General features: G+C 38.4%; 628 protein-coding genes, 1 tRNA gene, 1 rRNA gene, 1 other RNA gene, 8 pseudogenes, 11 riboswitches and 1 other annotated feature. Of the genes and pseudogenes, 462 read left to right on the top strand and 177 right to left on the bottom strand.

Features of this window, described 5'->3' with window-relative positions:
- Positions 1–152: 152 nt before the first annotated feature.
- From NC797_RS03175 to NC797_RS03145, 7 genes are all read left to right on the top strand, one after another.
- The gene (locus tag NC797_RS03175; protein WP_272435202.1) at positions 153–3,866 is read left to right on the top strand and encodes an alginate lyase family protein; all 3,714 of its coding nucleotides are present in this window, start codon (positions 153–155) and stop codon (positions 3,864–3,866) included.
- Between the two features lie 124 nt (positions 3,867–3,990).
- Positions 3,991–7,524: an N-acetylglucosaminidase gene (locus NC797_RS03170; RefSeq protein WP_272435201.1), complete on the top strand. Its 3,534-nt coding sequence runs from the start codon at positions 3,991–3,993 to the stop codon at positions 7,522–7,524.
- Positions 7,525–7,746: 222 nt separating this feature from the next.
- Positions 7,747–8,094, top strand: a complete 348-nt coding sequence (locus NC797_RS03165; RefSeq protein WP_272435200.1) for a hypothetical protein — start codon at positions 7,747–7,749, stop codon at positions 8,092–8,094.
- Between the two features lie 2 nt (positions 8,095–8,096).
- The gene (locus tag NC797_RS03160; RefSeq protein ID WP_272435199.1) at positions 8,097–9,134 is read left to right on the top strand and encodes a glycosyltransferase family 2 protein; all 1,038 of its coding nucleotides are present in this window, start codon (positions 8,097–8,099) and stop codon (positions 9,132–9,134) included.
- A 102-nt stretch (positions 9,135–9,236) separates the two neighbouring features.
- Positions 9,237–10,499: an O-antigen ligase family protein gene (locus NC797_RS03155; RefSeq protein WP_272435198.1), complete on the top strand. Its 1,263-nt coding sequence runs from the start codon at positions 9,237–9,239 to the stop codon at positions 10,497–10,499.
- A gap of 230 nt (positions 10,500–10,729) precedes the next feature.
- Positions 10,730–11,803, top strand: a complete 1,074-nt coding sequence (locus tag NC797_RS03150; protein ID WP_272435197.1) for a glycosyltransferase family 4 protein — start codon at positions 10,730–10,732, stop codon at positions 11,801–11,803.
- Positions 11,804–11,951: 148 nt separating this feature from the next.
- Positions 11,952–14,291 (top strand): M14 family metallocarboxypeptidase, encoded by a 2,340-nt coding sequence (locus NC797_RS03145; RefSeq protein ID WP_272435196.1) that lies wholly within the window; start codon positions 11,952–11,954, stop codon positions 14,289–14,291.
- Between the two features lie 167 nt (positions 14,292–14,458).
- Here the strand turns inward: NC797_RS03145 and NC797_RS03140 are convergent, their stop codons facing one another.
- Entirely contained in the window at positions 14,459–15,436 is a 978-nt protein-coding gene (locus NC797_RS03140; RefSeq protein WP_272435195.1) for an LCP family protein, read from the bottom strand.
- A gap of 519 nt (positions 15,437–15,955) precedes the next feature.
- Between NC797_RS03140 and NC797_RS03135 the strand changes: the two genes are divergently transcribed.
- The 32 genes from NC797_RS03135 to NC797_RS02980 all read left to right on the top strand — a co-directional run bounded on the left by NC797_RS03135 (position 15,956) and on the right by NC797_RS02980 (position 47,828).
- The gene (locus NC797_RS03135; RefSeq protein ID WP_272435194.1) at positions 15,956–16,459 is read left to right on the top strand and encodes a sigma-70 family RNA polymerase sigma factor; all 504 of its coding nucleotides are present in this window, start codon (positions 15,956–15,958) and stop codon (positions 16,457–16,459) included.
- Between the two features lie 148 nt (positions 16,460–16,607).
- On the top strand, positions 16,608–16,832 hold the full coding sequence (locus tag NC797_RS03130) for a DUF1659 domain-containing protein (RefSeq protein WP_272435193.1): 225 nt from the start codon (positions 16,608–16,610) through the stop codon (positions 16,830–16,832).
- Between the two features lie 41 nt (positions 16,833–16,873).
- The gene (locus tag NC797_RS03125) at positions 16,874–17,086 is read left to right on the top strand and encodes a DUF2922 domain-containing protein (protein WP_272435192.1); all 213 of its coding nucleotides are present in this window, start codon (positions 16,874–16,876) and stop codon (positions 17,084–17,086) included.
- A 97-nt stretch (positions 17,087–17,183) separates the two neighbouring features.
- A complete protein-coding gene (locus NC797_RS03120; protein WP_272435191.1) occupies positions 17,184–17,318 on the top strand; it encodes a YvrJ family protein in 135 nt (44 codons plus the stop codon).
- Between the two features lie 392 nt (positions 17,319–17,710).
- Positions 17,711–18,475 carry a YveK family protein gene (locus NC797_RS03115; RefSeq protein ID WP_272435190.1) on the top strand — a complete coding sequence of 255 codons (765 nt, stop codon included), beginning with the start codon at positions 17,711–17,713 and terminating at the stop codon, positions 18,473–18,475.
- Positions 18,450–19,142, top strand: coding sequence for a CpsD/CapB family tyrosine-protein kinase (locus NC797_RS03110; protein ID WP_272435189.1), 693 nt, complete (start codon positions 18,450–18,452; stop codon positions 19,140–19,142). Before NC797_RS03115 ends, NC797_RS03110 begins: the two co-directional genes overlap by 26 nt.
- Positions 19,143–19,354: 212 nt before the next feature.
- Positions 19,355–20,116, top strand: coding sequence for a tyrosine-protein phosphatase (locus NC797_RS03105; protein ID WP_272435188.1), 762 nt, complete (start codon positions 19,355–19,357; stop codon positions 20,114–20,116).
- 181 nt (positions 20,117–20,297) lie between these two features.
- The gene (locus tag NC797_RS03100) at positions 20,298–21,065 is read left to right on the top strand and encodes a tyrosine-protein phosphatase (RefSeq protein WP_272435187.1); all 768 of its coding nucleotides are present in this window, start codon (positions 20,298–20,300) and stop codon (positions 21,063–21,065) included.
- 556 nt (positions 21,066–21,621) lie between these two features.
- Positions 21,622–23,448 (top strand): polysaccharide biosynthesis protein, encoded by a 1,827-nt coding sequence (locus NC797_RS03095; RefSeq protein WP_272435186.1) that lies wholly within the window; start codon positions 21,622–21,624, stop codon positions 23,446–23,448.
- 59 nt (positions 23,449–23,507) lie between these two features.
- On the top strand, positions 23,508–24,386 hold the full coding sequence (gene galU, locus NC797_RS03090; RefSeq protein ID WP_272435185.1) for a UTP--glucose-1-phosphate uridylyltransferase GalU: 879 nt from the start codon (positions 23,508–23,510) through the stop codon (positions 24,384–24,386).
- A gap of 268 nt (positions 24,387–24,654) precedes the next feature.
- Positions 24,655–25,089, top strand: a complete 435-nt coding sequence (locus NC797_RS03085) for a type II secretion system protein (protein WP_272435184.1) — start codon at positions 24,655–24,657, stop codon at positions 25,087–25,089.
- Positions 25,090–25,640: 551 nt separating this feature from the next.
- Complete coding sequence (locus tag NC797_RS03080) at positions 25,641–26,753, top strand: DegT/DnrJ/EryC1/StrS family aminotransferase (RefSeq protein WP_272435228.1); 1,113 nt, start codon at positions 25,641–25,643, stop codon at positions 26,751–26,753.
- 3 nt (positions 26,754–26,756) lie between these two features.
- Positions 26,757–27,380, top strand: a complete 624-nt coding sequence (locus NC797_RS03075; protein ID WP_272435183.1) for a sugar transferase — start codon at positions 26,757–26,759, stop codon at positions 27,378–27,380.
- Positions 27,381–27,391: 11 nt separating this feature from the next.
- The gene (locus NC797_RS03070) at positions 27,392–28,144 is read left to right on the top strand and encodes a methionyl-tRNA formyltransferase (protein ID WP_272435182.1); all 753 of its coding nucleotides are present in this window, start codon (positions 27,392–27,394) and stop codon (positions 28,142–28,144) included.
- Between the two features lie 51 nt (positions 28,145–28,195).
- On the top strand, positions 28,196–29,143 hold the full coding sequence (locus tag NC797_RS03065) for a 1-aminocyclopropane-1-carboxylate deaminase/D-cysteine desulfhydrase (protein ID WP_272435181.1): 948 nt from the start codon (positions 28,196–28,198) through the stop codon (positions 29,141–29,143).
- The gene (locus NC797_RS03060) at positions 29,133–30,128 is read left to right on the top strand and encodes an ATP-grasp domain-containing protein (RefSeq protein WP_272435180.1); all 996 of its coding nucleotides are present in this window, start codon (positions 29,133–29,135) and stop codon (positions 30,126–30,128) included. The genes NC797_RS03065 and NC797_RS03060 overlap by 11 nt, the downstream gene beginning before the upstream one ends.
- Positions 30,129–30,149: 21 nt before the next feature.
- Positions 30,150–31,352, top strand: a complete 1,203-nt coding sequence (locus tag NC797_RS03055; RefSeq protein ID WP_272435179.1) for a glycosyltransferase family 4 protein — start codon at positions 30,150–30,152, stop codon at positions 31,350–31,352.
- Positions 31,353–31,371: 19 nt separating this feature from the next.
- Entirely contained in the window at positions 31,372–32,409 is a 1,038-nt protein-coding gene (locus tag NC797_RS03050) for a polysaccharide biosynthesis protein (RefSeq protein ID WP_272435178.1), read from the top strand.
- Between the two features lie 15 nt (positions 32,410–32,424).
- A complete protein-coding gene (locus NC797_RS03045; RefSeq protein WP_272435177.1) occupies positions 32,425–33,534 on the top strand; it encodes a capsular polysaccharide biosynthesis protein CapF in 1,110 nt (369 codons plus the stop codon).
- Between the two features lie 3 nt (positions 33,535–33,537).
- Positions 33,538–34,665, top strand: a complete 1,128-nt coding sequence (gene wecB / locus NC797_RS03040) for a non-hydrolyzing UDP-N-acetylglucosamine 2-epimerase (RefSeq protein WP_272435176.1) — start codon at positions 33,538–33,540, stop codon at positions 34,663–34,665.
- A 2-nt stretch (positions 34,666–34,667) separates the two neighbouring features.
- Positions 34,668–35,747: a glycosyltransferase gene (locus NC797_RS03035; RefSeq protein WP_272435175.1), complete on the top strand. Its 1,080-nt coding sequence runs from the start codon at positions 34,668–34,670 to the stop codon at positions 35,745–35,747.
- A 46-nt stretch (positions 35,748–35,793) separates the two neighbouring features.
- Positions 35,794–36,951, top strand: a complete 1,158-nt coding sequence (locus NC797_RS03030; RefSeq protein ID WP_272435174.1) for a glycosyltransferase family 4 protein — start codon at positions 35,794–35,796, stop codon at positions 36,949–36,951.
- Positions 36,952–37,070: 119 nt separating this feature from the next.
- Positions 37,071–38,273 (top strand): glycosyltransferase family 4 protein, encoded by a 1,203-nt coding sequence (locus NC797_RS03025; protein WP_272435173.1) that lies wholly within the window; start codon positions 37,071–37,073, stop codon positions 38,271–38,273.
- 108 nt (positions 38,274–38,381) lie between these two features.
- Positions 38,382–39,629 (top strand): hypothetical protein, encoded by a 1,248-nt coding sequence (locus NC797_RS03020; RefSeq protein ID WP_272435172.1) that lies wholly within the window; start codon positions 38,382–38,384, stop codon positions 39,627–39,629.
- A 62-nt stretch (positions 39,630–39,691) separates the two neighbouring features.
- On the top strand, positions 39,692–40,957 hold the full coding sequence (locus tag NC797_RS03015) for a glycosyltransferase (protein WP_272435171.1): 1,266 nt from the start codon (positions 39,692–39,694) through the stop codon (positions 40,955–40,957).
- 88 nt (positions 40,958–41,045) lie between these two features.
- Positions 41,046–42,311, top strand: coding sequence for a flippase (locus NC797_RS03010; RefSeq protein WP_272435226.1), 1,266 nt, complete (start codon positions 41,046–41,048; stop codon positions 42,309–42,311).
- A 22-nt stretch (positions 42,312–42,333) separates the two neighbouring features.
- Positions 42,334–43,245 carry a sugar transferase gene (locus tag NC797_RS03005; RefSeq protein ID WP_417168674.1) on the top strand — a complete coding sequence of 304 codons (912 nt, stop codon included), beginning with the start codon at positions 42,334–42,336 and terminating at the stop codon, positions 43,243–43,245.
- A gap of 41 nt (positions 43,246–43,286) precedes the next feature.
- Entirely contained in the window at positions 43,287–44,456 is a 1,170-nt protein-coding gene (locus NC797_RS03000; protein WP_272435169.1) for a nucleotide sugar dehydrogenase, read from the top strand.
- 404 nt (positions 44,457–44,860) lie between these two features.
- On the top strand, positions 44,861–45,298 hold the full coding sequence (locus NC797_RS02995; protein ID WP_272435168.1) for a hypothetical protein: 438 nt from the start codon (positions 44,861–44,863) through the stop codon (positions 45,296–45,298).
- A gap of 38 nt (positions 45,299–45,336) precedes the next feature.
- Positions 45,337–45,552, top strand: coding sequence for a hypothetical protein (locus NC797_RS02990; RefSeq protein WP_272435167.1), 216 nt, complete (start codon positions 45,337–45,339; stop codon positions 45,550–45,552).
- A gap of 544 nt (positions 45,553–46,096) precedes the next feature.
- Positions 46,097–46,783, top strand: a complete 687-nt coding sequence (locus NC797_RS02985) for an FRG domain-containing protein (protein WP_272435166.1) — start codon at positions 46,097–46,099, stop codon at positions 46,781–46,783.
- A gap of 4 nt (positions 46,784–46,787) precedes the next feature.
- Positions 46,788–47,828, top strand: coding sequence for a beta family protein (locus NC797_RS02980; RefSeq protein WP_272435165.1), 1,041 nt, complete (start codon positions 46,788–46,790; stop codon positions 47,826–47,828).
- Here NC797_RS02980 and NC797_RS02975 read toward each other — a convergent pair.
- Positions 47,789–48,673: a sce7726 family protein gene (locus NC797_RS02975; RefSeq protein ID WP_272435164.1), complete on the bottom strand. Its 885-nt coding sequence runs from the start codon at positions 48,671–48,673 to the stop codon at positions 47,789–47,791. The genes NC797_RS02980 and NC797_RS02975 overlap by 40 nt on opposite strands.
- A 634-nt stretch (positions 48,674–49,307) precedes the next feature.
- On the opposite strand from NC797_RS02975, the gene NC797_RS02970 reads away from it, so the two are divergent.
- Positions 49,308–50,045 carry a magnesium chelatase domain-containing protein gene (locus NC797_RS02970; RefSeq protein ID WP_272435163.1) on the top strand — a complete coding sequence of 246 codons (738 nt, stop codon included), beginning with the start codon at positions 49,308–49,310 and terminating at the stop codon, positions 50,043–50,045.
- A 222-nt stretch (positions 50,046–50,267) separates the two neighbouring features.
- On the opposite strand, the gene NC797_RS02965 is transcribed toward NC797_RS02970, so the two are convergent.
- Together NC797_RS02965 and NC797_RS02960 are read right to left on the bottom strand one after the other, a co-directional pair.
- Positions 50,268–50,573, bottom strand: a complete 306-nt coding sequence (locus NC797_RS02965) for a hypothetical protein (RefSeq protein WP_272435162.1) — start codon at positions 50,571–50,573, stop codon at positions 50,268–50,270.
- A 3-nt stretch (positions 50,574–50,576) separates the two neighbouring features.
- Positions 50,577–50,807 (bottom strand): hypothetical protein, encoded by a 231-nt coding sequence (locus tag NC797_RS02960; protein ID WP_272435161.1) that lies wholly within the window; start codon positions 50,805–50,807, stop codon positions 50,577–50,579.
- 406 nt (positions 50,808–51,213) lie between these two features.
- On the opposite strand from NC797_RS02960, the gene NC797_RS02955 reads away from it, so the two are divergent.
- Positions 51,214–52,749, top strand: a complete 1,536-nt coding sequence (locus tag NC797_RS02955; protein WP_272435160.1) for a YifB family Mg chelatase-like AAA ATPase — start codon at positions 51,214–51,216, stop codon at positions 52,747–52,749.
- A complete protein-coding gene (locus NC797_RS02950) occupies positions 52,746–53,321 on the top strand; it encodes an REP-associated tyrosine transposase (RefSeq protein ID WP_417168673.1) in 576 nt (191 codons plus the stop codon). Before NC797_RS02955 ends, NC797_RS02950 begins: the two co-directional genes overlap by 4 nt.
- Before the next feature lie 241 nt (positions 53,322–53,562).
- On the opposite strand, the gene NC797_RS02945 is transcribed toward NC797_RS02950, so the two are convergent.
- On the bottom strand, positions 53,563–53,769 hold the full coding sequence (locus NC797_RS02945) for a hypothetical protein (protein WP_272435158.1): 207 nt from the start codon (positions 53,767–53,769) through the stop codon (positions 53,563–53,565).
- Positions 53,770–53,931: 162 nt separating this feature from the next.
- Here NC797_RS02945 and NC797_RS02940 point away from each other — a divergent pair, with 162 nt between their 5' ends.
- The 3 genes from NC797_RS02940 to NC797_RS02930 all read left to right on the top strand — a co-directional run bounded on the left by NC797_RS02940 (position 53,932) and on the right by NC797_RS02930 (position 56,787).
- Positions 53,932–54,603, top strand: coding sequence for an Abi family protein (locus tag NC797_RS02940; protein ID WP_272435157.1), 672 nt, complete (start codon positions 53,932–53,934; stop codon positions 54,601–54,603).
- 541 nt (positions 54,604–55,144) lie between these two features.
- A complete protein-coding gene (locus NC797_RS02935) occupies positions 55,145–56,293 on the top strand; it encodes an ImmA/IrrE family metallo-endopeptidase (RefSeq protein WP_272435156.1) in 1,149 nt (382 codons plus the stop codon).
- The gene (locus NC797_RS02930) at positions 56,290–56,787 is read left to right on the top strand and encodes a DUF4411 family protein (RefSeq protein WP_272435155.1); all 498 of its coding nucleotides are present in this window, start codon (positions 56,290–56,292) and stop codon (positions 56,785–56,787) included. Before NC797_RS02935 ends, NC797_RS02930 begins: the two co-directional genes overlap by 4 nt.
- A gap of 272 nt (positions 56,788–57,059) precedes the next feature.
- Here the strand turns inward: NC797_RS02930 and NC797_RS18400 are convergent, their stop codons facing one another.
- Both NC797_RS18400 and NC797_RS02925 read right to left on the bottom strand, forming a co-directional pair.
- Positions 57,060–57,236 (bottom strand): IS3 family transposase, encoded by a 177-nt coding sequence (locus tag NC797_RS18400; RefSeq protein ID WP_417168677.1) that lies wholly within the window; start codon positions 57,234–57,236, stop codon positions 57,060–57,062.
- Between the two features lie 39 nt (positions 57,237–57,275).
- A complete protein-coding gene (locus tag NC797_RS02925) occupies positions 57,276–57,665 on the bottom strand; it encodes a competence protein ComK (RefSeq protein ID WP_272435225.1) in 390 nt (129 codons plus the stop codon).
- A 121-nt stretch (positions 57,666–57,786) separates the two neighbouring features.
- Here NC797_RS02925 and NC797_RS02920 point away from each other — a divergent pair, with 121 nt between their 5' ends.
- The 9 genes and pseudogenes from NC797_RS02920 (at position 57,787) to NC797_RS02880 (ending at position 64,695) form a co-directional block, all read left to right on the top strand.
- On the top strand, positions 57,787–57,930 hold the full coding sequence (locus NC797_RS02920) for a hypothetical protein (RefSeq protein WP_272435154.1): 144 nt from the start codon (positions 57,787–57,789) through the stop codon (positions 57,928–57,930).
- A gap of 418 nt (positions 57,931–58,348) precedes the next feature.
- On the top strand, positions 58,349–58,588 hold the full coding sequence (locus NC797_RS02915; protein WP_272435153.1) for a hypothetical protein: 240 nt from the start codon (positions 58,349–58,351) through the stop codon (positions 58,586–58,588).
- Between the two features lie 198 nt (positions 58,589–58,786).
- Positions 58,787–59,125, top strand: a pseudogene (locus tag NC797_RS02910) (DUF805 domain-containing protein); the annotation flags it as partial.
- 315 nt (positions 59,126–59,440) lie between these two features.
- Entirely contained in the window at positions 59,441–60,736 is a 1,296-nt protein-coding gene (locus tag NC797_RS02905) for an SPFH domain-containing protein (RefSeq protein ID WP_272435152.1), read from the top strand.
- A 16-nt stretch (positions 60,737–60,752) separates the two neighbouring features.
- Positions 60,753–61,430 (top strand): hypothetical protein, encoded by a 678-nt coding sequence (locus tag NC797_RS02900; protein WP_272435151.1) that lies wholly within the window; start codon positions 60,753–60,755, stop codon positions 61,428–61,430.
- A 496-nt stretch (positions 61,431–61,926) separates the two neighbouring features.
- Positions 61,927–62,070, top strand: coding sequence for a hypothetical protein (locus NC797_RS02895; protein ID WP_272435150.1), 144 nt, complete (start codon positions 61,927–61,929; stop codon positions 62,068–62,070).
- Between the two features lie 360 nt (positions 62,071–62,430).
- Positions 62,431–63,645 carry an AAA family ATPase gene (locus NC797_RS02890; RefSeq protein WP_272435149.1) on the top strand — a complete coding sequence of 405 codons (1,215 nt, stop codon included), beginning with the start codon at positions 62,431–62,433 and terminating at the stop codon, positions 63,643–63,645.
- Positions 63,642–64,313 carry a hypothetical protein gene (locus NC797_RS02885; protein WP_272435148.1) on the top strand — a complete coding sequence of 224 codons (672 nt, stop codon included), beginning with the start codon at positions 63,642–63,644 and terminating at the stop codon, positions 64,311–64,313. Before NC797_RS02890 ends, NC797_RS02885 begins: the two co-directional genes overlap by 4 nt.
- Before the next feature lie 274 nt (positions 64,314–64,587).
- Entirely contained in the window at positions 64,588–64,695 is a 108-nt protein-coding gene (locus NC797_RS02880; protein ID WP_272435147.1) for a putative holin-like toxin, read from the top strand.
- Positions 64,696–65,015: 320 nt separating this feature from the next.
- Here the strand turns inward: NC797_RS02880 and NC797_RS02875 are convergent, their stop codons facing one another.
- From NC797_RS02875 to NC797_RS02835, 9 genes are all read right to left on the bottom strand, one after another.
- On the bottom strand, positions 65,016–65,963 hold the full coding sequence (locus NC797_RS02875) for an MBL fold metallo-hydrolase (protein ID WP_272435146.1): 948 nt from the start codon (positions 65,961–65,963) through the stop codon (positions 65,016–65,018).
- Complete coding sequence (locus NC797_RS02870) at positions 65,963–67,552, bottom strand: long-chain-fatty-acid--CoA ligase (RefSeq protein ID WP_272435145.1); 1,590 nt, start codon at positions 67,550–67,552, stop codon at positions 65,963–65,965. The genes NC797_RS02875 and NC797_RS02870 overlap by 1 nt, the downstream gene beginning before the upstream one ends.
- A 171-nt stretch (positions 67,553–67,723) precedes the next feature.
- Entirely contained in the window at positions 67,724–69,340 is a 1,617-nt protein-coding gene (locus NC797_RS02865; protein ID WP_272435144.1) for a long-chain fatty acid--CoA ligase, read from the bottom strand.
- Between the two features lie 127 nt (positions 69,341–69,467).
- Positions 69,468–70,598, bottom strand: a complete 1,131-nt coding sequence (locus tag NC797_RS02860) for a CaiB/BaiF CoA transferase family protein (protein WP_272435143.1) — start codon at positions 70,596–70,598, stop codon at positions 69,468–69,470.
- A 32-nt stretch (positions 70,599–70,630) separates the two neighbouring features.
- Positions 70,631–71,782: a thiolase family protein gene (locus tag NC797_RS02855; protein ID WP_272435142.1), complete on the bottom strand. Its 1,152-nt coding sequence runs from the start codon at positions 71,780–71,782 to the stop codon at positions 70,631–70,633.
- A 53-nt stretch (positions 71,783–71,835) separates the two neighbouring features.
- A complete protein-coding gene (locus NC797_RS02850; protein WP_272435141.1) occupies positions 71,836–72,264 on the bottom strand; it encodes a MaoC/PaaZ C-terminal domain-containing protein in 429 nt (142 codons plus the stop codon).
- A 40-nt stretch (positions 72,265–72,304) separates the two neighbouring features.
- Positions 72,305–73,450, bottom strand: a complete 1,146-nt coding sequence (locus NC797_RS02845) for an acyl-CoA dehydrogenase family protein (protein ID WP_272435140.1) — start codon at positions 73,448–73,450, stop codon at positions 72,305–72,307.
- A 15-nt stretch (positions 73,451–73,465) separates the two neighbouring features.
- Positions 73,466–74,233 (bottom strand): 3-hydroxyacyl-CoA dehydrogenase, encoded by a 768-nt coding sequence (locus tag NC797_RS02840; RefSeq protein WP_272435139.1) that lies wholly within the window; start codon positions 74,231–74,233, stop codon positions 73,466–73,468.
- A gap of 47 nt (positions 74,234–74,280) precedes the next feature.
- Positions 74,281–74,871, bottom strand: a complete 591-nt coding sequence (locus tag NC797_RS02835) for a TetR/AcrR family transcriptional regulator (RefSeq protein ID WP_272435138.1) — start codon at positions 74,869–74,871, stop codon at positions 74,281–74,283.
- Between the two features lie 1,046 nt (positions 74,872–75,917).
- On the opposite strand from NC797_RS02835, the gene NC797_RS02830 reads away from it, so the two are divergent.
- The 8 genes and pseudogenes from NC797_RS02830 (at position 75,918) to NC797_RS02795 (ending at position 82,993) form a co-directional block, all read left to right on the top strand.
- The gene (locus NC797_RS02830; protein WP_272435137.1) at positions 75,918–77,063 is read left to right on the top strand and encodes an aminotransferase class V-fold PLP-dependent enzyme; all 1,146 of its coding nucleotides are present in this window, start codon (positions 75,918–75,920) and stop codon (positions 77,061–77,063) included.
- Between the two features lie 473 nt (positions 77,064–77,536).
- The gene (locus NC797_RS02825) at positions 77,537–78,082 is read left to right on the top strand and encodes a GbsR/MarR family transcriptional regulator (RefSeq protein WP_334313171.1); all 546 of its coding nucleotides are present in this window, start codon (positions 77,537–77,539) and stop codon (positions 78,080–78,082) included.
- An 11-nt stretch (positions 78,083–78,093) separates the two neighbouring features.
- Positions 78,094–78,747 carry a cysteine hydrolase family protein gene (locus NC797_RS02820; RefSeq protein WP_272435135.1) on the top strand — a complete coding sequence of 218 codons (654 nt, stop codon included), beginning with the start codon at positions 78,094–78,096 and terminating at the stop codon, positions 78,745–78,747.
- A gap of 16 nt (positions 78,748–78,763) precedes the next feature.
- Positions 78,764–79,651, top strand: a complete 888-nt coding sequence (locus tag NC797_RS02815) for a glycine betaine ABC transporter substrate-binding protein (protein ID WP_272435134.1) — start codon at positions 78,764–78,766, stop codon at positions 79,649–79,651.
- A 138-nt stretch (positions 79,652–79,789) separates the two neighbouring features.
- Complete coding sequence (locus tag NC797_RS02810; RefSeq protein ID WP_272435133.1) at positions 79,790–80,293, top strand: GNAT family N-acetyltransferase; 504 nt, start codon at positions 79,790–79,792, stop codon at positions 80,291–80,293.
- Positions 80,294–80,358: 65 nt separating this feature from the next.
- A pseudogene (locus NC797_RS02805) lies at positions 80,359–80,739 on the top strand (hypothetical protein); the annotation flags it as partial.
- A 58-nt stretch (positions 80,740–80,797) separates the two neighbouring features.
- Positions 80,798–82,399, top strand: a complete 1,602-nt coding sequence (locus tag NC797_RS02800) for an SIR2 family protein (protein ID WP_272435132.1) — start codon at positions 80,798–80,800, stop codon at positions 82,397–82,399.
- A 300-nt stretch (positions 82,400–82,699) separates the two neighbouring features.
- Entirely contained in the window at positions 82,700–82,993 is a 294-nt protein-coding gene (locus NC797_RS02795) for a glycosyl hydrolase-related protein (protein WP_272435131.1), read from the top strand.
- Between the two features lie 334 nt (positions 82,994–83,327).
- Here NC797_RS02795 and NC797_RS02790 read toward each other — a convergent pair whose 3' ends face one another.
- The 3 genes from NC797_RS02790 to NC797_RS02780 form a co-directional block, all read right to left on the bottom strand.
- Complete coding sequence (locus NC797_RS02790; RefSeq protein ID WP_272435130.1) at positions 83,328–83,906, bottom strand: Uma2 family endonuclease; 579 nt, start codon at positions 83,904–83,906, stop codon at positions 83,328–83,330.
- A gap of 187 nt (positions 83,907–84,093) precedes the next feature.
- Positions 84,094–84,630 (bottom strand): transcription repressor NadR, encoded by a 537-nt coding sequence (locus NC797_RS02785; RefSeq protein ID WP_272435129.1) that lies wholly within the window; start codon positions 84,628–84,630, stop codon positions 84,094–84,096.
- Between the two features lie 298 nt (positions 84,631–84,928).
- Positions 84,929–86,059: an IscS subfamily cysteine desulfurase gene (locus NC797_RS02780; RefSeq protein WP_272435128.1), complete on the bottom strand. Its 1,131-nt coding sequence runs from the start codon at positions 86,057–86,059 to the stop codon at positions 84,929–84,931.
- Between the two features lie 100 nt (positions 86,060–86,159).
- Between NC797_RS02780 and nadB the strand changes: the two genes are divergently transcribed.
- The 3 genes from nadB to nadA all read left to right on the top strand — a co-directional run bounded on the left by nadB (position 86,160) and on the right by nadA (position 89,820).
- Positions 86,160–87,752: an L-aspartate oxidase gene (gene nadB / locus NC797_RS02775; protein ID WP_272435127.1), complete on the top strand. Its 1,593-nt coding sequence runs from the start codon at positions 86,160–86,162 to the stop codon at positions 87,750–87,752.
- Positions 87,721–88,554 (top strand): carboxylating nicotinate-nucleotide diphosphorylase, encoded by an 834-nt coding sequence (gene nadC, locus NC797_RS02770; protein ID WP_272435126.1) that lies wholly within the window; start codon positions 87,721–87,723, stop codon positions 88,552–88,554. The genes nadB and nadC overlap by 32 nt, the downstream gene beginning before the upstream one ends.
- Before the next feature lie 159 nt (positions 88,555–88,713).
- Positions 88,714–89,820, top strand: coding sequence for a quinolinate synthase NadA (gene nadA, locus NC797_RS02765; RefSeq protein WP_272435125.1), 1,107 nt, complete (start codon positions 88,714–88,716; stop codon positions 89,818–89,820).
- A 224-nt stretch (positions 89,821–90,044) separates the two neighbouring features.
- Here nadA and NC797_RS02760 read toward each other — a convergent pair whose 3' ends face one another.
- The 3 genes from NC797_RS02760 to NC797_RS02750 are packed head-to-tail and all read right to left on the bottom strand — an operon-like array spanning position 90,045 to position 93,603.
- Positions 90,045–91,643: an acyl-CoA dehydrogenase family protein gene (locus NC797_RS02760; protein WP_417168676.1), complete on the bottom strand. Its 1,599-nt coding sequence runs from the start codon at positions 91,641–91,643 to the stop codon at positions 90,045–90,047.
- A gap of 47 nt (positions 91,644–91,690) precedes the next feature.
- Positions 91,691–93,208 carry a class I adenylate-forming enzyme family protein gene (locus tag NC797_RS02755; protein WP_272435122.1) on the bottom strand — a complete coding sequence of 506 codons (1,518 nt, stop codon included), beginning with the start codon at positions 93,206–93,208 and terminating at the stop codon, positions 91,691–91,693.
- Positions 93,205–93,603 (bottom strand): MerR family transcriptional regulator, encoded by a 399-nt coding sequence (locus NC797_RS02750; protein ID WP_272435121.1) that lies wholly within the window; start codon positions 93,601–93,603, stop codon positions 93,205–93,207. Before NC797_RS02750 ends, NC797_RS02755 begins: the two co-directional genes overlap by 4 nt.
- Before the next feature lie 439 nt (positions 93,604–94,042).
- On the opposite strand from NC797_RS02750, the gene NC797_RS02745 reads away from it, so the two are divergent.
- Positions 94,043–94,186 (top strand): hypothetical protein, encoded by a 144-nt coding sequence (locus NC797_RS02745; RefSeq protein WP_272435120.1) that lies wholly within the window; start codon positions 94,043–94,045, stop codon positions 94,184–94,186.
- A 1,246-nt stretch (positions 94,187–95,432) separates the two neighbouring features.
- Here NC797_RS02745 and NC797_RS02740 read toward each other — a convergent pair.
- Together NC797_RS02740 and NC797_RS02735 are read right to left on the bottom strand one after the other, a co-directional pair.
- A complete protein-coding gene (locus NC797_RS02740) occupies positions 95,433–95,897 on the bottom strand; it encodes an OsmC family protein (protein WP_272435118.1) in 465 nt (154 codons plus the stop codon).
- A gap of 15 nt (positions 95,898–95,912) precedes the next feature.
- The gene (locus tag NC797_RS02735) at positions 95,913–97,520 is read right to left on the bottom strand and encodes a sodium:solute symporter family protein (protein ID WP_272435116.1); all 1,608 of its coding nucleotides are present in this window, start codon (positions 97,518–97,520) and stop codon (positions 95,913–95,915) included.
- 97 nt (positions 97,521–97,617) lie between these two features.
- Positions 97,618–97,732: riboswitch (SAM riboswitch) on the bottom strand.
- Between the two features lie 286 nt (positions 97,733–98,018).
- Here NC797_RS02735 and tnpA point away from each other — a divergent pair.
- The 14 genes and pseudogenes from tnpA (at position 98,019) to NC797_RS02665 (ending at position 112,478) form a co-directional block, all read left to right on the top strand.
- Positions 98,019–98,309: pseudogene (tnpA, locus tag NC797_RS02730) on the top strand (IS200/IS605 family transposase).
- 662 nt (positions 98,310–98,971) lie between these two features.
- A complete protein-coding gene (locus tag NC797_RS02725; protein ID WP_272435115.1) occupies positions 98,972–99,727 on the top strand; it encodes an IclR family transcriptional regulator in 756 nt (251 codons plus the stop codon).
- 285 nt (positions 99,728–100,012) lie between these two features.
- Complete coding sequence (locus NC797_RS02720) at positions 100,013–101,053, top strand: C4-dicarboxylate TRAP transporter substrate-binding protein (RefSeq protein WP_272435114.1); 1,041 nt, start codon at positions 100,013–100,015, stop codon at positions 101,051–101,053.
- A gap of 122 nt (positions 101,054–101,175) precedes the next feature.
- Positions 101,176–101,658, top strand: a complete 483-nt coding sequence (locus NC797_RS02715; protein ID WP_272435112.1) for a TRAP transporter small permease — start codon at positions 101,176–101,178, stop codon at positions 101,656–101,658.
- A 1-nt stretch (position 101,659) separates the two neighbouring features.
- Positions 101,660–102,940, top strand: coding sequence for a TRAP transporter large permease (locus tag NC797_RS02710; protein ID WP_272435111.1), 1,281 nt, complete (start codon positions 101,660–101,662; stop codon positions 102,938–102,940).
- Between the two features lie 15 nt (positions 102,941–102,955).
- Entirely contained in the window at positions 102,956–103,720 is a 765-nt protein-coding gene (locus NC797_RS02705) for an SDR family NAD(P)-dependent oxidoreductase (protein ID WP_272435110.1), read from the top strand.
- A gap of 124 nt (positions 103,721–103,844) precedes the next feature.
- Positions 103,845–105,308 (top strand): alpha-ketoglutaric semialdehyde dehydrogenase GucD, encoded by a 1,464-nt coding sequence (gucD, locus tag NC797_RS02700; protein ID WP_272435109.1) that lies wholly within the window; start codon positions 103,845–103,847, stop codon positions 105,306–105,308.
- Between the two features lie 113 nt (positions 105,309–105,421).
- Positions 105,422–106,543: a UxaA family hydrolase gene (locus NC797_RS02695; RefSeq protein ID WP_272435107.1), complete on the top strand. Its 1,122-nt coding sequence runs from the start codon at positions 105,422–105,424 to the stop codon at positions 106,541–106,543.
- Positions 106,544–106,553: 10 nt separating this feature from the next.
- Complete coding sequence (locus NC797_RS02690; RefSeq protein ID WP_272435105.1) at positions 106,554–106,874, top strand: UxaA family hydrolase; 321 nt, start codon at positions 106,554–106,556, stop codon at positions 106,872–106,874.
- Positions 106,861–108,018, top strand: a complete 1,158-nt coding sequence (locus NC797_RS02685) for a UxaA family hydrolase (protein ID WP_272435104.1) — start codon at positions 106,861–106,863, stop codon at positions 108,016–108,018. The genes NC797_RS02690 and NC797_RS02685 overlap by 14 nt, the downstream gene beginning before the upstream one ends.
- 37 nt (positions 108,019–108,055) lie before the next feature.
- Positions 108,056–108,967 (top strand): fumarylacetoacetate hydrolase family protein, encoded by a 912-nt coding sequence (locus NC797_RS02680; protein ID WP_272435103.1) that lies wholly within the window; start codon positions 108,056–108,058, stop codon positions 108,965–108,967.
- Between the two features lie 40 nt (positions 108,968–109,007).
- Positions 109,008–109,901 carry a fumarylacetoacetate hydrolase family protein gene (locus NC797_RS02675; protein ID WP_272435101.1) on the top strand — a complete coding sequence of 298 codons (894 nt, stop codon included), beginning with the start codon at positions 109,008–109,010 and terminating at the stop codon, positions 109,899–109,901.
- Between the two features lie 85 nt (positions 109,902–109,986).
- On the top strand, positions 109,987–111,474 hold the full coding sequence (locus NC797_RS02670; protein ID WP_272435100.1) for a tagaturonate reductase: 1,488 nt from the start codon (positions 109,987–109,989) through the stop codon (positions 111,472–111,474).
- Entirely contained in the window at positions 111,471–112,478 is a 1,008-nt protein-coding gene (locus tag NC797_RS02665; protein WP_272435099.1) for a zinc-binding alcohol dehydrogenase family protein, read from the top strand. The genes NC797_RS02670 and NC797_RS02665 overlap by 4 nt, the downstream gene beginning before the upstream one ends.
- Before the next feature lie 99 nt (positions 112,479–112,577).
- On the opposite strand, the gene NC797_RS02660 is transcribed toward NC797_RS02665, so the two are convergent.
- Positions 112,578–112,871: a site-specific integrase gene (locus tag NC797_RS02660; protein WP_272435098.1), complete on the bottom strand. Its 294-nt coding sequence runs from the start codon at positions 112,869–112,871 to the stop codon at positions 112,578–112,580.
- 970 nt (positions 112,872–113,841) lie between these two features.
- On the opposite strand from NC797_RS02660, the gene NC797_RS02655 reads away from it, so the two are divergent.
- The 6 genes from NC797_RS02655 (at position 113,842) to NC797_RS02630 (ending at position 120,454) form a co-directional block, all read left to right on the top strand.
- Complete coding sequence (locus tag NC797_RS02655) at positions 113,842–115,446, top strand: helix-turn-helix domain-containing protein (protein ID WP_272435097.1); 1,605 nt, start codon at positions 113,842–113,844, stop codon at positions 115,444–115,446.
- 126 nt (positions 115,447–115,572) lie between these two features.
- Complete coding sequence (locus NC797_RS02650; RefSeq protein ID WP_272435096.1) at positions 115,573–116,766, top strand: M20 metallopeptidase family protein; 1,194 nt, start codon at positions 115,573–115,575, stop codon at positions 116,764–116,766.
- Between the two features lie 3 nt (positions 116,767–116,769).
- On the top strand, positions 116,770–118,221 hold the full coding sequence (locus tag NC797_RS02645) for an aldehyde dehydrogenase family protein (protein WP_272435095.1): 1,452 nt from the start codon (positions 116,770–116,772) through the stop codon (positions 118,219–118,221).
- Between the two features lie 36 nt (positions 118,222–118,257).
- Positions 118,258–119,157 carry an NAD(P)-dependent oxidoreductase gene (locus tag NC797_RS02640; protein ID WP_272435094.1) on the top strand — a complete coding sequence of 300 codons (900 nt, stop codon included), beginning with the start codon at positions 118,258–118,260 and terminating at the stop codon, positions 119,155–119,157.
- 18 nt (positions 119,158–119,175) lie between these two features.
- Positions 119,176–119,997, top strand: a complete 822-nt coding sequence (locus NC797_RS02635; protein WP_272435093.1) for a DUF3100 domain-containing protein — start codon at positions 119,176–119,178, stop codon at positions 119,995–119,997.
- A gap of 4 nt (positions 119,998–120,001) precedes the next feature.
- A complete protein-coding gene (locus NC797_RS02630; protein WP_272435092.1) occupies positions 120,002–120,454 on the top strand; it encodes a hypothetical protein in 453 nt (150 codons plus the stop codon).
- 310 nt (positions 120,455–120,764) lie between these two features.
- Here the strand turns inward: NC797_RS02630 and NC797_RS02625 are convergent, their stop codons facing one another.
- Complete coding sequence (locus NC797_RS02625) at positions 120,765–121,946, bottom strand: M20 metallopeptidase family protein (protein ID WP_272435090.1); 1,182 nt, start codon at positions 121,944–121,946, stop codon at positions 120,765–120,767.
- A gap of 144 nt (positions 121,947–122,090) precedes the next feature.
- On the opposite strand from NC797_RS02625, the gene NC797_RS02620 reads away from it, so the two are divergent.
- The 4 genes from NC797_RS02620 (at position 122,091) to NC797_RS02605 (ending at position 127,148) form a co-directional block, all read left to right on the top strand.
- Positions 122,091–123,443 (top strand): sensor histidine kinase, encoded by a 1,353-nt coding sequence (locus NC797_RS02620; protein ID WP_272435088.1) that lies wholly within the window; start codon positions 122,091–122,093, stop codon positions 123,441–123,443.
- Positions 123,415–124,041, top strand: coding sequence for a response regulator (locus tag NC797_RS02615; protein ID WP_272435087.1), 627 nt, complete (start codon positions 123,415–123,417; stop codon positions 124,039–124,041). The genes NC797_RS02620 and NC797_RS02615 overlap by 29 nt, the downstream gene beginning before the upstream one ends.
- 703 nt (positions 124,042–124,744) lie before the next feature.
- Positions 124,745–126,235 carry a Na+/H+ antiporter NhaC family protein gene (locus NC797_RS02610; protein WP_272435085.1) on the top strand — a complete coding sequence of 497 codons (1,491 nt, stop codon included), beginning with the start codon at positions 124,745–124,747 and terminating at the stop codon, positions 126,233–126,235.
- 274 nt (positions 126,236–126,509) lie between these two features.
- Positions 126,510–127,148: a hypothetical protein gene (locus NC797_RS02605; RefSeq protein WP_272435083.1), complete on the top strand. Its 639-nt coding sequence runs from the start codon at positions 126,510–126,512 to the stop codon at positions 127,146–127,148.
- 72 nt (positions 127,149–127,220) lie between these two features.
- Here NC797_RS02605 and NC797_RS02600 read toward each other — a convergent pair whose 3' ends face one another.
- Genes NC797_RS02600 through NC797_RS02585 form a run of 4 tightly spaced genes read right to left on the bottom strand, consistent with a single transcriptional unit; the run spans position 127,221 to position 131,158 of the window.
- Positions 127,221–128,039 (bottom strand): MetQ/NlpA family ABC transporter substrate-binding protein, encoded by an 819-nt coding sequence (locus tag NC797_RS02600; RefSeq protein ID WP_272435082.1) that lies wholly within the window; start codon positions 128,037–128,039, stop codon positions 127,221–127,223.
- Between the two features lie 26 nt (positions 128,040–128,065).
- On the bottom strand, positions 128,066–128,725 hold the full coding sequence (locus NC797_RS02595) for a methionine ABC transporter permease (RefSeq protein WP_272435081.1): 660 nt from the start codon (positions 128,723–128,725) through the stop codon (positions 128,066–128,068).
- Positions 128,718–129,728, bottom strand: coding sequence for a methionine ABC transporter ATP-binding protein (locus NC797_RS02590; protein WP_272435080.1), 1,011 nt, complete (start codon positions 129,726–129,728; stop codon positions 128,718–128,720). The genes NC797_RS02595 and NC797_RS02590 overlap by 8 nt, the downstream gene beginning before the upstream one ends.
- Positions 129,729–129,772: 44 nt before the next feature.
- Positions 129,773–131,158, bottom strand: a complete 1,386-nt coding sequence (locus NC797_RS02585; RefSeq protein WP_272435224.1) for an LLM class flavin-dependent oxidoreductase — start codon at positions 131,156–131,158, stop codon at positions 129,773–129,775.
- 94 nt (positions 131,159–131,252) lie between these two features.
- Positions 131,253–131,355, bottom strand: a riboswitch (SAM riboswitch).
- Positions 131,356–131,506: 151 nt separating this feature from the next.
- Positions 131,507–131,618: riboswitch (SAM riboswitch) on the top strand.
- 78 nt (positions 131,619–131,696) lie between these two features.
- Between NC797_RS02585 and NC797_RS02580 the strand changes: the two genes are divergently transcribed.
- From NC797_RS02580 to NC797_RS02535, 9 genes are all read left to right on the top strand, one after another.
- Positions 131,697–132,851 carry an acyl-CoA dehydrogenase family protein gene (locus NC797_RS02580; RefSeq protein WP_272435079.1) on the top strand — a complete coding sequence of 385 codons (1,155 nt, stop codon included), beginning with the start codon at positions 131,697–131,699 and terminating at the stop codon, positions 132,849–132,851.
- Positions 132,852–133,263: 412 nt separating this feature from the next.
- Positions 133,264–135,318: a BglG family transcription antiterminator gene (locus NC797_RS02575; RefSeq protein WP_272435078.1), complete on the top strand. Its 2,055-nt coding sequence runs from the start codon at positions 133,264–133,266 to the stop codon at positions 135,316–135,318.
- Positions 135,319–135,345: 27 nt separating this feature from the next.
- A complete protein-coding gene (locus NC797_RS02570) occupies positions 135,346–135,855 on the top strand; it encodes a PTS sugar transporter subunit IIA (RefSeq protein ID WP_272435077.1) in 510 nt (169 codons plus the stop codon).
- Positions 135,831–136,118, top strand: a complete 288-nt coding sequence (locus NC797_RS02565) for a PTS sugar transporter subunit IIB (RefSeq protein ID WP_272435076.1) — start codon at positions 135,831–135,833, stop codon at positions 136,116–136,118. The genes NC797_RS02570 and NC797_RS02565 overlap by 25 nt, the downstream gene beginning before the upstream one ends.
- Positions 136,119–136,179: 61 nt before the next feature.
- A complete protein-coding gene (locus tag NC797_RS02560; protein WP_272435074.1) occupies positions 136,180–137,439 on the top strand; it encodes a galactitol-specific PTS transporter subunit IIC in 1,260 nt (419 codons plus the stop codon).
- Between the two features lie 177 nt (positions 137,440–137,616).
- Positions 137,617–138,648 (top strand): zinc-binding dehydrogenase, encoded by a 1,032-nt coding sequence (locus NC797_RS02555; RefSeq protein WP_272435073.1) that lies wholly within the window; start codon positions 137,617–137,619, stop codon positions 138,646–138,648.
- A 499-nt stretch (positions 138,649–139,147) separates the two neighbouring features.
- Positions 139,148–140,200 (top strand): galactitol-1-phosphate 5-dehydrogenase, encoded by a 1,053-nt coding sequence (locus NC797_RS02545; protein ID WP_272435071.1) that lies wholly within the window; start codon positions 139,148–139,150, stop codon positions 140,198–140,200.
- Positions 140,201–140,627: 427 nt separating this feature from the next.
- A complete protein-coding gene (locus tag NC797_RS02540) occupies positions 140,628–140,918 on the top strand; it encodes a hypothetical protein (RefSeq protein WP_272435070.1) in 291 nt (96 codons plus the stop codon).
- 497 nt (positions 140,919–141,415) lie between these two features.
- Entirely contained in the window at positions 141,416–142,045 is a 630-nt protein-coding gene (locus tag NC797_RS02535) for an NUDIX hydrolase (RefSeq protein ID WP_272435069.1), read from the top strand.
- Positions 142,046–142,313: 268 nt separating this feature from the next.
- Here NC797_RS02535 and NC797_RS02530 read toward each other — a convergent pair whose 3' ends face one another.
- The 4 genes from NC797_RS02530 to NC797_RS02520 form a co-directional block, all read right to left on the bottom strand.
- Entirely contained in the window at positions 142,314–143,270 is a 957-nt protein-coding gene (locus tag NC797_RS02530; RefSeq protein WP_272435068.1) for a hypothetical protein, read from the bottom strand.
- The gene (locus NC797_RS02525; RefSeq protein ID WP_272435067.1) at positions 143,245–143,787 is read right to left on the bottom strand and encodes a DUF6932 family protein; all 543 of its coding nucleotides are present in this window, start codon (positions 143,785–143,787) and stop codon (positions 143,245–143,247) included. Before NC797_RS02525 ends, NC797_RS02530 begins: the two co-directional genes overlap by 26 nt.
- Before the next feature lie 109 nt (positions 143,788–143,896).
- Positions 143,897–144,100, bottom strand: coding sequence for a transposase family protein (locus NC797_RS18395; RefSeq protein WP_417168672.1), 204 nt, complete (start codon positions 144,098–144,100; stop codon positions 143,897–143,899).
- Complete coding sequence (locus tag NC797_RS02520) at positions 144,013–144,366, bottom strand: transposase family protein (RefSeq protein WP_272435066.1); 354 nt, start codon at positions 144,364–144,366, stop codon at positions 144,013–144,015. Before NC797_RS02520 ends, NC797_RS18395 begins: the two co-directional genes overlap by 88 nt.
- 266 nt (positions 144,367–144,632) lie before the next feature.
- On the opposite strand from NC797_RS02520, the gene NC797_RS02515 reads away from it, so the two are divergent.
- Positions 144,633–144,923 (top strand): hypothetical protein, encoded by a 291-nt coding sequence (locus tag NC797_RS02515; RefSeq protein WP_272435065.1) that lies wholly within the window; start codon positions 144,633–144,635, stop codon positions 144,921–144,923.
- A complete protein-coding gene (locus NC797_RS02510; RefSeq protein ID WP_272435064.1) occupies positions 144,907–145,404 on the top strand; it encodes a glycine/sarcosine/betaine reductase selenoprotein B family protein in 498 nt (165 codons plus the stop codon). The genes NC797_RS02515 and NC797_RS02510 overlap by 17 nt, the downstream gene beginning before the upstream one ends.
- Here NC797_RS02510 and NC797_RS02505 read toward each other — a convergent pair.
- On the bottom strand, positions 145,390–146,118 hold the full coding sequence (locus NC797_RS02505; RefSeq protein ID WP_272435063.1) for an MOSC domain-containing protein: 729 nt from the start codon (positions 146,116–146,118) through the stop codon (positions 145,390–145,392). The genes NC797_RS02510 and NC797_RS02505 overlap by 15 nt on opposite strands.
- A gap of 1,467 nt (positions 146,119–147,585) precedes the next feature.
- Between NC797_RS02505 and NC797_RS02500 the strand changes: the two genes are divergently transcribed.
- From NC797_RS02500 to NC797_RS02480, 5 genes and pseudogenes are all read left to right on the top strand, one after another.
- Complete coding sequence (locus NC797_RS02500; protein WP_334313178.1) at positions 147,586–147,960, top strand: GntR family transcriptional regulator; 375 nt, start codon at positions 147,586–147,588, stop codon at positions 147,958–147,960.
- A 2-nt stretch (positions 147,961–147,962) separates the two neighbouring features.
- Complete coding sequence (locus tag NC797_RS02495) at positions 147,963–149,075, top strand: DUF1648 domain-containing protein (protein ID WP_272435061.1); 1,113 nt, start codon at positions 147,963–147,965, stop codon at positions 149,073–149,075.
- Between the two features lie 304 nt (positions 149,076–149,379).
- The gene (locus tag NC797_RS02490) at positions 149,380–150,309 is read left to right on the top strand and encodes an ABC transporter ATP-binding protein (protein WP_272435060.1); all 930 of its coding nucleotides are present in this window, start codon (positions 149,380–149,382) and stop codon (positions 150,307–150,309) included.
- Positions 150,293–151,894, top strand: coding sequence for an ABC transporter permease (locus NC797_RS02485; RefSeq protein ID WP_272435059.1), 1,602 nt, complete (start codon positions 150,293–150,295; stop codon positions 151,892–151,894). The genes NC797_RS02490 and NC797_RS02485 overlap by 17 nt, the downstream gene beginning before the upstream one ends.
- 83 nt (positions 151,895–151,977) lie before the next feature.
- A pseudogene (locus tag NC797_RS02480) lies at positions 151,978–152,306 on the top strand (YnfA family protein).
- A gap of 421 nt (positions 152,307–152,727) precedes the next feature.
- Here the strand turns inward: NC797_RS02480 and NC797_RS02475 are convergent.
- The 3 genes from NC797_RS02475 to NC797_RS02465 all read right to left on the bottom strand — a co-directional run bounded on the left by NC797_RS02475 (position 152,728) and on the right by NC797_RS02465 (position 155,903).
- Positions 152,728–153,723, bottom strand: a complete 996-nt coding sequence (locus tag NC797_RS02475) for a FecCD family ABC transporter permease (protein ID WP_272435058.1) — start codon at positions 153,721–153,723, stop codon at positions 152,728–152,730.
- Positions 153,720–154,724, bottom strand: coding sequence for a FecCD family ABC transporter permease (locus tag NC797_RS02470; RefSeq protein WP_272435057.1), 1,005 nt, complete (start codon positions 154,722–154,724; stop codon positions 153,720–153,722). The genes NC797_RS02475 and NC797_RS02470 overlap by 4 nt, the downstream gene beginning before the upstream one ends.
- A gap of 222 nt (positions 154,725–154,946) precedes the next feature.
- Positions 154,947–155,903: an ABC transporter substrate-binding protein gene (locus tag NC797_RS02465; RefSeq protein ID WP_272435056.1), complete on the bottom strand. Its 957-nt coding sequence runs from the start codon at positions 155,901–155,903 to the stop codon at positions 154,947–154,949.
- Between the two features lie 293 nt (positions 155,904–156,196).
- Between NC797_RS02465 and NC797_RS02460 the strand changes: the two genes are divergently transcribed.
- The 5 genes from NC797_RS02460 to NC797_RS02440 all read left to right on the top strand — a co-directional run bounded on the left by NC797_RS02460 (position 156,197) and on the right by NC797_RS02440 (position 161,348).
- Entirely contained in the window at positions 156,197–157,051 is an 855-nt protein-coding gene (locus tag NC797_RS02460) for a discoidin domain-containing protein (protein ID WP_272435055.1), read from the top strand.
- 441 nt (positions 157,052–157,492) lie between these two features.
- Positions 157,493–158,212 carry a cytochrome c biogenesis CcdA family protein gene (locus NC797_RS02455; protein WP_272435053.1) on the top strand — a complete coding sequence of 240 codons (720 nt, stop codon included), beginning with the start codon at positions 157,493–157,495 and terminating at the stop codon, positions 158,210–158,212.
- A 163-nt stretch (positions 158,213–158,375) separates the two neighbouring features.
- The gene (locus tag NC797_RS02450; protein WP_272435052.1) at positions 158,376–159,650 is read left to right on the top strand and encodes an ammonium transporter; all 1,275 of its coding nucleotides are present in this window, start codon (positions 158,376–158,378) and stop codon (positions 159,648–159,650) included.
- Between the two features lie 37 nt (positions 159,651–159,687).
- On the top strand, positions 159,688–160,659 hold the full coding sequence (locus NC797_RS02445; RefSeq protein ID WP_272435051.1) for a DUF294 nucleotidyltransferase-like domain-containing protein: 972 nt from the start codon (positions 159,688–159,690) through the stop codon (positions 160,657–160,659).
- On the top strand, positions 160,650–161,348 hold the full coding sequence (locus tag NC797_RS02440) for an exonuclease domain-containing protein (RefSeq protein ID WP_272435050.1): 699 nt from the start codon (positions 160,650–160,652) through the stop codon (positions 161,346–161,348). Before NC797_RS02445 ends, NC797_RS02440 begins: the two co-directional genes overlap by 10 nt.
- Positions 161,349–161,441: 93 nt before the next feature.
- On the opposite strand, the gene NC797_RS02435 is transcribed toward NC797_RS02440, so the two are convergent.
- Positions 161,442–162,065, bottom strand: a complete 624-nt coding sequence (locus tag NC797_RS02435) for a TetR/AcrR family transcriptional regulator (protein ID WP_272435049.1) — start codon at positions 162,063–162,065, stop codon at positions 161,442–161,444.
- 147 nt (positions 162,066–162,212) lie between these two features.
- Here NC797_RS02435 and NC797_RS02430 point away from each other — a divergent pair, with 147 nt between their 5' ends.
- The 8 genes from NC797_RS02430 to queE all read left to right on the top strand — a co-directional run bounded on the left by NC797_RS02430 (position 162,213) and on the right by queE (position 171,261).
- Positions 162,213–164,417, top strand: a complete 2,205-nt coding sequence (locus NC797_RS02430; protein WP_272435047.1) for an MMPL family transporter — start codon at positions 162,213–162,215, stop codon at positions 164,415–164,417.
- 314 nt (positions 164,418–164,731) lie between these two features.
- Positions 164,732–164,849: riboswitch (SAM riboswitch) on the top strand.
- A gap of 109 nt (positions 164,850–164,958) precedes the next feature.
- Positions 164,959–165,987: a methionine ABC transporter ATP-binding protein gene (locus NC797_RS02425; protein ID WP_272435046.1), complete on the top strand. Its 1,029-nt coding sequence runs from the start codon at positions 164,959–164,961 to the stop codon at positions 165,985–165,987.
- Positions 165,977–166,639: a methionine ABC transporter permease gene (locus NC797_RS02420; protein WP_272435044.1), complete on the top strand. Its 663-nt coding sequence runs from the start codon at positions 165,977–165,979 to the stop codon at positions 166,637–166,639. The genes NC797_RS02425 and NC797_RS02420 overlap by 11 nt, the downstream gene beginning before the upstream one ends.
- A 10-nt stretch (positions 166,640–166,649) precedes the next feature.
- Positions 166,650–167,516 carry a MetQ/NlpA family ABC transporter substrate-binding protein gene (locus NC797_RS02415; protein WP_272435043.1) on the top strand — a complete coding sequence of 289 codons (867 nt, stop codon included), beginning with the start codon at positions 166,650–166,652 and terminating at the stop codon, positions 167,514–167,516.
- Between the two features lie 108 nt (positions 167,517–167,624).
- Positions 167,625–168,815 carry a M20 family metallopeptidase gene (locus NC797_RS02410; RefSeq protein WP_272435042.1) on the top strand — a complete coding sequence of 397 codons (1,191 nt, stop codon included), beginning with the start codon at positions 167,625–167,627 and terminating at the stop codon, positions 168,813–168,815.
- 578 nt (positions 168,816–169,393) lie between these two features.
- The gene (queC, locus tag NC797_RS02405; RefSeq protein WP_272435223.1) at positions 169,394–170,068 is read left to right on the top strand and encodes a 7-cyano-7-deazaguanine synthase QueC; all 675 of its coding nucleotides are present in this window, start codon (positions 169,394–169,396) and stop codon (positions 170,066–170,068) included.
- The gene (gene queD, locus NC797_RS02400; protein WP_272435041.1) at positions 170,058–170,546 is read left to right on the top strand and encodes a 6-carboxytetrahydropterin synthase QueD; all 489 of its coding nucleotides are present in this window, start codon (positions 170,058–170,060) and stop codon (positions 170,544–170,546) included. The genes queC and queD overlap by 11 nt, the downstream gene beginning before the upstream one ends.
- The gene (gene queE, locus NC797_RS02395) at positions 170,539–171,261 is read left to right on the top strand and encodes a 7-carboxy-7-deazaguanine synthase QueE (RefSeq protein ID WP_272435040.1); all 723 of its coding nucleotides are present in this window, start codon (positions 170,539–170,541) and stop codon (positions 171,259–171,261) included. The genes queD and queE overlap by 8 nt, the downstream gene beginning before the upstream one ends.
- A 47-nt stretch (positions 171,262–171,308) precedes the next feature.
- Here queE and NC797_RS02390 read toward each other — a convergent pair whose 3' ends face one another.
- Positions 171,309–171,842, bottom strand: a complete 534-nt coding sequence (locus NC797_RS02390; RefSeq protein WP_272435039.1) for a flavin reductase family protein — start codon at positions 171,840–171,842, stop codon at positions 171,309–171,311.
- 116 nt (positions 171,843–171,958) lie between these two features.
- Positions 171,959–172,693, bottom strand: a complete 735-nt coding sequence (locus NC797_RS02385; protein WP_272435038.1) for a hypothetical protein — start codon at positions 172,691–172,693, stop codon at positions 171,959–171,961.
- A gap of 321 nt (positions 172,694–173,014) precedes the next feature.
- Here NC797_RS02385 and NC797_RS02380 point away from each other — a divergent pair, with 321 nt between their 5' ends.
- The 4 genes from NC797_RS02380 to NC797_RS02365 all read left to right on the top strand — a co-directional run bounded on the left by NC797_RS02380 (position 173,015) and on the right by NC797_RS02365 (position 179,362).
- Positions 173,015–174,934: a BglG family transcription antiterminator gene (locus NC797_RS02380; RefSeq protein WP_272435037.1), complete on the top strand. Its 1,920-nt coding sequence runs from the start codon at positions 173,015–173,017 to the stop codon at positions 174,932–174,934.
- A gap of 153 nt (positions 174,935–175,087) precedes the next feature.
- Positions 175,088–177,034, top strand: coding sequence for a PTS fructose transporter subunit IIABC (locus tag NC797_RS02375; RefSeq protein WP_272435036.1), 1,947 nt, complete (start codon positions 175,088–175,090; stop codon positions 177,032–177,034).
- A gap of 38 nt (positions 177,035–177,072) precedes the next feature.
- Entirely contained in the window at positions 177,073–178,029 is a 957-nt protein-coding gene (gene manA / locus NC797_RS02370) for a mannose-6-phosphate isomerase, class I (protein ID WP_272435035.1), read from the top strand.
- Positions 178,030–178,171: 142 nt separating this feature from the next.
- Positions 178,172–179,362, top strand: coding sequence for a DUF4317 domain-containing protein (locus NC797_RS02365; protein ID WP_272435222.1), 1,191 nt, complete (start codon positions 178,172–178,174; stop codon positions 179,360–179,362).
- Positions 179,363–179,519: 157 nt separating this feature from the next.
- Here the strand turns inward: NC797_RS02365 and NC797_RS02360 are convergent, their stop codons facing one another.
- The 3 genes from NC797_RS02360 to NC797_RS02350 all read right to left on the bottom strand — a co-directional run bounded on the left by NC797_RS02360 (position 179,520) and on the right by NC797_RS02350 (position 180,898).
- The gene (locus NC797_RS02360) at positions 179,520–179,942 is read right to left on the bottom strand and encodes a type II toxin-antitoxin system VapC family toxin (RefSeq protein ID WP_272435033.1); all 423 of its coding nucleotides are present in this window, start codon (positions 179,940–179,942) and stop codon (positions 179,520–179,522) included.
- Positions 179,929–180,198, bottom strand: a complete 270-nt coding sequence (locus NC797_RS02355; protein ID WP_272435032.1) for a ribbon-helix-helix domain-containing protein — start codon at positions 180,196–180,198, stop codon at positions 179,929–179,931. Before NC797_RS02355 ends, NC797_RS02360 begins: the two co-directional genes overlap by 14 nt.
- 118 nt (positions 180,199–180,316) lie before the next feature.
- Entirely contained in the window at positions 180,317–180,898 is a 582-nt protein-coding gene (locus NC797_RS02350; RefSeq protein WP_272435031.1) for a nitroreductase family protein, read from the bottom strand.
- Positions 180,899–181,353: 455 nt separating this feature from the next.
- Between NC797_RS02350 and NC797_RS02345 the strand changes: the two genes are divergently transcribed.
- The 11 genes from NC797_RS02345 (at position 181,354) to betB (ending at position 193,889) form a co-directional block, all read left to right on the top strand.
- Positions 181,354–183,750, top strand: coding sequence for a S8 family peptidase (locus NC797_RS02345; protein ID WP_272435029.1), 2,397 nt, complete (start codon positions 181,354–181,356; stop codon positions 183,748–183,750).
- Positions 183,751–184,006: 256 nt separating this feature from the next.
- Positions 184,007–184,267, top strand: a complete 261-nt coding sequence (locus tag NC797_RS02340) for a metal-sensitive transcriptional regulator (protein ID WP_272435028.1) — start codon at positions 184,007–184,009, stop codon at positions 184,265–184,267.
- A gap of 379 nt (positions 184,268–184,646) precedes the next feature.
- A riboswitch (SAM riboswitch) is annotated at positions 184,647–184,755 on the top strand.
- A gap of 90 nt (positions 184,756–184,845) precedes the next feature.
- Positions 184,846–185,319, top strand: coding sequence for an OsmC family protein (locus NC797_RS02335; protein ID WP_272435027.1), 474 nt, complete (start codon positions 184,846–184,848; stop codon positions 185,317–185,319).
- 109 nt (positions 185,320–185,428) lie between these two features.
- Positions 185,429–186,022 carry a class I SAM-dependent methyltransferase gene (locus NC797_RS02330; protein WP_272435026.1) on the top strand — a complete coding sequence of 198 codons (594 nt, stop codon included), beginning with the start codon at positions 185,429–185,431 and terminating at the stop codon, positions 186,020–186,022.
- A 731-nt stretch (positions 186,023–186,753) separates the two neighbouring features.
- Positions 186,754–187,011, top strand: a complete 258-nt coding sequence (locus NC797_RS02325) for an SHOCT domain-containing protein (RefSeq protein ID WP_272435024.1) — start codon at positions 186,754–186,756, stop codon at positions 187,009–187,011.
- Between the two features lie 71 nt (positions 187,012–187,082).
- Positions 187,083–187,772, top strand: coding sequence for a response regulator transcription factor (locus tag NC797_RS02320; protein WP_272435023.1), 690 nt, complete (start codon positions 187,083–187,085; stop codon positions 187,770–187,772).
- Positions 187,769–189,124: a sensor histidine kinase gene (locus tag NC797_RS02315; protein WP_272435022.1), complete on the top strand. Its 1,356-nt coding sequence runs from the start codon at positions 187,769–187,771 to the stop codon at positions 189,122–189,124. Before NC797_RS02320 ends, NC797_RS02315 begins: the two co-directional genes overlap by 4 nt.
- Positions 189,125–189,737: 613 nt before the next feature.
- The gene (locus NC797_RS02310; RefSeq protein WP_272435021.1) at positions 189,738–190,847 is read left to right on the top strand and encodes an amidohydrolase family protein; all 1,110 of its coding nucleotides are present in this window, start codon (positions 189,738–189,740) and stop codon (positions 190,845–190,847) included.
- On the top strand, positions 190,847–191,203 hold the full coding sequence (locus tag NC797_RS02305) for a Rieske (2Fe-2S) protein (RefSeq protein WP_272435019.1): 357 nt from the start codon (positions 190,847–190,849) through the stop codon (positions 191,201–191,203). Before NC797_RS02310 ends, NC797_RS02305 begins: the two co-directional genes overlap by 1 nt.
- Positions 191,204–191,224: 21 nt before the next feature.
- Entirely contained in the window at positions 191,225–192,214 is a 990-nt protein-coding gene (locus NC797_RS02300) for an NAD(P)/FAD-dependent oxidoreductase (protein ID WP_272435018.1), read from the top strand.
- Positions 192,215–192,416: 202 nt separating this feature from the next.
- Positions 192,417–193,889 (top strand): betaine-aldehyde dehydrogenase, encoded by a 1,473-nt coding sequence (gene betB, locus NC797_RS02295; RefSeq protein ID WP_272435016.1) that lies wholly within the window; start codon positions 192,417–192,419, stop codon positions 193,887–193,889.
- 135 nt (positions 193,890–194,024) lie between these two features.
- Here the strand turns inward: betB and NC797_RS02290 are convergent, their stop codons facing one another.
- Positions 194,025–195,389: a helix-turn-helix domain-containing protein gene (locus NC797_RS02290; protein WP_272435015.1), complete on the bottom strand. Its 1,365-nt coding sequence runs from the start codon at positions 195,387–195,389 to the stop codon at positions 194,025–194,027.
- Positions 195,390–195,710: 321 nt separating this feature from the next.
- Between NC797_RS02290 and NC797_RS02285 the strand changes: the two genes are divergently transcribed.
- From NC797_RS02285 to NC797_RS02235, 12 genes and pseudogenes are all read left to right on the top strand, one after another.
- A complete protein-coding gene (locus NC797_RS02285) occupies positions 195,711–196,394 on the top strand; it encodes an ABC transporter ATP-binding protein (protein WP_272435014.1) in 684 nt (227 codons plus the stop codon).
- Entirely contained in the window at positions 196,391–198,799 is a 2,409-nt protein-coding gene (locus NC797_RS02280) for an FtsX-like permease family protein (RefSeq protein ID WP_272435012.1), read from the top strand. The genes NC797_RS02285 and NC797_RS02280 overlap by 4 nt, the downstream gene beginning before the upstream one ends.
- Before the next feature lie 334 nt (positions 198,800–199,133).
- Positions 199,134–199,700 carry a DUF7713 domain-containing protein gene (locus NC797_RS02275; protein ID WP_272435011.1) on the top strand — a complete coding sequence of 189 codons (567 nt, stop codon included), beginning with the start codon at positions 199,134–199,136 and terminating at the stop codon, positions 199,698–199,700.
- A gap of 402 nt (positions 199,701–200,102) precedes the next feature.
- Positions 200,103–200,216 carry a putative holin-like toxin gene (locus NC797_RS02270; protein ID WP_272435010.1) on the top strand — a complete coding sequence of 38 codons (114 nt, stop codon included), beginning with the start codon at positions 200,103–200,105 and terminating at the stop codon, positions 200,214–200,216.
- A gap of 243 nt (positions 200,217–200,459) precedes the next feature.
- Positions 200,460–200,678: pseudogene (locus NC797_RS18390) on the top strand (ABC transporter permease); the annotation flags it as partial.
- A 78-nt stretch (positions 200,679–200,756) separates the two neighbouring features.
- Entirely contained in the window at positions 200,757–201,500 is a 744-nt protein-coding gene (locus NC797_RS02265; protein ID WP_272435221.1) for an amino acid ABC transporter ATP-binding protein, read from the top strand.
- 618 nt (positions 201,501–202,118) lie between these two features.
- Entirely contained in the window at positions 202,119–202,307 is a 189-nt protein-coding gene (locus NC797_RS18385) for a DUF1659 domain-containing protein (RefSeq protein WP_272435009.1), read from the top strand.
- 103 nt (positions 202,308–202,410) lie between these two features.
- A complete protein-coding gene (locus NC797_RS18350; RefSeq protein ID WP_334313172.1) occupies positions 202,411–202,536 on the top strand; it encodes a hypothetical protein in 126 nt (41 codons plus the stop codon).
- Between the two features lie 320 nt (positions 202,537–202,856).
- Positions 202,857–203,639, top strand: coding sequence for a DeoR/GlpR family DNA-binding transcription regulator (locus tag NC797_RS02250; protein ID WP_272435007.1), 783 nt, complete (start codon positions 202,857–202,859; stop codon positions 203,637–203,639).
- Positions 203,640–204,581 carry a 1-phosphofructokinase gene (gene pfkB / locus NC797_RS02245; protein WP_272435006.1) on the top strand — a complete coding sequence of 314 codons (942 nt, stop codon included), beginning with the start codon at positions 203,640–203,642 and terminating at the stop codon, positions 204,579–204,581. It begins immediately after the preceding gene.
- Between the two features lie 27 nt (positions 204,582–204,608).
- The gene (locus tag NC797_RS02240) at positions 204,609–206,027 is read left to right on the top strand and encodes a PTS fructose transporter subunit IIC (protein WP_272435005.1); all 1,419 of its coding nucleotides are present in this window, start codon (positions 204,609–204,611) and stop codon (positions 206,025–206,027) included.
- A gap of 92 nt (positions 206,028–206,119) precedes the next feature.
- Positions 206,120–206,566, top strand: coding sequence for a PTS sugar transporter subunit IIA (locus tag NC797_RS02235; protein WP_272435004.1), 447 nt, complete (start codon positions 206,120–206,122; stop codon positions 206,564–206,566).
- Between the two features lie 150 nt (positions 206,567–206,716).
- On the opposite strand, the gene NC797_RS02230 is transcribed toward NC797_RS02235, so the two are convergent.
- The 4 genes from NC797_RS02230 to pxpB are packed head-to-tail and all read right to left on the bottom strand — an operon-like array spanning position 206,717 to position 209,372.
- Positions 206,717–206,848 carry a hypothetical protein gene (locus NC797_RS02230; RefSeq protein ID WP_272435229.1) on the bottom strand — a complete coding sequence of 44 codons (132 nt, stop codon included), beginning with the start codon at positions 206,846–206,848 and terminating at the stop codon, positions 206,717–206,719.
- Positions 206,849–206,875: 27 nt separating this feature from the next.
- On the bottom strand, positions 206,876–207,646 hold the full coding sequence (locus tag NC797_RS02225) for a LamB/YcsF family protein (protein ID WP_272435003.1): 771 nt from the start codon (positions 207,644–207,646) through the stop codon (positions 206,876–206,878).
- Between the two features lie 11 nt (positions 207,647–207,657).
- Positions 207,658–208,659, bottom strand: coding sequence for a 5-oxoprolinase subunit C family protein (locus NC797_RS02220; protein WP_272435001.1), 1,002 nt, complete (start codon positions 208,657–208,659; stop codon positions 207,658–207,660).
- Entirely contained in the window at positions 208,656–209,372 is a 717-nt protein-coding gene (pxpB, locus tag NC797_RS02215) for a 5-oxoprolinase subunit PxpB (protein ID WP_272435000.1), read from the bottom strand. The genes NC797_RS02220 and pxpB overlap by 4 nt, the downstream gene beginning before the upstream one ends.
- A gap of 186 nt (positions 209,373–209,558) precedes the next feature.
- Between pxpB and NC797_RS02210 the strand changes: the two genes are divergently transcribed.
- A complete protein-coding gene (locus NC797_RS02210; RefSeq protein ID WP_272434999.1) occupies positions 209,559–210,578 on the top strand; it encodes a hypothetical protein in 1,020 nt (339 codons plus the stop codon).
- 206 nt (positions 210,579–210,784) lie between these two features.
- On the opposite strand, the gene NC797_RS02205 is transcribed toward NC797_RS02210, so the two are convergent.
- The 3 genes from NC797_RS02205 to NC797_RS02195 form a co-directional block, all read right to left on the bottom strand.
- Positions 210,785–211,888 carry an AbrB family transcriptional regulator gene (locus tag NC797_RS02205; RefSeq protein ID WP_272434997.1) on the bottom strand — a complete coding sequence of 368 codons (1,104 nt, stop codon included), beginning with the start codon at positions 211,886–211,888 and terminating at the stop codon, positions 210,785–210,787.
- Positions 211,889–212,104: 216 nt separating this feature from the next.
- Positions 212,105–212,371 (bottom strand): spore coat protein, encoded by a 267-nt coding sequence (locus NC797_RS02200; RefSeq protein ID WP_272435220.1) that lies wholly within the window; start codon positions 212,369–212,371, stop codon positions 212,105–212,107.
- 85 nt (positions 212,372–212,456) lie between these two features.
- The gene (locus NC797_RS02195; RefSeq protein WP_272434996.1) at positions 212,457–212,720 is read right to left on the bottom strand and encodes a hypothetical protein; all 264 of its coding nucleotides are present in this window, start codon (positions 212,718–212,720) and stop codon (positions 212,457–212,459) included.
- A gap of 183 nt (positions 212,721–212,903) precedes the next feature.
- Between NC797_RS02195 and NC797_RS02190 the strand changes: the two genes are divergently transcribed.
- The 11 genes from NC797_RS02190 to NC797_RS02140 all read left to right on the top strand — a co-directional run bounded on the left by NC797_RS02190 (position 212,904) and on the right by NC797_RS02140 (position 226,909).
- Entirely contained in the window at positions 212,904–213,380 is a 477-nt protein-coding gene (locus NC797_RS02190; RefSeq protein WP_272434995.1) for a hypothetical protein, read from the top strand.
- A gap of 162 nt (positions 213,381–213,542) precedes the next feature.
- The gene (locus NC797_RS02185) at positions 213,543–213,830 is read left to right on the top strand and encodes a nucleotidyltransferase family protein (RefSeq protein WP_272434994.1); all 288 of its coding nucleotides are present in this window, start codon (positions 213,543–213,545) and stop codon (positions 213,828–213,830) included.
- Positions 213,831–213,859: 29 nt separating this feature from the next.
- Entirely contained in the window at positions 213,860–214,159 is a 300-nt protein-coding gene (locus tag NC797_RS02180; protein WP_272434992.1) for a HepT-like ribonuclease domain-containing protein, read from the top strand.
- 462 nt (positions 214,160–214,621) lie between these two features.
- Positions 214,622–215,953 carry an aminotransferase family protein gene (locus NC797_RS02175; RefSeq protein ID WP_272434991.1) on the top strand — a complete coding sequence of 444 codons (1,332 nt, stop codon included), beginning with the start codon at positions 214,622–214,624 and terminating at the stop codon, positions 215,951–215,953.
- 244 nt (positions 215,954–216,197) lie between these two features.
- The gene (locus tag NC797_RS02170; RefSeq protein ID WP_272434989.1) at positions 216,198–217,604 is read left to right on the top strand and encodes an APC family permease; all 1,407 of its coding nucleotides are present in this window, start codon (positions 216,198–216,200) and stop codon (positions 217,602–217,604) included.
- Positions 217,605–217,796: 192 nt separating this feature from the next.
- A riboswitch (SAM riboswitch) is annotated at positions 217,797–217,905 on the top strand.
- An 87-nt stretch (positions 217,906–217,992) separates the two neighbouring features.
- The gene (locus NC797_RS02165) at positions 217,993–219,375 is read left to right on the top strand and encodes an LLM class flavin-dependent oxidoreductase (RefSeq protein WP_272434988.1); all 1,383 of its coding nucleotides are present in this window, start codon (positions 217,993–217,995) and stop codon (positions 219,373–219,375) included.
- A gap of 251 nt (positions 219,376–219,626) precedes the next feature.
- Positions 219,627–221,126 carry a sodium:solute symporter family protein gene (locus tag NC797_RS02160; RefSeq protein ID WP_272434987.1) on the top strand — a complete coding sequence of 500 codons (1,500 nt, stop codon included), beginning with the start codon at positions 219,627–219,629 and terminating at the stop codon, positions 221,124–221,126.
- A gap of 314 nt (positions 221,127–221,440) precedes the next feature.
- Entirely contained in the window at positions 221,441–222,877 is a 1,437-nt protein-coding gene (locus tag NC797_RS02155; RefSeq protein WP_272434986.1) for a PTS mannitol transporter subunit IIBC, read from the top strand.
- 256 nt (positions 222,878–223,133) lie between these two features.
- Complete coding sequence (locus NC797_RS02150) at positions 223,134–225,248, top strand: BglG family transcription antiterminator (protein WP_272434985.1); 2,115 nt, start codon at positions 223,134–223,136, stop codon at positions 225,246–225,248.
- 76 nt (positions 225,249–225,324) lie between these two features.
- The gene (locus NC797_RS02145) at positions 225,325–225,762 is read left to right on the top strand and encodes a PTS mannitol transporter subunit IIA (RefSeq protein WP_272434984.1); all 438 of its coding nucleotides are present in this window, start codon (positions 225,325–225,327) and stop codon (positions 225,760–225,762) included.
- A gap of 1 nt (position 225,763) precedes the next feature.
- Positions 225,764–226,909, top strand: a complete 1,146-nt coding sequence (locus NC797_RS02140) for a mannitol-1-phosphate 5-dehydrogenase (protein ID WP_272434983.1) — start codon at positions 225,764–225,766, stop codon at positions 226,907–226,909.
- A gap of 119 nt (positions 226,910–227,028) precedes the next feature.
- On the opposite strand, the gene NC797_RS02135 is transcribed toward NC797_RS02140, so the two are convergent.
- The 3 genes from NC797_RS02135 to NC797_RS02125 form a co-directional block, all read right to left on the bottom strand.
- Positions 227,029–227,184, bottom strand: a complete 156-nt coding sequence (locus tag NC797_RS02135) for a DUF1540 domain-containing protein (protein ID WP_272434982.1) — start codon at positions 227,182–227,184, stop codon at positions 227,029–227,031.
- Between the two features lie 143 nt (positions 227,185–227,327).
- The gene (gene corA / locus NC797_RS02130; RefSeq protein ID WP_272434981.1) at positions 227,328–228,278 is read right to left on the bottom strand and encodes a magnesium/cobalt transporter CorA; all 951 of its coding nucleotides are present in this window, start codon (positions 228,276–228,278) and stop codon (positions 227,328–227,330) included.
- 99 nt (positions 228,279–228,377) lie between these two features.
- The gene (locus NC797_RS02125; protein WP_272434979.1) at positions 228,378–228,986 is read right to left on the bottom strand and encodes a restriction endonuclease; all 609 of its coding nucleotides are present in this window, start codon (positions 228,984–228,986) and stop codon (positions 228,378–228,380) included.
- Between the two features lie 188 nt (positions 228,987–229,174).
- Here NC797_RS02125 and NC797_RS02120 point away from each other — a divergent pair, with 188 nt between their 5' ends.
- The 11 genes from NC797_RS02120 (at position 229,175) to NC797_RS02070 (ending at position 243,890) form a co-directional block, all read left to right on the top strand.
- Positions 229,175–230,779, top strand: coding sequence for an ATP-binding protein (locus tag NC797_RS02120; protein ID WP_272434978.1), 1,605 nt, complete (start codon positions 229,175–229,177; stop codon positions 230,777–230,779).
- 24 nt (positions 230,780–230,803) lie between these two features.
- Entirely contained in the window at positions 230,804–231,493 is a 690-nt protein-coding gene (locus NC797_RS02115; RefSeq protein ID WP_272434977.1) for a response regulator, read from the top strand.
- Positions 231,494–231,689: 196 nt separating this feature from the next.
- Entirely contained in the window at positions 231,690–232,769 is a 1,080-nt protein-coding gene (locus NC797_RS02110) for a tripartite tricarboxylate transporter substrate binding protein (protein WP_272434976.1), read from the top strand.
- 178 nt (positions 232,770–232,947) lie between these two features.
- On the top strand, positions 232,948–233,406 hold the full coding sequence (locus NC797_RS02105; RefSeq protein WP_272434975.1) for a tripartite tricarboxylate transporter TctB family protein: 459 nt from the start codon (positions 232,948–232,950) through the stop codon (positions 233,404–233,406).
- Between the two features lie 12 nt (positions 233,407–233,418).
- Positions 233,419–234,915 (top strand): tripartite tricarboxylate transporter permease, encoded by a 1,497-nt coding sequence (locus NC797_RS02100; RefSeq protein WP_272434974.1) that lies wholly within the window; start codon positions 233,419–233,421, stop codon positions 234,913–234,915.
- The gene (locus tag NC797_RS02095; RefSeq protein WP_272434973.1) at positions 234,912–236,336 is read left to right on the top strand and encodes an SLC13 family permease; all 1,425 of its coding nucleotides are present in this window, start codon (positions 234,912–234,914) and stop codon (positions 236,334–236,336) included. Before NC797_RS02100 ends, NC797_RS02095 begins: the two co-directional genes overlap by 4 nt.
- Positions 236,337–236,351: 15 nt before the next feature.
- Positions 236,352–237,785 carry a bifunctional 2-methylcitrate dehydratase/aconitate hydratase gene (locus NC797_RS02090; protein WP_272434972.1) on the top strand — a complete coding sequence of 478 codons (1,434 nt, stop codon included), beginning with the start codon at positions 236,352–236,354 and terminating at the stop codon, positions 237,783–237,785.
- A gap of 17 nt (positions 237,786–237,802) precedes the next feature.
- Positions 237,803–238,699, top strand: a complete 897-nt coding sequence (prpB, locus tag NC797_RS02085) for a methylisocitrate lyase (protein ID WP_272434971.1) — start codon at positions 237,803–237,805, stop codon at positions 238,697–238,699.
- A gap of 275 nt (positions 238,700–238,974) precedes the next feature.
- Positions 238,975–239,874, top strand: a complete 900-nt coding sequence (locus NC797_RS02080) for a tropomyosin (protein ID WP_272434970.1) — start codon at positions 238,975–238,977, stop codon at positions 239,872–239,874.
- Between the two features lie 754 nt (positions 239,875–240,628).
- Positions 240,629–241,900: an MFS transporter gene (locus NC797_RS02075; protein ID WP_272434969.1), complete on the top strand. Its 1,272-nt coding sequence runs from the start codon at positions 240,629–240,631 to the stop codon at positions 241,898–241,900.
- Between the two features lie 499 nt (positions 241,901–242,399).
- Positions 242,400–243,890, top strand: coding sequence for a Na+/H+ antiporter NhaC family protein (locus NC797_RS02070; protein WP_272434968.1), 1,491 nt, complete (start codon positions 242,400–242,402; stop codon positions 243,888–243,890).
- Between the two features lie 166 nt (positions 243,891–244,056).
- Here the strand turns inward: NC797_RS02070 and NC797_RS02065 are convergent, their stop codons facing one another.
- Positions 244,057–244,209 carry a hypothetical protein gene (locus NC797_RS02065; protein WP_272434967.1) on the bottom strand — a complete coding sequence of 51 codons (153 nt, stop codon included), beginning with the start codon at positions 244,207–244,209 and terminating at the stop codon, positions 244,057–244,059.
- Between the two features lie 584 nt (positions 244,210–244,793).
- Between NC797_RS02065 and NC797_RS02060 the strand changes: the two genes are divergently transcribed.
- On the top strand, positions 244,794–246,008 hold the full coding sequence (locus NC797_RS02060; protein WP_417168671.1) for an NAD(P)/FAD-dependent oxidoreductase: 1,215 nt from the start codon (positions 244,794–244,796) through the stop codon (positions 246,006–246,008).
- A gap of 313 nt (positions 246,009–246,321) precedes the next feature.
- Here NC797_RS02060 and NC797_RS02055 read toward each other — a convergent pair whose 3' ends face one another.
- From NC797_RS02055 to NC797_RS02030, 6 genes are all read right to left on the bottom strand, one after another.
- Positions 246,322–247,536, bottom strand: coding sequence for an MFS transporter (locus tag NC797_RS02055; RefSeq protein ID WP_272434965.1), 1,215 nt, complete (start codon positions 247,534–247,536; stop codon positions 246,322–246,324).
- A gap of 236 nt (positions 247,537–247,772) precedes the next feature.
- Positions 247,773–249,197, bottom strand: a complete 1,425-nt coding sequence (locus NC797_RS02050) for a TRAP transporter large permease (RefSeq protein ID WP_272434964.1) — start codon at positions 249,195–249,197, stop codon at positions 247,773–247,775.
- Positions 249,197–249,712, bottom strand: coding sequence for a TRAP transporter small permease (locus NC797_RS02045; protein WP_272434963.1), 516 nt, complete (start codon positions 249,710–249,712; stop codon positions 249,197–249,199). The genes NC797_RS02050 and NC797_RS02045 overlap by 1 nt, the downstream gene beginning before the upstream one ends.
- A gap of 144 nt (positions 249,713–249,856) precedes the next feature.
- Positions 249,857–250,912 (bottom strand): TRAP transporter substrate-binding protein, encoded by a 1,056-nt coding sequence (locus tag NC797_RS02040; protein WP_272434962.1) that lies wholly within the window; start codon positions 250,910–250,912, stop codon positions 249,857–249,859.
- Between the two features lie 255 nt (positions 250,913–251,167).
- On the bottom strand, positions 251,168–251,869 hold the full coding sequence (locus NC797_RS02035) for a response regulator (protein WP_272434961.1): 702 nt from the start codon (positions 251,867–251,869) through the stop codon (positions 251,168–251,170).
- Between the two features lie 19 nt (positions 251,870–251,888).
- Positions 251,889–253,478 carry an ATP-binding protein gene (locus NC797_RS02030; protein WP_272434960.1) on the bottom strand — a complete coding sequence of 530 codons (1,590 nt, stop codon included), beginning with the start codon at positions 253,476–253,478 and terminating at the stop codon, positions 251,889–251,891.
- Between the two features lie 94 nt (positions 253,479–253,572).
- On the opposite strand from NC797_RS02030, the gene NC797_RS02025 reads away from it, so the two are divergent.
- Positions 253,573–254,643: a DctP family TRAP transporter solute-binding subunit gene (locus NC797_RS02025; protein WP_272434959.1), complete on the top strand. Its 1,071-nt coding sequence runs from the start codon at positions 253,573–253,575 to the stop codon at positions 254,641–254,643.
- 303 nt (positions 254,644–254,946) lie between these two features.
- On the opposite strand, the gene NC797_RS02020 is transcribed toward NC797_RS02025, so the two are convergent.
- Both NC797_RS02020 and NC797_RS02015 read right to left on the bottom strand, forming a co-directional pair.
- Positions 254,947–255,402, bottom strand: coding sequence for a YndM family protein (locus tag NC797_RS02020; RefSeq protein ID WP_272434957.1), 456 nt, complete (start codon positions 255,400–255,402; stop codon positions 254,947–254,949).
- Positions 255,403–255,705: 303 nt separating this feature from the next.
- Positions 255,706–256,281 carry a sugar O-acetyltransferase gene (locus NC797_RS02015; RefSeq protein ID WP_272434955.1) on the bottom strand — a complete coding sequence of 192 codons (576 nt, stop codon included), beginning with the start codon at positions 256,279–256,281 and terminating at the stop codon, positions 255,706–255,708.
- Between the two features lie 806 nt (positions 256,282–257,087).
- Here NC797_RS02015 and NC797_RS02010 point away from each other — a divergent pair.
- The 7 genes from NC797_RS02010 (at position 257,088) to NC797_RS01980 (ending at position 263,222) form a co-directional block, all read left to right on the top strand.
- The gene (locus NC797_RS02010; RefSeq protein ID WP_272434954.1) at positions 257,088–258,074 is read left to right on the top strand and encodes a LacI family DNA-binding transcriptional regulator; all 987 of its coding nucleotides are present in this window, start codon (positions 257,088–257,090) and stop codon (positions 258,072–258,074) included.
- Between the two features lie 4 nt (positions 258,075–258,078).
- Positions 258,079–258,975: a ribokinase gene (gene rbsK / locus NC797_RS02005; RefSeq protein WP_272434953.1), complete on the top strand. Its 897-nt coding sequence runs from the start codon at positions 258,079–258,081 to the stop codon at positions 258,973–258,975.
- Positions 258,972–259,367, top strand: coding sequence for a D-ribose pyranase (rbsD, locus tag NC797_RS02000; RefSeq protein ID WP_272434952.1), 396 nt, complete (start codon positions 258,972–258,974; stop codon positions 259,365–259,367). The genes rbsK and rbsD overlap by 4 nt, the downstream gene beginning before the upstream one ends.
- 18 nt (positions 259,368–259,385) lie before the next feature.
- On the top strand, positions 259,386–260,891 hold the full coding sequence (locus NC797_RS01995) for a sugar ABC transporter ATP-binding protein (RefSeq protein WP_272434951.1): 1,506 nt from the start codon (positions 259,386–259,388) through the stop codon (positions 260,889–260,891).
- On the top strand, positions 260,888–261,823 hold the full coding sequence (locus NC797_RS01990; RefSeq protein WP_272434950.1) for an ABC transporter permease subunit: 936 nt from the start codon (positions 260,888–260,890) through the stop codon (positions 261,821–261,823). The genes NC797_RS01995 and NC797_RS01990 overlap by 4 nt, the downstream gene beginning before the upstream one ends.
- A 75-nt stretch (positions 261,824–261,898) precedes the next feature.
- On the top strand, positions 261,899–262,843 hold the full coding sequence (gene rbsB / locus NC797_RS01985) for a ribose ABC transporter substrate-binding protein RbsB (RefSeq protein ID WP_272434949.1): 945 nt from the start codon (positions 261,899–261,901) through the stop codon (positions 262,841–262,843).
- Positions 262,844–263,060: 217 nt separating this feature from the next.
- Positions 263,061–263,222 carry a hypothetical protein gene (locus NC797_RS01980; protein WP_272434948.1) on the top strand — a complete coding sequence of 54 codons (162 nt, stop codon included), beginning with the start codon at positions 263,061–263,063 and terminating at the stop codon, positions 263,220–263,222.
- 147 nt (positions 263,223–263,369) lie between these two features.
- Here NC797_RS01980 and NC797_RS01975 read toward each other — a convergent pair whose 3' ends face one another.
- The gene (locus tag NC797_RS01975) at positions 263,370–264,749 is read right to left on the bottom strand and encodes a Glu/Leu/Phe/Val family dehydrogenase (protein WP_272434947.1); all 1,380 of its coding nucleotides are present in this window, start codon (positions 264,747–264,749) and stop codon (positions 263,370–263,372) included.
- Positions 264,750–265,001: 252 nt separating this feature from the next.
- Between NC797_RS01975 and NC797_RS01970 the strand changes: the two genes are divergently transcribed.
- The 4 genes from NC797_RS01970 to NC797_RS01960 all read left to right on the top strand — a co-directional run bounded on the left by NC797_RS01970 (position 265,002) and on the right by NC797_RS01960 (position 268,484).
- Positions 265,002–266,015, top strand: a complete 1,014-nt coding sequence (locus NC797_RS01970; protein WP_272434946.1) for a DNA cytosine methyltransferase — start codon at positions 265,002–265,004, stop codon at positions 266,013–266,015.
- The gene (locus NC797_RS01965) at positions 265,985–266,908 is read left to right on the top strand and encodes a BsaWI family type II restriction enzyme (RefSeq protein WP_272434945.1); all 924 of its coding nucleotides are present in this window, start codon (positions 265,985–265,987) and stop codon (positions 266,906–266,908) included. Before NC797_RS01970 ends, NC797_RS01965 begins: the two co-directional genes overlap by 31 nt.
- A 122-nt stretch (positions 266,909–267,030) precedes the next feature.
- Entirely contained in the window at positions 267,031–267,213 is a 183-nt protein-coding gene (locus NC797_RS18505) for a hypothetical protein (protein ID WP_465250245.1), read from the top strand.
- Positions 267,168–268,484, top strand: coding sequence for a YifB family Mg chelatase-like AAA ATPase (locus NC797_RS01960; RefSeq protein ID WP_465250244.1), 1,317 nt, complete (start codon positions 267,168–267,170; stop codon positions 268,482–268,484). The genes NC797_RS18505 and NC797_RS01960 overlap by 46 nt, the downstream gene beginning before the upstream one ends.
- Positions 268,485–268,889: 405 nt before the next feature.
- Here the strand turns inward: NC797_RS01960 and NC797_RS01955 are convergent, their stop codons facing one another.
- Entirely contained in the window at positions 268,890–269,645 is a 756-nt protein-coding gene (locus tag NC797_RS01955) for an SDR family oxidoreductase (protein WP_272434944.1), read from the bottom strand.
- Positions 269,646–269,803: 158 nt separating this feature from the next.
- Here NC797_RS01955 and NC797_RS01950 point away from each other — a divergent pair, with 158 nt between their 5' ends.
- From NC797_RS01950 to NC797_RS01910, 9 genes are all read left to right on the top strand, one after another.
- Positions 269,804–270,787 carry a LacI family DNA-binding transcriptional regulator gene (locus NC797_RS01950; protein ID WP_272434943.1) on the top strand — a complete coding sequence of 328 codons (984 nt, stop codon included), beginning with the start codon at positions 269,804–269,806 and terminating at the stop codon, positions 270,785–270,787.
- A 509-nt stretch (positions 270,788–271,296) separates the two neighbouring features.
- Positions 271,297–272,637 (top strand): ABC transporter substrate-binding protein, encoded by a 1,341-nt coding sequence (locus tag NC797_RS01945; protein ID WP_417168670.1) that lies wholly within the window; start codon positions 271,297–271,299, stop codon positions 272,635–272,637.
- Between the two features lie 129 nt (positions 272,638–272,766).
- A complete protein-coding gene (locus NC797_RS01940) occupies positions 272,767–274,119 on the top strand; it encodes a carbohydrate ABC transporter permease (RefSeq protein ID WP_272435218.1) in 1,353 nt (450 codons plus the stop codon).
- 10 nt (positions 274,120–274,129) lie between these two features.
- On the top strand, positions 274,130–274,951 hold the full coding sequence (locus tag NC797_RS01935) for a carbohydrate ABC transporter permease (protein WP_272434942.1): 822 nt from the start codon (positions 274,130–274,132) through the stop codon (positions 274,949–274,951).
- Between the two features lie 30 nt (positions 274,952–274,981).
- Complete coding sequence (locus NC797_RS01930) at positions 274,982–275,701, top strand: ThuA domain-containing protein (protein WP_272434941.1); 720 nt, start codon at positions 274,982–274,984, stop codon at positions 275,699–275,701.
- Between the two features lie 21 nt (positions 275,702–275,722).
- Positions 275,723–276,748 (top strand): Gfo/Idh/MocA family protein, encoded by a 1,026-nt coding sequence (locus tag NC797_RS01925; protein ID WP_272434940.1) that lies wholly within the window; start codon positions 275,723–275,725, stop codon positions 276,746–276,748.
- Positions 276,749–276,769: 21 nt separating this feature from the next.
- On the top strand, positions 276,770–277,738 hold the full coding sequence (locus tag NC797_RS01920; protein ID WP_272434939.1) for a sugar phosphate isomerase/epimerase family protein: 969 nt from the start codon (positions 276,770–276,772) through the stop codon (positions 277,736–277,738).
- Between the two features lie 260 nt (positions 277,739–277,998).
- On the top strand, positions 277,999–279,036 hold the full coding sequence (locus tag NC797_RS01915; RefSeq protein WP_272434937.1) for a Gfo/Idh/MocA family protein: 1,038 nt from the start codon (positions 277,999–278,001) through the stop codon (positions 279,034–279,036).
- 18 nt (positions 279,037–279,054) lie between these two features.
- Positions 279,055–279,816 carry a sugar phosphate isomerase/epimerase family protein gene (locus NC797_RS01910; RefSeq protein ID WP_272435217.1) on the top strand — a complete coding sequence of 254 codons (762 nt, stop codon included), beginning with the start codon at positions 279,055–279,057 and terminating at the stop codon, positions 279,814–279,816.
- Between the two features lie 28 nt (positions 279,817–279,844).
- Here NC797_RS01910 and NC797_RS01905 read toward each other — a convergent pair whose 3' ends face one another.
- Together NC797_RS01905 and NC797_RS01900 are read right to left on the bottom strand one after the other, a co-directional pair.
- A complete protein-coding gene (locus tag NC797_RS01905; RefSeq protein WP_272434936.1) occupies positions 279,845–280,000 on the bottom strand; it encodes a hypothetical protein in 156 nt (51 codons plus the stop codon).
- 3 nt (positions 280,001–280,003) lie between these two features.
- Positions 280,004–280,192, bottom strand: coding sequence for a hypothetical protein (locus NC797_RS01900; RefSeq protein ID WP_272434935.1), 189 nt, complete (start codon positions 280,190–280,192; stop codon positions 280,004–280,006).
- Between the two features lie 52 nt (positions 280,193–280,244).
- Here NC797_RS01900 and NC797_RS01895 point away from each other — a divergent pair, with 52 nt between their 5' ends.
- Entirely contained in the window at positions 280,245–280,406 is a 162-nt protein-coding gene (locus NC797_RS01895; RefSeq protein WP_272434933.1) for a hypothetical protein, read from the top strand.
- Positions 280,407–280,417: 11 nt separating this feature from the next.
- On the opposite strand, the gene NC797_RS01890 is transcribed toward NC797_RS01895, so the two are convergent.
- The 5 genes from NC797_RS01890 to NC797_RS01870 all read right to left on the bottom strand — a co-directional run bounded on the left by NC797_RS01890 (position 280,418) and on the right by NC797_RS01870 (position 285,453).
- On the bottom strand, positions 280,418–281,347 hold the full coding sequence (locus tag NC797_RS01890) for a selenium metabolism-associated LysR family transcriptional regulator (protein WP_272434932.1): 930 nt from the start codon (positions 281,345–281,347) through the stop codon (positions 280,418–280,420).
- Between the two features lie 20 nt (positions 281,348–281,367).
- A complete protein-coding gene (locus NC797_RS01885) occupies positions 281,368–282,429 on the bottom strand; it encodes a YeiH family protein (RefSeq protein WP_272434931.1) in 1,062 nt (353 codons plus the stop codon).
- Positions 282,430–282,825: 396 nt separating this feature from the next.
- Positions 282,826–283,674 carry an SDR family oxidoreductase gene (locus tag NC797_RS01880; RefSeq protein ID WP_272434929.1) on the bottom strand — a complete coding sequence of 283 codons (849 nt, stop codon included), beginning with the start codon at positions 283,672–283,674 and terminating at the stop codon, positions 282,826–282,828.
- A gap of 3 nt (positions 283,675–283,677) precedes the next feature.
- The gene (uxuA, locus tag NC797_RS01875; RefSeq protein ID WP_272434928.1) at positions 283,678–284,751 is read right to left on the bottom strand and encodes a mannonate dehydratase; all 1,074 of its coding nucleotides are present in this window, start codon (positions 284,749–284,751) and stop codon (positions 283,678–283,680) included.
- 21 nt (positions 284,752–284,772) lie between these two features.
- On the bottom strand, positions 284,773–285,453 hold the full coding sequence (locus NC797_RS01870; protein WP_272434926.1) for a GntR family transcriptional regulator: 681 nt from the start codon (positions 285,451–285,453) through the stop codon (positions 284,773–284,775).
- A 276-nt stretch (positions 285,454–285,729) separates the two neighbouring features.
- Between NC797_RS01870 and NC797_RS01865 the strand changes: the two genes are divergently transcribed.
- The 9 genes from NC797_RS01865 to NC797_RS01825 all read left to right on the top strand — a co-directional run bounded on the left by NC797_RS01865 (position 285,730) and on the right by NC797_RS01825 (position 293,891).
- Positions 285,730–286,761 carry a LacI family DNA-binding transcriptional regulator gene (locus NC797_RS01865; protein WP_272434925.1) on the top strand — a complete coding sequence of 344 codons (1,032 nt, stop codon included), beginning with the start codon at positions 285,730–285,732 and terminating at the stop codon, positions 286,759–286,761.
- Positions 286,754–287,704, top strand: a complete 951-nt coding sequence (locus NC797_RS01860; protein WP_272434924.1) for a sugar kinase — start codon at positions 286,754–286,756, stop codon at positions 287,702–287,704. Before NC797_RS01865 ends, NC797_RS01860 begins: the two co-directional genes overlap by 8 nt.
- Before the next feature lie 10 nt (positions 287,705–287,714).
- Positions 287,715–288,335, top strand: coding sequence for a 3-hexulose-6-phosphate synthase (hxlA, locus tag NC797_RS01855; protein ID WP_272434923.1), 621 nt, complete (start codon positions 287,715–287,717; stop codon positions 288,333–288,335).
- Positions 288,332–288,880 (top strand): 6-phospho-3-hexuloisomerase, encoded by a 549-nt coding sequence (gene hxlB / locus NC797_RS01850; RefSeq protein ID WP_272434920.1) that lies wholly within the window; start codon positions 288,332–288,334, stop codon positions 288,878–288,880. The genes hxlA and hxlB overlap by 4 nt, the downstream gene beginning before the upstream one ends.
- An 18-nt stretch (positions 288,881–288,898) precedes the next feature.
- Positions 288,899–289,912, top strand: a complete 1,014-nt coding sequence (allD, locus tag NC797_RS01845) for an ureidoglycolate dehydrogenase (RefSeq protein ID WP_272434919.1) — start codon at positions 288,899–288,901, stop codon at positions 289,910–289,912.
- 106 nt (positions 289,913–290,018) lie between these two features.
- Positions 290,019–291,038 (top strand): TRAP transporter substrate-binding protein, encoded by a 1,020-nt coding sequence (locus tag NC797_RS01840; protein ID WP_272434918.1) that lies wholly within the window; start codon positions 290,019–290,021, stop codon positions 291,036–291,038.
- 56 nt (positions 291,039–291,094) lie between these two features.
- The gene (locus tag NC797_RS01835; protein ID WP_272434917.1) at positions 291,095–291,583 is read left to right on the top strand and encodes a TRAP transporter small permease; all 489 of its coding nucleotides are present in this window, start codon (positions 291,095–291,097) and stop codon (positions 291,581–291,583) included.
- Positions 291,580–292,854, top strand: coding sequence for a TRAP transporter large permease (locus tag NC797_RS01830; RefSeq protein WP_272434916.1), 1,275 nt, complete (start codon positions 291,580–291,582; stop codon positions 292,852–292,854). The genes NC797_RS01835 and NC797_RS01830 overlap by 4 nt, the downstream gene beginning before the upstream one ends.
- 20 nt (positions 292,855–292,874) lie before the next feature.
- The gene (locus NC797_RS01825) at positions 292,875–293,891 is read left to right on the top strand and encodes a zinc-binding alcohol dehydrogenase family protein (protein ID WP_272434915.1); all 1,017 of its coding nucleotides are present in this window, start codon (positions 292,875–292,877) and stop codon (positions 293,889–293,891) included.
- Positions 293,892–294,108: 217 nt separating this feature from the next.
- Here the strand turns inward: NC797_RS01825 and NC797_RS01820 are convergent, their stop codons facing one another.
- The 4 genes and pseudogenes from NC797_RS01820 to NC797_RS01805 all read right to left on the bottom strand — a co-directional run bounded on the left by NC797_RS01820 (position 294,109) and on the right by NC797_RS01805 (position 297,776).
- Complete coding sequence (locus tag NC797_RS01820; RefSeq protein WP_272434914.1) at positions 294,109–295,569, bottom strand: sodium/proline symporter; 1,461 nt, start codon at positions 295,567–295,569, stop codon at positions 294,109–294,111.
- A 52-nt stretch (positions 295,570–295,621) separates the two neighbouring features.
- Positions 295,622–296,434, bottom strand: a pseudogene (locus tag NC797_RS01815) (ornithine cyclodeaminase family protein); the annotation flags it as partial.
- Positions 296,435–296,447: 13 nt separating this feature from the next.
- Positions 296,448–296,591: a hypothetical protein gene (locus tag NC797_RS01810; protein WP_272434913.1), complete on the bottom strand. Its 144-nt coding sequence runs from the start codon at positions 296,589–296,591 to the stop codon at positions 296,448–296,450.
- Between the two features lie 24 nt (positions 296,592–296,615).
- Positions 296,616–297,776 (bottom strand): NAD(P)/FAD-dependent oxidoreductase, encoded by a 1,161-nt coding sequence (locus NC797_RS01805; protein ID WP_272434912.1) that lies wholly within the window; start codon positions 297,774–297,776, stop codon positions 296,616–296,618.
- 191 nt (positions 297,777–297,967) lie between these two features.
- Between NC797_RS01805 and NC797_RS01800 the strand changes: the two genes are divergently transcribed.
- The 8 genes from NC797_RS01800 (at position 297,968) to NC797_RS01765 (ending at position 306,732) form a co-directional block, all read left to right on the top strand.
- Positions 297,968–299,179 carry a CdaR family transcriptional regulator gene (locus tag NC797_RS01800; protein WP_272434911.1) on the top strand — a complete coding sequence of 404 codons (1,212 nt, stop codon included), beginning with the start codon at positions 297,968–297,970 and terminating at the stop codon, positions 299,177–299,179.
- Positions 299,180–299,232: 53 nt separating this feature from the next.
- On the top strand, positions 299,233–301,179 hold the full coding sequence (locus NC797_RS01795) for a sigma-54-dependent Fis family transcriptional regulator (protein ID WP_334313173.1): 1,947 nt from the start codon (positions 299,233–299,235) through the stop codon (positions 301,177–301,179).
- A 195-nt stretch (positions 301,180–301,374) separates the two neighbouring features.
- Entirely contained in the window at positions 301,375–302,364 is a 990-nt protein-coding gene (locus NC797_RS01790; RefSeq protein ID WP_272434910.1) for a thiamine pyrophosphate-dependent dehydrogenase E1 component subunit alpha, read from the top strand.
- A gap of 20 nt (positions 302,365–302,384) precedes the next feature.
- Positions 302,385–303,404 carry an alpha-ketoacid dehydrogenase subunit beta gene (locus NC797_RS01785; protein ID WP_272434909.1) on the top strand — a complete coding sequence of 340 codons (1,020 nt, stop codon included), beginning with the start codon at positions 302,385–302,387 and terminating at the stop codon, positions 303,402–303,404.
- A 20-nt stretch (positions 303,405–303,424) separates the two neighbouring features.
- The gene (locus NC797_RS01780; RefSeq protein ID WP_272434908.1) at positions 303,425–304,804 is read left to right on the top strand and encodes a dihydrolipoamide acetyltransferase family protein; all 1,380 of its coding nucleotides are present in this window, start codon (positions 303,425–303,427) and stop codon (positions 304,802–304,804) included.
- A gap of 538 nt (positions 304,805–305,342) precedes the next feature.
- Positions 305,343–305,990, top strand: coding sequence for a DUF3889 domain-containing protein (locus NC797_RS01775; RefSeq protein ID WP_272434907.1), 648 nt, complete (start codon positions 305,343–305,345; stop codon positions 305,988–305,990).
- A 168-nt stretch (positions 305,991–306,158) separates the two neighbouring features.
- Positions 306,159–306,425, top strand: coding sequence for a type II toxin-antitoxin system Phd/YefM family antitoxin (locus NC797_RS01770; protein ID WP_272434906.1), 267 nt, complete (start codon positions 306,159–306,161; stop codon positions 306,423–306,425).
- Entirely contained in the window at positions 306,412–306,732 is a 321-nt protein-coding gene (locus NC797_RS01765) for a type II toxin-antitoxin system RelE/ParE family toxin (protein ID WP_272434905.1), read from the top strand. The genes NC797_RS01770 and NC797_RS01765 overlap by 14 nt, the downstream gene beginning before the upstream one ends.
- A 158-nt stretch (positions 306,733–306,890) precedes the next feature.
- On the opposite strand, the gene NC797_RS01760 is transcribed toward NC797_RS01765, so the two are convergent.
- The gene (locus tag NC797_RS01760; protein WP_272434904.1) at positions 306,891–307,049 is read right to left on the bottom strand and encodes a hypothetical protein; all 159 of its coding nucleotides are present in this window, start codon (positions 307,047–307,049) and stop codon (positions 306,891–306,893) included.
- A gap of 489 nt (positions 307,050–307,538) precedes the next feature.
- On the opposite strand from NC797_RS01760, the gene NC797_RS01755 reads away from it, so the two are divergent.
- Positions 307,539–308,288, top strand: a complete 750-nt coding sequence (locus NC797_RS01755; protein ID WP_272434903.1) for an RQC-minor-1 family DNA-binding protein — start codon at positions 307,539–307,541, stop codon at positions 308,286–308,288.
- 261 nt (positions 308,289–308,549) lie between these two features.
- Here the strand turns inward: NC797_RS01755 and NC797_RS01750 are convergent, their stop codons facing one another.
- Genes NC797_RS01750 through NC797_RS01740 form a run of 3 tightly spaced genes read right to left on the bottom strand, consistent with a single transcriptional unit; the run spans position 308,550 to position 311,529 of the window.
- On the bottom strand, positions 308,550–310,037 hold the full coding sequence (locus NC797_RS01750; protein WP_272434902.1) for a tripartite tricarboxylate transporter permease: 1,488 nt from the start codon (positions 310,035–310,037) through the stop codon (positions 308,550–308,552).
- Between the two features lie 16 nt (positions 310,038–310,053).
- Positions 310,054–310,533 carry a tripartite tricarboxylate transporter TctB family protein gene (locus tag NC797_RS01745; RefSeq protein WP_272434901.1) on the bottom strand — a complete coding sequence of 160 codons (480 nt, stop codon included), beginning with the start codon at positions 310,531–310,533 and terminating at the stop codon, positions 310,054–310,056.
- 15 nt (positions 310,534–310,548) lie between these two features.
- Positions 310,549–311,529, bottom strand: coding sequence for a tripartite tricarboxylate transporter substrate binding protein (locus tag NC797_RS01740; RefSeq protein WP_272434899.1), 981 nt, complete (start codon positions 311,527–311,529; stop codon positions 310,549–310,551).
- A gap of 592 nt (positions 311,530–312,121) precedes the next feature.
- Here NC797_RS01740 and NC797_RS01735 point away from each other — a divergent pair.
- From NC797_RS01735 to NC797_RS01725, 3 genes are all read left to right on the top strand, one after another.
- Positions 312,122–312,985: a transporter substrate-binding domain-containing protein gene (locus tag NC797_RS01735; protein WP_272434898.1), complete on the top strand. Its 864-nt coding sequence runs from the start codon at positions 312,122–312,124 to the stop codon at positions 312,983–312,985.
- A 93-nt stretch (positions 312,986–313,078) separates the two neighbouring features.
- Complete coding sequence (locus NC797_RS01730; protein WP_272434897.1) at positions 313,079–313,741, top strand: amino acid ABC transporter permease; 663 nt, start codon at positions 313,079–313,081, stop codon at positions 313,739–313,741.
- Between the two features lie 14 nt (positions 313,742–313,755).
- Complete coding sequence (locus NC797_RS01725) at positions 313,756–314,496, top strand: amino acid ABC transporter ATP-binding protein (RefSeq protein ID WP_272434896.1); 741 nt, start codon at positions 313,756–313,758, stop codon at positions 314,494–314,496.
- A gap of 716 nt (positions 314,497–315,212) precedes the next feature.
- On the opposite strand, the gene NC797_RS01720 is transcribed toward NC797_RS01725, so the two are convergent.
- Complete coding sequence (locus NC797_RS01720) at positions 315,213–316,001, bottom strand: sulfite exporter TauE/SafE family protein (protein ID WP_272434895.1); 789 nt, start codon at positions 315,999–316,001, stop codon at positions 315,213–315,215.
- 355 nt (positions 316,002–316,356) lie between these two features.
- Here NC797_RS01720 and NC797_RS01715 point away from each other — a divergent pair, with 355 nt between their 5' ends.
- From NC797_RS01715 to NC797_RS01640, 16 genes and pseudogenes are all read left to right on the top strand, one after another.
- A complete protein-coding gene (locus NC797_RS01715) occupies positions 316,357–317,361 on the top strand; it encodes a sugar-binding protein (protein ID WP_272434894.1) in 1,005 nt (334 codons plus the stop codon).
- Entirely contained in the window at positions 317,358–318,797 is a 1,440-nt protein-coding gene (locus NC797_RS01710) for a sensor histidine kinase (protein ID WP_272434893.1), read from the top strand. Before NC797_RS01715 ends, NC797_RS01710 begins: the two co-directional genes overlap by 4 nt.
- On the top strand, positions 318,798–319,565 hold the full coding sequence (locus tag NC797_RS01705; protein WP_272434892.1) for a response regulator transcription factor: 768 nt from the start codon (positions 318,798–318,800) through the stop codon (positions 319,563–319,565).
- Between the two features lie 95 nt (positions 319,566–319,660).
- Positions 319,661–320,101: a GNAT family N-acetyltransferase gene (locus tag NC797_RS01700; RefSeq protein ID WP_272434891.1), complete on the top strand. Its 441-nt coding sequence runs from the start codon at positions 319,661–319,663 to the stop codon at positions 320,099–320,101.
- A gap of 137 nt (positions 320,102–320,238) precedes the next feature.
- Positions 320,239–320,568: a UPF0175 family protein gene (locus NC797_RS01695; RefSeq protein WP_272434890.1), complete on the top strand. Its 330-nt coding sequence runs from the start codon at positions 320,239–320,241 to the stop codon at positions 320,566–320,568.
- A gap of 371 nt (positions 320,569–320,939) precedes the next feature.
- A complete protein-coding gene (locus NC797_RS01690) occupies positions 320,940–322,259 on the top strand; it encodes an ABC transporter substrate-binding protein (RefSeq protein ID WP_272434888.1) in 1,320 nt (439 codons plus the stop codon).
- Between the two features lie 548 nt (positions 322,260–322,807).
- On the top strand, positions 322,808–323,695 hold the full coding sequence (locus NC797_RS01685; protein ID WP_417168675.1) for a carbohydrate ABC transporter permease: 888 nt from the start codon (positions 322,808–322,810) through the stop codon (positions 323,693–323,695).
- Complete coding sequence (locus NC797_RS01680) at positions 323,696–324,514, top strand: carbohydrate ABC transporter permease (RefSeq protein WP_272434885.1); 819 nt, start codon at positions 323,696–323,698, stop codon at positions 324,512–324,514.
- A gap of 299 nt (positions 324,515–324,813) precedes the next feature.
- Entirely contained in the window at positions 324,814–325,572 is a 759-nt protein-coding gene (locus NC797_RS01675) for a SurA N-terminal domain-containing protein (RefSeq protein ID WP_272434884.1), read from the top strand.
- A 659-nt stretch (positions 325,573–326,231) separates the two neighbouring features.
- Positions 326,232–326,441, top strand: a complete 210-nt coding sequence (locus NC797_RS01670; RefSeq protein ID WP_272434883.1) for a CDGSH iron-sulfur domain-containing protein — start codon at positions 326,232–326,234, stop codon at positions 326,439–326,441.
- A 292-nt stretch (positions 326,442–326,733) separates the two neighbouring features.
- On the top strand, positions 326,734–327,474 hold the full coding sequence (locus tag NC797_RS01665; RefSeq protein ID WP_272435215.1) for a sensor histidine kinase: 741 nt from the start codon (positions 326,734–326,736) through the stop codon (positions 327,472–327,474).
- Positions 327,475–328,176, top strand: a complete 702-nt coding sequence (locus NC797_RS01660) for a response regulator transcription factor (RefSeq protein WP_272434882.1) — start codon at positions 327,475–327,477, stop codon at positions 328,174–328,176.
- The gene (locus NC797_RS01655; RefSeq protein ID WP_272434881.1) at positions 328,173–329,537 is read left to right on the top strand and encodes a hypothetical protein; all 1,365 of its coding nucleotides are present in this window, start codon (positions 328,173–328,175) and stop codon (positions 329,535–329,537) included. Before NC797_RS01660 ends, NC797_RS01655 begins: the two co-directional genes overlap by 4 nt.
- An 87-nt stretch (positions 329,538–329,624) precedes the next feature.
- Positions 329,625–330,540 (top strand): annotated as a pseudogene (locus tag NC797_RS01650) (acetamidase/formamidase family protein).
- 2 nt (positions 330,541–330,542) lie between these two features.
- On the top strand, positions 330,543–331,901 hold the full coding sequence (locus tag NC797_RS01645) for an APC family permease (RefSeq protein ID WP_272434880.1): 1,359 nt from the start codon (positions 330,543–330,545) through the stop codon (positions 331,899–331,901).
- A 356-nt stretch (positions 331,902–332,257) separates the two neighbouring features.
- Positions 332,258–334,009: a glycoside hydrolase gene (locus tag NC797_RS01640; RefSeq protein WP_272434879.1), complete on the top strand. Its 1,752-nt coding sequence runs from the start codon at positions 332,258–332,260 to the stop codon at positions 334,007–334,009.
- 172 nt (positions 334,010–334,181) lie between these two features.
- Here the strand turns inward: NC797_RS01640 and NC797_RS01635 are convergent, their stop codons facing one another.
- Positions 334,182–335,387 (bottom strand): ROK family transcriptional regulator, encoded by a 1,206-nt coding sequence (locus NC797_RS01635; protein WP_417168669.1) that lies wholly within the window; start codon positions 335,385–335,387, stop codon positions 334,182–334,184.
- A 287-nt stretch (positions 335,388–335,674) separates the two neighbouring features.
- Here NC797_RS01635 and NC797_RS01630 point away from each other — a divergent pair, with 287 nt between their 5' ends.
- From NC797_RS01630 to NC797_RS01615, 4 genes are all read left to right on the top strand, one after another.
- Complete coding sequence (locus tag NC797_RS01630; protein ID WP_272434877.1) at positions 335,675–337,000, top strand: extracellular solute-binding protein; 1,326 nt, start codon at positions 335,675–335,677, stop codon at positions 336,998–337,000.
- A 327-nt stretch (positions 337,001–337,327) separates the two neighbouring features.
- Positions 337,328–338,206: a carbohydrate ABC transporter permease gene (locus tag NC797_RS01625; RefSeq protein WP_272434876.1), complete on the top strand. Its 879-nt coding sequence runs from the start codon at positions 337,328–337,330 to the stop codon at positions 338,204–338,206.
- A gap of 14 nt (positions 338,207–338,220) precedes the next feature.
- Positions 338,221–339,042, top strand: a complete 822-nt coding sequence (locus tag NC797_RS01620) for a carbohydrate ABC transporter permease (protein WP_272434874.1) — start codon at positions 338,221–338,223, stop codon at positions 339,040–339,042.
- 99 nt (positions 339,043–339,141) lie between these two features.
- The gene (locus tag NC797_RS01615) at positions 339,142–340,755 is read left to right on the top strand and encodes a glycoside hydrolase family 43 protein (RefSeq protein WP_272435213.1); all 1,614 of its coding nucleotides are present in this window, start codon (positions 339,142–339,144) and stop codon (positions 340,753–340,755) included.
- A gap of 71 nt (positions 340,756–340,826) precedes the next feature.
- Here NC797_RS01615 and NC797_RS01610 read toward each other — a convergent pair whose 3' ends face one another.
- Positions 340,827–341,444 carry a YesL family protein gene (locus NC797_RS01610; RefSeq protein ID WP_272434873.1) on the bottom strand — a complete coding sequence of 206 codons (618 nt, stop codon included), beginning with the start codon at positions 341,442–341,444 and terminating at the stop codon, positions 340,827–340,829.
- 292 nt (positions 341,445–341,736) lie between these two features.
- Between NC797_RS01610 and xylA the strand changes: the two genes are divergently transcribed.
- The 3 genes from xylA (at position 341,737) to NC797_RS01595 (ending at position 345,610) form a co-directional block, all read left to right on the top strand.
- Positions 341,737–343,062 carry a xylose isomerase gene (xylA, locus tag NC797_RS01605; protein WP_272434872.1) on the top strand — a complete coding sequence of 442 codons (1,326 nt, stop codon included), beginning with the start codon at positions 341,737–341,739 and terminating at the stop codon, positions 343,060–343,062.
- Positions 343,063–343,093: 31 nt separating this feature from the next.
- Positions 343,094–344,593, top strand: a complete 1,500-nt coding sequence (gene xylB / locus NC797_RS01600) for a xylulokinase (RefSeq protein WP_272434870.1) — start codon at positions 343,094–343,096, stop codon at positions 344,591–344,593.
- Positions 344,594–344,956: 363 nt separating this feature from the next.
- A complete protein-coding gene (locus tag NC797_RS01595) occupies positions 344,957–345,610 on the top strand; it encodes a YczE/YyaS/YitT family protein (RefSeq protein ID WP_272434869.1) in 654 nt (217 codons plus the stop codon).
- 61 nt (positions 345,611–345,671) lie between these two features.
- Here the strand turns inward: NC797_RS01595 and NC797_RS01590 are convergent, their stop codons facing one another.
- The 4 genes from NC797_RS01590 to NC797_RS01575 all read right to left on the bottom strand — a co-directional run bounded on the left by NC797_RS01590 (position 345,672) and on the right by NC797_RS01575 (position 349,646).
- A complete protein-coding gene (locus tag NC797_RS01590; RefSeq protein ID WP_272434868.1) occupies positions 345,672–346,145 on the bottom strand; it encodes a hypothetical protein in 474 nt (157 codons plus the stop codon).
- A 97-nt stretch (positions 346,146–346,242) separates the two neighbouring features.
- Entirely contained in the window at positions 346,243–347,472 is a 1,230-nt protein-coding gene (locus tag NC797_RS01585) for a cation:proton antiporter (protein WP_272434867.1), read from the bottom strand.
- A gap of 495 nt (positions 347,473–347,967) precedes the next feature.
- Complete coding sequence (locus tag NC797_RS01580) at positions 347,968–348,327, bottom strand: Na-translocating system protein MpsC family protein (RefSeq protein WP_272434866.1); 360 nt, start codon at positions 348,325–348,327, stop codon at positions 347,968–347,970.
- Between the two features lie 41 nt (positions 348,328–348,368).
- A complete protein-coding gene (locus NC797_RS01575) occupies positions 348,369–349,646 on the bottom strand; it encodes an L-lactate MFS transporter (protein ID WP_272434865.1) in 1,278 nt (425 codons plus the stop codon).
- Between the two features lie 451 nt (positions 349,647–350,097).
- Between NC797_RS01575 and fdhA the strand changes: the two genes are divergently transcribed.
- Positions 350,098–351,315, top strand: coding sequence for a formaldehyde dehydrogenase, glutathione-independent (fdhA, locus tag NC797_RS01570; protein ID WP_272434864.1), 1,218 nt, complete (start codon positions 350,098–350,100; stop codon positions 351,313–351,315).
- 839 nt (positions 351,316–352,154) lie between these two features.
- Positions 352,155–353,069: a DMT family transporter gene (locus tag NC797_RS01565; protein ID WP_272434863.1), complete on the top strand. Its 915-nt coding sequence runs from the start codon at positions 352,155–352,157 to the stop codon at positions 353,067–353,069.
- Positions 353,070–353,134: 65 nt separating this feature from the next.
- Here NC797_RS01565 and NC797_RS01560 read toward each other — a convergent pair whose 3' ends face one another.
- Positions 353,135–354,478 carry a short-chain fatty acid transporter gene (locus NC797_RS01560; RefSeq protein WP_272434861.1) on the bottom strand — a complete coding sequence of 448 codons (1,344 nt, stop codon included), beginning with the start codon at positions 354,476–354,478 and terminating at the stop codon, positions 353,135–353,137.
- Between the two features lie 196 nt (positions 354,479–354,674).
- On the opposite strand from NC797_RS01560, the gene NC797_RS01555 reads away from it, so the two are divergent.
- Entirely contained in the window at positions 354,675–354,935 is a 261-nt protein-coding gene (locus NC797_RS01555; RefSeq protein ID WP_272434860.1) for a hypothetical protein, read from the top strand.
- A 132-nt stretch (positions 354,936–355,067) separates the two neighbouring features.
- Here the strand turns inward: NC797_RS01555 and NC797_RS01550 are convergent, their stop codons facing one another.
- The 4 genes from NC797_RS01550 to NC797_RS01535 all read right to left on the bottom strand — a co-directional run bounded on the left by NC797_RS01550 (position 355,068) and on the right by NC797_RS01535 (position 359,499).
- On the bottom strand, positions 355,068–355,940 hold the full coding sequence (locus tag NC797_RS01550; protein ID WP_272434858.1) for a CvfB family protein: 873 nt from the start codon (positions 355,938–355,940) through the stop codon (positions 355,068–355,070).
- A gap of 293 nt (positions 355,941–356,233) precedes the next feature.
- Positions 356,234–357,169 (bottom strand): NADP-dependent oxidoreductase, encoded by a 936-nt coding sequence (locus NC797_RS01545; RefSeq protein ID WP_272434856.1) that lies wholly within the window; start codon positions 357,167–357,169, stop codon positions 356,234–356,236.
- Positions 357,170–357,676: 507 nt separating this feature from the next.
- The gene (gene lipA / locus NC797_RS01540) at positions 357,677–358,621 is read right to left on the bottom strand and encodes a lipoyl synthase (RefSeq protein WP_272434855.1); all 945 of its coding nucleotides are present in this window, start codon (positions 358,619–358,621) and stop codon (positions 357,677–357,679) included.
- Positions 358,622–358,680: 59 nt separating this feature from the next.
- A complete protein-coding gene (locus tag NC797_RS01535; RefSeq protein ID WP_272434853.1) occupies positions 358,681–359,499 on the bottom strand; it encodes a lipoate--protein ligase family protein in 819 nt (272 codons plus the stop codon).
- Between the two features lie 241 nt (positions 359,500–359,740).
- Here NC797_RS01535 and NC797_RS01530 point away from each other — a divergent pair, with 241 nt between their 5' ends.
- From NC797_RS01530 to NC797_RS01495, 8 genes are all read left to right on the top strand, one after another.
- Entirely contained in the window at positions 359,741–361,096 is a 1,356-nt protein-coding gene (locus NC797_RS01530) for an amidase (protein WP_272434851.1), read from the top strand.
- Positions 361,097–361,375: 279 nt separating this feature from the next.
- Positions 361,376–362,956, top strand: a complete 1,581-nt coding sequence (locus tag NC797_RS01525) for a Na+/H+ antiporter NhaC family protein (protein ID WP_272434850.1) — start codon at positions 361,376–361,378, stop codon at positions 362,954–362,956.
- Positions 362,957–363,076: 120 nt separating this feature from the next.
- Positions 363,077–364,252 carry an LL-diaminopimelate aminotransferase gene (locus NC797_RS01520; RefSeq protein WP_272434849.1) on the top strand — a complete coding sequence of 392 codons (1,176 nt, stop codon included), beginning with the start codon at positions 363,077–363,079 and terminating at the stop codon, positions 364,250–364,252.
- Positions 364,252–365,919, top strand: coding sequence for a thiamine pyrophosphate-binding protein (locus NC797_RS01515; protein ID WP_272434848.1), 1,668 nt, complete (start codon positions 364,252–364,254; stop codon positions 365,917–365,919). Before NC797_RS01520 ends, NC797_RS01515 begins: the two co-directional genes overlap by 1 nt.
- A gap of 155 nt (positions 365,920–366,074) precedes the next feature.
- Entirely contained in the window at positions 366,075–367,577 is a 1,503-nt protein-coding gene (locus NC797_RS01510) for an aldehyde dehydrogenase family protein (protein WP_272434846.1), read from the top strand.
- Positions 367,578–367,662: 85 nt separating this feature from the next.
- Positions 367,663–368,835, top strand: coding sequence for a saccharopine dehydrogenase family protein (locus NC797_RS01505; RefSeq protein ID WP_272434844.1), 1,173 nt, complete (start codon positions 367,663–367,665; stop codon positions 368,833–368,835).
- Between the two features lie 177 nt (positions 368,836–369,012).
- Positions 369,013–369,774 (top strand): IclR family transcriptional regulator, encoded by a 762-nt coding sequence (locus tag NC797_RS01500; RefSeq protein WP_272434842.1) that lies wholly within the window; start codon positions 369,013–369,015, stop codon positions 369,772–369,774.
- An 86-nt stretch (positions 369,775–369,860) separates the two neighbouring features.
- The gene (locus tag NC797_RS01495) at positions 369,861–370,193 is read left to right on the top strand and encodes a DUF3870 domain-containing protein (RefSeq protein WP_272434841.1); all 333 of its coding nucleotides are present in this window, start codon (positions 369,861–369,863) and stop codon (positions 370,191–370,193) included.
- 220 nt (positions 370,194–370,413) lie between these two features.
- On the opposite strand, the gene NC797_RS01490 is transcribed toward NC797_RS01495, so the two are convergent.
- The 3 genes from NC797_RS01490 to NC797_RS01480 all read right to left on the bottom strand — a co-directional run bounded on the left by NC797_RS01490 (position 370,414) and on the right by NC797_RS01480 (position 374,398).
- Positions 370,414–371,847 (bottom strand): NAD-dependent succinate-semialdehyde dehydrogenase, encoded by a 1,434-nt coding sequence (locus tag NC797_RS01490; RefSeq protein WP_272434840.1) that lies wholly within the window; start codon positions 371,845–371,847, stop codon positions 370,414–370,416.
- Positions 371,848–371,995: 148 nt separating this feature from the next.
- On the bottom strand, positions 371,996–373,195 hold the full coding sequence (locus NC797_RS01485; protein ID WP_272434839.1) for an acyl-CoA dehydrogenase family protein: 1,200 nt from the start codon (positions 373,193–373,195) through the stop codon (positions 371,996–371,998).
- Between the two features lie 15 nt (positions 373,196–373,210).
- Positions 373,211–374,398 (bottom strand): CaiB/BaiF CoA transferase family protein, encoded by a 1,188-nt coding sequence (locus NC797_RS01480; protein WP_272435212.1) that lies wholly within the window; start codon positions 374,396–374,398, stop codon positions 373,211–373,213.
- A gap of 487 nt (positions 374,399–374,885) precedes the next feature.
- Here NC797_RS01480 and NC797_RS01475 point away from each other — a divergent pair, with 487 nt between their 5' ends.
- Positions 374,886–375,530, top strand: coding sequence for a M50 family metallopeptidase (locus NC797_RS01475; protein ID WP_272434838.1), 645 nt, complete (start codon positions 374,886–374,888; stop codon positions 375,528–375,530).
- Between the two features lie 148 nt (positions 375,531–375,678).
- Here NC797_RS01475 and NC797_RS01470 read toward each other — a convergent pair whose 3' ends face one another.
- Together NC797_RS01470 and sfnG are read right to left on the bottom strand one after the other, a co-directional pair.
- Positions 375,679–376,269, bottom strand: a complete 591-nt coding sequence (locus NC797_RS01470; protein ID WP_272434837.1) for an NADPH-dependent FMN reductase — start codon at positions 376,267–376,269, stop codon at positions 375,679–375,681.
- Positions 376,266–377,354 carry a dimethylsulfone monooxygenase SfnG gene (gene sfnG / locus NC797_RS01465; RefSeq protein ID WP_272434836.1) on the bottom strand — a complete coding sequence of 363 codons (1,089 nt, stop codon included), beginning with the start codon at positions 377,352–377,354 and terminating at the stop codon, positions 376,266–376,268. Before sfnG ends, NC797_RS01470 begins: the two co-directional genes overlap by 4 nt.
- 99 nt (positions 377,355–377,453) lie before the next feature.
- A riboswitch (SAM riboswitch) is annotated at positions 377,454–377,558 on the bottom strand.
- A 545-nt stretch (positions 377,559–378,103) separates the two neighbouring features.
- Here sfnG and NC797_RS01460 point away from each other — a divergent pair.
- From NC797_RS01460 to NC797_RS01445, 4 genes are all read left to right on the top strand, one after another.
- Positions 378,104–379,108: an STAS domain-containing protein gene (locus tag NC797_RS01460; protein WP_272434835.1), complete on the top strand. Its 1,005-nt coding sequence runs from the start codon at positions 378,104–378,106 to the stop codon at positions 379,106–379,108.
- Between the two features lie 217 nt (positions 379,109–379,325).
- A complete protein-coding gene (locus NC797_RS01455) occupies positions 379,326–380,288 on the top strand; it encodes an LCP family glycopolymer transferase (protein WP_272434834.1) in 963 nt (320 codons plus the stop codon).
- Between the two features lie 407 nt (positions 380,289–380,695).
- Positions 380,696–381,076 carry a thiolase family protein gene (locus NC797_RS01450; RefSeq protein WP_272434832.1) on the top strand — a complete coding sequence of 127 codons (381 nt, stop codon included), beginning with the start codon at positions 380,696–380,698 and terminating at the stop codon, positions 381,074–381,076.
- Complete coding sequence (locus NC797_RS01445) at positions 381,069–381,962, top strand: NAD(P)H-dependent flavin oxidoreductase (protein WP_272434831.1); 894 nt, start codon at positions 381,069–381,071, stop codon at positions 381,960–381,962. The genes NC797_RS01450 and NC797_RS01445 overlap by 8 nt, the downstream gene beginning before the upstream one ends.
- 44 nt (positions 381,963–382,006) lie before the next feature.
- Here NC797_RS01445 and NC797_RS18380 read toward each other — a convergent pair.
- From NC797_RS18380 to NC797_RS01420, 6 genes and pseudogenes are all read right to left on the bottom strand, one after another.
- Positions 382,007–382,051, bottom strand: a pseudogene (locus NC797_RS18380) (hypothetical protein); the annotation flags it as partial.
- Positions 382,052–382,097: 46 nt separating this feature from the next.
- On the bottom strand, positions 382,098–383,081 hold the full coding sequence (locus NC797_RS01440; RefSeq protein ID WP_272434830.1) for a nuclease-related domain-containing protein: 984 nt from the start codon (positions 383,079–383,081) through the stop codon (positions 382,098–382,100).
- Positions 383,082–383,390: 309 nt separating this feature from the next.
- Positions 383,391–384,353 (bottom strand): bile acid:sodium symporter family protein, encoded by a 963-nt coding sequence (locus NC797_RS01435; RefSeq protein ID WP_272434829.1) that lies wholly within the window; start codon positions 384,351–384,353, stop codon positions 383,391–383,393.
- Between the two features lie 247 nt (positions 384,354–384,600).
- The gene (locus NC797_RS01430; RefSeq protein WP_272434828.1) at positions 384,601–384,801 is read right to left on the bottom strand and encodes a methionine aminopeptidase; all 201 of its coding nucleotides are present in this window, start codon (positions 384,799–384,801) and stop codon (positions 384,601–384,603) included.
- A 363-nt stretch (positions 384,802–385,164) separates the two neighbouring features.
- A complete protein-coding gene (locus NC797_RS01425; protein WP_272434827.1) occupies positions 385,165–386,082 on the bottom strand; it encodes an aldo/keto reductase in 918 nt (305 codons plus the stop codon).
- A gap of 142 nt (positions 386,083–386,224) precedes the next feature.
- Complete coding sequence (locus NC797_RS01420; protein WP_272434826.1) at positions 386,225–386,809, bottom strand: hypothetical protein; 585 nt, start codon at positions 386,807–386,809, stop codon at positions 386,225–386,227.
- A 206-nt stretch (positions 386,810–387,015) separates the two neighbouring features.
- Between NC797_RS01420 and NC797_RS01415 the strand changes: the two genes are divergently transcribed.
- From NC797_RS01415 to NC797_RS01375, 9 genes are all read left to right on the top strand, one after another.
- Positions 387,016–387,555, top strand: coding sequence for a glycerol-3-phosphate responsive antiterminator (locus NC797_RS01415; protein ID WP_272434824.1), 540 nt, complete (start codon positions 387,016–387,018; stop codon positions 387,553–387,555).
- 225 nt (positions 387,556–387,780) lie between these two features.
- Complete coding sequence (locus NC797_RS01410; RefSeq protein WP_272434823.1) at positions 387,781–388,611, top strand: MIP/aquaporin family protein; 831 nt, start codon at positions 387,781–387,783, stop codon at positions 388,609–388,611.
- Positions 388,612–388,635: 24 nt separating this feature from the next.
- Positions 388,636–390,129 (top strand): glycerol kinase GlpK, encoded by a 1,494-nt coding sequence (glpK, locus tag NC797_RS01405; protein ID WP_272434822.1) that lies wholly within the window; start codon positions 388,636–388,638, stop codon positions 390,127–390,129.
- Between the two features lie 290 nt (positions 390,130–390,419).
- Positions 390,420–392,078 carry a glycerol-3-phosphate dehydrogenase/oxidase gene (locus NC797_RS01400; RefSeq protein ID WP_272434821.1) on the top strand — a complete coding sequence of 553 codons (1,659 nt, stop codon included), beginning with the start codon at positions 390,420–390,422 and terminating at the stop codon, positions 392,076–392,078.
- 139 nt (positions 392,079–392,217) lie between these two features.
- Entirely contained in the window at positions 392,218–393,210 is a 993-nt protein-coding gene (gene dhaK, locus NC797_RS01395) for a dihydroxyacetone kinase subunit DhaK (RefSeq protein WP_272434820.1), read from the top strand.
- Between the two features lie 15 nt (positions 393,211–393,225).
- Positions 393,226–393,846 carry a dihydroxyacetone kinase subunit DhaL gene (dhaL, locus tag NC797_RS01390; protein ID WP_272434818.1) on the top strand — a complete coding sequence of 207 codons (621 nt, stop codon included), beginning with the start codon at positions 393,226–393,228 and terminating at the stop codon, positions 393,844–393,846.
- 5 nt (positions 393,847–393,851) lie between these two features.
- Positions 393,852–394,229, top strand: coding sequence for a dihydroxyacetone kinase phosphoryl donor subunit DhaM (gene dhaM, locus NC797_RS01385; protein WP_272434817.1), 378 nt, complete (start codon positions 393,852–393,854; stop codon positions 394,227–394,229).
- A 634-nt stretch (positions 394,230–394,863) separates the two neighbouring features.
- Complete coding sequence (putP, locus tag NC797_RS01380) at positions 394,864–396,363, top strand: sodium/proline symporter PutP (protein ID WP_272434816.1); 1,500 nt, start codon at positions 394,864–394,866, stop codon at positions 396,361–396,363.
- Positions 396,364–396,596: 233 nt separating this feature from the next.
- Positions 396,597–397,547 (top strand): agmatinase family protein, encoded by a 951-nt coding sequence (locus NC797_RS01375; RefSeq protein ID WP_272434814.1) that lies wholly within the window; start codon positions 396,597–396,599, stop codon positions 397,545–397,547.
- Between the two features lie 64 nt (positions 397,548–397,611).
- Here NC797_RS01375 and NC797_RS01370 read toward each other — a convergent pair whose 3' ends face one another.
- Positions 397,612–398,301 carry an aspartate/glutamate racemase family protein gene (locus NC797_RS01370; protein ID WP_272434813.1) on the bottom strand — a complete coding sequence of 230 codons (690 nt, stop codon included), beginning with the start codon at positions 398,299–398,301 and terminating at the stop codon, positions 397,612–397,614.
- A gap of 253 nt (positions 398,302–398,554) precedes the next feature.
- On the opposite strand from NC797_RS01370, the gene NC797_RS01365 reads away from it, so the two are divergent.
- The 3 genes from NC797_RS01365 (at position 398,555) to NC797_RS01355 (ending at position 401,189) form a co-directional block, all read left to right on the top strand.
- The gene (locus NC797_RS01365; RefSeq protein ID WP_272434812.1) at positions 398,555–398,737 is read left to right on the top strand and encodes a cold-shock protein; all 183 of its coding nucleotides are present in this window, start codon (positions 398,555–398,557) and stop codon (positions 398,735–398,737) included.
- A gap of 390 nt (positions 398,738–399,127) precedes the next feature.
- Positions 399,128–400,648 (top strand): aldehyde dehydrogenase, encoded by a 1,521-nt coding sequence (gene adh / locus NC797_RS01360; RefSeq protein ID WP_272434811.1) that lies wholly within the window; start codon positions 399,128–399,130, stop codon positions 400,646–400,648.
- 169 nt (positions 400,649–400,817) lie between these two features.
- Entirely contained in the window at positions 400,818–401,189 is a 372-nt protein-coding gene (locus NC797_RS01355) for a DUF779 domain-containing protein (protein ID WP_272434810.1), read from the top strand.
- A 53-nt stretch (positions 401,190–401,242) separates the two neighbouring features.
- Here the strand turns inward: NC797_RS01355 and NC797_RS01350 are convergent, their stop codons facing one another.
- Positions 401,243–401,881 carry a hypothetical protein gene (locus NC797_RS01350; RefSeq protein ID WP_272434808.1) on the bottom strand — a complete coding sequence of 213 codons (639 nt, stop codon included), beginning with the start codon at positions 401,879–401,881 and terminating at the stop codon, positions 401,243–401,245.
- A gap of 175 nt (positions 401,882–402,056) precedes the next feature.
- Here NC797_RS01350 and NC797_RS01345 point away from each other — a divergent pair, with 175 nt between their 5' ends.
- A complete protein-coding gene (locus tag NC797_RS01345; protein ID WP_272435211.1) occupies positions 402,057–403,160 on the top strand; it encodes a PRK06851 family protein in 1,104 nt (367 codons plus the stop codon).
- A gap of 49 nt (positions 403,161–403,209) precedes the next feature.
- On the opposite strand, the gene NC797_RS01340 is transcribed toward NC797_RS01345, so the two are convergent.
- Genes NC797_RS01340 through NC797_RS01325 form a run of 4 tightly spaced genes read right to left on the bottom strand, consistent with a single transcriptional unit; the run spans position 403,210 to position 406,583 of the window.
- The gene (locus tag NC797_RS01340; protein WP_272434807.1) at positions 403,210–404,115 is read right to left on the bottom strand and encodes an ABC transporter substrate-binding protein; all 906 of its coding nucleotides are present in this window, start codon (positions 404,113–404,115) and stop codon (positions 403,210–403,212) included.
- 18 nt (positions 404,116–404,133) lie between these two features.
- A complete protein-coding gene (locus NC797_RS01335; protein ID WP_272434806.1) occupies positions 404,134–404,880 on the bottom strand; it encodes an ABC transporter permease in 747 nt (248 codons plus the stop codon).
- Positions 404,881–404,910: 30 nt separating this feature from the next.
- On the bottom strand, positions 404,911–405,888 hold the full coding sequence (locus NC797_RS01330) for an ABC transporter ATP-binding protein (protein WP_272434805.1): 978 nt from the start codon (positions 405,886–405,888) through the stop codon (positions 404,911–404,913).
- A gap of 32 nt (positions 405,889–405,920) precedes the next feature.
- The gene (locus NC797_RS01325) at positions 405,921–406,583 is read right to left on the bottom strand and encodes an ABC transporter permease (RefSeq protein ID WP_465250224.1); all 663 of its coding nucleotides are present in this window, start codon (positions 406,581–406,583) and stop codon (positions 405,921–405,923) included.
- Positions 406,584–407,145: 562 nt separating this feature from the next.
- Here NC797_RS01325 and NC797_RS01320 point away from each other — a divergent pair.
- The 3 genes from NC797_RS01320 (at position 407,146) to NC797_RS01310 (ending at position 411,255) form a co-directional block, all read left to right on the top strand.
- Positions 407,146–407,889 (top strand): endonuclease/exonuclease/phosphatase family protein, encoded by a 744-nt coding sequence (locus NC797_RS01320; protein ID WP_272434804.1) that lies wholly within the window; start codon positions 407,146–407,148, stop codon positions 407,887–407,889.
- Between the two features lie 134 nt (positions 407,890–408,023).
- On the top strand, positions 408,024–409,673 hold the full coding sequence (locus NC797_RS01315; RefSeq protein WP_272434802.1) for a hypothetical protein: 1,650 nt from the start codon (positions 408,024–408,026) through the stop codon (positions 409,671–409,673).
- Complete coding sequence (locus tag NC797_RS01310) at positions 409,654–411,255, top strand: FAD-dependent oxidoreductase (RefSeq protein ID WP_272434801.1); 1,602 nt, start codon at positions 409,654–409,656, stop codon at positions 411,253–411,255. The genes NC797_RS01315 and NC797_RS01310 overlap by 20 nt, the downstream gene beginning before the upstream one ends.
- A 31-nt stretch (positions 411,256–411,286) precedes the next feature.
- Here the strand turns inward: NC797_RS01310 and NC797_RS01305 are convergent, their stop codons facing one another.
- Positions 411,287–411,919 carry a YesL family protein gene (locus NC797_RS01305; RefSeq protein ID WP_272434800.1) on the bottom strand — a complete coding sequence of 211 codons (633 nt, stop codon included), beginning with the start codon at positions 411,917–411,919 and terminating at the stop codon, positions 411,287–411,289.
- 304 nt (positions 411,920–412,223) lie between these two features.
- Between NC797_RS01305 and NC797_RS01300 the strand changes: the two genes are divergently transcribed.
- From NC797_RS01300 to NC797_RS01285, 4 genes are all read left to right on the top strand, one after another.
- Positions 412,224–413,465, top strand: a complete 1,242-nt coding sequence (locus tag NC797_RS01300) for a sugar ABC transporter substrate-binding protein (RefSeq protein WP_272434799.1) — start codon at positions 412,224–412,226, stop codon at positions 413,463–413,465.
- A gap of 63 nt (positions 413,466–413,528) precedes the next feature.
- Complete coding sequence (locus NC797_RS01295; protein ID WP_272434798.1) at positions 413,529–414,461, top strand: carbohydrate ABC transporter permease; 933 nt, start codon at positions 413,529–413,531, stop codon at positions 414,459–414,461.
- Positions 414,462–414,492: 31 nt separating this feature from the next.
- Positions 414,493–415,296 carry a carbohydrate ABC transporter permease gene (locus tag NC797_RS01290; protein ID WP_272434797.1) on the top strand — a complete coding sequence of 268 codons (804 nt, stop codon included), beginning with the start codon at positions 414,493–414,495 and terminating at the stop codon, positions 415,294–415,296.
- A gap of 26 nt (positions 415,297–415,322) precedes the next feature.
- Positions 415,323–416,225: a Gfo/Idh/MocA family protein gene (locus NC797_RS01285; RefSeq protein ID WP_272434796.1), complete on the top strand. Its 903-nt coding sequence runs from the start codon at positions 415,323–415,325 to the stop codon at positions 416,223–416,225.
- Between the two features lie 31 nt (positions 416,226–416,256).
- Here the strand turns inward: NC797_RS01285 and NC797_RS01280 are convergent, their stop codons facing one another.
- Positions 416,257–417,618, bottom strand: coding sequence for a GTP cyclohydrolase IIa (locus NC797_RS01280; RefSeq protein WP_272434795.1), 1,362 nt, complete (start codon positions 417,616–417,618; stop codon positions 416,257–416,259).
- A gap of 197 nt (positions 417,619–417,815) precedes the next feature.
- Here NC797_RS01280 and NC797_RS01275 point away from each other — a divergent pair, with 197 nt between their 5' ends.
- The 14 genes from NC797_RS01275 (at position 417,816) to NC797_RS01210 (ending at position 434,435) form a co-directional block, all read left to right on the top strand.
- The gene (locus tag NC797_RS01275; protein WP_272434794.1) at positions 417,816–418,832 is read left to right on the top strand and encodes an NAD-dependent epimerase/dehydratase family protein; all 1,017 of its coding nucleotides are present in this window, start codon (positions 417,816–417,818) and stop codon (positions 418,830–418,832) included.
- Complete coding sequence (locus NC797_RS01270; protein WP_272434793.1) at positions 418,833–419,885, top strand: dihydrodipicolinate synthase family protein; 1,053 nt, start codon at positions 418,833–418,835, stop codon at positions 419,883–419,885. It abuts the gene before it with no gap.
- Between the two features lie 12 nt (positions 419,886–419,897).
- Positions 419,898–420,959 carry a zinc-dependent alcohol dehydrogenase gene (locus NC797_RS01265; protein ID WP_272434791.1) on the top strand — a complete coding sequence of 354 codons (1,062 nt, stop codon included), beginning with the start codon at positions 419,898–419,900 and terminating at the stop codon, positions 420,957–420,959.
- On the top strand, positions 420,913–421,731 hold the full coding sequence (locus NC797_RS01260; protein ID WP_272434790.1) for a Gfo/Idh/MocA family protein: 819 nt from the start codon (positions 420,913–420,915) through the stop codon (positions 421,729–421,731). The genes NC797_RS01265 and NC797_RS01260 overlap by 47 nt, the downstream gene beginning before the upstream one ends.
- 12 nt (positions 421,732–421,743) lie before the next feature.
- Complete coding sequence (locus tag NC797_RS01255) at positions 421,744–421,965, top strand: hypothetical protein (protein ID WP_272434789.1); 222 nt, start codon at positions 421,744–421,746, stop codon at positions 421,963–421,965.
- A 287-nt stretch (positions 421,966–422,252) separates the two neighbouring features.
- On the top strand, positions 422,253–423,305 hold the full coding sequence (locus NC797_RS01250) for a Gfo/Idh/MocA family protein (RefSeq protein ID WP_272434788.1): 1,053 nt from the start codon (positions 422,253–422,255) through the stop codon (positions 423,303–423,305).
- Positions 423,305–424,855, top strand: a complete 1,551-nt coding sequence (locus NC797_RS01245; protein WP_272434786.1) for an FAD-dependent oxidoreductase — start codon at positions 423,305–423,307, stop codon at positions 424,853–424,855. Before NC797_RS01250 ends, NC797_RS01245 begins: the two co-directional genes overlap by 1 nt.
- 14 nt (positions 424,856–424,869) lie before the next feature.
- Complete coding sequence (locus NC797_RS01240; protein ID WP_272434785.1) at positions 424,870–425,844, top strand: acetylxylan esterase; 975 nt, start codon at positions 424,870–424,872, stop codon at positions 425,842–425,844.
- A 13-nt stretch (positions 425,845–425,857) separates the two neighbouring features.
- Positions 425,858–426,691: a sugar phosphate isomerase/epimerase family protein gene (locus NC797_RS01235; RefSeq protein ID WP_272434784.1), complete on the top strand. Its 834-nt coding sequence runs from the start codon at positions 425,858–425,860 to the stop codon at positions 426,689–426,691.
- Positions 426,692–426,702: 11 nt separating this feature from the next.
- Positions 426,703–427,398, top strand: a complete 696-nt coding sequence (locus NC797_RS01230) for a hypothetical protein (protein WP_272434783.1) — start codon at positions 426,703–426,705, stop codon at positions 427,396–427,398.
- Entirely contained in the window at positions 427,395–428,369 is a 975-nt protein-coding gene (locus NC797_RS01225; protein WP_272434782.1) for a Gfo/Idh/MocA family protein, read from the top strand. Before NC797_RS01230 ends, NC797_RS01225 begins: the two co-directional genes overlap by 4 nt.
- Positions 428,370–428,426: 57 nt before the next feature.
- Entirely contained in the window at positions 428,427–429,287 is an 861-nt protein-coding gene (locus NC797_RS01220; RefSeq protein ID WP_272434780.1) for an ROK family protein, read from the top strand.
- Positions 429,288–429,295: 8 nt separating this feature from the next.
- Positions 429,296–430,465 (top strand): N-acetylglucosamine-6-phosphate deacetylase, encoded by a 1,170-nt coding sequence (gene nagA / locus NC797_RS01215; protein WP_272434779.1) that lies wholly within the window; start codon positions 429,296–429,298, stop codon positions 430,463–430,465.
- 436 nt (positions 430,466–430,901) lie between these two features.
- The gene (locus NC797_RS01210) at positions 430,902–434,435 is read left to right on the top strand and encodes an FIMAH domain-containing protein (RefSeq protein WP_272434778.1); all 3,534 of its coding nucleotides are present in this window, start codon (positions 430,902–430,904) and stop codon (positions 434,433–434,435) included.
- 331 nt (positions 434,436–434,766) lie between these two features.
- Here NC797_RS01210 and rpoN read toward each other — a convergent pair whose 3' ends face one another.
- Complete coding sequence (gene rpoN, locus NC797_RS01205) at positions 434,767–436,092, bottom strand: RNA polymerase factor sigma-54 (protein WP_272434777.1); 1,326 nt, start codon at positions 436,090–436,092, stop codon at positions 434,767–434,769.
- Between the two features lie 427 nt (positions 436,093–436,519).
- On the opposite strand from rpoN, the gene NC797_RS01200 reads away from it, so the two are divergent.
- From NC797_RS01200 to NC797_RS01135, 14 genes are all read left to right on the top strand, one after another.
- Positions 436,520–436,615, top strand: coding sequence for a putative holin-like toxin (locus NC797_RS01200; RefSeq protein WP_272434776.1), 96 nt, complete (start codon positions 436,520–436,522; stop codon positions 436,613–436,615).
- Positions 436,616–437,087: 472 nt separating this feature from the next.
- Positions 437,088–437,462 (top strand): Na-translocating system protein MpsC family protein, encoded by a 375-nt coding sequence (locus tag NC797_RS01195; protein ID WP_272434774.1) that lies wholly within the window; start codon positions 437,088–437,090, stop codon positions 437,460–437,462.
- A gap of 231 nt (positions 437,463–437,693) precedes the next feature.
- Positions 437,694–439,229 (top strand): NADH dehydrogenase subunit 5, encoded by a 1,536-nt coding sequence (locus NC797_RS01190; RefSeq protein WP_272434773.1) that lies wholly within the window; start codon positions 437,694–437,696, stop codon positions 439,227–439,229.
- Positions 439,226–441,886: a DUF2309 domain-containing protein gene (locus tag NC797_RS01185; protein ID WP_417168668.1), complete on the top strand. Its 2,661-nt coding sequence runs from the start codon at positions 439,226–439,228 to the stop codon at positions 441,884–441,886. Before NC797_RS01190 ends, NC797_RS01185 begins: the two co-directional genes overlap by 4 nt.
- A gap of 257 nt (positions 441,887–442,143) precedes the next feature.
- The gene (locus tag NC797_RS01180) at positions 442,144–442,578 is read left to right on the top strand and encodes an IDEAL domain-containing protein (protein ID WP_272434772.1); all 435 of its coding nucleotides are present in this window, start codon (positions 442,144–442,146) and stop codon (positions 442,576–442,578) included.
- Between the two features lie 613 nt (positions 442,579–443,191).
- On the top strand, positions 443,192–444,091 hold the full coding sequence (gene gnd / locus NC797_RS01175; RefSeq protein ID WP_272434771.1) for a phosphogluconate dehydrogenase (NAD(+)-dependent, decarboxylating): 900 nt from the start codon (positions 443,192–443,194) through the stop codon (positions 444,089–444,091).
- 19 nt (positions 444,092–444,110) lie between these two features.
- Positions 444,111–445,172, top strand: coding sequence for a TRAP transporter substrate-binding protein (locus NC797_RS01170; RefSeq protein WP_272434769.1), 1,062 nt, complete (start codon positions 444,111–444,113; stop codon positions 445,170–445,172).
- A gap of 114 nt (positions 445,173–445,286) precedes the next feature.
- On the top strand, positions 445,287–445,817 hold the full coding sequence (locus tag NC797_RS01165; RefSeq protein WP_272434768.1) for a TRAP transporter small permease: 531 nt from the start codon (positions 445,287–445,289) through the stop codon (positions 445,815–445,817).
- Between the two features lie 22 nt (positions 445,818–445,839).
- A complete protein-coding gene (locus tag NC797_RS01160; RefSeq protein ID WP_272434767.1) occupies positions 445,840–447,123 on the top strand; it encodes a TRAP transporter large permease in 1,284 nt (427 codons plus the stop codon).
- Positions 447,124–448,089 carry a sugar kinase gene (locus NC797_RS01155; RefSeq protein ID WP_272434766.1) on the top strand — a complete coding sequence of 322 codons (966 nt, stop codon included), beginning with the start codon at positions 447,124–447,126 and terminating at the stop codon, positions 448,087–448,089.
- A gap of 120 nt (positions 448,090–448,209) precedes the next feature.
- Positions 448,210–448,872, top strand: a complete 663-nt coding sequence (locus NC797_RS01150) for a bifunctional 4-hydroxy-2-oxoglutarate aldolase/2-dehydro-3-deoxy-phosphogluconate aldolase (RefSeq protein ID WP_272434765.1) — start codon at positions 448,210–448,212, stop codon at positions 448,870–448,872.
- Positions 448,869–450,017 carry a galactonate dehydratase gene (gene dgoD / locus NC797_RS01145; protein ID WP_272434764.1) on the top strand — a complete coding sequence of 383 codons (1,149 nt, stop codon included), beginning with the start codon at positions 448,869–448,871 and terminating at the stop codon, positions 450,015–450,017. Before NC797_RS01150 ends, dgoD begins: the two co-directional genes overlap by 4 nt.
- A 9-nt stretch (positions 450,018–450,026) precedes the next feature.
- Positions 450,027–450,914 carry an AEC family transporter gene (locus NC797_RS01140; RefSeq protein ID WP_272434762.1) on the top strand — a complete coding sequence of 296 codons (888 nt, stop codon included), beginning with the start codon at positions 450,027–450,029 and terminating at the stop codon, positions 450,912–450,914.
- A 23-nt stretch (positions 450,915–450,937) separates the two neighbouring features.
- On the top strand, positions 450,938–451,933 hold the full coding sequence (locus tag NC797_RS01135) for a C-terminal binding protein (RefSeq protein ID WP_272434761.1): 996 nt from the start codon (positions 450,938–450,940) through the stop codon (positions 451,931–451,933).
- A 56-nt stretch (positions 451,934–451,989) separates the two neighbouring features.
- On the opposite strand, the gene NC797_RS01130 is transcribed toward NC797_RS01135, so the two are convergent.
- Complete coding sequence (locus NC797_RS01130; protein ID WP_272434758.1) at positions 451,990–453,492, bottom strand: gluconokinase; 1,503 nt, start codon at positions 453,490–453,492, stop codon at positions 451,990–451,992.
- A gap of 23 nt (positions 453,493–453,515) precedes the next feature.
- Positions 453,516–454,373 carry a MurR/RpiR family transcriptional regulator gene (locus NC797_RS01125; RefSeq protein ID WP_272434757.1) on the bottom strand — a complete coding sequence of 286 codons (858 nt, stop codon included), beginning with the start codon at positions 454,371–454,373 and terminating at the stop codon, positions 453,516–453,518.
- Positions 454,374–454,648: 275 nt separating this feature from the next.
- Here NC797_RS01125 and NC797_RS01120 point away from each other — a divergent pair, with 275 nt between their 5' ends.
- Positions 454,649–455,440, top strand: a complete 792-nt coding sequence (locus tag NC797_RS01120; RefSeq protein ID WP_272434755.1) for an SDR family oxidoreductase — start codon at positions 454,649–454,651, stop codon at positions 455,438–455,440.
- A 52-nt stretch (positions 455,441–455,492) separates the two neighbouring features.
- On the opposite strand, the gene NC797_RS01115 is transcribed toward NC797_RS01120, so the two are convergent.
- The 4 genes from NC797_RS01115 to NC797_RS01100 all read right to left on the bottom strand — a co-directional run bounded on the left by NC797_RS01115 (position 455,493) and on the right by NC797_RS01100 (position 460,261).
- On the bottom strand, positions 455,493–456,860 hold the full coding sequence (locus NC797_RS01115) for a GntP family permease (RefSeq protein WP_272434754.1): 1,368 nt from the start codon (positions 456,858–456,860) through the stop codon (positions 455,493–455,495).
- A 237-nt stretch (positions 456,861–457,097) separates the two neighbouring features.
- The gene (gene pdxA, locus NC797_RS01110; RefSeq protein ID WP_272434752.1) at positions 457,098–458,111 is read right to left on the bottom strand and encodes a 4-hydroxythreonine-4-phosphate dehydrogenase PdxA; all 1,014 of its coding nucleotides are present in this window, start codon (positions 458,109–458,111) and stop codon (positions 457,098–457,100) included.
- A 60-nt stretch (positions 458,112–458,171) separates the two neighbouring features.
- A complete protein-coding gene (locus NC797_RS01105) occupies positions 458,172–459,467 on the bottom strand; it encodes a four-carbon acid sugar kinase family protein (protein ID WP_272434751.1) in 1,296 nt (431 codons plus the stop codon).
- Between the two features lie 38 nt (positions 459,468–459,505).
- On the bottom strand, positions 459,506–460,261 hold the full coding sequence (locus tag NC797_RS01100) for a DeoR/GlpR family DNA-binding transcription regulator (protein ID WP_272434750.1): 756 nt from the start codon (positions 460,259–460,261) through the stop codon (positions 459,506–459,508).
- Positions 460,262–460,648: 387 nt separating this feature from the next.
- On the opposite strand from NC797_RS01100, the gene NC797_RS01095 reads away from it, so the two are divergent.
- Together NC797_RS01095 and NC797_RS01090 are read left to right on the top strand one after the other, a co-directional pair.
- Positions 460,649–461,641, top strand: a complete 993-nt coding sequence (locus NC797_RS01095) for a Gfo/Idh/MocA family protein (protein WP_272434749.1) — start codon at positions 460,649–460,651, stop codon at positions 461,639–461,641.
- 998 nt (positions 461,642–462,639) lie between these two features.
- Positions 462,640–463,278 carry a bifunctional 4-hydroxy-2-oxoglutarate aldolase/2-dehydro-3-deoxy-phosphogluconate aldolase gene (locus NC797_RS01090; RefSeq protein ID WP_272434748.1) on the top strand — a complete coding sequence of 213 codons (639 nt, stop codon included), beginning with the start codon at positions 462,640–462,642 and terminating at the stop codon, positions 463,276–463,278.
- A 365-nt stretch (positions 463,279–463,643) separates the two neighbouring features.
- Here NC797_RS01090 and NC797_RS01085 read toward each other — a convergent pair whose 3' ends face one another.
- Positions 463,644–465,671, bottom strand: coding sequence for a penicillin-binding transpeptidase domain-containing protein (locus tag NC797_RS01085; protein WP_272435208.1), 2,028 nt, complete (start codon positions 465,669–465,671; stop codon positions 463,644–463,646).
- Between the two features lie 474 nt (positions 465,672–466,145).
- Between NC797_RS01085 and NC797_RS01080 the strand changes: the two genes are divergently transcribed.
- On the top strand, positions 466,146–466,319 hold the full coding sequence (locus NC797_RS01080; protein ID WP_272434747.1) for a hypothetical protein: 174 nt from the start codon (positions 466,146–466,148) through the stop codon (positions 466,317–466,319).
- Positions 466,320–466,482: 163 nt separating this feature from the next.
- On the opposite strand, the gene NC797_RS01075 is transcribed toward NC797_RS01080, so the two are convergent.
- A complete protein-coding gene (locus NC797_RS01075; protein WP_272434746.1) occupies positions 466,483–467,349 on the bottom strand; it encodes a TetR/AcrR family transcriptional regulator in 867 nt (288 codons plus the stop codon).
- Positions 467,350–467,510: 161 nt separating this feature from the next.
- Between NC797_RS01075 and NC797_RS01070 the strand changes: the two genes are divergently transcribed.
- Positions 467,511–469,049 carry a DHA2 family efflux MFS transporter permease subunit gene (locus NC797_RS01070; RefSeq protein WP_272434745.1) on the top strand — a complete coding sequence of 513 codons (1,539 nt, stop codon included), beginning with the start codon at positions 467,511–467,513 and terminating at the stop codon, positions 469,047–469,049.
- An 87-nt stretch (positions 469,050–469,136) separates the two neighbouring features.
- Here the strand turns inward: NC797_RS01070 and NC797_RS01065 are convergent, their stop codons facing one another.
- Entirely contained in the window at positions 469,137–469,568 is a 432-nt protein-coding gene (locus NC797_RS01065) for a MarR family winged helix-turn-helix transcriptional regulator (protein WP_272434744.1), read from the bottom strand.
- Positions 469,569–469,754: 186 nt separating this feature from the next.
- Here NC797_RS01065 and NC797_RS01060 point away from each other — a divergent pair, with 186 nt between their 5' ends.
- Together NC797_RS01060 and NC797_RS01055 are read left to right on the top strand one after the other, a co-directional pair.
- Positions 469,755–470,210 (top strand): CBS domain-containing protein, encoded by a 456-nt coding sequence (locus NC797_RS01060; protein ID WP_272434743.1) that lies wholly within the window; start codon positions 469,755–469,757, stop codon positions 470,208–470,210.
- A gap of 65 nt (positions 470,211–470,275) precedes the next feature.
- Positions 470,276–471,730: an MDR family MFS transporter gene (locus NC797_RS01055; protein WP_272434742.1), complete on the top strand. Its 1,455-nt coding sequence runs from the start codon at positions 470,276–470,278 to the stop codon at positions 471,728–471,730.
- A gap of 155 nt (positions 471,731–471,885) precedes the next feature.
- Here NC797_RS01055 and NC797_RS01050 read toward each other — a convergent pair whose 3' ends face one another.
- The gene (locus NC797_RS01050) at positions 471,886–472,614 is read right to left on the bottom strand and encodes a GntR family transcriptional regulator (protein WP_272434741.1); all 729 of its coding nucleotides are present in this window, start codon (positions 472,612–472,614) and stop codon (positions 471,886–471,888) included.
- Between the two features lie 207 nt (positions 472,615–472,821).
- Here NC797_RS01050 and nagA (NC797_RS01045) point away from each other — a divergent pair, with 207 nt between their 5' ends.
- On the top strand, positions 472,822–474,006 hold the full coding sequence (nagA, locus tag NC797_RS01045; protein WP_272434740.1) for an N-acetylglucosamine-6-phosphate deacetylase: 1,185 nt from the start codon (positions 472,822–472,824) through the stop codon (positions 474,004–474,006).
- A 3-nt stretch (positions 474,007–474,009) separates the two neighbouring features.
- The gene (gene nagB / locus NC797_RS01040; protein ID WP_272434739.1) at positions 474,010–474,741 is read left to right on the top strand and encodes a glucosamine-6-phosphate deaminase; all 732 of its coding nucleotides are present in this window, start codon (positions 474,010–474,012) and stop codon (positions 474,739–474,741) included.
- Between the two features lie 50 nt (positions 474,742–474,791).
- Here the strand turns inward: nagB and NC797_RS01035 are convergent, their stop codons facing one another.
- A complete protein-coding gene (locus tag NC797_RS01035; RefSeq protein ID WP_272434738.1) occupies positions 474,792–475,421 on the bottom strand; it encodes a YigZ family protein in 630 nt (209 codons plus the stop codon).
- 130 nt (positions 475,422–475,551) lie between these two features.
- Between NC797_RS01035 and NC797_RS01030 the strand changes: the two genes are divergently transcribed.
- The 18 genes from NC797_RS01030 to fliT all read left to right on the top strand — a co-directional run bounded on the left by NC797_RS01030 (position 475,552) and on the right by fliT (position 490,758).
- Complete coding sequence (locus tag NC797_RS01030; RefSeq protein WP_272434737.1) at positions 475,552–476,691, top strand: sensor histidine kinase; 1,140 nt, start codon at positions 475,552–475,554, stop codon at positions 476,689–476,691.
- A 135-nt stretch (positions 476,692–476,826) separates the two neighbouring features.
- On the top strand, positions 476,827–477,507 hold the full coding sequence (locus NC797_RS01025) for a response regulator (RefSeq protein ID WP_272434736.1): 681 nt from the start codon (positions 476,827–476,829) through the stop codon (positions 477,505–477,507).
- Between the two features lie 180 nt (positions 477,508–477,687).
- On the top strand, positions 477,688–479,166 hold the full coding sequence (locus NC797_RS01020) for an ATP-dependent helicase ComFA (RefSeq protein WP_334313175.1): 1,479 nt from the start codon (positions 477,688–477,690) through the stop codon (positions 479,164–479,166).
- A gap of 1 nt (position 479,167) precedes the next feature.
- Complete coding sequence (locus NC797_RS01015; protein ID WP_272434735.1) at positions 479,168–479,851, top strand: ComF family protein; 684 nt, start codon at positions 479,168–479,170, stop codon at positions 479,849–479,851.
- 81 nt (positions 479,852–479,932) lie between these two features.
- Positions 479,933–480,349, top strand: a complete 417-nt coding sequence (locus NC797_RS01010) for a TIGR03826 family flagellar region protein (protein ID WP_272434734.1) — start codon at positions 479,933–479,935, stop codon at positions 480,347–480,349.
- Positions 480,350–480,453: 104 nt separating this feature from the next.
- The gene (flgM, locus tag NC797_RS01005; RefSeq protein WP_272434732.1) at positions 480,454–480,720 is read left to right on the top strand and encodes a flagellar biosynthesis anti-sigma factor FlgM; all 267 of its coding nucleotides are present in this window, start codon (positions 480,454–480,456) and stop codon (positions 480,718–480,720) included.
- Positions 480,721–480,734: 14 nt separating this feature from the next.
- Positions 480,735–481,238 (top strand): flagellar protein FlgN, encoded by a 504-nt coding sequence (locus tag NC797_RS01000; protein WP_272434731.1) that lies wholly within the window; start codon positions 480,735–480,737, stop codon positions 481,236–481,238.
- Between the two features lie 15 nt (positions 481,239–481,253).
- Positions 481,254–482,780 (top strand): flagellar hook-associated protein FlgK, encoded by a 1,527-nt coding sequence (flgK, locus tag NC797_RS00995; RefSeq protein WP_272434730.1) that lies wholly within the window; start codon positions 481,254–481,256, stop codon positions 482,778–482,780.
- A gap of 8 nt (positions 482,781–482,788) precedes the next feature.
- Positions 482,789–483,676: a flagellar hook-associated protein FlgL gene (flgL, locus tag NC797_RS00990; RefSeq protein WP_272434729.1), complete on the top strand. Its 888-nt coding sequence runs from the start codon at positions 482,789–482,791 to the stop codon at positions 483,674–483,676.
- Positions 483,677–483,960: 284 nt separating this feature from the next.
- A complete protein-coding gene (locus NC797_RS00985; RefSeq protein WP_272434728.1) occupies positions 483,961–484,551 on the top strand; it encodes a DUF6470 family protein in 591 nt (196 codons plus the stop codon).
- Positions 484,552–484,722: 171 nt separating this feature from the next.
- Positions 484,723–485,175, top strand: a complete 453-nt coding sequence (gene fliW, locus NC797_RS00980) for a flagellar assembly protein FliW (RefSeq protein WP_272434727.1) — start codon at positions 484,723–484,725, stop codon at positions 485,173–485,175.
- A gap of 3 nt (positions 485,176–485,178) precedes the next feature.
- Positions 485,179–485,409: a carbon storage regulator CsrA gene (gene csrA, locus NC797_RS00975; protein ID WP_272434726.1), complete on the top strand. Its 231-nt coding sequence runs from the start codon at positions 485,179–485,181 to the stop codon at positions 485,407–485,409.
- Positions 485,410–485,535: 126 nt separating this feature from the next.
- Positions 485,536–487,041 (top strand): flagellin N-terminal helical domain-containing protein, encoded by a 1,506-nt coding sequence (locus NC797_RS00970; RefSeq protein WP_272434725.1) that lies wholly within the window; start codon positions 485,536–485,538, stop codon positions 487,039–487,041.
- Positions 487,042–487,171: 130 nt separating this feature from the next.
- Positions 487,172–487,759 carry a Uma2 family endonuclease gene (locus tag NC797_RS00965; RefSeq protein ID WP_272434724.1) on the top strand — a complete coding sequence of 196 codons (588 nt, stop codon included), beginning with the start codon at positions 487,172–487,174 and terminating at the stop codon, positions 487,757–487,759.
- 230 nt (positions 487,760–487,989) lie between these two features.
- A complete protein-coding gene (flaG, locus tag NC797_RS00960; RefSeq protein WP_272434723.1) occupies positions 487,990–488,376 on the top strand; it encodes a flagellar protein FlaG in 387 nt (128 codons plus the stop codon).
- A gap of 15 nt (positions 488,377–488,391) precedes the next feature.
- Positions 488,392–489,960: a flagellar hook-associated protein 2 gene (locus NC797_RS00955; RefSeq protein WP_272434722.1), complete on the top strand. Its 1,569-nt coding sequence runs from the start codon at positions 488,392–488,394 to the stop codon at positions 489,958–489,960.
- Between the two features lie 43 nt (positions 489,961–490,003).
- Positions 490,004–490,405 (top strand): flagellar export chaperone FliS, encoded by a 402-nt coding sequence (gene fliS / locus NC797_RS00950; protein WP_272434721.1) that lies wholly within the window; start codon positions 490,004–490,006, stop codon positions 490,403–490,405.
- Positions 490,405–490,758, top strand: a complete 354-nt coding sequence (gene fliT / locus NC797_RS00945; RefSeq protein WP_272434720.1) for a flagellar protein FliT — start codon at positions 490,405–490,407, stop codon at positions 490,756–490,758. Before fliS ends, fliT begins: the two co-directional genes overlap by 1 nt.
- A gap of 240 nt (positions 490,759–490,998) precedes the next feature.
- Here the strand turns inward: fliT and NC797_RS00940 are convergent, their stop codons facing one another.
- A complete protein-coding gene (locus NC797_RS00940; RefSeq protein ID WP_272434719.1) occupies positions 490,999–491,280 on the bottom strand; it encodes a DUF4190 domain-containing protein in 282 nt (93 codons plus the stop codon).
- Positions 491,281–491,523: 243 nt separating this feature from the next.
- Here NC797_RS00940 and hpf point away from each other — a divergent pair, with 243 nt between their 5' ends.
- Positions 491,524–492,090, top strand: a complete 567-nt coding sequence (hpf, locus tag NC797_RS00935) for a ribosome hibernation-promoting factor, HPF/YfiA family (protein ID WP_272434718.1) — start codon at positions 491,524–491,526, stop codon at positions 492,088–492,090.
- Positions 492,091–492,450: 360 nt separating this feature from the next.
- On the top strand, positions 492,451–492,666 hold the full coding sequence (locus NC797_RS00930) for a hypothetical protein (protein ID WP_272434717.1): 216 nt from the start codon (positions 492,451–492,453) through the stop codon (positions 492,664–492,666).
- A 47-nt stretch (positions 492,667–492,713) separates the two neighbouring features.
- Here NC797_RS00930 and NC797_RS00925 read toward each other — a convergent pair whose 3' ends face one another.
- Complete coding sequence (locus NC797_RS00925) at positions 492,714–492,881, bottom strand: hypothetical protein (protein WP_272434716.1); 168 nt, start codon at positions 492,879–492,881, stop codon at positions 492,714–492,716.
- A 524-nt stretch (positions 492,882–493,405) separates the two neighbouring features.
- On the opposite strand from NC797_RS00925, the gene secA reads away from it, so the two are divergent.
- The 8 genes from secA (at position 493,406) to NC797_RS00885 (ending at position 504,579) form a co-directional block, all read left to right on the top strand.
- A complete protein-coding gene (secA, locus tag NC797_RS00920; RefSeq protein WP_272434715.1) occupies positions 493,406–495,916 on the top strand; it encodes a preprotein translocase subunit SecA in 2,511 nt (836 codons plus the stop codon).
- A 71-nt stretch (positions 495,917–495,987) separates the two neighbouring features.
- Positions 495,988–497,089 (top strand): peptide chain release factor 2 gene (gene prfB, locus NC797_RS00915; protein WP_272434714.1). Its coding sequence is split into 2 segments (ribosomal slippage): positions 495,988–496,059 and positions 496,061–497,089, totalling 1,101 coding nucleotides; the frame shifts between segments, so codons are not numbered across the junction.
- A 112-nt stretch (positions 497,090–497,201) separates the two neighbouring features.
- The gene (locus NC797_RS00910; protein WP_272434713.1) at positions 497,202–498,071 is read left to right on the top strand and encodes a YitT family protein; all 870 of its coding nucleotides are present in this window, start codon (positions 497,202–497,204) and stop codon (positions 498,069–498,071) included.
- Positions 498,072–498,429: 358 nt separating this feature from the next.
- Positions 498,430–499,116, top strand: a complete 687-nt coding sequence (gene ftsE, locus NC797_RS00905) for a cell division ATP-binding protein FtsE (protein ID WP_272434712.1) — start codon at positions 498,430–498,432, stop codon at positions 499,114–499,116.
- Positions 499,106–499,999 (top strand): permease-like cell division protein FtsX, encoded by an 894-nt coding sequence (ftsX, locus tag NC797_RS00900; protein WP_272434711.1) that lies wholly within the window; start codon positions 499,106–499,108, stop codon positions 499,997–499,999. The genes ftsE and ftsX overlap by 11 nt, the downstream gene beginning before the upstream one ends.
- Positions 500,000–500,058: 59 nt before the next feature.
- Positions 500,059–501,372 carry a murein hydrolase activator EnvC family protein gene (locus NC797_RS00895; protein WP_272434709.1) on the top strand — a complete coding sequence of 438 codons (1,314 nt, stop codon included), beginning with the start codon at positions 500,059–500,061 and terminating at the stop codon, positions 501,370–501,372.
- Positions 501,373–501,503: 131 nt separating this feature from the next.
- Complete coding sequence (locus NC797_RS00890; RefSeq protein WP_272434708.1) at positions 501,504–503,009, top strand: S41 family peptidase; 1,506 nt, start codon at positions 501,504–501,506, stop codon at positions 503,007–503,009.
- Between the two features lie 352 nt (positions 503,010–503,361).
- The gene (locus NC797_RS00885) at positions 503,362–504,579 is read left to right on the top strand and encodes a PDZ domain-containing protein (protein WP_272434707.1); all 1,218 of its coding nucleotides are present in this window, start codon (positions 503,362–503,364) and stop codon (positions 504,577–504,579) included.
- A gap of 158 nt (positions 504,580–504,737) precedes the next feature.
- On the opposite strand, the gene NC797_RS00880 is transcribed toward NC797_RS00885, so the two are convergent.
- Entirely contained in the window at positions 504,738–505,709 is a 972-nt protein-coding gene (locus tag NC797_RS00880; protein WP_272434705.1) for a 2-keto-3-deoxygluconate permease, read from the bottom strand.
- Between the two features lie 377 nt (positions 505,710–506,086).
- Between NC797_RS00880 and NC797_RS00875 the strand changes: the two genes are divergently transcribed.
- Positions 506,087–506,302, top strand: a complete 216-nt coding sequence (locus NC797_RS00875; protein ID WP_272434704.1) for a hypothetical protein — start codon at positions 506,087–506,089, stop codon at positions 506,300–506,302.
- A gap of 448 nt (positions 506,303–506,750) precedes the next feature.
- Positions 506,751–507,176, top strand: coding sequence for a DUF2933 domain-containing protein (locus NC797_RS00870; RefSeq protein ID WP_272434703.1), 426 nt, complete (start codon positions 506,751–506,753; stop codon positions 507,174–507,176).
- Positions 507,177–507,554: 378 nt separating this feature from the next.
- Here the strand turns inward: NC797_RS00870 and NC797_RS00865 are convergent, their stop codons facing one another.
- Entirely contained in the window at positions 507,555–510,764 is a 3,210-nt protein-coding gene (locus tag NC797_RS00865) for a DEAD/DEAH box helicase (protein WP_272434702.1), read from the bottom strand.
- Positions 510,765–511,339: 575 nt separating this feature from the next.
- Between NC797_RS00865 and NC797_RS00860 the strand changes: the two genes are divergently transcribed.
- From NC797_RS00860 to NC797_RS00765, 20 genes are all read left to right on the top strand, one after another.
- Entirely contained in the window at positions 511,340–512,926 is a 1,587-nt protein-coding gene (locus NC797_RS00860) for a peptide chain release factor 3 (RefSeq protein ID WP_272434700.1), read from the top strand.
- Positions 512,927–513,161: 235 nt separating this feature from the next.
- Positions 513,162–515,144 carry an excinuclease ABC subunit UvrB gene (gene uvrB, locus NC797_RS00855; protein ID WP_272434699.1) on the top strand — a complete coding sequence of 661 codons (1,983 nt, stop codon included), beginning with the start codon at positions 513,162–513,164 and terminating at the stop codon, positions 515,142–515,144.
- A gap of 5 nt (positions 515,145–515,149) precedes the next feature.
- On the top strand, positions 515,150–518,026 hold the full coding sequence (gene uvrA / locus NC797_RS00850) for an excinuclease ABC subunit UvrA (protein WP_272434698.1): 2,877 nt from the start codon (positions 515,150–515,152) through the stop codon (positions 518,024–518,026).
- 209 nt (positions 518,027–518,235) lie between these two features.
- Complete coding sequence (locus tag NC797_RS00845; protein WP_272434697.1) at positions 518,236–518,589, top strand: YojF family protein; 354 nt, start codon at positions 518,236–518,238, stop codon at positions 518,587–518,589.
- Between the two features lie 42 nt (positions 518,590–518,631).
- On the top strand, positions 518,632–519,303 hold the full coding sequence (gene bshB2 / locus NC797_RS00840; protein WP_272434696.1) for a bacillithiol biosynthesis deacetylase BshB2: 672 nt from the start codon (positions 518,632–518,634) through the stop codon (positions 519,301–519,303).
- A gap of 30 nt (positions 519,304–519,333) precedes the next feature.
- Positions 519,334–520,422, top strand: a complete 1,089-nt coding sequence (locus NC797_RS00835; protein WP_272434695.1) for a DUF4097 family beta strand repeat-containing protein — start codon at positions 519,334–519,336, stop codon at positions 520,420–520,422.
- A gap of 4 nt (positions 520,423–520,426) precedes the next feature.
- Positions 520,427–520,624 carry a PspC domain-containing protein gene (locus NC797_RS00830; protein ID WP_272434694.1) on the top strand — a complete coding sequence of 66 codons (198 nt, stop codon included), beginning with the start codon at positions 520,427–520,429 and terminating at the stop codon, positions 520,622–520,624.
- The gene (locus NC797_RS00825; protein WP_272434693.1) at positions 520,624–520,971 is read left to right on the top strand and encodes a phage holin family protein; all 348 of its coding nucleotides are present in this window, start codon (positions 520,624–520,626) and stop codon (positions 520,969–520,971) included. Before NC797_RS00830 ends, NC797_RS00825 begins: the two co-directional genes overlap by 1 nt.
- A 147-nt stretch (positions 520,972–521,118) precedes the next feature.
- The gene (gene hprK, locus NC797_RS00820) at positions 521,119–522,057 is read left to right on the top strand and encodes an HPr(Ser) kinase/phosphatase (protein ID WP_272434692.1); all 939 of its coding nucleotides are present in this window, start codon (positions 521,119–521,121) and stop codon (positions 522,055–522,057) included.
- Between the two features lie 14 nt (positions 522,058–522,071).
- Positions 522,072–522,899: a prolipoprotein diacylglyceryl transferase gene (lgt, locus tag NC797_RS00815; RefSeq protein WP_272434691.1), complete on the top strand. Its 828-nt coding sequence runs from the start codon at positions 522,072–522,074 to the stop codon at positions 522,897–522,899.
- 93 nt (positions 522,900–522,992) lie between these two features.
- A complete protein-coding gene (locus NC797_RS00810; RefSeq protein WP_272434689.1) occupies positions 522,993–523,955 on the top strand; it encodes a nucleoside recognition domain-containing protein in 963 nt (320 codons plus the stop codon).
- Positions 523,930–524,580, top strand: coding sequence for a pyrophosphatase PpaX (gene ppaX / locus NC797_RS00805; RefSeq protein WP_272434687.1), 651 nt, complete (start codon positions 523,930–523,932; stop codon positions 524,578–524,580). The genes NC797_RS00810 and ppaX overlap by 26 nt, the downstream gene beginning before the upstream one ends.
- Positions 524,573–525,097 (top strand): acyltransferase, encoded by a 525-nt coding sequence (locus tag NC797_RS00800; protein WP_272434686.1) that lies wholly within the window; start codon positions 524,573–524,575, stop codon positions 525,095–525,097. Before ppaX ends, NC797_RS00800 begins: the two co-directional genes overlap by 8 nt.
- 184 nt (positions 525,098–525,281) lie before the next feature.
- The gene (locus NC797_RS00795; protein WP_272434685.1) at positions 525,282–526,286 is read left to right on the top strand and encodes a tetratricopeptide repeat protein; all 1,005 of its coding nucleotides are present in this window, start codon (positions 525,282–525,284) and stop codon (positions 526,284–526,286) included.
- Positions 526,287–526,443: 157 nt separating this feature from the next.
- The gene (gene trxB / locus NC797_RS00790) at positions 526,444–527,418 is read left to right on the top strand and encodes a thioredoxin-disulfide reductase (protein WP_272434683.1); all 975 of its coding nucleotides are present in this window, start codon (positions 526,444–526,446) and stop codon (positions 527,416–527,418) included.
- A gap of 401 nt (positions 527,419–527,819) precedes the next feature.
- Entirely contained in the window at positions 527,820–528,290 is a 471-nt protein-coding gene (locus NC797_RS00785; protein ID WP_272434682.1) for an 8-oxo-dGTP diphosphatase, read from the top strand.
- A gap of 13 nt (positions 528,291–528,303) precedes the next feature.
- Complete coding sequence (gene rapZ, locus NC797_RS00780; RefSeq protein ID WP_272434681.1) at positions 528,304–529,188, top strand: RNase adapter RapZ; 885 nt, start codon at positions 528,304–528,306, stop codon at positions 529,186–529,188.
- Between the two features lie 3 nt (positions 529,189–529,191).
- On the top strand, positions 529,192–530,154 hold the full coding sequence (locus NC797_RS00775) for a gluconeogenesis factor YvcK family protein (protein WP_272434680.1): 963 nt from the start codon (positions 529,192–529,194) through the stop codon (positions 530,152–530,154).
- Positions 530,155–530,178: 24 nt separating this feature from the next.
- Positions 530,179–531,129 carry a DNA-binding protein WhiA gene (gene whiA, locus NC797_RS00770; RefSeq protein WP_272434679.1) on the top strand — a complete coding sequence of 317 codons (951 nt, stop codon included), beginning with the start codon at positions 530,179–530,181 and terminating at the stop codon, positions 531,127–531,129.
- Between the two features lie 123 nt (positions 531,130–531,252).
- A complete protein-coding gene (locus NC797_RS00765) occupies positions 531,253–531,507 on the top strand; it encodes an HPr family phosphocarrier protein (protein ID WP_272434678.1) in 255 nt (84 codons plus the stop codon).
- 106 nt (positions 531,508–531,613) lie between these two features.
- Here NC797_RS00765 and clpP read toward each other — a convergent pair whose 3' ends face one another.
- The 10 genes from clpP to NC797_RS00715 all read right to left on the bottom strand — a co-directional run bounded on the left by clpP (position 531,614) and on the right by NC797_RS00715 (position 541,382).
- Positions 531,614–532,201 carry an ATP-dependent Clp endopeptidase proteolytic subunit ClpP gene (clpP, locus tag NC797_RS00760; protein ID WP_272434677.1) on the bottom strand — a complete coding sequence of 196 codons (588 nt, stop codon included), beginning with the start codon at positions 532,199–532,201 and terminating at the stop codon, positions 531,614–531,616.
- Between the two features lie 343 nt (positions 532,202–532,544).
- Positions 532,545–533,147, bottom strand: a complete 603-nt coding sequence (locus NC797_RS00755; protein WP_272434676.1) for a response regulator — start codon at positions 533,145–533,147, stop codon at positions 532,545–532,547.
- Positions 533,148–533,149: 2 nt separating this feature from the next.
- Positions 533,150–534,508, bottom strand: a complete 1,359-nt coding sequence (locus NC797_RS00750; RefSeq protein ID WP_272434675.1) for a sensor histidine kinase — start codon at positions 534,506–534,508, stop codon at positions 533,150–533,152.
- A gap of 39 nt (positions 534,509–534,547) precedes the next feature.
- The gene (locus tag NC797_RS00745) at positions 534,548–535,138 is read right to left on the bottom strand and encodes a DUF6305 family protein (RefSeq protein WP_272434674.1); all 591 of its coding nucleotides are present in this window, start codon (positions 535,136–535,138) and stop codon (positions 534,548–534,550) included.
- A gap of 132 nt (positions 535,139–535,270) precedes the next feature.
- Positions 535,271–536,179 (bottom strand): nickel transporter permease, encoded by a 909-nt coding sequence (gene nikC / locus NC797_RS00740; RefSeq protein WP_272434673.1) that lies wholly within the window; start codon positions 536,177–536,179, stop codon positions 535,271–535,273.
- A gap of 17 nt (positions 536,180–536,196) precedes the next feature.
- A complete protein-coding gene (locus tag NC797_RS00735) occupies positions 536,197–537,201 on the bottom strand; it encodes an ABC transporter permease (RefSeq protein WP_272434672.1) in 1,005 nt (334 codons plus the stop codon).
- 168 nt (positions 537,202–537,369) lie between these two features.
- Complete coding sequence (locus NC797_RS00730; protein WP_272434671.1) at positions 537,370–539,022, bottom strand: ABC transporter substrate-binding protein; 1,653 nt, start codon at positions 539,020–539,022, stop codon at positions 537,370–537,372.
- 55 nt (positions 539,023–539,077) lie between these two features.
- On the bottom strand, positions 539,078–540,064 hold the full coding sequence (locus NC797_RS00725; protein WP_272434670.1) for an ABC transporter ATP-binding protein: 987 nt from the start codon (positions 540,062–540,064) through the stop codon (positions 539,078–539,080).
- Positions 540,061–541,059 carry an ABC transporter ATP-binding protein gene (locus tag NC797_RS00720; RefSeq protein ID WP_272434669.1) on the bottom strand — a complete coding sequence of 333 codons (999 nt, stop codon included), beginning with the start codon at positions 541,057–541,059 and terminating at the stop codon, positions 540,061–540,063. The genes NC797_RS00725 and NC797_RS00720 overlap by 4 nt, the downstream gene beginning before the upstream one ends.
- 247 nt (positions 541,060–541,306) lie before the next feature.
- Positions 541,307–541,382 (bottom strand) — tRNA-Arg (locus tag NC797_RS00715).
- A 258-nt stretch (positions 541,383–541,640) separates the two neighbouring features.
- On the opposite strand from NC797_RS00715, the gene NC797_RS00710 reads away from it, so the two are divergent.
- From NC797_RS00710 to eno, 12 genes are all read left to right on the top strand, one after another.
- Complete coding sequence (locus NC797_RS00710) at positions 541,641–543,479, top strand: monovalent cation:proton antiporter family protein (RefSeq protein ID WP_272434668.1); 1,839 nt, start codon at positions 541,641–541,643, stop codon at positions 543,477–543,479.
- Between the two features lie 554 nt (positions 543,480–544,033).
- A riboswitch (SAM riboswitch) is annotated at positions 544,034–544,148 on the top strand.
- Positions 544,149–544,227: 79 nt separating this feature from the next.
- The gene (gene metX / locus NC797_RS00705; protein WP_417168667.1) at positions 544,228–545,319 is read left to right on the top strand and encodes a homoserine O-acetyltransferase MetX; all 1,092 of its coding nucleotides are present in this window, start codon (positions 544,228–544,230) and stop codon (positions 545,317–545,319) included.
- Positions 545,320–545,340: 21 nt separating this feature from the next.
- Positions 545,341–545,457, top strand: a riboswitch (SAM riboswitch).
- 80 nt (positions 545,458–545,537) lie between these two features.
- Positions 545,538–547,337 carry a PLP-dependent aspartate aminotransferase family protein gene (locus NC797_RS00700; protein WP_272434666.1) on the top strand — a complete coding sequence of 600 codons (1,800 nt, stop codon included), beginning with the start codon at positions 545,538–545,540 and terminating at the stop codon, positions 547,335–547,337.
- Between the two features lie 227 nt (positions 547,338–547,564).
- Complete coding sequence (acsA, locus tag NC797_RS00695) at positions 547,565–549,250, top strand: acetate--CoA ligase (protein WP_272434665.1); 1,686 nt, start codon at positions 547,565–547,567, stop codon at positions 549,248–549,250.
- Positions 549,251–549,263: 13 nt separating this feature from the next.
- A complete protein-coding gene (locus NC797_RS00690; RefSeq protein WP_272434663.1) occupies positions 549,264–550,493 on the top strand; it encodes a homoserine dehydrogenase in 1,230 nt (409 codons plus the stop codon).
- Between the two features lie 292 nt (positions 550,494–550,785).
- Positions 550,786–551,025 carry a glutaredoxin family protein gene (locus tag NC797_RS00685; protein WP_272435206.1) on the top strand — a complete coding sequence of 80 codons (240 nt, stop codon included), beginning with the start codon at positions 550,786–550,788 and terminating at the stop codon, positions 551,023–551,025.
- Between the two features lie 195 nt (positions 551,026–551,220).
- Positions 551,221–552,249 (top strand): sugar-binding transcriptional regulator, encoded by a 1,029-nt coding sequence (locus NC797_RS00680; protein ID WP_272434662.1) that lies wholly within the window; start codon positions 551,221–551,223, stop codon positions 552,247–552,249.
- Between the two features lie 46 nt (positions 552,250–552,295).
- Entirely contained in the window at positions 552,296–553,303 is a 1,008-nt protein-coding gene (gene gap, locus NC797_RS00675; protein WP_272434661.1) for a type I glyceraldehyde-3-phosphate dehydrogenase, read from the top strand.
- A 120-nt stretch (positions 553,304–553,423) separates the two neighbouring features.
- Positions 553,424–554,605, top strand: coding sequence for a phosphoglycerate kinase (locus NC797_RS00670; protein ID WP_272434660.1), 1,182 nt, complete (start codon positions 553,424–553,426; stop codon positions 554,603–554,605).
- Positions 554,606–554,623: 18 nt separating this feature from the next.
- Positions 554,624–555,385 carry a triose-phosphate isomerase gene (gene tpiA / locus NC797_RS00665; RefSeq protein ID WP_272434659.1) on the top strand — a complete coding sequence of 254 codons (762 nt, stop codon included), beginning with the start codon at positions 554,624–554,626 and terminating at the stop codon, positions 555,383–555,385.
- Positions 555,378–556,916, top strand: a complete 1,539-nt coding sequence (gene gpmI / locus NC797_RS00660; protein WP_272434658.1) for a 2,3-bisphosphoglycerate-independent phosphoglycerate mutase — start codon at positions 555,378–555,380, stop codon at positions 556,914–556,916. Before tpiA ends, gpmI begins: the two co-directional genes overlap by 8 nt.
- An 18-nt stretch (positions 556,917–556,934) precedes the next feature.
- Positions 556,935–558,221, top strand: coding sequence for a phosphopyruvate hydratase (gene eno / locus NC797_RS00655; RefSeq protein WP_272434657.1), 1,287 nt, complete (start codon positions 556,935–556,937; stop codon positions 558,219–558,221).
- A gap of 179 nt (positions 558,222–558,400) precedes the next feature.
- Here eno and ptsP read toward each other — a convergent pair whose 3' ends face one another.
- The 3 genes from ptsP to NC797_RS00640 all read right to left on the bottom strand — a co-directional run bounded on the left by ptsP (position 558,401) and on the right by NC797_RS00640 (position 561,508).
- Positions 558,401–560,116, bottom strand: a complete 1,716-nt coding sequence (ptsP, locus tag NC797_RS00650) for a phosphoenolpyruvate--protein phosphotransferase (RefSeq protein ID WP_272434656.1) — start codon at positions 560,114–560,116, stop codon at positions 558,401–558,403.
- A gap of 3 nt (positions 560,117–560,119) precedes the next feature.
- Entirely contained in the window at positions 560,120–560,386 is a 267-nt protein-coding gene (locus NC797_RS00645; protein WP_272434655.1) for a phosphocarrier protein HPr, read from the bottom strand.
- 192 nt (positions 560,387–560,578) lie between these two features.
- On the bottom strand, positions 560,579–561,508 hold the full coding sequence (locus NC797_RS00640) for an alpha/beta hydrolase (RefSeq protein WP_272434654.1): 930 nt from the start codon (positions 561,506–561,508) through the stop codon (positions 560,579–560,581).
- 146 nt (positions 561,509–561,654) lie between these two features.
- Here NC797_RS00640 and secG point away from each other — a divergent pair, with 146 nt between their 5' ends.
- From secG to rnr, 3 genes are all read left to right on the top strand, one after another.
- The gene (gene secG / locus NC797_RS00635; protein ID WP_272434653.1) at positions 561,655–561,885 is read left to right on the top strand and encodes a preprotein translocase subunit SecG; all 231 of its coding nucleotides are present in this window, start codon (positions 561,655–561,657) and stop codon (positions 561,883–561,885) included.
- A 385-nt stretch (positions 561,886–562,270) separates the two neighbouring features.
- The gene (locus tag NC797_RS00630; RefSeq protein WP_272434652.1) at positions 562,271–563,014 is read left to right on the top strand and encodes an alpha/beta hydrolase; all 744 of its coding nucleotides are present in this window, start codon (positions 562,271–562,273) and stop codon (positions 563,012–563,014) included.
- A gap of 45 nt (positions 563,015–563,059) precedes the next feature.
- Positions 563,060–565,339 (top strand): ribonuclease R, encoded by a 2,280-nt coding sequence (gene rnr / locus NC797_RS00625; protein ID WP_272434651.1) that lies wholly within the window; start codon positions 563,060–563,062, stop codon positions 565,337–565,339.
- Positions 565,340–565,539: 200 nt separating this feature from the next.
- Here the strand turns inward: rnr and NC797_RS00620 are convergent, their stop codons facing one another.
- Positions 565,540–566,403, bottom strand: coding sequence for a GNAT family N-acetyltransferase (locus NC797_RS00620; protein ID WP_272434650.1), 864 nt, complete (start codon positions 566,401–566,403; stop codon positions 565,540–565,542).
- Positions 566,404–566,605: 202 nt separating this feature from the next.
- Between NC797_RS00620 and smpB the strand changes: the two genes are divergently transcribed.
- The 3 genes from smpB to NC797_RS00605 all read left to right on the top strand — a co-directional run bounded on the left by smpB (position 566,606) and on the right by NC797_RS00605 (position 568,553).
- On the top strand, positions 566,606–567,070 hold the full coding sequence (smpB, locus tag NC797_RS00615) for an SsrA-binding protein SmpB (RefSeq protein ID WP_272434648.1): 465 nt from the start codon (positions 566,606–566,608) through the stop codon (positions 567,068–567,070).
- Between the two features lie 154 nt (positions 567,071–567,224).
- Positions 567,225–567,587, top strand: a transfer-messenger RNA (tmRNA) gene (ssrA, locus tag NC797_RS00610).
- A gap of 207 nt (positions 567,588–567,794) precedes the next feature.
- Positions 567,795–568,553, top strand: coding sequence for a GNAT family N-acetyltransferase (locus NC797_RS00605; RefSeq protein ID WP_272434647.1), 759 nt, complete (start codon positions 567,795–567,797; stop codon positions 568,551–568,553).
- Between the two features lie 276 nt (positions 568,554–568,829).
- Here the strand turns inward: NC797_RS00605 and NC797_RS00600 are convergent, their stop codons facing one another.
- A complete protein-coding gene (locus NC797_RS00600) occupies positions 568,830–569,177 on the bottom strand; it encodes a winged helix-turn-helix transcriptional regulator (RefSeq protein ID WP_272434646.1) in 348 nt (115 codons plus the stop codon).
- A 265-nt stretch (positions 569,178–569,442) separates the two neighbouring features.
- Here NC797_RS00600 and NC797_RS00595 point away from each other — a divergent pair, with 265 nt between their 5' ends.
- From NC797_RS00595 to NC797_RS00580, 4 genes are all read left to right on the top strand, one after another.
- Complete coding sequence (locus NC797_RS00595) at positions 569,443–570,501, top strand: LLM class flavin-dependent oxidoreductase (protein ID WP_272434645.1); 1,059 nt, start codon at positions 569,443–569,445, stop codon at positions 570,499–570,501.
- Positions 570,502–570,511: 10 nt separating this feature from the next.
- The gene (locus NC797_RS00590; protein ID WP_272434644.1) at positions 570,512–571,078 is read left to right on the top strand and encodes an NADPH-dependent FMN reductase; all 567 of its coding nucleotides are present in this window, start codon (positions 570,512–570,514) and stop codon (positions 571,076–571,078) included.
- Positions 571,079–571,311: 233 nt separating this feature from the next.
- Positions 571,312–571,635, top strand: a complete 324-nt coding sequence (locus NC797_RS00585; RefSeq protein ID WP_272434643.1) for a nucleotidyltransferase family protein — start codon at positions 571,312–571,314, stop codon at positions 571,633–571,635.
- On the top strand, positions 571,611–572,003 hold the full coding sequence (locus tag NC797_RS00580) for an HI0074 family nucleotidyltransferase substrate-binding subunit (protein WP_272434642.1): 393 nt from the start codon (positions 571,611–571,613) through the stop codon (positions 572,001–572,003). The genes NC797_RS00585 and NC797_RS00580 overlap by 25 nt, the downstream gene beginning before the upstream one ends.
- Before the next feature lie 155 nt (positions 572,004–572,158).
- On the opposite strand, the gene guaC is transcribed toward NC797_RS00580, so the two are convergent.
- On the bottom strand, positions 572,159–573,142 hold the full coding sequence (gene guaC / locus NC797_RS00575) for a GMP reductase (protein ID WP_272434641.1): 984 nt from the start codon (positions 573,140–573,142) through the stop codon (positions 572,159–572,161).
- A 379-nt stretch (positions 573,143–573,521) separates the two neighbouring features.
- Here guaC and NC797_RS00570 point away from each other — a divergent pair, with 379 nt between their 5' ends.
- Positions 573,522–574,769: a coiled-coil domain-containing protein gene (locus NC797_RS00570; RefSeq protein ID WP_272434640.1), complete on the top strand. Its 1,248-nt coding sequence runs from the start codon at positions 573,522–573,524 to the stop codon at positions 574,767–574,769.
- A 62-nt stretch (positions 574,770–574,831) separates the two neighbouring features.
- Here the strand turns inward: NC797_RS00570 and NC797_RS00565 are convergent, their stop codons facing one another.
- Both NC797_RS00565 and trhA read right to left on the bottom strand, forming a co-directional pair.
- On the bottom strand, positions 574,832–576,244 hold the full coding sequence (locus tag NC797_RS00565) for a glycoside hydrolase family 18 protein (protein ID WP_272434639.1): 1,413 nt from the start codon (positions 576,242–576,244) through the stop codon (positions 574,832–574,834).
- Positions 576,245–576,314: 70 nt separating this feature from the next.
- A complete protein-coding gene (gene trhA, locus NC797_RS00560; protein ID WP_272434638.1) occupies positions 576,315–576,962 on the bottom strand; it encodes a PAQR family membrane homeostasis protein TrhA in 648 nt (215 codons plus the stop codon).
- 135 nt (positions 576,963–577,097) lie between these two features.
- On the opposite strand from trhA, the gene NC797_RS00555 reads away from it, so the two are divergent.
- The 3 genes from NC797_RS00555 to hepT all read left to right on the top strand — a co-directional run bounded on the left by NC797_RS00555 (position 577,098) and on the right by hepT (position 578,578).
- On the top strand, positions 577,098–577,682 hold the full coding sequence (locus NC797_RS00555) for a DUF1836 domain-containing protein (protein ID WP_272434637.1): 585 nt from the start codon (positions 577,098–577,100) through the stop codon (positions 577,680–577,682).
- Positions 577,683–577,773: 91 nt separating this feature from the next.
- Entirely contained in the window at positions 577,774–578,178 is a 405-nt protein-coding gene (mntA, locus tag NC797_RS00550; RefSeq protein WP_272434636.1) for a type VII toxin-antitoxin system MntA family adenylyltransferase antitoxin, read from the top strand.
- Complete coding sequence (gene hepT, locus NC797_RS00545) at positions 578,171–578,578, top strand: type VII toxin-antitoxin system HepT family RNase toxin (protein WP_417168666.1); 408 nt, start codon at positions 578,171–578,173, stop codon at positions 578,576–578,578. The genes mntA and hepT overlap by 8 nt, the downstream gene beginning before the upstream one ends.
- 128 nt (positions 578,579–578,706) lie before the next feature.
- On the opposite strand, the gene NC797_RS00540 is transcribed toward hepT, so the two are convergent.
- Positions 578,707–579,135: a BrxA/BrxB family bacilliredoxin gene (locus NC797_RS00540; protein ID WP_272434635.1), complete on the bottom strand. Its 429-nt coding sequence runs from the start codon at positions 579,133–579,135 to the stop codon at positions 578,707–578,709.
- Position 579,136: 1 nt separating this feature from the next.
- On the bottom strand, positions 579,137–580,282 hold the full coding sequence (locus NC797_RS00535) for a conserved virulence factor C family protein (protein ID WP_272434634.1): 1,146 nt from the start codon (positions 580,280–580,282) through the stop codon (positions 579,137–579,139).
- 1,140 nt (positions 580,283–581,422) lie between these two features.
- On the opposite strand from NC797_RS00535, the gene NC797_RS00530 reads away from it, so the two are divergent.
- A complete protein-coding gene (locus NC797_RS00530) occupies positions 581,423–581,677 on the top strand; it encodes a small, acid-soluble spore protein, alpha/beta type (protein WP_272434633.1) in 255 nt (84 codons plus the stop codon).
- Positions 581,678–581,730: 53 nt separating this feature from the next.
- Here the strand turns inward: NC797_RS00530 and pabB are convergent, their stop codons facing one another.
- Entirely contained in the window at positions 581,731–583,473 is a 1,743-nt protein-coding gene (gene pabB, locus NC797_RS00525; protein WP_272434631.1) for an aminodeoxychorismate synthase component I, read from the bottom strand.
- A 154-nt stretch (positions 583,474–583,627) separates the two neighbouring features.
- Here pabB and NC797_RS00520 point away from each other — a divergent pair, with 154 nt between their 5' ends.
- Positions 583,628–584,596: a cytochrome c oxidase assembly protein gene (locus NC797_RS00520; protein WP_417168665.1), complete on the top strand. Its 969-nt coding sequence runs from the start codon at positions 583,628–583,630 to the stop codon at positions 584,594–584,596.
- 258 nt (positions 584,597–584,854) lie between these two features.
- Entirely contained in the window at positions 584,855–586,015 is a 1,161-nt protein-coding gene (locus tag NC797_RS00515; protein ID WP_272434628.1) for an acyl-CoA dehydrogenase family protein, read from the top strand.
- 78 nt (positions 586,016–586,093) lie between these two features.
- Here the strand turns inward: NC797_RS00515 and NC797_RS00510 are convergent, their stop codons facing one another.
- Positions 586,094–586,555, bottom strand: a complete 462-nt coding sequence (locus NC797_RS00510; RefSeq protein WP_272434627.1) for a YndM family protein — start codon at positions 586,553–586,555, stop codon at positions 586,094–586,096.
- Between the two features lie 339 nt (positions 586,556–586,894).
- Here NC797_RS00510 and NC797_RS00505 point away from each other — a divergent pair, with 339 nt between their 5' ends.
- Both NC797_RS00505 and NC797_RS00500 read left to right on the top strand, forming a co-directional pair.
- Positions 586,895–588,367, top strand: coding sequence for a SulP family inorganic anion transporter (locus NC797_RS00505; protein ID WP_272434626.1), 1,473 nt, complete (start codon positions 586,895–586,897; stop codon positions 588,365–588,367).
- A 227-nt stretch (positions 588,368–588,594) separates the two neighbouring features.
- Positions 588,595–589,014 carry a universal stress protein gene (locus tag NC797_RS00500; protein ID WP_272434625.1) on the top strand — a complete coding sequence of 140 codons (420 nt, stop codon included), beginning with the start codon at positions 588,595–588,597 and terminating at the stop codon, positions 589,012–589,014.
- Positions 589,015–589,048: 34 nt separating this feature from the next.
- On the opposite strand, the gene NC797_RS00495 is transcribed toward NC797_RS00500, so the two are convergent.
- Positions 589,049–589,255, bottom strand: a complete 207-nt coding sequence (locus NC797_RS00495) for a DUF1657 domain-containing protein (protein WP_334313176.1) — start codon at positions 589,253–589,255, stop codon at positions 589,049–589,051.
- Positions 589,256–589,373: 118 nt separating this feature from the next.
- Here NC797_RS00495 and NC797_RS00490 point away from each other — a divergent pair, with 118 nt between their 5' ends.
- The gene (locus NC797_RS00490; protein ID WP_272434623.1) at positions 589,374–589,730 is read left to right on the top strand and encodes a DMT family transporter; all 357 of its coding nucleotides are present in this window, start codon (positions 589,374–589,376) and stop codon (positions 589,728–589,730) included.
- A complete protein-coding gene (locus NC797_RS00485) occupies positions 589,731–590,045 on the top strand; it encodes a DMT family transporter (protein WP_272434622.1) in 315 nt (104 codons plus the stop codon).
- 17 nt (positions 590,046–590,062) lie between these two features.
- Here NC797_RS00485 and NC797_RS00480 read toward each other — a convergent pair whose 3' ends face one another.
- The 3 genes from NC797_RS00480 to NC797_RS00470 form a co-directional block, all read right to left on the bottom strand.
- Entirely contained in the window at positions 590,063–590,518 is a 456-nt protein-coding gene (locus tag NC797_RS00480; RefSeq protein ID WP_272434620.1) for a GtrA family protein, read from the bottom strand.
- A 126-nt stretch (positions 590,519–590,644) separates the two neighbouring features.
- On the bottom strand, positions 590,645–591,454 hold the full coding sequence (locus tag NC797_RS00475) for an HD-GYP domain-containing protein (RefSeq protein WP_272434619.1): 810 nt from the start codon (positions 591,452–591,454) through the stop codon (positions 590,645–590,647).
- A 43-nt stretch (positions 591,455–591,497) separates the two neighbouring features.
- On the bottom strand, positions 591,498–591,788 hold the full coding sequence (locus NC797_RS00470; protein ID WP_272434617.1) for a helix-turn-helix domain-containing protein: 291 nt from the start codon (positions 591,786–591,788) through the stop codon (positions 591,498–591,500).
- A 416-nt stretch (positions 591,789–592,204) separates the two neighbouring features.
- Positions 592,205–592,291, bottom strand: a riboswitch (cyclic di-GMP riboswitch).
- Positions 592,292–592,617: 326 nt separating this feature from the next.
- Between NC797_RS00470 and NC797_RS00465 the strand changes: the two genes are divergently transcribed.
- From NC797_RS00465 to NC797_RS00350, 24 genes are all read left to right on the top strand, one after another.
- Positions 592,618–593,535 carry a proline dehydrogenase gene (locus tag NC797_RS00465; RefSeq protein ID WP_272434616.1) on the top strand — a complete coding sequence of 306 codons (918 nt, stop codon included), beginning with the start codon at positions 592,618–592,620 and terminating at the stop codon, positions 593,533–593,535.
- A gap of 333 nt (positions 593,536–593,868) precedes the next feature.
- Positions 593,869–596,268, top strand: coding sequence for a 3-hydroxyacyl-CoA dehydrogenase/enoyl-CoA hydratase family protein (locus NC797_RS00460; RefSeq protein ID WP_272434615.1), 2,400 nt, complete (start codon positions 593,869–593,871; stop codon positions 596,266–596,268).
- 23 nt (positions 596,269–596,291) lie between these two features.
- On the top strand, positions 596,292–597,467 hold the full coding sequence (locus tag NC797_RS00455; RefSeq protein WP_272434614.1) for an acetyl-CoA C-acetyltransferase: 1,176 nt from the start codon (positions 596,292–596,294) through the stop codon (positions 597,465–597,467).
- 17 nt (positions 597,468–597,484) lie between these two features.
- Positions 597,485–599,269: an acyl-CoA dehydrogenase family protein gene (locus NC797_RS00450; RefSeq protein WP_272434613.1), complete on the top strand. Its 1,785-nt coding sequence runs from the start codon at positions 597,485–597,487 to the stop codon at positions 599,267–599,269.
- A gap of 220 nt (positions 599,270–599,489) precedes the next feature.
- Positions 599,490–599,846, top strand: a complete 357-nt coding sequence (locus tag NC797_RS00445) for an arsenate reductase family protein (protein WP_272434610.1) — start codon at positions 599,490–599,492, stop codon at positions 599,844–599,846.
- 134 nt (positions 599,847–599,980) lie between these two features.
- The gene (gcvH, locus tag NC797_RS00440; protein ID WP_272434609.1) at positions 599,981–600,367 is read left to right on the top strand and encodes a glycine cleavage system protein GcvH; all 387 of its coding nucleotides are present in this window, start codon (positions 599,981–599,983) and stop codon (positions 600,365–600,367) included.
- 163 nt (positions 600,368–600,530) lie between these two features.
- Positions 600,531–600,881 (top strand): toprim domain-containing protein, encoded by a 351-nt coding sequence (locus NC797_RS00435; RefSeq protein WP_272434608.1) that lies wholly within the window; start codon positions 600,531–600,533, stop codon positions 600,879–600,881.
- Between the two features lie 11 nt (positions 600,882–600,892).
- Positions 600,893–601,207 carry a thioredoxin family protein gene (locus NC797_RS00430; protein ID WP_272434607.1) on the top strand — a complete coding sequence of 105 codons (315 nt, stop codon included), beginning with the start codon at positions 600,893–600,895 and terminating at the stop codon, positions 601,205–601,207.
- A 163-nt stretch (positions 601,208–601,370) separates the two neighbouring features.
- Positions 601,371–601,479: riboswitch (SAM riboswitch) on the top strand.
- A gap of 75 nt (positions 601,480–601,554) precedes the next feature.
- The gene (locus NC797_RS00425) at positions 601,555–602,580 is read left to right on the top strand and encodes a methionine ABC transporter ATP-binding protein (RefSeq protein ID WP_272434606.1); all 1,026 of its coding nucleotides are present in this window, start codon (positions 601,555–601,557) and stop codon (positions 602,578–602,580) included.
- Positions 602,573–603,241 carry a methionine ABC transporter permease gene (locus NC797_RS00420; protein ID WP_272434605.1) on the top strand — a complete coding sequence of 223 codons (669 nt, stop codon included), beginning with the start codon at positions 602,573–602,575 and terminating at the stop codon, positions 603,239–603,241. The genes NC797_RS00425 and NC797_RS00420 overlap by 8 nt, the downstream gene beginning before the upstream one ends.
- A 123-nt stretch (positions 603,242–603,364) precedes the next feature.
- A complete protein-coding gene (locus tag NC797_RS00415) occupies positions 603,365–604,252 on the top strand; it encodes a MetQ/NlpA family ABC transporter substrate-binding protein (protein WP_272434604.1) in 888 nt (295 codons plus the stop codon).
- Positions 604,253–604,580: 328 nt separating this feature from the next.
- Positions 604,581–604,751: a hypothetical protein gene (locus NC797_RS00410; RefSeq protein ID WP_272434603.1), complete on the top strand. Its 171-nt coding sequence runs from the start codon at positions 604,581–604,583 to the stop codon at positions 604,749–604,751.
- A 332-nt stretch (positions 604,752–605,083) separates the two neighbouring features.
- Positions 605,084–605,869 (top strand): Fe-S cluster assembly ATPase SufC, encoded by a 786-nt coding sequence (sufC, locus tag NC797_RS00405; RefSeq protein ID WP_272434602.1) that lies wholly within the window; start codon positions 605,084–605,086, stop codon positions 605,867–605,869.
- 16 nt (positions 605,870–605,885) lie between these two features.
- A complete protein-coding gene (sufD, locus tag NC797_RS00400; RefSeq protein ID WP_272434601.1) occupies positions 605,886–607,193 on the top strand; it encodes a Fe-S cluster assembly protein SufD in 1,308 nt (435 codons plus the stop codon).
- On the top strand, positions 607,193–608,413 hold the full coding sequence (locus NC797_RS00395; RefSeq protein ID WP_272434600.1) for a cysteine desulfurase: 1,221 nt from the start codon (positions 607,193–607,195) through the stop codon (positions 608,411–608,413). Before sufD ends, NC797_RS00395 begins: the two co-directional genes overlap by 1 nt.
- Positions 608,403–608,849, top strand: coding sequence for a Fe-S cluster assembly sulfur transfer protein SufU (gene sufU / locus NC797_RS00390; protein ID WP_272434599.1), 447 nt, complete (start codon positions 608,403–608,405; stop codon positions 608,847–608,849). Before NC797_RS00395 ends, sufU begins: the two co-directional genes overlap by 11 nt.
- A 26-nt stretch (positions 608,850–608,875) precedes the next feature.
- On the top strand, positions 608,876–610,273 hold the full coding sequence (gene sufB / locus NC797_RS00385) for a Fe-S cluster assembly protein SufB (RefSeq protein ID WP_272434597.1): 1,398 nt from the start codon (positions 608,876–608,878) through the stop codon (positions 610,271–610,273).
- Between the two features lie 214 nt (positions 610,274–610,487).
- The gene (locus tag NC797_RS00380; protein ID WP_272434596.1) at positions 610,488–611,306 is read left to right on the top strand and encodes a sulfite exporter TauE/SafE family protein; all 819 of its coding nucleotides are present in this window, start codon (positions 610,488–610,490) and stop codon (positions 611,304–611,306) included.
- 11 nt (positions 611,307–611,317) lie between these two features.
- A complete protein-coding gene (locus tag NC797_RS00375; RefSeq protein WP_272434595.1) occupies positions 611,318–612,712 on the top strand; it encodes a bifunctional metallophosphatase/5'-nucleotidase in 1,395 nt (464 codons plus the stop codon).
- Between the two features lie 102 nt (positions 612,713–612,814).
- Entirely contained in the window at positions 612,815–613,120 is a 306-nt protein-coding gene (locus tag NC797_RS00370) for a YunC family protein (RefSeq protein WP_272434594.1), read from the top strand.
- A gap of 210 nt (positions 613,121–613,330) precedes the next feature.
- Positions 613,331–614,422, top strand: coding sequence for an HD-GYP domain-containing protein (locus NC797_RS00365; RefSeq protein WP_272434593.1), 1,092 nt, complete (start codon positions 613,331–613,333; stop codon positions 614,420–614,422).
- Positions 614,423–614,491: 69 nt separating this feature from the next.
- Positions 614,492–615,286, top strand: a complete 795-nt coding sequence (gene yunB, locus NC797_RS00360) for a sporulation protein YunB (protein WP_272434592.1) — start codon at positions 614,492–614,494, stop codon at positions 615,284–615,286.
- A 503-nt stretch (positions 615,287–615,789) separates the two neighbouring features.
- The gene (locus tag NC797_RS00355; RefSeq protein WP_272434591.1) at positions 615,790–617,304 is read left to right on the top strand and encodes a sodium-dependent transporter; all 1,515 of its coding nucleotides are present in this window, start codon (positions 615,790–615,792) and stop codon (positions 617,302–617,304) included.
- Positions 617,304–617,408 (top strand): methionine/alanine import family NSS transporter small subunit, encoded by a 105-nt coding sequence (locus NC797_RS00350; RefSeq protein ID WP_272434590.1) that lies wholly within the window; start codon positions 617,304–617,306, stop codon positions 617,406–617,408. The genes NC797_RS00355 and NC797_RS00350 overlap by 1 nt, the downstream gene beginning before the upstream one ends.
- A gap of 50 nt (positions 617,409–617,458) precedes the next feature.
- Here the strand turns inward: NC797_RS00350 and NC797_RS00345 are convergent, their stop codons facing one another.
- Both NC797_RS00345 and NC797_RS00340 read right to left on the bottom strand, forming a co-directional pair.
- The gene (locus tag NC797_RS00345; RefSeq protein WP_272434589.1) at positions 617,459–618,424 is read right to left on the bottom strand and encodes a M23 family metallopeptidase; all 966 of its coding nucleotides are present in this window, start codon (positions 618,422–618,424) and stop codon (positions 617,459–617,461) included.
- 190 nt (positions 618,425–618,614) lie between these two features.
- A complete protein-coding gene (locus tag NC797_RS00340) occupies positions 618,615–619,202 on the bottom strand; it encodes a YhcN/YlaJ family sporulation lipoprotein (RefSeq protein ID WP_272434587.1) in 588 nt (195 codons plus the stop codon).
- A gap of 175 nt (positions 619,203–619,377) precedes the next feature.
- On the opposite strand from NC797_RS00340, the gene NC797_RS00335 reads away from it, so the two are divergent.
- Entirely contained in the window at positions 619,378–619,656 is a 279-nt protein-coding gene (locus tag NC797_RS00335) for a YutD family protein (RefSeq protein WP_272434586.1), read from the top strand.
- Between the two features lie 165 nt (positions 619,657–619,821).
- Here the strand turns inward: NC797_RS00335 and NC797_RS00330 are convergent, their stop codons facing one another.
- Together NC797_RS00330 and NC797_RS00325 are read right to left on the bottom strand one after the other, a co-directional pair.
- A complete protein-coding gene (locus NC797_RS00330) occupies positions 619,822–620,106 on the bottom strand; it encodes a hypothetical protein (RefSeq protein ID WP_272434585.1) in 285 nt (94 codons plus the stop codon).
- A 68-nt stretch (positions 620,107–620,174) separates the two neighbouring features.
- Positions 620,175–620,450, bottom strand: coding sequence for an SAV0927 family protein (locus NC797_RS00325; RefSeq protein WP_272434584.1), 276 nt, complete (start codon positions 620,448–620,450; stop codon positions 620,175–620,177).
- A gap of 208 nt (positions 620,451–620,658) precedes the next feature.
- Between NC797_RS00325 and NC797_RS00320 the strand changes: the two genes are divergently transcribed.
- On the top strand, positions 620,659–621,102 hold the full coding sequence (locus NC797_RS00320; RefSeq protein WP_272434583.1) for a DUF86 domain-containing protein: 444 nt from the start codon (positions 620,659–620,661) through the stop codon (positions 621,100–621,102).
- 42 nt (positions 621,103–621,144) lie between these two features.
- Positions 621,145–621,915 (top strand): TIGR01457 family HAD-type hydrolase, encoded by a 771-nt coding sequence (locus NC797_RS00315; protein ID WP_272434582.1) that lies wholly within the window; start codon positions 621,145–621,147, stop codon positions 621,913–621,915.
- Between the two features lie 160 nt (positions 621,916–622,075).
- Here NC797_RS00315 and NC797_RS00310 read toward each other — a convergent pair whose 3' ends face one another.
- Positions 622,076–622,576 (bottom strand): phosphatidylglycerophosphatase A family protein, encoded by a 501-nt coding sequence (locus NC797_RS00310; RefSeq protein ID WP_272434581.1) that lies wholly within the window; start codon positions 622,574–622,576, stop codon positions 622,076–622,078.
- A gap of 130 nt (positions 622,577–622,706) precedes the next feature.
- Here NC797_RS00310 and yutH point away from each other — a divergent pair, with 130 nt between their 5' ends.
- From yutH to thrB, 5 genes are all read left to right on the top strand, one after another.
- The gene (gene yutH, locus NC797_RS00305) at positions 622,707–623,681 is read left to right on the top strand and encodes a spore coat putative kinase YutH (RefSeq protein WP_272434578.1); all 975 of its coding nucleotides are present in this window, start codon (positions 622,707–622,709) and stop codon (positions 623,679–623,681) included.
- A 20-nt stretch (positions 623,682–623,701) separates the two neighbouring features.
- Positions 623,702–624,670, top strand: a complete 969-nt coding sequence (locus NC797_RS00300) for a 2-hydroxyacid dehydrogenase (protein WP_272434577.1) — start codon at positions 623,702–623,704, stop codon at positions 624,668–624,670.
- A gap of 316 nt (positions 624,671–624,986) precedes the next feature.
- The gene (locus NC797_RS00295; protein WP_272434576.1) at positions 624,987–626,288 is read left to right on the top strand and encodes a homoserine dehydrogenase; all 1,302 of its coding nucleotides are present in this window, start codon (positions 624,987–624,989) and stop codon (positions 626,286–626,288) included.
- Positions 626,289–626,293: 5 nt separating this feature from the next.
- Complete coding sequence (gene thrC / locus NC797_RS00290; RefSeq protein ID WP_272434575.1) at positions 626,294–627,355, top strand: threonine synthase; 1,062 nt, start codon at positions 626,294–626,296, stop codon at positions 627,353–627,355.
- A complete protein-coding gene (gene thrB / locus NC797_RS00285; RefSeq protein ID WP_272434574.1) occupies positions 627,352–628,257 on the top strand; it encodes a homoserine kinase in 906 nt (301 codons plus the stop codon). Before thrC ends, thrB begins: the two co-directional genes overlap by 4 nt.
- Before the next feature lie 112 nt (positions 628,258–628,369).
- Here thrB and NC797_RS00280 read toward each other — a convergent pair whose 3' ends face one another.
- Entirely contained in the window at positions 628,370–628,591 is a 222-nt protein-coding gene (locus tag NC797_RS00280; protein ID WP_026569583.1) for a NifU family protein, read from the bottom strand.
- Positions 628,592–628,779: 188 nt separating this feature from the next.
- On the opposite strand from NC797_RS00280, the gene NC797_RS00275 reads away from it, so the two are divergent.
- The 5 genes from NC797_RS00275 to NC797_RS00255 all read left to right on the top strand — a co-directional run bounded on the left by NC797_RS00275 (position 628,780) and on the right by NC797_RS00255 (position 631,353).
- Positions 628,780–629,100, top strand: coding sequence for a YuzD family protein (locus NC797_RS00275; RefSeq protein WP_272434572.1), 321 nt, complete (start codon positions 628,780–628,782; stop codon positions 629,098–629,100).
- Positions 629,101–629,232: 132 nt separating this feature from the next.
- The gene (locus tag NC797_RS00270; protein WP_272434571.1) at positions 629,233–629,469 is read left to right on the top strand and encodes a YuzB family protein; all 237 of its coding nucleotides are present in this window, start codon (positions 629,233–629,235) and stop codon (positions 629,467–629,469) included.
- A gap of 96 nt (positions 629,470–629,565) precedes the next feature.
- Positions 629,566–630,423: a diaminopimelate epimerase gene (gene dapF / locus NC797_RS00265; RefSeq protein WP_272434570.1), complete on the top strand. Its 858-nt coding sequence runs from the start codon at positions 629,566–629,568 to the stop codon at positions 630,421–630,423.
- Positions 630,424–630,617: 194 nt separating this feature from the next.
- On the top strand, positions 630,618–630,977 hold the full coding sequence (locus NC797_RS00260; protein WP_272434568.1) for a HesB/IscA family protein: 360 nt from the start codon (positions 630,618–630,620) through the stop codon (positions 630,975–630,977).
- A 232-nt stretch (positions 630,978–631,209) separates the two neighbouring features.
- The gene (locus NC797_RS00255; protein WP_272434566.1) at positions 631,210–631,353 is read left to right on the top strand and encodes a hypothetical protein; all 144 of its coding nucleotides are present in this window, start codon (positions 631,210–631,212) and stop codon (positions 631,351–631,353) included.
- A 616-nt stretch (positions 631,354–631,969) separates the two neighbouring features.
- On the opposite strand, the gene NC797_RS00250 is transcribed toward NC797_RS00255, so the two are convergent.
- Together NC797_RS00250 and NC797_RS00245 are read right to left on the bottom strand one after the other, a co-directional pair.
- Positions 631,970–632,800 (bottom strand): MBL fold metallo-hydrolase, encoded by an 831-nt coding sequence (locus NC797_RS00250; RefSeq protein WP_272434565.1) that lies wholly within the window; start codon positions 632,798–632,800, stop codon positions 631,970–631,972.
- Between the two features lie 248 nt (positions 632,801–633,048).
- The gene (locus NC797_RS00245; protein WP_272434564.1) at positions 633,049–634,032 is read right to left on the bottom strand and encodes an NAD(P)/FAD-dependent oxidoreductase; all 984 of its coding nucleotides are present in this window, start codon (positions 634,030–634,032) and stop codon (positions 633,049–633,051) included.
- 288 nt (positions 634,033–634,320) lie between these two features.
- Here NC797_RS00245 and NC797_RS00240 point away from each other — a divergent pair, with 288 nt between their 5' ends.
- The 3 genes from NC797_RS00240 (at position 634,321) to NC797_RS00230 (ending at position 636,838) form a co-directional block, all read left to right on the top strand.
- On the top strand, positions 634,321–635,541 hold the full coding sequence (locus NC797_RS00240) for an NAD(P)/FAD-dependent oxidoreductase (protein WP_272434563.1): 1,221 nt from the start codon (positions 634,321–634,323) through the stop codon (positions 635,539–635,541).
- 220 nt (positions 635,542–635,761) lie between these two features.
- Positions 635,762–636,073, top strand: coding sequence for a YuiB family protein (locus NC797_RS00235; RefSeq protein WP_272434562.1), 312 nt, complete (start codon positions 635,762–635,764; stop codon positions 636,071–636,073).
- Between the two features lie 81 nt (positions 636,074–636,154).
- Complete coding sequence (locus NC797_RS00230; RefSeq protein WP_272434561.1) at positions 636,155–636,838, top strand: 3D domain-containing protein; 684 nt, start codon at positions 636,155–636,157, stop codon at positions 636,836–636,838.
- Positions 636,839–636,917: 79 nt separating this feature from the next.
- Here NC797_RS00230 and NC797_RS00225 read toward each other — a convergent pair whose 3' ends face one another.
- From NC797_RS00225 to deoD, 3 genes are all read right to left on the bottom strand, one after another.
- Positions 636,918–637,391: a divergent PAP2 family protein gene (locus NC797_RS00225; protein ID WP_272434559.1), complete on the bottom strand. Its 474-nt coding sequence runs from the start codon at positions 637,389–637,391 to the stop codon at positions 636,918–636,920.
- Between the two features lie 295 nt (positions 637,392–637,686).
- Entirely contained in the window at positions 637,687–638,091 is a 405-nt protein-coding gene (locus NC797_RS00220) for a YuzC family spore coat inner layer protein (RefSeq protein WP_272434558.1), read from the bottom strand.
- 65 nt (positions 638,092–638,156) lie between these two features.
- Entirely contained in the window at positions 638,157–638,867 is a 711-nt protein-coding gene (gene deoD / locus NC797_RS00215; RefSeq protein ID WP_272434557.1) for a purine-nucleoside phosphorylase, read from the bottom strand.
- 228 nt (positions 638,868–639,095) lie between these two features.
- Here deoD and NC797_RS00210 point away from each other — a divergent pair, with 228 nt between their 5' ends.
- The 3 genes from NC797_RS00210 to NC797_RS00200 all read left to right on the top strand — a co-directional run bounded on the left by NC797_RS00210 (position 639,096) and on the right by NC797_RS00200 (position 641,101).
- Entirely contained in the window at positions 639,096–639,359 is a 264-nt protein-coding gene (locus tag NC797_RS00210) for a phosphocarrier protein HPr (RefSeq protein WP_272434556.1), read from the top strand.
- Between the two features lie 68 nt (positions 639,360–639,427).
- On the top strand, positions 639,428–639,916 hold the full coding sequence (locus NC797_RS00205) for a cation:proton antiporter regulatory subunit (RefSeq protein ID WP_272434555.1): 489 nt from the start codon (positions 639,428–639,430) through the stop codon (positions 639,914–639,916).
- Between the two features lie 12 nt (positions 639,917–639,928).
- Positions 639,929–641,101: a cation:proton antiporter gene (locus NC797_RS00200; RefSeq protein ID WP_272435204.1), complete on the top strand. Its 1,173-nt coding sequence runs from the start codon at positions 639,929–639,931 to the stop codon at positions 641,099–641,101.
- 49 nt (positions 641,102–641,150) lie between these two features.
- Here the strand turns inward: NC797_RS00200 and kapB are convergent, their stop codons facing one another.
- Complete coding sequence (gene kapB, locus NC797_RS00195) at positions 641,151–641,531, bottom strand: kinase-associated lipoprotein KapB (RefSeq protein ID WP_272434554.1); 381 nt, start codon at positions 641,529–641,531, stop codon at positions 641,151–641,153.
- 522 nt (positions 641,532–642,053) lie between these two features.
- Here kapB and NC797_RS00190 point away from each other — a divergent pair.
- Both NC797_RS00190 and NC797_RS00185 read left to right on the top strand, forming a co-directional pair.
- Entirely contained in the window at positions 642,054–642,245 is a 192-nt protein-coding gene (locus NC797_RS00190; protein WP_272434553.1) for a hypothetical protein, read from the top strand.
- 82 nt (positions 642,246–642,327) lie between these two features.
- A complete protein-coding gene (locus tag NC797_RS00185) occupies positions 642,328–642,909 on the top strand; it encodes a superoxide dismutase family protein (protein ID WP_272434551.1) in 582 nt (193 codons plus the stop codon).
- 106 nt (positions 642,910–643,015) lie between these two features.
- Here NC797_RS00185 and NC797_RS00180 read toward each other — a convergent pair whose 3' ends face one another.
- Complete coding sequence (locus NC797_RS00180; RefSeq protein ID WP_272434550.1) at positions 643,016–644,176, bottom strand: MalY/PatB family protein; 1,161 nt, start codon at positions 644,174–644,176, stop codon at positions 643,016–643,018.
- A 50-nt stretch (positions 644,177–644,226) separates the two neighbouring features.
- Entirely contained in the window at positions 644,227–645,078 is an 852-nt protein-coding gene (locus NC797_RS00175; protein ID WP_272434549.1) for an alpha/beta fold hydrolase, read from the bottom strand.
- A gap of 290 nt (positions 645,079–645,368) precedes the next feature.
- On the opposite strand from NC797_RS00175, the gene yugI reads away from it, so the two are divergent.
- Positions 645,369–645,767 carry a S1 domain-containing post-transcriptional regulator GSP13 gene (yugI, locus tag NC797_RS00170; RefSeq protein WP_272434548.1) on the top strand — a complete coding sequence of 133 codons (399 nt, stop codon included), beginning with the start codon at positions 645,369–645,371 and terminating at the stop codon, positions 645,765–645,767.
- Between the two features lie 69 nt (positions 645,768–645,836).
- Here yugI and NC797_RS00165 read toward each other — a convergent pair whose 3' ends face one another.
- Complete coding sequence (locus NC797_RS00165) at positions 645,837–647,048, bottom strand: threonine synthase (RefSeq protein WP_272434546.1); 1,212 nt, start codon at positions 647,046–647,048, stop codon at positions 645,837–645,839.
- 394 nt (positions 647,049–647,442) lie between these two features.
- Between NC797_RS00165 and NC797_RS00160 the strand changes: the two genes are divergently transcribed.
- A complete protein-coding gene (locus NC797_RS00160; RefSeq protein WP_272434545.1) occupies positions 647,443–648,789 on the top strand; it encodes a glucose-6-phosphate isomerase in 1,347 nt (448 codons plus the stop codon).
- A 245-nt stretch (positions 648,790–649,034) separates the two neighbouring features.
- Positions 649,035–649,439 (top strand): YugN-like family protein, encoded by a 405-nt coding sequence (locus NC797_RS00155; RefSeq protein WP_272434544.1) that lies wholly within the window; start codon positions 649,035–649,037, stop codon positions 649,437–649,439.
- On the opposite strand, the gene NC797_RS00150 is transcribed toward NC797_RS00155, so the two are convergent.
- The gene (locus NC797_RS00150) at positions 649,428–650,429 is read right to left on the bottom strand and encodes a potassium channel family protein (RefSeq protein WP_272434543.1); all 1,002 of its coding nucleotides are present in this window, start codon (positions 650,427–650,429) and stop codon (positions 649,428–649,430) included. The genes NC797_RS00155 and NC797_RS00150 overlap by 12 nt on opposite strands.
- Before the next feature lie 116 nt (positions 650,430–650,545).
- On the opposite strand from NC797_RS00150, the gene NC797_RS00145 reads away from it, so the two are divergent.
- A complete protein-coding gene (locus NC797_RS00145; RefSeq protein ID WP_272434542.1) occupies positions 650,546–651,604 on the top strand; it encodes a M20/M25/M40 family metallo-hydrolase in 1,059 nt (352 codons plus the stop codon).
- A gap of 184 nt (positions 651,605–651,788) precedes the next feature.
- Here NC797_RS00145 and NC797_RS00140 read toward each other — a convergent pair whose 3' ends face one another.
- Positions 651,789–652,181, bottom strand: a complete 393-nt coding sequence (locus NC797_RS00140) for a hotdog fold thioesterase (RefSeq protein ID WP_272434541.1) — start codon at positions 652,179–652,181, stop codon at positions 651,789–651,791.
- 52 nt (positions 652,182–652,233) lie between these two features.
- Positions 652,234–653,181 carry a 1,4-dihydroxy-2-naphthoate polyprenyltransferase gene (locus tag NC797_RS00135; protein ID WP_272434540.1) on the bottom strand — a complete coding sequence of 316 codons (948 nt, stop codon included), beginning with the start codon at positions 653,179–653,181 and terminating at the stop codon, positions 652,234–652,236.
- A gap of 305 nt (positions 653,182–653,486) precedes the next feature.
- Between NC797_RS00135 and NC797_RS00130 the strand changes: the two genes are divergently transcribed.
- From NC797_RS00130 to NC797_RS00070, 13 genes are all read left to right on the top strand, one after another.
- Positions 653,487–654,872: an isochorismate synthase gene (locus NC797_RS00130; RefSeq protein WP_272434538.1), complete on the top strand. Its 1,386-nt coding sequence runs from the start codon at positions 653,487–653,489 to the stop codon at positions 654,870–654,872.
- 2 nt (positions 654,873–654,874) lie between these two features.
- Positions 654,875–656,617: a 2-succinyl-5-enolpyruvyl-6-hydroxy-3-cyclohexene-1-carboxylic-acid synthase gene (gene menD, locus NC797_RS00125; RefSeq protein ID WP_272434537.1), complete on the top strand. Its 1,743-nt coding sequence runs from the start codon at positions 654,875–654,877 to the stop codon at positions 656,615–656,617.
- A gap of 9 nt (positions 656,618–656,626) precedes the next feature.
- Positions 656,627–657,424 carry a 2-succinyl-6-hydroxy-2,4-cyclohexadiene-1-carboxylate synthase gene (gene menH, locus NC797_RS00120; protein WP_272434535.1) on the top strand — a complete coding sequence of 266 codons (798 nt, stop codon included), beginning with the start codon at positions 656,627–656,629 and terminating at the stop codon, positions 657,422–657,424.
- A gap of 31 nt (positions 657,425–657,455) precedes the next feature.
- On the top strand, positions 657,456–658,274 hold the full coding sequence (gene menB, locus NC797_RS00115; protein ID WP_272434534.1) for a 1,4-dihydroxy-2-naphthoyl-CoA synthase: 819 nt from the start codon (positions 657,456–657,458) through the stop codon (positions 658,272–658,274).
- Positions 658,275–658,452: 178 nt separating this feature from the next.
- Entirely contained in the window at positions 658,453–659,814 is a 1,362-nt protein-coding gene (locus NC797_RS00110; protein WP_272434532.1) for a spore germination protein, read from the top strand.
- A 12-nt stretch (positions 659,815–659,826) separates the two neighbouring features.
- Positions 659,827–660,909, top strand: coding sequence for a GerAB/ArcD/ProY family transporter (locus NC797_RS00105; protein WP_272434531.1), 1,083 nt, complete (start codon positions 659,827–659,829; stop codon positions 660,907–660,909).
- Positions 660,906–661,997: a Ger(x)C family spore germination protein gene (locus NC797_RS00100; RefSeq protein WP_272434530.1), complete on the top strand. Its 1,092-nt coding sequence runs from the start codon at positions 660,906–660,908 to the stop codon at positions 661,995–661,997. The genes NC797_RS00105 and NC797_RS00100 overlap by 4 nt, the downstream gene beginning before the upstream one ends.
- A 138-nt stretch (positions 661,998–662,135) precedes the next feature.
- Positions 662,136–663,632: an o-succinylbenzoate--CoA ligase gene (locus tag NC797_RS00095; protein WP_272434529.1), complete on the top strand. Its 1,497-nt coding sequence runs from the start codon at positions 662,136–662,138 to the stop codon at positions 663,630–663,632.
- Positions 663,622–664,716, top strand: a complete 1,095-nt coding sequence (menC, locus tag NC797_RS00090) for an o-succinylbenzoate synthase (RefSeq protein ID WP_272434527.1) — start codon at positions 663,622–663,624, stop codon at positions 664,714–664,716. The genes NC797_RS00095 and menC overlap by 11 nt, the downstream gene beginning before the upstream one ends.
- Before the next feature lie 239 nt (positions 664,717–664,955).
- Entirely contained in the window at positions 664,956–665,774 is an 819-nt protein-coding gene (locus tag NC797_RS00085; RefSeq protein ID WP_272434526.1) for an ABC transporter ATP-binding protein, read from the top strand.
- 256 nt (positions 665,775–666,030) lie between these two features.
- The gene (locus NC797_RS00080) at positions 666,031–666,213 is read left to right on the top strand and encodes a hypothetical protein (RefSeq protein WP_272434525.1); all 183 of its coding nucleotides are present in this window, start codon (positions 666,031–666,033) and stop codon (positions 666,211–666,213) included.
- Positions 666,201–666,326: a hypothetical protein gene (locus NC797_RS00075; RefSeq protein WP_272434524.1), complete on the top strand. Its 126-nt coding sequence runs from the start codon at positions 666,201–666,203 to the stop codon at positions 666,324–666,326. The genes NC797_RS00080 and NC797_RS00075 overlap by 13 nt, the downstream gene beginning before the upstream one ends.
- 246 nt (positions 666,327–666,572) lie before the next feature.
- Positions 666,573–666,845 carry a hypothetical protein gene (locus tag NC797_RS00070; protein WP_272434523.1) on the top strand — a complete coding sequence of 91 codons (273 nt, stop codon included), beginning with the start codon at positions 666,573–666,575 and terminating at the stop codon, positions 666,843–666,845.
- A 62-nt stretch (positions 666,846–666,907) separates the two neighbouring features.
- On the opposite strand, the gene NC797_RS00065 is transcribed toward NC797_RS00070, so the two are convergent.
- Both NC797_RS00065 and NC797_RS00060 read right to left on the bottom strand, forming a co-directional pair.
- Positions 666,908–667,312 (bottom strand): RDD family protein, encoded by a 405-nt coding sequence (locus NC797_RS00065; RefSeq protein WP_272434522.1) that lies wholly within the window; start codon positions 667,310–667,312, stop codon positions 666,908–666,910.
- Between the two features lie 200 nt (positions 667,313–667,512).
- A complete protein-coding gene (locus tag NC797_RS00060) occupies positions 667,513–667,764 on the bottom strand; it encodes a hypothetical protein (RefSeq protein WP_272434521.1) in 252 nt (83 codons plus the stop codon).
- Between the two features lie 126 nt (positions 667,765–667,890).
- On the opposite strand from NC797_RS00060, the gene NC797_RS00055 reads away from it, so the two are divergent.
- Positions 667,891–668,199 carry a hydrolase gene (locus NC797_RS00055; protein WP_272434520.1) on the top strand — a complete coding sequence of 103 codons (309 nt, stop codon included), beginning with the start codon at positions 667,891–667,893 and terminating at the stop codon, positions 668,197–668,199.
- Positions 668,200–668,609: 410 nt separating this feature from the next.
- Complete coding sequence (gene ytkD / locus NC797_RS00050; protein WP_272434519.1) at positions 668,610–669,083, top strand: RNA deprotection pyrophosphohydrolase; 474 nt, start codon at positions 668,610–668,612, stop codon at positions 669,081–669,083.
- A 55-nt stretch (positions 669,084–669,138) separates the two neighbouring features.
- Here ytkD and pckA read toward each other — a convergent pair whose 3' ends face one another.
- Complete coding sequence (gene pckA / locus NC797_RS00045; RefSeq protein WP_272434518.1) at positions 669,139–670,731, bottom strand: phosphoenolpyruvate carboxykinase (ATP); 1,593 nt, start codon at positions 670,729–670,731, stop codon at positions 669,139–669,141.
- 540 nt (positions 670,732–671,271) lie between these two features.
- On the opposite strand from pckA, the gene metK reads away from it, so the two are divergent.
- Positions 671,272–672,474 carry a methionine adenosyltransferase gene (gene metK, locus NC797_RS00040; protein ID WP_272434517.1) on the top strand — a complete coding sequence of 401 codons (1,203 nt, stop codon included), beginning with the start codon at positions 671,272–671,274 and terminating at the stop codon, positions 672,472–672,474.
- Positions 672,475–672,653: 179 nt separating this feature from the next.
- Positions 672,654–674,558 (top strand): asparagine synthase (glutamine-hydrolyzing), encoded by a 1,905-nt coding sequence (gene asnB / locus NC797_RS00035; RefSeq protein WP_272434515.1) that lies wholly within the window; start codon positions 672,654–672,656, stop codon positions 674,556–674,558.
- A gap of 212 nt (positions 674,559–674,770) precedes the next feature.
- Here asnB and NC797_RS00030 read toward each other — a convergent pair whose 3' ends face one another.
- Positions 674,771–675,283 (bottom strand): gamma carbonic anhydrase, encoded by a 513-nt coding sequence (locus NC797_RS00030; RefSeq protein ID WP_272434514.1) that lies wholly within the window; start codon positions 675,281–675,283, stop codon positions 674,771–674,773.
- A gap of 128 nt (positions 675,284–675,411) precedes the next feature.
- On the opposite strand from NC797_RS00030, the gene NC797_RS00025 reads away from it, so the two are divergent.
- Positions 675,412–676,476 (top strand): tetraprenyl-beta-curcumene synthase family protein, encoded by a 1,065-nt coding sequence (locus NC797_RS00025; protein ID WP_417168664.1) that lies wholly within the window; start codon positions 675,412–675,414, stop codon positions 676,474–676,476.
- Positions 676,477–676,540: 64 nt separating this feature from the next.
- Here NC797_RS00025 and mnmM read toward each other — a convergent pair whose 3' ends face one another.
- The gene (gene mnmM / locus NC797_RS00020; RefSeq protein WP_272434512.1) at positions 676,541–677,110 is read right to left on the bottom strand and encodes a tRNA 5-(aminomethyl)-2-thiouridylate-methyltransferase MnmM; all 570 of its coding nucleotides are present in this window, start codon (positions 677,108–677,110) and stop codon (positions 676,541–676,543) included.
- 124 nt (positions 677,111–677,234) lie between these two features.
- Here mnmM and NC797_RS00015 point away from each other — a divergent pair, with 124 nt between their 5' ends.
- The 3 genes from NC797_RS00015 to NC797_RS00005 form a co-directional block, all read left to right on the top strand.
- Complete coding sequence (locus tag NC797_RS00015; RefSeq protein ID WP_272434511.1) at positions 677,235–677,582, top strand: DUF2524 family protein; 348 nt, start codon at positions 677,235–677,237, stop codon at positions 677,580–677,582.
- Positions 677,583–677,721: 139 nt separating this feature from the next.
- Positions 677,722–677,947: a binding site (T-box leader), on the top strand.
- Between the two features lie 87 nt (positions 677,948–678,034).
- Entirely contained in the window at positions 678,035–680,449 is a 2,415-nt protein-coding gene (leuS, locus tag NC797_RS00010) for a leucine--tRNA ligase (RefSeq protein WP_272434509.1), read from the top strand.
- A 486-nt stretch (positions 680,450–680,935) separates the two neighbouring features.
- Positions 680,936–681,275 (top strand): 16S ribosomal RNA (locus NC797_RS00005); the annotation flags it as partial.

Raw genomic sequence — 681,275 nt, 5'->3', positions numbered from 1 at the left:
AAATAATAGAAATTCGGCACTTATACACAAAAATAAAAGAAAAACCTAATGGTAAAATTTAACATATGTGGATAAGTGGTTTTTCGATATTAAACAACTTTAAAGATAAATTTACTCTTCAGAGCTGCTTTCGTTTGTTCATGGTTGCATTGATGATTTTTTCCATTTTGCCAACCCCGACGTATGTAATGGCAGAAACTACAGATAATCAAGTAGATAGTAATCCTAATGATGCAAAAGAGGAAAAATCCTCCGTACCAACTGAGGAGGAGCAAATAAGCACACCTAAGAAAGAAGAAAACACAGCAGGAGTAAATGAAGAAGAGGCAATAGTTGAGACACAAGCAGTTTCAAATCCATGGAAAACTTCTACTTCCAAATATTTTCAGGTAAATGAGGAAAATCTAGCAGTCTATGATAATAGCACTGGTAGTCTTGTAGAGGTAGGCCAATTAACAAAAGGTCAAGTATATCCTAGAATTAGCTCTTATGGCTCGGGCTGGCATAAAATTCAATACGGAAATATAGAAGGCTTCGTGTATGCCCTAGGTACAATACCTGTAGATGGTAGCCAACTTGAAAATGAAAACACATCCTACAGTAATCAAACGAAAACATTTAAGACGTTAGAAGATGTAATCGTTTACGATAACACATCTGATCGTTTAGTACCCTTTGGTGTCATTAATAAAGGGAATAGCTATCCAATTGTCGGTGATTATGGGAATTGGTGGAGAGTGCTACTTTCTGATCGTGTAGGTTATGTCAATAAAAATTCGGTAAAACGAAACTTCTCAGCATCTAATGATTATTTTCGAGTTATTAAGAATGGTACAGCAGTCTACGATAATCGTACAGGTGAGTTAGTTAAAGTTGGTGAACTAACAAAGGGACAAGTTTACCCACGAATAAGTGCCTATGGCCCGAACTGGCACAAAATCCAATTCGGGAATATATATGGCTATGTTTATGCACCTGATACAGAAGTAGCATCTAGTAGAGATGTTAAAAATGAAAACAAAAGTTACAGTACTCAAAAACGTGTATTTTCAACCTCACAAGAAATACCAGTCTATGATAATAGTTCAGGTAAACTGGTTGAGTTTGGAAGAATTAAAAAGAATGTGTCATTCCCCATTGTGAGTGATTACGGGAACTGGTGGCGTGTTCTGTTTAGCAATAGGATAGGATACGTACATAAAGAAACGGTCAAAACTTCTTTTTTAAATTCGGACAAGTTTTTTAAGCCCAATAAAAACAACTTACCTGTGTACAAGAAAGTGAACGGATCCCTAGTAGAAGCTGGCTATTTAATTAAAAACCAAGAATATATTCGAGAAAGAGACTATGGTAATTGGCATGAAATCAACCTAGGAAATGAAAAAGGATATGTATGGAAAGACGGTACAATGCCATCTAATGGGGATAGTATAAACAACCAATATCAAGAGGATAGTAATGGGAACGTATTTGAGTTGGCTGTTGATGCTCCTGTATACGACTATTCAGGAAAGCAACGAAAAGAATTTGCAACGTTGAAGCAGAATACTCAAATTACCAGTATCCGTTCTTATGGTTCATGGTATGAAGTTGACGTATCTGGTAGAAAAGGATACGTGTATAAGGGAGCGCTTAAAATACCTTACGACCAATTTGGTAAATTTTTTAAAGTGACTGCAGACAATACACCAGTTTATTTCAAGGAAAATGACGAACTGAAAATGATCGGATATTTAGAAAAGGGTCAAATATATTCTCGTTCTAGGGATTATGGAAACTGGCAGGAAATAAATGTCGGTAACCAGACTGGTTATGTTTTAAAGGAAAACACCATGTTGGTTAATAAGCCTGATCAGGATTTACTAACCTCCTATCCAAATAGTGATATTTTGATAGAAGTCACAAGGGATGCCACAGTTTATATAAAACAAGGAAACGACAAAGTGAAATATGGAACAATCAAAAAAGGAACATATATCGATAGTGCTAGTGATTATGGAAATTGGTACGAATTAAATATGCTAAACACAAAGGCTTATATTTACAAAAACAATGTAAGAACTGGTGTTAGTATGGAAGATGTTAAAGAAGGATTAAATAAGGATCAAGTGAACTTGTTACTTGGGAAGAAATATCAAGACTATATGAAACCAACTAATCTAACAGGACAAAAAGCAATTGAAGTTGGCGACTTAATACTTGATAATAATATTTATGTTATGAGTTTGTGGGAACCAGTTAAATATGACACATTGGACTGGAAAATGGATCCTTATCAGGATGATTCATGGCAGTTATACTTTCATTCACTAAGGACCGTCAGCTATTTATTAAATGCATACGAGGAATCAGGTGAAAATAAGTATTTAAATAAAGCCAAAGAATTAACTAGAGATTGGATAATCAATAACCCAAATAATGACTCTTCAAGTAATTGGGCATGGGCGGATCATCCTGTAAGTAATCGGTTGCTTGTTATGACCTATATGATCGAACTATTAAAGGATAGTGAAAATCAGGATATTGAATTTATGAACCTATTATTAAAGTCAATAAAGGAACATGTTAATTTTCAATTATCTGATGAAACCTATCGTTTTCCGCATAACCATGGAGTCATGCAAGATAGATCAATCATTCAAACCGCTCTTACTTTATCCAATGTTAAAGAAAGTAATTATTGGTTGAATATTGCATTTAATCGTTTAGAGAAGCAAATTAATGCATTTGTCAGTGATAGTGGCGTTCATCTGGAACATTCACCTTTCTACCATAATTATGTTATACGATTATATGGTGGTATTCAGGATATGATAAGTTCAACTGACTACTCCCTAAGCAAAAATACTGTTCAAAAACTTGATGATATGAAGGATTATTTAGTTTATATAACAAAACCTAACTTGTTACTACCATATATAGGCGATACTACGCAAACTAGGATAAATGACTCTTATGGTAATGAAAATTTGCAGTATGTCGTTTCAAAAGGTGCAGCGGGAACGAAACCTACTGTAAAAGATAAAGTATACACAGACGCAGGAATCGCGATTTTTAGGGATGAATGGAAGAGTGGTAGTTCATATGAAGATATGACGCATTTCGTTTTTCAAGCAGGGTATCATTCATATGTGCATAAACATGCTGATGACCTCTCATTTGTTCTTAGTTCATTAGGAGAAGATATATTTGTCGATGCTGGTAAGTATATGTACACAGACAATATATGGAGAGATTACTTTGTATCTAGCAAAAGCCATAATACTATTACAGTAGATGATGTTAGTTACAAAATTGAGGACAAAGATTACGGGTCTTTCATAACCGATTACAGACTGAAAGATACTTATTCATGGATTAAAGGGGAGCATAACTTAATAGACGGTGTTCAATATTCTAGAGAAGTATTGTATATAAGACCTAATGCTCTAGTGATTTTTGACCAATTAAATTCGGATTCTACTCATTCTTATAAACAAAATTTCAATTTGGGTGCTTCGTTTAGCATAAATAAAGATAATTCAAATAAAAATATCCTTTATGCGAATAGTGATAATATAAATTTATCAATAGAGCAGCTAACTGAAATACAAAATTTTACTAATTATAAGGGATACTACAATCCGAGTGATAAAGTTAACCCAGTAAGAGGTTATGCATCAACGAAAACAAATGAGCTTTACGAAATAAATCAAGTCGAATTTGAAAAATTTGGTAAGGACGTAGAATTTGTTACATTAATTACTCTCGATAGTCCAAAGTATGCAAACAAGGTTCAAGATATTCAAATTGTTAACAATGGTAATACTAAAGAAATAAAATATGAAGTGAATGGAAAACAAAACTCTATTACACTACCAAATTAAATGAATTTCAGATGAAAAAAAGCTGCCTTTATGGTAGCTTTTTTTTACAAAAATCGGGATTGAATTTCAAAGTTAAACAATATATACTTAAATACGTAACATTACTACAAGAAAGGAGTTATTAATGACTAGAATTCGACAAAAAAGCTTTCGTTTATTCATGGTTGCATTGATGATTTTTTCCATTCTGCCAGCCCCAATGTATGTAATGGCAGAGACTGCAGATAATCAAGTAGATAGCAAACCAGTATTATATCAAACTAGTAAAGAGATAACGGTAGACGGTAATATAGTTATCCAACCAGATACTTACTTATATGGGGTGGAAAAGCAGGAAACGCCAGGAAAGGTTTATGTTCAATTTGGGAAAGAAAAGATTGAACTAAACAAAGAGAATCTAATAAATGTAGAAGTTACGGAAGAAACACCTCAATACCAAGAATATAACGATGGCGAGAATATGGATGTAACCGTCGATGTGAATCAAGGCCTGTACGCAAAACAGCCGGATGATGCAACTCGAATAACGTTTCAGCAAACTACTACTTATCCAGTAGTACAGGATGCACAAGGAAATAATGTTTTTAATATTGGTAATGTCGCGTTTTATTTGCAGGAAAATTCAGCTGAACTATCTGGTGATGATAATAATACATCTTCTGAAGATAGTCAAAAAACAGACATTCCTAATGATGCAAAAAAAGAGGAAGAATCCTCCGTACCAACTGAGGAGGAGCAAGTAAGCACACCTAAGAAAGAAGAAGACACAACAGAAGTAAATGAAAAAGAGGCTATAATTGAGACACAAGCTGTTTCAAATCCATGGAAAACTTCTACTTCCAAATATTTCCAGGTAAATGAAGAAAACCTAGCAGTCTATGATAATAGTACTGGAAGTAATGTAGAAGTAGGTCAACTTAAAAAGGGCCAAGTATATCCTAGAATTAGTTCCTATGGTCCGAACTGGCACAAAATCCAATATGGAAATATAGAAGGATTTGTGTATGCACCAGCTACTTCTCCTGTAAATGGTAGCCAACTTAAAAATGAAAATACAACTTACAGCAATCAATCGAAAACATTCAAAGCACTAGCGGATGCAGTCGTATACGATAACACATCAGGTGATTTAGTAGATTTTGGTGTGATTGAAAAGGGTGAGAACTACCCAATTGTAAGTGACTATGGTAACTGGTGGAGAGTCATTTTATCAGACCGTGTAGGTTATGTGAACAAAGATTCTGCTAAACTTAACTTTAGCCCTTCCGATGACTATTTTCAAGTTACGTCAGACTATGTAGCCGTTTATGACAATCGATCCGGTGATTTGGTTAAAGTCGGTGAATTAACAAAAGGTCAAGTTTATCCACGTATCAGTTCCTACGGCCCGAGCTGGCAAAAAATCCAATTTGGAAATATTTATGGGTATGTGAATGCAGATAACACAAAAATTGCATCGGGTAATAACTTGCGCAATGAAAATACAGGTTATTCCAACCAGGCTCGTACGTTTACTCCAAATTATAATGTACCTGTTTATGATAATAGTTCAGGAGAGTTAGTTCAGTTTGGACAATTAAAAGCAGGAAGAGCATATCCAATTGCAAGTGATTACGGCAATTGGTGGCGTGTTATTTTTAGCGATCGAGTGGGATATGTTAGTAAAGATACGGTTAGAAATAATTTTGTACCTGGAGATAAGTATTTCCGGGTATTAAGAGAAAATCTTCCAATCTATGATAATCGTAGTGGAAAACTTGTTGAAGTTGCTCAACTAACAAAAGGACAAGTTTACCCGCGAATTAGTAGTTACGGATCGAACTGGCAAAAAATCCAATATGGGAATATTTCAGGCTATGTCTATGCAAATGATACAGAAAGTGCAAATGGAAGTAGCTTAGAAAACGTTCGATCTAACTTCAATACACAAGAGCGTTCAATAATACCAATCAATGATGTTCCGGTTTATGACAATTCTTCTGGTAAACTAGTTCAATTTGCAACACTTAAGCAAGGGAAAGCTTATCCTAAAGTTGCGGACTATGGTAACTGGTGGCGAGTTGTGATTGCAGGAAGAGAAGGTTATGTACAAAAGGAAGATGTACGACAAAGTTTTCTCCCTGGAGATAAGTACTTTAGAGTTGTTAAAGACGGATTACCTGTATATGATAATCGTGGAGGAAGTTTAAATCAGGTTGGGGAATTACGTAAGGGACAAACATATCCAATTGTAAGCAACTATGGTAATTGGTGGAGAATACAATTTGGAGAATATTATGGATATGTGAATAAGTCAGATACAGAATATGGAGTTAAGTCAAGCATTCGAAATTTGAACGGTGCTTACGAAAATTCTGACAAAATTAAAGTTGTAGCAAATAAAAATGCAGAGATCTTTGACAATAGTTCAGGGAAACTTATTCCTTTTGGTGAATTAGAAGAGGGTACCATTTACCCTATTGCATTTGATTATGGTAACTGGTGGGGAGTAATTTACGGTGGCCGTATTGGATATATTAGTAAAAATAGTGCGGACAGATACGGTATTACCGAAACGGATTATGACCTAACTTTGGATGAAGCTATTAATATTCAAATGAAATCCACCCCACAAACGGATAAGTATAGAAATGAACCTGCTTATGTAAGTAGTTCAACAGTTGAGGTTTACGATGGTGGTTATATAAATACCAGTGATGTAAACCTTAGAACTTCTACAGATTTAAATAGTAAATCGAATATATATGCTACAGTGGGATACGGTAAACAAATTGTGATTCTGGATGATTCCGTTCAAGGAGATGAATTCTCTGGAAGCACAAATTGGTTCAAAATCGGTATCGAAAACGATTCAAAAGTATTATATGTTCATAGCTCTTTAGCAAAGAAAACAGGTAGTAGAGTTGCTAAAGCAGTTAAAACTACCAATGTGTTTTCAAAGATGAGCTTAAATAGCAATGTCTATGGTACAGAAAAAACAGGGGAATTTCTTACTGTTCTAGACGAAGGTTCAAACTGGCATCGTGTTGATTATGGTTCATGGAGAAATCCTACATCATCTGATGTTAGCTATTATATGAATCCAGCCAATTTTGTAAATGACGAAAAACAACGATTTCAATTTCTAGACTTATCTTACACCGATAATGTAACTCTAGAAGCCGCCCTTAGAACTTTATTATCTGGGCAGGGAGTTTTAGACGGAAAAGAAAAGGTGTTTATGGATGCGGGAATCGAATTTGGGGTCAATCCTATCTATTTAATTTCACATGCTCTTTTAGAAACTGCAAAAGGTACTTCTCAACTTGCAAAGGGTATAGAAAAGAATGGTACTAAGGTTTACAATATGTATGGTATTGGTGCAAATGATAATTGTGCTATTAAATGTGGTACGCAGAGAGCCTATGACGAAGAATGGTTTAGTGTAGACGCAGCAATTATAGGAGGAGCAGGATTTATTGGAAAGGGTTATATACAATCAGGTCAGAACACGTTATATAAAATGCGATGGGATCCTGAACAAATGGTGAAAGGAAGTCCTGATCACCAATATGCAACTGATATCGGTTGGGCATATAAACAAGTTAATAATATATATAATACCTATCAGAAAATTGAATGGATTACACCAGCCTTTAATATTCCGGTTTATAAGTAATAGTAAACACATTAATTGCTTTGAATGAAGCAATTAATGTGTTTTTTTGTTTTATATTTATGGTCGTTTAGGATAATGGTCTTATTGTCTGGTTAGAATGTATAAAAGGTAGTTAAATGATGAATTTTGACGATATTAAATGTCGCTTCGACTAGGAATATGGTATCATTTAATTAGTGAAATGTCTGGAAGTATTTTTTGAGAAGGAGAAGGTCAATAATAATGACGCATACAAAAAGTGAGGCTAAGCAAACGGAAGGTTCGTTACAATCCATTGAATCTATTCAATACAAAATTTTAGTAGAGTTATCATCTCAAGCTAAAAATGAAGAGAAACTCCTTGTTGAATTGAAATATTATCGTGAGCAGCTGTTAAGTAGTTTCGAAAATGAAAAAAAGTTGATTCAAACCCTTCATGATAAACAAAATAGGATCAAGGAATTAGAAAAAGAAAACAAAGTATATAAAGTATATAAAGAGAAATACGATAAATTAAAAAATTCCGCTATTGTAAGGTTAGCTTATACATATTGGAATCTACGAAAAAAACTAAGTTTTAAGAGGAAGTAAATATGAATAGTGAATATCAAGAAAGAATAAATGAAATAGAAAATTTAATAGAGAAAATTAATCATACACAGGTTCCTTCCACATCTTTATATACTCCATTCAAACCAGGTATTAGCGTTATTATTCCAACATATAAAGGTGAAGAGTATATTAGCAATTGCTTAGAGTCCATTGTAAATCAAACACTTTCAAGTATGTTTTATGAAGTGATCGTTGTGATAAATGGTGCTAAGGACGCTACTGAAACAATAATAGACAATCTCATTAAGGAGAATCATATAGATAATATCACTGTTCTGTACGAGCCTTTGGCAAGTGTAACGAATGCTCGAAACGTAGGGATAGAATTAGCTAACAGAGAATTTACTGTATTCGTTGATGATGATGACTTTATTTCTGAAAACTATTTAGAGAAAATGTATCAGTATTCTCGCCATAACTCGGTCGCAATCTCTCAAATTGTCGATATAGATCAGGATGGAAACTATTCATATGACAATACTGTAAACAACCAAATAATCAAGGCGGAGGAATTAAATTATAATAATTTAAACTCTCTTGGACACGTCATGTCGATGAATGCATGTAAGTGCCTGCCTACATATATCGTGAAGAACCACAAATTTGTAGATCTAAGAAGTGGAGAAGATGTTGTTTTTACTACTGCATTGTTTACAACTAACAAGTTAAACGTCAAGATTATACCTACACAAGAAAAGGCTATCTACTACCGTCTAGTTAAGGATGGTTCTATATCTAGACAACATCATACCTTTGACTTTTGTATTACACAACGTCTTGAGGTCATTTCCTATCTGGATGCTTTACTGTCAAAGTTAGAAGATGCACACCATGCAGAATTTGTTAGAAGAAAAATAAGAGGTCAACTATCGTTTGTGAGAAAATACTTATCTGACAATTCACAGGAGACATCCCGTGTAAAAAATGAAATAAGTAAACATAGCTTTTCCGATATTACGCATAAAGCAATGGATGAAGTCATGAAAGTAAATGCAAGAAAAGATGACAACATTATTTAAATGTATGTGTCATCTTTTTTGTGACAATAAAAATCCCATTAACTTATGCATTCTATTATATTATACTAATAGTACAACTTAGAATAAAAAAAGGGGAATATCATGGACGAGAAGATCATCAAGTTAAATCAAATTATGATATTAATGATTAGTCCAATATTGGTGCTAAATATTGCTAGTCTTGTAAATAACGTAGAATATAAAAACTTTGGTATGAAAAGTATCGACGCAGCATATCTTTTGTTTTCTTTGTTTTTTATCATTATGTATAATTGGAAGGCCTTAGACTTCACTAAATTTAAGGCAATCTATTCTTTGTTTGCGCTGTATACTTTTATTTATTTATATAGTTATATCCAATACCAGGATGACAGATCGTTGGAGACAATCCTCCATTTCACCCTCTATTTTGTCATCATCCTTTCACTCTTACGAATGAAATGGAACAAACAAGGACTTATTATACTTGCTTCTGGTTTAAGCATATTTATTTTAGTCGTATTCCGCCATTGGGTGTACCAAGATTTCAGAACAGGCGATTTTAGAAGTTATATTACAAATCCAAATGGTCTTGGCATCATCTTATATTGCTCTATCTTTTTTACTAGTTTAGCTGCTCTATATTCAAAAGGAATAGGAAAGGTTATATTTGCAGCCATATCAGCTATTGGATTTATTCTTATTATTGCTACATCATCTAGATCAGTTTATTTAACACTGCTTGCTTTTGTTATTTTCTACCTCATATTAAATTTCAGAATAGAGTGGTTTAAAAAACTGTTCTTACCAATACTTTTGGTCAACTTAACATTTCCTATTATCTATATCTTGATTTCAAAGGGGCCTGTTGCACAAATAGTATCAAACCTTTTTGTGAATATATTTACACAAACGATCTTCTCGGGAAGGCAAATCATTTGGGAACCAGTAATAGAAAAGGGAATCCTTAAATCTCCTTTTTTAGGAAATGGATATGGTACTATGCCTTGGGACATATCCGAAGTTAATTTAACCACTCATAATGTTTACCTTCAGGTTCTTTTAGAAGTAGGCATGTTTGGTCTATTTGTATTCTGCATGATCCTATTCTACATTTGGAGATTACTTAAAGATAACCTCCATACAATCGCTGGTCAATTTTCAGCTTGCTATCTTTTAGCTTTACTTTTGTATATTAATTTTGAGTTAACACTATTCCCTAATTCGCCAAGCTTTGCTACGATTGGAATCTTTCAGTGGTTAGGTGTGACAATTGGAATTAACTTTGTAGAGACTAGAGAAAGCATAAATACTCAAACCAATTCATCACAAAACAAAAACCAACGTAGAGTATTTAGGTCAACAAGAACAAGTAAGTCAAAATAATAAAGAGTGTACAACTTCTATGTTGTGCACTTTTTGTGCAACAGGCAGTCGCAACGTTTCACTTTTATGCTAAAATGATGTTTTAATGAAACTTTTCCTTTATAAGAATCGTCTATTTAGAAGATCATCGAATTAGAAAAAGATGGCTTATATAACTTTCTCCCTATTGTGGGATAATGAATAATAAAGTATTATTAAATTAATTTGAATGCAAGTAGGTGTAATACAATATGTATGATATTCCTCAATTAGTTACTGCCTTTTTAATATCAGCCATTGTTTCTATCTCCATTACACCATTCATTAGAAAAATGGCAATTAAATTTGGAGCTATGGATAAACCTGATCATAGAAAAGCGCATACGGTAAGCATGCCACGGTTAGGTGGGCTTTCGATCGTTATTGGAGCAATAAGCGGCTATTTGTTTCTGCAACCGGAAGCGGCCTATATGTCTGCAATTTTATTAGGTGCTTTCGTTATCGTTCTAACAGGTGTTTTAGATGACTTTTTTCAATTAAAACCGATCTACAAACTAACTGGACAACTAATTGCAGCTTCGATCGTCGTATCGTCTGGACTAATCATTGATAAGTTAACGATGCCTTTCTTAGGTACCGTTTACTTGGACAACTTTAGCTTTGTGATTACAATATTATGGATTGTAGGAGTCACAAATGCCATCAATTTAATTGATGGGTTAGATGGATTAGCAGCTGGAGTTTCTGCAATAGGTTTGACAAGCATATTAATAATGGCCATTATGGATTATCGAATGATTGTTGTGTATCTTGGGATTATTTTAGTCGGAAGCTGTTTAGGGTTTCTGTATCACAATTTTTATCCCGCCAAAATTTTTATGGGTGATACGGGCGCATTATTTCTGGGTTATTCTATTGCTATTATATCCATGCTTGGACTATTTAAAAATGTTGCCTTGTTCAGCTTTATTATCCCTATAGTGGTAATTGCTATACCTATTTTCGATACAATGTTCGCAATAACTCGGAGACTGATTAATAAGCAAAGTATTGGAACGCCAGATAAGAAACATATCCATTATCAATTAGTGAAAATGGGTTATAGTCATAGGGCAGCAGTATTAATTATTTATGCTTTTAGTACTTTCTTTGGCATAATGGCGATCATATTTAATAGCGCAACATTGCTCACTTCTTTAATAATTATTGTAGTGGTCGTTGTGGGAGTGCAAGTATTTGCTGAACTTTCAGGAGTGGTTATGAATGGTCAGAAACCTTTGATTAATAGTTTTAAAAGGCTAGTTAAAGTGAAAGACAAATTATAATTTACAGTGACTTGCCTTCGTTATGAGGGGAGTCCTTTTTTGTTTAATTCCTGTTTGATTCAAATGTTAAAAACTAGCTATTGTTCCTCCTATTATTATGAAATATACTAAACTTATATAAATTAAGTGCAAGAAAATGGGGGACAACATGAGAAGTTTTTTGACAAAGACGCGTACCACAACAATATTCATATTTTTTTTATTACTTTTAGAAACAGTAACCGTGTTTGCAGAAGGGAATAATGAAGCGGCAAATATATCTTCATTGGATAATCCATGGATCCAAGCATCATCGGATTACTTTAAAGTAATCGACAATAATGCGGATGTAGTGATTAACCAAAATGGCCAATTAGTGAAAGTAGCGGAACTTACTAGAGGAGAGGTATACCCGATAGCAAGAGATTACGGAAACTGGCATGAAATTAAATTTGGTAATGATAGTGGTTATGTATATAAAGCGAATACAGTCCCAGCTTCGGGGGATACGGTTAAAAATCAAAATCGAACCTATCTGAACACGAACCAATATTTTATTGCAGAAAGAAAAGCAATAGTTTACGACAATACTTCAGGGAAGCTAATACCCTTTGCCATGATCGAAGAAGGGAAACGGTATCCGATTGTAAGTGACTATGGGAATTGGTATCGTGTCATCATTGCTGGCCGAATAGGTTATATTAATAAGAATGATGTAAATGGCTACTTTAACAATGAATCACGCTATTTCGAAGTAACAGAAGAAAATCTAACTGTATTTGATAATAGAGGTGGAAGTTTAAAGGAGATTGGAACACTTAAAAAGGGACAAGTATACACGAGAATAAGTGACTATGGAAACTGGCACCGGATTCAATTCGGAAGCAATTATGGCTATGTGTATGAAGATGGAACGATTCCTTCGTTTCAGAATTCTATAAAAAGTGAGAATCAAACATACAAAAATAGCCTAAGCACCTTTATTACGAAAGAAGATACGATTGTCTATGATAATTCAACAAGCCAATTAACAGCGTTTTTTACCATTAAGAAAGGAACAACCTATCCGATCGTGAGTGATTACGGGAATTGGTATCGTATTATTGTAGGTGGCCGAATAGGGTATGTACAAAAAAATAATGTGATCGAGCAATTTACAAACGATACAAAATATTTTAAGGTAACGGAAGAGAACCTCGCCATATTCGATAACCGAGGAAAGGGCCTTGAACAGGTTGGTACTTTAAAAGCGGGGCAAGTGTATCCCCGGGTGAGTGATTATGGAAACTGGCATCGTATCCGATTTGGTGATCACTATGGGTACGTTTATAAAAAGGGCACGATTCCCGACGACGGAAATTCGATCAAAAATGTATCAATGAATCATTCCTCAATTGGTATTCTTAAAGCATTAAATAACATAACGATATATGATAACACAGGAAAAGATTTAATTCCTTTTGGTGTAATCGAACAAGGCCAGAATTATCCTGTTACAAGAGATTATGGAAATTGGTATGAAGTGAACATTTCTGGCCGCTATGGATACGTGCGAAAAAGCAATGTTGAGGCTAAAGTAGCTAAAAATATTGTGAACCCGAATCAGGTATATACGTATGAACAAATGGAAAAGGATATTTCAGAGTTAGAGGAGACTTACCCAGAGCTCATCACCACAAAGATTATTGGGCAATCTGTAGACGGTAGGAATCTTTATGCAATAAAAGTTGGGAAAGGAAACACAGAAATATTCTTTAATGGTGCACATCATGCAAGAGAATGGTTAACTACGAATCTATTAATGGAAATGATAGATAGCTATAGTCAGTCATATGTAATGGATGAAACGATCGAGGGATATGATCCGAGATACATCCTTAACAATGCGTCTATATGGTTCGTTCCAATGGTGAATCCCGATGGGGTGTCATTGGTGCAAAAGGGTGCTTACAGTGCTCAAAGCCCCCAACAGGTTATTAGTATGAACGGAGGAAGTACAGACTTCTCTGCCTGGAAAGCAAATATCCGAGGAGTAGATTTAAACAGGCAATATCCAGCAGGCTGGAGCACGATACAAAATAATACAGGTAGACCTTCTCCTCAAAATTTCAAGGGATTACTACCACTAAGTGAACCCGAATCAAAGGCGATGTACGACTTCACTTTAGCTCATGATTTTAAAACAGCCGTAGCCTATCATTCTTCTGGCGAAATTCTATATTGGGATTATAAAACAAGCGGAGCACTACAACAAACAAGTAAGAAAATAGCTGAAATGATCAATCAAAAAACAGGATACAGACTAATATTCCCGGGATCGAATCCTAGTGGAGGAGGATATACAGATTGGTTCTTGTACGGAATGCAAAAACCAGGGTTCACTCCTGAAATTTCACCAGCAGTAGGTCCAAGGCCAGTGCCATTAAGTAGTTTTGGTTCCATATGGGGGGAAAATAAGTCAGTTGGTTTAATGTTAGGTTTAGAAGCCTATCAAAATAGTAACAGATAAATAGAACAATCCAATGGCTCTTAGAGCTGTATCCCGAATGAGCGAGCGTTAAAAAAATTCGGCGCTCAAGGTGACACATGCTAGATTGTATGTGTCACCATTGATATGCATAACAAAAAAGCCTCCATGAAATGGGAGGCTCAAGTTTTCTATTAATATGTCATATATTAATGTGTATCAGTTGAATCAAGCTCTAAATGGTTTCTTAATGCATTTCTTACTTCTGCAACGGATGATTCATAGGGGATATAATAAGAAACTCCATCAATATATTGGCTTTCTCCTTCAAGTGTTAGCTGGTCAATATCAGCAACACTGAAATCGGAGTATTTTCTATAAAACCCTAAAGCTTCTGATAGTTTCATATTCGTTTCAATGTTTTCTCCTAATTCTTCAGCTATTTCATCCACTTTGGTAACCGTTTTAATTGAAGTTAATTCTTTTAGTATTTCCTTAACTACCTGTTTCTGACGTTCATTACGCCCAATATCTCCCCTTGGATCTTCAAGCCGCATTCTTGCATATGCCAAAGCATATCTACCATCTAGCTCCATTTCACCTTTATAGAATTGTAGTTTTTCAGCAACACGATCATCACTGTTTTGCTTAAAGTCAAATGGGACGTCTACAGTGATTCCGCCGACAATATCCACGATATTTTTAAATCCGTCAAAATTTACAGTAGCATAGTAGTCAATTGGTATATTTAGATAGTTTTCAACTGTTTCAATAGACATTTCTTTTCCGCCATACGCAAAGGCATGATTTATTTTGTCTTCTTTCCCTTTCCCTGCAATTTCTACTAACGTATCACGAGGAATACTTAACAATTTGACCTTCTTATCATCAGGATTAAAGGTAGCTACCATTAAGGTGTCTGATCGACCACCAGTTCCTCCTGAGGAATAGCTTTCTACTCCCATCAACAATACGGACACTGGATCATTACCGATAGAAACAGCCTGATCTCGCAGCTTTGATTTTTCCCTGTCAAGGTCATCATAAGATTGATTCGCAGCTTGAAGGGTCTGCACGAAAAGGTACCCCCCAAATCCTGTTAGTCCTAATGCCAATACAAATATAATAACAAGCAGTCTACGCCTACGTTTCTTCTTTTTTAATTGACGCAATTCCTTGCGATACATATAAATTCTCCTTTGAAATTAGTGAACACGCCTTATTATAAGGTTATGTTTTCAATTATGCAATATACTATAGCGGTTATGCATGAGATTGTGAGATTGTCACAGTGCCCCCCGAAATTTGTCGAATCCATTTTCAGAGAATCATAGAGAGCTGGCCTCATCTTTGCTTTCTAGTTCCTTTTGTATCTAGTAACAAGAAAATGAAAATCGCTGAAAACGCAGATACACCAAGGGTTCAGCGCGCTTCCTCTCTCACATAAAAAAATAATTTAAAAAAAATTAAAAAAATTTTTGCGAATTAGTAAAAAAGCGTTATTCAATAACCGTTGAAAAGAAGTGACGATTTTCGTGCAAATTCGACATGTTTTGACAACATTTTCCCCTAAAATTCTTACTTTCCCTAAAATTCGACAAATTAAAAGTCTTGGTTATTGAATAACACCTCACTTGACACCATATACGATAATAGAGGTATACCATGGAAAATATGTAAGCCGGCTTACTGAAAGAGGAAAACAAATGAATAAAGCAATCGACAAACCATTTTGTGAAGTAGCGAAGCAAAACGAAAGGAGAATTCACTATCATATTCATAAGCTAGGTATTTTTGATCCCCATCAGGAATACTACCAAGAAGGGCTTTATGCCTTATGGAATGCTTATTGCACGTACCAACCTGAGAAGGGGAGTTTCTCCACTTACCTCAACTATTCTATCCGAAATCGCTTAATTGACCTCTTACGAAAAAACATCCGGCAGATAGAAAAAGATACTCTCGTCATCGATTATCAGATTTCGAATTACGAAAGCTATGCAATCGATACGCTAGAAGATCCTTTGTTTTGGGAAGAAATTAAATCCCTTTTAACGATCAAACAATGGAAGTGGGTTTACTACCACATCATTTTAGACCTTCCAATTAAAGCTATTGCACAGAAAGAGAATACAACTGTAGATGCTGTGAAAAATTGGGGGAGAGAAGTGAGAAAGAAATTGGGTACTAATCTGATCATTGAGAAGTGATTAGGTGAGGCACAGTGACAGCTATCGGTATGTCACATGTGGTGGTACAACTTTCATGTCAATTTACACAGAAGGAAAATTAACTTCCCATTATACACACCACCTACCACCGTCCTTTCGATTATAAAAGTGAAAGGGGGTGAGACACATGGCAGTAGAAACAAAGGTAGATTCCAGGTTGCAGCTTGTGTTGCAGGATGGTGTGGATCCAGTGACTGGAAACACAATCCTCAAGACGAAAGCATTTAACAATGTCAAAACAGCAGCAACAGCAACCCAGCTTTTTGCAATTGCTACCGCATTGGTACCATTGCAGCAACGTCCACTTCAGTCTATTGAGCGTGGCGACGGCTCTGTAATCACAGAGGCGTAGGAAGTTAATCAAACGTTTGAACAAGAGGAGGTGTAACGTATATGAAAACCTTGGAGCTTAAATTCCTTAATCAGGACAACAAGACAGTAACCATTTCATTGGACAGTCCAGTAGAACCAGCAGATCCAGTGGCGGTTAACCAAGCAATGGATGCCATCATCACACAAAATGCATTTTTCTCAGCAGGTGGTGACCTTGTTTCCAAAAAACAAGCACGTATCGTAGAGCGGAACGTGTTCGACATCCAATTATAATCCAGCTAGGGAGCGGCGGTATACGCCCTCCCTTTCTTGTTAAATGGGATCGGAACTCAGCTGTTTTTTTGTACTCAATTGAAAGGGGGGAGGCGAGGTGGAACCTTGGATGTCTTTTTTGACGGATGTTGGATTTCCTGCAGCGGTAACGTTTTATTTACTGCACCGTATCGAAGGAAAGCTCAATATTCTTATTGATTCCATTCATGCGTTACCTGATAAACTGAATTGATTCATTAAAGAATTCCAGGCGGTGTTTTCGTCTGGATTTTCTTTACTTGTGTCAAGACCAGCAGTACTCTTCCATCTTTCAAGAAGAGGTGGCATAATGATTGGATAATCGAGGCCTTCTTCTTGACCATCGTCCGTAGTCTGCAACAACTGTTTATATATGTAGTCAAAAAATGGCTGAAATGCTCGAGTCCGCCAAAATATGCTCAACTAGCTGAGCATCAGCAACATGTACCCGCAAGGATAACAGCACCCCCAGAAATGCTCTCCCAAATATTCCTACAAAAGTCATCTGTCACTTGGTGTATTATTATGTTATAATTTCGGTTATGTACTAGAATTTGCTCAAAAATGCAATCAATTTCCCGGAAAAATTATACTAGGGGGACAATCATGGAAGAGACGATATCCTTAAAGGAAATAGTTGAAGTGCTGAAGAAGCGATTACTTCTCATTATCTCGCTCGTCATAGGGGCAGGTCTCATTAGTGCACTTATCACTTATTTTGTTTTAACACCTACCTATGAATCTAGCACACAGTTTATCGTAAACCAAAGCACAGAAATGAGATCAACAGAATTTAATGTGAATGACATCCGAACGAACGTGGAACTAATTAATACGTATAACGTCATTATAAAAAGTCCTCGTATCCTTTCAGAAGTAGCAGAGGAACTAGACTTACCATTAACTTCTGAACAATTGTCAGGGAAAATTCAAGTAGCTAGCGCACAAAATTCGCAGGTGGTAACCGTAACAGCTACGGACATAGACCCAGAAACTGCAACAGCTATTGCCAACACGACAGTGGAAACGTTCCAACGAGAAATTCCGCAGTTAATGAACGTCGATAACGTTAAAATACTATCGGAAGCAGACACACCAGCTGATCCGCAACCAGTTAATCCTAATCCAATGCTGAACATTGCGATTGCGATTGTTGTGGGCGGGATGGTCGGAGTAGGACTGGCCTTCTTATTCGAATACCTAGATAACACAATTAAGTCGGAAGCGGATGTGGAAAAAGAGCTTGAGTTACCTGTGCTTGGAGTCATTTCTCATATCACGGAGGATGACGTGATTACGAGCCAATTCAATCATGCTCAAAAACGTAGGGTAAGGAGTGAACCAAGTGGTCAAACGAAAAAATCCATCTAGAAATAATGTGCGACATTTAATCGCAAAACAAAATCCTAGGTCACCCATTTCCGAACAGTATCGAACAATACGAACAAATCTCCAGTTTTCGTCTGTTGATAATGAAATGAAATCGATACTTATTACTTCCTCGGGACCTGCAGAAGGAAAGTCCTCGACCGTTGGGAACTTAGCAATCGTATTTGCACAACAAGGAAAGAAAGTGCTTTTGATCGATGGTGACTTACGCAAACCTACGTTACATTACACGTTTCGAGTAGATAACAGAAAAGGGCTAAGCAGCGTGTTAATTGGAGAAAATGCACTTGAAGAATCGATCACAGCAAGCGATGTTCCAAACCTTGACCTGCTTAGCTGTGGCCCCATTCCGCCGAACCCGTCTGAACTCTTAGGCTCAAAAGCAATGGAAAAAATGTTGAGCCATGCTTCCGAGCTCTACGATGTCATTTTGATTGACACCCCACCTGTATTGGCTGTTACAGATGCACAAATTTTAGCCAATCTATGTGATGGAGCCCTGTTAGTAGTACGAAGCAAGAAAACGGAAAAGGAAGCGGCTCAAAAAGCTCGTGACCTTTTAATGCCGGCAAAAGCCAAGCTATTAGGAGCCATCCTGAACGACCGCGAACAAAAGCACTCGAGTTATTACTATTACGGAACAAATTAATCCAAAAAAGGATCTCTTTCGCGTCATGAAGGGGATCCTTTTTTTCTGCAAAAAAATAGCCGCCCTTGTCTAAAACTTTTTTCTCTATCCTTTGTTATTTTCCAGAAAACGACAAAACTTCCTATGTAATCTTGGGACTTGCCTTGTTATACTATAACTATCGTCAAAAAGGCCTAGCAAATAGGAAGAAAAAAGAAATGGAGTGGGGACGAATGATAGATATACATACGCATATTTTACCAGGTGTAGATAATGGGGCAAAACATATGGAGGAAAGTATAGCAATCGCCCGGGAATCGGTACGACAGGGGATTGATGTGATCATTGCAGCCCCCCACCATATGAACGGGAAATACCACAATTTTAAGGATCAGACATTAAAGCACGTAGCCCTATTAAATAAGCGAGTGGAAGAAGAGAATATCCCAGTTACGATTATTCCAGGACAATTGACTAAAGTGTATGGTGATATTGGCAAAAGCATTGAGCAGAACCATATATTAGAGCTTAATGAAACAACAGGTTACTTACTTCTTGAATTACCCTCGAGTCACCTCCCACAGTACACAACAAAATTACTGTTTGATCTGCAAATCCAAGGGTTTCGACCAATCATTGCCCATCCAGAGCGGAATCAGCTGTTAATGGAAAACGCCAATGAAGTATATGAACTCGTGAAAAATGGTTCCCTCATGCAACTATCTACAGCGAGTATACTTGGGAAATATGGAAAAAAGGTACGAAGATTTGCGCATCAGTTAATAGAGCATAATTTGGCCCATTTTATTGCGTCGGAGGCATACGATGCGCATGGCGTGGGACTGCAAAAGGCAAGACAGGAGATCAAGAAAGTACACGGAAATGGAAAAGCGAATCAGTTACTAGAAAACGCCCGATTTGCATTGGAAGGTCAACCTGTTATCAGTGAAGAACCAATTAGAATAAAAAAGAAAAAAGTATTAGGCTTATTTTAAATTTTCGAGAAAATAGGAGAATAGACACATATGCAAGCGTTTTTAGTCATATAGTCTATGTTTTTTACCTTAATATGACATGATTCGACATTTTTTACTGTTTTTTTTAGTTCCACCTACTGTTATAATAAGGTTACATTAATGTACTTAGTAGGATAACAGTTTAGTAGGATGTGAGCATGTGATCGATATTCATTGTCATATATTGCCGGCTTTAGACGATGGAGCCAAACATATGGAAGAGAGTATAGCGATGGCGAAAACAGCTGTCTCTCAGGGGATACATACAATTGTTGCAACTCCCCACCATCGAAATGGTAGATATACGAACGTAAAGCTAGACATTGTCGAAAATGTACACTATTTAAATGAAAGGTTACAAGAAGAAGACGTTCCACTTACGATCCTACCAGGACAAGAAACACGTATAAATGGCGACATGATTACCGATATACAACAGGGACATGTATTGCCTCTTAACGAAACAAGCGGCTACCTGTTCATCGAATTGCCTTCTGGACATGTCCCCCGTTATACACGACAATTACTCTTTGATTTACAAGTAGAAGGTTATAAACCTATTATCGTTCACCCTGAAAGAAACGCAGAACTGATAGAAAACCCAGATCAATTGTATGAGTTTGTGAAAAATGGTACGCTAACCCAGATTACAGCGGCTAGTGTCATCGGTAAATTCGGTAAAAAAATCCAGCGATTTAGCCAGCAATTAATCGAATCAAATCTAACACATTTTGTCGCGTCTGACGCACACAACACGACAACACGCGGATTTACAATGCAGGAAGCAAACCAATTTATTGGAGACACCTATGGGAATGAAATGGTGTACTTTTTTATGGAAAATGCTCAGTTTTTGTTGGATGGTGAAGCGGTCGTTGGCGATGTTCCCGAACGAGTGAAGCGGAGGAAGATTCTGGGGCTGTTTTAGGTGGATTTGTCTTGATTTCGTGATGTTTTGACCTCTAGTATGAATCTTATCAGTATTGCAGAATTAATTTGCTGTACCGCTTCCCGTTGTTGGATTTTGTCCGATACAACAGAATCCAGCAAGTGCTTAGCAGTGACAAACTATGCCTATTTCTGACTTCCTACCTCTGGCTTCAGTAAAAACGTATTTTTTCTTTAGGGTGATGCCTCCTAACCCTTACCAATGGAGACACTCGATCACGCTGTGGGTGGAGCAACTGTTCCGAACCTTAGACATTTATTGTCATTAGTGGGGTGTGAGGGTGGGTTAGATGCCCACAACTTTTAAATTAAGTTAATTTATTCTAGATAACTAGTGAAGCGGTATTAGCTGATGGTATCGTTTCACTAGTTATTTATTTGGTCGTTTTGCAGAAATTGTAGATATTTCGAGTAGACTGTAAGCAAAAAAGTTAGTAAATTAGACGATCTTAACGATACAATTTTTGTCAGAAATAAAACAAACCTTCATTTCGGAAAAAAGCTAGATCATATTTACAAGGAAAGGAGTGAAGCAATTGGCTTATCGAACAAGGTTAACTTTTTTAATCTTATTAGATTCCTTAATAGTTAGCACCGCCCTATTCATCGCAGCTTGGGTTGTCTATCCAACTCTTCCTGTTTTCCAGCTAGATGCAATCATTATTAGCGCTATTGCACTTTTAATTTTTCATCATTTATTTGCGGTGATGTATAAGCTTTACAACAAAGTTTGGGCTTATGCGAGTGTTGGGGAATTAACTGCCATTGTTAAAGCGGTCACCTTATCCATAGTCGCAGCAGGGGTGGTTCAATATCTCGTAAATGATTTTTCCATTTACCGCCGTGCACTTGTTGTAACATGGATGTTGCACATCATTTTAATTGGTGGATCGCGTTTTGTGTGGCGTATCTTTCGGGATCGTTACATAGCAAAGGATGTCACACAAAAACGTACCCTTATTGTTGGGGCTGGGGCTGCTGGAGCGATGATTGCACGTCAATTAAAAAATGAACAACAAGGTACAGAACTATATCCTGTTGCGTTTGTAGATGATGATGTTTCGAAACAAAAAATGCAAATCTATAATATTCCAGTTGTTGGTACTGTGGAAGGAATTCCAGATGTTGTGGAAAAGATGCATATCGAACATATTGTAATTGCTATTCCATCTTTACGTAATGGTGAATTAACGGACATTGTATCGATCTGTAATAAAACAAATACAAAAGTACAGATGATCCCCAAAATAGAAGATTTAATGACAGGTAAAGTATCGGTAAACCAGTTAAAAAGTGTGGAAGTGGAAGACTTATTAGGACGGGAACCAGTAGAACTTGATATTAACACGATATCGGAATATGTAACAGATCATACCGTGATGGTTACAGGTGCAGGCGGTTCGATTGGTTCGGAAATATGTCGTCAGCTTATGCGGTTCTCACCTAGGAAGATTGTGCTTGTAGGACATGGAGAATTTAGTATTTATACGATTGATATGGAGCTTCGTGAAAAAAGTGGTGATTCTAACATTGAAATTGTTCCGATCATTGGTGATGTGCAAGATCGAAAACGGATGTTTGATATTGTAGAAAAACATAAACCTACGATTATCTATCATGCTGCAGCACATAAACACGTACCACTAATGGAGTACAACCCACACGAAGCGGTTAAAAATAATGTAATTGGTACAAAAAATGTTGCTCAAGCTGCTGACACATTTGGTGTAAAGACGTTTGTCCTTGTTTCTACAGACAAGGCGGTAAACCCGACCAACGTAATGGGTGCAACAAAGCGCGTTGCGGAAATGGTTATTCAGGATTTATCTCAGCGTAGCAAGACAAAGTTTGTAGCAGTTCGATTTGGTAATGTACTAGGTAGTCGTGGTAGTGTTATTCCATTGTTCAAGAAACAAATTGAAAAAGGTGGACCAGTTACCGTAACCGATCCAGAAATGACACGTTATTTTATGACGATACCGGAAGCTTCTCGTTTAGTAATACAGGCAGGGACGCTTGCAAAAGGTGGAGAGATCTTTGTTCTTGATATGGGCGAGCCTGTCAAGATTGTTGATTTGGCGAAAAATCTTATTAAACTATCCGGTTACAAAGAGGATGAAATATCAATTGAGTTTTCTGGAATTCGACCTGGAGAGAAAATGTATGAAGAACTCTTAGGGGAAAGTGAAGTTCTTCCTGGTGAAGTTTATGAGAAAATTTACGTTGGTCGGACGATTGAGGTAGATCCAGAGGAATTAAATTCCTTGATTGACCAATTTAATAAATTCACACCTGAAGTTTTAAAGGATGAGTTAATGAAGCTTGTTTTTATGGAGCAACGTTTGCTAGCTAAGAAAGCGTAATTTAATTAGCATTTATAGAATACCGTTATTGTTTTGGTTACTATATGGGGGTTATTATTTTGAAATCTGTAAAAAAAGCAATTATCCCGGCTGCGGGTTTAGGTACTAGATTTTTGCCAGCTACAAAAGCAATGCCGAAAGAAATGCTGCCAATTGTAGATAAGCCGACAATTCAATATATCGTAGAAGAAGCAATAGCATCCGGTATTGAGGATATAATTATTGTGACTGGTAAAGGAAAGCGCGCGATTGAAGATCATTTTGACAACAACTTTGAGTTAGAAGATAACTTAATCAAAAAAGAAAAGTTCGAATTACTAGAAAAAGCGAAACAACCAGCTGCAGTGGACATCCACTATATTAGACAAAAAGAACCACTAGGGCTTGGGCATGCTGTTTGGTGTGCACGTAAATTTATTGGTGATGAGCCGTTTGCAGTTTTACTTGGTGATGATATCGTTCAAGCAGAAACACCTTGTTTAAAACAGTTAATCAATCAATATGAAGAAACTGGCGGGTCGGTTATTGGTGTGCAACAGGTACCCTATGAGGAAACACATCGATATGGGATTGTCGATCCAAGCATGCAAGAAGGTAGACGTTATCAGGTAAACGATTTTGTGGAAAAGCCTGAACGGGGTACCGCACCATCCAATTTGGCTATAATGGGTAGGTATTTGTTTACTCCAGCAATCTTCGATTTCTTGGACAGACAAGAAGTTGGAGCTGGGGGAGAGATACAGCTTACAGATGCGATTCAACGGTTGAATGAGGTGCAGAAGGTGTATGCTTATGATTTTGAAGGTAAGAGGTATGATGTCGGGGAGAAGTTAGGATTTATTCGAACTACTATTGAGTTTGCGCTGAAGGATGAAGAGTTAGGGGCACAGGTGGAGGAAATGCTTGTTGGTTTGTTGGGGGAGAAAGTGGAAAGGTGAAGTGGGGATTGAGGTTATGGGTTGGTGTTGGTGTGATGGGTAGGAAATAGTGTAGCTTGCGTGGGAAAGTTTGTTTGATAGTGGGGTTCTTGCGAACCTTTACTTGTAGGGATAGAAAGTGTAGAATTCTTTGTTGTTTTTATAAGTGCATGTGCTTTTAGGTTATCCCTATGGCTACGACTCTGATCACTAACAAGCTTGGCAATTACAGATTAGTTGGGGTAGAAAAACGTCTTAAAGACAAATTTAATTGAAGGCGGAAACTACTATGTGCAAGATTTCTTGTATAAAGAAGATATTGTTCATAACACATAGCATTAAAGATCGGATTAATCCCTTACGAATAAAAAACCTTAATTCGAAAGGCTTCACGTTACTCGAAATTATGGTGGTTCTTGCTATTTTAGGGATATTAGTTGTAATTGTTGTACCTTCGGTTATAGGTACTAAAGAAAAGGCTGAACAAGAAGTTTGCCGTGCAAATCGTGTGCAGTTAGAAAGATGGTATGAGTCATACTTAGTTTCAGAAGGTATCGAACATACAGATGAAATGTTTGTTCAATATTTGCAGGATTATGGTAAAAATATATGTCCTGCTAAAGGTGAGATTCGTTATGTGAATGGGAAGGTTGAGTGTAGTATCCATTCAAGCGACGGGGATGGTAGTAATGAGAATGAGGAAGAAGTTGTTCCGTTTCTTTAATTAGATTGATCGCCTTCACTTGTCAGATTATTAGTCATGTTATATGTGATTTGTAATTATTATACGGTACTGTCTCCTGTACCATTAACATTGGAGGCTCTCGGTTATTCTGTGGGTTGAGAGACCTTAGACACTTGTTGTCAGTAGTGTGGAGTGCGGTGGGGTTAGATGATTTGGAATGGTTTAAAATATTAGCTACTAGTCTGTTTGATAGTAGCTGATTGAATTATGGTGGGGGAGTGACTATCGTAATCAGATAAGGTGCTAGAAACCTTGCGGGATAAGGGTTTTAGGCGTTTTTAGTGAGATTTATAGATTGATTGAATGGTATATATAATAGGAAGAAACTCGGTTTTTAGTGATTATGGAGTGAATGTCTATTTCGTATTTGCTTGGTAGATTGAATAGATATTACGAGGTGGCTATCAGTAGTAGATAACAATTTTAGTGGGTTAGTAGTTGGTTAGAAGGAAGATCTTCTAAATAAGTCCTAATCTACTAAAATATTAACTTAACTAGGGAAGGAAGTCTAGAAAATGGAATCGACAAAAGTGAAAGAAAGAATATTCCTCTCTTCACCACATATGAGTGATGAAGGTTATGAAATGCAATATGTTAAGGAAGCTTTTGATACAAACTGGATTGCTCCCCTTGGTGAAAATGTAAATGGATTTGAAAGAGAGCTTGCTGAGAAGGTTGGTTCTAAAGCTGCTGCAGCACTGTCTTCAGGAACAGCTGCTATTCATCTAGCGCTTAAAGCGGCAGGAGTTGGAGAAGGGGATATTGTATTCTGTCCAACTCTTACTTTCTCTGCTACTACAAATCCAATCATCTACCAAAATGCTATTCCTGTATTTATCGATAGTGATTACGAAACTTGGAATATGAGCCCAAGAGCATTAGAAGAAGCTTTTGAAAAGTATCCAGAAGTAAAGGCAGTACTGGTCGTTCACCTATATGGTTTGTCTGCAGATATGGACAAAATTATGGAGATTTGTAAGAAACATAACGTAGCGGTTATAGAAGATGCTGCTGAGTCTCTAGGTACTTACTATAAAGGTAAGCATACTGGAACTTTCGGTGACTATGGCATCTTCTCTTTTAATGGAAACAAGATCATCACAACTTCCGGGGGTGGAATGCTTGTTTCTAATAATGAAGAAAGAATTGCTAAGGCAAGATTTTGGGCCACTCAATCCCGAGATCAAGCAAGACATTATCAACATAGTGAATTAGGATTTAATTATCGGATGAGTAATGTTGTAGCTGGGATTGGTAGAGGGCAGCTTAAAGTGTTAAATCAAAGAGTTGCCAAGAAGAATTACATTTTTGAGTTTTATAAAAGAGAGCTTGGTGGGCTTGAAGGCATTGAATTCATGCCTAGCAATGAATGGGATGAACCGAATTATTGGTTAAGCTCGATAACATTGTCTGGTAAAGTGAGACCTATTGATATATTTGATGCATTGGAAGCTGAGAATATCGAGTCAAGACCGGTTTGGAAACCGATGCATTTGCAGCCTTTCTTTGAGAAATATGATTTTGTTGGTGAAAGTGTATCGGAAAAATTGTTTGAGAATGGTGTATGTTTGCCGTCTGATACGAAGATGACGGATGAGGATTTGGAAAGAGTCGTTAAGATTATTAAGGAGTTGTGGAGATAAACAATGCGAGTATTAAATTTATTAATCAAACGGATGATTGATTTATTTGGAAGTTTAATAGGTGTAATAATTATTTCCCCAATTCTAGTCATTATAGCACTTTCTATTAAATTGACATCAAAGGGCCCTGTGTTTTTTAAACAAGAACGACTTGGAAAGAATGGTAGAGTCTTTAAAATATTAAAATTTAGAACAATGGTTGTTAATGCTGAAAAAATCGGCTCAGGTTTGTTTGTTAAAACTGAGAGTGATAACCGAATTACAAAAATCGGTAAAGTACTTCGTGCCACAAGCTTGGACGAACTACCCCAACTCTGGAATGTTGTTACTGGAGATATGAGTTTGGTTGGTCCGAGACCTCCTGTACCACATCATCCATATAAATATGAGGGTTATAGCGATTTTCAGCGAAAACGTTTCGTAATGAAACCAGGTATGACCGGATTAACACAGGTTACCGTTAGAAATTCTGTATCATGGGATGAAAGAATTCCGATTGATGTTGAGTATATTGAAAAGTTTAATATTTGGTTAGACATTAAGATTCTTTTTAAGACACTGCAGAAGCTATTTAAAAGTGAAAGTATTTATATACAAGCGGAGAACAAAAACAGTAGAAAGGTATAAGAGGTGAGCTTATGAAGAGGGTTGTATTCTTTGGTTCAATTGGCTTGGCAAGAAAATGCTTAGAGGAAATTGTGACTGGACAAGATATTGAGTTACTAGGCGTTTGTTGTAGTCCAATAATATCTGGTTGGAGAGAAGATGAATCAGTTTATTCCTATTGCGAGAGTAATAATATACCAATATTAACTTTCGATGAGGTTGAGGATCTTTCACCTGATATTGGTTTTTCTGTTAGGTATGACAAGATTATACCTGAAAAAGTAATCTATTCTTTTAAACAAGGGATTTTTAATACGCACGGTGGTATTCTACCTGAGTATAGAGGATCTTACTGCAACATAAATGCTCTTATTAATAATGAAGAGGAGTATGGAGTTACTTTACATTACATTTCAAAGGGTGTAGATGTTGGTGATGTAGTAGCTATTAAAAAAGTAAAGATAACCGAAGACGATACTGGGTTTACTCTTTACAAAAAAAGTGAGCAACTTTGTTATGATGTTTTAAGAGAGAATATACAAGATATAGTAAATGATACTAACAAGAGGATTCCACAGGAAGATTTAATCCAGTCTGGCCATAGTTTTGGTACTTATTATGCAAAGAGTACATTAGAGAAAAAATCAATTGGTTTAGAAAACCTTAAAAATAGTATGAATATAGTAAGAGCTTTCGATTCCCCATATCATGAACCTGCATACACAGAAGTGGAAGGAAAGAAGATCTATCTGCGTGTAAGTTATGGTTCATCAGAAAAGCAATAACTAATACAAAGATTGATAGGAAAAATCAATTGGAATTAAGGAAGATATAAAATGACTAATCATTTCGAAGCTTCACCAATTCATAAGATGACAGAAAGTCTAAATAATAACACATTTTATATAAAACGTGATGATCTTATTCCAATTTCTTTTGGAGGGAATAAAGCGAGAAAAGCAGTTCTTTTCTTTGAAGACCTGATAAAGGGAAAATTTGATTCCATTGTAACTTATGGGAGTAGTAGTTCAAATCATTGTAGGATTATAGCAAATATCGCAGCGGCAAAAGGTATCCCTTGTCATATAATTTCACCTAGTGGATCTAATCAATCAACAGCAAATAGTAAACTGGTTGAACTGTTCGGTTCTATCGTTACGCTATGTCCAGTTTCTGAAGTAGGTATTACTATAAAAAGAAAATTGGATGAACTAAAAATACAAGGATATAACCCCTATTTTATTCAAGGTGGGGGTCATGGTGATATAGGGACACATGCTTATGTTAATGCCTATCATGAGATATTGGGTTACGAAAACTCATTTGGCATTCATTTTGATTATATTTTTCATACGTCTGGTACTGGAACCACACAAGCTGGACTTGTATGTGGAAAATTATTAAACGCTGATGAAAGAGAAATTGTTGGAATAAGTAATGCGCGTAAAAATCCTTATGGTCGGCAAGTTATTTTAGATAGCGTAAATAGTTATTTAATGAATTTGCATAAAAAGAAGTCAATAGCTACTGAAGAAATAAAGTTTATAGATGATTATATACTTGAAGGTTACGGTTCTTATAATAATAAAGTACTACAGACAATTAATGAAGTTTTAATAAATGATGGTATCCCATTAGATACAACATACACTGGTAAGGCCTTTTGGGGTATGAAAGAGTATATTAAAAAGAATAATATTACGGATAAAAGGATTCTATTTATTCATACGGGTGGGACACCATTGTTTTTTGATAATTTGGAGGATCTTAAGAATGAGCGATGATTTAAACATACTAATATTAAGCTGTGGAACAAGAAATAAGATTGTGCAGTATTTTAAAAAAGAGTTGGATGGTAGAGGTCTTGTAATAGCAACAGACTGCAGTGATTTGGCCCCTGCTTTATATGAAGCCGATGATTATTATATTGTACCTAGAATGGAAGAAGAGGGATATTTAGATGCCATTCTTTCAATATGTAAACAAAATAATATAAAAGCAATTTTATCTTTGATAGATCCAGAACTTAGTTTTCTTGCAGAACACCAACAAGTATTTTTAGATATTGGTAGTGTACCCATTATCTCAGATTCAGATGTTGTTGAAATGTGTTTTGATAAATATAAGATGTTTGAATTTTTGACTCGTAATGACTTCAAAACTATTAATAGTTATATAGATAAAGAACAGTTTTATAGTGATGTGGAAGCTGGAGTCATTAAATACCCAGTGTTTGTGAAGCCCGTAAGAGGCAGTGCAAGTATCAATATAAGCAAAGTAACATCCAAAGAAGAGATTGAATTGTTATTTTCAAGGTTTGACAACCTTATGATTCAGGAATTCATGGATGGGACAGAGTATGGTGCTGATGTTTATACTGACATGATTTCTAAAGAACCGGTGGCGATATTTATAAAAGAAAAGATTAAGATGAGGGCTGGTGAAACTGACAAGTCTGTTTCAGTTAAGGATAACCAACTGTTTGAATTAATAAAGAATTTTGTGAAAAATTCAGGTTTTAAAGGAATAATAGATATTGATATATTTAAAGTTAATGGTGAATATTACATTTCTGAAGTGAATCCTCGATTTGGTGGTGGATATCCACATGCCTATGAGAGTGGAGTTAATGTTCCTGAGATGATTATTAATAATATAAATGGAAATCCAAATGATGACGCAATTGGTCATTATGAAGACGGGGTTTGTATGATGAAATTTAATGAAATAAAAATCCTAAAATCTGTAGAAAATGCTTTTTCAAAGTAATGGATTGGTAAGGGTGAGAGAATGAATATATTGTTTTTGTCAATTGGTCGGTTAAATAATATAGATGATAGAGGAATTTATACTGATCTGTTAAGACAGTTTAGAGATGAGGGGCATGATGTATATGCTGTTAGCCCAAGAGAAAAGAGACTAAATAGACCGACCGAATACATTTATGAAAATGGAGTACAGTTTCTTAGAGTAAGAATTGGGAATATAACCAAAACTAATGTTATTGAAAAGGGTATATCAACATTAAAGATAGAAAGCTTATTTTTGAAAGCCATCAAGAAATATTTGAAGGGCATAAAATTTGATTTAGTAATTTATTCAACTCCACCAATAACTTTCGAAAAAGTAATTAATTATGTTAAAAAAAAGGATAATGCAAAGTCTTATCTTTTGTTAAAGGACATTTTTCCTCAAAATGCTGTTGATTTAAATATGTTTAGTAAAAGTAGTCTAATATATAAATATTTTAGGTTTAAAGAAAAGCAGTTATATGCTCAATCAGACTTCATCGGATGTATGTCACAGGCGAATGTTGATTTTGTAATAAGAAATAATATGGAAGTTTCTCCCGATATAGTAGAGGTCTGTCCAAATAGCATTGATCCTCTAAAAGTAAAGAAGGATGAAAACAAAGTTAGGGAAATACGGGAAAAGTACAATATACCTCTTAACAAAACGGTATTTGTATATGGAGGTAATCTTGGAAAACCCCAAGGTATTGACTTTTTAATTGATTGTTTAAAGGCCAATACAGAAAATGAACAAATTTATTTTGTTATAGCTGGTTCAGGTACAGAGTTTAATAAACTGAAAGTATTTTTTGAAAGTGGAAAGGTGACCAATGCACAGTTATTTGCACAACTACCTAAAGAGGATTATGAAATTTTAGTGAATTCATGTGATGTAGGATTGATCTTCCTTGATAAACGCTTTACTATACCAAATTTCCCTTCCAGACTTCTTTCCTATATGCAGGCTTCAATGCCTGTTTTGGCAGCAACAGATCTTAACTCTGATATCGGAAAGGTAATAGAACAAGGACAATTTGGTTTTTGGTGCCAGAGTAGTGATGTTGAGCATTTTAATCAAAAATTACCAAAGCTGTGTGATAAAGAATTAATAAAAAAAATGGGTGAAAACGCAAGGGAATATTTAGAACAAAATTATACTGTGAAGCAATCATACGACATTATAATGAGTCATTTTAAATAATTTGAAAAGAGGTATTCATATGTTCAAAGATAAAACTTTATTGATAACAGGTGGTACAGGCTCTTTCGGTAATGCTGTGATGGAAAGATTCCTAGAGACCGATATAAAAGAAATTCGCATTTTTTCTAGAGATGAGAAAAAACAAGATGATATGAGAAAACATTACAAAAATGAAAAGTTAAAGTTTTATATTGGTGATGTTAGAGATATAGCCAGTGTAAAAAATGCAATGCATGGGGTAGATTATATCTTTCATGCAGCAGCATTAAAGCAAGTTCCATCTTGTGAGTTTTTCCCTCTTGAAGCTGTAAAAACTAATGTTAATGGTACAGACAACGTATTAACAGCAGCTATTGAGTATAGTGTGAAAAAAGTAATTTGCCTTTCCACAGATAAAGCGGCTTATCCAATTAATGCAATGGGGATATCAAAAGCTATGATGGAAAAAGTATTTGTTGCTAAATCAAAAACTGTTGACCCAGATAGAACTCTAATTTGTGGAACTAGATATGGGAATGTAATGGCCTCTCGTGGTTCGGTTATTCCTTTATTTATTGAACAAATTAAAAACGGTCAGCCAATAACTGTTACAGATCCAAATATGACAAGATTCCTTATGAGCTTAGAAGAAGCGGTGGAGTTAGTACTATTTGCATTTCAAAATGCTGAGGCAGGAGATATTATGGTTCAAAAATCCCCTGCTAGTACAATTGGGGACCTTGCTCAAGCTATTAAAGAATTATTTAGTGCGGATAATGAAATAAAAATTATTGGAACCCGTCATGGAGAAAAACGTTATGAAACACTCCTTACGAAAGAGGAATATGTAAAGGCAGAAGACTTGCCTGGTTTCTATAGAGTTCCTGCTGATCAAAGGGATCTCAACTATGACAAGTATTTTGCGGAAGGAGATCAACAGCTAACTACTATTGAAGAATATAATTCGGATAATACACAAATTCTTAGTGTTGAGCAAATTAAAGAAAAATTATTGGAATTAAACTATGTTCAAAATGAGCTTAAGGAATGGAATGAAAAGGTTCATGTAATAAATTAAAGGTGGTATTAACACATGAAAATTCTTGTAACAGGCGCAAAGGGTTTTGTAGGAAAAAATCTTATCGCTGAACTTAAAAACAAGGGATATAATGATATCTTTGAGTTTACAAGGGAAAGTGATCCTTCGCTACTTGAGAAATATACCAAAGAATGTAATTTTGTCTTCCATTTAGCTGGGATAAACAGACCCCAAAATGAAAATGAATTTATGGAAGGTAATTTTGGTTTTACTTCTCGATTGTTAGAACTATTGAAAAAATATAGAAATAATGCTCCCATTCTTATTACTTCTTCGATACAAGCAGAAAAAGATAACCCTTATGGAAGAAGTAAGAAGGCTGGTGAGGATTTATTATTCAATCACTATTTTGAAACTGATGCAAAAGTTTATGTATATCGACTTCCTAACTTATTTGGAAAGTGGAGTAAACCTAACTATAATACTGTGGTGGCTACATTTTGCCATAATATAGCTAGAGATTTAGATATTCAAATAAACAATCCAGATTTAGAACTTAAACTTTGTTATATAGATGATGTATTGGAAGAGTTTTTAAGTGCTTTAGAGGGAAAACCCACAGTGCATGAAGATTTCTGTATTGTGCCTATAACACATAATATTAAACTTGGGGATCTAGCTGAACTAATAAAGAGCTTTAAAGAAAGTAGAACAAATTTAAGTATTCTAAATATGGAAGATGAATTAACAAAGAAGCTTTATAGTACTTATTTAAGCTTTTTACCTGAAGATCAGTTTTCATATGACCTTAAAATGAATTGTGATCATAGAGGCTCTTTTACAGAATTTATGAGAACACCTGAAAGAGGACAAGTTTCTGTAAATGTATCAAAACCAGGAATAACAAAAGGAAACCATTGGCATCATACTAAAAATGAGAAATTTTTAGTAGTAAGCGGAGAAGGCTTAATTCGCTTTAGAAAGATAGATTCTGAAGAAATTATTGAATATAGAGTAAGTGGTGAAAAGTTGCAGGTTGTAGATATTCCTACCGGTTATACACATTCCATTGTAAACGTTGGCGAAAGTGATCTCGTAACCGTAATGTGGGCAAATGAATGTTTTGACCCGGAAAAGCCGGACACTTATTTTGTGGAGGTATAATTTATGAAGAGATTAAAAGTAATGACAGTTGTGGGTACAAGACCGGAGATTATTAGACTATCAGCTGTTATTAATAAGTTAGAAGAATCAAACGCAATTGAACATACACTTGTTCATACTGGGCAAAATTATGATTATGAATTAAACGAAGTGTTCTTTAAAGATTTTAATTTGAAAAAACCAGACTATTTTCTTAATGCCGCTACAGGGACTGCAGTGGAGACAATTGGAAATATACTAGTTAAGATAGATCCTATTATGGAAAAAGTAAAGCCAGATGCATTTTTAGTGCTAGGAGATACAAATAGTTGTTTATGTGCTATTGCTGCCAAAAGGCGTCATATTCCTATTTTCCATATGGAAGCAGGAAATAGATGTTTTGATCAAAGAGTGCCTGAAGAAACGAATAGAAAAATTGTCGATCACACAGCTGATATTAATTTAACATACAGTAACATTGCACGAGAGTATCTTCTTAGAGAAGGTGTTCCTTCAGATAGAATTATTAAAACTGGAAGCCCTATGTTTGAAGTTCTAAATTCAAGAAAAGCTGAAATAGAAAATTCAGATGTATTAGAAAGGTTCGAATTAGAAGAGGGAAACTACTTTGTGGTATCAGCCCATAGAGAAGAGAATATCAATTCAGAAGTTAATTTCTTAGATTTAGTAGATAGTTTAAATGCCGTTGCAGAGAAATATAATATGCCAGTGATTGTGAGTACTCACCCAAGAACAAGAAAAATGATTGAGGTTAAAGAGACAAAATTCAATCCTTTAGTGAAAACTATGAAACCATTAGGATTTAACGATTATGTGAAACTCCAAATAAAGGCTAAAGCAGTTCTAAGTGATAGTGGAACAATTAGTGAGGAGTCATCTATTCTTGGGTTTAGAGCTATAAATATCAGACAAGCACATGAAAGGCCAGAAGCGATGGAAGAAGCTTCAGTTATGTTGGTTGGGTTAAAGAGAGAAAGAGTATTACAAGGACTGGAGGTACTGGAGACACAAGAAAAAACTACCTTAAGGCGTGTTAGTGATTATAGTATGCCAAATGTGTCGGACAAGGTATTACGGATAATATTATCATATACAGATTATGTGAATAGGGTTGTTTGGGAGAGAATGTAATAATGAAAATAATGGTATTTGATGTTCCGGCTGAGAACGGAGGGGCCTTATCAATATTAGATGAGTTCTACAATGAAGTAAGAAATTATAAAGATAAGAACATTCAATGGATTTTTGTACTGAGTAAGCCTGAATTTCAAGAGACGGCGAACATCAAAGTTCTTAGGTTTCCTTGGTTAAAAAAAAGCTGGTTACATAGGCTTTTTTTTGATCATTTTTTTGCACAATACATTGTAAAAAAATATCAACCGGATAAAGTTTTTTCTCTTCAAAACTTAAAAATCCCAAGAATTAACATCGAACAAATTATATATGTTCATCAATCTCTACCATTTATAGATTATAAATTTAGCTTTAAAGAAAATAAACTTTTTTGGTTTTATCAAAATATATTAAGTAATGCAATATATAAATCTATAAAAAAATCTAAGAAGGTTATTGTACAGTCAGACTGGTTTAAGAAGGCTTGTATTGAGAAATGCAGTATAAGTAAAGAAAAAATAAAAGTAGTACCCCCTCGAATTAATGTGAATATACAGAAATACTTTAAACCTGATAATGAAACTTTATCTACATTTTTTTATCCTGCTGGTGCAAGTTATTATAAGAATCATCGGTTAATAGTTGAGGCGTGCGAAAAATTAAAGAATAAAAACATGCATGGCTATAAAGTAATTATCACAATAAAAGGAAATGAAAATGATCATATTTCGGATTTATATAAAAGAGTTCAAGAGAAGAATTTACCAATATATTTTATTGGAAGCATTGGTCGAGAAGATGTATTCAATTATTATTCTAAGTCCGTTCTCGTATTCCCTTCATATATCGAAACTTATGGTTTGCCCATACAAGAATGTAAAATACACAGAGGTATGATATTGGCATCCGATACTCCTTTTTCACATGAAATATTGGATGGTTATTCTAATGCATATTTTTTTAATAGCTTTGATAGTGAATCATTGGCAAAATTAATGGAGAATGTATATGGGGAGAGACTGGAATATTTAGAAGATATAAATTTAAAGAGTAATGACGTAATGGAAATAATGAGTTTAGCAGAAGAAATTGTTAGCTAAATTTAAGCTAGTGTTGGATTATTTTAATAACTAGGAAGTGTTTTTTATGAAGATTACTCATATCTGCTTATGTGGTCCTGTTACCGATGGATGGACATATCAAGATAATCTGTTACCAAAATACCATAAGAAACTAGGATACGAAACAAGTGTTATTACATCACAGTATATATGGAATCAAAATAACAGTTTGGAAATAAATTATCGTACCGATTATTATAATGATTATGGTGTTAAGATGATCAGAATTAAAAATAAATTTAGTACCAATATTAATTCTAAGTTTAAAGTATATAAAGATTTATATCAAACTTTAGAAAATGAAAATCCTGATATTTTATTTGTTCATGGTGTCCAGTTTTTAGATATTATTAATATTGTCAAATATCTAAAAAAGCATCCTAATGTCATTACTTATGTCGATAATCATGCTGATTTCTCAAATAGTGCTCAAAACTGGTTTTCAAAATACTTTTTGCATGGGTTTATTTGGAAAAAGTGCGCACAAATGATTGAACCTTACACCCAAAAAATTTATGGAGTTCTTCCGGCAAGAGTTTCTTTTCTAAAAGAAGTTTATAATTTGCCTAAACATAAAATTGAATTATTAGTGATGGGTGTTGATGATGAAAAAGTTCAAGCAATGAAGAACGAAGAAAATAAATCATTGATTCGCGAACAATATCAAATAAGTAACGATGATTTTTTGATTATTACAGGAGGAAAAATTGATAATGCCAAGAAGCAAACATTATTACTAATGGAAGCTGTGAAGAGTATAGCTCATCCAAATATTAAGCTTATTGTTTTTGGCTCAGTAGTAGAGGATTTAAAAAAAGAAGTAACAGCACTTAGTGATGGTGAAAAGATAAAATATATAGGATGGGTTCCTGGAGAAGAAAGCTACAAGTATTTTTCTTCGGCAGACTTAGTGATTTTTCCTGGGCGACATTCTGTTTTTTGGGAGCAGGTAGTTGGTCTAGGCATCCCAATGTTTGTAAAGTATTGGGATGGTACAACTCATGTAGATTTGGGTGGTAATTGCAAATTCTTGTATGAAGATTCAGTGGATGAAATTAAACGAAATATAATGGATGTAATAAATAATGAGAATACCTATAAACAAATGAAAAAGGTTTCAGAAACCGAGGGAATGAAGCATTATTCTTACTATGAAATCGCTAAGAAAAGTATAGGGATATGATAATAGAAGATGTGGTCTGATAAATAAAATGTTATTTTAAATGTACTAATGGCGGGATGAAATGCTTTGGTACCAGTATAATTATAATATAGCCGTTTGTAGTAATCAGGAGTGACAAAATGAAAATATTATATGTGTCAACATTATGTTCTGATGAAAAATTCAGTACTATTTTTGAAAAAAGCAACCGAAAACCGCAACAACAAGCTCAAAAATTCCACAAATTGCTTAGCAAGGGACTTTTGATGTTAGGAAATACTATACAAGTAATTTCTAGACCACCAACCAATGAAAAATTAGGTGAATTTAAAAAGACTGAGGATTATAAGAAGATAAAATTCTACTACGTGTCTGTTTTGAAGAATCCTCTATTAAGGAATATTTCAATATTTTTTGAAACTCTAATTAATGCATTTAAATGGAATTTACAAAACCGAAAAGAAGAAAAATTCATTATTTGTGATGTCTTAAATTTATCGATATCATCTGCTGCTCTTTTGTCATCTAAAATATTTGGGACTACAACAGTAGCAATTGTTACAGATGTACCAAACTATATGGACGATTACGCACAATTCAAAAAAAAATCTTTATTAAAGAGGGTCAAATTAAAAATAAATAAATCTATCGTTAATTTTTTTATGTATAGGTACGATCGATATGTGATCCTTACAGAACAAATGAATAAAATAGTTAATCCAAATTGCAGACCGTATGTAGTAGTAGAAGGTATGGTAGACTGTGACATGGAAGGTGTGCCAAATTCCTTTGATAATAAATATTCAGAAAAAGTAATAATTTATGCGGGTGCTCTTAAAAAGAAATACGGTTTAGATAAGTTAATTAAAGCATTTATGAAATTAAATGATAAAAATGCTAGATTGTGGTTATTTGGATATGGTGATATGGAAAGTGACATAAAACATTACGAATTAGAAGATAATAGGATTAAATTTCATGGGGTTGTCCCAAATAATAGAGTTGTAAATGAACAAATAAAAGCAACTTTATTAGTAAATCCACGGCCTTCGAGTGAAGAATTTACAAAATACTCTTTTCCATCTAAAAACATGGAGTATATGGTTTCAGGTACCCCTGTTATCACAACTCCACTTCAAGGGATGCCCAAAGTATATAATGAATATGTTTATTTATTTGAGGATGAAACAATTGACGGAATGGCAAATACTCTTAATAAGATTTTAAAGAAAAGTCGGAAAGATTTACATTGTGTAGGGCTAAATTCTAAAGAATTTGTTTCTAAGGAAAAAAATAACATCATGCAGGCGAGGAAAATAATGGAACTAGAAAGGGAGGATTAAGTAATAGTACCTAAGTAAAGTTAAAAACTTCTACTCTTATAAAATGGAATTTAAATAAATAGATGTTTATTAATATTATAGGCGTTTAAAACGAAGGTTGAGGTTAGAATGAAAAAAGGGAACTCTAAAAATAATACTCTTTTATCAATTAATGAAAGAAAAAACCTTGATTGGTTATGGCTGATTAGCGTGTTTTTGTTTTCTATTAATCTATTAGAGAAAGGTCAATATTGGTTAATAGGATTATTTATTACCGCACTGATTATTATTAATCATAAAGTATCGAAATTTAAAATAACAATTGATCTATTACTAATATTTCTTTTTACAGTTAGTTATTTTATCATCTTTTCTCTTTATCGATCAGCTGGAATGTTTACAATTCTCGTATTTCTAGTTGGACCAATAGCTTGCTTTGTTTTGGGATACTTTATAGTGAAAACTGATTATAACTTCATTGTGAAGTCAATGATAACAATTTCTATAGGGTTGTTTATTCATGGCTTTTTAAATATGTTGAAATATTTTCAAATATATGGATTTCGTCCTTCAATTAGTGAGAGGATAATACCAGATATATGGACGGGTGTAAATATAGCGGCAACTCTCCAAGGCACACATTATGCAATAATCTCAAGTCTATTATTTTATAGTATTATAGTATTAAAAGACCGAAAACACATTTTAGTTTCCAGTATTATAATATTAGCAACTGTACTTTCAGCTATCTTTTCATTTATATCAGGAACTAGGACTTTATTGGTAATTATAGTAATAAACTTCTGTTTTAGCTTTTTAATTTATGGCTTTCAAAGAAGAAAAAATTATAAAGAATTTTTAAAGTTATTATTTGCGATATTGTCTTCTTTTACTGTAGTTTATCTCATTTATATAAGTAATACATTTGGCATAAAAGATTTTGTATTAAATTCTACGTGGTATTTGAGATCGGAAACAAATACACTAGAAAGTGACCCAAGGATGTTATTCTGGAAAACTGCAATAAGTCAAATGTTCCAATTCCCATTTGGCGGATATAGAATGGGTTTCTCTTACGCACATAATTTATGGCTAGATGTCCTGAATGCCACAGGATTGATTCCTTTCTTTTTTCTATCTATATATACAATCAAATCTTTTATAAATTTATTTACTATTATTATTAATGAATTTGTAGAGATTGAATTTAAAATATTTATCTTTAGTACCTTTTTGGGCTTTGTATTACAATTTATGGTGGAACCGATACTAGAAGGTGTTCCATATATGTTTTTACTTTTTCTTTTATTTAATGGGATGACCAAGAAGTATTTAGATTTGTGTAAGTCCCAAAAAAATTCAAGAGCTCAAGAATAACTATTTAAACCTTAGTTGGAAATCAAAAAATTATTAACAGGAAATATGAGGAGTAATATAGCATGAAAGTATTGTGGCTTACAAATAACCCGCCTCCTGAAGCATGTCAATTAATGAACAAAAATGCATCCCCATTTGGAGGATGGTTAATTAACACTTCGAAAATTTTATCAAACAAAAAGGATTTTGAACTTTCAATTGTTTTCCCTAGTTTGAATGTAAAGAATGTAAGTAAGTTTGATGGAGAAAAAATTACTTACTTTGCTTTTCCTATTTTGAAGATGACCGATACAGTATTAATAAAAGATAACATTTATTTAAAAAGCATTTTAAAAAAGGTGAAACCAGATTTAGTCCACATTTTTGGGACAGAGTTTCCACATACGTTGGCAATGGTGAATGCATGTAAAGAGTGTGGTATTAAATCTGTAATTAACATTCAAGGTCTTGTATCAGTTATAGCAAAACATTATTTGGCTCATCTTCCAGCTAGTGTTCAGAAAAGGTTCACGTTTAGAGATTTTATAAGACAAAGCAACATCATTCAACAACAGAAGAAATTTGAAAAAAGAGGGATATTTGAGACTGAAGCAATTCAAAAAGCAGATCATATAATCGGACGAACTACTTGGGATAAGGTATGTACTACACAAATCAATCCGAAGGCAAGTTATCATTTTTGTAATGAGACTCTGAGAGAAGTGTTTTATAAAAATGAATGGTCATTAGATAATTGTGAGAAGCATTCAATATTTCTAAGTCAAGCAGCCTACCCAATTAAAGGGTTACACTTTATGCTTGAGGCACTACCATTAATTATTAAAGAATATCCAGATACAAAGTTGTACATTGCTGGACCTAATTTTATATCGGCTACTACTCTAAAAGGAAAACTGAAATATTCCTCATATGCCTTGTATATTAAAAAGTTAATAGAAAAATATCATTTGAGAAATCATGTCTTTTTCACTGGACTGCTTGATGAAAAAGACATGTGTAGTAGATTTTTGAAATCACATACATTTGTGTCTCCTTCAATAATTGAAAATGAATCAAATTCACTAAGTGAAGCTAAAATTTTAGGTGTTCCTAGTGTTGCTTCCTATGTTGGCGGGGTGACAGATAGAATCATGCATAATTTCGATGGATTCTTATACCAACACGATGCTCCGTATATGATGGCATTTTATATAAAGCAAATATTCGCTGACCAACAATTAACTAAAAGTATTTCATATAATGCAAGAAATAAAGCACTTGAAGTACATGATAAAGAAACTAATTTTAATACATTATTGAATATTTATAAAGAGATTTCAACTGAGTAAGTTTGTCATTATATATAAGTGAGGGCAATATGTATATGAAACAATTAATTGAGTTACTAAAAAAAAAAATAGTGCCGTCGGAAAAGGGATTGTAAGCAATGCAAGCTGGTTAATAAGTGAAAAGGTTTTCACTATGTTTATTGGCTTGTTTACAACTGCATTGATTGCAAGGTACTTTGGACCGGAACAATTTGGTTTATTTAATTATGCATTGGCATTCGTAACCTTGTTTACTGCTATCTCATCCTTAGGTTTAGAAACCTTTGTAGTTAAAGAACTTGTGGATAAAGAATATGAAGAAGGAACAATTGTTTTTTCAAGTTTTATTTTAAGGCTTATTAGTGGCTCAATTTTAACTGCGTTAACAGTAGGAGTTATTAACATAATAGAACCGAATGACAGAATCCTTCATTTAATTGTTCTGATTTTATCATTATCAATGGTGTTTAAAGCCTTTGAAGTAATAAAATTTTGGATGCATAGGTATCAATTGGGAAAAACTCTTACAATAGTTAGAATTATTGTATATGTATTCTTTTCACTACTAAAAGTTTTCGTTGTTCTTTTTGATGGAGATCTTTTTCATTATGCGTTGTTATTTCTTATTGACGCTGTCATTTTTGGTATAACTCTTGTAATAGTTTACTTTAATATTAGAAATAGTAAATCAAGGTTATCATTTAGCTTTTCGTTTGCTAGAAATATACTTTCAAAAAGTTGGTATATTATATTGTCAGGTTTGATGGCAACATTATATATGAGAGTTGACCAAGTTATGTTGGGTTCTATGATTGAAAATACAAGAGAGTTAGGAATTTATTCTGCTGCGGTAAGAGTTGCTGAAATGTGGTATTTTATTCCTATGGCAATAATAACTTCGTTTAAACCAGTTATAATGGAATATAAAAATTTAAATAATAATAAATACCATGAAACTTTAATAAAGCTATATTCAGTTATGTTGTGGGTGGGAATAGTTGTAGGGGTTGTAATTATATTATTTTCCAAAATTATTATTAACATATTATATGGTGCAGATTTTACCAAAGCCTCTAGTATTCTTACAATTAGTGTGTGGGCAGGAACTTTCGGAATGTTAGGTACAGCAAGATCAACTTGGTTAATTAGTGAAAATCTACAAAAATACAATTTGGCTTTTATGTCAGTAGGAATGATTATAAATATAATCTTAAATTTAATACTTATTCCTAAAATAGGGGGGTATGGAGCTGCGATTGCTACTTTGATAGCCCAAATTTATGTTGCACTAATTGGTGCTTTATTTTTTAAAACAACGAGGATTGCTACTAAAATGATGTTAAAAGCGATAAATCCTAAAAGAATGTTAAATTAGTGAAATAGAGGTTGTGATTTTATTGTTAGCTCCAATAGTACTATTTGTTTATGCTAGACCAGAACACACAATTAAAACAGTTGAAGCCTTGGCAAAGAATGAGTTATCTAAAGAATCAAAGTTATTCATTTTTTCTGATGCCCCCAAAGGAAAAAAAGACATTGAGAAAGTTGAAAAAGTAAGAAACTATATATTGAGTTTATCAGAAAAAAATTGGTTTGAATCGGTATCAGTTCATATGTCAACTGAAAATAAGGGATTAGCTAATTCAGTAATAGAAGGTGTTACTTCAAAGATTGAAGAGTTTGGAAAAGTAATAGTTCTTGAAGATGACTTAGTAACTTCTCCAGATTTTCTATCCTATATGAACCAAGCATTAAATTATTATGAGAAAAATGATGATATTTGGTCTATATGTGGCTATACATTTAATATAAATTTTCCAAATGGTTATAGTGATGATGTATATTTAGCATACAGAGGTGGAAGCTGGGGATGGGCAACTTGGATAGATCGTTGGATTCAAGTAGACTGGGAAGTGAAGGATTACCCCAAATTTAAAAAAGACAAAGTTGTTAGAAAAAAATTAAATTGTGGCGGACGAGATATGGCAGATATGCTTGATGCTCAAATGAATGGCAAAATAGATTCATGGGCTATTAGATGGTGTTATACTCAATCGAAATTAAATAAATTTACAATATATCCAATTAAATCCAGAGTTAAGAATATTGGACTAGATGGAACTGGTACACACAGCGGGAAAAATAATAAGTTTGATGTAACAATACCAAGTTCAGGTGAAAAAGTTAATTTAAGTAATCCAAAATTAAATAACGAAATTTTAAAAAAATTCAAGGATTACTTTGGTACAAAATGGGACTGGAGAATAATTCGGTTAAAAAGAACTATAAAAAAAATAATGAAAGTTTAAAAAGGAAGGTTAAGCATAAAGATGAAGAGAGGTTGTGAATTATGAAGAAAATTACAATCGCTGGTACAGGTTATGTGGGCTTATCAAATGCTGTATTACTGGCTCAAAATAACGAAGTAATTGCATTAGATATTATTCAAGAAAAAGTAGATATGCTTAATAATAAAAGGTCTCCAATTATAGATAATGAGATTGAAGAATTCCTTGCAACAAAAGAATTAAAATTATCTGCAACAACGGACAATTATAAAGCATTTAAGGATGCCGAATATGTAATTATATCTACACCTACCAATTATGATCCTGAAAAGAATTATTTTAATACTAGGACTGTTGAAGCTGTTATTGCTAACGTTTTATCTATTAATCCCGATGCAGTGATGGTTATTAAATCTACAGTTCCGGTAGGATATACCGAAGCAGTACGAGAGAAATTTGAGACAGAAAATATTATTTTTTCACCAGAGTTTTTAAGAGAAGGTAAGGCATTATATGATAACTTGTACCCTTCAAGAATTGTTGTTGGAGAACAGTCTGATAGAGCAAAAGTTTTTGCTGAATTGTTAGTAGAAGGTGCAGCTAAAGAAAATATTGATGTCTTATTTACAAATTCAACGGAAGCTGAAGCTATTAAACTATTTGCAAATACTTACCTAGCAATGAGAGTAGCTTTCTTTAATGAGTTAGACTCTTATGCGGAAGTAAGAGGATTAGATGCAAAACAAATTATCGATGGTGTTGGACTAGACCCTCGAATAGGTACACATTACAATAATCCTTCATTTGGATACGGTGGTTATTGCCTTCCTAAAGATACAAAGCAGCTACTGGCTAATTACGAAGATGTTCCGAATAATATTATGGCAGCAATAGTAGATGCCAACAGAACAAGAAAAGATCATGTTGCTGAAATGATTATTAAAAGAAAACCTAAAGTTGTAGGAATCTATCGTCTTACGATGAAAATGGATTCTGATAACTTTAGACAATCTGCTATTCAAGGGGTTATGAAACGAATAAAAGCCAAGGGAATTGAAGTTGTTGTGTATGAGCCAGCGCTTCAAGAGGATGCATTCTATAATTCTAGAGTAATTAATGAATTCGAAGAATTTAAGAAAGTATCAGATGTTATTGTTGCGAATCGATTATCTGATGATTTACGTGAAGTAGAGGATAAGGTATATACTCGGGATTTATTTAGTAGGGATTAGAAGAGTATTTTGCTTCTTGCTAAATTTGTACTTGGCGGTTATCAAGTGGACAAGAGGGAGTAGTGGTTTTTACACGCTCCCTTTAATGTTTAACCACAATATGAAAAAAACAGTCATTTCTTTAGGAAGGACTTCCCTCAATGTCCATTGGGTGAACGAATTAATCCAGCAAAGCAGATGAAGGAGGGATGCCTTATGTTTATTAAAGGTATTAAAGGTATGGTAAAGCACATTCATCTAACAGGATTGACGTTAAATTTTGGTTTTATTGGATTGAACTTTGCTGGAAGTTCATCCTAAGGAAATGACAATAGTCCTTAACAATTATGTTCTTTACGACAGTACATAAAATTATGTAGATGCTGAATGGTAAAAATAAAATAATAAATTTTAAGGAGATAGTCGTGAATATTACAGAAATTATTATGACTGTAATTGGATCTTTGATTGGTTCAAGCGTAATTGCCTCAATCATTTCATATTTATCAACTCAACACTCTAGTATTCGTAGTCACCAAGCAAAATACATAACTGAGGAGAGACAAAAATGGCGTAAGGATGTAAAAGAAAAAATCGCATTATTTTGCTCAAGTGATCAAATTAAAGAATTGAAGGAGATAAAAACCTTTATATCTTTATCGTTAAACCCGCGTGATGAAGAGGACAAAAAAATAATTGATTGTATGGAACGTTTTCTGATTGATAGAAAAGAAGAAGATATAAACGAACTTGAAAAAAGGGTAGCTTTTTTACTAAAACATGATTGGGAAAGAGCAAAAAAAGAGGTAGGTATTCCCCATAAAAATGTTGATAGAAGTAACTTTTCTTGCGATGAAGATTAACTTTAATATTCTTGGAATTTAGAAAGGAATTTAAAGCAATGATAAACAAGCGATTGATATCAGGTGTTTTTGAAGGTAAGGAGTATATTGGACACATAACTTTACAGGGAGAGAAATTTGTAGGATCTGTACACCAAGTTCCAGAAGCGGATGAAGCTGAAATCTTTTTTGATCATTCAACAGGAATTTTCGATACATTTGAAGAAGCGGAAGCCTATGTGATGAAGGAATGGAACAGGAGATTTGGTGATTAAGCTAAATGTAATGTCACAGTGACGCCCCGAAATATGTCGAATGTTGATAGATAGGATGAGTAGTAGAGTATGATAAACTTAAATAGCAACTGAATATTGTGAGGGTGGTTGGTTGTCGCTCTTCTTTTCTTTTTTTAGGGAAAGGGGGTGATGATCATGGAAACATTTCTTTGAATTTCTACGTGAAGTTCTGAATCTCAATGTAAGGTCAGTGATGCCTCGTATTTTGTCGAATGTTAAAGGGAAGGGAGTATGATCACCATGTCGATTTTGGTAGTACTCAGATTCACTTTCGATGGAGAAAAAATTTATTGTACAAATAGAGTGCTAAGTCACAGAGAGGTCACTATAAAATTTACTAAAAACTATAGTAAATGGAGTGGCATTTTTGTAAGCGTTTCCCTTAAGGGGGCTTGATTAAGTTTTGTAAAGAAAGCTTTGAGTAAATTATTAGTGCTGTACTTATACTCGGAAAAACAAAAAGGATTTTGACGTCCCTTGTCGAATTACAATATCATAAGGGAATATTAAAGGGGTTAGTAAAATGGATTACACAGTGTCAAGTTTTTTGGAGCTTCATGGCGCATTAGAACACTTTAAATCTGGGGATTATCTGTTTCGGGGTGTCTACAATACAGATTACAAACTAATACCTAAAATTGGCCGCCAAAGTGGATGTGACTTATTCGAGTATGAGTATTCAATAATGAAGCAGTTTAGAAGGTTGGCAGTACCGTTTTTAGATAAAACTCCACAAAATGAATGGGAAATCCTCGCAATTGCACAACACCATGGTTTACCTACACGACTTCTAGATTGGACAAAGAACCCCATAGTTGCTACATACTTTGCTGTAAATAAACAACACGATAGCGATAGTATTATATATGTTATTAATTCATCAAATTTGGATTCCAATATAGATTACAATTTTGAACCTTATGTATATGAAGAGGATGACAATGAGGTCAAATTATTTGAACCAGACCATGTCACACAAAGAATAGTAGCCCAGGATGGACTCTTTACCGTACATAATAATCCACTTTTACCTCTGGAGGAAAATGAGGATATTGAAATAGAAAAGATAAGGATTAACGGAAATTGCAGAAACACAATTAAACAGACGTTGGATTTTTATGGTATACATAAGGCTTCCTTGTTCCCTGGGTTAGATGGAATAACCGAGTACTTGGAAGGAACTATAAAAGCACCAAATTCGAAGGAGTGATATCATGTATATGCCGGTAATTAAAAACAGGACAGTGGAAATGAATGTTCTGAAAAAACTATATCAAATACCTATCTCACCGAACATTGTACCAATGATTGAGATGATCCAACTTAAAACGAAAAGTAATTCAAATAAAGATCTAACTGATGAACTGGAGGATATTTTTTGTTCAAATGATGAAAAAAGGCCATTTTTAATTGATATTGTTAAAAAGAATGTGCCGAACAATACAACAGCCGTCGTTAGGGATTTTTTAACTAGGGTAAATAGGAAGCCGGGATATTATGAAGAGATTGTTAATAAATTTGCAAAGCTTGAAAATGCTATTCCAGTAGTGTCTTATAATCCTAATAGCTATGATCCAGAGGACATAGAGAATGATGTGGAAACACTTAAAGACTTTAATAATTTAGCTTTTAGAGTTACTTCAAATACATTTAAGCAAGCTTTCTTAAAAGTAAAGGAGTTAATAAAAAATGGCGATTATTTAGTGTTAGACATTGGATTAGCTAGTCATTTAAATCCCGCTTTAAGAAGAATGTATATCGATATTCAAGAGCTTAAAAGCAAAGTGAATTTCACTTCTATTATCTTAAACTCTACCAAGTCCAGTGAAGTGACAAATGTGAGTTTGGAAGATGGAGAGCCAATTTTTACAATTGACAATAGTTTACGCGACACTTATTCTCGGCTGCATCAATTTGATGGATTTGGAGATTATGCGTGCATAGTTAATGACCTACCTTCAAAGGGCGGAGGGATTAGTCCTGCAGGAATTTACTATTCTTATCAGTACAATTATTTTATAGGATACAGAAGAAATAAGGATTTAGCTGAATTTGAGAATTATATTGCACCTAAAATTGTTTCCTCAGAATATTGGAGTGAATTCTCGGAAGATCACCATCAAAAGTGTCCTGGCTGTCAACTAATTTATTCAATAAGTAGGGGTGAGGAGCCTGGGAAAAGCCAGGCTAAGTGGAAAGGTATCACGATGTTCCATTATATATATACTTTGTCTGAAAAAGAAGGCTTACAGTAAGTAAGGTCAGGGTCAATGGGGTGGTGGAAAAAAGGTTGAATATCAATTGGATATATTTCCTGGAAATGGTTTTTAACAAAGTCCCATTGTTGAGCATACTTACTTTGCAATCTCCATTTAAACAAAGAATTGATTTTCTTACTTTGGTACAATTCTAACAGCAAATTTATCCTTTCATTTTTCTTTGAAGGGATTGCATTAATTTGCTGTTTTTTAAGTATTAATTCAATGTCTCTGGATGATAGATTCCGAATTTGAGCTTCTGGGCATATATCAGGACTTTTTAAAGCGGCTTTTTTATAACTGAAAATGCACTCCCCTTTTAAAAATCTGTATTTAATAACTCCGCAATGGAAGGGGACTATATCTAGCACCTTTTTGATATGCTTTTCATCAGTAATAACATAAATATACTCAAATAATTTAGAGTAGTCGTTGAGTTGTTTTGGCAATTTTGTTAGACCATCAATTTCTGTTTTAATTTCATAGGCAATGGATTTTCCGTTAACCCGGCATAAATCAACCCTACTTGAATCGGTGTACATCTCAAAAAAGGTGACTTCATCTTCTTTATCAACAAAATTTTTAATAAAGTTATACTTAATGGTTTTTTCGGCAGGAACATAGGTCATTATTAATTCGTTAGCAGCTTCATTTGCAACATACTTACGGGAATAGCAATCAAATATGTGGTTGAATTTCCCCTCAAATGAGGAGTAAATGAGATCCCATATTTGTTTATTAGTTAAGTTGAAGTTATATGAACGATATAAAAGCTTAGCATAATGACCCAATTGTTCATCATTCAGCTCTTGTTTAAGTTTATGCATCATTTCTTGGGACAATCTTTTCACCCTCATTCTAGATTGATATTAACTGTACAGGATAAAAAAATCAATACATAAAGAGTAGGTTTTCCAAAAAAGTCATATTCTTATTCTCTTCCTATTTCTACAAATATCAAAAAAAGTCCTTTTGGAAATCCACTATTGGAGTAAAGGGGTAAATGTATTGTCACAGTGACGCCCCGAAATATGTCGAATGTTGATAGATAGGATGAGTAGTAGAGTATGATAAACTTAAATAGCAACTGAATATTGTGAGGGTGGTTGGTTGTTGCTCTTCTTTCCGTTTAGGAAAGGACGTGATAATCATGGAAACATATCTTGAATTTCTACGTGAAGTTCTAATGTATGGTCACAGAGACGCCCCCAGAAATTTATCGAAGGTTGTTAGGAGAGAAGTGTAGCAGTGGTTGGGTTTGTTGCGCTTCTTTCTATTTACTTTTTTATTTTATATTTCAGCAGGATTTTGGGTTATTTTGTAGAATAGTTTGGATGTAGATAGAAAACGATCACTTTGATTTTAAACCTCAATTGTTACCCCATCCTATTTTTCTTTCCCATTTTACTTTGATTATCTGTTTCATTTGATTTAGTACGAATTGTATATTGAAAATTTTTAATTGGAGGCATATGTATGACTGTCAAGGTTTCAAGTATTGGCTTAAGAGGTTTGGAAGGCTACCGTGTGCAGGTTGAGGTGAGGATTTCCCAAGATACGGAGTCGATGGTGATTGTGGGGCTCCCTGATGCTTCGGTTAAGGAATCACGAGAGCGGGTGTTGGCTTCGATTGCTCATTTTGACCTGGATGTGACGGACAAGAAGGTGGTCGTGAATCTATCTCCGTCTGACCAAAAGAAAAATGGTTCTTTGTTTGATTTGGCCATCGCCATTGCTGCTTTGAAGGAGTTGGGTGAAGTGAAGCGTGAGATTCCATTAGAGACTGCCTTCATTGGTGCGTTATCGCTTGATGGTACGGTTATGAGTGGAGAAGGAATATTACCTGCTATTATTGCTGCCAAAGGCCTTGGGATAAAACGTGTGTATTTACCTTATGATTCGGTTCTTCCCCTCCATATGATACAAGGTATTGAATGTGTTGTTGTGAATCACATTGAGGAGGTAGTTCAGCATTTGGAAGGTCAAGAAAGCTTGTTGTCTCAACCTCATTTCTCGTCAAAGGAACATCTAACTCCAGATTCTGACACACGTCAAAAAAATTTTAGACATGTGATTGGCCATGAACAAGCGAAAAGAGCATTAGAAATCGCTGCAGCTGGCGAGCATAATTTGCTCATGAGTGGTCCACCAGGATGTGGGAAAAGCTTGTTGGCTGAAACATTCCCCTCTATCTTACCTAAATTAACGAATTAATGTATTGTCACAGTGACGCCCCGAAGTTTGTCGAATGTTAATAGATTGAAAAATATCTTGAAAAAACGAATGAATAGGCAAGCAAAAAAGAAGTAACCACATTCCTCTCCTCGTAGGCATTGGAAATGTTGGTTACTTCTTTTATAGGTGTTGCATTGCCTATTCAGTCAGGGTTTAGGTAGTTGAAAATAGCTGGTGTATAAAAATACAGGTTATTACTAGTTATGCTAGTAATCTTTGATGCGGGTGGCGAATTAAAAATATTTCAATTTGATTTGTTGTTATTCTATAAAAAACTTTATAAGGATCTGATTTTCCAATAGAAATTAGTACCATTCGTAGGTCTACAGGCATTTTTCGAATGAGAACGTGACGACCAGGAATATATATTGAAAAATCTTGTTTTGCAAAATAAAGTTGAATGGTATCTTTTAGATATGATGCTATCGGTGGGAGTTCAAAACTATTTCTCCACTGATCTAATTCCACTAAGGAAGTAATAGCTGATTTTCTCCAAACTGTTTTCATTGGTTAGCTCTCTAACATTTTCTTTATTTCTTCTTCCGTTAATATCGGATTATTTTCATGGATTGCTGCCATTAAATGCCTTTCTTCTTCAGGATCAGTAACTTCATAGCAATCATCGTTACCAACATCCTCTACTTCCATCAATAAAAACTTTCTTTTACCAACTTGGATGTATGAATGACCAGATTGAATTGCTTTTTTTATGTCATCATGTTCAATTCTTATAGGTTCCATTAACATCACCAACTTTAATTTATTTAGACTTATTATACATGATTGCTTGAAAAAATTAAACAGAACTCCGGATCACAAGGACGCCCCGGAATATATCGAATATTAAGTGAAGCATAAATGTAATGTCACAGAGACGCCCCCCGGAATATGTCGAAGGTTGTTAGGAGAGAAGTGTAGCAACGGTTGGGTTTGTTGCGCTTCTTTCTATTTACTTTTTTATTTTATATTAAAGCAGGATTTTGGATTATTTTGTAGAATAGTTGGATGTAGATAGAAAAGGATCACTTTGATTTTAAACCTCAATTGTTACCCCATCCTATTTTTCTTTCCCATTTTACTTTGATTATCTGTTTCATTTGTTTTAGTACGAATTATATATTGAAAATATTTAATTGGAGGCATATGTATGACTGTCAAGGTTTCAAGTATTGGCTTAAGAGGTTTGGAAGGCTACCGTGTGCAGGTTGAGGTGAGGATTTCGCAAGATACGGAGTCGATGGTGATTGTGGGGCTCCCTGATGCTTCGGTTAAGGAATCACGAGAGCGGGTGTTGGCTTCGATTGCTCATTTTGACCTGGATGTGACGGACAAGAAGGTGGTCGTGAATCTTTCGCCGTCTGATCAAAAGAAAAATGGTTCTTTGTTTGATTTGGCCATCGCCATTGCTGCTTTGAAGGAGTTGGGTGGAGTGAAGCGTGAGATTCCATTAGAGACTGCCTTCATTGGTGCGTTATCGCTTGATGGTACGGTTATGAGTGGAGAAGGAATATTACCTGCTATTATTGCTGCCAAAGGCCTTGGGATAAAACGTGTGTATTTACCTTATGATTCGGTTCTTCCCCTCCATATGATACAAGGTATTGAATGTGTTGTTGTGAATCACATTGAGGAGGTAGTTCAGCATTTGGAAGGTCAAGAAAGCTTGTTGTCTCAACCTCATTTCTCGTCAAAGGAACATCTAACTCCAGATTCTGACACACGTCAAAAAAATTTTAGACATGTGATTGGCCATGAGCAAGCGAAAAGAGCATTAGAAATCGCTGCAGCTGGCGAGCATAATTTGCTCATGAGTGGTCCACCAGGATGTGGGAAAAGCTTGTTGGCTGAAACATTCCCCTCTATCTTACCTAAATTAACGAATCAAGCTCAGCTAGAGGTGATTAGTCTTTATCAGCTAGCGGGTGAAAAGCGAAACCAATATCAAACAGTTCCCTTCAGGCACCCCCATCATTCTGCTTCAGCTGTCTCCATTATTGGTGGTGGGTCGAACCCGCGACCTGGTGAAATTTCAATGGCTCATCGCGGTGTACTTTTTCTCGATGAGATTGCAGAATTTTCTAAGAAGACACTTGATATGTTACGCCAACCACTAGAAACGGGTGAGGTGACGATTAGTAGAGTGCACTCTACCGTGACATATCCTTCTTCATTCATACTCGTGGGTGCGATGAATCCCTGTTCGTGCGGATACCTTGGTTCCAGGCACCATTACTGCACTTGTTCACACAAGCAAATTCAAGCATACCGAAATCGATTGTCAGGTCCTATTTATGACCGGATGGATATTCTCCTATCTTTAAAATCGGTCAATGTAAACCAGCCGCAGGAACAGCAAGAATCCTCTTTAGAAATTCGTAAACGAGTGGAATCAGCACGCCAGCGTCAGTTTGACCGTTATCAAGTAGAAGTGTCCAATGCAAAGGTTCCGTTTGAAACGATGATGGAAACGAGCCCATTGTCAATGGAACAGAAAAAGACACTCACAAATGTTTCCGCTAAGCAAAACTGGAGCAATCGCGTCCAAATTAAAATCATTAAACTGGCAAGGACCATTTCTGATTTAGCAGGGGAAGAAAGGATAGCCGATCATGCAATTTGGGAGGCGATGACGCTAAGAAGGTGGGGGCAGAATAAACAACAAGTGATTGCGAGGGAAACATGATGCCATATAAGAAAAGAATTTATATACCAGAGCGATTTTACCATATTGTTTGTCGGGGAAATCGCCGTGACCCCTTGTTTCGAAATGTCAGTGACTTTCAAGCTTTTCTTCATATCCTCCAGCAACTCTACGAAAAGTACCCCTTTGAACTAGCCTCCTATTGCCTCATGAATAATCATTACCATTTACAATTATGTTCAAAGGAAGTGGCGATCTCGAAGTTAATGGCACTAATCAATAAGCGGTATGCTAATTATTATAATACAAAATATCGCCTCACAGGTCATGTATATGAAAAACGTTTTTATGACAAAGTGATTGATGACAAAGAAGGAATGCTGGAAGTAAGCCGCTATATTCATCTCAATCCAGTCGAGGCGAAAATGGTTAAGTTGCCAGAATATTATCCCTGGAGTAGCTACATTTATTATAGGAATGGGAATTCATCAGCCCCTTGTTATATGAATATGAATAGTTTACTAGATTACTATGAAGGGACAACGACGCAGAAGCGGGAAAAGTACTGCAACACGGTATGGTTGAATACAGCCAATGAAATGTACCATCCTTGACATAGTTTTTACAGGGTTAAACGACCACCTACTAAAGCAGGTGGATTTTGACATAAATGTCTACGACTAAAGTCGTTCTCAAGGCTAAAGTCCTTCTCAAAGCCATTGTGTTATGTCTTCTTTCTATTTATTTTTTTATTTTATATTTTAGCAGGATTTTGAGTTATTTTGTAGAATAGTTGTTTGATAGAATAGTTGGATGTAGATAGAAAAGGATCACTTTGATTTTAAACCTCAATTGTTACCCCATCCTATTTTTCTTTCCCATTTTACTTTGATTATCTGTTTCATTTGTTTTAGTAATGGGGATAATATCACAGCCCCCTCGTGTGAAAATTGTCAGTTTGGATAAGGTTTTGTTTTTCTCCATCGAAAGTGAACTACTTATTATTAGAATTAGATCCCTGTATATTTGCATGATTAGCAATGTAATATCTGCTTCACCCATTGACACTTTTACTCCTTTTAAGCTATGTTATAAGTAACAGAATCCACCACGCCTCTCATCGAAGCGGACCACGGTGGATCTTTCTATTTCTAGGGGGATAATAGGGATGGACAAGGATATCCGTATCAAAAACCCACTACATTTTCAGAACAAGTCAAACTATTGAAACTAAGAAATTTAGAGGTTGATAATTCTAAATTTGCTGAAGAAACATTAAAGCGAATTAATTATTACAGGCTCTCTGCCTATATGTTAACACTTAAAGAGGACAATGAATTTATTGAAGGTACAACATTTAATCAGTTATTAGCTATATATGAAGTAGATCGCAAACTAAGGCACTTGTTAATGGAAGCCTTAGAGACTATTGAAATTGCGTTTAGAACACACATCACTTATCTAATCGCTCATAATGGTACTCTTGGTTACGAGAATAAAGGGAATTTTTTAGACGAAACTTGGCATGACGAATTCCTTAATGAACTTGAAAAATCGTTTGCTATTCGAAGAAAAGGTGGACTATTCATCGAGCATCACTATCGCAAATACGCAGGCAAGTTTCCGATTTGGGTAGCGATAGAAGTTACTTCTTTTGGGACGCTATCAAAGCTATACAAAAACTTAAGAGAGGAAGACAAAAAGGAAATCGCCAAAACGTATTATACCGTCCCATATACATATGTTGAAAGTTGGTTACGAACCTTATCAAATGTCAGGAATGTATGTGCACATTTTGGCAGGATTTATAATAAAAATCTCACCTTTAGACCAGCGCTATTTAAGAACGAAAAAATGTATGGTCACAGTGACGCCCTGGAATTTGCCGAATATTGACAGATAAGATGAATGGTAGAATATGATAAACTGAAATAGCAATTGAATATTGTGAGGGTGGTGGTTGGTTGTTGCTCTTTGAATATTGCCATCTAAAAGTGATATGTATGCCATATTTTAGGGACAACCGAGACAGATTTGAGGGACATGCGTGCCTTTGAAAATGATACTAGAAATTATTTCACTGAATGCTTGATGTCCCCCCTCCATAAAAGGTAGGGGGAATAAATAATAATCAATCGAATGGGCTAATTCCAAGCCGTATTTCAAGATTTACTATTTCTTCTTGTAACTTATGATTTTCCTCTTTTAAAGAACAAATTAATTCTTCTAACCGTTCTATTTTAGTTTGGTTATCAATACCTCTTTCGTTAGCTGAACCTTTCCATCTGTAGTCATAAAGGAAATCATATGCATCCTTGCATTTATGGCATATATGGGGGCTGACACAGTAGTTCCAGGTATAATATTGCATAATTTAAGCAATCCTATTGTCTAAAACCAAAAACTTTCATATGATAAAGAAAAGGAGGTGTAAGTGATGGCTAAAGTTGATGTGAATCCTAATATATTGAAATGGGCAGTTATCCGTTCCGGTAAAAGTCTAATAATAGAGCAAAGTTTTCCAAAGATAGTGGAGTGGATACATGGTGAAAGCAAACCGACATTTAAACAATTAGAAAAATTAGCAAAAGCAACATCTACCCCTTTTGGATATTTTTTCCTTGATGAACCACCAGAAGAACACCTGCTAATCCCACATTACAGAACTGTTTCTGATGAAAAAATCTCTCAACCTAGTCCAGAACTTATCGATACCCTCCATACGATGGAACAGCGTCAAGAATGGATGCGTGATTATTTATTAGATTTAGGACAACTAGAAAAAGATTTTGTTGGTTCCGTAAATGTAAGTGAGAACGCAATACAAGTTGCAAAAAAAATGAGAGAAAAACTAAGCTTAGATAAAGGTTGGGCTTCTGAGTGTAGTACTTGGGAAGAAGCACTAAGGCTATTGCGAAAAAAGATTGAGGATATCGGAATTCTTGTTATTGTTAATGGAATAGTCGGCAACAATACCCACCGAAAATTAGATGTCAATGAATTTAGGGGATTTGTTCTAGTCGATAAATATGCCCCACTTATTTTCATAAATGGTGCCGATGGAAAAGCTGCACAAATGTTTACTTTAGCTCATGAATTAGCTCACCTATGGTTCGGAGCTAGTGCAATATTTGACTTGGATAACTTGTTGCCTGCAGATGACGCAATAGAACAAGCGTGTAACAGAACTGCTGCAGAATTTCTTGTTCCAGAAAAAGATTTCATTGAGGCTTGGAATGACCTAGCTATTTATGATCATCCATTCCAAGAAGGTGCAAGGAAATTTAAAGTGAGTGAACTTGTTATAGCAAGAAGGGCTCTTGATACTCAATTAATTTCTACGAATACGTTTTTCGATTTTTTACAATCTCTCAGGGAACGTGAAAAAGATAAATCTAATAAAAGTAATGGGGGCAACTTTTACGCAAACCAAACGCTTAGAATAGGAAGACACTTTGCAGAAGCAGTCATTAGTGATGCAAAAGAAGGCAAATTACTTTATAGAGATGCGTATAGATTGACAGGGCTTAGCGGAAAAAATTTTAATGAATTTGCTAATCGACTTGAGCCATGGGATGGCCTATGAGTGAGAAGTATTTACTGGATGCGAACGTATTTATAGAAGCTCACCGTCGTTACTATGCCTTTGATATTGCCCCATCCTTCTGGACAACTTTACAAAAACTTGCAGAAGACGAGAAAATAATTAGTATAGACCGTGTAAAGGGGGAAATAATTGGTTCTGATCAAGAGGACCTACTTGGAAAATGGGCAAATGATTCATTTAGTAAATGGTTCATGTCCACTGATGATGAAAAAGTATTTGATGCATTTGGACAAGTTATAAACTGGGCACAAACCAATGAGCAATTTCATGAATCAGCAAAATCAGAGTTTGCTAGTGTAGCAGATAGTTGGTTAGTTGCTTATGCGAAAGCTTACAACCTCACAGTTGTGACTCACGAAGAATTTAAACGAGAAATTAAAAAACGTATACTTATTCCTAATGTGTGCCGTGCTTTTGAAATTCCCTATATAAACACATTTGAAATGCTTCGTAGACTTAATGCTAGAATTTAATTCTAGGTCACAGTGGTCAATACCCAATTTTTTGGACACGAAATATTTCGACAGGTTCTCTATAAACGGCAGCTAAAGAGATATTAGACTTTATGTCATTTCATTAGCTTTGAGCTTGACATCGAACCTCTGCGGGCATGATTTTCTTGCCAAGGCGCAAGGTTATTAGTGACTTGGCACACCGAATTATGTTATCACTGCCCGCATCTCCATGTAAAGCGGTGCGACGCTTGATATAAGCTGTTCACACGCTGCCTGTTCTTGCTGTTGTTCTATCCTATCATCACATTGAAATACTGTGCTGGAGTCATATTATTAAATCTCTTTTGATACCTTTGCGTATTATAATACTGAATATACTTAGCCACAGTTTGATAAGCTTCTTTTACTGTCTTACAAGGGAAAGGGTAAAAAGCCTCTTCCTTAAAGTGGGAGAAAAAACCTTCTATGCGTATTTGGCGGGAAAGAAGAACTGCCTCTAATTTTTTCTAGCTGCTTTGTTTGTTCTGTTGAGAGAATGAAAGCATGCAAACAGCAGTACGATACATTTGTTTTTCGATGGTATAATAGGATTCTTTTAGAGCAAGCTGTTCCTTATATTTAAATGTAATGATTGTTTGGGATAGTTTCTTTGTAGTAGGCTTGATGGCTTGGACATGGTTATAAAAGATCCAATTGCAATCGAATTGGCTAGGGGACATTGTCGGGAAAGCAAATATATGTAATTCTGGATTAATCGGAATCGGAACTTTTTTCCGGGAGGATGTTTTATACATCATTGCGATTCGCCTGCCATCATAGGTAGAGTATCCATCTAGACAGGCCAGCTTGATAAGTTGAAGGGCTGTCTTTTTTAAAAGATAAGAAAGTAAATGTATTGTAATGTATTGTCACAGTGACGCCCCGAAGTTTGTCGAATGTTGATAGATAAGATGAATGGTAGAATATGATAAACTGGTTGTTACGCTTCTTTCCGTGTTAGGAAAGGAGGTGACGATCATGGAAACATTTCTTGAATTTCTACGTGAAGTTCTGAAGGGGGTTGTGCGTGAAACTGGTGCCTATTTCTTTCGTAAGAGCATTCTACAAAGCAAGAAAACCACCCCTCGCCGTAGGAAGCAGGGTGGCTCTCGTAAAAGATAAAACATGACAACTACCACCTTTGCGGTATCAGTTGCATGGAGGAGTGTTTTAAACACTTCTCTTTTTTAATATAGTCTCATTATACATGAAATAAACCTTGAAATAAAGTGTAGAACCAGGAATGTATGATCACATAGACGCCCCCCGGAAATTTGTCGAAGATTGATAGGATAGAAGTGTACACGGTTAGGTTTATTGTGCTTCTTTCTATTTCTTTTTTTAATTTATATTTTAACAGGATTTTGGATTATTTTGTAGAATAGCGGTGTTTGTCAATATAGTTGGATGTAGATAGAAAAGGATCACTTTGATTTTAAACCTCAATTGTTACCCCATCCTATTTTTCTTACCCATTTTACTTTGATTATCTGTTTTAGGACGAATTGTATATTGAAAATATTTAATTGGAGGCATATGTATGACTGTCAAGGTTTCAAGTATTGGCTTAAAAGGTTTGGAAGGCTACCGTGTGCAGGTTGAGGTGAGGATTTCGCAAGATACGGAGTCGGCTTGCCTGATGCTTCTGTTAAGTCCAGAGAGCGGGTGTTGGCGTCGATTGCTCATTCTTGATATGAATGTTGATGACTCTTACCGATTAATACAATCAAAAAAATTATTTTCTCAGCGTTTTTTAGAAATGGACTACTATTTTAACTAGCACAAGTGGTCTGCTTTTTTTATTGACATTGCAATGCAATATCAATGTTGATACATGTTATATACTTCTAAAAAAAAGATGGATGTATAATAGTTTAAGTGATAAATATATTAATATAAGTTTAGTTTCCAATTTGTTTTTTTGTTTTAAGTATGGATCCAAAAACAAAAATGGAAATGAAGAGAGAGGAGAATTATTGTGAGTTGGTATCTGGGGGTTTTAAAAAAATACGCAGATTTTAGTGGGAGAGCACGACGTAAGGAATATTGGATGTTTTTTTTATTTAATATTATTTTTGCTATGGTTGCAGCTATCATAGAAACTGCTTTAGGCACTGATGGGGGAATTAATGGACTTTATTATTTAGCCATTTTATTACCATCCTTAGCGGTTACTGTCAGAAGACTTCATGACGTGGGTAAGAGCGGGTGGTTTATTCTAATAAGTGTTATACCTTTTATAGGAGCTATTTGGCTATTAATTCTTTTGTGTACAGAAGGAAAATCTGGAGATAACAAGTATGGTGTAAATCCTAAAGGAGATTACACGGAAGTAGAATCACAACATTTCCAACCTAAACCTAATTATATTGAAAACAATGAAGTCAATGCGGAAATGGAAAGTGTAAAATGCCCTGGATGTGGTGCAACTAATGTGAAACAAAAGGGGAAAGTTGGTAATTGTGAATATTGCGGGACCACAATTTAATTCAATTTGAAGCCAAGATGATGTTTACTACAGTGGGAATCAAATGTTTATATTTATGAGACTTTTTAATGTCTTTCAGATCATTTGGGGAATAAAATAGTAATATAATGGAACTAAAATTCTTTTAAAGGGTGACTTGGTTTTATGGCTATTGCTGAAGTAGTTAAGTATAACGGAAATCCAGCTGTGTTTGCATGGAAATATCCAAATGAAGAACTCGGGACATGGACACAATTAATCGTAAATGAATCTCAAGAAGCGATTCTTTATAAAGGTGGCCAGGCATTAGATTTATTTTTAGCGGGACGTCATACCCTAAATACTGCAAATATACCCATATTAAATAATATTATTAATCTACCATTTGGTGGACGTTCTCCGTTTACAGCTGAAGTATGGTATGTAAATAAGGTTCATTCTTTAGATGTAAAATGGGGAACCCCGTCTCCCATTCAAGTACAGGATCCGAAGTATAAAGTCTTTATTCCGGTTCGTTCTTTTGGCCAATTTGGAATTCAAATCAATGATTCTAGAAAATTTCTAATTAAGCTTGTCGGTAATCTTCCAATGATTGATAAAAAAAATATTATCACTTATTTTAGGGGATTATACCTTACCATGGTTAAAGATTCTATTTCTTCTTATTTAGTGAAAAGTGGAATAAGTGTTCTAGAAATCAATGCTTATTTAAGTGAACTGTCTGATCACTTAAAGAATAGAATGATAAAAGTTTTGGATGAATACGGAATCAAATTGGTTAACTTTTACATTAACGATATCAATACACCAGAAGACGACAGTTCTGTAATTAAGCTTAAAGAAGCCCTTGCTAAGAAGGCAGAAATGGAGATTGTTGGATATAACTATGTGCAAGCGAGATCCTTTGATACCCTTGAAGGAGCTGCAAAAAACACTGGTTCGTCTCAAGCGGGTATTATGGGGGCAGGAATTGGTCTTGGTATAGGAACTGGAATTGGTGGTGTAATGGGGAGTCAGGTTAGTGGTATATCCCAAACCTTAAACACGAAGGAAATGAAAAAATGTCCAAAGTGTCAGAGTGAAATGGAAGCGGATAAACGCTTCTGCTCGAATTGTGGGTATGATACGAATAAAAAAAATGAAGAGGAAATAACAAATAAAATAGTGTGTAGCAATTGCGGGAACGGTTTATCAAAAAAATCTAAGTTTTGCACTGAATGTGGGAAAGCATATGCACCATGTTCCTCTTGTGGGGCAGACTTAAAGGAAAATGCTACAAAGTGTGATATGTGCGGAAAGGCTGTACCCAAACCTTGTCCGAAATGTGGTTCTTTACTAGAAAATGAGCATGCGAATTTCTGTCCGGAATGTGGAGAGTCACTTGTTAAGAAATGTCATAGTTGTGGGGAAAACATAAATGGATCGCCTAAATTTTGCCCTGAATGTGGGGAGAAACTATAAAGGATAGTGATATAAAGTGAAAAATAGATTTAAGATTACATTAATAGGGATAATAGGTTTAATCGTAATAGTAACGACTTTAACGATTTTTTTCTTATTAGGTATTCAAAAAACTACGATCACCTGGTGGGCGTTAAGTTTTATTCTGATCTCAGAAATAGCCCTGTTTATTGGATTGGAAATAATTAATTCATTCAAAAAAAATATATTTATTAGTTCAGGGATATCCGTAACCTTGATTATTAATCTTCTTATTATCACTGCCATTTGTTTCTTTTCCAGTGCATTTAACCGTTTGAATTCCTTTATCATAACGGAAATAATTATATTGGCAATCTCTACAATAATAGTACTCTCCTTCTTGTTGTTTTCGGGACGTATTGATAGTAATGAACAGAAAACAGTTTACGATCAGAAGTTTATGTATCAATGTGAAAAGCGCATTTATAATATCTATAGAGAAACGAAGGGTAAGGAATATTCAGATGAGCTTTTTTCCTTATACGAAAGCTTTAAATATATGGATAAAGTCGGCAATAGCAATGTAGACCAAAAGATTGCAAAACTTATGGACCAACTTGAGGGATCAGTAATATCTTTTGACAGTGAAACCAAAGATATTCTTAATGAAATCGATGTCATATTGGCGAGAAGAAAGAATGAAATCGCTGTTTTAAAAAGAGGCGCGTATTAATAAATAGATCTATATAAGATGAAAGCTACAGTCCTCTTAAACTTTGCTGAGGGACTATAGTTTTTTGGTTTTGGGCCTGTCACTTCCCAAGTTCAGGCGTCTGTGACCGTACCCCTGTCAAGTAGATACAAAAGGTTTGGGGTTAATCGCCCATTTTTGGTATAATTTTGTAAGTGCTAAAGATCCTCCTACCCCTTTTTGTTTTCTTGTATGGTTATAGAAGTCCATATACCAGTCTATCAATTGATCGACTTCCTTTATGGTACGAGATTTATGAATTCATATGGATTCCTCTTTAAGCTTCCCGAAAAAGCTTTCCATTGGTGCATTATCCCAACAAGTTCCTTTCCTTTACATGCATTTTTTCATCTTGCATGACGCTAGATAGTTAGTATAATCATGAGAAGTGAATTGGTAGTTATGGTCACAGTACAGTGACGACCCGAAAATTGTCGAAGATTGATAGGATAGAAGTGTAGCAGCGGTTGGGTTTGTTGTGCTTCACACAAACGAAACTTTTAATGCTGTTGACGTGGATTTATGCAACGCACAATGGAATAACTTTGTTGAATTGCATCATCTTGAGATTGCACGACTAAAAGAATCACCAAGTAAAACATTGCGTTGGTTTGTCGCATAAAAACAAACCTGATTGGTCGTGACAGCGCCCAATAGAAGTCGGAACGAAAAGCATATCAAGAGTCTTTCTAAGCTTGTTGAGAGAAGTGCCTTGCTATACACGCAATACGTCCGTTAATGTTTTAGGAGAATACACGCCAGTGCTTTGGTGGAAACTCTTTCTGCAAGGAAAGATAAGGGCACCATTGAGAAGCTTGCAAGTACCCTAGAACCCCACTGCTTTAGCCGTGGGAGTTGACAGCTGTCCCTTTGTTGCCATTTTAATAACGACAATCAAAAATTAAGTTGAATGATTTAGTATTGTTTGGTAAATAATAATGGTAATATAGTGTTAATAGACTAATAGAGGGGAGGATTGAAATTGGGAATTAATCTGTCCATTAAACATTTTAAATCTATTTTTCAACAATCGATAGAACTGGGAAAAGTTAACGTTTTTATAGGTGCTAACGGTAGCGGTAAAAGTTCCTTACTCGAGGCAATGGGGGTTCTTAGTGGAGCTATATCTGGAAGGGTCGATAATGAGGTCTTAGCGCACCGTGGAGTAAGGCTTGGAACCCCGGCCTTATATAAATCCTCCTTTCAAAAAATGGATAGAATACCGAGAACGCTTGAGTTGGGTATAGAATCACGTCTGTCAACAGGTTTATGGAACTATAGTGTTAATTTAAGTAATCCAATTGAAAGACCAAAGCCTTCTTGGGACTACTTTACAGAAGGTTTATATTATAATGATAAAAAAATATTTGGCAGATCACAAGCTTCATCAGGAAAAGTAGTTGGTTATCCTAATTTTGAGGTAGATAGTAATAAGGGTTGGTTGTCTTTTTTACAGGGAATCCACTCCAGTAGTACTGAACCTATTAACTTGCAAGAGTTTTATGACTTTTTTAAGGATTATGCTATCTATACACCTAATACTGCTACATTAAGAGGAATTCAACCTGACACTTCTCAACGTGATCCACTAGGGTTATTTGGAGGGCGATTGGCTGAATCTGTTGAAGAGTTATTGGATATGAAGGAAGAACTTTTTGGCTCCTTAGATATTGATGACTTATATGAACTAATTGATTGGGTAGACGGTATTTCTGTAGGTAAACCAAATAAAGATATGGTAGCTCCTGGAGTTACCACAGGACAAAAGGCTGTTAAATTTACCGACCGTTACATGCGTGATGATAGAAATGAACTAACACCTTATGATTCTAGTGAGGGGTCCTTGTTTGTTCTCTTTGTTTTAATTTTAGCAATGCATGAAAGATCAACTAAAATTTTTGCCGTTGATAATTTTGATCAAGCAATGAACCCTAGGTTAGCAAGAAAAGTTACAGAGGTATTTACTCAAAAAGTTATTGAACATAATAAAATTGCATTGTTAACAACGCATAACCCTCTGGTACTTGACGGTTTGGATATAAGTAATACTGATATTAGACTGTTCGCGGTTGAACGAAATAGGAAAGGTCATACAGAGGTTAATAGAATCGTTGTAACAAAAGAACTTTTAGACGAGGGTTACAGTCTTTCTAAACTATGGCTAATGGGTAGATTAGGTGGTGTACCGAATCTATGAGAGACTATCAAATCGGAATAGTATCAGAAGGTCCAAGGGATTTTGATATGCTGAATGAAATCATTATCCATATGCTTGGGGAGAATGTCCGTTTCCTACCACTTCAACCAGACTTATCAGCAACCCCTGGTTTTGGCTCTTTTGGTGCTGGCTGGCATGGTGTAAGGGATTGGTGTCAATCTATAGCAGAACAAGGTGGTCTGGAATTATTAGTTAACGGCGTACAGGGTTTGGACCTACTAATCATACAGTTGGACGGTGACGTGGCTAGAGAGCCGGATGTAAATTGCTTTAAAGGCTGTCCCCCAGCAGAAGACACAGTTAAGGAGTTAGAAAATTGGTTGCTTTCGTATTTAAAACAACCTTTACCTAACAAGGTTATTTTTATAATCCCTATGGATAATCTTGAGGCATGGGTTCTTGCTGCTTATCATAAGCAACATCAATTAGCCCCATTGCATTTCGAATGTATGAATAAACCTGATGAATTATTAACACAGTCACCTTATAAACTGTTAAAAAGAAAGAACAATGGAAAACCAAATAAAACAGCAAAAAAATATAGGGACTCTTTAATTCCATTAGTTATAGAAATGTGGAGTGATGTAACAGCTACATGTTCCCAAGCAGATAAATTGGATAAAAATATAAAGGCGTTGATGGTATAAGTAACACGGGGCGGGTACCTCGTCCAAGAAATTATTTCCAGTGGATTCGGAGTTGATTGAAGCTGCTTTGTAGGCTATGGGGTCAGATCCCCCGCTATGGACAAACTGCAGGTTTTTCCGTGTAGGTAGACTATAATGGACTTCGAGGAATAATGAAAAAATGATTACCACCAATCGAATGTATGTTTGTTTATTCGAATTGTAGTATAATAGAATTGTAACTACATAGCAGGTGGGCGGTTGACCATCTTCCCTATAGAAGGGAGGTGGTAGAATGACAACATATGAAGCTTTAAGCCTAGTAGCTCAATTTTGTTTAACATTATTAGCTGCATTTACACTTATTGTAACTATTGTTGTCTTTCTAAACAAAAAGAAATAACCGTCCCCATTACCAGTGGAAAAAGACGGTTACTTCTTTGTAAAAACATAAAATACACGTTGGTTGGCCGCTCTTTGTGCGGTCTGTAGTTACGCTTACCGAGTGGTTGCAACCACTCGGTTATTTTATTTATATTATAAAAGTAATTATAGTATAAGTCAAAATTATATTATGGGGTCAGATTCCTGTCGTGGACAAAGGGATGGTACAGTGACGCCCCGAAATTTGTCGAAAACTGATAGATTATAAGAATTGAAGGATATGATGAAGTAGAAAAAAAGGCCACTCACCCTATTTGGTGGTGAATGACCCCTTTAGAATCAAGATGTAAAATACCAGTATTCCCCATCAAGGACCTCCCGTTTGCATGCTCCTTGATTTCTCAAGTATTCCAAATGAGAAATTGTTTCTCCGATTGCAAATCTCGATTCGTGTACGTTCAATTTTTGACGGAATAATTTTCGACAAATTCCATATATAGTGCCGCCATCTCGCAAAATCTCCAAAGTCATATCTAGCCTTTCCTCATGATGTGCACGAATCTCATCAATCCTATCATTTGCCCCATGGAATGGTCTTCCGTGGGATGGAACGACAAGGTCGACATTGAGCTTTCGAATTTTTTCTAATGACCGAAGATACGTTTTTAACGGATTCGGATCACCATGAAACCAGTAAGAGATATTTGGCGTAATCTTAGGGAGAATGTGGTCGGTTGAAAGCAGCATATTTTTCTTCCTATTGTAAAAGCTCACCAAACCGTCTGCATGTCCGGGTGTAAAGATGACTTCATACTCATACCGGCCAATCTGAACAAGATCGCCTTCCTCCAAAAAATGATCTACTTTTGGGTAAGGGGTCACCCGTGGGACAAACTCCTCCGTATTCCGAATCATCTGTTCAGCTTGATCAGTAGGAATGCCTGACAACTTATAATGGTCCTTAAGCTTACGCAAAAAATCCCCCTGCCATGCAGTTAACCCCATGTCATAGTCCGTTTTCGTCATCGACACCTTTGCGCTCGTTTTCCGTTGCATTTGGCCTGCATACCCAAAATGATCAGGATGGTAATGGGTGATCAATATTTCTGTTACATTTTTTCCTTCCAATTCCTTCTCCCATCGTTGGACCGTTTCGTGATTATGCAACCCTGCATCGATAACTGTCCAGCCATCTTCCCCTTCAGCAAGAAAGCAATTGACGTGATTAAGACGAAATGGAAGGTCAAGTTTAATAAGTTTTAGTCCATATTCCTCCAGTAAATCCATTAATTCACCCGCTTCGAGCCTTCCCAGTACATACGGCGCAGGCGATATTTCTGTAATTTACCTGTAGCTGTCTTTGGAAGGGATTCGACAAAGTCCACCTTTTTCGGTGCTTTGAAATGGGCCATGTTATCTCTGCAATAATGGATGATATCCTGTTCGGATACGGTTGCACCTGGTTGCAAGACGATAATAGCCAAAGGGACTTCTCCCCATTTTTCATCCGGGGTTGCAATTACAGCAGTTTCTAGGACATCAGGGTGTTTATAAAGGACCCCTTCTACTTCCGTGGAAGAAATGTTTTCCCCGCCGGAAATAATTAAATCTTTGGCACGATCACGTATTTCGATGTAGCCGTCGGGATAGGTAACAGCGAGGTCTCCGGTGTAGAACCAGCCGTCCTTAATTGCCGCGGCTGTCTTTTCTTCGTCCTTGTAGTAACCCTTCATCACGACATTACCACGGGTAATAATTTCTCCTAATTCTTCGCCATCCCATTTCACTTCTTCTCCATCAGGATGGACGACCTTTGTTTCTCCGTTAAAAGCGAGCTCGATTCCCTGTCTAGCCTTAATTGTCGCTTGTTCATCGGCTGATTTTGAATCAAATTCTTTTTTCCACTCTGTATACAGAATGAACGGGGAAGTTTCCGTTAATCCATACACATGAATCATATTTAACCCAAGAATGTCCTGTGCTTTTTGGATTAAAGCAGCAGCTGGTGGCGAGCCTGCTGTTGCCATTCTTGGCTTTGTAGTAATGTGTACCTCTTTTGCCTTAGGTTCATTCACGAGCATATTGATGACAGTAGGTGCACCGCACAATAGGGAGACCTTCTTATCTTCAAAAATATCAAGAATGAGCGGTGGATCGACCTTCCGTAAACAAATATGGGTTGCACCCGCTGCTGTGATTGCCCAAACACCACCCCAGCCATTTGCATGGAACATTGGTAGCGTGTGCAAGTAAATATCGTCGTGCTCTACTCCAAGGTGGTACATGAAGTTAGCCGCATTAATATAATTTGCACGGTGTGTCAACATAACGCCCTTTGGCTTCGATGTCGTTCCACTTGTATAGTTCAAGGTTAAAAGCTGATTTTCATCTATCTCAACCTGGGGCAGAACATTTGTGGAAGCATGCTCCAAAAATGCCTCGTAATCCTGTCCAATCAACGATGTGTTATAGCCTTCTACAGATACGATAACAATTCTTTCTAGCGCCAAGTTACCTTCAATCTCTTTGATCGTATCCGCAAATTCTTCATCGACAATTAACATCTTGGCATCACTATGGTTGATGATGTACTCCATATCAGAGGCAGATATTCGATAATTTAAAGGAACCATCACGGCACCTAGTTGGCAAATTCCATAAAAGCTCTCCAGCATATAATGTGTGTTTGGGAGCATGACAGCAACGTGATCACCTTCTTTTATGCCCGCTTCGTGAAGCGCAACAGAAAGACGATCGCTACGCTCGCCAAATTCTTGATACGTAAATTCCTTATCTCCATCTACCACTGCTGTTTTTGTTGGATAATATTTGACTGCCCTTCTTTTCCAGTCAATTGGGGTCAATGGTGCAAACATAATAGAAACAACTCCTTTTGAATAGTTTAATAGGATGTTCAAAAAGTCACCAAATGATAAGCGGTGCATCTCGGGCCCACACGATGTGGGTCATGCAGGCGTTGCCACAGGACGTGGCGACATTAGTCGACCTTCTAATTTGCCGACTTTTTGAACACGCACTTTAATAGATTATTGTGGCGTATACTGCTCGCGTACCTTTTCGCGTAACGCACTTTTTAAAAACTTACCAACCGATGTTTTTGGAATATCATCCATAAAAAGAACGTCATCTGGAAGCCACCATTTTGCAAACTGTGGCGCAAGAAAATCGAGTAGATCTTCTTTTGATACCGTATCTTTATAGGCATCCTTCATCACCACACACGCTACTGGACGCTCCTGCCATTTTGGATCTGGGACAGAAATGACGGCCGCTTCAAACACGGATTCATGGGCCATCAAGGCATTTTCTAAATCAACAGAAGAAATCCATTCTCCACCACTTTTAATTAAATCCTTCGTACGATCGACGATTTTCACGAAGCCTTCTTCATCGATCGTGACAACGTCTCCGGTATGGAGCCACCCATCATGGAAAGCTTCACTACTTCGATCATCGTTGTAGTAGCTGTCCGCAATCCAAGGTCCGCGCACGAGTAGCTCACCCATTTCCTTTCCATCTGGCTTCACTTCACCATTTTCGTTGATGACCTTAATGTCAATACCTTGAACAACTATACCTTGCTTCGAGCGGATTTCTAATTTGTCCTCATAAGGTAGCTCCATTTGATAGCTCTTTAATCTAGATATAATGACAAGTGGTGTCGTCTCTGTCATCCCATACGCATGGATAAACGGAATGCCATATTTTTCTTCAAAAGTACGAATCATTCCTTTAGGTGCAGCAGATCCACCGCAAAGAACAGCACGTAGGCTATCTAAATTATAGGAGTTCTGCTCTAGTTCTTTTAGAAGGCCTAGCCAAATGGTTGGCACTCCGGCAGTTGTTGTTACTTTTTCGGATTCGATTAGTTCAGCAAGGATCTTTGGTGTAGGCATTGGGCCAGGAAGGACTTGTGTTGCACCTGTCCATGTTGCGGCATATGGAACTCCCCATGCATTCGCATGAAACATCGGTACAACTGGCATGCAGACATCCGATTCGGAAACGGCTGCTGTATCAGCTAGACTGAGTGCCATACTGTGAAGTACGAGACCACGGTGTGAATAGACAACTCCTTTTGGTTTGCCTGTCGTTCCTGATGTGTAGCACATTCCAGCAGGATCATCTTCTTTAATATCATGAGAAAATTCATACGATTCATCGGCCTTTTCCAAAAGTTTTTCATAGGAATAAAGGGCTTCCAAGCTAGACTCTGGTAATGCTTCTTCATCGGTCATCACAATGAATGCTTCCACTGTCGAAAGCTGATCTTTAATTTTTTCGACTAGCGGTAGTAAATCCGAATCAATAAGTAACACCTTATCTTCCGCGTGGTTGATAATATAGCTAAGATGCTCAGCCGATAAACGAATATTTAACATGTGTAGGACTGCACCCATTGCAGGCACGGCAAAGTAAGCCTCTAAATGTCGGTGATGATTCCAGGCAAATGTCCCAACACGGTCTCCTTTCTTCACACCTAATGACTCAAGTGCACTCGAAAGGGACCGTGTTCTCTTACCTATCTCCTTATACGGAAATCGATGTACGCCTGAGGATGTTCGAGAAACGACCTCTTTCTTAGGAAAATATTTTTCAGCTCGTTCAATCAAAGAAACTAACGTTAAGGGTGTGTTCATCATAATTTTTTTTCCTCTCCATTTTTTATAAACACTTCTTTTCCGTTTCTCTTAGCTGATTCTCATCATGTATTTCCTCGGTTGATCAAATTGCCACTCCATTCCTTTTTCCTCAACAATCATCACTCTATTACTTTTTAATGCGGCCGAGTTCTCTTAGCACATTATCGGAATGTTCCCCTAATTTAGGGGCACAGGTACGGTGTTTACCCGGTGTACGTGATAGTTTAATAGGATTATCTATATGGTTAATGGAATCTAATGAAGCTTGTTGAACGATCTTCCGTGCCAGTACATGCGGGTCACGCACCACTTCCTCTAGTGTAAGAACAGGAGTCACACATGCTTCTGTATCGGCAAAAATGTCCTCCCATTCCATCATGTATTTGGTAGAGATTACCTTTTGTATTTCGTATTTAAGCATATGTTGTTCCCTTAATGGTGCGTGTAATAATGGGATAAATTCTTCTCTATCAATCTTTTCACAAAAGTTCTTCCAAAATTTTGGCTCCAATGCCCCAACGGCTAGCCAGCGCGCATCCTTTGTTTCGTATACCTCGTAACATGCAAGGCCACCATTTAGCATCTCTTCGCCCCGCTTCGGCAATACATTACTCGCTAAATACCCAGGTAATAGGGTTTGCAACCAGGAAATGACTCCATCTAGCATAGAGATATCTACGAATTGACCCTCACCTGTTTTTTCTCGTTCTAGCAAGGCGATTAATATACCAACTGCTGCGGGATAAGCTCCTCCACCAATGTCAGCAATTTGTGTGGCAGGAATGGTTGGTTTGCCATCCTTTTCACCCATTACATCTAGTAAACCGGAGCGACTGAGATAATTGATATCATGGCCAGGGTCACTAGCGTACGGACCGGTTTGTCCATAACCTGTAATGGCACAATAGACTAATCCGGGATTCACTTCCTTTAATGTTTCGTAATCAAGACCAAGCCTTTCCATGACACCAGGACGAAAGGATTCCACTACAACGTCTGATATTTCTACCAGTTTCAAAAAAGCTTCCTTACCTTCAGTAGATTTCAAATCGAGGCAGACGCTTTTTTTATTCCGGTTTAGCGAATGAAAAATGGCGCTATTTTCATCTAGCTTCGGCTCATATCTCCTCGCATAGTCGCCATGTTTCTCATCCTCCACCTTGATGACCTCTGAACCAAAGTCGGCGAGTAGCATCGTGCAGTACGGTCCGGGCAAAAGCCTCGTTAAGTCCAATACACGATATCCTTGGAGTGGCATTCCTTACCCTCCCTCTCTGTTACACAAAAAATTTAGTCGAGTCGTTCGATTATAGTCGCGTTTGCCATTCCGTGCCCTTCACACATCGTCTGTAAGCCATACCTACCACCTACTCGCTCAAGCTCATACATCATCGTTGTCATGAGCCTTCCACCACTAGCTCCAAGCGGGTGACCAAGTGCAATTGCCCCACCATTTGGGTTAAGCTTTTTCGGATCTGCACCAGTTTCCTTTAACCAAGCCATTGGAACAGAGGCAAATGCTTCATTCACTTCAAACACATCGATATCCCCAATAGAAAGCCCTGCTTTACGTAAGACTTTCTCTGTTGCTGGAATTGGCCCTGTCAGCATTAACGTTGGATCGGACCCAACAACAGAACGTGCCACGATCCTAAATCTAGGTTTCAAGCCTAGTTCCTCTGCGCGTTTGCGTGACATAAGTAACAACGCAACTGCTCCATCACTAATTTGACTCGCATTACCTGGTGTAATGCTACCATCCTCTTTAAAAGCAGGTTTTAGGGAACCCAATTTTTCCAGGCTCGTATCTTCCCTTGGTCCCTCGTCATCCTTTACCTTGATCGTAGAACCGTTCTCAAGCGTTACATCCAACGGCATGATTTCCCTATCAAACCGGCCTTCTTTCCTTGCTTGTAATGCTTTTTGGTGGCTTTTTAATGAAAATTCATCCATCTCCTCACGATCGATTCGCCATTTATCTGCAATCCGATCGGCAGATAATCCTTGATTGATGATTTCGTATTTGGACGTTAATGCCTCCGTTAATTGAACGCCTTGCATATTTGAAAACATCGGAACACGGGACATATTTTCTATCCCACCCGCAACAACGACATCCATGTCTCCACTTAATATTGCCTGTGCCGCAAAATGGATCGCCTGCTGACTTGAGCCACATTGCCTATCAATGGTAGTGCCAGGCACCTCAACTGGATAGCCTGCAATCAACGCTGCTTGCCTCGCAATGTCAAAGGCCTGCTCCCCGACCTGTGAGACACATCCCATAATGACATCTTCTATTAGTTCAGCAGAAATCCCAGCACGTTTGACTACCTCCGCTAATGGTTTAGCGGCTAGCTCTTCTGCACGAATACCGCTTAGCACCCCGTTGCGCCTTCCTACCGGTGTTCGTACCGCTTCTACGATAACAGCTTCCACCATACCTATCTTCCTCTCCTATATCTATCCATTGTTGGAAACCCTTACAAAGGTAACTATACGGAAATCAAAATATCCGTTTTTCCTGACAATACTTCCTTTTCTTCTTGGTTCCGGATCGAAATACCAAAAGTTACAATTCCACGCTTCCCGTCTGAGAGCTCCTGCTTATTTTCAATCGCATAAGTACCCGACAACTGATCACCCGGCTTAACAGGTGCTCGCCACTTTATCTCTTTTGCGCCAAGTCCGCCTAAACAATCCTTACCGAGTACATCCATTTTGATAAATTCCGCCCATACGACAGACAATGTCTGAAACCCAGAAGCAATCAAGGAACCAAAGGGACTGGCCGCGGCTGCTATTTCATCAACATGAAAGTATTGTGGGTCATATTTTTCTGCATACGATAAAATATCCTCTTTTGTTAAGGTCACCTTTTGTGTTGTAAAGGCATCGCCTATAGATAGTTTATGAAATTTCAAGTTTTTCGCCTCTTTCTAAAATCGTATTCAAGTGTTGTCCCTATAATCCCATTTTCTTCGCAATAATCCCTTTCATGATCTCATTAGAGCCTGCATAAATGGAGGAAACTGCAACATCTCGGTACCTTCTCGCAATCTCGTATTCTTCGATATAACCATAGCCACCATGTAGCTGCATGCACTCAATAGCTACCTTTTGCGCCAAATCGGTCGACCACCACTTTGCCATTGACACCTCTGACACTACCTCTTTATCGGCGATATGATCTTGAATCAATCGGTCGACAAACGTCCTACCGATTTCGATTTCCGTTTTCAATTCGGCAAGCTTGAACTGCGTGTTTTGAAACTTACTAATGCTTTGCCCAAATGCTTTTCGTTCCTTTACATAGTCAATCGTCAATTCTAGCATTTTTTCAGCTGAAGCTAGCGTTTGAATCGATACCATTAATCGTTCCTGCTGTAGCTTCTCCATAAGGTAATAAAAGCCTTTTCCTTCTTCCCCGAGCAGGTTCTTAGCAGGTACGCGAGCGTCTTCAAATATGAGTTCACTTGTATCACTTGCATGTTGACCGACTTTTTCTAGCTTTTTCCCTTTCGTAAAACCAGGTGTATCTGCTTCGGCTACTAAAAGACTGATCCCCTTGTGCGGAGGATTTGATTTTGGATCTGTTTTACAAACGACTACGGCAAGGTCTGCATAATAGCCATTCGTGATAAACGTTTTTTCCCCATTCACAATATAATAGTCCCCGTCTCTAACAGCTGTTGTTTGAATGCCTGCTAAGTCTGATCCAGCACCGGGCTCCGTCATACCGATTGCGGATATGTATTTCCCACTAATCGCATTCGGAAGCCATCTTTTCTTTTGTTCCTCCGTCCCATAGCTCTCCACATAAGGAATAACAATATCATTATGAAGACCGATTCCGACCATACTGCTTCCGACCTTTTCAAATTCCTCCGCGATGACAACCGCGTACCCAAAATCGGCTTCAAACCCTCCATATTTTTCTTCCACCTGCGGACAAAGAAATCCTTGCTCGCCTGCCTTTTTCCAAAACGAACGCGGAATACCCTTCTCCTTTTCCCACTGATCATAATAAGGGTAGGCCTCTTTTTCGAGAAACTTACGTAACGACCGTCTAAAAATATCGTGTTCCTCTCCCAAATAGGATTTAGTCAAATGAAATCGCCTCCTTTATTTTGGTTGCATACGAATGGCACCGTCGAGTCGGATTGTCTCACCATTTAGCATTGGATTTTCTACAATGCTTTGCACAAGCTTGGCATATTCACTTGGTTCACCAAGCCTTGATGGGAATGGCGTCATTTCCCCTAATGCCTTCCGCGCCTTTTCTGGAAGTGTTGCAAAAAGTGGCGTGTTGAAGAGGCCAGGTGCAATCGTCATGACCCTTATGCCATACCCGGAAAGATCCCTTGCAATCGGTAATGTCATGCCAACAATACCTCCCTTTGACGCACTGTATGCTGCCTGCCCCATTTGCCCATCAAATGCTGCAACTGACGCCGTGTTTACGATCACTCCTCTTTCCTCTTGGTCATTAGGTTCATTCGTGGACATTTTTTCTGCAGCAAGGCGAATCATGTTAAATGACCCGACAAGATTCACTTGAATCACTTGTGAAAAAGAACCAAGGTCATGTGCACCACTTTTCTTAATCGTCTTCTTAGCGATCGCAATTCCAGCGCAATTCACAAGAATACGAATTTCTCCAAAAGACCCCGCCGCTTTGTCTAAAGCTGCCTCTACACTTGCTTCATCCGTTACATCTGTTTTAACAAATAGCGCCTTTTCGCCAAGCTCCTTTGCTAGCTGGCTCCCCTTATCTTCATCTAAGTCTAAAAGAGCAACCTTTCCACCATGTTTCACTATGTTTCTAGCAGTAGCTTCCCCTAAACCAGAAGCACCACCGGTAATAACTGCCACACTATTCTCTACGATCATCTTTATCCCCTCCAATATTGCAATGCTTTTTTGTATCCGCTTACAATTCAGTTTTTTATAACAACCCTCATAAGGTGATCCGCTATCGTATCTGCAATTTCTGTCACATCTTTTTTTCCTTTAGGTGAATACCACTGTGTCACCCAATTCATCGCACCCAATATGATATTTCGAACGATTTTTGAATCTGTTACATGGAACACCTTTTCTTCTATGCCATCATTGATCATTTGGTCAAAGTAAGTACCATATTGCTCTCTTAGCGAAACTATTTCCTCTAGCTGTTGTTTAGAAAACAAATGATCCGGCTGAATCATCATTTCAAAACCAGAACGTTCCCGAAGTAAGTATGTAACATGAACCCTCATCGCCTTTCTTAGCTTTTCCGCTATCAGGATATCCTCTAGCTGCACAGCTATCATGTTGTCAATACTACGTAGTAACAGCATAATCTGGCTCTGAAAAACCAACTCCTGTTTATCTTTGAAGTAATAATAAAGAGATCCTTTTGTGATGAAGAGGTTCGAAGCGATGTCCTCCATCGTCGTCCCGTGATATCCCCTCTCTGCAATAATATTAATCGCAGAGTGTAAAATTTCTTCTTTTTTCTTCGCAAATTTTTTCTTTCTTAGCGTCACTTTACCCTCACTTCCCTTGCCATTTAACCAAAAGCCTATTTATAAATTATTCTAAGCGGTCAGTTTTTAAACGTCAAGTCAATTTTCTGAAAATTATATAATATTTATGGTATTGGGGTCAGATCCTTGCTGTGGACAAAGCATTATTTTTTCTTTTTTGAATGGACAGTGGAGCATATACTCAAGTTCGGTGAGGGAATGCGCAAGTGGAAATGATAATCGCTCAAGTTGCCGCGATTGTGTGCTCAAGTTCCAGTAGTAAACGAGCAACCAGGCAAATTAAATGCGCAACTGGTGATACACGGGGGTAGAGACAGTGTCCTAGTTTAGGAAGTAGAGATAACTAACCTATTCCCTTGTCCTTGCTTTAGCATGAGGTGTTATTAGTAATGGGCATTTTGTTAAATGAAGTATAGGATCATACGTTCTTTTTATGTTTGTGTTTGTTTTAAAAATAGTATACTAGAATAGTAACTACATAGCATGGTGAGCGGTTGGCCATCTCTCCTTTAGAAGGGAGGTGGTAGAATGACGACATATGAAGCATTGAGCTTGATAGCACAGTTTGGGTTTAACCATATTGGCTGCTCTTACGCTTGTTGTAACAATTGTCGCATTTCTAAACAGAAAAAAGTAACCGCCCCCGACCAAGGTAACGGTTACTTCTTCTGTTTATATTTACAACTTCGGTCACCGCTCTTTATGCGGCCTGTAGTTACAGTTGTCGAGTGGCTATTGAACCACTCGTAATTATAATTATAGTATAATTGTATTCATTAACTCAGTCAAACGGTTACTTCTTATAACTTTTGGTACGGGAAAGGTATTAAGTGCCAGTTTGAAAAAAGGGACATGTGTATTAAGGTCAGACCCTTGCTATAAGACAATTATCCCACTAGTTTCCCAGTCTTCCAAGCAAGCTACCGAGCAAGCTACCGAGCAAGCTGATGAAGAAATTAAAAAGCTAAATGATCAAGCCAAGGTGAAGTCGTCTCCGGTACTATATTCATCGTTTGATAGCCTCCAATAAAGAAAGGATGATCGATTTGATTAATGATGTAAGTCAAATTCTAGATGTAAGTAAGATTCGTGAGGGTTTTCCAATTTTACAGGAAAAGATCCAGCTTTCTAGTTGTTCACAAAGTGCCCTTCATGTAGATGTTAAAGCATCGATTAATCGTTATGTTCAGTCTTGGGAAGAACAGGGCATGAATTGGGAAGGGTGGATGAAAGCATGTGAAAATGCCCGCTTGGAATTTGCCAAAATGATTAATGCCGATGTAAGCGAAGTAGCTATTGTATCTAGTGTATCACATGCTGTATCAACTGTCGCAACAAGTTTTATTAATCAGAAAAAAAATAAAGTATTCGTTACCGATTTTGACTTTCCAACGGTAGGTCATATTTGGTTATCTCATCGTGATCATTACAATGTTCAATTTATTAACAAAAACGAAAGCAATTTCACCAATCTGGAAGATTATGAACAGGTGGTCGATGAGGAAACATTGCTTGTCAGCACTTCTCATGTTTCGTTTTATGACGGGTATAAGCAGGACTTAAAAAAGGTAGCCAATATTGTTCATGAAAGAGGCAGTTATTTATTTGTCGATGCTTATCAATCCTTAGGACAATGTGAAATTGATGTCAAAGCAACGGATATCGATATGCTTGCTGCTGGGTTACAGAAATATGCATTAGGAATTCCAGGGATTGCCTTTTTGTACGTAAAAAAAGAGATTGCTGAAACATTAACACCGAAAATTACGGGATGGTTTGGGCAAAGTAATCCGTTTGCCTTTGATATTAAAAATGTAGATTACGCTGAACATGCGAAGCGCTTTGACTCAGGAACTTTTCCAATGATTAATGGATTTGCTGCAGAAGCAGCATTAAAAATACTCAATCAATGGGATAGTAAAGGCATCGAGCAATATCTTCAAGAACTATCGCGACTGACAATTTCTGTGGCAGAAGAAAGGGGGCTAACGGTTAAAAGTCCAAAAGATGTTACGAAAAAGGGTTCAAACACAGCCATCTATGTGGTAAATGCACCGGAAGTGGAAGGGAAATTAAGGGGAGAAGGCATTATCGTATCTGCCCGAAATGATGTCATCCGAATTGCACCGCATTTTTATAACACAGAGGAAGACATTCGTAAGGCTATCGCTGCACTTGCCAAGTACATGTAGTGAGAAAGGCGTTCAAAAATATAATAGTATGTGTTCAAAAAGTCGGCAAATTAGAAGGTCGACTAATGTCGCCACGTCCTGTGGCAACGCCTGCATGACACACATCGTGTGGGCCAGAGATGCGCCGCTTATCATTTGGTAACTTTTTGAACAACCTCTAATAGATGGATTTCAGGTCCGCTATTGGATAGGTTTGATATCTTTTTACCATTAGTTCCAGTACCGCTTGATCACCGCAGTGAGGGACAGGTACGTCGTCCGAGCGACCGGAAAGAGATAGCAGATCACAAGGGGTCAGGCACCACAAATGGACATATGTCTTTTTGCGGTGCCTGACCCCTTTAGTTACGTATTTATAAATAAACGACACATTCTACAACTGATCCTTACATTTATGCCTTGTTTTTTTAGTTCAATTATTATAATATATTTAATGTGTTCAATTTAAATTATATAAAATGAACAAAAGGGTGATGCAGTTGATCAATGAACATGAATCCATTGAGCAGGCAAGAGACATAATGATTAGCGCGATTGCACAATCTATGGTGATTTATGGAGTGACTCCCTCTGTAGGTCGGATTTATGGAGTTCTTTATTTTTCCTCTGAACCATTGACACTTGATGAAATTAAAGAACAAGTAGCAATGAGTAAAGGGAGCGTAAGTAATGGAATACGCGAACTATTAGAAACAGAAATGATCACAAAGGTTTGGAAGAAAGGCGATAGAAAAGATCACTATATAGCAGAGAAGGATTATTTACGGAACTTTATTACGTTCTTTATAAAGAAAATACGCCAAGAACGCAGTTTGATCATGAAAGCTGCAGAACAGGTAGAGCCTACTTTGATAGATATTGCAAATCACACAACTGATCAACACGTAAAAGATGCGGCGAACAAAGATCTTGCTCTCATTAAAGATTCTCACAAGTATTTTGATTGGACGTTACAGCTTGCAAACGCAATGGAATCTGGAGAGATATTTAAGTATTTACCTAAAACAACTGAAGAATAAGGAGACATGACATGAACAAACAAAACACAGCTTTGGTCCTTATTGACCTTCAAAAGGAAAGTAATTTTGGACTCCAAATGGATCAAGTAATTTCAAACGCAAAAATACTAATTGACGGATTTAGGGAAAAAAACATTCCTATTATTTATACTCGTCAAATCAACCGTGCTGATGGTGTTGGTCTTTCTAAAGGGGAGCCTTTAAACGATGATGGAAAACCGTTTTTTTACAACGCAGCTACCGAAAGCATCGAAATTTTTGATGAGATAAAACCACAAGAGACTGACATCGTAATTGATAAATATCGTTGGAGTGCTTTTCATGAAACGAGTTTGGATCTTACACTTAGGAGCCTAAATGTAGAAAATGTGGTCATTGGTGGAGTCGTAACAGATGGTTGCCTACTAACCTCTGTATTTGATGCTTATTTCAGGGATTATAATGTCCATCTCGTTAAAGACATATGTGGAGCTTCCAACGAAGGATCCCATATGTCATCACTTATGATGATAGCAAACTGGGTGTACACCTTGAAAATGTATGATACAGCAAACATCCTCAAACGTATTAATGGAAAAGAATACCATGCATGGGAACCAGGTGAAGTGGATTCTCTAAATTATACTCCAGAAAATATGAGAGAGATATTTAATAAATTAAACTAAAAAGGAGACAGTCGTTATGAGAAAGTTTTTACTATTTTTTATTACAATTGCTTTAGTAACGCTAGCTGCTTGTGGCAATGGCGAAGAGGAAAACAATGAGTCAAATAAGGAAGGAAATGGGAAAGAAGAAAAAGGAACGATTGTATTTGGACAAACCCCTTGGACAAGTACTGCACCACCAACACAAATTGCAAAACAAATTTTAGAAGAACAAGGCTTCGAAGTTGAAGTACAACAGGTTTCCCAACCAATTATTTGGGATGGCATGAGAAATAAAGATATTGACTTCTTTATGGATGCTTGGTTACCATATACAGAAGCTCCTAGATGGGAAGAGTTTAAGAATGATTTAGTGAAGGTAGCAACCAGTTATGAAAATGCAAAGCTTGGTTGGGTAGTACCTTCTTATGTCGAAGAAAACTCTATTGAGGAATTAAAAGCAAATGCAGAGAAATATAATGAAGAAATTCTTACTATTGCTGAAGGTGCGGGGATTGTGGAAGTCTCAAAAGATTTAATAGAAGGTGAGAAGCTAGAGGACTTTGATTTAAAGCCTTCCAGTGAAGGTGCGATGATTTCCGTTGCACAAGCTAAAATCGCAGATCAAGAGCCTGTTGTATTCACAGCTTGGAGACCACACTCTATATTCGCACGTAACGATTTGAAATTTTTAGAGGGACAAGAAGAATACTTTAAACCAGATAACGTTTATGTATTGTCTTATAAAGGAATTGAAGAAGCACAACCAGAAGCATATGAGATTCTATCTAATTGGAGCATTTCCATCGATGATGTAGAAGCAATGATTTTGGCGAACGAAGAAAACGGCACATCATTTGAAGAGTTAGCAGCTGATTGGATTGAAAATAATCGCGAAAAAGTTGATCAGATGATTGGGAAATAATCATATTAGTAAAGGGGTCAGGCACCACAAATGGACATATGTCTTTTTGCGGTGCCTGACCCCTTTAGTTGTAGGTATAATTTTCCGGGAATTCAGGGTATAATCAAGGCAATATTACGGTGCTTAGGAGAGATAAAAATGGAAATACGACAATTAAATCCAACTGATGCTGAAGAGTATCTTTCTATAAGGCTTGAAGCACTCAAAGATAGCCCATATGCTTTTGCATCAAGCTATGAAGAAGAGAAAAATCAGACAGCAGAAAAGTATAAAAATAGGTTTAATGCACCAACAAACACATTTACTTTTGGTGCTTTTGAAGACTCACAACTTGTTGGTGTCGTTACTTTAGTAAAGGAACAACTTTATAAGTTGAGACATAGAGCAAATATTGTAGCGATGTATATTAAACCAGAAAAACGAGGCAATGGAATTGGAAAGGCTCTAGTTTCTAGTGTAATTGAAAAAGTAAAAAACATAGATGGTATTGAACAAATTTATTTAACTGTTGTAACAACTAATGTTCCTGCTAAGAAATTGTATTCTTCTTGTGGGTTTGAGGTATTTGGAAAAGAGAAAAGAGCATTGAAATTTGATAATACATATTATGATGAAGAACATATGGTTTTATTTCTATTTTGATTTATTTGTAAAGGGGTCCACAAATGGACATATGTCTTTTTGCGGTGCCTGACCCCTTTAGTTCAGAAGGTGCTCGGAGTTTAGGAGCGATGGAATCCAATCAACGGCATGTCTCTTTCCGTATGAAAAAAAGAGGGAAGCATAGGAGTCAGGCAGGCGGAGAAGGAATGGTGAAGGTTATCCAAGGCATTTTAAATGGAACGTTACGGAATGTGTATCTTAAGCATCAAAAGAGAAGTAAAAGGAAACAACGTAGCGTGGAACAGACAGTGCGAATGGCACAGATCCTACGTCAGCCAACACGTCCATCCATCGGGCGAAGCGCGGTAGGTTCGGAAAAGCGTACAAAAATAGAGTTCTGGAAATATTGGTATTGTACCTACAACGAGAAAAACTTGACACATACAATTTTCTTGTTGTATTGCAGATGGCTCCTTTTTTTGTAATAATTAAGAAAATCAAATATAAAATGAATAAATTATTAATGAAAAGGGGGTATTTACCGTGCCTAATACAACTGTCTTAAATAATCTAATTGATAAAAATGAATATCCAATGATATTTATTGGTTCAGGCATACCAAAGCGTTATTTAGAAGATTTCCCAAGTTGGGAAGGACTTTTAGAAATGTATTGGAAACAGGTCAATAATGATAGAAGTTTTTATTCCTTTTTAAATAGCATTAGGCAAGAACTTTTAAGAGAAAACCCATCGATGCTTGAAAGTGAAATAGATTATTTAACGAATATAAAGGCGGGTACACAAATTGCCAATATGTTTAATGAATTATTTTTCGCTGAGAAAATATCCATTGGAAATTTTTCGCAAAAAAATGCATTTAAAACCAAGATACCCCCATTTAAAAAAGCCATTTCGAATGTCTTTAATGAGTATAAAGTCAAAACTGAAATGCATGAGGAGTTTGATTTGTTTAAGAAGGTATTAAACAAATCCCAGATAATACTAACGACCAATTATGATACTCTAATCGAGGATGCCTTCAATGATGATAATCCTAATAAAATAAAAAAGTATATAGGACAAAGGGGATTTTTTGAACAAACATATGGTTGGGCTGAACTGTATAAAATACACGGGAGTATTGAATCTCCTTCATCAATTATTATTGATGAAGAGGATTATGATAAATTTAATAAAAACTCGGTTCTGATAAGCGCTAAGATTATTTCATTACTTATTAATTCACCAATAATTTTTATGGGTTACTCATTAACTGATATGAATGTTAGAAACATAATAAAGGACTTTTCATCTTCGCTAACCCCTAAAGATGTAAGTGATATGGGTTCTAGGATAATTATAGTGGAGTATGATGAAGGCAATGATGCGATTATTGAGCAAAACATTTATGATAGTGAACTAGAATGCGAATACACACTTATTAAGACTGGTAACTTCCCAAAAATATATCAAAAATTAATTAATATAAATCAAGGGGTTGCTCCCTCAGAAGTAAGGAGATATCAACACATCATAAAAAAGTTAGTTGTAGACAACGGTAAGAAAGGGAGCCTTAATACTTTACTTATTGCCCCTCAACAGCTAAATGAAATCGAAAGTAGGATAGGTGACGAAAGAATTGTCGTTGCTTTAGGGGACACAGCTAATATTTTCAGAATGCCTGATATTATGTCGTATGTATATGATTATATTTTAAATAAAAATGAAATCCACACTGACATTGCTCTTAGATTTGTTGCTTCACAAAACAGTAGATCAAGAATACCATTTTTTAAATATATTTCAGGTGTTAATTTGGATAATACCAATCTTAACCCATCTGAAAAGGAAAAAATTAAGCAGCGAATTGCATCGTGTACCGACTTAACAACCGTGGTAAATACAATAAATAAGTCTAATAAAATTGTTAAGAACTCTTTAGATGCCATTAAAGCGGAAAAGTGGAAAAAGGATAAAGAAAGAGATGTAATTTCATATAACATAACAAAGTTGGATGAAAATGAAGTAGCTCATTATATAGAAAAAGAGGTTGTAAATTTAAAAAAGGAAGGGAAATTAACGATTTCATCAGCAATGCGTAGACTACTTTTAATTTATGATTTATTGGTAAACAAAAAGGACTAACGCCTAACCGAACTTAATCGATTGCCATTAGCCCTTTTTATTATCTAACTGCAGTATAGATTATATTATATGCAATGTCAATAATTATATCCCCTCTAATTTTGCAGCACATTCGATTAATCATTAGCCCAGGGGAAACAAGGACTAGTTGGCTATATAAGAGGATTTACTGATACTCGTATAAGCTTATTTGTTTGTGAATTACTAATTGATAAAAATTATAGAGTATTAGGATTAGGAAAAGAATTACTTTATTATCTCACACCTGTTCAGATTTATAATAAAATTCCGCATGATGCGATGAAACTAAACAGAGCAGATGTTAAAACACCATTAGAATACAGCTTCTTAAAGGAAACAAATACTAATGTTGTTTTAAGTACCCTAAAAAAAGCTGAAGATGGAGATCAATTTCTACTTCGTTTCTATAATCCAACTGATACGGAAAAAACAGCTCAATATGAGTTTGGTCGTTCTATTAATCAAGCACAACTAGCAAACTTAAATGAAGAACCCAAAAGTTCTGTTCATGTTGACAACGATAAAGTAGAAGTTAATTTGAAAGTGAATCAAGTAAAGAATATCCTTTTTTAAAGGTAAACCCATGCTTTTATGAATTTTAATACGTGAGAAACGGAAAAAAGCCAACGAAGCCCAGCTAACGTCTGACACGTCCTGTGTCAAACGCCGGATTAGCCCGTTGTGGGCAAGCAGAAGCGGCGCTTATCATTTGGTGACTTTTTGAACATCCTCTTAAAAGGGCTTAGAGAAAAACATCTCTAAGCCCTATTATTCCATAATTGTTTTCTTTAGTGAATAAGAGAGGTGAAATCTCAATGACCATCGTAGGGTGCTTTTTCTTGATTAAATTGCAGAGTTCACGAAGAAGACATTTGATATGCGTTTGGATACAAGAAGCGTTATTTGATTAATAGTTAAATGTTAGCTTCAGATCTATGGCCAAATCATCAAAAATAGAGACGTGAACGATATCTTCTTCCGCATACATATCAGGACGACCATATTTATTGTTTTTCTGGAGTGTGAACACACTTACAATCTTTTCTTGTGGTTCCACGATCCAGTACTCTTTTACACCTGCTTGTTCGTATTTATTGAATTTCTCTATCTTATCTTTTCTAGCCGTAGAAGGTGAAATGATCTCGATTACCATATCAGGACTGCCCTTACAGCCATGGTCATCCAGTTTTGAGGTATCACAGACTATTGTTATATCTGGTTCAAAAACGTTCCTTCTTTCCTCTTCGGTATCGACATCATCCTCGATACTTAACAAAACATGAAAAGGTGCAGGGTAAACCTCACACTCCTTGTCTACCAAGTAGTTCGCAATCTGACGATGTAACTCGGACAAAGTTTTTTGATGGATTCTAGAGGGGGCTGATTGGAAGTACGGAACACCATCGATTATTTCTACCCTTTCTTCCTCTGGCCAAGACAAATAATCACCGTACGTATAAATTTGGTTTTCTTTCGGTAATGGCATGGCTATCACTTCCATTCCAAAGACTGATTTTCTTTATTATACCATCTTCAAACGAATCATGTTTCCATGGAAATTTTCCTCATCGCCTGTCTTGGACCTGTTAAAAGAATCCTATCAATACCCAGTACGTACTACGCTGTATGAAATGTACCAACGTATTTTTCGTAATTAGTCGATTTCCTTCTATCTATTCCAATGTTATCCCTGCTTCTCGCAACGCCTCGATTGCTTCATTTAGGGCAGCTTCATTTTCTGCAGAAATCGTGTGCAGATGTATGCCATCCGTCAACTCTGACAGCAAAGATGCGTTAGAAGCTTTTACTTTTTCTAGAAACTGTTTCACATCTCTTCGGTTCGATACCATAATCGAAGCTGTAAATTCTCCATATACAGGATGTTCAACCGTAACACTTTTTACAGTTGCACCTTGATCAACGATTAAAAGCAACTCTTGCTCCGTCTGTTCAGGCGTATGCTGGCATGCAATTGTTCGCTCTATCTGCTTTGATTCATTCGAAGATGCCATGTACATATAACCCTGGCTAGTTGCAAGAATCGGCTCATTTTTTGCTTTTAATAAGGAAATATCGCCGACGATCACTTGTCGACTCACATTTGCTTTTGTTGCAAGCTCGCCCCCTGTGATCGGATCCGTGCTATTCTTTAATAGGTTCAAAATAAAGGACCTTCTTTCCTTACCTAAAATTTTTGCTTCTTCACCCATCACATTCTCTCCATTCACCCAGCTTATTTACGATTTATTGTAGCATACGGTCCCGTTTTATTTAAAAGTGCGTGTTCAAAAAGTCGCCAAATTAGAAGCAAACAGGTCGAGGCGGCGAAGTTTTGAGTAACGGAGCGTATGCTTTTAATACGTGAGTAACGGAAGAACAAGCCATTTAAGGAATACAGGCTAAGACCGCCACGTCCTGTGGCAACGCCTGCATGACCCACATCGTGTGGGCCCGAGATGTGCCGCTTATCATTTGGCGACTTTTTGAACAACCTCTAAAACGAGCTTCTCAAAATCCACGAGCAATATCCATGATACAATCAGCTAAAGCATGAACATCTTCTGTCGTTGTATCCTTCCCAAATGAGACACGAGCAAACTCTGCACCAGCTCTGTCCGGAACACCTAGTGCTACCATTGATTTAGGCAGTTCTTTATTTCCGGACTGACAAGCACTACCTGTTGATATCGCAAATCCTAATCGATTACACTCGAGCATTAGCCATTGCCCTTCTACACCATCAATCGAAAAACCAATGGTAGATGGTAGTTGTGATATTGGACTACTTTCATACACGTGGATCCTTTTTTTGATCGGCTTTAACCGCTCGATAAAGATTTTCCTTAGTCCCCACATTTGCTCTTGTTCCTCGGAAATTTCCCGAACAGAAAGTTGTGCAGCAGTAACAAATCCTAGAATACCTGGAACATTCACTGTACCAGATCGCATCCCTTTTTCATGTGAAATGGAAGGGTGACTCGACTTCCAGTTAACGGTTTGTTTTACAACCAAGGCCCCTACCCCTTTTGGACCATATACTTTATGACTTGCAATTGAAAAACTATCTACTTCGGAAACAATCGGTTTTATATCTATTTTTCCAAAGCTTTGTACACAATCAGAGTGTAATAGAATACCATATTCACGACAGAGTCTCCCGATTTCTTTGAGTGGTTGAATGGTTCCGATTTCCCCATTTACATGTTGGATCACCATTAAAGCTGTATCATCACGGATCGCGTTTCTCACGTCATTTAAATCAACGATCCCATCTTGTTGAAAAGATAAATAAGTGATAGGATATCCCTCTTTTTCCATCTTCCCTAAAACTTGATGAATCGACGAATGTTCTGCGATTGTAGTGATGATGTGCTTTCTTTTCGGTAATGTTGCCGATAAAAGAGACAGTATACCTAAGTGATTACTCTCTGTTCCGCCACTCGTAAAATAAACTTCTTCCTTTTTTACGCTTGCTAATAAAGCTAATTCATTTCGGCACGCTTCTAACAAGCTGGATGCTTTTCCGCCAACATCGTGTAAACTGCTGGGATTGCCAAAATACTCTCTTGACGCCTTCACAAAAGCTTCTAGTGCTTCCTCTCTTATGGGACATGTAGCGGCATAATCAAAATAGTTCATGATCATCAACTTTCTATATTTTTTAAAAAAGTACTTGTTATTAGTTTAATTCTGTGTCAATATAAGTGTCAAGACACCTGTTAATATAGGAGGAGAAATAATGAAAAAAACAGATGTCATTATCATCGGAAGTGGGATAGCTGCTTTACAGCTTGCCACACAACTACGTTCAGATTTAAATGTGATTATATTCACAAAGTCTAGTTTTACTGATAGCAATTCCTATAAAGCACAAGGCGGGATTGCATGTGCGCTAGGGAAAACGGACAATGTTGAAAAGCATTTTACCGACACATTGGAGGCAGGTCGCTATCTTCAAGATCAAGAGGCGGTTCGTATACTAACAAAAGAAGCACCAAATATGCTACAAACATTCATTCAGAATCAGTGTCCATTTGATAAAGATCGGGAAGGAAATCTGTTGCTCGGTAAAGAAGGCGCCCACAGTGAAAATAGAATTATTCATGGTGGCGGTGACCAAACTGGAAGAGTTGTAACCGACTTTTTAAAAGATCAGTTAGGGCAAAATATTACGGTGATCGAGCACTTTCTTGTATATCAACTTTTAATTGACAAGACGACCAATACTTGCTTTGGGTTAAAAGGGAAAAATGCTGACAATGCAGTCGAGAGTTACTATGCAGAACACGTTGTTTTAGCAGCAGGCGGAGCAGGGCAAGTATATGCATGTACGTCAAATGCGAAAATAGCTACTGGTGATGGCATTGCACTTGCTTACCAGGTTGGCGCGGAGCTAGTTGACATGGAATTTGTTCAGTTTCACCCTACTCTTTTATATGTATGTGGAGAAGGAAAAGGCCTTATTTCAGAAGCTGTACGTGGTGAAGGGGCAGTCCTAAGTTTAGAGGAAGGAACACGCATTATGGATGGCGTCCACCCAATGGGTGACCTTGCACCAAGACATGTTGTTTCCCAAACGATCTATCGGTATATAACAAATGGGCAACCGGTCTATCTAGATATTTCTATGATTAAAAATTTTGAAGCTAAATTTCCTTCGATTACAAAGCTATGTCACCAGCATCAGGCCCCTATTAAGGATGGAAAAATTCCAGTTGCGCCTGGAAGTCATTTTTTAATGGGAGGGGTAAAGGTCAATTTGCATGGTCAAACCAACATCAATCGACTATATGCAATCGGAGAGGTAGCGGCTTCTGGAGTTCATGGAGCAAATCGTCTTGCCAGTAACTCCCTCTTGGAAGGCTTAGTTTTTGGCAATAAACTCGCTACATTTTTGAATGGTGATGACAGTAAAGCCCTCCATTTTAGAGAAAAGCCAAATGTATCAAGACTACATAGTGCCCAATCACCTATGTTACCAGATAGACGTGAAATCCAGGAATCCATGATGGAGTTAACTGGAATTGTCCGTTCAAAAGAAATGCTTGAGAAACAGTTAGCATGGTTAGAGAGCTTTCAAATAGAATCACTATTATCCTTCGATTTAAGCTCCTTAACCAAGGACACAATCACTACCATTTTTATGCTAACGACGGCGAAGCTTATCACAGCTTCTGCCCTTATAAGAAAGGAAAGCAGGGGAGCTCATTTCCGAACCGACTATCCAATAGAGATCGAATCATGGAAAAATAGGCGAATTGTACAGAGGCGGAAAGCGAAAGCGAGAAAGGAAGATCAGCATGAACAAATTAAAGCTTGCACAACTACTTGAGCATTTTTTTATAGAGGACATCGGTGAAAGGGATGTGACAAGTGACAGTCTATTTGGCAAAGGTACAAAGGGGGGGATCGTATTTTTAGCTAAGGATGATGGCGTTTTTTGCGGGACGGATATTATTGAGGTAGGGTTTTCCGTTATGGATCCAACAGCGTCGGTAGAAATGCTTGTCATAGATGGCGAAACCATTCAAAAGGGACAGCAGCTTGCGGTCGTTCATGGCAACACTGCTGATTTGCTAAAAGGAGAAAGGGTTGTTCTTAACCTCATTCAGCATATGAGTGGGATTGCAACGAAAACAAGAGAAGCTGTAACTCTTTTAAATAGTAACAAAACGAAAATATGTGATACGCGTAAAACAACTCCAGGATTAAGAATGCTAGAAAAATATGCGGTAACTGTTGGTGGTGGTTATAATCATCGCTTTGGCCTATACGATGCCGTTATGATCAAAGATAACCACATAGCTTTTGCCGGTTCGATTAAGAATGCAGTGGAAATCGTCCGCAACCAAGTCGGACACATGGTTAAAATTGAGGTTGAAACTGAGTCCAAGGAGCAAGTATTAGAGGCGGTTCAGGCAAACGCCGATGTCATTATGTTTGATAACCAAAGCCCTTCAAGCATCAAGGAACTCATCCAACACGTCCCTACCCATATTATTACGGAGACATCGGGAGGAATAAAAGTGCAGGACCTCCCCAACTTTTCTGAGACAGGGGTAGATTATATTTCACTTGGTTGTTTAACCCATTCCGTTGCTGCTTTAGATATAAGTGTAAAAGTAAAGCTATAATCCTTATTTTAAATAAAAGAGGATGTTCAAAAAGTTACCACATGATATGCGGCACATCTGCTTGCGACGCACAGGACGTGCTAGTGTCGACGTTGCTACAGGACGTGGCGACATTAGTCGACTTTTTGAACACGTAATAAAAAGGAGAGATCAATGATCGTGAGCCTCTTAAATTCAATAGAAAAGAAACACACAATGATTCCTGAACGTTTTCGCGATAGGTCAAACCATGAACTAGAGCAATTCGTTCAACATACGAAATATAAGTTAGGGGAGAAACTTTTTATTCCTGGACATCACTATCAAAAGGATGAAGTGATTCAATTTGCGGACGCTAGAGGTGATTCCTTACGACTGGCACAACTATGTGAGGAAAATCAGAATGCAGAATACATTGTGTTTTGCGGTGTTCATTTTATGGCGGAAACAGCCGATATTTTAACCAATGATGCACAAAAGGTATTCTTACCCGATATGCGTGCTGGTTGTTCTATGGCTGATATGGCCGACATCGGTCAAACCGAAATAGCGTGGAAAAAGCTATCGGATATTTTCGATGACACCATTTTACCGTTAACATATGTCAACTCTACTGCAGCCATTAAATCATTTGTAGGTCAACATAATGGTGCAACTGTCACATCTGGAAATGCAGAGAAAATGGTAACATGGGCCTTTGAGCAAAAAGAAAGAATTCTATTTTTACCTGATCAGCATTTAGGACGTAACACCGCATACAAATTAGGTATACCTTTAGACCAAATGGCTGTATGGGATCCGAACTTAGAACAGCTTATTTTCAATGGTCCCCTAGAAAAAGTGAAAGTTATCTTATGGAAAGGACATTGTTCCGTTCATGAAAATTTCACGGTCCAAAACGTGGAGCAGATACGAAAACAGCATCCTGATATGAAAATTATCGTTCACCCAGAATGTCGTCGGGAAGTTGTGGCTTTAGCGGATGATGCTGGTTCAACGAAGCATATTATTGATGTCATCACCAATGCTGAAAAAGGTTCAGCTTGGGCAATTGGAACGGAAATGAATCTCGTAAAACGTCTAATCAAGGAAAATACAGAAAAGCACATTATTTCATTAAATCCTAATATGTGCCCATGCTTAACGATGAATCGTATTGACCTCCCCCACCTTGCATGGTGTTTAGAAAGCATTATGGAGACAGGTACACACAATCAAATTACCGTTCCGGATACAGAAGCAACTTACGCAAAAAAAGCACTAGATAGAATGCTTGAATTAGTTTAAAAACCGGGTGGTGCCTGGCACCACCCGGTTTTTCTTTGTACCTGAGGGGGACAGGCACCCGCCCCCTCTATATTTTTACAGTGCAGAAGTAACGGGGTCAAGCACCACAAATGGACATATGTTTTTTTGCGGCACCTGACCCCTTTATGTACAAAAAAGACCCCTCGCAATAGCTAGGAACTTTCATTCATTCTTTAATTTTACCAACGCATCCACATTAGTAACTATCCCACAACCAATTCAAACTTCTCCAACATCACTGGCGAGAGCTCGAATTCATCCTTTTTCCAAACAGAATGCAAATAAACCTCACTAATAGCCTTTTTCCTCTTATCACCTTTAGTGCTTGATTCTATTGCTATAACACTTTCAAAAATGTCAGCCATTCTTTTTGCTAAATCTTTGCTATGGTATGTTTGTAGATCGTTAGGCAACTTCCTGATGTCTTTAACGCGTTCCTTCAGTTTGCTGATCTCTGATTCTACGAGTTGTACCCAGCCATTTTTATCTGATTGCACTGCAGATAACTTGGTTTTCATTTCCTTGAAAAACAACTCATCAGCACTGTACTTTCCGATCAATCGCAACACTTCTAACCCGAGTATATTCGCTGTTCCTTCCCAAACGGTTAATACCTGAGCATCCCTAAGTAATCGTGGAGTAACAAAGTCCTCGATATAGCCATTTCCACCATGCATTTCGATGGATTCATGAGCAAAGTGAATCGCCTGTTCAGCTGTTTCTTTTTTCATGATGGCAACATATAGTCGGAATAAAACTTGCTCTTGTTTTGAAGCTTTTTCCTCAAGTCCCATTACACTATCCATTATTCGAACGACTTCAAAAACTGTATTGGTTTCAATTTCTTGCTTGGCAACCATTTCGGCTAACGTCACTTGTACCATGGGGTAGTTTGTTAATTTGTTGCCAAAAGCATCGCGATTCTTTGCATACTTTTTTGCTTCCAAATAAGCACGACGCATGATGCCAAGGGATGCAATCGCATTCGCTACACGTGATAGATTTAGAGCTTCAATCATGTAGAAAAATCCTTTATTTTCTTCCCCAACCAAATACCCTTTTGCACACTCAAATTCTACTTCTGCTGATGGCACGGCTCTGACACCAAGTTTATCCTTCAACCTACGAATTCGGAGTGCGCCATTTTCCCTATTTTCTTCCCATGGAACAAGAAATAAACTAAGACCCTTTGTTCCTGCTGGTGCACCGTCGAGTCTTGCCAACACCATCGCCACGCCACAGGCACCCGAATTACTAGCAAAATATTTTTCACCAGTGATGCGATAATAATCGTTTTCTTTTACAGCTTTAACCTCATTCGCTCCAACATCTGATCCGCCTTGTCGTTCAGTTAAAAAGGTGGCACCTTCAAACAACTCGACATCGCCAGTTGATAACACATGTGGTAAAAATTTTTCCTTCAAGGTTTCGGATGCATAATGATCAATCAAATAGGCAGTTGCCATCGACAATGTCACTGGGCAATAAAAACCAGGCTCTGCATGGGAAAGCAGATACCCTTGGGCAAATGAATACACGTAATTCCCTTTATTTCCGAGCTTAGGAATATCTTTATGAACATAGCCAACAATTCCTGCATGATAGGTCTCTTCTACTGTTTTCTTATATCCTTCATTTAACCAAACTTTGGATACTTCGTTACCCATTTTGTCATAACGAATTAATTTAGGCTGGCCTTCTCGATCCGTGTGAACAGCCCGTTCATCAATCTCATTTGCACATTTTCTACCAAACTCATGTAGCTCCTCGTTTGCCCACTCGTAAAAATCTGCGGGCAACATTTCAGCAAGGAGTCCCTTAAGATTTGAATCGTCTTGATAAAAATTCCTCACAGTGTTCCCTCCTTTACGCGTAGCTGGTTTTTCAGTAACTTACCGGTTACATTACGGGGAAGCGCTTCCAATTCTTCGTATAATTTAGGAATCTTGTACTCTGCCAATTTGTCTTCTAAAAAGCTACGGCATTCTTTTTCCAAATCATCTATTTCTCCATTAACCTCAACAAAAGCCTTTACCGTCTCTCCCCAATCAGGATTTGGCACACCAACAACAGCAACATCCGCAATCCTAGGATGTGTGATTAATAGGTTCTCAATCTCTTTTGGAAAAATATTAACGCCACCAGATATGATCATGTCTTTTTTGCGGTCGACCATCCAGTAGAAACCTTCATCATCTTGTTTGGCCATGTCTCCGGTATACAACCAATCACCCTTCAGCGCTTGATTCGTTTTTTCGGGATCCTTATAATAACCCTTCATATTTCCCTCACCACGCAAGATAATTTCTCCGACTTCCCCTTGTTTTACATCAATACCATCTTCATTTACTAAACGGATTTCGCAGTTTAACGCAGCCCGTTTTCCAATACTACCTGCTTTTGTGTCATGGTCTTCAAACCTTAGCAATGTGCCACTTGGCCCCGCTTCTGTTAATCCATAAACGCACATAAGTCTATCTGTAGAAAATTTCTCTTTTATAAAATTAACATCCTGTTGTGCTAAAGGTGCTCCACCATAAACCCAATACTCCATTGATGATAAATCATACTCGCTTATATTTGGATGTTTTCCTGTAGCGAGATAAGCAACTGGCGCACCAAAAAAGTGTGTTGTTTTTTGATTTGAGACAGTTTCCAACAATAGGTCTGGTGTGAATGTTGGTACAAGAACATGCGTCGCACCGACATACGTACCTGCAATAAGAAATAAATGAAGTGGCGCTGAATGACTAAGCGGCATCATATGAAGAACCTTACTTTCGGGTTTCATCGTCATTTCTATGCAAATCATCGTGGCAACCGTTATGATATTTCGATACGTATAAATGACGCCTTTTGGATCCCCTGTCGTACCAGATGTATACAATATAGATGCCTCATCATCTTCTGTTAACTCACATGTAATTTCATCTGGAGAACCTTCAGCCACTAAGGCATCAAACGACAACCAGTGATCGACAGCCTCTCCTGTTTTGACGCATAATAGATTATCCGATTTCGGCAATCCTTTTACCTGACTAAACAAAAGATCATGGGTTATAAAAACCTTAGCCTCACTATGATCTAAAATATAAGTTATTTCCTGTTGGACAAGTTTCGCATTAATTGGAACAATAAGTGCTCCCAACCGTTGTACAGCAAAATACGCATACAAAAATTCTTTTGTGTTCGGCATATGCAGAACAACCTTATCGCCTTTCTCAACGCCTAGCTTACGAAAACTGTCAGCTAATTGGTTTACCGTGATGTGCCAATCCAAATACGAAATACTTTCATACTGTGTCGCAATTGCCTCATGGTTTGGAAATTTTCTTGATTGATGTGCAAGTAAATTAGGTATATTCATTCCACTTCACCCTCCAATTTCGTCAATTTAGTTTGAAAATCAACAATTAGACTTTCCATCTCCGTGCGAAGCATCATTAAATCATCAATCTTATCCGACACCTCCCCTACCTTTTTTTGGCCATATTCAATTGTCTTCTTCAGTTGTTTCTTCCCTGATGGATCACGGTCGAATAGCTGAATCATCTCGCGTATTTCATCAAGACTAAACCCATATTTTTTGCCACGAAATACTAACTGGAGACGGATACGTTCTTTTTTAGAGAAAATTCGCTGTCCCGTATCACTACGCATGGGTTTGAGTAATCCAATTTCTTCATAATAACGGATCGTTCTTGTGGTAATTCCAAAATGTGATGCTAGCTCTGAAATGGAATAGGTCTCATCATTCTTCAATTGTTATCACCTTTTTTCAACATTCTAACAACTACAGCTTACCATTAACGTTAGCGTAAAGGGCAAGAATAAAATTAGCAGGGACAGAAAGGACAAATGCTATTGGGTTCAGACCCCTGCCGTGGAAAGAAATTGATTTTACCCATTTATTTTTTTAGATAAAGAGTTGATCAATGACACAAGCACACGGGAAAAACGGTACGTGGATTTGGTGGTTGAGACGCGAGTAAGGAACGAGGAAAGCTTAATCATAATCCATATTGAACCGCAAGCATCTTATCAGCGCATTTCAATGATCGGATGTTTCGATACTTTAGCCGGTTGTATAAAAACACCAGAAACGAATTGTTCCGATCGCTCTGTTCAGTTATGACTGGGAAATAAGAAGGTAAAATTGAAGGGAAACAAGATTCGATTTGCACCTATTTAGAAGCAAGGTTTGGAACATCCATGGATTCACTTCAAAAAAAAGGTTCGTTCAATCACAAATCTACAATTGTTGGATGAAGCGTTAAAAAAGGTGTTTTCAGCAGAATCATTAGAAAATGCAAAAAATATTATTGAAGAGGTAACAAAAAAATAGCAACAGAGAATGCCCTTGCAACTTGCGATTGGCAATGCAGGGGTTTTATATGCCGAAAGATTTAAGCCTAAATGTTAAAATATTAAAATGCATTGGTGCATTCCATTAAAAGAAGAGATGCTCCGTATTCCTCATTCGATCATCGATGAAAAATGAGGAGTCAAGGGGAAAGGTGCCTTGTCCGAGCGATCGAGCAAGGTCACAATATATAGCGGGTGAAATTCCCGCCGAATAAGAACTAGCCATCGTAGCGAGTCTTGGAGAGTAGTAGGTAACTGCTACCTTTAAGCGTAGGCAGTTAGATAGTAAGCCGTAAGCTATACTAAAGGGATTGAGCTCCGAAAAATCCAGATGAGAGGGCTGATATTTTTGACGTTGCAGAAAGCAATATTTCTGTATCATTTTGGCGAGATACTAGAAACATCTCTGGAGTCGGTGACCATGGCACGTTAGACATTGATATATCGCAGCAACTCGGGAGATCCTACCAGTCTTTTCAAAGATGTGAAAAGTGAAGAAACGAGGACAGTTGTTAAGAAAAAACTGCAATCATATGGAATTAACTCTATGCCGCCGTTTGTAGATATTGGTCGTTGGCTTTCGGAAAAATCTGCTGAAGAAAGTGAGGTAAAAACGTGATAATTTTATACTACAGGTGACTTATTGAAATCGTCTGCAGAAGCCTTAATAAATACGGTTAATTGTGAAGGTTATATGGGGAAAGGAATAGCGTATCAGTTTTAACTGCAGTTCCCTAACAATAACAAAGATTACGTCAAGCATGTAAAACTGTGAAACTACAAATTGGGAAGTTACACTATTTTAGAGAAGGTGCTAAAATCATCATTAACATTCCAACGAAAAACAAATGGAGAACCAAGTCTAAGATTGAATATGTGGAAAAGGACTAGATGAGCTTGTTAAATTAATTGGGCAGTTGGATATTCAATCAGTAGCAGAAACTGAAGTGCAATTACGTTTGATGAAAAAATCCTCCTCTGCAATAACGACAAAGGTTTCGTAAGCTAATGTCAGGCTGAGGAGGACATCCCAATATGGATGAATCAATTTTATCACATACAAAGTGGAATTGCATGTATCATAAGCTCCCAACATAAGGTTGGGTAGACTGAATGTCCAGGGGCAAATCTTTGCGTCTGAACGTGCGAATACCATAACTACCAAAATATAAGTGGAACAGTGGAATGAACTGTAACCCAGTTTCCTTTTTCTTGTTAATTCAATATCAAAATTTACTTAACCTCCAATTTAAAACAATTTCAACGTTTGCATCTTTAATCAAGTTATACAAAGGACAGCGTTTTAGGACTAATTCTTTTAGTTGATTAAATCTGTCTTCTGATTCATCTGATAGGATCATAATTGTATTATCCACTCGCTGATAATACGGAGAAACTGGCTCTCCTTTTAGTCCTCGTTTATCGACCCACCCTTTGCTAGCAATATCAATATCTTGGAAATGGAAGCCAGTCTCTTCAGCCACTAATTTAATGACTACTAGTAGGCAACCATTCAATGAACCGAGAACATATTCTAATGGTGTTGGTGCAAGGTTATCACCACCAATTTTTTCAGGTTCATCTACTTTAAAGGAAAATTCACGAACCTTATGCTCTGTTTGGAAATTCCCTTTCCAAGAAGATGTAACATCTATTTTTCTTATATATGGATTTGTTGTGATATCGGACATATTTTCATAGCTCCTTTACATCGTTTTTTTAATTGCAGGGGGAATACTGTCTTTTTTTCGAACAAAACGAATAATCGAAATGAACAATGCTGATAAAGCAAAGAATACAACTAAGCCAACTAAACCTTTTTGATAAAGTGTTTCTAAATTAAGGACAAGTATAAAAGATAATAGAATAGAGACTATAAAACTAACAAAACCGAAGTCTTTCACCGAACCTGCCCACTTCCATTTTCCGTAAGAATCAATCAATGTAACTACGACAATCGTTGTAATGTTGACAATCATCCCTGTCCAAACGGGATGTGTATTTAGGAAAAATTGATTTACCTCCCATCCTCCTAAGTGATACCAAAGTAGTCCAGAAGCAGAACCGGTAAACAATGCAATAAGTGCTGCTCGTTTTGTTACAATTGGCCAAAATAGAGCGGCAATAACCGGTGCAAATGTTGCTGAGTTACGAGTGGTCCACGCTAAGATATTCCACCAAGCAGATTGTTCTGAGCGTAAAATAGCAAATCCAATCATTAATGCAGTTAATAATACTAAAGACCATTTTGTGTATTTGACGAGCTGTTTTTCTGTTGCTTTTGGATTGACAGCTTTACCAACATCTCGACCAAGACTAGTTGCTCCAGAAAATTGACAAGGGGCTCCCCAGCTTAGTGCTGCTGCCCAAAACCCTAAGAAAAATACAGCAACAAGCGGTGCGGGTAATGTTTCCATTAAATAAAGTGGAATGGCAGTTAATCCACGTTGATCGGGTACTACATAGGCTGCTGCAAGACCAAAAATAATCGCCCCGATAATTAATGGTACACCTAAAATTGCTGCGATTAGTAACCCTTGCCGACCTTCTTTTTCTGTTTTACATGACAATGCCATTTGAAAAGCTGCCTGTGCTAGGACAACATTTAAGATAAATGTCCCAAACCATGCAATAATTGTTTGTGATCCAACTGCTGTAAGGTCCGCATATTTTGGTTTTGTTGCAAAAAGTTCTTTTAAACCATCAATTCCCGGATTAATGAAAAAAGCATATGTACCAATTGCCAACATGATGAAAAAAACTATCACATTACTTAATTGAGTAAATCCAATGGACCACATTCCCCCAAATTGTAAATAAATCAATAGTAAGGTTGCTGTCAGGGTGACTGAACCTAGAAGAGGAATTCCTGTAAATACAGTTAATGCTGAAGCGAAGGCCAATGCTGTAGCTACCGACCACATTGGGAAGGTGAAAGCAGTGATGGCTCCCGCTAATCCACGAACCTTATCTCCAAAATGATCTCCAATTAATCCAGAGATGGTAACCAGCGCTTTTTTTCTGAAGGGGGCTATCATGATGAATGCGATGATTAGTACTTGAAGCGTTTCTGCAACGCCATACCACACTGCTGAAACACCACTAAGATAACTTAACTCAATAATGGAAATGTAGGAAGAACCAGAGAATAGTCCAGTAATACATACTGCTACAAACCATTTGTTAAAGTTTCTACCTCCTACAAAATAACCATTGCCATCAGAGGCCCGCTTCTTTGCCAAATGGCCAAAACCAATTAAGAATGCGGTATACAACAATGCAATTCCGATAAACCAGTAACCTACTGTTGTCATTCGACAATCTCCTTTGTTTTAGTTCTATTACACGTTAATCCTCATAAGACAAAATAAAAAAACCTCTTCACAAGGAAGAGGCTTAATTTCTGCTTCTTCCTTATCTTTCAGGCAACTTGCCTGTTGGAATGGGCACCTTGTTATTCCTTCATGGAATAGCAGGTTGCTGTAGGATCGTCGGACCAATTTCCTCCCCTAACTCTTGATAAGGACTAACGATATGTAATTAACTCACACTTTAAACAAAGATGAATCAGATGTCAATTTATATTTTTTTTTAAGATTACCGATTTTCTAGTAGTTTTAGGGTTTTTATTAATGATTTTTAAACCACAGGCTATGCCTGTGTGAAAATAAAACTTGTAGAGTTGTGACAGTGAAAATCTCCCATCGTTATAATAGAGAAGGCCGTCAAACCATCATCAAATAACGAGAGGAGATCTACTCATGTCGAGTGACAATAGTTTATCACACACCCGATGAAATGGTAAGTATTACATGGTCTTTATCCAAAGTATAGAAGGAAAGTAGTCTATGGCAAGTTAAGAAAAGACATCGGGGTGATCTTAAGGCAATTATGTGAGATGAAAGATGTAGAAATTGTGGAAGCACATGCTATGCCAAATCATATTCACATGCTAATAAAGATTCCACCCAAAATGTCAGTATCATACTGTTGGGCTAAACCAAAAAAACGTTGCAAAGTACATTCGTGAGCAAGAATCTGAGGGCAGACTACAGGATAATATGAGTAAGCGTGAATACGTAGATCCATTTAAAAATAAATAGGAAGATAAACGGTTGACGGAGCCCCTTTAGGGGCCTCGTTGGTAAAGTGCCCTTATAGGGCGAAACTAAAACCGCCCGTTCTACGGGCGGATAGTTATTTATTATCTATGTGGTTTAAGTAAATTTTTTTCATTTCGCTCAATTTGTCTGATTTTTCCCAGCCTGAAAAAAACATACCTCAGGCTATTCAATTTCTTCAATAAATGTGCAAATACAAGCTGTTGGGGATTTTTTGGTTTCTCTATGTATTTGAAATGTTGAATACCACAAGTATCTTTTCTGGTATGGCTTTCATTCACGTTGAAAAACGATATAGGAACATTTTGATCTGATCTTTCGCTTTAATTCCCTTTTCTCGTTCAATAACGACATGGAAAAATCCATTATGCATCTCAACTTTTAGGGTCATAAAGGTGATCATGATCGATAAGAGTAAAAACATTCTTTTCAGGTTCGTTAATGACCGAACACGAAAGTCTTCCAGTTGAAACTCAAGTTACCACCCGTCTACTGTATTTTTTTTTAAAAGTAGTTCTCTCCAAAGGTATATTAATTTATTTACTTTTCAAAAAACTATTGATTATTTCGAATATTCATGTTAAATTAATCCATGACAACGTTTTCAAAACTAGGTTTACTATATAAAACTAAAGAGGGATTGCATGGAAAAAAAATACTGGGTTCCTGCGATTGAAAAAGCAAACAATATCATGACAATAATTGCGAAAGAGCCAAGGAAGTTAAAATTAATGGAAATCTCAAAAAGGAGCAATATCAATAAAAGTTCACTCTTTACGATATTAAATACGCTTGAGGAATTAGGTTGGGTTTATAAAGAAGCCGATCAAACATACTCATTAGGACCTAAATTAGGATTTTTAAGTGCTCAATATATTCAACAGTTTGACTTAACAAGACTTTTTAATCGAGAAGCAGATAAGACAGTGAGAATAATTGAGGAAACGATTCAACTTTCCATTCTAGAAGGGAATGAAATTATATATATAGCAAAAAAAGAAGGTCAGTCGGTAGTAAGAATTGCATCAGGACCTGGAATGAGGTTTCCGGCACATGCCACTGCAATGGGAAAAACAATGCTGTCTTCTTTTTCAAAAAACAAGATATCCGAAATGTATAAAGAGAGTGGTTTCAAAAAATTAACGGATAAGACCGTCGATAACTTAGATGATTTAATGGATCAAATAAATGAATTTAAAAAAAAAGGATATATTATTGAAACTCAAGAGGCCGTTAAAGGGTTTACATGTATTTCGGCACCAGTGTGGAATGAAAGAAATGAAATTATCGCTGCGGTAAGTTTTACAATGACGATTGATAATTGGGAGAAGAAAAGTGAACTTTGTAAAGATGAAATAATTGCCTTAGCCAAAAGGCTTTCTATTATTGATCACGATTGATGGGGGATTTACTGGTCACAAAAATTGGAAATAACCATCTTGGACTCCTACATACATTTCATGTTTACTAGAACATTTAGGAGGTGATTTTATAAGACTATGAAGAATATTACACGTAGCCGTTTGCATCTTGAATTCATCACTTTAGTTTAAACACAATTTATCAGGGGTTTATTGGGAAGGTAATAATATTTGAAGCCTAAATATTATCTGGGTAGATAGCTATACAATAATAATTCAGAATCTACCAATTAGTAAAATTAATAAAATCAAGGGGAGATGAAAATGAGAAAATTTTTAAAGGTGAAACTTAGCTTTTTTGCAATTCTGTTACTAGTCATCACTGTTGCATGTTCTTCAGAAACAGGTACAAGCAATTCGGAATCAGGTGAGGAAGGTTCATCAGATAAAGACAAAACATATTCAATTAACATTGCATTTGGAAATCAACCTGACGAGCCAATTGGTAAACTAGCTTCAAAATGGAAAGAGCTTGCTGAAGAGAAGAGTGATGGTCGACTAGAATTAAAACTTTACCCAAGTTCACAATTGGGTGCGGAGAAAGATGTTGTTGAACAGGCGGTAATGGGTAACAACGTTATTGTTATGGCTGGATATGATTTCTTAATGGATTACGTTCCAGATGTAGGTATTTTAACTGCGCCTTATCTAGTTGACAACTTTGACGAATTGCTGTATTTAACAGAAACTGACTGGTTTGATGGAATTAGAGAAGATTTACGTAAAGAGAATATCGAAATCATTAATGCTACGACGGTTTACGGGGAACGTCAACTTTTGACAAATGAGAAGGTGACGTCACCAGAAGATCTAAAAGGAATGAAGATTCGCGTTCCAGACAATCAAATGTCAATCAAAACATTCGATGCTATGGGGGCGGCTGCGACTCCGTATCCATTAGGAGAGTTATATACTGCACTTCAACAAGGCCTTGTGAATGGAGCTGAAAACCCACTTCCAGTTCTGCAAGGGGTTAAAGCGTATGAGGTTTCTAAACACCTTTCTTTAACAGGTCACCAAAAGTTTATTACTTCTTGGATTACAGGGACTGATTTTATCAATACGATCCCCGAAGAATTAGTACAAATTTTAACAGAAACGGGTAATGAGGCTGCTGAATATGCACGTGGAGTATTAGAAGAAGAGACTGCAGGAGTATTAGAAGAGTTTAAAGCGGCAGGTGTGAAAGTACACGAAGTTGATACAGCACCATTTAAGGAAAATGTACAAAGTGTTTATGATGAATTTCCTGAATGGACACCAGGACTATATGATAAAATTCAAGAATTGTTGAAGGATCGTTAGTAATTAGTTGTTTAGTTGTTTGAAAGTTTTGGGGCATGTCGCTATATAGATATCATTATGCTGCATGCCCTATAAACTCTAATTAAACAAATAAGGTTTTACCGTGAAAGGAGAGGAACGTTGTGATCAAAAATGGACTTAACGCTATCGATGATGTATTATCGACAATCACTCTTGTTGGCGTAATTTTACTAACGGGCTTAAATGTTCTGTTACGGTATATATTTAATTCGCCGATTGCATGGACTATGGAAGTCGCACTTGGGTTATTCGTATGGTTTGTATTTATTGGAGTAAGTTCAACAATGAAACGTGATGGCCACATAGGGGTGGATTTTTTTGTAAAAAAACTGCCGAGACCGCTTCGGATTGTAGGAGAAATTATTCGGGCAGCCGCCATTTATTTTGTACTTGTTTACGTTTTTATTTATCTGGGTTCCAATTTAACCTTGTCGGCAACGGGTAAATTAACACCAATTATTGGTCTGAGTTATCAATTGATTGACATAGCCGTTCCAATCGGTGGCGCATTAACAGCTATTCATTTTACGAAGAAATTTATTTTGTCTTTACGAGCCGAATTAAATGAAGTGGGGGAAGCCTAGAATGGCTTTATCTGTCGCACTAGTTATCTTACTTGGATTATTCTTGCTAAATGTTCCAATTGCCTTCGCTTTAATCATAAGTTCAGTTGTTTACGTTTTATTTAATGATGGCTATTCATCTGAAATTTTGGTCCAACGAATGATTGGTGGCCTGGAGTCAGTTCCTCTTCTTGCGATAATCTTCTTTATTACAGCGGGTATTTTAATGAACTATACAGGAATAACTAGCAGAATGCTTCGATTTGCACAGATGATTACAAAACGTCTTCCAGGATCACTAGCCCAAGTTAACGTAGTTCTTAGTACACTGATGGGTGGACTTTCTGGTTCAAACATTGCAGATGCAGCGATGCAATCTAAAATTTTAGTTCCCGAAATGGAAAAAAGAGGTTATAGTCGTGCCTTTTCAACGGCCTTAACAGCTGGAACATCTTTAATTACACCAATTATACCACCAGGAATTGCGTTAATTTTATATGGGTTTATCGGAAATGTATCAATTGGAAGTATGTTCTTAGCGGGAATTGTTCCAGGGGCCATACTTTGTATAAGCTTTATGGTTTACGTTCATTTTTATGCGAAGAAACATAATATAGAAACGGAAAAACAAGAGAAAACAACACTGAAAGATTTTCTTTTAACTTCAAAAGATGCATTTCTAGCGTTATTATTGCCGATTATAATTATTGGAGGTATTCGCTTTGGGATTTTTAGTGCAACTGAAGCTGGTGTTATCGCGGTTTTTTATGCGTTGTTTTTAGGCTTAATTGTCTATCGGGAAATGAAATTATCACAGCTCATTAGTGCTCTTATTGAGACGGTGCATACCGCTGCTTCGATATTAGTCATTATTGCAGCAGGAACAGCCTTTGCTTGGGTATTGACGTTGGAACAGGTACCGCAGAGAATGACTATGCTTATGACAGAATATGTGTCTTCACCAATGACGTTTTTTCTTGTCGTTCTCGTTTTCCTACTGATTATTGGGATGTTTATTGAGGGAAATGTAACCATTATTATATTAACCCCTTTATTTATGCCAATGCTCCTTCAGTATGGAATAGATCCAGTGCATTTCGGGATTTTCTTTATTGTTTGTATAAGTATTGGTACATTAACGCCTCCACTTGGGACGGTTATGTATACAACATGCTCTATAACCAATACAAAAGTTGAGAAATTTGTAGTTGCTAGTCTACCATTTCTAATTTTGCTAGTTGTTGTTGCATTGTTGATAGCATTTATACCGAGCTTATCAATGTGGATGCCTAACACTTTTTAATAAAGGAGATAACGAATGAGATTAAAAGATAAAGTTATAATTATTACTGGTGCAGGATCTGGAATTGGAAAAGAAACAGCCATATTATTCGCAAAAGAAGGAGCCACTATTGTTGTCAATGATTTAAATGAAGAGTCTGGTCAACAAACAATAGACGAGATTCACTCCAACAATGGTAAAGCACTTTTTATCCAGGGTAATGTTACGAAAACGAAAGATGTTCAGTACTTAGTTGACGAAGTTATTAAAAAGTTTGGAAGAATTGATGTTCTTTTCAATAACGCTGGAATTAGTGGAGTTGGTCAGCTTCACGAAATAGAACCGGAGACATGGGAACAAGTATTTAAAGTAAATGTATATGGGGTATTCCTCGTTTCAAAATACGTGATCCCCCATATGATGGAACGACGATCGGGAGCAATTATTAATATGTCTTCTTGTATAGCTGAAATAGGATTAGCTAATCGTGCTTCATATGCAGCAACAAAAGGTGCAGTTTTGTCATTAACAAAATCTATGCAAGTTGATTATGCTAAATATAATTTACGCATAAATGCTTTAATGCCAGGTACGATTTACACTCCCTTCGTGGAAAATTATATATCAAAATCCCCGGACCCCGAAAAAACGATATCCACTATTAAAAAACGTCAGTTAGGCGAGGAACTTGGGAAACCAATCGACGTGGCTTATGCAGCGTTATATTTGGCGTCAGATGAATCAAAGTTCATGATGGGGGCACATATATATATTGATGGGGGTGTAGTAAATGGAAAATAAGGTGTTGATAAATATGTGACTTAAGATTCATAATGTATCGTATTTTGGTAGATATTTAATAGAAAATTTGGATGGTAGGTTATTAGATTCAACTTTTGAAAAACAAAACTAGGAGGAATATTAAATGACCACAACTGATGTGAAACTAAAAACATACTTAAACTATATTAACGGAGAATGGGTTGCTTCTGAAACTAGAAAAACGGGTACAAGTAATAATCCAGCAAATAAAGATGAAATTGTAGGGTTCTATCAACTTTCATCAAGCAACGACTTTCATCAAGCCGCAACTTCGGCGCGTGCTGCTCAAAAAGAATGGCAAAAACTTTCGGGAAATGTGAGAGGAGACTATTTACTTAAGGCTGCCTCTATACTAGAGGAACGGATTGATGAAGTAGCTACTATAATGACGAAAGAGATGGGAAAGACATTTCCTGAAGCAAAAGGAGAAACCGCAAGAGGTGTGGCTATTTTAAGGTACTATGCTGGTGAAGGAATGAGATCCAATGGTGACGTTATACCTTCTTCCGATTCTGGTGCACTTATGTTTACATCGAGGGTCCCGTTAGGTGTAGTTGGTATAGTTACTCCTTGGAACTTCCCAGTAGCAATTCCACTTTGGAAGATGGCACCTGCTCTTATTTATGGAAATACAGTTGTCATTAAACCTGCAAGTGAAACTGCTATTACGTGTGCGAAAGTGATTGAATGTTTACATGATGCAGGTATTCCATTGGGTGTGGTCAACATGGTTACAGGTAAAGGCTCGGTTATCGGACAAGATATTGTGGAGCATCGGGAAATCGATGGAATTTCCTTTACGGGATCAAATGCAGTTGGAAAACAATTAGCCTACACGGCAGTATCAAGAGGCATTAAGTATCAGCTCGAAATGGGTGGGAAAAACCCAGTAATCGTTGCCAATGATGCTGACCTTGATTTGGCAGTTGATGCGACAATTAGTGGAGGATTGAAATCATCAGGACAAAAATGTACAGCTACTAGTCGCGTGATTGTACAAAACGATGTTTACGACAAGTTTAAAGAGAAGCTATTGAGAAAAGTAGAAGAAATCACAGTTGGAGATGGTCTGGAAGAAGGAACTTGGATGGGTCCATTAGTAAGCGAAGAGCAGTTAAATACGGTTCTTGAATATATTGAAATTGGAAAAGATGAAGGTGCCAAATTATTGGTTGGTGGAAATAAGCCTTTGAACGCTGTAGACGGTCATTATGTAGAACCAACCGTATTTGAAGATGTATCCCCGAATATGCGTATTGCACGAGAGGAAATATTTGGCCCAGTTCTTGCTCTAATGAAGGTGGATACGTTGGAAGAGGCACTTACAATGGCAAATGATTCGGAGTATGGTTTAAGTGCATCCATTTTTACAACCAATATTAGTAATATGCTTTCATTTATGGAAGACATGGATGCGGGAATGGTTCGTGTAAACGCTGAAAGTGCTGGTGTGGAACTACAAGCACCGTTTGGTGGAATGAAACAATCTAGTTCACACTCCAGAGAGCAAGGAAGAGCATCGATGGAATTCTACACAAATGTAAAAACAGTTTTTGTAAAGGGATAAACACGTATCACCTAGCAAATTCGATTAAATAAGTAGGTGATATTAAGAAACGATCTACGAACAGTAATAGCCTTGATTTTATTAAGTTAATTAAAACTGGGGGCGTTTACAAAATGAATTATTCTTTTAAGGGATATAAAAGGGATGATGGAATGGCAGGAACAAGAAACTATGTTGGTATTGTTTCTTCCGTAATATGTTCTAGCGCTGTTGTACGTGAAATTTCCGATAAGGTAAGTGGGACTATTCCAATTGTGCATGCAAATGGTTGTGCCCAACTTGGTGATGATTTTAAATTAACAAGAGATATGCTTATTGGTATGTCTTCCAACCCAAATATTCACTCTGCATTACTTGTTGGATTAGGTTGTGAAACAAATCAAGTAAGTGGATTATTGAAGCGCATCCCTAAAACGAAGCCAATCAAAGGTATTGGTATTCAACAACTTTACGGGGGTACAAATACCATCCAAAAAGGGATTTCGATTGCCGAAACATGGACGAAAGAGGCAACTGAGCAAAAAAGAATACCTCTCCCCCTATCACGGTTAATGGTAGGGATTCTAAACGTTGATGCTGATCAGGATTCATTAATAAAAACTGGTCCTGTAATAGGGGAAGTTGTTGATCGATTAGTTGAAAACGATGCAAAGGTAGTTATGGGTCTTTCAAAAACACTAGAACCCGCTGGACATCTATTGTCGGAACGAATTGTTGATACGACTGAAAGGGAAAAGATAATAAATTCAAGCAAGGGTTTACAACGTTTACGTTGGAAAGATCCAGCTACAGTAGCCAAGGATACTGAATTTACGGAAGAGGAGTTGAAACTAGCGGCACTTGAATCGAAAATGACAGGATCAGTTCCGATAAAAGGTATTCTAGATTATGGTGAGATTCCAAAAGAGATTGGTTTCCATATGATGAACATTTCTAGCAATGTAGTGGAATCGTTATCAAAAATGGCCTCAAGTGGCTGTAATGTTGTGTTGATTGTAAGTAACAGGGGAGTGTTGACAGGATCGATTGCTTTGCCTTGTTTGACGGTTGCTCCTCAACGTGACGAAAACTCATTTGACGAACTTATTGATTATACCATTAAAGGAAGGAATGTAGACGAAGAGAGCGACAGAATGATAGAAGAACTGTTAGAGGTATGTTCAGGAAAACAAACACAGCTTGAGGTGTTGGAGTTAGGCGAGTTTTCTATACCACACTTGGGAACTACCTATTAGGGAGGATACCATGAGTAAAAAAATAAATGCCCTTAAGTTAGATGAAAAGGATAATGTTGTTGTAGCGCTTGAAATGTTAAAAGCTGGAGAACTCGTATCTGTCCGAAATGAGACAAAAAAAATAAACGTGACAAAAACGATACATTATGGACACAAGGTAGCAATTGCTCCAATTCCAATAGGCAAAAAAGTTATCAAGTATGGAGAGTGCATGGGAATCGCGACAAAGGATATAGCAACAGGTGATCATGTTCATGTATCCAATGTTCGCGGATTAACCGAAGAGGATAAAATTTTTCAAAAGGAGGTGATCAACGTTGAAAACATTTGAAGGTTATCGTAGAACAAATGGAACCATTGGAGTTAGAAATCACACGATTGTTATCAATACAGTTGGCGAATTAGCGGGACTAACCAAAAAGTTGGCTAATCTCGTTCCTGGTGTTATTCCAGTCGTTCACCAGGCAGGTCAATCCCAATATTACGAGGATAGTGACCAAACCATTAAAACGTTAGCAGGAACAGCTGGACATCCTAATGTTTGTGCCGCATTATTTTTAGGAATGGGAACAGAAGACCCTGCTGAAGGAATTGTGGAAACGTTAAAAAAGGATGGTCATCATGTCCACTCCATTATTTTTGATAAGGATAAGTCGATCAATGAATGCCTGAAAGAAGGGAAGGCCTGGCTTGAAAATGAACTGGAGAGAAGTAAGCAACAAAAAACAGAGAAAGCTGATGTATCCGAATTAATTATTGGACTCGAGTGTGGTGGTTCAGATGCATGGTCGGGGATAACCGCCAATCCTTCAATTGGGGTCTTTTCGGATTCCATCGTTGCGGACGGAGGAACTAGTATATTAGCCGAGACAACGGAAGCCGTTGGTGCAGAACATATTTTGGCAAATCGTGCAGTTAATCAAGAAGTATGTAACCGATTTTTGGAAATAGTGAAAAGGTATGAACAAAGAGCACGAGCTGTGGGAGAAGATATTAAAGCTGCAAATCCTTCGCCTGGTAACAAAACAGGTGGCTTAACGACACTAGAAGAAAAGTCTCTTGGTTGTATTAAAAAGGGAGGCAATTCGACGTTAATGGAAGTAATTGATTACGCTCATTCGCCAACAGTTAATGGATTTGTATTTATGGATACACCTGGCTATGATGTTGAATCTGTCGTAGGTCTAGTGGCTGGGGGAGCACAAATTGTTTTATTTTCTACTGGCAAAGGTTCTCCAACCGGTTCTCCAATTGCTCCAGTAATTAAAATTGGAACGAATCCTAAATTATATGAAAACATGCCCGAACATATCGATGTAAATGCGGGTAAGATAATTGATCAAAATTATACGATTGAACAAATTGGAGAAGAAATTTATTCGAAAGTTTTAGAAGTAGCTAATGGTGAAATTACGGCTTCCGAAAAATATAATAACCAAGAATTTAGTATCTGGCGGTTAGCGGAAACGCAGTAATTTTGGAATTCAAATGGAATAATAAGGAGGATTTTAATTGCGGATTATTCGTTTCCTAAATAATAATGATAAGCCAACCTTAGGTGTTTTAAATAGCCAACAGCAAGTTTTCCCTTTACCATATTCTGATTTTATGGAGTTAGTAAATGAAGCGGAAAACAAGAAATGTACACCTTTGCAGTTCGTTCAGCTAATAATCGACAAGATTGGAACCAATGAGGTATTTATATATGATCAATTGGAACTATTAACTCCTGTTGCAGCTCCTGAAGTATGGGCCTCAGGAGTAACCTATTATAAAAGTCGCCAAGCAAGAAATTATGAGGCGTCTAATTGGGATGAGGATAGTTCAAAAACATTTTATGACAAAGTTTATGATGCTGAACGTCCTGAACTATTCATGAAGTCAACCGAAGCAAGAACGATTGGACCAAACAAACATTTGAATATTAGAAGTGATTCCGAATGGCAAATTCCAGAACCAGAAGTTGGCGTTGTAATAAATAAAGAAGGTAAGATTTTAGGTTATACGATAGGCAATGATATGAGTTCTAGGGATATTGAAGGGGAGAATCCTTTATATTTGCCTCAAGCAAAGATTTGGAAAAACTCGTGCTCGTTTGGACCGACAATCGTATTGGCTGAATCGTTACCAGATCCTTATAACTTAGAAATTAAATTGTCTATCTATCGTGAAGGAATAAAAGTCGTTGATGAAAGTGCAAATACCAATCAATTGAAACGAAAGTATGAAGAACTTGTTTCCTTCTTAACAAGAGATAACCTCATTCTTGACGGCACGGTTTTATTAACGGGTACACCTATTGTGCCACCTAATGAATTCACACTTCAGGATGGAGATCGTATCGAAATTGAAATTCCTGAAGTCGGCGTGCTAACTAATCCTGTTAAAAAATTAATATCAAAGGAAAGTCATGTAATTAATTAATCATCGCAATATTTAATAGTAGTTTTTTTGGAGGTGAATTATGAAATTAGTTACATTTATGAAAGAAAGTCTTCCATCACTAGGTGTAAAAGTTGAAGAAGGAATAATAGATATTGCATCAGCATTATCTAGTCAACCTATGCAACACGTGCCTACAGAAGTAATGGATGTAATTTATGGGGGAGAAGAAACACTATCTGTTTTAACCGATTTTATTAGTACACTTGATATTAGTTCTGATTCTCCTTATATGCTAAATGAAAAAGATTTGGATTGGGGCCCTTGTGTCACAAATCCAAGTAAAATAATTTGTATCGGCTTAAATTACCGAAGGCATGCTGATGAAACGAATGCACCTTATCCTGAATCGCCAATTTTATTTAACAAATTCAATAATACATTGACAGGCAATTTATGCGATATTGCAGTTCCTAGAGAAACAAATCAGCTAGACTATGAAGTGGAATTAGGAATTGTTATTGGAAAGTCTGCAAAGTATATTTCAAAAGAAAGCGCTTTGGATCATGTTTTTGGATATTATACTGCAAACGATCTATCAGCGAGGGATTTGCAATTTAAAACAAATCAGTGGTTACTAGGTAAGACGTGTGATGGCTTTAGTCCCCTAGGCCCATACCTGGTATCAGCGGATGAGGTAGGTAATCCAAATAACTTATCATTAAAGACAATAGTTAATGGAGAAGTACGCCAGGATTCAAATACGTCAGATATGATATTCTATTGTGACGAAATTATTAGTTATATCTCACAATATATGACGCTTAGTCCAGGGGATGTGATCTTAACTGGTACACCAGAAGGAGTTGTTCTTGGGTTGCCAGAGGAAGAACGAGTATATTTGCAACCGGGTGATGAGGTTACCGTCGAGATTGAGAAGTTGGGTAAATTAACAAATGCATTTGTAGCAGAATGAATATAGTAAATAAGCGAAAGCAAGTAATGATATTACTTGCTTTCGCTTTCATTATAAAAAATATCCAAATATGGGGTTGTTACGAATGACGGAAAAATTACTATACTTAAATATAGAAACGTCTAAGCAGTTAGATCAGGCGAATGGTTTAAATGATTATCCAGAAAAAGTAATTCAAATTGGTGATGGGAATTTTATTCGTGGTTTTATAGACTGGATGATCTTTGAGATGAATCAAAAGAGTAACTTTGGCGGGAAGATTGCTTCCATTCAATCAACTCCAAGAGGAAAAAATGTTCCAAAGCTTAATCGTCAAGATAAACTTTTTACTTTAATCTTACGTGGTATAGAAAATGGGAAGACAGTTAACAGAAAACATATTATCGATTCGATCAATAAAACAATTAATCCTTATACTAATTGGGAAGATGTGTTGAAAATAGTAGAACAACTGGAAATTGAATTTCTTTTTTCAAATACTACGGAAGCTGGTATTCGCTATGAAAAAGAAGACTACTCGGAAGACGTATCGCCATTATCCTTTCCTGGAAAAGTCGTTGCGCTTCTCTACCATCGATATGTTCATTTTAATGGAGATAAAGATAAAGGATTGATTATTATTCCATGTGAACTTATTGAAAACAATGGAGAAGAACTAAAAAGGATTTGCTTGAAAATTATTGAAGATTGGGAGCTATCTAATTCCTTCATACATTGGATTGAAGAAGCATGTGTTTTCTGTAATACACTAGTTGACCGGATTGTACCTGGTTATCCGAAAGAGGAAGACCAGCAGTTGTTTAATTTGCTTGGTTATTACGATGAGTTGCTAACAGTTGCGGAGCCTTATCATTTATTCGTTATTGAAGGACCATCATCTATTGAAACAAAACTTCCTTTTAAGCAAGCAGGATTGAACGTCTATTTTGATAAAATTTCCTCCTATAGGGAATTGAAAATAAAGTTTCTTAATGGTCCTCACACAATGTTAGCAACGATTGGGTTATTAATTGGAATTAAAACTGTTCGGGAGGGGATGGAAGATTACTTACTTATATCATTTATTAATAAAACGTTAATGGAAGAAATTATGACAACGCTACCTTATAGTGAAAAAGAAAAAGCAAGAGCCTACATTAAACAAACATTCGATCGATTTGCTAATCCTTTTCTAAATCATAGATTGATTAATATAAGTTTAAATAGTTATTCCAAATTTAAAACAAGAGTGTGGCCGAGCATCTATGAATATTGGACCAAATTTGGAGAGAATCCCAAACGATTAACCTTTGCCTTCGCATCCTTACTTTACTTTTATAAAGACGAGCGAAAAAATTATGAGATAAAAGATGATATCCACGTTATTCATAAGTTTCACCAGTTTTATAGTGAATTTGACAATTCAAAAGAAACCCTTGTCGCATTCATTAGGAATTTGATTCATGAAGAGTTCTTGGAGAGGGTTGAAGACTTGGGTAATCTGTATGAAGCTATAGCTGATGACTTTATGCGTATTGACAGAGAGGGAATTAAATCAGCACTTTTAAAGCTAGAAGAGGAAGGTGACCTATGAAATCAATAATTTTACAAGAGCCAGGTGAGATAAGCTTAGCGAATAAACAGGATCCGATTAATCCTGAAAATGACGATGTTTTAATAGCGATAAAAAGAATAGGTATTTGTGGAACGGATATACATGCATTCAAAGGAAATCAACCATTTTTTACTTATCCGCGAATACTGGGTCATGAAATTTCGGGCGTCGTTGAAGTGGTAGGTGAAAGAGTTGGAGATATTACTATCGGTGATACAGTAGCTGTTATACCATACATGCACTGTGGTAATTGTGATGCATGTAGACGTGGTAAAACAAATTGTTGTACCGATATGCAAGTGTTAGGTGTACACAATGACGGTGGTATGGGAGATTATGTAACAATCCCTTCCAGTCATGTGATACCCGTAAATGAATTAACATTAGATGAAGCGGCAATTGTTGAACCACTTAGTATTGGCGCTCACGCTATACGCCGAGCGCAGATTCAAAAAGGTGAGACGGTTTTAGTTATAGGAGCGGGCCCTATCGGATTAGGAGTTGCACGCTTTACAAAGCTACAAGGTGCAAAAACCATCGTCATGGATTTAAATGAAGAACGTTTAAACTTTTGTCAGGAGTGGGCTCAGTGTGACGTTGCAATTAATGGCTCGGATAATGCCTTACAACAATTGTTGGATATTGGTAACGGCTCATTACCATCAGTCGTTTTTGATGCAACGGGTAATAAACATTCGATGGTGGAATCTTTTAATTATGTAGGTCATGGTGGAAAACTCGTTTTTGTAGGCTTGGTAAAAGATCCGATCAGTTTCTCTGACCCTGATTTTCATTCTAAAGAAATGACGCTCATTGGAAGTCGAAACGCAACAAAAGAGGACTTTTATTACGTCATTAATTGCCTGTCAAAAGGAATGATTAAACCATCTTATATTACAAATAAAATTCAGTTTGATGATACTGTTTCATACTTTAAGGAAGGTAACTTTCAAACAAATAAAGCTGTAATCATGCTAGATTAGGTGAAAGGGGGGAGAAATTGTATGTAGTCACCTTTGGAGAATCGGTGGTTTTATTTACACCGGAGTCGGCTGGATGTTGAGCTGTGCGGGCAAGTAAAATTAGACGATCGGCGGTGCGGAACCAAACGTTGTGATTGCCCTTTCCCGACCAGGTGTTACACGGATGGTTTCATTTTTCCAGTTTATATCCGATAACTTCACTTTTATCATGTCACCAGCACGGAAACCATACACCGCAATCAAGACGACAATGGCATAGTTGCGCCTTTTATTCGTACAAACACTGTTCCTTATGTACACCAGTAACTGGAAAATTTCTTCTGGAGTATAAACGGAGGGAATCTCCGTGTGGGATCTTAACTTATTGGATGGGAACAACAGGCTGCAGTCCAAGCCGATGAAGCCCCTCTTGTGACAGAAACAGAGAAAACGTTTCAATACTTTCAACTTGGATCTTACGGTCTTTTTCGAAAGATCGGAAAGCGACTTGAAATAATCCAACAGTTGACTGTCGCAAGTGTCAGCCAGTGGATAAGAAACTAAATAATTATGGATTGTGTTATAACAATATTTCAGTGAGTTTTGGCCGTAACCAAGGTCTTTCACGTAGTTAATGTAACTGTTTAAACACAGGTTGCCGAATTCGGACAATTTTATCCTGATAACTGCGGAAACCATCGATGTCCCTGGAATTGACTGGAAGTTATAGAAATAGACCAAGGATTGAAAAGCATGCCGGATCCGGTATTCCTTTAATGACAGTGCAAATGGCTCTTCAAGTAGTAAGTCTCTGCCGTATCTTCGGATTAGGTAGTCACTGACAACCGGGAAGCCGAATTCGGTATAAGCATCAGTGGATTTGAGCAAACCATTCCAATACCGCTGGTAATTCACGTAGATCGTTGAGTTGGTAAAAAATTGGTCTTACAGACATCGGTATGCGCTGTCTGTAAGTTCTGTGCTGTTCATAAACATCATCCTCCATAATGAATTTCAGTATCAGTACTGATGAATTCATTATAGAGGTAGATATGATTATCCCCAGTTGAGAATTGCAGAAATCTCAAACATTTAGGATTAACTCTAGTTATTTTCAAAGTTTATTACAGGTGACTCGTGATAATCATGAACTGGTGATAATTTTAATATCTACATCTACGATGTAATTAGCAAATCTTTTCTCTATATACACATTTAATCCTAGATTGTTCATAACTTAATAGTTCAACCCTCAGTTCCCTTGTTATACTAGTCTTTTTATGGTTATGGATCATCACCCAAAAAGTTGAAAGAAAAACACATGAAAAAGATCCAACTTTTGATAATATATAGCTAAGGAAAACATACGAGGGGGAGTGATTGGGTGAAAAATACGAATAAGGTGGACAAGTTGTTAGAGATTAATCATTTGCTGACTAAATCGCTCGATATTGAGGTGATATTACAGACGCTAGTGGAGGAAGCGAGGAATTTACTTGAGGTTTCGGATACCGTTATTCTCTATTTGTTCGATCCTGTGGACAAGGTTCTTCGTGTCGCTGAAGGTGTTGGAATTAACAAAGAGATTATGAAACATATCGCCTTTTTACCAGGAGAGTCTCTAACGGGAAAGACTTACAATTCACGAGAATCACAATTATATGCCCAGGAAGATATTCTTAAAGAGAATATGGCGAACATGTCTCGAGACAATTATCACTATTATTTTGAAGGTGTTTTCCAAAGGCATATCAAAAGTGCTTTTGCCGTACCGCTCTTGTATCAGGATGAATGTCTCGGTGTATTAATCGTCGATAATTTTGAAAATGACGGATATTTCACAGATGAAGACATTCGGGTTATCGAGGTTATTGCAGACCAAAGTGCAATCGCGATTGTCCATTCCAATCTATTTCGAGACTTAAAAGAAAGAAATGAACAGCTGCGAAATTCTGTTGATATTCATAAGAAATTTACTAAAGCGATTTTAGAGGGTGGTGGGGTTGATACGATTCTTTCCTTGCTAAGTCGAATACTCAATACATATGCTATTTTTCAGGATGAGGTAGAACAGGAATCGACGAGTGCCTTTCCGATTATTCGCGGCAGGGAAACAATGGGCTACATCAAGTTAGAAAAGAAGATGAGTGACTTATCTCCACTTGAAGTTGTAGCAGTGGAACACGCTGCAACAGCATTAGCGTTAGAACTAGTAAAAATAAATACGATCTATGAAAAGGAGCTCCATTTTCGTGAAGAAGTGTTTCAACAAATGATTGAAGGGATTCCTCGAGGTGACATACGACGAATAGAGCGTTATGTCGGTTGGAGTGTCAAATCTGATTTGGTTTGTATCGTTCTTGAAGGTAAGCAAAAGCAGCTATGGAGTGAAAAATCCCTCCTTGATAAGGAGCGCTTTATTCGTTCATTGGAAGGCATAAGTCAAATTGTTGCTGGTTCAAGTTTCGTGCTGACGAAAATGTTTCAAGCTATTCTGATTATCCCAGTTACAAAAGGTAACATTGTCGAGCTCATGGTAGAGCGGATAAAAAGACAGTGGCGTGACCAAAAAGATATCATTTTTGGTGTTGGCAGAAAAGGTGGGCTAAATCAGTTGGGAAACTCCTATCGAGAAGCGCTTGATGCAGTAAAGTATGGTAAGATAACAGGTGAATCGTTCGTCGACTATTCCAATTTGGGTGTGGAAAGGTTGTTGCAAAAAGTTGATTCAACGACATTAAGTTTTTTTGTTGATGACAAAATTGGTCCACTACTAACCATGGAATCACTTTATCTAGAAACCTTAGGTGCATTCATTCGGTTGAATAAAAATCATAAAGAAACCGCAAGCATGCTCCACATTCATCCCAATACCTTATATCAACGGATTAAAAAGATTGAAAAAGCTCTAGATGCCTCGATCGATATCGAAAGTGACTGGCTGAACATCGTTATTGCTTACAACCTTTATGTATCTGACAACATTTAAATAGTAAATTTAATGTGGCTAGACACCTTTATTCTCTTTTTTCGGAATTTTATAATTATTGATAAGATTAATACGAATCGATTCCTGAAAAGTTGTAGGAATGAAACTGAAATAGGAGTGAATAAAGTGCCATACACAAAGCAAATGATCGATGCAAATCTTGTGACAAGATTGACAAAGATTAGGCAAGAGCTTCACGAGAATCCGGAAGTAAGTTCCAAAGAATTCGATACGACGAAGCTGCTGAAGGAATTGCTTCTAGAAGCGGGCTGTGACATATTACCGCTAAATGTAGCGACAGGTCTTGTCGCGGAAGTGAAGGGGGAAAAACCAGGCCCAACCGTTGCTTATCGAGCGGATATTGATGCGCTTCCGATTCAAGAGGAAACAGGATTAGCATACAAGTCAAAGAACGATGGAGTATCCCATGCTTGTGGGCATGATTTTCATATGACACTCGGGCTAGGTGCAGCTTTTTTGCTAGCAGAACGAAAGATGGAATTAACAGGAAACGTCAGATTTATTTTTCAGCCTGCAGAAGAGACAACCCAAGGCGCAAGACAAATGATTGAAGCGGGTTTATTTGCTGATGACATGATCAAGGCTGTATTTGGTGTCCATAACCAGCCGAATATTCCAGCAGGTAAGGTTGGACTTACTGACGGAAACCTAATGGGTGCAGTTGATACAATAAAAATAAGGATAACTGGTAAAAGTGGACACGGTGCTATTCCCCAACATACCGTTGATGCTGTTGTTGCTGGATCTGCTGTGGTAATGGGGCTCCAGTCAGCAGTTAGTAGGAATATTGATCCGTTTGAACCAGTAGTAATTACGATTGGCTCGTTCCAATCAGGTACGACACATAATGTTATTGCTGGTTCTTGTGAATTAACTGGTACCGTTCGTAGTTTTAATCCGAAAGTTAGGGCGATGTTACCAGAAATGATTGAACGAATTTCCAGAGATATTGCTAAAGGGTATGGTGCACAAGCGAACCTTGATTTTATTCCTCAGGTACCTGCGATTGCTAACGATAAAACGATGACAGAACTAGCTCGTAAGTCCGTTGTCGAGGTGTTTGGAAGAGACGGAGTAGTTGCTCCCGAACCAACGCTTGGTGGGGAAGATTTTTCGCTGTACCAGCAGTATGTTCCTGGTTGTTATTTTTGGATAGGAACAGGTGACGAGGTACAAGGAATAAATAAGGGGTGGCATCATCCAGCTTTTTTAGTCAATGATGATGTCATACCTGATGCTGTTCGATCAATTATTTACGTGTTAGAAAATGCTCTCAATCACTTTTCGGGGGAGGAATAAGCAATGGCTAAAACGTATCAAAATTTTATCGGTGGACAGTGGGTTGATTCGGGTACACGGGAAACATATCCAAGCATTAATCCAGCAAATACAAAAGAAGTATTAGGTTATTTTCAAAGTTCGAGTGTAGATGATGTCAAAACGGCAATTGAAGCTGCTTCCATTGCTTTTCCTTCGTGGGCAAATACATCTGCACCAATTCGTGGAGATGTCCTCTTTCGTCTTATCCAAGCATTAGAAAATGAGCGCAACAACCTCGCAACAATTATTACAAAAGAAGTCGGTAAGTCCCTGCGTGAAGCAAGAGGAGAAGTGGAAAAGACGATTCAAGCAATGAAGCAATTTAGTGGGGAAGCGACACGCCTTACCGGTGAGACGATCCCATCGTATGATGCAGAAATTTTTGGTTACACGGTAAGAGAGCCACTCGGTGTAGTTGGTGTCATTGCACCATACAATTTTCCATTAGGCATCGGGATATGGAAAATCGCTCCAGCAATCGTTGCCGGCAATACGGTTGTCTTTAAACCTGCAAGCAATACCTCGCTCATTAGTATTAAAATTATCGAACTTTTTGAAAAATCAGGAGTACCAAAAGGTGTTATTAATATGGTAACAGGTTCTGGATCTGTAGTGGGGCGCGAGTTTGGTGAAAATCAAGCACTAAAAGCAGTCTCCTTTACTGGTTCTTCCGAAGTTGGAATTGCATTAGGTAAAGCGGTAACCGCCCGTGGAGGCAAAATGCAGGCAGAGATGGGCGGAAAGAATCCGTCAATTATATTAGAAGATGCTGATATCAATCAGGCGGTGGATAGTCTGATTGATAGTAGCTTTTTAGATAACGGCCAGCGTTGTACAGGGACAAGTCGCCTAATTATTCCAAAAACAATTAAGCGAGTGGTCATCGACAAACTGATTGAAAAAACAAAAAAGCTAGTAATCGGTAATGGGTTTGATGAAGGTGTGGATAACGGCCCGGTTATTGACGAATCACAGTTAAACGTCTATCTTCATTACGTGAAAAGTGCACTTGAAGAAGGGGCTACCCTTGAATATGGTGGAAAGCGGTTAACGGAAAACGGGTTGGATAAGGGCTATTTTGTTGCACCAACTATTTTTAGTGGAGTAACAGAAGAGATGACGATAGCAAAAGAAGAAATTTTCGGTCCTGTTGTTGCCGTAATGGAAGTGGATTCATATGAAGAAGCAATGCGAGTAGCAAATAATACAGAGTTTGGCTTGTCATCGACAATTTACACGAAAGATTTAAATAAGGCTTTTCATTTTGTTAGGAATATTCAGTCTGGTGTTACCCATGTCAATATTCCGTCTAATTATTTTGAAAATCAATACCCCTTTGGAGGAAAGAAAACATCGAGTATCGGACCGCGTGAACAAGGAAGCACGGCCCTCGACTTTTGGACAGATTACAAGACAGTCTATGTTAGACCTTAAGTCATCAACAAAAGTTGAAATAGAGGGGGAATACGTGTGAATAAAGAAACAGTTGGTGTAATTGGCTGCGGGGCAATGGGTAAAGGTATTATTAAAAATCTTGTTAAAAACGGATATCATGTCGTTGCTTTTGACGTGAATCAACAAGCATTAGCTGCAGTTGTTCCATTGGGGGCAAAGCCTGTAATAGATAAAGCAGAATTTTTTAAACAAGTAACCTATTGTGTTATATCATTACCTTCACCAAAGCTTGTTAGAGAAGCAATCAATGGTGAAGACGGTGCATTACGTTACATGGCAAGTGGCGGATATATCCTTGATGTAAGTACAACAGATGTAGAGACAACGAGACAGCTGTTTGACCTATCAGCACAAAAAGAAATTGCTTTCTTTGATTGCCCGTTAAGTGGTGGGCCAGATGGGGCTAATAAGGGTGAATTGACCATAGTGGTAGGTGGTGACAAGGAGCGCTTTGATGGGATCGATCCTGTCTTACGGGCTGTTGGGAAAGAAATTGAGTATATTGGTGATTCGGGATCTGGTCAAGTTGTTAAGCTATGTAATAATTTAGTTGTAGCAGGGATCGTCACTTTACTTAGTGAGGCATTACTTACTGGTGTCAAAGCAGGTGTGCCAGCTACACAAATTGTTGAAATGATGCAAAAAGGCTCTGCTCAGACAAAAGTGATGTCAGTATTTGGGCCAAATTTGTTGGATGGGAAGCATGAGAATGTAAAATTCATGTTACAGCACATGTCTAAGGACATTCATCTATATATGAAGCTAGCAAAACAAGAGAAAATCCCAACCTTTTTCAGTGCTATGATTGAACAATTTTTTTCAATTGCCGAAAATAATGGAAAGGGGGAGATGGACACTTCTGCCGTTAGCCAGATTTTGGAGGGGTTAGCAGGTTTTAAGATTATACCAAAATAATGTTGAGGAGGAATACGAATGTCAGAAGAACGTAAAAACCTTTGGAAAGATTGGCGCCTTCATGCGATTGTGCTTGTTATCGTAGTGATTACAGAATTGATTGGTACACACAAGTTTTCATTAGGACCAGGAGTTATCTTATTATTACCGATGCTTTATGCTATTATTATTGGCCTTGCTCTTTATTTCACGCCGATCGTCAAAGAAAAACAATCAAAAAACGCGGAACCACTAATTATTTTAGGGGTAACGATGTTAATTGCCAAAATTGGCGTTATTATTGGACCATCTTTACCACAAATCATTGAAGCGGGTCCAGCCTTGATTTTACAAGAATTCGGTAACCTCGGAACAATCTTCTTAGCTTTGCCAGTAGCTGTATTTTTAGGATTAAAGCGAGAAAGTATTGGGATGACTCACTCTGTTGCCCGTGAGCCTAACGTTGGACTAATCATGGACAAGTTTGGCTTTGATTCCCCTGAAGGCCGCGGTGTTATGTCTATCTATATCTTCGGTACCGTGTTTGGTGCAGTATTTATGGGACTTATTTCTGGGTTCTTAGCTACGTTGACTCCACTACATCCTTTATCCTTTGCGATGGCATCTGGTATTGGAAGTGGAAGTATGATGGCCGCAGCGAGTGGTTCATTAGTAGCGGCTTTCCCAGCGATGGAAACGGACATCCTTGCCTTTGCTGGAGCTAGTAATCTATTATCCCTTTCGACAGGGTTGTATATGAGTATCTTTATAGGTCTTCCTTTAACAGAAAAGCTGTATGAAGTATTGACAAAGAGAAGAGAAAAGAAAGTCGAGTCAAAAAATACAGGGATAGGAGCGTAGGACTATGCTGAAAAACATACAAGAATGGACGTTATTGCTACTCATTTTTGCAGTTGTGTCATTAATTGGGAATTGGGCAGGTTATGATGTTTTACCCGGAGCAGCTATTCCTGGAATGATCGTCCTTGTATTGATTTGTCTTGCTGGGTTAATTATTCAGAAACTAATCCCTGGGAATATCCCGAGTGTTGCGTATGTTGCGATTGTCGGTATTCTCGTTTCCATGCCATGGATGCCAGGTTCAGAGCAAATTGTCGAATGGACAAACAGTGTTAATCTATTAGCTTTAGCCACGCCAATATTGGCCTATGCGGGGATTGCTATTGGAAGATCGTGGACTGATTTCGTGAAATTAGGCTGGAGAAGTATCGTCGTAGCCATGTTAGTCATGATTGGGACATTCCTAGGCTCAGCAATCATCGCAGAAATTATCTTACGAGTGCAAGGGATAATTTAATCTAGAGTTCGGCTTCGGGTGGTGCCTGTCACCACCCGAATTTTATGTGACGGGCAGGCGCACCTAGCGTAAGAACTACGTCGAACTAACTGTTAAGGGATAGGAGTACGTTACCTCGTGTAAACACGGCTCTGTATAAACCCTGGAAGGTAAGTTTTCTTGGAGGTGAAAGTCCTCCCACCAGAGTGCTGATACAACTGGTGAATACTATTCTAGGGCATTATCGTGAGGTAGTGTCTGAAGGAGATGCGGAAAATCGAGAGACCCGTAGTCTATTGCACCTACAAAGTCCGCTACAGATTTTACTAGATTAAAGTGTACTGTCATTCAAATAGTTCAATGCATATTGTGCTAAGCATGATGCACCATAAGGCAAGGCGTCTTCATCTAAGTCAAATTTTGGGTGATGAAGTGGGTAGACAGCATTTTTGTCTTCATTTCTTACACCTAGGCGGAAGAACACCCCAGGGATTTTTTGTATGTAGAAGGAAAAGTCCTCCCCACCCATTGATGGTTTGGCAACGGAATATCCTTCCAGACCAAGTACATCCTCAACTGACTTTTTTAAAGTCGGAATTAAGGAGGCAGTATTGATTAATTGTGGATAGAAATAATGATAATCAAATTGATAGGTTGCTCCAAATCCCTCAGTGATTCCTTTAATGATCTTTTCCATTCGGTCTTTCATTGTTTTACGAATGTCTGGATCTAATGTTCTAACAGTTCCACCAATCTTCACACTAGAAGCGATCGCATTGTTAACCGTGCCACCATGTATTTGTCCAATCGTCAACACAGTAGATGTGATTGGATCAAGTTGTCTACTAACGATTTGCTGTAAGGATGAGATAACTTCCGTTGCAATGGTAATCGAATCAGTAGAAAGGTGTGGGTGTGCCGCATGACCACCTTGTCCTTTAATCTCTAAATCAAAAAAGTCAGCTGCAGCGCAAACTTCCTTTGGAGAGCAGGTTACATGACCTGTTGGTACCATCGGGTTAACGTGTAATCCAGCGATCGCATCGACCTTTGGATTTTCTAAAGCCCCGTTCTCGATCATCTTTTCTGCTCCAAAATAGCCTTCTTCACCTGGCTGGAATATAAATTTCACATTTCCTCTTTTAGGGGGGGTGGCCAATAGTATTTTCACAGCCCCAAGAAGCATCGTTGTATGTCCATCATGCCCACATAAATGGGCTTTCCCTTCTCTTTTAGAAGCGTATTCAACTGTCTTTTCATCCTGAATTGGAAGGGCATCCATGTCCGCTCTAAGTGCAACCGTTGGACCAGGCTCTTCACCTTTTAACAACCCAACTACTCCTGTCTTTGCGATCACTTGAACATCTTCTAAGCCGAGCCCCTTTAGCTGCTCTTGTACAAACTTACTCGTTTCGAACTCTTCTAATCCAATCTCTGGGTGTTGGTGTAATTTTCTACGCCAATTTATGAGTGTATCTTTATCTTTTTCTGCTTGTATACGTAAAGTATTCATTATTCATCCTCCAATTAACTTTTAAATCTATCCCATTTTATACTAAACTATAAGTACTTATCAGTTTTTCACATACTGAGGATGAAGTAAATTTATTTTCTTTTTTTTCTCCACGAACAGACGACAGAAATGTAGGTGACAGCAATGCTAAAAGGCTATATAACAAAAGGGATGCTTATCAAATTTGGTCTCATTCTCCTAGGGATATCGATGCCTTTATGGTTTGGTTTAGAAGAAATTGGTTTAGATGACAAACTACAAAAGCTTCGGGATGATCCAACAGGTAATTCCCTTATGAACGCTGCCTTTTATCTTGTATTACTCAATACAATAAGGGCATTGCCACACTACATTGGTGCCTTTTTACTAGGCGAAGAAATTGGGGAGCTTTTAGGAAAACGCTATTTAAAAATTGTTATTCCTTTCTGTCTCATCCCACTCGCTTATGTGTCGATCAATCTTTACTATCCACTAAATTACAACTTTGGTGGGCCAGCAATCCTACTGCTTGTATCAATTATCTTCCTGCATATATTAGCAAAAGATAGCATTAAACCATTCACCAAATCCTTTGTGTTGGCACAGCTTTTATTTGGGGTTCAGTGGCTTGATACCGTTGTCTTTCTCACTTCATACGGATTTGGCCTTGGTCCTGTTTCACAAGAGGTAAAATCTACAGCTGTACAAATTGAGTTTGATCAAACCCTTTCCTTATATAGCTTGCTTCTATGTATTGTTTTTGTGGTGAATTCAGTAATTTTAACGGTTTATTCTGCTGTTTCGGAACAGAAGAGGCGAATCACACAGGATTTGTTACGCGCGAACATGGAGGCTGCTGAGTCACGGTCTGGAAGGGAAGCTCTCCACCTTGTTCATGATTTAAAAACACCACTTTCTTCGATTGAAGGTTTGAATTCATTAATTAAAATGAAAACAAACGATACGCAAATTGCGGAATATACAGAACATACCTCCCAGTCTATTCAGGCAATAAGTGATATGGTATCTGAAATTTTATATGAAGATAGAAAAAAATGGTGGACGTTACATGAACTTATTTCCTATGTCCGTTCCAACAAAATTAGACCAACAACATCGGTCACTTTTGACTTTCACTTAGAGGCAGATGGCGATATTCAAATTTTTATTAATAAAATTCGACTTACACGTGCCATCGTTAACCTGATCGATAATGCATGTGATGCCATACAATCAAAGGAAGACGGTCAGGTCACGATACATACCATATACAAGAGTGGACAGGTATGGATTGGAGTAGCAGATAATGGGGTAGGTTTATTAAACAGAGAAAAAGAAAAAATATGGGAGGTAGGTTATACGACGAAATCACATCCCGGTATTGGAATGACCTTTGTCAAAAGTGTTGCAGATGTTCACGGAGCACGTTTAGTGATTGAAAGTAAAAAAGGAATTGGGTCTGTTTTTTGGATCGTTCTTCCAGAAAGGAGTGTTCAAATTGAAGGTACTAATTATTGATGACGATGCACGATTACGGTACACGTTAAGTGAAATATGTAAACACCCTGGATGGGTACCCTTCCAAGCGGAAAACGGATACCAAGGACTTCAATTGCTATTAGAAGAAAGGATGGATATGATCTTGGCTGATTACCACATGCCTGAAATGGATGGTATGCAGTTCGTAAAAGAAGCACGTAAACAAGATCCCCATATACCCATACTCGTTTTGACCGTAGATGAGCGTCAAGAAATAGCAGATCGTTTTCTTGAGGAAGGAGCTTCTGATTTTGCACTAAAACCAGTTAAAGCACCCGATATTATTGCTAGAATGAAGTTACATGCTCGGCTCGCAAACATCGCTACTACGCAAGAAGAACAAGAGGACATTTTTGTAACAAAAGGAATAAGCAAAACAACATTAAGTCATATTGTTCATTACTTAAAACAAAACAAGGAACCGATTTCAGTAGATGAAATTTCTGATGAAATTGGATTAGCTTACCCAACCGTTTACCGTTATATCATGTACTTACTAGAAATCGGCAAAGTAAAACAAAGCACGAGCTATCAAAAAATAGGTCGCCCTAAAAAGGTTTATCAATGGTTTTCGTGAAATATTGGCTGTTTTATTTGGATAGAAAGTAATAACCGCTGGACGCAGGAGCTGGGTGAGAGCGCATTCGACTGGTTTTTGACCCTGAATGCGTCTTCATCACCCAGATGAGAGCACGTTTGTCTGGTTTTTGACCCCGAATGCGTCTTCATCGCCCAGATGAGAGCACGTTTGTCTGGTTTTAAGCCCCGAATGCGTCCTCATCGCCTAGATGAGAGCGCGTTTGTCTGGTTTTTGACCCTGAATGCGTCTTCATCACCCAGATGAGAGCACGTTTGTCTGGTTTTTGACCCCGAATGCGTCCTCATCGCCCAGATGAGAGCGCATTCGACTGGTTTTTGGCCTCGAATGCGTCTTCATCGCCCAGATGAGAGCACATTCGTCTGGTTTTAAGCACCGAATGCGTCTTCATCGCCCAGATGAGAGCGCGTTTGTCTGGTTTTTGGCTCCGAATGTGTCTTCATCACCCAGATGAGAGCGTGTTCGTCTGGTTTTTGGCTCCGAATGTGTCCTCATCGCCCAGATACGCAGCTTATCATTTGGCACTTTTTAAACACGCCCTTAACGATCAACAACCAAGATCTTTTTTTCTTTTTTTTCTGTACAAATCCCCTTTTATCTTCTAGTACAATCTTATTATGAGTTTTTTGACTATTATTAAAACTCATAAGATTAAACTGCATTTTAAAAAGGAGGAAATGATATGGAACATTACGGATTATTATCCATATTGCCATCAATTTTAGCACTAGGATTTGCAATATGGTCCAAAAGGGTAATCCCATCCTTATTACTTGGCATCTTGACAGGCACGTTCATTATGGACACGAATGAAAATGGCCTATTCCATGCTATCATTTATTCAATTGTCAATTTATTCAAGGCCGTTGCAGGTCACCCAGGAACGGAAGAACTTCGTGGTGTGGGCATAGCATCAAGTCCTGGAAGAGCAGAAATTATTATTGTTATTCTCTTACTAGGTGCTTTTATCGGTATCTTAAATCGTTCTGGTGGAGCATATGCTTTTGGAACGTGGTTATCGTCAAAGGTTAAATCAAAAAATGGTGCACAAGTAGCAACTGCTGTAATGGGAAGCTCTCTATTCACAAGTGCTTACTTCAGTTCACTAGCAACTGGCACGGTATTTCGCCCAATCTTTGATCGTATGAAAATATCTCGTGAAAAATTAGCATTTTATCTTGACTCTACCTCCGCACCAATTAATGTATTAATCCCTATCTCTGGATGGGTTGCCTTCATGGGTGCGTTAATGGTAGACAATATCCCAGGTGTAGACGATCCGATCGCTGCACTAGCAAGCACTATTCCTTATAACTTCTATAATTTAGTTATGCTAGCAATGGTCTTTTTATTTGCAACGGGCAAAATCAAAGACTTTGGTCCAATGAAACAGGCAGAGCTTAAAGCGCAATCTGATGGTTACCAAGAAGGTTATAAAGTTGCAGATGAGGCATCCACTGCAAGTGAAGGAACGGTACGAAATGGTACAACGTCTGATATGGTGTTACCTTTATCCATATCCGTTGCAATTTTAGTTGTGTTAGGTTTATGGAACTATACTGTTGCCTTGATGTTTGACGTTTCTACTGTACCTCTTAATGGAAATCAGATGTTAATTGTCAGCTTCTCAGTTGGTATTTTGATAGCATTTATTAAATATATTTCAAGCAAATTAATGACTGCTAAGGAATTCTTGAACGAGTTGTTTGAAGGAAGTAAATCCGTCATTTTAGGAGCAATAATTATTATCCTTGCCGTAACACTAGGTGACCTTATGCGTGCAGCTGCACCTGAAGGACTCGGTGCTTCTGCATACCTTGAGCAGGTTGCAGGTGGAGTAATTCCAAGTGCCATCATTCCATTCTCCGTATTCATTATATCAGCGTTTGTATCCTTCTCTATGGGTACATCTTGGGGAACTTGGGCAATTATGATGCCAATCGGTGTATCGTTAACGCTGGCTACTGGAGGAGATCCGATTCTAGCTGCAGCAGCTGTTCTATCTGGTGGTACATTCGGAGATCACACTTCTCCAATATCAGATACAAGTGTTATGTCATCCGTTGGGGCTGACTGTGAACACATGAACCACATTAATACACAATTACCATATGCATTAGTAGCGGCTAGCATTGCTGCTGTGTTTTTCTTGGTTATCGGTTTTGTTATTTAATATTTGATATAATGTGTAGAAAAAAAGATAGGTGGATTGCCTATCTTTTTTCGTTGTAGTTACAAGGACGATGTTGCAGTATTTAAAATTCAAAAAATCTAATGCTACAATGGGCAGCTCGAGGACTGTCATTTCGTTATTGTATGTTTAACTGGTTATTTTGGCTAGTTTTTTGTAATAGGGAACCTTGAGTCCACTTATTTTATAAAATATGTTTTTTGCTCGATATAGCTACTTTTTGTGTCTGATTGGTTTTAAATGGGGAGGTTTGAACATGGAAAATAAAAATTATGTGTGGTATTCAAGTTTTGGATCAAACTTATGTGAGGATCGATTTCTTTGTTATATAAAAGGTGGTCAGCCAGCAGGTTCCACGAAATCAGAAAAAGGAGCGAGAGATAACACATCGCCTGTAGATGTGCAAGCTATCGAATTAGACTATCCACTCTATTTCGCATCGTATTCTAGTCGATGGGATGGTGGCGTAGCCTTTATTGGCACGTCAAGCAGTGAAACGAATAAATCGTTAGGTAGAATGTATTTAATAACAAAAGAGCAGTTTGTGGATGTTGTGCGACAAGAAAATGAAACGGATGATATAACTATTAACTTTGAAAGCATTCTAGAAAAGGGCTCCATAATGGTACGCGAATCGTTATACGGCAATGTACTTCATGTTGGAGACCAGGATGGTATTCCTATTTTTACATTCACGCACAAAGAGGATATGAATAAACGGGAATTCACCCAGCCGTCTGAACGCTATCTTCGTATGCTCATTAGTGGTTATAAAGAGGCCTATGATATGACGGACGAAGAGATTGCCCGTTACCTTGTTACAAAGCCTGGTGTTAAAGGGAATATCGTAGAGGAAGAATTACTTAGATTAACGAAACAGGTGCAAGTTAATTAAGATACAAGGGGTCAGGCTCCACAAATGACATATGTCTTTTTGCGGTACCTGCCCCCTTTAGTTGTAGATGATTTAATTCATCCAATCAGGTTTATGGAAACCCTGGAATTTTTCATCAATCACCTTCCTGAACTCATCTGATTGTACTGCTTCTTTTATGTCCTTCACATATTGCTTATCCATATTTTCTGTTTTTACAACGACACGGTTGATAATATTTTCAGGCAGTTTATCTCTTACAATGGCAGTGGTTAAATCCAACCCGGCTGATATAGCAAAATTACCATTTATTGCTGCAAGATCTACAGATTCTAATGTTCGTGGTAATTGCGCTGCTTCAACTGGCTTAAATTTTAATTCTTTTGGATTACTTGTAATGTTTTTCACAGTGGCTCGTAGGGGATCCACATTACTATCAAATTCTATTACTCCGTTTTCCTTTAAGACGGTAAGCCCTCTCGCTAGATTTGTAGGATCATTAGCTACTGCGACTGTACTGCCTTTTTCAATGTCATCCAATGTTTCATATTTATTCGAATAAATACCAATTGGAGCGGTTGGTACCGTTATCACACTAGATAGCTCCATGTCATTTTCTTCTGCAAAAGCATCCATATAAACTTTGTGTTGAAACAAGTTAGCATCCAATGACCCATTGTCTAGTGCCTTATTTGGTTGTACATAATCATTGAATTCTTTCACTGTAACGGTATACCCTTTTTCCTCCAAATAAGGTTTGACAGCCTCTTTAAGCATGTCACTATATGGAATCGTACCACCTAATACTAACTCTTTTTTTTCTCCGTTAGAAGCGGTGCTTTCATCAGATCCGCAAGCGGAAAGTGTACTAACTATAAAAATCAATAATAGCACCCAAAAACTTTTTTTCATTTTCCTTATCACTCCAAATGTAGTATTTATCGCTTATTAACGGCTTTCGCTATGAAGTCACCAGAATACTGCACAAATTGTACGAGCACAATTAGCAAAATGACTGTAGTGAACATAACGGTATTATCATAACGATAGTAACCATATCGAATTGCTAAATCTCCTATTCCCCCACCGCCGATTGTACCAGCCATAGCGGAATAACCAATTAGACTAATAGCTGTAATTGTTAACCCAGTGATTAAACCAGGCTTTGCTTCTGGTAGGATAATGTGTTTAATAATCATCCACGGGGATGCGCCTACAGCAACAGCTGCCTCAATGACGCCCTTATCAATTTCCCTTGCTGACGACTCTACTATTCTTGCATAAAAAGGAATTGCCGCCACAGATAAAGAGACAGAAGCTGCTAATGGTCCAATCGTAGTACCTAATAATAAGTTAGTAAAAGGCAATAGAAAAACAAGCAAAATAATAAACGGAATTGAACGTATTAGGTTAATGAGTATACCTACAACACTTTTAACCCATTTATTTTCTAAAAAAAGTCCTCTATCGGTAATAAACAGGATAATTCCCAAAGGCAAGCCCAACAAAACAGCTACTAATAAAGCAATTCCAACCATTAGTAAGGTTTGGAAAAATGCTATGTTTAACTCAGGCAAGATTTCAATAATATTACTCATTGTCCATCACCTCCACTTTGCTAACACGACCGCGAAGATAATCGAGTGCCTGATCCACTTCTAGTTCATCCCCATTTACTTCCATGATGAAAATACCTAAAGGAACGTCTTGGATATACTCCACCTTCCCGTGTAAAATATTTCCTTTTACTGAAAAAGACTGCAGCATATCAGATACAACGGCTTCCGCTGCCATATCTCCCCGAAATTGAAGTCTAACCAGTTTCCCTTGAATACTTTCTAACAGCTTAGCAGGTAGCTCGAAGCTTAGAACAGTTTCAATGAACCTTTTTGTTAAAGGATCACTCGGGCTTGAGAAAATGTCAAAGGTAGAGCCCTGTTCGACTACTCTTCCATCTTGCATGACCGCACATCGATGACAGATTTCCTTTACCACTTCCATTTCATGCGTGATAATAACAATCGTTAGACCAAGCTCCTTGTTTATTTTTTTTAATAAAGCAAGAATTGACTTTGTAGTGTTCGGATCTAATGCTGAAGTTGCTTCATCACATAAAAGAACCTTTGGATTATTCGCAAGGGCACGAGCAATACTAACACGTTGCTTTTGGCCGCCACTCAGTTGAGAAGGATACTGATTGATCCTGTCTCTAAGACCAACAAGGTTTAACAATTCCTCGACTCTTTCCCTTATAATGGAATTTTCCACACCAGCTGCTTTTAAGGCAAATGCAACGTTATCGTATACAGTTTTAGACGAAACCAAATAAAACCCTTGAAAAATCATACCGATTGATTGCCTTGTTTTGCGAAGTTCTTTGCTAGATAACTGCAATAAATCTACGCCATCGACTCTAACTACACCGGAAGTAGGCCTTTCCAAAATATTCATACAGCGAAGCAGAGTACTTTTGCCCGCACCGCTATATCCAACGATACCGAATATTTCACCCGTTTGAATTGTTAGTGAGACATTGTCAACACCTACAATCCGATCCTTTTTGCTTTTAAATTCCTTTGTTAAATTCCTCAATTCAATCATGACGGCTGTTTCCCCCACTTCCTATTTACCAGGCTTTTTTATTACTATTTAGCAGGTACACGTCTAAATTTACTTCCAGGATGGTCTTCAGGCAAAATACTTTTACCTTGAGGGAATAGCTTTTCCCGTAAAGTGCCTTTCCTGTATTCTGTTTTATATAATCCACGTTCCTGTAAAACAGGTATGACTAGTTCCACAAAAGATTCTAAATCGCCAGGAGTTACTAAGTGATTTAAATTAAATCCATCAACGCCTGATTCCTCAAACTGAAATTGAATAGCATCGGCAACCTCTGTTGGGTTTCCAACAATAATACTGTTGCGGTCCAACGATTCAAAACGGTTCAATACTTCACCTACCGTTAATTTTTTTGGTGCATCTTTGGTAAGTGTCGCGGCTTTATAATGTCCGCCTTCAGTAGACTTTTTATATTCAAACGGCAAATCGGGATCCGAATTTTCATACTCTGCTATGTCATAACCACTTGCCCCATACTGTGCTTTTGCAGCATCGGAGCTCCACATCTTGTTATACTCCTCAAATTTCTGTTCTGCTTCCTCTGTCGTTTCCGCAACAATCACACTAAGGAAAGAAATTATTTTAATATTTTCCGGGTTACGGCCATGGTTTTCCGCTCGATTTCTAATATCATCGGCATAATACCTAATTCTTTCTGGTGTCGGACCACCAACAAAAATACACTCGGCATGCTTTGCTGCAAATTCTCTACCTTTTTCAGATGTGCCTGCTTGATAAATAACGGGAGTTCTTTGTAAAGAGGGTTCACTTAAATGTGGACCTTCGACCTTAAAATAGTGACCTTCATGATTAATTTCATGTACTTTGGCTGGATCAACGAGTGTATTGTTTTCTATATCCTCAACAACTGCGTCATCTTCCCAACTTTGCTCCCACAACTTGTATGAAACATCAAGATATTCATCAGCTATGTCGTAACGTTCATCGTGTTTAATCATATCCTGTAGGCCAAAGTTTCTTGCAGCATTTGGCAGATAAGAAGTTACCACATTCCAAGCTATTCTTCCCTTAGTCAAATGATCCAAGGTAGAAAAACGTCGAGCATTCCCAAACGGCGCTTCATATGTAGTACTCACCGTAATCGCAAAGGATAAGTTCTCGGTTACATTGGCCATTGCAGAAATAAGTAAAGCAGGATCATTTATTGGCACCTGTAAACCGTCCCGGATAGATGGAGCTTTACTCTTCTGGTAAACATCATAAATTCCAAGAACATCGGCGAAAAACACCGCATCAAATTTTCCTTTTTCGAGAAGTTTCGCTAATTCAACCCAATAATCCAAGTCCTTGTATCTGCGATGCCTCTTATTTTCTGGATGTTTCCAAAAACCGTGAGAATTGTGCATCGAACTATTCATTTCAAATGCATTTAATATGATTTGTTTACTCAGTTTCTTCTCCTCCTATCATGAATATCTTTTTTAAAAAATAAAAAGCCTCTTCATAAGAAAAGAAGAGGCTTTTAGTTACATAAGCACAAATCCTTCCTTATCTTTCAAGCACATCGCTTGCTGGAATTGGCACAGTACTATTTAAGTCTGTTGCCGAGGCTTCAAAGGGCCAGTCCCTCCACCTCTCTAGATAAGAAAAACATTTAATTATTAATTTAACAAAAAATATACAGGAGATTAAAAAGGCTGTCAATACTATTTTTAAAATATTATTTTGATTTGCATAATTGAAATATTGACAATAATTAGAAGTTGATTTAAAGTGTAGCTAATTAAATATTTAATAGTAACTTATCAAGAGCAGGGGAGGAAACTGGTCCTTCGATCCTGCAGCAACCACTTATCCAACTAAGAAAGGTGCTAATTCCAGCAGGCATTTACCATGTCTGACAGATGAGATCGGATGTAATAATCAAAGTCCTCTTTCGTCGTCTTCGGAAGTGGACTTCTTTTCAATAAAATGAATGGAGGCGTTTTTATGATAACTTATGAACAAACCATGAATACGGAACGGCATAAATTATTACAGGAGGCTAAAGATTTAGCTGTCATTTTTAAAGAAAGATCCGCCAGAATTGATGCAGATGGAGAATTCCCCTATGAAAATTTCGAAGACTTAAAGCAAAAAGGATTCCTGGCTCTTACAGTACCAAAAGAATATGGCGGTAATGGCATTAACCTCTATGATTTTCTCAAGATTCAAGAACAGTTAGCCCAGGGAGATGGACCAACAGCCCTATCTCTCGGCTGGCAACTCGGCGTTATCCTTGAAGTTGCCGAAAGTAAAAACTGGAAGGAAGAGAAATTTGCCAACGTATGTGATTTAATTGTAAAAAATCAGGCACTTATTAACCTTGCTCAAACAGAACGGGCTACAGGGAGTCCTTCTAGGGGTGGAATCCCTACTACCACTGCAATCAAAAAAAATAACGGTTGGCTAATTAATGGAGCCAAAGCCTTCACATCCATGGCTGTAGCACTTGATTATTCTATTGTCTCGGTCGATGTGAATCAAACTGGTAAAAAAGGATTTGTCTTAGTTGACCATCAGCTGGACGGTGTCCGTATAGAGGAGACATGGGATAGTGTTTCGATGAGGGGGACAAAAAGTGATGACCTTATTTTAGACCAGGTTCTTGTCCATGAAGATGCATTATTGGTAGAAGAGGATATCAAGAAACCATCTCCAAAGGGGTGGTATCTACAAATCCCCGCCGTTTACATAGGGATAGCTGTTTCTGCTCGGGACTACGCAGTAAAATTTGCTTCTGAGTACAGCCCAAGCACCTTACCAGGTCCTATTAAAGATGTACCTGAAGTGAGAAGAAAAATTGGAGAGATGGAACTAGAATTATTTAACGCACGTGAAGTACTCTATTCTGTTGCTAGAAAATGGGTCGAGCAGCCTGAACAACGAGGTAATATGGGGTCCGAATTGGCAGCTGTAAAACATATAGCAACCAATAGTGCGAATAGAGTAGTAGATTTGGCAATGAGAATTGTTGGAGCTAGAAGCCTCTCAGCTCAAAACCCTTTACAACGGTATTTCCGTGATGTACGTGCAGGACTTCATAATCCTCCAACAGATGATGCAATCGTTTATAGCCTTGCTAAGGCAGTTTTGGATGAATAATAAAAGTCCTGTTGAAAAAGCGGTAACATTCCAAGAGGCTAAGAGGCTAAGGGGTCAGGCACCACAAATGGACATATGTCTTTTTGCGGTACCTGACCCCTTTTTTAAGACAATAGTTTTTTTAGTGTTGAAGTCTGGATGAGCGTAAAAAATCCGAACAAACCCCAATTACCCCCACGCTTCATGTCAACCTAACGAAACCCGAATTAACAGCACCTATCCGGAATCTAAATTCAAAAGCTGAAATTCACAACATATTCAAATATGAGCGCCACCTTCCTAATGTGCAACTCAACAGTACTCCCGAATGTAAATCACAGCGATGTACAACATAAACTCAAGCGATTGCGATGAAAACGCATCCACCATACTGATTTACGGTGATACAATGATTAGTGAAAGAGGGGTTATCATGAATCTTGATGATCGAAGCAATAAAATTTTAGAAGAATTGATAAGTAATCCAAGTATTACGAGCAAGGATATGGAAAAGAAATATGACTTGACTCGGAGACAGCTTGGCTACAGCTTCGACAAAATAAATGACTGGCTTATCAGCAAGAATCTGCCGGCAATCGAACGGACCAGACAGGGACATTTTATTATTGACCAGAGTCTTTTCACGAAATTGAATATGGATCATACTGTTGAATCGGCAGATATGGATATTCTTTCGGAAAAACAACGGGTTTATATGATTGTCATGATGCTTTTAAGTAATGATGAACTTTCTTTGAATCATTTTACTAGTGAATTGGATGTTAGTAAAAATACGGTGCTTAGCGATTTGAAACGGGCGCAGGATTATGTTGGCGAATATGATTTGACGATCCGTTATTCAAGAAAATTAGGGTATGTGATTGAAGGTAAGGAATTTTTGATTCGAAAATTACTGATTCATGTTACGTATAAATTTCTTGAAATGAATAACGGTGCAAGCAGGTTACGTAATTTAGCAGCTATTCATGAAAATGAAATTATTGAATTGAATAAGCGGATTGCCAAGGTCGAGAATAAATTGAATCTGAAGTTTACCGACGAAAAAATTGACACAATGCCATACACCTTAACATTGGTTTTGCGTCGTATCAAAAAGGGGCAAAAAGTTAGTTCCTTTTACATTAAATACGAGGAATTATCCGATACAAAGGAATACTTGGCAACAGAAGAAATTTTATACGACATTGAGGACATCCCGATGGAAGAACGACTGTTTATTACCTTGCATCTCCTTACAACAAATGTGCATTGGTCAGGGTATTTGACAGAACAAACGATTCCGAATTTAATGCAGGCGCTTGACGATATGCTGCGCTTATTTGAAAAAAGAGCATGTATTTTCCTGCAGGATAAGGAGCAATTGTTAAACAAACTGTTGCTCCATGTGAATCCAGCGTATTACCGAATTAAATATCAGCTTACAGAAATTAATCATGTTCAGGATTCTGTGAGTAAGGAGTTTATGGCATTACACCATTTAGTACAAAAATCAACAAAACCATTAGAAGAATTAATTGGTATGAAAATTCCTGAAAGCGAAACCACGTATTTGACAATGTTAATTGGTGGGTGGTTGACAAGACAGGGAGATAGTATCCAGGAAAAGGTCAAGGCGATTGTTGTTTGTCCTAAAGGTGTATCTGTATCACGGTTAATGTTCAGTGAATTACGGGAATTATTTCCTGAGTTCGTTTTTCTTGATTCGTTATCCGTTAGAGAATTTCAAGGGTACACACTTGATTATGACATCGTTTTTTCGCCGACATTCTTGGAAACAGATAAGAAGCTGTTTATGGCAAATTCATTTTTGGAGCGTGAAGAAAAGCATCGATTGCGTAAACAGGTGATGATGGAGCTTCACGGTTACATTCCATTTGATATAAATGTGGAAGATTTAATTTCGATTGTTAAAAATCATGCATCGGTCAACGACGAACAGGAGCTGTCGAAAGAGCTGTTGCGCTATATTAATCGAGATGATACAGCAGCCGTTAAAACGAAACAAGTGCGAAATCCGATAATTAATTTAAGTGACCTGATCACACCAGAAACAATTACGCTAAAACAGTCTGTGCCGTCCTGGGAAGCAGCCATTCAAACAGCTTCCAAACCATTAATTGAGAACGGGTACATTGAACAGGAATACGTAAACGCAATGGTTAATCATTATGACAAGGATCCGTACATTGTTATCGGGCCAAATATAGCGATACCACATGCGGCACCAGATGAAGGGGTCAATGAAGTTTCCATGAGCCTTCTCGTGTTAGCGGAAGGTGTTAATTATACTGAGGATTACTCAATCAATTTAGTCATTGTAATAGCAGCTGTTGATAAGAAACAACACCTGAAAGCTTTAATGCAATTAATGAAGCTGGCAGGGTCTGAAGAAGATCGTAACGCTGTGATTCAAGCAGGTTCTGTTGACGAAATTTGGAATATTATAAAAAGCTACTCAAAAGAATAAGAACAACTTAGACAGGGGTGAGGGTAAATGAGTGTGATTAATTTTGATGAATCTATTATTTTAATAGATTTAGAAAAAAAAACAAAAGAAGATGTTTTACGGGAAATGGGAGAGAACTTAGCGAAGAAGGGTCTTGTAAAAGAAAGCTTCATAGATGCGGTTATTGCTCGTGAAGTTGAATTCGCAACAGGGCTGCCAACAAAAGGTGTATCCGTAGCCATTCCGCATACGGATGTGGAGCATGTTAATACAAAAACGATTAGTGTAGCTACATTAAAAGATCCAGTAGATTTTGGGGTCATGGGTGATCCTGAAGACACAACACCAGTTGGAATTGTTTTTATGCTGGCGATGGATCAGGCACATGATCAGTTGTCGTTGCTTCAACGCTTAATGCAAATCTTCCAAAATGAAGAGATATTGGCGTATTTAGCAAACGAAAAAAGCAAAACAAATATTAAAAACTTACTAGCTGAAAAACTAGATTTTGCACTTGAAGGGGGTGAACAACAATGTCTAAAAAGAAACAGGTCTTAATAGCATGTGGTGCTGGTATTGCAACATCCACAGTTGTTAATGGTGCTATTGAAGAAATGGCAAAAGAAAACAACCTTAGCCTTGATTTAGTTCAAATCAAAATTGCTGAAGTTGGTAGTTATGTAGATACAGCTGATTTATTAATAACTACTGCAATGACGAAAAAAGAATATCCATTTCCAGTAATTAATGCACGCTCATTCTTGACTGGAATCGGTGTTGAAGATACTAAGAAACAAATCTTGGAAGAACTTAAAAAATAGAGAATGGGGGTCTTTCCCATGGTGAAAAGACCCCAACATAAACAGTAAGGAGGAATAGAGAATGCAAGGATTTGTGGATTTCATACAGGCCTTTTTAGATTTAGGTGCAACAGTAATCCTGCCTGTCGCAATCTTTTTATTAGGATTATTTTTTGGTCAAAAACCAGGTAAGGCATTTCGTTCGGGTTTAACAATTGGTGTTGCATTTGTCGGTATTTTCTTAGTAATCGATTTGCTTGTTAGTAATCTTGGTCCTGCAGCACAAGGCATGGTTGATCGATTGGGCGTTGAATTAACTGTTATTGATGTAGGGTGGCCAGCAACATCATCAATTGCCTGGGCATCTGTAGTAGCAGCTTTTATCATCCCACTTGGTCTCGTTGTAAACGTTGTTATGCTTTTAACAAAAACAACGAAAACAATGAACGTGGATATTTGGAACTTTTGGCATTATACGTTTATGGCTGCAATGGTATACGCGATTTCAGGAAGTATTGTTCAAGGTCTAATCGCAGCGGTATTGTTCCAGATTGTCTGTCTTAAAGTCGCTGACTGGACAGCACCGATGATGAGTGAATTTTATGAATTACCAGGTGTTTCAATTGCAACAGGTAGTACAATTTCTTACGCACCAGGTATCTTCCTTGTAAAAGGACTTCAAAAAATTCCTGGACTTAGAAACTGGAATGCGGACCCTGATACAATTCAAAAACGTTTCGGTATTTTTGGAGAATCCATATTCATCGGACTTTTCCTCGGTGCAGCAATTGGTGCATTAGCAGGATACAGTGTCGGTGACATTATTGAAATTGGAATGGCAATGGCCGCCGTTATGGTACTAATGCCACGTATGGTGAAGATACTGATGGAAGGACTAATGCCTGTATCAGAATCTGCTCGTGAGTGGTTAAACAAACGATTTGGTGACAAAGAGATTTATATCGGACTTGATGCAGCGGTTGCGTTGGGACATCCTGCTGTAATTTCAACAGCACTAATCCTTGTTCCAATTACAGTAGTAATGGCGGTAATTTTACCGGGTAATGCTGTGCTTCCATTTGGTGACTTGGCAACGATTCCGTTTATTGTCGCATTCATCGTTGGTGCTGCACGTGGTAACATTGTTCACTCCGTTATTGTTGGTACGATTATGATTGCAATTTCATTGTATATCGCAACAGATGTTGCACCATTGTTCACACAAATGGCTGAAGCAACGAACTTCGATATGCCTGAAGGATCTGCTCAAATCTCAAGTATTGACCAAGGTGGTAATATCGTTAACTGGGTGATTTATAAATTCTTTGATTTATTTAATTAATCATTAAATGGTTTAGGGTTTTAGACCCCCATCTCTAAGCGAAGCGTAGGTGGGGATTTCCAATCAGGTGGAGTTGAGACTCCATCTGATCCCCCGATATTTCAGCTTGCTGAAATGAGTTCGCTTGTATTTCCTCTATAACACAAAAATAGGAACTGTCATACAGGAGGAGTTCAAATGAAAGCATTAGTTAAAACTGCACATGGATTTGGGAATTTAGAAATTCAAGATAAAGAAGAACCACAGGTCGGGAAAGGCCAGGTTAAAATTGAAGTGAAATATGCAGGAATTTGCGGTTCTGATATTCATACGTATGAGGGGCATTACAAAGTAGGTGTACCAGTGACATTAGGTCATGAATTTTCTGGTGAAGTGGTTACGGTTGGTGAAGGTGTAACTGAATTTAAACCAGGTGACCGCGTTACATCCGAAACGACTTTCTATATTTGCGGTGAATGTGAGTACTGTCAATCAGGAGATTACAATCTTTGTAACCATCGTAAGGGTCTCGGAACACAGCAGGACGGTGGTTTTGCGAAATATTTAATTGCGCGTAAAGAAAGTGTTCATAAGCTTCCGGAAAATGTGGATTACCAATCTGCTGCAATGACAGAACCATTAGCGTGTACCCATCATGCTGTGGTCAAAACAGACATTAACGAAGGCGACGTTGTGGTTGTCATTGGTCCAGGGCCAATTGGTTTGTTTACGGCACAGGTTGCGAAAAGCCGCGGTGCAAAAGTTCTAATCACTGGTTTAACAAATGATAAAGTTCGTTTGGATAAAGCAAAAGAATTAGGTGTTGACTATGCAGTAAATACACAGGAAGAAGATATCAAGGAAATCGTAAACGGTTTGACAAATGGCTATGGAGCAGATGTTATATTTGAATGCTCAGGTGCGGTTCCAGCAGCCAAACAAGGACTTGATCTTTTGCGTAAAAAAGGACAATACTGTCAGGTTGGACTTTTCGCTGAGCCGCAAGTACAATTCGACCTCGAAAAAATTATTCAAAAAGAAATCCAGGTTGTCGGCACCAGAAGTCAAAAGCCTGCTGACTGGGAACCATCACTTGCACTTATGAACGATGGACGTGTAAATGCAAAAGCTATGGTAACACATGAATTTGATATAACCCAATGGGATAAAGCATACCAGGAAATTAAAAGTGGGGAAGCGATTAAAGTACTTTTAACGCCGGCTAAATAATAATGGGAATTTCTATTGGTATAGACTACAGATAAGTTGGTATTGGACACAGCTAGTCATGTTCTAAATTAATAGAATTTCCAGGCAATACAAAAACTTCATTGAAGCTGTGAAAATGCAAAAACAAGAATTTGACGTTGTAGAAAAATATTTGCGAAGTTGTAAAAGCATCGGGTGGTATTCGGATATTTGGGGATGCGGTGAATATCGTAGATACCGGAGACAACCGTAATCGGTACGAGTGGTTCATTGGCGAAAATTAGTTATTATTGAGGTCTGTCCCCTGAGGACAGCCCCCCAATAGAAATGAGGGATATAAAATGGTAGAAACGTTAATAGATTTTATGCTTGGCCCCTTCAGATCTATAAGTCAATTTTATTTTGAGTATCAATTAATTTTCAATTCTATCGTCATCGGGGTGGGTTTGGTGAAAATGTTTAGTAAGAAAAAAGAATCAACAAACTAACAAGATATTACGACACAGAAAGGGTGAAAGAGATGAAATCCCTTAAGTTTTATGGTAAACAGAATTTAAGCTTTGAGGAATCAAAAAAGCCATTTGTAAAGAAAAAAGATGATGTAATTATAAAGGTGAAAGCTGTAGGGATTTGCGGCTCGGATATTTCCAGATATGCAAAGCTTGGACCGTACGTTGAAGGAACTATTTTTGGGCATGAATTTTCGGGGGAAGTAGTCGATGTTGGGTCAGAAGTAACCAATGTTAAAGTTGGCGACCGTGTAGCCGGTTGTCCTACATTTTATTGTGGTACATGTGAAAGCTGTAGAAATGGCGATTTGGCACGTTGTGAAAAACTCCATGTCATGGGTGCCTATCACCCTGGAGCATATGCAGAATATGCAAAATTACCAGCAGAGAATGTCATTCCAATTCCAGATAGTGTTGATTTTGACACTGCAGCAATGGTTGAACCGTCATCAGTTGTTGTGCATGGATTTTACCGTACCAGAATGCAACCAGGCGCAGAAGTAGCTGTTATGGGGTGTGGTAACATTGGACTACTTGCTATTCAATGGGCAAAAATTTTTGGAGCAAAAAAAGTCTTTGCGATTGATATAGATGATGAAAAGCTAGCAATTGCTAAAGAAGTTGGTGCAGACGTATTAGTTAATTCGATAGAAAAACCTGCTCACGAACAGATTTTGGAGCATACAAACGGGTCTGGTGTTGATGTTGCGGTTGAATCTGCTGGATCACCAATTACATCTGCACAAGTTTTAGCATTGTCTAAAAAAGGTGGAGAAGTAGTCTTTATGGGGATACCGTATGCTGATATTAACATTCAACGGTTTTACTTTGAGAAGATAGTGCGTAATGAGTTGACCGTTTTAGGTTCGTGGAACGCCATCTCCGCATCATTCCCAGGTAAAGAATGGAGCACATCTGTTCATTACATGAGTACTGGACAAATTAATGTCAAACCAATTATTTCCCATCGTTTACAATTGCGTGAAGGCCCAGAAACGTTTGACAAAATCATTAATAAGGATGGCTTTTTTGGAAAGGTACTGTTTTATCCGGAGTTGGGGTGAGTGGAATAGAAATTGGTAGAGTTCTCATATTCTAATGTTGGCAACTAGAAGTTTGTTGTCAATATAATTTTGTAAAAATTTTCAAATAAACAATTTTTTCAAAAGTAGATAGGTAGAGTGTCATATTATAATGGGTCTACCTTTACTTTTTTTATGGTTCGTCTCAGTTTTGCGTGAGTACAATCGGTCAAAACCAGATATCATCAATCAAACAATGAGTTGCAGGTTTTCTAAAATATATCAGGATATACCTACCTATTTCGGTCTGTGAAAGTTGAGTAATCATAACAAATTTGTTGTGGTAATGAAAGACTTATTGTCTTCTTTATGTGTGCTAGTTATGAAAAAAGATTTTGACAGGTCTCTCTTTTTTCTTTCCAAAAACTATGAGAAAGTTTATAATATTACTGAAAGAGAGGTAATATTAATGGAACAATCGGGAATAAAGGAAATTTTAAATGCGTTACAACTTCATTCCGAACACATGGATAAAAAGTTAACAGACGCGCTACAACTTCATTCCGAACACATGGATAAAAAGTTAGACAAAGTAAAGGGGGAACTGGAGACCAAAATGGATGCTGGTTTTGATCGCCTTGGAAAAAAGGTTGACGGTTTGCGGATAGATTTGACTGAGACTCAAGAGACGGTTGATTTTTTATCCAGTAAAAGTGTTCAGCACGAACGAAAACTTCGAAAAGTATCCGAACAAATATAAAACTCCAAAGTAACCCACCAAAACAGAAAAATCTTTTCCCATTTTTAATTTTTTGCTAAAAGCATCCCTAACCCAACGCCACGTGGACATTATTAGATGTCGACACGAGTGAAAGCCTTCTCATGTATTTGTATTTCTATAATGGTAAATTACGACAACGTAAATAAAGAGGAACCAAACAGTATCTACATGAATTTTCCGTTTTTGGACGTACTAAGTTTTAACACAAGGGGTCAGTCATCACAAATGGACATATGTCTTTTTGCGGTACCTGACCCCTTTATAAGAAAGATGTACTTTTTGGTATACTTATGTTGGATTTTATTGGTTATCAACACTCAGAAGTAAATTAAATCAATAGCAAAGTACTTTCATAATGTAGTGATGTTCTTGCGGATAAATCGACCTTATTCCGTTGTGCGGAGGAAGTTTAACAGTCTAGTAATCCACAACTTTTCACTCTAGAAAAAAATAAAGCGAGAATGAGGTTATTAATCTTGGAACAAACAGAGATGATTAAAATATTTGATGACAATAAAAAAGAAATTGGCGTGGCAACAAGGGAAGAGGCACATAGTAAAGGGTTTTGGCATAAAACGTTTCACTGTTGGTTTTATAACAAAGACAATGGAAGAGTATCTATGTATCTACAAAAACGGAGTAATAAGAAACAGGATTATCCTGGTCTTCTTGATATTACAGCAGCCGGACATATTTTATCTAATGAAACAGTAAGCGATGGGGTTAGAGAGGTAACCGAAGAAACAGGGATTCGTGTTTCCTTTTCGGATCTAATACCATTGGGAGTTATTAACTATTGTGTCACTAATGAAGATATTGGATTTATTGATAAGGAAATCGCACATGTATTTCTTTATGAAGCTAATCATAGCTTTGATGATTTTAGACTTTCATTGGAAGAAGTATCAGGAATTGTAAAAGTGGACTTCAATGACTTTTCTAGCCTTTGGTTAGGAAAGACAAATGAAATTAAAATTGAGGGTTTTGATACAGATCAATCAGGGGAAAGATTATATGTCTGTAAAAATGTAGGGAAAGAAGCATTTGTCCCCCATGAACTTGAATATTACAAACGTGTTATTTATTTGATGGGAAAAGCAATTTAGGGGTCCGCTCCACCTAGTTTTTTCTAATCGTTCAGTCGCTTCTTTCAGTGCTTTTTTTCTATGTAACCGATAAACCCAACGTACATCATACCTCATCACGGCAGCTATTTCTTCCCATTTACTACCACTATATTAGCGAAGCTCCCATAAATGGTACTAGGTACCGAGAAAAACGCAAATAAAAAAGCCCAACACCTATTAAGTGATGAGCCAAGTAAGTCAGTTTTTATCTATAATATTTAACAAAGTACGATCAAAATTCTAAAAATTAGTCTTCTTCTTTAATTACAGATATAGATTTCAATGTCCAAGAAACCTTTTCTTTAGAACTACTCTTAGTTGTAACCTTCAACAATATAGCTTTACATTGTTTATCAAGTACAAATGAGGCAACCTTAGGAAGAGCATCTTTACTAATTCTTCCTGTAATCTTTTCACCATCATTTGTATTTATCTCGAATGTTTTTGTTCTAATATTCGCCCCCATTAGCTTTCCATTTAAGTTAACCTCTTCTTCTGAGGTCTCAGAAAATTCACTTAGTATTTTATAAATATTTTCTGCTTTTTCAGGGTTAATAGATACTTTTGAGTATCCTTTATAAGAGGATGCCCATTCAACTTCTACTGCAGTATCTAAATCTCTTAATGTCTTTGTCCATTCAGAATAATTTTTTAAAGCACGAGGTCCCAAGAATGAGATTGATTCACTTAGTGTTTCTTCTCCTTCAGAAGAAAACAGAAGTTCAAACAACTCCGATAATGTTTGAGACTGCACTGGTTCATCAAACAAATTTTTGGAAGAATGTTTTAATTCTAAAACAGCTTTAAATGACCCAGCTTTTGCTTCCTTAAATATCATTTCGTTAAAGTCTAAAATTTCTTGTGGTATTTTCCCTTTTTCACTTGGCTGATTATATAGTGTATTTGCAATACTATCTGAAAGATTTTGAAAACCACCTAAAATTGTTGTTAAAGATCGTACAGATATTTGGCCTGATGGTAAATCTCTAGGATGTAATGTTAAGATTAACTCTTCAGACTCGCTTGTACGTTCAATCTCTTCACACTCTTCTTTTAGATTATTCAACCTTCTGTTAAATGAATTTAATTGAATTTCTTTTGCGAAATCAGGTAATTCCAATTTATTAAGTATCTCATTGGTTTCCTTTATAATCGTTTCTGTTTCTTGGATTTTTTCATTAGCTCTTTCTTGAGGCGACATCATTTTTAACACCTCCTAACATCTTTTCAATTACTTCTTTTTTAAATTCAATGATACCTTTAGGCTTTCTACTGCGATCAAAACAAAACTGCCCCATCCAATATGTTTGCATTATTTTCTCTTGCCCTTTAAAATTTGCTGCTACCACCTCTTGTGATAAATGGTCTAACGTATAACAAAAATAGGCGTCACAGTTATAATTTATCGATAATTGATTTATAAGCATTCCCAATTGTTTTGTTTTATCTTGTCCCAGGGTCACAATGTCCTCAGGTCTATAAAAAACGACTAAATCAATATCGTTAGGATCCATCTTAGTTGTTAAATAACTTCCATCTAACCAAATGTACCTGGGCGGTAAGATATCCACTAACAATTTCAGCCATTCTTTGAGACTTTTATAAATTCTACTTCTTGTAGATGAAGTTGTAAACATAGTAACAAATTGTTCTTCAAACTCTTCACAAGAATAAGTATGTATTCCAGGAAAAAGGTTTCCATCTTCCATAAATTCTTGCATATGACCACATCCATCCGATCAAAATCTTAATTTAATTTTATACTAATGATGTTTAAAAAACAATTAAGAATATACTGCATATCAAGTATTTTTTCTGAGTTTGTCTTCTTTATCCTGAACACTCTCCTATCAAATCATAATCAACGTTGTGATGTAATATTCGCCATAGCCGTGTGTCATGTTCGCCCACTAAACGGCTAACAGCACTCATAGGCATGTCTTTCACTAGTAGCGTAATCCGTGCGTCAAACAGTTTGGTGAAGGTAGCGCGTGGTTTATTCGCCCAAGGGATATCGATACGGTTTTTCCACAATTCTTGCAATCTGTTCGGGGATGCTCCGCATGAATGTAGCATGGGTATTCTAATAAAATTAAATGGCGCCATTTCTGATCATAATCGCCAATATCAAAGAATGGCAATTGTTCAGTTCTACACTGTGAACTTGTGAATGTTGCCTGTCGATCAACTTTCAAATAAACATCAAGCTGTTCTTTGTTTTCATCAAAAATGCGCTTATTAATGTACCACGGTTCTGGGATATGAAACACATTATCTAGGTCTTTAATTTCTACTAACATTGAAAACCACCTATCATTTTTAATTGGTAGTTTCCAGTATGCCCAAGTTATTTCATTAATCAGCGAAGAAGCAATTATTTATTATGCTTTTACCAGTTAATTCTTCATAAAAAGAGAAAGAAATTGTTATTGATTATTACTAGGAGTTGATAATTTAGGAACAGCCAACATGTACTCGGTTTGTCAATATGATTAGAAAATTTTACCTCCTATTAGAAAAATGATAATATTAGTACTATCTTCGAGAAGGGGGCCAACAATTAAAAATGTCCTTACCATATTTAAAAGAGGCTATAAAGAATGGTGACAATGAAAAACTGATCCGGTATGTACGATTGCACTTTGGTGATGGAAATGAGGATGATGGTCGTAAAGAGATTGATAAATCCTGGATTGAAGCACTCAAGTTGCTATTAGATTCTCCTGATACGGACCGCGCGTTTATTTTTGATACACTTGAGAATAATGATGCAGAAACATTAGCACATTTATATTTTCATCTACACTTCTACTTTTTAAAAAGATCGGGGGAATGGATTCATGACGGAAACCTCTAAACACGAACAGCTACGTCCTGGTATTTGGCAAACAGTTAACGAACGATATCCTGGATCGATGATTATGAAAGATGAATATGTTCCATTAGCACAAGTGAAAAAACCTTTATCAGAGTTGAAACTAACCTTTGTTAGCTCTGCAGGTGTACAGCCTATTGGAACGATGCCTTTTGACACAGTGCACCCTGTTGGTGATTATACATATCGTACTGTACCATCTGATTCAAAGCCTGAAGATTTGGAAATCCATCAGTTGAAATACCTTACTGTTGGAGCAAATGAAGATTTAAATGTCATTTTTCCGATTGAGCGACTCCATGAGCTAGCAGAAGAGGGCATCATTGGCGGTTTAACGGATAACTTTTTCACGTTCATCGGGTACAATATGGATCCGGAACAATTGGAGCTAAAGCTAGCAGAAGATATTGCTGATGCAGTAGTAAAGGATCATGCTGATATTACCTTATTATGCCCTGCATGACACTTCATCACCCACATGAATGTCACCTTTTTTTATCACGGAAGCATAAACACCAAATATATTGTTATTTTCTTTAATAATCGTTTTATGTAGACCCGAATCTCGTTCGGCATTATCAGGATTAACAGTAATAATCATGCACCTTTTACAATGTCCTACGAACTCCATTTCTACTTCATTTCCTATTTTAATCCGTCGGCCAATCCATTCTTCTTCAATAAAAGGTTTCTTTTCTATTAATGAAAGAATTAAATTAGGACGAAAACGCCTCGAATCAACTTCATCTTCCCCCCATAGTTCATTCAACTTTTCTAATGAAGCATCTGTTGCAAGTAGAACGTGTTCTACTGCAATTGGCCCAATAGGTACATGTGAAGGGGTGTATTCTGTGGTAGAAATTTTTCGTTTCGATTTGTTTTTCAATTCTTTAATTAGTTCCTGATCTTTCCAATCAAAATCCTTACCCTCAGGCGTGGTTACTTCGACTTTAGGATATTTGTTCATTGATTCTTCCCCTGCAAATCTTGCTTTATAGCGAACCATTTCTTGAAATTGAGTAATCGTTAAGAAATCGCCTTTTTTTGTTTCATCTAAATACGCATGACTACGATCTCCATATAAGCCATAGTCCATTATTTTCGTTTGTTGTACACTTTCTCCACGGAAAGATTTTACTGGATGACGAACAATTTCTTTAATATGACCGATTAACATTTCATTCCCTCCAATACTAATTTTAAAATGGTTTAGAGCTTTAGAGCCCCTACCTCACTGCGAAGCGTAGATGGGAATTTCCAATCAGATGGAGTCGAGTTTCCATCTGATTCCCCGATGTTGAAGCTTGCTGACACGAGTTCGCTTCCTTTGGTGTTGGGGATAATTGTCTCTTAATGGTTGTCTTTTTATTGTATCGTAGAACTGTATTCTTATATATCAAACAGGCTTACGTTAGAAAAAGCAGTATTTTTGGATGAAAATTTCAGTTCAACTTATGATAATGAAAAATTTGTGAATATAGGTTTCTTCTATTAGACATGTTTAAAAAGTGCCAAATGATAAGCTGTGCATCAGGGCGATGAAGACGCATTCGGAGCCAAAAACCAGCCAAACGCGCTCTCATTAGGGCGATGAAGACGCATTCGGAGCCAAAAACCAGCCAAATGCGCTCTCATTAGGGCGATGAAGACGCATTCGGAGCCAAAAACCAGCCAAACGCGCACTCATCCAGGCGATGAAGACGCATACGGGGCTAAAAGCCAGCCAAACGCGCTCTCATTAGGGCGATGAAGACGCATACGGGGCTAAAAACCAGCCAAACGCGCTCTCATCAGGGCGATGAAGACGCATACGGGTCGAAAAACCAGCCAAACGCGCTCTCATCAGGGCGATGAAGACGCATACGGGGCGAAAAACCGGTCAAACGCGCTCTCATCAGGGCGATGAAGACGCATACGGGGCGAAAAACCGGTCAAACGCGCTCTCATCAAGGCGATGAAGACGCATTCGGACCCAAAAACCAGCCAAACGCGCTCTCATTAGGGCGATGAAGACGCATACGGGGCCAAAAACCAGCCAAACGCGCTCTCATCAGGGCGATGAAGACGCAAACGGGTCGAAAAACCGGTCAAACGCGCACTCATCAAGGCGATGAAGACGCATACGGGGCTAAAAACCAGCCAAACGCGCTCTCATTAGGGCGATGAAGACGCATACGGGGCTAAAAACCAGCCAAACGCGCTCTCATTAGGGCGATGAAGACGCATACGGGGCGAAAAACCGGTCAAACGCGCTCTCATCAAGGCGATGAAGACGCATTCGGACCCAAAAACCAGCCAAACGCGCTCTCATCAGGGCGATGAAGACGCATTCGGACCCAAAAACCAGCCAAACGCGCTCTCATCAAGGCGATGAAGACGCATTCGGACCCAAAAACCAGCCAAACGCGCTCTCATTAGGGCGATGAAGGCGGATACGGGGTCGAAAACCAGCCAAACGCGCTCTCGATCCACCATCTGGAAGCAGTGGTGCCTGTCCCTTTAGGTGCAAAAATCATTTTCTACATTAAATTGTTATAGACGATGTAGAACAGATTTGTTATATTGTATATAGAACAATTTTGTTATAGTCCGCGTATAACAACCTTGAAAATAAGATCGATTGGAGGAGATTTTGTTGATTATCGTGGATACTGAATCGGATATACCTTTATATAGACAGCTCAGCACCCAAATCATGGAGGCGATTGTCCGTGGACAGTTATCACCTGGTGATACTTTGCCTTCCGTTCGTGCATTTGCTGGAGATTTGGGAGTTAACATGCACACCGTAAACAAAAGCTATCACGAGCTTGAGGAAAAGGGGATCATTGAAATTGTTCCGAAAAAAGGAGCTGTTATTATTGCCGATATAAAGAGTCAAGTTTCCTCTGACCACATTGATAACATAGGGAAACAATTCAGACCACTGATCGTGGAAGCTCTAGTGAATGGTATGAATAAAGAAGAAATATATGATGTTATCACAAACGTTATATCGAAAATATACGAGGAGGACTAATGGTGGAACTTGCTATTTTTTTAAGTACAGTATTGTTTGTTAGTTTGATTCAGATTGCTATCCCTTTTTTGGTGAAGCGAACAGTAGCTTTTGGAGTTACCATTCCATATGAACAAACTCGGAACCCTAAGGTTTTGAAGTATAAAAAGTGGTATGCATTTGTGACCACCGTTGTTGCATTAGCTGTCATTATTGGATTAATTGTTTTAAGTACTATACTAGATGAAACAAAGCTTGTCCTAGTAGGTAGCCTATTTCCGTTTTTTGTCCTATTCAGCGGTCTATCACTCTATTTTTATTTTCATTATAAAATAACAAAGCTTAAAAAGGTACACGAGTGGTATAGTGGAATAAAACAGGTACATTATGCAGACTTGGATGCTCGGTCTAAGGATGAAATGCTCGCTTCATTTGTTCATTTTATTCCTATGATTATTACAGTCACTCTCATTATTTTGACAGTCAACTTATTCGAGCAATTACCAAACCAAATTCCTACCCATTGGGGACCTGATGGAAAGCCGGATGCTTTCACTGATAAAAGTTGGATGTCCGTGTTAAACTTACCAATTGTATTATTCGTATTACAGTTGATGTTTTTTGGTATTAATTTTTTTACGAAACACTCTGGAATTAAAATTAATGCAGGTAATGTGACGTCATCCAAGTTACGCCAATTACGTTTGCGAAAATATTCGAGCTGGTTCTTATTTGTGACAAACATTATCATGACATTATTGTTTGCTGGTTTACAATTAAACTTGCTTTACGAACAACTCTTTAGTGACTCATTTTTGCTTCTTCTTCCATTTGTTTTTTTACTCGTCGTATTAGTTGGAGCGCTTTGGTTGGCTGTGAAGGTTGGCAGGGTGGATTCAGACCTTGAAGGAAAGCTTGCAACTGGTGAGTCAAGCAAAATAGAAAGTGTTGATGAGGATAGCTATTGGAAAGGGGGGCTATTTTACTTTAACCCTAATGACCCTTCCATTTTTGTCGAAAAAAGGTTTGGTATTGGTTGGACACTGAACCTCGCAAATCCGATTGGCTATTTTGTAATCCTCTTCCCTATTGCGATAATCCTTATTTTGTCATTCTTAATCTTTAAATGGTTTTAGGGTTTTAGACCCCCACCTCTAAGCGAAGCGTAGGTGGGAATTTCCAATCAGGTGGAGTCGAGACTCCATCTGATTCACCGATGTTTCAGCTTGCTGAAACGAGTTCGCTTTAATGCAATTTGGGGCAGTTCCATTGTTGTCACAACATAAAAGGTAGGTGTGCAATAGAGGGTTTTTTTACAGGCAACAGGCGAAAATTGAAGGGCTTAGCACGGATCAAATCAATTTTGAGGAAACATTATTCGAGCTAGATGGTTATATCGAGATACTTAAAATATCTTTCTATGTGGAAGAAGGGGATTAGATGAGTGTATTACAAGTTAATAATTTAGCAAAAAGTTTTGGCAAGGTTACGGCGTTAAATGGGGTTAATATGGAAGTGAATGAAGGAGAAGTTTTTGGTTTTATTGGGCCTAACGGTGCTGGAAAGTCAACAACTATTCGTGTACTGCTTGGTATTTTGAAGGCAACGGAAGGCGAGGCGAAAATTTTCGGCAAGGATGCTTGGTCAGAAGCAGTTGAGATTCATAAGCGCATTGCCTATGTCCCAGGAGATGTTAATTTATGGCCTAATTTAACTGGGGGCGAAGTAATTGATTTATTTGTAAAGTTGCGTGGTGGAAATAAAAAAAGTAGACGTGAAGAATTGCTTAAGAAATTTGATTTAGATCCATCGAAAAAATGTGGTGCTTATTCAAAGGGAAATCGGCAAAAGGTTGCACTTGTTGCTGCTTTTTCATTAGATGCAGACCTTTATATACTCGATGAACCAACATCCGGTCTTGATCCGTTAATGGAACAGGTTTTCCAACAATGTGTGATGGAAGCAAAACGAGCTGGAAAAAGTGTGTTATTATCCAGTCATATTTTATCTGAGGTAGAGAAGTTATGTGACCGAGTTGGAATTATTCGTCAAGGAAAAATCATTGAAACGGGTACATTAGAAGAGCTGCGTCATTTGACACGCACGAATTTGCTAGTGGAAACAAAAGAGCCAATTACTCACTTGCATGAATTAAAAGGGATTCATGACATGGAAGAGAAGGGTAGGGCACTGTCTTTTCAAGTGGATATGGAAGAATTGGGTGCGGTAATGAAACGTGTAAGTCAATTTGGAATTGTAAAATTAGAGAGTACTCCACCAACATTGGAAGATTTATTCATGCGTCACTATGAGGGAAAAGGGCAAACGGGGACAGAAGCAGGGGGAGATCCTAATGGCTTTTACAATTAACAAAGGGACTGGACACCTTTCCAGATTAATTATTCGACGTGATCGAATTCGTATTCCTTTATGGGTAATTGGAATCTGTTCCTTTACATTTATGGTACCTATAGCATTTAAGGAATTATATGGTTCACAAGAGCAAAGAGACGTCATGGCACAAACAATGGAAAATCCTGCAATGATTGCTATGGTAGGGCCAGCTGATTTAAGTAACTATAACCTTGGTGTCATGACCGCGCACCAGATGTTACTTTTAACAGCTGTTGTCGTTGGATTAATGAGTGTTTTACTTGTAACACGCCATACGCGTGGGGATGAAGAAAATGGTCGCGTTGAAATGATTCGTTCCTTGCCAGTCAGACGAATATCCACTTTAAATGCAGTGTTACTTGTTAATGCCTCTACAAATATCCTTCTTGCATTCTTAGTTGGACTAGGATTATATACACTTAACATAGAAAGCATGAATATAGAAGGTTCCTTATTATATGGAGCATCTTTAGGGGCAACTGGTATTTTCTTTGTAGGTATAACAGCAGTTTTTGGCCAGCTTTTTGAAAGTTCTCGTGGGGTGACGGGCTTTTCTATTACAGTTCTTCTAATTGTCTACATTGTACGGGGGATTGGGGACATAAGCAATGAAGTACTAAGTTGGATTTCCCCACTAGGTTGGGTGACGAAAACCGGGGTCTACGATGAGAATAATTGGTGGCCAATTGTAGGATTGATCGGTGTCTCTATTATTCTGTTTATCATTGCCAACTATTTACATGCGATTAGAGATTTAGAGGCTGGTATATTACCTTCAAGACCTGGTAGAAAAAGTGCATCCGTTATTTTGCAAAACCCAATTGGTTTAGAATTTAGACTACAGCGAACGGGAATGATATCTTGGGCAATTGGAATGTTTGCAATAGGTGCATCATACGGATCTGTTTTAGGAGATTTGGATTCCTTTTTTGCAGGGAATGACATGATGAAGCAGTTGTTCACAGCTAAGGAAGGTTATTCAGTTACTATGCAATTTGTATCTATGATTATGATGGTTATGGCAATATTGGCGACGGTTCCAGCGGTGATGGCAATGAATAAATTGTATGGTGAAGAAAAAAAGGGACGTTCAGAACATTTGCTAGGGAGAGCTGTTTCTCGCACACGACTTATGGGAAGTTTCCTCATCATTTCTGTTATCAACGGATTTGTTATGCTCTCTCTTGCTGCTATTGGACTATGGACGGCGAGTGTATCCGTTATGGAAGAGCCTTATAGTCTTGGAACCGTTTATGGAATGGGGTTAATTTATTATCCAGCAATGCTTGTTATGATTGGCGTAGCCGTTCTGTTGATTGGATATAGACCAAGAATAACTAGTTTCATATGGTTATATGTAGTTTATTCCTTCATCGTACTATACATGGGTGGTTTATTTCAGTTCTCAGAGTGGATTGGTAAGCTTTCTCCATTTGGACATATTCCACAGATTCCATTAGAGGATATGACATGGATGCCGATTATTATGTTAATTAGTATTGCAGCCGCAGTAACAGTCGTTGGTTTTATTGGATATAACAGACGGGATATGGGAAGATAAAAGGAATTCCATTATAACAAGCGATGCAGGATAATAGAATAAGTAATCGGTAATAGGCTAGGAAGTTTAAGGATGTGGTTTCAATTATTTATGCAATCATTTTATTCATACTTGCTGGATTAGCTGAAATTGGTGGTGGATATTTAATATGGTTGTGGTTAAGAGAAGGTAAACCATACTATTGGGGGAATCGGTGGAGGACTTGCCTTAGTTCTTTATGGTGTAATTGCTACATTTCAAACCTTTCCTTCGTTCGGTAGAGTTTATGCAGCATACGGCGGTGTGTTTATTGTTCTATCTGTTCTATGGGGATGGGGCATTGATAAAAAAAACACCCGATTTATATGATTGGATAGGCGCAGGGATCTGTTTAATTGGTGTTTCAGTAATGCTATTTGCACCACGCCAATGAGGACTTCTTATGCAGTTAACAAGCTGGTTCGATTGTAACAGTTATAAGAGGTTGTTCAAAACCACCATGGCTTTATCAGCCGCCACAATGAATGAAAACAGGATTTAAAGTCATTAGTTTAGTATAAAAAGTAATTTTTTCAGCCACAAGAATCTTCACAAGCAAACAATATTGTGAGTGGTTTTGAAGTCGAAAAGAGTACATCGATCTATTCTAGTATTTTGCGGTTAAACGACTTGTCACTTTCGATTGGAGATGACGTGAATTTTTACTTAGTAGCACCAGAAAAAAAGAAAAAGAAATCAAAGCACAGCTGTTAAGACCATCTTTTAAAACATTGGATTCCTTATCTATTTGGATGCAGCAGAGTTAAGTTGGGACACGTGGACGGGACGGCACGGCACTGTGTCCCAGTTAATTATCATTTAGCTTTTAGCTTTTTCAATAGATATAAAAAATACGGTGCACCTAATACTGCGGTGAAAATCCCAGCAGGAATTTCAACAGGTGGGGCGACTCCTCGGCCTAGTGCGTCTGCTAGCAAAAGCAACAACATCCCCATCACAGCAGAGGTTGGCAATAACAATTGGTTCTTGTTGCCAACAAGCTGTCGTGCGATATGTGGTGCAATCAAACCAAGGAATCCGAGTGAACCAACAACTGCTACAGATGAACCGGCAAGTGCGACTGCCACTGCCAGTAAAATAACACGCGTACGTTCGGTTGGTTCGCCAAGTCCCTCGGCCACATCATCCCCCAAATTAAGAACGTCCAGTCTTTTGGCTAACAAGATACTAAATGGCACCAAGATAACAATCCATGGTAGTAAGAGCACGACATCATTCCAGCTTTTTCCCCAAACACTGCCGGTAAGCCAAACAAGGGCTGCGTTAATTTGTACAGGGAATTTAACCATTAAAAGCTGAATCCCTGCCTGACAAATAGCCCCTAATGCAATACCAACTAATGCTAATGTCGACGAGTTTACCCCCTTTTTATAAGCAAAAAGATATAAAATAATGGTGATTATTGCAGCGCCTGCTAGTGCAGCGATTGGCAGCATAATTATGGGAGCACTTGGGAACAGCAAGACAACAATGACAGCAGCAAGCCCAGCGCCCTTTGTAATGCCGATGACATCTGGAGATGCTAAGGGGTTGCGGATAATCCCTTGCAAAATTGCACCCGAAACACCTAATCCAGCTCCAACAAGTAGCGCCATGACAATTCTCGGAAGGCGATAATTCATGATAATAAATACGGATCCATCATCACCGTTTCCAACCAACGACTGGAAAAGCTCCACAGGACTAATAAATACTGCTCCAACACCAACTGCAATGATGGCAACGATGATGGTCAATAGGAAAAGTAGAACTAATTTAGCCTTCGGGGATGATCGTTTTTTATTACTCATGCTTCCCTACCCCCTTTTCGAGCTAAGTACAAGAAATAAGGCGCACCTAGCATTGCCGTAACAATGCCGACTGGTGATTCAGCTGGGAATGCAATAAAGCGTGACAACACATCGGCACTTACCAACAGCAATGCACCGAAAAGCCCAGAAAGTGGAATGATCACACGATAGTCAACACCAACCAATTTGCGAACGATGTGGGGGATGATTAAGCCGATAAATCCGATTGGTCCTGCTACGGCAACTGACGCCCCAGCAAGGATGACAACAAGAAGACTGAAGCATAAGCGGATCGCTGTTACATTTTGCCCAAGCCCCTGTGCAGTATCATCACCCATCCCGAGGATTGTGAGTTGTCGTGCCAATAGAATGGCAAGCAAAATTCCAACCGTTGCCCATGGCCAGATTGTTTTCACGTCAGCCCAACTTGTTGCATCGATTGCTCCAGCAAGCCAAAAGAGAACACTCTCCGTCGAGTCCTCATTGAATAGGACAATTCCCTCAATAATGGCTGATAAAAACAAATGAACGGTGATCCCCGCCAGTGCTAATTTAATCGGCGAGGTTCCACCGCCAGTGGACGCCATATAATATACAATGGAGCCTCCAAGGACGGAACCAATAAAAGCAAAATAGACGAGCGAGCTTGGCGAGATGCTTGGTAATAAAACGGTGCTGATAACGACTACTAATGACGCACCTGCATTAACCCCAAATATTTGCGGTGATGCAAGCGGATTTAAGGTAATCGCCTGCATAATTGCCCCGGCAATAGCTAGGCTTGCACCGATGATAACAGCGATTAAAGTACGGGGTACTCGCAGATTTTGAATGATCAACATATCCTTTGTTTCTTCACTCGAAAAAAACGATAGAAAGATAGTTTCAAAATCAATGGACGCCGTACCAATGCGAAGACTAGCCAATATGCTTAGAAGTAATAATAACAGTATTCCGATTGTAAAAAAGATTATTTTTGTTCTAGCATTTTTGGCTTCCATTATTGATTTTCCCCTTTTAATACGTTCTGAATATCCAAACAGTCATAACAGAGTTTTTACAATAGAAATGAAGAAAGAGTGAGAAAATGTCTCTCACTCAATAATAGCCCATAAAGTGAAACTTCAATAAGTGGGGGTTTTCGCTCTTCCCCCACTTATCTTACTTGTTAACTTCCTCGAAATCTTGAAGTTGGGTATTACTGCCCGTTAAGGCGGGATATATCAATCGCCATACAACTGACTAACAGCTTCCTCTAGAATTGCTTCTGAAGAGATTAACCCACGGAACCGTGACCACGTGTTCCTATCAACCGTATACAAGTTATCATTTTTTACGGCACTTACGTCTTTCCATAATGGACTTTTAGCCCACTCATCAATAATTGTTTTGTCGCCTGCTTGCATTAAGAATAAAACATCTGGGTTAAACTCGACGACTTGCTCTAAATTAATTTTATTATACCGGTCACTGCCATCCTGGATTGCATTTTTTAAACCAATGGATTCCAGTAATGAACCAGTGTAAGAATCCATGTTATGTGCAAAGAAACCATCTGGTGTTACAACACCTGGGAGCACAATCCGATCCTCATTCTCAGGAACCTGTGTTTTAATTTCCTCAATTCTCTGTTTATGCTGAGTCAATATTTCCTTGCCTTCTTCCTCTTTACCAACCGCAACAGAAATTTTTTCAAAGTCAGCAAGTATTTGGTCGTAGTCAGCAGCTAAGGAATTTAGGACAATGGTTGGTGCAATATCGGACAGCTGCTCATAAATGTCTTTGTGACGTTGTAAGTCCGCAATGATTAGATCAGGTTTTAGTGAACTAATAATCTCCAAGCTTGGCTGTTTTCTTGTCCCAACAGAAGTATAATCACCAATTTTTTCTTGGATCGGCTTAATGATTCGAGATGGATCATTATCATCAGCAATGCCTACTGGTGAAATGCCTAACGCTGCTAGCGCGTCAACATATGAAAATTCCAATGCAACAATTTTCTTTGGATTTTTAGGTACTTCTGTCTCGTCTAACTCGTGCTCTACTGTAATCGTCTCCGAGCTGGTTGACTCTTGTTCATCACCTGTTGCTTTTTCCTTCTCGTCACCAACAGTTCCACAGCCAGCCAATCCAATGATGGCAATCAGCAATATGAATAAAAATGTAATCTTTTTGTGCATGTGTTAGCCTCCTATACTTTTTGTATATGTATGATTGCATTTCTATCTAACAATGATAATCATTATCACTAAGAATGTCTACCCCTGTTCACAAAAAAGTATAAATTTTGATGCTTAAAAGATCAGGATGGTGTTTGTAAGAAGAACACCTTAAATGACAAGCAGCAACAAAGACTTTGTATCCGCTACGGATTTTAAAGTTATAGGAACTTTATTTTAAAAAGCCGAAGTACACAGTTTTTTCACATTTATGAGGTAGGATAAAAGAGGAAAATATAAGAGGAGTGATTCTGATGAAGAAATCGGCTATCTTTGCGTTACTAGGTATAGTAATACTTATTAGTGGCTATTACATTGGTTCTATAAAGGTTGAGTCACGTTCACCTTCTGAAATTCGTGTGTTAGATACAGAAGGAATAGAGTTTACGAATCAAGACAATAAGACGATAGTAAGCTTTACAACGGAACAACCAGAATTTTGCCAAGTGTTAATAGGGACTGAGGAAGGGCAGTTTGATCGAGTCGCCGTTGAAAGTATGCCAGAGGGGCCCCATAAAGAGCATTATAATGTAGTGGAGGGATTAGAACAAAACACGCAATATACGTACAAAATTAATTTTACAAACAGTAATGGTGAGCCATCACAAAGTAAGGTAGCAACCTTTAACACGGCTAAAAACGAAAATGTAGAAACTGACAATATGCAGGGCATGGAGCCAGATGGCCAAAATATTGCACTACTTGCTAACGGAGGACAAGTGTTAGGGGTTAGCTCTAATTTTGGTGGAGCTTCTAATGATCAAACGTGGGGAGCAGAAAAAGCGATAGACGGGGATCCATCCTCTGAATGGTCATCTGCTGGAGATGGAAATGAAGCGTGGATAGAGGTGGGCTTTAATCAATCGTATCGCATAAATACTATTGGATTTTGGACCCGAACAATGGAAAATAGTGCTGAGATCAAACAAATCAAGGTAGCAACACTAGACGGTAAAGAGGTTGGTACCTATACATTAAACGGGCCAGATCAGATCCAATATTTTGAATTTGATACGCCTGTAGAAGCAGATGGACTTCGTTTTGAAGTAGTGGACAGTAGTGGTGGAAATACTGGAGCAGTAGAAATTGAAATCTATAGCAACGAATAAAGTGACACTTTCATCAGAGGTGGGTATTACTTTTATATTATATTGGAGCCAATTCGAGTCATACAGGATGTTTTGATTATTTTTGATGGATTGAAGTGGGCCGGGTTAACGTTTGTTTTGAGTGTTTTTTGGATCATTTATTCACATCAACAAATTGATCAAGAGGTGGCTTCACTATAAGAGGTTGTTCAAAAAGTCACCAAATGTTAAGCGGCGCATCTCGGGCCCACACGATGTGGGTCATGCAGGCGTTGCCACAGGACGTGGCGGTCTTAGCCTGTATTCCTTAAATGGCTTGTTTTTCCGTTACTCACGTATTAAAAGCATACGTTCCGTTACTCAAAACTACGCCGCCTCGGCCTGCTTGCTTCTAATTTGCCGAGTTTTGAACACGCACTATAAGAGTATCTTTTTTTACAGAAAGAGAAAGGATGATGCACTTTGAATCCTGCAGATGTATCGATTTGGCTTGCTTTTTTCGCGGGGGTGTTATCATTTGTTTCACCTTGTATGCTACCGTTGTACCCCTCTTACTTATCCTATATAACAGGGGTATCTGTTCAGGATATAAAACAAAAGGGTGGAAAGCTTTGGTGGAAAAACAATGCAGTAGCACATACTCTGTTTTTTATAATTGGGTTTTCGATTATTTTTATTGCATTAGGTCTTTCTGCTAGCTTAGTCGGTCGCCTGTTCTATCAGTATAAAATGTTTATACAGGTTGTTGGTGGGACCGTTATTTTTATTATGGGACTTTTTATGATAGGTATCATAAAAAGTAAGTGGCTCATGATGGAAAAGCGATATCAATTTCGGAATCGACCTACTGGTTACTTGGGCTCGATATTGATTGGAATTGTGTTCGCAGCTGGATGGACACCATGTATCGGGCCAATACTGACAGGTATTCTGATGTTGAGTGCAACAAATCCAACTTCGGGCTTGTGGATGACTATTTTTTATATTTTAGGATTTTCTATTCCGTTCTTCCTCATGTCGTTTTTTATTGGAAGGTTGAAATGGGTTCAACGGCATTCTGTTTCTATCATGAAAGTAGGCGGAGTTATTATGCTGCTTGTAGGAATCCTATTAATGACCAATCAAATGACAAAAATAACGGTATGGTTGATTAATCTTTATGGAGGTTTTACTGGGTTTTAACTAGTAGATGGTATTCCCGCCTAAAGCGAATCCATCACCATCACCTACTCTAAATACTTTGTTAGATAGTCTTACAACATTGTTGTTTGATTATTTAGACACTGGTAAATTTGATATTAACGAATGATGTTAAATTATATTACATTTGATGGGAGATGGGAAGATGAAATTAGCATTAATGGATAACCTGTGGGTTGTTGTCAGTACAGTTTTAGTTTTCTTCATGCTTGGAGGATTTATCTTACTTGAGGCAGGTTCAACAAGAATGAAGAATGCAGGTCATATTGCTGGGAAAACGATTATTACAGCAGGTATTGGATCGTTAGTATTTTGGGCAGTCGGTTATGGATTTATTTACGGAGAGGGAAACGCTATTATTGGATTATCAAACTTCTTTTATGGTGACTTTTCGTTTAGTGGAGAAGGATTATCGCCTGCAACAGATTTTATGTTTCAAATGATGTTTGCTTTAGTTTCCTTAACAATTGCTTTTGGTGGGTTTGCTGAACGTGCTAAATTATCTGCATATGTTATTTTTGCAATTTTATTTTCGGCATTCATTTATCCTGTTATAGCGCATTGGATTTGGGGTGGAGGCTGGTTAGGTGAAGACGGTAGTCAAGATTTTGCTGGGTCAACTGTTGTTCACTTAACAGGCGCGATGGCTGCATTGGCAGCAACGATTGTCTTAAAGCCGCGTATTGGTAAATACAATAAAGACGGTTCTTCTAACGAAATTGCGGGTCACAACCAAGTTTTCACTGCATTAGGTGTACTTATTCTATGGGTAGGTTGGTTTGGATTTAACGCTGGTAGTACATTTGGAGTAGCGGATGCATTCTTAGGATTTGTAGCGCTTAACACTCAATTAGCTGCAGCAGCTGGTGCTATAGCGGCAATGTTTATTGCATGGGCAGTCACAGGAAAAGCAGATGTTCCAACAACATTAAATGGAGCGCTCGCTGGTTTAGTTGCAATCACTGCGTCTAGTGGATTTGTTGAACCTTGGGCTGCAGTTGTGATCGGTATTGTTGGTGGACTGATGGTATTCTATAGTATGAAGTTTTTTGACAAAGCTAGAATCGATGATCCGATTTTCGCATTATCTGTTCATGGTACAGTTGGGGTATGGGGTACCCTTTCAAACGGTTTGTTCGCAGTACCGGAATTATCTACTGACATTGGTTGGGGGCAAGCTGGTTTATTTTATGGTGGGGGATTTACTCAATTAGGGGTTCAAATCCTGAGTGTGGTTGCTAGTGGTATCTATGCATTCGTAGTATCATTTATTATCTTGAAGGTTATGGATAAGGTTATGGGAGGAATACGTGTTACGGAAGAAGAAGAAATTATTGGTCTTGACTTAAGTGAGCACGGTGGATATGGTTATCCAGAAAATATTCCGCATCCGACAGAAAAGAATAAAGCAGGTGCTTAAATCCTGTTGATACGATTATAAAGGGATTGGTTCTAATTTGAATAGTTATGCTGAAATAAGAAAATGGCGAGAACAAAAGATAACAAACGTATCAACAAATCATGAGGCATTAAATACTTTTCATGATGAACTAATTAAGCAATCGGTTAAATTGGCAATGAAGAATGTGCAAAGTGAGTGGGGGGATCCTCCTGCTCCCTTTGCGTTCTTTTTAATGGGTAGTGCAGGTAGGTTCGAGCAATCTGTATGGAGTGATCAGGACCACGGGATTGTTTTTGAGGGGGGAGATACTCTCAAACCCTACTTTTTAAAATTAGGAGAAGAAATAGTGGATGGTTTAGTTCGGGTTGGTTACGAGCTGTGTGATGGAAAAGTAATGTCCTCAAACCCACTTTGGTGTCAATCTGTAACAAAATGGAAAGAGCAAATTACTACTTGGTTACATCAAGATCGCTGGGATTCCCTTCGTCATTTTTCGACATTTTTTGATTCAAGAGTTTTAATTGGTGAATCATCTTTATTAAAAGAAATGAAGCAAGAATCTTTTTATGTGCTAGAAGAGAATCCGAGATTATTTACGAGATTGGCAGAGAATGTAGGATTTATTAAGAAAGGTATTGGCTTCTTCGGTCAATTGTTGCCAGAGCAGCATGGGGAATATTCGGGTGGTATTCATTTAAAACAGACGGTGTTTTTTCCGTATGTCAATTCATTAAGGTTGTTAGCATTACATGAAAGGATTTATGTGCCTTCAACGCTTTCTAGGTTTAAAGGACTTCCTGATAAATATCAAAACATAAAATCTTATGAAAAAAACTTTATCGAGCTACTAGACTTTCGCCTTCATTTAAAAAAGGATGCACATAACTATCAAGAAGTTCATCATATTGCGAAAAAAGCACTATCAAAAGAGGAAAGACAGGAATTAAAATGGATGATGAAAAAGGGCTATAAGCTTTTTTCAGAAACGAAAAAAATAATAGAAAATGAGTGTTCAACATGGTCATGAATCAAATGTTTCAATTGATGAAGCAACTAACAGCTATCTCAGACCCTCAAAAGATTGCTTATATGAGGCAATTACAACGGGAAATGAAAAAAAGGGATGTCCTTTCCGTTCCGTTTAATGATCTTCATGTAGTGGTAATGGATGTAGAAACAACAGGTTTTTTTCCATATAAAGGGGACAGATTATTATCGATTGGAGCAGTCAAGATGAAGGGAGATCAAGTACTACAGGGAGAAACCTTTTACTCTCTTATTTATTATGAGGAAGGTCCATCAGTGGCTATTGAAGAATTGACTGGTATCACTAAGGAAGCGTTATTGGAAGCCCCGCCACTTAACAAGGTTTTAAGAGACTTTTTCCGATTTGTAAAAAGTGATACACTTGTTGCGCACCATGCCAATCATGAAAAACAATTTATGCAGCATGCTGCTTGGTCTTCTCTGAAAACGAATTTTCAACATCGTATTATTGATACTTCTTTTTTAACTAAGATTGTAGAACCTGAAAGTATACTAGTTACCTTGGATGAATGTTGTGAGCACTACGGTATCACAATTGAGCAAAGGCACCACGCTTTCTACGATGCCCTTGCAACGGCTAAACTTTGGGCCGCTAGTGTACGTGCAATTCAAGATAAGGGGTTTTCTAATCTGCAAGAGGTGTATACACATATAGCTACTTCTTCATAAGTTTGGTTACACACCCCGATATTAGTAGTCGGGTTAAATGGTGGGAGAGGTCGACTAATCTATTAATGATTTGATTCGTCTCCTACTCGTTTGTTACGAACCAAACAATCCATTCCATAATAGTGTTACAATTTGTTCAGCTGTCTCGTCAACGGAGGGGAAGATACCTTCGTTTTTGGCATTTCGATAGTTCCCGACTTTTAATAAAGAAATGTAAGCATGAGCGGCAAATTTTGAATTGATTTGACTAATATCTCCGGATTTTATTGCTTCAGAGAATGCAGCTTCAATTGCGAAAAACATTTTTTCTTCAGCTTGTTGTATTTTGATCACTTGTTCTTCTGTTAAGCTACTTCTTGTTTCACGCATAAATCCTTCTAGATCAATATCAACCGTTGCCTGCAAATGTGCCTTTGCAATTTTCAACAAGCGCTCACGTAACGGTTTACTTTCCATCAACATTGCATTCATGTAATCACGAATTTGCCCCATCATTTGAATCATTGCTTCTGTAAATAATTCTGCTTTCGTCGGATAGTAGTAATAGACGGTAGCCTTCGTGACATCACATTGCTTAGCAACATCATCAACCGAAACCTGTTTATATCCATGATTTAGAAACAATTGTGTTGCAGCATTAATGATTATTTCGTTCGTTGGTTGTTTAAGTTCGCCCGAACGTGGTCGGCCGAGTGAACGGCTTTTTTTGTCTTTCAAACCAATTCTCTCCTTATCCATTCATTCAACCGTATTATATCACAGAAAAAAATTCAAATAGATTATTTAGTTATTGAAAATTAACTAACCAGTATATATAATTAATTAGAGATAATTGGCGTAATATATAATAATGGAGGGTTTCTAGTGCATAATTGGTTAAGTCAGTGGGGGAAAATTGTTGCGAGTTCTAAAAGTAGATGGATAACAGTGCTGGTTTGGGTAGCTGTAATTGCTGTCATATCCATTGTATGGCCTCAAGTTAACGATGAAGAAAGTGGCTCGAACAATTTATTACCAGAAGATGCGATGTCAGTCGAAGCATCAAAAATAATGGAAGAACAATTTCCAAATGATTCAGGTGTTCCGCTACTATTGGTTTGGTATCGAGATGGTGGATTAGTGGAAAGAGATTTTGAAATAGTTCAAGCTTTATACGAAGATTTGGCTAAGCAACCACTCGGTTACCAGTCGCTGATTCCTAGATTCGATCAAATGCCTATGCAAGCTCTTGCACAGGCAGCTTCTGGAGACAGTGAGGCATTAACTACACCTGTCTTTTTTAATGAAGCTGCTACAGCAGATGAGCTCCAACAATCATTAGAAACTTTGAAGGAAAAGGTTGTCACACTAACTAAGCCTGAAGTGTTAGAAAACGACCTCGAAGTAGAAGGATTACACGTTCGTTTCACTGGTCCGGTAGGGATACAAACCGACGCGACGGAATTATTCAGCCAAGCTGATTTGACTTTGCTATTTGCAACAGTGTTACTTGTATTGGTACTTCTTATTGTCTTGTATCGATCACCGATTTTAGCGATTGTGCCTTTAGTTGGTGTTGGGTTTGCTTATGGGTTAATTAGCCCGTTGCTTGGTTTTATGGCAGGAAACGGTTGGATTGTCGTGGATGCACAAGCGATTTCAATTATGACGGTACTATTATTCGGAGCAGGGACAGATTATTGTTTGTTTCTTGTCTCAAGATATCGAGACGAATTACAGTTAGAGGTCAATAAATATAAAGCCTTACAGTTAGCGATTGCTAATTCTGGCAGTGCGATTATGATGAGTGCTCTGACCACAGTATTAGGTCTTTTAACGTTATCCCTAGCGCAATATGCATCTTACGACCGGTTTGCAGTACCTTTTAGTCTCGCGATTTTCGTAATGGCCATAGCTGTGTTGACATTGTTACCAGCCATGCTTGCACTATTTGGTAGAGTAGCGTTTTTCCCTTTTATCCCAAGAACACCAGAAATGTTGGAGCAATTGCAAGATAAAAGGGGAAGACGAGTTCGTCAATTGAAACAACGTACCAGGTTTAGTAAGGCTGCCGGACGTTTGGTAACGGAAAGGCCTTGGCAGATAATCGTAATTAGTTTGATTTTTTTAGGTGGATTAGCATTCGTTGTACCAAGAATCGATTACACGTATGGAGTTTTACAATCATTCCCTGATGACATGCCATCCCGTGAAGGTTTTACCATTATATCCGAGCATTATCCACCAGGTGAGATTGCACCGGTTAACATTGTTGTAGATACTGATGGAAAAGAGCTTAATTTGCAGAAGGACCTTATTTCCTTGCCTATTGTGGAAAGTGTAAGTGATGCTAAACAAGGAGAAAGTAATCGATACTATCTGGAATATACGGTAACATTCGGTGTTGATCCATACTCTTCCGACGCAGTGGAACAAATTGAAAACTTAAAGATAGCAGCAATAAATGGATTAGAAAACGCAGGAATTTCTAATGCTAATGAACGTGTTTGGATTGGCGGTGAAACAGCAACCCTTTATGATACGGAAAACATAACAAGAAGTGATCAAAACATCATTATACCAGTAGTCTTGCTTATTATCGCTTTGCTGTTGTTGGTGTACTTGAAGTCCGTTGTAGCAATGGTTTATTTACTACTTACGGTAGTCATTTCATTTTTATCTGCCCTAGGCCTTGGATGGTTGATTATTCATTACGGAATGGGCGCCCCCGCGATGCAAGGCTTAATTCCGCTCTATGCTTTTGTATTCTTAGTTGCTCTTGGTGAGGATTATAATATATTTATGATCTCAAGTATATGGAACAAAAGGAAACGGATGTCGATGAAGCAAGCTATTGCGGAGGGGGTGGGGGAAACAAGCAGTGTTATTTCCTCTGCAGGTTTGATTTTAGCCGGAACATTTTCCGTCTTGGCTGTAATGCCGATGCAAGTGCTCGTCCAGTTTGGTATCGTAACTGCTATCGGTGTTATATTAGATACGTTTATTGTGAGACCATTACTTGTTCCAGCAATAACTACAGTCCTTGGTCGATTCGCTTTTTGGCCAGGAGCACTTTGGAAAAAGAAATAGGGAAAGCGAACTCGTTTCAGCAAGCTGAAACATCGGGGAATCAGATGGAGTCTCGACTCCACCTGATTGGAAATTCCCACCTACGCTTCGCTTAGAGGTGGGGGTCTAAAACCCTAAAACCATTTAAAGATTAAATTTGGGATCAGACCCTTCATATGGACAGTTGTCCTCGAACAGAGTCTGACCCCTAACTTCTTGAAATTGGAGTTAAGAAACGAGATTCCTAGAGCCTATTAAAAAGTCTTGACAGTTCTAACAGATTCCTATACTATTTTCTTATTGCTATGAAACAGGATATAGAACTTAATTTTTTCTTCTTATCGAGAGAGGTGGAGGGGAATGGCCCTAAGAAACCTCGGCAGCGGATTTCAATTAATTTGAAATACTGTGCTAATTCCATCAAGTGATGATTATTCACTTGAAAGATAAGAAGAGTAGGCATACATAGATCGTTTATTAATGCCCTCTCTTCTTATCACAGAAGAGAGGGCATTTTTATCGTTATTACTGTTAACATACAGCAAGAGAAAGGGAGGTTGCCATGATTCGATTTGAGGGTGTTAGCAAGCAATTCCAAATTAATGATCAGGTCATCCAGGCTATCGATAATGTGGATTTAACAGTAGAAAAGGGAGAAATTTATGGTGTTATTGGATTTAGTGGGGCGGGAAAAAGCACACTAATCCGATGTGTGAATCTACTAGAAACCCCATCATCTGGAAAGGTGTGGGTGAATGATCAAGATATTCAAAGTCTTTCTAAGGAGAACCTGAGGGAAATGAGACGAAAGATCGGAATGATTTTTCAACATTTTCATCTACTGGAATCTAAAACGGTTTTTGATAATATTGGGTTCCCGTTGTCACTCGCTGGTGAACCTAAATCAAAAATTAACAAGAAAGTGAAAGAGCTGTTAGATTTTGTTGGGTTATCTGATAAGGCAAACCATTATCCAGACCAGCTTTCTGGTGGTCAAAAACAGCGTGTAGGTATCGCAAGAGCATTGTCTACATCGCCTGAGATTCTATTATGCGACGAGGCAACGTCTGCCCTTGATCCACAAACTACTCAATCTATCTTGGATTTGTTGAAAAGAATTCAAAAAGAGTACAACATTACAATTCTAATGATTACCCATGAGATGCAAGTTATACGAGAAATCTGTGATCGCGTAGCAGTTATGGAACTTGGCAAAATTATTGAAGAAGGGACAATATTTGATGTCTTTTCAAATCCTCAACATGTAACAACAAGGAATTTTGTCAAAACAGTAATGAACGATGAGATACCAAGTTCGATAATACGAATGATAGAATCGAAGGAAGGTACCAAACATATCTACCGGTTACTATTTGAAGGCAACTTTGCTGGAGATCCAATTTTGTCTATGGCTTCTAAAAACCATGATGTTCATACAAATATTTTATTTGGTCAAATTACAGAGCTACAAGGAAAACCTTTTGGAAATCTGATTGTCGAATTTCGGGGGGAAGATTCAGACATTCATAAGGCTCTAGAATATATTCGGGAAACAGTTGGTGTAAAGGAGCTGAATATAGATGGATGTTAAATTAACGGAATTTTGGCCGCGAATTCTAGAAGCTACAATCGATACGTTAGCAATGGTTGGTTTCTCCCTATTATTCGCACTGATCTTAGGTCTACCACTTGGCATTATTTTAGTTGTAACACGACCAGGGAACTTGATGGAAAATAAATTACTTTTTCCGGTGTTAAATGCAATTATTAATTTCTTTAGGTCCATTCCTTTTATTATTTTACTAGTTGCAATCTTACCTTTTACACGGGTAATTGTTGGGACATCCATAGGAACAGCAGCTGCAACTGTACCACTTGTTGTTTTTGCAGCACCATACATTGCAAGATTAGTAGAAAGCAGTTTGCTAGAAGTTTCACCTGGAGTTGTAGAAGCAACAGAAGCAATGGGTGCAAGACCTTGGCAAATTGTCTTTCGTGTACTTGTACCAGAGGCACTTAGCTCGTTGATTTTAAATATTACGATTGCTGTTATAGGTTTAATTGGTGCCTCAGCAATGGCTGGATTTGTTGGTGGCGGTGGTCTAGGTGATCTAGCAATCGCATATGGTTACCAGCGCTTTGAAACAGACATTATGATTGTAACAGTCCTTTTACTCGTGCTTTTAGTTCAGTTGGTCCAAACGTTTGGAAATAAATTTTCAAAGATAATTAGAAGAAGATAGGAGAAAAAACATGAAGAAAAAATTACTCGTTTTATTAACCCTTATCATAAGTCTCGGAGCTATATTAGCTGGATGTGGAAGTAGTCAATCATCTGATAGTGGTGACGCAACAGAAGGAACAGACAAACAAGAAGAGGTTACGTTAAAAGTAGGTCTAAATGGATCAGGTGTTCCAATCTGGGAATTTGTTAAAGAAAAAGCTGCTAAAGAAGGTATTAACTTAGAGCTAGTGGAATTCTCTGATTATGTCCGTCCGAATGTTGCTTTAGCGGATGGTGACATTGATTTAAATGCTTTCCAAACTGTTTCTTACTTTGATTCGTTTATTAAAGAAAGAGATCTAGACCTTGCTCCGATCAGTACAACTCTAATTGCGCCAATGGGTATTTATTCAGAAAAGATTGAGGACATAAGTGATTTCCCTGAAAATGGATCAATTGCCCTTCCACAAGAAGCGACGAACATGGGAAGAGCCTTAGGTTTATTGGAACAAGCTGGATTGATCACATTAACGGATGAATTTAATGGTAATGGTGATTTATCGTTAATTGAAGAAAATCCAAAAAATATTAAGTTCACACCGATTGTTGCTGCTCAGACTCCACGGGTTTTACCAGATGTTACGGCATCTATCATTAATAATGGAGTAGCAGTTGAAGCTGGTTTTACACCTGTTGAAGATGCCATTTTTATTGAAGATAATACGGCGACACCTTACATCAATATTATTGCAGTACGTGCAGATGAAACGGATAAGGAAGTATTTAAGAGATTAGTTGAAATTTACCAAACAGATGAAGTTGCCCAACACATTAAAGACGTATTTGACAACTCCCTAATTCCAATATTCGTACCACTTGAAGATATTGGTTGGTAAACAGAATGTATAAACGCTAGATACAATGGGAGGAAAGTTAACTCTGGTCTAAGGACTGCTAACAGGTTAACTTGTCTTCCTTTATTTAATTTTTCGAGGGGGATACGAATGAACACTTTCCAAAACGTGCTTGAGGAAAAAGTATTAAAGAACATTAAAGATCAGGAAAAATTATATGTTCACACAAGTCATCAAATACATAGCCGGCCTGAAATTGGAAATCAAGAATATTTTGCTTCTGATTTATTGATTTCTTTATTAAAAGATGCTGGTTTCACTGTTCAAAAAGGGATCCCAGAACATGAGACAGCGTTTATTGCTAGATTAGAATCAGGAAAACCAGGTCCCAAAATTGGATTTCTCGCAGAATATGATGCACTTCCAGGTCTTGGGCATGCTTGTGGCCACAATATCATTGGAACATCAAGTGTTGCAGCAGCGATTGGACTCAGCCAAGTTTTAGATGAAACTGGCGGGGAAGTAGTGGTGCTTGGAACACCAGCGGAGGAGGGTGGTCCAAACGGCAGTGCAAAAGGGACATTTGTTCGCCATCAATTGGTGCAAGACCTAGATGTATGTATGATGGCACATCCATTTGGCAAGACTGCAGAAACGGCTCCAACACTAGCAGTTGATCCAATGGACTATGCGTTTTTTGGTAAACCCGCGCATGCAGCTGCTAACCCTGAAAACGGGATCAATGCATTAGACGCTGTGGTTCAATTGTATAATGGGGTTAATGCACTCCGTCAACATGTAACGGATGATGTACGTATACATGGAATTATTTTGGATGGAGGAGATGCACCGAATATTGTTCCTGAATATGCACGAGCTAGATTCTTTATTCGGGCTAAAAGCAGATCCGCGTGTGATGAGATTACCGCTAAAGTAAATGATATTGCAGAAGGCTCTGCTTTAATGACAGGTGCAACAGTAAAAATCACACGAATTCAAAACGGTGTAGATGACTTTAAAATAAATAGAAAGTTTGATCAAATTTTTAAGGAAAAAGTGACCAGTCTTGGTGAAACGTATTCCGACAGAGTTGGTGGCATAGGCTCGACAGATGCTGGTAACATCAGTAAGGTAGTTCCAACGATTCACCCTTTTATTAAAATAGGAGCAGAGGATCTTGTTCCACACACAGTAGCATTTCGCGAAGCCGCGATATCTAAAACAGGTGATCATGCATTGATAACAGGTGCCAAGGCACTTTCGCTAACAGGACTTGATTTATTGATTCATAATGAACACCTTCAAGCAGTAAAAGATGAGTTTCAGGTGCCTGTATTTTAGGGTGCTGTCACTGCCCGAAAAACCCTGTTACACAGACGGAGTGGCGGGTGTTAAACACTCACTTTAAGCTAAATGAATGAAAAAATCTATGAAATATATATCTTTTATGCTACGATTTATAGAGGATGTTCAAAAAGTCACCAAATGATAAGCGGCGCATCTCAGGCCCACACGATGTGGGTCATGCAGGTGTTGCCACAGGACGTGGCGGTCTTAGCCTGTATTCCTTAAATGGCTTGTTTCTCCGTTCCTTGGAAAAGAAACCCGCTTTTCCTGCGTGCGAAGTATATTCGGGGGAGCATTCCTTTTGCTCACGTATTAAAAGCATATCCTTAGAAAAAGAAGGACACTTTTTCTTCGTGCGAGGTAATGCTTTCGAAGCAACAAGCTTTCGCTGCGCTACTCAAAACTACGCCGCCTCGACCTGCTTGCTTCTAATTTGTTTACTTTTTGAACACGCACTAATAGTGAATATAAATAGTTGAGGTTCTAGCACCCCTCGTTAAAAAAACTAAGGAGAAGCAGTACTTCGTCTTGGGGTACGGCTTTTTTTAATGGAAAGGAAGTTTGATGAAGTGTTGAAAGATGAGAAAGCGGTTGTTGTGTTTAGTGGTGGACAAGATAGTACAACCTGCTTGTTTTGGGCTTTAAAAACCTTCAAAGAAGTAGAGGCTGTTACTTTTAATTATAATCAGCGACACAAGCAAGAAATCGATTGTGCCAAGGATATTGCATCAGAATTAGGCGTTAAACATCACATACTTGATATGCAGCTTTTAAATCAGTTAGCCCCAAATGCGCTAACTAGAAGTGATATAGATGTAGAAGAAGGTTCAGATGGGGATTTACCCACAACATTTGTGCCAGGACGCAATTTACTCTTTCTGTCTTTTGCTGGTGTTCTTGCAAGCCAAGTTGATGCGAAACATATTATTACCGGTGTCTGTGAGACAGACTTTAGCGGGTATCCTGATTGTAGAGATGCTTTCATAAAGTCGCTAAACGTCACGATCAATTTATCGATGGATACAAATTTTGTGATCCATACACCGCTGATGTGGTTGGATAAAGCAGAAACATGGAAACTTGCAGACGAGCTAAGTGTGTTAGATTTTGTTAATGAAAAGACGTTAACCTGTTATGAAGGAATAGTTGGAACGGGTTGTGGCACATGTCCAGCCTGCAAATTGAGAAATGCTGGACTCGAAAAGTATAAAAAAATGATGCAAAAGGTTGATTTTAATGGCGAATGATTTCTTTGGTTTTCGAATTGTTGAAGGTCTGCAAAAAATGGGTGAAGATATTAAAAAGAATGAGCTGAGATATCATCAGAAGCGTGTACTTGTCAGTAAAGAGTTTACCTTTGATGCTGCTCACCACCTCCATTGTTATGAAGGAAAGTGCACAAACCTTCACGGACATACTTATCGTGTCGTGTTTGGCATCAGTGGACCTCCCAATGATATTGGTATAGTGATCGATTTTAAAGATATGAAGGAAATATGGAAAGAGCATATTGAAATTCACCTTGATCATCGCTATCTAAACGAAACCCTACCGAAGATGAATACTTCAGCTGAAAATATGGTTGTTTGGCTGTATGAAAAAATGCAAGAAGCCCTAGAAAGTAAACCTGGTCATTATTCGGCTGCTAGAGTCGAATTTGTTCGCTTATTTGAGACACCGACAAGCTATGCTGAAGTCAGAAGGGAATGGATGGAAGTTGAGTAAAATACCCGTATTAGAGATATTTGGTCCAACCATTCAAGGTGAAGGCATGGTTGTAGGTAGAAAAACAATGTTTGTCCGGACTGCGGGTTGCGATTATCAATGCTCCTGGTGTGATTCGTCTTTTACCTGGGATGGATCAGCAAAGAACGAAATCAAACAGATGACTGCAGATGAAATATGGGAGCAGCTCTATTCCATCGGTGGAGACTATTTTGATCATGTGACGATTTCTGGAGGCAACCCTGCACTCCTTTCCTCTTTAGGATTACTAACGAGCTTGTTAAACAGGAAGAACATTGCAATTGCACTTGAGACGCAGGGAAGTAAGTGGCAACCTTGGTTTTATGAAATTGATGATTTGACCATTTCACCTAAACCGCCAAGTTCCAATATGGTGACGAATTTTGATACTTTAGATGAAATTGTTGATAACCTGATAAAAAGTAGAAGTAATTTTAGCTTAAAAGTTGTTGTTTTTGATGAGGAAGATTTTCATTATGCAAAAAAAGTTCATAATCGATATCGTGGCGTTCCGTTTTATTTGCAGGTAGGAAATGATGATATACATTCCGATGATCATGAACAATTAGCAAATAAACTATTAAAAAAATATGAATGGCTAGTTGATGAAACGATGCAATCATGTGAAATGAATAGCGTAAGGGTATTGCCGCAACTACATACGCTAGTCTGGGGAAATAAAAGAGGGGTTTAGTATGGATGCCTGTCACCGCCCGATGGGGTGGTCACAGGCACACCTGCCTATTTGTTATCAAATCCCTTTAATGGAACGATAGCGTCCTCTGGCACGCCTCCTTCACGCTCCATTAGATGATTAACAGTAAGACTTTGTTTCTCAGGATGAAGAATTTCAGCCGATAATACATTCCCTATCACAATCAGGAAATCCCTATTATCGATAATTTGGGCGACCTCACAATCAAAATAGGCTTGTGCATTTTTTAAAATGGGACATGCTGTTTCTTTATAAATAAACTCGTCCTCACCCATGGACTCAATACTCTGATCTCCTGCAAAAAAACGATCCATTAACTCTTCTTGATCTTCAGCAGTCATGCTAAGGGCAAAAACCCCTCCACGTTTAATAATCTCTGTGCTCTCCATCTCTTTCGGGAAACAAACGAGCATTTGTGGTGGCTCATGCGAACATTGTGTCACCCAACACCCGTTATGGAAATGAGTCCTTTTTCCATCGGTTGTAGAGATAAAGAACCCGCCTCGTAGTCGTTTATTATATACCTCTTCTACTGGATCAAGTTTTGATTTCGTATCCATCGATGAAGCACCTCGCTTTAATAGATTTCCTTTATCTTATCGCAAAAAAGGACGATCGTAATAACAAGTTGCTTATACAATGACCATGTTCGTTGTTATCTCACCGAAAACTGAAACTAATTTCTAGTCAAATCACCCGCCGTCACCTGTACAAGTTGACCAGGCTCATATGACAATTCTTCAGCAATATCTTTTGTTTGTAAAAATCCAACAGCGCCATTTGGTATTTGCGTTAGAATACCGTGAATTTCTTCACCGTTATTTCCTTCTGCACAAACAGTCGCGATTGTATAAGCCTGACCATTTGTATCGGAATCATAAACAGGAAGTTCATTTTCACTAATTCCTGAAAGCATGTAATTGCCCAATTCTCCATCACCTGCTGTTCCTTTTACGTCTTTTGCAATTGTGCCTTCAGTTACCGTTATGGAGTCACCTTGTTTAAAACTGTTTTCTTGTCCTTCATCAGCTACAGGAATATAGGCAATGGGACCATCTTTCATTTGCACCATAACCATGTGTGTGCCTTCAAGTGTACAAATACCATTTAACACAACCGCATCACCATTGACAGTTTCATCGGCTTCTGGAAATTTTTCGCTAGCACCAACCATCATAAAACCATACGGCATGATATTTTCTTCATCAGTCTTCATTTGTTCCTGATCTGTTGTTATCGATTTCTCCATAGCAGGTACTTCCTTAACTTCCTGTTTATTTACGACTAAGGTTTCATCTGTAGGCTGTTTTTCAGCACCTGTTTCTGAGTCATTTGCACATCCCGAAAGTAAAATCCCCCCTGCAACGATTCCTCCAACAATAAGTGCTAATTGTCTATTTTTCTGTACCATAACAACATCCCCTTTTTGTGATTTTTTTCACATAACCTTTACACATTGATCATACTATTTCATTCTTCACTGTGTATGTGATATAAGTCACATATCTTATTTAATTTTATAAATGGTAAGGTCACAGCGATGTCCCGAGTTTTGTGGAATATTACTAATTGGTCGTTTTAAAGTGCAGCAGTTGGGAATGACCCGGTGTTTCAGCTTACTGAAAAGAGTTCACTTTGTTTTTTGATCCATTAAACTTGAAAAGTGTAGGATCATTGATCTTATCCAAGCGATAGGCTACACTTTGGTTGAATAATTAAAGTAGGTGCAGCTATGAATGATAGACAGAAAGTACTACTAAGACTTCTGTTATTAAAAAATAAAAAAACTATAAACATTCAAGACCTTTCTAACCAATTAGGATGCTCGGAAAAAACGGTGCGAAATGATTTGAATCAGGTAGAAGGACTACTGGTCGATTATCCGAGTGCTCGTTTAAAGCGGAAACCTGGGGTAGGAATTTTATTTGATATTGATGAAATCGATCGCTCGGCACTCTCTGATTGGTTATATTCCAACGAACCAAAGACATCAGCGGATCGCTTTGTCGAAATTGCTTACCAATTGTTAGTTAGTGACAAGCCAATAACGCTTAAAATGTTGGCTGAACGATATTATGTCCCAAAAGGTGCAATCAAAAAAGACATGGAAACGATTGGGGAATGGTTGAAAGGATATTATCTTGATTTAGAGTCTAAGCCACGTCTTGGGAATGTAGTTATAGGGACAGAATTAAATAAACGTAGTGCATTGGCACATTTATCCGAACTGACCTCATCCATAACACAAGATAAAAACGATGTCTTGGACTTATTTTTACCATATGAGATAACTACTGTACAAAAGGTTTTAATAGAATTACAACATCGGTATTCTATTGCTTTTACAGATGGTGCGGTGGAAAGCCTACTTGTACATGCATTAATTATGATGAAACGAACAAGACAAAAGTCATCTATTCAAATTCCAGAAACTGAAAAGGAAACGATAAACCGTTACAAAGAGTATGAATATGCTTCCTATTTTTTTGAACAACTAGAATCTATTTTTCGGATTACTTTTCCAGAAGATGAACGTATTTATTTTACATGGCATTTAATCAGTAGCAAGAAGATGGAGGACTCCGACCAGGAAACGTTTTTAAAAGATGCATTTTTACAAGAGGTTGTTACAGAAATTATTGCAAGGTTGGAAAAATTGACGTTAGTAACTTTTGAAGAAGATACAGTACTCTTAAGAGGGCTTACTGTTCACGTCCATTCCGTTATCAATCGGATAAAATATGGATTTCCGATCACCAATCCACTTTTAACTGATATTAAAAAAATGTATCCTTATATGTTTAACATGGTCATGCTTGCTGTAAGTGAGATCAACGAGATGTATAAACTGGAGATTCCAGAGGATGAAGCAGCATATCTTGTTCTTCATTTTCAAGCATCTATCGAAAGGTTAGAGGACAATAGACGGAAACAAAAGAAAACACTGATTGTTTGTCATATGGGAGTTGGTACATCCCATCTCTTAGAAGCAAAAATAAAACAGCATTATCAAGATATACAGGTAGTAGCATGTATTGGGAAAGCGGAAGTGCATGACGTTTTGAAAAAGAATCCTGTTGATTTTATTATTACTACCGTTCCGCTTGAAAAGATCCAGATACCCCATGTTGTCATTTCGCCGCTTTTGGAGGTGAAGGATAAAGAAAAACTGCATTACTTTATGGAGGAACTAGAGTACAAAAATGAAGAAAATCAGAAAAAGAAAGATCTTGTTCCGCTGATTAGGGGTGACTTAGTAAATTTTGATGTAGCATTCGAACACCCTTTTGAAGTAGTTGAAATGCTTGGGAATATCCTTTTTAACAAAGGGTTTATTAATGAGACCTTCACATCAAATGCATTGGCTAGAGAAAGGGAATCCTCTACGTCTATTGGTGGAGGGATCGCTATACCTCATGGAAGTCCAACTATGGTTCACCAATCAGCTATTGCGGTTGCGGTATTAAAGGAACCAATGGAATGGGGAAGTGAGTTCGTCTCCATTGTTTTTATGTTAGCTATTTCGAATCAACAACAAGCACTAAATCGTGGAGCAGTGGCTCAAATTGCAACCATTAGTAGTGATCTGTCCCTTGTTCAAGCGTTAATCGATGCGGATAGTGTCGAAACATTTTTAAATAAGCTTCGGTAGTTAAAGAGTAGGAGACAGTTCTACTCTATTTATATGGATAAATTTATTTTTACCACAAGCTTAGGTAACAATTAGAATTATTTAAATGCAAATAAGAAGCTACAATAAATGTAAGCAATTATATTAAAACATTTATTGTAGGAGGGAAATATAATGAAAGTATTAGCGGTTACGGCATGTCCAGTTGGGATTGCCCATACGTATATGGCAGCTGAAAACTTACAACAAGCTGGTCAGGAGATGGGCATTGACATTAAAGTTGAAACACAAGGTTCCATTGGAGTTGAAAATGCTTTAACGGAACAGGAAATTGCAGAAGCTGACGGTATTATTATTGCCGCAGATAAAGAAATTTCTAAGGAACGATTTGCAGGAAAAAAATTAATTGTAACTGGTGTTCAGGAAGGAATTCGTAAACCAAAAGAGTTAATCCAAAAAATTCAAATTGGTGATGTTTCGGTTTATCAACCGGAATTAAAGTCTTCAGAAGAAATAAAGCAATCGCGCAAGAAAAAAGAAAACCCAATCTATAAGCACCTTATGAACGGTGTATCCTATATGGTTCCATTTATCGTTGTAGGTGGATTGTTAATTGCGCTTGCATTAACAATTGGTGGGGAACAAACACCAGGTGGAATCGTTATACCAGAAGATTCTATTTGGAAGAAGATTGAAAGTCTAGGCGGAACAGCATTTATGTTCATGGTTCCGATATTGGCAGGTTTTATTGCCGTAAGTATTGCAGATCGACCAGGTTTAGTACCAGGCATGATAGGTGGATATATTGCTGCAAATGGCAGTTTTTATGGAAGTGATGCTGGTGCAGGATTTATTGGTGGGATTATTGCTGGTTTCCTAGCGGGTTATGTTGCGTTGGCAATAAAAAAACTAAAAGTACCAAAAGCAATACAGCCAGTTATGCCAATTATCTTTATTCCAATTATATCATCTGTCATTACAGGTTTATTATTTATTTTTGTTATTGGTGCTCCTATTGCACAAGTGTTCGAAGGTTTAACGGCTATGCTTGCAGGAATGCAAGGGGCAAGTTCCATTCTTTTAGCGGTTATTTTAGGTGCAATGATCGCGTTTGACATGGGTGGACCATTCAACAAAGTTGCATTCTTATTCGGTTCAGCAATGATTGCAGAAGGTAACTATGAAATTATGGGGCCAATTGCGGTTGCCATCTGTATTCCACCAATCGGAATGGGGCTTGCAACCTTTATGAACAAGAAAAAGTACCTTCCAAATGAAAGAGAAGCTGGGAAGGCATCCTTTACAATGGGATTTTTTGGAATTACAGAAGGTGCGATTCCATTCGCTGCACAAGATCCTTTACGAGTTATTCCAAGTATTATGGTTGGATCAATGGTTGGATCTGTAATTGCTATGTTAGGTAATGTTGGGGATAAAGTAGCACATGGTGGCCCAATCGTTGCTGTACTCGGTGCAGTTGACAATGTCGTGTTCTTCTTTATTGCGGCCACTGCAGGTATTCTCGTTACAGCTTTTATGGTTAATATGTTGAAAAAAGATGTGTATCCGAATACTACAACAAATGGTAAGGAAATATCAAATGTTACTGTGAAATCAATTGAAGAAAGAGAAGAAGGGAAAGACGAAGCAGTTACAGATGAATTGAATAAGTTAACGGATATTACAAATAAAGATTTAATCAAAACGAATTTGACTGGATCTACACGTGATCAGGTTATCGATGAGTTAATTGAGAAGTTTGATACGGCAGGCATTTTGGAATCAAAGGAAACATATAAACAAGCGATACTGGATCGTGAAGCGCAAAGCTCTACAGGACTGGGGATGAATATTGCTATCCCGCATGGAAAATCGAACGCTGTTAAACGTCCTGCAGTAGCCTTTGGAATCAAGCGTGACGGGGTAGATTGGAATAGTCTAGATGGTACAGAAGCAAAGCTGATCTTTATGATTGCTGTACCAGAAAATGGGGCAGGAAATGAGCATCTAAAAATTTTACAAATGCTATCTCGTAAATTAATGGATGAAAGTTTTAGGGAGAAATTAATACAAGTAAGCTCTAAGCAAGAAGCATTGATGTTATTAGAAGAAATAAGGTAAGATGTAAGAGGAATTGTTAGCTATTGGAGGTAACCACATTGTACAAGGAACCAATTTTCTTGCAACCTGTTTTCCAAGATCGTATTTGGGGCGGGCAAAAGCTTTCGACAGAATTTGATTATGCTATTCCTTATAAAAGAACGGGTGAAGCGTGGGTGATTTCCGCACACCCAAACGGTCCAAGTGTTATAAAGAATGGACCACTTGAGGGTAAAACACTCGCAGATGCGTGGAAGGGACACGGTGGACTTTTTAATAAAAGTGCCAAACAAAATGAAGAATATCCTTTATTAGTAAAAATACTAGATGCAAATGATGATTTATCTGTACAAGTACATCCTGATGATGCATTTGCGCGGAAGGTTGAAGGCGTACCATATGGCAAAACGGAGTGCTGGTATGTGCTTAGTGCAGAAGAGGGTGCTGAACTTGTTTTAGGTCATCATGCACAAACACCTGAAGAATTGGAAGAAATGGTGGAAAACCAGGTGTGGGACTCGTTTTTACGAAGAGTTAAAGTCAAAGCAGGCGACTTTGTTTACGTTCCGAGTGGCACCATTCATGCGATTGGTAAGGGAATCGTCATCTTGGAAACGCAACAAAGCTCGGACATAACGTATCGTGTATACGACTACGATCGAACGGATTCTAATGGAAACAAGCGGGAATTACATCTGGACAGAGCAATTCAAGTAACGACAGTGCCACATCGAGATGTGGTAAGAGAGCAGGAAATTACTAAAGTCGATGATTTAACGGTCAAACAGTTGGTAGAAGCAGAGTATTTTTCCGTATATCATTGGGAGTTAAATGGAAACGCGACATTGCAGTTAGAACAGGATTTTTTACAAGTGAGTGTTATAGAAGGAAATGCGACAATTAGCGTAAAGGAGAACGACTTTCCTATTGCAAAAGGAAGTCAGTTCATTTTGCCGTATGGGATTACAGAGTACAAACTTTCGGGAGAGGCAGAGTTTATTGTTTCCCATGTGTAGGTGGTGCCGGGACGTCACGAATATTGTCAATGACAAATTCTTGGTTATAGTGACGGTCTGAATGAAATTGGTAATATTACTTATGGTTGGCAATGATGCCAATCTAAGACATGCAAAGTCTGCTCATGAAAAGGAAGATAGTATGAATAAAAAAGATATAGCAAATTTTAGAAAACAATTCAAAGTAGGTAATGATTTATTGAAAGTCTCCGAAATTTTTAATGTTTATATCATGAAAGAATCGAGTGACATTTATCATCATCAAAGTCAACCGTTTGAAATGTTAGACGAGGATCAACAAGAGTTATTTATAAATAACTTTAAAAAAGTACTGACGGGACAATTAGATGAAAAATTATTTGAATTAAAATTTCAGTCTGATGTTGAGAATACTAGTCAACTTATTCTTCACAAAGGGCTACTAGGAAATTCGGAAGACTGGAAAGAGCAAATGATTCGAATCGTAGAGAAAATGCTGAAAGACAAACAATATGAAATGGATATTGTTGTAACCTTCATTCGTGGAGAGTATTTAAAGCCAATGAAACGCCGCAAGGAAGAGGCAGAGGAAAGTGAACGTGATGCGGTTTATTCACATTCCTTCATTTTATGTAGTATAAACAAAACACAAGATCCGAAAAAAGAATTGCTTTTTGACTATGTTGAGAAGGAGTTTAGGTACAATGTTGTAGTAGATCCTATTATTAACCTCAACACTCCAATAGCAGGATTCTTATTTCCTTGTTTTACCGATAATGCTGCTGATGTCAACCACATTCTCTATTCGTCAGGCAAAGCACATGAGCCTGACTATCCATTCATAGAGGAAGTATTAAACGGTGAAGAAATGATGACCGCTAAAGAGGATAAAGCCGTTTTCGAGGAAATTGTAAAAAGTGTAGTAGGGGATCAATTGAATACATCAAAACTTGCCAATGTTTATGATGAAATCAACCGTGTAATGGAAGAAAATGAAGAGGAAGAGACACCGAAATTAGATTATAAAGACGTAGAAAAAGTGTTGAAAATGAGTGGACTAGAAGAAACAACGCCAGAAAAGGTAGAAATGGCTTTCAAAGATGTTATGGATGACGAAAAATATGAACTAAAAGCAAGTAGCATCTTACCAAAGTATCATTCAAAGTCTATCAAAATCAATACGAAAGTAGCCAATATTGCCATTAGCCCACAGGATTTAAGATATGTGAGACAAGTCCATTCCCAAGGGAAACGTTTTATCATGATTGAAGTGGAAGAAGATACCGTAATCGAGGGATTTACTATGCTGCCAGAAGCTTACATCAGTAAAGAAAGTAAGTTGAATGAAAAGTAAATGATCCTTTCTGAAGCGGGGGATATGGTCCTCTTCCTAGCTAGGGCTGGGATATGTCCCCTCGAATCAAAAAATGAGGAATGTTTACCTTTTCAAGTTATGTGAAGTGTTAGTAAACATGTTAAAACTATCTTCAGTATTTGCTTAGTACAGGCTTTTACATAGGAAGTAGTTCAAATTTCATTAGGTAAAAGTGGTGGTCAAATCCAAACACTTTTGTTATACCACTAAGATTCATCATTGACATACTTACTGCATCTACGTATGACAGCTTTTGATCATGAAAATCTAATAACAGTTGTTCCGCGTGTTCTAATAGAGCATCTTCATCTTTCATTAATGTAATCGTGTTCATTGAACATGCCTCACGTATGATGGATAGAAACTGAGAAGCATATGAGAATCCCAATTGGTAACGTAGCCAAGTATAGGTTTCTGAGATGACATAGGTAGAAGAAAACTTTTGAACAGATGAATTAAGGTGTTGGTAATACGAAACAGCATGATCATGATAATTGTCATTTTCATCAATTAATGCAATCCAAGCACCTGTATCTATAAATATTTTATCTTTCTTCATCGAAATTCTCTTTCTGTTCTAAGTATATATATTGGTCATGCTTAAGGGAACCATCTTTAACCTGAGATTTTGCCATGCCTAACAGCTTGTGAAGAGGGTCGCTTAGATCGCTTTTTCCACTTACTAAATAATGTTCAATCGCCTCTCTAATAATTTCAGCTTCCGTTTTCCCTTGTCCAGTAGCCAATTTTTTTATAAATTTATCCTGCTTGGGTTCTAGATATATCTGTTTTCTAACCATCTTTTCTTTATTCAAGAACCATCACCTCATATACATTATAACATGAATCGTGTAATGTATGTAATTCAAACCTAACTTTTTACTTTTAGAAAAAATTAGCGAACAGCTCATAGACTGTTCGCTAACGGTTTGGTTATATTCTGAAAGTACCTTCAAAAACAGTTTCTTCTATTGGTTTACGGTCAGATGGCTGTTCTCTTTCTTGTAAATCATTAGGCAATTCCTCTTTGTCTCCTTGATACCCAAGTGCCACAATCGCATGGATAGCATAGTCGTCGGGTATGTTCAATACTTCGCGCGCCTTTTCTTTATCAAATCCACCCATTGCATGTGCAGCTAATCCCTTTTGGGCTGCTTGTAAGGCCAAATAGCCCCATGCTGTACCAGTATCAAACGCGTGTGATCCAGTTGATTTTTCCGATAGAATGGCTATTAAGACAGGAGCCTTTTTGCACCATTTTAAGTTGCCTTCCATTATGAACGTGTAAAAAAGTTCTTGATCATTCTTAGTCCGAGCAAGAATAAAACGCCATGGTTGTTTGTTCATGGCAGATGGAGCCCAGCGTGCTGCTTCCAAAATGCTCTTTAGCGTGTCTTCAGGTACATCCTTTTCCTGGAAAGCGCGAGGAGACCATCGATTCACAAACATAGAGTCAATGGTGTAGGCAGGCTGGCGGAATTCCTTAATGTGTTCTTTCATATCTGTTGCCTGCATCTCTGTCGATCCCTCCTTTATCTTGATAGTTACCTTATCAGTATAATGAGCGAAAATGACCGATTTCAAACAACTTGCTTAGAGAGGTTGTTCAAAAAGTCACCAAATGATAAGCGGCGCATCTCTTCGTTGGCTTGTTTTTCCGTTACTCACGTATTAAAAGCATATCCTTAGAAAAAGAAGAACACTTTTTCTTCGTGCGAGGTAATGCTTTCGAAGCAACAAGCTTTCGCTCCGTTACTCAAAACAGCGCCGCCTCGACCTGCTTGCTTCTAATTTGTCGACTTTTTGATACGCACTTAGAGTGAAAAAAATTAAATACACCTCGATAGATACTTGCAAATTTTGTAGAATAATAGATAATGAAAGTGTGAGGTTTTTTCTAAAATCATTCCTATTTACATATCTAAAAAGGATTCATTTTTATCAATACATCAGTCTTGAGGAGAAGTCATTTGAAACATATCCTTTCTTTTTTGTTTTTTTTCTTGCTTGTATTTACTCAAAATCATTTAGTACAAGCCGAACAAATGGATTACACCCGTGTTGTTGTTACATTTAATAACGAAGTAAACGAGTCTGTAATTGAAAATCAAGGTGGGTACATAGAGGAACAATTCCGATTTTTGCCGGCAGTAATTGCGATGATTCCATCTATTAAAGTGACAGGTATTGAAAAAGCTCCTTCTGTATTGCAAGTGCAAAAAGACTCAACGGCGTCTGTCACCGGTCAGTTAACAGACTGGGGGATTAATAGCATTAATACACCGATTCTGTGGAATGAAGGTTACACGGGAAAGGGAGTGAAAGTAGCGATTATTGACACTGGAATTTCTAATGATCATCCTGACTTAAACATTTCAGGAGGGAAGTCATTTGTCAGTTACACATCCAGTTATGATGATGACAACGGCCATGGTACACACATAGCTGGAACCATTGCGGCATTGGATAACAATTATGGATATGTAGGAGTTGCCCCTGATGCACAGATCTACGCTTTAAAAGCAATGGATTCAAATGGAAAAGGTTCAACGATTGACCTTGCCCTTGCGATCGACTGGGCAATCCAAAATAATATGGACATCATCAATTTAAGCTTTGAATTCCGAGAATCCGTTGATTATATAGAAGAGCTTATCAATGAAGCATATGAAAAAGGAATATTAGTAGTTGCGGCCGCAGGTAATAATGGGCAACAAGACGGAACAATTGCATACCCTGCAAAATACCCTTCCGTTATTGCGGTGGGCGCTGTAAATTCAAACTATAAACTTCCTACCTTTTCAAAAACAGGAGCAACGTTAGAAATTGTCGCACCAGGTGTTAATATTAATAGTACTTACGTAAATAATGGGTTTGCAGAGATGAGTGGGACGTCCATGGCAACAGCTTATGGATCAGGATATTTAGCGTTATTAAAAGAAGCGTACCCAACATTACAAGCAACCAACATCCGAAACATTATGCAGGAAAAGGCCTTAGATTTAGGCGTTCCTGGAAAAGACCCTCTGTACGGGTACGGTTTCATTCAAAGTTTTTCTTTAGTTGATCGGCCATTTAACGTAGAAGATCGTTTCTTTAGGGTGGTTGAGCAAGCAGTTCCTGTTTACGATAATCGTACTGGTGAACTTGTCAAGGTGGGGACACTAAAGAAAGGACAAGTATACTCACGAGTGAGTGATTATGGGAATTGGCATCGAATTCAATTTGGAAAATACTACGGATATGTGTACAAAGGTTCCACTCAACCCGTTAACCAACATAATTTAAGTAACCTAAACAACAGTCAGTTCAAACAAAGTAATCAGCTCTTTACCCCTTTAAAAGATGTGGAAGTCTATGACAATACATCTGGTTCTCTAGTTCCATTTGCAACAATTGCAAAGGGCAAAACGTATCCGATTGTATCCGATTATGGGAACTGGTGGAGAGTGGATGCATCTGGCAGAATTGGCTATGTGCAAAAGAGCCAAGTACAACAACAATTTACGGAAAACACATCTTATTTTAAAGTGAACGTAAACCGCCTGCCAGTATACGACAATCGCTCTGGCAGTCTTGTGCAGGTTGGGTCATTAGAAAAAGGACAAGTCTATCCTCGGGTCAGTGACTATGGAAACTGGCATCGAATTCAATTTGGCAAGTATTACGGGTATGTATTGAAATCGTCAACTAGTCCCGTTTCAAAACCGAACTTGAAAAGTTTAAACACAGGCTATAAACAAACGAGTAAGCTTTTTACAACAGCACAGGATGTAACGGTTTATGACAATACATCTGGATCTCTAGTTCCATTTGCAACAATTTCAAAAGGCAAAACGTATCCGATTGTATCCGATTATGGCAACTGGTGGAGAGTGGATGCATCTGGCAGAATCGGCTATGTGCAAAAGAGCCAAGTCCGACAACAATTTACGGAAAACACATCTTATTTTAAAGTCAATGTAAACAACCTGCCAGTATACGACAATCGTTCTGGCAGTCTTGTGCAGGTTGGGTCATTAGAAAAAGGACAAATCTATCCTCGGGTCAGTGACTATGGAAACTGGCATCGAATTCAATTTGGCAAGTATTATGGGTATGTACTGAAATCGTCAACTAGTCCCGTTTCACAACCGAACTTGAAAAGTTTAAACACAGGCTATAAACAAACGAGTAAACTTTTTACAGCAGCACAGGATGTGGCGGTTTATGACAATACATCTGGATCTCTAGTTCCATTTGCAACAATTGCAAATGGCAAAACGTATCCGATTGTATCCGATTATGGCAACTGGTGGAGAGTGGATGCATCTGGCAGAATCGGCTATGTGCAAAAAGATAATGTTACGATTCATAAGTTAAATTAAAGCTCTAATCCCACTTGGGTTAGGGTTTTTTGTGGATTTTCGTTTTAAGTGATTTTATAGTGTCCAAACTAGTTGGCTATAGTATAAAAAGATTTCTTCTGCTATGAAAGTAATTGTTTTATGTGAATTTAAACTTTGGTTTTTGTATGAACACATGTTATAATACTAATAGGGGTATATATATTATGGTGTAAATAAAGAAATTATTTGGACATAAATGAATGGATAAAATAATCGATAAAATGGAGGTTTTAAAATGGAATACAATGACCAAATCAAAAACAGAATGAAACGAATTGAAGGACAAGTAAGAGGTGTTTTAAAAATGATGGAAGAGGGAAAAGAATGTAAAGATCTCGTTGGACAAATGTCAGCTGTCCGTTCTGCGTTAGATCGTGCAATAGGTGTGGTTGTAAGTTCAAACCTAGAGGAATGTGTTCGTCTCCAAATGGAACGAGGCGAAGATACAGAAGAACTTATTCAAGAAGCCGTTAATTTATTAGTAAAGAGTAGATAAGTAAAGATGGCTGTTTTGCTAAAGAGACAGCCTTCATCCTTTTTATTAAGGAAAACAGCGTAATGAAATTTATACGTCTTGACAGTTATTTTTTTGTTTGTTAACATACCTGTACGGGTATTTAGGGCGCATTTAAAATAAACTTCATAAAAACAGTTTATATTTTTTTAAATTTTAATATACATATAGGGGTAAACGTATAAAAATGAAAGATATTATGGAAGAACTGAAAGAAAAAACAACCATTGTCTTATTTAGTGGGGAGGCCCCCATCTGATTCCCCGATGTTTCAGCTTGCTGAAACGAGTTCGCTTAGAAAAAAATATTGACAATATAATTTATATTTGTTTTAATTATTTTAAAATTAAAATTAGTTAAATTCTTATCAAGAGAGGTTGAGGGACTGACCCTGTGACACCTCGGCAACCGCATGTTTAATGTATGGTGCCAATTTCAGTGCGAATGCTTGTGCATTCCAAAGATAAGAAGGGTATTCTCGTTCTGTTTTTGCAAAAATCCCTTCTTTTTAGAAGGGATTTTTTTGTTAGGTAACTTTAAAAAACAAGGAGGAAATTGTTATGAGTGAGGAACAGATAGTAAAAGTATCAACGAAAGGTAAATGGGAAGAGGGAGTTCGAACAAAAGTTTATGTTCGAGATTTTGATCCAATTGTTTTAGATGAGCCTGAAGAATTGGGAGGGTCAGATCAAGGTCCAAATCCAGTTGAATATGTGTTAGCCTCGTTGTCTGGGTGTACTTTAGTCTTGATTGAAATGATTGCCAAGGAACTTAACTTTAGCTATACAGGTATAGAATTTGAAAACGAAGGGTTGTTAGATTTAAGAGGTATGAATGGTGTAGAGGGAGTATCGCCACATTTTCAGAAAGTCACATTTAAAGTAATTATAGATACAGATGAAAGCGATAACCGTTTAAAGCAATTGAATGAAGAAGTAATTCGGAGATGCCCTGTATATAACTTGTTAAAAGATGCAGGTATTGAGCTAGAATCACCATGGATAAAAAAGGAAACTGTTGCTACAACAAAATAGTCCAATCATTAAAAGATAAACTTCAACACTTCAAACAGTTGAGTAAATGAATAACAAGACATTGGGCCTCACTTGTTAGGAGGTCTTTGTCTTGTAATGAGGTGATCATATGGGGAAATTGTTCCCAACATTTTATGACTTGGCAATGAAACCTCTCGAACAGGGCAAATTCAAAGCCATAAGAAAAGAGCTTCTTGAACAAGCTACTGGTAGGGTTCTGGAAATAGGTTCTGGAACTGGTGTAAATTTTCCTTATTATAAAAAGGCCAGTAAAGTAGATGCTATTGAACCAAATCAATTGATGCGGGATAGATCAAGATCAAGAGAGTTAAACGCGAATGTCCCAATTCAAATATATACAGCAGGTGCAGAGAAACTGCCCTTTGCAGATAATACATATGACTCTGTTGTCTCAACACTAGTCTTTTGTACAATACCTGATCCGGTAGAGGCGTTAAAGGAGATTGCAAGAGTTTGTAAACCTGGCGGGACAGTATTGTTCTTTGAACATGTAAAAATGGAAAACGCTATCCTAGCAAAGACCCAAGACATTCTAACACCTTTGTGGAAAAGGATTTGTGATGGTTGTCATCTTAATCGTGAGACAGTGAATGTAATAGAACAGTCAGAGCTTTCGATTAACGATTTAAAATATTATTATAAAGGTCTTTTTTTTGTTGTAAAAGCAAAAAACAATAAATGAGATGTTTTTTCTCACGTGTATAGAAACATTGTAGTTAGTCGATTATTCCCGGATAAAAATAAGAACAATTTCAGCCACACTTACCTTAAACAAAGGATGGATTAAGAATTTAATCATTTTAGTTTTATTCCATAATAGACTTATATAAGAAACTAAATGGAGGGGGTTTCTATGTCGCGAATAGGTTTAATCTCAATTCTTTTAGTCATGCTTTTGCTACTTAGCGGCTGTCATTAGAAAAAGATTTAGGCTAGCGCCACAATAGTAATGGTGCTAGCCATTTGTTTGTAAACTGACCTTTTGTCTATCCCGCCTCCTAATACCCTCGGTTTTTCCTGCAGTCGGACTCCATCTGATTCCCCGATGTTTCAGCTTGTTGAAACGAGTTCGTTTAATCTTAACAATTTCTTAACATTCTCCTGATAAGTTCTGAAAATTTGTCGGTTATATTGTTAATAAGAGGTTGTTCAAAAAGTCACCAAATGATAGGCTGCGCATCTCGGACCCACACGATGTGGGTCATGCAGGCATTGCCACAGGACGTGGCGGCCTTAGCCTGTATTCCTTAAATGGCTTGTTTTTCCGTGGCTCATCACAACAGAGCAACAAAACGAGATGTTGCTTTCCATGAGTGGACAACATTGAAATGATGGTGAATAATACGGGAATGTTTGCTTGTAACGGGGCTTTCGATTATTCTAAATGAATAGGATGATAAAGGAGCTGTTCGTATGATGTGGAACAATGGAACGGAATGTCTTGGAGGTGGTTTCCCAATGATGATGGTTGGTGGGATTTTTATGTTAGTTTTCTGGGGTCTTGTTATTTGGTTAATTGTATTAGCGATACAGAAATTGTCATCTGAAAATAAAGATAAATCAAATCAAACCGACAAAGCAGTTGAAATACTAAGACAGCGATATTCCCGAGGAGAAATCGATACTGAGGAGTACAGACAACGACTACATGAACTAGAGAATAAACCTTGATAAATTTTTATCAAGGTTTATGTCGTCTTTAACAACAAATAATACAAGTGGATATGAAAGGAACATTTTTGATGGAAAAAACTGTTATGGTCGTCGAAGATCAAGATGAATTAAGAGTATCCATTTCAACTTTTCTACAAAACGAAGGTTATCAAACATTGAGTGCTCGCAATGGTAATGAAGCGTTACGTCTCCTTGAGGAAAATCAAAAAGTAGACATCATTTTACTTGATGTTATGATGCCTGAAAAGGATGGATATGAAACATTGCACGAATTGCGAATGGCTAAAAACAGCATACCCATCATTATGCTAACAGCTAAAACAGATGAGGTCGATAAGCTACTTGGACTTGAAATGGGTGCAGATGACTATATTACAAAACCATTTAGTTTACGCGAAGTTGTCGCTAGAATGAAGGCAGTCCTAAGGAGAACGACTAATGAACAAGCAGAAGATGAGTGGATTCAGCAAGCAGATATTAAAATTAACCTCAATACATACGAGGTTTATGTCCATGGCACAAAGGCTAATTTAACCCCAACAGAATTCAAAATTTTAACTACACTGGCTGAAAAACCTGGGCGGGTTTACAGCAGATTACAATTGATGAACATTGCCATCGGTGAAGCGTTTGTTAATTATGAACGCTCTATCGATACCCATGTTAGCAATTTAAGAAGAAAACTATCAGAGCTCGGGTCTTCTGCATCCATTCAAACAGTTTACGGAATAGGTTACCGTTTTGGGGTGGAAGCATGAAACTGAGAGGTAAGATCCTCATCTCATTGACTACTGTCATTATATTTATGGGGCTATTTCAATCTCTATTTTTTCAAACCCGTGTTGAGAAGATATTTGAAAATTATCTATCGGAAAATGACGAAATGAAGATTGACATGATGAAGCAAACAGTCATCTCTTATTATAATTCCACGGGCTCCCTAAAAGGTGTGGATCAATTTCTGGAAAGTTCAAATCGAATAATGATGAATATGGGAAAAATGATGGGTAATCAGGATGAAACTATTGGAATCATCATAGCAGATACCGCTGGGGAAATAGTTGCAAATACAACACCGAAAAACATGGAGAACAATGCTTCTTCAGTAACGGAACCTATAGTCATCGAAGGAAAAACGATTGGGACTTTTAAAGCGTATCCAATTAAAAGTGCTTCTGTTTCTCGTATTGAACAGCAATTTGTCCAATCGGTTAATTTAACAATTCTACTCGGTTTTCTATTTGCAGGCATAATAACTTTAATCATTGGATTCTTTCTGTCTAAGAAAATAACTAGCCCTCTTTCACAGCTCGTATCAGGCATTGAACATGTTTCAAAAGGCAATACTAAATACCAGGTAAAGATTGATTCAAAAGATGAATTCAAACAGCTTGGTGATGCTTTTAATCAGATGACAGAGACATTAGAGAAAACAGAACATATACGCAAATCTCTTGTGGCGGATGTTGCCCATGAGCTAAGAACTCCTCTTGCTATTATTCGAGCAAAATTAGAGTCAATCCAAGCTGGTGCCCTTGAAGCAACAGAAGAAGTCATTTTAAACGTAAGTGATGAAGTATATCGTCTTTCAAGACTGGTCAATGACTTGCAGCAACTTAGTCTTGCAGAGTCTAAAACATTGTCACTTCACAAAAAACGAACAGAAATTAATGGTTTTATGGAATCTATTCTTTCCCAGTTTGAATGGTTTGCAGACGAAAAAGGTATTAAGCTTCAGTTAAATAAAAGTTCTAATGATCTATTTATCGAAATTGACCAAGACCGTATGACCCAAGTCGTTGTTAATCTTCTTGGCAACGCACTTCGTTATACTCCTGATAACGGAACAGTTACGGTTCATGTAAAAGTGGAAGGTGAATCAGTAGTTCTAAGTTTTAAAGATACAGGACCTGGTATTGATGAGCAAAAACTCCCCTTTATTTTTGAGCGTTTTTATCGTATAGATGATTCTCGTAAACGTGATGAGGGTGGTGCAGGACTTGGACTTTCTATTGCTAAAGGTTTTGTTGAAATACATGGTGGGAATATCAATGTGACAAGTACAAAAGGAGAAGGAACAGAGTTTAAAGTCTCATTGCCTATACAGTGAGTGGAAAAGTCTAATGAAGATGTTAGCGAGCTTATGCGTTTCTTCGAGAAATTTTGAAAGGGATTGTGCGTGAAACTGGTGCATATTTCTTTCGGAAAAGTATGTTAGAAAACAAGAAAACCACCCTAAGCCGTCGAAAGTTTAAGGGTGGTTTTCAGAACAAAAAGTAAATATTGACAACCCCTACCCTGACGGTGAGGTCGCTGGGAGAAGCATATTTAAAATGCCTCTCTCTTTTTATTATATGGTTAATTTGCGCTAGTTCCCACCTCAATCGCTCAATTATCCAAGATAATCGTTCAAGCTATAAGGGACTAATTGCTTAAGTGCCATTCGTAAAACCCTTTTCAAAAACGACCTTATCTTAATAGACAAAAGCCTATCACACGAACCACGCAGAAACAAAGTTTTAAAAAAGGCTCACTGAACGTCACTGATGATTACTGACGTTCACTGAAGGAGCTAAATGCTACTCAAGGCTACTCAGTGACTTTGAGGATTTTTTTGCCTCTATGCTATGATAATCAACATATTGCCCACGATAATCTAAAAAATATACCCTGTGAAACAAGAATATTCGGGTGGTGACAGGCACCCACAAGGAGGAATTTCAATGAGTACAACGCAAACTCAAACGGAAACAAAAAAGTCCAAACAAAAATTAGCCATCATTGATACAGACATCCACGAACGTGTTCTTTATAAGGACCTATTACCATACTTGGATAACCCGTGGAGACATTATATTGAAAATTGTGGGTGGATTCAGGAAAAGCACTTGCCATACGTACAGCCGACAGTAGCTGGTGTGGACCGTGCTGACGCCGTGCCACCAAATGGCGGACTCCCGGGAACTGATTTGAAATTTATGCAGGAACAGCTACTTGATGACATCGGTCATGAATTCGGCATCCTAACAGGTGCCCTCGATCCGTCACCATCTTCCATGCACGGGTGGCCAGAAATGGCAACGGCACTTGCTTCTGCCTATAATGATTGGCAAATCGAAAACTGGCTAGAAAAAGATGAACGCCTATATGGTTCTATACAAATTGCAGCTCAAGAAGTGGAGTCAGCGGTAAAAGAGATTGAGAGAGTTGGGAACCATCCGAAAATGGTGCAAGTCCTACTACCAATCGACGATATCATGTGGGGCGACCCGCAATATCACCCGATTTTTGAAGCGGCAGAACGTCATAACCTAATGATCGGAATGCACCACAACGAGCCGCCAAGCTATTACGGAAAATGGCCGCGTTACTTCATCGAATGGCACACGTTGATCCCGACGGCACACATTATGATGATTACGAATCTAGTATTCAACGGTGTTTTTGAAAAATACCCGAACCTTAAATGTATGATGATTGAAGGTGGATTCACACACGTACCACACATCATGAGAAAAATGGATCAGCAGTATAAAGACCTTCGTCACGAAGTACCATGGTTAAAGCGTAAGCCAAGCCAGGTAATTAAGGAAAACTTCTGCTTCACGACACAGCCAGTGGAAGAGTTAAGCAAAAAAGAATTTATGCAGTTACTTGATCAATTGGGATCTGAAGACATTATTTCGTTCTCAACTGACTACCCGCACTGGGACTATGATTCACCGTACCGTGCGCTGCCAAATTTGGATAAAGAATTAAGCAAGAAAATTTTCTCAGAAAACGCAAGGAACTTCTATCCGAAGCTTCCAAAGAAAGAAGGAGGCGAGCAATAATGAAACAAGTAGTTTGTAAAAAAGAAGACATTATGCCTGGGGAAATGATGCAGTCGAACCTTGGTCGAATCGAAATTGTCGTGTGCCGTACCCTTGACGGAGAGTTTTATGCCTACACAAATAAGTGTATCCACCAAGGTGCCTCCCTGTCGAAGGGGAAGCTTTGCGGTACGTCTACCCAAACGGACACTGTTGGGGAATACAATTACTGTCATGAAGGTGAAATTCTTCGCTGTCCATGGCACGGTCGTGAATTCGATATTAAAAATGACGGAAAAATGCTAGCAGACCCTAAAGTGAAGCTACCAAGCTTTCAAGTAGATATTGAGGGCGATGACGTCGTCGTCTCCAAATAGAATATAGAAGGGGATACCACAATGAACGAAGAAAACGTTGTTGATGTGATCATTTTAGGTGGCGGACCTACTGGATTGTTCACCGCCTTTTACGGTGGAATGAGGCAAATGAGCGTCAAAATCATCGACAGTATGCCCCAGCTTGGTGGGCAACTGTCAGCCTTATATCCAGAAAAATATATTTACGATGTCGCAGGTTGTCCAAAAATATTGGCACAGGACCTTGTTGACGACTTAACCGAACAAGCGAATCAATTTGACCCAGAAGTGGCCCTTGAGGAGTCCGTAAAAAACGTGGAAAAACTAGATGACCAGTTATTCTGCGTAACGACTGACAAGGATGTTCACTATTCCAAAACTGTGATTATTACAGCGGGTATTGGTGCGTTCCAACCACGCCGATTAAAAATGGATCAAGCAGCTCAGTACGAGGGCAAGAACCTACACTATTTTGTGCAAGACCTACGCCAATTTAAAGGACAACGTGTATTATTAGCTGGTGGCGGGGACTCTGCAGTTGACTGGGCATTAACACTTGAGGATATCGCAGAGGAGGTCACACTAGTACATCGCCGCGATAAATTCCGTGCCCACGAAACAAGTGTCGAGCAGTTAAATAATTCTAGTGTTAAGGTTAGAACACCTTACAACATTAAAGATTTCGTAGGTGACGAAGAGGCGATCCATCAGGTCATTCTCCAAGAAACAAAAGGTGACCTAGAGGAAGTTGTTGATGTCGATTCCGTTATCGTCAATTATGGCTTCATCTCTGCCTTAGGCCCAATTAAAGACTGGGGCTTAGAGATTGAGAAAAATTCGATCGTGGTCAACTCCAGAATGGAAACGAACATTGAAGGTATCTATGCAGCAGGTGACATTACGACCTATGACGGAAAAGTGAAGCTCATTGTTACTGGATTTGGGGAAGCACCTGTTGCGATCAGCCATGCGAAAGCACGAATCAATCCGAAGTCTAGAGTTCAACCCGCGCATAGTACGAGTTTGTTTTAAAAGAACGTTTAATCTTTAAATAGTTTAAGGGTTTTATACCCCCACCTCAAAGCAAAACGTAGGTGGGAGTTTCCAATCAGATGGAGTCAAGACTCCATCTGATTCCCCGATGTTTCAGCTTGCTGAAACGATTTCGCTTAAGAAAAAAGTAAGTTAGCTTAGGGCGGTTGACATCAGTAAGCCCTTAGGAAGGAGAGGTAAGATGAAGCACGGCATGTATATTGATGGCCAGTGGGTGTCGGCACAGACCGCCGAAACACGGGACATCATCAATCCCTATAATCAAGAAATAATTGCCACCGTCGCGGAGGGCAACGAAGAAGATGCAAAACTTGCAATTGCAGCTGCGAGAAGAGCGTTCGATCAAGGCGACTGGGCAACCACTCCCGCAACAGAACGAGGACGAATCGTCGGGGAGATTGCAAGACTAATAGAGCGTGACAAACAGGAACTAGCAGAACTAGAATCACTCGATACGGGTAAAACAGTCGAGGAAAGCGTAGTAGACATGGACGACATCGCTGGCGTATTTCGCTACTATGCGGAGCTAGCGGACAAGGACGGTGGAGAGATTATCGAGTCTCCAATTCCAAACACCGTAAGTAAAGTAGTCCATGAACCAGTTGGCGTCTGCGGGCAAATCACGCCCTGGAACTATCCATTACTACAAGCATCCTGGAAACTTGCGCCTGCATTAGTAGCAGGAAACACTTTGGTGATCAAGCCAAGTGAAATTACCCCATTAACGACAATGAAAGTAATGGAACTAATGGAAGAAGCGGGTGTGCCAGCTGGCGTGGCTAACCTAGTGCTTGGTGCAGGAGGCACAGTCGGAGCCGTATTATCCGAACATGATGACGTTGACCTAATATCCTTCACTGGTGGCATTCATACCGGGAAAAAGATTATGCAGGCAGCGAGCGGAAATGTGAAGAAACTCGCACTAGAGCTTGGTGGAAAAAATCCAAACGTCGTATTCGCTGACAGTGACTTCGAATTAGCTGTTGACCAAGCAATGAACGCCGTCTTTTTCCACGCTGGACAAATTTGTTCAGCAGGTACAAGGTTGATCATAGAAGAAAGTATTCACGATGATTTTGTGGAAGAGCTCGTAAAGCGGGTAGGCAAAATTAAACTCGGAAGCGGCTTTGCAGAAGACACACAAATGGGGCCACTCATTTCTGCGGAACATTTGGCTAAAGTTGAAGCCTATGTAGAAGCGGGCAAAAAGGAAGGCGCCTATGTAGCAGTAGGAGGACAACGCCCAGAAGGCCCAGAGCTACAAAAAGGATTCTTCTATCTACCAACTGTCTTAATTGGCTGCACAACGGACATGCAGGTCGTACAAGAGGAAGGATTTGGACCTGTCATCACCGTAGAAAAATTCAGTAGTGAAGCAGAGGCGGTGAAACTTGCCAACGACTCCATCTACGGATTAGCAGGTGGCGTGTTTACAACCGACATTTCTAAAGCAGAACGATGCGCTGCCAAGATGCGCATGGGCACCGTATGGATCAACGAATTCAACGTCTACTTCCCACACGCTCCATGGGGAGGATTCAAACAATCCGGAATTGGTCGCGAACTAGGCAAAACCGGACTAGAAGAATACACCGAACAAAAGCACATCTTGCGTAACGTCGACCCACAACCAATTCATTGGTTTGGGAAGTAGATTTATACAATAGCTTAACAAACAATACCCCCAGGTCATTCAGTAACAGATCTGGGGTATTGTGATGATTTGATAAGAGTTCAAACAATTGTTCCATCTTCCGTTAATGGACCTGGATAGTCTTCGTCTGCAGTACTATCTAGGTAATTTGTCGTGTTGAAGAATGGATTCAATATCCAAATTGTAAGGAAGATTGCTAAAATTACTTTTTTCATGATTTTCTCCACCTTTTCTAATAAATAGCTTAGTACTAGCTTCTAGGGCTAACTTATACATAGAATTAGCCTTTTTATAATGAGAATGCTCTTCATATAGATGAGCAAACACTTTTGTATATTCATAAACCAGTTTCCACATGTGATTATTAAGAAAGTACTGGATACTGTCTGTCTGTATTGTAGTAATATCCTGAAAATCAACTTCTTTTGATTGTAGTAAAAGTTTATATATTTGTAATTGATAGTGATATCTTAAGGGAGAGCTTTTATCAACAGTGTCTAATCCTAACCGAAGCCAATTTTCTGCAGCTTTCTTATCACCAAGGGCATTTGTAGAACGGATTAAGTTAATGAAAGTTCGCAGTTTATGGCTAGGGTTTTTCTTGAGTTCTAAGCTTTTCTTGTAATATACGATAGCATCATTATATTTTCCTTGATTTTCAAAACAATACCCTATATTATTATAGATCATCCCTTTGTAACGAAATTGATCTTGATTAGGGAGAAAGGAAATTAGTTTTTCCGTTAAATGATAAGAATGTATTGACTTCGTCCAAAAGCCTAACCTGTTATAGGATATGCCTAGTAGAAGATGACAATCAATAGCCCTATCAAAAAAATAATTGTTATTGAATATAGCTAAAGCTATATTACAATAATGTATACACCTTTCATTTTGATACACCTTACTATAATTTAATGCCAAATTATAATAAAGAATTCCTACTTCCAACTTACTTCCTAAATCATCGTAATTTTGGATTTTTGTTAGTATTAATCCTTTTTTTAATGCACTATCATAATCTTCTTTTAGATGGTAATATCCCATGATTATGCTCGTGTAGAGAAAGTAGTTTCTACTGTACTCTGGTTTAATGATATTCCCCACACTGTGAAGAATTTCACCAGCTTTGTTCAAGTCACCAATTTCGAGTAGATACCTGCTATATACGATGTTATATTTTATCATAGATTCATTGTTTGTTACTTCCGCTAACTGCATTAATTCATAGACGTTTTCTTGGTGATTCTTTCTTTCAATCATGCTTTTATACCATATTTCAATTCTTTTATTGATATCAGACTTTGTCCAATCCTTATTCGTTAATGAAATGGCTAATCGGCTGAATAAGAGATTAATGATTGATTTATCTGGGTGTACGTGATTATTTTCAATTCTGCTTAAATAGGAAGGGGTGCAAATTCCATAACATAATTCTTCTTGCGTCATTTCTTTTTGAATTCGCTTCAATTTTATAATACTCCCTAAGTCCTTCTCCATATAATTTATCCCCCCTTACTCTTTTAATTATAACAAACATTTTACTACATGAATCTGTGAAACTAGTATTACAAAATGTAACCTCACAGACAACTTCTAGGAAATATTTCATAAAAGTTGTTGGAAGGTTCTAGAGGTATATTAACTTGTGTAATATGCAGTTATCATAACCACTTCAAACTAGAGCTATGGATTCATCTTGTTCAGTGTAGGAATGATAGATTTCTGCTATTATTTAATTAAGTTTAGCGCTAAACGTTATATTTTACCCTAGTCCTCTTTGGGCTAGGGTACTACCAACTTTTTTTGGGGGGATGTAAGATGATCTCAGTAAAAAATGTAAGTAAATCATTTCAGCACCTATCGCTTTCGCAGAAGACAGTGATTCTTCAAAACGTTGATTTATCGATACCTAAAGGATCGTGGATTTCGATTGTAGGACCATCTGGTTCAGGGAAATCAACATTATTGAATATCATTTCTGGACTACTAAAGCCAGATACGGGGGAAATATACTACAATGACGTTGATTTATACCAATTACATAATAAAGCTAAGAGTGACTTTCGTCGCAAAACAATTGGATTTGTATTTCAGGATTTTAAACTTTTGCCATATTATTCGGTAGTAGACAACGTTATGCTGCCATTACTTTATGATCGTAAAAAGAAAGAATTATATGATAAGGCAGTCACACTGTTACAGTCGATAGGAATAAAAAAGGAGTTGTTTTCTCGTTTACCAGAGGGTTTGTCTGGAGGAGAGAAACAGCGAGTGGCGATCGCTCGTTCTCTTATTGCAGATCCAGACGTTATGGTATGTGACGAACCTACAGGAAACCTTGATCGAGAAAATCGTGATAGAATAATTGATTTGTTAGGCCAGTTAAGGGAGGATGGTAAAACGATTATTCTCGTTACCCATGACCTAGACGTTGCTGACCATGGCGATAAATTATATTTCTTAAAGGACGGATCCCTTACCCTCGGCGGGGTGAGTGTATGATTCGAATTGCTTGGAATCGCATCCTACACCGCAAAATTGCATCAATTACGATACTCATTGCTCTCATTTGTTTATATGTTTTCATTCCTTTTGGTTTGCAACAGTCAAAAGAAACGAAATCAACAGTAACAGAAACAATCGAAGAATTTGGAAGGGGAAGCTATGATATGCTAGTCCGTCCCCCTTCTTCGAGAACCGAGGTAGAACAAACTTTAGGGGTGGTAGAAGAAAATTATATTGGGGATAGTAAAGGTGGCATATCCATAGAGGAATGGAATGAAATAAAATCGAACCCAACGATAGAAGTGGCGGCTCCGGTTGCTTCCCTTGGTTATTTTAGGGGAAAGCAATTTTCTATCGAATTGCCTATATTAGATAATCCTACCCGATTTACCTATCAATTTTACACCTCAGATGGACAAAAAAAATATCCGATAAAAGAACAAAAGTCTATCATGTTTTTTGAACAGTCCAGACCTGGAATGGTTCAGTATTTAACAAGAGTAGAGAGTGAAGCACAATATTCAAGTCCAGCTATGTTGATTATAATCCCAGCTAGTTACTACCTTTTAGTGGCAATTGATCAAGAGAGTGAACAAAAGCTAACTGGGATTGATTTTTCAGATTTAAACAAAAAACAAGAATCGGCAATGCTTAAAACAATGTTAGATAATTACGGGGATCCCCCTGTTGTAAAAGTTCTTCAGCGAAGTGACTTAACGATCCCCTTGTCTATAAAATTAAGGACGGAAACTTTAGATGTAGAGTTAGAAGAATATTTGAATAAGCTAGATCTTAAACAAGATGATTGGATAATGCAGGGGAATTCTTCTGTGAATATTGAGTCTGTTTTAAAGGACTTGAGGAGCGAACCAATCGTCGAATCTAATACAACTCGGGTTGACTTGTCAAAATTCCAAAAACCCTTTAATGGAACTGCCCTGAAATTAACCAAAGATTTAAAACCTACAACAGCAAAAAGGTATTCAGCGGAGTTTAACACATCCGTCTATTATACTGCTTCAAGAATTGAATATAAAAACCTTGATACCATTCCACAGGTTAACCTAGTGGAAAATGGAGACCCCCCGTCTTATAAGAAAGTCGAAAAAAAGGGGGAATCTATGTTGGATTCCTTTGACATTCCTTTCTTTATAGAGCAAGTTGGAACCTTTTCACCGTTAACAGACCCACAAAACAAACTTGCTGGAAGTCCACTAGGGATTTATGGAGGAATGCAAGCAAAAACAGTAGACGGGGAGGTACTGACTCCAACTACGATTCCTGGTAGCTTTATTCCAGCTCCAGCTAGTGGTGTAACAACACTAGAAGCCGCAGAGTTGATAAAAGGAGACAAGCCGATTGATGCTATACGTGTAAAAGTAGCAGGTATTAAAAAGTATGATGAAGCTGCCCAACAAAAAATAAGTAAGGTAGCTACGAATCTATTAAAAAAGGGTTATGAGGTAGATGTTGTAGCAGGTTCTTCATTTAAAGAGTTGACATTAGATGTAGAGGGTATTGGCAAGGTGGTTGAGCCATGGACAACACTAGGAGTAGCACAAGAGCTAACAAGCACATGGAATTATGTCACACTTTTAACAACGGGTTTATTTATTTTGTTTAGTGTACTATGGCTAATTGTTCGATTCAATTATGAAAAAAACATTCTACATAATGAGAACACCTTACTATATACCATCGGTTGGAAAAAAAGCACCATCCATTTTCGTAATTGCGTGGAACAATATTTGCTTATAACTGTCTCTTTTCTCGTGTCATTATTCCTTTTATATGGGTTGGAAGCCACAAAACCTATGTATTGGATAACAGCCTGTCTCTGGGGATTATCTTTGCTAATCGTAACCTACTTGTTAACAAGAAAAGCAAAAGGAAAGAATAGATCAGAGGCATATAAACGCTTTGCTTCTATCCTTTATTATAAAAGGTTGATTTTTCCTGCTATGATGATTTTGCTACTATCAAGTTTATTAATCGGGATACAAGTCTCTACGCTTGGTCATTCTTTCCAAAAGGCATCTGTTACCTTTTTAGGAGAATTTACAAATAATCAAACATTATGGCTTCAACTATCTATTTTGGTAGTTACCTTTGTATTAGGAGTGATTAGTGTAACCGAAAGCTTAAATGCATTATTCTTGGAAAGAAAAAGTGAGTTTACTATGTATCGAACGATTGGGTGGACAAGGGGAGCAGTTATCAAGCATTTAATAAAAGAAGTATCTACCTGGACTCTATCAGCGATCATTGCAGGGGTTGTTTTAGGAGCAACCATTCTACATTTTTTAAATGTTTCTTTCGGATGGATAGGAATAGGAATGGGTACTACTTTCATTCTTCTAACGATTACGATATATATTATTGTGTTAACTCGAAAATTATGAGTTTTTTAGCATGAGAAAACATGCCGAACAGAGTTTACCCGAACTTGACATTTGGTAGGGGCGAATCGCTCAAGTTCGGTAAGGTAATGCTCGAGTGGAGATTGACTATTACACATTAGGATAGTGTTAGTGACTTTTCCGATTGATAATACTCATCATAAACCTTACCGCAAATAATGATTATTTCCGGGGAAATATATGAAGAATCGTGGGCATGTATCATTTTTCGATATATATTGGCAAAAGCCCTTTTTTACACTTTATGGACTGTTTTTTAGATTTATAGTCTTGATATTATTGTGAATTATAGTAATAATAAATAAGGGTGATGACAATGGACATGTGTGATGTGTGTAAGAAAAATGAGGCGAATATAACTTTAACCAACAATGATGATTCGCAGGAAATAATATGTAGAAATTGTTTTAATGATAGGATTTCCGAAGAGGTTGGTGTTGAGTTAGAGTCGCAACCACAGGAGATATCTGTATACGACGTTAATGGGATCAGGCGGGACTTCAAGGTAGAGCAGCGTATTTTTCCAAATGGTATCTTCATAGAAGCAACTGAAAATATACAGTATGGATACAGCTTTGCCGTACACGGCGATTTGGGCTGTAATCAAACGGAACTATTTCAACAATTAGTGGATAAAGTAAAACTAGGTATTTCTATACAGTATACAAAGGTTGGAACATTTGCGAATGGTCAGAAGTATCATTCGATCGTGAATGACCATGTTGTTGGTCTAATTGATTATGATGAAAGATCTGAGTCTTGTCCAATGGTTGTGATCGATGGAAAGCCATATACATGGGAACAGTTAGGTAAGATGGCAATGAGCTATGAAGGTTTTCAGTTCCAGTTGAAGTTCTTTGATAAGACAGAGGATGTAGAATGAAGGGAAGGGAGTAAGATTGATCCTCTCCCTCTGTGAGATACTCCCACTTTATCGAACCGCTTTTTGATGATCGTAACAATAAATCTTTCCATTAAACTTTTTATTTGATAAACAGTACGTCTTTACTTTGTCTAAGACTGGCTTCTTGCAGATTGTACAAATAGTGGGACTACCAGAGTTTTCCGTCGATTTACTTGTTTCTATAAATATGAAAAAACTATCACCATCCGAGAATGAAATATCGTAGTTTAAAAAGAAAAGGGAGAGCAGGTTATAAGAAAAAAACCTGCTCTCCTATGGTATTTTTATAGATTTATTTCTTTGGAATTGCTACAATCAACATAGCAACTACATAAAGCGGGTGGGCAGTTGGCACTCCCTGTTAGAAAGGGGGTGTTGCAGATGGTGACATACGAAGCAATGAACATGCTATTTCAATTTGGCATTTTCTTGGCTACACTTTTAACAGCTGTTGTAGCTATTATCGCACTTGTCACCAATAGAAAAAAGAAGTAACCTCTTCCACCGCTCTTGGCTAAAGAATGTGGAGTAGCTACTTCTTTTTTTGCAAAAAACTACCTACATTAAGGCTAGCCGCTCTTCATGCGGCATGTATGTTGCAACTCGACTGGGCGTTCGCAGCGTCCAGTCTTTTTATTATAGTTACATTATACACAAAATTATACCTGTTTAAAAGATATATGTGCCATTATACATTATAGGGAGTTAGACTTGCCCTCTCCCTCTGTGAGATACTCCACTTTATCGAACACCTATATCATTTTAATTAAGGATACTTCACTGATATCTGTTATTACAGTAACTGAATTGCTACAGATGTCTACGCTCATCATTACGAAAACGTTTGAGCCTTTAACGATTTATTTATTGGCAGCAGCTCTTTATTGGATAGTTATCACATTCTTTACAGTAGTTTTAGATAACCTTGAAAAAAGAACCTCCAAACACGTCGTATAGGATACCATTATTCGCAACTGCCGTTCGGATTCAATAACCGTATCCTAATAATGGGTACAAGGGGAGAAAAATGTGGAGATCATAAAGCTTGAAAATATAAGTAAACGTTTCGATGATAATCCTGTTCTAAAAGGGATTGATATGCGTGTAAATAAAAGCGAGGTAGTGGTCATCATGGGACCAAGCGGATCAGGAAAATCTACCCTTCTACGTTGTATCACTTTTTTGGAGGAACCAAATGCTGGTGTTGTATCACTTGGGGGAAATAAAGTGGAAGCCAGCCATGAAAAGAGAAAAACGGACATTAGGTTGCTCCGTCAAAATACAGGCTTTGTTTTTCAACAATTTAATTTATTCCCCCACAAAACGGCTCTTGAAAATGTTATGGAAGGGCCGATTGTCATCAAGAAAATGGATCGACATAAGGCGAAAGAATTAGCCGTGTCCTTACTAGATAAGGTCGGTTTAGCGAATCGTATGGACCATTACCCAGCCCAACTCTCGGGCGGTCAACAGCAACGAGTCGCCATTACGCGCGCTCTATCCATGGAACCTAAGGTGATGTTATACGACGAACCAACGTCTGCCTTAGACCCTGAGCTAGTCCGAGAAGTACTTCAAGTCATGAAGGATCTGGCAAAAGAGGGAATGACAATGGTAGTCGTAACGCATGAAGTAGCATTTGCACGCGATGTTGCGGATAGGGTGATCTTTATGGATGACGGTGTAATTGTTGAAGAAGGAAGTCCACAAGAAATATTTTTTAATCCTAAAGAGGAAAGAACAAAACATTTCTTACAAGATGTGAGTGAAGAGGTTTAAATTCTGTTAGGTGAAAAGGTGCTTGTTGTTATATACAAACAAGGCACCTTTTTTTGCAAGGGTTCGTCTCTCCTTCTCCTTCAAAGACCACCAATATAAGGGGTAAGGGAATAATATTTTCTATCTTGTAGAATTACCAATACACCAGTGACCACTGTCATAACCATTTCTTCTCGATTATTCTAGGGTGTCTGGACTAAAAAACGTGATGATTATGCCTTATTATTGAATCAATTTGGCATAAGGAGTTCTCATTATCTAGATCGTGTACTCCTTGGTATTTTTGATTCCAATTAATCTTTTACCGTTTCTTCTTGCCATATGTATCACATTCTTTATAATACGTATACGTCGGTGTACCCACGTATCAAAGGCAGATGGAGTCAGCTCGTATTCTTTGATAATTTTACTTCTGAGTTTACCTGAAAGGTGCAGCAAGACAATTTGTTCTTTAAACTATTTTGAGAATGTTCTTCTTTCCCTTTTGTATGACCACTAGTATCAGATAGATCTAGTATGAAATTTATATTGGAACTACCAAACATACACACCTCCCACCTTCTTCCTTTCGATTATAAAAGTGATAGGGGGTGAGAGATATGGCGGTAGAAACAAAGGTTGATTCCGGTTGCAGCTTGTATTGCAGGATGGTGTGGATTCAACACGATCCTCAAGACAAAGTCATTTAACAATGTCAAAACAGCTGCAACAGCAATCCAGCTTTTTGTAATTACTAACGCACTAGTTCCATTGCAGCAACGTCCGCTTCAGTCTATTGAGCGTGACAACGACTCTGTAATCACATAGGTGTAAGAAGTTTATCAAACGTTTGAACAAGAGGGGGTGTAAAGCAACTGAAAACCTTGGAGCTTAAATTCTTTAATCAGGACAACAAGCGGTAACCATTTCATTGGAAAGTTCAGTAGAACTAGCGGAACCAGTGGCAGTTAACCAAGCAATCGATGCCATCATCACACAAAATGCATCTTTCTCAGCAGGTGGTGACATCGTTGCAAAAAACAAGCACGCATCGTAGAGCGAAGCGTGTTCGACATTCAATTATAATCTAACTAAGGAGCGGCGGCATACGCCCTCCTTTTCTTGTTAAATGTGCTACCGTACTTTCATAAATGATCATAAATGAGCAAAAAAGGGGAAGGAGAGGTGGGATTTGGATGTCTTTTCTGACGGATGTTGGATTTCCTTCACTTGCTCATGATTTAGCATCCTTATTTTAAAAATCATAAACAGTCATTGACAATGCGCTTATAATCATATAAAATCATAATTAATCATAAACAATCACAAATAATCAATAGATCATCAAAGTAGAAAATCTAGCAGGGTGTGATCAACGTGTTATATGGAGAAGAGCGGCAGCAAAAAATAGTGAGTTATGTAGAAGAAAACGGGAGAGCATCCGTTCTAGAACTATGCCAGAAATTCGAAGTCTCAGAATCTACTATTCGCCGGGATCTGAAGGAATTAGAAGAAATGAAAATGCTGAGAAGACAGCATGGGGGCGCCATTGCAAAGGAAAGTGTTACCTTTGAACCGACTTTCTCAGAGAAATCCATTCGTTTTTTGAGCGAAAAGAAAGCGATTGCAAAGTATGCTGTTCAATTCATTCAAGAAGGGGATTCGATTCTGATCGATTCAGGAACGACGACAAAACCACTTGTTGATGAGATTAAAAAATTATCTCAATTAACAGTTGTTACGAATTCCGTTGTTTTTGCAAAAGAATTAGAAAATTACCCGAACTTAGAAGTCATTGTTCCTGGGGGAAAGCTTCGGACAGAAACGCTCGCACTTGTTGGGCCATTGACTGAGCTTTGTTTAAGTAACCTTCATTTTGATAAAGCATTTATCGCGACAAATGGTTTGGATCTTAACGAGGGGTTAACGACACCTAATTTAACGGAAGCTGCAACGAAACGGAAAATGATCGAACAATCAAAACAGGTAATTGTGATGACAGATCATAGCAAGTTTCAGCGTATTAGCTTTGCTAAGTTTGGTATGATCGATCAAATAGATCATTGCATTACAACGGAAGGAGCACCAACCGATATTTTAGTAGAATTACAAAAACGAGGGGTAGAAGTGCACACTGTAACCGCACAGGAGGACGATTAAATGCAACCAGTCATTACCATCACATTAAATCCTGCCATGGATAAAACGGTTATGTTACCCAATTTTCAATTAGGGGCGTTAAATAGAATTACAAATGCAGTTCAAGTAGATCCAGGTGGAAAAGGGATCAACGTAGCGAAAGTACTTCAACAATTCAATACGAAGGTCATTGCTTCAGGGTTGATTGGAGGGGATCTAGGGAAAAAATTACAGAAACAAGTCGAGAAACTTGGAATTGCTACCGACTTTGTAGAAGTGGATGGTGAAGTACGAACAAACCTGAAAATCGTTGATGAGCAAACGAAACAAACGACCGAAATTAATGAACCTGGATTTACCGTATCGATAGAAGATAAACAACAAATTAAAGAAAAAATATCCAACCTAATGGACAATGCATCTTTTCTTATTTTAAGTGGCAGTATTCCAAACGAGATGGAAGCGGAGGTCTATTCTAATTACATTCATTTGGCAAAAGAAAAAGGAGTTAAGACGATCTTAGATGCAGATGGTCTAGTTCTAAAACATGGCATAGATGCTAAGCCCTTTGCAATCAAACCCAACCTCTATGAATTAGAGAAATATATTGGCAAGAAGCTACCCAATGTAGAAGCTGTCGTGGAGGCTGGGAAAAGGTTGATCGGTCGCGGTATCGAACTCGTTATTGTCTCGATGGGTGAGGCAGGAGCAATCTTTTTAACGGAAAATGATGGCTGTCATGTGAAACCATTTTCGATCACACCTAAAAGTACAGTTGGTGCTGGAGATTCGATGGTAGCAGCCATTGCCTATGCGTATGGTAATCATTTTTCATTTTCAGAAATGGCGGCTTGGGCGACAACTGCGGGCACGATCACCGCGTCAAAATCAGGTACTAACGTCTGTTCTTTGAAAGAAGTAAGAGATGCTTTATCAAAAGTGCAGACGTCGCAATTATATTAATTTATCTCAATAAGGGAGGTTTTCAAGATGGAAAAAAAGATCTTGGCAGTAACAGCTTGTCCAACAGGAATTGCACATACGTATATGGCAGCGGAAGCGATCGAAAAAGCTGCGGGTGAAAAAGGTGTCGATATAAAAGTAGAAACGAGAGGCAGCGTAGGGGTAGAAAATGAATTAACGGAAACGGAAATCCGTGACGCTCATGCCATTATTCTAGCTGCAGACACCGATGCTGGTGAGAGTCGTTTTGCAGGAAAAGCTGTGGTGTATGCGTCGGTTGGAGAAGCGATCAAAGGTGCTGCTGATTTAATCGATCAAGCTTTGGCAAAAAAAGCTACTTCTGCTGAAGATTATGTGGAGCAAGTACAGCAAGCGAAAAAAGAGCGCAGTGCTCAGCGAAAAGGGCCATATAAACATTTGATGAATGGTGTTTCTGCGATGATCCCACTTGTTGTTGCTGGTGGAATTGCGATTGCATTATCATTTATGTTTGGTATTAATGCAGCCGAAGAAGAGGGAAGTTTAGCTGCAGCTCTCATGCAAATTGGTGGTAGCTCCGCATTTGCGTTAATGGTTCCAATTTTATCTGGTTTCATCGCCTATTCGATTGCAGATAAGCCTGGCTTAGCTCCTGGCTTAGTTGGTGGTATGCTTGCCTCAAGTGGTGGATCTGGATTTTTAGGCGGAATTGCTGCTGGTTTCTTAGCAGGTTATGTCGCGAAATTTTTCAAAGATAAAATTCAACTTCCGAAAAATTTAGAAGGCTTAAAGCCAATATTAATTATTCCGGTCTTGGCAACATTAGTTACTGGTCTATTAATGATTTACGTAATTGGAACACCAATTGAATCAATCATGACTGGACTAGAAAATTGGCTAAAAGGGTTAAACTCTGGAAATGCCATTTTCCTTGGGTTGATCCTGGGTGCAATGATGGCGTTTGATATGGGTGGTCCAGTAAACAAAGCAGCATATGCATTTGCAACAGGACTACTTGCAAGTGATTTGTATGCACCAATGGCAGCAGTTATGGCTGCTGGAATGACACCGCCACTCGGCTTGTGGTTGGCAACATTAATTCGTAAAAACAAATTTACGAAAGAAGAGCGAGATGCAGGGAAGGCAGCAGGTGTACTTGGAATTTCCTTTATCACAGAAGGAGCCATTCCATTTGCAGCAGCAGATCCATTTCGTGTGATCCCATCCTTAATGGTTGGTTCAGCCGTTACCGGAGCGCTTTCCATGTTATTTGGAGCTGGTTTAAAAGCTCCACATGGTGGTGTTTTCGTCCTTGCTATTCCGAATGCAGTAACCAATTTACTACCTTATGCTCTAGCCATCCTTGTCGGTACGATTGTGACAGCGATAATGGTTGTATCATTGAAGAAGACGGTAGAATCAAAAGTTAATACAAACTCCTCTAATTCAAATGACGTTGCAAGCTAACGGGTATGTGACAAAATGTTGCGGTGTTTTGAGGTAGCATCTTGTCCTTTATAGAACACAGAATGACCAAAACATCTAAGGGGTGATTTCTAATGGCACTAACAGATTTATTAAAAACAGAACACGTACTACTTGATATTGAAGCAGTATCAAAAGAAGCATGTATCGATCAGCTCACTTCTGCAATGGAGCAAACGGGCGTTGTCCATGATGCAGATGCATACAAGCGAGCAGTGTTAAAAAGGGAAGAGGAAGGAACGACTGGGATTGGATTTGGAGTAGCGATTCCACATGGTAAATCAAGCGGCGTATCTCAACCAGGCCTTGCATTTGCCCGTGTAACAAGCGATGTCGACTGGGAATCTCTTGACGGTACCCCAGTTAGACACGTTTTCCTTATTGCGGTACCTGAAGAACAGGCTGGGAACGAACACCTTCAAATTCTTTCTCAGCTATCGAGAAAATTAATGCATGAAGACTTTCGTGAAAAACTACAGTCAGCCACAACAATTGAAGAATTGATTGGTGCATTAGAATAAAGATCAAGTTTGCCCTCTGATTTCGATCAGAGGGCAATTTTGATTTGACGTCATTTTTAACACATATTTAAAATAACTTTGGAATACCAGTTATTAAAGCATAGATCCCCATATAAGTCATCATGATCACTATGATTATTCCAAATATTGTCATCCAAACCCGAAACTTGCTGCAAGTTGTTCGGTAAAAACCGTTGTCTGTGTTAAAAAGCCTGGACCAATAGCTGAAGTCGCCATTAAGAATGCAGCACCCATCAGTACCCTGGCATTATTCGTCTTCATTTGTTTGCCTCCTCGTAGATGTATGAATTAATTCAGGTAATCACTAATCTTTGCCACGTTTATATTTGCATTCCTCAATGCTTTAGATATGTATTTAGCAAAATCTAAAGCACTAGGTCCGTCTCCGTGTATGCATATGGTATTAGCTTTTATGGATACGTCACCTCCCTGAGTTGATTTAACTTTTCCTTCTTTAACCATGCGAATTACTTGATTAACTGCCATTTCATGATCCTTAATCAATGCATTCGGTTCGCGTCTTGATGTCAATGTGCCGTCCTCTTGATAAGTCCGATCCGAAAAAACTTCACTTGCAGAACGAAGACCGACTTTTTCTCCTGCTTTGAACAGCTCTCCTCCAGCCAGTCCGAAAAGAACTAACTCGGGATCAACTTTATATATTGCCTCTGCTATTGCTTCAGATAATCGTTCGTTTTTAGCGGCCATGTTATATAAAGCGCCATGTGGTTTAACATGTTGCAGTTTTCCGCCTTCCGATTTTACAAAAGCGTCTAATGCACCAATTTGATATACAACAAGGTCATAAGCTTCTTGAGGAGAAATATCCATGTTTCTTCTTCCGAATCCTGTTAAATCCTGGAATCCTGGGTGTGCGCCAATCCCTACGTTTTTTTCGAGTGCCAAACGTACTGTCTTACGCATTGTTGAAGGATCCCCTGCGTGAAACCCGCAAGCTATATTTGCAGAGGTAATATAATCCAGAATCTCTTCATCTCTCCCCATTTTGTATGCTCCAAAGCTTTCTCCCATATCACAATTTAAGTCTACCGTGTACATCTGAATTCCTCCTACCTTAATTTAAGTAATATGCCTTGCATTAACTGTTGGATTTTCATTTCTCTTTCCAAATAAAGATGTTGGGCTTCTTCATGGGAAACTTCAACAAAACGGACTAGGTCTCCAGGTTTTAGCTGTGCCATCAGTGGTAAATCGACAGTTGCGATTTGTCCAATCTTTGGATAGCCTCCTGTAGTTTGCCGGTCTGCTAAGAGAACGATGGGATTCCCGTCTGAGGGGACTTGGATGGTTCCGAAATTTACTGCTTCAGACAACATTTCTGATGCTTCTTCTAAAGACAGTGAGGGACCTTTCAAGCGATATCCCATACGGTCTGATTGGGGTGTAATTTCAAACGGTTGTGAAAAAAATGTATCCTGACTCTCTTTTGAAAATAAATGGTATTGTCTTCCCTTCATCACACGAATCGAGGGAATTTTTTCGTAACTAGGGAATAGGTCAGAAGCGACAGACCAATCTGCTTCTGCAAAATTTTCATCACCTGAACATTTAGACAGTTCGTCGATCATTCTAGCTGAAACATCATTTATAGGCTTGGTTTCCAATTTGTCACCCACATTAAGTGCGCGCCCTTTGAAACCGCCTAAACCCGCCCTAAGATAAGTAGATTTACTATCCATAACATTTGGAACGCCTATTCCTCCAGCTATTGCCAAATATGCTCGGCAACCACTTATACATTGACCAAAGCGTAATTGACTTCCTTCTTTTACAAGAATAGGGCGCCATAATCTTACAGGCTCTCCATTAATCGATGGAGATAAATTTCCGCCACAAATTGAGATGAGTTTGTCTTCTTCAAAATCAATGACAGGCCCAAGTAATGTTAGTTCTATGGTTGCTTCATTTTCTTCATTACCTACGAGTAGATTAGATGTGCGATGTGCAAGTTGGTCCATAACACCACTTGTGATTACTCCATATTTTTGAAAGCCATATCTTCCTAAATCTTGAACACTAGTCAGGAGGCCTGGCTTGGTTAGTGAAATCATCCTTCCTCCTCCAATTCCTTGTATCTCTCATTGGATATAGGTGTAAATTTTATCTTATCTCCTGCCTTCAATAGACTTGGAGTAGCCTCATTAGGGAGAAAGAGCTTTATTGGGGTTCTGCCGATAAGTTGCCAACCTCCTGGTGTTTCTATAGGATAGACACCAGTCTGCTTTCCAGCGATACCAACTGTTCCTGCAGGTATTTTTAATCGTGGAGACGTGCGTCTAGGTGTTGCAATCTTGTCTGACATACCACCAATGTATGGAAATCCAGGAGCAAAACCGATCATATGCACCAAATAATCCCCTTTTGAATGAATATCCATAACTTCTTTAGTAGTTATTCCGTTATAGGAAGCAACATGTTCTATATCTGGTCCTAGTTCGCCACCATAACAAACGGGTATTTCAACGATCCTAGGTTCTGTTGTTTCGTTCAGCTGCAATTCTACCAATATTTTGTTTAATGCATCACATGCATAGTCGTAGGGAAACTTTAAGAAGTCGCTCTTATGTTTCTTTTGAATTTTGACTGGATCGTAAAATACAGCTACTGTAGTAAACGCAGGTATATACTCAATTATCCAATCAAATGGTTGTGTATCAAAAAAGGAGCATAATATTTCGACGTTTTTTTGGGATTCTATATTCATCTCTTCGCCAACTTCAATAATGACCGCGTTATCACCTAATGGATGCAAACGAAACTCCATTACTACACCCCTTTTTTAAGTCTATCAAACTTCCCATTCGTTCAAATCAATAAGCTTATTCTTAAATAGGCAAGATAGATTTTCATAGCCTAAACATAGTTGTCTAAATTATAGTATACTATAAATGAAGGGACAACATGCTTACGAAAAAGTACTATCTTATTTAAATAGAAATGGGTGGTTTTTTTGAGAAAACATTCGATTAATAACGATGATCAAGCACAAGGACAGTTGTCGTTTGATAGTTTGTTGGACGACTATAGCCACAATGGCATTTCAAAAACAATAAAGAATAACTGGATCGTCAAACAAGACAGAAAAACGTTTCCTATCAATCTGGTAATAGATTTCAACAGATTTATAGATTACATAGCACATCATACAATTGAACTTACAAATTCAACAGGATCTATTCCTGAAGAACATCTATCCTTGATCAAAGAACAGATGACAATTGAAAAAAAGAATGTACCATTTCACACTCAGCAGGAGCACGATCATTACATGCACCTTTTTTACCATATTGCACTTGCTGGTCAATTAATTGAGAAGGTTTCAGTTGACTTGAATAACACTGAATTAAGAGTTGCGAATAGATGGAACTTGTACAGCAAATTGATGGACACAGAAAAATACCTTTTTTTGCTGGAAACGTTTTGGGTCGACGTAAATTGGGCGGAACTTCTAAATAAAAGTTTTAATTCCGTTCATTATATACTTCCTGATGTTTTCAAAAAGTTAATTAGTGAAAAGTCAGGACCGCGATTGGTAATGGATAAGGAACTTTTGCTAGCTAATCTTACTTTTGATTGGAATTACTTCTTTCTTTATCTGGAGTGGTTTGGCATATGGATTTGTGAAAATGATCAGGAGAAAGTGGATCAATACGCTAACGAAAGTCGTTTCGTCCCAACAACCATAACTGTTACTTCATTTGGTAAAAAGATGGTTCCTATTCTATTGGATGAAAGAAATCTCTTATCATGGAACATACCATTGCGACGCGAATACGGAGAGGCAAATCCGATTCCAGGATCAAGATTTTCTGAGGATGCTGGGAATTTGCCGAAAAAACGTAAAGCCCAAGCCCATAGAAAAGATAGTGTCCCAGAACCTTTTTATCAAGCTTTTGCACCTCTTTTTTACAAAAGAGACTTGGCAGGCACCTTACCCAGAGTTACTACTGCTTCTAATCAATACTCATGAAGATTTGGTGCTGATAAGTATGAAAAGCCTATGAAAATTATTGAGCTCGAGTTAGAACTAGAACAGGAAAACCACTGTAGGGAGCGTTTTAGTTGTAAGTACTTTAGTTTCCTTAATCAATCGAAAAGGAGCTTTGAAGTTTTCAATTCAAAGCTCCTACATCTTTTTTTCGGTGATTAAGGGGGAATTTCTGCTGCCATCTGTTTTCAAGCCGACTCTTTCACTCTCAGTTTTCTTGCTTCTCTTGCTTCAAGAATCCATTTCATCGTTGGGGTTACAATTAAGAGGATAAAGAGAACTCTAAATAACTGAAAGGTTACGACATAGGCAGTGTCTGCATGGATGGTAAGTGCTGTGACACTCATTTCTGCAATACCACCGGGTGCAACTGCTAAAAATAGGTCTTTAAAGGGTGTTGCCCAAAGAAGACTAAACAATTCACTAATACCGAAACTAAAAGCAAGCAGTATCACATTTGAGCCAAGGGCAACAGATACCATTCGTGCCGTAAAAAGGGTTCGATCTATTTTCATATTATAGCCAAGGTGTGCGCCTAAACTTAGCTGAGCACCATTTAATAGCCAAGTTGGTAGTCCAACAGTTGTGTCAGGGATGATGGTTGTCTGAGCAACTGCTACGATTAGTAAAGGGATTAGCATGAATGGAATGGGCATATTTATTTTCTTTCCAAGCCAAATTCCAATTGGGCACAACGCAAGCAATAAAAGGAACAATTCGGGTTCCATTGAAAAAACGTTGTTCGTTATTTGGGAAATTGAATTTGAACTACTACTATCCCCATAAAGAACGTTCGCAACGAGCGGAACCAGTATTAATACGAGAAGTATCCGTAACGTTTGCATGAACATAATAACCGACTCGTTCGCTCGCTCCATCTCTTCCCCGACAATCACCATCTGACTTAGACCACCCGGAAAACTTCCTAATAAAGCGGTAGTTGAAGAAATTCCAGTTAACTTCATTACAAAAAAAGCGAGAAGTAGTGTGAAACCTATTAACAAAACTGTGGTCAATGCCATATAGGGTAAATATGTTGCCATTTTATTCGCGGCTTCACTCGTAAACGATGCCCCTAGTTGAATTCCTAAAAGCAAAAGAGCGAGGCTGCGTAGCTGTATCGGCCAATAAAATAAAAAACGTTTTGGGAATGTAATTTTTAATACAATAACCGCTAAAAGTGGACCGAGTAGCCATGGGAGAACCATCCCTGTCACGTAGAGGAGTGCACCTGCTAAAATAGCGACAACAAGGGTAAATAGAAATGGAATCACTTTATCTTTTGGGTTCATGTAAATCCTTCTTTATCATAGAGATCCTTTTATTATAACACTTTTTATGAATTGCCCACTACATAAGGGATTTGTTAGAAGAACCGAAAAAGCCTAAACCGCTATGATTTAGGCCATTGATCGATATGTTATTGTAATGTTTCTATTTAATGCTTTTTCACAGCGTTGGTACTCCTTGCTACTTGGTCTTTTAATTTTACATTCCTTGATTCATCATTATTGCAATGGCAACTGATTCATATATCCAGAAAACTGTTGGTATGCTTGTTGGATTTTTTGTTGATCTGCAGCTTCCATACTGTACCATCCATTTTTAAACATTAAGTTGTATAAATTGCGTTGGCTATCTTGTGATTCCTGAAATATAGTCAGTATGTCTTGATAGATGGCCTGGTTACTTGCTTCGTTTAAAGCGGTGCTATAGGAATCGGTTATATATTTTTCTGTTGTTAGCATATCATTTACGAAATCCCTATCATTCATTTGTGGTGTTTTTGGGACTTGTGTTTCTGGGTTTTGTATTTTTTGATTTTGATTTTGTTGTTGACTCAATTTTAGCGCTCCTTTCCTACATCATGGTTTGAGGATTTTGATTTAAGTGTTGAAGTAATGTATTGTAATGGTTTTGATGCATTTGGCACACTTGTTCTAATGCTGTTTTTATCTCGGGTATGGTACATTGTTCCGCATAAAAATGTGCTTTTTTGATAGCATTTAGATTCCAAGACAACATATCTGTAAGGTATAGTAAATCCTTTGAACTTACCACATTAGGTGGTTGTGGCATGGGTTGTGCTTGGTTTTGCCCCATTGGTTGATTTTGTTGTTGCATAAGAATGCCCCCTACCTGAATTTTTTCTACTTTAATTTTCCCAAGTGATTCAAATATATGTGTGAAGTTTTCTAGATAATTTTATCGATGGGGTAGATGAAACCGTGGCTTTAAAATAAGCTATTAAAAGGTCGTGCTTATTTAACAAACATCTATTATAATAATCGTAGGGGTGATGATACTGTGGATAAGCAAATTATTGATCTGCTAACAGAAATGAATAAAGAAATGAAAGGTATTAAATCAGATATGCATTCTTTAAAAACAGATATGCATAATCGAATTGATACTATAAATACAGATATGCATTCTTTAAAAACAGATATGCATAATCGAATTGATACTATAAATACAGACATGCATTCTTTGAAATCAGATATGCATAATCGAATGGATACTATAAAAACAGATATGCACACTTTAAATTCAGACATGCAAAACCGATTTGATACTATGAAAACAGATATGCAAAATCGATTTGGTACTATACAAACAGACATGCATAATCGATTTGATACTATTGAAGCAAAACTTGATGGTGTTGGTGGGCAGTTTGAATTAACGAATGAGTCAAGAATTAATGAAATGGATTTTATTGTTGATAAGGTAATTAAAATGGAAAAAGAACTTTATATTTTAAAAAACCAAAATAGTAATTAAGAGTACTTAATAAATATAAGTAGTTCGATTCAGAGATAGAAAATTTTAAATAACAATTGTATTAACAAGCGAATTGACAGACAAATTCGCTTTTTTGATATAAACAAATTTCAGTAAATGATATAATGGATTTAAAGTATTTAAGAATGTGAGTGATGTGTTGTGATTAATGATGTTCTTCAAGAAAAACGTGACATAATATTAAAATCAGCAGGTCAACACGGTATTCATAATGTTCGTATTTTTGGCTCGGTTTCAAGATTAGAAGATGGACCTTCAAGTGATCTAGATTTACTAGTGGATTTCGAGGAAGGAAGAAGTTTATTTGATTTGATTCGCTTTAAACAAGAAGTTGAAGACATAATAAATACTAGAGTAGATGTCGTGACAGAAAACTCGATTCATTGGAGTATGAAGGAAGAAGTTTTAAGTGGAGCCATTCAACTATGAAAAGTGACAAGCTCTATTTGAGGCATATTATGGAGTGTATAACTAATATTGAATCGTATCTTCCAAATGGAGAAGATGACTTTTTCAGTTCAAAATTAATCCAGGATGCAGTCATTCGTAATCTTGAGATTATTGGAGAAGCTACAAAGCGAATATCAAAAGTATATAGAGAACAACACTTGCATGTACCTTGGCGAGAAATGGCTGGACTTAGGGACGTGTTAATTCACGATTACTTTGGTGTAGATAATGGGATCGTTTGGAACGTTGTAGAAAAAGAAATACCACCATTAAAAGAAAAAATTAATGATTTGTTAGAACAATCGTAGGAATTTAAAACGCTTGGGCGATAAAAGTAATCCAAGCGTTTTAATTTTGAGGAAAATAATACTACATTGAAAATGATACATTGTGAACTAATACACTTAAAGTAACAGATGGCTTTAGTTGAAGAACAAGTCATTAAATTATAAAAAAACGCAGAGGATGCTAACTCTGCGTTTTTCTGTGTGATTTTGTTGTCTAAAAGTATGCGATTTACCTTGATATTAACCTTGCGAATTCAGTTTTTCTACTTCACAACCAAACTACTTATAATAAATACGCACTCTTTTTTGTTAGTTTATTTTCTTGTGTTAGTTACCTGTAGATTCTTATTCTATGACAGGATAGTGGATCATATAATTTAGAAAGCGGTCAAGCTATATAAATAAGGGAAATGTAATTCATAGAAGTTTGCACTTTTTTGGATCTATTCATATTCTATTTTCTGCTATAGGAGGAGTGTCAACTTGAAAGATTTAAAGGAACTAGACAAAAAGCATTTCATTCACCCAACTTCTTCGATACAACAACAGCAAGACAAAGGAGCAAAACTAATTGTAGAAAAAGGGGAAGGCATATATTTAACAGACACGGATGGCAGAGTATTCATTGATGCGATGTCTTCTTTGTGGAATGTCAACATTGGACATGGTAGAAAGGAATTAGCAGAAGCAGCCGCACAACAAATGGCAAAACTTTCATTTAGTTCGACCTTTTCAACGTTTAGTCATGAGCCTGCCATTTTGTTGGCAGAAAAAATTGCTTCGATTGCGCCAAGCCATTTAAATGCAGTCTTTTTTACTTCAGGTGGTTCAGAGTCTAATGATTCTGCGATCAAGTTAGTTCGTCATTACTGGAAAATACAAGGTCAGCCGAATCGTCGTAAAATCATTACTCTGAAGCGTGGTTATCATGGGGTTGCAGCGGCTTCGACGAGTGCGACTGGAATTCCTGAGTTTTGGGATATGGCAGGTCATTTAATGAACGATTTTCTCCATGCTGAATCTCCATATGAAAAAACTACAGAGCAAGCAATCACGTCTTTGCGTCAGTTAATTGAGTTAGAAGGTCGAGAAACAGTAGCTGCCGTATTAGTCGAGCCAGTTCAAGGAGCTGGTGGTGTGTTAATTCCTCCTTCCGATTATTTACAAGAGGTTCGTGATCTTTGTAATGAAATAGGTGTTTTATTTGTTGCTGATGAGGTTATCACTGGGTTTGGGAGAACCGGAAAAATGTTTGGTACAGAAAATTGGGGAGTAGTTCCAGACATGATGACGTTTGCTAAGGGTGTTACGAGTGGCTATCTACCGCTTGGAGGTGTCCTTGTGTCAGACCAGGTGCACGATGTATTAAAAGGCAAATCAAAAGGCACGTTATTTCATGGGTTTACGTATAGTGGCCACCCGACAGCAGCTGCGGTAGCAATGAAAAATATTGAAATTATTGAACAAGAAGGATTGGTTGAGAATTCTCGTGAAATGGGAGAGGTAATGCTACAAGGATTCAAAAAGGTGAGAAAAAATGTAGATATTGTTGGAGACGTTCGTGCTGTTGGACTGCTTGGAGCAGTGGAGCTTGTTCAAGATCCTGACACAAATAAGCATTTTTCTCCAAATTTGCAGGTTGCGTCAAAAGTGATTGAGGCTTTACACCAAAGAGGAGTAATATGCCGTTCTGTAACATATGACAGTACAGACATTATCTGTTTTGCACCTCCATTAATTATAAGTCAGTCAGAAGTGCATACGATGGTCGAAAGACTGCATGATGCGATTTTGTCTGTCCAAAAAGAGCTCTAATTTCGAATGAATGCTATTTTACTTTAAGTGCGTGTTCAAAAATTCCTCGAATTTTATACAAGCCAACGAAAGCCGGCGGACGTTTGACACGTCCTGTGTCAAACGTCCGATCAGCCCGTCGTGGGCAAGCAGATGCGGACTTATCATGGGATGATTTTTTGAACAACTTCTTTAGGTATGTGTTCCATTGCGTCAATAATTTTCGGAAATATCTAATTTCTATTAATATAGAGGAGGTTATTGAATGAGCAATCAACAGTTAAAGAAAATATTAGGTAATCGGGACGTTCTAGCGCTTGCGTTTGGTGCAATGATTGGCTGGGGTTGGGTCGTAACAGCAGGAATATGGATTACAGAAGCGGGGTCAATGGGGGCAGTTCTTGCTTTTGCTATTGGTGGGTTGCTAGTAGTTTTAGTGGGTCTTACCTACGCTGAACTGGCTTCAGCACTTCCACTTGCAGGAGGGGAGCATGTATACAGTTATAAGGCAATAGGAAGGGTTGCCTCTTTTATTACAACCTGGGCAGTTATTTTAGGGTATGTGTCGGTTGTAGCGTTTGAAGCTGTAGCACTGCCAACTGTTTTTGAATATTTGGTTCCAAATTATAGTAAGGGATATTTGTACACGATAGCGAGCTGGGATGTGACGTTTACATGGGCTGCGGTTGGAATATTAGGTTCCATTTTTATTACGTGGATAAACTATCGTGGAATTAAGTTGTCTACTGCAATAACGTTTATTCTTACGATCGTAATTATTTTAGCGGGAGTATTATTGATCACTGGAAGTACAGTCTCAGGAAACACTCAAAATATGCAGCCCTTATTTGACAAAGGAATGACTGGTTTACTAACGGTTGTCATTATGACACCGTTCATGTTCGTTGGATTTGATGTTATTCCTCAAGCGGCTGAAGAGATTAACCTACCACAAAAAAAGATTGGTCAATTATTGATTGTTTCTGTAGTACTTGCCGTTGTTTGGTATATTGCTATTATTCTAGGGGTGTCACGCGTACTTTCACCATCCGAAATTAGTAATTCAAGCCTGGTGACAGCTGATGCAATGGCAAAAGCTTTTGGGAATAGTAATCTGATGGGGAACATACTTGTTCTCGGTGGCATTGGAGGAATATTGACAAGTTGGATCGGTTTCTACGTTGGCGGAAGTCGAGCAATATACGCACTTGCTAACGCGGGGATGTTGCCTAAATCATTAGGAGACCTACACCCTAAGCACAACACACCTTACAAAGCTATTTTATTAATCGGTTTCATTAGCTCCATTGCACCACTCTTAGGTCGACCTGCACTTGTTTGGTTAGTGGATGCGGGTGGACTTGGGTTAACGGTAGCATGGTTCATGGTAGGAATATCGTTTATTATTTTACGCAAAAAGGCACCACATATGAATCGACCTTTTAAGCTTAAAGGTGGTACTACTATCGGGTGGTTAGCTGCATGTATGTCAGGTGGCGTTGCATTACTTTATATGCCAGGGATGCCATCCGCATTAATTTGGCCGTATGAGTGGTTGATCGTCGGATTGTGGACTATTTTGGGTATAATCCTTTACAAAGTTTCAATGGCGAAGTATGGAAAGGAATCTGTAGATAAGCATATGAAGGATGAAATTAATAGAGTAGCATAAATGTAAAAAGTCCCACATTAATGGAACGAGTTTACTAGTTAGGTGCAAACAATAGAATAACAAAGCTATGTACCCAAACAGGATCGGAAAACAACCAAACTGGAGGAAAGTTTGATAAATTAACTTGTTGACAAAATATAAAAACGTGTTATGCTATCATTTATAAATTAAATATTTGTAACATTGTAATTCTTCTTATCAAGAGAGGTGGAGGGACTGACCCTACGAAACCTCGGCAACCAGCATATTGTTATGCCCCGGTGCCAAATTCAGAGGGATGAAATCATTCCGAAGATGAGAAGAGAAATTGGACCAATACATATTTAGTCCCTTCTCTCTTCTTAGAGTGAAGGGACTTTTTCATGGAAATTTTTAAGGAGGAATAAAGATGGGAAAAAAACGCATCTACTTGAACGCATTTGATATGAATTGTGTGGGACATCAGTCGCCAGGGGTTTGGAGCCATCCAGAAGATCAGTCATACCGCTATGATGATTTGGATTACTGGGTAAACTTAGCTAAGTTATTAGAAAAAGGTAAATTTGATGGCATTTTCTTAGCTGATGTACTTGGCGTTTATGATGTTTATAAAGGGAACAAAGATGCAGCGGTTGAACAGGCGGTGCAGGTTCCTGCAAATGATCCGCTTTTATTAATTTCGGCTATGGCACATGCAACCGAGCATTTAGGCTTTGGGCTCACCTACTCTCTAACATACGAACAGCCGTATATGCTGGCAAGAAGATTTTCTACGTTGGACCATTTGACTAAAGGCAGAATTGCATGGAATATCGTTTCTTCCTATCTAGAAAGTGCAGCTAAAAATTTCGGCTTGGAGGGCCAAATACCGCACGATGAGCGTTACGAGATTGCGGAAGAATTTTTGGAAGTCTCCTATAAACTATGGGAAGGCAGCTGGGAAGATGATGCTGTAATACGTGACAAAGAGAAAAAGGTATACACAGATCCTACCAAAGTTCATGATATTCATCATGATGGAAAATACTTTCAGGTTCCCGGAGCTCATTTGTGCGAACCTTCTCCACAACGTACGCCTGTACTATACCAAGCAGGTGCCTCTCCACGGGGGAGAGAGTTTGCCGCCAAGCACGCTGAATGTGTATTCACCGCAGGACCGACGGCTGAAGTCGTTAAAAAAGGCGTGAAAGACCTGCGAGAAAAAACAAGAAATTACGGGCGGAATCCGGAAGATGTTGTTGTTTATACTGTTTTCACGCCAATTGTCGGTAAAACGGAAGAAGAAGCAAGAAAAAAATATGAAGAACTGAAGAGTTATGTTAGCTATGAAGGCGCACTAGCGTTACTAGGAGGATGGACGGGAATAGATTTCTCCGAATATGACCCAGAACAAACGCTGGAATACATCGAAAGCAATGCGATTCAATCTGCTGTAGAAGTATTTACAAAAGCAGATCCCGATCACAAATGGACGATTCGTGAACTTGCCACATTTGTCGGAATCGGCGGAAGAGGGCCTGTTGCTGTTGGATCACCTGAACAAATTGCTGATGAATTAGAGTATTGGGTAAATGAGACAGGTGTAGATGGGTTTAATCTAGCATATACACTTGCTCCTGGTAGTTTTGAAGATTTTGTTGAGCTTGTGATCCCAATTTTACAGGAACGTGGACTCGTTCAGACAGATTATGAAGATGGAACGTACCGAGAGAAATTATTTGGTAAAGGACAAAATCGTTTGAAAGACAGCCATCCAGGCACATCATATCAAAATCTTTCTCTATCATATTAAAAAGGTTCGAAAAGTAGCTCGTTTCAGCAAGCTGAAACATCGGGGAATCAGATGGAGTTTCGACTCCACCTGATTGGAAATTCCCACCTACGCTTCGCTTAGAGGTGGGGATCTAAAACCCTAAAACCATTTTAAGATAAAGGATGGATGAAAATGTTCACTTTTTACTGGGTTAGTATTGCAGTGTTTTGGCTTGTAGGTTTATTTGTATGGAACAAACTCTATCCTAAACAGAAGGGGGGAGACTAACGATGGGCGAAGAAACGAACTCATTTGTATGGATCATCGGTATCGTATTGTTTGGATATTTTGTCCTAACCACCTGGCTAGGGAAAAAAGGTTCTGTGCATAGTCGGTCAATGAGGGGGTTTGCGATCGCGAAAGGAAAGGTAAAACCTTGGATTGTCGGGGTTAGTTTCGGAGCTTCTTTTGCAAGTGCAAACTTGTTTCTAGGTGTGCCAGGCTGGGCTTACACATACGGTGCCTCAACATTATGGTGGGCATTGGGATGTTTTGGCTTGACTTGGATTGGCTTACTTTTGTTTGCCAAAACTTTTTGGAAACAAGGTCAGAAAAACGGCGGTAGTTTAACATTGCCGCAGTGGCTTGGGGTTCGATATCAGAGTAAAGCGCTCCAGGTTATTGTTGCTTTGCTCGTTCTATTTAATATCTATTATATAGTTGGTCAAAATGTCGGACTAGCAACGATGTTTGAAACGATTATCGGAATCCCCTATATTTGGGGTATTATTATTGGTGTCGGCATTACGATCGTTTATGTAAGTTTAGGAGGAGCTTTTGCACAGCTCATTAGCGATGGTATTCAAGGAATAATCATGTCAGTTATCTCGGTTTTGCTGTTTATCTCGCTACTTTGGACGATAGGTGGTGGGTGGAACGTTTTAGGTAACTTACACACTCAGCTGAGTAACATCGATGAAAGCTTAGTTGCATCTACCTCAGAAGGTGGGCCATTTTATAGCGGCTTTGCTATTTTAAGCATTCAGTGGCTCTTGTTTACGTTTGCTCTACTTCCTCATTTGATGAACAAAGTGTTGACGATCGAAAAAGAAGAAGACTTGCGCACATTTACGCTATCTTCTGGGATCACCTTGTTTTTGCTATCTGCCTTTTCCGTTTTTGCTGGCATGGCTGCAAGACTTCTGGCACCAGGATTAGAGTCTGCTGATGGTGCGATACCAGCATATATCGTAGAAGCATTTCCACCGATTATTGTAGCTCTTATGGTTACAGGTATTATTTCGGCTATTTTGTCAACTACAGATAGCTTATATCTTGGTTTGACGACAAGCATCGGGAATGACTTGTATAAAATTTTAGTTGTTCCATTCCTTTATAAAAATAAAAATATCTCTGAAAAGAAACTCGATCAAAAGGTGGTCAGAGTATCAAAAATTTCGCTTATTGTTCTAGGGGTATTGTCGTTATATATGTCGATTGACCGCCCTGATTCCTTGGCCCTACTGACACAATTTGGTATATCGGCGATTATTAGTGGGATCATTGCACCTGTTAGCTTGGGCTATTTCTGGAAACGCGCGAATAGACCTGGAGCCATCAACTCAGTTATTTTTGGATCTGGTTGTTATATGATTTTAACTGGTACCGGAATTGTCGAAAACGTATTTCAAGCGTTATTTTTTAGTTCGATTGTAGGATTTGTAGTGATGATTTCGGTTAGTATCGTCGTAGAAAACGTTGTAAAGGAAAAGAAAGCAGTCAGTGCTTAACAGTTAGAAAAAATCAATTCATCAGTTTCAATCATTGCAAATAGTTAGCAGTTCTCCTGTCCACAGCAACAAACCATCAGGATGATTTATCAAGCCCGGTAGTAGCTCTCATTTGCCCTTCTAGCTGCTGCAGGGCGTTTTTTTATGCTACTAACTTTTATTACTGACCTCCACAGCAAATCCTTTTTAATAATGTCATCAATTCTTTTGACAAATCCCCCTTTAGAAACAGTTGAATAGGTTACTGAAACCGCTTTATGATGGAAGTAAGGAAATTATATTTTAGTTTTTACCTTACGAAAGGAGAAATTTATATGGCGGAAAAAGGTATTCGTGCAAAGATACAACGCTTTGGTAGTTATTTAAGTGGTATGATTATGCCAAATATTGGAGCATTTATCGCATGGGGTATTATAACTGCATTATTTATACCAACAGGTTATTGGCCAAATGAACAATTGGCTACATTAGTAGATCCCATGATTACGTATCTGCTGCCCTTACTGATTGGTTTTACAGGTGGTCGCTTAGTACATGACTTTCGGGGTGGAGTTGTTGGTGCTACTGCAACGATGGGTGTAATCGTTGGAGCGGAAATCCCGATGTTCCTTGGTGCAATGATCATGGGGCCATTGAGTGGTTATTGTATTAAGAAAGTCGACCAACTGTTTGAAGGCAAAGTTCGTTCTGGTTTTGAAATGCTTTACAACAACTTTTCTGCAGGTATTGTGGCGTCCATTCTAGCGGGTGTTGCAGTTAAAGCAATCGGACCAATTGTTGAAGGAGGAACAAATGTATTAGCAGCAGGGGTAGAAGCAATTATTAATGCTGGATTACTACCATTAGCAAATGTTCTGATTGAACCAGCAAAAGTATTGTTCTTGAACAATGCGATTAACCACGGTGTTTTAAGTCCAATCGCGGTTGAGCAAGCATCTGAAGCAGGAAAATCTATTCTATTCTTACTTGAGACAAACCCAGGACCAGGATTAGGGATATTACTTGCATTCATGTTCTTTGGAAAAGGTGCATCTAAAAGTTCTGCACCGGGTGCAGCGATTATCCAGTTCTTTGGTGGAATACATGAAATTTACTTCCCTTATATTTTAATGAAACCAACTTTAATTCTCGCTGCAATTGCAGGTGGAGTTAGTGGTGTATTCACTTTTTCAATCTTTAATGCGGGATTAGTTGCAACACCTTCTCCAGGAAGTATTGTTGCTTTAATGGCAATGACACCAAAAGGAGGCTATCTCGGCGTTATTCTAGGGGTGCTTGTAGCAACGGCAGTATCATTCTTAGTAGCTGCATTTATTTTAAAAACAAGTAAAGATAAAGATCGTGAAGAAGATATTTCAACTGCTACTAGCAAAATGGAAGCAATGAAAGGGAAGAAAAGCACTGTTTCAGATCAGTTGAAAGAACAGGCTAGTGGACAACCGTCAACAGTCGAGGAAAGCTTGGACTCCCTTCAAAGCGTAAACAAAGTCGTGTTTGCCTGCGATGCTGGAATGGGGTCAAGTGCAATGGGAGCATCATTGCTCAAAGACAAATTTAAAAAAGCGGACATTGATGTAGAAGTGACGAACACAGCCATCAATCAGCTTCCAAACGACGCAGACATTGTCATCACACACAAAGATTTAACCGATCGTGCAAAAGTAAAATTACCAAATGCGCGTCATATTTCGGTAGAAAATTTCTTGAACAGTCCAAAATATGCAGAGTTAATAGACCAGTTGAAAAAATAAGCAAAGCCCTTCTAATGGAAGCCATCCATCAGAAGGGTTTTGCATTGGGTATTCAATAATGTCAACAGCTATGCGCTTGATTTCTACATTACGAATGAAGTTGTTTTGCATTAGGTATTAAATAATGTCAACAACTACCTTGACGAAAATAAAAGAACTTCATGTTGTATAGTAGATAGCAAACAACTTAAACTAGATATAAGGAAGTTCAATCTAAATTTAATTTTGTCATGAATGTAAAAGGGGGTGAGAACGAGTGTATATTTCTGGAAGAGAAAGAAAGTTACTAGAACTCCTATTACTGGCACAAGATGAAGTTACAATGAAAGATTTGGCTGATACTTTGGAAGTTAGTACACGCACTGTCCATCGGGATCTTAAACATGTAGAGGAAATTTTAAATACGTACAATTTGACTCTACATAAAAAGTCAGGCGTTGGCATTCACATTTCTGGAACAGACCAGAATAAAGAAAATCTAGAGGTAGAGCTCTTTCATGTGACACATACGGATTATACCCAGGAAGAAAGACAAGCTATCATTTTAATGACGCTGTTAGAATCAAATGAACCGATTAAATTATTCAGCCTTGCAAGTGAACTGCAAGTAACAATTGCAACTATTAGCAATGATCTAGATAAGATGGAGGAACAGATAAAAGATGATCATCTGACCCTTATTCGAAAAAGGGGATATGGGGTAAAAATAGAGGGGAAAGAAGAAAATAAACGAGCAACACTTAGCAATTTAATCACCCAATATGTGGATGAATACGATTTTATCTCCATGGTTCGAGAAAACATACAAAAAAAATCAAAGCAACAGTTTGATACGATTTCGAATCGATTACTAGGCTTAGTTGATCCAGCGAAATTGCATGTGATCGAAAAAAGGGTTGAACATATTCGTAAACAACTTCCCTATGGACTAGCAGACAGCGCACATATTGGTCTAGTCGTCCATCTTGCGTTAGCGGTAGAACGCCTGCAACAAGGCGAACTTATTCATTTTGATCAGGAATATTTGGAGCAAATCAAAGAAACAAAAGAATATGAACTAGCAGAAAGGCTGGTTCACGACCTAGAAACAACATTAAAAATGAATATTCCAAGTGACGAAATTGGCTATATTACGATGCATTTAATGGGGGCAAAATTACGTTTTGATCGACATTATCATATTGAAGATTCAAGTCTGAACATTGCATATAAAGCAAAAGAACTGATTAGCTATATTGGTGAACATCTAGGTGAAGATTTGTCACATCAAGATCAGTTGTTAAACGATTTGGTTGGGCACTTGAAACCGACAATTTATCGATTAAAACAAAATATGAAAATAAAAAATCCGATGATTGATGACATCATAAAAGATTATCATGATCTTTTTTCGTTAATTGAGGATGGTGTTCATCGGTTATTTCCTGAAATTACATTCCCAAAAGAGGAGATCGGCTTTCTCGTACTCCATTTTGCTGCTGCATTAATGCAAGAGGAGGAGCAGTTAGAGCTAAAAGCACTCGTTGTTTGCTCAAGTGGCATTGGTACAGCTAAAATGCTGGCAACAAGACTAATGCAAAAGATCCCAGAAATAAAAGAAGTCGATAAACAATCATTGTTTGACCTGGAACAAACCGATGTATCAAATTACGATATCGTAGTTTCAACCATTCCACTAAAAGAAATAGAGAAGGAGTACATGTTGACTTCACCCGTTCTTACACCTTCTGAGATTAAAAATATTCAGCTGATGATCAAGCGGATAAAAGTGAATAAGAGAATGGGGAGGAAGCAACAAATACATGCTGAACAACCTAAAAAGACAGAGCAATCATCAGATACCATTGGACAACTTCAAACGATAAGAAATTATTCCAATGTCATTTGGGATTTAATTGATGGCTTTTGTGTTTTAGAGATTAAAGATAAAAAACCAATTGAGCATATTTTAAGTGTTGCTTGTGACCAGTTAGAGAAGGAAGAAGTTTTATCAGATAAAGCTGAAGTGTTCGAAAAATTGATCAAACGTGAGAAAATGGGTGGACTGGGTATACCTAATACGAAGCTGGCCCTGTATCATACACGAAGTAATTCCATCAGAAAGCCTACCTTTCAAATCTACCGACTCGCTCATCCTGTCCCCGTTCAAGGGATGGATAATCAACAAGTAAGCATTGACCATGTGTTGCTCATGCTTGCTGCAGAACAAACAGATCAAGAGGTACTGGAAGTGTTGAGCTTTTTGAGTGGTTTAATCATTCGCGAACAGGACGTATTTCAATCAGGCGATGAAAATGAAATAAGACAATTTTTATCTTATCATTTGCAACAATTTTTAAATGAAAAACTATCTTATTTGGAAAAAGGTTAAGTGTATCGTTAAAACCGTCATGTATGTAATAGCAATTTATTTAATAATCTTTAAAAGCTTGAAGGAGTGTTCAACTATGACAAAAGCAATATTGACAGAAGATAATATTATTTTAAATCAATCATTAGGTGGAAAAGAAGAAGCAATTCGTTTTACAGGTGATATCCTTGTGAAAAATGGATATGTGGAGAAGTTATACGTAGATAAAATGCTGGAGAGAGAAGAGGTTACATCCACTTATATCGGGAACCATGTGGCGATCCCTCATGGAACGGAGGATGCAAAAAGCAAAGTGAAAGAAACAGGACTTTCGATCGTTACTGTACCTGAGGGCATTGATTTTGGTAATGGAAATGTGGCGAAAATCCTTGTAGGAATTGCTGGAAAAGGGAATGAACATTTAGAGATTTTGTCTAAGATAGCACTTGTCGTTTCAGAAGAAGCAAACATTCAAAAAATATTGGAAGCAAAATCCAAAGATGAAATTCTAAATATGTTCAATGAGGTGAACTAGTATGTTAGCTGTACATTTTGGGGCTGGCAACATCGGTAGAGGTTTTATCGGATCCTTATTATACAAAGCGGGTTACCACACAACGTTTGTAGATGTGAACGATCAAGTGATTAAAGAATTAAATGAAAAACAACAGTATCGTGTCGTTTTAGCTGATGAAAACGAGGATGAATTAACTGTCTCCAACGTTTCTGGATTGAATAGTACGACGAGTCCAGAAGAGGTTATTCAAGCAATTGTCAAGGCAGATATCGTTACAACGGCTGTCGGTCCAACTATATTACCGATCATATCAGATCTTTTAACGAAAGGGTTACGTGAAAGACTGAAGAAGACAGGGCATCCTTTGAATATAATCGCTTGCGAAAATATGATTGGTGGCAGCTCTCTATTGAATGAAGAAGTTTTGAAGCAGGTTACAGAAGCAGAAAAGGAGCAATTTAACCGTGTTTATGGATTCCCAAACGCTGCTGTCGATCGAATTGTTCCGAATCAAACAAATGACGATCTTCTACAAGTTTCTGTGGAACCGTATTATGAGTGGGTTGTAGAGGAAACAGACGTTAAGGGAGAAAAGCCGGACATCCAAGGAATTACCTATGTCAGTGATTTAACACCTTATATCGAGCGAAAATTGTTCACGGTAAACACAGGTCATGCTGTAGCAGCGTACATTGGTCATTCGATGGGATACAAGACCATTGAGGAAGCGATGAGTCATGAGCCAATTCAGGAGATTACACTTGGAGCTCTTAGCGAATCTGGCGAAGTGCTAATCCGAAAATATGGTTTTGATCACAATGAACACCTCAATTATATAAACAAGATCATCCATCGGTTTCAAAACCCATACATTTCAGACGATGTAACACGAGTCGGACGTGGCCCGATTCGAAAACTTGGATCAAATGATAGGCTTATCCGTCCTGCGACTCTTTATTTAAAATTAACGGGAAAAGATCCAGTAAATCTGGCAAAGACGATCGCAGCAGCACTGACCTACCAAAACAAACAAGACCCTGAAGCTGTTGAATTACAGGAAATGATTGAACGAGAAGGTTATCAAACAGTATTAGAGAAGGTTTCTGGATTGGAGAAAAATCATCCGTTCATTGCAATTGTTCAGAATCAATTGGATATCAACTAGGTTAAAAATAAGATAAGTTAGGGATTGTCATGTCACAGAGTGGTATCTCTTTTGAGTGGTGCAAGAATTAGGACTGCCCCCACACGTCTTTGTGAGGACAGTCCCGTTAAAGAAGGGTACTAAATTTGCGGTTCAAAAGTCTGGCAATCGGTTTCTTCTTGATTTGCCGCCTTCTTACCGCGGTGGCTAACGACATAGATGGCATTGGCGGAACATTTGTTACCTTCCGCCCAATACTTACAGTTGTTTACTTCGCATAATACGTCTTGAGCCATTGTGGTACACCTCCTGTATGCATAGTTGTCCCGATTAAGCATAATATAATACTTACATTTCACAGCTAAGTTTTTCCAACACTTTTGTCAGGGATCTGTTCCAACAGAGTGAGCTAGTTACTATTTCCAGTCATGTTTGGATATCAAAACCAGCCTTTTCGTTTGAACCAGGTATACATTAAAACAGCAATGGTTCCCATGATGCCAAGGATAATAAAATAGCCATAGTCCCATGTCAGTTCTGGCATATAGCGAAAATTCATTCCATAAATTCCTGCGATAAATGTGATCGGAGCGAATATCGAAGTAATGATCGTTAAAATTTTCATCACCTGATTGGTTTGATGTGAGGTGAGCGACAAATAACTATCACGAATGTCGTTTGTGATCTCACGGTTTGACTCAACCATTTCCGACAGCTTTAACAGGTGGTCATAAATATCCGAAAAATACTCCCGTCGATCTCGTATTCCCTCTAAGTGATGTGAGTTTAACATACGGTACAGAAGATCACGTGCCGGATTGATGGTATGTCTCAACGTTAACAGCTTGTGACGAATATCAAACAAACGCTCCATCAGAATATTCATGGAACGTATATCTGAGTTATTTTCAATTGCATTCAACTCATCTTCAATTTCGTAAATAAGTGGAAAGTAATTGTCTACAATTTTATCCAATATTTGATAAAAAACGTGGTGTGGGTCCCATTGCTCTATTTTTCCTAGCGTGATCAATCGATTCCATACATGATTTAATTCTTTAGAGTCTTCCATATGAAAGCTAACAATATAATTTTCTCCAATGAAAAAATCAATTTCTTCTGTATGAAGTCCTTTTTGTTTGATTGCGTGTGTCGTATAGAATGTGTAATCATCATAATAATCTAACTTCGGGCGTTGAAGCCCATGAATGCAGTCCTCAATTGCAAGTGGGTGAAACTTTAGAGTCTGATCGAGTTCCTGTATTTCTTTTTCAGTTGGATGATTAAAATCAATCCAAAACCACAAATAGTTTTCATTGTTTATTACTTCTGGAAGCTGGATTTGATGATGTTTTTTATATTGTTGATCGATAGCAATGACTTGGATCATTTTCTTTCCCCTTTAACCCTCTTTAAAATTGATTTAACATAAACTACCATAAAATTGAAGGGGTAGCCAATATTTCAAGGTGTTCACAAGATCACTTTCTCACGTTTTTATTTCTTCAGGCTGCCCGACTAATTCCTTATCCTTGTCTTCTAATCCAATAAGCCAGTAGTTCACAAGCGTCTCTCCATCAATCAATTCAATATTTAAATCTTGCGCATATTGCCGCGCTTTATCTGTGAAATTCCCAGTAGTAACGACGAACCCACCTTTGGCATTCTCTTTTACCATATTGGAGTGGATCAATGCGATCGGTAAATAGTTCATATCTTCTTTAAATGCCTTTACTTGTCCAAGGTATAACCCATCATCACGGAAGTGTCGAATATCTACACCATGATCACCAGATCCTACCGTCACCTCTGCCTCACCACCATAATAGTCCTCGATCACATCTGAAACAAAGTCTTCAAACTCGTGTGCTGTTTGCTTGATAAATAAGTCTGACGTCTTTTCTAGAATTTTACCTGTCTCTGGATCTCGCTTAAAATTAAACCTGGTGTGCAGTCCCATTGCCATCGTCCGTTTCATGTCCCTGCTTTTGTTTAACTGGCGAATAATTTCACGCGCCGTATAGTCATTACGACGCTTTACGATCCATAGATGAACCAAACCAATAATGACCATTATTACAAGTGCTATTTGAATCATGTTGTAACACCCTCCTTTTTGCAACCATTTTTGCCTAAAGGAGAATGGTGTATACGAGGTTACGACAGATTTTAATGGAGTAACACCACCCAATTGCGCTTCCTATTTACAGAATATTGTGATAGGTTTAGAATATTGTGGTAGGTTTAATGTAGAGAAGTTACAAGTAGGAAGGACTGGCCAACACTATGAGAAGGATCTCGCTTCAAACGAAGATTTTGACATTGATTATTTCATTGGTTCTATTTGTAACCATCGTTTTGACAGGGATTATTGCATATATTCAATCACAGCAAACAGAAAGAAATATAGGCCAGCGGGCGCTTCAAGTTGCAACGACTGTCTCTTTTATGCCGACCATAAAAAATGCATTTGAGTTGGAGGATCCTGCAGTAGTGATCCAACCAATTGCTGAGAAGATTCGAGAAATGGTAGGAGCGGAATTTATCGTTGTCGGAAATGCCCAAAGTATTCGTTATTCCCATCCTGACTCATACAAGTTAGGGAAACGAATGGTTGGTGGAGACAATGGTAAAGCGCTAATTGATGGACAATACTATACTTCCAAAGCTGTAGGGAGTCTTGGTCCTTCGCTTCGAGGGAAGGCACCTATTTTTAATGACGAGGGGGAAATCATTGGCCTCGTTTCGGTAGGCTTTATGATAGAAGATATTAAGACGATTGTATTTGATAAACTATTAAAAATAAGCGGATTCTCTCTTCTTGTGATTCTATTAGGGGTGATAGGTGGGATTGCACTAACCCGCAATATAAGAAAAGATACATTAGGGTTAGAGCCACATCAAATTGCATCACTTTATCGGGACCGGAATGCAATCTTACTTTCTATTAAAGAAGGGATTACAGCGATTGATAAAAATGGGAACATTACGATGATGAATGATGCTGCTCAAGAAATTCTTGGTCTATCAGAGGACTGGACAGATAGAAAGATAGAAGACATTTTACCAAATACAAAAATGTATGATGTCTTGAAAACTGGTAAAAAGGAAAAAGATACGGAAATGATTTTGCGTGATCGAGTAGTCATCGTAAATCGGACACCGATCATTGAAAACGGTGAGGTGGTAGGTGTTGTAGCTAGTTTCAGAGATAAAACAGAAATCAAAGAAATGCTTGACACGTTGTCAGAGGTCCGAAGATATTCCGAGGACTTACGTGCCCAAACACATGAATATACGAATAAATTATACGTTTTATCTGGTTTACTTCAGCTTGGTCATTACAGCGAGGCAATCGCGCTAATCCAAACAGAATCCGAAATCAACCAGCATCAAAACAGAGTCCTAATTGGGCAGATCAAGGATCGAACGGTACAAGCTATTTTATTAGGTAAGATAGGCAAAGCTTCAGAAAAAAAGGTAAAATTTGAAATTGACCAAAACAGTTCGTTGAGTGCATTACCAAAGCGGATAGATATGTCCAGTCTCATTACGATACTTGGTAATTTACTAGATAATGCGATTGAAGCGGTGGAATACCAAGAAGAGAAGCGGGTTGTTTTTTTTGCAACCGATGTTGGTAAGGACATTGTTTTTGACATATCAGACAATGGCCCTGGAATAAAAGAAGAACACGCGAAGTTCATTTTTAACAAAGGATTTTCGACAAAAAAGAATAAAGAAGATAGGGGTTATGGGTTGTCGATCGTGCAAGAAGTTGTAGAGGAGCTTCAAGGAGAAATGGAAGTGCATAACCAAAAGGACGGTGGTGCAGTTTTCTCCATTTTTATACCTAAGGAACTAACAATAAAAGAAAGTCGATATGCGTGACGTGATAGGAGGTTTCTTTGATTTATGATACACATTTTGATTATTGAAGATTATTTTAGGGTGGCTGGAATACATGAAAAGTTTCTTGCGAAAATGTCTGGTGTAAAAGTGGTCGGGAAAGCACTTACAGGCAAAGAGGCTATTCAGTTCATGAAGGATCGGGAGGTAGATCTCGTACTCCTAGATATTTTCATGCCTGATATACTTGGTACTACACTGATTGAAGATATTAGGAAGATAAATCCAAATGTGGACATCATTATGATTTCTGCAGCAACGGAAAAGCATCTGGTTGAGGAAACGATTCGACATGGAGTGTTTGACTACATTATTAAGCCAGTTGAAATGAAGCGGTTCATCGCAACGATTGAAAAGTATAAACGAACAAAAAAAGTACTGGATGTTATGGAGGATGTCGATCAATCTTTTCTTGATGACTATTTTGGTCATACAGGGTCTAATGCCTCTAGTGTTGTTAAGCAAACTCCTAAAGGAATTGACCCGTTAACACTTAAAAAAGTAAAGGGGATTATGTATGAAGTCGATGCAGGTATTACAGCAGAAGAAATGGGAACTAAGATAGGTGCTTCAAGAACAACAGCAAGAAGATATTTGGAATATTTGATTTCGATAGGTGAGGGAACTGCAGAACTTGAATACGGAATTGTAGGTAGACCAGAACGAAAATATCGCATGACGAATAAAACATTTTGATAAATAAACGAAAATAACGTATCTTCCCCTTTGATGAACAACCTTTTCCCGTGAACAAAATGAACAAAATGCACACAAAAAATTTATCGATCATTATTTTGAAAACGGTTACTTTTTTGGGTGAGTCATTTATAGTTTTCTTCAGGGACGTAATTCCGTATCCTGTTTAAGTAAAATCAAAAGGGGGAGTCAAGTAATGAAGAAAGCGTTATCCATTTTAGTATTTGCCTTTTTACTATTGTTCCTTGCCGCATGTTCGAGTGGTTCATCTGGTGAAGATGAGAATGCAGGTGGATCTAACTCTGATTCGGGATCTGATGCAGAAGAAAAGGACAATTCATCAGAAGATAATCAAGCTGATTCCGGTGAGTGGTCACCTGAAAAACCGATCGAAATCGTAGCACCAGCGGGAGCAGGTGGTGGATGGGATACAACCGCACGAATGGCTGCAAAAGTATTCAATGAAGCGGGCATTATTGATCAGGACATTGGTGTTGTCAATAAGCCAGGTGGAGGTGGAGCAGTTGGCTGGTCTTACATTGCTGAGAAAGATGGAAGTCCATACAACTTATTCGTTTCTTCTTCTCCAATTTTGTTAGTGCCGCTTAATGGACAATCACAGTATGGTCACGAAGATTTCACACCAATTGCCAACGTCATTGCTGATTACGCTGCATTTGCAGTTAAAGCGGATTCGAAATGGGATAATTTGAACGATTTATTTGATGACATGAAAGAAGACCCATCTAGTGTTACCGTTGTTGGCGCATCTTCACCAGGGAGCATGGATCATATTCAATTTGTGAAAATAGCAAAAGCAGCTGGAGTAGACATTACAAAAATTAAATATGTATCTGATCAGGATGGGGGCGCACTAACTTCATTATTAAATGGTAGTGTCGACGTGTACTCTACAGGTATTGCAGAAACAGTGGAACAGGTGAAAGCAGGTAAAATTAAAGTTTTAGGTATCACAGCTGAAGAGAGGGTCGAAGGAGAAGTGCTATCTGATTTTCCAACAGCTAAAGAACAGGGAATTGATGCTACATTTGTGAACTGGCGTGGATTCTTTGGACCGCCAAACATGGATCAAGCAGCACTTGACTATTATGAGAAAAAGTTTAAAGAGTTAAGTGATTCACCTGAGTTTGCCGATGTCCGAGCAAAGTATGGATGGAATGAAATGTATATGAATAGCCAAGATTATACAGAGTTTCTTAACAACGAAAAGGAATCAATCAAAGGCCTTTTGGATGAATTAGGTCTCGGAAAATAAAAATTTGGTGTTCATAACCTCGAAAAGAAGTGGAGAAGTCAATGATTACGATCATTGGCTTCACTCCTTTTTAACCAGGACTACAGGAGAGCTGAACGGTAACTTTTTTGATGATGGTCTTCATTTGTGGATGCCAATATTGTGTCTTTTGAAACATACGAAACAGGGTGGTGATCGAGTGTTAAAAACAATTAACCAAAAAATTAGCATTGTTCTAATTCTACTAGCAATAGGGTATTTGATCATGAGCTATAGACTTCCATCCTATCCGTACACTCCTGTTGATGCGGATGTGGTACCGAAAGGGTTAGGTTGGTTGCTTATTATTCTATCAATCTTTTTATTTTTCTCAAAAAACACAGAAACAAAAGAGCAAAGAGCTCGTAGGAATATCCCTAAAAAAGAGTTTGCTGTGTTAGGTGCGGTATTTTTGTTTATTTTTCTATATATTTGGTTGCTCGAAATTGTAGGGTTTGTCATTATGACTGGTGTATTCATATTCTTTTGTTCCTGGTTCCTTGGATACAAAAAATATAAAACGAATATAATCGTTTCTGTTCTTTTCCCATTTTTTATGTATGTGACGTTTTCTTATTTTCTTAAGATTAGTTTGCCACAAGGTATATTACCGTTTTAAAGGAGGTAGCATATGGGTTCTATAGAAGGTATTTTGACTGGATTTGAAATTGCCCTCAGCGTAGAAGGCATCTTATTTGTATTAATTGGCGTTTTTGTTGGAACATTTATCGGTATGCTACCAGGTTTAGGTCCTATTAGTGCAATTGCCGTGATGATCCCGATCACATACGGAATGGATCCCGCTCCAGCTTTAGTGATGATGGCAGGGGTTTATTATGGTGCTGTCTTTGGAGGATCGACATCATCCATATTGCTAAACGCACCGGGAATATCGGGTACAGTAGCAACGGCCTTTGATGGATACCCAATGGCACAGCAAGGAAAAGCAGGTAAGGCATTGGCCATCGCAGCAATATCTTCTTTTACAGGGGGAACGGTAAGTGTCATTCTATTAATGTTACTTGCTCCTGCTCTTGCAAGTGTAGCGGTTGCTTTTGGCCCGCCAGCATATTTTGCGTTAATGTTAATGGGATTAACGGCAATTTCTAGTCTATCAGAAGGATCGACCATCAAAGCATTGCTTTCGGCAGTTGTTGGGTTCATGGTAGTGACAATCGGGATTGATGGTCAAACAGGGACACAGCGTTTTACTTTTGGTAATGTAAATCTTTTGGAAGGTCTTGATTTTCTAGTGATTGCACTAGGCCTATTTGCTTTAGCTGAGGTGTGCACTCTCATTCTTAACAGGAAGGATGATTCGGTTAGTAATAGTCACAAGCTCGGAAGTTTGCGGCTTGGAAAAAGTGACTTTAAGGAAATGAAAGGACCGATGGCAAGGCAATCTATTTTAGGATTCTTACTTGGCGTTTTACCGGGTGCAGGTGCAACGATCGCCTCATTTATAGGATATATTACGGAAAAACGTATCGCAAAGAAACCTGAAGAATTTGGTAAAGGCTCGATTAAAGGTCTTGCGGGCCCAGAAACAGCAAACAATGCTGCTACTGGTGGTGCTTTTGTTCCGTTATTAAGTCTTGGAATTCCTGGATCTGGAACGACAGCAGTTATGCTAGGAGCGTTTATGGTGCTGGGTATTCAGCCAGGCCCTTTATTGATGACCGACCGTCCAGAAGTATTTTGGGGAATTATTGCAAGTATGTATATTGGGAACGTGTTTCTATTAATTTTGAATTTGCCTTTAATTCCTTATATTGCACGAATATTACGTATTCCTCGACCATTGCTTATTTCGCTCGTCATTATGTTTAGTATCATTGGTGTGTATGCCATCAGTTTTAACACGTTTGATCTCTACATGCTATTACTATTCGGTGTTATTGGATTTTTAATGAGATTGTTCGCTTTTCCAGCACCCTCATTCATATTGGCGTTTATTCTAGGAGGGATGATGGAACAAGCATTTAGACAGTCTTTAACAATATCAAATGGGAGCCTCATGATATTTATTGAAAAACCAATTTCGCTTTCATTGCTTATTGTATCTGTACTCTCCTTCGTCATTCCGATTGTTCAACAATGGCGTAGACAAAAAAAGGTTAATGAATGAAAGGCATTCAAAAGGTTAATTGGATCAAAGGCAATCAAAAGTTCGTCCTACACGTTGGCTTTTGGTCCCTTTTCATCTTGCTTACTCTGTTCATCGAGACAACCTTTTTATCAGATTTTTCAACTGAACAACAGCTAACCCTGGGCTTACTAGCATTTGCTGTTTACCTATGGATCGCGGCTCCACTTCCATCAGGTGCAACGAGTATTTTACTGTTAGCCTGTATGCTGCTGTTTCAGCTGGTCGATAGAGTAGAAGATGCAGTAGTTGGCTTTTTGTCACCTGCACTTTACTTTATATTTATGCTTTCTATTATTAGTCACGCTCTTGTAAAAGTAAGGATTGATCGTGTTATTGCTCGACTTCTGATCAAAATTAGTAAGGGCGGCCCCCACATAATAGTGGTAGGACTACCTTTGTTCATCTTCATATTTCCGATCCTGCTACCGTCAGCAATTGCTCGTTATAAAATTCTTTTTCCATTGATCCAAAGGCTTAATCAATACTATGGGTATGGAGAAAAAAGTTTATTTAAAAAATATTGCTTGTACGTTATTGGGATGATGAATCAAAAGTCGACGATGATTATTTTCACAGGTGGAGGATTTCCAATTCTAGCTTCTCAGCTGTTCAGGGACTATGGTGTAGCTGATTTAGGATGGTTAGATTGGTTTGTTCGAATTGCGCCACCACTTTGGATTGGGATGCTTATCATCATTTTTTTCGTTTGGCAGTTTTTAAAATGGACCACTCCAAATGATGATTGGCATAACAAGAACCCGTCGATAAGCTTACCCGAACAAGAATCGACAAACCTGCCTCCTATGTTTTGGATAGTTACCGGTAGTTTTGGATTGATGATTTTGACTTGGATTGTGACAGACCAGCAGAGAGTACCGTTAGTTTTGCCACCAATGCTACTCGTTGTTTTTTTTGCTTTGCCAAAGATAGGTCTCATAAATAATGAAGTTATTCGAAACTACGATTGGGAAAATTTTTTGTTACTAGGGTCCTCTTTTTCGATCGGAATGTTAATGGAATCAAATGGAACGGCACAAGCACTAGCAGGAGAATTGATCGGGATTGTCCCGCAAGATGCGAATTTAATTTTTAACGTACTTGCTATCGCTTTATTCGTCTTTATATTAAGATTTTTGTTTGTCGTGCCATCTTCCGCTATGATCGTTATTTTTCCAATTGTTATTTCCTATGCAGAGCTGATCGGCATTCCGCCAGTAGGTTTGGCTTTTTTAGTTGTCATGGTGATCGGCGGGGTAATGATTTTGCCAATTCATTCGCCAACTACGTTTTATGCATTTGAAACAGGAATTTTCACAAAAAAAGAGCAGTATACAATCGGTATTTTTTCAAGTTGTACCGTGATCATTATGGCAATATTAGCTGCACTTTACTATTGGTAAATGGGAGGGAAATGAATGAGTCAAATAAACAAAACAGATGGATTACTTGAAGAAATTGCAGATTATGTATTACATACGGAAATTTCAAGTGATGAAGCAATCCAAACTGCTAACAACGTTTTACTAGATTCACTAGGCTGTGGCTTCTTAGCTCTTAGATATCCAGAGTGTACCAAGCATTTAGGGCCAATTGTACCAAACACTGTTGTCCCAAACGGAAGTAGGGTACCAGGTACGTCTTTTGAATTGGATCCAATTCAAGGAGCGTTTAATATTGGAACAATCATTCGTTGGCTTGATTATAATGACACATGGCTAGCAGCCGAATGGGGGCATCCTTCTGATAATTTAGGGGGAATATTGGCAGCAGCAGACTATATCAGCCGGAAAAATGTATCAGAAGGAAAGGCTCCTCTTATGATGGAGGCTGTATTAGTAGCGACGGTAAAGGCTCATGAAATTCAAGGTGTTTTGGCACTTGATAACAGCCTGAATCGACAAGGACTTGATCACGTATTATTTGTTAAAGTGGCGACGGCTGCTGTTGTAACGGCAATGTTTGGGGGGTCAAGAGAGGAAGTGATAAACGCAGTCTCAAATGCATGGATTGATAGTGCAAGTCTGCGGACATACCGTCATTTTCCGAACGCAGGCTCCCGTAAGTCATGGGCTGCAGGTGATGCAACTAGCCGTGGTGTACGCTTGGCAATGATGGCTGTGAACGGTGAAATGGGATATAGAACAGCGCTTTCTGCACCTAGGTGGGGTTTCCAAGAAGTACTGTTTGGTGGAATGGAACTTACTTTAGCGAGACCACTTGCATCGTATGTTATGGAGAATATCCTGTTTAAAATAGCATATCCCGCTGAATTCCATGCACAAACCGCAGCTGAATGTGCGGTAGAACTTCACCCATTTGTTGCCAATCGTTTGGATGAAATTCGTAACATTACCATTACGACACATGAATCGGCGATACGGATCATTGATAAGCAGGGTACACTCCACAATCCAGCAGATCGAGATCATTGTATACAGTATATTACTGCCATCGGTTTGTTGTTCGGCACAGTTACTGCTGACCATTATGAAGAGGAAGTAGCAAGAGACCCACGAATCGATGAGCTACGAAACAAAATGGATGTGGTGGAGGATAAACAGTACAGTCTCGATTACCTGGATCCTGACAAACGATCAATCGCAAATGCGGTGCAAGTTCATTTCCATGATGGAACATCTACTGATAAGATAGCTCAAGAGTACCCACTGGGACATCGATTCCGTCGAAAGGAAGGGATTCCAAAGCTAAGGGAAAAGTTTAAGTACAATCTAGAAACGCGCTTTCCAATGAAACAAGCAAAAGATATTTATAATTGTTTTGAAGACTTGGATCAATTAAAGAAAATGCCAGTACACAACTTCATGGCTAGGATAGTTATTTCGTTTTGAAAAAGGGGTGAGGAACATTGAGTTGGTTAATACAGGAACAATCGACACAGGAAGAGCTTGCTAGTACATTTCGCACTTTGATGCTAGACGAATCTATTTTAAAGCTACCAGGTGCACATGATGGAATGGCAGCATTGATTGCAAAAAAAGTTGGATTTAGCGCATTATACTTATCTGGTGCATCCTACACAGCAAGCAAGGGAATGCCAGACCTTGGGATGATAACAACAGAGGAAATATCAAGTCGAGCAAAAGACTTGATTAGGGCTACAAATCTGCCACTACTCGTTGACATCGATACTGGTTATGGTGGTGTTTTAAATACGGCAAGAACGGCTAGGGAAATGGTAGAAGCAAAGGTGGCTGCTGTTCAATTGGAAGATCAAGACCTTCCAAAAAAATGCGGTCATTTGAATGGTAAAAGGCTCGTCACCACAGATGAAATGGTTCAAAAAATACGGATTATAAAGGAAGTAGCGCCAAGCCTTGTTGTTGTTGCGCGCACAGATGCGAGTGCGGTGGAAGGCGTTGAGTCTGCAATTTCACGTGCGAATGATTACATTGCTGCGGGTGCCGATGCAATTTTTCCTGAAGCACTAACAGATAAAGCACAATTTGAGCAATTTAAGCAAAAAGTAGCAACACCACTGTTAGCCAACATGACGGAGTTCGGTAAAACGCCATATTACACTGCTCAAGAGTTTCAGGAATTTGGCTACAGCATGGTCATTTACCCAGTCACGTCACTACGTGTGGCAGCAAAGGCTTACGAGCGTGTATTTACAGAAATAGCTGAAAAAGGTACACAAAAAGATATGCTTGCTGACATGCAATCAAGGAAGGAACTCTATGACACAATTGACTATTACAATTACGAATCATTAGATAGTAAAATCGCGAAAACTGTTTTGTAGGTAGGCTTTTGAAAAAATTAGTGGATGCAGGATAAAGATAGAAAGATTTTAACCCCCATTTATACATGGGGGGTTCTGAGTTCTTAGATAATGGTGCGTGGCCATTCTGGAGCATTTCCTATATTTTGATCAATCCCCATTAATTATTGTTGCACATAAGTGCTATATACCAATGTGATTCATTGAGACAAACGCGCAACCTTTTATTTTAACGAACAGTAACTAGATTTAAGTGCAAATTATGCTATAATAAGACAAGATAGGAGGTGAGAATAATGGAAGAACTTCTCAAACAGTTCATGGAACAAATGCATCACCGCTTTGAAAAAGTAGACGCTCGCTTTGACAAGATGGATGAACGCTTTGATAATGTGGATCACCGCTTCGAAAAGGTAGACGAGCGTTTTGATAATGTGGATCAACGCTTCGAAAGGGTAGATGAACGCTTTGATAATGTGGATCACCGCTTCGAAAAGGTAGACGAGCGCTTTGATAATGTGGATCACCGTTTCGAAAAGGTAGACGAGCGTTTTGATAATGTGGATCACCGCTTCGAAAAGGTAGATGAACGCTTTGATAATGTGGATCACCGTTTCGGAATGGTAGATGAACGCTTTGACAATGTGGATCACCGCTTCGAAAAGGTAGACGAGCGCTTTGACAATGTGGATCACCGTTTCGGAATGGTAGACGAGCGCTTTGACAATGTGGATCACCGCTTCGAAAAGGTAGACGAGCGTTTTGATAATGTGGATCAACGCTTCGAAAAGGTAGATGAACGCTTTGACAATGTGGATCAACGCTTCGGAATGGTAGACGAGCGCTTTGACAATGTGGATCACCGTTTCGGAATGGTAGACGAGCGCTTTGACAATGTGGATCACCGCTTCGGAATGGTAGACGAGCGCTTTGACAATGTGGATCACCGCTTCGAAAAGGTAGATGAACGCTTTGATAAGGTGGATCACCGTTTCGGAATGGTAGACGAGCGCTTTGACACGTTAGAAAACGACACTAAGGATTTGAAGTCTGGACAACAAGAATTAAAAGACATACTCAAACATAACATGACATTGCATGCTGAAAGCTATACGAATCTTCATAAAGAAATCCGAGAGCATCGTACAGAAACAAATTCAAAGTTGAAAGAGCTCGAAAGCCTAAACAATCATTAAAAGATAACGCATTCTTCATTTGAACCTCCCTTTTAAATATCTCCAACGACAAAACCTCTATGCCTCAATTCATCTCAGGAGATCACGAACTTTGGAATAAAATTTTTTGTAAAGCCTGAGTGTTGACTCAGGCTTTTTAATGTTATGGTGGATTATAGTGCGGTAGAATGCGTCGTCATCGGTGTTATGAGAACGCATGCGAGTCGAAAAACCGAAAGAACGGGTCGTCATCGGTGTTATGAGGACGGATGCGGGTCGAAAAATCGAAAGAACGGGTCGTCATCGGTGTTATGAGAACGCATGCGAGTCGAAAAACCGAAAGAACGGGTCGTCATCGGTGTTATGAGGACGGATGCGGGTCGAAAAATCGAAAGAATGCGTCGTCATCGGTGATATGAGGACGGATGCGGGTCGAAAAATCGAAAGAATGCGTCGTCATCGGTGATATGAGGACGGATGCGGGTCGAAAAATCGAAAGAATGCGTCGTCATCGGTGTTATGAGGACGGATGAGAGTCAAAAAAACAAGAAAGAACATCCCAGGCATCCAGTTTTCTGAATTATATCAGGCTGACTTGCTTCTGCTTTATATTCTTCTTGATCAACCATTTTAATATGCTATAGTGATGAAGTGTAGTATATTAATAGATATCACTTATTTTAAAATGTGTAATCTCATCTGTTATTCTTCCACTTCTCCCTTTTCCCTTACCAATCAAATTCAATCGTTAGATAGACAACTAGGTGGTGTAAGTATGTTTAAAAATAACTTGTTTCAGAGGTTTTATTATGGATGGGTCATTGTTTTTATTGCAGCATTAGGGGCGTTTTTCTCTGGGCCAGGGCAAACGTATTCTAATTCTATATTTGTTGACGAATACATAAATGACTTTGGTTGGTCTCGTTCTGAAGTATCAGGATTATATTCAATTGCTACACTAATAGCAGGTTTCACCATGATTGTTGTGGGGCGATTTATTGACCGGTTTGGGCAACGGACCATGATGGTTGTCGTCGGTGTATCCTTAGCAGCAGCAACCTTTTTTAATAGTGTAGTATCATCAATGTGGATGTTTGTTGTGGGGATTTTTTTCATACGTTTATTGGGGCAAGGCAGTATGATGTTAATCCCAAATACGTTAGTTGCTCAATGGTTTATTAAGAAAAGGGGGCGTGCGGTCAGTTTTGTCTCGTTAGGAAGCTTTGCTAGTGCAGCGGCGTTTCCAGTTATTAATACTTGGTTAATTCAAACGTGGGATTGGCAGTTTGCTTGGAGATTCTGGGGGGTTATGCTACTTGTACTATTTGTTCCGATAGCATTGTTTGGTGTTCGAAATCGACCAGAAGATATCGGACTTGTTCCAGATGGGAAGGCTGATAAGAACACGAAAGTTTCTATGGGAAAAATGGGCAAATATATTCCGGAAACAGAAGAAAATTGGAGGTTAAATGAGGCCGCGAAAACGAGGGCATTTTGGATGATCTTAATTTGTGTGGGGATTCCATCTATGATTAATACGGGCATTACATTTCATATCATTTCCATTTTCGGTTCCAACCAGCTTCAGCCAGAAGTGGCTGCAATGGTGTTAAGCTTAATGGCAATTGTCGGAATCCCAATGTCATTTGTTTCTGGGTTTATTACAGAAAAAATAAAAACGAATTATCTACTGTTTCTGGTTTTTTTGATTGAAATTGTTTTACTTTTACTGCTGCTAATTATGAGCAATTACCTAATTGCTATTATAGTGGGAATATTGTGGGGAGTAGCGAATGGACTAGGGCGTATTGCTACCAATGTGATTTGGCCGAATTATTTTGGGCGTAGACATATAGGAAGTATCAATGGAGTTGGAGTAACGATGGGTGTTGCAGGTTCAGCATTCGGTCCACTTCCGTTTGGTATTGGATTTGATATTTTCCAAAGTTACACACCCGTTTTGCTATTATCACTCATTTTTCCGTTGATTGGCGTTACTTGCTCGCTCCTTGCAACAAAACCTGTCAAAGCACACGCAGATGGATAGTCTCGTTTGAATGTAAGGATACTGCTAAAATAATAGTTTTGTAAAATGGGGTAACTTTTTGTAATATTCTATTAGTGCGTGTTCAAAAAGTCGGCAAATTAGAAGCAAGCAGGTCGAGGCAGCGTAGTTTTGAGTAGCGCAGCGAAAGCTTGTTGCTTCGAAAGCATTACCTCGCACGAAGAAAAAGTGTTCTTCTTTTTCTGAGGATATGCTTTTAATACGTGAGCAAAAGGAATGCTTCCCTGAATATACTTCGCACGCAGGAAAAGCTGGTTTCTTTTCCAAGCAACGGAAAAACAAGCCATTTAAGGAATACAAGCTAAGACCGCCACGTCCTGTGGCAACGCCTGCATGACCCACATCGTGTGGCCCCGAGATGCGCCGCTTATCATTTGGTGACTTTTTGAACATCCTCTATTATAAAAATTTAAAGAAAGCGGTTGCAACATTGAATTTTATGATAGAATAATATCGTAACTAACATCTAGGAGGGGAAACTATGGGGGATAAGCGAAACGAAGAACTGAATGTTGATGAAGCTATTGGAGAAAAAACGGTAAAGAAACTAGAATTTCGGGGAGGAGTGTTTGTAGCCGCAGTACCACTCGTATTTTTTATTGTATGGGCAATCACATTAAGTGTTGCAGGTCTAGTAACGGAGGAAGCATTAGTACTAGGAATGGTTATGGGTGTTGCAATCGGTTTATTATTTTGTAAATCCAAATGGTCCGATTACGCTCAAAGTTTGTTTTCAGGAATGGCTCAGCCTATAGGCGTTATTGCTGTTATTGCTTGGTTTTGGGCAGGAATGTTTGCAAAACTTTTATCAGCAGGGGGGCTTGTTGACGGATTAATATGGTTTGGATTCCAAACAAACTTACAAGGTGGAACCTTTGTTGGACTGACATTTATACTATCTGCTTTATTTGCAACAGCGGTAGGAACAGGATATGGGACGGTTGCGACCTTTGGTATTTTAATGTATCCAGCTGGAGTTATTTTAGGTGCTGATCCAGTTATTCTGTTAGCTGCAATATTGAGTGGTGCCGTGTTTGGGGATAACCTTGCTCCAGTTTCTGATACAACAATTGTTTCAGCGACCACACAAGATGCGGATGTACCTGGTGTCGTTCGTTCACGATTTAAATATTCGATCACAGCAGCAATTCCAGCATTGATTTTATTTGTTATTGTTGGTGGTGGAGGAGATATTGGAAACACTCAGGTGATTAATGATTTACAGGGACAGGTTTCACCAAATGGCTTATTATTGCTCATTCCTTTTGTACTTGTACTATATCTAGCTTTGTCAGGACATCATTTATTAACTTCATTAACGTGGGGTATTGTTGCTTCAATCGTAATGATTTTCTTATCTGGAACACCGTTAACGGAAGTATTAGCTATTTACAAAGATGATGCAGGTAACGCAGTTGTAGAGGGTGCGTTAATGAGCGGAATTGGTGGCTACTTTAACATGGCAATCTTAATTTTATTTATATTAGCTGCTGCTCATTTAATGGAAGTAGCAGGCACAATGGAAGTAATAAAAAATTATTTCTTGAAAAAGATTAATAATGTCGTTCGACGCGCTGAACTCTCTATTTTTGGAATTGTAGCGTTCTTGAATGTATTTATTACAATTAACACTGCAGCAGAAATTGCAGCAGCACCGTTTGTCCGAAAAATAGGGGAAGAAATGAAACTTCATTCCTATCGAAGAGCAAACTTTTTGGATACGGTATCATCGTCCTTAGGCTATATTTTCCCTTGGAGTGGTGGAGTGTTGTTAGCTTGGGCAACGATTCAAGGTGCAGCAGAAGAATACAACTTCTTACCTGTTATCAATCCAACAGAGGTATTTCCTTTTGTGTTCCAAGGTTGGGGATTATTAATTGTAATGTTGATCGCTGCGATCACCGGCTGGGGACTGCGGTATGAAGGAAAAAATGGCGAAGAAGTAAAACCACAAGATTATACAGGCAAATAGATTATTGCCAATTGAGCCCAAAAGAGAGAAGTGTCTTAACACTTCTCTCTTTTGATTGTATAGAAGTAAAATTTAGAAAAATTAAAAACGCCTTTTGAGTTATACCCAAAAGGCGTAATGAAATCTGATTCCATCACGTGGAGTCAGGGGATAATTAACTTTATTTCTACCGTTTGCCAAACGCTAAAACAGTAGGCTGTTCTGGTTCAACGCTTAATTCTGCTTTTTTATTCTTTCGTGTAGCAAGACGTTCTACAGCAGACAAAATTAAAAAAGTTGCCAAAATAGCTAATGACAGAATGTAAAGAGAAGTTACCATACTCCACATCCCCTTTCCAAATACTTAAATTTCTTCATTTATTAATGAATCTTACTATATAGTATCAAATTTTCCGAATAAGTAAAGCATAAAATTAAAATTCTTTGAAATACCGTCAAATACTTTTCAATGTTGTCATTTTCTCCGAATTTGTTGTGTAGTTCATGTATCGTCGGTGGATCTGCATATCTGGAAGGAGCGGCATATTAGGTTAGGGAGTTCGCGTATCGTTAGTGGATCTGTATAATTGAAAGGAGGAACCGATATAGCCAGAAGGAACGCGCATATTAAGCAAGCTAGGGAATCTGCATATCGTAGATGGAACTGCATATTCGCAGGAGAAACCGCATAATGAACAACAGATGCCCATACCGAACGACAGCCATTTGGTATTTTTTGAACAATCCTTGCAATAATCAATCGAATTGTTAGACGTTTACAAAGCGATTTGTTAACATAAAATGGTCTTGATACAAAGGCTTTCAAAATTGTGAAATACTAAACATACTTACTTAGAAAATGGAAATTAATTATGAGGTTTAGCAATTCTTTAATGATAGCAATCAGAGGAAGGGTGGATGAATTTGAGCACGAACAAACCAAAAATTGTCGTTCTCGGTGCTGGATATGCAGGAATGATGACGACAAAAAGACTTACACAAAAGCTTGGTCCTGAGGAAGCAGAGATTGTATTAGTTAACAAACACAATTATCACTATCAAACAACCTGGCTTCATGAAGTTGCAGCTGGAACCATTAACCCTAATCGCTCAAGAATCATGATTAAAGATGTAATTGACACAAAAAGAGTGGCACTAATACAGGATTCAGTTGTTGAAGTCAAACAGGATGAGCAACGTGTTGTGTTAGAAAATGACGAAATAGGCTATGATTTTTTAGTGATTGGGCTCGGTTTTGAAAAAGCAACATTTGGCATACCAGGAATGGAAGAAAATGCATTTTCAATTGAAAGTGTTGATAAAAGTCGATTGATTCGGGATCATATTGAATATCAATTTTCCCGTTACAAGAATGAACCAGGTGAAAAGGATCATTTATTAACAATCGTTGTAGGTGGTGCAGGATTTACTGGTATCGAATTTGTTGGTGAGCTTGCAGAACGTGTTCCAGAACTTTGTAAAAAATATGATATAGATAAACGTAAGGTTCGCATTATTAACATTGAAGCTGCTCCCTCTATTTTGCCAGGTTTTGATGAAGAGCTCGCAGATTATGCGCGAAAATCGCTTGCATTTAGAGACATTGAATTTAAGTTAGGTGTAATGATAAAAGAGTGCAAACCAGACAGTGTTGTCATAGGCGAAGAGGAAGAAGAAATTAAGGCAGGGACGATTGTATGGACAGGTGGAGTTCAAGCAAATGGAGTGATTGGAAAATCAGGGTTTGAACTAACAAAGGGTAAAGTAACGGTTAACAGTGACTTACGTGCTCCAGGTTATGAAAATATCTTCATCCTTGGTGATTGTTCATGGGTGATGGATGAAGAAAAAGGTCGACCGTTCCCTCCGACAGCACAGCTTGCAATCCAAGAAGCCGATACTTGTGCAAATAATATTTACGCATTACTTTACGGTGGTGAACTGGAAAGCTTTATCTATGATAATAAAGGTACCGTTGCATCACTAGGAGGCCAACATGCAATGGGTACGGTATTCGATCAGAAGAAGTTGTATGGTGTCACTGCAAAGGCGATGAAAAATGTAATTGATGATCGTTACTTATTTTTACTTGGCGGACCGAAGCTCGTTCTAAAAAAAGGCAAGTTTCGTCCATTTTAGAAAAGTAAGGAAGAAGATGTTTCGATGAGGGAGGGAATAATCGTAATGAAAAACTCACTTATTTTCACATTGCTGACGATCATATCTACAGTCGCTTATGTAGTTTTTTCGCGTAGTTTAGAAAACACTAGGGACTTTCGTTAGAAGAATAATGAGTACCACCCTGAGAATGTGTCTTACTTATATGAAGACATTATCAGGGTGGTATTTTTTATTCGTATAGAACAACCGAATGAGCGCGCGAATACAAGCACGCTAGCGTTGCATGGGTGCTTATAGCTTGTTTTTAATCCCTAGGCAAGTGAACACGCACTTAAACACTTATGAATTTCTTCATATTCCTTATTTTTGCCGATTGCTCTAGTTTTTTCATACGGGACGCAAAATAGGTGGTAAGAAACAAGATAAAAATACAGCCAAGAACGACTCCCTGCCAGTTTAGCAGCTTCCAAAAAGGATCTAAATAAAATGGACCGAGACTCCCCCCAATATAATAAAAAATTAAATACAGTCCAGATGCACTTGCTTTGGCATATTGAGCATTTCCACTTACACTCGAACTCGCCACTGAATGTGAAAAAAAGAAGCCAAAACAATTCAATAGCAGCCCACCAATAATGGCAAAAATACTCGGGATAAGGGTAACTAAAAACCCGATCATCATGATAAATATCCCAATCTTAATACAAGAGGATTGTGAAAGGTGATTTGATAGATTACCTGCAACAGGGGAACTAATCGTACCCGCAATATACGTCAAAAATAAGATTCCGATAATACTAGTTGGCAATTCATAAGGAGGGCTGCTCAGCAAATAGGTAACATAATTAAACTGACCGACAAAAATCAAAAAGTGAAGCCCTCCGATGAGATAGGCGAGTCTTAATTTAGTGTTTTTGATATGACTTTTATAATGATTCAAGGCTTCTTTCCAATGAAACGATTTTGGAGTAAAATGCTGTGAGGGACGTAAAAGCAAAATAAAACCAATAAAGAGTATCAAGCTTATGAATCCCATGGTGATAAAGGCGATACGCCAGTTAAATAGATCGGTCATTATTCCGCTGAGGATCCGACCAAACATTCCACCAATTGTGTTCCCACTGATGTATACCCCAATCGCTAGTGCCAATGCATGAGGAGAATACTCTTCTCCGATATACGCAACCGCTAAAGAAGGAAGACCAGCCAATAAGATCCCTTGTATAATACGAATGATGATTAAGACCTCAAAGGTTGGGGCAAAAGCAGCAGAAAAAGTTGCAACCGTTGCAAGGGCCATTGTTATAATCATAATGCCGCGCCTTCCGATACTATCCGAAACAGGCCCATAGAAAAACAACGAAATTCCTAGAGACAGAATGACAAGCGATACAGACATACTCGACATCAGAGGGGATATGTTAAATTCTTTCGTAAGAACAGGTAAAATCGGCTGTGTAAAATATACATTAGCAAAAATGATAAGGGAACCAATGCTTAGACCTATCGTCGTTTTCCAAAACGTTTTTGTACGAGCTTCTATCATATAAACTACCCCTATTCTCTGAAACGTAATTTATCTTCAAATTAATGGGAAAAACCTCTGATTAAATCAGAGGTCTCTATTGTTCTATTATAGTTGCATTCCTATTTTCTGTCGCCCAAGCGAACTCGTTTCAGCGAGCTGAAGCATCGGGGAATCAGGTGGAGTCTCGACCCCACCTGATTGGAATTTCCCACCTACGCTTCGCTAAGAGGTGGGGGTCTAAAACCATTTAAAGATTAACGTAAGTTATAGATTAAGTCAGGTAGCCATAGGCTAATAGCTGGAACATAAGTGATTAGTATCAACCCTATCACTACAGCAATCAACCACGGAAACGCTGCTTTTGTTACATCAATTAACGGCATTTTCGTTATCCCACTAGCCACATATAGGTTCAAACCTACTGGTGGAGTAATCATTCCGATTTCCATATTAACAACCATGATAATTCCAAAATGAATAGGGTCGACACCAAGTGCAATAGCAACTGGGAACAAAATAGGAGCTAAAATGGTGATAATCGCTGTTGGTTCCATGAATTGTCCTGCTATAAACAACAAAATATTAACAATTAAAAGGAAAGTGATTACATCCACATTCCAACCAGTAATGATTCCTGCCAATGCTTGTGGAATCCGTTCTAATGTGAGAATAAACGCGAAAGTCTTAGCCATTGTAATAATAAAAAATAGCATAGCTGTTGTCTTTGCAGAGGCAACTAAAATCCTTGGAAAGTCTTTTAATTGCAAATCCTTATGAATGAATAAACCTACAACAACACCTAAAATAACTGCTATTGCTGCCGATTCCGTTGGCGTAAAGACTCCTGCATAGATTCCACCTATAACTACGATTGGTAAGGACAAACTCCAGATTGCTTTTCTAAATGCTGTCATCCGTTCACCAAATGTCGCTTTTTCGGACTTTGCATAGTTGTTCTTTTTAGCAATAAAAAAGCTAACTGCGGATAATAATAACACCAACAAAATTCCTGGGATAATCCCCGCTAGAAATAGTTTTCCTACTGATTGATCAACTGTAACTGCATATATGATCATCGGTATACTCGGTGGAATAAGAATGCCGAGAGAGCCTGCTGTTGAAATCGAGCCAACTGCATATTTTTTGTCGTAGCCGTGCTTCTCCATCGCGGGGATCATAATCCCGCCAATCGCTACAACTGTTGCAGGCGAAGATCCAGAAATTGCTGCAAAAAGCGCACATGAAATGACTCCAGCAATGGAAAGCCCCCCTGGAATGTGGCCAACCCACACATTCGTAAGGTTAATGAGCCGTTTCGCTACTCCCCCCGTTGTAAAGATATTTCCTGCTAAAACAAAAAACGGGATTGCCATAAGCGGAAATGAATTCAAGCCTGAAAATATTTTTCCTGCTAAGTCCGGCAATGGATCTGTTGTGAAATAAAAAATGGATAAAAACGACGCTAACCCTAAAGCGATGGCGATGGGAAGCCCCATTAACATTAAGAGGAATAGCAAAGAAAATAGAGCTAATCCCATATTGCCTGTTTGAATGGAATAAATAACACCAATGATTAAAGCACCAATTAATAGTATCGATGTGATTCTTTTCGAAATGGAAGGGGGCTTTTCCTGTGTTTGGTTCACTTCATAATTATTATTTCTCATTGAGAGATCCATTAATAAGCACCTTCTTCCTGCTGCAAAATTTCATTAGCTGGTGTTTTGAATACGTGTATGAGTTCTTGGATAAAGCGAATGGTCATTAGTCCAAACGCTAATGGGACAATTAACAGAGGGACATAGAGTGGGATTTCCATTTCAGGTGTAACCTGCCCAAATAATGCGATGTTAATGACTTGTTGAATCCCAAGGATGGTGATGATCGTCGTAAATAAAACACACAACATGGTCGTTATAATTACAAATCCCTTTTGCCATTTCACAGGAAATTGCTTTATCGCAAGATCTACTCCAAGGTGCACCTTTTCACGAACACCGATTGCTGCACCAATTAATCCTGTATAAATAAGAAGGTAAACAACCAATTCTTGTGTAAATCCAAGACTTGATCCAAAAAATTTTCTTAATACAACTTCTATAAACGTTAAAGTAACCGCAACAATTAAAGCAATTCCAACGGTGACTTCTTCAAAACGATTTAATAGCTTATTTAATGTTTTCAATTTACTCACTTCCTTCTCTAAGAAAGGCTATTTTCCTACATTAATTGTTTACCCTATCTTTGGCGGCTTCCCTTATTTTTATTGTCTTAACTTGCCCTATCTCTCAACGAGGATAAAAAGAGGGCCCTCGAGGAAACCCTCTTTTTACAAATCTTAATCCCGAAGTGCTTTTACTGCGTCGATTAAGTCTTTCCCAATTTCGTCTTCAAACTCTTTATAAACCGGATTCATTGCATCGATCCAAGCTTGTTTTTCTTCATCGGACAATTCATAAATCTCTTCAAGTGTGCCATCTTCTTTGATTTTTTCTAAGTTTTCTTCATTTAGGCGCTGACCGTTTTCGCGAACCCACTGTGTTGTTTCATCCAATGCTTTTTTAACGTTTTTACGAATATCATCTGGGAGTCCATTCCAAAATTCTTCGTTCGTGATGACTGCATATCCCAAGTAACCATGATTACTGATCGTCATATAGTTTTGTACTTCATGAAACTTTTTAGAGTAAATATTAGATAAAGTATTTTCTTGGCCATCGATTACGCCTTGTTCAAGCGCACTGTACACTTCACTAAATGGCATTGGTGTTGGGTTTGCGCCAACTGCTTCGAACTGTGATTCAAGAACTTTACTAGACATTACGCGAAATTTCTGTCCTTCAAAATCGGATGGTTTAATAAGTGGCTTTTCGTCTAGCGTCATTTGCTTAAATCCGTTATCCCACATTGAAAGACCTAATAGTTGTTCGCTTTTTAGCATAGAAAACAACTTCCCGCCGATTTCTTCGCTTTCCATTGCTTCCTGAACAGCCTCTGTATTTAGGAATGCAAATGGCAAATCAAATATTTGCCATTCTGGAAATAGCTTCGAAACCTTCGACGTTGCTGGAGCCGCCATTTGAACGTTATTTTGCTGAACAGCAGCTAGTACTTCGTCATCGTTATATAGTTGGGAGTTCGGGAATACTTGTACATCCACTTTATCATCGGTATATTTTTCTGCTAATTCTTCAAACATTGCTGCAGCTTTTCCTTTTGGCGTGTTTTCTGCCACAACGTGAGAAAACTTAATGACTATTTTATCTTCTGATTCCCCTTTTCCTTCTGAACCTGAACCATTGTCGCTTGTGCTCTCTTCAGAACGAGCACCGCAACCAGCTAATAATCCAACGATCACTGCAATCGCTGTAAACCATGTTAAAAATCGCTTCATAAATAGAACCTCCTGTTTTTTTAAAATAATTAAAATATTATGCATTGAACTCATGGTAGCGTTTTCAACAAACGAAGGGAACGTTATGATCATATTGAACATATAGGTCTTTTTGGTCTAAATGAAAAAGCACCCATTGTTTGGGTGCAAAAGTTGTGATTTAGCTATTTAATGTGGTTTGTTAAGTACATAAAAGAATTTCGCTGTCTAAATATAAATAGGCGTTTTCCCAGTATTAGAACAAAAAGAACAAAACTATTTTTTAGTCGTATACCTATTAACTGGTCTTCCAACACCGCCGTATTGAATCGATAAATCAATCTGTCCCGTTTCTTTTAGAAATTCTAGATATCGCCTCGCTGTAACACGGGCAATTCCAACTCCCTCAGCGACTTCCTCCGCTGACAAGGGATTTTTTTGTTGGTGTATGTAAGCATTAATTTGCTGGAGAGTAGTCTTGTTTAAGCCTTTTGGTAATTCCTGTTGGTTGTTATTGTGTGGAACTGCAACTGAATTACCTTTTAATATAAGGTGATCAAGCTCCTCTTGTGACACCGTGTTTTGATTCGTTAATTTGTTGCGATAGTCCTGGTATCTTTCAAGTGCTTGTTTGATACGGTCAAATTTAAATGGTTTGATAATGTAATCCGTTGCTCCATTTTGAAGGATGGTTCGAATGGTTTCATTATCAGACGCAGCTGTTACTGCGATGACATCCACTTTAAGCTGTTCCTTCCGAATTTGATAGAGCACTTCTACGCCGTCCTTACTGGGCATATAAACATCCAAAATGACAAGATCAGGATGCATTTCTCTCATTTTTTTTAATCCTTCTGCTCCATTTGATGCTTTTTCTACAACCTGAAAACCATTCACCTTATCGATAAATTGTTTGTTCACTTCTTGGACCATCGGATCATCTTCAATCAACAATACCTTTATTACCCCACTATCCATATCGATTGCCCCTTTTTTATTAAGATCTATGCATTGGAAAGGTAAGAATAAAGCTTGTCCCTTCGTTTGGATCAGAATCAACGACAACCTTTCCATGTCCTTTTTCAACAATATTTTTAACGAGATATAGTCCTAATCCGTGTCCAGTTTGGTTCTTTGTTGTAAAACCTTCGTTAAAAATACGATTTTTGTCACTTTCGGCTATTCCGTTACCGTTGTCTTCCACAATAACGGTACATTCGTTTTGATCCTGGTGAACACTCACAAAAATTCGTTTTTTCTCTTTTTTTGTTTCGCTAAGTGCAGTAAAAGCATTTTCGATCAAGTTTCCAAGTATAAGAACAAAGTTGTGTTGATCAATGTGGGGAGGGAGATCTTCAAGAATGCTTGTCTGGTCAATGCTCACTTTTATTCCTAGCTCTTTCCCACGACTCACTTTACTTAATAGTAGGCCAATGATACTGTCACTTTTTATATTTTTGCTTAAGGTGCGCATTAATTTTTCATTTTCTTCAGATATCTGGAAGACAAAGTTTAACGCATTCTCCAGATTCCCAAGTTGTATTAACCCTGCAATAGTGTGGAGTTTATTCATATGTTCATGATTTTGTACTCGTAAAGCTTCAACAAACGCTTTGACGCCCGTTAATTCTTCTGCTAGTTTGGTTACTTCAGTTCGATCCTGAAAGATGGCGAGTGCTCCAACTTTTTCATTATTAACAGTAATAGGCACCCTGTTGCTCATAATGTTTGTATTTTTCACCCGTATTTCTTGATTAAACACTGGTTTTTGTTGATGCAATACTTCAGGAAGCCTTGTGTCGTTAATGACTTCTCGAATGGGCTTACCAATAACCTTGCCGGTTACCCCTAGCATTTCTTTAGCCTTTTCGTTAAATACAGTAATGATTTCTTTTTTATCAATGGCAATTACCCCTTCACGCATTGCATTGAATGTTGCCGTTCTTTCCACCAATATACGAACAATTTCGTGAGGCTCCAGATTAAACATTTGATCTTTCATATGTCTGGCGAGAAGTGATGAGCTAATGATCCCAAAGGATAACGTTAGAAGCATAATGATCCCAATTTGTCCTTTCATCGACTCTAGCATTGCAAAAAAACCTGGTTTTAGGTTCCCTGCAATAACGACACCAACTTGTTCATAGTTTTCGTTCATTATCGGAACAAATGCTCGAATAGCCACACCTGCCTCGCCCTTTGCAAGTGAGGTATATGTGTGTTCTGCGAAGGCCGCACCTTCATCTTCTCCTTTTGATATTGTACCGAGCCTTGATTGAATCGGGTGAGAATATCGCCTGCGTTCCATATTTAAAACAACGATATAGTCTGTATTATTAATGATTCGCACTTCTTCCACAATCGGGTTAATGGTATCCCAGCCCGCTGGTTCAGTTATATAACGTTGTATTTCTGGTATTTGTGCCACTGTTCTTGCCGTAATCATGGTGCGTTTGCTAAGCTCTTCTTCTTGAATATTTTCAAGGTTTCCAATAATAATAAAGCCGCCTAACAATAAAGAAAACAGCACGATACCGAACGACAGGATTGTGATTTTCCATTGTATTGGCAATGGTCTAACTTTCATATCGATGCAATTCCTTTCCAATTGTATATCGATATTGTAGCACTATTAAGTATGATACAATAACCCCAAAATACTATTTTAAAGGTGTGCACATATGAAAAAAGTAATGTGGGTTCTTTTGGTCTCCATGTTTTTAGGTTTATTGCTATACACCACTTTTAACTTGCTATCAAATGATAAAGATATCGTGTACGATGATGAACAAGAGGGGCTTAATGATCAAATTATTATTAAATTTAGCTACGTCGTTGCAGAAAACACACCAAAAGCGTTAACCGCTCAAAAGTTTGCGGAGTTAGCTCAAGAAAAAACAAATGGGCGGGTAAAAGTCGAAGTTTTTCCAAACGGAATTCTTTATTCGGACGAAGAAGAGATAGAAGCAATAAAAAATGGAAACGTTCAAATGATCGCGCCTGCTTCTTCAAAAGTAACGAGCATATTTCCAGAGCTGAACCTTCTAGATTTGCCTTTTGCATTTCCTACGTATGAATCAATTGATGAAGCATTGACTGGAGAAATTGGGAAATCATTACTGAAGGCAACCAACACGGATCGTCTTATTGGCTTCTCCCTTTGGAACAATGGATTTAAACAGGTTACCAGTAACAGGGGATCATTGACCCAGCCAGAAGATTTTCAAGGACAGTATTTTCGTGTTATGCCAGGAGATGTGATTGAAAAGCAATTTGATTTACTAAATGTACAAACGAGCCAAATCCCATTTAATTTAACATACCTTAACCTGGAAAACGGTACAATCACAGGACAGGAAAATACCCTTTCCAACATATACTCTAAAAAGTTTTACGAGGTACAAGACCATATGACAATAAGCAACCACGGTTTGCTTAGCTATGTTGTGCTAATGAACAAAGACTTCTGGAATGGGCTTCCGCAAGATATCCAAAAGAGTTTGAACGAGGCAATGGAAGAAGCAACAGATTGGAATCTCCAAAACGCTTTAACGATGAATAAGAATGCTTTAGAAAAAATAAAAAAGAAATCCGATATACACATTCATGAGTTAACTCGTGAGGAAAAGGAAAGTTGGATGAAAGAACTGAACCCAGTGTATGAACAATTTGAACCGGTTATTGGAAAAGAATTATTATCTAAGCTTCAATCGTTAAGAAAAGCTAATGGAATGCGTGTTTCGGACGATTAATACGGCTAGACAAAATATGACCCTAACACATTAGTAAAAATGATTGATTGGAGTTATTTACAATTGATCATTTCCCGGGAAATATGTCGATAAAAATGGATTTTTACACGTATATGTATGGAGCTGTCATAGGGAATCCATAATTGACCCTGCTTATGAGAAAGTGCAATTAGGACACAAATCGGGAAATGAGATAAAGCTTAATGTGAATATTCAAGAATGCTTTGCTGTTCTAGATCCATTTTATACTTTCTTATCTTGTAAAAAAGGAGGGAAACTTTTCCCTCCTAAATCATCCGTTATTTATTCTTCCCTGTTATCATCTTTTCGAATATCATGTCCTTCATGTTCCTCAGCAAATTCCGTTGCTAAATTTTTATCCTGTACCAATCGACGATCTTTTTGACGTTTATCGTCTAACACATGATCTTTCATATAACGATGGAAGAACACTTCCCCAACTGCAATAGCAATTGCCGAAATGAACGAAGCGGAAATTAGAGGAATCCTAGCTTCTATAAATAAGGCTCCTAGTATCCAAGTACCAAAAAATGCAAGTCCAAAATCAGCAAGCGTAGCAGATACGTTCCCCAATGCGGGCAAGGTAAGTAAATCCCCAATAAGATAAGCTGCAATAGTTAAAATCAACCCAATTGCTACAATGTCTCCGAACCCAACTCCATAAAACAATCCCAATACAATAGCTAACATAGCAGTAATCATAACAAACTTAATCGTCAATGCTTTAACGTGCTCCATTTATTTTACCTCCTATTAAGTGCTTTACTTATTTTCGCCAGGATTTAAAATAATATGTGAACCTCGTTTTTGCAATCTTGTGTTTGTTCGCAATGGTGATAAATGTTTAGGTAGCTAGTGGAAGTATGGATTTGCGAAATGGAAATATAAAAGCATGATGGATTCATTTTAGAAAATTGCGGGCACCTTGATGAAAATATACGTAATCTATAATAGGACAGGAACTTCCTATCTGCCCTTAATGCCTCAGAAATAGAAAAGCTTAAGAAAGAACATGAAGCCAAAAAAGGAGGAGCTCATCAATCAAAATTTAATATATTTAATCACTTTTGTAGGTACACCAGCTACGACTGCATTATCTGGTATATCCTTGGTAACAACGGAACCAGAAGCTATCACAACATTATTTCCCACTGTTACACCAGGGTTGATTACGGAACGTCCGCCAATCCACACATTATCCCCGATGACAACAGGCTTTGTGTATTCTATTCCTGTAGATCTCTCTGTAGGATCCATTGGGTGCCCAGCGGTATAAATATGTACTCCCGGTGCTAGCATACAATTGTCCCCGATCGTAATCGTCCCCCCATCTAAAATAACGCAATCATAATTGGCATAAAAATTTTCACCAATATGGATGTTATAGCCATAATCACAATGAAAATTGGACTCCATGTAAAGATTGTTTCCTGTCGAGCCAAATAGAGACTTTATTATTTCCTCGCGCTTTTTTAATTTTGATTCCGGTGTTTCATTAAATGCACGTGTCAGTTTCCTTGCACGAGCCTTTTCCTCTACAAGTTGTGGGTCTGATGGATGATAGAGGTCACCATCTAACATTTTTTGTTTTTCTGATTTAGTAGATTCTGTGGTCATGATATTTCGTCCTTTCTTTTTCATTATTGTTATTGAGCAGATTTTTTAGTGAACATAGTTTCTAATTTCTATCCATTATTTTAAGTTAAATTAACTTCCTAAGGCAATTGCGGACATTCGGAGTTCTCATAGGCCGAATGAGAGCACGATATGAAGAATATTGCCCCTAAATGTGTTTTCATAACTCGAATGAGAGCGCGTTAAGCAGAATTTCGCCCCTGAATGTGTTCTCATAGCTCGAATGAGAGCGCGTTGAGAAGAAATACTCCCCTGAATGTGTTCTTATAGCTCGAATGAGAGCGCGTTAAGAAGAATATTGCCCCTAAATGTGTTCTCATAACTCGAATGAGAGCGCGTTAAGAAGAATATTGCCCCTGAATGTGTTCTCATAGCTCGAATGAGAGCGCGTTGAGAAGAAATACTTCCCTGAATGTGTTCTCATAGCTCGAATGAGAGCGCGTTGAGAAGAAATACTCCCCTCAATGTGTTCTCATAGCTCGAATGAGAACACGTTAAGAAGAAATACGCCCTTGAATGTGTTCTCATAACCCGAATGAGAGCGCGATAATCAGAAATTTGCCCCAGAATGTGTTCTCATAACAGCGCGTAATTTAGAATATTTTTTGAGTAGCGTAGCGAATGCTTTTTTAAAAACTATTGACACGTCATTGTAAACGTTTTATTATTCTATGTAACGGGTTACACACAATAGAGTTGCTTTTTTATTTTTATACATATGTAACGGGTTACATATGTAGTGATCATATATATATTTACAAGACAAAATAAACGATGGATGTGGAGAAATGGCAACGATTAAGGATGTTGCAAAGCTTGCTCAAGTGTCAGTTGCTACGGTTTCTCGTGTGTTGAACAGCAATGGTTATGTAAATCCGACAACGAAAGAACGAGTAAACAAAGCAATTAGTGATTTGAATTATCGTCCAAACGATGTGGCGCGAAGTCTTTTCAAAGGGCGTTCAAAAATGATCGCATTGTTTGTTCCAGATATTATGAACCCTTACTTTCCAGAGCTTGCACGTGCAGTTGAGGACGTTACGAATCAACATGATTATACATTTGTATTGTGTAATACAGATGATGATATTGAAAAAGAAATAACATATTTAAATGCACTTCAGCAGAAGTCTGTTGATGGAATTATTATTGTTTCAAGTACGATAAACAAAGAACATATCCAACATATAAATGTTCCTATTATTGCACTTGATCGAATTTTAAGTTCTGATTTATCGTCTGTAACGGTAACGAATCGTGAAGGTGCAAAAGAAGCTACCGAATATTTAAAGGAAATAGGATGTGAACGGATTGCTCATATTTGTGGTCCGGAAAACGCTAGTAATACTGTACAACGGTTGCGGGGTTACTTGGATGTTGTCAAGGATGAGGATTGGTTTTTGTCAAGCTATGTTGTGTCTGGAGGGTATAACTTTGACAAAGCGGTGGAGGTTACGATCAATCTACTAAAAGATCATCCAGAGGTAGATGGTATTTTTGCGGCGAACGATGTAATGGGTGTTGGTGTAATGAAAGCAGCACAATCACTGGGGTTACGTGTTCCAGAGGATTTATCGATTATTGGCTTTGATGGTATTGCCCTAGGTAAAACAACTAGTCCATCTCTAACAACGATGGCACAACCAATCTATGATATTGGAGCACGTGCTGCCGAAATACTTATCGAACACATTAACGATAAAGAACTTCTAAGAAAAAGAGAAGAGTTCACTGTAAAACTAATCGAACGTGAATCAACAAAAGTAAGGAGATAACGTTATGAGTAAGAAACCAATCGTTAGTATTGTAGGAAGTATCAACATGGATCTAACGATTACAACGAATAAGATGCCTATGCAAGGTGAAACGGTTCTTGGAAATGATTTCGCAACCTATCCAGGTGGAAAGGGCGCGAATCAGGCTGTTGCTGCGGCAAGACTTGGTGCGAATGTAAATATGATCGGTGCTGTTGGAAGTGATTCTTTCGGCAAGACACTCTTAAACTATCTAGAGACGGAAGGAATAAATATAGAAGGTGTCCATACAGCTACCAATAAGCCAACGGGTATAGCAAATATTATTCTATCAGAGGATGACAACCGTATCATTGTTGCATCTGGAGCAAATAAACTTGTGTTGCCGGAATTAGTAGAAAAGCATGTTGACCTTATTAAACACAGTGATGTTTTGTTACTTCAACTGGAAATACCGATAGAAACCGTGATGTATACATTAAAGGTCGCTAGTAAATATAATGTTCCAATTATTGTAAATCCTGCACCCTATCAACCATTACCAGATGCGTTATTTAAAGCAACAACTTATTTAACACCAAATGAAATAGAAGCCGAGTCGATCAAAAATGACCTACTTTTTGAATCTATCAAAGAGAAGCTTATTGTAACAACAGGTGATAAAGGAGTTCAGTATTTTGAGAATGGTACGAAGCAGTTTTTACCGAGTTATCAAGTGGAGGTGAAAGACACAACTGGAGCAGGAGATACTTTTAATGGTGCATTTGCCACAAAATTAGGCATTGGTGCTTCGATAACGGAAGCGGTTCAATTTGCGAATGCAGCTGCAGCCCTGTCCGTAACAAAGGTTGGTGCGCAAAGTGGTATGCCAAAAAAGCAAGAAGTGGAACAATTTTTGAAAGAAAGGTCTGGTACCAAGTGAAAAAGTCAGGAATGTTAAATCGAGACATTACAACAGTACTTGCAAAACTAGGCCATACAGATACGATAATCATCGCTGATTGTGGCCTGCCAATTCCAGAAGAGACGATGTGTATTGATGTGTCAATTGCACTTGGAACACCGAGTTTGACATCCGTTCTAAGAGCAATCGTCGATGACATGAAAATTGAAGAAATGACATTGGCAAATGAAATAAAAGAAAAGAATGGCATGTTACATGAAGAATTGATAGATACATATGCGGATATCCCAAAACAGTATATTTCCCATGATGCATTGAAGCAAAAAACAAAACAAGCAAAAGCAGTGATTCGGACGGGTGAGGCAACACCATATGCAAACGTGATTTTACAAGCAGGTGTCATTTTTTAACCGAAAGAAGTGAGGAACGTGAATAGAAGCCCTATTGTCGAGATGAAAAATATAAATAAAGCATTCTCTGGGAACCAAGTGTTACAAAATGTTCAGTTAGAAGTAAGACGTGGAGAGATTCATGCATTAATGGGTGAAAATGGCGCGGGTAAATCTACCTTAGTGAAAGTTTTGACTGGTATTCACCAGCGTGATAACGGTGTCATTAAAATAAATGGGCAAGAAGTTATTTTTTCCAACCCAAAACAAGCAGAAGAAAAAGGGATTATTGTCATACACCAAGAGCTAAACATTATTCCATATTTAACGGTTACACAAAATATGTTTCTCGGTAAAGATTTAACCTATGGCAAGACAGGAATCTTAAACAAGAAAGAAATGAGAAATAAAACCGAACAAAATTTGCGTCGTTTGGGAGTAAAAAATATTCATCCTGATGACATAGCTGGAGATTTGTCGGTTGGGAAACAGCAAATGATAGAGATTGCCCGTGCATTAGCAACAAATGCTGAATTGATTGTAATGGATGAGCCAACTGCTGCATTAACGGATCGAGAAATTAAAAGTCTTTTTGAAGTGGTAGACTCTCTCAAAGAGCAAGGAGTTAGCATTATTTACATCTCCCATCGAATGGAAGAAATTTTTGAAATTTGTGATCGTATAACAGTATTACGCGACGGACAATATATCGGAACGGAAAACATTGCGGATACGTCATTTCAGGCCATTGTGAAAATGATGGTTGGTAGAGAACTTGGTGAGCGTTTTCCAGAGAGAGATACAATGATAGGCGATATTGTTCTCGAAATAGAGAACCTTGAAAAAACGGGACTTTTCAAAAACATTGGTTTTCATGTGAAAGAAGGCGAAATTTTAGGTGTTGCAGGATTAATGGGTGCAGGTCGAACGGAAATCATGGAAACGATTTTTGGTTTTCGAAAAAAAGATAATGGAATGATCAAAATGCATGGAGAACCACTATCTATTAACCATCCAAGTGACGCCGTGAAAGCAGGAATTGGTTTTATTTCAGAAGATCGAAAAACGAAAGGTCTGGTAATTGATACATCTATTAGAAAAAACATAGCTTTGACAAATCTAAAAACGATTTCTAATAAAGGTATGATTACTCAATCAAAAGAAAAGAAGCTAGTGGATGAATTAATTCAGCGACTCCACATTCGAACAACTGGTGGAGAACAAGAAGTGAAATCGCTAAGTGGTGGGAATCAACAAAAAGTTGTCATAGCAAAATGGCTAGGCATTCAACCAAAAGTTCTTATTTTAGATGAGCCAACAAGAGGTGTTGATGTTGGTGCGAAAAAAGAAATCTATACGATTATGAATCAACTTACGAAAAGTGGAGTTGCCATTATCATGATTTCATCTGAACTTCCAGAGGTTCTTGGTGTAAGTGATCGGATCATGGTCATTCATGAAGGGAAAATCTCAGATGTTTTCAAACGAAGTGAGGCTGACCAAGAAAAAATTATGACAGCAGCGACGGGAGGAGTGAAATCATGAAGCAATTTGTGTTCCATAACTTAGCAAAAATTGGCCCACTTGTAGGTCTCATTTTCATCGCGATTATTTTAGGAATATTAAGTGAAAACTTTTTTACGTTAAGTAATATATTGAATTTATTTAGACAGGTCTCTGTCAATGCACTAATTGCATTTGGAATGACATTTGTAATATTAACGGCAGGGATTGATCTTTCCGTGGGTTCGATATTGGCGCTAGGTAGTGCTCTGACAGCGGGATTATTAACAAGTGGTATGGATCCTGTCTTAGCCGTAGTTGTAGGATTGCTGATCGGATTCGTATTGGGTGCAGTAAATGGCCTAATTATTACAAAAGGAAAAGTTGCCCCATTTATTGCAACACTAGCTACGATGACTGTGTACCGTGGTGCAACTTTAGTTTACACAGATGGAAGACCGATTACTGGGCTATCCGATAGCTTTACCTTTGAAATGATTGGTAAAGGATACGTATTTGGGGTTCCATTTCCAGCCGTATTAATGTTACTAATTTTTGTTCTATTGTTTTTCTTACTTCACAATACTGTGTTTGGCCGTCAAGTATACGCTGTAGGTGGGAATGAAGAAGCATCCACCTTATCAGGGATTAAAGCAGACCGTGTAAAAATCTGGGTGTATTCCCTTACCGGAATGCTATCCGTGTTAGCTGGCATTATTATCACCAGTCGTTTAAACTCTGCGCAGCCAACTGCAGGTAGTATGTATGAACTTGATGCAATTGCTGCAGTTGTGATTGGCGGAACGAGCTTAGCAGGTGGTCGCGGAAGAATTGTTGGAACATTGATTGGCGCATTAATTATTGGAGTTATTGATAATGGTCTTAACCTGTTAAATGTTTCATCATTCTATCAACAAATTGTAAAAGGCGGCGTTATTTTATTAGCTGTATTGCTTGATCGCAAGTCCAAATAGGGAGTTCTGGTGTTCCATATGTGCACCATTCCATAGAATTACAATTTTAAAACGCATTTTAAGGGGGAAATGAAAATGAAAAAATGGTTAACATCTTTTGGGTTACTAGCAGTACTGTTACTTGTAATGGCAGGGTGTTCTACCAATGCACCAGGGTCTGATGATGCAGACGGTGGCGACGATAACGCTTCAGACAACGATGGAGTGAAAATTGGTCTGTCTATTTCAACTTTGAACAATCCGTTTTTCGTTACATTACGTGATGGTGCTGAAAATTCTGCAGAAGAAAAAGGATATGAAATCGTTACTGCTGATGCACAAAACGATGCATCAACACAGCTAAGTGATATTGAAGATTTGTTGCAACAAGATATTGATGTACTTTTAGTTAACCCAGTAGATTCAGAAGCGGTTTCATCCGCAATTGAATTAGCTAATGATGCAGGCGTTCCAGTTATTACAGTAGACAGAAGTGCAGAAGGTGGCGAAGTTGTTACACATATCGCTTCTGACAACGTTGCCGGTGGTGAAATGGCTGGTAAGTTCATCGCAGAACAGCTAGGTGAAGAAGGAAATATTGTTGAATTGGAAGGGATCGCAGGTGCTTCTGCAACACGTGAGCGCGGTGAAGGATTCAACAATATCGTTAATGAAATCGATGGTATGGAAGTCGTTGCGAATCAATCCGCTGACTTTGATCGTACAAAAGGATTATCTGTAATGGAAAACATTATCCAAAGTGTAGATGGAATTGATGCAGTTTTCGCTCATAATGATGAAATGGCGCTTGGTGCACTTGAAGCACTAGAAGCACAAAATATGTTAAAAGATGTTATTGTAGTTGGATTTGACGCAACAGATGACGCAGTTACAGCTGTCAAAGAAGGCAGAATGAATGCAACCATCGCACAACAACCTGAAGTAATTGGTCAAAGTGCAGTGGAAGCAGCAGGAAAGATAGTAAATGGCGAATCGGTTGAAGAATTTATCCCTGTAGAATTACAGCTAGTAACAGAGTAAATGCATTTTTATTGAAGGATCAGGTCATCCCAGGGGTGGCCTGATTTTTGCGCTAGTCTATGTAATCGATGAAGTATTATGCTGTCGCCTTAAAAGAAAGCGCGGTAATCGCAGAGTTTCTTTAACATGTAAAAATGGCTCACCCATTTATATAAAAACATGTTCTCAGACAAGATACTACGGTAATATAGTACACTATAAAGGAAGGGGGATTGCTTTGAAGCATCTAGATTGGCAAATGATATTATTTGTAGGCACTTCCCTAGCTCACGACTACTGGGTATACTGGGGACTTCCAAAGGTGTATTTCTGGGATGCAAAACGAGACCATTTTAAAAAAATGAACACGGATCATGACGATGACAATAAGGCGGCATGAGTCGATGGGCTCGCTATAATCTGGATGAATATGAAAAAAGATTCTTGGGGTCAAGAATCTTTTTTCAAGATAAGAAAGACTATTCAAAACGTCACTGTCTCGGCTTGAATGTAGATACTTTGCTTATTTGTTGTGAACTTAATTAATTTAATACAACTTCCCTTGTCTGTATAAAATAGTAGATAATTTCATCACGGCATGGATGTAACAATTTTGGCGTAATGGGAATGGGTCGCCAAAAAACTGTGGTAGGATTGTATCCATTGTTGACTTCATTTTATCAAAGAGGAGTTTAAACACTTCTTCTTCGCTATAAAATTGGGTTTCACGTCCTTGTAGCCATTCGAAGTAAGAAACAATAACCCCACCTGCGTTTGCTAAAATATCTGGTACAATAATGACGCCTTTATCACTAAGAATTCTATCCGCATCACCAGTAACGGGAGCATTCGCACCTTCGACAATGATCTGGGCTTTCACTTTATCCACATTTTCCTTGTGTACCTGATCCTCTAATGCTGCTAAAATTAAAACATCTACATCAAGGTACAGAACTTCATCTCGGTTTAGAATCTTCGCTTTTAAATCAAATTCAGACAGCTGTTCCTCTGTCGTTGGGAGATCACCATCGTTCATTGAAGTGAAACCAATTAGTGAAGGTATATCTAAACCATCTGAGTTATAGAGGGTTACATTGCGGTCACTAACAGCAACGATTTTGTTCTGTAATTTGGTGCAGTTGTAGGATTCCAAAGCTGCAACTGATCCCACATTACCAAAACCTTGAACAGCGACTTTGAGTGAACGATCGGCAGAGGATAAAGCCGTTTTCGCGAATATATTTTCACTCTTGGACAGTAAATTTTTTTGTTCTTTTACGAAGTCATAGAGCATATAACGAAAGGTGAAATATACGCCTTTTCCTGTTGCTTCCCTTCTTCCTAATGACCCTCCGTTTACGACGCTTTTACCAGTGAAGCTTCCTCTATATGGTTGGCCTGGTCGAATACTTTTGTATTCAGCCATCATCCAGTCCATTTCGCGGTCGCCCGTTCCCATATCAGGTGCAGGTATATCTTTATCTGGGCCTAAAATATCGCTAAAATAGTGAACATACTTTTGCGATATTAAATGCAGTTCTTTTATCGTAAAATCTCTTGGGTTAATGCTGACCCCACCTTTTCCTCCGCCAAAAGGAACTTCGTGGAGAGCGTTCTTTAATGTCATTAAAGCTGCGAGGTTCATCACATCTTCTTCACCAACGGATTCATGAAAACGGATTCCGCCTTTGTACGGTCCGAGTGTGTTGTTGTGTTGTACCCGAAAGGCAGGGATGCGGACAACTTCTCCATTTTCTAAAGCTATTCGCAAAAAAGATTTAAGAATATGGTTCGGGGTAGAAAGAATAGAAGCTAGCGATGTAAATGCTTTTTCTCTCGTGCTGTCTTTTAGAGTGGGTAAAAAAGATGTGTCTTCCATTAATGCGTCCAATGAATGCTGGACGATGGATCCTGTTTGACTTGCCATAGCAATAAAACCTCCATTTTCAATATATGATTTTGTTACTTATTTCCTTTATACTAAAGTGTACCAACTTTTATTTGATGTGTCACATTATTAGGTGAGGGTGCTTTTTCAATTAAAATCGTAATAAACTTACCAGTTCAGCTGAATTTGGGGATGACAACCATATATTATTGGTAATACCGACGATAAATTGTATAGAATTTATGATAGAATAGGAAAAAATAGATGAATTGGCAAGGGGTGTTTGTTTCCATGAATATGTATAAAACAATTGATTTATTTGCGGGGATTGGTGGTATTCGATTAGGTTTTGAAATGACAAATAGAACTCAAAATATTTTCAGCGTTGAAATGGACAAGTATGCTTGTCAAACATATGAAGCGAATTTTGGTGATAACCCATTGGGAGATGTTACTAAAATCAAAGTAAATGATTTAGATAACTTTGACATATTGTTGGCTGGATTCCCGTGCCAAGCGTTTTCTATAGCTGGGAGAAGATTAGGCTTTGAAGACACTAGGGGCACATTATTCTTCGATGTAGCAAGGATCATTAAACATAAGAGACCTAAGGCATTCCTGTTGGAGAATGTAAAAGGATTAGTCAACCATAAAGGTGGAAAAACTTTAGAGACGATCTTGCGCGTGTTAGAAAATGATTTGAATTATAAAGTTTCAGTAAAAGTGTTAAACGCAAAAAATTATGGACTTCCTCAAAATAGAGAAAGAATTTATATTGTTGGTTTTGAGGATGAGAATGTTGATTTTAAATTTCCAGAATATGTAGGCGACCAACAAACGCTTAGACATATTATTGAAGAAAAAGAAGTTTCTAGTAAATATTACTTATCAGATACTTATTTGCAAACTCTAAAAGCACATAGAGAACGACATGAAACGAAAGGGAATGGATTTGGCTATCAAATATTAAGTTATGATGGAATCTCCAATGCTGTAGTAGTTGGTGGAATGGGAAGAGAGAGAAATTTAATCATAGATGACCGCCTATCCGACTTCACACCTAAAACAAGAATAAAAGGTGAAATAAATAAAGAAAGTGTCCGAAGTTTGACCCCAAGAGAATGGGCAAGATTGCAAGGTTTCCCAGATACATTTGAAATCCCTGTTTCAGATACACAAGCATATAAGCAGTTTGGAAATTCTGTTGCGGTTAATGTTATCCATCATATCGCCAAAGAGATGATTTCGGCTTTGGACAAAGCGGAGGGCAAACAATGTCGATTAAAGCCTGCATTAGTAATTTAATTGATTTTAAAAATGTTTTACTTGAGAATTATAGTATTTATAATCGGACTAATGGAAGTAGAACTCAATATTATTTGGATTTACTTACATCAAGTGAAATACTTCGCATAGCTCCCGACCTATCCAACTGTGAACAGAAAAATAAAAGTTATTTAAATAGTTATTTTCATGCTTGTCTGATCGCTGTTTTTTTGGAAAAAGAAGGTGATTCTTTGTGGAATTGGGAAAAGTACGCTAGAGAAATTGCGCCCGTATTAAAGATACATGGATTTTATGGACAATATCTCCCCAAGTTTACAGAAAGTGATATTTTGGAGTATTTTATCTTGCATACCGTGAATAATACATTTGGTTTGTACAATATAAAAGCTCTCACCACTAATAGTGATAGTAATCCAACAAAATTTTATGATGATTATTTGAACGAAATAGTACCTGAAATTACTACAAATAAAATATTAGAAAAAGTGCAAGTAACAATGAAAATTAGAGGACAAGCAGAAAAGAAAGTTTGGGGAGACAATGATATCTTGATTGTAGCTTATCCTGATTTTGTATTAGATGCGGAAGCTATATGCATTATTAGTTGTAAAACGAGCCTCCGTGAAAGGGTCTATCAATCTATCTTTTGGGCAACGCATTCAAGAGTTGAAGGAATTGCGAGACACACCTTTGCTACTTTAGATAAAGGAGATAGTGGTAGGAATTCTGAGATTGGATACCGTGGTACAGATAATGCGGCAAGAAAAACAAGAGATGTATTGGAGTCAACCATGGATAGAGTTTATGTCTTTAGAGGTGCTGAAGAAGTGAACAGGTCCTATGTTATAAAAGACTTCGAATATTTAAAAAAGGATTTAGAAAGATGGCGAGAAGACTATTTTGGTCTTTAGCGTAAAATACCGAACCATCCACCTTCGATTTGTCAAATTAACTGTTGACATTTTTCACGGGGTGGTATATTTTATAGATAGTTAGAACAAATGTTCTAGATCGTGTTGGGAGGGATATTCTATTGGCGACAGTTGTATCAAGTATAGGTTTAAAAGGGATGGAAGGATACAAAGTAAAAGTGGAAGTGCAATTACAATTACTTCATGGTGTAGAGGGTGTTCGTATTGTTGGATTAAAGGAAAGAAAGTCATCATCAACTTGTCACCATCAGAGCAGCGAAAGAACAGTCCGATTTTTGATTTAGCTATGGCAATTGGTGTCATGAAAGAGGTAGGTGTAATTCGCGATCCGATACCAGTTGATGCAGCTTTTCTTGGCGTTCTATCTCTTGATGGAACAATAAAACCTGTTAGTGGCATGCTTCCGGCGGTTTTTGGGGCAAAGAAAGAACAAACCAGAATTCTATACCTGCCTTGGATGGATGACTTTCCAATTGAACATATTGAGGGCATGGAACTCCGCTTTGTACGTTCGCTTCGTGAAGTGATCGATTCGTTTTCAGATCAACATATTTTTGTTTCTCCGCCTTTTTCAAAGCAATTCACCTCACCTAGCGCCACCTACGATAAAGATTTCAAACATATTATTGGACACAAACAAGCTAAAAGAGCCTTAGAAATTTCGGCTGCAGGAGGACATAATGTCTTTATGTCGGGGCCTCCAGGTTGTGGGGAAAGTCTACTTGCCGAATCATTTCCATCTATTTTACCCTTCTTAACCAATGAGGCGCAATTGGAAGTCATGAGCATTTACCAATTATCTGGAGTATTCTATGATACCTTTCATTTGCCACCTTTTCGTAATCCACATCATTCTTCATCAGCAGTATCACTAATTGGCGGGGGGTCTCATCCAAAGCCTGGAGAAATATCACTTGCTCATCATGGTGTGTTATTTTTGGATGAGATGGCGGAGTTGTTTCCAAAGCGAACTTTAGACATGTTGCGTCAACCTATTGAAACAGGAAAGGTAACAATTAGTCGTGCTGCTTCGACGGTCACTTATCCATCCCGATTTATTCTGATTAGTGCAATGAACCCTTGTCCGTGTGGTTATCTAGGGTCTAGACATTTCTATTGCACATGTACACCAAAACAAATAACATCTTATACGAACCGTGTTTCTGGTCCAATCCAAGACTGGATGGATCTGTCACTGTCTCTCCAAGCTGTTTCTTTAAACAAAGATTCACTTGGACAAAATGAATCATCGGCAACAATTCGATGTAGAGTGGTAGCTGCACGTCAAAGACAATATGACAGATATGGAAGTGCAAATTCAAATGCTGTTGTACCGTCAGAGGTTATTTTAGAAAGTTGTCAACTAGATTTTGACCAACAGAAGATGTTGCAACAATGGTCAAGTAATCAAAACTGGAGTACGAGGGTTCAAATGAAGGTCATTCGAATAGCCCGTACCATTTCCGACTTGAATGGAGAGGTGGATGTAACGAATGAAGCCTTGTGGGAAGCAATGGCGATGAGGCGCCACCATATAGGAAAAATAAAAAAGTAACGATTAGATGAAGAAGCGAGTACAGAAGGAGACTAACAGTTGATTGATGTGGATTTATGCAACGCACAATGGAATAACTTTGTTGAATTGCATCATCTTGAGATTGCACGACTAAAACAATCACCAAGTAAAACATTGCGTTGGTTTGTCGCATAAACACAAACCTGATTGGTCGTGACAACGCCCAATAGAAGTCGGAACGAAAAGCACATCAAGAGTCTTTCTAGGCTTGTTGAGAGAAGTGCCTTGCTACACGCAATACGTCCGTTAATGATTTAGGGGAACGCAAGTCAGTGCTTTGGTGGAAACTCTTTCTGCAGGAAAGATAAGGACACCATTGAGAAGCTTGCAAGTACCCTAGAACCCCACTGCTTTAGCCATGGGAGTTGTCAGGCCCCACCTTATCTAGCTTCTTAAAAATGCTCCTTCCGAGTCAATAACTTGCCCGGTCACCCATCCAGCATCCTCACTCGCTAAAAAAGAGACAAGTTTAGCAGCATCTTCTGGTACTCCAACTCGACCTGACAAAAACTTAGGCTTTAGTTCTTTTTTCACCTCTTCAGTCATCCACCCTGTATCCGTTGGACCAGGATTTACTGCGTTTACAGTTATACCAAGATGGGCAACCTCAGCAGACAACGACAAAGTAAATGCAGAAACAGCCCCTTTTGTTGCGCCATACGCAAGCTCTTCCAGCATTGGACCTTTTGCTTGCCCTGAAGTCAAGTTAATGATTCGACCAAATGAGAGAGGTGATTGTTCGAATCGTCTTGTGAATTCCACGCTTAGAAGCAATGTGGCTCTCATATTTACAGCATAATGGTCATCCAACAGTTGTGCATTTAATTGCTTGTAGCCGTCCCGAAGTGAGTGCGCAGCATTATTAACTAGAATAGTAGGTTTCCCGAGTTTTTCGTTAACCTGATCAAGTAATACAGTGGATGAATCTCGCATAGATAAATCAATTTCCATGTCATCAACACGTACACCGATTTCAATGAGCTCTTTCTTGAATGACAGAACCCAATCTGAATCCGCTTTCCAATGCGAAAAGAAAATATCAAGCCCATCAGCAGCAAACCTTCTACAAACGGCCGCACCAATCCCCTTGTCATGACTAACACCTGTAACAACGGCAAGTTTATCTTGTAACATTTTCATAAAACCTCTCCTGTGTAGTCAGTATCTTTGTTTATTATTCTACTTCTATGTAGTAATTCCCTTTAAAATAAGAAGATTCAATTGACATAATTTCAAATGAATACTATGATAAAATATGTAATCGTTTACAAAATATTAGCGGAGAGAAGGAAAATTCCGTGGCAAATATCCAAGATGTTGCAAAAAAAGCAGGTGTCTCAGTTGCGACTGTTTCGCGTGTCTTAAATAATCACAGCAGTGTTACTGAAAAAACAAGGATAAAGGTAGAAAAGGTAATAAGCGAGTTAAGCTATGAGCCAAGCATGCTCGGACGTAATTTGAGAACCTCTGAGAGTAAACTTTTGCTCGTTTTACTTCCTAGTGTCTCAAACCCTTATTATACGGAGATTATTAATGGGATTGAGGAGACCGCAATAAGGAACGGGTACAACATTTTACTATGCGAAACGGATTCTAATCCGGAAAGGGAGTCGAGATACTTTAGCCTCGTTAAGAATCGGATGGCAGATGGGATAATTTCAATGGATCCAGCCGTAAACAAAGAAAGGTTATTTGAGCTTGCTAAAACCTATCCAATCGTACAGTGTAGTGAATACGATAAAGGTGCTGACATTCCTTTTGTGACCATTAATAGTGAGCTGGCAGCTTATCACGCTGTCAAACATCTCATAAAACTCGGACACAAAAAAATTGCTTTACTAACATCAGACGAACAATTTTTGTATGCAAGAGAACGCAGGCTAGGGTATGAGCGAGCATTACGTGAATTTGATATTGAAGTGAACAAGCAACGGATTTATTATGCTGGTAATATTGGTTTTGAAAATGGACAACAAGGAATGAGAAGTCTGCTAGAATTAGACGATCGCCCGACAGCGGTATTTGCCGTGTCTGACATTCTTGCGATTGGAGCTCTCAAAGAAATTAATTCGAATGGACTTAGAGTGCCAAATGATATAGCTATTGTTGGCTTTGATAAAATAAGTTTCTCCAACATGACTTATCCCACACTGACGACGATAGCGCAGCCGATGTATCGGATGGGGAGTATGTCAGCAACCATGTTGATTAACAAAATCCAAGGGAAGCATGTAGAAAGTATCGTGATGGACCATGAGCTGGTAATTCGCGAGTCTACTTAATCTTTAAATGGTGTTAGGGTTTTAGACCCCCCTCTAAGCGAAGCGTAGGTGGGAATTTCCAATCAGGTGGAGTCTGGGACTCCACCTGATTCCCCGATGTTTCAACTTGCTGAAACGAGTTCACTTAAATAAGGTGGAAATGCACCGATAGAAAACTTTATCGGTTATTTTGTTAAGTAATGTTGAAATCGATTTCACATTTTTACTTGGATTTCAAACTATTTGTCTAAAAATTTATTTTTTTACTTCTGTAATGTGTGGAGAACACAAACATTAACAGGATAAGTTAGTTGAAAATAGCAGAATAACTATTGTTTTCAAGGGGTTAGTTGAGAAGGGATAGGGTGAGGGGAGATAATAGAAAACTAAAAAACAAAAAAATTCATTTCGTGTTGACAACGCTTTCACATATTGTATAATAGTTTACGAGATGTAATCGATTTCATGTAATCGCTTCATTCTAATGGTGAGGTAATCATGACATCAATAAAAACAAGGGGGTTTTATTGTTGAAGTTCTGGAAAAGTGCAATAGGAAGCTTATTGATTTTAATGTTCGTGTTTTTTCTTGTAGCATGTAGCAGTGGTGACTCTTCTTCAGAGGAAGGCGGAGGGTCTGAGGATGCAACAACGGAGGATACTGAAACATCAACGGAAACAGAAGAAGCAGGAGAAGAACCAGTTACGATTGTATATGCTAGAGGTGTTGACACAACTGGAGCTACCCAATTAGTTATTGATGCGTTTGAAGAACAAAATCCAAACATAAAAGTAGATTTTCGTGAAATGCCATCTGATACAGGACAATCACATGACCAATACGTAACGATGTTCAGCTCACAAAGTTCTGAAGTCGATGTGTTTGATGCGGATGTCATTTGGCCTGCAGAATTTGCTCAAGCAAACTATGCTTTAGAGTTAGATCGTTTTATCCAAAAAGATGGCGTAGATATGTCTAAGTATTTCCCAGGTACTGTTGCAGCAGCCAACTTTAATGGAAAGCAGTGGGCGATGCCTAAGTTTACAGATGCGGGAATCCTTTACTATCGTACAGATATCGTTGACACTCCTCCGAAAACTTGGGATGAATTAATTGAAATGGCAAGCTCGCTAAAAGGTGAAGCAGGAACAGAGTTTGGCTACTTAATGCAAGCAGCACAATACGAAGGTTTAATTACGAATGCGATTGAATTTATTGCTTCCTACGGTGGGCAAGTAATTGATGAAGAAAACAATGTAGTAGTAAATAGCCCTGAAACAATTAAAGCAATTGAAAAAATGAAAGAAATTGTAGGTTCTGATTTTGTACCAGAAAATATTTTAAACTTTAAAGAAACAGAAACAGAAAATGCTTGGATCCAAGGTAAATCGGTATTTGCAAGAAACTGGCCATATCTTCAGGCATCTTCTAACGATGAAGAAAGATCTAGTATAGTTGGAAATGTAGATATTACAACACTACCAACTGGTGATGCAGGAAGCGCAGCTGCTCTTGGCGGTTGGATGGCTATGATTAACCGTTATTCTGAGTACCCAGAAGAAGCATGGGAATTCGTGAAATTTATGACAGGAGAAGAGGGTCAGAAAATTATTGCTGTTGATGGTGGTCGTGCTCCTACTATTAAAGCCCTTTATGATGATCCAGAAGTACAGCAATCTGGTCCACTATTCTCTAACCCAGAATTCGTTAAAGTATTAGAATCTGCTGTTCCAAGACCGGTAACACCGATTTATCCAGTTATTTCAGACATTATGCAAATTGAGCTATCTAAGGCACTTACTGGTGATCAAACTCCGGAAGAAGCGGCAGCTAATATGCAAACAAAAATTGAAGAAGCGATCAGTGAGTAACGGTTCTTGAAATGAAACAATTAAAGCAAGGTGGGCATCAAATCTCATCTTGCTTTTTGTTTCAAGAGGCCTATATGACGAATGAGCGTTAGAAGAGAAAAGTGAGGGGGGGACATAATGAAAAATCAAATGGATTCCAAAGAAAAGTCAGTAAAGGCTAGCAAAAAATCTTTTTTTCAATTAAATGAAAAACAATTGGGTTATGCTTTTGTTTTACCTTCTTTATTATTAGTTTTTATTGTAACTTTGTGGCCAGTCGCACAATCTTTTTATAATAGTATGTTTGATTACCGGTTAAATGACCCAACGCGGTCGCAAAGAATGTTGGGGTCAAATATTGATTTAGAAAATTATGTTGATAACTATTTTTATTTGGAAGGTCAACTTGATAATTTGGAAAATACAGTTCAGAGTGAGGAAGCGACAAAGACTGTTACAGATATAGATGAGGGAGTAGAAAACTACCATAGTCAACTGTTAAGCAATGATACCATCAAACAAAAAGTTGCTAAAGTTGACGAGCTCCTAATGAATTATAAACCAGTTACGGATAATGAATTAAAGTACAATAAACTCGATAATGATTTTGCTGAGGACTATCGTGAAGCGCTGGGTACCTATCAGCAACAGCTGGCAGAGCTTTCACAAGCAACAGATGACGAAGTGCTTAGTAAAAGCTTAATCCAGACTTCGGAATTACTTGGTTCTATGCAAAAAAATATCCTTGAGTCTAATTTCGTTGGGTTTAAAAACTATGTTAAGTATTTTAAAGATCAACGTATGTGGAAATCGTTGTGGAACACAACCTTTTTTACAGCAATATCTATTGCATTTGAACTCGTTTTGGGTTTAGGTATTGCGTTATTAATTAATCGAGCATTTAAAGGAAGAGGGTTAGTCCGTGCATCTGTTTTAATCCCATGGGCAATTCCAACCGCTGTATCAGCGATGATGTGGGGATTCTTATATGACGGACAATCAGGAATCGTTGGTTACTACTTGGAAATGTTCAACTTAATCCCTGGTGCTTCCTGGTTACTATCAACTTCTAACGGTGCGATGTTTTCAGTAATATTAGCTGATATTTGGAAAACGACACCGTATATGGCCTTGCTGTTGCTTGCGGGATTACAAACGATTCCGAATTCACTTTATGAAGCATCAAATGTGGACGGCGCTAACAAATTTCAGCAGTTTTTAAACATTACTTTGCCGTTGTTAAAGTCCTCCATGCTAGTGGCGCTTTTATTTAGAACACTCGATGCATTCCGTGTATTTGACTTGATTTACGTATTAACAGGCGGGGGTCCAGCAAATGGTACAGAATCGATATCCATTTACGCTTATGAAACTTTATTTTCACAACAAAACTTCGGTGCAGGATCCGTGCTATCTGTAATCGTATTTTTGTGTGTTGCATTAATAAGTTTTATTTATGTCAAACTTATCGGTTCCGATTTATTTGCAGGACGGACGAAATAGGAGGTGCCAAATGAATAAGCGAGCAGGATTTGGATTTTATACGTTTTTAGCAGTTTTTGTTTTTCTAGTTATGTTTCCGTTTATATGGGTATTCTTAACATCAATAAAACCACCTGGGGAAATATTTTCATCATTCCGTTGGTTTACGGGGAACCCTACGCTTGATTCCTATGATGCAGCATTAACAAATCGCCCATTACTCCGATATATGTGGAATAGTTTCGTTGTTTCAACGTTGACGACTGCCTTGTCTTTAACATTTGCATCCTTTGCATCTTATGCTGTGACAAGATTACCGATTAAAGGTAAAGGGCTTATTTTAGGTATTGTATTAGCGGCATCCATGTTTCCGCAAATTGCAATCATTTCACCTATGTTTAACCTAATTACAGGTTTAGGCCTAAGAAATAGTTATATTGGATTAGTAATTCCGTACATTACGATTAGTTTACCGTTATCAATATGGATATTATCAACATTTTTTCAAAAAATACCATATGAATTGGAAGAGTCAGCAAAGCTAGATGGGGCAAGTCCATTTCAGACCTTTCGAAAGATTATATTTCCATTAGCCACGCCAGGAGTTTTTACAACAGGAATACTTGTCTTTATCGCGGCATGGAATGAGTATCTATTTTCTTTAACCATCAATAGTTCTGACAAGTGGAGAACCGTGCCAGTTGGTATTTCGATGTATCAAAGCGAATTCTCCATTCCTTGGGGAGATATATCAGCGGCAACGGTTCTTGTAACGATTCCGATTGTGATTATTGTTCTTTTATTCCAACGCCGAATTGTTTCTGGTTTAACCTCGGGATCGGTTAAAGAGTAGAAAATAACTTATTGTTAAGGAGGATTTTACATGAAAGTCACTGTATGGAATGAAAATCGACATGAACAAAAAAATCCAGTAGTTGCGGACATTTATCCGGAAGGTATTCATGGTGCAATTGCTAGCTTCTTACGCGCCGAGGGATTAGAGGTTGGTACAGCTACGTTAGATGAGGAAAACCATGGATTAACAGATGAAGTGCTTGATCAAACAGATGTCCTTGTTTGGTGGGGGCACTTAGCACACGACGAAGTAGCAGACGAGGTTGTAGAGAAAGTGCATAAACGTGTATTACAAGGAATGGGGCTCATTATTCTTCACTCAGGTCATTTCTCCAAAATTTTCAAGAAATTAATGGGAACATCTTGTGATTTGAAATGGCGTGAAGCAGATGACCGTGAACGCTTATGGGTAGTTGATCCATCCCATCCAATCGCAGAAGGAATTGGCCAATATATTGAACTTCAAAAAGAAGAGATGTATGGAGAGCATTTTGACATCCCTGCACCTGATGAGCTTGTATTTGTTAGTTGGTTTGAAGGTGGAGAAGTGTTCCGTTCCGGTTGTACGTATCGCCGAGGAAATGGAAGAATCTTTTATTTTAGACCTGGTCATGAAACATATCCAACGTACCATAATAAAGAGGTTCAACAAGTTATCAGCAACGCGGTGAACTACGTAAGTCCAGTTAATAGAGACTATCCAACCTATGGAAATCACAAGCCAATTGAGAAAATTTCAGAAAAGTAATGAGAGAGGAGCACAATAGAAATGACTAAGTTAAAAATCGGAGTAATTGGCTGTGGGAGCATTGCTACCCACCGCCATTTACCAGAATATGCCCAAAACAAGGAAGTAGAAATCGTTGCTGTCTGTGATGTTGTCGAAAAACGCGCACAAGCAGCAGCTACAACTTTTGGAGGAACTGCCTATACCGATTATAAACAGTTGTTGGCCGATAGTGATGCGGATGCGGTTAGTGTATGTTTACCGAATTATCTGCATGCACCAGTTTCCATTGCTGCACTAGAAGCTGGCAAGCATGTCCTTTGTGAAAAGCCAATGGCCACTTCAAGGGAAGAAGCTGACCAAATGATTCAAGCAGCAGAAAAAGCAGGTAAAAAATTAATGATTGGCCATAACCAACGCTTTGTTGCCTCGCATCAAAAGGCAAAAGAACTAATTGCAAACGGGGAACTTGGAAGAATATATAGCTTCCGAACGGCTTTCGGCCATGGCGGGCCAGAAGGGTGGAGTGTCGATGGGGCATCTAGCTGGTTCTTTAAGAAAGATGAAGCGTTCATCGGTGCACTAGGTGACTTGGGGGTTCATAAGGCTGACTTGATTCGCTATATTTTAGGAGAAGAAGTAAAAGAAGTATCCGCTTTTGTTGAATCAAATGCGAAACAAAATAGTAATGTTGATGATAACGCTGTTTGTTTGTTGCGAACAGAATCAGGAATCATTGGCACACTTGTGGCAAGCTGGGCTTATGTTAGTGCAGAAGATAATTCAACTGTTATATACGGGGAAAAAGGAGTACTCCGTCTGGTGGATGACCCGACATACTCTCTAATTGCCCAATACAAAGATGGTTCAACCGTAAATTACGAGTTAGGACAAATTCAATCGAATGACGAAGGTGGACAATCCAACACAGGAGTTATTGACCATTTTGTCGAAAGCATCCTAAATAACGAAGTACCCTTGATTGATGGAAAGCAAGGGAAACGCTCATTAGAGGTAATTCTAGCTGCATTAGAATCGCATCAAGAAAAGAAAAATATTCAATTATAGAAAGAGGAAAGGGGAGGTTGGATGAAGTTAGGCGTTTTTACCGTATTATTTGCAGACAAAAGTTTTGAAGAAATGCTTGATCACGTTAAAAATGCAGGACTGGATTCAGTGGAGATAGGAACGGGTGGTTATCCCGGAAATACCCATTGTGATCTTGAAAAATTGCTGGATAGTGAAGAAGCCCGTAAAAGCTACTTAGAGGCAGTTGAGTCTAGAGGCTTATCGATTAGCGCATTTAGTTGTCATGGAAATCCTCTTTCACCTGATAAGGAATTTGCAAAAGAAAGCCACGAAGTTTTATTGAAAACAATTGAACTAGCAAATCTGTTAAATGTGCCAGTCGTTAACTGCTTTTCAGGAACAGCTGGTGATCATGAAGGAGCAAAATATCCGAACTGGCCAGTTTCGCCATGGCCGAATGAGTATTCCGATGTTTTAAAGTGGCAATGGGAAGAAAAGCTCATTCCGTACTGGAAAGAGGTAGGTAAAGTTGCGGAGTCCAAACATGTGAAAATTGGGCTGGAGCTTCATGCAGGCTTTTTAGTGCATACACCTTATACGATGCTAAAGCTTCGTGAAGCAACGTGTGATGCAATTGGAGCAAACCTTGATCCGAGTCATCTTTGGTGGCAAGGGATTGACCCAGTAGCCGCAATCAAAATTTTAGGAAAGGCGAATGCGATTCATCACTTCCATGCAAAGGATACATTTATTGATCAAGATAATGTAAACATGTACGGATTAACGGACATGCAGCCATACGGGAATGTTCAAACACGGGCTTGGAGTTTCCGCTCCGTTGGTTGTGGGCATGGCTTGGAAGAGTGGTCTAACATGATGAGTGCCCTAAGAACGTTTGGCTATGATCATGTAGTAAGTATTGAGCATGAAGATCCGATTATGTCGATTGACGAAGGGTTTGATCGCGCTGTCCAAAATTTAAAAGCTGTACTAATTCGAGAACAACCTGCAGATATGTGGTGGGTATAATCTTTAAATGGTTTTAGGGTTTTAGACCCCCACCTCTAAGCGAAGCGTAGGTGGGAATCTCCAATCAGGTGGAGTCGAGACTCCACCTGATTCCCCCGATGTTTCAGCTTGCTGAAACGAGTTCGCTTAGATATGTCCCCTTTTGATTTTAATCAAGAGGGGTTTTCGGCTAGTCTCATGAATATCATATATGATACATGTTCAAAAAGGAAGATTTTTGAACACGCACTATTAACAAAGAATCAGAGAGGAATGATACCATGACAAAACTAAAAGTTGGTATTATCGGTGCAGGTGGAATTGCATCAGAAGTACATATTCCGAATTATTTAAAACAAGAGCAGGTAGAAATAGTAGCTATAGCTGATGTCAACGCAGAAAGAGCTCAAAAGGTTGCTGATCAATTTGAGATTGCAAATGCTTTTGGCTCCTATGAAGAAATGTTAGCTCAAACTACGTTGGATGCCGTAAGCATTTGTGTTCCAAATAAATTTCATAAGGAAGCAACCGTTGCTGCATTAAAAGCCGGATGTCACGTATTATGCGAAAAACCGCCAGCAATGAGTGAGGAAGAAGCGAATGAAATGCTTGCCACTGCTAAAGGCGCTGGAAAAATATTGACTTACGGTTTTCACTATCGCCATACACCAGATGTGCAAGCAGCCAAACGTTTCATTGACGCCGGGGAGCTAGGCGATATTTATTCTGCTAGGGTCCAAGCGATTCGCCGTCGCGGAATCCCAGGCTGGGGCGTTTTTACGAACAAAGAATTACAAGGTGGAGGTCCATTAATTGATATCGGTGTGCATATGCTTGATACCGCTTTATATTTAATGGGCTACCCAGAGCCAGATGTTGTACTTGGTAAAACGCACCAACAAATTGGTACAAAAAAAGGTATTGGACTATTAGGTGATTGGGACTGGGAAAACTATACAATAGAGGACATGGCTGTTGGCATGATTACATTCAAAAATGGTGCATCCTTAGTGTTAGAAACTGCGTTTGCCGCTAACGTGGAGGAGAGAGAAACCATGCAGGTATCATTAATGGGTAACAAAGGTGGGGCAGATATTTTTCCACTAAAAATCTTTCAGGAAAAGCACCAGTCTTTAATAGATATTACACCAGCATATTTGCCACAAGTGGGTGGTCATGAGCAGGAAATCAAGCATTTTGTCGAGAGCTGCCTAGCTGGTAAACAACCAATTAGTACACCAAAACAAGGAGCCGTTATTCAACGGATTGTCGATGCACTTTACCGTTCTGCAGAAACAGGGAAGGCAGTGCAATTTTAAAAAGGAGAGGGTGATTTGGTGAGTAAATTAGGGATTCAATTGTATTCTGTCCGTGATAAAACCAAAGACAACTTTCTAAACACAATACGTAGACTTGGTGACATGGGCTATGATGCTGTTCAATTTGCAGGTTTTTTTGATACATCCGCTCAAGATGTAAAGCGGGTGATGGATGAGTCAGGGATTGGAAGTGCAGGAAGTCATATGCCGTATGATCAATTGCTAGGCGGTAGGCTTGAAGAGACGTTAACGTATAATCATGCGATAGATAATGATTTAATTATTTGTCCTTCGCTTCCTAAAGAATTTCATGGCAGTGTGGACGGTTTTAAGGAAGCTGCCGAAAGTCTGAATGAGATTGGCAGAAAGTGTGTGGAACAAGGGTTTCAGTTTGGTTACCATAATCATAACTTTGAATTTCATGACCTTGAAGCAGGGGAATATGGTTTTAATATTTTGTGTAGCGAGACAGATTCGAATTACGTGAAGATAGAGCTTGACTGCTACTGGGCACTTCATGGAGGATATAATCCGGTAGACATCATGGAAAAGTACCAGGGCCGATGTGTTTCCTTACACTTAAAAGATATGTCACATGATGGGAACGGGAATAAAATTAGTACGGAAATTGGCCAAGGGAAGTTAGACCTCCAATCGATATTAACGAAGGCCAAGAAAATGAGCATTCCATGGTTAATAGTGGAACAAGAACACTTTGACAAAGATACACTAGAAAGCGCGCAAATAAATATTACAAACCTGAGAAAATTAGTAGGGTAGTGTAGTTAATGAGGCCAGAACCTTGCATTTATGCAGTATTATCCCTTCTAAACAACTGATTACCCAATAACGACGACTCAAATAAATCCTCTAGGTACTTGTATTTAGGGGATTTGCTAAAGGATTGGATATCAATGGTTCCAGATTCGGAAATGTCTGTAATAACAACGTCTACACATCCCACCGTTTATCTTCTCATCTTGAAGTACATGTCAATAAGGTATCCAATCAATATCAAAACGAGTAGAATCACCGTTGTTTTTAGCCCGATCATTGGTGTGACAAAGATGAGCCATATGACAAAGAGTATAAAACCAATAACAAAGGTGAAAAAGAAAAAAGCCATATTGGATAGTTTACGGATGAATCGTTGCATAATAACACACCCCTTTTAATAAGGATATGTTGATTTTGGGCGGGTGTGATTGGTGGCTATTTATCTAAGCGCGCTTGTTTCATCTGTTGGGATGTGGGTGTTAAAAAATGATTTGGATTTCCATTCATTATTTGGGCATACGACTTTTGCATCTAAAGAGGCAGTATACGATGTCGTTCCAGTGTGGCGTAAGGGTGGATTTATTCGAGGTTAGGTAGAATGAACTTAATTATCTAACCCCAGAATCCCTTGACCACTACTAAAATATTTTGTAATAAAAGAAATAAAAGATTCACTAGGAAGGGTGATGTTCATCTCATCATATACGAAGTAAAAATAGCGAGTTAGCTTTATACCTTCGATTGAAATAGCGCGTAACGTCTTTAGCTTTAGTTCCTTACGAATGGCGGACTTGGATATAATGGATACGCCCATCCCAGATTCAACTGCAGATTTTATGGACTCGGTATTTTCTAACTCTAGGATCACATTTAGTCTGTCAGGATCCATACCGTTTTTTCGCAAATGCTCTTCTACGACCTGACGTGTACCAGAGCCTTTCTCTCTCAGTATGATCGGAAGGGAGAAAACATCATTTGGTTCGATGACATCATTTTCTCCAATAAGAATATCTGCATAGGAGCTAGGGGCAATGATGACGAGTTCATCTTCTAGAAATGGTTTCTGCGTAAGGTCAGGGTAGGAAATCATCGATTCGATGAAACCTAGATTGATAATACCGTTTTTTAAATGTTCAATGATCTGCTCGGAGTTTAAGATTTTTAGTTTTATATCGACATTAGGGAATTCCTTAATATATTCACCTAACACATATGGCAATACATGCTCCCCAACCGTGAGACTGGCACCAACGTGCAGTTCTCCGTGGATGGATTCTGACAAAATTTCAATTTCCTTCTCCGTTTTATGGACAAGCCTGATTATTTTCTCCGCATATTGGTACAGCAATTCTCCTGCAGGGGTCAAAGCAATTTTTTTCGTCGTCCGTTCAAATAATTTGATATTGAGGTGTTCCTCTAGCTGTCGAATTTGTAAGCTGACGGATGGTTGCGATAGATGTAGTATTTTAGCTGTTTCTGAAAAATTTCTTTTCGTTGCAGCCGTGTAAAAAACTTTCAGATGCTCTAGGTTCACCTCGTAACCTCCTTAATAGTCTAAAGTAATAATAGCAACAACGGGCCAATTCCTGCAAGTGCAACAAACCCAATAACACCAACTAATATAGGTTTCATTCCTACTTGCTTAAAGTCGCTGAAATTAATACCTAGACCAAGTCCAGCCATTGCCATCGCTAATAGATACACACTTGTCTCAACAAGGAAATCGCTTAAGTCCGTTGGAAGTAACGCAAAGGTATTCACCATACTCATCCCTAAAAAACCTAAAATAAACCATGGAATTGGTAGGCCTTTTAATTTGTTTAGAAGAGAGTCACTTTTGTCACTATCTTTTTCCGAAAAAAGATAACCAAACACGAGTGCCACCGGGATCAGTAAGGCAACCCTGCCTAATTTCGTCATGATGGCAGCATCCATACCTTCCACACCTCCTGGTACAGCAGCAGCGATGACATGGGCAATTTCCTGTAAGGTTGCTCCAACTAAAACGCCATAAGTTTCGGGGTTTATATCTAGAAATGGAAAAATAAGTATATAGGCTAATGCTCCAACTGTACCCAATATGGCGATACATGCAACAGCGAGTGCAGTGTGTTGCTTTTTCCCTTTAATAACAGATGAAACAGCAACAATCGCAGCTGCTCCACAAACTGCTGTTCCAACAGCGATGAGAGTAGACATATGTCTATCCAGTTTTAAAACGCGTCCTAAATAGATCATGACAACTAATGTGAACACAATGACTATGGAGTCGATCAAAATAATAGATACGCCCGCATCTAGAATTTGTTGAAGGTTTAACCTAAGCCCCATGAGGATGATTCCAAGCCTTAATAAGTATTTACTACTTACTCCGATTCCGATATCTGCCCCTACTTGAACCCCCATTAAGCTTTTCCAACACATACCTAACAGGATAGATATAATCATGATCCCCATTATGGAAAAGAAAGGTAGTTTTATAATCTGGCTCGCAATAATTGTTAGAAGTAAAGTCAACACGAGTCCTCTTGCTAAGCCTTTCATATATTTCTTTGAAACGTTTGTAAATAAAGGTATCGGTTGATTTGTTCTAATTTCCCTTTTCGCTTCCTCCAACCTGTTTCCTCCTCTGTGGTCTGATATTTCCACCTTACCACAGAAAAAGGGGTTAAAATTATAAGCGTTTTTTATATGGTTTATTAGGAATGTTGATATGTGAGTTTAATTCCTATTTTTGATTTGGGGGAGTGATGATGTTTGGGTGAATACTGTAGTAATTATTAGCAATTATGCTAATAATGTGTGTGTATAAGTGATGTACTTATAAATAGGAGTATGAAAAAGAGATCTTACAGGGATCCTTGCAAACCTTATTATGCTTTAGAGTACGACAAAGAAAGTAATAAGTTATGATGTTGATGAAAATATTGAAAAGGTAATTCGCTGGAATAATATACGCAAAAAAGGAAGTAAGATTTAGCTCATTTGACAATCCTTACTTCCTTTTTTTGCTTATACGCCAGAATACGCCATAAATCCACCATCGATAGGTATGGTAATACCAGTTATAAACTCTGACATGTTATCGTCTACAAGCCATAATAGGGTTCCTAGCAAATCTTCTGGATTACCAAATCGTTTCATCGGTGTTTGAGAGATTATTTTATGGGAACGTTCAGTAAGAGAGCCATCCTCGTTAGTTAACAGGCCTCTGTTTTGTTCCGTTAGAAAGAATCCAGGAGCGATTGCATTCACTCTAATCCCGACTTCGGCCATGTGGACTGCTAGCCACTGGGTAAAGTTATTAATGCCTGATTTTGCTGCACTATATGCAGGAACTTTTGTCATCGGAGAGTAGGCGCTCATTGAAGAGATGTTAATCACAGTTGCTCCTTTTTTATTTACCATATGTTTTGAAAAAACTTGTGTCGGTATGATCGTACCAATTAAGTTTAAATTAAACACGTGCTGAAATCCTTCTTTCGTTAAATCAAAGAAAGTGTTTAGATCGCCGTTTTGTAGGTCTTCTTGCTGAAGTATCTCGTTAGTAGTAGAGCCATTCGGATGGTTTCCGCCAGCACCATTAATCAAAATGTCACAAGCGCCGAGCTTTACCATAATCTCTCTTTCAGCAGCTTCTACACTTTCTTTATCTAATACATCACATGAAATGGCTAATGCTTCTCCACCTGCCTCTATAATGTCCTGTTCAACTTTTTTACCCGATTTAATCGTTCTATTTAAGATGGCCACTTTCACCTTTTGTTTCCCAAGTTCTCTAGCCATTGCCCCACATAATACGCCACTACCACCTGTTATGATCGCTACTTTACCGGCTAAATTAGGATTTGTCGATAACATTTTTTATGCCTCCACTTTCTTTGATCTTTCTAATGAATCCCAGATTCCCCATAAGTACATAATTCCAAGCGCACGGTCATAGAGGCCGTATCCAGGACGGCATTTTTCATCCCATATATGACGTCCATGATCTGGTCGTGCATATCCGGTAAATCCGTTTTCATGATAAGCTTTTACTACATCGCATATATCAACAGAACCATCTGAGGCACGATGGGATGTTTCTATAAAACTTTTATTCCCTTTGTTTTTTACGTTGCGAATGTGTGCAAAATGAATTCTATCGATAAACTCATTAACCATGTCTGGCACATTATTTTTTGGATCTGCACCAAAGGCGCCACTACACATGGTAAGTCCGTTGTATGGGTTAGATACCAAATTTAATAATCGTTCAACGTCATCTCTATTTTTCATGATTCTGGGGAGCCCAAACACAGACCATGGTGGATCATCCGGATGAATCGCAAGTTTCACATCGTGCTGTTCTGCAACAGGTATAACTTTTTCTAAAAAGTACTGTAGATTACTCCATAAATTTTCTTCGGTTACATGTTCATATTGTTCAAACAGTTTCGCTAAAGATTTTAATCTTTCTGGTTCCCAACCAGGCATTGTAACAGAAGTATTGCTCGAAATTTTTTCTACTAATTCCATAGGATCAATGTCTTTTATTTTTTCGTTATCAAAAAATAGGGCTGTTGATCCGTCCCCAAGCTTTTCAAAAAGTTCTGTACGAGTCCAATCAAAAACGGGCATGAAATTATAGCAAACTACTTTTACACCTACTTCAGCCAATCTCTTAATAGTTGTTATGTAATGTTTAATATACTTGTCCCTGGTAGGTAAACCTAATTTTATATCCTCGTGGATGTTTACGCTTTCTACTACATCGATATGGAATCCAAATTGATCCGCTTGTTGCTTTACTTCTTTAATTCTATCTGTTGGCCACGGTTCACCCGCAGGTATGTCATGTAAAGCCCAAACAATCCCTTCAACACCTGGAATTTGTTTAATGTGCTGTAATGGTACTTGGTCATTTCCTTCACCAAACCATCTAAAAACCATTCTCATAAATTCGTTTCCTCCCTATGCTTATTTAAAATAAGTTGGATATTGCTTAATTAACACTTCTTTTTCAACAACTGCTAAATTTAAATGTTCTGCCACTACCTCATCAACACTCTGTTCATCTTTATTTTTTAACAATTGAAGTATCTTTCTGTGCTGGATTATCAGTACATCTAATGTTAAGTCTGAAGTAAGACGTAATAACCTAAGTCTATTAAAGTGTGTACTCATTTGCTGGAGCATATGCCATGTTCTTTTTTTATTCGTTCCTACAAACAGGATTTGATGAAAGGTATCATCTAATTTATAAAAATTTTCATAATCTTGCTTGTTTTCATAGAATTCTTGCATTGTGATATTGGTTTCTAATTGCATAGTGTACTCATCAGGAAAAACATGGCAGGCCAGTCTAACGATCCCTCTTTCAATATTTTCTCGAACAAATCTTGCTTCCTCGACATGTTCAAGGTCAATTTTTGAAACTTCTGATCTAACCTGCGGATACACCTCTATTAGTTCGTCACTGGCTAACTTTAAAAAAGCTTCTCTAACCGGTGTTCTACTTACATTCAGATTTTCCGCAATATTTTTTTCAGAAAGTTTTGTACCTGGAGGTAGTGTAAGGTCGAGTATTTGTTGTTTAAGTGTCTTGTATGTGGATTCTCCTACAGACCTTTTCCTATCAGAATGATCAAAAACGGTCATTCACTCACCACCTTCTAGTTACACAATACTAATCATACTAATATGGTAGTTAAATAATAATGGAAAATCTCAAATAGTTCAATCTATTTAACTAAACCTTTTAACTAAATTAAACTTAATCTTTAAAAGTAAATCATTACGGGAAGTAAGTATCCGCTTTCTTTCGGATAATAAAAAATCTAAATAATTTTAAAAAGGTGTTGTAAACCGCTTACACATGTACTATACTCTTACTAAATCGATTTACTAAACCGATTTAGTCATAAGGAGAAGGTCATGACACTGAGAATAACAATTGCAGATGTAGCAAAAAAAGCAGAAGTATCTAAAAGTACAGTATCGCAATTTTTAAATGGACGGTTTGAGTACATGGGGATAAAAACCCGAACCAGAATTGAAAAAGCGATAAAGGAATTAGATTATCAACCTAACGTAGTGGCCAGAAGCTTAAAGAAAAAGACCACTTCGACAATCGGGATTATTGTAGCGAACATTTTACATGAGTTCTCCACACAAGTAATCAGAGCGATCGAAAATGTTTGTCACAAAAATGGAATATCTACCATTATCTGCAATGCAGATGACAATCCTGAGAAAGAACGAATATATATTGAAACCTTACTAGCAAAACAAGTAGATGGTCTTATAGTCGTTCCAATAAGGAGGAACTCAGACATTTATGAAAAACTAGTTGATGAAAATTTTCCAATCGTTTTTTTGGATAGGTTGGTAGAAGGCTTACCAATTGATACCGTTTTACTAGATAATGAAACGGCTTCTAGAATTGCAGTTAATCACTTAATAGAAAATGGATATGAGCGAATATCCATTGTTACTACATCTATAATAGAAAATATTACTCCGAGAGTAGAACGTATAAATGGTTATAAAAAAGCGTTAGAATCAAATGGTTTACCTATTCATTTGGATTATATAAAAGCAATGGACATTACACAGCTTGGAGAAGGTATTAATGAAATTTTCTCATTAAGGGAACCTCCGGATGCCATTATTTCAGGGAATGACCTTACGTTAATGGAAATTTTGAAGTATACCTTTGAGAACAATATTGAGATTGGGAAGGATGTTGGGCTAATTACTATTGATGAGGTGTCTTTTAGTCAGATTCATAACCCTCCACTGACGACAGTAGCGCAGCCAACGTTTCAAATGGGAAAAGAAACAGCTACTATACTTTTAAACAAGATTAATAATAAAGTAGATAATCAACATTCATTTATACATCGTTATAAACCAACATTAATTGTCCGTAATTCAACACAGAAAGAAGGTGTTACAAATGAATGATGTCGTAACAATAGGCGATGCTATGATCACGTTTGATCCAAGTAGCACAGGGCCAATGCGCTTTGTAGACTCCTTTACAAGAAAGGTAGGAGGGGCCGAATTCAATGTAGCAATTGGTTGTGCCAGGCTAGGATTGAAAACAGGCTGGATAACTCGATTAGGACAAGACGAATTTGGAAGGTTCATTTACAACTTTGCCCGTGGTGAAGGGATAGATATAAGTGAAGTGGAGTTAATAGAAGACTTTCCAACTTCCATTAACTTTAAGGAAATACATGCTGATGGATCTTCGAAAACTTTTTATTATCGACAAAAGTCACCTACATTGAAACTAACTGCTGAATCACTAGAAGAAAACTTTTTTGAGCAGGCACGGTTACTTCATGTTACTGGAGTATTCCCCGCTGTTAATGATCAAAATATCGAAACAGTAGATAGAGCGATTCAATTAGCAAAGAAACATAACGTAAAGATTTCGCTGGATCCAAATATACGATTAAAGCTTTGGTCTGAGGAAAAGGCAAAAACAACCCTTTTAAGATGGATGAGACATGTAGATTATCTATTAACTGGGATGGAAGAAGCTGAGCTATTATTTGGCACAACGGATTTAAATGAAGTCATTGATCTCGCTAAGAAATATTCTATTTCTCACCTGTTTATAAAAAAGGGTGAGGAAGGTGCAACGTTATGGACGAATAGTCATCTGTATAATGAACCAGCAAGAGAGAACGTTAAAGCGGTTGATACAGTGGGTGCTGGTGATGGCTTTGATGTGGGTGCAATTTATGGTTTATTGCAAGACTGGAGTCCTGAAAAAATTCTTAAATTTGCAAATGTAATCGGTTCAATGGTTGTAGAAGTGGTTGGGGATAACGAAGGATTACCATATTTGAGTGAAGCATTAAACAAATTAGAAGATAAAAAGATAGTGGAAAGGTAGGGGATGTCAGGTGTTACAAGTGGCTCTTGACCGCATGAAAAATGATGATTGTGTTCAACTAGTATCCGATTGTCATCCCTATATTGACATTGTCGAAGTTGGGACGGGTGTAATTAAAGAATATGGAATGGAAATTGTTCGAGAAATGAAGAAGCGCTTCCCGGATAAGTGCATTTTAGCTGACATGAAAACATGCGATGCTGGTAAGCATGAAGCCCTTCAAGCATTTGAAGCAGGTGCAGACTATACAACCGTAATGGGATTCTCAGCAGATAAAACGATTTTGGACACATTACGTGTTTCAGAGGACTTTCAAAAAGAAGTTGTCATTGATTTACTTGGAATTACTTCCGCGGATCGAATTCACGAACTGAAGCATCTTGGGGTTACAGCTGTTTCTGTCCACATTGGAAAAGATATGCAAGCTGACGAAGGTTCCTTTGACGTTTTAACTACTTTTATTAACGCTTTAGAGGGATTGAAGATATCTGTAGCAGGGGGAATTAACCCAGACAATATTGCTTCCTTTTCAAAGATAAAGCCTGATATCTACATTGTTGGTAGTTTTATTACAGGCTCAAAAGTACCTAGCGAAGCGGCAAAAGAAATAAGGGGTCAAATGAAAAAATGAAACAAGTTTATTATGAAATATTAAATGAGTTAAAAGAAGTGGCAAAAAAAATTGATGATAAACAAATTGAAGCATTTGTTCAAGATATTCAGCCCGAGAAGAGAATCTTTGTTACTGGTGACGGACGCTCTGGTCTAATGGGCAAGGCGTTTGCAATGAGATTAATGCATGCTGGCTATCAGGTGTTTGTTGTTGGTGAAACGATTACTCCTAGTTTTAACAAAGACGATGTTCTTGTCGTTATCAGTGGTTCTGGGAATACAAAATCTTCGTTAGTTTCAGCAGAACAGGCACATAAACTTGGCACGAAACTATTATTGGTTACGGCAGCAAGTAAATCTCAATTAGGTGAACTAGCGGACTCAGTAGTACGTCTTCCTGCAGCAACAAAGCAAAGACTTCTTGAGGAACCAAATACGATTCAGCCTTTAGGAAATCAATTTGACCAAAGTGTTCATCTCTTTTTAGATTCCGTTGTTATTTTGCTAACAAAAGATAAAGCAAACATCAATGATTATATGAAAAACCAACACGCAAATTACTAACTGAAGGGAAGAAAAGAAATGGCAGAAGAAGTTATTTTACAAAAGGAAGAGTTAAAAAATCTTGTTGTGAAGAAACTTACGGAGGCTAATGTAAGTGAAAAGCATGCGGTAATTGTTGCAGATGTGTTAGTGCATGCTGATGCAAGAGGCGTAAGCTCCCACGGTGTACTTCGAACAGAGCATTATGTGAAGAGGATGAACGAAGGTGGTATGAACCGAAACCCACAGTTTAAGGTGGAAGATAAGGGTAAATCTGCAGTATTATTTGATGGTGATAACGGCATGGGCCATGTAATTACAAAACATGCAATGGAAAAAGCAATTGATTTAGCTAAGGAAAATGGAATTGGAATGGTTGGAATTATCAATAGTAGTCATTGTGGTGCACTATCTTACTTTGCAGAACAGGCTGCTGAACAAGATGTGGTTAGTATGGTGATGACTCAAACAGACAGTGCAGTTGTTCCATTCGGTGGGGCTGAGCCTTACTTTGGCACAAACCCTATCGCATATGGATTTCCAGCTAAGAAACACAAACCAATTATTGTAGATATGGCTACCAGTAATGTTGCACTAGGTAAGGTACTCCATGCTAGAGAAACGGGTAAATCTATTCCGAACAACTGGGGTGTTGATGCATTCGGAAACCCAGTAACTGATCCAAACTTAGTGAAGAACCTTTTACCAATTGGTGGACCAAAGGGATACGGATTAGCACTAACCGTTGATGTTCTTTCTGGGATCTTAACAGGCTCCGCATTTGGTACAAGTATAGCAACTATGTATGGGGATTACAAAAACTATCGACGTTTGGGACATATTATCCTAACAGTTGACCCAGGTCTTTTCATAACAAAAGAAGAGTTTTTAAGTAATATTGATCAAATTATTGAGGAGTTACATGGATTAAAACCCGCTGAAGGATTTAGTTCTGTCATGGTTCCAGGAGAACCAGAACAATTGAAAGAAGAAGAAAGATTGAAAAGCGGTATTCCTGTTCCACAAAGTATTTATGAATACTTAACTTCATAATAATTTTGATTATCTCAAGGGGGGTGGGAGTCTTTCGGCCAAATCTTAGAATACTAGCAAGGCAAATAGGATAAAAAAATTTAAAAACTAGGGAGGAAGAACGAAGATGAAAAAGATTTATGGTCTACTTATGGGGGTATTACTTATTTTTCTTTTAGCCGCTTGTGGAGGAAATGAAACTACAGGTGAAAATGCTGAAAGTGGAGAAGGTGACAATGGAGAGACAATTACATGGAAGTTGGGTAACTTAGCTAATGAAGATCACCCATGGAATAAAACCGCTGAAAAATTTGCTGAGCTTGTTAACGAGAAGACAGATGGAAAGTTACAAATTGAAATTTATCCGAATGAACAATTAGGTAGTGAGACAGAAGTATTGAATGGTATTAAAGCTGGAACAGTTGATATGACTATTTCAGGTGAAACCATGCAGAACTGGGCTCCAGAAGCAGCTCTTATGGCAGTTCCGTATTTATTTCAAAGTGAAGAGCAGGTAAAGAGTGTGGTAGAGGGCGAAATTGGTAAAGAGATTGAAAGCGCAATCAAAGAAAAGGTTGGTGTTACACCACTTTACTATCACTTGAGAGCTCCACGTAACCTAACATCTAAAGAGCCAATCAAGACTCCTGCTGATTTAGAAGGTTTCAAGATGCGTGTACCGAACGTACCATTGTTCATGGATGCTTGGGAATCTGCAGGTGCTAGCCCACAAGTAATGGATTTTAGTGAAGTATTTACTGCTATTCAACAAGGTGTTATTGATGGACAAGAAAACCCAGTTGACTTAATTAATAGTGCTAGCTTCTTTGAAGTACAAAATAATGTGAATTTAACTGAACACGTTCGTAGCTGGATCTATGTTGTAGTTGGTAACGAACAATTCAACTCTTTAAGCGGTGACATGCAAACTGCAGTAAAGGAATCTGCTAAAGAAGCACAAGAATTCGGCATGAAGTTATATGAAGAAGAAACAGAAAAATACGTTCAGCTGTTGAAAGATGAAGGTATGGAATTTGTTGAAGTAGATCAAGAAGCTTTTGCGGAAGCTATGCAACCTGCTGTTGAAAATAGTTTAAATGAAGAACAACTAGCTCTATATGAAAAAATTAAAAATTTGGCAAAATAATGGCTGTTGGGGGCATCTTTTGGGTGTTCCCCATTATCTTTAAAAGGGGTGTAATCATGCAGGTGGTTAATGGGTTGATAAGGATATTAAAGTTTTTAACAACTATTACCTTTTCAATGATGGCAATTGTTGTGCTAATTCAGATTTTAGGTAGATATTTACCATTTACTTTTGTATGGACAGAAGAATTAACAAGATACTTGTTTGTTTATGCGATCGCATTTGGTGCGCCAGTTGCAATGGAACGAAGAGGGTATATGAGAGTAGATATATTAGTTAATTTATTACCGCTAAAAATACAAAAATACTACGATGCTTTCATTTATTTAGTTCTAGGTGTTTTCTCAACAATGTTAGTATTATATTCTTATGATTTCGCAATGTTGGGTCAGGGACAGACCTCTGCCACCCTTAAAATAAATATGGTTTACATCTTTGCTAGTATGATTGTTGCTTTTACATTTACAGCTTTTTATAGTTTTATTAATATATACAACATTCTTACTGGTAAAGTAGCAGTGAAGGAAGAAGGTATTGAAATATGATGGCTCTCATTTTGTTTTTATCCTTTCTAGTAATGATCTTTATTGGAGTTCCAATTGCATTTAGTTTAGGGTTATCATCCTTTATCTATCTTTTGATTGCAGATATCCCAATGAATATCATTCCGCAAAAGATGTTTGGTGGTATTAACTCCTTTACACTACTAAGTATTCCTGGATTCATTTTAGCTGGTAATTTAATGAACGCTGGCGGAATAACAGAAAGAATAATTAAATTTACAAATAATATAGTTGGTCACATTCGTGGTGGGCTTGGTTTAGCGAACGTCGGTGCATCCATGGGATTTGCAGGAATTTCAGGTACGGCATTAGCTGATACTGCAAGTTTAGGTTCCGTATTAATACCTGCAATGAAAAAAGAAGGGTATGATGCTCCTTTCTCAGTTGCTGTAACATCATCATCTTCTACCATAGGTCCAATTATTCCACCATCCCTTCCGATGATTATTTTAGGAACGTTAGCAACAGTCTCTATCGGGGACCTATTTATCGCTGGGGTTATTCCAGGGGTATTACTTGGCGCTGGATTGATGATTGTAACGTATATTATTTCTGTTAAACGTAAGTATCCACGAGGGGAAAGACAAAGCTTTTCTGTCATTTTTAAATCATTTTGGGGTGCCTTTTGGGCCTTAATGATGACAATAGTTATACTATATGGAATTCTAGGTGGTATCTTTACACCAACGGAAGCTTCCATTATTGCAGTTGTATACGCATTAATTGTTGGCCTATTCATATATAGAGATTTGAAGATCGTACAATTACCAAATATCATTTTAAATTCGGTTGTGGATGCTGCAGCAATCATGATCCTCGTAGGATTTGCGAATCTGTTTGGGTGGATTCTCATTAGTGAGCAAATTCCTCAGCTAATTGCTGATGCGATTCTCTCTATATCTGAAAATCCAATTGTAATCATTCTATTAATTAACTTGTTACTCCTTTTTGTAGGCATGTTTATGGAAACTATAGCGGCGATCGTTATCTTATTCCCAGTACTTTTACCGATTGGGATTGAAATTGGAATGGATCCCATTCATTTTGGTGTCATGTTGGTATTGAATTTAATGATTGGGTTATCTACACCTCCACTTGGGGTATGTTTATTTGTTGCTTCGAGTATAGGAAAGGTATCAATCGGACGTTCTTCAGTAGCCTTGTTACCATTTTTAGGGGTAAGTATTCTAGTGCTTTTACTAGTTGCCTTTATCCCTGAACTTACCTTGTTTTTACCAAGTCTTTTTGATTAAATAGATTGGGGGAATTTTTTATGAAAGCAATACGCGTCATGGAACCTTATGACTTACAAGTTGTTGAGGTGGAGGAGCCAAGTATCACAGAATCAAATGAAGTGAAAATTCGTATGAAGGCTATGGGGATATGTGGTTCTGACATGCATATTCTCCATGGTCAAAACCCATTTGCTACTTACCCACGGATAATAGGGCATGAGGTTGCGGGAGAAGTAATAGAATTAGGAGACTCCGTTACAGGTTTAAATGTCGGAGATAAAGTAGTCATAGAGCCAATGACATCGTGTGGTGAATGTTACGCATGTAAACAAGGACGTAGGAATGTTTGTGAACATGTGGAGGTTTATGGCGTTCATCAGGACGGTGGTGGAAGAGAGGTTGCTGTGTTTCCAGAGGATTTGGTTCACCGTGTAAATTCAAACTTAAATTGGTCAGAGGTAGCTTTAATTGAACCTTTTTCAATTGGTGCACAGGCCATCTATCGTGGACAAGTGCAAAAGAATGACATGGTTTACATCATCGGTGCAGGACCGATTGGATTATGTTGCTTGAAAATGGTAAAACATGCTGGAGCTAAGGTTGCTATTTCTGACTTTAATCAGGAAAGACTTGATTTTGCTAAAAAATGGGGAGCAGATGTTACGATTAATCCGCAGCAACAACAAGTGGAAGATGAACTCTTAATCTGGACTAATGGAATGGGGGCAAACGTTGTTATTGATGCGGTTGGAACACCAAAAACTGTAGAACAAGCGGTTGAGGTTACATCGGTTGCCGCAAGAGTTGTATTACTAGGATTTAATGTCGAATCTTCACGCATTGCACAGGTGAACATCACGAAAAAGGAATTAACGATTTGTGGCTCTAGATTACAAACAGAGAGATTCCCTGTAGTTGTAGACCTATTTAATTCGGATGACTTTGATGTAGAAGATTTAATTAGCCATGAATTTCCCATAGATGATGCTAAGAAAGCATTCAAATTAATGGAGGCAATGCCTCCTGCACTGAGGAAGGTAATAATTAAGATGTAAGATGTTGAAAACGAAAAGGCGAAATCCAATAAAGATGCTTCTATTTATATGATAGAAGTATATGATAGAAGCATCTTTATTAATGTAAAAATTAGTACTGTATTTATCCTTAATTCTTTTTCTATCAGCATCCTGCAAAACCTTCCATGGAGCATATTCAAATCCTTATCTAATCTAGCTTAATTAATATATCCAGAAAAGTTTGTAAATACCCTTTTTAATTAATCTCTTCTGATAAACTGCTTGCCTCGTTTGCCTTGTCAGGAAATAGAAGACTAAATACTATTCCAAAGAACGCTGCAATGAAAAACGTTGTGAATCTAGAAGTAATAATGCTATCAAGTGGTGTACTAACCCAAATGATTGTAAACACAAACCCAGAGATGATGGTAGCTACTACGCCGATTCCTGAATATCGTTTCCAAAAGAATGCCAGTATGATTGCCGGAGATAACGTACTACCTACACCTGCCCATGCCCAACTAACAACTAGGTAAACTAACGAATCAGAAACCAAGGCAATTGTCATGCCGATGAGTCCAAAAATAACGACGGAGATTCTTGATACCCATACCAGTTGTTGATCTGTCATTTTTATCCCAAGTGCTTTGTGGATAATATCTTCGCTCACAGAACTAGTTATAACCATTAATTGAGAGTCTGCAGTGGTAATGATAGCGGCTATTATTCCTGCGAGTAAAACACCGGCAATCCACGGCGGCATTAGTTCAAGAATCATAGTTGGTAAAATGATTTCTACATCGGCAAAAGAGCCTTGGTTATACATCGTTATGGCGGCTATTCCGATTAAAAAGGCCCCCGAATATGCAAGAATCGTCCAAGCAATGGCGACAAAACTTCCTTGATTTGCCTCCTTTTCATTTTTAAGAGCCATGAACCTTGAACTTAATTGGGGTTGGCCACCTAAGAACCCAAAAAACCAGGAGAAGTTGTTAAAGAATAAAACGCCAATAGCAAACCCTGTCATTCCACCAAACCAAGAATTAAACGAGTCTCCAGCATCGGCTATTGATTGTGTCACAGACAGATCATTATTCCCGATGTAAACAAAAGCAACAATCGGCAGTACAACCAAGGTGATTAACATCATGACACTTTGGATCATGTCTGTCCATACAACGGAAACGAAACCTCCTGAAAAAGCAATGACGATGATGACAATCGTTGCTAAAACAATTCCGACTGTATGCCCCAATCCAAATGTGGTAAATAACATTTTACCGGCACCAGCCATCTGAGCACCTACATAGAACATGAGGAAACTTGCAATTAGAATACTTGCTAACCACCGAATAACATTTGCTTGTTTTGCGAAACGTGCAGCAAGGTAATCGGGTAGTGTTAATACACCGTATTTATTCGTTTCATGCATAAACTTTTTCGCCAAAAATACCCACGCAAAAATGATACCAACTGCTATTCCTACAGCTACCCACATACCTGAAAGTCCAGTTGCAAACACAAATCCAGTATAACCTAAGAGTAGCCATGCAGATTCACCGGTTGCTCGTTCCGAAAAGGCAAGTGCCCACCCGGGTAATTTTTTGCCGCCTAATAAAAAGACAGAATGATTCATTTTCTTTCGACTAAAGTAAAAACCAATCCCCAAAATAACTAGACAGTAAAGAAAAAATTCAACAATTATAATTGTATTCATAAATTCCCTCCATCCCCCTTATTGTGCAATCGCTTACAAAATATGGGGTGAATTAAATTTCAAGTTTTGTTCCGATTGCCTTTAACAAACTGTTTTCATAGATCTTTTGCGCTGCAACTGCATCAAATAAGGCCATTCCAGTAGACTTAAAAATAATCGTGTCACCTAAATTTATCTGAGACTTTCCTGTAACAATACTGGACATAGGGATAATGTTTTCTTTGATTATCCAATTTTGTTCAACAGGATCATTTACATCACCAGACTCACTGATTGCGTCAATGCCGTCTACTAAGATGTGGTTGGTAAGGGAGTAAAGGGCATCTGGAAATTCCCGCATAGTAGGCTGGAAGGATCCGATACCAATATAAAGTTTCCCTTCTAACAGCGTTTTGTTGTTAGGTAAGACAGGCTTTGATGAGGTCGTCGCTGTTATGACGATACTAGCATGTTCTATTGCTTGTTCTGCTGAATGCATGGAGTAGATGTTAACAGCGGGACTTAATCTTGCTTTTAATCTCTCAATAAATGATGGAAGTTTCTCAGGAGTTCGGTTATAAACGTATAGATTCTTAATGCTTCTTTATGTGCAAGCTGCTACCGCTTGATACAGCCCTTGTATGCCTGCCCCAATAATGGCAAGACTGTCTGCGTCTGTAGTGGATAAATGTCTAACGGCAGAGCCACCAATAGCTCCCGTCCTTATACCAGTTATGGTTGTACCATTTAATAGTGCAGCTGGTTCACCTGTATCGCGATCATTTACGACTACTAGGCCTTGGATAACAGTTTTATCCTTATTATTTGGATAAGAAGTTACGAGTTTGGTACCGATGTTTTTGTTTGTGATACAAGGCATTAAGAGAAGTGTGTTTTCTTCAAAATTGTATTTTTGTTCTTGTGGGCATTAGATAGGGCTGTTCTTCATATATTCTATAAGATTCATCAACGGTGTCAATCATGTCTTTCATAGATACAGTTTGAAGAATTTCCTGTTCATTTAAAAAAAGCAATCTTGTCAATCCCCTTTCCTCATAGCTATTAAACTAAACGACAGCACCTTCCAGAACAAAATTTTTCTCTGCAAATCGTTCAAATCTTAATGGAGATAAATCAATGGTTTCATACCTCCCTTTTTGAATTAATTCTGCTAAACCTCTTCCTACTGCAGGTGCCTGCTGCATTCCATGTCCGCTAAATCCACAAGCAAGGTAATAGCCTCTTAATTTAGGGTGCTCACCGATGACCGCATTTTGGTCAATGGTGTTATGGCTATACATACCAGCCCAGCCTGTTGCTATTTTTGCCAGCTCAAAGTTCTTGACACGGTGACCAAGTATCGGCCAGAGTTGTTCTAGGAAGAAGGAGCGCTTCCATGTAAAATCAATACCAGGTTTAACTTTTTCAGAAAATCCAGAAATAAGTGAATGACCTTCGTGTCGAAAATAAACCCCAGTAGGATCAACAGTTAAAGGTAAGTCGTAAGTCAAAGGCTTTGCGATATCAAACTGAATAATTTGCCTTTTCAACGGGACTATTGGTATGGGATTTCCTAACATCTCGCTCAATTCTGGTGCCCATGGTCCCGCACAATTAATGACAATTGGTGCTTCGCAGGTTAATCCGCTATCTAACTTAACACCTTTAATACCGCTTTCATTTTTAAGGATACTTTTGACTGGTTCATATATATAATTTGCTCCTAGCTGCTTTGCTTTTTTTGCATAACCTTGCATAACCGAATAGGGATCTAAATATCCATCTTCGGCACAATACAAGCCACCATCTAGGTCCTTTATGTTTAATTCAGGGATAACTTGTAATAATTCGTTGCTACCTAATAATTCAGAAGGCACGCCATGTTGTTGCTGTAATTTGTTTTGTTTCCGTAATTGATCGAGCATTCCTTGCTGTGCAAGAAAAAGATATCCACGTTGTTTAAAGTCTATTTCTGCCAGTTCTCCTTTGATAGCCATATCTTGTGGAAACGTTTTATAGACTTGAAGACTGAATCGGCTAATCTTAATATTAATGTCTGTCGTAAATAATTGTCTGATTCCACCAGCACTTCTAGGGGTAGAGGAGTATTCATAGATTCTGTCTTTCTCAAAAACAGTAATTTCCCCTTCATAACCATCAAGCAAAAGATTATAGGCAATACTAGATCCTATTACGCCGCCTCCTACTATAATAATATCTGTCTTCATCTTTCCTTTCACCACCCATGGAAGATTTTGTTACAAGTGTGATTACTGATAACGATAAATGAATGTGGCATGGGATTCTATGTGTATTTTCACTAAAAAAACCATACTATTTTAATTAATTTTTATAATTATCTGAAAATATGCTATAGTTATGTTACATAAAATTGAGTAAAGTGAAGGTGGGATGGCAATTGGAGGATTTAGTGCAAATTGCACAAAGGGTAGTGAAAAAAACTTCCGAAATCTTATCTTTTCCAATTAGTGTATCAGACGACAAAGGATATATCATTGGCTGTACGAATCGAAGTCGTATTGGAATGCATCATCAACCTTCCATTGAAGTAATTAAGAAAAACGCCGCAATCGTATTTGAGCCTGAAATGGTAAGACACATGGAAAATGTCCTTCCAGGAATTGCAGTTCCGTTGGTATTTGATGAGAAAACTATTGGTGTCCTTGGTATTATTGGTCAACCAAATGAGGTGAAGCCCTATGCAAAATTAGTGAAACGCTATGTAGAAATGACTTGGCAGGAGTCCTTTCGAAGTGAAATAGAAGATTTAAAGGCGAAAACGCATGAAAATTTCTTGCAGTTTCTACTATTTGAACAACACATTGACTGGAAAAGACTCCAGCACTATTGTAATATCCTTGGCATCGATTGTAACATAAACCGAATTTGTATCGTGATAGATCTTCAAGTCAATATGCTGTTCGGTAATAGACTTTTAACACGCGATATTAGGCAGAAGCTCCTTGACTGTGTTGGTGAAGTCTTTCTAATAGATGCCGTTCAAGACATTTGCTCCTATTTTAAAGCAGAACAAATAATTGTAGTAAAAGCGATTGATAATAATAACATGTATAGTGATTTTATTGATAAATATGAGTCGCGGGCAAAGGACTTATTACGTTTGTTTTCATCGTACCAAATAGAAGATGCTGCGATTGCAGTCGGCGACTTAAAACCAACTATTATGGATATAGGAGATTCCTATCGCCAAGCATTAAGATTATTTGAAGTTGGAGAAAAAGCTGCAATGTCCCCAAAGGTTTATAGCTATAGAAATTGGGAATTACTAACTAGTTTAGTGCCACATTGTATAGATAAAGAAATCCATGAGAAATTAATGGAGTGTTTAAAACCTTTATTCCTTCATGAGGATTTTGAAGTTTTAGTAAGGGACTTTATTCATTACTGCCAAAACAATTTGAATATAAGCAAGGCTGCTCGCGAACTGTTCATTCACCGAAATACGCTCATTTATCGTTTGAAAAAAATAGAATCCATTACGTCCTTAAATTTAGATACCTTTGAACATTGCATGGTGCTTTTTCTCACTTTGAGAAGTTTAACATGTAATATACCTAGTCAGTTAAATGAGAATCTGAATTATTCATAGAAACAAGCAAATAATGAGGGCAAAAACCTATATGCCAAAAGGAGGATTATAGTTTGAAAGATTTAACTGAGTTACAAGGAATGTGGGAGCGGTTCGTTCTTCAAGATTCCATGGATGTCCGAGTGGCTGAATTTATTCAACAATCATGGTTACGATCAAAGTCATATAAGGTCAACCCACATCAAAAAACTGGAAAAGTCTACCCTCATAAAAGAAATAAAAGTCTTCAGGTACATGCCAATCTTATTTATCATTCAGAGTCATTAATGAAGGATTTATATGAGTTAGTCAAAGGATCTGATTTTACTGTCATACTATGTGACCGTAATGGAATCATTCTAAAACAAATTGGAGATGAAACAACCTTGTCATATGCAAAAGAAATTCAATTTGTAGAAGGTGCTGATTGGAGTGAAGAGGCTGTAGGTACAAACGCAATTGGGACCTGCATTTTTGAAAAAAGGCCGTTACAAATTTTTGCGCATGAGCATTACAGCAAAATTTGTCAGCAATGGACTTGTTCGGCTTCACCTATTTTAAGCGAAGACGGAGAAGTGTTAGGTGTGTTAAACATGTCAGGACCTTCGGATAAGGTTCACCCCCATACACTTGGAATGGTGGTATCAGCAGTCAAAGCAATTGAAAATAAAATAAGATTACAAGAAAAAATGAATAACCTAGAGCTCATGAAAGGGTATCTTGAAGCTACTACCAACACGTTAAACTCTGGTATTATGATTTTGAACAATGAAGGCCGCATTATTAAAATCAATGACAAACTACAACACATCATTGGTCTAACCGAAAACGAATGGGTTGGAAAGAAAAGTGAGGAGCTTTTTACTAACAGATTGTTTGAAGATATTCATCTGTCTGACAAAAAAGTGGATGATGTAGAAATTCGTATTAAATTGAAAGCGTATTCAAAAGAGATTAATGTATTCCTAACTAAAAGACCTATTATTAAAAACGGAAAGCGGATAGGGTCTTTAATATTATTTGAAGAAGTAAATAAGGTTCACAAGTTTGTTAATAAAGTTACTGGTAATAGAGCTAAAGTAACCTTTAATGATATTATCGGCAATAATAAATTGTTAACAGCTAGAATTCAAGAGGCAAAGTTGGCTTCACAATCCGTTTCAAATGTATTGTTACTGGGTGAAAGTGGTACTGGCAAAGACTTGTTCGCCCAAGCCATACATAATCATAGTAATCGAAAAGATAAACCGTTTATTGCAATAAACTGTGGGGCGATTCCTAAGGATTTGTTAGGCAGTGAATTGTTCGGTTATGCCGATGGAGCTTTTACTGGCGCCAAAAGAGGTGGAAATTCGGGGAAATTTGAATTGGCTGACGGTGGTACCATATTTTTAGATGAAATTGGTGAAATGCCTCTTGATATGCAAGTGCTATTACTACGACTGTTGGAAAATAGAGAGCTAGTTAGGATAGGGGGAAGCAAGGCCATTCATGTTGATGTACGAATTATTTCAGCCACAAACAAAGATTTGTATGAAGAAGTGCAAAAAGGAAGCTTTCGAGAAGACTTATTTTTTCGCCTAAACGTTTTACCTATTAAAATACCACCACTAAGAGAACGCAAAGATGATATTGAGTTATTAACAAATCATTTCGTAAGTGAGATTAATCATAAACTATTTAAGAAAATAGAAACAATTTCACCAGATTTTATTAGAGCATTACGGGAGTATGAATGGCCTGGAAATGTTCGAGAACTCCATAATATTACCGAGAGAATGGTTAGTAAATCGCAAGGTAACAAGTTAGAACAGCTACCAACAGAACTAGTTGAACCATTAACAAAAAATCTAAGTTTTCCATCTAGTGAGATTTTACCGAAAAAAAACCATGTAAAAAAGTTAACGTTAATCAACACGATAAAGCAGTGTAATTACAACTACAGTAAAGCTGCCAAGAAATTAGGTATATCCAGAAGTACGTTGTACCGGCAGTTAGATCGGTTCGGTTTAAAATCATAGTGTTCCATATTGTATCAGTGTCCCAAACTGTCGCGGATTTGTGCTACAGTTTGGGACACTTTTTTGTGAGCGAGGATAAGCATAATAGTGGCCAAGTTCTATCGAGCCTTATTTGAAGAAATAATGGCTTAGTTGGAATGAAATTTGCAATAAGAAAGGTGAGGTTAACTATTTAAAAGAAAGGGATGACAAAAGATGACGATTTCAAAAGAAAAGCTACTTTGGATGTATGAGACCATGTACAAGATTCGTTACTATGAAGACAGTATGGTTGAAGCATACTCTGAGGGAAAAAAGCCTGTCTTTAATATTGGCGCTGGGACCGTTCCTGGCGAAATGCACTTGGCTACTGGACAAGAGCCAGCTGCCGTTGGGATATGTGCGCATTTAACGAAAGACGATACTGTTACAGCGCCACACCGTCCACACCACCATGCGATTGCTAAAGGGATAGATTTAGATAGAATGACCGCTGAAATTTTTGGTAAAGAGACAGGCCTTGGTAAGGGTAAAGGTGGGCACATGCATTTGTTTGATCCAAATGTGAAATTTTCTTGTGGTGGGATCGTGGCTGCAGGGATACCCCAAGCTGTTGGGGCAGCACTAGTCGCGAAGCAAAAGAAAAAGGATTGGGTAGCTGTAGCATTTATTGGGGAAGGTGCAGCAAATGCTGGTGCGTTTCACGAATCATTGAATCTAGCCTCTTTGTGGAAACTACCATTAATTATTGTTGTTGAAAATAATAGTTATGGTATTTCGGTTCCTAAAGAATCTTCCACATCTATTTCGTCTAATGATAAACGTGCAGCTGCTTATGAACATGCAGAAGGATATTACGTCAAGGATAACGATCCACTGGAAATGTATAAAACTTCTGAACAGGCGGTAGAAAGAGCTCGCCGAGGGGAAGGGCCATCAATCATTGAAATTGAAACATACCGTTATTTAGGGCATTTCCAAGGCGATCCAGAGTTATATCGTGATAAAGAGGAAGTGCCAAGTTTAAGAGAAAAGGATCCGATTGAACGATTAAAACAGCAGTTTGTTTCAGAAGGAATTGCCTCTGAAGAAGAGATCAGTGATCTAGAATCCAACGGCAAAAATGAGGTTGATAAAGCTTACCATTTTGCTAGGGAAAGTGCGTACCCTCGAACAGAAGCGGCATTAGAAGATTTGTATTGCTAAAAACGGAAGGAGTGTCTTAAATGAAAACGACTAATAAGCGAATATTAACAGGAAATAAGGCTATGGCAGAAGCAATTGCACAGGAAATGGAGAGAGATTCCGATGTATTTGTTCTAGGTGAGGATGTTGGTAAATATGGGGGTATATTTGGTTCTACACAAGGGTTAATAGACCAGTTTGGCTCAGATAGAATAATAGACACGCCTATTTCTGAAACAGCATTCATTGGGGCTGCTATTGGAGCGGCGGCTGATGGAATGCGCCCAATTGCAGAGTTAATGTTTGTTGATTTCTTTGGTGTTTGTATGGATCAGATCTATAACCATATGGCCAAAATTCCATACATGTCAGGTGGCAATGTAAAGCTACCAATGGTTTTGATGACAGCAGTTGGTGGTGGCTATAGTGATGCGGCTCAGCATTCCCAAACTCTATATGCGACGTTTGCACATATTCCAGGTATGAAAGTGGTTGCTCCGTCAACCCCTCATGACCTAAAAGGAATGATGACGTCTGCAATCCGAGACGACAATCCAGTCTTATTTATGTTTCATAAATCATTACAAGGACTTGGATGGATGGATCAATTGGACGTTTCCGTTGGGGACGTTCCAGAAGAGTCGTATACGGTATCTTTAGATAAAGCAAACGTTGTTCGAGAGGGTAAAGATGTTACGATTGTTGGCGTTCAAATGATGACGCATTATGCAGTCGAGGCAGCCGAGAAGCTAGCAGACGAGGGTATTGATGCAGAGGTTATTGACTTAAGATCTCTTGCACCAATTGATAAAGAAACAATTATTGAATCGGTACAAAAAACACATCGACTACTGGTTGTCGATGAAGACTATCTTTCCTATGGACTTACTGCTGAAATTAGTGCCATCGTCGCTGAAAGCGCCCTCTATGATTTAGAGGCCCCGGTTAGAAGGCTAGCTATTCCTGATGTGCCTATTCCCTATAGTCGTCCATTAGAAAAATATGTTATCCCAAGTACAGAATCTATCATAAAGGAAATACGTAGTTTAATGGAACAATAACCTCTAAGGAGTGTCATAACATGGTCGATACAAAGAGCACAGTTCAGGTTATACTTCCACGCTTATCAGACTCAGATGATGAAAGTGTTGTTGTCTTTTGGCACAAATCAGTAGGGGATACTGTAGCTACAGGGGAAACATTAGTGGAAGTACAAACAGAAAAAGCAGTTTCTGAAATTGAGGCGGAAAATTCTGGGACATTAGTAGAAATAAAAGTTGACCGTGGGGGTGTGGCAAGTGTTGGAGATGTCATTGCCTTGATTGATCCAGAAGGTAATAAGCAAAAAAAAGAAAGTTTGCATCAGCCAAATGGTCACTCATCAAAGCGAGGTCCAGGTGATCGTTCTTTCGTAAAGGTATCACCTAGGGTTAGAAAAATTGCTAAGGAAAAAGGAGTAGATTTATCCTCTATAGTTGGAACAGGTCCAAATGGGAGACCAACAGTAGAGGATATAGAGAAAGCAGCTTTCCTAGAGAAGGAGAAAGTTTCTGTACAAGAACTGAAAAAACAAACGGATGTACCTGAGGAAAAACAACAAGCTGGTAAACGTGTCATTGCAACACCTTCTGTTCGTAAATTTGCCCGAAAGCAGGGGGTTGACTTACAGCAGCTTCCAACTGAGGATGGTAGAATCACAAAAGATGATGTTGAAAGTTATTTAAATAATAAGGCAATACTTCCTTTACAAACAGATGCTGATCCCCAAGTTGTTCGTCAAAAATTGAAAGGGGTTAGAAAGGCGATTGCTAAAGCAATGAGTGAATCTAAATCAACGATTCCTCATGTTACCCATTTTGATGAAGTGGAGGTTACGAAATTAGTTTCCATCCGTGAAAGTGTAAAAGTAGTAGCTGCAGAAAAGGATATCAAGTTAACGTATTTACCTTATATTATCCAAGCCTTAGTAAAGACGTTGAAACAGTTTCCAGAACTTAATGCTTCCTTCGATGATTCCAACCAAGAAATTTTATTGAAAAATAATTACCATATTGGAATTGCCACTCAAACCGAAAACGGACTTATGGTACCAGTTATTAAACATGCCGACAATAAGAGTATTTTTGACTTGGCTCAAGAAATTTCAATCCTGTCTCAGAAAGCCGCCGAAAACAAATTAACCAACAACGAAATCCAAGGTGGGACATGTACCATTTCTAATCTCGGAACTGCGAATGGCCAATGGTTTACACCAATCATAAACGGACCAGAAACAGCTATCTTGGGAATCGGAAAAATAACAAAGAAGCCAATTATAAAAGACGATGCATTTGCTATTGGATCTATGATATCATTGTCCCTTAGCTATGATCATCGCGTCATTGATGGAATCCTTGCACAAAATGCGATTAATTATCTGAAAAAACTGCTTTTTGAAGCTAATGGTTTTCGAACTATTTAGCAAGATAGGTTAGGTTACTGAAAAGTTATTTGTAAGGAAAAAGTTGCTATTTCAAAGATAGCAACTTTTTATGTTTTCCAAAATTAAAAAGTGGAGAGGTATTTTTTAGAACAGATCATTAATACCATTGAAAATAATAAAGAAACCATACATTTCTGTTCCATGTTCGGTATTGGATGGGATATGGGAATATTTCGAATATCCAAGTCCGCAAGAGGAATTAGTTCTTAAGTTTCGCACCCCAAAATTCAGGGGATGTCAGCGATAAGATATGCAGACTTCCCTTGTCCCTATTGTATTGTTTCATAATTCCATTTTGTACAATTGAGCAGCATGATCCCTTCCAAACAACTGATTTCCTATCACCCTATTTTGGTTGTTTTATAGGACTCTTTTCCTATGCTAATATTTCTTTTCCAAGTTTGGGTAAGTGCACTTCTTTTTTAGGATAGATGCTTAATTTTGTTTCTTATCACGGGTAACCTCCAATAACATATTGTAATAATGAGGACTTTGACAATGAACAGGAGGAGGAAGTATGTATCATCATCAGCAAAACACACAATATCCTTTTGGGGGATACCCTTATCAGCCTCAAGCCTATTACCCACCTAATAGAGGGCATTTTCCACATTTATTCCATATGTGGCGTCAACAGCCTATTCGGGGACAAGCGACGTGGACAGAGGGAGGGCCTGTTACACAGTGTGGAATTCCGTGGTCAGAAAATTCCTATATGACGGTTGCTGTAGGAGGTAATGCACCCTATGAGTGCGGGGAAGCGATCAAAGTTAGATATCCTACTACAGGTAGGGAGCTTATCGTAACTGTAGTAGATCGTGTTCCGGGTTATCCAGCTAATCAAATTAACCTACATCGACAAGCCTTTGAAGCACTTGGAGCCAATTTAGATGCAGGTGTCATTAACGTAGAGATCATCCCATCCCCTAATCTTGAAGAAGAAAAGTGGGGAAAGTATTTATTAGAGGTTACAAAAATTGCCTATCCAGGTTATAACGTTGTCGATTATAGCTTTGTGAATAAGACCGAACTATCCCCTACAAAAGTAAGGGAAGTGTATGATTTCGTTTTGCAATCCCCGACAGAGAAGATAAAGATAAGAGGAAGAGTAACCTATAATCCGAATACAGATCGGGTTCTATCGTTTAATTTAGAGGAGGCATGACAGGTATTGGGCGCTATCATAAAGGGTGGCGTCTTTTTTTCGATGGTGCCTGTGGAGTAGTGTTTTTATGCATGAAATTATGCGAAACATATAACCTAACCCTAATTGTCTATAGTTTATAGCAATGCTATAATTAATGACAATAAATGAGATAGGAGGTGTTTTAAAATGACTAAAATTCGTCCAATAAAAGACTTAAGAAATACTACTGAGATCGCTGAACTATGCCATCAAATCAAAGAGCCACTCTTTATAACGAAGGATGGTTGCAGAGACTTAGTGGTCATGAGTATGGATACTTATGAAAAATCATTGGGCAAACTAGAGTTATATCAAAAATTAGAAGAAGTAGAAATACAAATTAAAGATAGGGAAAATCTCTTAGATGGGGAAGCAGTCTTTAAAGATATAAGGAAAAAGTATGAAGGAAAATAAATATACAGTTAAAGTAACACCAAAGGCTTATGAAGATATGGATAGGATATATGGTTATATTACAAATGAACTACACAATCAAAGTGCAGCTGATGACCTTTTGATGAAAATTGAAACAGGCATTTTGAGGCTAAGGATTTTTCCGTTTTCCTGTAGTTTTGTAAAGGATGAAATGTTAAAAGAAAAAGGGTACCGCAAGCTCACCGTTGAAAATTACATTGTTTTTCACTTAGTTAGAAAGGATGAAAAGGAAGTTATTGTCATGCGTGTTCTGTACGGCAAGCAAAAGTTCCAAGACCTAATATAAGGATGCCCTCATAAAATTATCTCAGATCCCCTAATGTTTTATTTTAGGACGGGTTACCACTCTTTATCCATAAAAATTGTAAAAAACCTCTTGTTGTAATTAACAGAAAGCCCCTAACCAATTACTTATTATAAAATTGATACACTTAAAGAGGATGTTCAAAAATCCCGGTGAAAATCGCTTTGAACCTTTTCGTTGGCTTGCTTTTCGGAGACCGGTGCACCTGTGTCTTCTAGTAATTCAAAGAAGCTAGATTCCACGGTGCAAGACTTCAAGGAAGCAATTTCATTGAAATTGCCTTCCTCATGTAAAAGCATACATTCCGCTCCTTGAAAAAGAAAACCACTTTTTCGGCGTGCGATGCTAATGCTTACGGAGCGAGCTTATACCCAAAGCTACGCCGCCCCCTTGAATTTCTTTGCGCTTTTCATCCTCCTTTTTGAACACGTGCTTAAAGAAAATATCTTTGTAAATTCTGAATAGCAGCTTAAAAGAGTTAGAAATAAGATCTGCCCCAATTCAATAGGAAACAAATGTTAAAAAGGTATATAGTATGCTGAACAAAAAATATTTACACTCGGATGGAATGAGGTTAGAAATGGTTGAAGGGTGAATTCCTGACCACCTTCATGCTAAAGTGGGAAATAGAAAATTAACAGAAATTATTGAAAAGAGCACGCCGAGTGCTCTTTTTTGGTATATCCCTAGCTTCGTCCTAACACGATCAACAGTCTAAAAGATCCTGTATAAATGGTGAAGCATCTAGATTATAATAGAATATATCTATTCAACGGGAAGGGATTCTTATGAAATCAAAGTTACCTGAATCAGAAATTCTGGCGATATTAAGAGCGGCTGATGAAATGATAGCAGAGGGTGGACGAACACTTCTTGCTAAAACTTTAAAGGGATCACGCGAGAAAAAGGTTTTGGAGTTAGGATTAGATGAATGCCCCACCTATGGAGATTTCAAATCAGAAAAATTAGAGACTGTGATGGAAAAGATTGATTGGATGATTGATAACGATTTCCTGGATATCCAATACAATGGGAAACTACCGATGATCGTTTATACAGAACGAGGGTGGGATATTGAAAAAAATCAGCGGGTGGATGAATTTTTGTGTGAATGGGATCAATGGATTGCGAAAGGTAGAATCGACCAAGACATGACCTATCTAAAGGACCGGAATCGTGGCATGATTCTGTTATTACTTGAAAGAATCAGAGAAACGGGGAATAAGAAATACATCCCTTTACTAGAGAGATGGGAAAGTGTGGATTACAAAAAGGTACGAGCTGCGATTCGAGAAACGATAAAGGCAATTGAAACAGGAGAAAGAGTAGATGAGCAACGGATCACAGAGAGAGAACAATTACTGCATGAGGCACTCGAGGGATCACCACCTGAGGATTTAGTATTAAAATGCTGGGATTGCGGTGATCGGTTTACTTTTTCAGTAGGAGAGCAGCGTTTTTTTAAACAAAAAGGATTTACCCTGCCTAAAAGATGCGAAGAGTGTCGGATGGAGAGAAAGTTTGGATGGGATTGCTAGAATAAGTTTTTGTCAGAACATATAAAGATGTTTTCTGCAGTGCCTGACACTTTTGGAGTAGTGTCGTTTACAAGATTCTTTTCAACGCGTTCTGTGGGCTATAGTGCAGGAAAGCCAGTACAAAGAGAGTCATGTCGTTTATGAGATAGCTAAGAGCCTCTGCCAAAATTGTAGTTTTGGTCAGGGCTCTTTAAAAATGGGGTTCACCTTTTTCATCAATGTTACCTGTATTAGCAAAGTTGTTTATTCTGGCATTGGCACCTAATTTTCTAGCTGTTTATTACTCTTCATATTGCTGTAAACGCCATATATCATGGATAGCGCTGCAAGAACTAGCAATACAGCTGAGATTGGTCTAGTGAAAAAGGTTGTTACAGGTTCTAATGAAATAGACTGACGTAAATTCGATTCGATCATTGGTCCTAAAATTATTCCCAATATAAAGGGGGGTAACGGAAACTGGTTCCTTTTCATCCAATATCCGATTAGACCAAATAATAGGAGAACCCAAACATCAAAAATTCGATTGTTGACGGCATAACTCCCAAGAACACACAATAGAAGTATAACGGGAACTAGGTAATGAAAAGGGATCTGATTAATTTTTAGAAAAAGTTTAATACCAAAGCTTTGGACAAGTAACATCAAAAATGCAGCAAGGAAAAAGGAAATGAACACACCATTCACTAATATAGGCTGACTTTCCATTAGCAATGGTCCAGGCTGGATGCCATGAATTAGCAAAGCGCCAAGCATCATAGCAGTTACTGCATCACCAGGAATTCCAAAGGCAAGCATCGGTACGAGTGCTCCTCCAACAGATGAATTGTTTGCTGATTCTGCTGCTATAATGCCTTCTTTTGTCCCTTTTCCAAATGTAAAGGGCTTTTTGGAAAACTTTTTTGCGACGTCATAACTCAAAATATTTGCTATGCTGCCACCTGCAGCAGGCAAAATCCCTACAAAAGTACCAATTAAACTGGACCTTATTACATTGCCGGTTGAATTCCACATATCCTTGATTGCTTTTTTAAATGGATAGGTTATGTTTGTGTGTTGATCAATGTTGAAGGATTGAGGCGGATTCTTAATGTCACCTAATAATTGGGAGAAAGCGAACAGTCCAATTAAAACAGGTAAGAAGTTAAATCCTGCCGACAGTTGACTAAATCCAAATGTAAATCTTGGGATAGCGGTTAATGGATCTGAACCAACAAGTGCAAATAGAATACCTAAACTACCAGACATTAATCCTTTTATTAAGGAGCCCTCACTTAAGCTTGCTATAGCACTTAGTCCAAACATCATTAATGCGAACATTTCCCACGGTCCAAATTCAAGTGCCCATTCAGCGAGTAACGGTGCCATGAAAATTAATATGACCCCCGAAATAATGGAACCAATAAAGGATGCCCACAAGCCGATCGCTAATGCTTTGCCAGGTTCACCATTTTTAGCCATAGGAAACCCATCAAACGTCGTCGCCATTGCCGATGGGGTTCCAGGGATACCAAGGAGACACGCCGTAATGAGTCCCCCAGAACTTCCGCCTACTTGAACACCCATCATGAGTGCAATCCCATTTACTGGATCCATACTAAAACTAAATGGTAACGTTAGTGCGACCCCCATAGTAATGGTGAACCCCGGAATACTACCTACAATAATACCCGCAACGACCCCAATTAATAGAATCGTCATCGTTTGAACGTTCAAAATCGTTTCAAAGCTTAATAGTACATTTTCCATAAGTAGTTACTCCCCTTTAAAAAAATACCCCTGTTGGAAGGAAAACAGATAGTGCATTTTGAAAAACGATATAAAGTACCAGTGTTAAAGCAATAAACCCTAGGCAAACAATCCACATTTTTTGCTTGTTCGTTGCGAGCACGAGGTATAGTGTTATTAAAAACAGAATAGATGATGGGAAATAACCAATATATCCGAGTAGAAGTACATACAGTCCAAACAAAATAAAGGTTAAAATCACTTTTTTATTTTCTTGGAGTAGCTTCCTGATGGAAATATTTAAGTGCGAATCTTTCTCTTTCTTCATTCTAACGATGCTATTTGCTAATAAACATAAGCTTAAAAAGGCTATTACCCCAATCATTATATTCGGGAAGAAGTCAGCCTCTGTCTTACCAAGATTGCGTTCTGAGATTAAGGAGGACCCATAATATGCAAAACCGCTAAAAGCTAGAATTACCACAGAATTTATTAGGTCTCGTTTTGCTTTCACCATATTAAAACTTCCTTTCTATTCTGCGAGCAAACCACTTTTCTTAAGGGACTTTTTCATATCCTTTTCATTTTTCTTTAAGAATTCGTTATACGCTTCTGTTGCTTTGAAATTAACGTCGGTACTGAGTTCTTCCATTTTAGATGTGAATGCTTCACTTGTAGCAACTTCTTCAAGTGCGTTGCTTAGTTTTTCTATGATCTCTTTTGGAGTACCTTTTGGTGCTACAAGTCCTCTGTTCGTTGCTGATACAACATCAATTCCTTGTTCTTTAAGTGTCGGCAGATCTGGAAGTACAGGACTTCTTTCTTCACCTGTATAACCAAGAAGCTTCATTCGGTTGTCATCCAAGTAATCCTTTCCTGCTACGACAGAAACACCACCTAAGTCGACGTCTTTACCCACAACTGCCTTCATTCTTTTAGCGGTTCCATCATAACCAACAATATTGAAGTCAATACCAGCGGCTGTTTCTATTAATGCTGGTTCTAGTTGTGAAGTGGAACCAATAGAAGCGGCATAGGATATTTCTCCAGGGTTTTCTTTTGCATATTCCACAACATCTTCCATGGAATCCCAGGGGCTATCTGGATTTGTGGCAACTGCATCGTAAGTGGAAGTCATTAATGCAATTGGTTCAAAATCAAAATAGCCAAAATCAGATTGCCCAGTAAGTTGGGACATTGCAACAGAGTCGTGGATGGAGAGGAGGGTGTACCCATCATTATCTGCGTTTAAAACCTGTTGTGCTCCAACTACACCACTTCCACCAGATACATTCTTTACAACAACGTCAGTGTCGAGAATATTTTCAAGTTCTTTCGCAACTAGACGATTAATCGCATCGGTATCTCCTCCAGCACCCCAAGGTACCACGATCTGAATAGCTTTATTTGGATAATCACTTGTTTTTGCTTCGTTACTAGCTTTAGATCCACAGGCAGATAAGGTTAAAATCACCATTAAGCCGATTAACGATATGAAAGTAAATTTTTTCAATTTTGTTCCCCCTAATTCTTAATTGGTTAAACTTGTCCTAGAAATCTACCCTCCTTTTCAAAGTATTTTTAAATCAAAATGATGTTAAAAGATTCTGAAGTATAAGTGAATGTTGCTTTAAAACAAAAGTAAACCCTTTTCATTGTTTTACTTTCATTTTTTTAATATTTTGATTAATTCTATTACACTTTGTATGAAAAAATGCAGAAAATTTAATATTTTGAATATACATGATTTGACAAAAGGATGATGGGATTGGATCATTCCAAATCTCTAAAGCAAAAGGCCATTGAATAATTTTTGATTGTCATTATAACTGTTAAAAATCGGAAATAGAGCCGTGGCGATTTTTAAGCTGATATGTGGAAGAGAGTGGGACTAGCACCTCCAGTTGTTGTACCATAATTATAATCTTCCTAATTTTTTCATTTTTAGTTTAAGTAAATGCTATTCTCGTTTATACTTTAAGATAGTACATTGAAAATCTAAGGGTCTAGCTAATGAAATGTGTCGACCAGTTAGATTTGTCCATAAGTGGTTGTTCAAAAAGTCATTGAACACGAACTATAAAAAATGAGAGGGGTAATTAATAATGAGAAAAAGGTGGTTCCTTATTTTGTCATTGATTCTTTCCGTTGTACTAGCTCTTTCTGCTTGTGGCAGTGGGAATGATGACGGCGAAAATGCTGGTTCAAATGGAGAAGATGAAACGAATGCAGGAGAAGATGAATCTTCCAGTGGAGAGGGAGAAAGCGAATCTGCTGGGGGGGAGTTTACTTTAGTTGAGGATGGAGCATTTACTTTTGCTGCATCGGGAGAGTTTAAGCCATTCAGTTATATGGAAGGCAGCGAGATGATTGGATACGATATTGCTGTCGCCGAAGCAATTGCTGAGAAACTTGGCTTAGAACCGAACCAGCAAAAGGCGAAGTTTTCTGGTATCGTAAGTGGAGTAAACAGTGGTCGCTACGATGCGGCAGTTGCTAGCCATACGATTACGGAAGAAAGGCTAAAAGAAGTGGATTTTTCGGAACCTTATTATTACTCTGGACCGGTTATCTTCACGAGAGCTGATAGCGATATTGAAACGGCTGAGGACTTGGAAGGTAAAGAGGTTTCTGTATCAAGGGGTTCAACCTATGTGAGTATTGCGGAAAAGTATACGGATAACATACCACAGGTGGATAGTGATGTTGTTGCTCTTCAGTCATTAGCACAAGGTCGCCATGATGCGGTAATTACGGATTCGATCACTGGAAAGACAGCGATTGAAAATGGGCTTGAAATAGAAGCAAAGGTACAATTGGATGTAAGTAAACAAGCGGTTGCAGTCAACAAGGAAAATAAGGCCCTGCTAGAAGCGATCAATAAAGCATTACAAGAATTAAAGTCAAGTGGCGAGTTGAAAAAGATTAGTATGGAGTGGGTTGGTGCGGATATCACTCAGGAACCTTAAAGTTACGTTAAATAAGCAAGAAAAGTAGGTAGTCTGTGGTAAATGTGCGCAAACATACTGCGCGCATTTACCTTTCATAAGGAGTTGAGTAGTTTGCTAGCAATTATTGATTTTTTTAAAACATTTTTTAGTAGTTCCGATTTATTTCTACAAGGCTTATGGCTGACAGTACAGTTGACCGCAGCCTCGTTAATAATAGCATTCTTTATAGGGTTACTATTTGCCCTTTTTAAAATATCTAATATTAAGATTCTTGATGGTATTGCAGATGTTTATATTTGGGTTGTTCGTGGCACACCCCTAATTGTACAGATTTTCGTACTTTTTTATGGTTTGTATGAAATTGTCGAGTTGAACGCTTTCTGGGCGGGTACTGCAGGACTTGCCTTCCACAACGGGGCATATATAGCTGAAATTATTCGGGGGTCTATTCAATCGATTGATAAAGGGCAGCATGAAGCGGGGCGGTCGCTTGGCATGAAACGTGGCCTCATGATGCGCCGCATTGTTTTACCCCAGGCATTTCGTCGTGCCATTCCATCGCTTGGAAACCAATTCATTATTGGCTTAAAAGACTCCTCACTTGTCTCATTTATTGGGATGCAAGAATTGTTTGGCGTCTCCAACACGCAGGGCTCCAACAACTATGATTTTTTGACTTATTATCTTATTGTAGCTATTTATTACTTAGTTATTGTGTTGATCCTTACATTGATTGTGCGAAAAGTGGAGCGAAAATTAGCTGAAAGTGATTAAGTGGGAGGACTAGTATGAGCGAAAAACAGGATATGATCAGGATTGAAAAATTGAATAAATTTTTCGGGGATCTACATGTATTGAAAGATATTGATATAACTGTAAAAGAGAGTGATGTTGTTGTTTTGGTTGGTGCGAGTGGATCAGGGAAAAGCACGTTGTTACGCTGCTTGAATTTTCTTGAATTGAAAAATAGTGGGACAATTACGATTGAAGGTGAGCAAATTGAGCCACAAACACACGATTTAAATAAAGTACGTGAGCGCGTAGGCATGGTGTTTCAGCATTTTAATTTGTTCCCCCACAAAAGTGTACTTGAGAATGTAATTGAAGCACCGATACATGTCAAAGGGATCAACAAAGCTCAAGCGGTAAAAGAAGGGAAAGAACTACTTGATAAAGTTGGGTTGGGTGATAAATATGACGTATACCCTTCCAAGCTGTCAGGTGGACAAAAACAACGAGTCGCAATCGCGCGTTCCTTGGCGATGAAACCGGACATAATGTTGTTTGATGAACCAACATCGGCACTTGATCCTGAGCTTGTTGGTGAGGTGCTTGCAACGATGAAACAGCTCGCTGAGGAAGGAATGACGATGGTTGTTGTTACACATGAAATGGGATTTGCAAGAGAAGTTGGTGATTGGCTTGTTTATATGCATGAAGGACGTATCGTTGAACGAGGCAATCCAGGCGAGGTTTTTGAAAATCCAAAGGAAAAACGCACACAAGAATTTTTGAAGTCAATTTTGTAATGTGCTTGGCACCTTTTTCCGAAAATAACGGCCTCTGAGTCCGCATCGAATTTTTCGCGGACTGAGAGGCTCTTATTTGGCAAAAAACTGTTGTTTTGGAGGGTTTAGCGGACAGAGAGGCCGTTAATTGCTAAAAAGCCAGCCAACAAAAGCCCTTTTAGAGCAAATAACGGTCTGTGAGTCCGCTTAACCAAGGAAACGAGGCCGTTTACTGAAAATAAGGGCCTCTGAGTCCGCATCTTTTTTTTCGCGGACTGAGAGGCTCTTATTTGGCAAAAAACTGTTGTTTTGGAGGGTTTAGCGGACTGAGGGGACGTTAATTGCCAAAAAGCCAGCCAACAAAAGCCCATTTAGAGCAAATAACGGTCTGTGAGTCCGCTTAACCATGAAAACAAGGCCTTTTACTGAAAATAACGGCCTCTGAGTCCGCATCGAATTTTTCGCGGACTGAGAGGCTCTTATTTGGCAAAAAACCGTTGTTTTGGAGGGTTTAGCGGACTGAGAGGCCGTTAATTGCCAAAAAGCCAGCCAACAAAAGCCCATTTAGAGCAAATAACGGTCTGTGAGTCCGCTTAACCATGAAAACAAGGCCTTTTACTGAAAATAAGGGCCTCTGAGTCCGCATCGAATTTTTCGCGGACTGAGAGGCTCTTATTTGGTAAAAAAACGGGGTTTTAGCGGACTGATTAATAACATAGGATTTAGAACTTTTAAAATTAAAAATACATTCGAATGCCAATAATAATCAATAATGCAGACAGCATTTGCATCACGATTTTTCCTGGTATTTTTTTGGACAAATAAACCCCGAGTTGTGCCCCAATGAAAACGCCAATTCCACCCCAAATAACTGCCGGCCAATCGATCGAGCCATATAACAATTGAGAGATAACCCCGACTGTTGTGTACAAGCTTAAGGTAAAAATGGATGTTGCTGTTGCCTGATGTGTAGGTAGATAGAATAAATAAATCAAAATAGGAACGAGTAACCAACCACCACCAATACCAAGATAACTAGACAGCACTCCCATTAGTAATCCAAGGGGGACAAACCATTTACTCTTTAAAATAGGAGGGATGTCTTTTTCGGGTGTCTCCGAGTCCGTTTTTAGGAAAATTTTCAACTGAATTGGGGAATTTTTGATGAGCAAGAATATCCCTAATGCTAGTAAGATCGTGGCAAAAATCCAATAAAATATTTTTGAATCAGAGGGTTGCAGCTGTAATAGCCAGACACCTAAAAGTGATCCTGGAACCGCTCCAATCACAATGTTCATCCCTATTCGATAATTAATTTTCTTTTGTTTCGCATATCCGTATACACCAGAAAGAGAATTAATGAGGACGATTACCAATCCAGAACCAGCAGCATATGCGGGCTCCATATCAAAAAAAAGTAGTAGTGCTGGAACAAAAATAAATCCACCGCCAGCCCCGACAATTGTTCCGTATCCACCAGCGATGAGACCGACTATAAGTAGAAGCAGTCCTGATGAAAGATCCATTACGTTTCCTCCCCAAATAGATTGACTATTTATAATAGTAGCAGTTAATGATTACAGCGTATACCCATATGTAAGCCTGCTTTGGAACAGGTGAATGTTTCTACACGCACTACTATAATTCGGAAATTAGTGTAATAACAAATCGTTGTTGTTATTATCTGCTAGGACCGATCACCCCTCATGGAAAACTGAACGGCCAAATCGAATGATCCATTTCAAGACAGAATATGATCTAAATGCTAGGTTTATTCTGAAACACTTTTTGAACACGCATTCTTATATATTTTCAGTTATGGATTGTCTGTTCAAGTTCCTATCGCTACAATGAAAGTAGTCGAACATGGAGGTGAAACACTTGTTCATTCGTAAATATATGACTGCCATTTTAGTTGCGCTGCTTTTGCTATCCTTATTTTTTTCTATTTACTATATTGTGAAAGCGATGCAAATTGATACAAAGCCTAAACAGCTAACCAGTTTTACCAAGCCGCAATACCATTTTGTTCTCATTCCAGAAGAAATGGACAACCCCTACTGGCAAATGATTGAACAAGGTGCAAAGGAGGCTGCAACGAAATATGATGCTGCTGTTGAATACACTGGCCCCGAGCAAACGGATATGGATCAGCATATTAAGGTGATGGAAATGGCTATTGCCTCAAAAGCAGACGGCATTTTAACGCAAGGCTTGACAGAAGAAATGATACCAGTAATTAATGAAGCCATTCAACAAGGTATTCCTGTTGTGACACTTGATACCGATGCAACGGACAGTCGTCGTTTAGCATATGTAGGCACGGATAATTATGCTGCCGGCTTTCTTGCAGGGCAAACGCTAGCTAAGGCGACAAATGGTAGTGCTAAAGTCGGCATTATTACGGGGAGCTTGCAGTCGACGAGTCAGCAGGAGCGGGTAAATGGCTTTCGTGATGCTGTGAAACAAAATACCGAAATAGAAATTGTTGCAGTAGAGCCGTCTAACATTTCCCGTGTACAGGCAGCAGATAAGACATATCAAATTTTTACAAAATACCCTGATGTGACCGCTTTTTTTGGGACAAGTGCGCTTGATGGCCCAGGGATTTCTGCAACTGTCCAAAGCCTCGGGCGAACAAAGGATGTATACATACTTGCGTTTGATACGCTCCCAGAAACTTTGAAGTTGATCAAACAAGGGACGATTGATGCAACCGTTGCACAACAGCCCTATGAAATGGGTTACAAAGGATTAGAGCTCATGGTTGACATTGCTAATGGAGAAAATGTGCAGGAGATAAATTACTTGGAAGCTCAAATAGTCCGTTCCTCCGATCTTCCACTTGAAAATTCTCTGAAAGGTGAGGAGCGTGTGAAGCGTTGATCCGTATTCGTACGAAGCTACTTGTCTTTTTAATGATACTTGTCGTCTTACTAAACGGTGTTGCTTATTTTTTGTATCAAAACAGTAAGCAATCTATTAACGAATATAACAGGATTTTGAACAGACTTTATTTGTTAAACGAAATTTCACAGAAGACAGATGATGTATATGATCGATTAAATGCCTATTTGGTGGAGCAAACACCTGAATATTATCAGCCCTATTTGGACGCTCGACTTGCTTTAAAAGAACAGCAATCCAGGTTGCGGATGATTGAAAACAAGGACAATTATTTGACGATCGAGAACTATGACAATATGATTACTAGTTTTCTGGAGAAAGGTGCCATTGTTTCTGGTGCGTTCCAAGAGGGAAAAATAAATCAGTATGCTACCCATTTATCGCAGGCGGAAAATATAGCTCAGTTTATTCGTGAAACAACACTTGAATTATTGAATGAGGAATTAACGCGGTACCAAGCATTTTATCGGGATGTGAATCAGAAAAGTGCCTATTTTCAATCGATGGGGATATTTGTTTTCATCACAACGTTCCTGCTGTGTGCCTTGTTTGTCATCTGGTTTTCGCGGGGAATTACAAGGCCAATTGGACGTTTGATAACAGTTGCTAAAGAAATTTCCAAGGGGAAGTTTGATGGTAAACCAGTGGAAATATCGACAAAGGATGAATTCCGTTTTTTAACCAATACATTCAACGATATGAGAGCTAATATTCATCGTCTCGTAGAAGAAGTGAAACAAAAATCGGAGCTTGATCGGTTGTTAAAGGAAATGGAATTGAAAAGTCTACAAAATCAAATCAATCCACACTTTTTGTTTAACATCTTAAATACAGTGTCACGAACAGCATATTTGGAAGGTGCAAATCGAACGAACGAATTGATCGAATCGACGGCATCCTTACTTCGACATAATTTAAGCAATTTGGATCGACCGACGACACTTGGCAAGGAAGTGGATATTGTTCGGGATTATTTTTTTCTGCAAAAAGCACGCTTTGGTGATCGAATCGAATTTGTAACGGAAATGGAAGAATCGTGTTTGTCCGTGTCGGTTCCTAATATGACACTCCAACCGATCGTGGAGAATGCGTTCATTCATGGAATTGAGTCGATTGAAGAGGGAGGTAAAATTAAACTTTCAATTAAATGGAAAAAGTCTGATGTGATTGTTGAGATAACAGATAATGGTGCTGGAATGGAGGATGAAATTAAAAACCGTTTATTACGTGATGAAGAAAAGGAAGAGGGGATTACAGAAGGACATGGGCACTCTACAGGGATCGGTGTAAGGAATGTAATAAAGAGACTGCAATTATTTTATCAACAGGATGGACTTTTTGATATTGAATCAGCAGTCGGACAAGGCACAACGGTTACGTTAAAATTGCCATCTAAAAGCAAAGGGGAGAAATAGATGTTTCGCATTTTAGTCGTTGATGATGAGGGTATTGAACGCCAGGCTATGCGACAAATCCTTACGCAAGGTCTTCAAAAGGTAGAAGTGATCGGGGAAGCGACTAATGGTCGTGAAGCAATTCGACTTGCATCGGAACAGAAACCTGACATTGTTTTAATGGATATAAAAATGCCAGGAATTGATGGTGTGCAAGCTGTCAAAATGATAAAAAAAGCACAACCCGACACGAAATTTATTATGGTTTCAGCTTACGATACGTTTGAGTACGCTCGAGAAGTCATGCGTGAGGGGGTCAAGGAATATTTGTTGAAACCAACCAAGAAAAAGGAAATTATGGATACGGTCGGTCGAGTAATAAGGGAAATTCGAAATGAAAGAATGGGACAACAGGACCTGTTTTACCTAAATGATGAAAAAAGTATTACTCAAAGCTTGTTGCAAGATGCTGTACAGTACATTCATGAGCATTATGGGAACGGTTTAACACTTGAAGCAACAGCAACTCATGTAGACCTAAGTCCATATTATTTTAGTAAATATTTTAAAGAACAAATGGGGAAAACGTTCATTGATTATGTAACAGATATCCGAATGGACAAGGCAAAAAAGCTATTAAGAAAAACACATTTATCTCAAAAGGAAATTTGCTTTGAAGTAGGGTATCATGATCCAAATTACTTTAGTAGGGCCTTTAAAAAGGTGGTAGGAAGCTCCCCTAGTAAGTATCGTGAAGATGTTCGACACGATAGAACATTAGAGGAATGATCGTTGTTAGGTAAAATGCATGTTTAAAAAGGCGCAGTTGTAGTACAAGAAGAAGTTATGTTAAAAATAGTCAAATTTTGAAAAGGGGAATAATTATGGGAGACACTTTAACAATTAAAGAACTGCATTCACAAAACGAGATTTTAGAAGCATTTCCAGTTATGAAACAACTACGTAAACATCTTGATAAAGAAGCATATCTGGATTTAGTTATAGAAGCAAAAGACAAAGATAGATATAAGATGTTGGCTTTAATTGATGGAGGAAAGATAGTTGCAGTTACTGGTTTTAAACCAATGATAACACTATACTACGGCAGATTCGTTTGGGTTTGTGATTTAGTGACTGATACAACTAAGCGTTCAAAAGGGTACGGTGAAAAGCTACTTTCATATGTCCATGAATGGGCAAAAGAAAACAATTATGAAAGTGTTGCATTGTCTTCAGGGTTACAGAGAACGGACGCACATCGTTTTTATGAAGATAGAATGGATTATGACAAAGTAAGTTATGTGTTCAAAACGTCTTTAAAATAAGAGGGATAGTTATTGCATTTACGGGTCCTTATGTTGAACAAGGTCAATTGTTTTTTATTTTACATTTTAATAGCTATTTGAAGGATAGATCTCTTCAGTTAGTAACCATTAATTGTTATAATGGAGGCAAGAATTTAATGAGGGGAATGATACCATTGGCTATGGGGGAATCAAAAGCAAAAGTTGGAATTAATCCTGAATTCTTGCCTTTTTTAAAAGGGGCACATGTAAATTCAGTTGATGAAGATGTTAATATATCACTAGCCATGTATTTGTTTACTGCAAGCAAAATAACACTTGCACGAGCAGCTGAGCTAGGTGGTAAAAGCATATCAGATTTTATTCAAATATTAATTGATCATAATATTCATTGGGCTGAGTATACAGAGGAACATAAAAAGCAAGATGATGAAACGATTGAGTTTATTCTAAAAGAAGATGGTAAACAAGATGAAAGCAATCTGTAATACTAGTCCTATTATTGAGCTATCTATCATTGGTAGACTTGATTTGCTGTGGGAACTGTTTGATACAATAGGGAAGCTAAAATCTTTACTGTATTTTCCATTGTTTTTAGCTTACCTTGTGAATTTTATCACTAAAGCAACGAGGACTTTAGTATATGAAGCCAATAAAAAAGAAACTCCCATAAAATTGGGGGTTTCTTTTTGCGTACCATAATCAACACTGAACTTCAACAAAGCCTTCACTTTAGGGGGAACACAAAAAATGAAAGATAATAACAAAAAAGTGCTGGATGTTATTCGTTCATAAGTTAATTTGATGGTTTATGATGTAAACGGTTCCAGTTGAAAATGTGAAGGGGGAAAATAAAATCATGAAAAAGGAACTTGGTATTTTTTTAGGATTATTACTTGCTTTAACTATGGTTTTGGCAGCTTGTAGCTCTGGCAATTCAGGAGAAAGTGAAAATGGATCTGGATCCTCAGATAATGCAGAGGGATCGGATAACGGTGACACGACACTTGAAATTTTCAGCTGGTGGACAGCTGGTGGGGAAGCAAATGCCCTTCAAGCTTTACTAGACGGTTTTGAAAGCGCTAATTCGGACATTAAAGTTGAGAATGCGGCGGTAGCTGGCGGTGGAGGTTCGAACGCAAAAGCAGTCCTGGCTACTCGTATGCAAGGGGAAGACCCACCTTCGACTTTCCAGGTTCACGGGGGCGCGGAATTATTCCAGTGGCTTGAAGCGGATAGCATGGAACCACTTGATGATTTATATGAGGAAAACGGTTGGACAGATATTTTTCCACAAAAAGTGATCGACATGAATACGACAGATGGCAGTGTTTACGGTGTGCCGATTGACATCCATCGTGGGAACGTTCTATTTTACAACAAGCAAATCTTTGATGAGTATGGCATAGAGCCACCAAAAACTTTTGAGGACTTCTTTGCAGCAGCTGATACATTGCAAGAAAATGGTGTGACACCATTAGCACTTGGTGATAAAGATCCATTCGGCTCATCCTCTTTATTCGAAACGGTTTTATTAGGAGTATTGGGACCAGAGGATTACAGTAAGTTGTGGACAGGTGAGCTTGCGTTTGATAGTGACGGTGTTCGTGAAGCGGCGGAGACATTTAAGAAGATGCTTGGCTACATTAATGACAACCATAGTTCACTTGCATGGCAAGATGCAGATCAGCTTCTTGTTGATGGTGAAGCTGCAATGAATGTGATGGGTGATTGGGCAGAAGCATATTTTGTAAGTAAAGGATGGGAGCCAAATAAAGAATTTGGTTGGACAGCAACACCAGGAAGCCAAGGTAGCTTTATGATTGTGAATGACTCATTTGGACTTCCAAAAGGCGTTGAAAATCCTGATGATGTAAAAACGTTTTTAACATACCTCGGCTCCAAAGAAGGGCAGAAAGCATTTAACAAGTTAAAAGGTGCTATTCCAGCGAGAACAGATGTGGATATGTCAGAGTTTAACGAGTATAGCCAATCTGCAATGGATGATTTCAAAGCATCAGACTCAGATGGCACTTTAACACTGAGCCTAGCAAACGGATCAGCTGCATCTCCAGGATTCTTAAATAAATTTAATGATGCGGTTAATATCTTTGTGACGCAACAAGACGTAGATCAATTTATTAATGCATTGACAAAAGCAAGCTCGCAGATAAAGTAATTTCTTGTGCAAAGGGGGGGCGTCTCCCCTTTTTGCTTTGTAAGATTAGAAGTACAAGTGAAACTACGGTGCTGTCGATACGAAAAGGTACGGCAATTGGCTTTTTTATGGGTTTACTTTTATCTATACACACGATTATAAGTGCGTGTTCAAAAAGTCGCAGAATTAGAAGCAAGCAGGTCGAGGCGGCGTAGTTTTGAGTAGCGCAGCGAAAGCTTGTTGCTTCGAAAGCATTACCTCGCACGAAGAAAAAGTGTTCTTCTTTTTCTAAGGATATGCTTTTAATACGTGAGCATAAGGAATGCTTCCCCGAATATACTTCGCACGCAGGAAAAGCGGGTTTCTTTTCCAAGGAACGGAAATACAAGCCAACGAAGAGATGCACCGCTTATCATTTGGTGACTTTTTGAACATCCTCTATAAATACTTCGCTTGCTCGTACGAAAAATCTACTGCGACTTAAAGGAGGGGTACTTGTGGAAGCGACAAATACACAGAAGAGAGACACATTAAGGCAAAAGAAGAAGCCGGTATCCAAGGACAAAGTTTTGGCATTCCTGTTCTTGCTTCCATCGCTCATTTTAATTGCTGTGTTTGTGTACGGCTTTATCGGTTGGACTGGGTACGTGTCTGTTAGCAATTGGAATCAGCTTATCCCTGATATGTCATTTGTTGGTCTTGATAATTTTTCTTCTATTTTTCAGACATTTCGATTCCAATCTGATTTAAGAAATATGTTGTTTTTTACTGTGTTTTTTATTGCGGGGGTTGTCATTTTAGGGCAATTTTTGGCTGTCCTAATTGACCAGAAGTTAAAAGGCGAATCTATTTTTAGAAACATCTTTTTATTTCCAATGGCGTTATCCTTCGTTGTAACAGGAGTTGTTTGGCGTTGGGTGTTGAATCCGGATACAGGAATGAATATTATTTTGGACGGATTATTTGGTTGGACGCCTGGATGGTATACAGATACAACGATTGTTCCGACTTTGCAAATTGGACAAATTGATTTTGGAATTCCGCTTGCGTTAATTGCCGTTATGATTGCAGCAATTTGGCAAATGACTGGATTCTCACTTGCGATGTATTTGGCTGGTTTACGAGGAATCCCAGAAGAATTGCGTGAAGCAGCTCGAATGGATGGTGCTACAGAGCGCCAAATTTATTTTAAGGTAATATTACCGCAGTTACAGCCGATTACATTTGGTGTAATCGTCATGATGCTTCATATTTCATTGAAGATATTTGATTTGATTTATACGATGACAGGACCTGGCGCAAACTTTGTTACCGATATGCCTGCTGTAAACATGTTCGAAACGACGTTTAGAGGGAACTATTACGCAGAAGGAGCGGCAATTGCAATCGTGTTACTTGTACTGGTCGCCATTTTCATCGTGCCATATTTGATCAAAAGTAGAAAGGGTGAGGCGTAAATGACAAAATCATTATCAAAAGGTATCTTTTACGCATTGCTGGTCTTGTTTAGTTTATTCTTCCTCATCCCATTTTACGTCATGGTCGTTACGAGCTTAAAACCGTTCGACGAGGTGTCGATTGCAACTATGTGGCAGTTGCCAAGTGCGATTAATTTGTCTAGCTATGCTCAGGCATTTGCTAAACTCGTACCCAATTTTTTAAACAGTTTATACATTGTTATTCCAGCAACACTAATATCTGCTCTGCTCGGATCATTAAATGGGTACGTACTGTCGAAGTGGAAATTTAAAGGGTCGGAATGGGTGTTCACTGCCCTGTTATTTGGAATGTTTATTCCATATCAAAGTGTTTTGATTCCTTTGATTAAAACGATACAGGTGTTAGGACTTTATAATACAATTCCTGGCTTGGTGTTAACGAATGTTGTTTACGGTATTCCATTAACAACGTTGATGTTCCGAAATTTTTATGCCAGCATTCCAGATTCCATGATCGAATCAGCGCAAATTGATGGAGCTGGATTCATTCGGATTTTTCGATTTATTATCATCCCGCTTTCGATCACGGGCTTTGTTGTAGTCTCCATCTGGCAATTCACCAATATATGGAATGAATTTTTGTTCGCAATTACGATCACAGGTAGTGAACAACAACCAATTATGGTGGCATTACAAAATTTGGCGGGTAGTCAGATCGTTGAGTGGAATGTTCAGATGGCTGGTGCTATTCTTGCAGCCCTACCGACCATGATCGTCTACATTTTTGCAGGTCGTTATTTTATCCAGGGGCTTTTAGCTGGATCGGTGAAGGGTTAGTACTCTTTTATGATAGTCTTAGTATAGAGTGTTTAATAGTTAGTATGAAAATCCATGTGTTACTTGCACATGGATTTTATTGCTTATCCAAAATAGACGAAATCGCTATAATTTCATTCGATATGAGAAGAAAAAAACATCCCTTTAAAATACCACACTTTTGTAAATAAAGTGTAAAAAACGTCCATGGAGCTTGTCATAGTGCTTTTTTGCTAAAAATGAATGAAATTGACTGGTTTGCAACCAATAAATATGTGTGGTTAAATAGGTGAAAGCCTAGAAGGAAATGAGGAAATCACATGAAAAAACTCACTATTTTATTATTTGCACTAGCAATTAGTGTTCTACTAGCAGCCTGCAGTAGTGGTGAAGACAACAGTTCAGACAGTGCTGGAAGTGAAGAGGAACAGGAAAGCCAAGGGGATCAAACAGAAGCAGCTGAAGGAACTCAAGCAGCCCAAGAGGACGTAGAAGTGTCGGATGAAGAAAAGGTTGACGAAGGTAAAGTGGTAGCAACAGTCAATGGAACAGAAATTGTAGGGGAAGAGTATAATAGCCTTTATGTTCAAACGAAGATCATGCTACAGCAATATCAACAAGACACTAGCGATACGGATTTAATAAAAACACAAACATTAGACACGTTAATTAGCCAAGAATTGATTAAACAGGAAGCAGAAGCTAAAGGGATTACAGTAGAGGATCAAGAAGTTGCTGACAATATTGAACAAATAAAATCACAGTATGAAGATGACCAACAGTTTAAAGATGAATTTTTAGATAAGCTTCAGTTGTCAGAGGACGGTTTAAAGGAGCAAGTGGCTTATGAACTTAGACTCCAAAAATACATGGACGAAGAATTGCCTGAAGTTGAAATTACCGACAAACAAGTAGAGGATTATTATGCACAACTAGAAAGCCAAAGTGAAAATGTCCCTAAACTGGAAGATATACAGAGTGATCTTAAGGACCAACTTGCACAACAAGAAAAGCAACAAAAGCTAAACGAGGTCATTCAGGAACTAAAAGATAATGGAGAAGTCGAAAAGCTAATTTAATAGTCCCCCAAGATATACCGAGTGGTTTCGCCATTCGGTATATTTGTTTTCGCGAGAAGAGAATTACCAAGATATAGGTACCAAATGGAGAATCGATCGAGATGATATGTATGCGGAAACGTTCACATAATGGTCTTGATTATATTAGAATGGTATTATGAGAAGTAGAAATTTAAAATAGTACAGTGTTAATGTTAAGTGTAGGTTTCAGCAGTGAAGATCATACGGAATGTTTCACTGAATACTTTTTTATCTAGAAGAGGATGTTCAAAAAGTCACCAAATGATAAGCGGTGCATCTCGGGCCCACACGATGTGGGTCATGCAGGCGTTGCCACAGGACGTGGCGGTCTTAGCCTGTATTCCTTAAATGGCTTGTTTCTCCGTTCCTTGGAAAAGAAACCCGCTTTTCCTGCGTGCGAAGTATATTCGGGGAAGCATTCCTTATGCTCACGTATTAAAAGCATATCCTTAGAAAAAGAAGAACACTTTTTCTTCGTGCGAGGTAATGCTTTCGAAGCAACAAGCTTTCGCTGCGCTACTCAAAACTACGCCGCCTCGACCTGCTTGCTTCTAATTTGTCAACTTTTTGAACACGCACTAGAAGAGAATAAAATAATTATTTTCAGTACTACATTCAATGTACGAGGAGTGATGGACATGAGTGAAAACAACAAGGCTAATTTGCAAATCAGGGACAATGGCCCGATACGTGTGACTGGAGATGTAGAACTAATGGACTCACAAGGTAATGTGTTTACAACAAAAAAGGCATTCTCATTGTGCAGATGTGGTGCTTCTAGCAACAAGCCATTTTGTGATGGAACGCATAAAAAGATTGAATTTGACAGTGAACCTAGGGCGGATTGATTACTGCTTAATCTTTCAAGATAAGAAAGTATAATATCCTTTCTTATTTTTATAAGTGCAACTAAGATTCTGCTGTCGCCTTAAAGGCTTTGCAATTGCCGATTTTTCTTTTCTTTAAATGTTTGTATGAGTTATTTCCCCAAATGATCGTTGAAAGGAAGCCCCGTACCTGTTAATTGTACGGGGCTTCACTTGTCTTCAGCATATTTCCACCAGGGCGTCACTGATTTCTTGCAATTTGCGACGGTCCCCCATAGGATAAGAGTATTAATAGAAAGGGAATGAAAGGTTGATGGATGGTTTCCTGTTTTTTTCTTTGCTTATGTTTCTAAGTTTATTTTTACCGTTAATCGCTTTTGTCCTATTAATTGCGCTCAACTTAATCGAAAAAGAATTTGATTATTTACAATTAGAAAACAAACGTGTTCATTTAGAAAAACAGCTTCATCAAATGGAATACATGCAGCTTAGTCAGCAAATTAAACCACATTTCTTATTTAATAGCTTAAATGCCATGACTTCTCTTGCAAGACTTGAAAGAAATGAAGATTTAATCCGAGCGATGGAACGATTTTCTTTATTCTTGAGGTATCAGAACAAAGGCAAAGAATCCCTTGTACTATTTGAAACGGAGTTGGAACATACAAGAAATTATTTATACATACAGAGTATGCGTTATGGTAAAAAACTTGAAATCCAGTACAATATTGATCCAAAAGCTGAGAATACACTACTCCCTCCATATACTCTTCAAACGTTCGTGGAAAATGCCTTTAAGCACGGTCTGGATCATAAGCGTGGTGAAAAACGGTTGGATATTCAACTTAGGCGCCATGGTGATTGGGTTATTTTAAAGGTATTAGATAACGGTGAACCGCGGCTTATCACTTCTAATAGTGGAACGGGGTTGGACAATATTCGAAAAAGGCTACAATTAGTATTTGAGATGTATACCGAGGTTACCATTACTAGGAAAGAACATGTCTCAGAAGTTAAAGCAATCTGGCCATACACACCAAAGGGGGTGGATTAGATGAATTTGTTAGTTGTTGACGATGAGCCGTTAGAGATAGAGCAGCTTACGTTTATAGTGAAAAAAGAATATCCCGAATGGAATATTTATGAAGCAGAGGATGTGGTAGAGGCAAAACGTTTGTTAACCCAACATTTTTTTCCTTTAGCCTTTATTGATATAAACTTGCCAGGTGACTCTGGGCTGGACTTATGCAAACATATTAGCGAAAGAGAGTATGCAACGGCGGTCGTTCTTATTACTGCGCATCAAGAATTTTCTTATGCACATCAGGCAATTCGTTTGGACGTGATGGATTACCTTGTTAAACCTGTAATTGAAAGGGAGTTATACCAGGTCATCCACCATTTCCTTGATAAACATTCCTACATAGATACAAAGTCAGATTTAGTAAACAGTGTACTGACGATAGTACGAAAAGAATATAGTCAAAAGCTTCAGTTGCCAGAAATAGCGAAGCAGGTGTATGTTACCCCTGTCTACTTGAGTAAAAAGTTTACAGAAGAAGTTGGGGTAAACTTTACCGAATACGTCATGAACTTTCGGATTCAAAAGGCCAAACAACTAATAAAGGAAAAACCATATAGTAGTATTGCACAGATTTCAGAAGAAGTTGGTTTTTCTAGTCAACACCATTTTAGTAATTCCTTTAAAAAAGTCGAGGGAATGACGCCAAGCAAATTTAAGGAGAACTGTCTATGATCGATTGGTATCTTGTAATGTTTGTTGCCGCTACGATCTTGCTTGTCTACATAGAGAAGTTAGGGGAACATAAAATCGTCTTTCAGTATATGGCACATAGTGGAGAAATAGGTCTAAGTGGTGGTACCTATGCCGTACTTATTCAGTTTATGTCTGGCGCCACACTCTTTTTACCTATTTATGTGACAGTTCAAATGAAACTTTATAGTGTTTTTATGTTTGTTCTAGGAGTGTTGGCAATTTATATTTTGTTAGCTAGAGTTATTTCAAACATAAAAGTAACGGAGGAAGGCCCATTTTCTGTTTTATTCAAAAAAAGGGCGAATGTGGGGGACAAACGGTATTTTTTTATCATTGCTGCTCTTTCTAGCTTTTTAAGCTTTTTATTACATACTTTTCTAGTGGCAACACTGTTTTTTAATATATACGAGCAGTCATTAACGATTGGGCTTTCTCTGTTTCTTTTCTTTTGCTTTACGTTTTTTGGCCTTGGGGGCTATTTTGGGGTGACTAAAATTGGATCAAAGCTCGTGTTTGGTATTTTTTTATCATCGGTGATCTTGTCGCTCTCATTGTTTTTAAAGGTAGGTATTAATTCTGTTTATAAGCAATTTACGGAAATCTTTCCATCCTTAATGGACGGAAGCATACTAGAGAATGGCTTGATAGTAGTAACATTTGTTTTTGTAATGTTTGGGCAAACATGTATGAATTATTATTTTTGGCAAAGCCTTCATCTGATCAAGGTTAATCACCGTTTGACCGTTTTAAGGGTTTCTTTGTTTTCTTGGGTGGCACTTTTATTGGCTTACTCTGCCTTATCCATTTATATTCTTGTTCAAGGGACCAGTAGTGCGAGTTTATCACGAGTGCTAAAGACAGTTGTCGAACTTGAAAGCCCGTTTTTTCCATTTGTCATTAGTTTGATTTGGTTTTCGAGTTTGTTAGTTGGGGCTGGGACATCACTTTATTCGCTTGTTAGCCTCTACTTATGGATGCAAAATAACAACAAAAAAGTATTGACTACCAAACAATTGTTGCGAAAAGGGTATCTAGTTGCCATGACAGTCTGTCTTGTTACAGGATTCCTTTCTGTTTATATACTTTCTTATACAAAAGAAGTGCTAATGGTATTAGCTGCTTTTTTTTCTTCTATTGGTTTTCCTTTTTGGTTCCAGTCAATTTTTAAAAAGTTTAACAGTAAACATTATTTTTTTGGGGTATCTCTGGTGTTCCCTATAAGTATTATTGGAGTTGTTCTGGGGTTCGAACTTTGGCTTATTACCGCAGTAGCGGTACTGTTTCCATGCATTATTTATCTTTTTTTACAAAACGTATGTAAATTATCTGAAAATGGCTAAAACTTTGCAAATACATATTAAATAATTGCAAACATTCCATACTTAAAAAGGCTAAAATGAAGGAAAATCATAAGGGAGGAATTTGTTATGGCAGAAACATTATCTGAGCAACATTACATCTATGCAATGGACAAAAACAATAAGCCTGCAAAGACCGTCAATTCTGGAGCTCAAGTGGAAATTGATACGTTTGATTGCTTTCAAAATCAGATCCAATCAGAGAAGACAACTTTTAATGCGATTGATTGGAATCAAATCAATCCTGCTACTGGTCCAATTTATGTGGAGGAGGCGCAACCTGGAGACATTTTACAGGTCAAAATTGATTCCATCGATTTAGGAAATCAAGGGGTAATGGTTGTTGGTCCTGATCTTGGTGTAATGGGGCATCGCATGAACGATTTCTTAGTGAAAATTGTTCCCATTAAAGATAATAAAGCTATTTTTAATGAAAAAATTGAATTGCCTTTAAATCCGATGATTGGAGTTATCGGAGTTGCACCAGAAGGGGAGGCAGTGAATAATGGGACTCCTGGAGCACACGGGGGAAACATGGACACCAAACTAATTACAACAGGTGCTACATTATATTTCCCAGTTTTCCAAAAGGGGGCACTATTCGCGTTGGGCGATTTGCATGCAGCAATGGGGGATGGCGAAATTGGCGTATCTGGGATCGAAATTCCCGCGCGTAAAGGTAACTCTTAATGTTATAAAAGGGAGCAGCTTGAATTACCCGCTCATTGAAAATGAAGAGGGAATTGCAGCTCTTGTATCCAAAGAATCTTTGGACGATGCAGCAAATCAAGCGGTCGAGGAAATGATCGATCTATTACAACCACATACAGATCTTTCTGTACCTGAATTTACAATGCTAATGAGTGCAGCAGGTCAATCACAAATTAGTCAAATAGTAGATCCGTTAAAAACAGCGCGATTTTTTGTGCCAAAATCGATTCTAGAAGCCTATGATATTCAATTGTTTAAAAAGGGAGCTGAATAGAGGTGGCAATACCAAATAAACAAGAAACAAATACGCCATTGTACAAACAAGAATTAAAACGTTCGCTAACCTTTTGGGACTTATTGATTTATGGACTTGTTTTTATGGTTCCTATTGCCCCTTTTGGAATTTATGGTGCTGTTGCACAAGGATCGAATGGAATGGTCGCGCTTGCTTACTTAATTGGTATGATCGGAATGATTTTTACTGCTTTAAGCTATGCAAGAATGTCAGAGGCATTTCCGATTGCTGGTTCTGTTTATTCCTATGCTCAGCGGGGGATTAATGAATCTGCTGGTTTTATCGCAGGCTGGTTGATTTTACTTGACTATATTTTCGTGCCTGCTTTGTTATATCTAGTTAGTGCTGCAGCATTAAATGATATCGTGCCTGAAATTCCGCTATTATTCTGGCTGGTCATTTTCATCGGTATAAACACAGTGATAAACGTTTTGGGGATCGAATTTACAGCGAAAGCGAACAAAATTATTGTCGTATTGGAACTTATTGTATTAGCTATTTTTGTTGCAGTAGGTGTTGCGGCGATTATTCAAGGCGTGAATGGAGCGGAATTTACATTTAAGCCAATCTATGATGCCGAAAATTTTAGTATGGGCATGGTAATGGGTGCTGTTTCGATAGCTGTATTGAGTTTTCTAGGCTTTGATGCCATTTCAACGCTTGCCGAAGAATCAAAAGGTGGAAGCAAGGCTGTTGGTAAAGCCATTATTTTCTCTTTAATAGTTGTTGGGATACTGTTCATTATCCAAACTTGGGTTGCTGCATTAATTTGGCCAGATTATACGACATTTGAAAATGCAGATGTGGCCTTTTATCAAATTGCTGAAATCGCAGGTGGTGCTTGGTTGAAGTGGTTGACTATTTTAGCTACAGCACTTGCTTGGGGTATAGCGGATGCACTTGTTGCTCAAGCAGCCATTTCTAGAATCTTGTACAGCATGGCTCGTGATCGAAAGCTACCTAAATATCTATCAAAAATCCATCCGAAATTCCAGACGCCATACACAAGTACGATTGTAGTAGCAATTATATCTTTAATCGTTACCGCATTTTTCGCATCTAGAATTGGTGCTTTGGCTTCCGTAGTAAACTTTGGTGCATTATCTGCATTTTTATTCTTGCACGTGTCGGTTGTCGTCTATTTCCTAAAAAAACAAAAAAGCAAACAGTATTTTAAACATTTAGTCCTTCCTGTTATCGGATTCCTTATTATTGGTTATGTTTGGATCAACCTAGATCCGCTTTCTAAACAATTAGGATTTATCTGGCTTGGGATCGGAATTATCTACCTCGTATTTTTAAAGGTATTTAAAAAAGATACTTCTTTGGATGTGGATTAAAGATTTAATGCTGAGAACATTCCTGCTAGGGATGTTCTCTTTTTTGATTTGTGCCTTTCCAACTGCTGTTTCCTCAAAACCTAATGCTTCTTTACTAGTTCAAATGAATCATTTTATATAAAACACCGAAAACTTTGTTTATTTGGTATACAAACAAAGTTGAAAGTAATAAAATGAAGATATTCACAGATTAGAATGTATTTGGCATGTCCAGAACAGCAAGAAGATTGGAAAGCAACTAGGTTGACATCACATAAAATGAAAACGGTTTCTAATTTTCTTACATATGTAGGCGATAACATATTCACTCTTTTTGGTGAATTGTTATAAATAGTATAGGAGAGGGAGTTGTTAAAATGGCCAATGCATCGGTCAGAAAGTTTTTAAGTACGATCTTAATCTTCGTTCTAGTAGTTAGTTCACTACCAACGGGGGAGGCAACTGCACAAGAAAATCCAATTAGCAGTACGATCTATTTGGATGATATTCGTCAGGAGATTGATGGATTTGGAGCATCTGGAGCATTTCAGCAGGCAAGAAATTTAATGAACTTTCCTGAGAAAGAAAGATCTGAGATTCTAGACTTATTGTTTTCAACTACAGATGGTGCAGGTTTTTCGATGGTTAGAAACATGGTTGGTGATGGCGGAACATGGGGGAATGAGATAGATGGCCCGACACCAACAATCTGGCCGGAAGAAGATGGTGGTTTTGTCTGGACTGGTGATGAAGACCAAATCTGGTTGATGAATCAGGCCAAAGAATATGGTGTGGATAAGTTTATGAGTACTGTTTGGAGCCCACCGGCATGGATGAAAACAAACAACAGTGTTACTAATGGAGGAGAGCTGAAAGAGGATATGTATCAAGAGTATGCCGATTATCTATCTGCATATATAAGGGGATACAAGGAACAGCACGGCATAGAGATTGATGCCATATCATTAGCTAATGAACCGAACTTAAGTGTAGGGTACTCATCTTCAAGGTGGACAGGTGACCAATTTAAAAGATTCATTGCCGATTATCTTACACCAACATTTGAAGAAGATGAGATTACAGCGCAGGTTATTCTAGGGGAAAACTCTAGTTTTATTGAAGAACCAGCAATTCCAGTTTTGAAAGATCCAGAAACTCGAGACGGAATAGATATCGTTGCAGCGCATGCTTATGGAGGCGATCGCGGTGCATACAATACATTTCCGCTTGCAAAAAAATATGATAAAAGAATATGGCAAACGGAGACATCTAATTTAGGTAAGAATGACCCTTCAATTGATGATGGTGTCTATTGGGCCAAGCTTATTCAAAATCAAATGACAAATGCGGAAGTCAATGCATGGTTTTACTGGTGGTTTGTTGCTTATAAACTAGATAAAGGTGAGCCATTAATCAACTTAGACACTCAAAACAATGAATACTTTGTAAATAAGAGATTGTATACAATTGGTAACTATAGCCGTTTTGTTAGACCAGGTTTTAATCGGGTCAGCACAAGTGAAGCAGGATCAGGTGTATATGTTTCCGCGTACAAAAATACAGATACTGGTGAATATGTCATCGTGACTGTTAATGATAATGACACCGCATCTAATTTGAATCTTGACTTTGCTGGATTTAATGCAAGCTATGTTACGGATTCCGTTACGCCATATCGAACATCTGAAACGGAGAATTTAGCTCAGCTGACTGATATCTCTGTTAAAAATGGTGAATTTAAGACGGAACTTCCAGCCAAGAGTGTTACCACTTTTGTTGGAAAAGCACAAGACGTTTCAAGTAACGTTTTAAAACCTGTTAACCAAGATGAAGTGACTAACGTTAAACTTGGAAGAACTCTCCCTGTCAAATTTGAGTTAACTACTGCAGGTGAACCTATTACAAATGCAAACGCAGAGCTTTATGTAGCAGAAGTAACTGATGGAGTAGTGGGACCAAAGGTTGAGGTAACATCCAAAGGAGAAGCAAACGAGGGGAATATTTTTCGCTATGCAGGAAATAAGTATAATTACAATTTCAATACTAAGTCATTGTCAGAAGGAACCTATCAACTGATAATCGATGTGAATGGCTATACAGTAGAAACAGTTGAAATTAATCTGGAATAGTTAAGAACCACGGTTAATAATTTGCGGACTTTTTATACGAAAACTAGAGACTTTAGTCCTGTTTTCATTCATTGTGGTGGCTGATAAGCAACGGGGGTTTTGAACACGCACTATAAGAGGTTATGCAAATAAAACAGAGGTTGACCAAAAGAGTAGGTCAACCTCTGTTTTATTATATTTCTAGTACTTTTTTTTCCAAATCAACATTAAGAAATTTTTCAACTGTAAGTGCAGAAACTCCTAAAGCAGAGGAATGAGTGGATAGTTCGGAAAAATTTATATTCATATCTTCGTGTTGATACCATAGTGTATGAGTAATCATTCTTTGTTCTAAGGTTTTTTTGAGCCACTTTCCAGAGGCGGCCATTCGATTGCCAATTATAATTTGTTCGGGATTGAAGATATTAATAATGTTATTAACACCAACACCCAAATAATCCCCAATTTTCTCAAATAGACGAATGATCTTGTTATCCCCGTTTTCTGCTAGTTTGATAAGGTCTTCGAGAGTAACTTCTTCATTTTGAGCAGTTTTAATCTTTAACTTTTCCGCCTCATTTAATAACGCCTGTTCAGAAGCGTATAGTTCCCAACAGCCTTCGTTTCCACAACGACATTTAATACCGTTTACCTGAATCGTCATGTGTCCCAATTCACCCGAAAATCCATTACTCCCTTTATATAGTTTTCCGTTTAAAATCAGTCCAACTCCGATACCAATTCCAGCACTAATGTAAATGATATTGTCAAATTCCTTTCCTACTCCAAACTTTTTTTCCCCATAAGCACCTGCATTCGCCTCATTTTCAATTGTTACGGGGATGTCGTATTTTTTTTCTATACTAGACTGTAACTGTACGTTTTTCCACTCCAAATTTGGTGCTAATAGAATCTCCCCACTGATGCTCACTGTCCCTGGTACACCAACACCAATTCCAACAATGCCATATGGACTTGGTGGCGCTGAAGAAATTAAAAAGTCGATAACCTGAAAAAGTTTTTTTTCGATTTCCTCATAGGATAATTTTTTGTAGCTCACCTTTTTCTCAAAGCAAATATTGCCCTCAAGATCGGTTAACACCCCAAGTAAATAATTAACACCAAGATCAATGCCAATTGAGTATCCAGCTACCTTGTTAAAATGCAACATCACTGGTCTCCTACCACCACTAGATTCCCCAGGGCCAGATTCACTAATTAACTGTTCTTGAAGCAATTCATTAACTAATGAAGACACTGTACCTTTGTTTAATCCTGTCTGCTGGGCTATATCTGCACGGGAAATTGGAAAACATTCTTTAATTGTTTCAAGTACCAGTGATTTGTTGCCTTTTTTTACGACGAATTGATTCCATGTTTGATTTATCCCTATATTCATTATGGTCTCCTTTATTTTCATTATATAATTTTATATTAAGTATAACTACAAAAAGCCTTTCATTGTACATACAAAAAATTTCTTTTGTAATGCATCATAAAGTTTAATCAGATAGTTTGTCATTTTGCCGTAATCATATCTACTGTAAGTTTCATTGTTTTTTTATTAGTATACCCTATTTCGTTGTCATTATAAACTTAGTTCGTCCAGTAGACAAACACAAAACAATCTGCTATTCTATTAATGTGAATTAAATAAAGCGTTTACAAAAATAAGGGGGTAGTAATATGTTAAGAAAGAAAGCATTTTCGATTTGGTTAGTTGTTCTAGCTTCTTTGTTGGTTGTTCTTGCTGGATGTTCTGGTGGTGAGGGTTCAGAAAATTCTAGTGGTGGCTCTGGTGAAGGAGAAACAGCACAGAAAACAATAAAATTCATGCATCTATGGCCAGAAGGTAGTTCAAATGCTCAATACACAATTGTAGAAAATATTATTGATCAATTTGAAAATGAAAATCCTAATGTAAAAGTAGAGGTAGAACCTTTAGGAAATGAGCAATACAAACAAAAAATGAAGGTGCTGTCATCTTCTGGTGAACTACCTGACGTTGGAATGACTTGGGCGGCAGGCTTCTTAACACCTTATGTCGAAGGTAATTTGTTTGCACCACTAAATGACGTATTAGAAGGCGGATTACAAGAAAAATTCGTTTCTGGAACAACAGAAGCATACGCAATTGATGGTAAAACATATGGACTTCCATTGGAATTGAATATCGCACCTATTTTCTACAACAAGGCTATTTTTGAGGAGAATGGTTTAGAAGTTCCTAAAACGTATGAAGAGTTCAAAAATGTAGTTAAAACATTAAAGGGAAATGGTGTGACGCCAATCGCTTTAGGAAATAAAGATCGATGGACAGGGTCTTTATGGTACATGTATCTTGCCGATAGAATTGGTGGAGCAGAAACTCTAACAAATGCTATAAACCGTTCTGGTTCTTTTGAAGACCCAGCACTAGTCAAAGCTGCAACTGAAATTCAAAACCTTGTAGATTTAGGTGCATTTTCTGAAGGTTACAATGCCCTTTCAGACCAGGAAGCTAAAGGCTTATTTATGAATGGCCAAGCAGCTATGTACTTAATTGGTTCTTGGGATTTACCTAACTATACAACAAGTAAAGATGTTCCACAAGAATTCAAGGATTCTATTGGTTTCTTTAATTTCCCAACTGTAAATGGGAAGGGTGATCTAAATAGTTGGGTTGGAGGACCGGGAGTCGGTTTATTTGTTGCTGAGAACTCAGATGTAAAAAAAGAAGCTAAAGATTTTGTTACTTTCTTTGCTGAACAATGGGGAGAACAAGCGGTCACAGATGCAGGTGTTATTCCTGCTACAAAAGTAGATACTGGGGCTGTAGAACTACCGGATATGTATATTGATGTGTTGGATGAACTGAACCAAGCAAGCAATATAACTTTATTTGCAGATGTTCAGATGAATCCAGATGTTGCTCAAGTGCATTTAGATGCGATTCAATCATTGTTCGGTGACGAAATCACACCTGAAGAGTTTACAAAAATGCAGGAAGATGCACTTGCTGAAACAGAATAAATAGATAACTTTTTCAGACTAGAGTAAAAAGGGACAATTCATTACATAGTGAATTGTTCCTTTTGCTTTTCTTTTAAATCGGTGCACATTTACTTTGTTTGTCCACTAGACAAACAAGGAGATGTTTGGTATTCTAAATATATAATTAGATGAAATAAAGGTAAACATGATAACTATTTTTTTAAGGGGGTTCATCGATAGAAAAAAGTAAACGGTTACAATGTCGTGGTAGTTATCATTATTCTTTTTATGTTAGTTGTTAGATTATGTTTAACGAAAGGTTAAATATTAGCTTTATATTTTATGAATCAGTTGGAGGTGGATGCTATGAACAAAGTTATGTCCAATAAGTGGTTCATTGCTTTGTATATTCTTCCCGCACTTTTATTGATTGCTGTACTAATCTATATACCACTAGTCCTTACTGGATATTATGGATTAATGGATTGGGATGGAATCGGTGCAATGAAATTTATTGGTTTAGAAAATTATATTAATGCATTGCAGGATGAAAAATTCTGGGTTAGTGCCAAGAATTCTTTTTTGCTAGCATTTTATTCAACACTTAGTCTAGCTATCTACTTGGCAATTTCTCTTATATTAGCATCAAAAATAAAGGGAGCGGATTTGCTTAGAAAAATCTATTTAATCCCGATGCTTCTATCTTCCGTAGCGATTGCTCAGCTTTGGATCAAAGTGTACAACCCTGCAAATGGTATACTGAATAGCTTGTTGAGAGGAATTGGGGTTGAAAATCCTCCTGTCTGGTTAGGAGATACGAATATTGTGTTGTATGCCATTTTTATTCCAATTTTATGGCAATATGCTGGTTTTTACATTTTGATCTACTATGCTGCTTTAAAAAATATTCCTGACTCATTAATAGAAGCTGCAAAAATTGATGGTGCATCTGCTCTACAAATAGCTTATAAAATAAAGCTTCCTCTCATTATAGGAGTTGTAAAAGTTACGATTGTATTGGCAATCGTTGGTTCATTGAAATACTTTGACTTGATTTATGTCATGACTGGTGGAGGGCCTAGTGGAGCTAGTGAGGTTATGGCCTCCTATATGTACAAAAAAGCCTTTACAAGCTATGACTTTGGTTATGGAAGTGCGATTGGCTTTTTGCTATTAATTATCACATTGATTGTCACCGTTTTCATTCGTAAGTTAACAGCTACTGATGATGAAGTGCAATATTAAAGGAGGCTACTATTATGAATCGAATTGGCTATGTCATTCTATATGTGTGTCTTTCGCTTGTTGCGGTTTTTCAAATTTTTCCGTTAGTTTGGCTCGTTATTTTTTCGCTGAAAGGCAGTAGAGAAATTTTTGCATCCCCGCCACTATCTTTGCCTGAAGAACTGAAATGGGAAAACTATGTAAAGGTGTGGGAAGGTGACATTGGCGTTTACTTTTTAAACAGTGTTTGGTATACACTTGCTGCAATTATTATAACTGTGTTGTTAGCAAGTATGGCCACATTTGCTATTACACGGATGCGGTGGAAGCTAAGTTCCCTTGTGTTAGGTTTGTTTATGGTTGGGTTAATGATTCCAATTCATTCGGCATTAATACCTCTCTTTAAAATGTACTTGAGTGTGAATTTAATTGATAATCCATTGTCGATTATTATTACTTATACTGCTTATAACCTGCCAATTACGATGATGATTTTACTTGGTTTTTATTACACGCTGCCAAGGGAAGTGGAAGAAGCAGCAATCATTGATGGATGTTCGATCAATCGTTTATTTTTCGGAATTATCATGCCAATGACTATCCCAGTGATGTCTACTACGGTCATTATTAACATGATTTATAACTGGAATGAATTTGTATTCGTCAATACATTCATTAGTTCTAATGAATACAAGACACTGACAGTGGGTATTCAAAATTTTATTGGTCAATATATGACTGACTGGGGAGCAATTGGAGCAACATTAGTAATTAGTATTTTGCCTATTTTAATTGCGTTTTTCTTCTTTAGTAATAAAATAGTCGAAGGGATTTCTGCAAGTGCAGTTAAAGGATGATAGAGCATGATTGCATAGTCGATGAGAAGTGAATTTGAATACAAGCACGATAAAAGATTAATAGATGAATTTATGTATAGAGATGAAGAGGTGAATGAAATGACAATGATTCAAAACCCGATATTAACAGGCTTCAATCCAGACCCAAGTATTTGTCGTGCAGGAGACGACTATTACATTGCAGTTTCAACGTTTGAATGGTTTCCAGGTGTTGGAATATATCACTCGAAGGATTTGAAAAACTGGCGTTTAGCTTCAAGACCCCTAAATCGGTTAAGTCAATTAAACATGATAGGTAATCCAGATTCAGGTGGGATATGGGCGCCTGCACTTTCCTTTAGTGATGGAAAGTTCTGGTTAATTTATACCGACGTAAAAGTTACAGATGGGCAATGGAAGGACAGTCACAATTATCTTGTTACGTGCGATACAATCGATGGCGAATGGTCTGATCCAATCCATTTAAATAGTTCAGGCTTTGACCCATCTTTATTCCATGATGATGATGGGAAAAAATATTTAGTTAATATGGTATGGGATCATCGTGTAAGTAATCATCATTTTTATGGTATTGTACTTCAAGAATATAGTGTTAAGGAGCAAAAGCTTGTTGGAAAAAAAGAAGTGATCTTTAAAGGAACGGATATTAAATTAACCGAAGCTCCTCATCTCTACAAGATAAATGGTTATTACTATTTACTCACAGCAGAAGGCGGTACGAAATACGATCATCAGGCAACTATTGCTCGCTCTAAAAAGCTTTGGGGATCATATGAAGTACATCCTGAGAATCCGTTAATTACATCTATGCCTTATCCAAGAAATCCATTGCAAAAGGCTGGGCATGCTTCTATTGTTAAGACACATACGAATGAGTGGTTTTTAGTCCATTTAACAGGACGCCCATTACCAAAGGGTGGGCATCCACTTTTGGATCCTCGTGGATACTGTCCTCTTGGGAGAGAAACGGCCATCCAAAGAATGGAATGGAAAAACGATTGGCCTTATATTGTCGGTGGAAATCAACCGTCTTTTGAAATAGAAGGGCCAGCGATTGAAGAAGTAACCTGGGAACAGGATTATGTAGAAAAAGATGATTTTGATGCTAATACCTTAAATCCTCATTTTCAAACATTACGTATCCCATTAGGTGAAGATATTGTTTCACTAAAAGACAATCCTGGACATTTGCGTTTGTATGGTAAGGAATCTTTAACATCGAGGTTTACCCAAGCACATGTAGCAAGACGTTGGCAACACTTTTCTTTCACTGCCGAAACTAGAGTTGCATTTGAACCAGAAACGTTCCAGCAATCTGCGGGCTTAGTGAATTACTATAACACACAAAACTGGACATCTCTTCAAATTTCCTGGAATGAACAAAAGGGTAAAATACTTGAACTGATGACCTGTGATAATTTTACATTTGATCAGCCTCTTAAGGGTGAAGAAATTGTTATCCCTGATCATGTGAAGTACGTCTATTTGCGTGTGGATGTAAAGACGACCATTTACGAGTTTTCTTATTCCTTTGATGGCACTATTTGGACAACTATTCCAGTGCAATTTGACTCTTATAAGCTGTCAGACGATTATATTCAAGGTGGCGGTTTCTTTACAGGTGCCTTTGTTGGTATGCAGTGTCAGGACACATCAGGGCAGAGAAAATTCGCTGACTTTGATTACTTTATGTATAAAGAAAACCAAGAATAACGTGTTATAGTTGTAGAAACTAATGGAAAAATCCACCCTACTCTTAGTAAAAGAGAAAGGTGGATTTACCCTTAGATGTTCATCTTTTTTTCCACTTTTCTAAAAGCGTTTAAACAGAGCCACATCGTGATGAAAGTGTAGACGCTGCCGCCGAATATAAAGGCTAGCGCAGGTATTGCATTCATTACAAAATAGGTTGAAATAAGGCATATGATTATGAATGCGCTTTGAATTGGGCTAACTAGCATGATTAGGAACGCGTTCTTCATTACCTGTGTTAACTTGACATCATAGTGGACAAAAGCAGGAAAAATGAAAAATAGAAACAAAGAATATAACACCATAAACACAAATAGAGGTATATAAGTGATCTTTAGAAGTTCGTTTAAATTTATTTGCATAAAATAAATATTAGTTGCCATAAGCGTACTAATCCCAACTATAAACAGCCCAAGCAAATTACCTTTGAGGAATTCTTTTTTAAAGAAGTACCAAAAAGAAGATAAAACAGAATGATCAACATCTCCATTCAACCATTTTCGAACGATTGCAAACATGGCTATTGTAGCAGGGAAAAAACCGAAAACAATGCCACCTATGAAAGTGAAGATGACCCATAGCACATTCACATAAGCAAACTTTGTTATCCATTCTAATATACGGTAAATGGGTCCACCATTTGGATTCATGAGGAACACTCCCTTGTATAAAAAAAGACTAAGAACGTACCAACTTGACGTTATTATACTAGATATTAAGATTAATGATATTAAAATAGGCCAAATGAGACTTAAAAAACAGGAAGAATTGACAGTATATATTTTAACATAAACTTAGTTTATTTAATAGACAAACTAATAGACTGTTGATATAATTGCTTTGAAAACCATTAAAATTACGATGAGCACACTAAAAATAGGTTACTACATTTAAGGTTATGATTTTACAAAAAGTTAAATTATAAAGTGGGAGGCTAAAACAATGACTTATTTCGAAAACATCAGCAAAATTAATTATGAAGGCCCTAAATCAACGAATCCGTATGCGTTTAAATTCTATAATCCAGAAGAAAAGATCGGTGATCAAACACTTGAAGAATACCTTCGTTTTGGTGTTGCATATTGGCATACCTTTACCCAAGATCTTTCTGATCCATTTGGTGCAGGTACTGCCGTACGTCCTTGGGATAAATTTAGCGGGCTTGATTTGGCAAAAGCACGTGTTGAAGCATCCTTTGATTTTTTTGAAAAACTAGGCGTTCCTTACTTCTGTTTCCACGATGTTGACATTGCTCCAGAAGGTAATAGCCTAAGAGAAACCTATCAAAACCTCGATATTATTGTTAGCATGTTGAAGGATTATATGAAGGATAGTAAAGTAAAGTTGCTTTGGAACACTGCAAATAACTTTACAAACCCAAGATTTCTTCATGGAGCAGCTTCTTCTAATAATGCAGACATTTTTGCTTATTCTGCCGCTAAAGTAAAAAAAGGATTGGAAATCGGTAAAGAATTAGGCGGTGAGAACTATGTGTTCTGGGGAGGCCGAGAAGGATACGAGACACTTCTTAATACAGATATGAAGCTCGAAATGGACAATTTGGGTCGCTTCTTTCATATGGCTGTTGATTATGCCAAAGAAATAGGGTTTGATGCTCAGTTCTTAATCGAACCAAAACCAAAAGAGCCTACTACTCACCAATATGATTTTGATGTAGCAACCGGTTACGCCTTTTTACAACATTATGGCTTACAAGATCATTTTAAGTTTAATATTGAAGCAAATCACGCAACACTTGCTGGGCATACATTCGAACACGAGCTTCGCTATGCAAGAGTAAATGGTATGCTTGGATCTGTTGATGCAAATCAGGGTGATCCATTGCTCGGTTGGGATACAGATGAATTTCCGACAGATTTATATTCAACAACACTTGCCATGTACGAGATTATCAAAAACGGTGGACTTGGTAAAGGTGGCTTGAATTTTGACGCGAAAGCGAGAAGAGGTTCATTCGAGCCAGAAGATTTGTTCCATGCACACATTGCTGGAATGGATAGCTTTGCAGTAGGTTACAAAGTTGCACAAAAATTAATTGACGACAATGTTCTTGATGGCATATTAGATGTTCGATACAAGAGCTACACAGAAGGAATTGGCTTAGATGTTGTACAAGGTAAGACAAACTTTCATAAGTTAGAAGAACATGCCTTAGGATTGACAGAAATCAAGCATCAGTCTGGTCGTCTTGAAAAAATAAAGGCAACACTTAATCAATACCTTCTACAAGCATATGCAGGAGAATAAATCTTTGATGTAAGGCAGAGGAGGGTAATGAATGAAATATGTCATTGGGATTGACTTAGGTACTAGTGCAGTTAAAATATTGCTCGTGAATCAACAGGGGAACGTAATGCATGTGATCTCAAAGCCTTACCCACTAATCCAAATAAAAGCAGGTTATAGTGAACAGGATCCGAAAGTATGGGTGAATCAGACGGTTGCAGGATTGTCAGACTTACTACAGGACTTCAGTGGGGACGTTAAGGATATTGAAGGCATTAGTTTTTCTGGGCAAATGCATGGGCTTGTCTTATTAGACGAAAATGACGAAGTATTACGTAATGCTATTCTTTGGAATGATACAAGGACAACAGAGCAATGCAAACAAATTTATGAAGCAGTCGGGGAAGATCGGTTATTAGAAATCACAAAGAATCCTGCATTAGAAGGGTTTACTTTACCAAAATTACTATGGGTGAAGCAGTATGAACCTGATCTGTATAGTAAAGCGAACAAGTTTGTATTACCAAAAGATTACCTTCGCCTTGCATTAACAGATATGCTGCAAATGGAGTATTCCGATGCTGCGGGAACCTTACTATTAGATGTTGGGCAACAGGAATGGAGCAAGGAAATATGTGACCTTTTGGATATTGACATAAATATTTGCCCGCCACTAGTGGCATCACATGACCAAGTAGGGACATTGACATCTGACATAGCTGAGAGAACTGGACTATCTAAAGAAACGCGTGTTTTTGCTGGTAGTGCAGATAATGCATGTGGAGCAATTGGTTCGGGCATTTTGGAAGAAGGAAAAACCCTTTGTAGTATCGGTACATCTGGTGTGGTTCTTTCCTATGAAGAAAATAATGATCAAAACTTTCAAGGGAAGGTTCATTATTTTAACCATGGTCTAGCAGATGCATACTATACAATGGGTGTGACCCTTTCGGCTGGATACAGTTTAAGTTGGTTTAAAGATGTTTTTGCTAAAGATGAGGATTTTGAGCAATTGTTAGGTGATGTGGGCACGGTTCCACCAGGAGCAAACGGTTTAATATTTACTCCTTACCTGGTAGGGGAACGGACACCTCATGCAAATGCTTCCATACGGGCAAGCTTTATCGGGATGGATAGCTCCCATGAACAAAAACACTTTGTACGAGCAGTGCTTGAGGGAATCACGTTTTCGTTATATGAATCCATTGAAATTTTCAGGAAAAATGGTAAAAAGATTGATTCAGTAGTTTCGATTGGTGGAGGAGCGAAAAATGAAGAGTGGCTCCAAATACAAGCAGACATTTTTAATGCTGAAGTAGTGAAACTAACGAGTGAACAAGGACCTGGAATGGGTGCGGCAATGTTAGCTGCCTATGGATGTGGCTGGTTTGATTCGTTACAAGAATGTGCCAATGCATTTTTGCAGGAGGAAAAAAAGTTTCAGCCAAAGTCGGAAAATGTAGAAATGTACCAGAAGCTATTTTCGGTTTATCAGCAAGTTTACCCACAAACAAAAGAATTGAACGAGCTGCTTGTTACTTATCGAAAATAACAGCTAATAGCACCTACGCAAGTTTGAAATGAAAAACATAATAGGGTTAAGGGAAGAGGAGAGCACTCGACAGGGTGTTCTTTTCTTTAGGAGTAGTGAACAAAATATTGACTGTTCTTGATTTTTGCTGCAAAATTAGGCTGTATCCTTACGTGAAAAAAAGCGTAAATGTAGATTGTCCAATCAAGTTGTTTGTACGAACTAAGTAATATGTATCCATTAATATACTAGCTCTAAAATGAAGAGCAAGATCAACTGTTTGCATAATTAACGGTTAACTTTAGTCGTCAAAAGAAAAGAAATTTTGACTAGTGGTGTACGGTGTGATCGTTAGGAGTTTGTTGATTTGAAAGAGGAGAGTACATGAAGATAACCAGTCAATTTCTTGTTTTTATGATCGGATTAACTGTATTTAGTTATGGGATTGCAGCAACGATTCAAGTGCAGTATTTAGGTATTCACCCCTGGGATGTGTTGAATGTAGCCTTATTTGATTTATTTGGATTAACCATTGGAACGTGGGCTGTCATTGTTGGATTCTTATTGGTGATCGTCTCTTTTTTCTTGGACCGGACATATTTAAGTGTGGGCACATTTTTAAATGCGCTACTCATTGGCCCGATGGTTGATTTGTTTATGTACCTTGATTATTTTCCTAAGTCATCTACCACCATAACGGATGTTTTCGTTTTGTTGTTCGGTATTTTATTGATGGGGATCGGCGGTGGTGTGTACTCGGCTGCTGGTCTTGGTGCTGGTCCTCGTGATGGTTTTATGCTATCCATTTCAGATAAACTAGGTTTTTCGATCAGTAGAGTAAGAATAATTACAGAAAGTGCGATACTTGTTATTGGATGGTTACTCGGTGGACCTGTTTTTGTGTTCACATTTATCTTTACGTTTCTCCAAAGTCCCGTCTATCAATTTTTCTTTTTGACAACTAGGAAACGTTTGGAAAAGCTATACAATCACTGGAATCCTAAGAAGGAAAAAAAGTATAAAAAAGCTACAGGTTGATCGTTTCCCCGTAGCTTCTTTTAGAGGAAAGTAAGAGTTATAGGTAAACCCTTTGTTCTAGTTATTTAGACACCTTTTCTTTAAATACAGTTAATTTGTCATATGTTGCCTTGATCAGCGGTTTTATTTTTTTTACATCAGGTGTGTCTTTTTTTGCATAGTTAATTAAAGGGTACAGACTTTCTTCAATGTTTTTATAGTCCTCAGGGTAACGCTCTCTTACCTGTTTCTCAATAATGTCCCAATTTTCTTGCAATGCATCTCCAAACTTGTTGATTTTTGCACCATCATTTGGCGATTTTTTCACTGTTTCCTTCAGCTTTTCAACGGTTGCGATGACTATTTCCGTTCCTTCTGCTATGCTGGTTTCTTTTTTCTCCCCATTCTCTTTATAGGGTGCGGATACTTCTTTTGATTCGGTTTCACCTGTTCCGTTAACGTCCTTGCTTTTGTCAGATTCATCTTGGGCTGAGCTGCAGCTTGCTAGGACGCTAAGGATGAGTATGCATCCTAAAGTAAAAATATTTTTTTTCATGAAACTACGCCTCCTTTTGAGCAGTAGCTTTCCCTAGAATGCATCAGTTATACACGAATTTCTTCCAGTTAATCATGAACATAAGTGAGATCTCTAGTTACTTTTCTGTTTCAGAAAGTCCTAATTTTTTTATAAGTGGTTTAATCGTTAATCCTTGAACTAATAGGGAAAATAAAACGACTGTAAATGTGAGTAGCAGTATCGTTTCTCTTCCTGCAAAGTCGATTGGCAAGCTTAGGGCAAGGGCGATCGATAAACTTCCCTTTAAGCCTCCCCAATTTAACAATGCTCGTTCTTTTCGATTTAAATCTTCTGTATGGAGGGTACTGACGTATAGTGCAATGATCCTTGCCAAAATGACGATAAATACTGCGGCAATCATAATCCCCCATTTATCTGAAAAATTGATTTGTTTAATTTCAAGGCCAATAAGTAAAAATATGATGGAGTTTGCGATCAGGCCAATCACATCCCAAAAGGTATTAATATTCACTTTTGTTGTTTTAGACATGCCAATTTTTGCACCGTAATCACCGAAAACGAAGCCACCTGAAACAACAGCAATTACCCCAGAGACTTCAATGTGTTCCGCAATAAAGTAGCTTCCAAAAAACAGTAAAGCTGAAACGGCAATTTCAAATGGGTAGTCATCATAAAATCGAATGATCTGTGAACTGATAAAGCCTAAAACAATACCTAAAATGGCACCGCCAATACTAAATTTTAAAAATAGGAGAATCCCATTGCCCAATCCTTCCCAGCCTAATTCGATATAAGATAGCAAATAAACGGAGGAGATCGTAAATAAGACAACGGCGATTCCGTCATTAAAAAGGGATTCACCTTCCATGATCGTCGAAACTTTTTGTGAAACACCAACCGACTTAAAGATGGATAAGACACTAATGGGATCCGTGGCGCTCATTAATGCTGCAAAGGTAAAGGCTGTAGCAAGAGGTAGACCAATGAAGTAGTACACAGAAAATCCAATGATGATAAAGGAAAGAAATGTGCCACCAAAAGCCATGCCTACAACCGCTCTTCTTTGTGCGAATAAATGATGGAATGGCAACTTTAGGGTAGCGTCGCCTAGTAAAATTGGGAGAAACAAGGAAATGATGATCGCTTGAAACACTTCCGATTGAGTCACAAACGCAGCTGCTTCATCAAGCATTGGGAACGGCAAGTCTACAGTTCCTAAAAAAAGTCCAACCAACACAAGAGCAATCGTATACGGTTGACCAAGTTTTTTGGCAACTCCTATGACGGTAATGGATATAGCGAGCAAGATTAAAATTTGAATAAAAATTTCATTAAAATCATACATGGAATCCCTCCAAGCATATGTATGCCCTAATTTAAAGTGAGTCATTCTATTAAATAGTTTACAGTGCGACTTCCACATATTACTACTAATTCGCATTTTCGATACATAAAGCCATACCGTCTCCCTGATCACGGGGAAACGGTATGGCTTTATACGATGTTTATTAGTCTAAAAAGCGAGCTCGTTTCAGCAAGCTGAAACATCAGGGGTCTCGACTCCACCTGATTGGAAACTCCCACCTACGCTTCGCTTAGAGGAGGGGGTCTAAAACCCTAAAACCATTTAAAAATTAATAATAAAAAGGGAGTTGGGTAGAAGCTGGTCTTTTCGTTCATATCCTAACTTCGTACATCAGTGTTGTAATTTTCAAAAGAACTTCAGGCAATTCTGAGGAGATCGATCCAACCTTTATGCGTTCACTTCCATTTCAAGATCTTCTATACCTTTTTCTGTGTTAGCAATGGATCGCTTTTAACATGTTTCTGGTAATAGACTCTACTGTTTGAATTTCTTTTCTAAATTATCATCAAATACAAAGATGGACATTCCAAAGTCTTTATCAATGTCGATATCTACATACAAATCTAAGTATTTTGCTCCGAGAAACTCTTCCATTTCAACAGGGTGATGTTTTTTGTAAATGTTCTTGGCCATTTTTGTTCTGGCCGAGCGCAACATTTCTTTTCCGTCATCATCTGTTGCTATAAACTGCTCAACAGGGGATAGATTACCTTCCATTTCACAGATCGCCCAGTTTTTACAAAAAGTAGTGCGAACCGAACTTGGGCCTTTTCCCATATGTTTTTTTCGAAATGCCCTTACTAGATTACTAAACTCCGCTTCGTAATTTGTCATCCGCAAGTCAGTCCTCTATTGTGATTTTTCGGTTAGTTTGATTACTTTAATTCGCTTGCCACTCCAGAAAGATTGGATGCACCTTGCTCGTTTCTTAATTTATTAATATCCGCCCGAATCCAGAGTGAGATAATGAACGCAACTATAAACAATACTCCAAAGATGATCATTGTCATATTGTAACTATTTGTAGAATCATAAATTAATGATAAAAGAATTGGTCCAACGACGCCTGCTGCCGCCCAAGCAGTTAAGATATAGCCGTGAATCGCACCGAGCTGTTTCGTACCAAAAATGTCCCCAATATAAGCGGGGACAGATGCAAATCCTCCGCCATAACAGGTTAAAATTGCAAAAACGAGCAGTTGGAATAAGAAGGCGCTTACCGCTATTGGAAGTGTAAAAAAAGCGATGATTTGAATAACAAAGAATGTCGTGTACACATTTGGTCTTCCGATGTAATCGGAGAAAGAGGCCCATCCAATTCTTCCCGCACCATTAAACAGACCCATGAGGCCAACCATTGTAGCTGCTGCAATTGGTGTCATGCTAGCTATTTCTTGTGCCATTGGCGATGCGACGGAAATAACTGCAATACCACATGTTACGTTAAGGAACAGCATTGTCCACAGCATCCAAAAGCGTCTCGTTTTAACTGCTTCGTTTGCCGTAAGTTGGGCAAGATCAGGTTTGATTTTCTTATTTCCAGATTGTGCGCTTGCGTCAAATCCCTTTGGCACCCATCCCTCTGGTGGTGGAGACAAATATTGAGAAGAAAGCGTCATTACAACAAAATAGGCAACCCCTAAAATATAAAAAGTAGCGGAAATACCAACGGATTCTATTAATGATGCTGCAGCTGGTCCGCTCAAAAGTGCGGCAAATCCAAACCCCATAATAGCTAAACCAGTCGCAAGTCCTCGTCTGTCCGGGAACCATTTAACGAGCGTTGACACAGGTGCGATGTACCCTATCCCTAAGCCAATCCCACCGATAATACCATAAAAAAGATACAATAAGTATAATGACTCTACAGCTGTTGCTAGTCCTGAGCCAGCGACACCAACACCGAAAAACGCTGCTGCCAACATCCCTGATTTTCTAGGACCGTGTTTTTCGACAAACCTTCCCATAAAAGCGGCTGACATTCCTAACATAAAAATAGCAATACTGAAGGCTAACGAAATTTGGGTTGTGTCCCAACCAAATGTATCAACCATAGGATTCGTAAAAACACTCCAAGCATAAGCAGAACCTATGGAAATGTGAATACCAACGGCAGATGCAGCAATTAACCAACGATTCTTTACATTGTCCATCCAATTCCTCCTTTTTTTAAGATATTTATAGAAAAACCGCCGTCATTTCAAAGAAGTACAACGATAATGCACAACAAAGAAATGCGGCGGTTAGTCTCTGACAGGAACGCTGTCATGCACGAACGGCACGCTTTTTTTCGGATCATAGAGCTTTAACTGGGGGCAGTTAGCACTACTCCATATCAAAAACGCTCTAGTTTCCAATTAAATTTGTTAAATTTAAAATATTATGAATTAAATATATAATATCATGTAGGCGCATTCAAATCAATAAATAACAGCCATTAACTTATGAGGCGATTTTATCTTTTTCGACATAGTGGTTGATGGAGGTTTTATGTTTTGAATTCAAAATATTTATTGACCTTTTTGGAATATCTATTATAATTAAACATAGAATGATAGCGCTTACATTTTTACACCAAATCTATTAAATGGGGAGTGGTTTTTGTTGGCGAATAATCGTGCGGTAGTCTATGTCAAACCAGGGGAAGTTGAAGTACGGGATATTAGTTATCCAGACTTGATTCTTCGAGATGGTCCAGGAGTCAATCCGCTTAATGTGGGAAGAAAGTGTAATCACGGTGTTATTGTAAAAGTAGTGACGACGAACATATGTGGTAGTGATCAGCACATGGTAAGGGGACGGACAACTGCTCCAAGTGGATTAGTGTTAGGTCACGAAATTACTGGAGAGGTTGTTGAGGTCGGAAGTGATGTAGAGTTTATTCAGAAGGGTGATTTAGTCTCTGTACCATTTAATATTGCTTGTGGACGTTGTCGAAGCTGTAAGGAACAGAAAACACACATTTGTGAAAATGTAAATCCAGATCGCCCGGGTTCGGCGTATGGATACGTGGACATGGGCGGCTGGGTTGGTGGTCAGTCTGAGTACGTAATGGTGCCTTATGCGGATTTCCAACTGCTAAAGTTCCCTGACAAAGACCAGGCGATGGAGAAGATTCTTGATTTAACGATGCTTTCTGATATTTTTCCAACAGGTTATCACGGTGCAGTAAGTGCTGGTGTTCGAACTGGAGCGACAGTTTACGTTGCTGGGGCTGGCCCTGTTGGACTAGCTGCTGCACATTCAGCACAACTATTAGGGGCATCGGTTGTGATCGTTGGTGACTTAAACGAAGAGCGTTTAGCCCAGGCGAGGAGCTTTGGATGTGAAACGGTTAATTTAAGAAAGCATGCTAATCTAGAGGAACAAATAGAGCAAATATTAGGAGTACCTGAAGTAGATTGTGCGATTGATGCGGTAGGCTTTGAGGCAAGTGGACACGGTGAAGGCGCAGGAGAAGCACCAGCTACAGTCTTGAATTCTATTATGGGGGTTACGAAAGCGGGAGGTAGACTCGGAATTCCTGGATTATATGTAACAGGAGATCCTGGTGCAAGTGACGATGATGCCAAAGAAGGTACTCTGAAAATCCGTCTCGGTTTAGGCTGGGCAAAAGCACATACATTTGTGACAGGACAAACTCCAGTAATGAAGTATCATCGTGATTTAATGATGTCCATACTAAGTGGTAAAGCTCAAATTGCGAAAGCAGTCAACGCGACACTAATTTCTCTTGATGAGGCACCAAGCGGTTATAAACAATTTGATGGCGGCGCATCGAAAAAATTTGTCATTGATCCACATGGGTTGGTTAGAAGCTAAAAGGCGTGCACCGCAAAAATGCAATTTAAAGATTATTCGTTACATAGACTTGATTGCTCGCTTTGTCTATACACGAACCAAGGATATGTAGCAAAAGCAAAAAGACCCCTCTACTATGTGAAAGGAAGGGGTCTCTTTGTTTTACTGATAGGACAAAAGCTATGGATTTGAGCGTAGAAAAGTGGTTCATAGAGGAGATGAAGGACAAAAGCTATGGATTTGAGCGTAGAAAAGAGGTTCATAAAGGAGATGAAGGACAAAAGCGATGGATTTGAGCGCAGAAAAGAGGTTCATAAGGGAGATGAAGGACAAAAACAGTGATTTTGAACGAAGAAAAGCCCTTCATAAAGGAAATGAAGGACTTTTTGTTCTTGACCTAGTTCTCTGGTACCGATGTCGCCTATAGTACCTTTCGTTCTTCAACCTGCTTTTTTCTAATTTGGTGATTTTTGTACACTTGCACTCTAATTAATTTCTTCCCCTTCGCCAGAAATTAATTTCTTCTGATCATTTTCATAACCAACTATACTATATAGGTTACTTTATATTTATTGTAGCTATTCTCCACAATGATGACAAAACATACATTTATCCTCCTAATCTAGCATACGATACATAGAAATACTTCAACCTAATCATACAATATTCTACAAAAAATTTGTTAAAATAACTGTATTTGAATTGAAATTTTTTTGGAAGCGTGAGGGTTAGTTAGATATGGACGAAAAAGTATGATAGGGGAGAAATAAGAATGATTATGAATAAAAAATCAGAACGTTTGGAATCGAGGGTAAACCATTATATAGTTGAATAATAACATCTGGGCGGGAGGATCCGTAATGTTTCGTAGCAATAAAAAAAGCAATGTATGGGTACTCATTGTACTGATTACCCTGATCTGGGGGTATGCTTGGGTATTGATGAAAGAATCCCTTCAGTTTATGGGTCCGTTTTCTTTTTCTTCCCTTCGATTTGGGACTGGATCTATCATGATGCTAATGCTCGTTTTTGTGATGCGGGTTGGGATCCCCCCAAAGACGCAGTGGCGGCATCTGATAATGGTCGGACTCTTACAAACAACGATTGTGTTTTCACTTGTCATGTATGGCTTGCGATTTGTTGATGCGGGAAAATCATCTGTTCTTTTATATTCTATGCCAATTTGGAGTAGTTTGCTCGCTGCAAAAGTGTTAAAAGAACCATTAACAAAGGTTAAGCTATTAGGACTTGGAATGGGAATGGTGGGGCTCTTAACAATTCTAGGCTGGGACATTTGGGTCGAGCAAAATTTAAAAGCTATCTTCGGGGAGTTATTGATCATATTGGCCGCTATCTCATGGGGAGTATCCAATGTGTATTATCGGTTGAAACTTCAGAACGTTCCTAGGCTTCAGGTTTCCGCATATCAGATGCTATTTGGGACATTGGGACTTATTATCGCGACCATTATGATGGAATGGGGAAAGCCAATCAGCATCACGTCAATGAGTATGTACTATATTTTGTTCACTGGTATACTCGCCTCCGCACTTTGTTTTACAGTTTGGTTTTACATTCTAAGCATAATCGACATGGTTACCGCTACATTGTCAACGCTACTCGTTCCAATATTCGCTATGCTTTTTGGATCGGTATTTTTGGATGAAAAATTGACGATTGGTATTATCATAGGAACGGTTCTTATACTTGGCGGAATCTTTGTAGCACAAATGTTTAAGGGGGATGTTGAGTATAAGGGGTTAGATGAAACGTAGATGAAACACTGTTTGAAAAAGGTTACTCGATCCAGATTAACGATACGAGTAACCTTTTTTCGAGTCTAAAGAAACAACAGCCCAATTGAAATTGGAATGAAGCTCCAGAATAGAATGACGACACAAAATCCCATGATGTCTCTTATCTTTAATCCTGCAATTGCCAGTAATGGAAGCGCCCAAAAAGGTTGGATCATGTTTGTCCATGCATCGCCCCATGCAACTGCCATGGCTGTTTTGGCGGTACCAATCCCAAGCTCCATAGCTGCTGGGATCATAATCGGTCCTTGAATGGCCCATTGACCACCACCAGAGGGAACAAAAAAATTAACAATTCCTGCACTGATAAAGGTGAATAATGGGAAGGTGAAGTCATTTGAAATGTTCACAAACCATAATGACATTTGCTCGGATAAACCTGAAGCCACCATCATCCCCATAATTCCTGCATAGAAAGGGAACTGTACAATAATTCCACTTATATTTTTGACTGCATCTGTTGCAGTGTCTAAGAAGCGACGTGGTGTTTTATGAAAAATAATACCGAGGAATAGGAAAATAAAATTGACAATATTGATATTTAAATCAAAGCCGTTTTGGTTAAAGTAATATAATATGAAAATGAAACCTAACAATCCGATTAAGAATGAAATCGTCTTACTATTTTCCATTCGAACAGCGGGCGTACTATTTTTCTCGTCTGTTGGTTTAGTTTCACGCCCCATAGTTGCTGTCGATTGAGCGTTCAATAATTCTGAATCAATGTTGTTATCCAAGCTGCCACTAGATTTTTGCAAAAGTCTGTTTAAGAGTGGGAGTGTTATCAGCAAAACGATCACGATAAATAGGTTGAAATTGCTAAACAATGTTTCGGTTATTGGGGTAATGCCCATTGTATCCTCTAAAAAGTGTCCTTTTGTGGCGATTGTTAATGGAATAGATCCTGACAGTCCTCCGTGCCAAAGTAAAAATCCACTATATGCACTTGCCATTAAAAGCCGATAATCCACTGTTGGCACTCGTTTGGCTACATGGATCGCAAGTAGTGCACCAACAACCAACCCGAAACCATAGTTAATCAAATTAGCGATACCAGCAACAAAGGTGACTAGTAAAATAGCTTGTTTAGGCGTGTTAGCAAATTGACTTATTTTTGTTAGTAGGTCCTTTATTACTGGTGTATTTGCTAGGATATACCCTGTTACAACAATAAGGGACATTTGCATAGCAAAGGCCAATAGATCCCAAAAACCGTCTCCCCAATACTGTACCATTTCTACTGGTGAACTTCCTGTAAAGGTAACTCCCAACACATAAACGATGAATGTTAAAATAACTGCAAACAAAAAAGCGTCTGGTAGAAAACGTTGTACCATTCGATCAAAAAACAATGTGACCGATTTCAGCATGCATAAACCTCCTTCTTTTTTTGATAACGCTTGCTAAATCGTTTGTCCTTGTACTTCATCATTATTTGTAAAAAAACAAAAATATTCATCGTTTTAATTATGAGTTATGAATGAATAGGGAAAAGGAAAGGATATGAATGTATACAATTACAGAGGTTGAAAAAACACGAAATAATTGGGATGGTGTTATAGTAGAATGAAAAAAATACAGGCATACTTTACGAATGAAAACGATGCAGAGTCTGTTAGGGCAAAGCTTCAAACACTGAATGTCGAAAATGTGACCGTGGAGGAAATACCTGAAAATAGCAACATTATAAGAGACTTAATACATCCTGAAGAGGGAGATCAACAATTGCCACAAGTACTGCAGTTGGAAGTCGTCGAGGAGGATTACCAGGAAGCAACAGCTATTCTAAAGGAGAGCAGCGGTCACATGATTGTTGAAAATAAATAAAAAGGAACCGTTTTAATAAACGGTTCCTTTTTGACGTGAAGTATTGTTTCTTTGTATAAAACTAGTAGCTTTAGCGACTGTTTCCATCTATTGTTCAACAGTCTATTTAGTAGAGTGTACGATACTGCACTATTATATGGTTTGGTTCTTTTCTTCTTTCAAAAATGTTTTGCCATCCTTTTGTATTACTTTTCCTTCTTTCATTAATTTACCTAAGGCACGCTTAAAGGAAGCTTTACTTATATGAAAGGTTTTGTCTATATCCTCAGGATCACTTTTGTCACTAAACGGTATTACGCCGCTATTTTTTTCAATATGCTTCAAGATCATGTCGGCATCCTTGACCATGCCTTCTCGTTTTAGTGGTCGCAATGACACATTAATTGTGCCATCCTCTTTCACTGCAATCACTCTACCTTCCACCCATTGACCGAGTCGTGGTTCTGCTTTGCGCTCGGTGTGATGAATGAATCCTCTATAACCTTCTTCCGTTAATATAACAGATCCCTCTTTATTTGTTCGATACACTCTTCCATTAATTGGAGTGTTATTAATGGAAGAGGGTGCCGTTTCCCACTCTCCTTCGAAAACACCTTCCGTTATCGGTATAGCGAGTAATCGTCCTTGTTTATCCGTACTTAATGTCACGTATAACATATCTCCAACTTGTGGCCAGACGCGTTCTATTAGTGGTAAATCATCTTTTGATACGAGGATCTCTTTTGCAATCCCTATAGATACAAACACACCTAGATCTTTAACAACCTCAACAACTTCAGCCCAATCATATGTATCGACCCGTATATTTGGTAGGGACATAGTGGCCACCACTTGTCCTTTTTTATCATGATAAAGAAAAACCTCGATTTCTTGATCAACCTCGAGTTCGCCTTTCGTTTCTTTTTTGTGCAATAGAACCTCATTTGTTCCGTTCTTTAATACGTATCCAGTGTCAATCTTTCTTAGAACAATGAGTTTATGTATTGCGCCAACTTCTAATGCCATTGTGTACCCCTTCTTTCTGTGTTCAATCCTAATTTTATCTTACCACTTGTCTGGTTGGAATACTCAACATGAACGCGTGTTTTTGAACAACCTCTATAAGTTTGTCGATATTCCCCAGGAAATATCAAACGCTTATAGTTGATGTCAAGATGCACTTGCAGTCGATAAAGGGGATATTAATGGATTATTATTCTTTGTGTATCATTCGGTTCAAATTGAATAAACGTCAAAATCCCCTGACAGAAAATAAAACATTACTCTGTCAGGGGATTTACCTTCTGATAGCCCTTATTTTATTTCACTTTAACTACAATTTTCCCTTTTGCATGATGGGTCTCGCTTAATTCATGTGCTTTCTGGAGCTGTTCTTCTGAGAAATCAAATACATGACCAACTTGTGGTTTGATGATTTCTTTGTTTAATAAATCAGCTAGTTTTTGTAGTTGAGTGCCATCTGGCTCTAACCAGTGAAACTTAGCAGTTATCCCATATTTCGCTGCGGCATCATCATTAGGCTGTCCAGCGATCGTAACTAACTTGCCTCCGCGTTTCAAAACAGTATAACTCTTTTCAAGGATGTCTCCGCCCATAGTATCCAGCACAATATCAAAATCGCTTAGTTCTTCTTCAAAATTTTGTGTTTTGTAGTTAATAAACTGATCAGCACCTAATTCTTTAACGTATGCCTCATTTTGTTCACTTGCTGTTGTCGCTACGAAGGCTCCGAAATGTTTCGCGAGTTGAATGGCAATACTGCCAACGCCACCTGAACCAGCATGTATTAAAACGGTATCGCCTTTTTTTATATTGGTAATGTCGACCAAGCATTGCCAAGCAGTTAAACCGACTAAAGGAATGGAGGCAGCCTCTTCAAAAGTTACGTTTTCTGGTTTTTTTGCCAACAGATTCTCGTCTACGGCTGTAAATTCAGCATATGTTCCATTAGGAGTGGTTGCTGGTCTGGCGAATACTTCATCACCAATTTGATAGTCAGTTACTTTGTCTCCAACTTCAACAATTGTTCCCGCAACGTCCCAACCTAAGATAATGGGAAAAGAAAAATCAAGCTTCTCTTGTAAATACCCTGCTCTTGTTTTCCAATCAATCGGATTTATAGAAGTTGCGTGAACCTCCACTAACACTTGATCGTCCGTAATGTCTGGCTTCGGAATCTCTGTTTCCTTTAAAACTTCTTTACTACCGTATTCATTAATGACGATTGCTTTCATGTTGTAATTGCTCCTTTTATATATATTTGATGGAATGTATGGACTAGATTAAATGCGTGTTCAAAAAGTCGGCAAATTAGAAGCAAGAAGGTCGAGACGGCGTAGTTTTGAGTAGCGCAGCGAAAGCTTGTTGCTTCGAAAGCATTACCTCGCACGAAGAAAAAGTGTTTTTCTTTTTTAAGGATATGCTTTTAATACGTGAGCAAAAGGAATGCTTCCCTGAATATACTTCGCACGCAGGAAAAGCGGGTTTCTTTTCCAAGGAACGGAAAAACAAGCCATTTAAGGAATACAGGCTAAGACCGCCACGTCCTGTGGCAACGCCTGCATGACCCACATCGTGTGAGCCTGAGATGCGCAGCTTATCATTTGGTGACTTTTTGAACAACCTCTTTAAGAAAATATTTTTGAAACGAGGGTTTCGAGCTAGAAAGAAAAAATGTGATTAGATTGGGTGTGGAAAGCCTCCAACGATTAGTGGGGACTTTCCATTTTAAAATCATGGTTCTAGAAATTAAAGTTTTCCAATTTTTTACCTTGGGATTCGTACCCTTTCATGTAATGAATCCGGCGTTGTGCTGATGTTGCATTTACCTGCTCATCTGCATGGTAGGATGAGCGGACAAGTGGTCCTGCTTCGCAATGTTTGAAACCTTTTTCAAGGGCAATTTGTTTCAGCTCTTCAAACTCATCCGGATGGTAGTATCGTTCCACTTTTAAGTGTTTTTTGGTTGGTTGTAAATATTGCCCAATCGCCATGATGTCCACTTTATGTGCTAGCAAATCGTCCATGGCTTGAATAATTTCTTCCTTCGTTTCGCCAAGACCTACCATAATACTTGACTTAGTAGGTGTGTTCGGAGCAATTTCTTTCACTCGCTCTAACAGTTGTAAGGAACGATCATACATAGCAATTGCACGAACCCGTTTTGTTAAGCGGCGGACGGTTTCGATATTGTGGTTGAAGATGTCAGGTCCGCTATCCATTAACGTATGTAGGCTTTCGTAGTCACCTTTCATATCGGAAGGAAGAATTTCAACAGTACAACCTGGTACTTTACGACGAATCGCGCGTACTGTTTCTGCAAAGACTGCGGCACCACCGTCATTTAAATCATCCCTTGCGACCGCAGTGACAACGACGTGTTTTAGCCCCATAATTTCAACGGATTCAGCTACGCGTTCTGGCTCACCCCAATCTAACTCGTTTGGAAGACCAGTTTTTACTGCACAAAATCGGCAGCCACGTGTGCAAGTATCTCCTAAAATCATAAATGTAGCAGTTTTTCGCTCACTCCAGCACTCATGGATATTGGGGCAACGCGCTTCCTCACAAACAGTATTCAATTTTTTTTCGCGCATTAGATTTTTTAACTTATTGTATGATTTATTTGTATTTAATTTAATTTTGAGCCAATCAGGTTTTCTTACATGTTCTTCTTTTTCGGTCATTTTGTAAAACACTCCTTATTTTGCAATTAGTTAAAGGGCTTGCCAATCGGTAGGTGTTCTTAGCGTGAATAATTCCATTCTTTGCTCATATATTTGCTCTTGGCTAGCTCATTTACTTGTTCGAGCTGTTCTTGAGATAAATCAAAAGGTTCTAATTCAATGTTTAGTCCTTTTTCAAAGCCTTTTTTAAATGCATCTTTAGCAATGGAAAAGGTAACTGGTTTATTGGCTACTTCATTAATAGAAACAGCTTTATCACCAAATTTTTTCCTTGCTCTTTCTTTTACACGCTCATTAGGATATAGGAACATATCAAACAGTTTCGTCTGATCTATATCTATCGGAATCGATCCGTGCTGGAGAATAACACCTTTTTTTCTGGTCTGCGCACTACCAGCAATTTTTTTTCCTTCTACGATCAATTCATACCAAGATGGTTCTTCAAAGCAGACCGCTGAATCCGTGGTTTGTAATTTTTTTTCGGGTATGGAAAAATCAGCATTCACCTCTAACTCTCTGAATCCTTCCAATAGCCCTTTGGAAATTACCATGTAGGCATCTTTCACAGAACGCGGCATTGCTTCGTGTTGTTCTGAAACGAGAACACTGTATGTAAGCTCTTGGTCGTGTAATACTGCACGTCCTCCAGTTTGCCTGCGAACAATTTCAGCCCCGTACTTTTGCACCCCGTCTACATCAATCTTTCCCTTAATCTTTTGGAAGTAACCAACTGAAAGCCCTGCAGGTTTCCAACCATAAAATCTTAAGACAGGGGGGATTTTACCCTCACTATGCCAATTCAAAAGCATTTCATCTAATGCCATATTATAAGCTGGTGTGCAATGCCCTGAGTCGACAAAGTACCATTTTTCCTTCATTGTGCTCCTCTTTTCTAGATTAAATCCTTTTTTAGCTTAGAATAGATGATTTATTACTAACTGTACCAATTTATAAATGTATTATCAAAGAATTGATATTTCTTTCGTTAATTTAAATGGTTTGGAAATTATCCATCTGGAAGAATAAATCTTTCATATGACGGACGGTCGAGATAACTGAATATTTCGCTATTTATTATGAGCAATAAACATATATTTAGAGGAAAAGGAGGGTTGTATGATGAGTAATATCGAAAATCAAAATTGGAATATAGTTGAACTGCATCAAGCATATACGAATAAAATTGTTTCACCAGTAGAAATGATAGAGTTATTCTATGAGCGAATAGATCAACAAAATAAACAATTAAATGCTTATATAACAGTTTGCTATGAACAGGCAATGATGGAGGCAATTCGTTTAGAAAAACAAATAATGAATGGATGTCAAATAGGCCTTTTAAGTGGGATACCGATCAGCGTTAAGGATTTGATTTTTACAAAAAATATTAAAACAACAATGGGTTCAGGTGTCTTTAAAGACTTTGTTCCTTCCTTTGATGCAGAAGTTATAAAAACGCTAAAACAACATGGAGTCATTATAATGGGCAAGACAAATATGCATGAACTCGCATATGGCACGACGAGTGATGACTCTTATTTTGGTCCGTGTAAAAACCCCTATGATCTAACTAAGATTTCTGGTGGATCAAGTGGGGGTTCGGCAGTTGCCGTTTCGTCTGGATTGTGTGTTGGTGCGTTGGGTACTGATACGAGTGGTTCTATTCGAATTCCTGCATCATGTTGTGGCGTTGTCGGCATGAAACCGACCTACGGAAGAATTAATGTGGATGGTATCTATCCTCTCAGTTGGTCAATGGATCATGTTGGCCCTATGACAAGAAATGTAACGGATAATGCGATCATTTATTCTGTCTTAGTTGGAGATCCGACATTTTCTCAGGTGGAAAAATTAGACCTAAAAGACGTTGTGCTTGGTTTGCCTACAGCTTATTTCTTTGATGATCTAGAGGGTGATGTAAGAGAGTCCATTACGAAAGCTATTCAATTAATGGAAAGCCTTGGGGTTGCAATTGAAAGTGTTCACACACCTGAAATGAAAAAGGTGATGGAGATTAGCAGTGCAATTGATCGAAGTGAAGCGTATTTTATAAACCAAGAAGTAGCATTAGATGAGCACAATTCTTTGGGAAACGAGACGAGAAGTAGAATTTTGAAGGGCGCCGACATCCGTGCTTACGAATTTTTATATGCACAAAAAGTGAAAGAAGAGCTCTCACTATCGTTTAATAAAATTTTTGAAACCGTTCCTTTCATTGTAACACCAACTATTCCCATATTACCGACCAATATTGGTGAAGCATTCGTTACGATTGATCAACGAAAAGTAGAGGTCCGTTCAGAACTTATGAAGTTTACGTTTCTAGCAAACTATCTCGGTAATCCAGCTATCACTTTCCCGTGTGGATTTTCCAAAACAGGACTTCCAGTAGGCATCCAAATTATGGGGCAAAAAAATGATGAAGCGGGTTTATATAAAGTGGCGTATATGTTGGAACAGGAGTTAGATTTGTGAATTTAAGAATATCATATGAACGGAGAGAAGTGTCCCATTTTTCAACTGGACACTTCTCTAGTTGCAAAAGTTCGTTTTCGTGAACAACTCCCTATGATACATCGCAGAAAAAATTTTCAAATTCATAAAGAGGATTTCTTGAAATAATATAGAATAGTAGGAATAGTCAGAAATGTAATCACCTTGTGTTAAGGGGGTGAAAATCAAAAATACAGTAATGAAAGGTTGGGTGTTGGATGGACTTTAGGAACATTTTTATTAAAACGGGAGGTTAGATGCATGGAAAATACGATTTTTTCATTAATTCCGCCATTGTTAGCTATTTTTATGGTTTTATGGACAAAACGAGTGTTGCTTTCATTAATAGTGGGAATTGTTGCAGGTGCAATTTTGTTAGCTAATTTTCAAATTTGGGAAACGATTCTTATTACCTGGGAAGCTTTTATAGGTGTGTTCATTGCTGACGGTGCAATTAATACGTGGAATGTGTATATTTTATTGTTCCCTTTAATGCTTGGCGTGATAACCGCTTTTATGAGTATGATGGGGGGTACACGTGCATTTGGTGAGTGGATGGTGACGAGGGTTAAGACAAGGGCTGGGGTTCAAATCATGACTATGATTCTTGGTGTTATTATTTTCATCGACGATTATTTCAACAGTTTAGCTGTTGGTCAAGTTGCCCGTCCAATTGCGGATCGTCATCGCGTTTCTCGAGCCAAGCTAGCCTATATCGTGGATTCGACAGCAGCACCTGTTTGTGTTGTGTCACCAGTGTCTAGCTGGGGGGCGTACATTATTGGACTTTTAGGGACGATACTTGCGGCAGAAGGTGTCACGGAATACAATGCGTTTGGGGCTTTTATACAAATGATTCCGATGAACCTCTACGTTTTTGCTGCTCTTGGCGTGGTGCTAGTCATTGCGTTAAAAGGTGTTGATTTTGGGCCAATGAAAGTGCATGAAAACAGAGCGCGGGAAACAGGGGAAGTACTAAATCCTGAACATAAAGAACAGATCGATACCGAAAGTAAACTACCAGTAAGTCATCGTGGGACAGTGAAAGATTTGTTATTACCGATTGTAGTTCTTTTCCTTGCAACTGTAGGCGCAATGATGTGGACTGGTCTAAAAGCAATTGATGGAGAGACTACACTAATAAACATTTTTGGAAGTGCTGATGTATCTTTATCACTAGTATATGGCGGTCTAGCGGGGTTGATTATGACATTCATTTTATATTTTGCTCAAGTTTCTAAAACTGGAAAATTAGACACAAATCAAGTTGTCCTTGGATTAAAAGAAGGGATTAAATCCATGCTGCCAAGTGTATATATTTTAATTTTGGCATGGACGATTGTTACTTTAATTGGACAATTGGGAACAGGCACATATCTTGCGGGAATTGTAGAGCAAACAAATTTAAGTGTCGGGTTGTTACCAGCCATTTTGTTCCTCATTGCTGGTTTTATGGCGTTTTCAACTGGAACATCATGGGGATCATTTGGTATTTTGTTACCAATTGCCGGTCAAATTGCATCTGCGACAGATATCTCTCTTATTTTACCAATGATGGCAGCCGTTCTTGCTGGTTCCGTATTTGGTGATCATTGCTCACCGATTTCAGATACGACGATTCTTTCCTCGACGGGATCCAGTTGTCATCATATCGACCATGTCGTTACCCAGATTCCTTATGCGCTTGTTGCTGCAGTAATATCAGCGTTAGGATATATCATATTAGGTACAACAAATAGTACAGTACTAGGATTTGCTTTTGTTTTAGCATCTTTATTAGCTTTTTATTTTCTTCTTAAAAACAATGTAGCAGTTGAGGTGGAAGAAGATGTAGCTAACTAAATAGTGGTAGATCGTTTTTTGGGAAAAATGAGTATTGAAAAAATTACAAATGGTGTGTATACTATTAGTATGTTAATGAAATGACGTTTCACATAATGAAATAATATGAGGGGGAAGGAAATGTCTTTTGGTTCTGAGAAGGTCAACAGCCTGCCACCATATTTGTTTTCTGTGTTTCAAAAGAAAAAGAAACAGCTGCAAGCAGAAGGAGTCGATGTTATTGACTTAGGTATTGGTGCGCCAGACTTACCTACGCCGCCATTTATCGTAAATCGATTAGTGGAGGAAGTGCAAAAGCCTGAAAACCATAGATATTCTAATTATGCTGGTTGTCAGGAGTATCGAGAAGCTGTTGCACAGTTTTATAATAGAAATTACGATGTGGATTTGGATCCTGATACGGAAATATTGACGTTAGTTGGGTCAAAGGAAGGAATTGCGCATTTGATTTCAGCTGTAATAAACCCTGGGGAGGCTGTGTTAATACCAGATCCAGGTTATCCAGTATATAAGTCAGCCGTTCATCTCGCAGGTGGAGAAAGTATTTATTTGCCACTTGATGAGGAACAGGGTTACAAACCGAATTTTGATAGGATTTCGCGTTTGGATGTGAAGAAAGCAAAACTTATGTTTCTAAATTATCCAAGTAATCCAACGTCTGCAACAGTTCATTTAAACACTTTTATGGAAGCGATTACATTTGCTAAAAAACATGAATTGGCAGTTGTACATGACTCTGCATATGGTCTTGTCACGTTTGATGGATACAAAGCGCCAAGTATATTACAAGCGCCAGGTGCAAAAGATTTAGCAGTGGAATTCGGTTCCTTGTCCAAAAGTTTTAACATGACTGGGTGGCGGATTGGTTATGTGGTAGGTAACAAAGAAATGATCAAGGCACTTTCGGTCGTAAAAAGCAATATCGATACAAGTCAATTCCTTCCTATACAAAAAGCAGCTGCAGAAGCTTTATCTAGTAATCTAGTTTCTGTTGATGAAAACAACAACGTTTATAAAAAACGGATGATGAACATGCTAGAAGCTTTAAAAAAGATGGGATTAGAAGTGGAGGAGCCTAAAGGAACGTTTTTCATTTGGGCTCCTGTCCCAAAAGGGTATCGTTCAGAAGAGTTTGCCGAAAAAATGCTAGAGGAAGCGGGAGTAATTGTTACACCAGGGTCTGCTTTTGGACCATCAGGTGAAGGTTATTTCAGGATTTCTTTGTCAGTCGATTCAGAAAGATTAAAAGAGGCAGCAGCAAGAATGGTTCGGCTGGAATTAGGAGGAAGGAAATAATGCAAAACGACGGATTACCTACTACGAATAAAACGGTCATGACAGGTGCGCGGGCAATCATTAGATGCATGAGAACAGAAGGTGTTCAGAAGATATTTTGTGTGCCTGGGGAGAGTTATTTACCTGTTCTTGATGCAATTTATGATGAATCTTCTATTGATCTCATTTCGGCAAGGCATGAGAGTGGGGCTGCTTTTATGGCAGAAGGATATGCGAAATCCAGTGGCAATCCAGGAGTGGTTATGGCAACAAGAGGCGTAGGGGCTGCTAATCTATCAATTGGGGTGCACACTGCATACCAGGATTCAACTCCAATGGTCGTCTTACTTGGCCAAGTGCATAGTAAGTTCCGTGGTAGAGAGGGTTTTCAAGAAGTAGATTTGGATCAATATTTCAAACACATTGCCAAGTGGGCGGTAGAAATAAAAGATGCGGAAAGAGTTCCCGAAACGATGCACAGAGCTTTTCGAATCGCTCAAAGCGGTAGGCCAGGACCTGTTGTGATCGCATTACCAGAGGATATGTTGATTAAAGAAGAAAAAATGCAGTTCGGTACACCGTTTAAAAAGTCACGGCCTAGGCCATCTCAACATGAAATAGCAGAGGTAGAGAAACGTTTGCGTCACGCACAGAGGCCAGTCATTATTGCTGGTGGTGGAGTAAAGCTAGCGCAGGCTGAGGACGTTTTAGTGCAATTTGCTGAACGCTATCATTTGCCTGTTATGGCGGCGTTTCGTCGCCATGACGTTTTCCCGAATGACCATCCTGCTTACATTGGTCACTTAGGCTTGGGAACCCACCGTAATCTAATCGAATCCATTCGGCAATCTGACTTCATTTTGGCGCTAGGTACGAGACTGTCTGAGGTGACGACACAGGATTATTCCATTATCTCCCCTGACCAGACGCTGATTCACATCGATATTGATAGTGAAACACTTGGAAAAGTATATACCCCAGATGTAGGAATTGTCTCTGATAGTAGAGAGGCCTTGCAAGATCTACTAAAGATGAATATAAAAAGCGAGTGGGATAACTGGGTTTATGAACGAAGGCAATCTTATTTGGAATCATCTTCCCTGCCTGTGGGAGATGGGATTATCAATACAGATGTTATGGACGTTTTACAAAAGACCCTTCCAAGTAACGCCATTATTACGAATGATGCGGGTAATTTTGCTGGATGGCTTCATGCCTATTATCAATTCAAAGAAAAAAATACGTATATTGGACCGACATCAGGGGCTATGGGCTACGGGATGCCTGCAGCTATTGGTGCAAAGTTAGCCAATCCGACTAGAACGGTTCTTTCATTATCTGGTGATGGCGGGTTCATGATGACGCTTCAGGAATTAGAAACAGCAGTAAGGTATCAAATCCCAATCATTAGCATTGTATTTAACAATCAAATGTATGGCACGATTCGTATGCATCAAGAATTGCATTATCCTAATAATGTGATTGGAACAGACCTAGGGCAAGTTCGCTTTGGGGATCTCGCAAAAAGTATGCAAGCGGTTGGTAATACGGTCAATAGTAAGGGAGAATTTGAATATGCTTTATTAGAAGCAATCAAAAACAACCAACCAACTGTCTTGGAAGTAAATACCGATCCAAACAGGATTTCCGTTACTTCTACGATAGAGGAATTACGATCACGATTTTAACGAATCTCGTAAAAAACAGGAGGCAATGTGAGTGAGTCAAGCAATCGCTTGCTCCATCTTTTTTGGCAAACACCGAGAGTCTATTGTATGAATGAGTGCTTAAATAAGAGCATTTTGAAGATAATTTAACTTTTTAGAGGGAGGGTTTTTACAGTATGTCTAGCATAACAATAAGTGAAGAAAAATTGTCTAATTATATTAACGGTGAGTGGGTCAATGGGGAAGGGAAGCGCTATACCCCCGTAATCAATCCAGCGAACAGTGAAACGATTGTTGAGGTTCCGCTTTCTACTGTCAACGATGTGGACAATGCGGTAAAGTCTGCCAAAACAGCCCAAAAGGAATGGGCATTAGTTCCTGCACCGCAACGCGCAGAGATTTTATACCATGTTGGCTATTTAATGAAAGAGAGAAAAGAAAGACTTTCACAACTATTAACAATGGAAAATGGAAAAGTGATTGAGGAGGCTCGAGGCGAAGTTCAGGAAGGGATTGATATGGCTTTTTACATGGCTGGGGAAGGGCGCCGTCTTTTCGGACAAACGACACCGTCTGAATTGAAGGACAAATTTGCGATGAGTGTCCGTGCACCTGTTGGAGTTGTTGGAATTATTACACCGTGGAATTTTCCGATTGCAATCGCAACATGGAAATCATTCCCAGCTATCGTTGCTGGAAACACGGTTGTCTGGAAACCAGCGACAGAAACTCCATTAATGGCATTTGAGTTGGCGAAAATATTTGAAGAAGCCGGCTTACCGAAAGGCGTACTGAATGTCGTATTTGGTTCTGGTTCAGAAGTAGGGGAAGCGATGGTCCATCATCATGATATTCGTGTCATTTCTTTTACAGGTTCAAATGATGTCGGTCGAAATATTGCTGGAGAGTGTGGAAAGCAACTGAAAAAGGTTTCCCTTGAAATGGGTGGGAAAAATGCTGTGATCGTGATGGATGATGCGGATCTAGGTCTAGCTGTTGAAGGCATTTTGTGGAGTGCTTTTGGTACAAGTGGGCAAAGATGCACTGCATGTAGTCGGGTGATTGTTCACAAAAATGTTAAAGAGCAGCTAGAAGAAAGATTACTTGTGGAAATGGAAAAACTTACGATTGGGAATGGATTGGATGAAACGATCAAAGTAGGACCGATTATTAATGCAGGTGCAATCGAAAAAATAAAACAATACATTGAAATTGGTAAAGAAGAAGGTGCAAATTTACTTGCTGGGGGCTATGTTCTTGATGAAGGAGAAAAAGCAAACGGTAATTATTTTGCACCGACTTTGTTCACAGATGTGACACCTAGTATGCGTATCGCTCAAGAGGAGATTTTTGGCCCTGTTGTGTCCCTTATTCCAGTTAAGAGCTTTGATGAGGCAATTGAAGTAAACAACAATGTTGAATACGGTTTATCGAGTTCTATTTTTACAAGAGACGTAAACCGAGTATTTGCTGCACAACGAGATTTAGATACAGGTATTGTTTATGTAAATGCAGGAACAACTGGCGCCGAAATTCATTTACCTTTTGGTGGAACAAAAGGAACAGGAAACGGTCATAGAGATTCAGGTTTAGCAGCTCTTGACGTATTTACAGAATGGAAGAGTGTGTATGTTGATTATAGTGGAAAGCTTCAGCGTGCACAGATTGATGTAGAGTGACGTAAACAATAGCAGTAGGTTAAAAGGGGATCTAATGTTATGGCGCGATAGGAAGGAATGTTTTAAACAGAGGGGGAAAGAATTCATGAAAATAGGTGTATTAGGATCTGGCCTGATGGGGAAGGAAGCTGCGCGTGATCTAGCAAAAAGTGATGGTGTTACACGTGTCGTCTTAGCTGATATTGATTTATCGAGAGCGGAAGTGGTATGTCAGCAGCTGAATTCAGAAAAAGTATCACCCGCACGTGTTGATGCTAGTAAACAGGAAGAACTAGCAGCGTTCATGAGACAGTTTGATGTGATCATTAATGCTCTTTTCTATTCATTTAATGAAATTGTAGCAAAAACAGCGATCGAGGTCGGAGTCAATAGTGTTGATCTTGGTGGACACATCGGACACGTAACCGATAAAGTATTAACAATGGATGATGATGCAAAAGTAGCAGGAGTCACTTTAATACCTGATTTAGGGGTGGCGCCGGGCATGATCAATATTTTGTCTGGATATGGAGCAAGTAAACTTGACAAGTTAGAGTCAATTAAACTGTATGTTGGAGGAATTCCAGTAAAGCCGGAGCCACCACTAGAGTACAATCATGTTTTTTCAATGGAAGGTGTATTTGATCACTACACGGATCCAGCTTTAATTATGCGAAATGGGATGAAACAAGAAGTACCATCATTATCAGAAGTGGAAAGAATTCATTTTGAAAAATTTGGACCATTGGAGGCATTTCACACTTCAGGAGGAACGTCTACTTTATCCCGTTCTTTCCCAAGCTTAGAAACATTGGAGTATAAAACGATTCGTTATCCTGGCCATGCGGATAAGTTTAAATTATTAGTTGATTTGAATTTAACAAAAAAAGGCCACGAAGTTGAGGTTAATGGGCATAAAGTAAGCCCTAGGGAAGTTCTATTAAAAGTGCTGGATCCAATTGTTGACTTAAAGGATAAGGATGATGCGGTTCTTTTAAGGGTACTTGTTGAAGGTGAAAAAGACGGAGAGCACACGATATTCAAATATGAGATGATCACTACAAAGGATCGAAAAAATAATGTTACAGCTATGGCTCGCGCAACAGCAAACTCCATATCGGTAGTTGCTCAAATGATCGGAAGTGGAACAATTAATAAAAAGGGCGTTTATCCTCCTGAACAAATCGTACCTGGAAAGAAATATATAGAAGAGATGGCTAAACGAGGTGTCCATATAAATGAAACTTCAATAGCCGCGGGGGCTCACTCAAATAAATGAGACGTTAATAATCACGGAGGCTCACTATAAATAAAAGCGGTTATCCAGAGTCTAGCAGCCAGTCAAATCAAACCAAGCAGAGCTCACTCAAAAGCTAGTATCATAGGGTCAGGCCACGGTAGGTCTGACCTCATGTTATACTTTAGTCAAGACTGTAGATAAAGGAGCATCGCCAACATGAATCAGAGTGTGATTAAGGCCTTACAACTATTAAACTTATTTACAGAAGATACTCCTGAGCTTTCACTAAAGCAAATTGCAGAAGAAGCAAAAATGCCGAAACCAACTGCGTATCGATTGTTGTCTGCGCTCGAACAGTGTCACTTTTTAATCAAAACGAAGGAAACAGAACACGATAGTCGGTACCGGTTAGGTTTAAAGCTCCTTGAACTAGGAAATCTTGTTTCGGAACAATTGGAGCTGAGACATATTGCTTTACCTTACATGCAACGTCTAGCAGAGGATATTAATGAGGTCGTTCACTTAGTCATTACAAACCAAAACGAAGCTACGTATATTGAAAAAGTGGACAGTCCACGGGCGTTAAGACTCTACACCAGAATTGGGAAAAGTTCACCATTGTATTTGGGCTCTGGTCCTAAGCTCTTACTTGCTTATTTACCTGAAGAAAGACAGGAACAAGTACTTGAAGAAACAACTTTTTATAAGTTAACCGACAATTCTCCATCTGATAAGCGTGAACTAAAAAAAGAACTGGAAGTAATAAGAGAACAGGGATATGCATATAGTGTCGGGGAACAGGATCTAGACACAACCGGCATTTCCTATCCCATTTATGATTTTAGTCGAACAGTGGTTGCGGCACTAGCAGTGAGTGGCTTGTCTAGTCATTTTGAAAAGGGTAACCTCCAAACAATAAAAGAAAAGGCGGAGGCAACTGCGAATGGAATTTCTAGAAAATTGGGATACAAATCGTAAAGTGCGTGTTCAAAAACATGCACTAAATTGAAACGGAGCAAGAGTATTTTTAAGAATATGAAACTTCATTGAGGGAGGCTTAAATGATGAATACGTTTTTTGTTGCAGGTCATGCAAAACTACCGTCGGGAATGGCGGCACAAAATATGTACGAGACACTGACGATCACCGCAGAAGTGGACAAAAAATATGGTGTTATTGTGACGGCAAGCTGTACGCTTGCCACAGAGCATGGAAGAGACTTTATTCGTCAACTATTACGAGGATATAGTCTTTATGATGGAATTGAGCAACCATTAGCAGAAATAAAAAAACATTACTTAGGCAAAGCAGGGAATGCGTTAGCTTCTGCTTTAAAGGATTTATCGAAACAATATGCTCAACACAACGAGCTGACCTTAAGAAAGGCTGTAGATTGACGGTACTACAGCCTTTTCCATCCCGTTAAAAAGGATGTACATAACCCCTTGAATTACTAGACACCAAAATCGCCTTTTCTGTGCTTCGCGGGAATAAAACCCAAATACTAGGTTGAATGGAATCAAGATTCAAGCCACATATTTTCGTATTAAAAATCATCAAAACAACAGTCTGCTATCGCCCTAATAATGCTAAACAAACGTTGAGCTTCTCTATGTCTTATCGTTCAATTCCCATTGAAACATATTTCATTTCTACAAATTCGTTTATCCCATGATGACCACCCTCTTTGCCAATTCCAGATTGTTTTATCCCGCCAAATGGTGCTTCCGCTAGTGCTGGAAATACATCATTGATGCCTACGATTCCATATTGTAATTTTTCCATTACCCGAACAGATCGATCAAGATTTTTAGTGAACATATACGCTGCCAATCCATAGTTTGTATCATTTGCTTTTGTTATCGCTTCATCTTCTTCATCAAAAGGTTGTATCGGAATAATTGGGCCGAACGTCTCTTCATACATCACCCTCATGTCATCTGTTACATTCGTTAGAATAGTTGGGGAATAGAAGTGCCCTTTCAAACCACTTGTTTCTTTATTGTCTATTTTTATCACTTTCGCTCCTTTTGCGACAGCATCATCTAGGTGGCGTTGCACTTTTTCTTTTGCGGAAAGGTTAATGAGTGGACCGATATCGGTACCATCTTCAAGCCCATCTCCCAGTTTCATCTCTTTCACCTTGGCTATTAGTTTGTCCGTGAATTGTTGGAAGATGGATCGCTGTACATAAACACGGTTTGCGCAAATACAAGTTTGGCCAGCATTGCGGAATTTGCTTGCTAGCGTTAAATCTACTGCTTGATCAATTTGTGCATCGTCAAAAACAAGAATTGGGGCATGGCCACCTAATTCTAATGATAGTTTTTTAACCGTGTGTGAGCTTTCCTTTATTAGATATTTTCCAACCTCTGTTGAACCTGTAAATGTAATGAGTCGGACTATTTCGCTGTTTAGCAGGGAACTGCCAATTGCCTTTGCATCCCCTGTTACTAGATTCACTACTCCTCGCGGCAGGCCAGCTTCTTCAAGGATCTTTACAATTTTAATTGCTGTCAGTGGTGTTTCAGGGGCTGGTTTTAGGATAACAGTACAACCCGCCGCTAGTGCCGGAGCTAGCTTTCTTGTAATCATAGAGGCGGGAAAGTTCCAAGGAGTAATTGCCCCAACTACTCCAATAGCTTGAGGGATCACCATTAATCGTTTGGAAGGCATCGAAGAAGGAATCGTTTCACCATATAGACGGTTCGCTTCCTCTGCATACCATAACAAAAAGCTAGCTGCCGATTTTATTTCTCCCCGAGATTCCTGCAAAGGCTTTCCTTGTTCGGACGTTAATGTGATGGCCAACTCTTCCGCTTGCTCTAACATAAGCTGGTTTGCCTTATATAAGAGGCCCGAACGTTCTCTAGCAGTCATGGAAGACCATTGTGGGAAAGCTTGATGTGCTGCTTGAATCGCATCTTCTGTATCTTTTGTTCCACCATAGGAGACATCAACGATTTTTTCCAGTGTTGCCGGGTTGTAGATAACTTCCGTTTGCATGGAATGCGCTTCTTTCCAAGCACCATCAATAAAAATACTTTTCAATTTGACATACCTCCAAATGGGTAAAGAACTACTAGAATGGGACTTTACCCAAATTTTTTAACAGACGAATAAAAAATTTCTGAACAGCGGGAGTGACCCACATTTGTTCGGCGTTACAGTTAATCAGAGAAATTTTCGAGCTTTTCCGTTAATCTTGCTCCTGTGGCTTCCATGCGGGCAGCATGTTATTTAGCTTTTTGTCCTTCCGGTAGCCCAACACATATTCTGCTTGCATGATCGTATGAATTTCTCTAGTCCCCTCGTAAATGACGGGTGCTTTTGAGTTTCTGAGATAACGCTCTACAGGGTATTCATTGGAATAACCGTATGCACCGTGAATTTGTACGGCATCATCTGCTGCACTATTGGCAAAATCACAGGCCTGCCACTTAGCGAGGGACGTTTCTCTTGTATTTCGTTTTCCTTGATTTTTAAGTTCACCTGCCCGATATACGAGTAGGCGACTCATTTGCAGTCCAGCCTCCATTTTGGCAAGCATTTGTTGGACCAATTGGTGTTTTCCAATCGGCTTACCGAATGTATCACGTTCATGACAGTACGCAACACTTGCTTCTAAACATGCCATGATTTGCCCACACGCACCAGCCGCAACAGTGAAACGACCATTATCAAGTGCTGCCATCGCAATTTTAAAACCTTCCCCCTCTTCTCCGAGTAAGTTTTCTTTCGGCACTTTTACATTGTCGAAAAATAGTTCTCCTGTATTTCCAGCTCGTATTCCGAGTTTTCCTTTTGTTGCTTTTGATGAAAATCCCGTGAATGTGCGTTCTACGATAAATGCAGATATGCCATGATGTTTCTTTGTTTTATCTGTATATGCAAACACTAAAAAGTGGTCTGCTATATCGCAAAGAGAAATCCAGTTTTTTTGTCCATTTAAAATATAGTAATCACCGTCTTTTTTTGCAGTTGTCTGAATAGACGCTACATCTGATCCAGCGCTTGGTTCAGTCAATCCAAACGCGCCAATTTTTTCTCCCTTTGCTTGTGGGATAAGGTACTTTTGTTTTTGTTCTTCTGTACCCCATTGCAATAGGGTCATACTATTTAGCCCTGTGTGAACCGAAACTGCTGTTCGAAAGGCGGTATCGCCTCGTTCCAATTCCTCACATACAATGGCAAGCGAATTATAGTCCATACCACTTCCGCCGTATTGTTCAGGAATACAAACACCCATCAACCCAAGATCAGCTAGCTCTTGTGTTACCTTAGGATCGAATGTACCTTTTTCATCCCAATCCGCGATATATGGCATAATTTCTTTATCGACAAAATTCCGAGTCGTTTCTCGTAACATCTTTTGTTCATCAGTAAATTCAAAATTCATTATTAGGCTCTCCTTTTATATGGTTTTGTTGGCTTTCATAGCATGGACTTCCGTTTCTTGGTAACCAAGTTCCTTCAAGATTTGTTCCGTATGCTCACCAGGATCTGGTGGATGCGTGTTGTAGTTAATAGGTGTTCTTGATAGATGTAAAGGACTACCAATCATGTTGATATCTCCTGCTGTAGGGTGGGAGGTGGAAACAAACATATTCCTTTCTTTTAATTGCGGGTCATTGACTAACTGCGCCAAATTTTGGATTGGCCCACACGGAATGCTATTTTCTTGGCATTTAGATTGCCAGTAAGCGGTGTTCTTTTTTGAGAATTCCTGTTGTAAAATTGGAATTAAATCCTGTCGATGTTGCACGCGATCCGGATTTGTTTGAAATCGGCAATCTTTGGCAAGTGAAGATTGATTGATGATTGTACATAAGCGAGCAAATTGCTGGTCATTTCCTACTGCAATCACCATTTCCCCATCCAGAGTTTCAAACGTTTGATAGGGAACAATGTTGGCATGATGGTTCCCTAATCGTTCGGGAATTGCCCCTGACATTAAATAATTACTAGCAATATTCACGAGTGAGCTAACTGCTGTATCATATAATGATATATCTAGCTTTTGCCCTTCGCCTGAAATCTGGCGTTCTAAAAGTGCCGCTTGTATTCCAATGCAAGCATAGAGCCCTGTCAGGATATCTGTAATGGCTATTCCAACCTTTTGCGGCCCGGATGACGCATCGCCTGTGATACTCATTAATCCACTCATCGCTTGAATAATAAAATCATAGCCAGGAAAATCCTTGTATGGACCGTTTTCACCAAACCCAGTAATGGAGCAATAGATGATCCTTGGATTCAGCTTCTTTAGTGTGGAATAATCAAGCCCCAACCGCTCCATAGTCCCAGTTTTAAAATTGTTTAGGATAATATCACTTTCAGAAACGAGTTTTTTAATTAGCTCCTTTCCTTCAAGGCTTTTTAAGTTAACAGTCATGCTTCTCTTGTTCCTATTTGCGCAAATGTAATAGGCGCTAACTCCATTTTTAAAGGGAGGCCCCCACTTTCTCGTTTCGTCACTGCCACCTGGAGCCTCTACCTTTATTACTTCTGCACCAAGGTCACCCAATATCATGGAACAATAGGGCCCAGCTAGAACTCTTGATAAATCAAGCACTTTTAATCCCTGCAATGCTCCCGTCAGTTTCATTCACTCCTTTCTACATTGGTAGAAGAAAAATGTGCGATAATGCATTTTTTCTAACATTAGCGCAGTTCCTTCTACTCATCGTTTAAATTTTATGTTTCAAAAGATAAAAAAAGCCAGTTTTCTTCCTGTTACGCATGATTAGCGTGAGGAAGTAAACTGGCTTCGTGACTGCTGGAACAATTTTGGCGTAAATTGTGAACAGGCTTAACAGTTATGTTCTTCTTTATCAAACTCGGAAGGGCATATACTTGAGTAAACTTGGAGTTCGTTTTAAAGCATATTCTTTCCCTTACTTATAGTATAGTTTATTCTGAAAAGTTTGTAAATATGTTGTTTCTGTTTCTTTTAATTTTTAAACTTAAATGTAGCGGATGAAAAGTCCTTATTAATGATTAAAAATTATGATTTATGATCAAAATCAATGATAATAGGATAAAAAACGTTTAAAAATCACTAGAAGATCGTTGGGAGTGCTTTCTGTGTGAGCCCAGTTTATTATATTATTTTAGCTTTTTTGTTGACGAAGCTTCCGATTGTCGGAACATACTTTCGATTGGTGAACACCATTATTCACGAGGTATTCCATGTATTTGTCTCAAAAATTACAGGTGGTAAGGCTCATAACATAGCATTAAATACGGATACATCGGGCCATGCAGTTACAAGTACTACCTCATGGCTTAGTCGTGTTCTGACTGCTTATGCAGGATACACAGGGTCATCACTTACTGCATTTGGATTTTATTACCTTTTGTATAACGAAAAGGAAACAACGGTTGCAATCCTCATTTTAGCGGTTACAGTTTTAGCAACTATTTTATGGGTTCGGAACCTATTTGGCATAATTTGGTCTATTTCTTTTACTACTTCACTCGGCTATCTTGTCTATAAACAAATGGACGTAATACTGGTGAACATCAGCTTTTTTCTGTCTGCAGTTCTGCTTGTGGAGTCGATAAGGAGTGCAATACATATTATGGTTATAAGCATAAAACGTCCAAACGAAGCAGGCGATGCGAAACTTTTACAGCGTTGTACCTTAATTCCTGCGGTTGTATGGGGGGTTGTATTTTTTGTGCAGTCGATTTATGTAGGGTATAAAATTGCCATTACATTTCTTATTTAAGGGCTGTTTACATATGCAATCATTCCAGTTTTTTGAACATGGAACTATTAGAAACATTACGATCCACACAGTAATCGAGGTATACCTAGTGAATGTGATGGTACAGTAAAAAGGTGCCCACAAAGTAAGGGGCACCTTTCATCCAATACTATGAATCTAACAACGATTTTCTCGGAATGCTTGGTTGGTGTGCGCCTACTGCTTCCCGATTCAATCGATCGTGAAACGTCACCACTGTTTCACCAAGTTCTTTCAATCTAGTAATGATTTCTTTGTCGACTAATTGCTTGTTTTCAAAGTGCTGATTATGTGCGTAAACATTTCCTGGAATCACATGTGCTTTAAAATATCCTGCAAGTGGCTTTAATTGGTGTTCAATTGCTAGGTAATGATGGTAGGTTCCGCCTGTTGCGATAAATCCGATTACTTTTCCGCGAAGTGAATCATTAGGAATGAGATCAAACACATTTTTTAATGCCCCACTTATGGACCCTCTATAAATCGGGGAGCCGACTATGAGCGCGTCGGCTTCTACAATTTTGTCGATGAGCTGTTTGGTATCCCCTTCGTAAGTGGATGGATCCCTACCATCACAAAACTGGAGATGATAATCTCTTAAATTAATTAGTTCTGTCTCAACGTTATGTTCGGATTTTTCAGCAAAATTCAATGCTTTCTCTACCGTGATAAACGTTTTTGAACGAGGGGTTAGACTTCCAGATATACCTACTATTTTCATACAGTCACACCCTCTTCTTTTAATTGTTTTTCCTTTTGTTTAACAAGTGGAATAACCTGCTCTCCGAAGCGCTGAAGATCTTCTTCATAATGGAAATGACCAGTAAGAACGAGATCAATCCCAATTTTTTTCAACTCAATGATTTGATCTGCAACTTGTTCAGGAGTTCCGATTAACCCTGTCTTGAAGCCATCATTGTATTGAACTAAATCTTTAAAGGAAGAGTTTGCCCACATGCCATCTTTGTCTCTTGTGGATTGCCCTGCCTCCTTTACTGCACCTCTAAATCCTTCTACTGCTTCGACGTCTGCATCCGACACAATATCCCGTAGTAACTGTACTGCCTCTTCTTCTGTATCCCTAACGATTGCAAAGCCATTTGCGGCAAACTTCACGGTTCTACCTTCTTTCGCTGCTAGTGCACGAACTTCATCGATTTGTTTTTTAAATCCTTCTAATGTGTTCCCGTTCATGAAGTAGTAATCTGAGACACGCGCAGCCATTTCTTTGGCAGCTTTAGAATTTCCACCTTGGAAGATTGGCAAGTTGCCTTTTTGGACTGGTTTTGGCTTCATTGGAGCATCATTAATTCGGTAGAAGTCACCTTTATGATTTGTTGTTTCCTCCGTGAACATAGATCGTAATACTTGGATGAATTCTTCTGATCTGCGATAACGCTCGTCATGTTCAAGCCAATGTTCGCCATAACCGATAAATTCTTGCTTAAACCATCCACTAACGACGTTAACTGCTGCGCGACCATTACTTATTTGATCTAGTGTTGAGAGCATTTTTGCATACACACCTGGATGCCATAATCCTGGATGTACTGCAGAAATAAGTTTCAATTTGTTGGTTACAGCGGCAAGAGCTGAGGCAAGTGTTATAGCTTCAAGCTGATATTCTGCACCATAACTTGCAAAAAAGCGCGTCTGTAAAAGTGCGTAGTCAAATCCGAATTCCTCGGCAGTTTGTGCATATCGTTTATTTGCTTCAAAATTCCAATCCGTCTTTTGTGGCAGTTTAGAAACTACTAAACCTCCGCTGACATTTGGTACCCAATAAGCAAATTGTAAATCTCCCATTTTGTCATCTCCTTTAATCTGATCAAAAATAAAAAACCCTTCACTCGATAAGAGAGAAGGGTTCGGTATACAACAAATATTTTGTTCTATAGTCGAATCTTCTCATCTTTGGAATAATACTATTCCTCTGAAATTGGCACCGGGCATAAAATGCTGGTTGCCGAGGTTTCGTAGGGTCAGTCCCTCCACCTCTCTGGATAAGAAAATCATTCATATTTAAATTTGTAAGGCAAGTATAAAACAGAATTGTGGCACTAGTCAAATGTTTTTTGAAAATTTTTTTAAATACTACGTTGCATTCATTAAGTCTGATGTTCCAACCGTATTGGAAAAAGAACAGCATATGAAAAAACTGCGTCGCTCGACCTGCTTGCTTCTAGTTTGTAGACTTTTTTTAATACGCACTTAACATAGTAATTTCCAGAATTGCTGCAGATTTTCTCACTCTTTTATGAATAAGCAGGACTTTCTCAAAAACGATCTAATTATGTAGTAAAGGTGAGAATGGTGCTGGTGTCGATGAAGTTGTTAACCGAGCTTGCGAATAAGATTCTCCGTCTGATTCCCCGATGTTTCAGCTTGCCGAATCGAGTTCGCTTTACCACGAAGAATGACAGAGCTTATGAGAGTCTTATCATAGTAAGCATTTTTTTTGTTACAATGAAGTTTGTATCATCAAAATAAAATTAGATGATCAGTCTAGCGATTACATACAACAGTGAGAAAATTGATACAAGGGGGAAATGAGCATGTCATCTGCGGAACAACCTAGTAAGTCTTATTCTTGGGGACCAGAAAAGGGTAGCATGAAATTCGAAGGTCAGGACGTTCTTATATTTTGGATTGAATCTGCAATGAAATCTTTTTTAGATACAATTGAAGAGGTATCAGGAGATGATGCCGCAAATGTAGTGATGGAAACAGCTGGTTTTCGAATGGGACAGATTGTTAGTGACTTTTTTAAAGGGGATCATTCGGAAACAGTAGTACATAATTTACCAGCTATTTATGCGTCAGCAGGATGGATGGAAATGGAGGTTGTAGCTGTTTCTGAAAAAGAAAAAACAGCTACAATTCGATTTAAAAACAGTTGGGAATATAAAATTAATGCATTGCAAGGGAAAACAACGATTGGGGCGTTTATCCCTGGTCATCTTGCAGGAACACTGACAGACTTATTTGATGAAAATGTCGGGTATCGTATAGATAAAAGTCAATTGCAAGGAGATGAATACGATGAGGTAAGCTATTTTCCATCAAACAAGTCTCCGATAGAGAACATTCACGAATATACTCGGTTACAGGAGCAAAAACAAATCCAGAGATTAGAAGCGATGGTAAATGAACGCACGAAAAAGCTAGCCAATATGGTGAAGGAGATTTCCTCTCCGATTATTCCTGTGTTAGAAGACATTGTGGTAGTTCCTCTTTTGGGAAAATACGATGAAGTTAGAGCGAATGACATGTTTTATCGCACCATGCAAAATCTACCAGCCTACCAATCAAATTACCTGATTCTTGATTTAACAGGCTTAGACGAAATAATTGACGAATATACGATTTCCCTGATCCATCGGTTCACAAGTACAACGAGTTTGTTAGGTACCAAATGCATCATTGTTGGTATTTCTCCACAATTAGGGATGAAAATAACAGATGCTAATTTTGATTTGAAAGGGATTGATTGTTTTTCTACGTTAAAGCATGCGATTCATTTTGCTTTGGCACAAGAAGGAAAACAGATTATTGGTTAGGTTAACGGGTTGTATTGTGGGGTGCAAAACAGTGATTATCAAATCATTTTTTTGATTCACACTACACAGTTCATGGCAAAAATCACCTCCATTATGGTTAGAGATTGTTCGTTTCCTTTACAACATTAAGATAATAATAGACAATAACTGACAAAATAGTATAATAGACAAGAACGATTCAATAGAATTATTTCGATCAAGAAGAGGTGTCTAAATATTGTCTGGTGATAAACGATCAAATAAACATAAAAAATCAAAGAAGCGATGGATCAAATATGTATTAGCTGTTATCCTTGCTTTATTGATAGGTGGAGGCGTTTATGCGTATTCTATATATGACAACGCGAAACAAACGGTACAGGAAAAAATCCATCAACCTGTACAATCGATAGAAACCAATGTTGGAAAAAAGAAAATGAAAGAGGAAAAACCACTTAATATTCTACTACTTGGTGTGGATGAAAGAGCAAATGATAGTGGACGATCTGATGCATTAATGGTTTTGTCACTTCATCCTGAAGATAATAGCATGCAAATCGTTAGTATACCTCGTGATACGAGAACAGAAATCATTGGGAATAATACGGTCGATAAGATCAATCATGCGTATGCTTTTGGTGGAGCTGATATGTCGATTGCAACGGTTGAGAATTTGCTAGATATAGAATTAGACTATTATGTAGAAATGAACATGCAAGGGCTATCTGCCATGGTAGATGCAGTTGGAGGAATTACTGTCCAGAATGAGTTGGAATGGGAAGATACTGGATATTATGAAAAAGGCTTCCTTTATAAAAAGGGTGAGCTAGACCTAAATGGAGAGCAAACAATGGGATTCGTTCGAATGAGATATCAAGATCCAGATGGGGACTTTGGTAGAACGAAACGGCAACGTAAGGTTATCCAAGCGCTTATTGACAAAGGTTCAAGCTTTCGTTCAGCAAATAAAATTAACGGAATGATAGATGTGCTTGGAAATAACATGTCAACCAATCTTGATTTTGAAGATATGCAAAACTTGCTATTCAATTACCGTGAAACAACACAAAACGTAAATAATTATCAATTAAAAGGGAAAGGAACCTTAATAGCGAATGAATCAGGGCAAGACATTTATTACATGATCGTTTCAGACGATGAAATTAATAAGGTTCATAATATGCTCGTCAAAGAAAATTAAACTAAGTAAAGCAGACCGAGGGAGACTCGTGTCTGCTTTGTTTATTTTTTCTTCATTTCACCAAGAACAATCGACAAACAATGGTTCTCCTACTATAATTTAAATAAGATGTGAACGTTTTCATTATGGTAAGGCACTTTTATGTCATGGAGAAAAGGCAGGGGATTGCGATTGATGATGATTACCGAAAGAATTTGGGAGTTCCATTAAAGGCTGGGCCAATTATTTCTAAAAATAGGATCTAGGCATTAATCGAATTACAATCGATTGATTATAAAGAAGCTAATTTAACCGATATTGGCAGGCCAGAGGGATGTTAGGATCGTCACGTTAATGGGTAGATGAAACGTAAAACTAACTGAAATTGAAGGGCTCAGTCGAACTACATAATCCAAGGGGGTAAACAAATGAAAAATGTTTATTTAATAGATGGAGCTCGTACCGCTTTTACTAAGTTCGGTGGTTCTTTTGCTAATACAAGCGCCACTCAATTAGGCACAGCAACAGCTATTGAAGCTTTAAAACGTTCTAATGTGAAGCCGGAACAGGTAGATCATGTGATTTATGGGAATGTCATTCATACAGAAAAAAATGCTTCTTATCTAAACAAGGAAAAAACGAATGTGCATGGAGGGGCGATTGCACTCGGACATCCAGTGGGTGTTAGTGGAGCAAGGATTTTGCTTTCAGTTGCCCGCGAATTAAGACGTCGACAAGGTAAGTATGCTATCGCCAGTCTATGTATTTGGGGCGGTCAAGGGATTGCGACGGTGATTGAACGTGTCTAAATTACCTTTAATTGTTGCACCGATGTTTTTAGTCTCAACACCAGAGATGGTAATTGAAGCTGGAAAAGCAGATGTGATTGGGTCTTTTCCGCTTCTCAATGCCCGGCCTGTAGAAGAGTGTGCCAAATGGTTGAAGCAGGTTAAAGAAAATTTACCCGACACACCATGGGCTGTTAATTTTATTTGTCATCGAAAATCAAATAAAAGGTATGAAGAAGATCTAAAGTTGATTGAGCAATATCAACCACCAATCGTTATTACTTCATTAGGAAATCCTAGTGAAGCTATTGATATTGTTCATGACTATGGTGGTCTTGTGTATTCCGATGTTGCTACTGTTAACCATGCTAAGAAAGCTACTCAAACTGGGGTGGATGGGTTGATACTCGTTTGTGCCGGTGCAGGTGGACACGGGGGGACATTGAATCCATTTTCCTTTATTCGTGCCGTGAAACAATTTTATGATGGAGCGATTATTTTATCCGGTGGTATGTCTACTGGTGCAGATATCGCAGCTGCCAAATTGATGGGAGCTGACTATGCCTATATGGGAACTAGATTTTTAGCTGCAGAGGAAAGTAATGCACAAGAGGAGTACAAACAAATGGTGATTGACACTACAATCAACGACATTATATATACGAATGCGTTTAGTGGTATTCATGCTAATATTTTAATCCCAAGTTTGCTGAAACAGGGAATCGACCCGAAAACATTAAAATCGAGGGAGGATGTCGATCTATCTCATTTAGTTAATGTGAAGGCATGGCGGGATATCTGGTCGGCAGGGCATGGAGTAACAACAGTCGAGAAAAGGGAAACGATGAAGGAAATTATTGACCAATTGACTAAGGAATATGAGTTAGGAGTGTCTAGCTTTGTGTGAAACGCCTTACCTTCTCCAGTTACTACGATGACACGAACATCATCATTATTGTTCGCATCCCGATAGACTTGAATAAGTTCTTGACCCATTTCATGTGTATAGGAATTCTGTTTATCTGGTCTATAGGGTTCATTTTTATGAATCGAATTCTAGAAAGGAAGATGAAAGGTAGTATTTCCGTGTCTTCAAGTTCCCTGAATACTCTAAGTTTAGTCCAACCAGAAGCTTAGTAGCGATGGAGATCGAGGAGAGGTTCGTAAAATGACGGAACTGTTGATTTGTAATGGTGTTATCGATTAGTAAATAGTAATCACCTAATGTGTGAATATGAGCGTGTTGAGATTTGTGGCCACAACCTTGACATAGCCAGTAACCACGCATTCTTTTCATTGGTAATTTGAAACACTTTGGGCAATGAACACCTGTTAATATGTCATGTTTAGGAATGTTGAATTGTTTAAGAATCGAAGTGTTTAGCGGCGTGTGTTGTTTGAGTAGCAGACGGGACATTCTATTCATATCTTTATTTGATAAATATTCCTTTTGATGTTTACTTTCTATCTTTTCTACTTTAAATGGTAGGGATTCAGTGTGGAAAACAGTTTCGTAGACTTCGTTGTGATGGGGTTCTGTTTTGATGATAGCCGACGGGTTACTTATGCTGACCATTTTAATGATTGGAAGAGAGGGGAATTTATGCTTTTTTAACCATGATGCCAACTGCAACCTTTGTCGTTTCACTTGTAAAATAGGATCTCCTAAATGTTCTTCTTTTCCATCTAGAGTTCTTATAAGTTGATTGAATGATTGATCAAAAAATAGAGTCCCTTTTATATTTTTCGCTTCAATTATGATCAAAAATCTAAGGGAGATAATAAGTGTATCCATTTGAAAATAGCGTCCTTCACTATCAGGAATCCTTAGGTCATGAAATATAAGATTTCTTTTATCAATATAGCCTAAATAATAGTCAAGAGCCTTCTCGCCGCGATAACCCGCATGAATTTTGGCGTATTCATTCTCAATTTCGCTTCTGAAGGGGTAATTTAGTGGGAGTCTACGTTTAACAGCTCCTAATTTGAGCAACTTTGGTGGTTTTTGGAGACCCTTTTTCATCATAATATCACTTCTTTCGTAGATTTTTATTGTAATGGTGACTGTCGAGGTTGCTAGGGGAACTGCTATTATCTGATTGGTGTGATTTATTATCCGAAGTAGCGGTGGTACTATCCAAAATTATATATTTATTATCCAAAATCTGCACCTTACTATCCTAGCAATATACTTCGTGGATTAACCGATGTAGAATGGATTACTCGTATGAAGAGGGATATAAGGGTTGTTAAATAGTGGGATAAGATACCAGAACGGACGTCAACAAAATCCTGATTGGAATCAACAACAACCAATCAGGATTTTTGTGAACGCCTATGCAGATTTTCGATCATCATCGCTTTCTATTTCTTTTTCTTGCTGTTTCCTGAAAATCGTAGCGATAATTGGCCCGGAAATATTGTGCCACACACTAAATATGGCACTAGGTACTGCGGCAAGAGGACTAAAGTGGATGGCGGCTAGTGATGCACCAAGCCCAGAGTTTTGCATGCCGACTTCGATTGAAACAGCTCGTTTTTTCGTTGGCGACATACCGAATGCTTTACCTAGCAAATATCCAAATAGGTATCCAAGGCAATTATGTAGTACAACGATTGCAAAGATTATTAGACCTGTTTCGGCTATTTTTTCTTGGTTCACACCTACGACAGCTGCAACAATCGCGACAATTGCAACAACCGACACTAGCGGCAATGCTTTCACACCAGCCTCGATTTTTCTGCCAAATAGGTACTTAACAACTAATCCAAGTATAATTGGAACAAGCACAATTTTAACAATGGATAAGAATAAATCTCCTGCTGATACTGGAAGCCACCTGCTTGCAAACAACAAGATAAGTGCAGGGGTCAAAATTGGTGCAAGTAAAGTGGATACAGCTGTGATTGATACAGATAATGCGGTATCACCTTTTGATAGGTAAGTCATTACATTTGATGATGTTCCACCAGGACAACTACCAACTAGAATCACCCCAACGGCAACTTCAGGTGAAACAGGTAAAAGGGTTGCTAATGCAAATGCGAGTAGTGGCATGATTGTAAATTGTGCACCAACACCAATTGCGACATCCTTTGGTCGCCGGAATACCTCTTTGAAATCATTTGCAGATAATGTTAACCCCATGCCGAACATGATGATTCCTAGTAATGGGACGATGTATGGAGCAATCCACGTAAAGCCAGTAGGGATAACAAAGGATAAAATTGCAAAAAGCAAAACCCAAACGGCAAACGTGCTACCAACAAAGGAACTTATTTTTTCTAAAGTTTTCAAATTATCTCACTCCTTTTTATAATAATATCTATGATAAACTATTATCTGATAATTCTAAACCCCATTTAAAAAATTATACTAATTAATTCAGGTTCAAGGATAGTTAGCCCAGTTTTAATGAGATAAATTTTCCGTTAACTCTTCAAAGGTCCAGCTCACGAAGCAAAAGCAGTATAATATATATAAAAAAACAGGCAAACATCTAAGTCCGATGCTTGCCTGTTTTTACGCTTCACTGTGATGACCGTCAGTTATTTCCTTGCCATTCGGAAAAAAGGCCACTTCCATTACAGCTTGGACAGTCATAAGTTGTGTAGAAGTGTTCATTAGCAAATGTGCTAAAGCCTTGTCCACCACAGTCAGGGCAAAACCCGTTTTCTTCTGCGTTTGCTACTTTTTGTTGGTATTTTGCAGCTCTCCAATTAGAAAAAGATTGAAATAACCCCATCCTATCACCTCACTGGTTTTTTTTAGTATGAGTCGATAGGAGGTACATTATTCCAATCTTATTAAAGTTTCTTATAGAGGATATTCAAAAAGTCACCAAATGATAAGCTGCGCATCTGCTTGCCCACGACGGCTGATCCGGCGTTTGACACAGGACGTGTCAGACGTTAGCTGGGCTTCGTTGGCTTGTTTTTCCGTTACTCACGTATTAAAAGCATACGTTCCGTTACTCAAAACTACGCCGCTTCGACCTGCTTGCGACGCACAGGACGTGCTAGTGTCGACGTTGCCACAGGACGTGGCGACATTAGTCGACCTTCTAATTCGGCGACTTTTTGAACACGCACTTATAGGATGTTTTCAATTATTCTATGTTTTGTGGGTGGTCATCCGAGACTAATTCCGTTGCTTCAGCATTTAATCGTACTTGTTCGGGATTCTTGCATCCGGGAATGACACTTGTTACTGCTGGATGTTTTAAACACCACGCTAATGCCCAAGCTGCCATCGGGACATCTTTTGGTACTTCTTCTTGCTGTATTTCTTCTACTAATTTTAATTTTTTACTAGTTTCCTGTTGATCATGCTTGGATCGAACATCATTTTTGGCAAAAACAGCGCCTGGCTTGTATTTGCCGCTTAAGTAACCACTTGCTAATGGCACTCGAGCAAGCACACCAAGATTTTGTTGTTTACTGGAAGGTAGCACTTCTTCTTCTGGCGTTTGATCTAAACGATTGTATACAACCTGGATGACCTTTGCATTTACTTCCGTAGCTTTGTCGGTTTGATAAATGTTATCATTTTTTCCGATTGAGATACCAAGGTTTCGTATCTTTCCTGCTTGCATCTGTTTATCTAAAAGTGTCCACAATGCATCGTTGTCAAATTCCTCGTCGTTACCAGAGTGAAATTGGTAAAGATCGACGTACTCAATATGAAGTGCACGAAGGGAATCATCTAGCTGCTTTAATACTTCATCTGGATTCCATCGTCTTGAACGCTCGAAGTTTTCATGGAATTGATGACCGAATTTAGTTGCAATAATCCAATCTTCTCGATTTCTTCTTTTTACATAATCTCCAATAAAGGCCTCAGAAAGATGGTCTCCATAGCATTCAGCAGTATCAATCAAATTTATTCCAAGTTCATTTGCTTGATCTAAAATCTCATCCACTTCTCTTTGAGAATAATTTTTGCCCCATTCACCACCAAATTGCCATGTACCAACACCAACAACCGAAACGTTTAATTCTGTTTTACCTAATGTTCTATACTTCATTGTCATCACCTCTCCTAAACAATTCGATAAATCCCCTTAAAAATCCTGCTACACAAAGTGAATGATCACTAAATGAACGACCAACTACAAGTAGTACATATTGGTTTTGAATTTCTTTAGCATATGCACGATTCGTGTTTGTTTAGAAAGCTACTAAAAGTTGAATGGATCGTTCCATTATTTTTTGTTTTATATCTTGTTTCGTTTTTGTGTATGTATTTTTAAACTCAATTGCGTTGTTTTTTTGATAGCCATTTTCTTCGAGTTTCTGTTCAAGTGAAGTGTAAACACGTTCAAAAGATGTGTTCGTTTTTTGCTCCAATTGTTGTGCTAAAGCGGAATATTTCGTGTAAAAATTTATATATGAGATGTCCTCACCAGCCTGTTTTTTTTGCTTATATTCTTTTCGAGCCTTATCGATTAATTGATTTAGTTTTTTTCTTGTTTGTTTTTCTAGACGTTCAAAAGATGATCTGTATTGTTCTTTGATCTCAATTACAGTTGGTTTTTCCGTATTTTTACTTTTTGTTAAAGGAGTGAGGGCTTGCGCATTGTTTTTTGCAAGTTCATCTTTGAGCAAGTGAGATGACATTTGTTCTTGCTTTATATCGAGTGTAACAGCTTTTTTTTCATTATTTTCAGTTGCAAGTAATTGGGTGTCGGTTACGTTGACCGAGCTACCAGCAATAATAATAAGCGTCATTGTCCAAACAATTATGTATTTCATTTGTAATCACCTCCATTAATAGCCTAACCATTGTGATGGAACGCATACAATGGTTGAGGATATGAATGACCTCATGTGCTGATGAAGACTAACTTATTCCGCTTATGTAAAAAATACATTATACTTATCTTAGAGAAACGGACATGTATAAATAGTACTGAACATTAAACGATACATAAAATAAATCCAAAAATGGAGGGATTGGTATGTCTGAATTGAAAGGGGTTATACCAGCTATTCGAAATTACAAGGATTTTGAAAGAGCCTTGGAAAGTAATCATAAGTATATTATTTTTTTGGAGACGAGGATCTCACAAATTGGTAATTTGGTAAGATACGCGAAACAAAAGAATAAAAAAGTGCTGGTACATACGGACTTGATTCAAGGTCTGAAAGCAGATGAATTTGGCATGGAATATTTACTTCATGAGTTAAAAGTGGATGGAATTATTTCCACTAGAGGTAACGTCATTTCAATTGCAAAGAAACATGGGATTTTAGCTGTGCAACGCCTGTTTGTATTAGATAGCCATGCCCTTGATCATAATATAAAAATAATGAACAATGTGAAACCAGATTACATCGAAGTGCTGCCAGGATTAGTACCGAAAATGATAAAAGAAATAAATGAGCGTACTGGACTACCCATCGTTGCAGGAGGGCTCATTCGAACAAAGGAAGATATACAAAATGCTTATGATGGTGGTGCTATGGCGGTTACAACATCTAGAACGGATTTATGGTAAAATCACAAAAATAAAATAAAAAAATGATTGACAGCGTTTTCTAAATCGGTTAAATTAAATGTAACAAGTTAAGAAATGTGATGGAGAATTGGAGACCCACACTACAAACAATGCTTTTACAAAAAGTATGTCTGTTTGGAGTGTGGGTTTTCTGTATGTTTTGTGAAAGGGTTTGCATTTTTTAACTTGAATTCGAGAATTCTTAATTTAAGGGGGAAGTTCGTCATGTCGGAATTTTTAGCTGAACTAATTGGTACTATGATTCTTATCATCTTTGGTGGCGGCGTTGTTGGTGGTGTTGTTTTGAAAAAGTCAAAAGCAGAAGGTGCTGGCTGGGTTCTCATTACAATCGGCTGGGGGCTTGCCGTTACAATGGCAGTATATGCGGTTGGTAGTATTTCAGGGGCACATATTAATCCTGCCGTTACTTTGGGATTAGCTACAGTTGGTGATTTTCCATGGGCTAAGGTTCCAATGTATATAACAGCTCAAATTATCGGTGCATTTATTGGTGCAGTTATTGTTTTCTTCCAATACCTTCCGCATTGGAGAGAAACAGAAGATAAGGGCGCAAAATTAGCAGTTTTCTCAACGGACCCTGCTGTACGTAGCCCACTTTCAAACCTAGTAAGTGAACTTATCGGTACTTTTGTTCTTGTAATGGGATTGTTATTCATTGGTGCAAACCAATTTACAGAAGGATTGAATCCATTAATCGTTGGTGCGCTAATCGTTGCAATTGGTATGTCCCTTGGTGGAACAACTGGTTATGCAATTAACATAGCGCGTGACCTTGGCCCTAGAATTGCTCATGCAGTTTTGCCTATTCCGGGTAAAGGAAGTTCTGATTGGGGATATGCGTGGATTCCGATTGTTGGTCCTGCACTAGGCGGTATTTATGGAGGGCTATTCTATCAGGCGATTTTCACAGGTGAATTCACAGGTGCATTTTGGGGAGTAAGCGTACTTGTTGCGGTGATTTTAATAGGAGCTGCAAATGCTGAATTAAAAAAGGGTGATGCCACTCCCTCGGAAAAAGTAGAAAAAGCTAGCTAGACAATATAAGGAGGAGAATTCGTAATGAGTGAAAAATTTATTTTATCTTTAGACCAAGGTACAACAAGTTCACGTGCGATTTTGTTTAACCACAAAGGGGAAATTGTGGAAACGGCTCAAAAGGAATTTGAACAATTTTTTCCAAAGCCAGGCTGGGTAGAGCACGACGCAAATGAAATTTGGACTTCTGTTTCTTCCTGTATGGCAGAAGTTTTGAGAAAGGCTGATGTTGATCCTGATCAAGTAGAGGCAATCGGGATTACAAACCAACGAGAAACAACGGTAGTTTGGGATAAAAATACTGGAAAGCCCGTATATAAAGCACTTGTTTGGCAATCTCGTCAAACGGATGATATTTGTAAGGAACTACGTGAAAAGGGTTATAATGATACATTTAGAGAAAAAACAGGTCTATTAATCGATGCATATTTCTCTGGAACAAAAGTAAAATGGATTCTTGACAATGTAGAAGGTGCAAGAGAAAAAGCAGATAATGGTGATTTGCTTTTCGGTACGATTGATACATGGCTCGTTTACAAGTTATCTGGTGGAAAAGCTCACGTTACGGATTACTCTAATGCTTCACGTACGTTAATGTTTAACATTTATGATCTCAAATGGGATGATGAATTATTAGATATTTTAGAAGTACCAAAATCTATGCTTCCAGAAGTCCATCAATCTTCTGAAGTATATGCGAAAACAGTCGATTACCACTTCTTCGGTCATGAAGTGCCAATAGCTGGTATTGCAGGTGATCAGCAGGCAGCATTGTTTGGGCAGGCTTGTTTTGACAAAGGGATGGCTAAGAACACATATGGAACTGGTTGCTTCATGTTGATGAACACTGGCGAAAAAGGTGTCCCTTCTAAGAATGGATTACTTACAACTTTAGCCTGGGGTGTGGATGGAAAAGTAGAATATGCGCTTGAGGGTAGTATCTTTGTAGCTGGTTCTGCTATCCAGTGGCTGCGTGACGGTTTGAAGCTAATTGAAAGCGCGCCAGAAAGTGAAGATTTAGCGATTAAAGTAGACTCTACTGACGGTGTCTATTTAGTACCAGCTTTCGTTGGACTCGGAACACCATACTGGGATAGTGATGCACGTGGTGCTGTATTTGGGCTAACTCGTGGTACAACAAAAGAACACTTTGTTCGTGCAACACTTGAGTCTCTAGCATATCAAACAAAAGACGTTCTTGATGCAATGATTGCAGATTCTGGAATCGATCTTAAGACATTACGTGTTGATGGTGGAGCGGTTAAAAACAATTTCTTAATGCAATTCCAAAGCGACATTTTGGGTGTTCCAGTTGATCGCCCAGTAGTTCAAGAAACAACTGCACTAGGTGCGGCATATCTTGCTGGCTTGGCTGTTGGTTATTGGAAGGATAAAGAAGAAATTGCGCAACAATGGCAAATTGACCGCACATTTACAGATGATTTAGACGAATCTAAGCGCAATGAACTATATGATGGTTGGAAAAAAGCGGTTGATGCAACAAGAGCATTTAAATAATCTTGAATAAACCTTTCTATCCTATCGTGTTCGTGGTACACTTAACACAAAGTTAATAGTATGGGCGGAGAATTCGAGAGACCACAAACCTCTATAGATGATTCATAGGGTGTAATTGTGGTCTCTTTTGTTCTACTCAAAGTGCTTGTTTTGACACTAAAAGTAAATAGAGTAGAGTGTTCTCCATACGGGAATACAAACAATGAATCAATGCATGTTTTTCTTTGAGAGAAATGGAGATCAGAGAGGAAATACATCGTTGCGAACTGATAAAAAAAGGAGCGATGGTTATGGTGTTTTCCAGCTTGCAAAGAGCCGAAACCTACACAAAAATGGAAAATGCATCTCTTGATGTACTCGTGATTGGTGGGGGTATCACAGGTGCAGGAATTGCGCTTGATGCTGCGACTAGAGGAATGAAAGTGGCTGTAGTAGAAATGCAAGACTTTGCTGCAGGAACGTCTAGTCGATCCACGAAGCTTGTTCATGGTGGACTACGATATTTAAAGCAGTTTGAAGTGAAAATGGTTGCAGAAGTAGGGAAGGAACGTGCGATTGTTTATGAAAATGGCCCACACGTTACGACACCTGAATGGATGATGCTCCCATTTTATAAAGGTGGAACATTTGGTCCTTTTTCCACAAATATTGGTCTGAGAGTTTACGATTTTCTTGCTGGGGTCAAAAAAAGTGAGCGGAGAAAAATGTTTAGCGTACAAGAAGCGGTAAAACGTGAGCCTTTATTAAATAAACAAGACCTACGGGGTGCTGGTTACTACGTAGAATACAAAACCGATGATGCACGCTTAACGATGGAGGTAATGAAAAAAGCTGTTGAAAAAGGTGCATTATCTATTAACTATGCAAAGGTTGTCGAATTACTTTATAAAGATAATAAAGTGGTAGGAGTAGAGGTAGAAGATCAAATAAATGGTTCTAGACATAACATTTACGCGAAGAAAATCGTAAATGCTGCTGGACCATGGGTTGATACCATTAGGGAAAAAGATAACTCGAAAAAAGGAAAAACGCTTCAGTTAACAAAGGGAATCCACCTTGTATTTGATGGGGAACGTTTCCCATTAAAACAAGCAATTTATTTTGATACACCAGATGGTCGAATGGTTTTCGCTATACCGCGTGAAGGCAAAACGTACGTTGGTACGACGGATACGGTATATAAAGGGGATATATCCCATCCTACGATGACAGAGAAAGATAGGGATTATGTGATTGATGCAATAAACTACATGTTCCCTGATGCAGGAATAAATTCAGAAGATGTAGAATCTAGTTGGGCGGGGTTACGTCCACTTATCCATGAAGAGGGAAAAGATCCATCTGAAATTTCTCGTAAGGATGAGATTTTTGTTTCTGAATCCAATCTTATTTCGATTGCAGGTGGAAAGCTTACGGGTTATCGAAAAATGGCCGAAAGCGTTCTAGATATTGTTGCTGAACAGTTGGAAAAAGATGGTGGACAAAGCTACCCTGGAACGCAAACAGAACACCTTCCGATTTCGGGAGGAGACGTTGGTGGATCGCAGGGATTTCCAGCTTTTTTACAAAAAAAGACACAAGAAGGTATGGCACTTGGCTTATCTGAAGCAACGGCCAAACAGCTTGTCCAACGATATGGTTCAAACGTGGATGTTTTATTTCATCTGTTCGACACGGATAAGAATAAAGCGGAACAAGTAAATTTAGAACCTGTTGTTTATGCGATGCTGCGCTATGCGATTGAGCATGAACTGGCGTATAAGCCGGTCGATTTCTTCATTAGAAGAACCGGTGCCATTTTCTTTCATATCGAATGGGTTCGCACACACAAAGAATCGGTTATCAACTATATGGGAGAACTGTTTAACTGGACTGAAGAACGTATAAACGAATACACAGAGGAGCTTGATCAGCTACTTCATGAAGCGACACACCCTGTTGTTTCATGATCCATGTAAGTGGGTATACTTCTAATTTGTTTTAGCAAATCAAATTTATGTACAATTAAAATAACAACTTGGCTACTTTTTCACCATGAATCGTATTAAAAAAATCGTTTTTTAAAACATTTTCCTTGGAGGGATACAGATGAAAAAGATTATGAACGATCCAAACCAGGTTGTCCAAGACATGCTGAAAGGGTTTGTTGCAGCTTTTCCAAATGATGTCAAGCAATTACCTAATACGACAGTTATAGCTCGTAAAAATGCTCCTGTTTCAAACAAAGTCGGACTAGTAAGTGGTGGTGGAAGTGGTCATGAGCCAGCACATGCCGGCTATGTAGGAAAAGGAATGCTTGATGCTGCCGTTGCAGGAGAAGTTTTTACTTCCCCAACTCCAGATCAAGTGTACGAGGCAATTAAAGCAGTTGATGGTGGTGCTGGTGTATTCCTTGTCATCAAAAACTATACTGGCGATGTGATGAACTTTGAAATGGCAGCAGAGCTGGCTGCAGCTGAAGGAATCGATGTTGAGCAAGTAATTGTTAATGATGACGTTGCAGTGGAGGATAGTTCCTTTACTACTGGACGCCGTGGGATTGCTGGAACCGTTTTTGTTCATAAAATTGCTGGAGCAAAGGCAGAGCAAGGTGGATCATTGCAGGATGTCAAGGCAGTTGCTGAAAAAGTTGTAGCAAATGTGCGATCTATGGGAATGGCGTTAACACCATGTACGGTTCCTGCTGCAGGTAAGCCTAGTTTTGAAATTGATGACAACGAAATGGAAATCGGTATGGGAATCCACGGTGAACCAGGAATCGAGCGTAAAGAAATTGCCTCTGCAAATGAAATTGCCGAGGAATTAACACAAAAAGTATTAGAAGACATTGACTATAGCGGATCAGAAGTTGCTGTTATGGTGAATGGATTAGGATCCACTCCTGAAATGGAGCTCTTTATCGTTAATGCTCGTGTTCATGAAATTTTGGCTGAAAAAGGAATAAAAGTATATAAAACGTTCGTTGGCGAATATATGACATCCCTCGAAATGGCTGGCTGTTCTGTTACATTACTAAAGCTTGACGATGAGCTTAAAGAATTACTGGAAGCAGAAGCAGTAACACCAGCATTCAGCAGTTAACAAGGAGGGATTTAAGTGGAACTTAACGTACAATCGGTTTTGAAGTGGATTGAAAAACTAAACGATAAAATTCAAAATAATAAGGAATATCTCACATCTCTTGATCAGGCAATTGGAGATGGTGACCACGGGATTAATATGGCGCGTGGTTTCCAAGAGGTAATAAACAAAACAACTACTTCACAATATGATACGGTTTCTGATCTAACGAAGGATGTAGCCATGACACTAATGTCAAAGGTCGGAGGCGCATCTGGTCCATTATACGGAACAGCATTTTTGAAACTATCTATGTCTGTTAAAGGGAAGGATCCTGTTGATCACGATGCTTTTACAGCTGGGGTGCAGGAAGCATTGAATGGTATTCAGCAAAGGGGTAAAGCAAACGAAGGAGAAAAGACGTTAGTAGATGTTTGGGCACCAGTGCTACGATTTTTACAGGAAAACAGCGAGTTTGAACCTGGAAAATTGGAAGAGACAGCCAAAGTTGCAATGGAATCAACCAAGGATATTATAGCGATTAGAGGTCGTGCAGCATATTTAAAAGAAAGGTCTAAAGGACATTTAGATCCAGGCTCCGTTTCGTCGTTTTACTTGTTTCAGTCACTAGCAGAGGTACTGCAGGAAGGGGAATAATATCTATGGCATACGTTGGAATCGTACTAATCTCACATAGCCCCAAAGTGGCAGAAGGAATCAAAGATATCATTCGCCAAGTAATGAAGGAAGTCCCTGTGGAAACAGCTGGTGGAACAGATGATCATGAGATCGGAACAAGTGTTGAAAAAATTCAAGCTGCAATTGAACGTGCTGATGGTGGAAAAGGCGTATTGCTTTTTTACGACCTAGGGAGTGCGATGATGAATGCAGAAGTAGCAGTTGAATTATCTGAATCAGAAGATGTGAAAGTTGCAGTAGACCTACCATTGTTAGAGGGATCCTACGTTGGAGCCGTGGAATCCGGCATGGGTAAATCACTGGATGAGGTACTAGCTGCAGTTAAGAAGGCATTTAAGTAGAAACGAACCAATCCCCCGAATATATTTTGGGAGATTGGTTTCTTAGTATGTGATTTTGTGGGAAATCCGCATACTGTCCTAAAGTCTGCATAAAGTGTTCATAACAACCGACTATTTTCCTATTCGATCATTTCATTTTTGCAAAAATATCCTCTTTATGCCATGTAAAGATCATTCAACAAATTCTATCAAACCCCTGCAAAATAACAAAATTATTGACTTTATAGTCAGAATTTTATATATTTTAATTGGCTGTACATTTTGGTATTCTGCGTGTTTCCAAGCAAACGAATTATAATTGTCTGGATGAAATTAGGAGGTGAAGAGGGGTCAAAATTCACGCTCAGCACGAACTGGTTTGACATTGCTACAGACAGAATTTTAGTAAATTCACTTACAAAACTAAGACTTTTATTCATTGCGAGGGTTAAGTTTTAATAAGTGACAGGAGGATTTTGAACAACCTCTTAAAGAAGTAATATTTTTCATATAGATATTACAAATGATAAGGAGGCTTAAAAATGGAAGAGTTTACACTTACTGGTTGGACAATGTTTTGGTTTGCCGTTCCAATGCCGTTGCTAGTGGTTTGGGTAATCATCACATATTTTAAAGAGGGGAAGGATGAAAGCTAATGACTGCAACAGCGATCACTTTTATTGTTTATTTAGCTGTTATGATGGCAATTGGAATTATAACGTATAAAATGACGAATACTTTATCTGATTATGTACTTGGCGGTCGTCAACTTGGCAGCTGGGTTACTGCGTTTTCAGCAGCAGCCAGTGATTTTAGTGGATGGTTATTAATTGGTTTACCAGGTGCTGCATATGCTTCAGGCATGGGGCAATGGAGTTTATGGATTGCAGTAGGTCTTGCTGTTGGTGCTACCATTAACTGGACCTATGTTGCGAAGCGTCTCCGTGTATATACAGAGTACTCCAAAGACTCTATTACACTACCAGAATTTTTTGAAAACCGTTTTCGTGATCATTCAAATTCATTACGAGTAATTTCAGCACTTTTTATCTTGGTATTTTTCTTGTTTTATACTGCTTCAGGACTTGTTGCAGGGGCAAAGCTATTCCAAGGTACATTTGGAATGGGTTACCAAGTTGCCTTAGTTGTCGGTGCACTTATTATTGTTAGCTACACATTCCTCGGTGGCTTTTTGGCGGTTAGTTATACGGACTTTATACAAGGGTTCCTCATGTTTTTAGCATTATTGTTTACTTCAATCTATGGATTAATCGAAATTGGTGGATTTGGCGGGTTATTTAATGCATTGGGTTCAATTGACGAAAGTCTCTTAAATGCATTCCAGGGTACTTCCTATGATCAACCCGGAGGTGTTTTATGGGAAGCCGCTGGTCCGATTGGTTTTATTGGTATTATTTCTGCGGTTGCGTGGGGACTTGGTTACTTTGGTCAGCCACACATTCTTGCACGTTTTATGGCAATTCGTTCCCATAAAGAAATTCGCAAAGCAAGGTTAATCAGCGTATCACTGGGCCTTGTACTTCCGCTTTATTCAGCACTTATCGTTGGTATGTTAGGGATCGTTACCTTTGACACACCATTAGAGGATCCGGAACAGGTGTTCATTCAGCTTGTACAATTTGTATATAACCCATGGATAGCAGGTGCTTTATTAGCAGCAGTACTTGCGGCAATCATGAGTACAGTTGACTCCCAATTACTCGTGTCATCAAGTGCTCTTTCTGAAGACTTTTACAGAAAGTATTTACGAAAAGATGCATCGGAAAATGAATTAGTATGGGTAGGGCGTATATCTGTATTAGTAATTGCGATTATTGCACTCTTCCTTGCTTGGAATGAGAATAGTTCAGTTCTAGATCTTGTGTCTTATGCATGGGCTGGTTTTGGTGCAACATTCGGACCAGCGATTCTATTCTCTTTATTTTGGAAAAAGACATCCCGTAACGGCATTCTTGCAGGAATTATCGTCGGTGGGATTACCATTTTCACTTGGCAGTACACAGGTTCAGCGCTATATGAAATGGTACCAGGATTCCTTTTTTCTAGTATTGCAATCATACTGTTTAGCCTTATCGGTCAAGGTCCTTCCGATGAAGTGAAAGAAGAATATGATAAAGTTGCTGGTGTAAAATAAATCGTTTAATGGGAACCTTTTTTATACGAAAACTAGTAACTTTACATTCATCGCATGCACTAGTAAGCGATGAGCATCAATTATAGGTTATGAGCCTTTTCTAACACGGTGTCCGTGACACTTCCAAATTAAAATGGAGTGTACGGACACTTTCTACGCGTAAAACTTTGAAAGTAGCAAAAGATTAGATAATATAGAATAATAAGCAGATCCATTTAAAGGAGAGATACACCATGAGTAATGAAAAAATTTATGGAAATACGCCATGTTTTCTAGGTGGTAAAAAGGTTTCATTTCAGGATGAAAATATAGACGAGCAAGATGTCTTAATTTATGGTGTTCCGTGGGAAGGTTCTGTAACTTGGGGTGACTACACTGGCTGTGAGCTTGGACCAAAGGTTATTCGACTAAACTCTGCTCGCTATTCGGGCTATTTGCCTGAGCTTAACCATATGGATGTGTTAAGTCACTATAAAATAGGTGATTTGGGCGATATTGATGTCGTTCCAGCTGACACGATTGAAACGATGAGACGTATCGAAAATTTTTCCAAAAAAGTTTGGAAGACTGGAAAATTTCCTGTAGCATTTGGCGGCGACCATGGTGTTACGTATCCGATTGTGAAGGCTTTAAGTGAAGAAGTGGATGGTAAAGTTGGCATTATTCATTTGGATGCGCATTATGATAATCACCCTGATTATGAAGGTGATTTGTATGCAAGAAGTACTCCTTTTGCACGTATTTATGAAAGTGAAAGCGTTCGAAATGAAAGCATCGTACACATGGGCATCCACGGTCCGAGAAACAAGCCGGAAACCGGAAAGTATGCTGATGAGGTAGGGGCAACCACGATTTCATCACGAGAAGTCAGACAGAGTAATGATTTAGTCGCACTAGCAAAACGCGCTTATGATATTGCAAGTCAAGGAACAGAAGCTGTTTATCTAAGTATTTGTAGTGATGTGCTTGATTTTGCATTTAATCCAGGTGGTCCAGTTGACGGAAATGGCCTTACTTCCTATGAGTTAGTGGAGTTGGTACACGAATTTTCCAAGCTAGGTATACGTGGTATGGATTATGTTGAAGTTTACCCACAAAACGATCCAAATGACAATTCCTCACATTTCGTTTCAACGGTCGTACTGTATGCACTGGCGGGTAAAATTCTAAAAGAGCAAGCATAAGTTTGTCAATACGAAATGTATCTGATCAAGAAAGGCTGTAACTAAACGCTACAGCCGTTCCACTTTAACTCAATGCAAGGTTAACGGCGGTCTGAACGTGAATTTCCAATGTATTAAAAATGGGAAGGGGACTATCCTCATCTTTTATAATCAATGGAATTTCGGTACAGCCAAGAACAATTCCTTCTGCACCCTGTTCTTTTAATGACTGGAGCATTTTTATTATCTTCTCTTTTGAATCATCTACAAAAATACCTTTGCAAAGCTCGTCAAAAATGATCCGATTCAACTCGCTTCTGTTTTCGTTATTAGGGGTAATCACCTTGACACCGTGTTTATTCAGTCTATCGTGGTAAAAGTCTTCCTCCATCGTATAGGTTGTGCCTAGTAATCCCACCTTGGATATACCTGCAGAAGTAATTTCTTTAGCGGTCGCATCTCCAATGTGAACAAGTGGTATCGATAAGTCCCGCTCAATAGTATCAGCTACTTTATGCATGGTATTGGTACATAATAATAGCAACTCTGCCCCTGCATTCTCCAACTTTTTTGCGATAGTAGCAATTTTTTGCCCAGCTTTTTCCCATTCTCCTTGACGTTGAAGTAGATCGATTTCATTGAAATCAATACTATATAGGATACACTCGGCAGAATGGAGTCCACCCAATTTTTGGGCAATTGCCTGATTCAATTTACGATAATATTCGGAAGAGGATTCCCAACTCATTCCACCAATTAGTCCAAGTACCTTCATTACTACGCCCCCTTATAAATTCTGTGTATCAATTATAGAGGATGATCAAAAAGTCACCAAATGATAAGCTACGCATCTGCATGCTTCTGATTTGTCGACTCTTTGAACACACACTTAAAGCGTTTAATACTTGGGATTGAAATAGAGATGCACCTCAAAAGCAGAGGAAAAATCCAAATTTTGCTTAACCAGTACTAATCGAAACCAAAATAGTGTATAATAGAAGTAATGGAATTAGAAAGGGGATAGTGATATGGCCTATTTTCATGGCAAAAAAGAACCTGCCCCGGAAGTGGAAACATCTATTTGGACATGTACTGATGACGAATGTTCAGGTTGGATGAGAGAATCTTTCACTTTTGATGAAACACCGACGTGCCCTTTATGCCATTCAACAATGGCAAAGGAAATAAAGGTGCTACCTAAAATTGATTAAAGTGTGTGCTCAATAAGTCGGTAAATTAGAAGGTCGACTAAGAACGCCACGTCCTGTGTCAAACGCTGGACCAGCCCGTCGTGGGTGAGCAGATGCACCACTTATCACATTTGGTGACTTTTTTAACATCCTTTTAAAGGGAGCCATAGATCGGTTTGTTTAAAAAAAAGAGGCTACGGCCTCTTTTTTTAATGCGATTGAAAGTTAAACATTAAGCAATTAAAGATAAGCATTTACAGTAGGAATGGTACTCTCAGGAAAATAACGCCCAAACAAAAGACAGAATATTTGTAATAAAACTACTCAATTTGCTATACTATAATTATAAGGATAACAACTATGAATCTTTCACCAAACCAAATGAAAACGCTTTCAAAGGGAGGAAATACAATGAAGTATGATTCGCCAAACAGTCCAGGTGCCATCGTTCAGTTCAAGGAGAGGTATGGTAATTTTATCGGAGGAGAATGGAAAGAACCTGTAAATGGGGAGTATTTCGACAATGTAACACCAGTAACGGGTGAAGTGTTTTGTCAAATAGCACGTTCAACTGCAGATGATGTGGAACTTGCATTGGATGCAGCGCACGAGGCGAAGGATAGCTGGGGAAAAACTTCGCCGACTGAAAGGGCAAATATACTCAACAAAATCGCTGATCGAATGGAAGCAAATCTAGAAAAATTAGCAGTTGCTGAAACGTGGGATAATGGAAAAGCCGTACGTGAAACATTGGCTGCAGATATCCCACTTGCCATTGATCATTTCCGCTATTTTGCGGGCTCCATTCGGGCTCAAGAAGGAAGTTTGAGCCAGATTGATAATGACACGGTAGCCTATCATTTCCATGAACCCCTTGGCGTAGTTGGCCAAATCATCCCTTGGAACTTTCCGATTCTTATGGCTACTTGGAAACTTGCACCTGCACTTGCTGCTGGGAATGCTGTTGTTTTAAAACCTGCTGAACAAACTCCAGCATCTATTCATATATTACTTGAACTAATCCATGATCTTCTACCACCTGGTGTGGTCAATGTCGTGAATGGTTTCGGGGTAGAGGCTGGAAAACCATTAGCATCAAATAGCCGAATCGCTAAAATTGCCTTTACTGGTGAAACCACAACAGGCCGCTTAATCATGCAATACGCATCTGAAAATATTATTCCAGTTACACTTGAGCTTGGTGGAAAATCTCCCAATATCTTTTTTGCTGATGTCATGGAAAAAGACGATGCATTCTTAGATAAGGCAATCGAGGGACTTGTCATGTTTGCCTTAAATCAAGGGGAAGTGTGTACATGTCCATCCCGAGCGTTAATTCATGAATCCATATATGATCGCTTTATGGAACGGGCTCTAAAGCGGGTGGAAGCTATCCAGATTGGTCATCCACTAGATACAGAGACGATGATGGGTGCTCAAGCTTCGATGGAGCAAATGGAAAAAATCACATCATACCTCGATATCGGTAAGCAAGAGGGAGCAGACGTACTAGTAGGCGGGGAACGGAATACGCTTGAAGGGGAGCTTAAGAATGGTTATTATGTGAAACCTACCATCTTTAAAGGATCAAATGAGATGCGCATTTTCCAAGAAGAGATTTTTGGACCGGTACTTTCTGTGACTACTTTTAAGGATGATGAGGAAGCATTAGCTATTGCAAATGATACACTTTACGGGCTAGGTGCAGGTGTTTGGTCGAGAAACATGCATACTGCTTATCGTTTTGGACGAGAAATTGAAGCTGGGCGTGTATGGACAAATTGTTATCATGCATATCCTGCACATGCTGCCTTCGGTGGTTATAAGAAATCAGGAATCGGGCGAGAAAACCATAAGATGATGCTGTCCCATTATCAACAAACAAAAAATCTATTGGTTAGTTACAGCACCGATAAGCTTGGATTTTTTTAACGCGAATAGAGGTTGTTTGAAAATGAACACGCACTAATACTAGATTTCTAGGGATTAGGAGAGCTAGTTGAAATGCTTTGAAAAACAATAGCGAAAACCATTTTCAGTTTGAAAAAGGACAGTATTCCATTTGCGTTACTGTCCCTTTTGAAGGAGGTTAACACTTACAATGGTAGAGAAAGTAATAGCGACAGATGCGACGTTAGCCTTAATAGATCGGTTAAAGCAAAGACATGGACCGTTAATGTTTCATCAATCTGGTGGTTGTTGTGATGGAAGTTCGCCAATGTGCTACCCTCGCGAAGAATTTAGAGTAGGCAATTCGGATGTTTTGTTAGGCTCTGTAGGTGACACCCCTTTCTATATGTCTAAGGATCAATATGAATATTGGAAGCACACGCAGTTGATCATCGATGTAGTTGATGGAAGAGGAGGGATGTTCTCGGTAGAGGGTCCAGAGGGGAAACGGTTTTTGACTCGCTCACGAATGTTTACGGAAGAGGAGAAAAAAGAACTAATGGAAAAAGCGACAAATGATTAACGTGTAGCCGATAGCGCCATCGAGGTGCTATCGGCTATTATGTGTCTAGTGGGCTATATTGTTGTTGGTGGGTTCGAATATGCACCATAAAAGTTTGTGTAATAAAAACTAAGCGTCCAATTTAGTTGTTTATGTGTCAGTTGCTGATCAACTGCTAATTGATATAATTCTTTTTTGTGAGACTCAGGAATGACCCCAATACTACTAATCCGATTGACAAGCTGAGTGGTATGTGTTTGGATCGCCTTTTTCTTAAAATAGTCGGGCACATGCTCCTCAACTAAGTAAACAGAAATTTCTCTTTCGTTGATCTGAAGAAACGCAGCTATTTCCGATGGAGTTAGCTGGAATTTTTCGGTTAATTGTTTGATGAGTTTATATTTGAATTTCCAATTTGTCGCCTCACAGTGTGTGCCTTGCCATAATAAGTGTAAAAGGCGCTTCAATTCACTTCTTTTTTTTGTTAATACATAGCATGGTATAGGTTTGTTTTGTTCCGATCGCTTCATTGCATCCATAAACTTAAATCCGTTATATAAAAAGTAGGAACCATTTACTTCCTCGACGTAAAAAGGAATGGAGGAACGATTTTTTTCATATGCCTGAAGGCGGCCTTGTAAAAACTGTTCATTTACGTCATCTTGGAAATACGTTTCGATTTGTGATGGTGATAGAAATTTAACTTTTATCAAAGCATCACGTCCTTTCTACCGTTTGTATCTTATATATGATCCTATTGTTTGTCCTATGCGGATAAAGGTCACATAGTAGATCTGTCATCGAAAAAGTATTATGAACATTTCTAGTCATACACCCATACATTAGAATTATGGAGGTTCCTATTCAATGTTTAAGGAGAGTGAAACAATGGCTGGCAAGGAACTTAACTACTATGCTGGTGGTAACACGGCAAAAGGATTTTATGGAGTATTCGAATCCAACATGCAAGGTCTAGAACGTGTGTTTATTCTTAAAGGTGGGCCAGGAACAGGAAAATCAACACTTCTAAAAAAACTTGGAGAAGCATGGAAAGAAAAAGGATACGATATCGAGCGTATCCATTGTTCTTCTGATAACAACTCATTAGACGGATTAATCATTCCTGCTTTAAAGTTCGGTATGTTTGATGGTACTGCACCACATGTGCTGGAACCAAGTGTACCTGGTGCGATCGAAGAATATGTTAATCTAGGTGTTGCCTGGGACTCCAATCGTTTAGCTGAACAAAAAGATGTTATCCAAAAATATCAGGAAAAAATAAGTGATGCATTTCAAGCTGCATATGATTCTTTTGCAACTGGATTGCGTGTTCATGACGAGTTAGAAGAAATTTATATTTCAAATATGGACTTTGAAAAAGCGGACGACGTCACACGGAATTTAATCGAACGTCTTTATCAGGACAACAAAGTTGTTGGAAAAAATGCTAATGTAAAGCACCGCTTTTTTGGAGCGGCTACACCTGAAGGCTCAGTAGATTTCATTCCAAATATTACAGAAAATATTAAGAAACGTTTTTTTATTAAAGGTCGGGCTGGTACAGGGAAATCAACATTACTTAAAAAAATAGCTGCTGCTGCCGAAGAACGCGGGTTTGATGTAGAGGTGTATCATTGTGGATTTGACCCTGAAAGTTTAGATATGGTTATCGTACGGGAGCTGGATTTCTGTCTATTTGATAGTACGGATCCACACGAGTATTTTCCGGATCGTCCAAGTGATGAAGTAATTGACCTTTATGAGCTAACCGTCAATTCTGGAACAGATGAAAAATTTGAGAAGGATATTAAACAATTAACAGATGAATATAAATCGTTTATGAAAAAAGGTACCTCCTATTTGCAGGAAGCCAAACGGTTACATGATAAATTAGAAAATATCTATGTGGATTCAATCGATTTTTCGATTACGGATACGATTTATGAGGAGATTTCTGGGGAATTGGAACAGCTGGAAGCAATTGTAGGGTGACAAACGTGTAGCGCTATTTAGGTAATAGCGCTACACGTTTGATCCATACTTATTCGTCCAACAATCCATTTTCAACTAAGAAATTTTCTGCTACTTCATCCACACTTTTTTCTTCAATATCCACTTGATAATTGAGATCCATTAATGTTTCTCCATCTAGCATATCGGAAAGTGGTTTGAAGATTTCTTCAATTTCTGGGTACTTTTCATAGGTTTCATCTGTCATTGCAATTGCGGCATTGTAGGAAGGAAAGAAGGATTTGTCATCTTCAAGATTAACTAAATCAAATGCTTGAATTCGTGCATCAGTAGCAAATCCTACAGCTGTTTCAACTTCTTCATTTTTCAATGCATCATAATATAGACCGATCGACATTTCCTTTACATTTTCATCTGGGAATTCAAATTGATAGGTTTCTTCTACTCCTGGAAGCCCATCTGGACGATTAGCAAATTCAGCATCTGTCGCAAAGCGGAAATCTCCACTGTTGTTCATATAGTCTGCCAAATCACTAATAGATGTAATTCCTAATTCCTCAGATTGTTCCTTTCGCATCATAATCGTATACGTATTGTTCGCGTCGGCAAGATTTGTCCAGACAATTCCATTCTCTTCCTCATCTATTTGCTTTAACGTTTCATATGCCTTTTGTTTTTCAGCAATTGGATCTTGTCCGAGGTAAGTTACGAGACCTGTACCTGTATAATCCCATGTGAGATCAACTTGCTTGTTCTCTAATGCTTTTCTTAATGCACTGCTTCCCATATTACTTTTTTCATCTACTTCAAATCCATTGTCCTCAAGCATAAGTGCCGTCATTTTCGCCAACAAAAATTGTTCGGTAAAGCTCTTAGCACCAACTGTGATTTTTTTATCAGCACTTCCGCTACCTGAGCAAGCTGTTAACACGGTTATCAAAATAATAATAGTAAATAGTGATATGATTTTTTTCATTGTAAGCCCTCCGTTATATCATGATTTAATTGCCTCACGAGCTAGCCTTAACCCTTTTGGTACTAGTAAAAACTGTAACACCCTACACCCTAGATCCACTAAGATAGCAAGCAATGTGACGGGTATAGCACCTGACATAAGGTACGTATTATCAAATAATTGGATTCCTGTAAAAATCCATACACCTAACCCGCCTCCACCGATCAGGTAGGCTAGTGCAGCTGTGCCAATATTTATAACTAAAGCAGTTCTAACTCCAGCTATGATGGAAAAGGCGGCATTTGGCAACTCCACTCTCCACAAAATTTGCTTTGGTGTTAATCCCATTCCACGAGCCGCATCCTTTGTCTTTGAATCAACTGAGTCTATCCCAGCAATTGTGTTTTGTAAAATTGGGAGGAGGGAATAGACGTAAAGTGCGACAATGGCTGCTTTCATCCCGATGCCTAATACCCCCATTGCAAGTGCCAGTACAGCCAGGCTTGGGATGGTTTGACCTAGATTTGCTATATTGACTACCAGCCATTCCCCACGTCGAAACTTGGGCCGAGTAAGTAGAATACCAAGTGGAATCGATGTTAAAACTGCAATAAAACTAGACACGATGACGATTGTTATATGTTGGGTTAGTAATGTAAAGAATTTATTTGGATCTTCTATAATTCTAGAAAACATATTATTGGTAACAACCCAGTAGAAAAAAGCTAGAACAAGTATCCAGAAAAAAGCCTTTACGATAATTGCAATACGTTTCTGTTTGCTCATCTTTTCGCTCCTTTCCATTTATTTCTATGGTCACTTTATTTCAGTTCGCTTCACTTCTTTATGAAGGAATTGTTCGATGAGATCGAGCGTCAAGCTTCCTAAGTTGTTTCCAGCATCATCAAGAACGATAATTTGGTCTGCTTCTTGATTGAGAAGGATGGAGATAGCGATCCGTAGTGACGTATCTTCTTTAATGGTTTTGGTGTCATTTGATTCCACCTTCTGTTTTAAAGAAATGGCTTGAGAAAGGTCTTTGATCGAGTATAAACTCATGCTCTTCAACACTCGATCTTGTCCAACAAACTCAGAAACAAATGCATTTTTTGGATGGTTTAAAATTTCCGTTGGACGATCGAATTGCATTACTTCTCCCTTTCGTAATAAGGTAATCTTGTCCCCCATTTTGACCGCCTCATCAATGTCATGACTAACAAAAAGAATCGTTTTTTTCACCTCTCGCTGAATTTGCAAAAACTCTTCTTGTAAACGATTTCGGATAATAGGATCAAGCGCCCCAAAAGGTTCGTCCATCAGCATAACGGGTGGGTCTGCAGCAAGTGCACGAGCCACCCCGATTCGTTGTTGCTGTCCACCTGAAAGCTCATGAGGATACCTTGTTCTGTAATCATCGGGATGTAAACCGATTAATTCCATTAAATAATGAAACCGATCACGCTGTTTTTTTCTATCCCAACCAAGTAAATCGGGAACGATCATCACATTTTTTTCAATTGTCATGTTTGGGAACAATCCGTTACTTTGTATTACATAGCCGATATTCCGACGCATTTCGATTTTGTTCAACTCTTTTACGTTATTACCATGAAGTCTGATCTCTCCGTCTGTAATAGACTCTAGTTGATTTACCATTCGTAACAGAGTAGTCTTCCCACATCCAGAAGGACCAATTAAAATAACCACTTCACCGTTATCGACGTTAAAGGACACATTATTGATCGCTTGAACGTCTCCTTCATATATTTTCGAAACATTTTGAAATTGAATCATACGCTGTCACCTCTCTTTTTGAACATTCTTTTTTAGCTATTCAATCCCTTTGGAGTAAATCGTTTTTGCACATATTTCAGAAATAAATCCGCAATAATAGCTAATACCGATACAGCAATGGCTCCTGCTAATATCATCGTGCTATTGGATCGAGAAATCCCTTGATTTATTAATACACCAAGGCCACCTGATCCTATAAAAGCAGCGATAGCACCAATTCCAATGTTCAAGACGGTTGCCGTACGAATTCCAGCCATAATTAGAGGCATGGCATTGGGTATTTCCACCTTTCTTAACCTTTGGAAAGTGGTCATCCCAATTCCAATAGCGGCATCACGAATGTTTGGATCCACATCATTTATTGCCGTATATGTATTACGAATAATGGGTAATTGAGAATACAGAACAAGAGCAATAAGTGCGGGAAGAAAGCCAATTCCTTGATTAATAATAGAAAGGATAGGAATCATAATACCAAACAGTGCGATACTTGGAATGGTCATAATGATGGAAGTGATTTGAAGAATTGTTTCAGCAAGTTCTTCGTTCGTTGTAATGTAAATTCCTACTGGGACACCGATAAGAATTGCGATAATAATAGCAATTCCAACCAACTGAACATGTTCCGCAGTAAATCCGAATAAGATGTCGTAATTGTTTAAAAAGTAGTTAATTAGATCGCTAATTAGTTCCACCTCCTCATGTTATCAATATATAGTATTATATGATTTTTATCACTATATATCGATGGAAAACCAAAAATATATACAATATCTAGATAATATCAATAATTGTTCGTATGTTCAAATTGCAGATTGGGTAGTTATTTTAACGATTTCGCACATATTTGAAGTATTTAGAATATTTTTAAATGAGACAAGTATAATTGTTCACTTATGCTGAAATAGGAAGAAATATAATGGAAATTAATGAAACGGGACACGAAACGGAGGGTAGGTGGACAGACTGTGCGGCATCCTTCGTCATTAAATCAAGCTTTTAGTGGAACTAATTAAACAATTCCTATGTACCTTCCATTTTTTACACTGGAGTTTAAAAGAAGAAAGGAGATGGAGCGTATGGGATATATAGGTGAAGTAGTAAGTCCAGCCAGGGAGCAGTTTAGAAACTAAAGCAGTTAACACAACTAAAAAATGGTAAGTAAAGTTAATAAAGACGTTTTAAAGACTTGTTTATATCCTTAAAGTAATAAATAACAACAGCTTGATAGCTATGCTAAGAATGGGAGAGAGACTGATGAACCTAACCTCTAAAACTGAAGAAGTTGCTATTAAATTTATGTCTTATAACATTCACCATGGGGTAGGACTAGATGGTGAGTTAAGTTTAGAGAGAATTGCACAAGTCATGAGAGATGCTAATGTAGAAATTATTGGAGTTCAAGAGGTTGATAAATTTTATGGATCCCGAAGTAATTACAAAGATCAAGCAAAAGAATTATCTACGTTACTTGGCTATTATTATGTATATGGTGCTAATTTATCTCTTTATCCAGAAGGGGGTCATGATAAAGCCAGACAATATGGAATAGCTATTCTGAGTAAGTATCCAATCATCGAATCGGAGAATATCGAATTAAGCAGCTATGGGAATGAGCCACGTGGATTACTAAGAACGAAGATTGATGTCGGTGGAATTCTTGTGAGTGTGTTTAATACACATCTAGGTTTGGACACATCAGAACGATTGGCACAAATAAAAGAAATTACGAGAGTTACATCATCATTTGTTAGGCCAAGAATATTGCTAGGGGATTTCAACGCAGAACCTAATAGTGAAGAAATAAAGTGGTTATTACATGAAGGGGACTTTGTAGATTGTTTTAAAGAAATTGAGAATGCCGTAACATTTCCGGCTGATAACCCAAATAGAAGGATCGACTACATTCTAACCTCAAAGTCTATTAAATTTTCAAATCAAAACATGATGCATACACAGGTAACTGATCACTTACCAATTACGATAAAACTTTATCTTTAACCAAGATAGACGCACCAAATCCAAGATTGAATGCACCCAAACCAAGGGTGAGTGCACCAAACCCAAGATTGAATGCGTCCAAACCAAGGGTGAACGCACCAAACCCAAATCGAGCACAAAAAGGAGGTAATCCATTGAAATCTGTATTATATTACAGCAAGCATATTACGGTTTTATTTGCGGTTGAAGAATTAAGAAGGTTAATGGAGAAGGAGGATGCTTGTACGAATACATCCTTCGATGGTGATCATATTCACCTAATGCTAGAATCAGACTACAATGAATCTTCTTTCTGCATCAATAAACTTTATCTGAAACATGATGGGTTTGCTATTTTGGAAGATCATAGTGATGTGTGGATTGTTGGGAAGGAAGAGCGTTCTATTCTGTATGGTGTGTATCAATTTTGCGAGCAGCGGTTTGGCTATCGGTGGGTAGGATTCGAAGAGAAAATTGACCAGCAGTACAAAAATACCAACCAAATAGTTCAAATTCAAGAGCCTTTATTTTCCCGGCGTGGCAATATCATTGAAACCATTAACGACCCTTCCTACATAAACCAATTAATCGATTGGGGAGTGAAGAATGGCTTGAATGAGTTCTTCTTTACCTTCTTTCTCTGGGATGAGGTGCGGTCGTCTATCATAGATGCATTAGCCAAACGGGATTTGAAAGTAACATTAGGTGGGCATAGTCTCACCTTTTTAATAAATACATTACAAGTTGGCAATACCAAGACCCAAAATATAAGTTTTTTTGCCAAAGATAATTCTATCCAGGATCTAGTCATAGACAAGATCATCGAGATCTGTGAAGCGGATTCAATAATCAGTCGGATTTCGCTATGGCCGGAGGATGTTGGAGTAAGTGATTCCGGATTTATGCAAACCTACATCACATTTATGGAGAAACTAAAAACTAAAATAACTTCCCGAAAATTAGACGTAGAGGTGGAACATATCGTCTATAATGCTGGATTGGCATGGAATATGCTTGAACGTGATGATAAAACAAAACCTTCCTCCCATCTAGATGTGCTTTATGCCTATTGGGGCCGTGATTATTCACAAGCAATCGATCACTCAAACCAAGAACAGATCCGAGCTTACGATGCTTTAATTGATTGGAAAATGCAAACCGCGACAAAGAACAAAAAGATAACGGTTCTAGAATATTACAGCGATCATTTTATGTTGAGCGAAATTTTTCCGCCATTGATGAACATGATAAACCAGGATATACAGAGCTACAAAATCACAAACATTAACGGCCTATTAAATCTAATCGTGCCATATCACGCAAAAGATCCTAATTCAGAAATGACCCAAAAGTATCCTTGGAAGTGGGTACAACTAATTAATAACTATTTTTATGCCGGGCTTAGTTGGGGGAAGGACTATAATGAAGCATCACAGAAGTTCTTCTCCGCTTTTGGAGAAAATGGAGACCAATACCAGAAGTTACTGAAGGAATTGGAACCCATTCTATCCAAACATACAAGCTGGAATGTGCCATTATTTCCTGCTAGATTAGTAGATCCGGAAAAAGTTGATTATACAGGAGATATCGATTCCATTATTAATTATCTCGATAATGCCCTACAACACCTGAACAAACAAAATCTAAAATTCGATTACGAACTGCTAAAACGGCAACATAAAAATAATTTTTCATCCTTCTCAAATGAGGAGATGATAAACGTTTATCTGTATTATCTAATGCAAACGTTAAAAATGACAAAGGATAATTGGAGGGAAAAACAAGATGAGCTTCGAAAACCTTAATTATTATAGCGGAACAACCGAAAAAGCTAACCACCAGATTCAAGCAGCACTCGTTGTGTATGGTGCGACACCTGCGGGAATTACGGCTGCGATTCAAGCGAGGAAAATGGGACTTGAAGTTGTCATAGCCGAATTCAGTAAACACCTAGGTGGAATTACCGCTAACGGATTAGGTGCTACTGACTTTGGTGCAAAGGAAGCAATTGGCGGGTTATCTCGAGAGTTCTATAAAAGATTAGGAAATTACTACGGTAGGGATGAGCAGTGGACTTTTGAGCCAAAGGCAGCACAATATGTTTTCAAAAAATGGATTGAGGAATATAATATCCCTGTTTTCTTTCAGCAACATCTACAAAAAGTTTTAAAGAGCGGAAAAGCAATTCGAAAAATTACGATGGAAAATGGAAATACATTTATCGGGAAGTACTTCATCGACGCAAGCTATGAAGGTGACCTGATGGCGAAAGCGGGCATTACATATTATGTAGGACGAGAGTCAAATGCTACCTACAACGAAACGTATAATGGAATTCAATTTGGCCATCCACATCATAATTTTAAAACGGATGTCGATCCTTTTGTTAAGGAAGGAGAGGTGGATAGTGGCCTGCTGCCAGGCATTACAGAGATTACATCAGAAGTTAATGGAACAGGAGACAAGCGCATTCAGGCATATAACTTTCGAATTTGTTTAACAAAAGATCCTAAAAAGCGCATTCCATTCCCGAAACCACCTAACTACGATCCAAAACGTTTTACCTTATTATTACGCTATATACAAACTGGTGTATGGGATGCAATGAACTTACATATCGAACTACCAAATGGCAAAACAGATTTGAATAATTATGGCGGGTCATCCACGGACCATATTGGAATGAACTATGACTGGCCTGATGGAAGTTATGAAACTCGGGATAAAATATTCCAAGACCATCTAAACTATAACTTGGGTATGCTATACTTTTTAGCAAATGATGAACATGTTCCTGAAAACGTGCAAAAAGAGGTAGCGGAGTGGGGGCTTCCCAAGGATGAGTTTGCAGAAACAGGACATTGGCCACCACAGCTTTACATTCGTGAAAGCAGAAGAATGGTATCTGATTATGTGATGACAGATCGTAATTGTTTAGGGCAGGATACCGTGGAAGACGTTATTGGACTTGCTTCCTATCAAATGGATTCCCATCATTGTAGACGGGTATTAATTGATGGGAAAATCGTGAATGAAGGGGATGTGGAAATACCGATATCACCATATCCGATTTCGTATCGAGCGTTGAGACCTAAAGAAACAGAATGTACAAATCTCGTAGTGCCAGTGTGTTTATCTAGTTCTCATATTGCATTTGGTTCGATTCGAATGGAACCAGTGTTTATGATTCTTGGGCAGTCGGCTGGATCGGCTGTAGCATTAGCGTATCAAGAAAATATACCAGTCCAACAAGTTGATTATAATAAATTAAAACAAAGATTACTAGATGAAGATCAAGTACTGGAATGGGATCCGTCCATAGAAGATGATCCTGTTGAAAGAATGAAAGAGACATTTGGTCAGGAATTAAAAACGGGTGGGAGCTAATATGTTCCCGCCCGTTTTTCCACTATCACCACTACCCTTGTTCCTGAACACTCATACCCATTTTCTTCTCTAGTCTCAAAAACGCCCGTTTACTTAACAACGTCAGGCAAACAGCGAGCAAACTTCCGGTGAATAGCGGAATAATACCAGGTAGTAGATAAACCATCGCATAAAGAAGGAATGCTGACAGAATCATTCCGCTTACCTCAACAGGTGATGTAAGTGCGATTAAAAAAGATTGCTTCATATATTGAAAGAATTTCAATTTAAAATGAACAAATACCGGGAAGAAAAATAATAATGTGATTACATAAGAAATAGCAATTAACATGACAACCGGTATTAAAAATCGGAAGCTGCCACTATTCAACTGTAAAAAGCTCACATCGTAATACAAGAAATAACCGATTACAATAAAGATAAGTGCAAAACCGTTTAGTTTAAAAAAGTCTTGCCGATAGAAGGACCAAAAAGTTTGAAAAATCTTGAAGTCCCTTTCCTCTAAAATTATCCATTTACGTGTTATGGCAAACATTGCAGCAGTTGCTGGGAAAATTCCAAAAGCAATAAGCCCTATTACAGTAAAGAAGATCCATAACAGGTTGATGTAAGCTATTTTCAGCATCCAGTATACAATTTGGTTAAATTTTTCCCAGCCACCCATTTTATCACTCCACAAATCCATTATGTGTTCATTATACAGCAAATTGATAATAATCTTAGTAAACAGCATTTAAAGACAATTAATAGACTTGTCTCTTGTACAAAAAAAACATACTATAAAAGTAGTCATTAAGAATATTTCAACTAGTCAAACTCTTACAATCATCTATTGGCTATTGTTTCCGTCACAGCGTTTTTTTAAGAATATATTGCAATTTAGTGACAGGTTAAAGGTCTATAGGGAGGTGGATATTTTATTTAATCAAAATTTTCTTTTTATTTAAAAAAATGAAAGGGGTTTAATTATGAAGAAGATTAGTTTTCTTACTTTATTACTTGTGATTGGTCTTGTTGTAGCTGGCTGTTCTAATGACACAAGTGGAGGTGCTGAAGGAGAAGTCGGTGGAGAGATCACTGTTTGGGCGCATCCGTTTACTGGGGATGCTGAGAAAGAAGAAGAAATGTGGGATAAAATTAGTACATCATTTCAAGAAGAATATGATGCAGAGGTTAACATCGAAATCATTCCTTGGGCAAACCGTGATCAAAAGATTTTAACGGCCCTGGCAGCAAACAACGGTCCAGATGTGTTTTATGCAATTCCTGATCAAATGCCTCAATATGCCGACGTAGGAATGCTTTTGGAACTGGATCCATACTTAGAAGGATATGATATGGATGACTTTGTTGATTCCGCACTAGTATCAACAACGTGGAAAGATAAATTGTATGGTCTTCCAATATTGCAGTCTGTCGACACATTATTTTATAACAAATCGGTAATTGAAGCTATTGGGGAGGATCCTGAAAATCTACCTGAGACGTGGAAAGAGTTTGAGGCATGGGCTGTTAAAGCTAAAGAGCAAGGTTTCTATGCAACATCGTTCCAAGGTGGTGGATCCATGAATAATACATTGTATCCATACATTTGGCAAGCTGGTGGAGATATTGTTTCAGCGGATAATGAAGTTTTAATTAATGGTGAAGGTGGAGTAGAGGCATTTAGTTTCATTAATAAAATGTATAAAAATGGCTGGATTCCAGAAGACTCTGTTACTGCGATGGAACAAAATGCACTATGGGAAGATGGTCAAATGCTAGCAATATTAGGATCTGGTAATACATTAGCGAATTTGCAAAATAAAGGGAAAATAGACTTCGTAATTGGACCGCCATTAAAAAATAAAAAGCAAGCAGCATATGGTACAACTGGAATGTTTGTTGTACCGTCAAACACGGATAATCCTGCAACAGCAGCAGAATTTGTAAAGACACTAACGAATGCGGAAAATCAACGTACGTTTAACAAAGTAACACAATATATTCCTGCTAGAGAGTCTTCAAAAGATATTTTTGATGAGCAACCATTTTTGAGTCAGTTAGCGTCTTATACCCAGTATACGTTGCCAGGAGTCATCAATCCTAAAGGGCGTGACATTATGCCGATGATACAAGCACAACTTCAAGCGATGCTGGAAGGCGACGTAACACCACAAGAAGCTGCGGATGCAGCAGCGGAGGCAATTGAAGGAGCGGTAAGTCAATAGAGTATAATGGACAGAGGGGTGAGTAATCTCCCGCTCTGTCTTAAATTACATATGAATTAGGTGATGACACTGAAGAATAACAATAAGAGGTTTAACAAAACTAAAAGTAAATTACCTTTTAAAGAACGATTTAGGAAAAATGCGATTGTTTATATTTTTTTGTTTCCAATTTTAATCCATTTTGCTATTTTTCAAGTTTTCCCTTTCCTATTTAGTTTCGTTTTAACCTTTATGGATTGGAGAGTAATCGGTAATAGTGAATGGGTTGGATTAAAGCATTGGGTTAATTTTTTTAATGATAAGCTCGCATGGAAAGCACTTTGGAATACATTTATGTTCTCTGTTTATTATATTGTACCAACGATGGCACTTGGATTGATATTAGCTTTAATTATTAATTCAGGGGTTAAATTCGCTGGTTTTTTTAAAGGAATATTTTTCTTGCCTGTAGTAACCTCCTTTGTTATTATCGCAGGTTTATGGGGCTGGTTATTCCGTGGTACCGATAATGGCATGGTCAATTGGGTGTTAAATATTTTTGGTGTGGATTCTCAATTATTTTTATCGGATTCTGGTCAAGCGCTTATCGTATTGGCTGGATTAAGTATATTTAAAGTAGCTGGAAGTACGATGATTTATTATTTTGCTGGATTACAATCCATTCCTAATCAACTATACGAGGCTGCTAGAATTGATGGAGCATCACCTTTAAAAATATTTTGGAAAGTGACGTTTCCGTTGTTAAAACCGATCCATTTTTATGTAGCGATCATCACAACAATCGGTTCATTCCAAATCTTTGATTCGGCTTATCTCCTTACAGGTGGAGGACCAAACTATGCAACAACAACGATCGTTTTCTACCTCTATCAACAAGGGTTTAGTAGTCTTAATTTAAGCTATGCCGCTGTTTTATCCTATGCATTGTTCTTCGTTATCTTAGTTGTTTCATTGATTCAGAGAAAATATTTAGGCAAGGAATCATCATTCTATTAAGCTACAAGTTGTTTGGAAGGAGTGTAAAAACGTGAAAAAGTTTTTTACCTATATACTGTTATTCATATTGACGTTCAGTTTTTTACTCCCATTTCTCATTATGGTGCTAGGTTCATTTAAAGAGGTGGAATATGTGTTGTTAGATCCTTTCTTCTGGATACCAAATGACCCATCGATTGCAAACTATACTTATATCTTTCGGGATGGGATTTTTCTAAGGTGGATCCTTAACTCTGTTATTATTACCATCATTCCAGTATTTAGCCAAATGTTCCTATGTGCAGTTTTAGGATATATCTTTGCGAAAAAGAAATTTCCAGGAAGAGAAGCAATATTTTGGACCTTTATGGCTGTTATCATGATCCCACAGCAATTACTAATTATTCCGAAGTATATTATGTTTGCTCAGTTTGGATGGATCAATACGTATTGGGCACTTATTGTACCTGAATTATGGGGAATCATGGGCGTATTCCTCATACGTCAATATCTGCAAGGTATTCCGAATGACTTTGAAGAAGCAGCTTATATTGATGGGGCGAACGATATCCAGATTTTCTTTAAAATCATTTTACCGTTATCCATTCCAGTAGTTGCGACCGTAGGAACATTCTCATTTATTAGTAACTGGAATGATTTATTTCAGCCTTTGATTTACATGACAGAAGAAAAAATGTTCCCCGTAACAGTTGGTTTAGCATCGTTACTCGGTAAGGAAGGAAACTTTGGAGTTGAAATGACGGGATCGACTCTTTCGTTTATTCCAACTTTCTTAATATTCCTGTTCTTTCAACGATACTTTACTGAGGGTATCCAAATGTCTGGATTAAAATAGGATGGATGCAATAGGGGGAAACTAATGTGAAGGAACTTAATATTGGTATGATTGGACTCGATACTAGCCATGTCATTGCATTTACAAAATTACTTCATAATCAAAGCGGGAAGTACCATGTGAAAGGTGGAAAAGTGGTTGCTGCTTTTCCTGATGGCTCACCTGATTTTGCGTTAAGTATGTCTCGCTTAGATAAGTTTACCCTGGAGTTAAAACAAACTTATGGGGTAAAAATCGTTGATTCGATGAAAGCAGTTGTAGAAGAAAGCGATGCTATTTTAATAGAATCGGTTGATGGTGCTCAACATCTAGAACAGCTACAAAAAATTGCTTCATGTCGCAAACCAATCTTTATTGATAAACCGTTAAGCCTAAGTTCTCAGGAAGCGGATGTAATGATTCGTTTAGCTGATAAGTACGAAACACCAATAATGAGTTCCTCTGCATTGCGGTTTGCTGAAGGGCTACAGGCGGTTATTCATGCATTTCCCGATCGACATGTAGTTGGCGCAGATTGCTTTGGCCCAATGTATTTAGAAGAAGAACAGTCAGGGTTTTTTTGGTATGGAATTCATACAATTGAGATGCTGTATAGCCTTTTAGGTGCAGGGATAAAGGAGGTTACTACCGAATCAAATAGTGATTATGATGTCATTACGGGGGTATGGAAAGATGGAAGAATAGGGACAGTCAGAGGAAATCGTGTTGGAAATGAACAGTTTGGTGCAGTGATTCATTATGATGATGGTTCAGAATATGTTGCTATTAAAAGTAGTGATAAGCCGTTTTATGCGAGTTTATTAGAGGAAATCATATGTTTTTTCCGGGATGGGAATTCACGAGTGCATTTACAAGAAACGAGGGAAATGATTCTTTTTATTGAGGCGGCAAATAAGAGCAAGCAAACGGGAGAAAAGCAGTATGTGTAACAGAAGCGGGACTTTCCTCGTTCCTCTCCTGTTACACACTTAGCTGCTCTTCATTAATAAAACTAAGTCGATAAATCCGTCTTGGTCGGCCTTTGTACGTTACTTTTTCTTCGCCAATGATATCGACCAATTCAGCATCCATCCATTTTAATAAAATACGATGTGCACTTCGAATCGTGACATTAAGGGTGGAGGCTAATTCTTGTGCTGTATAGTCAATTTTATTATGACGTTTCACACGTGCCATCAGTTTGGCCATATAAGCAGCAGACATCCCAGCTTTCTCTGCTTTGTCAAATAGTTTCGCATCCGTAATGGATAGCTCATATTGTTCATAATGGGTCTGGCTTGTTATATCTACAGGGCCGATCACACTGCGATCTTCTCGAACAATATAACAAATATTTCCCCCTAATTCTTTAGATTGACGTAATGCGAGTCGTGCATGGTTACCTGCTTCAGCAGCAGATTGGCCAAAGCCAACACCAAGACTAAGCGTGATTCCGATCTCACTTTTCATATCTTTTAATAATGGAAGGAACTTATAGCCTCGTGTTTCCCGCTCGAATATTCCACGAGTGGTAATAAATAAGTACTCTTCTCCACCAAGGTTAACTAAATGGCCATCAAGCTGTTTAATGTAGTCGAGCAGTATTTGTTGAATTTGTAGTTTTAATAGCTGGACATCATGTTCGGACGTATATTTTTCCGTTACCTTTTGAAAGTTATCGATATCGATCAAGCCAAATACAATTTGCGATTCTTTATTTCGCCTTGTTTCCGTTGCAAGTAGTGCTCGTTCCAGTGAAACAATCATATCTTGATTTGTTGGTGTTACCAATTCATTTGGAATGTGTAATTCTGATAACTTTGTTGATACTTCTTGAACTCCTGTAAGGACAATTGACCCATTCTTACGATGATTGTCTTGATGAAATTGTACGATACCGTCAACCGAAAATGAATGGAATTGGTTCTTATAAACGTACATTTCACATTCCTCTTCTTCTAGCTCGTATAGAATTAGATTGACGTATTGTTGATCAATGGAATCGACGGATAAATTCGTTAGTCCATGGATGTTTTTGATTAAGAATAAGGATTTATATAAACCTGTGCCCATTAGTGGTACATGGTGGACGGGGATGTTGAAATCAACATGTTGTTTAACCATGTAGTATAAATGATATTCGGTAAACATGACAACATCTACCTTGGACATCAACGCAATGACGTCTTCCTTAAACTGATTATTCGAATTGACGATTAAATACATCGGTTTGAAGTTTGGGAACGATTTCAAAACAGTTTTTATTTGTTCATAAATTTCTGTGGGTCCAATAATACCAATGACAATTTCGGACATTTCTTTGATTGAATTCTTTAATTCCATAGATTAACATCCTCCTTTTAAGACAGAAGTATAGACATGTCCTTTAATATTGTTTTTATCATACTGCTAATTTGTAATATTGTCAAAATTCATACATTTATTTCTAGAACATTAGATTAAAAGACCATTTAAAGACTTGTCTTTTAATAATTGACTACATACAATAAATTAAACAATAGATTACTAGGAGTGACAAAATGAAAACGATTATAGAATTAGAAAATTTTATGACAACTCCATCAGAGTTATTAATAAAAGATATTCAATCCATTGATGGAGATATAATGATCCTTGGTGTTGGCGGAAAAATGGGGCCGACGTTAGCAAAGCTTATAAAAAGGGCGATCGATGAAGTTGGAATTAATAAACGAATAATTGGTGTATCTCGATTTTCTTCTGGAAATTTACGAGACGAATTAGAAGCAATGGGAATTGAAACAATCGCTGTTGATTTATTAAATGAAGATGCACTCCAATCGTTACCAAACGTTGAAAATATTATTTATATGGCAGGAAATAAGTTCGGAACGGTAGGAAATGAACATTTTACATGGGCGATGAATGCGTACCTTCCTGGTAGGCTAGCCGAAAAGTTCAAGGATTCACGAATTGTCGCGTTTTCAACAGGGAATGTTTATCCACTTACAAGCGTATTAACAAATGGATGCTCTGAAGATTCTCCAGTAAATCCAGTTGGAGAGTATGCACAATCATGTTTAGGACGTGAGCGAATGTTGACGTATTTTTCCTATAAAAATAAAACACCAATGCTAATCTTTCGTTTAAACTACGCAATTGATCTGCGCTATGGGGTGTTACTGGAAATTGCTAAACAAGTATATAAAGGAAAGGCCATTGATTTAACGATGGGAAATGTCAATGTTATTTGGCAAGGAGATGCCAATGAATATGCGGTACGTTCCCTCTTACATGTGGATCATCCACCAACTATTCTAAATGTCACGGGGCCAGAAACATTGTCTGTAAGATGGATAGCAACAGAGTTTGCAAAACGACTTGAGAAAGAAGCAATATTTGAAAATGTTGAACGAGAAAAAGCTCTACTTAACAATGCATCGAACGCCCATAAACTGTTTGGCTATCCAAAAGTATCGGTACAAGAAATGATGGATATGATTGCGGAATGGGTTGTACATGGTGGGGTAACCCATAATAAACCAACCCATTTTCAGGAGAGGGAAGGAGCATTCTAAATGTTGAGAGAGGAAGTCAAACAGCATTTACACGAAGGAACGGTCATACCAGCACATCCACTGGCACTGACAACTGAGCGAAAGCTGGATGTTACGAGGCAACGAGCACTAACTCGGTATTACATCGATGCTGGTGTTGGCGGATTAGCAGTTGGGGTTCATACAACCCAATTTGAAATACGTGATCCAAAGTTTAATCTGTTTGAAAAAGTCCTGACACTGGCAATCGATGAAATGAAACGCGCAAATGTTCCGCAAAGGTTTATTAAAATTGCTGGTATTTGTGGGCCAGTGGAACAAGCGCTTCAAGAGGCTGAATTTGCTAAAAGAATTGGGTATGATCTTGGGCTACTCAGTATGGGTGGTTTACAGAATCTATCAGAGGAAGCACTATTAGAACGTACACAGAAGGTCGCAGCAATCATTCCTGTCATTGGATTTTATTTGCAGCCAGCTGTTGGTGGAAGAAGATTAACCTATGATTTTTGGAAACAGCTAGCTGATATTTCGAATGTACACGCAATTAAAATTGCACCGTTTAACCGGTACTTGACGCATGATGTGGTTCGAGCAGTATGCCAATCAAGTCGAAATGAAGAAATTGCCTTATATACAGGTAATGACGATACCATCGTAAACGATTTACTGACAACATATCGAATCGACGTAGACGGTGTACAGGTGAAGAAGAAAATTGTTGGTGGTTTACTTGGACATTGGTCGGTATGGACAAAACGAGTAGTTGAAATTTTTGAAGAAATTAAAAAGGTACGGGACTATAACCAGGTCCCAAGTGAATTGCTTACATTGGGGCAAGAGATCACCGATGCCAATGCTGCCTTTTTTGACGTAGCTAATGACTTTAAAGGCTCTATCGCTGGGATAAATGAAGTATTGACCAGACAGGGAATTTTGCAGGGCAACTGGTGCCTGTTAGAAAATGAAAAACTGAGTCCGAATCAATTGGAAGAAATCGATCGGGTCTATTCCGCATACCCGCACTTACATGATGATGATTACGTAAAAGAAAACATAAATAGGTGGTTAGAATAGGAGGTGCTCGGTTTGCGAAAACTCATTGCTCAACAAAAACGGGCTCATATTGTGGAAGATGATATACCTATAGTGAAAGATTCATATATTCTAGTAAAAACAATGTATTCTGCTATTTCTGCAGGCACAGAGGTTACCATTTTAGAGAACAGCAAGGATACGGGAATTAACATGGGCTACAGTGCTATGGGTGTTGTGGAAGAATGCGGAAGTGGAATTACGGATGTACAAAAAGGTGATCTTGTAGCATGTTATGGTGCTCCATATGTACACCATCAAGAATACTTGCTCGTTCCGAAAACTCTATACGCCAAAGTTCCAAACCATGTTAAGCCACAGGAGGCATCACTTGCTGGTCTAGGAGCAATTGCCATTCATGCCTTACGCATTGCTGACTTACAGTTTGGGGAAACGGCTGTCGTTATCGGACTTGGGGTACTCGGACAAATGATCGCTAAAATTGCCAATGCTGCAGCATATAACGTCATTGCGTGTGACTTAAGTAAGGAAAGAACCAACATGTTGGATGAGCCAAATATTAAATCCTTCACCTCTATAGAAGAGATGGAAAATGAAATACAACATTCGACAAATGGCCAAGGGGCAGATGCTGTCTTACTTTGTACAAGTGGTAAGCGTTCTCAACTAACACATGAGAGCTTAAAATGGATTCGAAACAAAGGGAAAGTGGTCATTGTTGGGGATATTGAACCTGATTTTCCGAGAAACTTGATGTTTGCGAAAGAAGCACAACTATTTATTTCACGAGCGGGTGGGCCTGGACGCTATGACAACGTATATGAACAGCATGCGATTGACTATCCGTATGGTTTTATCCGCTGGACGGAAGGACGAAATATCGCGGAGTATATCCGACTAGTGAGTGAGAAGCGGATTAATGTGAAGCCATTTATTACAGAAGAAGTTGACTTTTCTGATGCCCCTGGAGCTTACGAGGAGTTACAAAACAAACAATCAACCACATTAACGAAATTAATTAACTATAACGAGCAAGGTGTTGATCTGGATGGAAAACGTACAGGTAGCAATTATCGGAATTGGTGCGATTGCTGAATCAGTTCATCTTAACTATTTACAGGAGAATGACCATGTAACCGTAAACGCATTAGTAGACATCGATCTAGAACGAGCAGCATCTGTTGCAAAAAAACATGATATTCCAAATGTATTTCAAACAATTGATGAATTGATTGAGCAAACACATACGGATGCCGTTCTTATTTGTACGCCAAATGCTACCCATATACCCATTGCAAAAAAAGCTGCACAACATGGAATTCATGTGTTTATCGAAAAACCAATTGGTATCGACTTGGAGGCAGTAAATGATTACTTAACACTAACGAAAGAAAAAAATGTGATCACGATGGTTGGAATGACCCATCGTTTTCGTCGTGATGTAGCCATTTTGAGGGAATATATAGATAATGGTACATTTGGCAACCTGTATCATGTTAAAGCAAAGTTGTTCCGAGGTCGGGGCACACCACAAGGATGGTTCACGAATAAGGAGCTTTCTGGTGGTGGAGCATTGATGGATATCGGTGTCCATGTGTTAGATCTCGCCTGGTGGTTAATGGGCAAACAAGAAGTACAATCGATCACCGGCCAGACGTTAACCACATTTGGTAACCACGAGACAAAGTATATATCTGCATGGACATCGAAAAATAAGAAGTTAAATGCCGACCATGTCGTCAATGTCGATGACTTTGCATCTGCATGGATTCGTTTCAAAAATGGTGCTGTAATTAATTTGGAAATTGCCTGGGCGATCAATGGAGAACAGGATGACGGTGTGCAATTGGAGCTGTTTGGTGATTAAGGTGGTGCTAAGTTGACTCCGTTAACCATTTATAAGGAAGAAAACGGGGTATTGACGGAAGTTTTTCCTAAGTATGTGGACGGGGACACATTCAAAGAGGAAATCGATCATTTTGTTGATTGTGTTCGAACGAAGCAACAGCCAGTAATTGATGGGGAACAGGGCTATGAAATGTTAAAAATGTTACTCGGTATCTATGAATCTTCGAAGAAACAAAAGGAGATTGTTTTTTAAAAGGCTCTCTTTTCGCACTGTTTGTTGTTATTTATATAAACTGCAACGTAGTGAAAATTCCCTTTCGTGTGGTTTTCGCTCGTTCTGATTACTGAAGCCGTGCCCCCGGAAAGAGAGCGTTTTTCCGCACGCTGGTTTAGCATCCATCTTCGAAGGATGGAAGGAAGTCATGCTAAAGTTATGTCGCAATTTATATCAACTTCTAGTTGAGATTCTATACTTGGAAAAGCAGTAAACTTTTAGATAATTGTCATTGAAAAATTACTTGGTTGAAAGGGGAATTTTCTATGTTAAAAGTAGGTGTAGTTGGAGTTGGGTCAATTTCACAGTTTCATATCGAACCATATTTAAGCAATGAACAGGTTGAATTAGTTGCGCTATGTGATTTGAATGAGGATCGTCTGCAAGAAAATGGGAAGCGCTATGATGTTGCTGAGTTGTATACTGACTATCATGATTTATTAAAGAATGAAGCCATTGATGCGGTTAGTATTTGTACGTGGAATAATTCCCATGCCGAAATTGCCATTGCCGCAATGGAAGCTGGAAAACATGTCTTAGTGGAAAAACCGTTATCGATGACCGTGGATGAAGCACTAGCTGTAGAAGCAACGCAAAGGAAAACAGGAAAGCTATTACAAGTTGGCTTTGTACGTCGTCACGGGGATAATGCAAAGCTATTGAAAACATTTATTGATCATGGTGAACTCGGTGAAATCTATTATGCGAAAACATCGTGTTTACGTAGACTTGGTAATCCTGGTGGTTGGTTCAGTGATATCACCAAATCTGGTGGAGGTCCTTTAATTGATTTAGGGGTACATATGATAGATATTTGCTGGTACTTCATGGGAAAACCACGTCCAGTGTCTGTTAGTGGAAACACGTATAAAAAGCTAGGAAATCGCAGTCATATTGGGAATTTATCATTCTATAAAGCTGCTGATTATGATCCGACATTAAATGATGTGGAAGATTTAACGAATGCCATGATTCGCTTTGAAAATGGGGCTTCAATCATGGTTGATGTAAGCTTTACCCTACAAGCGAAAAAAGATGAGTTATATGTAAAACTGTTCGGTGACAAAGGTGGGGCAGAAATTGAACCTGAATTAGCTATAGTAAACGAAAAACATAATACGATCTTGAATGTAACTCCGCAAATTGATAAGTTAGACTTTGATTTTAATCAAGCATTTGTGAATGAAATCAACCATTTTGTTGACTGTTGCCTAAATGGAACAGAGACGATCGCACCAGTTTCCGATGGGGTTCAAGTGATGAAAATGTTAAATGCAGTGTATGAATCCGCTAAAACAGGTAAGGAAGTTTATATGTAATGAAAGTAGATGTCGTCGTAGCAGGAGGTGGATTGGGAGGCTGTGCCGCAGCGATGTCAGCTTGTGCCAATGGGCTAACGGTTCTTCTAACGGAGGAAACGGAGTGGATCGGCGGCCAGGTGACTTCCCAAGGGGTTCCACCGGATGAACACCAATGGATTGAAGAATTTGGATGCACAAAACGGTATCGTACATACCGGGCCAAGGTACGAGAGACGTATATGCGGGCGATGGATGTAAGAGGGGAACCTGCCCCATTAAATCCCGGGAATGGGTTGGTCAGTAATATTTGTCATGATCCACGTGTTACGTTACATGTCTTGAATGAAATGTTGTTGCCTTATGTGTTAACGAATCAGCTAATCATTGCTTTAAACAGTGAAGTTTCCGATGTTAAAAAAAATGTTCGAGACATTAAGGAAGTTACGGTAAAAAATAAGAAAACTAGCAATGAACAGCAAGTTTTTGCACCGTATTATATAGATGCAACCGAGTCAGGTGATCTGTTGCCATTAGCAGGAATGAAGTATATAACTGGTGCAGAAGCAAAAAGTGAAACAGGTGAAATGCATGCTTTAGAGGAAACGGACCCGATTGATATCCAAGCATTCACCTATGTTCTTGGGATGGAATACCGGGAAGGAGAAGATCATACAATTGCCAAACCGGGAATGTACAATTTTTGGAAATATTTTCAACCGGACTTTTGGCCAGATAAGTATTTAAGCTTTTATGCACCACACCCGATTACAAAGGAAAAGCGAAAGTATACGTTGTTTCGTGAAGAATCGGGGTTCCCGTTATGGGAGTACCGTCGGATTTTCGATATAGGACAGTATAACCTTCCATTTACAGCGGGAGATATGACGTTATTAAATTGGCCGCAAAACGATTACTTTTTAGGCAATGTGTATGATGTTTCGGAAGCGGAAAAAGAAAAGCATCTGTATCAGGCAAAGCAGTTAAGCCTTTCTCTATTGTACTGGTTGCAAACTGAAGCACCACGACCAGATGGAGGTAAAGGATATCCAAGTTTAAAGCTGCGGAAGGATATTTTTGATACCGAAGATGGTCTAGCAAAAGCACCGTACATCCGTGAGTCGAGAAGGATTAAAGCAGAATATACCGTGACAGAACAAGATGTCTCGCCAGACTTTAATGAAGGTAAAACAGGCAAGGAATACGAAGACAGAGTAGGAATAGGATCCTATAGTATTGATTTGCACCCAAGTATGGCTGGAAAAAATTATTTGGATATTAAAGCACTGCCTTTTCATATTCCGTTAGGGACACTTATTCCAACAGATATGGACAATGTGTTAGCAGGCTGCAAAAATATCGGCACGACGCATATAACGAATGGCTGTTACCGGTTACACCCAGTGGAATGGAATATTGGTGAAGCTTGTGGGGCACTTGTTGCGTTTTGCATCAAAAATGGGACAGATCCAAAAAGCGTTAGAAATGATGCCAAGCTTTTGCAAGGATTCCAAGATAGCTTAAGGGAAGATGGTTTTGAGCTGGAGTGGCCGAAAGAATTTTACCAGTAATCGGAGTGATAAATGTGGGGAGAAAAGTTGGAGATTACCCGTTAAATGAACTGCGGAAATATCGTCCAGAATTAACGAATAAGCCAAGTGATTTTCAGATGTTTTGGGATAACGAAAAAAAAGAAATCAGTACGTTCACACCCGATGTTGCGGTCAACTGGCGAGACTATGCTGTTCCAACGGTTGACGTGGCAGATCTGACGTTCACTAGCTGGGATGAAACACCATTAAAAGGTCTTTTCGTAAAGCCAAAGGGTGTAACGGAATGTCCAGCTATCTTTTTCTTTCATGGGTATACCGGATCTCGTGGATTTGCTACTAATTTTTTGAAGTGGACGACACTAGGTATTGCAGTTGTTTCCTTTGACGTAAGAGGGCAAGGAGATTCACCTGATTATGGCAAGTACGAAAACGGCAGTCGAATACTTGGTTGGATGTTAAATGGGATTCATGATCCGAAGAACTATTATTTTACGAATGTGTATCGCGATATTTTGATGCAGTTGAATTGGGTTTGGTCTAACTCATTCCCCATTCAACCTACAAGATTTGGCGTGATAGGTGGGTCGCAAGGTGGTGGATTGGCACTGACCGCAGCAGGGCTGGATGGAAACGTAGATTTTGTTGCAGCAGATTGGCCATTTATTGCTCACTTTGAGCGAGCGTTAGAGGTAGCATTGTCAGGTCCGTATATGGAGATCGTGAACTATTTTAAATGGCATGACCCCCAATACGAAGCGTATGAAAATGTGTTGAAGACACTCGGATATATCGACAGTGTCCATTTTTGTGATAGGATCACTTGTCCGACCTTAATGGGAGTTGGTTTAGAAGATGCGATAACCCCCCCATCAACTGTGTTTGCAGCGTATAATCATCTCGCTGCCAAGGATAAAAACATAGAGGTTTATCCGCAATTTGTCCATGAAGCAAACATGTTTCATGAAGAAAAGAAAATCGCCTTTATTGCAAAACAAATTAACGGTTAAAGGGGGAGTTACTGTGAGGGTTAGTGTAAGTATGTATAGCGTGAATGCTAGGGTGCAAAAAGAAAATTGGACGACGGTCGACTTTTTAAACTATGCAAAGGAAATTGGTTTGGGTGGTGTCGAATTACTTGATATTTATTGGAAGGATAAGGAAAATGAAATTGCGGAAGTAGTGTCCAAATTGCGAGAGATGGAGTTGCAAGTTTCGGCCTATGACGTTACAAATAATTTCGTGAAAGAGTCAGCAGAAGAACGCACGCTTGAGGTAGAAAAAATTAATGATGGCATTGAAGTGGCTAAAAAACTAGGAACAAATATCGTTCGCGTGTTCTGTGGTGACCTGCATGGGAACTTAACTTATGAGGATGGCCAGGATTGGATTGTGGAAGGGTTGAAGCGATCTGCGGAAAAGGCAGAAAGAGAACAGGTTTATTTAGCGATTGAAAATCATGGTTTATTAGCAGGGAAAAGCGAACAGGTTGAAGAAATAATTGAGAAAGTAAATAGTCCGTATGTAAAATCAACGTTTGATACGGGAAACTTTCTATTAGTTCATGAAGAACCGGAAAAAGCGTTTGATAAACTACGTGAAAAAATTGTGCATGTTCATTTTAAGGATTTTCGTATAAAGGACCCTTCGGAACAGGTGAAAGGTTTTCGCTCGACACAGGGAGTGGAAGTAATTGGTACGATTCCTGGTGAAGGGCAAGTGAATTTATCCTATATCGTCAATGGCTTAAATGAAATCGGTTATGATGGGTGGTTATCGATTGAATATGAAGGAAAAGATGACCCGAAAGTAGCGAACGAAGAGGCAGTTCGTCGTCTGAGAAAACTATTAAAGTAGGAGGGATGCGCATGAGAAATGTAGTGATTGCTAATGTAAACAAGCTAGATTTTCAAACTGCTAGAAGTGAAGTGGAGGTAGTGGAAGGTACTGCACAATTAACGAATGCTACGAAGACTTATGTGATTGATTGGGGCAATTATAATGGGGAATCACTTGTTGGTCATACGGTTTTTATCCCATCTATATTACTTAGTGACAGCCTAACGGATGGAACGAAGGTATATTTTGATTTGGAATGTTATCCATTTTTCCAAAAAACAAAGGAAGTCATCCGCAGAAATACGAAAGGTATTTTTCGGTTACGAAGAATTGTTGAAAATGAGGATAATACATTAATTGCTAGTGATCTCTACGTTTTGTCGACAGTATTTGGTGACCCTGAGTCTGTTAGCGTAAAGCGTTCAAGTGCAGAAGTAAAGCCATCTCATGTCATTGTAATGATAAACTTTGGTGGAGGCACAATAGCGCATTTGGATTATACGTTTTCAGGCGAAGATTTTATCGAGTTGGAATGGAGTGGCATTAACACAATTATTGAGTTTAATAGTTGTGAGATGAACCCCTTTGAACCGAAAAGGTATACCTCACTTCCACTTTCCTATAGTGTGGAAGCTATTTTTGATTTGTCCCATACTGTGGACGATAGACTGGTAGAACGTCTTTCAAACTTCCACAATAAAGTTAATGGAGGTGTTCAGTCATGAAAATCGGGATGATGAGTTTTGCCCATATGCATGCATACAGCTATGCAGATAGCTTAATGAAACTTCCCAACGTAGAGTTAGTGGGAATTTATGATGATAATATGGAGCGAGGGAAAGAAGTAGCAGAAAAATACAGCACAAAGCATTACCCAGATCAAGGTTCTTTTCTAGAAGTGGATATGGATGCCGTGATTATTTGTAGTGAAAATAACCGTCATAAGGAAATGACAATCAACGCAGCGAAAGCAAAAAAACATATTCTCTGTGAAAAGCCGATTGCAACTACGGTTGAAGATGCCTGGGAAATGATCGGCGTTTGTAAAGGGCATGAAGTTATTTTACAAACTGCATTTCCAGTAAGGTTCAGTTCTCCAATTCAGCAGTTAAAAAGGTTGATTGATGCGGGAGAGCTTGGTGATATTGTTGCCTTTCGTACAACAAATCGTGGGCAAAACCCAGGTGGCTGGTTTATCGATGAGAAACTTTCTGGTGGTGGTGCGGTACTAGATCATACCGTACATATGGTAGATATTATGCGCTGGTATTTAGGAAAGGAAATAACCGAAGTCTATTCGATTGTTGATTCTTACTTCCACCAAATCGATATTGATGATGCGGGAATTCTTACACTTCAATTCGCAAATGGTGTCATTGCTTCACATGATGCGAGTTGGTCACGTTTTTCAGAATATCCGACATGGGGGGACGTGACCATCGAAGTAATTGGCACGAAACAAACGGTTAAGGTGGATGCGCTCAAAGAACATTTTCGTCTGTTTGCTAGCGGGAATCAATCATTGTCCAATGTTTTTTATGGAAATGATATGGACTTTGGACTGATCCAAGATTTTGTGGAATGTGTGGAACAGAAAAGAGAACCATCAATTTCTGGTTATGACGGGTTAAAAGCATTGGAAGTTGCCTTAGCGGCATATCAATCAAGTAATAGAAAATCAAAAGTGTATTTATAAAGGTAATGGGCATCTGTTTGCAAAAATAGATGCCCACTCTTTCAAGGGGGGGTAAGTGTGTATACTGTTGGGGTTGATATTGGTGGAACGAAGATTAGGTATGGGCTGTTTGACGCAAGAAAGCTTGTTCGTGTAGAGGAAATGAAAACACCGAAGGAAGCGATAACGGAAAGGTTAATCGATGACTTGAGGATCTTTGTTCAGGGGCGATCGATTCAAGGTATTGGGATTGCGTCTGCTGGGATTGTCGATTTTAAGAAAAGAAAGATTAAAAGGGCTGCTAATTTGAGGGCAATCGAAAATGTGCTACTTGGAGAGATACTGGAGAAGGAATTGCAGGTTCCAGTCGCCCTAGAGAATGATGCTAATTGCGCTGCCCTAGCAGAAGCGAAGAAAGGTGCAGCACGATCTGTTGATCATTCGATCTGTATTACGATTGGGACAGGAATTGGTGGGGGAATTATTCATGATGAAGAAGTTGTACATGGGAGGAATGGCTATGCTGGAGAGGTAGGCCATATGGTAGTTGTACCGAGCGGAAAACCATGTGGTTGTGGCCGCAAAGGATGTTGGGAAATGTATGCATCTGGGAAAGCATTGGAACGCATGATAGCTGAGGATTCCGTATTAGCAGGAGGAGGTTTCACGCCAAAAGACGTGTTAGAACGTGCTGGTTGTGATAATTGTCGACATGTTATCGATCGATTTGTTGAGGCATTGGCTAATGGTTTGATCAATTTACAGTATATATTTGATCCAGAAATGATTGTGGTTGGTGGTGGCGTGACTCATTCCAGTGAGGCTTGGTGGGACCAACTTGAAAAAAAAGTAGGTGAAGCCAATATCGAAGTGAATGTGCAGCGGGCACATTTTCAAAATGACGCCGGCATGATCGGGGCAAGTTTTTTGGTGAAGTGAGGGATAGAATGTATTATTTGCATGGAGATGTGATATTAGATGGAAAGATAGTCCGGGGGCAATTTGTTGAAATTGTGGATGGATTAATCACATATGTAGGGGAATTGAAGCGACAGGACTATCCAGTTGATGAAGTGGAGAACGGATATATTTGTCCAGGGTTTGTTGATATACATATCCATGGGGTTGACGGGGTTGATCTTTCTGATGATCAAATGGGTGTTTTTGAGGAAATCGCCGTTGGGTTACCAAAATATGGAGTAACAGCATTTCTTGCCACTTCACGGACATCATCTAAAAGGGATTTGGTTCGTTTTTTGGGTACTGCTTCAAGGTATCGGGATAAAAACGGGAGAGCCGCCCGAATGCTTGGGACACATATCGAGGGTCCCTGGATTAGTAAGAAATATAAAGGTGCACAGCCGGAGGAGTACATTCGACGATTATCATGGGAAGATGTGGATGAGATTATTGATCCCTACAAAGATGTTGTGAAGAAGGTTACGATCGCACCAGAGGAATTGGATGATTATACGATTATTTCTTGTTTAGCTCGATGTGGAATTCAGGTATCTGCAGGGCACACGAACGCTTCCTTGGATGATATCGGCCGTGCGATGGAGTATGGATTGAATCAGCTTACACATACCTTTAATGCCATGAGCATGTTGCATCACCGAGAACCAGGAGTTGTAGCTGCGGCACTATATTATTCGGAATTAATTTGTGAGTTGATTACCGATGGCCTGCACGTACATCCGAAAGTAATCGAATTATTGTATAGGGTTAAGGGGAAAAAGGGTGTTGCACTTATTTCCGACTGTACTGGTTATAATGACTTGGAAGATGGAGAGTACTTTTTGCGGAATAAGCATTTGGTCAAAAAAGAAAACAAAGTCACATTAAAAAGTGGAAACTTGGCGGGTAGTGCGTTAACACTGGATAAAGGGGTTGGGTATGTCGTGAATGAATGTGGTATTCCATTAGAGGATGCTGTGTACATGGCTACTCAAACCCCACTTGAGGCGATCCGGGAAAATGATAGATTAGGGCGAATTGATGTGGGTTATAAAGCAGATATCGTTATATTGGATGAAAAATTAGAGGTAGAGCGGACGATTATAAATGGGGAGATCGTCTTTGAAAGGGGCCAGTCTTTATGGGGATTAGAAGAATAAAACAAATGAAATAGAGCAAACAATTAAACTATCAGATCAAACATTTCGAGATTCAGGACACCGTTCGATGGGGATGCATTTCCGCTGATATTTACGAAATATGATAATCTATCATACGATGCATTTGATGGGGGAAAATCAGTCAGCTTTTTTGACCTTGTCCCTTTTGAAATCAAGATTGGGCATGCAGTTGTTTCGGCTTTCTCGATTGGTTGTTTGAATTGTTGGTGGAGCGCTCGTGACGAGGAGAGTAGCGATTAACCCAGGAATGGAGCGCTCATGACGAGGTGAGGTGCTTTTTACGAGGACATCAAATAGGTATTCTATCCTATTTGGTGTCCTTTTATGGTGTATAAATGTGATTGTGAAGGTATTGTGCGGGTCCAGGGTGTAATAGTTAAGTGTAGGGAAAATTATATTACGAGAGGAGAATTATATGACAAAGAAAAAGTATATGCGTACGTTGTCTATGTTTCTATCGCTCATCATTGTGTTATCGATGTTTCCAGGTGCTTCAGTTCAAACTATAGCAGCAGAAACAGGTGATACTGATTGGGTAGAAATGCAAGTGGAAAATGGGGATTTCGAGGAGGAACCTGCTTCAGAAAGTGATTTGCCATCTTGGGATTACTGGACAAGTGGTTACATGGAGGGTATGTCGATAACAGATGAGTTTGCTTATGAGGGAGATCGTAGTCTTCGTGTAGATAATGATGGCGTGGTTGGACTTTTTAGTCAACAGATCCAAGTCACAGAAGGCAATGATTATAAAGTGGAGGCAAAACTCTTTATTGAAGAAAAGATATCGGGAAATCCAGGTATTTGGTTACGCTGGATTAATGAAAACGGGTCAATTATAGGTAATGATGCAAAGTATTTTGATAGCGCATTAACTGGAGAGTGGCAAACTGTTCGTGTGGATGGAACCGCTCCTGCTGGGGCCGTTGGTGTGAAGGTGTTTATCTATCAAACATCTACAACCAAAACGAAAGGCTATTATGATAACGTCAAACTTTTTGAGAAGTCGGATGCGATTAGTTTGGACTTAGCAAATCCAGGATTTGAAATGGAACCAAGTGATGGGGAGATTCCGAAATGGAATAAGTACCCAGCATCACCACGTGAAAACACGTCAGTCGAATTAGATGAGAATCAGGTGTATTCAGGAGAAAGAAGTGTCAAGATAACGGATCAATCATCGGGGGCATCTGTAGGTCTATACAGTTCAGCTGTAGAAGTTGTCCCAGGAATGGTATATACCGTAGTTGGAAAAGCTTTTCTTGAATCTGGTAGTACTTCGGTATATTTAAAATACTACGATAGTGCTGGTTCAGAAGTAGGAAGCTATCGAACATCTTTTAGCACACCTGTAGGACAATGGGTAACCGTAAAGGCTGAAGGGGTGGCACCAGATAATGCTGTATCGGCGAAAATATTCCTTTATGCTGGGGTAGCGGGACAAAGTGTTTCCTACTATGACGATTTATCGATCACAACATCTAAGCAACTAGAGCTTCCATTTGAATTTGGAGAGCCAATTAATTTAGGTCCGGCAGCTCTTTCAGCAAAATCTCAAGGAGTAGAGATTGGTGATGGTGAAGTTTACTATGCAACAAATGGTTCACCAGCAACCTTTTTCGCAGCGGATTCGGAGACTGGGGAAATGATATTCTCAGAATCCCTACCAGGCAATGATGTGATTTGGGGGATGACAATAGGTACAGATGGAAATGTGTATTTTTCAGGAACGTATAATGGAATCCTATACAAATATGTTGTTGATGAACGTAGATTGGAGAAAGTTGGCAAGAACCCATCCGATGATTGGGTGTGGGAACTAGAAACAAGCTCTGATGGGAAAATTTATGGTGCAACCTATCCAAATGCAAAAGTTTTTGAATATGACATTAATACAGGTGAATTTACGGATCTTGGTTCATTTAATGAGGAACAAGATTATGCAAGAGGTATTGGTGTAACAGATGAAAGTCTTTATGTAGGTGTTGGAACGACAGCCCATCTGTACCGAATGGATCGTGAAACAGGTGAGCGGACAGAAATTGAACTTCCAATTACAGGGGAATCGACGTCTGTATCCAACATATGGGAATTTGGGAACAATCTATTTGTAGTATATGGAACTTCAATGCTCGTAGTCGATAAAGAAACAGGTGAAGTGTATAAGAGCCTAAATTGGCAAGACAAAAATACAATTGATGGGTTAATATCAGAACCATCTCCGTATGATGAAAACATTATTTACTATCGAAGCAAACAGTCAAGCGAGTTATACACATACAATATGGAAACATATGAAATTGCACCAGTAGAACCACGAATACAGTTACCAGCGTCACCAATTAAAGAAATTAAATGGATCAAAAATGACAGTGGTGAATTTGTACTTGCTATGTTAAATCAACAAATCGAGTATTCAGTATATAACCCACAAACAAATACACTAGAAGTGAGCTACCCAGAAGTAGATTTGCAAGGATTGAATATTCAAAGTCTAGAAATTGGTGAAGATCAACAAGTTTATATGGGGGGATATCAAGGTTCCTTTGGTGTATTTGATACTTCCAAGGAAGAGTATGTCCTTCGTGAAAGGGATCCACAGCAAATTGAAGGTATTGGATTTTTAAATGGTGATGCGTATTTAGGAACATATGGAGGAGCGATGATCTATAAATATGATCCAGAGCAACCATTCGCTTACTCAGGTGGTGTTCAAGGAGACAATCCAGAAATGGTTTACGATATTGGAGATGAACAAAGTAGGCCATTCACATTCGCATCAGGTGATGACAAACTATTTGTTGGTACCATTTCGGATTATGGTGAATTAGGCGGAGCATTAACTATTAACGATTCAGTCACAGGTGAATGGAAAACAATCCGCAACATCATTGAAGACCAAAGTATCATTGGCCTTGCCTACCAGGATGGAACTCTCTTTGGTGGCTCGACAATTGCCGGTGGACTTGGTATTGACCCTACGGAAGAACGAGCAAAAATGTTCACTTTCGACGTAGAAACAGAAGCTACGGAAGTGTTTGATTTGGAAGTCGAAGGAATCAAAACACCAGAAATGATCGGGGAATTATCATTTGGACCAGATGGTAACTTATGGGGTATTGCATACGGTAAGAATGAAGAAGGCCTTGCTAATTCGGCCGTATTTGCGATGGATCCAGAAACGCGAGAAATTGTTAAAAGTGTTGAGCTTTATGAAGGTGTTTCTGGTGGAAGCAGATGGAGACCATTCTTTATCCGCTGGGATAAGCAAGGTCTGATGTATACAACAGCTGGAAGAAAACTAACGGTCATTGATCCAGAAACACTTGCCAATAAGGAGCTACTTCCAGGTGCGGTACATCTAATGGATGTCGACCAGGAAGGTAATATTTATTACGCAGACGGAGCTGATTTGTACAAATTACCAGTACCGATTGAGGAAGCAAATCTATCCATGGAAGAAACTAAGATCGTTCAAGGGGATAAATCGGAGTTAGATTTATCGGTTACTCTAGCAAATGCACAAAAGGCTGATCTGAATGGAGCTGAGATTAAATGGCTGGTTACCGACTCAAATATAGCAGTTATAGAAAACGGAGAGCTTAGCGGAAAAAATGCTGGAAGTACCGAAATCCAAGCAGTCGTTACTTATAACGGTGAGGAAGTCACATCAAACACGATAACTGTCACTGTTGATGTTACTACGGATTCATTAACGAGCCAAATTGAAGAAATAGAAGCTAATGGCATGATGGAACTGTCGTTATCTAAACAGCTAGTTAATCGTCTACGTCAGGCTAAGCTTCATTACAGCCAAGGGCGAGTAAATCAAGCAGTAAAGCAGTTGGATGATTTCCTTAAACTTTTGGAAAATGGTAGTCTTGATCATGAATTAAAGGCTAAATTGGAAGGTAATTTGCAAGCAATCAAGGAGAATTATTTAGAAGATTAGGAAGTATGAGGAGTTCCTTTTTATGGAGCTCCTTTTTGTATTGAGTTAAGCAAATCCCATGGAATGCAAGCGAACAAAACTTTAACAAGCGCCCCCAAGTCACTTGAGTGAAGGAAAGGGTTCCTGACCATGTTCCCAGAAGAGAGGTGGTGCAAGCGAAAATGAAACACCACATCAAGAAGTAGTGGAGCAGAGCAGTTAAGTGCTCTTAAAGCAGACAATGTGATCAGGGCCTACAAAGATAAATGCGAGAACATCTCACGAGCCCTTAACAACATTGCTCACCGAATTTTATGGATCAATCCGTATCATTTTCACTAACACCCGAACTTTAATACCGCTTCCGACTACTGGAAGAAGGGATTCCTAATTCTTCCCGATATTTAGCTACTGTTCTGCGTGAAATAAGTATATTTTGATCTTTTAAAAGTGTCGTTATTTTTTGATCAGACAGCGGTTTGAAATGGTCTTCTTCTTGAATTAATTCCTTGATCATTAATTTTATTCTATGGGAAGAGGCATTTTCTCCTCTTTCGGTTCGGATACTGGAAGAAAAGAAATATTTTAATTCAAACAATCCGTGAGGCGTTTGCACATATTTGTTATTGGTTGCACGGCTGACGGTAGATTCATGTACATCACAATGTTCCGCTACTTCCTTTAAGGTCATTGGGCGCAAGTGTTGAGGCCCCTTTTTGAAAAACAGAGCCTGTTCTTGGGCGATCGTTTTCATTACATTGTAGAGTGTCCATTTTCGATGTTCGATGCTTTTATTTAACCAAGTGAACTGCTTATACTTACTTTGAAGGTACTTTGCTGTTTGTGAATCTTTATTGAAAGTAGAGCTTAATAACGGTTCGTAGTCTGCATTTATTTTTATGGTAGGAATCGTTTGATCATTTACCATAATGATGAGTTTGTCGTTTTCTAATTTTACTGTCATATCTGGGATGATGTAATTTGGAATAAAGTCCTCATCAATGCGCTCACCTGGTTTTGGATTTAACGTTTGGATTAAGTCGTAGATGTGTTGAACTTCTGGTAATGAGATGTTTAATTCCTTCGCTATAATACTCCACTTGTTGGAAGCTAATTCGTTTAAATAGTGGGTGACAACTTCTTCCGCTAATTCATTTTCTTTATAATAAAAATGAAGCTGAATCGATAGACATTCTTGTAAACTAGTTGCTCCAATACCGATTGGCTCCAGTTGTTGCACTTTTTTTAATGCATTTTTTACATCCTCAACGGACACCTTTAGATGAGCAGCTGTGTCGATTAAATCATCCTCGAAGTACCCGTTACGATTCAAAGCATAAATAATATAATTAATAATATCGCTTTCTTTTTTTGATACGTTTAGAAATATTGCTTGATTTATTAGATATTCATAAAGGGAAGTTTTCTTATTACTTACAAAGTCAATTGGGCTTTTCATATCTTTATTCCCTACTGATCCATTACTGCGGCTTTTCGTAAGCGGTTCCATTTGTTTGAATGAAGGTTCCTCTACATCGATTAAAGGGTTTTCTAGCGCTTGATTTTGAATATATTCAAACAATTCTAAAGTGGAATATTGTAATATAGAAATTGCTTGTTGCAGGTCGGTAGTCATGGTGAGTTTCATCTTTTGTTCTTGAAATAATCCTATTTCCACTTCCAATTCCCCCTTCTTCTTTCAAAAACCCCATTTATTCTATTTTACTATAAAAATACGAAAACAAGAACACTTAAAATGTAATAAGTAGGGGGAATTACTGTCTGTTCTTAAAGTGAAATGGAGAAAGAAAGACCGTTAAATATCTGGATCACACAAGGGAACGTATTGTCGCCTTTTGTGGCAAACTATGCTAAGCTAATAGAGGATGTTCAAAAAGTCACCAAATGATAAGCTTCGCATCTCTTCGTTGGCTTGTTTTTCCGTTACTCACGTATTAAAAGCATACGTTCCGTTACTCAAAACTACGCCGCCTCGACCTGCTTGCTTCTAATTCGGCGACTTTTTGAACACGCACTAATAGATGAAATAAAGTTCTTTTAGGGACGGGTCGGCTAGCCCTGCTTGTGAGATGGGGGTAATGCCTATGGGTATGTATGAGGTTCTGATGGTGCTATTTGCATTTGGTACCTTCTTACTCGCATTACTTGCCTTGGTCATGAAAATGATCAATAGAAAATAGACCTCCCTATTCACCCGAAAAGTTTTTAGGAAGAGGTCTATTCCAAAGGGATAGCCGCTCCCGTTGGGGGAACCGCTTATCTTAGACCACAGTGACGCCTGTGGTCTTTTTAGCATATTTTGTATTTATATAAATTATACCATGATTTGCTTGAAATGAAAATGAATTGTTTTTTTAGCTTTTTGCGATGTTAACTTTTTTAAAAAAGTTAACATCGCAAAAAGATCCAGGCAATGTAGTGTTGACAGGATAAACAGTAAAAGTTAAAATATAAATTAGCAATAATCCGTAAGATTAGTAATGGTGACCTCATGTTTAATTAAACTTTAGCAGGCAGTTAATATTTTTTATTGACTGTGTGAAAAAGCACTGAATGGATTGAGGTTATGATTAGAATAAGACGGTATATTTCATTTTCCCTTCTCAATGTTGGGAAAAGAAATATACCCTCTTTTTTTAGGAGGCAGAAATATTGGGGAATTCAAAATGGACTAAAGGATCATTGGAAGCTGAGATAAGTAAAGCTTTAACACAATGGGAAAAAGATTTTTTAGGACGAGGTTCCGTATCGGTTAAAACCGATATTCTTAGGGATATGGTCGTTGTTACTTTAAATGGAATTCTTACACCTGCCGAATACAAGCTTTGTGAAACAAAAGAAGGATTATTGTCCGTTAAAAGAATTCGCTCTGATCTAGTGGAATCTGGTCGAGAAAAACTGCACCAACTCATAAGGGATTTGACTGATGAAGAGTTGGTAAGTTTCCACACTGATATTAGTACACGCACCGGTGAACGAATCATGATTTTTAGACTAGCAAGTAATTTGCAAAAGAAATTGTTATAAAAACAATGGGAGATCTTCAAACCATGAAAAATGAGTTGAAGGTAAACCGGCATCATTCAAATCAATGGAAGCTAACCATTGGTAGTTGAATATGCCGGTTTTTTTATTGAAAAACTATACAGGGAAACACTAAAAAATCGTATGGCATAATTTGCTTTTATCCGTTGTTTGGATTATTGTTTTAGTGATTTTAGCTGCTACGGTAAAATCATTTAGATGGAGGGATGCTGGATGTTAGTTACGCTAGATTCTTTATCACTACCGACTGTATTTTTTGTATCACTTGCTGTCTCTGCTCTTAGCGCGTTATTACTATTACATCCGCGAATTCCCTTAAGTTTTGTTCGTATTCACGTAGGCATCATAACGTTGCCGGTATTGGTAGCCTTAATGGCCATCGTTACTACCGACGCGAATACCATTATTGGTCCATGGCGTCTTGATCCCCTAGCTTGGTTAATGGCGTTATTTGTCCTTACAATAGGTTTAGTTGTACAGCGTTATTCCATACGTTACTTGCTCGGTGATCGCTTTTATCGAAAATATTTTGCGCTCTTAACACTTACCACGGGTGCAGCTTCAGTTGCTTGGCTAAGTGATGACCTTCGTTGGTTGTTGGTTTGCTGGGGTGCTACACTCCTAGGACTGACATTGCTCTTAAGGTTAAATAGAGAGTGGCAAGCGGCTAGAATTTTGGCTGCACGTTCTGGTCGTGTGTTTGCACTAAGTTGGCTGATTTTGTTAGTAGCGATAATCTGGCTCACACAAGTCACGGGACACTGGCAGTTATCGTATGTGCTGACAAAAGACGGTTTGGCGCAATTTGGCTCATGGGAACGGACCGCGATAAACTTACTGTTGGTAGTGGCCATGGTAATTCCAGCCGCACAATGGCCTTTCCAACGCTGGTTGTTAGAGTCGGTGGTTGCTCCGACACCTGTTTCTGCAGTTATGCACGCAGGTTTGGTGAATGCTGGTGGAATTATGCTGACTCGATTTGCACCTCTTTTTAGTGGTGATGTAGCTCAGATTGTTTTGCTCGTTCTCGCTAGTATTTCAGTATTGCTGGGAACTGGAATCATTTTGGTTCAAGTTGACTATAAACGTCAATTGGTCGCCTCTACGATTGCACAGATGGGATTTATGCTGATCCAGATTGCATTAGGAGCTTATTTGGCAGCCATTATTCATCTCGTATTACATGGTCTATTTAAAGCCTCCCTTTTCTTACAGGCTGGCTCAGCAGTACGTCGCGACGGGCTAACGTCTCGAACGACCCAATCATCATCATTTTTATGGATAATCGCAGGAGGGGCTTTAGGTCTCTTAGTGGGGATCGGTTTTTGGCTAACTGCTCCCGAAGAGGGTTATCAATTGATAAGTGCCCTAATTTATGGGTGGTCAGTTTCGTTTGCTTGGACACAACTCGTCGCTTCTGGGGACGGTCGAATTGGACGCCTTACGGGATTTTCTCTTTTAGCAAGCATGGCAATCGTGTTCAGTATCATCCAAGAGGCTTTTGATGGGTTGTTGGATGAAGCCGTTCAGCAAGGAATACAACCGCCTACACCGGTGGTCATTTTGGCGCTGTTCATCTTGTTGTTTGGTAGTGCTCTAGGTGGATGGTTAACCCGCAATCGCTCTTCTGCTTCGTCCGCTGTAATCTATCTTTGGCTCGTAAGATTGGGTGAGCCTCATCGCGATTCGGTCGAAAGTCATCCAAAGTACCTTTCACAATACATGTCTCGAGGAGGTCATCAACAATGAATGGAACGTCAACAATGAATGGAACGTCAACATTACCCGAACAACGGAAGTTGCAAAAGGAGAATTTGACTCCTGATTCTCATAACCTCGATCTTAGCGATTTAGCTAAGTCAGCCAGTCGAGTCATTGCACCACTTTGGCCAATTGCAACGTTTGCGGCACGTAATCCATGGATGGGGCTCGAAAACCAATCATTTGAACAAGTGGCACGCTGGCTTAAAGATACCCGTGATGTGGAAATATATCCCAGTTCCTCCGTGATACACGCTGCTCAGAACCAAGGAGAGATTGATGAGGATTTACTCGAAATAGGGCTTCAACGTTGGCTTGATTTACAGTCTATTGATTTGCCACGCGAGGAGGCAGAGCGATACTGTCGGGCTGCACTTAGTCTAGATGAGCTGCCTTCCGACCTATTGGTAGCGTCTGAGATAAAGAGGGTGGCAGAGAAGCTAAGCGAACAGGAGCTACAGACTACGGAGAAACATTCACAGCAAACATTAAGTCTGCTTTTGGAGCAACAGGGCGGTGAGAGAGTTGCCCACGCTCTTGATCATCACTTAATCAAGTGGTGTAAGCTATTCTTGGATGAGTCCCAGGCAGCCTGGTCACTCCCGAACCGTGAGAAGGGTTTTTATGGTGCGTGGCGTAGACTTGTTCCGTATGATCCAGCACTTACTCACACGCAACGCAAGCGACTAAAAGATTGGCCGCAAGAGGCAAATTTTGCTCTAAAAGAAGCATTGTCGGCACTTGAAATCCCTCAGTCAAAGATACAAGACTATCTTGAGGCGCATTTGCTTTCCTTGCCAGGTTGGGCAGGAATGATGCTCTGGCGGTCTCAACAATCATCCCAAGAAAGTTCACTTTTAATCGAATATTTGGCTGTTCGGATTTCTCTCGAGTGGGTCTTGATCAAACCTCATTTCCCCTTGCCTGAGAAAAAAGTTAAGAATAAGGAGACTCTTGTTCCACTCATTGCGGCTTGGACCCATTGGGGTGACCTGCCAATCGAATCTTGGTCACAGTTGTCTTCCACAGAACAAAGAGCACGCTTGGATCTAGCCTATCGTTTTGATGAAATCGTTCGCAGGAAGATTTGGTTGGAAGCCTGGGAGCAAACCTACTCCGATCAATTAAGTGAGATCGTCCAATCGAAAAAGATTGAAACAGAAGAAGTCGAACCGACGCTGGCACAATTTACATTCTGTATTGATGTACGTTCAGAGCCTTTTCGTCGCCAACTAGAAAAAGCAGGTCCTTTTGAGACGTATGGAATGGCTGGTTTTTTCGGGTTGCCTATTGAGATAAGTGAACTTGGCAGTGGACATACCCATCCCTCCTTGCCGGTCATACTTAAACCGCAACAAAAAGTAAAAGAGTTTTCGCCTGAATTTGAATTCAAACAGTATCAACAACGTCGACAGGGGGCAAATTCACTTAGCTACACGTTCAAAACGATGAAACAAAACCTACTTACCAGCCTATTGTTGCCAGAGGTAAGTGGTCCTTGGCTTAGCCTGCAAATGTTGGCAAGGAGCTTTGTTCCCCGCAGCACAGGTCGTGCCTTCCGCAAATTCAGAGAAGCATGGTTACGTAAACCTTCGACGGAGCTCTCGCTCGACCACACGCATACCTTGGAAACGGAGTTGCCGGTTGGTTTTTCTGAGGAAGAGAAAGCGAACTATGTACGACAAGCTCTGAAATTGATGGGGCTCACAAGTGATTTCGCTCCATTAGTGGTGATTTGCGGACATGGAAGTCACAGTACGAATAATCCCTATGCCGCTTCGCTAGATTGTGGTGCTTGTGGAGGGGCATCGGGCGGATTCAATGCGCGGGTTTTAGCCACTTTGTGCAACCTACCAAAGGTAAGGGAGATCCTCGCAACTGAGGGAATTTTGATTCCAGAAGATACGGTTTTTGCTGCCGCCGAGCATGTAACGACGCTTGATGAATTACATTGGCTGTATGTTCCTGAGCTTTCAGAGACAGCTCAAGAGGCATTTGATCGTATCCAATCTACGATGCAAAAGGTGAGTCAAGATGCAAATGAAGCGCGATTATCGCAATTACCCAATCTCAACTCTCGTTCCAAAAATCCAAAGAGTGAGGCGCAACGCTTAGCGGAGGATTGGAGTGAGGTACGTCCGGAATGGGGACTTGCGGGTAACGCCGCATTTGTCGTCGGCCGTCGTGAACTAACGAAGGAGTGCAATCTGGGAGGAAGGGTCTTTCTGCATAACTACGACTGGCAAGACGATGAAGACGGTGCTATGCTTGCTAACATTATCGCTGGGCCGGGCACCGTTAGCCAATGGATTAATCTGCAGTATTACGCGTCTACCGTTGCACCACATTATTATGGAAGCGGAAATAAAGCTACCCAGACAGTTACTGCTGGTCTCGGTGTAATGCAGGGTAACGCCAGTGACTTGTTAGCCGGGCTTCCTTGGCAGTCCGTGATGCAATCGGATCAAGAGGTCTATCATGCTCCGCTGCGTTTACTGGTGGTAATCGAAGCACCACGGGAGTATGTGGAGCGATTGCTAAATCATGATCCCGCGTTACGCCAAAAAGTTCAAAACGGATGGCTTCGGCTGGCGACCATCGATCCAGAAGGATACTGGGAGAACTGGTCAAATGAAATTATTTGACCAGTTTAAACAGTAACATACATACACAAAGAAAAAAGAAAAATTTATTTCATTGTAAGCGTTGTCATATTTGGCGTTGTAAGGTATATTTATTTTGTATAGAAGTCTTATGTTTTTGTTCTGCAGTTTTCTTTAAATTTAAAAATGGTTGCAGTAATGAATAACTTTCTTTTCCATTGCTTCATAGAATAATATAAATAAATGCATATGGAAAGGTTTGACTGTGACATACGATCCAAGAAAACGGGGGTGAGGAGATGCTTTCAGTTAAAATGTTGAAGCCTTATTATGTAAAGGAAGATCGTGATTGTGTCCGTTTAGTGTTAGCGTATCAATATTTTTCACTATTACTAGATAACAAGTTATATCAATTTGTCCCCCTAGAGTCTCGTGAAATACGTATCAATAGAGAAACGCATAAGGTAGAAAACGAAGATGACATTTTTGTTTTTCAAAAAGGGAAGGACTACCACCGCGTATCGTTATCCGATCTTATTAAACAAACCGATTTTTTAACACATTTGCACTCCATCGTACAACCATATTTGGCTAAAACAAATCATCTTATTGAATTAGAGGAATCCGAAAAGATTGTAGAAGAATTAGAACGGTCAAATTTGTATCGTTTGATTGACAAGGCACTTGATGAACGAGATTATGATAGATTATCCACATTATATAAGTATTTATAGAGGTTGCTCAAAAAGCCTCCAAATGATTAGGGGCAACTTTCTGAACACGCACTTATAGAGATTGTTCAAAAAGTCACCAAATGATAAGCGGCGCATCTCGGACCCACACGATGTGGGTCATGCAGGCGTTGCCACAGGACGTGGCGGTCTTAGCCTGTATTCCTTAAATGGCTTGCTTTTCCGTTCCTTGGAAAAGAAACCCGCTTTTCCTGCGTGCGAAGTATATTCGGGGAAGCATTCCTTATGCTCACGTATTAAAAGCATACGCTGCGCTACTCAAAACTACGCCGCCTCGACCTGCTTGCTTCTAATTTGCCGACTTTCTGAACACGCACTTATAGATGATCGTAAGGAAAACTAGGAAATAACAAAGCCGTAGTTTCAGAATAAGAAAGAATGGTATATCTGGAAACAATTGAATGAATGAAATCATACACTCTTTGGAACGTTAAGTTCTGAAGAGTGTTTTTTTTACGTCTACATAAAAGTTAAGTCTTTAAAAGCAGCGAATAAATAAAATTTTTTTCATAAAATCTATTGCATAAAAAAATATTTATTATATAATTACGTTAGTAAGAAATTTTTTTCGCAATGATTGAAAGGGGTTACAGGGATGAAATTAGGAATGCTTGGTCTGGGTAAGATGGGTTATAATCTTACTTTGAATTTGCTAGACCATGGACATGAGGTTGTTGCCCATGATATTAGTACCGAGCAGGTGAAAGAGATTTCATCGAATGGTGCAATACCAGCGTACACAACGAATGAACTTATTCAACAATTAGATACACCCCGTATTATCTGGATTATGGTTCCAGCAGGAGAAGTTACAGAAAATATTGTAAAGGAATTGGGAACTTCGCTTCAGCCTGGTGACATCGTTATTGATGGAGGGAATTCCAACTATAAAGATTCCATTCAAAGAGGTGATTTTCTTAAGGAAAAAGGCATTCATTTTTTTGATGTTGGCACAAGTGGCGGGATTGATGGAGCACGAAACGGTGCATGTACAATGATCGGTGGAGATGAAAAAATTTTCAAAACGATTGAACCACTGTTTCGCGATGTTTCAGTTGACAAGGGGTATCACTATACTGGGTCGCTTGGAAGTGGTCACTTTTTAAAAATGATCCATAACGGGATTGAGTATGGCATGATGCAAGCTATTGGTGAAGGTTTTGATATTTTAAGTAAGAGTCCATTTGATTATGACTATGAAGGTGTAGCAAGAGTTTGGAATAATGGCTCTGTAATTCGTTCTTGGTTAATGGAGCTTATCGAAAACGCATTCTCCAAAGATCCTAATTTGGAAGCGATAAAAGGTGTAATGCATTCTTCTGGAGAAGGTAAATGGACGGTTGAAGCCGCACTTGAATTGCAAACTGCTGCTCCAGTTATAACACTCTCGCAATTAATGCGGTACCGTTCACTTGAAGAAGATACATTTTCAGGAAAGGTTGTTGCTGCATTACGTAATGAATTTGGCGGACATGCAGTTGAAAAAAACGAATAAATACAAGGGGGAATTTAAAATGAAAAAGATTTATGCACTTATATTAACAGCTTTATTGGTATTCGTTTTAGCAGCTTGTGGCTCAAATGAGGAAGGAACAAATGAAAGCGGATCAAATGGTACGGATGAAGATAATGGAGAAAAAACAACAGAAACAAAAACGATTCGTGCTGGAATTGGTTTAAACGAAGATCATCCTCAATACAAAGGGTTACTAAAGTTTAAAGAAATCGTAGAAGAAAAGACAGATGGTGCAATTAAAGTAGAAACATATGCTAGCGGTCAACTTGGAGATGACAGAACAATGACTGAAGCACTGCAACTTGGTACACAAGAAGTGACCATTCCTTCTACAGCACCACTTGCAAACTTTGTTCCTGAATTTAGTGTATTTGATTTTCCGTTCTTGTTTCCGAACGAAGAAGTAGCGGATGAAGTACTTGATGGTGAGGTTGGACAGAAATTCCTAGACAAACTAGAAGATCAGAACTTAGTAGGTTTGGCTTATTGGGAGAATGGTTTCCGTAACCTAACGAATAGTGAACGACCTGTTGCAACAGCAGCCGATTTTGACGGATTAAAAATTCGTACAATGGAGAACAATCTGCACTTAGAGGCTTTTCGTGCACTAGGAGCTAACCCAACTCCAATGGCATTTACGGAATTATTTACAGCTATGCAACAAGGGACAGTAGATGGACAGGAAAATCCATTTGCTACTATCTACCTTTCAAAATTTTATGAGGTTCAAGATTATGTATCAAACACAAATCATATCTATAGCCCGTTTGTATTCTTGATGAGCAAGTCTTTCTATGATGGCTTAACAGAAGAACAACAAACAATTGTGAAAGAAGCAGCTGTTGAAGCTGGTCAATATGAGCGTAAACTGAACAGAGAAGCAAATGATAAATACCTTGATAACCTAATTGAAGAAGGTATGACGTATACAGAAATCACTCCAGAAGCACGTCAAGAAATGATTGACTTAATCCAACCAGTTATTGATAAGTACGCTAAGGAAATCGGTGAAGATACAGTACAAGAAGTATACGATGCAATTGATGAGGCTTCAAAATAAGCACGATTTACAGGGGAGAGGCTTTGGGGAAAAGAATTTCTTCAAAGCCTCTTTCTTAATGACGATAAATGGTAACGAATAATCACACAAATATCTCGTAAAGGAGTGATAAACATGAAAATAATAAAGTGGTTAGATCAACACTTGGAAGAGGCGCTTCTCGTCTTATTTTCCACTATTATGGTTACTGTCATATTTTTGCAAGTAGTGATGCGCACCTTAGACAATTCCCTTTCCTGGTCAGAGGAGCTCGCTCGATATAGTTTTATTTGGCTAGTATATATAGGGATTAGTTATGGAGTTAAAAAACAAAGGCATATTAAAGTGGATGTGGCGTTACTACTGCTCAAAGAAAAAGGTAGGATTCTTCTAACGATCGTTGCGAACTTACTGTTTATAGGCTTTAGTATTTTTGTTATTTATTACGGTTACTCCATTGCGACACAACTTTTGTCTTTTGGTCAAAAGTCACCGGCTCTGCAAATACCAATGGGGCTTGTATATATGGCAACACCAATTGGAATGGGTCTAACCGTTATTCGTCTTGTTCAAAATTTAATTTTACTTATAAAATCTTTTTTTGAAGGTGAAGAAGATATAACGTTAACAGAGCGGGAAAAAGTTCAGGAGAATTATGATGACTAACGCTAGGAGGAGGTTTTAACCCATGGTATCTGCGGTATTATTTGGTAGTTTTGCATTATTTCTAATTTTAAGCGTTCCCATTGGGATTTCCTTAGGATTGGCAACACTTGTTACTATTTTTTACTCTGGTTCGCTGCCGATCGAATTTTTGATGAAAGAGCTTGTCACATCGGTTGATTCATTTCCTTTAATGGCTGTTCCTTTCTTTATTTTGGCTGGAGAAATCATGGGAAAAGGCGGCATATCCGAACGCCTTTTTAATGTAGCAAATGCACTGGTTGGTAATAAAACAGGTGGTTTTGCGATAGCAACCGTTATTACCTCGATGTTCTTTGCTGCGATTTCTGGTTCAGGTCCTGCAACTGTTGCGGCAATTGGTGGTATCATGATTCCTGCAATGGTACGTAACGGCTATGACAAGAAATTTTCAACAGCGGTTGTTGCGGCAGCAGGCTCAATCGGGGTTATTATCCCACCAAGTATTCCGATGGTTATTTACGGTGTAGTAGGGAACGTATCTATTGGTGATTTGTTTATAGCTGGGATCATTCCTGGATTGTTAGTCGGGTTAGGGCTGATCGTTTGGACCTACTACTATTCAAAGAAAAAAGGTTTTAAGGGGCTAGACGAACCGACTTCTCTCAAAAAAATTTGGACTGCTACTTGGGATGCAAAATGGGCATTATTAATTCCAGTTATCATTTTAGGCGGTATTTATGGAGGTATTTTTACTCCTACTGAAGCTGCGGTAATAGCGGTCGTATACGGTCTTATTGCAAGTTTATTCATTTATCGAGAACTTCCATTTAAAGAATTACCTAAAGTTCTGGCCGATTCTGCATTAACTACGGCTACCGTTTTGATCATTGTTGGAACAGCAACAGCATTCGGACGTTTTCTAACCATTGAACAGATTCCAAACAAAGTTGCTCAGGCGATGTTATCCATATCAGATAATTCGATTGTTATGATCTTGTTAATTACGGTACTTTTATTAATCGTTGGTTGTTTTATGGATACATTGGCAGCCATCATCATATTAACACCAATTTTACTTCCAATTGCGGTACAATTAGGTTATGATCCCATTCATTTCGGCATCATAATGGTAGTTAACCTTGCAATTGGATTCATTACACCACCACTCGGGGTAAACTTGTTTGTCGCTTCTGGCATTTCAGGACTATCGATTGAAGCGTTATCAAAAGCGGTTTTACCATTCTTTGTTGCGATGATCATCACGCTTTTGATTATTATTTTTATCCCACAGTTATCCTTATTTTTGTTAAGTTTTGGAGGTAATTAATTGAAAAAAGTTGATGTTGTAACCTTTGGTGAGACGATGGTTTTGTTTCAGTCTAATCAAAAAGTCCCGCTTGAATACGTGCATCAGTTTGACAAATTAATTGGTGGAGCCGAATCAAATGTTTCGATCGGTCTCCAACGATTAGGTCATTCGGTCGGATGGTTTAGTAAACTTGGGAATGATCCATTTGGCCGATTTATCCTACAGTTTGTGCGAGGAGAGGGCGTAGATACCTCTGCATGCCTTTTTACGGATGATGCTTCTACAGGTATTTTCTTTAAAGAAAAACGTTCCTTTGACAACACGAATGTTTATTATTATCGGAAAAATTCTGCTGCAAGTTTATTAAAACCGAGTGATTTGAATGAGGAATATATCGCAAATGCTAAGGTGCTACACCTTACTGGTATAACCCCAGCTCTAAGTGAGTCATGCTCGGAAACCGTCTTTAAAGCGATTGAAATTGCAAAACGTAATGACGTGCTTATCGTGTTCGACCCTAATCTACGTTTGAAACTGTGGGAAGAGCACCAGGCACGCAGCGTTTTTAATCAACTTGCAGAAAAAGCGGATGTTATTTTGCCTGGATTAGATGAAGGGGAATTTATGACAGGCGAAACAACCCCTGAAGCCATAGCAACAACACTGATTGGCAATGCAAAAAAGACGGTTATTATAAAATTAGGTAGCAAAGGGTCCTACTATCAAACAATGGACGGTGACGGGTATGTCCCAGGATTTCAAGTCGATAATGTTGTTGATCCAGTAGGGGCAGGCGATGGTTTTGCTGCGGGAATTATTAGCGGTATATTGGAAAACGAGCCGTTGAGGAAAATCGTGAGAAGAGCGAATGCGATTGGTGCTATGGTCGTTGGTGTGGATGGCGACGTTGAGGGATTACCTAGGCAGGAGGAAATAGAGCAATTTATGAATCGGGACCATGGGCATCGTGATGTAAACAGATAAAGTCTTGATCCTGCTGCACGCACAGCACGTATGATTGTTGACGGGTTGCCACAGGGCTTTGGCGTTTCCTTCTGAATTGTCGATTGTTTGAACACGTACTTTTAGAGGGGGATAAATGGAATGCGAAAATGGAACAAATTAAGTTTGTTAGAAGAAACAGGACTAGTCGCTGTCATTCGAAGACCTAGTAATGACCAAGTTGACTATATTGCAGAATCCTTAGTGAATGGTGGCATAGGAGCACTTGAGATAACCGTTGATACAATCGGTTCTTTTCAAATGATCGAAAGGCTTAAACGTCGGTATCGCAATACAGTTCTTGTTGGTGCTGGCACGGTGTTAGATGCTGTGACAGCCAAGACTGCAATCGATGCAGGGGCGGATTTTATTTTTGCTCCGATTGTAGATAGAGATACGATTCAAATCACGAATAAATACGGAAAAATTTCAATCCCTGGAGCGATGACGCCAACTGAAATAGTGACAGCATATGAAATGGGTGCTGATGTAATTAAAGTGTTTCCAGCAGATGCGATGGGTTTAGACTATATAAAAAACGTCCGAGGCCCATTAGAACATATCCCAATGATGCCAACTGGTGGGGTGTCATTGGATAATGTTCAGAAGTTTATTGAAAATGGAGCAATGGCCGTTGGTGCAGGTGGTGCTTTGGTTGATTCAGCAGCAATAAAAGCAGAAAAATATGAGGACTTAACAGCAAAAGCAAAGCAATTCGTAACAGCAATTCAATTAGGAAGAAGGCAAAGGGAGGATAAGCAATGAAAATCACCAAAATGGAAACCTTTGTCGTACCTCCGAGATGGCTATTTTTGAAAATAGAAACGGATGAAGGTATTTTCGGCTGGGGAGAACCAGTTGTAGAAGGAAAAGCAGAAACAGTAAAGGGAGCAGTTGAAGAATTAAGTGGCTATTTAATTGGTAAAGATCCGTTACGGATTGAAGATCATTGGCAGGTCATGTATCGTTCAGGTTTTTATCGTGGTGGCCCAATATTAATGAGTGCCATTGCGGGAATTGATCAGGCGTTGTGGGATATAAAAGGTAAATTTTATAACGCACCGATTGCTGAATTATTAGGTGGAGCATGTCGTGACTCGATTAAGGTCTATTCATGGATTGGTGGTGATCGGCCATCTGATGTTGGAAAAGCGGCTAAGGAAGTGGTGGACAAAGGGTTTACGGCTGTGAAAATGAATGGCACGGAAGAATTACAATACGTGGATTCCTATGAGAAAATTGATGCAGCAGTAGCAAGAATCGCAGCCGTTAGAGAAGCAGTAGGAGATAGAATAGGGATCGGGATTGATTTCCATGGAAGAGTACATAAGCCAATGGCAAAAATTTTGGCGAAGGAGCTAGAACCATACCGCCCTATGTTTATTGAAGAGCCGGTTCTCCCCGAAAACAATGAAGCACTAAGGGAAATCGCTAATGCAACCCACATTCCGATCGCTACTGGTGAGAGGATGTTTTCAAGGTGGGACTTTAAAAGTATTCTGTCTGATGGCTATGTGGATATTATTCAACCAGATTTATCTCATGCTGGAGGAATTACCGAATGTAAAAAAATCTTTGCAATGGCGGAGGCCTATGATGTTGCTGTTGCCCCACATTGTCCACTTGGGCCGATCGCTTTAGCTGCTTGCCTGCAGGTAGATGCAACAGCACATAACGTCTTTATTCAAGAACAAAGCTTAGGCATTCACTATAATCAAGGCAGTGATTTATTAGATTACGTAACGGATCCATCTGTTTTTGAATATAAAGATGGCTATGTAGATATGTTGAAAGGGCCTGGACTTGGCATTACAATAAATGAACCATTTGTACGAAAGCAAGCGGAAATTGGTCACAATTGGAAAAACCCGATTTGGCGTCACGACGATGGTTCTGTGGCAGAATGGTAAATAGTTAGAATGGATATTTTTTTACAAGTCGTCCTTCCTGTACTGGTCATTTTTATAACAGGATATGGTATTCAAAAATGGCGAAGTCTGGATATTAAGTCTATTTCTACAGTGGCTATTTACATTTTGACTCCTACGCTTGTTTTTCGAACATTTTATCGAGCAGACCTGGATCAGCAATATATCAAAATGGTTATTTTTTCGATTGTCTTACTGGTGGTCATTATTATGATAAATAAAATATATGCGAAAATAATGCACTATCCTTCATCAATCGAATCTGGTTTAATTTTGTCTACTGCATTTATGAATTCAGGTAATTATGGTGCTCCGATTGTATTGTTTGCTTTTGGTGATCGAGGATTTGCGTATTCTGTTTCGTTTTTAGTACTTCAAGCCATTATCATGAACTTTTTTGGCGTTTACTATGCGGCTAGAGGAGTAGCAGGTGTAAAAAAGGCAATGACATCCGTACTCCAAATGCCCGCAACATACGCAGTGATTATTGCACTGTTTTTACAGATATTCCAATTGCCAGTCTCAAATAATATTTTTTCGGCAATAGACCTTGTTGCTGAGGCAACGATTCCTGTTGTAATGCTTGTTCTAGGCATGCAGCTAGCTGAGATCAAAATTACAAACCTCCAATGGGGGAAAATATCCTACGGTTTAATCGTTCGTTTAATTGTTTCTCCAGTGATTGCTTTCCTTATTCTTTTGTTCTTACCGATGGATCCTTTGTTGGAAAAGCTTTCAGCAGCGATGCCATCCGCTGCAACGACAACGATGTATGCAGTACAATTTGATGCTGAACCCGAACTCGTTTCAAGTATTACCTTGATCACAACATTCGTTAGCATTTTTAGTATTACGTTGTTACTTGTCATTTTAGCTTAAGATATACCGCAGGAGTGTGAGAAATGAACAAATATAAAGTAGTTGTCACCGATTATGAATATGAAACATTAGCACTAGAAATTAAAGTTCTAGAAGCTGCAGGCGCACAATTGGTTGCTACACAGTGCCGTACAGAAAATGAGATAATCGAGGCAGTTAAAGATGCAGACGGAATTATTACACAATATGCACCCATTTCTCGAAAAGTAATTGAATCATTATCGAATTGCAAGGTTATTTCTAGATATGGAATCGGATTTGATGCAATAGATGTGAAAGCAGCGACGGAAAAGGGCATCCTTGTTAGTAACGTAACGGATTATTGCTTGGATGAGGTTGCTGATCACGCATTCGCTCTGCTGATGGCTTCTGCTCGGAAGGTTGTCCAACTGAATCAAGCAGTGAAAAATGGAAATTGGGATTTTAAAATTGGTGCACCTATTTATAGGCTAAAAGGTAGAACACTTGGGCTGATTGGTTTAGGTAATATTCCACAATCCCTCGCTAAAAAAGCACAAGCGTTTGGATTAGAAGTAATCGCCTTTGATCCCTTTGTGTCAGAAGCAGTCGCTCAAAAATGGAACGTTACGCTCGTAGATCTAGATACCCTTTGTGAACAATCCGATTTCGTCTCGGTTCATGCCCCATTAAATGAACATACTCAAGGAATGGTGAGTGATCAACAATTTAGCAAAATGAAACAAGAGGCGTTTATTATCAATACTGCACGCGGACCAATTATTGATCAGAACGCCTTAATAAGAGCATTGCAGCAACAAGAAATCGCTGGTGCAGCATTGGACGTTGTAGAAACGGAACCCATCGCTAAGGATAATCCACTCGTTACAATGGATAACGTTATCCTTAATCCACATACGGCTTGGTATTCGGAAGAGTCGATGTTGGAGTTGAAACAAAAAGTCGCACAAAATGTAGCAGATGTTTTGTCAGGGTTTTTTCCTTCATATGTCGTAAATAAGGACTTACTCGAAACGTTAAACTTGCAAACAAAATCATGATACAAAATCATGCTTGATTTTGAAACAAAAACGCTCCGTTCATGAACGGAGCGTTTTTAATCGTGTAAAGCATTTAATTTTGCATAACTACCTTTTAACTCAAAATAGATTTCTTTATATATTTGAAACATTTCTTGATAGTACTGATGATTGTCCATGTTTGGTTTTACTGGTTCCTTCATAGGAATGTAATTTTTAATTTCCTTTAACGATGAAACCTCTTGCAAACTATAAAGTGCTAACCAAGCCGCACCCCATGCTGAACTTTGATGACTAGTTGGTAGTTGGACGGTTTTTCCAAACATATCTGCTACAATTTCGACCCATAATGTAGAACGAGCAAAACCACCGTTGGCAAATAATGTTTTATGTTGCGTATTTTCTAATTTCTCTAAAGCATGTCCGATTTGATAGACATTAAAGATGACACCCTCCATTGCCGCTCTGATCATCTCGCCTTTTCGGTGGGTGGGGCTTAATCCGATATAGGTACCTTTTGCCTTCGAATCCCAAAACGGTGCTCTTTCTCCATTTAAATAAGGGAGAAAAAGAAGCTTATTTGCACCAGGTTTGACGGAAGAGGCTAAACGATTCATTTCATCAAATGACATTTTCCCTTCGTATACTGAGAAAACGTGCTGAAGCCAGGATAATACATTTCCTCCATTATTAGAAGGACCCCCTGTTATCCAGGAATTTTTGTCAAAACGATAAGTGAATACCGATTGTTGTTCATCCAGTAAGGGTCTGTCTGTAAACTGTCTTATTGCACTGCTTGTTCCGATCGTGATTGCAGTCTCCCCTGGTTCAATTGCTCCAACTCCGAGATTAGCAAGTGGACCGTCACTTGCTCCTATAACAAAAGGGGTGGTTGTGCTAATCCCAATTTTGGTAGCAATCGCTTTAGTTAAACCACGTAACAAATAGGTAGGAGGAACAGGTTGGAAAAGGTTTGTCTTATCGATTCCCGCCTTTTCCAATGCGAGCTCGTTCCAATCCAGTTTTTTTATGTCGAATAATCCAGTCGCAGCAGCAACAGAGTAATCAACCACTTCTTCCCCGAACCATCTTTTGATGATAAACTCCTTGATTGAAATGAATTTATCGGCTCTTTTATATGGTTCCCATTCATTTTCCTTCATCCACATTAGTTTCGTAAGGGGCTCCATCGGATGGATTGGGGTACCAGTGTATTCATACATTTCGGGGCTGTTTACTCTTAACCTTTCCGTCTGTGCTTCACTCCTAAAGTCTGCCCATGTGATGGAAGCGGATAGGGGATCCCCATCATTCGTGGTACATATGAGGGAGTGCATTGCTGATGAAATGCCGATACCTTTAATATCATTTTTATCGATCAAACGGTTTGAAACCAAGGCTTGCAAACAGTAAATTGCTGCATTTTCTATTTCAATTGGATCTTGCTCGACCCAGCCTTGATGTGGATATAGAAGTGGATAGTTTTTTTCTTGCTCTAATACAACGCTACCACTATAATCAAACAATACTGCTTTTAAACTGGTTGTGCCGATATCTAAACCGATTACATATGAAGGCATTTCGTGCTGAACCCCCTTTTCCTTTAAAGTCTTCTACGTGAGATGGCCTCTCTCATCTTGGTCAAAGCCTGCTTTGATTGTTCCTTTTTTCGAACACTATAATTCACATACAAGGCATCAATAATGGAAAGCTCGGCAATTCTTGATGCGAGAGCTTCTGAACGATACTCCGTTTCTTGTGCCGCTGTATATAAGCAAATATCTACTGTTTTACTCAGTGGTGACTTACCAAAGTTGGTTACGCCAATTGTAGTTGCCTCGTTTTCTTTTGCTACATCGATGATATCTAATAGATCTTTATTTGATCCAGAATGTGAAATAAAAACCGCTACCGAATGTTGATCCAATTGAGAGGCGGACATTATTTGTAAATGAGTGTCTGTGAACGCATGTGTCGGTAACCCAGTTCGCATAAACTTATGTTGTGCATCCAGTGCAACAATACCCGAACCACCATTACCATAAAAATTGATACTTTTTGCTTTTTCGATAGCCGTTAGTGCTTTTGAAATTGATTCATTGTTTTGCAGATCACGCGTATATTCTATTGCCTTCAAATTAGATTGAAATACTTTTTTTGTTATTTCAAGTTCGGAATCACTTTCGTTAATTGTTTCATGTATATCCTGAATCGGGTTCACAATTTCTGAAGCAAGGGCAATCTTAAGTGCTTGGTAACCTTTAAAGCCTAAGCGCTTACAAAAGCGGAATACGGTTGCATCCGCTATCATTAAATCGTCCGCAATTTGATTGATTGTTTGGTGTACAATTTTCTTCGGATTCTCTAAAATATAATCAGCAATTAACTTTTCTTTATCGCTAAAAGATCGATAGGATGACCGGATTCTGTTTAATACATTTTTAACGGGTGTTTCAATCATTTGATTGTTCCCTCCTTACCATTAGTTTATACGAAAAAAAATTTAAAATAAAGCTAAATCGTGAAATTTTTTTTCTTTTAAAGAATGCTATAGTGAAAAATGGTACTATGATGAAGACGGAGCATAAAGGCTTACCAGTTTAAAACGATTGAAACCATGGGACGATTATACTAAAAGTGCGTGTTCAACATCCTCTAAAATTCTTTCATGAAAAGAAAGAAATGAAGTATAATGGCTGAAAAGACTGAAATATTTCTGATAAAGGAGTAGATCATATGGATTTAAAATTAAAAGGAAAATCCGTTATTGTGATGGCAGCAAGTAAAGGCCTAGGTAAAGCTACGGCACTTGAGTTTGCCAAGGAAGGCGCTCATGTATTGATTTCAAGTAGGAGCGAGGATGAGCTTGCTAAAACCAAAAATGAAATTCAACAAGCAACAGGGAACGAGAATGTTACATATGTTGTCTGTAATATCAAAAAACAACAAGATATTAAACAGATGGTGCAAAAAGCGGTTGACTGGAACGGAACAGTTGATGTGTTAGTCAATAATGCTGGGGGACCACCTGCTGGGACATTCGATGCATTTAATGATGATGATTGGCAGCATGCATTTGAACTAAATTTGCTAAGCTATGTTCGCGCAATACGTGAGGTTTTGCCTTATATGAAGCAACAAAATAGTGGAAGGATCGTGAATTTTGCATCTTCTTCTATTAAACAATCCCTTGATAACTTGCTATTATCAAACACCTTCCGTCCAGGCATTGTTGGATTGTCAAAAAGCTTGGCACAAGAGCTAGGTGTAGATAACATCTTGATCAACACAGTGGGGCCAGGACGAATCCAAACAGACAGAATTATGGAGCTCGATCAAATAAAAGCTGGAGAATTAGGCATACCAATAGAGGAGTACCAGTTTAAAAATGCCAAATCAATTCCAATGCAACGCGTGGGACAACCAGAGGAATTTGCAAAAACAATTGTATTTCTCGGTTCAGGTGCAAATACATATCTCACTGGTCAATCATTAGTGGTTGATGGAGGATTGGTGAAAGCGTTGTAGGAAAGAAACCCCCAATAGATGAGTTATCTGTTGGGGGTTTCTTTTTTTCTTTTTATACAATAACGTTCGCGATAAGTAGTAGTATAAGGGATGTACCCCATGCAATTGTTGTTGGTACTGACCATGTGATTATTTGCTCCTTAGCTTCCCGTATACCCAACATACGGTTAAGAATCCAGAAAAAGCTATCATTGAAATAAGAGAATACCAATGAACCCGCTGAAGCAGCAATTGCAGCTAACCCCATATTTACATCAAGTCCACTTAAGATTGGTGCTGTAATGGATGCTGCGGTGATCATTGCTACTGTACCGCTTCCTTGTGCTAATCGTACAAGGCTTGATACAATAAATGGTAGCAAAATAAGTGGGATAGATAAATCTACAATACTACTAGCGATATAATCCCCAGCACCACTTTCTCGTAAAACATTTCCTAATGATCCCCCACCACCAGTAACTAACAAAATAATTCCAGCAGATTTAATTCCCTCTTCCATATATTCTAATGCTTCAGAACGTTGAAGGTGCCTAGTTAAGGCAATTATACTATAAAGAAGCCCAATACCTACAGCTATAACAGGATTTCCTAGGAATTTTAAGTATGAATATAATCCTCCTGATAACTCAAGTGCCGAAATTAGAGTATTAGCGAAAATTAAAATTATAGGTAATAGAATTGGCATGCTTGAATGAAATAGTGTAGGTAAATCTTTTTGTTCCTGTAGTTCAACATATTTATCAAATGTATCTGGTTGCTCAGGTCGTCTCCAGTTGACACCGTCTTCATCGGGTAATTGGTATATTTTTTTGCCTAACCACTTAGCATAGAGAACACCTACGATAATAATTGGTATGGAAAAAAGAAGACCCCAAAGAATCATTATACCAACATTAACTCCAAAGATACCTGCAACACCAAGGGGGCCAGGTGTTGGTGGAACAAGAGAGTGGGTTGTAACAAGCCCGATACCAAGTGCTACACCAAGAGCAAGTACTGACGTTCCGGTTTTTCTAGATACTGACTTAACTAAGGGTGTTAATATAACGAAGGCTGAATCAACAAATATAGGAATAGACACAATGTAACCAGTTAATGCCATTGCCCATTCTTCTCGCTTTTCACCCAACCATTTGATAAATGTATAAGCTAGCCGCTCTGAGGCACCGGCTACTTCTAGTACTCTACCTAGCATGACACCGAAACCAATTACAATACCGATCGAACCAAGCGTACCACCAAATCCTGATGTTATAGCATCAGCTACTGCTGGTGGTGTCATTCCTCCGAGAAGTCCAGTTATCGAACTAGCAATAATTAGAGCTAAAAATGCATGGATTCTTGTTTTGACTACAAGCAAAATTAATACAATTACACCTACAATAAGACCTAAAATTACTTGTGCACCTGGATTTTCCAAGTGAATCATCCTCCTTTTAATCTTTAAATGGTTTTAGGTTTTTTAGACCCCCACCTCTAAGCGAAGCGTAGATGGGAATTTCCAATCAGATGGAGTCGAGACTCCATCTGATTCCCGAATGTTTCAGCTTGATGAAACGAGTTCGCTTTAGTTTTAAAATGAACGGAAGAATTGATTGCAAGTTCTAGGGTTATTAGACATTTAAATGTACTTAATTTCTTCCATCTAATCTGGAAGTCAAAGATATTTATTTTTAAAGAAAGGGGTGTATTTTGCACCTGCTTTTATTGCCTCAACCATGCTTACGGAGCTAGCAATATTTTTGCCAGCAATATCATAGGCTGTTCCATGATCGACCGAGACTCTTAAGAATGGTAATCCATTTGTAATTGAAACAGTCCGTTCAAAATCTGTCATTTTTGCTGCGATGTGACCTTGATCATGGTAAAGAGATAGGACTGCATCGTATTTTCCGTTTAAGGCTTTATAAAATACGGAATCGGCTGGAATCGGACCATATACATCTACTTGTTCCTTTTTGGCTTTTTGGATACCTGGTGTTAATACATCCATTTCTTCGTTACCAAACAAACCATGTTCCCCTGCGTGAGGATTTAGTCCTGCTACTGCAATTCTTGGATCATTTATCCCTATAAGTCTAAGGGCTTCATCACATCGCACTAAATAATCATAGACAAGATCAATTGTAATTTGATTAATAGCCTCTTTAAGAGAAGCATGTCGCGTTAGGAAAAAGATTTTTAGTGTTCGAACCTCAAACATTGTCATCGGATCCTCTGTGTTTGTATAAGCAGATAACATTGCTGTATGATCGATGTATGGAACTTTACCAGCTTGTAAGGATTCCTTATTAATCGGAGGAGTACAAATGGAATCAGCTTCTCCATTTTGAACTATATTGATTGCATGCTTAATGTAATCATGAGAAGCTTGCCCGCACATACCAGAAATTTTTCCGAATTCAAATGATTCTAAATTAATATTATCAATGTGAATTAAATCGATTTTTCCTAATTCATAGATTGCGTCTTCAGAAGTATTAATTGTATTAATTTCTAAAGGAGCACCAGTAATTTTAATCGCATATTTTAAAATAGAATCATTTCCAATCACTAAGGGTTTGCATGATTCATAGATTTCCTTATTTTCTAAAGCTTTCACAACAATTTCTGGCCCGATACCTGCTGGATCACCCATTGGGATAACTATAACTGGTCTTATATTTGACATAATGATTCCACCTTTTCTACTTTTGTTCATTTTTCTTTTTAATCGTGTGAACGTTAACTCTTAGGAGCCAGAGGCTATTTTGGACTGTAAAAAGCGAATACAGTCACTAATTGCTTTTTTGTTGCCGATTAGACCACCCTTCGTTATGATTGGAATTCCATCTAAATAGCCTCCAATAAATTTTCCATAAGAAGCTAAAGGTAATACTTCGTCTTCAAGTTTGATCCCTTTAGCATGAGAAACAGCACATAACGAGGAAGTGACGTCCCCTCCACTTAGAAAACATCCGCCGAATTGATCTTTGTTTTTTCGTATAATTTCACGACTTATTGCAGCCAGACCGTCAGTGATTCGTTTAGCTAGCCCCTCTTCAGTAACGTTTTCTTTTTTTGCAATTGTTTTTAAGTCTAAACGGTTTTGAACTGAAGAGTAGGTTGTGACTAAGATTACTTTCCCAGTTTGAATTTGGTCTGAAGCTTCTTTAATAACTCGATTCACTTCTTTGTTCCAAGCATCAGTGAAAGTAGCAATACCTTCTGGTTGTACGAATAGTGTATTAACTGTACAATTACTTCTTAAATAATTTATTTGTTGCCCAGTTAAAGATGTGATACTTCCAATAGCTGCCAGCACTTTCTTTTCATGATATTGATGATGGAGGGTGTTTCTAGAATATGATGCCGTTAAAGGGCCTGGATCAACGGCTAAGACTGGACTGTTAATTTTAGTCATTACCATTGCAATTGTCTCAATCTGTTCCTCAGTTACCGCGTCGACAACAAATACTCTAGTTCCCAGATTCATTTTTTTTTGGAAAAGAGTTAATAAGTAATCACTTCCCATTAATACTTGATCCAAGTCAACTGTCTCAATTTTTTTCTCGGACTGCTTAGCAATTATTTCCGTTACTTTTGAGGAGGTTAAAGGAGTGATAGGGTCTTTGGCTACGTCTGTTTCCTGTAAAGGTATATTATCGACTAATAAAAAACCGCCAGAAGTAATTCTACCCGACTCAGGAAAGGATGCTACAACTATCGCAATAGAATTCTCTCCCAATGCATCAAGCATGACATCCATCTCTGCTCCGATATTCCCCCGAAGTGTACTGTCTATTCTTTTACTGTAAACGGCTGGAGTACCTTTTTCATGAACAAATTCTAAAGCTTTTCTAACTCTTTTTTTTGCTGTTTCAATTTTTACGTAACGACTGTCTGTATCAATGGAAAATGCCTGATAATTTTCTTCAGGGAGTGGTACCCCTCTTACAATGGTTGCTGTCTCAAATCCCTCTTTTGCAAGCTTTACTCCAGTTGCATTCGCACCAGTCAAGTCATCCGCGATTACAATAATTTGCATTGTCAAAACCCTTCCTTTGAAAATGTACAATGAATTATTTAAGCATAGGTTAGGTCTATTACTTTTTCATAGGTCTTACGATCGTTAGTGGATAGTCTGGAATCGGTAATAATTCCATCTATCTGATCAAAGCAACAAACATGTGCAAAAGCTCTTTGATTGAACTTGCTTTTATCTGCAACAACCCATTTGGTTGAAGCAGCTTTAATCATTAATTTTTTAGCATGGGATTTATCAAGTGTAGGAGCTGATATACCAGTTTCCAAATCAATGGCATGTGCTCCTAAGAATACTATGTCAACTTTTATTTGGCATAGTAAGTTTTCAACATGAGGCCCCAAACAAGCTCCGATTTCCGACTGTAGATTACCTCCTGTTAATATTATATTGGACTTGGAATTTAATAACTCCGTGGTAATTTTTATGTCGTTTGTTACGATGGTTAAATCTTCTCGGTGCTTTATTAGTTTTGCAATCTCTAATGTGGTAGTACCAGAGTCTAAAATAATTTGAGCGTTTTTTGGAATTAATGTTACTGCTTGTTTTGCAATGGCTTCTTTTTGTTTAGTGAATTTTGATTGTTTGGAATAGTAGGGAGTTTCTGATGTTAATGTTTCAATAGAAACTGCACCACCATGCGAACGAATTATACGTCCATCTAACTCAAGTGCATCCAAATCTCGTCGAATGGTCATCGCTGAAACATCAAATTCCTTTACTAGATTTTCTATTAAGATTTTCCCATCTCGATTTATTTTTGAATAAATTTTTTCCCTTCTTTCAATCTGTAACACATTAATTTCTCCTTTATTTATGATTTAAATGAACATAAATAGTGTTACTTTGTGATCGTTTATAATCTTTTACGTTATTTTATGCGATCATTTTAGTAATATTCTTAATGTTTGATTAATTACTAAACATCTAACATCTTTATTTTTTAGAAATTGCTCAATTAGAACTTCTAGGCTTTTTCGCCCCTGTGTGCAAAAGTATGGAAAAAGGAGTATGGGTCAGCCGAATTCAAAGGTAACTCGATGGAAAAGTAAGACGATCCCGCCTATACATTCGAATACATGCTGTGATTTGATAACGCTCATGCATTTAAAATTAATTCACAACGATATATGATAGAATAATAGAAGTTTAATGTAATCCTATTTTTTGAATGGAGGAATTAGATGGTGAAAATAAAATGGGGGATTTTAAGTACTGCTAGGATCGGGCAAAAACAGCTTATTCCAGCGATTCAACGGTCGGTAAACGGAGAGGTTGAGGCGATTGCTAGTCGTGGTGAAAAGGCAAAGGAAGTCGCGTCCAAATTTAATATCCCAAAGGCATATACTAGTTATGAGGACCTTTTGAACGATGATGACATTGATGCTGTCTATATTCCACTACCAAATAGTCTTCATAAGCAATGGGTAGTGGAGGCCGCAAAGCACAAGAAGCATGTTTTATGTGAAAAACCAGCTGCTTTACATACGAATGAACTAAAGGAAATGCTGACTGAATGTAGGGAGAATGGTGTGTATTTTATGGAAGCATTTATGTACCAATTTCATCCACAGCATGAAAAAGTGAAGCAAGTAATCGCTTCAGGAGTAATAGGCGATGTAAGCTTGATGAAAGGTAGTTTTTCATTTGTGTTAGAAAATGATCCAACAAACATTCGGTTAAATAAGGATCTCGGTGGCGGCTCACTTTTTGATGTTGGGTGCTACTGTATCCACTCCATTCGATCGATCCTAGATCAGGAGCCTGTCCGTGTTTTTGCTAGTGCAAAATTGAGTGATACAGGTGTTGATACGACAGCAATTGGCATGCTTGATATGGAAAATGGTGTAAAGGCTGTATTTGACAGTAGTTTTGAACTGTCGGCAAGGAGTATGTATGAAATTGTCGGCTCAAAAGGAACGATAAAAGTACCACAGGCCTATCGACCAGATAACAACAACCATATTGGGGTTGTCCAGGTGATCAAAGATGATGGAACAGTGGAAGAAATCGAGGTTCATGGAGATCAATATAAAAATCAAGTAGAGCATTTTGCGGCATGTATACTGGAAAATAAAGAGCCCCAGTACACCGATGATAAAATGCTGAACAATTTAAAGGTAATAGAGGCGTGTTATCAGTCAATTGAACAAAACGCAAGTATCGAGTTACAATAGCAACGCAGCGTCGTCATGTGAGAGATGAAGACGCAAACAGGGCCGAAAATCCGTTGAACGCGTCGTCATGCGGGGGATGAAGACGCAAACAGGGCCGAAAATCCGTTGAACGCGTCGTCATGCGGGAGATGAGGACGCAAACAGGGCGAAAAATCCGTCGAACGCGTCGTCATCCGAGAGATGAAGACGCAAACAGGGCGAAAAATCCGTCGAACGCGTCGTCATCCGAGAGATGAGGACGCAAACAGGGCCGGAAATCCGTCGAACGCGTCGTCATGCGAGTGATGAGGACGCAAACAGGGCTGAAAATCCGTCGAACGCGTCGTCATGCGGGAGATGAGGACGCAAACAGGGCCAGAAATCCGTTGAACGCGTCGTCATCCGAGAGATGAAGACGCAAACAGGGGCGGAAATCCGTTGAACGCGTCGTCATCCAAGTGATGAAGACGCAAACAGGGCGAAAAATCCGTCGAACGCGTCGTCATCCGAGAGATGAGGACGCAAACAGGGCGAAAAATCCGTTGAACGCGTCGTCATGCGGGGGATGAAGACGCAAACAGGGCGGAAATCCGTTGAACGCGTCGTCATCCAAGTGATGAGGACGCAAACAGGGCGAAAAATCCGTTGAACGCGTCGTCATCCGAGAGATGAGGACGCAAACAGGGGCGGAAATCCGTTGAACGCGTCGTCATGCGGGGGATGAAGACGCAAACAGGGCGGAAATCCGTTGAACGCGTCGTCATCCAAGTGATGAGGACGCAAACAGGGCGAAAAATCCGTTGAACGCGTCGTCATGCGAGAGATGAGGACGCAAACAGGGCCAGAAATCCGTGGAACGCGTCGTCATCCAAGTGATGAGGACGCAAACAGGGCGAAAAATCCGTCGAACGCGTCGTCATGCGGGAGATGAGGACGCAAACAGAGCCAGAACTAAGTCTAATATGGATTTTGTCAAAATTTAGGGTTTGCATTCACTTTTTATTAGGAGGTTGTTCAGTGTGAATAAGGAAGAAATGATAGTGCGCTTGTTACAGGCTAAAATTATCCCGGTGTTGCGAAAGGTCTCACCAGCGGTATTTATGGATGTTGTCGATGCGCTAAGCGCTGGAGGCGTAACTGCTGTAGAGATTACGATGGATAGCGAGGATGCTAGTTCGCTCATCCGTAATGTGAAAGAGAGGTATGGGGAAAAGATGGCTGTTGGTGCCGGCACGGTAATGGATCACGCCGACTTAAGCGAGGCATTGAAAGCTGGGGCGGAATTTATCGTGTCTCCCATCCTTGATGAGTCTGTCGTGAAAGGGGCAAATGCTGAGCAAGTTCCAGTTATTCCCGGTGTTTTAAGCCCTACGGAGGTAGTTCAGGCTATTCGATCTGGTGCAGATATGGTAAAAATTTTTCCTGCTGGGACGTTAGGACCTGCTTATGTGAAAAATATTAAAGGTCCTCTTGGGGATATCCCAATTATGTGTACAGGCGGGATCGATGCAGAAAATGCAGCAGATTACCTAAAAGCAGGAGCAAAAATAGTTGGCGCTGGTAGCTCATTAATTCGAAAAGATTTAATCGCGGAGCAGGACTGGTCTGGATTAACAAAAGAAGTTGAAAAGTGGTTTCTGCAATTAAATCATTTGTAAATATCAATTTTATAGGAGAGGTAATGCATTCGAAGCAACAAGTTTTCGCTCCGTTACTCATAACTGCGCTACCTCGACCTGCTTGCGATGCACATGACATGCTAGTGTCGACGTTGCCACAGGACGTGGCGACATTAGTCGACCTTCTAATTTGTCCATTTTTTGAACATGCACTTATATCAAAAAAAATAAAGCGGTGATGGTCTCCTGACACCGCTTAATCTTAAAATGGTTTTAGACCCCCACCTCTAAGCGAAGCGTAGGTGGGAACTTCTTATCAGATGTTTCAGCTTGCTGAAACGAATCCGCTTTTCGTAAGATCCCCACCCCTAACCAAAAGCGTATTTGGCACAGTTGAAACGAGTTCATTTTATTTGTTTGAAAATGTCAGTGACTTTATTGACGACGTATCCACTTCCGCCTTGTTCGTTTTCAATTTTTTCTACCATCATGGCGATTAAAATGTCCTGTTCATTGGTAGGATAGGCGACAAACCAACCGTTTTCCTGTCCTTTTTCTTCACCTGATTTTTTTAATTCAGCTGTTCCTGTTTTACCAGACAAAGTGAGGTCTTCCACATTCGCTCCTCTTGCAGTTCCATTCGGTGCAGAAACAACCTTTCGAAGCGCCTCTTGGATGAGCTGTGCTTGGTCAGTGGTTAATAAATCTTCACTCCAAACCTGACTTGTTTCTGCATCAAGCTCAAGTGTTGGTTTTATTAGATTTCCATCATTTAAAATTGGTGTGTAAGCTGTTGCCAAATGCAGGGCGCTTAGTTGGATTTGTCCTTGACCATAGCCTGTGTCTGCAAGCTGAACCTCACTACTAATGGAACCAGATGATGTGATAGAAGATGACTCTATTGGATATTCAAAAGGGAAATCCTCGCCAAAGCCAAATGACTTAAGTCCATTTGTTAATGTATCACTACCCATTTCAACCGCTTTTTTTGCAAAATAAATGTTATCAGAGCGGATTAATGCATCGGTAACATCTACAGGTTCATTTGATTCAGATACCCTCTTCACCTCGTAATTCCCCCAAGAGTTATCCTTTTTCCACGTTAACCCGTCGATTTCAATACCTTCACCTGGCTTTATTACTCCAGATTTAAGGCCAATCGACGCCGTAATGGGTTTAAAGGTTGATCCTGGAGAATATGTTGCTGCAAAGCGATTGATTAACGGTTTATTCGGATCCTCCTGTAATTTTGACCATTGTTCTTGACTAATTCCATAGGTTAAATCATTGGGATCAAACGCTGGGCTACTAACTAGCGCTAGTGTTTGGCCAGTCTTAGGGTTAATAGATGCTGCCGTTCCTGCATTCTCCTGGTATGAGGTATAGATTGCTTTCTGAATGTCTGCATTAATCGTTAACGTGATATCTTCACCATGTTTAACAGGTTTTTCCGCTAAAATGACATCTTCTTTATTCGCTTCTTCCTGTGTCACAACAACTTTTATCCCTTTTTCACCTTTTAAACGGCTTTCAAATAATTGCTCCAACCCCCGTTTTCCAATTACATCATTTTGAGAGTAAACTCCTGGCTCCATTTCATTTAACTCTTCTGCTGTAATTTTACCAATGTAACCTGTTAGGTGGGCGGTAGCTTTTCCATATGGATAGAGTCTTCCGGTTGTATCCTTTTTCATGACAGGTTCTAATTCCCAGAGTTTTTCTAAATTGGCATAAGTGGTTGGAACCTTTTTTAGTGGGACAAAAAGATCTGGTTGTACCCAACCTGCATTAAGAGCGGTTTCGATACTTTCAATGTCCATTGTCAGTAAACTAGCAATCTTTTCTTTCATTTGATCAGGGTCATCACCGAGTTTTGAAGGAACCACTCCAATTTCGTAAATGGGAGCATTGACTGCGAGTCCGTTACCGTTTCTGTCAAAAATTTCACCGCGTTTCGGGTACTCTGTTTCAAAACGAATGTCTCCACCATCTTTTAGCGCTGGAAAGATGAGTCCTGGATCCCATGTTACATTCCAACTTTTTTCATCTTCACTATCTTGTTGGACTAATGTTGTCTCATACTGAAACTCGATTGGCCCGGCAAGCGTAGTCATTTTAACATTGATTGGAATGGTTGCTTTTCCTTCTTCTAAGCTCGTTTTCTGTTCTTCTTCGGATAAGCCTTCGAATGAGATGTCTAAATTCTCCACTTGCAGATCATTGTAAATTTTTTGATATCGATCCACATACTTTTCTGTTGGATATAATTCACGGGATTCGTTTGAAAGCATATCGTACATTTCAGAGAATTTCTGTTCGTTCCAATTGTCTACGTATTCTTTCATGACGTCGTCGGGTGTCACTTCGTCTTCATTTGAGCATGCCGTTAGAACAAAAAGAAATAATATCATACCAACCCATCGTATAGACATTTTCAATAGGTACTCCCCCTTTTTGAATATCCTCTTTAGAATCCTTTCTCAATGAAATATGTGTAAGGGTGTTATTGTCCTCTTTGTTGAATTTCTGCACTGCTGTCTTTGAATGTTTTACCAATTACTATTATGAACATTTTAACATATGTATGCTGTATTGATGATGATTTGTATCTGTCGCCTACTACTTTACAGTGGCAGGAGAGTAAAGTGTTCATTTCATTTTTTGAAGAACCGTAAAAAATAGATCGATTGTATCGTATTATATAGTAAAGAAGGACAGACCCTGTTCTATTTTGCTATACTGGATGTTGTGGAAAGGATTTAGCGAATTTATAAATTTTACAAAAATCTACAAAAATACAGATAGGCGTGGTATAGTAGATACATTGAAAAAAACAAGACAAGCTAGACTTTCATATACTAATGTCAAGAAAGGCAATACTATTGGATAGGTTATGGGGTGATTGGATGAAAGAACAGGAAATATATAAAAATGTTTTGAAGCGTTTGATCGACCAAACAGAGAAATTACAAATAAAAAATACAGAAGAAATGATTCAAACTATAATCCGTGAGCTAGAATACTATGAATTGCCAAAAGCACAAAAACAACTTGTATTAAATAAGATGACAGCGAAATAGTGTGAAGGCCTCTATCATAAATGTATTTGCCCAGTTAAAGCATACATTTATGATAGAGCGCCTTCTCTTTACTTTCGATCCCTCGAAAAATATTTTACACATATGGCCACAATCACTTTTTTGTTTATAAAGTCATCATACGAGCCTGAACCCACTTCTCGCCTCAAATAACCCTCCACGCCGTTTTCACAATGTGTTGTACTTCATGTTCATACTCAGATTGATTAAAGGCATGTTCCAGTGAAATGAGTACACTTTCAACTAAGAAGGTTCGAGGAGCTTCTGCTTGTAATTCGGAGAGTAAGAACTTGAGATAATCCTGCCTTTTAGATGAATCTTTTCCTTCCGTTTTATTCAGAAGCTCCTCTAACGCGTTCCTTACCTCCCTTTTCAGATCTGCGGTGGAATTGTCACTCGTGAATGTAAGCCAATTTTCTGGTAAAAAGGCTTCCTCATTTTCTGCTTGCTCGTTTATCATAGATTTTACTCGCGTTAGCGCATATCGGATGACTTTCTCAGTTGCAATTTCTTCCTGTGACCCTAGCCTCCACACATGCATCATATGCTGCACGATTCCCACAAGCATTACTGCGTGGTCTAACGTATAGGCTTTTGCTTTGGGTGGATATAAATTACCAAGTCTTTTTGTAATCCATTGTAGTTCGGCGCGGTGTTGCTCTTTCATAAAGGACTTTAACTCCACATCATCAGAAAAGGACACCGTTTCAAACATTACCAATAAATGGTGCTGTCGATTCATATTCATTCGTACAGCCATTTGCTCGATGAAAACTTCTTCATCATCGTCTTCCTTACCGATGGCGATTTCCCTGCGTTTTCGATCTACCTCTTCTGTTACATACTTTAAAATTGCGCGTAAGCACTCATTTTTTGAATCAAAATAATTATAAAAGGTGCCCTTTGCTACCCCTGCCTTATCCAATATATCCTGAATCGATGTTAACGCGAACCCTTTCTCAATAAATAATTGGTGTGCAGCATCGATTATTTGTTTGCTTTTTGTATTCAATTCACTCATCCTTTGTACTTTGAGTATACTTTTATTATAGATTTATAATCCCTTTAAATCAACATTATATAGTGAAATTAAAAATTACCATTGATTTTATTGTACTATCGGTATAGACTATTGGAGTGTTCATTTCACATGGAAAGAAGGAATGATTGAAAATGTCGAAAACAAATTCAATCCAAAAGAAACCGCCATATGGCATGATTTTTATACTATTTATTGGGGCCTTTGTTGCTATTTTAAATGAGACACTATTAAATGTTGCACTTCCATCCATTATGGTCGAATTTGATGTCAATGCAACTGCGGTACAATGGCTCTCGACAGGTTATATGCTTATTAACGGAATTTTAATACCAGCGAGCGCGTTTTTCATTCAGCGCTTTTCTGACAGAAAATTATTTATTACTGCCATGTCGTTGTTTACAGTCGGAACATTCTTAGCTAGTATTGCTCCAGTGTTCGGTGTTTTACTAGTGGCACGTATGGTTCAAGCATCAGGGTCTGCGATTATGATGCCGTTATTAATGAATGTTATGCTCACCGCCTTCCCGGTGGAAAAAAGAGGGGCAGCAATGGGAACATTCGGACTTGTCATGATTACTGCACCTGCGATTGGACCAACGCTTTCTGGATGGTTAATCGAAAATTATAGCTGGAGAATGTTATTTGACATCGTTCTTCCGATTGCGGTATTAACGTTGGTACTTTCCATCTTTAAGTTAAAAGATGTGACAGCTCGACGTGCAATTAAACTCGATATCTTTTCTCTGATTTTATCAAGTATCGGATTCGGCGGATTGCTTTATGGCTTTAGTTCTGCGGGGGATAAAGGGTGGGATAATCTGTATGTGTACAGTACGATTATTGTTGGCGCGCTTGCATTAATCACCTTTATCCTCCGTCAACTTCGGATGGAGGATCCAATGCTAGAATTTCGTATTTATAAATATCCAATGTTCGCCTTGTCATCAGCAATTTCCATCGTTATTGCTGTTGCATTGTTTTCAGCGATGATCTTGATGCCGATCTATGTACAAACGATTCGAGGTATATCACCAATGGATTCAGGTTTGTTGATGCTTCCAGGTGCGATTGTAATGGGGGTTATGTCTCCAATTACAGGTAAACTTTTTGATAAGTACGGTGCGAAAACACTTGCTTTAATTGGGTTGACAATAACCGTTGTTACTTCCTACTACTTTAGCAAAATTAGTATGGAAACGGCATATTCTTCCCTTGTCCTTTTGTATACATTTCGAATGTTTGGAATGTCGATGGTAATGATGCCAGTAATAACAAATGGTTTGAATCAGCTACCAGCGAAAGAGTACCCACACGGAACGGCAATGAACAATACATTGCAGCAAATATCAGGTGCAATTGGTTCCGCATTATTGATCACCGTCATGAACAAACGAACGGAGACAAGTGCAGAGGACTTGGCAGCTGATCTGATGGCAAATATGGATCCAAGTGCAGCTCAGGCCACTCCTGAGGCTACAGCTGAAATGCAACAACAAATTCTGAATCAAGCGATGCTGGATGGCATCAATTTTACTTTTTTAATTTCAACATTAATTGCTGGTGTAGCATTAATCCTCGCATTCTTTATTAAAAGGGTAAAAACCAATAATGAAGAAAAGAAGAAGGATGAAGAGGCTATTGTTGGTACTTTACAGAACGCTACAGAGTAATTGGGTTTGATAAAAAAAGGGTGATGCCTTGCTTGGCGTCACCTGTTTGTGGGACAGTGGATCATGGTTTTTGCCCCTCTGTCCCACCTATATTTTCCCCTTTATTTCGTCATTAAATTTTTTCAGTAGTTGGCCAAAATTTTTTCGTTCTTCATCAGACCACTCACTTAGCAATTCTGAAATCTTGTCTAGTCTTGCTTGTTTGTACTTCATCCATTCCTTTTTTCCTGATTCTGTGATCTGATAGAAATAAGCCCTGAGGTCAAGAGGATTGGGTGATTTACTTACATATCCTTTTTGCTCTAGTGCTGCAGCTTGTCTGCTTACGGTGGATATATCCAACTGCAATTCAAAAGCAAGGGTTTTCACACCAGCAGTACCTTTAATAGATAATTGATGCAACAAAAGATAGGCAGCCCGATCTAAATTTCCGTTTGTTTTTTTGGAGGCTATCGTTGTGAGACGGCGAACAAGAACGGCCATTTCAAGCTCTATCAGTTGAAGAGATTCTTTATCCATATTTACCCACCTTTTTTCATACTATTATAATATGGTTGTGATTCTTCACCTTGACAAGGGATATAGTTGTATAATACAATAATTAAATTGCATTATACAACTTTTTTATTCTGGTTAGAAAGATTCAAGCTATCTTTCCCGCCTATTTATAGATTGTAAGACATTTTATGTAGAGGAAGCGATACGATGCAAGCACATCAAATAATGAAGAAACAAGTCATTAAAGTAAAAGAAACAAGTAGTGTACGATCCGTTATCGAAAAGTTCATTGAACACGGAATTAGTGGACTGCCAGTTGTTAATGACAACAATGAAATAGTCGGATATATAAGTGATGGGGATGTAATGCGTTTCATTGGGAAGCATAAGAGCTATGTGATTGACATGTTCGCTTTTGTGAATGTAATCGAAGGAGACGATGTCAATTTTGAAGAGAGGGCTAGAAAAATTCTGGATTTAAATGTTCTAGAAATAGCAAAGAAGAAAATTATTAAAGTTGCATGGAATGATGATATTGAAAATGTCGCAGCTGTTTTAGGAGAAAAACAAATTAAAAAATTACCAGTAGAACGTAACGGTGTTTTAGTTGGCATCATTAGTCGTGGGGATGTTATCCGCGATGCCTTTAAAACGCTATTGTAGACAAAAGCACCTGTTAGAGATTTATATAATTTAGTAAGTTTTAAAAGAAAGAAGGAAGAAACAGTATGGTTAATAGTCAGGGTCATCCGCAATCAGAGCAAACTTTTAATAAAGTTCCCTTGATGATTGTATTAATATCAGGGGCTTTTGCAGCTATTCTTAATCAGACGCTTTTAGCAACAGCATTGCCTAATATTATGAGAGATTTAAATTTAGATGCGAACACAGCCCAGTGGTTACAATCCATTTTTATGCTTGTTAATGGAATTATGATACCAATAACGGCTTTTTTGATTGAACGATTCACGACCCGTGGATTATTTCTTTCCGCGATGGGGTTGTTTGGTTTAGGTACGTTGATTGGTGCAATTGCGCCAAGTTTCTCCGTGCTAATGGTTGGGAGAATTCTTCAAGCTTCTGGTGCAGGTATTATTATGCCTCTAATGCAAACAATCCTTTTTCTTATTTTTCCAGTTGAAAGACGAGGAACCGCAATGGGGATGTTTGGACTGGTTATTGCTTTCGCACCAGCAATTGGACCAACGTTATCTGGTTATCTTGTAGAAAATTTTCCGTGGAGAAGCTTATTTTATGTGATTTTACCAATTATTATTGTTGATATCATTGTTGCTTATTTTATTCTTAAAAATGTAACAGAACAGAAATCTCCAAAGCTTGATATCCTATCGATTATTTTGTCTACACTCGGTTTTGGTGGTTTGTTATATGGATTTAGTACTGCAGGTGGTAGTGGTTGGGGTAGTACCGAAGTAATGATCTCCATGATTGTTGGTGCTATCAGTCTATTCTTGTTTATTACCCGACAGTCAAAGTTAGAACGACCTATTCTTCAATTTGGAGTATTTAAAAACAAAGTTTTTACTCTAACAACAATTCTTGGTATGGTTGTATTTATTGCGATGATCGGTGGGTCAGTGATTTTACCGTTACTGATGCAAAATATGCTAGGTTTTTCTCCATTTGAATCAGGTTTAATGCTAATGCCTGGTGCATTATTAATGGGAATAATGAACCCGATCACTGGAAGATTGTTTGATAAATTTGGCGCTCGATGGCTTGCGATTATTGGTTTGTCGATCTTGGTTATCACAACGTTCATGTTTACCGATTTAACGGAAGAAACAACATTTACTTATTTAACGGTAGTAAATGCAGTAAGAATGCTAGGGGTTGCGATGGTAATGATGCCAGTCACAACAGCTGGTTTAAATCAACTGCCAGTTCATTTAATACCGCACGGCACAGCGATGAACAATACGATGCGTCAGATAGCCGGTGCAGTTGGTACAGCATTACTTGTCACGGTCATGACAAACAATGCGTTGCCTGAGCAAGGCTTAAATGGACTTATACATGGTGTGAATGTATCGTTTATTGTTGCTGGAATTACTGCAATTGTTGGTCTTGTATTAGCGTTTTTCATTAAAAGTAAACCGAAAAATGGGGACGATGTGAACGGATCAAAACCAAGAAGCAACAAGGCAGTGACTGAAAACTAAGATTCTTAAACACTTAGTCCAGTGTGGACGTTTTGTTATATTTTAAGGAAATGTAATTTTCGTCGAATGAAAGTATAAAAAAAGACACCGAATTCCCCTGTTTTTGGGAGTTCGGTGTCTTTTCTAGCATTAGGGTTGACTTTTCCCGTACATACTTAGTTTATCCTTGGCATGCGGAGTTTTAATGCGTACTTATCTGCACGATAGGAGGATGTAACATATTCGAATGGTACGTCGTTTGAAAGATACGTTTGTCGTTGGATAAGCAGGATTGGATCACCCTTATTGATTCCTAAATAGTTTATTTCAAACTCATTCGCCAGGACTGCCTCCATTACTTGATCTCCATGGGTAATCTTCAAGTCAAGCTTCTTTTCGATGTAGTCATAAAATGAAAGATTTACGTCTTCCTCTGTCAAATCACCAACTAAATCCTTTGGTACATAATTCGTTTCTAATGCTACGGGTGCATCGTTTGCAAGACGAATTCTTTGGATAACGTAGATTGGATCCTTTGGGGCGATGTTTAATTTGCTGGCAACCTTTTCATCGGCTTGTTGTTCCTTAAAGCTTAACATCCGATTGGAAGGCTCCAAACCACGTGTACGCATATCCTCACTAAAACCAGTTAAACCTTGTAAACTTTGCTCGAATTTTTTCTCCGCAACAAACGTTCCTTTTCCTTTTAAACGAATTAACAGCCCATCACTCGCCAAATTGTTAATGGCTTGTCTCACAGTCATTCTACTAATGTCATATTTTTCGGCATATTCTCGCTCAGATGGCAAAAGTTCTCCAGGCTTCAATTGCTCACTATTGATTAAATGTCTGATTTTTTCTTCCAATTGATAGTAAATGGGTAATGGTGATTTTTTGTCTATCATGTTCACAGCCACCTTGCTTAGGAAATGAATTGGTAAGTATTTCTTTCTATAAATAGGAAATTGTTGGTGCAAATCTGTGGTTGATTTATCTTTATCGTACCAAAATCAGTGATAAAAGTACATACGTATACTAATGTATAGACAACTATATAGGAGTGTGTTATGTTACATGTAGAAGTCTGCAAGAAAATAAAGAGGGGAAAAGTCATGGTGCAATCCAATAGTTTATTGTTAAAAAACGTCACTATTTACGGTGAGAATACCGTTACAACGAACGGATTTATTTATATAAAAAACAGATTAATAGAAGCAATTGGAACAGAGGATGAGTGGAAAAGCTATGTTATAGCTGAAGAACAGATTAAAGTCATCAATGGAAAAGGCTTAAACGCGATACCAGGTTTTATTGATGGGCACATTCATGGTGCAAACGGTGCCGATGTCATGGACGCAACACCTCAAGCCTTGGATACGATGGCATCTGCTTTGCCAATGGAAGGTACGACTAGCTTTCTTGCTACCACGATTACAATGTCTAAGGAAAAAATTGAGAAGGCGCTTCAAAATGTAGCTTCCTATGTAAACAAACCAGGAAAAGCAGAGGTTGTAGGTGTTCATTTAGAGGGGCCATTTATAGAAGAAAAGAAAGCAGGAGCACAGCCTCGTGAACATATTATGAAGCCAGACGTGGCTCTTTTTGATCAATGGCAGAAGTTATCAGGGAACTCGATTAAAACGGTCACTTTAGCACCAGAAATAGATCAAGAAGGTGAAGTTATTCATTACCTTCACGAACAAGGAGTAAATGTATCGGCGGGGCATACAGATGCAGGTATCGAACAAATGAAACAGGCGGTCTCAAAAGGTGTCACCCAAGTTACCCATTTGTGTAATGCAATGTCAGGCTTGCACCATCGCGATATCGGCGTTGTCGGTGCCGCTTTTTTGTTAAAGGGATTGAGGAGTGAACTTATTGCGGATGGGATTCATGTTTCACCAGAGATGATCCAGTTGATTTATCAAAATATCGGAAGTTCTCGGTTACTTCTTATCACAGATGCATTACGAGCAAAATGTTTAGAACCCGGAACGTATGAGTTAGGTGGGCAGCAAGTATCTGTTACAGAGGATCGGGCAACACTTCCAGATGGAACACTAGCTGGTAGCACATTAAAGATGCTTGACGGAGTAAGAAATATGATGACATACACAGATGCATCCATAAAAGATATTATAAAAATGGCTGCCGTTAACCCAGCAAAACAGGTAGGGATCTTTGATAAAAAAGGGAGTATAGCAGTGAAGAAAGATGCAGATATTTTGCTTATTGATGATCATTGGACAATACGATATACGATTTGTCGTGGGGAAATTGCATACAAGGAGGAATAGCTCATGGATTTGATACAAGTTGACCACTATGACGAGATGAGTGCACGAGCAAGTCAATTCATCATAAATAAAATAAGAGCAACAAACAAATTCGTTCTAGGACTTGCTACAGGTTCTACCCCTGAAGGAATCTATCGTATTCTTCGTGAAAAAAACAAAAACGGAGTGTTTTCATTTCAAAATGTTACCACCTTTAACCTTGATGAATATGTCGGGTTGAGCGAAGAGGATTCAAACAGCTACCGCTATTATATGAACGATAAACTATTTAATCACGTTGATATTTCAAAGGATCAAACCTTTATTCCTAATGGAAATGCGGCTGATTTAAAGGCTGAGTGTCAACGCTATGATGAACGGATCGAACGTGTAGGTGGGATAGATCTGCAAGTTCTTGGGTTAGGTATGAATGGTCATATCGGATTTAACGAGCCAGGTACTTCATTTCATAGCAAAACACAGATTGTTGATTTGACAACGTCAACAAGAAAGGCAAATGCACGTTTTTTTGCAACGATGGAAGATGTCCCAAAACAAGCCATCACAATGGGAGTTGCTACGATTATGCAAAGCAAGGAGATCTTGTTACTTGTTTCAGGTGATCAAAAAGCAGATGCGTTAGAAAGGCTATTCAATGGAAAGGTTTCAAACGATTTTCCAGCATCTCGATTAAAAGAACACCCGAAAGTAACCGTTATTGCAGATCAAAAGGCTACTCATTGTGTGAGGGTGTAGAAGTTCTAGTTATCTTTCATTGAGTTTCACCCGTTGTCGATCATAGGCTATTAATCCTGCTCCATATATCGAACATCACCTATTTTTATCTCAGCATGATCGCTCGTAAGGTTTATGATCCATGACTGGAATGTGTCTTCTGTTCCGCTTTCAACATATATGGTCAGACTTACCTTTTCCAAGTAGTCGATCCGATCTAACAAGTAATCCGTATTGCGTATTTCATTTTCTAGTTTTCCAAGTAAGGAATAACCCACGGTGACGTTCATTTCTTGCATGAGCTGTCTTTTTACAATACCTGCCGCACTAATTGCGTGTGAAGTAGTACTAGAATATGCGCGAATTAAACCACCAGCACCAAGTTTGATTCCGCCAAAGTATCTTGTAACGACAACTGCCGTGTCCTTCAATTTTTTCATTTTTAAGACTTCTAAAATAGGAACACCTGCCGTACCGTTTGGCTCTCCGTCGTCGTTTGCTTTTTGGATTTGGTCATGTTCACCAATCATATATGCTGAGCAATTATGTGTGGCATCTCTATGTTTTCTTTTGATTTCCTGAATAAAGGCTTGTGCCTCTGCTTCGGTTTCCACGCGTCGAACATATCCAATAAATCGAGATTTCTGAATGGTGATCTCATCAGAGCCATCTCGTTTAACCGTCAAATAACTATTTAACATCTTGCATTTCCTCCCTTAAAACCTCATTATATAAAGTAAGTGATCAACTAGCAACGGAAATAGTTGGTATACCCCCACAAAAAGACAAGGGACTTTCGAATGATTTCAGGTAAGATTGGTGGAGACGAACATGGTAAGAAAGATTGAGGAAAAGGCGTTGGATCTTATTATTAATGAAATGGTGGAAGCGGTTGAGAATAGTAAGGACGAAATCTTTCATATTGGTGAAGAATCTCGTAAAGAATACGAACAGCTGCAAAATGAACTTGAAGTAACGAAGGCCAATGTAATTCAGACAATTGAAGCTGGTGATCAATTAGAACAAAAGGTTCGATTTTCGAGGATTCGCTTGTCTGAGGTAAGCCAACATTTTGATCAATACTCAGAGGTTGAAATTCGTGAAGTGTATGAATTAACCCACCAATTACAAACCGATCTAGCAATGGAAAGAGAAAAAGAAAGACTATTACGACAAAAGCGTGATGAATTGGAACGAAGACTTCTATCTCTGGATCAGACTATGAAACGGGCAGAGGGCTTGACGGGGAAAATTTCGGTTGTCCTAAATTATCTAAACGATGACTTCCAACAAATAACAGAAGTGTTACATGATGCACAGGAAAAACAGGAGTTTGGATTAAAAATTATCGAGGCACAAGAGGAAGAAAGACGTAGATTGTCTCGGGAGATGCACGATGGTCCAGCACAAATGCTGGCAAATATTCTCCTTCGTGCCGATTTAGTGGATCGCACCATTCGGGAGCGCAGTGTCGAGGAGGCGATTAAAGAAATAAAAAGTGTACGAAAAATGGTACGGAGCTCTTTGTATGAAGTAAGGCGAATTATTTACGATTTAAGACCAATGGCACTCGATGACCTAGGTCTTATTCCAACGATGAAAAAGTACTTAGAAAATGTAAAAGAATACAATGGCACAAATATCGAGTTTATTTCCATTGGGTATGAAAAAAGATTACCGACAAAATATGAAGTTGCCCTGTTTCGGCTTGTTCAGGAAGCCGTACAAAACGCAATTAAACATGCCAGCGCCAAAAAAATCACCGTAAAAGTGGAAATAATGAAAAATAAAGTTACTTTACTCATTAAAGATGATGGAAAGGGCTTTGACATTAAAACAAAAAAGGAAAAATCGTTTGGTATTGTCGGTATGAATGAACGAGTTGAGATGCTTGATGGTGAAATAAACTTCAATTCAAAAATCGGTGAAGGAACATTCGTTTTAATTAAAGTTCCGCTTAAGGACTTTTAGTGCATACAAGCTTGTAATAAAATAAGATATAATGGAATTGAAAATGGCAAGAGGGCAAAATCAAATAACGAACTACATAATTTAAACATACTAACAATTTTTGCCGTGAATCCAGGAATATAGGAGGAACAAATGATGACAACCAATATAGTATTAGTAGACGATCATAAACTATTTCGAGAAGGTGTACGCAGAATTTTAGAATTTGAACCCTCTTTCAATGTTTTGGCAGAGGGGGACGATGGGACTACTGTGCTAAATCTAGTTGAGCAATATGAACCAGATGTCGTGCTCATGGATATTAACATGCCTCACATTAATGGTGTGCAAGCAACAGCAGAGTTAATTCAGCATTACCCAGAAACACGGGTGATCATTTTGTCCATCCATGATGATGAGAATTATGTGACACATGCATTAAAAACCGGTGCACAAGGATATTTGCTAAAAGAAATGGACTCTGACGCCCTAATCGAAGCGATTAAAGTAGTAAGCGAAGGCGGTTCCTACCTTCATCCTAAAGTGACACACAACTTAGTCAAGGAATACCGAAGATTAGCAGAAGAAAATGTAATAAAAGTAAATGAAAAAATATCCGAATATCGAAAGCCACTTCATCTTCTTACACGACGCGAGTGTGAGGTCTTGCAACTTTTAGCAGAAGGAAAAAGTAACAGAGGAGTCGCAGAAGCACTATATATAAGTGAGAAAACAGTTAAGAATCACGTTAGTAACATATTACAAAAGATGAGTGTCAATGATCGCACCCAAGCCGTTGTAACTGCAATTCGAAATGGGTGGGTGGAAGTTTTATAGAATGATAGTCTTTTTAAAATAGAGAGCGTCCCCCCCTTTCGGTAAAATCACCAATAGGGGGTGATCGCGAGCTTAACAAGGTTAATCGCCGAAAGTGAGGCGTAATGACCTGGAAATGGCGATATTTTTTCATGTGAAGTAGTAGGAAACACAGGTAAAATAAAAGGAGATGACAAGTATTTGAATAGAAACCATTGGAAAATGAAATTACGAGGTCGTTCCCATGTAGAGGAATGGCTACCAGCCCCAACCGATCCCCAACAACTAGATTCCCCGTTAGAAGAAATAAAAGCGTTTGCTACGAACTTCTCTGGAAAACTTCTAGTACGCCATGAAATTCCCATCGACGACAAAATGCTTGCCAACCTTGTGTCAACACAATTTTTCACATGTATCCCATCGATCACCCAAAATCCGCATCAATGCCGCCGCTGTGGTAATCAATTGCAGCGACTATTTGCCAATATACCTTGTTCAAAGTGCGGACGAACACATGTATATTGCAGAAAATGCATTGAAATGGGAAGGATCATGCATTGTGAACCGTTATACGTATGGACAGGCCCTACCGTTAATTGGAAAAAGTATGATCAACCATGTAAATGGAGTGGTGAACTTACGGCACATCAGCAACAGGCTGCAGATCAAATTTCTCAGCTCATCGAAAAAGGGAGTGGAGAACTGTTAGTCTGGGCGGTTTGCGGGGCAGGAAAAACCGAAATGCTGTTCCCTGGGTTAACCAGAGCATTGCAGCAAGGGAAAAGAATTTGCATCGCTACGCCTCGATCCGATGTTGTTCGTGAGCTCCTGCCAAGGTTTCAGCGGGCATTCCCTACTGTATCAATCGAAGCATTATATGGTGGTAGTGAACACAAAGAAGGGAAAAGCCAACTTATCCTTTCCACTACCCATCAGCTACTTCGCTTTGCACGGGCGTTTGATGTAATGGTGATTGATGAAATCGATGCTTTTCCATTCCATCATGATCCTTCTTTAGCCTATGCCACCAGTCGTGCTGCACGTACAGATGCATCCAACATATATTTGACCGCCACACCACGCTCGAATCAAAAAAGAAGAATCAGTTCACAAAAGCTTCCAACTGTATTTGTTCCTGTTCGATTTCACGGAGAACCTCTCCCCGAACCTACAATGAAGCAAAGTTGGGACTTAAGATCCTCTCTAAAAAGGCACCTCCTTCCTTCCGCATTTATCCAATGGTTTTCGAAACGCTCCCGCCCTGATAGACAGTTATTAATTTTTGTTCCAACAATTGAACTAGCCAGTCAACTCGTTCCATCCATACAGGAGCTATGTTCTCAATACTCTACCAAAAAAATGGTTGATTTTGTGCACGCTGGAGATACGAATCGAAAAAAGAAGGTGGATGCATTTCGAGCAAAGAAAGTGTTTGTTTTAATAACAACAACGATCTTGGAACGAGGTGTCACCTTCCCATCCGTTGATGTTGCGATTTTAGATGCTGGTCATCACGTTTTTGATGAAGCAGCTCTCGTTCAGATAGCTGGTCGTGCCGGAAGAAGTCCTGATGATCCAACTGGAGAGGTCGTGTTCTTTCATAACGGTAAAACCGATGCGATGGTTCATGCAATTCAGTCCATTAAAAAAATGAATAAAAGAGGAAAGGAGTTTAACTGAGATGTTTTGTATTTGGTGCGATACAGAAATAATGATAGAAGTGAATTGGAATAACTTATTTTATCCTGATCACCCTAAGCCCTTATGTGATCAATGCGAGACGAAATTAGATTTTCTATCTGGAAACCAATGTACGTTGTGTGGACGCAATTGGGATTTCGGAAACAGATGTAGGGACTGTGCTAGGTGGGAGAAAGACCCTGAATGGCAAGGTGTGTTAACGTTTAATCGATCTGTTTTCTCCTACAGTAAAGCGATACAAGAGATGGTCGCTAAATGGAAATATAGGGGTGATTATGTTTTAGTAGAGTCGTTTCGCCAAGGATTTCAAGCAGCGTTTACGAAGCAATTTTCATTCCTAGAGGTTGCGGTAATCGTTCCTATTCCTCTAAGCTTGGAACGATTAAGTGAACGTGGATTTAATCAGGCAGAAGCCTTGGCGGATTTTCTTAACGCGACAACCATCCAAGCGTTAACAAGGATACATGGTGAAAAGCAGTCAAAGAAAACAAGGCGTGAACGCTTGGTATCGACCAATCCCTTTGAGGTAGTAACCCATATTAAAACACCGGTGATTCTTATTGATGACATCTACACTACTGGAATAACGATTCGTCATGCAGCCAAAAAGTTAAGAGACGCTGGTTGTCCTGAAGTTTATTCATTTACGTTAATAAGAGGGTAGTAGGTTCAATTAGCTATGAAACCGTGATGGTAGGTTTCGACAGGATATGCTATACTATACGAAAAAATAAGGGGGAGTTTCATGGGAGAGTTAGCTAATTGCCCTAGATGTAATGCCCTTTTCGTAAAGGATACCCGGCAGGTTTGTCATAATTGTTTTAAAGAAGAAGAAAAGGCGTTTGAAACCGTGTACCATTTTTTGCGTGAACAAAAGAATCGCCAGTCAACGATTCCACAAATTGTTGAGGCGACAGATGTGGAAGAGGATCTTATTGTAAAGTTTGTAAAAGAACGCCGACTTCGCACGACACATTTTCCGAATTTAGCATATCCTTGTGAAAAATGCGGTAACGATATTGTCGAAGGAAAGCTTTGTACTAGTTGTGCAACGGAATTAATATCGGAACTAGAAAGGCAAGAACAAATTGATCGACTCGCGGAGAACCGAAAAGAGAAGGAACGAGCTACAACATATTTTTCGATCCAAAAAGAAAAATAATTATTTTCTCCTATTTTACGGTTATAGACTAAACTTTCTCGTGATAATGACGATATAAGAACTAAGATAATAATCCGTGATTTAGGCGGAAGAGGTGAACGAGCTTGAAAATTGAAGGAACGAATTATGCGAATATAAATGCATACCAAAAGCAAACCCAAAAGCAAATAAACACTAAAAAAGAAACGAGTAAACAAGACCAGCTGCAAATATCTGACCAAGCAAAGCAAATGCAGGAAACGATGAAACCAGATGCGGCAAGGCGAAAGTATGTAGAGCAAATAAAAGAAGCCGTTTCAGCTGGAGAATACAAGGTTGATCCAAAGACAACCGCAAAGAAAATGATTGAATTTTGGACGAATCAGTCATAGAGGGAGGACGCTTTATGTCCGTTCAGCCTATAATAGAAATAATGGAAAACTTAACGAGATGTCACCAAAGCTTATATGAATTATCTAAGGAAAAAACAGAAACATTAAAAAGTGCGGAAACAGACAAACTGCAATCGCTTCTCGTAAAAGAAAGAAAACAGGTGCAAGCCATCACACAATTAGAAGAAAAGCGGCTCGAGTTCGTTCATAATTGGTGTGTTACCGAGGGGTTGGATGAAACGAATCCTACTGTCACCTTCCTTTTGGATAGGCTTGATGACGATAATGATGAAAAAATAAGGATGGAAACGGCTCTTTTCCAACTTACCGATACGCTCGTTCAGTTAAAACAGCAGGAGCAGCTCAATGCGAATCTTACCCAACAATCGCTTCAATTCATTGAACTATCAATGGATATGCTTGATCCATCGTTAAAAAACATGAATTATGGTAATAGAGCAAGACCAAACAACTATACTGCTCATTTAAATCGATCTGTATTTGATTCAAATGCATAACAAGGAGGTCGTTTCATGGGATCCACATTTAGTGGGCTAGAGGTTGCCAAACGTGCACTTAATACCCAACAATCAGCTTTATATACGACTGGGCAAAATATTGCGAATGCGAACACAGATGGGTATACAAGACAGCGGGTCAACTTTGAACAAACAGCCCCCTACCCTCCTGCATCAAGAAATCGTCCTGAGATTGCAGGACAGGTAGGAAGTGGCGTACAGGCTGGTTCAATTGAGCGTGTTCGTGATCAGTTTTTGGATCTGCAATTTCGCGGGGAAAATAGTAAACTAGGATACTATGAATCGAAGGCCGATGCATTGAATCAAATGGAAGAGATTATGAATGAACCATCTGAACAAGGGTTATCCAAAACGATGGATCGCTTTTGGCAGGCGTTACAGGATTTGTCTGTGAACCCAGAGGATTCAGGAACACGATCGGTTGTACGTCAAAGAGGGCTCGCAGTTGCTGAAACATTCGAATATTTGTCAAGTTCTTTGGAATCGATTCGAGGCAACTTACAAAACGAAACAAATGTAACGGTAAAAGAAATGAATTCTCTTTTAACACAAATCAACAATGTAAACAAACAAATAGGGAAGATTGAGCCAAACGGCTACTTACCAAATGACTTATATGATGAACGTGACAGATTAGTGGATCAGCTTTCAGGAATTGTCAACATCAAGGTATCTTATAGCCAAACTTCAGAACAATCGAATGCAGCTGCAACTGCAAAGGGACAAGCAACGATTGAGATGGTTAATGGAGAGGGTAAATCCTATAATCCCCCAGTAAAGCTTGTCGATGGAGTGGTTGGTGAAGCTCGTTTCGTTGAGGTTCGTTACGATGATACACTTGGACGAAATGTGATAAGTGAACTATCAATTGGTGGCACAACATTTACTGGTGCGGATTTCTCGTCAAAAGGAAAACTGCAAGGACTAGTAGAGTCATACGGATATGTTGATAATAGCGAAATTGCTGGAAAATATCCAGACATGCTTGGAGATTTAGACAAGATGGCGTTTGAATTTGCAAATACATTTAACCAAGCACATAAAGCAGGTTATGATTTAGAAGGAAATCCAGGACAAGACTTTTTTAAGGTAAATGGAGGAGAATTAGGAGCTGCAACTCGTTTGGATGTGACCGAAGCGATTAAAGAAAATGGCGATTTAATTGCTGCTAGTCAAGACGGTACAAGTGGTAATGGTAATAATGCCCAAAGTCTTGCGGAAGTCATGCGCACTCCGATTCAAAACCTTGGCAATAACACGTCTGTCAAAAGCTTTTATGAATCTGTCATCGGAGAAATGGCCGTGCTTTCACAAGAAGCGCGCCGCCTGCAGGACAACTCTAATGTGTTAACGAACCAGGTGGATGAGCGAAGACAGTCAGTAAGTTCTGTTTCGTTGGACGAAGAAATGACGAATATGATCAAATTTCAGCAAGCTTATAATGCTGCAGCTCGTAATATGACGGCAATTGATGAAATGTTGGATCGAATAATTAATAATATGGGATTAGTAGGAAGGTAGGTACAATCATGCGTATTACACAAGGTATGTTAAGTAATAATATGTTACGAAATTTGAGTAAGAGTTATGAAAACCTTGGTACATATATGGATCAGTTATCAACTGGTAAAAAAGTGAATCGACCTTCTGATGATCCCGTCGTAGCGATGAAAGGGATGAATTATCGTTCCCAGGTGACAGAAATTGAACAATATCAACGCAATACAGGAGAAGTTCGTAATTGGATGGATAATTCGGATGCCGCTATGGATAAAGCGACTCAAGCCCTACAGCGTCTACGTGAATTAGCGTTGCAAGCGAGTAATGATTCGTATGAGGAAGGACAACGGGAAAATATTGCAGAAGAAGTGGATCAATTAAAACAACATTTGGTTAATATTGCAAACACAAGTGTGAATGGCAAATTTTTGTTTAATGGTACGGATACGAATAATAAGCCTGTGACAACGGATGCAGCTGGAATCGTTAATAAAGTTTCTACAAATGATCGTGCTGTAACAATCCAAGTCGCAAATGGTACTGATTTAAAGTCGAACATAAATCCTAGCCAAGTGTTTGGAAGTAACCTATTTGCTGATATTGAGAAGTTTTCCGAAAGTCTTCGATCAGGTCAAGGTAATGAAGCATTACAGCAATCAATTGCTAACATAGACACACATATCAATAATGTTGTAAATGAACGGGCAGACCTAGGGGCCAGAATGAATCGATTGGATCTTATTGAAAATCGGCTCGGTGAACAAGAAGTGATCGCAAAGCGGATTATGTCTAGCAATGAAGATGCCGATATGGAAGAAGTAATTATGAATTTGAAAACACAAGAAAGTGTACAACGAGCAGCTCTTGCGGCAGGTGCACGTATTATTCAACCAACTTTGATGGACTTTTTAAGATAATGGACAACCATAATAGTGCGTGTTCAAAAAGTCGGCAAATTAGAAGCAAGCAGGTCGAGGCGGAGAAGCTTTGAGTAGCGCAGCGTATGTTTTTAATACGTGAGCAACGGAAAAGCAAGCCAACGAAGAGATGCGCAGCTTATCATTTGGTGACTTTTTGAACAACCTCTAATAGAATAACGTGCTATGAAGCGCTTGTCACCTCAATTAGTGGCAAGGCTTTTTGTTATACATATTAGGACGTGCCACTTGGTCAAGTTTTATTAACGGGAGGGGAGGGTGGGATGAAACTACCACAAATAAGGATACAGACACAAATGGCCAAAATCCAATTGAATCGCACACAGGGAGAGCAGACAATTGAGCAGCCCAAAGCCATTCAATCGATCCAACAGCCTAAGGCAGAGATGATAATCGAGCGCACACCTTCTCAATTACAAATAGATCAAACAGAAGCATGGGAGGATATGGATTTAAAAAGTGTATCAAAGCGAATAGCAGAAGCGGCACAACTTGGACAACAGGATTGGCTTGCAGGAATTGCAAGAGTATCTCGACAAGGAGATCAACTGATGAAAATTGAAAATGGAGGTAATCCAATTGCCAGCCAAGCAATGGAAAACGGTTTTGATCCCCAAAAGGAATTTAATATTGGCTGGATCCCCTCTGCAGGTTCTGTCAAAATTAACTACATACCAACAGAAGTAAAGATAAATGTTGAGCCACAAAAGCCTATTATTAAGACACAGATGCAAAAACCAATTACCAACTATCAACCAGGGAAAGTAGAGGTAAGCTTAAAGCAATATCCAGACGTAAAAATAGATTTTGATAATGTAAAGTTTCAAGGCACTAATTTTGAAATAACAATTTAAGAGGATGTTCAAAAAGTCGCCAAATGATAAGCTGCGCATTTCTTCGTTGGCTTGTTTTTCCGTTACTCACGTATTAAAAGCATACGTTCCGTTACTCAAAACTACGCCGCCTTGACCTACTTGCTTCTAATTTGCCGACTTTTTGAACACTTACTTTAAGAAGGGTGAGAAATGAATATTTATACTAAATTTTTTGGCGAAATAGCAATAACGAATGAACAAATCTTAACGTTTCCACAAGGAATCCCAGGCTTTTTAGAGGAGGTTTCATTTGTCCTACTAGATTTAGAGGATAACTCTATTTTTCAAGTGCTTCAGTCCACTACAACCAGCAATATTGCGTTTATCGTTACGAATCCATATCATTTTTACCAAGATTATGAGATCGAACTTGACGAGACGATCCTTCACTTTCTTGAAATAGAAACAGAACAAGAAGTTTCGGTATTATCCGTCGTTTCATTAAAGGATCCCTTTGATAAAAGTACAATGAACCTGCAAGCTCCTATTATAATTAACAACACCAAAAAAAGAGGGAAACAGTACATTACAAATATAAAGAACTATTCAACAAAACATCCTTTATCCATACAACAGCCTACCTCCATGGTAAAGGAGGATTAATCGATGCTAGTCTTAACAAGGAAAGTCAACGAGTCCATAAAAATTGGTGATGAGATTGAAATAAAAGTAGTAGAGGTCGATGGGGAACAAATTAAATTAGGCATCAAGGCACCAAATTATATCGAGATTCACCGCAAGGAAGTGTACTTAGATATTAAGCGAGAAAATAGTGAAGCGGCACAGGTTTCGACAGATTTATTAAATATCTTGAAAAATAATGTAAAAAAAGATTAAACATTGCTTCATTTCTTCCGATAATAAAAGTGTAACACCAAATGATTCTAAAGGCGGCCGACTTTAGTTCACGCGGTAACAACCACAAGGATGTGGGACACTTAAAACTCAAGGAGGAATTAAGAAATGAGAATCAATACGAACGTAGCGGCGTTAAACACGTATCGCCAATTAACAAATGCAAACACGAATCAAACGAAGTCAATGGAAAAATTATCTTCAGGTTTACGTATTAACAAAGCTGGAGATGACGCAGCAGGACTTGCAATCTCTGAGAAAATGCGAGGTCAGATTCGAGGATTGGATCAAGCACAGCGTAATGCTCAGGATGGTATTTCCATGATACAGACTGCTGAAGGTGCATTGAACGAATCTCAATCAATTCTTCAACGTATGCGTGAACTTTCAGTGCAATCTGCCAACGATTCAAACACAGCTCAAGACCGTCAAGAGCTACAAAAAGAAGTCGACCAATTAGCTGAGGAAATTACTAGAATCTCCAACAACACTGAGTTCAATACACAGAATCTTCTTAATGGGGGTATTGATAAAGACAATCTTGGAGATGTTAAATTCCAAATTGGTGCAAACAAGGATCAAAATCTAGGCCTTGAAATTAGCGCAATGGATGCTAGTACATTAGGAGTAGCTAGAGATATTCAAACTGCTACAGTATCTAATACTACTGATGTTACAGATGCAACTCTGAGTGGAACATTAGGTACAGATCTTATTGATGGCGCGTCATTAAGCTTAACAGCTGATGATACGGCATCAACGGCAACAACAGGGGCTGTTGGTGGAATGACTTTAACTACTGATAACAAAACATCTGCTTTAAATGGTTATACAGTTAGCTATGTTCAAGACACAACTGATGGTACGGCAACAGCTACGTTAGACGAAACTGCAAAAACTCTCACAATAAAAGGTGATTTTGAAAGTTCTTCTTCACCAGGATTTTCAAGTGCGGCTGATATTACTACAGCTGTTAATGATGCATTAACGGGTTCAACAGATACAAACCTTTCTTCAGAAACAGTAACTGTTACTGGTACGGCAGGGACAACTACAGCAGGTACCTCAGGAGATATTACAGGTGGTCTAGCAAGTGATGAAGTAAAATTAACAATAGGTACAGAAGATGTTATTGTTAAGAATGATGCTACTTCTGCAACATTCACAAGTGCGGAAAACCAAGGACTTACTGTTAACCTTGATGGAGCTATAACAGGAGCTGCAGCGGCAACTATTGATATTGGAATTACTACTTCTTCAGCAGCCACTTTTGCTGGTGACGAAAAAACTGCAGACGCTAAAGTTGCAGGTGGAATTGACATTTCATCGCAAGATACTGCAAACACTGCAATTAAAACAATAAATACAGCAATAGAGTCAGTTTCATCTGAACGTTCTAAGCTTGGTGCATACCAAAACCGTTTAGAATATACTGTTAATAACTTAAGCACTTCTTCTGAAAACCTGACAGCAGCGGAATCTCGTATCCGTGACGTTGATATGGCAAAAGAAATAATGAATCAAACAAAGAATTCTATTCTTTCTCAAGCAGCACAAGCAATGCTCGCGCAAGCAAATCAACAACCACAAGGAGTACTTCAGTTACTTCGTTAAGGTTCATAAACATAGACAGGCCATCTGGAGAATCCAGATGGCCTGTTTACAAGATGCTTACTTTGTTTCGCGAAATCCATTGTCAGCTTATGTGGTAAAATAAATATAAAATTGCCTCGAGGTGAAAATGATGACAAAAAAGAAGTCAGAGCAGGTTCGTGAACACTTAATAACCTATGATGATTATGCTAAATTGCCAGATGATGGTGTTCGCTATGAGCTCTCTAATGGCAAATTAGAAGCGATGACAACAGCGCCCCATCCGATCCATCAGTTAATAAGCCAGGAAATGGCGGTTCTATTAAAAAAAAGTTGCAAACAGGAATATATAACCTTCACTGCCCCTGTGGATGTAATTCTGTCTAACACTGAGGTACGGCAGCCAGACCTAATAATGGTTCATCGTAATCGGATTGAAATGATCACCCATCGAGGAATTGAAGGCACTCCTGATCTCATTGCTGAAGTATTGTCACCTTCATCCATCAAACGTGATCGTGTCAGCAAACAAACTACTTATGCAAAATACGCTATCCCAGAATATTGGATTATTGATCCGATCCATCAATCCCTTGAACAATATGTATTGGAAGGCAAACGCTATAACCTTCAAGAGGTATATATGGAAAAACAAACCGTTCAGTCCCAACACCTCGCATGTGCATCCTTTTCAATGTTTGATATTTTTGCAAACATACCAGAACTCCCCAATGCATAAAGATTCCACTTTAATAGCGTACTGTCACCACCCAAATTTTAAACAAGACTTTTTAATAAGTTCTTGGAGAGCATTCTCTGTAGGACTTTTCTTCTTTAGCAGCTTAAGTCAAAGCCATAGTTTTTTCGTTCAACTTCCCACAATCAAAAAACTTTTCCTGCCAGTCTTAAGATTCTCCCCAATTTGACCGATATAAAAAGAAACGAAAATTAAAGGAGATGGCTTATGCCATGAATGTGGGGAGAATAATATCGGAGTCCCTACTCCTGCAAAAGGCTGAGAACACCAAGTTACCTACATCTGCAAGAGATAGGTCAATAACGAAAGTTGATCAGGCGAGAGATGCTGAAACGTCTAATGAACAAGCAATAGTCGGACAGAGCGATAAGCTTGATAAGGAACAAGTGCAAGGTATGGTTAAAGCAATTAATGACTTTCTAGAACCTACAAAAACGGCACTAAAATACCAATTTCATGAGAAACTTAACGAGTATTATGTAACAATCATTAATCCAGAAACGAAAGAAATCATTAGAGAAATCCCGCCCAAAAAACTACTTGATGTCTACGCTTCGATGGCGGAATTGATGGGATTTATTGTTGATGAAAAAGTATAAAGGTTGGTGGATCAAGTGGTAGAAAGTATCAATACGTCAAGAATAAGTGGACTAGCCTCTGGTTTAGATACGGAAACGATGGTAAAAGATTTAATGAAAGCAGAGCGACTCCCCTTAGATAAAATGCAACAGGATAAAACATGGATGACATGGCAACGTGACGCCTATCGTGATGTGAACAAAATGTTTTATGATTTAGATCAAAAAATGTTAGATATGAAATTGGAAAGAACGTATAATTCTAAGACAACAACATCAACATCTGATGCTGTTACTGCTACTGCTACTGCGTCCGCTTCAAATGGTACGTATAATATAGAGGTTGCAGCGTTGGCAACATCGGCCATTAATGTTAGCCAAAACAGTATATCAGGTTCTTCCAAAATCGATCCTACTAAGGCATTAAAGGATCAGGATTTTGCTGGAACAAATATTACTAATTCTGGAACGTTTAACATTTCCTTTTTTAATGAAGATGGAACAGAGGTACAGAAGAATATTTCTTATGATCCGTCCGAATCTTTAAACACGGTGTTAAAAAGAATAGAAGCGGACACCAATAATGAAATTCGTGCCTTTTATGATTCCCAGACAGACAAGGTAGTCCTAGAAAGAACTAAAACGGGGGATTTTAACAAATCGGATCAATACTTAGGTGCGGAAATAGGTTTTGATGGACAAAGTGGCTCTAGTTTTTTAACCGATACATTGCAAATCAAAAATGGTCAACAGGACGCAAGTGGAGTTTGGCAGAAGGTTGAGGAAGGTGGGACTAATGCGGCCTTTACGTATAACAATATGTTGGATTTAGAGTCAACGGATAACTCCTACACCTTAAATGGGATTACTTACAATTTTACGAACACAAATGTAGGAAACCCTGCTAAAGTCACAGTTAACAATGATGTCGATGCTGGAGTAGAAAAAATAGTAGCTTTTGTTAACAAATATAATGAACTCATCGAAAAGGTTAATGGTAGTCTTCAAGAAGAACGCTATCGCGACTTTAAACCACTAACAGATAAGCAGAAGGAAGAAATGTCCGATAAAGAAGTAGAGCTTTGGGAAGAAAAAGCAAAAAGCGGCTTATTGCGTAGTGATAACATTCTTGCTAGTGGATTATTTGATATGCGTCAAAACTGGTATGCAGAAGTAGATAACAGTAGTAATTTCGATCATCTATCTGAAATTGGTATCAAGACGTCATCTGACTACCGTGACGCGGGTAAACTAATTGTTACAGAAGATGATTTAAGAAAATCCTTACGAGAAGATCCAGAATCTGTATATAAATTGTTCTCCAATGATGTCAAAGGGGATGGGAGAGGAATCATCAATCGCCTAGAGGACTCAATGGAGCGTACAATGGAAAATGTTGAAGAACGTGCAGGAAAGGGAACTCAAACCTTAGAACAATACACAATAGGCAAACGTTTAAGAGATTTAAATTCTAGAATTGATTCTTTTCAAGATAAGATGATTCAAGTAGAAGATCGCTATTGGAGACAATTCACACAGATGGAGAAAGCAATGCAACAAATGAACCAACAATCAGCTTATTTAATGCAACAGTTTGGTGGATAACATAATGGTGGATAATATAATGTGAAGGAGTGTGTACATAAATATGGCAGTAAATCAAGCGTATCAAACCTATCAAAATAACTCTGTTAACACCGCTTCACCTGGGGAATTAACTTTAATGTTATATAATGGCTGTTTGAAGTTTATAAAGTATGCCAAAACGGGTATAGAGAACAATAACTATGAAATGAAGAATACAAATATCCAAAAGGCACAGAAGATCATTCAGGAACTAATGATAACATTAGATCAGGAGACAGATATTGCAAAGCAAGTCATGCCTCTCTATGACTATATTAATCGTCGCCTTATGGATGGAAATGTAGACAACAGCCTTGATGCGTTGGAGGAAGCACACGTGCTTGTGACCGAGTTCCGCGATACATGGAAAGAGGTGATCCAACAAACTAGGCAAAAACAATATGGGCAGGGTGTTAACAGATAATGAATCGACTTGAAGCGTTTAGTCAGACTACCAAGAAGTTACATGAATTATTACAACAACAGCAAAATGCTGAAGACAGGGACGAAATGATTGCGAGCATCAATATTTTAATTGAAAAGCGCGCGCATCTTTTGACTCAAATTGAACCACCATTTACCGAGGAAGAAAAAAAGACGGGAGAAGAATTAATTCCTGTCAATAAAGAAATACAAGAAATGTTGAGTGCATTATTTGATCAAGTAAAAAAGGACGTAAAAACAGTAAGGCAACAGAAAACGACAAACACTAAATACACAAATCCATACAAAAATCTATCGAACTATGATGGAATGTTTTTGGATCATAAGAAATAGGGGAGGCGCACCGTTCTGAAAAACATGCCAATGAAGCTTGGCTAGCGTTTGACACGTCCTATGTCAAACGCAGAACTCGCCCGCCTTGAAAAGCAGATGTACCGCTTATCATTTGGTGACTTTAGACCATCCTCTAGTAACAAAAATGCTCCTGCTTTAACGAGACCTTATGTGAAGGACCTCGTTAATGCAGGAGCATTTTTTAATAATTCTAATAGTGCGTGTTCAATTGAACAACCTCTAATAAGAAACAAAGGCACTGATTCCAATAATAAGTATTATAATTAAAAGTGCGTAGAGAGCAGTCCCAATAATGCTTGTCGTTAATCCTGCAATGGCCATGCCACGCCCGCCTTGTTCGTTTTGCTCTATTTCATTAAACGATTTTTTTGCCAATACAATTCCGATAATCCCCAAGACAAAACCGATGTATGGGATGACGAGTGACAAAATCCCTAATACCATGGAGGCAATTGCTTTACCGTTGGTTTCCGCTTGCCGTTGGTGGTTCTGTTCTTCCATAATTCTCACCCTTTCTTTACTTTCAATATCATAACATAATTGACATTCATTCAGTATATATTTTTGATAGTCTAATGTCTTTCTGTCTTAAAGTGTATGTATTTTGATTAGCATCATGCTTACTAGTTATTAACGTTGACAAAACTCGACAAAAAATAGATAGAAGATTTCTTGTTTAAGCAGGAATTAGACAGGGTATCATAGAATAATAAATACATAAGACCGAAAGGAGGACACTTTTAAATGAAGTACAATATTCGTGGTGAAAATATTGAGGTGACAGGTGCAATCAGGGAATTTGTTGAAAAGAAAGTCGGCAAGCTAGAGCGCTATTTTGACTCACCCCCCACATCTGAAGTACATGTAAATTTAAGTGTCTATAATGATGAACAGCAAATTGAAGTGACGATTCCGATGACGAATCTTTTACTTCGTGCAGAGGAACACCATGTTGATTTATATGCTGCCATCGACCTAGTTGTTGACAAGTTAGAACGTCAAATTCGGAAACATAAAACAAAGGTAAATCGTAAGTTTCGGCAAAAGGGTGCACCGAAACATGTGTTTGCAGAGCTAGAGAAAGATGCATTAGCGCGGAAACTTCAGCCAGAAGAAGATCCCTATGATGATGATATTGAAATCGTTAGAACGAAAAGATTTGATTTAAAACCTATGGATTCAGAAGAAGCAATTCTTCAAATGGATATGCTAGGACACGCTTTCTATGTGTTTAACAATGCCATTACTGGAGATACAAATGTTGTGTATCGTCGCCGTGATGGAAAATATGGATTGATTGAACCAAGCTAATGATAATGTTGCAAGAAAAACTAGTAATATATTTGATAGTAATCAAGCGGACTGGCCTTATGGTTAGTTCGCTTTTTCTATATAGATGCAACCAATTAAACTAATAATCCTCCGCTTTGCATCTATTTTTGCAGATATTGTCGTATTAAGTCGAAAATATAGCAAAAAATAGTGCGAAATCAAATTTCGAAGACAAAAATACGGAGAAAAACAAGAAATTTCTGTAGAAAATTGTCGAATAAGGCCAAAAAACGGCAAAAAAGAGGTTCTTTTTTCCTAGTTATTGAAAAACAAAAAATAGATTATCATGTATTGATATGCTATAACTAAATTAAATCAAATAAAGGGGGTATTTCCAGTATGAGTTGCTTGCACTGTAAGGTTATTCAAAAACGACTAGATCAACAGGAACACGCTATTTCCCAGTTGTTAACCATTTTAGCGACAACGAATCGCAAACTTGTAGATTTGGAGAACACACACATTAAAAATGAAATTCTTCATCAACATTCTCCTCGTTTTTTTGTTGCCTCCTCTAGCTCCGATGTTTCCTCGAAATATTCCCCATATAAGTGAGTGACTCATCCCCGGGTTACTCACTTTTCTTTATATAGTTTAGGAAACTATAAAATGATGTGCTTGTCGATAATGATCGACTGGATAGCCACGTCCAACTCTAACGCTAATGCTGTAGTGAGACTTCCTCCACCTCCGTACGATAAGTCAACACTGGAAAAAGTAGGTTCGGTTAAAGATGCGACGCCCAGTCGCAACAACGAACGCACTAACATCCTATAGGCCCACGCTCTTCGTGTTCCCTAGGCCTTCTTCTGAAAATAAGGGCCTCTGAGTCCGCATAGAAATTTAAGCGGACTGAGAGGCCGCTATTTGGCAAAAAACCGTGGTATTGGCGGGTTTAGCGGACTGAGAGGCCCTTAATTGCCGAAAATCCAGCCATAAATAACCCCTTTAGAGCAAATAACGGCCTGTGAGTCCGCTTAACCATAGAAATCATGCCGTTTACTGAAAATAAGGGCCTCTGAGTCCGCTTAAGCATAGAAATCATGCCGTTTACTGAAAATAAGGGCCTCTGAGTCCGCATAGAATTTTTAGCGGACTGAGAGACCGCTATTCGGCAAAAAAACGTGGTATTGGCGGGTTTAGCGGACTGAGAGGCCCTTAATTGCCAAATAGGGTTTTGATGGGTTTGGCTGACACAGGAATCTTGTCATACATAAAAGCTAGTGTTATCATAAATATTGGACTATATAATGAAGATATAAAAAAGATTTGGCCTATAAGAGGAGCGTTTTTTATGCGTGGATTACTGAAGAAAGTCTTTGGAGACGACAATCAGCGTCAATTAAAAACATTGCAACCAATCGTAGATAAAATTGAAGAGTTAGAACCAAACATAGAACAATTATCTGATGACGAGTTAAGACAGAAAACAGAGGAGCTTAAACAGCGCTATCAGAATGGTGAGACACTAGATGATTTGTTGGTGGAAGCCTATGCTGTTGTCCGTTCAGGGGCTAAACGTGTTCTTGGCTTGCGGCCATACCCTGTACAGTTGTTAGGTGCTGTTGCCCTTCATGAAGGAAATATTGCAGAAATGAAAACAGGTGAAGGGAAAACGCTCGCATCCACTATGCCTGCTTATTTAAATGCTCTAACAGGAAAAGGTGTTCATATTGTAACTGTTAATGACTATTTGGCTAACCGTGATGCAAAGGATATGGGACAGTTATTTGAATTCCTCGGATTGACAGTTGGATTAAATGGTAACGGGATGACAAAAGAAGAGAAACGAGCTGCCTATATGGCGGATATCACCTATGGTACGAATAATGAGTATGGCTTCGACTACCTTAGAGATAACATGGTTCTGTACAAAGAACAAATGGTACAACGCCCTCTTCATTTTGCGATTATTGATGAGGTTGACTCGATTTTAATAGATGAAGCACGGACACCTTTGATCATTTCTGGATCAGCACGAAAGTCTGCTAGCATGTACCAGCAGGCCAATTCCTTCGTGCGAACACTAAAACAAGAAGAAGACTTTACCTACGATGAAAAGACAAAGGGTGTTCAATTGTCTGAAGAAGGGATTAACAAAGCGGAGCGTTTCTTTGCTGTAGAGAATCTTTTTGATCTTAAAAATGTGACATTGATTCACCATATTAACCAAGCATTAAAGGCTCACGCTGCAATGCACCGCGATACCGATTACGTAGTGGAAGATGGAGAAGTAGTCATTGTCGACCAGTTTACTGGTCGTTTAATGAAGGGTCGCCGTTATAGTGATGGATTACATCAAGCAATCGAAGCAAAAGAAGGCCTTCAAATTCAAAATGAAAGTATGACGTTAGCGTCCATTACTTTTCAGAATTTTTTCCGTATGTATGAAAAGCTTGCTGGCATGACGGGTACAGCTAAAACGGAAGAAGAAGAATTCCGGAACATTTACAACATGGATGTTATCGCCATTCCTACGAATAAGCCAATTATTCGTGATGACAGACCGGATATGATTTATAAGTCGATTGAAGGGAAGTTTCGTGCGGTGGTAGAGGACATTAAGGAACGCCATCAAAATGGCCAGCCTGTTCTCGTTGGTACGGTTGCAGTTGAAACGTCTGAGTTAATATCAAAAATGTTAAAACGAGCTGGTGTGAAACACGATGTATTAAATGCGAAAAATCATTTTCGTGAGGCTGAAATTATTGAAAATGCTGGTCAGCGCGGTACGGTAACGATTGCAACGAACATGGCTGGCCGAGGAACAGATATTAAACTAGGAGAAGGTGTTCTTGAATTAGGTGGACTAGCTGTTATTGGTACGGAGCGGCACGAATCACGTCGAATCGATAATCAGCTCCGTGGTCGGTCAGGGCGACAAGGCGATCCTGGTGTGACACAGTTTTATCTGTCCATGGAAGATGAATTAATGCGTCGGTTTGGTTCCGACAATATGAGGACCATGATGGAGAAGTTAGGTATGGATGATTCACAGCCAATTGAAAGCAAAATGGTATCGCGTGCAGTTGAATCCGCACAAAAACGGGTAGAGGGAAATAACTTTGATTCACGTAAAACCATTCTTTCTTATGACGATGTATTGCGTCAACAACGTGAAATCATTTATAAACAGCGCTTTGAAGTTATTGACTCTGATAATCTACGAGAAATTATTGAACAGATGATACAGTCTACTGTAGAGCGTATAGTGCATACCCACACACAGGACGAACTGGATGAAAATTGGGAACTCACTTCCATTGTTGAATATCTACACGCAAACCTTTTAGAGCCTTCCGATCTATCGATTGATGAACTAAAAGGGATTGACCAAGATGAGATCATCGATTTGATTATGGAAAAAATAAAGATTCGGTATGACAAAAAAGAAACGGAATTGACCTCTGAGCAGATGCGCGAATTTGAAAAGGTCATTTTGCTTCGAACCGTAGACACAAAATGGATGGATCATATCGATCAAATGGATCAGCTACGTCAAGGCATTCATTTAAGAGCTTATGGACAAAATGATCCGTTGCGCGAGTACCAAATGGAAGGATTCTCTATGTTTGAACAAATGGTTACCGCGATTGAGGAAGAAGTATCGAAATATGTAATGAAGGCACAAATTCGGGAAAACTTAAAGCGTGAAGAGGTTGTCAAGGATGCTCAGGCCGTATCTGGTGGACAAGAAGAAGCCAAAAAAGTACGGAGGCCGTATGTAAAGTCGGAATCAGTTGGCAGAAATGAGCCCTGTCCATGTGGAAGTGGCAAAAAATACAAACACTGTCACGGTAAATAATGTTAGAATGCTTACAAGGTTAGTGTGTCCAAAATGAAAACAAAACGCAATCAATTTTTTGAGGTGACGAAATGGAACTTGCTGAAATAAGAAATGAATTAGATAAAATGACCAGTCGATTAGTGGATTTTAGGGGGTCTCTTTGACTTAGACCAAAAGAAGACCCGGATAGCTGAGCTAGAAGAGGAAATGGTAGATCCCTCCTTTTGGAATGACCAACAAAATGCCCAAAAAGTAATTGGTGAAGTCAATGAACTGAAGGAGCTCGTTCAAACATTTGCTAAACATGAAGAAACACTAGATAATTTACTGGTTTCCTACGAACTTGTAAAGGAAGAAAACGATCAGGATTTGTTTGAAGAGCTGGAATCTGAGGTTCAAGAGTTGACAGAAGCACTTAACCAGTTTGAATTAGTCATTTTGCTAAATGATCCTTATGATCGGAACAATGCTATTTTAGAACTGCATCCTGGAGCTGGTGGTACGGAATCACAGGACTGGGCTAGTATGCTTCTTCGCATGTATACGCGATGGGCAGAAACTAAAAACTTTCAGGTGGATACTTTGGATTATCTTCCTGGTGATGAAGCAGGTGTCAAGAGTGTTACACTATTAATCAAAGGACATAATGCTTATGGCTATTTGAAGGCAGAAAAAGGAGTACATCGTTTAGTACGAATCTCACCATTTGATTCATCTGGCCGCCGTCATACATCGTTTGTCTCCTGTGATGTTATGCCAGAATTTGATGATGATATTGAGATTGACATAAAAACAGAAGATTTAAAGATTGACACGTATCGATCTAGTGGTGCGGGTGGACAGCACGTTAATACAACGGACTCTGCTGTTCGGATTACGCATTTACCGACGAACACGGTGGTCACGTGTCAATCAGAGCGTTCTCAAATAAAAAACCGTGAACAAGCGATGAAAATGCTGAAGGCAAAAATTTACCAGCTTGAAATTGAAAAACAGCAACAAGAGCTTGACAGTATTCGAGGCGAACAGAAAGAAATTGGCTGGGGAAGCCAGATTAGATCATATGTATTCCACCCGTACGCAATGGTAAAGGATCATCGTACGAATGTTGAAACTGGAAACACACAAGCTGTGATGGATGGCGATTTAGATAAATTTATGGATGCCTTCTTAAGGTCAAAAATGGATTAATATGTTAGGGCAACGGTTATGAATGAATCGTTGCCTTTTTGTACATAAAAAGGGTTTGATGGATCCATAAAGTGATTAGGTTTAGAGTGAATTTTGGAAATGAGGTGGATGTATGATTGCTCGTTATCGTCGAAAGCCTGTGCCTCCAGGACTTCTACATATCGTTGAGTTTTCCCTCGTGCTATTGGGATCTTATTTTGTTGCAGTTGCATTTAATGTTTTCCTCTTACCGCACGATGTTGCTTCTGGTGGGGTTGCAGGGATTAGTACGATTACAAGGTCTCTTTTTGGTTGGGAGCCATCGATTGTACAAGCTATGCTAAACGTTCCATTATTCATTGCTGGAGTTGTCATACTCGGGAAAAATTTTGGTATAAAAACATTGGTAGGAACAATCGCTCTTCCTTTTTTTGTGTTTTTGACTAAAGACTATCCAGTAGTAACACCGAACCCACTATTAGGAGCTATATTTGGAGGGATGGGTGTTGGTCTTGGGCTTGGAATTGTGTTTCGGGGGAAAGCCTCAACTGGTGGGATCGATCTAGCTGCTCAGATTTTACATAAATATTTTCCGCTGCCACTTGGCGTTTGTGTCGCACTATTTGATGGGATGATTGTCATTACAGCAGCATTTGTTTTTTCAATTGAAGCAGGGCTTTATGCTCTAATCGGTCTGTTTATAACGAGTCGCACCATCGATTTTGTGCAAGTTGGGCTGAACACATCTAAAAATATTCTCATTATTTCAGACAAAATGGAAGAGGTAAGAACGGCATTACTTTCTGATATCGATCGAGGGGTTACAGTCATAAACGGTACTGGTGGATATACAGATGAAGAACGAAAAATAATCATGTGTGTCGTTGCTCAAAACGAATTCATAAAATTGACACAAACTATAAAAAACATCGATCCCCAAGCGTTTGTTATTGTCATGAATGCAACAGAGGTTTTAGGAGAAGGGTTTAAATCCCATCATTAGGTTAACAAATTGTACCGTTTCACTAAAAAAACAGAGCTCTTCATTGGCAATTTTAGATGGAGGGTTCTGTTTTTTTATGGATTCTTCGACTAATTCTACCAAATTCCACTCCGCTTTCTAAAATAAACCACCATTGAAATGAAAATGTAATAATTTTATGTCTAAAAATAGTGTAAGAAAATGTTATAATAAAATAGAATTATAGAGGATGTTCAAAAAATCACCAAATGATAAGCTTCGCATCTCTTCGTTGGCTTGCTTCTAATTTGTCGACTTTTTGAACACGAACTTAAAGGCACTAAGGAAAATTCGGACAACCTAGAATAACAGAATCCTAATAGATAAAGGTGATTAACAAATGATTGATATGCAGGGAGTATACAAAAAATATCCAAATGGTGTAACTGCTTTAAATGGAGTAGACGTCACTATTGAACAAGGTGAGTTTGTATATATTGTTGGCCCGAGTGGTGCAGGGAAATCAACATTTATAAAATTGATTTTTCGTGAAGTGAAACCAACGAATGGTAAGGTCGTTGTGAATAATGTCAACCTTCAAAAAGTGAAAGAAAAAAGGATTCCTCACATCCGTAGGGATATCGGCGTTGTATATCAAGATTTTAAGCTTTTACCGAAACTAACAGTCTTTGAAAATATAGCATTTGCACTAGAGGTAATCGAAGAAACTCCGAAAAATATTCGGCGTCGTGTAATGGAAGTGCTGGATCTTGTTGGTTTGAAGAATAAAGCTAGATTCATTCCGGACGAGCTATCAGGTGGAGAGCAACAACGTGTTTCCATTGCTAGAGCTATTGTCAATCATCCAAAACTGGTGATAGCGGATGAACCAACAGGTAACCTTGATCCAGATACATCTTGGGGGATTATGAACATATTAGAGGAAATAAATGCAAGAGGTACGACGATTATCATGGCCACCCACAGCAAAGAAATCGTCAACACAGTTAAAAAACGCGTGATTGCAATCGAAGGCGGTTTAATTGTGCGTGACGAACACAGAGGTGAATACGGTTATGAAGTTTAGAACATTTAAAAGGCACTTTAAAGTTGGCTTAAAGAATATATGGCGTAATGGCTGGATGACAGTTGCATCTATTGGTGCTGTCACAACAACACTCATCTTAGTCGGATCTTTCCTTGCGCTCATGATGAATTTAAATCAAGTTGCAAAAAACCTAGAAGAAGACGTGGAAATCAAAACATTTATCGAATTAACAGCAAGCCAAGAAGAAGTGGATGCCTTAGAAGATCAAATCAAAGCAATGCCTGAAGTTTCTTCTGTAACTTTTTCCTCTAAGGAAGAAGAATTAAACAATTTAATAGAAAGTATGGGAGAAGAAGGAAGTTCACTTGAACTTTTTGAACAAGACAACCCTTTAAATGATGTATATGTCGTCAAAACAGAAGATCCACTTGAAACAGTAAATGTTGCAAATAAAATAAATAAGCTTGATTCGGTCTTCAAGGTGAATTATGGGGAAGAAGTAGTTCAAAAATTGTTTACCTTTAATAAATACTCTAGAAACATCGGGTTAGTTCTTATTATAGGGCTCGTATTTACCGCGATCTTCCTAATATCAAATACGATTAAACTGACGATTATGGCTCGTCGGAAAGAGATTGGGATTATGAAGCTTGTCGGTGCTACGAACAGTTTTATCCGTTGGCCGTTTTTTGTGGAAGGCTTATTGTTAGGTGTGTTAGGAACCGTCATTCCCATAACAGTTGTTATTGCAGGATATTATTATCTCGACAAAAATGTGAATGATTTAATAACGATGAATTTTGTTGAATTGTTACCATTTAATCCGTTTGCCTGGCAGTTATCGCTATTAATTCTTGCAATTGGTGCCTTTATTGGGGTATGGGGAAGCGTGATGAGTGTTCGGAAGTTTCTTAAAGTATAAGAGGAAGTTTAAAAGTAGACTAGATTCATAGATTTGCAGTGGGGGAGGAGAAATAATAGATGAAACGGATTCTTAACACAGTAATAACCGCCATAATGGTATTGGGACTGTTTACAGTAGGGACTAAGCCAGTTGATGCTGAAGGAATGGACGAAATAAACAAGAAATTAGAAGAACTGGAAAAGGAACAAAATGAGGTAGATAGTCAATCAGACGACATTAATGACAAGTCGGATGATACAGAATCTAAAATGAATGAAAATGTGCAACAACAAGAAAAAGTAAACAATGAAATAGCCCAAATTAACCGTCAACTAGAACAAACGGAAAAGGAATTAAATACAAAAGAACAAGAAATTGAGCAGACAACAAAGAATATCGAACAACTGAAAAAAGATATTGCAGAACTAAAAAAGCGTATCGCAAAACGGGAAGAATTATTGAAAAACCGTATTCGTGCTTTACAACAAAGCGGCGGGGATATTAGTTACTTGGAAGTATTGATGGGTGCTCAAAGCTTTGGTGATTTTCTTAATCGAGCTGCAGCAGTAACGACAATTATGGATCAAGACAAAACAATTATGGAAACACATAGGGCAGAAAAACAAGAACTCGAAACAAAACAAAAGGACCTTGTCGATAAAAAGCAGTCATTAGTAAAAAAGAAGGAAGAACTTGATACATTGAAAGCTAGTTTGGCTAGTCAACGAAAGCAAAAAAGCGATCTAGTTGCACAATTAAAAGACAAATATGAAGAATTAGAAGAATTTAAGATGTCGCTTCAGGAAGAGCAAGAAATATTAAGAGGGCAGGAAGCTGCAATTAAAAAGGCAATGGAAGCAGCTAAAAATGAAAAAAATAGGTTAGAGCAGCTTGCAGCAGAGAGAGAAAGACAGAAGAAAGAACAGCAACAAAGTAATGGTGGATCCTCACCAAGCTCAACTCCAGCTAGTGGAGGAAATGGTCTCATTGGCTGGCCGACTTCTGGATATGTAACAAGTCCTTTTGGCCCTCGTGGAGCTGAGTACCACCAAGGGATCGATATTGGAAATGCTACGGCTAGGCAAGGTGGAGATGTTCCGATTCGAGCTGTAGCAGATGGTATCGTTTCTCGCTCCTATACATCAAGTTCCTATGGGAATGTTGTTTTCATTACACATTATCTAGATGGTCAGATATATACCTCTGTTTATGCTCACATGAAGTACACACCGCTTGTTGGAAATGGTGCCACAGTGAAAAAGGGGCAACAACTTGGGGTTATGGGAGCAACTGGAAATGTGACTGGTCCACACCTACACTTTGAATTCCACCGCGGTCAGTGGAACTATGCGAAAAGTAATGCAGTAAACCCATACAACTATTTACCGTAAAGTTATAGACATGAATTGGACAAGTTTGGCATAAACTAAAATAGTGTTAGGCATCGCACGTTACGGTGTGGTGCCTTTTTGCCATACATACTAGAATAAGTACAATCGAAATTGACTGAGGTGAAACAATGATGACAATTAAAAAGCAATACATTGTGCTTATGTTAGTTGCTGCTGTAATCGTTGGGGCGGTCGGGTCCTACATTGGGATTCAGTTAGCACAACCAAATGCAGAACATATAACAGATGACAATGCTTTGGAACAACAAAGAAATGATTCAAAAAATTTCGGGGATATGAGCCCAGAAGAACAGCAAGAATTTTTAGGAAGTGCATTGGGCATGGAGGAAATGTCCAAAGTCATGCAAGCCTATACCGTTATCAAGGATAATTATGTAGAAGAAGTGGAGCAAACCCAGTTGGTTGAAGGTGCCATTCAAGGGATGCTCGACTCTTTGGAAGATCCATACAGTGTCTTTATGGATAAGAAAACGGTAGAACAATTCAATGACTCGATCGAATCTTCCTTTGAAGGTATTGGAGCAGAGGTAAGTATGGTCGAGGGTAATGTAACGATTATTGCTCCGATCAAGGGATCGCCAGCTGAAAAAGCAGGTTTGAAACCAAATGATCAAATTCTTCAAGTGAACGGAGAAAGTTTAGAAGGGTTAGATCTTTATGAGGCAGTCATGAAAATTCGTGGAGAAAAGGGGTCTGAAGTAAAGCTACAAATTGAGCGACCAGGTGTTAGCGAACTACTTGAAATCCCGCTCGTTAGAGATAATATCCCTCTAGAGACTGTTTACAGTGATACGAAAGAAGTGAAAGGTAACAAGGTCGGTGTCATTGAAATTACCTCCTTCTCTGAGAAGACGGCTAAAGATTTTAAAAAAGCATTAAATAAACTTGAAAATGATGGCATAGAGGGTCTAGTACTTGATGTTCGAGGAAACCCAGGTGGGCTCCTTTCAACGGTTGAAGAAATATTGAAAGAGTTCATCCCTAAAGAAGATCCTTACGTACAAATTGAAGATAGAAATGGGAAGAAGGAGCGTTATTTTTCAGAGTTAGATGAGAAAAAGGACTACCCCATTACCGTTTTAATTGATGAAGGAAGTGCATCTGCTTCTGAAATACTAGCTGGAGCAATGAAAGAGGCTGGTGGATATGATATTGTTGGGACGACAAGTTTTGGAAAAGGTACGGTCCAGCAGACGATTCCAATGGGAGATGGAAGTACGATTAAATTAACTCTTTTTAAGTGGCTTACTCCTGATGGGAACTGGATCCATAAGAAAGGCATTGAACCAACAATAGAAGTTAAACAACCTGACTATTTTTACGCAAACCGAATGCAAATCGAGGAAACGCTAAAATATAATAGTAATGGGGATAAAATCAAAAATATACAAATAATGTTAAGAGGGCTCGGGTACGACCCAGGCCGTGATGATGGTTACTATAGTCAACAAACGATGGAAGCTGTAAAAGCATATCAACAGGATAACGGACTAGATGTAACAGGTGAAGTGGACAAAAATACTGCAGGAAGCATAGAAGCAACAATTTTAGAAAAAGTAAGAGATGAACAAAATGATAAACAATTGCAAGGAGCGCTTGATGCTCTATTTCAATAGAAAAATCCGTGGGAAGAGATTCTCACGGATTTTTCATGGTTCTATTATTCATCCTATCTGATACTGATCCTCGTATAAGAGGTTGTTCAAAAAGTCACCAAATTATAAGCTGCGCATCTCTTCGTTGGCTTGTTTTTCCGGTGCTCATGTAGGTTATGTCTACACTGCGCTCCTCAAAACTACGCCGCCTCGACCTGCTTGCTTCTAATTCAGCGACTTTTTAAACACGCACTATAAGAAAAAATCCGTACAGCAAGGCTGGATTTAAGAAATGTCTTGATTGTTGCAGGAGAATGACGCTAAATATCGAATTTAACTATACATGTGGTTATTGCATCGGAGGGGGATCGTGATGGTGGAGGTATGGTTCGTTGAAATTGCCAGAGGTATTGGCAAAATGTTTCTCAATCCATTGTTTTATTGGGCTTTACTCTTTGCTCTACTAATCTCTCTTAAAAGGATTAAACGGGAACGAGAGAATTTTGGAACAAAGGTTTTCAATATATTAACTGAAATGAAACGTACTTGGCTCGTTTCTTTACTAGGTGGAATGGTTATATCCCTTTTGGCTATTGGCGTTGGTATTGTTTGGACAATTCCATTAATTGTATTGTTGGCTCTTGTTACGCTCGTTCTTAGCCTTTCCTTTAAGTGTATGTGGCTTTCACCTGCCTACACATTTGGGATAACATTTTTTTTACTTTTGTTTCTGCCAAAGCTGATTGCAGGAAATGTTTCTACATTCTGGATCGAGGGACTAGAAAGTGCGAACCTTTCCGGATTTACATTATTATTAGGAATGTTCATCTTAATTGAATCCTATTTACTATTAAGCTTCAAGCGCAATGAAACGTTTCCTGAACTAGTAAAAGGAAATAGAGGGAAATGGGTTGGACAACATCGCTTAAAAAAGTTGGCCATTATTCCCTTTTTTGTATTAATCCCTGGTAATGCGATCGAATCTATCATTCCATGGTGGCCGTATTTTACCATTCATGAAGAAAGCTATCAAGTCATGCTGATCCCTATGTTGACTGGGTTTGAATTTGTTGTACAAGGGAGTAAACCGATTAGAGCTGCTAAAAACATTGGACGATATGTCTTTTTACTTGGTCTGATCACGATTGTTATCGCATTATCGAGTGTATATGTATCCATTTTTTCCATGGTGGCGGTTGTAGTGGCTTTACTAGGTAGAGAGTTCATTGCATTAAAGCACCGTTTAGAGGATCAGAAGCACCAACCCCTTTTTAGTCCTACACTAAGTGGAGTAACGGTGTTAGGAATTATTCCAGGTACACCAGCAGAACGGTTGGGATTAATGATTGGAGAAAAAGTAGAGAAGGTAAATGGGAAATTGGTTACAAATGAAAAAGAATTTTATGAAGCACTCCAAGAAAATAGTGCATTTTGTAAACTAGAGATTCGGGATGATATGGGAGAATTAAAATTCGCACAACGAGCCATGTATCAAGGCGATCATCATGAGCTAGGCATTTTATTTGCAAAGGAACAATACAAAAGGAAGAAAAAGAAATCTGAATTAGAGAAGGAAAAACAAACCCCCTAGCAATATCTCGCTAGAGGGGTATTCTTATGCTTTCATTTGTAATAATATGTTCAAGCATTATACAGAGTCGGACAGGTACACTCAATTTTCTTTTTTAATTCAATGCTTTTGAGGAATATTCTATAATAAAAACTTGAAAAAAGTATGAATTAGACCTTTTACTTTAAATTATTTTTCATAAGGTTTGAGGTTCCTTCGTTTTTTATTAAAATTTTTGCAACGACGGGGGAGAAAATACATGTCAAAATAGTAATGGTAATCAGTTGGGCATTTATAGTTGGCATTAATACAGTGTATCGATCATTTCCAAGTGATGATAATATTGGGACGATGAACAGGCTTGTGCTTCCCGTTGAACCTAATGCAATACCTAGTATCGCTTCATCTTTGGAAAAAAGGAGGAATAAGAGGAAAATTAGTACTCCGCTGAATAAGACAATTATTGCAATGATCAATCCACCTAATTGAGAGTTGACTAAATCATAGATTTGAAAATGTGATCCGACGGAAAAGGCAAAAAATGGTATAATAACGGGAATCATCGTTTTAAACAGATGTTGTTGCCCTTCAACTAAAAAGCCTACTCCGATACCTAAAGCGAATGGAATAATCATTGAAAAGTAGTCATTCAATGATGTAGTAATCATTCCGCTAATATCTAAAAGAAGTAGTGTGACAAGAGGTGTTTCTAGCAATAGAAACCAAGGCAGTGAATGGAGGTGAGCAGGTCGGCCGAATTGAAGAACGATTGCAATGTACATTGCGATGTTCGACTGTGTAAGAGCAATCAACAGGACCAAAGGAGTGATTCCGAAAACTCCCTTAACTCCAAAGAAATATAAAATCGAAAGGGCCGCTAGACTTCCTACTGCAATTTTAAGAATGATTAAAATCGCCCCCGTTTTCCAAGTTTTTAAGCTTTGCTTCAAATGAAATTGAGTGCCGACGAGGAAAAATAAAAAGCCCAAAAGGACAAGATCACCGTTATTAAAAAGAGAGGTTGTCAAACCGCCGATCTCAAAAAATTCTGGAACATATGTATTGATCATTATTGCCGAAAGGAGAGGTACTACCATTAGTCCCCCAGGAATTACATGAAACAATTTTTTAATAAATAATCGAATATCCATAAGCACCTCTTTAAAAACTGATTTTTGATTTCTCTAAAAAGAATATACTGCTTTTTATGTTATTTCAATGATTTTTTATAAGCGTAAATGAAATCTCCTTTAAAAAGGTGAGAAGATAGATCTGTGTTGCAGATCCATAAGTTTATTCATAGGCTTGGAGTAAAAAGTTGTACTACCTATTATTTATACAAAATATTTAATTAAAGGATAATAAAGGATAAAATCGATGACAAAGGTGTGCCGCTCATATTCGAAGTTATTGGAGTATCAAGAAATACAGTTAGTCTAGTATTCAGAATAAAGCCCTTAGCTGGACAAGTATAGCAAATGATATTATGGGAAAGCTAATTGAGATATTGCTATAGGAGGGAGCCACTATGAAGGATAAAATCAACGCTTGTTGCACAAACATAGAGAGTGCAGATTCAAAAGAGGCAATTCAAAAAGAAGTAGATGAAATCAAAGGCTGCTGTAGCTCGATGGAACCAGAAAAAGCAACAGAAATTCAATCATGCTGTACGAATATTGAGAACTCAGAATCAAAGGATGAGATCAGCAAGGAAATTGAAAAAATCAGAGGTTGCTGTTCCTAATCTAAAGAAAAGAGGCTGTCCAAAATTTTGGTCAGCCCCTTTTTAATCTTTATTCTTTCTTCTTCTTTTTCTCTTGTTTATCTAATATTCAAGCAAACTTTAGCTGTTTTGATTTTTCATAATTTAAGAAGCTAAAGGCTCCGATGATTGCTACGATTACCGCAACAATGTATAGTAATTCAGCCACAAATGATTCACTCCTATGTTAGGAAATATTTAACTAGGTGTCATTCGTTGCACCTCTTTATAAATTTCTCCACTTAAATAGTTTTATTCTTTGTTCTATATTTACGCAATGCTAGTGATGAGTATTGAATATAAACATTGCGAGTGTTTTAAAAATGGATTATTCATATATTTCAGAAAATAGCCGAAATTTTTTTGAACCATCACACTTTCTCCACATTTATATGTTAAATTTGAATAAAATTAATTAGGAGGATGTTAAATGAGTTGGGTACTTTTATTACTTTTAGCTTGTCCGCTTATGATGCTATTCTGTATGAAGGGGATGTCTTCAGGGAATAAAGAGGAAAAAACAGCAAATCAAAATGCTGTACAGCAAGGTAATCAAGGAAATGCGAGTGAAGTTGAAGCTCTTCAAATTAAGATGGCAGTGATCATGGAACAAAACCATGAGCTAATGAACGAAATAAAGTCAATAAAGGGAGAAAAGGCGAAAAAGGAAATGGTGATGGAAGGGTCGTCTTCTGAGCCTGAGAATGAAGAAACTGTCAATGAAGTAGAAGAGGTAGTTACTGAAGGTGAAGTAGAGAAAATAGCAGATACGAAGGAAAAAGCGAAAAAAGTACCTGAACTTAAAGTCGTAAAGAAAAGTGCTGACGAAGAAAATAAGGAAGAAAATGCTTCCTAAAATAAATGTCTATAGGCCCTGTAAATCAAAATTTGTTTTAAAGGTCTAACTAAATTCATTTGGAGGAATTTATTTGGCTGGAAACGTGAGGTGATAGATGGTGGGATTGTTGTTCCCTTTTGTTTATGATTTTTTTATGAAGCCTAGAGGCGGGGAAGTCCAAAAAGATTAGAAAAATTCTTTTAGAACAAGCAAAAGGCAAGAGTGAGCAAACCCAATGCGAAATTGTTATTATTTGAACAAGTGAAGATGGAACATTCCTTTTTAGCAAAAATGCAGAAAACTCTAACACCATTTTGGAAGCGAATTTGTGATGAAAAATCACAATTAGAGAAGGAAAAACAACCCCCCTAGCAATATCTCGCTAGAGGGGTATTCTTATGCTTTCATTTGTAATAATTCACGTAGCTCTTCCTCCGTTAGTTTAGACAACATCGTTTCACCGGGTTGTATGATTTGATCTACTAACTCTCTTTTCTTTTGTTGAAGCTCGAATATTTTTTCTTCGATTGTGCCTTCAGTGATAAGTCGGATGATTTGTACGACCTTTTTTTGTCCAATTCGGTGTGCTCTTCCCGCCGCTTGTTCTTCAACAGCAGGATTCCACCATAAGTCGTAGAGAATAACGGTATCTGCACCAGTGAGGTTTAACCCAGTTCCACCAGCTTTTAATGAGATAAGGAATACCGATTTATTCCCATCGTTAAAGGATTCCGTCATGTCAACTCGATCCTCAGAAGGGGTAGAGCCGTCTAGTAAATATGATTCGATCCCATTCTCATGCAAGACTTGATTAATTAATTTTAGCATACTGGAAAACTGTGAAAAAATTAGCATTCGATTTCCACTACTTGTAAACGTTTGGACGAGCGCAAGTAGTTGTTCGAGCTTTCCAGACTTTCCATTGTAGCTGTCTAGGAATAAACTAGGGTGACAGCAAATTTGGCGCAATCTTGTCAAACCTGCTAAGATTTCTAATTTTCCTTTTGCAAAACCTTTTTCTTCAATCGTATTGTCCATTTGGGCTTGCATTCTCTCAAGGTATGCGAGATATAACTCTTTCTGATTTTTCGTTAATTCAGAATAGTGAACAGACTCTATTTTGTCTGGAAGATCCTGCAGCACCTCTCTTTTAATACGGCGTAAAATGAAAGGTCGTGTTACTTTAGCGATGTAGCTATGATCAAGCTGGGAGAATTCTTTTTGATTCGTAAATAACCCAGGTGAAATCGTGTGAAAAATCGACCATAGTTCATCGAGAGAATTTTCAATTGGTGTGCCACTTAAAGCAAAGCGTTTGTTCGCGCGAATATTTCTGGTAGCTTTAGCAGTTAAGGTTAGGTGGTTCTTTATTGCTTGTGCTTCGTCCAAAACGATCGAATCAAAGGTCAATTCCTTATAGATGTCGATATCCTTTCGCAGCAATGGATAGGATGTAACAAATACATCTGTATCTGTGGCTTGTTCGATTTGGAAAGCTCTTTGTTCCTTTGAACCAGCTATAACAGTTACCTTTAGTGAAGGTGAAAACTTCTCGAATTCTTTTTTCCAATTATAAATAAGTGATGCAGGTGCAACAACAATACTTGACCGAACATTTGGCTTTGTTTCTTTCTCTGATAACAAATAGGTGATGGTTTGAATTGTTTTTCCTAAGCCCATGTCATCAGCGAGAATGCCTCCAAGGCGATAAGATGCAAGCATTTTAAGCCACTGAAAACCCGTGTACTGGTATGGTCGTAAGTCTGCCTGCAGCCCTTTTGGCAAGGGAAAGGTTTCCTTACTTGGATTTTTAAGTCGGTCTAGTAGTTGTTGAAAGGCTTCTCCGTATTGTGCACGATCTTTTCCGAGAGTCTCTTCTATTTGTAGACTTCGCGCTAGGGAAACTTCGATATGACCATCCTTTAGTTGCCCTTTTTTTAAGTGCAGCTGCTCTGCTAATTCCTGAAATGAATGAAAGTTTGCGTCCTCTAAATCAAGAAGTGCCCCATTTGGAATCCTATAATACTGCTTTTTTTCGACAAGTGCTTGAAGAACATGCTGGACATCCTTAGAAGATATACCTTCCATATCAAACTCTATATCTAGCATTCCATTTTCTCCGTCTAATTGTACAGTAGACGTAAAGGTAGGTTTTGAGGTTAGCATGGATTTCACTGCTGTAGAAATGTATACATCCGCCTTTTGCTCAAGCTTTGGTAATATGTCATGTAGAAAAGAATAAATAAATTCTAGCTGAAACAGTCGAAATTCTCCATTTATAAAAACGAAATGAATACTTTCTAATAGGTTTAAAACTTCATTTTCTTTATAATCGTCTCTTTTTATTGGATTGTCATAAGAGGACACTTCCTGATATGGATAAGCCAATCGGTCTCCGTAATGAAACGTCACCTTTGCCGTAATTCCGTCTTTTTCTTCATCTAGATAAACCTTTGCGTTTAATGGTGCAACCGTTACCTTGGATCGGGCTTCTTCCGTGTAGGAAACAGTTCCAACTTCTTCAAGCTTAGAAATAACGTTTGTAAGAAATGGTTCGATCTTCTCTTTTGGCACTTGATGTGAGACATCGGAGCGATAAGGCAATAAAGTGTATAATTTTTCTGTGATTTCCTGTTGGTTTTCGTTTAATTTGTAAAAGGTACCATCTTTTATTAAATAGCCGTAGCTCTCCAGATATTTTGCTTGGAAAAGGTCTGAAGAATCAAATTGAAACGCCCCATCAGGATCTGTAGACACTTTAAATGTTAAAGGAAGATCACCAGCTGTGTTGATCTTTAAAGGGCCTGATTGTTTTGTTTCATTGCAATATGTTCCGTGTTGTTCCGCAATTGCCTGTAAGAGATCATGAGCTAGAAAAGTTGGAATGATCAAAGAATTTTTTTCTTGGATGTCGCCACCGAACGAAGAAGTATACATTGCTTCGTTATTTCTCATGAGTTGAAGCATATGCAAGATTTCTTTATTCCGATCACTGAAAACATGGATAGTAGGATCATATCGAAAATTGGAAGAAACCTGGTATGCTTTGTTTTGCTGAATATGATGTAATAAATCTTTTAGGTTCCTAACTGCATAACCTTTTTTAGTACCAATTTTCAAATTGATTTTCAACATGGATTTGGAATAATTAACGTGTGTTCGTACCTCATAAGTTACCGTTAATTCGGAAGCTTTTTTTACTAAAGTTTGTTTTTGCTGGCCAAACACATCTATGAGTCTGGAAGAAAAAGAATCATCCCGAAGTTCCCTTTTATCCATGAGATGTTCCGTATCGTTGGCGTCTTTTTTTACTTGACTATAAGATTGATCGTTTACTGCTAGCAGAACGGCAGCGATATGCTTACAAGTAAAATGTGTATGGTAAGCAGGACAATTACAGTTTGCCTCTAGCTCATCGTTATCGAAAAAAAAGATACGTACAGTATAGTTCCCTGTCCCTTTTACTTGGGCGCTCCAATAATTAATTGCTGGATTATATTGCAATCCATATACCCTGCCATTGCGAAAGTAGTTAAGTCCCCTTTTATAAAATCGTTCCCCTGTAATCTTCACAATGTCTTGTTTATTTATAAAAAATGTTCGCATGATGTTCATCCTCATCTTCCAATTATCATTTCTTTATTATAACAGATTTTTCAAGCACATACTTATTGAAGATAATACTGGGTTTAAGCTATGAATGTCACGTTTTTCCTTAATTTGGCACATACTAGGATAGATTGACTTTAAGCAATGAAACTGGTATCTTTTGTTATTGGAGTACGATAGTAGATGACCGTTTTTGAAAAGGAGAATCCTTCCAATGTAAAAACAAAATCCCGTTAAGTGCTTGTAATCAATGGAAAAATAAACGGGCACTCAAATCTTTCATATTCATAAGTGATAGGAAAACAAGACGTTTTTACAGATGAAACTTTAAGAGGTTGTTCAAAAAGTCACCAAATGATAAGCGGCGCATCTCTTCGTTGGCTTGTTTTTCCGTTGCTCACGTATTAAAAGCATATCCTTAGAAAAAGAAGAACACTTTTTCTTCGTGCGAGGTAATGCTTTCGAAGCAACAAGCTTTCGCTGCGCTACTCAAAACTACGCCGCCTCGACCTGCTTGCTTCTAATTTGTCGACTTTTTGAACACGTATTTCAATAGAATGGAAGGGTTTTTTATGACAATACAGGAAGAAGTAAAGAAACGTAAAACCTTTGCAATTATTTCTCACCCAGATGCTGGGAAAACAACATTAACAGAAAAATTGCTGTTATTCGGAAATTTGATTCGTTCAGCTGGTACTGTTAAAGGAAAGAAATCAGGAAAATTTGCTACGTCTGACTGGATGGAAATTGAAAAGCAACGTGGCATATCTGTTACTTCAAGTGTGATGAACTTTCCTTATAAAGGTCACCAGGTAAATATTTTAGACACGCCAGGTCACGAGGACTTTAGTGAAGATACGTATCGAACGCTAACCGCTGTTGACAGTGTTGTAATGATTATCGATGCAACGAAAGGAATTGAGGCACAGACGATTAAACTGTTTAAAGTGTGCCGTATGCGTGGCATTCCAATCTTTACTTTTATTAATAAATTGGATAGAGAAGGTCGTCAACCACTGGAACTACTAGAAGAAATCGAACAAGTATTAAACATTGAAACATATCCGATGAATTGGCCTGTTGGTATGGGGAAACGATTCCTTGGCATTTTCAATCGCTTTGATAAAAATTTCGTTAAATACAACGGTAATGAGGAAGAAACGTATATTGCCTATGATGAGCTAGACAAACCCGAGCATAAGGAATTGGTCGAGCACCCAACGTATCAGGAAACAGTAGAAGAACTCGAATTGCTAGATGAAGCTGGTGATCTGTTTTCTTTAGATGCGGTTTTAGCAGGAGAACAAACACCTGTGTTCTTTGGAAGTGCATTGGCGCCATTTGGAGTTCAAACATTTTTTGATACGTTCATCTCCATGGCACCCGCTCCAGTACCAAGGAAAACGACAGAGGGTGTCATGTCCCCAGACAACCCTGATTTCTCTGGGTTTATTTTCAAAATTCAAGCGAATATGAACCCAGCACATAGGGATAGGGTCGCATTTTTACGTGTTTGCTCAGGTAAATTTGAGCGTGGTATGAACGTGAAGCTTGCTCGAACGGAAAAAACGATAAAGCTCTCCCAATCACAGCAATTTGTTGCCTCTTCCCGGGATACGATTGAGGAAGCTTATGCAGGAGATATTATCGGAATATATGATCCGAACGCCTATCGAATTGGAGATACCCTTATTGAAGGAAAAGACCAATTTGAATACGATGAGCTACCACAATTTCCACCAGAACAATTTAAAAGGGTTACTGCTAAAAATGTGATGAAGTCGAAGCAGTTTAAAAAAGGCATTGAGCAGCTTGTCCAAGAAGGTGCGATTCAGTTGCTTAAAGGGTATCGAACAGAAACGTATATTCTAGGTGCAGTCGGGGAACTGCAATATGAAGTGTTCGAATATCGGATGAAAAATGAATATAACGTAGAAGTCATGTTTGAATCGATCGGGGAAAGAATTCCTCGTTGGTTAAAGGAAGAGCAAGTAGATGAGACTATATTTGATGAACGAAGTATGCTTGTCCGTGGCCGTGAAGGGGAACCAATTGTTTTATTCAAAAGTGATTTTGCGTTAAGGTGGTTTAAAGATAAACATCCTGATATCGATTTGATTGATCTGTTAGATGTTAATCAATACGATCAGACGTATTAATAGTATAAGATACGCTCACATGTGGGCGTGTCTTTTTTTCAATGAAAAAACGTCTAAACGAGAAAACCTTGTGACAGCATTATAAACAGTTTTCTTTTATAATAGACGTATATGTCTACAAAAATAAACAAAACATACGAATATTTGTTCGTTTTTATGTTAGAATAAGAGAACAATGTGGTACAATGTAGATAAATCGACATTTTATTTTGGGACGTGAACGGGGGTTAATAGCTTGAAGAACCAATTTGAAATCGTTTCTAATTATAGTCCAGAGGGGGATCAACCACGCGCAATAAATGAATTAGTGGATGGACTCAATCAGGGCACAAAGCACCAGACATTGCTCGGTGCGACCGGAACGGGAAAAACGTTTACAATGTCTAATGTCATTAAAGAAGTCAATCGCCCGACATTAGTAATCGCCCATAACAAAACACTAGCAGGACAACTATATAGTGAGTTTAAGGAATATTTTCCAAACAATGCGGTAGAGTATTTCGTTAGCTATTATGACTACTACCAACCAGAAGCATACGTACCACAAACCGATACGTTTATTGAAAAGGATGCAAGCATAAATGACGAGATCGATAAATTACGCCACTCAGCAACATCTTCCTTGTTTGAACGTCGGGATGTTTTAGTTGTTGCGAGTGTGTCATGTATTTATGGTTTGGGGTCTCCAGAGGACTATAAAAGTCAAGTCCTTTCCTTAAGAATGGGAATGGAAAAGGATCGTGATCAGCTTTTACGCGACATGGTCAATATTCAGTATGCCAGAAATGACATCGATTTTCAGCGTGGTACGTTTCGAGTCCGTGGGGATTCAGTAGAAATTATCCCAGTTTCAAGGGAAGAGCACTGTGTTCGCATCGAATTTTTTGGGGATGAAATTGATCGTATTCGTGAAGTGGACGCACTAACAGGTGAAATTATCGGTGACCGTGATCATGTCGCGATTTTCCCTGCATCACACTTCGTAACAAAAGAAGAGAAACTTAAAAAAGCAATCGCAAATATAGAAAAAGAACTAGAAGAACGTTTGGCAGAACTACACAGTCATAACAAATTACTTGAGGCACAGCGTTTAGAACAACGTACGAACTATGACATAGAAATGATGAAGGAAATGGGTTTCTGCTCTGGGATCGAAAACTATTCACGTCATTTAACCTTTCGGGAGCCAGGGTCAACTCCCTATACGTTAATGGACTACTTTCCAGATGATTTTTTAATTGTAGTGGACGAATCACACGTTTCACTCCCACAAATTCGAGGGATGTTTAACGGGGATCAGGCAAGAAAGCAAGTTCTCGTTGATCACGGATTTCGGTTACCGTCGGCTATGGATAACCGCCCACTGACCTTTAGCGAATTTGAAAAAAAAGCACAGCAGATGGTGTTTGTTTCAGCGACACCAGGCCCATATGAGTTGGAGCACACCCCTAGGATGACAGAGCAAATTATTCGTCCGACTGGATTGTTGGATCCTGAGGTGGAGGTTCGACCGATAGAAGGACAGATCGATGACTTAATTGGAGAAATCCATCAGCTTCAGGAACGTAATGAACGTGTGCTTGTTACGACCTTAACAAAAAAAATGTCAGAGGATTTAACCGATTATTTAAAAGAAATTGGAATAAAGGTCGCTTATTTACATTCCGAAATTAAAACACTCGAGAGAATTGAGGTCATTCGCGATCTCCGAGTTGGGAAATACGATGTGTTGGTTGGTATTAACTTACTTAGAGAAGGATTAGATATTCCTGAGGTATCCTTAGTCGCGATACTTGACGCGGACAAAGAAGGTTTTTTACGTTCGCAGCGGTCATTGATTCAGACGATGGGGCGAGCAGCGCGAAACGAAAGAGGACGAGTTGTCATGTATGCAAACAGAATAACCGATTCCATGCAAATCGCGATTGATGAGACAAACCGCCGTCGTGAAAAGCAAATGAGGTACAATGAGGAACATGGCATTACGCCAACTACGATTAAGAAAGAAGTACGTGATGTCATTCGCGCTACAGTTGCAGCTGAGGATGAGGAAGTATATGAAGCTGGTACACCAAGCATCGCCAACTTAAGCAAGAAAGAAAAGGAAAAAATGATCGAAAACATGGAAAAAGAAATGAAAAAAGCAGCAAAAGATCTTAATTTCGAGAAAGCTGCTGAATTACGGGATTTAATCTTGGAACTTAAAACAGAAGGGTGAGCCTTATGGAAAAAAAGTCAATTAACGTAAAAGGGGCAAGAGCCCATAATCTGAAAAATATGGATGTATCGATTCCGAAAAACAAGTTAGTTGTGTTAACGGGTTTATCTGGATCGGGCAAATCATCACTTGCATTCGATACGATCTATGCAGAAGGGCAGCGAAGATACGTAGAGTCTTTGTCAGCATATGCGCGTCAATTTTTAGGACAAATGGATAAACCAGATGTAGATGCGATAGAAGGATTATCCCCTGCCATATCCATTGATCAAAAGACAACGAGTAGAAATCCACGGTCAACAGTCGGAACGGTAACAGAGATTTATGATTATTTAAGATTGTTGTTTGCACGTATTGGTCATCCAACGTGTCCGAAGCACGATATCGAAATTTCATCTCAGACCGTTCAACAAATGGTGGATCGTATTTTAGAATATCCAGAGCGAACAAAGCTCCAGATCCTTGCCCCCGTTGTTTCAGGTAGAAAAGGCGAGCATGTTAAAGTCCTGGAAAATTTAAAGCAAGAAGGCTATGTTCGAATTCGTGTGAATGGTGAAATGAAAGAGGTAACAGATGACATCCACCTAGAAAAAAATAAAAAACATTCGATTGAAGTAGTAGTGGATCGAATTGTTGTAAAAGATGGTGTGACAGGTAGGCTGACCGATTCTCTAGAGACAGCACTAGGATTGGGTCAAGGTAAGGTGATTGTGGATGTGATGGGTGAAGAAGAACTTTTGTTTAGTGAACAGCATGCATGTCCAATCTGTGGATTTTCGATCGGGGATCTTGAGCCTAGACTTTTTTCCTTTAACAGCCCATATGGTGCGTGTCAGCGTTGTGATGGCTTGGGTACAAAGCTTGAGGTTGATCTCGATTTAGTCATACCAGATTGGGACAAATCTCTTCATGAGGGTGCAATAACTGCATGGGAGCCAACGAGCTCTAACTATTATCCGAAGCTACTTGAGAGTGCTTGTACACATTTTGGTATTGACATGGATCTACCAGTGAAAAAGATTCCGAAGCACTTAATGGAGCGTATTTTATTTGGAAGTGATCAGGAAAAAATTCATTTCCGTTATGAAAATGATTTTGGCAGGATCCGTGATAGTGAGATCATGTTTGAAGGCGTTATAAATAACATTGCTCGTCGATACAAGGAAACAAGCTCTGATTTTATTCGAGAACAAATGGAGAAGTATATGGCTCAAAAGCCTTGTCCAAAGTGCAAAGGTTACCGATTAAAGGAAGAAACACTTGCGGTACGAATTAACAACAAGCACGTTGGACATATTACAGATCTTTCTGTAACAGAAGCTCGCACATTTTTTGATTCAATAGAATTAACCGAAAAAGAACAAAAAATTGCGAAAATGATCTTAAAAGAAATCGACGATCGTCTAACGTTTTTGAATAATGTTGGACTAGACTATTTAACATTATCGCGTGCTGCTGGCACACTTTCTGGTGGTGAAGCGCAGCGAATTCGGCTCGCAACACAAATCGGTTCTGCATTAACAGGTGTCTTGTATGTGCTTGATGAGCCTTCGATTGGACTACACCAACGTGATAATGATCGTTTAATAAGTACATTAAAACGGATGCGGGATTTAGGTAATACGTTAATCGTTGTCGAGCATGATGAGGATACGATGCTTGCAGCAGATTGGTTAATTGATATCGGTCCTGGTGCAGGTGAACACGGTGGACAAATTGTATCAAGTGGTTCACCAGAAAAGGTGATGAACGATAGGAATTCACTTACTGGCCAGTATTTAGCTGGACAGCGGTTTATTCCATTGCCTGCTTCCAGACGAAAACCAAATAAACGTTATGTCGAAGTCATTGGGGCAGAGGAAAATAATTTGAAAAATATTCATGCAAAAATACCAATTGGCATTCTTACTGCGATCACAGGGGTTTCAGGATCAGGAAAAAGCACATTAATCAACGAGATTTTGCATAAGTCTTTATCGATGAAGCTCCACAAAGCAAAACAAAAGCCAGGAAAGCATAAAGAAATCAAAGGTGTACAACATTTGGAAAAGGTGATTGACATTAACCAGTCACCAATTGGTCGGACCCCTCGTTCGAACCCTGCCACATATACAGGTGTTTTCGATGACATTCGAGATGTGTTTGCTTTAACAAATGAGGCGAAAATTCGTGGGTATAAGAAGGGTAGATTTAGTTTTAACGTAAAGGGTGGCCGTTGTGAAGCTTGCCGCGGGGATGGAATCATTAAGATCGAAATGCATTTTCTTCCTGATGTTTATGTGCCATGTGAGGTATGCCATGGAAAGCGCTACAACAGGGAAACACTGGAGGTAAAATACAAAGGCAAAAACATTTCAGATGTTCTGGAGATGACGATCGAAGAATCACTTGATTTCTTCTCGAATATCCCTAAAATAAACCGGAAGCTACAAACAATTGCGGACGTGGGTTTAGGCTATATCAAACTCGGTCAACCAGCAACCACCTTATCTGGTGGAGAAGCGCAACGGGTTAAATTAGCGAGTGAACTGCATCGTCGCTCGAACGGGAAAACGTTATATATTTTGGATGAACCTACAACTGGACTTCATGTAGACGACATTTCTCGTTTACTTGAGGTTTTGCAGCGATTAGTTGACAATGGGGATACGGTCTTGATTATTGAGCACAATTTAGATGTAATAAAGGCAGCGGATTATATTGTTGATTTAGGTCCAGAAGGTGGAGATCGTGGCGGTCAAATCATCGCTACTGGAACGCCAGAGGAAGTGTCGAAACAATCGAACTCCTACACCGGGCATTACTTGAAACCAATCCTGGAACGAGACCGTAAACGAATGGAAGAAAAAATGAGTGCGAGAGAAAAAGTGGGACAGAATTAATCGTTAAATGTTTTTAGACCCCACCTCTAAGCGAAGCGAAGGTGGGAATTTAGAATCAGGTGGAGTCGAGACTCCATCTGATTGCCTGATGTTTTAGCTTGCTGAAGCGAGTTCGCTCAATGCTCAAACCTTTTGGTTATTGCTATATAATGAAGAAAACGGGAATATACATGAATGAAGTTCCGAATTGAATGGAAAGAGGGGATCGCATGAAAGCAATAGACGTTGATCAGGTTCAACAGGCAATCGATCGTTACGCTAATAAGCCCGTTTATATCCACCTAGAAACGACAAATGGTGCGTATGCAAGCCATTTTGACGATAAAGCTTACAATATTGGTGTGTTTATCCGAAACGCAAAAATTTCCTACGAGCATGGAAAAATTGTTGGGACAGATCAGGCTTATCGCGTTGGTTTAAAGACGGACATGGGTTGGGTATATGCAGAAGGTTTATCCCAATGGGAAATAGATAGCGATGATCGACTATTAATGGCTGGGCATGACCGTGAAGGAAGACTTATGGTAGCACTAGAAATTGGTGAAAAACCATTTGACTACTAAAGGTCCGATATTTAAACGTATAAATAGGGAGAAGTGGTGACAATGGAAAAACACGTTGTTGTTATATACCCCCATCCAGACGATGAGGCGTTTGGTGCTTCGGGTACAATAACAAAATTTAGAGAAGAAGGGATTCCTGTAACCTATCTGTGTGGCACATTAGGAGAAATGGGAAGGAATATGGGTAATCCCACTTTTGCAACTAGAGAAAGTTTACCTGAAATAAGAAAGAAAGAGTTGATCGCTGCTTGTGAAGTGTTGGACGTTGAATTACGTATGTTAGGGTATCGTGACAAAACATTGGAGTTTGAATCTAAAGATGAGGTAGCAAAACGCCTCCGAACCATTCTTGAGGAAGTGAAGCCAAGTCTTGTCATTACGCACTATCCAGAACACGCTGTTCATCCAGATCATAATGCTTTAGGAGCAGCAGCAATCGAAGCTGTACGACAAATGAATCCAAGCAGCAGGCCTAAAGTATGGGCGCAAGCCATTAGTAATGATCATCTAGAAAAGTTAGGAAATCCTGATATCTGTTTTGATATTACACCTTTTTTTCAAAAGAAAATGGATACCATTCTTTCCCATCGTTCACAAGCAGATGGTGTGTTGGGTAAGATGAAGAAGGATCCAAATCAAGATAAGGACTTAGAAGCGATCGCTAAAGAGAGAATGGGTGTTGAACGGTTTTATACGTGGAATTTTGAATCCTAGTTTTTATTGAAAACAAAGGGGGATTCGTTGGTGAAGGAAGAACAGCGCCGAATTTTGAAAATGGTAGAAGAAGGAATGATTACCGCTGAGGAAGCGGAGGAATTAATGGAGTCGATTGAACAGGACGACCAATCAACCATTCAAGAAATTTCAAAAAAAGTAGATTGGGAAACTGGAGAAGCGTATAAGCAGCATAGCAAAACAAAATCAAAAAAAAGACCTTTTCTACAATTTATTGAAGAAGCATTTTCCAAGATAAAAAATGTGGACTTAGACTTAAATTTTGGTGATTATTATGATGTTTCCCATGTCTTTCATAGTAATAAAGCTACCTTCACAACAATAGGGATAGATATATTTAATGGAGATGTTACCCTCATTCCTTGGGATGAAAAGGATGTCAGGATTGAAAGTCAAGCAAAGGTGTACCAGTCGAAAAACCAGCACGAGGCTAAGGAAAAATTTATAAGGGAATCGGAATTCCAAATAGTGGATAATATACTCGCGTTTACCATCCCTTCTAAACAAATAAAAGCAGACCTTAAACTATATGTTCCAAGAAATAAATATACGAGTACTCGTATCAAATTATTTAATGGTAAAATACATGTCAATCAAATAGAATCGGAACAACTCGAAATGAAAACATCCAATGGATCAATTGATCTTTCATCTTTTCGCGGGAACATATTGGACGTAGAATCCATAAATGGTTCAATAAAACTAGAGGATGTTATTTGTGAAAGGGTGGAAACAGAAACGATTCATGGATCGATACATGTCGATGGCACTTTTAAAAAAATAGAAGCACAAGCAGTAAACGGTAGTGTCTATTGTAATTGGCAAGGAAATCATGCAGAAATGGGCTTTTTTAAAACGATTGCAGGCAGTGTCCGTCTTACCTTACCAGAAAAAGTTCGTGTCGATGGAAATCTTATGACGAAAATAGGTTCCATCCACTTTGATATTGACAACTACGCCATCTATCAAGAGAAAAGGGAAGTAATAAATCACAGTCTTCATTTCATCGCAAATGATAAAATGAAAAACTCTCTCCATGTAGAGGCAGAGACGAAAACTGGTTCCATATGGATTTTGCCAAGTAAAAAGGAGGTGTGACCATATGTCGAAAAAATTGACACGTTCTCAAAAGGATCGGATGGTTGCTGGGGTTTTAGGTGGTATTGCATCCTATTTCCGGATTGATCCAACTATTGTGCGGCTTATTTTTGTCATAGGTTTGTTTCTAAGCCTTCTATTTCCTTTGGCATTTATTTATCTCGCAGCCATTTTTATCATTCCAAATGAGGGGGAAGTATAATGCGTTGGTTATTATCCCTTTTTCTAAACGCTATTGCTATTATTGCAGTGGCTCAAATTCTAGATTCATTTTATGTTGAAGGATTTATGACTGCAATCATCGCCAGTTTCATTGTTTCCATTTTAAATCTAATCGTAAAACCGATTCTCGTTGTTTTAACTTTACCAATTACATTTGTAACCTTTGGCCTTTTTCTTTTTGTAATCAATGCGATCACGTTAATGATTACCCAAAGTGTCCTCGGTGCAGCATTTGTAATTGATGGTTTTGGATCCGCTATATTAGCAGCAGTTGTGATTGCTATTCTAAATGTGATGCTTAATCTATTAGTGAAAGGATTAAAGTAAATTGCGCATCTGCATGCAAGAACCTAACCTTAAAAGGCTCGGCAATCGCCGAGTTTTTTTATCTTATAACGAACTTGTGATGCTTGTCCAATAAAAAAATGCTACAATATAATGTATTGAATGGAAGAGTACCATGGAGGGATATAGATGGCGAAGGTTCGAACACAGGATTTACTAGATCGATTTAATCTTGAACTTCTTGCTGGTGAAGATGGTGTGCATCGCGAAATAAATACAAGTGATATTTCGAGACCAGGAATTGAAATGACGGGGTATTTCGAGTACTATCCAAAGGAACGGCTCCAGTTATTAGGTAAGACCGAAATGTCTTTTTTTAATGATTTAAAGCCAGAAGAAAAACGAGATCGGATGGAGAAGCTTTGTACAGATATCACTCCAGGTATGGTGATCACAAGAGGGATGGATGTGCCTGAGGAGCTGATGATAGCGGCAAATGAGGCAGCTGTTCCGGTTATGCGATCCCCACATAAAACGACAAGGGTTATTAGCAGATTAACGAATTTTCTCGAAGTTAAATTCGCACCATTTACTGCCGTTCATGGTGTACTTGTCGATATCTACGGCATTGGTGTGTTAATCACTGGTCAAAGTGGTGTTGGTAAAAGTGAAACCGCACTTGAACTTGTAAAAAGAGGCCATCGTCTTGTTGCCGATGATAGTGTAGAAATAAGGCAAGAGGACTATGACATTCTTATCGGAAATGCTCCACCACTTATTGAGCACCTATTAGAAATACGCGGGCTAGGGATTATAAATGTGATGACATTATTTGGAGCTGGAGCTGTAAGAAGTCACAAGAAGATTTCATTTAGCATCCATCTCGAAACATGGGATCAAAAAAAACAATACGATCGTCTTGGTCTAGAGGAAGATACGATGAAAATCATGGATGTAAAGCTGCCAAGAGCAACGATTCCCGTAAGACCAGGTAGAAACTTAGCGGTAATCATTGAGGTAGCAGCAATGAATTTCAGGTTAAAACGGATGGGTGTTAATGCTGCTGAGGAATTCTCACAGCGTTTAACAAACATGATTGAACAGGAAAAAGAAGGAAAAAATGAATAGGGAGGTGCGTTAATATGACACCAACAGCCCCACCGTTAGATCGAGTGTTTATTGAACTAGGTCCATTTACGATTTATTGGTACGGAGTGATTATTGCTACTGGAGCTTTTTTGGGATTGTGGATGGCCACAAGGGAAACAGAACGCTTGGGTTTAAAAAAGGATATTTTCATTGATTTAGTTTTATATGCTATTCCGATCGCGATTCTTTCTGCAAGAATCTATTATGTTGTTTTTGAGTGGGATCGTTATGCTGGAGGACCGTGGTGGAAGGTGTTTGCCGTCTGGGAAGGCGGGATTGCTATTCATGGTGCATTGATTGGTTCCATTATTACGACAATTGTTTATGCTAAAGTGAAACAGGTATCTTTTTGGCAATTGGTTGATATTGCTGCACCAGGTCTTCTTGTAGGTCAGGCGATAGGCCGTTGGGGAAACTTTATGAACCAAGAAGCACACGGTGGTCCAGTTTCTCAAGTGGCGTACGACAATTTTTTGCAGTACCTTCCAGATTTCATTGTAAATCAAATGTTTATTGATGGTACGATGTATCATCCAACCTTTCTATATGAATCACTTTGGAACATTCTTGGACTCATTTTAATCCTTATATTGCGTAAATATAATCCAAGACGTGGAGAGTTATTCTTTAGCTATTTGATATGGTATTCCGTCGGTCGCTTTTTCATTGAGGGAATGCGTACCGATAGTTTATACTTGTTTGGTGAACTCCGGACAGCACAAGTGATTTCTGTAGTACTAATAGTTGGATCGATTGTATATATCATGTACCGCCGTAAAACAGGGCAGGCGAACAAGCGTTACAATGGTAAGAAAAAATAGAATGATTGGTAACAGGCTTGGCCTTTGGCTGACAAAGAAATAAGTCGTGTTTAAGTGCTGCGTCCATTAAACAAGAAAATAGGGGGAAGTGTATTGATTGGTGTAATAAAACGTGGTATTTGGAAAGGTTTGACGTTGACGTGGACACTTGGGAAAGTGATTTTCCCTGTTACACTATTCGTTACAATTCTTCGCTATACGCCGGCACTTCCATGGTTAATGGAGAGATTAACGCCAATTTTGAAGTTTATCGGTTTATCTGGTGAAGCAGCAGTTCCTTTGGTATTAGGTAATTTTCTAAATTTATATGCGGGGATTGCAGCCATAGTCTCCTTTGATTTTACCGTAAAAGAAGTATTCATTATGGCCGTCATGCTTTCCTTTTCACACAATTTATTTATTGAATCAGCGGTTGCCTCCAAAGTAGGTGTCAAATGGTGGGTCGTTGTAGGAATCCGAATCAGTTTAGCATTCCTTTCTGCAGCATTGATCAATGGGGTGTGGAATGGTGGCGATCAGTTGTCACAATACGGCTTCATCTCAAAAGCAGAACAAATACCAGATGGTTGGTTTGCTATTTCCTTGCAAGGCCTTGAAACAGCATTCATGGGTGTACTACAGCTGGCTCTTATCGTGATCCCATTAATGGTAGGTATCCAATTTATGCGTGAAAAGGGTTGGATGGACTTTCTATCAGAAAAGTTAGCTCCTTTTATGAAAGTGTTAGGAATGCGAGAAAATACTTCTATGACACTCGTTGCAGGGTTAACGATCGGTCTTGCATATGGGGCAGGACTAATGATTCAAGCCGTTCAAGAAGACGGTGTGACAAAAAAAGATATGTATTTGGCACTTATTTTTCTTGTTTCCTGTCATGCTGTCGTAGAGGATACGTTAATTTTTATTCCCCTCGGTATCCCAGTGTGGCCGTTACTTCTTTTTCGTGTAACAACAGCTATTGTATTAACAGCAGTAGTTGGCTTTGCCTGGAATCGTGTGGAAATTAATAAAGGTAGAAAGGAACTGGCCCATGAACATTCGTACCATTCTGTTTGATTTAGACGGCACATTGATTGACACAAATGAATTAATTATTGCTTCGTTTGAGCATACGCTTGCTATACATACCGATCGTAGCTATGCAAGAGAAGAAATAGTAGAGTTTATTGGTCCACCTTTGAAAGATAGCTTCGAAACCATCAATGCGAATCAGGTGGATCAGATGATCGAAACTTATCGTGAGCACAATCTAAGCCATCATGATGATTATGTTACGGCATACCCAACTGTCGTAGAAACGATCTATGCTTTAAAACAAGCTGGATATAAGTTAGGTGTGGTTACGACGAAAATGAGGAAAACAGTGAATATGGGATTACAGCTTACTGGTCTTCAAAAAGCATTTGATGTCGTCATTACTTTGGATGATGTTACCCATGCAAAACCACATCCAGAACCAATTTTAACAGCATTAACAGCACTAGACGGGAATGCAGCAAGTACAATTATGGTTGGTGACAATTATCATGACATCGAAGCAGGCCAGAACGCTGGAACTAGAACTGCTGGTGTAGCATGGTCAATAAAAGGGAAAAGCAAGCTTGAGTCCTACAAACCAGATTATATGCTAGAACAAATGTCGGATTTAATTACACTTTTAGGGGAAGAGATACATGCGTAATACCGAACGTTTTCGTGTGGAAGAAGCGAATTCTTTGTGGCAGATCTATAAAACCGTGCCATTTTTAAAGGTGGTAAAAAATTTTTTTTTCATCCAATTGGCACGCTATATGCCGTTTCTGCCAGTGAAGAACTGGATATATCGGAAGTTTCTCCGCATGGAAATTGGGCATAAAGCAGCCTTTGCGTTGATGGTCATGCTCGATGTTATGTTTCCTGAAAGAATAAAAGTTGGCACAAATACAGTGATTGGTTATAATACGACAATTCTAGCTCATGAATACTTAATTAAGGAATACCGAATCGGCAAAGTCTCGATTGGTAGTAATGTCATGATTGGTGCAAATTCAACGATTCTTCCAGGAGTTACTATTGGAGATGATGCCATTGTTTCAGCAGGAACTTTGGTACATAAAGATGTTCCTGCTGGGGCGTTTGTTGGCGGAAATCCGATGAAAATTATTTATACAAAATCAGAAATGGAAGAACGCATCCAGGCAGATCGTTTTTTAAAATAAAATTTGCGGCGCTATTAGCTTACCTTTGGTGAATTTGTTACTGATGTAAGTTTTAAAATATGATATACTTCTTAGGGTTGAAACTGTATGTTCAAAGTATTTGAGAAAGATCAGATGCTTATCGTTTGAATGTTTTGTTATCATTTCTAATCTTTGAACGAGGATAACTGGGGGATACGTACACATGACAGAGACATTAACGTCACAGGATAACATAGACAAGATTATTCCCTTTATTCCCGAAGGCCAATTCTATTATAAAAAGGGTGTAGAGGCCTTTCAAAAGCATAAATTTGACATAGCGTTAAAGTGGTTGAAAAAAGCAGTTGAATTTTCACCAGATGAAGCAGTATATCACTGTCAAATGTCCATTGTTTACACTGAAATTGGTGCATTTCATGTGGCAAATCAAATTTTAACAGAGGTACTTTCTAAAAATGGAGAGGCCTATTTGGATTGTTATTACTTAATCGCAAACAACTATGCGCACTTAGGATTGTTACAAGATGCTAAAAAGTATGTGGAAATCTACATTCAAAAAGCGCCAGAGGGTGACTTTATTAAAGAAGCCGAAAGTTTGTTAGGCTTTCTTGATCTTGGAGTTGAGGATGACGAAGATTGGACGTATGAAGAAGAGGATGAACTGCTGATTTATCAAGAAACAGTCTTCTACCATTTGCAAAGACAGGAATGGGATGAAGCACTCCCGTTGCTGGAAGAGATGATGGGGTTGTTTCCTGAACATTTAGCAGCAAAGCATGAGTACAGCTTTGCAACCTTTTTTCATCGTGACCAAGATGAAGCGATCCGATTAGAGGAACAGTGGCTTCAGCAAGAACCACAGTCATTATACTGTCATACGAATTTAGCCGTATTTTATTTTGAGAGAGGCGAACAAGAAAAATACGAGGCACACATACAATCGATTCATAATGTGTATCCTATTCACGAACAACAAAAACTACGAATTGCAACAACACTTGCACATACTGGCTACTATTCCGAAGCATATGCCCGGTTTCAAGCGTTATCCAAAACACAGTTAAAGGGACATGCTTCCTACTATAAGTGGTATAGTATAGCGGCTTTTCATACTGGAGAACCATCAAAAGCTTTGACACTATGGGAAGAGGGCTGCAAACGTCACCCTAGCTTAAGTAAAGATGAAGGGCCATGGATCAAACAGTAGACTAAAAAAAGTGTGAGCAGAATAATAGACCATATGAAGAGCATCGTCTACGATATGGTTAGGAGTTATCTTAAATTGAGCCTTTCTTATAGGTTGACATTTGATTTCTCAAACATATTCTATAGATAAACAGTTATAGAAAAGGGGCTGGATAACAATGTCCGATGAAAAAATCTATGATGTCATAATTGCAGGTGCAGGACCAGCTGGACTTACAGCTGCCGTATACGCCTCTCGTGCTAATTTAGATACGTTAATGCTAGAACGTGGAATTCCTGGTGGGCAAATGGCAAACACAGAGGATGTCGAGAATTACCCAGGATATGATCACATTCTTGGTCCGGATTTGTCTACTAAAATGTATGAGCATTCCCAGAAATTTGGAGCAAAATATGCGTATGGTGATATCAAAGAAATCCAGGATCATAAGGAATATAAAACGGTTGTTGCAGGAAACAAGGAATATAAAACACGTGCGCTTATTATCACAACTGGTGCCGAATACAAAAAAATAGGTGTGCCAGGTGAAGAAGAGCTAAGCGGTCGTGGGGTATCTTATTGTGCCGTGTGTGATGGTGCATTTTTTAAAGAGAAAGAGCTAGTCGTTATTGGTGGTGGTGACTCTGCCGTTGAGGAAGGCGTATATTTAACTCGATTTGCGAGCAAAGTAACGATCATTCATCGACGGGATGAATTACGAGCGCAAAAAATCCTGCAACAACGTGCCTTTAACAATGAAAAAGTGAATTTCATATGGAATACTGTTGTAAAAGAAATTAATGGCAAAGACAACAAGGTAGGGAGCGTCACACTTCACAACAATGAGACAGGTGAAACGTATGAGCATCCAACCGACGGTGTGTTTATCTACATTGGTATGGTACCACTAAGCAAGCCATTCACTTCACTAGGGATCACAGATAATGAAGGGTATATTCCGACTAATGAAAAAATGGAAACGAACGTACCAGGCGTATTTGCTGCAGGGGACATCCGCGATAAAGAGCTCCGACAAATCGTAACAGCGACTGGCGATGGAAGCATTGCCGCCCAGTCTGCTCAAGCATATGTTGAGAACTTATTGGAGGAATTAAACGCCAATAAAGTGGATGTTCAAGAGGCAACCAAATAACAAGTGGTGCATCGATGCGAAGTTTTAATTCTAATTGACCGAATTCGAACGCGCTTCAAAGCGAATAAGGCGAACAAATTGAAACGTAAATGCATTTTAACCCTGCTGTAACACGCACGAAACATTTAGGGGTTATAATAAGTATATATTAATTGACCCCCTTTTAATAAATAGAAAGACATTGTAGCGCAGGTGATTTTTCATCTGCGTCATTTTTTTTGCGTTGCGCCACACCGCTAGGAAGACATGAGCAAAATCCAAAATGGAATATACACAAAAAGGAAATGGATCATATTATTGTGGGAAGTAAAATAATCATTGTATAATAAGTAAAGGAATAACTAAAGGAATTACTATAGGAGGATGTTCTCCCCCTTTCAGGTAGAGAAGAGGCGTTTTCGATGCAACGAGTTACAAATTGTATATTAAAAGATGAAAGTAAAAATCAAATTCTCATGTTAAAAAAGCCTCGTTACGGTTGGTATGTTGTCCCTGGGGGTAAAATGGAGCAGGGTGAGTCCATTAAACAATCGGTAGTAAGAGAGTTTAAAGAAGAAACAGGGCTAGACTTAATTAATCCTGAGTTACGCGGTGTGTTTACGTTTGTTGTAATGGATCAACTCGAAATCATGCGAGAGTGGATGATGTTTACTTTCATTTGTGATACATCAAAAGGAGCGCTTTTCGATTACTGTAAAGAAGGGGAATTGGAATGGGTTCCAATAGCGGAAGTGCTAGATAAACCAATGGCTGAAGGAGACTACTTTATGTTCAAGCATATACTAGCGAACGAGCATTTGCTATACGGAACCTTCATTTATACACCCGATGATCGGCTAATTGACTTAAATCTTGATCCACCATGTCAATAGGGGGGAGCACACAATGAGTAGTAAAGAACAAGAAACAAAGTTAGTTATCATAACAGGGATGTCTGGTGCTGGTAAAACGGTAGCTGTTCAAAGCTTTGAGGACTTAGGTTTTTATTGTGTAGATAATCTTCCTCCTGCCTTATTACCTAAATTCTTAGAGTTGATGAGGGATGCAACAAATACGATTCAAAAAGTTGCTTTAGTAATGGATCTTAGAGGAAGAGAATTTTTTGATACATTATTTGAAGCGTTAGATAAGCTAGGTGATCAAGATTGGCTAGAGGAACACATTTTATTTTTGGATGCAAAGGACGAATCACTTGTTTCAAGGTATAAGGAAACAAGGCGTTCTCACCCATTAGCTGTTGAGGGACTCCCAATGGAAGGGATCCAGTTGGAACGGCAAATGTTAGATGAACTTCGTGGACGTGCACAAAATATCATCGACACTACTGATTTAAAACCAAAAGAATTAAGAGATAAAATTGTAGACATGTATGCAGAGAGGGATCAAGCGTTTTTTTCCGTACAAATCGTTTCCTTTGGATTTAAATATGGACTACCAATTGATTCCGACCTAGTCTTTGATGTTCGTTTCTTACCGAATCCACATTACGTAGAAAATATGAGGCCATTGACAGGAAAAAACGATGAGGTTGCGAAATACGTATTTAAATGGTCGGATACCCAAAAATTTGTAGAAAAGATTTCAGATTTGCTTCAATTTATGCTTCCACAGTATAAACGGGAGGGGAAAAGCCAGTTAGTCATTGCAATTGGTTGCACGGGCGGACAACATCGTTCGGTGGCGATTGCAGAATATTTATCAAAGCAATTTTCTGCAAATTATGTGACACACGTTAGTCACCGGGATATCGATAAAAGAAAGGGACATTAATCTATGAATAGCAAGAAAAAACCTCGTGTCGTTGTCGTTGGCGGTGGCACAGGAATGCCTGTACTTCTTCGTGGGTTAAAGTATTTCCCGATCGATTTATCTGCAATTGTTACTGTCGCAGACGACGGTGGTAGCTCAGGACGATTACGGTCGGAAATGGAAATCCCCGCTCCAGGAGATATACGAAATGTCATAGCAGCATTATCAGAAGCCGAACCAATGCTGTTAGACCTATTTCAACATAGATTTAAAAATGGTGGAAATGGTCTTAATGGCCATTCGATGGGAAATCTATTGTTGGCAGCGATGACTTCTTTAACGGGAGACTTTTATTATGGAATAAAAGAAATCTCTCGTGTTCTAAATGTACAAGGACGTATTTATCCAATTGCAAATCAAAACATGTATTTGCATGCAGAAATGGACGACGGAACTGTTGTTTCAGGTGAGTCTAATATCCCACTAGCAAACAAGAAAATTAAGCGTGTATTTTTAAGCCCTGAGCCTGTGCTCCCACTCCCAGAAGCTGTAAAAGCTTTAGAAAATGCAGAACTAGTTGTCGTAGCACCTGGAAGTCTTTATACAAGTACATTGCCGAACATGATTGTCCCTCAAATTGAGGATGCATTAAGAAACACAAAAGCAAAGGTTGTGTATGTGTGCAATGTGATGACGCAAGAGGGGGAAACATCTGGTTACACTGTAGCGGATCATGTTCAAGCGATCTATGACCATATCGGATATGGCTGTATCCATTCTATTTTGGTACATAATAAACCAATCATTGGTGAGGTTCGCGAGGTTTATGCCGAGGAAAACGCAGAGCCGGTAATATATGATATCGACCGGTTATCCAAAATGGGCCTTGAGATCATTGAGGGAGATATCATTGATGATCAAAAAAAGACATTGCGTCATGATACAAAGAAAGTTGCCCAATTACTTTATTCATTAATTTCGTTTTGATAGGCAATGGGAGGTGGGATAGTTTTGTCATTTGCAGCTGAAATCAAGAAAGAACTAACGAAAATTGAAGCGAAGGATTGTTGCTCTAAATCCGAACTTGCCGCTTTAATCCGAATGAATGGCGTCATCTCCTTGTCAAGACAAGAATATATATTAGATGTACAGACTGAAAATGCGGCTATTGCACGAAGGATTTATACTTTAATAAAGTCGCTTTATTCATTTCCTGTAGAGTTGTTAGTTAGAAAGAAAATGAAACTAAAGAAGAACAATGTTTATATTGTTCGCATGAAAGAAAACACGAAGGAATTTTTAACAGATCTAAATATATTAATTGACTCCTTTCGATTTAATCAAACTATTTCAGAAAAATTTAAGAAAAAAACCTGTTGCAGACGCGCCTATTTACGTGGGGCATTTCTCGCTGGGGGGTCTGTAAACAACCCAGAAACATCCTCCTATCACTTGGAAATATTTAATTTTTATAAAGAGCATAATCATTCCGTTTATGAGCTTATGAATAGCTTCGGACTTCATTCCCGTGAGTTAGAAAGAAAGAAAGGGCATATCGCATATCTAAAAGAAGCGGAGAAAATCACTGAATTTCTAAATTTAATTGGTGCACACCAAGCATTATTTAAATTTGAAGACGTCCGAATTGTACGCGATATGCGTAATTCAGTTAATCGACTCGTTAATTGTGAGACAGCGAATTTAAACAAAACGATCGGCGCGGCCTTTCGCCAAGTTGAAAATATCCGGTTCATTGAGAAAACGGTAGGATTAGAAAGCCTTCCTGATAAACTTAGAGAAATAGCGGATTTGCGCGTGAACCATCAGGATGTAACTTTAAAGGAATTAGGTGAGCTCGTCTCAACCGGTAAGATTAGTAAGTCAGGTATTAATCATCGCTTAAAAAAAATTGATGAGTTCGCTGACAAGATTCGAAATGGACAGCCACTTGAGAAAAATTAACAGAAAATCATCGTTAAAATATGATATAATTGGTACTGATACTACATCCTTTTCGATAGGATGTAGTTTTACCACTAAAATGATAACGCTTACTATATATGCTATATGAGAGGGGAAATGATTGTGGTTGAAAAGTATGTTACTGTAGAGCTGACCACAGGGTTACAGGCTAGACCAGCTGCACAATTTGTACAGAAAGCAAATAGTTATACTTCAGATCTATTTATTGAAAAGGATGGTAAAAGAATCAATGCAAAAAGTATTATGGGGTTAATGAGCTTAGCTATTGCTTCTGGAGAAGAAATTCTGGTGATCGCAGATGGGAATGATGAAGAGAAAGCATTAAAGGAGCTGTTATCATTTGTCAGTGAAAGTTAATTTTATACATGTGAATCCTTGAACAGCAAAGGAAGAGGTCAGAATAAAAGACGGCCATTGTAAAAAAACTGGAGCGAGTTTGCCTCGCTCCAGTTTACGTAGTAGTTTATTCAGGTTTTTTCTCCATAACCTTGTCAATTAGCCCATATTCCTTCGCTTTTTCAGCTGGCATGAAATTGTCGCGATCCGTATCACGCTCAATCACTTCAATCGGTTGTCCAGTCCGCTCAGATAAAATCTTATTAAGGTTTTCTCTCATTTGGATAATGCGTTTAGCATGGATTTGTATATCAGCTGCTTGCCCTTGTGTGCCACCGAGTGGTTGGTGAATCATGACCTCACTGTTTGGAAGTGCATAACGCTTTCCTTTTTCACCTGCAGCTAATAGGAATGCGCCCATTGAAGCGGCCATTCCGATACAAATTGTTGAAACATTGGGTTTAATAAATTGCATCGTATCATAGATTGCCATCCCTGCAGAAATGGAACCTCCAGGTGAATTGATGTATAATGAAATGTCTTTTTCCGGATCCTCTGCTGCTAGGAAAAGCAATTGTGCTACTATGGAGTTTGCAACGTTATCATCAATACCACTACCAAGCATAATAATACGGTCTTTTAATAGCCTGGAATAAATATCATATGCACGTTCTCCGCGGTTCGTTTGTTCAATAACTGTTGGAATTAAATTCATGTCGTACGTCCTCCTTTTTCATGGTTCTTTTAAATTCATCACCTTTTGTCTGGCAACTATCTTCATAGTAACTAAATGGTCAATAAAGGTCAAACAAAAAGGCTGTGCTTAAAATAATGGTTATGAGTGGATTCGTTTTATCTTTAAATGGTTTTAGGGTTTTAGACCCCCACCTCTAAGCGAAGCGTAGGTGGGAATTTCCAATCAGGTGGAGTCGAGACTCCATCTGATTCCCCGATGTTTCAGCTTGCTGAAACGAGTTCGCTACTGGCATCACACTCTTTTCTCCATCCTTCCCTTTTTTCGCCGAAATAAACCATAATTATACTCGTTTATCGCGTAACTACAGTAATTTGTATTTGTTTTTTGGACGTCCTTTGTTCCCATAATGAGAGATGACTTCCGCCTCACCCTTATCAACTAGGTGATTAAGGTATCGATGCACTGTCTGATAAGCTACAGGCAGTTCCTTTTGGATTTCAGCAATCGTTAAAGCATCGGTCTGATGGAGTAGAAAATTTTTAATCGTGCGTAGTGTTTCGACATTAATTCCTTTTTCGACGAATGCCTCTGACTGTCCTTTTGTGAGCTTTCCTATTTTTAAATTTAATCTAATTCTTGAAATCAAATCAGGGGCTTTTATTGGCTTTAGTGCGAAATCTGAAGCCCCAGCATTTAGAAATTCATTCGCAATTTCTTGGCGCTCGTCGATCGTTAAGACAATGATTGGAACAGATTGGTTTTGCCTTCTTAGTTCTTTTGTTGTTTTTAGGCCGTCCCATTCTGACATATGATAGTCAACGATGACAAGGTCTGGTTTCATTTTTGTAAACAGTTCCACTCCGGATTTTCCGGAAGCTGCTTCTATTACCTTCCAATTAGCGAATTCGCATATTTCTCTAATCGTAAATCGGATATCTTCATTATCGTCAATAATTAATATCATCCCTAAACCTCCTTTTGCACAGCAGGAAGAAAAATTTCCATTTGCGTGTACTTTCCGACATTACTTTTTACCGAAATGTTACCACCGTGATTTTCTATGACACGTTTGACAAAGGATAAACCAATACCAGTAGAGTTTTTCGTACTAAAGCCTTCCTTCCATATTTTGTTAAGGTGGTTCTCGTTGATGCCTGGTCCATCATCCCTTATCCGAAATAATACAACTTCTTTAATTTGTTTTACATGAATATGAATGTTTCCTGAATTTCCTTTAAATGATAGAATTGCATTTTCTAATAGGTTCGATATGGCACGAGCGAATCGTATTTTGTTTACTTGAATCAGGGGGAGATGATCTTCTAATTTAATGGATAGCGTCACCTTTTGGTCGTCTAACGATAAATGACTTGTTACGTATCGAAGTAATTCATCAACTGTGATTGCTTTCTTTATGTCCTCGTACAATATTTCTGAGATCATATCATTCATTTTTCTTATCGATCGATCAAGTCGATTGAAATAATCCTGCATTTTTTCATCCTCACGAATTGGGTATTTCATTTCGATTAATGATAGTAGTCCATCGACAGAAACAAGTGGAGTCTTCAAATCATGAACAAGTGTGTGAATCTCTTGATATACCTTTGATTCAACTAGTGCGACCCGAGTTTCCTTGAGCTCTACCTCTTGCCTTTGATATTTTTTTAATGTGATGAATTGCATGTTAAACAAATGAACTAAAATAGTAAAAATAATAGCTATTAAACTAAACACAACAAAAAGGACAGTAAAGAGAGTATTAAACAGTCTTTCTCCTGTAAGAAATTTATCTGCAATCTTTAGAGCTATTGCAAAATCGTCAGTGCCTATATTGAAAGCTGATAGAGCAGGTATCAAGTTCAACCACTGAAACGATATAAGCAATAGGATAAGAACGATCGAAAATGTTAAATAATAATATCTTTGTTCAGGCAAATAGTTTTTCAAAAATAGTAAAAAGCTTAGTAATAAAAGATGCAGGGAAAAGGGAATATACTCTACATATAGTTGATTTAGCAAAAAAATACTGCCAAGTGTGCAGAAGATAAATATGATTTGAAATAAAACGTTATTTTGTTCATTTGTTACATAATTTGCCACTAAAAAGGAACCAAGATAAAGGATAAAAAACAGTATAACGTATCGAGCGACATAGGAGAAGGAAATGATCAATAGTGCACCATTATCCCTGGTTTGAATGCTCTTTTCAATTGTATTTAACATATAAAAAGACCAGTCCTGGGACATGGACGGGAAAAGTTGGCCATAAATGATAAGAAATACACCAATTATTCCAGCTACAACTAAGCTTTTACTTCTCATTGTATTCATCCTCTTTTAATGTTTAAGTGCGTGTTCAACCTAACGGAAAAAAGAATTAAACGGGGTTTTTAAATCATTTAAGTCACTCACTAAAGTATAAGGAATGTTATTGGAGCTGATTTTTTCTATCATTTCTGTTCTTTTGTTCATATTTTTTAATCCGAGAAAGTAACTTGCATATGGAACAGAACTGAGAAGCAATTCCTGTGTATGCTGGTTTCCTCTATTTTTTCCAGCAATTTGAACGAGAAGGATCGGCATATCTCTTTGTTTTGCTTCCTTCAATAAGGTAATGGTTCTTTTTTGTTCTTTTTGAAAATTTCTTCCCGTATTTAATACGCCATTTTGGCTGTATCCTATCGCAATAACTAACGTTTCATAGTCGTACAAATCAGAAGCTAATGCTCTTGGACGGTAATCACCTTCTAAATGTAGTTGATTCGCAAAGTTAGATAATATAGAATTTTCGGCAGCTTGTCCTGCCGAAGTAAACAAAATTGGTTCTTTCCCTAATGGTGCAGGAAGATTTGGGTACACATTAATATGTTGACTGGATAGCTGCAAAGAGGGATAGAAAAAGAGATAAAATGCAACTACAAGACAAATGATCGCAACGTTGTACTTATTCATATTTTGAACTCCTTAAATAGTTTGCATAAAAATAAAAGGAAAAGCTACTAGCTTTCCCTTTTATTTTAACTAATTATTTAGTTGCTGTAACTAGTTTTCTATTTTCGCCATTAATATTCATTCGAATGATTTTCATTGTTTTAATCGTGGGTCTAGCGCATCACGCAAGCCATCACCGAATAGGTTAAAGGCAAGAACGACAAGAAAGATAGCGATGCCAGGGAATGTTATAACCCATGGGGACGTTTGTAAGGCAGCCCTGCCATCACTTAGCATTGCTCCCCATTCTGGTGCGGGTGGTTGTGCTCCAAGCCCGAGGAAGCTTAACCCTGCTGCATCTAAGATTGCAGTACCAATACCAAGTGTTGCCTGTACAATAATTGGTGCCGTACAGTTTGGTAACACATGCTGGAAGAGAATTCGATTACTTTTTGCACCAATAGCTCTCGCGGCTTCAATATATTCCGTTTCCTTTACCGACAATACTGTGGATCGAACAATTCTAGCAAACTGGGGAACACCGACAATCCCTACAGCAATCATGGCATTTGTTAAACTTGGACCTAAAACAGCAACTAATGCAATAGCTAGTAGAATACTAGGAAAAGCCATCAAAATGTCAATAATACGCATAATGATTTGGTCAACCCAGCGTCCAAAGTAACCGGCGATGCCACCTAATAAAATGCCGACTATAGCAGAAATACCAACTGCAATCACACCAACTTGGATCGATATACGGCTCCCATAAACAATTCTTGAAAAAATGTCCCGTCCAAGCTCATCCGTGCCTAACCAATGTTCCGAAGATGGTGCTTGGTAACGATCAAGTAGTTGCACTTCAGTAGGGTCATAGGTCGCGATAACTGGTGCAAAAATAGCAGTAAGGATTAATAGTAAAATGAGACACAACCCAATAAATGAGGTTTTACTTTTAACAAGTCTTGAAAGAGCATCCAGCCATAAACTGGAGGATTTTGGGTGAGCTTTTGGTTTGCTTACTTCTAACTGTGGTGGTGATATATGTGGTTCTGCTGACATGTCGCTCACTTCCTTTCCTAATTATAGCTAATTCTCGGATCAAAATATTTGTATAAGATATCTGTAATCAAATTAACGAGTACAAAAATAATCGCGATAATTAAAATAGCGCCCTGTACGACGGGGTAATCACGTCCTAATACAGCAAGGTAGACATAGCGCCCCACACCAGGCCAAGAGAAGATTGTTTCTGTTAGAACTGCACCGCCAAGTAAAAGGCCAAATTGGAGTCCAATAACAGTTAATACTGGTAAGAATGCGTTTTTTAATGCATGCCGAAAAACGATTAAATGCCTTGCTAAACCTTTTGCATTTGCTGTACGAATATAGTCCTGTTTCATTACTTCGAGCATACTCGAACGCGTCATACGAGCGATAATTGCCATTGGAATCGTACCTAATGCAACTCCAGGCATGAGCAAATGTGTAAAAACGTCTTTAAAAGCTACCCAGTTACCAGTTAGAATACTGTCCAACAAATAAAAATTCGTAATGGTATTCAGCTCTACATCATTAGATAATCGTCCAGAGGCAGGAAGGATTCCTAATTTCACGGAGAAAAGCCATATCATCATGAGTCCAAGCCAAAAAATGGGTAACGATACACCAAAAAGTGCACCAGTCATACTTAGGTTATCGAACCAAGAGTATTGCTTTACTGCAGCAATCACACCGGCCAATATTCCGACAACGATTGCCAATATCATCGCAAACATCGTTAATTCAATTGTTGCTGGTAATCGATTTAATAGCTCTACACTAATATCTTCTTTCGATTTAATCGATTCCCCTAAATCCCCTTGCAGTACACTTCCTAAAAAACGTCCATATTGAACAATGTAAGGATCGTTTAATCCCATTTCTTCACGAAGTTGCATTAACTGTGATTCGGTCGCTTTTTCACCTAGCATGCTTCTTGCTGGATCTCCTGGTATTAGCTGCATTAGGGAAAATGCAAGGATAGAAACACCAAGTAGTACGGGAATGAGCATTGCTAGTCTTCTTATAATGTACTTAAGCATGTACATTCCTCCATTGATTTTGCTAACATTTGTGATCGAACTGGTTCATTCCAATTAAGAACCTGTATTCAAGTAATGAAGAAGTTACCTTTGAATGTTTAAGTGCGTGTTCAACTTCTTCAAAGGTAACTTCTTTGGCATTCCTAAGAGTAGTGCTAGCAAGAATGTTTATTCTTTAATATCTAAGAAATTAAATGGTTCACTGCCTGTTGGGTGTGGCAGGTAGTCTACTACATCTGCACTTGCAGCGATCGGTGGTGTCGTATGGGCAATCGGGAACCATGGTGCATCTTCTTTAATAATCTCTTGTGCTTGCATGTAATAATCTGTTCGTTTTGCTTGATCCATTTCTGTTTGTGCTGATTTAAGCAAGTCGTGCACTTCATCGTTTTTATAAAATGCGATATTTCCTGCAGAGCCTTTTTTCGCATTGTCTTTATCAAGTAAAACGTATAGGAAGTTATCTGGGTCACCATTGTCGCCAGTCCATCCTAAGAACGCCATATCGTGTTCGCCGTTTTCTGTTTTCGTTAGATGTGTATCCCAATCGTTTTCTACTATATTTACCTTAATGTTTACTTCTGACAGCATTTGCTGGATTGCTTGTGCAGTCACCTTTGGCTGTGGTAGGTATGGTCGTGGGTTAGACATGGTATACAAAGAAACCTCAAAACCATCTCCATACCCAGCTTCAGCAAGCAGTCGTTTTGCTTCTTCAATGTCATAACCATAGTCTTCAATTTCGTCATTGTAACCCCAGATGGAAGGTGGTAATGGGTTTTTGGCTGGTTTACCGATTCCTTCAAAAAGAGTCATTAGCTTATCTTTGTCAATTGCTAAGTTTACTGCCTGCCGAACTAGTTTATTAGACATTGGTCCTTCTTTGTCTGTGTTCATAGCCATGTAACTAACATTCATTGATGGTCTACGGATAACTTGTAGGTTTTCATCTGATTCCGCTGTGTCAATGTCTTGTGGGTTCAACCCGTTCATCGCATCAATGGATCCAGCTTGTAGTTCCATGAAACGAGCGCCATTATCTGGAATGGTTCGGAAAATAACTTCATCGACTTTAGCCACTTCACCAAAATATTCTTCGTTTTTAGTTAATGTAATACTGTCATCAACAATCCATTCCTTGAAAACAAATGGGCCAGTACCAACTGGATTTTTAAAGTAATCTTCCCCATATTTTTCGATCGCATCTGGGCTAGCAATACCAAATGGTGGCATAGCTAATGTAGAAAGGAATGGAGCATTAGGCTCAGACAATGTAATTTGAACTTCATAGTCACCTGTTGCCTCTACCTTATCAATAATTCCACTTAGATTATCTTCTGTAGCGCCAAACATGTATCCATAGTAAATGTTCTCAGCACTTGATGCCCAACGCTCAAAATTGAAAACGACATCCTCTGCTGTAAAGTCGGTGCCATCGTGGAATTTGACACCCTCACGCAGTGTGAATGTCCAAGTTAATCCATCATCACTAGTGTCCCACTCGGTTGCTAAAGCAGGTCTTACTTCTGTGCTTTCTTCCTCATAACGAACTAATGTGTCATAAATTTGGTTCGTAACGTAAATCGATTCACCATCTGTTACTTTCGATGGGTCAAGCTGTACAGAGTCGGCCCCACGTCCAAAAACGAACGTTTTCTTACCGTCGTCACTGTCTTCATTGTCGTCATTCGTTTGCTCTGTATCATCAGAAGCGTCTTTCTGATCATCTGAGTTGGCTTTCTCATCTCCACTACATCCACTTATCGTTATAATCATGATCAACAATAAGCTAAGCAATGTCCAAAGTGCTTTTTTCTTCAAAATTGTTTCCCCCTTAAATTTAATAAATAATGATTAAGTACCGTTGGAAAATGGATCAATATTCCTCTACCACCTCCTTAACAAAGTGACAGGCTGCTTGTTGTCCACCTGTTGAGACTTGTTTCAATGCAGGATTCACTGTTCTACATATTTCCTCCGCATACGGGCACCTTGTATGGAATTTACAGCCTTGTGGTGGATTCGATGGTGAAGGAAGGTCACCTTTTACGACAATTCTTTCTTTTTGTATCGTTGGATCTGCCTCTGGAATGGCAGACAACAATGCCTGTGTATAGGGATGTTTTGGGTTTTTGTACAATTCATCCACTTGACCGGTTTCAACGATTTGTCCAAGATACATGACCGCGACCCTGTCACTAATGTGATGAACGACACTTAAATCGTGTGCAATAAAAATGTACGTAAGGTTAAATTCTTCCTGTAAATCTTCCATTAGATTGACAACCTGTGCTTGAATAGAGACATCTAGGGCAGATACCGGTTCATCACAAATGACAAGTTCAGGCTCTAGTGCCAATGCACGCGCAATACCGATACGCTGTCGTTGTCCACCACTAAATTCATGTGGATAACGTACCTTGTGATAAGAGCTTAATCCAACAACATCTAATAGGCGGTTCAGCTTTTTGTTTCTGTCTCGTTTTGGTATGTTGAAAATTTTCATCGGTTCTGTAATTATTTGTTCAATTGTCTTCCTAGGGTTAAGGGAAGCGTATGGATCCTGAAAAATGATTTGCATTTCTTTTCGTAGCTTTCGCATTTTTTCACCTTGAAAGGACGTGATATTTTCACCACGGAAATAGATCTCACCCGAAGTAGGTTCTACCAATTTAAGAATGGTACGTCCAGTGGTAGATTTCCCGCACCCACTTTCCCCAACAAGTCCCAATGTTTCCCCTTTGTTCACAGTAAAGGAAACACCATCAACTGCTTTGACCGTTTTCATTTCCTTTGTAAAAAGAGAGTCCCCTTTAACTGGAAAATGTTTTTTTAAATCTTTTACTTCTAATAGGGTACTCATGTAGATATCACCTTTTCTGTTTCTTCGTATAGTAAACAACGTACATGATGGCTTTCTTCCACTTTTGTTATGGAAGGATCAATGGTCAAACATTGCTCCATCGCATGCTTGCATCTAGGAGCAAAGCTACATCCTTGTGGGAGTGCCCGTAAATCTGGTGGTGCACCCTCAATCGCTTCGAGTTTTTCTTTTTTTGAGGTGATTTTTGGAATCGAATTCATCAAGCCCCATGTATAAGGATGTTTTGGATTCGCAAACAGGGAATTAGCTTCTGTGAATTCAACTGGCTTCCCAGCATACATTACCATTACGCGGTCACAAACTTCGGCAACAACCCCGAGATCGTGGGTGATCATAACGATTGCCATGCCTAGTTCTTTTTGAAGTTTGTTCAACAGTTCAAGAATCTGAGCTTGAATGGTTACGTCAAGTGCGGTAGTCGGTTCATCTGCAATTAACACTTCAGGATTACAAGCAAGGGCCATCGCGATCATGACACGCTGCCTCATTCCACCACTAAATTCATGGGGGTAGTTTTTTAATCTATTTCTAGATTCTGGGATACCGACAAGGTCCATTAGCTCCACAGCCCGTTCTCTAGCCTGACTTTTATTCATATTTTCATGGGTTAAGATCGTTTCTATCATTTGTTTTTCAACGGTTAAGACTGGATTTAACGAAGTCATCGGATCTTGGAAAATCATTGATATTTCTTTCCCGCGTATTTTCCTCATTTGCTTCTCGGATTTTTTCAATAAATCTTCGCCTTTAAATAACACTTCTCCGTTCACAATTTTTCCAGGTGGTGACGGAATCAATCGCATAATGGACATGGCGGTGATGCTTTTTCCAGAACCAGATTCGCCTACGATTCCTAATGTTTCACCAGGTTTTATATCAAAATTGACACCATCAACTGCTTTCACCACTCCAGATTTTGAAAAAAAATGTGTATGTAGTTGTTTCACTTGGAGTATTGGTGTCTCGTCCTTCATGTAAATCCCCCTCATCTATCACTTATCGCTTCCATGTTTGTCAAAATAGAGGAACGAATGTCCAATTTTTCTGAATTATTTATTATTATACGTGGTTCATAATATTTTTGGCTTTTTTCTCATTTTTCTCAAAAAAAGAATGTATGAAATGGAAATAATGGACGTATGAAAATATGTATCGCAAAAAAAGACACGGAACTTCGTCACTATCAACGAAACACCGTGTCTTTTAATTGATTTTTTTATACGCGCTCGGAGGGATTCGAACCCCCGACAGACGTGGTACCGGAAACCACCGCTCTATCCAACTGAGCTACGAGCGCATCTTCCTAGAACAAGCACAAAGATGATTATAACTGATTTTAAAGCAAAATTCAATTAGATATTTCTATTGCATTTAATGAGAACATGTACTATGCCTTCATCATGAATCGGTGGTATAGTATGGAACATAAAGAATGATGATAAGAATAGCTATAATTTCTTAAAATAATGGAAATAAAACTGTTGTCAAACCGTTCTTTTATATAGTATAGTTATTTTTTCTATAAGAATTAATCATCCGTTTTAGGAGGGTTTTTGTGGAGGAATCTACATCTGTTACATCTCTAATTGTCGTGTTGATCGCTACCTTTTTGACACCGATTTTGTTAAAAAGGCTTAGGCTTAATAGTATACCAGTAGTAGTAGCAGAAATTATTGTTGGTTTAATCATTGGGAAAAGTGGGTTTGATATTGTTCAACCAGACCCGTGGATTACGATATTATCGACTCTTGGGTTCATATTTCTTATGTTTCTAAGTGGTGTAGAAATCGATTTTTCTATTTTCGCAAATAAAAAGAGTAAAAAGAAACGGTTGAATGGAAAACCTGAACCAAATCGATTTTTCGTTGCTTTGATCATCTTTATTTTGATCTTACTATTTTCCTACCTTATTTCACTGTTGTTACAAGAAATGGGGCTTGTTGAAAATGCGTTTTTTATGACGCTTGTTATTTCTACGATTTCACTTGGGGTTGTAGTTCCAACATTAAAAGAAGCCGAGATTATGAAGTCAGGTATTGGTCAAATTATATTGTTAGTTACTGTTATTGCAGATTTAGTTACAATGATTTTGTTAGCGGTTTTTGTTTCTTTCCAAGAAAGTGGGGGGAATACGTGGCTGCTGCTTATCTTGTTCCTTGCTGGAATCATACTATATTTTGTCGGTAGATATTTGGGTAACCAATCTTTTTTTGAAACAATGTCTACGGGAACAATACAAATTGGTACCCGAGCTGTTTTTACATTAATCATGATCCTTGTTGGATTGTCAGAAACTGTTGGTGCAGAAAATATATTGGGTGCTTTTCTGGCTGGTGTTTTGGTATCCCTTCTTTCGCCTAATAAAGAGATGATCAAACAGTTAGATTCCTTTGGGTATGGATTCTTAATTCCTATTTTCTTTGTAATGGTTGGGGTTGAGCTGGATATATGGTCACTTTTTCAGGATTCAACTGTCTTCCTGTTAATTCCGTTACTATTTATTGGGTTGTTACTATCTAAGTTTTTCCCTATTATGGTATTGAAAAGGTGGTACGATTGGAAGGTCGTGATTGGTTCCGGGTTTTTGTTAACTTCGACATTGTCACTTGTCGTAGCGGCTGCAAAAATTGGAGAAAGAATTGGTGTGATCGACACAAGGATGTCGTCAGCGCTTATCCTGTTAGCGATTATTTCATCTATTACTGCCCCTGTCTTATTTAAATACTTTTTCCCTATTCAGGAAATGGAAGATAGCAAAAAAAGGATCAAAATCGTTGGTGCTAATCAAGTCACACTTCCACTTTCTAATGAATTGGATAAAAGTTTATATGAAGTTTGTCTTTACCATGTAAAAAGAAAACTGGATGAAGAATATTCAAAGTCAGAGTTTGAAGTAAAGCATATCGAGGATTTTTCAGAAGAAGAACTAAGACAAAAAGAAGTGTTTGATACAGATATTTTGGTATTATCCACTACGGATGATCAGCGAAATTATGAACTAGCGTTAATTGGATATGAACAAGGGATCGAAAACATTGTAACGCGTATTGAGACGCCTGGATTAAGTAATGCATTGAAAGAGAAAGATATTAGTGTGTTTTCTTCCTTCTTTTCGACGAAAGCAATGATGAAGGCTATGATTGAGTCCCCACACATAGCAGGAATCTTTGCTACAACAGAGGAAGGCTTGCACGAGGTTGCTTTAGGAAATTCCACATTCCATAATGTGAAACTAAGGGATTTCCCTTTCTTAGGTGACTCGATTATTGTGAGGATTTTCAGGGAAAGTGAATCCATTGTGCCACATGGGGATACAGAATTGAAAATAGGTGATCGCCTTATTGTGACAGGCAGCCATGATAGTATTTCGGACTTAAGAGAGTTGTTAGGGTAGGTGAAAAAGCTGCCGTGTACCGAAAATAACGGTCTGTGAGTCCGCTAAATCGCGGAAATCAGCCCGTTTACCGAAAATAACGGCCTCTCAGTCCGGATCGGATTTTTAGCGGACTGAGAGGCCGTTATTTGGCCAAAAACTATGGTTTTGATGGGTTTTGCGGACTGAGAGGCTCTTATTTGCCGAAAATCCAGCCATAAAGAGCCCATTTGGAGCAAATAACGGTCTGTGAGTCCGCTAAATCGCGGAAATCAGCCCGTTTACCGAAAATAACGGCCTCTCAGTCCGGATCGGATTTTTAGCGGACTGAGAGGCCGTTATTTGGCTAAAAACTGTGATTTTGGCGTGTTTAGCGGACTGAGAGGCTCTTATTTGCCGAAAATCCAGCCATAAAGAGCCGATTTAGAGCAAATAACGGCCTGTGAGTCCGCTAAATCGCGGAAATCAGCCCGTTTACCGAAAATAACGGCCTCTCAGTCCGCCTCGATTTTGTTGTTGACACACTGTGCTTATCATGCTAAACTGCTAATTAATTAAATTCATAAATTTGTTGACTCTTATCAAGAGAGGTGGAGGGACTGGCCCGATGAAGCCCGGCAACCGTCAGACAATTTTGTTGTTTGAAAAGGTGCCAATTCCTGCAAAGCTGTATGCTTTGAGTGATGAGAGGGCGGTATAATGATAAACGTTATTCTAGCCTCTCTGATCACTCAGGGAGGCTTTTTCATTTGATTAAAAATAGTGGGGGGTGCGTCCTTTGACAGTTGCGTCACCGAGTAAAACAGGAAATGTAACGATCGGTTCTCTCCAATTAGAATCTGGAAAAGTGTTGCAAGATGTTTCGCTTGCATATGAGAGAAGTGGTTCACTTGATGCGCCAGTCATTCTTGTATGTCATGCCTTAACAGGAAATCAATATGCAGTAGGAACAGACGATACACCTGGATGGTGGGCAGGGTTAATTAACCAAGGTAGCTATATTGATACTAATAAATACCAAGTTATCTCGTTTAACGTACTTGGTGGATGTGATGGATCAACAGGTCCGTTAAGTGAAAATCCAGAGACAGGGAAACCATATAAAGGTGATTTTCCTTTTTTGACGATACGTGATATGGTGAACGCCCAATATGAGGCCCTACAGCGATTAGGTATAACGCATTTAAAAGCGGTCTTAGGTGGATCACTTGGAGGTATGCAGGTGATGGAGTGGGGGATCCTATACCCTGATATGATGGATGTCATCTTTCCAATCGCCGCAACACCATATTTGAGCGATTATGCAATTGCATTTAATAACATTGCACGGGTTGCGATTACTTCTGATCCGAACTGGAATAATGGACAGTATTCCCATGATTCTTTACCTGAAAGTGGATTAAGTATTGCTCGGATGATTGGGATGATCACCTATCGAACAGATAACCTTTTTAATGATCGGTTTTCTAGGGAACAAACAGAAACGGGCATCGGTGAATCACACAAGGAAGCGACTTACCAAATTGAATCGTATCTTAATTATCAAGGTAAAAAAATAGCACAGCGTTTTGATCCAAACAGCTATTTGTACTTGTTACGCGCAATGGATAGCCACGATATAGGCAGAGGTCGGGGTGGATGGCAACAGGCTCTATCACTCATTCGCTCACCAATTGTTGCCATTGGTTTTGAAGGCGATTTGTTGTACCCACCAAGCAAACTGGAATTATTAACGAACGAAGCCAATCAACGGGGAGGCAAAGCGGATTTTCACAAAGTGAATACCCGATTTGGCCATGACGGATTTTTGGTGGAATTTGAAAACTGGGGAAACCTTATTCAAAATCAATTAAATGAATAAGTGTTTAAAAATAGAATAAAGCTCTTATCAAGAGAGGCTGAGGGACTGGTCCAATGAAGCCCAGCAACCATTTAGATCATGTAAAACATCATCTAAAAAGGTGCCAATTCCAGCAGGTTACATCCTGATAGATAAGGGGAGGGAAAAGAGCCTCTTCTCTTATGAGCAGAGGCTCTTTTCATTTGCGCAAGAACATATTTTACTAGGAGGAATTTTACATGACAAATTCAAATTCAACAAATACTTATGATCTGGAAACTATTTCTTTACACGGAGGCCAATCGCCAGATCCGACAACTGGATCAAGAGCAGTACCAATCTATCAAACTACTTCCTATGTGTTTCATGACACAGAACATGCTGAGCGCCTTTTTGCGCTGGATGAACCAGGTAATATTTACTCTCGGATTGGTAACCCAACGGTCGATGTTTTTGAAAAAAGAATGGCGCTATTAGAGGACGGCGTGGCAGCAGTTGCAACATCATCTGGGATGGCAGCTATTACATTATCAATCTTAAACCTAGCAAGTGCAGGGGATGAAATTGTCGCTGCGACCAATTTATACGGAGGAACATACAACCTATTTGCAACAACGTTACCCCGCTATGGCATTCAGGTGAAGTTTGTTGATCCAACAGATCCAGAAAATTTTAAAGAAGCGATAACAGATAAAACAAAAGCTGTATATGGTGAGATTATCGGAAATCCGAGCTTACATGTTCTAGATGTGGAAGCAGTTTCAGATATTGCACACGATGCTGGTGTTCCGTTAATTATTGACAACACATTCGCTACCCCATATGTATGTAAGCCAATTACGCTTGGAGCAGATATTGTTGTCCATTCCGCGACAAAGTGGATTGGTGGCCACGGTACCTCAATAGGGGGCGTGATCGTTGATGGCGGACGCTTTAATTGGAATTCTGAAAAGTACCCTCAATTTACTGAGCCAGACAATAGCTATAATGGCATACGATATGCGGTTGATTTTGGTACGTTAGCGTTTAGCACGAAGGTTCGGGTTCAACTATTACGGGATTTTGGTGCGAGCTTAAGTCCGTTTAATGCGTTCCTTCTATTGCAAGGTGTTGAAACATTGCACTTACGGGTTGAGAAGCATAACCAAAACGCATTAGAGCTTGCGAAGTATTTGGAAGCACACCCTGCAGTGGAATGGGTTTCATACCCTGGACTAGAAAGCCATCCTGCCCATGAATTAGCGAAGGAAGTATTGAATGGCGGGTTCGGTTCCATTGTTAACTTTGGAATAAAAGGTGGAAAAGAGGCTGGACGCGATTTAATCAATAATGTTGCCTTATGGTCTCATTTGGCAAATGTTGGGGATGCAAAGTCCCTTATTATTCACCCTGCTTCAACAACACACCAACAGCTTTCACAGGAAGAGTTAGAAGCTACTGGAGTAAAAGCAGAGCTTGTCAGATTATCTGTAGGAATCGAATCGGTTCGGGATCTAATCAATGATCTTGACAAATCGTTAGCAAAAGCGACAGGTATTGGTTCAAGTGAGGATTCTGAAATTGTAATCAATGATGAAGGGGTCATTCGCTGGGCGCTCCAATCCCCTACAGAACGAGTGGAAGATGAAGGTAATGCAGTTCAAAGACAAAAAACACTGGCTGTTGTAGGCTTAAGTGGAAAAGAAGCAAGACCAAGTCATCGTCTGGCAAGAAAGATGCAACGTCTCGGCTATAAAATTATCCCTGTTAATCCGAGAGAAACAGAAATACTTGGCGAAAAAGCATATCCAGATCTAAAAAGCATCCCAGAACCGATTGACATTGTTCAAGTATTTAGAAGCCCAGAAGCCGCGATCGAAATTGCTCGTGAAGCTGCAGAGGTGAAACCGAGAATTTTTTGGTTGCAGGAAGGTGTCGTTTCAGAAGAAGCAGCCTCTATTGCAAGAGATGCTGGACTCCAAGTTGTGCACAATCGTTGTACCTATAAAGAAGCACAGCGTCTACGTGGGACAATTTCGACATATGCTTGTGAGATTTAAATACCAAATGGAGGGGGATTGTCATGAAACAGCCATTGATTGATATGAGAAGCTTTTTGGCAATTTCTGTTGTTGGATTTTTGGTAATCGTTAGCAGAACAGTGTAAATGCGTGTTAAAAAGTCCTTTTCCGTAAAGTTTTCTTGTCGGTGAGCGAACTCGTTTCAGCTTGCTGAAACGAGTTCGCTTTGCTTATGTATTACATTCTACATCCTAGGGAGGTACATCATGTCTAAATCAGAAATCAACGCAATCGCTCCTGTTCCTGGCAATTATCAATTGTCCGATTATGAACAAACGAAAGCTTTTTTTACGTGGAATGATGCAGCAAAGGAATTACGTTATCAAAAGACAGGCAAATTAAATGCCGCATACGAAACGATTGATCGCCATGTTGAAGAAGGCTATGGAGATAAAATTGCCCTTCATTATGTGAATGGTGACGAAAGAGTGAGTTACACGTTTCATGAATTGAAACTTAAAACAGACCACTATGCACGTATATTGAAAGAAAATGGAGTCAAAAAAGGTGATCGTGTCTTTGTTTTTTTACCAAAGAACCCAGAATGCTATCTTTCCATTCTTGCGATTATCAAAATAGGTGCGATTGCTGGACCATTGTTCGAGGCATTTATGGCGGATGCTGTAAAAGACCGGATCAATGATTGTAGTGGCACTGTTTTGATCACGAATCGTGATTTGGTGCAGCGCGTACCACAAGAAGAGATTCCATCACTCCACACAATTTTATTGTCTGAAGACATTGAAGCGTTGCCTGTTAAACAAGAACCAAATGATGCACTCGTCGAATGGGTAGGTGAGGAAGACGGGCTAATTATCCATTACACAAGTGGTTCTACCGGCAAGCCTAAAGGTGTATTACATGCTCACCGTGCTGTTTTTCATCACTATCAATCTGGTAAATGGGTACTGGATGTCAATGATGAGGATGTTTACTGGTGTACCTCCCACCCTGGATGGGTAACTGGAAGTGTTTACGGACTCTTTGCTCCATGGCTGAACAGGGCAACCATTGTAATCCAAGGCGGTCGATTTAAAGCAGAGGACTGGTATAAATTAATAGAAGAATTGAAAATTACAGTCTGGTATAGTGCACCAACAGCATTTCGGATGCTGATGTCAAATGGTGATGCACACAAAAAATATAACCTGAGCTCCCTTAGACATGTACTTAGTGTCGGAGAGCCATTAAATCCGGAGGTCATAACGTGGGCATTACGGAACCTAAATCTACGTATTCACGATACGTGGTGGATGACAGAAACTGGTGGGCATTTAATTGTTAATTTACCGTCTGAGCCGATTAAACCTGGCTCAATGGGACGGCCATTTCCAGGAATAGCGGTGGGCATCTTAGATGAGGAGGGTAACGAGCTACCTCCAGGTCAAATTGGACAGCTTGCCGTTCGTACCCCATGGCCAGGGCTTATGAAAGAAATATGGGGAAATCAAGACAAATATAAGGAATACTTCAAATATGATGGATGGTACATATCTGGTGATTTGGCACGAATGGATGAGGACGGATATGTATTTTTCCAAGGTAGAAGTGACGATATGATCAATTCATCGGGAGAAAGAATCGGTCCATTTGAAGTGGAAAGTAAATTGATTGAGCATCCTGCAGTTGCTGAAGCGGGTGTTATAGGGAAACCAGATTCATTGCGTGGGGAAGTAGTAAAAGCATTTATAACGTTAAGGAAAGGTTATGCGGGAACAGAATCTCTATTAGAGGAAATTCGCCAATTTGTTCGCAAACACCTGTCTGCACATGCTGCTCCTAGAGAAATAGAAGTGGTTGAAGAACTTCCAAAAACGAAAATAAGCGGAAAAATTTTGCGGAGAAAATTAAAGGAAAGAGAAGTTGAAAAAGCAGGAAGTCTTTACGTTTAGAAGGAGGGATGTAATGGATAGTGTCAAGGTTGCATTATTAGGATTTGGCACAGTAGGAGAAGGTGTATACGATACCATTCATTCCCATCAGAAAAGGCTTCAAGCGCTCTTAGGGAAAAAGGTAGAAATCGTAGGTGTTTTAGTAAGGGATCAGAACAAAAAGAGAAAGATTCATAGTGAAACGTTGGTCACCTCAAACATGGATCGTATATTAGAAATCCCTGATTTAGACGTAGTCATTGAAGCGATCGTAGGGATAGAGCCTGGATACACGTATTTAAAGAAGGCAATGGAAACAGGCTGTCATGTTATTACAGCAAACAAAGAATTACTTGCTCATAAAGGAAAAGAGCTTCGTGAATATGCAGAACAGTATTCTGTTAGACTTGAGTTTGAAGCAGCAGTTGCGGGTGGCATCCCTGCAATTGGAACATTCAAGCAGTTGTTAAAAGTAAATCGGATCTCCAAAATAGAAGCGATTTTAAATGGTACTTCCAACTATATTTTAAGTGACATTGCTTCAAACCAAAAAAACTTTGATCAAGCGCTCGCTTCCGCCCAAGAAAAAGGGTATGCAGAAGCAAACCCAGACAATGATATTGACGGCTGGGATGCACTATTTAAACTTACTATTTTGAGTGATTTATTATATGGAATACAGCCAGAATGGGAAAAGATGGTTCACATAGGCATCCGAAATTTGGCATTGGAGCATATTGAATTTGCTCAGGCATTAGGAATGAAAATAAAGCATGTAGCATCGATCGAGCTTATTGAAGGTGAAGCACGTTTATCGGTCGAACCTGTAATGGTTGGACAGGATCATCCCCTTTATGGAGTGGATGGGGTGAACAATGCTTTAGCAATAACGGGTGACCTTGTTGGGCAAATTTTGCTACAAGGACCTGGCGCAGGAGCACTACCAACAGCGAGTGCGATCATCGAGGATTTTGTTAACCTCTTTCAAACGGAAGCACAAACGAAGGTTCAGCAAGATGTTACACTTGCTCCTTCTCTATCAGATGAAATGCAAGAATGGGTACTCATCGGTTCGGATCTTCCTTCCAATGGAATTCCCATCCTTAACAAGTACAGTGTCCCAGCTGGTAATACAATGATCCAGGGATGGCGGGTGGCAGGTAGTGAAAGAGAGATTCGCTCACTCGTTTCAGGAGATCCTAAGATGAAAGGTTATCGAATCGCTTTAACGGGACAGAAGGACAAGATCCTTGTTTCACATTAGATACGATCAATGCTTGATAGTTGATACCTATCAATGTGTTTCACATTTTCAACTTAAAAATAATGGTATACCTATCAAGGTGTGATTCGCAAGGGGGCAGGGACAAGAATCCTGCCCCCTTGTTCCTCTTCCCTTTCCCAATCTTAAATTTTGTGGCAAAATAGTGTATAGAAGATTTGGGTCTAGAGGTGGAGTGTATGAAGCAATCCCTTAGCTTAAAATACCGAGATCAATTACACATTTTATCCTCTTCAAAAAGAAAAAACCCAAAAGGAGGCAAACAGAACACATGATGCAGGTCATACTTTATACAAAAAATAATTGTAGCTTGTGTGACGAGGCAAAAGAGCTGCTACAACTCCTACAAGCGAAACACCCCTTTGAATTAAAGGAAGTAAATATCTACCAGGATGATGCCCTGCTTGAGAAATATCAGATCATGATTCCAGTTGTAGAGGTTAATGGAAAGGAAATAGACAGCGGAATCATTAGTCTCCTCACCATAGAAGAAGCATTAAAGGAAGCACATTAAAACAATGTGGTTTTCGTAAAAATTGTATTTATTTGTTGAAGGTTTTCAAGCTAAATGATAAAATTTAAATGTACGCAATATTTACTAATGGCTTTTTTCAGAAAAAGGATTTTTTTTGCACTAGTCGGGACATATTATGACTAGCAGGGACAAAATCATCCCGCGATACTCCAGTTTATAAAGTGAGGCTATCCGATGAGAGCATTGATTGATCTTCAAAAGAAATTATTCCCCGACGTGCTAGCTGTCATGCAAAGACGGTATAAAATTTTGCACTACATCCAGCTTATGGAGCCAATCGGTCGCAGGAGTCTAGCAAATAACATCGAACTAGCTGAAAGGCTTGTTAGAAGTGAAATCGATTTTTTGAGTTACCATGGCTTGATTGAAGTGACAGCAAAGGGGATGTCACTGACACAAGAGGGGTATGATGTCGTTAGGCAGTTGGGTGATTTTATAAAAGAAGTGTCTGGTTTTAGTGTTTTAGAACAACAGTTGAAGGAAATATTACACGTAGACCATGTGATTGTAGTACCTGGTAATAGTGATGAACTAGATTGGGTAAAACAAGAAATGGGAAAAGCAAGTGTAAACTATTTAAAGACAATCCTAAAGGCAAACCAAACGATTGCCGTGACTGGTGGTACTTCGATGGCTGCTGTGGCAGAAGTGATGCTCCCGCTTGATCAAGCTAGCAATTGTATGTTTGTTCCCGCTAGAGGTGGGCTTGGTGAACGAATGGAAAACCAAGCGAACACGATCTGTGCTGAAATGGCAAAAAAGGCAAATGGCCAGTATCGATTGCTTCACGTACCAGATCCACTTAGTGAGGAGTCGTATCAAATGATTATTGGTGAGCCTTCGGTTGGAGAAATTTTAGAGCTTATCCGGGATGCGCATGTTGTTATACATGGAATTGGTGATGCCTTAACGATGGCACAACGGAGAAAAACTTCGTTGGATAACACGAAGAAAATCATCAATGGTCATGCGGTCAGTGAGGCGTTTGGTTATTATTTTGACAAAGATGGAAAAGTGGTGCATAAGGTACGAACCGTCGGATTGCAGTTGGAAGATCTTCATCAATCCAAATGTGTCATTGCTGTTGCTGGTGGAGAGTCGAAAGCAAAAGCTATTTACTCTTATTTCAAGCAAGGAAAAAGTAATGTACTGATAACGGATGAAGGTGCGGCAAATAAGTTAGCTAGGGACATATCCCTTTAACTATAAATTTAAAATTATAGATGTAAAATTCAAGGAGGAATTTAGCATGACAGTAAAAATAGGTATAAACGGTTTTGGACGTATTGGTCGTAATGTATTTCGTCAAGCACTAAGAAATAACGAAGTGGAAGTTGTAGCAGTGAACGACTTAACAGATGCTAACATGCTTGCACACCTACTTAAGTACGACTCTGTCCATGGTGTATTGGAAGAGGAAGTGACTGTAAATGGGAACAACTTAGTTGTTGCAGGGAAAGAATACCAAGTATTGTCAGAGCGTGATCCTGCCAATCTTGGCTGGGGCGACCTTGGAGTTGAAATCGTAATCGAGTCTACAGGACGTTTCACGCAACGTGAAGATGCAAAAAAACATTTAGATGCTGGGGCTAAGAAGGTTATCATTTCTGCACCTGCTAAAGAAGAGGACATCACCATTGTAATGGGTGTGAACGAAGATAAATATGATACAGCAAATCATCATGTCATTTCGAATGCTTCTTGTACAACTAATTCTTTAGCACCTGTAGCAAAAGTGTTAAACGACAAATTTGGCTTGAAGCGCGGACTAATGACAACCGTTCACTCTTATACAAATGATCAACAAATTCTTGACTTACCGCACAAGGACTACCGTCGTGCACGTGCAGCTGCAGAGAATATTATTCCTACTTCAACTGGTGCGGCTAAAGCGGTGGAAAAGGTACTTCCTGAACTTAAAGGAAAGCTAAATGGTATGGCAATGCGTGTTCCAACTCCAGATGGTTCGATCGTTGACCTTGTAGCAGAATTAGAACAAGACGTAACTGCAGAAGATGTTAATGCAGCACTTAAAGAAGCTGCTGAAGGCGAAATGAAACAAGTATTAGGCTATAGTGAAGAACCACTTGTATCTGCAGACTATGTAGGAAACACAAATTCTTCTACTGTTGATGCATTATCAACAATGGTATTAGACAATAACCTAGTGAAAGTGATTACTTGGTATGATAACGAAATGGGCTACTCTACCCGCTGTGTTGATTTAGCTGTTTACTTAAAAAATAAAGGTATATAATAGTAAGAGAAACTAGATTTGATAGGGAGGAGGAGACATTCTCCTCCTTTTTACCAATTTGATATACATATATTTGGAAATGATAAGGTGAGACCACACAACGTAGAGGAGGTTGAAAATGTGAATAAACAAACGATTAAGGACGTAAATGTAAGCGGAAAAAAAGTATTTTGTCGCGTTGATTTTAATGTTCCAATGAGCAATGGCGAAGTAACGGATGACACAAGAATCCGTGCAGCTCTCCCAACGATAGAGTATTTAGTTGACCAAGGTGCTTTGGTCATCTTGGCGAGTCATCTTGGCCGACCTAAAGGAGAAGTTGTAGAGGAGCTTCGCCTTGATCCAATTGCAAAGCGTCTTAGTGATTTACTGGGAAAGACCGTAACAAAGACAGATGAGGTATACGGGTCAGAGGTGAATCAAGCGATTAGCCAACTTGGAAATGGTGATGTTTTGTTAATCGAAAATGTTCGGTTTGAACAAGGCGAGGAGAAGAATGATGCAGCGCTAGCGAAGGAATTTGCGACGATGGCTGATTTGTATGTTAATGATGCTTTTGGGGCGGCGCACAGGGCCCATGCATCAACAGCAGGTATTGCGAATCATTTGCCTGCAGTAGCTGGTTTTCTCATGGAAAAAGAGCTCGAAGTTCTAGGAAAAGCATTATCGAACCCAGAGCGTCCGTTTACGGCTATTATCGGTGGTGCCAAAGTAAAGGATAAAATAGGTGTGATTGACAACCTACTAGACAAAGTAGACTATCTAATCATTGGTGGAGGCTTGGCTTATACGTTTGTAAAAGCGAAAGGGTATGAAATTGGCAAATCATTATTAGAAGAAGATAAGATTGATTTAGCGAAGGAATTTATGAAAAAAGCAGCTGATAACGGTGTTGAACTTCTTTTACCAGTAGATGTTGTCGTTGCAGATGATTTTTCGAATGAAGCAAATACAGAAGAGGTTGGCATTGAAGACATTCCAGCAGATTGGGAAGCACTTGATATTGGATCAAAAACAAGAGAACGATACCAAGAGATCGTTGCAACATCAGAGCTTGTCATTTGGAACGGACCGATGGGTGTATTTGAACTTGAACAATTTGCGAATGGCACAAAAGCAGTCGCAGAAGCGCTTGCTAAAACAAAAGGATACACGGTTATTGGTGGTGGCGACTCAGCTGCTGCAGTAGAAAAATTCGGTTATGCTGATAAAATGGATCATGTTTCAACTGGTGGAGGAGCATCTCTAGAATTTATGGAAGGTAAAGAACTTCCAGGCGTTCAAAAGTTAAACGATAAATAATTGGAGAGGTGAATCAGGATGCGTAAAAAGGTAATTGCAGGTAATTGGAAAATGAACAAAACGCTTGCTGAAGCGGTACAGTTTGTCGAGGACACAAAAAATCGTATTCCAGCCAATGATCAAGTAGAAGCGGTTGTTTGTGCACCTTTTTTATTTTTACCAGCACTCGTTGAAAAGGCCAAGGGAACAGATTTGCACATCGCGGCACAAAACATGCATTTCGAAGCAAGTGGAGCGTTTACTGGAGAAGTAAGTCCTGGCATGTTAAAAGATGCGGGAGTAACTTATGTCGTGCTTGGTCATTCGGAGCGTCGTGCGTATTTTGCAGAGACAGATGAAACAGTGAACAAAAAAACGCATGCAGCATTTAATGTTGGCCTTACTCCAATTGTATGTGTCGGTGAAACATTAGAGCAAAGGGAAAACAATGAAACAATGGACCATGTTGAAGCACAAGTGAAGCGGGCGATTGCAGGATTATCAGATGAGCAAGTAAAGCAAGTAATTATTGCATATGAACCTATTTGGGCAATTGGTACAGGAAAAACAGCTACTTCTGAACAGGCGAATGAAGTTTGCACACATATTCGTAAGGTAGTCAAAGCTAACGTATCTGAAGCTGTCGCCGATTCTGTCCGGATTCAATATGGTGGAAGTGTAAAGCCTGCCAATGTGAAGGAACTACTTTTACGGTCCGATATTGACGGTGCTTTAGTTGGTGGAGCAAGCCTTGAGGCTGATTCATTTTTGCAGCTTGTGGAGGCTGGTGTAAATGAGTAACAAAAAACTAGCCGCCCTTATCATCCTGGATGGCTTTGCGATACGCGATGAAGAAAAGGGGAATGCAGTAAAACAAGCGAAAAAGCCGAACTTTGACCGCTATTGGAAGCAGTATCCACACAACCAATTGGAGGCGTCAGGTGAAGCAGTGGGTTTACCAGATGGACAAATGGGAAATTCAGAAGTCGGCCATCTTAATATTGGAGCTGGACGGATTGTATACCAAAGTTTAACGCGAGTAAACATGTCTGTTCGCGATGGCGATTTTTATGAAAATGAAGCATTTTTACGTGCAATGAATCATGCCAAGGAAAATGGGAAAGCTTTGCATATCTTCGGCTTGTTGTCTGATGGTGGTGTGCACAGTCATATCGACCACCTTTTCGCTTTATTAAAAATGGCGGGTGAAAACGGCTTGGAAAAAGTGTATGTCCATGGATTTTTGGACGGAAGGGACGTTGGACCACAAACTGCCAAAACATACATTCAACAAACCGAAGAAAAGATGAAGGAATATGGTGCGGGAGAATTCGCCACGATTTCAGGCCGCTACTATTCCATGGATCGAGACAAACGCTGGGATCGAGTCAAAAAGGCTTACGATGCGATGGTGTATGGTGAGGGTCCAACCTATCGCGATCCGATCGCTGTTGTAGAGGATTCATATGAAAATGGCATACATGATGAGTTTGTGCTTCCATCCGTAATTACGAATGAAGCAGGAGAACCAAAAGCAACTATCCAAAATGAGGACTCGATCATTTTTTACAACTTCCGACCAGACCGTGCGATTCAAATTTCACGTACGTTTGCGAATGACGATTTTAGAGATTTTGATCGTGGTGCTAATGTACCGAAAAACATTTATTTCGTAGGCTTGACAAATTTTAGCGAAACGGTTGACGGATACGTGGCATATGAACCTGTTAACTTAGATAACACCGTTGGAGAAGTGTTAGCCCAGAATGACTTAAACCAGCTGCGCATTGCCGAAACAGAAAAATACCCTCATGTAACATTCTTTATGAGTGGTGGCCGTGAGCAGGAATTTCCTGGGGAAAAACGAATCTTAATTGATTCTCCTAAGGTGGCAACGTACGATTTAAAGCCTGAAATGAGCGCATATGAAGTAACCGATGCACTGTTGAAGGAGCTGGATGAAGAAACGCAGAATGCAATCATTTTAAATTTTGCAAACCCAGATATGGTTGGTCACTCCGGTAAGCTTGAACCAACCATTAAGGCGATTGAAACCGTGGATGATTGTTTAGGAAAAATTATCGATAAAATTACCGAAAAAGGTGGTTATGCGATTATCACAGCGGACCACGGCAACTCGGATGAGGTTGTCACAGTCGAAGGAAATCCAATGACCGCACACACGACAAATCCCGTTCCAGTGATCGTAACAAAAGAAGGGGTTGAACTAAGAGACGGTGGAAAGCTAGGGGATCTAGCCCCTACCTTATTAGACCTTTTACAAGTTGAAAAGCCCAAGGAAATGACAGGTGAATCACTAATTAAATCATAAATTAGAGGAGAGAATACAATGCCATACATTACGGATGTTTATGCACGAGAGATTTTAGATTCACGCGGAAACCCGACCGTAGAGGTGGAAGTTTTTACAGAGTCAGGCGCTTTTGGATCAGCTTTAGTGCCGAGTGGAGCGTCAACTGGCGAGCATGAAGCTGTTGAATTAAGAGACGGGGATAAGAACCGTTATCTTGGTAAAGGAGTACTACAAGCTGTTGAAAATGTCAATGAAAAAATTGCTTCAGAGCTTATCGGTCTTGATGTTACACGTCAGGTTGTCATTGATGAACTTTTAATTGAATTGGATGGATCTGAAAACAAAGGGAATTTAGGCGCAAATGCTATTTTGGGCGTATCCATGGCAGTAGCACATGCTGCATCAGATTATCTTGGAGTTCCGTTGTACACATACTTAGGTGGATTTAATGCAAAAACATTACCTACACCAATGATGAACATTGTAAATGGCGGGGAACATGCTGATAACAACGTGGATATTCAAGAATTCATGATTATGCCAGTTGGCGCGCCCACCTTTCGTGAAGCATTACGAATGGGAGCAGAAATTTTCCATTCCCTTAAAAAAGTATTAAAGACAAAAGGATACAACACAGGTGTTGGTGATGAGGGCGGATTTGCACCGAACCTTAAATCAAATGAGGAAGCATTGTCGACGATCATGGAAGCGATCGAATCCGCTGGTTATACGCCAGGTGAACAAGTGAAGCTTGCAATGGATGTTGCGTCATCTGAGTTCTATGAAGACGGCAAATACAACCTAAAAGGTGAAGGTGTAGTTAGAACCTCCGAAGAAATGGTCGGTTGGTACGAAGAAATGATCAATAAATATCCAATCATTTCGATTGAGGATGGTTTGGATGAAAATGATTGGGAAGGTCACAAGCTCTTAACGGAACGAATTGGCGATCGTGTCCAACTCGTAGGCGACGACTTGTTTGTTACCAATACAAAACGTCTAGCTCAAGGTATTGAGCAAGGTGTAGGCAACTCTATTCTTGTTAAAGTCAATCAAATCGGTACGTTGACAGAAACGTTTGATGCGATCGAAATGGCAAAACGTGCAGGTTATACGGCTGTCATTTCCCATCGTTCTGGTGAAACCGAAGATGCAACGATTGCAGACATTGCTGTTGCAACAAACGCAGGACAAATCAAAACAGGTGCACCTTCTCGTACAGATCGTGTTGCGAAATATAACCAGCTACTCCGAATTGAGGACGAATTAGTCGGAACGAGCATCTATGCTGGAGAAACTGCATTTTACAATTTGAATAAATAATTTGTGAATAAAAAAACACAACGGATCATATCGAATAAACGGTTCCGTTATGAAGTAACCTTGATATATCCATTAAAAGTAGCATACCAAATCACGAACATGATTTGGTATGCTATTAAATTTGTTTATTTATATTTTTTCTACTAAAAGCGAATCACTTAGCACTAGTAGGCAGGTTTTTATTGGTTCGTTTTTTCTCTGATAAACTGTTCTACTTCATCTGCAGTGCTCATGGATAACAGTTTATCTTTATATCCCACTAGCTCCGCCTTTGATAAATCTCTAATTTGGGTTCTGGCGGGTAAAATAGATGTTGCACTCATACTAAACTCATCCAATCCAAGTCCTAACAGAATTGGGATCGCAATCGAGTCGCCTGCCATTTCACCACACATTCCTGCCCATTTACCTTCTGCATGAGCGGCCTCAATAACATGATGGACAAGATTTAATATGGCAGGATGATATGGCTGATATAAATAAGAAACGCGTTCATTCATGCGATCGGCTGCCATCGTATATTGGATTAAGTCATTCGTTCCGATACTAAAGAAATCCACTTCCTTGGCAAATTGAGGTGCAGCTACAGCTGTAGAAGGGATTTCGACCATAATTCCGATTTCTATAGAGTCAGACATACTATGTCCTTCTGAAATGAGCCTGTCCTTTTCTTCCATAAGAATGGCTTTTGCTTGTCGGAATTCTTCTAAAGTAGCAATCATCGGGAACATAATTTTTAAATTCCCGTGTACACTCGCACGAAGCAGCGCACGCAGTTGAACTCGGAAAATATCATCGCGTTCTAAACACAATCGAATGGCGCGGAAGCCTAAGAAAGGATTCAATTCCTTAGGAAGGTCCAAATAGTCCAATTCCTTATCTCCACCAATGTCTAGTGTACGAACAACAACTGGTTTTTCCCCTAACTGCTCAAGTACAGATTTGTATGCGTTAAATTGTTCTTCTTCAGTAGGAAGTTGGCTTTTCCCCATATATAAAAATTCTGTTCGATATAGGCCGACCCCCTCACCGCCATTGGAAATAACACCAGAAACATCCTCAGGCGTTCCAATGTTTGCAACAAGTTCCACATTTACGCCATCAGCAGATTTTGTAGGCTCATTTTTCAGCTTGGCCCACTCTCTTTTTTGTTTTTCAAATTGACCTTGCTTTTCTTGATAGGATTGGAGTTCTTTCTCTGTCGGGCTAATAATAACTTTTCCATCAATTCCATCGACAATAACGAGATCATTTTTGTTTGCTTGATCTGTAATCGTTTTTGTTCCTACAACCGCAGGTATTTCAAGTGATCGCGCCATAATAGCAGAGTGAGATGTGCGACCTCCAATATTTGTCGTGAACCCTTTTACAAACTGTTTGTTGAGCTGTGCTGTATCAGAAGGTGTAAGATCTTCCGCAACGATGATGACTTCTTCGTCGATTAAGGCAGGGTCTGGAAAAGAAACCTGCAATAAATGAGCCATTACCCGCTTCGTAACATCTTGGATATCTGCAGCTCGTTCTCGCATGTATGCATTATCCATGTTTTTGAACATGTCAATAAACATGTTTGCTGTTTGGTCCAGTGCTACTTCTGCATTCACCATTTCCGTTTCAATTGTATCTTTTATCGGATTGATCATTTCAGGATCACTTAATACAAGCAGGTGGGCGGAAAAAATTTCAGCATGCTCATCCCCGAGTGTTTTTTTAGCATTCTCTTTGATTTGCTCTAATTCTTTTTTTGACGTTTCTAGTGCTTCTATTAAACGATTGATTTCCTCTTCTGAACTCTCAATCGTACGTTTCTCAAAAGAAAGATTTGGGACTGCTAAATGGTATGCTTTTGCGATTGCAATCCCACTTGATGCTGCAATGCCATTAATGTTACCCATGAATTATTCTCCCAACCCTTCATTTTTAATCACGTCAACGATTGCTTGTATGGCGTCTTCTTCATCGGAGCCTACAGCGGTGATTCTAATCTGTGCATCTTTTGGAATGCCTAAAGACATGATCCCCATTATTGACTTTAAGTTAACGGTTTTATCCTTGTATTCTACATTTATGTCTGATTCAAAGCCACCTGCTCGATTAACAAGTACAGTAGCTGGGCGTGCGTGTATACCAGTATCATCTGTTATGGTTATTGTTCTTTCCACCATAATTATTCCTCCTCTATAAGTGCGTGTTCAAAAAGTAGCCGCTTATCATTTGGTGACTTTTTGAATGAACAACCTCTATAAACAATCAGTTCCTCTCATTATTTTACCCCTAATCTAGGTGTATTTTCAAGAAATGCCGTCAATGTTTTGTCGAAATTAGTAGAAAAAGGCGGTAAAAGAATTACTTCTTTATTACTCTATTTTGTTCACGATCCAATTCCATATATCTTCATATACCGCTTCTTTGTTGATTTCATTTAACATTTCGTGGCGTCCGCCTTCATATAACTGAGCTTCAATGTCAAGAATCCCTTGATTTTTATACGCTTTTATTACCTCTCGAACCCCTTTGCCATAATTGCCAACTGGGTCCTCTTCTCCGCTAATGAATAAAAATGGAAGATCTTTTCTTATTTTCTTGACTCTTGATATATCATAGATCTTATCAAACCCGATAAATAGATCATAAAAAAATGTTGCCGTTGGTACGAATCCAGTTTCTGGATCATTTATATAATCTTGAACATGTTTTTCGTCCCTTGTTAGCCAATCAAAATGTGTTTGATGGTTATCAATGCGTTTGTTATAGGAATGAAAGGTTAGCTTATTCAAAAACATCGAAGGGCCAAGCTTATTCGCCCGTTTCATTTCTCTTTTCGCTAATAATCTAGCAAATTTATTCATTATTCCTGGATGATGACCTGTTCCAGAAAGGATGATACCGTCAATATCCTGACTAAATTGTTGAATATACCTTCTTGCAAGAAACGATCCCATACTATGACCGAAAAGGAAAATAGGGGTGTTTGGGAAATCATTTTTGATTAACGTTGTTACACGATGAAGATCATCCGTTGCCAAATCAAATCCATTTTCATCGGCAAGGTGTCCCATTACCCCATTTTTTCTTCCTGTTTCTCCATGCCCACGGTGATCATTACCATAAACAAATACATCATGCTGGACAAGAAAAGTGGCAAAAGGCTCATAGCGATTAATATGTTCAACCATACCGTGGGAAATCTGAACAATAGCCCTAGGGTTCGTTTCTTGCTTTGTCCATTTTTTGACTCGAATTTGATGTTGATCTTTCGCTTCTAACCAATGATCTGTAGTGTCCATCGAACATTCCTCCAAGTAAATATAATCTTTTTATCATCATATACCTATCTAAAAAGACATTCCACCGAAAAAATTCAGCTTGTATCTCTTGACCATTTATGCTACATTATCATTATGTATTTGTGCGTTTAGGAGGTGTACGCAACATGTATGGAGTTGCGATTACGTTATTAGTTATTGATGCAATTGTACTCATCGTATTGGTACTATTACAATCAGGGAAAAGCGAAGGACTCTCTGGAGCAATTTCTGGTGGTGCTGAACAATTATTTGGAAAACAAAAGGCACGTGGGATTGATGCTGTATTACATCGAGCAACCGTCGTCACAGGAGTGCTTTTGTTTATTCTAACGTTTACAGTTGGGTTTATTCTATAGTAGTGCGTGTTCAAAAAGTCGGCAAATTAGAAGCAAGCAGGTCGAGGCGGCGTAGTTTTGAGTAACGGAACGTATGCTTTTAATACGTGAGTAACGGAAAAACAAGCCAACGAAGAGATGCGCAGCTTATCATTTGGTGACTTTTTGAACATCCTCTAGTTAGTTAAATAGACTAGAAGTAGTAAATCCCTTACCATTATGGTGAGGGATTTCTTCATACAGTTTACGTTTTTCCATTTAGGGCAATAATTAAAAGAGAGGATATAACAGGAATTAGAAAAACACGCATTTTCCAAAAATAGGTACATGTGATAACGTTTATTCTACTTAAATTCGACAATAACTTATACATTCTTAAAGTGCACGTAAGGGGGAAGCATCAATCATGCGAATCAAACAACCACAACCATTCACGTTTGAGGAAGGTTCAAGAGCGGTTTTACTTTTACACGGATTTACTGGACATACAGCAGATGTCCGGATGCTCGGTCGGTTTTTACAAAAAAAAGGATATACCTGCCATGCTCCAATCTATCGTGGACACGGAGCCCCGCCAGAAGAACTGATTCAAACAAACCAAGATCAATGGTGGAAGGATGTTCAGCAGGCATTAAATGATTTACGAGAATTAGGTTATGAACAAATTGCCGTAGCTGGCTTATCTCTTGGAGGTGTACTTGGCTTACGTTTGGCATATTCAGAACAAATTAAAGCAGTCATTCCGATGTGTGCACCAATGTTTTTTGATAATGAAACTCAATTGACAAAAGGATTTCAAACATTTGCAAAGGAATATAAACAATTGGAACAAAAGAATGAAGAAACGATTGACAAGGAAATTGAAATACTACTACAAGATTCACAGGACATGTTTCATGGACTTGGTGAACTTATTACAGAGGTAAAAAATCATATTGATCACATTTATACGCCGACTTTTGTTGTGCAGGCTAGAAAAGACGAAATGATTAATACGAAAAGTGCCACTTACATATATGAAAATGTAGAGTCAGAGCAGAAGGACATGAAATGGTATGAGAATTCTGGCCATGTGATCACACTCGACAAGGAGAAAGAACAGCTTCATGAAGATATCTTTCGGTTTTTAGAATCACTCGAATGGTCATAAGACATAATAAAAGCAAAACAAAATGTGAAGGAAGGTGAGCAATTGATGAACGAAATGAAAGAAGAGATCGCCAATTATTTTCGAGAAAATGCGTCTAAACCACTATCTGTTCAAGAGATAGAGGAAATATTAGAATTGAAGGATCCTGAGGAATTCAAGCTATTGATGAAAAGTTTGAATGAATTAGAGGAAGCAGGGGAGCTTGTCCGTACACGTAAAAATCGATATGGCCCACCAGAACGAATGAATTTGATTCGCGGAAAAATACAAATGCACGCAAAAGGATTTGCCTTTTTAATTCCTGATCAGGAAGACCAGGATGATGTATATATTAACCACTCTGATTTACACTCCGCAATGAATAATGATACCGTACTCGTTCGAATTGACGGTAGAGATGAGCAAGGCAAACGTCCTGAAGGCTCTGTCATAAGGATTCTAGAACGTGCGTCAGCCGAAGTAGTCGGAACGTATGATGACAACGGCCATTTTGGCTTTGTTATTGCAGATGATAAACGAATTCCAAATGATATTTTTATTCCAAAAAGTGCAGCAATGGGTGCAGTTGATGGACATAAGGTTATTGCAAAAATCACGAAATATCCAGAGGCACGGATGAGTGCAGAAGGTGAAGTTATCAAAATTCTAGGACATAAAAACGATCCTGGAATAGACATCATTTCCATTATTCATAAGCATGGAATTAAAGTTGATTTCCCAGAAGAAGTAATGGAGCATGCGAACAACGTCCCAGAAACCATTCACCAAGATGAGATCGCGAATCGAAAGGATTTACGTGATGAAACGATCGTTACGATAGACGGAGCAGATGCGAAAGACTTAGATGATGCCGTTACAGTTAAGCGTTTGGACAATGGAAACTATAAGTTGGGGGTCTACATTGCAGATGTTAGTTATTACGTGGACGAAAATTCGCCAATTGACAAAGAAGCTGAAGAACGCGGGACAAGTGTTTATTTAGTTGATCGTGTTATTCCAATGATTCCACACCGTTTGTCGAACGGTATTTGTTCCCTTAACCCACAAGTGGACAGACTAACATTAGGCTGTGAAATGGAGATAAGTCCACAAGGAGACGTGGTCAATCATGAAATTTTTCAAAGCGTCATAAAAACGACGGAGCGCATGACATATCGTGATGTGAACAAAATTTTGGTAGAGGAAGACGAGGAACTCATCCAGAAGTACGATCCTTTAGTTTCAATGTTCAAGGATATGGAAGAACTTGCTGCAGTATTACGTCAGAAACGTATGAATCGAGGGGCAATCGACTTTGACTTTAAGGAAGCACAGGTTCTCGTAGATGATGAAGGAAAAGCAAAAGATGTTGTAATACGTGAACGGTCGGTTGCAGAAAAGTTGATAGAAGAGTTTATGTTAGCAGCAAATGAAACGGTAGCAGAACATTTTCATTGGTTAGACGTCCCATTTATTCATCGTATTCACGAGGATCCAAATCCTGAGAAGCTCCAACATTTTTTTGAGTTTATCGCCAATTTAGGCTATGTCGTTAAAGGCACATCAAATGAAGTGCATCCCCAAGCATTACAGGCTGTGTTAGATGAAGTAGAGGGCACACAAGAAGAAATGATTATTTCTAAGTTAATGCTTCGATCGATGAAACAAGCAAAATATGATCCACAGGGGATTGGACACTTTGGATTGGCAACAGATTTTTACACCCATTTTACATCACCAATTCGTCGGTACCCAGATTTAATGGTCCATCGACTCATTCGAACATATTTAGTTGAGGGTAAACTAGACAATCAAACACAATCACATTGGAAAGACCGATTACCCGAAATTGCACGACATTCATCTGAAATGGAAAGAGCCGCAGTAGATGCAGAACGTGAAACAGACGATTTGAAAAAGGCAGAATTTATGCAGGACAAAATTGGCGAAGAATTTGATGGTGTCATCAGCTCTGTCACTGGTTTTGGGTTGTTTGTAGAATTGCCAAACACGATTGAAGGACTCGTTCATGTCAGTTATTTGACGGATGACTATTACCATTTTGAAGATCGTCAATATGCAATGATCGGTGAACGGACAGGCAACGTCTTTCGGATCGGGGATGAAATAACCATCCGCGTTGTCAATGTAAATCTCGATGAACGTGTCATTGATTTTGAAGTAGTTGGCATGAAACCAAGAAAAGAACGAGTCGCACCAGAACGTCCAAAAGTGATCAAAGCAAAACGAACAAACGCAGCTCCACCAGCTAGTAAAGGCAAAGCACATAAGGGCAAAAATGGTGGGAACAAGAAAAAGAAGACAAGATCAAAAAAGAAAAAATAGCGAAGAGGGTATCCTGAAATGGGATACCCTCTTGAACGGTGGCGCTCGTATTTGTCGTATTTTAAATGCGTGCACATCTATATGGGAGATATGTCACATCGAATACCAATTCGTTCATGTGAAATGCAAATTCAGCGAATAAAGCATGAATCGTCAAACATACCTCAAGTAAAGTCAGTTCCTGTGAAACGATCGATCATTTATTTAAATTGCCCATATAACATCCACGGATCCTCTACATCAAAACCAGCTCGATTCGGAATTTGATGGAATCCTTGTTTGGAAAAATCGATCCATATTCCGATTTCATCTGATTGTTTCGTTAAGTACGAAAAAACGGTATTCCAAAATCCTGGTGTTTCAAAATGGTCATTCCAAAAATACTTCACATGACCATACCACTCATCTTTTCGATCCTTTTTGATCGTGAGAAATCGTTTTTGATCAGGACTTTGGTAAAAAATAGAGTCCTCCAAATACGCATCAGAAATCAATGAATCAACGAGTGGAAGCGGGTAGTAGCATTCGAAAGGGAAGACCCCACCTAAATCATTGTTCTGCACAGAAAGTAGCAACTCTCTTTTTTGCTTAATAGAGTCAATTTTTGTCCAAATTGGACCATCGACCCCTTGAATGTGCTTCTTATCCTTAATTGTGAGGGAATAAAGGGTAGTTATTGGTGCCAGTCCTAATTTTTCTAATACCCGTCTTGCTGGTGCGTTTCCTTCGTTTGTATTAGCCCCAATCCAAATAACGGAGGGATCCTGACGCAATTTCTCCATTATGTAAGTAAGGAGATCGGTTGCATGCCCATTTGACAAAAAATGCATGTTGCTTCGCAGTCTGCCTAGCATGGCTAAGCCACCTGGAAATAGCGTATAACCAGCCATAGCCAAAAGTGTTTCCCCACTAAACAGTCCATATAAAATTTGATTTTCGGAATGGATAAGGTCTGGGAAAATTCGGACAATGTAGTCATCCTCTACACTTGTCTTCATTTGTTTAAAAGCATCATAATCATTCATTGTTAGTTTTCGTATTTGTATCAGCTGCTGTTCCACCATATGTACACCTTCCGCTTTAAATTATTACACAACAACAAATATTTTCTCATGAATCACGTTTCTTTGTCTATAAAAGGATGTTCAAAAGTCACCAAATGATAAGCGGCGCATCTGCTTTGATGGAAATTAAAAACACACCGATATTGGAATCAAGTCGCTTTTCTGTTAAAATGTTCACACGGAGCAAGAGGAGGAACTGGTTATGCCAAAAGGTCAAGGAAAAGCTATTGCCCAAAATCGAAAAGCAAATCATGATTTTTTTATTGAGGAAACATATGAAGCAGGAATCGTATTACAAGGTACGGAGATTAAGTCGATCCGTGCTGGCAGAGTCAATTTAAAGGATAGCTTTGCACGAGTCGATCGTGGAGAAGCTTTTCTGCATAACTTACACATCTCCCCATATGAACAAGGGAATCGTTACAATCATGATCCTGTTCGGACTAGAAAATTATTATTACATCGTAAAGAAATTGATAAACTTATTGGTGAAACGCAGCAGCAAGGCTATTCCCTCATCCCACTTAAGATTTATATCAAAAATGGAGTCGCAAAAGTATTAATCGGCCTTGGAAGAGGGAAGAAGAAATACGACAAACGTGAAGATTTAAAACGAAAACAAGCAAAACGCGATATGGATCGTGCATTAAAGGATAATAATCGGTAGAGGTTTCCATGTGAACCTCGGTTGAAATATTTTGGTGATGTGTTATAATAGATATTGTCTCAACAAAATAAAATAATAATAACATCACTTGCAATATAGCTTGATTTTCTTTCCGTTTCCCTCGTTATCGCATAAATGGCTACTCTTTTTATTTGGGGACGTTACGGATTCGACAGGGGTAGATCGAGCTCAGGCTGCGGGTCGAGGTTACGGCTCGTTAAACGTTACTCGCCTAAATATAACTGGCAAAGAAAACAATTACTCTTTAGCAGCTGCGTAAGTAGCACTAAAGGATCCTTCCTACCATCGCCCGTGTGGTAGATAGAAGGGTCTCAAATGAAGCGGGCTACGCTGTCGTTCTCCGCCTGGGGACAGACAGAAGAGACGAATCAGGCTAGCTCCTGGGAAGCCTGTTGGCAGGCCAAACAGTGAGTGAATGACAATATACCAACTACGCTCGTAGATGCCTGAGTGGCGATATCTCTGGACGTGGGTTCAATTCCCACCGTCTCCACCAATACATAATTGGTGGTTTTTTTGTGTCTGTGACTTGAAGCAATTCACGTTTAGGAAAAGGCTCTTTATAATGAAGTAAATTTCTATACTGAAAACGGTTACCCATATACATCAATCGGGTCATTTATCGGAACAAGATCAGGAGTGTATCTAATGTCTTTTGTTAGGGTAAAACAGGGGGCTAGCTCCTAAATAAAGGAGAACACAAATGAAACAAATAACATTTGAAGAAATTTATACACTTGGAAACATAGCGGCTGAAAATGCTCATTATAGACATTTTCATTATCCTGAGATGTTAATCAGGTACGACAGTAATTTCATTGAATTTAAAACTTTACCGTCTTTAACTGAGTTTAAAGAGGTCGAAAAATACCTAAGAGATTATCATCTGAAGAGAGGCCAAAAGCATGTGAAATTCTATTTTCCTACAAATATAAAGCCAACAGGAGAACTAACTGCTTACCTTACTGATATGGGTTATGAAATAGGTTTTCTAGAATTGTATGCTATTCAGCCGAAAGACTTTCCTTCGGTGAGAAACAATCCAGATATAGAGATTCAAGTAGTGACGGATAAAAATTTAAAAGTACTTCTTGATCTACAATATACGAATGACTTAGAGTTTGGAAGTGAATTTGCAAAGCAGAAGGCTGATCTTATAAAGCGTCAGTTTGAAGATCAAGATATTCAGCAAGTTTTAGCATTTTATAAAGGATCTCCAGCAGGCTATGTAGATGTCATTATCTCTAATGAAACAGTAGAAATCGATAATCTAACTGTTGACGAGTCGTTTCGGAACAAAGGAATAGCAAGCCGGCTGCAAAAATTTGTAATGGATTCATTTCCGGAGAAGGTTGTAATATTAGTGGCTGACGGAGAAGATACCCCAAGGGAAATGTACAAAAAACAAAATTATAAGAACCAAGGATTTAAATACGAAGCACAAAAAATATATCAAGATTAGTTTTCATTTGCTTGTTCATTACTCGGGCGCGATTATGGAATAAAAACAGGTGGGGAAGAATACCACCTTCCTCTGTTTTGGGTGAAATAAGTTAATTGAAAGTGGTAAAATGAAAGTAGGGAGGCGATTGTATAAGCTTGCTGAAACGAGTTCGCTTTAAGGGAGCTTCTTTTTCTCTAGAAAAAAAGAAGCTCCCTTTCGTATCATACGAATAAGTCTGCTTGTTTTAGAGCTAAGACAAGCTTGGTGAATATTGTGGTGTTCACCAGTGGTCTGCTATGAGCTCTTTTGATTCTTCTTTTCCATCTTATGCAATGTATGCTTCATTCCCCATTCATGCATGGCCTCTAAAATTGGCTCTAAGCTCCTACCATATTCTGTAATGGAATACTCTACTTTGGGAGGGACTTGTGGGTAAATAACGCGCTTAATAATGTCTTCATCCTCTAATTCTCTAAGTTGCTTTGTCAACATTTTCTGCGTGATTCCGGGCATGCTACGTTTAAGTTCATTAAAACGTTTTGTGCCTTCCTGCAACAAATGTAACAAAATAATCGGTTTCCATTTGCCAACTAAAATACTCAAAGCATCTTCTACGCGACAATCTTCGGGTACTTTTTCCATTTTAACTCCTCCTAAGTATCATTTTTGATACTATACCACTTTTAAGTGCGTACTTATACTATATGTTATTATAATCTATAATAACATCGAAAAGGGTAAATGGAAAGACGAGGTAAAGATCGAATCTCTTCGCTTAATTTGGATACAAACCTTTAGGAAAAGTAGAATGAATTACTCGCTCATTTTGTTGTAGAAGTTAACTAGTGATACGCAGGTGACGAGAAAATAGGCAATATGCAATATAGAAAGAAAGGTGAAAAAATAAATGGAAAAATATCGTATTGATCAAAGTAAAGGATTGGAGTTTGGCATTTATACACTAGGAGATCATTTGCCAAATCCTTTAACAGGAGAGAGAATTTCTGCAGAACAACGCATTCGTGAAATAATTGAATATGCTAAATTAGCCGATCAGGCTGGTATTGACTTTTTTAGTGTAGGGGAAAGTCATCAGGAATTTTTTGCAACGCAAGCACATGCTGTTGTTCTTTCAGCAATTGCTCAGGCGACAGAAAAAATTAAAATAGCAAGCTCCTCTACGATTATTAGCACATCAGATCCAGTGCGTGTCTTTGAGAATTTTGCTACGCTTGATTTGATTTCAGGAGGACGTGCGGAAATCGTTGCTGGTCGTGCTTCAAGAATAGGGCTATTTGATTTATTAGGCTATAGTGTTCGTGATTACGAAGGGTTGTTTGAGGAAAAATTTGATTTGTTACTGAAAATTAATGAAGAAGAAGTTGTAAATTGGAGTGGTGAATTCCGTGCGCCATTGAGGAATGCAGAGGTTCTTCCGCGTCCGCAAAATGGTTCAATGCCGATTTGGCGTGCAGTAGGTGGATCACCTGCTAGTGCGATTAAGGCTGGTAATGCTGGTGTTCCGATGTTTATGGCTCATTTAGGTGGACCTGCAACTATTTTCAAACGGACGGTTGATGCCTATCGTGATGCTGCTCAAAATAGCGGTTTTGATCCATCAGAGCTACCGGTTGCAACGGCTGGTTTTTTCTATGCGGCTGAAACATCACAGCAAGCTCTAAAAGATATGTATCCTCATATAAATGAAGGGATGAAACGAACGAACGGACAAGGATTTCCGAAGCAGCACTTTGCCCAGGGTGTAGATCCGCATAATGTCATGAATATAGGTAGTCCCCAGGAAATCATTGAAAAAATTCTTTATCAGCATGAACTATTTGGTCATCAGCGTTATATCGCCCAAATCGATTTCGGTGGTGTACCATTTGAACGTTTAATGAAAAATATTGAATTAATCGGTACAGAAATTTTGCCGGCAATTAAGAAATATACGGCGAACAACTAGGAGGGGTAACATGAAGATTGTCGGATTATCAGGTTCAAAAGTTGGTTCGAAAACGAGAATAGCAATGGATTATTCAGTTAAATCTCTTACGGAAAAATTCCCAAATACGGAAGCGACATTGATTGATCTAGCTGAATATGATGTTCAGTTTAGTGATGGTCGTAACTATTTGGATTATGTAGGCGACACGGGATATGTAGTCAAAACCATCATGGAAGCAGATGCAATTATTATTGGAACACCTATATTTCAGGCGTCGATCCCCGCTACATTGAAAAATATTTTTGATTTACTTCCCGTAAATGCATTTCGTGATAAAGTTGTTAGCATGCTTGTAACAGCGGGTTCGTCAAAGCATTACTTAATTGCAGAACAACAATTAAAACCTATTTTAGCTTATATGAAAGCGCAAATCGTTCAGACATATGTATTTATTGAGGAAACGGATTTCTATCAAAAAGAAATTACAAACGATGATGTATTATTCCGCATCGATCGTTTGGTTGAAGATACAGTAGTATTAACAGAAACATTCACGAAAATTCGTGAGGTGAAAGAAGCGGAATATAATTTTTAAATGTTTCAGTACCACGACCTAAAAGAGGTTTTCCTAAAAGTATCGCTTGACAGAATTGTTCCACGCTAAAAAAAGTCAGTGCACGCGTTCAATAAGTGTACTGTCTTTTTTTAGTATATAGGTTATATACCGATGAGCATCAAAAAACGGGACAAGATAATTTTCTTTAGATGCAGTACTCTTTTGCTGTATAATTAAAAAGGGGTAGATCCTTTTTCGCAGGAGGGGAAAAGATGACCAATCATAACAGATCACGTGAGCATATACTAAATCAATTAAGAAACATATTAAATGAGACTTTATTTGAAGAAAATGTAAGGGTGATTTTGTTTGGTTCGTGGGCGCGTAAAGAAGAAAAACAAAGTTCTGATATTGATATTGCTATTGAAGAAATGGAACAAATCCCTTCTTTTAAGTGGTTAGAGATAATGGATAGGATTGAAGAATCAACCATTCCGTATCATGTTGATATTGTTAATTTAAAGAATGCAAGTTCAGCTCTTATTCAGAATGTAAAAGAGGAGGGAATAATATGGAAAGAATTCAAGAACGATTAAGATCAGCAGAAAAAGCATTAGGTTCATTACAAGAACTTGTTCTAATAGATCAACCAAATGAAGTAGAAAGGGATGCTTTAATTCAACGTTTTAAATTCACTTTTGAGGCTTGTTGGAAAGCAGCGAAACAATATTTATACGATGTTGAAGGAGTAGATGTTGGATCGCCAAAAGGTGTGATTCGAAGTTGTCGAGAAATAAATATGTTTAATGAGGAAGAAACTATTCTTGGTTTATATATGGTTAATGACAGAAATCTTACTGTACATACATATAACGAGGAAGTTGCTATAAAAATACAATCGAATATAAATTCTTACTTTTCTCTCATGTCTAACTGGATTCAAAAAATGCGAACTAGGATCTAATATCTGGAAATAACCGTATTCACTAACTATATGAGAGATGCAATACAAAAGATCTGTCCATAAACAAATCGGACAGCCATTTACCTTGACCGTTCTAGGATTAGAAAAGATGAGCAAGTACTAAAGTACCTCGCTCACCTAGCTGTTCAAAGCCTTTAATACACCTTGTCACCATTAAAGATTGAATTCTTCACGACGACATAATCTACATTACGGATTGCTTCTAACTTGTTTCCACCCGCATAGGAAATAGAAGATTGAAGATCTTGCTCCATTTCTTCCAAAGTATCCTGTAAAGAACCTTTGTGCTCGACATACATTTTCTTACCTTCCACATTCTTCTTTTCACCTTTTTGAAACTCTGATGCGGATCCAAAGTATTCTTTGTAAAGCTTTCCATCCTTCTCAATTGTCTCTCCAGGAGATTCTTCATGCCCAGCAAATAAGGAACCAATCATGACCATAGTAGCACCAAATCGAATAGATTTTGCTATATCTCCATGTGTCCGAATGCCTCCGTCTGCAATAATCGGTTTACTAGCTGCCTTTGCACACCAACGTAATGCAGCGAGTTGCCAGCCGCCAGTTCCAAATCCAGTTTTAATTTTCGTGATACATACCTTACCTGGTCCAATGCCAACTTTTGTCGCGTCCGCACCGGCATGTTCTAATTCTCTAACTGCTTCTGGGGTTCCGACATTTCCTGCAATCACGAAACTATCAGGTAACAGTTTCTTAATATGCTTAATCATCTTTATTACTGCATTGGAATGACCATGGGCAATATCAATCGTAATGTATTCTGGTGAAATGGATGCATCTGCTAATTGTTGAATAAATTTATACTCTTCTTCTTTTACGCCAACACTAATAGAAGCGATTAATCCTCGTGATTTCATATCTTTAATAAAAGAGATTCGTTTTTCCGGTTCAAAACGGTGCATAACATAAAAGTAATCATTTTCCGCTAATGAAATTGCAATCTTTTCGTCTATAATAGTCTGCATATTTGCAGGCACCACTGGTAACTTGAATGTGTGTTTGCCTAAGCTGATCGTTGTATCACATTCAGATCGGCTATTCACAACACATTTTGCGGGAATCAATTGAATATCTTCATAATCAAATGCGTTTTCCATGACTTCCACCCCTAAATACGAATATTAAAGTGCATTAAATGTAAAATGTACGTCCATTGATAAATTTACAATATTTTATTTGGCATGTCAAACTAGCGGGTTTCTGATCATTCGCGCTTTTTTAAAAAAACAATGACTGAACTAAATGGCATTCATGAATCCATATAGGTACATAGCTTTGATATTCAAAGGATGTATATGAATCCAATTTAAGTAGATTGAAACAGAAATGTAATATTCATATAACATTTCTGTTATTTTTCAATGTTATACTACTAAGTACCTAGTTTAATAGATGGACTAGATTGATAGACGTACGCAAACATTAAAACGTTTACATAAGATTTTTGATAGATTTAAAAGAGGGTGAGGGGAAAAAGTGGTAAAGGATAAGCTCGCAATATTAGGTATTCTTGTTGTCGTTGTTTTAGCAACTACTGTTACAGATTCTCCTAAGGTTCAGGCTGAAACGAAAACAAAGGATCAAATTGAAGAAGAACGTACAGAAATAAAAGAAAAAATTTCTCAGGCTAATGAAGAAATTGGACAAGCGCAGTCTGAATTGGAGGCATTAACAAAACAAATCGAGCGTGTAAAACAAGCGGTGATCGACAATCAAAAGACGATCGATGAGACAAAACAAAAAATAGACGCTACTAAATCTGAAGTAAATAAATTGGACAAAGAAACTTCTGCTCTCGAGAGAAGTATAAATGAGCGTTATAACATATTAAAGGAACGTGCTAAATCCATCCAGCAAAGTGGCGGAGATATTGGTTATTTAGAAGTTGTGTTTGGCTCCACTAGTTTTGGTGATTTTGTAAATCGGTTGTTTGCTGTAGCTAAAATTATGGAGGCAGACGCTAGCTTAATAGAAGGAATAGAGAGAAGTAAGGAAGAGTTAGAGGAGAAAAAGAATGCGGTTGAAAAGAAACTAGATAATCTTACTAGTATGAAAACAGAATTAGAGGGAATGCAAGGTCAGATTCTTGAACAAAAGAAACAGAACGAACTGTTAGTGGAACAACTCAAACAAAAGAAACAAGGGAATCTTGCTTTAAAGGCTGCATTACAACAGGAAGATTCTAGTCTTGTTGAACAGGCTTCTAATCTTGAGCAAACTACTGAAAAAGTAGAGACTAGTAAGCCTCAAGTTAAACCATTGAGTCTGGAACAACCGAAACAAGAACAACAAAAGTCTAGCAATGAGGATACTTCAAAGCTAACAGATACGAATGACAAAATTCAAACATTGATTAACTCTGGATATAAATACATAGGAAATTCCGTATATGTTTTTGGTGGTGGAAGAAATGCGTATGACATTGCCAATGGACGATTTGATTGCTCTGGTTTTATTAAATGGGCATTTGCCCAAGCTGGTGTAAATGTTGGTGCAAGTACAGATATTCTGAAGTACGAGGGGCGTCAAGTTTCTCCAGCTGACATGCGACCAGGGGATCTTGTTTTTTATGATACGTACAAAATAGATGGACATGCTGGAATTTATATGGGAGACGGTAAATTCATTGGTTCTCAAAGCTCTACTGGTGTAGCAATTGTAGATATGTCGAATACATATTGGAAACAACGCTTTAATGGACGGGTAGTTCGAATAATAGAATAAGAAGTGCAGACCATTGAATTAAGTAAGAAAAAGCCTTCTTGGAAGGCTTTTTCTTAACCAAATCACAGCTTATTTACTGTAATGTTTTCAGTGAGAACTGGCCAGTTTTGTGGGAATGGTAATCCTAACACCCAATAACTAATTCCACGTAGACCGTATTCTATTGCTGTATTATATTTTACTTCCATACTCCTAGCATCTTCAAACCATACTTCGCGCTCCTGTCCTGCTTCATTTACATAGCGGAAAAAAGGAGATTGATATTTTTCGTCATACTGAATAGATACCCCGTATTTGGCGGCAATTTGGACAGCTTGCTTTGGGCTTACTGTTCGAGCAAATGTACCAGATACCCATGGGATCTTCCAATCACGACCATACAATGGTGCGCCCATCATGATTTTGTTGCGTGGTATTTTTGTAACGGCATAGTCAAGCACCCTTCTTACTTCATTGATCGGTGCAATGGCCCATGGTCTTCCTCCAGCCCAGCCCCATTCATAGGTCATGATGACGACAAAATCAACAATCTCACCATGTGCAGCATAATCATGGGCCTCATACAAAAGTCCAACCTGATCTTCTTTTATTTTAGGTGCAATAGCTGTAGAAACAGAGTAGCCTTCTGGATGTAAGCGAGCAACTACATTGCGAAGAAAGTTATTATAATTTTCTCGATCCTCAGGATAAACGTATTCAAAATCAATGTTTAGCCCTGTATATCCTTTTTCACGCATGACTTTTAATACGTTCGTAATGACAGTATCCTGAAGTTCGGGATTACGCAACAATGTTGCCGCCTTATCAGAACCGAATTTCCCACCAACAAAATTTGTTAAAACAAGAAGTGGTGCGACATTATTCCTACGTGCTGCCGTGATTAAAGGTTCGTCATTTAAAGTAGAAATGGATCCATCTTCTGTAAAACCATAACTAAAGGGACTAAGATAAGTGAAATACTGTCCAAGTGATGAAACGATTTGTGCCCCTTCTTCACCTGTAATCGTCGTATAGGCGTTAACATCCATAACAGGTTTTGGACTTTCTGGAATGGTGATAACTTGCCCCACTAAAAGCATGCCAGGATTCTGAATTTGATTTGCCTCTACAATAGCTTCTACTGTTGTACCATATTGATTTGCGATTTTCCATAACGTATCGCCTGGTTTGATTGTATAAAGCTGAACGGGAATCGTTAAAACCTGCCCAACTGTAATAGCGTTAGCATCTTGTAATTGGTTTGCTTCTACTATTGCTTGAATGGTCGTACCATAACGCCTGGCAATCGCCCAAAGCGCATCGCCAGGTTGAACCACATATTCCTGGTAGGGATTAGGAATAACTAATGCCTGCCCAACTACCAACATATTTGGATTATCTAAACCATTTGCCCGTATAATTTGGTTCATACTTACATTATAATTTTGTGCGATTTGCCAAAGTGTTTCGCCTCTATTTACAACATGAATTTGCATCACAATCTCTCCTTGAAAACTTTCTCCTATACAATATTCAAGTAAGTGTGATGTGTTCATGCCCCATATTTTAAAGAACGTAAAAATAAATAGATAGAAAATGGGCTAGACTCCCTGTAAGGATAAATAAATGAAAAATTTCATGAAAGCCCATTTGCTTAAACGATAGAAAGCTAGGTTTTAGCCAATAGATAATCCCGCCAATTGTATAAATAATTCCTCCACCAATGAGTAACAGAATTCCAGTTGTGCGTATTGAATCCGCCAATGGGGCAACGAAAAATACAACAATCCAACCCATACTAATGTATAATCCAGTTGATAACCATCTCGGACTGTGAAACCATATTAGTTTGTAAGCAACTCCTAACAATGCCAGTGATTGGATCACAATGAAAAGAATCCAGCCTGTTTTACCTCCCAATGTAATGAGGGTTAATGGGGTGTATGTTCCAGCAATTAATACGTAAATCATTGAATGATCTATTTTTCTAAGAAAGGCAATTGTTTTATCACTAGCCACAACGAGATGATACGTTGCAGAAGCGGCATAGAGAAGGATCATACTGATACCGAAAATACTGACTGCAACAATCGGAAGGACAGATGTTGTAGTCTCGATGGCTTTCGTTATTAAAGCGTATAAACCGAAAATAGAAAGTACAGCACCGAATAGGTGGGTGAACCCGTTGATTGGTTCGCGGATATATGTACCCATTAAAAAGGAAACCTCCATTATTATATGTAGTTTTTAATACTATATATAATAATATAACTATTACATGATGTAGTCAATCTTTACGATTCTGTGTTTGTAAAGTATAATAAGAAAAAAACAAATGGAGTTTTTGCTATGAAAAATATGGATGAGTTGATGTCTAATTTAGTAGAACAAAATAATTTAGAAATAGAAGACATACCAGATATAGACTTGTATATGGATCAGGTCATTCAATTGTTTGAAAACAAGTTTACGCATACGAAACGTCATCAAGACGAAAAAGTGTTAACAAAAACAATGATTAACAATTATGCCAAAGGAAAGCTGTTTTTTCCCATTAAAAATAAAAAATATTCAAAGGAGCATTTATTATTGATCAGTCTCATTTATCAGCTGAAGGGTGCTTTATCGATCAATGATATTAAAAAGGTGCTGGATGGAGTAAACGATAAAATATTAGAAGAAGAAAAATTTGACTTAGATAAACTATATGAAAGTTATCTCTATTTAGCGGAACAAAACAGTAACAGGTTTAAAAAGAATGTTGAAATTTCCTCAATGGAGATCCGTGATCAGGTGAAAGAGCTCAACGACAAAGATTCAGACTATATAGAAACGTTTTTATCGATCGCCTCTTTGGTTCATATAAGTAACTTGTACCGAAAAACCGCTGAAAAAATGATTGATGAAATTACGAATGACACTGGAAATGAATGAACCATTTGAATTCATGTTATAATTGGCAAAAAATGAATGTCTTTGTCTTTAGTTATTTCCTATAAACTTATGGAAGGACTGGAGTGATCGAATGCTGACAAAAAAAGAAAGAAATATGATTATTGAATTTTCTAAAGAACATCTACATGCCTCTATCCTCTATTTGTTTGGTTCCTATGCAACTGGTTTGGAAAATCCGAATAGTGATATTGATCTAGCCTACGCTAGTAATCGATCCTTATCTGATTCCGAACGGTTTTTTTTGGCACAGGATTTAGCCAATATATTAAACAAGGATGTCGACCTTATTGATTTACGTAAAGCAAATGATGTGCTTTCCATTCAAGTTCTAAAAAATGGACTCATACTTTATCAGTCGAATTCGACAGAGCGTGCATACATGGAAGTGGTAATGATGAAGAAGTATGCACGTTTAAATGAAGAACGGGCTTCATTTCTTGAGGATTTTAAAAGTGAGGGATCAAGTAATGATTGATCAGGATTTGGTAATGAATAAAACGCTAATTATTGAACGATGTTTGCGAAGAATGGAAGAAGAGTATCAGGGAAAAAGGGAAAACCTTACTAATTTTACAAAACAGGATTCTATTATTTTAAATTTGCAACGATGCTGTGAAGCTGCAATAGATTTGGCTATGCATGTGTGCCGTGCAAAGCAGTTAGGTGTACCACAGACTAGCCGTGAGTCGTTTGAAATGCTTGTAAACAATAACCTTCTTTCAAACTCTATTGTGAAAAATATGAAATCAATGGTGGGCTTTCGGAATATAGCTATTCACGACTATCAACAATTAAATCTAGATGTATTAGAGACTATTTTGAATGATCATCTTGACGACTTTAAAAAATATGTACAGGAAGTCAAGCAAATTTGAAAAAATGCGAATGAAGAAAAGCGCTGGACAACTCCGCTGTATGCGTAATAGCACCCAAATTTTATACTTTCTTTACTTTCAAAAAAGGTAAACTCTTTGATGAAAAGAGTTTACCTTTAAATATAGAATTAACAGTATTGGTCATATGCTCTTGTTAAATTTTCCACTATGTCTTCTATGTCATGATCTTCAATCTCTTCACGAGGTACAAAATGGAGAACCTCCCCATTTTTCGTTAATGCGATCGAAGGAGAAGAGGGCTCCTTTCCTTTAAAATAATCCCTCATTCTTTGGGTTGCTTCCTTATCCTGACCAGCAAAGACAGTAACAAGATTAACTGGTTTTTTATCATGCTCTAGTGATTTTCGGACAGCTGGGCGAGCAAGTCCTGCAGCACAACCACAAACGGAATTGACTACGACTAAGGATGTACCAGGAGCGGTTGTAACAAAATCATCTACTTGTTTAGGTGTCACAAGCTCTTTAAAACCAACATTCGTAAGCTCTTCTCGCATAGGCTGAGCTACTTCCTTCATGTATTGTTCATATGGATTCATATTAATTTTCCTCCTTTTTTTGCTGTGTAGCTTGTGTCATTTGGTGCCAAACGGATCCTTTTGCTGCTTCGCCACCTTCAATTCTTTCAATCGCCATTTTTACTTGCATTTGAACTTCAAATTCAGGATCGTCTGCAGCTTTGTGTAACGCTGGTAGAGCAGTTTCATCACCAATCTCATATAAAAACATCGCAGCCCGCCATCGGACTAGTTTATTTGGATCGGAAAGGGAATAAGTCATTTCTGGTATTGCTTGTTTAAATCCTAAATCTGAAAGGCAATCTCCAGCGGTTCTTCGCACGTTTACTGCTTTGTCCTTTAGTGCTTTATATAGAAGAGGAAGTACTTCTGGCTCCTCTATCATGCCAAGATATGCTGTGGCTAGACGTCTAATGGATGCCTTTTCATCATCAAGTGCCTTTTGTAATATGGGAAGGTCTTCAAAGGTAGGTTCTCCCATCTGGTCTAATCCAGCATATCGTTTTTTCCAGTCGGGGTTGTCAAGTTCTAAAGTAAGTTGTCCACCCCTTGGAGAAGGTTTCTCTTTCTCAGATTTGTCTTCTAGTGCAAGGTTTACCAGTTGATCTAGACGCTTCTCATCATAGCTCGCACCAATCTCTTCCACTACATCTTTCCCAATATCTTCAACGGAACCATAACGCGGTTTTTGCTCCACCCATTTTCGCTCCATCACGAAATTCGGAGATGCTTCAGATGCTTTTAAGGCAGCATCCATAAACATTTCGGGTAAACCAAATCGTTGTTCTGCCGCACCGTCTTCTAATTTTACTTGCATCGGAATATCTCGGAACATTTGGATAAAAACTTTTACTTCTCCAAAGTGGTCGGTTGGCGTGGCTGAAGTAGATGGATCTGTCAAAATTTCATCTTCCCCAAAAACACGTCTTGCTTGAGGTAATATTGTTTCCCAAGCAATTCTGGCGTTTCTTTCCAATGCGATAAAGTCTGCCACATGGTAGATGCCTTTTACTCCATCAATTTCAAATAATCTTTGTATAAAATCTGGGGCGGTATCGAGCTGGTCACCTTGTTTATAGTTATGATTCTGGCCATCGGGTAATGATTTATTTAAGTTCAATTTCATCGAATTAGGGCTTGGCGTTGGTTCAATGGACAAGAGTTTCATTTAGTGTCCTCCTTGTTTCGTTCTTATGTGTACTTTATCAAATTCACAATTAATTTTCCAAGAGAGAGCATTATTTTTTACAGTATAGGAATTACTTCCGTTAATTGCCAAAAATCCATCCAAAAATAACCCTTTTAGAGCAAATAGCGTCCTGTGAGTCCGCTAAACTGTGGAAAACCAGTCTTTTTCCGAAAATAGCGTCCTCTCAGTCCGCATAGAAATCTTAGCGGACTGAGAGGCCCTTATTTGGCCAAAATCCATGGTTTTAATGAGTTTCGCGGACTGAGAGGCCGTTAATTGCCAAAAAGCCATCCAAAAATAACCCTTTTAGAGCAAATAGCGTCCTGTGAGTCCGCTAAACTGTGGAAAACCAGTCTTTTTCCGAAAATAGCGTCCTCTCAGTCCGCATAGAATTTTTAGCGGACTGAGAGGCCCTTATTTGGCCAAAATCCATGGTTTTAATGAGTTTCGCGGACTGAGAGGCCGTTAATTGCCAAAAAGCCATCCAAAAATAACCCTTTTAGAGCAAATAAGGTCCTGTGAGTCCGCTAAACCGTTGAAAACCAGCCTTTTTCCGAAAATAGCGGCCTCTCAGTCCGCATAGAAATCTTAGCGGACTGAGAGGCCCTTATTCGGCCAAAATCCATGGTTTTGATGAGTTTAGCGGACTGAGAGGACGTTAATTGCCAAAAATCCATCCGTAAATAGCCCTTTTAAAGCAAATAGGGTCCTGTGAGTCCGCTAAACCGTTGAAAACCAGCCTTTTTCCGAAAATAGCGTCCTCTCAGTCCGCATAGAAATTTTAGCGGACTGAGAGGCCCTTATTCGGCCAAAATCCATGGTTTTGATGAGTTTAGCGGACTGAGAGGACGTTAATTGCCCAAAATCCATCCGTAAATAGCCCTTTTAAAGCAAATAGGGTCCTGTGAGTCCGCTAAACCGTTGAAAACCAGTCTTTTTCCGAAAATAGCTTCCTCTCAGTCCGCATAGAAATTTTAGCGGACTGAGAGGCCCTTATTTGGCCAAAATCCATGGTTTTAATGAGTTTCGCGGACTTGGAGTCTTTTTAACATATTTTAAGCTTGCATACAAAACATTAGGTTGAGGGAAAAGTAATAATGTAAGGAGGTTGTTTGATAAATGGTGAACAAAAACAAAATCCTTGTCCCTGAAGCAAGAGAAGGGCTGGATCAATTAAAAGCAAAAGTGACCAATGAAAAAAATCCGAATAATGCTAAATTTGAAGTGGCAAAAGAACAAGGCATCCCCCTTGATAAAGGATATAACGGTGAAATGAAAGCGAAGGATGCAGGGAAAATAGGCGGTAATATTGGTGGTAACATGGTTCGTGAGCTAGTCAAAATGGGACAGCAACAGATAAATCAAGAAAAATAAGTGCTGAAAAGGGCGAATTAGATACTAATTCGCCCTTTTCAGCAAGTTGCTGCTTAATAAATCATATGTACTCGCAGCCAGCCTCTCACACCATTAATAAACCAGATCGCCTCGCACGATTCCAGTTTATCTTTATTAACGATTCTTTCTTCTATAGTCCCTTCGTCAAGTAATGCTTGTCGATACGTACCTGCCAATAAACCACACGAAACGGGAGGCGTATACAGCCTACCATCTATTTGCACCACAAGGTTTCCTGTTGTGAATTCGGTAAGTTGGTTTTGTTGATTCCAAAGTAGAACTGAAAAGGCGTTTGTTGGTGCGGTGTTCTGGTGCTTTTCATAGATCAAACGATGGGTTGTTTTATGATACAAAAAAGGATCCTGCTCATCAATTGCCTCGCTCGCTAAATAACAAGTTACTGGTTCGACAATCGGCGAAATCGGTACTTTTTCCACAGTGGTATTACCTGATCGATCTAATAGTAATCGAACTTTGTAGGCTCCAATTGGATTTTTCTTAGCAAAGTGTGTGAGTCTTTTTTTTGTTTCTTGTAGGTCAATCGGAATGGTGAAATAGTCAGCCGATTCTTTGAGGCGGTTCAGATGGTACGATTCTAATGCATACTGTTTATTTTCAAATTTTAATGTTTCGAGTAATGCAAAATCTGACCTTTTTTCGGTTAGCAGCTTCGCCTTTGTTAAGAGTTCTTCATACTCGCCTTTTGCCGTTGAATCCCAAGTGACCCCACCACCTGTTCCGTATGTAGCCATTTCTTTTTCGGTATCAACGATAACCGTTCGAATGGGCACACTAAAAGTAGCTTTCCGGTTAGGGGGGATATATCCAATTGCTCCACAGTAAACCCCTCTTGGGGATTGTTCGAGTTCGGCTATTTTTTCCATCGTACGAATCTTAGGCGCACCAGTTATAGAACCACAAGGAAATAAGGAATGAAACCATTCAAAGACAGTTGTGCAATCTTTTAATTCTGCCTCAATAGTGGAGGTCATTTGATGTACAGTTGGGTAGGTCTCGACTTCAAACAACCTTGGGACATGTATCGTTCCTGTCTTCGCAATTCTGCCAAGGTCGTTTCGTAGTAGATCAACAATCATCACATTTTCTGCCTGTTCTTTTTCAGAGTTTTTAAGTCCTTCTTTATAAGAACGGTCTTCTTGTGCGGAACGTCCACGTCGTGCTGTTCCCTTCATTGGCTTGGTCATTATTTTCTGTTCGTTCACACGAAAAAATAGTTCTGGTGAAGCGGAAAGGATCTGATACTTGCCAAGATCCAAGAAGGCACAATAGTCTGCTTGCTGATTCATTTTTAATTGCTCATAAAATGCTTTCCCATCGCCAGTAAAGGAAGCATTTAATCGAACAGTGTAGTTTGCTTGATACGATTCCCCTGTTTCAATAGCTTTTTTAATTTGAGCGATTCCTTTTTGGTAGTCTTGATAGCTTGTATCTAGGCTCCAATCCGATATATGATAGGTGCCAACTGGCCTGTTTTGACCGTTTGTTTCGGATGGTGCTTCAAAAATTCCGAACCAAACTAGTGGCATCACTGGATTTGAGTGAACACGATAAGCTGGATCAAATACTGGCGCAGCCTCGTAGGATACATAGCCTGCGATGTAATACCCCTCATTTAGTGCTTTTTCCACTTGGTCAAAAATGAAGGGGACAACTGATATGTCCTTTGTCTCCAAAACGTTAATCGGATCGGAAAAAATCACAGGCTTTTTCTCTGATTCTTCGTCATTATAATCAAACTTAAGATAAGGTCTCAAATTTATCCCCCCAACGTATGTGCGATTTGATTATTATCATTATAACGAGTATTGTATACTATTTCTAATTAGCTGAAAGATAATAGAGAAACGTCACAAATTCTCCATACTTTCCAGATAATATGATATACATAGATACAAGATCTTTGGTATCATGATAGAGGATATTATACTACTATATTTGAGGGATGCGTGTATGAAAAATATACATCAACTAAAAGTTATCGGAATGGCACTTTTTTTTATTTTTTTTCTGTCACCAACTCAAACTTTTGCACATAAACCCGAGAAAATTCTGGAGGATGGGGACAATTTGTTCCAGCAATATAGTTGGATCGAAATAATTAACCCAGTTGTGCTTTTATCTTTACTGGTGATTTATATTGCTTATCTTTTTGTTATAAAAAGGCGTACCAATTTAAAAATTTCTTTCTTAAAAAAAGTATCGTTTTTCTTTGGACTATTCACCACTTATATTGCATTAGCGGGTCCTATTTCCATTTTGGCAAATAATTCTATATTTAGCGCCCATATGCTTCAACAGTCACTTATGTATGTTGTTATGCCTCCTCTTATACTTGTGGGCTTACCAGAGGTGTTTTACCATTTTGTTGACAAAAAACTGTCAAAACCAGTTTTGCGTTTGTTGAAATCACCATTGATCGGCCTATTGTTGTTTAATTCACTTTGGTCTTTTTATCATATCCCTACATTTTATGAAAACATTTCGCATAATCTAGCCTTATTGCAGTTGACTCATGTTGTTATCACTTCTTCTGCATTTTTGATGTGGATACAAGTTTTGGCACCAGAGGGTGTGATAAGTAATTTATCGCCTTTAAAAAAAATCGGGTACATGTTTCTGAATGGAATGTTAATTACACCAGCGTGCGCATTAATTATTTTTTCACAAGATGTCTTATACTCATCCATGTTTCAAGCACCGATCTTGTTCTCGTGGCAGTCACCACTGGATGATCAGCAGTTAGGCGGCATTATTATGAAGATCGTTCAAGAATTTGCATATGGAAGTGTTATTGGCTACATATTCTATAAATGGGCAAAAGGAGAAAGGGCGAAAGATTCAAAAATTGATCCACGACCAGCAAGCGTGATCGAATAAGTATAAGAACGATTGTAAGGTAGTTAGCCAAAAGAGCTAACTACCTTTTGTGTGTATGGACTATCTTTTGTATAAATTAAGCTGGAAGAGACTTTTTAAAATCATAATACCAAAAGCAATTAGAGTTCGTATTGGAAGTTGGCATTTATTCCCTGTATTATGTATTATTTAGTTAGGTTATCCATTGAAGTCTATACTTGTTTACTTAACAATACATAGTGTGATGGAAATGTAGATTATTCAATAGAGGTGATAATGATGTCGGATTTTGATTTGATGTTTATAAAAAATGATCGGCAAAAGTCGTTAGTAGAAAAAGCAGGAAAACTTGCTTCTCGCGTAAAACAACGAGTGAAACAAACAGACAAAACTGGACTTTTTTCACTTGAAAATCTCCGTGATTTACAGGAAGAGAACTATGTCACACTTACTTTACCTGAATCTTATGGTGGGGAAAACATTTCATTATATGAGTTTCTGCTCGTTCAAGAAAAACTTGCACAGGGAGATGGATCAACAGCATTATCGATCGGTTGGCATTTAGGAGTAGTAAAAGAGCTGCATGAGGATCACTTGTGGGAAGAGGATACCTTCCGTAAATTTGCTACAGAAATTGGAAAGAACAAATCAATAGTAAATCGTGCCGCAACAGAGCCGGCTACAGGAAGTCCTGCTCGTGGTGGTATCCCAGAAACACGTGCGGTACGGGATGGAGATCACTATGTGGTCAATGGTCACAAATCATTTACTACTATGGCTAGTGTTCTTGATTATTTTCTTGTATCCGCCTATGTCGAAGAACAAGATACCGTTGGCTGGTTTCTTATTTATAAGGATATGCCAGGTATCCAAATTGACCATACATGGGATACGTTAGGAATGAGGGGAACGGGAAGTGACGATTTAATCCTAACGAACGTGAGACTTCCGCTGGAAATGTTGGTTGAAACAAAGACAAATAAAAAGCCTTCACCAAAAGGATGGCTGCTACACATACCAGCTTGTTATTTAGGCATTGCAATTGCCGCTCGTAATGACGCGATTCATTTTGCGAAAAACTACCAGCCAAATAGTTTAAACACACCAATAGCAGAAGTTCCACATATCAAACAAAAGATTGGGGAAATAGATTTAGAATTAGTAAAAGCAAGACACTTTATGTACGCTGTTGCCCATAAGTGGGACACCGACCCTGATAGTAGAGCAGAAATGGGAGCAGAACTAGCGGCTGTAAAAACAACTGCCACTAATGCCGCGAACCTTGTCGTTGATTTAGCAATGCGTATCGTTGGTGGCCGTGGCCTTTCTAAGCAATATCAATTTGAACAATATTACAGGGATGTAAGAGCCGGTCTGCACAATCCGCCAATGGATGATATGGTAATTGAAATGTTGGCAAATCAAGCGTTAAGAAGTTAAGGCAGACACCGAATAAAATGGATGAAAAAAGGGGTATTTCCTTATTGAGAAATACCCCTTTAGTTCGTTCTCATCTCACTATAATTTATCTTTACCTCCACGCAATCGGATATAGTCTGTTTCAGCAGTCTCCTCTGCAGCTTCCGTTTGGAAATTACGATTGATCACATGAGTGTTATTGCGTTTATCATCATTATGGAGCACTTGATTTTTCATGTAAATATGAAAAACAGCTTCCCCAATCGCAATGAAAACGGAAGCAAACAATGATGCTGCTATGATCTGCCCATTGGCTTCAATGAACATAGAGCTTAGTAACCAAATGGAAACGAATGCTAACCCAAAATCTGCTATGGTGGCAAACACATTACCGTATCGAGGCAGTATATATAAATCCCCAATTGCATAAGCAATTCCAGTAACGAGCAATGTGATGATGAAAATATTGCCCAATGTTGCATTGTAGAATATTCCTAAAATCGAAAATAAAACTACCCCGATTACGATTAATTTAATTCCGATTGCTTTTGCATGATTCATGTGTAGGACATCCTTTCTAGAATGAACTATTTTTAGTTTCTCCTGGATCAAACAAAATACTATTCCAAATACAGGGAAAGGCGAGTGTTATTTTTAAAGTAGTAATCTGAGGTCAAAAACATAAGAAAAGACAAGTAAATAAAAGAAAAAGAATGATGATAGACGCTTACATGGCATTTTGGAATTAAATCACGACATGTTACACTTCATTTTGTTATAAACGGTATTGGCTTTCATAAAGATGAAAGTCTGATTCATGTTTAATCAAAAGGTTTCAGGCAATCCGACGCCACGGCCTGACTATCCCTTTTGAATGTTAAAATACAGAGAGGTGTAGAATTGAATATTGAATCGATAAAACAAAATTGGTTTGGGAATGTTAAAGGCGATGTTTTGGCAGGGATGGTTGTTGCACTTGCGCTTATTCCAGAGGCGATAGCTTTTTCCATTATTGCTGGTGTTGACCCAATGGTTGGTCTGTATGCCTCTTTTTGCATTGCTGTCATCATTTCTTTTGTTGGTGGTCGACCTGCAATGATCTCTGCAGCAACTGGTGCAATGGCGTTGTTAATGGTTACATTAGTAGCTGATTATGGTTTGCAGTATTTACTAGCAGCCACTATTTTAACAGGGATTATTCAAATTGTGATGGGATATTTAAAAATTGCGAAATTCATGAAATTTGTTCCTCGATCTGTCATGATTGGATTTGTCAATGCTCTTGCTATTTTAATTTTTATGGCGCAGTTAGAGCATTTTGTTGGTGAGTCTTGGCAAATGTACGCTATGGTAGGTGGAGCTTTAGTAGTTATTTATCTTTTACCTAAATTAACAAAAATAGTCCCGTCCCCATTGGTGGCAATTATAGTAATTACGATCGTAGCAATTTACACAGGTAGTGAAGTAAGAACTGTTGGAGATATGGGGGAGTTAACACAGGCATTACCTATTTTTCTAATTCCTAGTATTCCTTTAACACTTGAAACACTAATGATTATTTTTCCGGTTTCTTTAGCCCTTGCTATTGTTGGCCTGCTTGAATCTTTTCTTACGGCACAGATTGTTGATGACATGACAGACACCGAAAGTAACAAAAATAAGGAAGCAAAAGGACAAGGTGCAGCAAACATTGTAACAGGTTTTTTTGGTGGAATGGCAGGTTGCGCGATGATCGGTCAATCGGTAATCAACGTTAAGTCAGGTGGTAATGGTCGACTGTCTACGTTGACAGCAGGTGTTTTTTTGATGATTCTTATACTTGTTTTTAATGACCTACTTGTGCAGATTCCGATGGCTGCGCTTGTTGGCGTAATGATTATGGTGTCGATTGGAACATTTGATTGGTCATCATTAACAACGATTCATTTAATGCCTAAGTCAGATGCGGTTGTAATGATTGTAACTGTAGTAACAGTTGTATGGACACACGACTTATCAAAAGGGGTATTTGCAGGAATAATATTAAGTGCCATCTTCTTTGCAGCTAAGATCTCGAAAGTCGATGTTAAAAGCATAATGGTGGAAGGTGGGAAAAAGAAAATATACCATGTTCACGGCCAACTCTTTTTCGCATCCGTTACCGACTTTGTGAACTGCTTTGACTTTAAAGAGGATATTGACATGATCGATCTTGATTTGAAAAATGCACATTTATGGGATGACTCAGCAGTAGGAGCAATTGATAAAATTGTGTTGAAATATAAAGAAAATGGAACAATAGTGCATGTTCTTGGACTAAACGAAGATAGCTCAACGTTAATTAAAAAGAGAGCCGTTTACAACAAAGAAAATGTTAAAATAGCGAATCATTAATTTTAAAATGATTTTAGGGTTTTAGACCCCCACCTCTAAGCGAAGCGTAGTTGGGAACTTCCAATCAGGTGGAGTCGAGACTCCATCTGATTCCCCGATGTTTCAGCTTGCTGAAACGAGTTCGCTTTAGAATGTACACTCCTTTTATAAAGGGGTGTATTTTTATATGAAAGTTCTTCAGCTTGAATGTTATAATGATTGAAACATAATTTATTGGAGGTCAATGCATGTTTAACGCAATCCTTTTAGCTTCTGATGGATCAAATCATGCACTTCGGGCAACAGATAAGGCAATTTTATTAGCTAAGCATAATCCAGATGCTGTGATTACAATTGTATACATAGTAGATAGCTCCAAGTCTAAATCTGATGTATTACACCACTCGAATCCAATTGAAATTGATCAACGAAGAAAAGAAAAATTATTACTTACGGAACAGAAAATAAAAAAAGCTAGTATTGCATATGAAGTGAAAATTTTGCATGGAGAGCCAGGACCTGCCATTGTCAAATATGCAAATGGGAATAACATAGACATATGTGTTATTGGCAGCAGAGGATTGAACTCCCTACAGGAAATGGTGTTAGGAAGTGTAAGCCATAAGGTGGCGAAACGTGCTAATTGTCCAGTAATGATCGTAAAGTAGGTGGAGAAATACGGAAATTCCCCACCTACTTTCTTTATTGTTTATATTGTGGTTCTTGTGTTTCGATATACTGTAAACGGGCGTTCAAATTGTCTAAAATTTGTTGCTGTTGATTTCCTAGATTCTGAAACATTTGTTTTGCTGCTTGATCTTGTGTTTCCAATGAAAAACTATGCAAATTAGCCAACACGCTTTCACAGCTAGAAATTGTCTGTTGAATTTTTGTTCCTACTGTCAACACTGCCACCTCCTCTGGTTCTTTATTAAGGTTTCCCTGTTCAGCTGGTATTATGTCTTGTCATTTGTTAGAATTAGTAGGATTTTTGATGCTCATTGTAGAGGGATAGGAGGAATTCTATTTGAGAAGAAATAATCATTGGTTCATCGTAATAATTGCTGGTATTTTTGAAATTGGCTGGGTTATTGGCTTAAAACACGCTTCCAACGGGTTGGAGTGGGTCGGAACTGTTTTTGCCATTTTTGTAAGTATGTATTTGTTGATCATTGCCTCGAAACAACTCCCAGTTGGAACTGCTTATGCTGTCTTTACTGGAATTGGAACTGCGGGAACGACCACTCTAGAAATCATCTTGTTTGGGGCACCCTTTAAGCTTGCAAAAGTGTTATTAATTGGACTACTACTTGCTGGTATTATCGGTCTTAAAACAGCTTCATATAGCGAACATAAAGATGAGAAAGAGGAGGGTTATTCGTAAATGGCATGGGTTTTGTTAGTTATTGCTGGGATTTCAGAAACACTAGGGGTTATAGGAATTAATCAAATCAATCGAAGCAAAAATGTGCTCTCTTACGCAATTCTCTTGGGCGGATTTACCTCAAGTTTCGTTTTTTTATCACTTGCAATGGAAAGCATCACAATGAGTACAGCATATGCTATTTGGACTGGCATCGGCACCGTTGGCAGTGTCATAATTGGAATCATTTTTTATAATGAAGCACATGATTGGAAACGAATTCTATGTATCGGACTCGTATTGACCGCTGCAGTAGGGCTGAAATTAATCGATTAGCACTGGCGTTATCCTATTTATGATTTTACGTCTTTTGCAGGCTTGCTCTTCCGAAATACAAGGTATCGCATCAATAAATAACTCGTAGATGAAGATAAAAACATAGCCACTCCCTTAGAAATATTATGGTTGATAAATTTAGGAACTTGGATAAAGAACCCATCCTTCAGAAGTTCGTAAAACCCAATAAAAACTAAGTTACTAACAAGTAATGCAATCAAGGCCTGAAATGTAAATAAGCCAATCTGTTTATAATTAAAATTGGCCCTGTGGCTAAACGTATATTTGGAATTCCAAATATAGCTATTTATAATCGCTAATGTATAGGAAATCGTATTGAAAATTAACAGGGTTGATGCACCTTCTGTTGGCCATAAAAATAATAGTACATTTAGTGAACCGATATCAATAAGTGCATTAGCAATGCCAATAAAGCTGAATTGTATAATTTGTATTTTTGTTTTTTGTGCCATATTACCAATCGCTTTCCTCTAGTGGTGTCTACATTAGTATGCCATTTTCTCTCATAAATAAAATAATACCGATACCTTATTCTAACAAAGTCCAACGAAAAGGAACAATTAATAAGATAAGATTATTTACATCAAGAACGCTTTTGACTTGGCATGGTAGATATTTAAGGAATGAATGAAGCTTGATAAAATAAATGAGTCAAATTTTCCAGCATCCCGTATTAAAATTTGAAGCGCCTCATGAGCTGGAATTTCATCTTTATAAGGGCGTTTTAATGTTAGAGCAGAATAAACATCAACAATCATTAATATTCTTAATTCCAAATTGATTGCTTCAGACGTATGACGATCAGGGTAACCGGATCCATCTAGTCTTTCATGATGTGAGCGTGCAAAAGGTGCTAAGCTTGTAAGGCCATAGTCGTCAAGTATCGATGCTCCTTCCAACGTATGTCGCTTAATGGAGTCAAATTCTTGAAAGGTGAGCTTCCCGTTCTTGTGTAAAATTTCCTGGGATATCATTAATTTTCCGATGTCATGAAAGAGATAGCCTGCCGCACACTCGATTAAGTTATTTGCAGCATGTTTTTTGGCTAGCAATGTTCCAAGCACAAAAACATCAAAAGAATGAATATAGGCATAGGAATCCCAATTTTTTAGTTGTTCCGTCATCGAATGGAACCCATATGCTTGGTGAACGTGGATGTAAATGTTTTTTAACAAAGCAATAGTCTCATTATTTTGTAGTAGTTGTCCGTACCGATGCTCGCGACCCACGACTGCAAGATTTTGAAAGAACAGTTCTTCTATTTTTTGTATGTGTACATGTTCCTGATGCTGAGCTAATCCATTAGTCCCGTCGTTCAGTAAATCGTCATCGAAAGGGTTCTCTCCTAAGACAATGCTTGTGTGTTTATTTTGCATTCGTTTTCGCAATTGTTTTGCCCCCTTTTATCAACCACATTTTGAACATCCTCTATTATGAAAAAATGTTCATTTGAAGACTGTTTTTGTACTGTTTACGATCTGTTCGTTCCTCCATATCTAACAAAATGTTTAAAGGTATACCGAGAGCGACAGAAATTTTATTCAAATTTAAAATGGACACATTTCTTTTCCCTGTTTCAATTTCCGTATAATAAGACCTAGAAAATCCTGCAACCGCTGAAAGATTCTCTTGTGTGAACCCTTTTTCTAAACGATGATATTTTAGTTTATCGCCAAGTCTTTGCAATAGTACCACCTCATCCGTTTTGGTTTGCGTAAGCATGTTCATCCCCCTCGTAAAATACTTAAAGTGCGTGTTCAAAAATTCGACAAATTAGAAGCAAGCAGGTCGAGGCGGCGTAGTTTTGAGTAGCGCAGCGAAAGCTTGTTGCTTCGAAAGCATTACCTCGCACGAAGAAAAAGTGTTCTTCTTTTTCTGAGGATATGCTTTTAATACGTGAGCAAAAGGAATGCTTCCCCGAATAAACTTCGCACGCAGGAAAAGCGGATTTCTTTTCCAAGGAACGGAGAAACAAGCCATTTAAGGAATACAGGCTAAGACCGCCACGTCTTGTGGCAACGCCTGCATGACCCACATCGTGTGGGCCCGAGATGCGCCGCTTATCATTTGGTGACTTTTTGAACATCCTCTTGAATATAAAAAGGCTACCCCACAGAGGTAGCCAAAGTACACTATCTCCGAGCAACTGGCTGACTTAGCAAATTCATGCCGTAGTCCCTATAGTTTTGCGTCACTGTTTTTCAACAGTTTTGCCTTTGTTCGAATAATTCATTTTGTAGGTTAAATTACCTAGTTAAGTTCTTTTTTCTATAATATTGCAAAATAAATGCATTTTTCCACCCGATATAAGTGACACGAATCGACGAAATGCACTATAAAAGTACAATATCGGAAATATTGCCAATTGATAAGGAGCAATAGACCTATGTGTAGTAGGTATTTTGGAGGAATTGGGTAAAAATAAAGGAAACTATTTAATCCTTTTGTATACCTGAAAATAGAAAATAATGATAAAATGATAAAAGCACTTTTACTATAGGATACAAGTTGTTAGAGTAACAGATTAGGAGACGACCTAGGAGGGGTTTACATGGAGCAACTTTTACGCAACTTTTTTTTATTTTTGTCGAAAAATAAATTTTTCACAAAGCTTGCAAAAAAATACGGACTTCGGTTTGGAGCTGCTCGTTTTGTTGCTGGAGAAACGATTGCAGATGCAACAAAGATCATTCAAAAGCTTAATGATCAGGGATTGGTTGTTACGATTGACCACTTAGGAGAGTTTATTGAGAGTGAGGATGAAGCAAAGCAAGCTGCAGATGAATGTGTTGAAGCAATTGAAGCTATCTCAAAACACGGACTCGATTCACAGCTTTCACTTAAGATGACCTCTATGGGATTAGATATATCTGATGAACTCGTCATGGAAAACATGCGTAAGATATTGGATGCGGGGAAGAAACATCAAGTGTTTGTCACAATTGATATGGAGGATTTCGAGCGTTCCCAGAAAACACTTGATATTTTCAAAAAATTGAAAGAAGAATATGACGGCATTGGCACGGTTTTACAGGCGTATTTGTACCGTACCGTTGATGACATAGAAGACCTTAACAAGTATAGCCCTAATCTTCGTCTTGTTAAGGGTGCATATAAAGAGTCACCTAAAGTTGCGTTTCCAGATAAAAAAGATACGGATGATAATTATAAAAAGATCATAAAAATGCATATGTTAAATGGAAATTACACAGCAGTTGCGACCCATGATGATGCAATGATTGAATTTACGAAAATGGTTGAAAAAGAACATAAAATTCCGAGAGATCAATTTGAATTTCAAATGTTATATGGAATTCGAACAGATCGTCAAGACGAATTAGTCAAAGAAGGCTATAAAATGCGTGTGTATGTACCGTACGGGGATGATTGGTATGGTTACTTTATGCGAAGATTAGCTGAGCGCCCAGCTAATGTCGCCTTTGTTTTAAAAGGAATTTTTAAAAAATAGAAGGACTTTAGCTTTAGGTTGCTGCCAGTGCAAAGACGGCATTTGGAATGCCGTCTTTCGTTGGCTTAGAATCCAATTTTCGCCCCAATGGTCTAGCGTTTTAACAATCGCCCGAAAATCCAAATGTACCAAAAATTCAAGTGGACCTGGTTATAAAAATAAAGAAAAGGATTGCGAAATGTCAGAAAGTATTTTATACTAACATCAGAAGTTTACTTAAGTTGTAAGGAAATTAAGACACCAATAGGAAGAAATGTGTAGATGGGGAACTATCTTCTTTTTTTCAGAGCAAAAATGAATGAGTATTCATTCAAAATGATAGGGGGAAATAAAATGAGTCGAATAATCAAGCGCGCAGCAGTGCTAGGATCGGGTGTAATGGGATCAGGAATTGCGGCACACCTAGCAAATGTGGGGATACCAACCATAATGCTTGATATTGTTCCGAGAACGTTAACGGCCGAGGAACAACAAAAAGGATTAACCCTTGAAGATAAAGAGGTAAGAAATCGGATCGCCGCTAACAGCAAAAAAGCTTTACTAAAACAAAAGCCATCACCCATTACAAGTAAACAAAATTTAGAACTCATTGATGTAGGCAATATGGAAGATGACATGGAGCGCCTCTATGAAGTGGATTGGATTATTGAAGTAGTTGTTGAACATCTACCTATTAAAAAGAAGGTCTTTGCAGAGGTGGAAAAATATCGGAAGGAAGGCACGATTGTAACTTCAAACACTTCTGGTATTTCTGTAGAAAAAATGATTGAGGATCGATCACCAGAATTCCGAAAGCATTTCCTTGGAACACACTTTTTTAATCCGCCACGCTACTTAAAGCTATTGGAAGTTATTCCGACGAAGGATACGGCTCCAGATGTCTTGCAGTTTATGAAGAAGTTTGGTGAGGATGTTCTTGGTAAAGGGGTGGTTCAAGCGAAGGATACACCTAACTTTATCGCAAATAGAATAGGTACTTATGGACTGCTTATCACAGTTCAAGAAATGCTCAAGAACGGGTATAGCGTTGGGGAAGTGGACTCTGTAACCGGACCATTAATTGGTAGGCCAAAAAGTGCAACCTTTCGCACCCTTGATGTTGTCGGTTTGGATACCTTTATTCATGTAGCAAAAAATGTGTATGATCAGGTCGATGGAGTGGAAAAGGAAGTATTTGAAGTTCCGTCATTCATGAAAACGATGCAAGATAACGGATGGCTAGGTGCTAAAAGCGGGCAAGGGTTTTTCTTGAAGAAAAAAGAAAAAGGAAAGAGTACGATACTCGAATTAAATCCTACTACGCTTGAGTATGAAAACCGAAAAAAATTGAAAACAAAAGCAACAGAGCTGGCCAAACAAGAGAAAGGCTCAAGGAGAAAATTGAAAGCGCTTATTTCAACAAAAGGTGATCGGGCAGGTGATCTCATTTGGAACATTGCCCACCCTGTCTTACGCTATTCTGCTGAACTTTTAGGTGAGATTGCGGATGACATTCCTTCAATTGATGATGCGATGAAATGGGGATTTGGTTGGGAAATAGGCCCATTTGAAATGTGGGATGCGATCGGCGTAGGAGAATCTGTTGCAAGAATGGAAGCAGAAGGATATACAGTACCTCGATGGATCCATGAAATGCTAGATAATGGTTACGAGTCATTTTATAAAAAAGAAGGAGCTCGTGTCGCTTTTTATGATAATGGCACTTACAAGCAACAATCCTTTAACAAAAAGGAGATTCATCTTAAACGATTAAAGGCAGAAAACGGCGTTATTAAGAAGAACAGTGGAGCAAGTTTAATCGATTTAGGGGATGGTGTAGCGGGATTAGAATTTCACTCGCAAAACAATGCGATTGGTATGGACATCATTCAAATGGTTCATTTTGCCATTGATGAAGTGGGAAAGAATTACGAAGGACTTGTAATTGGTAACCAAGGGAAGAACTTCTGTGTTGGAGCAAATTTAGCCATGATGCTAATGGAGGCACAGGATGCGAACTTTTTTGAAATCGAAATGGTTGTAAAGCAATTTCAAAATGCCATGATGAAAATAAAATATGCGAATAAACCAGTTGTAGCAGCACCATTTGGAATGACTTTAGGTGGTGGAGCAGAGGTTTGTTTACCAGCAAGCTCGATCCAAGCATCGCAAGAAACGTACATGGGTTTAGTGGAATTCGGTGTTGGACTTATCCCTGGTGGCGGGGGTAACAAGGAGCTCTATATAAAGCATATCAAACATTTACCACTAGGAGTAAACCTTGATCTTCAAAAAGTAACAAATGAAGTGTTTGAAAAAATAGCGTTAGCCAAAGTTTCGACTTCTGCTGAAGAAGCTAGAGAAAACGGCTTTCTAAACAAACAGGATGCCATTAGCGTCAATTCAGATCATCTTATCTATGACGCAAAACAAAAAGTGTTAGGGTTAGCTACTGCTGGATATAAGAGCCCTAAAAGGGAGCCCATCCCAGTTGTTGGAGAAGCAGGATATGCAACGATGTTATTGGGGGCGAAATCACTAGTTCAAAGTGGGTATGCATCAGATCATGATTTGAAAATTGCGGATAAATTAGCTTTTGTCCTTGCTGGTGGAAGATTAAAGGAAGGTACATTGGTAGACGAACAGTATTTGCTAGATTTAGAGCGTGAAGCATTTTTGAGTTTAATTGGTGAGCGAAAGACACAAGAAAGAATGCAGCATATGCTCTTGAAAGGAAAACCACTACGTAACTAATTTGTAAACAAGGGGGAAAAAAAGTGAAAGAAGCAGTTATTGTTGCAGGTGCAAGAACCCCTGTAGGAAAAGCCAAAAAGGGATCATTGGCGAATACAAGACCAGACGATTTAGCTGCATTGACAATTAAAGAAACATTAAAACGTGCGGGTGGATATGCTGGGTCGATTGATGATGTCATCATTGGGTGTGCAATGCCTGAAGCAGAACAAGGCATGAATATGGCGAGAAATATAGCTGGCTTAGCTGGGCTATCACATGACATCCCAGGAATTACGATCAATCGTTATTGCTCTTCCGGACTTCAAAGTATTGCTTTTGGAGCAGAAAGAATCATGCTTGGGCACAGTGATACGGTAGTTGCAGGTGGTGCCGAATCTATGAGTCTTATTCCTATGGGAGGCCATGTTATTAAACCGAATCTAGAACTTGTACAGAACGCTCCAGGGTACTATATGTCAATGGGGCACACAGCAGAGGAGGTAGCGAGTCGTTTTGATGTTTCTAGAGTAGATCAAGACGCATTTGCAGCAAGAAGCCATGCAAGAGCTGCGAAAGCAATCGATGAAGGCAAATTTGATGAAGAAGTCGTTCCAGTTGAAGTGACGACTCGTGAACTAGGTGTAGACAACAAAGTAGTGGAAAAAACATTTCTTTTTAAACAAGATGAAGGCGTAAGACGTGATACAACGCCCGAAGGATTAGCAAAATTAAAACCCGCTTTTTCCGTCAACGGTTCGGTTACAGCAGGAAATTCGTCGCAAATGAGTGACGGCGCTGCCGCCGTACTTCTCATGGACAGGGAAAAAGCAGTGGCAGAAGGACTAAAGCCACTTGTGAAGTTTCATGGGTTTGCAGTAGCAGGGGTGGAGCCAGAAATTATGGGAGTTGGCCCGATCAAAGCCATTCCAAAAGCACTTAAAATAGCAGGACTGCAGCTTTCGGACATTGGATTGTTTGAACTGAATGAGGCTTTTGCATCACAGTCACTAAGGGTGATTCGAGAGCTCGGTCTTGATGAGGAAAAGGTGAATGTGAATGGTGGTGCGATTGCATTAGGGCATCCACTAGGCTGTACGGGTACAAAATTAACCCTAAGTTTAATTTATGAAATGAGGCGTCGTCAAGAACAATTTGGTGTCGTTACCATGTGTATTGGCGGCGGTATGGGTGCCGCTGGCGTATTTGAATTATTATAAAAAAGGGGTAGAGACCAATGGACGAAACAAAAGAAAAGTTCTTTAAAGGTGGCGGCTTTTTAATCGAGGATCTTCAGGCGGAGGATGTGATTACACCCGAAGATTTTACGGATGAGCATTGGATGATTGCAAAAACAACAGAGGATTTTGTTATTGGTGAGGTATTACCAAAAGTAGACAATTTAGAAAATCACGAGTTTGACCACTCCGTAAAGCTGTTAAAGCAAGCAGGGGAACTTGGATTATTAGGGGCAGATGTGCCAGAGGAGTACGGTGGTCTTGGCTTAGATAAGATAAGTTCATCCCTTATTACGGAAAAACTTTCAAGAGCGGGTGGCTTTTCTGTCTCACATGGTGCACACGTTGGCATTGGATCATTACCAATCGTATTCTTTGGAAACGAAGCACAAAAACAAAAATACCTTCCACAGCTTGCAACAGGAGAAAAATTGGCAGCATATGCACTAACAGAGCCAGGCTCGGGTTCCGATGCTCTCGGAGCTAAAACAACAGCAAAGCTAAATGAAGCGGGGACACATTACATTTTAAACGGTGAAAAACAATGGATTACAAATTCGGCATTCGCAGATGTTTTTGTTGTGTATGCCAAAATTGATGGGGATAAATTTACAGCTTTTATCGTGGAACGAGACTTCCCAGGGCTGTCCACAGGTCCAGAAGAGAAGAAAATGGGAATAAAAAGTTCTTCAACAAGAACGTTGATTTTAGAAGATGTAGAGGTTCCAGTTGAAAATGTGTTAGGTGAAATAGGCCGTGGTCATGTGATCGCATTTAATATCCTAAATGTAGGTCGTTATAAGCTAGCGATTGGTGGAGTCGGTGGCTCAAAACTCGGAATTGAGCTTGCTGTTAAATATACCAATCAAAGAAGACAGTTTAACACACCAATATCTAGTTTTTCATTAACGAAAGAAAAACTAGCAACGATGGCAGCAAACACATATGCTAATGAAAGTGCCGTATATCGTACGGTGGGCCTATTTGAACAAAGTCTTGGGAACCTTAGCCAAGACGCTTTAAATGATGGGAAGGAAGTTGCGAAAGTAATTGCCGAATACCAAATCGAGTGCTCACTAAACAAAGTGTTTTGTACGGAATTACTTGACTATGTTGCAGATGAAGCGGTTCAGTTGCATGGTGGGTATGGATTCATGCAAGAATATGAGGTAGAGCGGATGTACCGCGATTCTCGAATCAACCGGATTTTTGAAGGTACAAATGAAATCAATCGGATGCTCGTACCTGGATCCCTTTTGAAAAAGGCAATGAAAGGAGAATTGCCTCTCCTACAAAAAGCGCAGTCCTTACAAGAAGAACTCATGATGATGATGCCAGAGGAAGTTGGAACAGAGACACTTGAACAAGAAAAATACTTGCTTAAAAACGCAAAGAAAATAGGGCTTGTGGCAGCTGGCTTGGCAGCACAGAAATACGGGCAAAAGTTGGAGAATGAACAAGAACTACTAGTAAATATTGCTGACATAGTCGGAGAAATATACAACATGGAGTCTGCCATCTTACGAACAGAGAAAGCAATAAATAAAAACGGGTTAGAAAAAAACAAACAAAAGATTCTTTATACGGAAGTGTATGTTCAAGAGGCATTCAATCGTGTTGAAGCAAATGCTAAAGAGACATTAATTGCTAGTGAATCAGGTGACACACTACGTATGATGCTATCCGCATTAAGGAAGCTTACACGCCATGATCCTACAAACGTCATCGCGAAGAAACGTGAAATTGCAGCAAGTATTATAGAAGAAGAAAAGTATATCGTGTAATGAATGGAAAGTTTGAGGATTCTTGTCTTAGGGTTATCAGTTTCGTTATCCCAGGAAAACATAACATATGATCAGACGCCTAAATCGTATAGCGGTTTAGGCTTTTCTAATCCTTGTGATCAATCGATGGCTTCTTGAACAACCTCTTATATGAAAACGAAAAGTAATTTGTGGTAAAATGAACTTGTTTAACACAACTGATTAAGGGGGGAATATGCTTATGTCTGTTACATTTTATTGGTATCCGAATTGTGATACGTGTAAAAAAGCGAAAAAATGGATGGATGAACATAACGTGACCTACAATCCAATACATATTGTAGAGGAACCACCATCAAAAGATCAGCTTGCTGATTTTATTGCGAAAAGTGAACAACCGATCAAAAAATTTTTCAATACAAGTGGAAAAAAGTATCGAGAGCTGGGCTTAAAGGATAAATTAAAAACAGCAACCGAAGAGGAACAGCTTTTATTATTAGCTTCAGACGGCATGCTGATCAAGCGTCCAATCGTAACAGACGGAAAAAATGCAACAGTTGGTTTTAAAGAAGAGGAGTTTAACAATACCTGGATTTAGTCTATACTAGTATAGGAAAATAAGTGCATTTAAAAAGGTAAGGTTGAAAATTTGAAACAAATAATTGGAAATAGAAGCAATAAGCTTTTATATTCATACATAAGGTCTTTGACTAAAAAATTGGAGGGTAATAGATGAGTCTACCAAAAGATTTGCGTTACACGGAGGAACATGAATGGGTTAAGTTAGAAGACAGCAAAGTAAGGATTGGGATTACGGAATTTGCTCAATCAGAATTAGGAGACATTGTATTTGTTGAATTACCGCAAGAAGGAGATGAGATTGAAGCGGACGAGCCCTTTGGCAGTGTGGAATCGGTCAAAACCGTTTCAGAATTGTACGCACCAATTAGTGGGAAAGTTATTCAGGTTAATGAAGAACTCGAGGATAGCCCAGAGTTTGTCAATGAATCGCCATTTGAGAAAGCATGGATGATTGTAGTAGAGCCTGCCAACTTGTCTGATGTTGACGAGCTAATGACAGCTGAACAATATGAACAACTCATCAATGAAGAGGATTAATACGATAGGTGACTTTTTGAACAACCTCTATAGGCATGAAAGTCTCAAAACCAAAATAAAATAGTAGTGAAAAAACTTTAATCCCTTGCTCCAATAAAATGGCAAGGGATTCTTTCCATCATCACATGGAAAATAATATTTTGTGCATAAGTAGGTGGACTGTGTGGAGAAGGAAGATAAAGTTATCATTGTAGAGGGTCGCACAGATAAACAGCAAATAAGTAAAATTATAGCAGAAGATGTTGAAATTATATGTACGAATGGAACAATCGGAATTGATCGACTTGAACAACTTATTTTAGATCATGATCTTGATCATAAAGACGTCTATATTCTTGTTGATGAGGATTATTCGGGTCATAAACTAAGAAAACAATTGTCCTTTGAACTACCACATGCCGACCATATCTATATTGATAGGGCATATCGAGAGGTTGCGGCAACCCCAGCACAGGAACTTGCAGCAGTATTACTAAGTAAACGAATTTCAATCCATCCAATATTTTTATCATGACAGGTGATTAAATGATAACATTTCAAGAAAGTGTACATGAAATAATGTCGGATCAAACAGCAATCATTTTTATCCACACCCCACTTTGTGGTACATGCAAGTTAGCTCGCACAATGCTGGAAACAATTGAAATCACGTTGGATAAGAATATATTTTATGATATGAATGGCTCCATTTACCCTCAATTCCTGCAAGATCACAAAGTGGAAAGTATACCATGTTTAATGATTATCGTTAACGGAGAGGTGGAAAGAAAAATATATGCGTTTCAGTCTGTACCATATCTTTATGATCTTTTAAAAGCGTATATCCATGTCGGAAAGTGAAATTATTTCCCAAGAAATAAAGATGCCCTTATCAGAACTTTTGCCCTGACTATTCGTCGTCGAATTTATATGAATACTCTATTTATTTTTACCGTTGTTGACACTCTGATTCTATCATGCTAAAATCCTTCTATATTATTGGAAAGTAAAAATTCATACGTATCTCTTATCGAGAGAGGTGGAGGGACTGGCCCGATGAAGCCCGGCAACCGTCAAGCAATGCTTGGAAAGGTGCCAATTCCTGCAGAGCTATGTGCTTTGGCAGATGAGGGAACTGAAGACATAAGTGATTTGCGTCTTTCTGTTCTCTTGGACAGAAAGACTTTTTAGTTTAGGAGGAAGCTATTATGATATCAATCAGGGGATTAACAAAAATCTATCATACGAAGTTAAATCAAATAAAAGCTGTAGATGACCTTGATTTAGATGTAAAAAAAGGTGAAATTTTCGGGGTGATCGGTTACAGCGGTGCTGGGAAAAGTACCTTTATTCGTTTAATGAATAGACTGGAAAATCCAACCTCTGGAAAGATCATGATCGATGAGGAAGAAATTACGGCCTTATCTAAAGATCAGCTACGCGTTTCAAGACAAGGAATCGGGATGATCTTTCAGCATTTTAATTTGCTTTGGTCTAGAACCGTCCATGAAAATATCGCTTTTCCATTAGAAATTGCTGGGGTTCCTAAGGCAGAACGGATAAAGCGTGTAGATGAGCTCATTGATTTAGTAGGTCTGTCAGGACGTGGGGACGCCTATCCATCGCAGTTAAGTGGTGGACAAAAGCAACGGGTTGGTATTGCTCGAGCTTTAGCGAACAATCCAAAGGTACTACTATGTGACGAAGCGACTTCAGCATTGGATCCTGAAACGACAGACTCCATACTCAATCTGCTCGTTGATATCAACCAAAAATTAGGACTCACCATCATACTGATTACACATGAAATGCACGTAATCAGAAAGATTTGTCATCGTGTAGCAGTGATGGAAGCAGGGAAAGTTGTGGAACAAGGGGATGTATTGGATGTGTTCCTTCACCCAAAACTTCCGGTAACAAAAAGATTTGTTGAACAGGTGATGGGGGATAGGGAACAGGACGATGCACTAGATAAGATCACACAATCCTATACAACTGGTAAAGTTGTCAGGCTTCATTTTGTAGGAGAAATCACAAATCAAGCAATTATTAGTACAGTTGCAAAACAATTTGATGTGCAAGCAAATATTTTACAAGGCAAAATCACCCAAACGCAAAAAGGTGCGTATGGCACACTGTTTGTTCATTTCGATGGTGAAGAGTCTGAAATTCAAAAGGCAATTGATTTTATCACCTCAACCTCGGTAAAAGTGGAGGTGGGGTTACATGATTAAGCAATTATTTCCTAATGCAAATTGGAATGAATTGTGGATCGCATCCTATGAAACATTATATATGACGATTATTTCTTTAGTTGGTACGTTTGTTCTCGGAATTTTGTTAGGATTATTACTTTATTTGACAACAAAGAATGGTATTTGGGAAAACAAAATACTACATGTGATCGTGTCAGCTACCGTTAATATTTTAAGGGCGATCCCATTTATTATTTTAATTATTTTATTACTTCCATTTACAGATTTTTTGGTTGGTTCCATTCGCGGGCCAAACGCCGCTTTACCCGCTTTAATCATAGGAGCAGCTCCATTTTACGGACGGTTGGTTGAGGTAAGCTTGAGGGAAGTCGACAAGGGTGTAATTGAAGCAGCCTCGGCAATGGGAGCCAAAACACGTACCATTATTTTCAAGGTGCTTTTGCCAGAGTCCATGCCTGGTCTCGTTTCAAATCTTACAGTTACTGGGATTGCCTTGATCGGTTACACGGCCATTGCTGGTGTGATCGGTGCTGGAGGATTAGGTGATTTCGCATACTACTATGGATTTCAAAGAAGAGCAACAGATGTTGTATTCATTTGTACCGTATTGATCGTATTAATCGTATTTATTTTTCAGTTTACTGGGGATTGGATTACGAATAAGCTCGATAAAAGATAATCTTTCACCTGTATCGCACGTCTAGGAAAATAGTGTTAATAATGAAAGGAAATACCCTAAATACGTAGGTGAACAACTTGCGCTTAGGTAAATATAGAAAAAATAAAAAGGGGAGTTATTAAAATGAAAAAAATACTAGCATTACTTTTAACAGCATTATTCGTTGTCGTGTTAGCTGCATGTGGTTCTAATGAAGGTGAAGAAACACAAACAGGAAGTGACTCAACAGAAGAAAACGGTGGCGAGGCAACGGAAGAAACACAAGAAAATACAGAAATAGTCGTTGGTGCATCTAGTACACCACATGCTGTTATCTTAGAAGAAGCAAAGCCACTTTTAGCTGAAAAAGGCATTACGTTAAAAATCGAGCAATATCAAGATTATATTTTTCCGAATAAAGATTTAGCAAATGGAACTTTAGATGCGAACTATTTCCAACACGTTCCATATCTAAACGATCAAGAGGAAGAGTTTGGCTATGATTTTGTAAATCTTGGTGGCATTCATATTGAACCAATGGGCGTTTATTCTAAGAACATAAAAAGTGTAGATGAAATCCCAGATGGAACAACCGTAATTATCAGCCGTTCGATTCCTGACCACGGTCGTATTCTAGCTTTGTTTGAAGAACAAGGTCTCATAAAACTAAAGGAAGGCGTTGACAAGGTCAGTGCAAAGATTGATGATATCGTAGAAAATCCGAAAAACCTGAATTTTGATCCAAGTGTTGAAGCAGCGCTTCTCCCTGAAATGTATGATAAAGAAGAAGATGCATTGGTAGCGATTAACACTAATTATGCAATTGAGGCAGATTTAAATCCTACCGAAGATTCTCTTTTCATTGAAGGTGCTAAATCTCCTTACGTGAACGTTGTTGCTGCAAGATCAGAAGATAAAGATAATGAAGCACTAAAAACATTAGTTGAAGTGTTGCAATCTGAAGAAATTCAAAACTTTATTAAGGAAGAATTCCAAGGAAATATTGTACCAGCTCCAACTGAAGGAGAATAAAGCGAACTCTTTCCAGCAAGCTGAAACATCTTAGAAGGATAAGCGACTCAACCTTAATAGTTGAGTCGCTTATTTTGTTTTCGTGTTGCGTGAGCACCCGCGCTTTTATTATATCCGTCTTCAGTTATCGAGCATATAATAGCAATTATAAGTATATTAAAAGATTTTTACTTACACCGTTCGTATATTCATCACACCAATACACAACCCTCTTCAGTATGAATTGTAAGGCATTATCCATATTGTTGAAAAATTCATCTCTGTGGTAAACTTATTTTTGTAAACATTCAGAAGGGATGGATTTATTATTACAAATAGTGGTTTAGAATTGACTTATACCGCTGAAATGGAAAAGGCTATGCAGCAATCTCATGGAGTGGGGTATGCAGAGTATAGCAGAAAGCTTGAAAAAAGATTAGATATTGAAAAGAAAAGGCAAAGTAGCTATAAGAGAAGTCAGCAAATCTACGCTGAAGTAGATCGTCAATTACACAGGTAAACGTTTCAGGCGTAAAACCCTTGTTACCAACCATGGTGACAAGGGTTTTGCGTTGTTTGTTTACTTTTAAAAGAAAATAGTGCACACACTATTAGGATACGAACGGTTTGTCCATAATAGGTTTAGGTGTTCCTTTTTTTCTATAGAAATTGGTCATTTGTAGATTAGTCGGTAAAAGTTGAATATAGATTTGAAATGATATAAGATTGTAATGAGAATAGATTGAGAATGGACGAAAAAACATTGTTCCATTTCATTATAAGATGATGAGACTATCTCTGAATCATAGTGTTGCTCATTTTCTAACAAATAGTTTAATTGGAGGTATCAATATGGCTGGATCTACATTAGAAATCAAGGATCTTCATGTGTCCATTGAGGACGAGAAAATTTTAAAGGGTGTGAATCTTACAATAAAGGGTGGAGAATTCCACGCGGTAATGGGACCAAATGGTACAGGTAAATCTACACTTGCTTCTGCAATAATGGGGCACCCTAAATATGAGATTACACAAGGGAGCATCTTTTTAGACGGAAAAGACGTCTTAGAAATGGAAGTCGATGAACGTGCACAGGCTGGACTTTTTCTTGCTATGCAATACCCAAGTGAAATCAGCGGTGTGACCAATTCTGATTTTTTACGTTCTTCTATTAATGCGAGAAGAGAAGAAGGTAATGAGATTTCGTTGATGAAGTTTATTAAAGAAATGGACGAAGCTATGGACTATCTTGAAATCGATAAAAATATGGCACAACGTTATTTGAACGAAGGATTCTCAGGTGGAGAGAAAAAACGAAACGAAATTCTTCAATTAATGATGATCAAGCCAGAGATTGCCATTTTAGATGAAATAGACTCAGGACTTGATATTGATGCCTTAAAGGTTGTTTCAAAAGGTATTAACAAGCTTCGTGATGAGTCATTTGGCTGTCTCATTATTACGCACTATCAAAGACTACTTAACTATATCACACCAGATAAAGTGCATGTTATGATGCAAGGTCGTGTTGTGAAGTCAGGTGGACCAGAGCTAGCCCAAAGGCTAGAAGCGGAAGGCTATGATTGGATCAAGGCCGAATTAGGTATTGAAGACGAAACTGTTGAACAAAACGCGTAAGGTAAGGAGGGGTATCATGACCGTGGAAACAAAGCTGCCATATGATAAAGATTATATAAACGAGTACTCAGAAAACCGTTTAGAACCGGAATGGATGAAGTCTTTGCGCCTTTATGCATTGGAAAAATCAGAGACGCTTTCAATGCCAAAACCGGATAAAACCAATATTACGAAGTGGAACTTCAGCGATTTTACACATGCAGTAGATGGGGCTACTCTAACATCTTTAGATGAATTGCCTGAGCAAATTAAAGACTTTCTTGATTCTGAAGCGAAACAAGAAAATTTGGTTATTCAAAGAAATCAGTCTGTAGCGTTTGCTTCTCTTTCTGCTTCACTTAAAGAAAAAGGAGTTATTTTTACAGATATATTTACAGCTTTGCAAGAAAATGAAGAACTTGTGAAAAGATATTACATGAAGGATGCAGTTGGGATCGATGAAAATCGTTTGACTGCATTACACGCGGCCTTAATGAATGGCGGTGTATTCGTGTACGTTCCAAAAAATGTAGTAATTGAAGAGCCGTTGCATACGATTTTTTGGCAAGAAGATTCAAAAGCAGCCTCATTTAATCATGTGATTGTTGTGGCAGAGGAAAATAGTTCTTTAACATATGTAGAAAATTACGTATCCAACAATCACGAAGACGAGACAGTAGCGAACATTGTTACCGAGGTAATTGCGCATAACAACGCAAACATTTCCTTTGGTGCAGTCGATAATTTTGCACAGGGAACAACTACCTATGTCAATCGCCGTGGTGTTGCTTATCGGGATGCTGTAATCGATTGGGCACTTGGTCAAATGAATGACGGAAATACAGTATCTGAAAATATTACACATTTAGTTGGAGAAAATGCACGTTCGAATGCAAAAAGTGTTTCTGTTGGACGGGGGAAACAGTCTCAAAATTTCACTTCAAAAATCGTTCATTTTGGAAAACAATCGGACGGTTATATTTTGCAGCACGGTGTTATGAAGGATAGCGCAGTCTCTATTTATAATGGGATTGGTAAAATCGAGCACGGTGCAACAAAATCCAATGCAGAGCAAGAGTCACGCGTACTAATGTTAAGTAAGAATGCTAGAGGGGACGCAAATCCAATCCTATTAATTGATGAGGATGATGTTACTGCTGGTCACGCAGCATCTGTTGGAAGAGTGGATCCTGTTCAACTGTATTACCTTATGAGCCGGGGTATTTCTAAAATGGAAGCGGAACGGTTAATTATCCATGGTTTCTTAAATCCAGTAGTAAATCAAATTCCGATAAAAGCAGTGAAGGATCAATTAACACAGGTCATTGAAAGGAAGGTTAACTAATGGATGTAAAGGCCATTAGAGAGCAGTTCCCTATTCTTGACCAAGAAGTAAATGGTAACCCATTAGTCTACTTGGATTCGTCAGCAACCTCTCATAAACCATTAGCCGTTATAGAAGCCATTGACACGTATTATAAAAAAGATAATTCAAATGTCCATCGAGGTGTACACACTCTCGGAACAAGGGCAACAGACAAATATGAAGGTGCTAGAGATAAAGTAAAAGACTTTATCAATGCCTCAAGTAGGGAAGAAGTTATTTTTACTAGAGGTACAACAACATCGATTAACACAGTTGCGTATAGTTATGCAAGAGCGAACCTTGGAGAAGGCGATGAAATTGTCATCACACCAATGGAACATCATAGCAACATTATTCCATGGCAACAAGTAGCTAAAGCAACAGGTGCGACGTTGAAATATATCCCGCTTCAACCGGACGGTACTGTTACATTAGAAGATGTAAAAACAACGGTTACGAATAACACGAAGATCGTTGCAATGGTGCACGTGTCGAATGTACTTGGAACTGTGAATCCAGTTAAAGATGTAGCAGAAATAGCACACGATCATGGTGCTGTCATGCTTGTAGATGGCGCACAAAGTGCACCACATATGAAGATTGATGTTCAAGACTTAAACTGTGATTTCTTTGCCTTTTCGGCACATAAGATGTGTGGTCCTACTGGAATTGGTGTACTATATGGGAAAAAAGAATTATTAAAGAACATGGAACCAGTTGAATTCGGCGGAGAAATGATTGATTTTGTTAATCTCTATGATTCCACATGGAAAGACCTACCGTGGAAATTTGAAGGTGGCACGCCGATAATTGCAGGTGCAATTGGATTAGGTGCTGCAATAGACTTTCTAAATCAGGTAGGATTTGATACAATTGCATCACATGAACATGAATTAGCATCCTATGCCATGGAAAAGTTAAGCTTAATCGACGGCTTAACGATCTATGGGCCAACTGAAAGATCTTCGCTCGTTACATTTAACCTAGATCAGGTTCATCCACACGATACTGCAACCGTGCTTGACTCAATGGGAATAGCCATACGAGCGGGGCACCATTGTGCACAACCTTTGATGAAATGGTTGGAAGTGACAGCCACTGCAAGGGCAAGTTTTTATCTTTACAATACAAATGAGGATATCGATCGGCTTGTGGATGGATTAAGGAAAGCAAAGGAGTATTTTGGTGATGTCTTTTGATAACCTCGATACGTTGTATAGACAAGTAATCATGGATCATTACAAAAATCCACGAAATCGGGGCTCCTTGGATAAGGAATCGATGACGATCGATATGAACAATCCGACTTGTGGAGATCGAATACAACTTCATATATTAGTGGAAGATGGGATCGTAAAAGATGCAAAGTTTGAAGGAGAAGGTTGTTCAATCAGCCTGTCCTCTGCTTCGATGATGACGCAGGCCATTAAAGGAAAAGAAGTACAGGATGCGTTAAAAATGTCAAAACTTTTCTCGGATATGATGGTTGGAAAAGACATTGATGAGGATGGTTTAGAACTAGAAGACATACAGGCATTACAAGGTGTTTCCAAGTTTCCGGCTAGAATAAAGTGTGCAACGCTGGCATGGCAGGCATTCGAAAAAGGTGTCAGTGAAGAAGAGGTTAGTGAATAACTTAACCTTAAAGGAGGTTTTCATTCATGGCGAAAAAAGCGCCCGAAGTAGGAGAATACAAATATGGTTTCCATGAGAAAGACGTTTCTATTTTTCGAACTGAAAAAGGGTTAACCAAAAAAGTAGTTGAAGAAATTTCTAGAATTAAGGAAGAACCACAATGGATGCTCGATTTTAGATTAAAATCATTAGAGTATTTTTATAAAATGCCAATGCCACAATGGGGTGGTGACCTATCAGAACTTGATTTTGATGAAATTACGTATTATGTCAAGCCTTCTGAGAAATCAGAACGTTCTTGGGATGAAGTGCCCGAAGAAATAAAAAATACGTTTGATAAATTAGGTATTCCAGAAGCTGAGCAGAAATATCTTGCCGGTGTATCTGCACAATATGAATCTGAAGTGGTATACCATAGTTTACAAGAAGATTTAGAAGAAATGGGTATTATCTTTAAAGATACGGACACTGCTTTAAAAGAAAATGAGGATCTCTTCAAGGAATACTTTGGAAAGGTTATTCCTCCGTCTGATAATAAATTCTCAGCATTAAACTCAGCGGTTTGGTCAGGTGGATCCTTTATCTACGTACCAAAAGGGGTCAAATCAGAAACTCCATTACAGGCATATTTCCGAATTAATTCAGAAAATATGGGACAATTTGAACGAACGCTTATTATTGTTGATGAAGGTGCATCTGTCCATTATGTGGAAGGCTGTACAGCTCCAGTGTATACAACAAATTCCTTGCACAGTGCTGTAGTTGAAATTTTTGTTAAAAAGGATGCGTATTGCCGTTATACAACAATCCAAAACTGGGCAAATAATGTATATAATCTTGTAACAAAACGTGCGACATGTGATGCGAATGCAACAATGGAATGGGTCGATGGAAACATTGGCTCTAAGCTTACAATGAAATATCCTGCGGTGATCCTTAAAGGGGAAGGCGCAAGAGGGATGACATTATCCATTGCAATAGCAGGTAAAGGACAACACCAGGATGCAGGTGCGAAAATGCACCACCTTGCACCAAACACCTCTTCAACGATTGTATCAAAGTCGATTTCAAAACACGGTGGTAAGGTAACGTATCGTGGGATTGTTCAGTTTGGACGCAAAGCAGAAGGTGCACGCTCCAATGTTGAGTGTGACACGTTAATTATGGATAATAAATCAACGTCCGATACGATTCCATACAATGAAATTTTAAACGAAAACATCTCACTTGAGCACGAGGCAAAGGTTTCCAAAGTTTCTGAGGAGCAGCTCTTTTATTTAATGAGCCGTGGCATTTCAGAGACCGAAGCAACCGAAATGATCGTAATGGGATTTATCGAACCATTTACGAAAGAATTGCCAATGGAATATGCAGTTGAGATGAACCGCTTGATCAAGTTCGAGATGGAAGGTTCAATCGGGTAAGACTTTAAAACCCCTGTCACAGCAGAGTTTGTGGCAGGGGTTGTTTGTTAATTTAGTGTCTTTTTGAACAACCTCTAATAGGTAGAGCCCACATAGGGCTCTTTTGCCTATTTGGAGTCCTTCCATCCTTTGTTTTTCCGAGAATGAAATTGTGTAATTCTAGTTACAAAAATGGTATCATGAAAAATGACTGCATTGGATGGAAGGGATTACTTTGATATATATTCTTAGCTTATTGATTGGATTTTTGTCTGCTTTTATTGGTAGTATCGTTGGGTTTGGTGGTGGAATCCTCCTCGTACCAATCCTATTACTTTTATCTGAAATTAGTCCAGTTTTCAGCTGGGCGACACCGCAATCGATTGTTGGACTGTCACTCGTTGTAATGGTTTTTACTGCACTTTCTTCTACCCTTTCATACATAAAAAAGAAGCGTGTTGACTACAAAAGTGGTTTTATTTTTCTTTCTGGTGCACTTCCAGGTGGGATCGTTGGATCTTGGTTAAACCAATATATTCAATCCAATGTATTTTCTTTATATTTTGGTGTTATTGTTTTATTAATTTCGTTCCTATTTTTCCTTAAGAAACAAGAGAAATTGGCAAATCCCACAGTATTATCTGGTATGCAAAGGAACGTTATGATTGATGGAAAAGAACACTTTTATTCATACTCTGTTACTGGAGCAGTAATTCTTACCTTTGCTGTAGGTGTCTTATCAGGGTTGTTTGGCATTGGTGGGGGATCCTTAATGGTTCCTGCTATGATTCTTATGTTTGGTTTTCCTCCCCATATTGCTACCGCAACTTCTATGTTTATGATTTTTTTCTTAAGTACAATTAGTTCGATTACACATATTACACTTGGGAATGTTCTGTGGGAATATGTTGTATTCTTTATACCTGGTGCATGGATTGGCGGGACAATTGGAGCAAAAGTAAATCAACGACTAAAAGGAAATACGGTTGAGTGGTTTCTTAGAATCTTGTTAATCGTCATTGGCATTCGTTTAATTTGGCAAGGATTAGGATAGGAGTTTATGTGATGGAGGAAAACGTTTTTTTCTACTATACCAACGACCTACATAGTCATTTTGAAAATTGGTCCAAGATTGTTGGACATTTGAAGGAAAAAAAGGTGCAGCATGAAAGAAAGAATGAATCGTGCTGGTTAATCGATAATGGTGACCATTTAGATCGGTCAAACCCGATTACAGAGGCAATGTTGGGAAAAGCGAACGTTGAGTTACTCAATGATGCTCATTATGATGTTGTTACGATTGGTAATAACGAGGGAATTACTTTGGGGCATTCGGATCTTTATCATTTATATGATGATGCAACGTTTAACGTTCTTTGTGCGAATCTGCAAAATAGAAGGTCAATGGATCAGCCAAGCTGGTTAGGGCAAACCTACTACGTAACGTCAAAACATGGACTAAAAATTGGTTTTGTAGGCGTAACAGCGCCTTTTTTCAGACTTTACAAGATCCTTGGCTGGGATGTATTTGCGCCATTCGATGTTCTAGATGAGATGATTCCAAAAATGAAAAAGGAAGTAGATGTTATTGTACTGCTTTCTCACCTAGGACTAAGTGATGACGAAACGATTGCACGTAGGTACAAAGATATTGATGTCATCATTGGGGGACATACACATCACTTGTTTCTCGAAGGAGAGTATATTGGAAATACGTTGATGACTGCGGCAGGAAAGTTTGGCAATTATATAGGAGAGGTTCATTTAACTTGGGATCATTCTGCAAAAAAGCTCGTGCATAAAAAAGCTTGTGCAACAAATATAAGTCATTCTCAAAGGGATATAGAAACAGTACAAAAGTTAAAGGTATTCCATAGCAAGGCAACAACGCTTCTTAGCCAAACGATCCTTACATTAGATCACGATATTGATGTTAATTGGTTTAAGGATACAGAGATCATGCGCCACTTTGCACAAACACTATTAGATTGGACAAATGCGGATGTTGCGATGTTAAATACAGGTGTATTGTTGGAGGGGCTGGATAAGGGTGATGTGACATATGGAGATGTGCATCGTATTTGTCCACATCCAATTAATCCTTGTAAGGTCGAGATAAAAGGGGATGAACTGTTAGAAGTTATCAGAGAATCTCGCTCGAAGCGTTTTGTGGAATTTGAACTAAAGGGATTTGGCTTTCGTGGTAAGCTTTTAGGACGTATGGCCTTTGCTGGTTTGGACGTCATTACAAAGGTGCATACTGACGGGAACGAAACAGTAACGGATGTGTTGGTTGATGGCAAACCACTACAGCCAGATCAACGATATCAAGTTGTAACAGCAGACACGTTTACATTTGGCGGATTACTACCAGAGCTAGCAAGATCAAAAGTGAAAAAATACTACATGCCTGAGTTTTTGAGAGATTTACTAGTAAAAACACTGCAAGACAATTATTGAACGACACGCTAACAAATTTACAAAACGGTGACAGTTCAAAATAATAGTGCACATCTTCTTCCTTCATCCATATAGTGTTAGGGAGAAGGGAGTGTATCTATCTTGATTTCAGTAAAACCATTATTAATTGATAATATTCCTTTTACGGCAATTCGAGTGGAACTTCCAAAAACGAATCTTCTAGTTGTTTCAAATGAGATCGGGTACATTATGTGTGGAGCTTTGGATGTTGATTTGTTAAATGAGAAGTTAGCAGATCGAAATATTATTGCAGCACGTGCAACAGGTGTACGCACAATCGATCAATTACTGGAAGCGCCTTTAGATAAGGTCACTATTGGTGCGAAAGAAAAGGGATGGACAGAAGGTATGACTGGGAAAGAAGCATTGTTAAAGATTGCTGATTAATTTTAGGGTTACCCGATGTTTCAGCTTGCTTAAACGAGTTCGCTTTCTCGGAATGAAACTTAGTAGAAAACAAAGGAGCGGTGCGTGCTCCTTTGTTTTTTTAGTAAGTGAAAAAAAGATCTGTGCTTTCGTAAGGTTTGTATAGCAAATCTTGAGAATTTTTGGTATTCTTTATAAGAATAATGTCGAATGGTGTTAGGGAGTAAAATGATGAGACTAGTAGCCACTAAATCAATCCAAACAAGAACAACACTAGCTAAAACAATCTATAATGAAAATGGCCGAATTTTGCTGCAAAAAGGTGTAGAGCTTACAGATAAGATGATAACACGACTCATTCAATTAAATATTACATATGTTTATATTTCGGATAGTGATTCGGATGATATAATGATCACTCCGCCCATAACGGATGAACTTCGAGTGGAATCCTATCGGACAATAAAATCCTCATTTGCCCAATTTCAAAAAGAAGGTCTTGCTAAAAAATCATTTGTGTTCGAAAAAACGGGGCGGAAAATGGCGAATATAGTGAAAAAAATTCTGAATCAACTTCAGAGCTCAGAAGAAGTGTTGTCCATTCTTTCAGATATCTTGATCAATGATGACTATATTTTCACACATTCGCTTAATGTTACCATTTATTCATTAGCACTAGGAACGGAGTTAAGGCTGACAGAGCAACAACTCGAGGAAATCGGACTCGGCGCGATTTTGCACGATGTTGGGAAAGTTTTTTTACCGACGAAGGTTATTCAAAAAAAGGGTGAGCTAACAGATGAAGAATTTGAAATCATTAAGGGTCATACGGAAGCAGGCTTTGAATTTTTACGTAAGATTCCAAATATTCCTTTAGTTTCTGCTCATTGTGCATTTCAACATCATGAACGTTTAGATGGATCAGGTTATCCGCGTGCATTAAAGGATTGTGAAATACATTTCTACGCAAAATTAATTACAATTGCAGATGTGTTTGATGCCGTTACAAGCAATCGTGTCTACCGGGATGCTATGCTTCCACATGAGGGCATGGAAATTCTTTATGCGGGTGTTGGAACATTATATGACAAAAAAATGGTTGAAGCGTTTCGTAGAAGTATTGCTGTTTATCCAAATGGACTTAAGGTGCAATTAAGTGATGGAAGATCAGGAGTCGTGTTACAACAAAACAAACATTTATGTGATCGTCCGATTATTCGAATCCTTCAAGAAGATGGGAAAGACGTGGAAGAATTATACGAGTTGGATTTAGCTGAAACTTTGAATATTGTTATTGCCGCTTGTGAGACGACTTTTCAGTAGTTAAAATGAATGAAACGATTCTACCCCCCTTGAGACATGCATAAATTTCTCCATAAGGGGGTATTTACTGTGCGTAGAAGACCAAAGTTTAAACGAATAATGACTCCGCCTCCAATGAAACATATTGTCGTTGTCACGCTTATCTTTTTCATTATTACTTCCATTATAAGTGTTGTTATTATAAATAATGGGATCAAGCCAGTGTTAATGGATATTGCTAAAACAAGAACAGAGCAGTTGGCTAATATGGCAATAGGGATAGCGGTAAACAAAAAAATGGCAGAAGATTTAGATGTTGACAATCTAATCGAATTTGAAAAGGATGAAGACGGAAATATTGTACATTATAGTTTTAATACGGTTGTGGAGAACAGGGTTCAGCGTAATATACTGAATAGAGTTGAAAATTATTTAAATTTACTTGAAGATGGTGTTGTACCGGATCCAGGTGTACCACTTGATGTAAGTACGGATCCAGAATCAAACCCAAGCAAAGAAGAGATTCAAAAAAGTAAAGATTTACTCCAAATTCCGATTGGGCAAGTTTTAGGAATACCCCTGCTTGGCAGTCTAGGGCCTAAAGTACCAGTGAATTTAGATGTGCTTGGCTTTGTATCTACAGAAGTGGATGATAAATTAGTAGAATGGGGCTATAACAATGCCTATATCATCGTTTTTGTACGTATTAAAGTGGAATTAAGTGTTGTTATTCCTTTTGCTTCTGAACCGATCAGTATCGAGCAAAGTATTCCGATTTCTCGTACAGGTATTACTGGTGAAGTTCCAGATTATATTGGCGGTAATGATGGAGAAGATCCGACCTTATCCATACCAATGGATTCGTTAAAAGAACAGACCGAATGAAAGACTTGTCTTTACAAAAACGAGGCTTCCGTGATAGGATATGGCGGTTGCCTCGTTTTCTAGAAAGCATAGATTTTCGTCACAACGTATATTCCTCTAGGAAACACGTTGTTTACGAAAGTTATCAGGCGTCTATCCCCGCCTTCTCGGCAATGAAAATTTCTTTGACATAGGAAGATAGTCTCGGCTATAATGATAAATATCAGAATAAATTAAAAATTGAAACATCCCTCTTCTACTTCTTAAAGTGAGTGTTCAAAAAGTCGCCGAATTAGAAGCAAGCAGGTCGAGGCGGCGTAGTTTTGAGGAGCGCAGTGTAGACATAACCTACATGAGCACAAGGAAAGCTTCCTCGATTATACATCGCACGAAGGAAAAGCGGGCTTCTTTTCCAAGGACCGGAAAAACAAGCCAACGAAGAGATGCGCAGCTTATCATTTGGTGACTTTTTGAACTACCTCTTAAAGCATGTAAAAGGTTGATTTCAAAAAGGAGGTAATTTCATGGAAAATCGTTCACAGTGGGGAACTCGATTAGGCTTTCTGATGGCTGCAATGGGTTCTGCGATTGGTTTAGGAAACATTTGGCGATTCCCTGCAACAGCGTATGAAAACGGTGGAGGTGCATTTTTCTTACCTTATTTGTTTGCACTTCTAACTGCAGGTATTCCATTATTAATTATGGAATACACGATAGGACATAAATATCGTGGTTCTGCACCAAGGTCTTATCGAAAAATTAGTAAAGGAATGGAATGGATTGGCTGGTGGCAAGTAGGTGTATCCTTTATTATTTCCACTTACTATCCTGTCATTATTGCTTGGGCAATTATGTATGCATTTTTTTCATTTGGTACACAATGGGGAGCAGATCCAACCGCATTCTTTGTAGGCGACTATTTACAACTAGGAGATCCAGGAACATTTGGCGCATTAGTTCCAATGGTTGCTATTCCACTTCTAGTCGTTTGGGCAATTGTTTTATTTACACTTAATCGTGGGGTTAAAAAAGGAATTGAAGCTGCAAACAAGATATTCATTCCAGCATTAGCAATTATTTTTACGATTATTGTTATCCGAGCTGTAACACTTCCAGGTGCAATGGATGGTCTAGATGCATTCTTTAAACCTGACTGGTCAACAATAACCGACGGCTCTGTCTGGGTTGCAGCATATGGTCAAATATTCTTTAGTTTATCGATTGCATTCGCTATCATGATCACGTATTCTTCTTATTTGCCGAAAAAATCAGACATAACAAACAATGCATTTATTACTGGTTTTGCAAATTCATCATTTGAATTATTGGCGGGTATTGGTGTTTTCGCTGCGTTAGGCTTTATGGCTTCACAATCTGGCGTAGCAGTTTCTGAAGTTGTCCAAGGGGGAGTAGGGCTTGCCTTTATGGTATTCCCCGAAATCATTAGTCAAATGCCAGCATCAGGTTTCTTTGGATTCCTGTTCTTCGCATCATTAGTATTAGCGGGGTTATCTTCTCTCATTTCGATCTCAGAAACCTATATTGCTGGTGTCCAAGAGAAGTTTAACATCTCTCGTGGGAAGGCTGTTTTACTTGGCGGCGGTCTTGCAACCTTATTATCGTTGTTGTTCGCGACACAAGGCGGACTCAATTTATTAGACACTGTTGATCACTTCATTAACAATTATGGGGTAGCATTGTCAGGGTTGTTTGAAGTTGTAGCAATTGCATGGTTTGCAAAGCTTTTAAAAGACTTCCAAGCACATGCGGATGACATTTCCGATATTAAACTTGGTGCATGGTGGAAGCTATGTTTAGGTGTAATTACTCCAATTGTACTTGGTTTCATGATGCTACAAAATTTAAAAAACGAAATTTCAGGAGCATATGGTGATTATCCAATTGAATTCCTCTTTAACTATGGCTGGATAGTTGCAATCGGAGCGATGTTTGTCGGTGCATTACTTACACTTAAAAAATGGCCGAACGATGCTGCTAATAGTAATCAAGACTCCGAAGATGAGGAGGTGGCGCGATAATGTCTGGTGGCGCTATTACGATGGGACTTATTGGTGTAATCATTATTTGGGGCGGTTTAATCGCAAGTATTTTACATGCAAGAAAAACTTCTAAATCTAAGTAATATGAATGTTAATGAAAATGGACCCTTATTTTAAAAGGTCCATTTTCATTTTATTTATGTTTGTCAGCACGTTCCCAGCGTTTTAAATAAGGATAAGGGTCAAATGACCACTCACTATAACCGTTATCTTTATACATACCATAATGCAAATGAGGTGGGAATTTTCCGGATGTGCCAGGTGGCCCGTATCCAGTTGCTCCTACTGATCCAATTATATCTCCAGGTTTCACAACATCCCCAACTTCTATTCCATCTTTATAACCGTTTAGGTGAGCATAATAGTGGTAATTATTGTTCATATCCCTTATTCCAATTCTCCAACCACCGAAACGATTCCATCCCTTTATTTCGACTACTCCATATGTTGTTGCTTTTACTGGTACACCATAGTTAGCAAAAATATCAGTTCCTTCATGAATACGTCTCCCACCAAACCCTCTGGCATCCCCCCATGTGTTTTTATAGCTATAATTGGCATGAAGGGGAAGCGGGAATGAACGGTTATTTAAATCTAATGTTCCGAATGTCTGATACACTTTTGCCATGTTCATAATCGTTTGTACCGTTAAGTCCCGATGGTAAAAACGCCATAGTCCAATCTTAATATCCTGTTCGGTTCGTCCGAATTTCTTTAGGTAATTTGCCATTGTGAAAAGAACATCTTCATTGTTATCAGGGTCTGCAAGATTGTCTCCATTTCCATCTTTCCCGATTCCTTTAAAAAGAGAAATGATTCTATCATCGTTTGTTCTACTTGGGTTTCCGATTCCATACCACTTTGTTTCGGGTATATCAATGGTTATGAGTTTTTCGGATTTCTCTTTTGTCGTATTCTTTTCATATTTGTCAATAGCCGCTAAATAATACCAAGGGACAAGAGTAACTGCTTCTGTTTTTTTGTAGAGCGCCATTTTCTCTTCGTCTTCATTTTTTTCTTCAGCATGAACATCTGATACCAAAATAAAGAAAAGCATAAAAAGAAAAAAGCAGTGAAGCGGTCTCCGTTTGACTAGCATGTGATCTGTATTCACCTCCACTCATAGTTCGTGCCCAAATTCGAGTTTTAAAGAAGATATGTCGCTTATATCTGAGCACCTTCCAATTCCATTAATTATAGTTTGTACATGTGTCTTAGAATGATTAATGGTAATCTTATCAATTTAAAGTTAACACCCTTCCTCAGTAAGCAGAAGAAGGGTGTATGGTTTATTCCGATTTCATTTTAACATCTTCACCTTGGGGAGCTTCTTTCATGTCCTCGATGATACTATCGAGAGTGTTTTGGTGATCATCGCTTTCTGATGTCGAATTCTTAAGACTTTGGATGTCCCTAAACGTAACTGCCTTATCTGAAACATAGACGTGGTAAAAACGTGGTGTAATCGACATTGCAGTTTTCTTTACAATTGTCGCTGCTTCATCAGGATCTAAATCATCTGGCTTGTCATATGCAATAAGCACTTCGTCATCTGTAACGAGTGTTGCGGCATCTCCAAATCCTTCATTTCGTAAAATCAATCGTGTAATTGTGTCGGCCAGTTTGTGACGGTCAATTGTTACAGCGTGATTTTGTTCTGCATCCATATCTAATTGATCTTTATCATAACGAACATATCCTAAACGCGAGGAAGTGTCGTCTGTTGGCCCTAAAGTTGCAGGGTCATTCGCCTCGCCGCTATTACCTCCATCAATACCACCTTGATCTATTTGTTCGGTTGCATTATTGCTATTAGCACAACCTGCAACAAATAGTGTCGAAGCAAGCAGTGATGTGAAAAAATACTTTTTTATCACGATAAAAAACCTCCTGACTGTTAAAGCCTAAAGATGCTCCCCTTTTTATTGTGAGTCATTTTGATCTTCTACATGCTAGAAATTGTGTCCATTACTTACTTTTTGAAGATTCGCTTTAAAAAATATGATAAAATATAACCAGCTAAGGATCGTATTTTTCAAGGGGTGAGACATAATGATTGATATACAAGGGAAAAAATATGAAATAATGGAAGAAGCAAAGAACGGGTTTCAGCAAGAGGCATTCGAGGAACGGTATAGTGATATTCTAAGTAAATATGACTTCATTTTAGGGGACTGGGGATATGATCAGCTACGATTAAAAGGATTTTACGATGACCAAAATCCGAAAGCCTCTTTTGATACGAAAATCAGTACCGCAGAGGACTATTTATATGAATACTGTAATTTTGGTTGTGCTTATTTTGTATTAAGGCGTGTAAAAGAAAATTAAGCTACTTCAAACCAGTAGCTTAATCTTTAAATGGTTTTAGGTTTTTAGACCCCCACCTCTAAGCGAAGCGTAGGTGGGAATTTCCAATCAGGTGGAGTCGAGACTCCATCTGATTCCCCGATGTTTCAGCTTGCTGAAACGAGTTCGCTTCACACTTTTAGACCATTAATCATTCTCTTGTTCTGGTTTTACGTCTCCCTCATGATCGTGAAGCGGGTGAGATCCTTCTAATTTTCTTGGAAGATCTTGGTGAAAATCTTTATACGCATATGTGAACTGGCTTTTTCTTCTTTGCCCCTTTTCCCAAGGTGTAGATTTTCCTTCAACGGGCATATCTTTTCTAATTGGTGAACCGTATGGCCCCTCAGGAGTTTCTTCGGGTACCAATTCGTTTCTCAAACTTTCTACATTTGAAAAATCGGAATATTTCTTTTTGCCCTCTTCAGACACGTAAAAAACCTCCTTTGTACAGTAGTTTGACCAAAGGGGTTCGTAATTATGAAGTGTTGACTAAAGATTTAAGAGGAAAAATGACTTCGGAGAAATCGCCTTAGGTCATCAGCCTCTACCTCAGTGTAATTAAGATCGTGTTCTAATAATGCTTCTTCTTCCAATGTCACTTGATCTAATAGAGAAAACCGATTACTTTGCAAATCCACTACAAGTTGTTTCCCTTTAAATCGATCAGACTGGAAAATGATGAGATCATACCGATGATAGTAGCCCTTAAAACTGACTATCCTACTTTTCATCAATTCAGTTTCATCGATGATGGTTGTCCAGTTATTTTCCATAATTTTCACCTTTCGTTTTTGGTTAATCGAATACTTTAAGTTATTTGTCCGATTAAAGTATAAGAAAAGACTTCAATTTTCAGTATTATTGACGATACGTCGTATTTTTCTAATCATATCATAGCTGATTTTTTTGTCCAAATCGATTTTTATGTTGATCTGTGTCTGTGGTATGATTGATAAATGAAACTGTAGGAGGGATCGTGTCATGTATTTTGTTGATCGAAACGAAATGGAACGAACAATTCTCTACATGGAAGGACTTATAAATGAGTACCATCAGCATACATTTGATTCGTTTCTAGAGAGGCTCAGCCTTGAACGAATGGTTCATATGACCATTGAATCTATGCTAGACATAGGAAATATGATAATAGACGGTTTTATCATGCGAGATCCTGGAAGCTTTGAGGATATTGTGGATATTCTTGTTGACGAAAAAGTTCTCCCAGAAAACGAAATACACATGTACAAAGAAGTCATTGCATTAAGGAAAATGCTTGTTAAGGATTATTTGCATATTGATCATGAACAAATAAAACAGGTAATGGATTCTAGCCTTTCGTCAATGGAACACTACACACAACGAGTGAGGGATTATGTTGAGGGGGAAACTGGGACAGCCTCTACTTTTACTGGACAAAAGGACTGATTTTTCCAATGTACGGTTCAGATCAAGAAGGAGGAAACGGTTATGAAACAGTATAAAGGGTATTTCATTGATCTTGACGGGACAATGTATCGTGGTACCGAAAAAATTGAGGCTGCATCCGATTTTGTTAAAACATTAAAAGATAAAGGAATTCCACTTCTTTTTTTAACGAATAATTCTTCTAGAACGCAGGAACAAGTTGCTCGTAAGCTTAACAGCATGGATATTCCAGCTATTCCAGATGAGATATTCACAACGAGCATGGCAACTGCTTCTTACATAAAACAGGAGAAAGAAAATGCACTTGTTTACGCAATCGGTGAAGAAGGCTTATTCGACGCATTAGAGAAGGCCGATTTGACTTTGTCTATGGAAGATTGTGATTATGTTGTAATGGGGGTTGACCGAGAGATCACTTATGAAAAATTAGCAACCGCATGTTTAAATGTTCGCTCTGGGGCTTCCTTTATTTCGACGAACGGGGATGTTGCAATTCCAACAGAAAGGGGTTTACTGCCAGGCAATGGATCACTAACGTCTGTTGTTACTGTAAGTACAGGTATTCAACCACTTGTTGTAGGAAAGCCAGAGGCAATAATAATGGATCAGGCACTAGAAAAAATAGGGTTATCGGCATCTGAAACTGTTATGGTGGGGGATAATTATCATACCGATATATTAGCTGGAATGAATGCCGGATTAGATACACTAATGGTTTTTACTGGCATTACTACAGCAGAAGAACTACAGCAATATGAGATTAAACCGACATTTCAAATCCATTCCCTTGAAGAATGGATTCCAATGATATAACGAACAAAAGCTTGTTGGACTACTAGGAATCCAACAAGCTTTTTACATAAGGTATGGTCTAAAAAAAGGCAATGAGTAACAGGTTGTGTGATGTGTATACATACTTACTGTTCGCTTCATGCTTTGAATATTTTCCTAACCAAGTACAAAGGTAGGAATGTTATTCGTCATCAGCTATTCCGTGGGCAAGCCTGCTAGATGCTGCAGCAGCAATAGCTCCAACGATGTCATCTAAAAAAGTATGGCAATCACCAGATGATTTGTCATTTAATTTTTTTAGAATGCCTGGTTTTTGTTTATCAATATAGCCGTAATTGGTAAATCCAATTGAACCATATACGTTAACAATTGATAATGCAATAATTTCATCGACCCCATAAAGGCTTTCGTCTTTAGCGATCGTTTCTTGCAGTGGTGACTCTAATTGGTTTTTCTCGGCCAAGACGTCTAATTGAATTCCAGTAATCACTGCGTTTTGTACTTCACGTTTTGTAAGAACCCGATCAACCTGATAATGGCATTCATCTAATGTTAAGTTATCATGATATTTGTTTTGTAAGTAGTAAACAAGATCGGCGATATCATCGATCGTTACACCTCGTTCTTCCAGCCACGCTCGTGCTTTTTTTTCTAACATACTTTTTTTCGTTTGTTTTTCCATTTCATTCACACCAATCTTTTTTAGTATAGGATCCTTAATATCTTATGGAATGATAATTTCCATGAAAAGGTTCAGATCTATCGGAACTTATCATAAGATGAACAAAAAGCTGAAGAAGGGGAGATAATCGTTGAAGGAAGTATTATCCCAATATCTTCATAATGTTGACGGAAGCAAAATTACGATAAATGGAATCGAAGGATACAGAATAAAGAACCATATCTATTTTATCATTCCTACCGCTTACAGTGAAGAAGTACACTATGAACAAAAGGCAATAGCAGACTTTCTTCACAACCAAGGAATGATCCATGTTGCAACTCCTATTTTCTCCCACAGTGGATATATAGTGACGCAATATGATCAAAAAACATATGTGGTACTTGAAGCTCAAATCAAGGAATCACTCGATTCATCTTTATCGAACGGGTGTAAGTTAGCTATGTTTCATAATGCAGCGAAACGTTATCCATATGAGCCAAAGCATCTTTCAAGTTATGGTAAATGGAGAACACTTTGGGCGAACAAATTAGCCTTTTATGAAGAGATGTACGTAAACAAGACAACCACAAAAGCGTCACCATTTCACAGATTATTTGTTGATACTTTTCCATATATGATCGGGTTGACTGAAAATGCACTACAATATTTACAAGAAACAGAGTTAGATACAAGATATAATGAAACAGATCGCGGTACAATCAATTTTATACGGTATAACCAACAATTGGATCAACAAATTATTTTTCCACAAGATTTAGTATATGATCATCCAGCTCGGGATATTGCCGAATATATTCGATTTCTTTTATTACAAGAAATCGAGGATCCTTTTCAGCAAATTCAGAACTTCCTACAAGAGTATGGTAAACAGTCGCAAATGTCCATTTTTTGTTGGCGATTGATTTATGGACGGCTGCTATTTCCGACGCACTTATTTGATGAATTAGAAAAAGGATTTCAGTCACATAACCTAGAATATAGTTATAAGCAATTTAAAGAAATATTGAAAAAACAAACCATCTACGAGAAATATATAAAATCTTTTTTCGGTGAGATTGGTATGGATGCCGCATCGTTACAAATTCCAATTATTGATTGGTAAAAGGAGGAAGAAATCCCGAAATGACGAAACCACGTCTCTATATTACACGAAAATTGCCGGAGCACATTGTTGGTGAATACCGACAATATTTTGATATTAAAATGTGGCCATATGAGGAAAAATCAATCGAACGTAAAACGTTAATGGAAGAAAGCCAAAAGTCGGATGCTATTGTTAGCATGTTAACAGATGAACTGGATAAAGATTTTTTTATGAGAATGAAACAATTAAAAGTCGTTGCTAATTTTGCAGTAGGATACGACAACATAGATGTCAAAGCAGCAAAACAACAGGGCATTATCGTAACGAACACGCCCGATGTTCTTACTGAAACGACAGCTGACTTAACATTTGGATTGTTGCTTAGTACGGCTAGAAGAATAGTAGAAGCAAGCGACTATGTAAAGAAAGACAAATGGAAAAATTGGTCTCCCTTTTTGTTGGCGGGAACCGATGTCCACCACAAGAAGATTGGTATTGTTGGGATGGGGAGAATCGGTGAGGCTGTAGCTAGACGTGCACAAGGGTTTGAAATGGAAATAGTATATTATAACAGGTCAAGAAAGAGACATGCAGAGGAATCCCTTGGTGCAACCTATTTGTCTTTTGATAATTTGCTAGAACAAGCGGATTATGTAGTATGTTTAGCGCCACTAAGTGAGGAAACGAAAAATTTGTTTAATAAAAATGCATTTAAAAGAATGAAGCAGTCCGCTATCTTCATCAATGCTTCCCGTGGACAGGTTGTGAACGAGAATCATTTGTATGAAGCATTGATGCAAGGTGAAATTAGGGGAGCTGGCTTAGACGTTTATACGGAGGAACCAATTAGAAATACGCACCCACTTTTAGCATTGGATCAAGTCATCTGTCTCCCACATATTGGTTCAGCAAGCATCGAAACTCGTGAAGCAATGGCACAGCTCTGTTTAGAAAACATTCGGCTTGTTATACAAGGAAAAGAACCAAAAACACCTGTATTTAATTAAATACAACGAAAAAGCTTTGAGTTGCAGACTCTTAGCTTTTTTTTATCTTTAAATGGTTTTAGGGTTTTAGACCCCCACCTCTAAGCGAAGCGTAGGTGGGAATTTCCAATCAGGTGGAGTCGAGACTCCATCTGATTCCCCAATGTTTCAGCTTGCTGAAACGAGTTCGCTTGTGTATGGGAGGTTTTAAAAACGGCCGCTAGTGCTTTTGGAAATTAGGCTGTATTTTCACTTGTCAAAGTAAGAGTTAGTCTGTATAATGTCCCCTATATATAAACAACTGTACACTATAAGGATACAATGAGGGGGCGTAGAAATGAAACAGCAGATTAATATAGGATTGTGCGGTTTAGGTACCGTAGGGTCTGGTGTTGTTAAAATTTTAGAAAACCATCAAGAACAAATTAAATATAAATTAGGGTGTGAGATAAGAATTACGAAAATCCTCGTTAACGATATCCTTAAAAAAAGAGATGTGGCGATTGATCCGAGTGTATTAACAACCAATGTTGATGATCTTATATATAATGACGAAATTGATGTAGTAGTAGAAGTGATGGGTGGAATTGACAACACCTATACGATATTAGAGCAAGCTATTTTGCAGAAAAAGCATATCATTACAGCAAATAAAGACTTAATGGCAGTCAGTGGAGCACAGTTGCTTCAGTTAGCGAAAGAAAATAGCTGTGACGTTTTTTTTGAGGCAAGTGTTGCTGGCGGGATTCCGATTTTGCGATCCTTATCTGATGGGCTTGCATCTGATCGTATTCAAAAAATGATGGGCATCGTGAATGGGACAACAAATTTTATTTTAACTAAAATGACCGAAGAACAGCTTCCTTTTGCTTCCGTTTTAAAAGAAGCTCAGGAATTAGGGTTTGCTGAATCAGATCCAACTGCAGATGTGGAAGGACTAGATGCAGCACGAAAGATGACTTTGCTTGCTAACTTAGCTTTTAAAATGAATATACGGCTAGAGGATGTGGAAACACAAGGAATAACAATGATTACCGAAGATGACCTTAAGTTTGCTAATCAGCTTGGTTATACGATTAAACTCATAGGAATTGCAGCAATAAATGATGGGAAGGTAGAGGTCGGCGTAGAGCCTACTTTACTTCCGAACGACCATCCGTTAGCACTTGTGAAAAATGAATACAATGCTGTTTATGTCTATGGTGAAGCAGTAGGAGAAACGATGTTTTATGGCCCTGGTGCAGGGAGTCTACCAACAGCATCAGCTATCGTATCCGATTTGATGGCCGCAGTAAAGAATATACGCTTAGGTGTGAGCGGGAATTCATACATTAGTCCACAATATACGACACAATTAAAGGATAACAAAGAGAGATATTCGAAATATTTCATTCGAATGGAAGTTGACGATGAAACGGGTACATTTTTTAAGGTTACCGATATTTTTGCAAATCAAAAGGTTAGCTTTGAAAAAATATTACAGCTGCCACTCCCAAATAAGGAATTAAATACAGCTGAAATCGTCATGGTCACACATACGGTCAATAAACAGCAATTTTTAAATTGTATAGAAAATCTAAGTGAATTGTCCGTGGTCAAAAAAATAATTAGCTACTATCGTGTAGATGGGGAGGAGTAAGCATCATGGCATGGAATGGCTTATTGGCACATTATGAAAAATATTTACCAGTTACCGAAAGTACCCCAAAGGTTTCATTACTAGAAGGTAATACGCCGTTGATAAAGCTTACAAAGCTTTCCGATCAATACAATGTTCACGCATATGCAAAGATAGAAGGTGCTAATCCAACTGGTTCGTTCAAAGACCGCGGTATGGTAATGGCTATTGCAAAGGCATTGGAAGAGGGAGCAAGCGCAGTTATTTGTGCATCTACGGGAAATACATCGGCTTCTGCTGCTGCTTTTGCAGCAAGAGCAGGATTAAAATGTATTGTCGTTATACCTGAAGGAAAGATTGCTCAAGGAAAGCTTGCTCAGGCGGTCATGTATGGTGCTGACATTATTTCAATTGAGGGCAACTTTGACGATGCGTTAAAAATGGTTCGGAAAGTTAGCGAGGAAGAGCCGATAACACTTGTAAATTCGGTCAATCCTTATCGAATTGAAGGACAAAAGACGGGAGCATTTGAGGTATGTGATCAATTAGGAAAAGCACCAGATTATTTATTTATTCCTGTGGGTAATGCTGGAAATATCACTGCCTATTGGAAAGGATTTAAGGAATACCATGAAGCACGTGCTTATCGTTTGCCAAAAATGATGGGATTTGAAGCGAGTGGAGCCGCTGCAATTGTTCATAACCGTGTGTTTGAGCAACCAGAAACAGTTGGAACTGCGATTCGGATCGGTAATCCCGCAAGCTGGGAAAGTGCTGTTCAGGCAAGGGAAGAGTCTGGTGGCACAATAGATGAGGTTACAGACGAAGAAATGATTGCAGCATACAAATGGCTTGCGACAAATGAGGGAATCTTTGCCGAGCCTGCGTCCTGTGCTTCTGTTGCTGGACTATTTAAAACATTGGAGCAAGGTAACGTTGCAGCAGGTGAAACAGTTGTCACAGTATTAACTGGAAATGGATTGAAGGATCCTTCAACAGCAATTGATTACAGTGACATGAGTCCAAGAAAGCTTCCAAACGATGAAGAAAGGGTTGTCCAGGTAATCCGGGACAGTGTTCGTCGATGAGCTATCATATTCGTGTACCAGCCAGTACCTCCAATTTGGGTCCGGGATTTGATTCGGTCGGTTTGGCACTAAATTTATATTTGGATCTATACGTACTAAATAGTGATAAGTGGGAATTTATCCCTTTATCGTCTAACTTAAATGGCATTCCTGTGGGAAAGGATAATCTTATTTATCAGATTGGATCTAAAGTAGCTACGAGGTTTGGGAAAAAAGATCTTCCCCCATGTCGGGTTGAGATGACAAGTAACATTCCGTTAGCACGTGGACTTGGAAGTAGTGCAACTGCAACAATCGCGGGAATTGAATTGGCAAATCGTACCTTGGATTTAAATCTATCCATCGAAGATAAAGTGGAGCTTGCAACTTGGATAGAGGGTCATCCAGACAATGTGGTACCTTCCCTTATTGGAGGATGTATTATTGGTCATTATGATGGTCAGGTAGATTGGATCAAGGTATCTGTTGATAAGGCTGAGTTTGTAGCCATCATCCCAGAATACGAGTTAAAAACGAGTGAAGCAAGAGATGTGCTTCCCAAAGAACTTGCTTATAAAAAAAGTGTGCAAGCGAGTAGTATAGCGAATGTAAGTGTTGCTGCAATTTGTATGCAGGATTGGGCTTTGGTAGGAAAAATGATGAAAAAAGATTTATTTCACCAGCCTTATCGAAAACAATTTATTCCGCATTATGATGATATAGAGTCGTACTTAGAGCATAGTAGTTATGGTGTTTTTTTAAGTGGAGCGGGGCCAACGATCATGGTTGTGGCCGATCCAAAATCAGTGAAAGAAAATATAGAAGGATGGAAAAAGGATTACCCTGAATTTAAATGGTTCCCTTTATCTGTTTCAAACAATGGCTTAGAAGTAACGGAGCTCTATGTAGAAAAAAGCAAATAAAGAACCTAGAAAAAATAAAGAGCCTCCTTATCCAAAAGGAGGCTTACTATATGAAGATCGAGGACGCTCAATAGAAAAGCTTAAAGAGGTTGTTCATAACTTGATCACGCATTTAAAATACTTGTTCAATTTCTGTTACACCTGGAACCTCTGCCATTAGTGCACGCTCAATACCAGCTTTTAATGTAATGGTAGAACTCGGGCAATTTCCACAGGCTCCCATTAAACGAAGACGTACGATGCCTTCGTCCACATCAACAAGTTCAACATCTCCACCGTCACGAAGCAAAAATGGACGCAATTTATTTAATACCTCTTGTACCTGTTCCTGCATGTTTCATCTTCCCCTTTCTACATGATCTATTATAAATGGTTTGTAAGAAAAAATCTATTCTACATGCTTCTTTGACCGTATTTGTTATTAAATAGCAGTAAGGCTACATATTAATTATTTTATCTTTTTATGTAACTTTTGTAAAATAAAATATATACAACTTTCGTTTCCGTTAAGGGGGATTTCTTTTGAATGGACAAAATGTAAAGGTTACAGTTTATGGTGCAGATCAAATTTGTGCAAGCTGTGTCGGTGCACCTGGATCCAAGGACACATATGAATGGCTGCAGGCTGCTATCGGACGAAAATACGGAAATGACGCTATAAAATACGAGTACGTGGATATTTTTAATCCACCTGCTGATGAAGTGAAGCAGCATTTTTCAAAAAGAGTGCTTAATGAGGACTTATTTTATCCAGTTGTTTTGGTTAATGACACAATTGTAGCGGAAGGAAACCCACGTTTAAAAAAGATCTATGAGGCACTAGAACAAAATGGCGTAAAATAAGTATTTCTTCGTTAAGTGCGTGTTCTTTTGAACAACCTAGTTAAGATAAAACAATTGAATACTGCGCATCATATATGGTAGGATACTTCCTGAGTGGGGGATTCATCTACGTTGATACAAGAGGTGAAATGGATGAATCCAATAATCGAATTTTGTGTGAATAATTTAGCAAGCGGTTCACAAAACGCTATGGAAGAGCTGGAAAAAGATCCAGATCTTGATGTTATAGAATATGGTTGTACAAGTTTTTGCGGGATCTGTGCGCAGAATCTATTTGCGATTGTAAACGGAGATCCAGTTACTGCGGATAGTCCTGAAGAGCTAGTAAAAAATATATATCAGTATTTAGAGGAGAATCCCCTATTTTAAACGAAAATCGCCATGGCCTGTAAGACAAGCTATGGCGATATTTCTAAACTTTTACCACTTCGCTGATCGAGTGGAAATTTGTCAGGAGATAGATACATGGAAATAACATATATAAAAATGCATGGACTTGGTAATAGTTATATTTTTGTTGACTTGTTTCAGTCAAATTTTGATGAGAGTATATTCGCCCCGTTAGCTAAATCTGTTTCTGATGTCAACACAGGGATTGGGTCTGATGGGTTAATCCTTATTCATCCAAGTGACAAAGCGGATGTTGGTATGAGAATTTTTAACAAAGATGGATCTGAAGGGAGAAATTGTGGTAACGGACTCCGGTGTGTTGCAAAATATGCATATCAAAATAGAATAGTTGCCAACAAAGCATTTACAATTGAAACAAAGGCTAACAACGTACAGGCACATGTCCATGAAGTCAATAACTACGTTGATGAAGTTACGATCGATATGGGAGAACCAATATTAACTAGAAATAATATTCCAATGAAAGGCACTTCAAGTGACACAGTTGTTAATGAACCTTTTACGATTGACGATAAATCCATGAACATAACAGCTGTTTCGATGGGGAATCCACACGCCATTTTTTTTGTTGAAAAAATAGAAGATGCGCCATTATATGAACTGGGTCCTAGGATTACGAAGGATGACCGATTTCCTGAAGGAGTTAACGTGGAATTTGTCGAGGTTGTTTCAGATACAGAACTAAATTTCCGCGTCTGGGAACGGGGTTCAGGAGTCACCCAAGCTTGTGGCACTGGTGCGTGTGCTTCCGTTGTAGCAGCGGTGTTAAATGGTCATGTGCTGCGTGATAAAGAAATTTGCGTTCATTTAAGTGGTGGCGATTTATACGTTAAGTGGGCAAATGATGGACATGTTTGGATGCGTGGCAGGGCTGACACAACTTCTACTGGTATGTATTACTGGAACAGATAAGTTGAACAATATGGTTAACCTTAGTATACTTACTAGTATAGAAGAAAATATTCATAAATACGTGGAAGCTGATCGTTTCTGGAATAAAGTTGATCATATTCAAAGTACGATTGATCAACGTTAAAAAAGTCAACAAATATTAGCGCGTATCCCTTTGTTGACTTTTAACACACGAACGAAAAGGAGGATCATCGATGGTTCTTACGATTACGGATAATGCAAGTCTTCAAATTAAAGAAATGATGAAGGAAGAAGATCAAAAAAATGTTCGTCTTCGATTTGGAATTAAAGGTGGCGGTTGTAGTGGACTCTCTTATTCCATGGGGTTTGATTATGATGTCAATGAGGAATTAGATACAACTGATGAAATTAATGAAATTCCGTTAGTACTAAATAAACAAGACATACCAATTATAGAGGGTACAACCATTGACTTTAAACAAAACATGATGGGCGGCGGATTTACGATTGATAATCCAAACGCCATTGTATCTTGTGGTTGTGGTTCATCATTTAAGGCCAAAGAAAGAGAAGGTACGCCTGAGAATTGTTAATTTATGCAAGCTTGTAATATTAACGTTTGTTAAAGAAATAGTGTTTTTAGGAAAAGATAAAAATTTTCAAAACACTGAATAGCTGAATGGTTATGAGTTACAGTAATAATATGAAGATTCACAAGTGTGAATGTGCATAATAACAACCCTAGATTGGTGCAATCGAGGTTGTGAATCACTACCTTTTTGATAGTAAATGTCTAAACAACACTATTGAGGAGGTAGTTTTTTTATGGCTTTAAATAAGAGGAAGAAACGAAAACTAGTAGGGAAAATGTCTAATCAAAAGCAATATCCAAAACTTACGTTGGAGCAGGCTATTGATTTAGTAGTTGCGGGAAAAAGTGCAGAAGGATTAAGAGAAAGAACCACTTAGTCAAAATCACTTTAACAAGAGGTTGAAATATTATGGGAAGAAGGCTACAACACACGTATATCGACACGTGAATTTGCTTTCAGTAAAGTTAGGGAAGATAGTTTACATAAAAGAAGCCTCCTTAATCTTTCGAAGGGGGCTTCAAAAAGTCTTGTTATTTCTTTTTAGAACTATTTTTTTTGTATAACCAAATACCCATAGCTACAATTAAAATGAAAATAATTAAGGTAATATTTCCTGTTCCTAAGATAGCAAGTCATCCCTTCATTTAGTTATCAAGTGAAATATAAAATTATTAACTATGTCGGAATCTGGGGGAGTGTAGGCTTGACAGTTTAGGTTCTGAAGCATCTGAGGTAATTAATTTAGTTGAATAATATAATTATATGTAATTATTGTCAAGTAATATTCTAATAATATTAGATAAATTTTGAAAAACAAGTCTTTATTACCACTAAAATTCCCCACCTACCATTATGCTGCTATAGAATATACTTCTCATTAACTGGTTGTATAAGAATGGTTCATTCCAGTATCATCAACATTTCAATCATATAGGCTAGTGAAAATAAGACCTTGACGTTAAAAACGTCAAGGTCTTTTAGATGATATAAGATTAGTGTACAAAATCACCTTGACTCGGTTTGGCAATTTCATCAAAGTGGTTCACTAATTTTTCTAGTTCTTCTGACAAGAAGTTTCCGTGCATTGGGATGCCGTGGCCAGTTGCGGCGACACGGGGGTTCATCTCCTTTAGCTTTTGAACAGATGCACGAGCAGCCTTCCAATTGGTTGTAAAATATTTTGGAGGACCACTAATTTCCTGTGTTTGCGTAAATACCTTGTACAGTGACTCCTGTTTAACCGTGACAAAGGCGTCTCCGGCGATTAATGCACGATCTTCATCTCGGAATAATGAAATATGTCCTTTTGTATGCCCTGGAGTGTGCATCCAAGCCCATTCTGGAAATCGAGGAACATTTCCGCCCTCAGGTAGTGAATGTACATTTTCTCCTACATTGATGGAGTGATTTGGAAATAGAGGAGAAACCTCGCTGATTAAACCACCGTTTACTTTACGATCTCCTTTTGGATAATCCGCTTTACCGGTAAGATAGGGGATCTCTAAATCGTGAGCATAAACAGGGACTTTCCAGTGTTCAATTAATTCAACTAAAGCTCCAACGTGGTCAAAATGTCCATGAGTTAAGATAATGAAGGCAGGTTTTTGAGAGCCATACCGTTTTTCAGCTGCTTCGATGATTTTGTCTGCTGACTTTGGCATTCCAGCATCAACGAGAAACCATGATTCCTCATGAGAACTCCCAACAAAATAAGTGTTCACAATTTGAACTGGAAAACAAAAGATATTGTTAGCTATTTCCTTTCCTATTCCACTCGTGATAGATGTAACAGGAACAATCGTGTTCTTGAAGGTATCGCTCATATAGTCTCTTCACCTCCTACTCTAGTATGCCCATCGTTCTCAAATGGATTACAACAAAAAAATGTCCTTCATCAGCTTAATGAAGGACATTTTTTGGCTCGAAGGATATCCAGAATACACTGCGCTCCACAAAACTACGTCGCCTCGACTTGATTGCGACGCACAGGACGTGCTCGTGTCGACGTTGCCATAGGACGTGGCGACATTAGTCGACCTTCTGACTCGGCAGCTTCTTGAACACGCATATATTAAAACATACTAGTCGAATGCTTCGGTTGAACACGTGCACCTGGATCGATATAGGCTTTTGCATTGTTTATTGCAGTTGGGCCTTCACCAAAACCAGTTGCAATCAGATTGATTTTACCTGGATACGTACAAATGTCACCAGCTGCATAAATACCAGGAATATTTGTCTCCATTTTCGAATTAACAACAATGCTGTTTTTTTCAATTTCTAAACCCCAATTTTTAATCGGTCCAAGCGACGATACAAAACCGTAGTTTATCAATACGGCGTCCACATTTATAATTTCTTCCTTATTCTCTTTCACTTCGGTAAGTTTAACTTGTTCCACCTTGTCTGTACCGATTAATTCAACAGGGACATATGGTGTTTTAATGTTAACCTGTGAAGATAATAATTGTTCCACACTATGTTCATGCGCTCTAAATGTATCTCTGCGATGGACTAACGTAACACTTTTGGCAATTGGTTCAAGCATTAATGCCCAGTCAACTGCAGAGTCACCGCCACCACAAAGGAGGACGTCTTGATCTTTATATTTGTGCATGTCTTCCACATAGTAATGCAAGTTCTTGCCTTCAAATTCATCACTTCTATCAAGGTTGATCCGTCTTGGCTGAAATGCGCCATTTCCTGCTGTAATAATGATCGTTTTTGAAAAATGTATATCTTTATCAGTTGCAATTTTAAATGATCCATCTTCCATGTGTTCGATCGTTTGAACGGCTTCGTCAAGAACAATCGACGGATCAAAAAGCTCCGTTTGTTCTTTAAGGTTATCAACTAATTCCTGAGCTCGAACCTTAGGAAACCCAGCGATATCATATATATATTTTTCTGGATATAGTGCAGACAATTGACCACCAATATGGGGTAAACTCTCTATTATTTTAACGCTTGCTTGGCGCATTCCGCCATAGAAAGCAGTGAACAATCCAACAGGACCAGCACCGATGATTGTTACATCATAGACTTGATCAGACACGAATGTTTCCTCCTGTTCTTTCTTTACATATTTAAAAAGCAATTATATTTTATCATAAAGTGAATAACTATGTGTGAATATGCACAAGTGATTAAAATTTGTAATATTTAAAAAAATAAGTTTTGGGTTGAAAAATAGAACAAAAGGGTCTAAGATTATCTCTAGAAATCATATTACGATTTTGTGACAAATTACTACATCTTCATACGTGAAAAAAGTCACAAGCAGTAATGTCCTATTATACTTTTTTAACATTTTTCGCAAAATTAAACAAATGGAAGTGATCACATGAATAAACCGAAAATTGTAATTCTAGGAGCCGGTTACGGCGGGATTATGACAACAGTAAAGCTTCAAAAAATGATTAGCGTTAATGATGCGAATATTACACTTGTCAACAAGCATGATTATCACTATCAAACGACATGGCTTCATGAAAATGCAGCAGGAAATTTGCACCATGACAATACCCGTGTGCCAATCAAGGATGTTGTTAACTTTAGCAAGGTGAATTTTGTCCAAGATACGGTTGAATCCATTAAACCAGATGACAACAAGGTTCTTCTTAAAAATGGTGGGGAAATCGACTATGATTACCTTGTAGTAGGGCTAGGCTTTGAAGCAGCAACATTTGGCATACCTGGACTAATTGAAAATGCCTTTACAATTGATAGCATTAACACTGCACGTCTCATCAGAGAGCATATCGAATACAATTTTGCTATGTATAATAATGACCCTGAAAAGAAACAAGAGCGTTTGAACATTGTTGTCGGTGGTGGAGGCTTCACTGGTATTGAGTTCGTTGGGGAATTAGCTAATCGTGTTCCTGAGCTATGTAAGGAGTATGATATTGAAAGAAGTAAAGTCCGAATTATAAACGTCGAAGCAGCACCAACTGTTTTGCCTGGTTTTGATCCACAGTTAGTGGAATATGCAATGAATTCCCTTGAATCAAGAGGAGTAGAATTTAAACTTGGTACTTTCTTAAAAGAGTGTCATCCAGATAAAATTGTCGTCGAAAAGGATGAAAAACGCGAAGAAATTCCGACACTAACAACTGTATGGGCTGCGGGTGTTCGGGCAAATTCAATCGTAGAAGAATCAGGCTTTGAAAACAACCGAGGAAAAGTGGAAGTGAAACCAGATTTACGTGCACCAGACTACTCAAATGTGTTTGTAGTAGGGGATTGTGCATTAATTATGAATAAAGAGACAGAAAGACCATACCCACCTACAGCACAAATTGCCATGCAGATGGCGGACATTGCTGCACATAACCTAAAAGCGCTAATTAGCGGAAGTGAAGAGACAGAGGAATTTGTTCCTGAAATAAAAGGGACAGTTGCTTCATTAGGTGATGATGACGCAATTGGGGTTGTATTTGGGAAGAAGCTATTTGGCTGGCAAGCAACCGTAATGAAAAAAGTTATTGACAACCGCTGGCTTCTAAAGCTAGGTGGCATTGGTCTGTTGTTGAAAAAAGGGAAATTCAATATATTTCACTAAAAATGCGAGCTGCTTCTTCACTTAGCAGGTTACATCAAAAACAAGGACAAACATTATTTGTCCTTGTTTTTTTGCAACATAGGCCTATAATATGGCAACGGGGTCGTCCGTGGAAACCGAGTAGCTTCCCTGACCATCGCCTCATTCTTGCCTATTTCACATAATCCATACTAAAATGAGGAATAGGAAAAATGAATAAACTATCTGGAGGTAATACACTGTGCTGCAATTGATCGTTTCTATGCTATTATTCTTTGTTTTATTTTTTGGCATTGCTTTTATCCTAAATATGCTTTTACGGCAAACATGGATCATGTCATTTATTTATCCGATAATCGTTCTAATGATTGTAGATGAATTACCTACTTCTACTTACTTTACGGAACCTGCTCGTGCATTCTCTACAGCGTGGGGAGAGCTGCTCCAGGCTACGACAGTGGATATCGTTATTTTAATTACTGGATTTATCGGCACGATTGTATCTGGTATTGTCATGAAAATGCTTAGAGCAAGAGGATATCAAATGTTTTAATCGTCGTTAAAAAAATCCCCATGAATTTTGTATAAAAAATAATCATTTTGGAAATGATGACATCCAGAGAGGTGTTATCCATTGAAAAAAATGAAAATTATCAAAAGAATGTTCATGACGGTACTATTTTTAGGTGCATTTTATACTACTATATCCACAGTGTCGAACGTTTCTGCAGTTGATTTACGTATGATAGATTTGGAGTCTAGCAATTCAAGTTCAGATTTTAAAGATCAAGGGTATAGGAGTTTGGCTTTGGCGAAAAAATCACTGAGACAAATGGATACGGAAACAAGGTATGTTTCAAGTGTTCAAATTGAAGGTCCGAAAACGCTAGAGGATGCTATTAACCTTGAACAATACCCAAGTAATACAGTAGTTGCAACGGGTTATACTGCTGGGGTAGAATCGACTGGGAAAAGTCCAGGCCACCCGTTATACGGTATTACTTATTCTGGTGTCAAGGTTAAAAGAGACTTATACTCGACCATTGCTGCAGATTTAAGTGTATATCCGATCGGTACCATTCTGTTTATTCCAGAGTATGGCTACGGGGTTGTGGCAGACAAAGGTTCTGCCATCAACGGTAATAAAATCGATTTGTATTATCCAACGGTAAAGGATGTATACGAAAAGTGGGGGAAAAAGGAAGTTGAAGTGTACTTAATTGAAAAAGGGAACGGAAAATTAACGGAAAATGCCATGAAAAATTTAAACGAAACAGAAGCCTTACAGGTTTTTCGTGAACAAATTAGAAAAAGCTAATCTTGTTTTTACTATAAAAACCCTTTAGAGATTATCTCCAAAGGGTTTTTTTGTTTAAATTTTTGCAGAAATATAAATATTACCAAAGAGGGTATAGTACGATAGCGATAATAATTCCAGTTAACCCCCCAAAAAAAACTTCAATGGGTTGGTGCCCCAAAAGTTCTTTTAATTCTTTCTTTTTTTCGTAATCTCCTTTGTAAGCCCAAGTTTTGGATTGCTCAATAAAATACTGAAAATCTTTTAAAAGCATGTTCAATACAATTGCTTGTTGGCCTGCATGTCTACGCACTCCAGTCGCATCAAACATAATAATGATACTAATAATGCTTGCAACAGCAAAAACGGATGAGGATACCCCTTCTTCCAAACCAACTCCAGTGGTAAGTGCAGTTACCGCAGCACTATGACTACTGGGCATCCCACCAGTGCTAAATGCCAAACCTGGATTGAATTCTCCTGTAGCTATGTATTGTATGGGCACTTTAACGCCTTGAGCAAAAATAATGGAAGCAAGTGCTACCCACAAAGGAAAGTTTGAAAAAAGTTCCATTACAAGTCATCCTCTCAGAATTGGTCTAGTACCTGTAGCCTTTCCCCTGTTTAACAAATGTACTACTACTCTTTTTGGGAAGTCAGACCGTAGTCAACATTGAAATTTTTTATGTTACCAACAGGGATAGATGGTGAAAGGAATTAGTTCTCATTATAACATAACTATTGGTTGGAATGGGTATATGTTGATGTGGTGTAGGATTTTATACTACACATGGAGCGGTGAATCAGCTGAAGCATCATTCTTCCTCTGATTCACGGATGATTCAATGCACAACGTGGACATCGATAGCCTACCAGTGCAAGGCTATCGACAATTCACAACACTCAATGTCATTTGTTACATCTGATAATGTTAAGTGTATTCCGTCTGGATTATAGGAAATGGAGATAGGTTGTTCGATTCCCGTACTCTTAATATATTGCTCCACTTTATCTTTTTCATTTTTTTGTGCAGCATCTATTACTTTGTAGCAAAATTCCTTTGAGTCAGAAAATGCATTTACGATCTTATCTGCTTCATCCATTAAATTTTGAAATGTGTTGGCTGACTGTAAAAGCTGATTAGGATCTATTTCAGGGTATTCCGTTTCCTCTTGTCTATATCTGGAGACAGGAAAAGAGCTGTATACCATATCATTTGGGTTTTGTGTATGGCATATCGGATAAGGCCGATAGGAGTAATGAGCAAAACGCATAAAAAAAGCCTCCTTTTTTAACCATCATATGCTAGAAAAAGGAGGCGGTTCGGGTTATGTGATCGTTAGTTTTTTATCGCTGCGTCTAATGAAACTTCAATCATATCGTTAAAAGTAGTTTGACGCTCTTGAGAGGTTGTTTCTTCTCCTGTTAAAAGGTGATCTGAAACAGTTAATACGGATAGAGCACGGCGCCCGTATTTTGCTGCCAGAGTATATAGAGCAGATGTTTCCATTTCAATTGCCAATACATTATAAGAAGCCAATTTTTGATGAAGTTCCTCTGCATGATCTCGATAAAAGCTATCGCTTGTAAACACATTGCCAACACGAAGTTGCAATCCTTTTTTTTGACCTGTCTCAAAGGCATCTTTTAATAGTTTAAAATTAGCTGTTGGGGCAAAATCAATAGCACCAAATGTCACACGGTTCAGTTGGGAATCCGTTGAGGAGGTTGAGGCCAAAATGACATCACGTACTTCTACATCACTTTGTATAGCGCCGCAAGTCCCAACCCTTATTAATGTTTGTACATCGTAGCTTTGCATTAATTCAGTAGCATAAATGGATATGGATGGTACTCCCATTCCTGTACCTTGAACGGAAATGCGCTCTCCTTTATAGGTACCTGTATATCCATACATACCACGTACCTCATTGTAACATTTAGCATCATCTAAAAAGGTTTCTGCAATGTATTTGGCGCGAAGTGGATCACCTGGAAGTAAAATCTTATCAGCAATTTCTTCTTTACTAGCTCCAATATGTATGCTCATTTTTATAATCCTCCTATTTACTTTACTACAAAATAAAGTATCATATTGGGTGAGGGAACTCAAATAATGGAACAAAGAAATCAATATTCTGTAGAAATTTGATGTGAATATGTTTCTAAACAAAGGGAATTTGTATATAATAAGGATAGATTTTCACATGATGGTTTAAATATAGTATTGTGTGTAAATAAGAAAAGAAAATGGAGTTCGTTGAAAGGATGAATGAGAGTGAAGGAAAGAACGTTTACGATTACAGATGATACGGGTGTACATGCACGTCCGGCAACACTTCTTGTTAACAAAGCAGGTCAATTCGAATCTGAAATCGAATTACATTATAACGGAAAGACGGTCAATTTAAAATCGATTATGGGTGTTATGTCACTCGGTGTACCAAAAGGAGCGGAAATCAAAGTCAGTGTAACTGGTAATGACGAGGAGCAAGCTTTAGATGGGATTGCAGAGGTTATCAAGGAACATCTTGGTGAATAATAAAAAATGGCTAGGGTTTTCCCTCTAGCTGTTTTTTTCTATCTTATTAGATTTAAGAGGTGTTTTACGTGAAAATATCGGTGTCTCAATTGCCGGGTATCGGCCAAAAAATTGTTTTAAAAACTGCCGAAGAAAGTATGCTTGTATTGATCGTGCATCATACTGGAAAAAGAGAACTTTATTTTTTCGAGGATGCGGATAGTGATGAAGCAGATTTTGCAATGGATCTAACTCCGGATGAAACAAGGGAACTAGGTGCTCAACTGCTAGGTGCAACATACCAGCCTGTTGATGCTGATCAATTAAAGGTATTTAAAAAACAGATTGTTATTGACTATGTAGAGCTAAAGGAACAATCATCCATTGCCTACAAAACGATTGAGGATTCTGAAATTAGAAATAGGACGGGTGCAACCGTTATTGGAATTGTCCAAGGAGACGAAACAATCGCAATTCCTGATTCTGATACAGTGTTAGAGCCTGGAAATGTGATTATGTGTATAGGGAAAAAGGATCAACTTGAGTCTCTCGCTGCTTTGTGTAAAGGAGAGGAATGATAAAACTTGTTTATGGATTTTCCGACCCTACTTGGAGCGGGGTTAGTTTTATTAGGCATCTTTTATCTCGGGTTTTTAAGCTTTAAAATTAACTTTCCAAGTGTGATTATATATATTTTGTTTGGGATTGTTGTTGCCGACTATCTTACTGATAATGAGCTTTTATATTTTGCAAGTGAAGTAGGAATTGTATTATTATTCTTCCTGCTTGGTATTGAATTTAGTATAAAACGTCTTGGAGGCATAGCCAAGAAAATTTGGTCTTCTGGTCTTTTAGACGTTGTACTAAGCCTTGGTGTAACAATGATCATTGCTATTGGATTTGGCCTTGACTTGTTTACTTCTTTTCTAATGGGTGGTATTACATATGCAACAAGCTCTTCGATTACAGCAAAGCTTTTGGATGATAAAGGTAGAATGGCAAATACAGAAACAGAATTTATTTTAGCTATTTTAATATTTGAAGATTTAATTGCCCCACTTATTATTGCAGTACTAATAGGAGTAAGTACAAGTGGAGGTTTTCAAAGCAGTGATGCGCTTTTCTTAATTGGTAAAGTAGTTGGCTTGACATTGGGTGCTGTTATCCTTGGCAAGACATTGTTTAAAGGGTTTGAACAGTTTTTATTAAAAATCGATGACGAAGATTACAAGATGGCTTTACTAGTCGGGATTGCATTATCTTACGGTGGTCTTGCTTTAGCTCTTGGATTGTCAGAGGTTTTAGGCGCGTTTTTAGCTGGGATGATGCTAGCTGAAATTGGGAAAATCGAGAAGGTAGAGCAAACTGTTTCGCCTGTAAGAGATTTAATGCTTCCCATTTTTTTCGTCTATTTTGGCACAACGATCGAGCTGGGTAATGGGGTACCAATGCCAGTTTTTCTTTCGGTTCTTTTAATTTGGTCCGTAGTTGCCAAAATCTTAGTAGGTATTGTCGGAGGACGATGGTATGGGATGTCACGAAAGGCTTCTTTGCGGGCGGGTCTTTCCCTATGTGCAAGAGGGGAATTCTCGGTTGTAATAGCAAGTGTCGCAACAGGACCAATAAAGGTGCTTGGCGGTCTGTATATAGTGATTGCGGCATTTTTAGGAATGCTTCTTTTTGAACGTGCACCAAAGATCGTAAATAAAATTCACGGGAAGTCTAAGTCAAAGAAAAAGGATTTGAAGGTACCGGGTTCATAAAAAGCTGTACGAAATGAACAGTTATGTTGAATTTCGTACAGCTGGATATTTATAGAGGATAGCTTTCTTTAAGCTTGTTTATTTCGTTTAATGCTTTTTTATTAAACTCGGTTTCCTTCTTTTGTAGTCTTTCCTCCATGTCCTCTACCGCTTGTTTTAGGGATTCTTTGTAGGGGGGGATTTCTCCTTCGAATGGATAGACAGCTTTTTTGGAAACGTTCGCTTTCTCATTATAGCTTAACGCTTTCCTCTGATGAAAAAACACATCTTCTACTGCACCAGGATGGTGTAAATCCCCTTGCATCGGGTGCTTTGTAACAGAAAGCACCTGTACTAAAAATTTTTCCCCTCTATCTTCTACGACCTTCCCTATATAGATACCAGACTTGTGGTGCGCGCGAACGTTATCGCCTACTTTTAAATCTGACATTTGCATCACCCTTTTCTTTTATAATACTCTTATTTTGACAGAATCGGTATGTTTATGACAAGCAGATTTGTTTATGAGAGGACATACAGCTATTCAGGGTATTGGTAGATTTATCGGACTGAGAGGCCGTTAATTGCCAAAAATCCATGGTTTTGACGGGTTTCGCGGACTGAGAGGCCGTTAATTGCTAAAAAACCAGCCATAAAAAGCCCTTTTACAGTGAATAAGGGCCTCTCAGTCCGCTTAGGATTTTTAGCGGACTCAGAAGCCGCTATTTTGCAAAAATCTATGGTTTTGACGGGTTTCGCGGACTGAGAGGCCGTTAATTGCCAAAAAACCAGCCATAAAAAGCCCTTTTACAGTGAATAAGGGCCTGTGAGTCCGCTTAAACATGGGAATCCGTCCTTTTCCCGAGAATAAGGGCCTCTCAGTCCGCTTAGGAATTTTTAATAAATGTTCATAAAAAAGTGAAACGGCCTAGATCATGTTTGATATAATGGGCAGGGAAAGGTGTGATGCATGATGATGGATTTTTTGTATTTTCCTGAAGATAAAACGGAATATATTCCTGCAGTATTAAATTTACTTCTCTTTGTTTTAGGTGCAGTTATCGTGATGTATTTTTTCTACAAACATTCAAAGAAAGAAGAGAAGAAGATAGATGAGCAATATTCTCATTCGGAGAAAACAGAAAAAGAAGACCAATTTAGGTGAATGGAAAGATCTCTTGTTTATTTAGACACTTTTTTGCTTATACTACAAAACTAGAAGTGCTATAGAAATGAGGGATCTTTTAATGAAATGGTTGTTATTTTCTGGAATAATGGGTCTTCTATTTTTTTTAGGTGCATGTGAAGAAAACTCGCGTTCACCAATTGAAGTACAAATGTACAATCCTGCTGGGGATAGGATAGGAACGGCAACTCTTACGGAGCAATCTGATGGTGTTAACGCAAAACTTAGTTTGGAAGGCTTAGAACCAGGCTTCCATGGTATTCACGTCCATGAAAAACCACTGTGTGAAGGTCCTGACTTTAAGTCTGCTGGAAGTCATGTAAATCCCGAGAATAAAGAACACGGCTTGATGCACCCGAAAGGAGCTCATCTCGGAGACTTGCCTAATATCGAAGCTGGCAGTGATGGAACAGTAAACACAGAGTTGATAATTAGTGGTGCTACGCTAATGGATGGGAAGAATTCGATTTTAAAAGATGATGGCACTTCTTTAGTTGTACACGAGAAGCAGGATGATGGCATAAGTCAACCAGCTGGAGAATCAGGGGCGAGAATTGGTTGTGGCAAAATTCAGGTGGATAACAAAGGTAATGTCGAACCTGCACCAACGGATCCAACTGAATCAAACAAAGAGAAAGAATAGTGTTGAGAAGCTAGGTAGTCTGTTTCTTTTCCGTTACCTAGCTTTTTAATCTTTTAAATGGTTTAGGATTCCCCGATGTTTCAGCTTGCTGAAACGAGTTCGCTTTTTACTCAAGGGCTGCAAGGATTCGACCTACTCCTTCAACCACTGTTTCCCTAGGGCAACCTATGTTCATTCTCATAAATCCTTCTCCTTCGACCCCAAAAGAAACGCCATCATTTAAACCAACCTTTGCTTTTTCTTTCATCCATTTCCTAAGTTCTGCTTGGTCTTTCCCCATGTTTCTGCAATCAAGCCAAATTAAATATGTGCCTTCTGGCGGAATTGCATGGATTTGATCCGTTTCTTTAAAGGCATCTATTACGTATCTTCGGTTTTCCTCTAACACTTGTAACAATTCTTCTAACCAAGCTTCTCCGTCTTTGTATGCAGCTTCTAAGGCATATATCGCCATTGTGTTGAGAAAGTGGATCCCTTGCTTTCCGAATTGTCTCTGTATTTTTTCTTTTTTCTTATGATCGGAAGTGACAATAAAAGATGTTTGTAGTCCAGCAAGGTTAAATGTTTTTGTTGGAGACATAAGAGTAACTGTTTGTTTGCTTGCATCCTCTGATAATGAAGCGATGGGCACATGCTTTGCAGAGGAATAGATTAAATCAGAATGAATTTCGTCTGAAAAAACCAAAACGTCATACTGGATACACAGATCGACCATTTTTTTTAATTCACTTTTTGTCCACACTCGACCGCCTGGATTATGCGGGTTACATAAAATAAACGCTTTTGTTCCCTCGCACAGCTTTTGTTCAAAGTCATCAAAATCAATCCTATATTGATCATTTTCTAAGAATAGTGAGTTCGTCACTAATTTGCGGTCTAGCTTTTCAACTGCATGATAAAACGGTGTGTAAACAGGAGTTTGAATAAGAATCTGTTCACCTACGCTTGTTAAAGCTTGAATGGCCATATGTAAACTAGTTATCACACCAGGACTATATGTGAGCCATTTACGATTCACATCCCAACCATGCCTTTTTTTTAACCAATTGATAACGGCTTCATCCACTTGTTTGTCCGTAATGGTGTATCCAAAAATGCCGTGATTGACCCTTGCAAGAAGTGTATTTTCGATTTCAGCTGGAACCTTAAAGTCCATGTCAGCCACCCACATGGGTAACACGTCATTTGACCCGTATATAGATTTTGCTCGATCCCACTTAACAGACCTCGTTCCAGTTCTTTGAGGCTGTTTTGTAAAGTTCCCCACTGCAATTCCCCCCTCGTAATCGTATCTATCATATCATAAAAAAGTGTACCTTAACGAAAGGATGAATTCGAAGCTGACAAAACGGAAATTATTTGATCAGATATCCGGTCAGGAACTTCTTCTGGTAATAAATGACCTGCATACTTATATGTGTGTAAGGTGGCATTTGGAAGGTCTTGGACTAAACGATATCCAATTGGTGCTGGTAATATCTCATCCTCTTTCCCCCAAAAAATATCTGTCTTAGTTTGAATGGATTGTAAAAAAGTACGATCCAGATCCCCTTCTCGGTCTCGTATCATTTTCGTTAAACAGATAAACATCTCTTTATCTAAAAAAGGTTTGGCATATGTTGTAATCATATCTTTTGTAATAAGAGATGTGTCTGATATGCATTGCTGCAGTATGTTGTAAACGCCTTTTCGATAAAACATTCTTTTTAAAAAGAATGGAAAAAACGGTAGCCAACTAAAAACGTACGTACCAATGCTTGCCTTTTTCATGTAGCTAGATGGTGCCATTAAAAATAGGCGATTAATACGGTCAGGATAATGATATGCGCACATCAAGGCAATTTGACCACCCAATGAATGTCCTGCCAAGTAACAACTCTTTATCGTGTGTATATCCATAAAGTGGATAATTAGCTCTGACATGTTTTCATAAGAGTAACGAAATTTTTTAGCACGATCACTATCTCCAAATGGTGGAAGATCTAATGTAATAATGTCAAAATAGTGGTTTAACAATGGAACCAATTTTCGAAAACTATACTGTGAAGACAGAAATCCGTGAATAAAGATAAGTGTAGGTTTGTGCTTATGAGGAGATAATTCGTATACTTGATAACATATATTGGTGTTTTGGAATAAGAACCATTGCTTTTTTGGTTTAGTGTTCATCTTTATATGTAAGCTCCTTTCTAGTAAAGAAAGTATTTGGTGTCAAAAAAAAAGCAAAGCGAGCCGGTCGCTTTGCTTTACAGGGGGAATACGAGAAAGTCTTACGTTTCATATTATTACCTAAACAAGAAAGATTTAAACATGTTTATTGAAATTATTTAAAAAAATAATTTCGAAAAACGTTTGCATAGTAAACTTTCATTTTCAGATGTTTTGCTAGAAACAGCCGAATGTGGTAAAATAAATAATTGTGTATAAAGTTATGAATAAAATATCGGGAGTTGTTCAGCATGGCAGACAAATTTGAAGTAGGACAAATCATTGAAGGAAAAGTGGCTGGTATTCAACCTTATGGTGCATTTGTTGCCCTTAATGAAGAGATACAAGGCTTAGTGCATATTTCTGAAGTAACACATGGCTTTGTGAAAGATATTAACGAGCATCTTTCAATAGGAGATGAAGTAAAAGTAAAAATCATTAACATTGATGAAGAAAAAAATAAATATTCTTTGTCTATTCGTGCAACTGAGGAAGCACCAAAAAAACCAGAGAAAAAGGCAAAACCTCAGAAACAACAAGTAAACAAACAACAGGAAGACAATAATTCTGCGGGTTTTAACACACTTAAAGATAAGCTAGAAGAGTGGATCGAGCAATCAGAGGATCGAGAAAGCACATATAAAAATTAACAATATAGAAAAGTGGACGTCGGTGATTATACCAGTGTCCACTTTTTCTTTCAACATGCATTTAAGGCCTTAAGGTAAAGAATCACCAGGTTCTAAAACGGGAATGTCTAGCTCAACGGTTTCAGGATACTTGATCCCAGCACCAGTGTTTAATACAACGACCTGTTCATTCGATTGTATCCATCCTTGTTTACGCAATTTCCTTGCAGCAGCGAATGCTGCGGCCCCTTCTGGACATACAAATGCACCTTCCATACGTGCAACGTTCTTTTGTTCCTCTAATAGTGTTTGATCGTCTACAGCAACTGCACATCCATCCGTTTGATAAATAGCATCCAAAACGAGAAAATCACCCAATGCTTTTGGCACATTTATCCCAAAGGCAGCCGTTTTACTGTTCGGCCAAAACTCAGAAGATTTTTTTCCATCCTTCCAAGCCTCTACAATAGGAGCGCACCCTTCAGCTTGAACAGCAACGAGGCGAGGCAATTTGTTTCCAGTTAACCACCCGAGCTGCTGTAATTCTTTTAGTGCTTTATAAATTCCAATTAAACCAACACCTCCACCAGTTGGATACAAAATAACGTCCGGGACGTTCCAATCAAGTTGTTCGGCAATTTCCAATCCCATCGTCTTCTTTCCTTCGATGCGATACGGCTCTTTTAAGGTAGAGGCATCAAATATATTACGCTTTTTAATCTCTTCGCCTACTATTTTTCCTGCGTCACTGATCAATCCGTTGACAAGAAAGAGGTTTGCACCAGCAATTTGGCATTCTACCCTGGTAATGTATGGTGCATCAACGGGCATAACAATAGTTGCAGTAATACCTGCTCGTGCAGCATACAGTGACCATGCCGCACCTGCATTTCCATTGGTAGGCATGGCTAATTCCTCTACGCCGAGTTCTTTTGCTTTGGATACACCAACGGCAGCTCCTCTTGCTTTAAATGAACCTGTTGGGACTAGTCCTTCATCCTTCATAAATAACGCTGCTATATCCATCTCTTGGCCAATACGATCCATGGAAACGAGTGGTGTCATCCCTTCTCCAAGGGATGTGATGTGTTTTGGGTCGTTTACTGGTAATAGTTCATGATAGCGCCACAGCGACTGTTCTCTATCATGTAATTGTTCTGGCCGCCAATTTTCCGTTAACCTTTCCATGTCATATGCTACGAGTAATGGTGAACCACAACTACAGAGCTGCTGCTTTTTCGATGCGTCATAAGTTTTCTCACAACGTGGACAATATAAATGAGAAACATAGCTAAATGTCAAAATCGATTCCCCCTTGTAATCTTACATCTTCCATTAGTATAGAAGATCAGCAGAGGTTTGAGAAATAATTTGGCATTCTTAAAAATAAATGCTTGCTTTACAGTAACGAAAAGATGTGCAGCTTATCATTTCATAACTTTCGAACAACCCCTTACAGTAATTTTCTATTGGCTTGATTTTAAAAGCGTGTTTCTGTAAAGTTAAGTTTGAAATTCTCATAATAGAGGATGTTCAAAAAGTCACCAAATGATAAGCTACGCATCTCTTCGTTGGCTCGTTCTTCCGGTCCTCATGTAGGGAAAGCCTACACTGCGGTCCTCAGAAGCATCGCCGCCTCGACCTGCTTGCTTCTAATTTGCCGACTTTTTGAACACACTAATAATGGAGGAATGATATGACACATATACGTTTTGATTACGATAAAGCATTAGATTTCTTTGGTGAACACGAATTAACCTATTTAAAAGAACCTGTCAAATTGGCGCATCACGCATTACATAATAAGACGGGTGCAGGAAATGAGTTCTTAGGCTGGGTTGACCTCCCAACCGCATATGATCCAGATGAATTTAAGCGAATCAAACAAGCTGCTGAAAAAATACAAGCAGATTCTGAAATACTACTTGTTATCGGAATTGGTGGTTCATACTTAGGTGCGAGAGCGGCATTAGAGATGTTGAATCATTCCTTTTATGCCGCGCTATCAACGGAACAACGCAAGTTTCCACACGTTTTCTTTGTTGGGAATAATATCAGTGCAGCATATATGAACGATTTACAAGATATGTTGAAAAACAAAGATTTTTCGATTAATGTAATTTCAAAAAGTGGAACTACTACAGAACCTGCCATTGCATTCCGTATTTTTCGCAACATATTAGAGGAAAAATACGGAAAAGAACAAGCAAGTAAACGTATATATGCAACAACAGACAAAGAAAAAGGAGCTTTAAAAACCTTAGCTACAAAGGAAGGGTACGAGAGCTTCGTTATTCCGGATGATGTTGGGGGACGATATTCTGTATTAACGGCAGTCGGACTTCTTCCCATTGCAGTGACCGGAATTGACATTGTTGCAATGATGGAAGGGGCACAAAATGCTCAAAAAGAGCTTAGTGACGAGCATATTGAAAATAACCCTGCCTATCAATATGCAGCTGTGAGAAACGTTCTGTATAATAAAGGGAAAACAATTGAATTACTTGTCAACTATGAGCCTTCTCTACAGTATTTTTCAGAATGGTGGAAGCAACTGTTTGGAGAAAGTGAAGGAAAGGACCTTAAGGGTATTTTCCCTTCTTCTGCAAACTTTTCAACAGATCTTCACTCACTCGGTCAATACATCCAAGAAGGTCGGAGAGATCTATTTGAAACGGTGTTACATGTTGAACAGTCTCTATCAGATTATACGATTGAAAAGGATGCAGAGGATTTAGATGGATTAAACTATCTAGCAGGAAAAACGGTAACAGAGGTGAACGAAAAAGCATATCAAGGAACAATGCTTGCACATACAGACGGTGATGTTCCAAACTTAATTATCCATTTACCGAAGTTAGATGCGTACACGTTTGGCTATGCCGTTTATTTCTTTGAAAAGGCTTGTGCCATCAGTGGCTATTTACTTGGGGTTAACCCATTTGATCAACCAGGTGTAGAGGCATACAAAAAAAATATGTTTGCCTTACTTGGTAAACCAGGATTTGAAGATCAAAGGGCTAAATTAGAAAAGCGATTATAATGAGAAAAAGTGTAAAACCTTCACAATCGTTAGTGAGGGTTTTTTTGTAAGATTAAGAAAGTATAAAATTTGCTGCTGGAAAATACCAACGACAGAGTCGGTCACGTCCAGCTCCAGCGCTTTTGTTCCGTTATGCTCTGCCGGACATGCACTAGCTTTGAGAGTATTTTTGTATCGAAACACAGCATCTGTATTCATGAAATGTAACCAACAAGGAAAAGCTATTCAAAAAGGAGGCTTTTTCAATGATTCCGATTACTTCAAAACTGGAAGACAGTGTGTTCCCTCTTGATGATTTAGAAGCGCAATTAAAGCCACTCGGTTTTACGATCGGTGGCAATTGGGAATATGACCAAGGTTCGTTTGATTATAAAATAGCGACCGATAATGGCTACCAGTTCCTAAGGATTCCGTTTATCACGACAGATGGCAACTTAGATGGACCGAGTGCAAGGGTCAGACTAGGTAAGCCGTTTTTATTGGCACATCAATATCAAAACGAATTAGATGATCATGTTAAAAATGGTGCAGTTCGAGGAGCCTTTGATCAATTCCAGGAACCAGCTGATTCGGATGCAGAAGTACCTGACTATTATGTTGAAAAGGGAAAGCAGTTAATCGATCAACTCGAACAGCTGTTAGTAGAGTGAGGCTAGTACGATCAGTGAGTCACCAGTCTCTAGCTTTTTGTGGAATGGAGGATTAATTAATAGCTCTCCATTCCGTATAATAGCAATTAGAATTTCTTCATGTTGTGCATAGAAGTCTGAGCATTCTAAAAACGTTTTTCCGTTCATTTCTTTTGGTAATTCAAACTGTTTAAACTGTTGTTCATCAAAAACGTCCAATAAAAGATTAAATGGTTTGACAGGATCCTTTCGAAAAATTTCATGGAAAAACAAAGTACTCATAAAGTCGTTTGATCGAATAACAGTATTTGCGCCAGCACGCATTGCGTTTTGGATTTGATGTTTCGTTAATATTTCTGTAATGATAAACAAATCTGGATTATTTCCTTTTAAAGCAACCGTCGTTAAGATGCTTGACTGATCGGCCTGTTGTTCTTTTTCAGATGGATCAGATGTAATGACTGCACATTTTGCTTCTTTTATATTGGCTTTAGCTAATATTGTATCATCTGACGCAGAACCGCGAACAAAATGGATTGGACTTTTATTTAGAGGAAGATTCTGTAGAGACTGGTCAATTAATACGACTGATTCGTCCAATTCTCGTTCAATAATCATATCTAATAACTGTCGTGTTCGTTCATTCCATCCAATCAAGACAATGTGATCATTCCCTTTGTAAGTTACATCACCACTTGATAAATCTTGTTCATAGCGAACAACACGAGCAGATAAATTGGCCATATAAAACGTGACAAATCCGCCACCAGCTAAAATTAAAAAAATGGCGAGTAAACGTCCAGTTACACTCAACGGTACAAAATCTCCATATCCAACAGTTGACCCTGTTACAAATGCCCACCAAATTCCATCAAATATAGTGGGGAAATTAGTTGGTTCTAAAAAATGAATCAGGACACCAAACAATGCCATTAAGGCAAGAACAGTTATTAATAATCGTAAAACTACTGGGATTCGGAAATATATTTGTTGTAGAGCTCGATAATTCATTAAGAACACTCACTTATCGTTTTTTATCAGTATGGTCAACAATGAACAGGGATATAATGATCATCCTGAAAAAATACAGTATGTTAAAATAGAAAAAAAGGAGGAATTACATAAAAATGGAACAGGATCATCTTGATTTTTTATTCGACTTACTGAAAACTCCGTCGCCTTCGAGTATGGAGATAGAGATACAGAAAAAATGGATTCGTTATGTGAAACCTTTTGCTGAGGAAATTCGAACAGATCATGCTGGGAATGCCATTGGGATTCTAAACCCAAATGCGGATTTTAAAATCCTTCTAGCCGGACATTGTGACGAAATTGCGCTTGTAATCAATCGAATAGATGAACAAGGATATTTGTACTTTGACAAAATGGGTGGTATTAATCCAAAGGCAGCTATTGGAATGAAGGTAACTGTTTTAGGTTATGGTCAAACAATAACTGGAGTGATCGGGGTAAATGCGCAGCATCATGGGGGTATAAAGAATGATTTTTCGTTAGAAGATTTGTTCATCGATTGTGGAGCTAAATCAAAAGAAGAGATTGGGCGGTTTGTTCAAATTGGCGACCTAGCAGTATATAAACACGAGCCAGAGCAATTGATGGATCGTTATATTTCAGGAAGAGGCTTGGATAATCGAACAGGGGCTTTTATCGTGGCCGAAATCTTGCGTAGACTAGCTAAGCAAAAAGTAAACGTAGGTGTGTACGCTGCAAGTACAGTAAATGAGGAAACAAACATGGGTGGAGCGTACTTTGCAGCAGCAGGCATTGAGCCGACGATGGCGATTGCGTGTGATGTGACATTTGCGACGGATTATCCAGGTGTGAATAAGAACAAATATGGGGACGTGCGATTAGAAAAGGGGCCTGTTCTTGCAAAAGGGGCTCCGATCAATATTAAAATAAATCGACTGTTGGAGCAGGCAGCCAGATCATTAAACATGAACGTTCAATATGAATTAACGTCTAGAAATACGGGGACAGATGCAGATAAAATGCGTTACACGGGAAAAGGTGTCCCTGTTGGACTTGTTTCGCTGCCACTTAGGTACATGCATTCTCCAGTTGAGACAGTTAGTATAAAAGATATAGATGAAGAAATCGATCTACTTGTCAAAATGATTGGTAATCTTACTGGAAACGAAAGCTTAAATCCGTTAGACGATTAATTTTTTCAAAGAGCCCTAAAGTAGTTGGATACGGATGTGCGTTCACAAAGTCGGCAAATGAGAAGATTGACTAATGTCGCCACGTCCTGTGGCAACGTCGACACTAGCACGACCTGTGTGTCGCAAGCAGGTGCACCGCATATCATTTGCCGACTTTGTGCACATCCTTTTTCATGCTGATTTTTTACTTTTTCAAAGGAACAATGCCGATGGTGCACCTTGAAATAGAAATTAATTGATCTACTTCGTCCACAATTTTTATTTCCCAAACCATTGTCGTTTTTCCTATATGTATTGGAATTGCTTTTCCAACAACCCAACCATCCCGTTTACTTTTTATATGGTTCGCATTAATTTCAATCCCAAAAACCTGATATGAATTTGTATCAACTTGCAAAAAGGCTCCGACACTTGCAGCCGATTCTGCTAACGCCACACTTGCCCCACCATGTAAGAACCCCATGGGCTGATGCGTTTTTTGACCGACAGGCATTTTTATTTCGACTAAGTCCTTCTTTAATGTGATGATTTCCATGTCAAGAGCATCCATTAACGTATTGCTGAAATTAACTTCCATTTTTTGTTATCCTCCAAGTGTGATAGTAAAAACGACAAGTAAAAACTTGTCGTTAAAATGATAATGGGTAAAGGAGCTGGATCAGGAGTGATAGTCCAAGTAATAACCCATAAAATGTATTGGTTTGGGCGGTCGCCTTCATTGCAGGCATCATATCAATTGGCATTGTTTTATGTTTAAAGCCTTGATAAGCATCGCGTGCTTTTTTTAAGCTTAAAAACGTAAGAAGTGACCAAATAGGAATCATGCCTATTACAACATATCCAACGGTTAGGAGATAGGATATTGCAAACAAGGAACCAAGTAAATTTCTTGCTTTTTTACGCCCTAACAATATAGCAATTGTTTTACGACCATTTTCTTTATCCCCATCTAAATCCCTTATATTATTGGAAAGTAGAATGGTTCCAATTAATAAAGCGATTGGAATCGAAACGAGAACTACCGAACCTGTTATGGTTGAGGCTTGGATATAGTAGCTAATCCCAATGATAACTGTTCCCATAAAAAAGCCAGCGAATAGTTCCCCAAAAGGAGTATACGCTATTGGGTAAGGGCCTCCTGTATAGAGGAAACCGCATAGCATTGAGATCATCCCAATCAATGCAATCCACCAACTTGAAGAAATGCTAATATAAATTCCAAGGATAATAGCGACTGCAAAAAACGAAAGTGCAAGTCCTAAAACAGTTTTGGGTGAAATGCCATCCCTTACGATCGTTCCTCCAATCCCAACCGAATTTTCGTTGTCCAGGCCTCTAACATAGTCGTAATATTCGTTGAACATATTTGTAGCGGATTGAATAAGCATAGAGGCTACTAACATGGCAAGGAATAGTTCAAACCTTACCTGATAATCAAGTGCAGCCAATGTTGTTCCGATCAATACAGGAACAAATGAAGCTGTTAACGTATGTGGACGTAACAACCGCCACCAAATCTGGAACCCCTCTTTTTCATTTAGGGCACCTCTTATATCTTTTTGTTCAAGTGATTCCATTCTATTTCGCTCCTCACTCACCATAAACGTCGTTCAGTTCATTAACTTACTATAAAACAAATTATAACATACTAATTTTATGTAAATGGACTATTAGTGTCAATCCAATTGTTCGTATTATAGCTAGGAATTCGTTCCAATTGAGAAAAAATAAAAATAAGAATAAAATAGATAGTGGTTTTTTTGTTAACAGGATTCATTGCCACTTCAATTATAAGTTGGCTATAATAGAGAAAGATAAAAGATAAAAATACTTAAGTTTATATTTGCGATACGTACTCCGTATTATAAATGGAGGGTTTTATATGATTCAAACGGATGTAAAAAGTTTGACTGATGTACTTAGGGACGCAGTGGAAAGTGCGAAAGATAAGCAAGCTCCACAGCTGTTAAGCTATACAAAGGAAATAGAGAATGTAGATCCCTTTCTGTTTTTTCATCAAGCAAATCAAATAGAAGGTGATCGGGTATTTTGGTCTAGATCTGAGGAAAATTTCTATCTTGTAGGGGCTGGAGATGCATACAGTATTGCTTCAGAAGGTCATCACTTTAACGACATAGAAAGGAAATGGACAAGTCTGCTTTCAAATGCAATCGTCCAAAATATACACCGTGCTCCTGGAACTGGGCCGATTGCCTTCGGGGGCTTTTCCTTTGATCCTAAAAAGGACAAAAAGACACTTTGGAAAAATTTTAGCGATAGTCAATTTCGTGTGCCTGCCTATTTGTTAACGATTGTTCATAATCGTTCTTTTTTGACGGTTAATATAGTAGCAAGAAAAGAAGATCATCCAGAGCAGCTTCATTATGAAATAGAGACAAATAAAGTTCTTTTAACAAATTCAGATGTCACTTTGCCAGATGGACCGACGATTGAATTAAAAACTGAGATTGGTTCAGATTGTTGGAAAGAAACAGTTAAAAACGCTACCGATCTCATCCAAAAAGGTTTTGCAAATAAAATAGTACTTGCAAGAGAAATGCGCCTTTCTTTTAAAAATAGAGCAGTCGTATCTCCTGTATTAAAGCAATTATCTGAAACCCAATCAAACAGTTACATTTTCGCATTTGAAAATGGCCCCGATTGCTTTTTAGGAGCTACACCTGAACGGTTGGTTCGTATTGAGGATCGACAGCTATTTTCAACTTGTCTTGCAGGAACTGCTCCTAGAGGAAAAACAAAAGAAGAAGATGAGCGGATCGGGTTTGAACTTCTTCACGATGAAAAAAATCGTGCGGAACATGAATTTGTCGTAAAAATGATACGTGAAGCTGTAGCGGCTTGTTGCGAGGCGATTGACATCCCAGAAAAGCCAAGGGTTTATCCTCTACGAAATCTTCAGCATTTGCATACACCAGTGCGGGCGCAGTTAAAAGAAGGATATTCTATCTTCGACGTCATTCAGCGATTGCACCCTACGCCTGCGCTTGGTGGTTTACCAAGAGACACGTCACTCGCATTTATTCGGGCGGAGGAACAAATGGATCGTGGCTGGTATGGAGCACCTATCGGCTGGATGGATGCTAACGATAATGGTGAATTTGCTGTTGCGATACGTTCAGCATTAATACAAGGGAAAGAGGCTACATTATTTTCAGGTTGTGGTGTTGTAAAAGATTCGACGCCAGAGGCTGAATACCAGGAAACTGCGATTAAATTCACACCGATGCTGTCTGTTCTAGGAGGATAAATATGGATCATACCGAATCACTAACAAGATACGTAGCAAACTTTGTGGATGAGCTTTTCAAAAACGGGTTAACCGATGTTGTGATCTCTCCAGGATCCAGATCGACTCCATTGGCAATGACGTTTGCGGAACATCCTCATGTGACACATTGGGTTAACATGGATGAACGATCTGCCGCTTTTTTTGCATTAGGAATGGCAAAAAAAGAAAACCGACCAGTGGCATTGGTCTGCACATCAGGAACAGCGGCCGCGAATTATTTTCCGGGAATCGTTGAAGCACATTACAGCAGGGTTCCTTTACTCGTTCTTACGGCAGATCGTCCGAACGAACTACGTGATGTAGGTGCACCACAGGCGATCAATCAACTAAACATGTATGGAAACTATTCAAAGTGGTTCCATGAAATGGCAAGTCCAGACGGTGATCCTATGATGCTTCGTTACGTAAGAAGGAGTGCTGCAAGAGCTTATACAACTTCCAACATGGGAAATCCAGGTGTTGTCCATTTGAATTTTCCTTTTCGTGAGCCATTAATACCAGATTTTTCAATAGAAGATTTATGGGAAGGAGAAAGAGAGTCATTCACCCCACATACAATTGGCAAGCGAGGTCTAGCAGAATATCAATTGGACAGATTTTTTTCCCTTTTATCCACTTGTCAAAAGGGTGTAATAGTGTGTGGGCCACAGACAGAGCAAAAATTAGTAGAAGCAATCCTTTTATTATCCGAAAAGTGGAACATTCCAGTGTTAGCAGATCCTCTTTCACAGTTGAGAACAGGACCATACCGAAAAGAAAATGTAATTGAAAGCTATGATGCAATATTAAAAAGTGGTAGTGTACGTGAAAATGTAAGACCTGATTTTATTATACGGTTTGGAGCAATGCCCGTCTCAAAGCCTTATCTTTTTTATGTGAAAGAAAATTCGGATGTGGTTCAATTTGTTGTGGAAGCGGAAGAAGGTTACCGCGAGCCTGCAGGCAACAAAACCGAATTTGTTATAACAGATCCGGTTGCATTTTGTTATCAATTGCTTGAAGGTGAGAATCCAAACAGTTTCTCACCTTTCTGGTTAGAAACTTGGAAAAAACTAAACGAAATTGCAACGGAACACATATTAACTGAATCAGCTGACACTCCATTGACAGAGGGACATGCGGTTACGCATTTGATGCGTGTTATTCCAGATCAAAGTACGGTCTATGTTGGAAACAGTATGCCCATCCGCGATGTAGACACGTTTATGCTACGTTCTGAAAAACAACTTTTTGTATTTGGGAACAGAGGGGTGAATGGGATCGACGGGATTACGTCTAGTGCTCTTGGTGCTGCCTCACACGGGGAAAGGGTAACACTTTTAATTGGAGATTTATCCTTTTTTCATGACATGAATGGTCTACTAGTTGGAAAGCAATATCACATCCCGTTAACCATCGTATTAATCAATAACAATGGTGGTGGTATTTTTTCCTTTTTGCCACAGTCAGAGCACCAGAAGCACTTTGAAGTTTTGTTCGGGACCCCAATGGATATCGAACTAGAAAAAGCTGTGGTGATGTATGGGGGCTTTTACCAAAATCCTGCTACATGGCAAGAATATGAAGAAGCCCTTCAAAAAAGCTATCAAACTCCTGGGCTCTCGGTTATTGAAATAAATACAAATAGGTCAGAAAACGTCGATTGGCATAAACAGAAGTGGAATCAAATTGAACACGCACTATTAGAGCAATTACAAGGGTGATCATCTACTATGCACCACAACATAAATGAAACAACCTATTGGGTAGAGGAACATGGAACAGGTGAGCCGATTTTGTTGTTACATGGTTTTACTGGCACTACAAAAACGTGGGATTCAATCATTTCGACTTGGAGTAAAACTTTTCGTGTCATTGCGATGGATTTACCTGGACATGGAAGAACAGAAGGGACCAAGGTCGTTCAAATGAGTGAATGCTGTCAAGATATAGCAAAAATTCTTGATCAGCTAGGTATAAATAAAATACATGTGATCGGCTATTCCATGGGTGGAAGAACAGCGCTTTCCTTTGCAGTCATGTTTCCTCAGAGAGTATCCTCTCTTGTGTTAGAAAGCGCATCACCAGGTCTGGCCGACTATAAAGAACGGATGGCAAGAAAAAAACAAGACGAAAAACGAGCAAAAAAAATTACAACAGATGGTATCGCTTCCTTCGTCGACTACTGGGAGAACATCCCACTATTTGCATCACAAAAAAAGCTATCCTCTACCAGAAGGTTTAAAGTTAGGCAAGAAAGGTTAAACCAGTCAAAGGAAGGCTTAGCCTTGTCCCTAAGAGGAATGGGAACAGGCTCACAACCTTCCCAATGGGAGAAGTTACATGTGATCGATGCACCTGTATTACTCGTTGTAGGCGAACTGGATGTGAAGTTTGTTGGAATTGCAACAAAAATGAACCATGCAATTCACAACAGTCAGGTAAAGGTGATCCCGATGACAGGTCATGCAATTCATGTGGAAAATCCAAAGTGTTTTGGTAAAATGGTAATTGACTTTATTCGTCAATAGATGGTCATACATATTAAAGGAGGAATTTCAGGTGGCAATCGAATGGGTACAAGAAAGAGAATACGAGGATATTGTGTATGAAACGCACAATGGCATTGCTAAGGTTACCATTAACAGACCTGAAGTAAGAAATGCATTTCGACCAAAAACAGTACATGAGTTAATTGATGCATTTGCATATGCTAGAGATGATTCAGCTATTGGTGTAATCGTATTAGCTGGTGCTGGTGATGATGCATTTTGTTCTGGTGGAGATCAAAGTGTTCGTGGACACGGAGGATATGTTGGGGATGATCAGATTCCACGTTTAAATGTCCTTGATCTACAACGCTTGATTCGAGTTATTCCAAAACCTGTCGTTGCAATGGTTTCTGGTTATGCAATCGGTGGTGGACACGTATTACATGTTGTCTGTGATTTAACGATTGCGGCTGATAATGCGATTTTTGGACAAACAGGGCCTAAAGTTGGCAGCTTTGATGCTGGTTATGGTGCAGGTTTATTAGCAAGAATCGTTGGTCATAAGAAAGCGCGTGAAATTTGGTACTTATGTCGCCAATACAGTGCAAAGGAAGCAGAGGATATGGGACTCGTAAATACAGTCGTTCCATTGGACAAGCTTGAAGAAGAAACGGTGCAATGGTGTGAAGAAATGTTAGAAAAATCACCAACCGCATTACGTTTCTTAAAAGCATCTTTAAATGCAGACACAGATGGATTAGCTGGACTTCAGCAAATGGGTGGCGATGCTACCTTACTCTACTACACGACAGATGAAGCGAAAGAAGGAAGGGATGCGTTTAAAGAAAAACGCAAACCTGATTTCAAGCAGTTCCCTCGTTTTCCTTAAATCGCATAAGGTCAAAAGATCATTACTCTACTTTTAAAAGCCATTCATATGAATGGCTTTTTGTCATGGTATCCGATGTGTTCGTGAATGATATAGCCTTAAATTGGTTAGGATAAAATTTATTGGAGCATATGATTAAAAAATCCAATCGCCAAAGATCGTCTCTGGGGGTTATGTCGTGTTTGCAAAAAAGGTAACCGAAAGTAAAAAATGGCTTGAAAATAAGTTAAAGAATTCTAGTGATGTTAAAAATGACAGTATAAGCACGACAAACTTCAAAGTGAGCGTAATGTATATTTCAAGCATTTGTAAAAGCGATACGATTTATCAATACATCATCAACCCAGCTTTTAAAACAGATACACTATCCGATTATGAAACATATTTACGTTCTTTTCCAGGCTGCACAGAGCCAAAAGATAATCAAGAAGCATTGGACAAAATGCTGACAGGATCTGTTGTTATCTTTTTAAAATCGAAGCTGTTCGTTTTTGAAGCGAAAAACGTTCAATCAGGTTATGTGAGTGATGCAAATGTGGAAATTTCAATATTAGGGCCACAAGACGCATTAGTTGAAAAATTAAGTACGAACATAAACCTTATTCGCCATCGCTACCATTCTGAAAGGCTTTCCATTGAAAACAAAATAATTGGTAAACTGTCGCAAACAAATGTAGCTATTGCATATGATCAATCCATTGCAGATGACTCAGTCATTACGGATGTGAAGAAAAAATTATCAGAAATCGATGTCGACATCTTACAGTCTGCAGGGCAGCTTCATCAATTATTAACGAATAAAAAGTGGAGCTTATTTCCCACACTTTTAATTACGGAAAGACCTGATCGAATTGTCAAAAACATTTCAGAAGGAAAGGTTGTCATCATATTTGAGACAAGCCCGTTTGCCCTTATTATTCCTTCCGTATTTTTTGATTTCTTTTCGTCCATGGATGATATTTATCAGCTTCCAGGTGTAGGAAGGTTCCTTTCGTTCTTACGGTATATGGGTGTTTTTATCGCGACACTATTGCCTGGGTTTTATGTTGCGGTAGCATCTTATAATCCAGAAATTTTTCGGGTGCAGCTTGCCTTGTCCATTGCAGGTAGCAGGGCAACGGTACCTTATCCCTCTTATTTAGAAATACTTTTTATGTTATTTATGATGGAGTTTCTTATTGAGGCAAGTATTCGATTACCAAAAACAGTAGGGTCAGCTGCTACAACTGTAGGGGGTCTAATACTCGGTCAGGCAGCAACAGAAGCTGGATTGGTAAGTAATATTATGATTATTATCGTAGCTGCAGTTGCTATCGCAAATTTCGTTATCCCGATAAATGCAATGGGGTTTGCGATTCGGGTAGTGAAGTACCCAATTTTACTTATTTCCACATTGTTTGGATTAACAGGCTTAGCGATTAGTTTTATTGGTCTTGTTCTGTACTTGGCGAACCAGAGAAGTTTTGGCACATCTTATTTTCGATTTTTTGAGATTGATAAACCGCCAAATAAGAAGAACAAAGAAAGCACTACTTCATAAAGGGGATTGAATATGGGGATAAATCGATATTTATATTACCTTATATTCCTAAACATGATCATTAATGTTGTTGTTCTTGTGCCAAATATTTTGATCAATGATCGGTTTAACGGAGCACTGATGGCAATGTTGGTTTCGATACCAATTTCGCTTACACTTATTTATTTTTTTGGCAAAGCAATTGCACGGTTTCCAGGGATGGGTCTTCCTGAAATACTGAAAGACCACTTACCAAAATGGGGACATCATAGTACACTGTTTTTATTTGGGGTTATGTGGTATTTAATTGGACTCATCCCCTTATTAGTGTTCGTATCCATTATTAAAGATTATATCAATCAAGATAATGATCGCTTACTGATCATAAGTGTACTGTTAATTCTTCTTGTTTTCTGTTGCCGGCTCAATTCCAAGACGTTACTGTATGGAATGGAAGTACTACTCGTTATAAATGTTCCCCTTGTTTTATTTTTAATTGCAAAACTTCTCATCAACAAGGAAATGAATTGGGATGCAATTTTAGAAATAGGAACCCATTTTTTTGGAATACCTTCCTTACAATCGATTGCAGCTGCAACTTTTATGTTTACAGGCTATACAAACATGGTCATCTTTCAACGTATCTTTGAAGGCAAATTTAAATTCAAACATATATGGATGATCGGAGTGTTAGGTCTTTTATTTTTGTTGACGAGTTTTTTTATTCCTATTGGGTATCAAGGAACGGATGGGGTGGCAAATTACATGCTTCCATGGCTTGTTACAGCTGATTCGATCAGGATTGAATTTTTTGTTGTGGAGCGTGTGTTATACCTGTTCATTTTTGTTTATATTTCGATTGGTCTAATCGGGACAATCATTTTTTGGCATATCGCGCTTGATTTATTGAAAAACATTTTCCCAGAAAAATCAAGGGATAAAAGTTCTTGGGCCATTCTGATACTTTTTTCTGCTGTAGCTATGACGTTAGAGATTTTTTTAAATGAATATGACAGGTATGATTTTACATCAGCGTGGTTAATTGTACGACTGTTTGGAGAGCTGTTGCTCGTGTTGATTATGTCTTATGCAGCAAGAAAGAAGGCGTTGAAATGAAGACGATTCGACTTACACTCATTTTGATACTTATGTTGACCGTGTTTACTGGGTGCGGGTTGAAGGATATTGATAAACGTTTCTTTGTAATTGGTATTGGATTGGATCAGCCAGAGGATGAAGATAATAAAATAAAGGTAAGTCTAAAACTGGCAATCCCACCTAAAGAATCAGGTAAAAGCGCGGAATTCCAAGTATTAACAGCAGAGACGGAAACAATTACCGAAGCAGTGCGTACGATTAAATCTAAAGTGGATAAAGAACTTGACTTCGGTCATACGAAAATCATTGTTCTAGGTCAGAAATTAGTTCAAAACGACGTTCGATTCGTTTTTGATTGGTTGCAAAGACGTCGTGACATTCAAAAAATTGCTTTTATTACAGTAGGTAAACCGAGCGGTCTGGAAGTTTTGAATGTGAAACCGCCGTCTGAAACACTTCCAGCTGATAGTCTTATTTTACCATTTGGACAAGGAGGGGTTGAATCGCCGTCTGTCGTACAGCAAAAGTTATACCAATTTTATCAGAAAACAACGGAAAGAGGACTTGACCCGATTCTTCCGATTGTTGAAGCAAAAAAGGAATATTTTGATATTAAACAAGCAGGAGTTTTTAACAAAAAAAAGTTGAAGGTTGAACTATCAAAGGAAGAAACGAAAATGTTTAATATGATCAACACAGGTCTAGAGCATACGGATGTTAAAATCAAACGGGATAATAAAACTGCTATGGTAGCTGTGGAAAAGGCAAGTGCTGATTATGATATCGTCCAGGGCAAAAAACCTTCGATACAAATGAATATTGACATAGAGGGGATTGTGGAAGAACAAACTTCTCGTGATCCTGTCACAGAAAAAGCATTACAAAAATACGAGAAGGCTGGTAGTAAAGAGGTAAAGGCAACAGCACTTTCTTTACTTAAAAAGCTGCAAAAAGAAAATGTGGACCCGATTGGTTTCGGATTGCGTTATCGTTCTAGAAGCTGGAATAACGACACAGAGTGGGAAGAATGGCAATCCATCTATCCAACGATCGATTTTAAAGTAAAGGTTGATTTCAAACTATTAACACCAGGGATTATTAAGTAACATACTTCATCTTTAGGCTAGACCTTTGCGAAATATGGATGAAAAAATTAAAATAGAAGTAATGATTACAAGTAGAAGTAATCACTACAAATAGAAGTAATGAATACAAGAAGGTTTGTTAGAAAGGGTTAATGCTATATGTCCGAAATAATACCACACTGGCTGGACAAACAATCGGAATTGTCACCTACTGACATAGCGATTGAATCACCTAATAATGACAGCATCTCTTTTCTCGAAATGCGAAAACAAAGTAGGCTTTTTGCTAAAAAACTAGCATTCCTAGGTGTGAAGCAAGGTGATCACGTTGGAATACTTTCGGGCAACTCTGTACAAATGGTGATAACAATCCATGCGTTAACATACTTAGGGGCTGTGTCCGTACTGTTAAATACTCGACTATCTTCAAAAGAAATAAACTACCAACTAACAGACGGTGCCGTCACTTTCCTTATTGTTGAAGAAGGTATGTATGCCCATGGAAAAGAGGCTTTACACCAACTGCACCTCCCTATTTATACATATAGTGAAATAGATCGAACGGATTGGAAGGAAGTTTTACTAAAACGTGAGATCGATTTAGATGATCCATGTACAGTTATCTATACCTCTGGAACTACTGGGGTACCAAAAGGGGTTATCCATACTTACGGAAATCATTGGTGGAGTGCTGTAGCGTCTGCTTTAAATCTAGGATTGAATGATCAAGACAAATGGTTAGCATCTTTACCACTGTTTCATGTCGGCGGCTTTTCTATTTTAATGAAAAGCGTTATATATGGAATGCCTATTTATTTGTTAGAAAAATTTGAAGTAACTACTGCACACAAGGCAATTACAGAAAAGGGTGTGACGATTGTTTCTGTTGTTTCTATTACACTAAACAAATTAATGGATCAGATTGGGGATACTGGATACCCTAACACATTTCGAGGAATGTTGCTTGGCGGCGGCCCTGCAAGCAAAGCTTTATTGGATCGTGCAAAGGATTACAGTATTCCTGTATTTCAGTCCTATGGAATGACCGAAACGTCTTCACAGATTGTCACACTAAGCCCAAAGCATGCAACAGAAAAACTAGGATCTGCAGGGAAACCTCTACTTCCAGCACAGCTGAAAATCGTAAAGGACGGGATTCCTGCAAGGCAAGAAGTGATAGGAGAAATTTTAGTAAAGGGTCCTATGGTAACAAAAGGTTACTTTAACAAAGAAAAAGCAAATCAGAAGTTGTTCCAAGACGGTTGGTTAGTAACAGGCGATCTCGGCTACTTGGACAAGGATGGATTTTTATATGTAATCGATCGAAGAAAAGATTTAATTGTTTCTGGTGGGGAAAATATTTATCCAGCAGAAATAGAGGGTGTCCTAGCAAATCTAAAGGAAATTAAGGAAGCAGCTGTAGTAGGACAAACAGATAAAAAGTGGGGACAGACTCCAATTGCATTTGTCGTGAGAGACGGGTCAGGAATATCCAAGGAGGAAATTATATCTTATTGTCAGGGGCAAATCGCCAAATATAAGGTTCCAAAAGAAATTTATTTTGTGGATGCGCTTCCTAGAAATGCATCAAACAAGATTATGCGACATATTCTAGTGGATTGGTTACCTAAGGGGGATATGGAAAGTGAACATTAAACAGATCGTGATGAGGCGGTTTTCCATGAAGCTACTTGAACCCTTTTCAACACATGCTGAAACGGTAATACATCGAGAAGGAATTATTATTGAGGCAGTAGATGGGGAAGGGAGAAGTGGGTTCGGGGAATGTGTGGCTTTCACCACCCCCTTTTACACAGCTGAAACAGTCGATTCAGCGTGGACGATCCTTTCAACCCTGTTTATTCCGATTATGAAGAAACAGAAGATTTATCATCCTAGTGATCTTCCGATAATACTCCAAGGCTTTATTGGTAATCAAATGGCGAAAGCAGGACTTGAAGCTGCTTTATGGGATCTATTTGCCAAACAAAAGAGTGTGAGCTTAGCCACATTAATTGGTGGAACACGTTCAGAAATTGAAACAGGTGTTGTCATAAGCCTAACTTCAGATATAAAAGCTACCATTGCCTCATACGAACAATCTGGCTATAAGCGCTATAAAGTAAAAGTTAAAAAAGGAAAAGAACTCGATATTCTAACCAATATAAGGGATATTGCGCCCGAATTGCCGATTATGATCGATGCAAATGGTGGATATGAACAAAAGGATTTGTCGTTACTAGAGAAAATGGATGACTACCAGCTTTTAATGATGGAACAACCATTTAAGGCTGGTGATTTTTATTTACACCAAGAGTTGCAACAAAGGATGGTAACTCCAATTTGTTTAGATGAGTCAATTGAATCCTATCATGATGCCTATCAAGCGATTCAACTAGGGTGCTGTCGGGTAATCAATGTAAAAATTGGCAGGGTTGGCGGTTTAACAGAGGCTATTAAAATCCATGATTTATGTGAGCTACACCATATACCTGTTTGGTGTGGTGGCATGCTCGAAACGGGTATAGCAAGAGCACATAATATTGCACTTGCATCTTTACCAGGGTTCTCCATTCCAGGTGATATTTCTGCATCGAATCGGTACTGGGAAAGGGATATTATTGATCCTGAGGTGACCGTCCATAACGGAACTATTTCGGTTCCACAGAAACATGGGATAGGGTTTGAGATTGATCATGATTACCTTGACTATGTTACGATTCAGAAAGAGCAGTTTTAGATTAAAAATATAGAAAGACTAAGTGTTGGGGCATTAGTTCCTTTGCTGTTATCAGGTCATGCATAATTATCGTTGATGATCATATAATCAGTTGAGAAAGATTATCATAATCATTGACTTAGGCGCTTGAATCAAATAAAATGAACATAGACTTTTTATGAACCATACTCTTTGAACAAATTTTTTTAGGATAAATTTGAATCAAGCGGAAGATTCGCTCACAAGGGGAGAGAATGCGTATGCAAACAACGTTAGCAACAAAGGAACTTACACTAGGATATGGAGAAGACATCATTTTAGATGATCTTAATATAGAAATTCCCAAAGGTGAAATTACTGTTTTTATTGGAGGAAATGGTTGTGGGAAATCAACCCTACTTAGGTCAATGGCTCGTTTGCTGAGGCCAAAAGAAGGTGGGGTTATTTTAGATGGTGAGGATATTGCCAAAACTGCTACGAAAGAAGTGGCCAAAAAACTTGCCATCCTACCACAGGGTCCTGTTACACCTGAAGGATTAACAGTATTTGAACTTGTGAAGCAGGGTAGACATCCTTACCGTAAATTATTAAAGCAGTGGTCTAAGGAAGACGATGAAGCGGTTATGAGCGCCCTAAAAGCAACAAATATGTTGGATTTTCAAAATCGTTCGGTAGATTCTCTATCAGGTGGTCAGCGCCAGCGTGCATGGATTGCTATGACACTCGCCCAAGAAACGGATACTATTTTATTGGATGAACCAACAACGTATTTGGATATGACACATCAAATTGAAGTATTGGATCTCCTATTTGAATTAAATGAGCGTGATGGTCGCACGGTAGTAATGGTTCTTCATGATTTAAACTTAGCATGTCGATACGCGCACCACATTGTTGCGATTCAGAATAAGCAAGTATATGCACAGGGAAGACCAGAACATATTATTAACTGTAACCTTGTACATGATGTTTTTGAAATGAAGTGCGATGTAACATATGACCCAATGTTTGGGACACCAATGTGCATTCCGCATGGCAAGGGTCGCTGTATTATTGATACGAATAGTATGGCAAACTGAATACATGAAAAAAACTCATCGATTCTGGTAACGGGCTCAGTTCTGGTGAGAAAACATTAAATAACATAGTATTTAGGGGTGTAAATCGCATTGCGTTTAGCACCCCTATTTTTATGGATATATCAATGTTTATGGAGTTGTAACACCGTAATTATCATAGTATTTATGTGTTTGCAGAAAAAATGATTCATGTAATGATTTTGAAAATTTTATGATTTATAATGATGGTATAACTTGCAAGGGAGGTGTGTTAAAGGTGAGCACAAAAGAAGAAGTATTAAAATTAATTAGTGATTTACCTGAAAGTGTAACTATAGAAGATATAATGAGGGAATTGTATATAAGGTCAAAAATTGATAAAGGAATCCAAGAACTGAATTCTGGAAAAGTTGTTTCTCATGAACAAGTTAAGGAGAAGTTAGGGAAATGGCTGAATTAAGATGGGCTGAATCTGCTGTAAAAGATTTAGATAACATATGTACCTATATTGCTGAAGACTCTGAAGAATATTCAAGAATGTTTGCAAGAAGAATAATGAATGCAATTGCATAATGCTAGGAATTTTAAAGATATAAACCAATAAACATCATGGCTTGGGATAAATGGCCATGATGTTATTTTATAAAAATAAACTATTGCTTGTGTGGTAATGCATTTAAAGTAACTGGTGGCGTATCTACCAATAACTATTTGTATTACATATTATACTGATGTTGAGAAGAGAAGAAAATAATAGATAAAAATATTTCATCTAAACTTAATCGTGTTATAATATTAGAAGAAAATGGAGTGATTTTAATGGAAGATACTTTAAAATTGATTCTCAATGAATTAAAAGAACTTAAAGAAGGACAGCAAGAACTTAAGAAAGACGTTTCAAGTATTAAAGATAATCTTTTCAATGATCTTGGACCATACTTTGAAAGCGTCGAGAAACATATTGATGTGAAGACAGAAGAACTTAAAGATACATTAGAAGACCAACAAAGGGTCATTGATACTTTAGCAGCTAGGTCTGTGAAGCACGAGAGTGAAATAAAAGACTTTAAACGCATACTGAAAAATCAATAAGGAACAATTTTGCTTCTTTTTTGTTCCCTGCGTTAACACCAATTGAAGTCCTAGCACCAACCTTATTTATACGTAACATAAGTACCAGCAATAAAATCATGAATTGCACGTTTATCCTCGCGAATCCCCACCATAAACGCACTAATGATAAAAGCAATACCCAATGAAAAGGCATAAACGATGAAACCACCGATGACACGAAGAAGCATCGTTATCAGAGTCACCTTTTGTCCTGAAACTTTTACAATACGGATGTTTGTCATACGTTTTCCAATAGTATAGCCATACCAAATCACAGGCACAATAATACTATACAAGACACCCAAGAAGTCAGTGATATTAAACTGTTCTGTATAAAAGAATTCGCCATACATCAAAAAGGTAATAAATCCGAGAATAATGGTGACCACAATCCAGTCAAGTAAACTAGCCAAAAATCTAACTTTAAAACCTGCAGCTTTTTCCATTTTGTCTATCTTCCCTTTTTTTGTTTTTTATGTCTGTGTACTTACTTTAACATAAAATAATCCAATTGGGAATTCAGTCTCTAACAACTGAATATAACATTGAACGCTCTCTTAGCAATAAAAGAAACCCCTATGATAATGCGGTGGTATGTCTACCTCAGAATGGTTAAATTCTCTGTCCAAAAAAGATTATATTTAAATTATTGGATGTTATTTGACAGCTGATTATCATTGTTCACATGAATTCCTAAATAATTAAATTTATGTTCTAAATTGTTTCTTAAATACGAACCCAAGATCTCCTCCAATTCCTCTTTGTTGCACTTATTTAAAACCTTCATTAACTCTTCGTGATCCATTTGTTCTAAAACAGAGTGGATAAATACTTCTAATGAATCTTTGTCATTAAAATGTCTTATATATAATTGTAGCAGATGATCTGCGAATTTCATGTTATCTTTCCTTCCTCATTAATTTCATATGACAACCTGTTTGTAGTTTAACTTATGTAGAAATGATGAAATGTTGATCATAAAACTTATGCAATTGCGGAAAATTAAAGTGAAGGAGGGTGAATAATGGAAAAGAAAAAATACTTTATTGACTTAGGAACCCGTGAGATATCACAAATACAAGCTGGAGATAACAACGACTTTACGATATATGCCACAGAGGAAGATATATCCCAATTAAGAGAATGGTTTGATCAAATGTATGATTCTGATCATGAGGCATTTTGGCGTGCACATGTACCAATAAAGCCATATCATGATGATGAATCAAACGATCAGTATGATGATGGGATTGTCCATGCTTATAAAATGATATATGAAATGGGGGATGACAAAACAAGAGCACATATAGAGAGCATGGGTATTTTAGAATAGACTACTATCGCATTCCTTTATGAAACGTTTCTTAGTTCCGTAGGTCTCAATCTTTTAGAGGTTGTTCAAAAAGTCACCAAATGATAAGCGGCGCATCTCTTCGTTGGCTTGTTTTTCCGTTTCTCACGTATTAAAAGCATATCCTTAGAAAAAGAAGAACACTTTTTCTTCGTGCGAGGTAATCCTTTCGAAGCAACAAGCTTTCGCTGCGATACTCAAAACTACGCCGCCTCGACCTGCTTGCTTCTAATTTGCCGACTTTTTGAACACGCACTTTTCATTGTTTCTTCTTGTTTTCGCGATATACAGAACTGCTATTTAACAAATGAAGCAGAATATGTCATGATAGGGAAGGAAAATAGATGGATGATTGAAGTCCTAGCCAAAAGTGGTAAAGGAAGCTGAGTGAAATGATTAGATTTACAGACTATTACAATAATGAAGTACAACTTTCCTTTGAAAATCAGCCCTTTTCAATGGAGCCAAAGCACGTTTGGGTTATTTGTCAATACAAGGATCAATGGCTTTTAACACGCCATCTAGATCGAGGGATTGAATTTCCTGGTGGGAAGGTAGAAGAGCAGGAGCTTGCAGAAGAAGCGGCAGTGCGAGAGGTGAACGAAGAAACAGGGGGCATTGTCAAACAGATAACCTATATCGGTCAATACTACGTAACAGGAAAGTCAAGTAATATCATAAAAAATATATATTTCGCAAGGATTGAAAAATTAGAAAAACATCCTCATTATTTCGAAACGGACGGACCTGTACTGCTTGATGATATACCAAAAGATTTAGAGCGGGATGCCTCTTTTAGTTTTATGATGAAGGACCGGATCTTACCAGAAAGCTTGGAGAGAATTAATCAACTGAAGTTATTGTAGAGGTAAAAGAAAAAGAAAAAGCATAAGGTATTTGCCTTATGCTTTTGGTTCAAGTTTAATTGGAGCCAAATAATGGGCCTGCCTTTTTAATGGTTTCACTCGTTTGTGAGAAACGTTCAAAATTTTGGTGAAAACGGGTTGCAAGCTCTTTCGCTTTTATCTCATAATCTGCCTTTTGTGCCCATGTTTGTTTTGGTACAAGTAGTTCATCAGGTACTCCAGGACAAGAGGTCGGAATGTGCAATCCAAAAATAGCATCTACACTCGTTTTAACGGTATCGAGTTCACCCGATATAGCTGCTTGAACCATCGCTCTTGTGTAGGTTAAATCCATACGCTGCCCTTCTCCATATGATCCACCAGTCCATCCTGTATTCACAAGAAAAACGTTTGTACCATATCGGTCCATTTTTTCTCCTAGCATTTCTGCGTAGGTTTCAGGAGTGAGTGGCAAAAATGGTGCTCCAAAGCAAGAAGAAAAAGTTGCCTCTGGCTCTGTTACACCGCGCTCCGTGCCAGCTAATTTACTCGTATACCCACTTAAAAAGTGATACATTGCTTGTTCCTTTGTTAATTTACTAATCGGTGGAAGGACTCCAAATGCATCAGCGGTTAAGAAAATAATCGTATTAGGATGTTGTGCAACAGGATCGGTTGTAATATTGTCCATGTTCGTGATCGGATAAGCTGCCCTAGTGTTTTCTGTTAACGATGTATCGTTGTAGTCCGGGTTTCTAGTTAACTTGTTAATGGATACATTCTCAAGGACTGAACCATATCGAATGGCATGATAAATTTGTGGTTCTTTTTCTTTTGATAGGTTAATGCATTTTGCATAGCAGCCTCCCTCAATATTAAACACGCCATTTGGCCCCCATGCATGCTCATCATCACCAATTAATTTCCTGCTAGGATCTGCTGATAATGTCGTTTTACCAGTCCCAGATAAACCAAAGAAGAGTGTAACGTCATCCGATTCACCTTTGTTTGCTGAGCAATGCATTGGCAAAACTTGTTGTTGGGGTAGCAAATAATTCATAACGGAGAAAATGGATTTTTTCATTTCGCCTGCGTACTCTGTTCCTCCAATTAATACAACTTTGTGCTTGAAGGATACCAATATAAATGCCTCTGAATTTGTTCCATCAAGTTCTGGTACAGCTTTAAAAGAAGGTGCCGAGACAATGGTGAATTCTGATTCGTGTGTTTTTAGCTCATTTTCTTTAGGACGAACAAATAATTGACGGGCAAATAAATTGTGCCACGCATATTCGTTTATTACTTGAATAGGAAGACGATATGTCTTATCTGAACCAGCATATCCTTTAAAAAGGTATAATTCATTTTTATTCGTTAAATAATGTAGTACTTTTTCATAAAGTGATAAAAAAACATCCTCGTTGATCGATTGATTAATGGTTCCCCAATCAACCAATTGTCTACTTTCATCATCCATCACGATAAATTTATCCTTTGGAGAACGCCCAGTATATTTCCCTGTTGTTGCCCTAATTGCGCCAGTTGAGGTTAATGAACCCTCACCTCTAGAAAGGATTGTTTCGATTAATTCAGGGACTGTCATATTCTGTCTGACTCCAGGATGTGATGTTAACTGCTCCAGCCGTGTCGTTTGTTTCACCTCATTCATACGTGCAACCCGCCTTTTTCTAAGTTTTGGTGGTAAAGAAAATGATTTCATTTACAATTTTCATTAGTATAACATATTAAAACATATATAACATACTATTTATTGAATTTTATGTGAAAAGTTCTGTATATGTTCTTTAATGTCTGTAATTATGAAATTATGTACATTTCTCAGTCCGTTTAGAATTTTTTTCTTTAAATCAGGAATAATAGCTCCTCCGATTTAATCATACATACATATATATATATGCTAGATGCTTCCAACTTAAACAGGTGCTTTCGATTTGTTGACATTACGCATTCGTTCCGATACGATAAATTGCGAACGGATATTTTTTCTTATCAAAGCGTTGGTGGCAGGACATGCCTTTACATAGCCAGCAAGCAACAATGTTCGACTTTTTTAGTAAAGTAGGCTTTTGAATATGGATGAACGGGATGTCCCGCTTATTATTTGGTGACTTTTTGAACATCCTCTAATAGTATATTTGAATAGAGAATTTCCGTAACATTCCCATTTCGCGAAGGAGGATTTAGCAGAATGACTGCAAATCGTCGATTATTCACATCAGAATCAGTGACAGAGGGACACCCAGATAAAATTTGTGACCAAATCTCTGACGCAATCCTTGATGAAATTTTAAAAAAAGACCCAACAGCCCGGGTAGCATGTGAAACAACTGTCACAACAGGTTTAGTGCTTGTTTCTGGTGAAATTTCAACCACAACATACGTAGATATACCGAGTATTGTGCGAAAAACGATTAAAAATATAGGTTACACCCGTGCAAAATACGGCTTTGATTTCGAAACATGTGCGGTCTTGACTGCCATTGATGAGCAATCTCCAGACATAGCCGGAGGGGTGAATCAGGCATTGGAAGCGCGTGAAGGGAAATTGATGGAAGAAGAAATTGAAGCGATAGGTGCTGGTGATCAGGGCTTAATGTTTGGCTTTGCCAATAATGAGACACCAGAACTTATGCCTTTGCCGATCTCTTTGGCTCATAAATTATCGAAACGCTTGGCGGATGTGAGAAAAGAAGAGATACTTCCATACCTCAGGCCAGATGGAAAAACGCAGGTAACGGTTGAATATGATGAAAATGATCAACCAATTCGAATCGATACGATCGTAATATCAACACAGCATTCACCGAAAGTAGAACTTAACCAAATTCAAGACGAACTGAAGAAACATGTAATTAAACCAATTGTTCCAGAAAATCTATTAGATCATAATACAAAGTATTTTATAAACCCGACAGGTCGCTTTGTTATCGGAGGTCCTCAAGGGGATGCTGGTTTAACTGGCAGAAAAATTATCGTGGATACTTACGGTGGATATGCTCGTCATGGTGGTGGTGCCTTTAGTGGAAAGGATGCTACCAAAGTGGATAGATCAGCGGCATATGCAGCAAGATATGTAGCGAAGAATATTGTGGCAGCTGGTCTTGCTGAATCATGTGAGGTACAGCTTGCCTATGCAATTGGCGTGGCAGAGCCAGTTTCCATTTCGATTAATACGTTCGGAAGTGGTAAAGTAAAGGAAGAAGTTTTGGTAACAGCAGTAAGAACATTATTTGATTTGAGACCTGCTGGCATCATTAAAATGCTTGATTTACAACGCCCAATATATCAAGCAACAGCTGCTTATGGTCATTTTGGAAGAACAGACACCGATTTTCCATGGGAAAGAACAGATAAAGTTGAAAGCTTAAAGGAATTTGTTGCAAGTAAATAAGATTTCATGAAGAATGGGTAATGACTGCTCATTCTTCATTTTGTTTATTTAGGTATAAGTGCGGTGTTAACCAAAAGGGTAATCCTAAACGGATATGTATACTTTTATTAGAATATGATATACTCATGGAGTTGCAAATATGAGAGTATATTTGAAATACAGAAAGAGGGGCAAGCTGTATGTGTGGTTTCGTTGGTATGATTCGCAACCGACCAAAAACGATCGATCAAACAGAAGAAAAAATATTTCAAAATAAAAACGATGTTATCTCCCATAGGGGCCCAGATGATGAAGGTTACTTTCATGATCCTTACATTTCATTTGGTTTTAGAAGATTAAGTATTATCGACATAGAAAGTGGGCATCAGCCATTAAGCTACAATGATGAAAACTATTGGATGGTATTTAACGGTGAAATATATAATTATGTGGAATTGAGAAAACAATTAATGGAACAAGGATATACCTTTGAAACAGAATCGGATACAGAGGTTATTGCAGCCATGTTTCAAGAATATAAGACAGATGCATTCCGGCAGTTAAGAGGTATGTTTGCCATATTGCTTTGGGATAAAAAGGAAGAAACACTCTACGGTGCGAGAGATCCGTTTGGTATTAAACCATTATTTTATAAAGAGACAGAAGAGGGTACGTATTTTGCATCCGAAAAGAAAAGTTTAACTGTTATGGAAGAGAAGGAAGAAGTAAATACGGAAGCGCTACAGCACTATTTAAGCTTTCAATTTTCACCAGAGCCTTTCACTTTGACAGCTGGAATCTATAAGACGGAGCCGGGTCATTATTTTGTGAAAAAACCTGGTGAATCCCTGCAGTTCCACCAATATTGGCATGCAAATTTTAAACCAGTATTAATGGATAAAAATGCGTGGATAAATCGTATTCGAGACGTCATGTATGATTCTGTAAACGTTCATATGAGAAGTGATGTTCCAGTTGGATCCTTTTTGTCAGGCGGAATCGACTCTTCCGTTATCGTAGCAATGGCACGTGAAATGAATCCGAATCTGAAAACATTTTCGGTTGGGTTTGAAAATGAAGGGTATTCGGAGGTGGATGTAGCGAAAGAAACCGCAGACAAGCTCGGTGTGGAGAATATTTCCTACATCATTTCACCAGAGGAATACGTCCAAAAGCTTCCGAAAATTATGTGGCATATGGATGATCCACTTGCAGATCCAGCGTGTGTGCCTCTATATTTTGTTGCTCGAGAAGCGCGTAAGCATGTTACAGTAGTACTTTCAGGTGAAGGAGCAGATGAGCTGTTTGGAGGGTACAACATTTATCGGGAACCGGAATCATTGCGGATTTTCCAAACGATCCCAACTCCAGCAAAAGGTCTATTGTCCCGTGTCGCCTCAGCGTTGCCTGAGGGTGTACGAGGAAAAAGCTTCTTAGAGAGAGGTACGACCCCTTTAAAAGATCGCTATATTGGAAACGCAAAAATGTTTGAAGACGATGATAAGGCAATGCTGTTGAAATCATACCATCCAAACGTTACGTACCAACAGATTACCGAAAAATTGTTCAAACATGTGGAAGCGGAACATCCAGTTAACCAAATGCAATATGTGGATATTCATACGTGGTTGCGCGGTGATATTTTGTTGAAAGCGGACAAAATGACAATGGCGAATTCCCTTGAACTAAGAGTACCTTTCTTGGATAAAGAGGTTTTTGAAATTGCTTCACAAATACCAGTAGATTTGAAAATTGCAAATGGAACGACCAAGCAAATTTTACGGGAAGCAGCACGTGGGGTTGTTCCAGATCATGTATTAGATCGCAAAAAGCTAGGTTTTCCTGTTCCGATTAGACACTGGTTAAAGAATGAATTGTATGATTGGGCAAAGAGACTCATCCAAGAAAGTCAAACAGATTATTTATTACACAAAAATTATGTGTCTGCATTGTTGGAAGATCACTGTAAAGGAAAGGGAGACTTCAGTCGTAAAATATGGACAGTACTTATGTTCATGCTATGGCATCAACTATATGTGGAAAAAAAGTATGATATCGAAACGCTGAGAGAAGAAGACAAATGGGTAAGCAAGCTCACGGTTTAATTATCGTGATTGCTTGCTTACCCGTTTGTGCCCACGGCTTTTTAAAAGTGATGGGTGTTTTTTTGACAAGCTAAAAATAGATTACGACTTTCGCCATAATTTGCGGTAATGCGTATTTATCTACATACCAACTTAAAATGTGTTTAATTTGAGGGGGAAACTATGAATGCCGCGTCCTATCCTCCGGGAGTAGGTCGAGGTAAGTGATGTTGTTATTTCTGTTGTTCTTTGTAATATTGTCCTTTAGCAACATATGAAGTTTGTACGCGTTTCATTTCTCTGAAATCCTCTTCTGTTAGATCCCGGATAACTTTAGCAGGACGACCGAAAGCCAATGTACGTGGAGGGATCTTTTTTTCAGGCGGTACTAAACTACCTGCTCCTATAAATGCTTCCTCGCCGATTTCTGCGCCATCCAAAATAATGGAACCCATCCCCACAAGTGCTCCTTTTCTAATTTGTGCTGAGTGAAGGGTTACCTGGTGACCGATCGTAACATAATCTTCTACAATTAATGGCGCATCAGGACTTTGATGGAGAAGACTGAGATCTTGTATACTGACTTCTTTTCCAATGTGAACTGGGGCGACATCCCCACGAATTACTGTTTTAAACCATATGCTAGATTTTTCTCCAATGGTTACATCACCAGTAATGATTACATCTTCAGATATATAAGCCGTTTCGTGAATGGAGGGTTTTGTCCCTTTATATTCATAAATCATTTGAATTCCTCCTTGAAATTATGGTGATATAAACTATAGTATCATATTAGATGTATGTTCAAAACACGCACTATTATGAAAGTAGAAATGACATAAAATAGTTCTGTATGTGAATTGGGGGAAATGCTGTGAAAAATCCTGTTCCTAAAACCTCTTTTGGTTTAATGAGTAAAGTCTATTTTAAAATTTTTCCAGAGGTTAACAGGCAATTAATCTACTGGAAAAATAAAGCGGAAGAAATTCCGAATCAAGAGCTTCGTAAACAAGCTCTCGCGAGTATAAATACGAAAAAATTTCATTGTCAGGGCGGAGCAGTCTATAGCCTGCTTGCTGGAAAAAGATGGCGTGATTCGATCCGTTTTATTATTGCATATCAAACAATCAGTGATTATTTAGATAATCTTTGTGATAGAAGTTCATCATTAGACCCAATTGATTTCCAACTTCTTCATCAATCCATGTATGACGCTCTGTCACCAAAACAAAAAGTGAAGAATTATTATAGGTTAAGACAAGAACAAGAGGACGGAGGATATTTAATCGAATTAGTCCAAACGTGTCAAAACTACTTGAAAACATTACCTGAACTCGAGGTTATACAACCTTATCTGCTAAGGCTTGAGGAATTTTATGCGGATTTACAGGTACACAAGCATGTAACAGATGAAGAACGGTTACCACGACTTGAAGGTTGGTTTCAGGATAAAGGTAGAGATTGGTCTAATCTTGCATGGTACGAGTTTTCGGCTTCTAGTGGTTCCACATTAGGTATCTTTTGTCTAGTGAGCTATGCAATGGATGGGAAAACTTCTCCAGAACTTGCGAAGGCCGTGTTTGAAGGGTATTTTCCGTACGTTCAGGGATTACATATATTATTGGATTATTTTATTGATCAGCAGGAAGATAAAAAGGAAGGGGACTTGAATTTCTGTTTCTATTACCCAAGCCTTGATCAAATGAAAAATCGCCTACTTTATTTTATTAGGCAGTCGAATCAACATGTGCAACAGCTGCCCCATAAGCACTTTCATGAAATGGTTCATCAAGGCTTAGTCGGTTTGTATTTGGCAGATCCAAAGGTGAAAGTGATAGAGAGAGGCCAAAATGTAACTCGAGCCCTTTTACACGCGAGTGGCTGGAGTGCTAAGTTTTTCCACTTGAATGTGAAGACCTATAACATGTTGTTCAAATAATGATAGTGATTTGATGATAGTTTGTATCTCCATGCTGCAAAATCGGAACTACACTGGATTCTTTTTACTTTTTCTTTTCAACAGCCAAAATAAAGGGTGGATGATTTTTTTGGTTAATAAATCCGTATTTTAAGACATTAAAGTGCTTTTGATTAAATGTGCGCAGGTATTTGAGCAGACTTTCTTTCTCTTCATCTCCACCAGGGTGACCATGGTACACAACTAATACAATAAGACCACCAGGCTTTAGGAAATCAACAATTGTATCCATTGCTTTGATTGTACTATTCGCATTCGTGATGACAGATTTGTCACTTCCTGGTAAATAACCAAGGTTAAAGATAGCACCACTTAATGTGCCATGATCTTCTTCGTGTAAATAAAAACGTATATTTTCGTGACTAGCATGTATAAGTGTAACATTCCGGATGTCCTGTTTGTCTAATAGTTGTTTCGTATTTCGTAATGCTTGTTTTTGAATATCGAACGCCAATACTTGACCGTTCACTCCAACAGCCTTACTCAGAACTACTGTATCATGACCATTGCCACAGGTTGCGTCAATAATCGTTTCTCCAGGTTCAACAGCTTGAAGAATTAATTCATGTGCAAAGGAAATTATTTGTTTTAACATAAAACGTCATCCCTCATTGTATTTGTATTTTGCTTCATGTGTTTGATCTCACTACTCAAGAGGAACGAGTCTCTCCAGTACAAAAAATGAAGCGAACAAAACCTATTGTAGCATGATGATGCAAATGAAAAAAGTTTCTGCAGTTGCTGTAAATTGTTCCATGTATGGCAATGGCGGTTTAGAGCAATCTAAAGTTGAGGTGATGATAGTGGCAACAAGAGAATCTGTTCAACAATTAATTGAAGAAGCAACCATTCGTCTTTCTGAAGCAGAAAATCAATTGAAAATCACCAACCGCAACGGCTTTGAAGTTGACGATTCATACTCCAACTCTCAACAACGGTTATCTGAGATGGAAGACGCAATAAAAAAGATGATGGATAGTGCCAACCATCAACAACGGGAGCAGTTGCACCGTTTGCATTTAAGAGTTAGTCAAACGCTTAACGACATGATTCTCGACCAAATTTGATATGAATCAGCACACGTAGTATCATTCCCCTCAGAAAAGCCCTGCCAATTGGCAGGGCTTTTCTTAAACCTTACTAAAAAACGTGTAGAAACTTGACAAAGAGGAACGCTTTCATTAAAATACGATTACAATATTGTATCGAACGACAATGAAAAGGAATAGTAATGAAGAAACAGGAAACAAAAGAGAGGTGGCGGTCGGTGTGAGCTACCCCTGTACTTTATGAACTCACCTTTGATGTTGCAGCAGTGAACGTTTTTCTATAGTAACTACTGCCGTTAATCGCGTTAAGGATTGAAGAGCGAGTGCTTATTAAAATGCACTAACTTGGGTGGTACCGCGGGAAACAGTCTCTCGTCCCATTTCTTTGGGATGAGAGACTGTTTTTTACTGGAAGAATGCTTCATTACGTTAAAAATAAAGGGAAGGTACAAGGACAAGGAGGGAAAAACGTGTCATTTGATCAAAGGGAAATAGAAAGTAAATGGCAGGCATTTTGGGAAAAAAATAAGACTTTCAAAACAAATATTGATACAGAAAAAGAAAAATTTTATGCATTAGATATGTTCCCATATCCGTCGGGAGCTGGATTACATGTTGGACATCCTGAAGGGTATACAGCAACAGATATTGTATCACGAATGAAACGGATGCAAGGTTATGAGGTTTTACATCCAATGGGGTGGGACGCATTTGGTTTGCCAGCGGAGCAATATGCATTGGACACAGGAAATGATCCGGAGAAATTCACCAAACAGAATATAGAAACGTTTCGTAGACAAATTAAAGAATTAGGCTTTTCTTATGATTGGGATCGGGAGGTTAATACAACGGATCCGAACTATTATAAATGGACACAATGGATTTTTCTGAAACTGTATGAAAATGGATTGGCATACGTCGATGAAGTACCTGTAAACTGGTGTCCAGCCCTTGGGACTGTCCTCGCCAACGAGGAGGTTATTGATGGTAAAAGTGAACGGGGTGGACATCCAGTAGAAAGAAAACCAATGAAGCAATGGATGCTTAAAATTACTGCATACGCAGACCGTTTGCTTGAAGATCTTGAGGATCTTGATTGGCCTGAGTCCATTAAAGATATGCAACGCAACTGGATTGGTCGTTCAGAAGGTGCTGAAATTGAATTTTCAATCGAGGGTTATGATGAGGGGTTTGCTGTATTCACCACTAGACCTGACACACTATTTGGAGCAACATATGCTGTGTTAGCACCTGAACATCCGTTGGTTGAAAAAATTGTTACCTCCGAACAAATCAATGTGATTCATGAATATTTGAGAAAAGTAAATGCAAAAAGTGATCTTGAACGTACAGATTTAGCTAAGGACAAAACAGGCGTGTTTACTGGTGCCTATGCCATCAATCCGATTAATGGAAATAAAATCCCTATATGGGTTGCCGATTACGTCTTAATGACTTACGGAAGTGGCGCAATTATGGCCGTCCCAGCTCATGATGAACGTGACTATGAATTTGCTAAAAAGTTTGACCTGCCAATTATAGCCGTTGTTGAAGGTGGGGATGTGGACAAAGAAGCATATACTGGTGAAGGGAAACACATTCATTCTGGATTTTTAGATGGTCTCGGCAAAGAAGATGCAATCAAAAAATCTATTGAATGGCTTGAAGAAAATAATAAGGGCACCAAAAAAGTGTCTTATCGATTAAGGGATTGGTTGTTTAGCCGTCAACGATATTGGGGTGAGCCCATTCCTATTATTCACTGGGAAGACGGATCAATGACGCCAGTACCGGAGGAAGAGTTGCCACTTGAATTACCTAAGACAACAGAAATAAAACCTTCTGGAACGGGTGAATCACCTTTAGCAAATGTAGAAGAGTGGGTAAATGTTGTCGATCCTGAAACAGGTAATAGAGGCCGTCGGGAAACAAATACGATGCCACAATGGGCAGGAAGCTGTTGGTATTTCCTTAGATTTATCGATCCGGAAAACGAAGAAGCCTTTGCAGATTTCAATAGATTGAAGAAATGGTTGCCAGTAGATATTTATATTGGTGGAGCTGAGCACGCTGTTTTACATCTATTATATGCTCGGTTCTGGCACAAAGTATTATATGATATTGGTGTTGTGCCAACGAAAGAGCCGTTTCAAAAACTTTACAATCAAGGAATGATTCTTGGAGAAAACAATGAGAAGATGAGTAAGTCCAAAGGCAATGTCGTCAACCCAGACGAAATAGTCGGGAGCCATGGGGCTGATACACTAAGACTGTATGAAATGTTCATGGGCCCACTTGATGCAGCAGTTGCGTGGTCAACGAATGGATTAGACGGTGCTCGTCGCTTTCTTGATCGGGTGTGGAGACTATTTATTAATGATGACGGCTCACTATCTGATAAGGTTGGCAGTACAAGTGACCAATCTCTCGAAAAGGTCTATCACGAAACAGTGAAAAAAGTAACGGACAATTTTGAAGGTCTTCGCTTTAATACAGGAATATCACAAATGATGGTGTTTATTAATGAATGTTATAAGGTAGAGCAAATTCCGATGGAGTATGTGGAAGGGTTTGTAAAGCTTTTGTCTCCAGTTGCACCACATCTAGCAGAGGAGCTTTGGAATAAGCTAGGGCACAACGAAACGATTAGCTACGAAACATGGCCAGCATTTGACGAAAGCAAAATGGTTGAAAATGAAGTGGAAATCGTTATACAGCTAATGGGTAAAGTGAAAGCAAAAGAAATGGTGTCAAAGGATACCCCTAAGGAAGAACTTGAAAAAATAGCGTTAGAGAATGAAAAAGTGAAAGAACTTCTTGAAAACAAAACGGTTCGAAAGGTTATTGTTATACCAGGAAAGTTGGTCAATATCGTTGCAAACTAGGTAATATCCCCTTTCAACTTTAAGGGGATTGCTTTTTTGCTTTAACGGGGAGCGTTCTTTCTTTGGACTTGTTGTAATTCATATACTACAGGAAGACTTTGACCATGATGGATTAAAACAAAGAAAAGAGGGTTTAAAAAATAAGGAATGGGGTAAACATATATAAAGCAGATGCTTTTTTGAAAAAACTTGTTGACTTTTGTCGAAAAACAATGTAATATTAATTTTGCTGTCGCGGCGAGTACATTCTAAAGCGACTGATACTTTTTCCATGAATTGGTATTGACTATCACTGTTATTGATGATAGAATTTAATTACTATCCTTGATAGACAGTAATAACTTTGATCCTTGAAAACTGAACAAAACAACCAGTAATGTCAAGTAAGAAAAAGCTAGTTTTTCATTCGAGCAAGATGAAACGATCTTCGATTAAGTATGCAACGTTCTGTTGCAACATCGAAGTCAGCACATCCATGTGCAAACTTTTATGGAGAGTTTGATCTTGGCTCAGGACGAACGCTGGCGGCGTGCCTAATACATGCAAGTCGAGCGCGGGAAGCAAGCAATCGCCCTTCGGGGCGTGAGCTTGTGGAACGAGCGGCGGACGGGTGAGTAACACGTGGGCAACCTGCCTGTAAGACTGGGATAACTCCGGGAAACCGGGGCTAATACCGGATAATACTTTCCTTTGCATAGGGGAAAGATGAAAGATGGCTTCTGCTATCACTTACAGATGGGCCCGCGGCGCATTAGCTAGTTGGTGGGGTAATGGCCCACCAAGGCAACGATGCGTAGCCGACCTGAGAGGGTGATCGGCCACACTG

Origin of the sequence: Terrihalobacillus insolitus (assembly GCF_028416575.1) — a bacterium.
Taxonomy (GTDB): domain Bacteria; phylum Bacillota; class Bacilli; order Bacillales; family Amphibacillaceae; genus Terrihalobacillus; species Terrihalobacillus insolitus.
Note: the sequence above shows the minus strand (reverse complement) of the source record. Positions and strands in the feature narration are given on the sequence as shown.

Excerpts from the sequence above, each read along its gene's own strand:
- NC797_RS01635 (WP_417168669.1), bottom strand. The coding sequence starts at position 335,387 with ATGAATATAGGGATAAATCAAACATGGAATCAATTCGTCGTAAAAAAA.
- NC797_RS00555 (WP_272434637.1), top strand. The coding sequence starts at position 577,098 with ATGAAAAATATGGATGAGTTGATGTCTAATTTAGTAGAACAAAATAAT.
- NC797_RS02335 (WP_272435027.1), top strand. The coding sequence starts at position 184,846 with ATGAGTGAGGAACAGATAGTAAAAGTATCAACGAAAGGTAAATGGGAA.
- NC797_RS01760 (WP_272434904.1), bottom strand. The coding sequence starts at position 307,049 with ATGCTTTTACATGAGGAAGGCAATTTCAATGAAATTGCTTCCTTGAAG.
- NC797_RS01440 (WP_272434830.1), bottom strand. The coding sequence starts at position 383,081 with ATGATGAAAAAGGGTCTCCAAAAACCACCAAAGTTGCTCAAATTAGGA.
- acsA (WP_272434665.1), top strand. The coding sequence starts at position 547,565 with ATGTCTAAATCAGAAATCAACGCAATCGCTCCTGTTCCTGGCAATTAT.
- NC797_RS02785 (WP_272435129.1), bottom strand. The coding sequence starts at position 84,630 with ATGGGTGAAGAAGCAAAAATTTTAGGTAAGGAAAGAAGGTCCTTTATT.
- NC797_RS00375 (WP_272434595.1), top strand. The coding sequence starts at position 611,318 with ATGGAGGAAAACGTTTTTTTCTACTATACCAACGACCTACATAGTCAT.
- NC797_RS00485 (WP_272434622.1), top strand. The coding sequence starts at position 589,731 with ATGGCATGGGTTTTGTTAGTTATTGCTGGGATTTCAGAAACACTAGGG.
- NC797_RS01425 (WP_272434827.1), bottom strand. The coding sequence starts at position 386,082 with ATGAAGTATAGAACATTAGGTAAAACAGAATTAAACGTTTCGGTTGTT.
- NC797_RS02235 (WP_272435004.1), top strand. The coding sequence starts at position 206,120 with ATGGCACTAACAGATTTATTAAAAACAGAACACGTACTACTTGATATT.
- dhaK (WP_272434820.1), top strand. The coding sequence starts at position 392,218 with ATGAAAAAGATTATGAACGATCCAAACCAGGTTGTCCAAGACATGCTG.
- NC797_RS01695 (WP_272434890.1), top strand. The coding sequence starts at position 320,239 with ATGAGGGGAATGATACCATTGGCTATGGGGGAATCAAAAGCAAAAGTT.
- NC797_RS01940 (WP_272435218.1), top strand. The coding sequence starts at position 272,767 with ATGGATTCCAAAGAAAAGTCAGTAAAGGCTAGCAAAAAATCTTTTTTT.
- trhA (WP_272434638.1), bottom strand. The coding sequence starts at position 576,962 with ATGGGTACATATATCCGCGAACCAATCAACGGGTTCACCCACCTATTC.
- NC797_RS03105 (WP_272435188.1), top strand. The coding sequence starts at position 19,355 with ATGATAGATATACATACGCATATTTTACCAGGTGTAGATAATGGGGCA.
- NC797_RS01955 (WP_272434944.1), bottom strand. The coding sequence starts at position 269,645 with ATGAAAATGTTACAAGATAAACTTGCCGTTGTTACAGGTGTTAGTCAT.
- NC797_RS00445 (WP_272434610.1), top strand. The coding sequence starts at position 599,490 with ATGTCTGTTACATTTTATTGGTATCCGAATTGTGATACGTGTAAAAAA.
- NC797_RS02200 (WP_272435220.1), bottom strand. The coding sequence starts at position 212,371 with ATGAATGATAGGGATTTCGTAAATGATATGCTAACAACAGAAAAATAT.
- nikC (WP_272434673.1), bottom strand. The coding sequence starts at position 536,179 with ATGTCAGCAGAACCACATATATCACCACCACAGTTAGAAGTAAGCAAA.
- NC797_RS00145 (WP_272434542.1), top strand. The coding sequence starts at position 650,546 with ATGGAACAGGATCATCTTGATTTTTTATTCGACTTACTGAAAACTCCG.
- NC797_RS00015 (WP_272434511.1), top strand. The coding sequence starts at position 677,235 with ATGAAAAAAGTTTCTGCAGTTGCTGTAAATTGTTCCATGTATGGCAAT.
- NC797_RS01865 (WP_272434925.1), top strand. The coding sequence starts at position 285,730 with ATGACACTGAGAATAACAATTGCAGATGTAGCAAAAAAAGCAGAAGTA.
- NC797_RS00310 (WP_272434581.1), bottom strand. The coding sequence starts at position 622,576 with ATGGAAAAACAAACGAAAAAAAGTATGTTAGAAAAAAAAGCACGAGCG.
- NC797_RS01200 (WP_272434776.1), top strand. The coding sequence starts at position 436,520 with ATGGGTATGTATGAGGTTCTGATGGTGCTATTTGCATTTGGTACCTTC.
- xylB (WP_272434870.1), top strand. The coding sequence starts at position 343,094 with ATGAAATATGTCATTGGGATTGACTTAGGTACTAGTGCAGTTAAAATA.
- NC797_RS01250 (WP_272434788.1), top strand. The coding sequence starts at position 422,253 with ATGTTAAAAGTAGGTGTAGTTGGAGTTGGGTCAATTTCACAGTTTCAT.
- NC797_RS00450 (WP_272434613.1), top strand. The coding sequence starts at position 597,485 with ATGGACGAAACAAAAGAAAAGTTCTTTAAAGGTGGCGGCTTTTTAATC.
- NC797_RS02040 (WP_272434962.1), bottom strand. The coding sequence starts at position 250,912 with ATGAAGCGATTTTTAACATGGTTTACAGCGATTGCAGTGATCGTTGGA.
- NC797_RS01725 (WP_272434896.1), top strand. The coding sequence starts at position 313,756 with ATGAGCGAAAAACAGGATATGATCAGGATTGAAAAATTGAATAAATTT.
- NC797_RS01780 (WP_272434908.1), top strand. The coding sequence starts at position 303,425 with ATGGTCGATACAAAGAGCACAGTTCAGGTTATACTTCCACGCTTATCA.
- hprK (WP_272434692.1), top strand. The coding sequence starts at position 521,119 with ATGGCGAAGGTTCGAACACAGGATTTACTAGATCGATTTAATCTTGAA.
- NC797_RS02735 (WP_272435116.1), bottom strand. The coding sequence starts at position 97,520 with ATGACAACAGTAGGTTACTGGTTTATCGGAATTGCATTGTTGTATACC.
- NC797_RS00895 (WP_272434709.1), top strand. The coding sequence starts at position 500,059 with ATGAAACGGATTCTTAACACAGTAATAACCGCCATAATGGTATTGGGA.
- NC797_RS00325 (WP_272434584.1), bottom strand. The coding sequence starts at position 620,450 with ATGGAAAATAACTGGACAACCATCATCGATGAAACTGAATTGATGAAA.
- NC797_RS01410 (WP_272434823.1), top strand. The coding sequence starts at position 387,781 with ATGTCGGAATTTTTAGCTGAACTAATTGGTACTATGATTCTTATCATC.
- NC797_RS02600 (WP_272435082.1), bottom strand. The coding sequence starts at position 128,039 with ATGAAAAAAAGTTTTTGGGTGCTATTATTGATTTTTATAGTTAGTACA.
- NC797_RS02225 (WP_272435003.1), bottom strand. The coding sequence starts at position 207,646 with ATGTACACGGTAGACTTAAATTGTGATATGGGAGAAAGCTTTGGAGCA.
- NC797_RS02375 (WP_272435036.1), top strand. The coding sequence starts at position 175,088 with ATGAAAGTATTAGCGGTTACGGCATGTCCAGTTGGGATTGCCCATACG.
- NC797_RS00785 (WP_272434682.1), top strand. The coding sequence starts at position 527,820 with ATGCAACGAGTTACAAATTGTATATTAAAAGATGAAAGTAAAAATCAA.
- NC797_RS02030 (WP_272434960.1), bottom strand. The coding sequence starts at position 253,478 with ATGAAAGTTAGACCATTGCCAATACAATGGAAAATCACAATCCTGTCG.
- NC797_RS00255 (WP_272434566.1), top strand. The coding sequence starts at position 631,210 with ATGGCTTTAAATAAGAGGAAGAAACGAAAACTAGTAGGGAAAATGTCT.
- NC797_RS00585 (WP_272434643.1), top strand. The coding sequence starts at position 571,312 with ATGACCAATCATAACAGATCACGTGAGCATATACTAAATCAATTAAGA.
- NC797_RS01300 (WP_272434799.1), top strand. The coding sequence starts at position 412,224 with ATGAAGAAGATTAGTTTTCTTACTTTATTACTTGTGATTGGTCTTGTT.
- NC797_RS00750 (WP_272434675.1), bottom strand. The coding sequence starts at position 534,508 with ATGAGAAGTAAAAGCTTAGTTGTAGCTGGAATAATTGGTGTATTTCTT.
- xylA (WP_272434872.1), top strand. The coding sequence starts at position 341,737 with ATGACTTATTTCGAAAACATCAGCAAAATTAATTATGAAGGCCCTAAA.
- NC797_RS00890 (WP_272434708.1), top strand. The coding sequence starts at position 501,504 with ATGACAATTAAAAAGCAATACATTGTGCTTATGTTAGTTGCTGCTGTA.
- NC797_RS01565 (WP_272434863.1), top strand. The coding sequence starts at position 352,155 with ATGTTTCGTAGCAATAAAAAAAGCAATGTATGGGTACTCATTGTACTG.
- NC797_RS02825 (WP_334313171.1), top strand. The coding sequence starts at position 77,537 with ATGCAGTTGATCAATGAACATGAATCCATTGAGCAGGCAAGAGACATA.
- lipA (WP_272434855.1), bottom strand. The coding sequence starts at position 358,621 with ATGACCGAAAAAGAAGAACATGTAAGAAAACCTGATTGGCTCAAAATT.
- NC797_RS01515 (WP_272434848.1), top strand. The coding sequence starts at position 364,252 with ATGCAAAACGACGGATTACCTACTACGAATAAAACGGTCATGACAGGT.
- NC797_RS01745 (WP_272434901.1), bottom strand. The coding sequence starts at position 310,533 with ATGGTGAAAGCAAAACGAGACCTAATAAATTCTGTGGTAATTCTAGCT.
- NC797_RS01060 (WP_272434743.1), top strand. The coding sequence starts at position 469,755 with ATGCAAGCACATCAAATAATGAAGAAACAAGTCATTAAAGTAAAAGAA.
- NC797_RS03125 (WP_272435192.1), top strand. The coding sequence starts at position 16,874 with ATGAAAACCTTGGAGCTTAAATTCCTTAATCAGGACAACAAGACAGTA.
- NC797_RS01585 (WP_272434867.1), bottom strand. The coding sequence starts at position 347,472 with ATGTATGATTTTAATGAAATTTTTATTCAAATTTTAATCTTGCTCGCT.
- NC797_RS01095 (WP_272434749.1), top strand. The coding sequence starts at position 460,649 with ATGGTGAAAATAAAATGGGGGATTTTAAGTACTGCTAGGATCGGGCAA.
- NC797_RS02630 (WP_272435092.1), top strand. The coding sequence starts at position 120,002 with ATGCTGAAAAACATACAAGAATGGACGTTATTGCTACTCATTTTTGCA.
- trxB (WP_272434683.1), top strand. The coding sequence starts at position 526,444 with ATGTCCGATGAAAAAATCTATGATGTCATAATTGCAGGTGCAGGACCA.
- NC797_RS00160 (WP_272434545.1), top strand. The coding sequence starts at position 647,443 with ATGACACATATACGTTTTGATTACGATAAAGCATTAGATTTCTTTGGT.
- csrA (WP_272434726.1), top strand. The coding sequence starts at position 485,179 with ATGCTAGTCTTAACAAGGAAAGTCAACGAGTCCATAAAAATTGGTGAT.
- thrB (WP_272434574.1), top strand. The coding sequence starts at position 627,352 with ATGAGCTATCATATTCGTGTACCAGCCAGTACCTCCAATTTGGGTCCG.
- NC797_RS01125 (WP_272434757.1), bottom strand. The coding sequence starts at position 454,373 with ATGATTGAAACACCCGTTAAAAATGTATTAAACAGAATCCGGTCATCC.
- tpiA (WP_272434659.1), top strand. The coding sequence starts at position 554,624 with ATGCGTAAAAAGGTAATTGCAGGTAATTGGAAAATGAACAAAACGCTT.
- NC797_RS02360 (WP_272435033.1), bottom strand. The coding sequence starts at position 179,942 with ATGAAGAAAGATAAAATATTTATAGATACAGGTGCTTGGATTGCATTA.
- NC797_RS01720 (WP_272434895.1), bottom strand. The coding sequence starts at position 316,001 with ATGGATCTTTCATCAGGACTGCTTCTACTTATAGTCGGTCTCATCGCT.
- fliS (WP_272434721.1), top strand. The coding sequence starts at position 490,004 with ATGGCAGTAAATCAAGCGTATCAAACCTATCAAAATAACTCTGTTAAC.
- NC797_RS02420 (WP_272435044.1), top strand. The coding sequence starts at position 165,977 with ATGGATGTTAAATTAACGGAATTTTGGCCGCGAATTCTAGAAGCTACA.
- NC797_RS01295 (WP_272434798.1), top strand. The coding sequence starts at position 413,529 with ATGACACTGAAGAATAACAATAAGAGGTTTAACAAAACTAAAAGTAAA.
- NC797_RS00155 (WP_272434544.1), top strand. The coding sequence starts at position 649,035 with ATGATTCCGATTACTTCAAAACTGGAAGACAGTGTGTTCCCTCTTGAT.
- NC797_RS00535 (WP_272434634.1), bottom strand. The coding sequence starts at position 580,282 with ATGAAACTCTTGTCCATTGAACCAACGCCAAGCCCTAATTCGATGAAA.
- NC797_RS00685 (WP_272435206.1), top strand. The coding sequence starts at position 550,786 with ATGCAGGTCATACTTTATACAAAAAATAATTGTAGCTTGTGTGACGAG.
- NC797_RS01880 (WP_272434929.1), bottom strand. The coding sequence starts at position 283,674 with ATGTTATCGACAAATCCTAATTTAGCCGGTAAAGTAGCGATCATAACA.
- sufD (WP_272434601.1), top strand. The coding sequence starts at position 605,886 with ATGACCGTGGAAACAAAGCTGCCATATGATAAAGATTATATAAACGAG.
- NC797_RS01735 (WP_272434898.1), top strand. The coding sequence starts at position 312,122 with ATGAGAAAAAGGTGGTTCCTTATTTTGTCATTGATTCTTTCCGTTGTA.
- NC797_RS01050 (WP_272434741.1), bottom strand. The coding sequence starts at position 472,614 with ATGATAGACAAAAAATCACCATTACCCATTTACTATCAATTGGAAGAA.
- NC797_RS00085 (WP_272434526.1), top strand. The coding sequence starts at position 664,956 with ATGCAAACAACGTTAGCAACAAAGGAACTTACACTAGGATATGGAGAA.
- NC797_RS02140 (WP_272434983.1), top strand. The coding sequence starts at position 225,764 with ATGTTAGCTGTACATTTTGGGGCTGGCAACATCGGTAGAGGTTTTATC.
- NC797_RS00260 (WP_272434568.1), top strand. The coding sequence starts at position 630,618 with ATGGTTCTTACGATTACGGATAATGCAAGTCTTCAAATTAAAGAAATG.
- NC797_RS02465 (WP_272435056.1), bottom strand. The coding sequence starts at position 155,903 with ATGCACAAAAAGATTACATTTTTATTCATATTGCTGATTGCCATCATT.
- NC797_RS01840 (WP_272434918.1), top strand. The coding sequence starts at position 290,019 with ATGAAAAAGATTTATGGTCTACTTATGGGGGTATTACTTATTTTTCTT.
- NC797_RS01065 (WP_272434744.1), bottom strand. The coding sequence starts at position 469,568 with ATGGATAAAGAATCTCTTCAACTGATAGAGCTTGAAATGGCCGTTCTT.
- NC797_RS00520 (WP_417168665.1), top strand. The coding sequence starts at position 583,628 with ATGATAGAGGATATTATACTACTATATTTGAGGGATGCGTGTATGAAA.
- NC797_RS03055 (WP_272435179.1), top strand. The coding sequence starts at position 30,150 with ATGAATATATTGTTTTTGTCAATTGGTCGGTTAAATAATATAGATGAT.
- NC797_RS00630 (WP_272434652.1), top strand. The coding sequence starts at position 562,271 with ATGCGAATCAAACAACCACAACCATTCACGTTTGAGGAAGGTTCAAGA.
- NC797_RS01975 (WP_272434947.1), bottom strand. The coding sequence starts at position 264,749 with ATGGCAAGTCAAACAGGATCCATCGTCCAGCATTCATTGGACGCATTA.
- NC797_RS02110 (WP_272434976.1), top strand. The coding sequence starts at position 231,690 with ATGAAGAAAGCGTTATCCATTTTAGTATTTGCCTTTTTACTATTGTTC.
- hxlB (WP_272434920.1), top strand. The coding sequence starts at position 288,332 with ATGAAACAAGTTTATTATGAAATATTAAATGAGTTAAAAGAAGTGGCA.
- NC797_RS00250 (WP_272434565.1), bottom strand. The coding sequence starts at position 632,800 with ATGAGCGATACCTTCAAGAACACGATTGTTCCTGTTACATCTATCACG.
- NC797_RS03065 (WP_272435181.1), top strand. The coding sequence starts at position 28,196 with ATGACTAATCATTTCGAAGCTTCACCAATTCATAAGATGACAGAAAGT.
- NC797_RS01130 (WP_272434758.1), bottom strand. The coding sequence starts at position 453,492 with ATGCCTTCATATGTAATCGGTTTAGATATCGGCACAACCAGTTTAAAA.
- NC797_RS00735 (WP_272434672.1), bottom strand. The coding sequence starts at position 537,201 with ATGCTTAAGTACATTATAAGAAGACTAGCAATGCTCATTCCCGTACTA.
- sfnG (WP_272434836.1), bottom strand. The coding sequence starts at position 377,354 with ATGGGAGATTTACAATTTGCTTATTGGGTACCAAATGTCAGCGGAGGT.
- NC797_RS01665 (WP_272435215.1), top strand. The coding sequence starts at position 326,734 with ATGGATGGTTTCCTGTTTTTTTCTTTGCTTATGTTTCTAAGTTTATTT.
- lgt (WP_272434691.1), top strand. The coding sequence starts at position 522,072 with ATGACACCAACAGCCCCACCGTTAGATCGAGTGTTTATTGAACTAGGT.
- NC797_RS03170 (WP_272435201.1), top strand. The coding sequence starts at position 3,991 with ATGACTAGAATTCGACAAAAAAGCTTTCGTTTATTCATGGTTGCATTG.
- NC797_RS00240 (WP_272434563.1), top strand. The coding sequence starts at position 634,321 with ATGAATAAACCGAAAATTGTAATTCTAGGAGCCGGTTACGGCGGGATT.
- flaG (WP_272434723.1), top strand. The coding sequence starts at position 487,990 with ATGAATGTGGGGAGAATAATATCGGAGTCCCTACTCCTGCAAAAGGCT.
- flgL (WP_272434729.1), top strand. The coding sequence starts at position 482,789 with ATGCGTATTACACAAGGTATGTTAAGTAATAATATGTTACGAAATTTG.
- deoD (WP_272434557.1), bottom strand. The coding sequence starts at position 638,867 with ATGAGCATACATATTGGAGCTAGTAAAGAAGAAATTGCTGATAAGATT.
- NC797_RS01785 (WP_272434909.1), top strand. The coding sequence starts at position 302,385 with ATGAAAACGACTAATAAGCGAATATTAACAGGAAATAAGGCTATGGCA.
- pdxA (WP_272434752.1), bottom strand. The coding sequence starts at position 458,111 with ATGTCAAATATAAGACCAGTTATAGTTATCCCAATGGGTGATCCAGCA.
- NC797_RS02035 (WP_272434961.1), bottom strand. The coding sequence starts at position 251,869 with ATGGATAGTGGGGTAATAAAGGTATTGTTGATTGAAGATGATCCGATG.
- NC797_RS02575 (WP_272435078.1), top strand. The coding sequence starts at position 133,264 with ATGAATCTTGATGATCGAAGCAATAAAATTTTAGAAGAATTGATAAGT.
- NC797_RS01505 (WP_272434844.1), top strand. The coding sequence starts at position 367,663 with ATGAAAATAGGTGTATTAGGATCTGGCCTGATGGGGAAGGAAGCTGCG.
- NC797_RS02725 (WP_272435115.1), top strand. The coding sequence starts at position 98,972 with ATGGAAAAAAAATACTGGGTTCCTGCGATTGAAAAAGCAAACAATATC.
- NC797_RS00200 (WP_272435204.1), top strand. The coding sequence starts at position 639,929 with ATGGATTTTCCGACCCTACTTGGAGCGGGGTTAGTTTTATTAGGCATC.
- NC797_RS00300 (WP_272434577.1), top strand. The coding sequence starts at position 623,702 with ATGACGAAACCACGTCTCTATATTACACGAAAATTGCCGGAGCACATT.
- NC797_RS02240 (WP_272435005.1), top strand. The coding sequence starts at position 204,609 with ATGGAAAAAAAGATCTTGGCAGTAACAGCTTGTCCAACAGGAATTGCA.
- rnr (WP_272434651.1), top strand. The coding sequence starts at position 563,060 with ATGAACGAAATGAAAGAAGAGATCGCCAATTATTTTCGAGAAAATGCG.
- NC797_RS01590 (WP_272434868.1), bottom strand. The coding sequence starts at position 346,145 with ATGAAAAAAAATATTTTTACTTTAGGATGCATACTCATCCTTAGCGTC.
- asnB (WP_272434515.1), top strand. The coding sequence starts at position 672,654 with ATGTGTGGTTTCGTTGGTATGATTCGCAACCGACCAAAAACGATCGAT.
- NC797_RS02115 (WP_272434977.1), top strand. The coding sequence starts at position 230,804 with ATGATACACATTTTGATTATTGAAGATTATTTTAGGGTGGCTGGAATA.
- NC797_RS01375 (WP_272434814.1), top strand. The coding sequence starts at position 396,597 with ATGAGTAATGAAAAAATTTATGGAAATACGCCATGTTTTCTAGGTGGT.
- nadB (WP_272435127.1), top strand. The coding sequence starts at position 86,160 with ATGAAAAAAACAGATGTCATTATCATCGGAAGTGGGATAGCTGCTTTA.
- NC797_RS02020 (WP_272434957.1), bottom strand. The coding sequence starts at position 255,402 with ATGGAGCACGTTAAAGCATTGACGATTAAGTTTGTTATGATTACTGCT.
- NC797_RS01485 (WP_272434839.1), bottom strand. The coding sequence starts at position 373,195 with ATGAATTTTGAATTTACTGATGAACAAAAGATGTTACGAGAAACGACT.
- NC797_RS02280 (WP_272435012.1), top strand. The coding sequence starts at position 196,391 with ATGATTCGAATTGCTTGGAATCGCATCCTACACCGCAAAATTGCATCA.
- NC797_RS00185 (WP_272434551.1), top strand. The coding sequence starts at position 642,328 with ATGAAATGGTTGTTATTTTCTGGAATAATGGGTCTTCTATTTTTTTTA.
- NC797_RS01070 (WP_272434745.1), top strand. The coding sequence starts at position 467,511 with ATGTCGAAAACAAATTCAATCCAAAAGAAACCGCCATATGGCATGATT.
- NC797_RS00345 (WP_272434589.1), bottom strand. The coding sequence starts at position 618,424 with ATGCTAGTCAAACGGAGACCGCTTCACTGCTTTTTTCTTTTTATGCTT.
- NC797_RS01900 (WP_272434935.1), bottom strand. The coding sequence starts at position 280,192 with ATGCAACGATTCATCCGTAAACTATCCAATATGGCTTTTTTCTTTTTC.
- NC797_RS01770 (WP_272434906.1), top strand. The coding sequence starts at position 306,159 with ATGACTAAAATTCGTCCAATAAAAGACTTAAGAAATACTACTGAGATC.
- NC797_RS00940 (WP_272434719.1), bottom strand. The coding sequence starts at position 491,280 with ATGGAAGAACAGAACCACCAACGGCAAGCGGAAACCAACGGTAAAGCA.
- NC797_RS01335 (WP_272434806.1), bottom strand. The coding sequence starts at position 404,880 with ATGAGCAAACAGAAACGTATTGCAATTATCGTAAAGGCTTTTTTCTGG.
- NC797_RS03060 (WP_272435180.1), top strand. The coding sequence starts at position 29,133 with ATGAGCGATGATTTAAACATACTAATATTAAGCTGTGGAACAAGAAAT.
- NC797_RS01230 (WP_272434783.1), top strand. The coding sequence starts at position 426,703 with ATGAGAAATGTAGTGATTGCTAATGTAAACAAGCTAGATTTTCAAACT.
- NC797_RS00395 (WP_272434600.1), top strand. The coding sequence starts at position 607,193 with ATGGATGTAAAGGCCATTAGAGAGCAGTTCCCTATTCTTGACCAAGAA.
- NC797_RS01370 (WP_272434813.1), bottom strand. The coding sequence starts at position 398,301 with ATGAAGGTACTTGGACTAATTGGTGGAATGAGTTGGGAATCCTCTTCC.
- NC797_RS01055 (WP_272434742.1), top strand. The coding sequence starts at position 470,276 with ATGGTTAATAGTCAGGGTCATCCGCAATCAGAGCAAACTTTTAATAAA.
- NC797_RS02440 (WP_272435050.1), top strand. The coding sequence starts at position 160,650 with ATGGTCATGAATCAAATGTTTCAATTGATGAAGCAACTAACAGCTATC.
- NC797_RS02350 (WP_272435031.1), bottom strand. The coding sequence starts at position 180,898 with ATGCAGGCAACAGATATGAAAGAACACATTAAGGAATTCCGCCAGCCT.
- NC797_RS00690 (WP_272434663.1), top strand. The coding sequence starts at position 549,264 with ATGGATAGTGTCAAGGTTGCATTATTAGGATTTGGCACAGTAGGAGAA.
- NC797_RS01000 (WP_272434731.1), top strand. The coding sequence starts at position 480,735 with ATGTCCGTTCAGCCTATAATAGAAATAATGGAAAACTTAACGAGATGT.
- NC797_RS00865 (WP_272434702.1), bottom strand. The coding sequence starts at position 510,764 with ATGCGAACATTTTTTATAAATAAACAAGACATTGTGAAGATTACAGGG.
- NC797_RS01610 (WP_272434873.1), bottom strand. The coding sequence starts at position 341,444 with ATGAATCCAAATGGTGGACCCATTTACCGTATATTAGAATGGATAACA.
- NC797_RS00725 (WP_272434670.1), bottom strand. The coding sequence starts at position 540,064 with ATGAGTACCCTATTAGAAGTAAAAGATTTAAAAAAACATTTTCCAGTT.
- NC797_RS01010 (WP_272434734.1), top strand. The coding sequence starts at position 479,933 with ATGGGAGAGTTAGCTAATTGCCCTAGATGTAATGCCCTTTTCGTAAAG.
- NC797_RS00355 (WP_272434591.1), top strand. The coding sequence starts at position 615,790 with ATGGAAAATCGTTCACAGTGGGGAACTCGATTAGGCTTTCTGATGGCT.
- NC797_RS01625 (WP_272434876.1), top strand. The coding sequence starts at position 337,328 with ATGAACAAAGTTATGTCCAATAAGTGGTTCATTGCTTTGTATATTCTT.
- sufC (WP_272434602.1), top strand. The coding sequence starts at position 605,084 with ATGGCTGGATCTACATTAGAAATCAAGGATCTTCATGTGTCCATTGAG.
- NC797_RS02320 (WP_272435023.1), top strand. The coding sequence starts at position 187,083 with ATGGAAAAAACTGTTATGGTCGTCGAAGATCAAGATGAATTAAGAGTA.
- nagA (WP_272434779.1), top strand. The coding sequence starts at position 429,296 with ATGTATTATTTGCATGGAGATGTGATATTAGATGGAAAGATAGTCCGG.
- NC797_RS02590 (WP_272435080.1), bottom strand. The coding sequence starts at position 129,728 with ATGATTGAATTGAGGAATTTAACAAAGGAATTTAAAAGCAAAAAGGAT.
- NC797_RS00070 (WP_272434523.1), top strand. The coding sequence starts at position 666,573 with ATGGAAGATACTTTAAAATTGATTCTCAATGAATTAAAAGAACTTAAA.
- NC797_RS02015 (WP_272434955.1), bottom strand. The coding sequence starts at position 256,281 with ATGACCACAGAATCTACTAAATCAGAAAAACAAAAAATGTTAGATGGT.
- NC797_RS01210 (WP_272434778.1), top strand. The coding sequence starts at position 430,902 with ATGACAAAGAAAAAGTATATGCGTACGTTGTCTATGTTTCTATCGCTC.
- NC797_RS00430 (WP_272434607.1), top strand. The coding sequence starts at position 600,893 with ATGATAACATTTCAAGAAAGTGTACATGAAATAATGTCGGATCAAACA.
- NC797_RS02610 (WP_272435085.1), top strand. The coding sequence starts at position 124,745 with ATGGAACATTACGGATTATTATCCATATTGCCATCAATTTTAGCACTA.
- NC797_RS01580 (WP_272434866.1), bottom strand. The coding sequence starts at position 348,327 with ATGACAAATTACGAAGCGGAGTTTAGTAATCTAGTAAGGGCATTTCGA.
- NC797_RS02070 (WP_272434968.1), top strand. The coding sequence starts at position 242,400 with ATGGGGGATAAGCGAAACGAAGAACTGAATGTTGATGAAGCTATTGGA.
- NC797_RS01135 (WP_272434761.1), top strand. The coding sequence starts at position 450,938 with ATGAACAAATATAAAGTAGTTGTCACCGATTATGAATATGAAACATTA.
- NC797_RS02645 (WP_272435095.1), top strand. The coding sequence starts at position 116,770 with ATGGCTAAAACGTATCAAAATTTTATCGGTGGACAGTGGGTTGATTCG.
- NC797_RS00720 (WP_272434669.1), bottom strand. The coding sequence starts at position 541,059 with ATGAAGGACGAGACACCAATACTCCAAGTGAAACAACTACATACACAT.
- NC797_RS00220 (WP_272434558.1), bottom strand. The coding sequence starts at position 638,091 with ATGCGTTTTGCTCATTACTCCTATCGGCCTTATCCGATATGCCATACA.
- NC797_RS00105 (WP_272434531.1), top strand. The coding sequence starts at position 659,827 with ATGGGGATAAATCGATATTTATATTACCTTATATTCCTAAACATGATC.
- NC797_RS03020 (WP_272435172.1), top strand. The coding sequence starts at position 38,382 with ATGAAAAAAGGGAACTCTAAAAATAATACTCTTTTATCAATTAATGAA.
- NC797_RS00600 (WP_272434646.1), bottom strand. The coding sequence starts at position 569,177 with ATGGAAAAAGTACCCGAAGATTGTCGCGTAGAAGATGCTTTGAGTATT.
- NC797_RS02270 (WP_272435010.1), top strand. The coding sequence starts at position 200,103 with ATGGTGACATACGAAGCAATGAACATGCTATTTCAATTTGGCATTTTC.
- guaC (WP_272434641.1), bottom strand. The coding sequence starts at position 573,142 with ATGGAAAACGCATTTGATTATGAAGATATTCAATTGATTCCCGCAAAA.
- NC797_RS01035 (WP_272434738.1), bottom strand. The coding sequence starts at position 475,421 with ATGTTAAATAGTTATTTGACGGTTAAACGAGATGGCTCTGATGAGATC.
- NC797_RS02290 (WP_272435015.1), bottom strand. The coding sequence starts at position 195,389 with ATGGAGAAGGACTTAGGGAGTATTATAAAATTGAAGCGAATTCAAAAA.
- NC797_RS01755 (WP_272434903.1), top strand. The coding sequence starts at position 307,539 with ATGAAATCAAAGTTACCTGAATCAGAAATTCTGGCGATATTAAGAGCG.
- NC797_RS03075 (WP_272435183.1), top strand. The coding sequence starts at position 26,757 with ATGCGAGTATTAAATTTATTAATCAAACGGATGATTGATTTATTTGGA.
- NC797_RS02380 (WP_272435037.1), top strand. The coding sequence starts at position 173,015 with ATGAATGATAGACAGAAAGTACTACTAAGACTTCTGTTATTAAAAAAT.
- NC797_RS01085 (WP_272435208.1), bottom strand. The coding sequence starts at position 465,671 with ATGTCTATACGATGGGTTGGTATGATATTATTTCTTTTTGTTCTAACG.
- NC797_RS01430 (WP_272434828.1), bottom strand. The coding sequence starts at position 384,801 with ATGGGGTTATTTCAATCTTTTTCTAATTGGAGAGCTGCAAAATACCAA.
- NC797_RS02485 (WP_272435059.1), top strand. The coding sequence starts at position 150,293 with ATGGCTTTTACAATTAACAAAGGGACTGGACACCTTTCCAGATTAATT.
- NC797_RS02155 (WP_272434986.1), top strand. The coding sequence starts at position 221,441 with ATGGCGGAAAAAGGTATTCGTGCAAAGATACAACGCTTTGGTAGTTAT.
- NC797_RS02950 (WP_417168673.1), top strand. The coding sequence starts at position 52,746 with ATGATGCCATATAAGAAAAGAATTTATATACCAGAGCGATTTTACCAT.
- gnd (WP_272434771.1), top strand. The coding sequence starts at position 443,192 with ATGAAATTAGGAATGCTTGGTCTGGGTAAGATGGGTTATAATCTTACT.
- NC797_RS01105 (WP_272434751.1), bottom strand. The coding sequence starts at position 459,467 with ATGCAAATTATTGTAATCGCGGATGACTTGACTGGTGCGAATGCAACT.
- NC797_RS02125 (WP_272434979.1), bottom strand. The coding sequence starts at position 228,986 with ATGATTCAAATAGCACTTGTAATAATGGTCATTATTGGTTTGGTTCAT.
- NC797_RS02095 (WP_272434973.1), top strand. The coding sequence starts at position 234,912 with ATGAAAGGCATTCAAAAGGTTAATTGGATCAAAGGCAATCAAAAGTTC.
- NC797_RS02205 (WP_272434997.1), bottom strand. The coding sequence starts at position 211,888 with ATGAACCCAAAAGATAAAGTGATTCCATTTCTATTTACCCTTGTTGTC.
- NC797_RS00930 (WP_272434717.1), top strand. The coding sequence starts at position 492,451 with ATGAGTTGCTTGCACTGTAAGGTTATTCAAAAACGACTAGATCAACAG.
- NC797_RS00460 (WP_272434615.1), top strand. The coding sequence starts at position 593,869 with ATGAGTCGAATAATCAAGCGCGCAGCAGTGCTAGGATCGGGTGTAATG.
- NC797_RS01615 (WP_272435213.1), top strand. The coding sequence starts at position 339,142 with ATGACAATGATTCAAAACCCGATATTAACAGGCTTCAATCCAGACCCA.
- NC797_RS02915 (WP_272435153.1), top strand. The coding sequence starts at position 58,349 with ATGACTGTCAAGGTTTCAAGTATTGGCTTAAAAGGTTTGGAAGGCTAC.
- sufU (WP_272434599.1), top strand. The coding sequence starts at position 608,403 with ATGTCTTTTGATAACCTCGATACGTTGTATAGACAAGTAATCATGGAT.
- NC797_RS03160 (WP_272435199.1), top strand. The coding sequence starts at position 8,097 with ATGAATAGTGAATATCAAGAAAGAATAAATGAAATAGAAAATTTAATA.
- NC797_RS01920 (WP_272434939.1), top strand. The coding sequence starts at position 276,770 with ATGAAGTTAGGCGTTTTTACCGTATTATTTGCAGACAAAAGTTTTGAA.
- NC797_RS01935 (WP_272434942.1), top strand. The coding sequence starts at position 274,130 with ATGAATAAGCGAGCAGGATTTGGATTTTATACGTTTTTAGCAGTTTTT.
- NC797_RS02285 (WP_272435014.1), top strand. The coding sequence starts at position 195,711 with ATGATCTCAGTAAAAAATGTAAGTAAATCATTTCAGCACCTATCGCTT.
- NC797_RS03015 (WP_272435171.1), top strand. The coding sequence starts at position 39,692 with ATGAAAGTATTGTGGCTTACAAATAACCCGCCTCCTGAAGCATGTCAA.
- NC797_RS01805 (WP_272434912.1), bottom strand. The coding sequence starts at position 297,776 with ATGAAGACAGATATTATTATAGTAGGAGGCGGCGTAATAGGATCTAGT.
- NC797_RS02475 (WP_272435058.1), bottom strand. The coding sequence starts at position 153,723 with ATGAGTAATAAAAAACGATCATCCCCGAAGGCTAAATTAGTTCTACTT.
- NC797_RS02065 (WP_272434967.1), bottom strand. The coding sequence starts at position 244,209 with ATGGTAACTTCTCTTTACATTCTGTCATTAGCTATTTTGGCAACTTTT.
- NC797_RS02905 (WP_272435152.1), top strand. The coding sequence starts at position 59,441 with ATGGCTATTGCTGAAGTAGTTAAGTATAACGGAAATCCAGCTGTGTTT.
- NC797_RS02570 (WP_272435077.1), top strand. The coding sequence starts at position 135,346 with ATGAGTGTGATTAATTTTGATGAATCTATTATTTTAATAGATTTAGAA.
- NC797_RS01275 (WP_272434794.1), top strand. The coding sequence starts at position 417,816 with ATGAAAACGATTATAGAATTAGAAAATTTTATGACAACTCCATCAGAG.
- NC797_RS01500 (WP_272434842.1), top strand. The coding sequence starts at position 369,013 with ATGAATCAGAGTGTGATTAAGGCCTTACAACTATTAAACTTATTTACA.
- pxpB (WP_272435000.1), bottom strand. The coding sequence starts at position 209,372 with ATGGAGTTTCGTTTGCATCCATTAGGTGATAACGCGGTCATTATTGAA.
- hepT (WP_417168666.1), top strand. The coding sequence starts at position 578,171 with ATGATTGATCAGGATTTGGTAATGAATAAAACGCTAATTATTGAACGA.
- NC797_RS02010 (WP_272434954.1), top strand. The coding sequence starts at position 257,088 with ATGGCAACGATTAAGGATGTTGCAAAGCTTGCTCAAGTGTCAGTTGCT.
- NC797_RS00335 (WP_272434586.1), top strand. The coding sequence starts at position 619,378 with ATGATTGATATACAAGGGAAAAAATATGAAATAATGGAAGAAGCAAAG.
- NC797_RS00030 (WP_272434514.1), bottom strand. The coding sequence starts at position 675,283 with ATGATTTATGAATATAAAGGGACAAAACCCTCCATTCACGAAACGGCT.
- NC797_RS00965 (WP_272434724.1), top strand. The coding sequence starts at position 487,172 with ATGACAAAAAAGAAGTCAGAGCAGGTTCGTGAACACTTAATAACCTAT.
- NC797_RS02885 (WP_272435148.1), top strand. The coding sequence starts at position 63,642 with ATGAGAGACTATCAAATCGGAATAGTATCAGAAGGTCCAAGGGATTTT.
- rbsB (WP_272434949.1), top strand. The coding sequence starts at position 261,899 with ATGAAAAAATGGTTAACATCTTTTGGGTTACTAGCAGTACTGTTACTT.
- NC797_RS02330 (WP_272435026.1), top strand. The coding sequence starts at position 185,429 with ATGGGGAAATTGTTCCCAACATTTTATGACTTGGCAATGAAACCTCTC.
- queD (WP_272435041.1), top strand. The coding sequence starts at position 170,058 with ATGGCGAATGATTTCTTTGGTTTTCGAATTGTTGAAGGTCTGCAAAAA.
- NC797_RS01305 (WP_272434800.1), bottom strand. The coding sequence starts at position 411,919 with ATGGGTGGCTGGGAAAAATTTAACCAAATTGTATACTGGATGCTGAAA.
- NC797_RS02790 (WP_272435130.1), bottom strand. The coding sequence starts at position 83,906 with ATGCCATTACCGAAAGAAAACCAAATTTATACGTACGGTGATTATTTG.
- NC797_RS02920 (WP_272435154.1), top strand. The coding sequence starts at position 57,787 with ATGGAAACATTTCTTGAATTTCTACGTGAAGTTCTGAAGGGGGTTGTG.
- NC797_RS00860 (WP_272434700.1), top strand. The coding sequence starts at position 511,340 with ATGACAATACAGGAAGAAGTAAAGAAACGTAAAACCTTTGCAATTATT.
- wecB (WP_272435176.1), top strand. The coding sequence starts at position 33,538 with ATGAAGAGATTAAAAGTAATGACAGTTGTGGGTACAAGACCGGAGATT.
- NC797_RS02945 (WP_272435158.1), bottom strand. The coding sequence starts at position 53,769 with ATGGGTGAAGCAGATATTACATTGCTAATCATGCAAATATACAGGGAT.
- NC797_RS01790 (WP_272434910.1), top strand. The coding sequence starts at position 301,375 with ATGACGATTTCAAAAGAAAAGCTACTTTGGATGTATGAGACCATGTAC.
- NC797_RS00530 (WP_272434633.1), top strand. The coding sequence starts at position 581,423 with ATGGTGAACAAAAACAAAATCCTTGTCCCTGAAGCAAGAGAAGGGCTG.
- NC797_RS01015 (WP_272434735.1), top strand. The coding sequence starts at position 479,168 with ATGTTTTGTATTTGGTGCGATACAGAAATAATGATAGAAGTGAATTGG.
- NC797_RS00130 (WP_272434538.1), top strand. The coding sequence starts at position 653,487 with ATGATTCAAACGGATGTAAAAAGTTTGACTGATGTACTTAGGGACGCA.
- mntA (WP_272434636.1), top strand. The coding sequence starts at position 577,774 with ATGCTGACAAAAAAAGAAAGAAATATGATTATTGAATTTTCTAAAGAA.
- NC797_RS00870 (WP_272434703.1), top strand. The coding sequence starts at position 506,751 with ATGAGTTGGGTACTTTTATTACTTTTAGCTTGTCCGCTTATGATGCTA.
- NC797_RS01690 (WP_272434888.1), top strand. The coding sequence starts at position 320,940 with ATGAAAAAGGAACTTGGTATTTTTTTAGGATTATTACTTGCTTTAACT.
- NC797_RS02960 (WP_272435161.1), bottom strand. The coding sequence starts at position 50,807 with ATGGAACCTATAAGAATTGAACATGATGACATAAAAAAAGCAATTCAA.
- fliW (WP_272434727.1), top strand. The coding sequence starts at position 484,723 with ATGAATATTTATACTAAATTTTTTGGCGAAATAGCAATAACGAATGAA.
- NC797_RS00510 (WP_272434627.1), bottom strand. The coding sequence starts at position 586,555 with ATGAATCATGCAAAAGCAATCGGAATTAAATTAATCGTAATCGGGGTA.
- eno (WP_272434657.1), top strand. The coding sequence starts at position 556,935 with ATGCCATACATTACGGATGTTTATGCACGAGAGATTTTAGATTCACGC.
- NC797_RS02160 (WP_272434987.1), top strand. The coding sequence starts at position 219,627 with ATGGGCGAAGAAACGAACTCATTTGTATGGATCATCGGTATCGTATTG.
- NC797_RS02605 (WP_272435083.1), top strand. The coding sequence starts at position 126,510 with ATGGAAAATAAAAATTATGTGTGGTATTCAAGTTTTGGATCAAACTTA.
- mnmM (WP_272434512.1), bottom strand. The coding sequence starts at position 677,110 with ATGTTAAAACAAATAATTTCCTTTGCACATGAATTAATTCTTCAAGCT.
- NC797_RS01520 (WP_272434849.1), top strand. The coding sequence starts at position 363,077 with ATGTCTTTTGGTTCTGAGAAGGTCAACAGCCTGCCACCATATTTGTTT.
- NC797_RS02530 (WP_272435068.1), bottom strand. The coding sequence starts at position 143,270 with ATGATGTCGCCTCAAGAAAGAGCTAATGAAAAAATCCAAGAAACAGAA.
- NC797_RS01860 (WP_272434924.1), top strand. The coding sequence starts at position 286,754 with ATGAATGATGTCGTAACAATAGGCGATGCTATGATCACGTTTGATCCA.
- NC797_RS02450 (WP_272435052.1), top strand. The coding sequence starts at position 158,376 with ATGAAATTAGCATTAATGGATAACCTGTGGGTTGTTGTCAGTACAGTT.
- NC797_RS01750 (WP_272434902.1), bottom strand. The coding sequence starts at position 310,037 with ATGGAAAATGTACTATTAAGCTTTGAAACGATTTTGAACGTTCAAACG.
- NC797_RS02505 (WP_272435063.1), bottom strand. The coding sequence starts at position 146,118 with ATGTTAATCGGTCATATTAAAGAAATTGTTCGTCATCCAGTAAAATCT.
- NC797_RS02195 (WP_272434996.1), bottom strand. The coding sequence starts at position 212,720 with ATGCAACAACAAAATCAACCAATGGGGCAAAACCAAGCACAACCCATG.
- NC797_RS02695 (WP_272435107.1), top strand. The coding sequence starts at position 105,422 with ATGAATTATTCTTTTAAGGGATATAAAAGGGATGATGGAATGGCAGGA.
- menH (WP_272434535.1), top strand. The coding sequence starts at position 656,627 with ATGCACCACAACATAAATGAAACAACCTATTGGGTAGAGGAACATGGA.
- NC797_RS02510 (WP_272435064.1), top strand. The coding sequence starts at position 144,907 with ATGACGGAAACCTCTAAACACGAACAGCTACGTCCTGGTATTTGGCAA.
- NC797_RS03145 (WP_272435196.1), top strand. The coding sequence starts at position 11,952 with ATGAGAAGTTTTTTGACAAAGACGCGTACCACAACAATATTCATATTT.
- NC797_RS02625 (WP_272435090.1), bottom strand. The coding sequence starts at position 121,946 with ATGAATACTTTACGTATACAAGCAGAAAAAGATAAAGATACACTCATA.
- uvrA (WP_272434698.1), top strand. The coding sequence starts at position 515,150 with ATGGAAAAAAAGTCAATTAACGTAAAAGGGGCAAGAGCCCATAATCTG.
- NC797_RS00620 (WP_272434650.1), bottom strand. The coding sequence starts at position 566,403 with ATGGTGGAACAGCAGCTGATACAAATACGAAAACTAACAATGAATGAT.
- NC797_RS03140 (WP_272435195.1), bottom strand. The coding sequence starts at position 15,436 with ATGTATCGCAAGGAATTGCGTCAATTAAAAAAGAAGAAACGTAGGCGT.
- NC797_RS00055 (WP_272434520.1), top strand. The coding sequence starts at position 667,891 with ATGGAAAAGAAAAAATACTTTATTGACTTAGGAACCCGTGAGATATCA.
- NC797_RS01595 (WP_272434869.1), top strand. The coding sequence starts at position 344,957 with ATGAAGATAACCAGTCAATTTCTTGTTTTTATGATCGGATTAACTGTA.
- NC797_RS00515 (WP_272434628.1), top strand. The coding sequence starts at position 584,855 with ATGTCGGATTTTGATTTGATGTTTATAAAAAATGATCGGCAAAAGTCG.
- NC797_RS01630 (WP_272434877.1), top strand. The coding sequence starts at position 335,675 with ATGTTAAGAAAGAAAGCATTTTCGATTTGGTTAGTTGTTCTAGCTTCT.
- NC797_RS01470 (WP_272434837.1), bottom strand. The coding sequence starts at position 376,269 with ATGAAAATAGTAGGTATATCTGGAAGTCTAACCCCTCGTTCAAAAACG.
- NC797_RS02565 (WP_272435076.1), top strand. The coding sequence starts at position 135,831 with ATGTCTAAAAAGAAACAGGTCTTAATAGCATGTGGTGCTGGTATTGCA.
- NC797_RS02690 (WP_272435105.1), top strand. The coding sequence starts at position 106,554 with ATGAGTAAAAAAATAAATGCCCTTAAGTTAGATGAAAAGGATAATGTT.
- NC797_RS01835 (WP_272434917.1), top strand. The coding sequence starts at position 291,095 with ATGCAGGTGGTTAATGGGTTGATAAGGATATTAAAGTTTTTAACAACT.
- NC797_RS01420 (WP_272434826.1), bottom strand. The coding sequence starts at position 386,809 with ATGAAATACATAATTGTTTGGACAATGACGCTTATTATTATTGCTGGT.
- NC797_RS02220 (WP_272435001.1), bottom strand. The coding sequence starts at position 208,659 with ATGATTTCACTAACCAAGCCAGGCCTCCTGACTAGTGTTCAAGATTTA.
- NC797_RS02340 (WP_272435028.1), top strand. The coding sequence starts at position 184,007 with ATGGAATACAATGACCAAATCAAAAACAGAATGAAACGAATTGAAGGA.
- NC797_RS02860 (WP_272435143.1), bottom strand. The coding sequence starts at position 70,598 with ATGCCACTCCAAGGATATCGTGTATTGGACTTAACGAGGCTTTTGCCC.
- NC797_RS00350 (WP_272434590.1), top strand. The coding sequence starts at position 617,304 with ATGTCTGGTGGCGCTATTACGATGGGACTTATTGGTGTAATCATTATT.
- ytkD (WP_272434519.1), top strand. The coding sequence starts at position 668,610 with ATGATTAGATTTACAGACTATTACAATAATGAAGTACAACTTTCCTTT.
- thrC (WP_272434575.1), top strand. The coding sequence starts at position 626,294 with ATGGCATGGAATGGCTTATTGGCACATTATGAAAAATATTTACCAGTT.
- NC797_RS02300 (WP_272435018.1), top strand. The coding sequence starts at position 191,225 with ATGAACGAAGAAAACGTTGTTGATGTGATCATTTTAGGTGGCGGACCT.
- pckA (WP_272434518.1), bottom strand. The coding sequence starts at position 670,731 with ATGAATGAGGTGAAACAAACGACACGGCTGGAGCAGTTAACATCACAT.
- NC797_RS00595 (WP_272434645.1), top strand. The coding sequence starts at position 569,443 with ATGGAAAAATATCGTATTGATCAAAGTAAAGGATTGGAGTTTGGCATT.
- NC797_RS01640 (WP_272434879.1), top strand. The coding sequence starts at position 332,258 with ATGGCCAATGCATCGGTCAGAAAGTTTTTAAGTACGATCTTAATCTTC.
- pfkB (WP_272435006.1), top strand. The coding sequence starts at position 203,640 with ATGCAACCAGTCATTACCATCACATTAAATCCTGCCATGGATAAAACG.
- corA (WP_272434981.1), bottom strand. The coding sequence starts at position 228,278 with ATGATCCAAGTCATTGCTATCGATCAACAATATAAAAAACATCATCAA.
- NC797_RS01765 (WP_272434905.1), top strand. The coding sequence starts at position 306,412 with ATGAAGGAAAATAAATATACAGTTAAAGTAACACCAAAGGCTTATGAA.
- NC797_RS00830 (WP_272434694.1), top strand. The coding sequence starts at position 520,427 with ATGTCGAAAAAATTGACACGTTCTCAAAAGGATCGGATGGTTGCTGGG.
- NC797_RS02090 (WP_272434972.1), top strand. The coding sequence starts at position 236,352 with ATGAGTCAAATAAACAAAACAGATGGATTACTTGAAGAAATTGCAGAT.
- NC797_RS01545 (WP_272434856.1), bottom strand. The coding sequence starts at position 357,169 with ATGAAAGCAATCGTCATTAATGAATACGGTAGTAAAGAAGTTTTAAAG.
- secG (WP_272434653.1), top strand. The coding sequence starts at position 561,655 with ATGTATGGAGTTGCGATTACGTTATTAGTTATTGATGCAATTGTACTC.
- NC797_RS00135 (WP_272434540.1), bottom strand. The coding sequence starts at position 653,181 with ATGGAATCACTTGAACAAAAAGATATAAGAGGTGCCCTAAATGAAAAA.
- NC797_RS02365 (WP_272435222.1), top strand. The coding sequence starts at position 178,172 with ATGAATAAAAAAGATATAGCAAATTTTAGAAAACAATTCAAAGTAGGT.
- NC797_RS02810 (WP_272435133.1), top strand. The coding sequence starts at position 79,790 with ATGGAAATACGACAATTAAATCCAACTGATGCTGAAGAGTATCTTTCT.
- NC797_RS01260 (WP_272434790.1), top strand. The coding sequence starts at position 420,913 with ATGGAAAACGTACAGGTAGCAATTATCGGAATTGGTGCGATTGCTGAA.
- NC797_RS01165 (WP_272434768.1), top strand. The coding sequence starts at position 445,287 with ATGAAAATAATAAAGTGGTTAGATCAACACTTGGAAGAGGCGCTTCTC.
- NC797_RS00845 (WP_272434697.1), top strand. The coding sequence starts at position 518,236 with ATGAAAGCAATAGACGTTGATCAGGTTCAACAGGCAATCGATCGTTAC.
- NC797_RS01415 (WP_272434824.1), top strand. The coding sequence starts at position 387,016 with ATGTCTGAATTGAAAGGGGTTATACCAGCTATTCGAAATTACAAGGAT.
- NC797_RS01670 (WP_272434883.1), top strand. The coding sequence starts at position 326,232 with ATGAGTGAAAACAACAAGGCTAATTTGCAAATCAGGGACAATGGCCCG.
- NC797_RS02145 (WP_272434984.1), top strand. The coding sequence starts at position 225,325 with ATGACAAAAGCAATATTGACAGAAGATAATATTATTTTAAATCAATCA.
- NC797_RS02315 (WP_272435022.1), top strand. The coding sequence starts at position 187,769 with ATGAAACTGAGAGGTAAGATCCTCATCTCATTGACTACTGTCATTATA.
- NC797_RS02025 (WP_272434959.1), top strand. The coding sequence starts at position 253,573 with ATGAAAAAAGTAATGTGGGTTCTTTTGGTCTCCATGTTTTTAGGTTTA.
- NC797_RS00420 (WP_272434605.1), top strand. The coding sequence starts at position 602,573 with ATGATTAAGCAATTATTTCCTAATGCAAATTGGAATGAATTGTGGATC.
- NC797_RS02075 (WP_272434969.1), top strand. The coding sequence starts at position 240,629 with ATGTTTAAAAATAACTTGTTTCAGAGGTTTTATTATGGATGGGTCATT.
- NC797_RS03155 (WP_272435198.1), top strand. The coding sequence starts at position 9,237 with ATGGACGAGAAGATCATCAAGTTAAATCAAATTATGATATTAATGATT.
- allD (WP_272434919.1), top strand. The coding sequence starts at position 288,899 with ATGGCAGAAGAAGTTATTTTACAAAAGGAAGAGTTAAAAAATCTTGTT.
- putP (WP_272434816.1), top strand. The coding sequence starts at position 394,864 with ATGACTGCAACAGCGATCACTTTTATTGTTTATTTAGCTGTTATGATG.
- dapF (WP_272434570.1), top strand. The coding sequence starts at position 629,566 with ATGGAAATAACATATATAAAAATGCATGGACTTGGTAATAGTTATATT.
- sufB (WP_272434597.1), top strand. The coding sequence starts at position 608,876 with ATGGCGAAAAAAGCGCCCGAAGTAGGAGAATACAAATATGGTTTCCAT.
- NC797_RS01245 (WP_272434786.1), top strand. The coding sequence starts at position 423,305 with ATGAAAGTAGATGTCGTCGTAGCAGGAGGTGGATTGGGAGGCTGTGCC.
- NC797_RS00825 (WP_272434693.1), top strand. The coding sequence starts at position 520,624 with ATGCGTTGGTTATTATCCCTTTTTCTAAACGCTATTGCTATTATTGCA.
- nagB (WP_272434739.1), top strand. The coding sequence starts at position 474,010 with ATGGATTTGATACAAGTTGACCACTATGACGAGATGAGTGCACGAGCA.
- NC797_RS03070 (WP_272435182.1), top strand. The coding sequence starts at position 27,392 with ATGAAGAGGGTTGTATTCTTTGGTTCAATTGGCTTGGCAAGAAAATGC.
- NC797_RS02795 (WP_272435131.1), top strand. The coding sequence starts at position 82,700 with ATGAAACTAAACAGAGCAGATGTTAAAACACCATTAGAATACAGCTTC.
- NC797_RS00885 (WP_272434707.1), top strand. The coding sequence starts at position 503,362 with ATGGTGGAGGTATGGTTCGTTGAAATTGCCAGAGGTATTGGCAAAATG.
- kapB (WP_272434554.1), bottom strand. The coding sequence starts at position 641,531 with ATGTCAGATTTAAAAGTAGGCGATAACGTTCGCGCGCACCACAAGTCT.
- NC797_RS01530 (WP_272434851.1), top strand. The coding sequence starts at position 359,741 with ATGAGTAATATCGAAAATCAAAATTGGAATATAGTTGAACTGCATCAA.
- betB (WP_272435016.1), top strand. The coding sequence starts at position 192,417 with ATGAAGCACGGCATGTATATTGATGGCCAGTGGGTGTCGGCACAGACC.
- NC797_RS01330 (WP_272434805.1), bottom strand. The coding sequence starts at position 405,888 with ATGATTCAATTTCAAAATGTTTCGAAAATATATGAAGGAGACGTTCAA.
- NC797_RS03165 (WP_272435200.1), top strand. The coding sequence starts at position 7,747 with ATGACGCATACAAAAAGTGAGGCTAAGCAAACGGAAGGTTCGTTACAA.
- NC797_RS00745 (WP_272434674.1), bottom strand. The coding sequence starts at position 535,138 with ATGAATAAGTACAACGTTGCGATCATTTGTCTTGTAGTTGCATTTTAT.
- NC797_RS01140 (WP_272434762.1), top strand. The coding sequence starts at position 450,027 with ATGGATATTTTTTTACAAGTCGTCCTTCCTGTACTGGTCATTTTTATA.
- NC797_RS03025 (WP_272435173.1), top strand. The coding sequence starts at position 37,071 with ATGAAAATATTATATGTGTCAACATTATGTTCTGATGAAAAATTCAGT.
- NC797_RS01555 (WP_272434860.1), top strand. The coding sequence starts at position 354,675 with ATGAAAAAAATACAGGCATACTTTACGAATGAAAACGATGCAGAGTCT.
- NC797_RS00270 (WP_272434571.1), top strand. The coding sequence starts at position 629,233 with ATGAATCCAATAATCGAATTTTGTGTGAATAATTTAGCAAGCGGTTCA.
- NC797_RS00095 (WP_272434529.1), top strand. The coding sequence starts at position 662,136 with ATGTCCGAAATAATACCACACTGGCTGGACAAACAATCGGAATTGTCA.
- NC797_RS02425 (WP_272435046.1), top strand. The coding sequence starts at position 164,959 with ATGATTCGATTTGAGGGTGTTAGCAAGCAATTCCAAATTAATGATCAG.
- NC797_RS01675 (WP_272434884.1), top strand. The coding sequence starts at position 324,814 with ATGAAAAAACTCACTATTTTATTATTTGCACTAGCAATTAGTGTTCTA.
- NC797_RS00365 (WP_272434593.1), top strand. The coding sequence starts at position 613,331 with ATGAGACTAGTAGCCACTAAATCAATCCAAACAAGAACAACACTAGCT.
- NC797_RS02815 (WP_272435134.1), top strand. The coding sequence starts at position 78,764 with ATGAGAAAGTTTTTACTATTTTTTATTACAATTGCTTTAGTAACGCTA.
- NC797_RS01355 (WP_272434810.1), top strand. The coding sequence starts at position 400,818 with ATGGTAGAGAAAGTAATAGCGACAGATGCGACGTTAGCCTTAATAGAT.
- NC797_RS03045 (WP_272435177.1), top strand. The coding sequence starts at position 32,425 with ATGAAAATTCTTGTAACAGGCGCAAAGGGTTTTGTAGGAAAAAATCTT.
- NC797_RS00645 (WP_272434655.1), bottom strand. The coding sequence starts at position 560,386 with ATGGTGGAAAGAACAATAACCATAACAGATGATACTGGTATACACGCA.
- NC797_RS00190 (WP_272434553.1), top strand. The coding sequence starts at position 642,054 with ATGATGGATTTTTTGTATTTTCCTGAAGATAAAACGGAATATATTCCT.
- NC797_RS02385 (WP_272435038.1), bottom strand. The coding sequence starts at position 172,693 with ATGGTACAGAAAAATAGACAATTAGCACTTATTGTTGGAGGAATCGTT.
- NC797_RS00875 (WP_272434704.1), top strand. The coding sequence starts at position 506,087 with ATGAAGGATAAAATCAACGCTTGTTGCACAAACATAGAGAGTGCAGAT.
- NC797_RS01620 (WP_272434874.1), top strand. The coding sequence starts at position 338,221 with ATGAATCGAATTGGCTATGTCATTCTATATGTGTGTCTTTCGCTTGTT.
- NC797_RS01030 (WP_272434737.1), top strand. The coding sequence starts at position 475,552 with ATGGTAAGAAAGATTGAGGAAAAGGCGTTGGATCTTATTATTAATGAA.
- NC797_RS00175 (WP_272434549.1), bottom strand. The coding sequence starts at position 645,078 with ATGAACACTAAACCAAAAAAGCAATGGTTCTTATTCCAAAACACCAAT.
- NC797_RS00470 (WP_272434617.1), bottom strand. The coding sequence starts at position 591,788 with ATGCTTACGCAAACCAAAACGGATGAGGTGGTACTATTGCAAAGACTT.
- NC797_RS02540 (WP_272435070.1), top strand. The coding sequence starts at position 140,628 with ATGGAACAATCGGGAATAAAGGAAATTTTAAATGCGTTACAACTTCAT.
- NC797_RS02820 (WP_272435135.1), top strand. The coding sequence starts at position 78,094 with ATGAACAAACAAAACACAGCTTTGGTCCTTATTGACCTTCAAAAGGAA.
- NC797_RS02665 (WP_272435099.1), top strand. The coding sequence starts at position 111,471 with ATGAAATCAATAATTTTACAAGAGCCAGGTGAGATAAGCTTAGCGAAT.
- NC797_RS02865 (WP_272435144.1), bottom strand. The coding sequence starts at position 69,340 with ATGATGAACACACCCTTAACGTTAGTTTCTTTGATTGAACGAGCTGAA.
- NC797_RS02980 (WP_272435165.1), top strand. The coding sequence starts at position 46,788 with ATGTATATGCCGGTAATTAAAAACAGGACAGTGGAAATGAATGTTCTG.
- NC797_RS01560 (WP_272434861.1), bottom strand. The coding sequence starts at position 354,478 with ATGCTGAAATCGGTCACATTGTTTTTTGATCGAATGGTACAACGTTTT.
- NC797_RS02560 (WP_272435074.1), top strand. The coding sequence starts at position 136,180 with ATGCAAGGATTTGTGGATTTCATACAGGCCTTTTTAGATTTAGGTGCA.
- NC797_RS01775 (WP_272434907.1), top strand. The coding sequence starts at position 305,343 with ATGTATCATCATCAGCAAAACACACAATATCCTTTTGGGGGATACCCT.
- NC797_RS00415 (WP_272434604.1), top strand. The coding sequence starts at position 603,365 with ATGAAAAAAATACTAGCATTACTTTTAACAGCATTATTCGTTGTCGTG.
- NC797_RS01820 (WP_272434914.1), bottom strand. The coding sequence starts at position 295,569 with ATGAATACAATTATAATTGTTGAATTTTTTCTTTACTGTCTAGTTATT.
- NC797_RS02555 (WP_272435073.1), top strand. The coding sequence starts at position 137,617 with ATGAAAGCATTAGTTAAAACTGCACATGGATTTGGGAATTTAGAAATT.
- NC797_RS00065 (WP_272434522.1), bottom strand. The coding sequence starts at position 667,312 with ATGGAAAAAGCTGCAGGTTTTAAAGTTAGATTTTTGGCTAGTTTACTT.
- NC797_RS01365 (WP_272434812.1), top strand. The coding sequence starts at position 398,555 with ATGGCCTATTTTCATGGCAAAAAAGAACCTGCCCCGGAAGTGGAAACA.
- NC797_RS00060 (WP_272434521.1), bottom strand. The coding sequence starts at position 667,764 with ATGAAATTCGCAGATCATCTGCTACAATTATATATAAGACATTTTAAT.
- fliT (WP_272434720.1), top strand. The coding sequence starts at position 490,405 with ATGAATCGACTTGAAGCGTTTAGTCAGACTACCAAGAAGTTACATGAA.
- NC797_RS01180 (WP_272434772.1), top strand. The coding sequence starts at position 442,144 with ATGCTTTCAGTTAAAATGTTGAAGCCTTATTATGTAAAGGAAGATCGT.
- NC797_RS02170 (WP_272434989.1), top strand. The coding sequence starts at position 216,198 with ATGAGCAATCAACAGTTAAAGAAAATATTAGGTAATCGGGACGTTCTA.
- NC797_RS02410 (WP_272435042.1), top strand. The coding sequence starts at position 167,625 with ATGAACACTTTCCAAAACGTGCTTGAGGAAAAAGTATTAAAGAACATT.
- NC797_RS02705 (WP_272435110.1), top strand. The coding sequence starts at position 102,956 with ATGAGATTAAAAGATAAAGTTATAATTATTACTGGTGCAGGATCTGGA.
- NC797_RS02135 (WP_272434982.1), bottom strand. The coding sequence starts at position 227,184 with ATGGCTCAAGACGTATTATGCGAAGTAAACAACTGTAAGTATTGGGCG.
- NC797_RS01700 (WP_272434891.1), top strand. The coding sequence starts at position 319,661 with ATGGGAGACACTTTAACAATTAAAGAACTGCATTCACAAAACGAGATT.
- NC797_RS01575 (WP_272434865.1), bottom strand. The coding sequence starts at position 349,646 with ATGGACAATGTAAAGAATCGTTGGTTAATTGCTGCATCTGCCGTTGGT.
- NC797_RS03150 (WP_272435197.1), top strand. The coding sequence starts at position 10,730 with ATGTATGATATTCCTCAATTAGTTACTGCCTTTTTAATATCAGCCATT.
- NC797_RS01925 (WP_272434940.1), top strand. The coding sequence starts at position 275,723 with ATGACTAAGTTAAAAATCGGAGTAATTGGCTGTGGGAGCATTGCTACC.
- NC797_RS01310 (WP_272434801.1), top strand. The coding sequence starts at position 409,654 with ATGAGCTTCGAAAACCTTAATTATTATAGCGGAACAACCGAAAAAGCT.
- smpB (WP_272434648.1), top strand. The coding sequence starts at position 566,606 with ATGCCAAAAGGTCAAGGAAAAGCTATTGCCCAAAATCGAAAAGCAAAT.
- NC797_RS01680 (WP_272434885.1), top strand. The coding sequence starts at position 323,696 with ATGACAAAATCATTATCAAAAGGTATCTTTTACGCATTGCTGGTCTTG.
- NC797_RS01345 (WP_272435211.1), top strand. The coding sequence starts at position 402,057 with ATGGCTGGCAAGGAACTTAACTACTATGCTGGTGGTAACACGGCAAAA.
- NC797_RS02415 (WP_272435043.1), top strand. The coding sequence starts at position 166,650 with ATGAAGAAAAAATTACTCGTTTTATTAACCCTTATCATAAGTCTCGGA.
- NC797_RS02965 (WP_272435162.1), bottom strand. The coding sequence starts at position 50,573 with ATGAAAACAGTTTGGAGAAAATCAGCTATTACTTCCTTAGTGGAATTA.
- NC797_RS00580 (WP_272434642.1), top strand. The coding sequence starts at position 571,611 with ATGGAAAGAATTCAAGAACGATTAAGATCAGCAGAAAAAGCATTAGGT.
- NC797_RS02740 (WP_272435118.1), bottom strand. The coding sequence starts at position 95,897 with ATGTCCGATATCACAACAAATCCATATATAAGAAAAATAGATGTTACA.
- NC797_RS01990 (WP_272434950.1), top strand. The coding sequence starts at position 260,888 with ATGAAGCAATTTGTGTTCCATAACTTAGCAAAAATTGGCCCACTTGTA.
- NC797_RS01170 (WP_272434769.1), top strand. The coding sequence starts at position 444,111 with ATGAAAAAGATTTATGCACTTATATTAACAGCTTTATTGGTATTCGTT.
- NC797_RS01270 (WP_272434793.1), top strand. The coding sequence starts at position 418,833 with ATGTTGAGAGAGGAAGTCAAACAGCATTTACACGAAGGAACGGTCATA.
- dhaM (WP_272434817.1), top strand. The coding sequence starts at position 393,852 with ATGGCATACGTTGGAATCGTACTAATCTCACATAGCCCCAAAGTGGCA.
- NC797_RS02755 (WP_272435122.1), bottom strand. The coding sequence starts at position 93,208 with ATGAATATACCTAATTTACTTGCACATCAATCAAGAAAATTTCCAAAC.
- NC797_RS00425 (WP_272434606.1), top strand. The coding sequence starts at position 601,555 with ATGATATCAATCAGGGGATTAACAAAAATCTATCATACGAAGTTAAAT.
- NC797_RS00320 (WP_272434583.1), top strand. The coding sequence starts at position 620,659 with ATGTATTTTGTTGATCGAAACGAAATGGAACGAACAATTCTCTACATG.
- NC797_RS02670 (WP_272435100.1), top strand. The coding sequence starts at position 109,987 with ATGACGGAAAAATTACTATACTTAAATATAGAAACGTCTAAGCAGTTA.
- NC797_RS00640 (WP_272434654.1), bottom strand. The coding sequence starts at position 561,508 with ATGGACACTACAGATCATTGGTTAGAAGCGAAAGATCAACATCAAATT.
- NC797_RS03000 (WP_272435169.1), top strand. The coding sequence starts at position 43,287 with ATGAAGAAAATTACAATCGCTGGTACAGGTTATGTGGGCTTATCAAAT.
- NC797_RS02055 (WP_272434965.1), bottom strand. The coding sequence starts at position 247,536 with ATGATAGAAGCTCGTACAAAAACGTTTTGGAAAACGACGATAGGTCTA.
- menD (WP_272434537.1), top strand. The coding sequence starts at position 654,875 with ATGGATCATACCGAATCACTAACAAGATACGTAGCAAACTTTGTGGAT.
- NC797_RS01535 (WP_272434853.1), bottom strand. The coding sequence starts at position 359,499 with ATGAAGGAAAAATGGTACTTTGTCGACTCAGGGCATTGCACACCAGCT.
- NC797_RS03115 (WP_272435190.1), top strand. The coding sequence starts at position 17,711 with ATGGAAGAGACGATATCCTTAAAGGAAATAGTTGAAGTGCTGAAGAAG.
- NC797_RS00880 (WP_272434705.1), bottom strand. The coding sequence starts at position 505,709 with ATGGATATTCGATTATTTATTAAAAAATTGTTTCATGTAATTCCTGGG.
- NC797_RS02720 (WP_272435114.1), top strand. The coding sequence starts at position 100,013 with ATGAGAAAATTTTTAAAGGTGAAACTTAGCTTTTTTGCAATTCTGTTA.
- NC797_RS01190 (WP_272434773.1), top strand. The coding sequence starts at position 437,694 with ATGTTAGTTACGCTAGATTCTTTATCACTACCGACTGTATTTTTTGTA.
- NC797_RS00295 (WP_272434576.1), top strand. The coding sequence starts at position 624,987 with ATGAAACAGCAGATTAATATAGGATTGTGCGGTTTAGGTACCGTAGGG.
- bshB2 (WP_272434696.1), top strand. The coding sequence starts at position 518,632 with ATGGAAAAACACGTTGTTGTTATATACCCCCATCCAGACGATGAGGCG.
- NC797_RS02635 (WP_272435093.1), top strand. The coding sequence starts at position 119,176 with ATGTCAGAAGAACGTAAAAACCTTTGGAAAGATTGGCGCCTTCATGCG.
- NC797_RS00465 (WP_272434616.1), top strand. The coding sequence starts at position 592,618 with ATGGAGCAACTTTTACGCAACTTTTTTTTATTTTTGTCGAAAAATAAA.
- ppaX (WP_272434687.1), top strand. The coding sequence starts at position 523,930 with ATGAACATTCGTACCATTCTGTTTGATTTAGACGGCACATTGATTGAC.
- NC797_RS00755 (WP_272434676.1), bottom strand. The coding sequence starts at position 533,147 with ATGATATTAATTATTGACGATAATGAAGATATCCGATTTACGATTAGA.
- NC797_RS02780 (WP_272435128.1), bottom strand. The coding sequence starts at position 86,059 with ATGAACTATTTTGATTATGCCGCTACATGTCCCATAAGAGAGGAAGCA.
- NC797_RS01525 (WP_272434850.1), top strand. The coding sequence starts at position 361,376 with ATGGAAAATACGATTTTTTCATTAATTCCGCCATTGTTAGCTATTTTT.
- NC797_RS02870 (WP_272435145.1), bottom strand. The coding sequence starts at position 67,552 with ATGTTTGCACCATTGACCCCAATTGACTGGAAAAGAAGGGCAGTCAAA.
- rapZ (WP_272434681.1), top strand. The coding sequence starts at position 528,304 with ATGAGTAGTAAAGAACAAGAAACAAAGTTAGTTATCATAACAGGGATG.
- NC797_RS00800 (WP_272434686.1), top strand. The coding sequence starts at position 524,573 with ATGCGTAATACCGAACGTTTTCGTGTGGAAGAAGCGAATTCTTTGTGG.
- NC797_RS00775 (WP_272434680.1), top strand. The coding sequence starts at position 529,192 with ATGAATAGCAAGAAAAAACCTCGTGTCGTTGTCGTTGGCGGTGGCACA.
- NC797_RS00680 (WP_272434662.1), top strand. The coding sequence starts at position 551,221 with ATGAGAGCATTGATTGATCTTCAAAAGAAATTATTCCCCGACGTGCTA.
- NC797_RS02310 (WP_272435021.1), top strand. The coding sequence starts at position 189,738 with ATGAGTACAACGCAAACTCAAACGGAAACAAAAAAGTCCAAACAAAAA.
- NC797_RS00100 (WP_272434530.1), top strand. The coding sequence starts at position 660,906 with ATGAAGACGATTCGACTTACACTCATTTTGATACTTATGTTGACCGTG.
- NC797_RS02935 (WP_272435156.1), top strand. The coding sequence starts at position 55,145 with ATGGCTAAAGTTGATGTGAATCCTAATATATTGAAATGGGCAGTTATC.
- NC797_RS01400 (WP_272434821.1), top strand. The coding sequence starts at position 390,420 with ATGGTGTTTTCCAGCTTGCAAAGAGCCGAAACCTACACAAAAATGGAA.
- NC797_RS00140 (WP_272434541.1), bottom strand. The coding sequence starts at position 652,181 with ATGGAAGTTAATTTCAGCAATACGTTAATGGATGCTCTTGACATGGAA.
- NC797_RS01450 (WP_272434832.1), top strand. The coding sequence starts at position 380,696 with ATGAAAAATGTTTATTTAATAGATGGAGCTCGTACCGCTTTTACTAAG.
- dgoD (WP_272434764.1), top strand. The coding sequence starts at position 448,869 with ATGAAAATCACCAAAATGGAAACCTTTGTCGTACCTCCGAGATGGCTA.
- nadC (WP_272435126.1), top strand. The coding sequence starts at position 87,721 with ATGAACAAATTAAAGCTTGCACAACTACTTGAGCATTTTTTTATAGAG.
- NC797_RS01120 (WP_272434755.1), top strand. The coding sequence starts at position 454,649 with ATGGATTTAAAATTAAAAGGAAAATCCGTTATTGTGATGGCAGCAAGT.
- clpP (WP_272434677.1), bottom strand. The coding sequence starts at position 532,201 with ATGAATTTAATTCCAACAGTTATTGAACAAACGAACCGCGGAGAACGT.
- NC797_RS02305 (WP_272435019.1), top strand. The coding sequence starts at position 190,847 with ATGAAACAAGTAGTTTGTAAAAAAGAAGACATTATGCCTGGGGAAATG.
- NC797_RS02515 (WP_272435065.1), top strand. The coding sequence starts at position 144,633 with ATGTCCTTACCATATTTAAAAGAGGCTATAAAGAATGGTGACAATGAA.
- NC797_RS02545 (WP_272435071.1), top strand. The coding sequence starts at position 139,148 with ATGAAATCCCTTAAGTTTTATGGTAAACAGAATTTAAGCTTTGAGGAA.
- NC797_RS00700 (WP_272434666.1), top strand. The coding sequence starts at position 545,538 with ATGACAAATTCAAATTCAACAAATACTTATGATCTGGAAACTATTTCT.
- NC797_RS00590 (WP_272434644.1), top strand. The coding sequence starts at position 570,512 with ATGAAGATTGTCGGATTATCAGGTTCAAAAGTTGGTTCGAAAACGAGA.
- gucD (WP_272435109.1), top strand. The coding sequence starts at position 103,845 with ATGACCACAACTGATGTGAAACTAAAAACATACTTAAACTATATTAAC.
- gcvH (WP_272434609.1), top strand. The coding sequence starts at position 599,981 with ATGAGTCTACCAAAAGATTTGCGTTACACGGAGGAACATGAATGGGTT.
- NC797_RS02470 (WP_272435057.1), bottom strand. The coding sequence starts at position 154,724 with ATGGAAGCCAAAAATGCTAGAACAAAAATAATCTTTTTTACAATCGGA.
- NC797_RS02120 (WP_272434978.1), top strand. The coding sequence starts at position 229,175 with ATGAGAAGGATCTCGCTTCAAACGAAGATTTTGACATTGATTATTTCA.
- NC797_RS01150 (WP_272434765.1), top strand. The coding sequence starts at position 448,210 with ATGCGAAAATGGAACAAATTAAGTTTGTTAGAAGAAACAGGACTAGTC.
- NC797_RS02520 (WP_272435066.1), bottom strand. The coding sequence starts at position 144,366 with ATGTTAGTAGAAATTAAAGACCTAGATAATGTGTTTCATATCCCAGAA.
- NC797_RS03050 (WP_272435178.1), top strand. The coding sequence starts at position 31,372 with ATGTTCAAAGATAAAACTTTATTGATAACAGGTGGTACAGGCTCTTTC.
- gap (WP_272434661.1), top strand. The coding sequence starts at position 552,296 with ATGACAGTAAAAATAGGTATAAACGGTTTTGGACGTATTGGTCGTAAT.
- NC797_RS01340 (WP_272434807.1), bottom strand. The coding sequence starts at position 404,115 with ATGAAAAAAATCATATCACTATTTACTATTATTATTTTGATAACCGTG.
- rbsK (WP_272434953.1), top strand. The coding sequence starts at position 258,079 with ATGAGTAAGAAACCAATCGTTAGTATTGTAGGAAGTATCAACATGGAT.
- NC797_RS01495 (WP_272434841.1), top strand. The coding sequence starts at position 369,861 with ATGAATACGTTTTTTGTTGCAGGTCATGCAAAACTACCGTCGGGAATG.
- gpmI (WP_272434658.1), top strand. The coding sequence starts at position 555,378 with ATGAGTAACAAAAAACTAGCCGCCCTTATCATCCTGGATGGCTTTGCG.
- NC797_RS01870 (WP_272434926.1), bottom strand. The coding sequence starts at position 285,453 with ATGACCGTTTTTGATCATTCTGATAGGAAAAGGTCTGTAGGAGAATCC.
- ftsX (WP_272434711.1), top strand. The coding sequence starts at position 499,106 with ATGAAGTTTAGAACATTTAAAAGGCACTTTAAAGTTGGCTTAAAGAAT.
- NC797_RS02460 (WP_272435055.1), top strand. The coding sequence starts at position 156,197 with ATGAAGAAATCGGCTATCTTTGCGTTACTAGGTATAGTAATACTTATT.
- NC797_RS01225 (WP_272434782.1), top strand. The coding sequence starts at position 427,395 with ATGAAAATCGGGATGATGAGTTTTGCCCATATGCATGCATACAGCTAT.
- NC797_RS01660 (WP_272434882.1), top strand. The coding sequence starts at position 327,475 with ATGAATTTGTTAGTTGTTGACGATGAGCCGTTAGAGATAGAGCAGCTT.
- NC797_RS02710 (WP_272435111.1), top strand. The coding sequence starts at position 101,660 with ATGGCTTTATCTGTCGCACTAGTTATCTTACTTGGATTATTCTTGCTA.
- NC797_RS00925 (WP_272434716.1), bottom strand. The coding sequence starts at position 492,881 with ATGTTAGTGCGTTCGTTGTTGCGACTGGGCGTCGCATCTTTAACCGAA.
- NC797_RS01655 (WP_272434881.1), top strand. The coding sequence starts at position 328,173 with ATGATCGATTGGTATCTTGTAATGTTTGTTGCCGCTACGATCTTGCTT.
- NC797_RS02880 (WP_272435147.1), top strand. The coding sequence starts at position 64,588 with ATGACAACATATGAAGCTTTAAGCCTAGTAGCTCAATTTTGTTTAACA.
- NC797_RS03085 (WP_272435184.1), top strand. The coding sequence starts at position 24,655 with ATGTGCAAGATTTCTTGTATAAAGAAGATATTGTTCATAACACATAGC.
- NC797_RS00910 (WP_272434713.1), top strand. The coding sequence starts at position 497,202 with ATGATTGCTCGTTATCGTCGAAAGCCTGTGCCTCCAGGACTTCTACAT.
- NC797_RS02325 (WP_272435024.1), top strand. The coding sequence starts at position 186,754 with ATGATGTGGAACAATGGAACGGAATGTCTTGGAGGTGGTTTCCCAATG.
- NC797_RS01510 (WP_272434846.1), top strand. The coding sequence starts at position 366,075 with ATGTCTAGCATAACAATAAGTGAAGAAAAATTGTCTAATTATATTAAC.
- NC797_RS01705 (WP_272434892.1), top strand. The coding sequence starts at position 318,798 with ATGTTTCGCATTTTAGTCGTTGATGATGAGGGTATTGAACGCCAGGCT.
- NC797_RS00565 (WP_272434639.1), bottom strand. The coding sequence starts at position 576,244 with ATGCAAATTCATGTTGTAAATAGAGGCGAAACACTTTGGCAAATCGCA.
- NC797_RS01025 (WP_272434736.1), top strand. The coding sequence starts at position 476,827 with ATGACAACCAATATAGTATTAGTAGACGATCATAAACTATTTCGAGAA.
- NC797_RS03035 (WP_272435175.1), top strand. The coding sequence starts at position 34,668 with ATGAAAATAATGGTATTTGATGTTCCGGCTGAGAACGGAGGGGCCTTA.
- secA (WP_272434715.1), top strand. The coding sequence starts at position 493,406 with ATGCGTGGATTACTGAAGAAAGTCTTTGGAGACGACAATCAGCGTCAA.
- NC797_RS00605 (WP_272434647.1), top strand. The coding sequence starts at position 567,795 with ATGAAACAAATAACATTTGAAGAAATTTATACACTTGGAAACATAGCG.
- NC797_RS00500 (WP_272434625.1), top strand. The coding sequence starts at position 588,595 with ATGTTTAACGCAATCCTTTTAGCTTCTGATGGATCAAATCATGCACTT.
- NC797_RS00985 (WP_272434728.1), top strand. The coding sequence starts at position 483,961 with ATGAAACTACCACAAATAAGGATACAGACACAAATGGCCAAAATCCAA.
- NC797_RS00795 (WP_272434685.1), top strand. The coding sequence starts at position 525,282 with ATGACAGAGACATTAACGTCACAGGATAACATAGACAAGATTATTCCC.
- NC797_RS02985 (WP_272435166.1), top strand. The coding sequence starts at position 46,097 with ATGGATTACACAGTGTCAAGTTTTTTGGAGCTTCATGGCGCATTAGAA.
- NC797_RS03030 (WP_272435174.1), top strand. The coding sequence starts at position 35,794 with ATGAAGATTACTCATATCTGCTTATGTGGTCCTGTTACCGATGGATGG.
- NC797_RS02080 (WP_272434970.1), top strand. The coding sequence starts at position 238,975 with ATGGAAGAACTTCTCAAACAGTTCATGGAACAAATGCATCACCGCTTT.
- NC797_RS01550 (WP_272434858.1), bottom strand. The coding sequence starts at position 355,940 with ATGGCATTAGAAGTTGGCGCAATACATAAACTCATTGTTCTAAGAAAG.
- NC797_RS01970 (WP_272434946.1), top strand. The coding sequence starts at position 265,002 with ATGAATATGTATAAAACAATTGATTTATTTGCGGGGATTGGTGGTATT.
- NC797_RS00225 (WP_272434559.1), bottom strand. The coding sequence starts at position 637,391 with ATGGAACTTTTTTCAAACTTTCCTTTGTGGGTAGCACTTGCTTCCATT.
- NC797_RS02050 (WP_272434964.1), bottom strand. The coding sequence starts at position 249,197 with ATGGATCTCTCAATGAGAAATAATAATTATGAAGTGAACCAAACACAG.
- NC797_RS01460 (WP_272434835.1), top strand. The coding sequence starts at position 378,104 with ATGTCATCTGCGGAACAACCTAGTAAGTCTTATTCTTGGGGACCAGAA.
- glpK (WP_272434822.1), top strand. The coding sequence starts at position 388,636 with ATGAGTGAAAAATTTATTTTATCTTTAGACCAAGGTACAACAAGTTCA.
- hpf (WP_272434718.1), top strand. The coding sequence starts at position 491,524 with ATGAAGTACAATATTCGTGGTGAAAATATTGAGGTGACAGGTGCAATC.
- NC797_RS02230 (WP_272435229.1), bottom strand. The coding sequence starts at position 206,848 with ATGAAGACGAATAATGCCAGGGTACTGATGGGTGCTGCATTCTTAATG.
- NC797_RS00540 (WP_272434635.1), bottom strand. The coding sequence starts at position 579,135 with ATGAATCCATATGAACAATACATGAAGGAAGTAGCTCAGCCTATGCGA.
- NC797_RS01280 (WP_272434795.1), bottom strand. The coding sequence starts at position 417,618 with ATGGAATTAAAGAATTCAATCAAAGAAATGTCCGAAATTGTCATTGGT.
- NC797_RS02930 (WP_272435155.1), top strand. The coding sequence starts at position 56,290 with ATGAGTGAGAAGTATTTACTGGATGCGAACGTATTTATAGAAGCTCAC.
- adh (WP_272434811.1), top strand. The coding sequence starts at position 399,128 with ATGAAGTATGATTCGCCAAACAGTCCAGGTGCCATCGTTCAGTTCAAG.
- NC797_RS01080 (WP_272434747.1), top strand. The coding sequence starts at position 466,146 with ATGAAAGAACAGGAAATATATAAAAATGTTTTGAAGCGTTTGATCGAC.
- NC797_RS01965 (WP_272434945.1), top strand. The coding sequence starts at position 265,985 with ATGTCGATTAAAGCCTGCATTAGTAATTTAATTGATTTTAAAAATGTT.
- uxuA (WP_272434928.1), bottom strand. The coding sequence starts at position 284,751 with ATGAGAATGGTTTTTAGATGGTTTGGTGAAGGAAATGACCAAGTACCA.
- NC797_RS02970 (WP_272435163.1), top strand. The coding sequence starts at position 49,308 with ATGACTGTCAAGGTTTCAAGTATTGGCTTAAGAGGTTTGGAAGGCTAC.
- NC797_RS00315 (WP_272434582.1), top strand. The coding sequence starts at position 621,145 with ATGAAACAGTATAAAGGGTATTTCATTGATCTTGACGGGACAATGTAT.
- NC797_RS01830 (WP_272434916.1), top strand. The coding sequence starts at position 291,580 with ATGATGGCTCTCATTTTGTTTTTATCCTTTCTAGTAATGATCTTTATT.
- NC797_RS00150 (WP_272434543.1), bottom strand. The coding sequence starts at position 650,429 with ATGAATTATCGAGCTCTACAACAAATATATTTCCGAATCCCAGTAGTT.
- NC797_RS02275 (WP_272435011.1), top strand. The coding sequence starts at position 199,134 with ATGGACATGTGTGATGTGTGTAAGAAAAATGAGGCGAATATAACTTTA.
- metK (WP_272434517.1), top strand. The coding sequence starts at position 671,272 with ATGACTGCAAATCGTCGATTATTCACATCAGAATCAGTGACAGAGGGA.
- NC797_RS02840 (WP_272435139.1), bottom strand. The coding sequence starts at position 74,233 with ATGATCGTAGAGAATAGTGTGGCAGTTATTACCGGTGGTGCTTCTGGT.
- NC797_RS01160 (WP_272434767.1), top strand. The coding sequence starts at position 445,840 with ATGGTATCTGCGGTATTATTTGGTAGTTTTGCATTATTTCTAATTTTA.
- ptsP (WP_272434656.1), bottom strand. The coding sequence starts at position 560,116 with ATGGGTAACATTAATGGCATTGCAGCATCAAGTGGGATTGCAATCGCA.
- NC797_RS01915 (WP_272434937.1), top strand. The coding sequence starts at position 277,999 with ATGACAAAACTAAAAGTTGGTATTATCGGTGCAGGTGGAATTGCATCA.
- NC797_RS02955 (WP_272435160.1), top strand. The coding sequence starts at position 51,214 with ATGACTGTCAAGGTTTCAAGTATTGGCTTAAGAGGTTTGGAAGGCTAC.
- NC797_RS00480 (WP_272434620.1), bottom strand. The coding sequence starts at position 590,518 with ATGGCACAAAAAACAAAAATACAAATTATACAATTCAGCTTTATTGGC.
- NC797_RS02390 (WP_272435039.1), bottom strand. The coding sequence starts at position 171,842 with ATGGATACGAAATCAAAACTTGATCCAGTAGAAGAGGTATATAATAAA.
- NC797_RS00075 (WP_272434524.1), top strand. The coding sequence starts at position 666,201 with ATGGCTGAATTAAGATGGGCTGAATCTGCTGTAAAAGATTTAGATAAC.
- NC797_RS00970 (WP_272434725.1), top strand. The coding sequence starts at position 485,536 with ATGAGAATCAATACGAACGTAGCGGCGTTAAACACGTATCGCCAATTA.
- NC797_RS02760 (WP_417168676.1), bottom strand. The coding sequence starts at position 91,643 with ATGTTGCCCGCAGATTTTTACGAGTGGGCAAACGAGGAGCTACATGAG.
- NC797_RS02580 (WP_272435079.1), top strand. The coding sequence starts at position 131,697 with ATGATAACTTATGAACAAACCATGAATACGGAACGGCATAAATTATTA.
- NC797_RS01825 (WP_272434915.1), top strand. The coding sequence starts at position 292,875 with ATGAAAGCAATACGCGTCATGGAACCTTATGACTTACAAGTTGTTGAG.
- nagA (WP_272434740.1), top strand. The coding sequence starts at position 472,822 with ATGGTGCAATCCAATAGTTTATTGTTAAAAAACGTCACTATTTACGGT.
- NC797_RS03175 (WP_272435202.1), top strand. The coding sequence starts at position 153 with ATGATTTTTTCCATTTTGCCAACCCCGACGTATGTAATGGCAGAAACT.
- NC797_RS02100 (WP_272434974.1), top strand. The coding sequence starts at position 233,419 with ATGGGTTCTATAGAAGGTATTTTGACTGGATTTGAAATTGCCCTCAGC.
- NC797_RS02490 (WP_272435060.1), top strand. The coding sequence starts at position 149,380 with ATGAGTGTATTACAAGTTAATAATTTAGCAAAAAGTTTTGGCAAGGTT.
- NC797_RS02595 (WP_272435081.1), bottom strand. The coding sequence starts at position 128,725 with ATGAGTAATATTATTGAAATCTTGCCTGAGTTAAACATAGCATTTTTC.
- NC797_RS02675 (WP_272435101.1), top strand. The coding sequence starts at position 109,008 with ATGAAATTAGTTACATTTATGAAAGAAAGTCTTCCATCACTAGGTGTA.
- NC797_RS01320 (WP_272434804.1), top strand. The coding sequence starts at position 407,146 with ATGAACCTAACCTCTAAAACTGAAGAAGTTGCTATTAAATTTATGTCT.
- NC797_RS02875 (WP_272435146.1), bottom strand. The coding sequence starts at position 65,963 with ATGGATTTACTGGAGGAATATGGACTAAAACTTATTAAACTTGACCTT.
- NC797_RS03130 (WP_272435193.1), top strand. The coding sequence starts at position 16,608 with ATGGCAGTAGAAACAAAGGTAGATTCCAGGTTGCAGCTTGTGTTGCAG.
- NC797_RS02855 (WP_272435142.1), bottom strand. The coding sequence starts at position 71,782 with ATGGTGGAAGCTGTTATCGTAGAAGCGGTACGAACACCGGTAGGAAGG.
- NC797_RS00280 (WP_026569583.1), bottom strand. The coding sequence starts at position 628,591 with ATGCAGGAACAGGTACAAGAGGTATTAAATAAATTGCGTCCATTTTTG.
- NC797_RS02620 (WP_272435088.1), top strand. The coding sequence starts at position 122,091 with ATGCTAAAAGGCTATATAACAAAAGGGATGCTTATCAAATTTGGTCTC.
- NC797_RS02180 (WP_272434992.1), top strand. The coding sequence starts at position 213,860 with ATGGAGTGTATAACTAATATTGAATCGTATCTTCCAAATGGAGAAGAT.
- yugI (WP_272434548.1), top strand. The coding sequence starts at position 645,369 with ATGGCAGACAAATTTGAAGTAGGACAAATCATTGAAGGAAAAGTGGCT.
- NC797_RS01185 (WP_417168668.1), top strand. The coding sequence starts at position 439,226 with ATGAATGGAACGTCAACAATGAATGGAACGTCAACATTACCCGAACAA.
- NC797_RS02525 (WP_272435067.1), bottom strand. The coding sequence starts at position 143,787 with ATGCAAGAATTTATGGAAGATGGAAACCTTTTTCCTGGAATACATACT.
- NC797_RS01930 (WP_272434941.1), top strand. The coding sequence starts at position 274,982 with ATGAAAGTCACTGTATGGAATGAAAATCGACATGAACAAAAAAATCCA.
- NC797_RS02165 (WP_272434988.1), top strand. The coding sequence starts at position 217,993 with ATGGGAAAAAAACGCATCTACTTGAACGCATTTGATATGAATTGTGTG.
- ftsE (WP_272434712.1), top strand. The coding sequence starts at position 498,430 with ATGATTGATATGCAGGGAGTATACAAAAAATATCCAAATGGTGTAACT.
- flgK (WP_272434730.1), top strand. The coding sequence starts at position 481,254 with ATGGGATCCACATTTAGTGGGCTAGAGGTTGCCAAACGTGCACTTAAT.
- NC797_RS03135 (WP_272435194.1), top strand. The coding sequence starts at position 15,956 with ATGAATAAAGCAATCGACAAACCATTTTGTGAAGTAGCGAAGCAAAAC.
- NC797_RS02990 (WP_272435167.1), top strand. The coding sequence starts at position 45,337 with ATGATAAACAAGCGATTGATATCAGGTGTTTTTGAAGGTAAGGAGTAT.